707 protein-coding genes, 2 tRNA genes, 1 other RNA gene, 20 pseudogenes, 3 CRISPR repeat arrays, 4 riboswitches and 2 other annotated features are annotated in these 845749 nt (G+C 37.0%); of the genes and pseudogenes, 206 read left to right on the forward strand and 524 right to left on the reverse strand.

Going from position 1 to position 845749, the window contains the following annotated elements; translation table 11 throughout:
• Positions 1–84: 84 nt before the first annotated feature.
• The 5 genes and pseudogenes from NSQ14_RS15200 to NSQ14_RS15220 all read left to right on the forward strand — a co-directional run bounded on the left by NSQ14_RS15200 (position 85) and on the right by NSQ14_RS15220 (position 6155).
• The gene (locus tag NSQ14_RS15200; protein WP_346216550.1) at positions 85–1560 is read left to right on the forward strand and encodes a PLP-dependent aminotransferase family protein; all 1476 of its coding nucleotides are present in this window, start codon (positions 85–87) and stop codon (positions 1558–1560) included.
• Positions 1561–1838: 278 nt separating this feature from the next.
• On the forward strand, positions 1839–2156 hold the full coding sequence (locus NSQ14_RS15205) for a DUF6442 family protein (protein WP_216406741.1): 318 nt from the start codon (positions 1839–1841) through the stop codon (positions 2154–2156).
• A gap of 4 nt (positions 2157–2160) precedes the next feature.
• On the forward strand, positions 2161–2370 hold the full coding sequence (locus tag NSQ14_RS15210) for a helix-turn-helix transcriptional regulator (protein ID WP_216406739.1): 210 nt from the start codon (positions 2161–2163) through the stop codon (positions 2368–2370).
• 712 nt (positions 2371–3082) lie between these two features.
• Positions 3083–4591, forward strand: a pseudogene (locus NSQ14_RS15215) (IS1182 family transposase); the annotation flags it as partial.
• Between the two features lie 688 nt (positions 4592–5279).
• Complete coding sequence (locus NSQ14_RS15220; protein ID WP_346216551.1) at positions 5280–6155, forward strand: DMT family transporter; 876 nt, start codon at positions 5280–5282, stop codon at positions 6153–6155.
• 159 nt (positions 6156–6314) lie between these two features.
• Here NSQ14_RS15220 and NSQ14_RS15225 read toward each other — a convergent pair whose 3' ends face one another.
• From NSQ14_RS15225 to NSQ14_RS15260, 8 genes are all read right to left on the reverse strand, one after another.
• Positions 6315–7451: an ABC transporter permease gene (locus NSQ14_RS15225; RefSeq protein ID WP_346216552.1), complete on the reverse strand. Its 1137-nt coding sequence runs from the start codon at positions 7449–7451 to the stop codon at positions 6315–6317.
• Positions 7452–7509: 58 nt separating this feature from the next.
• Positions 7510–7683 carry a response regulator transcription factor gene (locus NSQ14_RS15230; RefSeq protein WP_141227971.1) on the reverse strand — a complete coding sequence of 58 codons (174 nt, stop codon included), beginning with the start codon at positions 7681–7683 and terminating at the stop codon, positions 7510–7512.
• Between the two features lie 142 nt (positions 7684–7825).
• Complete coding sequence (locus tag NSQ14_RS15235) at positions 7826–8443, reverse strand: NUDIX hydrolase (RefSeq protein WP_346200023.1); 618 nt, start codon at positions 8441–8443, stop codon at positions 7826–7828.
• Positions 8444–8519: 76 nt separating this feature from the next.
• On the reverse strand, positions 8520–8807 hold the full coding sequence (locus NSQ14_RS15240) for a nucleotidyltransferase domain-containing protein (RefSeq protein WP_034772392.1): 288 nt from the start codon (positions 8805–8807) through the stop codon (positions 8520–8522).
• Complete coding sequence (locus NSQ14_RS15245) at positions 8794–9252, reverse strand: HI0074 family nucleotidyltransferase substrate-binding subunit (protein WP_034772345.1); 459 nt, start codon at positions 9250–9252, stop codon at positions 8794–8796. The genes NSQ14_RS15240 and NSQ14_RS15245 overlap by 14 nt, the downstream gene beginning before the upstream one ends.
• 194 nt (positions 9253–9446) lie before the next feature.
• Positions 9447–9908 (reverse strand): hypothetical protein, encoded by a 462-nt coding sequence (locus tag NSQ14_RS15250; protein WP_328187038.1) that lies wholly within the window; start codon positions 9906–9908, stop codon positions 9447–9449.
• An 83-nt stretch (positions 9909–9991) separates the two neighbouring features.
• On the reverse strand, positions 9992–10582 hold the full coding sequence (locus NSQ14_RS15255; protein ID WP_326974034.1) for an HAD family hydrolase: 591 nt from the start codon (positions 10580–10582) through the stop codon (positions 9992–9994).
• Between the two features lie 299 nt (positions 10583–10881).
• Entirely contained in the window at positions 10882–11337 is a 456-nt protein-coding gene (locus NSQ14_RS15260) for a hypothetical protein (RefSeq protein WP_328187042.1), read from the reverse strand.
• 437 nt (positions 11338–11774) lie between these two features.
• Between NSQ14_RS15260 and NSQ14_RS15265 the strand changes: the two genes are divergently transcribed.
• From NSQ14_RS15265 to NSQ14_RS15285, 5 genes are all read left to right on the forward strand, one after another.
• Complete coding sequence (locus NSQ14_RS15265; RefSeq protein ID WP_346216553.1) at positions 11775–12446, forward strand: response regulator transcription factor; 672 nt, start codon at positions 11775–11777, stop codon at positions 12444–12446.
• 1 nt (position 12447) lies between these two features.
• Entirely contained in the window at positions 12448–13449 is a 1002-nt protein-coding gene (locus NSQ14_RS15270; protein ID WP_346216554.1) for a sensor histidine kinase, read from the forward strand.
• 233 nt (positions 13450–13682) lie between these two features.
• Entirely contained in the window at positions 13683–14450 is a 768-nt protein-coding gene (locus NSQ14_RS15275; RefSeq protein WP_326974037.1) for an ABC transporter ATP-binding protein, read from the forward strand.
• Entirely contained in the window at positions 14443–16419 is a 1977-nt protein-coding gene (locus NSQ14_RS15280) for an FtsX-like permease family protein (RefSeq protein ID WP_346216555.1), read from the forward strand. The genes NSQ14_RS15275 and NSQ14_RS15280 overlap by 8 nt, the downstream gene beginning before the upstream one ends.
• A gap of 367 nt (positions 16420–16786) precedes the next feature.
• Entirely contained in the window at positions 16787–18814 is a 2028-nt protein-coding gene (locus NSQ14_RS15285) for a Na+/H+ antiporter (RefSeq protein ID WP_343191408.1), read from the forward strand.
• A gap of 210 nt (positions 18815–19024) precedes the next feature.
• Here NSQ14_RS15285 and NSQ14_RS15290 read toward each other — a convergent pair whose 3' ends face one another.
• Positions 19025–19888, reverse strand: coding sequence for an AraC family transcriptional regulator (locus tag NSQ14_RS15290; RefSeq protein ID WP_340495759.1), 864 nt, complete (start codon positions 19886–19888; stop codon positions 19025–19027).
• Between the two features lie 144 nt (positions 19889–20032).
• On the opposite strand from NSQ14_RS15290, the gene NSQ14_RS15295 reads away from it, so the two are divergent.
• Positions 20033–21592 (forward strand): glycoside hydrolase family 31 protein, encoded by a 1560-nt coding sequence (locus tag NSQ14_RS15295; RefSeq protein WP_340495761.1) that lies wholly within the window; start codon positions 20033–20035, stop codon positions 21590–21592.
• A gap of 140 nt (positions 21593–21732) precedes the next feature.
• Entirely contained in the window at positions 21733–22929 is a 1197-nt protein-coding gene (locus NSQ14_RS15300) for an MFS transporter (protein WP_346216556.1), read from the forward strand.
• Between the two features lie 192 nt (positions 22930–23121).
• On the opposite strand, the gene csx2 is transcribed toward NSQ14_RS15300, so the two are convergent.
• The 24 genes from csx2 to pepV all read right to left on the reverse strand — a co-directional run bounded on the left by csx2 (position 23122) and on the right by pepV (position 53515).
• A complete protein-coding gene (csx2, locus tag NSQ14_RS15305; protein ID WP_326974040.1) occupies positions 23122–24381 on the reverse strand; it encodes a TIGR02221 family CRISPR-associated protein in 1260 nt (419 codons plus the stop codon).
• Positions 24382–24447: 66 nt separating this feature from the next.
• The gene (csx20, locus tag NSQ14_RS15310) at positions 24448–24840 is read right to left on the reverse strand and encodes a CRISPR-associated protein Csx20 (RefSeq protein ID WP_326974041.1); all 393 of its coding nucleotides are present in this window, start codon (positions 24838–24840) and stop codon (positions 24448–24450) included.
• Between the two features lie 18 nt (positions 24841–24858).
• A complete protein-coding gene (gene cmr6 / locus NSQ14_RS15315; RefSeq protein ID WP_343126939.1) occupies positions 24859–25968 on the reverse strand; it encodes a type III-B CRISPR module RAMP protein Cmr6 in 1110 nt (369 codons plus the stop codon).
• A gap of 16 nt (positions 25969–25984) precedes the next feature.
• Positions 25985–26374, reverse strand: a complete 390-nt coding sequence (gene cmr5, locus NSQ14_RS15320) for a type III-B CRISPR module-associated protein Cmr5 (protein ID WP_251241024.1) — start codon at positions 26372–26374, stop codon at positions 25985–25987.
• 12 nt (positions 26375–26386) lie between these two features.
• Positions 26387–27280 carry a type III-B CRISPR module RAMP protein Cmr4 gene (cmr4, locus tag NSQ14_RS15325; protein WP_346216557.1) on the reverse strand — a complete coding sequence of 298 codons (894 nt, stop codon included), beginning with the start codon at positions 27278–27280 and terminating at the stop codon, positions 26387–26389.
• 91 nt (positions 27281–27371) lie between these two features.
• On the reverse strand, positions 27372–28490 hold the full coding sequence (gene cmr3 / locus NSQ14_RS15330) for a type III-B CRISPR module-associated protein Cmr3 (RefSeq protein ID WP_095142582.1): 1119 nt from the start codon (positions 28488–28490) through the stop codon (positions 27372–27374).
• Between the two features lie 4 nt (positions 28491–28494).
• Positions 28495–30120 carry a type III-B CRISPR-associated protein Cas10/Cmr2 gene (gene cas10 / locus NSQ14_RS15335; protein WP_346216558.1) on the reverse strand — a complete coding sequence of 542 codons (1626 nt, stop codon included), beginning with the start codon at positions 30118–30120 and terminating at the stop codon, positions 28495–28497.
• Complete coding sequence (cmr1, locus tag NSQ14_RS15340) at positions 30121–31020, reverse strand: type III-B CRISPR module RAMP protein Cmr1 (protein WP_340500914.1); 900 nt, start codon at positions 31018–31020, stop codon at positions 30121–30123.
• A 22-nt stretch (positions 31021–31042) separates the two neighbouring features.
• Complete coding sequence (locus tag NSQ14_RS15345) at positions 31043–32248, reverse strand: putative CRISPR-associated protein (protein WP_343126942.1); 1206 nt, start codon at positions 32246–32248, stop codon at positions 31043–31045.
• A gap of 739 nt (positions 32249–32987) precedes the next feature.
• Positions 32988–34283: direct repeats of the CRISPR family, unit length 30 nt; unit sequence GTTTCAATTCCTCATAGGTAAGATGTGAAC.
• 407 nt (positions 34284–34690) lie between these two features.
• Complete coding sequence (cas2, locus tag NSQ14_RS15350; protein ID WP_041903106.1) at positions 34691–34954, reverse strand: CRISPR-associated endonuclease Cas2; 264 nt, start codon at positions 34952–34954, stop codon at positions 34691–34693.
• Between the two features lie 569 nt (positions 34955–35523).
• A complete protein-coding gene (gene cas1b / locus NSQ14_RS15355; RefSeq protein ID WP_041903105.1) occupies positions 35524–36531 on the reverse strand; it encodes a type I-B CRISPR-associated endonuclease Cas1b in 1008 nt (335 codons plus the stop codon).
• Between the two features lie 3 nt (positions 36532–36534).
• On the reverse strand, positions 36535–37050 hold the full coding sequence (cas4, locus tag NSQ14_RS15360) for a CRISPR-associated protein Cas4 (protein WP_041903104.1): 516 nt from the start codon (positions 37048–37050) through the stop codon (positions 36535–36537).
• Positions 37044–39377 carry a CRISPR-associated helicase Cas3' gene (gene cas3, locus NSQ14_RS15365; protein ID WP_346216559.1) on the reverse strand — a complete coding sequence of 778 codons (2334 nt, stop codon included), beginning with the start codon at positions 39375–39377 and terminating at the stop codon, positions 37044–37046. The genes cas4 and cas3 overlap by 7 nt, the downstream gene beginning before the upstream one ends.
• Positions 39365–40045, reverse strand: a complete 681-nt coding sequence (gene cas5b / locus NSQ14_RS15370; RefSeq protein ID WP_326974050.1) for a type I-B CRISPR-associated protein Cas5b — start codon at positions 40043–40045, stop codon at positions 39365–39367. Before cas5b ends, cas3 begins: the two co-directional genes overlap by 13 nt.
• Before the next feature lie 9 nt (positions 40046–40054).
• Positions 40055–41014 (reverse strand): CRISPR-associated protein, encoded by a 960-nt coding sequence (locus tag NSQ14_RS15375; protein WP_176458969.1) that lies wholly within the window; start codon positions 41012–41014, stop codon positions 40055–40057.
• A complete protein-coding gene (locus NSQ14_RS15380) occupies positions 41004–43016 on the reverse strand; it encodes a hypothetical protein (protein ID WP_346216560.1) in 2013 nt (670 codons plus the stop codon). The genes NSQ14_RS15375 and NSQ14_RS15380 overlap by 11 nt, the downstream gene beginning before the upstream one ends.
• A 78-nt stretch (positions 43017–43094) precedes the next feature.
• Positions 43095–43850: a CRISPR-associated endoribonuclease Cas6 gene (gene cas6, locus NSQ14_RS15385; protein ID WP_041903100.1), complete on the reverse strand. Its 756-nt coding sequence runs from the start codon at positions 43848–43850 to the stop codon at positions 43095–43097.
• A 629-nt stretch (positions 43851–44479) separates the two neighbouring features.
• Positions 44480–46402, reverse strand: a complete 1923-nt coding sequence (locus tag NSQ14_RS15390) for a BglG family transcription antiterminator (protein WP_428831580.1) — start codon at positions 46400–46402, stop codon at positions 44480–44482.
• Between the two features lie 224 nt (positions 46403–46626).
• Positions 46627–48063 carry a 6-phospho-beta-glucosidase gene (locus NSQ14_RS15395; protein ID WP_346216561.1) on the reverse strand — a complete coding sequence of 479 codons (1437 nt, stop codon included), beginning with the start codon at positions 48061–48063 and terminating at the stop codon, positions 46627–46629.
• Between the two features lie 151 nt (positions 48064–48214).
• Positions 48215–49570 (reverse strand): PTS cellobiose transporter subunit IIC, encoded by a 1356-nt coding sequence (gene celB, locus NSQ14_RS15400; RefSeq protein ID WP_041903098.1) that lies wholly within the window; start codon positions 49568–49570, stop codon positions 48215–48217.
• Between the two features lie 21 nt (positions 49571–49591).
• On the reverse strand, positions 49592–50095 hold the full coding sequence (locus NSQ14_RS15405) for a hypothetical protein (protein ID WP_346216562.1): 504 nt from the start codon (positions 50093–50095) through the stop codon (positions 49592–49594).
• A 347-nt stretch (positions 50096–50442) separates the two neighbouring features.
• Positions 50443–50766 (reverse strand): PTS cellobiose transporter subunit IIB, encoded by a 324-nt coding sequence (locus NSQ14_RS15410; protein ID WP_034772377.1) that lies wholly within the window; start codon positions 50764–50766, stop codon positions 50443–50445.
• A 164-nt stretch (positions 50767–50930) separates the two neighbouring features.
• Entirely contained in the window at positions 50931–51266 is a 336-nt protein-coding gene (locus NSQ14_RS15415; RefSeq protein ID WP_041844588.1) for a PTS lactose/cellobiose transporter subunit IIA, read from the reverse strand.
• 836 nt (positions 51267–52102) lie between these two features.
• A complete protein-coding gene (pepV, locus tag NSQ14_RS15420; RefSeq protein ID WP_346216563.1) occupies positions 52103–53515 on the reverse strand; it encodes a dipeptidase PepV in 1413 nt (470 codons plus the stop codon).
• Between the two features lie 1315 nt (positions 53516–54830).
• Here pepV and NSQ14_RS15425 point away from each other — a divergent pair.
• Complete coding sequence (locus NSQ14_RS15425) at positions 54831–54989, forward strand: hypothetical protein (RefSeq protein ID WP_161792829.1); 159 nt, start codon at positions 54831–54833, stop codon at positions 54987–54989.
• A 265-nt stretch (positions 54990–55254) separates the two neighbouring features.
• The gene (locus tag NSQ14_RS15430) at positions 55255–56097 is read left to right on the forward strand and encodes an aldo/keto reductase (RefSeq protein WP_251241038.1); all 843 of its coding nucleotides are present in this window, start codon (positions 55255–55257) and stop codon (positions 56095–56097) included.
• Between the two features lie 587 nt (positions 56098–56684).
• Here NSQ14_RS15430 and NSQ14_RS15435 read toward each other — a convergent pair.
• The 8 genes from NSQ14_RS15435 to NSQ14_RS15470 all read right to left on the reverse strand — a co-directional run bounded on the left by NSQ14_RS15435 (position 56685) and on the right by NSQ14_RS15470 (position 66873).
• Positions 56685–58673 carry a tetratricopeptide repeat protein gene (locus NSQ14_RS15435; RefSeq protein WP_346216564.1) on the reverse strand — a complete coding sequence of 663 codons (1989 nt, stop codon included), beginning with the start codon at positions 58671–58673 and terminating at the stop codon, positions 56685–56687.
• A 656-nt stretch (positions 58674–59329) separates the two neighbouring features.
• Positions 59330–59692, reverse strand: a transfer-messenger RNA (tmRNA) gene (gene ssrA, locus NSQ14_RS15440).
• Between the two features lie 134 nt (positions 59693–59826).
• On the reverse strand, positions 59827–60294 hold the full coding sequence (gene smpB, locus NSQ14_RS15445) for an SsrA-binding protein SmpB (protein WP_034772420.1): 468 nt from the start codon (positions 60292–60294) through the stop codon (positions 59827–59829).
• Between the two features lie 271 nt (positions 60295–60565).
• Positions 60566–62836, reverse strand: a complete 2271-nt coding sequence (rnr, locus tag NSQ14_RS15450) for a ribonuclease R (RefSeq protein ID WP_251241135.1) — start codon at positions 62834–62836, stop codon at positions 60566–60568.
• A gap of 63 nt (positions 62837–62899) precedes the next feature.
• On the reverse strand, positions 62900–63649 hold the full coding sequence (locus NSQ14_RS15455) for a carboxylesterase (protein ID WP_346216565.1): 750 nt from the start codon (positions 63647–63649) through the stop codon (positions 62900–62902).
• A gap of 212 nt (positions 63650–63861) precedes the next feature.
• Positions 63862–64095: a preprotein translocase subunit SecG gene (gene secG, locus NSQ14_RS15460; protein WP_034772426.1), complete on the reverse strand. Its 234-nt coding sequence runs from the start codon at positions 64093–64095 to the stop codon at positions 63862–63864.
• A gap of 272 nt (positions 64096–64367) precedes the next feature.
• Positions 64368–65972 carry an ABC transporter permease gene (locus tag NSQ14_RS15465; protein ID WP_034772430.1) on the reverse strand — a complete coding sequence of 535 codons (1605 nt, stop codon included), beginning with the start codon at positions 65970–65972 and terminating at the stop codon, positions 64368–64370.
• Positions 65965–66873, reverse strand: a complete 909-nt coding sequence (locus NSQ14_RS15470; RefSeq protein ID WP_034772433.1) for an ABC transporter ATP-binding protein — start codon at positions 66871–66873, stop codon at positions 65965–65967. The genes NSQ14_RS15465 and NSQ14_RS15470 overlap by 8 nt, the downstream gene beginning before the upstream one ends.
• A 202-nt stretch (positions 66874–67075) precedes the next feature.
• Between NSQ14_RS15470 and NSQ14_RS15475 the strand changes: the two genes are divergently transcribed.
• Positions 67076–67681: a TetR/AcrR family transcriptional regulator gene (locus NSQ14_RS15475; protein WP_346216566.1), complete on the forward strand. Its 606-nt coding sequence runs from the start codon at positions 67076–67078 to the stop codon at positions 67679–67681.
• An 88-nt stretch (positions 67682–67769) separates the two neighbouring features.
• Here NSQ14_RS15475 and NSQ14_RS15480 read toward each other — a convergent pair whose 3' ends face one another.
• From NSQ14_RS15480 to NSQ14_RS15495, 4 genes are all read right to left on the reverse strand, one after another.
• Positions 67770–68255 carry an NUDIX hydrolase gene (locus NSQ14_RS15480; RefSeq protein ID WP_034772437.1) on the reverse strand — a complete coding sequence of 162 codons (486 nt, stop codon included), beginning with the start codon at positions 68253–68255 and terminating at the stop codon, positions 67770–67772.
• A 331-nt stretch (positions 68256–68586) separates the two neighbouring features.
• The gene (gene pdxA / locus NSQ14_RS15485) at positions 68587–69564 is read right to left on the reverse strand and encodes a 4-hydroxythreonine-4-phosphate dehydrogenase PdxA (RefSeq protein ID WP_034772440.1); all 978 of its coding nucleotides are present in this window, start codon (positions 69562–69564) and stop codon (positions 68587–68589) included.
• A gap of 3 nt (positions 69565–69567) precedes the next feature.
• On the reverse strand, positions 69568–70785 hold the full coding sequence (locus tag NSQ14_RS15490; protein ID WP_034772443.1) for a four-carbon acid sugar kinase family protein: 1218 nt from the start codon (positions 70783–70785) through the stop codon (positions 69568–69570).
• A 1-nt stretch (position 70786) separates the two neighbouring features.
• A complete protein-coding gene (locus NSQ14_RS15495; protein WP_034772446.1) occupies positions 70787–71749 on the reverse strand; it encodes a 2-keto-3-deoxygluconate permease in 963 nt (320 codons plus the stop codon).
• Between the two features lie 224 nt (positions 71750–71973).
• Here NSQ14_RS15495 and NSQ14_RS15500 point away from each other — a divergent pair, with 224 nt between their 5' ends.
• Positions 71974–73725, forward strand: coding sequence for a sigma-54-dependent transcriptional regulator (locus NSQ14_RS15500; RefSeq protein WP_269919433.1), 1752 nt, complete (start codon positions 71974–71976; stop codon positions 73723–73725).
• A gap of 300 nt (positions 73726–74025) precedes the next feature.
• Here the strand turns inward: NSQ14_RS15500 and NSQ14_RS15505 are convergent, their stop codons facing one another.
• Positions 74026–76017: a methyl-accepting chemotaxis protein gene (locus NSQ14_RS15505; RefSeq protein WP_034772449.1), complete on the reverse strand. Its 1992-nt coding sequence runs from the start codon at positions 76015–76017 to the stop codon at positions 74026–74028.
• 434 nt (positions 76018–76451) lie between these two features.
• On the opposite strand from NSQ14_RS15505, the gene NSQ14_RS15510 reads away from it, so the two are divergent.
• A complete protein-coding gene (locus NSQ14_RS15510) occupies positions 76452–76664 on the forward strand; it encodes a hypothetical protein (RefSeq protein WP_034772451.1) in 213 nt (70 codons plus the stop codon).
• A 149-nt stretch (positions 76665–76813) separates the two neighbouring features.
• Here the strand turns inward: NSQ14_RS15510 and NSQ14_RS15515 are convergent, their stop codons facing one another.
• Both NSQ14_RS15515 and NSQ14_RS15520 read right to left on the reverse strand, forming a co-directional pair.
• On the reverse strand, positions 76814–76954 hold the full coding sequence (locus NSQ14_RS15515; protein WP_072012706.1) for a YrzI family small protein: 141 nt from the start codon (positions 76952–76954) through the stop codon (positions 76814–76816).
• A gap of 116 nt (positions 76955–77070) precedes the next feature.
• On the reverse strand, positions 77071–77211 hold the full coding sequence (locus NSQ14_RS15520; protein ID WP_072012707.1) for a YrzI family small protein: 141 nt from the start codon (positions 77209–77211) through the stop codon (positions 77071–77073).
• A 766-nt stretch (positions 77212–77977) separates the two neighbouring features.
• Here NSQ14_RS15520 and NSQ14_RS15525 point away from each other — a divergent pair.
• Positions 77978–78289: a hypothetical protein gene (locus NSQ14_RS15525; protein ID WP_346216567.1), complete on the forward strand. Its 312-nt coding sequence runs from the start codon at positions 77978–77980 to the stop codon at positions 78287–78289.
• A 12-nt stretch (positions 78290–78301) separates the two neighbouring features.
• Positions 78302–78694: a MerR family transcriptional regulator gene (locus NSQ14_RS15530; protein WP_346216568.1), complete on the forward strand. Its 393-nt coding sequence runs from the start codon at positions 78302–78304 to the stop codon at positions 78692–78694.
• Between the two features lie 84 nt (positions 78695–78778).
• Here NSQ14_RS15530 and eno read toward each other — a convergent pair whose 3' ends face one another.
• From eno to rpoN, 8 genes are all read right to left on the reverse strand, one after another.
• Positions 78779–80074 carry a phosphopyruvate hydratase gene (gene eno, locus NSQ14_RS15535; protein ID WP_346216569.1) on the reverse strand — a complete coding sequence of 432 codons (1296 nt, stop codon included), beginning with the start codon at positions 80072–80074 and terminating at the stop codon, positions 78779–78781.
• A gap of 33 nt (positions 80075–80107) precedes the next feature.
• A complete protein-coding gene (gene gpmI, locus NSQ14_RS15540) occupies positions 80108–81646 on the reverse strand; it encodes a 2,3-bisphosphoglycerate-independent phosphoglycerate mutase (RefSeq protein WP_041844742.1) in 1539 nt (512 codons plus the stop codon).
• Positions 81646–82401, reverse strand: coding sequence for a triose-phosphate isomerase (tpiA, locus tag NSQ14_RS15545; RefSeq protein ID WP_034772456.1), 756 nt, complete (start codon positions 82399–82401; stop codon positions 81646–81648). Before tpiA ends, gpmI begins: the two co-directional genes overlap by 1 nt.
• A 343-nt stretch (positions 82402–82744) precedes the next feature.
• A complete protein-coding gene (locus NSQ14_RS15550) occupies positions 82745–83929 on the reverse strand; it encodes a phosphoglycerate kinase (RefSeq protein WP_041844740.1) in 1185 nt (394 codons plus the stop codon).
• A gap of 143 nt (positions 83930–84072) precedes the next feature.
• A complete protein-coding gene (gap, locus tag NSQ14_RS15555) occupies positions 84073–85080 on the reverse strand; it encodes a type I glyceraldehyde-3-phosphate dehydrogenase (RefSeq protein ID WP_034772458.1) in 1008 nt (335 codons plus the stop codon).
• 51 nt (positions 85081–85131) lie between these two features.
• Complete coding sequence (locus tag NSQ14_RS15560; protein WP_341288533.1) at positions 85132–86154, reverse strand: sugar-binding transcriptional regulator; 1023 nt, start codon at positions 86152–86154, stop codon at positions 85132–85134.
• A 211-nt stretch (positions 86155–86365) separates the two neighbouring features.
• Complete coding sequence (locus tag NSQ14_RS15565) at positions 86366–86626, reverse strand: glutaredoxin family protein (protein WP_326974067.1); 261 nt, start codon at positions 86624–86626, stop codon at positions 86366–86368.
• A gap of 88 nt (positions 86627–86714) precedes the next feature.
• Complete coding sequence (gene rpoN / locus NSQ14_RS15570) at positions 86715–88037, reverse strand: RNA polymerase factor sigma-54 (RefSeq protein ID WP_041844737.1); 1323 nt, start codon at positions 88035–88037, stop codon at positions 86715–86717.
• A 218-nt stretch (positions 88038–88255) separates the two neighbouring features.
• Between rpoN and NSQ14_RS15575 the strand changes: the two genes are divergently transcribed.
• Positions 88256–88327: transfer RNA gene (locus NSQ14_RS15575), tRNA-Arg, on the forward strand.
• A gap of 84 nt (positions 88328–88411) precedes the next feature.
• Here NSQ14_RS15575 and NSQ14_RS15580 read toward each other — a convergent pair.
• Positions 88412–88699 (reverse strand): type II toxin-antitoxin system HicB family antitoxin, encoded by a 288-nt coding sequence (locus NSQ14_RS15580; protein ID WP_041844736.1) that lies wholly within the window; start codon positions 88697–88699, stop codon positions 88412–88414.
• 227 nt (positions 88700–88926) lie between these two features.
• On the opposite strand from NSQ14_RS15580, the gene clpP reads away from it, so the two are divergent.
• Positions 88927–89520: an ATP-dependent Clp endopeptidase proteolytic subunit ClpP gene (gene clpP, locus NSQ14_RS15585; RefSeq protein WP_034772463.1), complete on the forward strand. Its 594-nt coding sequence runs from the start codon at positions 88927–88929 to the stop codon at positions 89518–89520.
• Between the two features lie 133 nt (positions 89521–89653).
• On the opposite strand, the gene NSQ14_RS15590 is transcribed toward clpP, so the two are convergent.
• The 13 genes from NSQ14_RS15590 to NSQ14_RS15650 all read right to left on the reverse strand — a co-directional run bounded on the left by NSQ14_RS15590 (position 89654) and on the right by NSQ14_RS15650 (position 101853).
• Entirely contained in the window at positions 89654–89914 is a 261-nt protein-coding gene (locus NSQ14_RS15590) for an HPr family phosphocarrier protein (protein ID WP_034772464.1), read from the reverse strand.
• Positions 89915–90058: 144 nt separating this feature from the next.
• Positions 90059–91006, reverse strand: a complete 948-nt coding sequence (gene whiA, locus NSQ14_RS15595; RefSeq protein ID WP_343191426.1) for a DNA-binding protein WhiA — start codon at positions 91004–91006, stop codon at positions 90059–90061.
• A gap of 29 nt (positions 91007–91035) precedes the next feature.
• A complete protein-coding gene (locus NSQ14_RS15600) occupies positions 91036–92016 on the reverse strand; it encodes a gluconeogenesis factor YvcK family protein (RefSeq protein ID WP_034772466.1) in 981 nt (326 codons plus the stop codon).
• A complete protein-coding gene (gene rapZ / locus NSQ14_RS15605; protein ID WP_375293566.1) occupies positions 92006–92899 on the reverse strand; it encodes an RNase adapter RapZ in 894 nt (297 codons plus the stop codon). The genes NSQ14_RS15600 and rapZ overlap by 11 nt, the downstream gene beginning before the upstream one ends.
• Before the next feature lie 101 nt (positions 92900–93000).
• A complete protein-coding gene (locus NSQ14_RS15610) occupies positions 93001–93450 on the reverse strand; it encodes an NUDIX hydrolase (protein ID WP_108898663.1) in 450 nt (149 codons plus the stop codon).
• Between the two features lie 440 nt (positions 93451–93890).
• Positions 93891–94832 carry a thioredoxin-disulfide reductase gene (gene trxB, locus NSQ14_RS15615; protein ID WP_034772472.1) on the reverse strand — a complete coding sequence of 314 codons (942 nt, stop codon included), beginning with the start codon at positions 94830–94832 and terminating at the stop codon, positions 93891–93893.
• A 252-nt stretch (positions 94833–95084) separates the two neighbouring features.
• Positions 95085–96116 (reverse strand): tetratricopeptide repeat protein, encoded by a 1032-nt coding sequence (locus NSQ14_RS15620; protein WP_052480388.1) that lies wholly within the window; start codon positions 96114–96116, stop codon positions 95085–95087.
• 156 nt (positions 96117–96272) lie between these two features.
• Complete coding sequence (locus NSQ14_RS15625; RefSeq protein WP_041903085.1) at positions 96273–96809, reverse strand: acyltransferase; 537 nt, start codon at positions 96807–96809, stop codon at positions 96273–96275.
• Positions 96810–96812: 3 nt separating this feature from the next.
• Positions 96813–97460, reverse strand: a complete 648-nt coding sequence (gene ppaX, locus NSQ14_RS15630) for a pyrophosphatase PpaX (RefSeq protein ID WP_227091824.1) — start codon at positions 97458–97460, stop codon at positions 96813–96815.
• The gene (locus tag NSQ14_RS15635; protein WP_326974097.1) at positions 97444–98400 is read right to left on the reverse strand and encodes a nucleoside recognition domain-containing protein; all 957 of its coding nucleotides are present in this window, start codon (positions 98398–98400) and stop codon (positions 97444–97446) included. The genes ppaX and NSQ14_RS15635 overlap by 17 nt, the downstream gene beginning before the upstream one ends.
• Positions 98401–98438: 38 nt before the next feature.
• Positions 98439–99248 (reverse strand): prolipoprotein diacylglyceryl transferase, encoded by an 810-nt coding sequence (lgt, locus tag NSQ14_RS15640; protein WP_041903083.1) that lies wholly within the window; start codon positions 99246–99248, stop codon positions 98439–98441.
• Between the two features lie 356 nt (positions 99249–99604).
• Entirely contained in the window at positions 99605–100537 is a 933-nt protein-coding gene (gene hprK, locus NSQ14_RS15645; RefSeq protein WP_034772482.1) for an HPr(Ser) kinase/phosphatase, read from the reverse strand.
• Positions 100538–100725: 188 nt separating this feature from the next.
• The gene (locus NSQ14_RS15650; RefSeq protein ID WP_041903082.1) at positions 100726–101853 is read right to left on the reverse strand and encodes a DUF4097 family beta strand repeat-containing protein; all 1128 of its coding nucleotides are present in this window, start codon (positions 101851–101853) and stop codon (positions 100726–100728) included.
• Positions 101854–102325: 472 nt separating this feature from the next.
• Between NSQ14_RS15650 and NSQ14_RS15655 the strand changes: the two genes are divergently transcribed.
• Genes NSQ14_RS15655 through NSQ14_RS15670 form a run of 4 tightly spaced genes read left to right on the forward strand, consistent with a single transcriptional unit; the run spans position 102326 to position 106016 of the window.
• The gene (locus tag NSQ14_RS15655; protein WP_034772492.1) at positions 102326–102961 is read left to right on the forward strand and encodes a Yip1 family protein; all 636 of its coding nucleotides are present in this window, start codon (positions 102326–102328) and stop codon (positions 102959–102961) included.
• A 60-nt stretch (positions 102962–103021) separates the two neighbouring features.
• Positions 103022–104131, forward strand: coding sequence for an efflux RND transporter periplasmic adaptor subunit (locus tag NSQ14_RS15660; RefSeq protein ID WP_043988516.1), 1110 nt, complete (start codon positions 103022–103024; stop codon positions 104129–104131).
• Positions 104128–104826 carry an ABC transporter ATP-binding protein gene (locus NSQ14_RS15665; protein WP_326974071.1) on the forward strand — a complete coding sequence of 233 codons (699 nt, stop codon included), beginning with the start codon at positions 104128–104130 and terminating at the stop codon, positions 104824–104826. Before NSQ14_RS15660 ends, NSQ14_RS15665 begins: the two co-directional genes overlap by 4 nt.
• Positions 104823–106016 carry an ABC transporter permease gene (locus tag NSQ14_RS15670; protein ID WP_346216570.1) on the forward strand — a complete coding sequence of 398 codons (1194 nt, stop codon included), beginning with the start codon at positions 104823–104825 and terminating at the stop codon, positions 106014–106016. The genes NSQ14_RS15665 and NSQ14_RS15670 overlap by 4 nt, the downstream gene beginning before the upstream one ends.
• 276 nt (positions 106017–106292) lie before the next feature.
• Here NSQ14_RS15670 and uvrA read toward each other — a convergent pair whose 3' ends face one another.
• The 3 genes from uvrA to NSQ14_RS15685 all read right to left on the reverse strand — a co-directional run bounded on the left by uvrA (position 106293) and on the right by NSQ14_RS15685 (position 111746).
• Positions 106293–109169, reverse strand: coding sequence for an excinuclease ABC subunit UvrA (gene uvrA / locus NSQ14_RS15675; protein ID WP_041847587.1), 2877 nt, complete (start codon positions 109167–109169; stop codon positions 106293–106295).
• Between the two features lie 6 nt (positions 109170–109175).
• Positions 109176–111164 carry an excinuclease ABC subunit UvrB gene (uvrB, locus tag NSQ14_RS15680; protein ID WP_041845070.1) on the reverse strand — a complete coding sequence of 663 codons (1989 nt, stop codon included), beginning with the start codon at positions 111162–111164 and terminating at the stop codon, positions 109176–109178.
• A 342-nt stretch (positions 111165–111506) separates the two neighbouring features.
• A complete protein-coding gene (locus NSQ14_RS15685) occupies positions 111507–111746 on the reverse strand; it encodes a CsbA family protein (protein ID WP_034772501.1) in 240 nt (79 codons plus the stop codon).
• 614 nt (positions 111747–112360) lie between these two features.
• Between NSQ14_RS15685 and NSQ14_RS15690 the strand changes: the two genes are divergently transcribed.
• Complete coding sequence (locus tag NSQ14_RS15690) at positions 112361–113188, forward strand: formate/nitrite transporter family protein (protein WP_034772504.1); 828 nt, start codon at positions 112361–112363, stop codon at positions 113186–113188.
• 936 nt (positions 113189–114124) lie between these two features.
• Here NSQ14_RS15690 and NSQ14_RS15695 read toward each other — a convergent pair.
• The 4 genes from NSQ14_RS15695 to NSQ14_RS15710 form a co-directional block, all read right to left on the reverse strand.
• Entirely contained in the window at positions 114125–114340 is a 216-nt protein-coding gene (locus NSQ14_RS15695; protein ID WP_041845071.1) for a hypothetical protein, read from the reverse strand.
• 410 nt (positions 114341–114750) lie between these two features.
• Positions 114751–115509, reverse strand: a complete 759-nt coding sequence (locus tag NSQ14_RS15700; protein WP_346216571.1) for a trypsin-like serine peptidase — start codon at positions 115507–115509, stop codon at positions 114751–114753.
• A 331-nt stretch (positions 115510–115840) separates the two neighbouring features.
• Entirely contained in the window at positions 115841–116236 is a 396-nt protein-coding gene (locus NSQ14_RS15705) for a DUF3221 domain-containing protein (RefSeq protein ID WP_051989160.1), read from the reverse strand.
• A gap of 478 nt (positions 116237–116714) precedes the next feature.
• Positions 116715–117794 carry a hypothetical protein gene (locus NSQ14_RS15710; protein ID WP_341288551.1) on the reverse strand — a complete coding sequence of 360 codons (1080 nt, stop codon included), beginning with the start codon at positions 117792–117794 and terminating at the stop codon, positions 116715–116717.
• 737 nt (positions 117795–118531) lie between these two features.
• Between NSQ14_RS15710 and NSQ14_RS15715 the strand changes: the two genes are divergently transcribed.
• Complete coding sequence (locus NSQ14_RS15715; RefSeq protein WP_041845943.1) at positions 118532–119986, forward strand: transposase; 1455 nt, start codon at positions 118532–118534, stop codon at positions 119984–119986.
• 5 nt (positions 119987–119991) lie between these two features.
• Here the strand turns inward: NSQ14_RS15715 and NSQ14_RS15720 are convergent, their stop codons facing one another.
• Positions 119992–121437, reverse strand: coding sequence for an ATP-binding protein (locus tag NSQ14_RS15720; RefSeq protein ID WP_346216572.1), 1446 nt, complete (start codon positions 121435–121437; stop codon positions 119992–119994).
• A gap of 103 nt (positions 121438–121540) precedes the next feature.
• On the opposite strand from NSQ14_RS15720, the gene NSQ14_RS15725 reads away from it, so the two are divergent.
• A complete protein-coding gene (locus tag NSQ14_RS15725; protein ID WP_033827106.1) occupies positions 121541–122773 on the forward strand; it encodes an ISL3 family transposase in 1233 nt (410 codons plus the stop codon).
• Positions 122774–122862: 89 nt separating this feature from the next.
• Here NSQ14_RS15725 and NSQ14_RS15730 read toward each other — a convergent pair whose 3' ends face one another.
• On the reverse strand, positions 122863–123276 hold the full coding sequence (locus NSQ14_RS15730; protein ID WP_346216573.1) for a hypothetical protein: 414 nt from the start codon (positions 123274–123276) through the stop codon (positions 122863–122865).
• 1 nt (position 123277) lies between these two features.
• The gene (locus NSQ14_RS15735) at positions 123278–124405 is read right to left on the reverse strand and encodes a hypothetical protein (RefSeq protein WP_346216574.1); all 1128 of its coding nucleotides are present in this window, start codon (positions 124403–124405) and stop codon (positions 123278–123280) included.
• 790 nt (positions 124406–125195) lie between these two features.
• Between NSQ14_RS15735 and NSQ14_RS15740 the strand changes: the two genes are divergently transcribed.
• The gene (locus NSQ14_RS15740) at positions 125196–125588 is read left to right on the forward strand and encodes a hypothetical protein (RefSeq protein WP_341288554.1); all 393 of its coding nucleotides are present in this window, start codon (positions 125196–125198) and stop codon (positions 125586–125588) included.
• Between the two features lie 283 nt (positions 125589–125871).
• Here the strand turns inward: NSQ14_RS15740 and istB are convergent, their stop codons facing one another.
• Positions 125872–126597: an IS21-like element helper ATPase IstB gene (istB, locus tag NSQ14_RS15745; protein ID WP_108897602.1), complete on the reverse strand. Its 726-nt coding sequence runs from the start codon at positions 126595–126597 to the stop codon at positions 125872–125874.
• Complete coding sequence (gene istA / locus NSQ14_RS15750) at positions 126594–128009, reverse strand: IS21 family transposase (RefSeq protein ID WP_322107725.1); 1416 nt, start codon at positions 128007–128009, stop codon at positions 126594–126596. The genes istB and istA overlap by 4 nt, the downstream gene beginning before the upstream one ends.
• A 293-nt stretch (positions 128010–128302) precedes the next feature.
• Between istA and NSQ14_RS15755 the strand changes: the two genes are divergently transcribed.
• The 3 genes from NSQ14_RS15755 to NSQ14_RS15765 are packed head-to-tail and all read left to right on the forward strand — an operon-like array spanning position 128303 to position 128985.
• Complete coding sequence (locus NSQ14_RS15755) at positions 128303–128437, forward strand: hypothetical protein (RefSeq protein ID WP_268235420.1); 135 nt, start codon at positions 128303–128305, stop codon at positions 128435–128437.
• A 59-nt stretch (positions 128438–128496) separates the two neighbouring features.
• Complete coding sequence (locus NSQ14_RS15760; protein WP_216408873.1) at positions 128497–128667, forward strand: hypothetical protein; 171 nt, start codon at positions 128497–128499, stop codon at positions 128665–128667.
• A gap of 6 nt (positions 128668–128673) precedes the next feature.
• Complete coding sequence (locus NSQ14_RS15765; RefSeq protein WP_341288555.1) at positions 128674–128985, forward strand: recombinase family protein; 312 nt, start codon at positions 128674–128676, stop codon at positions 128983–128985.
• A gap of 72 nt (positions 128986–129057) precedes the next feature.
• Here the strand turns inward: NSQ14_RS15765 and tnpC (NSQ14_RS15770) are convergent, their stop codons facing one another.
• From tnpC (NSQ14_RS15770) to NSQ14_RS15785, 4 genes are all read right to left on the reverse strand, one after another.
• Positions 129058–130629 (reverse strand): IS66 family transposase, encoded by a 1572-nt coding sequence (gene tnpC / locus NSQ14_RS15770; RefSeq protein ID WP_041847046.1) that lies wholly within the window; start codon positions 130627–130629, stop codon positions 129058–129060.
• A gap of 90 nt (positions 130630–130719) precedes the next feature.
• On the reverse strand, positions 130720–131073 hold the full coding sequence (tnpB, locus tag NSQ14_RS15775; protein ID WP_041847042.1) for an IS66 family insertion sequence element accessory protein TnpB: 354 nt from the start codon (positions 131071–131073) through the stop codon (positions 130720–130722).
• Positions 131070–131264 (reverse strand): hypothetical protein, encoded by a 195-nt coding sequence (locus tag NSQ14_RS15780; RefSeq protein ID WP_041846703.1) that lies wholly within the window; start codon positions 131262–131264, stop codon positions 131070–131072. The genes tnpB (NSQ14_RS15775) and NSQ14_RS15780 overlap by 4 nt, the downstream gene beginning before the upstream one ends.
• Before the next feature lie 387 nt (positions 131265–131651).
• Positions 131652–132869, reverse strand: a complete 1218-nt coding sequence (locus NSQ14_RS15785) for an MFS transporter (protein ID WP_015863898.1) — start codon at positions 132867–132869, stop codon at positions 131652–131654.
• A 755-nt stretch (positions 132870–133624) separates the two neighbouring features.
• Here NSQ14_RS15785 and NSQ14_RS18925 point away from each other — a divergent pair.
• On the forward strand, positions 133625–133840 hold the full coding sequence (locus NSQ14_RS18925; RefSeq protein WP_396234651.1) for an IS66 family transposase: 216 nt from the start codon (positions 133625–133627) through the stop codon (positions 133838–133840).
• On the opposite strand, the gene NSQ14_RS15790 is transcribed toward NSQ14_RS18925, so the two are convergent.
• The 11 genes and pseudogenes from NSQ14_RS15790 to NSQ14_RS15840 all read right to left on the reverse strand — a co-directional run bounded on the left by NSQ14_RS15790 (position 133743) and on the right by NSQ14_RS15840 (position 147682).
• Complete coding sequence (locus NSQ14_RS15790) at positions 133743–133973, reverse strand: hypothetical protein (protein ID WP_346216575.1); 231 nt, start codon at positions 133971–133973, stop codon at positions 133743–133745. The two genes, NSQ14_RS18925 and NSQ14_RS15790, sit on opposite strands and share 98 nt — an antisense overlap.
• Positions 133974–134652: 679 nt before the next feature.
• Positions 134653–137730, reverse strand: a complete 3078-nt coding sequence (locus tag NSQ14_RS15795; RefSeq protein WP_341288557.1) for an amino acid adenylation domain-containing protein — start codon at positions 137728–137730, stop codon at positions 134653–134655.
• Between the two features lie 84 nt (positions 137731–137814).
• On the reverse strand, positions 137815–138516 hold the full coding sequence (locus NSQ14_RS15800) for a hypothetical protein (protein WP_015863900.1): 702 nt from the start codon (positions 138514–138516) through the stop codon (positions 137815–137817).
• Between the two features lie 38 nt (positions 138517–138554).
• Positions 138555–139631, reverse strand: coding sequence for a sugar phosphate nucleotidyltransferase (locus NSQ14_RS15805; protein ID WP_015863901.1), 1077 nt, complete (start codon positions 139629–139631; stop codon positions 138555–138557).
• Between the two features lie 157 nt (positions 139632–139788).
• Complete coding sequence (gene fcl, locus NSQ14_RS15810) at positions 139789–140727, reverse strand: GDP-L-fucose synthase (protein ID WP_015863902.1); 939 nt, start codon at positions 140725–140727, stop codon at positions 139789–139791.
• Positions 140720–141763, reverse strand: coding sequence for a GDP-mannose 4,6-dehydratase (gmd, locus tag NSQ14_RS15815; RefSeq protein WP_341288558.1), 1044 nt, complete (start codon positions 141761–141763; stop codon positions 140720–140722). Before gmd ends, fcl begins: the two co-directional genes overlap by 8 nt.
• Positions 141764–143179: 1416 nt before the next feature.
• Positions 143180–143932 (reverse strand): nucleoside phosphorylase, encoded by a 753-nt coding sequence (locus tag NSQ14_RS15820; RefSeq protein WP_227140044.1) that lies wholly within the window; start codon positions 143930–143932, stop codon positions 143180–143182.
• Between the two features lie 129 nt (positions 143933–144061).
• A pseudogene (locus NSQ14_RS15825) lies at positions 144062–144325 on the reverse strand (Type 1 glutamine amidotransferase-like domain-containing protein); the annotation flags it as partial.
• 55 nt (positions 144326–144380) lie between these two features.
• Positions 144381–146051, reverse strand: a complete 1671-nt coding sequence (locus NSQ14_RS15830; protein WP_341288560.1) for an IS1634 family transposase — start codon at positions 146049–146051, stop codon at positions 144381–144383.
• A 168-nt stretch (positions 146052–146219) separates the two neighbouring features.
• Positions 146220–146675, reverse strand: a pseudogene (locus NSQ14_RS15835) (Type 1 glutamine amidotransferase-like domain-containing protein); the annotation flags it as partial.
• Positions 146676–146989: 314 nt separating this feature from the next.
• Complete coding sequence (locus NSQ14_RS15840; protein WP_341288561.1) at positions 146990–147682, reverse strand: hypothetical protein; 693 nt, start codon at positions 147680–147682, stop codon at positions 146990–146992.
• A 144-nt stretch (positions 147683–147826) separates the two neighbouring features.
• Between NSQ14_RS15840 and NSQ14_RS15845 the strand changes: the two genes are divergently transcribed.
• Entirely contained in the window at positions 147827–148357 is a 531-nt protein-coding gene (locus NSQ14_RS15845) for a DUF6431 domain-containing protein (RefSeq protein ID WP_041847987.1), read from the forward strand.
• Between the two features lie 135 nt (positions 148358–148492).
• Positions 148493–149269: pseudogene (locus tag NSQ14_RS15850) on the forward strand (DDE-type integrase/transposase/recombinase); the annotation flags it as partial.
• Positions 149270–149350: 81 nt separating this feature from the next.
• On the opposite strand, the gene NSQ14_RS15855 reads toward NSQ14_RS15850, so the two are convergent.
• From NSQ14_RS15855 to NSQ14_RS15865, 3 genes are read right to left on the reverse strand one after another with little or no spacing between them, the layout of a single operon-like run.
• Positions 149351–150370 carry a site-specific integrase gene (locus tag NSQ14_RS15855; RefSeq protein WP_041845941.1) on the reverse strand — a complete coding sequence of 340 codons (1020 nt, stop codon included), beginning with the start codon at positions 150368–150370 and terminating at the stop codon, positions 149351–149353.
• Positions 150367–151320, reverse strand: coding sequence for a tyrosine-type recombinase/integrase (locus NSQ14_RS15860; protein ID WP_041902835.1), 954 nt, complete (start codon positions 151318–151320; stop codon positions 150367–150369). The genes NSQ14_RS15855 and NSQ14_RS15860 overlap by 4 nt, the downstream gene beginning before the upstream one ends.
• A 1-nt stretch (position 151321) precedes the next feature.
• Positions 151322–152569, reverse strand: a complete 1248-nt coding sequence (locus NSQ14_RS15865) for a site-specific integrase (RefSeq protein ID WP_108898168.1) — start codon at positions 152567–152569, stop codon at positions 151322–151324.
• A gap of 162 nt (positions 152570–152731) precedes the next feature.
• On the opposite strand from NSQ14_RS15865, the pseudogene NSQ14_RS15870 reads away from it, so the two are divergent.
• From NSQ14_RS15870 to NSQ14_RS15880, 3 genes and pseudogenes are all read left to right on the forward strand, one after another.
• Positions 152732–153238: pseudogene (locus NSQ14_RS15870) on the forward strand (Mu transposase C-terminal domain-containing protein); the annotation flags it as partial.
• Positions 153231–154031: an ExeA family protein gene (locus tag NSQ14_RS15875; protein ID WP_343127187.1), complete on the forward strand. Its 801-nt coding sequence runs from the start codon at positions 153231–153233 to the stop codon at positions 154029–154031. The pseudogene NSQ14_RS15870 and the gene NSQ14_RS15875, both read left to right, overlap by 8 nt.
• Positions 154028–154285: a DUF5348 domain-containing protein gene (locus NSQ14_RS15880; protein WP_041846797.1), complete on the forward strand. Its 258-nt coding sequence runs from the start codon at positions 154028–154030 to the stop codon at positions 154283–154285. The genes NSQ14_RS15875 and NSQ14_RS15880 overlap by 4 nt, the downstream gene beginning before the upstream one ends.
• 143 nt (positions 154286–154428) lie before the next feature.
• Here the strand turns inward: NSQ14_RS15880 and NSQ14_RS15885 are convergent, their stop codons facing one another.
• Positions 154429–155058 carry a hypothetical protein gene (locus NSQ14_RS15885; protein WP_341288562.1) on the reverse strand — a complete coding sequence of 210 codons (630 nt, stop codon included), beginning with the start codon at positions 155056–155058 and terminating at the stop codon, positions 154429–154431.
• A gap of 811 nt (positions 155059–155869) precedes the next feature.
• On the opposite strand from NSQ14_RS15885, the gene NSQ14_RS15890 reads away from it, so the two are divergent.
• Positions 155870–157036: an IS256 family transposase gene (locus NSQ14_RS15890; RefSeq protein WP_341288563.1), complete on the forward strand. Its 1167-nt coding sequence runs from the start codon at positions 155870–155872 to the stop codon at positions 157034–157036.
• Between the two features lie 722 nt (positions 157037–157758).
• On the opposite strand, the gene NSQ14_RS15895 is transcribed toward NSQ14_RS15890, so the two are convergent.
• The 4 genes from NSQ14_RS15895 to copZ all read right to left on the reverse strand — a co-directional run bounded on the left by NSQ14_RS15895 (position 157759) and on the right by copZ (position 164935).
• Positions 157759–160908 carry an MMPL family transporter gene (locus NSQ14_RS15895; RefSeq protein ID WP_346216576.1) on the reverse strand — a complete coding sequence of 1050 codons (3150 nt, stop codon included), beginning with the start codon at positions 160906–160908 and terminating at the stop codon, positions 157759–157761.
• Between the two features lie 220 nt (positions 160909–161128).
• Entirely contained in the window at positions 161129–161572 is a 444-nt protein-coding gene (locus NSQ14_RS15900) for a MarR family winged helix-turn-helix transcriptional regulator (RefSeq protein ID WP_034772525.1), read from the reverse strand.
• A 293-nt stretch (positions 161573–161865) separates the two neighbouring features.
• Positions 161866–164280, reverse strand: coding sequence for a heavy metal translocating P-type ATPase (locus NSQ14_RS15905; protein WP_346216577.1), 2415 nt, complete (start codon positions 164278–164280; stop codon positions 161866–161868).
• A 448-nt stretch (positions 164281–164728) separates the two neighbouring features.
• Positions 164729–164935 (reverse strand): copper chaperone CopZ, encoded by a 207-nt coding sequence (gene copZ / locus NSQ14_RS15910; protein ID WP_034772531.1) that lies wholly within the window; start codon positions 164933–164935, stop codon positions 164729–164731.
• A gap of 195 nt (positions 164936–165130) precedes the next feature.
• Here copZ and NSQ14_RS15915 point away from each other — a divergent pair, with 195 nt between their 5' ends.
• Positions 165131–166492: an IS4 family transposase gene (locus NSQ14_RS15915; protein ID WP_251246122.1), complete on the forward strand. Its 1362-nt coding sequence runs from the start codon at positions 165131–165133 to the stop codon at positions 166490–166492.
• A gap of 43 nt (positions 166493–166535) precedes the next feature.
• Here NSQ14_RS15915 and NSQ14_RS15920 read toward each other — a convergent pair whose 3' ends face one another.
• From NSQ14_RS15920 to NSQ14_RS15975, 12 genes are all read right to left on the reverse strand, one after another.
• Positions 166536–166883, reverse strand: a complete 348-nt coding sequence (locus tag NSQ14_RS15920) for a metal-sensitive transcriptional regulator (protein ID WP_034772533.1) — start codon at positions 166881–166883, stop codon at positions 166536–166538.
• A 261-nt stretch (positions 166884–167144) separates the two neighbouring features.
• Complete coding sequence (locus NSQ14_RS15925; RefSeq protein WP_346216578.1) at positions 167145–168950, reverse strand: M3 family oligoendopeptidase; 1806 nt, start codon at positions 168948–168950, stop codon at positions 167145–167147.
• 107 nt (positions 168951–169057) lie between these two features.
• Positions 169058–169405 carry a hypothetical protein gene (locus tag NSQ14_RS15930; protein ID WP_034772538.1) on the reverse strand — a complete coding sequence of 116 codons (348 nt, stop codon included), beginning with the start codon at positions 169403–169405 and terminating at the stop codon, positions 169058–169060.
• 372 nt (positions 169406–169777) lie between these two features.
• Positions 169778–170725, reverse strand: a complete 948-nt coding sequence (locus NSQ14_RS15935) for a ring-cleaving dioxygenase (protein ID WP_041845081.1) — start codon at positions 170723–170725, stop codon at positions 169778–169780.
• A 131-nt stretch (positions 170726–170856) separates the two neighbouring features.
• Positions 170857–171351 carry a hypothetical protein gene (locus NSQ14_RS15940; protein ID WP_346216579.1) on the reverse strand — a complete coding sequence of 165 codons (495 nt, stop codon included), beginning with the start codon at positions 171349–171351 and terminating at the stop codon, positions 170857–170859.
• Between the two features lie 2 nt (positions 171352–171353).
• Positions 171354–171611 (reverse strand): hypothetical protein, encoded by a 258-nt coding sequence (locus tag NSQ14_RS15945; protein WP_346216580.1) that lies wholly within the window; start codon positions 171609–171611, stop codon positions 171354–171356.
• 234 nt (positions 171612–171845) lie between these two features.
• Positions 171846–174017 carry a heavy metal translocating P-type ATPase gene (locus tag NSQ14_RS15950; RefSeq protein ID WP_340499291.1) on the reverse strand — a complete coding sequence of 724 codons (2172 nt, stop codon included), beginning with the start codon at positions 174015–174017 and terminating at the stop codon, positions 171846–171848.
• Positions 174010–174375, reverse strand: a complete 366-nt coding sequence (locus NSQ14_RS15955; RefSeq protein ID WP_034772547.1) for an ArsR/SmtB family transcription factor — start codon at positions 174373–174375, stop codon at positions 174010–174012. The genes NSQ14_RS15950 and NSQ14_RS15955 overlap by 8 nt, the downstream gene beginning before the upstream one ends.
• Positions 174376–174570: 195 nt before the next feature.
• Positions 174571–174990: an arsenate reductase (thioredoxin) gene (arsC, locus tag NSQ14_RS15960; protein ID WP_034772549.1), complete on the reverse strand. Its 420-nt coding sequence runs from the start codon at positions 174988–174990 to the stop codon at positions 174571–174573.
• Positions 174991–175072: 82 nt separating this feature from the next.
• Positions 175073–175240, reverse strand: a complete 168-nt coding sequence (locus NSQ14_RS15965; protein WP_156103256.1) for a hypothetical protein — start codon at positions 175238–175240, stop codon at positions 175073–175075.
• A gap of 277 nt (positions 175241–175517) precedes the next feature.
• Positions 175518–176705 carry a PDZ domain-containing protein gene (locus NSQ14_RS15970; RefSeq protein ID WP_346216581.1) on the reverse strand — a complete coding sequence of 396 codons (1188 nt, stop codon included), beginning with the start codon at positions 176703–176705 and terminating at the stop codon, positions 175518–175520.
• A 264-nt stretch (positions 176706–176969) separates the two neighbouring features.
• On the reverse strand, positions 176970–178400 hold the full coding sequence (locus NSQ14_RS15975) for a S41 family peptidase (protein WP_034772553.1): 1431 nt from the start codon (positions 178398–178400) through the stop codon (positions 176970–176972).
• 372 nt (positions 178401–178772) lie between these two features.
• Here NSQ14_RS15975 and NSQ14_RS15980 point away from each other — a divergent pair, with 372 nt between their 5' ends.
• Positions 178773–179492 (forward strand): YebC/PmpR family DNA-binding transcriptional regulator, encoded by a 720-nt coding sequence (locus NSQ14_RS15980; protein ID WP_034772555.1) that lies wholly within the window; start codon positions 178773–178775, stop codon positions 179490–179492.
• Between the two features lie 755 nt (positions 179493–180247).
• Here NSQ14_RS15980 and NSQ14_RS15985 read toward each other — a convergent pair.
• The 18 genes from NSQ14_RS15985 to NSQ14_RS16070 all read right to left on the reverse strand — a co-directional run bounded on the left by NSQ14_RS15985 (position 180248) and on the right by NSQ14_RS16070 (position 202079).
• Positions 180248–181501: a murein hydrolase activator EnvC family protein gene (locus NSQ14_RS15985; protein ID WP_346216582.1), complete on the reverse strand. Its 1254-nt coding sequence runs from the start codon at positions 181499–181501 to the stop codon at positions 180248–180250.
• A 255-nt stretch (positions 181502–181756) separates the two neighbouring features.
• Positions 181757–182650 (reverse strand): permease-like cell division protein FtsX, encoded by an 894-nt coding sequence (gene ftsX / locus NSQ14_RS15990; RefSeq protein WP_034772576.1) that lies wholly within the window; start codon positions 182648–182650, stop codon positions 181757–181759.
• Entirely contained in the window at positions 182640–183326 is a 687-nt protein-coding gene (gene ftsE / locus NSQ14_RS15995) for a cell division ATP-binding protein FtsE (RefSeq protein WP_041845561.1), read from the reverse strand. Before ftsE ends, ftsX begins: the two co-directional genes overlap by 11 nt.
• Before the next feature lie 749 nt (positions 183327–184075).
• Positions 184076–184393: a c-type cytochrome gene (locus NSQ14_RS16000; protein ID WP_095142436.1), complete on the reverse strand. Its 318-nt coding sequence runs from the start codon at positions 184391–184393 to the stop codon at positions 184076–184078.
• Between the two features lie 240 nt (positions 184394–184633).
• Positions 184634–185506, reverse strand: coding sequence for a YitT family protein (locus tag NSQ14_RS16005; RefSeq protein ID WP_041902995.1), 873 nt, complete (start codon positions 185504–185506; stop codon positions 184634–184636).
• A 230-nt stretch (positions 185507–185736) separates the two neighbouring features.
• Positions 185737–186838, reverse strand: a protein-coding gene (gene prfB / locus NSQ14_RS16010) for a peptide chain release factor 2 (protein ID WP_141227989.1) whose coding sequence is annotated in 2 segments (ribosomal slippage) — positions 185737–186765 and positions 186767–186838 — 1101 coding nt in all. Because the reading frame shifts where the segments join, the coding sequence is not laid out codon by codon here.
• Between the two features lie 499 nt (positions 186839–187337).
• On the reverse strand, positions 187338–189854 hold the full coding sequence (gene secA, locus NSQ14_RS16015) for a preprotein translocase subunit SecA (protein ID WP_034772586.1): 2517 nt from the start codon (positions 189852–189854) through the stop codon (positions 187338–187340).
• A gap of 332 nt (positions 189855–190186) precedes the next feature.
• Positions 190187–190735: a ribosome hibernation-promoting factor, HPF/YfiA family gene (gene hpf, locus NSQ14_RS16020; RefSeq protein WP_041848160.1), complete on the reverse strand. Its 549-nt coding sequence runs from the start codon at positions 190733–190735 to the stop codon at positions 190187–190189.
• 386 nt (positions 190736–191121) lie between these two features.
• Positions 191122–191469, reverse strand: a complete 348-nt coding sequence (locus NSQ14_RS16025; RefSeq protein WP_034772589.1) for a flagellar protein FliT — start codon at positions 191467–191469, stop codon at positions 191122–191124.
• Positions 191469–191870 (reverse strand): flagellar export chaperone FliS, encoded by a 402-nt coding sequence (gene fliS, locus NSQ14_RS16030; RefSeq protein ID WP_108898701.1) that lies wholly within the window; start codon positions 191868–191870, stop codon positions 191469–191471. Before fliS ends, NSQ14_RS16025 begins: the two co-directional genes overlap by 1 nt.
• 167 nt (positions 191871–192037) lie before the next feature.
• On the reverse strand, positions 192038–194128 hold the full coding sequence (fliD, locus tag NSQ14_RS16035) for a flagellar filament capping protein FliD (RefSeq protein ID WP_328187720.1): 2091 nt from the start codon (positions 194126–194128) through the stop codon (positions 192038–192040).
• 254 nt (positions 194129–194382) lie between these two features.
• Positions 194383–194757 (reverse strand): flagellar protein FlaG, encoded by a 375-nt coding sequence (gene flaG, locus NSQ14_RS16040; protein WP_216408423.1) that lies wholly within the window; start codon positions 194755–194757, stop codon positions 194383–194385.
• A gap of 632 nt (positions 194758–195389) precedes the next feature.
• Positions 195390–196598 carry a CynX/NimT family MFS transporter gene (locus tag NSQ14_RS16045; protein ID WP_052514521.1) on the reverse strand — a complete coding sequence of 403 codons (1209 nt, stop codon included), beginning with the start codon at positions 196596–196598 and terminating at the stop codon, positions 195390–195392.
• 540 nt (positions 196599–197138) lie between these two features.
• Positions 197139–199148, reverse strand: a complete 2010-nt coding sequence (gene tkt / locus NSQ14_RS16050; protein ID WP_346216583.1) for a transketolase — start codon at positions 199146–199148, stop codon at positions 197139–197141.
• A gap of 236 nt (positions 199149–199384) precedes the next feature.
• Entirely contained in the window at positions 199385–200035 is a 651-nt protein-coding gene (gene fsa, locus NSQ14_RS16055) for a fructose-6-phosphate aldolase (RefSeq protein ID WP_346216584.1), read from the reverse strand.
• Positions 200036–200791: 756 nt separating this feature from the next.
• Positions 200792–200929, reverse strand: a complete 138-nt coding sequence (locus tag NSQ14_RS16060) for a hypothetical protein (RefSeq protein WP_328187710.1) — start codon at positions 200927–200929, stop codon at positions 200792–200794.
• A 513-nt stretch (positions 200930–201442) separates the two neighbouring features.
• Complete coding sequence (locus tag NSQ14_RS16065) at positions 201443–201658, reverse strand: hypothetical protein (protein ID WP_346216585.1); 216 nt, start codon at positions 201656–201658, stop codon at positions 201443–201445.
• 256 nt (positions 201659–201914) lie between these two features.
• A complete protein-coding gene (locus NSQ14_RS16070) occupies positions 201915–202079 on the reverse strand; it encodes a hypothetical protein (protein WP_346216586.1) in 165 nt (54 codons plus the stop codon).
• 73 nt (positions 202080–202152) lie between these two features.
• Here NSQ14_RS16070 and corA point away from each other — a divergent pair, with 73 nt between their 5' ends.
• Positions 202153–203097: a magnesium/cobalt transporter CorA gene (corA, locus tag NSQ14_RS16075; protein ID WP_152641507.1), complete on the forward strand. Its 945-nt coding sequence runs from the start codon at positions 202153–202155 to the stop codon at positions 203095–203097.
• A 256-nt stretch (positions 203098–203353) separates the two neighbouring features.
• On the opposite strand, the gene NSQ14_RS16080 is transcribed toward corA, so the two are convergent.
• Positions 203354–204652 carry an MFS transporter gene (locus NSQ14_RS16080; RefSeq protein ID WP_216408791.1) on the reverse strand — a complete coding sequence of 433 codons (1299 nt, stop codon included), beginning with the start codon at positions 204650–204652 and terminating at the stop codon, positions 203354–203356.
• Positions 204653–205325: 673 nt separating this feature from the next.
• On the opposite strand from NSQ14_RS16080, the gene NSQ14_RS16085 reads away from it, so the two are divergent.
• A complete protein-coding gene (locus NSQ14_RS16085; protein ID WP_034772604.1) occupies positions 205326–205688 on the forward strand; it encodes a DUF4440 domain-containing protein in 363 nt (120 codons plus the stop codon).
• A 309-nt stretch (positions 205689–205997) separates the two neighbouring features.
• Here the strand turns inward: NSQ14_RS16085 and NSQ14_RS16090 are convergent, their stop codons facing one another.
• A complete protein-coding gene (locus tag NSQ14_RS16090) occupies positions 205998–206270 on the reverse strand; it encodes an acylphosphatase (protein ID WP_216408794.1) in 273 nt (90 codons plus the stop codon).
• Positions 206271–206414: 144 nt separating this feature from the next.
• Between NSQ14_RS16090 and NSQ14_RS16095 the strand changes: the two genes are divergently transcribed.
• A complete protein-coding gene (locus NSQ14_RS16095) occupies positions 206415–208136 on the forward strand; it encodes a methyl-accepting chemotaxis protein (protein ID WP_216408796.1) in 1722 nt (573 codons plus the stop codon).
• Between the two features lie 309 nt (positions 208137–208445).
• Here the strand turns inward: NSQ14_RS16095 and NSQ14_RS16100 are convergent, their stop codons facing one another.
• A complete protein-coding gene (locus NSQ14_RS16100) occupies positions 208446–208748 on the reverse strand; it encodes a hypothetical protein (protein WP_346216587.1) in 303 nt (100 codons plus the stop codon).
• 830 nt (positions 208749–209578) lie between these two features.
• Between NSQ14_RS16100 and NSQ14_RS16105 the strand changes: the two genes are divergently transcribed.
• The 3 genes from NSQ14_RS16105 (at position 209579) to wecB (ending at position 212323) form a co-directional block, all read left to right on the forward strand.
• Complete coding sequence (locus tag NSQ14_RS16105) at positions 209579–209812, forward strand: hypothetical protein (protein ID WP_346216588.1); 234 nt, start codon at positions 209579–209581, stop codon at positions 209810–209812.
• Between the two features lie 114 nt (positions 209813–209926).
• The gene (locus NSQ14_RS16110) at positions 209927–210880 is read left to right on the forward strand and encodes a transposase (RefSeq protein ID WP_346216589.1); all 954 of its coding nucleotides are present in this window, start codon (positions 209927–209929) and stop codon (positions 210878–210880) included.
• A gap of 363 nt (positions 210881–211243) precedes the next feature.
• Positions 211244–212323 carry a non-hydrolyzing UDP-N-acetylglucosamine 2-epimerase gene (wecB, locus tag NSQ14_RS16115; RefSeq protein WP_034772616.1) on the forward strand — a complete coding sequence of 360 codons (1080 nt, stop codon included), beginning with the start codon at positions 211244–211246 and terminating at the stop codon, positions 212321–212323.
• A 282-nt stretch (positions 212324–212605) separates the two neighbouring features.
• On the opposite strand, the gene NSQ14_RS16120 is transcribed toward wecB, so the two are convergent.
• The 14 genes from NSQ14_RS16120 to NSQ14_RS16185 form a co-directional block, all read right to left on the reverse strand.
• On the reverse strand, positions 212606–214198 hold the full coding sequence (locus NSQ14_RS16120) for a glycosyltransferase (RefSeq protein WP_034772618.1): 1593 nt from the start codon (positions 214196–214198) through the stop codon (positions 212606–212608).
• A 61-nt stretch (positions 214199–214259) separates the two neighbouring features.
• Complete coding sequence (locus tag NSQ14_RS16125; RefSeq protein WP_346216590.1) at positions 214260–217136, reverse strand: glycosyltransferase; 2877 nt, start codon at positions 217134–217136, stop codon at positions 214260–214262.
• A gap of 109 nt (positions 217137–217245) precedes the next feature.
• Positions 217246–218088, reverse strand: coding sequence for a flagellin (locus NSQ14_RS16130; protein WP_346216591.1), 843 nt, complete (start codon positions 218086–218088; stop codon positions 217246–217248).
• Positions 218089–218236: 148 nt separating this feature from the next.
• Complete coding sequence (gene csrA, locus NSQ14_RS16135; RefSeq protein WP_343191478.1) at positions 218237–218461, reverse strand: carbon storage regulator CsrA; 225 nt, start codon at positions 218459–218461, stop codon at positions 218237–218239.
• Positions 218462–218465: 4 nt separating this feature from the next.
• Entirely contained in the window at positions 218466–218912 is a 447-nt protein-coding gene (gene fliW, locus NSQ14_RS16140; RefSeq protein WP_108898722.1) for a flagellar assembly protein FliW, read from the reverse strand.
• Positions 218913–219027: 115 nt separating this feature from the next.
• Positions 219028–219600: a DUF6470 family protein gene (locus tag NSQ14_RS16145; RefSeq protein WP_343191479.1), complete on the reverse strand. Its 573-nt coding sequence runs from the start codon at positions 219598–219600 to the stop codon at positions 219028–219030.
• A 111-nt stretch (positions 219601–219711) separates the two neighbouring features.
• Positions 219712–220572: a flagellar hook-associated protein FlgL gene (flgL, locus tag NSQ14_RS16150; RefSeq protein WP_343191480.1), complete on the reverse strand. Its 861-nt coding sequence runs from the start codon at positions 220570–220572 to the stop codon at positions 219712–219714.
• A 77-nt stretch (positions 220573–220649) separates the two neighbouring features.
• Positions 220650–222239 carry a flagellar hook-associated protein FlgK gene (flgK, locus tag NSQ14_RS16155; RefSeq protein WP_343191481.1) on the reverse strand — a complete coding sequence of 530 codons (1590 nt, stop codon included), beginning with the start codon at positions 222237–222239 and terminating at the stop codon, positions 220650–220652.
• A 138-nt stretch (positions 222240–222377) separates the two neighbouring features.
• The gene (locus tag NSQ14_RS16160) at positions 222378–222866 is read right to left on the reverse strand and encodes a flagellar protein FlgN (RefSeq protein WP_346216592.1); all 489 of its coding nucleotides are present in this window, start codon (positions 222864–222866) and stop codon (positions 222378–222380) included.
• Between the two features lie 81 nt (positions 222867–222947).
• Entirely contained in the window at positions 222948–223211 is a 264-nt protein-coding gene (gene flgM / locus NSQ14_RS16165; RefSeq protein ID WP_346216593.1) for a flagellar biosynthesis anti-sigma factor FlgM, read from the reverse strand.
• A gap of 84 nt (positions 223212–223295) precedes the next feature.
• Positions 223296–223715: a TIGR03826 family flagellar region protein gene (locus tag NSQ14_RS16170; RefSeq protein WP_346216594.1), complete on the reverse strand. Its 420-nt coding sequence runs from the start codon at positions 223713–223715 to the stop codon at positions 223296–223298.
• Positions 223716–223914: 199 nt separating this feature from the next.
• Complete coding sequence (locus tag NSQ14_RS16175) at positions 223915–224637, reverse strand: ComF family protein (protein WP_034772636.1); 723 nt, start codon at positions 224635–224637, stop codon at positions 223915–223917.
• Between the two features lie 51 nt (positions 224638–224688).
• Entirely contained in the window at positions 224689–226185 is a 1497-nt protein-coding gene (locus NSQ14_RS16180; RefSeq protein WP_428831581.1) for a DEAD/DEAH box helicase, read from the reverse strand.
• Between the two features lie 810 nt (positions 226186–226995).
• Positions 226996–227838 carry a DegV family protein gene (locus tag NSQ14_RS16185; RefSeq protein WP_328188464.1) on the reverse strand — a complete coding sequence of 281 codons (843 nt, stop codon included), beginning with the start codon at positions 227836–227838 and terminating at the stop codon, positions 226996–226998.
• A 1023-nt stretch (positions 227839–228861) separates the two neighbouring features.
• Here NSQ14_RS16185 and NSQ14_RS16190 point away from each other — a divergent pair.
• Positions 228862–229767 carry a nuclease-related domain-containing protein gene (locus tag NSQ14_RS16190; protein WP_328189312.1) on the forward strand — a complete coding sequence of 302 codons (906 nt, stop codon included), beginning with the start codon at positions 228862–228864 and terminating at the stop codon, positions 229765–229767.
• A 295-nt stretch (positions 229768–230062) separates the two neighbouring features.
• Here NSQ14_RS16190 and NSQ14_RS16195 read toward each other — a convergent pair whose 3' ends face one another.
• Together NSQ14_RS16195 and NSQ14_RS16200 are read right to left on the reverse strand one after the other, a co-directional pair.
• Positions 230063–230749: a response regulator gene (locus NSQ14_RS16195; protein ID WP_041845678.1), complete on the reverse strand. Its 687-nt coding sequence runs from the start codon at positions 230747–230749 to the stop codon at positions 230063–230065.
• Positions 230750–231488: 739 nt separating this feature from the next.
• Positions 231489–232634: a sensor histidine kinase gene (locus NSQ14_RS16200; RefSeq protein WP_034772649.1), complete on the reverse strand. Its 1146-nt coding sequence runs from the start codon at positions 232632–232634 to the stop codon at positions 231489–231491.
• Positions 232635–232913: 279 nt separating this feature from the next.
• Between NSQ14_RS16200 and NSQ14_RS16205 the strand changes: the two genes are divergently transcribed.
• The 4 genes from NSQ14_RS16205 to NSQ14_RS16220 all read left to right on the forward strand — a co-directional run bounded on the left by NSQ14_RS16205 (position 232914) and on the right by NSQ14_RS16220 (position 237401).
• Positions 232914–233552, forward strand: coding sequence for a YigZ family protein (locus NSQ14_RS16205; RefSeq protein WP_034772650.1), 639 nt, complete (start codon positions 232914–232916; stop codon positions 233550–233552).
• 132 nt (positions 233553–233684) lie between these two features.
• The gene (locus tag NSQ14_RS16210; RefSeq protein WP_034772652.1) at positions 233685–234278 is read left to right on the forward strand and encodes a class D sortase; all 594 of its coding nucleotides are present in this window, start codon (positions 233685–233687) and stop codon (positions 234276–234278) included.
• 744 nt (positions 234279–235022) lie between these two features.
• Positions 235023–235125: riboswitch (cyclic di-GMP riboswitch) on the forward strand.
• Between the two features lie 36 nt (positions 235126–235161).
• Complete coding sequence (locus tag NSQ14_RS16215) at positions 235162–236049, forward strand: HD-GYP domain-containing protein (RefSeq protein ID WP_034772654.1); 888 nt, start codon at positions 235162–235164, stop codon at positions 236047–236049.
• Positions 236050–236468: 419 nt separating this feature from the next.
• Positions 236469–237401 carry a LytR family transcriptional regulator gene (locus tag NSQ14_RS16220; RefSeq protein ID WP_041845683.1) on the forward strand — a complete coding sequence of 311 codons (933 nt, stop codon included), beginning with the start codon at positions 236469–236471 and terminating at the stop codon, positions 237399–237401.
• A 216-nt stretch (positions 237402–237617) separates the two neighbouring features.
• Here the strand turns inward: NSQ14_RS16220 and NSQ14_RS16225 are convergent, their stop codons facing one another.
• The 7 genes from NSQ14_RS16225 to NSQ14_RS16255 all read right to left on the reverse strand — a co-directional run bounded on the left by NSQ14_RS16225 (position 237618) and on the right by NSQ14_RS16255 (position 247932).
• Positions 237618–238856, reverse strand: coding sequence for an ABC transporter permease (locus tag NSQ14_RS16225; RefSeq protein WP_346207729.1), 1239 nt, complete (start codon positions 238854–238856; stop codon positions 237618–237620).
• The gene (locus tag NSQ14_RS16230) at positions 238849–239790 is read right to left on the reverse strand and encodes an ABC transporter ATP-binding protein (RefSeq protein WP_034772660.1); all 942 of its coding nucleotides are present in this window, start codon (positions 239788–239790) and stop codon (positions 238849–238851) included. Before NSQ14_RS16230 ends, NSQ14_RS16225 begins: the two co-directional genes overlap by 8 nt.
• 418 nt (positions 239791–240208) lie before the next feature.
• On the reverse strand, positions 240209–241480 hold the full coding sequence (gene odhB / locus NSQ14_RS16235) for a 2-oxoglutarate dehydrogenase complex dihydrolipoyllysine-residue succinyltransferase (protein ID WP_095141932.1): 1272 nt from the start codon (positions 241478–241480) through the stop codon (positions 240209–240211).
• Positions 241481–241937: 457 nt separating this feature from the next.
• Positions 241938–244769 (reverse strand): 2-oxoglutarate dehydrogenase E1 component, encoded by a 2832-nt coding sequence (locus NSQ14_RS16240; protein WP_041847262.1) that lies wholly within the window; start codon positions 244767–244769, stop codon positions 241938–241940.
• 689 nt (positions 244770–245458) lie between these two features.
• Positions 245459–246076 carry a class I SAM-dependent methyltransferase gene (locus NSQ14_RS16245; protein WP_095141933.1) on the reverse strand — a complete coding sequence of 206 codons (618 nt, stop codon included), beginning with the start codon at positions 246074–246076 and terminating at the stop codon, positions 245459–245461.
• Between the two features lie 164 nt (positions 246077–246240).
• Positions 246241–246915 carry a uracil-DNA glycosylase gene (locus NSQ14_RS16250; protein WP_095141934.1) on the reverse strand — a complete coding sequence of 225 codons (675 nt, stop codon included), beginning with the start codon at positions 246913–246915 and terminating at the stop codon, positions 246241–246243.
• A gap of 231 nt (positions 246916–247146) precedes the next feature.
• Complete coding sequence (locus NSQ14_RS16255) at positions 247147–247932, reverse strand: HAD family hydrolase (RefSeq protein WP_034772668.1); 786 nt, start codon at positions 247930–247932, stop codon at positions 247147–247149.
• A gap of 106 nt (positions 247933–248038) precedes the next feature.
• On the opposite strand from NSQ14_RS16255, the gene NSQ14_RS16260 reads away from it, so the two are divergent.
• Entirely contained in the window at positions 248039–248176 is a 138-nt protein-coding gene (locus tag NSQ14_RS16260; protein ID WP_160289639.1) for a hypothetical protein, read from the forward strand.
• 173 nt (positions 248177–248349) lie between these two features.
• A complete protein-coding gene (locus tag NSQ14_RS16265; RefSeq protein WP_346216595.1) occupies positions 248350–248592 on the forward strand; it encodes a hypothetical protein in 243 nt (80 codons plus the stop codon).
• A 332-nt stretch (positions 248593–248924) separates the two neighbouring features.
• Here NSQ14_RS16265 and NSQ14_RS16270 read toward each other — a convergent pair whose 3' ends face one another.
• From NSQ14_RS16270 to NSQ14_RS16305, 8 genes are all read right to left on the reverse strand, one after another.
• The gene (locus tag NSQ14_RS16270; protein WP_326974217.1) at positions 248925–249866 is read right to left on the reverse strand and encodes an MBL fold metallo-hydrolase; all 942 of its coding nucleotides are present in this window, start codon (positions 249864–249866) and stop codon (positions 248925–248927) included.
• A gap of 18 nt (positions 249867–249884) precedes the next feature.
• Entirely contained in the window at positions 249885–250661 is a 777-nt protein-coding gene (locus tag NSQ14_RS16275; protein WP_034772674.1) for an enoyl-CoA hydratase/isomerase family protein, read from the reverse strand.
• Between the two features lie 156 nt (positions 250662–250817).
• Positions 250818–251795, reverse strand: coding sequence for a nitronate monooxygenase (locus NSQ14_RS16280; protein ID WP_326974218.1), 978 nt, complete (start codon positions 251793–251795; stop codon positions 250818–250820).
• A gap of 243 nt (positions 251796–252038) precedes the next feature.
• Entirely contained in the window at positions 252039–253169 is a 1131-nt protein-coding gene (locus tag NSQ14_RS16285; protein WP_269919656.1) for a CaiB/BaiF CoA transferase family protein, read from the reverse strand.
• Between the two features lie 122 nt (positions 253170–253291).
• On the reverse strand, positions 253292–254443 hold the full coding sequence (locus NSQ14_RS16290) for a thiolase family protein (protein ID WP_041845098.1): 1152 nt from the start codon (positions 254441–254443) through the stop codon (positions 253292–253294).
• A 34-nt stretch (positions 254444–254477) separates the two neighbouring features.
• Positions 254478–255620, reverse strand: a complete 1143-nt coding sequence (locus NSQ14_RS16295; RefSeq protein WP_251246593.1) for an acyl-CoA dehydrogenase family protein — start codon at positions 255618–255620, stop codon at positions 254478–254480.
• A 206-nt stretch (positions 255621–255826) separates the two neighbouring features.
• Positions 255827–256609, reverse strand: coding sequence for an enoyl-CoA hydratase/isomerase family protein (locus NSQ14_RS16300; protein ID WP_227091512.1), 783 nt, complete (start codon positions 256607–256609; stop codon positions 255827–255829).
• A 125-nt stretch (positions 256610–256734) separates the two neighbouring features.
• Positions 256735–257514, reverse strand: a complete 780-nt coding sequence (locus NSQ14_RS16305) for an SDR family oxidoreductase (RefSeq protein WP_041845101.1) — start codon at positions 257512–257514, stop codon at positions 256735–256737.
• A 354-nt stretch (positions 257515–257868) separates the two neighbouring features.
• Here NSQ14_RS16305 and NSQ14_RS16310 point away from each other — a divergent pair, with 354 nt between their 5' ends.
• From NSQ14_RS16310 to NSQ14_RS16320, 3 genes are all read left to right on the forward strand, one after another.
• Positions 257869–258357 (forward strand): GNAT family N-acetyltransferase, encoded by a 489-nt coding sequence (locus tag NSQ14_RS16310; RefSeq protein WP_200890286.1) that lies wholly within the window; start codon positions 257869–257871, stop codon positions 258355–258357.
• 63 nt (positions 258358–258420) lie between these two features.
• Complete coding sequence (locus tag NSQ14_RS16315; RefSeq protein WP_041845102.1) at positions 258421–258924, forward strand: Lrp/AsnC family transcriptional regulator; 504 nt, start codon at positions 258421–258423, stop codon at positions 258922–258924.
• Positions 258921–260126 (forward strand): aminotransferase, encoded by a 1206-nt coding sequence (locus NSQ14_RS16320; protein ID WP_043988056.1) that lies wholly within the window; start codon positions 258921–258923, stop codon positions 260124–260126. The genes NSQ14_RS16315 and NSQ14_RS16320 overlap by 4 nt, the downstream gene beginning before the upstream one ends.
• Before the next feature lie 286 nt (positions 260127–260412).
• On the opposite strand, the gene rbsB is transcribed toward NSQ14_RS16320, so the two are convergent.
• The 12 genes from rbsB to NSQ14_RS16380 all read right to left on the reverse strand — a co-directional run bounded on the left by rbsB (position 260413) and on the right by NSQ14_RS16380 (position 273746).
• Complete coding sequence (gene rbsB / locus NSQ14_RS16325) at positions 260413–261360, reverse strand: ribose ABC transporter substrate-binding protein RbsB (RefSeq protein WP_095141942.1); 948 nt, start codon at positions 261358–261360, stop codon at positions 260413–260415.
• Positions 261361–261391: 31 nt separating this feature from the next.
• Complete coding sequence (locus tag NSQ14_RS16330; protein ID WP_095141943.1) at positions 261392–262324, reverse strand: ABC transporter permease subunit; 933 nt, start codon at positions 262322–262324, stop codon at positions 261392–261394.
• A 1-nt stretch (position 262325) separates the two neighbouring features.
• Entirely contained in the window at positions 262326–263798 is a 1473-nt protein-coding gene (locus tag NSQ14_RS16335) for a sugar ABC transporter ATP-binding protein (RefSeq protein WP_235819497.1), read from the reverse strand.
• A 105-nt stretch (positions 263799–263903) separates the two neighbouring features.
• Positions 263904–264293: a D-ribose pyranase gene (gene rbsD / locus NSQ14_RS16340; protein ID WP_346216596.1), complete on the reverse strand. Its 390-nt coding sequence runs from the start codon at positions 264291–264293 to the stop codon at positions 263904–263906.
• A gap of 36 nt (positions 264294–264329) precedes the next feature.
• Positions 264330–265205: a ribokinase gene (rbsK, locus tag NSQ14_RS16345; protein WP_346216597.1), complete on the reverse strand. Its 876-nt coding sequence runs from the start codon at positions 265203–265205 to the stop codon at positions 264330–264332.
• Positions 265206–265235: 30 nt separating this feature from the next.
• A complete protein-coding gene (locus NSQ14_RS16350; protein ID WP_041845108.1) occupies positions 265236–266204 on the reverse strand; it encodes a LacI family DNA-binding transcriptional regulator in 969 nt (322 codons plus the stop codon).
• Between the two features lie 603 nt (positions 266205–266807).
• Positions 266808–267917: a mandelate racemase/muconate lactonizing enzyme family protein gene (locus NSQ14_RS16355; RefSeq protein WP_041902017.1), complete on the reverse strand. Its 1110-nt coding sequence runs from the start codon at positions 267915–267917 to the stop codon at positions 266808–266810.
• 174 nt (positions 267918–268091) lie between these two features.
• On the reverse strand, positions 268092–269090 hold the full coding sequence (locus tag NSQ14_RS16360) for an ABC transporter ATP-binding protein (protein WP_041845110.1): 999 nt from the start codon (positions 269088–269090) through the stop codon (positions 268092–268094).
• On the reverse strand, positions 269071–270087 hold the full coding sequence (locus NSQ14_RS16365; protein ID WP_340499352.1) for an ABC transporter ATP-binding protein: 1017 nt from the start codon (positions 270085–270087) through the stop codon (positions 269071–269073). The genes NSQ14_RS16360 and NSQ14_RS16365 overlap by 20 nt, the downstream gene beginning before the upstream one ends.
• A 39-nt stretch (positions 270088–270126) precedes the next feature.
• A complete protein-coding gene (locus NSQ14_RS16370) occupies positions 270127–271050 on the reverse strand; it encodes an ABC transporter permease (RefSeq protein ID WP_346217129.1) in 924 nt (307 codons plus the stop codon).
• 20 nt (positions 271051–271070) lie between these two features.
• Complete coding sequence (locus NSQ14_RS16375; protein ID WP_328188572.1) at positions 271071–272021, reverse strand: ABC transporter permease; 951 nt, start codon at positions 272019–272021, stop codon at positions 271071–271073.
• A gap of 144 nt (positions 272022–272165) precedes the next feature.
• Positions 272166–273746, reverse strand: a complete 1581-nt coding sequence (locus NSQ14_RS16380) for an ABC transporter substrate-binding protein (RefSeq protein ID WP_041902019.1) — start codon at positions 273744–273746, stop codon at positions 272166–272168.
• Positions 273747–273884: 138 nt separating this feature from the next.
• On the opposite strand from NSQ14_RS16380, the gene NSQ14_RS16385 reads away from it, so the two are divergent.
• On the forward strand, positions 273885–274694 hold the full coding sequence (locus NSQ14_RS16385; protein ID WP_041845113.1) for a MurR/RpiR family transcriptional regulator: 810 nt from the start codon (positions 273885–273887) through the stop codon (positions 274692–274694).
• Between the two features lies 1 nt (position 274695).
• Complete coding sequence (locus NSQ14_RS16390; protein ID WP_041845114.1) at positions 274696–275817, forward strand: M20 peptidase aminoacylase family protein; 1122 nt, start codon at positions 274696–274698, stop codon at positions 275815–275817.
• Between the two features lie 251 nt (positions 275818–276068).
• On the opposite strand, the gene proC is transcribed toward NSQ14_RS16390, so the two are convergent.
• Both proC and NSQ14_RS16400 read right to left on the reverse strand, forming a co-directional pair.
• Positions 276069–276875, reverse strand: a complete 807-nt coding sequence (gene proC / locus NSQ14_RS16395) for a pyrroline-5-carboxylate reductase (protein ID WP_326974222.1) — start codon at positions 276873–276875, stop codon at positions 276069–276071.
• 577 nt (positions 276876–277452) lie between these two features.
• Positions 277453–278535, reverse strand: coding sequence for a DUF1611 domain-containing protein (locus NSQ14_RS16400; protein WP_328188564.1), 1083 nt, complete (start codon positions 278533–278535; stop codon positions 277453–277455).
• 516 nt (positions 278536–279051) lie between these two features.
• Here NSQ14_RS16400 and NSQ14_RS16405 point away from each other — a divergent pair.
• Positions 279052–279552, forward strand: a complete 501-nt coding sequence (locus NSQ14_RS16405) for a hypothetical protein (RefSeq protein ID WP_346216598.1) — start codon at positions 279052–279054, stop codon at positions 279550–279552.
• A 721-nt stretch (positions 279553–280273) separates the two neighbouring features.
• On the opposite strand, the gene NSQ14_RS16410 is transcribed toward NSQ14_RS16405, so the two are convergent.
• Positions 280274–280347: transfer RNA gene (locus NSQ14_RS16410), tRNA-Pro, on the reverse strand.
• Positions 280348–280561: 214 nt separating this feature from the next.
• Between NSQ14_RS16410 and nhaC the strand changes: the two genes are divergently transcribed.
• Entirely contained in the window at positions 280562–282013 is a 1452-nt protein-coding gene (gene nhaC / locus NSQ14_RS16415) for a Na+/H+ antiporter NhaC (RefSeq protein WP_034772714.1), read from the forward strand.
• 287 nt (positions 282014–282300) lie between these two features.
• On the opposite strand, the gene NSQ14_RS16420 is transcribed toward nhaC, so the two are convergent.
• The 4 genes from NSQ14_RS16420 to NSQ14_RS16435 all read right to left on the reverse strand — a co-directional run bounded on the left by NSQ14_RS16420 (position 282301) and on the right by NSQ14_RS16435 (position 286032).
• On the reverse strand, positions 282301–283140 hold the full coding sequence (locus NSQ14_RS16420; RefSeq protein ID WP_034772720.1) for a MetQ/NlpA family ABC transporter substrate-binding protein: 840 nt from the start codon (positions 283138–283140) through the stop codon (positions 282301–282303).
• 64 nt (positions 283141–283204) lie between these two features.
• Complete coding sequence (locus NSQ14_RS16425) at positions 283205–283879, reverse strand: methionine ABC transporter permease (protein ID WP_034772722.1); 675 nt, start codon at positions 283877–283879, stop codon at positions 283205–283207.
• Positions 283869–284882 carry a methionine ABC transporter ATP-binding protein gene (locus NSQ14_RS16430; protein WP_034772724.1) on the reverse strand — a complete coding sequence of 338 codons (1014 nt, stop codon included), beginning with the start codon at positions 284880–284882 and terminating at the stop codon, positions 283869–283871. The genes NSQ14_RS16425 and NSQ14_RS16430 overlap by 11 nt, the downstream gene beginning before the upstream one ends.
• 136 nt (positions 284883–285018) lie before the next feature.
• A riboswitch (SAM riboswitch) is annotated at positions 285019–285125 on the reverse strand.
• A gap of 130 nt (positions 285126–285255) precedes the next feature.
• The gene (locus tag NSQ14_RS16435) at positions 285256–286032 is read right to left on the reverse strand and encodes a carbon-nitrogen family hydrolase (protein WP_346216599.1); all 777 of its coding nucleotides are present in this window, start codon (positions 286030–286032) and stop codon (positions 285256–285258) included.
• 183 nt (positions 286033–286215) lie between these two features.
• On the opposite strand from NSQ14_RS16435, the gene NSQ14_RS16440 reads away from it, so the two are divergent.
• From NSQ14_RS16440 to lipA, 3 genes are all read left to right on the forward strand, one after another.
• Entirely contained in the window at positions 286216–287388 is a 1173-nt protein-coding gene (locus tag NSQ14_RS16440; RefSeq protein WP_346216600.1) for a pyridoxal phosphate-dependent aminotransferase, read from the forward strand.
• A 261-nt stretch (positions 287389–287649) separates the two neighbouring features.
• On the forward strand, positions 287650–288444 hold the full coding sequence (locus NSQ14_RS16445; protein ID WP_412097958.1) for a lipoate--protein ligase family protein: 795 nt from the start codon (positions 287650–287652) through the stop codon (positions 288442–288444).
• Positions 288428–289363, forward strand: coding sequence for a lipoyl synthase (gene lipA, locus NSQ14_RS16450; protein ID WP_034772732.1), 936 nt, complete (start codon positions 288428–288430; stop codon positions 289361–289363). Before NSQ14_RS16445 ends, lipA begins: the two co-directional genes overlap by 17 nt.
• 104 nt (positions 289364–289467) lie before the next feature.
• Here lipA and NSQ14_RS16455 read toward each other — a convergent pair whose 3' ends face one another.
• Both NSQ14_RS16455 and NSQ14_RS16460 read right to left on the reverse strand, forming a co-directional pair.
• Positions 289468–289659 carry a hypothetical protein gene (locus NSQ14_RS16455; RefSeq protein WP_346216601.1) on the reverse strand — a complete coding sequence of 64 codons (192 nt, stop codon included), beginning with the start codon at positions 289657–289659 and terminating at the stop codon, positions 289468–289470.
• Positions 289656–290198 carry a hypothetical protein gene (locus NSQ14_RS16460; RefSeq protein ID WP_346216602.1) on the reverse strand — a complete coding sequence of 181 codons (543 nt, stop codon included), beginning with the start codon at positions 290196–290198 and terminating at the stop codon, positions 289656–289658. Before NSQ14_RS16460 ends, NSQ14_RS16455 begins: the two co-directional genes overlap by 4 nt.
• Before the next feature lie 416 nt (positions 290199–290614).
• Here NSQ14_RS16460 and NSQ14_RS16465 point away from each other — a divergent pair, with 416 nt between their 5' ends.
• A complete protein-coding gene (locus NSQ14_RS16465) occupies positions 290615–291835 on the forward strand; it encodes an MFS transporter (RefSeq protein WP_346216603.1) in 1221 nt (406 codons plus the stop codon).
• Positions 291836–292160: 325 nt separating this feature from the next.
• Here NSQ14_RS16465 and thrB read toward each other — a convergent pair whose 3' ends face one another.
• The 7 genes from thrB to licT (NSQ14_RS16500) form a co-directional block, all read right to left on the reverse strand.
• Positions 292161–293081, reverse strand: coding sequence for a homoserine kinase (thrB, locus tag NSQ14_RS16470; RefSeq protein WP_328188549.1), 921 nt, complete (start codon positions 293079–293081; stop codon positions 292161–292163).
• A 144-nt stretch (positions 293082–293225) separates the two neighbouring features.
• Positions 293226–294269 carry a threonine synthase gene (gene thrC / locus NSQ14_RS16475; RefSeq protein WP_034772747.1) on the reverse strand — a complete coding sequence of 348 codons (1044 nt, stop codon included), beginning with the start codon at positions 294267–294269 and terminating at the stop codon, positions 293226–293228.
• A 1-nt stretch (position 294270) separates the two neighbouring features.
• A complete protein-coding gene (locus NSQ14_RS16480) occupies positions 294271–295569 on the reverse strand; it encodes a homoserine dehydrogenase (protein ID WP_346216604.1) in 1299 nt (432 codons plus the stop codon).
• Positions 295570–295657: 88 nt separating this feature from the next.
• A complete protein-coding gene (locus tag NSQ14_RS16485; RefSeq protein ID WP_034772750.1) occupies positions 295658–296101 on the reverse strand; it encodes an ACT domain-containing protein in 444 nt (147 codons plus the stop codon).
• 907 nt (positions 296102–297008) lie between these two features.
• Positions 297009–297848 (reverse strand): PHP domain-containing protein, encoded by an 840-nt coding sequence (locus NSQ14_RS16490; RefSeq protein WP_034772752.1) that lies wholly within the window; start codon positions 297846–297848, stop codon positions 297009–297011.
• A gap of 219 nt (positions 297849–298067) precedes the next feature.
• Entirely contained in the window at positions 298068–299921 is a 1854-nt protein-coding gene (locus NSQ14_RS16495) for a PTS beta-glucoside transporter subunit IIBCA (RefSeq protein WP_251246577.1), read from the reverse strand.
• A gap of 122 nt (positions 299922–300043) precedes the next feature.
• Positions 300044–300877 carry a BglG family transcription antiterminator LicT gene (licT, locus tag NSQ14_RS16500; protein WP_251246576.1) on the reverse strand — a complete coding sequence of 278 codons (834 nt, stop codon included), beginning with the start codon at positions 300875–300877 and terminating at the stop codon, positions 300044–300046.
• Between the two features lie 356 nt (positions 300878–301233).
• Between licT (NSQ14_RS16500) and NSQ14_RS16505 the strand changes: the two genes are divergently transcribed.
• Complete coding sequence (locus NSQ14_RS16505) at positions 301234–302931, forward strand: methyl-accepting chemotaxis protein (protein ID WP_346216605.1); 1698 nt, start codon at positions 301234–301236, stop codon at positions 302929–302931.
• 152 nt (positions 302932–303083) lie between these two features.
• Here NSQ14_RS16505 and pgmB read toward each other — a convergent pair whose 3' ends face one another.
• From pgmB to NSQ14_RS16535, 6 genes are all read right to left on the reverse strand, one after another.
• Positions 303084–303755 (reverse strand): beta-phosphoglucomutase, encoded by a 672-nt coding sequence (pgmB, locus tag NSQ14_RS16510; protein ID WP_346216606.1) that lies wholly within the window; start codon positions 303753–303755, stop codon positions 303084–303086.
• A gap of 60 nt (positions 303756–303815) precedes the next feature.
• Positions 303816–304841, reverse strand: coding sequence for a LacI family DNA-binding transcriptional regulator (locus NSQ14_RS16515; RefSeq protein WP_235369777.1), 1026 nt, complete (start codon positions 304839–304841; stop codon positions 303816–303818).
• Positions 304842–304891: 50 nt separating this feature from the next.
• Entirely contained in the window at positions 304892–305719 is an 828-nt protein-coding gene (locus NSQ14_RS16520; protein WP_041902038.1) for a carbohydrate ABC transporter permease, read from the reverse strand.
• 7 nt (positions 305720–305726) lie between these two features.
• Complete coding sequence (locus NSQ14_RS16525) at positions 305727–306608, reverse strand: carbohydrate ABC transporter permease (protein ID WP_041902039.1); 882 nt, start codon at positions 306606–306608, stop codon at positions 305727–305729.
• 289 nt (positions 306609–306897) lie between these two features.
• On the reverse strand, positions 306898–308154 hold the full coding sequence (locus tag NSQ14_RS16530) for a sugar ABC transporter substrate-binding protein (protein WP_095142383.1): 1257 nt from the start codon (positions 308152–308154) through the stop codon (positions 306898–306900).
• Positions 308155–308212: 58 nt separating this feature from the next.
• Positions 308213–310564, reverse strand: a complete 2352-nt coding sequence (locus tag NSQ14_RS16535) for a glycoside hydrolase family 65 protein (RefSeq protein ID WP_346216607.1) — start codon at positions 310562–310564, stop codon at positions 308213–308215.
• 592 nt (positions 310565–311156) lie between these two features.
• On the opposite strand from NSQ14_RS16535, the gene NSQ14_RS16540 reads away from it, so the two are divergent.
• Positions 311157–311465, forward strand: coding sequence for a phasin family protein (locus NSQ14_RS16540; protein WP_034772764.1), 309 nt, complete (start codon positions 311157–311159; stop codon positions 311463–311465).
• Positions 311466–311632: 167 nt separating this feature from the next.
• A complete protein-coding gene (locus tag NSQ14_RS16545) occupies positions 311633–313285 on the forward strand; it encodes an ABC1 kinase family protein (RefSeq protein WP_034772766.1) in 1653 nt (550 codons plus the stop codon).
• 213 nt (positions 313286–313498) lie between these two features.
• Here the strand turns inward: NSQ14_RS16545 and NSQ14_RS16550 are convergent, their stop codons facing one another.
• The 8 genes from NSQ14_RS16550 to NSQ14_RS16585 form a co-directional block, all read right to left on the reverse strand.
• A complete protein-coding gene (locus NSQ14_RS16550) occupies positions 313499–313963 on the reverse strand; it encodes a hypothetical protein (RefSeq protein WP_346216608.1) in 465 nt (154 codons plus the stop codon).
• Positions 313964–314020: 57 nt separating this feature from the next.
• Positions 314021–314740, reverse strand: a complete 720-nt coding sequence (gene nagB / locus NSQ14_RS16555) for a glucosamine-6-phosphate deaminase (protein ID WP_041844783.1) — start codon at positions 314738–314740, stop codon at positions 314021–314023.
• Between the two features lie 9 nt (positions 314741–314749).
• A complete protein-coding gene (gene nagA, locus NSQ14_RS16560; protein ID WP_041844784.1) occupies positions 314750–315922 on the reverse strand; it encodes an N-acetylglucosamine-6-phosphate deacetylase in 1173 nt (390 codons plus the stop codon).
• A gap of 215 nt (positions 315923–316137) precedes the next feature.
• Positions 316138–316992: a MurR/RpiR family transcriptional regulator gene (locus NSQ14_RS16565; RefSeq protein ID WP_043988083.1), complete on the reverse strand. Its 855-nt coding sequence runs from the start codon at positions 316990–316992 to the stop codon at positions 316138–316140.
• A gap of 12 nt (positions 316993–317004) precedes the next feature.
• On the reverse strand, positions 317005–317715 hold the full coding sequence (locus NSQ14_RS16570) for an N-acetylmannosamine-6-phosphate 2-epimerase (RefSeq protein ID WP_375293579.1): 711 nt from the start codon (positions 317713–317715) through the stop codon (positions 317005–317007).
• 353 nt (positions 317716–318068) lie between these two features.
• Positions 318069–318926 carry a hypothetical protein gene (locus tag NSQ14_RS16575; protein ID WP_346216609.1) on the reverse strand — a complete coding sequence of 286 codons (858 nt, stop codon included), beginning with the start codon at positions 318924–318926 and terminating at the stop codon, positions 318069–318071.
• Between the two features lie 216 nt (positions 318927–319142).
• Positions 319143–319325 carry a hypothetical protein gene (locus NSQ14_RS16580; protein WP_034772833.1) on the reverse strand — a complete coding sequence of 61 codons (183 nt, stop codon included), beginning with the start codon at positions 319323–319325 and terminating at the stop codon, positions 319143–319145.
• A gap of 64 nt (positions 319326–319389) precedes the next feature.
• Positions 319390–320085 carry an NAD(P)H-dependent oxidoreductase gene (locus NSQ14_RS16585; protein WP_034772835.1) on the reverse strand — a complete coding sequence of 232 codons (696 nt, stop codon included), beginning with the start codon at positions 320083–320085 and terminating at the stop codon, positions 319390–319392.
• 165 nt (positions 320086–320250) lie between these two features.
• On the opposite strand from NSQ14_RS16585, the gene NSQ14_RS16590 reads away from it, so the two are divergent.
• The 3 genes from NSQ14_RS16590 to NSQ14_RS16600 all read left to right on the forward strand — a co-directional run bounded on the left by NSQ14_RS16590 (position 320251) and on the right by NSQ14_RS16600 (position 323109).
• The gene (locus NSQ14_RS16590; RefSeq protein ID WP_034772784.1) at positions 320251–320820 is read left to right on the forward strand and encodes a hypothetical protein; all 570 of its coding nucleotides are present in this window, start codon (positions 320251–320253) and stop codon (positions 320818–320820) included.
• A 575-nt stretch (positions 320821–321395) separates the two neighbouring features.
• Entirely contained in the window at positions 321396–321884 is a 489-nt protein-coding gene (locus tag NSQ14_RS16595; RefSeq protein ID WP_034772787.1) for a competence protein ComK, read from the forward strand.
• A gap of 535 nt (positions 321885–322419) precedes the next feature.
• Positions 322420–323109 carry a copper homeostasis protein CutC gene (locus NSQ14_RS16600; RefSeq protein WP_034772789.1) on the forward strand — a complete coding sequence of 230 codons (690 nt, stop codon included), beginning with the start codon at positions 322420–322422 and terminating at the stop codon, positions 323107–323109.
• A gap of 1211 nt (positions 323110–324320) precedes the next feature.
• On the opposite strand, the gene NSQ14_RS16605 is transcribed toward NSQ14_RS16600, so the two are convergent.
• From NSQ14_RS16605 to NSQ14_RS16620, 4 genes are all read right to left on the reverse strand, one after another.
• Positions 324321–325781 (reverse strand): CoA-acylating methylmalonate-semialdehyde dehydrogenase, encoded by a 1461-nt coding sequence (locus tag NSQ14_RS16605; RefSeq protein ID WP_034772792.1) that lies wholly within the window; start codon positions 325779–325781, stop codon positions 324321–324323.
• Between the two features lie 176 nt (positions 325782–325957).
• On the reverse strand, positions 325958–327301 hold the full coding sequence (locus tag NSQ14_RS16610) for a GntP family permease (protein ID WP_034772794.1): 1344 nt from the start codon (positions 327299–327301) through the stop codon (positions 325958–325960).
• Positions 327302–327326: 25 nt separating this feature from the next.
• Complete coding sequence (locus NSQ14_RS16615) at positions 327327–328529, reverse strand: iron-containing alcohol dehydrogenase (RefSeq protein WP_034772796.1); 1203 nt, start codon at positions 328527–328529, stop codon at positions 327327–327329.
• Positions 328530–328726: 197 nt separating this feature from the next.
• The gene (locus tag NSQ14_RS16620; RefSeq protein WP_340499565.1) at positions 328727–330520 is read right to left on the reverse strand and encodes a sigma 54-interacting transcriptional regulator; all 1794 of its coding nucleotides are present in this window, start codon (positions 330518–330520) and stop codon (positions 328727–328729) included.
• A 264-nt stretch (positions 330521–330784) separates the two neighbouring features.
• On the opposite strand from NSQ14_RS16620, the gene NSQ14_RS16625 reads away from it, so the two are divergent.
• From NSQ14_RS16625 to NSQ14_RS16635, 4 genes are all read left to right on the forward strand, one after another.
• The gene (locus NSQ14_RS16625; RefSeq protein WP_346217130.1) at positions 330785–331426 is read left to right on the forward strand and encodes a helix-turn-helix domain-containing protein; all 642 of its coding nucleotides are present in this window, start codon (positions 330785–330787) and stop codon (positions 331424–331426) included.
• Positions 331423–331584 (forward strand): hypothetical protein, encoded by a 162-nt coding sequence (locus NSQ14_RS16630; RefSeq protein ID WP_251246403.1) that lies wholly within the window; start codon positions 331423–331425, stop codon positions 331582–331584. The genes NSQ14_RS16625 and NSQ14_RS16630 overlap by 4 nt, the downstream gene beginning before the upstream one ends.
• 14 nt (positions 331585–331598) lie before the next feature.
• Positions 331599–331838, forward strand: a complete 240-nt coding sequence (locus NSQ14_RS18930; protein WP_428831597.1) for a toxin-antitoxin system TumE family protein — start codon at positions 331599–331601, stop codon at positions 331836–331838.
• A gap of 155 nt (positions 331839–331993) precedes the next feature.
• The gene (locus NSQ14_RS16635) at positions 331994–332179 is read left to right on the forward strand and encodes a hypothetical protein (RefSeq protein WP_034772803.1); all 186 of its coding nucleotides are present in this window, start codon (positions 331994–331996) and stop codon (positions 332177–332179) included.
• A 101-nt stretch (positions 332180–332280) separates the two neighbouring features.
• On the opposite strand, the gene NSQ14_RS16640 is transcribed toward NSQ14_RS16635, so the two are convergent.
• Genes NSQ14_RS16640 through NSQ14_RS16650 form a run of 3 tightly spaced genes read right to left on the reverse strand, consistent with a single transcriptional unit; the run spans position 332281 to position 333043 of the window.
• Positions 332281–332676, reverse strand: coding sequence for a hypothetical protein (locus NSQ14_RS16640; RefSeq protein ID WP_034772811.1), 396 nt, complete (start codon positions 332674–332676; stop codon positions 332281–332283).
• A complete protein-coding gene (locus NSQ14_RS16645; RefSeq protein ID WP_051989175.1) occupies positions 332655–332951 on the reverse strand; it encodes a hypothetical protein in 297 nt (98 codons plus the stop codon). Before NSQ14_RS16645 ends, NSQ14_RS16640 begins: the two co-directional genes overlap by 22 nt.
• Positions 332921–333043, reverse strand: coding sequence for a hypothetical protein (locus tag NSQ14_RS16650; protein WP_268753997.1), 123 nt, complete (start codon positions 333041–333043; stop codon positions 332921–332923). Before NSQ14_RS16650 ends, NSQ14_RS16645 begins: the two co-directional genes overlap by 31 nt.
• Positions 333044–333298: 255 nt before the next feature.
• Here NSQ14_RS16650 and NSQ14_RS16655 point away from each other — a divergent pair, with 255 nt between their 5' ends.
• The 3 genes from NSQ14_RS16655 to NSQ14_RS16665 all read left to right on the forward strand — a co-directional run bounded on the left by NSQ14_RS16655 (position 333299) and on the right by NSQ14_RS16665 (position 336977).
• The gene (locus NSQ14_RS16655) at positions 333299–334240 is read left to right on the forward strand and encodes an aminotransferase class I/II-fold pyridoxal phosphate-dependent enzyme (RefSeq protein ID WP_346216610.1); all 942 of its coding nucleotides are present in this window, start codon (positions 333299–333301) and stop codon (positions 334238–334240) included.
• A 128-nt stretch (positions 334241–334368) separates the two neighbouring features.
• Entirely contained in the window at positions 334369–335631 is a 1263-nt protein-coding gene (locus tag NSQ14_RS16660; RefSeq protein WP_043988688.1) for an Nramp family divalent metal transporter, read from the forward strand.
• Positions 335632–335891: 260 nt separating this feature from the next.
• Positions 335892–336977: a YkvI family membrane protein gene (locus NSQ14_RS16665; RefSeq protein ID WP_041844792.1), complete on the forward strand. Its 1086-nt coding sequence runs from the start codon at positions 335892–335894 to the stop codon at positions 336975–336977.
• Positions 336978–337245: 268 nt separating this feature from the next.
• Here NSQ14_RS16665 and NSQ14_RS16670 read toward each other — a convergent pair.
• Positions 337246–338558: pseudogene (locus NSQ14_RS16670) on the reverse strand (IS1380-like element ISBco1 family transposase).
• Between the two features lie 273 nt (positions 338559–338831).
• On the opposite strand from NSQ14_RS16670, the gene NSQ14_RS16675 reads away from it, so the two are divergent.
• The 5 genes from NSQ14_RS16675 to NSQ14_RS16695 all read left to right on the forward strand — a co-directional run bounded on the left by NSQ14_RS16675 (position 338832) and on the right by NSQ14_RS16695 (position 344612).
• Entirely contained in the window at positions 338832–339881 is a 1050-nt protein-coding gene (locus NSQ14_RS16675) for a 2,3-butanediol dehydrogenase (RefSeq protein ID WP_216408031.1), read from the forward strand.
• A 318-nt stretch (positions 339882–340199) separates the two neighbouring features.
• Positions 340200–341048, forward strand: a complete 849-nt coding sequence (locus NSQ14_RS16680; protein ID WP_346216611.1) for a MurR/RpiR family transcriptional regulator — start codon at positions 340200–340202, stop codon at positions 341046–341048.
• Positions 341049–341187: 139 nt separating this feature from the next.
• A complete protein-coding gene (murQ, locus tag NSQ14_RS16685; protein WP_328188622.1) occupies positions 341188–342072 on the forward strand; it encodes an N-acetylmuramic acid 6-phosphate etherase in 885 nt (294 codons plus the stop codon).
• A gap of 15 nt (positions 342073–342087) precedes the next feature.
• Positions 342088–343452 (forward strand): PTS transporter subunit EIIC, encoded by a 1365-nt coding sequence (locus tag NSQ14_RS16690; RefSeq protein WP_034772849.1) that lies wholly within the window; start codon positions 342088–342090, stop codon positions 343450–343452.
• Between the two features lie 86 nt (positions 343453–343538).
• Complete coding sequence (locus NSQ14_RS16695; RefSeq protein WP_041848411.1) at positions 343539–344612, forward strand: DUF871 domain-containing protein; 1074 nt, start codon at positions 343539–343541, stop codon at positions 344610–344612.
• Positions 344613–345062: 450 nt separating this feature from the next.
• Here NSQ14_RS16695 and NSQ14_RS16700 read toward each other — a convergent pair whose 3' ends face one another.
• The 6 genes from NSQ14_RS16700 to NSQ14_RS16725 form a co-directional block, all read right to left on the reverse strand.
• On the reverse strand, positions 345063–345800 hold the full coding sequence (locus tag NSQ14_RS16700; RefSeq protein WP_343127041.1) for an SIS domain-containing protein: 738 nt from the start codon (positions 345798–345800) through the stop codon (positions 345063–345065).
• Between the two features lie 171 nt (positions 345801–345971).
• Positions 345972–347240, reverse strand: a complete 1269-nt coding sequence (locus NSQ14_RS16705) for a PTS ascorbate transporter subunit IIC (RefSeq protein ID WP_227092662.1) — start codon at positions 347238–347240, stop codon at positions 345972–345974.
• 14 nt (positions 347241–347254) lie between these two features.
• The gene (locus tag NSQ14_RS16710; RefSeq protein WP_034772859.1) at positions 347255–347530 is read right to left on the reverse strand and encodes a PTS sugar transporter subunit IIB; all 276 of its coding nucleotides are present in this window, start codon (positions 347528–347530) and stop codon (positions 347255–347257) included.
• A 204-nt stretch (positions 347531–347734) separates the two neighbouring features.
• Entirely contained in the window at positions 347735–348157 is a 423-nt protein-coding gene (locus NSQ14_RS16715) for a PTS sugar transporter subunit IIA (protein WP_041845057.1), read from the reverse strand.
• Between the two features lie 17 nt (positions 348158–348174).
• Complete coding sequence (locus NSQ14_RS16720) at positions 348175–350139, reverse strand: BglG family transcription antiterminator (protein ID WP_346216612.1); 1965 nt, start codon at positions 350137–350139, stop codon at positions 348175–348177.
• A 924-nt stretch (positions 350140–351063) separates the two neighbouring features.
• Positions 351064–352479 (reverse strand): ISLre2 family transposase, encoded by a 1416-nt coding sequence (locus NSQ14_RS16725; protein WP_343190867.1) that lies wholly within the window; start codon positions 352477–352479, stop codon positions 351064–351066.
• 161 nt (positions 352480–352640) lie between these two features.
• Here NSQ14_RS16725 and NSQ14_RS16730 point away from each other — a divergent pair, with 161 nt between their 5' ends.
• The 3 genes from NSQ14_RS16730 to NSQ14_RS18935 are packed head-to-tail and all read left to right on the forward strand — an operon-like array spanning position 352641 to position 355030.
• Complete coding sequence (locus NSQ14_RS16730; RefSeq protein WP_041848031.1) at positions 352641–353447, forward strand: ABC transporter ATP-binding protein; 807 nt, start codon at positions 352641–352643, stop codon at positions 353445–353447.
• A 3-nt stretch (positions 353448–353450) separates the two neighbouring features.
• Positions 353451–354254, forward strand: a complete 804-nt coding sequence (locus NSQ14_RS16735; RefSeq protein WP_346216613.1) for an ABC transporter permease — start codon at positions 353451–353453, stop codon at positions 354252–354254.
• Between the two features lie 2 nt (positions 354255–354256).
• Positions 354257–355030 (forward strand): ABC transporter permease, encoded by a 774-nt coding sequence (locus NSQ14_RS18935; protein ID WP_428831582.1) that lies wholly within the window; start codon positions 354257–354259, stop codon positions 355028–355030.
• Here NSQ14_RS18935 and NSQ14_RS16740 read toward each other — a convergent pair.
• The 9 genes from NSQ14_RS16740 to NSQ14_RS16780 all read right to left on the reverse strand — a co-directional run bounded on the left by NSQ14_RS16740 (position 355027) and on the right by NSQ14_RS16780 (position 363123).
• A complete protein-coding gene (locus NSQ14_RS16740; protein ID WP_041848033.1) occupies positions 355027–355518 on the reverse strand; it encodes a hypothetical protein in 492 nt (163 codons plus the stop codon). The genes NSQ14_RS18935 and NSQ14_RS16740 overlap by 4 nt on opposite strands.
• A 55-nt stretch (positions 355519–355573) precedes the next feature.
• On the reverse strand, positions 355574–355768 hold the full coding sequence (locus tag NSQ14_RS16745) for an MBL fold metallo-hydrolase (protein ID WP_268756210.1): 195 nt from the start codon (positions 355766–355768) through the stop codon (positions 355574–355576).
• A gap of 506 nt (positions 355769–356274) precedes the next feature.
• Complete coding sequence (locus NSQ14_RS16750) at positions 356275–356580, reverse strand: hypothetical protein (RefSeq protein WP_041848034.1); 306 nt, start codon at positions 356578–356580, stop codon at positions 356275–356277.
• Between the two features lie 22 nt (positions 356581–356602).
• Positions 356603–356803: a hypothetical protein gene (locus NSQ14_RS16755; RefSeq protein ID WP_041848035.1), complete on the reverse strand. Its 201-nt coding sequence runs from the start codon at positions 356801–356803 to the stop codon at positions 356603–356605.
• Positions 356804–357000: 197 nt separating this feature from the next.
• Entirely contained in the window at positions 357001–357588 is a 588-nt protein-coding gene (locus tag NSQ14_RS16760; RefSeq protein ID WP_200890309.1) for a hypothetical protein, read from the reverse strand.
• 233 nt (positions 357589–357821) lie between these two features.
• A complete protein-coding gene (locus tag NSQ14_RS16765) occupies positions 357822–359471 on the reverse strand; it encodes a glycerol-3-phosphate dehydrogenase/oxidase (RefSeq protein WP_041902253.1) in 1650 nt (549 codons plus the stop codon).
• Between the two features lie 321 nt (positions 359472–359792).
• Positions 359793–361283, reverse strand: a complete 1491-nt coding sequence (glpK, locus tag NSQ14_RS16770; protein WP_041902227.1) for a glycerol kinase GlpK — start codon at positions 361281–361283, stop codon at positions 359793–359795.
• 36 nt (positions 361284–361319) lie between these two features.
• Positions 361320–362138: an MIP/aquaporin family protein gene (locus NSQ14_RS16775; protein WP_108898799.1), complete on the reverse strand. Its 819-nt coding sequence runs from the start codon at positions 362136–362138 to the stop codon at positions 361320–361322.
• Positions 362139–362568: 430 nt separating this feature from the next.
• On the reverse strand, positions 362569–363123 hold the full coding sequence (locus NSQ14_RS16780; RefSeq protein WP_034772876.1) for a glycerol-3-phosphate responsive antiterminator: 555 nt from the start codon (positions 363121–363123) through the stop codon (positions 362569–362571).
• 437 nt (positions 363124–363560) lie between these two features.
• Between NSQ14_RS16780 and NSQ14_RS16785 the strand changes: the two genes are divergently transcribed.
• Positions 363561–364859, forward strand: coding sequence for a methyl-accepting chemotaxis protein (locus NSQ14_RS16785; protein ID WP_095142298.1), 1299 nt, complete (start codon positions 363561–363563; stop codon positions 364857–364859).
• Positions 364860–365177: 318 nt separating this feature from the next.
• On the opposite strand, the gene NSQ14_RS16790 is transcribed toward NSQ14_RS16785, so the two are convergent.
• The 3 genes from NSQ14_RS16790 to NSQ14_RS16800 all read right to left on the reverse strand — a co-directional run bounded on the left by NSQ14_RS16790 (position 365178) and on the right by NSQ14_RS16800 (position 367370).
• The gene (locus NSQ14_RS16790; protein ID WP_251241561.1) at positions 365178–365591 is read right to left on the reverse strand and encodes a DUF5367 family protein; all 414 of its coding nucleotides are present in this window, start codon (positions 365589–365591) and stop codon (positions 365178–365180) included.
• Complete coding sequence (locus tag NSQ14_RS16795) at positions 365588–366178, reverse strand: TetR/AcrR family transcriptional regulator (protein WP_251241560.1); 591 nt, start codon at positions 366176–366178, stop codon at positions 365588–365590. Before NSQ14_RS16795 ends, NSQ14_RS16790 begins: the two co-directional genes overlap by 4 nt.
• A gap of 205 nt (positions 366179–366383) precedes the next feature.
• A complete protein-coding gene (locus tag NSQ14_RS16800; RefSeq protein WP_343127048.1) occupies positions 366384–367370 on the reverse strand; it encodes a Gfo/Idh/MocA family protein in 987 nt (328 codons plus the stop codon).
• A 342-nt stretch (positions 367371–367712) separates the two neighbouring features.
• Between NSQ14_RS16800 and NSQ14_RS16805 the strand changes: the two genes are divergently transcribed.
• From NSQ14_RS16805 to metC, 3 genes and pseudogenes are all read left to right on the forward strand, one after another.
• Positions 367713–368558, forward strand: a complete 846-nt coding sequence (locus NSQ14_RS16805) for a Cof-type HAD-IIB family hydrolase (RefSeq protein ID WP_041845050.1) — start codon at positions 367713–367715, stop codon at positions 368556–368558.
• A gap of 392 nt (positions 368559–368950) precedes the next feature.
• Positions 368951–369056, forward strand: a riboswitch (SAM riboswitch).
• A 58-nt stretch (positions 369057–369114) separates the two neighbouring features.
• Positions 369115–370263 (forward strand): methionine biosynthesis PLP-dependent protein, encoded by a 1149-nt coding sequence (locus tag NSQ14_RS16810; protein WP_251246464.1) that lies wholly within the window; start codon positions 369115–369117, stop codon positions 370261–370263.
• Positions 370260–371467 (forward strand): annotated as a pseudogene (gene metC / locus NSQ14_RS16815) (cystathionine beta-lyase). The gene NSQ14_RS16810 and the pseudogene metC overlap by 4 nt, the downstream one beginning before the upstream one ends.
• A 287-nt stretch (positions 371468–371754) precedes the next feature.
• On the opposite strand, the gene NSQ14_RS16820 reads toward metC, so the two are convergent.
• The 4 genes from NSQ14_RS16820 to NSQ14_RS16835 all read right to left on the reverse strand — a co-directional run bounded on the left by NSQ14_RS16820 (position 371755) and on the right by NSQ14_RS16835 (position 375858).
• Positions 371755–372585 (reverse strand): energy-coupling factor transporter transmembrane component T, encoded by an 831-nt coding sequence (locus NSQ14_RS16820; protein ID WP_346216614.1) that lies wholly within the window; start codon positions 372583–372585, stop codon positions 371755–371757.
• The gene (locus NSQ14_RS16825; protein ID WP_346216615.1) at positions 372575–374287 is read right to left on the reverse strand and encodes an ABC transporter ATP-binding protein; all 1713 of its coding nucleotides are present in this window, start codon (positions 374285–374287) and stop codon (positions 372575–372577) included. The genes NSQ14_RS16820 and NSQ14_RS16825 overlap by 11 nt, the downstream gene beginning before the upstream one ends.
• Positions 374288–374380: 93 nt before the next feature.
• Positions 374381–374935 (reverse strand): ECF-type riboflavin transporter substrate-binding protein, encoded by a 555-nt coding sequence (locus NSQ14_RS16830; RefSeq protein ID WP_041845065.1) that lies wholly within the window; start codon positions 374933–374935, stop codon positions 374381–374383.
• Between the two features lie 65 nt (positions 374936–375000).
• Complete coding sequence (locus NSQ14_RS16835) at positions 375001–375858, reverse strand: S-adenosyl-l-methionine hydroxide adenosyltransferase family protein (protein ID WP_346216616.1); 858 nt, start codon at positions 375856–375858, stop codon at positions 375001–375003.
• A gap of 148 nt (positions 375859–376006) precedes the next feature.
• Positions 376007–376274: a binding site (T-box leader), on the reverse strand.
• Between the two features lie 304 nt (positions 376275–376578).
• Between NSQ14_RS16835 and NSQ14_RS16840 the strand changes: the two genes are divergently transcribed.
• Together NSQ14_RS16840 and NSQ14_RS16845 are read left to right on the forward strand one after the other, a co-directional pair.
• The gene (locus NSQ14_RS16840) at positions 376579–377010 is read left to right on the forward strand and encodes a helix-turn-helix domain-containing protein (RefSeq protein WP_251246419.1); all 432 of its coding nucleotides are present in this window, start codon (positions 376579–376581) and stop codon (positions 377008–377010) included.
• Positions 377007–377411 carry an IS30 family transposase gene (locus tag NSQ14_RS16845; RefSeq protein WP_251246420.1) on the forward strand — a complete coding sequence of 135 codons (405 nt, stop codon included), beginning with the start codon at positions 377007–377009 and terminating at the stop codon, positions 377409–377411. The genes NSQ14_RS16840 and NSQ14_RS16845 overlap by 4 nt, the downstream gene beginning before the upstream one ends.
• Before the next feature lie 1126 nt (positions 377412–378537).
• Here the strand turns inward: NSQ14_RS16845 and NSQ14_RS16850 are convergent.
• Positions 378538–379416 (reverse strand): ROK family protein, encoded by an 879-nt coding sequence (locus tag NSQ14_RS16850; protein ID WP_034772933.1) that lies wholly within the window; start codon positions 379414–379416, stop codon positions 378538–378540.
• Positions 379417–380800: 1384 nt separating this feature from the next.
• Between NSQ14_RS16850 and NSQ14_RS16855 the strand changes: the two genes are divergently transcribed.
• From NSQ14_RS16855 to NSQ14_RS16875, 5 genes are all read left to right on the forward strand, one after another.
• Positions 380801–381109 carry a PTS sugar transporter subunit IIB gene (locus NSQ14_RS16855; protein WP_034772907.1) on the forward strand — a complete coding sequence of 103 codons (309 nt, stop codon included), beginning with the start codon at positions 380801–380803 and terminating at the stop codon, positions 381107–381109.
• Between the two features lie 47 nt (positions 381110–381156).
• A complete protein-coding gene (gene celB / locus NSQ14_RS16860) occupies positions 381157–382437 on the forward strand; it encodes a PTS cellobiose transporter subunit IIC (protein ID WP_034772909.1) in 1281 nt (426 codons plus the stop codon).
• A gap of 257 nt (positions 382438–382694) precedes the next feature.
• Positions 382695–383000 carry a PTS lactose/cellobiose transporter subunit IIA gene (locus tag NSQ14_RS16865; protein ID WP_034772936.1) on the forward strand — a complete coding sequence of 102 codons (306 nt, stop codon included), beginning with the start codon at positions 382695–382697 and terminating at the stop codon, positions 382998–383000.
• A 70-nt stretch (positions 383001–383070) separates the two neighbouring features.
• Entirely contained in the window at positions 383071–384459 is a 1389-nt protein-coding gene (locus tag NSQ14_RS16870) for a glycoside hydrolase family 1 protein (RefSeq protein WP_346216617.1), read from the forward strand.
• A gap of 125 nt (positions 384460–384584) precedes the next feature.
• A complete protein-coding gene (locus NSQ14_RS16875; RefSeq protein ID WP_346216618.1) occupies positions 384585–386513 on the forward strand; it encodes a BglG family transcription antiterminator in 1929 nt (642 codons plus the stop codon).
• Between the two features lie 344 nt (positions 386514–386857).
• On the opposite strand, the gene NSQ14_RS16880 is transcribed toward NSQ14_RS16875, so the two are convergent.
• On the reverse strand, positions 386858–388228 hold the full coding sequence (locus tag NSQ14_RS16880) for a sigma-54 interaction domain-containing protein (RefSeq protein ID WP_034772915.1): 1371 nt from the start codon (positions 388226–388228) through the stop codon (positions 386858–386860).
• Positions 388229–388579: 351 nt separating this feature from the next.
• On the opposite strand from NSQ14_RS16880, the gene pruA reads away from it, so the two are divergent.
• The 4 genes from pruA to NSQ14_RS16900 all read left to right on the forward strand — a co-directional run bounded on the left by pruA (position 388580) and on the right by NSQ14_RS16900 (position 394268).
• On the forward strand, positions 388580–390127 hold the full coding sequence (gene pruA / locus NSQ14_RS16885; protein WP_346216619.1) for an L-glutamate gamma-semialdehyde dehydrogenase: 1548 nt from the start codon (positions 388580–388582) through the stop codon (positions 390125–390127).
• A gap of 124 nt (positions 390128–390251) precedes the next feature.
• The gene (locus tag NSQ14_RS16890) at positions 390252–391256 is read left to right on the forward strand and encodes a proline dehydrogenase (RefSeq protein WP_346216620.1); all 1005 of its coding nucleotides are present in this window, start codon (positions 390252–390254) and stop codon (positions 391254–391256) included.
• A gap of 394 nt (positions 391257–391650) precedes the next feature.
• A complete protein-coding gene (gene putP / locus NSQ14_RS16895; RefSeq protein WP_043988693.1) occupies positions 391651–393135 on the forward strand; it encodes a sodium/proline symporter PutP in 1485 nt (494 codons plus the stop codon).
• A 104-nt stretch (positions 393136–393239) separates the two neighbouring features.
• Complete coding sequence (locus tag NSQ14_RS16900; RefSeq protein WP_034772923.1) at positions 393240–394268, forward strand: CdaR family transcriptional regulator; 1029 nt, start codon at positions 393240–393242, stop codon at positions 394266–394268.
• 109 nt (positions 394269–394377) lie between these two features.
• Here the strand turns inward: NSQ14_RS16900 and NSQ14_RS16905 are convergent, their stop codons facing one another.
• The 4 genes from NSQ14_RS16905 to NSQ14_RS16920 form a co-directional block, all read right to left on the reverse strand.
• Positions 394378–395514 (reverse strand): glycerate kinase family protein, encoded by a 1137-nt coding sequence (locus tag NSQ14_RS16905; RefSeq protein WP_034772925.1) that lies wholly within the window; start codon positions 395512–395514, stop codon positions 394378–394380.
• Positions 395515–395717: 203 nt separating this feature from the next.
• The gene (locus tag NSQ14_RS16910) at positions 395718–397016 is read right to left on the reverse strand and encodes a GntP family permease (protein ID WP_043988694.1); all 1299 of its coding nucleotides are present in this window, start codon (positions 397014–397016) and stop codon (positions 395718–395720) included.
• 436 nt (positions 397017–397452) lie between these two features.
• Positions 397453–398241, reverse strand: coding sequence for a (S)-acetoin forming diacetyl reductase (locus NSQ14_RS16915; RefSeq protein ID WP_041847744.1), 789 nt, complete (start codon positions 398239–398241; stop codon positions 397453–397455).
• A gap of 983 nt (positions 398242–399224) precedes the next feature.
• Positions 399225–400493, reverse strand: coding sequence for a dicarboxylate/amino acid:cation symporter (locus tag NSQ14_RS16920; RefSeq protein WP_346216621.1), 1269 nt, complete (start codon positions 400491–400493; stop codon positions 399225–399227).
• A 411-nt stretch (positions 400494–400904) separates the two neighbouring features.
• Between NSQ14_RS16920 and NSQ14_RS16925 the strand changes: the two genes are divergently transcribed.
• Entirely contained in the window at positions 400905–401561 is a 657-nt protein-coding gene (locus NSQ14_RS16925) for an HAD family phosphatase (protein ID WP_328166892.1), read from the forward strand.
• Positions 401562–401971: 410 nt separating this feature from the next.
• Positions 401972–403426, forward strand: coding sequence for a transposase (locus NSQ14_RS16930; protein WP_041845943.1), 1455 nt, complete (start codon positions 401972–401974; stop codon positions 403424–403426).
• Between the two features lie 999 nt (positions 403427–404425).
• Here NSQ14_RS16930 and NSQ14_RS16935 read toward each other — a convergent pair.
• The 4 genes from NSQ14_RS16935 to NSQ14_RS16950 all read right to left on the reverse strand — a co-directional run bounded on the left by NSQ14_RS16935 (position 404426) and on the right by NSQ14_RS16950 (position 408295).
• On the reverse strand, positions 404426–405268 hold the full coding sequence (locus NSQ14_RS16935) for an AraC family transcriptional regulator (RefSeq protein WP_346216622.1): 843 nt from the start codon (positions 405266–405268) through the stop codon (positions 404426–404428).
• A gap of 411 nt (positions 405269–405679) precedes the next feature.
• Positions 405680–406639, reverse strand: a complete 960-nt coding sequence (manA, locus tag NSQ14_RS16940; RefSeq protein WP_034772954.1) for a mannose-6-phosphate isomerase, class I — start codon at positions 406637–406639, stop codon at positions 405680–405682.
• Positions 406640–407179: 540 nt separating this feature from the next.
• Complete coding sequence (locus tag NSQ14_RS16945) at positions 407180–407911, reverse strand: Rpn family recombination-promoting nuclease/putative transposase (protein WP_346217131.1); 732 nt, start codon at positions 407909–407911, stop codon at positions 407180–407182.
• Positions 407912–408121: 210 nt separating this feature from the next.
• Positions 408122–408295 carry an Rpn family recombination-promoting nuclease/putative transposase gene (locus NSQ14_RS16950; RefSeq protein WP_081912396.1) on the reverse strand — a complete coding sequence of 58 codons (174 nt, stop codon included), beginning with the start codon at positions 408293–408295 and terminating at the stop codon, positions 408122–408124.
• 163 nt (positions 408296–408458) lie between these two features.
• Between NSQ14_RS16950 and NSQ14_RS16955 the strand changes: the two genes are divergently transcribed.
• Entirely contained in the window at positions 408459–408965 is a 507-nt protein-coding gene (locus NSQ14_RS16955; protein ID WP_346206636.1) for an 8-oxo-dGTP diphosphatase, read from the forward strand.
• Between the two features lie 157 nt (positions 408966–409122).
• Here the strand turns inward: NSQ14_RS16955 and NSQ14_RS16960 are convergent, their stop codons facing one another.
• Positions 409123–410301 carry an SH3 domain-containing protein gene (locus NSQ14_RS16960; RefSeq protein WP_346216623.1) on the reverse strand — a complete coding sequence of 393 codons (1179 nt, stop codon included), beginning with the start codon at positions 410299–410301 and terminating at the stop codon, positions 409123–409125.
• Between the two features lie 332 nt (positions 410302–410633).
• On the opposite strand from NSQ14_RS16960, the gene NSQ14_RS16965 reads away from it, so the two are divergent.
• The 4 genes and pseudogenes from NSQ14_RS16965 to serS all read left to right on the forward strand — a co-directional run bounded on the left by NSQ14_RS16965 (position 410634) and on the right by serS (position 420301).
• Positions 410634–412025, forward strand: a complete 1392-nt coding sequence (locus NSQ14_RS16965; RefSeq protein WP_346216624.1) for a hypothetical protein — start codon at positions 410634–410636, stop codon at positions 412023–412025.
• A 734-nt stretch (positions 412026–412759) separates the two neighbouring features.
• Positions 412760–415513: a bifunctional metallophosphatase/5'-nucleotidase gene (locus NSQ14_RS16970; RefSeq protein ID WP_346216625.1), complete on the forward strand. Its 2754-nt coding sequence runs from the start codon at positions 412760–412762 to the stop codon at positions 415511–415513.
• Between the two features lie 910 nt (positions 415514–416423).
• Positions 416424–417932: pseudogene (locus NSQ14_RS16975) on the forward strand (IS1182 family transposase); the annotation flags it as partial.
• A gap of 812 nt (positions 417933–418744) precedes the next feature.
• Positions 418745–418970, forward strand: a binding site (T-box leader).
• 56 nt (positions 418971–419026) lie between these two features.
• On the forward strand, positions 419027–420301 hold the full coding sequence (serS, locus tag NSQ14_RS16980; RefSeq protein ID WP_034772960.1) for a serine--tRNA ligase: 1275 nt from the start codon (positions 419027–419029) through the stop codon (positions 420299–420301).
• Between the two features lie 292 nt (positions 420302–420593).
• Here the strand turns inward: serS and NSQ14_RS16985 are convergent, their stop codons facing one another.
• Complete coding sequence (locus NSQ14_RS16985) at positions 420594–421262, reverse strand: helix-turn-helix transcriptional regulator (RefSeq protein WP_041901844.1); 669 nt, start codon at positions 421260–421262, stop codon at positions 420594–420596.
• A gap of 840 nt (positions 421263–422102) precedes the next feature.
• Between NSQ14_RS16985 and sdaAB the strand changes: the two genes are divergently transcribed.
• The 3 genes from sdaAB to NSQ14_RS17000 all read left to right on the forward strand — a co-directional run bounded on the left by sdaAB (position 422103) and on the right by NSQ14_RS17000 (position 425119).
• Positions 422103–422795 (forward strand): L-serine ammonia-lyase, iron-sulfur-dependent subunit beta, encoded by a 693-nt coding sequence (sdaAB, locus tag NSQ14_RS16990; protein ID WP_041847060.1) that lies wholly within the window; start codon positions 422103–422105, stop codon positions 422793–422795.
• 24 nt (positions 422796–422819) lie between these two features.
• Positions 422820–423698 (forward strand): L-serine ammonia-lyase, iron-sulfur-dependent, subunit alpha, encoded by an 879-nt coding sequence (sdaAA, locus tag NSQ14_RS16995; protein WP_041847059.1) that lies wholly within the window; start codon positions 422820–422822, stop codon positions 423696–423698.
• A 92-nt stretch (positions 423699–423790) separates the two neighbouring features.
• Positions 423791–425119, forward strand: a complete 1329-nt coding sequence (locus NSQ14_RS17000) for an aromatic amino acid transport family protein (protein WP_041847058.1) — start codon at positions 423791–423793, stop codon at positions 425117–425119.
• A gap of 513 nt (positions 425120–425632) precedes the next feature.
• Here NSQ14_RS17000 and NSQ14_RS17005 read toward each other — a convergent pair.
• The 13 genes from NSQ14_RS17005 to NSQ14_RS17060 all read right to left on the reverse strand — a co-directional run bounded on the left by NSQ14_RS17005 (position 425633) and on the right by NSQ14_RS17060 (position 437369).
• Positions 425633–426574 (reverse strand): LysM peptidoglycan-binding domain-containing protein, encoded by a 942-nt coding sequence (locus tag NSQ14_RS17005; protein ID WP_270578827.1) that lies wholly within the window; start codon positions 426572–426574, stop codon positions 425633–425635.
• Positions 426575–426751: 177 nt separating this feature from the next.
• Positions 426752–428164, reverse strand: a complete 1413-nt coding sequence (locus NSQ14_RS17010) for a GDSL-type esterase/lipase family protein (protein WP_346216626.1) — start codon at positions 428162–428164, stop codon at positions 426752–426754.
• Positions 428165–428620: 456 nt separating this feature from the next.
• Positions 428621–428839: a hypothetical protein gene (locus tag NSQ14_RS17015; protein WP_034772974.1), complete on the reverse strand. Its 219-nt coding sequence runs from the start codon at positions 428837–428839 to the stop codon at positions 428621–428623.
• 54 nt (positions 428840–428893) lie between these two features.
• A complete protein-coding gene (locus NSQ14_RS17020; RefSeq protein WP_034772977.1) occupies positions 428894–429112 on the reverse strand; it encodes a hypothetical protein in 219 nt (72 codons plus the stop codon).
• A gap of 323 nt (positions 429113–429435) precedes the next feature.
• On the reverse strand, positions 429436–429660 hold the full coding sequence (locus NSQ14_RS18940) for a putative holin-like toxin (RefSeq protein WP_428831583.1): 225 nt from the start codon (positions 429658–429660) through the stop codon (positions 429436–429438).
• A gap of 116 nt (positions 429661–429776) precedes the next feature.
• On the reverse strand, positions 429777–429938 hold the full coding sequence (locus NSQ14_RS17025) for a hypothetical protein (protein ID WP_156103272.1): 162 nt from the start codon (positions 429936–429938) through the stop codon (positions 429777–429779).
• 159 nt (positions 429939–430097) lie between these two features.
• Positions 430098–430322, reverse strand: a complete 225-nt coding sequence (locus tag NSQ14_RS17030) for a hypothetical protein (protein WP_052480278.1) — start codon at positions 430320–430322, stop codon at positions 430098–430100.
• 403 nt (positions 430323–430725) lie between these two features.
• Positions 430726–431778, reverse strand: a complete 1053-nt coding sequence (locus NSQ14_RS17035) for a BtaManbiosPhlase (RefSeq protein WP_041901850.1) — start codon at positions 431776–431778, stop codon at positions 430726–430728.
• A gap of 12 nt (positions 431779–431790) precedes the next feature.
• Positions 431791–432708, reverse strand: a complete 918-nt coding sequence (locus NSQ14_RS17040) for an MTP-1 family protein (protein WP_428831598.1) — start codon at positions 432706–432708, stop codon at positions 431791–431793.
• A gap of 32 nt (positions 432709–432740) precedes the next feature.
• On the reverse strand, positions 432741–434345 hold the full coding sequence (locus NSQ14_RS17045) for an alpha-glucosidase (protein WP_346216627.1): 1605 nt from the start codon (positions 434343–434345) through the stop codon (positions 432741–432743).
• A 12-nt stretch (positions 434346–434357) separates the two neighbouring features.
• Positions 434358–435185, reverse strand: a complete 828-nt coding sequence (locus tag NSQ14_RS17050; RefSeq protein WP_346216628.1) for a carbohydrate ABC transporter permease — start codon at positions 435183–435185, stop codon at positions 434358–434360.
• Positions 435172–436050, reverse strand: a complete 879-nt coding sequence (locus NSQ14_RS17055) for a carbohydrate ABC transporter permease (RefSeq protein WP_041901854.1) — start codon at positions 436048–436050, stop codon at positions 435172–435174. The genes NSQ14_RS17050 and NSQ14_RS17055 overlap by 14 nt, the downstream gene beginning before the upstream one ends.
• Positions 436050–437369 carry an ABC transporter substrate-binding protein gene (locus tag NSQ14_RS17060; protein ID WP_041901856.1) on the reverse strand — a complete coding sequence of 440 codons (1320 nt, stop codon included), beginning with the start codon at positions 437367–437369 and terminating at the stop codon, positions 436050–436052. Before NSQ14_RS17060 ends, NSQ14_RS17055 begins: the two co-directional genes overlap by 1 nt.
• A gap of 308 nt (positions 437370–437677) precedes the next feature.
• Here NSQ14_RS17060 and NSQ14_RS17065 point away from each other — a divergent pair, with 308 nt between their 5' ends.
• Entirely contained in the window at positions 437678–438712 is a 1035-nt protein-coding gene (locus tag NSQ14_RS17065) for a LacI family DNA-binding transcriptional regulator (RefSeq protein WP_268753583.1), read from the forward strand.
• A 276-nt stretch (positions 438713–438988) separates the two neighbouring features.
• Here the strand turns inward: NSQ14_RS17065 and NSQ14_RS17070 are convergent, their stop codons facing one another.
• The 15 genes from NSQ14_RS17070 to NSQ14_RS17140 all read right to left on the reverse strand — a co-directional run bounded on the left by NSQ14_RS17070 (position 438989) and on the right by NSQ14_RS17140 (position 452856).
• Positions 438989–439642, reverse strand: a complete 654-nt coding sequence (locus tag NSQ14_RS17070; protein WP_346216629.1) for an HAD family phosphatase — start codon at positions 439640–439642, stop codon at positions 438989–438991.
• A 73-nt stretch (positions 439643–439715) separates the two neighbouring features.
• The gene (locus NSQ14_RS17075; protein ID WP_326973614.1) at positions 439716–440435 is read right to left on the reverse strand and encodes a KDGP aldolase; all 720 of its coding nucleotides are present in this window, start codon (positions 440433–440435) and stop codon (positions 439716–439718) included.
• A complete protein-coding gene (locus tag NSQ14_RS17080) occupies positions 440435–441544 on the reverse strand; it encodes a DgaE family pyridoxal phosphate-dependent ammonia lyase (protein ID WP_346216630.1) in 1110 nt (369 codons plus the stop codon). Before NSQ14_RS17080 ends, NSQ14_RS17075 begins: the two co-directional genes overlap by 1 nt.
• 15 nt (positions 441545–441559) lie before the next feature.
• Complete coding sequence (locus NSQ14_RS17085) at positions 441560–442231, reverse strand: DUF4310 family protein (RefSeq protein WP_269919519.1); 672 nt, start codon at positions 442229–442231, stop codon at positions 441560–441562.
• 2 nt (positions 442232–442233) lie between these two features.
• Entirely contained in the window at positions 442234–443019 is a 786-nt protein-coding gene (locus NSQ14_RS17090) for a DUF4311 domain-containing protein (protein WP_227092051.1), read from the reverse strand.
• Between the two features lie 11 nt (positions 443020–443030).
• Positions 443031–443375 carry a DUF4312 family protein gene (locus tag NSQ14_RS17095; protein ID WP_095141607.1) on the reverse strand — a complete coding sequence of 115 codons (345 nt, stop codon included), beginning with the start codon at positions 443373–443375 and terminating at the stop codon, positions 443031–443033.
• A 7-nt stretch (positions 443376–443382) separates the two neighbouring features.
• Entirely contained in the window at positions 443383–443742 is a 360-nt protein-coding gene (locus NSQ14_RS17100) for a glycine-rich SFCGS family protein (protein WP_034773034.1), read from the reverse strand.
• A 17-nt stretch (positions 443743–443759) separates the two neighbouring features.
• A complete protein-coding gene (locus tag NSQ14_RS17105; RefSeq protein WP_043988699.1) occupies positions 443760–444092 on the reverse strand; it encodes a PRD domain-containing protein in 333 nt (110 codons plus the stop codon).
• Positions 444089–445216, reverse strand: a complete 1128-nt coding sequence (locus NSQ14_RS17110) for an amidohydrolase/deacetylase family metallohydrolase (protein ID WP_034773035.1) — start codon at positions 445214–445216, stop codon at positions 444089–444091. Before NSQ14_RS17110 ends, NSQ14_RS17105 begins: the two co-directional genes overlap by 4 nt.
• A 15-nt stretch (positions 445217–445231) precedes the next feature.
• On the reverse strand, positions 445232–447067 hold the full coding sequence (locus NSQ14_RS17115; RefSeq protein ID WP_346216631.1) for a transcription antiterminator: 1836 nt from the start codon (positions 447065–447067) through the stop codon (positions 445232–445234).
• A 551-nt stretch (positions 447068–447618) separates the two neighbouring features.
• Positions 447619–448329 (reverse strand): transaldolase, encoded by a 711-nt coding sequence (locus NSQ14_RS17120; RefSeq protein WP_034773037.1) that lies wholly within the window; start codon positions 448327–448329, stop codon positions 447619–447621.
• A 13-nt stretch (positions 448330–448342) separates the two neighbouring features.
• The gene (locus NSQ14_RS17125; protein ID WP_034773038.1) at positions 448343–449731 is read right to left on the reverse strand and encodes a PTS ascorbate transporter subunit IIC; all 1389 of its coding nucleotides are present in this window, start codon (positions 449729–449731) and stop codon (positions 448343–448345) included.
• 15 nt (positions 449732–449746) lie between these two features.
• Positions 449747–450034, reverse strand: a complete 288-nt coding sequence (locus NSQ14_RS17130) for a PTS sugar transporter subunit IIB (protein WP_034773042.1) — start codon at positions 450032–450034, stop codon at positions 449747–449749.
• 3 nt (positions 450035–450037) lie between these two features.
• Entirely contained in the window at positions 450038–452119 is a 2082-nt protein-coding gene (locus tag NSQ14_RS17135) for a BglG family transcription antiterminator (RefSeq protein ID WP_346217133.1), read from the reverse strand.
• Positions 452120–452670: 551 nt separating this feature from the next.
• Positions 452671–452856, reverse strand: a complete 186-nt coding sequence (locus NSQ14_RS17140) for a hypothetical protein (RefSeq protein WP_328188533.1) — start codon at positions 452854–452856, stop codon at positions 452671–452673.
• Positions 452857–453669: 813 nt separating this feature from the next.
• On the opposite strand from NSQ14_RS17140, the gene NSQ14_RS17145 reads away from it, so the two are divergent.
• Genes NSQ14_RS17145 through NSQ14_RS17170 form a run of 6 tightly spaced genes read left to right on the forward strand, consistent with a single transcriptional unit; the run spans position 453670 to position 457688 of the window.
• A complete protein-coding gene (locus NSQ14_RS17145) occupies positions 453670–454404 on the forward strand; it encodes a GntR family transcriptional regulator (protein WP_328188531.1) in 735 nt (244 codons plus the stop codon).
• Positions 454405–454423: 19 nt separating this feature from the next.
• A complete protein-coding gene (locus NSQ14_RS17150) occupies positions 454424–454828 on the forward strand; it encodes a PTS fructose transporter subunit IIA (RefSeq protein ID WP_328188529.1) in 405 nt (134 codons plus the stop codon).
• Positions 454828–455313: a PTS sugar transporter subunit IIB gene (locus NSQ14_RS17155; RefSeq protein WP_346216632.1), complete on the forward strand. Its 486-nt coding sequence runs from the start codon at positions 454828–454830 to the stop codon at positions 455311–455313. The genes NSQ14_RS17150 and NSQ14_RS17155 overlap by 1 nt, the downstream gene beginning before the upstream one ends.
• A gap of 21 nt (positions 455314–455334) precedes the next feature.
• Positions 455335–456141 carry a PTS mannose/fructose/sorbose/N-acetylgalactosamine transporter subunit IIC gene (locus NSQ14_RS17160; RefSeq protein ID WP_041901880.1) on the forward strand — a complete coding sequence of 269 codons (807 nt, stop codon included), beginning with the start codon at positions 455335–455337 and terminating at the stop codon, positions 456139–456141.
• Positions 456116–456949 carry a PTS system mannose/fructose/sorbose family transporter subunit IID gene (locus NSQ14_RS17165; RefSeq protein ID WP_152641512.1) on the forward strand — a complete coding sequence of 278 codons (834 nt, stop codon included), beginning with the start codon at positions 456116–456118 and terminating at the stop codon, positions 456947–456949. Before NSQ14_RS17160 ends, NSQ14_RS17165 begins: the two co-directional genes overlap by 26 nt.
• Positions 456950–456983: 34 nt before the next feature.
• Entirely contained in the window at positions 456984–457688 is a 705-nt protein-coding gene (locus NSQ14_RS17170) for a sugar isomerase domain-containing protein (RefSeq protein WP_328188523.1), read from the forward strand.
• A gap of 1070 nt (positions 457689–458758) precedes the next feature.
• Here NSQ14_RS17170 and NSQ14_RS17175 read toward each other — a convergent pair.
• From NSQ14_RS17175 to pxpB, 5 genes are all read right to left on the reverse strand, one after another.
• Positions 458759–459556: a putative hydro-lyase gene (locus tag NSQ14_RS17175; protein WP_082035264.1), complete on the reverse strand. Its 798-nt coding sequence runs from the start codon at positions 459554–459556 to the stop codon at positions 458759–458761.
• Positions 459557–459563: 7 nt separating this feature from the next.
• A complete protein-coding gene (locus NSQ14_RS17180) occupies positions 459564–460775 on the reverse strand; it encodes an NRAMP family divalent metal transporter (RefSeq protein WP_346216633.1) in 1212 nt (403 codons plus the stop codon).
• A 285-nt stretch (positions 460776–461060) separates the two neighbouring features.
• Positions 461061–461831 carry a LamB/YcsF family protein gene (locus NSQ14_RS17185; RefSeq protein ID WP_034773051.1) on the reverse strand — a complete coding sequence of 257 codons (771 nt, stop codon included), beginning with the start codon at positions 461829–461831 and terminating at the stop codon, positions 461061–461063.
• Positions 461832–461842: 11 nt separating this feature from the next.
• On the reverse strand, positions 461843–462841 hold the full coding sequence (locus tag NSQ14_RS17190; protein ID WP_108898841.1) for a biotin-dependent carboxyltransferase family protein: 999 nt from the start codon (positions 462839–462841) through the stop codon (positions 461843–461845).
• Positions 462838–463551, reverse strand: coding sequence for a 5-oxoprolinase subunit PxpB (gene pxpB / locus NSQ14_RS17195; protein WP_326974108.1), 714 nt, complete (start codon positions 463549–463551; stop codon positions 462838–462840). Before pxpB ends, NSQ14_RS17190 begins: the two co-directional genes overlap by 4 nt.
• 603 nt (positions 463552–464154) lie before the next feature.
• On the opposite strand from pxpB, the gene NSQ14_RS17200 reads away from it, so the two are divergent.
• The gene (locus NSQ14_RS17200; protein WP_034773080.1) at positions 464155–465375 is read left to right on the forward strand and encodes a dicarboxylate/amino acid:cation symporter; all 1221 of its coding nucleotides are present in this window, start codon (positions 464155–464157) and stop codon (positions 465373–465375) included.
• Positions 465376–465834: 459 nt separating this feature from the next.
• Here NSQ14_RS17200 and NSQ14_RS17205 read toward each other — a convergent pair whose 3' ends face one another.
• The 7 genes and pseudogenes from NSQ14_RS17205 to NSQ14_RS17235 all read right to left on the reverse strand — a co-directional run bounded on the left by NSQ14_RS17205 (position 465835) and on the right by NSQ14_RS17235 (position 474762).
• On the reverse strand, positions 465835–466098 hold the full coding sequence (locus NSQ14_RS17205; RefSeq protein ID WP_041901888.1) for a DarT ssDNA thymidine ADP-ribosyltransferase family protein: 264 nt from the start codon (positions 466096–466098) through the stop codon (positions 465835–465837).
• A complete protein-coding gene (locus NSQ14_RS17210) occupies positions 466082–466624 on the reverse strand; it encodes a hypothetical protein (protein WP_346216634.1) in 543 nt (180 codons plus the stop codon). The genes NSQ14_RS17205 and NSQ14_RS17210 overlap by 17 nt, the downstream gene beginning before the upstream one ends.
• Before the next feature lie 75 nt (positions 466625–466699).
• Positions 466700–466929 (reverse strand): annotated as a pseudogene (locus NSQ14_RS17215) (macro domain-containing protein); the annotation flags it as partial.
• 1357 nt (positions 466930–468286) lie between these two features.
• Positions 468287–471421 (reverse strand): alpha-mannosidase, encoded by a 3135-nt coding sequence (locus NSQ14_RS17220; RefSeq protein ID WP_346216636.1) that lies wholly within the window; start codon positions 471419–471421, stop codon positions 468287–468289.
• Between the two features lie 35 nt (positions 471422–471456).
• Positions 471457–472281, reverse strand: a complete 825-nt coding sequence (locus tag NSQ14_RS17225; protein ID WP_041901890.1) for a carbohydrate ABC transporter permease — start codon at positions 472279–472281, stop codon at positions 471457–471459.
• A gap of 12 nt (positions 472282–472293) precedes the next feature.
• On the reverse strand, positions 472294–473196 hold the full coding sequence (locus tag NSQ14_RS17230) for a carbohydrate ABC transporter permease (protein WP_041901891.1): 903 nt from the start codon (positions 473194–473196) through the stop codon (positions 472294–472296).
• A gap of 198 nt (positions 473197–473394) precedes the next feature.
• Complete coding sequence (locus tag NSQ14_RS17235) at positions 473395–474762, reverse strand: extracellular solute-binding protein (protein ID WP_346216637.1); 1368 nt, start codon at positions 474760–474762, stop codon at positions 473395–473397.
• An 842-nt stretch (positions 474763–475604) separates the two neighbouring features.
• Here NSQ14_RS17235 and NSQ14_RS17240 point away from each other — a divergent pair.
• Positions 475605–475826, forward strand: coding sequence for a helix-turn-helix domain-containing protein (locus tag NSQ14_RS17240; protein ID WP_041901893.1), 222 nt, complete (start codon positions 475605–475607; stop codon positions 475824–475826).
• A 544-nt stretch (positions 475827–476370) separates the two neighbouring features.
• On the opposite strand, the gene pntB is transcribed toward NSQ14_RS17240, so the two are convergent.
• The 5 genes from pntB to NSQ14_RS17265 all read right to left on the reverse strand — a co-directional run bounded on the left by pntB (position 476371) and on the right by NSQ14_RS17265 (position 481363).
• Complete coding sequence (gene pntB / locus NSQ14_RS17245) at positions 476371–477768, reverse strand: Re/Si-specific NAD(P)(+) transhydrogenase subunit beta (RefSeq protein ID WP_343127077.1); 1398 nt, start codon at positions 477766–477768, stop codon at positions 476371–476373.
• A gap of 3 nt (positions 477769–477771) precedes the next feature.
• A complete protein-coding gene (locus tag NSQ14_RS17250) occupies positions 477772–479331 on the reverse strand; it encodes a Re/Si-specific NAD(P)(+) transhydrogenase subunit alpha (RefSeq protein WP_343127078.1) in 1560 nt (519 codons plus the stop codon).
• 823 nt (positions 479332–480154) lie between these two features.
• A complete protein-coding gene (locus NSQ14_RS17255) occupies positions 480155–480538 on the reverse strand; it encodes a hypothetical protein (RefSeq protein ID WP_343127079.1) in 384 nt (127 codons plus the stop codon).
• Positions 480519–481031, reverse strand: a complete 513-nt coding sequence (locus NSQ14_RS17260) for a hypothetical protein (protein WP_052480281.1) — start codon at positions 481029–481031, stop codon at positions 480519–480521. Before NSQ14_RS17260 ends, NSQ14_RS17255 begins: the two co-directional genes overlap by 20 nt.
• Positions 481028–481363 carry a hypothetical protein gene (locus tag NSQ14_RS17265; RefSeq protein WP_034773058.1) on the reverse strand — a complete coding sequence of 112 codons (336 nt, stop codon included), beginning with the start codon at positions 481361–481363 and terminating at the stop codon, positions 481028–481030. Before NSQ14_RS17265 ends, NSQ14_RS17260 begins: the two co-directional genes overlap by 4 nt.
• A gap of 531 nt (positions 481364–481894) precedes the next feature.
• Here NSQ14_RS17265 and NSQ14_RS17270 point away from each other — a divergent pair.
• A pseudogene (locus tag NSQ14_RS17270) lies at positions 481895–482200 on the forward strand (hypothetical protein); the annotation flags it as partial.
• A 296-nt stretch (positions 482201–482496) separates the two neighbouring features.
• Here NSQ14_RS17270 and NSQ14_RS17275 read toward each other — a convergent pair.
• The 5 genes from NSQ14_RS17275 to NSQ14_RS17295 form a co-directional block, all read right to left on the reverse strand.
• The gene (locus tag NSQ14_RS17275; protein WP_041901898.1) at positions 482497–482991 is read right to left on the reverse strand and encodes a PTS sugar transporter subunit IIA; all 495 of its coding nucleotides are present in this window, start codon (positions 482989–482991) and stop codon (positions 482497–482499) included.
• 54 nt (positions 482992–483045) lie between these two features.
• A complete protein-coding gene (locus NSQ14_RS17280) occupies positions 483046–484101 on the reverse strand; it encodes a lactonase family protein (RefSeq protein ID WP_425499449.1) in 1056 nt (351 codons plus the stop codon).
• Positions 484102–484205: 104 nt separating this feature from the next.
• On the reverse strand, positions 484206–485618 hold the full coding sequence (locus NSQ14_RS17285) for a PTS transporter subunit EIIC (protein ID WP_343127081.1): 1413 nt from the start codon (positions 485616–485618) through the stop codon (positions 484206–484208).
• Between the two features lie 4 nt (positions 485619–485622).
• Positions 485623–487056 carry a glycoside hydrolase family 1 protein gene (locus tag NSQ14_RS17290; RefSeq protein ID WP_034773062.1) on the reverse strand — a complete coding sequence of 478 codons (1434 nt, stop codon included), beginning with the start codon at positions 487054–487056 and terminating at the stop codon, positions 485623–485625.
• 15 nt (positions 487057–487071) lie between these two features.
• Positions 487072–487857 (reverse strand): hypothetical protein, encoded by a 786-nt coding sequence (locus tag NSQ14_RS17295; RefSeq protein ID WP_343127082.1) that lies wholly within the window; start codon positions 487855–487857, stop codon positions 487072–487074.
• Positions 487858–489041: 1184 nt separating this feature from the next.
• On the opposite strand from NSQ14_RS17295, the gene NSQ14_RS17300 reads away from it, so the two are divergent.
• Entirely contained in the window at positions 489042–489542 is a 501-nt protein-coding gene (locus tag NSQ14_RS17300; protein WP_343127083.1) for a sigma-70 family RNA polymerase sigma factor, read from the forward strand.
• A gap of 224 nt (positions 489543–489766) precedes the next feature.
• Here the strand turns inward: NSQ14_RS17300 and NSQ14_RS17305 are convergent, their stop codons facing one another.
• From NSQ14_RS17305 to NSQ14_RS17335, 7 genes are all read right to left on the reverse strand, one after another.
• Positions 489767–490477: an HAD family hydrolase gene (locus tag NSQ14_RS17305; protein WP_251246457.1), complete on the reverse strand. Its 711-nt coding sequence runs from the start codon at positions 490475–490477 to the stop codon at positions 489767–489769.
• A 214-nt stretch (positions 490478–490691) separates the two neighbouring features.
• A CRISPR array of direct repeats spans positions 490692–492255; the repeat unit is 30 nt; unit sequence GTTTCAATTCCTCATAGGTAAGATATAAAC.
• A gap of 223 nt (positions 492256–492478) precedes the next feature.
• Positions 492479–492826: an ROK family protein gene (locus tag NSQ14_RS17310; protein WP_343127913.1), complete on the reverse strand. Its 348-nt coding sequence runs from the start codon at positions 492824–492826 to the stop codon at positions 492479–492481.
• Positions 492827–493060: 234 nt separating this feature from the next.
• Positions 493061–493960 carry a ketose-bisphosphate aldolase gene (locus NSQ14_RS17315; protein ID WP_343127084.1) on the reverse strand — a complete coding sequence of 300 codons (900 nt, stop codon included), beginning with the start codon at positions 493958–493960 and terminating at the stop codon, positions 493061–493063.
• A 26-nt stretch (positions 493961–493986) separates the two neighbouring features.
• Positions 493987–494838, reverse strand: a complete 852-nt coding sequence (locus NSQ14_RS17320) for a class II fructose-bisphosphate aldolase (protein ID WP_343127085.1) — start codon at positions 494836–494838, stop codon at positions 493987–493989.
• Between the two features lie 23 nt (positions 494839–494861).
• On the reverse strand, positions 494862–495944 hold the full coding sequence (locus NSQ14_RS17325) for a PTS fructose transporter subunit IIC (protein ID WP_343127914.1): 1083 nt from the start codon (positions 495942–495944) through the stop codon (positions 494862–494864).
• A gap of 14 nt (positions 495945–495958) precedes the next feature.
• A complete protein-coding gene (locus tag NSQ14_RS17330) occupies positions 495959–496276 on the reverse strand; it encodes a PTS fructose transporter subunit IIB (RefSeq protein WP_034773074.1) in 318 nt (105 codons plus the stop codon).
• A 16-nt stretch (positions 496277–496292) separates the two neighbouring features.
• Complete coding sequence (locus tag NSQ14_RS17335) at positions 496293–496769, reverse strand: PTS sugar transporter subunit IIA (protein WP_328167140.1); 477 nt, start codon at positions 496767–496769, stop codon at positions 496293–496295.
• Positions 496770–497749: 980 nt separating this feature from the next.
• Between NSQ14_RS17335 and NSQ14_RS17340 the strand changes: the two genes are divergently transcribed.
• Positions 497750–498148, forward strand: coding sequence for a helix-turn-helix transcriptional regulator (locus tag NSQ14_RS17340; protein WP_343127086.1), 399 nt, complete (start codon positions 497750–497752; stop codon positions 498146–498148).
• A gap of 1447 nt (positions 498149–499595) precedes the next feature.
• Here NSQ14_RS17340 and NSQ14_RS17345 read toward each other — a convergent pair.
• Positions 499596–500180: a hypothetical protein gene (locus tag NSQ14_RS17345; protein WP_343127087.1), complete on the reverse strand. Its 585-nt coding sequence runs from the start codon at positions 500178–500180 to the stop codon at positions 499596–499598.
• Between the two features lie 1137 nt (positions 500181–501317).
• On the opposite strand from NSQ14_RS17345, the gene NSQ14_RS17350 reads away from it, so the two are divergent.
• Both NSQ14_RS17350 and NSQ14_RS17355 read left to right on the forward strand, forming a co-directional pair.
• Complete coding sequence (locus NSQ14_RS17350) at positions 501318–501593, forward strand: hypothetical protein (RefSeq protein WP_269920223.1); 276 nt, start codon at positions 501318–501320, stop codon at positions 501591–501593.
• A gap of 620 nt (positions 501594–502213) precedes the next feature.
• On the forward strand, positions 502214–502528 hold the full coding sequence (locus NSQ14_RS17355; RefSeq protein WP_034773096.1) for a helix-turn-helix domain-containing protein: 315 nt from the start codon (positions 502214–502216) through the stop codon (positions 502526–502528).
• An 819-nt stretch (positions 502529–503347) separates the two neighbouring features.
• Here the strand turns inward: NSQ14_RS17355 and NSQ14_RS17360 are convergent.
• From NSQ14_RS17360 to NSQ14_RS17380, 5 genes and pseudogenes are all read right to left on the reverse strand, one after another.
• Positions 503348–504462, reverse strand: a pseudogene (locus tag NSQ14_RS17360) (IS4 family transposase).
• Between the two features lie 391 nt (positions 504463–504853).
• The gene (locus NSQ14_RS17365) at positions 504854–505870 is read right to left on the reverse strand and encodes a C40 family peptidase (protein ID WP_343127088.1); all 1017 of its coding nucleotides are present in this window, start codon (positions 505868–505870) and stop codon (positions 504854–504856) included.
• 27 nt (positions 505871–505897) lie between these two features.
• Complete coding sequence (locus NSQ14_RS17370; RefSeq protein ID WP_034773098.1) at positions 505898–506968, reverse strand: dipeptide epimerase; 1071 nt, start codon at positions 506966–506968, stop codon at positions 505898–505900.
• A gap of 18 nt (positions 506969–506986) precedes the next feature.
• Complete coding sequence (locus tag NSQ14_RS17375; protein ID WP_251245718.1) at positions 506987–508150, reverse strand: DUF819 domain-containing protein; 1164 nt, start codon at positions 508148–508150, stop codon at positions 506987–506989.
• An 87-nt stretch (positions 508151–508237) separates the two neighbouring features.
• Positions 508238–508570 (reverse strand): DUF3870 domain-containing protein, encoded by a 333-nt coding sequence (locus NSQ14_RS17380; RefSeq protein ID WP_034773101.1) that lies wholly within the window; start codon positions 508568–508570, stop codon positions 508238–508240.
• 432 nt (positions 508571–509002) lie between these two features.
• On the opposite strand from NSQ14_RS17380, the gene NSQ14_RS17385 reads away from it, so the two are divergent.
• From NSQ14_RS17385 to tnpC (NSQ14_RS17405), 5 genes are all read left to right on the forward strand, one after another.
• The gene (locus NSQ14_RS17385; protein ID WP_051989190.1) at positions 509003–509293 is read left to right on the forward strand and encodes a FadR/GntR family transcriptional regulator; all 291 of its coding nucleotides are present in this window, start codon (positions 509003–509005) and stop codon (positions 509291–509293) included.
• 8 nt (positions 509294–509301) lie between these two features.
• Entirely contained in the window at positions 509302–509547 is a 246-nt protein-coding gene (locus tag NSQ14_RS17390) for an FCD domain-containing protein (protein WP_235371747.1), read from the forward strand.
• A gap of 142 nt (positions 509548–509689) precedes the next feature.
• Positions 509690–510051: a CRISPR direct-repeat array (repeat unit 30 nt; unit sequence GTTTCAATTCCTCATAGGTAAGATATAAAC).
• Between the two features lie 114 nt (positions 510052–510165).
• Positions 510166–510360, forward strand: a complete 195-nt coding sequence (locus tag NSQ14_RS17395; protein WP_041846703.1) for a hypothetical protein — start codon at positions 510166–510168, stop codon at positions 510358–510360.
• Complete coding sequence (tnpB, locus tag NSQ14_RS17400) at positions 510357–510710, forward strand: IS66 family insertion sequence element accessory protein TnpB (RefSeq protein ID WP_041847042.1); 354 nt, start codon at positions 510357–510359, stop codon at positions 510708–510710. The genes NSQ14_RS17395 and tnpB (NSQ14_RS17400) overlap by 4 nt, the downstream gene beginning before the upstream one ends.
• A gap of 90 nt (positions 510711–510800) precedes the next feature.
• Positions 510801–512372 (forward strand): IS66 family transposase, encoded by a 1572-nt coding sequence (tnpC, locus tag NSQ14_RS17405; RefSeq protein ID WP_041847046.1) that lies wholly within the window; start codon positions 510801–510803, stop codon positions 512370–512372.
• A gap of 803 nt (positions 512373–513175) precedes the next feature.
• Here tnpC (NSQ14_RS17405) and NSQ14_RS17410 read toward each other — a convergent pair.
• The 5 genes and pseudogenes from NSQ14_RS17410 to NSQ14_RS17435 all read right to left on the reverse strand — a co-directional run.
• Positions 513176–513457 (reverse strand): DUF3219 family protein, encoded by a 282-nt coding sequence (locus tag NSQ14_RS17410; RefSeq protein WP_034773085.1) that lies wholly within the window; start codon positions 513455–513457, stop codon positions 513176–513178.
• Between the two features lie 1089 nt (positions 513458–514546).
• Positions 514547–515152, reverse strand: a complete 606-nt coding sequence (locus NSQ14_RS17420; protein WP_173662555.1) for a class D sortase — start codon at positions 515150–515152, stop codon at positions 514547–514549.
• 98 nt (positions 515153–515250) lie between these two features.
• The gene (locus NSQ14_RS17425) at positions 515251–516636 is read right to left on the reverse strand and encodes a glycosyl hydrolase family 5 (protein ID WP_343127089.1); all 1386 of its coding nucleotides are present in this window, start codon (positions 516634–516636) and stop codon (positions 515251–515253) included.
• A gap of 25 nt (positions 516637–516661) precedes the next feature.
• A complete protein-coding gene (locus NSQ14_RS17430; protein ID WP_343127090.1) occupies positions 516662–518674 on the reverse strand; it encodes a hypothetical protein in 2013 nt (670 codons plus the stop codon).
• A 735-nt stretch (positions 518675–519409) separates the two neighbouring features.
• Positions 519410–519845, reverse strand: a pseudogene (locus tag NSQ14_RS17435) (IS30 family transposase); the annotation flags it as partial.
• A 95-nt stretch (positions 519846–519940) separates the two neighbouring features.
• Here NSQ14_RS17435 and NSQ14_RS17440 point away from each other — a divergent pair.
• Together NSQ14_RS17440 and NSQ14_RS17445 are read left to right on the forward strand one after the other, a co-directional pair.
• On the forward strand, positions 519941–520672 hold the full coding sequence (locus NSQ14_RS17440; protein WP_340500603.1) for an SGNH/GDSL hydrolase family protein: 732 nt from the start codon (positions 519941–519943) through the stop codon (positions 520670–520672).
• 883 nt (positions 520673–521555) lie between these two features.
• Positions 521556–523064, forward strand: a pseudogene (locus NSQ14_RS17445) (IS1182 family transposase); the annotation flags it as partial.
• Positions 523065–523656: 592 nt separating this feature from the next.
• On the opposite strand, the gene NSQ14_RS17450 reads toward NSQ14_RS17445, so the two are convergent.
• Entirely contained in the window at positions 523657–525324 is a 1668-nt protein-coding gene (locus tag NSQ14_RS17450) for a bifunctional metallophosphatase/5'-nucleotidase (RefSeq protein ID WP_346216638.1), read from the reverse strand.
• Positions 525325–525497: 173 nt separating this feature from the next.
• Here NSQ14_RS17450 and NSQ14_RS17455 point away from each other — a divergent pair, with 173 nt between their 5' ends.
• Positions 525498–526412 carry a nuclease-related domain-containing protein gene (locus NSQ14_RS17455; protein ID WP_041847376.1) on the forward strand — a complete coding sequence of 305 codons (915 nt, stop codon included), beginning with the start codon at positions 525498–525500 and terminating at the stop codon, positions 526410–526412.
• Between the two features lie 1344 nt (positions 526413–527756).
• Here NSQ14_RS17455 and NSQ14_RS17460 read toward each other — a convergent pair.
• Positions 527757–528005: a hypothetical protein gene (locus NSQ14_RS17460; RefSeq protein ID WP_346216639.1), complete on the reverse strand. Its 249-nt coding sequence runs from the start codon at positions 528003–528005 to the stop codon at positions 527757–527759.
• Positions 528006–528522: 517 nt separating this feature from the next.
• A complete protein-coding gene (locus NSQ14_RS17465) occupies positions 528523–529524 on the reverse strand; it encodes an LCP family protein (RefSeq protein ID WP_052514610.1) in 1002 nt (333 codons plus the stop codon).
• Positions 529525–530089: 565 nt separating this feature from the next.
• On the opposite strand from NSQ14_RS17465, the gene NSQ14_RS17470 reads away from it, so the two are divergent.
• Positions 530090–531112, forward strand: coding sequence for an LCP family protein (locus tag NSQ14_RS17470; protein ID WP_343127095.1), 1023 nt, complete (start codon positions 530090–530092; stop codon positions 531110–531112).
• An 89-nt stretch (positions 531113–531201) separates the two neighbouring features.
• Here the strand turns inward: NSQ14_RS17470 and NSQ14_RS17475 are convergent, their stop codons facing one another.
• The 14 genes and pseudogenes from NSQ14_RS17475 to NSQ14_RS17540 form a co-directional block, all read right to left on the reverse strand.
• Entirely contained in the window at positions 531202–532773 is a 1572-nt protein-coding gene (locus NSQ14_RS17475; protein ID WP_346216640.1) for an LTA synthase family protein, read from the reverse strand.
• Positions 532766–533080, reverse strand: coding sequence for a hypothetical protein (locus NSQ14_RS17480; RefSeq protein WP_034773111.1), 315 nt, complete (start codon positions 533078–533080; stop codon positions 532766–532768). Before NSQ14_RS17480 ends, NSQ14_RS17475 begins: the two co-directional genes overlap by 8 nt.
• A 347-nt stretch (positions 533081–533427) precedes the next feature.
• On the reverse strand, positions 533428–533835 hold the full coding sequence (locus NSQ14_RS17485) for a GtrA family protein (protein WP_346216641.1): 408 nt from the start codon (positions 533833–533835) through the stop codon (positions 533428–533430).
• Between the two features lie 13 nt (positions 533836–533848).
• A complete protein-coding gene (locus NSQ14_RS17490) occupies positions 533849–534829 on the reverse strand; it encodes a glycosyltransferase family 2 protein (RefSeq protein ID WP_346216642.1) in 981 nt (326 codons plus the stop codon).
• A 42-nt stretch (positions 534830–534871) separates the two neighbouring features.
• Positions 534872–537447, reverse strand: a pseudogene (locus NSQ14_RS17495) (YfhO family protein).
• A gap of 102 nt (positions 537448–537549) precedes the next feature.
• Positions 537550–538908: a DUF6056 family protein gene (locus tag NSQ14_RS17500; protein ID WP_346216644.1), complete on the reverse strand. Its 1359-nt coding sequence runs from the start codon at positions 538906–538908 to the stop codon at positions 537550–537552.
• 81 nt (positions 538909–538989) lie between these two features.
• Positions 538990–540375 carry a lipopolysaccharide biosynthesis protein gene (locus NSQ14_RS17505; protein WP_346217134.1) on the reverse strand — a complete coding sequence of 462 codons (1386 nt, stop codon included), beginning with the start codon at positions 540373–540375 and terminating at the stop codon, positions 538990–538992.
• A gap of 129 nt (positions 540376–540504) precedes the next feature.
• A complete protein-coding gene (locus NSQ14_RS17510) occupies positions 540505–541305 on the reverse strand; it encodes a glycosyltransferase family 4 protein (protein WP_346216645.1) in 801 nt (266 codons plus the stop codon).
• Positions 541306–541868: 563 nt separating this feature from the next.
• Positions 541869–543440, reverse strand: coding sequence for an IS66 family transposase (tnpC, locus tag NSQ14_RS17515; protein WP_346216646.1), 1572 nt, complete (start codon positions 543438–543440; stop codon positions 541869–541871).
• Between the two features lie 163 nt (positions 543441–543603).
• A complete protein-coding gene (gene tnpB, locus NSQ14_RS17520) occupies positions 543604–543891 on the reverse strand; it encodes an IS66 family insertion sequence element accessory protein TnpB (RefSeq protein ID WP_346216647.1) in 288 nt (95 codons plus the stop codon).
• Positions 543888–544082, reverse strand: a complete 195-nt coding sequence (locus tag NSQ14_RS17525; RefSeq protein WP_041846703.1) for a hypothetical protein — start codon at positions 544080–544082, stop codon at positions 543888–543890. Before NSQ14_RS17525 ends, tnpB (NSQ14_RS17520) begins: the two co-directional genes overlap by 4 nt.
• A gap of 216 nt (positions 544083–544298) precedes the next feature.
• Complete coding sequence (locus NSQ14_RS17530; RefSeq protein ID WP_346216648.1) at positions 544299–546875, reverse strand: N-acetylmuramoyl-L-alanine amidase; 2577 nt, start codon at positions 546873–546875, stop codon at positions 544299–544301.
• Between the two features lie 243 nt (positions 546876–547118).
• On the reverse strand, positions 547119–550610 hold the full coding sequence (locus NSQ14_RS17535) for an SH3 domain-containing protein (RefSeq protein ID WP_346216649.1): 3492 nt from the start codon (positions 550608–550610) through the stop codon (positions 547119–547121).
• A 181-nt stretch (positions 550611–550791) separates the two neighbouring features.
• Positions 550792–551517 (reverse strand): LCP family protein, encoded by a 726-nt coding sequence (locus NSQ14_RS17540; protein WP_346216650.1) that lies wholly within the window; start codon positions 551515–551517, stop codon positions 550792–550794.
• A 471-nt stretch (positions 551518–551988) separates the two neighbouring features.
• Here NSQ14_RS17540 and NSQ14_RS17545 point away from each other — a divergent pair, with 471 nt between their 5' ends.
• Complete coding sequence (locus NSQ14_RS17545) at positions 551989–553428, forward strand: oligosaccharide flippase family protein (protein ID WP_095142339.1); 1440 nt, start codon at positions 551989–551991, stop codon at positions 553426–553428.
• 108 nt (positions 553429–553536) lie between these two features.
• On the opposite strand, the gene NSQ14_RS17550 is transcribed toward NSQ14_RS17545, so the two are convergent.
• Both NSQ14_RS17550 and NSQ14_RS17555 read right to left on the reverse strand, forming a co-directional pair.
• Positions 553537–554490: a glycosyltransferase family 2 protein gene (locus tag NSQ14_RS17550; protein WP_108898906.1), complete on the reverse strand. Its 954-nt coding sequence runs from the start codon at positions 554488–554490 to the stop codon at positions 553537–553539.
• A 649-nt stretch (positions 554491–555139) separates the two neighbouring features.
• Positions 555140–556075, reverse strand: a complete 936-nt coding sequence (locus tag NSQ14_RS17555; protein ID WP_346216651.1) for a glycosyltransferase family 2 protein — start codon at positions 556073–556075, stop codon at positions 555140–555142.
• Between the two features lie 671 nt (positions 556076–556746).
• On the opposite strand from NSQ14_RS17555, the gene NSQ14_RS17560 reads away from it, so the two are divergent.
• From NSQ14_RS17560 to rfbD, 8 genes are all read left to right on the forward strand, one after another.
• Positions 556747–557532, forward strand: a complete 786-nt coding sequence (locus NSQ14_RS17560; protein WP_235370336.1) for a glycosyltransferase family 2 protein — start codon at positions 556747–556749, stop codon at positions 557530–557532.
• A 49-nt stretch (positions 557533–557581) separates the two neighbouring features.
• Positions 557582–558979, forward strand: a complete 1398-nt coding sequence (locus NSQ14_RS17565) for a hypothetical protein (protein ID WP_346216652.1) — start codon at positions 557582–557584, stop codon at positions 558977–558979.
• A gap of 12 nt (positions 558980–558991) precedes the next feature.
• Positions 558992–559840, forward strand: a complete 849-nt coding sequence (locus NSQ14_RS17570; RefSeq protein ID WP_346216653.1) for a glycosyltransferase — start codon at positions 558992–558994, stop codon at positions 559838–559840.
• Between the two features lie 5 nt (positions 559841–559845).
• Complete coding sequence (locus NSQ14_RS17575) at positions 559846–560556, forward strand: glycosyltransferase family 2 protein (RefSeq protein ID WP_346216654.1); 711 nt, start codon at positions 559846–559848, stop codon at positions 560554–560556.
• A gap of 135 nt (positions 560557–560691) precedes the next feature.
• Positions 560692–561561: a glucose-1-phosphate thymidylyltransferase RfbA gene (rfbA, locus tag NSQ14_RS17580; RefSeq protein WP_346216655.1), complete on the forward strand. Its 870-nt coding sequence runs from the start codon at positions 560692–560694 to the stop codon at positions 561559–561561.
• Between the two features lie 82 nt (positions 561562–561643).
• Positions 561644–562201 (forward strand): dTDP-4-dehydrorhamnose 3,5-epimerase, encoded by a 558-nt coding sequence (rfbC, locus tag NSQ14_RS17585; protein ID WP_041845523.1) that lies wholly within the window; start codon positions 561644–561646, stop codon positions 562199–562201.
• A 252-nt stretch (positions 562202–562453) separates the two neighbouring features.
• Positions 562454–563476, forward strand: a complete 1023-nt coding sequence (gene rfbB, locus NSQ14_RS17590) for a dTDP-glucose 4,6-dehydratase (protein ID WP_343127107.1) — start codon at positions 562454–562456, stop codon at positions 563474–563476.
• Positions 563477–563478: 2 nt separating this feature from the next.
• Positions 563479–564327: a dTDP-4-dehydrorhamnose reductase gene (gene rfbD / locus NSQ14_RS17595; RefSeq protein ID WP_343127108.1), complete on the forward strand. Its 849-nt coding sequence runs from the start codon at positions 563479–563481 to the stop codon at positions 564325–564327.
• 764 nt (positions 564328–565091) lie between these two features.
• On the opposite strand, the gene NSQ14_RS17600 is transcribed toward rfbD, so the two are convergent.
• Both NSQ14_RS17600 and NSQ14_RS17605 read right to left on the reverse strand, forming a co-directional pair.
• Entirely contained in the window at positions 565092–566195 is a 1104-nt protein-coding gene (locus tag NSQ14_RS17600) for a glycosyltransferase family 4 protein (protein ID WP_216407204.1), read from the reverse strand.
• A gap of 285 nt (positions 566196–566480) precedes the next feature.
• Positions 566481–567545 (reverse strand): MraY family glycosyltransferase, encoded by a 1065-nt coding sequence (locus NSQ14_RS17605; protein WP_343127110.1) that lies wholly within the window; start codon positions 567543–567545, stop codon positions 566481–566483.
• A gap of 663 nt (positions 567546–568208) precedes the next feature.
• Here NSQ14_RS17605 and galU point away from each other — a divergent pair.
• From galU to NSQ14_RS17625, 4 genes are all read left to right on the forward strand, one after another.
• Positions 568209–569093, forward strand: a complete 885-nt coding sequence (gene galU / locus NSQ14_RS17610; RefSeq protein ID WP_041902735.1) for a UTP--glucose-1-phosphate uridylyltransferase GalU — start codon at positions 568209–568211, stop codon at positions 569091–569093.
• A 252-nt stretch (positions 569094–569345) separates the two neighbouring features.
• Entirely contained in the window at positions 569346–569963 is a 618-nt protein-coding gene (locus NSQ14_RS17615; protein ID WP_342020802.1) for a stage II sporulation protein M, read from the forward strand.
• Between the two features lie 325 nt (positions 569964–570288).
• The gene (locus tag NSQ14_RS17620) at positions 570289–571506 is read left to right on the forward strand and encodes a hypothetical protein (protein ID WP_346206683.1); all 1218 of its coding nucleotides are present in this window, start codon (positions 570289–570291) and stop codon (positions 571504–571506) included.
• Positions 571484–574456 (forward strand): DEAD/DEAH box helicase, encoded by a 2973-nt coding sequence (locus NSQ14_RS17625; RefSeq protein WP_346206684.1) that lies wholly within the window; start codon positions 571484–571486, stop codon positions 574454–574456. Before NSQ14_RS17620 ends, NSQ14_RS17625 begins: the two co-directional genes overlap by 23 nt.
• A 324-nt stretch (positions 574457–574780) precedes the next feature.
• On the opposite strand, the pseudogene NSQ14_RS17630 reads toward NSQ14_RS17625, so the two are convergent.
• The 3 genes and pseudogenes from NSQ14_RS17630 to ssb (NSQ14_RS17640) all read right to left on the reverse strand — a co-directional run.
• Positions 574781–575224 (reverse strand): annotated as a pseudogene (locus NSQ14_RS17630) (Rpn family recombination-promoting nuclease/putative transposase); the annotation flags it as partial.
• 664 nt (positions 575225–575888) lie between these two features.
• A complete protein-coding gene (locus tag NSQ14_RS17635) occupies positions 575889–576053 on the reverse strand; it encodes a hypothetical protein (protein WP_156103279.1) in 165 nt (54 codons plus the stop codon).
• A gap of 417 nt (positions 576054–576470) precedes the next feature.
• Positions 576471–576827, reverse strand: a complete 357-nt coding sequence (gene ssb / locus NSQ14_RS17640; protein ID WP_041846678.1) for a single-stranded DNA-binding protein — start codon at positions 576825–576827, stop codon at positions 576471–576473.
• A 299-nt stretch (positions 576828–577126) separates the two neighbouring features.
• Between ssb (NSQ14_RS17640) and NSQ14_RS17645 the strand changes: the two genes are divergently transcribed.
• Entirely contained in the window at positions 577127–577561 is a 435-nt protein-coding gene (locus NSQ14_RS17645; protein ID WP_041902741.1) for a YwpF family protein, read from the forward strand.
• A gap of 46 nt (positions 577562–577607) precedes the next feature.
• On the opposite strand, the gene NSQ14_RS17650 is transcribed toward NSQ14_RS17645, so the two are convergent.
• The 8 genes from NSQ14_RS17650 to NSQ14_RS17685 form a co-directional block, all read right to left on the reverse strand.
• Positions 577608–577967, reverse strand: a complete 360-nt coding sequence (locus NSQ14_RS17650) for a hypothetical protein (RefSeq protein WP_041846680.1) — start codon at positions 577965–577967, stop codon at positions 577608–577610.
• A 240-nt stretch (positions 577968–578207) separates the two neighbouring features.
• A complete protein-coding gene (fabZ, locus tag NSQ14_RS17655; protein ID WP_034773167.1) occupies positions 578208–578630 on the reverse strand; it encodes a 3-hydroxyacyl-ACP dehydratase FabZ in 423 nt (140 codons plus the stop codon).
• Positions 578631–578687: 57 nt separating this feature from the next.
• Positions 578688–578993, reverse strand: a complete 306-nt coding sequence (locus NSQ14_RS17660) for a DNA-directed RNA polymerase subunit beta (protein ID WP_227139861.1) — start codon at positions 578991–578993, stop codon at positions 578688–578690.
• Between the two features lie 248 nt (positions 578994–579241).
• Positions 579242–580093, reverse strand: a complete 852-nt coding sequence (locus NSQ14_RS17665) for a flagellar hook-basal body protein (protein ID WP_346216656.1) — start codon at positions 580091–580093, stop codon at positions 579242–579244.
• A gap of 130 nt (positions 580094–580223) precedes the next feature.
• Complete coding sequence (locus NSQ14_RS17670; RefSeq protein WP_346216657.1) at positions 580224–581048, reverse strand: flagellar hook-basal body protein; 825 nt, start codon at positions 581046–581048, stop codon at positions 580224–580226.
• Between the two features lie 411 nt (positions 581049–581459).
• The gene (locus tag NSQ14_RS17675) at positions 581460–582461 is read right to left on the reverse strand and encodes a rod shape-determining protein (RefSeq protein WP_041846681.1); all 1002 of its coding nucleotides are present in this window, start codon (positions 582459–582461) and stop codon (positions 581460–581462) included.
• A gap of 304 nt (positions 582462–582765) precedes the next feature.
• Positions 582766–583041 (reverse strand): sporulation transcriptional regulator SpoIIID, encoded by a 276-nt coding sequence (spoIIID, locus tag NSQ14_RS17680; RefSeq protein WP_034773172.1) that lies wholly within the window; start codon positions 583039–583041, stop codon positions 582766–582768.
• 1664 nt (positions 583042–584705) lie between these two features.
• On the reverse strand, positions 584706–585587 hold the full coding sequence (locus NSQ14_RS17685) for a M23 family metallopeptidase (protein ID WP_034773173.1): 882 nt from the start codon (positions 585585–585587) through the stop codon (positions 584706–584708).
• A gap of 385 nt (positions 585588–585972) precedes the next feature.
• Between NSQ14_RS17685 and NSQ14_RS17690 the strand changes: the two genes are divergently transcribed.
• Positions 585973–586383, forward strand: a complete 411-nt coding sequence (locus NSQ14_RS17690; RefSeq protein WP_034773174.1) for a VanZ family protein — start codon at positions 585973–585975, stop codon at positions 586381–586383.
• Between the two features lie 1067 nt (positions 586384–587450).
• Here the strand turns inward: NSQ14_RS17690 and spoIID are convergent.
• The gene (gene spoIID / locus NSQ14_RS17695) at positions 587451–588470 is read right to left on the reverse strand and encodes a stage II sporulation protein D (RefSeq protein ID WP_041844937.1); all 1020 of its coding nucleotides are present in this window, start codon (positions 588468–588470) and stop codon (positions 587451–587453) included.
• Positions 588471–588892: 422 nt separating this feature from the next.
• Complete coding sequence (locus NSQ14_RS17700) at positions 588893–589033, reverse strand: YpzI family protein (RefSeq protein ID WP_082026131.1); 141 nt, start codon at positions 589031–589033, stop codon at positions 588893–588895.
• A 1469-nt stretch (positions 589034–590502) separates the two neighbouring features.
• Between NSQ14_RS17700 and NSQ14_RS17705 the strand changes: the two genes are divergently transcribed.
• The gene (locus NSQ14_RS17705) at positions 590503–590643 is read left to right on the forward strand and encodes a hypothetical protein (RefSeq protein WP_161792898.1); all 141 of its coding nucleotides are present in this window, start codon (positions 590503–590505) and stop codon (positions 590641–590643) included.
• A 24-nt stretch (positions 590644–590667) separates the two neighbouring features.
• On the opposite strand, the gene murA is transcribed toward NSQ14_RS17705, so the two are convergent.
• The 17 genes from murA to ggt all read right to left on the reverse strand — a co-directional run bounded on the left by murA (position 590668) and on the right by ggt (position 608512).
• Entirely contained in the window at positions 590668–591978 is a 1311-nt protein-coding gene (murA, locus tag NSQ14_RS17710; protein WP_346216658.1) for a UDP-N-acetylglucosamine 1-carboxyvinyltransferase, read from the reverse strand.
• 33 nt (positions 591979–592011) lie between these two features.
• Positions 592012–592764 (reverse strand): YwmB family TATA-box binding protein, encoded by a 753-nt coding sequence (locus NSQ14_RS17715; protein WP_346216659.1) that lies wholly within the window; start codon positions 592762–592764, stop codon positions 592012–592014.
• A 129-nt stretch (positions 592765–592893) separates the two neighbouring features.
• Entirely contained in the window at positions 592894–593151 is a 258-nt protein-coding gene (locus NSQ14_RS17720) for a DUF1146 family protein (RefSeq protein WP_251249336.1), read from the reverse strand.
• A 653-nt stretch (positions 593152–593804) separates the two neighbouring features.
• On the reverse strand, positions 593805–594212 hold the full coding sequence (locus tag NSQ14_RS17725; protein WP_034773181.1) for a F0F1 ATP synthase subunit epsilon: 408 nt from the start codon (positions 594210–594212) through the stop codon (positions 593805–593807).
• A 24-nt stretch (positions 594213–594236) separates the two neighbouring features.
• Positions 594237–595658 carry a F0F1 ATP synthase subunit beta gene (gene atpD, locus NSQ14_RS17730; protein ID WP_041848014.1) on the reverse strand — a complete coding sequence of 474 codons (1422 nt, stop codon included), beginning with the start codon at positions 595656–595658 and terminating at the stop codon, positions 594237–594239.
• A gap of 71 nt (positions 595659–595729) precedes the next feature.
• Positions 595730–596587 carry an ATP synthase F1 subunit gamma gene (atpG, locus tag NSQ14_RS17735; protein WP_034773183.1) on the reverse strand — a complete coding sequence of 286 codons (858 nt, stop codon included), beginning with the start codon at positions 596585–596587 and terminating at the stop codon, positions 595730–595732.
• 80 nt (positions 596588–596667) lie between these two features.
• Positions 596668–598182 (reverse strand): F0F1 ATP synthase subunit alpha, encoded by a 1515-nt coding sequence (gene atpA / locus NSQ14_RS17740; RefSeq protein ID WP_346216660.1) that lies wholly within the window; start codon positions 598180–598182, stop codon positions 596668–596670.
• A gap of 146 nt (positions 598183–598328) precedes the next feature.
• On the reverse strand, positions 598329–598865 hold the full coding sequence (locus tag NSQ14_RS17745; RefSeq protein ID WP_346216661.1) for a F0F1 ATP synthase subunit delta: 537 nt from the start codon (positions 598863–598865) through the stop codon (positions 598329–598331).
• Positions 598865–599422, reverse strand: a complete 558-nt coding sequence (gene atpF / locus NSQ14_RS17750; RefSeq protein WP_255601969.1) for a F0F1 ATP synthase subunit B — start codon at positions 599420–599422, stop codon at positions 598865–598867. The genes NSQ14_RS17745 and atpF overlap by 1 nt, the downstream gene beginning before the upstream one ends.
• Before the next feature lie 241 nt (positions 599423–599663).
• Positions 599664–599876, reverse strand: coding sequence for a F0F1 ATP synthase subunit C (gene atpE, locus NSQ14_RS17755; protein WP_034773189.1), 213 nt, complete (start codon positions 599874–599876; stop codon positions 599664–599666).
• A gap of 269 nt (positions 599877–600145) precedes the next feature.
• Complete coding sequence (gene atpB, locus NSQ14_RS17760) at positions 600146–600859, reverse strand: F0F1 ATP synthase subunit A (protein WP_034773190.1); 714 nt, start codon at positions 600857–600859, stop codon at positions 600146–600148.
• A gap of 1 nt (position 600860) precedes the next feature.
• Entirely contained in the window at positions 600861–601250 is a 390-nt protein-coding gene (locus NSQ14_RS17765) for an ATP synthase subunit I (RefSeq protein WP_108898933.1), read from the reverse strand.
• 603 nt (positions 601251–601853) lie between these two features.
• Complete coding sequence (locus NSQ14_RS17770) at positions 601854–604115, reverse strand: S8 family serine peptidase (RefSeq protein WP_346216662.1); 2262 nt, start codon at positions 604113–604115, stop codon at positions 601854–601856.
• A 552-nt stretch (positions 604116–604667) separates the two neighbouring features.
• Positions 604668–605423: a hypothetical protein gene (locus tag NSQ14_RS17775; protein WP_346216663.1), complete on the reverse strand. Its 756-nt coding sequence runs from the start codon at positions 605421–605423 to the stop codon at positions 604668–604670.
• Between the two features lie 134 nt (positions 605424–605557).
• Positions 605558–606088 (reverse strand): chromate transporter, encoded by a 531-nt coding sequence (locus NSQ14_RS17780; protein WP_041848009.1) that lies wholly within the window; start codon positions 606086–606088, stop codon positions 605558–605560.
• Positions 606085–606660: a chromate transporter gene (locus tag NSQ14_RS17785; RefSeq protein WP_251249341.1), complete on the reverse strand. Its 576-nt coding sequence runs from the start codon at positions 606658–606660 to the stop codon at positions 606085–606087. Before NSQ14_RS17785 ends, NSQ14_RS17780 begins: the two co-directional genes overlap by 4 nt.
• A gap of 238 nt (positions 606661–606898) precedes the next feature.
• Positions 606899–608512 (reverse strand): gamma-glutamyltransferase, encoded by a 1614-nt coding sequence (gene ggt / locus NSQ14_RS17790; RefSeq protein WP_375293563.1) that lies wholly within the window; start codon positions 608510–608512, stop codon positions 606899–606901.
• A gap of 249 nt (positions 608513–608761) precedes the next feature.
• Here ggt and NSQ14_RS17795 point away from each other — a divergent pair, with 249 nt between their 5' ends.
• The 6 genes from NSQ14_RS17795 to NSQ14_RS17820 all read left to right on the forward strand — a co-directional run bounded on the left by NSQ14_RS17795 (position 608762) and on the right by NSQ14_RS17820 (position 614969).
• Complete coding sequence (locus NSQ14_RS17795; protein ID WP_041848008.1) at positions 608762–609211, forward strand: Lrp/AsnC family transcriptional regulator; 450 nt, start codon at positions 608762–608764, stop codon at positions 609209–609211.
• 377 nt (positions 609212–609588) lie between these two features.
• Positions 609589–610530 (forward strand): ABC transporter permease, encoded by a 942-nt coding sequence (locus NSQ14_RS17800; RefSeq protein WP_034773202.1) that lies wholly within the window; start codon positions 609589–609591, stop codon positions 610528–610530.
• 16 nt (positions 610531–610546) lie between these two features.
• Positions 610547–611443: an ABC transporter permease gene (locus NSQ14_RS17805; RefSeq protein ID WP_034773204.1), complete on the forward strand. Its 897-nt coding sequence runs from the start codon at positions 610547–610549 to the stop codon at positions 611441–611443.
• Positions 611444–611470: 27 nt separating this feature from the next.
• Positions 611471–613018, forward strand: a complete 1548-nt coding sequence (locus tag NSQ14_RS17810; protein WP_034773206.1) for a glutathione ABC transporter substrate-binding protein — start codon at positions 611471–611473, stop codon at positions 613016–613018.
• 9 nt (positions 613019–613027) lie between these two features.
• Positions 613028–614023, forward strand: a complete 996-nt coding sequence (locus NSQ14_RS17815) for an ABC transporter ATP-binding protein (RefSeq protein ID WP_034773207.1) — start codon at positions 613028–613030, stop codon at positions 614021–614023.
• The gene (locus tag NSQ14_RS17820; RefSeq protein ID WP_034773208.1) at positions 614001–614969 is read left to right on the forward strand and encodes an ABC transporter ATP-binding protein; all 969 of its coding nucleotides are present in this window, start codon (positions 614001–614003) and stop codon (positions 614967–614969) included. Before NSQ14_RS17815 ends, NSQ14_RS17820 begins: the two co-directional genes overlap by 23 nt.
• A 103-nt stretch (positions 614970–615072) precedes the next feature.
• On the opposite strand, the gene upp is transcribed toward NSQ14_RS17820, so the two are convergent.
• From upp to NSQ14_RS17860, 8 genes are all read right to left on the reverse strand, one after another.
• Positions 615073–615702 (reverse strand): uracil phosphoribosyltransferase, encoded by a 630-nt coding sequence (upp, locus tag NSQ14_RS17825; protein WP_034773209.1) that lies wholly within the window; start codon positions 615700–615702, stop codon positions 615073–615075.
• A 296-nt stretch (positions 615703–615998) separates the two neighbouring features.
• Complete coding sequence (gene glyA / locus NSQ14_RS17830; protein ID WP_041845015.1) at positions 615999–617258, reverse strand: serine hydroxymethyltransferase; 1260 nt, start codon at positions 617256–617258, stop codon at positions 615999–616001.
• Positions 617259–617602: 344 nt separating this feature from the next.
• Positions 617603–618178, reverse strand: a complete 576-nt coding sequence (locus NSQ14_RS17835; RefSeq protein ID WP_034773211.1) for a TIGR01440 family protein — start codon at positions 618176–618178, stop codon at positions 617603–617605.
• A 92-nt stretch (positions 618179–618270) separates the two neighbouring features.
• Positions 618271–618711 carry a ribose 5-phosphate isomerase B gene (rpiB, locus tag NSQ14_RS17840; RefSeq protein ID WP_034773212.1) on the reverse strand — a complete coding sequence of 147 codons (441 nt, stop codon included), beginning with the start codon at positions 618709–618711 and terminating at the stop codon, positions 618271–618273.
• Positions 618712–619017: 306 nt separating this feature from the next.
• A complete protein-coding gene (locus NSQ14_RS17845) occupies positions 619018–620310 on the reverse strand; it encodes a methyl-accepting chemotaxis protein (RefSeq protein ID WP_041845014.1) in 1293 nt (430 codons plus the stop codon).
• Between the two features lie 43 nt (positions 620311–620353).
• A complete protein-coding gene (locus NSQ14_RS17850; protein ID WP_041845013.1) occupies positions 620354–620785 on the reverse strand; it encodes a low molecular weight protein arginine phosphatase in 432 nt (143 codons plus the stop codon).
• An 88-nt stretch (positions 620786–620873) separates the two neighbouring features.
• Complete coding sequence (locus NSQ14_RS17855) at positions 620874–621428, reverse strand: manganese efflux pump MntP family protein (RefSeq protein WP_034773217.1); 555 nt, start codon at positions 621426–621428, stop codon at positions 620874–620876.
• 197 nt (positions 621429–621625) lie between these two features.
• Positions 621626–622684, reverse strand: a complete 1059-nt coding sequence (locus NSQ14_RS17860; protein ID WP_034773218.1) for an L-threonylcarbamoyladenylate synthase — start codon at positions 622682–622684, stop codon at positions 621626–621628.
• A gap of 344 nt (positions 622685–623028) precedes the next feature.
• Here NSQ14_RS17860 and spoIIR point away from each other — a divergent pair, with 344 nt between their 5' ends.
• Positions 623029–623754, forward strand: coding sequence for a stage II sporulation protein R (gene spoIIR, locus NSQ14_RS17865; protein WP_034773219.1), 726 nt, complete (start codon positions 623029–623031; stop codon positions 623752–623754).
• An 84-nt stretch (positions 623755–623838) separates the two neighbouring features.
• Here spoIIR and prmC read toward each other — a convergent pair whose 3' ends face one another.
• The 15 genes from prmC to NSQ14_RS17940 form a co-directional block, all read right to left on the reverse strand.
• Positions 623839–624708 (reverse strand): peptide chain release factor N(5)-glutamine methyltransferase, encoded by an 870-nt coding sequence (gene prmC / locus NSQ14_RS17870; RefSeq protein ID WP_034773221.1) that lies wholly within the window; start codon positions 624706–624708, stop codon positions 623839–623841.
• A complete protein-coding gene (gene prfA / locus NSQ14_RS17875; protein ID WP_034773229.1) occupies positions 624695–625765 on the reverse strand; it encodes a peptide chain release factor 1 in 1071 nt (356 codons plus the stop codon). Before prfA ends, prmC begins: the two co-directional genes overlap by 14 nt.
• Positions 625758–626405, reverse strand: a complete 648-nt coding sequence (locus NSQ14_RS17880; RefSeq protein WP_034773223.1) for a thymidine kinase — start codon at positions 626403–626405, stop codon at positions 625758–625760. Before NSQ14_RS17880 ends, prfA begins: the two co-directional genes overlap by 8 nt.
• A 346-nt stretch (positions 626406–626751) precedes the next feature.
• Complete coding sequence (gene rpmE, locus NSQ14_RS17885) at positions 626752–626955, reverse strand: 50S ribosomal protein L31 (RefSeq protein ID WP_034773224.1); 204 nt, start codon at positions 626953–626955, stop codon at positions 626752–626754.
• 203 nt (positions 626956–627158) lie between these two features.
• Entirely contained in the window at positions 627159–628457 is a 1299-nt protein-coding gene (rho, locus tag NSQ14_RS17890; protein WP_082026129.1) for a transcription termination factor Rho, read from the reverse strand.
• 528 nt (positions 628458–628985) lie between these two features.
• On the reverse strand, positions 628986–629948 hold the full coding sequence (gene glpX / locus NSQ14_RS17895) for a class II fructose-bisphosphatase (protein WP_034773232.1): 963 nt from the start codon (positions 629946–629948) through the stop codon (positions 628986–628988).
• Positions 629949–630301: 353 nt separating this feature from the next.
• Entirely contained in the window at positions 630302–631588 is a 1287-nt protein-coding gene (locus NSQ14_RS17900; protein ID WP_034773233.1) for a UDP-N-acetylglucosamine 1-carboxyvinyltransferase, read from the reverse strand.
• A gap of 357 nt (positions 631589–631945) precedes the next feature.
• Positions 631946–632803 (reverse strand): class II fructose-bisphosphate aldolase, encoded by an 858-nt coding sequence (locus tag NSQ14_RS17905; RefSeq protein ID WP_034773236.1) that lies wholly within the window; start codon positions 632801–632803, stop codon positions 631946–631948.
• A gap of 174 nt (positions 632804–632977) precedes the next feature.
• Positions 632978–633361, reverse strand: a complete 384-nt coding sequence (locus NSQ14_RS17910) for a response regulator (protein WP_034773437.1) — start codon at positions 633359–633361, stop codon at positions 632978–632980.
• 504 nt (positions 633362–633865) lie between these two features.
• Positions 633866–634312, reverse strand: a complete 447-nt coding sequence (locus NSQ14_RS17915) for a NisI/SpaI family lantibiotic immunity lipoprotein (protein ID WP_041845008.1) — start codon at positions 634310–634312, stop codon at positions 633866–633868.
• 35 nt (positions 634313–634347) lie between these two features.
• Positions 634348–635136, reverse strand: a complete 789-nt coding sequence (locus tag NSQ14_RS17920) for a lantibiotic immunity ABC transporter MutG family permease subunit (protein ID WP_041845007.1) — start codon at positions 635134–635136, stop codon at positions 634348–634350.
• Between the two features lies 1 nt (position 635137).
• The gene (locus tag NSQ14_RS17925) at positions 635138–635884 is read right to left on the reverse strand and encodes a lantibiotic immunity ABC transporter MutE/EpiE family permease subunit (protein WP_346216664.1); all 747 of its coding nucleotides are present in this window, start codon (positions 635882–635884) and stop codon (positions 635138–635140) included.
• 15 nt (positions 635885–635899) lie between these two features.
• Positions 635900–636592 (reverse strand): lantibiotic protection ABC transporter ATP-binding protein, encoded by a 693-nt coding sequence (locus tag NSQ14_RS17930; protein ID WP_346216665.1) that lies wholly within the window; start codon positions 636590–636592, stop codon positions 635900–635902.
• Between the two features lie 914 nt (positions 636593–637506).
• Complete coding sequence (locus NSQ14_RS17935) at positions 637507–638958, reverse strand: HAMP domain-containing sensor histidine kinase (RefSeq protein WP_343191624.1); 1452 nt, start codon at positions 638956–638958, stop codon at positions 637507–637509.
• A complete protein-coding gene (locus NSQ14_RS17940) occupies positions 638945–639643 on the reverse strand; it encodes a response regulator transcription factor (RefSeq protein WP_342014544.1) in 699 nt (232 codons plus the stop codon). The genes NSQ14_RS17935 and NSQ14_RS17940 overlap by 14 nt, the downstream gene beginning before the upstream one ends.
• Positions 639644–641262: 1619 nt before the next feature.
• Between NSQ14_RS17940 and NSQ14_RS17945 the strand changes: the two genes are divergently transcribed.
• Complete coding sequence (locus NSQ14_RS17945) at positions 641263–641796, forward strand: DUF2529 family protein (RefSeq protein ID WP_034773253.1); 534 nt, start codon at positions 641263–641265, stop codon at positions 641794–641796.
• Positions 641797–642010: 214 nt separating this feature from the next.
• Here the strand turns inward: NSQ14_RS17945 and NSQ14_RS17950 are convergent, their stop codons facing one another.
• The 9 genes from NSQ14_RS17950 to NSQ14_RS17990 all read right to left on the reverse strand — a co-directional run bounded on the left by NSQ14_RS17950 (position 642011) and on the right by NSQ14_RS17990 (position 656330).
• A complete protein-coding gene (locus NSQ14_RS17950; RefSeq protein WP_034773256.1) occupies positions 642011–643618 on the reverse strand; it encodes a CTP synthase in 1608 nt (535 codons plus the stop codon).
• A gap of 195 nt (positions 643619–643813) precedes the next feature.
• Entirely contained in the window at positions 643814–644395 is a 582-nt protein-coding gene (gene rpoE, locus NSQ14_RS17955; protein ID WP_034773260.1) for a DNA-directed RNA polymerase subunit delta, read from the reverse strand.
• Positions 644396–645048: 653 nt separating this feature from the next.
• Positions 645049–648327, reverse strand: coding sequence for a fused isobutyryl-CoA mutase/GTPase IcmF (icmF, locus tag NSQ14_RS17960; RefSeq protein ID WP_328187813.1), 3279 nt, complete (start codon positions 648325–648327; stop codon positions 645049–645051).
• Between the two features lie 148 nt (positions 648328–648475).
• Complete coding sequence (locus NSQ14_RS17965) at positions 648476–649138, reverse strand: TetR/AcrR family transcriptional regulator (RefSeq protein WP_041848000.1); 663 nt, start codon at positions 649136–649138, stop codon at positions 648476–648478.
• Positions 649139–649171: 33 nt separating this feature from the next.
• Entirely contained in the window at positions 649172–650305 is a 1134-nt protein-coding gene (locus tag NSQ14_RS17970; protein ID WP_041844998.1) for an acyl-CoA dehydrogenase, read from the reverse strand.
• 47 nt (positions 650306–650352) lie between these two features.
• On the reverse strand, positions 650353–651483 hold the full coding sequence (locus tag NSQ14_RS17975; protein WP_041847999.1) for an acyl-CoA dehydrogenase: 1131 nt from the start codon (positions 651481–651483) through the stop codon (positions 650353–650355).
• A 54-nt stretch (positions 651484–651537) separates the two neighbouring features.
• Positions 651538–652389 (reverse strand): 3-hydroxybutyryl-CoA dehydrogenase, encoded by an 852-nt coding sequence (locus tag NSQ14_RS17980; RefSeq protein WP_041847998.1) that lies wholly within the window; start codon positions 652387–652389, stop codon positions 651538–651540.
• 223 nt (positions 652390–652612) lie between these two features.
• Positions 652613–653800 carry an acetyl-CoA C-acetyltransferase gene (locus NSQ14_RS17985; protein ID WP_095141863.1) on the reverse strand — a complete coding sequence of 396 codons (1188 nt, stop codon included), beginning with the start codon at positions 653798–653800 and terminating at the stop codon, positions 652613–652615.
• Between the two features lie 415 nt (positions 653801–654215).
• Entirely contained in the window at positions 654216–656330 is a 2115-nt protein-coding gene (locus NSQ14_RS17990; protein WP_326973399.1) for a (Fe-S)-binding protein, read from the reverse strand.
• 371 nt (positions 656331–656701) lie between these two features.
• Here NSQ14_RS17990 and cls point away from each other — a divergent pair, with 371 nt between their 5' ends.
• Both cls and NSQ14_RS18000 read left to right on the forward strand, forming a co-directional pair.
• The gene (gene cls, locus NSQ14_RS17995; RefSeq protein WP_326973400.1) at positions 656702–657901 is read left to right on the forward strand and encodes a cardiolipin synthase; all 1200 of its coding nucleotides are present in this window, start codon (positions 656702–656704) and stop codon (positions 657899–657901) included.
• Positions 657902–658008: 107 nt separating this feature from the next.
• Positions 658009–658497 carry a hypothetical protein gene (locus tag NSQ14_RS18000; protein WP_326973401.1) on the forward strand — a complete coding sequence of 163 codons (489 nt, stop codon included), beginning with the start codon at positions 658009–658011 and terminating at the stop codon, positions 658495–658497.
• Positions 658498–658618: 121 nt separating this feature from the next.
• Here the strand turns inward: NSQ14_RS18000 and argS are convergent, their stop codons facing one another.
• Together argS and NSQ14_RS18010 are read right to left on the reverse strand one after the other, a co-directional pair.
• Entirely contained in the window at positions 658619–660292 is a 1674-nt protein-coding gene (gene argS / locus NSQ14_RS18005) for an arginine--tRNA ligase (RefSeq protein WP_034773279.1), read from the reverse strand.
• On the reverse strand, positions 660289–660735 hold the full coding sequence (locus NSQ14_RS18010) for a DUF1934 domain-containing protein (protein ID WP_041844686.1): 447 nt from the start codon (positions 660733–660735) through the stop codon (positions 660289–660291). Before NSQ14_RS18010 ends, argS begins: the two co-directional genes overlap by 4 nt.
• Positions 660736–661017: 282 nt before the next feature.
• On the opposite strand from NSQ14_RS18010, the gene NSQ14_RS18015 reads away from it, so the two are divergent.
• Positions 661018–663087, forward strand: a complete 2070-nt coding sequence (locus NSQ14_RS18015; protein WP_251245757.1) for a transglycosylase domain-containing protein — start codon at positions 661018–661020, stop codon at positions 663085–663087.
• A 233-nt stretch (positions 663088–663320) separates the two neighbouring features.
• Here NSQ14_RS18015 and NSQ14_RS18020 read toward each other — a convergent pair whose 3' ends face one another.
• The gene (locus NSQ14_RS18020; protein ID WP_034773287.1) at positions 663321–663839 is read right to left on the reverse strand and encodes a YwhD family protein; all 519 of its coding nucleotides are present in this window, start codon (positions 663837–663839) and stop codon (positions 663321–663323) included.
• Positions 663840–663933: 94 nt separating this feature from the next.
• The gene (locus tag NSQ14_RS18025; protein WP_251241475.1) at positions 663934–664587 is read right to left on the reverse strand and encodes a site-2 protease family protein; all 654 of its coding nucleotides are present in this window, start codon (positions 664585–664587) and stop codon (positions 663934–663936) included.
• 147 nt (positions 664588–664734) lie between these two features.
• Here NSQ14_RS18025 and NSQ14_RS18030 point away from each other — a divergent pair, with 147 nt between their 5' ends.
• Positions 664735–664920 (forward strand): 2-hydroxymuconate tautomerase, encoded by a 186-nt coding sequence (locus tag NSQ14_RS18030; RefSeq protein ID WP_034773292.1) that lies wholly within the window; start codon positions 664735–664737, stop codon positions 664918–664920.
• Between the two features lie 97 nt (positions 664921–665017).
• On the opposite strand, the gene NSQ14_RS18035 is transcribed toward NSQ14_RS18030, so the two are convergent.
• The 3 genes from NSQ14_RS18035 to NSQ14_RS18045 form a co-directional block, all read right to left on the reverse strand.
• Positions 665018–665539 carry a YwgA family protein gene (locus tag NSQ14_RS18035; RefSeq protein ID WP_041844691.1) on the reverse strand — a complete coding sequence of 174 codons (522 nt, stop codon included), beginning with the start codon at positions 665537–665539 and terminating at the stop codon, positions 665018–665020.
• Positions 665540–665608: 69 nt separating this feature from the next.
• Positions 665609–666913 (reverse strand): HD domain-containing protein, encoded by a 1305-nt coding sequence (locus tag NSQ14_RS18040; protein ID WP_034773297.1) that lies wholly within the window; start codon positions 666911–666913, stop codon positions 665609–665611.
• A 950-nt stretch (positions 666914–667863) separates the two neighbouring features.
• Positions 667864–668088, reverse strand: a complete 225-nt coding sequence (locus tag NSQ14_RS18045; protein WP_041844696.1) for a DUF1450 domain-containing protein — start codon at positions 668086–668088, stop codon at positions 667864–667866.
• Between the two features lie 254 nt (positions 668089–668342).
• On the opposite strand from NSQ14_RS18045, the gene NSQ14_RS18050 reads away from it, so the two are divergent.
• Complete coding sequence (locus NSQ14_RS18050) at positions 668343–669068, forward strand: RsfA family transcriptional regulator (protein WP_041844697.1); 726 nt, start codon at positions 668343–668345, stop codon at positions 669066–669068.
• 71 nt (positions 669069–669139) lie between these two features.
• On the opposite strand, the gene NSQ14_RS18055 is transcribed toward NSQ14_RS18050, so the two are convergent.
• Both NSQ14_RS18055 and pta read right to left on the reverse strand, forming a co-directional pair.
• On the reverse strand, positions 669140–669979 hold the full coding sequence (locus tag NSQ14_RS18055) for a biotin/lipoate A/B protein ligase family protein (RefSeq protein ID WP_343191629.1): 840 nt from the start codon (positions 669977–669979) through the stop codon (positions 669140–669142).
• Between the two features lie 149 nt (positions 669980–670128).
• Positions 670129–671100 (reverse strand): phosphate acetyltransferase, encoded by a 972-nt coding sequence (gene pta / locus NSQ14_RS18060; RefSeq protein WP_346216666.1) that lies wholly within the window; start codon positions 671098–671100, stop codon positions 670129–670131.
• Between the two features lie 247 nt (positions 671101–671347).
• Between pta and hemQ the strand changes: the two genes are divergently transcribed.
• The 3 genes from hemQ to gerQ all read left to right on the forward strand — a co-directional run bounded on the left by hemQ (position 671348) and on the right by gerQ (position 673883).
• The gene (hemQ, locus tag NSQ14_RS18065) at positions 671348–672097 is read left to right on the forward strand and encodes a hydrogen peroxide-dependent heme synthase (RefSeq protein ID WP_034773310.1); all 750 of its coding nucleotides are present in this window, start codon (positions 671348–671350) and stop codon (positions 672095–672097) included.
• 626 nt (positions 672098–672723) lie between these two features.
• Positions 672724–673146, forward strand: a complete 423-nt coding sequence (locus NSQ14_RS18070) for a cell wall hydrolase (protein ID WP_034773313.1) — start codon at positions 672724–672726, stop codon at positions 673144–673146.
• A gap of 215 nt (positions 673147–673361) precedes the next feature.
• Complete coding sequence (gene gerQ, locus NSQ14_RS18075) at positions 673362–673883, forward strand: spore coat protein GerQ (protein WP_034773316.1); 522 nt, start codon at positions 673362–673364, stop codon at positions 673881–673883.
• A gap of 135 nt (positions 673884–674018) precedes the next feature.
• Here gerQ and NSQ14_RS18080 read toward each other — a convergent pair whose 3' ends face one another.
• Both NSQ14_RS18080 and NSQ14_RS18085 read right to left on the reverse strand, forming a co-directional pair.
• Positions 674019–674390, reverse strand: coding sequence for a DUF423 domain-containing protein (locus tag NSQ14_RS18080; protein ID WP_034773318.1), 372 nt, complete (start codon positions 674388–674390; stop codon positions 674019–674021).
• Between the two features lie 165 nt (positions 674391–674555).
• A complete protein-coding gene (locus NSQ14_RS18085; RefSeq protein ID WP_095142175.1) occupies positions 674556–674843 on the reverse strand; it encodes a YwdI family protein in 288 nt (95 codons plus the stop codon).
• Between the two features lie 188 nt (positions 674844–675031).
• Between NSQ14_RS18085 and speE the strand changes: the two genes are divergently transcribed.
• Positions 675032–675898, forward strand: a complete 867-nt coding sequence (gene speE / locus NSQ14_RS18090; protein WP_156103286.1) for a polyamine aminopropyltransferase — start codon at positions 675032–675034, stop codon at positions 675896–675898.
• A gap of 56 nt (positions 675899–675954) precedes the next feature.
• Here speE and NSQ14_RS18095 read toward each other — a convergent pair whose 3' ends face one another.
• The 6 genes from NSQ14_RS18095 to NSQ14_RS18120 form a co-directional block, all read right to left on the reverse strand.
• On the reverse strand, positions 675955–676695 hold the full coding sequence (locus tag NSQ14_RS18095; protein WP_251249370.1) for a DUF4230 domain-containing protein: 741 nt from the start codon (positions 676693–676695) through the stop codon (positions 675955–675957).
• A gap of 153 nt (positions 676696–676848) precedes the next feature.
• The gene (locus NSQ14_RS18100) at positions 676849–677526 is read right to left on the reverse strand and encodes a YesL family protein (protein WP_346216667.1); all 678 of its coding nucleotides are present in this window, start codon (positions 677524–677526) and stop codon (positions 676849–676851) included.
• A gap of 274 nt (positions 677527–677800) precedes the next feature.
• Positions 677801–678634 carry a carbohydrate ABC transporter permease gene (locus tag NSQ14_RS18105; RefSeq protein ID WP_034773327.1) on the reverse strand — a complete coding sequence of 278 codons (834 nt, stop codon included), beginning with the start codon at positions 678632–678634 and terminating at the stop codon, positions 677801–677803.
• A complete protein-coding gene (locus NSQ14_RS18110) occupies positions 678634–679509 on the reverse strand; it encodes a carbohydrate ABC transporter permease (protein ID WP_034773329.1) in 876 nt (291 codons plus the stop codon). The genes NSQ14_RS18105 and NSQ14_RS18110 overlap by 1 nt, the downstream gene beginning before the upstream one ends.
• 434 nt (positions 679510–679943) lie before the next feature.
• A complete protein-coding gene (locus NSQ14_RS18115; protein ID WP_346216668.1) occupies positions 679944–681203 on the reverse strand; it encodes an ABC transporter substrate-binding protein in 1260 nt (419 codons plus the stop codon).
• A gap of 54 nt (positions 681204–681257) precedes the next feature.
• On the reverse strand, positions 681258–683558 hold the full coding sequence (locus NSQ14_RS18120) for a glycoside hydrolase family 65 protein (RefSeq protein WP_346216669.1): 2301 nt from the start codon (positions 683556–683558) through the stop codon (positions 681258–681260).
• 154 nt (positions 683559–683712) lie between these two features.
• On the opposite strand from NSQ14_RS18120, the gene NSQ14_RS18125 reads away from it, so the two are divergent.
• From NSQ14_RS18125 to bshB2, 3 genes are all read left to right on the forward strand, one after another.
• A complete protein-coding gene (locus NSQ14_RS18125) occupies positions 683713–684459 on the forward strand; it encodes an AraC family transcriptional regulator (protein ID WP_346216670.1) in 747 nt (248 codons plus the stop codon).
• Between the two features lie 457 nt (positions 684460–684916).
• On the forward strand, positions 684917–685264 hold the full coding sequence (locus tag NSQ14_RS18130) for a YojF family protein (RefSeq protein WP_034773334.1): 348 nt from the start codon (positions 684917–684919) through the stop codon (positions 685262–685264).
• A gap of 159 nt (positions 685265–685423) precedes the next feature.
• Positions 685424–686095: a bacillithiol biosynthesis deacetylase BshB2 gene (gene bshB2, locus NSQ14_RS18135; protein ID WP_216406129.1), complete on the forward strand. Its 672-nt coding sequence runs from the start codon at positions 685424–685426 to the stop codon at positions 686093–686095.
• Positions 686096–686972: 877 nt separating this feature from the next.
• On the opposite strand, the gene NSQ14_RS18140 is transcribed toward bshB2, so the two are convergent.
• The 6 genes from NSQ14_RS18140 to NSQ14_RS18165 all read right to left on the reverse strand — a co-directional run bounded on the left by NSQ14_RS18140 (position 686973) and on the right by NSQ14_RS18165 (position 694462).
• The gene (locus NSQ14_RS18140; RefSeq protein ID WP_346216671.1) at positions 686973–687239 is read right to left on the reverse strand and encodes a hypothetical protein; all 267 of its coding nucleotides are present in this window, start codon (positions 687237–687239) and stop codon (positions 686973–686975) included.
• Positions 687240–687284: 45 nt separating this feature from the next.
• Positions 687285–688964: an acyl-CoA dehydrogenase family protein gene (locus tag NSQ14_RS18145; protein ID WP_340500325.1), complete on the reverse strand. Its 1680-nt coding sequence runs from the start codon at positions 688962–688964 to the stop codon at positions 687285–687287.
• The gene (locus tag NSQ14_RS18150) at positions 688964–690478 is read right to left on the reverse strand and encodes a long-chain-fatty-acid--CoA ligase (protein ID WP_346216673.1); all 1515 of its coding nucleotides are present in this window, start codon (positions 690476–690478) and stop codon (positions 688964–688966) included. The genes NSQ14_RS18145 and NSQ14_RS18150 overlap by 1 nt, the downstream gene beginning before the upstream one ends.
• A 1-nt stretch (position 690479) precedes the next feature.
• Positions 690480–690869, reverse strand: coding sequence for a MerR family transcriptional regulator (locus NSQ14_RS18155; protein ID WP_041903612.1), 390 nt, complete (start codon positions 690867–690869; stop codon positions 690480–690482).
• Between the two features lie 508 nt (positions 690870–691377).
• Positions 691378–693054, reverse strand: a complete 1677-nt coding sequence (locus NSQ14_RS18160) for an alpha-glucosidase (protein WP_343191638.1) — start codon at positions 693052–693054, stop codon at positions 691378–691380.
• Positions 693055–693436: 382 nt separating this feature from the next.
• On the reverse strand, positions 693437–694462 hold the full coding sequence (locus tag NSQ14_RS18165; RefSeq protein WP_251241462.1) for a LacI family DNA-binding transcriptional regulator: 1026 nt from the start codon (positions 694460–694462) through the stop codon (positions 693437–693439).
• 452 nt (positions 694463–694914) lie between these two features.
• Here NSQ14_RS18165 and NSQ14_RS18170 point away from each other — a divergent pair, with 452 nt between their 5' ends.
• From NSQ14_RS18170 to NSQ14_RS18180, 3 genes are all read left to right on the forward strand, one after another.
• Positions 694915–696267 carry an ABC transporter substrate-binding protein gene (locus NSQ14_RS18170; RefSeq protein ID WP_041845922.1) on the forward strand — a complete coding sequence of 451 codons (1353 nt, stop codon included), beginning with the start codon at positions 694915–694917 and terminating at the stop codon, positions 696265–696267.
• A gap of 246 nt (positions 696268–696513) precedes the next feature.
• Positions 696514–697359 carry a sugar ABC transporter permease gene (locus NSQ14_RS18175; RefSeq protein WP_343191640.1) on the forward strand — a complete coding sequence of 282 codons (846 nt, stop codon included), beginning with the start codon at positions 696514–696516 and terminating at the stop codon, positions 697357–697359.
• On the forward strand, positions 697359–698198 hold the full coding sequence (locus NSQ14_RS18180) for a carbohydrate ABC transporter permease (protein WP_034773350.1): 840 nt from the start codon (positions 697359–697361) through the stop codon (positions 698196–698198). Before NSQ14_RS18175 ends, NSQ14_RS18180 begins: the two co-directional genes overlap by 1 nt.
• Positions 698199–698361: 163 nt before the next feature.
• Here the strand turns inward: NSQ14_RS18180 and NSQ14_RS18185 are convergent, their stop codons facing one another.
• The 3 genes from NSQ14_RS18185 to NSQ14_RS18195 all read right to left on the reverse strand — a co-directional run bounded on the left by NSQ14_RS18185 (position 698362) and on the right by NSQ14_RS18195 (position 702052).
• Positions 698362–698679 carry a DUF3784 domain-containing protein gene (locus tag NSQ14_RS18185; protein WP_346216675.1) on the reverse strand — a complete coding sequence of 106 codons (318 nt, stop codon included), beginning with the start codon at positions 698677–698679 and terminating at the stop codon, positions 698362–698364.
• A 583-nt stretch (positions 698680–699262) separates the two neighbouring features.
• Positions 699263–700024, reverse strand: coding sequence for an NAD(P)/FAD-dependent oxidoreductase (locus tag NSQ14_RS18190; protein ID WP_346217135.1), 762 nt, complete (start codon positions 700022–700024; stop codon positions 699263–699265).
• A 1278-nt stretch (positions 700025–701302) separates the two neighbouring features.
• On the reverse strand, positions 701303–702052 hold the full coding sequence (locus NSQ14_RS18195) for a trypsin-like serine peptidase (protein ID WP_346216676.1): 750 nt from the start codon (positions 702050–702052) through the stop codon (positions 701303–701305).
• Positions 702053–702328: 276 nt separating this feature from the next.
• Here NSQ14_RS18195 and NSQ14_RS18200 point away from each other — a divergent pair, with 276 nt between their 5' ends.
• Both NSQ14_RS18200 and NSQ14_RS18205 read left to right on the forward strand, forming a co-directional pair.
• Positions 702329–702583 carry a hypothetical protein gene (locus tag NSQ14_RS18200; protein ID WP_041845918.1) on the forward strand — a complete coding sequence of 85 codons (255 nt, stop codon included), beginning with the start codon at positions 702329–702331 and terminating at the stop codon, positions 702581–702583.
• A 110-nt stretch (positions 702584–702693) separates the two neighbouring features.
• A complete protein-coding gene (locus NSQ14_RS18205) occupies positions 702694–703365 on the forward strand; it encodes an ABC transporter ATP-binding protein (protein WP_034773360.1) in 672 nt (223 codons plus the stop codon).
• Positions 703366–703505: 140 nt separating this feature from the next.
• Here the strand turns inward: NSQ14_RS18205 and NSQ14_RS18210 are convergent, their stop codons facing one another.
• The 4 genes from NSQ14_RS18210 to NSQ14_RS18225 are packed head-to-tail and all read right to left on the reverse strand — an operon-like array spanning position 703506 to position 707231.
• A complete protein-coding gene (locus NSQ14_RS18210; protein ID WP_041845917.1) occupies positions 703506–704507 on the reverse strand; it encodes a FecCD family ABC transporter permease in 1002 nt (333 codons plus the stop codon).
• The gene (locus tag NSQ14_RS18215; protein ID WP_251245770.1) at positions 704497–705504 is read right to left on the reverse strand and encodes a FecCD family ABC transporter permease; all 1008 of its coding nucleotides are present in this window, start codon (positions 705502–705504) and stop codon (positions 704497–704499) included. Before NSQ14_RS18215 ends, NSQ14_RS18210 begins: the two co-directional genes overlap by 11 nt.
• A 19-nt stretch (positions 705505–705523) precedes the next feature.
• Positions 705524–706435 carry an iron-hydroxamate ABC transporter substrate-binding protein gene (locus tag NSQ14_RS18220; RefSeq protein ID WP_251245771.1) on the reverse strand — a complete coding sequence of 304 codons (912 nt, stop codon included), beginning with the start codon at positions 706433–706435 and terminating at the stop codon, positions 705524–705526.
• Positions 706386–707231: an ABC transporter ATP-binding protein gene (locus NSQ14_RS18225; RefSeq protein ID WP_095142675.1), complete on the reverse strand. Its 846-nt coding sequence runs from the start codon at positions 707229–707231 to the stop codon at positions 706386–706388. The genes NSQ14_RS18220 and NSQ14_RS18225 overlap by 50 nt, the downstream gene beginning before the upstream one ends.
• Positions 707232–707581: 350 nt before the next feature.
• On the opposite strand from NSQ14_RS18225, the gene NSQ14_RS18230 reads away from it, so the two are divergent.
• The gene (locus NSQ14_RS18230; RefSeq protein ID WP_041848088.1) at positions 707582–708628 is read left to right on the forward strand and encodes an NAD(P)/FAD-dependent oxidoreductase; all 1047 of its coding nucleotides are present in this window, start codon (positions 707582–707584) and stop codon (positions 708626–708628) included.
• A 130-nt stretch (positions 708629–708758) separates the two neighbouring features.
• A complete protein-coding gene (locus NSQ14_RS18235) occupies positions 708759–709637 on the forward strand; it encodes a fumarylacetoacetate hydrolase family protein (protein ID WP_034773373.1) in 879 nt (292 codons plus the stop codon).
• 86 nt (positions 709638–709723) lie between these two features.
• On the opposite strand, the gene NSQ14_RS18240 is transcribed toward NSQ14_RS18235, so the two are convergent.
• Positions 709724–710779 carry a M42 family metallopeptidase gene (locus NSQ14_RS18240; protein ID WP_041845913.1) on the reverse strand — a complete coding sequence of 352 codons (1056 nt, stop codon included), beginning with the start codon at positions 710777–710779 and terminating at the stop codon, positions 709724–709726.
• A gap of 213 nt (positions 710780–710992) precedes the next feature.
• On the opposite strand from NSQ14_RS18240, the gene NSQ14_RS18245 reads away from it, so the two are divergent.
• Positions 710993–711208, forward strand: coding sequence for a hypothetical protein (locus tag NSQ14_RS18245; RefSeq protein ID WP_034773377.1), 216 nt, complete (start codon positions 710993–710995; stop codon positions 711206–711208).
• Between the two features lie 90 nt (positions 711209–711298).
• Here NSQ14_RS18245 and NSQ14_RS18250 read toward each other — a convergent pair whose 3' ends face one another.
• Genes NSQ14_RS18250 through NSQ14_RS18265 form a run of 4 tightly spaced genes read right to left on the reverse strand, consistent with a single transcriptional unit; the run spans position 711299 to position 713563 of the window.
• The gene (locus NSQ14_RS18250) at positions 711299–712066 is read right to left on the reverse strand and encodes a CPBP family intramembrane glutamic endopeptidase (protein ID WP_034773379.1); all 768 of its coding nucleotides are present in this window, start codon (positions 712064–712066) and stop codon (positions 711299–711301) included.
• A 15-nt stretch (positions 712067–712081) separates the two neighbouring features.
• A complete protein-coding gene (locus tag NSQ14_RS18255; RefSeq protein ID WP_052480317.1) occupies positions 712082–712678 on the reverse strand; it encodes a DUF1648 domain-containing protein in 597 nt (198 codons plus the stop codon).
• A complete protein-coding gene (locus tag NSQ14_RS18260) occupies positions 712663–713172 on the reverse strand; it encodes a hypothetical protein (protein WP_346216677.1) in 510 nt (169 codons plus the stop codon). The genes NSQ14_RS18255 and NSQ14_RS18260 overlap by 16 nt, the downstream gene beginning before the upstream one ends.
• Complete coding sequence (locus NSQ14_RS18265; protein WP_341289048.1) at positions 713159–713563, reverse strand: GntR family transcriptional regulator; 405 nt, start codon at positions 713561–713563, stop codon at positions 713159–713161. Before NSQ14_RS18265 ends, NSQ14_RS18260 begins: the two co-directional genes overlap by 14 nt.
• A 479-nt stretch (positions 713564–714042) precedes the next feature.
• Here NSQ14_RS18265 and NSQ14_RS18270 point away from each other — a divergent pair, with 479 nt between their 5' ends.
• The 4 genes from NSQ14_RS18270 to NSQ14_RS18285 all read left to right on the forward strand — a co-directional run bounded on the left by NSQ14_RS18270 (position 714043) and on the right by NSQ14_RS18285 (position 718360).
• Positions 714043–714699, forward strand: a complete 657-nt coding sequence (locus NSQ14_RS18270; RefSeq protein ID WP_034773466.1) for a LytTR family DNA-binding domain-containing protein — start codon at positions 714043–714045, stop codon at positions 714697–714699.
• Between the two features lie 139 nt (positions 714700–714838).
• On the forward strand, positions 714839–716353 hold the full coding sequence (locus tag NSQ14_RS18275) for an acetyl-CoA hydrolase/transferase family protein (RefSeq protein ID WP_342020859.1): 1515 nt from the start codon (positions 714839–714841) through the stop codon (positions 716351–716353).
• Between the two features lie 480 nt (positions 716354–716833).
• A complete protein-coding gene (locus tag NSQ14_RS18280; RefSeq protein WP_034773391.1) occupies positions 716834–717019 on the forward strand; it encodes an SE1832 family protein in 186 nt (61 codons plus the stop codon).
• A 96-nt stretch (positions 717020–717115) separates the two neighbouring features.
• Entirely contained in the window at positions 717116–718360 is a 1245-nt protein-coding gene (locus NSQ14_RS18285; RefSeq protein WP_346216678.1) for an MFS transporter, read from the forward strand.
• Positions 718361–718824: 464 nt separating this feature from the next.
• Here NSQ14_RS18285 and NSQ14_RS18290 read toward each other — a convergent pair whose 3' ends face one another.
• Both NSQ14_RS18290 and NSQ14_RS18295 read right to left on the reverse strand, forming a co-directional pair.
• Positions 718825–720489 (reverse strand): peptide ABC transporter substrate-binding protein, encoded by a 1665-nt coding sequence (locus NSQ14_RS18290; RefSeq protein ID WP_034773395.1) that lies wholly within the window; start codon positions 720487–720489, stop codon positions 718825–718827.
• Between the two features lie 451 nt (positions 720490–720940).
• Complete coding sequence (locus NSQ14_RS18295) at positions 720941–722272, reverse strand: hemolysin family protein (RefSeq protein ID WP_162835731.1); 1332 nt, start codon at positions 722270–722272, stop codon at positions 720941–720943.
• A 241-nt stretch (positions 722273–722513) separates the two neighbouring features.
• On the opposite strand from NSQ14_RS18295, the gene NSQ14_RS18300 reads away from it, so the two are divergent.
• The 5 genes from NSQ14_RS18300 (at position 722514) to NSQ14_RS18320 (ending at position 727525) form a co-directional block, all read left to right on the forward strand.
• The gene (locus tag NSQ14_RS18300) at positions 722514–722939 is read left to right on the forward strand and encodes a universal stress protein (RefSeq protein WP_034773398.1); all 426 of its coding nucleotides are present in this window, start codon (positions 722514–722516) and stop codon (positions 722937–722939) included.
• Between the two features lie 97 nt (positions 722940–723036).
• Positions 723037–723222 carry a hypothetical protein gene (locus NSQ14_RS18305; protein WP_034773400.1) on the forward strand — a complete coding sequence of 62 codons (186 nt, stop codon included), beginning with the start codon at positions 723037–723039 and terminating at the stop codon, positions 723220–723222.
• 34 nt (positions 723223–723256) lie between these two features.
• On the forward strand, positions 723257–724963 hold the full coding sequence (locus NSQ14_RS18310) for a DUF6044 family protein (RefSeq protein WP_051989209.1): 1707 nt from the start codon (positions 723257–723259) through the stop codon (positions 724961–724963).
• Position 724964: 1 nt separating this feature from the next.
• Positions 724965–725972 (forward strand): glycosyltransferase family 2 protein, encoded by a 1008-nt coding sequence (locus NSQ14_RS18315; protein WP_034773402.1) that lies wholly within the window; start codon positions 724965–724967, stop codon positions 725970–725972.
• 161 nt (positions 725973–726133) lie between these two features.
• Positions 726134–727525 (forward strand): L-cystine transporter, encoded by a 1392-nt coding sequence (locus tag NSQ14_RS18320; RefSeq protein WP_251242126.1) that lies wholly within the window; start codon positions 726134–726136, stop codon positions 727523–727525.
• Between the two features lie 125 nt (positions 727526–727650).
• Here NSQ14_RS18320 and NSQ14_RS18325 read toward each other — a convergent pair whose 3' ends face one another.
• The 10 genes and pseudogenes from NSQ14_RS18325 to NSQ14_RS18370 form a co-directional block, all read right to left on the reverse strand.
• Positions 727651–729180 (reverse strand): acyl-CoA carboxylase subunit beta, encoded by a 1530-nt coding sequence (locus NSQ14_RS18325; RefSeq protein ID WP_346216679.1) that lies wholly within the window; start codon positions 729178–729180, stop codon positions 727651–727653.
• A gap of 76 nt (positions 729181–729256) precedes the next feature.
• Positions 729257–730039 (reverse strand): enoyl-CoA hydratase, encoded by a 783-nt coding sequence (locus NSQ14_RS18330; RefSeq protein WP_346216680.1) that lies wholly within the window; start codon positions 730037–730039, stop codon positions 729257–729259.
• Positions 730017–730952: a hydroxymethylglutaryl-CoA lyase gene (locus NSQ14_RS18335; RefSeq protein ID WP_346216681.1), complete on the reverse strand. Its 936-nt coding sequence runs from the start codon at positions 730950–730952 to the stop codon at positions 730017–730019. The genes NSQ14_RS18330 and NSQ14_RS18335 overlap by 23 nt, the downstream gene beginning before the upstream one ends.
• Positions 730953–730963: 11 nt before the next feature.
• Positions 730964–731176, reverse strand: coding sequence for an acetyl-CoA carboxylase biotin carboxyl carrier protein subunit (locus NSQ14_RS18340; protein ID WP_034773412.1), 213 nt, complete (start codon positions 731174–731176; stop codon positions 730964–730966).
• Positions 731177–731326: 150 nt separating this feature from the next.
• Complete coding sequence (locus NSQ14_RS18345) at positions 731327–732691, reverse strand: acetyl-CoA carboxylase biotin carboxylase subunit (protein WP_346216682.1); 1365 nt, start codon at positions 732689–732691, stop codon at positions 731327–731329.
• Between the two features lie 21 nt (positions 732692–732712).
• Entirely contained in the window at positions 732713–734347 is a 1635-nt protein-coding gene (locus NSQ14_RS18350) for an AMP-binding protein (RefSeq protein WP_428831584.1), read from the reverse strand.
• A 224-nt stretch (positions 734348–734571) separates the two neighbouring features.
• Positions 734572–735714 carry an acyl-CoA dehydrogenase family protein gene (locus NSQ14_RS18355; protein ID WP_343191655.1) on the reverse strand — a complete coding sequence of 381 codons (1143 nt, stop codon included), beginning with the start codon at positions 735712–735714 and terminating at the stop codon, positions 734572–734574.
• A gap of 105 nt (positions 735715–735819) precedes the next feature.
• Entirely contained in the window at positions 735820–736464 is a 645-nt protein-coding gene (locus NSQ14_RS18360; protein ID WP_346216683.1) for a TetR/AcrR family transcriptional regulator, read from the reverse strand.
• Between the two features lie 286 nt (positions 736465–736750).
• The gene (locus NSQ14_RS18365; RefSeq protein ID WP_034773420.1) at positions 736751–737650 is read right to left on the reverse strand and encodes a LysR family transcriptional regulator; all 900 of its coding nucleotides are present in this window, start codon (positions 737648–737650) and stop codon (positions 736751–736753) included.
• Between the two features lie 237 nt (positions 737651–737887).
• Positions 737888–738100: pseudogene (locus tag NSQ14_RS18370) on the reverse strand (multidrug ABC transporter ATP-binding protein); the annotation flags it as partial.
• Between the two features lie 149 nt (positions 738101–738249).
• On the opposite strand from NSQ14_RS18370, the gene NSQ14_RS18375 reads away from it, so the two are divergent.
• Together NSQ14_RS18375 and pepT are read left to right on the forward strand one after the other, a co-directional pair.
• Positions 738250–739059, forward strand: coding sequence for a glycosyltransferase family 8 protein (locus NSQ14_RS18375; RefSeq protein ID WP_034773423.1), 810 nt, complete (start codon positions 738250–738252; stop codon positions 739057–739059).
• Positions 739060–739208: 149 nt separating this feature from the next.
• Positions 739209–740444, forward strand: a complete 1236-nt coding sequence (pepT, locus tag NSQ14_RS18380; RefSeq protein WP_346216684.1) for a peptidase T — start codon at positions 739209–739211, stop codon at positions 740442–740444.
• Between the two features lie 182 nt (positions 740445–740626).
• Here pepT and NSQ14_RS18385 read toward each other — a convergent pair whose 3' ends face one another.
• On the reverse strand, positions 740627–742159 hold the full coding sequence (locus NSQ14_RS18385; RefSeq protein ID WP_251245786.1) for a solute symporter family protein: 1533 nt from the start codon (positions 742157–742159) through the stop codon (positions 740627–740629).
• Positions 742160–742501 (reverse strand): DUF485 domain-containing protein, encoded by a 342-nt coding sequence (locus tag NSQ14_RS18390; RefSeq protein ID WP_227092375.1) that lies wholly within the window; start codon positions 742499–742501, stop codon positions 742160–742162. It abuts the gene before it with no gap.
• A gap of 648 nt (positions 742502–743149) precedes the next feature.
• Here NSQ14_RS18390 and uraA point away from each other — a divergent pair.
• Complete coding sequence (gene uraA, locus NSQ14_RS18395; RefSeq protein WP_034773433.1) at positions 743150–744433, forward strand: uracil permease; 1284 nt, start codon at positions 743150–743152, stop codon at positions 744431–744433.
• An 813-nt stretch (positions 744434–745246) separates the two neighbouring features.
• Here uraA and NSQ14_RS18400 read toward each other — a convergent pair.
• The 4 genes from NSQ14_RS18400 to NSQ14_RS18420 form a co-directional block, all read right to left on the reverse strand.
• On the reverse strand, positions 745247–745393 hold the full coding sequence (locus tag NSQ14_RS18400) for a hypothetical protein (RefSeq protein WP_346216685.1): 147 nt from the start codon (positions 745391–745393) through the stop codon (positions 745247–745249).
• Between the two features lie 425 nt (positions 745394–745818).
• Positions 745819–745947: a hypothetical protein gene (locus tag NSQ14_RS18405; protein WP_346216686.1), complete on the reverse strand. Its 129-nt coding sequence runs from the start codon at positions 745945–745947 to the stop codon at positions 745819–745821.
• Positions 745948–746287: 340 nt separating this feature from the next.
• Positions 746288–747100, reverse strand: coding sequence for a zinc transporter ZupT (gene zupT, locus NSQ14_RS18410; protein ID WP_346216688.1), 813 nt, complete (start codon positions 747098–747100; stop codon positions 746288–746290).
• Positions 747101–747626: 526 nt separating this feature from the next.
• Complete coding sequence (locus NSQ14_RS18420; protein WP_041845895.1) at positions 747627–748118, reverse strand: PaaI family thioesterase; 492 nt, start codon at positions 748116–748118, stop codon at positions 747627–747629.
• A gap of 297 nt (positions 748119–748415) precedes the next feature.
• A riboswitch (cobalamin riboswitch) is annotated at positions 748416–748600 on the forward strand.
• A gap of 127 nt (positions 748601–748727) precedes the next feature.
• On the opposite strand from NSQ14_RS18420, the gene NSQ14_RS18425 reads away from it, so the two are divergent.
• The 5 genes from NSQ14_RS18425 (at position 748728) to NSQ14_RS18445 (ending at position 755627) form a co-directional block, all read left to right on the forward strand.
• A complete protein-coding gene (locus tag NSQ14_RS18425) occupies positions 748728–751124 on the forward strand; it encodes a DUF4430 domain-containing protein (RefSeq protein ID WP_346216689.1) in 2397 nt (798 codons plus the stop codon).
• 404 nt (positions 751125–751528) lie between these two features.
• Entirely contained in the window at positions 751529–752335 is an 807-nt protein-coding gene (locus tag NSQ14_RS18430) for a DUF4430 domain-containing protein (protein ID WP_340497453.1), read from the forward strand.
• Positions 752336–752398: 63 nt separating this feature from the next.
• Entirely contained in the window at positions 752399–753280 is an 882-nt protein-coding gene (locus NSQ14_RS18435; protein ID WP_251242141.1) for an energy-coupling factor transporter transmembrane component T, read from the forward strand.
• Positions 753259–754929 carry an ABC transporter ATP-binding protein gene (locus tag NSQ14_RS18440; RefSeq protein WP_251242142.1) on the forward strand — a complete coding sequence of 557 codons (1671 nt, stop codon included), beginning with the start codon at positions 753259–753261 and terminating at the stop codon, positions 754927–754929. Before NSQ14_RS18435 ends, NSQ14_RS18440 begins: the two co-directional genes overlap by 22 nt.
• Complete coding sequence (locus NSQ14_RS18445) at positions 754902–755627, forward strand: ECF transporter S component (RefSeq protein ID WP_346216691.1); 726 nt, start codon at positions 754902–754904, stop codon at positions 755625–755627. Before NSQ14_RS18440 ends, NSQ14_RS18445 begins: the two co-directional genes overlap by 28 nt.
• Positions 755628–755875: 248 nt before the next feature.
• Here NSQ14_RS18445 and NSQ14_RS18450 read toward each other — a convergent pair whose 3' ends face one another.
• The 6 genes from NSQ14_RS18450 to NSQ14_RS18475 all read right to left on the reverse strand — a co-directional run bounded on the left by NSQ14_RS18450 (position 755876) and on the right by NSQ14_RS18475 (position 762371).
• The gene (locus tag NSQ14_RS18450; RefSeq protein ID WP_041847363.1) at positions 755876–756169 is read right to left on the reverse strand and encodes a hypothetical protein; all 294 of its coding nucleotides are present in this window, start codon (positions 756167–756169) and stop codon (positions 755876–755878) included.
• Positions 756170–756457: 288 nt separating this feature from the next.
• The gene (locus tag NSQ14_RS18455; RefSeq protein ID WP_108899165.1) at positions 756458–757396 is read right to left on the reverse strand and encodes an ABC transporter ATP-binding protein; all 939 of its coding nucleotides are present in this window, start codon (positions 757394–757396) and stop codon (positions 756458–756460) included.
• Positions 757396–758445, reverse strand: coding sequence for an ABC transporter ATP-binding protein (locus tag NSQ14_RS18460; protein WP_244811015.1), 1050 nt, complete (start codon positions 758443–758445; stop codon positions 757396–757398). Before NSQ14_RS18460 ends, NSQ14_RS18455 begins: the two co-directional genes overlap by 1 nt.
• Before the next feature lie 19 nt (positions 758446–758464).
• The gene (gene opp3C / locus NSQ14_RS18465; protein ID WP_041847366.1) at positions 758465–759619 is read right to left on the reverse strand and encodes an oligopeptide ABC transporter permease; all 1155 of its coding nucleotides are present in this window, start codon (positions 759617–759619) and stop codon (positions 758465–758467) included.
• Between the two features lies 1 nt (position 759620).
• Positions 759621–760550, reverse strand: a complete 930-nt coding sequence (gene opp3b / locus NSQ14_RS18470; protein WP_041845888.1) for an oligopeptide ABC transporter permease — start codon at positions 760548–760550, stop codon at positions 759621–759623.
• Between the two features lie 150 nt (positions 760551–760700).
• Entirely contained in the window at positions 760701–762371 is a 1671-nt protein-coding gene (locus tag NSQ14_RS18475; RefSeq protein WP_346216692.1) for a peptide ABC transporter substrate-binding protein, read from the reverse strand.
• Between the two features lie 423 nt (positions 762372–762794).
• Between NSQ14_RS18475 and NSQ14_RS18480 the strand changes: the two genes are divergently transcribed.
• Positions 762795–763163 (forward strand): DUF3899 domain-containing protein, encoded by a 369-nt coding sequence (locus NSQ14_RS18480; RefSeq protein WP_041845886.1) that lies wholly within the window; start codon positions 762795–762797, stop codon positions 763161–763163.
• Positions 763164–763333: 170 nt separating this feature from the next.
• Here the strand turns inward: NSQ14_RS18480 and NSQ14_RS18485 are convergent, their stop codons facing one another.
• The 8 genes from NSQ14_RS18485 to NSQ14_RS18520 form a co-directional block, all read right to left on the reverse strand.
• Positions 763334–764818 (reverse strand): catalase, encoded by a 1485-nt coding sequence (locus tag NSQ14_RS18485; protein WP_034773507.1) that lies wholly within the window; start codon positions 764816–764818, stop codon positions 763334–763336.
• 505 nt (positions 764819–765323) lie between these two features.
• Positions 765324–766769, reverse strand: a complete 1446-nt coding sequence (locus NSQ14_RS18490; protein ID WP_095142475.1) for a glycoside hydrolase family 1 protein — start codon at positions 766767–766769, stop codon at positions 765324–765326.
• Positions 766770–766797: 28 nt separating this feature from the next.
• Positions 766798–768234 carry a 6-phospho-beta-glucosidase gene (locus tag NSQ14_RS18495; RefSeq protein WP_095142474.1) on the reverse strand — a complete coding sequence of 479 codons (1437 nt, stop codon included), beginning with the start codon at positions 768232–768234 and terminating at the stop codon, positions 766798–766800.
• A 62-nt stretch (positions 768235–768296) separates the two neighbouring features.
• The gene (locus NSQ14_RS18500; RefSeq protein WP_346216694.1) at positions 768297–770225 is read right to left on the reverse strand and encodes a beta-glucoside-specific PTS transporter subunit IIABC; all 1929 of its coding nucleotides are present in this window, start codon (positions 770223–770225) and stop codon (positions 768297–768299) included.
• A 325-nt stretch (positions 770226–770550) separates the two neighbouring features.
• A complete protein-coding gene (gene licT / locus NSQ14_RS18505; RefSeq protein WP_095142472.1) occupies positions 770551–771399 on the reverse strand; it encodes a BglG family transcription antiterminator LicT in 849 nt (282 codons plus the stop codon).
• 613 nt (positions 771400–772012) lie between these two features.
• Positions 772013–772519: a hypothetical protein gene (locus NSQ14_RS18510; RefSeq protein WP_346216695.1), complete on the reverse strand. Its 507-nt coding sequence runs from the start codon at positions 772517–772519 to the stop codon at positions 772013–772015.
• Between the two features lie 48 nt (positions 772520–772567).
• Complete coding sequence (locus NSQ14_RS18515; protein ID WP_346216697.1) at positions 772568–772792, reverse strand: hypothetical protein; 225 nt, start codon at positions 772790–772792, stop codon at positions 772568–772570.
• 2 nt (positions 772793–772794) lie between these two features.
• A complete protein-coding gene (locus NSQ14_RS18520; protein ID WP_346216699.1) occupies positions 772795–773370 on the reverse strand; it encodes a transposase family protein in 576 nt (191 codons plus the stop codon).
• Positions 773371–774107: 737 nt separating this feature from the next.
• Here NSQ14_RS18520 and NSQ14_RS18525 point away from each other — a divergent pair.
• The 4 genes from NSQ14_RS18525 to ahpF all read left to right on the forward strand — a co-directional run bounded on the left by NSQ14_RS18525 (position 774108) and on the right by ahpF (position 779035).
• Positions 774108–775307 (forward strand): saccharopine dehydrogenase family protein, encoded by a 1200-nt coding sequence (locus NSQ14_RS18525; protein WP_034773509.1) that lies wholly within the window; start codon positions 774108–774110, stop codon positions 775305–775307.
• Entirely contained in the window at positions 775307–776434 is a 1128-nt protein-coding gene (gene nspC / locus NSQ14_RS18530) for a carboxynorspermidine decarboxylase (protein ID WP_346216700.1), read from the forward strand. Before NSQ14_RS18525 ends, nspC begins: the two co-directional genes overlap by 1 nt.
• 491 nt (positions 776435–776925) lie before the next feature.
• A complete protein-coding gene (gene ahpC / locus NSQ14_RS18535) occupies positions 776926–777489 on the forward strand; it encodes an alkyl hydroperoxide reductase subunit C (protein WP_034773514.1) in 564 nt (187 codons plus the stop codon).
• Positions 777490–777502: 13 nt separating this feature from the next.
• A complete protein-coding gene (gene ahpF, locus NSQ14_RS18540) occupies positions 777503–779035 on the forward strand; it encodes an alkyl hydroperoxide reductase subunit F (protein ID WP_346216701.1) in 1533 nt (510 codons plus the stop codon).
• 143 nt (positions 779036–779178) lie between these two features.
• Here ahpF and sfsA read toward each other — a convergent pair whose 3' ends face one another.
• The 9 genes and pseudogenes from sfsA to NSQ14_RS18585 all read right to left on the reverse strand — a co-directional run bounded on the left by sfsA (position 779179) and on the right by NSQ14_RS18585 (position 792811).
• Complete coding sequence (sfsA, locus tag NSQ14_RS18545; protein ID WP_346216703.1) at positions 779179–779868, reverse strand: DNA/RNA nuclease SfsA; 690 nt, start codon at positions 779866–779868, stop codon at positions 779179–779181.
• A 104-nt stretch (positions 779869–779972) separates the two neighbouring features.
• A complete protein-coding gene (locus NSQ14_RS18550) occupies positions 779973–781505 on the reverse strand; it encodes a malate:quinone oxidoreductase (protein WP_346216704.1) in 1533 nt (510 codons plus the stop codon).
• Between the two features lie 446 nt (positions 781506–781951).
• On the reverse strand, positions 781952–782785 hold the full coding sequence (locus NSQ14_RS18555; protein ID WP_346216706.1) for a sulfurtransferase: 834 nt from the start codon (positions 782783–782785) through the stop codon (positions 781952–781954).
• A gap of 266 nt (positions 782786–783051) precedes the next feature.
• Positions 783052–784068, reverse strand: coding sequence for a hypothetical protein (locus NSQ14_RS18560; protein ID WP_040036768.1), 1017 nt, complete (start codon positions 784066–784068; stop codon positions 783052–783054).
• The gene (locus NSQ14_RS18565) at positions 784053–785639 is read right to left on the reverse strand and encodes an ATP-dependent nuclease (protein ID WP_251241786.1); all 1587 of its coding nucleotides are present in this window, start codon (positions 785637–785639) and stop codon (positions 784053–784055) included. Before NSQ14_RS18565 ends, NSQ14_RS18560 begins: the two co-directional genes overlap by 16 nt.
• 97 nt (positions 785640–785736) lie before the next feature.
• Positions 785737–786762: a restriction endonuclease gene (locus tag NSQ14_RS18570; RefSeq protein ID WP_041903714.1), complete on the reverse strand. Its 1026-nt coding sequence runs from the start codon at positions 786760–786762 to the stop codon at positions 785737–785739.
• A 104-nt stretch (positions 786763–786866) separates the two neighbouring features.
• Positions 786867–790115: pseudogene (locus tag NSQ14_RS18575) on the reverse strand (type I restriction endonuclease subunit R).
• Between the two features lie 40 nt (positions 790116–790155).
• Positions 790156–791403, reverse strand: coding sequence for a restriction endonuclease subunit S (locus NSQ14_RS18580; RefSeq protein WP_346216708.1), 1248 nt, complete (start codon positions 791401–791403; stop codon positions 790156–790158).
• A complete protein-coding gene (locus NSQ14_RS18585; RefSeq protein ID WP_346216710.1) occupies positions 791393–792811 on the reverse strand; it encodes a class I SAM-dependent DNA methyltransferase in 1419 nt (472 codons plus the stop codon). The genes NSQ14_RS18580 and NSQ14_RS18585 overlap by 11 nt, the downstream gene beginning before the upstream one ends.
• A 335-nt stretch (positions 792812–793146) precedes the next feature.
• Here NSQ14_RS18585 and NSQ14_RS18590 point away from each other — a divergent pair, with 335 nt between their 5' ends.
• Complete coding sequence (locus tag NSQ14_RS18590; protein ID WP_041845943.1) at positions 793147–794601, forward strand: transposase; 1455 nt, start codon at positions 793147–793149, stop codon at positions 794599–794601.
• Between the two features lie 226 nt (positions 794602–794827).
• Here the strand turns inward: NSQ14_RS18590 and NSQ14_RS18595 are convergent.
• The 3 genes and pseudogenes from NSQ14_RS18595 to NSQ14_RS18605 form a co-directional block, all read right to left on the reverse strand.
• A pseudogene (locus NSQ14_RS18595) lies at positions 794828–794944 on the reverse strand (type I restriction-modification system subunit M N-terminal domain-containing protein); the annotation flags it as partial.
• A 19-nt stretch (positions 794945–794963) separates the two neighbouring features.
• The gene (locus NSQ14_RS18600; RefSeq protein ID WP_346216712.1) at positions 794964–795365 is read right to left on the reverse strand and encodes a hypothetical protein; all 402 of its coding nucleotides are present in this window, start codon (positions 795363–795365) and stop codon (positions 794964–794966) included.
• Between the two features lie 25 nt (positions 795366–795390).
• On the reverse strand, positions 795391–795558 hold the full coding sequence (locus NSQ14_RS18605; RefSeq protein WP_342014491.1) for a helix-turn-helix transcriptional regulator: 168 nt from the start codon (positions 795556–795558) through the stop codon (positions 795391–795393).
• 1089 nt (positions 795559–796647) lie between these two features.
• Between NSQ14_RS18605 and NSQ14_RS18610 the strand changes: the two genes are divergently transcribed.
• Positions 796648–797202, forward strand: coding sequence for a hypothetical protein (locus NSQ14_RS18610; protein ID WP_346216714.1), 555 nt, complete (start codon positions 796648–796650; stop codon positions 797200–797202).
• A gap of 683 nt (positions 797203–797885) precedes the next feature.
• On the opposite strand, the gene NSQ14_RS18615 is transcribed toward NSQ14_RS18610, so the two are convergent.
• Positions 797886–798359: a type II toxin-antitoxin system PemK/MazF family toxin gene (locus tag NSQ14_RS18615; RefSeq protein ID WP_043988460.1), complete on the reverse strand. Its 474-nt coding sequence runs from the start codon at positions 798357–798359 to the stop codon at positions 797886–797888.
• A 64-nt stretch (positions 798360–798423) separates the two neighbouring features.
• Entirely contained in the window at positions 798424–798618 is a 195-nt protein-coding gene (locus NSQ14_RS18620; protein ID WP_041844970.1) for a hypothetical protein, read from the reverse strand.
• A gap of 50 nt (positions 798619–798668) precedes the next feature.
• Between NSQ14_RS18620 and NSQ14_RS18625 the strand changes: the two genes are divergently transcribed.
• Positions 798669–799229, forward strand: a complete 561-nt coding sequence (locus tag NSQ14_RS18625) for a recombinase family protein (RefSeq protein ID WP_343191670.1) — start codon at positions 798669–798671, stop codon at positions 799227–799229.
• A gap of 15 nt (positions 799230–799244) precedes the next feature.
• A pseudogene (locus NSQ14_RS18635) lies at positions 799245–800372 on the forward strand (recombinase family protein); the annotation flags it as partial.
• On the opposite strand, the gene rlmH reads toward NSQ14_RS18635, so the two are convergent.
• The 3 genes and pseudogenes from rlmH to NSQ14_RS18645 form a co-directional block, all read right to left on the reverse strand.
• Positions 800313–800792, reverse strand: coding sequence for a 23S rRNA (pseudouridine(1915)-N(3))-methyltransferase RlmH (rlmH, locus tag NSQ14_RS18640; RefSeq protein ID WP_346216719.1), 480 nt, complete (start codon positions 800790–800792; stop codon positions 800313–800315). The pseudogene NSQ14_RS18635 and the gene rlmH overlap by 60 nt on opposite strands.
• Positions 800793–800955: 163 nt before the next feature.
• Positions 800956–801033 (reverse strand): annotated as a pseudogene (locus NSQ14_RS18945) (type 1 glutamine amidotransferase domain-containing protein); the annotation flags it as partial.
• A 59-nt stretch (positions 801034–801092) separates the two neighbouring features.
• Positions 801093–802376, reverse strand: a complete 1284-nt coding sequence (locus tag NSQ14_RS18645; RefSeq protein WP_346216721.1) for an MFS transporter — start codon at positions 802374–802376, stop codon at positions 801093–801095.
• A 240-nt stretch (positions 802377–802616) separates the two neighbouring features.
• Here NSQ14_RS18645 and rlmD point away from each other — a divergent pair, with 240 nt between their 5' ends.
• Positions 802617–804005 (forward strand): 23S rRNA (uracil(1939)-C(5))-methyltransferase RlmD, encoded by a 1389-nt coding sequence (rlmD, locus tag NSQ14_RS18650; protein ID WP_346216722.1) that lies wholly within the window; start codon positions 802617–802619, stop codon positions 804003–804005.
• A gap of 257 nt (positions 804006–804262) precedes the next feature.
• On the opposite strand, the gene NSQ14_RS18655 is transcribed toward rlmD, so the two are convergent.
• The 25 genes from NSQ14_RS18655 to NSQ14_RS18775 form a co-directional block, all read right to left on the reverse strand.
• Entirely contained in the window at positions 804263–804631 is a 369-nt protein-coding gene (locus tag NSQ14_RS18655) for a VOC family protein (protein WP_041844974.1), read from the reverse strand.
• 57 nt (positions 804632–804688) lie between these two features.
• The gene (locus NSQ14_RS18660; protein WP_346216724.1) at positions 804689–805549 is read right to left on the reverse strand and encodes an AraC family transcriptional regulator; all 861 of its coding nucleotides are present in this window, start codon (positions 805547–805549) and stop codon (positions 804689–804691) included.
• Between the two features lie 561 nt (positions 805550–806110).
• Positions 806111–806272 carry a CxxH/CxxC protein gene (locus NSQ14_RS18665; RefSeq protein ID WP_072012718.1) on the reverse strand — a complete coding sequence of 54 codons (162 nt, stop codon included), beginning with the start codon at positions 806270–806272 and terminating at the stop codon, positions 806111–806113.
• Positions 806273–806425: 153 nt separating this feature from the next.
• Complete coding sequence (locus tag NSQ14_RS18670) at positions 806426–807637, reverse strand: S1C family serine protease (protein WP_346216725.1); 1212 nt, start codon at positions 807635–807637, stop codon at positions 806426–806428.
• A 187-nt stretch (positions 807638–807824) separates the two neighbouring features.
• The gene (locus tag NSQ14_RS18675; protein WP_034773613.1) at positions 807825–808619 is read right to left on the reverse strand and encodes an MBL fold metallo-hydrolase; all 795 of its coding nucleotides are present in this window, start codon (positions 808617–808619) and stop codon (positions 807825–807827) included.
• Between the two features lie 148 nt (positions 808620–808767).
• Positions 808768–809556 carry a two-component system regulatory protein YycI gene (locus NSQ14_RS18680; RefSeq protein WP_346216726.1) on the reverse strand — a complete coding sequence of 263 codons (789 nt, stop codon included), beginning with the start codon at positions 809554–809556 and terminating at the stop codon, positions 808768–808770.
• Positions 809543–810850 (reverse strand): YycH family regulatory protein, encoded by a 1308-nt coding sequence (locus NSQ14_RS18685; protein WP_251246658.1) that lies wholly within the window; start codon positions 810848–810850, stop codon positions 809543–809545. Before NSQ14_RS18685 ends, NSQ14_RS18680 begins: the two co-directional genes overlap by 14 nt.
• Positions 810850–812673: a cell wall metabolism sensor histidine kinase WalK gene (gene walK / locus NSQ14_RS18690; protein ID WP_095142158.1), complete on the reverse strand. Its 1824-nt coding sequence runs from the start codon at positions 812671–812673 to the stop codon at positions 810850–810852. The genes NSQ14_RS18685 and walK overlap by 1 nt, the downstream gene beginning before the upstream one ends.
• Before the next feature lie 9 nt (positions 812674–812682).
• Positions 812683–813390, reverse strand: a complete 708-nt coding sequence (yycF, locus tag NSQ14_RS18695) for a response regulator YycF (protein WP_034773622.1) — start codon at positions 813388–813390, stop codon at positions 812683–812685.
• 450 nt (positions 813391–813840) lie between these two features.
• On the reverse strand, positions 813841–815313 hold the full coding sequence (locus NSQ14_RS18700; RefSeq protein ID WP_216408022.1) for a peptidoglycan DD-metalloendopeptidase family protein: 1473 nt from the start codon (positions 815311–815313) through the stop codon (positions 813841–813843).
• A 456-nt stretch (positions 815314–815769) separates the two neighbouring features.
• Positions 815770–817056 carry an adenylosuccinate synthase gene (locus NSQ14_RS18705; protein ID WP_251241802.1) on the reverse strand — a complete coding sequence of 429 codons (1287 nt, stop codon included), beginning with the start codon at positions 817054–817056 and terminating at the stop codon, positions 815770–815772.
• Positions 817057–817281: 225 nt separating this feature from the next.
• Entirely contained in the window at positions 817282–818646 is a 1365-nt protein-coding gene (gene dnaB, locus NSQ14_RS18710; RefSeq protein WP_034773626.1) for a replicative DNA helicase, read from the reverse strand.
• A gap of 430 nt (positions 818647–819076) precedes the next feature.
• Entirely contained in the window at positions 819077–819526 is a 450-nt protein-coding gene (gene rplI, locus NSQ14_RS18715) for a 50S ribosomal protein L9 (protein ID WP_034773628.1), read from the reverse strand.
• On the reverse strand, positions 819523–821493 hold the full coding sequence (locus NSQ14_RS18720; protein WP_251241803.1) for a DHH family phosphoesterase: 1971 nt from the start codon (positions 821491–821493) through the stop codon (positions 819523–819525). The genes rplI and NSQ14_RS18720 overlap by 4 nt, the downstream gene beginning before the upstream one ends.
• A gap of 65 nt (positions 821494–821558) precedes the next feature.
• A complete protein-coding gene (locus tag NSQ14_RS18725; RefSeq protein WP_346216728.1) occupies positions 821559–822485 on the reverse strand; it encodes a YybS family protein in 927 nt (308 codons plus the stop codon).
• A 344-nt stretch (positions 822486–822829) separates the two neighbouring features.
• Complete coding sequence (gene rpsR / locus NSQ14_RS18730; protein ID WP_034773636.1) at positions 822830–823072, reverse strand: 30S ribosomal protein S18; 243 nt, start codon at positions 823070–823072, stop codon at positions 822830–822832.
• 46 nt (positions 823073–823118) lie between these two features.
• Positions 823119–823613 carry a single-stranded DNA-binding protein gene (gene ssb, locus NSQ14_RS18735; protein ID WP_034773638.1) on the reverse strand — a complete coding sequence of 165 codons (495 nt, stop codon included), beginning with the start codon at positions 823611–823613 and terminating at the stop codon, positions 823119–823121.
• 65 nt (positions 823614–823678) lie between these two features.
• Entirely contained in the window at positions 823679–823966 is a 288-nt protein-coding gene (gene rpsF / locus NSQ14_RS18740; RefSeq protein ID WP_034773639.1) for a 30S ribosomal protein S6, read from the reverse strand.
• A gap of 294 nt (positions 823967–824260) precedes the next feature.
• Positions 824261–825505 (reverse strand): dihydrolipoamide acetyltransferase family protein, encoded by a 1245-nt coding sequence (locus tag NSQ14_RS18745; protein WP_041844957.1) that lies wholly within the window; start codon positions 825503–825505, stop codon positions 824261–824263.
• 13 nt (positions 825506–825518) lie between these two features.
• Positions 825519–826556, reverse strand: a complete 1038-nt coding sequence (locus NSQ14_RS18750; RefSeq protein ID WP_034773644.1) for an alpha-ketoacid dehydrogenase subunit beta — start codon at positions 826554–826556, stop codon at positions 825519–825521.
• 25 nt (positions 826557–826581) lie between these two features.
• Positions 826582–827538 carry a thiamine pyrophosphate-dependent dehydrogenase E1 component subunit alpha gene (locus NSQ14_RS18755; protein WP_041844956.1) on the reverse strand — a complete coding sequence of 319 codons (957 nt, stop codon included), beginning with the start codon at positions 827536–827538 and terminating at the stop codon, positions 826582–826584.
• Positions 827539–827556: 18 nt separating this feature from the next.
• On the reverse strand, positions 827557–828912 hold the full coding sequence (gene lpdA / locus NSQ14_RS18760) for a dihydrolipoyl dehydrogenase (protein ID WP_176458943.1): 1356 nt from the start codon (positions 828910–828912) through the stop codon (positions 827557–827559).
• A 287-nt stretch (positions 828913–829199) separates the two neighbouring features.
• A complete protein-coding gene (locus NSQ14_RS18765) occupies positions 829200–830996 on the reverse strand; it encodes a sigma-54-dependent Fis family transcriptional regulator (protein WP_051989217.1) in 1797 nt (598 codons plus the stop codon).
• 434 nt (positions 830997–831430) lie between these two features.
• A complete protein-coding gene (gene ychF, locus NSQ14_RS18770) occupies positions 831431–832531 on the reverse strand; it encodes a redox-regulated ATPase YchF (protein ID WP_034773650.1) in 1101 nt (366 codons plus the stop codon).
• A 184-nt stretch (positions 832532–832715) separates the two neighbouring features.
• A complete protein-coding gene (locus NSQ14_RS18775; protein ID WP_034773652.1) occupies positions 832716–832910 on the reverse strand; it encodes a DUF951 domain-containing protein in 195 nt (64 codons plus the stop codon).
• A 214-nt stretch (positions 832911–833124) separates the two neighbouring features.
• Here NSQ14_RS18775 and yyaC point away from each other — a divergent pair, with 214 nt between their 5' ends.
• Positions 833125–833742 (forward strand): spore protease YyaC, encoded by a 618-nt coding sequence (yyaC, locus tag NSQ14_RS18780; protein ID WP_041844954.1) that lies wholly within the window; start codon positions 833125–833127, stop codon positions 833740–833742.
• Between the two features lie 104 nt (positions 833743–833846).
• On the opposite strand, the gene NSQ14_RS18785 is transcribed toward yyaC, so the two are convergent.
• The 11 genes from NSQ14_RS18785 to rpmH form a co-directional block, all read right to left on the reverse strand.
• A complete protein-coding gene (locus NSQ14_RS18785) occupies positions 833847–834554 on the reverse strand; it encodes a DUF554 domain-containing protein (RefSeq protein ID WP_346216731.1) in 708 nt (235 codons plus the stop codon).
• A gap of 216 nt (positions 834555–834770) precedes the next feature.
• Entirely contained in the window at positions 834771–835619 is an 849-nt protein-coding gene (locus tag NSQ14_RS18790; RefSeq protein ID WP_034773656.1) for a ParB/RepB/Spo0J family partition protein, read from the reverse strand.
• The gene (locus NSQ14_RS18795; protein WP_034773658.1) at positions 835612–836373 is read right to left on the reverse strand and encodes a ParA family protein; all 762 of its coding nucleotides are present in this window, start codon (positions 836371–836373) and stop codon (positions 835612–835614) included. Before NSQ14_RS18795 ends, NSQ14_RS18790 begins: the two co-directional genes overlap by 8 nt.
• A gap of 424 nt (positions 836374–836797) precedes the next feature.
• Positions 836798–837664 carry a nucleoid occlusion protein gene (gene noc, locus NSQ14_RS18800; RefSeq protein ID WP_034773659.1) on the reverse strand — a complete coding sequence of 289 codons (867 nt, stop codon included), beginning with the start codon at positions 837662–837664 and terminating at the stop codon, positions 836798–836800.
• A gap of 324 nt (positions 837665–837988) precedes the next feature.
• Positions 837989–838708, reverse strand: a complete 720-nt coding sequence (rsmG, locus tag NSQ14_RS18805) for a 16S rRNA (guanine(527)-N(7))-methyltransferase RsmG (RefSeq protein ID WP_095142151.1) — start codon at positions 838706–838708, stop codon at positions 837989–837991.
• Between the two features lie 56 nt (positions 838709–838764).
• Positions 838765–840660, reverse strand: a complete 1896-nt coding sequence (mnmG, locus tag NSQ14_RS18810) for a tRNA uridine-5-carboxymethylaminomethyl(34) synthesis enzyme MnmG (protein WP_095142150.1) — start codon at positions 840658–840660, stop codon at positions 838765–838767.
• 18 nt (positions 840661–840678) lie between these two features.
• Positions 840679–842064, reverse strand: coding sequence for a tRNA uridine-5-carboxymethylaminomethyl(34) synthesis GTPase MnmE (gene mnmE, locus NSQ14_RS18815; protein WP_251246664.1), 1386 nt, complete (start codon positions 842062–842064; stop codon positions 840679–840681).
• A gap of 729 nt (positions 842065–842793) precedes the next feature.
• Positions 842794–843411, reverse strand: coding sequence for an RNA-binding cell elongation regulator Jag/EloR (gene jag, locus NSQ14_RS18820; RefSeq protein WP_034773685.1), 618 nt, complete (start codon positions 843409–843411; stop codon positions 842794–842796).
• Positions 843408–844181, reverse strand: a complete 774-nt coding sequence (yidC, locus tag NSQ14_RS18825; protein ID WP_034773688.1) for a membrane protein insertase YidC — start codon at positions 844179–844181, stop codon at positions 843408–843410. Before yidC ends, jag begins: the two co-directional genes overlap by 4 nt.
• Positions 844182–844442: 261 nt before the next feature.
• Positions 844443–844802: a ribonuclease P protein component gene (gene rnpA, locus NSQ14_RS18830; RefSeq protein ID WP_346216732.1), complete on the reverse strand. Its 360-nt coding sequence runs from the start codon at positions 844800–844802 to the stop codon at positions 844443–844445.
• Positions 844803–844978: 176 nt separating this feature from the next.
• A complete protein-coding gene (gene rpmH, locus NSQ14_RS18835; RefSeq protein WP_034773691.1) occupies positions 844979–845113 on the reverse strand; it encodes a 50S ribosomal protein L34 in 135 nt (44 codons plus the stop codon).
• Positions 845114–845749: the final 636 nt, after the last annotated feature.

Below are 845749 nucleotides of genomic sequence, written 5' to 3' on the forward strand. Positions count from 1 at the left end.
AATCTATCATAATCACAAATTGACCCTAGTAAAAGGGACAATTTTTTATAATTATATAGGGACAGATATTTTGGAGGGATCAAAATGTTTGAAATAACCCCGAATTTGAATCCAAATGACCAAACACCACTTTACATACAGCTTTACCAATACTTATTAAAAGAAATTGAAACAGGAAGAATCCCTCAAGGAACACGATTGCCGTCCATCCGCAAATTGGCCGACCATTTGGGAATTGGCAAAAATACGGTTGACGCCGCTTACCAACAACTGATTGCAGAAGGGTTTATCCTTAGTAAACCGAAAAGTGGGTTGTACGTCGCCGAATTTGATGAACAATTTTTTACGCCATCCCAAGATTCCGGCTCCCAATTTTCTTGTTTGGAAGCAGTTCAACCTTTGGAATCAAATTACCCCTTTGATTTTCGACACGGACACATCGACAAAGATCATTTTCCAGTTACCATTTGGAGGAAATTAACCAATCAAGTCTTGTATGATCAAGCAATTTTTTCATATGGAGACAGACAAGGCGAACCTGAACTGCGGGTGGAATTAGCAAAATATTTGTACCAATCAAGGGGTGTTTCCTGTTTACCGGAGCAAATTATTATTGGCGGCGGCATCCAGCAACTACTCAGCTTACTTTGTTTCATAATCAAATCTGGGTGTACATCGGTTGCAGGTGAAAATCCGCGATGTAATGATGGGAAGTCCGGTCAACAGCAACCAAACCATTACGAAAAGGTTGCGTTTGAAAATCCGGGATATGATGGTGCAAGAGAAGTTTTTCGTCAGCACGGTTTTTCAATCATACCAATAGAACTAAATACTGGTGGAATAGATTTAAAAAAATTAGCTAAAAGCAATGCCCGTATCGTTTATGTTACGCCATCCCATCAATTTCCAATGGGAATGATTATGCCGATTGCGAATCGAATGAAACTAATCCAATGGGCCGACCGCGTAGACGGATACATCATTGAAGATGATTATGACAGTGAGTTTCGATATAAAGGTAAACCCATTCCTACTTTGCAAGGAATTGACTCGTTTGGTAAGGTCATTTATTTGGGAACTTTTTCTAAAGCATTATTACCATCCATTCGGTTGGCATATATGGTTTTACCGGAGCAACTTCTCAAAAGCTTTCAAACACATTTTCAATCCTATGAGCAACCCGTTTCAAAAATTTTGCAAAAAACGGTTGCCTTATTTATGCAAGAAGGTTATTGGCAAAAACATTTGCGAAGAATGAGGCATATTTACCAGAAAAAGCATGAAACCTTGCACCAGTCCATTCGCAAATTTATGGGAGAACAAGTAAAGATTATTGGTGAGGAATCAGGTCTACATTTACTAATAGAAGTGAAAAATGGGGATAATGAGGAAACGTTAATTGAAAAAGCAAAATCCTCGGGGGTAAAGATATATCCGACAGCTAAGTACTGGATGAATCAAAATCAGGCAAAAGACCCTCTATTATTGGTCGGATTCGGCGGTTTAAGTGAAGCAGAAATTACCGAGGGAATCAGGCGATTGAGTGAGGCTTGGTTTTAAGAAGAAAAATGCATGGAACCCACTTAAGTGGCGCAAAAAACCGGTCGTCAAAAAGAAGGTGTTCTGTTGCAAAGCCGCCATGACCACGTTCATTAGTCCAAGCGCCTGCCAAAAAATGAACCGACAGTTTTTTTACCGTGTTTTATTTACTGTTATGTCGGTTTTATGACAAGTTTTATAGATGATATGTAAAGTTTTATATTCTTTTTGACAAGTTTTATTTGCATTTTTTAATTTTATGTAGTATACTTTATTCATAAAAGAAAGGTGGGGTTGTCATGGAAAAAGAAGAAATTTTGGAAAAAAGCCGACTGGAAAATCGTGATATGGATGAAAGAGAACAGAAAATTGATGATGATTCTGTCTATCATGGAATGTTGGGGATTTTTGTATTAGTATTTTTCTACCTTTTCTTTAAAATGTTCACGAATCAACCCGTAACAGATATGCTCTCAATATTGACAGCCAATCTAACTGTTATTTCCTATTACAAGTATAAAAAAATACCGGACAAAAAGTTTTTTCTTATTAATACAATAATCGGAGCTATCTTAACAATCGGATTCATCATCACTTATGTAATTGGGGTGATTTAAAAGTATGAATGAACATTTAGTTTTACAGAATAGGTTAAAAGTCGCAAGAGCAGAAAAAAAATTATCTCAGGGAGATTTGGCTAAGATGGTTGGTGTATCTCGGCAAACCATTAGTGCAATCGAAACCGGTCAATTTAATCCCACAGCAAAATTAGCGCTAATCCTATGTATTGCACTGGATAAAAAATTTGAAGACCTGTTTTATTTTGATTAGTAATATAAAAGACGATTGGCACTTAAAAGATTATTTTTCTAAAAAACTCACAAATCGGGCATTTTATTGGACAGTTTTGAATGATTGACTTTATATTTTGTCCATTAGAGCCGGTCTATTGGACAGTTTTTGCTGGTTGACTTCAAGTTTTGTCCATTAGAGCCCGTCTATTGGACAGTTTTTGCTGGTTGACTTCAAGTTTTGTCCATTAGAACCGGTATATTAGACAGTTTTTGCTGGTTAACCTTGCATTTTGTCCATTAGAACCAGTTTATTGGACAGTTTTGAATGATTGACTTTATATTTTGTCCATTAGGGCCGGTCTATTGGACAGTTTTTGCTGGTTGACTTCAAGTTTTGTCCATTAGAGCCCGTCTATTGGACAGTTTTTGCTGGTTGACTTCAAGTTTTGTCCATTAGAACCGGTATATTAGACAGTTTTTGCTGGTTAACCTTGCATTTTGTCCATTAGAACCAGTTTATTGGACAATTTTGAATGCTTGACTTTATTTTTTGTCCATTAGAGCCGGTTTTTTGGACAGTTTTAACTGGTTGGCTTCTTATTTTGTCCATTAGAGCCCGTCGGGGCCACTGAAAAAGTCAATCTGAAAATTCGAAATAATTATATGTATAATAAATTGAAAAAAATACCCCCAATATTTGGTATAATAAAGTTATACTACAAACCAAAACCAAACTGGGGGTATCTATCATGCTTAAAGAAAAAGATAATCAATTAAGCATCTATTCCATATTATACGATAAAATTCCTGAAAATCATACACTTAAATTATTAAGAGATGAAGTAGATTTTAGTTTTATCAATAAAATGCTTGAAAAAACTTACTGTAAAGAATATGGAAGGCCAGCAAAAGAGCCCGAACTTATGGTTAAAATCTTGGTGTTACAAAAACTCTATGACTTATCTGATGAGAAAGTTATAGAAAATTGCTCATTAAACCTTGCATATATGTATTTTTTAGGAATCAATCCGGAAGACGACCTCCCTCACCCAAGTCTTTTGACAAAATTTCGTAAAAGTAGATTAGAAGGCAATCTCACCATAGATGAAATTATTATTGAAATCATAAACCAATGCATTGAAAAAGGAATTTTACAAAAGGTTTCTGGTATAACGATTGATTCCACTCATACAGAAGCCAACACCAAAAAATATAGACCGGAACGAGTCATGAAACAATTAGCGAAAAAAATCTTTAAAACGGTTAAAGAAGAAAACGGAGAAATACCAAGTGAAATCAACCAAGAAATCCCTGATTATAAAGAAATAGAAAACCATGATGAAGCTAGAAAAACAATGAAGTCCTATCTTGAAGAAACGGTATCAAAGGTAGAAGAACTAGTTGAACTAGAGAAAGCACCTGAAACAAAAGCACTCGTTAATAATGCGAAAGAAATTTTAGCAGACCCGAAGTTTATAGAGCAAAGAGGGGTACGATCGATTGTCGACCAAGAAGCGAGAATAGGGTATAAAAGCAAAAATGATCCTTTCTTTGGTTATAAAACGGAATTTATGATGACAACAGAAGATCGAATAATTACAGCTGTACATACTGGTAATGGAGCTTATGTGGATGGCACGAAGTTTGATGAATTATTAGAGTTAACCAAGAAAACGAGAATAAAAATACCAGAAGTGTACGGTGATAAAGCCTATTTTAAAAAGCCAATCTTAGACAAAATCTCTGAACTTAAAGCAAAGGCATACATCCCTGTAAGTGAAGCTGCATATCGCATAGACGAAGAAAGATTCAGTTATAACAAAGATTCTGACGAGTGGTTCTGTAGTCAAGGAAACAAAACAATCAAAAAGAAACACTACATAAGAAAATGTGGAAAAGAAACGTATAATTACTATTTTGACAGAGAACAATGTAGAAATTGCCCAATGCGAGAAGTTTGCATAACCGGAAAAACAGTCGGGAAAGTATTAGGGATCGGAATCAACACCCCAGAATTTTATGAGTATAGTCAACAACAGAAATCGGAGGGATTTAAAGAGAAGTATAAAAAAAGAGCATGCCAAGAAGGGAAAAATGGCGAAATGAAGAATTTCCACGGGTTAGATCGTGCCAAATGGTACGGTCTAAAAAGCATGGGCTTACAAGCCAAGCTCACAGCCTTGGCAGTAAATTTAAAGAGGATAGCCGCCATACTATCCTCTAAAAAGGCGAATTATATCCAAACATTTGTCATTTTTACTAATTTCTATGGTAAAGAGTACCATTTACAGAAAATTCATCTAAATTCTATTGTAAAAAATACCATTTACAGAAAATTTCTTACACTACACAGCAAATTTTACATAAAAAAAATGGCTTTTTTCAGTGGTCACGAGCCCGTCTATTGGACAGTTTTATCTGCTTGACCTCATATTTTGTCCATTAGAGCCGGTTTAGACGAGAGCTGAGCCGTAGTCAGCGAAAATACATTTTCGCTTGCGAGGTAATGCTACCGAAGCTTCTCTAGTTCACCGGAAAAATATAAAATTTTTTCGGCTGCGATGTATTCCCGCGAAGATTTCCTTGTGCACTTATGCGTTGGGAAAGTAGAAATTGAAAAATTTATACTTTCCTGCTATTAGCTAACAAAAAATTCGAATTTTCCTTTATAATAAAATGTATATTATCGGAATGGTTAGCCCAAATAGTTTCGATTGCTAAAAAACTTTAGCAAAGAGCACAACATTATGTTTCTAGCAAATAATTAATGCCATCTTTTTTGGTGCTAATCTTGTCTTTAGATGAACCGGGGGTGATTTCGAATGTATTGTACTCCATTATTTGAGAATGACGTACCAAAAGGACCCTTCTGCTCTTAATGGGGGAAGGTGACTGTTCTCTCCGTTAGGGGCATTCGACCTAAAGAAAAAACGGAGGGTACAATAAATGAAAAATACTTTATTAGGTTCATTATATTTAATACTCGCATCAAGTATATGGGGCGGTATGTACGTTGTTGTTAAAGTTGTCGTATCGGTTATACCGCCACTGGAACTTGTGTGGATGCGCTATGTTGTGGCGATTTTCGCATTACTCGTGATTGGTTTCATCACTCGACAAAACTGGCGTATTGAGAAACGTTATGTTTTCATCATTATAGCCATTGGAATCATTGGTAATGCCATTTCCATCGTTACGCAGGAAACGGGTACAATGTTATCTTCAGCACAAATGGGAGCGATTATTACTTCATCAACGCCGGCATTTATGGTTGTATTTGCTCGTTTCATCCTAAAAGAAAAGTTAACGTTAAAAAAGGGACTTTCTGTTTGTTTAGCGACCATTGGAGTTTTTCTCATTGTTGGAATTGGAAATATGGATTTGTCCAGCAAACTTGGCGGCCTTTCCTTGGTTACTGCTGCTTTAACATGGGCATTGATGTCTGTACTGGTAAAACTTTTACCGAGTGCTTATTCTCAAATTGTCGTAACGACCTATTCCATCATGGTAGCGCTAACCGTATTGACCCCTTTTGTTTTGCCACGGTTACACAAGATTCCTTTTTCTGAGTTGACTCAACCGACAATTTCGGGCGGAGTCTTGTATTTGGGTATTATCTCAACGGCATGTGGATTTCTTTTTTGGAATCGTGGATTACAAATGCTTAACGCCTCAAGCGGGGGAATCTTTTTCTTTTTTCAGCCCGTGGTAGGAGCATTACTTGGATGGCTGATTCTTGGAGAAAGCTTAGGTATCATGTTTTGGATCGGATCCATCCTCATTTTCATTGGTGTTTTATTCGTCATCTTTGAGAAAAATTAGCATGCAAAAACCCCTTCGCCCGCTTCTGAAGGGGTTTTTTAGTCAGCATTTTAAATTCAGCGTTTTGAGGGTTTTTAATCAGTATGTTAAAAATAAATCCGTCATACTTAAACAAATACGTATGATTAAAAAACAAGAATGCTAAGTCATTGTATTCATTTAAATATTTTCTTGTTTGAGAGCATCAATAATGTTTTCCTTTTTCACCTTACTGCTGGAATAAAGCATGGTCACTCCAACGATGATAAATACTCCCAAAACCGTTACGAGAAGACTGACCCAGGGCAAATTAAATCGATACGCAAAACTGTTACTAAACGATCTATACATGAGATACATAATTACCAAACTAATGGGTAATCCATATAATAAAGCCTTCATCCCATAAAAGATGCTCTCATAATTTAACATCTTATTAAATCCTTTTGGTGTCATACCTACCGATTTCAACATGGCAAATTCTCGTTTTCTTAATGCTATGCTGGTAGAGATTGTATTAAAAATATTTGCTACGGAAACTGCCGAGATTAGTAATACAAAACCATATACAAATACCTGAATGATTCTACTCATCTGTTCATCCTGAATACGAGAATGATACACATTATATATACTTGGCTGAATGGAAAGATTCATTTCATCAACTTGTTCTTCTGTCTTTATTGGATCTTTACTGTTTAAATATAGATAGTAGTAAGATTCATCAATAATATTTTGGTGTTCAGCAAGTAATTTGTTTAAAGTATCCTCTGAAACAACGACATGAATTTCTCCGGGGGATATCATTTTTCTTAACCCCATTGGTTGTTTATCCGTCAATGCAACAATTTCAACTTTATTTACATCCTTTATCTTCCCGGTATCCAAATCCTCGTATTGCAAATCTAATAAATCACCGACTTCAACATTTACGGCTTTCTCTTTCACATACTGCTTTTTTTCGATATCCTGATAATTATTTTTATTAATAACAATCGCCGGCAATTTATTTTCTTGATTCAACAAATCATCATTAACACCAATTTGCTCAGCATAAGCTTGTAAACTCGATTGATCCAAAGCATGAAGGATTACTTGAAACTTTATTTTTCCATTTTCTGAATGAATGACATAATTGCGAACACTATCTGGAACTTTTGCTTCGTCAATTTGCGAAACAAAGGTAAAATCTTGCATTATGATACGTTCTGTAACGCCATCCAGTTCTGTTATTTTTTCGAAGGCTTGTTTTGCTTCACTGCCATAATGTCCATTGAACAGTACACTCATATCATAATCCGGACCATCTTGAGTCATTGAAAAAGATTCTTGCATCGTTTTTTTAAAATACGAGACCGATAAAAACAGAACAATACTAATCACTAATGAAATGACTGTAGCTTAAATCAAACTGTTCTAAATTCAGTTCAATCAGTGTTTCTGCAGATTGGAAATCACTGCATATTATTGTCTCATATTGTTCTTGTTGCAAGGTATACTCAAGCCCAGCAGCAATTGTATGATCATCTTCAACGATAAGAATTTTCATCTGAACATCTTCCTTATTCATTCTCTAATTTCATAATCTCACTTTTCCAATATTAAACATTCAATCTTTAATTAGCGAAGAACGAAGAACCTAATTTCTTAGTGCCTCTTTGTTAAAAATATCTCATTAACAGTATTTCTAATCAATCAAAATAAAAAGGTTCCTGAGGATTATTAACTTGCCGGAATAGCATCTCAATTTGGGATCTTGTGTTTCGACCTTCAGACAATTTTGGTAACTCATTCTCGGCAAAAAAGCCAACAGCAGTTGTTTCAATTCCCGTTTGAGGTCCGCCCCCAATAATTTCACATTGGATAAATATTTTGTAAACATGATAGGGGGACGGGGGATGGGGATGACACTTTTTATCAAGTACCCCTAACAGCTTGACCGGTTTTACATCAAACCCCGATTCTTCCTTCACTTCTTTTATAGCAACTTCACTTGGTGTTAATCCAATATCTGCCCAGCCCCCGGGCAAAGACCAACTATCATCACTGTTTTCCTTAACTAGCAAAATTTTATTATCCTCGAAAATTACTGCTCGTATATCCACTTTAGGCGTTGGATAACCCGTTTCATTTGCAAAGAGATTTTTCAATACGGACTGGTCCACTTTCGTATATTGTGACATAATTTCCATACTGATTTCTCGGATTTGTTCAAATCTTTCTAAGTCATATACATCTCTTGAATAGGTTAATCCTGCCTGTGCAATTGATTGCAGTTCTTTCGCCCATTCGAGCCATTTCGGTTCCATAGAACATTTTCCCTTCTTTTTGTTTTATCGATGAAACGTGATACTATCAGCGAACAAAGTCCTTTAATATAAGCTATTATTTTTCATAAATTACCTTGCCGTCACGTTCAATTTGTTGCTTAATTTCCGTATTTAAAGAATCGCAAAAAAGCACATCACAGGAATAAATACCTACAAGATCATCAATATCACGAATCACCTTTCCCTTTTTCGTTCCTGAATAATCAATGCATAAGTCAATATCAGAATTGAATTTTGCCGTATTTTTAGCACGTGAGCCAAATAAAATGACCTTTCGAATTTCAGTGTCACTTTGAAAATAGGTCATAAGACGCTCAAATACTCGTTCACTAATTCCATACATCATTGTCAATCACTTCTTCTTTAATTTTTTGAAGCAATGCTTCGAGTTGATAAACGTATTCATTGACAATTTTCTGCATAATTTTTTCGTAGTCATCTTCATTATAGACATGTGCAGTTGCATTTCGTGAACTTAAGATATCATCCCATATATCAATTTGTTCAATCCATCCCTCAATAAACGCTTGTCGATAGCACGCTCTCGGACTATTCAACTCCAAACCGGATGCCTTAAAAATTTTAGACAACAGTTTCCAAAGCTGATCTTCAAGAATTTCATATTTTTTTACAATCGAATCTCTGTACACTTCTTTCAATAATTCATTCCCGGGTGGAATTATTTGTTGGGAGGCTGAAATCACATTTTTTAAATGTAATAATAATCGAAATGCATATTGGTACGACAACGTGATGGACTCCTTATATTTAGCAAATAAGTCATTCATGAGAACCCTCTCCTTAACCATTTGTTTATTTCCATTTCCTCAACTTAGGTAAAAAATAGCAATAGTCATATGTATTATTATACATGTTTATCATACGTTTACATATACAGGCTGATTGATGGTTATTAATATAAAAACTTACCAAAATGAATTGTCGATAGCCAATAAGTCTTTCTACATGCTCATGTCAATTATCATAAATTCTCTATCTCACATTCCTTCAAATGCTGCCATTGAATTCCGATATGACCGATTCCAAGAATAATAATAGAGATAATAAGCCAAATCACCTTCCCATAAATCCCCAGCAGCAGAAATGCCAATACCGGTAAAAGGGCTCCTGGAACCGGGATTCCAAAGAGGCTTCCATAAAAATCTTTTAGCGTATGTTTACTTTTAAAATACCATATCCAGAAAACTCCATAAATTATCATCAAAATAAAAGATATAATTAGCCATAAACTCCAATGGGAAAATGGTTTCAGATTAAAGTCATTGAAAATTAAAACCACGCAAGAAACAGCCACCTGTCCAACACGTTCCAGCCACAATAATATCTTATTTTCATTCGAGACGATATTCTGGTAATTTACAGGTTTAAACTTTGTCCAGAGAATATTCGGAATGAACAGCATCAATAGATAAATAAAACCCACATATGAAAATCCAAAGTGTCCGAACATGGTAGCACCCTCCAACAATTGTTTTTAAATTCAATTTTCATTCTTGTATACCACTTTTAATAAAACTTTTTTACCAAAATTAACAAGAGCTGTAATCCTGACCATTTATTAATTCCTTTTGGACTGATGTCAAGCACCCCTTCATTGCCATGGACGTTGACGACCACATCCAGTTTGGCAAGATCCCGTTTTAGTTGGCCAATTTTTTTGGAAGTAAGCATGAGTATTTTTACAATTGGGTTTAGTTCAGTTAATGGTCTATTTTTTGCAAGTTTTTGCGGATCAAGATTATGTAAAATGGGATGATCTGCCGGTCCTGTATAGGCATAATCCCAAGAACTATCGATCAAATAGGTAACCTCATATAACTCTATTAATCTTTTAATTTTTAAAAGCGTTTTAGTGTCGAAATGTACGGTTGAAATAATTTGACCTTGATTTGCAACAATTGCCCCGTTTCCACCAATCATTGGATAAGTATGAAACCTTTTATCAAGCACGGGAAGTAAATCACGAATCGGCCTTGCAGAAGCGAAAATCACTTGATGTCCTTGTGCTTCCAACTTTTCTAGCGATTTCAGGATTCTTTCTGAAACGGGTTGACCTTTAAAACAAATCGTACCATCCAAATCAAATACAAATTTCAAGAAGACCACTCCTAGTAAGTTTTCCTTGGCTAATAGGAAAGTAAAAATTTTTCAATTTCTACTTTCCTAACGCATAAGTGCTCTTGCGGCTCTGCCGTCGCCTAAAGGCTCGGCAATTGCCGAGTTTTCTTTATCATTATTATAGTACTTTATTTATGGGACATTTCAAATGGTTTTGTTTCATACACGGCTTATCGATCGTTTCTATAGGGCAACTCTCCTCCTTACTGGACATTTATACATAAACGAACAAAAAACCCAGCCATTTTAAGACTGGGCTTTGCAAATCATTTTTTATATTACACAGGGACAGTGTTTAGTTCTTTTAAGGAATAATGATTTAATACAATCCCTTTTGTTATTAAGAAACGTTCGAATAGTTCATCCATATAGTTATTAAAGGCTTCTTTTTGAGCATGATTAGAGTGAATCATTAATTCCATATGGTAAGGTTTATAACTGGTTATCTCCCCATCTTGTCCAGTTTCAACCATATATTTCAAAATGTTATAGCCATCTTGTTCAAGTTGGGAATTTAGTTTGTTCATATATTCTTTAAAAGCGATGAGATTTTGGTCCTTTGCTTGAAAGTCAAGAACTAAAGCATAGTCTTCTTCAGCATTTGGATTAATCTGGTTCTCATGATAGTCGGTTTCTGCGTTGTTCTCCTCAAACCATAAATCACAACTGGGACAATAATAAGCATCATCGATAAAACGATAATACATTTCGTGTTTACAGACAGAACATTTCATACCGGCACATCCCTTTTCTTTTAGATATCATCCCTATTATAAAGGAGAAAGCGTAGTATGAATCTTACAATTCTGTTACGGTTTTCACAAACATAAATTTTAAGCAGTTCACTACAATACAGCCAATTTTATATGTTAATATCCTAAGAACAAAGTATCACTTTAAACATTAATCAAACAAATATGAATCCAGTTAGAAGGAAGGTTTTTCACTCCGATAATCGTTAGTTGAATTAATTCGGATAACTGTTTCTATTTGCCTACTGATGAAAGACTATTATAAGATAAAATTAACTAGTAAAGGTAGTGAGCATATTTTTGACAGAGCAATATATACACAAATTGATTGTACACAATGTTTGTTTCAATAATACGAGTGGCCAAAACTTAGCTTTCCTTAAAAACGTAAAACATAATGAACGAATGGAGCATGTATCATGTACAAAATATTAATAGTTGAAGATGATATGGTGATTGCGAAAACGGTAAAAACGCATCTTGAATCATGGGGTTATGAGGTTGAATATATTACCGATTTTCATAATGTCATGTCTCATTTTGTTTCGTATAATCCGCAGTTGGTTTTATTGGATATCTCCCTCCCTTTTGTGAATGGGTTCACCTTATGTAATGAGATTCGGAAATTGTCCAAAGTTCCGATTATTTTTATCTCTTCCGCTTCCGATAATATGAATATTGTCATGGCGATTAGTATGGGAGGGGATGATTTTATTGCCAAACCATTCGACCTGACCATTCTCACATCAAAAGTACAGGCATTGCTTCGGCGTACGTATGATTTTACCGGACAAACAAATTTATTAGAGCACCGTGGGGCGATTGTAAACACAAGTGACGCCACATTAACCTATAATGGCCAAAAAATTGATTTAACAAAAAACGACCAAAAAATTTTGCATGTTCTTCTTGAAAATAAAGGGAAAACCGTTTCAAGAGATGTCCTGATGACTCGGCTATGGGAAACGGACAGCTTCATCGATGACAATACATTAACAGTAAATATTAATCGGCTTCGCAAAAAGTTAGAAGCGATCGGGCTCCATGATTTTATAAAAACAAAGAAAGGACTCGGCTATTTGGTGGACTGATATGAAAAAACATAGAGAAAATCTGCTGCTGCTATATTTACATAAAAATTGGAGACCGCTCGTATTGTCCACCCTTTTTGTCTTATGCTTTACCATTGTTTTTTCGCTTAGTCATCTGCCCCTTGCCCCGATTCTTTACGCCGTCCTTTTATGTCTATATATTGGTCTCATCTTTTTTATTGTTGATTTTTTAAAATTTATCAAGCGGTACAAAATGCTAAAAATTGCACACAAAACGATAACGGTGCAAATCAACCAATTACCTGTTCCTCAAAATGCGTTTGACCGTCAATATCAAGAGCTGCTTCAAATTTTATATAAACATAAGAATGAATTAACCGTTCATGCCGACAATAAGCAAAAAGATTTAGTTGACTATTTTACCCAATGGACCCATCAAATCAAAACACCCATTGCGGCGATGCGACTGCTTCTCCAATCGGACCAAACTGAGCAAAATTCCGAGTTGGAAATGGAATTGATGAAAATTGAGCAATATGTTGAATTTGTTCTGCAATATCTTCGTTTAGAAAATATGTCCAATGATCTTGTTTTAAAAAAATATGATTTGGATGGGATTATTAAGCAAGCGATCCGGAAAAATGCCAAATTATTCATTCGCAAAAAAATTAGCCTCAACTATGCCGGCGTTAATTTTACAGTGTTAACGGATGAGAAATGGCTGCTCTTCGTCATTGAACAAATTCTCTCCAACGCATTAAAGTATACAAAGGAAGGTTCGATTTCGATTTATACGAAGGGAAAAAGGCTGATTATTGAAGATACCGGCATTGGTATACGAGCGGAAGATTTGCCGCGAGTTTTTGAGAAAGGCTTTACCGGATACAACGGACGAGCCTTTAAACAATCGACCGGAATCGGCTTGTATCTTTGCAAACAAATTCTCGCAAAGTTGTCACATGATATATCCATCCAATCCGAAGTTGGAAAGGGAACTAAGGTCATTATTGATTTAGAAACGAAGGAAATCGGGGTGGAATAAGTCCTCCCTATGAGTCTGTCCGATGAAGGCCACAACCGGTATAGCATGTATCAATCGTCCGATTAGCGATACATTTATTCAAGTCTATGCGGTGGTTCATGGACAGTCTTCGTTTTTTTCACCTTACAAAAATGTAAGAATGAAGGCGAATCTGTAAGCAAAAGTTATGTCTGAACTGGTGGAATCATTGCTATACTGAACATGTTAATTTCGATAGAGACGGAGGAATTTACATGACATTACTTGAGGTAAAAAATCTTAAAAAAATATACACAACCCGGTTCGGCGGCAATCAAGTTCAGGCACTCACAGATGTCAGTTTTTCAGTAGAGGAAGGCGAATATGTTGCCATTATGGGCGAATCCGGTTCCGGAAAAACGACACTGTTAAATATTTTGGCCGCACTTGATAAGCCGACAAGCGGAGAAGTTTTACTTGAAGGAAATAATATCGTTTTGATAAATGAAAAGGTAATATCCGCTTTTCGTCGGCAAAATCTCGGCTTTGTTTTCCAAGACTTTAACTTACTCGATACGTTTTCATTACAAGATAATATCTTTTTACCCCTAGTTTTATCCGGAAAACCGTATCAAGAAATGAACAGTCGATTACAGCCGCTCGCTGAAAAGTTGCGAATTAAAGACATTTTATCAAAATATCCTTATGAAGTTTCCGGCGGTCAAAAACAACGGGCGGCAGTTGCCAGAGCCCTGATTACCTATCCGAAGCTTGTGCTTGCCGATGAACCGACCGGTGCCTTGGATTCGCGCTCGTCTGATGATTTGCTGCAAATTTTTTCACAAATTAACCAAGAAGGACAAACGATTCTTATGGTTACCCATAGTACAAAAGCCGCCAGCCATGCCAGTCGCGTCCTATTTATCAAAGATGGGGTGGTATTCCATCAAATCTATAAAGGATCCTTATCTACTGAGGAGATGTATCAGAAAATTTCCGATACGTTAAATATCATTGCAACGGGCGGTGCGAGAAATGAGTAAATTTTTCTACGCAAAGCTGGCCATGACGAATATTAACAAAAATCGAAAAACCTATATACCATATATTCTCACGTGCATCAGTACTATCGCCATGTTTTATATGATGCATTTTATTTCCGGAAACCCGGGTTTGAAAAAAATGTCTGGTGGGGATGCCCTGATGATAATTTTAAATCTAGGTAACTATGTCATCGGGATATTTTCAGTTATTTTCCTATTTTATACAAATAGTTTTTTAATCAAACGGCGGAAAAAGGAATTTGGACTATTTAACATTCTTGGAATGGAAAAGAAGCACATTATCACAATTATTGTTTGGGAAACCTTCTTCGTCACTGTTATTAGTCTGTTTATTGGATTAATGAGTGGAGCCGTCATGGGTAAATTAATGTTTTTACTCTTAAATAATATTTTACATTTTGAAGTGCCGCTTACGTATTTTGTGTCGATAAAATCAATGGGAATGACTGCTGTTCTTTTTATTGGTATCTTTGTCCTTACACTGTTGAACAATTTACGACAAATTCATTTAGCCAAACCGATTGAATTGTTGCGCGGCGGACAAGTCGGTGAACGAGAGCCAAAGACGAAATGGTTTCTTGTCTTAATCGGCGTGGCAACACTTGCTTATGGCTACTATATCGCACTTGTTACCGAATCACCATTAGCTGCGATCAATAAATTTTTCTTAGCCGTCCTGCTCGTTATTGTCGGGACATATGCCTTGTTTACAGCCGGGACTATTGCTCTGTTAAAATTATTGCGGAAAAATAAAGGGTTCTATTATCAAACAAAGCATTTCATCAGTGTTTCCGGTATGATTTATCGAATGAAGCAAAATGCAGTTGGTCTGGCTAATATTTGTATTTTATCCACAATGGTATTGGTCATGTTATCGACAACCGTATCTCTTTACATTGGAATGGAAGATGTATTGAAGACCCGGTATCCGAAAGAAATTGATGTAACAGCCAATAATCTTTCAAAAGAAGCGTCACAATCCGTGGAAAAAATGATCAAGGAGGAAGCGGAAAAATACCAAGTCAAATTAAAAGATCCGGTGTCTTATCGCTCGGCGTCATTTCCTGCAATCAGAAAAGGAAATACGTTTACAACAAACGAAGATACCTTGAAATCATTTACAGATATTTCCATGATTGAACTAATCCCGCTTGATGAGTTCAACCAATTGGAGAAGCAATCCGTTACCTTGGAAGATAATGAAGTACTACTTTACACGCTTAAAGGTAAGCCAATTAAACATTCAATTATAATCGCAGGACAAAATTTTCAAATTAAGCAACAGTTGAAAGACTTAACAATTATTGGCGATGCTTCTGCCATGATGACAGATAGTTATTTTGTCGTTGTAAAAGACGAAGATACCGTTAAATCTTTGTATCCTACTGAAGAACTGGATGCTGTTGAATGGAAAGATTTATCCTATTTTTACGGCTTTGATGTAGATGGGAACGCAAAAGATGAAATTGCTTTGACAAAGGCATTGAATAAAAAATTGAATGAAGCTTCCATCGACGGTCAGGCAGAAGGTCGCGAAGAAGCGAAAGAATCTTTTTACTCCCTATATGGCGGCCTGTTTTTCCTTGGTCTATTCCTCGGTACATTGTTCATCATGGCAACCGTCTTGATCATGTACTATAAACAAATATCAGAAGGCTACGATGACAAAGAACGATTTGCAATTATGCAGAAAGTTGGCTTAAGTAAAGAAGAAATTAAAAAATCGATCAAGAGTCAAGTACTGATTGTCTTCTTCCTGCCGCTTGTCGCAGCTGTTATTCACATTGCCTTTGCCTTTAAAGTCATCACCAAATTATTGGCGCTGTTAAACTTAACAAATGTTGGACTGTTTGCCATCTGTACAGCTGCAACCATTCTCATCTTTGCCATGTTTTATGCTTTGGTTTATTCATTAACGGCAAGGGAATATTATAAGATTGTCAGTTAACAATGAATTGTCCACTTTAAAAACATAGGATATTTAGCAAGTAAATGCAGGTCCCGAGTGGACTTGCTTTTTTTGCTAATAGGAATGTAATTTGCCAGAGTAATTATTCTGTGAACTCTTTATTAAAAGGCAAGGGATGGTTCTCTTGCCTTCTTTTTTCCTATTTTCCAATATGGTTAAGTACTCAAAATCGACGAAGGAAAATTATTATTATATAATACGTTTGAGAGTTTATGGAATTCCCCCCTCCGATAACCTGTTTCCTCTATCCTCTTTAAATAATGATTGCAGCAATTTCTATATATGCCTCAAATAATATAACCTTTTTTGCTTAAAATACATGATAGAAAGGGGAAGAAAACGATAGATGAATTTACTAATTACCATCTTACTACTGCTTGTTTGCTTACTGATATCAAATATTATTAGCCGCTACACCCCATTCATTCCAACCGCTTTAATTCAAATTATGTTAGGGATTTTTCTGGCCTTTATTTTCCGTGATATTTCATTTGAGTTAGAAACCGAGTGGTTTTTGTTATTATTTGTTGCACCGCTACTTTATAATGATGGCCGGCATTTTCCTCGTGAAGAGTTATGGAATATGCGAGAGTCGATTTTAGGAAACGCAATCATCCTTGTTCTACTAACAACTCTTGGTGGTGGCTATTTTATTCATTGGTTGATACCCGAAATACCACTGGCAGCCGCATTTGCCTTAGCAGCCATTTTATCACCGACAGATCCGGTTGCTGTGAACGGCATTGCTAAAAGAATCCGGATTCCGGACAATGTTTTAACTTTGGTACGAGGTGAATCGTTAATTAATGATGCTTCAGGGTTAGTCGCTTTCAACTATGCGGTAGCGGCGGTAGTGACCGGGTATTTTTCCCTGAAACAAGCACTGTTTGATTTTACCTATATGTTTATAGCCGGCGCTGTTCTAGGTTTAGTCTTAGGTTTATTTATTACATGGGGCAGGTATATGTTACGAAAAAAAGGAATCACAGATGTAACCTTTCATGCTCTATTTTCAGTACTAACGCCATTTATCATTTACATCATTACTGAGGAATTACTGCATGCTTCCGGAGTGATTGCCGTTGTTATTGCAGGAATTGTTCATTCGATTTTATCTGAACGAACAGAAACATTAGTTGCTGAAGAACGAGTATTAACTGAAAATATTTGGTCAATCATTTTATTTGTATTAAATGGAATCGTCTTTTTACTGTTAGGGTTAAATATTCCGGCTTCAATGGCGGAAACGGTGGCTAATCCAAATATAAGTAATTTATTAGCTGTTACCTACGTAATTGTTTTTGGCATTGTCATACTTGGTATTCGATTTATCTGGTCCTATATTTTTACCTTCTATAAATACCGGATTCGGCAAAAGAAAGGAGCCGTTAAACCAAGTGTCAAAACAAGCTTATTGGTTAGTTTAACCGGAGTCCGGGGAGCCGTTACAATGGCCGGAATTTTATCCATTCCATATGTAACTGCGGATGGTTCCTCCTTTCCGGAACGTTCACTTATTCTCTTTTTAGCAGCAGGCGTCATTCTTTTCACCTTACTGGTTGCGACTGTATTTTTACCGATGTTTAGTAGAAATGAAACACTGAAAGAAGAACATTTAGATCAAACAAAACTAGCACAAGCAAAAGGAAAAATCTTATTGGCTGCAATTCAAGTAATTCGGCAAGAAATGAATGAAGAAAACGGATCTGTAGCTTATGAATTGATTGATGAGTATAAATTACGCTTTTCCAACCTATTACCTTCCATCCAACAACCTGATACGAAAGACTACATAGATAAGTTGACAAACTTACGGTTATTTGGAATAAAAGAAGAACGAAAATATATTCAAACCTTGATGCAAAATAATCAAATCCACCAAAATATTTACGAGACTTTTGAAAATATCCTGGATAACAGGGAGGAAGTTTTATCGGATAATGTTCGAACAGGGACTAGTTATCTCTTTGGCAAAGTGTTGAGAGAATGGAGACGATTGATCCGCCAATATCGTAAAAAGAGCGAAAAAAGTCAAGCTACCTTACAAATGGCCAAGGATATCCAAATAAAAGCCATTCAGCAAGCAATAGAAAAATTGATAGAGCTTGAAGTGCCCGAGGATGAAAAGAAAATTGTACAAAAGGTGATTTCCGATTATAACCGAACGATTCGGCAATTAAAAAAAGCTGCAGCTCCTTATAACGAAAAATTAGAGGAATTAAAGGAAATACTGCGCATCAAAGTGATCGATGTTGAACGATATGAAATTCAAAAGATGGTGGAAGCCGGCGAAATCAGTAGTGAACAGGCCAAGGAACTGCGACGGTATATTAACTACATTGAAGGCATCACACTATATGAGTATTCGGAGTAAGTATTTTTCCAAGCTCAAGAGCCAATCAATAATTCGTTTCTCTTTCACCTAACAGATCATACGATTCGGCACATCTCTAAATGTAAAGAAAGAATCCATTTTGACCAATGATTGATAGACCAAAATAGAATTTAGGGGTCTGTCTCTCAACTATGACTACTTTTATGCAGAGAGGAGCAGACCCCGTTATTCCTGAATTATTCCATTCGCTCAACTATAAATTTTTTTACTCCTATACTCCCGATATTTTGAAGGAGACATGCCATACTTTTTTTTAAATACTTTTGAGAAATATGAACCACTTTTAAAGCCAACTGATTTTCCAACCTTCTCGATAGACCAATTTGTAGAAAATAATAACTCCTCGCAACGTGAAATACGAAAATCAGTTATATACTCTTTTAAAGTATAACCCGTTTTTTCTTTAAAAACTTGCGAAAGATAGGATCTGTTTATTGATAATGCTTCAGCTATTTCATTAATTTTTAAATCACGATAATAAGATTTTTCAATAATTGCTATGGCACGTTCTACATAGGAGTCAGCGTAAGTCAGACTTTTATTTTCTTTATCTTTCAAATTGTATTTAAAGTCAAGGTCTTTTTCGATAAGAGACAAAAGTATTAATAAATTTCCAATTATATAAAGATCACTGGTTTGATTATTTTTCTTGCTTTCTATTAGTTCCTTTAAAATCCGTTTAATTTCGGTAAAGGACTCTATAGATAGTGTTCGAGTAACAAGTGGATATGAGAGTCCGATTCTTTTAAGTATTGAATCGACTAAATCACCATCGATTCCAATCCATGCATAGGTCCACGGATCATCCTTGTCGGCTTGATAGAACACCATTTGATTCGGTTGAATTAAGAATAAATCCCCTTTTTTCAAGGAATAGGTAGTATCATCGATTTTAAAAATACCTTTTCCTTTTAAAATAAAGTGAATAATGGTGTATGGTTTTGTTCCAGGCCCGTAATAATGCAGAGGATAACATTCAGATTCCCCACAAAACATTAACTTTATATCTTTCCATTGAGTGATATTCAAACGAGTCAATTTTTCAATCTCCATATTTTTCCCCTCCAATCTAACAAAATTACAAATTTCTATAACAAAATGTACTAACGCTCATACAATTTGGTGTTATATTATGAATTTGTAAGGAAGCTGCGCAGCTCTTACTTGAATAATAACTTGTATGAAAGGGGTTTCCCTGTGAGTTACAAAATTAAAAAAATTTCGCCATCTTTAACTGAACGTATTCTCATTGACACAAATTCAGATGAATTCTGGTATGGTGGCTGTGTAATGGATGGACCTGTTTATCCATTTAATTCAGACTCAAACTATTCATTAGAAATGATTCATTTAGATACAGTAAACCAAGCGGCACCTTGCTACTTTTCAACACAGGGACGTGCAATCTGGAGCGAGGATGCATTTGATTTATATGTAAAAAACGGAAAACTAGAGATTGTTGCAAAATCAGATATTTACCTCTATGAAGATGGTACTACATTAAAAGATGCTCAACAAGTAGTAGCACAAAAAACTTTTGCTTTAGGCAATATGCCGCCAAAAGAATTCTTTGAAATGCCACAATGGAATTCATGGATTGAACTACTTTACAAGCAAAATGAAGTTGACATATTGAAGTATGCTAATGGAATTGTTGAGAACGGTTTCCCTGCCGGAATAATAATGATTGATGATTTATGGGCAGATTATTACGGTCGCTGGAAATTTTCAGTTCGTAAATTCCCTCACGCCAAAGAAACTGTTCAAAAATTACATGACATGGGTTTTAAAGTGATGCTGTGGGTTTGTCCATTTATTACTCCGGATACTGAAGAATATCATTTTTTACGCGACAATGACATGTTAATCAAATCAAAAGACGGCGAACCCGTTATTCGTAAGTGGTGGAATGGTTATAGTGCTATTCTTGATTTGAGTTACCCTAAAGCCTATGAATGGTTGAAAAATGAATTATTAGAATTACAGAATGACTTTGGGGTTGATGGATTTAAGTTTGATGCTGGAGACCCAAGATTCTACAGTAATGAAGACTTATCTTATATGAATCTAACAGCTTTGGAACATGTAGAATTGTGGTCGGCTTTTGGCTTGGAATTTCCTTTTAACGAATATCGAGTGAATTTTAAAAATCAAGGTGCTCCACTCGTTAATCGTCTACAAGATAAACGTTTTGAATGGGGGAAAGGCGGTTTATCTGAACTTATCCCTTCATCCTTAACGCAAGGGCTATTGGGTTATTATTATAGCTGTCCTGATATGATTGGGGGCGGAGAATATCTTAGCTTCCTAGAAAAACAAGAACTTGACCAAGAATTGATTGTCCGTTCAGCTCAATGTTCGGCTCTGATGCCTATGATGCAATTTTCAGTAGCTCCATGGAGAGTACTGGATAAAGAACATTTGGATTTATGTAAAAAAGCAGCTGAATTACATGTAGAATTTTCAGATTATATTATTCAACTGGCTAAAAATGCAGCTGTAACCGGGCAACCTATTGTAAGGCCGATGAATTATGAATACCCTGAATCTGACTTAAAATATTCTAAAACTCAGTTCATGCTTGGAGAGGATTTTCTAGTTGCGCCAGTTCTTGAAAAGGGAGCAACAAAAAAAGAAATATATTTCCCAGAAGGTAAGTGGAGCTCAATTCATAATGAAAGGGAAATAATCGAGGGACCGGTAACTATGAGTGTTGACGCAAATTTGTCAATCTTACCTGTATACAAAAAAGCATAATTTTTATCTTACTCAAATTCTGCGTTGTACGCGTGTTTTATTGCATCCTTACCTGAACATATAAATATAATTTTATTCCTGCAGAAAAAGGGTAAGAGTTCATTTTGACTTTTACCCTCCTTTTAGAAAGGAGAAGAACCATGACCATAACGAAGAATAGTTTAATAAGTAAATTAGCCGTTCTCTCTATTTCATTATTATTAATGAGTGGACCAGTTATTAATCCTGCTTTGCCACAAATAAAAGAAAGTCTTAGTATCTCGCAATCTCAAACTGAACTTTTATCAACGATCCCGAATTTTGCAGTAATTTTCTTTATCTCGATCTCCAGTTTTATAGCAAATAAAATTGGAATAAAGAAAACCATTGTAGGTGGACTGATTTTAGCAGGGATAGGCGGCTCACTCCCTTTATTCATTACAAACTATTCAGCCATTTTACTTTCCCGCTTTTTACTCGGTGCCGGGTTTGGTCTATTCAATTCATTGGCTGTTAGTCTTATCAGTGCTTTGTATGATGGCGATACAAGGGCATCCTTACTTGGCATTCGTAACTCAACCGAAAGTATTGGACAAGCGATTTTAACGGTTATTGCCGGTCTCCTGCTTACTCTTGGGTGGAAATTTAGTTTTGCAATATATTTACTAGCTTTTCCAATCTTAATTTTCTTTATCATGTTTGTTCCAGATATTAAAGAGTCTTCAAAGCATACGCAAATCGAAAAAGGCAAAAAAGAAAAATTACCAGCTCTCGTCTATTTCTTTGTCTTATTTGCAATCGTTCTTGTCATGAATAGCTATGCCATTACTGTTCGATTCCCATCTATGGCAGCAGAAATAAATGGACTTGGTTATAACTCTAGCATTTTTCTTGCAATTATGCCGATTTTAGGAATTATTGCCGGATTCGTTTTTGGATTTGTTAATAAAGTATTTGGACGTAAAACTGTCCTTGTTGGGATTATTTTAAACATACTTGTGAATCTATTAATTGGTTTTTCAAATGGAAATTTCACCATTTTACTAATTGGTCTTTTCTTATCAGGTGTACCAAATGCTTTTTGTTTTCCATACATCTATAACAGTTTAGGGACGATTACAAAATCTGAAAAATCCCTCAATTTAGCTACATCGTTAATATTAATCGGTTGTAATATTGGAGGGTTTATTTCACCAATGGCAATGCAATTTATTCAATTCATTTCAGGCAGTAATAAACTTGCTGCTCCATTCCCAATTTTTACAATATTACTCTTTGCTCTAATGATCGGCATTATTGTTGCCGATAGAAAAAAGCTAAAAACGAAAGAAACTACTTCAAATAAAATTGTATCATAATTTCATTTGTTTGAGGTGAAAAACTTCATAATGCACGTCAATCAGCATTTTTATTTATGATTTTAAAAACCGAATTGTCGTCGACCTCCCGGGATTTGTGCACTACTTGAGGTCGACGACAATATTTTCAGCCAGCCTAATCATAAAAAGAATAAAGTTCAACCAAAAAGCAAAACCGACCTACATGGCATTTCATCTTTTACCATAGTAATTTAGCAATTGCGTTTTATATGTTTCAAACATGCTTATAAAATGTTCTTCCAGTACTTTCGAGGAAAGCGGGTTATTTCTCCAACCCGCATGATTTATATCATTTCGGTTGTCTTTCATAGTATGCAAAATATTTAATAATTCCGGATAATCTTGTAAATCGTCAACTATTTTTCTATCTTCATCTTCCACTTCACCATGACTGCCATTTATTCTTTGACTTTCCTTAATGGCTGTGTTCAAAATCTTTGCTGCCCATTTCCTATCTTCCCGATTATTTATTTGCATATGATGTTTTAAGCATATAGCTGTAATCATTAATTCATCTGCCATGGTGTATGACTGTTGGTATAAGCCGTGTTTGAAGCACCATTCAATAGCCGCAACCCCTGAATATATCGGATCTTCATCGGCAATTGGCTTAATTTCACTTTCTACATTTAATAATAATTCATTTAATGGAGTAAATGCCGGACGTAACATGACATTTTTAACTGCTTGAATACTTTCTTTCGCTTTTTCGGCCGTGCTCGATAAGTCCATACTTCGATTTGTTTGTAAAGCAGATGCTAACTCCTGCCAATTTTTAGCAAGTTGACGTACATATTTAAGATCAATGGTTGATTTTCTTTCTTCTCGGCTTATTGCTTTTTCTCTATTTTGAATCCATTCAGTTAAACTTTCTACGCGCCCTGTTTTTATAAATGCATAGACATTGGTTATCCAATCCTGCAAATCAACAAAAGAGGTAAGATCAATGATGGGAAAGTCTTTTACTTCTACCTTTGAATCATACACACCATAATAAATTCCATCAACTTGGACATCTTTCGTAATTCTGGCAAAATGAATGGATAAAAGGGCCAACATAGGCTGATACCGAAAAGAGTGGGTAATATCAAAAACAATTTGGTCATTCTTCTCCATAATATTAATAATTGTATCAAATAATTGCCAAATGATATCAATATCCTGACGGGATGAAATATCATGAGCATGAATATTTAGCTTGGGATAGTTCATTAGTTTTTTATTTAATTTATTGTCACCATCCCAATTATTTTCTCTCGCTTCTTTTGTTAATAATACATGTATTTCGTCAATACTTGTATTCCTCTTATTATACAGGTCAATAATGGCTTCTTGAATGTATTCTGTTGGATTTGCTTTTACCCCGTTTAGTTCATAGTTGCAAGTATCATATTTACTAGTTCCTAAAAAAGTAATAAGTTTCCTTGCCATTATTTCACCTCCATTTAAATTTCATTGATTTTTTATGATGATTTACTTTTTCTGAGAGTAAGCAAGTTATTTAATCAAGGGGTATTTACGAAAATTGACGTGTTTAAAAACTCTTTTATTAATAATTGTTCCTTCGTCTGTTTTGGTTTCAACTACTTGCCTCTCAGTTGTTGCGTAGTATACGGCATGTCCATTTTTTTGTAACCAATTTACTAAGTAGACAGTTGCTCCGTATTCTCCCTGAACGATTGCGATATCTTCCCGATTCATATTGGATTTCAGCCAGGATATAATGTCAGCCAGCCATTTATCATTCCACGGACCGGATGGCGGAATATTCGCCCAAATATCCTTTAATTGTTCCGGCAAATAAATAATCTCATGACAATTTAATTGGTTCTTTAATTCTGTCATTTGTTCAGTCAATAATTCATGTGACATTACGACGAATACTTTCATATGCGTTAACTCCAAAATTTATTTTAACAGGTCATTGATTTTGCTCACTTTAATAAATTGTTTTTTCCTTTTTTTTACTTTCCATTGTCCGGTTCTTTCCCAGTACTCCTTTAAAGCTTGTGCTGCTTTCTTACTCTTAGATTCAACAACTTTTTCAAATAACGATGCTTTACTTTTTTCAATATCTTCAGGACGCTCCGTCAGCTGATTGATATAATAAAGTAATTGTTCTTCCGGCGACATATTATTAACTTCTATTTCCTTTTTACGTATATTTTCTTTCTCGACTTCTTCTTTCCATCCTTTTAATACTTTTATAAACTCCGTATCAGTGACATCTCTTACATTAGAAAAAACGCCATAGCCTAATGATGTTTTTGATCCAATTCCAAATTCTTTTAACGCTTGAGCTGTCCACATCACGGCAGCATCCAAAATCTGACTTTCAATTAATTCTCCATCGATGTGATTTTTTGCCATTGACAAGAAGATATTCGCTTTCTTAACTTTGGCAGCCCTTAATTGGACCGGATTCACATTTTGGTCATCCGTGGCGGGAAGTTTACCGCTATAGTATTTTGGAAAATGAACGGCAATAATGTCTCCTTCTATTTGCAAACCGTGATACAAATAAATGTCATAAAATTGGACAACCCCTCTTTGTGTATTTGTTCCAAAAATCATTGTTGCTAGCGAATGGTCTTCAAGTCTTTTTTCATCACCATCGCAATATGCATGAATAAACCAATTTCTTACTAGCCCTTTCAAGCTCGATGCAGGAACATAAGGGATTCCGTAAACCGGGTGAATGGTTAACGCTGTTTCATTTACATGGCCAGAACCGAGACCGATAAGCATGCGTGATTCGATTTCTCCTTGCAGTTGACGAACAGACAAAAAATCACTTGCTGAAGCTAAGACATAACTCCGATTGGACTCAATCGTCTTTGCCAATTGTTTTAAATCACTATGTACGGTATGGATTGGTTCTATTTTTTTTGGTTTGAATTTTCGGGTTTTGGAATCTTCCATCATTACATTAAAATTAATATGATACGCCAAATGCGCATTTTTTTCTTTATTTGAAGGTTTGAAAGCATCGTATGTATCTTTTGGATGAAAATGCATCACACTCCCTCCTTTTTTATTTTTTAACCATTCCATCGACAAATCTGCGCATCCAGTTTAGCAATGCCAGCACTTCCATTGTAATAACCCGGTACTCTTTACTGTCCATATTAATGACCGCTTTAACAAACTCTTCATTTTCATTTGGAAAATATTCCTTATTATTTATTTTCAACCAGCAGTATATTTGATCGTAAATTCTTTTATATTCCCCACCTTTTGAAAAACAAAAAGCCAAAGCCTGTCCAAGTCCATTGACTTGGATAATGGAAGGTAGTTTCTTTATATATGAGCGATACTCTGAATTTTTTTCAGGACTATTCTTTTGGATTGTATTCGCCACAATGTTATAAGCATAGTCTGCACGTCCATTTTCTATTTTCACACGATGGTTTTCTAAGGTCATTTTCTTTACCTCCTATAACCAGATTTTTCTTATCATGCCGTGACCAATTGTACTATTGCCACCTAATTGAAAAACATCCGGAAAATATTGACTATTATGCATAAATTGTTCAACATCTTCTATCGTTTCAAAGCCTTTATTATCTCTTGAACGAACCTTTCCAATATAAAGTAAACTGTAAAAAATTGTTTCAGGCGGAATGTTTTCTTCATACCATAAGGCACCATTTTCTTTATCTACCGTTCCTGTTTCGGTATTAATCTTTATTCTTGCATTCACCTCTGTTGATAGACGTACAAAATCTTTAAACTCATCATCTTCCAAAACAACTAAACGATTAGCAATATCTATAGTAACAGGGCCTTCAAAAAAGGAACTAAACCTTTTAGCAAGTTTTTCAGTTTCTTCCTCTATATGTACTTTGAATGTGTATTCTTCTAATATCATTTTTCCGGGAGAGACCAAGACTTTTTCTGAAGAAACGGTATTTGGTTCCGGTACTGGCAACGGTTCAACACCTGTTTGATTTAATAACATATCATTATTAAATCGATATAATACTTCTGGACATGTGATCCAAGCAAAAATACCACGCATTGATTTTACCGGGAACAATAAGATTCGGGCATCACTAAAAGCCACTGCACTTGCAATGGTTCCGTTCTCATTCCCTCTGCTTAGATCAGAACCAAAGACGAGTTCCAATTTATGACGATCTTCGTTTTCCTTCAAAATACTATCAACGGTGTACCGAATCGCCCCTTTTAAAGAAGAACTTTCAATTTTTGGAAATCCGGTATGTTGCTCGCGTTGGATTGGTAAGTCAACTAAACCAACTTCACTCCCGCTACCTGGATGGACGGATGTAATGGCATGTAAAAGAAATGGTTTAACTTTGGAATACATAAATGAATCCTCCCTCTATATAATTTCGTGTATCAATGATTTGATCACCGATTCGGGTTCAAAAAATAGTTCCGGCTCACTGTTTCTTTTATCAATGTTTTACCGGGGCGACAACGGCAAATCCGAACCCTTCCTGATTTCCGTAATCGCTGAATGAAAACCCGTTTGCTAATTCAATCATGTTATCTACTTGGTCCTTATGTACATGAACATAAAGAACGGAACCCTCCGGAACCATGTAATATCGTTTTTTCGGACGATGATGGACAATATCCCAACCTCCATAAAGAGTTGGCCTGCCAATAGCAGCGGTTAAAAGTTTTACTTTCATACCGTTTGGAAGAATAACAGTATTTCCATCATAGGATTTTGGTCGAGAACCGTTTTCCCAGATTGCCGGTGATAATAGGATGATTTTAGCAATTCCGGATTGTAAGATTTTTTGTTTCAATATGTTTAGCTCATCTTTATTCCATAGTTTAAAAGTTTCTTCTTTTTGTTCTAAAATCCACGGCCGGTTTTCTCCGCCAAGCCGAACTAAATGAATATTGTCAAAATCTGGTGATATTGGTGAATAAACATATAATGAACTGTCGTTTAAAAAGCGCAAATAATTCATTTGATAAAAATAGGATGATTTTGATGTTCTTTTTTCGTAATCAAGTGCAATACCAGTTTTATTCTCAAAAGTAACTAAATCAGTCAGTTTATATAAATGATCTACCGGACTAGTCGACAATATATTTCTTTTCCAATCATTTCTTTTCATAAATAAATTTGTTGAACTTTTTGACTTCTCTTTAATTTTAGATGTTAGTAACCAGCCGGTATTATGGGAGCTAGGCATGTCATCGCATACTAACTGTAACGGATAAGCTTGTAGTTTCTCATCTTTTTCAATCACTTGATAATCCAATGGGAGTGGAAATAACAAATCATTTTCATAAGTTAACCCACAATAAGTAACCCTAAAGTCTCCAAGACTACGAGGTGTTCCCATCCATTTTTTCACTTCAAGATTGGTTTCCTGTTCAAATTCATAAAATGGAATGTGTTCATGTATGTATGCCGATCTTAATGCTCCATATACAGTATTCGGACGCGGAGGAAAAATACCGAACATATTGTTGTCGTTCCCTGCTTCACTTATTTGTTGTCCTTTAAAGAAAAAGGTATCCACCGGTTTTAGATAAAAAGTATGGGCAGACAATAGATTAATCCTCCTTTCTTTTGAAGAATGATAGTATTTTTAATGTATAAATAAAGTCAATGGTTGATTGAACATGATCATATATCAACACCAGATTGTTAACATCATTCCAAACTTCTTCTTCGGACAATTTTCTTTTTGCCGAGCGTTTAAATAGTCTGCTCAACTCCGCTTCAATTAAAGATCTATCTACTTTTCGACTAGAATCTTTTACAGAGATTAGCGGATAAAAAGATTCAATAAATTGATAAATAAAAGTATCTGATAAATCATTCTTTAATAAATGAATAATTCTCTTTAAAATTTGGCTTGTCTTCGCTTCACCAATATTCCAAGGTAAAACGGTTTCTGACTTTTCACCTGACCGGGTATGAACGGCAATTGCCAAGGCGTTCTTCTCTTCACCTGAAACTTTATTCTTGTAATCTTTTGCTTTGCCTTCCAATTTTCTCGCTTCGTTTAACAAAGTTTTTAAAGATGCTTTTTCATGGGCAATGATTAATCCTCCCGAAGATGTAGCATTATGATTTAACCCTTTTTGGTCATCACTAAATGAGTATCGCAATTTTTCAGCAATATCGAGCACTTCATTTAATGGTAAAAATGCTAATAGGTCATCACCACCCGCATAGATGAGCATCCCCTTGCTTGATTTCCCGACAATATCGGGGACTGTTTCCTTTGAGAAAGTTGCTAATCTGCTGCTTACATCCCTGTAGTTTTCGATATGAGCTCCCGAAAACCATTTGCCCATATTGTCACCATCAATCATTAAAATTGCATAATAATGATCCGGTTCTGAGATCTTTATCGTTGATTTAAATGATTCAAACCCGGTCGGGAAAGAATAATAGCGTTTAAAATAATCCCTGGCCAAGCGCTTTGTTGTACATACGCCGCATAAAAATTCATTATCTTTTATTCTTGCATGTTCGTCATTGTCTTTATTTTGCAGAAAAGGTTGACTACGTTTGTTCCAAGTATCTGCTAATTTTTTCTTCATGGAACCGTAAGAATCAGACTCTGTTATTGGATATGCAGACAGCGCTTCCCGTTCCTGGCAAACGCTACAAGTTAAGCCATGTTGTTCTATCTGAATAAATTGTTTATCATTTTTTATTGCAGCCAGTCGACTTTCGGTTCTTTCCCTTATTTCATTAAATTCCATCTCTTCTTCAAACGGTTCAATGACCCAATAAATTTCGATTAATGACTCTATCTGCTTTTTCCCCGTTTCAATGAGGAGCTCCTTTTGTTTCGTCGGTAAATCACTAAATAAAAGTTGAATTGATTGACTATACATATGAATAAAGGCATGGCGGACGGCAGCTTCTGTGTTTTTTAACATCTTCGTCACTTCTGTTGAATTTCCCGTTAATAAAGCTGTAAATCGATTTGGTAACGATGCAATATGTAAATTGGATTTATTTGGATTGTTAACTTCATTTTCCGTAATCATTGGAAAAAGAAGTGAAAATTTATCTCCATACTTATATAATTGTTTAATCGCTTCACGAACAAGATGGGAAAGGATAAAGCTTCCGCTCCATAAGTCCTCGGTTTTTCTGGCCGATGCAATAAAAGACTGAACAGGTCCAACTGAAAAGACGGTTAGATATTGTTTTACCATTTATATCACTCCTAATTTTTCCAAAAAGATTTTTTTATCCTGTTCATAGCTCCCCCCTATGTCTTTCTTCCGATTCGTTCTTAATTCAGTGATGATCGGATAGTATTTTGAACCAATTTTTCTAACTGTACACCATAACGGGGATGCATTTCCTTTATTACGGGTGGTTCCCAAACTTCCTCTAGGGTTACCAAAGTGAGAAGCAGTTCCGATATCTTTTAAAATCTCCAAAAACGTATCTTTCCCTTTTCCGACATAAACAGCATAAAGAGTCGGATGTGCAGATGTTACATTAGTTTTTTTTACGAGAATGCAAGATTTACCCGAATTCCAAGTAAACTTATCATGTGCATCAAGTTTTTCCAGGACACTTTTGAGTGATGATGTAAAATCCTCAATAGAATCCCAAGTTATACCTGCTGTTTGGCAGGCTCCAAATCCTCTTCTTGCGCGTTGTCCCATTCCGGCCAGATGGAGAAAATATGCAAAATAATCATTATACATTTCAAAATCCGGTTTATTTTTCAACATTTGTAATATTACAGTTACCGTTTCATTTTCTTTTATTCCAGAAGAAGAATTCCCACTTTTATGAGGTAAAATGTTTATCTTTGCATTTCCTTTTAACGGCTTGGAAATATGTATCTGGAGAGGAGATTTCCGCATATATTTGGTAGATGCTCCTCCAAACAATTTTTCCTCTTCTTCCAATAATTCATTTTTATTTTTGTCAAACTGTAATGTCCTCCACCAATATCTGAGAACTCCTTTAAGCGAAGATGTCCGAAATTCCGCCTCCATACGATTATTCAAACCGTGCATAACCATTGGTGTTATAAATGTTAATTCATAGTGCTGTTGTTGTACCGCACTTCCTGTTTCTATTTCTTTTTGTTCCAATAAACTCACTCCCGGAAAGAAGTTATTTTCGCTTTCTTGAGACAATTTCATCTGTGTAGTCTATGAAGTTTTTTTCAGATTTATAAAGCCCGATTCCTTTAACCACCTCCAGTTCATATTTTTTGTGATCAAGCCAAAGATAATTGATATATAAGTGTTTTTTTATTGGATCATATTTGTAGGTACATCTGAAAGTATCCAGGCCATTACTTGAACCTTTATATAAATGAAATAGTAATTTCTTATTATCCAGTCTTTCGAATTCACTTTCATGTCTTAAATCACCAATGTTAATACCGCTTTTTAGTTTTTTCACAAGTTCATATAATTGACCAAAGATAAATATCGAATGGTGACGGTTTTGGCGGATAAACCGTTCTACTTGTTCAGACAACAGGAAATTTGTTTGAAAAATATAATCGTAATTTTTTTGCTCAAATAAAAAGATACCGAAAGCGCTTAAACTAATTAAGTCTTCCTCTCTTGAAAAAAGCGCAGGATATTTATCAACTACCTGTTTTTCATCATAAGCTAATTCAATATATTCAACATAATCTTGCTGACATTTACGTAAAAGATCAAAATGGTTATTTATAAAATCTTCGTCGATTCCTAAAGGCATCGGCGGAATTTCAACAACAATTTGTGTATTCTCATGCAAGTATACCATTGGATAATGCAGAAAAGATCCAACAAGATAACCAAGTGCAGTCAAAATTTTATATCCTCCAATCGGTGCAAAACAGGTAGTATCCGGATCCCCCTGTGCTAAAGCATCTCCTAGTCTTTTTAAGTAGTTTGCCGATTGGTTTTTTAAATCTATTTCGTTAGAGACTGACATATCAATATATTGAACATTTACATAAATGCCTTCCTTTTCAAAGATTAGCCTTAATAATTGTTCACAGACGAGGCCGCCGATTGTGTTTGTAAAAATAAGAGTTACCTTTACATCTTTCGTCAGTTTCTTTTGCTTTTTTAATGCATTTATCATGGAATACTCGGCACAAATGGATTCTCTATGTTCCGAAACATCGCGCAAATACATTCTAGACTTTTCAATGAAACTTTCTATTTGTGCTTCCAAATCCGCTGTTAACTCGGTAATATTTTTTTGCAATTCACGGTAAGGAAGCAAATCTTTAAACTGCCCGTCTCTTGTTACTGAAAAATAACTTTTCCCTTGTATTAAAGAAATTCCACAAGTCATCACAACTGTATGGTACATATTTTTCACCTTTGATAGTTTTATTTAAACATTTTTATCGAGAATAAACGTTCGGTATATTATAAACGAAATGAAATCCTGAAATGTTGATAAGTCTCATAAAATAAAATTTTTACTAAATTATGGATAGGCTCGAAAATGTAAGGTAAGTTTATAAAATAATCTGCTTCAGTCATTTCCGTACGATAATTCGAACACTTTTTATTTTCATAGCCAGAGACATTCGAATCATTCCAAGTGTTAATAATAAATGAGACTTCTATTAAAGGGATCTTCATCCCCACTGATTTATAGAAGGAACACAAGCTATATGAGCCATGTTCATATGACAGCGCTTTTAACATTTTGCCCTCCGAACCAATTGGACTTATGCAGGAAGACCACATTTCATCTTTTCCTTTCGTTGATCCGAATCTTGAGGGGAGTCTTTATCTGCAGTAACGCTTACGATACTGTTTCGGTATAGTAAAGATAAATTCCCGTCTGTTAAAAATGGAAAAACTTAGATTACTAGATAAAAACTGTCACTTTTACTATTATTCGACAAAAAACGATAAATTTCCTGCCTGTTTATAAAAATTTTTTAATTAGATGTTATTTTTTATACTAAATTCTTTCATTAAAAAAATGCTGAAACATTGTTTTAAATCAAGGGGCTGGCTGATAAATCCAAAAATAGGAGCTGTCCAAAAAGTCATTAATTTTGACCTTTTAGACAGCCCCTTGATTACTTTGATTGGTTTCAATTCCTTATAGGTAAGATGTGAACAATGCGGTAATATTCGTATCGCCAATCCCGTATTTGAGTTTCAATTCCTCATAGGTAAGATGTGAACTTTTAGACGGTGGAGAATATGCCACTTTTAAGCAAATGTTTCAATTCCTCATAGGTAAGATGTGAACCTCGTGTTCAGAAAAAATCAGGTGTGGGCTGTGAGTTGTTTCAATTCCTCATAGGTAAGATGTGAACTTTCCTCCTTTTTATCGCTTTCAAAGTTCATATTCGAGTTTCAATTCCTCATAGGTAAGATGTGAACCGTCTATCCACGCCAAGTTATCGTCCTCCTTTCCGTGTTTCAATTCCTCATAGGTAAGATGTGAACTGAAAAATGGTGAATATTATCTTGAAACAGGTGATTTGTTTCAATTCCTCATAGGTAAGATGTGAACTGAAAAATGGTGAATATTATCTTGAAACAGGTGATTTGTTTCAATTCCTCATAGGTAAGATGTGAACGTAGTCCGGCATAAGCAAGTATTGTTACTAAGGCGGTTTCAATTCCTCATAGGTAAGATGTGAACATGGTCAATCAATTCTCATTGCGACTAGGTATTATGGGTTTCAATTCCTCATAGGTAAGATGTGAACGGACACCAAAGGAGCGAATGTTTATGCCTATTACCGGGTTTCAATTCCTCATAGGTAAGATGTGAACTTTAGAATCGAGCGGGAAACAAATTACCGCTATTGCTGTTTCAATTCCTCATAGGTAAGATGTGAACTTTGTATCGTTTAATTTCACTTATCGTTGAACGTAAGTTTCAATTCCTCATAGGTAAGATGTGAACATGACACGATGAAACTTTTTAAAGTGGATGATGATATGTTTCAATTCCTCATAGGTAAGATGTGAACTTTTGATTAATAGAGTCAGGTTGATACAAATCGATAGTTTCAATTCCTCATAGGTAAGATGTGAACGTATGAAACTAATGTTATAGACTATTCGGAGCAATGTTTCAATTCCTCATAGGTAAGATGTGAACGTGTACTCTATGGGAACTGGCTGAAAATAAACCAAATGGTTTCAATTCCTCATAGGTAAGATGTGAACCATTATTGTATATATCTTACTATACGCATTATCCACCGTTTCAATTCCTCATAGGTAAGATGTGAACACGGTATCACATCATCAATGGCTAAATCTAGTCGAGGTTTCAATTCCTCATAGGTAAGATGTGAACGGAAAGCGTTGGAGTGTGATGATGATTGAAATACGAAGTTTCAATTCCTCATAGGTAAGATGTGAACCCCAAAAAACCTTGATTTAATAAGATTCCTTTGTATTGTTACTTTTGCATTAATTATAATAGAAATTTTATTTTTTAGCAATGATATTTTCCTAATACCAGATGGCTTAAGCATTTTTCCAATTATCATTTCACAAAATAACTGTCGTCGACCTCCCGGGGTTCGTGCACTATTGGGGGTCGACGACAAAAAGTCCAAGGATATTATTAACCTATCTACACAATATATTTCGTTCCTTCCACTGATGAACTAAGTTTATACTTTCGCTTAAACTTAGTTCTTTCCGCCAAATTTAAAGATACTCATCTCTATCAAAATCTTAGTGAACAACCAACATACTTCTATTAAAGTATGTTTACATAGACAATTTTTAATAGAAATGCTGAAATCATTTATTAATGAAAGGTTTATAGTAAAAATTCTTCTCCACCTTTTTTTAATCCCATCTCTTGTCTACCTGTATACTGCTTGGAGCGGAACATATAAATGATAACCGAATCCTCATCGCCATCCATTATATTATTTAACTCTGTTTTTAACTTCACGAAATTCGCCTTGGATATTTCTCCTTCAAATACGGAATTCTGTACCCAGTGCAAATATTTCCTGCAAATCTTCAAAGCTTTACCTACTCTTTTAACATTAAAATCATAAACTAATATGATGAACAACTTACCCACCACCCAGGAAATTTATAAAGCCAATCATCATGCGGTTTATTCTAGCATCAGAGAAATTTGTATGACCTGCTGTACGGTCATATGGATCATCATCAAGTCAGTTTTTTTGCATCCGTAACCGGTACAAGCGACATTTACGGCGATACCATAATCATCATGGAATCAGTTTATTCTGCAGCCCCCTCTGATTGTTTATTGGACCAATCGGCGGATGCATGCATTCCCTTCCCACCTATTTAATAACTGATTTTTTGCATTTTCCCCGGACACATACAACCCCCCTTTCCTAAACTAGTTTCTTCGTTACGCTTTGTTACCATTTTCTTCTTTGCTACGCCAAACAAATCCCCCTCCTAACTAGTTTCCTGTTACCCCGAATGTTTAGACGGGCTACCCATTAAGAGCAGAATAAATATAATCCGGAAAATGCATCAAAATGATCTATACTAAAAGGTACTACCCGCTAAAAGTGGGATAAAACATAATCCGGGAATATTCCAAAGCTTCCAGATACTTGAAAACATTATCCATTAGGAATTGGGATGAAAATATAAACCCTTTTACCATAGAGATTGATAGGGTTCATATTGCTTTTCTCCTAAAATATGTTTTTGTAATTTATACAGCTCCAGCCTTATTAGCCGACGATACGATACGGACTTTCCAAGATGACGATGGTTTACTGTTGATTTTAACCGTTTATCCAGTTCCGTAATAAATAACTTTCTGCCATCTTCATTCAGTAAAATACCATTCATTTCTTTAACAAAATGCTTTTTCGTTAACATTTTTCTATTAATCAACGTAAAGATAAGTCTATCTACCATAATCGGTTTAAAAATTTCAGCTACATCCAAATTCAAAGAGAATCTGCGAAAGTTAGATGTATGTAAAAAACCAATCCGGGGATCCAAATAAGTTTTGTAAATCTCACTTAGCACCGTTGTGTAACAAATACTATTTCCGAAACTAATGAGGGCATTGATTGCGTTTAAAGGTGGCCGTCTTGTTCTCTTTTCAAAAATAAAATACGGATCATTGATAATATAATCAAATGCTTCATAATACTTCTCGCGCGCATGACCTTCTCTTGCCATCAATTCATCAATTTGGTGAAAGTCTACCTTTTGCAATTCAGCAGCAATATTTGAAATATCATTCATAATCTTATAAATTTCTTCTTTATTTTCTGATCGATTGCGATAATATTTTAACACTTGCATCATTTGACCTACTGAACCGCTTACTATCAATTTAGCAAGTGCCATTCTTTTCTCCCCGTCTATATAATGTTCTGCTTGTTTGACAATGACGTGACCGCTGTTTAAATGCTCACGCGGATAAAATGTACCCACATAATACCCGTAGTGGTTGAAATAATGTAAACAAATTTCTTTTTGTGAGACAAATTCTAAAAACTTTTTTGATACATCCACTTCGCCAAAAATGTAAATATCGCTTGTATCTTCTACAGGAATATATTTTCTTTTTTCCTCGGTTTCAAAATATAAACTATTATCCTTTCTTTTTAAAATACCGTTATTAAAAATATATAAGGTTTTCTTCATGATTTATCCCTCCGCCCAGCAGTATTCACGATACGCGCAATTACGGCAATATACGATCTTTTTCGGCTCCGGTGGTACAGGTAATTTGGTAAGATTTAATATTCCTTCCATCACATCTTTTAACTTAGCAATTGATTCTTCTGTTAAAATAACTTCTTCTCTCCTTCTTTCTTCAGGAAACAGAAGCTCACCCTTTGCATCAACTCCCATTTTCTGCAAATTATATAGATAAAATAACAACTGAAACCGTGCACTTTCCAGAAACTTGGACGACTTTTTGATTTCTTGGACAATGATTTGCTGTCCTTTTTGCTTGAATCGATCAATTTTAATATTTTCGACATCCAACTCTTTTCTTTGCCGCTCGTAACGATATTCATGAATAAAGCGACCGATTTCGATATTATCGTCTTCTTGATCGGGAGCAATTTCTCGCATCATTAACCATGCTTCTCGTTTACAAATCATGTAATACCAAATATCCGTTCCAGTAATATACAGTTCATTATTTTCTACCATATCGGATCATCCTCTAGCATACCTATTTTCAAACCATACACTTCATCATAAGCTTCCGTATCAAGTAAAATCGGCACCTTATTTTGAAGATAATCATCTTTACTTACAACAGATAATGCGGTCTTGACAGGAACATTTAACACATAGTAGTTGAATAAAATCATAAACATCTTCCGCTCTTCAAATGATAAATTCACTATAAAATGTCGGTCTAAATATTTGTTATAAATTTGCTCCGGATTTGAAACTTGAAATCTCTTTTTTAATGTTAGTACTTTATTGTCTATCTGATCTAAAACCGGTTCATATGGGACAAAAATCGGTAATGTCAAGTAATTTGTGTTAAACGGTTGAACCCCCGATAACTGCTGCCATCTTCCTTCATATGCGTCTTTAATTTTAACTAATGCTGCTTCATAAGTGTTTTGCCGGAACATTTCTGAATAATACATGTTCACTAAACCAACCATTTCAGATTCTGTATATATTTGTTTTTCTTGCAGAATTCGGTCGGTTATTTTTTGAAGATTTCTTGGATAAATCATTGATCGGGTATCAATATTCCCGCTCCGATAGAAAGGAAACACGGTTAATAACCCTTTTTCATCCCTATCCTCCATATGTCGATTGGTTCTCCCGGCCGCCTGAACGATTGAGGGGAGCGTGGAAAGTGCCCTTGCAACATGTTGAAAGCTCAGGTCCACACCCGCTTCTAAAACTTGTGTCGATACCACATAAAGGGGTCGGTTCTGCTTTTCTTTTAATAGATTGCTAATCATTTTGATTCGTGCTTTTTTATGAACCGATGTCATTAAACCATGTACAAGATATCCATTTTTACCTCTCTTTATTAAGTTATCGAAGGAAAGAAACGCATCCTTCACTGTATTTACAATAAGAGCCTGAGTTTGCCTCTCATTTTTTTCCAGCAAATCAAGGACTGTTTCTTCAGATTGTTTTTCAGTTTCATTTACGACTTGATACCGGTCATGTTTAACAGAACCTTTCACAACCAGTTTCATCGGGTTAATTGTCAATCCATAATGAAAAGGCGGCATCGTTGCAGATAAAAAGATTACTTTCAAATGAATAAGCTCGGTCAATGCTGCTACCCCACACAAAAATAAGTTCCAAATTTCCGGACTAAAGATTTGCGGTTCATCAATAATAATGACACTGTCCTTTAAAAAAGCCCTTCTTAGTACGTCTTGAGCCCGACCCGGAAAAATCGCCTTGCATAATTGCTGAAAACTCGTACAGACAAGGGAATGGGCCCATGACTCCATGGCCAGTTGACTAAAACTTGTCCTCTGTTCCGGATCGTCATCTAAAATAGCTAATGAATGATGTTGTAAAACCTCTGTGTCAAATAAATTTTCAATCACTGAAGCATTTTGTTCCAATATCGATAGATACGGTGCAACATAGACAATTTTTTTAAAACCTTGATGTTCCCCAAACCAATTTGCCATTTTTAAAGATGTTATTGTCTTTCCATAACCGGTTGGCATTTCTAATGTATAAAAGGTGTGATTGGGTTCTTTTTCCAATTGATGAATGATTTCTTGTTGTGCCTTTATTCTCATAACTGACAATGGTTCACCGGAATGTTTCCTGCTAAAATCAATCATAGCTTTATTAAATTGGTTGAAATTTTGTTTATCTAACCATTGTGGTGTGACTTCTTTTACATGAAAACGGTCACCAGCGATTAAACTTGTTGTCATTTGTCTCCAAACTTGTAACCTTTTCATAATTGGGAGCGGTTCCCATTCTTCATACTCTAAATCAAGTTCATCGTAAATATCTTCTAATAAATAACCGCACTCAGTAATCCATCGAGTAAGTGCCGGCTCATGCAATTTCATATAATGTAATTCTTTGTATTGCTCCTTTAAGAACTGTTCAATTCCTTCTAAATCAAAGTTTTCCCATTCATACTTTTTTAACCAGTTATCATCATGCAAATCGCCTAAATTTCCATGGTGGCTGCGGATATCTTGTATGAACCACAACCATAATATTTTATGTTCATCCCATAAACCATTTGATTCCAGTAAATGGAAACCCAGATAGGAAAACAAAAAGGCCCCGCAGGCAGAATGATTGGGACCTTTTTTAATTGTAGGAGATTGTATGTACGCTTGCCATTCCACATGTGCCTTGGCTAAATCATGGCATACACCAGCTAAGCCGGATAAACGGACAGTTACGTTATCAAAATCCTGCAAAAAATATTCCATTGATTGTTTAACAGAAAGCAAATGTTCAACTAGACTCGATTCGGGTCTTGCTATACATTTTTCAAAAGGGACTATACGAGACATATGTTATCATCCTTTACTTTCGCTAACATAATATCATTAGGTAGGTCTTTCTTTAATTTGATCGTAATTGGCTTACCGTCTCGTTCATATAGAAATGAGACCGACTTTTCAAAGGTACGCTTACCTTTATAAAAAAGCATAAAGCCGCCAGCCCGTTGATAATAATGGTTATCTTCCAATTCAATTTTCTCAATGATAGAAGTCGGAATAACTGTTGATACCGTTATCGTTTCTGGGCGATTGATTTCCGCTAAATCACATACATCCCGTAATTCTGGTTTTGTTAATGCATAGGCGACACCTAAATAAGAAATATAGACCGATTGTTCTGATTTTAACCGGCTCGTTAATTCGTCGGTATATTCATCCCCGGCATAATAAATCCGATAAGATGGGTTTACTAATAATTCAATAGTTGTTGGACGATTAAAGGTATTGCCATTATCTTTCCCCAACATAGACAATTGCTGTGCCGAAGTTCGAACGGGATTTAATAATTGAATACCGACTTTATCTTTTGTTGTAAAGTCAGTTATTCCTAATATCGAACCAACCATCCCTTTTGCCGCGGTTGGTGTTATAAAAGGATAAGTTAAATGGGTTGCTGTTGTATCCGGTCGACGAAAATGGGCAATTTTTCCTTTCACATCAAAAATGACAACCTTCATAATCATCGCCTACCATAGCGGTTGTTTATACAAATCTATATTTCCATCAACAGCAACAGAAGGGTGAACCCAAATACGGACATTCGCAATTTTATCTTTATATTCATTCAATTTTTCCAATAACTGCGATACATTTAATGAAATGTCTTTCACAGATGACGGCCGTTTTCCGCTGCTCCTCCATACTTCTTCACCGGGTACTAATTCAATTAAATCTTCTAAATACCCAATTCGGAAAAACGGATCATTGTATTCTACATGCAATAAGAAAAGCGGTTGCTGTTGACCACGACCTCTTGCTTGACGGTGTTGGGTTCCTTGCCATAGAGCTTTTAATAGCAGCTCTTGATCATCTTTTGTCATTTTCGTCTGTTCGGCAATTTTTGCATTAATTACACCCGGCATGGCAAATACTGCGAAAGGTACAATATAACTTGTCCAAATAGTCCCTTGGGTTTTCCCTTCGCCACTGTCATCCTTTACATCTGAACTGGGCATGACAACGGTTCCTTGTATATATTGGCTGTCAACCGGGTGTAAAGAATGTGCCCAACCAAATTGAACCGGACCTGTTAAATTAAATTTTGGTTTTACAGAATAAACAATTCCAAAAGTTCTTACATCAAAACAATGATCCACCAGGACTGATTTCATGTCGGTTTTTGCTTCTTCTTTTTTACCAACTTGTTCGGCAATGGATTCCGCTAAACTTCCCCGTCCTAATAGTTTCCCTTTTTCATTCACTTTTTCTTGAACAAAGATAAAATTTGTTTTATCTGCCCCACCATTTGTTTCAGCACTTAGCACATAATCTCTTACATCACGCTTTATACTGACATCACTAAGGGAAATTCTGCCGTCCTCTTCCGGAAAAAGTCTTCTCGCATCACTATCTTGCAACGGATCACGGTTAGGAATTCCATCTTTCACTGATTTGATAAAAACAATTTCCCCATTATTAATTGCCATTTTCATTATCCTCCTCTTTTTGTTCTTTTTTATAAACTAAATAACCAGACCAAAATGCTGTCATAAATTTATCCTTTTCATTTATTAGTAGTTTTTTATTATCTGCTTCAATAAAAGCAAGAAGAACATTTGCAAGCACTTTTTCAAAATTTGAAGCTAAATTCATATTCCATTGTTCCTTTAATTCTTTACACCTTAATACACCCAATTTCCAAATCATTTCGGGGGTCACTTTAGAGCCAAACTTCATAACTCGGTGTTTGACAAAATCGTCATGACCTGTTTTAAAGCGATAGGAATTTGAAAATTGTTTTAATAGAAGGCCGGTGACAAATCCAAGTTGTTCTGCTTCTTGTAAATCTTCTAAAGAAATTTTTCCTCCTTGATATTTTTCTATTAATGCATTCCAGTCACTCAATGTTTTCACCCTCTCCTTATTTTTGGCAATTTCTTGATTATATTTATTGTAAAATGCTAGGAAAGCATAGTGGAAGACAAGTTCATCCATCATACCCCAGTAATCTTCTTTATTTGCTAATTCAACCAATTTTCTTGTTGTTGCTTCATAGACCCTGTTAATACGTAAAGGTTGTTGATTGAAAATCGTCTGCAATGTACTCCAGGTATAACCCGGTCCAAATGCATTACTGACGATTGACGGTAAAGATTGAATTCTATAAAATTTTCTATCTTGATTTAAGGTGAAAAAGGCACGTATATCAAATAAGTCTATCGTATTAATATCTCTAATTAACGTTTGCAATTTTTCTGCGACGCTCGGGATAACATCTGTCAACATTAATCGGATATGCATATTCCCTCGTGACAAGTCACCCGAATAATACAATAAATTTAACCTGTGTTCATCACTGAAGCGAGGGATAATACGATTAATCCCTGCTAATATTTCCAAATGAAGATCTGCATCTGTTAAATCTTCTTGTTTTAAAATTCGACTGTATCTTTTATAAAGTTGCTGCGAATCACCATCCAGTAATGGAACGACTAAAGGAACTCCGTATATCGGTTCAAAGCTTGTATTCCTCATATTCCTTTTCGCTTCAACATTCATATATGGAGCAAACATTTCTTTTAAAATTGCACTCGATATTGGCACCGTTATTTGTTTCAAAAATTGGGTACCATAAAGAAAAGCTTCATATGATTTTTTATCTACTTTTATACCATTTGTCCAATCACTTTTTCCCCAAAAAATTGATTTCGGCATTTCCCAAGTTGGAGATAGCCAAAGCCATGATTTATTATAAATAGAAACAACTTCCTCTTCCGGCTGATTGGTAATTGTTGAGATCGCTTTCTTCTTATAACCTAATTCTTTGGCTTCGGAAAATTTGGCCTCAATAATCCCTCCAAGGGCAATATCGCCATCCAAATAAAGATGTGACCCCGGGAAAAGTTTGCTTTCCGTAATCCTTAACAATTTCTTGTCAATTTTATTAGTTGATAGTCTTTTAAAAGAAGGTGAATTTAAATCGCAAATACATAAGATTCCCAGTTGTTTCTCATCTTCAATAAAAGAATCATAGTTTTCTTTTAATAGGGCCGCTACTTTTTGCGCAATGAATTCAAGCTTTTCGTCTGATTCATTTTTATATGTAACGGTCTTCTTTAGCCTTGGTAAAACAACCTCAGAAGCAAATTCTTTTTCCTTATTCATATCTTTAATATGCTTTTCATACATTAGATATACAGGTACAGGATAAATCCCCTGTGCATGTATCGGGTTCCCGCCATTCGGATAAATAATCGGAAAGGCAGTATTCCTGTTTTTTGCAACTTGAAAGTTTTTCCCCTCTCCGTCCCCGATTCTCAAATAGTGAAAGGCTATTTTGTCAGCAAATATTTCCAACAGAAAAACATTTTGAAAAAAATTTTTGCAGACATCATTATCAACATCCGTCAACCAGCGAATTCTCTGTTCATTGGATAGATCACCGGAAGCAATAGGACTACCGATCCGAATAATATCTTCTGATAACATATGTATAGATCACCGCCTAAATGAATTAATAGACTCTTACCTTTAGTACTAACATGCAAGTAATCTCATTTTTATGCTTTAATTTTGTTTTAGTATTTCAAACATTCCGAACCCTTGGCTGTTTTTCCCGCCTATGGCACTGTTATACAAAAAGTTAAGCATCGGAATGGGTCCTTCTAATTCGTAAATACCATTCCACGCTGTTATATAAATACTTTTAAATTTTGTAACTACTTTATCATGTTTCTGTATGGAAACCGGTGTAATTTGGACGTAATCTGTGAATGCCTCTTGAAAAAAAGCTTCATATTTTTTTCGGGAATTTTCACCGATTAAAAAGGAAAACGCCGGATCAAAGGGGCTAAAATATTGAGTGAGCTTTTTTCCTTCTTGATTTTCAAAAGTGCTATATATGGTTATCGGAGACAGCATTTTAATCATAATCTTATTGTCCTTAATTTGCGGTTCTTTTTCGTATTGTATTTCATCAATTGAAATTTTCGTATAATTTATGTGCAAATCGTCTTTCAAAAGCAAAGACTGCCCGAGAAGTTGAATAAACTTAGGGATTGCTGAACCAATGTACCAAGTAACTGGTCCGTAAAAGATAATTTGTTTACTTTCTTTGTTATATTTCGTTTTTCCAAAAAGCCGGCTAAAAGTAAATGCTTTAAAACGCCTTTTTTCATATTTGTATCCGTTTTCATGCAAAAATGCACAAAACTCCAAGTCACTATCTAATTGCCGATAAATAAATCCTTGCAAAATTTGCTGGTAATTCATCGGTAAAGCAAGTCCATTTTTGTCAAATGAAATCGTCACTTTTAATCGCATGATTTTCACCTACATTATATTTTTTGAATTTCTTTACCTTAAAAAGAGCACTTTCCCAATTTGAAATGTTATGTATTTTATATGTATAGTTAAATATTATTCTTAAAAACTTCTCGAAAACACTTTTAAAATATTATTTTTTAATACACAACAAACAGCAGCTAAAATAAATATGAATTTCCAAAGATTGCACATATATATTATACCAACTTTCGTGAGATTCGTAAAGGTAAAAGATTAACTCCTCATAGGTAAGATTTTAAAAATTCTTAATAACCGTCACACAGCAAACGGCAGCATTTCAAATCCTTGTAGGTAAGATAAGAACATTATATTATTTTTCTTTAATTTCGTAAAGAGATTTATCTCCGTCTAAAAATTTTAAGTTCTCAAGCTTCTCAAGAATACTCGTTATCAAACTGTTATCCAGAAGCTAACCAAGTTGTTGCATTACGTCCGGACTTATTTATACCGCTTCATCTAATCCCTCCAAGTCGTTTACACGTCGGACAGACGTATAGGCTCTGACCCTCAGTACGTTAAGACTTTAATGTAGTGTGGGTCAGAGCCTGATGTAATGATAAGAGTGACACTTCATTTTAGGAGTTCGTACATTGGTAACAGGTCGATTACTTTAATAACTCGATTAACTCATCAACTGATTTACTTTTGATGATTTTTTGCACAACAGATCGATTTTCAATAATGGAAATTAGCTTCTTATACATACCATCTAAATCCGTTTGCGTGTCTTCTTTAATATTTAGCAAACAAACAAATTGAACCATTTGCTGTTCATGCCAATGAATAGGGTTTTTTAACGTACATACTGTCCAAAAAGTCTCTTTCGTTACCGGTACCATTGGATGAGGAATTGCTACTAGATTTCCAAAACTGGTTGGTGTAATCGACTCCCTTTCTAAAACAAGATTCACGTAATCCTTTGGTACAAGCTTTTGTTTATATAATTCACTACATAAAAATCGAATAACACTTTCCTTATCTTGTAAATCCTGTTGGAGGAAAATTCTTGATGGGTGTAAATATTTTGCTACCTCATTTTGCGTCGTAGATAAAATACGCTTAATTAAGTTAATGTCCTTATCTTCCAAAAAAGTATTAACAACTTGGACCGGTATTCCTAAATCTTCTTTTATGGGGATTGTGCTAATGACGAGATCGATGATAGATAAGTCATAGGATGATAAATTGTAATAATTAATCGTATCAATAATTTCAAGTTCTTGACTAAACAAATTTTGTAATCTGTAAGAAAGTAATTTTGCACTACCAACACCAGACGCACAAACGATTAATACTTTTTTTATTTTTTTCTTGTTTAATTTCATTCGTTCAAGGGCAACACCAATATGTAAAGCAATGTAGGCGATTTCGTCCTCAACCACTTCCATTTGCAAATAATTTTCTATACATTTACTGGCAATAATCGCCCCTTCAAAAGCAGCCGGGTATTTTTTCTTTATATCATTTAATAATGGATTTCGAATGTTCATTTTATATCGTAACCGATTCATTGCAGGGCGAATGTGCAAAGTTAATGCTTGAATAAACTCACGGTTTTGACTAAAGTCCCAATTTAATTCAGACTTTAATCTTTCTATCATACAGTTTATAATTGTCCCGGCTTCATCAAACTTACTAAACTCGACAAGCTCTTTTTTGTGTAAAAGTTTGGTTCCAAGTAAATGAACAATAATATAGTCAATTTCTGTATCAGGAAAGGTTAATCCGGTGAAATCTTCAACCTCTTTCGTTATTTCGTTGGCTACAATTTTTTCAAATGGATAATCATCGACTAGAAGATCAGACAGCTCTTCAATAACAAAGCCTTCCTGAATTCTTCCACAAGCAATGGCAATGTGTGTTGCTAGATTTTCTAGAGATATATCAGAAATTTCAATTTTATATTTATTGACCTTTTGAATAATTATTTTTTTAATCTTTTTAAATAATTTTGGATCAATGAGTTGTAAAGAATCCTCCTTAAGAAATGCCTCTTGATTCCGCTCTAATAACAAATTTGATAAACATAAACGTTTCATATACTCGTCACCTACGACTCTTGAACCATAATGCGGACGGTTTATTAACTTTAAGTTATATTTATCGAGAATTTCCTTCACCATTTTTAAGTCATTTTGCAATGTGGACAGTGAGACGAACATCTCCTCTGTAAAGCTTTCAAGTTTAATGAAACCTGTTTCTAACAATAGACGTCTTAAAATATAAAGAACTCTCGTGTCTTTATCAGCAAAGTCGCCCGCCAAATTATTCTCTTCGGTAGAAATCTCATTAAGAATATTGGAAAATAGTTCAGCATCTATTATTTTTATGGTGTACCCTAACCCTCTTGTCGATTTAATTTGAAACCCAACTGACTCCGGATTTTGTTGCATTAACTTAATTTCATTTCGGATTGTTCGATCACTGACGCCTAATTCTTTTGCTATCCAACTTGAAGTAACGGGTTCTTTTGACTTAGATAAAAGGATCAATATATCTTTCTGACGTTTTGATCGTATAGTAGTCACTGTCAACAACTCCCCTTTTCGTTATTTCAAAAGTAAGCAGCCATTATTCACCCCTACAGTTATGCATCTGCGAAGAAACAAATTTTTTACAGTCATACTTACTTATAGACTATGAATGTCAATGATATGAAAAAATGGAGTTTTATTCCAACCCCATTTTTTCCGCAATCATATGCATTTCATTTTTCTACGTGAGGAAAAATCGTGTTTTTGTCCAACGAAAATTAAAGTTCTTCTCCATTTGTTTCAATGACATGCTTATACCATTCAAACGATTTTTTCTTTCTTCTTTCTAATGTCCCATTCCCTGCATTATCTTTGTCTACATAAATAAAGCCATAACGTTTTTCCATTTCCCCGGTTCCGGCACTCACCAAGTCAATACAGCCCCATGGTGTGTAGCCCATTAAATCAACGCCATCCAGTTCCACCGCTTTTTTCATTTCAGTAATATGATCACGGATATATTGAATACGGTAATCATCATTTATCGTACCATCTTCTTCAACGACGTCCCTAGCACCGAGGCCATTTTCAACAATAAATAAAGGAATATTATACCGTTCATATAAAACATTTAACGAATAACGAAGACCGACCGGATCAATTTGCCAACCCCAATCACTGGCTTGTACGTATGGATTGCGAATGGTATGACCAAATTCTCCATCAGGTTGGCTGCCTTCTACTTCACGCGCGCTGACCACTTTAGACATATAGTAGCTAAATCCAATATAATCTACGGTCCCTTCTTTAAGAATTTGTTCGTCTTCCTTTGTATATTCAATTTCAAATCCATTTCTTTCCCAGTATTTTTTTGTATAGTGAGGAATTGTACCTCGAACATGTACATCACCAAAGAACCAGCGATTATGCATCGCTTCTGTGGCAAACATCACATCATCCGGGTGACAAGAATATGGATATACAGGTACAAAAGCAAGCATACACCCAATCTTAAAATCAGGATTAATTTCGTGACCTAATTTAACAACTTTTGCACTGGCAATTAATTCATAAAGAGCTGCCTGATACATGGTTTGTTCTCGATTTTCACCTTCCTCATATTTTATACCTGAATTTGTAAAACTGGCGAAATCCATGCTTGTATCTGCTTGATTATTGATTTCATTAAAGGTCATCCAATATTTCACTTTATCTTTATAACGTTTCATCACTGTCTCAGAAAATTTAACGAAGAAATCAATACACTTCCGATTTCTAAAACCACCGTACTTTTTCACAAGATGATAAGGTAATTCAAAATGAGAAAGGGTGATAACAGGTTCGATATGATATTTTAATAATTCATCAAATAAATCATCGTAAAATTGCAGGCCTTCTTCATTTGGCTCCTGATCGTCCCCGTTCGGAAAAATTCTTGTCCAAGCAATCGAAGTTCGGAAACATTTAAATCCCATTTCAGCGAACAGTTTAATATCTTCTTTATAACGGGAATAGAAGTCGATTGCTTCATGGTTGGGATAATAGTAACCTTCTAATACACCATCCGTAATTTGCCGTGGAACACCGTGTCTTCCTGCAGTCATCACATCCGCAACACTTACACCTTTTCCGCCTTTATTCCAACCACCTTCAAGCTGGTGAGCTGCTACTGCCCCACCCCATAAAAAGTTTTCTGGTAAAACACTTTTTAACATCGTAAGTAAACCTCCATTTTAAAATTCTTGTCAATCATATTGGTTCATTATTAACAAGTGAAATAAGAAGACGATTTTTCTATGAAGAACCGTCTTCTTATACTTACCTTAGCGCAAAGTCATTATCATGGAACATTATCCGAGCCTAGTATCAAAGTACGGATTCTCCACCTTTTTCTTGCTCAACTAACTTCTTATCATATATTCGAATGAACGGAAGATATATGAGAAATGCTACTACACCACAAATTAATGATACAACTACTGCCATGATGTCTCCACCTGTTCCAATGAAAGCTCCGATCCCTATTGGAGTTGGCCATGGTACTTGTGCAATAAGCGGTGCAACAATGTGCAATTTGATTGCAAAATAACCAATTGTTGCTGTGGCCATAGGTGCCAAGAAGAACGGAATAGCCAAGTATGGATTATAAACAATCGGTAATCCAAACAATATTGGTTCATTAATATTAAAGATACCGGGAGCAAGGGATGCTTTTCCTAATATTCTTAATTGCTGTGACCTAGCTAAAAATGCAATGAAGATACATAATCCTAAAGTCGAACCGGAGCCACCCATAATGACAAATGAATTTTGGAACTCACCTGCGAATGGAATATTTGCTCCATTAATGTTTGCTTCCAAATTTGCCAAAGTAATTGGCGTTAGGAATGCTCCGATAATATTTGCTCCGTGGATACCTACGATCCAGAGAGCATGGATTAAGAAGTAAATAACCATTAATCCTAGCCAACTGCTTGCAATATGCGTAACAAAACTAAATGGTATAGCAACTACTTTAAATATATCCGTACCTAAAGCTACAAAAATACCATTGATGATTAAGATCACAAAAGCAACTAAAAATGCTGGGATTAATGCTGTGAACGATCTGGATACACCTTCCGGAACGGCTTCCGGCATTTTAATAATCCAATTTCGTTTTACACACATCCGATATAATTGGACAGCAATAACAGAAACAATAATGGCCGTAAATATACCTGAAGAACCTAAACGGCTTACACCACTATCCCCCATTTCCCAACCGAAAATAATATTAGTAGCATCATCAATTTTGTGTACAAGTGAAAATTTTCCATCGCCTGAAACTAATTGAGGGATCGTCATAAAGAAAGCAAACATTGATAGTAAAGCACCATTTAAAGGGTTTACATTTATTCCTTCTTCTTCAGCATATATTTTTGTATACTCATAACCAATAACAAGGTTGAAATATAATGCTAAAATTCCCATTGTTGCTTTATTCGCCAACATATACAAGTCACTAATTCTAAAGAAAGTGTTATCGAAAAAGCCTTGTAAAAATGTTAAAGTCTGCGGTAATACATTCAACACTAAGAACATTGACCCTACGATTGTAAATGGAATCGATGCCATCCCAGCAGCCATTACTGCCCGGACAAAACGAAAAGATGCAACTTTCCCCATTGGACCCATTAGATACTTTTCAAGAAAAGTAAATGCCTTATTTTGTTCTGACATAAAAACTCCTCTTTTCCGTTATTAATTAATAGCTTTTTCATATTCCTTGATACGTTGATAATGCTTATCTTCGTCATGCTTAATTTTGTTTAATCGATAAATTATGAAGGCGCTTAATAATATCCCGGTAATCAAAATAACTAAAATCAATATTTTTGACTTATTTTGATTTACTAAAAAAGGATATAATTGAGCAAAGGACGCAGAAAAACAAGTTAATAATAGTAAAATAACATTTGTAAAGAGCAAAGTTATAAAACAAAATTTTGTGTATATCGCATTATTTGTCGGGCTGCTGTAGATCTTAACTTGTTCCGCAACACTTAATATTAAAATGATGATTAGCGTCAATGGTACAAAATATAGTGATGAATCACTTATTACCAATGAAATTAACCAATAAATATTTGTAAAAAAGAATATTGCGGTAACATATCTGACAAGTAAATACCGGTTATAGTACATAGATTTAAGACTTTGTTCCTTTTTGTTTTTTTCTAACAACACTCTTTCTTCGTAATTCATACAAATCCCTCATTTATTCATCTGGCTCTTCGCTACTTGTAAAACTTTTTGCAACTGCAAATTAAAAATTGAAAAAGGGAAATACGATGAAAATCATGAGTAACCAATGCTTGTTCTCACCACTAACCTAATAACCACTTTCAATGTATAAAAGGTTAATAGAAATGACTTCCTTTAAAAAACTCTCTAAATCCATAAGCTTGTTGAATGACCACCCCCTTGCCTCAATATAATAAATTTTAATATTGTCGGGTTAATTCACTGTAATAGTGAAGAACCATTTTTTAATGACTACTCACTTAAGTTTCGGCCAAATTTTTTCTTACAGAAACATGAACCTTAGCAGATTACTCTTTAGGAAGTTCTTGTAAAATTAAGTTCCCTAACTTTTCAACACCCATTGGAATAGGGATATATGCTTGCGGTGGGATGTTCACAACTGGCTTTCCTACCCGTTCACCGGCTTCCTTAAACTTTTGAAAATACATCTTTGTTTGAGGGCTAATTAAAAATAAATCAAATTCATTCTTCTCAATCATCTTATTACCTTCATTAGCTGAAACGGCATCCACTTCAATTTCAAGACCTTTTGTTTTTAAAAATTCCGTTGTCTTCTTTGCCATTAAAGAAGATGACATACCAGCTGCACAAATAATTAATGCTTTTTTCATAATAAATTCCTCCATTTTATTAAAGTTATTTAAACTTGCCTATAAATGTATTTTTAGAAAAATGGATTTTTGGGGTGTTAAGCATACCATGTTCTCCATAATTCCATTCATAGGACTTGATCATACATTTTTAAACAGAATAAAAATTGAAGCTTGATAATTTTTTAACTCTTTCGTAGTTCTCGTAGTTCCAGTTCATTCGTTTTTTTATAAAGTTCTATTATTTCTTTTGCAAGGTCGATAACTGTCATTGCATTCATTAAATGATCCTGTGCGTGAATGAGGATTAAACGAATCTCTACTTTTTCCCCACGAGCTTCCCCCTGAATAAGATCTGTTTGAAAACGGTGAGCGATTATCATGGCTTCGTTGGCTTCTTCAATTTTTTGTTCAGCTTTGTCAAACTCACCTGCTTTAGCAAAGTTTATTGCCTCCGCAGCTAAACTTCGAGCGTTTCCTCCATTTAGTATAATTTGAAAACTAATTTCTTCTATGTTCATCAAAATCACCCTTAAGTTATAAAATTATGGCTTCTCCACCATTTTTTGTAAAACACTAACTTCTGCTAGTGGAGCCTGGTTTTTTGTTTGAATTTGGTAGGAAAAGAGGGTGTGTCTATCAATTTCTGCTCCACATGAAAAAATTTAATACTGCCCTATTTTCAACACTTTATCCCTGATTTCCTGGTCTCAATACTACTCGAGTTGGAAATCCGCTGTGTTTCGGTAACTGTTATGCACTTCAACTTATATTTTTTTGGTTCGTCCCTACTGTATTGAACTTTATTAACTGTTTGGTGCTTCTCTTTATCAACTACCTGTCTTTATCTTAATATGAAAACGATTTCATGTTAATCCAAACTCTTTCCTAAGCGCAACGGAAAACATTACTACTAAAAATAAAACAACGGAAACTACCAAGTTGGTAATATAAGAGATAATATAAAAAAACTAATTGAGATTATTGTTAGATGTACATGGACAATTTGATTATTTTAAAAAAGGTGCTTTTTATGGCTGAAATGAAGATGTTTAAAGTTTGAAGACCTAATATATTAGGCGCCTTCCAGAGATACGTCGGTTTATTTCTTCCGATCCCCATGAAGGCGCCTTAAAGCATTTTGCAGGTTACTTTTATTTTCTACAAGGAACGTAATTGTTCACATATGCACATTCTAAGACCTAACAATTTCCCATCCTGTATCCAAAAACTTGAGGATATACTGAGGATCCAAGTTTGAACAATGATGCAACTTTATGAGGTCCACTTTAGTTTTTTCACACTCATTCGCATATCTTGCCTTGATTGCCAACCGTTTAATTTCAATACTCAACCCTTAAGCTTTTGCCAATTCATAGATGGCTTGAGCGTAAATGGCAGTTGCTTTAAGCAAATCGTCCACATAGGCGTATTCGTCTTTTTGGTGCATTACATCTTCACGTCCCGGGAACATGGCACCGAAAGCTACACCATGTTTTAATGCTCTGGCATATGTACCACCGCCAATAGCGAGGAGTTCTGCTTTTTCACCGGTTTGTTCTTTATAAACTTTTTGCAACGTTAGGATTAACGGGTCGTCTGCTTTGACATAAGTCGGCTTAGAATCAGTGAATTCCGCCAATTGAAACCCTATTTCTTTTACCAATGCTTCAATTTTTGCTTTTCCTTTTTCAATATCAAAGGTGACCGGATAGCGCATAGTGCACCCAATCTTTCCACCGGTTTCTTTTTGGTAACTCATGATCCCCACATTGATAGTCAAGTCACCCGAAACGTCATCCGTATATTGAATATCGAATACTTCTCCACGGCTTTGGTTAAAAAATCGGGAAACAGTTGCGACAAATTTTGCTCCGGATTCATCCAATTGAAATTCATTCAAAAATTTTGCCATAAAAATTCCCGCATTTTTGCCGTTTCGTGGTTCGGCACCATGGGCACTGACACCAATCAAGGTCAGGATCCGTTCCTTACCGTTTGTAGAAATATTCCCTTCTAAGTTCGCTTCATTAAGAAATGCTTGGTAACTATGTTCGAGGTCAACCGTTTCATCTTGGACATGTACATGCACTTCCGCAAAATCAGGGACCATATTGTATCTGCGTCCGGATTGAAAAGATAATAATTCAATTTGTCCGGTGGCTTGTCCTTCCTGTGCCGGTTGAACGATATCAAAATTGGAAATTCCCTTTTCTGCATAAATAATTGGAAAATCCGCATCCGGGACAAATCCGATTGTCGGCATTTCTTCATGTTTAAAGTAGTGATCAACACAACGCCAGCCGCTTTCTTCATCAGTTCCAATAATCAACCGCACTCTTTTATTTAGTGGCAGACCTAATTCTTTTACAATTTTCATCCCATAATACGCAGCCATTGTCGGTCCTTTATCATCACTGGAACCGCGAGCATAAATTTTCCCGTCTTTAATCACCGCACCATACGGGTCAACACTCCAACCATCTCCCTCCGGTACCACATCGATATGACCTAAGATACCAAGAAGTTCTTCTCCTTGACCCATTTCCAGATGGCCGGCCAAATTACCGACATTCTTACTTTTGAATCCATCTTTCTCTCCCAAATCAAGAATATATTTCAGAGCTTTCTTAATTCCCGGTCCGAGGGGAGCATCTGCTGTTGCATGCTCTTCATCGAGTACACTTTTGATTTGTAAAAAACTTTGTAAATCTTTAATCAGGTCTTCTTTTCTTTTCAAGACTTCATCCAGCCATTGAATCTCACTCATGATGTCATTCCACTCCTTTTTAATCCCGATTAATACTATACTATTTTACTCCTTTATTAGAGAATTTAAAATGAAGGGATTAAATATTTGAAGCAAATTAATAGGATGCCGATTTTATATTGTCCTTCTTTTTTCTTACGATAATGAGGTTAAACCCATAAAAGCAGCAACCAAAAGTAATTGAGTAGTCTTGTCGGCAAAATATGGTGTTTGTCGCCTTAAAATGGTGACAAGATCGGGTTTCGTCGTCAAAATTGAGCTTTTTTCACTTCAAAGTGGCGACGAGAATTAGTCTCGTCGCCAAAAAATTGAGTTTTTCGCTCAAAAAAGGTGACGAGATTGAGGCTCGTCGCCAAAAAATTGAGTTTTTCACCCAAAAAAGGTGACGAGATTCGGTCTCGTCGCCAAAATAGGGCATTTTTCACTCCAAAATGGTGACGAGATTCGGTCTCGTCGCCAAAACAGAGCATTTTTCACTTCAAAGTGGCGACGAGAATAGGGCTCGTCGTCAAAATTGGGCTTTTTTCACTTAAAAACGGTGACGAGATTGAGGCTCGTCGTCAAAAAATGGAGTTTCTCACCCCAAAATGGTGACGAGAACGGGTCTCGCCGCCAAAATTGAGCTTTTTCCACTTCAAAGTGGCGACGAGGTTGGCTTTCGTCGCCAAAAACAAGCATTTTTCACTTAAAAAAGGTGACGAGATTGAGGCTCGTCGTCAAAATAGAGCATTTCCCACCTCAAAATGGTGACGAGAACGGGTCTCGTCGTCAAAATTGAGCTTTTTTCACTTCAAAGTGGCGACGAGAATTAGTCTCGTCGCCAAAAAATTGAGTTTTTCGCTCAAAAAAGGTGACGAGATTGAGGCTCGTCGCCAAAAACAAGCATTTTTCACTTAAAAACGGTGACGAGATTGAGGCTCGTCGTCAAAAAATGGAGCTTCTCACCCCAAAATGGTGACGAGAACGGGTCTCGCCGCCAAAATTGAGCTTTTTCCACTTCAAAGTGGCGACGAGGTTGGCTTTCGTCGCCAAAAACAAGCATTTTTCACTTAAAAAAGGTGACGAGATTGAGGTTCGTCGTCAAAATAGAGCATTTCCCACCTCAAAATGGTGACGAGAACGGGTCTCGTCGTCAAAATTGAGCTTTTTTCACTTCAAAGTGGCGACGAGAATTAGTCTCGTCGCCAAAAAATTGAGTTTTTCGCTCAAAAAAGGTGACGAGATTGAGGCTCGTCGCCAAAAACAAGCATTTTTCACTTAAAAACGGTGACGAGATTGAGGCTCGTCGTCAAAAAATGGAGTTTCTCACCCCAAAATGGTGACGAGAACGGGTCTCGCCGCCAAAATTGAGCTTTTTCCAACCCAAAATGGTGACGAAAACGGGTCTCGTCGCCAAAACAGAGCATTTTTCACCCCAAAATGGCGACGAAAACGAGTTCCCCGATTTATTGGTTTTCCATGGTACAATACCTAAGTGTCCTTTTTCGCTCTTTGGGTGTTTCTTACTATGTCATCATTACATTTCAAATTTTTTTCAGATTCGTATAAAATAATTATATAAACCAAATTCCGTACAGCGTCTCATAATTTGTTCTGAAAGCTAAAATCATAGTAAATTGATGAACAGACTTCACAATGTTTCAGTTTTACGTTAAGGCGAATACGCAAAAGATTGTTGACAATACTTTAAACAGCTGCATTTATATCACGTGCGGAATATGGGATAGAAAGGAGAGCGTATGATGAATCAAGTACCGGAGATTACTTTAAATGACGGACTTACTTTACCGGTTATTGGACTGGGTACATACAAATTAAAAGGTAGTATGGGTGTCAATGCCATCACGAACGCAATCAACATCGGTTATCGCTTAATTGACAGTGCCTATAATTATGAAAACGAAGGGACGGTTGGTGAGGCAGTTCGACGTAGTTCTGTTCCAAGGCAGGATCTTCTCATTACATCCAAATTGCCTGGTCGCTATCAATCCTATGAACTAGCTATTACAGCCATCCAAGAATCTTTATATCGTGCTCATCTCGATTATTATGATTTATATTTAATTCATTGGCCAAATCCAAAACAAGACAAATATGTTGAGGCGTGGCAGGCATTAATTGATGCAAAAAAATGGGGATTCATTCGGTCCATCGGTGTTTGTAATTTTTTACCGGAACATCTTGAACGTTTAGAGAAAGAAACCGGTGTCAAACCAAGTATTAATCAAATTGAATTACATCCATTTTTTAATCAGGAACAACAAAGAAAATATCATCAAGAACATCATATTATAACCGAATCATGGAGCCCTCTAGGGAGAGCCAATGCTGTTCTCGAAAATGAAACCATAAAAGAAATTGCAAACCGCCACCAAAAGACCGTATCTCAAATTATTTTACGTTGGCATTATCAATTAGGGGCAATTTCCATACCAAAATCGGCTTCACCAGAGCGGCAATTGGAAAATTTCTCTATTTTTGATTTTTCCTTAGATGAATCAGAAATGCAAATGATTAATGGACTAACAAGGCCTGATGGCAGGTTACAAAACCAAGACCCGGCCATTTATGAAGAATTTTAATCATCTCGATAAATAATTGTTAACTATATCCATAAAACTTTAAAAACTTAGTTATGCCGATATCCAAAAGATGCATGGAAAAAGCAAGTCCATGCACTTTTAATATTTAGAGTGCGATTTATTAATGTTTTATTCATTGCCGTTCTCTAATCCCTGTAAACAAAAACAACTAATTTTTCCCATAATATATAAATTTCATTCGATGATTAGCACCAAAATGTTATTTTGAAAGATTTAAGACTAATAACACATTACCTAATTTTACCATGAAAAAATCGGAAATTTTCGGGTTTTAACTTAGCAGCGAGACCAGTCTCGTCAACAAAAATATAGAGTTTCTCACTTCAAAGTGTTGACAAGATTGGATCTCGCAGATAAAATATGCAATTTTCAGAGGCTACGAAAAAACCGCTCGAAATAAGTCTAAGAACACAATATAAGTACGATTAACCACAATGATACGTCTATATATGGATGTAATTGAATATTTTGCTCTTTTTCATTGGATTATAATCTTCACTCAGAACTGGACGATTTTCGGCTTGGTCGACAAAAATAAGAATTTCCCTCGCAAGAAACAAGATTGCTTACTTACCTTTCTTTAGAAAATCCAATAATTTAGGATTACCTGCCCATAAGGTCCAATGATTATCAGCGTAAATAATGGCTTCTGATTCACTACCTAATTGATAGTGGCTAGGCAGATACATCGGTATATCCTTTTTCCCCAATAAATAATCGAGCACATATGGATTTTGCTGTTTTGCTTTTTTCAGAAGTTGTTTTGCCTTATTCGTCACACCATTTTGTAAAAGTTCAATCAACACTAAATTATAGGCTCCGTTTGCTGTTGTTGTTTCGTTATATTTCTTTAAGAGAGCCTCTGCTTTTTTAAATAATCCCGATTCCACATAGACAATAAATAACTCGTAGCGAGCACCTTGATTATCATTTGGATTTAATTCTAAGAGGTCTTCATACTGGCGAATCGCCTCTTCAAACCGTTCATTTTCATGTAAGAAATCAGCATAATTGAATTTCGCTCTCATATAAGGTCTAGTACTAACAATTCCCCAGAAGTATCCCTTATTTTCTTTAATAAAATCTTTTCCTAGTTCTTTTTCTCCAACCTCTATAGCCTTTAGTAGTAGTTGCTCTTCCTTAAGCGGATTTAGTTCCAATTCAGCTAAAATATTATAAGCATCCGGAATGTTCGGATATAATTTTAAAGCTTTTTTTGCCAATTCTATTCGCTTTTTACCGGTTGAATCGTAAGCATCATATATTAAATCCTGTGCTTTTTCCTTATTGGATAAAGGTTTCTTGACACTTTGTTGATTTACTTGTTGATTTAAAAATGTTTGGATATCATCCATTGTTTCAAAATCTCGATTGCTCGTTTCATTTTCCAATCTCAGAAGTTCTCGCTCCATGCTAAATCTCGAATTGATGAAGGAATCCTCTTCCTCGGCAAAGTTCTCCACCAAAAACTCATCATCGCCCTCATGTTGAAAATCGTCATACATTTCATCAGCACTATTAGCAAGTTTTTCCTCCAGTTCATCCAATTCTTCTTTGAGTACCTTTTCCATATCTCGGTACTTGGCAGATAAACTACTGCTGGAAATTTCAAACTCCTCAGCTAATTCATTTTGCGTAACCCATTCTCCATAAGGAATGAATTGATCGATTAAATATCTTAATGTCGCAACATAGACACTTGGTTTCATAACTTTCGGATTTTTCTTCAAACAATATTGGTGCCAGAGGTAGACACCCAACTTTATAATGACTTCATCATATATATCTTCCATATAATCCTGAAATTCTTGGGCAACTTCTAAATGTTTTGGGGATAACCATTCTAAATCTTCTGCAGCTGGATTTGGACCAAATATAAAGAAATGAAGGATTTCAGGGTAAAAAGTAGATAAAAATTCGTTTGGATTCCCTTCGTCACTTTTTTCAAATAGTTGATATACCCCTTTCTTGACTTTTTCTGTTAAACCAGCCGGTAAATCAATAAATGAAGTAAAGAAAATAAATATTTCACCTGCAGGCAAGAGGATACCAACCACAATTCCACCCGTTTCTACCGGATGGTCCTCCAGTACCTTCACTTTTTTTATTTCATTAGTAAAAATATCTTCTAGCGTTAACAGCTGATTTTCATCTTGCTCTTCAATGATGGCAACGGAAGGTTTTGCTTGACTCCATGTTGGTAAAATATTCCTTATCCTTGGACGATTCCATTTCGAACCTTTTTTATCAATAAAATGTTCAAGTATTGTTTTTCCATATATTTCAAAATCGGTAATCGCCCATACTAATGTAAAAAAGTAAAACATCTCAAGAGCTTCCTCGGGAATATCCAAGTCTTCTATCCAATCTGCAATGAATTCATTCACTTCTTCTTCATAATTTTCAAGTGCAAACTTAAGAAGATCCACCTGTACATTCATTAATTCCTTCTCTATTAAAGATTCCATCGTAATAACATTACTCTTTCCACAGCAGTTCTTATATTTCTTTCCACTGCCACACGGACATAAGTCGTTCCTACCTATTTTTTTCATTGCACTTCATCCTTTAATTGTTACTGAGTTTACTTTAAATTTAGTATACAATTATATACATTTGATTTGAAGGTATGTAATCCATTTTAATTAAACAAATACGCCTCTTTTTAATCAATAAACCGTTAGCAACCAACGAAACAAATATGATAGTTTACATTTTGTCTAGTTTTGTTATTCTTTGTAGATAACTTTATTTTTTATCCTTTTTTTAAAAGTAACTTCATTCTAACATATGGTAATAGTTTTTTTAAATAGAAACAAATAAGCAATTTAACAATTATGTAAACTAATTTTAAAAGTAAAACTATAGTTCTCGACATACTAGAACAAAAAACCTTTTCTAAAAGTAAACCAAAAGTGCTTAAGATCCTAGTTTATACTCAATCACTATGAATCAGTTACTGCCAGAAACGGGAAGTATGATTCGAACCAGTTGAGAAATAAGCTTCTCTTTGAAGAAAAATTTTTTCAAATAAGATAGACCAGCCGCTATGACTGGTCTGTCATTGTTTATTCGGTTATCCAAATTTCAATCCTCATATTAGAGAAGATTATGACACCCTTATCATTTAAATTCAGAAATACCCTTTACAGAAGTAAATAAACAAAAAGCTAAAAAAACAAAAAACTCTAGAATATCCACCAAATATGTATGGTGGAGACGGTGGGAGTCGAACCCACGTCCAGAAATATCGGCACTTAAGCGTCTACGAGTGTAGTCGATATATTGGCATTTCGCGATTCACTCGGCCTATCGACAGGCTCTGTGAACGCTAGTCTGATTGTTCTCTTCCTTCGCCTTCAGACGGCAGGCAACCGGCGTATCCCACTCAGATGAGCCCCTGACCCTACCACGTGGGCGATGGAGGGAGGAGCAGCTTAAGCAGCTATTAGGCAGCTAAAGCTAAGTTATTGTTAGATTTGCCAGTTATTATTGGCGTGGCGTTATTTACGAGCTCGCCGACTCGACTCGCAGCTTAAGCTCGACCTATCCCTGTCGAATCCTTAACGTCCCCATGTTGTATAGGTTAGTTATGGAATAGTTTTTACTTAGCTACTATTCAATTGTTTTTTGTCGCTGGTCTTTCCTTGCGACATCTTTATTATAGCAAAAACAACTAAAAAAACAAATGGAATGTTTTGTTTCGGTTTACATCTTTTGTCTTTCCCGGAATGCTCGTTCAATATCCCGTTTTGCTTCTTTCTTCTTCAAGTCTTCTCGTTTATCGTATTTTTTCTTACCTTTAGCTAAAGCAAGCTCGACTTTAGCAAAACCGTCCTTCAAATAAATTTTTAACGGAACAAGGGAATAACCGGATTCTTTCGTTTCACCAATTAATTTATTAATTTCTTTTCTATGCAAAAGCAATTTCCTTGTTCGCAGCGGGTCATGATTATAGCGGTTCCCCTGCTCATATGGGCTAATGTGCATATTGTGTAAGAACACCTCGCCCTTTTCAATCCGGGCATATGCATCTTTTAAATTGGCACGACCTGCACGAATGGATTTAATCTCAGTTCCTTGCAAGACGATTCCGGCCTCATAGGTTTCCTCAATAAAATAATCATGAAAAGCTTTTTTGTTTTGGGCAACGATTTTCCCTCTACCTTTTGGCATAGTGCATTCCCCCAGTAACCTTTATTTTAGCAAAAAACGGGGAGAAAAGCAATTTGTGATGGAAGCAAATTTTCTTTGAGAACATTTAAGCATTTTCAAACGGGTTTATCTTTAACTTTATAAGAAATATGCAATTTTGTAACCAATCAAATTTTAAATAGGCACAGCCCCTCTCCTTTGGACCGTACCTAAAATGATTCCTACGAGATTTGGTGAAATATAAGCTAAAATGTCCAACATCGCCATACTTGGACCGCACACACAATGATTCCTACCTTGTTTTTTTCTTTTTCCGTTTTGCACTCGGAGCATTCTCATAAAATTTCTTTTTCTTCTTCGGTTTCTTATCTGAGCGACTGTCTCCGTTTTTGCTACCGTTCCGCGGTTTTTTATTCGGATTGGCAACAACGATTTTTGGCGCTTCTTTTCGCTCCGAACGTCTCGTGGACTTCATGCCGACAACTTCAAAATCAATCGAACGTTCATCTTTATTAACATTAATCACGCGAACAGTAATCTCATCGCCAATTCGGAAAACATTACCGGTTCGCTCGCCAATCATCGCATATTGCCGTTCATCATAATGATAATAGTCATCGGTTAAGTAGCTAACGTGGACGAGTCCTTCAATCGTATTCGGCAGTTCAACAAATAGACCAAAGTTTGTTACGGAACTAATAATGCCATCGAACTCCTCACCGATTTTATCCAACATAAATTCGGTTTTCTTCAATTCATCGGTTTCGCGTTCAGCATCGACTGCACGCCGCTCCATTTTTGATGTATGCTCGGCGATTTCCGGTAACATCGCATCCCATCTTGCCTGAGTGGCCGGGTCAATTTTTCCATCAATTAAATACGTCCGAATCAAGCGATGAACAATTAAATCAGGATACCGGCGAATCGGTGAAGTAAAATGGGTATAAAACTCGGTTGATAATCCAAAATGGCCCAAATTTTCCGGGTAATATTTCGCCTGTTGCATCGAACGGAGCATTACCGTATTAACGACCATTTCTTCCGGTTTGCCTCGGACTTCATCGAGAATTTCTTGTAACGCACGAGGATGAACGGAATTGGCTTTTCCCCTTACAATCAAGCCGAAATTCGTGATAAACTCAAAAAACCGCTGTAATTTATCCTCTTTCGGGTCTTCGTGAATTCGGTAAATAAAAGGTACCTCGAGCCAATGGAAATGTTCGGCAATCGTTTCATTGGCGGCTAACATAAACTCCTCAATTAACCGTTCAGCAACCGACCGTTCCCTTGTGACGACATCAGTCGGGTGTCCTTCTTCATCAACCAACACTTTTGCTTCTTTAAAATCAAAATCAATCGCTCCCCGGTTCATCCGTTTATGACGTAAAATGGAAGCCAATTCTTCCATTAATTCGAACATAGGGACAATCGGCTCGTATTTTTTCCGAATTTCTTCATCTTTATCGACTAAAATTTTATTAACGTCCGCATAAGTCATCCGCTCCGTTGTTTTAATCACACTTTGGAAAATTTCGTGACTGACAACTGTGCCATGTTCATCAATCTCCATTTCACAAGATAATGTCAGGCGGTCAACGTGTGGATTCAAAGAACAAATGCCGTTCGACAGACGATGGGGAATCATCGGAATGACCCTGTCAACCAAATACACGCTTGTCCCTCGTTCAAACGCTTCACGGTCAATCGGGCTTCCTTCCGTTACATAATGGCTGACATCGGCAATATGGACGCCTAATTTGTAATTACCATTTTCCAATTTCGTCACGGTAACCGCATCATCCAAATCTTTTGCATCAGCACCGTCAATCGTTACAATCACTTGGTCGCGGAGATCACGGCGGTTTGCCAGCTCACTTTCGGTAATGATATCCGGCGTGTTTTGAGCTTGCTCCATCACCTCATCCGGAAATTCCATAGGCAATCCATGTTTATAAATGATCGATAAAATATCAACCCCCGGGTCATTTTTATGCCCAAGAATTTGGACGACTTCCCCTTCCGCACTCATTCGGCCTTCCGGGTAAACGGTAATGTTGACAACAACCTTATGTCCTTCCACTGCCCCCATCGAAGCTTCTTTTGAGATAAAAATATCTCCGTTAAATTTTTTATCATCAGGAATGACAAAACCGAAATTCGCACTTTGTGTATAGGTACCGACAATTTGTTTCGTTCCTCGTTCTAAAATACGAATAATGGTTCCTTCTCTTCTCGCTCCGGAACTCTGTTTTGTAACCCTTGCAAGCACCAAGTCACCATTTAAAGCGGTATTTGTTTCACCGGGAGGAATAAAAATATCATCCATGCCGGGTTCTTCCGGAATAACAAAAGCAAAACCTTTCGCATGTCCGGAAACTCGTCCGCGAATCAGGCTCATTTTTTCCGGAAGTCCGTAGCGGTTGCTTCGTGTCCGAACAACGAGACCCTTTTCTTCCATGTATACCAGTGTTTTGACAAAATCTTTAAATTCACTGGAGTCATTAATTCCGAGAGCAGCTTCCAACTCACTGACCGTCAGCGGTTTATAAGCTTCTTCTTTCATATAATCAAGTAATTTTTCAACTAAGGCTAGCTGTTCCAAAGTAAATACCTCCTTTCGATTTTTTTATTCTTTCCAATCCAAGCTATTTAAAAACTGAAGGACATCTTCATGCAATTGTTCTCTTTCCTTATCCAATGTAATCACATGACCCGACTCTTCATACATCTTTATTGATTTCTCCGTTGACTCCACTTCATTATAAATAATTTTTGCACTATCAATATTCACCATTTGGTCATTTTTTGCCTGTACGATAAATATCGGGGCATAGATCATATCGATATTTGTTTTCACCTCATCGACTAACTGCTCATTTTCCTTCAATAATTGCTGCAGCTCTTTAGAATCGAATGTACTCATTTCTTTTTCAATTTGTTCTTTCGTTTTTCCTTCTTTTTCCTTAAATTCTCTGGCAAATTGTAAAACACCTTGATAGAGTACATCTTTATTTTTAAAATACATCGGGGCACACATGGGAACAATCCCTTTTACCGGCTTCGAGTATCCAAGTTTTAAAGAAAAAAGTCCGCCAAGGGAAAGACCGGCAACCGCTATTTCATCATGGCCCATATTTTTTAAATCATCGTACGCTTGGACGACATCTTCCCACCAATCATCCGGAGTATATTTCAATAATTCTTCCGGTGTTTTCCCGTGCCCGCGATAAATCGGTGCGTGGCAAGTATATCCATGTTTCTCAAGTGCTCTTCCCAGCATTCGAACATCGGCGCTATTCCCGGTAAATCCGTGCAATAGTAAAACAGCTCTTGGACCTCTATGAAACGTAAAAGGCTTTGGTGCAACGATTTTCAATTCCATTCTTCCTCTCTATGTACAAACAACTACTAGTATTTTTTACGAAAAAAGATAAAGTTAAACTTTGTAAAATGAAACTTCCGCTTAAACGGGGAAATAATTTCCTGAATTCAGCTTACAAAATCTTAAGGCAAAAGTAAAACAAAGTGCAAAGCCTCTCTCCAAAAGAAAAAATCCTGACCAATTGCGGCCAGGAATCGATTTATTCATTAATAACCAAAATATGCAAGTAAAATGGTCAATACGAAAAAGATGATTGAAAGGACAATTGTAATCCGTTGAAGAACTAAATCCATTCCACGGGCTTTTTGTTTACCGAATAATTGCTCAGCACCACCGGAAATGGCACCTGATAAACCCTCACTTTTCCCTGATTGCAACAGGACAACAGCAATTAAAGCAAGGCAATCAATAACTAGTAATACGATTAAAAAAGTATGCACACGTCTACCTCCTAAAGGAACATAACTATTATTAATGTAGCATAAATGTGTGATAAAAACAATTGCAACATGAATGTGTCTGTACATTTAGGTAAAGACACATTCGGTTACACTTAAAAATTTTTAAGGAAAATTATAACATGTCACAAAAAGATACAACTATGAACCTGTCTGTACAATATAAGATTGTTTCATTTTTCACTTAAAATTTTATATTTGTCACTAGAAAGAACAGAAAAGGAGAGAGAACTAGAACGGTTCTCCCTTCGTTTTCATCCAATAATATCTCTCTTATTATAGCCGATTACACCCATTATTGAGACAATAACTGATCCAATCGTGATTGCAATGGTTGATGACCAGACGAAATCATCCAGCGGCATATATGGTACGAAATGGAAAACAGATAATTTTTTCACCCATTCCGGTAAGTCAAACAAATCCCCAACATAGATAATTAAGAAGCAATAAACGACATAAAACCAAGTTAGTCCCGTTATTTTTGGCTTTAATCCGATTAATAGTGTTGTTAACGCTACTAAAAACCAAATTGCCGGTAGATAGACATAAGCTGACAGGAAGATCGTGCCTGTATCCAACTCATCCGTTAACACCCAAGAACCAACCGACCATAAACCAGTGGCAATAAATGTCTGCATCAAAAAACTTGTTATAATTGCTAAACCTAAATAACTGCCCAATAATTTATTTCTGGATACTGCTCGGCTATAGATAAGTTCTGTTTGATTTTTGCTTTCTTCACTCTTTACTTTTACAATCGTCATAACAACCGAGATAGAGGCAATCATGGACATAATCCCCATAAGTAAAGAAATAAAAGAATCCCTCATCGATGTTCCCGAGTCTCCCTGTAAATAGACCTGTAAAATTTCCATATCGGCAAAATATGTTTCTAGTTCCCCTAATATCGATCCAAATGAAGCACTAAGAACAAAGACACCAATGCCCCAAGCAATAATATTTGTTCTCTGCAATCGAAAAGCAAGACCAACTGGTGTTTGCAGAAAGGTTGAAGCATGTATTTTCCCTTTTCGTTCCGGTAAAAAACCTGCCCCCATATCTCGAATCGAATTTAAGTAAAAAGTGAGACCAATTAGTACAACTAGTAAAAGCAGTAATAACAGCACCGGCCACCAATGATTTTCTACAAAAACATCGGTACGAACAGCCCAGCCAAGTGGAGAGACAAGAGACAAGCCTTCCTGCCCGGTATCACCGATGGCTCGAATCAAATAAAAAGTAATCATGGCAGCAAATGAAAAACCAGTTGCTCCACGTGACGTTTCTGAAAGCTGGGCAAACAAAGCTGTAAACCCTGCAAAGGTAAGACCGGTCACCCCAAGAATTGCGCCATATAAAAATGTCCCTTCCAAATCCATCCCTTCCAAATTTAATAAAGATAAGCTTGCACCTACAAGAACTGTGAGGATACCGTTAAGCATCACTGCCATAATGAGACTCGAAGATAAATAGGATAGTTTTCCAACCGACAAGGCACGTACTAACTCCATTTGCCCATCCTCTTCATCCGCTCTCGTTGCCCGGCTAACAAGCAAAATATTCATGACCGCCACCGCAATTAAAGTGAAAATCAACATTTCATTGGCAAAAATGGATGCTGTATTGTAGTCCGCTGCATCATATCCGGGACCAAGCATGGCAATCATCGCCGGGTTATCCATCGTAAGAGCATAGGCCATTATATCTTGCTCAGATTTATATACACCCGGATATGCGGACGCAACTGCCAATGTCACAATAACAAGACTCAATAACCAAGCAACGATTTTAAAACGGTTTTGTTTTAAAATTAATTTTGTAATTGGTCCGGTCCCTTTAAAAAGATTTTCAAGCATGGCCAGCACCCCCAGCTTGCTTAGTTTCCTTATAGTGGCGCATAAACAAGTCCTCTAATGTTGGTGGCATACTTTCAAATTTTACTATGCTGAAGGAACTAAGATACCGGATCACTTCACCAAGTTTTTCCGTATCTACTTGAAAATTCCATTCCTGATTATGGTTTGTGACTTGATGAACACCCGATATTTTTTCTAAATTTGTAATCGGTTCTTTTGTCACAACAGTGATTTTCGTTCGAGTAAGATGCCGCAATTCTGTTAATGTACCGGTTTCAATAATTTTACCTTGACGAATGATTCCTACCTTATCACAAACCTTTTCCACTTCTGATAAAATATGACTTGATAAGAAAACTGTTTTGCCATTTGCTTGCACTTCTTTTATACACTCCTGAAAAGTATGTTCCATCAATGGATCAAGTCCTGAAGTTGGTTCATCTAAAATATATAAATCCGCATCACGACTGAAGGATGCCACAAGAGCTACTTTCTGCCGGTTCCCCTTTGAATAAGAGCGGCATTTTTTCTTCGGATCCAGTTGAAACCTATCGATAAAAACATCCCGCCGTTTCTTATCCACCTGTCCATTCATTTTCAAGAGAATGTCAATTACCTCTCCTCCCGTCAAGTTTGGCCAAAGATTTACATCTCCGGGTACATAGGCAATTCGCTTATGAATTTCCACCGCATCCTTCCAAGTATCTTTCCCAAAAATCTTTGCCGTTCCCGATGTCGGTTTTAACATACCGAGAAGTGTCCGAATTGTCGTTGATTTTCCTGCTCCGTTCGGCCCAATAAACCCGTAAATTTCCCCTTCGTTTACTTGTAAGTTAATCTGATCCAAGGCAGTAAACTTCCCAAATTTTTTCGTTAAATCAATGGTCTGCAGAATGGTCATTATAATCCTCTCCTTTAAAATGGAAGGTGAATTCTAGCGCTAAGAAAATTACATTACAAAATTTTCGTCCCGTAGGTTTTGAAATATTTTAATCTATATATTTCATAATATATCTAAAACCAATAAATTGCAACCAATTTATGAAATATTTTTATTGTTTAATTTCAAATTTATGTTTACACTAATATTGAGGTGAAAATGGATGGACGGATTCGAAAGACGTCGGGAATTAAAAAAAAGAAACATACTGGATGCAGCATTAAACTTGTTCCTGACAAATGGCGTTCAAAAAGTATCTATTGCGGAAATTGCTAGTAAGGCAGCTGTTTCCCAAGTGACGATTTATAACTACTTTGAAAGTAAAGATAATTTGGTCCATGAAGTCATTATTTATTATGTCAATCAAGTATGGAAAGATTATGAACAATTATTCAACAGCTCCCTTCCGTTTTACGAGAAGGTAAAACAAATCATTTTCAATAAAAAAGAAATTGCCGCCCACATTCATGAAGATTTTTACCAATACATTATGAAGGAATATGCTAAAGAAAAGAACGATATCGAAAAACTATTCAATGAAAAAGTACTTCCACGGTTGATTGAATTATTTAATGAAGGAAAAAAGCAAGGCTATGTTGACCCAGGTTTATCCAATGAAGTCATTCTCCTTTATATTCAAATGTTCAAGGAATTTTTTCAACGGAAAGATGTATATCAAGTCGCTCTACCCCTAACGGAAGAATTAACGACTCTTTTCTTTTATGGAATGTATGGAAAAAGAGATGGGAAGGTAAATGAAAAACTGTAAGAGATTATAAAAAGCCCGCGATATTCACGGGCTTTTTAGCTTTTATTTTGAATCCAAACCAAATTTCCGTCTCCGGTAGGCAAGCAATCTATTTTTTAAAAACTAACCGAAAATAGTGGTCAATTGATGGTACAATTTCTTGATTTGTAACCATCACATCATATTCCTTCTGATTGACCCATTTGGCATCGGAAACTTCCTCCGCTTGCAATGCTAAATCGTGGATATTAGCGTTTTGCTGGAAATACCATAAATCGTAATGGGAGCAATCCCTTGTCTCTTGGTGAATGATTTTACCATTATCCGGGTTGAGGTCCATCCCAATTTCTTCTTTTATTTCACGGAGGATTCCTTGCAAACTCGTTTCACCTGCAAGGACCGATCCTCCATTACATTCCCAGAGATTCCCATATGGTTTTGTAGGGTGCCGTTTCGAGATAAGTACTTCACCCCGCTCATTTTCAATAATCGCATGAACAACTAAATGATAACTTCCCTCTGGTAACGGTACACTTCTCAGATGAGTTTTCCCCGTTTTCTTCCGGTTGATGTCATAAACATCCCATAATTCCATTTCTGGTCACTCCAAATTATTTTCTTTTCACTATCATATCACATATTGTTATCCATTGAAAACTTACTAAGGGCTTCTGTATTAGAATGGGTATCAATTGGTTTCAAATTCCGTGAAGCTAAATTGGCAAAATCTCAAAACATCATGATGGGGATAGGCGAAAAAATTGATTCATTGCGTTATGGATAAAACTGCATGACGGGATTATATAAAAACACCGAAATGTAGATTAAATAAGAGAAACTGCTTTCCAATTGTTAATTGGTCTCTAACAATCGGGAAAGCAGTTTCTTCTCGCAATGTCTTCCTAACAACTAAACATTGTTACAAATTATGAATTTCTACTAAATTGAATACCCAATTTAATAGCCCATAACATAGATTCCTCCTTAGCGATCCCCTTACCTGCTATATCAAAAGCAGTTCCATGATCAACCGAGGTCCGAATAATTGGTAAGCCCAATGTAACATTTACGCCACTATCAAATGCCAATAATTTCATTGGAATATGTCCTTGATCGTGATACATGGCAACAACAATATCATATTTACCCTGTGAAGCTTTTAAAAATACAGTGTCTGGAGGAACCGGGCCTTCTACATTATAACCTTGAGCTTTCTTTTCGTTTACAGCTGGAACAATTTCATCCATATCCTCATTTCCAAATAATCCAGCCTCTCCACTATGGGGATTTAGTCCCGCTACTGCTATTTTAGGGTTCGTAACTCCTAGTTTTATTAAGGCATCGTGTGCTAGTTCAATACACTCCATCACTCTATCCTTTTTGACACGATTACATGCCTCCCTCAAGGCTACGTGGGTGGAAACGTGTACTACTGATAGCCTCTCGCTCCAAAGCATCATTGTATATTTTTTTGTATTTGTTAATGTTGCAAAAATTTCTGTATGTCCATCAAAATTATAACCACCTAAATGTAATGCTTCTTTGTTTAAAGGGGCTGTTACAACTGGTCCAATTTCTCTATTTAGCGAAAATTGAATTGCTGATTCCACATATTTATATGCCGCAGCCCCTGCAGTCGGACTCACTTCACCAATCTTTATATCATCAAAGGATAAATCCATAACGTTTAATACATTTATATATCCAGATTTGAACTCTGAAGGCTTCGTGATTGAATTAACTTTATAATCGAGATTTAATAAATTTACATAGAAATTAATAATCGATGTACTACCGAAAATAATAGCGTTATTTAAGTAGTCCACATTACTAGCTAATGCCTTAACAGAAATCTCAGGTCCAACACCTGCAGGATCACCCATTGTAATTCCAATCTTTTCCATTTTTTATTTCTCCTTTAATTTTCCAATACAGTATAGTAAATCTTCTTCTTTTCCAAATGCACCGGCCTTAGTAATCAAATTGGTTCCGTCATATTTTCCACCAATTAATTTTGACTTAATAATTCCGGTTAATACCTCAGCTTCAATTGTACACCCAGTTCCCTCCAATTTATCAATGACAGCAATTGCGGTGTCTCCACCCGTTAAAAATAATCCCGAGACATCTACACTTTCCAGTACTCCTTTTGTAATGCTTGATAAACTGTTTTGAACAAATGTGCTACTATCAATTTTTGACAATCCTTTTTGTTTTTCTGCATAAGCTATAGTAGCTGCGTATTCTTCTCTCGTTCTGCACGCAGTTAATATAACATCCTTTTTACTGTTTAAAGCATCAACGATTTTCTCTGTATAATCAGGATATCTTTTTTTATCAAATATTGACTCAATATCAATTTGAATAACTTCAACTCCATTTTTTTCTGCATAATTCATTTGATTACGACTAGCTTCACTTATACTGCCTACAACAGATAATACCGGTGCAACAGGATAGATATTCTCAAATATTCCTTCTGTTAATCCTGCAGAACCAACATATAATATTCTCTCATTGGTATTAATTAATATACTAGCCAATTTTAAGATGTCAGCTGTTGTTAGAATATCAAAAGTATGGAATACACCACCGTTTAATATATCAACATCTTCATATAAACTTTTTTGGCTATGATGAATGACTTTTACTTTCAGCTCATTTTCAAGTAATTCGACTATATTATCCGTTTTAATTGGACTAAGAGGATCATTAGCAACCTCGGTTTGCATTAATGGAGTCCCAGACAGCATATGAATTTTATTTTGCGTCGTTCTTCCAATCTTTGGGTAGGCAGGCGCAAAAACCACCTTTGTTGGCTTATATATATCACATACTGCTTTTACCTCAACTGCGATATTCCCACGAAGGGTAGAGTCTACCTTTTTATATACAATATCAAATTGATTATATTCAAGAACCTCACTTGTTAGTCTCTTTACTTTTTGAAATGCATCTTCTTTAGGCAAATTACGAGATTCTGTATCCAAAACGATAGAATTATCAATACTTCCTTTTTTGGGAAATAGTAAAACATCGACAGGAATTCCTCTTTTTTTCATTTGTACACCTGAGTCATTTGAACCCGTCAAATCATCAGCTATAATTAAATATTTTTTTTTCATTTCATCCAACCTCGTTAGCAAGGATTCTTTTCTTCTTTTTTTCATATTTATTCAAGAGACTAACAAGGATAGGACATAGAATTGCTGTGACAATGATTGCTGCAGCAACTTGGGCAGTAGCTTCAGCTGATATAGCAGAAAAACCATCATCAATTGTTGCAATGATTGCTGGTGTTCCGACTGCGTTACCAGCTGTTGAACCAATTGCCGCTCCAACTACAGGATGTTCAAATTTTAGTAGTTTATATACAAAGTATCCAGCAAATCCTGTAATTAAAGTACATGCAATACCTAAAATGATTCCAGAAGCTCCTGCAGTAATTAATTGACTAAAGTTTAAAGCTGCTCCTAAAGGAAATGCAAAGAAAGGAATTAATAAGGTAGTACCTGGTGCCAAAAAATCCCGAATGTCTTCATCTAAATTACCTAAAATAAAACCAAGTAGAATAGGAATGAGTGCAGCTATAAGTGCTGAAAATGGAACTTCTGCAAGTCCAGTTGCTCCAAAAGCTAGTAATGTAAAGAACGGACCGTCACTTAGCGCAATAATGGAGGTTGCGCCAACGTCTGTTGAATCTCCATATTCTCCTGCAAGAGCAGCATATAGCCCCCCATTCTTATTGGTCATCGCAGCAACAATAGCTAAAGGTGTAATTCCTAAAACTCCTTCCATACCAAAATAATAGTTGACAACAATCCCGATTAATGCTCCTATACCTACCTTCGTAACAAGTAAAATGACTCCTTTTAAGATTGGTGTTCCAGCTTGCTTTATGTTAATTTGGGCTCCATTACATAATAAAAATGCTCCTAATAATGTAGCTGCCCCTGTTTTAAATAATGCTTCGGTAAATCCACCAACAGCAAAAAACTGTGGGAAAAATGTGTTTGTTAAAGCTCCCAGAATTAATGGTACTACCATCATACCACCCGGAATTTTTTTAACTGTTTGTAATATCTTCATAATATCCTCCCTTTAATTTACTGATTCTAACATTTCCCCAATTAATTAGAGACATTATTAAAATCATTTACTGACTACATTTTCAATCATAAAGCGATTACATTATTTTTACTATACTAATTCTCTTTAATTTGTTTCATTTTCAAACATATTTACTCCACAGGAAAAATATTATATTATATTAATATAAAAGTGTTTCAATTTGAAACAAAGGAGATATTTCCATGAATAAGATTCGAGTCCTAGGTATAGCACCCTTTGAATATTTACTGCTTACTATGAAGCAAATTGCTTCTAAATTTGAAGATTTATATTTTGAAGGTTTTGTAGGGGACCTATATGAAGGTGTTGCACTTGCAAAGGAAAAAGAAGAAGATTTTGATATTATTATTTCCCGGGGTGGAACTGCTCAACTATTAAGAAAGGAAGTGAACATTCCCACTATTGAGATTGAGGTTTCAGTTTTTGATATTTTACATGCAATAAAACTTGCAGAAAACTTTAGAGAAAAGTATGCAATAATTGGGTTTTCCAATATTACTAAACCTGCTCACACAATTGCAGAGTTACTTGGTATTGACCTAGATATAATTACGATTAATGATCAAAATGAAGTTGGTGATGTCATAAGAAATTTAAAAAAGAATAACTTTGACCTCATTATCGGTGATCAAATTACATCTAGAATTGCTGCCGAATATGAACTTAATTCCATTCTTATCCTATCGGGAGAAGAGAGCACCATGGATGCTTTTAATAATGCAATTGTTATTGCAAGATATTCATATGAACTTAAGGAAAAAATAGATTTCCATTCTAAATTTCAAAAGGCACTTGAATACTACACTTTTATTTTTAACAAAAATTATGAATTGGTATTTCAAAGTGGAGGAAAAAACTCACCTACTTTATTAAATCACCTTATTCTTAATCTTAAGAGTCGACATCTTCAGGAAAATAATAAACAAATTTCTTATGAAAAATATTATGGAAAGCTATATGAGGTTGAATGTATTTTAAAAAATTCTTTTATATATATTTCTCTAAAACCAGTAAATACCAATATTCCTTCTCGAAGTATAACATTGACTAATGATAATGGAGAAAAAGAAAATTCATTTGAAGAATTAATAAACAGCTCTTATCTAGTTGGAAATAATAAAAATATTGTAACAATGTTATCAAGATCAAAAAAGCCAATCTTATTAATCGGTGAAGTTGGGACGGGAAAAGAGAAAACAGCAAGGATGCTTCATAGGAAATTTAAGAATAAACGGTTATGGAAGATTAACGTTGGTGAACTAAGTCCCGAAGAATTTGATATTTTATTCTTCTCAGACCAATCAATCTTTTTAGATTCAGACTCAACTTTTTATATTAGTCACATTGAATTACTTTCAAATAAAAATCTAAATCTAGTTTTAGATTATATTACACATTCTCAACCTTTTAACAACAATTGGATTCTATCCTATACAAAAAACCTTAACAATCAGCCTAAAAAGAATTCACCATTACAAACATTTGACTGCAACATTATTAACCTATACAGTCTTAGAGAACGAAAACAAGATATAGGTCCAATAATAAGCATATATATTAATTCCTTAAATTATAAATATGGTAAGCAAATTATCGGTTTAGAGCCTAGTGCTCTACAGATATTGATTGAATATGATTGGCCACAAAACTTACTGCAATTAAAGAGAGTTTTAGAAGAGCTATTTGTTATTACGAAAACTTCCTATATCAATCAAAAAAGCGTAAGAATGGTTTTGGAAAATGAAGGTGCCTTATCTAGTATTACATCTCCGGCTCAAAATACATCAAGATATGATAACCTATCACTTAAAGAAATCACACATGAAATTGTAAAAGAAGCTTTAAAGAAAAACGATGGTAATCAAACTAAAACGGCAAAGGAATTGAAAATTAGTCGGAGTACTTTATGGAGAATTCTTAGAGATGATCTTTAGTAATATTAGTTAGCATTTAATTAGAAAGTGGAAAATAATAGAATTATATTAAAACGGAGGGGTATATTATAACTTTAACATAAGTTCGTTAGTTATTAGGTAAACAAAAACCCGCAAATAGAGAATAACTGCAGTATTTTAGCGGGTTTTTGTTATATATAAGTGAATTTATTACTTCTTACTTTAACTCCAAGATTTAAAAAGTCTGTGGTTATGATATTTACAAACATGAAAAGTCACAAACTGATTTAGCAGTTTGTGCCCTTGTTCTTTTCACTAATGTGCTCATTAGGTAAGTTGTTACAATTTAAATTGGTTAACTATCTCTTGTAACTCCTCAGCAATTGCTGTTAGGGATGCAGCAGAATGAGCAATTTCTTCCATAGATGCAAGTTGTTCCTCCGTCGATGCAGAAACGTTTTGAGCTTCAGATGTCGTTGCTTCTGCAGTTGATGTGACTTGTTGGAATGTTTGAATAAACTGTTTCGCTCCTGCAGAAATTCCTTCAATATTCGTTGCAACAACCTTTACTTGATCAGTAATTTTATCCGTGAACCCTTTTATTGTTGAAAAAGATGAACCTGCATTGTTTGCCACGGAAATTCCTTTTTCTACTTGTTCGGTTGCTGCTTCCATGGACTGTACTGTGGTTGATGTTTCATCTTGAATTTTTTCAATCATTTGTTTAATTTTTTCTGCCGATTGAGTGGACTCTTCCGCCAATTTACGTACCTCATCAGCAACAACAGCAAACCCCTTTCCATGTTCGCCCGCTCTTGCCGCCTCTATTGCAGCATTTAATGCAAGTAAATTTGTTTGACCGGCAATATCTGTAATTACATCGATAATTTTATTAATTTCAGAAGACAGATTACCTAAGCCTTGAATGTTTGTTGCTAATTCAAGGGTGTTTTGCTTAATTGATTCCATTTGGTTAATTGTTTTTTCTATTGATTTATTTCCTTCATCAACAGCTTGCTTCGTACTTTGAGCTGTTTGTGTCACATCATTCGCCATTACCGACATTTCATGAATAGAATTTACCATGCCCTCTGCTACTTTTTGACTCTCTAAAATATTGTTCGATTGGTCATCCATACTAGATGCAATCTCTTGAATTGATGACGAAATTAACTCTGTTGCTGCTGTATTTTGTTCCGCCCCTAAGTTTAATTGCTCAGAAGCAGATGTAAGACTGCCAGCTTTGTCACGAACTTCCGTAATAACAAAATGAAGATGTTTTCGCATATTGTTGAAGGCTTTTGCTAATTTTCCAAGCTCATCATTTCTTTCCAAATCAATATGAACAGTTAAATCACCCTGACTAATTTTCCCACTTGCATCGGCTAATAATTTGATTGGCTTGGAGATCGAGCGCGTAATAAACAAGACAATCGTTGTTCCGATAATTAGCGATAAGATGATTACATATAAAGTAGTCATTAAAATGTGTCTCACTTCTTGATTTACCTCATTATTCAACATTGTACCGACAATTTTCCAACCTGTAACGTCGTTTGTCACATACGTCAATTTTTTAGCTTCCTTCTTGAAAACATAATCAAAATGACCTGTTTTAGAATCATACATCTTTTTGGTAAAATTTCCCGTTAATTCTTTCCCAGGGTCAAAATTCGGGTGGCTAATGACCTTTCCAGTTTTATCTAGTACAAATAAATAACCATCATTACCAATTTTAATACTACTAATAATATTCGTTAAACTATCCAGCTTTAAGTTAACTGCAACAACCCCCTGGCCATCTGCTGTTGCTTTCGCCAATGTTACCACAACTTCATTTGAAGATTTTGAAATATACGGGTCCGTGATAATCACTTTATCTGGTTGATCCATCGCTTGCTGGTACCATGGTCTTTCCCTCGGGTCATAGTCTGGCGGGTTTTTAAAGGATGTTGGAGAATTCATAAATTCCCCGTTCTCATTTCCAACATAGGTCTGTTCAACGACATCTTCCTTTGCGTTTTGAATATTGTCTAAAACTTCCCTCGTTTTCGCATCCTCACCATTAACGATATTACCGGCTATAATTTCATTAGACAGATAATCGATATTTTCCATCTGTGCTTTCATAAATTGACTGATAGTATTACCAACAATCGATACATCTTTCTTAGCCATTTTCATTATTTGGTCCTCAGTTTTATCATTTGCACTTATATATGAGGTTAATCCTATTACAATACTCGGAATTAATAATGTGCATAAAAAGGAGATAATCAGCTTGTTCCTTATATTTAATGCAAATTTTTTCCTGTCCCCATTTTCTTTCAACTAAAATTCCTCCTTTATGTTTTTGAGTGTAAATCATATTTACTTTTTTAAGAACATGCGCCATTTCATTGTCTAGTCAATATGGAACAAATGAATACCGGTCAGTTTGAAACTAAACCTATTTTAGGGTAGATGGTGGGGGTATGATTTTGGAAGCCTATGTTGGTTTCTAAAAAAGCCCTTATTTTACTAAAATAATATAACCCAAAAAGTGACTCCTTTATTTTATCGACTTTTCGTGCTGATGTTTTATGCATAAGGACATTGTTGTTATATTTTTATTTGTCTAAATGTTTCGGGTACTATGATTAAATTTATGTACCAAAAAAGTTTTTTTGGGATAGTTTTTTACTAAAACCTGTAATAAATGGAAGGGAGCTAAATATTATGCTTTCGTAAATTTATAGATGTATTAGATTTATAGAGATAACTGAATGAGAAAAACGAATGGGAGCTATTCAAGTCTTCGAGGAGAACACCGGGGTACTTTCCGAGTAAAAAAAGCAGAGCGAATTACTCTGCTTTTAGGTGTCCATAAAAATGCAGTTTCTAAAAAAACTAACGAGTCAATTTTACCTGTTATGAACGAATGGTATCAAACTTGGCTTGATTTTTTTATAGCTATTTCTTTCTCTTTCTATAAATAAACATAATAATCAACATATGAAGTGACAATTTTCCAACCTCCTAACAAAAATGACTAGGTGGTATCTTTCTCCACCCATAAAATTGAAAATCTCTTTTGCATGATATAAATCATCATGATAACCACCTTTCCTTCATATTTTCGTACAAATTATAAATTGCGGATATATTTTGCCGCACGGTCTTTATTTTCCTCATATAATTTTTCCACCCTCTGGTCGTTCAGTGCTTCTTCAAGGGTGATCTTCCTTTTGCTGATTGTAATTGTAAAAAACAAAATATTGATGGTCATGCTCTTTTCACCTCCTTATCCGGTTATTCAGCATCCGACCTCCAGTACAACTCATAAATCGCCTATATCGTAAAATCATTTGTCCTCACACCTTTCCTAAGTTTTTTTTCACTAAATTAATGGTTCCCCATAAAAGTGGAAATTCGCATTTGGTTCTGTTCATAAAGTTTTTCAACTTGTTGATTATGAAGTTCCTCTTCAAGAGAAATTTCCCGCTGTTTTATTGTAATGCTGACAAACAAAATATTGATGGTCATATTCTTTTCACCTCCATTTCTATATCAAAAAAATGTAAAAAGCCGCAAAGAGACTGCTCCCTGCGGCTTTAAAAAGGCACAAAAATACCGCAGGGCACGATTCTCCCTACGGCATGGATATACTTAATTGCAAATAAATCCTAAGCGATCCATTTAGATTCGGTCGAATGCGTGTTATTTCGATTCATGATTGTTTTGCCAAAGAAATTTTTAATAATCATCATTGCACTCGACCTCCTTAAAATTTTTTCTTACATTGGTAATTATATCCACTTTATGGTAATTTGTAAACTGATTTTTTGCCTAATTTATAATTTTTTTTCGTAAAACTATATTAGAATAAAATGCATGTATTTAACTAAAAAATAATTTTTCTTGACCTGGAAGCCATTATAGCAAAGTATGTTGTGAAGATTTTTTAAGTTATCCACAATATAAAAAATGATTAGCACCCAAAAAGGTTTTAAGGAAAGATTTGCGCCAAATATAGTACTAACAATTTTTATCAAGACACAATATATTGTCATTTGAGCGTGAATGTTTTTGAAAAATGGGCTTTTTGGGTGATAACCAAAAAATATATTATCCACATTTATTAATAAATACACAAATTTTGTTCATTTTGACTTCAAATGTGGATAAGTTTATTTGAAAAACTTTACACGTTGTGGATAAGTCGTATTAATAAATGAAGAATTTACTTGACCTAGAGTGAACTCCATCATTTATAGTTAGGTTAATTCTCATAGATGAGGTGATCTAATTAATGGTTTTGGTTTATATATTGATTATTGCTTATGGATTATTAACCATTTTAGCCGGTATTTCTCAAATAAAAATAAAGAAAATGCATGTACTTCCATTTGTTTTTGTTATTCTTTCAGTTATAATGCTTTCTAGTCTTTTGATTTCTAATATTACTCTCATGATTGCTATACTTGTATTGGTCTTTATTGGAATGCATGTAACTGCACTCGTTCAGGGTGCTGTTGTAAATCGAAAAATTCATTATCGTCATCATTTCATAAGGCTGGTATTTCATAGTATTATTATTACACTGATTTTAATTCTTGAATAAGGTGATGTCCTCATGAAGATTGGTGAATTTGCTGAAAAGGTTAATGTAAGTCAGGATACCCTTCGTTACTATGAAAAGATTGGATTGTTAAAACCAACTATTGTCAATAAACAGAGAAACTATACGAACGAGGATAAGGAAGTTATTCAGACCATCATTAAGTTAAAAATGAATGGATTTCGTTTACAAGAAATTAAGGCGTTGTTCGATTTATCCAAAGAGATCGTAAAGGAAGCGTTAAGCTCCGTAGATATTAACAACATTATTCAACTAAGGGAAATGTTCAATCATAAATACAGTGACATGATAGAAAGGGAAAAACAAATAAAAGATATTAAGGAAGTGCTTATTCGAGCAATGATGAAAATTGATTGGTTACTTGATAAAACAAATCATTTGGAATAATTTCCGCATACTAACGTTTGGCAATTATTCCAAAAAAAGAAGGCTACCCACTATATAAGTGAGTAGCCTTGCTGGAAGTTAATATTATAATGATCTTAAGTTATAGAAAGTTTTTTTACCAAGGTATTGTGCTGTTTTAGCCAATTGGTCTTCAATACGAAGCAGTTGGTTGTATTTTGCAACACGATCGGTACGAGATGGAGCACCTGTTTTAATTTGACCGGCGTTTGTAGCAACAGCGATATCAGCAATTGTTGTATCTTCAGTTTCACCGGAGCGATGGGATACAACAGCTGTGTAACCGGCACGTTTCGCCATTTCAATTGCATCAAAAGTTTCCGTTAATGTACCGATTTGGTTTACTTTGATTAGGATAGAGTTTGCAATTCCTTGTTCAATACCACGAGCAAGTTTTTCTGTATTCGTAACGAACAGGTCATCACCGACTAATTGAACTTTTTTACCAAGACGTTCCGTTAAAAGTTTAAATCCTTCCCAGTCGTTTTCATCGAGACCGTCTTCAATAGATACGATTGGGTATTTGCTGCAAAGATCTTCATAGAATGCAACCATTTCTTCAGATGTACGAACAACACCTTCACCAGGGAAGTGGTATTTCCCATCTTCTTTGTTAAATAATTCCGAGGAAGCAACGTCCATTGCAAGCATTACTTCTTCACCAGGTTTGTAACCAGCTTTTTCGATTGCTTCTACAATTGTAGAAAGTGCTTCTTCGTTTGTTTTTAAACTTGGAGCAAAGCCGCCTTCATCGCCAACAGCGGTATTATAACCTTTTGCTTTTAAAACAGAACGGAGGCTATGGAATACTTCTGCACCCATGCGTAATGCTTCACGGAAGTTTGGCGCACCTACAGGCATGACCATGAATTCCTGAATATCAACCGTACTGTCAGCATGTTTCCCACCGTTTAGAATGTTCATCATTGGTACCGGAAGTTGTTTTGCATTGAACCCTCCAAGGTATTGATACAATTCAATTCCGAGGAAGTCTGCAGCTGCACGAGCAACAGCAAGAGAAACACCAAGAATAGCGTTCGCACCTAATTTACCTTTGTTTGGTGTACCATCAAGTTCGATCATTGCTTTATCGATTGCTACTTGATCCATAACGTTGAAGCCGATAATTTCCGGTGCAATAATGTCATTTACATTTTCTACAGCTTTTAAAACACCTTTTCCTAAATAACGGCTTTTGTCACCGTCACGTAATTCTACAGCTTCATATTCACCGGTGGATGCACCACTTGGTACTAAAGCGCGGCCAAATGCGCCGGATTCTGTTAATACTTCTACTTCTACAGTTGGGTTGCCGCGGGAGTCAAGTACTTCACGAGCATAAATTTCAGTAATTGTTGGCATATCTAAAACCTCTCCTTTATTTCCATTTATTGGTCATAATTTTGCAATGATGGATTCTCCGGTCATTTCTTTCGGTTTTTGAATTCCCATCATATCAAGTATAGTCGGTGCTAAATCACCTAATTTACCACCGGCACGCAAGGTAACATTTTTGTCTGTTACAATAACGGGAACCGGATTGGTTGTATGGGCAGTCATTGGTCTCCCTTCTAAAGTAATTACTTCTTCAGAGTTACCATGGTCAGCGGTAATAATGGCTTTGCCGCCTTTTTCAAGTATCAAGTCAACTACTTTGCCCAAGCATTTATCAACGGCTTCAATTGCCTTTACAGTCGGTTCCAATTTCCCGGAGTGACCAACCATATCAGGATTCGCATAGTTTAAAATGATCACATCATATTTGTCAGCTTTAATTTGCTCAATTAAAGCATCGGTTACTTCATAAGCACTCATTTCCGGTTTTAAATCATAGGTTGCCACTTTTGGTGAGTTAATTAAAATTCGATCCTCACCGGGATTCACTTCTTCTTTACCACCGTTAAAGAAGTACGTAACATGTGGATATTTTTCAGTTTCAGCTATACGTAATTGCTTTAGATTATGCTTAGCCAAAACCTCACCTAATGTATTATCCAAGTTCACCGGTTCGTAAGCCACATAACCTTTTACGGTTTCGCTAAAATGAGTTAAACATACGAAATGTAAATTTTTCGGCCATCTTGGACCACGATCAAACCCGTCGAATTCTTCATTTGTGAACACATTCGAAATTTGAATGGCCCGGTCAGGACGGAAGTTATAGAAGATGACTGCATCTTCGGCTTTAATCGTTGCTACCGGTTCACTATTTTCGTTTACCATAACAGATGGAATGACGAATTCATCATAAATTCCATTTGCATAACTGTCATCTATTAATTGAATGGGATCTTGGTATGTCGGACCTTCCCCGTAAACCATGGCACGGTAACATTTTTCTTCACGATCCCAACGTTTGTCACGATCCATAGCATAGTATCGGCCAGAAATCGTAGCGAACTGACCTACACCATATTCTTTCATTTTTTCAAGTGTTTCATGGATATAAGTTTTTGCCGTTTGTGGGCCGACATCCCGTCCATCTAAAAAGGCGTGTACATAAACATTTTTCACGCCTTGATCAGCGGCAAGTTTTAGCAATGCAAACATATGATTAATATGGGAATGTACACCACCATCTGATAAAAGTCCGAATATGTGCAAGTTCGTTCCTTTTTCTTTCACATGATTCATTGCATTAAGGAATGTTTGATTTTTGGCAAATTCGCCTTCACGAATAGAAATATTAACTCTTGATAAACTTTGATAAACAATGCGGCCGGCACCGATGTTCATATGACCGACTTCGGAGTTTCCCATTTGACCTTCAGGAAGGCCGACAAATTCACCGTCTGCCCTTAGCGTTGAATGCGGAAACTCATTCCAGTAACGGTCAAAATTCGGTTTATTTGCATGTGCTACCGCATTTCCCTTCGTTTCTTCGCGTAAACCAAATCCATCCAGGATGATTAACGCTGTTGGAGATTTACTCATTATTTTCCTGCCTCCAATAGTTGTAAAAATGAATTTGGATCTAGGCTGGCACCGCCAACTAATGCCCCATCAATATCTGATTGGTTCATTAATTCTTGGATATTGCCAGGCTTTACACTGCCACCATACTGGATCCGTATCTTTTCCGCTGTACCTTGATCATATTGTTCTGCCACCGTTTCCCGGATATAAGCACATACTTCATTTGCATCTTCCGCACTGGCGGTTTTCCCGGTACCGATTGCCCAAATCGGTTCATAGGCAATAACTACTTTTGCCACTTGTTCTTTGGTTAATCCGACAAGTCCTTTTCGTGTTTGCGTATGAACGACTTGTTGCCATTGGCCAGCTTCTCGTTCTTCCAATGTTTCTCCTACACACATGATTGGAGTTAATCCGTGTCTAAAAGCTGCATGAACCTTTTTATTGACTGACTCATCGGTTTCATTGAACATTTCCCGCCGTTCAGAATGGCCAATGATCACATATTGTACACCTAAATCTTTTAAGGCTACCGGACTGATTTCTCCGGTAAATGCTCCTTCATCTTCAAAATGCATATTTTGTGCACCAACGCGAAGGTCCGTTCCTTTTATTTCTTGAACAAGTCGATCCAGAAAAAGCGCCGGGGCACAGATGACGGATTCAACCGATTCAAAACTCGGGATTTTTTGCTTTACTTCAGATGCAAAATTGACTGCTTCTTGCAAGGTTTTATTCATTTTCCAGTTCCCTGCTATAATCGGTTTACGCATAATACACCTTCCCTTTACTTTCTTTACGATTGGCCCTGCAATTGTATATTTCCACAAAACTTGTATCCTTATCAATGAAAAGGCGAGGAAATCTTGCAGAGCCGGCACACTGTTAATACGAATAATTTATCATTTAATGCTGGAATATGCATGTACATTCCAACCAAGTCCGTATCAATACGAATGTTTTTTTACTTCATTGCACGTGATTGAACAAATGTAAAGATATTCGTAACATGATCGTATCAATACAAATGATTTTTTTACTTGCAACTGCTCTCTAATTTAGCAGCCAATATTTCATGCTGTACGAATTTGGTAGTCAATAATTGAACAATGCTTCTTATTTATCATTTAATGCTGCAACGCCCGGCAATACTTTACCTTCCATAAATTCAAGGGATGCACCGCCGCCGGTTGAAATATGAGTCATTTTTTCTGCTAAATGGAATTTTTCAACAGCAGCTGCAGAGTCACCACCACCAATAATCGTAATTGCGTCGGTAGCTTCTGCTAAACTTTCAGCAACTGCTTTTGTACCATGGGCAAATTTATCAAATTCGAATACACCCATCGGTCCGTTCCAAATAACCGTCGCAGATTTTTGAACAACATCACGATAAAGTTCTTCAGTTTTCGGCCCGATATCAAGTGCTTGCCAATCTGCCGGAATTTCTTTAATATCAACCACTTTTGATTCGGCATTTTCGGCAAATTCTTTTGCGACAACCGCATCAATCGGCATATAGAAGTTGACGCCTTTTGCTTTCGCTTTTTCCATAAATTGTTTAGCTAACTCAATTTTATCTTCTTCAAGAAGAGATTGACCGATTTCATACCCTTGTGCTTTCACAAATGTATAAGCAAGTCCGCCGCCAATAATGAGATTATCAACTTTTTCAAGCAAGTTTTCAATAACCCCAATTTTATCTTTTACCTTTGCCCCGCCAATGATAGCTGTGAAAGGACGTTTAGGATTTTCAAGGGCACCACCGAGAACATTTAATTCTTTTTCCATTAAAAATCCGGAAACAGCTGGTAAGTAATGAGCGATCCCTTCCGTCGAAGCATGGGCCCGGTGTGCGGAACCAAACGCATCGTTAACAAATAAATCGGCAAGTTCAGCAAAAGCCTTAGCTAATTCCGGATCATTTTTCGTTTCTCCCGGATAGAAGCGTACATTTTCAAGTAAGAGTACGTCGCCATTTTCCATTTTGGCAATTTCTGCTTTAACTGATTCTCCGTATGCTTCGTCCGCTTTCCGAACCGGTTTGCCGAGCAGTTCTGAAAGGCGATTTCCGGCTGCTGTTAAGCGCATTTCTTCAACAACTTGACCTTTTGGACGACCTAAGTGGCTGGCCAAAATTACTTTTGCACCTTGTTCTATTAAGTATTGAATGGTTGGTAACGCAGCACGAATCCTCGTGTCATCTGTTACTTGTCCATCTTTCATTGGAACGTTAAAGTCTACCCGTACAAAAACTCGTTTCCCTTTAACATCTACATCTTTAACTGATTTTTTAGCCATTGTTCGGACCTCCCCGGGTTTTCTGAACATGATTATTATAACAATAAAAAAGGGGAGGGGAATCGTGTATCCCCATTCCCCTGACTAAGGTTCAAATTAGTCTTTTAAATGTTTTATCACTTATGATCTTGGGCACTTATTTATTAAAGTCCTTTTTTTGCAACATAGTCTACAAGATCAACTACACGGTTAGAGTAACCATATTCGTTGTCATACCAAGCAAGTACTTTAACTAAGTTACCTTCCATAACCATTGTTGATAAACCGTCAACTGTAGAAGAAACATTTGTATGATTATAGTCTCTAGAAACTAACGGTAATTCGTTGTAAGCAAGAATTCCTTTTAATTCGCCTTCAGCAGCTGCTTTGAATGCTGCGTTCACTTCTTCAACAGTTACATCTTTACCAAGTTCAGCAACAAGGTCAACTAATGATACGTTAGGAGTTGGTACACGAACAGCCATACCATTTAGTTTACCTTTTAATTCAGGAAGAACTAACGCAACAGCTTTTGCAGCACCGGTTGTTGTTGGAATCATAGATTCAGCTGCTGCACGTGCACGACGAAAATCTTTATGAGGTAAGTCAAGAATTTGTTGGTCGTTTGTGTAAGAGTGAATCGTTGTCATCATACCGCGTTTGATTCCGAATTTTTCTTGTAAAACTTTTGCAAATGGAGCTAAGCAGTTTGTTGTACAAGAAGCGTTGGAAATAACATGATGATTTGCCGGATCATATTTTTCTTCATTAACACCCATAACAATCGTAATATCTTCTTCTTTACCAGGTGCAGAAATAACAACTTTTTTAGCGCCGCCTTCTAAATGTTTTGCAGCGTCTGCACGTTTTGTGAAGCGTCCGGTAGATTCAACAACGATTTCTACGCCAAGGTCTTTCCAAGGAATTTGCGCCGGGTCACGTTCAGCTATAACTTTTACTTTATGACCGGCAACTACGAAAGAATCACCATCAACAGATACTTCTTCTTCTAATGTTCCATGTACAGAGTCATATTTGAGTAAATGAGCCAACATTTTTGCATCTGTTAAGTCATTTACAGCTACTACTTCAATATCAGGGTTATTTAATGCTGCACGGAAAACTAACCGTCCAATACGTCCAAAACCGTTTATACCAACTTTTACTGCCATGTTCATTTCCTCCTTTTGAACTGTAAAGAATTTTTTTATATTTAAAAGGGATTACCCTTTTAATATCTCATTTGTTACGGCTTCATCGGTAATTAAAACCGTATTTTTCGGGGCGATTTTCATGTACGCCTTGATTGCCTTTGCCTTGGAAGCTCCACCGGCAACAGCAAATATATGAGGGATGTTTTTTAAATCTTCCAGCTGCAAGCCGACTGTTTGAACTTTATGGACAATGCGTCCATTTTCATCAAAGTAATATCCAAATGCTTCGGCAACAGCTTTTTCCTGAACAAGCTTTTGCATATCTTCTTCCGATGTCATCCGTCTTCTTGCCATTGTCATTGCATCACCAATCCCGTGAATAACAATATCTGCTGATTTGATCTTCATTAGTACTTCTCGAATGGATGACTCTTGGATGAAGGTTTCATAAAACTCTTTCGTGACTTGATCAGGGGAATAGAGGACCATATAGTTTCCGCCGGCTTTATTTGCCATCTTTTGACAAATTGTATTTGCCTGATCTTTTATATCTGCCCCGATTCCACCTCGAGCAGGGACAAACAGCAAGTTCTCTTTATTTAATTTTTCAGTAAATGCCTCAGCAACAGCATTCATTGTAGATCCGCCGGTCACACTAATAACTTGACCTTCATTAATGACTTCCTTAAGTCTGCTTACACATGCACGCCCCAATTCTGACTTAACCCAGTCCGATTCATCGGCGTTACCGGAAACGACATTACATGATTGAAGATTTAGTGCAGCTGCCAACTGTTTTTCTAATTCCGGCGCACTTGAAAGTTCCTTCATAATTGATTCAAGTTGGTCCAAAATTATTTTTCCCTCTTCTGTTAATCTCATACCGGACGTTGAAATTGCAATTAAATCTTGATCTTTAAGAAAATCTGTTTCACTGCGTAATACCCGTTCAGTTATTTGTAAACTTTGGGATAAACTGCGTCTGCCAACCGGCTGCATAATTTCTATGTAACGGAGAATTCGATATCTTTTCTGCATGATTTCAACTAAATCCGGTATTAGTCTTTTTTGTACATTAATAATCGACTTCATTCTATGTTCTCCTCACAAATAACAGGAATAGGTGGACTTATTGAAACCCTGCTATCGTTAATAATGTCCCACTCAAAGCAAAAATAATACTGGGGAAATTCAATATTTTATTGGTCAGTAACCGACCCATAAGGTTATTTTTCGTCCCACAGATATCAAAAAAAAATCATCTCCGTTACACTTATTATGTTAGCAGAGAATATATGGAAAATCAACTATCTTTAACATTTTTATTTTTTTGTAAGCGTATTCTAATTACATGTTCATCAATTTGCCCAAATTGAATGACCTCTCCGTCAATTTCTACAACAGGAATATATAAACCGTACTTTTCTTCCAAATCATCGTTTTCTTCAATATCAACCAATTTGAGGGTGAAATCATACTCATTCTGTAATCGTCTCAAAATTTCAAGCGCATTATCGCATAAATGGCATTCTTTCCTTTTATAAAAAATAATTTCTTGTCTCAAATTTGTTCTCCTTTCCAATAAGACCTGTCACAGATTACTTGTTATCGTTTCGGTTTGGACCATACAGATTCCGGTTACCGACCCATCCTTAATTATATCTTTTTCTTTTGATTGAAGAAGGAATCTTCAATTGCTCGCGGTATTTGGTAACTGTTCTTCTCGAAACACGTATCCCCTTTTTTTCGAGCAGCTTGACAATTTCTTGGTCCGAATAAGGTGATTTTTTATTTTCTTGGTCAATCATATCGCGAATTTCATTTTTTACCTGTTCGGTTGATATGGCATCATTACCGGTTGCTGTTTTTGCTCCGGTTGTAAACAGTTTTCGCAGAGGAATCGTTCCAATTGGTGTACGGGCATATTTGTTTTTTGCAATTCGAGATATGGTTGATTCATGAACGCCGATTTTTTCTGCAACATTATTCATGGTCATCGGTTTTAATTCTTTCTTACTCCCCAATAGGTATGGTTCTTGCATCTCTATAATTGCACGCATCATGTTGATCATTGTTGTTTTTCTTTGTTCGATACTTTGTTTCAACCATTGGATCTGTTGATATTTTTCTTTCACATAAGATTTTACCATTGGTTCAGGTTGTTGCATCAATTCATGATAGTAACCTTCATTTATGTTTATATGAAAATAGGAATCTTCTGCTACATGAATATGCCAAATATCTTCCTTTTTTTCAATGATTATATCCGGTATCACATATTCGGTTCGCTCATTAGATATTAGTGCGCCCGGTCGAGGTTCCAATGTTTGAATCAGATCAAAAAGTCGTTGAATTTCATTTAATGAGATGTTTAATTCTTTTTCAATTTTTTTCCACTTTTTATAAGCAAAATCGTCGAAATAATGTTCCACGATTTCTATAAGCCGTGGGTCTGCGTTTTCATTCCGCCTTAGCTGCAATATAATACATTCTTGTAAATTCCTTGCCCCGATACCCGCCGGTTCAAGACTTTGGATTATATTAAGGGCTTTTTCACCTATTTCCCTCGGTAAATTTAAAATCCGGCTGGCTTCATCTATATCAATTTCTAAATAACCATTGTCATTTAAATTGTTGATTAAAAATGTGACATAGTTTTTTTCTGCTGAAGAAAGATTTTTTGTCAATAATTGATCTTGTAAATAATTTGACAGGCTGGGCAAATGGTCGGGGATAAAAGCTTCAAAATTGCCTGCGCTTGCTGATTGTTTTTTTCTTTTTTTCAAGGATTTTTGACTAAAAGTGGAATAATAATTCATTTCGACTTCCAGCAGCGGATTTTCTGTCGCTATTTGTTCAACAAAACCGGCTAATTCCATGGAAGTATATTGGAGTAACGAAATCGCCTGGACAAGTTCCTGTGACATATTTAATTTTAATGCTTGTTGTTGGAACATTCCATATTCGATATTCATATACATCTCTCCCTTATTCTCATTGTAAGGGTTTTCTTCAAAATTGAAAACAAAAATCGACCAATTTAAGAAAATTATTTATTTCCAACTTTACTAAGGTAGCCCAATTGCGGCGTGCATGCATACAGGCGAAAAACGAAACGGCCAGTAACATTTTCCCTCTTGATTAATTATTGCATTTGAATTATAATAGTTTTTGTTCGTCAGTAATACAGTTTGCCCTCGTGGTGTAACGGATAGCACGCAAGATTCCGGTTCTTGAAATGTGGGTTCGATTCCTGCCGAGGGCGTTCAAACACTGAATACCATTACGTTTATAAGACGTAGTGGTATTTTTTTATACATAATATAAGTGAGAAAACTTTTTAAAAGTACTACGAATTATAAGTAGCATTGCGGAATGGCGGCATCCATACCTCAACAAGATCAACAACTTGATTCGATTCTGTTTTTATATCTGTTGCTTTTGAAGGTGCGGGGATCGATACACTATCTTCCTCCATACCGTATAAATGATGCGCCATTGCTTCTTTTGCCATAGCTAACGCTTCTTCATTCGTGCCACCAAAAGTTAAGCAACCAAGTAAGTCCGGAAACTCTACTGAAATTCCATCTTCCGCATAATCAAAAATTGCAGGATAAATATATCGGTTTTTTCCCATATTTCTTCCTCCTTTTAAGAGAATTTTATTCAAGTCCTGCTTGTTTTAATATGTTCTTTTAGGTTTAAAATAACATATACTTGGTAATATTTGAAGGAGAAATCAATTCTTTTTCTTCGTAGCCTTATGTTTGACCTTTATTGACCTTTGTTGTAGAATGTACATATATTAGATTGAAAACCTTTGGCAATTAGTAAAAGGGAATTTCAATTAAAGGAGGATAAAAAATGAATTTAATTCCTACAGTTATTGAACAAACAAGTCGTGGGGAACGTGCATATGATATTTATTCCCGGCTTTTGAAAGACCGGATTATTATTCTCGGCGGCCAAATTGATGATGTCTCGGCCAACTCGATTGTTGCCCAATTATTATTCTTGGATGCCGAAAACCCAGAGAAAGATATTTCCCTTTATATTAACAGTCCCGGTGGAAGTGTAACAGCAGGTATGGCTATTTATGATACGATGAATTTTGTTAAAGCAGATGTCCAAACCATTTGTATCGGAATGGCCGCATCTATGGGTGCATTCCTGCTTTCTTCAGGTGCAAAAGGGAAACGTTATGCTCTACCAAACGCAGAAGTCATGATTCACCAACCACTGGGCGGTGCTCAAGGTCAAGCAACAGAAATTGAAATTGCAGCAAGACATATTTTATATACTCGTGATAAATTAAATAAAATCTTGGCTGAAAATACCGGTCAACCCTTGGAAGTCATTGAAAGGGATACAGACCGCGATAACTTTATGTCTGCAGAAAGAGCAAAAGAATATGGATTGATTGACCACATCATCAGTCGAAATACAATTGGAAAATAGTCAAAAAACCGGGTAATGCGCCCGGTTTTTTTCTGGATGACGAAAAAAGCTGTCATAACCGTAACCGCTTCATTCATTTTAAAAAAACAGGCAGGTATTTGACAGCTTTTTTTTGCTTTATCAAAAAAACAAATTAATTATTTTCATCTTCAACAAATTTCGTTAATACTTCCAACGCTTCTGCCTCATCACTACCATCGGCAATTATTTTAATTGTTTTCCCGGAACCTATCGCTAAACTCATAATCCCCATAATACTTTTGGCATTGACTGTTCGACTTTCACTTTCAATTGAAATATCAGATGAAAACCGATTCGCCTCCTGGACAAATAATGCTGCCGGTCGAGCTTGCAGGCCGGATTTTAATTTTACTTTCACATTTTTTTCTAACATAATCCTTTCCTCCTTGATAAATGTATATATCTATGAATCTTTTAATTTTCCGGATAAAGGGGAACTTCAATCTAAGGGGGAAACAATATCCCCCCACCGATTATTCGTATAAAGAAAAACTTGAGCGCCCGATCTTTTAGAAAATTATTTAAAGTGAACGGTTTGACCCGCTCGTAGCTTTTCTGCAATTTCGTCAATTTTTCTTAAACGGTGATTAATCCCCGACTTACTAATTCCTCCTGATACCATTTCACCCAATTCTTTCAACGTCACATCTTGGTATTCAATTCTTAATTTTGCGATTTCCCTCAGCTTTTCCGGTAGCGAATCCAGTCCAATCGTTTGATCAATAAATTTAATATTTTCTACTTGTCTGATAGCCGCTCCAATCGTTTTGTTCAAATTTGCGGTTTCACAGTTTACCAAGCGATTCACTGAGTTTCTCATATCCCGGACTATGCGGACATCCTCAAATCTTAACAACGCATTGTGTGCACCAATAATGCCCAGAAAATCGGAAATTTTTTCAGCTTCCTTCAAGTAAGTAATCCAACCCTTTTTCCGCTCCAAAGTTTTGCTGTTTAATGAGAAAGAGTTGAGAAGCTCACACAACGCCACACTATGATCCTTATATAATGTAAAAATCTCTAAATGATATGAAGAGGTTTCGGGATTATTAATTGAACCACCTGCTAAAAAAGCACCTCTTAAATAAGCCCTTTTGCAACTTTTCTTTTGAATCAGTTCGGGGGCTATTTGATGATGAAATTCAAATCCTTCATCAATAATAGAAAGGTCTTTTAAAATTTCCTTGACCTGGTCAATTAACCGAACAATATAGACGTTGTTTTTTTTCAACCTCATTTTTTTCCTGACAAATAATTCCACATCCACCTGGTAGTGTTTTTTTAAAAGCGAGTAGATCCGGCGCGCAATGGCTGCATTTTCTGTTTGGATATCGACAACAAGTCGTTGATTCGTAAAAGAAACGGCACCGTTCATACGAATTAATGCAGATAGTTCCGATTTGCTGCAGGTGTCGTCGATCGGTAAATTGGTTAATTCTTTTTTTACATCTGAGGCAAAAGACAATCCCCTAACCTCCATTCATACATCTAATACTACGATTGAAAGCGGTTTTTTGTTTCATTTTCTAAGATATTAAATATTAATTGCGATAAAGTTTTTGTATCATGTCGCAAAAAGCCGTCGGTTAAGGTTGCAATCGAATCGGCAATAATTTCGATTCCAAGTTTCTCTAAATTATCATAATCAATCTTTACCGGATCTGCGTATTCACCTTTATATCGCAATTTTACCGAATCTGGAATGTAGCCGTTATTAACGATGATTTTTTGGATGGAGTATGGTTCAGTATGATCATAAATTGCTTTCACATGATCACTTGCAGAAAAACCGCCTGTTTCACCTTTTTGTGTCATTAAATTACATATATACACCTTTTTCGCCTTTGCCTTGGCGAGCTCATTCCCAATTTCAGGGACAATTAGGTTAGGCAAGATGCTTGTATAAAGCGAACCGGGTCCGATTACAATAAGATCCGCTTCTCGAATAGCATATAATGTTTCAGGTAACGGATGAATATGGTCAGGGGTTAAAAATACCCGCTTAATTCTTTTGCCGTATAGCGGTATTTTTGATTCTCCATGAATAATCACCCCGTCCTCCATTTCGGCATGAAGGACAACACTTTGGTTTGCCGATGGCAATACTCTGCCCTTCACATTGAGTACCCTGCTTAATTCATGAACCGCATGTGCAAAATTTCCGGTAATGTTCGTCATCGCTGCCAACATTAAGTTACCTAATGAATGACCGGACAAATCACTATTCGTCTCAAAACGATGTTGAAATAACTCCTCGATTAACGGCTCAACTTCTGAAAGTGCTGCGAGAACATTTCTAATATCTCCCGGAGGCGGTATTCGGAAATCCTCACGTAAGCGTCCGGAGCTGCCGCCATCATCAGCAACTGTAACAATGGCCGTAATGTCCACCGGAAATCTTTTCATACCACGCAATAATACCGGAAGACCGGTGCCTCCACCGATGATCACAATTCTTGGTTGACTAATATTCATGTTTCTGAATCCTCTCATTTGCAATTTCTCTATGGGACACTTGTACTTGATAATCTTTTCCCAATTTTTCACCCAAATACTTGGCAATGGCAACCGATCGATGCTGGCCACCGGTACAACCGATCGCAATTACCAGTTGACTTTTTCCTTCTCGTTTATACAACGGTAACATGAAAGATAGTAAATCCAATATTTTTTCTAAAAATTTACTTGTATCCGTCCATTTCATTACATATTCATATACATCCTGATCGAGCCCTGTTTTCGGACGTAATTGTTCAATATAAAATGGATTTGGTAAAAATCGGACATCGAAAACTAAATCGGCGTCGATCGGAATCCCATGTTTAAAACCAAAAGAGATTACATTTACCGTAAATAAATTTTGCCTGCTGTTGGTAAATTTTTCTGTAATCTTTTCACGTAATTCTTTCGGCTTTAACTCGGATGTGTTTATAATTGTTTGTGCTCTTGCCTTTAACTCTTCCAATAATTGTCGCTCATTACGAATCCCGTCTAGCGGCAATCCCGATTTGGCCAACGGGTGAAAACGGCGCGTTTCTTTATACCTTCTTACCAAAGTGGCGTCATCGGCATCTAAAAATAATATATGTGGGGTTAGCCATGAGTAATGTTGCAATTCATCCAAAACGTGAATTAATTGTTCAAAAAATTCACGACCGCGTAAGTCCATAACCAAAGCAACCTTATTCATTTTATTCTTGGATTCTCTCATTAACTCTAAAAATTTTGGCAAAAGACTTGGTGGTAAATTATCGACACAAAAAAAACCAAGATCCTCAAAACTTTGAATAGCAACCGTTTTGCCGGCACCACTCATTCCGGTTATAATAACTATTTGCAACTCATTGGAATTTTCCACTGTTCTTACCACCATTCCTTTTAAATTTATTTACAACGTATCGATTGAACGATGAACGGGCACCAGAGTCCCTTTTATAAATTTGGTAAATATTAGATTTATCAATCCAACTTTTGTGATATTAGCTGGAAATCTTTTGTGTAATGGAATGTACCAAACTGAACATTTTCCCCAAATAAGGCTTGTTGAATAATCAATCGATCTCCTTCAGCCATTGGTAATTCACCTAGTTTATCGACCGGATGCCATTGCAGCTTTCCTTCCCTTGTTACATTTTTTTGTATGCCGTCACCTTGATTCGTAAAAAAAGTAAACATCATCCATTCGGTAAACTTATCATCATCTTCTATTAAAAAAGTGTATATACCTTTTATGATGGGATCGCGAATTTGGATTCCCGTCTCCTCCCCATATTCACGGATGGCTGCTGCTTTTACGGTTTCTTTTGGCTCTACTTTTCCACCCGGTATGGCCCACCAGCCGCGACGAGGTTTTTGCAACAACAAGATTTCCCCGTTTTTCATATATATACAATTTGCAACTCTTTGCATTTCTCTCACTCACTCCAGACCATATAATCAAGTCAACATAATATAGTAATTGCTATTGGTTGACCGGCTTTTAACACCGTGAATTTCACCATCATGATTATAAAGGTAAAGGTAAATCATTATATTATTACTTAACTAATATTATTATACTATACCTTATCACATGCAAACAATGAAGTGAATGAATAATCATAACCTGTAGAAATAAGCGGTATAGTCTCACAATCAGTGGGGTGTCGATTTACCCTATTTATTGTAAACGTACAAAAAAAGTACAGGATATCTCCTGTACCAAAAAAATATATTTAAAAGGGGGTCAATTTCTTCATACCTTTATAATACTCTTTCTTTGTTTCATACGTGTTACAGCAGCGTTAAACGACGATTACTTTTTTTCTTTAAATTGTTAATGAAACAATGAACCCTCTTCAACTTTGATATTACTTTATTTGTTCTAAAAGTTCCTCAATATAATGTTGAGCACTTTGAGCGGCAATACTTCCATCACCCGTTGCCGTTACGATTTGGCGAAGTTGTTTTTCACGTACATCACCGGCCGCAAAAATCCCGGGAACTTTTGTTTCCATTAACTCATTTGTTTCAATATAACCGGCTTCATTCGTAATTCCTAGATTTTCAAAAGGCTTTGTCAAAGGGATCATCCCAATATAAATAAATACGCCGTCACAAGGGAATCCTTTTTCAGTGCCATCAACAGTAGAAACTAAGGTAACACTGCCGACTTTGCCATCCTTTTCGTTAATCGCCTTAACTGTATGATTCCAAATAAAGTCTACTTTTTCATTAGCAAATGCGCGATCTTGTAAAATCTTTTGTGCCCGCAACTGATCACGCCGGTGTACAATCGTTACCTTTTCAGCAAATCTCGTTAAGTATACGCCCTCTTCAACAGCAGAGTCACCACCACCGACGACCACCAATTGTTTATTTTTGAAAAAAGCACCGTCACAGACTGCACAGTACGAAACACCGCGTCCGCCCAGTTCATTTTCTCCCGGGACACCGAGTTTTTTATATTCGGCACCGGTCGCAATGATGATGGCTCTTGCCTTAAACTCTTTTGAGCCGGCTTTCACTATTTTAAATTCTTTCCCGTCAATAATTTCTTTAATATCGCCATATGCGTATTCGGCACCAAATTTTTTCGCATGTTCGAACATTTTATTAGAAAGGTCCGGACCTAAAATTGAATCATAACCGGGATAATTCTCTACTTCTTCTGTATTCATCATTTGTCCACCCGGTACACCCCGTTCAATCATTAAGGTCGACAAATTGGCACGGGATGTATAGACAGCTGCAGTCATACCTGCAGGACCTGCCCCAATTATTATTACATCATAAATTTTATCCTCTGACATTCTACACACTCCTCGTATTCCAGTGATATGGTATCAGGTATTGTTATGGACGGTTTAATCGGTTTTCGAATTCGTTTTATCGATGAGAATCTTTTTTATGGACAGTTTGAACAGATTTTCTGTTCGTTATGCGTTATGTCCCTAAAGCTCAATAGATTGACACCAATTACTACAAATTTGCAACAGATTCAAGTGACCCTGTAGTTCTTGATACTACATAAATTTCAAACATTTTACCACTATTATGCTCAATCATTTCGTAAACATTGGTATTTCTTCATGTTTCCAAGGTTCCTGCCCGTCCTTTTCCGGATGTTCTAACAAGAGCTTCTTCCATGCTTTTTCTGCTAAGTTCATTTTCCCCATCTTATAGGCGGCATAGGCAAACCAATAAAAAAAGATACCCTCAACTTCATTGCCATCATGTAAAATTTTCTTGAGCCAATGATAGCCAAGTTCATATTGTTCTAAAATTAACAAAGTAACACCTAATTTATAACGATGATCAACAGAAATGGGATAAACTTTTTTTAATATATCTAATAACGGCTTTACATTCTTTCCTTTATAAAAATCAAGCACCGACAGATTACATAATGCATGTAAGTTTCCCGGGTTTTCTTCCAACACTCGTTGGAGTATCTCAACAGACTCTTTGGATTTTCCTTGATAAAAATAGGCCAATGCCAGATTGTTAAACGCAGGCCAAAAATTTGGGTACTCACGAATCATTTGTTCTAGTAATGGAACTGCTCCATCAAAATCACCGTCTTCCATTAATTTTCGCGAATGTTCCTGTTTTTCAATCAGTTCATCTTCGTACTCCATATGATTTTCTGTCAAACAAGTCGTTTTTATTTCATCTGCTTCAAGAGATATGATTTCCAATAATTCCTGTGCATCACTTGTATATTCCCCATTTGGAGCTGATTTCAAATATTGTTTGACATGTTTCTTTGCTTCCATATAATTACCAATATAGGCATAATTATTTGCTAAAAAGTAGTGACATTCAACCATGTATGGATCGATTTCACTGAGCACTTTCAGTAAAATTTTATTAGAAGAATCATATTCACCCATTTCAGTTAAAACAATGGCAAGTTGACAAGCAATAATTGGCTCAGTTGGTTCAAATTTCCAAGCACGAGCCAAATACTTTTTTGCCTTTACCAAATCATTCCTTTCAAATGCTGCAATTCCCTTTGAAAAGAAAAATTCCCCTGAAGGATTGAACATTAAAATATTACCATCAATATGATTATTGCTTACATTTTTACTCACAAAACATCCTCCAAAAATCATGATGTATTTATATAATGATGTAATAAAGCAGTAGAGAAGCACACAGCCGAAAAGTATCATTTTCTTCGTGCTCGGAAAAAGCCACTACCGGAAGATTCTTCGTCCCGCATTCAACATCACTTTAATTTTAAAAACTTATTTATTTAGAGGATCGGTCAAGCGGTCATGGTTTCTTCTTTTTTCCATCTCTTCTTTTGTATAAATAACCCGCATTGGGTTTCCGCCGACAAACGAACCCGAAGGAACATTACGGTTCACAAGTGTCCCTGCAGAAACCGTTGCCCGGTCACCAATTTCTACCCCCGGCAGTATCGTTGAATTTGCACCGATCATGACCTCATCCCCAATTCGAACCTCTCCTACCCGATATTCATCAATCAAATATTCATGTGCCAAAATCGTCGTATGATATCCAATAATCGTATTTTTACCAACATTAATTTTTTCCGGAAACATTATATCCGGCATGACCATAAACGCAAAAGCCGTATGATCGCCCACCTTCATTTTTAAAAACTTACGGTACATCCAAACTTTCCAGGACATGAACGGTGTATAACGAGCAATCAAAATAACGATGACGTTTTTAAATACCTTCCAAAAAGACACGGTTTTATATATTTGCCATAATGAATTGGCTCCTTGAATCGGGTAACGGGTCGTTTTCCGCATAAATTATTTCACTCCAACAATTGCCAATAACTCGCGCATATCATTAATTAAAAAATCCGGATTATACTTCTTTAAGTAGTCTGTCCCTTGAATTGTCCAAGCAACTCCAACGGATCCAGTGCCGGAATTTTTCGCCCCCAATATGTCATGGTAAGAATCGCCGACCATCAACGTGTTTTCCGGTTTTGCCCCTAACAAGTGCATCGCTTTATTTAGCGGTTCCGGATCCGGTTTTGCCTTCTCAACTTCGTCCAATGTGATCACTACAGGAAAATATGGAGTTAAGTTGGTTTTATCCAACGCTTTAAAAACCATCTCTCGTACTTTCGTAGAAACAACACCGAGCTTATATCCTTGTTTGGAAAGCGTATCGATTGTCTCGAGAACCCCCGGAAACTCACGAACAAGTTTATCGTGATGTTTTTTATTAAATGTTCGATAGTAATGGATCATTTCTTCCGCTTTATCCGGTGCAACTGATGAGAACGATTCAAGTAAAGTTGGTCCAATAAATTTATAACAGTCTTCCCTCTTCAATTCATCGAATCCAAATTGATGAAAAGTATAAAGAAATGATTGTAAAATAAGTTCATATGTGTTAACTAATGTCCCGTCTAAATCAAATAAAATCGTATCAATATTTTGTTTCATAAGTGATTCCCTTTCTTTTTGCTGCTAGTTCCATCCGATTCCAGATCCTGCTGACAATAAGTGTTAAAGCAATTGCCGTACATAAACGAATTATAAATAAAGGAAAAACCGGGATACCTAATGGAACAAAAATCAATGTATCTTCAACGACAGCATGGCACGCAACGAGAAAAATAAATGCCAATGTCGCATCTTTTTTGCTGACACCATCCTCTTTCACCGCTTGCAATAATACACCTGCCCCGTAGGCTAAACCGAAAATTAAGCCGGCCGTCAAAACCAATGCCGTATTTTCATTCATCCCTAATCCACGGGTAACGGGAGCCATCCATCCGGTAAATACATTCAACCATTTTAAATCTTTAAGAATTTGAATGCCGATCATTAATGGAATTACAATCATCGCCAATTGAAGAGTACCTAATACGGCTTTTTGTAAGCCAGCAAGAAAAATAGCCGCCATACCAACCGGTGCTGTTTCATTTGCTGTTATTAAACCATATTGGACCATTTCACTCCCGCCCGGCCAAACCAAATTGATAATAAAGGCTGCAACCAATGCTAAACCGATCCGAACAGATAAAACGACCCAGAGTTTAACACCTGATTTTAATGCCACACCTGTTTCAATTAGTAAATTATGGGAAAAACTAAGCATAACTGCAATAATAAATACCTCTTTAACAGTGAGTTCAAGTGTTAAAATCCCGCCGATTGCCGCATATAAGTTTAATAGATTACCCAGTACAAGAGGGATGGCCGCCTCACCCGACAAACCGAAAACGGACATACATGGTGCCAACTTGTCAAATAACCACGGAAGTACAGGAGTATATTGTAACAAAGAGACGATTAAGGTTACAGGAAAAATAACTTTTCCCAATGTCCAAGTGGTGTGTAACCCATTCATAATCCCTTGTTTTACCGAATTTAACAAGATACTACTCCCCCTTTATCGGATTGACCATGAAAATGATTTTAATCTAAATAACGCGGAATATTATGTTTCGTCCTTCTAAAAATAATTAAGGCAAGTGAAATAATGATAACAGCAGCAGAAACGAGCTGAGCCACTCGTATATCTGTATCGAAAAAATATAAACTGTCGGTTCGAAGCCCTTCAATGAAATAGCGACCGATTGAATACCAAATTCCGTAAGCTAAAAAGATTTCTCCCTGTTTCAAATTAACTCTTCTTAATAGAAGTAAAAGTATAAAACCAAGCAAACTCCAGAGCGATTCATATAAAAAGGTTGGATGATAATAGGAACCGTTTATATACATTTGATTAATGATAAAATCAGGCAAGTGCAAGCCTTCCAAAAATTCGCGAGTAACCGGTCCCCCATGGGCTTCTTGGTTCATAAAATTCCCCCACCGGCCAATCGCTTGAGCAATGATAATACTTGGTGCGGCAATATCAGCTAATTTCCAAAAGGAGATATTTCGTTTCCGGCAAAAAACGACAGCGGTAACGATCGCCCCAATTAGGGCACCATGGATGGCAATTCCGCCTTCCCAAATGGCAATTATTTTCCCCGGATTAACCGAATAATAGTCCCATTCGAAAAGAACATAATAAATTCTGGCACAAATAATGGAAATCGGAATGGCCCAAAGTAAAAGATCAGCGAATATTTCATCCGGAAGACCTCGTCTCTTTCCTTCACGGGTTGCTAATATATAAGCAATTACAATACCTAAAGCAATAATTATCCCGTACCATCGAATTGATAAAGGGCCAAGTTCCAAGGCCACCGGATTTAATGGCTGAACATGATAAAGCATCTCAACAACTCCTTCTATACGTTTCAAAAAGAAACAGTTTGACGAGAGAGAACTTCCCTGTCATTTCACTAATTGTAACAAACAACAATCAGTTTTAAAATTATTTCTGATTAAAATAAAGAGCACTGCATACTGGTCTTTCAAAATCATTCTTTCTGAAAAAAGAATAATTCCATTAATCCTTTTCCAATGATCCAAATTTCATAATTACTGCTATCGGAAAAAAAGCAACTGCTTTTTGTTGTTCCAAATCATACAAGTTTTTAATGATTCCAGCTAAACCTCCCCTCAAGAAATGGATGCTTTTATAAACATTTGACTATAATAATTTGATCATAGAAAATATAACAGGTATGTTAATCTTCATGTTCATGATCTTTAATCGTTTCTTGGAGCCTTTGAGTGAATTGCTTTGCTGCATTGACACCCATTTTTTTCAAACGAAAGTTCATGGCCGCCACTTCGATAATAACAGCCAAGTTTCTTCCGGGACGAACCGGGATGGTTAATTTCGGAATTTCGACATCAAAAATTTTCATTTTATCTTCATCGAGTCCCAACCGGTCATAACGTTTATTTTGATCCCAGTTTTCTAAATGGATGCACATCGTTATTCTCTTATAGGATCGAACAGCTCCGGCACCAAATAAAGTCATGACATCAATGATACCGAGTCCGCGAATTTCAAGAAGATGTTCTATGAGTGGGGGTGAATTTCCTACTAGCGATTCTTGATCTTCTTGGCGTATTTCCACACAATCGTCTGCAACAAGCCGATGCCCCCGTTTCACAAGTTCCAAAGCTGTTTCACTTTTACCAACTCCACTTTGACCGGTAATAAGAACACCAACGCCGTATACATCAACCAACACACCATGAATAGCAATTGTCGGAGCAAGCGCAATTTCCAAATAATTTGTTAATCGGCTGACTAATTGTGTCGTTTTCAAATTTGAACGCATAACCGGTACTGCTTCTTGCTCGGAAGCCTCAATTAATTCTTCTGGGATTTCCAGCCCACGTGTAATAATAATCCCCGGGGTGACATCGGTACAAAGCCGCTGCATCCGGACGATGCGATCTTCCTCATTTAGCATGGAAAAAAATGTCAATTCAGTTCTTCCTAATAACTGCAAACGATCTTCCGGATAATAATCAAAAAATCCGGCCATTTCAAGTCCAGGACGGGAAATATCACTTGTCGTTACTGGACGATTGATGCCCTCTTCCCCACTGATCAATTCTAATTTAAATTTATTTAAAATATCCTTGATGGTCACTTTTGACATGTATGAACTCCCTCACTTAGGCTTCAATTTGTCTATTACTTAACTCTTTGTATGTTCCATTTTACCATGTTTTTTCCTGAAACCAAAGAACCCGAAACAAAAACGTTATAAGTACAAAATTAAAAAACTCCCTCTCAACTTTATTAAATAATAAAAAGTTGAGAGAAGAGTTGTTTTAGCCAATTCTTTTAATACGGTTGAACAGTAACCGAACCCGTTTTCGATTCTGCAAATAAATACATTTTATTTTGTAATTCTGCTGTTGTATCAAACTTGATGACTTTTTGAATCATTTCCTTTTTCTCGTCAATTTTATATAGATTGGATAAATCAACCTGAACATTGCCAAAATTGGATTTAACCTCTCCGCTTACCGGTAAATCATTAGCGATTCTTACATGGATACTGCCTGCCCCACTTGATAACTTAACCGATTGCGGTGCCGGTTTACTAATCCGAACAGAAATTGAACCGCTTATTGTTTCTGCATCGATTTTTTGATAGGAACCGTCAATCGTCACCTTACCGTTCATTGTTTCCGTTTCCGCATCATCTATTTTACATTGGGTCAAGTTTATCGTTCCATTCACAGTTTCAAGATCTGCCTTTTCTGCTTCACAACTTTCTAATCGGATGCCTCCATTGGACGTTTGAAATTTAATTTTTTTCCCTTTAACGCCTTCCCCGCTAATCGTGCCGTTAAACAGTTTAATCGCTACTTTGTTATAAATGCTTTGTGGTAAGAAAACTTTTGTGTCAACCTTCATGAATTTCTCTTTAGCTAAAAAAGCAAGGGCCTCTTGATCGACACGAAACTCAATATTTTCTAAAAATCTCTCTTTACCTTGAACAGGATCTTCCTCGCGATACACTTTCCCTTCACATTCCACACGGACGTCGGAATGATCCCATACAATCAGCTGTACAGAACCATTTGGAATTTCAATAAACACATCTTTAAACTTGTTTTCATTTTGTTGAAATACGTGTGAAACATTGACCGAATGATGGAAATCCAAGTCCATTTCCTTTATTTTCTTCATTGCTCTTTCAAACAAATTGGTCAATGTATCTTTTGCTTCCTTGGCAAATGTTGATGTTTTTGTAGAACTTGACTGATGAAAAGTCTCCTTCTCATTTTGTTCATGACTGGATTTGTATGCTTCAATTTTTGATAATTCTTCAGCCATTTTCGCTTTTTTTTCTTCTTTTAGTGACTCCATGTTTTCGAGTTCTTCCAACAATTTTTCCGCTTCTTCAATACTCACTTGGCCTGTCTTCACCATTTCTAAAATTTTCTTCCGTTCTTCCTTCATATTTTTCACGTCCTTTACAAAATCTCTCATTTATTTATACTTTTTACGTAATTCAAACCGAAAAGTTTCATGGAAATAGCTTATGTTGTTTAAAATTCTTTTATCATGTAGTGTTTTTTAAAGCAAAGGGACAGTTTGTAAAATTTGCTAGAGAGAGGAAAATTCTTTTGTTTAAATCAGTTCCATTAAAAAAACAATTTTTTTCGATTAAATTTCCTCTTGAACCTACAGTTACGTTAGGCTTTATAGTAAGAATAGAGCTTTAATACGTATCTAAATGGAGGATTGGAAATGGAAAAAATTTTTTTGAATTGAAGAAATTGCTGATAAAACAGCTGTATCAATCAGATCGCTGCACGATTATGGCAATATCAAGTTATTAGTACCTTTAAAATAAATCATACGGGTTTGAAACCTTTTTTCTTCAAATCCGTAAAAATTAGAGTAAACCATAAAGAAGGGATGGATTGTTGTGGAAGAAAGATTAGAAGCAAATGAAATTGAAAAGAAGAGTCCAAGTCTATGGGGGATTCTTTGGAGTCCAAGCGAACATTTTGCCAGAATAAAAGAAAAACCGAAAATCTGGGGACCATTGTTAATGATTATTCTTGTGTTTAGCATTGGAATGATCATTGTTACAACCAATACCGAGTCAGGAAATGAAGGTTTACCGGAAGAGTTAGCCCCATTTTTAGTAATCGGTTCTATTATTGCCGGTGTGATTGTACCTATTGTAACTGCGTTTATTGGTACGCTTGTTTATTTGTTGATTGCAAGGTTAGCACGTTCGAATGTATCGTTCCGCCAGCTGTTTTCAATGAATGTATATTTATTGATCCTAACTGCTTTAGGCATGATTGTAAACGGAATTGGCATGGTCATTACCGGGTCGTCAACTACTACGTTCACTAGTCTTACTACATTGATCCCCGCTGATGGTGCACTAAAGGCAGTATTTGATAATATTGAAGTTTTTTCCATTTGGAGTGTCATATTATCGGCAATTGGATTACAGAAGGTGGCATCTTTTTCCAAAGAATTAGCATGGGGTGTTTCCATCGGTTTTTACATGTTATCGATCTTTTTCTCCATGATCGGATGGGCCTAAGAAGTAATATCTGAATCGGTCATTGTTTCTATTCTATAAGTAAGTGAAAGGTGTTTATTGATGAAAAATAAAAAACTATGGATAACCATTGGAATTATCGCCATTATTGTAACCTTGTTTTCTTTTAATCTAATAAAAGCTTCCGGTAATAATATTGAAGTTGAAGTTGCTTCCGTTAAGGAGGAAAAATTATCCGAAAATGTTATCTCACAAGGAACATTAAAACTGGCAAACGAACAGTCGATTTACTATGATGCAACGAAAGGAAAGATTGCAGATATCTCAGTAAAAGTTGGTGACGATGTTCAAGCAGGAACCCCGCTTTTCACCTATAAAAGTGACCAGCTTTTAATGGAACAAAAACAAAATGAGTTGCAAATCCAGTCGGTCAATTTACAAATTGAAGATACACAAAAACAGCTAAAGGAAATAGATAAACTTTTAAAAGACAATAAAGATGATGAAACATTAAAGAAAGAACGTGATCAAGTAAATCTTCAGTTGGAACAAGCAAAACTTGAATTAAAGCAAGCTCAATTACAAAAAGACAATATTAACCAACAGTTAGCCGATTTGAAAGTTGTAAGTGATATTGCCGGTAAAATCATTGAGATAAATGAGGATGCCCAGTTTAAAACAAATTCGGAAATCCCCGAACCGATTATGAAAATTGGTTCAATTGGTCAGTTTATCGTTGTTGGCTCAGTTTCAGAATATGATGCGCTGAAAATTAATGAAGGACAAGCGGTTAAACTAACTGCGGACACAGTTCCTGATAAGACATGGTCAGGGAAAGTGAAAAGTATTTCATATTTACCCGAAGAGTCGACCGGTTTACAAGATTCAGGTGCACAAAGCGGCGTTCAATATACGATCGAAATTGAAGTAACCGATCAAAATATTGAGTTAAAGCCCGGGTTTCAAATGATTATTGAAATCACCGCCAATGAATACACGGCTAAAACTCTCCCATTAACTGCTGTTAAACAAGACGGGGAAAAAAGTTATGTTTTCATTGTTAAAAATGGAAAAGCTGTAAGAAAAGAAGTAAAAGTTGGCAACGCCTCACTCGAATCCATTGAAATTAAAGATGGGGTTACCAAGAAAGATAAAGTCATTAAAGACCCGTCCGATGACATTCAAGATGGCATGGAAGTGATTGTAAAATGATCCAATTGGCTTCTATTAAAAAAAGTTATTCACTAGGGAATGAAGATGTTCTTGTTCTAAACGGAATTGATTTAAAGATTAATAGAGGAGAATTTATCTCAATTATGGGCCCGTCCGGTTCCGGAAAATCCACTTTAATGAATATTATTGGATTTCTCGATCGACCGACTGAGGGTACATATTTTTTAAACGGGAAAGAGGTTTTGCAGTATAAAGAGCATGAACTGGCAAAAATTCGCAACCGGGCGATTGGCTTTGTCTTTCAACAATTTAATTTGTTACCGCGATTAAATGCGTTGAAAAATGTTGAACTTCCGATGATTTATGCCGGAGTTAAAAAGAAAGAGCGGGAAGAACGAGCAAAAGAAGCTTTAGAGAAAGTTGGACTCGGGGATCGGATGTTACACTTACCCAATGAGCTGTCAGGTGGCCAAAAACAACGGGTGGCAATTGCCAGAGCCATTGTCAATAAACCCGATCTGATCCTGGCTGATGAACCGACCGGTGCCCTCGATACAAAAACAAGCGAACAGATTATGGAGCTATTTACTATGTTAAATAAAGAAGATGGGACTACCGTAATTGTTGTTACGCACGAAGAAGAAGTGGCCAGCTATGCCAATCGGTTAATCTTATTACGTGACGGGTACATCGTTCAAGATATTGATCAAGCAAATAGAGGAGAGATCCTATGAGTATTGTCGAAAATATTAAAATTGCTTTCTCCTCCATCTTTGTTCATAAAATGCGTTCAATTTTAACAATGATTGGCATAATTATTGGTGTATCGAGCGTCATTTTCATTGTCGCACTTGGTCAAGGGGGAACGGAAAAGCTCAAATCACTAATTGTTGGTTCCGGAAATACGGTTTCTTTATCTTACTCCCCCTCTGAAGAAGAAATGAAGGAAAATCCGGATGCTCTTTGGTCACCGTTTACGGAAGACGATATCCGTGCCATTGAAACAATCCCGCAAATTTCAAAAATTGTGACATCCAGTGATGAATTTGGCAATGTTCGCTACCGGGAAAATACAATTGAGTCATCTATTTCCGGTATTAACCAAACGTACATTGAAGTAAACGAGTTAAACGTATCGAGCGGAAGAAATTTACTGCCATCAGATTTTTTAGGGGGCGGACGTGCGGCTGTAATCAGTTCAGGTCTTAGCAAGGAGTTATTTGAAAAAGAGGAGCCGTTAGGAAAAATTATTTATGTTCAATCACAGCCTTTTGAAGTTGTCGGTGTTTTAGAAAAACCAACCGGTTTGTTGGCATCGTTCAGTTCCAATGAGGTATATGTTCCTTGGAAAACTTGGCGAACGATAACCGGTAACAACAAAATCAGTTCCATCACAATTCAAGCTGAAAATACTGAGAAATTGCAAGAAGCAGGAAAGAAAGCAGCACAATTATTAAATCAAATTCATGGAACAGAGGAAGCCTACCAAGTGACAAACATGGAAGAAATTGCTGAAGGGATTGGCCAAATTACATCCATTATGACCCTGATTATTGGATGTATTGCGGGAGTTTCTTTATTAGTCGGTGGAATTGGTGTCATGAATATCATGCTTGTTTCCATTACCGAACGTACCCGTGAAATAGGTACCCGGATGGCTTTGGGTGCGACAAGAGGTCAAATTTTATTTCAGTTTTTAGTCGAAGCAATGACATTAACGTTAATCGGCGGGACGATTGGGATTTTATTTGGTGCTGGTGTTGCCTATTTGGTTTCGTCGATAATCGGGTTTCCGATAATTGTCTCATTGCCGGTCGTTTTAATCGGATTATTGTTCTCGATGTTTATCGGTATCATATTCGGCATCTTACCTGCTAATAAAGCATCGAATTTAGACCCAATCGATGCTTTAAGATATGAATAACCAATTAGTATCGCGCATTATGGCAAGTCAAGACAGCCAAAGCAGCATAGAATAAATTTTATTTATAAAGCTCTCTTATATAAAACTATTTGAACAAATCAATTCTGTAAAAGCAACATATGCATTTTCAATATAAAACTATTTGAAATTAATTCCTTTACACAAAAAGGCATGGTAATCAAAACTTGAGTTACCATGCCTTTTCATCTATTAGTGAAACAGTTTTTTCTGGTTAATACATATTTTATACATGAATGTTTAGCTTTAATTCGGAAATTATGATTGTATTGGTAGTTCTTCTTTTTCCCGAATCATGTTTTTCATCCGTTCTCGGTCCCTCTCGATAACACGTTTCAAATAATAACCGGTGTAAGACACATCTGTTTTGGCCACTTGTTCAGGCGTTCCTTTCGCAATAACCGTACCGCCGCGATCCCCGCCTTCCGGACCCAGATCAATAATATAGTCCGCTGTTTTTATCACATCGAGATTATGTTCAATAACGACCACCGTATCGCCGTTTTCAACAAGACGTTGTAAAACATCGAGGAGACGGGCAATATCATCAGCATGAAGACCGGTTGTCGGTTCGTCCAAAATATACAAAGTGCGGCCATTGGAACGCCGATGCAATTCGGAGGCAAGCTTAACCCGTTGTGCTTCCCCACCGGATAATGTCGTTGCCGGTTGACCAAGTTTCATATACCCGAGACCAACATCATAAATCGTTTGGATTTTCCGTTTAATTTTTGGGATATTGGCAAAAAACTCCAATGCATCTTCTACGGTCATATCAAGCACGTCCGCAATATTTTTCCCTTTATATTTCACTTCCAATGTTTCACGATTGTACCGTTTTCCATGACAAACCTCGCATGGTACATAAACATCCGGAAGAAAGTGCATTTCAATTTTAATGATGCCGTCCCCTTTACATGCCTCACAGCGACCGCCTTTAACATTAAAACTAAAGCGTCCTTTTTTATAGCCGCGAATTTTGGCCTCGTTCGTCGCTGCAAATACATCACGGATATCATCGAAAACACCTGTATAAGTAGCCGGATTGGAACGTGGAGTACGTCCGATCGGTGACTGGTCAATATCGATAACTTTTTCCAGATTTTCTATTCCTTTGATTTCTTTATGTTGCCCCGGTTTCACTTTGGCACGATTTAATTTTTGTGATAGGCTTTTATATAAAATTTCATTAACTAATGTACTTTTACCTGATCCGGAAACACCGGTGACCGCAATAAATGTACCGAGAGGAAATTTAACACGGATATTTTTTAAATTGTTTTCTTTACCGCCAACAACTTCCAAATATTGTCCATTTCCTTTTCGCCGTTCTTGTGGCAACGGAATAAATTTTTTGCCGGCTAAATATTGACCTGTTAATGAATGCGGATCACCCTTCACTTGTTCCGGTGTTCCGGCTGAAACAACCGTGCCTCCATGAACACCCGCTCCCGGTCCAACGTCGACAAGATAATCAGCCGCCAACATCGTATCTTCATCATGTTCAACAACGATTAACGTATTTCCAAGATCACGCATTCGTTTCATCGTTTCAATTAATTTATCATTATCGCGTTGATGCAAACCAATTGACGGCTCATCCAAAATATACAGGACACCCGTTAATTGGGAACCGATCTGAGTTGCCAGACGAATCCGTTGTGCTTCTCCACCGGATAATGTACCGGCCGCCCTGCTCAAGGTTAAATAATCCAAACCAACATTAACAAGAAAACCGAGCCGTTCCTTAATTTCCCGCAAAATTAAGCGAGCAATGTTTTGTTCTTTTTCACTTAATTCCAATGTATCGAAAAAATGGAGAGCTTCTTGAATGGAAAAGTCGGTTACTTCCGCAATATGAAGTCCATTAATTTTCACTGCCAATGTTTCTTTTTTCAAGCGATATCCTTTACATGTCGGACAAGGGTTTTGCGCCATATACTTTTCCATTTGTTCTCTTGTATAATCAGAAGTGGATTCCCGAAAACGGCGCTCAATATTGCGAAGAACGCCTTCAAATTCGATATCCGTATCCCGAATCATGCCAAAATCATTTTCATAATGGAAGTGAATTAATTCCCCATCTGAACCGTATAAAATTTTATCCATTAAATGTTGCGGAATATCTTTCACCGGTACATCCATATCAATCCCGTAATGATTACAAACCGCTTCTAATAATTGCGGATAATACTGGGAACTGACCGGTTCCCAAGGTGCAATCGCCCCTTGTCGTAATGTTAAGTTTTTATCCGGAATGACAAGGTCGAGATCCACTTCCAATTTCGAACCAATCCCGTCACAATCCGGGCAAGCCCCAAACGGACTGTTAAACGAAAACATCCTTGGTTCCAATTCCCCGATGGAAAAACCACAATACGGACAAGCATGTAACTCACTGAAAAGTAATTCTTCTTGACCTATGACATCGATTATGACGCGTCCTTGTCCTAGTTTCAATGCTGTTTCCAATGAGTCGGTCAGCCGTGCTGTGACTCCTTCTTTTATAATAATCCGGTCAATGACAACATCAATGGAATGCTTTTTATTTTTTTCCAGCTCAATATCATCGTTCAATTCAAGCATTTCTCCGTCAATACGGACGCGGACAAACCCTTCTTTCTTTATGTCTTCAAGAACTTTGGCGTGCGTCCCCTTTCTGCCGGAGACTACCGGAGCTAAGATTTGAATCCGGGTCCGCTCCGGATATTCCAATATACGATCGACCATCTGTTCAACGGTTTGTGAGGTGATTTCAATGCCATGGTTCGGACAAATCGGGTGACCAATACGAGCATATAGTAATCGCAAATAATCATATATTTCCGTAACTGTTCCAACAGTTGAACGGGGATTCCGACTGGTCGTTTTTTGGTCAATAGAAATAGCCGGAGATAATCCTTCAATAGAATCAACATCCGGCTTGTCCATTTGTCCTAAAAACTGCCTGGCGTAAGCAGAAAGGGACTCGACATACCGACGTTGACCTTCTGCATAAATGGTATCAAAAGCCAGCGAAGATTTTCCTGAACCGGATAACCCCGTAAATACTACAAGTTGATTACGGGGAATATCGACATCAATATTTTTTAAGTTATTTGTCCGTGCACCTCTTACTTTAATTTGATCCTTCATTTATCGTCACCTTTCTGCTTTCAACTCTAATACCAAGTCTCTCAATTCAGCAGCGCGTTCAAAGTCAAGTGCTTTGGCTGCTTCTTTCATTTCCACTTCTAATTTTTGAATTAATTTTTCCCGTTCTTTCTTAGATAACTTTCCATATTTATCAGTCGTACTGTATTCTTCCTGTTCTTCAGCGGCAATGGTTGCACGAATAACATCATGAATTTCTTTTTGAATCGTTTTCGGGGTAATGCCATGTTTCCGATTATATTCTTCTTGGATTTGGCGCCGCCGTTTTGTTTCATTGATTGCGAAATCCATTGAACGAGTAATTTGGTCCGCATACATAATGACTTTTCCGTTTGCATTTCTCGCTGCCCGGCCAATCGTTTGGATTAATGAACGTTCTGACCGTAAAAATCCTTCTTTATCTGCATCTAAAATGGCAACAAGGGACACTTCCGGAATATCAAGTCCTTCCCGTAACAAGTTAATCCCGACAATGACATCATATTTGCCCAGTCGCAAATCACGAATAATCTCAATCCGCTCCAATGTTTTTACTTCAGAATGTAAATACTGAACTTTAATCCCGATTTCTTTCAAATAATCGGTTAAATCCTCGGACATTTTTTTCGTTAATGTCGTTACAAGAACCCGCTCATTTTTCCGAATTCGTTCTTGAATTTCTCCGATAAGGTCATCAATTTGTCCTTTGATCGGACGGACCTCTATAATCGGATCCAGTAAGCCGGTCGGACGAATAATTTGTTCAACCACCGTCGGACAATGTTCCAATTCATATGGTCCCGGAGTTGCTGAAACGTAAATAATTTGGTTGATATGTTTTTCAAATTCTTCAAACATAAGCGGTCGGTTATCCAGGGCAGATGGTAAGCGGAAGCCATGTTCAACAAGTACATTTTTTCTTGCTTGGTCTCCGTTATACATACCCCGGATTTGCGGAATCGTTACATGGGATTCATCAACAACGATTAAAAAATCCTCTGGAAAATAATCGAGCAACGTATATGGGGTAGCGCCCGCTTCCCTTAAGGTTAAATGACGGGAATAGTTTTCAATTCCTGAACAAAAACCCATTTCCCGCATCATTTCCAAATCATAATTTGTCCGCTGTTCCAATCTTTGTGCTTCTAAAAGCTTCCCTTGATCCCGGAGTTCCTTTAACCGTTCTTGTAATTCTTGTTCAATATTTTTAATGGCGACTTGCATTTTTTCTTCCCGTGTAACATAGTGGGAAGCCGGATAAATCGCCACATGTTCCCGTTCTCCGATAATCTCGCCCGTCAACGCATCGACTTCCCGAATTCGATCAATTTCATCACCAAAAAATTCAACACGGATACAATGCTCATCTCGTGAAGATGGAAAAATTTCCACAACATCACCGCGAACCCGGAAGGTACCCCGATGGAAGTCAATATCATTTCGGGTATACTGGATATCAACCAATTTCCGAAGCAGTTCATTCCGCTCGATTTCCGTGCCGACCCTTAGTGATAATACAAGTTCTTTATATTCTTCCGGTGAACCTAACCCATAAATGCAGGATACACTGGCTATGATAATGACATCGCGACGTTCAAATAATGCCGATGTCGCTGAGTGTCGCAGCTTATCAATTTCATCATTAATACTTGCATCCTTCTCGATATACGTATCGGTCTGTGGTACATAGGCTTCGGGTTGGTAATAATCATAGTAACTGACAAAATATTCAACGGCATTGTTTGGGAAAAACTCTTTGAATTCGCTGTATAATTGCCCTGCCAATGTCTTGTTATGAGCAATAATTAACGTTGGTTTATTCACTTCTTTTATCACATTAGAAATGGTAAAAGTTTTCCCTGTACCGGTTGCCCCCAGCAATGTTTGATGTTTCTTGCCGTTTTTTAAGCCCGCAACCAGCTCTTTTATCGCTTGCGGTTGATCCCCTTGAGGTTGATATTTTGACACTAACTGAAATTGATCCTTTGTTTTTTCCATCTAAATCACCCCATTATTTTTTGGGTCCGTACATTCATCATTCACAGAATCTATTTTACCAAAAGCATAACAGAAAAGCCACTATTTTGCGAACGAATATTCGTTTAATTTTTATAGGTTAGGCGAATGTATAAATTTCCAACGAGGATGCCCATTCCGCGGATTTAAGGACGCCTCAAGAAAAACTTCAAATGATACAGTCCCAGCTGTAAATTTAATTAACCACAATATTAACGTTATACACAATTTTTACACTGTTTATCCACAGGGTATGAAGAACTTATCCTCATTCCCCGATGAAAAAAAAACCGCCTAACAAATTGTGATAAGCGATTTTATACCTCATTCATCCTTTTTTCTTTTAAAATTTTTTACCATGCGTTTTGAATACCAAAATCCTATCGTCAACGAAATACCGTCAATAATAATCAACGGCCATGAATGAGTATAACCTTTATATGCGGACACAGAAATCAGAGCCAATGTTAACAGCAATCCGACGATATGATTATAAGTTACTCGTGAAAATAAGATGACCAACAAACACGGAAAGATTAATCCGGCAATTAATTTTCCAAGCATACCCTCACTCCAAAATATATAATCAGTTTAGGAGTCAGTCCGAAGAAGTTTATTCCACGTACCTTTATTCCAATTTTTCCAATCTTATGAGTACCAACTGCATAATGATCGGCTTTTATATTTTCGTCGGAACCACTCCCAGTCCCTGCTTTTGCTTTATAAAATACAATTTATATTTTATCATATTTTGCCGGATTCGTATGTTTAAACGCTTGTGGATAACTTTTCCACATCTTCCGAGTAGTTTTTCTAAAGTTAACTTCTGACTTGTGTACATTTTCCAACTACCGTGAACAATTTTGTTAGTTATGTGGATAAGTTGTGATTTTTCTGTGCTTAACTGCAGTTATTATGTGGATAATTTTTGATTAGTTGTGGATATAAAGGGTTCCTCTGTGGATAACTTTCCGTTCTTGTTACTTGCATAAAATGGACATGATAATCTTTTTCCTTATTCTCCTGGAAAGAAGGTTTAATTATTTACGATTAACAACAAAATTATGACCAATCTTAGAAACTTTTTATAAAAGGATTGTTTGACTATAGAAAAATCGGTATATTAATGTTGCTTGTGATTTTGATCACAATACATTAAAAAAGTTAGGAGTTTTTCTATGTCTACAAGTGCATTAAGTACAGCCATTGATACATCTGTAAAAAAAGCCGATATGCTGAAAAATGACCCAAAGAAATTTTGGACAAAGGCGATGCTTGCAGGAGTTTATATTTCGTTTGCGGTTGTTTTTGCCTTTCGAATTGGAGACGCATTCAGGGCAACCGGATCACCGGCCACATCCTTAATCGGCGGGATGACCTTCTCACTAGCGTTAGTTTTAATTGTGATTGGTGGCGGTGAGCTGTTTACCGGGAATACGATGTACATGACAATGGGCAGTCTGGATCAAAAGACTTCCTTGAAAGAAACCCTGTATGTTTGGGGTGTTACCTATCTTGGAAATTTAATCGGCGTCTTGTTTTTTACTTTTTTATTTGTTCAGACGGGTTTATTTAAAGATATTCCAGCTGACCACTATTTATTTAGTGCGGTGACAGGCAAGATTGGATTAACGACAGGGGAAATGTTTTTTCGCGGTATTCTATGTAACTGGCTTGTTTGTCTGGCCATTTGGCTCCCGTTGCAAACCGACAATTTTGCAGCAAAGGTTATGTTGATCATGATGACGGTCACTTCTTTCTTTGTTTCCGGTTATGAGCATAGTATTGCCAACATGGCGTTATTTTCTATTTCTTTATCAGTCCCTCACCCGGATACTATTACCTTGACAGGAGCGGCTTTTAATTTGCTCATTGTTTCACTTGGAAACATTGTTGGTGGTGGGTTATTTGTTGGAGCAACAAATTGGTATGTAAATAGGCAAGGAATTAAAAAAGAAGTGCCAATATATGCAGGAGATGAAAAGCAGAAAATTATTGCTAAATAAAGATTCGTTTGGTGATCATTTTCCTTTTATTTTTTCCCTTTAAAAACCACCCTATTGCTTTTGTTCATTTGGGTGGTTTTTATGGATATAAAATTATTTTACCTTTATCGCATTGCCAATATGATACCAATGTATACAGTCGACATTTTTTTACGGTATTTGAGTTGGTGTGGCGTAATTTTGGACGGCCGTGTTCATTTCTTAAATTTCAGCATAATTGCAAAGAGTGTCTATTTTTTTGACATTCATTCAATTATTAGACATTTGTTTAGATTATCAACCGAATAGCAAATATGTATGCTAATGCTGAAAAACAGTTATTTTTAAGTCGATTAGTTTTGCGAATAGATCTACCATTTTCAATTAGATGACAATCAGAATGCGGTAATTCATCGTTTGAGGCGACTCATAAATAAAGAGCTAACATTTTTTTATTGGATGAGCGTCTAAGGAAGAAAAAAGACAAAAACACCTAATGCGAATCCAGATGGAAAAGTTAATTATACCTTTCAATGTTTCAGCACAAATTCCCGCAAACCATACTAGTTTATCAGAAGTTCCATTGCTTAACTTTCAATCCACGCACCCATGAAGAGTGCGACTTGATTATTATGAGCTTAAAAGATTGTTAGCTTTGATTTCAATCCATGCACCCATGAAGAGTGCGACACTAAACAAGCACGCTGATTATTCAACGTACTTGAATAGAAATCCACCTTCTTCGAATTTTCGACCAGCAACAGTTTCTTTACCAGTTTTGAGTGAATGCTTCACCCAGCCAACGTTACAAATTTTGTTCTCTGTTGTCCATTTGAAAGTCTCTAGTAATCCATCGATTGTATTTACTAGTTGGCCATCTTTATATACTTCAATAACTCTTCTACGTCCTCGACGTAGTTGAGCTCGAGGTTTAGTTCCTTCTTCTTGTTGTTGAGCTTATCTATCTTGCTCTTCAGCAATCGCCCTTCTTCTTCGACGTTCTGGCTTGTCAACAATAACACGAACTTTTTCTCCAGGGAGTACTTGCGGAATCGTTAGCCTTAACTTTTTCTGATTTCCGTGCTCATTCTCACGCCAAACACTAGCTCGTCCCGCGCCTTTATCGTCCAAACTTTTTATCTCAACAATCATTTCTTCATTCGTAACGGTCATAATTAATTCCTCTCCATTAAATCTTTTACTCCAATTAGTATAAAGGACTAATGGACTTTTGGGAATGATACATCCTTAGTAGATATTACAAGCCTTGACATAAAACACCTAATCTTTCGTTTCCGCTATGAAAAATTGTTTAAAGTTCGTTTTTATCTCGGGATTCTTGCCTCAGTATCTGTATCCTATATCTTAAACAAAAAATTAACTTTGTTATACCGATTTGTTGATAAAAAAGATTTTCGGCACATTTCGTGTAAAAGTTTGGTTTTGCACAAAATAACTGATTACTTATGAACAGTTCATTTCTCAGACTCCCACTCATTTTATTGAGTATTTTGCGAACGCAAAACTGCACCTCCAAATGTTGGTGCTCCCTAACATTTAAAGGTGCAGTATTTTATCCATTATTAATTCAACGCATTTGAAACGAACTCAAACATAAAGCTGCTCATCTTTGGACCGCCATTTCTCACCGGATTACCATTTCGATCAGAAAAACCGCTGCTATGTACACCAATGACTTGATTGCTTGTATTTAACATAGCAGAGCCCGACTGTCTTGGTGCTGTATCAATTGTATAATAAGCTACTTGACTATCCTCACTTGCAACATTTCCACTCATCCCATATTGATTTATGGCTCCATCTCTTCTGATCAAATCACCTGGATAACCATAGATCCCGATGTTCTGATTAAGAATATTCGTTACCTGCCTAATTCCTGCATATCCAGCACGTTCTCCTGCATGGCGGCCATTCGATGGACTTAGTACAAGAACTGCATAATCTTGAGATATTGCTCCAGTATTGATCCAATGGGAAGTAACATAATAATCGATCGCATTATATGCTCCAAATAAAGCGGTACTACCACTTACACCCGGATAAACTGTGGCACTCACTATCCCTCTTTGCGTAGTAGGATTCACAACACAATGCCCATTTGTTAAAACTCTATCGATACCAATTAATGTCCCTGTACAAGATCCGCGGCTACCATCTGCCCACTCCAAGGAAATATAAGTAATGGCACTATATGGGAATACTATTGTATTTTCTACTCTAGTTCTTCCATCTGGACCGATGACAACAAATGGTGCGACTTCATTTGTGGTCACATCTTTTACTAAAGGTTGTGTAGTCTCTAAAAAGCCTTTATTTAGCAAATCACCAACAAAAATAGGATTAAGCTCTCCTGAGCCTTGAAAACTTTTTGTTTCATTGATAAACGTTAAGTTCTTATTGCTGTAATCCTCATATTTTGTTACCTCTCCCTTTGAATTAACTCTATCCAAGGGATGTGAAGATTCTTTTGCATTAAAATGAAAGTCTCCTAGTGTATTGTCCGCCAAAGCACTGATTGGAACGAATAAAAAGGTAAACAAAAAGATTGTTAGAAAAACACTTTTTTCAAAATATTACCTCCTTTCAAAATATGATTATATTATAACGAATTTTCATAAAACAAACAATTACAATTAGTAAAGAAGTGTAAATTTATTTGTTTTTATCAATTTTCCTTATTTGCATTAATTTAATTTGTGCCGGGTACGATTCAAGGACTTCTTCATACCAAATAGCGACCTGATCACCACTTTTAATTCCTGTCCCTAAAAGTTTCATTCCATCATCCAGTAATATCGCTATTTCCTCAAACTTTTTTGAAAACATCGTAACATCTTCATCAGAAAAATTTTCCAAGTCAGAAGCTGTAATATTTTCTCCTTTAACGAAATATTTCGTACCATTGTGAAAAACAATATAGCCTTCATCAGTTGGCTCTTGCCCCTTCATGGAAAAACGATTGCTCATTTCGCTGAATACCCATGTACCAATAAGCAAGAACAACAAGCCTCCAAACACAGCCTTCTTTGATGTCAAAATTTTTTTCACAATCCACACCACCAGAAAAGTCATATTTTATTATATTACTATCTTCGCTACAATCATTGTCATCTCCTGTGTTATTTTATAGTTCCTTTGGTGTGAAATTTATGTAGGGTTCGACAGTCATTTCCATTTCGTCTTTAGGTAGACCGTCACGATTTCAATCCACGCACCCATGAAGAGTGCGACAGCAGCAGAGTAATAGCTTTTAATAAAAACTATGTAATTTCAATCCACGCACCCATGAAGAGTGCGACCAGGGCCGACAGCGTAAGCAGCCCTGTGGTAATTATTTCAATCCACGCACCCATGAAGAGTGCGACCGAGATTGACAAAATAGACAAGCGTTTGGCCAAAATTTCAATCCACGCACCCATGAAGAGTGCGACAACAGTCTGGGTTGCATGGTAATCGCAGATATATTTGATGTAGTAGTGTTTACCTTTTAATTAAGCAATATCATAACATACCTTAAAATTTTTTATTAATCACATAAAAAGTACTGCCAATATCGCTTGGCCAATTTAGGATATTCAAGCCATGCTAAAATTGGTATTGTGGTTTTATTTTTATATCTTATGTACTTATTACTCTTATTTAATTTAATCCACTGCACTCGCAGGTTGTACAACATTTTTAATATCGCTTCTAGTCTCTTAACGTAGATCTTTTCTTTATTAATTACAATCTCGTTTTCAAAGGTATTTAATCTCCAATAATGTTCTTTATATTGTTCATTGGCATTACGATAATCTTCGATAAAATCAAGGAAATCCCTTGTATAAACACCAATAGGTTCAACAGATAATAGAACATCTAAAGATTTTTCTATTTCATCAAGCAAATTATTTACTACATAATATTCTTTTGACTTATTCTCAATAAATTTCGAAAAATCTTCTTTAGCCATTTTAAACATTTGGCTATATTGATAAATATATTCTTTTATTTCCAAATCATAATCTGGCAAATCATTTTCATTAATATAGCGAACAGTTTCCACATCTTTTAATAGACTGACTATATAATCAAACTCTTTTTTTACTTCACTTACAATAAAGTAAAACGGAACAATTATCGGAGCAATCGGATCAGTAAATATTGGTTCATATAATATATATGCGTAATCAAATACCTCTCTTTCTATTTTTTCTATTGTATCTTTATCAGTAAATATTACACCAGCCTCGAAATTATTTTTAGTATAGTTTGTAACATTTGCACTACCGATGTACAAAGTTTTCCCATTACTAATAATCTTTGAATGATTATTTTTATTGTAAAACAGCTGAACATAAGGGTTTTTATTTAATACTCTATATATCAATGAGTCGATTTTATAATCACTGCTACTGTTGAAATCATAAATATTGAATATAACCTTAATGTCATTAATAAATTCTATGTTTTCAAGCAGAATATCATAATAATCTAAAGGCATATTATAACTATAAGAAGTTAAATATAAATGTAACCCTTTTTCTTCAAAAATAGATTTAAAGTTTTCAATTCCTTCTGAAAGAACTATTTTTCCCCTTTTCGATTCTATTTCTTTATATTTCATATTTTTTTTACTCCCAATCAAACTCTTATTGAATAGTATTGTTTATCTAAATTCTTTATTGTTTCCAAAATTTATAAAGATCAACATTATCACTACTCGGTCTATATGTTTTTTTATGAATTTGATCTACTTGTATAAATACGGGCATAGATAAAGCAGTACCCGATACTATACAACAACCGCTTGAAAGGGTAGGTATAGCTGCTCTCGAAACTTTATCCAATGTAGGGATTGTATTATCAATCATTTCTAAATCTTTATCATTTACAAGTCTGTGAATAAAATAATTATGTATTTGTGAAATAATTGTGGGTGAAATATCAAAAGGCCTTTGACTACAAATAGTTAAGTAAAATCCAAATTTCCTACCCTCTTTAATTATCTCCTCAGAGCCTTTGCCAAAATGCTGTATCTCCTGAAGCAGTAGGCAGTCAGACAATTAAAGATCGTGGATTTATTCCACTATAGAAAAAGGTATTTGCACGAATATTATGACAAGTATAAAAGAAAAAATGGTGAGTTTTAATTTCAGTGGATAAATTCGCTTATTATCAATATCTGAATTTTTCCATTTCAGTCGGTTTTAGACGAGTTTTAATAGATTAGGCTACTCATTCCCCTGGTAAATATTGTAAAATGGAAAAACATAATTATTTTTGAAAAAAAAGTGCCATGAAAGTCACTCCTTTGGTAAGATATAAGTACTACCCAATATCCAGTATCCAAGGAGTGATTTCATGACTACTTCTATTCTAACACAAACCAGAGATTTATCAATACAACAAAATTTGATTCCCCACAATTGGCAAGACTATGCCGATATACCCTTTGTCATTCCGGCCATGTGTTTTCCATGGGAGATTTTTAAACCGGTTGAACGAGATTACTACACCTTTTTATATTTGCACCTAAAAAAGGAAAGAGCACATGATCATTTTAATGAAATACAACCAGCACTATTTTCAATACCGGAGGAAGAAGATAAGTCTACGTCTTCCTTATTTCATTCCTCTCCTGCCGGGAGAAAACCGCATCCTTTCATGCCCTTTTTTCGTGCTTTTGAACTGGCCTCTTTACAATATATTGAAGTGATGGTTGAAAGTGTCTATTTACAAGTGAAATCAAACCCGCTATTTGCCGCCATGTGTGGATTTACGGAGAAAATTCCGAGCTACCGTTCCTTTGCTCGCTTTGATCAAATCATGACAACAAATGATCTTTGGGAAAAAGCCCGGCTATTGGTGGTTGAATATAATAAAAGGGAAGGCGTGGTTGAAACTTTTGAGAAAGCAGTCGCCGTGGATACATCACATATAGAGGCAGAAGCAACGTTGAATAAAACAAGGAAGACGTGTTCTTGCAAAGGTGATTGCGATTGCCCCAGAATCCTTACAGATGATAACGCAGGGGTGATGCGTAAAAGCAATGCAGTCTCCTATATTGCGCATAAATTATCAATGGTATGCGGGGTGAAATCCGGCTTGCCTTTGACGCGGGAAGTATTCAAAGGAAATACACCTGATGGGAAAACATTAGAAACGACATTGGAGACGTTTAAGGCGGAGCACCCCGAGATGGCTGAGCAGTTGGACTTTATCTTGGCAGATGGAATCTACCAAACGCCGGAAAATCAAAAAGTGACAAAGGACGTATTACAGGCGAAATTGGTGGCACCCATCAACCCACGGAACCGTAAAGATAAACCAACTTCCGCCCGGGGAATTGAAAAAATCAATCGGTACGGCACCCCCATCTGTATCAGTGAACATAAAATGGACCTTAGAGGATCTGATCGGGAAAAGGGGCAATATATTTACACTTGTCCTGTATTTCATCCAAATGCTAGGCAAGAAGGACTCACCTGCCCGCTGTCGAATCACGTGGAATGTTGTAATGGGGCAGCACAAGGAAGAGTATTTCGGCTGGACTTTGATCAAGCGCCTCAAGTAGACGTCGAGTTGCCCCAACATGGGCGGAAATTTAAAGTGTTATATAGTGCCAGAACGATCATCGAACGAATCTTTGGCATTCTAAAAGACGGATATAGTCTCCGTCGTGTTCACAAGCGTGGAAAACAGGCAGTTGAAGCGCATGTGGATCGTTGCATGATATCTATGCATATCATGGCAAATATGGCGTATCATCAGACAGGAAAGGCCAATTGTGGATGGACACGCCATCGACTGAATTAAGTTATTCACAGGTGGATATGTGAATAAGTCAAATGCAGCGTCTCCTTTCCACAAAGGGCAGTGAAAAAAACCCATTTTGTGAAGGCAGGATACGTATGCCCTTTTTTGGAGAAAAATAGCCATTTTATTTTTATTAAATTTAAAAATCTGGAAGAAAAGGCAAAAAACGAGATAATTAATTTTCCAGAGCCTCGCTCAAGGGTATATTTTTTATTTTGGCAGAGGCTCTCAAATAAATCTAATCTATAATTCTTCCAACTATTACCTTCCCTTTTTGAATCACTAGATAAAATATTATGAGCTTCATCAATTATTAAATGTACAGTATTTTTAATGTTCTCTTGTTCTGTTTGACTCTTATGATTATCAAAAAGCATTTTGGCAATTAATAACGGCATAACCTTTTTTATATCCGTACTACATTCTCTAAAAGAATAAATAGTCATAAGCGGAGGTTCTTCATTGTCATTATCATTAATTTCTATAATTGTATCTAATTCCCTAACCTTTGCCTCAATTCTGTAAATCAAAGGATTGATGTGTTCAAATTGTGCATAACGGTTCAGCATATCGCTAGCTAATTGTAATTTGGTATTTAGAATGAACTTATCACACCAACCAATATCACTATTCTCTATTTCAAAACACCATTGATATAAATAATCGTAGCCAGTCTCAGCGCTATAAGTGCTTTTTATATCTTCAATGGTATTAAAAAATAAATTATTTATAAAAAAGTAATGCTCTCTTGTATGCCACTGAATTGACCTTATTTTTTCAAAGAATTCCTCATGTTCCTCACTTTGTACGTTAAATGACATATATTCAATAATTTCTTTAATATATTCAAAGACCTCTCTTGACGAATGCAATAGTGACTTTGCAAATAAGTTTGGTAACCAATTATGTAATCCCCATCCCTTTTCTTCCGCATATTTCAATCGTTTCAAAAGCCTTTTAATAAATGGTTTTTGAGTCTGTTCCCTAGCACTAAATAATATTGATAATAATTCTTCATTGTAAAAATATTGCTTCGATATTTTTAGTTTATTAGCATTTCCACTATTGTTGTTTTCGCTGGTATTAAAATTGATTATTTTAATTTCATCATCATTTAATCCAAATACACCTGAATGAGAATATTCACCATTAAAATCAATAAGATAAAAAGAACTTTTATTTATAATATTTTTAGTGTCAACAGTTTTAAAAAGTTCAAAATACAACTTTGCTAGAGTATTTGATTTCCCACTTCCGGTATTTCCAAATATACCTATATGCGAAGCGAAAAAGGAATTTATTGCAAATCTAACCGGTATGTCCTCATAAATTGAATTACCTATGGAAATTGTTTGCATTTTATTGTCTATATCAGAATAATCTGTTTGTATTCCTGAATATATACTTATAACCTCATGTTTTCCCGGTATATAAACTAGATTTCCAATCATAGGTAAATGTTTTACGCTTCCTCGCTATTTAATGTTTAGTTTAAAGCTTCCCAAAGCTGTCTATACTGGGTAATACTACTAAATTACCTGGGGTGATAGTCTTATGAAAAACTTTGAAGAAGAGTATAATGTATTCCAAGATGCGTTAGAAATACCTAAACCTTGGTATGTTTTCCATAATGAATTAGCTAAAGAAGAAAATACCTTACACATTTATATTGAATATCAATCAGGAGCGGAATTTTCTTGTCCTAATTGCGGTAAAACGGGATGTAAAGTTCATGATATACAAGATCAAGACCGGACTTGGAGACATCTAAATTTTTGGCAATATAAGACCATTCTCCATGCCAGAATGCCACGAGTAAAATGTGAGTCATGTGGTAAAATACGTACGGTTGTCATTGATTGGGCACGTCCAGGAGCTGGATTTTCATTATTATTTGAGCACCATGTGTTGTCGCTAATGGTTGAAATGCCTGTCGCTGCCGTAGCTCGTGAAGTAGGCGAACATGATACGCGCCTTTGGCGAGTATTTAAATATTATGTCAACAAAGCCATGGAAAACATAGATGTATCTAATGTCACTCGTATAGCGATGGATGAAACATCACGAGCAAAAGGCCATAAATATGTGACATTTTTTATTGATATGGATACCAAACGCTTAATTTTCGCTACTACTGGTAAAGGTGCAGATGTACTGCAGGTGTTTAGCCAGTTTCTAGACAGTAAAGGGGTTTTACATTCCCAGATTAAAGAATTTTGTTGCGATATGTCACCAGCCTTTATTTCGGGTATTGAAGAGAAATTTCCGAATGCAACGATTACGTTTGATAAATTTCATGTCATGAAAATGGTAAATGAAGCATTAGATCAGGTACGAAAACAAGAACAAGCTACACAGCCAGAACTTAAAAATTCACGATACGCTTGGCTGAAGAACCCCGAAAACCTAACAGAAAAACAAGGAAGTAAATTGGCTAAATTAAAGGATTTGGATTTGGCAACAGGCCGTGCCTACCGCATGAAACTATCGCTTCAGAAAATGTGGACTAAACACCCAATCCTTTCTGAATTGTATTTTGATGAATGGCATAGCTGGGCTATTCGATCCCGACTAGAACCAATGATTAAAGTTGCAAAAACACTAAAACAACATAAAGGCGGAATCTTAAGATGGTTTGTTACAAAGATGACCAATGGCCTTCTTGAAGGAATAAACAGTTTAGTTCAGGCTACCAAAAGAAAGGCTCGTGGATACCGAACAGCCGATAATTTTATTGCCATGGCCTATGCAACGGTTAATAAACTTGATCTTATTGGTATATCATGACTTGTTTTATCCTTTCTTGTTTGCTTAGCGACCAGCACTTAGATGTAGGATAGGCTGTCAAGTGCTTTCCTTGACAACCTATCCTACATCTAAGATAATACCGGTGGCAAACAAGGAAATGATAGAATCCTATGGGCACTGGTAACCTGTTTTTTCAACATTAAACAGCGAAGAGCCTGTTTTACACCGTTTTTAAACGTCTTATTCTCAAAATATCCTAATATTTGTACCTCTAAAATCCGTAAAATAGTTCCTTTATTATAGCGATAATCTTGTTCTTGATTTAAATCGGTATTTAACAAATCATCAATATACTCTGCATCAATTTTCCCAACTAAATCTATGAAACCCTTCTTAATAATTACGTATCCATTTACTGTTATGTTATTAATAATTTCTCCCAGATATATAAAAGTTGAATGGTTCATTTCTTTATCAACAAGTACTTTAACTCTAGTTCCCCTTACTTCAAAAACACTTCCTATTTTTAGCGGGTTAGTCAACTCAATCCACATCCTCAAATAAAATCCTATTAAATTGATAAAAATCTATAGGAGGCATATTTTCTTTCGGTTCCAAAGTAATAATATTTTTTTGATTTCCACAATTCAATAAGTTCATAAATTCTTTACCTTGTCCATTTTTGTATGCGAAGATATATACTCGTAAATTAGGATTATGTATAGAGCGTTTAATTAAATTCCTAATGTGTTCATCTGCAAATGAAAATCCAAAAACTATTAAAATAGTTTGATCTTTTTCTAATTCATAACTCAATAGTCTTAACATACTATAATAATATTCATCCATTACAGTGTTTTTAAATTTACTTTTTTCAGGATTAATAATCATCAACTTTTTATATTCATTAAAAAAATTTTCTAGGTCGAAATAATTTGATTCAGCAATTTCTTGTATCTTCAATTCAATTTCCTCAGATAATTCATCTGATAAATATTGTCGAATAACATCCTTGTCTTCATCAATTAATTCAATTTTTTTTGCATATTCTTGAACGGAGCGTAATAATTTGAAGCTATTCTGGATTTCTATTAATTCTTGATTTTCAATTAAAGACTTATTCCAATTCACTGAACCATGACACTTTATTAAATTGATTGTCGGCAATTCCTTTTGATAATTATCGAAGACTCCATTTCGGGATACTGTCTTATGGTAATTTTCTGAACTCAAAGTTCTTAAAAAATATCCGTTCCCCCCATCATTGAGAACTATCGAAGAGTTATTTCTTTGCTCAAAATCAATAGCTCTTTCAAAAAATATATCATAGTTGGTAGTAAAAATATTTGCACGTTTTGCGGATATTCTTGAATTTCGATAGTTCATTATATTAACAAGACCTCTAATGAACCTTCTATAATTATTGGTAACATTGTATTCACACTCTATTACCTCATCTATTAGATCTAAGTTTTTACTAAGTATTTCGTTAAAATAATGTAAATATATTAGCTGTCGGACAGATTCAGAATACTCCCTTTCGGTTAAAATTTTTTCTATGTTTCCAAGTGTTGGAAAAAAGGGTACAGACGCTCCTGATCCAATTAAAAAGTTTATATTTTTTTCAGTTAACAGTGTTTGTAGTTCTTCCACAATTTCATCAAAATTCAATACTATCACCCTCTTAAATGTAAAATTAAACTTTATAAATACTTATTTTTCTCTAATAATTGGTTATATAGTAAACTTAGCTTTATTAATAAGTAATCTATATCAAAGTCAAAAGCTATATTTAATTTCAATAAATAGATTGTAATGATTAATAGGTAAATATTATACTTTACAAGGCAGATTTCATTAGTTCTTATATTTTTTATTCTACAACATTTGTTAATTGTATCCAATTTCCAACAAATTTCGATTTAGGATAATAAATTCAACAGAATTTTGACAAAATACATTCTGTTAGTGCGACTTGTAGTTCTGACATGGAAGAAATGCCTCTAGCGCATTTCTTCTTTTTAATTTCAGGATATTTTAACTTTCCTCTTAAAAATACGAAATAACAAGATGTAATGTTTGATGATTAACCGATTGGTTCAAAGTAAATTTAGTAGTAATACTAAGTGAAATACACAGTATCATGATGTTATTTAACTGAGATAACATGTGTGTTTGTTTTTAGACATAGAAGAGAATTGACAGCTTATAACAACTTAATGACTTGCTATGAAAAATTGAATGATTCCATAAATTAACGGACAGTTTATAAAAGGGCTAGAATAACCAAAAAGGATTAATACAATATTGAATCCATCAACTAGAAAAAAGCTTAGCCGAACATCCTAGCAAGTATCAAATACAGATTGCTTTCTATCACCAAATCACTGTAGGTACACTTTAAGTAAGTGAAGAATTCTGAGACTGGCAATAGATATCTTTGCAAAAAGGGGCGAACGATTTGGAAGCGTCAGAAAGAAAACTTTTACAAAATAAAATACCTTTACCCGAACATCTACACTGGAAATTAGCAACAATCGTAGAGGTTCAAGAAAGTTGGAGAGTCATTCATAATCTGCTAAGTCGCGGACATCAACCAGAAACGATAAAAGCATTATATCCCACAATAGATGATGATTATTTTAAATTAATTACCGATTATTTTAAACAATACGGAGCTATTGATGTCGAAACAGTATTTAATTCCATTTTGACAGATTACCGTAAAAATGAACTTCGAATTATATTGGAAAGAATGATTAGCATTAATGATTTTACTTTTGAAGATATAAATTCTATTATTCCTGATAAATTTCAAAAAGATTTGCTTTCTCCTGATAAATGGTTATTGTAAAAAGTCAGAGTCAACTCTTTTAAGGATTTCATAGGGAATAGAAATAAGTAATTTTTTAATTCCCTCTTAAAATCCTTAATTCTGAAGCTATAATGATCTCTGATTAACCGATTTGTTCAAAAGCAAATAGAAGTAACCATAATAAGCGAAAACCGCGGTTACATGATGTTGTCTTTCGGGATAACACCATGTGCCGCGTTTTTTAATGGAGGGATGATCTATGTATTTTGCAATAGAAAAGTGCAGAGAAATGCAATTAAAAATGCAGAGGTTTGCCACCCATTTAATTCCTTTTCGACAATGCGTGGGACAGTCTATAGCTCTCGCCATGAAAAGAGATGATATGGGCGTGATGAATTAGCCTGTCCACTAACGCTGCTGTTAATCGAGAATCTGTAAAGATCCGGTTCCATTGACTAAATTCTAAGTTAGATGTAATAATTACGCTTTTCTGTTCATAAAACTCCGATATAATTTGGAATAATAATTCAGCTCCTTCTTTACTAAATGGTAAGTATCCCATTTCATCTAAAATGACCAAATCAACCTTCTCCATCCGTTTTCTAAATGCTGATAAACGGTTGTTACGTAAAGCTTGCTCTAATTCCTCAACTAGGTGGGCAACACGGTAAAAACGAACCTCAAAACCTAGTTCACAAGCTTTTCTCCCTAGTCCTGTGGCTAAATGAGTCTTCCCTGTCCCGGGTGAACCAACTAAAACTACATTTTCTCGATTCTCAATAAATTGTAGGCTACACAAATCCTCTTTGGTTAAGTGAGGAGGGAACCGAAGTTGTTCGGTCCACTCGTAATCATGTAAACTCTTTTTATCTAAGAACTTCGCCTTTTTTATCAAGCGGATCGCTCTCGCTTTTTCTCTTAATCTTATTTCCTCCTTAAGTAGCCTATACAAGAATTGTTCCGGAGTTTCAAACGGTATTTGCTCGTATACATCCGCAACATAAGCTAACCTCAATGACTTACACAATTCTTTAATGTCCTGTTTCAATTGACAGCCTCCTCTCTAGGAGTTAATGAATCGTATTTACTCCAGTCCACTTCATAAGGATTATTATCACTAGGTAGCTTATCCTGTGCAATTAATTCATAGAACTCTTCATTAATCTTCTTCATGTCATGAGAAACTAATAAACTAGCTAGAGCTTCTAATCGTTTTCGTCGAATAATTAAATTATCTACCAACAAAAATTCTTTAATTCTTCCCGGTAAATACTTATTATAGCGCGAATATTCTACAACCCTTGGTTTATGAATCCATGTTTTAATTATTGAAAGCCATGGTAAAGCTTTTCGCTTTTTCATATATGGCCGATAGTCATCCAATAATATCTCCCCATTAGGTGAAACAATCTTTAATTGATCCCATGTTAATATCATTTGTAATTGACTATAGTTGCCACCCTTAGGGACATGAACCAACGTCTGATCCACTTTCACTTCATTATATTTGTTTACTTTAACAAGATGCTCTTTAAATACAGGATAGGGCTTTTCCGGTAATGCTAGAAGATAATCCCGTTCTTCCTGCCATAAGTCCTCAATACGTACGTTTTTGGCATAATGAATTCTATTTCTGTCCGCCTCTAATTTATGAAATAATTGATCAGTTAAACCCTCATAGCTGTCCATTATTGGAGCTGAAGTAAAAAAGTTATAGCGTATATATCCAACTTTATTCTCAACATTTCCTTTTTCATGGCCACTTCTTGGATTGCATACCTGCACATCAAAGCCATAATAATTCTGAAATTGAACAAATTCATCAGTTAATTGTGCTTCTTCATTTTTTGTCCTTTTTTTCTTCACAGCGGGGGTCAAATTATCGATTCTTATCCTTTTAGGTACTCCCCCAACCTGTTTAAAAAGAATATTGAGACCATGTAAGAAGCATTCTTGATTTTCAGCTGGTAACGGTACTGCAAATCCAGCATTACTATGAGGAAACGTCATAACTAAAGCATGAATATCCACAATTTCTCCATCTTGTACAGCTTCCATTACTCCAAAGTCTACTTGAGCTTCACCCGGAGGATGTTCTAATCTTTCATACCCTTTATCCTTTTCTTCTTGGTGAGTATTCATCCATTCAGAGATAAAGTAACAAACAGTACGATAAGAACCTTGGAAACCCATTTTCTTTAGTTCTTCAAATATTTGTTTCTTTGTTCTTCTTAATTTTTTCCTTAACTTTAAATCCTCAAAAAGCCAATCTGAAACAATTACTCCCCACTTTTCCTCATACATCATCCCTTTCTTTTTAAATGATTTCTGTTTAGGGAGTTGATCTTCATCCGCATACTTCTTAGCTGTTCGCCAATTAATTCCCATTGTTCTTTGTATTTCTGAAATAGATAAACCTTTGTTATTTCTTAAATGTTTGATACAATTAATATCAGACATTGCTAGCATCCTTTCTTACCTCCACTACCAATTGCTTGACACAATTACTGTAGTGGGACTTGGGGTGACTGGCAAGTCTTTTTTTGTTTATGCACAAAAATTTAGTGCAGGACTCTGCATTTTTCCTTTGCAAAGCTCTGCACTTTTATTTTGCCATACACAATCTATAAGCAAACAAGAAACAGAAAAACAATTTCTTAACAAGATATTAAAAAGCTCTGAAAAGGTCGGAATCTCTAAAAGCATCATTGAACGATTTATCTTGTTCTATGGAAAGGAGGTTCAAAATTACAATGTCAAACCTGCTCGATCTACTGAAAGAGTTAGGGGTTCCCATTAAGACAAAAGTGTTCATTGAATCACCGAAACAAACAAATTACGAATATCAATTGCAAATGGATTTAGATTTGGATAAACAACATAAATAGTTTAAAACCTTTCCCTCCCGTCAATCCTTTTAATAAAGGCTTTGACGGGAGGAGTATTTATGTCTCGAAAAGATATAGTAAAAGTTTCTTTTAATGAAGATTTACAAGAGGAATCATATTATTTTATGAAACGGCTAATTGAAAAAGTTTTAATCGATCAGCTTGAATTACAGCCAAAAATGAAGGGTTTCCTTCTTGAAGAAAGTAATAAAATTGTAGAAAAGGAGTAGACTCTCATGGAATCACACCAATATTATGAACCCAATAAATACTATGAAGATTTTATTGCGGTTTATAGCAGGGTAAGTACAGCTCAGCAGGACATTCAAAAGCAGATTCTACTTGCTGAATCTTATATTCATAATAATCGGATTGATTTAGATAAAGTGATTTGGTTAAAAGATGATAATGTTTCAGCGAATAAATTAGCAATGGAGGAGCGTTCAGGATTACAAAAACTCCGAATGCTAATACAGCAGAAAAAAGTAAAGACTGTCATCGTTTACAGTCGAGATCGTTTAGCTCGAAACTTCGTAAGCCCGAAATAAAAAAATAAACGTACCTTCACGGTACGTACTACAAATAACCGTAAAACCATGATTTTTTAATCAGATTTACGGTTATTTTACACATTCTGCTTGGATCGTTTTTGACCAAGGCAAATAGTTGTTTATAATTTCTGGGTTTCTATGAATATCTAAATTTGGTAGGTCTCTCAGTAACTTCACTAGATACTGGTAGAAATCTACTCCATTCGCTTTAGCTGTTTCTGCGATACTTAGACAGATTGCGTTTGCTTTCGCACCAGCTTCACTTACGGAAAATAACCAATTTTTTCGACCAATTACATTCGGACGGATGGCATTCTCAGCGGGATTGTTATCAATTTCTATTCGTCCATCATCCAAGAATGCTTTTAGTCCATTCGCTCGATTTAGCGTGTATTCAGCTGCTTTAGCGAGCGCATTTTTTCCGTAGAATGGTGAGTTTTCAACCCAGGCAAGAAATTCATCAACTAACGGTTTCGAGTGCTTTTGGCGTTTTTTTCTTCGTTTACTTGGGGATAAGTGTTTAAATTCCCTTTCAAGACGAAATAATTCATCGCAATATTTTACACCAATTCGTCCGTTTTTACTGTCTGCTTTTAACCAATAACGTCTTACATGGGCCCAGCAATTAGCGAAGGTAATCCCTTCAATTTTGTCATAGGCTGAATACCCATCACAGACAATCGTTCCCGAATAATCTTCAATGAATCCTTCAAGAACGGATCGTGATCGTGATAATGAGCTGTGAAACAGAACGATAGCCGGACCTTGACAGGGCACACTTCGAAAAACCCAGTTATAAGCATTAGATTGGCCAGATTTTCCATCCGACCGATTGATAATTTGTCCATAAGTCTCATCGACGTGTAAAATGGACTTCTCCAACATTATATTCTTCATTCGCTCATATACGGGCAAAAGCCAGTCATGTGATGCTCGAATAACCCAATTAGAAAGGTTTTTATCATTCGTATTCAAGCCATAACGTTCCCACTCCTTTACCTGCCGGTAAAGGGGCAAGTATTGCACAAATTTATCATAAATTACTTTGGCAAGTACACTCGGACCAGCAATGCTTCGTTGAATCGGAGGTTGAGGTGATTTGCCACGTTTAATTTGGGCCTTTTGAGATAAATCCGCTTTGCAGTTTTTACATTCATATGCATGTTCAATATGTTGAACTTTTTCCATTCTTGCAGGTATAAATTCAGCCTCTTCACGTACGATTGTCGTACCTATTTCAGTCATTTGGCATTGACAACAATCACAAATCGTATTTTCCGGATGATAATGAATGGCCTTTACTTCAACATTTTCATGTAATGAATCATTTCGTTTTTTATTTTGAACTTTGCGTACAACAGTATAAGAAATCGTCTGTTGGCTTTGTTCTTCTGTGTGCTCAGAATCATTAAAAGACGGGTCATCGTCAAATAATGATATTTGTCCATCAAGTGTATTGTATTTAGATTTCTCTGTTTTCGATCCATATAAAAGTTTTGTTAAATAGCGAACTTGCTCAGTTAGTGATTTAATCTGTTTGGACAATGCTTCATTCTGTTGATTAGAATGAGCCAATTGTTCTTTAAGAAGTCGAATTAATTTCTCGTTTTGATTCTGATTATTAGATGAAGCATTAACCAAAAGATTCACCACCATTCATTCAAATAAGATAGTTCTAGTATAGCATTTTAAGCATAGTAAATACAGCTTTAAATCAACTTTTTGATAGATTTAAAATTGCCCTTTTTGAGAAGGTTGAATAGCTTTTGGCTGCTGAATGGATAATCCTTCTAATAACCAGCGGAGTTCTTGTTGTGACAGATTTCGTACTTCCTTTTCGTTTCTTGGCCATTGAAGTTTTCCATTATCTAATCGCTTATAAAGCATGGCGAAGCCGTCACCGTCAAAATATAAACATTTATAACGATCTTTACTCCATCCAGAAAATAAGAAAATGGAATCACCATAAGGATCCAGTTCAAAGGAATCTTGAATGAGTGTTGCTAATCCATCTATTCCTTTTCTCATATCCGTTTTTCCACAAATGATATAGATATTTTTTACACTCGAATAATCGTGTCTCATAAATCTTTCAACTCCCTCATGATCGTTTGAATGATGTGCTCATCTATACCGTTGAAAAAGGAGATTTCAACTTTTCCAAACTTAATCGTACAAGTTGAATTTGAAGAGGAAACAGTTGGTTTTATGTTCGAAATATTTTCTGTATCGGAATGTAATGTTACGGGGACAATTGTTAATTTTTGTTCTGGCATATGAAAAGCACCTCCTTTGATTGATATGTCAATTTTAACAAGAGGTGCTGTTGATTTATATGCGTTGTTTGAATGGGGGCTTACAATTCACTAATAAAAAGCACCGTACTTCCTTATCATTCACATGGCTTCTTATCTTCCCCATACTTTTCTTGAAAACATACTCCATTCATGGGGCAAAATGGGTTTCGGACGAATGTCTGAAACCCATTGTGTCAACAGTCTGAAACGATTTTGTCAAGGAACAAAATCGTTTTTCAATAGTCCTATCATGAGAATCCCTGAAGGAATTCTTATCGGAAAATTTTAATATGAAAGTTTTGCATAGTAACAATTAACTTAATGTTGCCACGTAATTATAGTTTTCAAGTAATGAATTCTAAACACTTAAGCCTCCATCCGCCCTTTGTAGGTGTGCTTATCTTTTGAAGCACTTTTACTAAAGAATAGTAGGATAACGCTCAAAACTATACCTGTTCCTATTATAGGTAGTAGTCCTTCATAGAAATAATCGCCTAAAAAGCCGAAAACCGTATTCCCTATCGGCATAAAAACTATCGCAATAGTGAATATAAAGGAAAATACCCTTCCTAATAGCATTTTATCAATATTAGTTTGTATATAGGTGAAAAAAAGAACATTAAATCTTGTTAAGAAAAAACCAAAGAAGAAGATTACTCCATATAATACATAGAGATTACTAAAGAATATTAATAAAAGAAAAACGCTGCCACATAGAATTAACTCTCTAGAAATATGAACTAACTGAGCTTTACCTTTCGAAAAACTTAAAAGGAAAGCTCCTACAATTCCTCCTAATGCTTCCGATGATAGCGCTAAGCTATAAATACTACTATCTTTGTATAAAGAATTAACTAATACAGGTAAAATTATGTTATAACCTGCTATAAAAAAGTTCACTAAAGATACTGCTACAAGTAACCTTATCAATAATGGATCTCTTTTTACATACTTAAAGCCATCAACAAAGTCTTCAAAGTATGACTTTACTTTATTAGACTGAATATAACTGTATTTAATAAAAAATTCCATAAAGGCAGATATCAAAAAAGAAACACCATTAATTATGAATATCATGCTTATACCAATAAAATCCAATGAAAGTAGCCATGCACCTACTATAGGACCTGAAACTTTAATTATTTCTGAAGATGTAGTTAGATAGGAGTTAATCTTTTTAATTCGATTCTCATCAATTATTTCAGGAATAATCGCTCTCATTGTAGGCGAAAACAATGAGAAGGAAATACTCAGTGCAATATTAACTGCTATAACTAAAGGAATGTTCACACTATTATTATCTGTAAAAAAACCTAATAGTATACACATTGAGCCAGCTATAATATCCATCAATATCAGTATGTTTCTTTTATTAAAACGATCTGAAACCACTCCACCAAAAAGATTAATGAATACTGATGGAATTAAACTAATAGCTGTTACAACGCCTAAAATTTTTGCACTACCAGTCATATCTACAATCCACCAGTTCAAAGCCATTGTAAAGATCACACTCCCTAGCTGGGAGATGGAGTTACCAAAAAAAACCAAAAATTCATTTCTACTAAGCATACTATCACCCATAATGAGTTATTTGTCTTATAAGTATAGAATATAGTGTATAAGCTTTCTAAACAGCCATCCGATGTTTGAATAAAATACCGTATACACTAATCTTCGCTGCGCTCTATCGGTAAACAAATCTTTCTGCGTTATTATTATTTTATTAAGCAATAGGATATGTAACTATTCAGCCTCCAACTAGAGAAAGTTAGAAGAAAGCGTTTTAAACCTCCCTATTCCCTACCCAAACTAGGGATATCACGAGTAGATAGGAGGAACAAATTTTATCGGTGTACCAACAAGAGCTAGAGACGGTTTGTACAATTAGTAGAAAGACTGCTTCAACGCACAGAACAACAAGAAAATAGCATCCGTCAGCTGCAAACACGGGTCGAAAAAACAGTATGAACAGCTATTTACCACCTTCTTCGAACCGTTTTGTCTTTGAACCTTCTTACGAAAAAACCGGCAAACGTCCAAAGTGGACAGTCCAGACATCGGAGGCATATCCCCCAAAAGGTGGCAAATCCGCACTATATCGTCGTGCAACGGATGACCCAATCCCAAGGATGAGGAGTATCACCTGAACAGGCGTCAGCCCACCGGGGCCTTATTCGGCAAGTATGGGATCTTCCAGCACTGTTGATGGAAGACACCCAGCACGAGTGCGAAGTCAAGTTTTGTCCCTATTGCCATTGCTTTCACCAATGGAGTTTCCTGCCCACGTTACTAGCCCTGTATAATATGAATCAAGAGTCAAAGCGCTGCTTGTCTATCTGACGCAATATCAACTCCTTCCTTGCCGCCGGACAGCAGAGCTGATCAAAGATGTCTTTGGTCATCGGGTCAGTGAAGGGACGCTGGTGAAGATCAACCGAGAGGCTGACAGATGTTTTACCGGCATTCGTTCCCTTCTTCATGTGGTATTGTTGGTTTCTTCTGTTCTTCACGGCGATGAAACGGGCTTCCGATTGAAGGGAAAACGGCACTAGCTTCATGTTGCAAGCAACAATCAGGCGGCGTGGTATGCCTGCCGTCCAAAACTGAGCAAGTAAGCAATGAAGGATATTGGTCTTCCCCACCTGTTACAGGGGAACGGTGATGCCTGACACACGGAAGCTGCATTTTCGGTATTCCCAAGCCCAACATGCATGATGTAATGCCCATCTCCTCCGTGAACTTCAAGCGCTATGAGAGGTCTATGAACAATGGTAAGCGAAAGACCTAATGGATTTTTCGCTCGAGATGAAACAGGAGGTGGAGCAGGCCGGCAGATGCTTGAGCAGCGAACGAAACCGACAGTATGAAAGAATGTATGAGCGCCTCCTTTACCAACAAGGAAAGGGTCACGACGAAGCGAGAAAGCTGCATCGTTGGCTGCAGGAATATCTAGCAGAAGTGCTACGCTTCCCTCACGACCCGGATGTTCCGTTTGACAATAACTAGGCAGAACGGGATTTGCGGATGGCCAAAGTCAAACAGCATATTTCCGGCACGTTTCGCAGAGAAGAAGATGTGCATGTCTTTTGTCTCATGCGTATCATCATCTCAATCATCAAAAAAACAGAAGAAACGAGTATGGGATACTCTCCAGCAACTGCTTGAAGGTAATGGTTGATTGTCTATTTCCTTCCGCCTAGACAGGGTGTTTTCTCAAACAGAAAACGCTCTTTTTGTGCTGCCTTCTAGCAAAGTAGATAGTAGTGAGCTGAATAGTTACTAGGATATTATTAACTCTGCCTGTTTCTAAGGACCAGACAACTACTCTTTAAACAGGCAGAGTCAAATTATTGTGTCTTCATTACTATTTTATTGGTGTTTTATCTAAAGTATTAGTACTACTAAAGATGCGTTCTTCAGATACGTTAAGATCTTTATATATTTTTTCATCTAAGTTAACTGGCTTGTTTAAAAACGCAATATAGATATGGTCTTTTGTTGAAAAAGAAGTTATGAAAAACGGATTATCTCTTAAAGTACTTAAGTTTTTTCTCGTTTCTTCTAATGAATCTAACATGACATTTAATTGCTCATTTTTAATTGTTCCTAAGTAGTTTGTCTTAGCAATAGGATTGACACCGTAGAGATGGTATAAATCTTTGTGAGTTTCGCTCATGTTTGGAAACCCTTTTGCGAACAGATAAATTGGATTGAATCCATCTCTATACATGGAATAAACTTCTTCCATTCTATTTTTAAATTCCTCAAATGTTTCCTCTGGTTTTCCCAAAAGAACCATCGAAGTATGATAATCACCGATACAATTACTGAAGTCTAAATCTTTATATTTTCTTATGTTAACTATCGTTTGATAGATGAACTCTTTTTGTCCAATAACCCTAGATAGGATTTGAGTACTTATATAATTAATTTTATCTATTATATCGAATGTTGTTCTGAGTTTATTGTCAAAATTAAACTTTAATACTAATAAATCATCACTACTTTGTACTTTAACTCTATTGTTATTGACTTTTAGAAGTTTTTTTGTGTAATCACAATTACTAATATACTCTAATTTGTTTTTGCTATCCATAAACTCTATGAAATCTTTATATTCCGGTCTATTTTCTAATTTATGACCGTTTAATAAATTCATAAATTGTTTAATCAAAATGTGTTTGTTAGATAAATCTGCAATGTTGTGGGATAACACAAACACTACAATGTACTTTTGACGCAATTTAAAGATCGTAACAGTGTATAGCAGCTCATCCAAAGGATTTTTTAAGACGACTTCTGCCATAGTCTTAGTAATTTCGTCAACTAGTGAGATTGCACTATCATAAGAATATTCAGACAGGTCAAATAATGGTATTTCATAACTATCTATATCTAATTTAACCTGTTTAAATACAATCTGTTCACTCTCCACAGAAATTACAGACCTTAATAGTTCATTAGATAGAATTATATCCTTACATGCTTGAATAACCTTTTCCATTTCAAAATCTTTTTTCACGTCAATTTTGATGTCGATGACACTATTAAAATTGTCTTTGATGTAATTCTTTTGGTGATAATATACTGGATAAACTTTCTCTATTGTACCTAACAATTTATTATTCTTATAGTATGAGCTAGAGACTTGCGATTTTATATGATCGATGTTAATATCTTCAATTGTATTTTGAACCTTTTTAGTTACTTCATTTTCCTGCTCTAACATATTTTCTATATAACTTGCTAGTTCACTAGCATTCTGGTGGTTATATAACACAGATTCATCTAAATTGATGTTATAATAATTCTCTAACTCTATAATCACAGATATGACATCTAATGAATCTCCACCTAGATCAAAGAAGCTATCATATAAAGAAACACTATCTACATTTAAAGTTTCTTTAAATATACTCAAGATTTTTTTTTGCGTATCAGTAACAGCATCTTGAATAACATTCTGTAGAACATCAGTATCATCATAATAAGACATAAGCGCCTTAGTGTCTATTTTTCTGTTAATCGTTAGTGGAAATTCATCTATCTGTTTATAAAAGTTCGGAATCATATATGAAGGCAAAAAGTTCTTCAAAGTCTTCTTTATATCATCAGGTACGATTGCTTTTTGCCCTTGATAAAAGCAATAAAGTTTATTGTTTTTATATAACACCTTAACCATGTTTATTTCTTTTATTTCTTTCAAAATAATATCTTCAATCTCCCCTAACTCTACTCGAATCCCGTTTATTTGAACCTGATAGTCTTTCCTTCCTATAAACTCTATGTTTCCGTCTTTTAATCTTTTGGCATAATCTCCTGTTTTATAATATCTTTTGCCATCTATAAATAAGAATTTTTCATTATTGACACTAGGTAAGTTCAAATATCCTTTAGCAACTCCTTCACCGGAAATATACATCTCCCCCTGAGTACCTATCGGCACCTCAATTCCGTTAGAGTCTAAAATTTTAATTTGCACCCCATCGAGTTCCTTTCCAATCGGAACGCTTGGACGATTAAAGTTACGATCAATTCTATAACGCGTTGCATATACTGTACATTCAGTTGGGCCATATAAATTTTCAATACAAACATTTTTTAAATACTTAATAGCTTTATGAGCAAGGGAAACTTTAAACTCTTCACCTGCTACCATTAAATATTTAAGGTTTCTATCTAATTTATCAATATCATCCTCATTTAACTTATCTAGCATCAAATTTAGAATTGCAGGCGAGAGTGCCATATGTGTTACTTTATGAATTTCTATTAAATGAGCCAGTTTTCTAAAATTACGTGAGTTCTCTTGTGTTGGTATTACTAAAGCCCCCCCACCGTAAATCCAACCAAAAATTTCAACAACTGAAACATCAAAGGTGAATGGTGTTGATAAAATATACTTGTCATCTCTAGAAACCGGGTAGTATTTCTGCATGTTATTTAGTATATATTCTAAATTTGAATGCGTAACTCTAACACCCTTTGGCTTTCCTGTACTTCCAGAAGTGTACATTAAATAAGCTAATTCGCCATCTATTTCATTGAATGAGTCAGAGTAATCTGAAGTAATAATATTTCTAATATCAATTTCTTTAACATTTAAATTTAACAAATTACTCGTATTTTTTATAATTATTTGGCTATTTGAATCTTCTAGTAGCATATTAATGCGATTAACTGGATATTCTGTAGATATAGGTAGATAAGCAGCACCTACCTTTAACACTCCCAAAATACTTATAATCATTTCAGGACATGGAGGCATATAAATTGGAATAAAGGCATTTTTACTATAATTATTTTCATGTAAATAGTTTGCCAATTTTGATGATAGTTCATCTAATTCTTTATAAGTCATTTCCTGACCTTCGTATATAATAGCTGTAGCTTCAGGTATTTGCGAAACTCTATCTTTGAATTTTACTAAAACATTGCTCAAACAAATCACTCCTAACTAATAATTATTTTAGGCTTACAATTGAACCTATATCTGTTTTTTCATGTACAAGCAAATATTTATTGGTTAATCTAACTGAAACATAGTCGGTCTTTCGGAAATAAATGGTTTATAATTTGGTGAGACAGTTTTGTGAATAATATACTCTATAATGTCCATAATTTCTTCTCTAGTATGACTATGTGAATTGGAGCAATCAACAAGTGTGTTATAATCCGTTAGTATGACTCTTTTAATCCCTGACTCCTCGACTAAAATAAAATCTCCCAAATCCCTAATAAAAGGATTAAAACCAATTTTAAATAAATTTTCTACACATTCTTTTAGCAATTCTCTATACATAACTATCATCTCTTCTGATGCACCTACAACTAGTTTGTCTAGTGGAGTACCATCAACATATTTATAAAAGACAAACCTTATATTCTTTAAATTGCCATTCGGTATAATAAATGTTTCAACAATAGTTGATGAAAACAAACACTGCTCTAGCTTGCTGAGCAAATCAGGAGAATTATAAACATGTGATGCCATAGGATACTTATCATAGTGAATCTTCACAGTAAAATCTAACGAGCTGTTATGTGAAATTCTTATAATAAATGCGTCATCAGCCCAACGAGGTTCTTTTAATACACTACACTTATATCCTAAGTAATCAGTAGTCTTTAACAAATTATATATTTGTCTAATATTAGTGGTTTTTGGAACTTCTTGATTCAAAATATCCTTTATTTTCATTAATAAATTACTGTTTTCCTTAATCAATATAATCCTCCTCTCCTACCTCTGTTACCATATATCCTTTATGTTCTTATACTAACTTCGCTACGTTGGCAATGTTTCTGATAGCTTATATTTTCCTCAAGGATGTTCTTCGTACATGGCCGTTGCTTTATATCTTTTAAAAGCTCTTTAATATTTGAATTTGAATTTTTTTTAGTGACTAAGATGCCATCTGGGCTAGCCACTACTATAACATTTTGTACCCCTAGTACGGCAATAGGGATATCTAGCTCGTTTACAACATAAGTATTAGTGGAGTCATCACTTATAGCACCTTTTCCAATTAAAGGGGAGTCTAAATTATCTATTATTGTGTTCAATGTCCCAAGGTCTTTCCAATTTCCTTCGTAAGATAAAACATAGATATTATTAGCTGACTCAACGACTTCATAATCAAAACTTACCTCTGGTAGTACATGATAATTCTCTTTCAACTCATCATAATGTGTTGGTAAGCCTTTTTCACTTAATAATCTAATAATGTAATTTAATTTAAAGGCGAATACACCACAATTCCAGAGTGCTCCTTGTTTAATTAGTTCTTTTGCTTCTTTTTCTACAGGCTTCTCCTTAAAATAGGACACCTTCATCCAAGAATTATTTTTTATGGCTTCAGGTACTACGTATCCATATTTTGTTGAAGGATAAGATGGTTGAACCCCAACCAATACGAGATCCACATTGTCATACTGTAAAATAATTTTTAAGTCTTTTATTCTTTCAAAAAAATTATCATCAACATAAGAATCTACGGATAATACACAAATTGCCTCATCTAATTCAACTCCTTGAATCGAATATAGATAAGTTGCTGCTAATGCAATTGCTGGAAAAGTATCCTTCCTCAAGGGTTCAATAATTAATGGAATATCTTGTCCTAATTGATTCTGAATCATATGAACTTGATTTTTGTTAGTTGCTATAACAGTGGAATTACTTAATCCAGCTGTTTCAAGCTGTCTCCAAATGCGCTGAATCATAGACTCAGGATTACCTTTTTCACTTTTCAGAAATTTGAGGAATTGTTTAGGTCGAGCGCTATTAGTTAAAGGCCAAAGTCGTGTTCCTATTCCCCCAGATAATAAAACTAACTTCAATTTATAATCCCCCTCTATATTTAACGAAAATGCAAAGTATTGAAATTTTTATTAATGCATCAGATTCGTGCTCTGTTTGCATCTCCTTATAACTATGTAATATAAAAATTGAATGTTAAACCTATGTGGTATTAGAAATTTAGTGAAAGTAGGTAATTTAATATAATTTATCTTTATTTTCTAAAAACCAACTATATGTTTCCTCTATCCCTCTGCTTAAAGGTATCTTGCTTTTCCAGCCAAGGTTATTTAACTTAGTTATATCTAGTAGTTTTCTTGGTGTACCATCTGGTTTAGATGTATCTGTAACTATTCTCCCTTTAAACCCCACTATTTCTTTTATTTTTTGAGCAAGCTTTAAGATACTTATATCTTTTCCAGTTCCCACATTGATAATCTCTGGTGAATCATAATTGTTCATTAAGAATATACAAGCATCTGCTAAATCATCTACATGTAAAAATTCTCTTCGTGGTGTTCCTGTTCCCCAAATAGTTACTGTATCCATATTATTAACTTTTGCTTCATGAAACTTGCGAAGTAAGGCAGGTAATACATGAGATGTTTTAAGGTCAAAATTATCATTTGGTCCATATAAATTTGCTGGCATTAGGCTAATTACGTTAAAACCATATTGCTTAGAATATGCTTGTGCCATCTTAATTCCAGCAATTTTTGCAATTGCATACCATTCATTTGTTGGTTCTAGTTTTCCTGTTAACAAATAATCTTCCTTTATTGGTTGTTTAGAATATTTAGGATATATACAAGAGGAGCCCAGAAACAACAACTTCTTTACTCCATACGTATATGCATTATGAATTACGTTATTTTGTATTAATATATTTTCTCTTAAGAAATCGGCTGGATAAGTATCATTAGCTAAAATGCCCCCAACTTTCGCCGCTGCTAGGAAAACGTAATCTATCCTTTCTTCTTGAAAAAACTTTTCAACGTCATCAAATTTAGTTAGATCTAACTCATTTCTAGAACGAGTAATAATATTTTCATAACCGTATTCTTTTAATTTTCTTAATATTGCAGAACCTACTAGTCCTCTGTGACCTGCTACAAATATTCTACTTTTTCTATCCAATTGTAACCCCCCTTAAAGCACTAGTATAACCAACTTCCTTTAAGGCTTTTTCTCTCTTTGCTAGCTCCCAATCATGTTCAACCATCATCGCTACAAGCTCTTTAAACGATACCTTCGGCTCCCAATTTAACTTTTCCTTTATTTTAGTCGGGTCTCCCAACAGATAATCTACTTCAGCAGGTCTAAAGAGTTTGGGATCAATTTCAACATAATCTTCCCAATTTAAATTCACATAACTAAATGCTTCTTTTAGAAAGTCTCGAACAGAATGTGCCACTCCAGTTGCAACAACAAAATCTTCCGGTGATTCTTGTTGCAACATTAACCACATTGCTTCAACATAATCTCCAGCAAATCCCCAATCACGCTTTGCATCAAGATTACCTAGAAATAACTTATCTTGAAGACCTTCTTTAATTCTTCCTACTGCTCTTGTAATTTTTCGAGTAACAAATGTCTCTCCTCTTCTTGGGGATTCATGATTAAAAAGAATACCATTGACTATATACATACCATAGGATTCTCTATAATTTTTTGCATACCAATAACCTGCAACCTTACTGACAGCATAAGGACTACGAGGATAAAATTCTGTAGACTCTCTTTGTGGCGGAGGAGCTGCGCCAAACATTTCCGAAGAACCAGCTTGGTAAATTCTAACTTCTCTATTAAACATAGAAATATGTGCTCTTACGGCTTCTAACAAGCGTAATGTACCAATTGCAACAACATCAGCAGTATACTCAGGTGTATCAAAAGATACCTTTACATGTGATTGTGCTCCTAAATTATAAACTTCATCTGGTCTTACCTCATCTATTATTTTTCTTAGGGATGTACTATCAGTTAAATCACCATAATGAAGATATAGTTGAAGATATAGTTTAGGATTTTTCAATACAGCATCAATACGCCCAAGGTTATAAGTTGAGCCTCTTCTAATAATTCCATGAACTTCATAACCTTTATCTAATAAGAATTCTGTTAAATACGATCCATCTTGCCCTGTGATTCCAGTTATTAACGCCTTTTTCACTAACCTTTCCCCCACTTACCAAAAAGAGTAATCTATTTTAAGATTTAATCCGGCTACAAAGTTGCAATTATTAGTTAATGTTACAATTATTAGTTAATATGTAATATTATATAAGTCCTATTATTTGTAATTATCATATAATAAACGGTATATTTTGTAAATACATAATTTATATTTTATATAACAAAAACTATGAATTATTTAATTTTATAAACTCCTACTACTTCATCATCGTCATCAATCAACTTATAGTTGGGATAACCGTTGATTAAATCAATACCAACACTTCAGCAGCAACGTTCCATATCACGTGATGGGTTAGAACCTGCTTTTATGTAGAGTATAACTGCATTTAATAAGTCTGGAGGAACGCTTATGACGTTGTCATATGCTTCGTAGACCAATTTCTTCCCTCCAAATAACAGTCTTGAAGCATCCTTTGCTTGGACATCTGCCTCCGAAAGGAGTATCATTAACGAACGTTGTACCCACTCCCTCACTCGGATATCATGAATTTTTTCATTTACCAAGAAAACCATTCTAAATTTTTCGTGATCCGAAGTGGAGCGAAATGTCGTATAAATGAAATTCGGCATGATATCGTATTGCTCACCTCTCTTTACAGCATCAGCAACCGACAACCCTCCGTCAATATCGAGCGCAAAAACCTGTGGACTGATCCAATAAGCATTTTTTCTAATCCCATGTTTAAATTAAAAACAGTAGGCGCAAAACTTTTTTTCATTTGGAATGACAACAACCTTCGCAAGTTCTTGCATCGTTACTTCTATCGGCAAATTAGCAATAAGATTAGAAATAATCGCTGTTTCCATTTTTCAGGCTTTCGATTAAAACACTGTGAATCGAGACTAATTTTCACTTTGGCAATGTTTCTTTTTACATACGATATTCCCCCTTTTTTCTTAAAAAGGGAGAGTTATAATGCTGTGATCCGTCCTTTAATCACATGATTTTATTAATTGTGTTATGAGAACTCTCCTTTCTGTTTTAAAAATCGATCCAATAAAAGATATTTTCCCATATCATTGAACCGTGTTTTGATTTTAATTAAAGTTTGAATTGTCAATCATCAATACGCAATATAGATATTTCATAATATTTTTGTCAAAATACAGTTCTTTTAATCCTTTGCTCTTTTCTTGTCAAACAGAATAAAAAAACAGATGCCCCTATAAGAGTGACGGATTCTGTTTTCGGGTGCAAAAACAAAAAACAGTCAAAAATGACGCTATTTTTGACCAATTAATCGACACTAAGCGAAATTAAAAAAGCAGGGTAATTGCCCTACTTTTTGACTTGTCAATTACAACTATCAATTAAAACACGATTGATAGTTAAACAATCTATTAGTTTAGAGTTATTGAAGTATCGTCTTTGTTAGTGGAATAAAAGATTTTATAATCTTGATAGATATAATGCGAGTTCTCTTATCTTTTCATCAGTTTTTTCCTTTATCTCATCTCGTCTTTTATTAGGCGAATAGAATGTATCTCTTTTTATAATATGGTCAGAAAGATTGAGTAGTCCAATTGCTTTTTTATTAAACTTCCTCGCAACAGCTAGAGTTGTAGCTGTTTCCATATCAACCCCTATATGACCACTTTTAGCCCATTTTTGAACCATTTCACTTGTTTCTACCATGATTGCACCCGTTGTAAAGACGGTTCCTGTTACATAACTATATCCCCTGTCTTCACAAAAGTTAATTGCTGTCTCTATAAGTTCTCTATCAGATTGTACTGTTTGTTGGTCTGGTAGATACCAATGTGAAACACCATCTGCCATTTCAGCAGCGGTTACAATTAAAATATCACCAAACTGTACATCATGAGATAGACCACCAAAGTATCCCGTCTGAATGAAAATATCGGTTCCAAGAGATGCAAATTGATGACATATTACTGCAGCACTTGGACCTCCAAATACATTAGCAAATCCGATTCTTTGATTATTTAATTTCCCTATAATTGAATTCCAATGAGGTGTCCATATATCCTTAACAATCTTATCTTTCCATATCGTTAGGTTTTTTTCATGTTCCCAAGCACCATGAATAATAAATGACTTTGGAACATCCTTTTCTTCTATATTAAATGCTTTTAGCCAATCTTTCTTTGTAAATTCACCGTATAATTTCAAGATTATCACTCCCTAGATATTAATTTGTCCTCAGAAAAACTTAAAGTTTCTAATGAAGTTTATTCCATCAGTCCGTTAGCCAAGCATGAAGCGAGCTTCACCACAGATGTTGGGGTTAATTCGTTCTTCCATAGAGGCTTAATAGGAACCTAAAAAATTCGTCTGAAGCTCTTCCTCTATCACCTTCATAACCTTGTTATCCAAATAAACTTTATAAGCCTTTGCCTTTGGTCTAGAACTAACTATATGACTTATGTTTTGTTAAATATAATGGATGGCAACTCCGTCATCCGCTGCAATACCAGCTTGTATGTCTCCAGAATAAATTAGTTTATGATACGAAGGTCTTCTATCTGACTCTCCATCATAATGCGGACAATTACTCCCCTTTAGAAACTCAAGTTCAACCTTAGCGATAGTAAAACCCCCGATGTATAGGGATTTTTGTTAAATTGTTCTACACTACATCGGGGATTTCTAGTTTATTTATTTTATATGCTTTTAATATTTCCTTTTGTTCATTATCTATTGATGTTATTGAATACTTGATTTTACCATTTGGTAATTTTATCTCTAACAAGTGAATTCTGGCAAGTTTTTGAATGATTGTTCGTGCTGATTGATTTAGGGATGATTGACTTGCGATATAATCAATGGCCTGTAATATAAAAAGAGCTAATACACAAACATAAACATGCCCTTTGACTCGTTCTTCTTTCCAATGAAACATGGGTCTTATATCTAAATCTTGTTTAATTACACGAAATGCTGTTTCTACCTTATTGAGATTTTTATAAACTTTAATCAGCTTTTCATCGTTATATTGATCTTCATTCGTCTGAATCACAAATGTCCCATCTAACTTCTCGTCTGATGCCACCTTTTCTGTTTTCAACGAGTACTTTAGACTAAATCCCAGTGGAGCCTTCCTGTTATCTACTGTTTCAATAATAAAGTATTTTCCAGCTGGATTTCTTTTCGAGATAGCTCCAGCTCGCTTCATCGCCTCATCTCGTGTTTTTATATGTTTATTTTTCCCCAGGCTTCCATTTAATTGATCTAATTCTTTCTCAATGGATTTAATGCACTGAAGGCGGTAGTTCCGATCATCTTCTCTTTTTTGTGTATTCAAACATAGTAAAAACCGCTGACCATCTTCCTCAGAAAGAAACTTTGCATAAAGATTTCCCTTTACCTTTCTCATTTTGTTCTCGTCTATAGATTCATCTTTCAAATATTTTTTGGTCCACGCTCTGGGAATGGCCATCACATATTTTTGATCCAGTTCCTTAATGGTTTCAATATTATTTTCAGTTAACATTCCTCTATCGCCAACGAAAACAATTTCCTCAATGGGATAACGTTGCTTAAGGTCAGATATTACTTCAGTCACTGTTGATTTATCTGCGGTGTTTCCAGAATAAATATTGCATTTAATTGGAAATCCATCTGCAGTCGTAACCAGACCAATGACAATTTGTTCACGATCTTTTCGATGATCACGTGAATAGCCATACTTAGCGATAATGCATTTATGACCTTCAAAATAGCTACTGGTTATGTCATAGAATAGCTCTTTGTTATTTTGTTGATAGTGTTTAACAGCGCTATGGTACAAATGTTCCTCTGCTTTACTAAAGTTCTCTTCTAGCACTTCTAAACTCCGGTACAACGTTTGAAGATCTAGGCTCTTTATCTTTAAAAAATGGGGTAAGGCAGTATAAGGATACTCTTCTTTTAAAGCTAATTTACTATTTGGTTGCCAGACCCTTTGAAAAACAAGTGCTTTTATGTATTCAATCGCTGTTGAAACGGTAATATGTGGATCTGATGATTCAAAGGAAGCTTCAAGTGAATCAAACAATTTAATTTGCTTATTTATGGCCTCTAACAAATAAAAGTGGCCGTAAGGAACAGACTGGTTAAAATCAACCTTATCAATATTTGTAAAGGAATCAAAATCCTTTGAAAAAGCAATTTTAAGTCTTTCCGCTGTTTGTTTATCTACACTACCGAAGTATAAGAGACGCTTGTGTTTTGTTTTCCCATTTTCCCGATAAGACTCCACTAATTCAGCATAATAATAAGTTTTATCCCCCTTTTTTCGAGGGGTAATTTTCACGAACATCATAATCTCCCCAAACCATTAGTCTTGACTACTATTATACATAATATAAATTGTAAAATCAACCCTTTTTTGCACCTACAAAAAAATAGTCTATACTACTAGTTTAGTAGAGAATGTTGATATATCAAGGTTTTACGGTAAATTTATCTTATTTAGGTTGAACTTGAGTAGAAAACCTAGGTATCTAATCGATTCTAATCCCTCTCCAAATGAATCTGTGACGCCTTCCTCGAACCAACATATAGAACCAGCACTAATGCCATCTAAAACAATCCCTTGGTTCCAAGCTTTTCTCAAAATATTATCTAACCCCCACTCTTTCCATAAAACTAATAAGTTTCTTGTATTTCCCCCACCAACATATATAATATCCTTCTCCAGTATAAACCCCTCTAAATCTCTTGTTGGCGGTTTAAATAAAGATAAATGAGAAAGTTTGCAATTTTGTTTATGAAAGAAGTTATAATACCTTGATATATAATGATCTGAATCTCCGCTAGCAGTGGGGATAAAACAAATCTTTGGAGTAGTTTTCTTTGCTTGTTTCAATATGTAAAGATCTAATAACGGGTTATCCGGTTCCATTGAGAAACCTCCACTGCCTAGAGCAATGATTGGTCGCATCTTATTACTTCCTTTCTAAAAAGAACTATTTTCCACACCGATAATTTCTACAAATTAAAATCAAATCCTTTTTCAACTATCCTTCCCCATTAGCCACCCATGTCGCATTTCACAGCACCACAGATTATGCATTCTTCCATGGAAGACAACCGTACCGCATAATTGCGACACCATCAGCAAGGTTGAAAATATTCACTTTCAGGATAGATTTCCATGCCGCATTGCGTCACCAACAAATGATGAAAATGCTAATTTTCGGGATAGTTAAAAAATGGTTGTAAACAAAACACCCGCGCATTTTGCGGGTGTTTTGTTTAAATAGCCATATCAATAATTCCATTTATCCATTCAAGATTTTCTTCGATTCCGAGCTTATTACAAAGATTTTTATGGACTCTTTTAAATTCTGGAACGATACTTTTCATCACATTCATCATTTCAAGGGGATTTCTGCCACATTCCCAACTTTCAAGGAGGGATAGTTGCCAAGCTTGTAGTTTGCTTCTTTCACCTTCGTATTTTGCCCAATCGCCAAACGTATTTGGTTGAATTCCTGCTTCCATATACCAAGCTGTTGCCATTGATAAACGTAAGTTGTCAATACATTTCAAAGCATAATAATACTCTTTTCTCATTACTCTGCGATAAGCTTCATGAAAATATGCAAAAAACTTTGTTCGCCAAAGTTCAAATTCCTCCATTGTTGGTTCATAGGATAAAGCCATTGATTTATCTAAAATATCTGCCAGCATTCCATCCATATCTTTTATAATTTTTATATTTTTCAACCATACAGAGGGCCGAATGTCTTCAGGTTTATAATAAAATGTATCCACTTTAACGAAACAATCATAGTGAGCGATTGAATAAGTTACAAACGGACCTAAATCCTCAAAATAAAGAACATTTCCCCATTTTTTAGGGCGATTTTTTTTGTTCGAGATAAATTCTTGAAATTTTTCAGGTAATACAACGATGCGGAGGTCAATATCGGAATATAGATCCATGTTTTTATTTCCGATTGATGTAAATTTCCATGATATATCGTCCGAAATCTTAGTGAAATTTTCAAATTCCTCCAGATTTAGATGTATACTCTACCCATAAAATGTGCTAAATTTTTGGCATATTGGAACGGGGGAGTATTTTTTATGATTATTTTACATGATTTTGGCATCAGTCTTGAGGAATATGCCATAAATGGAAAAAAGAATAAATTTCCAACTTTTGACAAGTGTCCAAATTGTAACTGTGTGGCTTCGGGCAATCTACATAGGCATGGCTATTATTGGAGAAATGCAATAGCGGAGGAAAAAGAAGTTAAAATTCCTATTTGTAGGATTATTTGCTTGTCTTGTAAAAAAACTTTTTCTATTATTCCAGACTTCCTAATCCCTTATTTTCAACATAGTCTAGAAATCATATTAAAGAGAATTGAACAGTTTTTAGAGAAGAAAAAGTCTAAAGGAAGCCGACAGTTACTTGCTTTTTACTGGAGGCGGTATCAAAAAAAATTAAGATGGATTCATAGCTTTTTTGTGGATTTAGGGGAGGAAGTGGGTTTGTCCAAAGATATGAAAAAAGAGGCCATAAAATATATGAAAATGATTCGCGATTTTGGAGAATCCCTCTTCTTACGAAGGTCGTGGGGTCATTTTTCCTCTTACTTTATGGCAAATTAATTCTGCCATATTTTTGAGGATAAAAAAATATTTTTAGTCCCACATACCTTTTGCGTGTTCAAAAAATGGGGAAAAAGGTAGAATGAGATTATGGATGACCGGTCGTCCTTCTTAGTAAAAAAGGAGGATAAATCAATGACTGAAAAAGAAAGAGAACAAGTAGCTTTATTTCGTTACGGAATCATTGCCCCTTTGTTAAATGGTCAGGTTGATTCCAAGCAATACTTTGAGGAATTAGAGGGAAAAGTCCACTCTATCCCCTATTATGGAGAACGGAAAATAGCTGTGAAAACAGTAAAAGAGTGGCTTCTCAATTATCGCCGAAATGGATTTGATGCTTTAAAGCCAAAGAAGCGTGCAGATCGAGGTAATTCGAGGAGATTATCCCCAGATGACCAGGACCATATTTTAGACATAAGAAAAAAATTTCTCCATATGCCAGTGAGTGTTTTTTATGAACAACTCATCCGGCAAGGAGAAATTAACCGAAACCAAATCTCATACTCTACTATAAACCGTTTATTAAAAAAACACAACCTTTCAGGAAAAATTTTAAGTGCAATTCCTGAAAGAAAACGGTTTGCCCACGAAAAAGTGAATATATTATGGCAAGCTGATTTATCTCATGGGCCCTATATCAAAATAAAAGGAAAAGTAAAAAAGACCTTTTTAATTGCTTATATTGATGATTGTTCGAGGCTGGTTCCATTCGCACAATTTTTCACATCAGAAGGCTTCGATGGTTTACGAATTGTTACAAAAGAAGCTCTTATTCGAAGAGGAAAACCGGCCATCATTTATGCGGATAACGGAAAAATCTATCGGTCTGAAACTCTGCAGTATGCATGTGCCCAACTCGGGATTACACTCACGCACACACAGCCTTATGACCCTCAAAGTAAGGGTTATGTATAGTAAACTATAATGTAAAGTAAACCTTTTTTCAGTTGCCAAATCGGCATTTATTTAAGATTTACTTTACATTATGTGTTTTTATTTATTGAAACTTCTTAACCAGCTTAATAAATCTTCGTTTTTATGCCACTTTGGTTCCTCATTAGGTAAAACATCGACATAGGCGTTTTCTATAGCCTCCCGTTTTTGTTTTGAATCAGTTTTTGCATAAATTTCAGTTACTTGAACAGAAGTGTGTCCAAGGATATCTCTTATATAAACAAGATTAACACCAGCCTGAAGTAAATGCATGGCCTTTGAATGGCGAAGACAGTGGCAGCTAAATACCTTCGGTATTAATGTTTGGTCTTCATTTCGGGCTAAATTCTTATATTTTGCCAGGATATAATTAACTCCAGCTCTAGTTAGTTTTTCTTTTCTATTATTAAAAAATAGAGGATACAAATTTGCGAAACTCTTTAATAAACCTTGTTCTTCCATGTAAATTTTTAAAATCTTTACTGTTGGCTCCATCAAAGGTACTATTCTTGCCTTATTTCCTTTGCCGATTAATTTAATTGTATAAGGTTTATCAAACCGGATCATTGATGGACTAAGATCAATAATTTCCTGAACTCTAGCCCCTGTATCATACATGAGGGATAATAAAGCTAAATCACGGCGGCCAGCCATTGTACTTGAATTGGGCATTTTAAGTAAGAGTTTAATCCCATCAAGAGTTAAATAATTTATAGTTTTTTTCTCTGTTTTTTTGACTGGTATGGAAAGAATTTTCTGCCATTCCAATAGGTTATCTGGATTTTCATATTGAAGGTATTTGAAAAAGGAGTGCAGTGCTGCTAATCGTACATTCCTTGTCGAAGTACTACAACGTCTGCTTTTCTCCATCCAATCCAAATACTCAACTATAATATTTTTTGTCACCATACTTAAGGTTAATTGATCAGTTGGAATCTTTTTTACGTCTCTTAGAAAACGAAGAAATAATATAAATGTATCTCTATAAGAGTCAATTGTATTTTTACTCGCTCCAGTTTCTCCAGGTAGATATTTCGTAAGAAATCCTGTAAGGTAAAATGAAAAATCCGTCGGTTTCATGGTTGAGCCACCTCCGGAAACAAGAATGAACATAGGACGTTAACTTCTGTCATTAATTCAGGATACATATCAGAAGTTAACCTGACATATTTGTCCGTCGCTTCTAAAGAAGAATGGCCAAGATATTTTGAAAGAACTGGAAGTGAATAGTATAAATCCAATCCCTTGCGGGACATTTCTGCCAATGAGTGGACACTGAACGAATGTCTAAAATCATGCACTCGTGGTCCTATCCCTTTTCCTCCATGGGGAATGCCAGCCTTCCATAATATTTTGCGAAACCATTTATAAACTGTATCCGAGGCATATTTTTTTCCATTATTTTGTGTAAAAAAATATTGAAATGTCGGGAGTTTTGATAGATAGCCCTTCTTATATTGAATGCATATTTCTTTTAAGGAATCTGATAATGGAAGAATTCGGTCACTTCCGTTTTTTGTTTCTCTAACAATAATATAGCCTTCATCAAGATTTACATCTTCATTCTTAAGTTTCAAAGCTTCATTTACTCTTAGTCCACATCCATAAATCATCCGAAAAAGAACAGGAAGTATAAATTTTATAGATGAATTCCGATGAATTTCTATTGAATCACAAGCTGTAAAAAATAACACGAGCTGTTCTTTTGAAAAAATGTAAGGAGTAAAGGTACTTTGATACGATTTTAGTTGCCTTGGAATGTATGTATCATAACCAAGCTGTTTTAAATAAATAGAAAAATTAATAATATCATTTACCCTTTTATATTGTGTAACATCTGATTCGTTCGGACGTTTTTCTGCCCATTTATCTGCTAATTCTCTAGTTAAACCGATAAAATCACCACCTTGTTCAATAGTAAATCTATCAAACATTTTGAAAGTATAGTTATTATCCAATGCATACCCTATACTTCTTTTAAAAGTAATGTATTGTTTAATTAAATCACCGTTAATTCCATGATATTCCATATTATTTCACCCCTTCAAAAAGAGGTGTATTTAATGGCAACACATCTAAAGCACATTGACGAAGAGTGTCCAGATCAATTCTGAGGTAGGTTTTGGTGCTCTCGGTATTTGTGTGGCCTAACACTTCGGAAATAACAGGAAGTGGCGTTTTCTTTTCCAAAAGGATTCCGGCAAGGCTATGACGTAATGCATGTGGGCCATGTTTCTTATTTTCTATATTTTTAATACCAGCTTGTTTTAAATAAAAAGAAACAATACTATGAAGGGTTGGTTCCTCGAGTCTATCGTATGGTTGTCCTGCCCGTAAAAATAAATAAGGAAGATCCGATTGTGGTCTTCCAAACTTTAAATAATCAATAATGGCATTTCCAACTTCAGTAAGAAGTGGAAGTTCAATTTTTTTCTTTGTCTTCTTCTGAACTAAGTGAATTGTATTAGTCTCCCAATGGACGTTTTCAAACTTCAATCCGCAAATATCCGAAGCACGTAGTCCCAGCCTTGCAGCTAATAGGACCATTACAAAATCTCTCTTTCCTTTTGGATTCCCTCTGTCCACAGATGCTAAAAGATGTTTTATTTCATCTTTTGTATAGGTTGTAGGGAGCCGTGCCTCTTTTTTGTAACTACTTTTGGGAACTAAATAAGTCAAATTATATTCTAAAATCCCATTTTCAAATAAATACTTTAAAAATCCTCTTAAGGAAGAAAGCATACAATGAATCGTCGATTTAGAATAGTACCCTAAACCGTTAATAAACTTTAAAATATGCTGGTTATCTAGCTCTGAAAATTTCTTTACTCGGTTTGATTCAAGAAATTCTAAAAGCCGATGAAGATACAACTTATTATTATTTACAGTATCGTCTGATGCTCCTTGAGTTTTTCTATAAGATAAGTACCTCTGAATTCCTTCTCCGATTTCTCCTTTAAGTGGATATTTTTTTAAGATTGACCTGAATTTTATACTTCCAGTATTTTGATATTCAGTAAGTACATTAGTGCAACGAATTAAATCTTTTTCTCTCCTGCTAAGTTCTGAGTAGTCACTTGTTCCTTGAATTTTACTAATAAAAGCATCTCCAACCTTAGCTTCATAGAATTCGATTGAATTTTCCTCCATAAATTGCTCAATAACTGACCAACCTTTTTGATAAAATCTTATTCTTTGTTTGTTATAAGAAAGACCTCTAAAATATGTTTCTACTTCTGATGAAATTTCTTTAAGTGTCTGATGCTTACCATCCTTCATCTTTGTGTACCTCCTATTATTAATTAGGCGAACTGCCTGATATAATAATAGGGTGATAATGTAAAGTAAAACAATAAAAGTTTACTGGAAAATAAAATATTTATTTCCTTACTTTACATTATTGTTTACTATACATAACCCTTATTATGCGAAGCTTCGCATAATAAGGGCAAAATTGAACGGTTTTTTAAAACGGTTCAAACACGTTTTTAACCGCTGTTAAAAGCAGAACTCGTGGAGTCCTTAGAAGAATTAAATGAACGATTCTGGAGATGGTTAGAGGAGGACTATCATCGAAGGGAGCATGCATCATTAGATGGAAAAACCCCACATGAAGTATTTCATTCTCAATTAGAGAGTATCACGTTTTTAGAAGACACATCCATTCTCGATTCCATCTTTATGAAGAGAGAACAACGGAAAGTGAAGGCGGATGGAACGATCAGTTTAAACAAGCAGCTCTATGAGGTCCCGGCAGATTTTATTGGCTATTCAGTGGATGTAAGAATTGACGATACCGGGGTTTATATCTTTAAAGATGACAAGAAAGTGGCTGAAGCCAAACCGGTATCCATGACAGATAACGCCCATGTTAAACGAGTTCGGTCTCCTTTTTCTGTTACCCAACCGGCTGAAGAAGAGAGGAAGGAGGAGAACAATCGTGTATAAATCCTTCTACTCCTTAGCTCGGGAACCATTTTCAAAGGATTTGCGACCACAAGATGCTTTTTTATCGACTGATTATAAAGGAGCATTAAATGCTTTAACGTATTTACAGAAATCAAAAGGAATGGGTCTTCTTACTGGTGATCCAGGTGTCGGCAAGACATTTACGTTAAGAGCATTTAAGGAAACGTTGAATCCGTCATTATATCATGTCATTTATTTTCCGCTATCTACAGGCGGTGTCATGGATTTCTATCGTGGATTAGCCTATGGTTTAGGGGAGGAGCCAAAGTTTCGTAAAGTAGACCTTTTTCGGCAGATTCAGCAAGGAATTGAACGAATGGCTGGAGAGAGAAAAATTACGCCTGTATTTATTCTAGATGAAATGCATATGGCAAAGGATGCATTTTTGCAGGATATCGCCTTATTGTTTAATTTTCAAATGGATTCGACCAATCCGTTTATCTTGATTTTGGCAGGATTGACACATCTTAAGACTCGACTAACAATGAATCATCACCGGCCGCTAGCTCAACGTCTCATTCTGAAGTATGAAATCCAGCCTTTGCCGAAAGAGGAGATTATTTTATATATCAATCACCACCTAAAAATCGCAGGGGCGAAAATGCCGATATTTACTGAATCAGCATTGGAAGCTATTGCATTACGTTCTCAAGGTTGGCCCAGAGTCATTAATACATTAACGATTAACAGCTTGTTATTTGGTTTTCAATTAAAGAAAGAACAAATCGATGAGGAAGTCGTCCGATTGGCCATAGAGGATAGTGGGTTATGAAGCGAGGGATTCTAGTTTATAACCATGATGAGTTGGAATGGAGAGTTTGGATTGGGCAACAGGCTTATTGGATTGCGCAGGGATATCATTTTGAACTGCGAATCCAAAATAGATATTTTAAAGCATTCTTAGAAAAAGATTTGGATTGGTTTATTACTTTAGATCAAGATGTGAAGTTTATCCTTCATCCTAATGAGATATATAAAGTTCGAATTAACATTCAGGATTATATACGTTTAGATGCCCCTTTTTAGAGGGGTTTTCTTTTCTCTAAAATTCACTGAAATATTTTGAACTGATTTTTGCACATTCTGAAATAAAGTGGAAAAATAAGCACATTATTTCAGATGATAAGCCGGATTAATTTGAAAATGATGAGCTGAAATAGTGTGCTCGTTTACATAGTTACCACAACAGATAACCAGACTTCATGAGGTATCATTGTTATTTCAAAATGATACCGTTTATAAACCAAGGCAACTATACCAGCTAAAACGAGTGAATTAATAAAAAGTCCCCAAGATTTCATAGCCCAAAAATTTCTGGAGAAGCCATAGCTGATATTATGGTGAAATAACAATCTATATTTTTGGGTATCTCTTGTCTTATTTCGAAGCCAATTAACAGCAGACTTATAAACTAAGTCAGCTTTTTGGGGATCTGCTAATTCTTCTTGTGGGGTTGGAATAATTAGATTAGGAACATGAGTCTCAAGGTATTGGTGATATCTTCTTTTGGTGTTTACATCAATAGTTGTATCTCTGTGACGCAGAAACCTTGTTGTAGGCATTCCATCCCATTTAATGATTAGTGCAGCTTCCTTTTTCTTACCGACTTCTCTTGAGAGTTTCCCTAAATAATAAGACATTGCAACAAAAAAAATGGAACCCACTACTGTTGATAGCAGATCTCTAAAATTAGGAAACAAACAATATACTGAAACAAATGCAGGAAAAAGAATGATTAATGCGGGAAAAATTCGTGCACTCCTTTCATAAGGATCAAAAAAATTGTTAAACCAGTCCATTTACAACCCCCTCTCCAAAAGATTGTTTTATATTAAAATTTATCCATCTATAGTAAATATTATAAAAAAATATATTAACGCAATAGATTTACCACCGATGATGTATAAAATTTTGTGTAAGCCAATTACTAGATAAAAAGAAAAAATATGTATCTAAATTCTTTTTGCATTTGCACCTTAACTTCTTACATATCAAAGAATCAAAGAACTGCTTTCCTATTAATTTTAAGGCTTTGTTAAAGATAATTGTGTTGATATTTATATTTATATAAAAAACGGGACCTCCAACGCGTGGAAGTCCTTATATGCTTAATTTACTGGCGCTATCCCTAGCTTAATTGGAGATATTCAATCTGTTTAACAACATATAAAAGAAATGAATTATCAAACGTCCAAAAGAAGCAGTTAGCGGAAGTAAAACAAAAGCATAGATTGTTCCCCATTTTAATGTGCCATCTATATTTATTGTTTCTATGCTACCTCTTACGATATATTCTCCGAAAATAAAATAGCACCTATTGTTCCGCTGTAAAGTGTAATGAGGAAAGCTGATAAAAGGCTTAATAACCAAAGTTTTTTATTTGTTACTTTTTCCTGTTTGGATAAATAATACCATAATATTGAAAAGGTTATTATAAACGGAACAATAGTAGCAAAATAAAGCCAATTTTCTCCCAAAAATACTGTTATTCCCCCTGCTAACGAGATGATGTATAAAATTTTGTGTAAAGCATTTTACTAGATCAAAAGAAAAAAGGTAGGGTATTCTCTGATTGAACCCAAACATTCCAGAGAAAGGAGAACCCTACCTATGTCTAAAAGTATACCGAATGTCGACTGGGCAAATCAACTGGAAAGTGTCATTCGTCAGTTTGTAAAGGAAAAATTAGAACTGATCATGCGGGAAGAAATCAAGAATTTCCTCGAAATAGAACAGGCCGGAACATCAAATATGAGAAACGGCTACTATCAACGAAATCTAGATACGCAATATGGCCGGATTGAAGGTCTTTTGGTCCCTAGAGACCGAAACGGAGAATTTCAAACCCAATTGTTCGCTCCTTACCAACGCCACACCGGCTGGCTGGAGGAAGCCATCATCAGGATGTATCAAAGTGGCATGAGTACGCGTGAAATTGGCAAGTTTATTGAACGAATTTTAGGCAATGCCTATTCTCCTGCAACGATCAGCCGTATTACCGATGTAGTGAAGGAAGACATCGAGAAATGGCACACTCGTCCACTGCACAAGCGTTATTCCGTCTTATATTTGGATGGTTTATACGTAAAACTTCGTCGCGAAACCGTGGAGAAAGAAGTCATTTATGTGGTGTTAGGGGTGAACGAAGAAGGATATCGCGAAATTCTTGATTTCTTTGTAGGAGGACAAGAAAGCGCCTATGTATGGCAGGAAATTCTTCAACACCTCTACCAAAGAGGCGTCAAGGAAGTGCTTCTGGGCGTATTCGATGGACTACCGGGGTTGGAGGAAGCCTTTAAGGCGGTTTATCCGAAAGCCGATGTGCAGCGTTGTGTCGTTCACAAAGTACGTAATACCTTAAATCGTGTTCGGAAAAAAGATCAATTCGAAGTGGCAGAGGACCTCAAGCTGATTTATCGCGCGCCGAATAAGGAGATGGCATTACAGATGTTTCAACAGTTTGAGTCGAAATGGTCAAGCAAGTATCCGAGAGAAGTTCAATCTTGGGCCAATGAGTTGGATGTCCTCCTTACATTTATGGATGATCCAAGCAGTATTCGAAGTGTGATTTACACGACGAATGCCATCGAACGAACGATTAAGGAGATTCGGAAACGTCTAAAGCCGATGAACAGTTTGAGCAGTTTAGAAGCTGCGGAAAAAGTCGTGTATTTGACCATTCAAGATTTTAATGAGAAATGGGCAGGGCGAAAGTTAAGAGGATTTGCCGAAGCGCAGGAAGCCCTCGAGCGAATGTTTGAAGAACGTTATCATTAACCAAATACTGTAAATAAACAAAATAGGGGGATTCTCCCTTTCCACACAGGAGACTGAATATTCAGTCTCCTGTGTGGAGGAAACTAGTTCCCTATTCATTCCAAATCCATTTCAGAGAAACCCTACCCCATTACATTACACAAAATTCTTGACGGTACCGCTAACGATTGTGCAATTAATATTAAACAACAATGCAGAACAAAAAGAAAGGACAAATCCATAAATAACACCAATTACAATTCCTTTTATAACTCTCATCCTCATCTCAACAATCTCTCTAACTTTATAGTCATCTTATTTTCCTTACTATACGTTTTATTGTTCAGTTTTGAATAATACTGCTGAAGGATTGAATGATTAAATTCTGCTCCACCCTTACATATTTTTCTGTTTTAATCTAGACAAATAAGAACGCACGTGCTAATATTTACATAAATTATCTCAATTTGTTTTTGGCTGCAATTATCATTTTTTTATACGAATTATCAAAGTTTATACGCGATGATTAAGTCAACATACTGACTTAGCATTTTTTTATCCTTCACTTTATAATATAGGTAAATTATACCATCATTTAGGAATATTTTTAATATTAATCAACAAAAAATTCACTTTATATCTATTATAGACCTTATAAAAAACCACCCTACTATGATGAAAGTTTAGGGTGGTTTTGTTTTAATTATCTATTCTTTCTAAATTTTATCAATCTCCCTTTTTCTTTATTTTCCCCCGCCCACAAACGGCCACCAGTTGGCTTTGCCGAAGATTTTGACAACGACCGGAATAAATAGCGGCAGCATGACCACTGAGTATAGGACGAGGCCGGAAATGACGACTGTTGCGATTTGTAACAAAGATAAGACACCACTTGGAAGCATCGCTGCAAATGTACCGCCCAAGATGATGACTGCCGAAATGATGACAGAGCCCATTGAGCCCATGGCAAGGATCATTGCTTTATCAACCGGTTCACCGCGATATTCATTGAATCGGCCCATTAAGAAAATGCTGTAGTCGACGCCAAGAGCCATTAAAATAACAAATGAGAAGAATGGGACGGCCCAAGTTAATCCTTCATAACCGAGCAAATTAACAAAAATCGCTTCGGTTATACCCATCGTTGTAAAATAAGTAAGCAGTAAGGACGCTACAATATAGATCGGCATAATTAATGATCTGAATAGGATAACTAGTACGATGAAAATACCGACCAACATAAATACAACCGTTCTGGAAAAGTCTTGATCTGACATGGTTCCCAGATCATGATTCATGCTCGTTACACCGGCGACTTTTACTTTCGCATTTTCTAACTTTGTATCTTTCACAGCACGTTCGACTGCAGCTTCCAGTTCTCCTACTTGATTGATTGCTTCTGTTGAATACGGGTTTTCACTGAAAATAACATCTATCTTGGCAATTTTTCTATCAGGTGATAAATACGTATCCAGTACTTGGGCGAATTGTTTATCTTCTAAAATTTCGTCCGGAATAAATATACCTGTGTCTTCTTTACTTTTGGCTAACTCTGATAAAAATCCCTCTGCTTCTGTAAATCCGTCATGAATTTGTGTAAGTCCGTTAACACTTTGACCGAGACCGTCAGTCAATTGACCGAACTGACCGCCAAGTTGGGAAAATCCATCCAACAATTGTTGTTGACCCGAATTTACTTCACCGAGGCCAGAACTTACAGCCGGTAACTTTTTGATAATAGTGCCTTGACCATCAGCGGCTGAATCAAGTCCTTTTTCTAAAGCGTCAATTCCGTCAATCACGCTTTGCAATCCATTGATTAGTTGCTCTTGCCCGTTATTAAGTTTAGCAAAATTCGTATTCGCTGTTTTCAAACCTTCTGTAATAGCACCGAGACCTGTATTTAACTCAGTAATCCCGTTTGCCATCGCAGGGAGATTTTGTTGTAAAGCGGTATAATACACTTTTATCCCATTAAAACTTTCGACTGCATTCTTTTTCAACTGATCACTTTCCGGTCGGCTGTTCAAATAGTATTCAAGAAAATCAAACGCTTGTTGGAGGTTTGAAAGTTTGCTATTAAGCTCTACTAAACCATTTTCAATTTTTTTATAGTTTGTTTGTATCGTAGATAAATTGGTTTGGACTTCACTGTAACCTTGGGCAAGCTGTTTATATCCGGCCAACATTTGCTCAGCATTTTTCTTAATCTCTTCAAGTCCCGCTTTTGCCTCTCCGGCACCGGTTGAACCTTGGCGAATACCGGCTTCAATTTGCTGAAGACCTGTTTGCAATTGACCTATACCTGTCTGTAATTCTTTCGTACCGGAAACTAAGGCACTAATCCCGTCTTTTGCTTCGGTAATTTGTGGTGATGATGCGGCGAGTTTGGAATTTGCTTCATCCAACCCGTCACGAATCTGTTTAATTCCATCATTCCCTTCATTAATCCCATCTTTTAATTTCTCAGCTTGGCTGGCCACAGATAGATCATCCAATTTTTCGCCGGTCGGACGGGTAAGGGAACGCACGGTGTCGACACCATCTACCTTTTCCAACTCACCGCTAATATTTTCTATGATGGACATATATTCGGTTTGATCCATTTCTTCATCATTTTTAATAACAACTGTCGTCGGCATAGCCTGACCCGGGCCAAAACGATCTTTAATAATATCGAATCCCTTTACCGATGAATAACCTTCACCGATTTCATCCATTGAGTTGTAGGATAAACCGCCATCGTACGTAACAATAAAAGGAATCGTAATAACGGCAACGATTAATAAAGATACAAGCGGTCTGGCAAAAGAAATCCGTCCGGCAAATGCCCAAAGCCGGCTTGATTTATATTCCAAGCTTCCTTTCAACGGCCAGAACAGTTTTTTCCCAAGAACAGCCATAAAAAATGGAACAATCGTGAATAAGGCGCCTAAAAGTACGACAATCCCAACGGCTACCGCTGCTGCCGATTGATAGAGCTTGAACTGAGAGAATCCGATAACCGCAAAACCGATTAAAACTGCAATTCCACTAAATAAAACCGTTTTTCCGGCATGGCGATAAGTTTCTACAATTGCATCCGTTAAATTTTCCCGGGCGGATAACTCTTCTTTAAAACGACTCAACAGCAATATTGAATAGTCGGTTCCGATACCGAACAGGACCGCCACAAGAAAAATTTGGGTAAAATTTGATAACGGGAAGTTCAAAAATTCCACTAAAAAAGCAACAATTGATTGTGAAGCCAAATAGCTAATCCCTACCGTAAGTAACGGAATAAATGGTGTCACAATCGAACGGAAAACCGCAATGAGGACGATTAAAATGAATACAACAGTAATCGTCTCTGTTTTTTTCAACCCGGCTTCTGAGGTGAGAATGACATCTTCATTAACAAATAGATTTCCGGTATAATAGTGTTCCAATTTAATATTATCAATTGCGTTGTACAAATCATCACTTAATTCATGTGCCGTCCGATCCTTCAATTCGACGGACAAAGAAACGAGAATCGCTTTACCATCTTTTGAGACTAGTTGATCTTTTAATTCTTCCTGATTAAAATGAGTTAATATATTTGTAATCCCCAGTTGCTCTTTTTTGTCTTCAAGTTGTTTGACAGCTTTCTTCACTTGTTCAATATCTTTTTCCGTCAGACCATCTTTATTGTGAAAAACGAGAGCAACCGATGTTGTATTTTCGGCACCCTTTTGTTTATTAATTTCATCTAAAATTTGCTGTGCCTCTTTTGAGGAATAGCCGTCCGGAACATCGAGCTGTCCTTTTTCTCGAACAAGATCCGCCATGTTTGGAGCGGTGAAAAACAATATGACGACAGCAACAATCCAAGCTACAACAATCAGCCATTTTGCTTTAATAATTCCTTTCATTTATTGGTCCTCCATCATTATAGGATTCGTTTTTTTCGTGTAAAATCTAGTGATGGCTCTTGCCACTTGTCAGGCTCGCCTCACTATTATAGGATTCATTTTTTTTCGTATGAAATGTAGTGGTAGTCCGCGACACTTGTCGGGTCTGCCTCCACCATTAATGATTCGTTTTCCCAACCTATTTAGAAATTTTTCTTTGGCTATTAAAGTTTCATAGAATCTATTGCGTTTCCTTTAAAATTTCCGCAAGTTTTCCGTACATTTTTAAGAAGCTCTCAATTTCTTGCTGATTAAACTTTGTTATAATGGATTCAACTAGTTTAAATATTTTCGCTTCCGTTTGTTCATACAAAATTTCCCCCTGATCCGTAAGCGTTAAGTAAATGACCCTGCGATCATCCACATCTTGTGTACGTTTGATTAGGTTTTTTTCGACAAGCCGGTTGATAATAGCAGTAATGGCACTTTTTTGTACAGAGAAGGCAGCGGCCAATTCTGTTGGTGTACACCTTTTTTGCCGATAAATATAGCGCAAGAGATAATGCTGATCATTGGTCAGAACTTCCCCAATCTCATCTCTTATTAAAGCTTCACCCCGTTTCCAGACTTCATGTGTAAGTTGTATATAACGTTCAACAATTTCATGAATGGATAAGTTTTCCATTAACATCAAATCCTTTTTATTATATTAGTTAATATGGTGAACTATTCACTATGTGAACTATCTCTTCATATTTTATCAGTAAGTTTTCTGCTGTTCAAGCAAGCATTTATTGGAAAAAAGAAATTCATAGTTGCGCTTATACTTAATTTTTAAAATTCCACACTACATCGAATTTGCTTTTTTGCTGGAAATTTATACATTCTTAACGTAAAAAAAGACACCCCCACAGAAATGGATGGTGTCGATTTTAATACTACAGGAAATTATACGGAAGAAAATGATTCTCAGCAATTTTATAATTTCACCCGTTGCAATCGTAATGCATTCAACACAACCGATACCGAACTGAAGGCCATGGCTGCACCGGCCAACCATGGTGCTAGAAAGCCCATCGCGGCAATCGGAATACCAATTGTATTATAGGCAAATGCCCAGAAAAGATTTTGTTTGATGTTTGTAATTGTTTTTTTACTCATAAAAATAGCGTCGGCAATACTGTTTAAGTCGCCACGTATAAGGGTAATATCGGCGGCTTCCATGGCAACATCCGTTCCTGTCCCGATGGCCATACCGATATCGGCAGTGGCAAGAGCAGGAGCATCATTGATCCCATCACCAACCATGCCGACAATTTTGCCTTGTTGTTGCAGTTTTTTCACTTCCTCCGCTTTACCTTCAGGGAGTACTTCTGCAATGACACGATCGACATCGACTTGCTCACCGATCGTTTTGGCCGTCCGTTCATTGTCGCCGGTAATCATAATAACCTCGATGGCCATTTCTTTCAACCGTTTGATTGCTGCTTTTGAGGTGTCTTTTACTGTATCACTAACAGCAACGATACCGGCAAGTTTCCCATCGATTGCTGCAAGCATGGCTGTTTTTCCATTTTCCTCCAATTGCTGCATTGTTTTGGAGGCCACGGTAAAATCAATATGATATTGGTCAAGTAATTTCCTTGTACCAATAAGAATTTCCTTCCCATCAGCAACTGCTTTGATTCCAAATCCCGGAATTGCTTCAAATTGTTCGGTTTTGCCAAGCGCTATTCCCTTTTCCTGGATGCCACTAACAATTGCTTCGGCCAAAGGGTGTTCAGAATTTTTTTCCGCTGTACCGACCAGCCGGAGAAACTCCTCATTTTGCCAACCATTTTCCACAATCACATCGGTTAATACAGGTGTTCCGTTTGTAATTGTTCCGGTTTTATCCAAAATAACGGTAGTGATGTTGTGCGTCCGTTCCAAATGTTCGCCACCTTTAAATAAAATCCCGTATTCAGCGGCGCGACCGGATCCGGCCATAATCGATGTCGGTGTCGCAAGTCCGAGGGCACATGGACAGGCGATAACGAGTACGGCAATTAGTTTTTCTAATGCTACAGCAAATTCACCCGGGGCAACGATAAAATACCAAACGAGAAATGTAATCAGCGCAATCCCAACAACAATCGGAACAAAAATACCGGATATTTTATCAGCTAACCGTTGAATAGGCGCTTTCGAACCTTGAGCTTGTTCAACCACTTTAATAATTTGCGCAAGAGCCGTATCTTTACCAACCTTGGTTGCTTCAATACGGAGGGAGCCATTTCGGTTAATGGTTGCGCCGATTACTGTATCACCAGCCTTTTTATCAACCGGAACACTTTCTCCGGTAAGCATTGACTCATCAATAGCTGACTCCCCGCTAATAATGATACCATCTACCGGTATTTTTTCTCCCGGTTTTACTTGAAGGTGATCACCAACAACAACTTCTTCCAGTGGGATGATTGTCTCCACCCCATCCCGGATGACCGTAGCTGTTTTTGCTTGGAGACCCATTAATTTTTTGATTGCTTCGGATGATCGCCCCTTTGCTTTTGCTTCAAAATATTTTCCCAGCAAAATTAAGGTAATTAGGACAGCACTTGTTTCAAAATATAAACCTTCTATATGGTGATGAGCACCGAGAGACCGAAGAACCAAGTACAAACTGTAAAAATATGCGGCCGAGGTACCCATTGCCACGAGTACATCCATATTGGCACTGCCGTTACGTAACGCTTTATATGCGCCAACATAAAATTGTTTTCCAATAATAAATTGGACCGGAGTAGCAAGGGCAAGTTGGAACCATGGATTCATAAAAATATCCGGTACATACATCCAAGACGTAAACGAGAAATGGGCAAACATCGTCCATAGGAGCGGCAATGAGAGGATCGCGGATATAATGAATTTCCATTTTTGTCTCTGGATTGCTTGTTCCCGGTAATCGACGTCTGCTTTCTCTTCGACACGTTTTTCAATGGCTCCGTAGCCCAGCTTTTCCACTTTTTCAATCATGTTATTTGGTGACACGACGGACGGATTATATTCGACGGTGGCAGTTTCTAGGGCAAGATTGACAGTAGCCGCTGCGACGCCATCCATTTTATTTAAGCCTTTTTCAATCCGGTTGGCACAAGCCGCACAGGTCATTCCGGTAATCGTAAATTCAGCTTTTTCACTGACCACATCATAGCCGAGATCTCTAATTTTTTTCTCGAAGTCTTGGAGATTTGTTTTTGTTGGGTCAAACTTGATACTGGCTGTTTCCATTGCCAGGTTTACATTTGCCTGCTCGACCCCTTCGATTTTATTTAATCCCTTTTCAATCCGGTTGGCACATGCTGCACAGGTCATGCCAAGGATTTGCAGGTTTGTTTCTTTTGTTGTAGTCATATGTTTTGCACCTCCTCCATACCTATATGGGGTATGTTTTTTCGAAAAGACTACCTATTAAAAGATTATTGGCATTTGTTTTAAATAAAGTAATTGGTGACTCGCCAATGATGTCTTATCGGAATTCAGACTTCAAATCCCCGGTACGGCACAAGTTTGACAAGCCAGCCTCAGAACAATAGCAACAAGATTTTCTAAAAATAGCTCTGATAACTTTTCTCTTGTATAAACGATTTATTTTCTCAGATCTATCGCAACAAAGTTTTTGAAAAATATTTTTAACAAATTTACTCCCGGATGAACATCAGGTTGATAGTAACAAAATTTTCTTTGACAAAATTACTCTTGTATGAACAATTTATTTTCTCAAATCAATCGCAACAAAGTTTACGAAAATGGTTTTCAAAAAGATCCCGTGCCCCTCGAAAGAACACGGGTTGTGCAAATCTTAAACGACATCGTATCCTTGATCATCAATGGTTTCTTTAATCGTATCAAGGGTCACAACTTCAGGATTGTAGTCAACATCCACTTTCCCTTCTTCTAAATTTACAACAACGCGGTCAACACCATTTAATGCGCCGACACTGCCTTCTACCGCTTTTACACAATGCCCACAAGACATGCCATGAACAGTTAATGTCACGTGTTCCATGAATATACATCTCCTTTTTTTCTAATAAACTCAACTTTCGCACCTAAAAAATAAGCATTAATCATTGGTTTTATTGAAACCAGAGTTTATCAAATATATTCGTTGACAAATTTAAATAATCATGAAAAAACACCTCGTTCTTTGGTATAGTGTAATTGATGAAAAACACTACCATACAGAAGAGGTGTCCCCTATATGATAAACCAAAATAGCCAATTTAATCAACTACCAAAAGAACTTGACTCTGTTTTTTCTGAGCTTGAAATAAATAAGCATCTACGCCAAGCAGGAATTAAAAAATCGTTTGGCTTTAGCTGTTCTTACTTATTTCAACTTATTTTTTGTTTGATTTTTCAACATAGAAATTGGTTTTCCCTACTGGATTCAAAGAAAGCAGATCAATTTCCAGCTAAGGACGCTGTTTATCGTTTTTTAAACCAAGCAACGTTCAACTGGCGCCGCTTTTTATTACTATTGAGCACTTTTACCATTCGAAAAGTGGCAAGTCTTACGAATCGAACACGACCAAAAGTGTTCATTATTGATGATTCTTCCTATGATCGAAATCGCAGTAAAAAGGTCGAATTGCTCGCTCGTTGTTTTGATCATGCTTCACTTAAAATGCGCTTTTATAAAGGTTTTCGTATGCTTACTTTGGGTTGGTCAGATGGCCATACATTTATGCCAATTGACTTTTCTTTAGTCAGTTCGAGAAAGTCACAAATCAATGGTATTTCTGATCACATTGATAAACGCACATGTGGCTATAAACGTAGACAAAATGCACTTCAAACAGAGCCTGAACAGATTCCTGATATGATTAAGCGTGCATTAACGAGTGGAATCGAAGCCAGCTATGTTCTTATGGATTCTTGGTTTACCTTGCCACCACTTGTTAAAGCGATTGTCGATCAAGGATTAGATGTCATAGGGATGGTTAAAGAAACAAAACAACGCTATAACGTAAACGATAAAATGGTTTCACTAAAGCAACTTTATCGCTTAGCTGTACCTGTTCCATCCGGGAAAGGAGTTCTTCGTTCAATTCATACAACAATGGCTAACGGGACACCCGTTAAAGTGGTATTCATTCAAAATAGAAATAAGAAAAGTGAGTGGCTTGCCATCCTTAGTACCGATTGCACGCTCTCCGAACAAGAAATTGTGCGAATCTACGGAATGCGCTGGGATATCGAGGTTTTCTTTAAGACAACCAAATCCCTTTTAAAACTTGAAAAAGAGTTCCAAAGTCGTTCATATGATGCGCTTATTGCCCATACAACGATTGTATTTACACGTTTTATTGTACTCTCTTGGCAGAATCGTTGTCATACGGATGAACGAACAATTGGTGGTCTGTTTTATGAACTATGTGATGAAGTAAATGAACTTGATTGGGCTGTCGCATTGCAGCAGTTAATCGAGCTTCTTCAAGATGTAATAAAACAGACCAACAAGAAAATCAAAAAATTAATTCAAAGTCAACTAGAACAGTGGATATCCAACCTTCCTAGCTATATCAAGGCTTATTTGCCAATTTCAGTCTGCGAAAGTTGAGTAATAAAAGAATATAATGATTTGTTACCATTAAAGCTGCGAACTACTTTTTCATCACCCGTTGAATCGTCGTTAAAAATTCATCAAGTACATCCATATCACCCTCTTGGATACGTTCGACGACACAATTTTTCAAGTGACCTTCGAGAAGGATTTTGGATACACCGTTTAACGCTGACTGGATTGCTGCAATCTGAGTGAGGACATCATCACAATATGTGTCCTTTTCAATTAACCCTTTAACACCGCGAATTTGCCCTTCAATCCGATTTAGCCGGGTTACCAAGTTTTTCTTCGTCTGTTCGGAATGGTGACTTTTCCGTTCACTTGTCGAGGTGCAGCATTCAACTTCTGCACAGCTTTCCAGTTCAGGTTGTTTCACTTCTTCCATTTGGAGTATACCCCCTTCCTGATGTTTTTATTATACTATACCCCCCTACTGTATGTAAAGTTTTTTGATTGGTGTGTTTGCTGAGCATATATATGATGGAGTGTCTTCTTTTTTCTCCAGATATACTTCACTAATAAATTGAACCTTGCTTGTGTCTTATCTTTTTTTTATCGTATTATGCTTCACAAACCCTGCGTAGTATTATAAAAATTCAATTCATACCGCGCCTATACCAGCACACGGTATAAATTGAATTTCACCCTAAACCAATTTTTCCGACAAGCGGATAAACTCTTCAGTGTCTTTCGCTGCCAGTTGAATACCGGCTTCCCAAAATTGAGGTTTCGTTAAATCAACACCGAGATGTTTCATTGCTAATTCTTCCACTTTCATCGTGCCGGTGTCTCGCAACAAGGCAATATATTTTTCCTCGAACCCGGTCGGATTATTCAGGAATTCTGCATAAATACCTAAACTGAACAAGTAGCCGAAAGTGTACGGAAAGTTGTAAAACGGTACATCATCGATAAAGAAATGCAATTTGCTGCACCAAAAATGCGGATGATACCCGGCCAAACAATCACAATAAGCTTCTTTTTGCGCTTCCACCATCAACTCATTTAAGCGTTGTTCGGAGACAATTCCTTTCGTCCGTTCTTGATAAAAGTTATTTTCAAAAATAAACCGGGCATGGATATTCATAAACATAGCGACGGCATTGCCAAGTTTATCATTTAGTAGCGAAATTTTTTCCGCATCTGTTTTTGCATTAGCGACTGTTGCATTCCCAATAATCGTTTCCGCAAACGTGCTGGCCGTTTCAGCAACGTTCATGGCATAATTCCGATTTAATCTCGGCAAATCCCGCATAACATGACTATGAAATGCATGGCCTAATTCATGGGCAAGCGTACTGGCATCGCTCATTGAACCGGTAAATGTCATAAAAATCCGGGACTCTTCAAATTCCGGTAAATCTGTACAATACCCGCCCGGCCGTTTATTCGGGCGATCTTCTGCCTCCACCCAACGATTTTCCAGGGCATGTTTTGCAAAGTCTGCCAATTTTGGTCCGAAGCTGGCAAAGTGTTCAATGACAAAATCACAAGCTTCATCATATGTAAAACGAGTCGCTTTACTGTCACCCACCGTAACCGGAGCATCGACATCTTGCCATCCTAATTTCTCCATGTTAAGCAGTTTTGCCTTTTGCTTTAAAAAGTCGATGAATGGTTGTTTATTATTAGCAACTGCTGTCCACATCGCATCCAATGTATCTTTTGTCATCCGATTATATTCCAGCGGTTCTTCTAAATAGTCTTTGCGGTTATGGAAATTTTGCAAAGTAATTCGGAACCCGTCTAAATGATTTATCGTGTCAGTAAAGATTGGTGCGAATTTTTCCCAAGCTGCTTCCCAATTCGTAAACAATTGTTTTCGAACTTCCGGATCCGGATCAGCATACATTCGATTCATCGCTTGACCGACAGAAAGTTCCACCGTTTTTCCGTCTTTATCAGTAAACGGAATCGTCATCATGGAAACCACAGTATCATACAGTCTGCTCCATGCCGTCAGCCCGTCTTTGTTTAATTCCGTAATAATTTTTTCTTCCGCCTCAGATAAAAGCCGCTTTCCTTTATCACGAATTTCATTTAGGGCAAAGGCAACCTTTTTTAACTCATCATCTTGTAAAAATGTGTTCCAATCTTGATCCGAAATGGCCACCAACTTTTTCGTAAAAGCTGTATTTATATTTTCCAACTTACTGACTAAATCTAAAATCTGACCCATAACGACATTTGCATATTCATCATTCATGAATGCATCATGCCACATTTGCACAAATGTTGCCGATTGGGAAAGCCCTTTTTCAATGGTTTCCTGTTTTTCTAAAATCCTTTTAAATGGTTCAGCTGATTGGTTTTCTGAAAAATTCCATTGCTTAATCAGTTGCTCCCACTCGTTTATTTGCTGATCAATTTTTTGCAATTTTTCTTGCAGTTCAGGTGATTTCGTTCCACCTGGGATAATCGCATCTAAATCCCATGTGTCTACATATTTCATCTCTTTCACTCCTTTCGATATTTCCATTTTAATGCTTTTTCGTCGGAATGGAAACAATTGGATTTGTTTTGTGAAAAATTTGTTCAAATCATCCTCGAGTCTGATTCTTAAACATTCCTCTGTACCATGCCGTTTTTGGCGATACTGATCATCAACTTGATCCGATTAATTTGGTTCACCTTACTAATGCTTGCATCAAAGTCGATAGCAATCAGGTTCGCATACGGGTAGAATTGTTTGATAGCATTAAACATTCCGCGCGCAATAACATGGTTCGGCAAACAGCCAAACGGTTGGACGCAGACAACATTGTCTACACCGGCATCCATCAATTCAGCTATTTCTCCGGTTAACAACCACCCTTCACCCATTTGATTGCCCAAATTGATGAACCGTGATGCTTTTTCTGCCACTTCATCGATTGTTAACGGTGCTTCAAACCGATTACTTTCCAACAAGGCTTGTCGAACCGGTTCACGAAATACCTCGATTAACCGGATGCCAATATTGGCTAACCTAGATTTTATTTTTCCCGACTTTGACAGTAAAAACTCCTTGAAAACATTGTCAGATCAACATTTTCAAGGAGTTAATTATTTTTTGAATGTAGATATGCATAAGACTTTTACATAAGGCTTTTTTAAATTATTGTACAAATAGTTTTATAAAAAGATTAAAGCATATATACATAGTAAAAACGATAATACAGGTTGGAAACATTATTAAATCAATGTTTTCAGCCTTTTATTTTTTTGTAATTGGCAAAGTCGGGGAAAAATCAAGAAAAATGGGGCAAACACCACATTAATGGTTGACCACTTATTTGATTAATCATTTTTTATCGCTACCGGCACTTCAATTGGTAAAAGACCGGCTTCAATTTTTCCTCGTAAGTGCTTGAATTGAGGTGGTAATTTTAGTTCTTCTCCTAAGTGATCACAAGGTTCATCTATTAAAAACCCGGGAACATCGGTGGCAATTTCAAATAAAATTTCTCCCGGTTCCCGAAAATAAACCGAATGGAAATAATGTCTGTCCTTCACATCGGTTACTTGATAACCATCGCTTTCTATTAGCTTTTTCCATTGGGTTTGGTCCATTTGTTCATCCGCACGCCACGCAATATGATGTACCGTCCCAACACCTATTCGTCCTTGTGGTACCGGATCTTTCTTAATGTCAATGATATTTCCTAGATCATCCAGTGAACGGAAGCGGATATAATCATCATCTTCACCTACAAAATCAAGCCCGAGCACCTTATATATCATTTCTGAAGTTCGTTCCGGATCGGTGGACAATAATAAGGCACCACCAAATCCTTTAATTGCTACTTCAGAAGTGATTCCGTCAACACTCCATTCATTTCGTTTTCCTTCGTTTCGCTCCACCAATTCCAAATGTAACCCATGCGGATCAACAAATTGCAAATACTGTTCACCAAAGCGAGCGGATTTTTTATACGGAATAAAGAATTCCTTTAAACGGTTTTCCCAGAAACGCATTGCTCCAAAAGGAATAACATAAGATGTAACCCCAACTTGGCCTCCTCCGATTCTTCCTTTATATTTTGCATTTGGCCATGGGAAGAACGTGATAATGGTTCCCGGAGTTCCCTTTTCATCGCCAAAATAGAAATGATAAGTTCCCGGATCATCAAAGTTTACCGTTCTTTTTACCAGGCGTAACCCTAACACCCGTGTATAAAAATCAATATTTTCTTGGGGATGGCCAACAATTGCTGATATATGATGGATACCCTTTGTTTTTTTCAAATTAATCTTTCTCCTTATAATTCAATGAAGTTAGGATAATTGCATGTAATAGTCAAAGGATGTAACAATGAAAACTATCTTTAAATCGTGACAATTATATTATCCTATTTCCCTTATGTCAAACATTGCAATCAAAGTCTTTCAATTTTATGAATTACACGACCCATTTTCCATTGATTTTTGGCGACGAGAACCTTTTCTCGTCGGCATTTTTGCGGGCGAAACTCCATTTTTTGACGACGAGAACCTTTCTCGTCGCCATTTTCAGCCGGAAAACTTCTTTTTTGGGTGACGAAGCCCAATCTCGTCACCGTTTTGAGCCGAAAAACTCCATTTTTTGACGACGAGAACCTTTCTCGCCACCATTTTGAGCCGGAAAACCCCATTTTTTGACGACGAGACCTTTTCTCGTCACCATTTTGAGCCGGAAAACTCCTTTTTTGGGTGACGAAGCCCATTCTCGTCGCCATTTTGAGCCGGGAAACCCCATTTTTTGACGACGAGACCTTTTCTCGTCGCCATTTTGAGCCGGAAAACTCTCTTTTTTGGCGACGAAGCCCATTCTCGTCGTCACTTTTGGGTGAGAAACTCCTTTTTTGGGCGACGAGACCTTTTCTCGTCGCCATTTTCAGCCGAAAAACCCTATTTTTTGGCGACGAAGCCCATTCTCGTCACCATTTTGAGCCGGAAAACCCCATTTTTTGACGACGAGAACCTTTCTCGTCACCATTTTGAGCCGGGAAACCCCATTTTTTGACGACGAGACCTTTTCTCGTCGCCATTTTGAGCCGGAAAACTCTCTTTTTTGGCGACGAAGCCCATTCTCGTCGTCACTTTTGGGTGAGAAACTCCTTTTTTGGGCGACGAGACCTTTTCTCGTCGCCATTTTCAGCCGAAAAACCCTATTTTTTGGCGACGAAGCCCATTCTCGTCACCATTTTGAGCCGGAAAACCCCATTTTTTGACGACGAGAACCTTTCTCGTCACCATTTTGAGCCGAGAAACTTCACTTTTTGGCGACGAGATTCATTCTCGTCGCCATTTTGAGGCGGGAAACTCCTTTTTTGGGTGACAAAACACCACTCACCCCGTCTTTGGGATGCGAAACTCAAGTTTTTAATTATTCTTTCACTCTCATCAGTCGTAAACCATTTAGTGCCACCAAAAGAGTTGCCCCCATATCTGATAGAATTGCAATCCATAGCGTTAACCAGCCGGGAATGACCAATAATAAGGCAATTAATTTAATACCTATTGCAAAGATTATATTTGCTTTAATAATATTTAACGATTTTCGGCTTAGTCTTACCGTAAATGGAAGCTTACTTAAATCGTCTCCCATAAGAGCAACATCTGCCGTTTCCAGTGCTGTATCCGTTCCAGCTCCCCCCATCGCAATTCCGACAGTTGCAGCCGCTAAAGCAGGAGCATCATTGATACCATCACCAACCATAGCAACGTTTCCATACGCAGATCTTAACTGCTTAATAACAGCTAATTTATCTTGCGGCATCAATTCTGCTTGAGTTTCCGAAACACCTAAATACCGACCAATTGCGTTTGCAGTGCCTTTGTTATCACCTGTCAGCATAACCGTCTTTTTAATTCCAAGTTGATGCAGTTTTTGAATGGTATTTTTACTAGATTCACGTACTTCATCAGCTACCGCAATTAAGGCAAGTATTCCTTTTTCTGTACCAAAAATCATCACTGTTTTCCCTTCGTTTTGAAGATTGGTTATTCTATCTTCTAAGCTGTTATCAAAATTCGCATTTGGTACTTCCTTAAAAAGCTTTAGGTTACCTACATAATAAGTTGTTCCTTCTACAGTACCCTTAATCCCTTTACCTGTAATTGTGGTGAAATCCTTCACGATTACATTAGAATAAGTAACATTCATTTCTTCTGCTTTTCGAAAAATGGCAGAAGCAAGCGGATGCTGGGAACGATATTCTAACCCAGTAATGATGGATAACAGCTTATTTTCATTGATTTGATCGTTCAGCACATAAAAATCAGTAACTACTGGAACACCCTTTGTTAATGTACCTGTTTTATCAAATGCAATGGCCTTTACAGTACCCATTTGTTCTAAGTAAATACCACCTTTAATAAGAACACCTTTTTTCGCAGCATTTCCGATTGCTGAAACGATTGAAATTGGCGTAGATATAACCAATGCACAAGGGCAGCCAACAACTAAAACTGATAATCCTTGATAAACCCATGTTCCCCAATCTCCATCAAAAAACAAAGGAGGTATGATCGCAACTAATCCGGCAATGACCATTATAATGGGCGTGTAATATTTAGCGAATGTGTCAACAAAGGCTTGTGCCGGAGCGCGTTCACCTTGTGCTTCCTCAACAAGATGAATAATTTTTGAAATCGTTGCATCCTCTACAAGTTTCGTAATTTTTACTTCAAGTAATCCTTCTCCATTAATCGTTCCTGCAAATACTTCATCATCAACGGTTTTAGAAACCGGTACGGACTCTCCTGAAATTGCTGCTTGGTTTACTGAAGAAGTACCGCTAATGACAATTCCATCCATCGCGATTTTTTGACCGGGCTTAACAATCATTATATCTCCAACCAAAATATGATCCACAGAGACCGTCATTTCTTGTCCATTTCGCCTAATAAGTGCTTCTTTTGGGGCAATATCCATTAATGATCGAATGGATTGTCTGGCTTTATCCATTGAATATCGCTCCATGGCTTCACTTATGGCAAAAAGAATAACAACAATCGACGCTTCTGCCCATTCTCCTATAAAAGCAGCACCAATAATAGCAACCGTCATCAATGTTCTCATATCAAAATCAAGTTTGAACAAATTTTGAAAACCTGTTTTAAAAAGTGAATGCCCTCCGATGACAATCGATGCGATAAATAGCACTGAAGTAATTAGGTTTTCTTCCCCATTGACAAACTGAGAAAGATATCCAAAAACAATTAGCAATGAAGCATATAAAAGTGTACTGTGTTTTTGATAGAATGGAATTTTCGCCTCTTTCGTCACCTCTTTATCTATTTGATTCACTGTTGACGATGGCGCTTCTGACTTGTCCGGAAATACTTTAAGATTTTCAAAGGCACCTGCCTTTTCCAATTCCTCCACTGTTGTTTCACCGTAAACAGTAATTTTCGAGGTGCCAAAATTCACTTTTGCATCCTGTACTCCCGGTAGCTTCTTAACATTTTTCTCAAACTTTCCGGCACAATTTGCACAGGAAAATCCCTCAACCCGATAAACATTTTTATTTTCAGAAATAGTTGCTTCACTCAATTTCCCTAACCTCTTTCTGATGAGCAAATGCTAAATGGATTAAATTCTTCACATGTTCATCATCTATAGAATAAAATACTAACTTCCCCTCTTTACGATATTTCGCTATACCTAAATTCTTTAATAGCCTTAAATGATGAGAAGCTGTGGCAATTGTAGAACCAGTAATATTGGCTACATCACACACACATAATTCATCCTCAACTGACAAAGCATAAGCAATCTTAATTCTTGTATCGTCAGACAATGCCTTGAAAATTTTAGCAACATCTGTAGAATTTTGTTCAGCTAAGCTCGTTTTCACCCTGTTTACTTTTTCCTCATTTATACACGTTATTTCACAAATATCATTATTCATATTTTTTCTCCCCTGTCATTCAAATGATGATTTGACTATTATATTAATTATTATATGCTCTCATATTCAAACGGTCAAACAATCATTTGAATATATATTTCTATTGATTATTTTTTGATACATATAAAACTTCTAACTGTAGTGGTATCGAACAAAATTTACGATTAATTCCTTTCCTACCACATATTTTTCACCTTAATCACCTTTTTCAGCAAAACGCTTAATCCGCTCCCCAATTTCGTCCCGTACCCGCTGAAATACTGCCCATTTTTCTTCATCTGTCCCTTCCGCTTTTGCCGGGTCATCAAAGCCCCAATGCTCTCTTTTTACATGTGGTGGCGTAACCGGACATTTATCCCGAGCATCCCCGCAAAGAGTCACAACTAAGTCTGCATGATTTAAAATCTCAGCATCAATAATTTCCGATGCTTGATTAGAAATATCAATTCCGACTTCTTTCATTGCTTTCACTGCATTTGGATTTAATCCATGTGCTTCAATTCCTGCACTATAAACATTCCACTCTTTACCTAGATATTTTTTTGCCCACCCCTCTGCCATTTGGCTGCGGCAGGAATTACCAGTACACAAAAAATAGATTGTTTTTTTAGACAAACCAGTTCATCTCCTTTTTTATTAAATTTGTTAATTTTAAGCATTTTTATTCTCTACAGATAAGAAGGTTAGTAGTCAAAATTTAGCAGCCTAGTGTCAACGGTTCAGTTTCCTTACCTGAGCGGTACCCGGACCCAACTAGCAACAGTAGAATCCCTGAATTCACCAGTAACACCCCGTAATCAACAGTAAAAAAAGAATATTCAACAGCACTCGGATATGAATTCAACAATAAAATTGGAATATTCACCAGTAACACCCCGTAATCAACAGTAAAAAAAGGGAAATTCAACAGTACTCGGACATGAATTCAACAGTAAAATTGAAAAATTCAACAATAACCCCTGCGAATTCACCAGTAGACTACGAGAAATCAACAGTCCCCCCATTAATTCCACTGCGCAACACCAGAAGAAGCTTCGATAGATTAAGAAAGGAATGACAATTTTTTAAATGCCATTCCTCCAGATAAATATTTTGTTCCTTTTACCTGTCATTCCGAGTCATTATGGTCAGATTCCGCCCAATCAACCTACGTCTTGTTCCCACTTATTTTCATTGCCAAATGTAATAATGCCCAGTTCGTGGTGTTCTCCCTCGTATAATGCCCTGGAGACAAAGCGGTTTTCCCCATTATCATCTATTACTTCCAGCCGGCAAAACGCCCGGTTCTTCTGTAACGCTTCATAATATTGTTGCTCATTTTGAACAGGAATCCCGTTTACCGTCTTGATTACTTCACCGATCTTCAACTTCATTTTTTCAGCTGCCGTCCCCGGAATAATATCCAAAATCACAATTCCGGAATGGTTTTTCGAAAAATAGTAAGTCTGCCCGCTATCCTGATAATAATGAACCATTGAAATCAGCAGGCGGCCGATTAAGGCAATGCCCATCGCCACAATTACTGCCGGTTCAAACCAAAATCCTGCCGCTCCAATCAGGGTAACTAAAACTCCCAACCAAATCACTTGCTTTCCCTGCCCTTTAATTCCCAGACTCGGATGAACACTGCGAATTTGGCTACCAAACCCGATCCAGTACGGGATAAACAGGAAAGTAAAAGTCGACTGACCAATAGGAACAACCGGCCAAAAGTCAAACGGTACGGAAAGTGCATCAGCAGGGATTAAAAATAACAGCGGAACCATCCATAATCGTTTTGACTCATGGACACCCATGTTCATTCCCCTTTTGCTGCGTATCAATTTCGGCGATGTGTGTTGACTGGCATTTTTGAATACGAGCAACCCTTCCGCCAGTAATAACAACCCCGTTAAAAAGGCTGCCCCCGGAATGATTGCTGTATCCATTTGTGCAAAGAGGTTTTGAAAAATAGGAACTTCAATTTGATACATAGTAATAAGCATGATTAAGAAAAAGCCGGTCCCCATCGTATATGCCGGGGAAAGCAAACCCGGTTTTAAGATGATGGAAAATAAAATCGTAACAGCTGATACGGTCAAAACAAATGCCAGCGGGATGATATTCCCAATTAGTAAAGTAATGATGGAAAAAATAAGCCCGCAAATAAGTCCTTTCCCAAAATACATACGCGTCTCAAACCAACCATCTTGGATACGTATATGAAAATTCCTTCGTTCTCGTTTTACCCGCATATAGCCAAGATAAACAGCATAAAGGATTCCAAGATAAAGTAACGGGTCTAAGAAGAATTTTCCAATCCCTTTTCCAATTTCAAGCAACCACTCCAAGCCCGACACCCCCCGAGATTTTTATTTTAAATCGATCGGATCATTTAATAGGTTATTATCTACTATTTTAGCAAATATGGATAAAAAAACCTATCTATTATTTAATTTTAGATTGAATATCAAAAAACGTTTCAAACAGCTTAACTATTAAATGGATTAAGAATAACAAGAAAGGACTACACAAAGTGTGCAGTCCTTGTTGATACCTAAATATCTCCGCCGATTATCTTGATACTGTGGATGCTCAATAGATTCTCTTGAATATTAATGTTGATACTGAAAATATCGCAGGGCCATTTGCAACTGGCGGTCATTTTCTTTTTTTCTTTTTGCTTCAGCCACTTTCTTTTCCATCTTCCTAACTGTTTTCTCATTAATGATACCCGTATCCGGCAAGTTATGTTCTCTTTGGAATCGTTTCACAGCTGTTTCCGTTGTTTCACTATAGTAGCCATCTACCCGCCCCGGTTCATAACCCAGGCTTTTCAAAATCAACTGAGCATTTTTTACCTGCCCATTATTCATATCTTTACTTAGCGGCTGATCAATTTGTAATGGGTGGACATGGTACAAATCCGGCTGAACAACATAAATATCCGGTTTAATTCCTCGTCCGTGAATCCAGTTCCCATCCGGTGTCAACCATTTATACATCGTTAATTTTATATAGCTCTTATCCCCTAAATCGACTTGTTGTTGAACCGTCCCTTTTCCGAATGTCGTCTCGCCAATGGTCGGATAACCGCCTGCCTCCTTCAATGCGGCTGCTAAAATTTCTGAGGCCGATGCGCTTCCTTTATCGGTTAAAACCGCGATGGGATAAGGTTTCTTTTCTGCTAATTTCGAAAAATATTGTTCTTGCCCTTGATCTCTTCCCTCAATTTGAAACATCGGTTTTTCTTTTGGCACCAACTCTCCGGCAATTTTCTTTACACTTTGCAAAAGACCACCCGGATTGCCGCGGACATCAATAATTAACCCATCTATTTTTTCTTTTTCCAAAGTATTTAACCGGCTTAAAAAATCTTCGCCTGTCTCTTCCGCAAATGAAGTGATCGTAATATATCCAATTTTCTTTTCTTCCTGTTCAATAATTTCAGAAAAAACTGTTTCAATTGGGATTTTATCTCTTATTACTTCAATCGAAATCGGTTCACTTAAACCTTCACGTAATATTTGCAATGATACCGTCGTTCCTTTTTTGCCGCGTACTTTAGATGTTACTTCATATAAATCTTGACCCTTAACATCTTGTCCGTCAACGGCAACAATCTCATCAAAAGGTTTCAGACCCGCTTTTTCTGCCGGAGAATTTTTAAATGGGGATACAATAATGACCTTGCCGTCAACTTCACTCATTTCAGCACCAATTCCTTCAAAAGAAGAGTCTAAAGATCGGTTAAATTCTTTTGCTTTTTCCTCATTCATATAAACCGAATAAGGGTCACCCAAAGTGGCCAGCATTCCTTCTACCGCCCCTTCAACAAGATGTTCCGGATCCACGTTTTCAATATACCCTTTCGTTATCAGCTCATAAGCCTGTTCTATTTTTGAGAATTCATTTGGCAAATGACGATATTCTGTCTTTCTTATCTCTGTTTTGTCATCTGAAAATATCTGTATACTTGTGTAAGTTGCTAATGATGAAAAGATTATTGCAAAGGTCACCAAAATTGCCACGTGGGTTTTTCGCAAATCTGTCACTCCTTGCCATTAAATGTCATTCATTCAAATATATGAGTTTAGCGGACAAGTTATGAACTAGATTTTTATCCCTTATAAGAAGTTGGTAGCGGTACTCCATGGCTTTTAATAAATGTTGTGTAGGTCTATTCATTTAGGTTTTGTACATCGGTCCCTGTGTTTTTTCATCCTATATCCGGTGTCTTTTCATCTTTATTCATAAACGTTTAATAATAAAAATTCACTACTTGCTTTATTTTGTTGTATAATATTGAGGTGAAATTTTGTACAATCTGTAGAAAAGACGATTTTCCGCAGTACATACATTACCGTATATTTCTTACTAAAATATATCTATTCTATATGGAGAAAGGCGTGTGTCCAATGGGTCGTAAATGGAATAACATCAAAGAAAAGAAAGCACAAAAAGATAAAAATACAAGCCGGATTTATGCGAAATTCGGTACGGAAATTTTTGTTGCCGCAAAAAAAGGGGAGCCGGATCCGGAATTAAACCAAGCGTTGAAATTTGTCATTGAACGGGCAAAAACGTATAATGTTCCGCGTCATATCATTGATCGGGCGATTGAAAAGGCAAAAGGGGGTTCGGATGAGCATTATGATGAACTCCGCTATGAAGGTTTCGGTCCAAACGGTTCGATGATTATTGTGGATGCCTTAACCAATAATGTCAACCGGACTGCAGCAGATGTCCGTGCCGCATTTGGTAAAAACGGTGGAAATATGGGGGTTACCGGTTCTGTAACGTATATGTTTGATGCGACTGCAGTGTTTATGTTTGAAGGAAAAACCTCCGATGAAGTACTTGAAATTTTACTGGAAGCGGACATTGATGTTCGTGATATTTTGGAAGAAGAAGACAGTGTGATTGTTTATGCTGAACCGGAACAGTTTCATGCAGTTCAACAAGCATTGAAAAACGCAGGAATTACCGAATTCTCCGTTGCGGAAATCACAATGCTCCCACAGACAGAAATCACATTAAGTGGTGAAGCAAAAGCCCAATTTGAAAAGTTAATTGATGCGTTAGAAGATTTGGATGATGTTCAACAAGTTTATCATAATGTTAATTTGGATGATTAATGAATGGAGAAAGGCCGATTTTGGTTTCAATCAAGTGACCGGAATCGGCTTTTTTTAAAAGATAAGAAAGTATAAAAATACAAGTAAATAACTTGGGATTAGTTTTATTGTCTAGCTCCGAGCGCCAGCGACTGAGAAACTAGCTCCCCTTTAATGTGCTCCTGCGCCATAGCCTATTCGAGGAAGCGGATGTTCAGCTCGTCGCAAAGCTTCATGAAGTACATCAAGGAAGATTACTCATGAAGTTCGCTCAAGTAGCAGCTTCACTACGATAAGTCAACATCGGCTCGTCCCTCGCCGTGTTTCCTTTTCCTTAGAAAAAGCTACTCGCTTTTTCTTCGTGCGATGCTTATTCAAGGAAGATTATTCAGAGTCCTCGAAAAAGCTAATCGCTTTTTCTTCGTGCGATGCCTATTCGGGGAAGCAAATCTGTTCTCATTGCGGGGCGCTCCAGTTTGTACGTCGCTAAGCGGGCGCTCTGCGCTTTTCTTATACGTTAATATATAATCTCCAATAAGGATGTGAATTCGACGTGCAATTTTATTTTTAATATATCGGAATTGATTGTCTGATCTAGATTCTGCGATGTGAATTCGACGTGCAATTTTGCTTTTAATCGAAATCTTCATGCCAGGCGTATTTACTTTTATTGCCTGCCCCGAAACCATTAAAAAACTACCGGATCATTTATTTTCCGGTAGTTTTTATAAAAGAAAAAGGTGATTTTTCCTTCATCCATTTCATCTTAGCGTTTATTAAAAATGGATATAGCTTCTTGGGTCGACGGCATTGGATTTCGCAACATTCCATTTTCCAACATGAAGTTCAAAATGTAAGTGAACACCAGTTGATTGTCCGGTTGTCCCTTTTGCACCGATATATTGGCCTTGCTGAACGACGTCGCCTTCGTTAACGCTTCGGGATGAAAGGTGAGCATAAATTGTATCATATGTTTGTCCATTAATATAATGGGTTATGAATACAACATTACCATAACTCGAGGAGTAATAGGAACGGTAGACAACCCCTGATGCTGCCGCATAGACAGGATCCCCTGCTGAACCGCCGATATCAATTCCAAAATGATGTCCTGACCCACGACCACCAAATCCGGATGTTATCGATCCGCCAGTCGGACGAATAAATAATCCGCCTGTTACAGGTGCAGCCGGTGCAGAACTTCCGCCACCGCCACTTGCAGCTGCTTCCCGTTGTTGAGCTTTTGCTGCTTCAGCTTGTCTCTTTTGTTCCAGCTCAATGGCCTTCTTTATAGCGGCTTCTTGGTTTGCATACAATTGCTGTTGTTCTTGTAAATCCATATAATGCTCTTCTAAGGAATCTTGTTCTTCTTTTAACTTGGCTAAAATTTGATCTTTCTCTGCCTTTTTCGTTTCTAATGTTGCTTTTGTTGATTCCAATTGCCCTTTTAAAGTTTCGATTTGTGCTTTTTCTTGCTCAATTTTCAATTTATTTTCATTTAATAATTTGTGATCCCGTTTATGTTCTTCAATAATTGATTTATCAGCCTCCATAATTGTGGAAACTGCAGTTACGCGGCTAATAAAATCGGTAAAACTCTGTGACCCTAATAAAACGTCTAAATAATTGACTGTTCCGTTCGCTTGCATAGCCCGGGCACGTTCTTTCAAGAGCTGATCACGTTTTTTTATTCTTTCCTCTATTTGTTTAATTTCATTTTCTAAATTCGTAATCTCTTGATTTTTTTGGTTGATTTGTTGATTGATTTCATCCAACTTTTGTGTCGCCTCTTGAATTTCTGCATCCAATTTTTGCATATCTGCACTTAATGCCGCTTGATTACTTTTATTTTCCTCAAGTTTTTGGGATGCCTCATTTAATTCGGAAATGACACTCGATTTCTTTTGCTCTAACTCTTTTTGTTGTTTATTCAGCTCAGAAACTGATGCGGCATGAACAAAAGAACCATTTAACATAGTTGTTAATCCTAAAGTAAGTGTGATAGCTAATGTAAGTTTCTTTCCTTCCAACCCTTTTCCTCCTTTACTCGTTGAATTATTATGTATGTGGCCCTTTTTCCATACAAAGAAAAAAAGGACCTGATAAGTTATTATGAAAACTCGGCGATTGCTGAGCCTTTAGGCGAGAGCAGAGCCGTAGTTCACCGAAAAAATATAAAATTTTTTCTGTTGCGATGTAATCCCGCGAAGCTTTCCTTGTGCACTTATGCGTTAGGAAAGTAGAAATTGAAAAATTATATTTTCCTATTAGCTGAAAAAAGTCTATTAAACTTTTAAAAACTTACGTACAGACATCATACTTCCCCATACACCAATGATGCAGCCCATCAACAGTAAAAGTAGACTTACTTGATAGACAAAAGGAGTGAATTCAAGAATTTGAATAAAATTCCCTTCCAGTTTTGGTGCCAAGTATCCATAAATATTTTTATAGAGAATTGCGATAATAGTTATAGGTATGATTGACCCAAAGATACCTAACCACAATCCTTCCAAAAAGAACGGCCAGCGAATAAAACCGTTTGTTGCACCAACCAATCGCATAATCTCAATTTCTCTTCTTCTGGCAACAATCGTAATTTTGATCGTATTTGAAATTAAGAAAACCGCTGTTAATAGCAATCCGATGATGATCACAAGACCGACATTACGACTGATACTAATAATCTTAAATAATTTATCTACATCATTTTGGCCGTAATTGACAAGGTGAACACTTTCCAACTTTTCAATTTTTTTAGCCACCTGCTTCGTTGTTTCGGGTTCTGCTGCCTTAACAAGAAAGGCATCATTGAGCGGATTTTCCTGTTCGTAAAGCTTTAAAATTTCCCCTTGTTGTCCAAAACTATCAACTAATTGATTTAGCTCGTTATCCTTTGAAGAAAATACAACCGACTTGATTTCAGGCATACTTTTCAGTTCCGTCTCGAGTGCCTTCTGCTGCTCCGGGGTTGCTGTTGTATCAATCAAAACTTTAATGGTTACATCTTCTTCAATGGAATTAGCTACTTCATTCAAATTCATTAATATCACATAAAAAACGCCAACTAAAAGAAGCGTAACTGTAACAGCACCTACTGACGCAAAAGTCATCCAGCCATTACGCCAAATGCTTTTAAAACTTTCCCGTACATGTCGTCCGATTGTTCTAAGCTTCATAACCGTAATCACCTCGTTGTTCATCTCGGACAATCATTCCTCCGTCAATGGCAATAACACGATGCTTTTTCGTATTCACAATATCTTTATTATGAGTTGCCATGACAATCGTCGTTCCATGAGAATTGATTTTCTCAAATGTTTTCATAATCTCCCATGACGTATCAGGGTCAAGGTTTCCCGTCGGCTCATCCGCTATGACAATACTTGGTGAGTTAACGATTGATCTCGCTATAGAAACCCGTTGCTGCTCCCCGCCGGATAACTCAGATGGAAGCATACGGGTTTTATGTTTCAAATTAACCAATTCTAGTACTTCCATAACTCTTTTTTTAATGATTCTCGGGGATTCTTCAATTACTTCTAGGGCAAAAGCAACATTTTCATATACCGTTAAAGACGGCAAAAGCTTAAAATCCTGGAAAACAACACCAATGCTTCTTCTAAAGAGAGGAACTTTACTACTTTTTAATTTTGCTATATCTATACCATTAACAATAATTTTTCCACTTGTGGGCTTTTCTTCACGATACATCATTTTTATAAAAGTAGATTTCCCCGCACCGCTTGCACCAACGACATAAACGAATTCTCCTTGCTCAATCGCCACATCGATCCCATTGGCTGCCACAACACCATTCGGGTACTTTTTATATACATTTTCCATAACAATCATTTACAATCACCTATCTAAATTTGTCATTTCTTATATATCAACTTTTTATTTTATCGTCTGCAATTTTCTACACATCTACCATTATAACATCATATTTTGACAAATTGAGATAAAAAAAGATTACATTTATGTTTCAGAAGGTGTGGTTTTATTGGGGGATTTACCATTTTTTGTAGAATAACCAAAGATTATGTCGTTCTCTTCTTATCATTATAATAATGAAACAAATATCGGTAAAGACAAAAAAAAAAATTATTGATAGATTTTTTAGTACTTTTGATCTATATTTTAAATTATTGATAGATTTTTAGTTCTTTTGACCTATGCTTTGAATAAGAAAAGCGCAGAGCGCCCGCTTAGCGACGTACAAACTGGAGCGCCCCGCAATGAGAACAGACTTGCTTCCTCGAATAGACACCGCACGAAGAAAAAGCGATTAGCTTTTTCTAAGGAAAAGGAAACACGGCGAGGGACGAGCCGATGTTGACTTATCGTAGTGAAGCTACTCCTAGAGTGAACTTCATGAGTAATCTTCCATGAAATACTTCATGAAGCTTTGCGACGAGCTGAACATCCGCTTCCTCGAATAGGCTATGGCGCAGGAGCACATTAAAGGGAGCTAGTTTCTCAGTCGCTGGCGCTCGTAGCTAGACAATAAAACTAATCCCAAGTTAATTGCTTGTATTTTTATACTTTCTTATACTATAAAAAAATCCCCCACCTAATTATGTGGAGGATTCTTTATAATGTTATTCCTGCGTTGCCAGCCAATCGGCAACTTTTTTCGCATCTTCACCTTTTAATAAACCATCTGGCATATCGCCAATCCCTTTTTCTATAATATCTTGAATCTCTTCAGAAGAATATTTTGACCCAATCTTATCTAAATCCGGTGCATAACCTTTCTTCAAGTCTGCACCGTGACAACCGGAACAACTTTGTGCAAATAACTGTTCTCCGGTTAAATCTGAAGTTGTTCCACTGCTCGAATTGTTATTCCCACCGCATGCTGTCAATGATAACAGCAAAAAGATACTGCCAAAAGCGTAAAATATCTTCCTCTTCATTTCGTATTCGACCCCTTACTTGAACATCTCGGCATTAAATATTCTCGTACTTATCATTAAGTATACATGATTCCCCGATTGGAATACTAATACCGGAACTTATCAGCAACGAATTTTTGAAAAGGTGCTGCAAGTTTGTCGGGCAGTAATCCCGACTTCAAGATTTTGCAATTTACAAAGTGGAGGTGAACTGCCTGCATGCGTCCGTCTGGTTCACCCCCCACTGATGGAAGTTTCAATTTATCGATGAATTGTTTTGAAACCCTGGCCAAGCACCTCTGAAGCATCAACGACAATAACAAAGGCGTTTGGGTCTATGTTTCGTACAGCTTGCTTCAGCCCGGTAAATTCCGACTGATCCACGACAACCATGATGGTATTCCGCTCCTGATCCGTGTAACCTCCATAGGCCTTGAGTTTCGTCAAGCCGCGATCAATTTGTTCTAAAATGGCACGTTTTACTTTTTCTTCCTCATTGGTAATAATAAGAACCATCTTTGAACGACTCCATCCGATTTGAACAAGGTCAATCGTTTTACTAGTTAAGTATAATCCGATTAAAGCGAATAAACCTTTTTCAATATCAAAAACAATACTGGCGGAAATAACGATTAAACCATCAATAAGTGCCACAGATTTCCCTAAGGATATTCCGGTATATTTAGAAATAATTTGAGCAGCTAAATCCGTCCCGCCGGTTGAAGCATTCCCGCGAAAGACAATCCCAATACCAAGGCCGATACCAATTCCTCCAAATAAAGCAGCCAGCATTGGATTCAATGTCCACGGTTCCAAATCTTTTGTTAAAAAAACAACAAAAGGTACAAAGAGCGTACCAATCAGGGTTTTGATACCGTATTGATATCCTAAAAAAATAACACCTGCAATAAACAGTGGAATGTTTAATGACCATTGGACATAAGCCGGTTCCCAACCAAAGAGACCGTGTAAAATTGTACTTATGCCGCTAACTCCACCTGAAGCTATTTCATTTGGCAGTAAAAGCACATTAAATGACACAGCAACAATGCCGGCACCCACTAATACATAAATATAGCTCAATAATTTTTCCACTAGCGGTATTTGTATCGTATTTCTAACCCGTTTCCCCATAGCTGTACTCCTTTATTTTTTTCTATTGAGCTCAAGCAAAGATATGTAGACGATGAATAAGCTTTTCCACACTATATTTTATTCGTTTTTTTGTTCGAATTGCAATAATTATTTACCCGTGGAAAACGGGAAGTAGCGCTTTGAACTAAAAAAGGACCGGTTGCAAGAACCAGCCCTCTTTTTCTTTCATTATTGAATTCTGACGGACGACAGGTGCAACTCCTTTTACATCATTGGATTCTCGACCTTAAATAAGCATCAATAAATTGATCAATTTCCCCATCCATTACGGCCTGGACATTCCCGGTTTCCGTATTAGTCCGGTGATCTTTAACCATCGAGTACGGATGGAAAACATAGGAACGAATTTGACTTCCCCAGCCAATTTCTTTTTGCTCACCACGAATTTCCGCCAGTTTCTTTTCTTGTTCTTCCACTTGTTTTTGATATAACTTTGCTCTTAACATGTTCATTGCTGTTTCACGGTTTTGAATTTGAGAACGCTGAGCCTGACTGGCAACGACAATCCCGGTTGGAATGTGCGTAATCCGTACAGCTGAAGATGTTTTGTTAATATGCTGTCCACCCGCTCCACTTGCCCGGTACGTATCAACCCGTAAGTCTTCCGAACGTATTTCAATTTCAATACTGTCATCAATCTCCGGCATAACTTCACAAGAAACAAAAGAAGTATGACGACGGCCGGCAGCATCAAACGGAGAAATTCGGACAAGGCGGTGAACACCTTTTTCAGCTTTTAAATAGCCGTAAGCATTATGCCCTTTAATCGAAAGCGTAACACTTTTTACCCCTGCTTCATCTCCCGGTAAGTAGTCTAATACTTCCACTTTAAATCCTTTTTGCTCTGCCCATCGTGTATACATTCTTAAGAGCATCGAGCACCAGTCTTGTGATTCCGTACCGCCTGCTCCCGGATGAAGTTCCAGAATTGCATTATTTTTATCATAAGGCCCATTGAGTAACAGTTCCAACTCAAATTGGTTCATACGTTCAATGAACTCAAGCAGCTCTTTCTCTAAATCTGCTTGTAATTCAGGATCCGGTTCTTCTTTCACTAATTCAAATGCCACTTCCAAATTTTCATAGGTTTCATTTAAATCGTGAAATTCATTGACCTGATCTTTTAAGGCATTTGCTTCATTAATGATAGCTTGTGCCTTTTCTTGATCATTCCAAAAATCGGGCATCGACATCACTTCATCCAGTTCGGCAATACGAGCCTCTTTGTTTTCTAAGTCAAAGAGACCCCCTAAACTCTGCTAAACGTGTAGCTGATTTTTCAAGTTCATTGCGAATTTCCGCTAATTCCAAATTAATCACCTCTAAAGTACTTTTGTATTCTATGGTTTTTTAGATTTTCTTTTCGACAATTTATGATTAACACCTAAACAGCCCGGTTTTCTAAGTAACTTACGCTTAAAGTGCAAATATTGTGTGGTTTTATATATGGTCCATACTATATTTAGCGTAAAATTTTCCGTTAAACTATTTTAGGTGCTAACCCGTTTATATTTTCCGGGAAATATTTTGACAAAAGTTGCGTATTTTTACAAATATCATGGATTTACTTAGCCAAATTGTGACAAGAGCTTAATTTTATTATAGGCGTTTACTATGAAACGTAGTAGCTGTTCGCCATCATGAGTGAATAAGGACCGCTATCACAAAAATTATACAAGCTTTCTGTGATAGCGAAATAGGACAGATCCCGCAAAAGTTTTCCAAGTCCACGCCTGTATTTTAAGTTCTTTATCATGCAGTGAATTTAGGGCCGCTTTCTGCAAAACTTTTCCAAGTCAGGTCTTGAATTTTAAGCTTCTTTACCGTGACAGTTTTTATACTTCTTCCCGCTGCCACACCAGCATGGATCATTCCGGCCAATTTTCTTTTCCACTCGAATCGGTTTTCGTTTCGGTTTACTTTCACCGTCAGAACTAGGAATGACTGCTTGACCCTTGGCAACTTCTTCACGTTTTAAATTATTCACGATTTCCGATTTCATGATATATTTGGCAACATCATCTTCAATTGAATCCACCATTGCTTCAAACATCGCATAACCTTCTGTTTGGTATTCACGTAACGGATCGCTTTGACCATATGCACGTAAATGAATCCCTTGACGTAATTGGTCCATTGCGTCAATATGATCTGTCCATTTGGAGTCAACCGTCCGAAGTAAGATGACTTTCTCGAATTCCCGCATTTTTTCCGGACCGAGTTGTTCTTCTTTTTCGTTATAGCGTTCAATTACCTTTGCAAAAATCAAATCAATCATTTCTTCCGGTTCTTTACGGGTTAAAACATCGATGGTTATATCATTTTCCGGGAGAAGATTGGCATTAATAAAGTGAACGAGTCCTTTTAAATTCCAATTTTCCGGGGGCTCTTCTGCCGAGGCATAGGAATTAACGTTTTTCTCAATAACCGATTTAATCATTTTTTCAACAACATCACGAAGATTATCGGAATCAATGACCTCGAACCGTTGTTTATAAATAATTTCCCGTTGTTGTCGGATGACATCATCATATTGTAAAAGTCGTTTCCGAGCGTCAAAGTTATTTCCTTCAACCCGTTTTTGGGCTGATTCGACAGCTCTTGTGACCATTTTACTTTGGATCGGTTGTGTGTCATCCATACCGAGCTTTTGCATCATGGATTTCATATTATCTGACCCGAAGCGACGCATTAACTCATCTTCCATTGACAAATAGAATTGAGTTACCCCTGGATCACCCTGACGACCGGAACGCCCACGTAACTGGTTATCAATACGACGGCTTTCATGTCGCTCTGTACCAATAACAGCAAGTCCGCCTAATTCCTTTACACCTTCACCAAGCTTAATATCTGTACCACGCCCGGCCATGTTCGTAGCAATTGTTACGGCACCTTTTTGTCCTGCTTGGACAATAATTTCTGCTTCACGTGCGTGGTTTTTCGCATTTAATACGTTATGCTTAATCCCTTTTTTTGTTAACATTTGTGAGACTAATTCCGAAGTTTCAATGGCAACAGTACCGACAAGCACAGGTTGTCCTTTTTTATGCCGTTCAGCGATATCCTCTACAACCGCACGAAATTTCCCTTTCATTGTCGAGTAAATCAAATCCGGACGGTCATCACGAATAATCGGACGGTTGGTAGGAATAACGATAACATTCATATTATAAATATTACGGAATTCCTCTTCTTCCGTTTTTGCCGTACCAGTCATCCCTGCTAGCTTTTCATACATTCGGAAATAGTTTTGGAAGGTGATCGTCGCCATTGTTTTGCTTTCATTTTGAATCTGTACCCCTTCTTTGGCTTCAATCGCCTGGTGTAAACCATCACTGTAGCGACGACCTTTCATCAAGCGGCCGGTAAATTGGTCGACAATAATGATTTCACCGTCTTGAACAACATAATCGACATCACGTTGCATAATCGCTTTGGCCCGTAATGCTTGGTTAATATGGTGGTTAAGTGTTACATGTTGGAGATTAAATAAATTGTCAATCCCAAATGCCTTTTCTGCTTTTGTCATCCCTTCTTCAGTTAATTGAACACTTTTTGTTTTAATATCAACCGTATAGTCGACATCTTCTCTTAATGTATTAACAAAAGCATTCGCTTGAACATATAGTTGGGTTGATTTATTTGCAGAACCGGAAATAATTAGCGGTGTTCTTGCTTCATCAATCAAAATGGAGTCCACTTCATCGATGACCGCAAAGTTCAAAGGCCTTTGTACCATTTGCTCCTTGTAAAGAACCATATTATCCCGCAAATAGTCAAAGCCAAATTCATTATTTGTTCCATAGGTAATGTCGGCATTATAAGCAGCTTGTTTTTCTTCACGAGTCATTTCAGACAAATTTAATCCGACAGTCAAACCGAGAAATTCGTAAACTTGTCCCATTTCAGTGGCGTCACGTCTTGCTAAATAATCGTTGACAGTAATTACGTGGACCCCTTTTCCGGAGAGTGCATTTAAATAAACCGGCATTGTTGAGGTTAATGTTTTCCCTTCACCGGTTTTCATTTCGGCAATATTCCCGTCATGGAGAACAATGCCACCCATCAATTGCACGTGGAACGGATATAAACCAAGAACACGACGCGCAGCCTCCCGAACCACAGCAAATGCTTCAACTAAAAGATCGTCCAAAGTTTCCCCATTATTTATTCGATCCTTAAACTCCACTGTCTTTGCACGCAACTGATCATCAGTTAGCCGCTCCATCTCATCAGCCAGCGCTTCAATTTGGTTCGCTTTTTTCTCTAACCGTTTTAATTCCCTTTTATTAAAATCAAATACTTTATTTAAAATATTAGCCATTAGCCAACGCTCCTTTTAAAGAATCACCTAACAATAAACTTCCGGCTTAAAAACAGGTCGATTAACATAATAATCGACCAAACTGAAATTTATCTCATAACTGTATTCCGTTATATAATATCACTAACAATTGAAAGTGACAACTTCCGAACGGGACAGATATAGTTGAATTTCCGAATTTTCATATGCTTATTTTACCACTTTTTATACATTGTTATTTTTTACACAGCTTTTTTTAATGAGTGTAATGAGTGGAAAATCATATGAAAAACCCGCAAAGCTGAGTCATTTGCGGGTTTTCCTAATTTATAAGTATAAGTGGAATTTTATATTTACACCGTTTCGATCAAACCGTATTTCCCGTCTTTTCTGCGGTAAACGATATTAGTTGTATTCGTTTCAGCATCGGTATAAATAAAGAAGTTATGACCTAATAGGTTCATTTGAAGAATGGCTTCTTCACTATCCATCGGTTTTAAATCAAACCGTTTGGTCCGGACAATTTCGAGTTCCTTTTCATCTGCTTCATCTTTTGCTGCCTGAGCCGGTGTCGATACAAACAGATCATTGGATTTTAACTCGCGAAATTTGCGATTTACTTTGGTTTTATATTTACGGATTTGTCTCTCCAATTTATCAGTAATCAAGTCAATTCCTGCATACATATCGTCGTTTACTTCTTCTGCTCTTAATACTAATTGTGGTAGCGGAATTGTTACTTCAACTTTTGTTTTTTTACCATTGTACACTTTCAAATTGACATAAGCGATAGCTTCTGTCGTATCAGTAAAATATTTTTCCAATTTCGTAATTTTCTTTTCGGTATACTCTCTTAATGCTGGAGTTACTTCGATATTTTCGCCACGAATGTTGAATTTCATGCGCTAACTCCTCCTTTTTTGTAACTATATTTACATATTCTCCAAAAAAAAGTAAATCCCTGCTTGTTCAAAAAAAACTTTTGTCGAATTCATGAACTTTTGAGAAGAAAAAACATCTCATTGAAACTATGTTGGTTCCAGAAATATTTTATTTCTATATTTCTATCTTTATTATGATAAAAAAGGAGGGGGAAATCAACCCCTTCCAAAAATCTTCCTTCATTTGATAATATTATGATAAGAATGGAAGGAAAACAAACCCTTCCTAAAAACTTCCCGTATTTAATTCTCCCACATAACGGACAGCTGATTGTCTTTATTTCTTTTAATTATAAAAATAACCGTGCAAATGCGACTACGATTTCACTGACCTATGCGGTTTAACTTTATTTCTTTTTATCATAAAAATAACCGTCCGTTTGCAAAGAACCATATGGGTTAATATAGCCTGTATGGATTTTTTTTCGCTTTTTAACTTTTGTAATGTCCTGTTGGATTGTCGCTTTTTCTTTATTTAATAATTGTAATAACCGATCGTTCAATTGCAGTAGTTGTCTACCAAGAACTTGTTCCCCATCGGAAAACGGAGGGGTGATTTTTTTCATCAAGTCATCCCTTTTCCGTAATTTATCTTGCAGTACGGAAATTTTACTATCTCGATCATCATTTTGTTCATCTTCAAAAAACCGGATAATTTCCGCCGTTAATTCATAACATTCCTTTAACGGATGCATTATACTTGCCCGTCCTTCGTGTAAGTTTGTTGGCGATTTAGCTTAATAACTTCTTTCCATGTATCACGAAAATCAGTCATGATTGATTCGGCCTCTTCTAAGGCAGCAAGATCATTTTTTACATTCGCTTCAATTAGTTTCGTTCTTACAAAATCATAAAGAGCCATCATTTGTTTAGAGATTTCAATATCCATATTTAAAGTTACCATCAGTTCATTGATGATGTTCTGTGCTTTTTGTAAGTTCGTATTTTTTTCTGTAATATTTTTTTCCTCGATTGCCTTTTTTGCCAAATTTAAAAACTTTAGGCATCCGTTATATAACATTAAAGTTAAGTCCCCCGGTGATGCAGTAAGAACTGAATTTTCCTGATAAGCTTGATATGGATTAGACACTGCCATAGTTTATTCCTTCCTTTCCGGAAATAACATAAAGTGAACATTCAATCGACGAAGGGAATCAATATCCCTCCACTGGTTATTTGTTAATCAATTTGGACGCAAAAGTTCGGGTAGCCCCGCTCCCTCTATAAGCTGGACTTCAAACTAGGAAAATCGGCTAAATGAATTTATTGAAAAAATTGTGCTAGGTATGCGGCTTGAGAATTTGCTTTTTGAATTGCTTGTTCCATAGCTGTAAATTGACTATAATACCGGGTTTCCAAATCGGCCAGCCGGTCTTCAAAACGTTCGATGCGATCATCAAGATCATCCAATTGACGTCCAATGGTGAACTGATTGTTGACCGAATATGAATTACCGGCCCGCTCCTTTAATTGGTCCATCGTTGCATTTACTTTGTCATAAAGCCGTTGAATAACACCTTTCTGACCATCTGTTGCCCCCGTTCCGTTAAAAAGGAGTTCAATTGAATTCGGGTCTTTTTCGATGGCGACTTTCAATTTGGACTCATTAATTTCTAATTTAGCTGTTGTGAAATCAGCAGTTGTTGTAATCCCGATGGCAGATAAGGATTTCATCGCCGAGTCTAAATCATCTTGATTCACAGCGGAATAAATGGCTGTACGCATTTGCGTGATTAAACCGGATAAAATGGAATCGTTTCGTAATATCCCACTTTTTGCCATATTTTCCCATTTCTCTTGTTGAGTTTCCGACAATTCTTCTTTCTCATCATCAGTCAAAGGTAAATAATCTTTATATTTCGGTTCACTTAATTTTTTCTCAATTTTCTCGACAAGTTCATTATATTTATCAACGAAATTTTTAATATTTTCAAATAGGGCATCATTATCATTGTTGACGTTAATCGTCACCGGCGTATCTGTTGTTTTTTTCAAAGTGAACGTAACACCATTTATGGAGAAGGTGTTGGATTGCCGGGAAGTTTCTAATCCATTGACCGTAAATGTAGCATTTTCAGCCTTTATATAATTTCCCGAATCTCCATTTTGAAACCCTAATACTTGAGTTAAAAAATCTCCATCCGTAAATTCGATCTCCTGACCATTTTCATTATAAACGCCGGTTTCTTTACGAGTCATAGTTACTTTGTCACTATAGGAATCATAAAACATCGTAACACCTAGTTTCGAATTATTCACTTTGGACATGACGGAATTAAGGGACTCGGAACCTTGGATAAGAAACTTTTCGTCTATTTGCCCTTTTGAAGTATGTGTAGTTAAGCCAAAAGAAAAATAGTTTTGTTGGGATGTAATTGTCAATTCAAGTTTTGGTTTTTCCTCGGAATTCTCCGTTTCAGCGGGGAAATAATTACTAAATTCAGAGTTAAACGTGATAACACCGGTTTCGTAATTAATTTCTCCAACTACTTTATCACCATCTTTTATTTTTCCGATTCTATTCCCATTTGTATCAATGCCTGTGTATTCATCAGATAATTCAATAGTTGTGTCAGTACCATCTTTAAAACTTAACTTAATTTGTCCTGCAACAAGTGCTCCTTTTAATTGAATTTGCGTGGTATCCTTTGTAATGGTTTTATTTTCAACTTTTTTATCGGTAACATAGTTCACTTTAACCGTACTGTTTGCTGCAATCGTGTCACCAAAAGTTAACTCCCCGGTATCTTTATTTACCATTACTTCCCCACTTTTTGGAGTTCCACTATCAATCACCGTATATTTTATCCCGTTAACTTCAACGGTCATATTTTCAAGATCGGTAATTTGTACTCCATCAGCCAAGCCAAGAGTTATCGGTTCTCCTTCTTTCGTGACGATTGACTTGGATTCAACACTCCCTTGTTTCCATGACATTTCATTTGCAAATGCACCTTGAACAGTAAACAGACTTTTTGTTGTGTCGACTTTATTAGAAGACTGTTTGGAGATACCGGAATTTGTCATACGTGATTCTGCAACAGCTAAAGAGCTAATTTTAGAAATAGTATAAGAAGACTGTCCCGCACCGCTAGCAACTGTGGCAGAAACAATATCCTCATTCGTACTCGCTACCGATCGCGTCCGATAAAATGAACTTAATTTCATATTTGTCAGTTGGGATCGGAAATCTAATAGTAATGTATTCATTTCCCGGTATGAATCCCTTTGCCACTCAAGCAAGGTCTTTTGTTGCTTTATTTTGTTTAATGGAATCGATTGAGCTTTCATCATATTCTCAACAATTTCATCAATATTCATTCCACTTGCTAAGCCGGTTACACGCATTACCATGATAAATTCACTTCCTTTCAAAGCAAGACTCTTTGTTAATTTTGATTTTTATTAAGCAATAAAACGCCTTTCTTAAAATTTGAAAGCCAAAATTAGGTATAGCTCGAGGTAAACGAGTTTCTGCAATCCGTTCAATCTCTTCCTTAATATTCGATTGGTGCTAGATGCTCTTCATGAGATTCGTTGAATTTTTCCTGGATAAAGGTAAACCCCTCCTGACAAAAGTTTCACCTGATTTCACGGGAACAAAAGGCTTAAATTTTTTCATCGACAATTAAACCGATTTTTTCAATAATGGCCGCATACAGATCCAACATTTTTTTCGGTGGTATTTCTTTTATGACTTCATGCGTATCATCATTTACAACAGTCACATAATATTCATTTAGCTTCTCATGAAAAACAAATCTTAAAGATGTTGGGATTGGTGATAAGAAATCATTCAGCCCTTCAACAATTTTTTCCACCTTGTCTTTTTCGACTTTCTGAAAGGGCTCACTAATTGGATTTCCATAGTTTTCATTTTCCCTTTTTGTATGTGCTGTCATGTTCGATTCTTGATTATTAATGCCGTTCGTTGTTAGTCTTGTAGTCGAAACATATTCTTGGTTTATCAGCTTTTCAACCATATTAAATCCTCCATTGAATATGAGTTAAGCCCTACAAATGAAAATGTAATCTACTATTTATATCGGTTATGTTTTTCATTCTTTTAATATTTTCATTGGTTTCTCTTTTTTTGTTATCACGGTAGTAGCTGCGGCATGATTTTGGTGCCATGTTGGTTTCTTAATGTATTACTTGGGTTGCGTATGTTGAAAAATGAGCTGGATGCCTAGTTGAGTTGTGCCAATTTGCGCAGTTTGGACAGAAACTTCAAAAATTGGAGCAGTAATGTCTAATAGGAGGGGACCAATCGTGCTTTATTGGACAAAATCGGCTGATAATCGAACTAAAGTGTCCAATAGAACGGCTCTTTTGGACAATATTTGTTGAAAAATAAGCTAAACTGTCTAATAGAAAATGGGTTCGTCGCCAAAAAATGGAGTTTCCCGCAAAAAATGTCGACGTGAAGGAGCTCGTCGCCAAAAATGAACAGTTCCCACCTCAAAATGATGATGAGATTGAGTCTCGTCGCCAAAAAAAGAGCGATTCCCCACACGAAATTCGAAACGACAAGAGTCAAGTCAATAAAAAAAGGACCTTCTCGCACAAAATTAACACGAGAAAGCCCACGTGAAAAAATTGTAATGAACACTCCTTAAACATAACGATCTTGTCCGGCACGGTACCCGAAAAATGCCGTTAACAATACGATAATAATTAACGTTATGATTGGAACAGTCCACTTTTCACTAAAATCATAAATATACCCAATCAACATTGGACCTACCGCTGCAAATATATACCCAAGCGACTGGGCCATACCTGATAATTGAGAAGCTTGTCTGGCATTTCTCGCGCGCAGACCTAAAAAGGAAAGAGCTAAAGAAAATGTCCCACTTAATCCAAATCCAATAAGAGCAATTCCAATGATTATTACCCAAAAGGCAGGACTGATTAGCAATAAGAAATAACCGATTAGAGAAAAAGAACAAATCCCTAAGGCGACCTTTTGTTGTGACGAATACCGTTCAGCCAGGATCGGGACAAAAAAGTTTGCCGGTAACCCGATAAATTGGGTAAGAGAAAGGAGCCAACCCGCCATTTCTCTTGATACCCCTTTACTGAACAGGATGTCTGGCAACCAAGTAATGGTGACATAAAACAGGGACGATTGTAATCCCATAAATAATGCGATTTGCCAAGCCAGAGAAGAACGCCACAAATTCGATGTTTCTTGTTTGCCCGAAATTTTTATATCTTTCGGTCGGTCTTTTTTATCGATTTTTACAATGAAAAGCCAGAATATTAACGCGATGACAGCAGGTACCGACCAAACGAGCAGTGCATATTTCCATCCTAGGTTCAACCCGCTTGCCAACGGAACACTCATCCCTGAAGCCAAAGCTGCAAATACGCTCATTGAGGTCGTATAAACCCCGGTCATTAAAGCAAATTTTTGCGGAAACTTATCCTTAACGATTCCCGGTAAAATAACATTCAAGACTGCAATCCCAACACCGACAAGGAAAGTTCCGAAAAATAGAAAAAACAGATTGGCAACTGTTCGAATAAATAACCCAAGCAACAAAAAGATGAGACCCATGATTAATGTCCAACTATTCGTTAGTTTTCCGGAAATATTCGGAACGATTGGTGACATAACCGCAAAAGCAATTAAAGGTAAACTGGTTAGTAGCCCTGCACTCCAATGAGCCAATCCTAAATCATTTTGGATATCATTTACTAGAGGACCAACCGATGTAATGGCCGGTCGCAAATTAAAAGAAACAAAAATGATAGCAGCAACAAGAACTGCTTGTATTGATTTTTCTTTTGCTTTTGTCGTTTGCTCTATAAACTCCACAAAAAAACTCCTTTCATGCCTGATGAATTAAGAAACGTACCGGTAAAAATGACCGCTCATTACTGGGATGCATTACCACGTCTAGTTGTATGTAAGTAAAAAAATGATCCTCAATATATATTTGTTCTCTGATTTGAACAGAAAAATGAGTAAGTTGAACTTAATCAATGGCTTAAATGAAAGCCCGACCGTCTTTTTCATAGAAAAAAATAATCCATAAACTTGATTTAGATGATATTGTTCCTTTATGTACACCTTTACTTACAAAAAAGTGATCCTTAAACCCAATAATACTATAGCAATAATAGTATAACGCCTTCGTTCGTACAAACCACCTAATCTAATATAGCATATAAAATCATGCAAAATACAAAAAAGAATCGGAAATTCATCCAACTCCTTTGTAAAGAACTTCATTTTCTTTGTCAGTGTTGGTTAACCAATTTTTCCCCCTGGGCAATAACATTTTAATATAAATAAAAAAGGAACCGGAAAGTTTATCCGACTCCTTTGTAAAGAACTTCATTTTCTTTGTCTATGTTAGTTAACCAGTTTTTCCACCTGAGCAACGACATTTTCAACCGTAAAGCCGTATTCTTCAATAATTTTATTGCCATTACCGGAAGCACCGAAAGTATCGATGGCAAGAACTGTACCTTGGTCACCTACATATTGTTTCCAGCCAAGCGGAGAGGCCATTTCAATTGCCAACCGTGCCCGTACATTTTCAGGTAATACTTCTTTTTTGTAGGCATCATCTTGTTTTTCAAAACGATCCCAAGATGGCATGCTTACAACATTTACATCAATTCCTTTTTCCTTTAATGCGGCTTGGGCACGAATTGCAAGTTGAACTTCTGAGCCGGTTGCGATTAACAAAGCATCCGGTACTTCTTTTTCACCTTTGCTAATTACATAAGCACCTCGTTTCACACCTTCATAAGCTTGTTCAGCAGTACCTTCCAATGTCGGGACATTTTGTCTTGTTAAAATTAATGCCGTTGGTTGATCTTTACTTTCAAGCGCTAACCGCCACGCCGCTTGAACTTCATTTGCGTCTGCCGGGCGAATAACAGAAAGATTCGGGATGGCACGCAGACCGGCAAGTTGTTCAACCGGTTCATGGGTTGGACCATCTTCACCGACAGCGATAGAATCATGAGTAAACACATACGTAACCGGGACGTTCATAATCGCTGCTAAACGAATCGCCGGTTTTAAATAATCACTGAATACGAAGAATGTACCGCCCTGCACTTTGACACCGCCATGCAATGCCATTCCGTTTAATGCGGCACCCATAGCAAATTCGCGAACACCGAACCAAATATTTCGGCCGGCATAATTATCCGGACCAAAGTCACCGGCATCGTTGACATAGTTTTTATTGGATTCAAATAAATCTGCACTTCCGCCAATTAAAAACGGAACATTTTTTGCAATTGCATTTAAAACTTTGCCGGAAGAAGCCCGCGTTGCCAAAGTATCTACTCCGGGGGTAAATATCGGCAAGTCCTGATCCCAGCCTGCCGGAAGTTCACCATTAATAGCAGCTTCCAATTCAGCAGCAAGCGCCGGATGATTTTCCTTATATGTTTTAAACAATTGGTTCCAAACTTCTTCAGCTGATTTACCCGGTTCAACTACTTTTTCCCGGAAATCGGCATACACTTCTTCAGGCACGTAGAAGTCGGGATGATTCCAACCGTATGCTTGCTTTGTTAATTGAACTTCATCTTTACCAAGTGGCGCACCATGGGCTTTAGATGAACCCGATTTATTTGGAGAACCGTAACCGATCACCGTTTTTACTTCAATTAAAGTTGGTTGGGAACTGTTTGCTCTTGCTTCTTTAATCGCCTGACTAATGGCCTTAATATCGTTACCATCTTCTACACGCAATACTTGCCAGCCATATGCTTCAAAACGTTTTGCAGTTTGATCGGAGAAAGAACGGCTCAAGTCACCATCCAGGGAAATATCATTCGAATCGTATAACACGACCAATTTGCCAAGTCTCAAATGCCCGGCGAGTGATGCGGCTTCATGGGAGATTCCTTCCATTAAGTCGCCGTCCCCAACCATGGCATATGTATAATGGTCAACAACAGATAAACCGTCACGATTATATTTATTTGCCAAAAATCTTTCCGCCATCGCCATCCCGACAGCCATTGCAATCCCTTGACCAAGCGGACCGGTTGTAGCTTCAACACCATCTGTATGATGAACTTCAGGATGCCCGGGTGTCCGTGAACCAAGTTGGCGGAAGTTTTTTAAATCATCGATGGATAAATCATATCCGGACAGATGTAAAAGACTGTATAGTAGGGCCGAACCGTGTCCCGCAGATAAAACAAAACGGTCACGGTTAAACCATTTAGAGTTTTTTGGATTATGATTCATATATTCAGTCCAAAGCACATAGGCCATTGGTGCGGCACCCATCGGTAAACCCGGATGACCCGAATTTGCCTTTTCGATCATATCGATGGATAATGTGCGGATTGTATTAATTGATAATTGTTCAACGGATACTGTGTTATTCACTGAACATTCCTCCATATTCTAAAGCTATGATATAGATCACAGACTTGTTTTAAGTTTTTTCAAGAATACTGTCGGGGAAAACGGGAAATCCCATTTATCAGGGAGTTTCCCCCAGATTGAATATTTTTTGACAACATTTTTGAGCTGCGATTCTTTCATTTCAATACAAGTTTGCCCTGTAAGGATTTTTTGAACTGCAAATTCATTCGTTCTATTACGAGTTTCCCCTGTATGGATTATTTTTTTGCCGGAACTTTTTTCCAGTCCTCTAAAAATTGCTCGATTCCTTTATCCGTTAATGGATGGCTCCAAAGTTTCGGGAACAATGAACCCGGAATGGTCGCAATATCTGCACCGGCTAAGGCAGCTGCTTCCACATGTTCGAGATTCCGAACACTGGCTGTAATGATTTCCGTTTCAAAATTAAAGTTCATCAACGTTTGTTTTAACCTGACAATCAAATCAAGCCCATCTACGCCAATATCATCTAATCGGCCAACAAACGGACTGACATAAGTAGCACCAGCTTTAGCTGCCATCAACCCTTGTGCAACCGAAAAGATAAGGGTTACATTTGTTTTAATCCCTTCCTTAGTAAGGATATTCACTGCGGCCAGACCATCTTCCGTCATTGGAATTTTAACAACGACATTTGGGGCCCAACCGGCAAGTACCCGGGCTTCATTGACCATTTCTTCCGCTGTCAAACCGATGACTTCTGCACTAACCGGTCCGTCAACAACGCTGCAAATTTCTTTGATAACTTCTTCAAAATCCCGGCCTTCGCGTGCTATTAGGGTCGGATTTGTCGTTACTCCATCAACCAGTCCGAGCCGATTCACCCGTTTGATTTCTTCTACATTCGCAGTATCAAGGAAAAACTTCATCTTATTACCTCCTCAATATGATGGTTGCTTATCTCAATCATCTTATGTACATGACCTGTTAAAAAATTATTTTCAAAACTTGCTTTTTACCTTGGTCACGTTTTTTTAATCTATCTTTTAGTATACCGTAAATTCACAATAATTCCCATTCCATAATTATGAAAAGTATATAGAAAAAATTTGTACCATGAATGTTTTCCATATATCATCATTACTTGAGTTTCGCACCATAAAAAACAAATTAGTTGAAGAGACGCGTTCTCGTCGTCACTTTGAGCCGAAAAACTTCACTTTTTGGCGAAGAGACCCTTTCTCGTCACCATTTTAAGCCGGAAAAACCCATTTTTTGGCGACGAGATCCTTTCTCGTCGTCATTTTGAGCCAAAAAATGCTTATTTTTGGCGACGAAACCCTTTCTCGTCACCATTTTAAGCCGAAAAACTCACTTTTTTGGCGACGAGATTCATTCTCGTCACCCTTTTGTGGCGGAAAATGCTCTATTTTGGCGACGAGACTCATTCTCGTCGTCATTTTGAGCCGGGAAACCCCATTTTTTGGCGACGATACCCTTTCTCGTCACCATTTTAAGCCAGAAAACTCACTTTTTTGGCGACGAGATTCATTCTCGTCAGCTTTTTGAGACAGAAAATGCTCTATTTTGGCGACGAGACCTTTTCTCGTCACCTTTTTGAGGCAGAAAACTCACTTTTTTGGCTACGAAGCCTATTCTCGTCGACACTTTGAGCCGAAAAATGCTTATTTTTGGCGACGAGGCCCTTTCTCGTCGTCATTTTGAGCCGAAAAACTCATTTTTTGGCGACGAGACTCATTCTCGTCACCTTTTTGAGGCGGAAAATGCTCTATTTTGGCGACGAGATTCATTCTCGTCGTCATTTTGAGGTGGGAAACCCCATTTTTTGGTGACGAGACTCTTTCTCGTCACCATTTTAAGCCGAAAAACTCACTTTTTTGGCGACGAGATTCATTCTCGTCACCCTTTTGTGGCGGAAAATGCTCTATTTTGGCGACGAGGCCTTTTCTCGTCGTCATTTTGAGCCGAGAAACTCACTTTTTCGGCGACGAGACCTTTTCTCGTCGTCATTTTGAGCCGAGAAACTTCACTTTTTGGCGACGAGATTCATTCTCGTCGTCATTTTGAGGTGGGAAACCCCATTTTTTGGTGACGAGACTCTTTCTCGTCACCATTTTAAGCCGGAAAACTCACTTTTTTGGCGACGAGACTCATTCTCGTCGTCATTTTGAGCCGGGAAACCCCATTTTTTGGCGACGATACCCTTTCTCGTCACCATTTTAAGCCAGAAAACTCACTTTTTTGGCGACGAGATTCATTCTCGTCGTCATTTTGAGGTGGGAAACCCCATTTTTTGGTGACGAGACTCTTTCTCGTCACCATTTTAAGCCGGAAAACTCCTTTTTTTGGCGACGAGACTCTTTCTCGTCGTCATTTTGAGCCGAAAAACTCCTTTTTTTTGGCGACGAGACTCTTTCTCGTCGTCGCTTTGAGGCGAGAAACTCCTTTTTTTGGCGACGAGACTCTTTCTCGTCGTCATTTTGAGCCGAAAAACTCCCTTTTTTGGCGACGAGACCCTTTCTCGTCGTCATTTTGAGCCGAGAAACTTCACTTTTTGGCGACGAGACCTTTTCTCGTCGTCATTTTGAGCCGAAAAACTCATTTTTTTGGCGACGAGATTCATTCTCGTCACCTTTTTGAGGCGGAAAATGCTCTATTTTGGCGACGATACCCTTTCTCGTCACCATTTTAAGCCGGAAACTCCCTTTTTTTGGCGACGAAACCCTTTCTCGTCGTCATTTTTTGGCCGGAAACTTCACTTTTTGGCGACGAGGTCTATTTTCGTCGTCATTTTGAGCCGAGAAACTTGCTTTTTTGGCGACGAAACCCTTTCTCGTCGCTATTTTTGGGCAAAAAACTCGATTTTTTGACGACGACACACCCTCCCGTCTTTAGGATGCGAAACTCAAGTTCATTAACAAATATATCACCATCATCGTATTTCTCTTTCACCCATAGAATTTATTTCTCCTCTTATATATGTTATACTTGTCAACATGTACAAAGAGAACGAAGGTGCATTACCGTGATTCATACGATTGCAGTAACAAAAGATCAGCAAGTATTACATGATATTTCCATACAGGAATTGGTTGATTCGAAAATTTCCTGGTATTGGGTTGACTTTCATTCCCCAACTGAAGAAGAAACACAACTTCTCTATACGTTTTTCAATTTCCACCCGCTTTCGATTGAAGACTGTTTACATTTTTTTCAACGTCCAAAAGTTGATTTTTATGAAGATTATAATTTTTATGTCTTACACACCATTAACCCGCAAACCCTTTTAGCAGAAGAAGTGGATATCTTCTTTGGCAAAAATTTCATCGTTTCCTTTCACCTTGACGATTCAAGAGAAGTGAATAACGTTTTTGAAAAAGTAAAAGAAGACTCAAAAGTCGTCTTGGATAAAAATCCGCTATATATTTTTTATCTACTATTGGATAAAATTGTTGACGAATATTTCCCGGCTGCTTACAAATTGGAAGACTTTATTGGAGAGCTTGTGACAAAAAATGGCAGTCAAGATTTGATCGAGGATGTTTTTGAAGTAAGAAATCAATTATTAAAATTGCGGCGAACAATCACACCAATGAGCGAGCTATTATACCGCATTTTGAATTCAGAAAGAGTAAATATTCCGAAAGAAGATCATCTTTATTTTATGGATATTTATGATCATTTGCTCAGACTTATTGAAATTATCGATTCCAATCGGGAAATGACAAACGATATTAGGGACAGTTACATTTCTATAAACTCATATCGAATGAACAATATCATGAAAACTTTAACCGTGCTGTCTTCTATTTTTATACCGTTGACCTTTATCGCTAGTATTTACGGTATGAACTTTAAGTACATCCCGGAATTGTCATGGCGATGGGGCTATTATGCCGTCTTAGGTTCGATGTTTGTTATCGGCTCATTGTTGTTGGCCATTTTATGGAAAAAAGGTTGGTTTAAATAAAGCTTCCACGTCCTTGTGGAAACGTTTGTGTGACCACATGCTTTTCCGAACAAATCGGTATGTGGGACGACTTTCTTAAACATATTAAGCGGTGTTCTAGGGAATTATCACATGAACACCGCTCAAATCCTATTTCCATTTTACTATGGTAAAAAACAACAGGTCATCTGATGACTATGCAAATATTCTACAGCAAGGCTTGTTACCATGCTGTTTTTTGTTTTATCAAAATGTTTCCCGTTCCAAACAGTCTATATTACATATTTAAATCCAATTCTGAATCTATTTGTTCATTTGTTTGACCGTTATTTTTTATAAAAGATATGGCGAATAAACTGATGATTGCAGCCAAAATCATGTATAAGGCTACCGGAACGAATGAATTGTTAAATGTCGCCAATAATGCCGTGGCAACAAGTGGTGCCGTACCACCTGCAAATGCCGCCCCCAGCTGATAGCCTAAAGAGATACCGGTATTGCGGATTTTAGCAGGGAAAAATTCCGATATCATCGTCCCAAGAACCGCATTGACGGATCCCCAAATAAAGCCAAGACCAATTACCGTTGCCAAAATAAGCAAAAAGACCGAACCTTGTTGCAGCATCCAGAAATACGGAAATGCATATAGGATTGTGGCTGCAATACCGAATAGATAAATATTTTTTCTGCCAATACGATCGGATAAGTTTCCAATAATTGGGATAATAATTGTTGCCACTACTGAACCGATGACAACAGCATTCAACGCATCGGTTTTATTAAAATTCAAAGTGGTCGTCGCGTACGAAACGATAAATGTTCCAAATATGTAAAATGGCGCCGTTTCAACAACTTTTGCACCCATTGCGATTAGTACGGCTTTCCAATGGTAGCGTAATGTATCGGCAATTGGAAGTCTTGATACTTCACCGGCTTCTTGCGCCTTTTTAAATGCAGGAGTTTCATCGATCCCTTTTCGAATCCACAATCCAAAAATAACAAGAACAGCACTTAATAAGAACGGTACCCGCCATCCCCATGACATAAACTGATCTTCCGGTAAAAGGGTCATAACCGACATGACCAAAGATCCTAATATCAAACCAACGGAAATGCCCATTTGCGGAACACTGCCAAACAGACCTTTTTTGTTTTTCGGCGCATATTCGACCGCCAACAATACAGAGCCACCCCATTCACCGCCGAGGGCAAGTCCTTGAACAAAACGTAAACAAGTAAGGAAGATTGGCGCCCAAATACCGATGACCTGATAAGTAGGTAGCATACCCATGCCGAATGTCGACAACCCCATCAAAGTGAGCGTCAAAACTAATGTCTTTTTCCGTCCTAAACGGTCCCCGATATGACTGAAAAGAATTCCCCCGATCGGCCGTAAGAAAAAGGCAATGGCAAAAGACGTATAGGCGATAATTAACCCGATTGTTGGATTCTCACTTACAAAAAATAATTGATTAAAAACTAACGAAGCAACCGTCCCGTACAAAAAATAATCAAACCACTCGATAGCGCTTCCTATTAAACTAGCAAATAGAACCCTTACATTCCCCTTTAACATGTTTTTTCTCCCTTCAAATAAGCTTTTCCCTTTTTGTTTTAAATCGCTTACATTTTGAACAAAAAATCATTTTTATAGTCGATATAGTTCAACTCATCAGATGACCTGAAAATCCTATGGTCATATTCTATCATGAATTTTCTGGGATTGTAAATCATTTTGTCACAAAAAATTCAATGTTTGATAAAACGATTTCTTGCATAATAGCGAATGAGTGACTTTTAATTTATTTTGTCGATATTTTGAAGCGAAAAATGCTCGGTTTTGACGAAAAATTCAACAGTAGATTACGAGTATTCAACAATCCTCCCCCGGTATTCAATAGTACCCCCAGCAAATTCAACAGTAAAATTGAAAAATTCAACAGTGTACCCTGTGAATTCAACAGTAGATTACGAGTATTCAACAGTCCCCCCCTCGAATTCAACATTCACCATTTTGAGCCGGGAAATTCTCAATTTTTTTGCGACGAAACCCGTTATAGAAAATAATATTTTTCACAAACCCGAAAAACATCAATCAATTGATAAAATTGCTGATTTTGTTGTAAAATTGTTCACAACTCACCGAATCTTATATATCAAATTGATACTATTTTGGCACCGTATGGGATTCCGCTGTACGTAATAGAAAACGATGAGAGTTTATTATATTTTTGACTGGAGCGAAAGAAATGGAAAACAACAATCTTTTAAAAGAGCATTTACGTAAGCTGGAAGAAATGTTACTAACACCGGACATTCGAACTTCCGCTACTGAATTAAGTAACATCCTTGCCGACAATTTTTTTGAAATCGGCAGTTCCGGAAAAATTTTACACAAGGATGGAATCGCGCCAGAAGGAATAGGTGTCGTCAACATGCAACTTAGCGAATTCGAAATTCACCCCCTATCCGACGAAATTGTTCTAACAACCTATCGAATTTTTAATAAAGAAACCCAACAATATACATTAAGGAGCTCTATCTGGAAATATATGGAAAACAGGTGGCAAATGGTCTTCCATCAAGGGACAAAGACGGACAGTTCCACATAAGGGAAAATGGTTTGAAATGAAAAGAACAAAAAAGGGCTGGCACCAATAGGGAGAATAGCTTGAAATAAAAAGCACAAACACAGGCAGGCACAGTAGGGAGAATAGCTTGAAACAAAAGAGGCAATGACGGACGTTTGAATCTATACACTTTGTTCCACAAAGGGAAAGTGGTTTGAAATGAAAAAGGCAAAAACGGACAGTCCACAAAAGGAGAATAGTTTGAAACGAAAAAGACAAAAAAGGACTTATAAGATTTGTACACCCCACCAACACTTTTCCAGGGAGGGAGCCAAATGATCCTTGCCCTCCCTATCCGACTATGGAAAACGTCTTATATCCTTTTTCGATGTCCAAATATGTGATTTTTTTATTCGTTACTTTAATAAAACGATTTGGCCATGTGCGAAGAGATTCTACAAACATTTTAACTTGTTCTTCTGTTCCTTCACCTTCCATCTCCACTGTCCCGTCATCGTTATTTCTTACCCAGCCATTGATTCCATATTCCAACGCTTTTTGCATAACGGAATAACGAAAACCTACACCTTGAACCCGACCATCGAAAATAATATGGACAATCATTATTATTCCTCCCCTTTTTTACGGCTTTCCCTATCCTTATTATACTAAATTTCACCTTGAGAAAAACGTAATGAAATTGTATGATAATAATAGAATGTGAAAGCAATTACATAAAAGTAAACTATATATATTAGGAGAATTGATATGAGCAAGAAGAGAAAAAATAGGTTAAATTTTAAAGACTTTCGAATTGGTGCTAAATACACCATGACTTTAGTATCCGTATTTATATTTTTTATCATTTCCACAATCATCGTCACCACATCAATCAACAATATTGGGAAAAATATTGAACGATTGGAAAGGGACTCCGATCGTTCGGTCATGATTACGCAAATGGGTACCGTCATTAATAGTAAAGCAGCGAATATCATGAGTTATGTCATTGAAAAAAGTGATGAAAATATTAACAATTATAATGCAGATAACGCTACTTTTCATGACATTAAAAAAGAAATTAGTAAAATCTTAGTTACGAAAGAGCAAAAAAACTTATTTCAACTCGTGAATGAGAATGAAAAGAAACTTGATCAGTTATTAAACGAAAATATCATTCCGGAAATTGATAATATGTCAGATTCGTCGGCTTCCTACTATATAAGTCAGGCAAATAAGGCACGGACAACGACAATTTTTGCTCTTGATTCTTTACGCGAAAATATAGACAAAGAACGCCAAAATGCCATTACCCAAGCCGAAAAAAGTAAACAACTGGCTATTATCATCCAAATCATCTCGATAACCGCATCGATTATCGTTGGTGCAATACTCATCTTCTTCATCAGTAGAAATATTACACGAAATCTTGGTAAAGTTGTTGAATTAAGTAACAAAATAGCTGATGGAGATTTGACTGTTGAAGCTTTAACGTATAACGGAAAAGATGAGATTGGTCAAATTAGTTCTTCCATTAATAAAATGAGGGAAAATTTGCGAAATATGATTCAACAAATATCGAGCATGACGACCACAGTCGGCAAGAGCAGTTCAGCATTAACGCAACTTTCCCATGAAGTGAAAGCAAGTTCAGAACAAATCGCTGTAACCATGCAAGATTTAGCAAAAGGTTCCGAGTCTCAAGCGAGTCACTCAAATTTAGTGTCCGAATCGATGCAACAATACTCAAAAATTGTTCAAGTGGCCAATGAAAACGGTGAAAAAATTCAAGAATCATCTCAAATCGTACTCACCTTTGCTAATGATGGAAAAGAATTAATGGATCAATCCACTGAGCAAATGGCAAAAATTGATTCCATTGTTGAAGAAAGTGTTCAAAAAGTACAAAACTTGCATGATGAATCGCAAAAAATTTCCAAACTAATCTATGTGATTAAAGACATATCCGATCAAACCAATCTACTCGCCCTTAATGCCGCCATTGAAGCAGCAAGAGCCGGAGAACACGGAAGAGGTTTTGCGGTAGTGGCGGAAGAAGTGAGAAAACTTTCTGAAGAGGTCGCTGTATCCGTTAAAGACATTACTGAAATTGTAAACAAGATTCAAAATGAGATTAAAGAAGTGACTAATTCGCTTCGAAGCGGTTATGATGAAGTGGAAAAAGGGACAACCCAAATTAAATCCACAAGTGAAACATTTAATATTATCAATGAATCGGTAACAGGCATGGTAGGAAATTTACAAACGATTATCGAAAATTTGGCTTCGATTACGGCACAAAATCAGAAGATAAGCACTTCCATTGAAGAAATTGCCGCCATCTCGGAAGAATCAGCAGCAGGGATTGAAGAAACCGCCGCCTCTGCTCAAGAATCAAGCAGTTATATGGAAGAAGTCGTTGGCAATACGAAACAATTGGAAAAATTGGTCAAAGACTTGGACAACCTCGTTCGCAAATTTAAGATATGATGCATCGGCCAGACCCGAAAGCAGACCGTTGGATAAATGTTGAGAAGGATAAAGAGCTTTCCACAAAGCGGCTTTATCCCTCTCTTAATGACCGATCACCAGACTTGTTTCAAAGAGAAAGTTGGGTTGGAAAGACTTGCCCATGCATCCGATTGGTTTGAGGGGCCAATGTTGGTTACACGAGCATACTAAAGCAATCGCTTACACAATGCCAATCACAAAAAATCCTCTCAAGGACATGGATATTTAGTGTGTCCTTTTTGCAACCATTAAGATATCAAAATTCGTGAAGTAACAACACCTTCCACACTAGCTTAACTTCATTTTGATGGCATGAATCTCTCTTTCATGGCGCACTGTTTTCTCCCAAATAAAATCTTGGTCATGTTTAAATGCTGTCAACTGATCTAATATTTCTTTATGATGTTCTTCTGCTTTCGTTTCTATTTCATCTATTTTATGATGCATCTCTTGTTGAACCCGTTTCATTTCTTTTTGCTCCTGATGCATTCCTTCTAGAGCTTGTTTCATCTCTTTATGCTCTACCTGGATTGCAGCTACCATGGTAATTAATTGGGATGACATGTCTTCAATATTATTGTTTTTACTCATCATCATTCAACTCCTACTCAATTATTATATACAAAACGAGTCATCTTTGAAATCCATTTTAATCATTTCCAATTTGTTCTAAGATGGTCATAATCTTCTAATAATTTGGGGAAAACCGATATAATAATGGGGATGAAAAAGCTAATACATTGATTCGACAAACTTTGAAAAAATCCTTCTAACATACCATAAAAATTTAACATAAAAAATGAATTGCTAGAATGAGGGCAAATAAAAGAGCCATTAAAAAGTGTTGACAAAACGTTTTATCTTAATCTGCTTGAGGTTGCTAGGAGAGTTGATATTAAGATAGGGAGTAAACACTATATTTCGACATTTATTGGTTTAGAATAGAATGAAGATATGTTTGAAATCCAAATATCAAAATCCTCTCAACATCAGGTTTCATTCCTTTTCCTCTTAAGATATTAGCTAACACCTAAGCTAAATTACTCCTACCAAATTGGAAATACAATTTTAGTTACATGACGCCCAACTTAATAAGGAACTGTGAATAATTTACGTTACATAAATATAGTTCATACTATTTTTATTGCAAAATTTTCCATACAACCATTCTAGGTTTGAAACATAAATATGACTGCTTTATGAGGTAATTGCGATGTTCGTTATTCCTTGATTCCCAAAGGATAGAGAATACGTTGAAAAATATTTTCCCCACAGGAATAACGGAAAAATGCGGGCTTAAAGGTCTTTGGGTTACGAAAAATTCAATTTTACTCCCATAAAAAACAACAAAAAATGGACCCCTTGGTGTAAAATTAAGTTAACAAACAAATCAACTTAACGAACCAAAGGAGGATCCATTTATGGCTATTATACCACAACTTAGTCTCTTTGCGTGGGAAGAAATTGAAGAATTAGGAGATTTAGAACGGCTTCGTCTTGTCATAGCGTACATGCCGGATGAACAGCTCATGAGGGTGCTTGAAAAAGAACGTGGGAAGGGTCGTGATGATGATCCGATTCGAGCCATGTGGAATGCCTTATTGGCTGGGATTGTGTTCCAACATGATCGTGATGCAAAACTCCTAAGAGAATGAGCCAGAAATGGGCAATTGCGTTCCCTTTGCGGATTTAATGGAAAAGTGCCTACGCCTTGGGCATTCAGCCGATTTTTACATAAAGTGTTGATGCACCAAGCAGAGGTAGAAGAGATGTTTGACGATTTAGTCAGAGAGCTCAAAAAAATAGTACCGGATTTTGGGAAACGCTTGGCTATAGATAGTAAGGCCATTAAATCCTATGCAGCAAATAAAAATAAAAACGAAAAAGAGGATGGTCGTCGGGACCTAGATGCAGATTATGGGAAAAAAGTATATCGTGGGACGAGGGAAGATGGTACACGATGGGAGAAAATTGTAAAATGGTTTGGGTATAAACTTCATCTCATCGTTGATGCCAGCTATGAGTTACCGATTATGTTCTCGGTAACAAAAGCAAATGTGCCGGATATAAACGAAGCACATCATCTACTCGAAAAAATGGAAGAACGCCAACCTGAAATACTGAAAAAAGCTGAAATACTAACGGGAGATCGAGGATATGATGATTCGAAGCTAATCATCAACTGTTGGGATCAGCATGCCATGAAACCGGTTATTGATATTCGGAACATGTGGAAAGATGGAGAAAGTACCCGTTTGTTAAATAACAAACAAAATATAACCTATAATTATAAAGGGAATGTATTTTGTCATTGTCCAACAACAGGAATCGAACGAGAAATGGCATGTGGTGGATTTGATAAAGATCGAAATACCATAAGGAAACTTTGTCCCGCCAAGCAATATGGCATGAATTGTGAGGGGATGGAAAAGTGTCCGGTGGTAAATGGCATTCGAATCCCGCTTTCAGAAGACCGGAGAATATTTACGCCAATTGACCGTGCCAGCTACAAATGGAAAAGAGAATACAACAAAAGAACAGCAGTTGAACGAGTAAATAGCCGCATTGATCAGGTGTTTGGTTTTGAAAATCACACGATACGAGGGATAAAGAAAATGACCGTACGATGCGGATTAGCTCTTTGTGTGATGTTAGCCATGGCGCTAGGCAGAATAAAAGAAAAACAAGCACAAAATATGAGGAGTCTTGTTTGTGCTGTATAAAAAATTATCCACATGTGAATAAGTAAAAGTAAAAAAGATATCCACAAGCAAAAAATGTGGATAAGACAACAGGATTCGTATGCCCTTTTTTGTATAAAGCAGGCAAAACAGAGCATTAAATGCAGGAAAATCGCAGAAGATCATACCTAAAAATGAAAATGTGGTAAATTTTTAGAGTAAATTTTTTTAATCTAATCTAGAAAATCAGTACATCGCAAAAAGCTCTTTATAAAAATAAATTGACTATTGAACATTTTACACATAAAATGCTAAGGAAAGACTTATGAAATTACTGTTGAGCTTGTACAACCAATCAATAATACAAATATAAAAAGAGAGTGGATCAGATTGAAGAAAAAAATAATGACCGTGTTTGGAACTCGACCAGAGGCAATAAAAATGTGTCCTGTAGTAAAAGAGTTAAAAAACCGTAAAAACCTAAATACAATTGTATGTGTTACAGGACAACATCGGGAAATGCTAGACCAGGTATTGGATGCTTTTAATGTTTTTCCGGATTACAATTTGGCTATCATGAAAGAAAAACAAACGTTATTTGACGTTACAATAAATATTCTTGAAAAAATAAAAATCTTACTGAAAGAGGAAAAACCTGATATCGTTTTAGTTCATGGTGATACATCTACTACTTTTGTAACTGCCTTAGCATGTTTTTATATGCAAATTCCAGTAGGTCATGTGGAAGCCGGTTTACGAACATATAATACTTACTCTCCATACCCGGAAGAATTTAATCGGCAAGCAGTTGGTATTATTGCAAAGTATCATTTTGCTCCTACTGAGAATGCTAAAAATAACCTTATAAAAGAGGGTAAAGATCCTTCTACAATTTATGTCACAGGTAATACAGCAATTGACGCTCTCAAAACAACTGTAAAAAGGGATTATTCACATAAATATCTTGATTGGGTTGGAGAGTATAAGCTTATTATGATTACTGCTCATAGAAGGGAAAATATTGGACAACCAATGAAAAATATGTTCAGGGCAATTAAAAGAATTATTGAAGAATATCCGGATATCAAAGCAATCTATCCTATTCATATGAATCCAGTTGTGAGGGAATTAGCAAGTGAAATTCTAGGTAATTGTGACAGGATTAAAATTATCGAACCTTTGGATGTCCTGGATTTTCATAACTTCCTAGCAAGGTCATATTTAATTTTGACTGATAGCGGTGGTATTCAAGAGGAAGCACCTAGTTTAGGAAAACCGGTACTGGTCATGAGAAATACGACCGAACGACCAGAAGGAATTGCGGCCGGGACATTAAAATTAATCGGAACAAATGAAGAAAATATTTATAATTCATTCAAATCAATTCTAGAGAAAAATGAAGAATATAAAAAAATGAGCCGTGCAAACAACCCGTATGGAGATGGTTTTGCAAGTAAACGAATAGCTGATGTGCTAGAAATATAAATTATAAGGTTGTCAAATATTGGTAACAGCACTTTGAAATGTAATATTTGACCTAAAAATTACTTTTACTATTATTTTTATCGCAAGTCCGCATGTAATTATATTTATTTTTAATTTTTAGAGAAATTCCCCACCTTCTTTTAGAATGATTTATCTATACCAAAGGAAGGAGCTGGGAAATTTCATGGCAGATCAAATCTTAACCTTACATATCGGAGAGGCGGCGTATCTATGGTCTGGAACTTGGAATGTAAAACCTAACCTAAATTTTACTATTCAGCCTTAGTTTTCTACCTGTTCAGGCAATTGTCTGTTCATAAGTTCGATATTGTTTATTACAGATATTTCTAGTAATTTACATTGGATCATTAAAAAAATTTGCTGCCGATTTGTATGAATAAAGACATTGTGTTTATTTATTAATGCAACCTCTCCTTCACTGGTTAAGTTGTATATATCAACAACTATATCCGCTATTCTTGAATTGGCTTGATATTTAAATAATACATCTTCTATATCTTTAATTATACTATCAGATTTATAAAGAAGGTGGTTGGGTATTTTAATTGTAAGTGAAAAGTTTTCTAACAGTCTTTGACTATTCAAAAATTGTTCTAAGTTCTCCTTCCAAGTGTCCAAAGGGTCACTAAAATTAGGGATCATTAATATTTTTTCTTGTTTTTCATGATATATTGGGTAATCTAAATTTGATGCATATACTAAATCCTTAAAATATCCACCAATTAAAGATGATTTTTGTAAATCATTCATTAAATTGTGAAATTGTGTTGGCTTATTTAACCGCTTAGCATTATTATATACTTCTAAATGTTTAGAATAACTTACATTAGATGAATACTTATTTAGAACTTCTTTATAATTTTGTTCTATGGTTTTTAGCAGCTCTGGGTCAGACCTTACAATTTTATGTAAATCCTTTTGTAAGCTTGACACATCCAAATTTTCAACACTGTTTCGATCAGTAAAATTTACTTGAGAAATTTTATTTAATTTACTTTTATCAATTAAACCTACATAATTACTGTTACCTATACATATTACTGGTTTTTTCCATTGAATTCCTTCAAGAATTACCCTACCAACACCAATGACAACATCGCTACTAATAATATATTGAGATACGTTCTTTTTTGCCCCTAATACTTGTATTCGCTCTTCTGCTAATTCATTGTTGACTTTAGCACTTTTCCCCACAATATCATTAAATCTATTTCCACTTCCTAATATTTTTAATCTCCAGTTTATCTTTGGTGCTAATTTAAATAGTGCATCTATGATGAAATTTATTGATGGAAATTTATCATTATCCAATCTGCTAATATATAAAATGTTAAGCTTTTCATCCGTCAATGAATCTGGCTTTTTAATATTATTTGACTTTACTTCAACTGAATTATGGATAATTTTAGCCTTTTCATAGTTGTTTGTCCTAATTTGGCTAATATGTTTTTCACAAGCTTCTTCACTAACAAATATAATTCCAGAAAAGTAGTCTTGGAAAATCCCAATATTTTCATTATTATATACACCGTGAACGGTTGTTACTACAGGAATATTCAATACAGATCCAATAATTACACCGACTAATTGGGAACAAAAATAATGACAATGAATAATGTCAATCTCATTTTCAATACAAAAAGAATAAACCTTTTCAATTGTACTTTTTATGTCATAAAAATTATCTATGTTTAAATGAATAATATTATTTCTGTGAAATAGTTCAATGGCCGGACCATTTGGAGAACCTATAAATACTTTATGATTATTTTGTGAAAATTCCTTAGCTAAAGTAAGTATATGAGTTTCTGCACCACCTAGTTCCATGTTCTCATATAGATGTAATATATTCATTTTTTCCCCTCACCCCATTCAAATACACAATAAGAATTCATATTATTGTCGTTATTTATGGTTAATTCCTAAATAAATATGCAATATCTACACTTTCCATATACTTTTCTACATTACGTAAATCTGAATCTCTATAAATATGAAATGCAGGATAATGAGTATCCACAAACAGATCAAATCCAAGTGCTTGAGCCCTTATACAGAAATGCCTATCTTCTCCCCAAAAGGAAATATTTTTTATTTCACTAAAATTTACACCTGCTTTAATTGCCTTTTTACTTATAAGTGTACATGCCCCTAAACCACCAACTTCATAGACACCAGGTTTTTTTAAAGTTTCGACAAAATCCTTATGTCTTTCAATAATTTGTTCTTTTGATAACTGTTCTCCTCGAAACTTTATATATTGCTCATACTGATCAAACATCCATACCTGAGGAAGTGCAGGGAAATCAGGTTGCCATTTTGTCCAAAAGATATTTGATATAATATCTTTATTTGCCTTCAGTAATTGCTGTAAAGTATAAGGGTGTAATACTAAATCAGAATCTATCAAAAATAAATAGTCAAAGTTAAATTCTTTCGCTATTTGTATGATTGAATCTTTGAAATTTGCTACTTTCCATATTAGATATTCATTCCAAAAGTGAGTTTGATTATTCCGCTCATATTTATCATTAAAATCACTTTTACAAATCACGACATTTTTTTCTGCCTTGGAAAACTCTTCTAACAGTAAACTTGATTCCTTTTGATCATTGTCATCTATAAATAAGAAATGAAGTTCAATTCCTTCTATATCTAACCTAGATAGTGATTTTAAAAAGTACTTCAATATTTGAGGTTTTTGATGAATAGGGCTTCCGACTAGTATTTTTTTCTTATCATGTTTATTTAACTGATCCTTTATTTCCTTTATAATTTCTTCATCATTAGTTAGTCCCAAAATTTTTTCATATACCTTATTTGCCATATGGACATTTTTATTTCGTTCATGAATATACGCTAAATTATAAAGACAATCCACATGATTAGGATCGATTTCTAGTCCCTTTTCTAAAACTTCTATCGCCCTATCAAGTTGTTGCATATTAATTAAAATTACTGCCTTTATAGAATACAATTCAACATGAGAAGGAGCTGATTTTAAGGATTCATCAACAATGGTTAAAGCTTCCTCATAAAGTTGATTTGCAAGTAAATTCTCAATTTCTTTTTTTATTTCCTCAATCTCCTTCTTTCGATTTTCTTGATTGTTTTCATATTGAACGTAACGTGGGGCAGCATTTTTAGCTATTTGCTTTTCTATTTTTTTAAGTTTCGTTTTGGCATTTAAACTTAAATATTTCATTTTACTGTTTAAATGATTTATAACCGTTTCCCAGCCTAAGACATTTGCTTGTTTTAATATGGATACAAACAATTCTTCTTCAAATTCATCAAGTTTTTTGTGCTTTTTATTAAATAATACATGAAATAAATTATTAATGCTCTTGTCAAATTTTATATCGTAAAGCATTTTTTGATATTCCTGACTTTGTAATTCAATTGTGAGAATAATAAAATCAATAATAGTGAAAATACCTTTTGTAAGTAAGGAGTATATTTGAGATGGTGATTTTTCAGCTATTATTTTTACAACTTCATTTGTATTACCATCTAAGCATAAATTTTTTATGAACAAGGCTTCTTTCTCATCTATTGATAACTCCGATTCATCTAAAAGTGATCTTGTTAATTTTTGGGCATTTAAATCAGGAACATCAAGTAAAATCTTTATCACTCTTTGTGGTGTGATATTATTTTTCGTTAATAAATTATTATTAAGAAACTCTGTAAGTTCATCAAGTGGGGAATGTTTTGCTAATAGATTTATTAGTTTCGACCAAACATAGTCATCTGCATCATTAATTGATAAAGCACGAGAATAATTATGGACCGCTAAGTGCAATTCATTTTCACTCTCATAAATTTCTCCGAGTAATTTATAAGGTAAATACTCTAAAAAGTCGTTACTTGAATCAGCTTTTAATTCATTTTTCTTCCTTAAAATTTCTTCAAATACTTCTTTTGCGTTTTCATAATCTTCTTCATCAAAATGGATTTTCCCTCGGTAAAACTTAAAATCCACAAGATAAGGATAGATTTGTTCACAAGAATCGATAATTTCTAATGCTTCCTTATTTCTATTCGCCTTATGTAGAGTATTCACCAAGCGTAGTAATAATTTTTTTACCCAGTCCTTGTTAAGATCATCCTTTAATTGAAACCCCTTTTGATAATATTTTATTGCCTTATCCAAATCCCCTAATTGATCATATTCATTCCCAAGAAAATAGTAATCAATAGGTTCCTTTTCTTTCTTCTTTTTTAACAGGGTTAGATTTCTGTTTGACTTTTCCTTTTCATTGATAATATTTTTCATATAACCAGAATGATATATTTGAAAGTCAGAAAAGCCTCTTCTTTCTTTGGACTCCTTGTGCTTCAGTAATTCATGAATACTTCTATAATAGCTTATGAGTCCATCATTTTTGTAAAGTCTTTCATGGTAATTTAACGAAGTATCTTTACCATTTATGCCAACAAAGTTCACTATTTGAACGGCTAAAATATTATAATCCGGTGGGTTATTTTTTAAATCCTCTTTAAATTTGATAAAACTATCACGATCTACAAATTCATCTGCATCAATGACAAAGATCCACTCCCCAGAAGCTTTTGATGCAGCAAAATTACGTGCTTTTGAAAAATCATCTTCCCATGTATAATCGAAAACCATATCTGTATATTCAAGGGCAATATCCTTCGTTTTATCAACTGAACCAGTGTCGGCAATAATTATTTCATCTGCTATTCCTTTTATTGAATCAAGGCATCTTCTTAGTAGATTTTCTTCATTTTTCACTATCATACAAATTGACAAAAAAGGTTTCATCAGCTGGCACTCCTAAGTAAAAATTTTTATCTAAAAAAAGATCGTATAAAATGGAATATACGACCTTTTTTTAGATAACCTATCCCCAAAATGGAGATAGGTTCAATTATTATCGTAGTAACTGTAAAACACTTTGAGGCTGTTGATTGGCTTGAGCGAGCATTGCTTGAGAAGCTTGAGCAAGAATAGAATTCTTCGTTTGCTCCATCATTTCCTTCGCCATATCGACGTCTCTAATACGAGATTCTGCTGCAGTTAAGTTTTCAGACGCATTGTCAAGATTTGTAATTGTATGCTCTAAACGATTTTGCATAGCTCCTAGATAAGAACGTCCAGAAGATACCTTTTCAATTAGGTCATTAATGCTAGTGATTGCAGCAGCTGCACTAGCTTGAGAACCGATTGATGCGCTTTGTGCAGTAGCAACAATATCTGTTAAATTCACCCCAGAAGTTGTAAGGTCAAGATTGATAACATCGCCTGCATTTGCTCCAACTTGCAATACTAAACTACCGGAAGAGTTAACAGTACCTGATGAACCTTTGAACAGATCTTGAGTATTGAACGTTGATTTATCTTTAATTCTCTCTAGTTCTTCAGCTAATTGTGTAAACTCATTATTTAATGCAGTTCTATCAGCTGCAACGTTAGTATCGTTTGAAGATTGAACAGCTAATTCTCTCATACGTTGCAGAATGGAATGTACTTCATTTAGTCCACCTTCTGCTGTTTGGATTAAAGAAATACCATCTTGAGCGTTTTTAGAAGCCATGTCCAAACCACGAATTTGACCCCGCATTTTTTCAGAAATTGCTAGGCCTGCAGCATCATCTCCTGCCTTATTAATACGTAGACCAGAAGATAACTTTTCCATAGATTTCATTTGAGCGTTGTTTGCATTACCTAACTGACGATATGTGTTCAGAGCTGCGATATTGTGATTAATACGCATAAAAAGATTCCTCCTTGAATTTTATTGCTCACGTCCTTGTGAGCCATGATTTTTCAGAGCGTTCAAGGTCGGCCGCCCTCGTTCGCCCTTACATTTCTTATATCGACAAAAAACGAAAGGTGTTTAGTCTTTCATAAATTTTTTTCTATTATTTTTGGGACTTTTTGATAAAATCTAGGACATTCATTGAAGAAGTTGCGGCTTGTTTGTTTTCCTCTTGAATTTGCTCATAAATTTCTTTTCGATAAACTTCTACCGTTTTGGGTGCCTCAATGCCAATCTTGACTTGATCCCCTTGAATGGAAATAACTTTGATTTCGATCCCATTCCCGATTTGAATCGCTTCTCCTTGTTTTCTTGCCAAAATTAACATCGAATCACCCCTTTATCGAATCAGGGGATTCGATAAACAACGGATGTTTTGTTTTGTATGATTCGTTGTTTAAAATCACCTGTTTTGCTTGGTTATTTTTTGTATTGATGATAATTGGTGCTTGAAGGTTAACGGTTGATTCTTCAAACGGCTCTTGAAGGGTTAAAATATTAAATACTTTGACATCTGTTGCAGACTCTATATCCAACTGTTTAACGATTTTATCTTCTATAGTAAAATCATAATCTTTATAAAAGGTAAACGGATTGGTGATGACAAAAGCAAGCTGCGGCGTCCGAACGGATTGCATGACAAAGTAAATTCCATCTTCTGTTAATGGTAAAATAATAAATTCCTGTTCATTCAAAAAACCGGGAATACCGTTTTCAAATTGAATTATATCGGTTTCCTCGATCGTTAATTCACCATGATATTTTGTTTGGATGTTCATATATTCACCTACTATTTTATATGGATAAGGTACACACTCACCAAAAACCCCAAAAGGTGCACATACAGAGCAATTTTAACTTACAGTTACCGGAAATCCCCATCCTCTTATCCAATTATACCGTTTCACTAAATAGATTTACAAAATCAATTTTTAATGAGTTTTTTTGTTCTAAATATACATGTACTTTTCCCGGTGTGTAGTCATGAAGCGGTTTTTGAATTTGTGTTTGAATAATCGGTTTCTGCGGTGTTGCTTCAATATTTACTTTTGCCGGCTCGTAATTAATCTTAACGCTTCCGGGTGAAGGAATCCAACCGATCGTTAACCGGGCTTTCGGTTTATAAGCATTTTCGATGGCATGAGACGGGAACGGGTTTGCCTTATTTTCAATTCTCATCAAGTCATCGCCTTGCCGAACTCTTCGGGCAGTTCCCTCCATAGCAATCCGTTTTGCGTCTGCGGCATTTTCAGCAACTAATCGGGGGATTGTCTTAAAACCAAGATCAGCCCGGGCTTCTGTTTGGTCAATGATAAGCCGTCCTGGAACGGTTTCGATATTCACGACTGCTTTCGGCTGTTCGATTGATTGAACAGGTTTCGGTTGTTCAATTTTTTGGATTGGCTTTTCTATATGTAAACCGATTCGTGCTGAAGTTGATTCAAGTCGGATTTGTGGTAAGTTCATTTCCCGACACACCTCCTTAAAAAGAAAAGCTATCCCAAGTTAGATAGCCTTTCCATACTCCCATACGTATAACAAGAATATTGGAACATAATTATCAATTTTATTCAGCTATTATCTTAAAAAGTCAACCAGGGACGGTTGGATGATTCTGGCACCGACACTAAGTGCGGCCCGTTGAACTGATTCTTGGGTAATCAACTCTGTAATAACTTTTTCAATCTCAACGTCTTCATTTTTCGACATGATTTCAGTTGCAATCGTTTCTTGAGAAGAAAGCCGGTCTTTCATCATATCAACCCGGTTCTGTTTTGCACCGACATCGGCTTGAATTTTTAAGAAATGGTCGATTTCGCTATCAAGGGTATCAAGAAATCCGCTAATATCAGTATCACTTGCCGTTTTATCTTCTAATTTACTTTTAAGAGAATCTAATGTGTTGAAAACTGATTTAAATAATTCGCTTCCCTTTGTATTTACATTAAGTTTTATCCCGTCAAAGATTTCTAGTTCAATATCACCATCAGAAAAATCACCAGCTGTCGGTGCTTTGTTTGTATTCTCTCCGTTAAAAATATATTTTCCACCGACTTGTGTTTGAGCAATGGTCTCTAATTGTTCTTTTAGCTGGTCCACCTCAACGGCAATCGCCCCCCGCTGTGCTTCTTCATATGTTCCATTCGATGCTTGGACAGTCAGTTCACGTATTCTTTGAAGAACTTTCACTCCTTGAGAAATTGCATCATCGGTGGAATCAAGCCAGTTAGTTGCTTCACTGATGTTTCGACTGTATTGTTGTACTTTATTTAAACTGTCACGATAGCCAAGGCCAAGCATGGCAACAACCGGATCATCCGATGGCCTCGTAATCCTTTTTTGTGTTGTAAGTTGATCTTGGAGTTTTCCCATTTTATTATAATTGCTGCTCAAGTTTCGTAGCATATTATTGGATAACATGGATTGGGTTACCCGCATATCGTTCACCACCTTTGTTAAATTTTACTTAAAGATCTTTCGTATTTTACCACTCCGGACCCGGATTAAAATTTTCTTTATCTGCCAACAACACCCATCCCATTAATGATTTTATCGAGCATTTCATCAATGACCGTAATCATCCGTGCTGATGCGTTGTAGGCATGTTGAAAAGTAATCATGTTTGTCAACTCTTCATCCAATGAAACACCGCTGACAGATTTTCGGTTGTATTCAACAGAGTCAACAAGTACTTGTACATTTTCCTTATTTGTATTGGCACTTTGGGCTGCGACACCGAGTTCACCAATCATTGCAGCATAATAAAAGTCAAACGTTCCTGACATATCATCCGGTAACGAAACGGAATAATTGCTAAAATCCTTTGATTTCAAATCTGCTAGTTCAAAAGCAATTTCATTATCCCCGGAATTGTCACCCGGTGTATTGGCAGCCGCAATATTTGTCGGGTCTTTGATTATATCATCGCGTACTTTTATAATTTGAGCATAATTAATCGTTTCATCATAGTCCGTACTGCCGCCTAAATCAAAAAACTCCCCGGCCGGATCGGTTTTATCTAATCCATATCCTTGTTGATGAATATGATTAAATTCACTTGCAAAAGCATAGGCAAGTTTGTTCAGTTTTTCCATCATTTCCGGGTAATAGCCTTTGACTTTCCCATTCGCATCAATATATCCATAACTTTCGATTAATCCCTTTAGTTTACCTGAAAAATTCAAGTTGTCCAATGTAACACTTCCAACTTGTACAGACTGGACATTTCCTTTTAAGGGGGGTGCTTTTACACCATTTTCAGCAGTTATTGATAATTCATTTTGCTGCGAAGCCCCGGTGGTCGTATCAACAGTAAGTAATTGCGCCCCTGTGCCAAATGAGGTTCCGTCTTTTTGGACAAGTTCAATTTGATATAAACCGACAGCCGTGGGAAGTGGTTGTCCGTACTGGGTCGGTTTGACTGCCGTAACTTTCACATTGACTAAACTCGATAATTGATCAACAAGCTGATCACGTTTGTCATATAAGTCGTTCGGTAACATCCCGTGGGGTTCGACACTGGCGATTTGTTTGTTTAACTCGTCAATTTGCGAAACGATTGTATTAATATCTTTGACCGTCACATCCATTTCACTGCCGAGGTCCTTTTTTATGCCATCCAGTGAATTGTAATAGTAATTGAATGTTTCAGCCACCATTTGCCCTTTGGCTGCGACAACTTGTCGGGCACCTAAGTTTTCCGGGTGGTCGGCCATATTTTGTAACGAACTCCAAAACTGACTCATAATATTTTGCAATCCGCTATTCGACGGTTCATTCATAATATCTTCCATCTTCGCTAACGCACTGCTGAGCGAGCTGTAATAACCCAGTTTCGTATTTTCTGAACGATATTGCACATCGAGAAAGCTTTCTCTAATCCGCTCGATTGTTCCTGCCTGAACTCCCGTACCAAGCTGTCCGGGAATTTGCGGGCGGTTCAGTCCGGCACCGGGAAATGGTTCCGCTGTCGCAAAGCTGACTCGTTGTCTTGTATAACCCGGTGTATTGGCATTTGAGATATTATGTCCGGTTGTATAAAGTGCCAATTGCTGGGCGGTCATGCCGCGTTTGGCTGTTTCTAAACCATGGAATGTTGATACCATTTATTTAGTCCTCCGTTCTATCAAGAGGTTTCACACTCTTTTTATCCCTTTGAAAACTTGGGTGGTTAATTTTATTTATAAAACTAAGCGGCTACGTATTTTTTATAAAAATAGAACTGTCGTGTTTTTATGATAGTTTTATACTTGCGAATTAAATAGGGAACGTACTCCTGCTGCATTTGTCGACTTATCCTCTGCTTTCGGTCCGTAATTCATCGCATTTGATCTCGGCTGAAATAAGTTTAAAGAATAATTGACAAATTGCAAAGACTGTTTGATTAGTTCCTGATTTAAATCATTCTGTTCCTTTATCTTTTGTAAAATATTTGTAAGTTGGCGGAACAAGTCTTCGAGAATCGGTTTTTGCTCAGATTCCGCTACTTCGATACAGCTACTAATCGTTGGAACTGTCTCCCTTTTCGGGAACAGTTTTTGCAAATCCTTAATCCGTTCATTTTCTAATACAGAAATGGCTGTAATATGTTTTTGTTCTTCTTTCATTATTTGGTTGAGGGATGAAATATCATTTGTTTTAATCATATCCACTTTTCTTATAGCCAATTGATATAAACTCATATATAATGTTAATTGTTTTTCCAGTATTGAAATCAAAGAATCAAATTTCATATCCCTCACCTTTTCCACTTGTATTCTTTTGCTTCTGTTTGACGTGGTGTCCATCGTCATTTGAAAATAGCAAGCTCCACTTTATTTTTTATTAACATAGTAATTATATATACTTTTAGCCCATTCTTGATGGTCGATTTTGTACGTACCATTTTGAATCTGATCTTTAATATGAGCGATTTTCTCCTGTCGGGCAGGATCCGTTTGCTTTTGCAGCTTTAATGCTTCCGAAGAAATTTCAATTTGGTCGTTTGTTTTTACCGCTTTTTTCTTAACTGTTTCCGTTTTCTGCATTTCCTGCATATATGGATTTAGACCCGATGGACCGTAATTTGTAATTTTCATACCGTATTCCTCCCTTTCCATCGATCACTATGTTAATTTTTATATCGGCACTTTCTTCAATTTGTTTAATCGAATTTGATTCTTTTAACTGCGATACTTTTCGTCAATTGCATAATAGGTAATGTTCTTTTCTGCCAGTTCCTTTTGTCGCTGTTGTTCTTTCTCAAAAACTTCAAGTTCATTCTGGAAATTTTTTGCACAGTCATCACATAGTTTTCCTTTTTGAATCGGTCGTCCACAATTTTCACAAGGGTAGCCGAGGTTTGGAAAATGAACTAAGCGGATGCGGCCTTTCCGAATGAACTTCATAATCAACTCTTCCGGCACCCCTGTTTCCTCAACAACTTGGACCATCGAAGCTGTCCGGTTTTGTTTTTTCTTTAAAAAATTGTTGACTTTATCAAATGCCTCTTCCTCTTCTTTATAACAGTTGTCACATATGTCACGAATTGAATTTTTTACATACACCGCACCACAATTTGTACAATTTACCAATTCCATCATGATCATCCTTTCCAGAGTCCAAGTGATTAATCTAGTTTTATTATACTATGCTTGTCTTGAAAAAGGGCTTGACCAAGATTTTTTATATTATTTTTTCAGAATTAGTTGGCTCCCAAAAAATGCTCCTATTTGAGAGCAACCCTCATTATTCATTTCGTCCAAAAAATTAATTATTCAATGTTTTTTCGAAAATTTTTAATCATCCTCTGGCCAATGTCAGCGATTGAACTGTTTTTGCACCTGCCTGCAGAAGGATAACCGCAGCTTGACGGAGCGTTGAACCTGTTGTATATACATCATCAATTAACAGAATATGTTTATTTTGAAAGGGCGGGGCTGCCTGTGAAAGTTGAAATACTTGCGGAAGATGGATCCGTTCATTTCTTGACTTTTTGGATTGCTTTTCCGAATGGATTCGCCTGAGAAGATTGATTGGTTCAGCCCCTGCCTCAAGCGCCAAACTATCCGCCTGATTAAATCCACGCTCATATAGCCTTTCTTCACTTAATGGAATCGGTACGAGCAAGTCATAGTCAATATTTTGTAAAAGTTGTTTCAACTGTTGTGAAAAAATTTTAGCCATTGCATAATCGCCCCGGTATTTGAAGCGGGCAATTACTTCAGCCATAAAATCATTATATTCAAATAGCGAAGTATTTTTTTCCAGGACATTTTTCCACTTGCTTGACTGTTGCCATTTGATACAATCGTTGCATACCCCATCTTGATAAAACTTCGGATTTAGTTTATCCAGAGACCGATTGCAAATTTTACACGCTGGCTCACGGATCGGACTGAATTGGGCATAGCATTTTTCGCAGATCGGTTTTTGGTTTGGTCCAAACAGCAGTGATTCCCAATTGATCGTTGGTGCGATTGGGCTTGAACATAGCAGGCAAAGGTCGGTTTTAAAAAGTTGCATGAGTGTTTAACCCTCCTTTTTACCATGAACCTTTTTTGTGACACAACGAACTTAGCTATCGATCAAACCTTTCATCCTCGCCTGCCGATTCATTCGCAGCAATTGGTTTCTCGAACGAATCATGGCACGTGTAATCCCATAGTGAAAAAAAGTAATATCTCCCGTTGGAAATTGTGGACTTCTTCCTACCCGGCCGGCAATTTGCACTAATGGACTTTCGGTAAACGTATCATCTTCAGCACCGACAACGGCCACATCTATATTCGGAAACGTTACACCTCGTTCCAAAATGGTTGTTGTCAACAATATCGGAATATTACCGGTACGCATTGCTTGAACTTTTTCTTTTCGATTCGGGTCTTCGGAATGGACCGCTTCAATCCGTCCATCCATTTTCTGAAAATACGGGAGCGCTTGTTCCATCAGTTCTATATGAGGGAAAAAGAGTAACGCTTGTTTTCCGGTTTCCAGTCTACTTTTTACCCATTGCAAAATCTTTGACGGAATCCGGCCCTTCTTCACTTTTTCTCTCCAATTCCCACACCAAACAAATGAGGGAATCGGTAATGGGTGACGATGAAATCTTGCCGGCAGAATCACACAATTTCTTTTTCCACGATAACATTCTGCCTGCCACACTTCTTTCGGGGTGGCCGTTAAAAAAATGAGTGAACTATTCTTTTTTCTTGCCAGTTCCGCGGCGGTTTGCAGCATTTCATCGGCCGAATAAGGGAATGCGTCGACCTCATCAATGATTAAGCAATCAAATGCTTCATGAAACCGTAACAATTGATGAGTAGTTGCAATAACAAGCGGGCTATATCGATGTCTGTCCTCACTCCCGCCGTATAAGGATGCGATCGGAATATCCGGAAATACTTGTTGAAACCGCGGGGTTAATTCCAGAACAACATCCGTTCTAGGTGTTGCAATCGCTGTCCGTTTCCCTGATTGTATCGCTTCCTCAATGCCCTCAAACAACATTTCTGTTTTCCCTGCTCCACATACCGCCCAAACCAATAGTTCTTTCCTTTCCCTTACTGCCTCTTTGATTTTTATTGAAGCATCTTTTTGTGAAGGTGAGAGTGTTCCTTGCCATTTCAGTGATTTTTGAAATGAAAAATGGGGCGTGGGACCTGTCCAAATGATGAGCGGTGTACACTGACTGACTCTTCCCATCATGATACATTTGCGGCAATACCAGCATTTTTTCTTGCAACGGGCACAATGAAAAGAAGCAAAGAAAACTGCATCTTTATTGCCACATCTGCAACAGTACAGCCTCTTCCCGTCGAAAATAACCCCTTGCCGGTAATCGACATATCCATGCAAATAATGGTTATGAATTTCTTCCAGGGAGAAAGGAATTTCATCGAGCAACAATTTCCGCCCCGATAAAAACAATTGCAAGTTTTGGTTAAATGGAAAAGTTGGGTCTACAGGAAGCGCCTTTGGATTTGTCATATCGGTTATTCGGACAAACTCACCGGCTTCTCCTTTCACCAGCTGTTGCGGAATTACATATTCATCTTTTTTTAAAAACAACAAATCACATACCTCCTTATGTTCAAAATCGGATAGTGAGAATGGTTTCATGGTGCTGAATGATTTACTGATTACTTTCGGTAAACTAATAATCTTATGGTACTGAACGATTTTTTTCACTGATTACTTTGATAAACAACAAGCTTCATCATGGCGACTGTCTGATTCACTGATTACTTAGTTAAGCAAATAGTTTCTTGGTGGCGAACGATTTCCTGACTTCTTTGGGTAAACAAATAGCCATGGTGGCGAACGATTTCTTTGACTTCTTTCGGTAAACAACAAGAGATTTTTGCTGTTTTGCAATAGGAAATAAGATTTTTTTACGGTATGGTGACAAAGCTCCTCGGTCAGTTAGGACACAAATACCTTTAATTAAGGAAATAATCTGGAGAGAGATATTTAAGTAAGTTTAAAAAGAGGATGTGGGATGATAAATCCGTTTTCCGGCATCCTATTATTAATAGAACACCGGGATGTGGGGAGGATGATCCAACTACTGGTAGTATACAAAAAATTATTGATTTGGAAAAGATATAACATTAAAAAATATCAAGATTATTGTGTGGCTTTTAATTTCTACTTTCTAGGCAATCCTGTTTTTTATCTACTGTCCAACGATTTTCTATTAAACTTAGCGCAAAGGACGGGTCTTATAATTCCCTTATTGAGCTGCACATACCGGAAAACTTACAATGATTCGATAAAACAACCAACCAGCTGTTCACTGATTGGTTGTTTAACGATTATTTAAGATTGAAGCTCCGTCCCGCTTCACCGAGTCCTAAAAGAATTTCATTATTTTTCCCCGGCTCATTTTTTCATCCAGCCTAAACCCATGGCACCTTCACCGAGATGGGTTCCAATGACCGGGCCGAAGTAACTTAGCGTAAACTCAACATTCGGATAAAGAGCTTCGAGTTCTTCCTTCCATGCTTGTGCTTCTTCTTCCCGATTGGCGTGGATAATGCAAGCTTGGTACTGACCACCACTTTTTGCATCTTCCCCCAACAGTTCAACAATTCGGTTCATTGCTTTTTTCTTCGTACGGATTTTTTCGAATGGAACGATTACTTTATCTACAAAATGGAGAAGTGGCTTAACTTGTAAAAGTCCGCCGATAAAGGCTTGGGTACTGCTTAGTCGTCCCCCGCGCTGCAAGTTGGTCAAGTCGTCCACCATAAAGTATGCCTTTGTTGTTGCCTTCAATTCATCAAGACGGGCAATGATTGCTTCCGGCTCCTCCCCCCTCTGAGCCATTTTTGCTGCTTCTAAAGCATAGAAACCTTGGACCATACAGCTTATTTCTGAATCGTACGGATAGACTTTAATGGACTGTACCAATTGTCCGGCTGTAACTGCTCCTTGAAAAGTCCCGCTAATACCGCTTGATAAATGGATACTAATTACGGCGTCATATTCTTTTGATAATTTTTCAAACAGCTCAACAAACATTCCGGTTGAAGGTTGTGTAGTCGTCGGCAATTCTTTTTGCTCCCACATCATTTGGTAAAAATCAGTCGCAGTTAGTTCAATTTCTTCTCGATATGATTCAGTGCCAAATACAACACTTAAGGGAATCATGTGTATCTTGTATTTTTCACGGATTTCTTCCGGTAAGTATGCTGTACTGTCTGTAACAACCGCTGTCTTCATAAACATCCCTTCCTTTCTCTTCACAATCATAATTAAAGCCTATATTACGCACGAAACATGATGAACAAAATTTTGTTGGCAGCACAGTAAGGGAAATGATTACTAATTCGGCTAAGCAAAAATCCGAACCCTTGTGCAAAGCTAAATATTCATTTCGTCTGGTTTTATTTTTTAAGATTCATAATAGATTACGCTATGCAGAATTTCGGGATATAAAAAATTATAAGTGCGTTTCGTTCCTTTAAAATTAATGAGGGCAATGCTTTGAAATGTATACATAGGGAAAACTAGACGCCGCTGAAAAACAATTTGAATAAGTTCACTTACACAGAATATAGCAACCACAAAAACACCTAAATAGTCTTATAATTATTTACCACTTTTTCAGTAGCCTTTGAAAACTACCGGTTGCCGTTTTGATGAAAAACAAAATTTTATAGACAAAATTACATCCTTTTTAAATCTATACTATTCCATTCTATAAGTAAATCAATTTCCCCTGCAATTTGATTAAAATTTTTACTACAAAAAAATGTATGCGACGATTGAAAGCCAATATCGTCGCTATTTTTGGACGGGAAACTCCATTTTTTGGCGACGAGACTCTTTCTCGTCGTCACTTTTGCGCGAAAAACTCAACTTTTTGGCGACGAGACCCTTTCTCGTCGTCACTTTTGCACAGGAAACTTCTTTTTTTGGCGACGAGATCACTTCCCGTCGTCATTTTTAGCCGGGAAATGCCACTTTTTGGCGACGAGACCATTTCTCGTCGTCATTTTTGCACAGGAAACTTCTTTTTTTGGCGACGAGACTCTTTCTCGTCGTCACTTTAGCACAGGAAACTTCTTTTTTTGGCGACGAGATCACTTCTCGTCGTCATTTTGAGCAGGAAAATGCCACTTTTTAGCGACGAAACCTCTTCTCGTCACCATTTTGAGGCGGGAAACTTCATTTTTTATAGAAAAAATAGTAGAATTCCAATATAATAGATTTTGAAAATTATAACTACAAAGGATATGGAATATGATTTATAAAACTCGATCAGAATCTATTGAATTAAAAAAAATGAGGATCCTCAATCTTAGGATGGAGTTATCCGAGAGAGACAAGCGGTATTACTACAATTTAAGAATGGGTTATGAAGGAGAAGTATTATTTGATTCAATGGCTGAAAAACTTCAATGTGACTGTCTCGTTCTGAACGATTTATTGCTTAAAGTAAACAACTCTACGTTTCAAATTGATTCTTTAATTATTACTCCTAATTCAATCCACCTAATAGATATAAAAAACTATATAGGGGATTATTATTACAAAAATAATAAAATTTATAAGAATCCTAGCCAAGAAATCGCAAGCCCTCTCACTCAATTGGAAAGAAGTGAAACACTTTTGCGCAAATGGCTTACAGAGCATGATTTTGATATGCCGGTTGTATCTTATGTTATTTTTGTTAACCCTGAATTCACATTATATCAGGCTTCTCCTGACGTACCTTTTATACTTCCGACACAAAATAAACAATACTTTAAACAACTCAACTCAAATACAACAAAATTAACGAGTAAACATAAAATGTTGGCGGATCAATTAATCAATGCACATATTGTTGAATCTCCCTTCAGTCAAATACCATCCTATGAATATGAGAAAATACGCAAAGGGATTTACTGTAAAGACTGTCATTCTTTTTCATTAGTCATTGATAAAAATTTTTATAAATGTATCTCGTGTAATAATGAAGAAAGGATTGAAAGCGCTGTTCTTCGGAGTGTAGATGAATTCAGATTGTTATTTCCCGAACGAAAAATAACAACAAAAGCAGTTCAAGAATGGTGTAATATTATTGAAAATAGCGGGAGGGTTTATAAAATATTAAAGAAAAATTATAAAACTTTGGGAAAAAATAGATGGATTTACTTTGAATAGGCAAAAACTGAACCGCTCCAAAACTAACAGATATTAAATGTCTTAGAAAAATGCGGGCCGCTTAATGAAGTCGCTGTTGCTCGGAACTGGTCATTAAAACTTGTCCAATGTTTTTGCCCAATATTATATACTAAAACCTGCCCAAGGTTTTTGCCCAATATTATATACTAAAACTTGTCCAATGTTTTTGCCCAAAATTACTATACTTCCAGAAAATAATTCGGCAAGAGGAGAAACACAAATTGTTATCTCCTCTTGCCGCGATTTTGGTCTTTTCCATTCCCAGCCTTTTAAATTAATCCAAAACTTCCACCCAACCTCTTTTAATTGCCTCGACGACTGCCTGCGTACGATCATTACAGTTCATTTTTTGTAAAATATTACTTACATGGTTTTTAACGGTTTTTTCACTAATATATAATGCTTCACCAATTTTTCTATTACTCTTTCCTTCTGCCAGCAGTTGAAGTACCTCACATTCACGGCGTGTCAACAAATGATACGGACGTCGAATATTTGCCTTATACCCTGAATTTTTTTTCGCTGCATTTTCTGCAAGTCTACGAAACTCTTTCACCAAGTTATGAGTTACTTTTGGATGGATATAAGATCCTCCCTCTGCTACCACTTTTACTGCCTCTATTAAGGCATCCACGTCCATTTCCTTAAGTAGATACCCGCTCGCACCGGTTTTCAACGCATGTGTCACATAATTCTCATCATCATGAATCGATAATATGATAACTTTTGTTTCCGGAAAACTTTCAACTAAATGCTTCGTCGCCTCAACTCCATTCACGTGAGGCATGTTAATATCCATAATTACTACATCCGGATGATACTTTTCTACAAGTGCGACAGCCAGATTTCCATCTTCGCCTTCCCCGACAACTTCAAAGGATTTCTCGAATTCCAGTATTTTTTTTATTCCTTCCCGATAGAGTTGATGATCATCTATAATCAATATTTTTGTCTTTTTCAAAATGATTATCCTCCCTTGCCATTGTGTAACCAGTCTTTTTTAGCTAATGGAAAAGTAAAAATTTCCCAATTTCTACTTTCCTAACGCATAAGTGTATAAGGAAAGCTTCGCAGGAATACCTCGCAACCGAAAAAATTTTATATTTTTTCGGTGTACTAGAGAGACTTCGGTAGCTTTACCTCTCAAGCGAAAATGTTTTTTCGCTGAACTGCGGCTCTGCCGTCGCCTGATGGCTTGGCGCAGTCGCCGAGTTTTCTTTAAATGATCTCTTAAAAATGTTGGAAGAAACGATGCTTAGTATTCTACAAAACGTTTACATGTAGTTCAAAGGTAGTATTTGCATTGATAGATTTCAACTGTTAAAAAAGAATGGGATGGAATAAGCAATATCTGTTATATTCGATATTCAACTAACATCTACCTGCTTGTGTATAAAATTAGAAAATACACTTTTTTGACAAAAAATGACAAAAGCTCATGCGATGAGAGCGCCACTGAAAAACAATTCGAATAAGTTCACTTATATAGATATAGTAGTATAAATCACAAAAATACATCTAAATATGCTGTTTAGCAAGTAATCTTATAATTATTTATCGCTTTTTTAATGGCCTCTGCAACGGGCCTATTTTTGTCCCACAATTATACTAAAGTGTCCATACATCAATTAATATTCTCCGTTTTTCGAACTAATTATTATTTTACAAAATAAACCATTTAATAACTAGGTCCATATTACTTATTTTAATGGAATTTTAATTATAACTTTAGTCCCATTTCCATTACTCGATTGGATTGAAATACTACCGTCGAGTAATTCTACTCTTTCTTTCATCCCTCTTAGTCCAAAAGAGCCTTCTTTTTTTAACGTTGGATCAAAACCAATGCCGTCATCTTTTATTACAGCAATAATGTTGTTTTTATTAATTTCAAGCTTTACTTGAATTTCCTTTGCCTGCGCATGTTTTAGTGCGTTTTGAACAGACTCTTGAATCAAACGAAACAGCGCGACTTCCATTTTTGAATCGATCCGTTCATCATCTCCAATATACGTGAATGGAATCTGAATTTTTGCCATTTTATTATACTCCTCTACGGTTTGTAGGTATTTTTTCAGCGTTGGCACCAAGCCTAAATCATCCAATGCCATCGGACGCAGGTCATAAATTATATGGCGGACTTCATAAAGGGCGTCGCGAACGGTTTCCTTTAATTTTTTAATTTCCGCTAAGGCTTCATCAATTCCACGTTCATAATAAATTTTTTCGATTAAGTCGGAACGCATCATGACATTGGCCAAACTTTGAGCCGGACCATCGTGAATTTCTCGGGACAAATGCTTCCTTTCCTCTTCTTGAACTTCCATGATTTTTAGACCAAATTCCTGTTTTTCATGGGCATCTTTGATAAACTCTGTCATACTTTTTAAATCGCCGGTTAAATAATTAATTACTACATTCACTTGAGAGACAAGTTTATCCGCCCGCTCAATCGTCTCTTTAATTCCGATAACCCGCCGTTCCAGTTCATCCCGCCGTTCTCTAAGCTGCTGCTCCATTTGCCTGGACATCGTTAACTTCAGTTGTAAATTATGTGCATATTCATAGACGACACGAACCTCGTGCTCCGAATATGTTTTGAAATGCTGACTGACCTCTGATAATCTTTTTCTTGCCTGACGAGTTTCTTTTTCCAATTGTTCTTCTTCTTCAATCAATTCGCTAATCAATTGTTTTGTTTTCTCTAATTCTGCAATAATAAATTCATAATCCTCTCGACTTTTTTCACCAATTTTATAGATTTCTCTTTTACTCTCATCAACGGTGTCTATCATTTTATTCAGAATTGCATCTAATGATTTTGTATCAAAATATTTCGCTGACATAGTTTCACTCCAATAAAGCAAAATTTTTAGTGAAAACCCAATGCACCAAAATAACTATACATTTATCTATTTACCATCATACCACTATTCCTAAGATAGGTTATATAGTTTACAAATGCTGAATTATTCAGTATACTATATACATTTTTACATAAAAGATTAGCGGTTTTCAACCAGAGTGATTCATAGTAATTGCGACACTGCTTTACCTTTTATATAATAGAACATATGTATGGCAAGAAGCGAAAATGATTACTTAAAGCAGAAGGGAGATTTCACTTGAGAACAGACTATTTGACAGTAAAAGGTTATGGTTCCAACGAAATTGTCATCCAAAAATCACGGTTTATCTCCTACATAAATCGGGCAGAAACGATCGATGCAGCCCAAAGTTTTATTCAAAAAATAAAAAAACAAAATTGGGATGCAACCCACAATTGTTCTGCCTATCTTATCGGCGAACATGATGAAATTCAAAAGGCGAACGATGACGGTGAACCAAGTGGTACAGCCGGTGTTCCGATGCTTGACGTGTTAAAAAAACGGAATGTAAAAGATACGGTTGTTGTCGTAACAAGATATTTTGGCGGAATAAAACTAGGTGCCGGCGGTCTTATTCGTGCTTATTCGAAAGCCACATCAGAAGGGTTAAACGCAACCGGAATCGTTGAGCGGAAATTGACGCGTATCATGCACACGATCGTTGATTATACTTGGCTGGGTAAGCTGGAAAATGATTTGCGATCATCTGTTTACACGATTAAAGAGATCCATTATTTTGATAAAGTCGAATTGGAAACATATGTTGATTTTGGACAAGAAGATCAGTTTAAGGAATGGATGATTGAACATACGAATGGTCAAGCAAATATTGTTGAAGGCGAAACCATATACTTAGAAAAATTAATTGAGGAATAAAACGAATGGCAAAATAATATAACAGTCTTCTCTTTCACATATATTCCAGTAAATATATGCGACACGTAACGGCATATTGTATAATGAAAGAAAGAAAATTTTTAGCGATTTCTCCATAAGGTGGGATTTTTGATGAAACGATTCCTGAAAATATTGATCGGTCTTTTGTTTACAACAGGATTCATTTTGATCGGATATGCCTTATATCACATTTGGGACGGAAACTATCAAGTTGAAAAAAGAATCGTAGAAGCCAAAAAAATCGTCGAACAAAACAATAATGATTCACAAATCGACCCTTCCTCTCTCTCTTATCAAAAAGGGGAAACAATCGGTATATTAAAAATCCCAAAACTAAAAAAAGAGCTGCCAATTATTGAAGGGACGGATGAAGAAGAATTAGAAAAAGGGGTCGGTCATTATACAGGAACCGCCTATCCATTGCAAAACGACCAAATCGTCCTTTCCGGTCACCGGGATACCGTGTTTCGTAATTTTGGGGAATTGGAAACAGGTGATACGTTTATCGTCGAACTTGAATATGGAAAATTTAAATACGAAATCTATGAAATGGATATCGTTCCGGCAGACGATACAACGGTGATTCGTTCGACGGCCCCGGATGAAATCTTAACGGTAACCACCTGCTATCCCTTTCACTACATCGGCAATGCGCCGGAGCGAGCCATTTTTTATGCCAAACCGGTTTCAAAAGGAAAAGAGTGACGCTTCTCTTTCAAAACCATAGTTAGCTTACAGACTGCCGCTTGGAAGCATGATATACCGGTTGCGCTAGATATGCTGATACTGGTGTGAAATCTGCCATACCTTATTGTGCCAATCGTTCATTAAAACAAAAAGTATTGAGAATGTAGTTATATCAAAATTCCACCATAAAATGGGCACCATAAAGTTAAAATAAACTTTATGGAAGCCCGGATTTTTTAAAAAAACTTAGTAGACTACATTCCTACATTTTGGACTAAAAAATAAATACATTGAATCAGAACAGAACGTATTTACCGTTGGATACCACCCTATTTTTCGTTCTTTTGGACTATATATGACGATAAAAAAAATAATTAGCGATCCCTACTATATATTGTGTTAAATTTGCCATTATGAACACTGTATCTAGTTTTTATTCATAATAACAATAATTTTTAAAAGGTTTCCAAAAAGAAATAGTTCATTCTTACTATATACAAATAGTATATTACGAATAAAATTAAAATAGTGGCTACCATCAATAGGAAATTTTTGAAGACTTTGTATCATACTAATTTCACTCTTTACCATGGTCGACATAAATTTAAAATATGAATATTTTATTGTAAAATATGCATTTTTTGGTATAATAAATACTAGAAAGTAATTATTCAAAAATTTCTTAACCTATTTATTAAAATAAGCTTACCCACTATTCATATTTGCTAGAATTTGAGTGGATAGCTCTAGAAATTTGGTATACATGATTAAAGGCAAAACCATTGAAAAATGGTGACGCAAAGCTTAAGGGACTAACGTGTGAAAGGAACTAGACCAAGTAACACTATGTTTGCCAGCTGCCTATGTATACTCCTTCAAAAAATTCGGAGGGGTGCCTGATTTGTATACAAAACCAGTCAATTGGTTAACGATTGGAGATGTCTTAGCTGAAGATATCATTATTGATCATGAAGTTATTTTTACTGCCGGTACTGTGATAACACTAAATAAAATTTTAAAATTACAGTCTCTGGAAATAGCGTATGTAAAAGTTTCATCTACTCCATTTGCAACAGCAAATTATCAAAAGCAGACAATTATTTTTTCGGATTTAATTGCACAAGACTTTTATAACTTTTTGATAAAAAACAATAAAAACCAACGTTATTCAATCTTATTAAAGGACAATGAAGATTTCCAATTTGTAACCAATCATGCTTTACTGAATATGAACGAAAGCGTCGTCAACTTATTATCTGCATTAAAATCCTGGGATAATTGTTCTTATAAACATGTGCTTGATGTGTTTGTGATCGCTGCGCAATGGATGCGTTATCTGGGTATGACGGTAAGTGCTGATGATTGCTATGGCCTGCTTTTGCATGATATTGGCAAAATCAAAGTTCCACGTTCAATTCTGATAAAAAATCAAAGTTTAACCAATGAAGAATATGAATATATTAAAATGCACACAGAAAATGGGGATTGTATACTCAAAAGCCTTAATTTTCCTAACATTGTTTGCGATATGGCAAAATTTCACCATGTTCGATTTAATGGAACAGGTTACCCGAAAACATACCCTGAGGTTCTCGATATCAGAATAAAAATGTTAATGATCGTTGACGTGTTTTCAGCACTAACCTTAGATCGTCCGTACCGAAAAGCTTATAGTTTTGAGGATGGTCTGGATATTCTGAAAATGGAAGCGGATGGCTTTGATAAAGACCTTTTGCAGCAATTTATCAATTTTATCAAATATAAAATGGAAAAAATTCCGCAAAGGTGATTATTTATAAAAGAAACCTCATTTTTGACATATTTTTCATTCTTTGATACGGATTGGGAACACTAATAAAGGAAAGTTCAATCAGTGGGGGAATCCCCACTGATTATTTTAGGAATTCAGCTTAAAGTGCACAAGGAATGCTACGAAGCACGGGAAGGCTTCGAAAGCATGGGCTCCACAGTTGAAAAAGCAATGGCTTTATCAACGAATACATCGCAGCCGAATTATTTCGGTAAACAACTACGGCTCTGCCTTCTCCTAAAGCTCGGACGCCCGAGTTTCTTTATTTTTTTCTTCAATTTTTATCTAAATTTATCAAATTTCGTTTGATTTTGTTAACTTTTACTGTATGATTTTTATAGTTATGATTTTAAAAAATGTAAAACGAAATCAACAACTACGTTCATGGAGGGAATCAATTGAAAAGGGTCAAGGAAAAAAAGAAAAAGAGAAGATGGTTACGGTATACCATGATTATTCTTGGGGTATTACTCATCGGAATTTGCGGATATCTTTATTCTATTTATCATTCATTAACCAATGCGGTAGATAGTATGCACCAGCCGATTAGAGAAACATCTGAAAAGAGGCAAGAAACCGTTACATTGGAGAAAAAAGATCCGTTTTCCGTTCTTTTGCTCGGTGTGGATCAACGGAAAAATGATCGTGGTCGTTCAGATACTATGATTGTCATGACGGTTAATCCAAAAACGGAATCAATTGAAATGGTAAGTATACCAAGGGATACCCGTACAGAAATTGTCGGGAGAGGGACGATGGATAAAATCAATCATGCCTATGCTTTTGGCGGTGTGGAAATGTCAATCGATACAGTAGAACACTTTCTAGATATACCGATTGATTATTTTATCCAAATTAATATGGAAGGTTTTCAAGAAATCGTTGATGCAGTTGGTGGTATAACCATTGAAAATGATTTTGATTTTACATATGAAGGCGTTCATTTTCCAAAAGGAACGATCACATTAAACGGAGAGAAAGCATTAAAATATTCCCGGATGCGCTATGATGACCCTAAAGGTGACTTTGGTCGACAATTACGGCAACGGAAAATTATCGAAGCCGTTATTCGGGAAGGAGCGAGCTTAAAGTCATTAACAAATTATGGCGATATATTTTCAGCGCTTGGGAATAATGTAAAAACAAATTTAACCTTTGATGAAATGGTCGATATCCAGGCCAACTACCGGCAAGCAGCTAATAAAATTAAACAACAGCAAATTAACGGTACAGGAACGAAAATAGATGGAATTTATTATTATCAGGTTCCTGAAGAAGAACGCCAAGCCATTTCAAACCTGCTCAAAAATCAGCTTGAAATTGCAAGTTAATCAGAAGGGACTGTCTAAAAAGTCAACATAATGACTTAGGACAGCCCCTTGGACTTTAAAATAGCTGACGAGAATAGGTTACTTCTACAAAATTGAGAGTTTCCCACCTCAAATAAACTTGAAATAGCGCTAGAAAACTGAAAAATGATCCGGACAGTTCCTACCTATACACATGCTTCAGCAATTTGCAGATACAATGTTCCTTCACATTAACGTTTAAGCTCTCATCCATTTCCAAATTTCCCCTGGTGTAGCGTTTTTCCCATACAATAAAATCCCAACTTTAAAAATTTTCCCTGCCAATTTCATAAATAACCATACACTCATGATTAAAATGGCCAGCGATACAGAGATTTCGACCCAAGACCATTGATCCAACATAACTAACCGAAACAACAAAATCACCGGCGAAGTAAATGGTACATAAGATAACACTTGTGCCAAAATACTTGTCGGATCGCTTGCTACCGGTCCGATAAAGAAAAACGAAACAAACGGGATCATAATGACTAAACCTTGGAAATTGCCGGCTGTCGATATATCAGACATCGTTGCACCAATTCCGACAAAAATTGCTGCAAACAATAAATAACCAAGTACAGCAATTAGAAGGAAAAGTAGCAATTCCGGAACAAATAAATATTCGAACAATGGCAAGTCATTCATTGCCCACAAAATGAAAGGAATGCCGAATGCGATAAAGACTGCCACTTGCACAAAGCCTAACACAAAGTATCCGACAATCTTCCCTTGCATCAGCTCCCCCGGTGTAACCGAGGATAAAATGATTTCAGCAATTTTATCCTTCTTCTCTTGTGAAGCACTTTGGAAAATCATCATCCCGGTAAAAATAATCGATAATAAAATAACACCTGCAAAGACTCCCGGTACGATTCGCTGCATCAACTGTTCCTGATCCATTGCTTGTTCTTTTTCTGAGTTTTCACCCAATTCGTCAACCGATAAGGCTTGAATCGTAATTGGCGTAGAAACAGCCGCTAATTGATCCTCTGTCAACCCAAGATTTTGCATCTGAACTAATTTAACCGCTTCTGTAAAAATTTGTACTTGACTTGATATACTTTCCGGGAAATCTTCACTTGTATAAAACGGTAAAGTTCCTTCATTAAAAGCACGATTATCAATAAAAAAATAAGCTGTGTTTTCCGCATTCTTCAACTTTTTCTCTACATCGGCTTCTTGAATATTTGTTCTTTCCAACTCAAATGGAAGCTTGTACTGTTCCACCGTGGCTTCTAAATTTGCAAACGTATTTAACTCATCATGGACATAAATTTTTGCAGTCTCATTATCGGACGTATCGCCTCCCATTAAATTCCCAAGAAAACCAAATACGACCATTAATATTGGTGTTAAAAACAGACCGATAACGAAAGATTTATTTTTCAAATTCCGCTTGACTTCCCATTTGGCTACCTTCATCGTATTACGCATGTTCGTCACCTTCTCCCATTTGCTCGTTCGCTAACAATAAGTTTTTGTTCGTTGCTACATCAATAAAAATCTCATGTAAAGAAATCCGGTCCATAACTAATTCATTAATGACCATATCATCTGGCAGTTTTTTCAACCATTTTGCCGGTGTAATATCTTTATGTAAATATAAGACGGTCGAGTCTTCCTTAGATTCAATTCTTTGCACATCAGGAATTTGCTCTATTTTTTCTAAATCGTTTTTACCACGAATGGTACATTTAAAATTGGCATATTTCATTTTGACATCATCCAAAGTACCGTAAATAACTTTTTGACCTTGTTGAATCATAAATAAGCGGTCACACATTTCTTCCACGACATTCATTTGGTGTGAAGATAATAAAATTGCTGCCCCATTCCTTGCCAAATTACGGATTTCCTCTTTTAGTAATTCTTGGCTAAGCGGATCCAATCCGGAAAACGGTTCGTCAAGTATAAGCAATTCAGGTTCATGTAAAATGGATGAAATAAATTGAACTTTTTGTGCCATCCCTTTAGATAATTCTTCCATCTTTACATGTTCTTTTCCTTCAAGATCAAATTTTTTCAAATAGGTCAATGCCCGTTCTTTTGCCTTTTTCTGCGGATAATCTTTCAAATCGGCTAAATAAAGAAGAATGTCTATAACTTTCACATTTTTATAAAGACCTCTTTCTTCCGGTAAATAGCCGATTTTATTACGGGGAATTTCATTATAACCATGAAAGGTGATTTTTCCTTCATCCGGGTACATGATTCCCATAATATTACGGATCGTTGTTGACTTCCCGGCACCGTTTGGCCCAAGGATTGCCATAATTTCACCCTTTCGAACATCGAATGAAATATTGTGAAGTACTTTTTTATCTTTGAATGATTTTTCCAAGCCCTCCACAGATAACAATACGTCCATATAACTGCTCCTCTCCTGAAAGTGATTTAGTACAATATCTTAAAGTCAACCGGTCACTAGGCTATATATCCACAAATACGCCTCTCCTGAACGTGATTAAGTGCGAATGTTCAAGTGACAACATAAACTAAATTTAGAACTGCTTATTCAAAAAAATTTTATCAAACAAGTACAAAACGACTGGAATCAAAATATTTTGACTATGTTTCTCCAATTTTGAATAAATTCAGATCCTTTTTTTCAGATAGTACTATTTAATAGTACGTATATTGAGCCGATTGGTTTCACTTATTTGGAAAATGGATGGAAGATGATTATGGCATGCAAGAAGTACTGTTTGGAGAAATTTTTGGAGTGAAATATATAAAAACTGCCAAACTATCAACATTTGGATAGTTTGGCAGGTGATTATCAGATATTAAGATTCTAACAATAATTTTTCCGGATCTTCAAGCATTTCTTTCACTTTGACTAGGAATGTAACAGCTTCTTTTCCGTCGACAATGCGGTGATCATAAGAAAGGGCGATATACATCATCGGCCGAATTTCAATTCTAGTATTATTATCTACCGCAACCGGACGATATTTAATTGAATGCATTCCTAAAATACCGACTTGTGGTGCATTTAAAATTGGTGTTGACAATAAAGAACCGAATGTACCACCGTTTGTAATTGTAAATGTACCGTCTTGCATGTCGGCGAGCGCCAGTTTTGATTCTCTTGCTTTTATCGCTAAGTCTGCAATTTCTTTTTCAATTTCGGCAAAGTTCTTCCGATCAGCATCTCTTACAACAGGAACGACTAAGCCGGAATCTGTAGATACGGCAATCCCTATATTGTAATATTTTTTCAAGATAAATTCGTTGTCATGGATTTCTGCATTTAAATAAGGTATTTGTTTTAATGCCGCTACGACTGCTTTTGTGAAGAACGACATAAAGCCAAGTTTCACATCATGTTGTTTTAAGAATTCATCTTTTCGTTTTTTCCTTAATTCCATAACTGCAGAAAGATCAACTTCATTAAACGTTGTTAAAATAGCTGCAGTGTTTTGCACATTTTTCAAGTTTTTCGCAATCGTTTGCCGTCTTCTCGACATTTTCACAACTTCAACGCGATCATCTTGTGGTACGAATACGGAAGCTGCCGGTTTCGATGTAGCTGCGGGTGCTACTGCTGCCGTTTTCGGTGCATTAGCAGCATTCAAGACATCTTGTTTGTTGACTCTTCCTAACGGATCAACAGTTGGAACTTGACTTAGGTCAATCCCTTTTTCACGTGCCAGTTTCCGAGCGGCTGGAGAAGCAATGATATTACTTGCAGCCGGCGATTTTGCCGTGCTTTGTACCGTTACTGGTTCCTGGGTTTTTTCTTGTGGAGCAGCAGTTTTCGCTGATTGTTCAGGTACACTTGGTGCCGCATCACTTTGAGCCGGTTCTACGGGTGCACTTGCCCCTTCATCAACAATTGCTATGGTATCACCAACATTCACCGTGTCGCCTTCTGCAAATAATGTCTCTTTCAATACTCCGTCATAATCAGAAATAATATCAACGTTTACTTTATCCGTCTCTAACTCTAGGATTGCTTCACCTTTTGATACTGTTTCCCCCGGTTTTTTTAGCCAGTTAGAAATCGTCCCTTCTGTAATCGATTCTGCTAATTCTGGAACTTTAACTTCTGCCATGTTTCGTACACTTCCCTTTTTGTTTTATGTCATTGGAATATCCGGCAGTGTCAGGCTTTTTAAATAGTCCTTACACAAAATCCGGATACCCCATTTCTCCCGTCTCCTGATTACCCCTAACAGTAAAACAATGGGGTTCAAAAATGAATTTGTTCATGTCCCTGTTTCATCCAAGGGTAACTCCCGCCGCGAAACAGTGGAGCACGAAAATGAATTAGTTATGTCCTGCTTATTTCAAGGATAACTCCCATCGAAAAACTGTGGAATTTTAAAATGTAACTTTCATTCGTATTCAATGAAAATAGTTTTAACCAAAATTATTATGTTTTTCCGAAACGCGTATGGACGAACTGCTTAGTATTTCAATCATTAGGTCTTTCCCCGATAAAATAAGTGATTATTTAGACCGGTTGGAACCCCACACTATATCGATATGTGGGGTCTCCAACCATTTATTTTACTTTGTACTCAGAATAGCATCTAAAGTGATTGCTTCCCGGATAATTCGCTCTTGCTCTTTTTTATGAACCAGTGGATCTCCTTCTGACGGACTTGCCATAAATGGTCTTCCGATATAAGAAACAGGTAAACCTTTTGGAACAAGTTCTTGTAAGCGAGGTTGCATATAACTCCAAGTACCCATATTTTTCGGTTCATCTTGGGCCCAGACAACCTCTTTTAAGTTTTTATACTTTCGTAAAATATTATTGATCTGCTTTTCCGGGAATGGATAAAGTTCTTCTACCCGAATGATATCCAACCATTTATATTTTTCCGGTTCCTTTAAATGCTCGGACAGTTCCACAGCGAGGCGGCCGGTACAGAAAATGACTCGTTCAACTTTTTCCGGTTCGATTCCCAGTCCCGGTTCTTCAATAATCGGTTGGAAGCCTCCATTTGTAAACTCTTCAACATAGGAACTGGCAGACGGATTCCGTAATAAACTTTTTGGTGTCATAATTATTAACGGTCGAATATACTCTGTTTTTAACAATGCTGCTTGGCGTCTCAGTATATGAAAATATTGAGCGGAATTCGATAAGTTAGCAACCGTCCAGTTGTTTTCCGCTGCCAGTTGCAAATATCGTTCCAATCTTGCACTGGAGTGTTCCGGTCCTTGTCCTTCATAGCCATGTGGAAGGAGCATGACCAAACCGGAAGATTCTCCCCATTTCGCTTTACCGGCTGAAATAAATTGATCAATGATCACTTGGGCACCGTTTGCAAAATCGCCGAATTGTGCCTCCCACAATACGAGCGTTTCCGGTGCAATAACGCTGTAGCCATATTCAAAACCGAGAATTCCTGCCTCTGACAATGTACTGTTATGAATGGCGAAACTTGCATTTGCAACGTCGAGATGTTGTAAAGGAATATACTTTTCCCCGGTTTCAACATCCGTTAGAACAGCGTTACGATGGGAGAAAGTACCTCTTTCTGAATCCTCACCGGTTAACCGGATTGGTTTTCCGTCTTTTAATATTGTTGCAAAAGCGAGTGCCTCTGCATGTCCCCAATCAATTTTTCCTTTCTTTTCAAAAACTTCGAGGCGACGACCGAGTATTCTTTCAAGCTTTTTAAAGGCTTTTAATTCTTTTGGCCAATCAAGTAGCGCTTTGTTAAGCGCTGTTAATGTCGCTTTATCCACCGTCGTGTCAACAGAAGGAAATTCCTTCACTGCACCCTTTTGTAATTCGGCAATTGTCGGTACTTCCTTAACTTGTTTATCAATACGGTCATTAGCCTGTTTTAACTTATTCCAAGCAGCCGTCTCCATTTCTTTTGCTTTTTCTGCCGTAAATATTTTTTCATCAAGTAATTTTTTCTTATAAACCTCTGTAATGGTCGGATGAGCTTTAATTTTATTGTAAAGAACCGGGTTTGTTGCCATCGGTTCATCCAGCTCATTATGACCGAGCCTGCGATACCCGATTAAATCAATCAAAACATCTTTATGGAATGTTTGCCGATATTCAAATGCCAATTGCATAACAAGAAGACTTGCTTCCGGATCATCGGCATTCACGTGAAAGATCGGAACATGGTATCCTTTTGCAGAATCACTGGAATATCTTGTTGAACGATACTCATGACCTTCTGTTGTAAAACCAATGACATTGTTCGCAATAATATGAATTGTACCGCCTGTATGGTAAGCTTCAGTTCCGGCAAAATTAAACACTTCATATACGATACCTTGACCGGCAAAAGCAGAGTCTCCATGAACAACAATTGGAAGTGCTTTATTTACATCTTGTTTTGGCGCACCTTTTTTAAACCGATCATCTTGGGCAGCTCGTGCGTATCCCTCTACAACCGCATCGACAAACTCCAAATGGCTTGGGTTGTTTGCTAAAGTTACTTTTACTGTTTTATTTCCAAGCTTCCGGTTGCGAACAGCGCCCAAGTGGTATTTTACATCCAGTGTATGACCGACTGTTTCAAAAAAGTCCGGATCGTTATTTTCCCATTTCGAATGTTGAAACTGTGATAACAGGGCCTCATAAGGTTTTCCCAACACATGTGCAAGTACATTTAGTCTGCCGCGATGTGCCATGGCAATCATTACATTTTCAATATTGTTTTCTCCTGCTAATTGGACAAATTCATCGAGTGCAGGAACAAGCGTTTCCAATCCCTCGACGGAGAAGCGTTTTTGTCCGACATACATTTTATGAATAAACTGTTCAAAACTTTCCGCAGCAACTAAGCTTTCAAATAGGTTAATTTTTCGCTCAACAGGAAATTTTTTTGAACCAAATTGATTTTCAATTTTATTTTTCAGCCAATCTTTTTCCTTTTCATCATCAAGATGTTGGAATTCAAACCCAATCTTACCTGTATAAACATTTTTCAAATATTGAATCGCTGATAAGCCGTCGGAAAAATTCCCCTTTAAATTCGGACAAATAATATCAGCCGGGATTTCTCTTACATCGGATTCTGTTAAGCCATAATAAGCCAAAGTGAGTATTTCTTGCTTTTCTTGTTTTTCTAACGGATAAATATCTGCCTCTAAATGGCCATACAATCGAATGTTTTCGGCCAATTTCATAACTTGGACAAGCTTTTTCATTTTGTTCAGTACATAAGTCGGCGAAAGCTCAGTAGATATTGCCGTGCCAGTTACGCTTGTTTCCTCAACTTGCGGTTCACCCCATTTGGCAAACAATACTTTTAGGCTCTCTTCCACTTGGTCAGGATTTTCGAGATATAAATCATACTGCTCAATTAAATATCCCAAGTTTAGTCCGAGAAAATCATGCCAAGGGTTTCCTTCACTGATCATTCCATCCACATCCCTGTTCATAATAATTTCACATGCCATCACAACTATAAAATACCTTAAGTAAGCGCATGCAGCATCCCTTTGCCTCTAATATAGCATATTTCCAACATATAAGAGCATGAAACGACTTATTTATTACATCTTTTGTTGAAATCCCGTTTCCTGAATTAATACTATTACATAAATAGTAAAAATTCTAGTGTTTTACTCGTATTTTACCCGTTTTGGTAATTCAAAATGCTTATTGCTTTTCGTAAACTTCATCAAAAATAATAATGTCTCTCATTTGCTATGTTTTCCCGCCATTCTTATAATTTTCTATTTGCTTTTGTTTATGATTATTATATGAAGAAAATGTTTTTTTGAGAGGGGTTTTTGATTTTAGTAGGAGGAGATTGTTTATAACTGATTTAGATAAATTTTGGCTGCATATTTCAGAGTTTCGGTTGATTTTCATTTCGGTGGCGGACGCTTTCCGCGGGCACGGCCTTAGCCGCTTCGTCGCTCGTATCCTCGCTCCTGCAGGGTCTTCGGCTCGTGCTGTTCCCGCAGGAGTCGCCGCCACCTTCTCTTCAGTCAAATTATACAAATTGGATTAATTTTTGACTTTCTGGACAGCCCCTTTCCTTATCGATTCGTCCAAGTTTATGGGTACTTTTGGAAAATGCGCGAGTTTCATTCAATACCAATTAATTATGGTCATCCTTTCTATAGGAGTAAATCAAAATTCGTTCATTTGGGTTATGCTCAAATTCCCCTTCAATTTTAATTTCTTTAGTTAGCTGGAAAATGGTTCGATTATCCAAAAATGACAGATATTCAATGGAAGGATAATAAAAAATTAAATCCACTTCCCGGTTAAATTGTTCAAGCGATTCCATAATGTTGTTGAATACTTTTATAAAAATTGGCGCCGAAAACGGATTAAAGAAATAAAATTTGTTATCTGTCGGCTGAACGATGTATTTTTCTGCATGCATACAGAAAAATTGGATTTGATATTTACTTTTTGGTCTGTGCTGTAAATAGTGAAGTCGATTTTTTTCTGCTAAAAAATATAAATGATCATCCATTTCGATTCCTCGCGCATTCACACCAAATACAGCATTTAAATAAAACAACAGCCGGCCTTTTCCGCAACCATAATCAACAACATGGTCACTCGGCTTTAATTCTATTTTTTTTGCCAGCTGTTCAAGTACGGGATAGGGGGTCGGTTCATAAGGATAATAATTTAAAAACGGCTTGATATTCCGTTCAGGACCGGTTTCAATATTCAGCTGTTTATCGTAATTCTTTTCTGCCATGGTTGCTGCTCCTAATTTGCCAGTCATGTTTTCTGATTTTGTGAGGCTAATCCAAAAATTTTTACCGGATATTCCAATAGAGATCAACTTTTGCTACGGTTAGTCTAATTAATCGTATAATGCGCGAACAAGTCAACCATCAACTTTTGCTATTTAATAAATTTTTATGGCAGTTGCCAGTTAATCTCTGTTTGGCCAATTGTTTTCAAAATCGAGTTTGTTTTGGAAAACGGTTTGCTCCCGAAAAAACCTCGATGTGCCGATAACGGGCTCGGATGGGGTGCCTTTATTATAAAATGTTTATTCGTATCAATAAGTTGCTGTTTCATTTGGGCTGCGCTTCCCCATAATATGTAAACGACGGGATTGCTTTTTCTGTTTAATATTTCGATCACCCGATCTGTAAATATTTCCCATCCCCTTCCTTGGTGGGAATGGGCCTGCCCTTCACGAACAGTTAAAACCGTGTTCAACAATAGAACACCTTGTTTTGTCCACGGGACGAGATAACCGGAAGAGGGAGGTGTGCAACCGAGATCCGCTTGTAATTCCAGAAAAATATTTTTTAACGATGGCGGGAGCGGCACCCCGGGTTTCACGGAGAAACTAAGTCCATGGGCTTGATTTGGACCATGATAGGGATCTTGTCCCAAAATGACCACTTTCACGTCCGCAAAAGCAGTGTAATGAAGCGCATTAAAAATTTCGTACATGTCCGGGTAAATCCGGTAATGTTTATATTCTTGTTTCAGAAATTCCCGAAGCTGCAAATAATAGGGCTTGGAAAATTCCTCTTCAAGGAGTGGCGCCCAATCATTTTTTAAAATTTGTTTTTTCATCTAACTCATTCCTTATTTCCATTCATTATTAGCATATAATTTTATCATAATATGATAGGATACGAGTATTTTCTAAACAAATAGATTGCTCTTTTGATGAAGAGCTAACCGGAAAAGCAATCATCTTACCGGATAACTCCAACCATTTATAAACTGTTTTGACTATTTTACTAAGGCTAATTTTTTCAGCCTTTGATGACTCCAGAGCAGAAGATAAGGGGCGTGTTTTGACTATTTTATTATTCCTAATTTTTTCAGCCCATAGTAGATACCGGAATTATCTACAGTGGTCGTTCGGTGTTTTGCATATGGAAAGAGATTTGGGTCTCCGTTTGCCATTACAAAACTTTCGCCGACTGTCTGGAGCATCTCCTTGTCGTTCATTCCGTCGCCGAATGCAATCGCCTGCTCTTTCGGAATTCCTAAAACAGCAAGAACCTTTTCCACGGCAGTCCCTTTGTTTATATTTTTTTGGATTAAATCATAAGCTTTTGAAATTCCTTCTACATTTACCGTGCTGACATATAAGTTTGGCAGTTGTTTATAAAACGGTACATGTTCCTTGGACAAATTCATTACTGTCATACTGTAGATAGGCAGGGCTAAATTTTCCGGATACAGTTCATTTTCCTTTAATTGGAAATGAGCAATGAAATTTTCCACTTCCGGATGCGTAAGCGAGGTGAAGAGATTTTTTTGGTCGGTATATAAAACTAATTCATTGTTATATTCTTTTGCTAAATTAAGGGTATGCTGAACGAGATCATGATCCATTGGTTCATCCAAGATTACGTTATTTTTATAAACGGCGTATGCCCCGTTATACCCGATTGCCGATCGAATCCCCAGTTCTGCCCGAAGTTCATCCAGCTCATGGAGAGGTCGACCGGTCGCAATAAAAACTTCTATGCCTTTACTTTGGGCTTCCTGAATTGCTTTTTTCGTTAGCTCTGTATATGAATGGTCATAGGTTAAAATCGTTCCGTCAATATCGAGAAAAAGTGCTTGATATGTCATAAATAACTCCTTTGTTTTTGATAATTGATGCTCACAATCTATATTAACATTGTTTTAGGAAATGAAAAAGGGAAGGATCCATTGGAAATGATGGAGGTGGGTTTTCGTGACGACGAGTAGGGGTTCGTTGCCAAAAATGAGAATTTTTCATCTTAAAGTGGCGACGAGAATTGGTTTCGTCGCCAAAATTGAGCGATTTTCACTTCAAAGTGGTGACGAGATTGAGTCTCGTCGCCAAAATTGAGCGGTTTTCACTTCAAAATGGCGACGAGAATTGGTTTCGTCGCCAAAATTGAGCGGTTTTCACTTCAAAATGATGACGAGATCGAGTTTCGTCGTCAAAATTGTGGGGTTTTCACTTCAAAATGGTGACGAGAACGGGTTTTGTCGTCAAAATTGTGCAGTTTTCACTTCAAAATGGTGACGAGATTGAGTCTCGTCGCCAAAATTGAGCGGTTTTCACCTCAAAATGGTGACGAGAACGGGTCTCGTCGTCAAAATTGTGCAGTTTTCACTTCAAAATGGCGACGAGAACGGGGCTCGTCGTCAAAATCGGGTGTTTTTCACCTCAAAATGGTGACGAGAACGAGGCTCGTCGTCAAAATAATGCGGTTTTCACCTCAAAATGGCGACGAGAATTGGTTTCGTCGCCAAAATTGAGCGATTTTCACTTCAAAGTGGTGACGAGATTGAGTCTCGTCGCCAAAAAATGGAGTTTCCGGCCAAAAAATGACGACGAGAAATGGCCTCGTCGCCAAAAAGTGGAGTTTTTCGCGCAAAAATGACGACGAGAAAGGGTCTCGTCGCCAAAAAATGGACTTTCCCGTACAAAAATGACGACGAGAACGAGTTTCGTCGTCAAAAAATTGGATTTTCCACCGCAAATTGGTGACGAGAACAGGGCTCGTCGTCACAATAAAGCGTTTCTCATCTCAAAATGGCGACGACCCACCTTCAAACTTTTACTTACTGTACATTTACAATATATCCAGCTACTCCCTAAAATAAATATATTTGCCGGCAAAGATTTCCCGTTTGCATTCCCCTTTATAGCGCAAATATTCAAGATGCGCCAATGTTTCACCAATCGCAAACCTTGAATCATGGGTATTGTGAACTTTTGAAAATAATTTTTTACAAGCTTCAAAAACGGTTTGTCCGTTTGCTAACTCAGCCAATAGTTTTTCCAAACGCTCTTCATGATGCACCATGATTTCATCAATTCGGCGATTCGCATTCGTAAACGGGGTGCCATGGGATGGGATAACCATTTCCACATCGAGTTTTCGAATTTTTTCCAGTGATTGAAGATATGTGCCTAATGGATTCGGATCCCCGTAAAACCAATACGATATATTTGGTGTAATTTTCGGTAAAATATGGTCAGTGGAAAGGAGTACACTCTTTTCCTGATTATAAAAAACGATTAAGCCGTCCGAATGCCCCGGCGTAAAAATGACTTCATAGCTGTATTTACCAATTTTGACTCGTTCACCTTCGTTCATATAGTGGTCTACTTTAGGATACGGCTTTACCCTCGGAACAAAAGATGCCATATTATCAATCAGCTGTTTAGAAATGGTTGACGGAATCCCTGCTAATTCATAATTGTTCCTAAATGTTTGCAGATGATGCTCCTCCCATGCACCAAGGCCAAGATCTGCATCAATCTTTGTCATGGACAAGCGGGCTTCTGTTTTTTTCTGCAAACCGCCCGCATAACCAAAATGGTCAGGATGGTAATGGGTAATATAAATATCTGTCACATGCTTTCCTTTTAGCTCTTCATCCCACCGTGCTGCAGTATAATCATTGTGCAAGCCCGTATCAACGACAACCCAACCATTTTCACCTTCAGCTAAAAAACAATTCACATGGTTTAAACGAAAGGGAAGGTCGAGTCTGACTAATTGTATCCCTAGTTCATCGAGCATCTCACCTCATCCTTTCGCTTATTTTCCCTCAAATTTCGGTGCCCTTTTTTCAAAAAATGCCTGAACGCCTTCAAGGTGATCGACTGTATGGAATAATAAAGTTTGCATGATCATTTCCTGTGCATCATTCGTTTTGTTTGTCAATTCTGTTGCATTGTTTACTAAATACTTAACGAATTTATTGGCAAGCGGCGGACCGTCAATAATAAATTTTGCAAATTCCGTTGCCTCTTTCAAAAGTTCTCCTTCAGCCAATCGGTTGACCAAACCTCTTGTGTGAAGTTCCTCTGCTGAAATCACTGCCCCTGATGAGATCCATTCCTTTACTAGCGAATGCGGTACGTTTTCAGCCAAGGCTTTCACAAGTCCTAAATCGGGAATCAAGCCAATATTTTTGAAGCTGATGGCAAAAGCGGCCTTCTTATCCGCTACAATAAAGTCGGATGCCAATGCCAAACTAAATCCCGCCCCGGCCGCATATCCATGTACGGCACTAATAACGTATTTATCCAACTCTTTTATTGTTTGTTGCAGCAAGGTAGCCCCCTTCATGTAAGTTAACATGTCGGCCGCTGTTTTTGCCTCTTTAAACGACCCAATATCCCCGCCGGAACAAAATGATTTCCCTGCTCCGGATAAAATGACCGCTTTTATCGTTTTGTCTGCTTCGGCATCTTTAAGTGCTTCAATAACACCTGAAACAAGGTCCCGGGAAAGGGCATTTAGTTTATCCGGTCTGTTCATTGTAATATAAGCAATTTGATTTTCTTTTTTTACATTTACAATATTTGTCATTTGATTCACCTCTATAAGAAATTTAAAATGATTGAGCATTCATTCAGTTATTGTTCCAGTAAAAATGAACATTTGTCTTTGAGCAATTTTTTGAGTGCATCCATTCCTATTTGATCAGTTTCAAAGTAATTTTTGCAACTGCGAGACTACAACTGGTTAAAAAGTAACACTTCTCTTAACAATTTTTTCTTTTGCCGCTTCATATTGCTGTTTCAGTTGGGCAACAATTTCAGCAAGGGATTGGACCTGTGTGATCGCACCCACCCCTTGTCCGGCTGACCAGACATCTTTCCAAGCCCGGATGTTTGGATTGCCCAACTCAGAAAAATCAATTTTTTCTTTCCGTTGTAATTTTTCCGGGTCAAGACCAACCTGTTTAATACTTGGAATTAAGTAGTTCGCATTCACACCACTGAACGCATCGGTATAAATAATATCCTCCACCCTTGATTCAATAATCATTTTTTTATAGGCTTCATTTGCCAAACTTTCTTTCGCCGGGATAAATCGTGAGCCAAGATAGGCAAAATCCGCTCCAAGAATTTCAGCGGCAAGAATATCTTCACCTTTCGACATCGCACCCGCTAAAACTACCGGACCATCCCAAAACGTTTTTACTTCGTGGATAAATGCAAACGGACTGTACGTGCCGCCATGTCCACCTGCCCCGCTGCAAACAAGAACGAGCCCGTCAACCCCTTTCTCAATTGCTTTTTTGGCAAATTTGACATTGATGACATCAGAAAAAACTACACCCCCATACTGGTGGGCAATTTCGACAACCGGGCTCGGGTCACCAAGAGAAGTGATAATGAGTGGCGGTTGATATTTTTTAATCAGTTGCAAATCTTCCGTAAACCTTTTGTTGGAACGGTGACTAATGAAGTTAATCCCCCAAGGTGCGATTTTTTTATCGGGATTGGCCGTTTTTATCCGGTCCCATTCTGTAGTAATCTGTTCAAACCACCCTTCCAGAATTTCATTTGTGCGGGCATTTAACGCCGGAAAAGTTCCGATAATTCCTGCCTCACATGCTCGCAAAACCATATTTGGGTCATTGATTAAAAACATCGGTGCCATAATGACCGGGATGGTTGTAGATTCTTTAAACTTTTCAATGCTTGTTTTTGTCATAAAATTCATCTCCTTTTTAGTTAAATATTGTCAATGGTAGAGCCAAAAACTCAATGAAACTGAGAAAACCATAACAATAGAAGAGAGAAAAACAGAATTTGGTTGCTTAATCCCTATGCGCACATATCGGGAAAGTTCAGCGCTGGAAGTTTTTACGCAGCGCAACTCCGGAAACTTTTACGGTTGCTTAACCCTTATACCCGCTTACCCGGTAAGGTTACCCGGCGCAACTCTGAAAAACTTTTACGATTTGTCTTGATTTAAATAATACTCTGTGTGTTCGCCTAATTTCGGGGCAGCTGCCCGGATTTTCCCCGGTGTTCTTGATAATTTAATAGGGATTCCAATATGTTTTACCGGTATGCCATCCTGCTCAATGGCTTCGAACATTTTTCTGGCTTGCACTTGCGGATGGTTGACTAGTTCGGCAAAATTTAAAACCGGCGAAACGCATGCTTCTGCATCTTCAAAAATATCCATCCATTCTGCCAATGTTTTTGTATACATAACGGTTTGAATATCGTGCTTCAGCTTATATTGGACTTCATCCGGTTCATTTAATAGAGGAATCCATTCCGGTTTCCCAAGTTTTTGGCAAAATATGCGCCAAAACTTCATTTCCAATGCCCCGACTGCTAACCAACGTCCGTCTTTCGTCTGATAGACCTCATAGCACGCAAGCCCACCGGACAACATCTGTTCCCCTCGTTTAGACGGAATGTTTTTCATCAAATAATTTGGAAGGGTGGATTGAAGAAGCGATATCACCCCATCCATCATGGAAATGTCGATAAATTGCCCTTTTCCGGACTTTTCCCGCTCCAATAATGCAAGTAAAATACCAGTCACTGCCGGATAAGCCCCACCAGCAAGATCAGCAACTTGAACGGCTGGTACAATCGGTTTTCCATCCTTTTCCCCCATTAACTCCAACAATCCGGCGTAACTAATATAATTGATATCGTGACCCGGCATTTCTGCATAGGGCCCCGTTTGTCCATAACCGCTAATGGCACAATAAATGAGGCGAGGGTTTATTTTTTCTAAAACAGGAAAATCGAGACCTAGCCGTTTCATGACCCCCGGACGAAAAGATTCGACAACCACATCGGCTTTTCCAACCATTTGTAAAAATTGGTCTTTTCCCTCATCTGTTTTCAAGTCGAGCGTTACACTTTTTTTATTCCGGTTCAAAGAATGAAACATCACACTATTTTCATCAATTTTCGGTTCATAATGTCGGGCATAGTCACCTAATTCAGGCGCTTCAATTTTAATCACTTCCGCCCCAAAATCGGCAAGAAGCATCGTGCAAAAAGGTCCGGGAAGCAGACGGGATAAATCCAGCACGCGGATGGATTGTAATGGAAACATCGATTCAACCTCTTTCATTAACGTTTTGGAAAAGTTCCCTTATACTCTAATATTTGGGAAAATTGATCAGATTTTCTTTAACATTTGCTGTGAGTGCTATTAAAGTTTTCTCCGGCAAAGGTTTAGTCCAGTCGTTCAATAATTGTCGCATTGGCCATTCCGTAACCTTCGCACATCGTTTGAAGTCCGTAGCGACCGCCCGTTCTTTCCAGCTCACTCATCATCGTCAACATCAGTCTTGCTCCGCTGGCTCCAAGAGGGTGTCCTAGTGCAATGGCCCCGCCGTTCGGATTCAATTTTTTTGCATCCGCTCCGGTATCTTTCAACCAAGCAAGCGGTACCGATGCGAACGCTTCATTTACTTCAAAAATATCAATCTCTTGAATCGTTAAACCGGCCTTTTTCAACACTTTTTCCGTAGCCGGGATCACGCCGGTCAACATGAGGGTCGGATCGGAACCTACAACCGTCCTTGCGACAATGCGAAATCTAGGTTTTAACCCGAGCTGTTCCGCTTTTTCACGGGACATAATAAGAATGGCAGCGGCCCCGTCACTAATTTGGCTTGAGTTTCCGGCTGTAATAAAACCGTTTTCTTTAAAAGACGGCTTTAATCCTGCCAATTTTTCCATTGATGTGTCTTTACGCGGCCCTTCGTCTTTCGTCACAATCGTTTTCGTTCCATCCGGTAATGTAACTTCAACCGGCATTATTTCTTTCGCAAACCGGCCTTCATCTTGTGCCTGAATGGCTTTTTGATGACTATTCAGCGAAAATTCGTCCAACTCGTCTTTTGTCATATACCATTTTTCCGCAATCCGTTCCGCCGATAATCCTTGATTAATCATTTCATACTTAGAAGTAAGTGCCTCGCTGTAAGTTACCCCTTGCATATTAGAAAACATGGGTACACGAGACATGCTCTCTACCCCACCGGCAATAACGACATCCATATCCCCGCTCATGATTGCTTGTGCGGCAAAATGTACGGCTTGTTGACTCGAACCGCATTGTCTGTCAATTGTTGTTCCCGGCACTTCAATCGGAAAACCGGCAATAAGTGCTGCTTGCCTGGCAATATCAGAAGCCTGTTCCCCAACTTGCGTAACACAACCATAGATCACATCTTCAACAAGACCCGGCTCAATACCCGCACGCTTAACCACTTCGGCAAGCGGCAATGCGGCCAGTTCCTCCGCCCGAATACCACTAAGTAAACCATTTCTCTTTCCAACCGGTGTCCGTACCCCTTCGATAATAACCGCTTCTTTCATAGACGTTCCCTCTTCTTCTTAAGTAAAATGCCACTCAAAGTAAATTTTTCGCAATAATTTGCTTCATAATCTCATTTGAACCTGCATAAATGGAAGTTACAGCGATATCACGGTATCGTCTCGCAATCTCGTATTCTTCCATATATCCGTAACCACCATGTAATTGCATGCATTCACCGGCTATTTTTTTCGCCAAATCCGAAACCCACCATTTTGCCATCGATACTTCGGTGACGATAGATTTTCCTTTCATATGTTCCAAAATAAGCCGATCTACAAAAGCACGCCCTATTTCGAGCTCCGTGGCCATTTCGGCAATTTTAAATTGGGTATTTTGAAAATTGCTGATTGTTGTACCAAAGGCTTGCCGCTGTTTTACATAATCAATCGTTAACTCTAACATTTTTTCGGCAGAAGCCATACATTGAATAGCAACAAGCAAACGTTCCTGTTGTAATTTTTCCATTAAATAGTAAAATCCCTTTCCTTCTTCACCAAGTAAATTCGTTCTTGGGACCCGCACATCTTCAAAAATTAACTCACTTGTGTCATTGGCATGCTGACCAATCTTTCTCAATTTTTTCCCTTTCTTAAAACCGGGGGTACCAGCTTCTACAACAAATAAACTAATGCCGCGGTGAGGAGGGTTTACTTTTGGATCGGTTTTACAAACGAGAACAACTAAATCGGTCGTGTAACCGTTTGTGATAAATGTTTTTTCACCGTTAATGATATAGTCATCCCCATCACGAATAGCGGTCGTTTGAATACTCGCCAAATCAGAGCCCGCTCCCGGTTCGGTCATACCAATGGCCGTTATTATATCTCCTGTAAGTGCCCCGGGTAACCATCGCTGTTTTTGTTCTTCCGTTCCATAAGATTCGATATACGGAATAACAATATCATTATGTAGACTGATCCCGACCATTCCCGTGCCGACCCGTTCCATTTCTTCATTCATGACAACCGCATAACCAAAATCGGTGCCTAAACCGCCGTATTTTTCCTCAACTTGCGGGCAAAGATAACCTTGTTCTCCAAGTTTTTTCCAAAATGAACGTGGCACTTCTTTATTTTTTTCCCACTGCTCATAGTTTGGGACCGCTTCTTTTTCTAAAAATTTCCGTAAAGCTTGTCGGAAAATCTCATGTTCTTCCGTTAAGTACAAGCGCTCCATCCGCATCATCCCCCTAATAATTAAAACGCTTTCTTTTTAAAAAAATATCACCTTCCTTGTTTATGATTATTAATTATTTTCTAAAAAAAGGCAACTAAAAAATGAATCCCCATTCATCATTTTTTTGACAAACTTCAATCAGATTCTCCGCTAAACCAATTGGATGTCGTCAAAAAGTACTCCCATTGAAGTTCACTCTTTCGTTTTTACGAATATGTAAATTTTGCTTTCCTTTTACTTAAAAAGGCGTCGACACCTTCTTTATAATCCTCCGATGTAACGGATTCTAAAATTTCCTGTAAAATTTCGTCATTATCATCTTCTCCGCCATGCAGAACGTGATTAATGATTTTCTTCGCACCTCGAACAGTCATTTGTGAGTTTTCACATATCATTTTCGCATAAGCATATGTTTCCTTTTCCAACTGATCCGGCTCGTAGATTCGATCAATAAGCCCCATCCTGAGTGCTTCTTCAGCGTTAAAAATCCGCCCGGTATATAAAATATCTTTCGCATTTGCCTGACCAACCAAGTCAACTAAGTGCTTGGTTGCTTTCGTATTATAAATAATCCCAAGTTTTGCCGGGGTAATCGCAAATTTCCCGGTGGAGTCGGAAAATCGAAAGTCGCATGCCACCGCCAATTCGCAACCGCCTCCAACACAAAATCCTTGAATCATGGCAATTACCGGCTTTGGCCCTTTTGCGATTTTTTCCTCGAGATCAGCCATCACTTTACTATAGGTGATAATTTCTTCAGCTGTCGATCGCCTTGTTCGAAATTCGCTGATATCTGCACCTGCCGAAAAAGCTTCCTCAGTCGTACTGCGAAAGACAATAACTTTAACTGCACGGTCCTCATGGCAATGTTCAACATATTCATTCAGGCTCTCCCACATTTCGAACGATAGCGCATTTCTTTTTTCCGGCCGGTTAATAAAAATAGTTGCAATATTGTCTTTGACTTCCATAAAAACTTGTTTCGCCATGTTTACCTCCTAGATATACTCGTTCCTGTAAAACTTTCCTCTAGTCATTTTCTTGAAAGACCCATTCCTGCAAAATTTTCCTGAAATCATTTTCCCGGAACACTCATTCCTGCTTAAAATTTCCTCTAGTCATTTTCCCGAAATACTTTTCCCAAAACATCCATACCGCCTGTAGCAGATAAAATACAGCCGGTAATCAAATCAGACTTTTCATCCGCAAGAAAAGCAATTGTTCTGGCAATATCTTCTCCGGTCCCTTCCCTTCTTCTTTCGGGGGCGGATTTCATATACGAAACGGCATCGGCAATTGTTTTTTCCTTCCACTCGCTTTTAATATCACCCGGTGAAACCATGTTTGCTGTAATCCCGTTTTTCGCTTCTTCTATTGCAATCGTTCGTGTTAGTGATGCGAGCCCCGTTTTTGCGGCAGCGAATGCGGAACGGTATATCCAACCCGGTGCCGTTTCTACCCGATCAAAACCCATGGTGATAATTCGTCCCCATTTTTGTTTTCGCATCGACGGAATGACCAGTTTTGCCAAATAAAAAGCACTGGTTAAATTTCCTTGTAACAAATAATTCCACTCGTCCATCCCATACTCTGTAAGTGGCTTTCTTTCTTGAATATACGGCCCGGCATTATGTACAAGAATATCAATTTTTTGAAAAACCTCCATCGCCTTACTTACCATACGCTCACAATCGGAGGAGTTTGCAACATCTCCTTGTACTGCAATATTTTTCGTATTATATCTCCGGTTTAGCTCGTTGGCAAGGGTCTCGGCTTCCAAGGCACTGTTTCGGTAGTTAATTACCACATTACAGCCTTTTTCAGCTAATTGAATCGCTGTTTGTTTTCCGATTCCGGTTGCTCCCCCAGTAATTAAGGCAACTTTATGATCCATAGAAAGTACCTCCTTATTTTTTGCAAAACGAATATTTTTTGTAATTAAATTTTGCCAGTATCCAGAAAGTCTTACAGGGAATTTCTTTACTGGTAAATATTTCCGTTTGAGTGAAAGGTTAATAAAGCAAGGGATTTCACGTGTTGCCTATGAAATAATTTCCGAAAATCGAAGTCGGACTATTTTCAAAGGTTATTATATTTGATAAAATTACTATAAAATTAGAAGGGCTTCAAATGATTAGAATGTTTCAGTATCCAGACTTTCAAGCTGGAAGTTGATACATATTACTCTTAGCTTACCAAAAATCTTTGCATTTGAGTAATGATTGAATCTTTGTCAGGAGGCGGTCCATTGAAAGAAATCCAAATTCGGCCGATTCGTAAAGAAGATATTTCCGGCCTTAATGATATTCGTCGACAACCGGCTGTTACAGAGAATACCTTAGGCTTACCCTCCGAACGAATCGAAAGGACAGAAGAATTTTTTAATCGGCTCGGACCGGATGATCATGTTTTTGTGGCAGTAACCGGAAGTACTGTGGTCGGAATGGGAGCTCTTTTTGTAAACAGCGGAAAATTACGTCATACGGGAAGGCTTGTTTTGATGGTACATGGTGATTTTCAAAACAAAGGAATTGGCAGCTCGCTGTTAAATACTTTACTTCATCTTGCAGACCATGATTTAGGATTAATCAGGCTTGAACTTGATGTCGTTGTCGATAATGAATCTGCAATCCACTTATATAAAAAATTCGGATTTGAAATCGAAGGAAGACTGAAAAAAGCTCATTTTTCCCGTGGTGAATATCAAGATATTTTTATTATGGGGCGAGTGAAATAAAGTAATTTTGGCTGACCAGTTCATCAAACATAATTTTTGTGTAAAAACTAGAGGAGGCACATCATGAAACTGACAAATGAAGAACTTGAAATATTGGCGATATTGGAAGAAAATCATCGGCAATCGGTAAAATCAATCGCCATGCAAGTACAATTAAGTGAAGACAAGGTAGCAGAACTAATCAAAAAATTAGAAGATGAAAATATTATCGTTAGTTATCCGGCTCTAATCGATTGGAGCAAGGTTGACGGAAAAGAAAATGTCGTGGCTATGATCGACGTCAAAGTAACGCCAAAACGGGGAGTTGGCTTTGATGAAGTGGCTGAAAAGATCTATCGGTTCCCGGAAGTCACTTCCCTGTATTTAATGTCCGGTGCCTACGATTTGTCGGTTACGGTTGAAGGAAAAACAATGAAAGAAATTGCTATGTTCGTGTCGGATAAATTATCGACAGTCGAAAACGTCATCTCGACTACCACCCATTTTATGTTAAAAAAATATAAACATGACGGCGTGATTATTGAAGGAAAAGACGATCAAGACCGCAGAATGGTGGTAGCTCCATGATTGATTATAATCAATTTTTAGCAACACAAGCTGTCGAATTAAAGCCGTCCGGGATTCGCAGGTTTTTTGATGTAGCTTCAAAAATGGAAAATGTAATTTCTTTAGGTGTCGGGGAACCGGATTTTGTCACACCTTGGGCAATCCGTGATATGGCTATTGCTTCAATAGAGGACGGGTTTACTTCTTATACAGCCAATCCCGGGCTTCTTGAGTTACGGGAGGAAATAGCCAATTATATGGAACGGAAATATCATCTTTCCTATCAACCGGAAAATCAAATTATCGTAACAATCGGGGCTAGTCAAGCATTGGATACAGCTTTCCGTTCCTTATTAAATCCCGGTGAAGAAGTGTTGATTATTGAACCGGCATTTGTATCCTATGCTGCCTTAGTCACCATGGCAGGAGGAAAACCGATCCCCGTATCCACTTGGGCAGAGAACGGCTTTAAAGTGACGGCAGAACAAATAGAAAAAGCCATTACTGCCAGGACAAAAGCGATTTTATTATGTTCACCAAATAATCCGACGGGTGCTTTTTTAAATAAACAAGATTTATCGGCTATTGCGGAAGTAGTGAAGAAGCATAACTTGATTGTTGTTTCGGATGAAATCTATGCAGAGTTGACTTATGATGAGGACTATGACAGTATCGCCACCTTACCCGGTATGTATGAAAGAACCATCGTCATCAACGGTTTTTCAAAAGCTTTTGCGATGACCGGGTGGCGCCTTGGTTATGTTTGTGCACCACAGCCGATTATTGAGGTCATGCTAAAAATCCATCAATATACAACGATGTGTGCACCACATATGCTGCAACACGGTGCCATTGAAGCATTACGGAACGGGGCCGATCAAGTGGAAGAAATGCGAAAAAGTTACCGGCGGAGAAGAAATTATATTGTTGAAGCATTGAACCAGATTGGCTTAAATTGTCATCTACCGGGTGGGGCTTTCTACGTGTTTCCTTCGATTCAAAATACCGGGCTAACATCGGAACAGTTTGCTGAACAATTATTGATGAAAGAACGAGTTGCCGTTGTTCCGGGGAATGCTTTTGGAGAAAGTGGCGAAGGTTATATTCGCTGTTCTTATGCCACCTCGCTGCAACAATTGCAGGAAGCCATTCGCCGGATTGAGAAGTTTTTACAGTCCCTTGGAGCCAGCCCGAAAGTCTGTGAGCATCAAGTTAGCTTGTAAATAGAATTAGTCGCGGAATGATACTGCAGTCCGTGAACGCCGAGTTAGCTCGTAAATAGAACTACCGTTTTATGGTCTGTGAATGACGAGTTCGCTTGTAAAAACTCGTATCAATTTTTTTACAGAAATAAAAAGGGGTATCCCTGAAAGTCTCTTCACATCTAAAAATCATTTAAGCTACTAAAAAGAAGTAACTAAATGTTTTAGGATGTTTCGAGCTTTTCACCGGGATAACCCTTTTGTCTATGATTTTTGTCTATTTATTAAATGTGCAGGCTATAATTGCTTATTTTTTTATCAATTCTAAGTCAACCGGAATAAATTCATCGACACTTTCACCTTTTAGAACTTTTTGGGCAGTTTCAACACCTTTTGCTCCGATTTCTTCCGGCTTTTGTGCGACAGTTGCCAGCATTCGACCTTCTTTAACAGCAGCAACGGCATCATCTGTAGCATCAAAGCCAACAACTAACACATCAGTCTTTCCAGCTGCTTGAAGGGCTTCCAATGCTCCTAGTGCCATTTCATCATTTTGGGCAAAGACAGCTTGAATTTCTGGTGTACTTTGAATAATGTTTTCCATAACAGATAGTCCCTCTGCCCGGTCAAAGTTTGCTGTTTGTTTGGCAACTAGTTCAATTCCACTTGCACCTTTAATTGCTTCATCAAATCCTTGTCCGCGTTCACGGGCAGCAGATGATCCGGGAACTCCTTCTAATTCAACGACTTTACCCGATCCTCCTAATTTCTCAATAATTAGTTCTGCAGCCATTTTTCCCCCTGCGACGTTATCAGAAGCAATATGGGCAACTACTTCTCCTCCTTCTGCACTTCTATCTACAGTAATGACCGGGATATTTGCATTGTTTGCAGACTCAATTGCTGATACAATCGCTGCGGAATCGGTTGGGTTAACGATTAATATATCAACCCCTTGCTGAATCAAATCTTCAATATCACTAACTTGTTTTGCCGGGTCATCTTGTGCATCTGCTGTTGTAATCTCCAGCCCTAATTCCTTTGCCTTTGCTTCTGCACCATCACGCAATGTAACGAAGAAAGGATTGTTTAATGTAGAGATAGACAAACCAATCGTTTTTGTTGCTTTCTCTCCACCGTTCCCTTTGTTACTGCCTGATGACTCATCACTTTTCTCCGGAGAATTTAAAGAACATGCACCCAACAAAATCACAACTAGAAATAAACTAAGAAACTTCCATACTTTTTTCTTCACAACAAATTCCCCCTAAAATTTTTATTTTTTATTAAGCGGACTTTTTGCGATCGAGTAAAACCGCAAGTAAGATTACTCCGCCTTTAACCACTTGTTGATAAAAGGATGAAACACCTAATAAATTTAATCCATTGTTTAAAACACCGATAATTAAGGCACCAATTAATGTCCCAATAATTCTTCCGCGACCACCTGATAAACTTGTTCCACCAAGAACAACCGCTGCAATCGCATCCATTTCATAAGCTGTCCCTGCTGTAGGTTGGGCAGAGTTCAATCGGGAAGTTAAGATCATTCCTGCAAGTGCCGCCATTGCGCCGGAAATGGTATAAACTCCAATTTTAATACCGTCAACCTTTAACCCAGATAATCTGGAGGCCTCTTCATTTCCACCAATAGCATATACTCCTCTTCCAAATGTTGTTTTACGTAAAATGATATATAGAATGAAAAAGGAAATAATCATAATGATAACTGGGAATGGAATACCGAAAAAGTACCCTTTACCCATCATTTGAAAAGTTACCGCATCGGATAAACCGGTGATTGGTTTTCCATTTGTATAAACCAATGTCAGCCCTCGAAAAATGGTCATTGTTGCTAATGTTGCAATAAAGGGAGCTACCTTTCCCTTGGAGATGGCAAATCCATTGAGTGCACCCATAATTGCACCTAAAATAACACCGATGAACATCGCCAATATCGGATCCATACCACCAACCATGAATCCGGCTGTTAACGCAGAAGCCAGTGCTAAAATGGAACCTACCGACAAGTCAATCCCACCGGTTAAGATGACAAAGGTCATCCCGAAAGCGATTAGGGCATTGATGGAAACTTGTCGTAACACATTGAAGATATTATCTAGCGTTAAAAAAGTTGGACTTAAGATAGCAAGGGTAACCACTATAACAATCAGTCCCAATACGGATCCCAGTTTTTTTATTACATTTTTTATCGCCATGTTAATTCCCCCCTGTCGCAGCTACCATAATTTTTTCTTGGGTAGCTTCTTTACGGTCTATGATTGCGGTAATTTTTCCTTCGTGGATAACCATGATCCGGTCGGACATGCCCAGAATTTCCGGTAGCTCGGATGAGACCATGATGATAGCTACTCCATGTTCTGTTAATTCGTTCATAATTTCATAGATTTCCTTTTTTGCGCCTACATCAACACCTCTTGTCGGTTCGTCTAAAATCAATACTTTTGGTTCAATCCCGAGCCATTTTCCAACGACTACTTTTTGCTGATTTCCACCACTCAATGATTTTACAATTTGATCACGACCGGCTGTTTTGATGCTTAGTTTCTTAATTAATTCGTCGACAAAGGACTCTTCTCGTTTTTTTTGTAAAAAGCCTTTTGATGAAACACGGGAAAAGTTTGGTAAAATAACATTTTCTTTAACGGATAGCTCTAAAACAAGTCCGTCTCCCTTCCTGTCTTCCGTGACAAACCCGATGCCATGCTTGATAGATTCCCTTGGACCTTTAACCGATTGCTTTTTTCCATCAATATATAAGGTTCCTTTCACACCTTTCCGGGCGCCAAATATTCCTTCCATAATCTCAGTTCTACCTGCACCCATTAATCCTGCAACACCAAGGATTTCTCCTCGTCTTACTTCAAAGTTAATGTTTTTTATACGTTCATCGACATTGAGATTTTCCACCTTGAAGCAAACCTCTCCGGGAGTTACTGTTCTATCCGGGAATCGCTCACCAAGTTCTCGGCCGACCATCATTTTGACGATTTCTTCAAAGTTTGTTTCTTTTACTTGTTTGGTCCCAATGGATTTGCCATCCCGTAAAACAGTAATCCGATCACACATTTGGAAAATTTCTTCCATTCGATGGGAAATATAGATTATGGCCACTCCTTGATTTCTTAATTGATCCATGACTTTAAATAATGTCTTAATTTCGCGTTCAGTCAATGCAGCGGTAGGTTCATCCATGATTAGTACTTCACTTTTTTCAGAAACAGCTCTGGCAATTTCCACCATTTGCTGCTCTCCTACTGAGCATTCGGCCATTAATTTGTTTGGATCCAATTGAATACCTAGTGATTTCAGTGTTTCTTCCGTTTTTGCAATCATTTCTTTTGTCTTAATAAAAGGCGTTCTTTTATAAGTTTTTTCTTTACCAAGAAAAAAATTATCTGTAACCGTTAAATCCGGAATTATATTAAGCTCTTGATGGATGATGGAAATTCCCGCTCGCTCAGCTTCCTTTGGCCCTTTGAATACGGTTTCACTTCCTTTATAAAAAATACTTCCTTTGTCTTTTTTATAAATTCCGGTCAAGATTTTGATCAATGTTGATTTGCCGGCACCATTTTCTCCCATCAACGCATGAATTTCACCAGGGAATAGATTGAATGAGACACCCGATAAAACACGCACATGATAGAACGACTTATAGATATCGTTCATTTCTATAATAGGTACTCTTTCACTCACCATGTTCTTCACCTCAATCCTTTTCAGATCGAATCTTGAAATATAAAAATTGCCCGCTATTCATTCGTTAGGAATCTATTAAAATAGGACACCTGCATGCAGTATAATATTTGCATAAGGAGTAGCTTCTCCTGTCCGAATAATTGCCATTGCTTGCTTCGTCTTTTCTTTAAATTTTTCATGACTCACTTTCTCGATTGCAGGAAAGCTTTCAGTAATTTCTTTATAAAGCATTTTGTTTTTTTCTTCCATTTCAGTTGCGATTGTCACTTTTTCAATAACCATTTCATCTTTAAGCAAGTTCAATATATCTAAAAAGGAGGGATTCCCAAATGCTAAAGCCAAATCGACTTTTTTTACAGATGGCGGGATAGGAAGACCGCAATCTGCTATCACAATTGTATCGGTATGTCCCAAGTCCGCTAATACCTTTGTTATTTCACTGTTTAAAATGCCATTCTTTTTCATCGTATTTCCTCCTTGGCACATTTGAGTTGCATTCCATTAATGCTGTCCATTCATAAATTTCTGCAATTCTTCTAATGTCGGCATCCCGCCTTGAGCCCCAAATTTGGTTACTGAGAGACTTGCTGCCGATGTCGCAAATTTACATGTTTCTTCCAAGTTAGATCCTTCATGTAAAAAATAAGCAAAAGCGCCGTTAAAGGTATCGCCCGCTCCAGTCGTATCGACCACTTGAACTTTCGGAGCAGAAATTTTATATTCTTTTCCATTCCGATAGTATAAAACTCCCTTACTACCATTTGTCATAATCATTTTTTCTTTATACGCTTCTTTAAAGTGAACATCTTTCATTAATTGGGCGGCTTCATGTTCATTTGGTGTGATATAGGTAATCATTTCCCACCAATGAGAAGGAATCGACTGAAATGGAGCCGGATTCAAGATTGTTGTTACATTATTTTCCTTAGCTATTTCCAATACTTTTTCAACAGTCTCCATCGGTATTTCGAGTTGAAGAACGACAACTTCACTCTTTGCAATGGCGTCCTTCTTTGATTCAATCATTTCCGGTGTTAAGGCAAAATTTGCACCGGGAACCACAATGATGGAGTTGTCCCCTTCAGCTACAATGATGGTTGCTGTTCCTGTGGATGTATGTGTAACCGGTTCCACATTATCGATAGAAATCCCTTCTTTTTGTAAATATGTTCGATAATCATTGCCATACGAATCCGAGCCGACACAGCCTATCATTTGAACCTCTCCACCCAGTTTACTCACCGCTACAGCCTGATTAGCACCTTTCCCTCCAAATTTTGTCTGAAATCTGCTACCTAATAATGTTTCTCCAAGTTTCGGATAGCGCCCGACTTTTGTTATTAGGTCAATATTCAAACTACCAACAATGGTAATCACCTATACCACTCCTTTCAAAGAACACATTATTCATGTGGAATTTCGTTCAACCAGTTTTGCATGATAGGTTACATGTTGCGTATTTAATGGTTCTCCCTGAATCAGTTTGAGTAAAAGCTCGCCACTCTTTCTTCCAAGTTTGAGAATTGGCTGTTCCATCGTGGTCAATTCCGGTGTAATCGCTTCTGCCAACTCGATTCCATCAAACCCGATAATTTTCAATTCTTTTGGAATAGTAATACCTAGTTTTGAGGCAGCCTTAATTGCTCCAACCGCCATTACATCATTACCGGCAAATATTCCATCAATACCAGAATTTTCAGATAATAGCTTCATCGTGGTTAACATAGATATCTTTAACTCGTAATTTCCAGCATAGACATAGGTTGGCAAGCCATGAGCCTTCATTTCATCTAAATATCCTTTTAATCGTTCTTCTGCTGTGTAAACATTTTCCGGTCCCCTAATGTGTGCAATATTTCTACAGCCCTTTTTTAATAATAATCGAACAGCCTCTCTCGCACCGTGATAGTTATCAATCGACACAGTGGGAATTGTTTCATCAATCACCCGGTCGATTGCAACGACCGGAATCGAAAGGCGCTCTAATTGGTCTTTCCCTATTGTATTGGAAACAATCAATATCCCATCGACATACTTTGATTCCATGATTTCAAGTATTTTCAGTTCATGTTCCAATTCTTCATCACTATTAAATAACAAAATTGTATATCCCTCTTCAACAAAGAAACTTTCAACAGCCCGAACCAACTGCGGAAAGAATGGGTTGGTTATATCGGGGATGATGAACCCGATAGATTTTGATGTTTTTTTATACAGACTCCGAGCAACTGCATTCGGTTTATAATCCAGTTTATTAATTGCCTGAACAACCTTTTTCCTCGTATCTTCGTGAACATAGCCATTATTATTTAAAACTCTGGATACTGTTGCAACAGATACACCAGCCAAGCTTGCCACATCTCGAATAGTCGCCATCTTCCTTACCAACCTTCTAAAAACTCAAATATACTAATCTTTGTGTGTAACCGGTTCCACACTTTACACAATTATAACTCTATATCATAAATTATTTTACAATCAGGTAGGAAAACGGTTACATCATTATAATAATTTATTCAGCATAGGTTGTCAAGTTCGAATTAAAATCCTGATTTTTCCAATTTAATAGATAGTGATTTGCAAAACTATTTCCTACTATCCTAGTGGAAATCAATCCATCTTTTCATAATCCTAACATAAATGCTTGGGAATATTAAAATGCCAGGAGTTATTGTTTTAAACGAATAGGAACTTCACATTGTAAAAAGAAAGTTAGTTTTTAATATGACTATAATACTTCCGATAATAGTAATAAAAGATATCAACTAATAATTTCAGTATTTTCACCATTACACCGTCCTAAAACACTTTATATATTTAGAAATTTAACATATATTCATAGAAGATAAAAGAGACTTTTGCATTGCTATCATGGAGGCCCAAAATTTTTTCCAATTTTGTTTATAACATAGTAATTATAAAAAGAGCACCCACAATTGGATACTCTTTCTTTAAGGATGGTCTTGATATCCTTTCCGCTCAAACAATTTGATCTGAAACCAATGTTAATTCTTTTAAGGTCATTTCATCCACATCCACACCGAGTCCCGGTTTATTGGGAAGCTTTACATAGGGGACATCATATTTTAAGTTTCCAATGTCTTTTGAAAACTTTAATGGGCCTGTCAATTCCATACTTGTGATAATTTTTTTTGAAAAGGCAAGATGCAACCCGGCTGCAGAGGCCACAGATGATTCAACCATCGAACCTACTTGGCACTCTATGGGCGCCATTTCAGCCATATGTGCCAACTTAAGCGCCGGATAGATACCCCCGCATTTCATTAATTTAATATTGACTTTATCAGCAGCACGTTTTGCAATAATTTCCCGCATCGTCTTAGGTCCGTGCAATCCTTCGTCTATCATTAGGGGGACGGTGGTTTTTGATTTGATTTCAGCCATCCCGTCAATATTATCTGCTACGACAGGTTGCTCAATCCATTCCAAAAACATATCCTCAAGCATCCGCAAAACTTTCAAAGTTGCAGCACTTGTTTTCCATCCTTGGTTAACGTCAATTCGTATCGACACTTCTTCCCCGACTCGTTCTCTGACTGCTCTAATCCGCTTAACATCTTCCATTGGATCTGTTCCAACTTTTAATTTAAATGAGGTATATCCTTCATTCAAATATTTTTCTGCTTCATCTGCCATCCTTTTTGGTGAATCGATACTAAGAACTTTTGTGAGCGAAAAATTTTGATGGTAACGCCCACCCAACAAAGTATAGACTGGAACACCGAGTTTTTTCCCGGCAATATCATAACAGGCGATATCAATTGCCGCCTTGGCAGTAGGAATCCCATACATCGTTTTGTCCATAATTTCATGGATATATTCGATGTCCATTGGGTTTTGACCGATTAATTCCGGGGCAATTTTGGATTTTAGCACATGATACGTACTTTCCCAAGTTTCACCCGTAACATGTTCATCCGGAACTCCTTCACCATACCCGACAATTCCGTCATCCGTAGTGATTTTCGTTATAATGGAAGGCATTGTATCATACCGGGCATAGCTAATGACAAACGGCTCAATTAATGGCAGTTTAATTGCATACACCTCAATTTTTTTAATCTTCAATAGTCAACATCCCCTTTAGTAAATTTGAGAATGATAATGATGGTTTAGGAGGATATGTTCCTATCATTTTAAAATCTGAAGGTAAACGAATTTCTCCATCCAATAGACTTACATCATTGGTTAAACTTTCTTTCTAGAAATAATACTTTCTCGCCAATCTTTCAACATGAACTCTTAATATAAATGACATGCGACAAGATGACCGTTGGTGCTTTCTTTATATATTGGCTTTTCCTTCTTACATTTTTCTATGACAAACGGACACCTTGTGTGAAAAACACATCCGGATGGTGGGTTGATTGGAGAAGGAACATCGCCTTTCAAAATAATTCGCTCCCTTCTTACCCTTGTATCCGGAATTGGGATGGAAGACAGTAAAGCCTTTGTATACGGATGAAGCGGATTCTCAAATAACTCATCAGTTGAAGCCTTTTCAACAAGATGACCTAAATACATAACACCGATTTGATCAGAAATATGCCGGACTACACTTAAATCGTGGGAGATAAATAAATAAGCCAACTTGAATTCATCCTGAAGTTCTTCCAACAAATTAATCACTTGCGACTGAATTGATACATCTAATGCAGAAACCGGTTCATCAAGTATAAAAACAGATGGGTTTACTGCCAACGCACGGGCAATTCCAATTCTTTGTCTCTGTCCACCGGAAAACTCGTGAGGAAACTTATAATATTGATCCTCCCTGATTCCTGTCCTTCTTAATAAATACATTGCCTTCTCAATTCGTTCCGCCTTATTTCCGATTCGATGTATTTTCATAGATTCTTCTATTATTTCACCAATCCGCTTTTTTGGATTAAGTGATGAATGCGGATCTTGGAAGACCATTTGAATTTCTTTTCTTACTTTTTTCATTTCTTTTTGCTTTAACGTAAATAAATCTCTCCCTTTATATATCGCAGCCCCTTCTGTTGGCTCCGTCAACCGTAAAATAGTCCTTCCCGTCGTACTTTTGCCACATCCCGACTCACCGACAAGACCGATAGTCTCTTTTTCAGTCAAATCAAAGGTTACCTGTTCAACTGCCTTAACAAAATCTTTTGTTTTGCCAAAAGGTGAGGTGATTGGATAATATTTTTTTAAATTTTTTACTTGCAAGATGGGTGCGGACTGTTTCCGTGCTTCCTTTTCAGCTTGTTGCTGTGACATCTATCTTCTCCTCCATTTGCCCGATTTTTTCATAATGCCAACATCTCACTTTATGTCCCCCACCTGTTTCCTTTAATACGGGAGATTGTGTCCTGCACTGTTCATCCGCAAACGGGCATCTGGGTGCAAATCGGCAACCTTTTGGAATATTGTGGAGGGAAGGAACAATCCCCTCAATCGTAAAGAGCTTTTTATTACGGTCACCATCGATTTTAGGTATGGACTTTAATAATCCTTTGGTATATGGATGAAGTGAATTTGTAAATATGTTGTCCACCGGTGCTTCCTCAATCACTTGCCCCAGATACATGACAGCAACTCTGGTACAAACCTCCGCCACAACACCTAAATCATGGGTAATCATAATAACCCCCATGTTCAATTCCTTTTTCAATTCATTGATGACATCCAAAATTTGTGCTTGTATAGTTACATCTAGTGCTGTTGTCGGTTCATCTGCAATTAACAGGCTTGGTTTACATGATAGGGCCATTGCAATCATTACCCTTTGTCTCATTCCACCAGATATTTCGTGAGGGTATTCAAGTATTCTTTTTTCCGGTGAAGGAATTCCTGTTAACCGCAACATTTCTATCGCTTTTTCATATACCTCCTTTTTTGATACCTTTTGGTGAGTTAAAATCGTCTCGACAATTTGATTTCCGATTGTATAGACGGGATTTAGAGAAGTCATTGCATCTTGAAATATCATTGCGATTTCATTTCCCCGAATATCAACCATTTTCTTTTTAGGTAGAGAAAGTAAATCTTGACCTTTCAAAAGGATCTCGCCTTCATATTTTGTTGTCCGCTCATCTAAAAGGCGCATGATCGATTCTGCCGTAACACTTTTTCCACAACCGGATTCACCTACAAGGCCTAAAGTTTCACCGTAATCGACATGCAGGCTCATCCCATCAACTGCTACAACCGAACCCATTTCTGTTAAAAACGTCGTCTTTAAATTTTTTACTTCTAATAAATGCTCTCCCACCATCTCACCCCTTAAAATCAAGTTAAATCAATATAAACGAAATTATTGTTTATTTATTGCTTTATGACTTTTCGGATCTAATAAATCACGCAACCCGTCGCCAAAGATATTCAATCCAAGTACGGCCAGAATGATAAACAGACCTGGAAAAACAGTCATCCACCATGCTGAATAGATTACCGTTTTTCCATCATATAAAATATTACCCCAACTCGGGTTGGGAGCAGGTATACCCACTCCTAAAAAACTTAAAGAAGCTTCAAGGATGATGGCAATGGCAAATATATATGTAACTTGAACGATCATTGGTGACAGTGCATTCGGGACAGTGTGGAACCAAATGATTCTCCATGAACTCGCGCCCAGTGCTTTCATCGCCTCAATATATGTTTGTTCTTTTACAACCAAGGCACTAGAACGCACAATTCTCGCTACAACCGGAATTTTTACAATCGTTACTGCAATAATGACATTGACCGGTCTGGGTCCTAGAACAGCCATAATCGCCACGGCTAACAAAATATCGGGAAAGGCCATTAACGCATCACAAATCCGCATAAAAATATGATCAAGAATAGAATAATAGGCAGCATACAAGCCAACGAATAGACCAATAACCGCTGTCAAAAATGCAACAGATAGACCAACGCCCAATGAAACTTGAGCTCCATGGGCTATACGACTGAACAAATCCCTTCCAAAATTATCAGTTCCAAACCAATGTTCAGCACTAGGACCCTGAAGTCGGTTAACAGGATCAATCTCTAATGGGGTATACTTACTCACCATCGGACCTACGATTGCAAAAATGATAAGGACCAGTAAAATACTACCACCAATAACAACCGAACGATTTGACAAAAAGCGTTTGATAAACAAGGAGCGCTGTTCTTTTTTCAGTTGATTGCGAATGGAAGTAAAATGGTTGTAGTCTATCTTTGGTTCCATTTGAATTGAAGGTTTCATTTCCATGGTCCGTTCCCCCTTTATTTACGATTTAACCTGACTCTCGGATCGACAACGCCATACAAAAGATCAATAATTAAATTCAGAACAAGGTAAGTAGTCGCCATGATCAGGATCGTTCCTTGAATAACAGCATAATCTCTTCTAACAATGGAATTCACGACTAATTGACCGATTCCCGGTAAGTTGAACACGGTCTCAGTAACTACTGCTCCCGTAATTAGGGAACCAAATGTTTCACCCAAAATCGTTAAAATTGGAATAAAAGCGTTTCGAAAAGCGTGCTTGTAAATGACAACTCGCTCTTTAAGCCCTTTGGCTTTAGCAGCTTTGATATAAGTCATACTTAAAATATCCAGCATGGAAGACCTCGTCATTCGTGCAATTACCGCCGCTTGTATCATTCCAAGTGCAAATGCCGGTAAAATCATATATTTCAGATGTTCCCATATTCCGGCACCGAGTGGCTGGTAACCGGCGGCAGGAAGCCATTGTAAATGCACACCGAAAACGAGCATTAATAACAGTCCAAACAAGAAACTTGGTAGTGACATTCCAAACATGGCAATCAGCATAAATAGATGGTCGACAAATGTCCCTTGTTTTTTAGCAGCTAACACTCCTATAGGAATTGCAATAATAATAGAAATTGCTTGTGCAAGCAGGGCAAGAGATAGGGTTGGTCCAATATGTTCGACAAAAGCTTGCAACACAGGTTTGTTCATATATATTGAATCACCAAGATCACCTTGGAAAATTCCGATTAGCCAATAAAAAAACTGACTATATAAGGGTAAGTTTAATCCTAGTTCTTCTCTAAGTTTTTCCACTTCTTCCGGTGTCGCTTCAGGTCCCAAAATAACTGCGGCAGGATCTCCCGGAATTAAGTGGATAAGGAAAAATACGATAGTAGCAACAATCAAAAGAACAGGAATCATGGATATAAATCGCTTTAATATATACGCCTTCAAATATCTCCCACCTTTTTCAAAAGTCGTATAAAAATTTTGTTTCCCCTATATTGATAGAAATATAGGGGATAAGTTAATTTCAAATAATTTATTTTCCGTTTTACCAATATATGGTAACGGGCATTTACTGGGTGCACTAATTCGTTATTTATTTACACTGACATTCCAGAAGTTAGGACCTAACATTTGAGTAAAGCCTTGAACCTTTTCTGAATATGCCGACACTCTTGAATTTCTTCCAAGATTAATAACCGGAAGATCCTCCCACATCGTTTTTTGTAACTCTGCATAGTGCTCTTTAGCTTCCTCAATTGTAGGTGCTGCTTGGATATCATCAAGGAGTTGATCAATTTTAGGATTGTTCGTCCACCCCGGCCACTCGGCTCTTGAATCAAGGAATGTATACTGGTGTGGAGTCATCGTAGTCGAATAGCCGGTAAAGAAAATGTCATATAACTCCGGGTTGTTCCTTCTTTCAAGCAATGTTGGCCAATCATATACATCAAGTTTTACTTTCATTCCAATCTTTTCTAATTCTTGTTGGGTTGCAACTGCTGCATTATAATGATGTTCATAATCACGGCTGGTTAAAATGATAATCTCTTCGCCATTATACCCAACTTCCTTGAGCAACTGTTTCGCCTTGTTCAAATCTTTTTGATTATAGTACTCTTTACCGGCGTCTGTATACCAATCAACTTGGGTATCTAGGAACAAACTGTTATCCAATTCATAAAAATCTTTTTCGGCAAAAGCTGAGCGTAGAACAGCATCCATGTCCAATGCAAAATTAACCGCTTGTCGAGCTCGTACATCTGTGAATAAGCCTGACTTTTTGTTAAATACAAGAATCTCATTCCCGTACGGCCAAATATCGACTTTAAATCCCGGTGTGTTTTTTACCTGAGGCACAGAGTCATAGGATAGATAATGTGCATAATCATATTGACCGCTAAGTAAACCATTCACCCTGGTAGACGGATCAGGAACAAAATACCAATTGATTTTATCGACCAAAGCCTCTTTTTTACCTCCCAGTCCGCTTGAAGGTTCAGAACTCGGTACATAATCTTTAAACTTTTCAAAGGCGGCTAATTCATCTTGTTTCCATTCAATGAATTTGAACGGACCGGTTCCAATATACTCTCCTGCTCCTGTTGGTCCAGCTTTTTCTGCAATTTCCTTTGGCATAATAGCGGCCAATCTAGCAAGATCGGCAATAAAATAAGGTACAAGCGAGGAGGGTGCTTGCAATTTTAGTTCAACCGTATAATCATCAATGACCGTCCATGTATGCTCTCCCATTTCCGGCGCATCTTGGCCCCATTTTGTCATTGAAGCCGCAACGTCCTCTGCTTTCATTTCTTTGCCATTGTGGAACTTAACACCTTTTCTCAATTTAAAAGTGTAAGTTTTATGATCATCACTAGCGGTATACGTCTCTGCCAATTGTGGTATAACTTTGTAATTTTCATCCAAAGTCAATAGCGACTCATAAATCAATTTCGCCATGTCGCGTGTTGCTTCAGCTGTTGTTGAATGAGGGTCCAATGACTGAGGTTGTGTAGGATAAGCAATATTTAATGTTCCCCCTGTTTGTTTTTTGACGTCTGTATCAGAGCTCGATTCTGATTTGGAATTGCTCTCTTTCGAATTACATCCCACCAGTAAGAAAACCGCCAATAAAACTACAAAAATACGAAACAACCCTTTCTTCCTTTTCATTTACATTTCCCCCTTTGTATGTAAAAGTTAAAATTGAATAAAACTTATTGTAAATAATCCTAATTTTTTTATATTATAATAAAGGAAATACTTTATTTCAACAGTTAATATTGTGAATACTTTAAAGAAGGTGACAAAATGCAAAAAAAATACATTTTGGAAACAGAAAAATCTTTTCCTTCCCTCACTAAAGGGTTAAAGAAAGTTGCAGGAATTTTGCTCAATGATCCTATTATTTTTGCCATCCATCCTGCAAAAAAGATTGGAGAAATTATTGGGGTTAGTGAAACGATGGTCATCCGTTTTTGTAAGGCGATCGGATATGAGTTTAGCAATTTGCAAGAAGAAATTCGTAATGACCTTATCAATGTAGATTTTTATTATGATGATCATAACAACATAAATGACTGCTACGAAAATTTAAACAATGATATAAATTTGGTAAAAAATAATTTACTTAAAATAAACTACGAAAAAATTAAAGAAGCAGTAGCTATTATTATGGAAAGTAATAAAATCATTATCGCCGGTTATTATCAATCTTTCACTTATGCTTACTGGCTTTATTACCACTTAAACTATATTTTGGGTAACACCGTTTTGTATCGTCCTGAAACGGATTCAAGAATTATTATTAATTCCCCTGAAAGGTCATGTCTTGTCGTGTTTTCCTTTTTTCGCTACGCCACCGACCCCATCAATTTGGCGAAAAGTGCAAAGGAAAGGGGGCTCCATGTCATAGTGGTTACAGATTCTGCTGTATCCCCAATAACCGAGTTTGCCGATACGGTTATTGTTATAAATTTAGGAAACCGTTTTTCTTTTTTTCGGATTGGCATGGTGGCATTATCCATTGCAAACATGATCCTTTATGAAGTATCAGATAAAGTGAAACCGGAAGATCCTAATTTTGATTCTTATCATTTTGTGATAAAGGAGGGGAAATAAAATGCGAGCAATTGAACAAGAAGTAATCGATACCTATCGATACTTGCATAACCATCCCGAAATTAGCTGGCATGAATTTAAGACTACCGCCTACATAAAAGAAAAATTGAAGGAATACTGTTCCAAAGTTATAACGTTTAAAAATCATACCGGTGTGATTGGAGAATTCGGGAATTTTGATGGGAAGCGCCCGGTTGTTGGACTCCGTGCAGATATTGATGCTTTATGGCAGGAAGTAGAGGGGAAATTTAAACCAAATCACTCTTGCGGACATGATGCCCATACTGCAATTATCCTCGGTGTATTGTGGAAACTGGCTGAAGAGAAATTATTGCATGACAAAGTTGCTATCAAATTTATTTTTCAACCTGCAGAGGAAACAGGTGATGGTGCATTAATGATGATCCAAAACCATGTCATTGACAATCTCGATTATTTATACGGGATCCATGTGAGACCTTATCATGAAACACCTATGGGAGTTGCCGCCCCTGTCATTATTCATGGCGCGGCAAAAAATTATGAAGGGGTTATTAATGGGGAAGACGCTCACGGGGCAAGACCGCATTTAAACATAAACGCAATAGAAGTTGGCGCACAAATCGTTAATCTACTTAACCAAATTCATTTAGACCCCACCGTCCCACACTCAGTAAAAATGACAAAGTTTCAGGCCGGGGGGAAAAGTTTGAATATTATTCCCGGGAATGCTTCATTTGGATTGGACCTTCGCGCACAGAATAATAAGCTGATGAATACTTTAGATAAAAAAGTTCAAGAAATACTGTCAACGATTGCCAATTTATATGGAGTCACCATTGAACTAACGCACGAAGATTACGTTCCTGCGGCAGTTTTGAATGATACAGCCATTTCAATTATGAAAAAAGCGATCATTGAAACGGTTGGTGAAAATAATATGAAACCTTCCATCCTTACACCGGGTGGAGACGATTTTCATTTTTATTCAATCAAAAAGCCAACTTTAAAAGCAACGATGCTGGGCTTAGGTTGTGATTTAAGGCCCGGATTACATCACCCGTTAATGACCTTGAATGAAGAAGCTTTGCTGATTGGTGTAAATATATTATTTCGCGCCATCATCAAAACGTATGGATTATAAGAAAAGCGCAGAACCCCCGCTTAGCAAAGTTTGCTAGTCGCTGGCGCTCGGAGCTGGACAATAATACAAATCCAAAGCCCTGTAAGAAAAGCGCAGAGTCCCCCTCTACGCTTTTCTTTTACTTATCATCTTTTGCATATCACTAAGCATGCAGATTTAAAAGCTAAGTTCCCTTTCTCCATTTTTCAACCTAGTGGTGAGACGAAAAGCACAAAATTGTTTCCTGTACTAAAAACTGTCAAAAATTGGTGTTACCCGTGAATCTTCTTTGCCTTTTCCATGTTCGCTTTAATGGCTTCAATAACAGCCGAACGAAATCCTTTGTCTTCTAGGAGAGCAACAGATTCAATGGTTGTTCCTCCGGGTGAGCATACACTGTCTTTTAATGTACCCGGATGCATTCCGGTTTCAAGTAGCATTTTTGCTGCACCCAAAACAGCCTGTGCGGCAAACACATATGCTTGTTTGCGAGACATACCATACATAACCGCCCCATCTGCCATTGCTTCAATATACATATATGTAAAAGCCGGTGATGAACCACCAATTGCGGTAACGACATCCATGATAGACTCATCGACAAACTCCACACGGCCAAAACATTCGAATAGTGCTTTAATTTCCTCCAAATCTTCCGGAGTTACGAGGTCGTTTACGGCGATTCCGGTAATCCCTTGCCCCACCAAGGATGGTGTGTTTGGCATTGCTTTTATGATTTTAATGGCTCGATTTAACCGTTTTTCATTTTTTTCAATTGTTTCACCGACTGCCACAAGGATAACAATCGTATTTTCTCGAATAACATCACGTATCTCTTCAATTACCGTTCCATACATTCCTGATGTAGTCGTTAAAAAGAGAAAATCGGCATTTCTCGCAACTTCCAAATTCTCTCTCGTTGTAAGAATTCCGTAAGTTTGTTCTATCTCCTGAAGACTAGATAACGACCTGTTAGAAACAATGATTTGTTTAGGGTCAATTTTTTTTGTCTTAATCATTCCACCAATCATCGCTTTAGCAATATTACCACAACCGATAAATCCAATTGTCCGATTCATAAATTTACTCTTCCTTCCTATTTGTTTACGGATAATGTATGTATTTAATTAACAATCAAAAAGCTCATTAACAAGTGAACTTTGTTGATGCATTAACTTTTATAATAAAACCCCCTTAATATTAACAAGTAAACCCCTCTTTTATATAATAGTAAAATTATAGCAAATTTATAAAATATATTAAAGACTAGTACGCAAGAAGGATTTATGGAAAAATTTTTATAAGACACGTTTGAGAAAAATGGGTTTTTTGTGGCGAAAACTAAAAAGACTAGCACCTAAAAATCGGAATTTTAAAGTGTGCCTTTAACTGCCAGACTACTTTTGCACGAGGGCTTTTTCAACAAATGTAACGATTTTTGCGGGGTCTTCACCAAAAATTGCCGTTTATAGCGACAATAGGGCTTGTTTTGACGAAACTTTCCAAAAAATTTGCATAAAGTGAAACTTCCATCAGTGGGGGTTTTACTCCCCGTTAAGGTGGGATACAACCGTACCGAGTGTTAACGAATCTTCGTATAATGTTCTAAGAACTTACCGATTGATTATTCATATTTAAAGGGTGCCATAAATAAGATCATGCACCCTTTAGCTTTTTCCCTTGCAATGACGGGAAAAATTGAATGATTTGATCAGTTATTTTTCCTGCTCCTTGCTTTAGAATATCCGTTGTCGGCAATTGATACTTCAGTTCGTACTCCTTAATCGTCTTTTCAATTTCCAAATCGTTCATTCCCTCATGATTGAGTGTAATACCGATTACTTTTGTTTTTCCGTAATGTTCAATGAGCTGAATTTCACTTTCAACTGATGGAACCGGGAAGAAAGGAAAGTCCCCTAGTACTTTTCGCTTCGGTGCATGTTGCAAAATAACCGCTTGAGGTCTGGCGCCTTTTAAAATCCCTGCAGAACTGGCATAAGCAGGGTGACTTAACGCTCCTTGACCTTCAACAATAATAATATCGGGGTGTTCGGTTTCATTCGCCCGAACAATTTCGCTCTCCAGTTCACCAATCATATATTGGAGAGGAAACGCATCCATGGCAAACCCATATTTGGCACCTTGAATAAGACCGGTTTGTCCCGTTGCAATAAAAGCCGTTTTATAACCTCGTTTTTGCAGTTCTTTTTCCAAAGCAACCGCTGTTGTCCGTTTGCCGCATGCACCGTCTGTTCCAAGTACAGTAATAATCGGCGTATCGATATGTAAAATTCGCCCCGAAAAAATTTTCCATTCCTTTTTCGGTTTTGGTTTCCGAATATCCTTAATTTCTATCCCATATGTTTTTGCGTATTCCATCAGTTCTTGATCGTCCGTCAAAAACTCCTGCAGCGGATTAATAATGTTCATACCCGCTTTGATCGCTTGAATAATCACATCACGCTCATGCTTTTTTAAAAATGCGTCAGCCGGTGCAATCCCAAAAATAAAGTATTTCGGCTTTTCACCAAGTTGATTAAGTGCATGGGATAAATTTTTAAAAATAGGAATGCCATTCTTTTTTTGGTCCAACACTTCACCTGCATCAAGACCGGCCTTTGAACTGTCAATGACGCCCATAATTTCATAAATTCCTGATTCCCTTACTAAACCGTTTGCTGTCTTACCATCCATTGATCCGAATTGATGTTCACAATAAACTAATGCCCTCTTTTTCATACAATATCCCTCCAATGCGTTATATTGAATTTAGAGTAAAAAAAGAACATCGAAACAGTTAAGATAGTCATTGACAGCTGTCTAGTACTACGAAACCGAAAGATGTTACCCACTTACGATATAAGATTTTTAGAATTGCTTGAAGATATAAATTTCATAATCTATTATTTATTATAAATGAAACCGAAGAAAATTGTAAAACGATTTACTCTCAAACATGGGAAGGCTACTTGTCTTGTTAGAAATTTTCCATTTTAGACAGTCGACACTTTTTTTTAGGTTTTTTATTGATTTCTATTTTAAAAGAAATTAGTATTTAATTAATAATGCTCTAGAGGAAAGTTGCCATGGATATGGGGAAAATACGAGTGATAAGCGAGGAATGAGTATTCAACAACTAGAAATAGCAAATAATTTCAACATACGATGAATAGGCAAAAGTGGTTCTTGATGAAGATAATGAACCATACGGAGACGGATTGTGTTTGCGTAATTAATGAAAAGGAGATGGTATAAATGAATGAAAAAATACTTGAACAAATCCTTGAAGAGTTAAAAAGTGTGAATAAACGAATCGACAGCATTGAAGAGGAAGTAAAATCCACGAAGGAAATGCAAAAACTTATGCAAGTACAATTAGCAGAAACAAATGAATCACAAAAGCTTATGCAAACGCAATTGACAGAAACAATTGAATTGCAAAAGCTTATGCAAACGCAATTGACAGAAACAATTGAATCACAAAAGCTTATGCAAACGCAATTGACAGAAACAATTGAATCACAAAAGCTTATGCAAACGCAATTGACAGAAACAAATCAAATCGTTCGCGCTATTCGTGACCGTCAGGATGAAACCGACGCCAAACTGGATGCCCTTTCCATTGATGTTCATAAGTTGCATGGAGAACTTAATTTTGTAAAGGAAGAGATATCCGATATCAAGGCTACCGTTGACTTCACTTATCATAAAACATCCCAAAATGAGTTGGAAATCTTCAAACTAAAACGAGATTAACGGAGGCAGAATACAGTTTTGGGCGTGGAAAAACTAAAAATTTGGTCAGCAGGTTTTCGGCAACTAAAGTGTCCTTGTCGTATTACTTTTCAAAGAGGTGAAATAATTCCTCTCTTTTTTATTTGTACCAAAAAAATTTACAAAAAAAGTTGGTATATTACATTTAGGTGTATTGTAATTAAATACAGAAAGGAAGTGGAGAATGGTCATACTGTAAAAAATAATAGCCGTAATCACCAGCATAGTTACGATTCGCAAGGTCTGGCACAACGGAACGAAATCGAAACTTGAAGCCGAAAGATTACGACTAGAAAACAGAAAATTGAAAGTGGGGGTTATTCCCCTACTTTCAATAAAAGTATACCATAAAATATATACTTTGTTTAATGTTTCTTTATTAATCTTCGTTGGTATTCTTTTTTTGACATGGATCCGTAAACATGTATGGGTTGATAATATGTCTTTTATTTTGGACAGGTAAATCAGCTAATAAAAAATTACAAAATGAATAATTCGTATGAAAAATCGCTGAACAACTTAATATTCATGTTCACGAATTACCTATGTGCGGTGAAATAAATGGATTTTACAAATATGAAAAAAGATTTTTTTATTTTCCCTGTAAAATGCCTGTGAAACAACAAATTTTTAAGTTTTGTTTCACGAAAAAAGCGACTCTTGAATGTCCAAGAATCGCTTTGTACCAATGTTTTTCCATTTATCGGGAAGACAGGATTTGAACCTGCGACCCCTACGTCCCGAACGTAGTGCTCTACCAAGCTGAGCTACTTCCCGTTGGCTTGTTTAATTACGAAAATGATTATAGCATAACTTTTTTTACTTGTACAGTCGAATTTTGATTTCCCAATTTCACAAATTTTTGTGCGTCTTAGTTGATTTTTATTTCAAAATCCTTGGTATAATGAAAGGGGATTACAGTTTTTCCCAACGAGAAAGCCCACTTTTGAATGGGTGAAAGTTGTTATATTTTGAGACGGGAGGAAAGCATATGAAAGATAATAAACAATTGAAAGCGATTCCTTTTTTTGCTGCCATACTACCATTACTTTTTATGATATCCTCAATGGCTTTGGTGGTTATTGTTTTTGAAGGTGGTGTTCATGTACCGCTAATTATCGGGGCTGTTGTCGGAGGGCTTATTGCTTGGAAATATGGTTACGATTGGATGACGATTGAAAAAGGGATTTATGATGCAATCCGTCTTGCACTACCGGCCATTTTAATTATCATGACAGTTGGCTTAATCATAAGTTCATGGATTGGCGGCGGAATTATTGCCACCATGATTTATTATGGGCTCAAATTAGTTTCCCCTTCCTTATTTCTAGTAAGTATTTGTATTCTATGTTGTGTTGTCTCTTTGTCCATCGGCAGCTCTTGGTCAACAATGGGAACGATCGGTGTTGCCGGCATGGGCATCGGTCTCAGCATGGGAATATCCGCCCCTATCGTAGCCGGTGCAATCATTTCCGGTGCTTATTTTGGTGATAAAATGTCACCATTATCGGATACGACAAATCTAGCGTCCGGGATTACGGAAACGGATTTATTTGAACATATAAAACATATGATATACACAACCATCCCCGGATTAATTATTGCCCTTATTGTTTACTACATATTAGGAAGAAATATTGGTCAACATGACATGAACGGAACCAATATTGATGAAATTTTAACAGTAATGGATCAAGCTTTCGTCATTTCACCTTGGCTTTTGCTTGTACCCGTTATTATTATTCTCATGGTGGCAAAAAAGGTTCCTGCGTTGCCAGCCTTATTAACGGGTGCCTTTTTAGGTTGGTTTTGCCAAGTTTTTGTTCAAGGAGATCAGGTTTCCAATGCAATAATAGCCCTGACAGACGGCTATAGCATTGAAACCGGAAATAAGTTGGTGGATGAATTGTTCAATCGCGGCGGAATTGAAGATATGATGTACACCGTGTCATTAACGATTGTGGCAATGTCATTCGCAGGAATCATGGAGTCTACAGGTATGCTGGAGGTTATTTTAAATAAAATCATGAAGGTTGCTAAATCGGCTAAAAGTTTAATTCCTATAACAGAATTCTCATCTTTTTTCACCAATGTGGTTTGTGCCGAACAATATATCTCTATCCTATTACCGGGAAGGATGTTTCCTGCCGCCTTTAAAAAATATCATTTAAAATCGAAAAATTTGTCAAGAGCTTTGGAAGATGCAGGGACCCTAACATCCCCGCTCGTTCCTTGGAATACATGCGGCGTGTTTATTGCATCAACGTTAATGGTTAACCCGTTTGATTATATTCCATATGCGGTGCTGAACTACACAGTACCAATTATTGGCATTATTTTTGCCATAATTGGCTATAAAGTGGAGTATGTTGACCCTCATTCCGTGCAAAATACCGTGTTAACAAGCGACCAAAGCATAACCAGAAGCAAGGAGTTGCATTAGCAATCAGGTTTTACTGGAACAACTGTAGTGTCAGATGGCGGAAGATTTTGTTAAGGTCAACTGTGTTACATTAGCAACCAGGTTTTTGCTTGAACAACTGTAGGCATCATCTGCATAATTCATAAAGAAAAGGGACGTTTAGCCGTTCCCTCACACAAAACAACATATGGTAGCTAATCGACCTTGGAATGGTTCTTTTTATCAACCTTTAACATCATTGTCCCGGTTTTTATAATTGTTCATGGAAAAGGGGCAGCTTAATTCGCCCCCTTTCATTCGATAACGGTTTATTTTTCCATCCAAGTCGGTTTTCCAAAGCCTTTAAACTCTGAATCGATAACTTTTTCAAAATCATCCGATTGAACAACTTCAATGATATCTTTGGCGAATTGACTATTTTCATTTTCAGCTTTGACTGCAACGACATTTCGATATTTATCATCCATATTTTCTAATGTAAGTGCGTCTAATAAATTCATCCCTGCTGCAATCGCAAAATTCCCTGGAACTGTTGATAAATCTGCACTTTCAACAGCACGAGGGAGTTGTCCTGCTTCAAGCGGTTGGAATACCAGATTTTTTGGATTGCTGGTAACGTCCTTTTCAGAGACAGTTAATGGATCCGCATCTTTACTAATTTCTAGTAAGCCCGCATCCCGGAGTGTATTAAATGCTCTGGCCGCATTTGTCGGATCATTCGGAATCGCAACAGTCGCTTTGTTTTTTACTTCATCAATAGAATGAAATACGTTTGAATAAACGCCCATCGGTGCTGTTGGAACTGTGATTAAGGCAGATAAGTCCATATTGTTTTCCTTTTCAAAGTTTTCCAGATAGATCGTGTGTTGGAATAGATTAGCATCAATACTTCCTTGATTCAAGGCGATATTTGGTTGAATGTAATCACTGAATTCAACAAGTTCCACCTTATATCCTTTTTCTTCCAATTCGGGTTTAATTGCTTTTTTCACCATGTCTGCATATGGACCGGCTGTTGCACCGATTTTTATTTCTTTCTTTTCTGCATGTTCCTTACTTCCTGATGATTCTTTGCTCCCACTGTTTCCGCAAGCAGCAAGTAAGAAGATTGAAGATAAAACAATTAGAATCGATTTTATTTTTTTCATTTTATTTCCTCCATCATATTTTTTATATAACTGCAAGATTATTAAGCAGCATGTTACCTTAGTCTTATTTGTTTTTATTAACAGCTCTTGCCAACAAATCCCCGATCACTTGAATGATTTGGACAAGTATAATGAGGATAATAACGGTTGTGAACATGATGGTGTCGTCGTAACGGTAATAACCAAAGCGGATTGCCAAGTCACCGATTCCGCCGCCTCCAACTGTACCGGCCATAGCCGAAGTTCCGACCAGACTAATAATTGTAATCGTTACACTGGAAATGATTCCGGATTTTGCTTCCGGTAAAAGAACATCCTTAATAATCATCCAAGGGGTTCCACCGGCTGCAATGGCTGCTTCAATCACCCCGTAATCAATTTCCCGCAACGCACTTTCCACAAGCCGGGCAAAAAACGGAATGGCCGCAACCGACAAAGAGACACTTGCTGCTGTAGGTCCAATCGTTGTCCCTACAAGGAAAATGGTTAACGGGATTAAGGCAACTAGTAATATAATAAATGGGATCGAACGGATGACGTTCACAATAAATCCGATTACTAAGTTAATTACCCGGTTTTGCCAAAATAAACCTTTGTCCGTTACAAAAAGTAAGAACCCTAATGGCAATCCAATCAACAAGGAGACTAGTAAGGAAATTCCCACCATGTACAATGTTTGTAAAAATGAAGTCTGTATTTCCGGCAGCATTTCAACTAAATGGGCAACATCAAATTCCATTGTTCAGCACCTCCACTTCCGCGTTTCGATGTTCAATATAGTGAATCGCTTTATTTATTTCTTCTTGATCGCCGGTAAGTTCCATAATAAAAATTCCCAGTGGCCGTTCCTGGATGTATTCAATGGAACCATGTAGAAAATTTCCGTTAATTTGAAACTTCTTTAATGTTTCCGATACCACCCCTTCACCGGCAACCTCACCCCTAAACAGCAACTTCACTAAGGTTCCTTTCACCAATCGTAAAGTTGCTTTCGGTAAATCAAAGGATACGACACTTTGAATAAATTCCTTCGTCAGCTGTTCTTTCGGGGAAGCAAAAATATCATACACATTCCCCTGTTCTACGATTCTACCATTCTCCATAATTGCCATACGATGACAGATTTCTTTGACGACATCCATTTCATGAGTAATGATGATGATGGTAATGTTTAACTCTTTATTAATTTTTTTAAGCAAATTTAAAATTGATTTTGTTGTCGTTGGATCCAATGCCGATGTTGCTTCATCACATAGCAGGACTTTTGGATTATTCGCTAAAGCTCTGGCAATTCCGACCCGCTGTTTTTGCCCGCCGCTAAGTTGCCCGGGATAAACATCTTTTTTGTCCGCTAGACCGACCATGTCGAGCAGCTCAGCCACCCGTTTCTCAATTTTGTTTTTCGGTGTTTTCGATGCTTTTAATGCAAAAGCAATATTTTCTGCCACTGTTTTTTGACTCACCAAGTTAAAGTGTTGGAAAATCATTCCAATTTTTAAACGTGCTTGACGTAACCTTTTGCTATCCAGCTTGGTTAAATCCACCCCATCAACCGTAATTTTTCCGGAAGTCGGTCGTTCCAGTAAATTGATACAACGCAATAATGAACTTTTTCCCGCTCCCGAATAGCCCACGATACCAAATATTTCTTCATCGTGAATAGTGATAGAAACATTATCGACTGCTTTTACTTCACGATCTTTTGAAAAATATGTTTTTGTTAAATTCTTTATATCAATCATGGTTACCCCTCTCTCATGTCCATGAAAATCCTACTATATGAATCTCCGGCAATGTGTTCACCATTACGCACAAAATGCCACCAACAAAAAATGCCCCTCTCATCTGAAAGGAGCATTGACATCTATTGATCTCAAACTCTTATCTCTCAGATGGCGAACCAATCTGCAGGAGTTAGCACCTTCCCTTTTCAGGGGGTTGCTGTGACTTCATAGGGCCTGTCCCTCAGTCACTCGTGATAAGATAAATGTTTTCCGTATATAATTTTTATAAATTTTATTTTAATGATTGTTACTAAGTCTGTCAATATTATAATCAAAATTAATTTTCCAAAAGATTGGTTTTTAGGACCGGAACTATGACAATAGTAATTTTTTAATATAATTCCGGCCGGCGTGCATGAAAAATCGGAATGGTGTTTCGAACACGATCAACCTCGTCTAGCGGGATATCTGCATAAAAGATGCCTTCTCCTTCTTCACCGCTTAAATACACTTCTCCCCACGGTGAAATAATCATCGAATGCCCATTGTATTCATTATCCGGGTCATTTCCTACCCGATTGACTGCAACTACGAAACATTGATTTTCAATTGCACGGGCCTGCAACAAGATTTCCCAATGATCCATCCGTTGTTTCGGCCATTCAGCCGGGATAAACATTATTTTCGCTCCATCAAGCACATGTGCCCGAATCCATTCTGGGAAACGTAAATCAAAACAAATGACACCACCACATTCCACATGATCCAGCTTAAAAATATTTTTCGCTTGCCCGGGCTGCATATAAACAGGTTCATCCATTAACGGAAATAAATGGGCTTTATCATATTCTACGACAATGTCCCCATTCCTATTTGCCACATACATCGTGTTGAAGAACCCTTGAGCTTTTTTTGTTGCAACAGAACCGCCGACAATATGCATAGCGTGTTGTTTTGCAAGTCGGCTAAGCATATTTTTTGTCTGCTCTCCATTTTTATCTGCCAACGTTTCGAGTCCTTTCAAGGCATATCCCGTATTCCACATTTCCGGGAAAACAATCACATCGGCATCTTGCTTGGCCGCTTGTGAAATAAAACTTTCTACTTGCAAAAAATTTTTTTCCGGTTCACCAAAAGCAATATCCATCTGTACAATTGCCATTTTCATTATCATCACCCACTAGACATATATATTTTTAGATTATAAAATTAGTGTTAAAATTGCAAACATATTCAATTATTCATTGGATGGATAATGCTAACGATTTTCATGTATAACACCAATTTTGTTCGTTTTTTTAAAATAAACTTTATTATGTAAACCAATTTTCCATACAAAAGGTGAGATAAAATGGACTACTCAGAAAAGCTAAAGAGTTTACCGACCCAATTCTTTGCAAACTTGGTCGGAAAGGTGAATAAAGCCATTGAGGATGGTCGTGATGTCATTAACCTCGGCCAAGGGAATCCGGATCAACCGACACCGAAACATATCGTTCAAGCATTACAAAAAGCGGTTGAAGATCCAAATACGCACAAATATTCACCATTCCGCGGACTTCTCGAATTAAAGGAAGCGGTGTGTGATTTTTACAAAAAAGAATACGATGTAGATGTGGATCCGGTGCGTGAAGTGGCCATTCTTTTTGGCGCAAAAGCGGGTTTGGTCGAGCTTCCCATGTGCTTACTTAACCCGGGCGACCTCATGCTTTTACCGGACCCGGGCTATCCTGATTATTTATCGGGAGTTGTGTTGGCAGGCGTAGAATATGAGCTATTTCCATTGAAGGCGGAAAATCACTTTTTACCGGATTATAATGCCATTTCCAGTGATGTATTGGATGCGGCAAAACTGCTCTACTTAAATTACCCGAACAATCCGACCGGAGCTGTTGCGAATCTTGACTTTTTCAATCAAACTGTGAAATTGGCAAAAAAACATGAGATAACGGTCATGCATGATTTCGCTTATGGTGCCATTGGGTTCGACGGAAAAAAACCGGTTAGTTTCTTGCAAGCGGATGGCGCAAAGGATATTGGTGTGGAAATGTATACTTTGTCCAAAACTTATAATATGGCCGGCTGGCGCGTCGGATTCGCAGTTGGTAACCCGACCATTATCGAAGCAATAAACTTGATTCAGGATCATCTTTATGTCAGCCTTTTTCCCGCAGTGCAAAAAGCAGCCATTGCCGCATTAAGCGGGGATCAAACATGTGTAAAAGAGTTAGTTGCTCGCTATGAATCTAGGCGCAATGCTTTTGTTGATGCATGCAAACAAATCGGCTGGGATGTTACTGCCCCAAAAGGGTCTTTTTTCGCATGGCTTCCGGTACCGGATGGGTTTACCAGTCAATCGTTTGCTGATTATTTGTTGGATGCAGCTGATGTGGCGGTTGCACCCGGTAATGGTTTTGGCAAGTACGGAGAGGGGTTCATCCGGGTCGGTTTATTAATGGATGAATCCCGATTATTTGAAGCTGTACAGCGGATTGGGAATCTTGGCGTTTTTAAAAATAAATGATCGGCGAAAACATAATGCAATCCACCTATTGCAAGTGCTAATTGGAAAAACACTTGATTGTCGTTCTAAAATTCAAAGATTCCATAAACGATTCATAATTGGTGATTAATTATATACATTTTAAATAAATTATACTAAAATAATAGGGAATACTAAAATTTGGGATTAAATGGATATTTGTGACATTCCCGATTGGAGGAATCTTTATTGCAAACCGAGTGGGCCTTTATTGACACCGGTCATCTAAGTGCGGCTGTCAATATGGCGTTTGACGAATGTTTGTTGAATTGGTACAGTCAAGGGAACATTCCACCGACACTCAGATTTTACGGGTGGAATAAACCGACTTTGTCCATTGGTTATTTTCAGCGGGCAAAAACTATAAATTTTGATGCGGTAAAAAAATATGACTGTGAATTTGTCCGGCGTTTAACCGGTGGAAGTGCAGTGCTTCACGATGATGAATTAACGTATAGTCTTGTGATTTCTGAACGTGATCCGGGTATCCCGAAATCGGTCACGAAGGCGTATTATGTTTTATCCCAAGGCATTTTGGAAGGATATAGGAATTTAGGAGTTCCGGCAGAATTTGCGATTCCCAAACGAGAAATTGACCAAGAACGTTCGGCTATCTGTTTTGAAAAACCATCTTTTTATGAAATGGTTGTTGATGGAAAGAAAATCTGCGGAAATGCACAAACGAGGAAGAGCGGTGTTCTTATGCAGCATGGGTCTTTACCAATGAGTCTTGATACCGATATGCTTTTTGATTTGTTTGCTTTTTCCTCGGATGAGATGCGGAAAAGACGGAAGGAAAAGTTTGCCGCTAAAGCTACCTCTATCAAAGATGTTATAAATAAAACTTTGACATATGAGACGATGGTGGCAGCTTTCAAAAAAGGTTTTGAGACCGGACTCGGAATTCACCTTTCTCCGTTGACATTAACGGATGACCAGTGGGAGGAAATTCAGAAGTTAGCTCAGAGCAAATATGCGACAGATTTGTGGAATTATTATACGACCAAGGAGCGTGAAACCATTGGCACAGGAAACTGAATACATACGGAAACCGGAATGGCTGAAAATCAAATTGAATACGACGCAATCTTACGGTAATATTAAAAATTTGGTTAAAGGCAATCGATTAAATACGGTTTGTGAAGAAGCCAGATGCCCGAATATTTATGAATGCTGGAGTGAACGAGGCACAGCTACATTCATGATTTTAGGAAATGTTTGTACGCGCGGCTGTCGTTTTTGTGCAGTCGCTACCGGCCGACCGACAGAACTGGATTTGGCGGAACCTGAGCGAGTAGCTGATTCGGTGAGCGTCATGGGATTAAAGCATGTCGTTGTCACATCGGTAGCCCGCGATGATTTAAATGACGGCGGTGCAGCTGTGTTTGCGGAAACGGTTCGCGCCATTCGCCGGAAAAGTCCGGGTACAACGATTGAAATTTTGCCATCTGATATGAAAGGCGATTATGAAAGCTTACGAACATTGATGGACAGTAAGCCGGATATTTTTGACCATAATGTGGAAACTGTTCGCCGCTTGACCCCGAGAGTTCGTGCCATTGCCAAATATGACCGCTCCCTTGAATTATTGAAACGGGTAAAAGAAATCAGTCCTGAAACTCCGACAAAATCAAGCATTATGGTCGGACTAGGGGAGACAAAAGATGAGATTCTTGAAACAATGGACGATTTGCTAGCTCATCATGTGGATATTATGACAATCGGGCAATATATGCAACCGACGAAAAAGCATTTAAGAGTTGAGCGTTACTATCATCCGGATGAATTTGCCGAATTGAAAGAAATTGCATTGGCGAAAGGATTCAAACATTGTGAATCCGGCCCATTTGTCCGCACCTCTTATCATGCTGATGAACAGGTCGGCAAACCGCAAACCCAACAGAAACTGGAATATTTAAAGGGGCTCGATCAGCAAGAAGAAATACAGACAAGTTGATGGAGGAAACCGAGACCAGTGAAAAAACTGTCTTTGGGTTAGGAGGAAATTTATTGCTTTTGGGGAAGGGGGCCGTTCTCGTCGTCGTTTTGAGGCGGGAAATGCTACTTTTTGGCGACGATACTCATTCTCGTCGTCGTTTTTGTGCGGAAATCTCCACTTTTTGGTGACGAGACCCGTTCTCGTCGTCGTTTTGAGACCGAAAATGCTATTTTTTGGCGACGACACCCTTTCTCGTCGTCATTTTGTGGCGGAAAACTTCCTTTTTTGGTGACGAGACCCGTTCTCGTCGTCATTTTGGGGCCGGAAACGCTATTTTTTGGCGACGACACCCTTTCTCGTCGTCGTTTTTGTGCGGAAATCTCCACTTTTTGGTGACGAGACCCGTTCTCGTCGTCGTTTTGAGACCGAAAATGCTATTTTTTGGCGACGACACCCTTTCTCGTCGTCGTTTTTGTGCGGAAATCTCCACTTTTTGGCGACGACACCCGTTCTCGTCGTCGTTTTTGTACGGAAATCTCCACTTTTTGGCGACGACACCCGTTCTCGTCGTCGCTTTTGGACGGAAAACCCACTTTTTTGGCGACGAAACCCCTTCTCGTCGTCGTTTTTGCGCCGAAAACTCCTTTTTTTGGCGACGAAACCCCTTCTCGTCGTCTTTTTTGTGCGGAAATCTCCTTTTTTTGGCGACGAAACTCTTTCTCGTCGTCATTTTGGGGCCGGAAACGCTATTTTTTGGCGACGAAACTCGTTCTCGTCGTCTTTTTTGTGCGGAAATCTCCACTTTTTGGCGACGAGACTCATTCTCGTCGTCGTTTTTGGACGGAAAACCCACTTTTTTGGCGACGACACCCTTTCTCGTCGTCGCTTTTGGACGGAAAACTCACTTTTTTGGCGACGAGACCCTTTCTCGTCGCCTTTTTGGGACCGGAAACGCTATTTTTTGGCGACGACACTCATTCTCGTCGCCTTTTTTGCACCGGAACCTCCACTTTTTGGCGACGAAACGTTCTCGTCGTCATTTCTGTGCGTAAATAAATATACCAACTCCCGCTTCTCCGCTTTCGATTGTTTATAATTTTACATACCATTTTATAGCAATTAAACCAATTCTTAGTTTTTACCATTTTGTTAAAAATAATTCATGGTTGGTGTCCCTTTCATTTTGGCGATTTTGTGAATTACCTTGTGAAACAGTAAATTTTAGCGTAATTTAACAAGGTAATTACGATTATGAGGTGGAAAACACTAATGGTAAATAAAAGAAAAGGTTATTTTATGTTGGCCGTCTTATGGCTCGCATATGTAACGTTCGCGATGAACTGGGTGGCAGGTTCTTCATTAACACCACAAATAACGAAAACGTTCTTCAGTGGTCCGGTTTATCCGGTCGTTTCTGAACTTGTTAACTACTCAATCACAACTGCTCGTGTGTTTGCAAATATTTTAGCAGCAATTATTCTCATGCGACTTGGTGCAAAAAAAGCGGTCGGTGTAGGAGTTGGATTGCTTATCATGGGATTAATTGCTATCTGGATGCCAAACTATTGGGCATACACGATTGCACGGATGGTCATGGCGGTCGGTGGCTCAATGGTCATTGTTTATATGAACCCGGTCGTTTCCAGATATATTAGTGATCCGAAAGAAAAATTAAAAATCAATGCCGCCAACACGGTTTCATACAATATCGGAGCTTTTATTGTCGCTGTCTTATTTACTTTGTTTGCCCATCAAATGGTGACAGATTGGCGACTTACGTTAACTTGCTTTGCCTCCATCACGTTAATTTTATTTCTCGCTTGGGTATGGAAAGCTGAAGATTTTACGACAGCGGACGATACGGGTACTGATGGTGAATCTTACGGCTATAGAGATGCATTAAAAGACAGCTTCCTCTGGCGGTATGGAATTGCTTTTGCATCCTTTTTAACTCTTTATGTGCTTTCACTCGTCAGTTTTAAAAAAGTTTTTGATGAGTATACAATTTTGAACGGTTCGATTACAAACTTGCTGATTTCCAGTTTTGCGATACTTGGAACATTTGCTGGTATATATTTTGGAAATAAAGGATTACCAAGGAAACCAATCTTATTTTTAGCAGGTATCGGTATGGTATCCTCATTTACTTTCACATTAATCTTTGCCAACTCTTTACCAATCTTATCTTATATTTTTGTTTCTATTTCAGGCTTCTGTATGTTCCTTCAATATCCAATCTTTTTGAATCTTCCCCATGAGTTAAAAGGGATGACACCGAAAAAATTGACAATTATGTTTGGACTCTTTTGGGCGATTGCCTATGCGGGACAAACGATTGCGAATATTATATGGAGCTTTATCCTTGGCTCTGCCGGATATGTTCCATCATTAGTCTTCTTTATTGCTGTATCGTGTATCTATATTTCCTTAATACCGACTTTCCCGGAAACAAGAGAAGCACAAACAGGGAATGTACAAAAAGCTTCATAATTTAACCAAGCATCATATCTATTGGCAAAAAAGATATGGTGCTTTTTGAGTAATCCATTTTTTCCGAAAATAATTTCCTTACTAATATTTGCAGACGAATTATAATATGATTGTCACCCAAAAAAGTTTTACAATAATTTTGACTAAATATGGTTTTAATCATTATTTGTATAATACAGCTTGTTGCTCAAAGCCTAAGGGTTAAGAATATGTACTTTTTAGGTGCAAATCAGTCTGTTCTATAAAATATCGAGCATCTCTCTATTAACCAGAGAAATGCCCGATTTGAAATGATGCATATATACGTGTTCGTCAGCTGATTCGATTATTTTTTCAGTAGTACCGAACATGTCGTGCCGCTTGTATCAATAGCGAGTTCCATTACTTTTGCAGACACCCCGTGGTTTTGTAAAGTCTTCTCCATAAAACCAACAAGCTGTGTACAATCACCTGTTGTAAAAGCAAGGATGGTTGGACCTGCCCCGCTGATGACCGTACCAAATGCCCCGTAATTCCTGCAGTTTTTTTGCAATGCCTCAAATCCCGGCAAAAGCGCCATCCGGTACGGTTGGTGAATACGGTCCTCTAAGGCAACTTGTAAAGCGGATAAATCTCCTTTTGCGATTGCGGCGACCAACAATGCCGAGTGGCTAAGGGCATGAACAACATCTTGGCGTGAGTAATCGTCAGGCAAAACTTCCCGCGCTAATTTTGTCGGTAATTCAAAATCCGGAATAGCAACAACGATTTTTAAGCCTTTTGGCGGTGATAGCGGAACATAGGCGTAATCTCCCAGTTCACTTTTTGCCGCAACAATGATTCCTCCAAATAACGATGCTCCGACATTATCCGGATGACCTTCCATTTCTGATGCTAACTGAAAAATTTCTTGTTTAGAAAATGGTTCACCTGCCAGAACATTTGCGGCCACCAAACCTCCGACGATTGCCGTCCCGCTTGAGCCAAGACCTCTTGCCAGCGGGATATCCGTTTCAACCTCAATTTCCAATTCCGGTGTTTGTAGTCCTGCCTTCTTATATAAAAAATCAATCGTTTGGTAAATTAAGTTGCTTTTATCGGTCGGAATGTTTTCTTGATTGTCACCGACTAAATAAAATTTTGTCCGATTAGATTGTTTCACTTTTAATGTTGTGTAAAGTTGGAGGGCCATGCCGACTGAGTCAAACCCCGGCCCTAAGTTTGCCGTACTGGCAGGGACTTTCACATACATATCATACTCATCCATCTTTGCACCATCTTTCTAGCTAGGTTTCTTATCACTACTCAGAAGTTATTTCTTTTTTCCACGGAGCTAAAAAAGTTTCGAATACAAACATTCGGTCAGAAACGGATGGACTTTTTTCAGTCTCAATTAGAATGCCGATCGATTTTAAATGCCTAACACCTTTAAGACCGAATCATGGTTTGCATCTACTTTTTCCATCGCAAATTTATTTTTCAAAACAATATCCGGGTCTTTCAAGCCATTGCCGGTTAAAACACAAACCACCCGTTTTCCTTCTTCAATAAGACCGAGTTGCCGATGTTTAACAACTCCTGCTAGCGATGCGCATGAGGCCGGTTCAGCAAAAATTCCTTCTGAGCTTGTTAACAATTTTTGTGCGGCTAAAATTTCTTCGTCGGTTACCGAGTCGATGCGACCGTTTGATTCATCCAATGCGCGGACCGCTTTATCCCAGCTTGCCGGGTTCCCGATTCGAATGGCAGTTGCCACTGTTTCCGGATTCGTAACCACTTCCCCTTTCACAAGCGGGGCAGCCCCTTCTGCTTGATAGCCGTACATTTGCGGCCGAGTCCCGGCTTTTTCTTTTTCAAAATACTCACAAAACCCTTTCCAGTAAGCGGAAATATTGCCGGCATTGCCAACCGGGATAGCCAAAATATCCGGTGCATCACCTAACTCGTCAACCACTTCAAATGCCGCCGTCTTTTGCCCTTCCAACCGGTATGGGTTCACCGAATTAACAAGGGTAATCGGATATTCACTTGTGATTTCACGCACAATAGATAAAGCATCATCAAAGTTTCCGTTAATAGCAATGATCTTTGCCCCATACATAACCGCTTGAGCCAACTTGCCAAGGGCAATCTTTCCATCAGGGATGAGAACATAGCAATTCATATTGGCGCGTGCCGCATAGGCTGCCGCTGCGGCTGACGTATTTCCGGTGGATGCACACATGATGGATGTGCTTCCCTCTTCCAACGCTTTTGCCACCGCCATGACCATCCCGCGGTCCTTAAATGATCCGGTCGGATTTAAGCCTTCATATTTAAAATAAAGGTCTAAACCAAGTTTCTTAGACAGATTATTCGCCCGAATCAGTGGTGTACCTCCTTCATGAAGACTGATTAACGGGGTATTTTCCGTAATCGGTAAATAGTCACGATATCTTTCTAAAATGCCTGCCATTTTATTCGCCGCCTTCCACTCGATAACAACTTTTTACTTTTTCTATATAATCCACGTTTTCAAACGCCGCTAAGACATTGTTTATACATTTTTTCGAAGCTTGATGGGTAACCAAAATAAGTTCTGCCTTTTTCGGATTACTTGGATACGGTTCTTGAAGAACTTTTTCTAAACTAATTTTTTCCTCAGCCATTAGTTTTGCAATTTGGGCCAATACACCACTTTCATCATTGACGATCAGCCGAATAAAATATTTGGCATAAATATCCTCTTCTCGTTTCAATTTTTTCACATTATACGGTGTCGCCATATTTCGCCCGTTAACACCAAGCTTGATGTTTTTCACGACCGTCACAAGATCAGATAAAACGGCTGTTGCGGTCGGTAGTTCACCGGCACCCGGTCCGTAAAACATTGTCTCCCCGACCGCTTCTCCATACACATAAACCGCATTAAAAACACCGTTGACATTGGCTAACGGATGAGTACTTTTCACAAACGTTGGTTCCACACTTACTTCAATTAATTCATCATCTTTTTTTGCAATTCCGATTAACTTCATTGTATAGCCTAATTGCTCACCGTATTTAATGTCTTCTAATGTTACTTTAGAAATCCCTCTTACAGATACATCTTCTAAATTCATGCCGACATGGAAACCAAGGGAACTTAGGATGGCCATTTTTCGTGCTGCATCTAAACCTTCTACGTCCGATGTCGGATCTGCCTCGGCATAGCCAAGCTGTTGTGCTTCCTGTAAAACCTCATCAAAAGAAGCTTGTTCATGGCTCATTTTTGTTAAAATATAGTTTGTTGTTCCGTTAACAATCCCCATTATTTTCGTAATCCGATCCGAAGAAAAACCTTCCACAATCGCATTTATAATCGGAATCCCGCCGGCGACACTTGCTTCATAAAATAGGTCACAGCCATGCTCTCGTGCTTTTTTGATGAGTTCCTCCCCATGAATTGCCATTAAATCTTTATTGGCTGTTACGATATGTTTCCCCTGTTCAATCGCTTCTAAAATATAGGTTCGTGCCGGTTCAATTCCGCCCATGACTTCAATTATGACTTCCACTTCCTGATCATAAATAAGTTCCTGGGGATCGGTTGTAACAATATCAGAATTGACAAATATCGACCGCTCTTTTTCAGGATTCCTTACTAAAATCCGACTGACTTCAATGACAGAACCCGTTTGGTTGAAAAAGTCTTCTTTATATGAATCGACTAGCCGGACAACACCGGTTCCAACCGTGCCAAAGCCCATTAAACCGACTTTAATTTTTCCATTCATAACTTTCCTCCCATTTTGCTTCTATATTCCTCTATTGAACAATAATTAAAGGTTTTACAGTTTCATAGAATTGTACATGAAACGGTTGTTAGCTCTGGCCTACGACAACTGCCCGATTAACCCCGTCTACCTGCAGGAGTTCTTCTAAAAATTCTGTTGTGGTAAGCCTCATATTGGCCGTATCCATGGATAAAACAACATTGGCAATTCCTTGGAGTGGTATGCTTTGATTAATCGTAATCACATTCCCTTCTTTATCTGCCACAAATTGCAGCACTTTTGATAAAATCCCCGGTCGATGTTCCAACAATAGGGAAATGGTAATGACCTTTTGAAAAGTAGCTGCATTAAACGGAAAAATTTTATCTTTAAATTTATAGTAGACACTCCGACTAATGCCCACTTGTTCAACCGCATCATGGATCGTCTTTACATTCCCCGCGTCCAGCAATCGCTTCACTTCTAAAGTTTTCCGAATCGAAATCGGCAAAACATCTCCTTGGATTAAATAAAATTGTTCACTCCCATGCAAGCTTAGTCCTCCCAAAATATACATTTGTTTATATATAGTGAACATTGTAGAGCATTTTCAAAAAAATTACAATCCTTTTTATTATTCATTTGTTAAAAGTTTCGTTTATTTCCTTTTGCCAACCAGAAGATTTGTTCTTCAAAAAAGTTACACTAAATTTAATATAGTACGATAAACATTTGTTTTTAATACACTATTCCCAAGTAGCAGAAAATTATGTGAATTCATCGAAAGATCAAATGTATATATTTCAATCAAAATAAGTACTAAATTAGAACGCTTTATCCTACATTGCCAAAAATGATATAACAAAAAAGTCGCAGATTGGATACTTACCTTGTGCGACTTTTTTTAAAAAAATATATAGTCCGTAGAGGGGCAAAACACAAGAAGGGGGGTCCAGAAAGTCAAAAATTAACCGAATTTGTATTGGTTAATTGAAGTGAAGGAGGCGGCGACTCAGTGATAATGTTAGTCGCATTTATCCCTTGCGATCTATCCAATGAAAAAGCTATTCGTTTTTTCTTGGTGCGATGCAAATTCAGGGAGGATTATTCAGAGTCCTCGAAAAATGCTAGTCGCATTTTCCTTCGTGCGATGCCTTTTTCGAGGATGATTGTTCAGAGTCCTGCATGAAGAGCACACATATTCGCCAAAAGCGTCGCGGCAATCAAAAAAGCTTTTATGAAGAATCATCGCGGCAGGGCAGTCACACGAGCAGACGTGAGCAGGCGCGAGAAAACGAGCATTGAGGCGGTCAAAGTCCTTCCTTTAGGGGGTGCGTCCGCCACCGAAACGAAAACCAATCAAAACTATTCTTTTAACAATAAAATTTTAGAAGTTGTACTTTTAGGACAGCCCCGACAAACCACTAGGAAATTATGCGTTAGTACTATAAGCCAGACTATCAATTTTTTTGTTCTTTCGTTTTTAGTGCAAATCGTTTTAAGTCTTCAAATTGTTGTTTTGTTAAACCGTTCTTGCCGAATTGGATGAGCTCTGGGTCATGGAAATCACTGCCACCACTTTTGCATAAATTGTATTTAACAGCAAGGTTTTTGGTTAATTCGTAATCAATTGGTTTCATTTTTGAGTGATTGATTTCAATACCTTGCAGTCCAAATTCAACGTATTTACCAATTTCATTATAATTATCATAGACACATGGATGTGCGAGTATGGCAATTCCTCCATCTCTCTGTATGGCTTTAATTCCTTCTTTTACATCTATATAACCCATTTTCAGATCAGTTTCTTTTGATGTTTTTGAGGCGAAAAGTTCTTTGTATTTCTTAGGAGTCATTTCATCAGGATATTTTTCCTTTAATGCTTGGTATATATTCATTTTAAAGACAATGTTATATTTTGAATATTTCTTAGCGTCATCATAAGTAATATAGTAATTTTTTTGTTTAAGTTCTTTTATTAGTTGTCTATGGTAGTTATCACGTGATATTAGCGTGTTCGTACATAACTTCTCGACATAGTCTACTTTATCTAACCATAAACCAAGGATATGAACTTTTTTGAAAACATCAAAATCATAGCAACTCATTTCTACACCACGAATGGTTTCTAAACCAAGTCGTTCTGCACATGCTTTCACTTCAGGCCAGTGGTTCACTGTATCGTGATCGGTAATCGCTAATGCTTGAATATTTTTTTCCTTCGCTTGTGTTAATACATCTTCAATTTCACATACACCGTCACTGTGATTTGTATGAACATGTAAGTCTGCGTAAATCATTGTATTACCCCTTTCAAATGGTGGATCATTCCGTTGTTTTATAAAAATGTCCACCCGTCTCACTCATTCTTCATAGAATCTTTAAATAGTTTTTAAAAAACTTTTATAAAAAGTCGATACATCATAACACTTTAAAAGATAATTTTGAAAACTTATCATACTTTTAAACTGTAGCTTATAAAGCTTCAAATTTTAATAAGCTTATGAATTTGGAATTACTTAAATGATTGCCAATAAGTCGTCTGATTTATTGATACTGACTTTATTTACAGGGACTACATCTAAATAATCGTTACTATTAGTAATAATAATCATGGTGGTTGTATCGTAGCCCGCTTCTTTAATTTTTTCTAAATCAAATTCTACAAGTAAATCTCCTTGTTTAATGCGTTGGCCTCTTTCTAAAGATGAATGGAAGTACTTCCCTTCTAAAGATACGGTATCAATTCCAATATGAATAAGCACCTCAATATCATCTTCTGTAGTTATACCAATAGCATGTCCCGTTTTAAATACAGCACTAACAATTCCATCGCATGGAGCATATAATTTTCCTTCTGAGGGTTTAATCGCTACACCTTTACCCATAATCCCACTTGCAAAGGTTTCATCTTCAACATTCTCTAATTTGATTAGTTCTCCTTTTAAAGGACTAAATAGTTTTTTATATTTTTCACCGATGTTTACAAATTTCGTAGATTCAACTTTATCTTCGCTTCCATCAATAGGATCGTCGAAGCCTAAAATCCAAGTTGCAATAAAGGTTACAATCGAAGAGATGATTAAGGTTACAATCGCTAAAAATAAGAAATTCTCATCTTCAGAAATCCACATTGCTAAACTTAATAATCCAGGAGTAACGTAAATAAAAGCTTTTAATTTAACAATCCCTGCAAATAATCCAGCAACTGCTCCACCAATCATACTAGCATACATTGGTTTCTTTAATTTAAGGTTAACCCCGTACATTGCTGGTTCTGTAATACCGCCCAAAAATGCTGTCATACTGGAAGAAAAGGCCAATGATTTTAAGGCTTTATTTTTTGTTTTAAAGGATACCGCAAGTGAAGCTGCAGCTTGAGCCATGTTTGAACATAATGCAACGACACGAATAATTGGGTCAAACCCACGTTCAGCAACAAGTGATATACTTACTGGACTCAATGCTTTATGAATACCGATGGATACCAGCCATGGATAAACCATTGCTAAAATTGGAATAGCGATGAAGCCTCCATGATTGTAAATAAACATACTGCCAGCAGCTACTAAATTTGAGATAAAGTTTCCAACTGGTCCAATGACGATAAAAGTCAAAGGAACACTAAGAATAACAATTAATAAAGGCTCAGTAAAAACTTTAATCATTTCTGGTACAATTTTCTTAGCAAAACGTTCAATATAAGACATAATCCATACTGAAAGAATGGCCGGTACTAATGTTGAAGAATATTTAACTAATGAAACCCCGATTCCTAAGAATTCAACGGGTTTCTCTGCAGAAACTAATGACACCCAATCAGGATGAACCGTTACTAATCCTAAAAATGCCCCTAAATATTGATTGGACCCAAAAATCTTTGCTGCAGAAAATCCAACAAAGCCAGGCATAAAGTAAAAACCTGTATCAAAGATAAAATTCAAGATCATATACGTTTGTGATTCTTTTGCCAGGACACCTAGCATGGTCAGAACAAGTAATAACACTTTTCCCATCCCACATCCAGCAAGTAATGGAATAACAGGAGCAATAGAACCTGTTATTGAACCGATAATTTTATCAAAAACGGATCTATCATCTTTTTCCTTTTTATCTGGTTTTGGGTTAATATTTGCTATTTTAACCAGATCATTATAGACAAGGTCTACATTATTCCCAATTACTAATTGGTACTGTCCACCCTTTTTAACTAAAGACAGAACCTCTTTTATCGCTTTGACTTCTTCATCATTAGCCTTAGATTCGTCTTTTAAGGTAAATCGCAATCTTGTAGCACAATGAACGACAGAAATGATGTTGTTTTTTCCACCGACAGCCTTAATAATTTGTTTTGATAGATTTTCATATTTCATTGTTTTACCCTCCATTATTTATAAAATCTTTATCCAATGAAGGTTTAGCCAACTGAATGTTACTACCCATCAATTCTAGAAGTGTTTTCAATCCATCACCCCCCTTAATAGCTTTCAATTGTTTATTTTAAAATCCTTGCAATATGAATGGTTAAATACAAAATTTCATCGTTATCCAACAAATAACCGTATTTTTGTTCAATGAATTTTTTTATTTTTAGGGAACATAAATAAGGTTCTACGTATTTTTCTTTAATGATTTCTAATAAATCATTTTCTAAAGAATGTTTGGTATTACTAGTTTGTGAAAAAATCCGGTACCCAAAAAATTTCAAATGAGTAATAAATCGATGATAGGCAAGTGATTCTATATCAAAGTCCAATGAAAAATGATATTTAACAATATTGACAATTTGCTGTATGAACTGGGTAATTTCATAAACGTTATGCATATCATCTGCCATTTCCGAACTGACAATATGCATCGCAATAAAACCGGCTTCATCCTCTAACATGGAGATACCTGTTTCTTCTTTAATTAACATTAGAGCCTCTAGCCCAATTTCAAATTCCTTTTTATATAAATGTTTAATTTCCCATTGTAATTTATTTCTTAAAGGAAGACCTTGGTGATAACGTTGGACACTGGAATAAATGTGATCCGTTAGAGAGATATAGATACTATCATTCAATGGTATTTCTAACTTTTCTTTGGCCATATAGATGATTCTTTCCGATAATTTAATAAATTCGATTGGTATTTTATCAATCATTTCAATCAGTCGATTTTGTATAGTCTTCGAGTCTACGGAAAACGTTTTATAAACCTTGCTCGGATCAATGGGATCTCCGGTTTTCTTTTGATAAGCAATACCTTTCCCCATTACAATTATTTCCTTATGATTGCTATCCTTCGTAATAACCGCATTATTATTAAGAATTTTCTTTATAATCATAATCACCTCTCCTTTCTGTATATAAATAAAAAAACCTATTTACAGGTATATAAAATATGCCTGTAAATAGGTTTTGTGTAGCGCTGATCCTTGCTATAACAATCCTATCAAGATAAATTTAAGTTTAATTAACTTTTTCAATACAGTTTAAATTTAACATGTTTCTGCTAATTCGTCAACCGCTTACAAAATATTTTTGGTGTATGACACAACAGTGATGTAAAAATTACTTTATTATTATGATTGGTATTTTTAAAAAAGAAAATAGACCGATATAAAATATAGACGGATGAAAATAAAGTCCGCATCCATTTGTGATTATTTTTACAATTTATTATTTTAGGGGAGGGTTATGGATGAAATTATTCCAGTTTAAAAGTATAAAAGCTAAAATTCTTTTATCCTTTTTGACGATTATTGTGTTAATGGTCATTTTAAGCATATTAAATATGGTATCCATGAACACCATTAACAAAAAAACGGAAAATATTCTCGATCAGCAGTTGGCCTTGTTAGTTATCAATGAACAGCTTGCCGAAAATATGGCGTCGAGAGTTTCCTTACTACAGTCTTTCCTTTTATCAGACAACGCGTTATATCGGGAAGAATATGAAAAAGGGATCGATGCGAGTATCGAGCTTGAAAATCGGGCTGTAGACCTATCCGATTCCGATGAGCTCAAGCAGCTGATTGACCGGAAAGTAGAATGGGGGAAAATGACCGATGAAGTTCTTACCCTTTACGACCAAGGCAAGAAAGATCAAGCTATGAAATTAATGATTGAAAAAGTGGTCCCTATTAGTCAAACTTTAATTAGTGATTTTAATCATATGGCACAATATCGGGGAGAACTTATGCAAAACTTGGGACAAGAATCGACCCAAACCGGAGAACAAGTATTTCTGATTGCTATTATAGGTTCACTTATCGGAATTGTGGTTGGTCTCATTTTTGCTTTTCTAAATACTTCATCCATTGCAAAACCACTTAAACAAGTAACGAGCCGAATGAAATTAATGGCGAAGGGTGATCTAAGTTCAAAGCCGTTTGAAACAAATTTACGGGATGAAATTGGTCAATTAATGGTAGCGACCAATGAAATGAACAGTCAAATTCAAACGATGTTAAAAGAAATGGCCCAAGTAGCCGAAACCGTTTCAAGTCAAAGTGAGGAATTATCTCAAGCGGCAAGTGAAGTCAAAACCGGTTCCGAGCATATTGCAGTAACGATGGGTGAACTGGCTTCCGGCTCCGATTCTCAAGCAGCCAGAACAACAGAAATTTCTTCGATAGCAAATGGATTGGTATATACCATCCAGCAGGTTAATGAAGGAGGAATAGAGATCGGGGAAACCTCAAATTCTGTGCTGGAAATGACGAATGAAGGCAAGAGATTAATGGAAGCTTCAACAAATCAAATGTCAAACATTAACCAAATCGTCCAAGATTCTGTGGAAAAAATGGAGCACCTAAACATCTTATCGGGAGAGATTTCGAAATTAGTCGTTGTCATTAAGGAAATTGCCAACCAAACAAACCTGTTGGCACTAAATGCAGCCATTGAAGCAGCCAGAGCCGGAGAACAAGGAAAAGGGTTCGCTGTTGTTGCTGATGAAGTCAGAACGCTCGCAGAACAAGTGGCTGTATCAGTTACCAATATCACAAGCTTTGTTACCAATATCCAAAGCGAAACCCGCTTAGTGGCAGACTCTCTGCAAGCCGGATACCGGGAAGTGGAAAAAGGAACGGATCAAATTATCATGACCAATGAAACATTTCAAAAAATAAACGACATGGTCACACATATGGTCAAACGGGTTGAAACAATTACATCAGACTTAGCAGCCGTTACGGAACGAAGTCATGAGTTTAATCGTTCAATCCAGGAAATTGCCGCAGTAACCGAAGAAAGTGCGGCCGGTATTGAAGAGGTTGCAGCGATGACCCAACAAACAAACAGCTCAATAGAAGATGTAGCGATTAGTTCTGCTCAGCTCGCCCAACAAGCAGAAAAACTTAATAATATGGTTCAACGTTTCAAACTGGCTGGCTAACCCTTAAAGCCAATTGGACTGTCCGATAAAAAGAATCCCCTAATGGGTGAAGCCTTTAATTATCAAAAAATCGACACCTCCTCCTATCTATTAAAAACACGAACGGGGCTGCCGTAAGTCAAAAAAATGACTTTCCGGACAACCTCGTTTGCTTATTTAGATGCAAATTTTTCAATGATTTTATCCATATTTAACTGACTTGTATCCGACACGAGATAGTCTGCTTCATGCAAGTGTTCAGAATCACCAATTCCGACAGAAAACATCCCAGCTCGATTAATGGCTTCGATGCCTGCAGCAGAATCTTCCACACCAATACAATCCGCATACGCAAATCCAAAATAATCTGCAGCAACAGTAAACGTTTCAGGATCCGGTTTTCCTCGTTTTACTTTTGCAGCATCAACCATATAATCAAAGTAATTTGTCAATCCAAGCCGATTAATCACAACCGGGGCATTTTTACTTGCCGAACCGAGGGCAATTTTTATCTTATTTTCTTGAATTTCTTTTAGTAATTTTTCTATCCCCGGTAAAATATCTTTTGGTGTAATTTGATTAATTAATGTTTTGTAATATTCATTTTTTTGTGTGGCCAACTGTTGTTTTTCTTCCATTGACATCGTTAATAGTTCGGGTTTTAAAGTTAAAATTTTTTCTAATGAGTCCATGCGACTAATCCCTTTTAATTTTTCGTTAAATTGCCTGTCAATGGTTACACCGAGTGATTGGGCCAGTTGTTTCCACGCCAAATAATGATATTCAGCTGTATCAGTTATCACGCCGTCCAGGTCAAAAATAAATAGTTTTGGATATTTCGTCATTTTTTCTATTCCTTTCTTTTAAAGATTCATTACTTTTTTCCATGTAGGAAAAACTTTTCTTTATAATGGTTTTACACTGTCTCGTTCAATAATTTTATAATCAACAACAACCTGCTTTCCTTTCGCGCGACCTTCCATAATTTCTTGAAGATGAAGTGCTGCTTGTCTACCCAATTCAAAAAAGTTTTGCTGAACAGTGGTAATCGGCGGTTGGGTAAATTCCGTTATTGGAATATTATCAAAACCGGTGACTGAAACATCTTCCGGAATTTGTAAACCTGCTTCTTTGATTGCTTTCATGACGCCAATTGCCATAATATCACTAAATGCAATTATAGCTGTTGGTCGATGTTTTTCCAAATACTTTTTTGTCTCTTCATAGGCTGCCTGTTCCAAAAACTGCCCGTATAAGATATCTCCTTCATGTAATTGGAGACCAAAGGCGGCAAAGGCTTCTCTTACACCACGCAATCGTTCATTGTTAACATAAGCCGCTTTTTTACCGGCCATAATTGCTATCCTACGGTGATTTTGTTCTAATACCAACTCGGTTATTTTGCGACTTGCTTCAATATTATTAATCGATACATTTCCGATCAATGGTGTATGATTATTTAAATGGAAATCGATGAGTACGCAAGGGATATTTGTATTAATCAACTCTTTAAAATATGGATCGTCCGTTCGAATTCCTTGTAAGATGGTACCGCCAATATTTCGTTCTCGACAAAATTGTGCATAACTTTTCCGTTTCTGTTTATTTGAGTCAATTAAATAGATGGCCAACTCATACTCTTTCTCCTCTATGGCTGTGTATACACCTTTAAAAACCTCAATGGAATTCACGCTATCTTTTTGGCTACTGTCTAAAATTCCTGACGTAATCAGGCCAATCGTTAACTGTTTTTTAGAGGATAGATTTTTTGCAACCAGATTTGGCGTATAATTCAATTCTTCGGCAACTTTTAATATCTTTTGCCTGGTTTTTTCGCTAATATCGGGATAATTATTGAAGGCTCGCGATACAACCCCGATTGATACCCCCGCCCTTTTCGCAACATCTTTAATTGTTGCCAATGATAACACCTGCTTTCCTACTAAAAATTTGGCAGTTATATATAAGTGAAAAATTGGATCTACTTAATACCTGCCGTCTGATCATTACTTGTTATGAAATATTTATTTAATAAAATATAAATAATCAAAATCGGAATAATTGAGATAATTGCCCCGGACATAATGACATCCCATTTTGTCGCGTTCATATATTGTTTCGAGATTGCATTTAATCCTTGTGTCAGCATATATTTATCAGGACTTGAAATAAATAATAATGGCTTCATAAATTCATTCCAAATCCCCATGAATACAAATACAGCCTGTGTTGCAACGGCACCTTTTGCATTTGGTAACACGACTTTAAAAAAAGTTCCTAAACGGGATAATCCATCAATGGTAGCTGCCTCTTCCACATCTTTCGGGAAGTTAATGAAAAATTGACGCATCATGAAAATGTATGAAATATTAATCATCGTTGTAAAAATCAATGACCCATGGGTATCAATTAATCCTAAGTTTGATATAACAATATATAAAGGAATCATCGTCACCTGAGAAGGTATCATAATCAATAATAATAATAAACCGAATAGCACATTTTTTCCTCTAAAATCGATTCGTGCCAATGCATAACCCGCCATTGTATTAAAAACTAAATTCAATACAGTTACTATGATCCCAACAATCAGCGAATTACCGATCCAAGTCGGGAATTGTGAGCTGAAAACGGTTTGATAACCATCCAGACTCCACTGTTCAGGGAGGATTGAGTTCCCGCCAACAATTTCTGCAGTTGTTTTAAATGATGTTAAAATACTCCATGCGAACGGAAAGAGGGTTAATAAACTGTAGCCAATCAATAATATATAAATTATGATCTTCAGTGTTTTATTTTCTTTTTTCATGATTTCATCACCCATTTATTTTATCTGCGTTTAAAAGTTTATTCACGATAGACGTCACCGTAAAAATTAGTAATCCAAGAATAAAGGCCAATGCTGTCGCTCTTCCCATATCATTACTATTAAATGCTAATTGATAAATGTATAGAGAAAATGTTAACGTTGAGTTTTGAGGCCCACCTGTACCATTCGACATAATAAATGCTTGGTCAAAAATTTGAAAGCAACCAACAAGCCCCATCGTCACAACGTAAAAGGTAATTGGCATTAATTGAGGGACCGTTACATATAAAAATTGTTTTACCTTATTAGCCCCGTCAATGGCTGCTGCCTCATAAAGACTCCCCGGAATATCTTGTAAACCGGATAAAAAGACAATCATAAAATGGGGAACAGTTGAAAAGATGTTCATTGTCATGATAACTGCTAATGCTAAATCAGGATTTGTTAAAAATTGGATTCTTGAACCGAATAAAGAATCATATAAATTGACAATAAATCCATTGTTATTGAATAACCACATAAAAATTAGCGTCATGGCTGATGAAGATGTTAATGTCGGGATAAACATAACCGATAGAAAGGCGCGGCTAAAATGAACTTTACTATTCAATAAGGCGGCTAATATCATGGCAATAATGGTCTGAATCGGAACAACTACCAACACATATTTCCATGTATTCTCAAAAGCCGCCCAAAATTTTGGATCAGAAAAGATTTTTGAGAAATTATCAAAACCGACAAATGTTCTTGTTCCGGATAATAAGTCCACTTTAAAAAACATCATAAAAAACGCATAGACAATAGGTATTAAGGTAAATATCATAATCGTAAGGAGCGCAGGCATTAAGAAGGAATATCCTTGTAAATTTTGTCGATGCCCACTGTTCATAATTATCACCTCATTTGATAAAGAAAAATACGGGCGTCTGAGCCCTTAGGCGACTCGTGACGCGTAGTTCATCAAAAAACATAAAATTTTTACGGCTGCGATGTTTTTCCTTGAAACTTTCTTAGTTACATATACATAATTTTTAAAATTGTACACGATGTCGAATTCACATCTTTGCTGGAAATTTTGACATTCTCCATGTTCAAAGAAAACTATGCACAATAGCAGTAAAATAACTGCTATAGGGAGGGGTAACGGATGGAATCACCCGTGCCCCTTATCTTGCTGATTACTTTTGTCTGTCAATTTCAGCGTTTGCTTCTTGCTCAGCAGACTTCATTGCTTCTTTTAGAGTTACATCACCGTTTAGTGCTGCCTGGAAGTGGTTGTCAAAAGAGGAAGAGATAACCGGCAATGTTTCACCCGAAGCCCAAACAGTACCATACTCTGCCCCTTCAACATGTGCTTTTAGATCAGGGTTATCGTATAAATTCATTTCATTGGCAACGGATTGACGAGTTGGCAGTGTACCGGATAGCTCACTCCATTGTTTTTGGCCTTCACCTGTCATAAAATTAATAAATTCAATAGCGGCATCCTTATTTTTCGAATTCTTTGAAACCGCATAACCTACATTAAATATCATTGTTTGTTGTTGTCCATTGATGGTTGGAGCAGGTAGAACAGCATAATTTACATTTGGATAATCCTGTTTTAATGCACTTAATACCCAGTTCCCTTCAATCATTATTGCAGCTTGATTTGTACCAAAGGCAGCACCTGCGGAATCAACACCCAAATCAATTGTTGGATTTAATAAATAGCCTTCATCTTGACCGTCAACGATACTTTGCAAATAATCAAGCGTGGCTTGACTGGATGTGAAATCTGCATAACCGTCTTCTTTTACAGGATTCAAACCGGTAGCTTTGAATGCACTTAAGTGTCTTGCCATTGTACTATCAAAAATCATCGCAGCTTGCCCTTTGTCTAATTTCCCTTGAAGTTCTTTTGCAAAAGCTAACAAACCTTCCCAATCAGACGGAACATCTTGGACGGTATATCCTGCTTTTTCCAATAAATCAACATTTACATAAGTGGCAAGTGTTGAATAATCCTTTGGCACTCCATACAATTTCCCATCTTTACCACGGAAGCCATCTAATAATGGTTGGAAAAAGTCATCTGGATTCTTAACTTTATTCGACAAATCCTCAAGAACACCACTGGCGATAAAACGAGGCGCTACGTAGGATTCAAGATAAAAAACATCCGGTGCATTTTTTGCTGCAAAACGTGCTGTTAATGTATCTTGGAAATTGTCTTGGATGACTTCAATTTTTACATCGACGCCTGTTTTTTCTTCAAAACTTTTTACCGTGGTTTCTAATGCTTTTGTTTCTGTTGGTGAAGAACCCCAAACAGCTAAAGATAAAGTTTTTGAATCCTTTGATCCCGATTTACTACTCTTCTCGTCGTTAGAACCACAAGCAGCCAATAAACCAATCACCATAAAAACCACCAACAGTTTTACTAATTTCTTCATCCTTCTTCCCCCTCATATTCATTGTTTTAAAATTTATCATCACCCTTCAAACATGTAGTTATGGTTGAAGAGGAATGTCCACTACATCCGTACATACGTATTCCTTACCAAACACGTCAAAGGATAATTTCTCTTGTCTTTCCGCTTTTACAATCAGTTTTTCATGATTTGCATAAATAGTAACCGGTTGACCTTGCCATTGCATTGTAAATTGAATATCTTGCCATTGATCAGGAAGCTTTGGATTAATTTGTAACCTTCCATTTTTTAGACGAATACCGGCAAAACCAAAGATCGCTGTTTGCCAAATTCCCCCAATTGAAGCGGCATGAACACCATGATCAGATGAGTGCATAAAGGGACCGAGATCGATTTCTGTTGCCTTTCTAAATAAAGAATAGGCAAGGTCCTTGTCACCGATATCATTTGCAATAATGGCATGTGTCGATAAACTTAACGAGGAGTCATGCAAAGTTCTCGGTTCATAATAATGGAAGTTTTTCTCCTTTACATCATTCGAAAAAATCGCATCTACTTGCTCCAATAAATAAAGGAGGATAACGACATCCGCTTGTTTTGTCACTTGTATTCGATTAACTTGCTCCAAATTATAATCTTCAAACAAAGTACCAACTTTGGCGCTATTTTTATATTTCGATAGGTCAATATTTTGCAATTGTAAATACATATCATCTTGCGGAATAATCGCATCTTCTTTTCTTGGTTGCGGTAAATAAATCTTTTCCAATTTTTCCTTCCACATTGGATATGCTTGATTTACTTGAATTTTTTCATTCAGCTGCTCAATCCGTTTGGGGTTATTTTCAATAAGGCGCTCATACAAACGGACTGCCAGTTTCATATTGAATGCTGCCATATAATTAGTAAACGCGTTATTATTGACATGCTCTTTATATTCATCAGGCCCGATGACATCATTGATATGGTATTCTTGCTTTTCCTCGTTCCATTCAAGTCGACTTGCCCAGAACCTCGCTGTTTCAAATATCATTTCATAGCCATAGCGGTCCAAAAAGTCTTCATCACCGGTGACAAGATAATATTGATAAACTGCAAAGGCAATATCCGCTGAAATATGTTGTTCGATAAAGCCGGACCATATTTTCGTTTGCTTTCCGGTAACGATATCAACAGCTCCCCAAACCGGTGTCACTTCACCATCCGATGGCCAAGCTTGCTCCCATGGATACATTGCACCTTCATAACCGTTTTCAATCGCTTTTTTTCTTGCTCCTTCAAGACCGAGGTAACGATACTTTAATAGAGAACGAGCAACTTTTGGGTTAGAAAAGGTAAAAAATGGTAAGATAAAAATTTCTGTATCCCAGAATGAATGACCTTTATACCCTTCACCGCTTAACGCTTTTGCCCCAATCCCCATCCGTTCATCATGGGCCGGTGTCATTACCGTTAAATGATAAAGTGCAAACCGTAAAGCAAGTTGGTCATATCCATCCTTACTGTTTATCCTCAGTTTGTAATAATCCCAAACTTTTCTTTTCCAAGTATTTACATGGCGTTGAAATAATGCGTCGTAACCTTTTGAAAAACTGTCTCGTAAAGCTTGCAAAGACGTTTTACGCAGAGTTTCTAATTGAACGTCTTCATGGTCAAATTCTTTATCACGGCTCGTATAAACGGTTGTTAATTTTTCCATGATTAGCTTGTCATTTGGATTTAGTTCAACTTGGTAGGTTAGCCATACTTTCCGACGATCAATTGTCATTGTCGGCTCTTTTGTTTCCATACCGTTAACCGTCACACGATGAGCAGTATTAATTACCACGTCAATATTGGATTCGATGGTCTTTTGCAACAATTGAATAAATCGCTTATCAAATATTCGCTTCTCACCTTCATGGAAATGTTGAGTTCCGCTATTTGTCATTTGTGCATTGATACCGGAATCAAAAGAAATTTGGACTGTGGCATTGAGACTTTCCACTTCCATTTTCATTCCGATTAAATGTAAATGATCAAGAGAAACAAATCGTCTAAATGTAAACCGTAACAATTTTCCTTTAGGTGATGTCCATGTAAATGATCTTGTTAATTCAGCTGTTTTTAAATTAAGTTGACGAATATAGTCTTTCGTTTCTCCAAACTCTAAACTAAATCGTTCTCCGTCAACCCGAATATCAATGCGAGTAATGTCGGCCAGATTGGGAAGTTCTGATACTTCCATTTCACTGAATTTATTGAACGTACCATTAACAAATAAGTTTCTCACCTCTTTTAAATAAGGTTCTTCTGTTACTGAGCGTAACCCCATGTATCCATTGCCGAGATACATGATTGATTCGCATTTTCCTAATTTGTCCGGTGAAAAGGCTGTTTCAGAAATAATCCATTTTTCAAATTCACCTTTTCCCAATGTGTAATTTAGCATAAACAAACCTCCAACGAAAACGTTTTAGATTTTAGGTATATGAATTGAAACAATTAAAGTACTATCTGATCAAAAACGTTTTAGATTTTAGGCAAAAAATCAAAACAGGATTCGTACCATCTTACAGAAGTAAATAAATCAATACAGTATTAGTACTATCTAACCAAAAACGTTTTAGGTCAAACAATAATAATACCATCCCTCCGAAAACGTTTTTGTCATGTACAAAAAAACTAAAACGCTTATTTTTTATTCTCAAATCGTTTTTGTCTGAGTTAAAAGCATAGCCTCTCTGACCTTTTGTGCAAAAACGTTTTTGTTAACCGCTTACAAACACATTTTATACCCTTTGTAGCCATTCGTCAACAATTATTTTTTATTTTCGTAGCAAAATCGGTATTCGAATTTTGACAATGGCATCTAATTAACTGGTTAAAGATACTCATTTTTATGGGACGCAGGACAGTTAACCATTTCGTAATTTTCAATGAATTTTTCAGAAATTGATTTACTTTCCCCTCATGTCTGTTTAAGATGAAGGTAAAGATAAATTTGGTAAAAGAGTTTATACTAATAACAGGAGGGATTCTTTATGAAAGACTTAATCGATCGACTTTTTACATTAGGGTTAGGTATTGCTGCGGTAAGCAAAGAACAAGCAGATAAAATTATTGATGAGCTTGTGGAAAAAGGAAATATGGCAAAGACGGAAGCTACCGATATTATCGATGAATTAATGAAAAAAGGAAAAGAAGCACAAGAAAAATGGGAAACTACAGTGGAAGAAAGAATAAACCAAGCGGTACAAGAAAGTAAACTTGTATCCAGACAAGAATTTGAAGAATTAAAAAAGCGGGTTGAAGCTTTAGAAGAAAAGTTGTTAAATAAAGACAACGAATAAAAGTAAACCTTTAAATCAGTGGGGGTTTCCCATCCCCACTGATTATTCGTTAAATCAACCGGGCAATTGGCTTCCAATTTTGCTCTTTGAATTACCAAAACGGGGAGATTTTGTGACCACTAGTGCAATATAAATATAATACTTTAATGTCATTCGAGGTGGAATAAATGATTGGAAAACGCTTGAAGTATGCCCAAAGATATCAAGAAATCCTGACAGCCCTGTTGAAAAACGGGCTTGGTTTTGTCGTCAAAGATTTAGGATTACTTGGTTTTAAAAGAAAGGCTGAAGCGGATTCCACCATGTATTCCAAAAGCATCGCTGAACGGATCCGATCGGTTCTTGAAGAATTAGGACCTACCTTTGTCAAACTCGGGCAATTGGCTAGTACCCGAGTTGACCTCATACCTGAAAACATTATTAAAGAGTTGGAAAAACTGCAAGACAATGTAGCACCGATTCCCTTTAGTGATGTTGAAAAAATTATCGAAAAGGAACTGGGGCAACCGGCTAATGATTTATTTTTAGAAGTGAATGATCGACCGATTGCATCGGCTTCGATTGGCCAAGTCCACTATGGCAAACTTCCCACCGGACAAGAGGTTGCTATTAAAGTCCAACGACCAAATATTGAGGAAAAAATTGACATTGATTTACAAATATTGAGTGATCTAACCAATCTCATGGAAGAAAAGTTGGAATGGGCCAACAATTACCGTATCTCGGAAATCGTAGAGGAAGTATCAAGATCATTACGACTTGAACTTGATTATACTGTAGAAGCATGGAACGGTGAAAAGATTGCACGCCAATTGAAGGAACATCCAAATTACATAATCCCTTCGATTCACTGGGAATATACAACCAAAAGAATATTAACGATGGATTATATTTCCGGCACCAGGCTTCGTGATTATGCGAAAAACGCATCAGAAGCTGAAAAAAAATTGGTTGCTAAACAATTTGTTGAATGTATGTTTCAACAAATTTTTATCGACGGCTTCTTTCATGGCGACCCTCACCCCGGAAATCTGTTCGTCCTTCCCGACAAACGAATGGCATTGATTGATTTCGGTATGATTGGACGCTTATCACCGAGTATGAAAAATGATTTAGCTTCCGTGATTATCGCTTTGAAAAACAGGGATATAAACGAGGTTATTTTTCTTTTTTTAAAACTAGGGCAAAGCTCCGAGCCGATTGATAATGATCAAATCTATGCGGATATTGAAGTTTTGATTGAAATGAATATGGACATTCCCTTACAGCAAATTAGTCTGGCTAACTTGATAAATAACTTAATGGAAATTTCATTCAAATATCGGGTTCGGATGCCGGCTGACTTGACAATTCTCGCTAAGACATTACTAACAATGGAAGGGATTCTTTCCCATCTAGATAAAGATTTATCAATTATCGATATGGCACATCCTTTTGGTGAAAAACTGATTCGTGAACGTTTGAAACCATCAAAAATTATGAAAGAAACCCGGAATAAGCTTAGGGAGATTCAAACATTTCTAACCCAATTAATGAAATCGGGTAGTTCGATTACGAAGGATGGCAAAATCCATGTGGAAATTTCTGTCCCGGAAGTGAAAAATTTATCAAAAAAATTAGATCGGGTTACGAACCAATTATCGTTTAGTATTATTCTCCTTGCTTTTAGTATTATGATGGTCGGTTTAGTTGTTGGGGCTTCAATATCAAATGTAAAAACGTTTCTTTGGAATTTTCCTGTTGTAGAAGTCGGCGGAGTTGTTGCAACTTTAATGTTTCTTTGGCTGCTTTTTTCAATTCTTAAGCATGGAAAGTTTTAAATAAAGGTTCCGAAAAAATTTTGCGGGGCTCAGTTAAATATCTAACAAACCAATTCGCTGGTTCTTACAATGAGAGTATTAAGTACCAACTGTTCCAATTAACCAATCTGCAGTTTCGGACAAATTTGGGTCAGATAAAGGTCAGGTGATGGTACCTGACCTTTTTTATTTCATATAAAAGAAAGAGCGTACCCATACCTGATCCCAATGAGACTAGTCTTTCACGGTATAACGAACCAAAATATTTTGCCCATGTTCATTTTCATAATATTCAATGGTAACCGTTGTATCTTCTGCAATTTTCTCCCATTCGTCAGTTGTGTCCAGATCAATTTGTAAAGTTAAATATTCTTCCCCATCTTTTACTTCAATCGTGTGAGGATCAGCCAAACCTGTATAAACCACATCTTTTTTAATTAAATCTAAATCTTCCTCATCGGCAGTCAAACCGTTTTCATCAGTATTGCTTGTCCCATTCTCTTCATCAGTTTCAGAGGCGTTTTCATTTTCATCAACCGAGCCGTTTTGGTCATTTTCCTTATTGGTATTATCTGTTGCCTTTTCTTCAGCAGTCTGTTCATCCTTTTCGTTGTCTTTTGTTTCTGCAGTTCCACATGCACTTACAAATCCAATGAGTATGATACTTATCAAAAGTGACAACCACTTTCTTCCTTTCATTTTCCCACCTCACAATAGAGTTTGATGCTCCACAGGAAAAGAATAAGTTTTTTAATATCAATTGTCAAATGCAATATCAGTAATGACGGTTACATCATTGTGCAATTTTAAAACAGAAGCCGGGAAGCTTTCATCAATTTCGTCCGATAAAAGCCGTTTGAAAGCCTCCATTTTTGCTTGTCCGGAAACGAGCAATAAAATTTTTCGACTCTCCATAATTGTTTGAATACCTACCGTTACTGCATGGGTCGGTACCTCATCCATTGAAGAGAAAAATCGAGAATTGGCCTTCCGGGTACTTTCTGTTAATTGGATGATATGGGTTCTACTGGAAAAGGATGTGCCCGGCTCATTAAAACCTATATGCCCGTTTTGACCAATTCCTAAAATTTGCAGATCAATTCCACCCTTTTCCTTAATTAATTCTTCATATCGTTCGCATTCTTTCATCATGTCTTCTGCTTTACCATTTGGAATAAATGTATTTTCCGGCGAAATATCAATATGATTAAATAAATGTTGGCGCATGAAATATAGATAACTTTGTGGGTGACTACCTTCAAGACCGACGTATTCATCCAGATTAAACGTACAAATTTTGCGGTAACTCGTTCCATTTTTCGCATGATCGTCAATCAATTCATTATATAATCCAATCGGAGTTGATCCGGTTGCCAGACCAAGTACTGCATTTGGCTTATTTTGAACCGTTTCAATAACAATTTTTGCTGCCCTTTCACTTAACTCCTGATAATTACCCACATTTATAATTTTCATTTGTAGAATTCACTCTCCTTTAAACGCAATTCCCCCGCGACAGATCGTTAAAATTGGGTCATATTTTTCATTTAAAACGACAAGATCAGCATCTTTTCCTGCCTCAATAGAACCTTTCCGATGGTGCAATCCAAGTTCTTTTGCCGGATTCATTGTCACCAATTTGACCACTTCTGGTAAGGTTAGGTTAGCAAATTCCATTACATGTTTGACTCCCTGATTTAACTTTAAAATACTTCCGGCTAACGTACCATCTTCCAAGGTTGCTTTCCCGTCTGAAACAAAAACCTTTTGACCGCCCAGCTCCGATTCCCCATCCGGCAGCCATTTTGCACGCATTGAGTCAGTAATTAAAACTGCATGGTCTAAGTCCTTTAAACGGAAAACAAGATCAATCATTTTTGGATGAACATGAATACCATCAGCAATTAATTCCACTGTTAATTCCTTAAGTAATAAAGCCCCTCCTGCAGTTCCGGGTTCCCGATGGTGCAGGCCTCTCATACCGTTAAAAAGATGCGTGACATGACTGGCTCCTGCTTCAACTGCCGCCACTACATCCTGAAAATTCGCATCACTATGACCGATCGATGCAATGACTCCGTGTTCGGCAAGATGTTTTACTAAGGCAATACCATTTTCTTGGTCAGGAGCCAAGGTCACAATCCGGATCGTATTCTGAGAAAGTTCTTGCCACTCATCAAATTGGCTCGGACTTGGTAGTAAAATAAATTCTTCCGGTTGTGCCCCTTTTCTTTTCGGATGGATAAAAGGTCCTTCCAAATGGATGCCGATTATCTCCGCTTGCCCTGTTCGATTTTCAGTAGAATGAATGAACTCACCGGCATTTTTTAGGGCTACTTCAATTGCTTGCTTTGATTGAGTCATCGTTGTTGCAAGAAAAGCCGTTGTGCCTTCTTTTACTAAATGTTGTGCAATCTTATTCAACGCATCAGGTGTCGCATCCATGGCATCTGCTCCGCCAGCACCATGAATATGCTCATCAATAAATCCCGGAACGATCGTCATCGTCTTTGGATAGCTCAAAACTTCACCTGAAAATGAAGTTGGCATGTTCGATACGGGACCGACCTCTTTAATTTTTTCACCCTCTATTAAAACATAATGGTCCTCCCTTAGTTCTTCACCGATACAAACCGTTCCTGTAAGAATGTATTGCATATGATTCACTCACCTTTACAAGTAATTTTGAACTGAAATAATGTTGAATTTCATATTGATTTTTTAAAATGCGTGTTCAAAAGGAGGGTAAAAAGATTTAGCAAGTTAAGCAACATATCATTTAAAAAATAGCATGCTGACGTAGTATTGAAAGTAATTTATCCTTGAGTTGTTGAGATTCCGCTTCACTTTTTCCATTCCTTGCCTGCATCTACTTAAAGTAATTTGTTCACGACTGCTTTTGATGTTAAATCTTTATTTTTTGCAGACTCCTTGGCAGTTTGTTTAAAATATTCCACATAAAGAATATCTAATAGATATAGTTGTGAAATTTTTGCAGTCAGGCTGCCGCCTTGTAGAGGGCCTTCATCAGCAGCAGTAATGAAAATTACATCACTATAAGTTGTTAGTGGTGATTTAGCATACCGGGTAAGAGCAACAATTTTCGCATGTTTATCTTTTGCAACTTTCGCCAATTCAATTATATCTTTCGTTGAACCTGAATACGAAATGATTATCGCAACATCGTTTTCCGTCATTAACGCCGCATTCATCATTTGTAAATGAGAGTCAACAGAGCACTCTGTTTTATTGGTTATTCTCATAAATTTATTTTTTGCATCCAAAGCGGTAATTAATGACGAACCAACGCCGAAAAAATAAATCCGGTGAGCCTGTACCATCCAATGAACCACTTTTGCTATTTCTTCTTTTTGGATAAACTGGGATGTTTCTTTCAATGCTTGAATATTTTTTGTTAATATTTTAGAAGATATATCCTCAAGTGAATCCGTTAACGAAACGTCATTATAAAGACTGATCATATCCTGTTCACTTGATAAACTGTGAGCTAACACAATTTTAAACTCTTGGTATCCTTTTAAGTCCAAACTTTTACAAAAACGAAATATGCTGGACTCACCGACATCACAGGCGATAGCTAAATCGGTAATCGACATGTACATGACATCCTGCATATTTTTTAATATATAATCAGCTACCTTTTTTTCCGTATTTGTAAACGTATTGTATCGCGATTTTATTAGTGAAAAAATATGAGTAGCACCCAACAAAAAATCCTCCTAATTGTGAGTCTCCCGGGATTCCGAGACCGCTTGAATAAATCTTTTGGTTATTTCCATTGGTCGAGTAATAGCTGATCCAACTACTGCAGCATGAACACCTAATTCCATGATTTTCTTTAATTGATCGGGACTTGAAATACCGCCTTCAGCAATAACAGGATTCGGACAATCTTGAACAAGGCTTTTAATCATTTGATAGTTAGGTATTTCCTCATTTTTTGTATAGCCAGTATAGCCGCATAATGTGGTTCCAATCCAGTCAAAACCTATTTGAGCTGCTAACATTCCTTCTTCATAAGTAGAACAATCCGCCATAAATAGCTGATTTGGATATTTTTCTCTTATTTTTGGAAAAAATTCTTTTATCGTGGTTCCGTCCGGCCTTACTCGATCTGTAGCATCTAATGCGATTACATCTACTCCTTCATTGACTAGAAGTTCGATTTCCTTTATGGTCGGAGTAATAAATACCTCACTGTTTTCATAATCTTGCTTAATAATTCCAATGATGGGCAGGTTGACATTTTTTTTAATTTCACGTATATCCTCCAGGCCGTTTGCTCGTATTCCTTTTGCGCCTCCCAACATCGCCGCATAAGCCATCCGCCCCATTATATAGGGACTGTGTAGAGGTTCTCCCGGCAGTGCTTGGCAAGAAACAATTAAACTTCCTTTAATTTGATCAAAAAGCGCTACTTCCTTCTTCAACCCAGACATCTCCAATTGTGATTTTGTTTTTTAGTTATATATTATCTTGTGAAGTAATTTTCAAATATAGTATAACATAGAAGTAGTCGATTTTAAAAATAATTTCCATGTTTTTTATTTTCTTTGGAAAAAATTTTTACCATATTGCTTCAGTGAGTGGGAAATCACATCCCACTAGTTGATGGTTGAACGAATTGGAGGCAAGTGAAAACCCCGGACACGACATTTTACAGGCAAGCAGAAAATCCCACTCCCACCTATCCTCTTTGTAGTCCGCTTGGTGTCGAGGTGCTTGACTACGACTCTTTTCTTGATGGGGGATTTCTTGACTTGCCGTAAAGTTAAAAAAATGATTACAACCCTAATCGTTGTTCAATTTTATTCGTCTTTCTCTTTAAAGTTTCAACTTCTTTAAACAGAAGATTTATATCTGATTTTGTCTCTTGGTTTTGGATTCTCATTTCTTTTCGAATGTCTGTAAAATTTTCGGAAAATAAGGTAGTATGATGCTTGATTAAATTTTTTATTTCCACTTGGCCTTCTTCTAACTTATCTAGACGGCCATCGACTTTATCAAATCGTTTGTCCATGCTGATTAGACGGCCATCCACATCGTCAAACCGTTTATCCATGCTATTCAGACGGCCATCCACATCGTCAAACCGTTTATCCATGCTATTCAGACGACCATCCACATCGTCAAACCGTTTATCCATGCTATTCAGACGGCCATCCACATCATCAAACCGTTTATCCATGCTATTCAGACGGCTATCCACATCGTCAAACCGTTTATCCATACCGTCTAGACGGCCATCCACATCATCAAAGCGTTTATCTATGCTATTCAGACGGCCATCGACTTTATCAAATCGTTTGTCCATGCTGTTCAGACGACCATCCACATCATCAAACCGTTTATCCATGCTATTCAGACGGCCATCCACATCATCAAACCGTTTATCCATACCGTCTAGACGGCCATCCATATTATCAAAGCGTTTGTCCATGCTGTTCAGACGGCTATCCACATCGTCAAACCGTTTATCCATACCGCCTAGACGACCATCCACATCATCAAAGCGTTTGTCCATGCTGTTCAGACGACCATCCACATCATCAAAGCGTTTGTCGACCCCATCGAAACGGCTATTCATTTCATTTCTTAATGCAACCATCTCAGACATCATTTGTTTTAATAACTCTTCCATGTAATCTCCACCCCACTAACCCTTCATACAATTTTTCTAAATAATACTTTGGTTACGAATCAAGGATGATAGTAGTATGTCCGTGGAAAAGTTCCACAGTTGTTTGCATTGTATACCATTGATATACAACAAACATTTGTTCTATAATTAGGATATCTGATTAAGAATAGAAAGTCAACCAATTTTTATAATTTTACCGCAAATTTTACCATGCTTCTATTCACCCCATTTTCGAGGACTCCAAAGTGTACCTTCTAATTCACCTTCCATTTGCTCAATCCGTTTTGTTTGTTCATTAATAATGTTTTGTATGGCCTTTATCAATACCACTTCATTAAAATCTGTACTTTGATTATAAATTTCCTGCAGTTGCTTAAACAGCCACTCTTGTTTTTCCATTTTATCCTCCCATAACATAATGGTTTTCAAAAAATGAAGCTTCCATTCTCCACTTCTACAACGGTCAATCATACATATCATCAAACACCATTTTTAATCCATCAATTGTATTGCGGTTTTCTTCAATTAAATCCACGGCATATGTAAAAATTCGGGCATTTGGTGAGTCCGAATTTTGATCTATAAAATTTTTCAACATGGCAATCAGCCATTTTTCCCTTGTAGTTAGACTAAAATCATTTTCCATTGTCAATAACTGCCAATATTTAATCAATAAATCCATTTTTTGGTCTTCTTCCAAGTAACCGAATTGGAAGATTGTAAGTGGTCTCAAATAGATCATGCCGGTTTTGTGAGCCATTGCTTGGAATGGTTTTGTTAATTCATTAATACTAAATAGTTCTGTACCACCGGCTTGATATTCACGTTCTGCGACACCAATCATTAACACCAAGCCAAATTCTTTACCGTAAAGTGCGTTTCCTCTTTTTCCATAAGCAAATCCCGCCTCCAACACAACATCTTGCCACTGTTTTAACAACGGCGGCGAGCTATACCAATAGAAGGGGAATTGAAAAATAATTCGATCATGCTCTCGTAGTAAAGCTTGTTCTTTAGCAACATCAATTTTTCCATCAGGATATTGAGTCTCTAAATGATGAACAGTTATTTTATCATTCCCCTTCAGTGAGCTTAAAAAATATTGTTGACTACCCGAATTGATTAAATCAGGATGAGAAACAATCAATAATGTTTTCATATCCTTTCCCTTTCCTTCATATTTTGTCATAATTGTATCATAGTTAATTCTAGGAATATAATTATGGAAATCTGTTTGAACATTACTATTGGAATTATCCAGCTAAAGTTGCAAATCCTAAAAAGGGAAATTTGTATCCATGCAAATAACAAGGAGCTGTCCCTTATGAGAAAGAAAGTATCCATTTTTTTATGTGTTCTATATGTCGTCTTTATGGCATTCGTTGCTGTTCAACTTTTTTTGAAAGATAATGACTCCGATGCACTTATTGCACTTGGCGGAGTTGCTTGCGGTCTCATTCCACTCTTAATTATTTTATTGACAAAATTTGAATTAAGTTTGCCGATAATTATTTTTTATCTCGTATTTCTTTTCGGATCGCAATTTCTTGGTTCTCTTCAAGGATTTTACCGTAACGGCTGGTGGGATAGTTTTATGCATCTCATTAGCGGTATTTTAATCGCAATTTTTGGGTTTGACCTCTATAAAAGGTTATTAAGAAAGGATCATATCAGTCATCTTTCACCTTGGTTTGTATCCCTGTTTATTTTATCGTTTGCTGTATTTGGCGGTGTTCTTTGGGAAATATATGAATTTACGATGGACAATTTGTTTGAAATGGGACTTCAAGGTGGGGGAAACCTTGACACTATGACCGATTTGATTACAGATTCATTAGGAGGACTCATCATTGCGATTTGGAGCTTCTTTAAAACAAAAATGCTCATAAAGTGAAACTTCCATCAGTGGGGTTTTTTCTCGCTGATGGTTAGTTGAACCAATCGGGCACTTACGGACACTTATCTTCCTCCTTTACATCTTTGATTTAACTTAAGCTACTGGAGGAAGATTTAGTGACCGTTTGTGCGGGATAAAGTGAAACTTCCACCTATGGGGCCATGTGGATGAAGTGCCTGGCGCTTTTGGTTAATTGAAGCAATCGGATCTTTACGTTGTCCGTCCCACCTATCTTCTTTGTAAACTCGAAAATCTTGAGGGTTGAGATTTTACTGCCCGTTAAGGTGAGAAAAAGGAAAATAGGAAAAATATCCTTATTTTTTAAAAAACATACTCAAAAAGAAGGAATTTTGTCCTAAATTGTCGAAATTAATACACTAACAGAATTTTTATAATTTTTATTCATATTTTAACACTATTTTCGTTTATTTTTCAAATTCTGAATACAAAATATGGCCATTCAACCATCGAATTGTTTTTTGGAAAGCATTCCCAGTGCAAAAAAACAAAATAATCATTCTTTTAAACCTTCTAAAATTAAGTAATTTGTTTGGAAAAGGGGGAAATGTAGAATGTTGAAAGAAGATTATTTGATAAACGGGGATACATGTGCCATTCTGTCAGATTTTGATAATTATGGAAATGAATATTCTATGGTTATTGAAGGGGAACAAAAATTTCTGGTCATGAAGCCGCCAAATAAAATCGTAGAAGACTCTTATATTTTTAGAGGATTTGATCTAAATGGAGCGAGGAATGGTGCCCGGTTTATTTTGAAAGAAAAGAAAAATGTTCCTGTTGTCTACTCTCTAGAGCCCGGAATTATACTAATTCCCTGCAAAACATTGGATCAAAGAGGGAAAATTTGGCTTATCAATTCACAAATTTGTGATATTAAACCATTGAATGATGAGTTAACAACTGTACATCTGTTTGGGGGCCATTCGCTAACCGTAAAATTGAAATGTAAAACTCTCCAAAAAAAAAGATCACAATGCTCATTCCTGTTATTGACCGTCCTCGAACGTATTAATATAGATAATATGAGATTTTATCTCTAAATGTATGTTCAAAAATGTGGATAAAAGGTTCGTGGAAGCTAGTGAATCTGAGTAAATGAGTGTATGTCTTATCACGTGGAGGTAGGATCAAATAATTAAAGGATAAGTTTCACAATTTAAAGTAACAGCCCCTGTAAACGTTTCATTTTGGAATGTAGGGTTTATCATGTTTCAATATCATTGGGAAATTTACTGCAACAAGCCAATTTGCTTCTTTGCTGGAAATTTTTTTAAAGTAGGGAAAAAACGGCAGAAAATATGAGATGAATTGACTTATGATTGCCCGAACCGCGTTTTATGGGACAAATTTGGCAAAAATTGAAACAAAAATGTCTCATAGAATGGCTGTATGGGACAATTTTAGTGGAAAAACAAGAAAAAGTGTCTCATACATATAAATTAATTTGTTATACTTATACTTAATTCTTAAATTTTCCCGCCACGTCGAAATTCATCTTTGCTAAAAATTTATATACTTTTAAAGGACAAAAAAGTAAGACCTAATCAAATACTCCAACAAAAAGAGGGACGGACAATGAAAAAGATTGAAGTAATAACAATGAATGTAAGAGACACACTACAAGCTGAAGAACTTGGGGTTGACAGGGTAGAACTTGTCAGTGCAATGAAAGAAGGTGGTCTAACCCCAAGTTACGGAACAATAAAAAATGTCTTGGCGCATGCAGAAATTCCGGTCCAAATCATGGTGAGGCCACATAGTTATAGTTTCGTGTATGATCAAAACGATTGGAATACGATAAAAGAGGATATTTTAGTGATTAACAGCCTTGGAGGCAATCGGATTGTCTTTGGTTGTATTACGCCAACCGGAGCAATTGATGAAAGCTTACTTTTGAAAGTAATTGAGCTTGTACCTGATTTAGACATTACCTTTCATCGTGCCTTTGATTCCGTTTCTTCGCAAATTGAAGCCTATAAAATTTTATCAAAATATAAAAAGAATGTGAAACGGGTGTTAACTTCTGGAGGAAGACCAATAGCCTTGGAAGGTTCCAACATGCTTAAAAAACTTGTAACATTATCCCAGGAAATTAACGGACCGGAGATTTTAGTTGGTGCAGGAGTCACGCCGGAAAATATTGCCGACCTTGACGCTCAGATCCATGCAAACGAATACCATATAGGTTCAGGGGTTCGGGTAGACGGCGACTTTTGCCAACCGATTGATAAAAGTAAAATTCAATTTTTAAAAAATTTATGGTGAATCAATGTTTTGGCAGCCTTAAGAACATAATTGACTACTCCTCATAAGAAGCTAAAAATTCGGGGTTTCCAGGAAAATATTGTAAATTATAAAAAATGACTCCTGTTTTAATTCCTGAAAATTCCTGTAGTCCAGTTCTATTATTCGATATGATTAGCACCCAAAAAGGCTTTATGGAAAAGATTTGGGCAAATTTTGTGTTAGCTATATTTATCTAGAGACAATATTTTATGCCTTGAGTGTTAGTTTTTTTGAATTATGGGCTTTTTGGGTGGTAGCCATGATATGCCACAAAAACAAAGATACTATTTCCCGCTACAATCCTACATGTAGCGTCAGGCTGCACAAGAGCGGATGAAAATGGTTTTGTGTATTTGTGCGTGCGAATGCCCATATCATTACTGTTTTTCTTGGACTCAATGTAGATTCCAACAGGTTTCCAATTAGAAGGAATCAGGACAACTCAACTCTTTCGGAAACAACGAATTTAACACCAAACTTGTTTGAAATAATCTTTCACCATTTGGTTGGTGGAGTTCTTGCGCAGATAAAGATCCAGCTTATTGTACGAGATATCAGACTATTGAACGTTATTATCCATCAACTATGAGTATGAGCTTATCTCAATATCCATGGGCACATTCCGTAAGACAAAAGCAGTTGTTCTTCTACATAACCGCTTGAATAAATAAAATGACCCACCTTGGTCCGCATTGTTAAGAGGCGTGGTGGGCTCTGTTAATATTATAATAACTTTTTTAATGATAATGTCAATAAAATAATCTGACTTCCGGCGGGAGAACAACAGTCTTTGAAGGTTTCAATATGCTTAAATTGTCATTGTGGCTGTCCTAAAAGTACAACTTCTAAAATTTTATTACTAAAAGAATAGGTTCGGTTGATTTTCGTTTTGGTGGCGGACGCGGGCACGGCCTCAGCCGCTTCGTCGCTCGTTTCCTCGCTCCTGCAGGGTCTTCGGCTCATGTGACTGTCGCTATCGCTTTCGTCACAAAAACTTTTTCGACTGCCGCTACGCTTTCGTCGAATCTGTGTGCTGTTCCCGCAGGAATCTGAATAAGCTTCCCTTGAATTGGCATCGCACGAAGGAAAATGCAGGTAGCATTTTTCGAGGGAGTCGCCGCTACCTTCACTTCAATCAACCTATATATATTGGTTTATTTTTTGACTTTCTGGACAGCCCCAAACATCGATTATACCCATCTAGTAGTAATGACTTTTTTCCGTGTGTAGAATTGGAGTCCGTCTTTGCCATTGGCATGGAGGTCTCCATAGAAAGAATCTTTCCAACCTGAGAAGGGGAAAAACGCCATTGGTGCTGGGACACCGATGTTTACACCAAGCATACCGGCATCAATGTTTTCCCTAAATTTCCTCACACTTCTACCATCATTTGTAAAAATACAAGCACCGTTTGCAAATCGTGACTGATTGGCAAGTTCAATCGCTTCATCTAAGTTGCTTACACGGGCAATTGATAGAACAGGAGCAAATATTTCATCTTGCCAAATTTTCATATCCTTCGTTACCTTATCGAAGATCGTTGGCCCGACGAAGTACCCTTTCCTTTGAGCCGCTTCATCTCTCCGACCATCACGGATAAGAATCGCTCCTTCGTTAACACCTGTTTCAATATATTGGAGGGTTCTTTCCTTATGCTGTTCACGAATAACTGGCCCGAGAAAAATACCTTCATCCAAACCGTTTCCAATTTTAATCTCATTCGTTTTTTGTACAAGAAGCTTGATAAATTCATCGGCAATCGAGTCTTCTACTGCAACGACCGATGCTGCCATACAACGCTCTCCTGCAGAACCAAAAGCAGCATTTAAAATTTGGGTTGTCGCATTATCTAAGTTTGCGTCAGCTAGTACAATTGAATGGTTTTTTGCTCCTGCCAACGCCTGAACTCGTTTTAAATTCTCCGTTCCCCGCTTATACACATACTCTGCCACCGGCTGGGATCCGACGAAAGAAATTGCAGCGACCTTTTTATTATCTAATAAACCGTTCACAACATCATGTGCACCATGAACAATATTGAAGACACCTTTTGGTAAGCCTGCCTCTTCCAACAGTTCTGCTAAACGATTTGCCAACAATGGAGTCCGTTCCGATGGTTTTAACACAAACGTATTACCTGTCACAATCGCCAATGGGAACATCCAACATGGAACCATCATTGGAAAATTAAATGGAGTGATTCCACCGATTACACCAATCGGATAGCGATAAACACCCGATTCAAGGTCAGTTGCAATCGATGCCAGTTGTTCACCTATCATCAACGATGGTGCACCTGCAGCAAATTCAACATTTTCAATTCCCCGTTGTACTTCTCCATATGCTTCAGTAAAATTTTTTCCATTTTCAATTGTAATAAGTTTCGCCAGTTCATCCCAATGGTCGACAAGCAGTTGTTGATACTTAAATAATATCCGAGCCCTTTTTGGAACAGGGACTTCTTTCCATGTTTGGAATTTCTCAAAAGCTACACTGACTGCACGCTCGACATCTTTTTCTCCGGAAATTGGTACATAAGCAATAACTTCACCGGTTGCCGGATTATAAACAGGCTCCTGTTTTTCCGAAGTGGCTTCAATCCATTCGCCGCCTATATAATTTTTTAACGTTTTAACAGCTGTTTGTGTCAAATGAAAAACCTCCCATTAATTATTTTTGATTTCCATTTATCTAAAATTAGTTTTTTGATTAGCGCCCAAAACCATACTCTTCTAAAAACTAGTATCATAGTACAGATACTCTGCCATAGCTATATTTAGCTACAAAGTGGTTATAAAATCTTTTTGGTTGCTATCATATTTATAACTTAAAAGACTGAATATAAGATAACGGCAAGGGACAGAACAATTGTCGGTAATACTACACTCAACATAAAGATTGGTTTGTATGACCGTTTATGCTCTTCACCACAAATGGCCCGAATCGTTGTTACGACATAACCATTGTGCGGGAGTGAATCAAGACCGCCGGATGCTAAAGCAGAAATACGATGCATTGCGCCCGGATCTAACCCTTGACTCATATAAATCGGTGCTAAAATCGGCAACGCAATCCCTAAACCACCGGATGCTGAGCCGGTAATACCACAAATCAATGTTACCCCCACAGCCAAGCCGAGTAGTGGTGGTCCAGGCATATTAACTAGACTATCAACAAGAATATCGAAAGCTGGTACCGCTGCTGCTACACTTCCAAAACCAACAACAGCACAAGTATTGGCCAGAGCAACAAGTGAATTTTGAGCACCGACAGCAAGTGACTGCCAAAATTCACGTAAAAATTTATGCATCGTGACACACGCATCAATTATCCCGACTGTTAACGCAATTAATAATGCAATCGTCGGATTCATAAACTGGCCAAGTACATTCAGTAAAACGATGACAAGAGCAAGTGGTAAAATTGCTATGATAATATTCGGAAGCCCTTCATCTTTTTTCTCTCCTTGTGTTTTACTAACGGTTGCTGCTGTTTCTTCCAATCCTTTTAATGGTGACTCTCTCGGAAGTGAAAACACTTCCCCATTTTGTGATGCTTTATTCACCATGGAACCGAGCCATAATCCACCTGCAACCATAATAATTAGCGCACAAAGTACACCAATCCATCCCCCTGCCGTCGGTGTTGTACCAAAAAACTCGGTTGGAATAATATTTTGAATTTCCGGTGAACCAGGTGAAGTCATTGTAAAAGAAATCGATCCGAATACAAGCGCCGGTGGAATAAATCGGTGCGGCAAGTTGGCTTCCCGAAATAAAGATACCGCAATTGGATAAACGGCAAAACCGACGACAAATAAACTGACCCCACCATAAGTCATAATTGCTGCCGCTGCAACGACAGCAAAAACAGCACGCTTAGCCCCAAAACGACGACTGATCCATGCCGCTATACTATCGGCAGACTTTGTTTCCTGCATAAACTTTCCAAAAATAGCACCTAGTAAAAAGACAAAAAACCAAGAAGAAAAATAATTAACAAAACCAGTCATATAATCGTCCATAAGTGCTACCTCTAAGCTCAAACCGTCAAAAATTGCTAAAACAATGGAACAAATAATGGCTCCAATAATGATATTAATACCCTTCATTGTCAAATAAACCAATAAACCGAGTGAAGCAAACAACCCAAGCAAACCAATGAAAACCATCCCAACTTCCCCTCTCGTTTCTATCTTATTTCAATTTACTCACACGATGATTGGCAAAATCGTAGGTATAGCACGAAAGATATAGTTCCATAATTTCTTCTTTACTTGGAATCCGAGGGTTATTTTGTGGACTCCCGCTTGCTAGCGCATCTTCTGCCATTTTACTGATAACGCTTTCAAATTGTTGCTGGTCAATTCCCCATCCTTTTAAATTCGGGATGTTTAAATCTAAGCAAAGTTTTTTTACTGATGATACAGCAATTTCAGCCGCTTCTTCATTCGATACTATTTCTGCTTGCGGATCGTAATATCTTCCTAGATCAGCCAATCGACCAATACATTCCGCTTTACTAAACTCCAATACAGCAGGTAAAAGCATTGCATTCGAAAATCCATGTGGTACATGGAAAAGAGCTCCGATTGGTCTTGACATCCCGTGAACTAAGCAAACAGATGCATTGGAAAAAGCCATCCCTGCTTGCAAGGAACCAAGTGACATTGCCTCTCTTGCCACAAGATTATTTCCATCTTCATAAGCTGCTAGCAAATTGCCAACAATCAACTCCATTGCCGATAGTGCCAATTTATCTGTCATCGGATGAGCCCGTCTTGAAATATAAGCCTCAATGGCATGACTCAATGCATCTACACCGGTTGCAGCCGTTACCGATTTTGGCGAGGAGATTGTCAACATTGGATCAACGATTGCTACATCAGGCATAAATACAGGTTGTTTAATCATCATTTTTACATTATTTTTTGTATTTGTTATGATTGTTGCATCAGTTACCTCTGAACCGGTACCGGCCGTTGTTGGAATAGCAATATGAGGGACAGGGTTTTGACTTGCCAATGTCTTTCCTCCCATATAATCCCCGATGTATCCGCCATTCGTTGCGAGAACTGCGACTGCTTTGGCTGTATCAATACAGCTCCCGCCCCCAAGCGAAATAATAACATCACAATTTTCACTCTTTAATAGATTAAGAGCTTCTTCAACATAAATATCTGTTGGTTCTGTTTTCACACCGAGATAGATTGCACTTTCTACACCGACTTTCGATAAATCATTCCGGATATTGCTGACATAGCCGAGACTTTCCATGATAGGATCACTTATTACAAGCGCCTTTGTTCCTCTCGATGCTGATTCTTTTGCTACTTCATTCAAAGCATGACGACCATAAACAATTGTTTGAGGTGTTCGAAATACAGAAAAATTTTCCAAAATCATCACTCCTTTCTTACTTTATTGAATATGCAAAAGGTGTGCCAACTTGGGAATGTTTTATTAAAAAATATAATTTACTCGATAACTATCCGTTTAATTACAAACGAACTAATTGTAAAGAAATATTTTGAATTTATTATATGTAGAAAAAATACTACAAAATGTTGCAGTAATGTAGTTTTTCTACTACACTTTTACGACAATCCATATTTTTTTAGCTTCTGATACAGAGTCGTCCGATGAATTCCGAGGAGTTTTGCAGCCTTTGTTTTATTTCCTCCGGTTTTTATCAGCATTTCGCTAATCATTTCTTTTTCCCGTTCCATTTTGTAATGTTTTGACTCATCTATTATCGAACTTTTGTTGATTTGAGCGTAACCCATTGAAAGCAATTCTTTATCCTTCATATATTTCGGTAAATGGACTACATCGATTGTCGGTCCTTCTGTTAATATGACAAGTTTTTCAATTGTATTAGCTAGTTCTCTAATATTTCCAAACCATTCATAATGAAGAAAAGCGTGCATTGCTTCCGGTGTAATATTCTTCATTAAGATTCCATATTTCGTACAAGTCTTTTTTAAAAAATAATTGATTAAAAGCGGTATATCATTTGTTCGCTCTCTTAAAGGCGGTATTTGAAGTTCAATGATATTAATTCGGTAATATAGGTCCTCACGAAAATCACCTGTTTCTACCATCTTTTTTAAGTCCCGATTTGTCGCAGCAATAATCCGGGCATTTAGCTTATACTTCTTCACACCGCCAACCCGTTCATACTCCCTTTCCTGGATGACACGCAACAATTTCGACTGCATCAATAATGGCAATTCACCTATTTCATCTAAAAATATTGTTCCGTCTTGCGCTAATTCTAATTTCCCCGGCTTGCCACCTTTTTTTGCACCTGTAAATGCTCCCTCCTCATAGCCAAACAGTTCCGATTCGAATAATTGCTCAGGAATCGCGCCGCAATTCACACTGATAAATGGTCCTGAGGAAAATGAACTTAGCTGATGGATGCTTCTAGCAAACATTTCTTTTCCTGTACCGCTTTCCCCTGTAATTAGGACACCTGCTTCAGTTTTTGCAATTTTTTCTGCTAAATATTTTACTTGCATTATTGCTTGGCTTTCACCAATAATCTGACTCATGGAATACTCGTTTTGATTATGATCAGCCAGATAAGGTTTTTCTTCCTTACGATGGAGTGATTTTTCCTGAAACCGTTCATAAATACGATATAGTTCGGTCACCCCTTCAAAAATTAACATACCAATTGCACCAACAATTTTGTCATTTTTAAAAATTGGAATTCGATTGACCACCATTGGCTGACCATTAATATACTGAATTACCCCTCGCTCAGGTACTCCCGTTTTTACAGTATTATGTAAATTCGTATTATCAATTACTTCCTTTACATGTCGACCAATCGCATCGCCTTTCTTAATTCCGGTAAAGCGACTATAGGCATCATTAAATTGTTTAATGATGCCATTTTCATCAACAACAGCAACACCTTCATAGGCGCTATCGAGAATAATGTTCAATATTTCTGCTGTATTTCTTGTTTCTCTCCATTCTTCCAAGTAAGATCCGAGTGCTTTTAGTAGTTCAGCATGTGTCAAAAATCCTATATAAGTGTCATCGTTATTGACAACGAGGAAGTATGGACTATTTATTTGATACACTTCTAGAATAGAGTCATCTTCATGTACTACGGAAACAGGCTGACTCTCCATGCGGCACCAAACAGGATCCTTTTTTCTTTCAAATAAGACATCCTTAAGAATCGAACGTAATGTTACTATCCCGATTGGTTTACGTTGTTCATCGACAACAGGTAATACGTCAATCTCTTTATCATGCATTAACCAAGCAACTTCTTCTACCATCATATTTTTATGTATATAAAAAACTTCACGCTTCATCCAGTAGGAAACTCGAAACCGGCTGTCATTTTCCTGCAACATGTCTCTGTCCATAAACAATCCTCCTCAGTATTAGTAGTATCCAATTCAAACTAAATGATTGATTTTTCATAAAAATTATAATCTACAAAGTTATTACAATCAACGTTTAGAATTAAGGTGTATAGATAAAAACTATGTATATATAGTTTTCTATATTCTCAGTATAAATATAGTTGACCTTTCATTTACATGACTTTGGGAGTTTATTTTATCTTTCAACTTAGTTTCAGTTTACTGGATGATCATTTAAAATAAGAGGTATGAGAGGTGAGTTTTATGATTACGTATTTTGAAAAGAAAGCGGTTTTGTCTAATGCTGATCAGTTAGCAGAAAACTTTGTAGCTTACAATGAAAGCTTAAGTCCAGTTGTTCTTAAATTACTTATTAATTCCCTGAGAAAAATACCTACCACCATACCTCTGAATATTAACGAAATAAACGAGAATGATTTAGCAGATCCTAGTGTTGTAAAATCAATCTATACTGAAATTATTAAATATATGGCAACGATTTCTGTTGATGAACAGCAAGATGAGATTATATACAAGACAGGCGACTTAGCTCGGATTTTTGGTGTATCCCAAACAACAATTAATAACTGGATTAAAGAGGGCAGATTTTCAAAAGTTGAGCGTGATGGAAAAAATAAACATGCAAAAATACCTGAATCCTCTATTTGGACTGCGAATAACGGGCAGCAGAAAATCATTAAACAAATCGCCGAGGAGTATGCTCTAGAAAAAAATAAAATAACAGAAAAAGAGGAGAAAACTCTACTTCAAAAGGAAGTCAAGTTCTTTGAAGAAAAATATCAAACCTCTTATGAAGCCCTAAAGAATAAAGAAAATAAAAGTGAGGAAGAAGAAGAGGACCTTGAAATATGGGGCTACCTTCTTCACAGATTAGGGTCTTTATGAAATTAAATCCAACAAATTTTGCAATCATACAAGCAGAGTTCGGCGATATTATTATTGATATTCTTGATGGAGATGGATACCAAAAATCCACCGGCTTCATTCAAAGAAAGACAATTAGAATGATAGACGGATCTTATTTAAGAATTCGCGAGTCCTAACAAAAAATCAACAAATTGATCGTTACTATTACGATTGGTTTGCTGTAGACGGAAAAATTCTACTAAAATTCCATAGTGAAAGCCATGATAAAGATGCCAGATACCAAACGAAAACTGAGCCTTTTCATATACACATTCCCGATGTACTAAGCCTATCTACTTTGACAAGAATTTCAAATTACAATTTACGTGAATTATATGGAATCTTGGAATTTATTCGTTTACACTTAACTTTAGTCCAGCTTTATAGATAATGTTACAGGACTGTGATTGGTAATTTAGTTTGGTGTCAAATATATGAGTTACTATGTTTTTTGACGTAAAAATTTTCATCTCCCCTTATAGGATTGACACATTTTTGGGTCCTTGTACATATAATAATTGGAAAGCAGTGAGGGGAGGGAACAAAATGGATCGACCTGTACTTTTGTTTCTTGCTGCAATCCTTGCCGGTTTTGCTTTAGTTAAAGTACCGCTTTCTGGAACCGTTTTCGCAGCATTTACCCCATTTACAAATTTCATTGGTATTTTAGCGATTTTAGTATTTTCAGTAGTTCTTATTTATAAAGCAAGCTTGGCTTTATTAAGGAAATAAGTCAGCATGATGGGAAACAACCCCTTAACCCGTACTTCCAAAGGGGTTGTTTTACTTAGAATGCCTTTTCAGCATTAGGCTAAAACAATAATCTGATAGACCTATGCACCTACTCTATAGATATACGCATCCTCGATATAAAAATTATTTAGAGCCCTTCTTGTGAATCTAGTCCCTTTTTTATTAGGTGCTATTTGTATTTTTTCAAGGACTTTTATAAAAGAATCATTCGTCCGCTTAACTGTAATGTTTTCTAAAGAGATATCAAATTCATGATCGGTTTGTTCAATTTTCCTTATTACTTTATCAATATGTTCATAAGCTTTTCGCGGACCTGCCAGATCATATTTTATTGAAGAAATAATTAGTCGCCAACGTTCATTGTCAGGATCATATAACCATAAAGCAGAGTGAACAGGAAAATCATTCTGTTCTAATTGGTCTACCAAAAGTGCGCCATTTGTAAAATCGCTTTCTACCAATGTTCTTCTATCCATTTAAATACCCCCTCAGTTGGATCATTAATTGCCGCTAATAAATCTGATGCTTCTACCATGGAATACTTTTCATACCGAGCCTTTTCCGACCAATCTTTTACAATAAACCAGTAAAATTTGATTTCTTCCGGAACTTGCACATCTAAAACACCTAATAACCTTACTAAATCATGGGTGTGTACTTTGTCTGCAATCTTTTTATCGGGAAAATCATGTTCTTTTGTACTTTTTGCAATCCATGCTTTCAGTGCACATTCAATGCTGTAACCTGCCATATATATGCACCATCATAGCACTCGCTTTTAAGGAGAATTTCTGCTTCTTTTATTCGAATTTCAGCAAGTTCCTGTAATTCTTTTCTATTCATAGCATCTCATCCTCCATTATATTAATACTAATCTTTAATAAGTTCTACAGTAAGTTAAATCATCTAGTGTTATAAAATACCAGCTAAACAAACATATGTTCCTTAACCTATTATATTTTTCAATCCTTTCGTTGTCAATATGAATCAGAAAATTTTCATTTAACTTTCATGTAAAATTTTTTTATCACATAACATTCTAGGGCTTCGTATATTAATTATTGTAATCGTTTACATTTTATTAAAGGAGCTGACTCAATGAATAAGAAAAAGCGATTTGAGACAATGCTCATCCATAAAGGGTATTCTTCACAGGATTTTCATGATAGTTTGAATCCACCGATTTTTCATAGTTCAACTTTCACGTTTTCCACTGCCGAACAAGGAGAAAAGCGATTCACCGGTGAGGAAGAAGGATTCATCTATTCTCGGCTTGGTAATCCGACAGTCCGTGTATTAGAGGAACGGATGGCGGCATTGGAAAAGGGTGAAGCCGCTCTCGCATTTGGGTCGGGAATGGCTGCGGTATCGGCTGTTCTATTCCATTTCGTTTATTCCGGCAGTCATATTTTATGTTCGCGCGGGGTTTATGGATGCACGTTCGGACTGATTGGCCTGCTTCATAAAAAATTCGGTGTCATACATACATTCAATCCCATGCAGACAGCCGAAGAAATTGAGGCAGCCATCCATGACCAAACCTGCTGTATCTACATTGAAACGCCGATAAATCCAACAATGGAACTAATCGATATTAGGCTTGTTACTGACGTTGCGAAAAAATACGGAATTCCCGTTGTTGTCGATAATACTTTTTGCTCACCATATTTGCAAAACCCGCTTGAGCTTGGGGCTGATTATGTCATCCATAGTGCAACGAAATATATTAGCGGACACGGGGATGTGATTGCAGGTATTCTCGTTGGAAAAAATAAAGAAGATATGCAAAAAATTAGGATGACTACTCAAAAGGATATCGGCGGCATTATCGCTCCATTCGATGCATGGTTACTTTTATGCGGATTAAAAACACTTCATGTCCGAATGGATCGCCATGTTGAAAATACAAGGAAACTCGCAAACTATTTAAAAAGTCATCCATTTATTGAAGACATCATTTACCCGGGTAACCCGAACTCACCATACTATTTCTTTTGGACAATTATTCATTTAAAACCTCTCAGCAACCTTTTTGGATAAAAAAGTGAGATTTGGGGCACATAAATTACGAATAAACTCATTAAGCAACCGCTTTAAAGGATTCCTGCATAACTGTCCACTCGATGAAATATGTATAAGTATCTAACTTTTATCGGGGAGGGTAAAAAATGAGTAATCTCACTATTCCGCCTGGTTATAAAAACTCAAACGCTTCCAAAAAGTGGTCAATTATCGGACCGGGCCTTCTTGTTGCGGCTACCGGAGTCGGAGCCGGGGATCTTGTCGCTGCTCTTGTTGCCGGGTCCAACTATGGATTAGTTTTTCTATGGGCGATTGTCCTCGGGGCGTTTATTAAATTTGCCTTAAATGAGGGCGTGGGTCGTTGGCATTTAATTACGGGAAAAACCATTTTGGATGGCTGGCATGCTCTAGGAAAGTGGGCTACCGGATACTTTGGTATTTATACGATTATTTGGGGATTTGTTTACGGTGCAGCCGCTTCTTCTTCTTGCGCACTTGCTCTAGCCGCATTATTTCCGTTCCTTCCATTATGGGTTTGGGCCATCATTAGCTCTCTTGTTGGGTTCATCCTCATTTGGTGGGGGAAATTTAGGACATTTGAACATGTGATGAACTGGTTGGTTGGTTTAATGTTTATCACCGTTGTCGGCTCAGCGATTGTCGTTCTTCCTGATTTAGCTGACATCATCGACACGGCCATACCAACTTTACCTGAAGGCTCACTGATTTACGCATTAGGTTTAATCGGCGGTGTCGGCGGTTCAATTACGATGGCTTCATACGGCTATTGGCTGCAAGAAAATAAATGGGACGGTCCTTCCTTTATCAAAGCCGTCCGATTCGACTCAGCCATCGCCTATATTGTTACCGCTATTTTTACCATTTCATTACTTATTCTTGGTGCTGCTTTACTTTATGGAACAGATACTACCATTAGCGGAGAGCAAGGACTTGTTTCTTTCGCATCCATTTTAGGTAATGAATTGAATCCGACTTTTCGGTGGATGTTTTTGCTTGGCTTTTGGTCGGCATCCTTTACTTCGCTATTAGGTGTATGGAATGGGGTTTCCTATTTATTTGCGGATTTTATTCGGATTGTTAAAAAACAAACGATCCCAAAAGAAAAATTAAGTGAGACGAAAGCTTACCGGTTCTATGTACTATGGTTAACCTTTCCGCCAATGTTACTTCACTTTATCGGAAAGCCGGTTGGGTTAATTATTGCCTACGGGGCCTTAGGTGCATTATTTATGCCATTTCTCTCTATTACATTGCTATATTTATTAAATAGTAAAAAATATATTCCGCTAACTGAAGATCGTAATGGGTTGATTTCTAATTTCATCCTGACCATAAGTATTATTCTTTTCGCTGTTTTGGCAGTAAACGAATTGATTAAATTGTTTTAAACGTTGCCTTTGACTGGATGCCACGGGTAACAGGTAACAATATTTAGGGGAGACTGACTTCCCCTAATTTTTAAAAAAGCGATGATTATTCGTTTAATTTGCCAAGTCGCTGAAAAAATTTTTCCCATTTTTCCAATTAATTTCATTTCCAATTCCAAACTTATTATGGTAAGAAAATAAATTTAGTTCTATAATGGTCATTAGTAAAATTTTTTTGATATAAAGATTTTCATATCTACACCATGGAATTGGAGGATAACATGAAAAAGGTTTTACAAATGGCCAGTGCATTTATCGGGATTATCATTGGTGCCGGTTTTGCTTCCGGTCAAGAGATATTACAGTACTTTGTCAGCTTTGGATATATGGGAATTGTGGCTGCCATCCTTGCAAGTGCTCTATTTTCTTTTATGGGAATGACATTAACAAGATTAGGAAGCAAAATGCACGCCACTTCACATAGTGATGTTATTTACCAAATCAGCGGTAGATTTCTTGGTAAAATAATCGACTACATTCTTATCTTCGCTTTATTCGGTTTCGGTGTTGTCATGATTGCCGGGAGTGGGTCAACGCTCCATCAGCAATTTGGGTTCACGCCGATAGTCGGAAGCGGCCTTATGCTTATTCTTATCATGCTTTCCGTTATGAGTAATGTCGATCGAATCGTAAAAGTAATTGGGAGCATTACACCATTTTTAATCGTTTCCGTCATCTTTCTATCTATTTATAGCTTTGTAACGAAGGATTTAAGTTTTTCGGAGCTACATGAATTATCCATGACACAAAAACCGGCTGTCTCGAACTGGCTTATTTCCACTCTAAACTATGTTTCGATGAATATTGTTCTCGGAGCCTCGATGACCATTGTTATGGGTGGTGATGAAGGGAATGAGAAAACTGCCACACTGGGTGGTCTTGTCGGCGGTTTAGGAATTGGATTCTTAATTATCATGAGTTATTTTACAATCTTTTCCAAAATAAATGTAGTCGGCCAGGTGGATATGCCGTTGTTAAAAATTGCCGATGATCTTTCTCCGATTCTTGGTATAGTTTATTCGATTATTTTATATGGGATGATTTTCAATACGGCCGTCAGTTTATTCTACTCATTGGGGGCTCGCTTTGCGGACATCGGGTCGACAAAATTTAAGTGGATCGTCAATTTTTTAGGAATTGCGGCACTCGGACTAAGTTTTGCCGGTTTTACGGATCTTGTCTCCCTGTTTTATCCCATCATCGGTTATATGGGCTTTATTCTTTTTGTCATTCTTGCTTTCTCATGGTTCCGAATGTCAGCCGCTTCTGAAATAGATAACAAGATAATTGATAAAAATGCTAGCTAAAATCGACTAATTTTCAAGCATGTTGCACTTATACAGAAAGTTGCACATGCTTTTTTATATGAAAAAAATATAAACCTGAAATATTCATAGCTACAAATCCCATTTGATAAAATTTGTTAAATTAGTTGAACATAACGGTATTTAATTAAGAACCGTAGCCAATTCATAAAATAACTGAATTTTCAATAGAACAACTCTGGTATTTTGGGCATACTTGCCCCTTGACTGAAAAATTTATTTTTTTCAGTTATGAGAAGTATTCTATTGGTCATTCCAATTGTAGCTTTTGAATTCGATTCAGTACATCCCAAAAGAAATTTTGATACACAAAACTCGGATGTGTTTGAAGTAAAATGATCTGCCTGATTTCACGACTTTACTTGCCGCTTTAATTAACCGAGTACGTATCGTATCAATTTGCATAGTTTTTTGACCTTCCGGAAAACAAAGAGTTCGTAACCAATTGGTCAAATTATATGCAAGAAGTGTTAACATCATTTTTACTTCGTTCACTAGAAAAGCGTGGCTATTCATATGATCAAAGTAAAACCCATTTTTTGCTTCTTTGATATAGTTTTCCATCGTCCCTCTTTTTTGATAAGCTCGGACGATATCTTGAGGAAAAGCTAATTCAAAGTTAGTAACAAAAAAGGAATGGGTAAAGAACAGCTCACCTGCAGGACGTACCGATTGAATAATCACCCTTCTTGGTTTTGACCATGATTTTGCTTGGTAAATCGTTTCTTCATAATAGGTTTCCGTCTTGGAAACATCTAAAGGTGCGGAAGAAGGATGGTATTCCTTCGCTAAACTTTGTAGTTGTGAATTCGATTTCAACCGAATAATATACAAAACAGATTCTTCTTCACACAGATCGTATAATCCCGGAACAGCAAACCCGCTATCTCCACGAAGAAACAGGGTAGTTTCCGGAAACATTTCGTTATAATGTTTAATGAGAGGCCGAATAAATTCCACCACACCATTTGATGTATAAACATTTCCGGGACGAAGTTGTGCTTTCAAAAAGTCACCAGTCGCACCATCAAAGGCGACTAATGGATGAAAACCCATCGTGCCATAATGAGTATTATATGACGAAGATTCTTGGTCCCCATATGTATCCGAATGAGTCGAATCCAAGTCGATAAATAACTCTTTCGATTGTCGAAAACAATGAATCTTATCAAGCATTTCTTGGTTAGCCAGATTTAATTGTTCAATTGAATCTTTATCAAATCGTGTATAAAAGCGAGACAAACTGGGCTGGGAAGCAAGTGTTGGAGTTTCAATGATTTCCTTAAACACAGGATCATGAGTCAACTGATCAGCCGCATCATCTTCCGCATACCCGGCAATGATTTGATAGACTTTTTGACGTAACAAGTTTTCATTTGAATGAAGATAATATTTCCTTGAATCGTTAAGTCTCAAGTACTTAACTAAAGTCTTTGAAAAACCAATTTTTTCATCGAATTCTCTAAAAAGAAACTCACCTGTATCGGAGGAAAGAGAACCTCCATCATTTGACAATTTAATTTTATGATTGAAATCAAGTGTTTTTTGCGTTAAAGTAACCATATAAAGAGTCCTTTCTGTTTGGTTTTTGTTTTGGTTACTTTAACTTTAACAGAAATGGATTCTTTTTTCATTTTTTTAATGAATTACAATAAAGCCGAAAAGGCTTGGTAATCCATAAGTTATAATAAGTTTCTGAATTTCTGTGAATAATTCAGGATAAATTATTTGCGAAATTCATTTTTTGGATATATTATTAAATTGTTATAGTAGTATAGTTCGTTTTAAACGTGTCTAACTATAAACTTTTTAAATCAAATAATGGGGGTATACATAATGAAAGCAGCCGTTTGGTATGGTAAAAAGGACATACGGATTGAAGAAGTTGCGGAAAAACCTGTAAAAGACAATCAAGTAAAAGTTCGCGTGGCATGGGCAGGTATTTGCGGAAGCGACTTACACGAATATGAAGCAGGACCGGTATTTGTTCCGGTTGAAAAGGAAGACGCTTTAACGGGTGAAAAAGCGCCAATCACTATGGGGCATGAGTTTGCCGGTGTTGTTGAAGAAGTTGGTGCAAATGTAACCAAATATAAAGTTGGTGATCGTGTTGTTATCAACCCGACATTAACCTATGGAAACAAACCGGAAGACCTAGATGTTTATGACGGATTCAGTTTTATTGGATTACATGGAGACGGCGGATTTGCAAAATATGTTAATGTTCCAGAATCGAATGTTTATGCGTTACCGGAAACATTAACGTTACAAGACGGTGCTCTCGTTGAACCAACAGCAGTAGCCGTTCAAGCCGTAAAAGAAGGGAATATGAAATTTGGTGATACAGTTGCGATTTACGGAGCAGGTCCAATCGGTTTATTGACAGTAATTGCCGCAAAAGCAGCCGGGGCAAGCAAAATTTTCGTGATGGACTTGTCGGAAACACGACTGGCCAAAGCAAAAGAACTGGGCGCAACCCATATTATTAATTCCGGTCAACAAAACCCGGTTGAGGCCATTAAAGCAGTTGTTCCCGATGGCGTTGATGTATCATTTGAAGTAGCCGGTGTCGCACCAACATTCAAACAAGCGATTGATTCAACAAAAGCACGAGGTACTATGGTTATTGTTTCCATTTTTGCCCGCCCGATTGAATGGCATCCATTGCAATTAACAAATACCGGTGTAAAAATTACATCAGCTATTGCCTATACCCCAACGACTTTCCAACAAACCGTTGACTTAATGGGGACAGGTCAATTGAAACCACAAGGCATCGTCACAAGCGTCATCCAACTTGATGACATCGTGTCAAAAGGCTTCGAAGCACTAACAACTGACAAATCCCAAGCTAAAATTTTAGTAGAGTTAAGCGGGGAGAAATGATTTATTGATTGCATAAACAGTACTCCAGGCAGCACATCTGTCTGGAGTTTTTTCATTGGTGACGCTTTGTAAGTAATTATTGATTTACGGTTAGTTTATTAATCTTCTCTCTTTTTCTGCCGAATATTAGGATACTATTGTTGAACTATTTCTTTTTACTATTGAATTAACTGTCAGACTTTGGCAAAGAGACTCACCCTACCTCAATTAACCTCTTACATATAAAAAAACGTGTATGTTTTCCGGAAAACGTTTATAATCAATTTGTAATTACCAAAGAACCACGACATATAATTTCAATTTGATGAGGTGGAACGAATGAGTTCTTTACTATCCCGTATTGAACAAAATTTAAACAGACTATCGGAAGCGGAAAGAAAAATCGGCGAATATATATTAGAACACCCGGAGCTTGTTCCCAATATGACGACGAAAGATTTATCAAAAAATAGCGGTGTGAGTGAATCAAGTATCGTTCGCTTTTGTAAATCTATTGGGATTGGCAGTTTTAAATCCTTTAAACTGGAGCTGGTGAAAGATATAACATTAACCGGAATGAATTTAACTGATTTTGATATTTTACAAAAGAGAGACGAACCATACGATCTTTTTCAAAAAGTAACATATGTCAATAAAGCTGCGATTGAAGGGACGCCCGCATCGTTAGATCGAAAAGAATTTGAGAAGGCCGTAGATATTTTAAGTCACGCGGATAAACTTATGTTTTATGGTGTCGGAGGGAGCTCAACAGCCGCCATAGATGGATATTATAAATTTACTAAGTTAGGTTACCAATGTACGACGAATCATGATTTTCACTTTCTCCTTTCAGCTATCCCTTATTTGACCGAGAAATCTGTTTTTTTTGCCATTAGTATGTCAGGGAAAACTAAGGATGTATTGGAGTTGTCACGTTTTGCCAAATCGCAGGGAGCAACCGTCATTGCTATTACCAATATAGATAAATCCCCGCTTTATAAAGAAGCCGATATTCGATTATGCACACCGGTCGTTGAACAAGATTTCCGAATTGGCAGCATCCCTTCTAGAATGACACAGTTAACAATTATTGACTCCCTTTATTTAAGCATTTTTCATTCAAAGGGCGAAAAAGTAATTGACAAATATCACAAAGCTAGAAATGAAGTCATTCGCTTAAGGAGATAATCCAACTTGGCTTATCTCCTCATAAAAATATTCTTATATTTGAAATTTAATTTCATAAAATATATAAATATAATTGACTTTTAATTTCTATAATATATAATAAAAGTGTGAAATAAATTTTAATAAAGTGGGTGACAGAATGCTAGAAAAGTTAACGACAGAATTAAGAAACCCAAATTCATTAGATTTAGATCAAAAATCGATTAGAGAAATATTAGAATTAATGAATCGTGAAGACGCCACAATTCCTTTAGCAATTCGTGAAGTGCTTGATAAAATTGAAATTGTTGTTAATTATGTTGTGCAAGCTTTCCAAAACGGCGGCAGACTCATTTATGCCGGTGCAGGAACGAGTGGACGCTTAGGAATATTAGATGCCTCAGAATGTCCGCCTACTTTTGGAGTTGACAAAAACTTAGTTCAAGGTATTATTGCCGGTGGATTGAAAGCGGTTACGGATGCGGTTGAAGGTGCAGAAGACAATGAACAGGCGGGAGGTGAGGACCTAAAGAAAGTTTCCTTAACAAATAAAGACGTTGTTATCGGGATTGCGGCCAGTGGAAGAACCCCTTATGTGATCGGGGCACTGAAATACGCCAAGGAAATCGGTGCCAAAACAGCAAGTATTAGCAATAATGCAAACTCCAAAATTGGAGAAATAGCTGATGTTGCCATTGAAGTAGTTACAGGACCAGAAATCATCACAGGTTCAACAAGATTAAAAGCCGGAACTGCACAGAAGCTTGTTCTTAATATGATTTCCACCACTTCCATGATCAAAATTGGAAAAGTATATGAAAACTTAATGGTCGATGTTCAACCGACAAACAAAAAACTGATTGAACGTTCGAAAAAAATTATCATGGAAGCAACCGGAGTCGACTACGGGACGGCGGAAACTTATTTTGAAAAGGCAAACCATCAAGTAAAAGTAGCTATTGTTATGATTTTACTCAACTGCTCCTATGATGATGCCAAGCTTAAATTAGAAGATGCACAAGGCTTTATTAGAAACACATTATAGTTTGGAGGGGAAAGTATGAAAAAGGAAGAGAGACTGGCAAGAGATATTTTGAATCACATTGGCGGTGGAGAAAACATTAGATCCTTCACCCACTGTATGACAAGAGTTCGTTTAGACATAAAAGATGACTCCAAAGTTAACATGAAACAATTAAAAGAAGTTGATGGCGTCATGGGTGTCATTGAAGATGACACACTGCAAATTGTCGTCGGTCCTGGTACAGTGAATAAAGTCGCCGAACACATCACACAAATAACAGGAATAAAAATGGGTGAAGCCATCGATGAGAATAATGATGATCTTATAAAATTAAAGAAAGATGATCTGAAAAAGAAAAATAATACGCCGGTGAAAAACTTATTGCGGAAGATTGGAAGTATTTTTATCCCGCTCATCCCGGGGTTGGTTGCTTCCGGTATTATTAACGGAATCGTTGGTCTTGCTAAAAACTCCGGAGTTGATCCAACATTAACTTGGGTACAAATTCTTACTGTTATAGGCGGGAGTATTTTCGGTTATCTTGCCATTGTCGTCGGTTGGAACACGGCAAAAGAATTCGGTGGTACACCGGTATTAGGCGCCATCGCCGGGATTATTACAATGAACCCGGGTTTAGCAGAAATCACATTATTTGGTGAACCTTTAATGCCCGGACGTGGTGGACTGTTCGGTGCCATGTTTGCAGCATGGTTAATGGTCTTTTTTGAAAAGAAATTCAGAAAGTTCATCCCGAATGCGGTTGACATTATCTTCACGCCATTATTAACCGTTTTAACTGTAGGTTTATTAACAATTGCAATTGTTCAACCACTCGCAGGATTTCTTTCTGATGGAATAACACAAGGAATTAACTACATTTTAGATATTGGAGGAGTCGTTGCCGGTGGCCTATTAGCTGGGTTCTTCTTACCACTAGTCATGCTTGGTCTCCACCATGGGCTTACACCAATCCATATGGAATTAATTAATACAGTTGGTGCTACTGCCTTACTTCCAATTTTAGCAATGGCTGGAGCCGGTCAAGTTGGTGCTTCCATCGCTATTTATGTAAAAACAAAAAATAAACGCATTAAAAACGTAATTAAAGGCGGTCTTCCTGTAGGCTTCTTGGGAATCGGCGAACCTTTATTATACGGTGTTACATTGCCGCTTGGCCGTCCATTTGTTACCGCTTGTTTAGGTGCTGCAGTTGGCGGAGCGTTCCAAGCCGTTATGCATACAGCAGCAAGTAGTGTCGGTGTATCCGGGTTAACTTTAATCCCACTTATTGTTGATAATAAGTATCTTATTTACTTCTTGGGTCTTTTAATCACATACACTGCCGGATTCTTATTCACTTATTTCTTTGGATATAAAAAAGAAATGGATGATACTTTCTAAGGTTCATTTGAAGGAGGAATGTTTTCCTCCCTTCTTTTTTATAGTAGAGTTTATTTAAATACCTGTTTTTAAGAAAGGAGATCATGATGTTTGGAATATCTGTGTATTTATCCAATCAGTCCCCCAGTGAATTGGAAGTTTATATCGAAAAAATGGACAAGATTGGTTGCAAAAGCATATTTACCTCCCTTCATATACCGGAAGATGACCATAGCCTATATCGGGACCGTCTGAAACATTTGGGAACGTTAGCCAAGAAGTTTGACATGGAGCTTTTTGCAGATGTCTCACCTAAATCCCTTCAATATTTAGGTTTCAATTGGGAGAATGCTAACCAATTAACTGACTGGGGGTTAACTGGGATCCGTGTAGATTATGGTATTTCCGAAGAGGTAATCGCAAAGCTGTCAAACAAAATGAAGATTGCTTTAAATGCAAGTACGTTAACGGAGGACAGCTTAGCAAAACTGAAAAAGCACGGACTTCAAGTTTCATCCGTAGAAGCTTGGCATAACTATTATCCACGCCCGGAGACCGCCTTAGATATCGTGGACTTTTCCTTAAAAAATCAATGGCTGTCATATGAGGGGATCCGTGTCATGGCCTTTATTCCGGGAGACGGCAAGCGCCGCGGTCCATTGTTTCAAGGTCTGCCTACATTAGAAGCACACCGAAATCTAACAACTTTTGCATCTTATCTTGATTTAAAACAGGCGCCCGGTGTCGATAAAATCATTATCGGTGACCCTTCGATTAGTAAAGCTTCTTATGAACAGTTTAGAGCCTGTTTTGTGGACGGGGTAATTTTACTACGGGCAGAAAGTTATATGAAAGATGAAGAGTTACTTGCACGCTTTAGTTCTGTACAAACAAACCGAGTAGATGCAGCAAGAGATGTTATCCGTTCTGCTGAATCTCGATTAATGGCCTCACCGGGTACAACGGAAATTGCGGCAAGTAACACGATTGAACGTTCACTGGGATCAATTACCATTGATAATTGTCGATATGGTCGCTATCAAGGAGAAATCCAAATTACGAAAAAGGACTTACCCGCTGATGAAAAAGTAAATGTTGTCGGCAGAATTATTGAAGAAGACCGTCCTCTTCTTTTAAATATAAAAGGTGGAGTAAAGTTTAAAATTTTATGGAGTCAATGAAGGGTTTGGATTTTTTTAAATGGTTTTAAGGCCTGATACATGAAATATGTAAAGACCAAGAACGTTGTAATGAGGACATTCTTGGTCTTTATTTTAAACTCAATTAATGTTCTTTATATATAGGTTCTTTTCCTAAAAAAAATAATCCTACGTATAAAAGGTACTGTCAGTCTTCATGTTGGCTTATCCTGTTTATGATTCATTGCCTTATAACAAATGCTAGTCTCAAAGTTTTCCTTTACGAGTAAAAATCCACTTTTTAGCAATTTCTTTGTTCATTACTTACGGGAATTTTAATATATTACAACAAAGTAAATGATTCCGATTGCCCATTTATGTTTTTGCCATTTAAATATCAGCCTAGTTGTTCTTAAACTATCTTTTCACATCTTATGCTCTTGCTAATAATGGAATAGAGAATATCCACTGACGATTATCTTGAATATTTAATTAATACCGGTAAAAAATGGTATCTTTGTATTCTTCATATAATTTACGGTTAAGTTCATCTCCACCGTCTAAATTTGCGCTGTAAAAGATTGGTGGGTGTTTCATCCCTTTCTCAACTAATTGTCGAACCGTTTCCGCAACAATGGTATTCACAATCGTTGCCCCCACAACTGTAGACGACGGGGATACTTTTTGCTCAAGTCCCTCAATGTCACAAGTAGCATCGCCAATATCACCGTGATTATCAATAACGATATCACTAAAGTGGTACAAGTTTTTGCCGGACGGATGCCGTGAACTCACCGACTTAGAATATTTTAGATTGGTAATGGAAATGGTTGTAACGCCACGTTTTTGTGCTTCCATTGCCATTTCAATTGTTACAGGATTGCGTCCTGAAACAGAATGCAATATGAGTACATCCCCATCAGAGAACGGGGTCTTATCTGCCAACAGTTTTCCATAACCAACTAATCGCTCCATATGACTTGTATGGCTAATTGGTTCTGTATCCAGCATAATTTCGCGACCGAAAATCGGATTTAGGTTTAGTAATCCGCCTGCACGATAAAATAACTCCTGCGTTAAAATTCCTGCATGGCTGGCCCCAAATGCAAATAGGGATTTTTTATTCATAATCGCATTGACCATAACAGACACAGTTGCGTCGATATTTTTCTTTTCTTCCCTTTCAACGGTATCAAGTATTGCTCGGACCCTATCAAAATATTGGTACATGATAAGCACTCCTATAACATTGTAGATTTTGATTGAACAAAATTGAATTGGTTCCCAAACTTAATCAAAATAGACACAAAAATATGCTGCTTGCTAATCCTTTTTATTTTTAAACCAAAGATGGAATAAGTTAACTAACAGACCCAGTTCATTTAGCTATTGAACCATAGATCAAAACAGACCCGAAAATAAACTGCCAATCCATTTTGCTATGGAACCAAAGATGGAAAAGTCATTTCCGCCAAAGATTAACATCCAGTTTTGAATGGTATTATTGTATACAACAACGGAGATGCCCATGATTAGAACCATAACAATTGCCGATACGATTGTTCCGATGATTGAACCTTTTAATCCGCCTTGACCTTCACCGACAACGGCAGCTCCCCCCATTTCAAAGAAGGAAGTAATAACAAGCGGAATAAGGATCACGCCAAAAATATTAAAGGAATTGGCGATAATAATCATGATTGTCGAAGTTGTCATTGCAACAAGAAAACCGATAATCACCGCATTTGGACGATAATTAAAGAGTATCGGCACATCAAATGCAGGAACAGAACCGGGAATGAGTTTTTCCGAAATCCCTTGGAATGCCGGAACGATTTGATTAATTAAAAACCGGACTCCGTATAACATAACGAGTAAACCTGCCCCAAATGTTAACCCCTGATTAAGTGACAAAAACAGTAAATTTTCACCTTTCCCAACAAGAGACGGAACAATAATGGCTACGATAATATACATGATAAAAATAACTGTTGCCCCGGTTACTGAAATTTCTCTAAAGAAAGACAGGCTTTTCGGTACTTTCAAATCCTCCGTAGAATGTTGTTTATTGCCAAATTTTCTCGCAACTAATCCGGAAATAATACTTAACATTCCGGTAGGATGACCGATTAAAAATGATTGATCCCCCGTTACATCCCAAATAAATTTCCGCATAATCCAAGGCATAAATGACCAATACAAAGCTGAAAAGACCGCACCAAAGATGATGAGTCCAAAACCGGAAAGTCCCGCTTCAACACCTGCAGCAACAAAGATAAACGGGAACCACCATAACATATGACCGGTTAAAAAAATGGTTTTCACCTTTGTAAATCTTGCAATAATCAAATGAAGAATGAGACCAAAGAACATCGCCAAACCGACATCCCCGCCGAAGCTGGCCGTAAATGTCGTATCATTTAATGTATTGGCAACGGCTGTTTTCCCTGTGATTGCTTCTTGGAAAGCAGAGTTAATCGGTGAAATCGTGCCTGTAATTAATCCGACACCGGTATTCAAAATGATCATACCAAACGCAGCTGTCAATGAACCTTTGATAATATCTGCTATATTTTTCTTTTGAACAATTAGTCCGATAGCTGCAATCAAGCCTAAAAGAACAGGTGGATTACGTAAAATGTTCGATGTTATAAAATCCAGAAACGCCATTTCCTTTTCCTCCCTTATTTATTTTTCAAAAATTCATCAAGGGCTTTGCCTACTTCTTCTTTGTCCATATAACGCTTTATCGGAAATACGGGACATTTCATACTACCCTTTAACTCATCGGCAAGCTCCTGACTTGTAAAAACGGCATCAACATTCATCCCCCTAGCTGAACTAATATCCGTATTTTCTACCTCGCAATCGAGATTTCTTTCCCTGCAAACTTTTTCAAGTGTCATTTTTAAAATCATTGATGAACCTACACCAAAACCACAAACTGCTAAAAATTTCATATTAAATCCTCCTTAAATTGTAAATTGAGTAATACTTTCATGGATAAACCGCAAAAGCTTATTTTTCAAATACTTTCGCAAAAAATACTTGGTGTTGCTGCAATAAATCAGGATAATGCTTTTGTGAAATTTTACACAATACTTTTGGACAAATAAAGAAACAAGTCTTTTGCTCCATTGGGATATGACAGATTGGAAAATGACCTACAAAATGTCATTAATCTTATCCAAATCTCCGGACATAAAAATTTCATAATTTTTCGGGTCCATTAATAATTTCGATATGTCCGCTAAAGCTTCAATATGGGAAGTGGCGTCAACTGCTGCCAGGACTAAAAATACTTTTACAGGATTTCCTTTTAAATCAACCGGATGATTAAGTGTCAACAGCGACATCCCCAGCCGGTTTACGCCTTCCCCCGCTTTTGCGTGAGGCAAGGCAAAATAATCCATTAATACGATATATGGACCATTTTTATTTACACTTTCAATCATGTTTTCAATGTAACTTTCTTCAATGATTCCTTCCTTTAATAACGGGATACTTGCAATTTTAATGGCATCTTCCCAACTGTCTACTTTCTCTCTTTGCTGCATATGACTTTTTGGCAATAATTCTTTGAGCATACAAATCCCCTTCATGCTTAATAATGATCATAAAAATATTCATAAATATTTTCCTTAGTCTTCCCGAAAAATACTGTTTCCATTCTATTTCTATCAGAAATCACATCATAAATTTGAGAAATAATCGAACTTATATGGTTTACATCATTTTTCGCTACAGATAACAAAATGATGATATCTACTTTCTCATTTCCCCAATGGACTTTTTTACTATTAACTAAGATAGATATGCTTGTTTTTTTAACATAATCCGGATTTCCGTGGGGAATGGCTACACCAGTTTCCAAAGCTGTTGAAGATGTTGCTTCCCTATCAAAAACAGATTTCCTGTATAATGGTGTTACAAGATCTTCGTGTTCTAGATACGAAATTAAATACTCTAAAATCTCTTTCATTGAATTAAAATGATTGTTTACAAAAATAGAGTTTGGAAGTAAAAAGTTGTTTATTTTGACTTCTCTGTTATATTCGCTAATCGTATAAAACGCTTGTGCATTAAAAATTTTATCTGTCATTAAATTGGTAAGCTCTTTTAATTCCTTATCAGTAGGAATAGGCGAGATAAAGAAAATTCGATTTGAATCAAAATTTTTCACTTCTAAAGGTACTGTCGAAATAATATAATCGAACTTTTTGAAATTGGCCGGATTTAGATTTTGAACAGAAACAACCTCATATAGATTTAAACTGGGTAAATATTTCTTGATTCTTGTTTCTAAAAGTTCAGATGTGACAATCCCTATTGGGCAAACAATTAATACTTTTTTAATATCTTCATGCCGCTCCAAGGCTGATTGAAAGTGGACCATGATAAAACCAATTTCATCTTCTGGAATATGAATGTTTAATTTTGATTCCAAGTCAACTAGAACAAACCAAGTGATATTAAACATGACCGAATATTGCTTCTTAATTTCCTTAATTAAGGGATTTTGCAAACGAATGTTATTGTTTAGACGGTAGATCATCGGAACAATATGTGTTAATAACCCTTTGTATAATTTCTTATCCTTAGTTAAGTTCGTATTGATAATTTTGCTGAACTTCTTTATTAAATCTTGGACTAACTTACTATAATAGCCATGATTGCTGGTTATATTTAAATTCTCAATTCCATTGGCAATTAAACATTCATTAATGTAAACAATATCTTCCTCTGATAATGAGATGTTCAGCTTTTTTTCGATTTCTTCTGCAATTTCATTCGCAACAAAATATGTTCCCAACTGTTGGACCTTTTCAAAGACATAACCATTTCCCTGTTCATGATGTTTATTCCGATAAACCCGTAAGCAAAGAACGATTAATGTATTTTGCAAACTAATTAAATAATGATCGGCCAAATTGTATTTTTCGCCGATGGTACAAACAATATTAAATGTTTCCTCAATAAAAAAATGTGGGAGGCTATTATCGGTATCCAATAAAAACTGTTTATATTCAATTAAATTATTAGGGAAACGATAATAATTTTGTTCAAACTTTCTCAAATACAGCTTTTTTAGGAGACTTTGCAAGTTTTTTTCATGACCGACCAAAAACGTTCCATCATTATCATATTCTAGAAGAACACCTTCCTTAGAACACATTTCTTTAATCACCTTAAAATCCTTTGCAATCGAAGTACGACTCACAAAGTATTTTTGGGATAAAAGTTTATATGACAAGCGTTCTTCATTAACGAGCTTTTCTAATATTTGAATTTGCCTTTCTGCAGGTGAAAGATTGGAGAAAAGGGAATAGTTCTGAAGACTATGCAACAATTTATTTTTATCATTTTCTTTTCCATCCAAAAATATTCCTTTACCCGGTTTCTTCACAATTCTACAATGATACTCCTTGACAATATCCTCCAGTACATCTAGGTCAAAATGAATAGTTCGTGTAGATACCTGAAATAATTCCGCATAATGCTGAACAGAATTATATTTTCTACTGTATATGAGTTCTTTTAAAAGTGTCACTTGCCTTTTGAATATCACCTAAATATCCCCTTTTTTCTTTTATTTTCACTTTGGCCTATTTTCAGCATTATTATTATTAAATCAAAAGGACGCTTAGGTTTAGTCAATTGGCAATCACCAATGGATTTAAATCAGAATTCCGAATTAAAAACTTAGTTAACACAAGAACTGGGGACGAAACATCGGTTTACCTAAACGAATCGAATGCACGTGGACCATTCCTTCTCCCACTTACTTCCTCGTTTACTGAAAATTTGACGGAATCCTTGACTCGCCGTTTGCAGTGGGGGAAATGACAACTAGATTTTCGAAACTGTCTTCACCTTTTATTATATGTGCACAACAACACCATTTGAAGGACAACTTTGTAAATGGTAGATCTTGAAAAAAGGTTAACACCTCAAAAAGGCAAACAGACAAGTGAAAGATGGAAAATGAATAGAGTAGCACTAACTGAGGAGAATTTTATGTGGATATTAATAGAATAATGATTTGCAGACAATTAGCACCTAGAAAGCTTTTTGTCCATGAAGAAATCCAAAAGGTTGGATGAACGGTCTTTTTTCAAAATCACATTTCCCTTGTTCATCCAACCTTTTGTTCATTAGACCGAAACTTCCTTACATACAAACTTCAATGTATGTGTCAAGTTTTTCTCGATAGGGTTTAAATATCGGGTATTCCAAGACACTCTTTTTGTACACTTTCGGCTACCTTACTTGCTTGTTTTCTTGGCTCAGTGAGGCTGTTCTGAAATTGCCTTAATATGTCTTGTATAGAGATAACGGGAATGTTGATGCGTGCGAAATTTACTCGCTTTCCGCGGGCGGCCGGCGAGCCTCCTCGCTCGTACCTCGCTGCGGGGTCTCTCCTGGCCCGCTTTTCCCATAGGAGTCTCGTAATTTCCGTGCGCATCAACGATCAGCCCACACTTAGCCAGCCTTAAAACGAAAGCTCTAAAATTTTGCTTAAATGCCCCATAGCCGATGAACGGCTTGAATACAGGGCAACAGATCCGCGCTTTACGCCAATTGACGGGCGTACAGGCTGCTTGAATACTTGAGACATCCTAATGGCTTTTTTCAAGTTTCGTTGTTTTTTTGTGCTTCTTGTACGGTGTTTCAAATACGCTTCCCGCAATGTCCCGTTAAGCATGCCCTGTTTCACCTTTACCATGGCTTCTGCGCCTTTTTTACTCCAATGCATGCCCCGTTTCTTCATTCTGAATGAGATATGCCTTTGGTTTGATTCCATCGCCCCTAGGCCTCTTGCCCCTTCTGGCACGTTTTCAACCTTGTCTCTCCAGTCAAAAATGCGTTCCCAATTTTTCAAGATATACGAACGGAATTCCTTGATTTTCTTAAGGCTCTTTTCATCTGTCAATGTGCTCTCATACGTATCCAAATATAACGTGAATTGGTCCCTGTCATGCGTTTGAATTGCTTTTCTAATTTGCTCTTTAATCTCGCTTTTTCCGCCCCCAAATGTCCTTACAATGGCTTGTGCAACGTGGTAGGTATCCAGCTGGTTGAGCACCGGATATTCCGACTGTGAGAATGCTGTTTGAAACCGTTCAGCTGTGTACCCCGCACCTCCATCACTATTTGTTATGACACGAGCTTTTTCAAGGGAATAGGTGTTGGCTGCTACGGCTTGGACTTCATCCCAAAATGTCTGGATGGATTCCGTCGTCATGATAACAACGGGATGGTGTAGAGAGACTCTTTTGCCATTGGTTTCCCATCCTTCATAGAGAATGGCGTGGTGGACTTCCATCCCCTGTTTCTTTTCTAGTCCCCGGACGAATATACCATCAGCTTCGGAAAACAGGTAATCTACCTTCTTTCCCTCAGGTAGGGAATCAGCTATTTCTAGCTCTTCTACAAGTGCCTTGTCGGCTTCAGCTTGCGTTTTCCCTACGTGTTTCACCATGTTCCCTACCGTTGTGTGACTGAGACTCACGGCTGTCCACTCTTTTAAAATATCAGCTACCTCCCGATAGGTGTTCTCACTCGCCAACTCTGCCACCTTTAACTCCACTAACGGGCTGTATCGCTGGCGTGGTAAAAGCCCTAACCATTCATCCAGAGGATAATGTGAATTCCCTTTCTGGTCATGCATGAGTGAGCGTTTAAAGGTCACATTTCCAAATAGAAACTGAATGCTTCTGTTATCACTCCGGCAGTACTCCCAGCCATCCTCCAGCTTTTTTTGCTTAATTGTTTTATCTAACGTCTCAAATATTTCCCCAACCCATTGCGTAAAGGCATTCTGGATCAGAATTTTCACTTGTTCTTCAAATTCAATAAGACTTTTTGTATCCTTTAACAATCTAGCAATTATTGATATAATATCCATAGGAAGACCTCTTTCTAAATGTATTCGCCTACTAGCGTACATTTAAATGATAGAGCGTCTTCCCATTTTTTCCACTCATCTGCCCTTCGAGTAAAATTTTACACATACTGTGATATATTATTAAATATTAAATAGGAATGAATTAAGAGAGGGGTAAGTATATGAGTATCGAAGTAAGAAATTTATCGAAAAGGTTCGTAAAATATGAAAATAACAAAGGTTTCATTAAAAATGTTTATTCATATTTCTCACCTAAACGAAATTATAAATATGCGCTCCGTGACCTTTCGTTCAAAATTAATGATGGAGAAATTGTAGGTTATCTAGGTAAAAATGGTGCTGGTAAAAGTACTACAATAAAAATACTAAGTGGAATCATGAAAGCCGACGACGGTATATGTCTTGTTGATGATAGAACACCCTGGATAAATAGAAAAGAGCATGTTCAGACAATTGGTGTAGTTTTTGGGCAAAAGAGTAATTTATGGTGGGATTTACCAGTTATAGATAGCTTTAACTTATTAAATGCAATCTACAAAATACCTAAATCCAGCTATGAAAAAAATCTATCCTACTTAGCTAAAGAGTTAGATATAATTAAACTTTTAGATCAACCAGTCAGAACTTTATCGCTTGGACAAAGAATGAGGTGTGAGATTGCTGCTTCCTTGTTACATAGCCCAAAAATCTTATTCCTTGATGAGCCAACTATCGGATTAGATGCATTATCTAAAAAAAAAGTAAGAGCGTTTATTAAAAAACTGAATAAAACACAAAATACGACTATAATTTTAACTACACATGATACTCAAGATTTAGAAGCATTGGTAGATAGAATACTTTTTATTGATGAGGGTAAGATTTTATTTGACGGAACTATCCCTGAATTAAAGCTATTTAGTGGCGATCAAAATCAAAGTTTAGATGATATACTTATAGGTTTATATCAAATGAGTGGAGATGACTAAGTCATGAAGACACTTCTATGCATTATTAGGTTAAAAATTAAGAACACATATCAATTTAGAATTGCTTCATTATCTGGGGTAATAACTCAATTACTATGGGGAATGCTTCAAATAATACTTTTCAAAGCATTCTATGAGGCAAACCCTAATGCCTTTCCAATCGAGTTCAATGCACTAGTTGCTTATGTATGGTTTCAGCAAGCTTTTTTTTCAATGTTAGGTTTATGGAATTGGAACTATGAGATATTCCAAAAAATCAAAAACGGAAACATTGCATATGACTTAACAAAGCCTATCAATTTACAGTTTTATTGGTTTTCAATGGATATAGGTGACAGAATAGGTCGGACTATTTTGAAAACACCTATTATTATTGTTATTGCTTTAATACTTCCGGAACCATTCAGATTATACTTACCTGAAAATTCGGCAACCTTTTTAGCTTATATAATTTCCATTACATTAGGTACTATTTTATGCTCTTTATTAAGTACCTTTATATATGTACTCACTCTATTCACTATAGAATCTGATGGATTAAAACTACTTTATCAATCGATTGGTGATTTTTTAATAGGGAATGTTATACCTTTGCCTTTTTTTCCAGATATTTTACAACCAATAATCATTGCATTACCATTTGCATCAATTGCAAATACACCATTTCTTATTTATAGTGGTACAATTGATGGTGATAAGATTGCAATTTTCATAGGAATACAATGTTTTTGGATAATAGCAATATTCATCATTAGCAAAATATTGGAGAAATTAGGCGCTAAAAATATTTCAATTCAAGGTGGTTGATTATGATCATATTAAACTATCTAAAAATTAGCTTTAAAAAAATTATACTATATAAAAAATCTTTTTACTTATCATTGATAGGACAATTTTTAGTAACTTTTTCTGCCTTTATAGGTGTCTTATTCATGTTACATCGCTTTGAGAAAATAAATGGTTATACACTATCGGAAATCTTATTATTTTTTAGCATTACCCTGTTCTCATTCTCTATAGCTGAAGGGATATTTAAAGGGTTTGACCGCTTTCCTGTTTTAATAAAACAAGGAACTTTAGATAGCTATTTAATACGACCTCAAAATCTTATAATTCAAGTGATAGCGAATAATCTTGATTTAACAAAAATTGGTAGAGTTTTGCAATCTCTATTAATGTTTATCTATTGCATATTTTATTCAGACGTCAACTGGTCAGTATTAAAGATGTTCACATTATTACTAATAATCATTACAAGTTGTTTAATATTTAGTTGTTTGTACATTATATATGCCGGAATTTGTTTTTTTACATTAGATAAGGTAGAAATATTTAATTTGTTAACTCAGGGGTCGAGAGAGTTTGGTAAATATCCAATAGATGTATATGGAGATTTTGTTTTAAAATTTTCAACATTTTTCATTCCATTCGCATTAGTACAATACTATCCATACTTATACATAATTGATCATAGTGATAATATAATCTTTGTGACATTGCCTTTTATTTCTATTTTATTCATAATACCCACAACTATTATATGGAAACTTGGGCTTCTAAATTATCAGTCATCGGGGTCCTAGTTTTCAATGATAGATTCTATATCGTCATAACTCTTTATAATGAATGTTTTATTGGAAAAATTTATATTTAGTTTTTCTTTAATTTTCAACATATTTTTTTTATCAAATTTATTGTTCCAAAGTATAAGTTCAATCAACGAGCTTATACTTTCACTTTTATGGGTTTTATTGAATTTTCTTACGAAAAATCTTTTACATATTCTGTAATTTCTTAAATGTCTATTTACATCTAAGATAAATATATAATCTGAATCATTAAAACTATCATCTAGCCACTTATAATAAACACCTTCAATAATCCATCTATCATTCTTTAAGAAGGAATTAAGTAATCTATTCCTTTCATATTTTGGTCTTTTTATATTATAATTTCCATCATTCCAGTATATTTCGTCCAATTCTAATAAAGGCAGATTATATTTGTCAGCTAATCTTTGGGATATAGTAGTCTTACCACTGCCTGAACCACCTATAATATGTATTTTCACAATTAAACACCTCTTCATCTTCTCGATAATAGGTAAGGGTCAAAAAGCCCCACCTTTAGTTACCACTAATTGGAAGATAGAAGTTCCTACCACCACTCTTCGCTTCCATAAAAAGCCTAAATAAATCTGTCATTCCCCAAGTATGGTCTGGATGACCATGTGAAAATGATATATAGTTTAAATCAATTAAATTAATCCCCATTTTATAAGCATTCTTGATAAAGGCGTCACTGTATCCTGTATCAAACAAAATTTTAGAATTATGTTCCAGCCTCTTTTTTGTTTTACTGCGGATTTTCTTCTACTCTTACTCGAAATACACATTAACGTATCCAAATAATAATTACATCTTCTTCTGTTTCGGAAGTGTGAGTTTTCGAAACTTCTGCATTTAATGCAAAATCAGTTAGTTTCTCAAAAGCCAAAAACCGCATTAATATCTCGTCTGGAAGTTGTAGCTGTATTTCTTATAATCAACTTCACAATAAACTCTAAAAGGTTGTCCTGGACTCATAACATGAATTAAATTGGCTAAACGCATTTAATATTCCCCTTTTTATTACGTAATTTGGTTCTAAATTCTATTAAATTTTTTAATTCGATCTCCGAATTAACGATTCAAATGTAGAGACCATAAATATAAACCTCCTTAGTAATGCAAATTTTAGTTCGTATCTACCCGTTTGTTTTCGAATCTTAATGTTTCTACTTCCTTACCATCCCGATAAACGTTTAAAACTATGGTTTTTTCATCCTCTAAAAAGAATTGAAAATCCATTCTTTTCCAGCATTTTTGGCTTGGCTATAAAGTGAATCTAATTCATAGTCCATAACTTCAAAATCCGTTTCATCAAATCCGGCATAAGCTTCGGGTCTTGAAATTTTAGCACCATTATAAATGAATTCATACCCCTTGTGTTCACAATATTGTTTTGTTTGCTCCAAATACTCTTTCAATTCGGCTATAGTTAATTCTCTTCTTTCAATTGAACCAAATTCACGTTTCACTTCTATTTTATGAACACCATTTTTAATACTTTTTAGAGTAACGATAGTAGTCATTTTAAAGGTCCCCCTTTGGTTTTCACTCCTCAATAGCTTCTGTGATTTCGCTATGATTTTTTATATATTCAGTAACTGCTTGATTAACCAAATCTGTGATTGTGATACTATTTCCCTTCTTCGCTTTATATAAATTAAGTTTGTAATGTAAATCTGCATTAATTTTTACTACTTTAGTGTCAACAACCTTTTTCTCTTTTTCGACAGGTACATCATTATTCATTTGTTTTCTATTCCACCTTTATTTATCTTTTGTTACCAAAAACAATTATACCTTTATCATATTATAAAAGTAACTTTTTTAAAAGTAATTTTTACCTAATAATATTGCAAATAAATCTGAATGAGATTCGAATATAATTTGAGTTGTTACAGAACAAAGAAGTTCTGCAACATTTTATTTTTAACAGGTATAAAATGTTATAATTCCAAATCTGTATCGGAGGATCTTGTAGCTGCAATTTGCTTTTGAGTAGACTGAATACTTTCCCGGATTAATTCTTGTTCTAAATAATTGTAAATCTCAAGGAACCGTTGCCGGAATTTAGGCTTACCTTTTGATTGAGTATAGTTTTTTTCAAAACGAATAATACGCCCCACTTTACGTTCTAGTTCTGAGATCAGTTTTGGATTTTTAATAACATACTGTTTATTATTGCTTTTTGGCCCAACTAAATATTCTCTCTCAATATATTTCATGGTAATCGGAACAACATCAGAAACAAAAAAGATAGAATCTTTGTCTGTTTTTCCAACATGATAGTAGCATGAAGAAATATCACGTTCTTTTCTACTTAAAAATTTTTGAAGGCGTTGCTGCTGGCTTTTATCACGATGGTCCAAATTACCCATAGGGATAGCCCAATATATTTCCGGGTTATCTGATGATTGCATTAGTGTAACAATCGGACGGAATTTTGTATCATTCCACTCTCCACCTAAGCTTTTAATAATTTGGTAGAATTCATTTTTTGCAAAGTACATTCCTTTTTCAACAATTTTCCCCATATTACCTCCATCAAAAAAGGGACCTCAAATACTGAGAATCCCTTTTTTCAATGTTTAAGGCACACATTGAGAAGCGCTATTGTATCTTAATCAATGTTTAAAGCGTACATTGAGAAACGCCATTGTATCCTAATCAATGTTTAAAAGCGTACATTGAGAAACACTTATTACTTAATATTATTATACCCATTAAATTCATTTTATGCAATACTTTTAATGTAAATGTCAATTCTTTATTTAACAGGGAAGCGAGCTTTTTGAATTTCATCATCTAATTCTTTTCTATATTGTTTCATCTCGTTTTCATCCCATCCATAATGTTGTGCCATCCAGTGGAGAACAGGCTCTTTCCAAGTTTCCACCATGTCAATATGAAAGTATACGGCACCGGTTCTCCGGATAAAGAAATCGACCGGTTTAACCACCATTTCGTGTTCAATGGCATACATAAGACGAGCATATAAGATTCTCGGAAGCGGGCATTCTTTCAATTTTTCATATTGCTGGCCATATGAAAAAACGGTATCGACATTGGAGCCATATAGTCTTGCCAGTTGCTCTCCTTCCTCTTTCGTAAACCCATATGATACTGCTTGATCGGCCGCCTTTGCGATAAACGATCCGAGTTGATCTGAACCACCGATGTCTCCGCCTGAAATTGGCAATGTTTTTGTTCTGCATGATCCAAAATTGCGGCCTTCTTTAGCAAAACGTTTGACAACAAGATCAACAACATTTTCCGCCATTTTTCGGTATCCGGTTAATTTCCCCCCGGCAATCGTAATTAAGCCGCTGTCCGACTCCCAAATTTCATCTTTCCGGGAAATTTCAGACGGGTCTTTTCCTTCCTCGTAAATGAGCGGACGAACACCTGCCCAGCTTGATTCAATATCCTCTTCACGAACACCCACATCCGGAAACATAAAGGCGATCGCTTTTAACAAATATTCACGATCCTCTTCCGTTATATACGGCCGTACCAGATCATCACTGTAAAAAGTATCGGTCGTGCCTACATATGCCTTTCCGTCCCGTGGGATGGCAAACACCATTCGACCATCCGGTGTGTCAAAATATACAGCTTGTTTTAACGGGAATCTTGATTGATCAATGACAATATGAACTCCTTTCGTCAATTGGAGCCGTTTATTGTTTTTCGAATAATCCTTGTTTCGCACCTCATCCACCCATGGACCGGTGGCATTCACAATTGTTTTCGCTTTGATATGAAATTTTTGCTTTGTTAATACATCTTCACAAACAACCCCGATCATTTTTTTATCCTGATATAGGAATTGAACAGCTTTCGTATAGTTCACAATATGGGCACCTTTTTCCGCCGCTTTCTTCATAACTTCAATGGTCAATCGGGCATCGTCGGTCCGATATTCTACATAATAACCGCCGCCAAGCAAACCCTTTTTTTTCAACAAAGGCTCTTTTTGTAATGTCTCCTCTCGAGATAACATTTTCCGCCGCTCTGATTTTTTCACCCCGGCCAAAAAGTCGTATACCTTTAAACCAAGGGATGTCGACCATTTGCCAAAAGTCCCCTCTTTATAAAAGGGGAGGAGCATCCATTCCGGCATCGTCACATGCGGTCCGTTTTCGTAAACAATTGCCCGCTCCTTCCCTACTTCGGCAACCAACCCAACTTGAAACTGTTTCAAATAACGCAGACCACCGTGAACCAACTTGGTTGATCGACTCGATGTTCCCGCCGCAAAATCTTGCATCTCAACTAAAGCGACTTTCATACCGCGACTGGCGGCATCCAATGCGATTCCCGCACCGGTAATCCCCCCGCCGATGATCAACAAATCGTATGGATTAGACTTCATTTGTTCGATTATTTTTTCTCTGGAAAAATAGGAAAATGGTATTTGCAAAGTAGTTCCCTCCATATGCACAGTTTTTATAGTAAAAAAGGAAAAACCAAATAACCATTTACCACAAAGGGCAATGTCATTTGGTTTCTCCTCAGCTCATACCGAATATTAACTTACTATTAATATACCATGTTTTGAAAAATATTGTTACATTTTTGCTTGGAAAGTTTTTTAAAATCTGGTTTTCCATCTTGTCCGTTAAGTTTCAGACATTTTTGCCCGGAAAGTTTTAAACCCTGTCTCCAGACTCAACCATTGAACTCCGGACCATTGTCACTATATCAATCTGCATTTCTACTTGAAAAATGGCCGGTTTTATTTGAATGCCATCGCTGCATGAACCGCTTTTTTCCAACCTTCATACAGTTTTTCCCGCTCGAAATCTGACATTCCCGGTTCAAATTTTTTATCAATCACCCATTGTTTGGCAATTTCCTCTTGACTTTCCCAGTAACCGACTGCCAAACCGGCCAAATAGGCGGCACCAAGCGCAGTGGTTTCACTGACAATCGGACGTTCTACCGGTACGTTTAAAATATCACTCTGGAACTGCATAAGGAAATTATTTTGAACAGCTCCTCCGTCAACCCGCAATGTTTTCAATGCAATACCGGAATCCTGCTCCATTGCCGATAAGACATCCCTTGTTTGATAAGCAAGCGATTCCAATGTAGCCCGGATAAAATGTTCTTTGGAAGTTCCCCGAGTTAAACCAAATACAGCCCCGCGGACATCACTATCCCAGTAAGGCGTGCCTAGCCCGACAAAGGCAGGGACCATATATACTCCGTCCGTTGAGGAAACACGGGCAGCATAGGCTTCTGAATCTTTTGCTTCTTTAAACATCCGAAGACCGTCCCGCAGCCATTGAATTGCAGAACCGGCGACAAAAATACTCCCTTCAAGCGCATATTCCACTTTTCCATCCAAGCCCCAAGCAATCGTCGTCAGCAACCCGTGTTCCGATTTTACGGCCTTTTCACCGGTGTTCATCAACATGAAGCAACCTGTACCGTACGTATTTTTTGCCATTCCTTCTTGATAGCAGGCCTGCCCGAACAAGGCGGCTTGCTGATCCCCGGCGACCCCCGCAATCGGTACTTGATGTCCAAAGAAGTGATAATCAATTGTATTTGCATAAATCTCCGATGAAGGACGAACTTCCGGCAACATGCTTTTTGGCACACCTAAAATATCCAACAACTCATCGTCCCATTTTAATTCATAAATATTATACATTAATGTCCTCGAAGCATTCGTATAATCGGTCACATGAGCCCTGCCGCCGGATAATTTCCAAATCAACCAAGTATCAATGGTACCGAATAACAACTTTCCTTGTTCAGCCTTTTCCCTTGCTCCTTCAACATGATCCAAAATCCATTTCACTTTTGTTCCGGAAAAATACGCATCAATCAACAACCCTGTTTTTTCCCTAAATAACTGATCATAACCTTGTGCCTTTAACTCTTCACATATTTGTGCTGTTTGCCGTGATTGCCAGACAATCGCATTATATATCGGGTTACCTGTTTCCTTATCCCAAACAACAGCTGTTTCCCGTTGATTGGTGATTCCAATTCCGGCGATTTGTTCCGGTTTTACATTTACTTCGGCCAACACAGTTGCCATAACGGCTAAAACCGAACCCCATATTTCATTTGCATTGTGCTCAACCCAACCCGGTTGTGGAAAAATTTGTGTAAACTCCTGTTGAGCAACATGAACGATTTCCCCTTTTTTATTAAATAAAATCGCCCTCGTACTCGTCGTTCCTTGATCAATCGCCAAAATGAAGTTCTCCATTCAATTCCCCTCCGTTATAAATATTTTCATTGATTTTTATGCAGAAATAGATTGATTTTCCTCTTCCACCTGATCTTTTGTTGAATAAGATAAAAGGATAATGATAGCTGTAATGGCAAGGGTAATCCATAAAAAGACAGAAACTTCTCCTAAAAATAGTGCTTTATAGGTTAAGCCACCGAGCGCCCCACCCAAAAGCGGACCGACTACCGGAATCCATGCATATCCCCAATCGGAATTTCCTTTTCCGGGGATTGGTAAAATAAAGTGGGCAATTCGCGGGCCCAAGTCCCGTGCCGGATTAATCGCATAACCGGTTGTACCGCCGAGTGCCATACCAATCGCTACAATCAACAATCCGACTGCTAACGGATTCAACCCCTCCGCAAATTTATTGGCTCCAATAAATAATAACCCAAAAATTAAAATAAATGTACCAATAATTTCTGATAATAAGTTTGAAAATGTATGTCTAATCGCCGGAATTGTTGCAAAAACACCGAGTTTTGTCGCTTGGTCCGCCGTTGCTTTAAAATGAGATAAGTAGTGAAAAAAGACAATGGTTGCACCGACAATGGCCCCCAACATTTGGGCTAAAATATACGTAGGCACATCTTTCCACGGAAAATCACCGGTTAGTGCAAAGGCAAATGTAACGGCCGGATTTAAATGGGCCCCACTATAGTTTCCAACTGCAAAAACACCCATGGTCACCGCAAGCCCCCATGCAAGTGTGATGACCACCCATCCGCCGCCGTTTGCTTTTGACTTGTTTAAGGTCACACCGGCCACAACACCTCCCCCAATAATGATCAAAATCGCCGTTCCAATTAATTCCCCCAAAAATGCCGACATAGACAACCCTTCCTTCCATTTTATTCGTATTTGTTAATAATCGTACGGAAAACTCCCCTATCCCCCATGCATATATTGCAAAAAAGGAGTTGATGCCAAAAGAAAAGACACACAGATAAACCTTTATATAAAAAATAAAGGTAATCCATGTGTCTCCGTTTCTCCTCACGACTATTAACTTATTTACATGATAGCAATGTTTGAAAACGGTGTCAATAATTTATTTTACTTTTTTAGCATGAAAAAAAGGTGATTTTCATTGAGTCGAATTTAGTCGTATTGTCTGTATGAAGGAAAACCGATCGTACAACGTCAATGGTACAACCAACAATCAGAAAAAAATTCAGCAAGAAGTGGCAGTTACGATCTCAAACAAATATCGACAACCCATAATAATGAAAGAAAAAACCGCCACTGATTGGAGTCTACCTTATTGAATTTTTTCATAAATATCCCACAAGTTCTTGGCTGATGTGGTAACTGCTGTTGCTCCTGCCGCAATTGCTTTTTCCACTTCCTCCGGCTTTCGAATGAGACCGCCAGCTAAAATCGGAATTTTTGTCTTCTCGGCCACTTCCCGAATCATCGACGGCAATGTACCGGGTAATACTTCAATATAATCAGGCTGTGTCATTTTTATATGACGATAACTTTGTTCAACCGCATGTGAATCAATTAAGAACATGCGCTGGATGGAAAGGACGCCCTTCTGTTTTGCTTTTCGAATCACATTTGCTTTAGTAGAGATCAATCCATATGGTCGAAACTCCTGGCAAATAAATTCCGTTCCTTTTTCGTCGTTTTTTATTCCTTCAATTAAATCCATATGAAACATCAATTTTTTTCCGTATTTTTCTGCCAAATCATTAATATTTTTTAATTGGGCAATGTGACTGTCTAATAAGACGCCAATCTCATATGGGCTCGTTATAAATTTTTCTAAATTTTTTATTGATGAAATAGCGGGGATTACCTTTTTATTCATTCTCCTACACCTTCTTTCATGTGTTATTATCCCAATCCACAAAAGAAAACAACTATACTACAAATTATGCAATAAAAAAAGATCCATACGTAAGCACCCTATTCTTTAAAAATAGGTTAGCCTTTGTGTGAATCCCATCATCTCCTACAAAGATTATTAACTTATTTAAAATATAATCCATGATCCAGTGGAAGTCAATGCACATGTTCGTCCAACAGATACATGATGGAGGATCCAATAAGCATGCTGATGAAGGTACCGTCAATGCATGTACAAAAGCTATTTATATCTATACAAAATTCACAATGTGTTACTGTATATTTTTTTGCCATATAGTATATATTTTGGACTAGTGATATACTTAAAAATGAAACAGTCAGCGTCGTAAAGCTAGGTATAAAGCAGTGCAACAACAAATTTACGGAGGAAAAATTCGAATGAATGGACAATCAGGAAAAAACTCATATAAAGCAGTACAACTGATTAGAAACATCGTGACAGGTACCAGTTCCATCATACTCATTTTAAGTATCATTCTCGGCTGCCTTTTAGGTTTTATCATTCATCTTTTCACGGATTCTATCAGTCTTTTATTATTGATGTTTATTTGCAGTCTATCCAATCTTATTTTAAGCGCTTTGTTATTTGTTTTCATAATGAAATCGATATCCAAGTCAGCCAATGGTTTTATGGAATTATTAAATTTAATAAAAGACGGGAATTTTTCAATTGAAATGGACGCAGGAAAAAATAAAGCTTTAGAAAAAATTGTCGGTCATTTAAATTCCATCACTTCGCAAATGCGTTCTGTTATTGCAGGATCATTGAATCATGTCAATTCCTTCTTGCAAGCTTCAGAGCACATTTCGAGTGAAACAAATGAGGCTGTAACATCCATTAAGGAATTATCCGATACGATTAATGAAATTGCCGTCAGCGCTTCTGACCAAGTAATGGAAGCGGAAAAAAGTGTGCAAGTTATGGATCAATTATCCGAACATATTTCTGTTGTCACAGACGGGTATCATTCGATTATCAATGAAACGGAAAATGTGAATCACTTAAATAAACAAGGTTTGGAAATGGTAGGGATTTTACGAGAAAAGTCTGAGAGCAATCAATTATCGTCAGAGAAAATATTTACAACCGTAAATAATTTAACAGTTACTTTAAAAGATATTGAGACTTTTGTCGGTACAATTAAAGATATTGCCGATCAAACCAATTTGTTAGCATTGAACGCTGCTATTGAAGCGGCCAGAGCCGGTGAAGCAGGGAAAGGTTTCGCGGTAGTGGCAGATGAAGTACGAAAATTGGCCGATCAAAGTAAAATTTCTACCGAACAAATTATTAGTATGATGGTCAGTATCAAAAGAGATTCTCAAGAAGCGATTCAAGCAGTCCATGATATGAAAAATATTTCTGAAGAGCAATTTACCGCTGTTAACCAAACAGATGCCTCTTTTAACAATATTGCAGACAGTATTGATTCAATCATTCGAAAAATAAATGATATGAAAGATGCAATCGAACAAATGGGCATGGCAAAAGATCAAACGGTAGCGGCTATTATCCATACATCCCAAGTATCAGAGCAAACGGCAGCGGCCAGTGAAGAACTTGCCGCCACTGCAGAATCCCAGTTGCAAATTTTTACAGAGTTAAAAGAAACTGCAGAAGAGCTAAGCCGTCGTTCAAAAGAAATGGAACAAAACTTGGTGAAATACCAAATATAGTTCTATTTGAGCCGGCATACGGAAACTTTTTCTAAAATAGAGGTTGGACTTTGCATAAGTGGATTCTTGAGATAATAATGATACGGATATATAATTACCCTGCCTTAAAGTTGGCGTTTCGCTGCCAGAAATGCGAGGTTTAAAGTGGGAGTTTCTCATCCCTGAGTACGAGGTTTAAAATAGCAAAAAAGAGTAATGAAGATTCACTACCCTTTTTTTATAGAAAAAAGAGAGGAATTAAGGCAAGAACCGGAATATCTCCATTTGTATAACTAAAGGGAATAAGTATACTTTACACAATTCCGAGCTGGGTACAACTTATAAAGATGAATCAATCATTTTAGTCCTTTGTAGATTTATCATGAAAGGTATGAGTAAATATAAAGCATAGGCAAATGACATCCATGCTGTAAACGCAATAACTTGGGAATCATCTAATTTTGGAAATATAAAATGATAATTGGCTAAAGTGAACGTGTCTAATGCTAGACCAATAGCCGTACCAACTATTCCAAACTTTAACGGCGCATGAGTGGATTTATCAAAGAATAGATAAACATATGTGATACCCCACAATAATAGCCCAGTTCCGGCCAGTAATAATAAAGTGCTAATTAAAAACATGTCTGTTCCGGGGCTAAAAAGAACATGTTCTCCAAAAAACACAAAAAACAATGTTGCAAAAAGCCAAACAAAGAAACCCCATATAACCGTTATAAAATAAACTTTCATCCCTCTACCCCCTCGTCAAGTAAACGATTAAGGCCGTTAAATAGTTGTTCAAGTTCCTTATATGTTTTTTCTACAGGAAAGTCCTTTCTTACTAATGCTTGTAATGCTAATCCGTCAACAATTGCATTAATGATGATTCCCCACGTTTCTAAAGTAACGCCCTCTAACGGTGATTTTGGCCATAGAGCTGATAAATTTTTAGCCAATGCATTATTTTCGGACAAAATCATCCCTCCTAATTGACTCCTTATTTTTTCGTTATTGAAGCTTGAAACAACCAAAGTGAAAAATAATTTGTGGAAGAAAGAGTCATAAGAACAGCGACTTTTGGCTGATTCTATTGCCCGATTTATCTTGAATTGAGTACTTTGTTGGGAAATTTCCGCCCATGAACGCTCACAAATGTTTTGTACAATATTTAGTAATAACTGTTCCTTCGTCCTGAAATGATAGTAAACTGTACCCTGTGTTACACCCGCCGCCTCTGCTACAGATTTTAAAGTAAATTTTTCTATCCCTACATCTACTAAACACTCCATTGCATATTTAATCAAATCCTCTTTACTTATAACGTTTGGTTTTGCCATTTTCACACCCCCTTTAGTTATCTGACTAACTAACTTAATTCAAAAAAATAATATCATCTTTTTATAAAGATTACAATATTTTATAACCCATATTAAGCAAAAATTTCCTCACAATATAAAAAGCAGGAGACCAATTCAATTATCCCCTGCAAATGATGTTTTCTTTTAACAAACGGAATTCTAGGTTAATCCGAGAAGAATTCCCTTAATTCCGGTCAGCCGGAAAGACTAAGCCGATTTGCTTCCTTGCCCGTTCCATTAATTTGCTTGTTGTCAAAGAATTGGCATATGTATTGATTTGCGATTCCGTCTTGTTTTCTTTAATTAGCTCAATAAATTCCTTTGCTTCATAATACATGGTGTTTTCGACTTGTGGGCGGCTAATATCTTCAACGGTTCCATCATTATAATGAATCTCAACTTTTGATGGCGTTGAAATTTTATCAATAACAATGGTTCCTTTTTCCCCTTGAATCTCAGATGGAATGAATGAGTTGGAAATTTTTGAGAAAGAGACAACCCCTTCCATTTCCGGATAGGAGAAAATAATCGTTCCTTCCCCATCGACACCGGATTCGAGCATATATGCATTAGCACGCAGATCCGTTGGTTCGCCAAACAACGCTACCATCGGATAAATGCAATACACGCCAATGTCCATTAATGAGCCATTGGAAAAGGCCGGATTAAAAGCATTTAGCACAATTCCCTCTTTATATTTATCATAACGTGATGAATACTGGCAAAAATTTGCAAAGTAACGGCGTACCGTACCGATTTTATGTAAATTTTCTTTGATACTTACAAAACTTGGGACAAAAGTTGTTTTTAACGCCTCCATGAAAACCACACCATGGGCTTTTGCCGTCTGAACGATTGCTTCTGCTTCTTTTACATTGGAAGCGAGTGGCTTTTCACAAATGACATGTTTTCCATGTTGCAAAAATAGAATCGATTGTTCTGCGTGAAGTGAGTTTGGACTGGCAATATAAACTGCATCAAGGACATCACTCTTTGCCATTGTTTCTAAATCGGTAAAAATATTGGTTACGTCAAATTTTGCTGCAAACGCTTTTGCCCTCTCTTCGGTACGTGAATATACAGCTACAAGCGAAAAATCCTCTATATTAGAAGCTGCATCAATAAATTTTTCGGTAATCCAATTGGTTCCGATAATTCCAAAACGAATCATAAAAATACCTCCATTATATCATTGTGATTAATTTCATAATAACATATTTAAGGCTAGAAGTGGAAAGAGTGAAAGATAGAACAGCTATGAGGAGTAAATTTATTAATCTCTGGTAGTATTGTGGAAATACGACTTATCCACAATTAGTAGAATTTTCCATTTGAATTTATCCACATTAAAGGTCAAAAACAACCAAATTTGCTTATTTTTTTAAAAAATGTGGATAACTTATTATGTTGTGTCGTGGGCTGAAGATAGAAACGGAAAAAACGACAAATAGTATGGTAAAATAAAGATGGCACCTGTTTTATTAATTCGAAAAAGGATGCAAGGAGGAACACGATGAAACTTATTGCAATCGATATGGATGGTACCCTTTTTTCTAACAATCATACAATCAGCGAAAACAATTGTCATGCTATTTTAAAAGCTCAAAGACAGGGTCATATCGTTACCTTTTGTTCAGGCCGCGCCTTACACGATATTCAAGAAATTATAAAAAAGATAAACCTCGAAGCACCTATTATTGCCGGAAACGGAGCTGTTGTTTTTCATAACAAAATCTTACAAACACTAACAATCCCTGTACATATATTGAAAAAAATTATGGACATATTTAATGATTTTCAATTATATTATGAAATTTATACAAATAAAGGTATTTTCATTGATAAAACACGAAAAGAATATTTGTATGCGGAACTGAATCGGTTAAAAGATGACCCTGTTTTCGGACCAATGGTTGAACAAATGGTTCAAGTTCAAAATGACCAAAATCATTTATTAACTGTCTCAGATTTTAGTGAGCTAAATTTTTCAATGTTAGATCCGTATAAAATGTATACTGTCAGTTTGGATGAGAAAAAACTAAATCATTTGCAACAGCGGCTTTCTGAACGTGATGATATTTCAATCACAAACGGCAGCCATCTAACCGTTGAGGTAGGAAATAAACAGGTAAGTAAAGGAAATGCCCTTCTTTTCCTCGCAAATTACTTTCAAATTCCACAAGCAGATACTGTCGCAATCGGGGATAATCTGAATGACTTATCGATGTTCAAAGCTGCCGGAACAAGCATTGCTATGGGGAATGCCACGGATTTTGTAAAAAGTCATGCGAAGTTTGTAACAAAAACGAATGATGATGATGGCGTGGCCTATGCTTTAGAAAAGTTTGTGCTTTCATAAACGGTAAATTTAGAGATGCGCCAAAATGTCCATGAAGGTCGGTTTATTGGACTTTTTTTGGAATATGTACTACAAACTGTCCATTATAGCCGCTTTACTGGACAATTTTTTTAAAAACGAGCGTGAATCTGTCCATAAAACCAGCTCTCTTGAACTTTTTCCAAAAAACGAGTATGAAACTGTCCATAAGGGGCAGTCTATTAGACAGTTTTTTAACAAAGGAGCACCATTCAGTCCATAAGGGCCGCCACGTTGGTTTCCTATAGATACGTATATTATTAATAAACTATTCCCATATAAATTATGTGCATGCTATGATTTTTCCCTTGATTATTTTAAAAAGATATTGTAAATTAGAATAAATAAAATCATTTATGAAACTGAATATCGCAATCTTATCAAGAGAGGTTGAGGGACTGGCCCGATGACGCCTCAGCAACCGGTCATTTGTCGACCACGGTGCTAATTCCAGCAGGTGAAATACCTGAAAGATAAGAAGAAACTTTCATTAACAGTTGGGGCTTCTTCTTATAGAAGTCCTTTTTATTTTCCAAAAATGTGGGGATACGAGGAGGAATCAAGCTTGGCAAATCAACATATTCAAACAAAATTAGTGCAAATCGGCAATCGAAGTGAACATATAACCGGGGCTGTTAATCCACCCATCTATTTATCCACAGCCTATCGTCATGAAGGAATTGGTTTATCCACAGGATATGATTATACACGGACGAAAAATCCAACACGTGCCTTATTAGAGGAGAGTTTTGCAAAATTAGAAGAAGGAGATCAGGCTTTTGCCTGTAGTTCGGGGATGGCGGCTATTCAGCTCGTCCTCTCCCTTTTTCAAAAAGATGATGAACTTCTTAGCTTTAATGACCTATACGGCGGAACTTACCGATTGTTCAATCAATACGAAAAATCGTATGGAATCAAAACCAGCTATGTGAAAGTGAATGATTACAACGGATTGGAAGATGCAATCACAGAAAAAACAAAAGCGATTTACATAGAAACACCAACAAATCCGTTAATGATTGAAACAGATATTGAAAAAGTTGCCCACATTGCCAAAAAACATCACTTGCTTTTCATTGTGGATAACACCTTTCTAACCCCCTATTTGCAAAAACCGATTGTGGATGGGGCCGACATTGTCATTCATAGTGCGACAAAATATATTGGCGGTCATAATGATGTCCTGGCCGGATTTGTTGTTGCAAAGGGACAGGAAATTTGTGAACAGCTTGCGACAAATCATAATGCGGCCGGTGCGGTTTTATCCCCTCTTGACAGTTGGCTGTTAATTCGCGGCTTAAAAACCTTAGCTTTACGTATGGAAGCACATCAAAACAATGCAAAACAGGTAGTCGAATTTTTAAATAACAGACCTGAAGTGACTGATGTTCTCTACCCAAGTAGAGGTGGCATGGTGTCGTTTCGATTGGCAAAAGAAGAATGGGTTGACCCCTTTTTAAGAAGTTTGAAATTGATTACCTTTGCCGAAAGTCTCGGTGGGGTTGAAAGTTTTATTACCTACCCGGCTACCCAAACCCATGCCGATATTCCGCTACAAACCCGGATGAAAAACGGTGTCGATAATCGCTTATTACGGTTTTCAGTCGGTATTGAACATATTGAAGATTTGAAGGCGGATTTAGATCATGCATTAGCGGCATTGCGTAAGGGGGCAAGTGTACGATGAGCAAAAAAAATTATGGGTTTGAAACAAAACTAATTTCTCAAGATTGTTATATTGATGGCAAAACAGGAGCAGTAAATCCACCTGTCTACTATTCTTCCACTTTTCATCAAGGACAATTCGATTCGTTTGGTCCTTTTGACTATACCCGTTCAGGAAATCCAACCCGAAAAGTGTTGGAAGAAACCATTGCCGAACTGGAAGGCGGTGTTCAAGGTTTTGCCTTTGCATCCGGAATGGCCGCGATTTCATCGGCCTTCATGCTGCTATCATCCGGGGATCATGTCATCATTTCCGAAGATGTGTATGGCGGAACGTTTCGCATGGTCACAAAAGTACTAACGAAATTTCAAATTCAACATACTTTTGTTGATATGACGGATTTAGATGCAGTGGCCGGCGCTTTTCGGCCCAATACGAAAGTTGTCTATGTGGAAACCCCGTCCAATCCGTTACTCCATATTACAGATATTAGAGGTGTTGTCAAATTAGCAAAAGCCCACAATTGTCTTGTATATATCGACAATACATTCATGACACCCCTTCATCAAAGGCCGCTTGAATTAGGTGCGGACATTGTCTTACACAGCGCCACAAAATTTTTAGCCGGGCATAGTGATGTCGTTGCGGGCTTGGCGGTGGTAAAAGATGAAAAATTGGCTGATCAATTGTATTTTATTCAAAACTCATTTGGTGCCGTTTTAGGGATTCCGGATTGTTGGGCTTTGCACAGGGGGATGAAAACATTAAGCGTGCGGATGAAACAGTCTTCAGAATCAGCACAAGTAATTGCTGAGTTTTTGCAAAATCATCCACTCGTGGAAGAGGTATTTTATCCGGGACTTGCAACACATGCGGGACATGAAATTCATTTGGGGCAGGCGACTAGTGCCGGAGCTGTATTGTCGTTCAGATTGCCCAACAAAGACATTGCCAAGACTTTTGTGGAGAACCTTGAAATCCCGGTATTTGCTGTTAGCTTAGGGGCGGTCGAATCGATTCTATCTTATCCGGCGACGATGTCCCATGCGGCGATGAGGCAAAAAGAAGGGAAAAACGCGGGATTACAGACGGACTATTACGACTTTCGGTAGGATTGGAAAATTGTGAGGATTTGGTTGCTGATCTTGCACAGGCACTCGAAATAGCAGAGAGAGCGGTTGGAGCGGGAACTGTAGCGGCTCGAACGGTTGGGAGATTTATATAAAGTTTTTATCTCGGGTTGATTGCTGTTTGGGGCATTTTTAATCTTTGGCATTGTAAGAAAAAATTGCAACCCGGGGCCGGGGTAGCGAGTTAACAACCCCGGGTTTGTAATTTGGTAGATTGACTTATCAATCCAAACTGGATACTAGAGCTTGTCATATTTTTACCCCAAAAATACTTTTACAGTAAAATAGAAGTTTACACTTTGGATTTGTAATTTTATAGATTTCTTTATCATACCAAACTTGACACTAGAGCTTGTCGTCGATTTTTATCCAAAAAATACAATTAACTAAACGGATTGTAAAACCGGCTGCCGTCATGGTAGGTAATCAGTAAGGTTGCAATTAGCAGCAAAACGAACAAAATAATTGCTGTGTAATCCCGTTTCTGAAACGGGCGGGCATTGTACCACGTTCGTTTTTTCTTTTTCCCGAATCCACGCAGTTCCATTGCATTACTGATTATTTCAATTTTTTCAAGACTTGACAAAATTAATGGTGCCAAGACGGCTGATGCGTTCTTTACCCGCTTCAGGAATTTCTCATTTTTTGACATATCAAGTCCGCGGGCTTGTTGTGCTTTGGCGATATTACGGAAATCCCGCTGAACATCGGGAATATAGCGTAAAGCAAGGGATACAGCGTAAGCAATCCGGTAGCTTACACCAATCCGATTTAAAGAAGCGGCAAATTCACTTGGGTGTGTTGTTACAATAAACAATAGCGCCGCCGGTATAACAGTCAAATATTTTAATGTAATATTCAGTTGGTAAAACAGTTGCTCCAACGTCATATTGTATCTACCGGCAAATTCAACCAACACATGACTTGTCCCGTAAATTTTAACCCCTTCTTGCGGTGAAAAAAGATAAATAGCGATATTATTAATCAGTAAGAATACGAGAATAAAAATTAACACAAATAAAATGTCTCGCAACTGAATTTTAGAAACGTAAAAAATGACTAAACTCGCAATAAATAAAAACAAAAGAATCCGGGTGTCATAGGTCAACATGGCCGCCGTTGACCATAGGATAAAACAAACTAATTTCGTCGCACCTGTCAAGCGATGAATCAGGGAAGTTCGGTCAATATAGCTAAGCATTTCATTTGCCATGGTTTCGTCCCTCCCGATCATAAGCAATAAATCGTTCCACAAATTTTATCGGATCTGTAAAACCGGTTTTTGTCGCCAATTCAAAAAGTGATGTTTCTTTCAAGTTTGCCTGTTCAATTAATTGCGGATCAGATAAAATCCGGACACTTTGATCATCGGCGATTTTTCTTCCGTCACACAAAACGATGGCCCGATCCGTATATTCCAGCATTAAATGCATGTCATGGGTTATCAATAAAATCGTGAGTCCGTTTCGATTGAGTTCCATTAAAAACTCCATAATATCAGTATAATGGCGGAAATCTTGGCCTGCTGTCGGTTCATCCAAAATAATCAACTCCGGCTGCAACACCAAAATCGATGCGATGGTTACTCGCTTTTTTTGGCCAAAACTGAGTGCAGAAATCGGCCAATTACGAAACGGGTACAGTCCGCATATTTTCAGCGTTTCCTCCACCCGCTCACGTATCTCAGCTTCCGGTACACCTCTGGCAACAAGCCCCAGTGCCACCTCATCGAAAATCATATGTTTGGAGATCATATGGTTTGGATTTTGCAAAACCATACCAATCTTTAAAGATCGTTCTGTTATCGATTCATTGGTAATATCTTGACCTGAGAAAATAATTTTTCCGGCATTTGGTGTTTCAAAGCCGCAAATCAATTTCGAAATAGTTGATTTTCCCGCACCGTTTTTGCCGACAATACTAACCATTTCCCCCTTATTTATTGTAAAAGATACATCGTGAACCGTTTCTTTTTTTGGTGTATAACCAAATGAAACCCGGTTTAATTCAAGAATCGGCTCAGCTTCCGGCGGCTCTTCATTCAATGTCACTTCTTCATACCATTTTCGCAGCTGCTCGCGGAACGTCTCCGCCCGAAAACGTGAAAAATCAGCCGGCTCCAAATCCTTTGTAATGGCCCCGCCTGCATACTTTATCGCCTTAAGATAAAGCGGTTCACGAATTTTTACTTTTTCCAAGATATCCGTAGAAAATAGTTCATTTGGGTTCTGATCTGCCAAAATCTCTCCGTCATCTATAACAATGATTCGATCAATATGACAGTACAGGACATCTTCCAAGCGGTGTTCAATAATAACCACCGTTGTATTCGTTTCCTTTTGAATTTGGTCAATCAAATGAATGGCATGCTTTCCGGTTGCCGGGTCTAAATTCGCCAGGGGTTCATCAAAAAGAAGGATATTGACATTATCGACCATGACACCGGCTAAAGAAACCCGCTGCTTTTGTCCGCCTGATAAATGGTGAACGGACGCATCCAGAAATGCACCCATATCCACCATGGCCGCCACTTCTTTTACAGTTTTAACCATCTCCGGCTGCGGCGTACAATCATTTTCAAGGGCAAAAGCAATGTCTTCTCCGACAGATAATCCGATGAACTGCCCGTCCGGATCTTGTAAAACCGTTCCAACCATTTTTGATATGGAAAAAATGTCCAAGTCGCTTGCTTCTTTTCCCATAATTTTTAAACTGCCTTGGATTTCCCCTTTATATGAAAACGGAATAAGCCCATTGATACAATGACCAATGGTGCTTTTCCCTGATCCGGATGGACCGACAATTAAAACCTTCTCCCCTTCATAGATGGTGAGATTAATATTTTTTAGTGTTGGTTGTTTTTGACTATCATATTTGAAATGATAATTTTGAAACTCTATGACTGGTTTTTTCATTGTCAATCTCCTGCATACATTTTATTGTTGCATTTGCTGATGCCGATATTTCTAAAAATTTTTCTCGATCCAAGCTTCCTGTTTTTGATCTGGTTATTCTCGATCCAAGCTCCCCGTTTTCGTCCGGGTTTTTGCATAAAGAGTAAGCAATAATGTACCAAGAATCCCGACTGTGACCATGTTGGAAATGCCAACACCGAGCCCTTGGATAAACACTTTACTAGTTGGTTCCGCGTAAATAACAATATCCAGAACTGGCGCCAACAGGAACCAGCCCAGTGCTTGTGCGCCAACCTGAACCAAATTAAACGTGATGATTTTTTGTCTCCCAAATTCACCGGATTCAATATCCAGTTTTTTCGAAATTAATCCGAATAAAAACCCAACAAACATACTGACAACAACCCAGCTCCACCAAATGGAACCGTAGAAGATTAAGTCTTTCAATGCGTGACCGATTAAGCCGATGAGTCCGCCGGCAATCGGTCCGAAAATCACTGCCATTAGTGCTAAAAAGGCATACGTCACCTCAATATTAGAATTTGGAATCCCGGTTGGAATCGAAGCAAATCTTCCCAAAATAACAAAAACAGCTGCTCCAATCCCGATTGCAACAATCGTACGAACAGATAATGTATTTTTGTTCATGAATACCTCTCCCTTATTGATAAATTTTTTAAAAGTTTGGAGTATTGAACCGTCTAATGAAAAAATCAATTATAACTAATATCCACCACTTTTCGGATTGTAATTTTCCATTTTAGTCCGGCTTCAATATGATAAGCCTTGGCAAAGGAACCTTGATTGATGGCGACACCGATTTTATTTAAGGAGTTGATATAAAGGAGTGGCTCGCCTAAATGGCTGTCGGCAAAGGAACGGCCAAATGTCATGATATTTTTATAGACATGCCTTGTTGAATTTTCAATGGTGACTTCAAATGTATCTCCATATTTTACATCAAATTGTAAAAATAGGGTACGATCAATATTTGTCCAAAGATTACCGAAGCGAACATCAAGAACGTCGATATTTCCTTTAATTGTTCCGTTTTCGAGGACCGCCTCCGTTAATGGTAGTTTAACGACGGATTCAGTAGAGAGAGCCGGACCAACTTCTTGGAAACGAATCTTTCCGGAAGCCAATCGTGCACCGGTATAGGCATACACATCCCTGCCATGAAATGTATAAGAATGACCGGAATTTGGCAAGCGATTGACATGTTCATCAATTTCCCTTACTTCCTGGATGCCGATATATTTTTGAATATGGGTAATCGTCCCATTATCCGGTGTAACAATATAATGGTTGGTCGCTGTTTTTGCCACAATACTTTTCCGCTCCGAGCCGACACCCGGATCGACAACGGAAATAAACACGGTATTTTCCGGCCAGTACGTAATCGTTTGAAATAATCGATAGGATGCTTCCCAAATATTGTACTGCGGGATCTCGTGAGTTAAATCGTATATTTTCAAAGCTCTGTCTACATTTAAAGCTACACCATACATCGCAGCAACTGCACCATCACTTAGGCCAAAATCGGTTTGAATCACTAAACAATCAGTCATTTGTATTTCCTCCAAATTGATTTTTTTTCTTAACTTTACGGTGCACCAAAAATTGTTATTTAATATTAGCTAATATTTACATGCGATCGCGATCGATAAAACAATAAAGATATTTTTTGCATAAAAAAACCACGTCATTATCAATTATGATAAGGACGTGGTTTGTATTCACGTGGTACCACCTTATTTCACTGTATGCTCGCACAATACAGCCTCAGTCAGTACGCCGGCAAATTGCCTTAATACCGAGGTATTTGTAACGAGTACCAGCTCGGCGGAACCTACTAATAGCAAACACTATGTTCAGCACGCAACTCAGGGGCCATTGTTCAGATTCGTATTTTTGCTCCTTTTCAGCTACCGAAGCTCTCTGTAAAAAATAACTAAATCCTACTTTTCCCCGTCATGGTTTTTCACTAGTTGTTTAATAATTAATGATAGTTGATATTTTTTATTATAAGCGATTATTCATTTATGTCAATAATTTTTTACGGTTTTTTTGACAAGACAAAGACAAATTTTTGGTCACGAGATAAATATAAGTTTATTCATTGCACGCTTAAGTGTAAAAAGTCGATGTTCCAAATTAATTTATGACTTGATTGCAGTTAAATTCTTTGGTTAGTTGTAAAATGAAATGCATAAAGAAAATATAAAAAAAGTCATGTAGATACGGTATACTTAAAAGCAACGAAACCAATAAGTAAGGAGTGTATCTACATGACCGTCATTAATTATACCACAGCTAAGAGAACCTTTAAACACCTAACGGATATACAAAGAGGAAGACTTGAGGAAATGGCAAAATCCGGTAATTTTACCCAGGCTGAAATGGCTAAGGAGCTAAACGTTAGTCAATCCACGATTTCACGTGAATTAAAACGGGGGAGAACACGTCAAATGTCAACGAAACGAACTTATTATGATCGATACCTTGCAGATGCTGGGGCACGTGTTTACCGTGAAAACAGGCAGTTTTCTCGTGCTAAGGATTTTCATAAATACTCAGAGAATTTTTTAGAGGAATTACCTAAGGCTATTGTTTCGACAAAACAAAAACCACGTGAACATAGTGTAGATACCTTGTTCACATGTATCGAGAAAAACATCCAGCGGAACATGTTCCTTGTACAAAGACGGTCTACACATTGATTGATCAGGGTGTGCTTTCTGTTCGAAATATCGATTTACCCATGAAAACACGTATGAGGCCTCGAAAAAATAAGCCCTCAGAGCCAAAAGGAACAAACTCAAAACATCTCGGACGGAGTATAGAAGATAGAGATGCTTCTGTCTTATCGCGAGAAGAAGTTGGTCATTGGGAAGTAGACTTGGTACTCGGTAAAAAAACAAAAGGCGAACCTGTCATTATTACGATGGTTGAGAGAAAATCCAGAGTCCTATTAACCAAAAAGGTCTGGAGTAAGCGTGCAGAAGACATTCAAAAGGCGACTTTGCAAATGATGAGAAAGCAGGGTATGGAGTGTTTTAAATCGCTGACAACCGATAATGGTGCGGAATTTTCTACTCTTTCTCTCATTGAGGAAAATTAATCTTCTGTACAAGTATTCTTTACACATGCCTTTGCCTCATGGGAAAAAGGTACAAACGAGCGACATAACGGTCTTTTGAGAGAATATCTGCCTAAAGGGAAATCCTTAAGGGATCTCAAATATACTGAGTTACAAATGTATACAGACGCTATCAATAACCGACCAAGACGAATATTAAATTACCAAACACCAATTGAGTTTTTCAACAATGAACTTAAAGCTATTTAGTAAAAAGTATGGAACAGAAACCGATAGAGCCCCCCCTATTCGCTCACCACCATTGACTTTGTTTTTGTCCATGTAGTGGGATGATTGCGGGTCCAGGCAAAAGAAAAGCCTTAAGGGCTCACCCGCAGATCAATGGTAACACGGACAAATCGATTCTAAGTATTCGCTGGTGGGGCCCCGACCCCTTCCATCGCCTACTAAGAATCGGGTACTACAGTCAATGGCAAGCAGCTAAAGCTGTGGCTCTGAAGAACGGCATAGTCTTGTACTCTATCTGTATATTTTTTGAATGTTCAATATATAAATCCAACCTAATGAACCCTTGATAGGATTAGCTTTTTACAGGCAACCGTAATCTAACAAGATTTTAAAAAAATTTTATGCATTTGACTTTACAATTTAGCATTATCTCATTAATTCCTATCTTTTAGGCAAAAAAAAACACAAGTCTAGGAGCGTTTATATACTGGCGATTATTATAAAGTTAAATTGTCAACTTTGTTTTATGGTCATGTGTCGGCGTTGTTATGATATGGAGGAGTAGCTTATGGAAAGAATATCGGCCAATCAAACCGATCACATCCCCCATAGGGATTTTTCACGTTGAATTCTTAAGAACCTTTTAAGAATCAAGAAAGAAAAATGATAATCTTACCTTTTAATATAAATAAAAAATAGAATACGAGGAGAAGATAGGATGTCTTTATTAATACCTTTTCCCTTATCTCAGGCATCGACTTCTGCATATTTATCGTCAAAGTACAAAGTCCATCCGATCACATTTCGTTATCTCGTTGCTTTCAATATGATTAGAGAATATGACAGGGAAACCCAATGAGTAAGTGACAAAACATATTAATGAAAAAACAATATATCCATATCCGTTTATAATTAGCCTCTATCCCTCTTCTTCCAGTGCATGTCTTGCCAACACCAATCCCCCAACCAATCCGGCATTATCTTTTAAACCTGGTGCGACAATATAATCGGCAATGTTTTCGTTTAACTCTTGATGGGTGAAATAACCATTTAACAACGATTTTACATTTTCTCGAACCAGTGGGAAAATGGATTCTTGGTGAGCAACACCGCCCCCGATTACAATTCTTTCTGGAACAAGAATCATAATATACTGGACTAAAGCTTGTGCGATATAATAAGCTTCCATTTCCCAAACTTCTTTTCGGTCAGTCATTTCGATACCCTTTTTCCCCCATCTTTTTTCAATCGCCGGGCCTGCTGCCAAGCCTTCAAAACAATCTTTGTGGAATGGACAATTCCCTTCAAAGTGATCATCCGGATGACGTCTGACAATAATATGACCCATTTCCGGATGTGACAATCCTTCAAGCAACTCGCCGTTCACGACTGCTCCCGCTCCAATTCCGGTGCCTACGGTAATATAGAGACAACTGTCTAGCCCTTTTGCAGCGCCAAATTGATATTCACCAAGTGCCGCCGCGTTGACATCTGTCGTAAAACCGGTCGGCACTTGTAATTCGTCCAACACAGTCTGGAAAAACGGATAATTTTGCCAAGCCAGTTTCGGTGTATTTAAAACATGACCATAGGTTGGACTCGATTTTTTCACATCAATAGGACCAAACGTGCCAATTCCGATGGCCTCCACTTTTCGTTTTTTAAAAAATTCGATTACTTCAGGAATGGTTTCATCCGGTGTTTTTGTCGGAATCGATATCCGCTCCAATACTTCTCCTTGTTCATTCCCAATGCCACAAACAAACTTTGTTCCGCCTGCTTCAATAGATCCTAGAATCATTTGCATCAGCTCCTGCCATTAAATATTTATACACATATCTTTTTACTCTCTTTTATTTTGGTAACCCTAATCTAATCATTGGAGTAATACACTAATTTTACTTTATTATAAAATTACTGTAAATGGATTCTTCCACTGAAAAACTATTCAAAAAAAAGTTGCTACCACAATATATAGAAAATTGATTATAATATACATTTGTATAGGTGTTCGGTAAGATTTAACACTTTTTCAGTGGACTCGAACGACTTTCACGGACAAGTAGTGAAACAATTAGAGGAAACAGTCCAATAGAGCGACTCTCGCGGACAAAATGAGTGGTCAATCTGCAAAAATTGTCCAATAGAACGGTTCTCACGGACAAAATGAGGAGGCAATCTGCAAAAATTGTCCAATAGAACGGTTCTCATGGACAAAATGAGGAGGCAATCTGCAAAAATTGTCCAATAGAACGGCGCTCATGGACAAAATGAGGAGTCGATTAGCAAAAAATGTCCAATAGAGTGGCTCTCGCGGACAAAATGAAGAGGCAATCAGCAAAAAATGTCCAATAGAACGGCGCTCATGGACAAAATGAGGAGGCAATCTGCAAAAAATGTCCAATAGAAGGGTTCTCATGGACAAAATGAGTGGTCAATCAGCAAAAAATGTCCAATAGAACAGCGCTCATGGACAAAATGAGTGGTCAATCTGCAAAAATTGTCCAATAGAACGGTTCTCATGGACAAAATGAGGAGTCGATCAGCAAAAATTGTCCAATAGAACGGTTCTCATGGACAAAATGAGTGGTCAATCAGCAAAAAATGTCCAATAGAACGGCGCTCATGGACAAAATGAGGAGTCGATTAGCAAAAAATGTCCAATAGAACGGCGCTCATGGACAAAATGAGTGGTCAATCTGCAAAAAATGTCCAATAGAACGGCGCTCATGGACAAAATGAGGAGGCAATCTGCAAAAATTGTCCAATAGAACGGTTCTCACGGACAAAATGAAGAGGCAATCTGCAAAAAATGTCCAATAGAGCTACTCTCACGGACAAAACCGTGGTTCAATCAACAAATACTGTCTAATAAAGCGGCGCTCACGAACAAATTAATGAGAATGTGCTAAATAATCTTGCTTAACGCCACATTTAGATGTATTTTCGTAGTCTACTCTACTATATTTTTAAAAAGTAAACATATCCGAATTACTTTTCAGTGGTTTCTATTGATTACTTCTAATTTTTTCCATTTCCCCTCATTTAATCATTTCCTTCTTAAGACGGAAATTTTATGTGTTAAGGTGTAAGCGCTTTTCCTGTACGATAAAAGTGTAAAGAAAATCACATAATACTGCTAAGGCAATCAAAATAAATTTAACTTTAATGGAGGTTCTATCATGAAAAGAATATTATTAGCCTGTTCATCCGGTATGTCTACTAGTTTATTGGTGTCAAAAATGAAGGAGGTAGCAGAGGCAAGAGGTATTGAAGCAGAGATTTGGGCTGTTGCTCAAGACAAAGCTCCAACTGAGATGGAACATGCAGATGTTCTTTTAATCGGGCCGCAAATGAGATTCATGAAAAAGAAATTTACCGCAGTTGCCGAAAAAGTCGGGATTCCTATAGAAGTTATCGATCCTGTTGCTTATGGTCGTATTGATGGAGAAGCCGTTCTTAACAAAGCTTTACAATTAATGGATAAATAAATTATAAAGCTCTAAAAAAAATAAAAATATGAGGGAGAGATCTTGTCATGAATAAGTTTATGGAGTTTTTAGAGAACATGCTTTTGCCAATTGCCGATAAGTTAAATAATAACCGTTATTTAACAGCTTTACGGGATGGATTTATGGTTGCTTTGCCGCTAATTATCTTTGGCTCAATCTTTGTTGTAATCGCTAACTTTCCATTCCTTGATAAATTACTTGGGGAAGATGCCTATACTGCCTATCAAAATGCATTGGGACCGGCATCTGCTGCAACACTTAGTATTATGGGGCTCTTTGTTATCATCGGAATCGGGTATAAATTAACGCAAAGTTACGGTGGAGAAGCGATTTACGGTGGTGTTGTTGCTGTCGCTGCATTCCTTATTTTAAATCCACAAGAATTAGACGGCGTAACCGGTGTTATTCCAACAGCTATTCTTGGTGCTCAAGGAATGTTCTTAGGTATATTCACTGCATTTATTGCCGCAGAACTTTATCGCTATTTTGTCAATAAAAATTGGACAATTAAAATGCCCCCTGGAGTTCCGGAAGCAGTATCCCGTTCATTTAGTGCACTTATTCCGATTACATTAACATTATCAGTTTTCTTAGTCATTCGAATTCTATTTAGCTTTACACCATTCGATACGGTGCAAAACTTTATATATACAATTATTCAAGAACCGTTAACCGCTTTAGGATCAAGCTTACCGGCCACGATTTTAGCCGTACTGTTATGTCAAATTTTCTGGTTCTTCGGTTTACACGGACAAATTATTATCAACTCGGTATTTGACCCAATTTGGTATACATTAAATGATGAAAACTTAAAAGCATTCCAAGCAGGAACAGAACTACCCAACGTAATCACAAAACAATTTATTGATACTTTCCTCGTTGGTATGGGTGGAACAGGAATGACGCTAGCAGTTATTCTTCTCATCTTTTTAATTGGTAAGAGCCGCCAAGTAAAAGAACTTGGCAAACTAGGGGGGCCGGCCGGAATCTTTAACGTTAACGAACCAATTATCTTTGGTTTGCCGATTATTATGAATCCGTTAGCCATTTTCCCTTGGTTATTGGCCCCAGTCGTTGTCACTGCAGTCACTTACTTTGCAATGGCTACCGGAATTGTTCCGAAACCGGCAGGAATTATCGTACCATGGACAACACCAATCGGAATTAGCGGATTTTTGGCAACCGGTAACTCGTGGAGAGGGGCCGTTCTACAAATTGTGAACCTGCTCATTGTTATGGCAATTTGGTGGCCATTTCTAAAAATTATGGATAAAAATTACTATGAAAACGAAAAGGCAAAGAAATAATATTTAACAACTATTGAATGGGATCTTGCCTACATTCAGATGGTAGAACGGACAAATTGGATTATAAGCCCTCGGACGGCAGGGCCCCCACCACCATCCGCCGGGCTTATAAGGGAAAGAACCCATTCTCTTTAAAAGATTGACCAATTGAACCTGTTGTTGATTTCCGGTTCAATGAAAAGGGCAAAATTAACTTATTGCTTTTATTTTGGTAAAATATAGAAAGCCGATATGGTGGAGTGAAAGGCATGAAAACAATGGACAAAATCACAGAAATTTCGTTTCAAATCATTTTATATGCCGGAAATGGCCGTTCTTGTGCTATGGAAGCCATTCAAGAAGCAAAGAAAGGCAATTTTAATGAGGCAAACCGTCTTATTGAAGAAGCAGGTAATGAACTCAGTAAAGCCCATGGTTTCCAAACAAAACTTCTTCAAGAGGAAGCAAGTGGAAATGAACAAAGTATAAATATTATTCTCGTTCATTCTCAAGACCATTTGATGACAGCAATGACTGTTCGCGACCTAGCCATTGAAATCATTGAAATTTATCGTAATAAATAATTGACAACAACCGCATCTATTCTAGCCGGAAGCATTGAAATTTACCGCAACAAATAAGGGAGGTCCACAAATGACGATTCAATACAAGTTTCCAGAAGGTTTTTGGTGGGGAAGTGCCACATCTGCCACACAAATTGAAGGAGCCGCAAATGAAGGTGGAAAAGGAAAAAATATTTGGGATTATTGGTATGAAATTGAGCCTAATCGCTTCTTTGATAATATTGGTCCCGAAACCACGTCCAACTTTTACCACCAATATAAAGAAGATATTAAATTAATGAAAGAAATCGGTCATAATTCCTTCCGTCTTTCCATCTCTTGGTCAAGACTTATTCCGAGTGGCCGCGGGAAAGTGAATCCGGAAGCAGTAAAATTTTATAACAATGTCATCAATGAATTAATCGCAAATGGGATCGAACCATTTGTTAATCTTTATCACTTTGATATGCCGTTGGAGTTGCAAAATAAAGGTGGTTGGGAAAGCCGGGAAGTTGTAGAAGCTTATCGCGCTTATGCCATTCAGTGCTTTCAGTTGTTTGGTGACCGCGTGAAAAAATGGTTTACTTTTAACGAACCGATCGTACCTGTTGAAGGTGGTTATTTATACGATTTCCATTATCCAAATATCGTTGATTTTAAACGGGCTGCCCAAGTTGCTTATCATACCATTGTAGCGAATGCAAAAGCGATTGAAGCCTTCCGTACATTCAATTTTGCCGACTCAAAAATCGGGATTATTTTAAATTTAACCCCGTCTTATCCGCGAAGTCAAAATCCGTATGATTTAAAAGCTTCCAGAATCTGTGATTTATTTTTCAATCGAAGCTTCTTGGATCCGGCAGTTTTAGGTGAGTATCCGGAAGAGTTGGTCGAAATTTTAAGGGAACATGGGCAATTACCGGCTATCGGTGAAGAAGACCTCGAGCTCATTAAAAACAATACAGTTGATCTTCTTGGTGTTAATTATTACCAACCACGACGAGTCAAAGCCAAAGAACATTTACCGAATCCGTACAGCCCATTCATGCCGGATTGGTTTTTTGATTACTATGAAATGCCCGGTCGAAAAATGAACCCATATCGGGGCTGGGAAATTTATGAAAAAGGGATTTACGATATTATGATCAACTTAAAAGAAAACTACGGCAATATCGAATCCTTTATTTCCGAAAACGGAATGGGTGTCCAAAACGAAGAACGATACTTAAAAGACGGCCAAATTCAGGATGACTACCGTATTGAATTTATTAAAGGTCACTTACAATGGTTGCATAAATCTATACAAGAAGGTTGTAACGTTAAAGGTTATCACCTCTGGACATTCATGGACAATTGGTCCTGGTCAAATGCCTACAAGAATCGGTACGGGTTTATCTCCGTTGATATAGAAACGCAAAAACGGACACCGAAGAAAAGTGCTTACTGGTTTAAATCAGTGGCAGAAAACAACGGATTCTAGTTTTCTGTCTATAATAATAGGCGGGACAAAATATATTGTATAGAAATATCGCTGCTTAGTTTGGTTCCGGTTACCATAAGACTGGAACCTTTTTGAATAACAGAAAATTAGAGGGGGACTTTTCATTGTTAAATTCCCGGATGAAAAACATTTTACGAGAACTGTACGCAGTTGATCAACCGATTACCGGCAATTATCTTGCAAATCTGAACCAAGTGACAACCCGGACGACAAGAGAAGATATAAAAAATTTGGATGCGATTTTAAATAAACATGGGGCAAAAATTGTTTCAATAATTGCAAAAGGTTACAAGTTGGAAATTTCAGATGAAAAAGCTTTTCGTAAATTTTTGCAATCCATTTCAGTTGAACAAATTGGACAAGAGTATATTCCCTCTACACCGGAAGAACGAGTTGCCTATCTTATTAGAAGGCTTTTATTAAGTAACCGGTATGAAAAATTAGATGATTTAGCTGATGAATTATATATTAGTAAATCGACCATTCAACTTGATTTGAAAACGGTTAAGCAAATTTTTGATGAATACGGCATTGTTTTAAAATCTAAGCCTAATTTTGGTATTAAAGCGAGCGGCAGTGAAATTAAATTACGATTTTGCCTGTCAGAATACTTATTTGACCGAAACGATGACCATACAAATACACTTGTCGATACACCTTTTTCATCCATTTCCAAAGAAGATATAGACCAAATTCATAAAATTATTTTGAAGCAAATACAAAAACATCAAATCTCAATGTCAGATATTGCCATAAATAATTTATGTATTCACATTGCAATTGCTTATAAGCGAATCGTTAGCGGTCATCATGTAGTACTGGTGCATTCAGATATTGAGGAAATCAAGCAACAGAAAGAATACCAAGTGGCAACAGAAATCGCGGCCGACGTTGAAAATTACTACCATGTAAAATTTCCACAGCAGGAAATCGCCTATATTGCCATGCACTTGCTTGGGACTAAATTACTTTCCCAAACAAAAAGTCAGGTCGATCATGTTATTAACGATGAAATTCTACATCTTGTCCATTTTGTTTTAGAAAAAATTGAAGAACAATTAGAGCTGGGTATTCAGAACGACCAGGAGCTTATCTTGGGGCTAAGTTTACATTTAAAACCGGCTGTCAATCGAATTAAATTCGGAATGAACATTCGTAATCCCATGCTGCAGGATATTAAAAACAATTACCCACTTGCCTATGAAGCCGGCATTATTGCAGGAATTGCCGTCAAAGAATATACCGGAATTGAGATGGATGAGAATGAAATCGGCTATCTTGCCTTACATTTTGGTGCAGCGATTGAAAGGAAAAAATTGCAATCCGGTCCAAAGCGGTGTCTTGTTGTCTGTGCTTCCGGTTTAGGTACAGCCCAACTCATTTTTTATCGACTGAAATCATATTTTGGTCACAATCTAGAAGTTGTCGGAACAACGGAATACTATAAACTGAATCAAATGAATTTAAATGGTATTGATTTTATTGTCAGTTCAATCCCTATTCAAGAATCTTTTCACATCCCGGTCATTGAAGTCAATGCCGTTTTAAAAGAGCAGGATTTAAAATCGATAGAAAAATTTATTGTCAACCAAAATACAAGACAACCTATTTTGTCATATTTTCATAAGGACTTAACTTTTTTAAAAGAAAAATTGGCTACCCAAGAAAAAGCGCTTGAATTTTTGAATGATGTTTTATTGGATAAAGGGTTAGTCGATGATACTTTTCTCGAGGCGATTTACGAAAGAGAAAAAGTTGCGCCGACTGCATTTGGGAATTTAGTGGCGATTCCACACCCGATCACCCCAAAAACAAAGAAAACCTTTGTGGTTGTCTGTACGTTGGTAAAACCGATTATCTGGAGCGAAACACCTGTTCAAATCATCTTTTTGTTATGTGTAAAAAAAGACAGCCAGGAGGATTTGCAGGAAATGTATGACCTGTTGGGGAAATTCATTGAAAACAAAGCAATGGTACAAAATATTTTAAAGGCAAAAACATATGAGGACTTTATTCATGTGATTAGGGAATAGTGAAACACCTGTAATGAGGTAGAAAAGAAGGAATTGGGAAAGGAAAAAGGACAGGCAATTTCTAGAGCGGAGAAAGATGACACAAAAAATGGCGAATGTAGGTTTAGACATAAAAACGATAATGTCTCGAACCGGTTTTTCGGGGGATGAGATAAAGCATATTTTAAAAGAAGGCTGAACCGTGTCGATCATGGAATCTCTTCTTAGTCCGTACCCAAAGATCGTTATGGGTTATGCAAGTAGCGACCCCACCTTAGCAATTTTCTATTCCTCTAAATCTTTGAAGTGGGGTCTTGTATCTGACAATTTGCTTTTAACACCGTTCCGCTTTCGGTTTAGAAAAATTACCCGTTCAATCCATATTTCTTCATTTTATTATATAATGTCACCCGCGATATCCCTAATTTTTTTGCTGCTTTTGATTTATTGCCGTTGGACCAACTTATAGCTTCTTCAATCAACCTCCTTTCCATCTCTTCTTTCCCCGGAAAGGAATCGGTAATTTCGATTTGGGGCGGATTGGTTTCTTGAACCATATTTTGAAAATAACTTGAAAGATCTTCTTTATCCACCGTCTGTTTCTCTGATAAAATCACAATTCGCTCACATAAATTACGTAATTCACGGATATTTCCCGGCCATTGGTACTGATGAAGCATTTGGAGGGCATCGTGTTTGACAATCGGGACCGGCACTTGATATTTATTTGCAAATTGCTTCAAAAAAAATTCTATCAACTCCGGGATATCCCCAGCCCTGTTACGCAGGGGAGGCATCGTAAGCTGGATGACATTTAGCCGGTAAAATAAATCTTCTCGGAATTTTTTCTCTTGGATAAGGCGCTCCAAATTTTGATTCGTTGCGGCAATAAAGCGGACATTCACTTTTTTTCCTTTTGAATCACCAATACGGTAGATCCAGTTTTCTTGCAGAACACGAAGAAGTTTTACTTGCATGTCCAATGGAAGTTCCCCTACTTCATCAAGGAAAAGTGTCCCCCCATCGGCCATTTCAATCTTTCCTGCCTTGCCATTTTTTTCCGCTCCAGTAAAGGCCCCTCCTTCATATCCGAATAATTCACTTTCAAATAAAGAGTTTGGGATGGCTCCACAATTAACCGGTATAAAGGGACCGTTTTTTCTGGAACTGGATTCGTGAATGGCCCGGGCACAAATTTCTTTTCCCGTTCCGCTTTCCCCAAGGATTAAGGTCGTGGCATCGGTTTTTGCCGCTTTGCTGGCAATTTGGATCGTATCTTGCAGGGCCTTGCTTTTTCCAACCATTTTTGAGAAAGGGTTTTCATCTCTGTCTGTAATAACCTTTTGCCTTAACTCATTCAGCTCGGCTGTTGTCATGACAAGATTATCGTTCAGTTTTACAATTTGGGTAATGTCCCGTTCCACAGACACCGCACCAATCAACTCGTTTTGATTATTGAATATAGGTGAGGCATTAATAACGACATGCTTACCTTTACGCGGACGGTGGTAAGTGTTTCTTACAGGTTTCTTTGTTATTAAAACTTTTAACACCATTAAATCCTCATCATGAAAAAAATTGGTAATATCCTTGTTTAAGATTTGATCTTTTTCAATGTTGTATGTGTGCACAGCCGACTCATTCCAGAAAATGACTTTCTTGTCCTTGTTAATAATTGTGATGGCATCTTCCTCGGTTGACAATAAAGTTTCTAATATATTTCTTTCATTCGACATTTTTCCCCCCCTCCCCCTTTACATTGTAAATTAATTTTACACTTTCCTTTACACCTTTGTAAAGAAAGTTTACAGTTTACCTCTTTTTGTCTGCAAATCTATTTTCTAAAAATCTCATTTTATAGCAGTTTTGTGACAAATACATAGAGATATAAAAGTTGGCATACCTCTTGCATAATTAAATTAGGAGTTGACGATTTGTGTCGACTTTTCACAGTGGTGGAGGTATTGTGTCTTGATATTTGCCGCCCATAAGTACAGGTGGCCACTGTTAAGAATGGCAGACTGAAGGAAAAGTTCTGCTGTTGAATGCTTTCTTCACGAAAATAAATAAGGGGAGGAATGATTTTTATGGTTTTACCTTTCAAACATGAACCTTTAACGGATTTTACAGACGTGGCAAATATAAAAGAATTCGAAGCTGCCTTGAAAAAAGTTGAAGGAGAACTGGGAAAAGAATACCCTTTAGTAATTAATGGTGAACGAATTTATACAGATGACAAACTCGTTTCCGTAAATCCAGGCAATAAAGCACAAGTTATTGGAAAAGTATCCAAAGCAACGAAAGAACATATTGATCAAGCAATGAATGCCGCTCTCGAAGCGTTTCAAACTTGGAGAAAAATGACACCGTTTGCCCGGGCGAATGTACTGTTTAAAGCGGCTGCCATTACCCGGAGAAGAAAACACGAAATCTCCGCATGGCTTGTTTACGATGCAGGCAAACCATGGGATCAAGCCGATGCCGACACTGCGGAAGGAATTGACTTTTTAGAATATTACGCCCGGCAGATGCTTGAGCTGGCAAAAGGGAAGCCGATGAATCACCGGCAAAACGAGCATAACGATTTCTTCTATCAACCGATGGGCCCTGGTGTTGTTATTCCGCCTTGGAATTTCGCCTTTGCGATTGTTTGCGGAACGACGGCTGCACCGATTGTAGCCGGTAACCCAGTATTATTGAAGCCTTCAGAAAATACTCCTGTTATTGCTTACAAGCTCGTAGAAATTTTGGAAGAAGCCGGTCTTCCTAAAGGAGTGCTCAATTTTGTTCCCGGTGATCCTTTAGAAATAGGCGATTACTTAGTCGATCATAAGGAAACAAGATTCATTAACTTTACGGGATCCCGTGCAACCGGAGTCCGAATTTTTGAGCGGGCAGCTGTAGTCCAAGAAGGGCAAAAACATTTAAAACGAGTGATTGCTGAAATGGGAGGCAAAGATACGATTATTGTTGACGATGATAGCGATCTTGACCTGGCTGCGGATGCCATTGTTTACTCGGCTTTTGCCTTCTCCGGTCAAAAATGCTCAGCCTGCTCAAGAGTCGTAGCCCACGAAAATGTATATGAAGAATTGTTGGAAAAAGTTGTCGCTCTTACGAAACAACTTTCCATTGGCAGTCCATCTGAAGGTAATATTTACGTTGGTCCGGTTATCAATCAAAAACAATTTGACAAAATTAAAGATTATATTGAAAGAGGAAAATCGGAAGGAAAACTTGTTTATGGCGGAGAAGCAGATGATTCAAAAGGTTATTTTGTTCATCCAACGATTTTCAAAGACCTGGATCCAAATGCACGAATCATGCAAGAGGAAATTTTCGGACCGGTTGTGGCCTTTACAAAAGCGAAAAACTTTGATGAAATGCTTGAAATTGCCAATAACACCGACTACGGTTTAACAGGAGCCGTCATTTCCAGAAATCGGGAACATTTAGAACGTGCCCGTTATGAATTCCACGTTGGCAATCTTTATTTTAACCGTGGATGTACTGCGGCGATCGTTGGTTACCAACCTTTTGGCGGTTTTAAAATGTCCGGAACCGATTCAAAAGCAGGAGGTCCTGATTATTTACAACATTTTATGGAAGCAAAAGTTGTTTCTGAAATGTTTTAATCTACTATTTGGAAAGGGACTGTCTAAATCAAGATGAGCCTCATAGCTAAAGCTTATGTTGAATAGCAACTTTTAAAAAACAGCCCCTTTCCGAAACCTGTTTGTTAGAAAGAGGGAAAACAAAATGACGAATTTGACAAAAAATTTCTTTTACAGTTTATCCCAAAACAAATTATTAAATGAATCCGCTAAAAAGTGGGGATTTAAATTCGGTGCCGATAAGTTTGTGGCAGGAACCGACTTAGATAGCGTGACAAAAACAATTAAAAAATTGAATCGTCATGGTATTAGCGGAACCGTTGACAATCTTGGGGAATTTGTATCAGACCGGGAAGAAGCAATGAGAGCAACAAACAATATCATCCGTCTTCTTAATCGAATTAACGAAGAAAATTTAGATTGTCACGTTTCCGTAAAATTAACGCAGCTAGGCCTTGATATAGATGAGCAATTTTGCATCGACAATATGAGGAAAATTATGGAAGCAGCTTCAAAGTTTGGGATTTTCGTGAATATTGACATGGAAGATTATTCCCGTTATGAGCAGACACTTCGCATTCTTCAAACATTACGGGAAGAGTTTGAAAATGTGGGAACGGTTATGCAAGCTTATTTATATCGAGCAGAAGAAGACCTCGAACAGTTGAAAGACGTTCGAATTCGTCTTGTAAAAGGGGCATACAAAGAAAGTGAAGCGGTCGCATACCAGTCAAAAGCTGAAATTGACCGAAACTATCTTAAACTGGCAAAAAAACGTCTTTTAGGGGATGCATTTACCTCAATTGCAACCCATGATCACAATATTATCAATGAATTGAAAGCGTTTATTAAAGAAAATAATATTAGCCATGATAAATTCGAATTCCAAATGTTATACGGTTTTCGCACAGAATTACAATATAATTTAGCTGCGGAGGGTTATCGATTTTGTACGTATATCCCTTTTGGAACGGACTGGTTCGGCTATTATATGCGCCGCTTGGCTGAACGTCCGCAAAACATAAACCTGATTGTCAAGGATGTATTTTATGATAGCAATAACAAGCTGAAGAAAAAACCGCTTGTCATTGCGGCAGGGGCTGCTACATTCCTTTGCCTATTAAGAAAAAGAAAAAACAGCGGAAAGTAGTAAGACATTGATATATTTTTATAAAAGAATAGTGATTGAGTATTTCATATTCGTAGTTAACAATAAAAACAGATCCTGCAAGGCTTTTTTTCGGGTCTTGCAGTGATCTATTCCTTTTTGAAAAGGAAAAAATGAAACGAACAAAGGGCTTCTTTGAAAACACCTCATAGTTTGGAAATATTATTCAGAAAAAACAAAAATATTCTAATGTTTATGTGATTATATATCATATAATAAACGACACTCAAAAAGCACATATTTTAAAAACTTTTGCCTCTACTTAATACAACACCTTTTGTTGTACTAATGATAATTAATACTATATCTAGTGTATTTTTTGTGCAAAACCTTTTTGGGTGACCATCAGCAAATCATTCATCAAAGGAGAGATAATATGACGGATACTATGTATCAACTATTGGCGGTTATCATTTATTTCCTCGGAATGATCGGAATTGGCTTTTATGCGTACCGCCGTATTTTCAATTTAAATGATTATATGTTAGGGGGAAGAAGTCTCGGTCCCGCAGTTTCAGCACTGAGCGCCGGGGCGGCTGATATGTCCCAATGGTTATTGATGGGCCTTCCCGGAGCGATTTATGTTTCCGGTCTCGTTGAAGGCTGGATTGCCATTGGACTTACGATCGGGGCTTGGTTAAACTGGAGGCTTGTTGCTCCACGCCTACGCGTATACACCCATGTATCAAATGATTCTATTACAATTCCAAGTTTTTTTGATAACCGCTTTAAGGAAAATGCAAAAATATTACGCATAGTAACAGGAATTATCATTTTAGTCTATTTTACATTCTATGTATCTTCCGGACTTGTCGCAGGGGGCGTATTTTTTGAAAGCTCTTTCGGTTATGATTACCATTTAGGTCTTCTTGTCGTTGGTGGAGTTATCGTACTTTATACGCTATTTGGAGGCTTCCTTGCTGTAAGTTACACTGACTTTGTTCAAGGTACGATTATGTTCCTTGCCCTTGTTTCGGTACCTATTATCGGAGTATTTGTCACAGGTGGAATCGGTGAAACGATTGAAACAATTAAATCTTTTGATCCGAACTTATTAAGTTTAACCGCAACAGCTACGGCAACAGGGGTTATCTCATCTCTGGCATGGGGACTGGGTTATTTTGGACAGCCTCATATTATTGTACGTTTCATGGCCATCAAGTCTGCAAAAGAAATTAAGCAAGCTCGTAGAATCGGGATAGGCTGGATGATTTTAACGTTGGCAGGTGCAGCAGCAACAGCGTTAGTAGGTGTTGCTTATTTCCAAAAACATGCCGATGTGAAATTAATAGATTCTGAGGCGGTCTTTATACAAATGGGACAAATTTTATTCCACCCATTCATCGCCGGGATTCTACTATCCGCCGTCCTTGCAGCTATTATGAGTACTGTTTCTTCACAGTTAATCGTGACCTCTTCCGCTTTGGTGGAAGATATTTATAAAGCGATCTTTAAATCAGATGCAGATCAAAAAACCTATATTTTCCTAGGGAGAATCGCGGTTCTCGTGATCGCAATTATTGCCGGAATTTTCGCTTGGGAGAAATCTGACACGATTTTGAACTTGGTTGCTTTTGCATGGGCCGGATTTGGTGCAGCATTTGGACCAACTGTGCTTCTTTCCCTATATTGGAGGAAATTCACAAGTCAAGGTGCCCTCTCAGGAATGATCATCGGAGCAATTACTGTTTTCGTATGGGGCAATTCATTCCTTTCAGAGTACCTCTATGAGATCGTACCGGGATTCATCTTGAACCTGATTGTTGCCGTTCTTGTCAGTAAAATAACGTACAAATCAATTCCAGAAGTGGAAAAAGAGTTTGATGAGACATTGCGGTTATTAAAGGAAGAGCACGAATAAAGGTTAAATTCAATCAGTAGGAGAATCGACTTTCCCCTACTGATTTCATTTTAAGGTTATAATAATAAGAAAAGAATTTAATTTCCTTATTCAGGTGGTATAAAATGTATAAATTAACCGCAAATTTAGCTCAAATGATAGTTAACAAAATGATGAAGGATATTCCTTATAATATCAATATTATGGATAAAAATGGGGTAATTATCGGAAGTGGGAATAAAGAACGGATTGGTATCTTGCACCATGGGGCTGTCGATGCGATTAGGTATAGAAAAGCAGTCGAGATTAAGAAAGATGAGGAGTTTGTCAAAAAAGGGATTAATTTACCGATTGAAATGAATGGGGACATTATTGGGGTGGTCGGAATTAGCGGAGAAATTGGAGAGACGCGGCCGTTCGGAAATCTTGTTAGGTCAACTGTGATTTTATTAATTGAACAAAGTGTAGCTTTGGAGAAAGCCAATCAAGAAGAAAAGCGGAAATACGACCTTTTTAATCGAATTATGGATACGGATACACTCTATACAAAGGAACTGGCGGAACAAGCGAAAGTTTATGGCCTTGAGTTAAACAAGCCATCGCAAATTGTCTATGTGGAATCCCAATCAAACATCGATGAAATAAATCTAAATGACCTACCTACTTTTAAAATTACCAATGATTCGATTTGTATTGTCGTACAAGAAATAGAACTGGTGGATCCACTCATCACTAGGATACAAAAACAGAATCAGGACGTGCGGATATCAATTAGCGGAGTCAATGATCGACCTTCCAACGGTTATATTCAGGCAAAATCAGCCATGCGTGTTTTGAGAGGACTATTTTCTGACAAAAAAATAATTTTCTATACCGATTGTGAAGTCATTGCAGATATTTCGGAATGGCTTAAGCAAAACAGGAGTATTGAAAAAATAACCACATTGCTCGAAAAAAATGAGGAGCTGTGCAAAACACTGCAAGTTTACCTGAATTCAAACTTAAATTCCAATGAAGCTGCCGGTCTCCTAAACATACACAGAAACACGCTAAATTACCGATTGGAAAAAATCCAAAAAATCACTGGCAAAGATCCGAAAAATATATTAGAACTTGTTGAACTGCTTTTTATTTTAATCAACCGGATAAAGTAGAGAAACATTTGCAAGGTTAAGCAAATTAAGGGTATTCCGATACGCCCGTATCTGAAAAAAAGCCGGGTTCAATACGTCACCGGCTCTTTTTTAATGGTTGTTCTGTTCTTTATCGCAACAATCGTGCCACACTTTCCGCTGTCCGAGCAACGTTCTCTGAACCTTGTTTTAATAATGTACTAAGTTCGGCAGCGCCCGGAACGATTCCAAAAATTGCGTCAAAACCTTCTTCATACAGTACCTCAACATCTTTGCCAATATAACCCGCTAAGGCAATCACTTTCATATTTGGGTTCACACTTTTTGCAACTTTTGCAACTCCATAGGGGGTTTTCCCAAATTTTGTTTGAAAATCGATGCCGCCCTCACCTGTAAAACAATAATCTGCATGTCGAAGCTTTTCTTTTAAGTTTGTATATTCGATAACAATTTCAATTCCTTTTTTCATCGTGGCATTTGTAAAAGCAAGTAATCCTGCACCGAGACCCCCGGCAGCACCGGCACCGGGTACATTAAGCACGTCAATACCAAGCTGATCTTTCACCACTTGTGCATAGTGTCGTAAATTATTATCGAGAATTTCCACCATCTCAGGTGTGGCTCCTTTTTGCGGACCGAAAACTCTGGATGCACCATGTTCGCCACATAATGGGTTCGTTACATCTGATGCGACCAAAATATGAACATCTCTCAATCCGGGAATCACATTAGACGTGTCGATGGTGGCGAGCCTATCTAAAAAGCCACCGCCAAGTTTCAACTCTTTTCCATCTTCATCCAAAAATTTATAACCAAGAGCGGCTGCCATACCCGTACCGCCATCATTTGTCGCACTTCCGCCAATTCCTAAAATAATATCAGTAATGCCTTGCTCGATACAATCCTTAATCAATTCACCGGTTCCATAAGTCGTAGTAATTAACGGGTTTTTCGTTTCTTTCGTAACAAAATGAATCCCACTTGCAGCCGCCATCTCAATGACAGCTGTTTTGCCATCACCAAGAATACCGTACCCGGCAACCACTTTTGTACCGAGCGGTCCGGTCACTTCTTTTTTCTCTAAAGTTCCACCCGTTGCATCAATAAGCGATTGAACGGTCCCTTCACCGCCGTCTGCCATTGGAACATGAATACATTCAGCATCAGGAATCGCTCTTTTAATTCCAATTTCCATTGCTTCACATACTTCTTTTGCCGTCATACTTTCTTTAAATGAATCCGGAGCTAATACAAATACTTTCCCCATCTACCGTCACCCCTAGAATAAAATTGTTTTGTCAAAGAATGATTTTGATTTTGACTGATTGTTGTTTGGAGTAGAAGGCATAGATACCTGTGGGACTAGCTGGACAGTAAAGACACCATTAAGCTATTGCCCCACAAGGCTTACCACATGCCCCACTGAATGCAAGTACTTGAGCGGTGATCAACAACCAAATTTAATAGCGCCTATAAAATAAATCCGTAAAGAATTGTTGCAACGATTGTCATTGTTAAACCGACAATGCTTTCATATAAAGCCACAGTCATTCTATCTTTCATACTTATGTTCATTGCATTTCGAGTAACGTGGAAGTAGGTTCCATGCGGCAAGTGGTCAATTACTGTAGCCCCGGCATGTGTCATAACTGCTGCTGATAGCGGTGCCACACCTGTATTTAATATTGCTTGTGAGAATGATCCGGTTGCCAAAATTACACCTGTTGATGTAGAAGCTGTAGCGGCCGCCATTAATGTCCCTGCAATTGGTGCTAAGAACACTCCGGAAATACCGGAAGCCTCGACAAGGGATACTACTTTTTCAGGTAAATTAGAGGCTGTAATTAACCCACCAATCGCACCTGCACCAATAATAATTAAGATTGTTGGTGTCATTCGGTCTAATCCGGCTGAGCAGTAGTCCAAGATTTGCTTTTTCTTCCCTAAGGCAATTGATCCAACAACAGCTGCAAATGGTAAAATAAATAAGGAATCAATTTTCAAATTTGCTAGGAAATCAACACCGAGTATCGAACCAACCGGACTGATCATTAAAAGAACAATCGCAATAATTGGGGTAATCAATGCTTTTGAAAAAGATGGCAAATTTGTCGTATTAGCTTTTTCCAATTCAGCTACCTCAAGATCCGTTACTTTTGTGCCTTTAAATTTAATTCTTGATGCAAGAAATACAGTAACAATGACACCAAAAACTGCAGGGACGAAACCAGCGAGCATTACTTGGTTTACATCAAGGTTAAAACCGCCCGCAGCTGCAATCGTATTCGGGTTTGGTGAAATAATATTTCCTGCTTTTCCTCCACCGGATAATGCAACAAGTAATGCCACTTTAGAGTAACCCATTTTGTTTCCGACAGATAAAGCGATTGGAGCGACAATCAAAACCGCAACCGGTATAAAGACACCCACCGCTGTAATAATCATCGTTGCTAATGCTAAGGAGAGCATCGCTTTCGTTCCACCAAGTTTATCAACAATTACCTTAGCAATTGTTTCAGCAGCGCCTGATTCCATCATCACACCGGCAAAAACACCGGCAGCAATAATCCGTACAACGGTACCCATGACGCTTTGTGTTCCTGAAATCAATATCGAAACTGAATCCGAAAAACCCGCGCCACCAATGAAAGCGCCCGCAATTGCTCCCAATATTAATGAATAGGTAGGTGATAATTTAAATAATATGAAAATAATTGCCAACAATAAACCGCTTAAAGCGCCAATCCAGCTAATATGAATTGCTTCCATATGAAAACCTCCTCATTTCAATACAACTTTATTTAAGAATTTTTATGAGATTGCACAAAATGTAAAATTCTACTAAAAAACCCAAGTAAGCTAAATTTTGTTAATCCTTTCACAAATACCTTGTCATAAAAGCGCTTTTATTGAATACGCTTAAATTATATTAAAATATAAAACCGTTAACAATTGATAAAACAACGAACTTTTTTGGGCATTTGCACAATGAAATTTTGCATTGGTGCCAGTATATTTACAATTATCTCTTGAATATAGACGTTGATAGGATAGTTACTTAAAGGTATTGTTTCTCTTCTATCATTGCGTTTTCACTTATCCCTTATCAAAATATCCCACCATTGGTTTACTTATCCAATACACAAAAAACCTGCGACAGTTTCCCATCGCAGGTTTTATTGTTCATTATTTCCAATGAATAAAATTAATTAAATACCATACCGCCATCGATAATTAATGCTTGACCGGTCATATAATCGGAGTCCGGACCAGCTAAATAAGATACACAAGCGGCTACGTCTTCCGGTTCAGAAAGACGTTTCAATGTAATATTTTGCGCAAATTGATTCAAACCCCATTCAAATGGTTTGCCGGCAGCATCAGCGACTTCTTTTGCAATCCCCATCATCATTGGTGTTTTTACAATTCCCGGACAATAAGCATTTACTGTTATTCCAAGATGGGCTAAATCACGTGCTGCTGTTTGTGTAATTCCACGAATAGCAAATTTTGTTCCACCATAAACTGCTAGATCCGGATTTCCCACTTGACCGGCTTGAGAGGATGCATTTATGATTTTACCGCCATGACCTAATTTTTTGAAGGCGGCAACTGCAGCTTGGATTCCCCAAAGTGTACCACCGACATTGATATCAAAAACTTTCCGATAAATTTCTGGGGTGATTTCTTCAATTGGTGTTGACGGTCCAATACCTGCATTGTTTACAACAACATCCAATCCGCCTAATTTTTCAACGGTTTCGTTAACTGTATTGAAAACTTGATCACGATCAGAAACATCCACTTTTACAGCAATGGCTTTTCCACCGTTTTTATTTATTCCATCAGCAACTTGGTTTGCTGCATCTATGTTAAAGTCTGCACATGAAACTGCAAAACCATCCTTTGCCAGCCGTTCTGCTATTGCCTTTCCAATCCCTTGACCAGCACCTGTTACGTAAGCTACTTTTCCTAAAACTCTACTATCAGACATTTTATTATTCCCCTTTCACATGAAAAATTACTACTCTTTCACTTTAGACCTCTGGGGCAATTTTTTCAATAATAAGTTATATAATTCACAAAATCGAAATAAATTGGGGAAAATTGTTTAGATTGTTTTCTATGAGACAAATTGCTTTAAAAAAAGAGGGAAAATGGCTCATAGAAGCGAGCGGTACCTTCCCTATGGGACAAAACGACAGCTAAGAGAGGAAAAACTGTCCCATAGAACACTCTATGGGACAAATTGCTTTGAAATAATGAAAAAAATGGCTCATAGAAGCGAGACGTGCCTTCCCTATGGGACAAAACCGCAGCTAAAACAGGGAAAACTGTCCCATAGAACGACGCTATGGGACAAATTGCTTTGAAATAATGGAAAAAATGTCTCATAGAAGCTAGACGTGCCTTCCCTATGGGACAAAACGACAGCTAAGAGAGGAAAAACTGTCCCATAGAACGACGCTATGGGACAAATTGCTTTGAAATAATGAAAAAAATGGCTCATAGAAGCGAGCGGTACCTTCCCTATGAGACAAAACCGCAGCTAAAACAGGGAAAACTGTCCCATAGAACGACGCTATGGGACAAATTGCTTTGAAATAATGAAAAAAATGGCTCATAGAAGCTAGACGTGCCTTCTCTATGAGACAAAATTTCAGCTAAAACATGGAAAAATGTTTCATAGAACGACGCTATGGGACAAATTGCTTTGAAATAATGGAAAAAATGTCTCATAGAAGCTAGACGTGCCTTGCCTATGGGACAAAACTGCAGAAAAAACATGGAAAACCGTCCCATAGAACGACGCTATGGGACAAAACGACAGCTAAAATAGGGAAAACTGTCTCATAGAAGCAAGCCGTGCCTAGTCTATAGGACAAGATAAACTGTAATACTACGCCGAATTCCATCCTTACTGAAGATTTATCCTTTAATGAAAAAACCGAGGTCCACCATACCCCGGTTTTTCTTTTACCCGATTCTTTCTTTCAATTTTCCGGCCCGTTGTGATAACCAATCTTTCCCTTCAATAAGGCGGCTCACCATCATACCACAAACCGTATTTCCGGTTGAATTCAGCAGTGTCGCCGGAATATCGATTATCGTACTGATGATAGCGATAATTGGTAACACTTCAGGAGGAAAACCAAATACACTTAGTATTAACATTTCCCCAATCATGCCGCCACTTGGAATGGCCCCCATGACAGCACCGACTAAAAAGGCAACACCAATAATACTGAGAACACTGGTGAAACTCGTCATATCCTTACCAAATAATAGAAAAAGAAATACAATTTTACATACGCCGCCAAAAACCGAACCATCTTTATGGGTGTTGGCTCCAAGTGGAATCACTGTTTCAGCAATGTCTTGTGGAACGCCCATTTTTTTAACTGCTGCCAGATTCACCGGAATACAGGCGGCACTTGAACACGTCGCAATAGCTGTAATTGATGGGGTAATGGCATTTTTCCAGAATACACGAACGCCCTCTTTTCCACCGGCAAAAAAGGCATATAAAGTAAAAAATCCAAAGTAATAAAAAACAGATAATGCTAAATATAGTACAAAGACACGTACATATCCGTTTAAAATTTGCGGACCAAGTTCACCGACTATTGTTGCAAAATAACATCCCAAACCAATAGGTGCATAGTACATGACGACTTTTACAACATTCATCATAATGGCAGAACCCGACGCTAATAAGCTTGCAACAGGTTTACCCTTTTCTCCTGCCATCGCTGTCGCTAATCCAAAGAGAATGGAAAAAACAATTAATTGGAGCATATTGCTTTTTGAAAATAACATTGGAAAGTCGGAAACAGTGAAAGTTTTCACTAATTGATCAAGAAAAGAAAGTGCTTCTGTCGATTGATCGGAATCTGTATCTGCCATTATATTCATGATAGCTGACGTATCCACACCTTTTAAGGGATTATAGATACGGATTCCAATATAACCTAAGACAGCTGAAATAATTGCTGTCACCGAAAATACGAGAACAATCGCTCCAAGAATTTTCCCCAACCGTTTCATTTCGCCAATATTGGCTATAGCCGACGAGACACTGAAAAAAACGAGCGGCACAATAATCATGAACATTAAGTTTAAAAATAAATCCCCAAAAGGCTTAACAACGCTCGAATCTTGTCCATAAATGACCCCGGCAATACCACCAATAACAATGGCAAGAAGCAGAGTTATCGTTTCCTTATAATTTTTTAACAACTGCACAAGTTGTACACCTCTTCTGTTAAGGGTTTTTAATAAGGCTAATTTCTAAAAGATTGCAATTTGAATCGCTTTAACCATGATTGAATAATCGCCAATTGTTTCAAATCATAACCTCAGTTAATATTAGTGAATTTCGGTACTGAAGCCATGTTTTTAGAATCAAAATTCCAAAAACAGCCCGTATTTGAAATCACAGCTCAATTATATAATAATTATCATAAACTGTCTCTTTTTTTGGAAAGAAAGTTTCTATAAACGGTTTCTGGCTTTCGAGCAATTCTCCACTATTATTAAGTTTTAGCGATTTTCACTTTTGTACACATATATCAGCATTTTTCATCAAGTTTGGGACCAATATTTCCAATTATATGGTAAAATACATATAATCACCTTGAAGAGAGGGGCTGCAAAATGGAACAAGTAAAGCTGGTTATTTTTGATATGGATGGTCTGTTATTCGATACTGAGCGGACTTTTTTTCGGGCTTTCCAAAGGTCTGCGAAAAAGTTAGGCTACGATTTTTCTTTTGAAACTTACTTGAAAGTTGTTGGTGTAACTGATGAAACGGGGAAACAAATTTTTGCTGAAATCTATGGAGAAGACTCATCGATCCTACATGCTTTCGACTTATATCATGCGGAATTTGACAAAATTATAGAGGAAGAAGGATTGGCCATTAAACCCGGGGCAGAACGATTGTTGGATGTTCTTGATGACAAAGGAATTAAAAAATGTATCGCTTCATCCAGTCCTATTAAAGTAATTGAGCGAAATTTAAAGCTGAGCGGAATTCAAGATCGTTTTGATTTTTACGTCAGTGGCGACGAGGTAGAAAATGGAAAACCAAGTCCGGATATTTTCCTCGAGGCGTTACGTCGCGCCGGTGAAAAAGCGGAAAATGCTTTAGTACTGGAAGATTCTTACCATGGATTACAAGCAGCAGTAAGTGCCAATATTCGTTGTATCATTATTCCTGATTTAATTGAACCTTCAGACGAAATGCACCGGCAAGCCTTTCAAATTTATACGAATTTAGGAGAAGTGGCAAGATTAATTAATGAAAAATAATTTCAGCATATTGGACTGACTTTCAGCATCTTCCTCATCTATATGATCACTGAGTTTGCTTAGAGCCTTTGCCAAAATGCTGTATCTCCTGAAGCAGTAGGCAGTCAGACAATTAAAGATCGTGGATTTATTCCACTATAGAAAAAGGTATTTGCACGAATATTATGACAAGTATAAAAGAAAAAATGGTGAGTTTTAATTTCAGTGGATAAATTCGCTTATTATCAATATCTGAATTTTTCCATTTCAGTCGGTTTTAGACGAGTTTTAATAGATTAGGCTACTCATTCCCCTGGTAAATATTGTAAAATGGAAAAACATAATTATTTTTGAAAAAAAAGTGCCATGAAAGTCACTCCTTTGGTAAGATATAAGTACTACCCAATATCCAGTATCCAAGGAGTGATTTCATGACTACTTCTATTCTAACACAAACCAGAGATTTATCAATACAACAAAATTTGATTCCCCACAATTGGCAAGACTATGCCGATATACCCTTTGTCATTCCGGCCATGTGTTTTCCATGGGAGATTTTTAAACCGGTTGAACGAGATTACTACACCTTTTTATATTTGCACCTAAAAAAGGAAAGAGCACATGATCATTTTAATGAAATACAACCAGCACTATTTTCAATACCGGAGGAAGAAGATAAGTCTACGTCTTCCTTATTTCATTCCTCTCCTGCCGGGAGAAAACCGCATCCTTTCATGCCCTTTTTTCGTGCTTTTGAACTGGCCTCTTTACAATATATTGAAGTGATGGTTGAAAGTGTCTATTTACAAGTGAAATCAAACCCGCTATTTGCCGCCATGTGTGGATTTACGGAGAAAATTCCGAGCTACCGTTCCTTTGCTCGCTTTGATCAAATCATGACAACAAATGATCTTTGGGAAAAAGCCCGGCTATTGGTGGTTGAATATAATAAAAGGGAAGGCGTGGTTGAAACTTTTGAGAAAGCAGTCGCCGTGGATACATCACATATAGAGGCAGAAGCAACGTTGAATAAAACAAGGAAGACGTGTTCTTGCAAAGGTGATTGCGATTGCCCCAGAATCCTTACAGATGATAACGCAGGGGTGATGCGTAAAAGCAATGCAGTCTCCTATATTGCGCATAAATTATCAATGGTATGCGGGGTGAAATCCGGCTTGCCTTTGACGCGGGAAGTATTCAAAGGAAATACACCTGATGGGAAAACATTAGAAACGACATTGGAGACGTTTAAGGCGGAGCACCCCGAGATGGCTGAGCAGTTGGACTTTATCTTGGCAGATGGAATCTACCAAACGCCGGAAAATCAAAAAGTGACAAAGGACGTATTACAGGCGAAATTGGTGGCACCCATCAACCCACGGAACCGTAAAGATAAACCAACTTCCGCCCGGGGAATTGAAAAAATCAATCGGTACGGCACCCCCATCTGTATCAGTGAACATAAAATGGACCTTAGAGGATCTGATCGGGAAAAGGGGCAATATATTTACACTTGTCCTGTATTTCATCCAAATGCTAGGCAAGAAGGACTCACCTGCCCGCTGTCGAATCACGTGGAATGTTGTAATGGGGCAGCACAAGGAAGAGTATTTCGGCTGGACTTTGATCAAGCGCCTCAAGTAGACGTCGAGTTGCCCCAACATGGGCGGAAATTTAAAGTGTTATATAGTGCCAGAACGATCATCGAACGAATCTTTGGCATTCTAAAAGACGGATATAGTCTCCGTCGTGTTCACAAGCGTGGAAAACAGGCAGTTGAAGCGCATGTGGATCGTTGCATGATATCTATGCATATCATGGCAAATATGGCGTATCATCAGACAGGAAAGGCCAATTGTGGATGGACACGCCATCGACTGAATTAAGTTATTCACAGGTGGATATGTGAATAAGTCAAATGCAGCGTCTCCTTTCCACAAAGGGCAGTGAAAAAAACCCATTTTGTGAAGGCAGGATACGTATGCCCTTTTTTGGAGAAAAATAGCCATTTTATTTTTATTAAATTTAAAAATCTGGAAGAAAAGGCAAAAAACGAGATAATTAATTTTCCAGAGCCTCGCTCAAGGGTATATTTTTTATTTTGGCAGAGGCTCTTATATAATATAGAGTAGGATAAATCTAGTATTCGGCAAATAATCTTATGAATATTTATACTTTTTCATTCCCCCGTCTTTGTTTGGTAAAAACGGGGGTACCATTTTTGCCTCTACCATGTTTTATGTGTTAAGCAAAAACAAACTGAAACACAAAGAATATTATTAAAGTAATCAACACTTGAATCATAATAAACAGAGCGTATCCTTTATTAAAATTCTTTTGGTTGTTTTTTTTATAATATTGAATAACTAAGTATTCATTGGAGAAGCAAGTTAGATTAATAATCAGAAAGAATATTAATGTTATATATAGGCCATTTTCATAGTTTAAAAAAGAACTCCAAAAAGCCAATAGTGAACATAGTAAAAACACATAAGAATAGCGGAACTGTTTTAATAATGCCATTATCTAATTCCCCCTATTGAACATAGTAGTTCGCTCAAGAAATACGCGGTAACACTATTCGAGGACAATATAACACTTGGTGGTTCTTTGACACCCGGCAAGTAGGCAGTGGCATAAGCACCGGAGTGAATGCTGTACAAAGCACATTCATCCCTCTATATTATCATATTAAATAATATATTTGTAAAAGTCAAAATATGTGTATAATTAGATAGGCCTTTGAAGAAAAAGAAAGACGAAAGATGTCTCCATTCGTCTTTATGATTTCTTTACCCTTTGGCGAGCGGGGTTATCCTTCTTTTAGGTAATTTAAAATTCAGCTTTTTCTCGGCATTTACCTTGGTCCGGTTGACGTTTTTACATTAAGGAATAACAGGGACCCACAGCTCATGTCTCGGTTTATGTTTCGGTCCGTAGTAACATTCAATACAAGGTAAATTGGCGAGTTCATATCCGGAAGTTGGAACCCATTCAACATACAGACGCTTCCATGCCTCCACGATGTTCGGAAACACGGCCCACGTACTCGGTGGAATTGTAATTGTTTCCATTTCGGCTGGAACTTCTCCATCATAGCGGACACCCATAAAATAGGTAAATTCTTCATCTTTTATCGCCGCTTCACTTCCACAAACGCCCAAAATACCCTCAAGTGTACATTTTGGATTCTCCCATGACATGTCAATTAATTGCTGTGTAAAACCGTCTTTTTTGGCAGCGCTCCACAATTTAGGGATCGTTTTAAACGCTTTTGCTGTTTTAACCGATTTCCCATTTCCTACAATCTTTAATTCATAATCAATATGTTCAATTCTGTAATCCATTTCCTTTTCCCCCCTTATTGAAATGTGAAAGGTGATTCTTGGAAAGGCTTTTAACGATGTGCCCTTATTTCGGGCCTCAGAAGGCTTTATCCCGTGTATTTTTTGAAATGCCCTGGAAAAAGAATCCGCTGACTCATACCCGTACTTAACGGCTATATCAAGGATGCGCAGATCACTCTTTTGAAGTTCAAATGCTGCACGAGTCAAACGGCGCCTGCGAATATATTCGGATAGCGTCATCCCGGCAAGAGATGAAAACATTCTGGAAAAATGATATTCCGAACAATTTGCCACTTGTGCAAGTTTTTTATACTCGATTTCCTCATCCAAATTTTCCTCAATATAATCCAAGGCACGATTCATTCTCTCCAACCAATCCATAGAAGTACTCCTTTCAAATCTAAATATACAGTAGGAAAAAAAGTTAGACCCGACTTTTTCTGCACAAAAAAGTAGGCTGTAATTCATAGGAAACTAGTTCTCTTTTATTCAAAAAAAATCTTTTTTCTAATAAAGTGAAATATCGTGCACTACGAACATGTCAGATGCAGGGCACCTATCTTCCTCAATTACTTGAAATTTGAGGTGGGAATACAAATCTTACTGTAAAGTGTGGGAAAAATTTTTTACAAGAAATGCTGGTATTATCAACTGGAAGGAAAATTCCAAAAATTAAAAGCAGCCCTCCTCCCTTATGAGAAAAGGGCATGTAAAAAGCACAATTTTTCAATGCATCTAAAAAGACCACCGTTTTTACAAAGGCGCCGGATATTTCCAATTCGATTTTTTCACTTACACATGCGATACGATAAATTCTGCTTGTCCTTTCAATTCATACTCATTTATGCTATTTGGTAGAATAAAATGCATACCTTTTTTCAGCTCAAATGTTTTGTCGCCAATCGTCAGAACAGCTTTCCCCTCTACAACACTCACTTGTAAAAAGTCGTGGTGGCAGTTGCGTTTTGTTTTTCCATTTAAATTCCAATGATAAACGGTAAAATATTGTTCTTCTACCAGTTTTTTTTCGGTAAGATCCCCAAAAGTTTCCACTGTTTGCTCAACTTTTGCATCTATGTGTGGTACATTCGTTACTTGTTTTGACCGTTCTAAATGCAGTTCACGCTTGTTTCCGTTCGCATCCGTACGATCATAATCATACACGCGATAGGTAATATCAGAACTTTGCTGGGTTTCCAAAATAACAATTCCTTTCCCAATGGCATGAATGGTTCCGCTTGGTACGTAAACAAAGTCACCTGTCTTTACGTTCACCCGCCGGAGAAGCTTGTCCCACTCGCCGGCATCGACCATCTTCTCAAATTCCTTCCGCGTCTTCGCATGGTGCCCTAAAACAAGTTCCGCATTTTCCTCGGCACTTAAAATGTACCAGCATTCCGTTTTACCATAAGGAACACCCTCCACTGATCGGGCAAAATCATCGTTTGGATGGACTTGTACAGAAAGGTCGTCATTGGCATCTAAAATTTTTACAAGCAAAGGATATTCCTCGTCTTCTCCTGCCTTTTTATTAAAAAGTTCACCGTGTTCATTCCATGCGTCCAGCAATGTTTTTCCTTTTAATTCACCATTGGCAATAATACTCGGACCATGCGGATGGGCGGAAATAACCCATGCTTCCCCTGTATGATCAGAAGGAATCGGATAACCATAATCGGTTTTTAATTTTTGCCCGCCCCAAATGCGTTCGTGTAAAGTCGGTTGTAGAAAAATAGGTTCATTTTTATACATACTAGTCACCTGTCTTTTATGTATTTTTGCAAAAATGTTCAGTATTCACTGACAAACTTCAATATCGATCAGACCTTGTAGTAATCCCATATGTTTAAGTAAATTGCAACCGTGATCTCCAAAATTCAAAAAGAACTGGTTTACCTTCTACAGTTTTTTAATTTTATAAAACAAAGGACCAAGCTGATTTTTTCGTTTCCCTTTTTATTATAAAACAAAAGAGAGCAGATTTTGGAGGCCACTGAAAAACAATTAGAATAAGTTCACTTACTCAATATATAGTAAGATGGACCACAAAAATACATCTAAATATGGTGTTAAGCAAGTGATTATTTTGTACTTTTTCAGTAGCCTCCAGATTTTGCTCCCTTCCTAAAAAAAGACGCATTGAAATATAAACTACTCAATGCTTAAAAAATTTTTTAACCTCATCCAAACTTTGGTATTTGAATATATTTTGAAGGATGGTTTCTAATGTTGCAAGATCTGCTTGCCTTATGTTTTCCCTTAGGTCTTCCGGCAATGCACCAAATTTTTCTGTCAGGTTTTTGCTAAAGCTTGGGATGCTCCTTCTTGTCTTCCTTTTTCCAACCCTTCCTGCATGCCTTCCTCTCTCAAGATATCCGCCAATGTCATGGCTACTTCACTCCCTTCTGGAAATGTCGTCTCAATTTGCCGCGCGATTTGTTCCATGTCCTTCTTTGTTAAGTCTCGAACAGCATTGAATACATATCGCAACGTTATCTCAAAAAATTCAATTCCTTTTTGTTTATCCTCTATCTCGAGCAATGCGTGACTGGCCTCATAAAAAGACCGTAGAAATTCTTCAGTACTTTTTGTAGCTACATCACGGAGTAGTTTCAACATAATTCGTAGTTGGGCATTTCCCTTTATTTCCTCATCCGAATAATCAGAGAGGTCATACAATAGGTAGTGAAAGTTTGGCAAGTATTCTTTCACATGTTGTGGCATTTCCTCAAAACCATTTAAAAACCCTCCTAAATGGAGCGGAAATCTCCATTTACTCTCGCCATGATAGACAACAAGGGGAATTACGATTGGCAGCTCGCTTACTTCTTCCTTTTTCATTTTCGTTTCCCATATTTCCGCCATGTATTTCAGCAGTTGTATGGCAATAGCTTTATCCGGATAGCTTTTATGTTCGAATAGGAAAGAGATGTAACCTTCTTTTCCGGAAATCACCACCCGAAACACCAAGTCTGAAAAATAATCCTTGAACTCCTGATTGACAGAATTAAGATAGATTAAAATACAGAAAAAAACTTTGGACTAGTTTTTTTGTCTAGCTCCGGTCCCCAGCGACTAGCAAACTTCGCTCCCCTCCACTACGATAAGTCAACATCGGCTCGTGCCTCCCCGTGTTTCCTTTTCCTCGAAAAAGCTAATCGCTTTTTCTTCGTGCGATGCCTATTCGAGGAAGCAAATCTGCTCTCATTGCGGGGGGCTCCAGTTTGTACGTCGCTAAGCGGGCCCCTCCGCTTTTCTTTTAAAACTATCCTTTTGTACTTCTATTGTGTCCAAGTCAATCACTTGTAATATGTTTTTAGGGAGGTAATGGTGTAGGAATTCTTTTGCTGTCGGAACATTCCCCATCGTTTCTCTAAAAAATTTGTCATGAGGGTTTTGTACTTTCATGAAAAGATCCCCCTTTTCATCCCTTTCCATGTAAAAATTCTTATCATTATTATACAATCTGGTAATGGTTTTCACTAGTATTCGAATGAAAAGATTTTCTTCTTTTTGTATTCGTGATAACATAGATAAAAACTGAGCATTTCCGGATAACTGAGGTGGTATTGTGTTAAAGTATACAATTGCTTTTTTGAAACGAGGAGACGAAATTTTGTTGTTAAACCGGGAAAAACCGTACTGGATGGGCTGTTGGAATGGCGTGGGCGGAAAATTGCTGCCGAATGAGACGCCACTTGATTGCGTGCTGCGTGAGATTAAAGAAGAGACCGGGATTAAGCTCGAAACAATTCATTATAAGGGAACTGTCACCTGGAATGTAGGAAGTTTTGACGGTGGTGGCATGTACTTATATTTAGCCGATCTCCCAGCTGATTTTAGCTATTCGACCCCAACCAAAACCGATGAAGGCATTTTGGATTGGAAAAAAATTGATTGGATTCTTGATACCGAAAACCAAGGAATTGCCAATCTTCATTACTTTTTCCCTGCCATGCTTCATGATAATCAAACCTATGAACATCGGTTTATTTATGAAGGGGATTTGGTTAAGGCATTTACCTCGATTCCTCAGAATTTGGAGGTTTGTCATTCCAATCATGTGCCAGTAAAATAGATAATATGATTGGTTTCCAAAAAACTTTTTGGCAAATTGAACAAGGATTTATTCTACAATTTATGTAGTAATATAGTGATTTTGGTAAAAGTTTAAAATATTAACCGTATAGGGCAAAAGTCTTTATACGGTCAATATTTTTACAAAAAAAGAAAGTTTAGAACGATCCGAGTTCTTGGATTGGCGTCTGAATGATGACCGGATTTTTACTTGGATCTAGCCATTTTAAAATAGAAATGACATTACTTTCAGATGTAGCGGTACAGCCAAGTGTATAACTGGTTCCAATATGGAAGAAAATGGCACTCCCCTTATTTGGGATTCGCTCTGTATTATAATTGATAACAAATCCATATTTGTATAACGGATGTGTCATATTTTCCGCGCTATTCCATTGTCCCTGTGTAGCACTTCTCGATTGCCAAGTATTGTAAAGCGATGAATTCGGATCATCCACCCAAACATCATCAGCCGTTATATTTCGCCATGGCAACCTTGTACCCGGATTTCCGACTTGCCCAAATGCAGTACCAATAGAAAAGTTCCCGATAGGCGCCTTCTTTCCACCTTCACTCATTTCTCTTGTCAAACCATACTTTCCAACATAACCGTTCGTGTTTAAAACGAGATTCCATTTTCCACTTGAATCCCTTTCAAATGTCTGAATGGTTGCTTTACTCGTATTGTAGCCATTGGTTGTTACGAGAATCAGCTGACTATTACTGCCTACTGTTTTTAATCCATCCGCCGCATTATTATTGGCAAGCTGGGTAGCGGGCTGAGATGGTGAAGCAGCTGCCACTTTTTGATTACTTGCCGTTGGAGGTGGTGTAGATGACGCCACCTCGGGTTTCGCATCCGATAAATATTTACTGGAAACCCAACCGGTCTGATTATTAAAGGTTACTTTACTCCAGGCTCCACTTGTTTCAGTAACCGTTAACTCTTGAGCCAATGTCACAACCGTCAGGACTGGAAATTCCGTACCTGCCCCATTCCGTACATTTAAAGAACTAATATTCACGTACTTGGTAACCGGTTCAGAAAGCTTCGTAGTGGTTGAATCCGTGTTTGTCTCAGCCGGAGGAACTTCATCGGCCGGCTCTGTTACCGATTCTTCAGTAGCTTCTTCCGTTTCCTCTTTGGAAGTTTCTTTTACTTTTTGATTGTCCTTCGCCTTTTCAAACGAAGCAGTCGCTGTTTTATTTGGGGCTGATCCTGTGTCCCTCTCTGAATGCCCTTTTGCTAATCCAATCCCTATCAATAGAGAAAAAATAAGAAGAACAGAAATAATGCTTGCGATAACTTTGCTTTTCTTGCTGATTTTTTTTAACATCAAATGCCTCCCTTGTAGGGACAAGTTTATCATCCCTATGATAATGTTGGGAAATACAGGAATTTATCATTTGAGATGAAAGCTTTGTCCTATATGCCAGCATGACTAATCACATTAATTATATCGACAATAATTGCTATTTTTTGACATAAAATTTTGGGGTCTCTTTGAGATTGCAGGCTTACGGAGAACTTAGTTTCATTTGCCTAAGAAATAGATAAAGTGGTGCTCCGGTGCAAAAAAGTCCCCTTATCACCACATGTTTTTCCCGGCATAAAATGTAATAAAAGGCTCAGCTTCCGTTTTTTCATTTCATTGAAAGGAGCTTTTGTATGGTTGTTGAGCTTACGTTGGTTCATTGGATTTACTTGTTGTTTATCTTGCTGATTATCGGTTTCATGGTCAGCCGATTGGATACGAGTATACTTTGTATTGTCGGGATTTTTGTTATTGCCATTGTGACAAGTGGTTCGTTAACCAAATCGATCATGAGCATCTTTTCCAGTTTTTTATATGCAATTTCGGAGCTTTTGCCCACGATTCTCATTATTTCGCTCATTGTGGCCATGAGTAAGACATTAACGCAAACCAGGATTAATGATGTCATGATTGCCCCGTTTGCAAAAATTATTCGGACACCGTCACTGGCCTATTGGACAATTGGCATTCTCATGATGTTCATTTCACTCTTTTTCTGGCCATCCCCGGCGGTTGCCCTACTCGGTGCCGTTCTTCTACCGGTTGCTATTCGTGCCGGGCTCCCCGCTTTAGGTGTGGCCATGGCAATAAACTTATTCGGCCACGGGATTGCTTTGTCCGGTGACTTCATCATCCAAGCCGCTCCAAAATTAACCGCAGATGCAGCCGGATTGCCGGTTGGCGATGTTATTTCAGCGAGCATTCCACTTGTAATCGTGATGGGCGTGGTTACTACAGTAACTGCCTTTATTTTGCTAATGAGGGATGTGAAAAAAGGAAGATTACAAGATGTCAAAGCTTTTGATGGAGCTGTTGAAAAAATTGAGAAGGTCGATGCTTTGTCTCATAAGCAGAAAATTGTGTTTGCAATTCTCATTCCATTGCTTTTTGGACTTAATGTCATTGCCATGTTTGCCTTTAATCTTCAAGGAGGCGATGCGACTGCATTAGTCGGAGGAACAGCGATATTAATTTTTCTCCTTATTAATATGATTGGTTTCAAAGTCAGCGGATTGAGAAAAACAACGAAGCGAATGATCGACGGGTTTCAATTTGGCTTTAAAGTGTTTGGACCGGTGATTCCGATTGCTGCGTTCTTTTATTTAGGTGATGCCGGTTTTACCACGATCATTGGCGACTATCTACCGGCCTCCTCGAACGGCATTGTTAATGACCTGGGGGTTGCGCTGGCACATGTCGTTCCGTTAACACCGGAAATTGGTGCCGCGACACTGGCTGTTGTGGGAGCCATTACAGGTCTGGACGGTTCAGGCTTTTCCGGGATTTCGTTGTCCGGATCGATTGCCAATTTATTTTCCCATGCGATTGGCGACGGTGCTGCAACATTAACCGCACTAGGGCAAATCTCTGCCATTTGGGTTGGTGGCGGGACCCTTGTACCTTGGGCCTTGATCCCGGCTGCCGCGATTTGTAATGTCGATCCATTTGAATTGGCACGCAGGAACTTGTTGCCTGTTTGTATCGGATTGGTTGTAACGACAATTGTGGCGATGGTGTTGATATAGGGACTGGTTCATCGTCCCACTGGTAATGTTAATATAGAAAAACAGTACCCCTTAGCAAGTTTTTTCGCTAAGGGGGCAAAATACGACTATATTATTCTAAAAGTTTTAGTTTTTAATAAAACACGTATGTTATGGTTATCACCCAAAAAGCCCATTTTTCAAAAACATTCACGCTCAAATGACAATATATTGTGTCTTGATAAAAATTGTTTGTACTATATTTGGCGCAAATCTTTCCTTAAAACCTTTTTGGGTGCTAATCATGTTATAAAAATAAAATTCACTGATTGATTAGTATACTATCTACTTGGCAAAATAAACCTTATTACATAAGTTTGTTTCCATAAAACACTTGTAGATTTATTACCTAATGTGGAGTCATGGGGAAAATATTTCCATAATCCCTCATGTAGCGCCCAAGCCACACCTCAGAGGATGAAAATGGTTTTTTTAAAGGTAGCCAATGGGATGTATTGGCTTATTTTTCATGGTAGCATGCTTTTACAATATATTAATATATTGTAAAAGCGTTTTAATTCATTTGATTTTATATTAAATTTTATCTATTATTATATTTTTTTTTTTTAAAATATGATATAAATTAATTGTGGCTATTCCACAATTTACTAGTTTTTACTGAAAGGAGAGGTATTATCGAGAAGATTCTAACGTATACATGATGTTTATATTGGATATTGGACAGGGGCCTACATAGTATTAAAGGGGGAGAAACCGTGGTTCGAGTGAAAAATCGTTTTCTTATCATTTTTGCAATGATTTTTGCTTTACTAGTAAACTATTGTATACCGCTTGCACAAATAGCAAGTGCGGCTGACGTAAATGCCATATCTGCCCAAGAAGAACCAGTTGAAGGACAGGTTGTTACCATCAGCCAAATTCAAGGTGAAACGGATAACTCACCTTACAAAGACCAATTGGAAAAAGATGTTGAAGGTGTCGTTACCTATGAAGTAGATAACAACAACGTTTACATGCAATCGACAACACCTCACAATAATGCAAATACATCAGAAGACCGCTACATCTATAATTATGAAGGTAATTCTCAAGTTTTAGATCACATTTTAACAACTAAGGATATTGCAGATGATGCCGTTTTGGCTCAACTCAATTTTGATGAAGAACCAGCAGCTGATGAAGATTTTTCATTAACGATTATGCATACAAATGATACGCATGCACGTGTTACACAATTTCCATATTTAGCAACCGCGGTGAATCAAATTCGTGCAGATCACCCAAATAATTTGTTACTGCATGCCGGTGATGTTTTTTCCGGAACTCTGTTCTTCAATGTTCATCTTGGATTAGCCGATCTTTATTTCTTAAATGAATTAAAATACGATGCGATGACTTTTGGGAATCATGAATTTGACAAAGATTCTCAAACATTAGCCAATTTTGTTAATGAAGCGAAATTCCCATTTGTCAGCGCAAATATTGACTTTACGAATGACCCGATTCTTGGAAAATATGCCTTCAATGAACCGGGACAACCGGGCGATGGTGGAAATATCTATCCGGCAATTATCAAAGAAATTAATGGCGAGCAAGTTGGTATTTTTGGCTTAACCACTGAAGATACCCCTAACATTGCAAGTCCAAGTAAAAATATTGTATTTGAAAATGCCGTTGAGGAAGCTGAGAACACAGTATCTCTTCTTGAAGAAAAAGGTATTGACAAAATAATTGCTTTATCACATTTAGGTTACGATGAAGATAAGCAATTAGCTGAAGCCGTTGATGGCATTGATGTAATTGTTGGAGGTCATTCGCATACCGTTCTTCCTGAAGGTGAAGTAATCGAAAAAGATGAACCCACTGTTATTGTTCAGACAGGTGAATATTTAAATAACTTAGGTAAATTAGATGTAACCTTCGATGAAAACGGGGTTATTAAGGAAGAATCGGCAGAATTACTTTCTTTACAACCTGATTCAAACGGACACAGACAATTTGATGCTGACCCGGCGTTCCAAGCAAAAGTTGATGAATTCAATACACCAATTGAAGAATTACTACAAGAAGTTGTTGGAAATACTACGGTTCCTTTAGACGGTGAAAGAGCCAATGTACGAACGAAAGAAACAAATCTCGGTAATTTGATTACAGATGGTATGGTTTGGAAAATGCAACAGTTCTTCCCGGAAACAACAATTGCCTTACAAAACGGTGGAGGAATTCGTGCTTCGATCGATCAGGGAGAAATTACAATGGGTGAAGTTCGTACCGTCCTCCCATTTGACAATGCGCTCGTTGCCATTAAGTTAACCGGTAAAGAAATTTGGGAAGCTCTGGAACATAGTGTCAGTGCCTATCCTAGCCAAAGCGGCGGCTTCCTGCATGTGTCAGGATTAAAATTTAAATTTGATCCGGATAAACCGGCTGGCGAAAGAGTTTGGTCAGTAAAAGTTAAAACAACAGGCGGCAACTTTAAACCTATTGAATTAGATCAAATGTATACTGTTGCAACTAATTCCTTTACTGCACAAGGCGGCGACGGTTTCGATTCGTTAAGACAGGCTTATTTGGACGGTCGTATGATCAACATTGATATTCCTGACTATGAAGTATTTAATGATTATTTAGTCGCCCATAACCCGGTCTCACCAAGTGTAGAGGGTAGAATTGTTGCTGCAAAAGAACCAAGTGGAGAAAATAAAGTGAATCCTACCATCAACAATGGCGTAGCAACAGTAGATGATGCTACTTTTAAAAATGCAATAGAAGCAGCAGTTGCAGCCAACAGTGCCCTTGAAATTAACCTGAATGGTAAGGAAAACATAAAGATCCAATTAACTGCTGATCAGGTGGCTCAGCTAACGGAAAACGGTGTTCCATTAGTACTCGCCAATGGTTCCGTTTCAATACGCATTCCAAGCAGCGTACTGGAAGCTGGTGGAGAATTAGTTGTCATTATAAGCAAATTAGCAGACACCAAAGGAGCAGTCAGCCCGGTTTATGAGCTTATCATTCAACTCGGTGGAAAGAGTGTCACCCAATTTTCCGAACCGGTTACCTTGACATTTACTGTTGATAAAAACAAAGTGACAAAACCAGATAAGTTAAATGTTTACTACTACAATGAGCACACAAAAGCTTGGGTTAAACTTCCAGGAGCAACTTACCAAGATGGTAAAGTAACGGTTACTACCAACCACTTTACTAAATTTACAGTTTTCGAAAATGATGCAGAAATAATTGCATCAGACAGTTCAGACAATAATGGTAACGGAGGATCCAATCCACCCGGTGGAAAGAATCCGGACAATACGAATTCCGGAACAAAAAATACAGTTACCGATCATTCTAATACCGGAAATAACCCAATTAACACGACAAACAAACTACCGGATACATCAACGAATTATCGCAATATCTTGTTAGCCGGTATATTGTTTATATTGTTCGCAACAATAGGGGTCTTTTACAAAAGGTTCAAAAAGGGGACAAAATCAACACATTAATTGTCGACTATTTGCACCAAAAAGTATTTCGGTAAGTTCACACTCAATATAAACAGAAGAAACATGTCCACGAGGTCGGTTCGAGGCCGCTGAAAATGTACTAACTAATCTTGCTAAAAACCATATTTAGCTGTATTCCCTTAGTTTACCCTACTATATATTGTGAAAATGCACTTATTCAAACAGTTTTACAGTGTCCCCGGTCGGTTCTCACAGACAAAATGAGGGATTAATCAGGAGAAACTGTCCAATAGAACGGCTCTCGCGGACAAAATGGAGCCTCAACCAAGTAAAACTGTCCAATAGAACGACTCTCGTGGACAAAATGGGGGCTCAATCAGGTGAAACTGTCCAATAGAACGACTCTCACGGACAAAATGGAGCCTCAATCAGGTGAAACTGTCCAATAGAACGACTCTCGTGGACAAAATGGAGCCTCAATCAGGTGAAACTGTCCAATAGAACGGCTCTCGCGGACAAAATGGAGCCTCAACCAAGTGAAACTGTCCAATAGAACGGTTCTCGTGGACAAAATGGTGGCTCAACCAGGTGAAACTGTCCAATAGAACGACTCTCGTGGACAAAATGGAGCCTCAATCAGGTGAAACTGTCCAATAAAGCGGCTCTCGCGGACAAAATGGAGCCTCAACCAAGTGAAACTGTCCAATAGAACGACTCTCGTGGACAAAATGGAGCCTCAACCAAGTAAAACTGTCCAATAGAACGGCTCTCGCGGACAAAATGGAGCCTCAACCAGGTGAAACCGTCCAATAGAACGACTCGGGGCCACTGAAAAAGTCAATCTGAAAATTCGAAATAATTATATGTATAATAAATTGAAAAAAATACCCCCAATATTTGGTATAATAAAGTTATACTACAAACCAAAACCAAACTGGGGGTATCTATCATGCTTAAAGAAAAAGATAATCAATTAAGCATCTATTCCATATTATACGATAAAATTCCTGAAAATCATACACTTAAATTATTAAGAGATGAAGTAGATTTTAGTTTTATCAATAAAATGCTTGAAAAAACTTACTGTAAAGAATATGGAAGGCCAGCAAAAGAGCCCGAACTTATGGTTAAAATCTTGGTGTTACAAAAACTCTATGACTTATCTGATGAGAAAGTTATAGAAAATTGCTCATTAAACCTTGCATATATGTATTTTTTAGGAATCAATCCGGAAGACGACCTCCCTCACCCAAGTCTTTTGACAAAATTTCGTAAAAGTAGATTAGAAGGCAATCTCACCATAGATGAAATTATTATTGAAATCATAAACCAATGCATTGAAAAAGGAATTTTACAAAAGGTTTCTGGTATAACGATTGATTCCACTCATACAGAAGCCAACACCAAAAAATATAGACCGGAACGAGTCATGAAACAATTAGCGAAAAAAATCTTTAAAACGGTTAAAGAAGAAAACGGAGAAATACCAAGTGAAATCAACCAAGAAATCCCTGATTATAAAGAAATAGAAAACCATGATGAAGCTAGAAAAACAATGAAGTCCTATCTTGAAGAAACGGTATCAAAGGTAGAAGAACTAGTTGAACTAGAGAAAGCACCTGAAACAAAAGCACTCGTTAATAATGCGAAAGAAATTTTAGCAGACCCGAAGTTTATAGAGCAAAGAGGGGTACGATCGATTGTCGACCAAGAAGCGAGAATAGGGTATAAAAGCAAAAATGATCCTTTCTTTGGTTATAAAACGGAATTTATGATGACAACAGAAGATCGAATAATTACAGCTGTACATACTGGTAATGGAGCTTATGTGGATGGCACGAAGTTTGATGAATTATTAGAGTTAACCAAGAAAACGAGAATAAAAATACCAGAAGTGTACGGTGATAAAGCCTATTTTAAAAAGCCAATCTTAGACAAAATCTCTGAACTTAAAGCAAAGGCATACATCCCTGTAAGTGAAGCTGCATATCGCATAGACGAAGAAAGATTCAGTTATAACAAAGATTCTGACGAGTGGTTCTGTAGTCAAGGAAACAAAACAATCAAAAAGAAACACTACATAAGAAAATGTGGAAAAGAAACGTATAATTACTATTTTGACAGAGAACAATGTAGAAATTGCCCAATGCGAGAAGTTTGCATAACCGGAAAAACAGTCGGGAAAGTATTAGGGATCGGAATCAACACCCCAGAATTTTATGAGTATAGTCAACAACAGAAATCGGAGGGATTTAAAGAGAAGTATAAAAAAAGAGCATGCCAAGAAGGGAAAAATGGCGAAATGAAGAATTTCCACGGGTTAGATCGTGCCAAATGGTACGGTCTAAAAAGCATGGGCTTACAAGCCAAGCTCACAGCCTTGGCAGTAAATTTAAAGAGGATAGCCGCCATACTATCCTCTAAAAAGGCGAATTATATCCAAACATTTGTCATTTTTACTAATTTCTATGGTAAAGAGTACCATTTACAGAAAATTCATCTAAATTCTATTGTAAAAAATACCATTTACAGAAAATTTCTTACACTACACAGCAAATTTTACATAAAAAAAATGGCTTTTTTCAGTGGTCACGAACGACTCTCGTGGACAAAATGGTGGCTCAATCAGGTGAAACTGTCCAATAAAGCGGCTCTCGTGGACAAAATGGAGCCTCAACCAGGTGAAACTGTCCAATAGAACGACTCTCGTGGACAAAATGGAGCCTCAACCAGGTGAAACTGTCCAATAGAGCGACTCTCGTGGACAAAATGGTGGCTCAATCAGGTGAAACTGTCCAATAGAACGGCTCTCGCGGACAAAATGGGGGCTCAATCAAGTGAAACTGTCCAATAGAGCGACTCCCGTGGACAAAATAGTGGCCCAACCAGATGAAACTGTCCAATAGAACGGCTCTCGTGGACAAAATCGGGAGTTAACCAGCAAAAATTATCCAATAGAACAGGTTCTCAAAGACAAAACCATAAGTCATTATCAACAACTCTTAAAAAGATACAAAATATTTCTCCATTGAATAGGCTTTTTGGTTAAAAACAGACAATATGCAAAGATCCTTCTATCCTTGCCTGATTTTTTAACAAAAAGCTTTAGTGGAGAAACTTCATGTAATTTTATAAAATTGTATGTGTGTTTATCTGAACTTCATGATTTTTTTACACACCCTTGAAAGCCCTTTAGTTTTTCAATATATTTTTTGTATCTTGACTATCCCGACTGATTTAGATATAATCTTGTTAAAACAATCACATAACTTTTAATCGATGACAGGAAATAGTAACAGGGTGAATTTACTTTAAGAGAGCTGATGGTTGGTGAAAATCAGCAGTAAAGACCTGTGAATCCATCCTTGAGAGTGGTACTGAAAAGAACTTGAGTAGGTACTGCCGGTAAAACCGATATCTTGATCGAGAGGTAAGTATTTTTTACAATACTTGCAATTTGGGTGGCAACGCGGATATTCAAACTTCCGTCCCTCTTTTGGGATGGAAGTTTTTTTATTTATGTAAGTCTATTTTAAACGAGGAGGTAGGAAAATGTTTAATATTAAATTACTTAGGGAGAACTTTGAAGAGGTAAAAGCAAAATTACAACATCGCGGTGAAGACTTAAGTGACTTGGAAAAGTTTGGTGAACTGGACCAAAAGCGCCGGACATTAATCGTTGAAACCGAACAATTAAAGAAAAAGAGAAAAGATGTATCTGCTCAAATTGCCGTTCTAAAAAAAGAGAATAAAGATGCTGAAGATTTAGTTGTTGAAATGCGTGAAGTTGGTGATCAAATAAAGGAACTTGATGAAGAATTACGTGTGATTGAAGAAGAATTAAATGCATTACTTTTATCCATCCCTAATTTGCCGCATGAAACCGTACCCATCGGTGATACAGAGGATGACAATGTTGAAATTCGTAAGTGGGGAGAACTTCCTCAATTTGATTTTGAACCGAAACCCCATTGGGATGTTGCGACTGAATTAGGAATTATTGATTTTGAACGTGCTGCAAAAGTAACAGGAAGTCGCTTTGTTTTTTATAAAGGCCTTGGTGCAAAATTAGAAAGAGCACTAATGTCCTTTATGCTTGATCTTCATACGGAACAACATGGTTATACAGAAATGTTGCCGCCATATTTAGTAAATCGGGCAAGCCTGACCGGGACCGGACAGCTGCCAAAATTTGAAGAAGATGTGTTTTTAGTTGAGAAGAAGGATTATTTCCTCATACCGACAGCAGAAGTACCTGTTACCAATTACTATCGTGATGAAATATTATCTGCAAAAGACCTTCCTGCTAAGTTTGCTGCGTACAGTGCTTGTTTTCGTTCTGAAGCTGGATCGGCAGGAAGAGATACACGTGGTTTAATTCGACAACACCAATTTAATAAAGTTGAATTGGTAAAATTCGTTAAACCGGAAGATTCTTATGATGAATTAGAAAAACTAACCAATGATGCCGAAAAGGTTTTACAATTACTGGGACTTCCTTATCGGGTAGTAGCTATTTGTACAGGCGATCTAGGATTTACTGCTGCGAAAAAATATGACTTAGAAGTATGGCTACCAAGCTACAATACGTATCGTGAAATTTCTTCTTGCAGTAATTTTGAAGATTTCCAAGCAAGAAGGGCAAATATCCGGTTTAGAAGAGAACCAAAAGCGAAACCTGAATTCGTTCATACGTTAAATGGTTCCGGATTGGCAATTGGGCGTACGGTTGCCGCCATTTTAGAAAATTATCAACAAAAGGATGGAAGAGTACGTATACCAGAAGCTTTAAGACCTTATATGGGTGGTAAAGAATATATTGGGTAATATCAATGCATAAACAATTATTATCTTAAAAAGATAAATCCCGACAATTAAATTAGGCCGAGAACATTGATTTAATCATGTTTTCGGCCGGTTTCATTTTCTCTAAGTGTAGATAAACAATAGATATGTTGGGAATTGGAGGAAAATTCCTATAATTAGCTTTGGTTTAGTGTTGATTCACACCCAAAAAACTTTTTTTGTGAGAAACTTAACACAAATAACAAGAGTTTCTATTGTACTAGCGTGAAAATTTTCGTAAAAACCTTACTATAATTATTTGAAAATTTATTTATTATTTCTTTTCATTGCGAGATATCATATGAAGATACCGATAAACACTTGATTCCGACATTCCCATTATTTCAGCTACTTCACTTATTGTACCTTTAATATCAAATACACCGTGTTCTTTTAATTTGGAAATGGCAAGTTTCTTTTGTTCAGGTGATAATTGAGCACCTGATTCTAAAATATCTTTATCTATTTGTGTATAAATAATGTTCTGAATGTTTTCAGTTAAGTTTTCAACCGGTTGTTCCTGTTCAGTTTTCTTGTCCAAATACTGTATATCCCAGCTTAAATTAGCTAACCTCAATACATCCTTTGCGACCTTTCGATAGACATCCGCATCAAAGTTAATACATAACAGACCTTGTAACTGACCTTCACGATTTTTTATAAACATGGTTGATGAACGAAACTTTTTACCCTTTGGTCCTTCTCCAACATAATTTACAACAAAATCTTTTGTTAAATATACTTTTTCCTCAATTAACTTTTTTGCATAGTCTGTTAAAGGGCTGGTTAATGACCTTCCACTCAACTCTCCATGGACGATGTGACCAATGTGTGAACCTCCATCAGGATCTAACACATGTAATACAAATTCATAATGAGGGCCAAAGACTTCTCCCAGATAATTCATTAAATTTTTATAGTGTCGAAAAAGATAATCATCCAACTTAGTGTTCCTCCTTTATACTCTTCTATTTAAATAGTTGGGGGAAAAATTTTATTTAAATGGTTTTTAATTATATTACTTACAACGATTTGCAATAATAATGATTCAAAAAGTGTTGACTGTCCCTTTTTTAATGTACGAGATGTACGGGAAATTTTACGTTTATACAAGGAAAGCCTCAAGTAATGCATCGCAGCAGAACGATTTTTTGACGAACTACGGACCTATATGCTCCGACGCCCGAGTCTTCTTTATACAGTTCATTATAACAGATGTTACAGACAATCCAATATATTTTAATAAAAATTTTTTACTAGAATAATTTTTTACTATAAATGATTGACGCTAGATTTTTTGTGTGATATTATTAACGCGTAATAAAAATTTATTACATTGATAATTTTTTATTACGAATTGATAAATAATATAGTTTTCTTTGAAACTTATAAAATCTTATCCTTGAGTCTTTTCAAAAAATAATATAGGAGGTGAACGCAAGGCAAATAAACGGGAATGGTAATGGATTATTTGTCCTTTGAAAGCGATTTTACAAGTGCTGCTAAGTGATGAAAGGAACCTAAAGAAAATGTATCTGCTTTTATTATTGCACACCATATCATTGTCTAGTCTATCAAGATGAAAATAAGGAGTTATTGAAGCTTAAAATTAGTAAGTCCCAATGAAATAGAATTGCTACTCGAATTCTGATTGGTAACGTTGGAAGCACAGTTCTTGTAAGATTTTACCAAGTGTAATTTAATTGTAACTTTTAATTTTTAATAAATGTTATTGCAAGATGATTCTAGTAATAACAACATTAATTTTAAAGGAGGATTAGCCATGAACGCAGTAACGCTTAAAGAAAAAAAGAATATTAGTTACAAAAGTTGTTTTGATGTGATTGGACCAGTTATGATCGGGCCCTCAAGTTCCCATACGGCAGGTGCTTTAGCCATCGGATTAGTTGCAAATAAATTATTTAAAGGTCTTCCAAAAAGAGTTGTGGTAAAGTACTATGAATCATTTGCAGAAACCCATAAGGGACATGGAACTGATTTTGCCATTATTTCCGGTATATTAGGTTTTGCGACTGATGATAGCAGAGTCCCCGATGCTATCAAAATAGCGGAATCTCAAGGTATTGACATCACTTTTTTAGAAGAATCAGGGGATAGTCCTGTTGGTCATCCAAATACTGCTGATATTTATCTTGAGGATGATAGTCGATCTATTCGAACAGTGGGAATTTCAGTCGGTGGCGGATTAATTAAAGTCAAACATATTGAAATCGATGGATTTAGCTTAAATCCTCAAGGTTCATTGCCAATAATGATAGCGATTTCGAGTAGAAATAATCTTGAACTCGAATTACGCAGAATCTTTAAAAAATACGAGGTGGATATTAATAACTCCACTAATTTGGAGAAGGACGGAATATATTTGTACCAGTTTGATTTGGATTCACAATTAAGTGGTGAGGCAAGGAAAGAATTGGAAAATCTCAGTGATATAGCGAATATCATTATACTTTAATTAAATTTGGGGGTGAAATAAGGTATGTATATGTCTATTAAAGAAATAGTCGAAGCAGCGAACGAAAAACAAGTACCCATTTATGAATTAGCAATTAAACAGGAAATGGAAGTAACGAAATCTACTTTTGATGAAGTTTGGGCGAAAATGGAGAAAAACTTAGAGACGATGGAAAATGCTGTAAAAAGAAGTGTTGAGGGCGATGGTGTATTTTCCCCTACTGGATTAACTGGAGGAGATGCGGTTAGAATTAAAAAATATCTTGAAAGTGGAAAATCACTTTCTGGCGATGTCATGATGAGAGGCGTTCAAGGTGCAATAGGTACAAATGAAGTGAATGCGGCTATGGGGGTTATTTGTGCAACACCAACAGCCGGAGCAAGTGGAACAATACCCGGTGTACTTTATACCATTAAAGAAACATTACAGTTAAGTCGTGAGGACCAGATTCATTTTCTGTTTACTTCAGCATTATTTGGAATGATTGTAGCGAATAATGCATGTATTGCAGGAGCTTTAGGGGGATGCCAAGCTGAAGTAGGGAGTGCCTCCGCAATGGCGGCTGCAGCGGCAGTAGAAGCTGCGGGAGGAACACCAGAGCAATCAGCCCATGCGTTCTCAACCGCACTACAAAATTTACTCGGTTTAGTTTGTGATCCAGTCGCAGGTTTGGTAGAGATTCCTTGTGTAAAAAGAAATGCTGTTGGAACGGCGAATGCATTAGTGGCAGCAGATCTGGCATTAGCCGGTGTAAACAACCTGATAGATGCTGATGAAGTAATTGATGCAATGTATAGAGTAGGTAGACAAATGCCTCGGGAGTTAAGAGAAACTGGCTTAGGTGGGGTTGCAGAAACACCGACAGGAATTGCGATTAGAAACAAAATTCTAGGAAAGGAATAATAGGATTTTAAACTTTTTTAAAAAATGTTTTGTAGTGGATTGTGAATCTATGAACAATATTAAAAATACTACCTCACAAGGAGGAAATGAAAATGAGTCAAAATGCAGCTAAAGTACAGGAATTTGAACATACTACAGAAGAACTTCATCAATATAAAGACCCGAATAAATGGCATATGCAAGATACCACTTGGGCAATGAGTCTTTTTGGAACAGCAATTGGGGCAGGTGTCCTCTTTTTACCAATTAATGCCGGAGCAGGAGGTATATTATCTTTACTTTTAATTACGGTACTGGCATTCCCTGTCATGTACTTTTCACACAGGGCGATGGCTAAAATGATCTACTCTTCTAAATCTGCCGGTGAGGGTATTACAGCAACAGTTAGGGAGTATTTTGGAACTAAAGCAAGTACAGCTTTTGATATCGTCTATTTCTTTTCGATTTATGCAATATTACTGATGTACGCAGTTTCTTTAACCAATACTGCAAGTAGTTTCATTGAGCATCAATTGAACATGCAAGCACCACCTAGAATTATACTATCACTTATTTTGGTGCTCGGTCTTATCTTTATCGTGAATTTTGGTCATGATGTTACGGTAAAAGTCATGAGCTGGCTTGTATATCCATTTATAGCCTGTCTTGTGTTCCTAGCTTTATATTTGATTCCACAATGGGATCTTTCAAATTTAAGTTTAGCTGGTAATTTTGCAAATGCCGATGGAGGAGCAGGCTTTGTTGACATTTTAAAAATATGTTGGTTTATTCTTCCAATTATTGTATTCTCGTTTAACCATTCTCCTATGATATCTACCTTTGTTATTAAACAACGGGAAACCTATGGAATGGAAAATGTTGACCGCAAATGTGCCCAGATTCAAAAGTTTTGTTATATCATGACGATTTCAGTCGTTTTGTTCTTTGTTTATAGTTGTGTTTTGAGTGTGACTTCTGGTGACCTTGCACTGGCAAAAGAAGAAAACTTGCCAATCCTTTCATTTCTGGCTAATAAATATAGTATGCCTTTATTTGCAATGGCGGCTCCTATCGTTGCTTTCGTTGCCATAACAAAATCCTTCCTTGGTCACTATGTAGGGGCATATGAAGGTATGGAAGACATTATTAAAGAGTTTGCTAAATCTCGCGGAAAAAAATTAAATAATAAAACAGTAAAGAATATCATCATTGGCTTTATGATTGTGACTTGTTGGCTAGTTGCTTATGCAAACCCAAGTATTCTTGATCTCATTGATATGATTAATGCGCCACTAATTGCGCTAATTTTATTCCTATTACCAATGTATGCAATCTATAAAGTGCCTGCACTGGCTAAATACAGAAAAAATTATTTGAGCAACGCATTTGTTATTATTCTTGGCATACTAGTCGTTCTATCAAGTATTAAAGCATTCTTCTAATCGTGGTCCAGAGAGGCAAGTTCACTATTCCTGGTCCGCGGTGACAGTTTTGTGGTCCAGTGGTGGTCCAAAAAGAATATCACTACTGAAGTTTTGTGATGGTTTTCACTGAATGGGCTGAACGTAACCGGAGTGGTCCTTAAGCACGGATTCACTGTTCATAGTCAATGTTTGTAAAGGTATTCCACTTAATCGGGGTAGTTTTAAGCACGCGCCCACTACTCATACTCAATCTTTATGAAGGTGTTAGGCTAAAAGGATGTACTTAACCGAGATGTTTTTAAGCACAGGTTCACTGTTCATACTTAATGTTTGTGATAGTATTCACTAAATGTGGTTTATTTTAAACCGGACAAACAATAAATAAGATGTAAGTTGACTTAAAGCTACAATACTAAAAGACATAAATGACTCAACGTTCCAGTAAAATTGCTGTTAATTAAGATTCTAATAAATTAAACCCTGCAGACATACTTACCTGCAGGGTTTTTCTTCTTTCTTATTTTAGGGTTTTTATTCTTGAATCGTAATATTGACGTTACGTACGCCCCAGTTTATCGCTTGCTCTCTGGTTGGGAAGTAAATGTCGATCTTATTCCCTTTAATCGCGCCGCCCGTATCTGCTGCAATGGCTTCCCCGTAGCCTTCTACATAAACTTTACTGCCAAGCGGTATTACTTTTGGATCAACGGAAATGACTTTCGCATTCGGGTTTTTATTTAAGTCAATTCCTGTTGCGGTAATTCCAGATCCACCCGCACTTTCAACTGTATACCCGGTCGAAGTGACAGTTATCGTTTTACCGGGTTGTGCTTCTTGTTGAGTTGTTACTTCTTCAGTTGCTGGCTCTTCACTTACTTCTGCAGGCTGTGCTGGTGTCGTTTGTTGTTCGGTTTGTTTTTGTGCAGGAGCGGGAACTTCCCCCTCACTTGGTTCCTCTGATGCCGGTTGTTCTGCAGCTGCCGGTTGCTCAATAAGTTCTGTAGCCGGATTTTCTGCCGATTCATTCGAATTTTCTTTCGCCTGTTCATCCCCTGTTATAATTTGTCGTGCAGGCTGACTACTAGATTGTCCATTTGCACCTGACAAAGCTACTTCATCTGCATTTACCCCGGGGATCGTTAAAACTTGACCAATCAAGATTAAGTCGGATGTTAAGTGATTGGATTCTTTTAATTCATCTACGGTAATGCCATAGTGTTGTGCAATCGCCCAAAGTGATTCACCTTTGACGACAGTATGTACGAATTCCGTTTGCAACACTTGGCCAGGATGGATAGTGTAAGATTGTAAATTATTAAATTTTATTAGATTATTTACGGTTGTCTGATGTTCTCTTGCAAGATTCCAGAGATTGTCACCATTCTGCACGACAATTTCTTCTGCAGAAACAGCCGATGTCCATAGACCCGCACTAGCAATCGCTGCAGCAACGGTAACGACTAATTTTTTCATTTTGTAATTCCCTCCTTGTAGGCTACATATGAACTTTAACATAGAAATAGAGGGATTACAGTTACATAGAAATTAAAAATGCGTTTCAAAGATTTAACATTTCATTAAAATGGATATAAGGTCCTTAAGAACGTACTACATAAATACTACTTTTGGATAGACATGCCCTTTTCAGCATTATTCAAAACCTTCCCGCTTAATTCTCCTGAAATACATAAGATAAGAAACGCCGGCTATGGTAATCGTGAACATACCAATTAGCAGGAATAGGCCATTATTTGTTGCTGTGTTTGGTAGTTTCAATCTCTGGTTATTTCCAGCCGTTTTTACGGTGTTCGTTGTATTTGCTTTGTTGTTCATTTGTTCAAGTTTCTCCCCTGTTGTGCCGCTATTACCGGAATTCAAATTTTCTCCTTGATTGCTGCCAGTGTTTTGACTGCCGTCCTTTTCATTATTTTGAGGTCCTGTTTGGTCGCCACCACTTCCTGTACCCGAATCACCCGGCTGTTCACCATTTTGACCGCCACCATTATCATCAATAGGATCAGATTTACCTATTTCCAGCCAAAACAGTTCATTGACTTTTACGTAAAGAATATTGGTGTTTTGATCAAAATAGAAATCACCTATCTTTCCATAATCGACTTTCGGGGCTCCTTGTCCGACAAGTTGTTCCCCTTCGTATTCTTTAAGATCATAGCTTTTTTTCCAAACTAGATCTACTTTTTCATATACAATCCAGTTTTTGATATCTAGGTATTTATCTCTTGAGTGTCCTATTTCATCGCTCGGTGTTCCCTCTCCAAAAATCCAAACAATCGGTAAATTAGGGATGATAAAATTAGCAAACTGTCCTGCAATTGCTTGATAGCCTGCTTCTGTCGGGTGAATGTCCGGATTTGGTAAGTATTCTTGGTATTTACCATTGAAAATCTCAAAAGTTGGTACAAAGGTCGCTCCGTTATACAAAGCCACTGTGTCTATAACTTTATTTAATTCACCGATTAAATAGAGGACAGCATCCTGTATATTTGGTAAAAAGTGTAAGGCGTTGTAGTAACCCATTATATAAACTTGTGCATCCGGATTAATTTTTCTAATTTCTTTCAACGTTACATCAATATTGTCTCCAACTGTAATCATTGCAGCTTGAATCTGTTTCATTAATTCCGAGTCATTCGGGTTGAATTTCGTTACATCCCCAATTATCCCTAAAACATCATTTGCCCCTGCATCATAGGTAATAATGTCTGCTTGTTTTATAGCCTCTCTTACTTGCTGATATTTTGGACTTTGTGGATTTATCAGGTCATCCAGCACATGAGTTGTTCTATATCCGCCAATCCCGAAGTTCTGCAAGTCAACTAAATAAGAGGAACCGCTTTCAATTCTCTCCTTAATGAATTCAGGATAACCCCTTCCTCTTGATTTGTCATTTAAATATCCCGCTGCCAAGGAATCCCCTAAAGCAACATAATTTAATATTGGCTTTTCAAAATTAGCAGCTAATGTTTGATGTGGTAAGACAAATGAAATAACCAAAAGAACAGACAAAATTGTAGTAATGAATTGTTTTATTCTTTTTTTCATGAACATATCCCCCAATGCCCTATTAAAAAATTAATCTTCTATATATGCAAATCAAAGTTGTTATAAAACAGTGGTCTTATGTTGAATGCATCATCTACTGAGATAACGATTCTGGTGCTCTCCTTATTTATTGATTTGCCTTAAAAAAGATAAACAATACTTTCCATTCACTCCTTCTGTTTTTAGTTACACTATTTAATTTATTCTATGTTTTTCGTTAAAACCCTTTAGAAAAATAAGTTTTTTGGGGATGATTTTTTCCGATAATCTCATCTAAAAATCAGAATATACATAGGAGTCAAAATTACTTAAAACTCCCCTTATTAAATAAAGTAACTCTTTACCTATTTCTAATTGCAAGTTTTCTGATAAAAATTTTAGCATTTTCAAAATAAAGTGTGTACAAGTGGCAAGTCATATGCAAGAAGCGGACAAGTTTCTGCATATTGGCAACAGTCAGCTTTGCAAATAATTGGGATTTTTGCATACATGCCTGTCTTTGTTGACAACATCGTCATTGTAGCTTTTTTTGCTTCGAGGCCGATCTCCGAATACCCCCATAAATTTTGATCCCGGCTTCAAATTCTCTCGATTCATAACAGCTTGCGATATTTCTTCTGCCGCAATATCCACCAGTTCTTCTAAAGAATCTAGTTCGCTCCGTTCATCGCTCATGCTCTCGCCTCCTTTTACGGTTAAATTAATAGGCTTTCGGCTCGAAATGCATAACTAATATCCTTTTCTTCTGACCCAAAAGATTCTTGAATGACTTGGACGCCCAGTACAGTAAAGTTCCGTTTGTATATCTTCAATTTCTTCAATATAAGCTTCTGTTTTTAATACGCCTTCTACAACAATTGCGTGTTGGTCTTCTGCTTCAACGAGCGTACGAGTAACGGTTAGCATTCCATTAATCGACATTGAACCATTAACAATGATCTCACCCATTTATTATCCTCCCTTCGCATTCTTTCCCTCTCTAATCTATTACTCATGAATAATTCGCTATTCTATACAAGCGTAAACAAACAAAAAACAGCCAAAATGCGGCTACTTTTAATAAAAATAGTTTGTGTATTATTTTCTATGTAAATTTGGTTGTAAAAATCACTTTTTAGTATATAATGAAAATAGAGATAAATATTAAAAAGGACGCTAATAAAACATTAGCGCCCAGGGTATACAACAACACTGCTAGAAGTACAGTGACCGTGTGTCGTTGGATCAGGAAAAAGCCCTACCCTTTAACACTTGGCCGTGCAGGGGTGGTGTTATTTCTTTTTGTTGGAAAAAATAGCCACTAAAACCGATAAAAATGTTAGAACAAACATTCCGAAAGCTAACATCAAGTTTAGTGCTTCGTATGTTACCACCAGTGGCCACCTCCCCTCGAAGGAAGTTTTTAAAACACCACCACCGTTCAAAGAAAGATCGCGGCCACTGCCCACCCTGCTATGTAGTTGTATGTCATTTATTTTAGACTTTTCATTATGCACGTCTATTTACTTTTTTATGATGACCTATTCGTTCTAATCTTCCTCGAATATTTAAGCGCTTTTCCCGATTTGTTCAGCAATGGCTTCTATGCCGTAGCCTTTGTGATAAAGATCAACTATCGTTTTTCAATTTCTTCCTCTGTGTACTTGATATTATTATTTAACCATACTGGCCTTGCTTTAATGCCAAGCACATTTAATCTTCGTTTTACGACCCCTTCTGTTTGGTTCAATGATTTAGCAATTTCCGGATACATAAATTGATAAGAGCAGACCATTCTAATTAATTCTAATCATCTTCTTTTGTCCACGGTTTGATTTTGTGACAGCTGATTTGATCGGCTCTTCGTTTTTCTTCTGCCCAATCCCAAAAATCCTCATATGCAATTACATATACTTTTTCTTTTACCGCAAACAGCTTCTGTTTGACTGGAAACCTATACCTTTGAATCCACAGTCGAATAGTAGACAAGACTTAATTGGCGAACAGTGATTCCGTCATAATATGTACGTGGATCGCCAAGTCCTAATTGAGTTGCTTTGCTTTTAACTGCATAAATGGAACAATCGAGTCCTTTGGCAATTCCTTTAACATTAACAGACCCCCACCTATCTTCCAGATACCGAACCTCTTCCTCCGTCCAGTCTCGATTCCTGCCCACTTTATCAACTCCGTATCTTCTTATCTTTTATCCTATGTTTTAGCAATCTTTATCTTTTAAGAAACTTCCTAATCACTATAACTACAAGATAAACCAGCCCAATCCAAAAAGCCCCTACAAAGACAAGCGGCCAAAACATTTTACTAACATATAGGAAGGATTTCAATGTTAAAGTATTTTATCATTGGATTAATATGCTTATTACTAGGGGTACAGCTGCTTTATATAGTAAAAGTGTTATTAGTTACAGCGGTGCCTGCTGTTCTCCTAATCATGTTGGGTAGCTTAATAATGATAGGTCCTTTTATTTACTCTATTAGAAAGTTAATATAGCGGCTTTACTTAACTTAATCAACGTAAAAAAGGAGGCCTAAATTTGCACTTGGCCTCTTGAGAATCATTCCTATTTTAAAGAATCCAGAACTTCTTTTATACTAAATTCTGCACAAGCGATCGATGTGTCGGCAACACCATAATACATTTTAATCGTATCACCTTCCACTAATGCACCGCAAGAGAAAACAACATTGCCAAAGAAGCCTTCTACTTCATATGGTGCTTCCGGAGATAAGATAGGTTCCTCAGAACGAGCAAGGATTTTTGTTGGGTTATCTAAATCTAGTAAAATAGCTCCCATACAATAGCGATCGTCCTTATTGGCACCATGATACAATTCCAGCCATCCTCGATCCGTTTTTATCGGAACGGCTCCTGCACCTATCCGACCGTTATCCCACATATTTTCACGCAATCCAAATAGAAACTGGTGATTCCCCCAATGTAGCAGATTTTCAGATTCGGCAATCCAAACTTGTGGCGAACCGGTCGATTTTGGTACCGGACGATGTAAAGCATAATATTTTCCATTGATTTTTTCTGGGAAAATCGTAACATCCTTGTTTTCCGGGCTAAAAATCATCCCATGGTGTTTAATTGTTTTAAAATCCTTTGTCGATACCATCGATTCCCCGACACCTAACGGAGAAACAGCACTAAAATAAATATAATAAGTATCCTCAATTTTTGTTACACGAGGATCTTCAATACCTAAAGTTTCATGTATGTTTGAAGGATAAATAAATGGTGTATCCTCAACAGTAAAATGATGACCATCTTTGCTCCTGGCTAATCTTAAATAAGATAAAGATGTTAAATATGAAAAACATCCTGATTCTTTTTTGGTTATCGTACGAGAGTCGGAAAAGTCATAACGTCCATCTCCTTTGTGGAATTCTACAATATCGAGTTTTTTTGTATTTACATTATATACAGGTGTTTTGACAACGTTCGGATTTTCACTTATAGGACGTTCCGCAACCCTTAAAACAAGAATAGTTTCCCCATTATACTCTGTAACCCCGGCATTGAAGACACCAACTACCTCAAAATTTTCGTGATACGGTTTTACATCTAATGGTGTAAGTAATGGATTTTCTTCATAGCGATATATATTCATTGGTAAACTCCTTTAATTTTCTAATTGTGTAAATGGATCCGGGATAGTGATTTTTTGTGCAGTGGCATCACTAATTCCCGCATATAATTCCGCCTTCCCGTTCGGATAACGAATGAGCCCGCCGCTAAAGACAACTTCCACTAAATCCGGACGCTTCGATGGTCCTTCTAAAAAATCCGCCCGTTCAGCAATGATCTGCATATTACTATAGTCTCTGGTTTCCGGATTAATTTTAAACACCATTGAATAATAGTGACGATTTCCTTCTTTATCAAACCGTGCAATATGACCTAATACACCCAGCATGCCATTCGAGAGCAAATGGACTTCATTCGCACCACCCCACTCATCATCTAAAAATTGATCGAATAAAGGCGCTTCGTTTATAACATTAATAGAAAGATCTTTCAATGAATCGATTTTTGTAAAGCCGATTTTTCCACGTCCTCCTTTTTCTCCTTGTGGGCGGGTAAAAATTCCGACAGAACCATCTGTCAATTCAATTAACCGTAAATCCTTCATGCCATCCGGACCCTCAAAAAATCTTTCCAATTCGCCAATGGTGTTTCCATGGTAAAAAACAGTTCTCCAGCTCAATGAATTTTGTACGGTAGGATGCGGGAAAATTTCAACTCCACCAAATATGAGCTGTCCTCCTATTTTAGTAAAGAAAGGGTCCTGAAGTTCAAATACCGGAGCACTCTGTCTTGGGATCCATGCATCATTACGGTTAACAAAAAACACCACTTGTGAATGCTCACTATCCCTACTTTCCACACGTCCGGCAATCACCCATTCTCCGTTATCTTGAAATGGTGCGGTAATATTATAAACATCCTTATCGTTAACACCCTTGAAAGTAAGTTTTTCCTTTTTAAAAATCACCCGCTGGTTATTCCGATAATTAATTAATAATTCCTCTACAGAAATTGGTTTTCTCTCCTTACCTGTCAACAAGTTAATCATCCTTTCTTAACCAAAACAATTGCCTCAAACGGTAAAATTTCTCTTGGTGGTGAGCTCAAATCCCTTCTTGATGATAGAACAACTTCATAATTTGGACTTAAATCCATTCTTTTGGTTTCATCACTAAAATTTAAATATACATTCACCATGACATCTTGATACTTTCTTTTATAATTGAATAATTGATTTTCCAATTGAAGGCAAACATAATTTCCTGTTGTCAAGGCTGGATATCTTCTCCTGAAAGCGATCAAATTACGATAGTAAGAAAGCATGGAAGCAGGATCTTTTATTTGTTTTTCAACGGATACATCATTATTTGGAAGGGATATCCATGGTTCAACATTAGAAAAACCATAATATGTTGTCTGTGACCATTGCATTGGGGACCGGGAGCGATCTCGGCCATTTCGATTAGCTTCATCTAAGGCTTCTTTTTCCGTTTTTCCGGCCTCCAATGCTAAATGGTAAGCAATCAGCCCTTGTACATCTTTCATTTTTGAAATGTCATCAATCACAAGATCCCGCATACCAATTTCCTCACCATAATAAATAAATGGTACTCCTTTTGCAGTCAACATCAAGGTAGATATTAACTTTGCCACTTCTTCCTCTTTCCCATCTACTGCAAACCGCGTTATAAAGCGGGACATATCATGACTACCAAAAAATAATGTAGGTAGTTGGTCCTCTTTATAGGCAATATCCATCTCTTTTATTTGTTGGTAAATTTTTTCAACATCAAGTTCCGGAATACTTCCTAAATTAAATTGGAAAACTACATCCAATTTCCCTTTACCACAATAATTTTTCAGTTCATTTAAATCTTCAGAGCTAACTTCACCGACTAAAAATTTATCCGGATAAGAATGAACAAAAACGGCAATTTCCTCAATCACTTCTAAAATTCCTTCCTGATTTTTATCGTAACAATGGATTTGTTCGCCAACCTCTTCATCCCATGGATTATCATCAAATCGAACGGTTACTTTCAAATGATTGATAACATCCAATCTGAAACCATCTACACCCTTTTCAAGCCAAAAACGCATGACACGAAACATTTCTGCTTTTACTTCAGGATTGGTCCAATTTAAGTCCACTTGCTGCTCAGCAAAAGAATGGTAGAAAAATTGTCCAGTTTTTTCATCAAACGTCCATGCCGGTCCTCCCATAAAAGAAATCCAGTTATTTGGTGCATTCCCATTTACAGGATCCCTCCATATATACCATTCCCGCTTCGGATTAACTTTAGAAGAACGGGACTCCTGAAACCACCTATGCTCCGTAGATGTATGATTCAACACAATATCGATAATCACTTTTATATTCCTGGCATGAGCTTCCATTAAAAATATCTCGAAGTCCTTCATCGTTCCATAATCCGGATCTACAGTATAATAATCAGAAATATCATATCCGTTGTCTACTTTTGGCGACCTGTAAAAAGGAGTAAGCCATATTCCGTTGATACCTAGTTTTTTCAAATAATCAAGTTTTGAAGTAATCCCAATAAAATCACCAATCCCATCCCCGTTCCCATCACAAAAACTTGGCATATAGATTTCATAAAACACTGCTTTTTTCCACCAATCTTCCATAACAAACCTCTTTTATTTCAAGGTAAATTGCATACCTTCTTGGAATTTTTTAGAGTAGAATAAAAATAAAATAATGATTGGTACGGTTAATAAAACCGACGCTGCATACATCGGACCAGGATAACCACCATAAGGACCAAACATTTGAGAAATTAATACGTTTAATGTCAACATTTCATCGCTGCGAACAGCAATCATATCCCATAATAATTCGGTCCAGCGTTCCGTGAATAGGAACAAGAAAATAACCGTCGTAATTGATTTTGACATTGGCAAAATAATTTTAAACAAAATTTGCAGGTTATTCGCACCATCCAATTTTGCCGCTTCAATGAATGTATCCGGAATAGCGCGGAAGAAATTGGTATACATAAATATCGCCCATAAACTAACCGCTTTAGGAATAATCAATCCAAGATAAGTATCATATAAACCGACATTTTGAATTAGTAAAAAGGTAGGAATTAACAAAATTAAAGCCGGAAAAAACATGTGAAACATAACAAAGTTGTTAATAAAATTTTTACCTTTAAAATTCAATTTGGAAAGTGCAAAGGCAGCCAGTACACCAATCAACATCATGAGAAATGTGGAGCCTAATGATACAATTGCACTATTAAAAAAAGCATGGATCCATGGTCTGGCAATTTCTGCCTCACCACCGGCAAATAACCATTCGTAAGATCGTAATGTGAAATCAGATGGAATAAATTTTTTGTCAATTTGCGACCAATCTGCGAACGAATTTAATACTAAATAGATAAACGGATACACCATAAGCAATAACAAAAATGTAGCTATAACATAACGAATCAAATAATTTTTTCTATTCCCAACCATTTCTTCTACCCCACAATTCAATAAGTTTTCTGACAATATAGATAGAAACGAAGGTAACTACAGCAGCTATTAAAGCAATGGCTGATGAATATCCCGCTTGTAAATTAGTAAAGGCATTCGTAAATATTTCCATTTGCCATGTATTCGTAGCAAAATCAGGTCCGCCACCGGTTAACTGATACACTTCTGTAAATATCCCGAAACTAACACCAATCGCTAAAATAAGCACGGTATAAAGAGCAGGATATAACATAGGTATGGTAATTTTCCAAAAGGTTTGCCATCTCGACGCCCCGTCTATTGCCGCTGCTTCATATATTTCTTTCTCTATTCCGGATAACCCGGAAAACAGAATCAAGCCATAGTAGCCGGCAAACTTCCATGCAATCATAATAGAAACAATTAGCACTGCTGCAATCGGTGTGCCAAGCCAATCAATATTAAAACTTAACTTTTCCCGTAAGAATGTATTTAGTGGACCGTTGTAAGAAAGAATACCATTAACAATTAGCGAAGTAACAACACCGGAAGATAAATAAGGAAGAAAGAAGCCAATTAAAAAAAAGCCTTTAAATTTCGGTAAACCATTCACAACCATAGCCACTGTCAATGACAAGGCCATAACGATCGGAACGTAAATAATTAGAAACTTATACGTATTAACAAAAGCCGATTGAACACTTTGGCTTGTAATTGCCTCAATAAAATTATCAATGCCAACGAAATTAAATTCCGGTGAAATTAAATTCCAATCCGTAAAGGCTAGAAAAAAAGACCAAACTAACGGTATAACGAAAAAGATAATCCCAAAAAGAATGTATGGGCTAGTAAAAAGCCAGCCCATACCATTTGAAGTTTTTCGCATCACTTAAGTTCCCCCTCAATTGCATTCACCATATCTTTCCATGCTTGTTCAGGTGTAATTTGACCTTTCACTATTTTGTTGAATGCATTTTGGCCAATAATTGTTTGAATCTCGTTGTATTTAGAATTTTCCATCGGAGGAACACCTTTAGCAACTGTATCCGCATATGCCTTCATAAAAGGTTTTTGCTCGAAATAAGAGGCAAATGCTTCATTTGTACCTAAATCATCTCTTGCAGGCGGAAGATCGGTATCTTCAAGCCATTTCATATCTGTATCCGGGTTAGAATATACCCAAGTTAAAAATTCCATTGCAGCAGCCTGTTCCTCTTTTGTTGCAGAAGCATAAATAACAATTCCTTTTGCATCAGCAAATGTTTTCGCATTACTCGGATCTCTATCATCCGGAACCGGTGGCAATGATAATGTATATGTTTCTCCATAGACTAAATCAGGGTATTTTTCTTTCCAAGTAGACCCCGGAGTCCAAGGACCGACATCGGTAAATATACCAACACCAGTTTCAAACGGATCCGTAACTTGAGCTGTTAAAACCGCATCCTTATCTACTAAAGACTTTACAAAGTTGAAGACGTCCAAACCTGCCTCTTTATCACCAACAAATTTACTTCCGTCTACAAATGCATTACCGTCCGATGCAGCATTGTACAGCATAAAGAAGTCAAACCACCTTTTCCAAGCAGTTGGATCAGCTAAATCTGGTTTTGCCCAAAGATATTTATCCGGATATTTTTCTTTTAATTTTTGAACAACATCCAATACTTCACTATACGTTTTCGGTGCTTCGTTATAGCCTAATTCTTTTAATATATCCAACCGCCAACCAAATAACATGGAATTCGAGTAAATCGGGAAAATATATTGGTTTCCATCAGCTGATTTCCAGCTTTCAATCGTTTCGGTCATTTGGCGTGTTTTCACCAACTTGTCGAAACCTTCAAGTTTATTCAAAGGAACAATTGCTTTACTTTCTGATAAAAGGGCACCAAACCCACGGTTAATATTTTCGGACATCGTTGGCGCCTTTTTCGCCGCAATGGCTGATTGAATGCTTGCCTCAGACGTCGGGCTTTCTTTAATCGCACTCACATTAACCTTAATATCACTATGTTCTTTATTAAATTCTTCAGCCATATCTTTCCAAAATGCTTGCTGAGTTGGATTTGGAGCCGCCCAAAATTCGATTTCAGTTACCCCCTCCTTTGTATCTTTTGAAGAATCTCCGGAAGAACAACCAATCATCGCTGTTGCAGACAAGCTAAGGGAAATAAACAACGCCAATGATTTTCTTAATCTCATACTTTCTCCTCCTAAATTTTAATTATTCCCCGTTCCATAAAACCGCTTTCACAAGGGCTTTAAAAAATTTCCTTTGGTAGAAGAATAATTATAGTTTAATATTTATCACCTTACAAACAACCTTACAAAAATATTTTAACATTATATTTTTGTTGTAAAGCAATGTAATTTTAATTACAAGTAAATTTTACACAATAAAAATACATATTGTCAAGCTGTTTTTTATACCTTTATCCATGGATTTATCTATTTTCCCTTTAAACTAAATAAATTTCATGTTATATTATTTGTAACGTTACAAAACTACTATCTTAAGGGAGATTTTTATGAAAAGAAAAATTACAATGCAGGATATTGCTGACAAGCTTGGAATTTCCAAAAACTCCGTATCCCAAGCACTATCCGGCAAAAGTGGCGTTAGTGAAGAAACTAGACAGTTAATTGAGCAAACTGCGAAAGAATTAGGATATGTTTATAAAAGCAAAAATATTCCTCCTAAAAAGGAAAGAAACATATGTATCGGATTAATTGCGACGGATTTTGCATTTTCATTAAAAGCATTTTTTGGGGAGATTTTTTTGGCTATTGAGGAAAGCTGTATGAAAAACGGGATTACTCTTAATATCCAATCGGTTTCACAAGAAGCAAAGGAAAAACTTATTTTGCCTGACTTCATTAGAGAAAAAAAGGTAGACGGAATTATTATTGTGTCACATATTCGAACCGAGTATATTAAAAAAGTGATTGCTACAGGTATTCCAACAGTACTAATCGACCATCATCACCCACTTATCGACGCCGATGCGATTCTGACCAACAACCGATTTGCCGCCTATATGGCAACCAAGTATCTGATAGATTTAGGCCATAAAGAAATTGCCTTTGTCGGTAATATTGATTTTTCACCAAGTTACTATGAACGTATGGAGGGCTATCTTTTAGCTTTAAGAGAAGAAAACATTACTCCTCAAAAAAATTTTATGTTTATGAATGTTATAGAGGAAAACAAAGCGGTTGATATATGCATTCAATCACTTGAGAGGGTTCCTACCGGCTGGTTATGTGTGAATGATGGTTACGGGTTTATGGTGTGCACATCCCTTAAAAATAGAGGGCTAAAAATCCCCAATGATGCTTCAGTGATTAATTTCGATAATGGTCAATTATCTCAAATCTCGCAACCTCAAATTACAACGATGGCCATCCACCTAAATTTATATGGAAAAAAAGCGGTAGAACAGTTATTATGGAGAATCAATAATCCCAATGAGCCAAAACAAGAAATTCTATTTCCAGCAACGTTAATCAAAAGAGAATCGACTGGGAAATGTAGTAAATATTAATTTTTGCTGGAGTATACTTTACCCACCTACGCTTTTGTAGGTGGGGGGATCTTTTATTATTCTTAATGGATTAATTATATATAAATTCAGTATATATTTGCATTTTAATTTAATCCACTTTTTATAGATATCTGCTTTCTTTTAATTACCTGCTTGGTTTTTCTAACCGGACTTATGAAATTAATATTAATAGAGTTACGGATGTTATTTTAAATGTTACTTAATGTAAAGTAAGACACATTTTCATTACAATCCTCCCACTTTCTATCATAAATATCACTCTTCTTTTCCTATAAGTTCAAACTCAATCTCTTCTAGCGATTCAACAATAATATCAGCAATTGATAAATCCACTTGAATCTTGGGGTGTCTTATGCCCACCCCATACATGTTTGCATCTTTAGCTGCAACAAGTCCATTATATGAATCCTCAATTACAATACAATTTTCTGGGGGTATATTGATTAACTTTGCTGCTAACAAAAATATTTCCGGATCAGGCTTTCCATTTTTCACCTCATCACCTGTAATTACCTTTTTAAAATAACCTGCCAAATTACACTGTTCTAAAACTTCATTTACCCTCAATCTTCCTGATGAAGTTGCTAATGCTAACGGAACAGCATTCATTTGTAATTTTTTTAACAATGGCTTGACACCTGGATATAGGATTTTTCTATAATCCCATTCTGCTTGTGAAAATACTTCATTTTCAACTTTTAGTAATTCTTCAATGCTTTGAGATAAATTATAATGTTCTTTGATAAGTTTCCATTTTGTTCTGGCGGTAACTCCTATGTATTTACTTTTAAAACTATCCTCAACCTTAATTCCTAAGCGTTTGTATATCTGTTCATTTAAAGATCTATATACTGGCTCACTATCAATAATGACCCCATCCATGTCAAAAATAACACCAAATTTCTTCATAATTAAACTTTCTTCCATCTAATTTAAAAGAAGACTACAGTTTAATCCAACTGTAGCCTCATCCCTATTATTCTTAGTCCCATTTTATTTTAAGTAAATGAATTATTTTTGCAACTTCAGTTTTTCCTGTTTCTTTATTTATTAAAGAAGTATAAAGATGGGGAATAACAACTTCTGCGCCATTATCTAAACATATTTTTACAATGTTATATACATTGTCTACCGTAATACCACCAGTTGGTTCAAAAATTTTTATTCCCGCCCTAACAGCTGCTTTGACCATTGCCGCAACTTCATCAAGATGTTTTTCACCTTGGATTGGATAAAATTTTATGGATTGTATGCCAACTTCAGCCAACATTTTTGCAGCCAAATCACATGAAACTTTTTCTTTATTTGATGAACTTGCGGGACCAGTTGAAATATATACTTCACCAGGAGTTCCGGAAGGCTCAATAACCCCATTAATAATTGGAGTTTCTCCCAATTCTTCCATTCTTCCAAGGGTATAACCTGCCGCACTAAACACTTGGTTAATGTGAACCGGTCTTGTCTTTGCAGAAACATTTGCAACCCTTTGCCACATATTTGGGTCAGCTGCACCCAGCCCAACTGACACTGGTACTCCAATATTTTGAAAATGCAGTACTTGTTGAATTGCTTCTTCTTCAGTAGCGAAGTTTTTCACCATAACACCTACGAAAATACGATCTCCTGCAACTTCAATTAGTTCTTTTGCATTTTGTTCATCTTTAGCTAATACATTAAATATCACTTTTTGTTTTATATCCATCATTTATTTCCTCCCTGTAAAATGTCAATAATCTTATCAGCAATAATATCTTCTTGTCCTTCTAACAGCGGTCGTGGATCAACAGATAAGATACCAACATTTACATAGTGATGCCTTAAGTAAATTGCAGGATTACCAGCTTCAAGTTTATGTAAAAGTTCTTCTGCTGAAATTCCTGTTATATCTTCGTTAATATGAATTTGTGCTCGATAAATTTCCCTTCCAGCTTCGTCCTGTTTAATGGAACAAGTGAGACCCTGTAGTTTTCCAAGTTTATTGCATAAGTTAGTCATTCTCTCAATTTGCTTTTCTGGTTTACTTGATTTATTTTCAATTAATTTGAGAGCAGTTATAAGACCAGCCATTCCTTCCTTGCCTATTTTCATTGGGCGACCAACACCTTTATACTGCTTACGACAAGCCTCCATTAACTCTTTTTTACCACAAACAAATCCAGAAGTTGGACCTTCAAGTGCTTTTCCTCCACTATATATAACAATATCCGCACCCATTTTTATATATTTTTGGAAATCTTCTTCAGCTGCAGCATCAATAATAAATGGCAAACCATGCTTATGTGCAACTTCCATCATAGCAGTAATCGACTGCATTCCCTTTTGAACTGTGTGATGTGACTTAACATATAATAATGCAGCAGTATGATCGTTAATTGCTTGCTCTATATGATCTTTTTCAACTTTATTGGCTTGGCCAACCTCAACCACTTTTCCTCCACCAATACGAATCATTTGACCGATACTAGCTCCAAAATTAACTAAATGCCCTTTTTGTACTATAACCTCATTTTTTAAACCTTCTGTATTGGGGATTCTTTCAATTAATGATAATTTTGTTCCGGCAATAACAGCTGCTGTAGAAATTGCTATTCCCGCAGAAGCACCACAAGTAGGACAACCATCTTCTGCTCCTGTTACTTTTGCGATGACTTTTCCTGTGTATTCCATCAATTCATCTATATCAACATAGTCTTGTGATGCCTCTTTTAATGCAAGTCCGACTTGCTCTTCAACAGCTGATGCACCTAAAGCAGTCATTTTTCCACTTGCATTTATTATTTCTCGTAAACCCAGTTCTTTAAATATTCCCACTTCAAAACACCTCTTTTATAATTCAATCGGAAAGAAAGCACCTAATATCATTGCACCTAAGATAGCACCACCAGCTATTGGTTTTTTCCATGCATAGAATAATGCAGCTCCTATAATAGAACCAATACCAACCGGAATAGAAGCACTAGCTGCAGAAATAATGATTAATGGTCCAAGAAAACGGCCGGATGAATTACCTGCACCCATCATAATATCTGCACCGAATGTGGAATTTGACCTTCCAACCGTAAATTTACGAAGACCAATTATGACATAACCTATTATTATACCTAATAGTGCTCCAGTCAGTAATGAAAGTACAAATGATTCTATTGGAGCTGTAATACCTGCACCTAGTAGCAATGCAGGAACGCCAATACCTAATCCAGTCTGAATTGAACCACCAATATCAAGAATTCCCACGAGCGAGCCTTCTAATATTCGAGCAAATAAAAAGCTTGCACCAAATGCAGCAGCTGCGCCATATCCGGCACCTTCCATCCCTGCCTGTAGCATCGCGACAATTGCTACATCATTAAATGCACCAATATGATATACATAATACATATGAGTCCCAGCAAAGACACCTGCTGACAATAGCGATACAAAGATAGGAAATGACCAATCAGCATACCAAAAGTTTTTCATGTTTTTTTCACTATTCGTTATATTAATATTTTCACTCATCTTTATTTCACCTCTTGTCCAAGCATTTCATGAATATTTATCAACCAAGTTGGAACATCTAAATGAAAACTCTTAATTAAATTAATATCAAAGCCACGGAAAAATGCACTCAATGCAAATAATAAAATTACAGCTGTTAATAGGGTTTTGGTAATTTTCGTCCACCCGCCATCATCTACCCCTTTACCAATTAATATACCTAGGACAACGCCGGGGACCGCATTTCCCATAATTATATGAGCTAAACCACCAAAAATTGTTCCCCATATTCCTGAACGTTTACCAGCATCTAGTGCGGCAAGCCAGAATATGACAGGCATAACAGGATTAATTAATAGATTTGCTGCAGGTACTAACACTTTAACTGCAATGGCTTGTAATGATTCTGGAATAGCTGAAGCAGTAGAGTTTAGAAAAACTACAATAATTACACCAATGATTCCACCGGCTATTCCCATTTTCTTTGGATCGTGAAGGGTTTCCTCCGGTTTTTTCCCCTTTCTTAGTAGTACTGCCGCAGCCCAGTTCGGTATAATCCGATGATCGACATCTTGTGTAAATGCACCCGCTCCGACAGATGATGCCCATGCATTAAAGAAGAAACCTAAGCCGAATGAAAAGTGCGATGCAGCATCTCCAGCACATGCGTTTAATTCACCAAGCGTACGGAATGCACCCATACCTTGAACGGTTGGAGCATGAAACATTCTAGCTGCACCCGCTCCTGCTCCAACCCCCACTAGCGCCCCAATAATAGCTGACTTTATAAGAATTATCATAAATTCCATATACACACCACCTATTTAATTTCATTTCCTAGAACTGCATTTCGAATATTATCTGGTAATTCTGCTGACTCAAAAGGTATTTCATCAACATTCAACATAAAAATATTTACATCAATATCTAGTACAACTTTGTACTTTTTTCTTTTTCTAGGGAATAAGAAGAATAGAAATCTCTCAGTATAAATTGTTTCATTTGCACTTATTATTCTAATATCTATAGGCTCTATCCTTAGAATTATACCTTTATACTGTTCCATTACCTTTTTTTGAATTGTCCCTAAAGCAGTATTTATTGCCAGTTCCTTTGAAATTCCAAAACCTTCAATCCTTAAAGTGGATTGGAATGTTTTTTTCATAATTTTATCATCCTTTTATTTTTATATACTCTTCTGTAATTTTTCTTCCTAAATCTTCAATATCCATAAACCCAAAACCCAGTACTCGTTTTCCTTGACGGATTGCGGTAATACCTTCGTCAATAGAACGCATACCGTATTGACATGGATATCCATATTTAGTTTGTGCCATAATTGCCCCGGCACCACCACTTCCACAGAAGGAAATACCAATATCTGCATTTTCTTGTTTCATTACATCTCCTAGTTTCATATCAGCCCCAATACCTGGTATAACAATCGCTTTACCACCAGCGGCTTCTACACCTTTTGCTACATTCTGTCCTTTTCCTAAACGATCTCCAATTACAACAACAATTTTACTCATGATATTGCCTCCTTCTTTTAATTTTTTAATCTTGCTGATTCAAAATGTATCGACAAAAGATATTTTTCATCCTCATGTAGATCATTAAATAAGTTGCAAACCTTTTCTGCTAATTTTATGGAATCAGAAGAAACTTCATTAAATAATTCCTTATCAATTGGATCAATTAATTTTTTATGGGTAGATCGATAAACCATTCCTGATAAATGAGAAACTAAAGATAACCATTGGGCATCTGTCATCTGAATGTTGGCTTGTTTTAATAATTCTTTTACTTCTAAAATTATCTTTTCGCATGTACTGGAATCACTGCTATTCTCTATTACTTTCCTAATTTCTTCCGCAATCATTCTGAATAAACAACCTCTCCATCTTTTACTGTCATTCTAGGTTGAAGAACTCTTCTAACTTTCATTATTTCTCCTTCAGAATCAACTAAATCCTCTTCTCTTTCAGCAATGGTAAAAATAGTTAAATCAGCTCGAGTACCCAGCTTTAATGTACCTTGTTCAGCCAAGCCAATCGCTTTTGCCGCTCTACTTGTTACTGATTTCACAACATCATTTAATGAATAACCGATAGAAAGGAGTTTAGACATAGTTTTCATTAAACTGCCTACGGGTTTAACATAATTATCAATATATATATCGGTACTAATTGTAAAAGGGCACGAATACCTTTCTTTAAACCTTGTAATCGTCCGATAACTGAAACTGGCCGTACCATGACCTACATCAAAAAGTACTCCACGTTCAAGCGCTTCTAAGGCTTCTGGTATCATAGTATTGTCTTCTTTTAAAATCCCATGTTTTTTCCCATGAAATGCATGTGTAACGATGTCACCTTTTTGCAATAAAGGGAATACTTCATTTAAATATGGAGGAGGGTTCCCAATATGTACCATAATCGGTACCTCAAGTTGGTCAGCTAATTTTCGAGCATATTGAAGAGGAGCAATACCTTGTTCCTTAACAACTGAGCTACTCATTCTTGCTTTTAGTCCGACAATATTTTTTTCACTTGTAAATATTTTTTCTGCTTCTTCAAAAGTCATTAAGTTATTTGGATTTTCAAGTTCGGATATGCCCTCACATAATCCTTTCCGAGATATATTTAAAAATGATAAAATTTCCGTTTTACTATTTTTAACAATCAACTCTTTAAACTGCTTATAGTTCTCATAGCCAGAACTACCTGCATCAACAATTGTCGTCACACCTTGTTCAACGCCCACTAAATCAGCCTCTATTCCTAAGCTTGTCCTATCTTTAAAAACGTGAACATGTAAATCGATAAAACCTGGTGCTACATAACAACCTTCTGCATTGATACGTTCATAGTTATCTGCACTTTCTTGAATGATAGTTTGAGGATCAACAAGTTTTCCGTTGATGATCCCTATATTTTTTTTCTCAATCACCTCTCTTTCCGGATCTATAACATAGCCATTTTCAATAATCTTATAATTGTTCATTCCATGCACCTTCCATTAATTTAAATATTGTAATAAGGCAATCAACTCAGAATCATTTACATGTAACTCTTTACTTTCTAGAATATTCTTAAACAGCTGTAAATCCTGTTTATTCTTCTCAGTCACCTGATGTGACGTATATAAGAAATCATCATATTGCTTTTCAAAAAAATAACGATGAACCATTAAAAAAATGTGAAGGTGAAGTGCTTGTAATCTATCATCTTTAATTCGATGTGCAAAATTTGATTGAACTTCTTGTATCACTTCAAAACCTTTGAGAATGATTTCAAGACTTATACTTTCACTATCTTCATCATTTTTTTCTTCTTCTTTCCAGGCTATTCTTTGTATACTTTTTGGTCTGTTTTCCAATATTTCATAAACTTTTTCTTTAATTGTATCTATATCCTTTTTTGTGGGAATGGCCTCCATTACAATAACAGGTATTCTTGACTTAATTGGAAATACACTAATAATCAGATCTACTTCTCTTTTTTTACATATTTCTTCAACTTCCATGATGGAACAATATGCGACAATATCGATATCATGTATTTCCTTTTCAACTCGACTTTTTATAAGTCTCGCAACTCCTTTACCTGTTGCACAAACATAAACAGCTCTTACCTTTTCTTTTTTATTAAAGGTGTTCTCTAAAGAAGTTAGAAAATGTAAAGTAATAAAAGATATAAACTCATTTTTGTTTACAATTTTGTCCATTCCAAGATATTTCTCACATGCTAAGGATACACTTTCAAACAAATCCGCGTAATTTTGTTTTATTTCTTCAGCAAATGGATTCGACTCTGTCATGTTAAATAATCCTCTTTGAAACCGCAAAGATAAATGGGCAAATAAATTACTAAAAAGCTTTGTATCTCTTTTAAAGTCAATCCCTGTTTTATAACTTACTTCTTCAATAATTTTTTGAGTAGCATTCAAAAGATCAACTCTTCTTCCATTGGCAAATTCGCCTGAAAGATATAAAAACTCATCTTCCAATAATGGAAGGTCAACAGTTTTGAAAACACTTTTCATAAAATTAAAAATAAATATAGATACATCATCTGTATATTGATTATCTTTTAAAACACGGTAACTTTTAATCGTTTTTCCTTGGTTTAAACGAGTAACAGAAATAGTGATTCTAATTAATAGAGTTAATATGTCTGACTGATGGAGAATTTTTATTACACTGGGATGGTATAACTCACTAAGTTTCTCCTCGGCTATTCTGAAAACTGAAAGCAAAGTCCCATCCATAGAATAAATCGTATAATTCCTTTCCTCATTATTGGAAATACTACTCATGATTTGATAAATTTCGTAGTTTGACATATTTGATAAAATTAGATTTTCTATCAATAAACGTAAATGAAGCTCTTCTCCAAATAGTCTATATCCAATCCGTTTCTTTCTCTCTAACCGAATTTCCCAGGGAGAAACGAACTCTTCTACCAAATTCATATCACTTAAAATAGTATTCCTGCTAACTTCAAGGATTTCAGATAAACTTGCAGCTGTAGTATAATCATCCTTTTGGAGCATCGTCATTACAATTTTCTTTATTCGGAAATTTTGATCTGGAATGCGATTCCAAGATTCATTTCCGATTAATTCTTTAATAACGATCTTTTTCTTGTCCTCATCCGGTTCTATCCATAATCCCTTATTTGTTTGTGATAATATTTGTAGTTCATACTTTGCAAGCCAATCTTTAATATGGTCAAGATCATATTTGATCATTCTAGGACTAACATTAAATTCCTTAGATAAATCTTTTATTCTTATAGGTTGATTAAATTTAAGAAGCTTCATTAAAATTTTATACTCTCTTTCAGTTAACATAAAACTTTCTCCACTCTACATGTAGTTCTCAAAGAAATCGTTTACAACTTTATTATAGAATCCTCATATTCCTTCTTAAAGACCAAAAAATTTCACCAAAATTGGTGAAGTTATTTATTTTAGTTTTTTAGAGTAACCAGTCTTTATCAAACAATGTTAGTATAATTATAAATAAATGACTGAAAATATAAAAAAGTTTTGTGAAAAAATCATTTCTAATTAGTTAAAAATAGGTATTTTGATTCACCACCACTTTTAGTGAATAATGCATAAGTAAGAAAAGCACTCGAGAAATCCTAGCAATAATGTTAGCAACGAAACAAGCATTAAATAGGATTCCCAAGTGCTTTCTATCAGATTTAATAAAATTCAAGGCAATTATTCGAGAAAATTACAAAAATTATTATATTATGATGTCATCCTAATGTTCAAAGTACAATGTAAACTATCACCTACCCGCTAAAATTTTATAAGGGACTGATCTCAACAATTTAAAAGTTTCTTCATTGCAAGGTCAGTCCCATTTTTTACTTCGGTATACTTACATTTTATTATAATATAGAAAATCCGAGATCTTTACTATCTTTACTGAACATCTGGACAGTTTCTAATGAAAGTTGTGTTAAATCTTTTCCAACATTAGATAGTTTCCTTAGTATATCGGGTGTACATGTAATAATATCACAATTACATTCTTCTGCTTGAAAGATGTTCAGTAATTCTCTAGAACTTGCCCAAAGTAATTCTGTGTTTGGTTTTTGATGACAGATTTCTGCTGCCTTTTTCATTGTAGGAATTGGATCTATTCCAGTGTCGGCAATCCTTCCAGCGAAAACTGAGACTATATTATGAGTTCCTGGCGCAAAGGCATCGACTACTTGTTGTACTTGTTCTAACGTTAGTATTGCAGTTACGTTTAATTTTACTGCTTTTTTCGATAGGTCTTTTATTAATGGTATCGACAATTCCCCATATGAGTTCGTAATGGGAATCTTAACATAGACGTTATCTCCCCAGCTGGCTATTTCTTCTGCTTCCCTTATCATTTGGTCAAAATTATCTGTGAACACCTCAAAAGATATCGGTAAATCAGGAATATGAGTAATTACCTCTTTTGCAAAACTAACATAATCGGTTATACCGGCTTTTTTCATCAAACTAGGATTTGTTGTAAATCCCTTAACAACCCCCTCTTTATAAGCAGAAATCATTTCCTCAAGTACTGCGCCGTCTGCAAAAAGTTTTATTTTTAAATCTTTCAACCTTCACACCTCTTTAACTTGAATGATTTTGAGAATCATAATTATTCAATGCAGCAGATTTGGTTTTAAAGAAACTAGGAACAATCAATGCTATTAAAACTGCAATTACAATAGCGATAATACCAGTCATATTCAAAACATTTCCTGTTTGCCCTAAGATAATACCAAGTAAGGCAAAGTCAAAATCTCCAAATGTCGTATTTGCAAAACCTAGCTCTCCTAATACTGGTAGAAGTAATGCAGGTAAGAAGGTAATTGCTAAACCGTTTACAAATGATCCAAATATAGCCCCACGTCTTCCACCAGTTGCATTTCCATAAATTCCAGCTGTTGCCCCACAGAAAAAATGAGGTACCAATCCTGGGATAATAAGTACGCCACCAACTAATCCTAAAATAACCATTCCTATTACTCCACCAATGAAACTAAAGACGAAACCAATAATTACAGCTGTTTGAGCATAAGGAAAAAATACAGCACAATCGACTGCAGGTACAGCATTTGGAATTATTTTTGTTGCGATACCTTGGAAAGCTGGAATAAGATCTGCTAAAATCATACGAACCCCAGCATAAACGACTGCAACACCAACCGCGAACTGTAAACCTGCTAGAATAGCAAACACCCATGGGGACTTTCCACCAGATAGTGTTGATACAAAATCAGGCCCTGCGACGATTGCTGATAATAGATAGAAGAAAATCATAGTAATTGCTGTTGCGATCGTTGTATTTCTTAGAAAACCCCATTTTTCAGCTATTTTGATATTTTCAGTTGAGTCTTTTGGATTGCCAACTTTTGAGCCTACCCAAGCAGACAAGTAATATCCTAAACTACCAAAATGACCCATTGCTATTTCATCGCCATCAGTAACTTTTAGTGTATATTTTTGCCCAATTGCTGGGGAAATTGCACTCCAGGCACCTAACAGAAAGCCACCAATAATAACAAGTAATGTCCCTTTTAAACCGGATGCGCCTAAAACTGCTGATAATAAACATGCCATAAAGAAACTATGATGCCCTGTTAAAAATACATATTTATATTTTGTAAAGCGAGCAATAATAATATTTATTACCAGTCCCAGAACTAAAATAGACATCGTTTCTACACCTAAAATATCCTGAGCAACTGCAACAACCGCTTCGTTATTTGGAATAACACCTTTAATATTGAAGCCATGTTCAATCATTTTCCCTAATGGATCTAGGTTTGTAGTGATAACGTTAGCCCCGGCACTAAGCATTAAATAACCGAGTATTGGGCCAAGAGTTCCAGTTAAAATTTTATGACCGGGACTTTTAAGAGCAATTAAGCCAACGAATGCAACTAAACCCATCAGCAAAGCAGGTTCGGAAAATACATCACGTAAAAATCCCAAAATTGATGTTAAAATTTCCATATCATATGACCTCCTTTATTTTTCTTGATTATTCAATTCTTTTAGTATCTCTAGAATGTCTTCTTGAATTTTTTTCTTATTAATATAGCTACGGATAACTGCAACTTTTCGATCTGCCGGGAATTGATCTGCAAGTTCTTTAACAGTTACAAATAAATCACATTTTTGACTTAATGCTGCATTAAAATCACAGGATTGGACTGTAGCTGGGATTCCATTTTCTTTACAAATTTCTTCAATTTTCATTTTTAGCATAAGGCTGCTTCCAATCCCATTTCCACAAACAGTAATAATGTCTAACATGCGTTATTCACCTCCTTTTTCATTACTATACTTGTAAATGTATTGAAGGATGCCATCCACTGTACTCTCTTGTATTAATTGTTCAACTGTGGATTCATCTTCTAACATTGCAGATAACTGACTAAGTGCTTTCAAATGAAGGTCATTATCGATAGCAGCAATAATAACAATAAGACTGACATCTTTTGTAGGATCTCCATTGGAAAAAGAAACCGGTTTATTTAGTTTAAGTAAGCTCATCCCAATGTCAATAACACCCTCTTCAGGCCTTGCATGAGGAATGGCAACCTTTGGAGTCAAAACAATATAAGGACCGATTTTTTTAATATTATTAATCATGGCATCGATATATCTTTTTTCAATCTTTTTCTGCTTTAGTAATGGAACAGAAGCTATTCGAATTGCTTCTTCCCATGTATCTACATAATTCCGAATCTGTATTGTTTCTTTTGTGATTAGTTGGCTTAACACAGGTTTTACCCTCCCTAATTCTTTAACTGTGCTTACTGTAAGTAAATTGGTTAGTTCAACGAGTAGCTGCTGCTCGTCATTAACAGTTGAATATTTTTTTATTACTTTCAATAAATCCGTTGCTTTCGGTAGGATTGTGCCTTTGTTATAAAGTAGATAATTAACTTCTTTAATGATCCTTGCTTTATCAATAGATGTGAGGATAGGCGATACAATAATATTTGGCTTTCTTGTTTTGATAGGTATTGTAGTAATTACAAGGTCAACATCCATTTCTTCTTTAAATTGTCTTGGCGAAAGTACTTTGACTACCTCAATTTCCGGTATAATTTGGTCAATTTGTTTTTTTAGCATATTTGATGTAGCAACCCCATTCGGGCAAATGATAACGCATCGTTTTCTTCTAAATGTTAGATTTTCTTTTTTTAAATAACCTCCAAAATGTAATGTAATATAACCAATCTCATCTTCAGGCAGTGAGGTTCCTAGATATTTTTCAAGGGGAGATATTGCTTTTTTCACTAGAATATATAATTCATGATATTCCTGCTTAATTTTGTCCAAAAACGGATTTGTGAGATTAATATTAAAAAGGTTTCTATAATAAACCGGTCTGATATGCATGTATAAGGAGTTTACTAAATTATCTCTATCATTAAATGTAATACATGCATATTTTTCAAACTTATCTAAAATCATGTGAATGACAGTTAATAACTCTTTATTTTCCAATGAATTAAATTGATTTGGGTCATAGTAAGTATTAAGACCAAGAAAATGCATTGATATATATACGGATTCATCTTCATAAGCAGGAATTCTCAGTGTATTAATGATTTCCTTAGAATAATCGAAAATATTGCTATCTTTAATAATTGACTTAATTTCATCATCAATACTGCATGTAAATCCTGATTTTACTCGTAATTTTAGGAATAAGAAAAATAAAGCTAACTCCTTTATTTGATCTTCAACAAAAGAAATTTCTAGTTGTTTTTCAATTATATGGATTTTCTTAAAAATAACTTGATAAGAAACTTGAAAGTCATTTTTCTGTCGTTGAACTTTATAAATTTCCTCTAACAATTTCAGACCATTTGGTAGTTTCAACAGATTTGATATATATTTATAAGCCAATGATCTAATTGTTAATTCTTTACCAATTAAGTTATATCCTTGACTTCTGTTATAAGTAAGTTTTACCTGATTGCTTGCCAATACTTCCTTCAACGATTGAATATCAGTTATAACAGTATTTCTACTCACTTTTATTTGGCTTGTTATATGATTTACTGATATAAATTCTTGTTTTATAAATAATTGCAAATATATTAACTTTAGTCTGTCTTCTTGAGATGGAATGAAAGTATTCATATTAATTTCGGGTAATGATTCCAAAATTTGGTTCCGGTAGGTGTCAACCACCTCAAGTCCTAAATTTGTTGATTTTTGTATTGGCGGTAATTGTTGCTCCTTAAGCCATTCATTAATTTTTTGAAGATCGTAGCTTATTTGTCTATTGGTATAACCCAATTTCGCCACTAATTGTTCCAATGTAATTAACCGATTCGACATAATGGTTTGCAAAACAACAGCAGCCCTGTCAGTTAACACCAAATTTCTCAGCCTCCTTATTTGTAGTTTATTATATTTTTACGTAGAAAACGTTTTCATTTAAACCAAAATTTGTTTAGTTATAAAACAAAATTGGGTTGAAAGCAATAATTCATTTGAATTTTAAGTAAGGAATAGACTATCGTCCTCTGCCATCACTTATAGAAAGGGAGGAATAAATTAGTAAAAACATTATGCCAATAGTTGTTTCGTGTCTTAGTTAGGCAATTTGCAACTGAGGTTTCATGTTGTAGCCACTTTTGTTTTCCTTACAATCTAGCTTATGAAAATAATGGCTTATTTTAAACTTATCTGATCTTGACAAACTAAAATTGTAAGAACAATTCAATAGTCAGTTGTTTTTATCTGTTGTAGCAATGGATAAATCAATCGATACTAAAGGAATCATTATATGGCAGATCCATAATAGAACACTCAAATTGATTAGGATAGTAACTTAGAAAAAACGAAAGAGACCTACTCGAGTTAACTCGAGTAGGTCAAGTTTCTTATCTTTCACTTAATAAGAAAAGTCTTAACTTGATTACGTTTTAGGTTAATTTGGAAATTTTGGATAAGCGTACAATCGTATTTGGAACCGTATACAACCTGCTTGCCAATGTTTGAATCGAAATATTTGTAATTTCCTGTTTGTGATTTATTATATATTCAATAATTTGGTCATCTGTATCATTTAACTTATATTCGTATTTCTGGGTCCGTTCCTGAAACTGCATATTTTCCACCTCAAATTAATTATAGCAAAATCGGATAAATTCCATACTATTTTTCCTGGGAAAGTGAGGACTAAGTTCATCGTCCGTTTATATATCAGGACTATCGACCCGTCCATCTAGCTTTAATTACATTTTTCAATCAGTTACTAAACAAGTACTTTTGCCCAAAAAAACTATTTTGGGTTTTTTTATTTTAGTTTCAAGTGGATTCCAATACTCGAGAAGTTATTGCCATCCTTGGCTAGACTAGCATCATGCTATCCATGAAATACACATTCAATAACTAAGTAACTAAATGGGTATTAACCAGATCATAATTAGCCGTATTGAAAGTGAGAATCTTGTTCTGTCCATTATTACTCAATTAAAAGTATTGTCCAATACTTTAAAGTTTAAAATCACTGACATGTTCATAGATAAGATGAAGCAAAGTCATTTATTAATTGAGGAGCCAGGTACTAATTTTATTCATTAATATACAGTTTGTTAAATCCGTAAGTCTATAAGAGAGAAAAATTAAACGAAGGATTTCTTGATAATTACGAAAAAGGAATGGAGCTCTTGTATTTCTAGTCTTCTAGTCCTTTCAAACCTATACTCTACCTGTTTCATCTATATTTTTTCCTTCTTATCCCCTTATCCTTTAAACCCAAGCTATTTTCCATAACTCTTTGATAATAAAATAAATTTTTTAAAAAAATTAAAAAACCTACTTGTAATCGGATTCATTTAGGTGTATTCTAAATATGAACTTAACGTGTTAACCGGTTATAACGTTAAGTTCATGATACTTCGTTACACCTAGGAGGAAATATGAGCGATCCAAAATATTTAACAATAATTCAAGACCTTAAACAAGAAATCATCGGCGGAAAATTCAAACCGGGGGAAAAAATTTATTCTGAGGGGGAGTTAAAGAAAAAATATAACGTTAGCAATACAACAGTAGTTCGAGCACTACAGGAACTGGTACGTGATGGCCTAATTAACAGAATTCAAGGGAAAGGAACCTTCGTAAGTAAATCAATATTAAATAAACAAGTAATTTTTAATGAATATTCACATTTTCCAAACGATAAAAAAATTGGCTTTGATTCTTTTGAAAACTTAGAAAGGACAGAAGTTCACTCTATTAAAGAGATAATAGACGAAGATATTGCTAAAAAACTTAATATATCTAGTAACGAGATAATTGTTCATTTTGAAAGAATTCGTTATGCAGATCAAATTCCTTGGGCTTTACAAAATAATTATATTCCAAAGAGCTATCTAAAAAATGTTGATCTGACTAACTTAGATGAGTTTACATCATTATCTGAAAAGATTTTGGAAATTTGCGGAATCGATATTTTAAACGAAGCCATGAGAGAGACAATTGAAATCGAATTTCCAGTTGAAAATGAGGTAAAAAGTAAATTGCAAATTAATGATAGTCCTGTATACCGTATCGAACGCATAACATATTTATCGCAAAACGAACCATTTGAATTTGTAAAAACTTATGTACGCCATAACTACTATTCAATCGAAATTATAAAAGAAAAATAGTTTGAAAGGAGGTGTTTGAATGCAATATATTTTGGCTTCACATGGGCAGTATGCTATTGAAACTAAAAATAGTTGTCAAATGATTACTGGTAATAATGACCAAATTCATGCAATTGCTTTTACAGAAAATATGAGTATTGATGACGTTATCATGCAATATAAAGAAATTATTAGAAAATCAAATGATGACAAATTTACAATTATTGTCGATATTTTAGGCGGGACACCATGTAATGCAGCAGTCATCACTTCTCAAGAGTACAGTAATATAACCGTTGTTACAGGCCTGTCTTTAGCATTGGTAATTCCACTTAGTTTAGGCGAAAGTGTAAATAGTGTAATTAATGAAGTAAAAGATTCTATTAAGATACTGGTTTCTGAAAATAACAAATTAATTAGTTCCATTGGAGAGGAGGAAGATTAATGGTAAGCGAAAATGGGATTATTCATGTAAGAATTGATGAAAGGCTCATACATGGACAAGTAGCTACTATGTGGACAAATACACTTAAAGCATCTCGAATTATGATTGTTGATGATCAAGTAGTAAAAAATGACATGGAGAAAATGGCATTAAAATTAGCTGTACCTTCTGGGATTAAGCTAAGCATTTTAACTGCAGGCGGAGCAATAAAAAATATATCTGCCAATAAATATGTTGGGCAACGTGTCTTCTTAATTGTAAAATCCCCCTCAGTATTACGAACATTAGTAGAAGGTGGTATTAATCTAACTCAAATTACGGTCGGAAATATGTCGAGTAAAGCTAATTCAAAGCAGGTAAGGAAATCCATTAGTGTAACAGATCAAGATATTAAAGACTTTAAATACTTGAGATCTAAAAATATTAATATAATTGCACAAATGATTCCAACTGATGAACCTACTAATTTTATGGAACTTATATAAACCCTAAGGGAGTGAAATACTATGGACTTAGCAGTCTGGCAAATAATTCTATTGGTCATATTAGCCTTTTGTTCAATCCTTGATTCACTATCTTTAAACATTGGTTGTCAATATCCCGTCATTATCGGCACACTCGCAGGATTAATTATGGGAGATGTTACATTAGGTTTAGCTGTTGGTGCCACTTTACAATTAATGGTTCTTGGTGTTGGAACTTATGGAGGCGCTTCCATACCAGATTTTGTGACAGGTGCAATTGTCGGGACAGCATTTGCTGTTATTTCTAATCAAGATGTTGAATTCGCTATCGGCATTGCAGTTCCTGTTGGGCTATTAATGGTTCAATTAGATGTACTCGCTCGTTTTACAAATACATTCTTTCTCCATCGGATAGATAAAAATATACTCGAAAATAATATACCTGCTATTAAACGTAACGTATTATTAGGAGCGCTTCCTTGGGGGCTCTCACGTGCAATTCCTGTCTTTATCATGCTGGTCTTTGGAGAAAATATTGTTAACTTAATAGTTGATGGAATGCCTGATTGGTTAATGGGTGGATTGAAAGTCGCAGGCGGAATCCTACCTGTGGTTGGTATCGCAATTCTTTTAAGATATTTACCTACAAAAAAGTTTGTTGCCTACCTAATATTAGGTTTTGTAGCCGCTTCATATCTTAAAGTTCCAATGCTAGGTGTTGCTTTAATTGGTTTAGCATTGGCAATTATTTTCTTTCAAAGGAGTTTCACGAAGAAACTTGAATTGGCAGGAAATTCTAACATTACAATGACAGGGGTGGAAAATGAAGATGGAGAATATGAAGATTGAAACCAAAAACATGGATTCAAATAGCATAACAAAAAGGGATTTGTGGGCGGCAAATGTCCGGTGGTTATTATGCAGTCAGATTTGCTGGAATTACGAAAGAATGATGTCTACCGGTTATTTATATAGTATTTTACCTACATTAAGAAAGCTTTATAAAAAAGATGAAGACCTCAAAGAAATGATGACGCTACACAACCAATTTTTTAATACCAATCCAATGGTCGGCGGTTTAATTCTTGGAATGGATATGGCAATAGAAGAAAGGGAAAAGAAAGAATCCAAAGAAGTTGTTACTGGTCTGAAGACAGGTTTAATGGGCCCTTTTGCAGGTGTTGGCGATACCATCTTTGGTGTAATTATTCCAACTATAATGGGGTCCATAGCTTCCTACATGGCTTTAAAGGGAAATGCCACAGGGGTCATTATGTGGATTATTGTAAATTTACTAGTTATCGGTTTTAGATTCACTCTTTTACCATTTGGATACAAACAAGGTGCCAAACTTGTAACAGAATTTGGCGAGCGTTTAAATGCTCTTACAGATGCTGCGATTTTATTAGGGGTAACAGTTGTAGGTGCCTTAATTCCAACTGTAATAAACGCAAAGGTACCGTTTGTATATAAGTCTGGTGATGTAACTCTTAAGATCCAAGATATGCTGGATCAAATTATGCCATCACTTGTTCCTATATTATTGGTAGGAATCGTTTATTCTTTACTGAGTCATAAGAAAATGACTTCAACAAAAGCAATACTATTTGTAATGGTTCTAGCAATTGTGTTATACAATCTAAATGTTTTAGGCTAACTAGAATATAAAAAAAATTTTAGGAGAGATATAAATGGGATTAGAATTCTTTGATAAGGCACGTAAACTAACAGATGAATTAGAAAAAACACAAGCACAAAATATTCATAAAGCAGCTGAAATCGTTGCTGCTGGCATCATGAACGGAGGTATTACACAGGCGTTTGGAAGTGGCCATTCCTATGCAGCAGCAATTGAAATAAGTGGAAGGGCAGGTGGGTTAATTCCATCTAAGGTTATCATGGACCCAGCCGGTGGATTGTATGAATCTATTGAAGGTGTTGGAACAATATTAACTCATAAGATTCAAATTAAACCACACGACGTATTCTTTTTAATTTCTAATTCAGGTCGCAATCCTATGGGAATTGAACTGGCACAATGGATTAAAGAGCATGGAAATAAATTAATTGTCGTTACTGCCCTTGAGGTATCAAAAAAATCAAAGTCACGCCACTCATCTGGAAAATTATTATATGAGTTTGCTGATGTGGTACTTGACAATAAATCCGATTTTGGAGATGCTGCACTAGAAATAGAAGGTTTAGAAACAAAAGTATGTGGTACTTCCTCATTTTCAGCAACTCTGCTTCTACAACAAACAATGTATGAAGCAATAAAGATAATGGTAAAGAAAGGATTTATTCCTCCTGTTTATCGTAGTGCCAATATTGATGGAGGGCCTGAATATAATCAAGAAATTGAAAAGAAATATGCCGATCGGATTTTTCATATATAATTAAAATATATAACGGTAATATTAATGAGATATTACTATAGGAAATTTGTATGTTTATAATAGTTTATAAAACTAAGGGTCAGACTACAACTCACCACTCCAATATTAGCGACTTAATAGTGATGATGTCTGACCTAATTTTTTATTAAAGTAAAACAGACTTTACTGACTTTAAAATATGAATTAATGAATTTACCGAATTTCTCAAAGGCGCTGCTCTTAAAACACTAGAACAGCACCTTCTAAACATGTAAAACAAACAGTAATATTTCTTTCTCTAATAAGAATAGCTAACTTTCCCTACACTATTTTCAATTATTTTCATTTTATCCAACTTTTTTACAAATTGTTTTACCATTTTCTTTAATTGATCGTAATCAATTTCACTCTTTAATAGAATAATAGGTACAACCGTTGATTAACAATTCATTAATATTGTTGGAATACTCAAGAATGTTGCGGATGCCCATAAACTTGAGTTTCATACTTTGAAAAATTTATGCAGGATTAAAATAAAAAATACATTAAAACAAGTATAGACACTTTTCTTTAATTATATTAAGATACCAAATCACATTTAAACAAAGGAATGCGGGAAAAAACCAAAGAAATTGAATTTCTAACTCACGATTTACCACCCAAAAATTATTTTTAAGCACCAATAACTCCACTAATTGGTATTAATAAGTTTCGGTGGTAAAACATGTTTATACCCAGTTAAAAAACAGGTTCAAAAATCTATATTAATATGGATCGGACATTTCTCAAAGTGTTCAAAATGAAAATTGTCCAAGGTATTATATCCTTTATACTGTGCCTATCTAAAGTTGAATTCATCTCAAAAGAATCGATAACAGATATTGAACAAGTATAATACAGCTTACACTTTGACTACTGCAAGAAAAATTTTTCAGCCACCAGCTTACAATGCTGAAATTTCTTCCATTTTTGATTTAATAACCTCTGCTTTATTTTTTCATAACAACAGCAATAATCGGTGGACCAAAATCTCTGATAAAAACATTTTTTATAGAAAAGCAATTTCCTTAGTGAAAAATTTCCTTCCATTCTTATAAAATCGCAAACTGTTCATTTTTCAAGTCTGTGATAAACATATGCCCGGGTGCATGTGTAATCATGATTTCCGGTTTTACATGCATAGCAACTGCTTGAGGGGTAACTCCGCATGCCCAAAACACCGGAACTTCTCTCTCTTTAATTGTGACTGAATCACCGAAATCCGGGTTGTGAATATCTTTAATACCGATTACTTCCGGATTACCAATATGTACAGGTGCACCATGTACAGACGGGAAGCGGCTTGTCACTTGCACTGCACGAATTGCTTGTTTTTCTGTCATCGGCCGCATACTAACAACCATTGGTCCTTCGAAAATTCCTGCCTTAACGCATGGAATATTGGTAATATACATAGGAACATTACAATTTTCTTCAATATGACGAATGGGCACTTCATTTTTCAAAAGCGCTTCTTCAAAAGTGAAACTACAACCAATTAAAAACCCAACCATGTTCTCATCCCAAATTTCTGTTACATCCGTCGTTTCTTCAACAAATTCCCCTTTTTTATAGACTCGATATTTAGGAATATCTGTTTTAACATTGGCCGATGGAGCTGCAACCTGTGGAGCAACATCTCCTGGCTCAATCACATCAATGATAGGACAAGGCTTCGGATTTCTTTGACAAAACAATAAAAAGTCAAATGCTAATTCTTTCGGCAATACGGCCAGATTTGCCTGAATATAGCCATTTGCGACACCTGAAGTCGGTTTTACCCAATTTTTTTCACGTATTAATTTACGAGCCTCAGCCGGACTGAAGTGTGCTGGATTTGACACATTCATCTCTCCTTTATTTAAATAATTGCGGAATTCCATTTAATAATGAATAAATACCCATAGCAGCCATGGTGATAACGATGATAATGCCAAAAATTGTCATCCATAACGGATGTTTATAATCACCAACAATTTTCTTTCTATATGCCGCAATAAGCATAACACCCAATGCGATTGGTAAGATTAATCCATTTAACGAACCAACAAGAACTAAAATTTTGGCCGGTTGACCTATGGAAACAAATACGATTGTGGATATTGCAATAAAACCAACAATAAACCATTGGTAATTTTTATCAATAAAAGGATTAAAAGTTCGAATAAATGAAACAGATGTATAAGCAGCACCGACAACAGATGTAACAGCAGCTGCCCACATAATGATTCCAAATATTTTATATCCAACCGTACCTGCAGCAATTTGGAATACCGAAGCAGCGGGATTACTAGGATCAAGGGCAAAACCTTGTGCAACAACACCAAAGGCAGCCAAGAATAAGAAAATTCTCATAATAGATGCGATTCCAATGGCACTTACTGCACTTTTCGTCACTTGTGGAATCGCCTCTTTCCCTTTAATCCCTGCATCAATTAATCGATGTCCCCCGGCAAAAGTAATATAACCGCCAACAGTACCACCTACTAAAGTAACAATAGCAAGATAACTTATGTCATCCGGAATAAAGGTTTTCATTACCGCTACACCATATGGCGGCTTAGCTGTAAACATGACATAAATCGTGAGTCCAATCATAACGAAACCGGCAATTTGTGCGAAACGATCCATCGCTTTTCCTGCTTCTTTAATTAAAAAAATTCCTATCGCAAAAATTCCGCTTAAAAGTGCACCTAATTCCGGTGAAATGCCAAATAGAACATTTAACCCTAAGCCTGCACCACCAACGTTCCCAATATTAAAGGCTAGACCGCCCATTACAATTAACAGCGCCAGAAAATAACCCACCCCCGGCAAGACATCGTTTGCAATATCTTGTGCGCGTTTTTCGGATACTGCAATAATCCGCCAAATATTCATTTGCGCACCAATATCAATGATAATGGAAACTAAAATAACAAAACCGAAACTTGCTGCGAGTTGTTCTGTAAATGTAGTTGTTTGTGTTAAAAATCCCGGCCCGATTGCAGAAGTAGCCATTAAAAAGGCTGCACCTAAAAGTATTGACCTATTAGACTCTTGTTTTCCCATCTTTATTCCCACCTTCATCTTTTATCCAAATCGAACAGTAAGAACCTCACCTCAAGTTTCTGAGATTACATAGAAGGTAGGTGGGGGTTGGGCTGCCCGCTGCGTCCGATTTGTTCAACTAATCATCAGTGGGAGGATAATTTCCCCACTGATGGAAGTTTCATTTTATCCCGCACAAACGGTCACTAAATCTTCCGTCTGAGTCTTAAGAAAAATCAAAGATGTAAAAAAGGAAGATAAGTGCCCGATTGGTTCAACTAACCATCAATGAAGGATAACTCCTTCACTGATGGAGGTTTCACTTTATCTTAAAAAGTCACCAATTTTGGCAATCGTAATACCAGCTTCACGTAAAGCATTTGAGATATATTGGGCAAATTCAAGGGCATGTAAACCATCACCGTGGATACAGATGGTATCTGCCTGAATGACAACATCTTCGCCTTGCACCGACTTGACTTTTCCCTCTTTTACCATGCGAATTACTTGATTTACGGCAATCTTATGATCCTTGATAAGTGCATTTTCTTCTCGTCTTGATGTTAACGAACCATCTTTTTGATACGTACGATCGGAAAATACTTCACTTGCTGTCCGAAGCCCAATTTTTTTACCGGCTTTTACCAACTCGCTTCCTGCCAACCCGAACAAAATGCATTCAGGATCCACTTTATAAACAGCTTCAGCAATTGCTTCTGATAATGGTGCACTTTTCGCTGCCATATTAAAAAGTGCTCCATGTGGTTTCACATGCTGAATTTTTCCCCCTTCCGATCTCACAAACCCATATAAAGCACCCATTTGATAGATAACCAAATCATAAGCTTCTTGGGGAGATATATTTATTTCTCTTCGCCCGAAACCAACTAAATCCGGCATACCGGGATGGGCCCCAATGCCGACATTTTTTTCAAGTGCCATTTGAACCGTTTTTCTCATCGTCGCCGGATCGCCTGCATGGTAACCACAAGCAATATTTGCGCTTGTCACATAATCAAGAATTTCTTCATCTTTTCCCATTCGATATGCACCGAAACTTTCTCCCATATCGCAATTTAAATCAACCAAATGCATAACGCATCCTCCTAACTGTATTTCAAATAGATTCCTAGTTTTAATTCATGAATTTTCCTTTCCCTTTTTAAGTAAAGAAATTGGGCATTTTCAAAAGAAATTTCAGTGAATCGAATTCGATCGCCCGGTTTTGCTTGTGCTAAAATACTTAAATCCACACTTGCTACTTGCCCGATTTTTGGATAGCCGCCGGTTGTTTGTCGGTCTGCCAAAAGAATAATTGGGTTCCCATCTGCCGGTACTTGAATCGTTCCAAAATTAACCGCTTCTGAAATCATTTCTTCTTTTTCGGATAATATTAATTCTTTACCTTTTAACCGGTATCCCATCCGGTCTGATTGATTGGAAATGGTATAATCATTTTGAAAAAAAGTATCTTGACTTTCTTTTGAAAATAGATGGAAATGACGACCTTTGATGACTCGTATGGCTTGCCCCCTTTTCATTTCAAAGAATCGCATAGGGTTAACCTGCCATTTTTCCTCAACAATATCTTCTGTAAAAAATCGACTTAATTGATTCATTATCCGATTTGATAACTCTCCTGTTTTTCCAACAGACAATTGATCACCCGTTCGTAAAGGCCGACCCTCATAGCCGCCAATTCCCGCACGTAAATAAGTCGATTTACTATTCATAACAGTCGGCACAGTAAAACCACCTGCCACTGCAAGATAGACCCTGCATCCTGTTTTACATGCCCCAAATTTCAATTCACTATTTGCTTTGACTAAAATCGGTCTCCATAACCCGATTGGTTTCCCATTTATTGTTGCGGAAAGATCCCCACCACAAATTGCAATTAGGGAATCTTGTTGAAATTCGATGGTCGGACCAAGTAAGGTGATTTCAATCGTTGGAAGGTCTTCCTCATTACCGACCAGCAAATTTGCTACCCGATGTGCTAATCTGTCCATTGCCCCACTAACTATGACACCGTATTTCTGAAACCCTCGCCTTCCTAAATCTTGAATACTAGTAAGAAGTCCAGCTTTTTTTACAATAATCATCCGATTCTTTTCTCCAATGCTTGATATTCTTCAAAACTAATTGCTGTAAACTTAATTTTGTCACCGGCCCTGAGTAAACTGGGCGGGTTGGCTTCAGGCGTAAATAACCGTATTGGTGTCCGACCAATCAATTGCCATCCGCCAGGGGTTTCAATCGGATAAATACCCGTTTGAATGCCGGCAATTCCAACTGACCGTTCAGGAATCTTTAATCTGGGCGATTCTTTCCTTGGTGCTGCAATTTTCTCAGACATCCCTCCGATATATGGAAAACCCGGAGCAAAGCCGATCATATAAACAATGTAGTCTCCCGATGTATGGATTTGAATCACTTCTTCCGGTGTTAACTGATTTACACTAGCCACTATATCCAAATCCGGTCCCAATTCGCCACCGTAACACACCGGAATCTCAACAAGTCTCTGTTGTGTAGATTTATCAAAATTGAACTGTTCAAAAAGAAAGTTAATCTGCTGGCAAACATATGTATATGGTAGTTGATTGGATTTAAAAGCTTTTATTATTTTAAAAGGATCATAGAAAATAGTGATAGTCGTAAATGCAGGAATATATTCAATCATCCATTCCGGGGGATTATCCTCAAGCAAACCGGTTATCATCTGAACCCAATGATGTGTCTCTAAATTAATTTCCTTTCCCAGTTCAATCAAAACCGCATCTTCCCCAAGTGGATATAATTCATATTCCATTCTTTACCCCCCTTGCAATAATATCTATATAAACGCAATTTTATTTTAAAAATTTATATGATATGAATAAACATTTAATTAATCAAAGCAAATTTATTTTTTTATTTTTGAATACTATTATAATATAAAATCTTATTTATTCAAGGGGGATGTTTTAAAATCTGACAAAAATATGTAATATAATATAACATAAATAGACTTCTTCTCGTTTTAAGTGAGAAAATGTTATCAATACTGAATTCTAAACTACGATCAAGTATAGGATTTATACTCAATGTAAGCATATATTTTTTATATTTATTAAATATTATTTTATACGACAAAATTCCCCTTATTATTTATTTTGAAAATTTGTATTGACTATTTATGTAAGTTCTTATATAAAAGGAGTAAGTAATGTATAAAATTTTATATTTTTTAGAGCAGTGTGAAGGCAGTAACAATTAACAGGGACAGAGGGACAGCTTCATTTTCCCAAATAATAACGAGTGGCAAGGGGCTAGTTTATTGTCCAGAATGAATAAACTGAAGTGGGTCGAGGAACCTGTCCCAGTGGCCTTTATGGCTATGGAACCTGTCCCCATGTCTCAAAAGGAGGTTTTTATGAAGAGAATTGGATTACTTTCGCAAATTTTAATTGCTTTTGTACTTGCTATTATTGTTGGTGCTATCGTCGGGCCAAAGATTGAGGTTGTAAAACCATTTGGCGATTTATTCTTACGTATGATCAAATTTATTATCGTTCCTTTAGTTCTGGCTTCCCTTGTTGTGGGCGTTGCAGGTACTGGGGACATTAAAAAAATTGGACGAATGGGTGGAATCACACTTGTTTATTATTTGTTAACCACGGCCATTGCAGTAACAATCGGATTAATTCTTGCCAATATTTTCTCCCCAGGTAAAGGTGTCAATATTGATGCATCTGTGGAGAAAGTTGAACCAACCGAGGCCCCCAGTATAATCGACACCTTATTAAATATCGTCCCTACGAATCCAATTGCCTCATTAGTAAATGGGGATATGTTGCAAATCATTTTCTTTGCCATTTTTCTCGGTGCAGCCATTACGATATTAGGAGATAAGGCAAAGACGGTTTATAACTTTTTTAATGAATTTGCTGAAATCATGTATAAAATTACAGCCATTGTAATGAAACTGGCTCCAATTGGGGTTTTCGGTTTAATCGCACCAACTGTTGGAGAGTATGGTCTTTCTGTACTTCTTCCACTTATGAAGGTGATATTAGTCGTTTATTTCGGTTGTATCCTTCACGCCGTATTAGTCTATTCAACATCAGTTAAACTATTTGCGAATATGAATCCACTTAAATTTTTTACAGGAATTGCACCTGCTAGCTTAGTCGCATTCAGCACATCAAGCAGCTCGGGAACTTTGCCAATAACAATTAAAAACACAGAAGAGAACCTCGGTGTTTCTAGAAAAGTAAGCAGCTTTGTTCTTCCATTGGGAGCCACCGTCAATATGGACGGAACCGCATTGTATCAGGGTGTATGTGTTTTATTTATTGCACAATTTTTCGGATATGATCTCTCTTTGGTACAACAGTTAACAATTGTATTAACTGCCACTCTTGCTTCAATCGGTACTGCAGGGGTTCCTGGCGCTGGCTTGATTATGCTTACGATGGTCGTTACTTCAGTAGGGCTTCCGGTAGAAGGTATTGCTCTCATTGCTGGAATTGATAGATTATTGGATATGATCCGGACATCTGTAAATATCACGGGTGATGCCTCCGCAGCAGTTGTAGTGAATGCTATAGAGGAAAATCGAGAATTAAAAATATCGAATGACGTTAGTGTATAGGGGGCATGGGACAGGTTCATCGTCCCATCTTTTTGTGTTAGGGTTAGGTACCTAGTCACCAAGCCCCTTCCCGTTATTCCAAATTAAAAGTAAAATTAGGTCAAGGTATCTGTCCTTGTGTCTTTGTTCACTTTTGCACATTAACGTACAGTGACAAACAAAGTCACCCCCCTTAACTGGACCAAGGTACCTGTCTACGTGATCCACTGGAGCATTTCATCCAAAGTATATGCAATTATTCCTGTTCCACCGTCAAATAATATCAGCAGAACATTCTAACCTGTATATTAAAGACAGATTCTCACATTAGGGATGTATTTGTTTTAACTATGACAAAAACAAGAAGATAAAAAAATGAAGGTTTTATCGCCGGACCACGTGCGGTATCCCCAACATATCTACGGAGAACATGGAACAGTTAGAACCTTTTTAAAATTATTTGTATCTATATTGGATAATTTAAACTGTAAACATCCACCAATAACAGGGGCATGTAATTGCATTTGGACTAGCGTTATCAGTAACCATGCCCTGTAACTTGTTTAATTTCCCCCTACTTAGTAACCTTCCGTCTTCTAAAATTTTTACTGCATTATCAATGTTTGTGAAATGGTAAACAAATTTTGGCCACCATCTTCTTGATTGTCCTAACCAAGGTTCTTTTATAAGTTGATCTATATAATTAATAAAAAGATGAGCGTCAGGTTTAATTTGTTGATTCATCAAGATAAACCTCTTCTACATTGAGATTTTTTGTGTGATTAACTGGAATATACTGTAAGCCAATTGATTCTTTGTTCATTTCTTGATATTGAGTTGAAATAATTACCGGTTTTAAATATGGTAAATTATGAAGGATAGCAATAATGAATGGAGTATATTTTTCCATCCCACTAGGCATACTACTAGGAATTACAAAACCAAAGCTGCGGATATGTTGCCAAAGATCCACTAGTTGTGATTTATAGATATGAACTATTCGGCCTTGTGTTTTGATACCTAATCCTTCCTCAGGGTGACTAATTATAGAAACAGTAAAACCAATTTTATTATTCAATGTAAAATAAGAATCGTTTTGTCGGACAAGGTTCTGAATATCCTCCCAAACCTCTACAAATGCCAATGATTCGGGTTCACTTCTTAGCCAATTCTTTATCTTATTAATATTTCTATACTCTGGTTCAAACGGGTCTTTTCTATACAAATGAATATAAATATCGATAGGCAAATTTTTAAGATATTTTTCCATTAAAGGTCTTACCTCATTTTCCCAATCGAGACCTCCATTCCCACAACCCAACATGGGAAACGCAATGGATGTAATACCTTTCTCCATATAAGTATGAACAAATTTTTCTAGCCCCGCTTCAATATATTCAATTTCGATTTAGACCTCCAATGTTTTTTTGTAGGAAAGTTTAGAATCCACTTCTGCGGCGTTTTATATAACCAAAGCTGACCTACATGAAACATTTCTTTTTCACAAAGTTCTTGGTATTGTCTAAACATTTCAGGATAAATAATCTTAAAATCTTTAGCAATCCCTTTTCCCATGACTCCAACAGTATTAACAGTATTAACGAGAACACGTGCTGGGCTTTTCAACAAATCCCCAACAACATAGGTAATCAACTTTTTTCACCCCTTTACCCCAGATAAGATTCATAAGATATTTATAAACATTATATACGAACTTATGTTTCTAATCAAATTTTTGATTTCACCTCAGCCGATTAAAATACCAATATTATATATATTATGCCATAAAAGAATAAATTTTGAAGCTGTTTTAATTGCAAATGTTGAGGCTATGTACTAATCATTCCGCATTATGAACAATTTGGGGATTTATATAACGATATATTAATTAATCATTAAAATTCTTATATATGTTTAAAATAGTATGAGATATCATTAGGACGTCAGACACCGATTTTGCCACTTTAACATTGAGTGTATCTCCTTATAATTTCACTAATTAGTGTCTAAACTGAATTCTAGATTAATAGAATTCAGTTTATATATTGGTTTACACCCAAAAAGCCCTTTTTCTAAAATACTAACGCTCGAAATATGATATATTGTGTTGTGCTAAATACGAATCATAGGATATTTAATGTGGAATTTTCCGTAAAACCTTTATGGGAGTTTATATAAATGTCAATCGAAACTGATATTGATAAGGTCTCCCACATCCCAGCGCCTTGGTTCATAGATTGCTGTATTTTTGATGAAAGACGAGAACAATTGGTTGTTTATGTAACCTTTCATGTAGGTACTACTTAATGATTTTCCTTGTTCAAATTGTGGAGAAGAGTCCTGAATAGCGAGGATCCGGATAAATTGACTATTTAATACGATCAGGTACACTAAATACTACTTTTGGGTTCTTTTGAAAAAAAAAATAGGCCGCGTATTCGGTCTATCCAACTTACTTGGAAGGAGACATCGGACAAGTTCATTGTGAGGCAACTGAAGAAGTGCTAAATAATTATAAAATCACTTGCTTAACACCATATTTAGATGTGCTTTTGTGGTCTATCCTACTATAAATTGATTGTGTGAACTTATTCGAATTGTTTTTCAGTCGCCTCGTTCATTGTCCCGGTTATGAATAAGACAAGGAACCATAGCCCTGGTACCCCCGTGTCCAAATAGATCAATGATATCCTCTCTTTGAGACATTATCTTTTTTTCTAAAGGATTGGTTTCGTCCCAGGAAATACTGCCTAAACAACAGCCCTATCCATCAATCAAGCGATTAGATATTCTTAACCTTGATAGATGAAGTAACCATTTTAACAACGATTGCTCTATCCATCAATCATGCAAATAAAAATTCTTAACCCCTAACAAGCCAGGTTTTGACCCCCGACTTGATCCGATGATCCAAACTCTCGGGACAAGGAACCTAGGCCCCTATGTTAACAAGAAATGTTTTGATTTCATATGGCGCTAAATCAAAAGTAATTTCCTTGCTATGCTGGACGATTCCAGTTGTTTTTTCCATCAAGTTGCATTCTTGCCATGAAGCAATCGTTAAATCACTTGAAATCGTAACCGGACCACGGGAACCCGTAAATTCATGAACACGAAGTACAATCTTATTATCATCCTCTGCCTTCTTAACGGCATCGATCATGATGTTGTCAGTAGATACACGGAATAAAGATATGGATTTATAATCTTTTCCTGTGCCAAAAGAATAGGTCAGCGGGTTATTTAGTTTCCATGCTTCCTGTACAGTTTTTCCATCGATCCAGCTGCCTTTGTGCGGCAATAAGGAGTAAGTGAAAGTATGCTCACCTTGGTCAGCCATCGGATCAGGATATTTTCCAGACTTTATAAGTGTTAAGCGAATGACATGATCTTTTATGTCATGTCCATATTTGCAGTCGTTCAATAAACTTACCCCGTAATTTGTTTCGGAAAGATCAACCCATTGGTGACCGACTGTTTCAAATTTTGCCTGATCCCAACTCGTATTCCAATGTGTAGGACGCTTAACATTGCCAAATTGGATATCATAGGTGGCTTCAGTTGCCCGAATCTGAACAGGGAATGCAACTTTCAACAGTTGTTGCTGTTCATGCCAGTCAATATATGTTTTAAAATCAATTCTTCTATTGTTTTTATAAACTGTCATCAACTGCTTTATGAATGAATCTCCGTACCTCCATTCAAATCCAATGACAAGTCGTAAAGGACCTTTTTCAAGCACTTGAACACTTTGTAAATCACGGATTTCTTTCATCTTTTCCTGATAAAAAATATCAATATCCCAATTTTCATAATTCATCGGCTTGTCTTCGAATACTTGCAATATATTTCCAAAAGCTCCGGGGGCAAGGACTTCACGACCTGCTTCTTTATCATAGATCCTTGCTAATTGCCCGGCATCATTCCAAGAAATTTGGTAATATGGTGTATTGATACTATTGTCATTAACCTCAAAAGATGTTGCCACACGGTTTACTGAATGGCTTTTTTTACGATATTTTATCGCCGTATACCCCATGGACGGTAACTTTTTAACTTCAAGAAGTAAACCTTTTTCTGTTTTTTGTGTTTCGATCGGATTCCCTTGTATATCTATCCACTCACCATTCACTAAATTTTCATCTGATGTAATGATTTCAAGTACATCATCCCGCACCCAATTCGAGGAATTAAATACAGTAACGGTCCGATCGTCACCGGAGAGCAATGATGCCAAGGACTGTTTCCAACTTTCCATTGCCAATGATTTTGCTTCTTGATATTCTTGTTGGCTATCCTCATATACCTCCCGTATGGATGACCCGGGAATGATATCATGAAACTGATTTCTTAAAACAATTTTCCAACTATGATTTATTGCCGATTGCGGATAACGAAAATAATCTTTAGTCAAAATACTATTCAATGAAGAAATCCATTCCGTTTCTCGCAATAACAGTTCAAGTTTCCGGTTCATCTTCTTGTTTTGTGCTTGGCTGGTATATGTACCGCGATGATATTCCAGATATAATTCACCATCCCAAGTATGAACATATCGATCGGTACTTTCCACATTCTTATGAAGTTTTTCAAAATACTCATCTGCACGACTAGGTATAACATTTGGTAACCCGGGCATCTTATCTAATCGGCGTCGCATTTCAAGCATTTCTCTGTTTACACCACCGCCACCATCGCCATATCCGTAAGATAACAGGAGCTCCCGATTCACCTCTTTATCACGATAATTCCCCCAAATATCTTGGATGGTTTTTGGTGTAATCTCACCATTGTATGTGTAAAACCACACGCCATCATTAGTCGGCGTTGTTATGAAATGCGTCAGAATTTGTGTACCATCCATTCCTTTCCAGTAAAACGTATCATGTGGCATCCGATTATATTGGCTCCAACTGATCTTCGTTGTCATAAATGTATCTATACCACTCTTCTTTAAAATTTGCGGCAGTGCCCAGCTATAACCAAATACATCCGGCAGCCATAAATACTTTGATGTCACACCAAATTCACGTTGTAAAAATCGAGTCCCAAATAACAATTGACGTACTAATGACTCACCTGATGTCAAGTTGCAATCTGCCTCTAGCCACATTCCACCTTCTGCTTCCCAACGCTTATCGGCAATTTTTTCTTTTATCTGTTTAAAAATCTCAGGATAATCATTTTTCATATATTCATATAACTGTGGTTGTGTTTGCAGGAAAATATATTCCGGATATTTTTCCATTAAGCGCAATACTGTTGAAAAGGAACGTGCAGCTTTTTCTCTTGTATGTTTTAATCTCCACAACCAAGCTACATCAATATGAGTATGTCCCACAACATGGACTGTTACCGGATGTTTATACTCCATCCTTTCTAGTTGTTCATTTATAATCTTTTGCGCCACTTTTACAGAAAGATAAAATTCGGAAGACCCCGGTCTTGACCAGTCAATTTCCTTAAATGAACGATCAAGAGCAATCAATAACGCTTGCTTTTCCGGCCGGTTGTCATCATATATTTTTATCGTTTCAATCATTGCCTTACTGGTCCAAAATAAATCATCTGCCGCTTCGTCTAAACAGGCCAACGCGGCATTTTTTATTTTATGTTCCTGAATGGTTGGTTTTCCGCCGCCTTCCAACCCGGACCATAAGCGAAATGCCAGTTGGATTTTTCCCCCAACCAAATCCTTGGTAAAAAATACTTCTTGATGATTGCTGTCTACGCCTTGGTAGGGAGTATGATTGACAAAAAGTAATGATTCAAAACCGGAGTTATTCCCTCCACCTGTTTTTCCAAAGTCAAAAAGACCGACAACTTCTTCCCCTTTCCATTCGGCGGGAATCTCAAGCTCAGTTAAAAGCCATATGTACTGATCTCTGCCTGACCAATAGTCACCAACTTTTAATTTTTCCCCCTCTGAATTTTTAGGAGGCCGAGTACCCACATTGCCTTCCTTGTCTAAAATCGAAGTGAATTCAGGAATAGGAACTACATTTCTGTACCTCAACTGATCTAATTCAGCAATTCGCGCTTCTAATTTTTCTATTGTCCAAAACAAGTGAAACACCTCCATAGATTTACATAACCCGGAAATTATCCTTTTGACGCACCGCCAAAACTAAAACCTTTAGACATATAACGTTGTGATAAAAAATAGAGAAATACTACCGGAACTGTATAAAGCACTGAGAATGCCGCTAGTTTTCCGTAATTAATCAGGCCATAGTTGCCAAAAAATTGGAAAATATTTACGGAAGCTGGCATTTTTTCCGGTGATTGAATTAGTATATATGGTACAAAAAAATTTCCCCAACTTCCAGTATAAGTAAATATGAAAACAGTAAAGATACCAGGCACCATTAAAGGAGCAACAATTCTTTTAATCCCTTGCCATACCGATGCACCGTCAATCCATGCCGACTCTTCCAAATCCATTGGCACAGAATCCATAAAGTTTTTCATCATCCAAATGGCATAAGGAAGTGATGTCCCTGTTAAAAATAGGGTTACCGCCCAAAGTTTATCAACGAAATTAAATATTAAAAACATTTGATAAACCGGGACAATGACAGCGGTCATTGGTAATGATGTAAGAAATAAAATCGTATATAAAAATGATTTTTTATATTTGACTTGATACCTAGACAAAGGATATGCCGCTAATATACTAACAAGCACGACAATAATAGATTGTCCGCCCGAAATCATTAAGCCTATCAAGAAGGACCTAATGATGGAAGGATCTGTAATAACCTCCTTATAATTATTCATCGTTAACTCTTTTGGTATTTTCAGTGCTTGGATAGCGGAAGGATCCACTGATGCAAATATCATCCAAAATAGCGGTAAAACAAAAAGAACGGCAAGTATAATTAATATGGTATAATGTAAAATCCTTTCTATTTTTCCTATCTTCATTTTTTTCACTCCTTATAATTTTACTTTCAGGAGTCTCATATATAAAATACTAAAAACAGCTCCTAACAAAAGGATTACTAATGAGATAGCTGTACCGTATCCCAGCTGATAACTTACAAACGCTTTTTGATACATAAAAACCGGTAATGTCATCGTATGATTTCCTGGTCCACCGCCAGTCATGGTATATATTAATGTAAATACACCTAAGGTTTGCAATGTTACTAACATCAGGTTTGTTGTAACCGTTCCACGAACCATTGGAATTGTAATATGGCGGATAACCTTCCATCGTGAAGCACCATCCATTATAGCTGCTTCTTCAACCTCAGCCGGTATATCATCTAAAGCAGTCTGAAAGGCCATCATAGAAAAAGCGGTACCCCTCCAAATGTTTGCAATGACAACACTGAGCATTGGATATTCAAATAAAAAGGCGATTGCATTTATCTCTGATAAAGATGTAAGAATCGTATTTAAGGTTCCGCTGTCTCCTAAAAAGGCAACCCAACAAAACGCGACAACTATTTCAGGTGTCACCCAAGCCGCAATGACACAGATCCCAATGATTCTCCGGAAGGCAGCACTTTTTCCTTTCATTAAAAATGCAATGAAAAATCCTAATGAACATTGGCCTAATACTGCCGAAAGAATAACAAAAATTAAAGTTTTAGCAAGACTATTATATAGCTCTACATCTTTAAACATATTTATAAAGTTTTGAAAACCGATAAATTCAAGTTGTTTTGCTTGGGCCCCGGTTAGAGACAAATTTGTAAATGAAAATAATATGGTTAAAACCATAGGTGTTAGAAAAAATATGAGTAATAAAACTAAAGCTGGCGATAAGAAAACCAATGATTTGACATTTTCTAATTTATTTTTCTTAGCTAATGGAATTGAAGATGTGGCCATTTTTCATCCTCCTATTGAAAACATTGCCACATATTAGAAATAGAGAATAGCAGTGATTCTATCCTTTATTCCAATTCGTGGGTTTGACGCCGGAAATTTTTACAGTAAATGATTAAAAATACGGGTCGAAAGCTTTGGACAAGTTTTGCTGTCTAGCTCTACAGGGAATGCTATGACAGCAAAACTTTACTTTTCTTATTAATATGTGTTTTCTTTACCAACTATCTTGATAACTGCCTCTTTATAATTATTTAAAGCTTCTTTTGGTGTCATAGAACCGCTGGCAACCGCTTCTACTGCATTTTGAATTTCAATAGAAACATTCGGATACAAGTCACTCTTTGGTCGAAAATAGGAGTTTTCTAGCGCTTTTGTTGCAGATTCAATAAATGGCCGTTGCGCATAATCAGGAGATTGTGCGGAATCCTCTCTTACAGTTAAAACACCTTCAATAACCGCACGTTTTGCTTGCGATTCTTTCGTACTCATTGCCTGAATTACTTTCCAAGCATCATCATGATTTTTTGAATTAGCAGGAATGGCCCATGACCAACCGCCTGACATTGTCACTGTACCCGGTTTTTGACCATTTTGTGTAGGCATTGCCGCAAACCCAAGAACGGCTTCAGGATCTTCGAGCGGAACTGCGCCACCTTCTAGGTAATTACCAATATTCCAACTTCCATCAAGAACGATACCTACTCCGCCATTGGGTAATAAGTCTTGAGTCATCACAGAACCGTAGTTAGATGTTAATGCAATTGAGAGGGATGGACCTAGTTTTTCCTTGTTCATCATCTCATCAATAAACGTCAGCGAATCAAGCAATCCTTGACCATTCACATTCCACTTCCCTGTTTCGTCATCATACAAAGTTTCACCCGTTCCATATAACAGCATTTCAAAAGTTTGCATAGATGTTGCTTCACCATTTACTTTTGCGACATTCATTGCCAGCGGAATAACATCCGGATTTGATTCTTTTATTTTTTTTGCAGCATCCAAGATATCTTCCCAGCTTTTTGGTTGCCAATCTAAAGGTAGTCCAGCATCTTTAAAAACTTTTTTATTAAACCACAGTCCGCGGGAATCGGTTGTCGTAGGAATCGCATAAACACTTCCATCTTCACCTAATACACCGTTTTTAATATTTTCAATGAATTGATCCCACTCGTCCCAGGAAGACACATATTCATCTAGATTTTTTAAGTATCCTGCATTCGCATCGGAGCTAAGCATAAATGTGTCTTCGGAAACAATATCCGGTGCAGTATCTTTTGATTGTAAAGATAAAGCTACTTTAGAGAAATAATCCCCTTCACTTGCGATAATGGGTGAAAGTACGATGTCGATATCGGAGTTTTCTGCTTCGAATTCGCTTTCAAATTCTTCCAGATATCTACGGATGTTATCATTTTCTCCCAATCCTCTCCACGTAATCTTGATTTCAGTTGCATCGGAATTGCTGTTGCCTTTGTTGGAGGAACTTGATTCATCATTACTGCATGCTCCTAAAAATACTAGCACTGACAATATTATCATTGCTGATTTTTTCACCTTTCCCATTTTACTTTCCTACCTTTCTTATGTAATAAAAATCCTAAGCAACTTATAAATGGATAAATTTTTATCATGCTGTCGCAGAGCCTATCAACGTTTTGTTAAAACTTTAAAAATAAAGGATTGCACCGTTTTGAATTTCCATTCATAATTGCCTTGTAAATGAGTTTGTTTATCAGCCGATTATTCCTAAAGTTGTTTTATTGCTTTTACCATCTTTAATGAACCAATTGACTTTGAAAACGCTGTCACTTCTTAGAGATAGGTAGATTTTCTTTTTCGTATATTAATTAAGTAAATTAAGATAGAAACAGTATAAGAAATGATGGTGTCCAAAAATGTTTTAATATTATATTCACGCAAAATATAGTTTCACCAGTATTTATAAGGTTATAAATTCACGGGTTACGGAAAAATTTTATGGAAATAGGCTCTTTTGGTGTGAATCATAGGATTTGTTATATTTTATGATTTGGCATTTATATTTATCACAAAAACAGATTAAATGATACTTGATTACTATTTTAATAACAGTCATTTTTATTACTTTGTTTTATCAGCATCCTTTACCCCCAATACAACTAATTTCATAATGAATCCTATCCTTCTTCTGTGATTAACTATTTTTGTAATAACAAAACCTCCCCAGATATTAAAAATTATTTTCATTGATTTCTACCTAATCATCTTACCCCCTTTTGCCACTTGAAAATGACAGTTATGAAGTGTGTTAGCTAATTTAGACTACACATCCTTTTATTTTGGTACGCAATCACGTACCACCATTAAAAATATTATATGGTATATTTTCCGTAAAGTCAAACTATTTTTGATGAGCTGGGTGAGTTATGGAAAAATACGTTGTTGTAAAGATAAAAGAACTTTTAATCAAAAATAATATATCTCTCAGAGAACTCTCCCGATTAACAGATATTCGCCATGCGACTCTTAGCGAATTAGCAAACCACAAACGGAAAAATATAAATTTTGGTCATATTGAAAGAATTGCAGAAGCGCTTCATATAGATGATATTAGGGAAATTATTGATTTGAAGGATCGAGATGAATAGAAGTCCATTCAAAATATTGTTTAGTGGAATAAAATTTTGTTCGATAGAAACATTTAATTTGAAGTATGGTAGAACAAATTAGTTAAAGAATAAAGTCAAATCAACTTCGGGAAAATCCATATGTAATTCCAAATGTCAAACGTTAAAGGGATCCAATCATGATGATTATCGAATTCATATTGGAGGTTCGCCTGCAAGCTGTACCGTCCCGCCAACATTGATCCAATCATGACGAATATCGAATTCATATTGGAGGCCACTGAAAAAGTGCTAAATAATTATAAGAATACTTGCTAAACACCCACCATATTTAGATGTATTCTCCTGGTTTATCCTACTATATATTGTTTAAGTGAACTTATTCGAATTGTTTTTCAGTGGCCTCTTCACATTGGACTAAAATGTTGCATGCCTTAGGTTGTAGTCCTCGTCACATGATGATTATCGAATTCATATTGGATTAAATATCGCATACTTAGACTGTAGTCCTCACCACATAACGACTATCTCCTTCACATTGGATCCCTACATCTGATTTCAATTGCTACAACGCATTCAGTATGGCCTCTGCGGTTGTTTTTGCATCACCAAAGCACATATAGGAATTTTCCTTGAAAAATAACGGGTTTTGTACACCGGCATATCCCGCGCTCATGGAACGTTTCATAACAATAACATTTTTTGCCTTCCAAACTTCGAGTACCGGCATCCCGCCAATTGGGCCGCTCGGATTTTCGATTGCAGCCGGATTGACCGTATCATTGGCCCCGATAACAAGCACAGTATCTGTCTCCGGAAAATCATCATTAATTTCTTCCATATCTAGAACAATATCATAAGGTACTTTTGCTTCCGCTAACAATACATTCATATGACCCGGAAGCCGCCCTGCCACCGGATGAATACCAAAACGGACGTTAACCCCTTGATCGCGGAGTTTTTTCGTAATTTCCGCCACCGGATATTGCGCTTGAGCTACAGCCATCCCATAACCAGGTGTAATAATAACAGAACTTGACCCCTTTAACATTTCTGCTGCATCTTCCGGGCTGATTTCCCGGTAATCACCCATTTCTTCCGCTTCCCCGCTTGCTCCTTCATTTCCAAAGCCACCGGTAATAACAGAGAAAAAGTTCCGGTTCATGCCTTGACACATAATATAGGACAAAATTGCTCCCGACGACCCCACCAATGCTCCGGTAATAATTAACAAATCATTTGACAGCATAAATCCCGATGCCGCAGCCGCCCAACCGGACAATGAGTTCAACATGGAAATAACAACCGGCATGTCTGCACCGCCGATTGCCATGACCATATGCCAGCCTAAAAATAACGAAATCGCCGTCATAATGGCAAGGTAGACAATCCCGGATTGTGAAGCTCCTGCAGAAATAAATAAAAACATAAGAACCGCAGACACAAGCACCAACCCAATATTCAACAAATCTTTATATGGTAAAATAAGTGGATTGGAGCGAATTTTGCCATGAAGTTTTCCAAAAGCGATAACCGAACCGGTAAAGGTAACAGCCCCAATAAAAATACCGAGAAAAATTTCCGTTAAATGAATGATTAGCATAGATCCAACAAAAGAATGATCAGAAAGTAACTCGATAAAGCTGTTATAGCCTACAAATACGGCTGCCAATCCTACAAAACTATGTAAAGCTGCGATTAATTCCGGCATTTCCGTCATTTCGACTCGTTTTGCTAAAAGAATACCGATGATCGCACCGATTAAGACAGCCACCAAAATATATGCCATACTTTCAACATCAAGTTCAATACTTACAATCGTTGTAACCAAGGCAATCGCCATACCCAAAATACCAAAATAATTGCCCCTTTTTGCTGTTTCCTGCTTCGCTAGACCGGCTAAGCTCATAATAAACAATATCCCTGCAATCATATACGCTGCAGTAACTAAACCTTGCGACATTGATTACACCTCCTTGCTCTTCGTAAACATCTCTAACATGCGTTTAGTAACGGTGAACCCGCCAAATATATTGATCGTAGCAATTAATATACCAAGAAAAGACAAGATTTTAACCGACGTTAGGGAACTGTTCATCTGTAATAAGGCACCTACGATAATAATACCGGAGATGGCATTCGTAACCGACATAAGCGGTGTATGTAAAGCATGGGTTACATTCCATACAACATAATAGCCAACTACAATGGCAAGGGCAAAAACCGTTACATGTGATAAAAATTCAGGAGGTGAAACTTGACCTAACCATAGGAAGAACACAATTGCCAGCCCACCAAATACCATTTTTAACAAGGAGTGGTGTTTCTTTTCTTTAACCGGTGTCTCGCTTGGTTCTGCTTGCTTCGTCTCTTTCTTCGAGGTTTGCGTCGCCGATACACGAATTGGCGGCGGCGGGAAGGTAATTTGCCCTTCTTTTACGACACTCATATGGCGTAAAATCACATCTTCAAAGTTGATATCGATCTCTCCGTTTTTTTCCTTGCAAAGTAATTTTGTTAAATTGACGAGATTGGTTGCATACATTTCAGACGATTGAGCAGGCAGTCGACCGGGCAAATCTGTGTAACCAATCACTTTCACCCCGGAAGCAGTCACAATCATTTCCCCCGGTACCGTATATTCACAGTTACCTCCACTTGAAGCGGCCATATCAACAATCACCGAGCCCGGCTTCATACTGTCAACCATCGCTTTCGTAATTAACTTAGGTGCCGGTTTTCCTTGAACAAGTGCGGTGGTTATAATAATATCAACCTCTTTCGCCTGTTCAGCAAAAAGAGCCATTTCTGCTTGAATGAATTCGTCGGACATGACTTTGGCATATCCTGTAGAAGTAGAACCATCTTCTTCACCGGCAAAGTTTAATTTCAAAAATTCTCCGCCCATTGATTCGATTTGTTCCGCCACTTCCAGACGCGTATCAAAGGCCCGAACAATCGCACCAAGGGATTTACTCATTCCAATTGCGGCCAACCCGGCTACCCCTGCACCAATGACCAATACTTTTGCCGGTGGTACTTTCCCGGCAGCGGTAATTTGCCCGTTAAAAAATCGTCCAAATGCATGAAGTGCTTCTGTAACCGCCCTGTATCCTCCAATATTAGCCATTGAAGATAAAGCGTCCATTGATTGGGCACGTGAAATGCGCGGAACCATGTCCATTGCCAGTACATTGATGTTTTTTTGGGAAAGCTCTTTAACAAGTGCGCCGTTTTGTGCCGGATACAAGAAACTGACGAATGTCGCCCCTTCCTTAATCTTTGAAACTTCCTCCTCGGTAGGCGGATTCACTTTATAAATTAAATCACATTGAAACACATCATCAGCTTCGACAATTTCTGCTCCGGAGCTGATATACTGTTCATCGGTAAAACTTGCCGCCTCACCTGCACCTGTCTCAACCGCAACTTGAAACCCAAGTTTTTTCAGTTGAATGGCGGATTTTGGAGTTGCTGCAACACGTCTTTCACCGGCAACTCGTTCTTTAGGTATTCCTATTCTCATTCCCTATACTCCTTTCAGCAAAAGGATTTTTCTAGTTATCATAGATAAAGTGAAACTTCCGGCTGGGGGCTCTTCATCCCCCACTAATGCCGTCTCCTCTTTGCAATCTCTAAAATCTTGATGTGAGGGCCATACCGCCAGTTAAGGTGAGCTAAAATAGAAAACTTTTCACTTGCTCCCTCCAATTTTCCAAAAAATTACTAATCTCTTTCATTATATTAAATTCTTCTATATATTTAGTCGAAAAAAATGACAAAAGTTTGTAAAAGGTCAATTTGCATAAAAAATGGGAACGAGATTACAAAATCCCTGTTCCTATTTTATCTTTTTAGAGAATATAAAAAATTTAAGGTGCTTAATGGAAGTTTATTCCCATTGCATTTTTCATGAATTTTGGGTAACTCTCTTCAGCTTTACGAATTAACATTAACAGCATATCAATTATATAACAGGATTTAATTGTTATCATCAACACCGTAAGAATATTGGGCAGATACTACAAGTTAAGAATTTCTTTAATAAAAGTTTTTGAACTTAATAGGATATTAGTTTAGATCGTCTAGAGAGATAAAAAACTTGGAGAGAAATTGAAGACGGAAAAACAGCTGCCACAAATAAACCAAAGGTGTGAATGCTTTTCAAATTTTGTTACATTTACATTCAGTGGGGCAGTTTCTTTATGTTCACTTTATCACATTAACAGGCTAGAGGTTAGGCCAAATTAGGCCATTATATTTAGTCATGATGGCGAGGAAATCATCCCCGTTCATTTTCCAATTTTTCAATGAAAATAAAATAATAGTTATAGATATTATAAATCATATTATTCTACAATGGTGCAATTCTTGGCAAGGAATCTTGCTTGACCTTTTGTAAGCTCAACTTTACCATTCCCATTGTGTATTTCTGCATGAAAAGGATTGTCATCCAAAGGTCTATATAGTATGCTACAATCCTTTTCATAACAATGACCTGCTCTAATATTTACAATTGCTTTTAACTCAGTATGTCCAAACCTTTCTAAAAAGCTAGTAACAATTTCCCTTTTATTGCGATTTCCGTCTCTATCGACTGAAACACCTTTTGAATCTTTAAAAAGTGCAGAAGAAGGTCTATTTTTCTCAATATCCCACTGATTTGGAATTGATTTTTTTATCGCTCGATACAAAAATTCATTTTCATCTATTTTAGGATTCAAAAAACTCATTTATAACCTCGTTTACCTTTTTTACAACATTTATCAATGGGATGGTTATTTCTTTCTCTTCTTCTGATACTTCCATATACACTTCAACTCGATCATGGAAAATTTCAAATTCTAAATAATCTCCATTATTCTTTTCATACTCAAATTGTATACTTTTTCTACCAGTTGGAAAAATTTTGGGTTCTCTAATTATATTATGATATATATAGTTTGCGTTGTTCAAAACCTCCGTTGTAAACGGTTCTGCCCCATTGCCGTTCCAATTGTACTCAAGTTTTTCTAGATCCTTTAATTTCTGCAGATTAATCGATTTCCTTTTTTCTTCAACAATGTATTTTTGGGGTATACTAGTAAATGTTGATGAGTAATTATAGGCAATCCGATTCTTCACCCGCATTTGCCATAAACTACTCACTTTGCTTGATGTATTTGCTTTAACTATAAATGGATTAAATATCGGTTCTGAAGGCGTAAAATATGATTTTTCAATCATTGGTTTTCCTCCCTCATTTGCTCCAATATTTGTATCTTTTGTCCTAACCAATTATGGATTGCTTTTGCTGAGTCTAAATTCATTATAACGCCCGAAGAGACAAAACGAATGACATTATAGTCAAAATCATTAGGGTCAATAACAGTTGGTGGTGTTACAGCTTGGCCTTCTTCACCTAATTCGAGGTTTTCTACATAAGGTAGTGGTGGTCGTTCAAAAAAGAAATTCATAACAATTTCACCCTGCGGAGCAATACCCCCATATACACCATTTGTGTAAGTGGGATTAAAGTTTTCAGGGAACTTATATTTAAACTTTAGAGTTGTTTTCATTTGTTTCACCCCTAAGAACACCTTTGTATATCTTATTATAAAATTTTCGAATTTTAATTTCAATATATCACATTCACCTAAAATATTTCAACCTAACGGGGTAGTCCAGCTATGAGGTGTAAATTTATTAATTTTTGGTAGTGTTGTGGAAATACGACTTTTCCACAATTGGTAAAATTTTACGTTTGAATTTATCCACATTAAAGGCCAAACAAAACCAACTTTGCCTAATTTTTAAAAAATGTGGATAACTTATTTTTTATGTTGTAGATAACTACATAACAATGAATTTTTTTAAGGGGATTACTTTCTATTGTGCAGTTTCGCAACTTTCGCAAAAATTTTATTGGTAAATTTATCTCATGACTTGTTGAACGTAGCTTCTATCAACACAACCATCATAAGAAAAGATTTATGCAATGTAATCATAGACATAATCAATGGGACGAGCTTCAAAATTACTCCTTAGTACTCGGAAAATTTCTTCAATTTTCCAAAGTTCATGGTAGGCATTTAAAACTTGTTCTGGATCACTTTGTTATATGTTATCTGGCTTTGGTCATTCAACGATTATTTGAATATTATCTTCATCAGAAGGGAAAAAATTATTCCACGGAGAAAATACAGGGCGCCATCCGAAGTGCAACAATCACTAAGCTAAACGTTGATGAGAGAGAAATTTTTATAAAGAATAAAGCCGATGATGTCTTTTCTGATATTTTATCACCACTTGATTTAAAGGATATCCCGGCTTATGGTCAAAAAGACAAAAGAACAAATGCATATCTACAAAAAAATAAAAAACTCCTCAAAAACACGATTATACAGCTGTTTTAGGGGAGTTTTTGTTCTTTTGACCGTCAATGTCGGAAGTTAGCACTTGAGTAATATTTTCGAGTGTGTAAACTTTTTCAAGTACCCTGGTAAAAAACTTTTTTAGGACAACCCCTAAACTAAAAATATTGAAATTCATTTGGAAAATCTTTCTAAAAAATTGTACATAAATCGATTATCTGACAAAAACTATTCCCCTATTAAAATTAACTTCGATAAAAGACTAAAAAACCCTTCCCCTTCTTAGACTTTACAGCAGCCCCTAATTAATCTAAAGCTCGTTTAATCTCCTATGTTATTTATCCTATCTCACATTCTAACAATTGGTCCCCACAATTCACAGTGCCACTAGCATAAGAATTAATTTTCACCTTTTTTTCAGAGATATTAGTAATTACTAACAGGGTAACAGTGTCTAGGTTTTTTTCTTTTAATAACTTCAAATCAACATGTATTAAGTTATCTCCTGGTTTTACATGTTTCCCCACTTCTATACACGTTTCAAAACCCTCACCATTCAATCCTACTGTGTTTAATCCAATATGAATTAATATTTCGATTCCTTCAACTGATTTTATTCCAATAGCATGTTTTGTTGGATAAAGTTGTATAACTTCACCTTCTACAGGAGAAACAATTGAACCACTAGATGGAATAATTGCAATTCCATCACCAATCATTTTCTCTGAAAAAACTGGATCTGGAACTTCCGACAATGGAATTATGTTTCCGGTAATAGGAGCATAGATTTTTTCCAACTTTGTATTTGATTTTGAAAATAATTTTTTTAACATGTTCTTACATCCTTTTATTTTATACAAGTATTTAATAGTATTTAAAATAATAGACTACAAAAACTTTACACAAACTGGTTCAGGCACTTTAATATTCGATTGAAGTAGAGTTAATCTTCCTGTTTCTCTGTTTCTACTAAACAAAGTCATATTGTTTGTTTTTTCATTTGTTGCGACTAAAAATTCTTCAGTTGGATCTAGAACAAAATCTCGCGGCCAGTTTCCCATTGTTGGAGTCCACTCCAAAAAAGTTAATTCACCATTATTTTCATCAATTTTATAAATCGCAATACTGCTATGTCTACGATTTCCAACATAAAGATACTTACCATCCGAGCTAATTACAACTGCACTAGCGTCATTGCCCTCCCTGAATTCTTCCGGAACTGTTGATATATATTGTATATCTTTAAAGCTGCCATCTTCTGCATCATAATACAGCATTATTACTTCCGAACTTAATTCTGTAACTGCATATGCAAACTTTCCATTTGGATGAAAAGTAATATGTCTTGGTCCACTTCCTGGTTTAGCTGAAAAACTATTCACTTCATTTAACTCATCATCCGTATTCGTATAAGTGATTATACGATCACTCCCTAAATCAACCACAATGATATATTTTCCATCAGGAGTAAAATCAGCAAAATGCAAATGTGACTTTTCCTGTCTTTCATGAGGTCCTGAACCTTCATGATTTACAATGGATATTTCATTATTAAAAGAACCATCTTGGTTTAATTTATAGGATACTAGCTTTTTTGTGTGGTAATTTGCCGATAATACCTTACTGTTTATGTTGTTTACAGAAACATAACAAGGTGGTGCACCATCTAATAATATACTATTTAATTTTGTTAACGTTCCTGTTTCAGTCCCTACTGAAAAGGAAGTAATTCCCCCTTGTTCACCATTCTTTGTTACTGCAAATAAGTTTCTTTTATCCTTACTTACTGCAATATAGGTGGGATTTTCCAATTTAGCGGCAAGCTGTACATCTGTAATCATTTTTTTCTCGGTATCAAGAGTAAATTGATATATCCCCTTACTTTCCTTTTTTGTGTATGTTCCTATATATCCAATGTAACTAGTCATGTCGAACCCCTTCATATTATTTATTTCAAACATTAATCTATATAACTTCGAATTCGTATCTTTCTGCCAAATTTATAATGTTAATAGGAAAGAGACAAACTCTTTCCTATTTAGATTTATCACTTTTCCGTTTTTTCTTCTTTTACCCCTAACAAATAAGTAACTACAAATGACACAACAACTGAAACAATTAATACTACAATTGAAAACCAGAAATTACTAGTTAAACCAGCTCCATCTGTTGGAATAAATGTTGGAAGAGCAGCAATACCCGGTGACACAATTGCATACTGTTTTAATTGAACAATACCTGCTAATAAGCCACCAATACCACCACCTGCCATCGCACCAATTAATGGCCGTTTAAATCTTAGCAATATACCGAATATTGCAGGTTCTGTAATACCCATAACACCTGTAATTCCGGAAGACAATGCTAACGCTTTAGCATCTTTATCTTTGACCTTGAAATATACAGCAAGAGCTGCTGCACCAACTGCCACATTTGCTGCCAACATACCCGGCATAACAAATGCATCATATCCGTTGTCTGCTAAAGCTGCAAAAACAAGAGGGAACAACGCTTGGTTTGTACCAGTCATAACAAGTAATGGAGTCAATGCCCCGATTAATCCAACAGATAACCACCCAAGCTTCGTATTTATAAAGTTCAAACCATCTGCTATATAACCACCCAGGAAATTTCCTAAAGGACCTAAAAATAAAAGTGTAATTGGTGTGACAATTAAAATAGTTATTAATGGATGAGCAAAAAATTTAATTTCTTTCGGTGTAATTTTATCAACTGCTTTACTTACATAGTACATAAATAACACACCAAGAATAACTGGAATAACTGAAGTATTATAGGATACTTGCGGGATTGATAGCCCTAAAAAATCAAGGCCTTCCGCATTATCGATTGATGAATGAACCAATATCGCTCCTAAATAAGCACCCATCATCGGATTAATACCTATTTTTCTAGCAGCACTATAACCTAAAAAGATAGGCAAGAAATAGAACCCCGCATTATTAATAGCCGTTAGTACTACATACGTTCCGCCCTCTGAAGGTAAACCAAAGAACGTTACAGCAATATTTAAAACAGCTGAAACAAGACCGGCAGCTACTAATATAGGAAGTACGGGAACGAACGTCCCACTAATAAAGTCCACAATGGTAGCTAAAACTTTTTTCACAGTGTTTTCCTGTTTCCCTTCGTTCCCAGCTTCTAAATTACTTGTACTGTCAAGTTTTTCGTTTATTTTTCCACCTTCATTAAAATTTCCATACTTGATAAACTCGTTATAGACGTTACCTACCTCAGTTCCGATAATTAGCTGAATTTCTTTTTCCCGTTTTACAACTCCCATTATTCCCGGAATAGATTTTAATTGTTCCTCATTTGCCAAAGATGGTTTATTAAGTGTAAGACGTAAACGTGTAGCACAATGATTTACTACTGCAATATTATCTTTTCCACCAAGGAGTTTTATAGACTTTTCAATCAGTTTTGTGTATTTGTCCATAACTCTATCCCCAATTTCTACCATTAGATTTTATTAAATTTGAATACCAGTAGTAAGAATCTTTAGGAATGCGTTTTAAATCTAGTAATTCTTCATCTGTTGTATTTATATAAACTAAACCATAGCGTTTTGCCATTCCATTGCCTGTACTTAAAAGATCCGTAAATGACCAAAGATTATAAGATATTACTTCACATCCATCCATAATTGCAAGACCCATTTGATAAATTTGATCCCGTAAAAATTTAATTCTTTCAGGGTCATGTACTTTACCGTCCGGAGAAACTTTGTCATACGCACCATAGCCGTTTTCAGTTATCATCATTGGAAGCTGATAGTGATCCCAAACATAACGTAACATGTAACGTATGGCAACCGGATCAATTTCCCAATCCCAATCAGTATATTCAACAAAAGGATTGTACGTAAGCTGATAGAGTCCAGGAACTTTAGGAAATATAAGATTACCTTTAACACCTGACTTATTTAATAAATACTCTTGTGGCTCTTCATTAATATCACAAGCTTTTGCCGTATTTGAACGGTAGCAATTTAATGCGAAAAAGTCTATTTTAGCTTGTTCAATTAATTCCATATCCCCTTCCTGAATGCCAGGATTAATATTGTTTTCTTTCCAGTAACTTTGGATAAACCCGTTATATTTACGATGTGCATATAAATCGTTCCATACTTTTTCTGTTAATTCTTCTGCATTCATTGCAGCAATTTGATCTTCCGGATTAGCTGAATAAGGATAAATCGGTACATATCCCGGAACCGGACCAATTTTTCCGCCTTCCACTAACTCATGACAGGCTATAACCGCTTTTGCATGGCAAAGATTCATAATATGGTTTACTTTCCATTTATCTTCAAACCAAGTGTCCTTATTCTTACATACTCCTAACCATTCTCCATAGCAAATTTGCATGTTTTGTTCATTAATAGACAGCCAATATTTTACTCGGTCACCAAACTCCCTAAAACAAGTTCTAACATATTCATCAAATTTTTCAATAATTCCTCTGTCATACCATCCATTGAACATTTCATCTACCCAAACCGGCATATCATAATGATATAAGGTTACAATTGGTTCAATATTATATTTTTTCAATTCATTTATTAGATTATTATAAAATTCTATCCCTTTTTGATTTGGTACTCCGCTTGCGTCCGGATAAATTCTTGGCCAAGAAATTGAGAAACGATAGGATGAAAACCCTGCCTCGGCCATTAATTTTACATCTTCTTTGTAACGATGATAATGGTCAGCTGTAATAGAATTATCTGTATATGGTTTTTTCTTTTTACTATTTATATCAATAATTGCAGATGTTCTGCCATCTTCATTTACGGCTCCTTCTACTTGCCAAGCAGAGCTCGATGCCCCCCACATAAAATTTTTCGGAAATAGCGGATCATTTTTGTAATACATAGTTATCTTCTCCTATCAATTATTAAAATTCTTAGTATATTCACTATAAATGACATCCAACATGTAACTTACACCATATTTTCCATACACATTTATGTCACTTTTTGATTTGTCCTCAGCACTCAGATGATAGACTTTATCGTACCACTCATTAAATATTGGATCTCTCCGTAATGTAATAAGTGTTTTTTGTGATTTGCTTTCAGAAATTAATGGAAATGAAGCATATGCAAAAGTTCCAGTATTTGATATCGTGATTAGAAAATCATCCTCCGATAAATTTAAAAGCAATTCATTGTCTGAATATAGTTCAGATACTAAATAAATCATTTTTTTATTAAAAATCATTGACTGTTGAAATTCCTTTACAAATCCTGCTGAAGTTCCTGTTGTAAGAAAAACGGTATGTCTGCTGTCTTTAATTTGCTTTGCGATGTTATACACTTCTCGCGTATTCATTCTTCTGTCCAACTCTTTAATCATTTCATTTATTTCATTCGTCAATGATTGTCTAAAATTATCTTTCTTCGCATGCTTCATATATGATTGATAACGATCATCATAAGTAGAAAATTCATGCTTTAAGTCTAGGAAGTTTTCATAGCCAATCGATTTACAAAACCTTCGAATACTTGCCCTTGAGACAAAGCACTCATCGGCTACCTCGTAAATATTCAATTGATCTAACTCATGATAATGGTCCAAAAAATAATGGGCCAAAACATAATTCGAATCGCTTTCATCATTTTCATTAATAATGGAGAACAAAGAATGTAGTAAACTAATACGATTTGCTTTCAATCCATTGTCCCTCCCCGGGGAGTGAAATTAGTGTGTTTGCAAACACTTACATTTCATATTTCTATTGTAACAATTACATTTTTAAAGTGGGGTGCAAAATTTGAAACCTATTTTATGACTTAAAGGAAAATGATATGAAATAAGTATTCATTCAAAGAACAAATATAAATAAACATCACCTCTTGATAAGAGGTACATATGAATCAAAGGATGCCTTTCATTTGCCTAAAAAGTTCAAGGCGCCCCATTCGCAAACTACAAACTGAAGCCAAGTAGCAGGACTTTGAGTTACCTCCTTGAATCTGCATCGACTAGGAAAATGTAATTACCATTTTCGAGGAGATGGCGAGGGAACCAACCTTGCCCATTTTGTCATGAGGCTTGACCAGTTTCTCAGTAGTTGCACCCGGAGCTAGACAATAAAACTTGTCTAATGTTTTTGACCAGTTATTTTTATACTTTGAAGCACCATAAATCCTGTCCAATAATCTAATCATAGATTTAGCTTTTTGGAGGCCACTTATTTTTCGTTTTCCAACAAAAACAAAAACCGCCCTTTCTAGTAAAATGTAAGTGACCAAACAAACATTTTAAGAAAGGGCGATTTTTATGAGCAATTAAATGAACGCGATAAAAATGATTCCTTGCAAATTCCCCACTTTACTCGTGAGTTAAAGCCAGCAGCATTTACTCCGACATTTAAACCACTAATTAACGATATCCCCGAAACAAGGAACCCTTCCGAAGCATACTGAAAAATTTCAATGTAGTTACCGATATCCATAAATTTATCACCTAATGCAATTATATATTGAACTAACAGACAATACAGAAACATAGCAGACATGCCACAAACAGAAATGCACTTGGAAAATCGATATATTAAATGTTTTCAAAACAAAACTTCGGACCTGAAATCAATTTCTGGGGAGAAACCCTAAGCGTTTTTTACTAAAATCAGGTAAAAATAGAAGTAAAACAATAACTTGAAATTAATGGTAAAAATGCGATAATTGCCACTAACTTAACTAAAATTACTACTATACGCACCATAAATCCAGTTAAACATAGTAAAAATCAGGTAAAACTGATTTAAAATCTCTTTGTCAGAATCGTCTTTTTTCATTACGTTATAGGTACCCGGGAATACATTGGAAAGGCGCGTCTTTCGGAAAGGGTACTTGATGAAGGACAAAGATTATGAGTTTGAAAAATTAGTAGCGAGCATGCAACCGATTATCCGCTCCATCTTACGCGGCTTGCATATTTACAAAAACCATGAGGAGTATTATCAAATTGCCTTAATCAGCTTGTGGCGGGCCTATCAATCATACGATCCGGAAAAGGCATCCTTGACAACCTACGCTTATCACTATATTCGCGGCTCAATCCTTACCGAACTCCGGAAGCAAATACAAAAAGACGAACACGAACACCAACCGGATGATGTCGGCTGGAACCAGATTGCGAACGAAACAGCCGATAACAAAAGCGACGAAACTTGGATCCTGCAAGACATAATCAAACAACTACCGCCAAAACAGCAACAATTCATTGACTTGCATTTTATAAAAGGTCACAAACTAACTGAAATCGCAGAAAATTTGGGTGTGGGTTACTCAACCGTGAAACTCTGGAAACGGGAAGTACTGGCCGCATTGAAAGAGCAGTTGGGAAAAGAATAAGCCGTTTGTATACCTGTGTTTGGTCAGGGAAAAGGACGAGCAATGAATAATGGTAGAAAACGATAATAAACTGGAATAAATTACTCATGGATAAGCGTAAATGCCCCTTTACGACAAGCAAAATGGATTGAAAAAAATCGGATGGCAAGCTTAAATAAGTTTGCCATTCCGTTATTAAAAGAGAATCTCATCTTTTCACTTATCTTTGAATGCTAGCAGAAATACTATTGATTTTTAAACATATCAAAAAGGTAATCTTTCAATTCTAATGAAGAAAATACTGTTTTTGTTTTCAATAAATTTGTTTTTTCATTCTTTATTTTGTAATTACGGTTAAACCATATTGTATTCCAACCAGCGTTAGCCGCCCCAACAATATCATTAACGTAGCTATCACCTATAAACCATGTTTTGGTTCTATCAAGTTTAAACCTACTTTCAGCCAATCTAAAAATTCCAATATCCGGTTTAGCAATATTCTCTTCCTCAGAAACAATAATCTGTTCTGGAGAAAAATATTTATTTAATCTCAGATTATTAATCTTGTTTCTTTGGCTAGTTGAAGGACCGTTTGTAATGATTATCGTTTGTATATTTTTTGTCTGAAGAAAGTCTAAAATTTCTAAGATACATGGAAAGGGCTCAATTTGTTGTTGATTTTTTTTATATTGGTCTTGGAAATTTTGTGCCTTACTTAAGCTTATATCAATTCCCAGTTGATGAAGCGTATTTCTAATTCTGAAAATGTGTGATTCTTCTAGTGTCCAAATATGATCTTTCACTTTTTCAAAGGCAATATCACTATTTTGTTGAAAAACGTTAAGAAATTTATGAAAAGGGAGAGATTTCGCTTCATCAATTTCTAAAAGGGCTTGTCTTAAAGGTTGCGTTCTGTCATACAATGTATCATCAAGATCAAATGCGATTGTTGTCATATTAAAACATCTCCTTGCTTTATATAAAACGATACAAATAAACGCTATCAAATTCTAATGATTCATCTCAGTTTAAAATGGGAAAAAACGATCAACAATGATACGACCAATAAAATTGACAAGGTGGTAGTTTGAAAATGACAGAGAATGAATTATTACAAAGGTAAGATATAAACGAAATGGTCAAAGATGCTCTTTGGCGGACTCTTCGTAAGTTTCAATTCCTCATAGGTAAGATATAAACTGAAAACATAGAATCTCGTTTTTCAACGGTACCATAGTTTCAATTCCTCATAGGTAAGATATAAACGAAAACTGCCAAGAAATGATCGAACATATTATCGATAGTTTCAATTCCTCATAGGTAAGATATAAACCCACTGGGCATATTGTTCTGAATGTGGACAAATTTTGTTTCAATTCCTCATAGGTAAGATATAAACAAAATAAACACTGGAAAGAAAAAATTCGTCAAACTCTGGTTTCAATTCCTCATAGGTAAGATATAAACCAAAGAAGAAATTCCATTACAAGATATGAAGGAAATGTTTCAATTCCTCATAGGTAAGATATAAACCCGGTTGCCCCAGCAACTATGGCTGAAATAGAATCTTGTTTCAATTCCTCATAGGTAAGATATAAACGATTAGCTACCGGGGCAACTATTAGGGTCGAAGTCTGGTTTCAATTCCTCATAGGTAAGATATAAACGCGCATAAGTATCCGATTGTTCAAACGCTACTTGACTAGTTTCAATTCCTCATAGGTAAGATATAAACTGAAGTGCTTTACTATGATCAAAGCGGTTTAGCGGCGTTTCAATTCCTCATAGGTAAGATATAAACTGTTCGCAAGAATGGCTTTGTGTGGATGGACAAGAAAGTTTCAATTCCTCATAGGTAAGATATAAACGAGGAGTGCGGCGACGGTACGGACTACCGGAAAAAGGGTTTCAATTCCTCATAGGTAAGATATAAACACGCAAGCGAACATCATTGAGTACCGACAAAATCTGTTTCAATTCCTCATAGGTAAGATATAAACAAAGTGTGTTATTACGAAACAGGTTGGGGATTTAGTAGTTTCAATTCCTCATAGGTAAGATATAAACCAATATGAAACAGTTGCAGAAAGAGAATGAACGTTAGTTTCAATTCCTCATAGGTAAGATATAAACCGATCGCAATATACTTGAGCAAGTGTCATGGAATGATTGTTTCAATTCCTCATAGGTAAGATATAAACGAATGGTTCAACAAATATTTCGATGAAGTAGTAGTGTTTCAATTCCTCATAGGTAAGATATAAACCTTTTTGTCTTGACACATGATATAGTTGCCCTCGGTCGTTTCAATTCCTCATAGGTAAGATATAAACGCTTGGGCGGCTTTTTCTGCTGATATAGTTTCCGCAGTTTCAATTCCTCATAGGTAAGATATAAACGCGACCGACGGGCTCTATGTAAACACGTGGTCAATTAGGTTTCAATTCCTCATAGGTAAGATATAAACTTTTCGTCGGGTTGGTTGGTGTACAAAACACCTTTAGTTTCAATTCCTCATAGGTAAGATATAAACAAGGCACGTTGTCTATTTCTCATATACCGGAACAATTTTGTTTCAATTCCTCATAGGTAAGATATAAACTAATGTATCGTGATTACAAACAACCTGACACGAATAGTTTCAATTCCTCATAGGTAAGATATAAACCGATAGAACCTTTTCCACCTAAATACGGATTTTCTTGTTTCAATTCCTCATAGGTAAGATATAAACCCCAAACAATCCTTGATTTAATAAGGTTTTTTGTATTGGTGGTCTTGTGTTAATTATAATAAAAATTTGGTTTTCTAGCAATTATATTTTTCATAAATACACGTAATTTAAGCATTTTCTATTGATTTTTTTACAAAATAACTTGTCGTCGATCCCCCGGGGTTTTTACGCTATTGGAGGTCGACGACAAAAATATGTATTGTCTCTGGGTGACCAAATCCTTCTAATATCCTGTTATTAATAATTGCCCCACCCCCGATTCCGATACCAAAACACTCGTTCTAACTTTTCCATTTCCTTTTTTATATTCTCCATATGTCGCAGCATTTACATCAGTCGTCCATGCGATAGGTACACTGTATCGTTCTTTCATTACACCTAAAAAATTAAAATTATTCCACCCCTTTTTAGGTGTAGTTGTTATAAAACCATATTTCTTTGAATTTTTATTAATATCAATAGGACCAAAAGAGCCAATTCCTATAAAACTCAAATTATGCTTGTCAAAAAATTCAAATACATTGGTTAATGTTTGTTCTGGGGTTGTAGTTCGAATATTAATTTTATCAATTACATCCCCTTTATCATTTCCAACTGCACATACAAATTTAGTCCCCCTGCTTCAATTGCTCCTAGCATTTTTATACTCCTCCTGTTGATCGAAAAATTATTTGGAATTAAATAAAATAAACAGTTTACTCCTTCAAGAAATAAAAACGTTCATTTAGTAAATAGCCAATCATAAACCTGTATGATTGGCTATTTTGTCATATATCTAACGGAATTGTTGCGCAATATCCCATTATTAATTAAATTCACTTCTCCATAAAGGAATATTTTCTGACTTATAAATTTCAGCCTTACCAATAGATCCAAAGAGTTGCATTTTTTTACGAACTACATCTTTGGCCGCATCGATACATTCTGGATAAATAGCATTTGGATCCCAAAGTTCTGTTTCTGAAAGAATTTGCCGACATTTCTTGTAAAACGCAAATTTATAATCTGAAGAAATATTAACTTTTTGAATACCTATTTTAACTGCTTCTGCAATTTCACTATCAGGATTTGATGATCCACCATGTAAAACTAGTGGAATATCAACGACTTCTTTAATACTTTTTAGAACATCCATACGTAATTTTGGTTTTACATCTTTAGGGTAAATACCATGACATGTACCTATTGCAACAGCTAGTGTATCAACGCCTGTTTTTTCAACAAATTCTCTAGCATCCTCTGGTTTTGTATAAATAACTTCTGTAACTCCACCTTCAATTGTAGTACCTGTATTTCCAATAGTTCCTAGCTCACCTTCTACTGAAACATTCACTAAGTGACTTATATCTACAACTTGCTTAGTCAGTTTGATGTTTTCCTCAAAAGGTAACAACGAACCGTCAATCATAACAGAACTAAATCCTGCATGAATTGCACGCATTACGCTTGCTAAACTATCTCCATGGTCGAGATGTAATACAAAAGGAACCGGACTACCCTTCATTCGATTTAATACATAAGTGAAAAATTCATCTTTTACAAATTTTAATTCATCTGGATGTACTGCAATAATTGCAGGAGAATTATTTTCTTCAGCTTCTTCAACAACAACTCTTAAAAAATTACTATCAGCCACATTAAATGCGCCTACTGCAAATTTATGTTCTTTTGCTACTTTAAGTAATTGTTTCATATTTAATAACATGATTATCCCCAGCTTTCTATATATTTTTATAGTGATTTGCCAGTTGATCTTGATAATTTAATATAACGTTTAACTTCTTTTCTACCTGCATCCATCGATTGATGGATCAAGTCAAAATAATTGATTGTTGGATCACGTTTTAATCGTTCATAAATGTAATCAACGTGAGCTTTCATAAAATCAGAACCTACATTTATTTTATTAATCCCTCGTTCAACCGATTTTCTAATATTATCCTCACCACAACCAGAGCCACCGTGTAGGACTAGAGGCATGTTAGTGCCCTTTTTTATCTTATCCAAAATCTCAAAATGGAATTTTGGTACATGACCTTCAGGATAGCTTCCATGACTCGAACCATATGAAATCGCTAAAGCATCTATTCCTGTTTTTTGAGCGAAGTCTATAGCAAGATCAGGATCAGTATACATGGCGTCATTTGACATATTATTTGCTACAGACCCTATATGACCTATTTCACCCTCTACACTAGCACTAAATATTTTCGCAAATTCAACCATATTCTTTGTTATTTCGATATTTTCTTCAATAGGATATCCCGAGGCATCCATCATTACACTTGAAAATCCATCCTTCAGACATCTTTTAACAAAGCCAACATCACTTCCATGATCAAGATTAATTGCTACCTCAACACGAGCCTCATTTGCCATTCGTATAATTGGCTCTGTCAATAGATGACTTCCAAGGTGTTCTTTTAAGTGATCTTGTAATAGATTAATAATAATAGGGGCTCTTAATTCTTGCGCAGATTCAATTACAGCTTTTGCTGTCTCTAAATTAAAGCAATTAATAGCCATTATTGCATAGTTACCACGATTTGCTCGATCTAGCATCCCTTTCATAGAAACATACATTTGTCATCCCTACTATCCTTTTATTAAGAAATCTTTATACTAGATAAATCAAATTCCTCTTCATCATCAAAATAACTATCTTCATCATCAGTTGGTTCCTTCTTCCATAAAAATAGCATTATTCCTGTTACCAACGATCCAATAGATAATGCTAATAGGAATAATAATGGATCGTTTATAGCTGGGACAATAAACATCCCGCCAGATGGAACCGGAGAACCGATATCCCACATCATTGATAGACCACCACCAACGGCAGCACCTAATGTACATGAAGTAACCACACGAACTATATCAACAGCCGCAATTGGAATTACACCTTCAGTAATCATACAGATCCCCATTGGAAAAGCAATTTTAATATTTTCCTCTTCCTTTGATGAATATTTTCTCTTTTTGAATACCTTAGATAAAACCCATGAAATTGTAACACCAAATGGTGGAACCATTGATGCTAATATTTTTACTGCCTCAGGTTCATAAATTCCCTCTAGTAATAATCCATCAGCGAATAATGAAGCAACTTTATTTACTGGGCCACCGAAATCAAACGCTGCCATTCCACCCATAATTGCACCAAACACAAATTTCGTAGATCCCTGCATACTTGTTAGGAATGAAGTTAACCCTTCAGTTGCCCAAACTATGGGAACACCTAAAACAAAGAATATTAATAACCCAATAACTAAACTAGAAATTAGAGGTATAATCATCATAGGCAATAGTCCCTCTGCCCACTTCGGTACTTTTATATGATTTTTCAAAAATACAATAAAATACCCAACCAAATAACCACCTAGCATGCCACCTAGAAAACCAGCACCAATTGCATTCGCAATCAAGCCCATTAACAAACCTGGTGCAATACCTGGACGATCTGCTATAGAATATGCAATACCTGCAGAAATAACTGGAGCTAACAGTCCCATACCCAATACACCTAGCGAAGTAAGAGCTGAAGCAACCGTAAAGCTTTCTTTGTAGTTTTCAATGACTTGGCCACCCGCGAGATTTCCAATTGCAATAAGAAGTCCAGATGCAACAACTAACGGCAACATATATGAAATAGTAGTTAACGCATGTTTTTTTAGTTGTAATTTCTTCAACATCCTATCACCACCTATTTATTAGTATGTAATTCTGCCTCAATTTTTTTATATAATTGTTTCGGTGCTTTAATAGCAAGCTCTGTTGGTATTTCAACTACTCTCTTATCTTTAAATCTTTCTTTCCCACTAACCTTAATATCTGCAGCAATAATGACTAAATCTGCATTTTTAATTTCTTCTGCAGTTAACTCATCCTCAACCCCTATTGTCCCTTGTGTTTCAATTCGCACATTATGACCTAATTCTTGCCCCACTTTAACCAATTTTTCCTTTGCAATATAAGTGTGGGCAATACCTGACGTACATGCAGAAATTCCAACAATATTCATAATAAAACCTCCTATACTAAGTGTTTTTTAACAACAAACGAATAATCTCTTGCTTTGTCTTTACCTGATGAAAACGATTTAAAATTTCTTCATGAGCCAACAAGGTTGCAACTTTTTGTAATAATTTAATGTGCAAGGTATTTGAATCAGATTTTCTTACTGCAAATAGGAAGATAACTTCAATCGGTTTTCCATCCATAGATTCCCATTCTATGGGCTTTTTAGTTCGTCCGATAGCAAGTGTGGTTTTGATGACGCTTTCAGATTTCCCATGGGGAATTGCAATTCCTTTTTCAAGTCCTGTAACACCTTGATCTTCACGATACAAAACATCTTGGATAAAATTTTCCTCACTGTTAATACAGTGATTTTTATATAATAAGTGTGTCAATTCCTGAATAACGCCTAGTTTTGTAGTAGACTTTAATTCCAAATCTATTAAATCGTCATTTATAACTTTTCCAATATCTAAATCTTCAAATTTAACTTCCATTTTAATATCTCCCGTTCGTTTACTAGATTATTCCTAGTATTTACAAGTAAGTTGTTCAATTTGCTGTTTTTTCATCATATAATATTTGACTCACCACCAAGATAATTGGTTTTTCTAACACAGTACTACTTTCTTTCATTGTTTAGTACGTTCAACAATTATTTTCAATGTTAGGAAAAAGTTTCTAGCTTTTCGCTAATTAAAGTGATTATGCAGAAAGTTGGTTCTCCTAATCTTATATACTGGAAACCCTTGTTATTGTTAAAGGCGGACAAGGGCATAAAGCTCAGTTGCGAACAATGAGACTTACTACTGATTCTCATTTTTTTATTGGTTTAGCGCAAAATCTTGTGATAAATAGACCCTAGCAATAATATTCTTGTTTGGGTGGTATCACTTGCCTGATTGAAAGACACTATATCTTCTAATAATAAGCCGTAAGCTTTAATGAGAACCTTTTAATAATCCCGTTATAGTGAGCTTTTATGATGTTTGTAACATCAATCATTGGTTCGAGTCGACAACGAAGTACCCATTAGATTCAATTCTTTAATACTATTGGTGTGTTTTCACGAGGATAATGATAAATTTCTTGCTTGGTTAGACAAATACGACAAGCTTTTGCTGTGTCTAAATTACAGGCTATTGACCGATCTAGCATTACCTTTTAGTTTTTTGATAAGTTTTTTCATTTTTTCAGCTAAATATATCGAGTGATTTTTAGGTTTTTACGACTTTTTTGTTCATTTCTGCGGACTTTGTAACATCTCCTCTCTAGAAAATATCTCCAATAAGTCTTACTGCATAGGTATTGAAGTGACTGAATAATAAGTAGTTATCACCACCTCGCAACACACATATCGTGTGTTTTTGTTTATTATAGTTCAAAAAAATAAAGTTGTCAACTCACTTTGTGTGTTTTTATGATCAAAAAACACGATTTGTGTTATTTGTTGTAGAAAAAGGAATGGAGTGATTTTATGATTGATCCTTTTTGTTTACGTTTAGAAAATTTACGTGAAAGATCTGGATATACAAAAAAGGAGTTAAGCCAAAAACTTGGATTTTCAGCAAATGTTTATGGAGCATATGAACGAGGAGAACGTCGTCCCAGTTTAGAAACCTGTTGTAAACTAGCCAACCTTTTTAATGTCTCTTTAGATTATCTTTTATGTGGGAAAGAATATAATCAAGGAAATATTGAAACCGAAGAATCCCAATTAACAGAAGTGATAGAACTGTTTAAGGAAAAAGGTCTCAAACACCCATACATCTTACAATTAGATAAATGGGAAGAGTTATCAAAAGAGGACTTACAAGAATTAACTAACCATTTTAATTGGGTCGTTCATAAAGCAAGGCTAAGAAAGAAAGCGTAACCAACTCGCATTATGATAAAGGTATGTAGTAAAAATAAATTAAGAGGATTGCGAACAACAATAAATCTAATACAAAGCAGCTTTTGACATGGAGTGGTGAGCATAATAGTCCCTGTTGGTACTGGGGCTGTCGAAAAGTAACTCCCAATCAAACAACAACGCATATAAATAACCAGCACCTTTTAATAAGATTTAAATATCAAACAATATGCCAGATTAAAAGCTTACTACTTGTCCCCATTACATACATTGCATTCAGTAAGCAAAAAATGTGAATACAAGTCTTCCGATACCCTCATTAATTCCAACATCCATGATCAAAACGGGTAAGTTTAAAATTTCCTTCTTCAAACGGGATAGATGAGTACATCATTAAAAGGTAATGAGGGAATTAATAAATCTATGAGTTAAGATTATACAAGTATTAAAAACATTTACACCATCTGTAGAAAAGCGGACTTGAGAAGAAACTGACCGACGACATTATAAAGCTTCCCGATGCTGTCTTTACTGGGGAATACGACTAAATTACCTGGAGTGATGGTCCTGTGAAAAACTTTGAAGAAGAGTATAATGTATTCTAAGATGCGTTAAAAATACCTAAACCTTGGTATGTTTTCCATAATGAATTAGCTAAATTATCCAGTGACTTCTTCCAGCGTTGATCAGTTTCTTTACATTGTTTTTGTGATTTTTATATCTGTGATAGAGGTAAGCTTTTGCTTTCTTTTTCTGCCTGTACTTCGCATTCGAAAACAATTACGCCAAAGCCTCTGTAATCCATATTGTTCACCCCGGTCAGGTGATTTCCCCTTGCTGTTCGCTTTCACGTATCTTTTCTATTAGCCTTCCTATCTAACATACACAAAAGAAGGACAATGTTATAAACTGGCACATTATTTCGGCAAAAAATACCTACTTTTATCAAATTAGAACAGATTTTTTCACAAACTTTTTTGTATATTCTCTGTCACTTATTTATATTTATAGCAAAAATGGCTTGACATGGAGCTTCTGTAGGCATGATTCCTAAGCCAGGAAGCCAGCAGTTTCATGGGCTGGCTTCACCAAACAAGGCTATCATGCCCACCACTCCTTGTAAAGCCTTGCTTCTAACTTTATAAGATATTGAGATATTGGATGCCGAATTATTTTGAAAATCATAATCTGAAATAAAGTGAAAATTTACAACAATGCCAATAAATCACATCATACTTTTTAATAATAGATTGCTTACTTCTCTTTTCTAACTCCCTTAAAAGGAGATCCACTTTTCACATCCATAAACCGGCCGTCCTCTCCTCGTTTCACATAGGTGTTGTTTTTTCGATTATAAGCTTGAGAACTTTTTTTCCGCTCCTTGCCGATATCCTTTCCTCGTATTTTTTGCCATAACCTTTCATCTCTTTTCTTGTTGTTAATAAGCCCATTCCATCGATTTATAAAATTACCCATCAATTAAACGATAGATTGCAGGCAGAACATTTTGAATGTTAATTGATTTTATTTGGTTTTTCCTAATTCGTTGTACTGTTCCACTACGAAGATTCCAATATTCGTATTCATTGTATTTATCAAAATTGGCGGGACTTGAGAATTTCGTATAAAGACAACGTAATATACCAAGTTCAATCGTTATTTCTGTGGATGGTCCATATGTCAATAAAGCTAGACGATTTTCTGATAGATTATGAACATAGGTTAATTTTATAACTATTTTATTATAGGCATGACCTGGGGTTGGAATGCTGATTTTATCCTCAAATCGTAAATATTTTTCAAAGAGTTTCGTTTTGGATTCTGCTATATTTAAAAATCCATTCAAAAAACTAACGACTAATTTCTGCTTCTTTTCCAAGGCAAAGTATTCATCTATTGGGGCAATTGACTTTTGTTCAAATACACTTTTAAGTTTACTTTCGGTTGTTCCAATAGCCTGGCCAAAATTTATCTTTTGCCTTTGTGTTAAACTTGATGTTATTCCAAAGTAAGATTGACAAACTTTATACAAATTTGATGATTTCGTTGCCAATAAAATTTCCCCTTTGCAAAATTTTTAAAAAAAGAAGGAATTGCACGTTTTAGTGTATAATTTACTATAAATATATATTCATTTGGACACTAAGTGAGATTTGTCTGTCCTTGTCCAATTCTAAAATCCATTGTTGCCTCAATGGATTTTTTAGTAATCTAGTTCATCTAAAAAAACTAGATTACTATGGTAACCTTTACAATAATTTTTATTAAAACTCCTTTCTTTAAGAAATTTAGGCTACCATCTTTTCCATATACTAATTATATTAGCTGCATATGTAAAATTCAATATATAGTATTCGATTTTAAATATCGTTACTATATTTTGTGTTTAAAAGCAAATTATTTTCCTTTTGTCAATAATTCGACATAATGAATTTAACGAAAGATATGTCCTTTTAATAAAAGAATAATCTAGAATGGGGCCAATTTATTGAGAGGATGGATCTTCTTTATTCTATGAAACTAACTAACCTACCAAGTGAGCTATCTAAATCCTAGACGCTCATTCGGTGGGTTGCTTTTTTCTCGTTATTTTCTTTTTTTCGCTTTCTTTTGACCTTAAATTTGCAAGAGCCTTCCTTTCAAATAAGTGTGTCCGGAAAGGAATAAGCTGTTTTTGAGGATTGAAATCATCTATTTCTTTTAAATTTATTCACGAGCCACTCGTATTCCTCACGATATTTTGTTGCCAGTTCCTATTAGTCAAAAATTCCCAATACTCGAATATAAATTAATAATGAAACATTAATAGTTTGGCAGTTAGAAAATATTCTAAAATCACCCGTAAAGGTTCACTTTTGCACATAGGTATTAGCATTACAATAAAGGAGTATCCGAGCTACCTAATGATCAAAGATTTAGCTTTTTGGAGGCCACTTATTTTTCGTTTTCCAACAAAAATAAAAAACCGCCCTTTCCAATAAAATGTAAGTATCCAAACAAACATTTTAAGAAAGGGCGATTTTTATGTTTATGGCAATATAAAAGTGCAGAGCTTTGCAAGGCAAAAATGCAGAGTACTGCACTAATTTTGTTCCAAAAATAAAAAAAGACTTGCCAGCCACCCCAAGTCCCCACTACATTAATTGTGTCAAGCAATTTTTGGTAGTGGAGGTAAGAAAGGATGCTAACAATGTCTGATATTAATTGTATCAAAAAGTTAAGAAATGAAAAAGGCCTATCGATTTCCGAAATAGAAAGAACAATGAAAATTAACTGGCGGACAGCAAAAAAGTATGCTGATGAAGATCAGCTTCCTCAAGAAAGAGAATGTAAAAAAACAGAAATGATGTATGAGGAAAAATGGGGAGAAATTGTCTCTGACTGGCTTTTTGAGGATTCAAAGCTAAAGAAAAAGTCCAGAAGAACAAAGAAACAAATCAGTTTTTGGCAATTAAAAAATGTATGAAATGGCAAATAAAGATATTCAATTTCATGTATAAATTTCACCTTTTATCGCTTTACATGGAGCCTCTGCGGGCATGATTACTTGCAAAGGGGGAAAGGTCTACAGAACTTTGCAAGTCAAACAGCCTATCATGCCCGCCACTCCATGTAAAGCGGTGAGCATGCAAATATTATGCATACTCATGTTTGCCAAATACTACAAAAATTAATTGCCATAACCAACTTGTCCTCTTTGAAAAATACGTTGGCATCCCTATACACTTACTAATGAAAACATTCCCATATTCCCACTAGACCTTTTTTGAATCGTTTTCATTCCCATCTCTATAAATCTTTTAATGATAAACTCACCCCCTATTATTTTCAGTATTCTGTCAATGGAGAATCTAGTTGTTCAAACAATTAACTATTTGTTCCCATTTTTTAGTTAACCTGTCTTAAAGTTTTTGCAACAGTATCTTTAGTTAATTAGAAGGACTCCTATTAATCAGCATTTTATTACATATAGTTCTAAAAGTCAATACTTTTTATGATTATTTGTTCTAAAAGGAAAATGTATATAGGAATTATAAAAAACCACGGTAAACTAGAAATATATGATCGTCAAAGGGGTTCTGTGTGATGGATAAAAATAAAGTTGGCAATCAATTAAAAGCGCTTAGAAAGGCAAAAAATATGACTACTCAAGAGTTAGCGGATAAGGTAAACATTTCACAATCTTACATCAGCCGATTTGAAAATGGACGTGCAATTCCCGATATAGAAATGTTGGAAAGTATATTAACTGCTCTAGATACAGATCTTGCTACTTTTTTCTCTTCAGAACTAGAAGAAATGCCTGACGATTTAATCCAACTTTTGAATACTGTAAAAACTTTAAGTCCGGAAGCGCGAAGAAAACTAAATGAGTTCTTACTATTAGTGAAAAAAGAGTAGAAATAAATATTTTAGAACGTTGATAGACTAAAACAGCCATTAAAATGAATGATGGCTGTTTTTTAAACTCAAGTTGGGTCTGACCCTATGTTTAGTTGACCATATGTATAAGGAAAATATTGTTAGGCAGAAAGTAAATTATTAACTCCTTCAATTAGTGAGCGAATCACAGTGAATGGGGAAGCAAGCGAGAGCACGGTGGGAAAGTAAGTAAATTCATTATTTCTTGCTGTGTTTTGTATGAATTTCCTTACCCGATTCTTCTTTTTGAACGAAACAAGGGTCAATGACTGTTAAAGGATGGCGGTTGGAATGGCAATGAATTATGGAGTTAACATAATGAATCCATGAATTACGATCAGTAAATGTATAGTACTAATGGATACTCCTTTTACGACTGCAAGCGAATCGACTGAAAAAAAATCAGATGGCATGCTGGAATAAGTTTACCATTCATTTTCTACCAACAGAATCTGAACGTTTGCCATTCTTTATGCAAAAACCTTTGTATGATCAGAAGTCATACACACAAAACTTGTCAAATAGGAAGAATGCTGCGGTTGCATTTTTGCAAACTACCCTTGTAACGAAGCTTTACACCAAATTTAATCAAACATTTGTTTAAATATTTTGATGAACATTACCAGTCATTTAGTCTATAAATATATTTTCACTAGTGTTGCATAAATAATATCATGATTTTCAGATTAATTCTTTTCCCAACTTAGGGTCAAAAAAGTAAATACCCAACTAAAGGTGGCCCTATCCATTCGGAATTTATATACAATTAAGACTTGTGCAACAACTACATTTTAATGATTAAGGGACAGTTTTTCCTTCGATTTTTCGAATCCAAATATGCGCTGGTTTCCACAATGCAGCCCTTAAATAACGACTAATTTGCAAGATTTTACGCTTACTTTTTGTTTCGATTTGTGCGAGGATATGTAAGCAATAAACAATCAGTGCAATAAACACTTAATCTTGAATCGCCCATTCGCTTTGACCATAAAATTTTTTGATATTGAGATGTTGTTTGATCCATTTAAAAAATAGTTCGATAGCCCAACGTGATTTATCCATCTCTGAAATTTCTTCGGCACTCAAATCAAAACGATTCGTAATCAAATGGAGTACATTTCCTTTTGAATCCATTACTTTTAGAAGGCGAAAGTAGTTTTCAGATCGGTTTTGAGTCGTTCCAATCAAGACCATTTGATCCGATAAAACAGATGAACTCTCGGGTAGTTTAAAATCATAAACCTCCCGTACAACTGCGTTTTTTCGTAGTCTTGAAAGAAAAAAGTAACCATCGTCTGTCATACGGTCAAATCTTTCGTAGTCTAGATAACCACGGTCAAACACATACATGCATTCCTTGTCGTCCACCATAATCTCAAGCTGACCACGATCGTGTTCGTTTGCCGTTGTTATCACGGCCTTTTCAGGGTAAGAAGTTCCTTTTTCCATAAATACAAGGCGTAAATGTAACTTTTCCCCCGCCTTTGTTTTACGGAACTTTGCCCATCTATGATTGGTCAAATTGAGTGGTAATGTGCTTGAATCAATAATTTTTAACGGCATGATTCGTTTTATGTAGTGTGTTTTAGCGTGAATTTGTCCGACTAGATCAAGAAAAGCGACTGAAACAGATCTGGATTCATGCCATTTAATCGGCGAGATAGCTGAGAAATACTTATAGAATCAAGGTTCACTGCTTTTTGAAGTTGGTCATCGAAAAGGCAATCGCCCAATGCATGAAGACTTTCAACTTCCTTAAGTTGTGCAAAAAGTAATAATTTAAGAAATGACTCTGTCGTTAATTTTTTTGTATAGAAATCTAATTTCATTGTTTTCACGTTTTCTTCTAAAACTCTCAGATTTATCGGTGAAAACCATTGTCCAAATGAATTTTTTCGTGTAATCTTATCCATGAGCGTTGTCCTTTTTAATGGATTTGGACGGATTACCACCAACTATTTCCATTATAAAGGACTTTTTCTTTGTTCTAAATAATAAAATTGAAGATTTTGCGTATTTTTAATAGATAATTTAAATTAATGCAACACTAGTGCCGAAGTATATAAAGTTAATTAACATATGAAAGCTTATAAAACAATGGAAGAAATAGCGAGACTATTTAGAGATACCGGATTTACTACAGTAGAGTTTTATGAAAATCCAGATAAAAAATGGATAAGTGTGAATGGGAAAAGATAGCGAGGCTTCTTTATATTGAAGTGTATTTGTATATAGAATCATACGTACGGTGGTTTGAGAAGAGGCTAGCCAAATAATAGCTGGCCTCTTACTGGATTTTTTTAATTATTCAAGATATCGTCTAGCCCCAGCGTATTCCTCACCATATCCGGGCGCACGGTAATTATCAATGCGTACTGTAGAAGCTGTGTTTGGTGAATGGATCATTTTTCCACCCCCAATGTACATACCTACATGATGGACTCGTCCTTTTCCTTCATCATATGCAAAGAAAATCAAATCGCCAGGTTGCAAGTCTTCTTCCGCGACAGGTGTGCCTTGAACAGCTTGAACAGATGAATCGCGTGGAATTGTGATTCCATGGACTTTATAAATAGTATGGGTAAATCCAGAACAATCAAAGCCAAATCCAGATGTACCAGCCCAAAGATAGGGGAGATCTAAAAATTGGTATGCTGTATCGAGTAAATCATCTGCTGTTGGTTTCGGAATATCCTTAACAGAATGATAAACTTGTACGTCTTCCTTTTTCAGCCATTTTTGGCCGTCACTTGGCGTTGCAACTTTAACAGCATTTTTTGTTTCGGCGATGACAGGAAGTCTCGTACTGATACTAATTTCCATGAAAGCCTGTTCGAAATTTGGATCATCATATAACAATGCTGTTGGTGAAGAAATGTGGGCAAAAGGTCTTTTCTCTAAAAACTTTTCAAATTGCTCATTTTTTGTTAATTGGTTTGCTGGCATCCAACCAGGATACCCAGCCTCTTCTCGTGGAGTTGGTTGACCATGTACAGCCACCTTTACCCAATCTCCTTGTTTTTCAAGGATGGTCACTTCTGTACCAAGTAATCCTTGAGTTTCCAAATTACCAACAAGCCAAAGCTTTTCATCATAAGTCATCGATGTTGTCCATTTCCACATGTCTACAGGATTCGTAATGGAAGGTTCATCAACAGGCCGAGTAATACCAGGTTCGGTCCATAAAGTTGCTACTGATACATCAATATAGGCATTTTCACCAACTTTAAGTTCTTCCTGCAAAGTATTCGCGCTGACTGAGGTCCAAGAAGTCAATAGAAAGCAGGTTACAATAACAATAAAAAGTAGCCATTTTCTCATCATTAACACACCTCTCATCTTTTATTTTTATAAAGAAACGGGGTTCAAACCAATTCCCGCAACTTCCGGCAACTGAATTTTCGAATTTTGAAAATATAAGTTGGCTTGGTTGTCATTGAGCCATAACGGTGGGTCCAGATCAATTTTTGTAATATTTGGATGAGCAGCTGCTAGATGGGCTGCTGCTAAAACAGACAATGTTGATTCCATCATGGCACCAAGCATACACTCAATTCCAGCGGTTTCTGCTATACTAGCAATCTTATACGCTTCAGAGAGACTGCCGGCTTTCATTAGTTTAATATTAATGAGATCCGCTGCCTGCAGCTTGACAATTTCAATTGCATCCTTAGCGGAGTAAACACTTTCATCGGCCATAATCGGAATGTTAACCCTGTCACGAACAAACTTTAACCCTTGGATATCATGTTGGGGTACAGGCTGTTCGATGAATTCAATCGGGAAGTTTCGCTTTTCAAACTCGCCAATAATTTTTACAGCTTCCTTTGCATTCCAACCTTGATTGGCATCAATCCGTAATATAATGTCGTTACCTAATTCATCATAGATGGACTGAATTCGTTCTATATCCTTCTGTCCATTGATGCCCACTTTAATCTTTAACGTTGTGAAGCCTTGTGCGACGGCTTTTTTTGCATCTTGGACCATTTCTGATGGTTCGTTAATACTAATGGTCATGTCATTCACAAGTGTATTCACTTTACCACCAAATATTTGATAGAGTGGGACATTTAGCTGTTTTGCGTAGGCATCATATAGAGCCATACTTAAAGCTGCCTTTGCACTTGTATTTCCTACGCAACTAGTTTGAATGATTTTTTCATTAACTCCAATATTTTCTATGTCATTACCAATAATGCTTGGAAAGAGTATATTGTCTAAAATACTATTGATTCCTTGAAGGGAGTCGCCAGTAACCGCTTCAGTTGCGACAGCGGTACCGTATCCAGTCGTCCCATTTTCAAGCGTAATTTTTACTGTAATACTATTAATTTTTGTTGCTGTACGAACAGCAGTTTTAAATGGTTTTTTTAAAGGCGTATGTTCAGTAAAAAAATGTGCTTCACGAATTTTCACTTAAAAACCTTCTTTCTGTTATAGTCCTGATAATAAGTAAGCTGTTAGTATTCCATAATAGGTTCCGAGTAAGTTTCCTAATAACGCCATCAATACGCCAACAGGTACTAGTGACTGATGATAAGCCCCTGCTAAAACTGGTGCAGATGCCATACCACCAACATTGGCTAAGGAAGCTACACCCATCGTGAATAAGTCAAGTTTAAATAGTTTCGCAACTAGTAGCATAGCTAAAGCATGGATGAGTAAAATCATAAATCCAGATAGAATATAAATTGGCGCTTGGAAAATTTGTGAGAAATCGGCATGGGATGCGATTAAAGCAATAATGACATAAAGCATAACTCTTGATATTTCACTCGATCCAGGAATTTTAGCAACTGATGTTACAGCTAAAACTAAACCAATAATCGATGCAATAATAACTGCCCATGTTGTTGTATTAAAAACAGCACCGATTGCTGGCAGATTTCCACCAATTTCCCAACAAACTGCGGATAAAAAGATACTCCCACCAACGAGTACCATCATCTCATTGAAACCAATTTTCCCCTTCTCTTTTTCATCTGCTACAGCTACTTCTATCTCACTTGGAACATCTACACCTTTAGCACCTGTCCAACGATTAAAACGTGCCGCATGGGGAACAAGCCAAAACATAAACATTACCCAGATCGAATAGTTAATCGTATCCATTATTAAGGCGTAACCAAAAATGTTTTCTGGCACGTCTAAAATGTCCTGTAAGGCAACCATATTAGCTGAGCCACCTGTCCAGCTCCCACTAAGAGCAGCGAATGCTTTCCATGTATCTTCGGCATAAAAGCCTTTTAGCAATGAATACGTGATTACAAAACCAACAATAATGGTTAAGGATGCAAAAAAGAAGGTTAAAAGAATTTTAGGCCCCATTTTAATGATTTTTCGTAAGTCACAATGCAATAGCATGAGAATTAGCATAGCAGGTAGTAATAAATCTTTGACACCTGTATATACGGCATCATTCGAAGCACTATCTGCAAAGACACCAGCCGTTTGTAAAACCGCACCGAAAATGTAAATCAGGACAATACCAGGTATATATTTAAAAAGCTTGGAGTCCTTCCATTTCTTTTCGGCATAGGCTACAATGGCTGTTAAAAAAAGTAATACTCCTAAATAAAGCACACCATTTTGAATCAATTTTCTCTACCCCCTTATAATTTATAAATATAAAAAACCCAGCAAATAGGTAAGTGTGTGACCTATTTGCTGGGTTTCATCTGCGTATTATTTAACAGAAGAAGCAGCATTAACGAATTTTAAATATTTTAAATGAGCATTTCGAAAAGCAACAATAAATGCCTTTTGTGACGAACCAAAATAACGTTTTTCGAAGTCTGATGTTATTATTTCGATATCGAGAATAGATTTGCCAATTAGTAAACTTTTAATAAATTGCTTTGTCAAATCAAGTGTTGCAGAACAATCAGCATCAATGATTTCCCCACTATCCCGATCAACAACCAATCCGATATAAAAGGCATTATATTTTTGCGTAATCGGATTATTAGCCGCAGCCTTTGCATCACCGATAATAAAAATGGTTTCATTATTAAACATCGTATCACCAGCCTTTTACCCATCTACGCTAAGGGACATTTATGATGAAGTCACAAATGATTCTTACCGTATGCACTAGGCTATAACTCCATTTTTATAAAAATTTGAATAAATGTCAATATATAAATTTAAATTCTTTTAAAAACTAATATATTTATCGAAAGGATTGATAAATAGTTTATAGTATTAATCAACAATATTAAAGCGTAGGAAGACAAGTACTTAAACTTTGTTTTCTAAAACTTCCGTTTAAATAGATAAAGTCCCGCCCAAATCATGTTTGTGAGCCCCAGTGTTTTTTTAATTGGAGTATGCAAATTTTATTTTTATTTGTCAGACAAAATAACAAATATAGTTAACAGAATATTATTTAGTATAATATAATTTTGTTAAATCGTACAATTACTGCAAGGATGTGGGAGAAATAGATATATGGAATATCCACTAAAGCTTAAATCAATTAAAAGGAAAACGTTATCAGATATGGTTGTGGATGAAATTATTACTCTCTTAACGACAGGTAAACTTAAACCTGGAGATAAATTACCATCTGAGCTTGAACTGGTGGAGATGCTTAATGTTAGTCGCTCCGTTTTGAGGGAAGCGCTAATTTCACTCGAAACATTAGGAGTGATTGAAAGAAGAACAAAAGAAGGGACCTTTATATCTCATAAAATAGGTACGCGCCCATATCATTTGATGCTATTACTGCAACGGATATAAATATTCTAATGGAAACACGAATGGCACAGGAACTCGGATTTGTCACATTAGCAGCAGAAAAAATAACAAAAACTGAACTGAAAAGTTTAAAAAAGTCGATAGATGCGATGAGAAATAATGTTGACAATTATGATGAATTAGATAAAGAGTTTCATAAAATCATTGCCAGTTCAGGAAATAATCATATTAATGAAGGCATCATTGAACCATTAATGTCTTTCTTTTATGAAACGTATAATAATATTATGAAATAGTTTGGCAAAGTACCTATATTCAAGTGGTTCTTTGTGGTCAACCATCTTATATGGGTGTGAACCTTGTTATCAGTGACCTCAGTTCTATATGCTCTTGGCAACTTTAACCATATCCGTGATTCGAAAATATCTTGCTCAAGCAGCTTCAATTCCTCATAGGTAAGATATAAACGCCATTGCTTCGGTAGATGAAAACACAAAGTGGAAATATTTCAATTGCTCATAGGTAAGATATAAACTGTATCCACTTTGGCGCGGCTTCACCGTTTGACACAAATTTCAATTCCTCATAGGTAAGATATAAACTTTGTCACTGGCATTTTAAGTCCTAGTACATATTTGGTTTCAATTCCTCATAGGTAAGATATAAACTCACCTCCTTTTACTCGAATGAAAAACCGAATCCGTGTTTCAATTCCTCATAGGTAAGATATAAACTGAAGCCTTAGGCTACGAAGAATATCGAGAGGAAGCGTTTCAATTCCTCATAGGTAAGATATAAACCGCCTATCAGACCTACCAATTAAACAGACAGTAAGCCCCCATTCAAACAACGCATATAAATCAACAGCACCTCTTGTTAAAATTGACATATCAATCAAAGGAGGTGCTTTTCATATGCCAGAACAAAAATTAACAATTGTCCCCGTAACATTACATTCCGATACAGAAAATATTTCGAACATAAAACCAACTGTTTCCTCTTCAAATTCAACTTGTACGATTAAGTTTGGAAAAGTTGAAATCTCCTTTTTCAACGGTATAGATGAGCACATCATTCAAACGATCATGAGGGAGTTGAAAGATTTATGAGACACGATTATTCGAGTGTAAAAAATATCTATATCATTTGTGGAAAAACGGATATGAGAAAAGGAATAGATGGATTAGCAACACTCATTCAAGATTCCTTTGAACTGGATCCTTATGGTGATTCCATTTTCTTATTTTCTGGATGGAGTAAAGATCGTTATAAATGTTTATATTTTGACGGTGACGGCTTCGCCATGCTTTATAAGCGATTAGATAATGGAAAACTTCAATGGCCAAGAAACGAAAAGGAAGTACGAAATCTGTCACAACAAGAACTCCGCTGGTTATTAGAAGGATTATCCATTCAGCAGCCAAAAGCTATTCAACCTTCTCAAAAAGGGCAATTTTAAATCTATCAAAAAGTTGATTTAAAGCTGTATTTACTATGCTTAAAATGCTATACTAGAACTATCTTATTTGAATGAATGGTGGTGAATCTTTTGGTTAATGCTTCATCTAATAATCAGAATCAAAACGAGAAATTAATTCGACTTCTTAAAGAACAATTGGCTCATTCTAATCAACAGAATGAAGCATTGTCCAAACAGATTAAATCACTAACTGAGCAAGTTCGCTATTTAACAAAACTTTTATATGGATCGAAAACAGAGAAATCTAAATACAATACACTTGATGGACAAATATCATTATTTGACGATGACCCGTCTTTTAATGATTCTGAGCACACAGAAGAACAAAGCCAACAGACGATTTCTTATACTGTTGTACGCAAAGTTCAAAATAAAAAACGAAATGATTCATTACATGAAAATGTTGAAGTAAAGGCCATTCATTATCATCCGGAAAATACGATTTGTGATTGTTGTCAATGCCAAATGACTGAAATAGGTACGACAATCGTACGTGAAGAGGCTGAATTTATACCTGCAAGAATGGAAAAAGTTCAACATATTGAACATGCATATGAATGTAAAAACTGCAAAGCGGATTTATCTCAAAAGGCCCAAATTAAACGTGGCAAATCACCTCAACCTCCGATTCAACGAAGCATTGCTGGTCCGAGTGTACTTGCCAAAGTAATTTATGATAAATTTGTGCAATACTTGCCCCTTTACCGGCAGGTAAAGGAGTGGGAACGTTATGGCTTGAATACGAATGATAAAAACCTTTCTAATTGGGTTATTCGAGCATCACATGACTGGCTTTTGCCCGTATATGAGCGAATGAAGAATATAATGTTGGAGAAGTCCATTTTACACGTCGATGAGACTTATGGACAAATTATCAATCGGTCGGATGGAAAATCTGGCCAATCTAATGCTTATAACTGGGTTTTTCGAAGTGTGCCCTGTCAAGGTCCGGCAATCGTTCTGTTTCACAGCTCATTATCACGATCACGATCCGTTCTTGAAGGATTCATTGAAGATTATTCGGGAACGATTGTCTGTGATGGGTATTCAGCCTATGACAAAATTGAAGGGATTACCTTCGCTAATTGCTGGGCCCATGTAAGACGTTATTGGTTAAAAGCAGACAGTAAAAACGGACGAATTGGTGTAAAATATTGCGATGAATTATTTCGTCTTGAAAGGGAATTTAAACACTTATCCCCAAGTAAACGAAGAAAAAAACGCCAAAAGCACTCGAAACCGTTAGTTGATGAATTTCTTGCCTGGGTTGAAAACTCACCATTCTACGGAAAAAATGCGCTCGCTAAAGCAGCTGAATACACGCTAAATCGAGCGAATGGACTAAAAGCATTCTTGGATGATGGACGAATAGAAATTGATAACAATCCCGCTGAGAATGCCATCCGTCCGAATGTAATTGGTCGAAAAAATTGGTTATTTTCCGTAAGTGAAGCTGGTGCGAAAGCAAACGCAATCTGTCTAAGTATCGCAGAAACAGCTAAAGCGAATGGAGTAGATTTCTACCAGTATCTAGTGAAGTTACTGAGAGACCTACCAAATTTAGATATTCATAGAAACCCAGAAATTATAAACAACTATTTGCCTTGGTCAAAAACGATCCAAGCAGAATGTGTAAAATAACCGTAAATCTGATTAAAAAATCATGGTTTTACGGTTATTTGTAGTACGTACCGTGAAGGTACGTTTATTTTTTTATTTCGGGCTTACAACAGACAAAAAGATGGTTTCAATTCCTCATAGGTAAGATATAAACGTCCCCTTCGCAACGGCGCACACGTTCCAGCCGGCTGGTTTCAATTCCTCATAGGTAAGATATAAACGTTATGGCAAACATTTCAAACCGTAGGGCGTCCGAAGTTTCAATTCCTCATAGGTAAGATATAAACCTTGATAGACAATGACCCATAGCCATAACAAAGCCATGTTTCAATTCCTCATAGGTAAGATATAAACCCCAAACAATCCTTGATTTAATAAGGTTTTTTTGTATTGGTGGTTTTGTGTTAATTATAATAAAAATTTGGCTTTCTAGCAATTATATTTTCCATAAATACACGTAATCTAGGCATTTTCTATTGATTATTTTTCAAAATAACTTGTCGTCGATCCCCCGGGGTTTGTACACTACTGCAGGTCGACGACAAAAATTTTCCACTAGTCCAATTACATTTTGTCAAGAATACAACGTGATGTTTTTCTCAATGAAAGAACTGGTCCATTCCATAAAACAGAGGGAACTTCCTCGAATAGGCTTTGGCGCCGGAGCACATTAAAGAGGAGCTAGTTTCTCAGTCGCTGGCGGTCGGAGGTAGACACGAAACTCGTCCGAAGTTTTTTACTTGTATTTTTATACTTTCTTATCCTATAAAGGTGCCTATTCCGAAGAAAAATAACGGATAGCACCATTTCTATGTTCTTTATACTTATTTTTTTACTTCACGCAAACATAATTTATATATGCCTACATTTCCTTTTTTATATAAGTTAGTGATGGAGGTAGAATATTCCTCAATGGTTCCTCTGAACGATAAGGATTTTGCTGGTATTCTAACATCAAATGTTCCTTCATATAAAAGGGTCGCAATGTCATGATAATCTTCATTGGTCACTCGAAACTCAATCCAAATTTTACGTAAATCATTTACAGTATCTTCTTTAAATTTATCTACTTGTATTAATTGATCATTTAGGTATAATTCCATCATACAGCCACCTTTCTATGTAATTTTAATTTGACTAAAAGAGGTTAGACCTAAAATGCTAAATTGTAAAGTCAAATGCATAAAATTTTTTAAAATCTTGTTAGATTACGGTTGCCTGTAAAAAGCTAATCCTATCAAGGGTTCATTAGGTTGGATTTATATATTGAACATTCAAAAAATATACAGATAGAGTACAAGACTATGCCGTTCTAAATGGCATTCGAATCCCGCTTTCAGAAGACCGGAGAATATTTACCCCAATTGACCGTGCCAGCTACAAGTGGAAAAGAGAATACAACAAAAGAACGGCTGTTGAAAGAGTAAATAGCCGTATTGATAAGGTGTTTGGTTTCGAAATTCATACGATACGGGGGATAAAGAAAATGACCGTACGATGCGGATTAGCTCTTTGTGTGATGTTAGCCATGGCTCTAGGTAGAATAAAAGAAAAACAAGCACAAAATATGAGGAGTCTTGTTTGTGCTGTATAAAAAATTATCCACATGTGAATAAGTAAAAGTAAAAAAGATATCCACAAGCAAAAAATGTGGATAAGACAATAGGATTCGTATGCCCTTTTTTGTAAAAAAATAGACACACAAACCATTAAAGGCAGGAAAAGCATAGAAAATCATACCTAAAAATGAAAATGTGGTAAATTTTTAGAGTAAATTTTTTTTAATCTAATCTAGAAAATCAGTACATCGCAAAAAGCTCCCATTATAAAGGACTTTTTCTTTGTTTGAATAATAAAATTGGAGATTTTGGGTATTTTTAATAGTTAATTTAAATTAATGCAATACTAGTGATGTAATTTCTATAAATTATCACTACTAATCGTTCATCTAACCAAAGAATGTGGAATCTTGCCATTGTGTCAATTCCTTCACCCATATATTATTGTCTTTTTTGAGCTAGGAGATTTTTCCATTAACGAGCACACAATGTGCAAACTTTAACAAGAATCGAAAGATCCTTAAACTGCATATATGAAAGGGGGATCATTTTATCTAAATAATGTTATAACTCGTCAAAAATTTAGATGAAGTATTATTGAATTTAATTTTATATTCAAGATTAAGGCATGCTTTTCTATTCTAAAACTTTTTGAGATGCTAATTCAGAAAATATAATTAATCTTGATTCGTTTGAATATGGTGGATGACAGGTAATTAAAGTTACCATTGACTTCCCTTTCACTGGTTTAACGACATCCACATCTGTCGGTTTAACAATTTTTTTATCAAATACTTTATAGGTCAGCTCCTCATTTCTTACCTTTATAATAATTTTGTTTCCCTTTTCCAATTCATCCAATCTGTTAAAGAATTTCCCATACGTATACGAGCGATGGCCCGCTATGGCGAAGTTCTCATTTTTCTTTCCTATGTTTCCAACAGAACTGCTCGATGGTAAATGTCCAACTGCATATTTTATATTTTCTTCTCCTGCTCCTTCAACAATCGGTGTTTTTAAATCAATCTTTGGGATTTCCAAGATACCGATCACAGAACCATTTTTTGCCTCTTCTAAATCATCCCCTTCTAGTGTTTCTTCATTTTCTTCTTCAATAAAATTCAATGAAGTATATTCTTTAAATAATTTTTGTTGTTCTAAATATGTCTTCAATTTTGTATAGGCCACAAAGACAATTAACACAACCCCCACAATAACAAAAATATTTCCAATTCTCTTCATTTTTAACACACCTCTTAAAAAAAAGGAGGGTGGCCGCCCTCCAAATTATGCATGCATATATATTTTTTCAAAATTACAAAATTGTTTAGTAAATATTTTTAAATACGTTCTACTTTTAATTTTCTAAGTGCCATACCTAGACCAATCATGATTAAGGAAGTAATTACTAATAATGTAGAATCCATCATTGATCCAGTTGTTGGCAAAACTTCAACAGCAGGATACTGTTTAGCTTTATCTTGTACACTGTTTTTCAAATCATTTGTATTGTTTACCGGTTTTGTTGTAACTGGTGTTTTTCCTTGATTATTTCCGTTATTGTTATGAACTGGTTGTTCATTATCACACGGATTATCATTATCACCTGGTTGTTCAGTGTCACTTGGTTCTTCGTTATCACTTGGTTCTTCGTTATCACCTGGTTCTTCGTTATCACCTGGTTCTTCGGTGTCACCTGGTTCTTCGTTATCACCTGGTTGTTCGGTGTCACCCGGTTGTTCGTTATCACCTGGTTGTTCGGTGTCACCTGGTTCTTCGTTATCACCTGGTTCTTCGTTATCACCTGGTTCTTCGGTGTCACCCGGTTGTTCGTTATCACCTGGTTCTTCGTTATCACCTGGTTCTTCAGTGTCACCCGGTTGTTCGTTATCACCTGGTTCTTCGGTGTCACCCGGTTGTTCGTTATTTCCATCTGAGTTTTTAACTTTAAATTTTTCATTTTCCAAAATTCCTGTATCTATGTTTCCAAGAATAGGTGTATTTTCCGTTTCAACAATTACTAAACCACCATGACTCCATTCGTACTCATCGGTTTCAACTTTTTCCTTTTCAATGACACCTACATGAGCGTCACCAACAATGGAATCATCAATATCAGCAACAACTAAACCACCGTGCGTATAGTTATAATCATCTGTTTCGATTTTTGTTCCTTCAGCAACGCCGAGATGTGTATCGCCAAGTATGGGAGAATTTGTGATATCTCCTTGAACTAAGCCACCAGTTGTTTTCTTTCCTTCATCAGTTTCTACTTTACTTCCACCAATGATATTTAGATCAACTTTACCAACTATTGACTCAACTAAACCTCCACCAATGCCGATGCTAATAAGGGAACCACTATTTTCTTTATTAACATTTCCTACCTTTTCATCTGGTTTACCGGTCATTACCGGTGGATTTTTCGGAATAATCGATTTTTGTTGTGCCGCTCCTACTGTAGTATCAGTTTCTACATTCGTCTTAACTGCTTGTTCATTGAAGGCAGCAGGCAATGCCTCTGCACTTAATGTTGTCACTTCTTCATTTACAGTAGCATTTGACTCAACTTCCTCACTAGTAGTTATCACATTTTCGCTTGTTGGATCAGTTGATTTAATTTCCGTACTTGCACTTGCTAGGTTATCCATGGTGAAAATACCAAACATAAGTGTTCCGGTAAATGCAATCGCTTTTAATGATTGAATAACAGTTTTTTTATTCACCTTTTTTCTCTCCTTCTTCTTAATTTTATTTGTTGATTAAGAAGAAGGATACTGCGGGTGGTTTCCCTAATAAATCTCCTATCCACTGATCCTTATACACATAAGACGAGTCTAAAACTTCAGCTTTTGACAAAACTTCAGGTATTATACCATTTTGTAAAAATGCATAAAACCCAGCTTGTCCACCACCACTATTACCATTAGATGATCCCGATGTACTCGAACTAGAAGAACCGGAATTTGTCGGAACTGGCTGATTGAAAACTGTCATTATATCTGAACCTGATCTTCCATTTTCTTTCGTATTATCTGGTTCATTCCCCATTGGATGAACCTGGTCATTCATGACAACTTTGTTTCCAGCATCAACCAATTCATGCAAATATTTGTAAACCGAGTCTTCACTGTCTAAATTCATTAGTGTTACTAAACTTTCAGGTTCTTTATCTATTTTTATCTGTTGTTCATCTAGATCAGAAGGCTCTGATTCCGAGTAGCCAATATTCGGATTCACTAGTCCAGGACCTTTTATGTCGTTATTCTTATTAGTATTATTTTGTTTTGGTTGTCCATCGGTATCTACAACATTAGGCGATTGATTGTTATTGTTTTCTCCTAGATTTCCATTTTGTCCACCAGGTATTGGACTATTGTTGTTTCCAGGATTTGGATTATTATTACCAGGCTTTGGATTGTTGTTGTTTCCAGGATTTGTGTTATTGTCTTCAGGTTTTGTACTGTTGCCCCCAGGATTTGTGTTGTTGTCTCCAGGATTTGGATTGTTTGGCTTTTGTTTATTTTCCATTGAATCAAATTTGCCAAGTCCAACATTCAAATCGCCCACAATTGGTATATTTTCTGTTTCCACAGTGACGAGACTGCCTGAAGTAATGATTTCATCTTCTGTTTCCTTCTGATGGAACTCTCCAACCCCAAGATGGGCTTCTCCTAAATGATTACTTTTAAGATCGGCGTTCAACAAACCCACATTTGTCTCTATATAAGTTGGCCTTTTAGATTGCCTAAATTCTACAACACCAACATGGGTTTGACCAATCTTATTGTTTAAATCAATGGAAGCTAAACTGCCTGAAACATCTTTTTGATCATCTTTCTCTTCTTTCTGACCAGAAGCAAGACCAATATTAACATCGCCCAACAGTTTCGACTCTGTAAGTCCTAATCCAAGTAGACCCCCTGATGTTTTTGTTGAACCGGACTCTGTCTTATTCTTATTGAATGACAAGACATCCAAGTTAAGATTACCAACTGCAGGTAGACCAAGACCAAGACCCAATAAGGCCCATTTTGATCCGACATTTATATTAAGTAGATTTGGTATGATATGCCCATCTTCCCGTACCTCGTAACCTAGTAAGTTTATATTTAAACCTAGCAATTTTAAACTAAGGAGTGGTCTGAACAATGCCCTATTTTTTGGCACACCAACAGGGGCGGGTTCTTCCTCAACAGAGGTATTAGTCGAAGAAACTTCTTGAACGTCTTCCCCCTCAGAAACGTCTTCAATTGTTTCATTTTGGATTTCTTCATTTTCTACATCAGCTACTACAACGTCCTCTTCATCATCTACCGGTAATTCCGTTTCATTTGTTTCTACAGCGTCCTCTTCTATTGATGAAGATTGAATATCTGTAGATTCAGGATCCTCTAATAATTGCGATTCATCTTCCGCATCAATTTCTCCTGAGGTATCCATATGTAATTCGCCTTCTTCGGTATTAGCCTGATCCTCTAAAGTATCAAAAACTTTAGTGGATTCATCATTTTCTTCAGGATTAGGAGTTTGATGGAGGAAATCTCCTTTTGGTTCGATTGCTTCTGTGTTTGGATCATTCACGAATGAATCCGTTTCCAATATAGAAGTATCAGAAACAATTCCATCTATTACTTCAGCTTGTACCGTATACTCGTCATTTTCCGATATACTGGATTGCTTTGTTAACTCCTCCGCTTTAGTATAAGAAGGTGTACTAAATACGATTGTAGCAGATAGTAAAAAGATAAACGCATTTTTCAATGTGTCACCTCCTTTCTATAATTCATATAAATAGTATGGCATAATATGGCACTAATTTCAATATAAACCTTTCCAAATATATCCTTTTTACTATTTTTTTAGTTTTATTTAATTTTTTTAATTAATCTTTATTTGAAAGTTTCCTTGTCGAGCAATGAAGAATAAACTAGGTGGACAAGCCAAAAAATCTTTAAGGCAAGGTTATATAATGAGATACAACGAAAAAAATCACCATTGAATCCCAATGATGTTTAACTAATGGCCACTTACAAAGAGGGTATCTATGGTTCCAACTAAGGTTGCCACATATAAATACACACATAAACTTCTCCTTTTCCATATTAAAGGAATTAGGAGAAAATCCAACAATTAACAGATGCGATTACACAGGTCATAAGAAATGGGTTTTTATACCTATTTCGGTAGAATCTTAGTGCTGTCAATCCACTTAGAGTGAGACAAAAATTACAGCGTATCAAAAGCAGTTTTTTTGTACACTTTTTTTCCTTAAATTGCAATATTAAATGCAACGCTTTTTGAAATACTTGTTAAACCGTGTTAGATTAAGGATCTAAGCTTTATTTAGTGTTACTGGACTATTAAATGGGCAACTTTACATGGAGGGGCAGGCATGATAGCCTTGTAGGCACAGTCAGCTCCCTATTAGCTGGCTTCCTGGCTGGGAATCATGCCTGCTGGAGGCTCCATGTCAAGTTGCTAAAGCCGTTATTCAGATTATGAAGAAGCCAAACGGAAAAGTTCTTCCTGGAAACATTCTTCTGGAGTCTTATAACCCAGAATCCTCCGAGGTAGGCTGTTACACCAGTTTTCTGCATAGGTAATGGTCACATCGGATACAGAAGAAATCAGAAGAAATGGCTTTTCCTTTTGGAATAAAACGTCGAATGAGACCGTTATGTCTCTCGTTTGTCCCTCTTTCACTAGAGCAATAGGGATGTGTGAAATAAACGGTTGTCTTCTCATCTTGGACGGATAGGCTTAGCTCCGCAAATTCAGAACCATTATCTGAGGTAATGGTTTTCAAAATTTGATGAAATGAAGTGCCATATTTATGGCGCAGTTGTTTGATGATGGTATTGATAGCTTGGCTGTTCTTACCGTCAGCTCTGAATATGAGTTCTTTACGAGTTTTACGTTCTGTTAGCGTAAGGAACCAGCAGAAGTTGAACAACGGCAAGAATTTGGACACTGGGAAATCGATACCGTCGTTGGCAAAAAAGACAAAAAGGATGAAGTTCGGGTGGAGTGTTTTGGAATGAAAAACAAGAACAAGTTGTAAATAATGCCGAGGCCGGTGTTATTGGGCATGGAGGCAAGTCAGGTGGCACCGTGAAAAAGTCTGACGCTCGGCGAACAGAAATTGAATCGATGACGGCAAATTTACCTAAAGGCGTTCAAAAAGCTTTTCTTGCAGCCTATGATGACGGTAAAAAATTGGAGATTGCCTTTGTCGGTACGTCAGCTTTAGGAAAAGGGGCCGGTGGATGGAGTGATATGGTCGAGAAACAATTGGAGACCGCTTACGGAACTTCATTCGTGGATGTTGTCACTTATCAATATGATGGCGGATCTTCAGGTTTCCTTACCAGTAGTTTAGCTGAGGAAGTTGCGAGTGCTAGTTATGATATCGTCTTTTTAGAAGGTTTCACATTAGAAGATAATGGGGAGATCAGCATTGACCAATCTCTTGCAAATGTCGGAGCGATTGTTGATTTGTTGGTTAGTGGGAATCCTGATGTGCAAATTATTTTGCAGCCGCCACACCCAATTTATGCGGCCGTCAATTACCCGCGGCAAGTTGAGCAATTAAAAGCATTTGCCGAAGAGAAGGGTCTGCCTTATTTTGATCACTGGACAAATTGGCCGGATTATACGAGTGACGAGATTTTACAATACTTAACAGATGACAACATGCCGAGTGGGACCGGACATCAATTGTGGGCCGAGGCGATTATGAATTATTTTGTAGCGAAATAAGATTGTTATGGATTCGGCGATGTTTATTGACGGCATCGGCAGGAATCGAGAGGCATCGAACTCGAACTAACTTTATAAGCACAACAGAGGGGAGAATCTGTTGTGCTTATTTTTGTTTTTGCTGTAAAGCTTTGAGTGTCTGCTTGTGTTTATTTGTGGTCATTCGACAGTTTTTTCAAACAATCGTTTGTTTGAAAACGTGTTGAAGTCTTGGCTTTTCTAGGGTTGGGGAAATTGGGCGTGCGTGATTCGACATTTTTTGGTTTCTATTTGTTCAACTACAAATTTTTGTTCAATTGCAAATTATGGATAGCCAATTCCGAAGTCATAGCTGGCTTACTTATCGTGGGTGTGGGTTGGTCTTGAGATTGTTTGTTTTTGAGTGTATTCATTCGGGGGAGATATTTTCATGTTTTGTGTACGATTGTGAGGTGGTAAACAATTTCAATTGAGTTAAGACATATTCAGTCCATGGGGCTCTGGCTTGGTTCGATTCTATTGGACAATTTTTACTGGTGGACGTCTATTTTGTCCAATAGCGCCCGGCTATTGGACAATTTTTGCTGGTTGGCTCCTTTTTTTGTCCATGAGAACCCTTCTATTGGACAGTTTTTACTGGTTGGCTCCTCATTTTGTCCACGAGAGCCGTTCTATTGGACAGTTTTTGCTGGTCGGCAGCCCATTTTGTCCATGAGAGCCGTTCTATTGGACAGTTTTTACTAATTGACCCCTGATTTTGTCCACGAGAACCGTTCGGGGCCACTGAAAAAGTCAATCTGAAAATTCGAAATAATTATATGTATAATAAATTGAAAAAAATACTCCCAATATTTGGTATAATAAAGTTATACTACAAACCAAAACCAAACTGGGGGTATCTATCATGCTTAAAGAAAAAGATAATCAATTAAGCATCTATTCCATATTATACGATAAAATTCCTGAAAATCATACACTTAAATTATTAAGAGATGAAGTAGATTTTAGTTTTATCAATAAAATGCTTGAAAAAACTTACTGTAAAGAATATGGAAGGCCAGCAAAAGAGCCCGAACTTATGGTTAAAATCTTGGTGTTACAAAAACTCTATGACTTATCTGATGAGAAAGTTATAGAAAATTGCTCATTAAACCTTGCATATATGTATTTTTTAGGAATCAATCCGGAAGACGACCTCCCTCACCCAAGTCTTTTGACAAAATTTCGTAAAAGTAGATTAGAAGGCAATCTCACCATAGATGAAATTATTATTGAAATCATAAACCAATGCATTGAAAAAGGAATTTTACAAAAGGTTTCTGGTATAACGATTGATTCCACTCATACAGAAGCCAACACCAAAAAATATAGACCGGAACGAGTCATGAAACAATTAGCGAAAAAAATCTTTAAAACGGTTAAAGAAGAAAACGGAGAAATACCAAGTGAAATCAACCAAGAAATCCCTGATTATAAAGAAATAGAAAACCATGATGAAGCTAGAAAAACAATGAAGTCCTATCTTGAAGAAACGGTATCAAAGGTAGAAGAACTAGTTGAACTAGAGAAAGCACCTGAAACAAAAGCACTCGTTAATAATGCGAAAGAAATTTTAGCAGACCCGAAGTTTATAGAGCAAAGAGGGGTACGATCGATTGTCGACCAAGAAGCGAGAATAGGGTATAAAAGCAAAAATGATCCTTTCTTTGGTTATAAAACGGAATTTATGATGACAACAGAAGATCGAATAATTACAGCTGTACATACTGGTAATGGAGCTTATGTGGATGGCACGAAGTTTGATGAATTATTAGAGTTAACCAAGAAAACGAGAATAAAAATACCAGAAGTGTACGGTGATAAAGCCTATTTTAAAAAGCCAATCTTAGACAAAATCTCTGAACTTAAAGCAAAGGCATACATCCCTGTAAGTGAAGCTGCATATCGCATAGACGAAGAAAGATTCAGTTATAACAAAGATTCTGACGAGTGGTTCTGTAGTCAAGGAAACAAAACAATCAAAAAGAAACACTACATAAGAAAATGTGGAAAAGAAACGTATAATTACTATTTTGACAGAGAACAATGTAGAAATTGCCCAATGCGAGAAGTTTGCATAACCGGAAAAACAGTCGGGAAAGTATTAGGGATCGGAATCAACACCCCAGAATTTTATGAGTATAGTCAACAACAGAAATCGGAGGGATTTAAAGAGAAGTATAAAAAAAGAGCATGCCAAGAAGGGAAAAATGGCGAAATGAAGAATTTCCACGGGTTAGATCGTGCCAAATGGTACGGTCTAAAAAGCATGGGCTTACAAGCCAAGCTCACAGCCTTGGCAGTAAATTTAAAGAGGATAGCCGCCATACTATCCTCTAAAAAGGCGAATTATATCCAAACATTTGTCATTTTTACTAATTTCTATGGTAAAGAGTACCATTTACAGAAAATTCATCTAAATTCTATTGTAAAAAATACCATTTACAGAAAATTTCTTACACTACACAGCAAATTTTACATAAAAAAAATGGCTTTTTTCAGTGGTCACGAACCCTTCTATTGGACAATTTTTGCTGATTGCCTCCTCATCTTGTCCATGAGCGCCGTTCTATTGGACAGTTCCTGCTGCTTGGTCGCCCGTTTTGTCCGCGAAACCTAACTTTTATGTGAGGACTTTTTATTTTCAATGTACATGAATGCAATGAGTTTAATTCTTACTCGATTGTTCAAATAATCGTTTGTTTGAATTTGGCTTAGGCACTTGTGGTTGCTGGTTTTGGAAAAAAAGGGGTCGCATATTTTGACAATTTTTGTAGGAGTTCAGGTGGCCCCACCCATAAATTAGTGAGAAGGTTGTATCATGTCGGAAATGGGTGGGCCAATCGTTTATTGCCCCATCGATAATCTTGGGGTGGACCACCTAAACATTTATGGTCCGCTTCCGCATAATCCTAGGGGGGTTATGGTCCGCTTCCATAAATTTAGTGTGGCCCACCTTCTCAATATTACTTTTGCCCGGCTACATCCACAATCCGCCCTTCAATTGCAGTAGGAATTTTTTTAAGTCCCACCAGATAATCGCGAAAATTTTGCCATTCAAGGATGCCTAGATCGGTAACCTTCCTCGCTGCATACGATTTTTCGAACATCTGATAGCCTTCTGCACCCTTTGCGAGGAAGGTATTTGTGACAATCGAGTAGGTCTGTTCATCTTTTACTTGGTCATAGCTACCGTTTGAATTTTTAACGAATACATTCACAATCCGCTCCCCGGCATTTTTTGTAGAATCAAATTCAATTTTCCCGCCGGCAATGTGCAAAAATCGACTGCTTTCCCTCGGGTATTTTTTTAAGCTAATTTCTAGCGCTTGTTTTAAATCCGCTCCGGTCACTTCCAGAATGGTCAATGTATTACTAAATGGAAGTACCTTGATGACCTCGCCGACCGTGACCGGACCGGACTGGATGCCAGCGCGGATTCCACCACCGTTTTGAATAGCCATAACGACATTTTTGTTGTACTCTTTAGCTGTTGCTAGCATCCCGTCTGTAATCAGGTTACCGAGAACGGTTTCGCTGTTACGGACGCTGATTTTTGAACCGGTGCCATCACCAAGTCGAGGGTTTTCAAGGTCATTTTCAAGCGTGACCCCAATTTCTTTTTCAGCCACTTCTTTTATTATTTCAGCATATTTTTTTAATCGTTTAGACGCTTCGGGATCCGGTTGGAAGTCGGAAACGGATAGTAATTTTCCATCCGCTTCTGTAACCACACCTTTTTTATCAAACTGTACATCAAGGGTGCCAATGTTCATGTTGTTGGCCCCGGTTTGTACAATGACAGTCGGATCTTTTTCAGCCCCATGATCATCTCGTTCGACAATCACCGGTTTCGATAACTTAGTATGGCTATGTCCGCCAACAATCACATCAATTCCGTTTACTTTCGCAGCAAGCATGAGGTCATTGTCAATAGAAGCTTTGTCGTCATAGCCAAGGTGGGAAAGGGCAATGATTTTGTTAACACCCATTTTTTCAAATGCCTTCACTGTTTTTTTGGCAACAGTAATATATTTTTTTAAGGTAATTGACCCCGGACTTGAAATATCCTTTGTTTCTTCAGTAGTAAGGCCGAAAATCCCTATTTTTTCTCCGTTGATTTCTTTGACGATGCCATTATAAATTTGCCCGGCTTTCGGTTCGTTTGATATAAGGTCATTGTAAATGCCGGTAAACTTTTTGTCAGCAGAAAAATTGACATTGGCACTGACGAACGGGAATTTTGCCGCTTTAATGAAGTCGACCAATGCTAGATGACCTTCTTTTGTAGAACCAAGATCAAATTCATGATTGCCGAATGTCATCGCGTCATACCCCATCAGGTTCATGAATTCTAAATCTGCTTGCCCCTTGAAGGCATTGAAGTAGAGGGTCCCTTGGAATACATCCCCGGCATCGAGCAGGAGGGCATCCGGATTTTTTTCTCTAAGCATTTTGACTCCAGTTACGCGGTTAGCAATTTTATCAAGATTAGCATGTGTGTCGTTGGTATGGATGATGGAGAGTTCATATGTGTCTGTGTCTGCGGCTAATGTAGGCAGAATACTGATTCCTAAAAAGATTGCCGTTATGATGATCATCACCGAAAACTTTCTTAATCGCATCTCTTTCATTTCGTTCCCCTCCATATTCGCTTTGTGTGAATATAGTTTTTCTGGTTTTGCGAAAAATAAACATTTTTTGGTACTGCACAAGCTTTTTTGGAATTTTTTGTATTTAATCTAGATAATTTAATAGAGTTGTTTTATAATAGCTTTGAAAAAATACCAAATAAAGGATGTGGAATATGTTTTACAAAGTACGAACCGAATCTAGAGAATTGAAAATCATGGAAGTCCTCAATGCCCGAGCAGATTTGTCTGAGAAGGATAAACGGAATTATTTTACCTTAAGAAAGGGATATGAGGGAGAAATTCAATTTGACAACATGTTAGAAAGACTTCAGTGTGACTGCCTCATTCTATCTGATTTATTACTCCGAGCAAGTAACTCTACATTCCAAATTGATTCCTTAATAATTGTTTCTAATACCGTTTATCTTTTTGATATAAAAAATTATGAAGATGATTACGTCTGGGATGCGGTGGACAATCGCATGCTTAAGAAACCTGATTTTGAAATAACAAATCCACTGACCCAATTAAAAAAGAATGAACAGCATTTCCGAAAATGGCTACAGGAACATAAGTTGGATTTCCCGGTGGTTGCATCTGTTGTTTTCGTTAACCCAAGATTCACCCTATATCAAGCATCTCCAGATTTACCTTTTATTTTCCCAACTCAAATCGAGCGAGATGTCATTGAACGCTTAAATTCCAATTCAGCAAAGTTGACACATAAGCACAAAAAGTTCGCAGATCAGTTGATTAATTCTCATATTAATGAGAATCCATACAGTCAAATCCCGGCTTATGAGTATGAGGAACTACGGAAAGGAATCATGTGTGCAAACTGCAGTTCCATCTCAGTTTTTCTTGATGGGAAATTCTGCTTTTGCCCGGATTGCGGACATAAAGAAACCGTTGAAGCTGCGGTCATACGTACTGCGGAGGAATTCAGATTACTCTTCCCTGAACGTAAATTAACAGCAAGAACTTTGATGGAGTATAGTAAAGTAATTAATAATCAGAAAAGAATGAGTCGAATTTTGGAAAAACACTTTACTATGGTCGGAAAAAATCGCTGGGTTCATTATATATAAGGAGAGGGGGAGTGAGTTTTGTTTGTTACGGGCGGGCGAATTAGAAACATTATTAGGTTTATATTACCATTTTTGTGGGTAGATGGATGTCTAAGGCGCTTTTTGTGTTCCTGTTCCTGTTCCTGTTTACTTTAAATGTGGATTAATGTCTGTGGGTCTTTTTGTGTTCCCTGTAAATTCGTTTTGACTATCGTTTTTTGGAAAAGGTTAGGTCAGGGTTTTATTACTGTTTTAACTTTAGGTTTGGGTTGTTGCTTGTCTACCATGAAAAAAATTTTTATCCCCTGTGGTGAATTTTGGCGTTACATGGGGGACTATGGACTTTTATTTTAGTAGAGTTACCTGCTATTTTTCCTGTAAACGTGTATTTTTACAAGATTTATATGTTAGACGGTGGTTTATAAATTCCTATGGGGCAGTTTTTCCTTTTCATTTTGTCGCATAGCGGCTTTCTATGGGACAGTTTTTTGTGGTTTTGTTGCGGTTTTGTCCCATAGAATAAGATTTGCTTGCTTCTATGAGACACTTTTTCCTCTTTTTCAATGCATTTTGTCTCATAGCGGCTTTCTATGGGACAGTTTTTTGTGGTTTTGTTGCGGTTTTGTCCCATAGAATAAGATTTGCTTGCTTCTATGAGACAATATTTCCTCTTTTTCAATGCATTTTGTCCCATTGCGGCTTTCTATGGGACAGTTTTTCCGGGTTTTGCTATGGTTTTGTCCCATAGAATAAGATTTGCTTGCTTCTATGAGACACTTTTTCCCTTTTTTCAATTCATTTTGTCCCATTGCGGCTTTCTATGGGACACTTTTTCCGGGTTTTGCTATGGTTTTGTCCCATAGACTTGGCTTTGCTCGCTTCTATGAGACACTTTTTCCCTTTTTTCAATTCATTTTGTCCCATAGCGCCTTTCTATGGGACACTTTTTTGTGGTTTTGTTGCGGTTTTGTCCCATAGAATAAGATTTGCTTGCTTCTATGAGACACTTTTTCCTCTTTTTCAAAGCATTTTGTCTCATAGCGCCTTTCTATGGGACACTTTTTCCGGATTTTGCTGCGGTTTTGTCCCATAGACTTGGCTTTGCTCGCTTCTATGAGACACTTTTTCCCTTTTTTCAATTCATTTTGTCCCATAGCGGCTTTCTATGGGACAGTTTTTTGCGGTTTTGCTGCGGTTTTGTCCCATAAACTTGGCTTTACTTGCTTCTATGAGACACTTTTTCCCTTTTTTCAATTCATTTTGTCCCATAGCGGCTTTCTATGGGACAGTTTTTTGCGGTTTTGCTGCGGTTTTGTCCCATAGACTTGGCTTTGCTCGCTTCTATGAGACACTTTTTCCCTTTTTTCAATTCATTTTGTCCCATAGCGCCTTTCTATGGGACACTTTTTCCGGGTTTTGTTGCGGTTTTGTCCCATAGAATAAGATTTGCTTGCTTCTATGAGACACTTTTTCCTCTTTTTCAATGCATTTTGTCTCATAGCGCCTTTCTATGGGACACTTTTTCCGGGTTTTGCTGCGGTTTTGTCCCATAGACTTGGCTTTGCTCGCTTCTATGAGACACTTTTTCCCTTTTTTCAATTCATTTTGTCCCATAGCGCCTTTCTATGGGACACTTTTTCCGGGTTTTGCTATGGTTTTGTCCCATAGCCCTATTTCTTAAGCCCATTGGAGAGTATTTCTCGTGGCAATTGTCCATTCTAAGCACAATTTATCTTTGAGCACTAACGCTGGTCCATCTTTCAATGCGTACGTGGATACTGTAAAAAAAAGACTACACCGTAAGTGCAGCCCATCCAAACTTTTTTATTTCCTCATCAATCTCAAAATTTAGCGAGGCAGTAACTGTTGAGTCCATACCAAGCGGCTTAGCATTGACTTATGCGTCCCTACTATGATCCGTTACAAGGGAAGTATTGATCAGATTCCCCCCAATACCAACTAGCTTATTGCAGACTCTATTCTGCCTCCCCACTATCCGTTACCGAGGCCGTATTGGTTAGATTCCCAACTCCAGGCAACTTATCATAGCTTTATTCTGCATCCTCACTTTTCCCATCCGTTGCTGAAGCATATTGGTTTTATTCCTAACACCAGGCAACTTATCATAGCTTTATTCTGCATCCTCACTTTTCCCATCCGTTGCCGAGGCAGTATCTGCCGTATCAACACCAAGCAACATATCATGAACTTTTTCTAATTCTTTATCTGGTATTTCATAATAATAAACACCTTTGATTGTTGCGTTTTCTCCTTTGAGCATATAGCTTTCTATATTTTTCGTTACATCCATATAGCCCAATAAAAGTGATTTCATATCGTTAAAACTCATGTTGGTTTGCAAATTATCACCCAGAACATCAATCACATCATTTAATTTGGTTACAGTTCCCATACTTTTCCCTTTATCAATGATGGCATTAATAACTTTCCGTTGACGCTCTGTCCGACCAAAGTCACCTTGTGGATCAAGATGCCGCATTCGGACGTAACCGAGTGCCTTAGCTCCGTCCAGTTTAATCTCCCCTTCTTTCCAGTGGTATCCCGGTTTATAAAAACCTTCGTCCACCCATTCTAGTTCATTATTTACAGTAACACCGCCAATCGCATCGATTAAGTCGGCCAACCCTTCCATATTTATTTCAACATAATAGTCAAGATCGATATCAAGAAGGTTTTCAACTGTCGCCACAGACATATCTACTCCACCATATGCATAAGCGTGGTTAATTTTCGTTTCGATCCCTTTTCCGGCAATCTTAGCTAATGTATCCCGGGGAATACTTACAATTGTAGTTTTCTCTTGCTTCGGATTTAATGAAAGGACCATGATGGAATCAGAACGCCCGCCGTCTTCCTCACGTTCATCAACACCAAGCAATAAAATATTTAACAATTCATTACTATCCAGTTTTTCCTTTACTTCAGATGTATCAATCGATTCAATATTCTTTGACATCTTTTTATCGACCGTTTCCTTTGCATGTCCATAAATACTGTATACATAACCTACTACACTTATAATCATTATTAACAGTAGAGTACCTACTACTTTAGGCCATTTCCGTAATTTTCTTTTATGCTTTTTTGTTTTCACTCTAGTTTCTTGTACCATTTATCATCATCCTTTTTTACAGTTTATCTACGAAAGCTGGTTCATCGCACTTATCAATGGGTTTATAGGTTTTGGGGCTTTATATGGAGTAGCGTGTATGGTAGCCTTGTTTGGCGGTGCCGATGTTGTGACATCTGGCTTCTCGGCAGGAGAACCACACCCGCCGAGGCTCCATGTCAAGCCCCCTTCTAATAAACTATCTATGTTATACCACCACACAAAAGTGAGAATACCCCGAAAGCTCTAATATCCTTCAATCTGGCTATCTTCTTTTAATAAGGCAAAAAAATATTTTGACAATTCTTCTATTAAGCTATTATTAATTTATCAAAATTTGGTTGGATTGGATACTATTTTTTTGACAATTTACGATTAATTATACACTTTTTCGCCAAAAATTTTAAGCATTTATTTTTTCCAAATCTGGCAGAGTTGTAATTTCGACTTTTTCAGTTTAAATCCATATTCCCTTGCAAATAAGCGTTTTCTTTTTTATGGTTTTTGGTAAAATATGAAGTAAGTCTTAAAATAGAATTTAATATTGTTTAAAATAAGGGGAATTTATATGGACAATAAAGGAAATACACGGCTATACCAAAAAACAAAAAGAAAAAAACGAAAGCGACTAGTTATTTTATTGCCTTTCCTAATCATACTTATATCAATATTATCATACGGGGGTTTTTTATACTGGAAAGCACATTCGGCTATTTCCGACTCCTTTGAGGATATTGGTAGAAATAAATCTAATTTACGGGAAAAAATTGTCGATCCAACAAAAGATAATATTTCTATTCTTATTATCGGTGTAGACTCAAGTGAGGCAAGAAAAGAGAGAGGGAATAATTTATCTGACACACTAATGTTGGCAACATTAAACAAGCATGAAAATAGTGTAAAGTTATTAAGTATTCCAAGGGATACCTATGTTTATGTGCCTGCAATTGGTGAAAAAACAAAAATTAACCACGCCCATTCAAAGGGTGGAGCCAAAGCAACAATCGAAACGGTAGAAAATTTATTAGAAGTACCGATTGACTATTACGTTAGTATCAATTTCGAGGCATTCATCGAAATTGTCGACGCATTAGGTGGTATAACGGTTGATGTTCCGTATGAATTTGCCGAACTCGATTCCAAAGAAAAATCATTAATTTTTCTTAAACCCGGTGTTCAAAAATTAAATGGTGAAGAGGCACTTGCTCTGGCTCGAACAAGGAAATTGGACAACGATATCGAAAGAGGGAAACGCCAGCAGGAAATTATTAAGGCTATCATTAAAAAGGCTGTTTCTGTTGGTTCAATTACTAAATATGATGATGTCATCGAAGCAGTTGGAAATAATATGAAAACTAATATGACATTTGGGGAAATGCGTGGTTTAGCTTCCTATGGACTTAATGATAAAAATTTAGCGATTGAATCACTGACATTAAAAGGATCCGACTATAAACCTGGAAAAACATATTATTACAAATTGGACGAGGAATCTTTAGAAGAGACGAAACAGCTGCTGGTTAATCATTTGGAATTGGAAAACAGTAAAACAGTGATTAATGATGACAATATTAGTTCTGATCAGAATTAAAAGGGACGGCAAAATTTTTGGGAATCCTCAAGTCGAAAACACGACATTTGGATTCCCTTTTTATATTTAACCATGACGCTTACGATTATTTAACTCTCTTGGTCAGTCTCTTCAGTTTGTTCTAACAAATGCAAGTAATCATCCCTTAATATATTACTGTTATAAAAGTTGGATTTTTTTGCCAGCTCCTCATTTACAAAATTAAATTTATGTTCTTCTGTTATTGTTTTTTCTCCAGAAAATAGATTGGTTCCTAAACCCAGCCGGTCACCTTCAATGTGCACACCGATACTTGCTAAAATCGTCGGATACACATCAAGAGAAGTAAATGTTCTATTTTTTTCTTGAAGAGGAGTGGTCACAGAATTAATGAACACATTATAGATAGTCCGTTCATATTCATCCGATAAGTGTTCTTCAAAAAATTTCGGATCTTGCATACTTAAATGGTCACCTAATATGACTAAAGTGGTATTTTCATAAAACGGCTGTTGTTGTAACCATTCAACAAATTCTGCAACTTGTTTGGATGAATAAGCATACACATTTTCATATTGCGTTCCGTATATCTCTTCTGCCCCTTCTTCTAAATATCCATCCTGAAAATGCGTATTTGCCGTCAAAAAGGTAAAATTGAAAGTTTTATCTTGCTCTGCCAGTTCGGTAATTTCTTCCTTTGCCCAAGTAAAAAGATGTGTGTCGTCAAAGCCCCACCAAACGCGGTCACTTTCATCCATCTTCCCTTGTTCGATGGCCGTATTTACATCAAAAATTTTATAGTCCCCATGTTTTTTAAAATAATTGCTTCGACCGCCAAAATTTGCATCGGATCCTGCCATAAACTCCAAATTATACCCGGCCTCTTTCAGCACATCACCTAATGCATATGCCCCGGCCAAGAATTGGTCTGAGGATGTATATTCATTTCCATTAATGGGAATTTTTAAAGGCAGTCCGGTAGTCGTCGAAACAATTCCGGCTACTGTCCACCCGGTCCCTTCTACTTGATAGGCTCCACCTATTTTCTCGGTGTTCGAAAAGTTAATATGTTTCAAGGCTAAATTTTCTAATTCCGGAACAACTGAGTACTCCCAACCGCCGCCATTTTCTTTTGATATAAATGAGTTTTCCATCGATTCCATATATAAAATGATCAAATTTCTCTTTTGTTCAGGAAAAGTTAAGTTGACATCTGCCCCACCTGCATAGTTTTCTTCTATAAATGTCGAGTAATCTGTTAAACTAGCAACATATTGTTTGACACCAATTAAATGATAACCGGCAAACAGGGATAATACCAAAACAATAACCGAATAGGAAAAACGATATTTATATAGAGTTTTATTTGGAAAAATTGAAAAATGTAACTTTTTACGGTTAACATTCATTTCTATCATGTTGATTCGATCTTTGAACCGACATATTGGAAGTAGTAAAGCCAATAAAATCATGAAAAACGGGAACAAGCTTTTTTTAATGCCTGTTAATATTACATCTTTTGATGTACCTCCCACCCCATTAAAAAGATAAAATACCATTTCATCTACCGTTTGATCAGAAAAATAATTTCTAATATACAAGGAAAAAGATAATATAACTGAAGCGATTACAATGATGATTATGGCTAATATTCCCTTTTTCAAATGACGTTTATTATCCATTTTCCCGCTCCACTTGCAATTTCAGCTTCACATTTAATTCAATAAATCGGTAAGAGACAACAAGTAAAAGGGAAATAACCAAAGCCATCAAAGTATATTTAAATGTAAATAAACTTGTATAAATAAAGGAATCAGTGTTGAAAAAATAAATCAATATTCCATACATTACACAATTGGTAATAAGGGAAAATAATGCAAAATGGGTAACCGCTTCAAACAAATTCAAAGTTTTTCCGGATAACTTTGAATAAAACAGTAATGCAACAAGAGAAGGCATAACCAGTGACATAATTTCATTAAAACTCACCATTTTCCACCTACCTGTAATTCATATTCTGTAATTACCAACGATTCGTGATCAGTTGGTAAAATAAGGCGAATAATTTTAATGAAAGGGCTTTTAATTTTTTTAAAAAAAATTTATTCTTACGTAATCTTTTTTAGACTCCGTAAATAGCTTGTTCATAATACATTTACTCTATTTACAATTTATTATCCCATATTCCCATTAAAATCCCAAGAGAAATATTTGTAATATAATATTAATAAAGTTGTAAAAAATACATGTGTCATCATCACTCTATTAAAAAAACCCCAAGAATGACAAGACAGCATTCTCGGGATTATCTTTTTATTGTCAAATGAAAAGCTTCTTTAGTTTCCTTCTTCTTTTGCCTTTTTAAAAATAACAAACTTACTCGCGAAATAATTAAAAATAACAACCAACACATTGGCGAGAATTTTCGCCAAAAGGTTGTCTATTTTTAAAAGTTCAACACATACAATCATCGTCGCCAAATCTAAAAGATACGAAAGAAATCTAAAAAACATAAATGATGCTAATTCCTTGAGGAACGCTTGGATCTGCATGTCTTTACTGTTGAAAACATATAATTTATTGGTTATGAAGGCAAACAAAACCGATACGATCCAAGCAATCGTAGTAGCCAGTTTGTAGTCCATTTCAAGAATGTCATCAAACAACCAAAACGTAACGATGTTTACAAGTGTTGTCAAAACTCCAAAAATAAGATAGCTAATTATCTCCTTATTTAACTTCATGATTTTTCCCTACTTACTGATGAATGTATGTTTTTTCTTGATCTCTCGGCTTCTGGTTTAATTCCTTTTCTTCATTATACTCATCAACAAAATAAAGTGGTCGATGCTTTGATTCGTTAAAAATTCTTCCTAAATACTCACCGATAATACCAAGTGATAACAATTGAATTCCGCCTAAAAATAAAATAACTGTCATTAGTGATGGATATCCGGCAACCGGTTCCCCAAAGAGAAGCGTTTTAATTATAATCCAAATCATAAATGCAAAAGCTAAGGCTGATATTATTATACCAAAAAACGCTGACCAACGCAGAGGAGCTGTTGTGAAGGAGGTAATTCCTTCAATAGCCAGATCTACTAATTTTGCATAGTTCCATTTTGTTTCGCCTGCTGCTCTCGGATCCCGGTCAAAAAGAATTTCTTTTTTATTATAACCGATCCAGCTGAACATCCCTTTTGTATATCTTTGAGTTTCCCTTAACTGTTTTAATGCTTCGACACAACGACGATCCAACAACCGAAAATCACCGGTGTTTTCCTGAATTGGAATCCTCGTCATTTTTTGTAAAATTTTATAGTATGTAGCAGAAGTCCATTTCTTCAGCCACGTCTCTCCCGCTCTCGATCGTCTTTTTGCAAAAACGTCATCATAACCCATTTCCCAATATTTAATCATTTCCGGAATTAACTCCGGCGGGTCTTGCAGGTCGGCATCAATGATAATCACAGCATCACCTGTTGCATAGTCGAGCCCGGCAATCATTGCAATTTCTTTCCCAAAATTTCTGGATAAATTCACATAGGAAATACGGGTATCTTTTGCCCTTAAGTTTTTTATGATCGATAAAGTTTGGTCCTTACTGCCGTCATTGACAAATAAGATTTCAAACTGGTAGTCCGGAAGACCATTCATTACACCCTTCAATCGATCATAAAGTTGATCCAACACTTCTTCTTCATTGTATGCCGGGACGAGGATCGTTAGTTTTTTCACAGCTTGAAGCCTCCTTTTTCCAAGTCCATTATTATAATTAAACTACAAATCATAACTCTTCCTAATGATTACTTGGTTTTTTCTAAATACTATAAGAAGTATAGAAATAACCAAACTTGTTAATGAAATTATACAACCTATTAAAAAGCCCTTTGGTAAGTAACTTAATGTAACGTTATGTTCACCTTTATCATTATCTAAGCCAATGAATCCACCCGACTTAGTTATTTTTGTTTCTTTACCATCTATCTTCGCACTCCACCCTTCATCATAAGGTATAGAGAAGAAAAGTGTGCCCATTTTATCAGTTTTAATCTTTCCTGCTAAAGATATATCGTTATATTTCTTCAAATTAAACGCCGTTTCCTTTAATTCGCTAATCCTTTTTTCAAAAGATGGTATATCTAAAGTGTAAAAATAATGTTGAACTAGGTTTGTTTCCGCAACAGAAAACTCAATTTTTATAGCAACCTCTTCATTTGAAAATCCACCTAAGTCCAAAACTCTGTCATTATGAAATGTTGGATATATTCCAAGAGACTTTCCATTTACATAAATTGAAGTTTCCCCGTAACCCGGATATCCTTTTCCTGCATTTAACAATGTATATAATTGTTTATCCCCTTGAATGTTAAAAATCATTTCAATAGAAGCTTCCTGATCGGGATTCCCTTTTTTCACATGGATCACTGTACCATTTTCTGTAACAACTAGGTTATTATATTTCACTTGTACTGGTTTAATCTCTGTAAAGTAGCTAGCTTCTCCACCAAGAAATTTATTTTGATTTTCAAATGGATTATCATCATAATTACTAAACTCAACTTGAGACTTTTCCATCATAAAACCAATTGGTAAATAATTTTGATTTTCATATAATTTCGTTTCTCCAGTGCTTTTTATCAATTTAAATCCGTGTATATTTATTGGCTCACTAGTAACTACATACTTAAATCCAAGTAATGCATCCGATGTTAATATACCATTGCTTTGGGCAAGCGATCGAGCTCCAAGAGTTGTACTATACCCTAATTTATTCATAAAATCATGCAATTCACCATTTGCTAATGTATTAAAAATGTCCATTCCTTTATAGTTAAAACGTAGCCCATCATTTAATGTTAATTTAATCAACGAATTGACTCTATAAAACCCTTTATCTTCTTTAACAAGGCTATTGATTACATCATCATATCCAGTAACCTGAACATTATATTGATTCCTTGAATAGTTATACTCAGTATAACTATTCAAGGTTTTTATATGATTATAAGTATTCATGCTCAAATCAAAAAGCACAAAAAAAATTAATATTATATTTACAACCTTTCGGTACCCAACAAAAACTTTTGCATAAAGAATTGTTGTAAAAATAACAATCAAAATGATATTAAATAAAGCAGCTTTTAAAGACAATAAATCAGGAACAAGTTCAGGCAACAACACCAAAATAATAATTTCAGTAATTGCCACTTTAATCAAATTAGATAATTGTCCTTCATCAAAAGTATTTAAAGCTCTACAGGCCAGAAAAACAAGCAGGAACGATACAAGAAACGCAAATCGTTGTTGAAAACCGGATGGTTCTTGAAAAACATGCCAAATCATATTTAAACCATGCACTTGTAAACTGATTATCAAAAATAACATAAAAAAGAAATACAAAAATTTTTCCTTTAATTGTATCTTTTTATTTAGGAAAAATAATGGGAAAAGTAGTAATGTTAATATCCCCGTATAAACATTTGGTTTAAACAATAAGTTTTCACTACTATTAAAGAATTTAGCAAACAGCTCTGTAAACCTAATATCTATGTTAAAAAAAGTATTCCATTTAAATGGTTGGTAATCGTTAGATCCTAATTGAAAGAAAGTTGGTAGAGTAATAAAGGCAGAAATTCCTGCGGCCAATGCGGCACACAGCATAAATACAAAAAAGTCCTTTATAAAAGTTTTTAAATTAAATCGATTGACAAGCAACCACCTTATAGAGAAATATAGAAATGTAAATATCCCCACCATATAAGCAGTATAAAAATTTGAAATAAAAAGTATAGAAAGGCTGATAATTAATAGTTTGTATTTTTTCTGTAATAGGCCTTCTACTCCAAGAAGAACCAACGGCAATAGATATACTGCATCTTGCCACATTATATTAAAGAAATAACCAACAGCAAAACTACATAGAGCGTACATTGTCGAAAATAAAATTGTATTCATCATGTTTGACCTATGTGTTTTTGTTAAATAGAGGGACATCATCAATCCAGATAAGCCTATTTTAATTAATGTCATAAAAATAAATGCTTCAGGTAAATTATCACGGTCAAAAAAAGAATTACTAACGAAATTGGACTTGACAAATAATATGCAAACGTACCCCAAAAATTTAATCCCAGACCAGATTCCCATGTATATAGAAGACTTCCGTTACCTTTTAACACATCATATAAATGATTGTAGAATTGAATATACTGTGCGAATTGGTCAGTCATTAGCATTGAATGACTTCCAAAAGGATACACATGATAAACTACAAAGACCAAACCCATTATCAGTAAAGGAGTAAGAAATGCAATAGTATAAAGCAGATAATTCTTGACTTGTTTATTAAACATGTTTTACCTCGAACCCTTCAAAATTAAATCTCTTCTTAAATTAAAGTTCTTCAACAAAAACTCAGGCATTAAGTGTCATTTTCGTTTATAATTACACTGTTTTTACAACAATTGGAACCCCTGAACAACCCAGATATGAAGAATTCTAATAATGTTCAGGAATGGTATTACTGCATAAATATATAAGGCAAACCTATTATTTGGAATTATATTTTCTTTAGTAATTAAATTTAAAACAATTAATGCAAGAATTACTGAACAGACAGTTAATACACGATTTCCTGATGCATAAATTGTAGGTGAAAAAAAGATTATGACTAAAGTACTAATTGCTGCTAAATAACTAAATAACACAAAAAATTTATGATTTGTATTTTTAATACTAACTATCAATAATAATAATGCCCATATTATCCAAAATAAATAAGGAAGAACGCTTTTTATCATATCTTGTATTGTCCCTGTTTTATTGATAACAATATTTGCTATTGATTGAAAGTCATAAACGTAATTTTGTCCGATACCCAGAAGGTTTACTCCTGTGATACTTAATACTAAAAGAACAAAAAATTTAAAATACCAAGACTGATTGATTGTTTCTTTTTTAATACAGGATATGATAGTGATAATTGATAATAAAAAAACTAATGCTTTCATTTCTATGAAGAGCTTTTCAAATAGCCAAATCATCCCTAGAAAAATTTTGGCCAATACACTCATCTCATCGAATTGAGGATACCAATGATCAACCTCTATTTGCCACCTAACTCCATTTCCTGGTGCAAGTATCAAAATAAAAGTCCCAACAATTATGGTTCCAGTTAAAAGTAACATTTTTTTATCTATTTTAATTTTATTATAGATTAAACTACCGAGTGCTAAAATAGAAAAACTTGAAATACAAAGAGCCACTTGTTCTTGACTAATTGAGGCTAAGATTCCGAATAAAAAATAAAATGGATACATTCTTGCATTTGGAGTTTCATTTCTCAAAATAATATCAGCGTAAGGAATCATGCTTATTAATCCAAATGCAATTGGCCATGAATAGTTAAAAGTTCCCGTAATCCAAAAAAAACCATTACTAAGAATAGACGGACTAAAAAATCCTAAAGTAAGTAAAGCGAGCAATACATCTTTAAATTCAACTTTTCTTTTGAGTATCCTAACCAAACCATACGATAGCAGAATAATAATTATCGGATTAATTATTCGCCATAACCAAACCAGTTCATTGAGCATAGTATATAAAAGAAACTCGGGGAAAACACGACCTGTCCATCCTTCATAACGACTAATAATATATTCAATTAATCCATATTGCGAGGAGACCTCGGAAAACCAAAAATCATCACTTGCTAATTCAACTAAGAAATGAATAAAATAAAGTACTAAAATTAATACGGTATACTTAATGGCACTTGGGTTCTTTGGCTTTATTTTACCTATGTAACTAGACATATCTCTACCTGATCCCTCCTAGATAAGTCATTATATTTCACCAATTCCTTCGATTACCTATTAGCAGAAATTTTTACCTTTTTATTTTTTAATTTTAAAATCATAATATGCAACTGGTCCAAAATAAAGAATACTGAAAATAGATCCTTTGATAATCAAGCTCATGATAACTGAATGAATGGTAAAAATGGTGAACAGATATTTTAACAGTAAAACGACAATAAGCATGTAAAAGGTATAGACAATTAATATTTTTGGTATTCTCCATTTAATAAAGCGCTCAGATTTAAAATAAATAATCGCGGTATAAATGAAGTAACTGGCAAAAGTCACCCATGCTGATGCAACATACCCAAATTTCCCTACAAAAATAAAGTTTAGAATTACATTTACGATAGCCGTTATGGTTATTGCAATAACCATAGTCATAGTTGATTCCATCAGTTCCATGCCTTTATGACCGAGAATCGAGGCATTCCAAAGAACAAAGCCCATAACTAACGGCAACATTATCTTATATCCATCAATATATTGAGGGTCTAGTGCTATTTTAACAAGTTCATAAGCTATTAATGCTGTTCCACCAATAATACCAATCCCAATAATACCATAGATTCTTGTCATATTTTCAAGTGTTGGTACAATTTTATCCTTTTCATTTAGTGCCCAAAGTTTCATTATTAGCGGGAAAGCAGCTAATGTAATGGGCGCACTGATTAGTCCTGAAATTCCATTGATTAATTGGAAATTGGCTGTATATAATCCAACCTCAAAAGAATCCCGATAAATTTCGATAACAAACCGACTGCCAAGACTAATAAATTGTGAACAAAAAAACCAAATTGCCATTGGGATACCAAATTTCAAAAACTTTATAAAGGTCTCTTTACCCTTAGATAAGTCAGCTACATCTGTCTTCAAGTCTGTAAACAATAGTTTTTGAATCGGCTTCATCATAAGCAATAAAAAGAACAGATTTGAAATAGACTCAGCCCAGATTAATGCTAAAATATTCTTTTCAATAAAAACAACAATGAGCAGAGCTATTACCAACCTAATAGCAGGTCTGCCAATTTCTAAGATACGGTATAATTTTGTATTTAAACTGGCAGGAATCATAGGTAACAGGAGCGAGTAAAATGAATTTAAAACTATGTTTACAATTGCTGTAAATACCAACATTGTATTTTCAGGCACAAAAATAGCTGTATATCCCAATGAAATTATAGACGCAATAATAATTAAATACGTTTGTACTTTGATCGAAGTTTTAATTGCATAATTATACAGATGAAGTTCCTTCCGCTCAAAGTAATCCGAATAAAATCTTCCGACAGGCTGTCCGATCCATTCTGTTAAAACAGAAATGGCTGTTAATGTAACTGACAAAACTAACCCATACAATCCATATTCTTCAGGTGAAAAAATTCTTGTAAATATATACGACCATAAGAAAGAAATTAAAATCTAAATAATTTTAGCCGGTAAATAGGATAGAATGTCAATAATAAATTTTTTCTGAGAAGAATAATCTACTTTATCCAATCTATATTCTCCTTACGCTGTTAGTCTCTTTTAAAGCCTTAAAAATGAATCTTAATTAAATAGTCCCTCAAGTGTCTTTTCAAAAAGGTTGACGGAATTTTCCCAAGATAACTTTTTAATATCCGTATTTCCCTTAGTTGCCATCTTAATACGTAATTCATTATCGTTAAAAAGTCTTTCTATATTATTCACTAATGCATCAACATCTTTTACTGGTGAAATCAAAGCATTTTTATTATCTTCTGCATATTCAAAAACTCCCTGATAAGCAGTCGATACTAAGGCACAGCCACAGGCCATACTCTCTGCTCCCGTTAGTCCAAACCCTTCAATAACACTTGGAGTTAAATAAATTGCTGAATGGTTATAAATGGTTCTTAATTGTGATTGTGTGGCCTTTGTTGTATATTCAATCCAATCAGGCAATTCCTCAGGACGATCCGGGACACCAAATAGCCTTACTTCAACATTTGGATATAGCTCTTTAATTCGGTTAATCGCTTCTAATCCATATTTTGTACCCTTATGCACTTCTTTTCTATACATCATTGATATGGAATAAGGATTTCTTTCGGTTATCGGAATATCAATACCATAAATGGTAAGGTCGATGCCATTCGGTATATATACACTTTCCGAATGACTATGTTTGTCGACAATTTCTTTTAGCCACTTTGCTATCACAATATTTTTCATGTTTAACCCATAGGTTTCATATACTTCTTCGTCCGTATATCCCCAATTCTCAAAGTCCTGGATAAAATATACCTTTTTCCCTTTTTTGGATGAAAGTTGATGGACATCATGAACAGTTAGAATTGCTGTTGCAATAACTATATCAGCATCCGGCACTTCATGATCAAGTATTCCATTTGCATATATTTTTTTACCTTTTTATTAAGAAGAAACCACCTTGGATTTGTCTTAACCGCATAGTAACTTAATATCCTTCTTAAAAACTCTGGGAAATGATACCCTGTATATAACTGTTTACAGTCAAAGACAATTCCAACCTCATGGCCCTTTTCAACCAATCTGTTTGCATATTCAAAAACGATTTTATAACCCCCGATTGGAATTTTACTCGGTCCCGGTAAACAAAAGTTTATTTTCATATTTTTGCATCGCTCCTATTCTTAAAAAGGAATATCTTTCTTAATCTCATTTAATTTATTTATTTATGATTTCATGTTCATTTCTTCTTCATCATAATAAAACTAAAAACAATTTTTCTTAATTTGATTCCTCTACCCTTTAGTTACTATATAATTTTTTTCGTTATAATTCAATTCTACTCTTATAAAAATGGTACTTTTAATTTTCCTTTCGTAAGCCCGAAATAAAAAAATAAACGTACCTTCACGGTACGTACTACAAATAACCGTAAAACCATGATTTTTTAATCAGATTTACGGTTATTTTACACATTCTGCTTGGATCGTTTTTGACCAAGGCAAATAGTTGTTTATAATTTCTGGGTTTCTATGAATATCTAAATTTGGTAGGTCTCTCAGTAACTTCACTAGATACTGGTAGAAATCTACTCCATTCGCTTTAGCTGTTTCTGCGATACTTAGACAGATTGCGTTTGCTTTCGCACCAGCTTCACTTACGGAAAATAACCAATTTTTTCGACCAATTACATTCGGACGGATGGCATTCTCAGCGGGATTGTTATCAATTTCTATTCGTCCATCATCCAAGAATGCTTTTAGTCCATTCGCTCGATTTAGCGTGTATTCAGCTGCTTTAGCGAGCGCATTTTTTCCGTAGAATGGTGAGTTTTCAACCCAGGCAAGAAATTCATCAACTAACGGTTTCGAGTGCTTTTGGCGTTTTTTTCTTCGTTTACTTGGGGATAAGTGTTTAAATTCCCTTTCAAGACGAAATAATTCATCGCAATATTTTACACCAATTCGTCCGTTTTTACTGTCTGCTTTTAACCAATAACGTCTTACATGGGCCCAGCAATTAGCGAAGGTAATCCCTTCAATTTTGTCATAGGCTGAATACCCATCACAGACAATCGTTCCCGAATAATCTTCAATGAATCCTTCAAGAACGGATCGTGATCGTGATAATGAGCTGTGAAACAGAACGATTGCCGGACCTTGACAGGGCACACTTCGAAAAACCCAGTTATAAGCATTAGATTGGCCAGATTTTCCATCCGACCGATTGATAATTTGTCCATAAGTCTCATCGACGTGTAAAATGGACTTCTCCAACATTATATTCTTCATTCGCTCATATACGGGCAAAAGCCAGTCATGTGATGCTCGAATAACCCAATTAGAAAGGTTTTTATCATTCGTATTCAAGCCATAACGTTCCCACTCCTTTACCTGCCGGTAAAGGGGCAAGTATTGCACAAATTTATCATAAATTACTTTGGCAAGTACACTCGGACCAGCAATGCTTCGTTGAATCGGAGGTTGAGGTGATTTGCCACGTTTAATTTGGGCCTTTTGAGATAAATCCGCTTTGCAGTTTTTACATTCATATGCATGTTCAATATGTTGAACTTTTTCCATTCTTGCAGGTATAAATTCAGCCTCTTCACGTACGATTGTCGTACCTATTTCAGTCATTTGGCATTGACAACAATCACAAATCGTATTTTCCGGATGATAATGAATGGCCTTTACTTCGACATTTTCATGTAATGAATCATTTCGTTTTTTATTTTGAACTTTGCGTACAATAGTATAAGAAATCGTCTGTTGGCTTTGTTCTTCTGTGTGCTCAGAATCATTAAAAGACGAGTCATCGTCAAATAATGATATTTGCCCATCAGGTGTATTGTATTTAGATTTCTCTGTTTTTGATCCATATAAAAGTTTTGTTAAATAACGAACTTGCTCAGTTAGTGATTTAATCTGTTTGGATAATGCTTCATTTTGTTGATTAGAATGAGCCAATTGTTCTTCGAGAAGTCGAATTAATTTCTCGTTTTGATTCTGATTATTAGACGAAACATTAACCATACAATTCACAACCATTCGTTCAAATAAGATAGTTCTAGTATAGCACGTTAAGCATAGTGAATACAGCTTTAATTCAACTTTTTAAAAGAATTAAGAATTAAAATTGCCCTTTTTGAGAAGGTTGAATAGCTTTTGGTTACTGAATGGATAATCCTTCTAATAATCAGCGAAGTTCTTGTTGTGACAGATTTCGTACTTCCTTTTCGTTTCTTGGCCATTGAAGTTTTCCATTATCTAATCGCTTATAAAGCATGGCGAAGCCGTCACCGTCAAAATATAAACATTTATAACGATCTTTACTCCATCCAGAAAATAAGAAAATGGAATCACCATAAGGATCCAGTTCAAAGGAATCTTGAATGAGTGTTGCTAATCCATCTATTCCTTTTCTCATATCCGTTTTTCCACAAATGATATAGATATTTTTTACACTCGAATAATCGTGTCTCATAAATCTTTCAACTCCCTCATGATCGTTTGAATGATGTGCTCATCTATACCGTTGAAAAAGGAGATTTCAACTTTTCCAAACTTAATCGTACAAGTTGAATTTGAAGAGGAAACAGTTGGTTTTATGTTCGAAATATTTTCTGTATCGGAATGTAATGTTACGGGGACAATTGTTAATTTTTGTTCTGGCATATGAAAAGCACCTCCTTTGATTGATATGTCAATTTTAACAAGAGGTGCTGTTGATTTATATGCGTTGTTTAAATGGGGGCTTACGGAAATTTAAAATAAAGGAATAAATACTGCAAATAGATCAATATGAGGAAATTATCATTTTCCATAATAAAAAGAACCGAGTTATTTGAATCTCCTCGGTTCTTTTTATTAATTATTGTCATTTAAACTAAACTAATTTGCTGCAAAGTACTTTTCAATTCCATCAGCTATAGCTCTTGCCAATGTGTTTTGATAACCGTCATTAATTAATTTTTGACGTTCTTTATCATTATTAATATAACCGATTTCCAGTAAAGTTGCCGGAACTTCTGTTTCCCGGACTACCGAAAATGTTTGCCCAGCAATTCCATTATTACGTGCACCTGTATAAGATACCATCGTTTGTTGAATTGTTTTTGCAAGTTCAATACTTTTGGCTATCCGTTGTGGATCATTGTGAAAGAGTTCATTGATTTTTGACGGATAAGCCGGATCATATTGATAGTAATAGGCTTCAATTCCATTTTTTGAGTTTGCACCACTTCCGGTGGAATTGGTGTGTATACTCACAAAAATATCCGGATCTACATTATTTGCCATTTGAGACCGCTCAAGTAAAGGAATAAATACATCCGTTTCCCGTGACATATACACAGTATATCCGCGACTTTCCAATATGGATTTAACCTTTCTAGCAACTGACAAATTAATACCTTTTTCTTGGTAGCCTCCATAGACAGCACCGGGATCTGTTCCACCGTGTCCGGGGTCTAAAAATACAGTCTTTGATTTAATCCCTGCAGTGTTTGGATTGACTGCATCCCCTCGACCTTTTGGAACTAATTTAATTTCAATAGCTTCAACCTTTTTCCCAATTCCTACCGAACCGGAAACCATGCCATTTTTTGCCCAACCTAGCCAACCATAATCTTGGATATGTGTACGATAATATACATCAAAATAATTAGCTACTTCCCCGTTTATATTAATTTTAATTGCTTCCATTCGTTTTGCTAATCCAACAGTACCGGAAATTTGACCATTGGTTACCCAGCTTACCCACCCCATATCCTGAATATAAGTTGAATAAGTGATGGAGCCACCAATGGAACTGCTACCTTCTAAATTTATAGCAATTGCTTCCATACGCTTGTTTTGCCCAGTAGTTCCACTTGTATGACCATTGGAGGCAACTTTCATCCAGCCGTAATCTTGAACATGGGATTGGTACACAATTGTTGGTTTTAACAAAAATGGTTTCGAAGTGGAACCTGGTGCATTTCCACCCTTTTCAACCAATTTAACCTCAATTGCCTCTATTTGTTTGACAAGTCCTTCTGTTCCTGCTGTTTGACCATTTTTCGCCCAATCCATCCAACCGATATCTTCTACATGGACACGGTAGTAAATGTCAAAATAGTTAGCAATCTCACCAGTTAAATTAATTTTAATGGCTTCCATTTGTTTTCCTTGGCCAACCGTACCAGATATGTTTCCACCAGTTACGTTAGTTAACCAGCCCAAATCTTGAACGTGGGTTGAGTATATTATTCCACCTGGAAATGTCGTGGTATTTTTTAAATTGATAGAAATTGCCTCCATCTGTTTAGCTTTGCCCATCGTTCCACTCATTTGTCCATTTGAAGCAACATTTAACCAGCCGTAGTCTTGGACGTGGGATTGATAAACAATAGTTGGCTTAGAAAGGAACGGTTTCGTATCTGAAACAGGAGCAGGTCCACCTTTTTCAACCAAGACAATATCGATTCCTTCGACTTGCCTTACAAAACCTTCAGTTCCTGCATTTTCACCATTTTTTGCCCAACCTAACCATCCAGATTTTTCAGCATATACCCGGTAATAGATATCATAATGATTTGCAATTTCTCCGGTTAAACTTATTGATATCGCTTCGACTTGCTTATTTTTCCCAGTAGTACCACTTGTCTCACCATTGGATTTTGGTTCCATCCATCCAAAATCTTGAACATGTGTCTTATAGGAAATCCCACTATTAGGATATGGTGAATCCTCTAGGAAAACCTGGATTGCTTCGACTTGTTTCCCGCTACCAACAGTTCCCGAGGTTTCTCCATTTTTCGCTCTTTTCGGTAACCAACCAACATCCTGAACATGTGTTACATAAGAAACAGATGGTTTCTGAGATTCGGATACAGCTTGTGTTTTAAATAAATTAGCACCTTCTTGTTCCAAACTTTCACCCGAATTTAAAGAATCATATTCTTCTTTTGTAATTCTGACTCTATTGCCATTTGCATCCATCTTGTAGTAGTAAAGCCCTTGATCTTCCACCACTATACCGTTTTCATTAATCGTTTCTACTTTTTCAATGGATGATCCATTTTGGTTTACTGCTATAATAGTTCCTTTTTCAACCTTTAGTGAGTCAGATGGTTTTAGATGAAAATAAATATTTTCTGTATCAGAAACGGGAACTTTTAAAAATTCATCTTTTACATTAAGTATGATATTTTTCGTTTGACTTAATGAATCTTTATTAATTTTAATCATACCATTTGCGGATGTTTCTGATTCATCTGTCCAACCAGTTAATGTTAATTTTATGGATTCATTAATAGTGAATTCCTTTTGTTCACCATTATAATGAATCAAATAATAAGTTGATCCGGTCTTAAGGCCTCCTACTGCTGAACTATCGATTGCATAGGCAACATGTCTTGTTGGGTGGATGACAAAAGTCATTAATAGTGCACATACAAGTAAAAAGTAAATTTTCTTCACCCTCATGAACTCTATTATAACCCCCTTTTTTAATTTTAATTTTTGTTAATACATAGAAACTTGATTCAAAGCTATGTATTTCAACTTAAATTTTAACATAATAAACTACTATAGGCACTATAAATTTCCTAATAAAATAGACCTATTAATTAGGTGTATCTATTCCGTCTGAAACAAACTGGCATTCGTTGTTTAAAATAAAAAAAGTAGTACAGAACATTTTGGTTGTACTACTTAATAATGATTATATTATTTATATTTTGGAACATCGAATACGAGTGTAAAATTAACTAGTTGATCATAAATTTGTTTTATTCGATAAGTTTGTTTTACAGCCCAGCCAATATCTGTAGCATATTGATGTGATGGATAATTATTTGCTGCCATAGCTTGCGGGTTCCATCTCATCTCATATAGAGTATCTTGACCTGCGTGAATATAGCTAGCAGCAATAAAATTTGCACCTTCTATGATTGCAGTGTTAGGGTCAAACCAGCCTTCTTGATAAGCTTTTATTGAACCTCTTGTATCCGGTGCTGAATCCACTGCACCAATTCCATACATATTATAGATTTTTTTAATATTTGCTGCTTGACTTCTATCAAAATTAGTAGCTTCTGTATATTTCCATTCCATCGTTCCATTACCATCAAAATCCTTATATTCTGCTATATAAGTTTTTGATGGTTGGAATGATACCCATTTTCCAGCACCTGTTTTCGAATCATAATAGAGTTGACCAACTTCTATATTACCATTGGACAAATTAGAATTTCCTTGCCCTGTTTCTAACAATGCATGGGATATTAAGTAGACTTCATTTACATTATATTTTTTTCCAGCTGTAATAAACGCATCAGCTCTACCACTTAAAATTCCTTTTCCATTTAATATTTTTGTATTTATTTCATTAGCATCCAAGTTCGCAGTATTTGATAGTTTGAGAAATTGAAAGTATTCAGTTGTTCCTTCAGCAAAGTTGCTCGGATTTAAATAGTACCCAACATCTGCAGGGGTTGCAGTAACCCAAGTACGATGTTTAAACTCAATCGCATACCACTCATTCACTTCTGCAATAATCTTAACAGAGTCACCATTTTTCAATTTTCCTATTGCAGCATAAGAAACTCCAGGACCTGAACGAACATTCAGGTGGGAATTAGGCTCAATATTGATTACTTTATTATCTTTTATATAGGTTTTATCAACGTATGCATATTGTTTATCCGTTTGTGGATTAACTTTCATTTGCACGTTAATTGCATTGTTCAGTGTTAGATTATAACTAGTATGGGAAATATTTTTCGATTTAAATGATTCTGATTCGCTAACAGGTTCACCAGTTCCTTTTGTTACTAACTTAATTTCAACAGCTTCTACTTGTTTTGAAAGTCCACTGGTGCCAGCCTTCATTCCATTTTTTGCCCAGCCTAACCAGCCATAATCTTGGACGTGGACACGGTAATAAACATCGTAGTAGTTTGCTATTTCACCGGATAATTGAATTTTTATAGCTTCCATCTGCTTACCTTTTCCAGCATTTCCTGATTCGGCACCGTTTAAAACATTATTTAACCAGCCGTAATCTTGCAAATGTGCTGAATAGACAATATTTCCGCTAAAAGGGGAGTTTTGCAAACTAATTTTTATGGCTTCTACTTGTTTATTTTGTCCCTGTGTTCCACTAGTTGCACCATTTGATACAGGTTTCATCCACCCGTTACTTTCCACATATGTGGAATAAGAGACCGAAGGCTGTGCAAGGAATGGTTTTTCTGTTGAGCCTGGTGCTGCCTTTCCTTTTTCTACTAAAACAATCTCAATAGCTTCCACTTGTTTGCCAAGACCTTCAGTACCAGCAGGCGCACCATTTTTTGCCCAACCTAACCAACCAAACGTTTCGGCATGTACACGATAATAAACATCGTATTTCTGAGCCATTTCACCGGTTAAGCTAATTTGAATAGCCTCTACTTGTTTATTTTGACCGGTTGTTCCACTTATATTTCCATCAGCAACTAAATTTTGCCAGCCTATATCTTGCACAAATGTCTTATAGGAGACACCACCTGCATAAGCTGTGTTTTTCAGCGAAATCTTTATAGCTTCTACTTGCTTCGCTTTTCCTTGGGTTCCGCTCATGGCACCATCTTTCACTTCATTCATCCAGCCATAATCTTGTACATGGGTGGAATAGGTAATCGATGGTTTTGTTAGGAACGGCTTTTCTGTAGAACCCGGTGCTGCTCCACCTTTATTCACAAGGACAACTTCAATCGCTTCTACTTGTTTATTCATTCCTTGTGTACCGGCAGCTTCACCATTCTTTGCCCAACCTAACCAACCGTATGATTCAGAATAAACACGATAATAAATATCGAAACGGTTTGCCATTTCATCCATCAGCTTGATTTGAACGGCTTCTACTTGTTTGTTCTTTCCAGTTGTCCCACTTACGGTACCATTTGAAACAAAGTCTTGCCAACCTATATCTTGAACGTGGGACTTATAAGAGATTCCACCTGAGTACGGAGAATTTTTTAATGAGATTTTAATCGCTTCGATCTGTTTCCCAATCTTTCCACTGGTTACACCATTCGAGACAGAATTCATCCAGCCATAGTCTTGTACATGGGTGGAGTAGGTAACGGCCAAATTATTTATGAACGGTCTTGTTGTTGATCCAGGAGGTGCCTCACCTTTTTTTACAAGTTTCATCTCAATTGCTTCCACTTGTTTAGCTAGACCTTGCGTCCCAGCAGCTTCACCATTTTTCGCCCAATCTAACCAGCCATAGTCCTGAACGTGAACTCGATAATAAATATCGTATTGATTAGCAATATCACCGGTCAATTCAATTTGAACAGATTCAATTTGTTTATTTTTACCTGTCGTACCACTGATTTTTCCATCAGAAACATAATCTTGCCAGCCTATATCTTGAACATGAGACTTGTACTTAATTCCGCCGGTAGCATTTTCTAAAGAGATTGTAACGGCTTCAACTTGTTTTGCTTTTCCCACGGTACCTGCAATTCCACTGGAAACAGGTTCTTGCCAACCAATATCTTGGACATGAGTAGCATATTTTAAAGTTGGCGTCACTGCTGTTGCACTAAAAGTGGTTAATGCACTCGATTGTTGTTTAGCTGTTGGAGATTTTTCAACTGTACTACTATTATCGGGTGATTCGATTGTATTTATAGAATCATATTCATCTTTTGTTATAGCAACCTTTTGATTCTGTTCATCCGTTGAATAGTAGGTTAATTGAGATTCTCCAGTAATAGTGCCATTTTCACCAATAGTCTCAACTTTCTCAATGAAAGTTCCATTTTCGTTTTTAGCGACAGTTGTGACTTTGTTAACTTTCAAGAAATCTTCCGGTGATAATTTGTAAAAAAATCCATCTTGGCCTGGAATAGAAATCTCCTTCAATTCACCAGTTACTTCCAAGATAATCTCTTCTTTTTGATGAATAGAATTGGAATGAATATCAACTTCTCCACTCACAGTTGTTTTGGATTCATCCGCCCAACCTAACAGTGTCAAAGTTACATACTCATTAATGATAACTTTCTGTTCTTCACCATTATAATAGATGTCGTAGTAACTTGGCGAATCTCCCGTGCTTGTGGGACCAGCATTTTCAACAGCATTAGCGATGATCCCATTCGAAACAAAGGAAAGGCACATAAGCAGTGCACTAAATAATATTAAGATTTTTTTTAGTTTAACCAATCTTTCTATATCCCCCCTTAATATAAATGGTCATGAGAGATAGACTAAATTACTAATCTATCTTTCATGTATGATAATGCTATTTTACCATATTTGGTAATATTGGACACATAAAAATCATTACAATTTCCTAGTCCTAAATGCTTATTTTCTCATAATCTATTTATACCCATTCTTTTGATTAAGATTTTTTACTTCTACCACCGGTTACCATATCCTGAACTTTACTTACTTCTTCATCAGAAACAATGTAATAATATACTCCATTAATAGTATCATCTTCACCCTGAACCATGTAACCATTGATATTATTTACTACATTTTTATAGTTAACAATTAACTTTTTTATCTCATTAAATTTAATATTTGTTATCATGTTTTTCCCTAGAACATCAATTAGTCCATTAATTTTTGTCACTGTTGCAAAACTTGTGCCTTTGTCAATAATTGCACGTATAACTTTTCGTTGTCTTTCAGTTCGGCCAAAATCACCAGTTGGATCAAGATGTCTCATTCGCACATAACCAATGGTCTTAGCTCCATCTAATTGAATTTTCCCCTTTTTGAAATGATACCCTTGTTTATAAAATCCCTCATCATACCATTCGATTTCATTATTAACGCTAATACCTCCAATAGCATCAACTAGATCAGCTAACCCCTCCATATTGATTTGGACATAATAATCTAAATCAATATCCAAAAAGTTTTCCACAGTTTCAATAGCCATATCCGGCCCACCATACGAAAATGCAGCGTTTATTTTATCTTTTTTTCCCTTTTTTGCCATAACTGTCCTTGTATCACGAGGGATACTGACCATTGTCAGTTTTTCCTTTTTAGGATCTAAAGACATCAATATAATTGTATCAGAGCGTGAACCTTCAACCTCTTGACGTTCGTCCACACCGAGGAGCAGTACATTAATTATTTCTTTATTTTCAATCTTTGATTTTGTTTTTTGTCATCGATTGAATTAAGATTTATATTCATTTCTTCAGTGACTGTTGTTTTAGCATGGTTGTAAATCGAAAATATATAAGTTATTGTAGCTGCTGTTATTAAAAAAAGGAGCGTCAATGTTATTTTGACCCATTTTCTCAGCCGCCTTCTTTTTCTTTTTTTTCGGACTCTTATTCTTCCTTCCATATCTTGTGACAATTTCATCACCCTAAACATCAAAAAAATTTTAACAAATTTATTTTAGCATTTAGCATATGTTTGTGTATGAAATAATTTTATTTATTGCTTTTATAAGTAAAGAAATGTTTGTACAATATAAAAGTACATCTATATAACCAATCTACATAAAATATAAAGTTTAAATCCAATTTCAAAATTAAATCAAATACATTTAAAGAAGGTATGAAAATACAATATGAAAAAATTATTATCCAATTACTTATTTACAGTTATGTACCAGTTACTATTATTGATTACACCTTTTATAACAACACCATATGTCTCACGAATCCTTAAACCGGAAGGAATTGGAATTGATGCTTATGTAACATCAATGGTTCAATTATTTACTGTTTTTATTACATTGAATTTACCATTATACGGCAGCAGACAAATCGCTTCTAAACAAAATCAAACACAAGTTTCAAAAGAATTTTGGTCGATTTTTTCTTTTCAACTTTTCATGTCTGCTTTGAACATAATTGTTTATCTAGGATTCACCAGCTTATATGCACAGTATAAAGCTCTATTTTTCATACACATTTTTACATTATTAGCTTACAGTATTGATATTTCTTGGTATTTTTTCGGCAAAGAGCAAATTAAAAGAGTTTCTATTCGTAATATGCTTGTAAAAATCACAGGTATCATCCTTATTTTTTCGTTTGTAAAGGATTATAATGATTTGAATGTGTATATTGCCATCAATGCAGGAACCCTATTTCTGGGACAACTTGTTATGTGGATTCCATTGTTCAGAGAGATATCTTTGGTTAAAATAACTTTCAAAGACGTTGTACATCACACCAAACCTATTTTGGTCCTGTTTTTACCACAAATCATGATCCAAGTTTATTCGTTGGTGAACAAAATTATCCTTGGAAATATATCTGGAGAAGTTGAGGTTGGCTTTTTTAATCAAGCCTATAAAATTATCGCGCTCGCTTTAGGTGTTATTTCATCACTAGGTTCTGTCATGTTGCCGAGGATGGCTTCGGAATTTTCCCGAGGGAATAAAGAAGAAATGGAAAAGTATGTGGATTTTTCTTTACAGTTTGTTTTATTGATTACATTACCGATGACTCTTGGGATGATGGGCATTGCACCAAATCTTGTGTCCTGGTTTTTAGGTGAAGGTTTTTATCCAGTCGTCCAACTATTAACCATTATGAGTCCGGTTATCTTTTTTGTCGGTTTAGCAAATGTATTTGGGATTCAAATATTAATCGGAACAAATCAACAAAATAAATATACCATTGCAGTTACAACAGGTGCGGTAATAGCACTAATCGTAAACGTTCTTTTGATCGGTTCACTTGCGAGCACAGCCACTGCAATCGCATTGTTGACTGCCGAGGCAACCGGAGCACTATTACAGCTCTATTTTACAAGAAATTATTTTAGTTTTAGGAAATTCTTTAAAATGATATTCAAGTACGGATTATTAGCAGTTATTTTATTCCTTTCTGTTTGGGTTTCAGGTAAAATTTTTAATTTCCCCGCTGTCCTATTAACTTTTGTACAATTACTTATTGGTGCTGCTGTATATTTTATCGGCCTAGTATTAATAAAAGATTCATTTATAATGAAAATATTTACCGTTTTAAAACAAAGGCAGATGCGGCGAAGTAAATAATCTGCGTTGAGTGACGTATATCTGTTCATATTATAAATTATTCTTTGTAGTGAAAACGGTCAAAGAATTTATCTCTGACCGTTTTTTCTATTTGATCTATAATGACTCTTATGTTTTTCTTTCAGTTCTGTACCACTTCATAAAATGCTCATATGTTTCACTTAAAAAACGAGTATATTCACTAAAAGGTATGTCGTATTTATGTTTAAGTTTACTGATTAATGGTGTTATTGCCCGATCAAAATAAATAAAAAATAGACCAAAAATATTCATTTTATAATATTTCACCAATAAATACATTTCACTTTTCAACATTTCTGTATCTACAAATAGGTTTACTTTTCCGGTAGTTAGGCCATGGTAATGAACTATTTTTGCATTCGGTAAAAAGTACACTTTATAACCATGACTTTTCATTTTAAAACAGAGAATGTCTTCTTCATAATACAAAAAAGTATTTTCATCAAACAGACCAACCTGTTCCAACATCTTACTTTTTGCCATAAAACAGCAGCCGGAAAATTTATGGATTAAAATTGGCTCTTCCTTTATGGATTCACCTGATAAATAAAGTTTCCTTCGAAATTTCAATCTACTGTTTTTCGAAGTTAATAATTGAATTCGAGTATTGTACAAAAAGTAATTTTTCTTACTCATCGGTTTTAATGTCGGTACGTTTTGAAATTCCCCGTTTGGCGATAATATATACGGAGCAGCAACTGCAGCATCCGGATTATTGACAAGAAACGAATACATATTATTGATACTATCATCCAAAAATATTACATCATTGTTAACAATCGTGACGATGTCGAATCCATCCCTTATTGCCTCGCGTATACCGATATTGTTTCCAATGGCATAACCATAATTTTCCGATTGTATCAACTTAACCTTCCCATTATTTTCATATTGTTCTTTAAGCCTCTGGTATGATTTATTCTTTGATCCATTATCAACAATATAGATTTTATATTCTTGCTTACATGTTTCAAATATGGAACCAACACATTTTAACGTTTCTTCCCACGTATTGTAATTTAGTATTACGAAAGCTAACATTTTTTCATCTCCGGAAGCTCATATTCATTATTAACTAAAATTATTGTTAATTACCGAGATAGCCTTTGTCAAGTACACATTTCTATAAAAAGCGAAAGCCAACATTTATCCAAATAAATATCACTTTAAAAAGATTTATCATCGGCATACAAGAATATAGAAAAATTAGAAATTTATTTATTATAAGTTTATTTTCATAAATAATATTTAGCATATTTAAAGAAATGATTATTGCAAAAACGGAAAAAACCTTGTTACCTGAAGCGTATATTGTTGGTGAGAAAAACATAATTATTAGCGTACAGAAGGAAGCAAATATAGTAATTAAAGTAAATATCTTTTGGTCAGAGTTTTTTACTTATCAGATACTTCTGCAAAAAAGAAATCGTCTCCCATAAGCGTTACCGTAAAATGTAGGGAATATAAAACATATAAAGAATTATATATTTGATATATTAATCTGCTTTCTTTCTTTTAAATCCATGTTTACTTCCTCCCTTTCGATAATTACCTAGTTATATTGCTCTTCTTGCTAAAATTTTTTGTTTAAAAAGTTCATCTTTTATTACAAAAAGAATTAGCAACAGGAAACTCATTCTTTTTAAATATAGTCCGTATACCTATTAATTCCCAATATTTAATATATAATTTAAGATTTGCTTTTTCTCCATCTATTGATTTTATTAATCCCTTTCCATATAAATTGGCTAGAATACACTCTCCTTCCTAACATTAACATTGAAGACTCAATTAAGTATTTGTAATTTCGTGGATTAGTCTTTACAGCCTTAAAAATCAATTTCCTCCCTCCGGAAAAATTACCACTTCGAATTAAATATTTTCCTAACGTATAATAGTGAAGGGCTAAAGTTGTATGGTCTTCAGAAATTATGTCCAGATATTTATCAAATATGTACTTCCAAGCTTTGACAGTATTTTCCATATGCATGGAGATACTGTTTTCAGTTTCATATACTGTTACAAGAGGTTCATTGATATACAAGAATTCATAGTCCCTCGATATTCTTAATAAGAGCTCCCAATCTTCTAGTGCCGGAAGTGTTTCGTTAAAATATCCTACTTTATCAAAACAAATCTTTTTGATCATAACCACCGGCATTCCTACAACATTTCCTTTTAATAATGTATGAAAAATATTACCATCTTTAATTACTTGCTCAGGAAAATATCTTTTTTCATTTCCTTTTCCGATAATCCAATAACCCCCAAAAACCGCACCGACATGATCCGGGGTATTTTCAATACGCTTTACCTGTTTTTCTAATTTATCAGGAAGCCAATGATCGTCACTGTCCTGAAAAGCGATATATTTTCCCTTAGCCTCTCTAATTCCTGTGTTCCTGGCAGCTGATGCTCCTTTATTTATCGCATGTTTAATATAACGGATTCGATTATCGTGTATTACGTTGATAACATCTTCCGTATTATCACTCGACCCATCATCGACAATAATGATTTCGAAGTTCTTATAAGTTTGATTTAAAACACTTTTCACAGCTTGCAGAATTAAATTTGCACGGTTATAAGTTGGGATAATAACACTAACTAATTCATTTTGACTCACAATAAACACCCTTTTTAATTTTATACATATCAAGGATTGTTAGTAATTTACCCTTGAAATTATACCATATTGAAGTTAATTTATATATAGTTATAGAGAAGTAAACCCTTAATGACTTTACCAATTGTGGGTTTACTAACAATGTGTGTTTTTTAATTTGGCTCCAAAATTACTTGACAGTCAAAAGTTTTCAGCTTGGAGAAGCCAGTGAATACCGTCGTAATCATTGAATTGCTTGGTTTAAATTATTTTGTTTATAGATAAAAGCGGATTACGGGCAAGCATACGAAAAATAGAATTGCGCAAATAAATCATAAATATCGCTTCGGAAACGATGGTCTTGGAGGCGTAACGAACAAACAGCCTATGCATTTGAGACGAATAACATACAGCAATTAGTTGTAATACGCCTATGGCGATACAACTATTAAACATGAAATAGCCCTCAATCAACAATTTTTCGACAAGAACTTTTGACTATCCAGTAAAATTAGTTAAAACAAAAAATGCGTTTTGTGTTTTTTTAACATATAGGGTAAAATTATAAGGACTTTATCCTGATTGAAGATTTATTAACTTCCTTTTAAAAAACAGTTACGACCATTCGTTTGCAACCATAGATGAAATTGTTTTTACAGAAATGATATAAAAAATAAGAGAGTGTGGGAAATTTGGAACATCCAACAATGGTAATCAGCATTGTCACATATAATAGTAAGCATATTTTTGATGTATTAGATAATCTAAAAAAAGAAATTGGTAACGAGCCTAATATTCGTGTCGCTGTTTTCGACAACAATTCTTCAAACGAATTTAGAAACCAATTAAAACAATATAGTGACTTTGCTAATATAACGTTTTATCATGAAAATAACGGATTTGGTTTTGGTCATAATTATAACTTACTCAATGCTGATGAAAAATACTTTTTGATCTTCAACCCTGATATTATTGTAACAAAAGAAAATTTATATAATATGGTAACCGTTATGGAGAATGATGAATCCATTGCATTACTCGTTCCTAAAGTTTTAAATGAAGATGGATCGATTCAGCATCTCATGCGTAGACGCGTAACGGTCTTTGACTATGCATTGCGGTTCATCCCGTTTGACTTTGTCAAAAAATTATTTGCTAAGCGATTGGCTACTTATGAATGTAGAGATATTCCTCAAGACAGGTTTGTAGACATTAATATGGGTTCTGGATGCTTTATGCTTATTCGAGGAGACATATATAAGGAAATTAATGGATTTGATGAGCGGTATTTTATGTATTTTGAAGATACGGATTTATGCCTGATGCTTAAAAAGAGGAATAGAAGGGTAGTTTATACACCTTTTTCGTTTGTTGTTCACTTTTATGAAAGAGGTTCCCATAAAAATTGGAAGCTATTTAAAATATTTGTTAAATCCATGGTAAAATTCTTTAATAAATGGGGATGGAAGTGGGTTTAATCTAAACAAATCATTAGAATCCAGCATCATATTGGGGGAGTACATTTTTATGTCTAGATTTGAAAAATTTCTATTAAACGTACTATTTATTGAATTGTTTATCGGAGGTGGCGGGAGGCTTATCGATTTTGGAATCTTATCCATCCGACAAGTTTTATATATTTTATTGTTCTGCACTTTCATTTTCCGATTAATTAAAACAAAATCTTTTTTTAACAAGGAAGTAAACACATTTGTTCGATTTACACCAGTAACAATTGGTGTTTATATATTGATTGGTTGGTGTTCCATTAGTGCAGTTATCGGTTGGATTTACGACCATCCGCTCTCTGCGGTTATAACTGACTTGTTAAGAGTTTCCTATATAGCCATTTATTTCCCTTTGGCCTATTATATTAATAATTCCCGTTTTTCGATTACTCATATTATAAAAATTATTAAATACTCCGCTCTTACAGTTGCAATTTTCACAATTACAATAACCTTACTAGGAAAAACTATATTCATTAATAATTTTAATAATTACTATAATTTTTTGAATACAATCATGAACGACGATTTGTTTTTCAGACCAAGTAACAGTGTTTTTTACAAAAGCCATTTTTATGTATTGATTGGTCTGATCTTATCACTTAACGCAGCATTAACTAAAAAACATTCTAAGGTGGATCTATTTAATATATTTTTATGTACTTTATCAATTATTTGGTCTGAAACACGAGGATTTTTATTAGCGTTTATGGTTAGTATTCTTGCCATCCTTTTAATTGATACTAAAATCATTACAGACCCGGTTAAAGGTTTGAAGGAAAAAATCCGATTACTAGGTAACTCGAAATTTTTCTTGAAAAAGTCAGCCATTTTATTAATTGTGTTCATATCTGTACCTATATTATACCAGACCATGACCCTTTCACGTTTCCAAATTGATACTGCTGATGAACAGGTAGACAATTCAGGCCTCAAATATGGCTTGGAAGAAAAGCTGATACTTGGTTCTAAGGGAAGTAAAGGTCAAACTAAAGAAAGAGTAGAAGTAAATGATGTCAGTGTGAATACAAGGATGAGTTTTATATTAGCATCTAAAGATATTTTATTAAGCAATCCGGTTAACTTTATTTTTGGGACTGGATATGGGACGGAAATAGATGGGAGAATCAGCGGAATCGAAATGAGTTTTCTTGATATCCTAGTCGAACAAGGATTAATTGGTTTATGTATATGGGGATTTCTTTTCATGATTGTCTATATTAATTTTTATATCGTTTATAAACGTCAAAAGACTCTTAATACAACAGATATCTCTTTTATGTCAATATTTTTGGGAGTATTGTTGTTGACTAATATCAATCCGTTCATAAATAACCCAATTGGAATGGGATTTATGTTAATTGTATTAATTTATTCCCAAATTAGAAAAGATGAAGTAAAGACATTACCTGTATAAGAGGTCCTGCAAATGAAATTTACTGCTGTTATTGTTTTTTATAAGCAAAAAATTGAAACGAGTAAAACATTTCGTTCTTTTATTAATTTTATTGCATCTAAACAAGATATCGAGTCTCCTATAATAGAACTTATTTTGTACGACAATAGTCCTGAAAGTCAACATTTTGATCCGGCAAAGTACTCGCAAGTATCTATTCACTATGTACACGACAAACGAAACTTAGGTATAGCAACTGCTTATAATTATGCCTTACAAAAAGCAAAAAAATGCAACAGTGAATGGTTAATTTTGTTTGACCATGATACAGAGGTAACAGAAGAGTATGTTGACCAGATTTTTCATTTACCCAAGGTAGACTCAAAGGTAGTAGCAATTGTTCCACAAATAACAACAGGTAATCAGTGGGTCTCTCCTGTTTACAGTTCTAGTTTGCGGCCGTTATCTGGACAACAGCCTTCACCAGGCGTCCAATCCGTACCGGTAATGGCAATTAATTCCGGAGCAGTAATAAGAGTGGCATTCCTTAAAGAGATCGGGGGCTTTAACGAGGAATTTCCATTGGATTACTTAGATCACTGGTTATTTTATGAGATTTACGCAAAAAATTATAAAACTTTTGTACTCGATATTTATTTACATCATGATTTATCGGTTATGGATTATAATTCTATTTCACTTACCCGCTACAAAAGTATCTTGCATTCCGAGTTCACTTTTTATAAAAAATATAAACGTGAATTATTTTCTGAATACCGAAAACAACTTTTTAAACGACTTCTTAAACAGATTATAACTGTCAAAAATAAAAAAATCGCCCTTTATACGTTACGTATGCTCCTATCATTGAAAGGAGGTTGATGAAAATGATATCTGTTTGTATGGCTACCTTTAATGGCCAAGATTTTGTAATCAGGCAATTGGAATCGATCATGAAGCAATTGGATACGAATGATCAAATTTTAATTGTTGATGACAGATCAACTGATAATACTGTGAAATTGATTCGGGAGCATTATGGTGACCGGGTTGAAATCCATATCAATGAAACTAATTCAGGTCCGATAAAAAGTTTTGAAAAAGCCATTTCACTTGCCAAAGGAGACTTTATTTTCCTATCTGATCAAGATGATATTTGGGAAAACGACAAAGTCGCAAAAGTACAAAATGCCTTTCAAGACCCGGATGTTATGCTGGTTACCCATGATGCTTATGTTGTGGATGGCAATCTAAAAATAATCGAACTCTCATGGAATACATTTAATAACAATGATATCGAACAGGGTTTATTTGGAAACATCATTAAAAATGCTTATACCGGCTGTATGATGGCTTTTCGTAAAGAGCTGAAACCGTTGATTCTACCATTTCCGGATTCTATTGAAATGCATGATCAATGGATCGCTCTTGTTTGTATGATAGAGCGGAAAAAAATCGTTCATATTAGTGAACCGCTGATGAAATATGTTCGGCATGGCGGAAATGTGACGGCTATCAAAAGGCGATCTTTGACCACTCAATTAAAAGGAAGAATTGGAACGATCCAGGCAATCCTATCACACAAGAAAAAACATTAAGTTTTTGTATCTTTTTTTTAAAGAATAGTGCCATTTCTGTTCTTTTCTTTTATTATAGATATTGGTGTTAATAACGTATATATTTCTTTATAAAATTTCTTTCTATTATCAAGACGATTAAAGGAGAGGATTCGAATGAAAGGTATCATTTTAGCCGGGGGAAGTGGAACAAGGCTTTACCCGCTGACAAAAGTTGTTTCTAAACAGTTATTACCTGTCTATGATAAGCCGATGATTTACTACCCGATGTCCGTTTTATTGCTGGCAGGAATTAAAGAGATTCTTATTATTTCTACGCCGCAGGATATCGGTCGGTTTGAGCAAATTTTTGGAAACGGCTCGGATCTGGGTGTCCACATTACTTATGAAGTGCAACCGGAACCGGGCGGCTTAGCTCAGGCTTTTTTGATTGGTGAACAATTTATTGGTGATGATCATGTTGCTTTAGTGCTAGGCGACAATATATTCTATGGACATGGTTTTACAAATTTATTGAAAAATGCTGCCTCCCGTGAAAAAGGAGCTACGGTTTTCGGCTATTATGTAAATGATCCTGAACGTTTCGGTGTCGTTGAATTTGATGAAAACGGAAAAGCTGTATCGATTGAAGAAAAACCGGCACAACCGAAATCAAATTATGCAGTTACCGGCCTATATTTTTACGATAATCGTGTCATTGATATTGCGAAAAATATTAAACCATCTGCCCGCGGTGAGCTTGAAATTACAGATGTAAATAAAGCATACTTAGAAATGGGCGAGCTGAATGTTGAATTGCTTGGCCGTGGCTTTGCATGGCTTGATACCGGTACCCATGAATCGTTGCTTGAGGCATCGCAATTTATTGAAACGATCGAGAAACGACAAACATTAAAAATTGCTTGTCTTGAAGAAATTGCCTACAAAATGGGGTATATTAATAAAGAGAAATTGTTGGAGTTAGCGGAACCGTTAAAGAAAAATCAATATGGACAATATTTGATTAAGATTGCCAATCAAGGATAATTTCTTACTAATTTTAGTCTGTTTAATGTTGAATTTTTTCAGTAAAATATTGGATTTTTGATGAAGAATCGAGGTAATTTCAATGAACATAATTGATACAAGTATCCCTGACGTTAAAATTCTTGAACCAAAAGTATTTGGTGACCACCGTGGTTATTTTATGGAAAGTTATAACAAAAAACTTTTTGCTGAACTTGGACTTGATTATCATTTTGTGCAGGATAACCAATCGCTGTCGCGTGAAGTTGGGGTAATCCGTGGTCTGCATTTCCAATTAAATCCGAAAGCCCAGCTGAAATTGGTGCGTGCAGTAAGAGGAGCGATTTATGATGTTGTTGTCGATATTCGTAAAGGTTCTCCTACATACGGAAAATGGACAGGCGTTATTTTGAGCGAGTATAATAATCGTCAATTATTGGTACCAAAAGGGTTTGCCCACGGATTTTGTACATTGGTACCTGATTGTATTGTTGCTTATAAAGTTGACGAATTTTATTCACCGGAACATGATGGCGGTATTTTATGGAATGACCCGGCATTGGGCATTGATTGGCCGACATCTGCACCTATTTTATCAGACAAAGATACGAAACACCCGACACTTGCTGAAGCAGATTTGAACTTTGTTTATGAAAAATAAATGTCTATCAAGATAAAAAAAATCATTCATGCGTAATTGCAGACTTTATTGTGAAAATGAGTTTTTCAGGAGCAAATAAATAACGGAGACATGTAGTAGCAACTTTGAAACTTGTTAGCGAAAATAGGTCACTTTCAAGTTCAAACAGATAGCATGAATACGTAAAAGCATACTGAAATGCGTAAGATTCATTCTTTCTAAGGCAAACATTTAGCAACGTTGAACTTTGTTTATAAAAATAGGAGGTACATGATGAAAGTATTAGTAACAGGTGGAGCAGGATTTATTGGCAGTAATTTTGTTCGCTACATGGTGAAGAAATATCCTGAATATCAAATTGTTAACCTGGACCTTTTAACATATGCAGGCAACCTTGAAAATTTAAAAGAGATAGAAAATAAACCGAATTACAAGTTTGTCAAGGGTGATATTGCTGACCATGAGTTTATTAACGGGTTTTTTGCAGAAGAAAAATTTGACTATGTCATCAATTTTGCCGCAGAATCACACGTAGACAGAAGCATTACTGAACCCGGAATTTTTGTTCGCACCAATGTTCAGGGGACTCAAGTGCTGTTAGATGCTGCAAAAAATATCGGTGTGAAGAAATATTTACAAGTTTCCACTGATGAAGTATATGGTACGCTTGGTGAGACCGGTTATTTTACCGAGGAAACTCCGCTCGCACCAAACAGTCCGTACAGTGCAAGTAAAGCCGGCGCTGACTTGCTCGTTCGCGCTTATCATGAAACATACGGAATGCCTGTGAACATCACTCGTTGTTCAAACAATTACGGTCCATTCCATTTTCCGGAAAAATTAATTCCGTTAATGATTATCAACGCTTTGCATGATAAAGATTTACCGGTTTATGGTGACGGGTTAAATGTTCGTGATTGGTTATATGTGGAAGATCATTGTGAAGCTATTGATACCGTACTTCATAAAGGGGTTGTCGGTGAGGTATACAATATTGGCGGAAATAATGAGCATACGAATATTGAAATTGTAAAAACGATTTTAAAACATTTAGGAAAACCGGAGTCCCTTATTAAATTTGTTAAAGATCGTCCGGGCCATGATCGTCGTTATGCAATCGATGCAACGAAAATTCGCACGGAACTTGGCTGGGAACCGAAACATACCTTTGAAAGTGGTATTAAAGAAACGATTGATTGGTATTTGGAAAACAAAGACTGGTGGGAAAATATTATTTCCGGTGAATATCAACAATACTTTAAACAACAGTATGGTGATAGATTAGAGGTTGAATAATTATGAATATTTTAGTAACCGGAGTCAACGGGCAACTTGGTCATGATGTGGTCAAATTATTAGATTCAAAGGAACATATCGTAACCGGTGTCGACCGGAAAGAAATGGATATTACCAATGAAGAGGCTGTAAAGGGGAAAATTAGAGAGGTCAAGCCGGATGTGATTGTTCATTGTGCGGCCTATACAAACGTTGATGGCGCTGAAAATGATGAAGAGGCGGCTTATCAGGTGAATGCATTAGGAACGAAATATTTGGCACAGGCAGCGAAGGAGATTGGTGCCAAAATGCTTTTCGTCAGCACGGACTATGTGTTTGAAGGAAATGCCAGTGATCCGTATGAGGTCGACCATCCAACCAATCCGATTGGCGCTTATGGTCGGACAAAACTTGCCGGAGAAAATTTTTTGAAGGAAATTTTGGATCGGTTTTATATTGTCCGGACCGCCTGGGTCTTCGGCAAAAACGGGAAAAACTTTGTAAAAACGATGCTTCGACTGGGAAAAGAACGTGGAGAAGTAGGCGTTGTTGCTGACCAGGTTGGCTCCCCTACCTATACGATGGACTTAGCAAAATTTATCATTGAACTGATTCAAACGGAAAAATACGGCACTTACCATGCAACCAATAGTGGTGTTTGCTCGTGGTATGAATTTGCAGTGGAGATTTTTAGACAAGCAGGTTTGTCGGTTAAGGTGAACCCGCTAACAACAGAACAATATCCAACACCTGCAAAACGCCCAAAATACTCTGTTTTAAGCAAGGCTGAATTAGAAAAACAAGGTTTTACCCCACTGCCTGATTGGAAAGAGGCTTTACATGCGTATTTAAAAGAAATTGAGGAAATTTAATTTAATGACATTTTAAGCTGTTTCGCTGTAATTGTGTTGGTTTAAGGAACCACAATTGAAAAAGCGAGCAGCTTTTTTTGGATTAATGTACAAGTATACAGTAAAGGGATAATTTGGTATTATGAGGACTTCTTCTCTGAGACATTTTTTCCTTTCATAAAGTGCATTCTGTCCCATAGAATCCAATCTGGCATCTCCTATGGGACAGTTTTCATTCTTTTGCCCTGCATTTTGTCTCATAGCGTTGTTCTATGAGACTGTTTTTAGCATTTTCCTCTCCATTTTGTCTCATAGAATTTATTTTGGCTGCGCCTATGGGACAATTTTCATTCTTTTACCCTGCATTTTGTCCCAGAGCGTGGTTCTATGAGACTGTTTTGCGCTTTTTTCTTGCCATTTTGTCCCATAGAATCTAATTTGACTGCTCCTATGGGACAGTTTTCATTCTTTTGCCCTGCATTTTGTCCCATAGCGCAGTTCTATGGGACTGTTTTGCGCTTTTTTCTTGCCATTTTGTCCCATAGAATCTAATTTGACTGCTCCTATGGGACAGTTTTCACTCTCTTGCCCTGCATATTGTCTCATAGCTCCGTTCTATGGGACTGTTTTGCGCTTTTTTCTTGCCATTTTGTCTCATAGAATCCATTCTGACCTCCCCTATGAGACATTTCTCACTCTCTTGCCCTGCATTTTGTCTCATAGCGCCGGTCAATGAGACAGTTTTTAGCATTTTCCTCTCCATTTTGTCCCATAGAGCGATGTTACTATGATGTATTATTCAACCTGAATTTGGAGAATAGTTTATTAAAAAAGTGTAATATCGGTTTCCTCCCTTTCCCCACAAGACCGACCAATTCAGCTAAGATGTACACTATGATAAATAACAGAAAAGCTACAAACAGTAACAGCCCCATAGATGCTCTTGAAAAAACAATTCCTAAAATCCCAAAAATGAGACTGATTCCATACATCATGAGAACCGTTTGGCGATGACTTAGCCCAATCGAAAGCAGTTGATGATGGATATGCTTTTTATCCGGATTCATTATTTTTTCACCGTTTTTCGCTCTCCTGATAATCGCAAATAATGTATCAAAAATCGGCAGTGCCAAAACAATTACCGGAATGATAAAACCTAATAAAGTTACTTTCTTAAACAAACCTAGGATGGAGATTACCGCAATAGAGTAACCTAAAAACAACGATCCGGTGTCCCCCATATAAACTTTCGCCGGATGGAAATTATGAATTAAAAAGCCGAGATTACTTCCAATCAGCGTAATACAAAGGGAAATAACAAATAATCGACCATCCAAGAAAGCCATTACCATAATGCTCGCCAAGGCAATGGTCGATACACCGGAAGCCAACCCATCCAGTCCATCAATCAAATTAATCGCATTTGTTATTCCGATAATCCAAATAGCAGTAATAACAAAACGCAGAGGAACACTTAATTCTACAACTCCAAAAAATGGTAGGGATATCCGCTCAATATCAATGCCGGCAAAAATTAAAATAACGGCAGGAATTAATTGGCCGACCAGTTTTATGAGTGGAGGTAGGGAAAATTTGTCATCCAGTAATCCCGTTATAACAATAATGAACGCTCCGATTGCAATTTCCAGCAGATGCTCTTGAAACGGTCGTAAATAAAGCAATCCCAAAGTCGTTCCCAATACAATCCCTAGACCACCCATCCGTGGAATCGGCACCTTATTTACTTTTCTCTTATTCGGGATATCCATAATATTAAATCGAATCGCTAACTTGATGATTGGATATATGAGTAAGAATGTTGTAAGAAATGAAATAAGGAAAGCTATAATTAATTTTTTCAGCAAAATCGGATCATGAAATACATACATAGTAAACCTCATCACAATATGATTTTACTTCTATTTTGATTCTAATTAAACAAATTTAAACATTCTTTTGCTTTGTTCATGTGAAATATTATTTAGAATTTATCGACTGCGTGAAATACAATGGCTGAGGTGGATTTAAGAATCTTTTTCATAGCAACAGTTATCATGCTAACGAATTGTACATGATGGATTTTAAGAATCTTTGCTATATGTAATAGTTATTTGTGCCAACAAAAAAAGCTGCTCCCCGTATTCAGGAACAGCTTTATATAAATAGAATTATTATTACTTTTGATGATGATTAGCCTTTTTTCCACCGATAAAGTTTAGTAACGGGCGATACTTCACACTGATTAAACCTGTCACTTCTACAATTAATTCGATAAAGACTAATAACAAGACAATAAGAAACGATGCACCCCATATCGTTGCCCTTGTAAATAAAATCGCTGCTAAACTAAAAATTCCACTTAATAAATAGATTAAAACAACCGATTGACAGTGGGTAAATCCTAAACGAAGCATATTATGATGCAAATGGAATTTATCCGGTGCCATCAATGGTTTCTTCTGTACAAAGCGACGAATAATCGCAAACGCTGTATCGATCAGCGGCACAGCAAGAATAATCATCGGGATAATCAACGAGAAAAATGCTGCACTCTTTGTAAGACCAATGACCGACAAAATACTAATCATATATCCTAAAAATAAGGATCCGGTATCTCCCATAAAAATTTTCGCAGGATAGAAATTGAATACTAGAAATCCTAATGTGCTTCCCAATAATACAACCCCTAAAATTGGTGCCAGAGGATTACCCATCATAAAGGAAATCGCACTAATTGTAAAGATTGCAATGGATGATACCCCTGCCGCAAGTCCATCCAAGCCATCTATGAGATTAATAGAATTTGTGATTGCAACGATCCAAAAAATAGTAAGTGGAATAGCAAACCAACCGAAGTAAATAAATTCCCCATTTGGAACTGCAAAAAAGTCAATTTGTACTCCGCCCAAAACCGGGATAGCAGCGGCAAAAATTTGCCCAAAAAATTTAATTTTTGCTGATAGCCCATAAACATCATCCAAAATCCCGATTAAGGCAATTACTACTCCGCCTGCAATAATCGGCCAAATTTGGAGATCATTTGGTACAAACAAGTAACATCCTATTAAAAAACCAATAAATATTGCCAATCCGCCTAAACGGGGCATAATTCTCGTATGAACTTTTCTTTCATTTGGTTGGTCAGTAGCGCCAATTTTAATTGCTAGTTTTTTTACTAACGGTGTTAATAGGAGTGAAATAATAAAGCATGTAATCACTGGTACAATAAAGAACACCATATGCAATTGTCCTCCTAATAGATTCCAGTTATCATAGTTTAATATTACAGGTAGAGTTACTTTCCGTTTAAAATTTAATATAATTTTTTCTATATTTTCCAATCTACATCATCATAATTGATTTTATATAAAAAATCAAGCTAAATTAAAAGTACGATTATATGACTTTTTTTAAAATCTTGTTAAAATTGGCGAACTCTATATTTTGTAGGTTTATGAATTGACTTTTTTCCTCTAAAGTTATCTGTGAATTAAACATTTTTGCCGGAGCCAATGTGCAATCATTCAATTTATTATGTATAATATAAAGTATAAATTACACACTGTTTAGCATCAAAAAGGTTTTACGGAAAATGAACCTCAAGATGTGCATGAGACTATGGGTACGATACAAAATATTTTACTTTGTACGTAGGTTTTTTAGAACCCTATATTCCGCATTTGAAGATAAAGAGCTTGTTTGCAACACAATCAATAATTTTTGATTTATTTCACTCGTGTTGGGGAATTCAGGCTAACATTTTTTCCGTATGCTCGTTATGCGGAATGATGGTTCGAAATTTTTAGGGGTTAACCACATACAACTTTTGATTCCGATAATTAGACGAATGAAAATGCTAAGGGTTACAAAATCATTGAAAAAGGTTTTTTGGAGGAACGATCATGAAAAAAGTCAGAAAAGCTATTATCCCTGCAGCAGGTCTTGGAACACGTTTTTTGCCGGCAACGAAGGCAATGCCAAAAGAAATGCTCCCGATTGTGGACCGGCCAACTATTGAATATATTATTGAGGAAGCTGTCGAATCCGGCATTGAGGATATTATCATTGTTACCGGGAAAGGGAAACGGGCCATTGAGGATCATTTTGACCGCGTTCCGGAGCTGGAGAAAAATCTTGCCGATAAGGGTAAATTTGAGATGTTGGAAAAAGTGCAATATTCATCTGAATTGGCTAATATTCACTATATCCGGCAAAAAGAACCAAAAGGGTTAGGACATGCGGTTTGGTGTGCCCGGAATTTTATCGGTGATGAACCGTTTGCTGTTTTGCTTGGTGACGATATTGTTCAAAACGATGTCCCTTGCTTAAAACAATTAATCAATCAATATGATGAAACCTTGTCGTCAATCATCGGGGTACAAGAAGTACCGGAGAGTGAAACGCATAGATACGGGATTATCGATCCGTTAACTCATGAGGGAAGATTGTATCAAGTGAAAAACTTTGTTGAAAAGCCGGCACCCGGTACCGCTCCTTCCAATCTTGCCATTATCGGACGTTATATTTTAACTCCGGAAATTTTTATCTTTTTAGATAAGCAAGAGGTTGGTGCTGGCGGAGAAATTCAATTAACGGATGCGATTCAGCAGTTAAACAAAATTCAACGTGTTTTTGCCTACCAGTTTGAAGGAAAACGGTACGATGTCGGGGAAAAAATCGGCTTTGTCAAAACAACCATTGAATTTGCTTTAAAGCATGAGGACTTGCATGATGAAGTAATTGCATTTATGAAGGACTTATTAAATCAAATGGAAATGGATCATTGATTTTTTGAGCGGGGACATAGACAACCCCGCTTTTTTTGCTTATAAAAAGTCCGGGTAGAGGCCGTTTTTGACAATATTTTTTACTTAGACAGACTCAGCCTTTTAAAGTTTGACGAATAACTCTTCACGATTCCCTCCCTCATAAAACTTTGTTAACAACAACCTAAAAAATTTTTAAAATGTGTGCACAAAAAGGATGATTTTGGCCGATTTCAAGTATAATGAAAAGTAGTGTTGTAAGGAGGTTATTTTTTGAAAAAAGTTTATCTTGAGCAATGGAATCTTTTTAAACAATCTTATTGGAAATTATTCGTCGGGCTTCTCATTTTGTTTATCTTAAGCAGTGTTGCGGTGTATTTTTTTATGCTGAAAAATGAGGCACTTGTAACAACGCTCATGAAGCAAGTGTCGAAAATGTTTGAGGAAAAAGACTTAATTGATCCGGATACATCTGCAATTGAATTGGCCATCGGTTTGTTTAAAAATAATACAATGGCTTGCTTACTATTGTTTGTAAGCGGGTTTCTGCCCATTTTTTTACCGGCCATCGGCATTATTGTGATGAACAGTGCCATTATGGGGATTATGTTTGCTTATATGAAATTGACTGGACAAGCAATTGTGCCTATGTTGTTCGCCGGGATCATCCCACATGGTATTTTTGAAATTCCTGCCATCATCCTCGCCGGAACTCTTGCTTTTTATCTATCAATCGGGATTTTCCGAAAAATTAATGACGCACGATTTTCATTTAAAAATTGTGCCACGAATAGTATAAAGACCTTTGTGTTTGTTTGCGTTCCATTGCTGGTCATTGCGGCGATCGTGGAAGCATTTATTACCCCGATTTTTCTTGGTATGCTCGTTTAATTTTTGAAAATAAGAATGGGTGCCAAAGATAAGTCTTCCCGGCATGCTCGTTTAATTTTTTAAAAAAGACGTGGAAACTTCAACTATTCGCCGGAGAGGTTTGCTTTCCGGCGAAGACTTTAAAATTACCGGCATTGAGAATCATATCCAATCTCTTCATGAATCCTTGATCAAACCAGATACAATTCCCCGAGTTCTACTCTTAACTTCGCCCCCTTCTTTCCTTCACCCTAAAATGCTATAATAAAAGAATATGGATTGTGTTTGATTGTGAAAAACCCCCGGACAATGGAGTGAAAATTCCATCTGGGAAAGGAGCATTTTAATGGGTGATCATTATCATCGTTGGGTTGAATATACAGATGAACTTTTTAACAATGACATACTGAAAAAGAAATCATTACCACCATACTTAGTAAATTTATACGGATTGATGATTTTAAAAAAATTGAATCGGGATGATCTGTTTAAAGTAAACAGAGAACAACGCAGCTTGTATAAAATCGTTGTTCATGTCCGTCTTCTGCAAAATTTACAGAATTGGTTTGAAACAAGCCGCTTCAGCTACCAGGAGATTGAAGATACTTGCAGGCAGCTGTTCGAAATTATTTACGCCGATATTCAAAACGCATTGAAACATTTACCGAGTCCGATGCCTTTTTCCTATGACCCGATTTGCGAAAAACTTCGGTTGGATGTAAGGGAATTGCTGTTTTTAGAAGGTGCCTTTAAACATGAAATCTTGCAAATATACTGGTATGTATGGAAATCTCTATTTACCCGTCCACAATTGCGAAACGAGGAGCTTGATTTTGCGGAAAAGACGGCGAGAAAAGGTGCAAATGCTTCTTCCTGGCAATTTGCTTATATGTTCCAACTTTTTTTGTCCGGCCGGGTAGAAGAATCGTTAGCGTTATTAAAAAATATCGGTAACCATTCGATATCTTATATCCTCCTATTCATGGATCATTATTTTGCCAAGGAAAATTGGAATGGCTTTACAAAATTAGCACAATTTCTGATTGAGCATCTCAAAGATTATTTAGATACCATTAGTTATTCGACTAAGAAAACATTTTTCTACTCCATTGATGAAGAGTTTCATCAATTTGCTAAAGAAACGGGCAGATACGATTTATATGAGCAACTGTTAATTGCTATGTATCCTTTTACAACCAGAGAATTATCATCCTTTTATTTTGAACGGAAAGAGTACAGAAAATTGATCGAGTTTGTTCAACTTTCCAACTTCAGTTATTTAAGCAATGATATTTTACGAACGATTCAAAAGGAGGAACCGCAATATCTTCTTCCTTACTATCATCGAAAAATTGAGATGGCGATTCAACAAAAAAACCGACAAAACTATAAAGAGGCTGTACGCTATTTAAAAAAGCTGCGCACAATCTATAAGAAGCTAAAAAAAGAAGAAAAATGGGAAGTCTACTTTGAACAACTTTTGCAAAAAACAAAGCGACTTCGAGCATTTCAAGAAGAGTGTCAAAGGGGTAAGTTAATTAATGTTGAAAACGAAACAGTTTGAAATTCATTGTATTCAATTGAAAGAAGGAAATTTCTTTCTGTACGCTTTTGAAAACGGCGAACCCGGTGTACCGCTTCCTGCCTGGACTTTTCCGCTGTTTCAATGGCATGAAAGCAGTTTTTACGGTTCGAAATTAAACGCGACGACCGTGCACTTTCAAATTGGAAACCGAACCATTGCCATTGATGGTGTGTTGTTGGATCCTTTTGAAACGCTTGAGTTATTCGGAACCGAACCATTTAACCAGTTTATTCAATGGGAGTTTGATGAGCTTGCCAACTCGCTCTTAGCCATTTCTCCAGTTATTTATGAAACGATTGTGGAAAAACGCTTTAAACCGGACTTTGAAAGCTGGAAAAACGGGGAGTTTCGCTGGGAAGTTCCGGATCAAGTTTGGTACGAGTTTTTGCCGGAATTTTGGGAAACACCGATGACTGAGCTTTTTGTTGATCGTGAGGAAGATGTTGGTGGAGAACCGATACGGATGAAGGAGTTTGTACAACATTTATTCCATAATGGGGTGGAATCGTATTTATCACGGCTGCCGAAATTAGGAAAGCAGTGGCACAAGCGGAAAGAATTGTTGCAAAATGCTATTGCCGACGGGCTCGATGTCGCCTCATTTTTTGATGAAAAAAAATTTTTACAATGGATCGGCGCCAGTGAGACAGACTTACCGTTTAAAATCGGGCTTCGACTTGAGGAACCGCATGAAGATGGAGAAATGTGGCAGCTGACAACGGTATTGCGAGATATAAAGAAGCCGGAAACAGTCGTTGTCTTCAACCCGGCAAAACGAGGCAAAAAACGACCGCCGAAAAAGTGGGAACCGTATTTTGAGGAAGTTGTTGCCGAACAAAAGCGGATAGCAAGGCTGATTCCATGGCTGGCAAATGAAGATAAAGCAGCCGGCGAGTATGAGAAAATGAACGATGCTAATCTTTCAGCTCCCCCAATTATCAAGGAAGAACTGACGGAGGATGAGGCTTGGGCGTTTTTGACCAATGCCAGTGAAAAACTATTGGTTCTCGGTATTGATATTCTTTTGCCGTCTTGGTGGGAAGCGTTAAAAAACGCCAATATGCGTTTAAAGGCCAGAGTAAAGTCGAGTTCCAACGGACCATCCTTTGTTGGCTTGAATGCTTTACTTGATTATGAATGGCGGGTTTCTATGGCCGGAGTGGATCTGTCTGAAGCTGAATTTCGCAAACTGGTTGAGGAAAACCGCCGCCTGATTAATATTGGCGGACAATGGATGAAGCTTGACCCTGCTTTTATTAAAAAAATGCAAGCAATTATGGAAAAGGCAGAAAAAGAAGGTATGCGGGTTCAAGATTTTATTGAGCAGCAATTGTTGTATGGCGGCGACAATGAAGAGCCGGATTCGCTTGATGAGGACAATGATCAGCGAATTTTTTCCCGTATTCAAATTGAATTGCACCCGAAATTAAGGAATTTTGTTCACTCCTTAACCGATTTAACCGATATTCCGAATTTGGAAGTGCCGACGAGCTTCCAAGGTGAGCTCCGTCCGTATCAGAAAAAAGGGATGAACTGGCTTTATTTTTTACGGCAATATGGTTTCGGGGCCTGTTTAGCCGATGATATGGGGCTTGGTAAGACGATTCAGTTGATTGCCTATTTGTTGCTTGTAAAGGAGAACAATCCGGCGTCCGGTCCAAGCTTAATCATATGTCCGACCTCGGTGCTTGGTAACTGGCAAAAAGAGCTGGAACGATTTTCACCAGATCTTCATGTATACTTACATTACGGAGCAAGTCGGTTAAAAGCTGAACAATTTACCGAAACAATAACCGGTGAGCACTCATATGATGTGGTTCTGACGACTTATGGACTGTCACACTTGGATTTTGAAGAACTTTCTTCACTAAAATGGGAAGCGATCATTTTAGATGAAGCACAAAATATAAAAAATGCCGCAACCAAGCAATCGCGCGCCATTCGCAAATTGAAGGGCAACCATCATATTGCTTTAACCGGCACACCGATGGAAAACCGTTTAACTGAGCTTTGGTCGATTTTTGATTTTATCAATAAAGGTTATCTTGGCAGTCTCACCCGCTTCCAACAACGTTTTGTTCTGCCGATTGAACGACAAGATAATAAGGAAAAAATTCAGGAGTTGCAAAAGCTCATCCGACCGTTTCTGTTGCGACGTACGAAAAATGATGAAGAAGTGGCGCTCAATTTGCCTGATAAAATTGAGCAAAAGGAATATTGCCCACTTACTGTTGAACAAGCAAGCCTATATGAGCAAATCGTCAAAGATACGTTTGACCGTCTAGCTACCCTGTCCGGTTTTGAACGGAAAGGCTATGTGCTGAAATTGCTTAGTATGCTGAAGCAGCTCTGTAATCATCCTGCCCTCTTTTTAAAAGAACACCAGGCACGTGGCGAAGAATTAATCGAACGTTCAACGAAGCTGGAAAAATTAGTTGAACTGTTCGACACGGTCATGGATCAAAACGAAAGCGGCCTGATTTTCACGCAATATATTGGTATGGGGGAAATGATTCAATCTGTTTTGGAAGCCCGTTACGGATTAAAGGTGCCGTTTTTGAACGGTTCAACGAGCAAACAGCAGCGGGACACGTTAATAAACAACTTTCAAAAGGGTGAATTTCCGATTTTGTTGCTATCATTAAAGGCTGGCGGCACTGGACTGAACTTAACGGCGGCAAACCATGTAATTCACTATGATCGCTGGTGGAACCCTGCTGTTGAAAATCAGGCAACCGACCGAGCCTACCGCATTGGGCAGACAAAATTTGTTCATGTCCATAAATTTATTACGACCGGAACGCTTGAGGAAAAAATTGACGCCATGCTGGAGAAAAAGCAAACGTTAAACGACCAGATTATCCAAAGTGATCAATGGCTCGCCGATATGTCCGATGAAGATTTGTATGATATTTTGAAGTTGGAATAAGGAAAAGCGAGAGTCGCGCCCTATTTGCGACGTACAAACTGGCCGGCAAAAAGCGCAACGTCCTTTTGCAACGCATGTCAGACCACGTCCTGTGGCCCGACCTCCCGCAATGAGAACAGAGTTGCTTCCTCGAATAGTCTACTATGGCACAGGAGCACATGAAAGCGGAGCTGGTTTCTCAGTCGCTGGCGCTCGGAGCTAGACAATAAAACTAATCCCAAGTTATTTACTTTTATTTTTATACTTTCTGATTTTTTAAAAAGGACGAGTAGACAGATAGACATTACTACCCGCTTACTCGTCCAGAATTTCTCTTTTTTATTGTCAATTCAACTCACTCTTTAATTCCAAAACCTCTGATTCCGTTAGTCCGGTAATCTTAAGGATCATATTAAGGTCTAAACCTTCCATCAACATCATTTTCGCATCTTCCCGTTTTCCTTCTTTTATTCCTTCCTCTTTTCCTTCTCTTCTTCCTTCTCTTCTGCCTTCCTCTTTTCCTTCTCTCATTGCTTCCCCACGAATGGAATTTATATCCTTTAATGCTTTTTCACGGGCTTCCGCCAACATCCGGGCTTCCCTATCCATACTTACTGTGCGCAACATATCTACTGCATTTTCTATTATCGGGTCTTGATTTGCCATCTCTTCCCACCTCGCATCATCTTCATTTGTTAAAAAGCGTATCCATTTTGCCATTCGGTCATTCGGATGAATCAGATTTTCTTTGTCCTGCCTGACAAACTTCGGCATTTCAATAATACGTAACTTAACTCGTTCCTTTCATTTTTATTATACAAAATTTTTGCTTCGATGAATATAACGGAATTTTCAGTTACTTTGAAAAAAATTAGGATGCTTAGTACAGTAAAAAAACGATGAAGGAAGGAAAATCTTTAGAGGGATTTTATGAAAACTAAATTTTTTTAAATACTTTTTGGACACTTTACAAGTTTTTGCATTTTTGTTTTAAAAGAATAAATCCTAGCTCACACTAAGAAAGGCGCAAGGAGACCGGAGCTAGACGATAAAACTAATCCCAAGTTATTCACTTGTATTTTTATACTTTCTTATTCTGTAAAAAAAACCGGTTTTCCCCAAAACCGGTTTTTTGAAAAGAATTGTATGTGGCTTTTTTGTAGCGATAAGTATGTGCTTTTCTTTGATTTATACCTGTGGTATGATAATTTTAACTCTATTCCTTCTTTTGAGCGGCAAGGGGCTTCATTGGTCAGAGTAGTGACCGAATGAAGAATTTCCTTGCTGTTTTCTTTTCCATGCAACATTGTTGATAATAAATCTTTACCATCCCCGAAAAGATTTATTATTCAAGAAGTGATGATGTCCTATTTACCTTTTAACAATCCATATCACTTTTTAGTTGTTCATCCATCATCGTTTCTGCTTACATCCGCTTTTTTAACCTTATCCCTTACTTATTTTGTATGTTTCCCTCTCCTGATTCGATTACGATATCTTCCAGTTGTTTTAATTTTTCTTCTAAATTCATAATCTTTTCATTCGATTTTCCTACAATTCGAATCAGAAGCTGAATCATCTCCTCCAGCTGAAAATAATTCTCAAATCTTGTTGACATAGTCACCTCCACAGAATTGTTCACAATACTGTTAAAGATTCTGCCCTGTCAATTTTCTTTACACTATAAAATTCAAACTGCTACGAATATCTCCCTTTTTAAGACAGTATCATACTATCCATTTAGTCTATAGTTTTGTAAGATACAACTTTCTCCAACAAATCGACTCCAATATCATGGCCTTGACGAAAATCATAAGTTTTCATAGGTTTTCATCATAAATCCTTCAAGCAACACATCGGTCTATTTGTCTTTTACTTCCAAAACCTCTCGCTTTACATAATCCTTCTCTCTTGATTTTTTCTTACATTTTCATTATCGTTCTGTAATTGCATTTTGAAAGCAATTAGATCCCTTTCGTCTATGATTCCTTTTCTTTTTTTCGGCAATCACCTCCTTAATGGAATGTAAACGAGCTTATGCATTTGTTGCGGCGATTTCCTTGTCCTCTGCCGGCCTGCCTCCCAAAAAGCGGACACTATCAGCAACAACTTCCGTAACATAAACCCTTTTCCCTTCACTATTTTCGTAATTTCGCGTCTGGATTCGGCCAATAATTCCAATGATCGAACCCTTTTGGCAATATTGTACGGTGTTCTCTGCTGCTCGCCGCCAGAGTGTGCACTGAACAAAATCTGTTTCAATACTGCCGCTCGTGGACCGATAATTTCGATTCACTGCCAGCGTAATATTTGTTAAGGCAACCCCTTCTTGCGTTAATTTCAATTCCGGGTCCCTCGTCAGTCTTCCTACCAATGTTACCTGGTTAATCAACTTTTCACCTCCAATCAATTTGTTACTATAATCATAGGACAATTTTATTATGTTGTAAAATTTTGATTTGCCAGTTATATGTGCTTTTTACCTATTTTTTACTATGTTTTACTTGAAAAATGGGCTTTATTTTTATAAAAATGGTGTCTATAAGTGGAAAAATGGTATTTATAGCTCTTTCTGCAAGTTATTTTTTTACTTATATAATTAGTAAAATTTTACTCCTTATTCTGACTAGTACTTCAATATTTATCATGGTAAAATGTGAATAACAGAATTTTGCGGGGAGGCTGATGTTTTTGAAGACATTTAAGTTGATTTCTTTTCAACTGGTAGATAAAAACGATGAGACGATCCAAATTCCTTTCATTGATGCTTTGATTATAAACAAAGAAAATGAAAAGAATACATGGCTAATTGAACTTTTTATTGAGCGAACCTATTTTTCCGTTTTTGAGAATTACCAACCACAGGACAAATTTCCGGTCAATGTAATCATTACAAAAGCCGAAAATGATCCCGCAACTTTTCTTGTCAATGTGATTAATTCAAAAGTAGTTGATGAATATGTAAGCATTTTGTTGGAGGGAACTTTAAGCCGCTCAAGAGGCTATGCTGAACAATTATTGGGTCTCCTTTTAGATAAAGGACTAAGTGGCAATGAACTATTACTTGCTTTTAAAGAAGAAATAAGAACAAAGAAAAACAAGGTAGGCAGACCCTCAAAAAAATAAACATAAGACAGGGATGACATATTTGCCCCTGTCTTATTTATTCTACTTACTCATCTTTTGTATCGTTATCTTGGATATCTTTTCTATCTTCTAATAAATCTTCGGTACCATTGTTATTATTGTTATTATCTGTTCGGGTGTTATTTGTCCCGTTATTGTTGGCCCCATTATTACCGTTGTTATCGCCGTCTAAGTTACCACCATTACCTGTGTCATTGTTATCTTCATCAATTACATTGTTATCATCATTTGCGTCATTATTATCCGTTCCATTGTTATTGTCATTTCTGTCCGTTACATCATTATCCGGCGGTGCAGGGTCGTTATCATCATCATTATTAGCACATCCCATTAAAAGGACCGATGCAAGCAATGTACTACCAATTATTTTCAAGAAACGATCCATTTCTTTTCTCCTTTCTACCTTTAGATAATTTTGACCTAAAATCAGGTCTGATGTTAGGTTGCCCAAATCAAAAAAAATTTGCATAACAATTAGGCAATTTCATCCAAAGGTAAAAGAAGGCGTTTGTGTGTTTGAACCTTTTCATTGCTTGTAATAAGCTGAAATTTTAATCAGTGAGGGGAATCGATATTATCGGACCTTTACGGGTTTTCTCTATCTTCTTTTTCTACACCAACGTTTTTATTGGATGGCAAACATCATTTCAGTTTCACATGCAACCTCACCGTTTACTGTAGCAATTCCCTTTCCCTTGACGATTGGCCCCCGTGACCGCAAAATTTCCACTTCCAAACGCAATTGGTCCCCCGGCTTAACTTGCCTTTTAAACCGGCATTTGTCGATTCCGGCAAACAACCCCAGTTTTCCTTGATTTTCTTCTTTTTTTAACATCGCCACTCCACCAACTTGAGCTAATGCTTCCACAATTAAGACACCGGGCATGACCGGGTAGTCCGGAAAATGACCTTGGAAAAACGGCTCATTGATCGTAACATTTTTAATACCGACTGCCCGCTTTTCCTCTTCCAGTTCAACAATCTGATCGACCATTAAAAATGGATAGCGGTGAGGAATAATTTTTTTGATTTCATTAATATCAAGCATAATAACACTCCCAATTCCATATATTTCCATTACATGAAAAAAACCCCGTTAATTCATTCATTTTGAACCTGTACCATCATTAACAATTTCGAGAATATGGGTCCATGTTGATTTCTTAAATACATCTGTCGGCTTGCCATCACCGATTACCCCATAGCCAATCATGGCGCCAATAAAGAAAAGGAGCAATATTAAAAACAGGACAATGATGAGTCGAAGCCATATCGGGATAAGCCGAGTCCGGAGCCGCTTTTCCTTTTTTTCTGCCTTTTCTTCTTCATTGTCTTTTTTGGTTTTCTTTCCACTTATACGATTTTTAATTCGTCCTTCTCGCGTCTCTCTATGATCATCTAAATTTTCCACAACTGTCCAATCCCCTCGATAAAAGAATTCACTCTGACAGATAGGGTGATTAATTCATTCAATCCGACAGCCCTGTCTTCCCGAATCCCATTGATGTAATCCGAACCTAACGAAACATGTGGGCACTTAGCACTCAAACTTACCGGATCCCATTGATTAATCTTTTTATTTAATCTACACGCTTACCGAATCCAGCGATTAAATTTCTTCATTTAACCGTTTTTGGGCAAGACATGATCATCTTAAATCTACCGAATTCCATTAATCAATCCCTGCATTTGATCGGCAATCGTGATCGCTCTTCCTTGTAATTGATAAGCCCTTTGTGTCTGTAGCAAATTCGTCATTTCTTCACCGATGTCAACATTAGATTGTTCAAGTGCCTGATTTTTTAACCCAATTTGCGCGCGGAGATTTCCTGCAAGATTTTCCAACAAATCAGCTTCTGTTATACCTAATTCCGCCATATTATCCGGCAAAGTCATCAAGTTATCACCAACCCGAGCCATCGTTTGCGGTTTATGTATTTGAGCAATTCCCAGATTAAAAGTCACATTATTACCAGCCTCGTCAGAAAAAACAATCTCTCCATTTGGATTCAAATTCACATTTTGTAAATTATTGTTAAAAATAATTGGATTGTTGTTTTCATCAAGTACTTGATAACCTTCACTGGTGACAAGCCCGACTTCATTTGCATTCACCGGGGACAAATAAAACGATCCGTCTCTGGTATAATGGACGGCCGTTTCGTTCCCTTTTGGAGCCAACACTTTAAAAAATTGATTTGGTTCAGTTAAAGCAAAGTCTAAGGCGCGACCAGTTTGCACGATTGAACCCAAAGTCAAAACAGTTTGTACTTGGGCAACACGTGCACCTGTTCCAATCCGAATACCGTTCGGCGTCAACCGATTTACTTCCTCTTCCAGATTTCGCTGGTTATTATATTGCTGGTACATGAGTTCACCGAATGTCGCTCTTTGTTTTTTGTAACCCGTCGTTTGTGAATTTGCAATATTATTGGCAATCGTATCCATTTGTTTTTGCAATTGGTTCATGGTGTTGCTTGCCGTAATTGAAATCCGATTCAATGATTTCACCTCATTTTTCTCTGATTTAAAGGGGTTAAGTTGGGAAGTTGTCATATATATTTCTATGGAAAAAATTGTTTAACTTAATCGTATAGCCGATAAAACAAACATGGACGGCATGATTTTGACCGCCAGTTTCTTATAATTTTCCGATTTCATTGACGGCTTTGTCCATGCTGCGATCATAAGCTTGCAATACTTTTTGATTAGCCTCAAAAGATCGGTAAACCGTTAACATGTTAGTCATTGTTTCTGCCGCATCCACATTGGATCGTTCAATATAACCTTGTTTAACCGAAAATGCGACTTGATTATTTGCATAGGCAGATGGAAGTGCCCCACCGTCCATTTGATATAAACCGGTACTCGTTTTCGTTAACAGATTGGGATTTTCAGCATAAGCTATTCCTAAGCGGGCAACATTTTGTCCATTTTGTTGAACCCAGCCATCTTCTGTTACAGTAAAGGAATCATTAACCAAGGCAATGGGATTACCGTATGTATCCAGCACATATTGTCCGGTTGCCGCTGTTAAAAATCCAGCACCGTCAATCGTAAAATTTCCGTTCCGTGTATATTGGACACCGCCATCGGGATTTTGCACGGTAAAAAAGACACTGCCTTGAACCCCATTTTGATTCAGCGGCATCGTTATATGATTTAAGGCCAAATCCGTGTTCAAGCTCGTTTGGGTCAAGTCACCTTGTTTAAAATTTGGTGTAATGTCTTGTATGTAAACACCGGTATTTAACCGACCGACAGGCGTCATAGTCGTTGCTACTGAGTTGCCTGGAACATCAGGTGACTCCATTTTTTGGATTAACATATCAGGGAAAGCACGGACAGATGATTGATCCGCCTTGTATCCGGGCGTATTTATATTCGCCATGTTATTGGTCAACATCTCGGTTCTTCTTTGTTGTGCCAGCATTCCGGAAGCAACCGTGTAAAAGCCTCTAAACAAGTCCCCCACTCCTCTTACCATTTTTAAGAAATATATGAATAAATAGTGTTAGCGCTCCATTTATATTGAAAAAGCAGTTTAGCTAAACAAAATAAAAATCCTTGCTTTTCTTATTATAAACGATTTTCCCACTTTGGACATTATTATTTTTCAATAACACTTGACATTTTTTAACAGGTCCTAAAGAGCTATACATTTATGTTATGAACAGTTTCGGATAATAAAAAACGGAACAAACCCATAGAACGGCTAGCACACCAAAAGCCTATTTTTCAAAAAAACTTACGCTTAAATGTCACGTATTAAATATAGTTAATACTAATTTTGCGTAAAATCTTTTTGAGTGCTAATCATTGGATATGTTCCCGTTTTTATTTTATTGCCCAGATTTGGCGCTATTCGGGCCTTTTTTTAAATCAAACTGCGGCGATCAATTTTATCAATATTGTCCAGCATAATGCCCGTACCGACTGCAACACAATCCATCGGGTTATCGGCAATAAATACCGGTACTTTTAATTCTTCTGCCAATAACGTATCAATTCCATGAAGTAGGGCTCCTCCACCGGTTAAAATAACCCCGCGGTCAATAATGTCTGCTGATAGTTCAGGAGGTGTTTTTTCAAGTACACTTTTTGCCGTTTGAACAATAACTGCAACCGATTCCCTTAAAGCAGATTCGATTTCAGCCGAATTTATCGTTATTGTTCGCGGCAAGCCTGAAACAAGATCACGGCCACGAATGTCCATTTCTTCATTGCGTGAATTTTCAAACACTGTACCCACGTTGATTTTAATACTTTCTGCTGTTCGTTCACCAATTAACAATTTATATTTCTTTTTAATATACTGAAGAATTTCAAAATCAAATTTATCCCCCGCCGTTTTAATTGAGGCGGATGTGACAATATCACCCATAGAAAGAACAGCAATGTCCGATGTACCTCCACCGATATCGATTACCATATTCCCGCTTGGTTGGAAAATGTCCATACCGGCCCCAATTGCTGCCACTTTTGGTTCTTCTTCCAAATAAACTTTTTTTCCGCCGCTTTTTTCGGCAACTTCGCTAATCGCCTTTTGCTCAACACTTGTAATATTCGTTGGACAACAAATTAAAATTCGTGGTTTTGATAAAAATCCTTTTACATTCAACTTGTTGATAAAGTATTTTAACATTTGTTCAGTGACGGCAAAATCTGCAATTACACCATCTTTTAACGGACGAATTGCAACAATATTACCGGGTGTTCTCCCAACCATTCTTCTTGCTTCTTCACCAACAGCTAATACTTTGTTCGTATTCAAATCAATGGCGACAACTGACGGTTCATTCAGTACAATCCCTTTTCCTTTTACATAGATAAGTACATTAGCTGTTCCTAAATCGATTCCAATATCTCTGGCCAACATAAAATATCCTCCTTAATTTTCCCGTTCAAAACGCTTTCTAATTGCATATTCTACCATAAATAAGTTGAAATATGGAGGACCTATGTCATTTTTTTTTACTTTTTGTCGTTTTTTTTATCAATTTGTAAAAAAACTAGGAAAAGATGACTTTATTAGTCATCCTCTTTACCCGGGTATCCACTGGTAATGAGTGTTCCTTAACAGGTTGACTGCTTCAATTTGAAATAAGGATCCAAGTTGGAGACCTATCTTTATATATCATGGTCTTCTAAAGAGAAATGGATCCATCGAGTGAAAAACGAAATTATTTTTCTAAAACCGGCTCTTCAGAGGTTCCTTTTTTATATTTCATTTTTGTTGCTTCTCCTCCCCGTAAGTGACGAATTGACTTATGATAGTCTAATATTTCTTTCACTTCATTCGCTAATTCAGGGTTTATTTCTGGCAATCTTTCTGTTAAGTCTTTATGAACGGTACTTTTGGATACGCCAAACTCCTTCGCTATAACGCGAACCGTTTTTCTCGTCTCCACGATATATTTCCCAATCTTGATCGTCCTTTCTTTGATGTAATCGTGCACACCACTCGCCTCCTTGATTTGGATGTGAGAAGTGTGAAATGAGACACGCGCTTGCTCCATCGAATTACTGCTTCCTCCGCATAAAGAACGGTTCGTTTAGAACTTGATTGGTTATAACGTACTTTTAGCATCATTTATGTATTATTTTTTTAAAACTTTATGCGGCAGAAAGTAGATACTTTCTGCGGATTCATTTTTCGTTATGTCTCTAACCCCATCTAAGCTGCTTAAATACGATTCCTCACCTCAAACACTCTCTTTTGAAATGATTTTACTTTAAGTAATGGGAAGGGAATTTGGTTTCGCTTGTCAATGAGGCGGAACCAAAGTGCCCTATAATTTCTTAAATTTTGTAACAGTTTATTATTATAAGGACTAGAATATGCACAAAAAAAGCAATAAGGACAAGTTCTATAGCATTTTTTTCATTTTAAAGCGTTGGTCAATATTTGCTTTTTACCTGTTGAATATGTATGAGCCGGTTGGCCTTACAGTTGGCGGAACTTTCCTGTTAAAAATATTCGCCCCCGTATTCGATTTGAGCCTCCAAAAAAGCTTAATGAAATAAAGACTTTCCCGGTTCTGATACATAAGTTCAATTAATGGTGGTTACCCTTTATTGATTATAAATGGAACACAAATTAAATACGTGTGCCAATGCTTGTGTGACCGATATCGAGCACTTCCGGAAGCATGCGACCCCCCGGCTCCCCTATTTTCCTTATTCACTTGAAATTTAAAGTGGAGGCCTTTGACTGGACTTAAATGTGGGATAAAGACAATATTTTCTTTTTCTCAACAGAATTTTTTTGATTTCCGACAAAAAATCCGTTTATTTCCCAAGAAATATGTCGCTTCTCGTCAAGATATTAATGGTTTTTGCGGAAAATTCACGTTTTACATTTACACTAACGAATGAAAAAGCTATTCAACGTATAGAGTTGTTTTCTCTGCCTAGGAGTCTAGGAGTCTGTCCGATGACTTTTGGCGCATAATATGAAATCTATCGCTAATTTTACGGTTTAAACATGCCATACAGCAGCTATACGAGTTGTGGTATTGCGTCGGTCAGACTCCTAGACATTCCAATAAACAATTTTGTTCAAGTTTAAAATCGTTCAAACTTCCCTTTCAGATCCACCAACATTGCAATAAGAAAAGCGCAGAGCGCCCGCTTAGCGACGTACAAACTGGATCGCCCCGCAATGAGAACAGATTTGCTTCCTCGAATAGACACCGCACGAAGAAAATGCGAATGCATTTTCGAGGACTTTGAATAATCTTCCTTGAATAAGCATCGCACGAAGAAAAAGCGAGTAGCTTTTTCTAAGGAAAAGGAAACACGGCGAGGGACGAGCCGATGTTGACTTATCGTAGTGAAGCTACTCCTAGAGTGAACTTCATGAGTAATCTTCCTTGATATACTTCATGAAGCTTTGCGACGAGCTGAACATCCGCTTCCTCGAATAGGCTATGGCGCAGGAGCACATTAAAGGGGAGTTAGTTTCTCAGTCGCTGGCGCTCGGAGCTAGACAATAAAACTGATCCTGAGTTATTTACCTGTATTTTTATACTTTCTTATACTATAAAAAAAGACCGTCCCATTATTCGTTTTGGGACAGCCTTATATATACTAGAAAGGGGATTCAACTACATTTGGAATATTAGTTAGCATCGTTGTTTTGTTCTTTATTTGAGTTTTCTTTATCGCCAGTACCGGAGTCATTGTCCCTTTGACCTGATTCAGAATTACCAGGTTTGGTGTTTTCTGACTCATCTTCGGTTACTTTTGATTCTTTTGCTTCTTCACTTTTCTTTTCATCAGCTACAGTTTCCGATTTTTTTACATCGGTATTTTGCAATGTAGTTAATGATTTTTTGAAGTACTCTAGCGGATTAACCGCTACACCGTCTTTTCTAATTTCGAAATGGGTATGAATTCCTGCTTCTTCATTTAACAAACTTCTGCCTGCCTTACCGATCACCTGACCTTGTTTTACTTGGTCACCCTGTTTGACAGAGACATCTTCAAGGGATTGATAGATCGTTTCGATATTTTCGGCATGTTCAATGGTAACGACATTGCCAAGAAGTGCATCTTCCTTGACAGATTTAACTTTACCACCCATGGCAGCTTGAACATCGAATGTTTTACCGTCTTTTCCGGCAATCGCAATCCCTGTGCTCGGATAAAAACTATTTCCGTCACTGATGATTGCAGATTCTTGTTCTTTTTCTGTAGCAGCCGGATCGTAGAAATTGGTTACCACTTCCACAACATTTTTGTCTGCTACTGGCCATTCAAAATCTTCTACAGGACTGTTAACTTCAAGTGCGTCCTCTCCTGCCAAGTCACGGCCGGAGTTCGACTCATAACCAAATTCGTTCTCTTTGGCACCTTCATTATCTCTTGCTTGGAACCATAGAAATGTAGATAATAGAATTGCACCGGCGCCGATATAAATTGCAGGGTATACCCAACGTTTTTTGAAGAAGCGTTTAATGCCAAGTTTGCGAGAAGATAGTTTCTTTTCTTCCTCTCTCATTTTCATCACCTCATGAATCATTTTGAACAGAAAATGAGAAATATATACTTCAAAAAACACTTTTTTCATATTTTTTGTAAAAATTTATTTTTTATGCAGGGAATTTTAGGAAAAAGTACTGAGAACAGATATTTTATTCAGGATTTTATTTGCTAGGAATTTGGGATAAAGGTACAGTGGATGTCGGTTATTTAATTTGTTGGAGATTTTGGTAAAGTGCAGAGAACAATGGTTACTAAGAATTATATTTGCTGAGGATTTTATGAAAATGTTCAGTTAGCTGTTTATGCAGGATCTTGTAAATTTTAAGAAAGGTATAAATGACTGATTATGCAGGATTCGATCCGGCGTCATATAGTCAGATATAGAAGGTGAGTTAGGATTTATGAAAATGTTTCGATGGCTAATAAAAGTACTTCCGTTTCTATATATGGGATTAATCTGGGTGTTATCAAGCAATCCGGCTGATGCCTTCGTTAAGTTTTCCTTTGCAGATTCTTTGATTAAGGAGTCATTGCATTTGGTTGAATTTGCAATCTTGTATGTGCTTTTTGTGTTGTTTTTTGCTATTGACGGAAAACTCACGAAAAAAGCAAATTGGGTAGCGGCAGTTGTTGCGGCTTTGTACGGATTGGCCGATGAAATTCACCAGTCTTTTGTTCCTTATCGTTCAGCAACAGTCATTGATTTCATAAAGGATATCACTGGTATTACAATATGTTTTTTTATTGTTTATCGTGGCTATTTTTTAGGAAAAAATCGGGTTGGACACTGGTTGGATCATTTAAAAAGGTAGTATCCAAATAGGGGACAGAAAAAAGTCCAATAAGAACATTTTTATCGGATTTTTTCTGGTGGTTGACCTTGTATTTTTCCATTAGAGCCCGGCTATTAGACAGTTTTTCCTGGTTGGATGCCTTTTTTGTCCATGAGAACCCTTCTATTGGACAATTTTTCCTGGTTGGATGCCTTTTTTGTCCATGAGAACCCTTCTATTGGACAATTTTTCCTGGTTGGATCCCTTTTTTGTCCATGAGAACCCTTCTATTGGACAATTTTTGCTGATTGACTCCTCATTTTGTCCATGAAAGCCGTTCTATTGGACAATTTTTGCTGATTGACTCCTCATTTTGTCCATGAAAGCCGTTCTATTGGACAGTTTTTCCTGGTTGACTCCTCTTTTTGTCCATGAGAACCGTTCTATTGGACAGTTTTTACTGGTTGGATGCCTTTTTTGTCCATGAAAGCCGTTCTATTGGACAATTTTTACTAATTGGACCCCTTTTTTGTCCATGAAAGCCGTTCTATTGGACAATTTTTGCTGATTGACTCCTCATTTTGTCCATGAAAGCCGTTCTATTGGACAGTTTTTACTGGTTGACTCCTCTTTTTGTCCATGAGAACCGTTCTATTGGACAATTTTTACTAATTGGACCCCTTTTTTGTCCATGATTGCCGTTCTATTAGACAGTTTTTCCTGGTTGGATCCCTTTTTTGTCCATGAGAACCCTTCTATTAGACAATTTTTACTGGTTGGCTCCTTATTTTGTCCATGAGAGCCCTTCTATTGGACAGTTTTTACTGATTGAATGCCTTTTTTGTCCATTAAAGCCCGCCTATTGGACAATTTCTTCTGATTGACTTTCTATTTTGTCTATAAGATACTTTTTATTAACTAATGTTTGCACTGGTGTTCGTGGAATCCCCCACTTCAAGTTATAGACTAAGTTCTGGATAATTCATGAAACTAATCAGCCCTTGAAAGAAGGGGCCCATTTTAACTACTTTCTCAGCTATTTTTGCCTTTAGCAGGCGATTCTCCTTCTCAGACCAAAACCACAACAACCTTTTTTGAATAGTCCCTTATTTCTTAGCCACATATTGTTCTAAAAATGCATTTGCCTCGCTGATAGAGACACCTTTGTAGTAATATTTTACAATTTCTTCAAAGGTTTTCCCTTCTTTTGCCATTCCATTTGCCCCATATTGGCTCATCCCAATGCCATGTCCGAAACCTTTCGTTGTAATCACAACCTGATCGTCTTCTAATTTCCATGAAAAATCAGTGGAACGTAAGCCGAGTTTTTCCCGGATATCTCTTCCGGTAAATTCCTTGTCACCAATTTTTACTTTTTCAACCCGATGACTAGTTGTTCTCGATACGATTTCTCCAATATTCGAGGAACTTACTTTCACACCAAGTTTTGATTCAAATTCACTGATCGGCATCTTGACTTGATCGGTAAATTTCGGTGATTCCACATCCCATGGACTTTCGACACTAATTAAATATGGAATTGGGTTGGTCCAATAGTCTTCCGCATTTTCGGTATAACCGTTACTTGTAGAAAAATAAGATGCGGTTATTGGTGTATTATCATAGACAAGGATTTGCCCTCTTGTTTCATATACGGCCTTTCTAATTTTATTGATATTTTTACTATAATCAACACCCCAAATTTCTTTCAATTCGTCTTCATTTTTATAAACTTGGTGGGTCGTGGTATCACTAACATCTCCACCTTTTAAAATCCCTACCTGCTTATCAGTCATTAGCTGTTTTACAATATAGGTACGAGCTGTTAAACTTTGTGCTTTCAATGCTTCTTCTTCAAATTCAGCAGGCATTTCCGCACCAACGACACCAACAATATATTTCTCTAGCGGTACAGTTTCGACTTCATCCTTTTTTGTCCGATAAACAGCAACATTGATCGCTGAAGCTTCCTCCAATAATTTTTCCCAATTGGGTTCTGACTGCTGCTTAGCTACTGTCTTCTCCGTTGTATCTGCTGAGAAGGGGAGAACAAGTATAGTGGGAATGATTAATATAACCACAGTAACAAAAAGGCTGAAAATAATAATTGGTTTAACTTTTTTCATAACTTTAGCCTCCCGTATATAAAAATTCTTACCTTATATACATATGGGAAGAGCAAATGAATTATACCAATCTATTAAAAAATATCTTTAATTGGTAACTTACTTTTATGCTTAATATGGTATTTAAAAGATGCTAGGGAAAATTGTTTTGCAAGGTGGTAACGATTGTACCTTGAGTCATAGAGGAGGCTGTTTCTATTAAAATAGGTAAGGGCACTAGGTTGACGTTATTGTTGCATCGAGTGCAACTTTATCTATCCGGGCGTTTAACGATATATATGTAATAGAATAGTGTTGTTGCATGTCTTTTTCCTTCCAGAATATTATTAAATATTCTTTCATTAACTATGAATCGCTCTATTAAAAAGAAGGGTCCGAATGGCAAGAAAAAATCCCCCTAGTTTGGACCCTTTATTTTTCGTTTAGCGCTTGTTGTCGTTTAGTTTTCTTGCTTCTTCCGGGCTTGACATTTTTGTTGCTCCAGGGTATTTAAGAGATTGGTCCCGATCAGATTCAACCTGACCACTAGCTCGAAGTTTACCTTCTTGACGATCCTTTCCCATTTAAAGCACCTCCTATTTCTAACATGAGATAACTTGGTGGTAATTATGCATGGATCTCTTCTAAAAATGAGGATGAGATGTGCCTTTTTAGAAAAAATTGGGATACCGTGCCTAGAAAGTGTCATTTTGAATGTGGGTCATTGCCAAAATTGGGCGTTTTTTAACTGAAAACGGTGACGAGAACAGCTCTCGTCGCCAAAATTGAGCATTTCTGAACTGAAAACGGTGACGAGAACAGCTCTCGTCGCCAAATTTGGGCGTTTCTCAACTAAAAATGGTGACGAGATTAGCTCTCGTCGCCAAAATTGAGCATTTCTGAACTAAAAATGGTGACGAGAACGAGGCTCGTCGTCAAATATTTGCGTTTTTTAACTGAAAACGGTGACGAGAACCGCCCTCGTCGCCAAATTTGGGCGTTTCTCAACTAAAAATGGTGACGAGAACAGCCCTCGTCACCAAAATCAGGCGTTTTTCAACCAAAAATGGTGACGAGAACGGCTCTCGTCGCCAAAATCGAACGTTTCTCAACTAGAAATGGTGACGAGATTGGCTTTCGTCGCCAAATTTGGGCGTTTTTCAACTAAAAATGGTGACGAGATTAGGGTTCGTCGCCAAAATTAGGCGTTTTTCAACCAAAAATGGTGACGAGATTGGCTCTCGTCGCCAAAATCGGACGTTTCTCAACTAAAAATGATGACGAGAACAGCCCTCGTTGCCAAAATCAGGCGTTTCTCAACTAAAAATGGTGACGAGATTGGCTCTCGTCGCCAAAATTGGGCATTTTTCAACTAAAAATGGTGACGAGAACCGCCCTCGTCGCCAAATTTGAGCGCTTTTCAACTAAAAATGGTGACGAGATTAGCTCTCGTCGCCAAAATTGGGCGTTTTTTAACTGAAAACGGTGACGAGAACAGCTCTCGTCGCCAAAATTGGACGTTTTTCAACTGAAAATGGTGACGAGATTAGCTCTCGTCGCCAAAATCGGGCGTTTCTCAACTAAAAATGATGACGAGATTGGCTTTCGTCGCCAAAATTGGGCATTTTTCAACTAAAAATGGTGACGAGATTGGCTCTCGTCGCCAAAATCGGACGTTTCTCAACTAAAAATGATGACGAGAACAGCCCTCGTTGCCAAAATCAGGCGTTTCTCAACTAAAAATGGTGACGAGATTGGCTCTCGTCGCCAAAATCGGGCGTTTCTCAACTAAAAATGGTGACGAGATTGGCCCTCGTCGCCAAAATCGGGCGTTTCTCAACTAAAAATGGTGACGAGAACGGCCCTCGTCGCCAAATTTAGGTGTTTTCAACTAAAAATGATGACGAGAACGGCCCTCGTCGTCAAATTTGGGCATTTCCCGGTTCAAAATAGCGACGAGAACGGCCCTCGTCGCCAAAATAGATCATTTTCCGCATCAAAATGGTGACGAGATTAGCTCTCGTCGTCAAATTTGGGCGTTTTTCAACTAAAAATGGTGACGAGATTAGCTCTCGTCGTCAAATTCGGGCATTTCCCTGCTCAAAATAGCGACGAGAATGACTGGACTGTTTCGTCGCCAAAATTTGCCGTCTCCCACCTCAAAATAACAATAAAAAAGGTTGGCTTTCATTAGAACCAACCTTTTTCATTCCATATGTTATTTAACATTGGCAGCTAGTTTGGCGACCATTGCCTCCTCTTCTTTTTCCACATCATAAATTCGTTCAATGTCCGCTCCTAAGGCGGCCAGTTTACCGTGGAAGTTGACATAACCGCGGTCTAAGTGTTGGAGTTCTGTTACGCGGGTAATTCCATCAGCAGCAAGACCTGCAATAATAAGAGCCGCTCCTGCACGTAAATCAGTAGCTGCGACTTCTGCTCCTTGTAAATCTGAAGGTCCATTAATGATAACCGATCTGCCTTCAATTTTAATATTGGCATTCATACGGCGGAATTCTTCAACATGCATGAAACGATTTTCAAAAACCGTTTCTGTAATCATACTCGTGCCTTCTGATTTCAGTAAGAGGGCCATCACTTGAGCTTGCATATCAGTAGGAAAACCTGGGTATGGCATTGTTTTAATATCGACAGCTTTCAATTTATCCGGTGCGATTACACGGACTCCTTCAGCTTCTTCAATAAACTCTACACCCATTTCCTCTAACTTTGCGACTAAAGAAGATAAATGTTCAGGTACCGCTCCTTTTACATAAACATTTCCCCCGGTAATTGCTGCAGCTGTAATAAATGTGCCTGCTTCAATTCGATCCGGGATTATCGTATGGTCTGCACCATATAGTCGATCTACACCTTCTATACGGATGGTTTCTGTACCTGCCCCCTTAACAACTGCGCCCATACTTGTTAAATAATTTGCCAAATCGACTATTTCCGGTTCTTTGGCACAGTTTTCAAGAATGGTTGTTCCTTCCGCCAGTGCTGCGGCCATCATGACATTTTCAGTTGCGCCAACACTTGGAATATCAAAGTAAATTTTCGCTCCCTTTAGTTTGCCATCCACTCTTGCGTCAATAAAGCCACTACCAACTTTAACAACTGCTCCCATCGCTTCAAAGCCTTTTAAATGTTGGTCAATCGGTCTTGTACCGATTGCACATCCACCGGGTAACGCTACACGGGCACGACCTAGTCTGGCTAAGAGTGGTCCCATAACCAATACAGAGGCTCGCATTTTTCGAACATATTCAAAAGGAGCTTCCGCGGTTAGCTCTCTTGTTGCATCAATGTGAACCATATTATTTTGAAATTCAACTTCCGCATTTAAATATCTTAAAACTTCATTAATTGTATACACATCCGAGAGAGACGGTACATCCCGAATGATACTTTTTCCATCACTTGCAAGTAGTGAAGCGGCGATTACTGGTAAAACGGCATTTTTGGCTCCTTCTACTTTTACGGTGCCGTTCAATCTCTTCCCGCCGCGGACGATGATTTTATCCAAATGTATTCCCCTCCGCGTCCAATATCTGTTATATTAATATTCAATTGTCAATATCGGTGTTCCAATTACAAAGGTTGTTTTATCTTCATTCGCTGTTTTTCTCAACGAAATCTGCAAATCAAAGGATCCCGCTTCAGTGGGGATTTCCTTTGTAAACAGTGGACTGTTTACTGTCAGAGAAACAAAATTATTCTCCACTAAGTTTTCAATCATTTTTCCATTAAAGTCATGAATAATTGTCATTGATTTTTCCAGCAAAGACTTATCAATCATATCATTGAACTCTCCCTTTATACAAGAAAAAAAGGATGGACTTTTGTGAAAAAATTTTGGTAAAAAATACTCTTGTCGTTCATCTACAAGATGACTGACTTTTTCGTTCCATTCCGACCCTTTTATCTCATAAAGGATGAATCCTTGGATATTTTCACCAATTAATTCGGTTGTGAGTTGGATTTTTTCAGCATACGGAAGTGATTGGTCAGAGGATTTTCCAGTTAAAATCAACCGATCTTGACTGATTTGTTTTTCCCAAGTAAAGTCTGGAATTTCTTTTTGCCACTGATCGGCAACTTTTTCAAAATCTGCATAGGAAAAATCCAATTCCAATTCTTCCCTAGCAAGGACTGACCATTCCTCGATATTTCCATTATGTTTACTGATTATATCCATCATTTTATTCAAATCCGAATCATTTGTTACAGAGTTAGCTTTACCAGAAAAAATAAGAATAAAAATGAAAAATAGCGTACATACTGTCATTTGTAAATAAAACCTTTTACTCATGTTCCTCTCCCCTTTACTACCATTGTTGGTTAAAAAGGGGGATGTCATACATGGTAAAAGTCGTCACAATTTGACACGGTTTACTCCTGAAAAAATCATGTGAATATCTGTAAAACGCCCGACACCTATTTATTTCAAATTACTTTCATCCATGTTCATTATGTAGGGAATTTGTCTGGACCAAACGATATAATCCAGAAAAAAATTAGCTACGATTGACCCTATGGCTATCGCTAATAAAATATATAGGAGCCGCCCTTGCGTTACCCGATTTTTTCGAATAAACTTTTCAAAATTCAATGATTGCAATGCCCACCATGCCAGGGCAATAAAAACTAAATTAGCGACAATACTTAATATACTGAAAACCCCGACATTTGAAAGCATAGCACACACTCCTTTTTGAATTTTGAATGGCTAGTACATACAATGTATATTTTAACATAGGAAATAAATTTATAAATTACTTTTTTCTTCCAAAAAGGAAATTATTTTGTGAAATATTTCATTTAAATGAAGGTGATTACAGTTTCTGGAAACTTGTTACGTCTTTCTATTAAAATTATCCACAATGTGTGAATTATTTTACGGGAAAATACTATCGAATTTTTATCAACTTCTATTTTCTCAACCCATTTATACACATATTTTACAAGGATTATCCACAAATTAAGCTAAGATATCCACTTTTCTAATGCATTTGTCCACAATATTCACCGATATATCCACAACAATTGAGCTGCTAAAATCCGCGGAAAAATAGAATATACACTGAAGTATAGGGAGCTCGCTCAGCACCTGTTGCGCTCCGCAAAACTCGACGACTGCCGAACCTTTAGGGGAAAGCAAAGACGTAGTTCATCGGAAAAATATATAATTTTTTCGAGCGTGGTGTGTTGCTTTGAAGCTTTTCCTTTGAACTATACTTAAAACCTAAAATTTCTCACTGCACTACCTTGCTGGAAATTATACTTAACACACAAAAAAATCCCCTTAGCGGTTGGCTAAGAGGACTTTTCCGGATAAACGTGTACGTTACGTTATCTTGCATTTTGGGCGACATTTATTCGATTTAATGCACGTCTTAGGGCGAGTTCGGCTCGTCTGTAGTCGATTTCGGATTGTTTTTGTTTCCGAAGACGTTCTTCAGCCCGTTGTTTTGCTCGTATGGCACGATCAATATCGATTTCATTGGCATTTTCTGCAGCTTGAGCAAGGATTGTTACTTTATCCGGACGTACTTCCAGAAATCCTCCACTAACCGCAACCAAATCAGTATGACCGTCTTTTTTTAAGCGAACGGCACCAATGGCAAGTGGTGCCACCATTGGTACGTGTCCCGGCAAAATACCGAGTTCACCGCTGGCCGCTTTTGTGCTGACCATCTCTACATCTGATTCATAGACCGGACCATCAGGAGTAACGATACTTACGGATACGGTTTTCATTTTTTATCCTCCTCATAATCCAAATTACACTTCAACGCCCATAGATTTTGCCTTTTCAACGGCATCCTCAATTGTACCTACAAGGCGGAATGCTTCTTCAGGAAGATGGTCCCATTTACCTTCTAAAATTTCTTTAAAGCCACGAACGGTTTCTTTTACAGGAACATAGGATCCGGGTTGGCCTGTAAATTGTTCAGCAACGTGGAAGTTTTGTGATAGGAAGAATTGAATACGACGCGCACGATGAACGATTAATTTGTCTTCGTCGCTTAATTCATCCATACCTAAGATCGCAATGATGTCTTGTAATTCCCGATAACGTTGCAATGTTTGTTGAACTTGACGAGCTACGAAATAATGTTCTTCCCCAACAATTTCCGGTGCCAATGCACGTGATGTTGATGCAAGTGGATCCACAGCCGGGTAAATACCCATTTCAGATAGTTTCCGTTCAAGGTTGGTTGTTGCATCCAAGTGAGCGAAAGTTGTTGCCGGAGCCGGGTCCGTATAGTCATCGGCCGGAACGTAAATCGCTTGAATAGATGTGACAGAACCTTTATTTGTTGATGTAATCCGTTCTTGCAATTGACCCATTTCCGTCGCCAATGTCGGTTGGTAACCTACTGCAGACGGCATCCGACCAAGCAAGGCAGAAACTTCGGAACCGGCTTGAGTGAAACGGAAAATGTTATCAATGAAAAATAGCACGTCTTGTCCTTGTTCATCACGGAAATATTCAGCCATTGTCAGTCCCGTTAAAGCTACGCGCATCCGGGCACCAGGCGGCTCATTCATTTGTCCGAATACCATCGCGGTTTTCTTAATAACACCGGAGTCTTTCATTTCATAGTATAGGTCGTTTCCTTCCCGTGTCCGTTCACCAACACCGGCAAATACGGAAATACCACCGTGTTCTTGGGCGATATTATTAATTAATTCCTGAATTAAAACTGTTTTCCCTACACCGGCACCACCGAATAGGCCGATTTTCCCACCTTTAATATAAGGGGCAAGTAGGTCTACTACTTTAATCCCGGTTTCGAGAATTTCAACTTTGGTAGATAGTTCTTCAAATTTTGGCGCAGGACGATGAATCGGATCTCTGCGAACATTTTGCGGCAATTCACCATCTAAATCAATCGATTCACCTAAAATATTAAATACCCGACCTAATGTGACATCACCAACCGGAACAGAAATAGGAGCACCGGTATCAATTACTTCCATACCGCGTACTAAACCGTCCGTTGATGCCATCGCAATTGTACGAACAGTGTCATCACCTAGATGTAAGGCGACTTCCAATGTTAAGTCGATGTCAACGTCTGCATCGTTTTGGGCTTTATGTTGAATTCGTAATGCGTTATAAATTTTTGGCAACTGTCCATTTTCGAATTTAACGTCGACAACCGGACCCATTACTTGAAGGATTGTCCCTTTATTCATCTTTTTCCCTCCTGACTATGTTACTTTTGTCCGTTCATTTGAAAAGTGTATGATTATCGTTTATTTGAAATTTATTCTAATGCGGAAGCCCCGGCCACAATTTCGGTAATTTCTTGAGTGATTTGTGCTTGGCGGGCCCTGTTATAGCTGATTGTTAACGTATTGATTAGTTCCATTGCATTATCCGTCGCATTCTTCATTGCCATCATACTGGACGCATGCTCACTTGCTTTACTTTCAAGTAATGCTCCAAAAATTAGACTTTCGGCATATTGAGGCAACAAGACTTCCAATATTTCCTCTACGTTCGGTTCAAACTCATAGATAAACGGTTTTGCAGCCGGTGCAATATCGGTTAATGGCAAAACCTTTTTCACAATAACATCATGTTGGATAACCGAAATATAGTGGGTATAAATGATATATAGCTCATCGTAGGTACCGTCAGAAAACATATCTACGGTTTTACTGGTGATGCTCTGAACCTCATTGAAATTCGGATGGTCATTTAACCCGGTAATTTCTAATAGGATGTTATGACCTTGTTTTTTATAGAAATCACGACCCACCCGTCCGATTGTAATCAAGCCGTATTCATCTTTTGATTTATGACGTTCTTGTAACAGTTGGTTGACTCGGCGGATGATATTGCTATTATAAGCACCAACTAATCCGCGGTCACCGGTAATGACAAGATAAGCTGATTTTTTTACCGGACGATGGATTAACATGGGATGTACAGCATCTGTCGTACCATGAGCAATACTGCCGACCACCTCTTGAATTTTTTCCATATAAGGGACAAATGATTTAGCATTCATTTCGGCACGGCTCATTTTGGAAGTAGACACCATTTGCATCGCCTTTGTGATTTGGCTTGTTTTTTTCGTTGAATTAATCCGTCCTTTTATTTCCCGTAAACTGGCCACTTTTCCTCACCACCTCATTGATTGATAAGCATTGTTACACGTTCGATAAGTGGAGAAGTTTCCCCTCGATCACGAACCGGTTATTTTGATTCAGACACAGCAAATGTTTTTTTGAAATCATTAAGAAGTTGTGTCAATTCCTCATCTGCCGGAAGTTCACGAGTCGTTTTAATATGTTCGACAGCGGCCGGTTTGTTTTGATCGATCCAGCTGTATAATTCATTTTCAAAGCGACGAATATCTTCTACCGGAATATCGTCTAAAAATCCGCGTGTTAATGCGTATAAAATGACTACTTGTTTTTCAACCGCAATCGGTTTGTGTAAATCTTGTTTCAATACTTCAACTGTGCGTACACCACGTGCCAGTTTCGCTTGTGTTGATTTATCTAAATCGGAGCCAAATTGTGCGAATGCTTCAAGTTCACGGTAAGAAGCTAAGTCAAGACGTAATGTCCCCACAACCTTTTTCATGGCTTTAATTTGGGCGTTTCCTCCAACCCGGGATACGGATAGACCTGCGTTAATGGCCGGACGTACACCTGAGAAGAAGAGGTCAGATTGTAAGAAAATTTGTCCATCGGTAATGGAAATAACGTTCGTCGGAATGTAAGCCGAGATGTCCCCTGCTTGTGTCTCAACGAATGGTAGTGCAGTTAATGAACCGGCACCTTTGGCATCACTTAATTTTGCAGCACGTTCCAATAAACGGGAATGCAAATAGAACACGTCACCAGGATAGGCTTCACGACCCGGCGGACGGCGTAATAATAGGGAAAGTTCCCGATAGGCTGCCGCTTGTTTTGTTAGGTCATCGTAAATAACCAATACATGCTTTCCGTTATGCATGAACTCTTCTCCCATAGCTACACCGGCATATGGAGCCAGATAAAGTAATGGAGCAGGCTCAGATGCAGCAGCGGTAACGACAATGGTATAGTCTAAAGCACCGTATTTACGGAAAGTTTCAACCGTATTCCGAACAGTTGATTCTTTTTGCCCGATGGCTACATAAATACAAATCATATTTTCATTTTTTTGGTTAAGAATTGTATCAACAGCTAAACTTGTTTTCCCTGTTTGACGGTCACCAATAATTAATTCCCGTTGTCCACGACCGATTGGGACAAGTGCGTCAATCGCTTTAATCCCGGTTTGTAACGGTTCATGAACGGATTTCCGGTCCATAACACCCGGAGCAGGGCTTTCAATTGGACGAGTTTTTGTTGTATGAATCGGACCTAATCCGTCAACCGGTTGACCAAGCGGGTTTACGACACGTCCGATTAATTCTTCACCGACAGGAACTTCCATAATCCGTCCTGTTCGTCTAACTTGAGCACCTTCACGAATATCTGTAAAAGGTCCTAATATAATAACACCGACATTGTTTTGTTCAAGGTTTTGGGCCATGCCCATTACACCATTTTCGAACTCTAAAAGCTCGCCGCTCATGGCATTATCTAATCCGTAAACACGAGCAATCCCGTCACCAACTTCGATGACCGTACCGATGTCGGTTACTTTCATTTCAGCTTGATAGTTTTCAATTTGCTGTCTAAGCAGTGTACTGATTTCCTCAGCTTTAATGCTCATTCATTTCACCCCTTATTACGATTTATCCTAATAGTTCGCGTTTGAGATGGTTAATGATTCCATACTTATATTAGAATCAAGATTTATCCTTAACGTTCGCATTTATGACAGGTACTGTTTCCATGTTTCCCGTCTAGTATTACGATTTATCTTAATAGTTCGCGTTTGAGGCCGTCCAGTTTCCCACGCAAACTTCCGTCAAAGATGCGATTGCCAATTTGAATTTTTAAACCGCCCAGTAAATCACTGTTAACAATGTTCTCGATCTCCAGTGATGTTTTCTTCATCCTTCGGGCAAATACATTTGAAATCGCCAATTTTTCTTCGTCTGTCAGCGCGCGAACAGACTCTACTTTTGCTGTTGCAATTCCCTTTCGATCATAGGACATTTCAATATATGCATCGATCATTGGAATTATCGAATCGACTCGATGACGGTCGGTTAACAAAAGCAACGTATTTAATACATATGGTGAAAAGTCAGCACAAGCTTTTTTCAACGCATTGTGTTTTTCCTGATTTGAAACTTGTGGTGACTTTAAAAATGTCAAAATATCTTTATTGGAACCGAAAACTTCTTTGATAATTAGCAGTTCACTTTCAATTTGATCTACCAGATTTTTTTCTTGAGCTAACTGGAAAAGAGCAACAGCATACTTTGTTTCTGCAATGGTTTTACTCATTACTCTTCTCCTGCCTTTTTAATAGACTCTTGAATCAACTCGGCATGATCCTTTTCGCTTAATTCTTTCTCAATTACTTTCGAAGCGATTAAAACGGATAGAGATGCGACTTGCTCTTTTAAGGCTGCCACCGCATTCTCTTTTTCTTGTTGAATTTCCAAGCGTGCGGCTTCTTTATGCCGTTCTGCTTCTTCTCGTGCTGCACGGATAATTTCTTCTTTTTGAGATTCTGCTTGCTTTTTCGCATTTTCAATAAAAGTATGCGATTCTTGGCGAGCATTTTTTAACATTTCTTGTTGCTGTTGCAAAAGTTCTTTTGCTTCCTTTTTTGCAGCCTCCGCTTGATCGATTTCACTGGCGATATGCTCTTCACGATCTTTCATCATTTTCATTAATGGAGCCCATGCATATTTTTTCAAAAGCCACATGAGGACTAAAAATGCCAGAAGTTGGTATAAAGAATCGAGCACTGTAAAGCCTCCTGATGCAGCACCTAATACGAAACCATCTGTTAACACGCTACCATTCACTCCCTTCAAGAAGCACCATAAATACATTGTAAATTTATCAATTACGCATTCATATTTTTAGGCTATTCTTTAAAAGATTGTTGCAATCGATAAGAGATTATAGAAGCATCATTGCGTCAAGTATAATCTCAGTAGGTACAATAAGTTTAGAAACCTAAACAATTGTTTAATTTTTCAAAAACCGGCTTATTTTACATGTAACATAAAGGAATGGCGAAGGTTCTTATGAATGATCTCCGCCATTTACTTTTATAAAGCTTAGTTAACTTTATGAAAATAGTGCGATAAAGGCGATTACAACACCCATGATCGGAATCGCTTCTACCATACCGATACCAATGAACATAGTCGTACGTAATAGACCTGCAGATTCTGGTTGGCGTGCCATCCCTTCTACAGTTTTTGAAACGATCCAACCATTACCGATACCGGCACCTAATGCTGCCAAACCAACTGCAATTGCTGCTGCTAATGTTTCCATTTAATAAAATCCTCCTTTAATTTATAAAAATGTGTATTGTTTTCATGTTCGTGAACTACCCGCCACTTATTTAGTTAAATTTGAAGCAGGGGTTTCCAAAGGCATTTAGTTATCTAGGATTCTCATTCTTTGGGGCGTGTTCACTCCGCCGGTAAAGCTTAAGACAGTTATGTCTACAGCTGCTTTTCTGTTCTGTGACGATGCATCTCCCGCCTAAACGTTATCACGTTTCAAGAAGGGAAGTTGATCGCCTGAAAATGATATTTATATTAATGGTCTGCACTAACCTTATGGGCCATATAGACCATTGTTAACATGGTAAAAATAAATGATTGGATAGCTCCGATAAAAATACTAAACCCTTGCCATACCATCATTAATGGGAAAGCTAAAACCCCCCCGATAATGCCGCTTGTTCCTAAAGAGACAAGTAAAGCAAGAAGCGTCTCACCTGCATAAATGTTTCCGTAAAGACGAAGACCGAGTGTTAATGTGTTTGAAAATTCCTCAACGATCTTTATTGGTGTCATGACTTTCATCGGTTGCGTATATCCAAGTAAGTAATTCTTAGCTCCACGCAGCTTCACACCATAATAATGAGTTAAGCCGAGTACCATAACGGCCAATGTCATCGTAATAAGAGGATCGGCTGTCGGTGATTTCCACCATAGCTCATGGCCATAAACAACGGCAAATGGCAACCCAAGCATGTTTGACACGAAAATATACATGATCAATGTTAAAGCCAAAAGATGGAATCTGGCGCCATTTTTCCAGTCTAGGTTGCTTTGAATAATTCCTTTTACAAAATCCATCACCCACTCAATAAAGTTTTGAGCTCCGGTTGGTTTCATTGCGAGTTTGCGTGTACATAATAAAGCGATTAAAAATACTATTAGTGAGGAAATTGTTATCATCAAAATATTTGACGGGTTATATGTCAAACCCCAAAACAATTCCCTAACCGGTTCCTCATGATGCACGTTACTCACCTCTCTTCCTGTAACCTTTTTTTATAAATAAAATGAGAGAATCGAGGGCCATGACAATGTAAGATGTCAATAACCCAATTAAAGTAGATAAAATATTTATATCATTAGGAAATTGTATAGCGATTAAAATTGCTAATGCTGCGTAAGCAAACCTCGAAAGGGAACCGATAGAGTAAACCGCCTTACCTTTTGCGACAGCTTCACTCAGACGTATCGTTTTTTTATATAATAACCATAGATTAATAAAACTGACAGCTGTACCCAGTATGAAACCCAGAAATACTTCCTTGAATGATGTAAAACCCCATCCAAAAACAAAAATAGCTAACAGGTAAAACATATATTTTCGATAGCGATTATATAAAAATTGAATATCAGGCATTTTTATACTTCTCCTAAAGTCCGGGTTAGGCCGCACAAATATTTTCAAGCACACCAACCTTATTTTACACCTAAAAAATGCTATTTGAAAAAAATTTATATTGTAGTTTAGGAATAAATGATTATGTTGATGTTCAGATTTCAAAATCATATTTTCTGAGCGGTTATCTTCTATAGATTACAACCCGATAACGAGATTACAACTAATAAAAGGTTTTGAAAAGGGGCTTAAATGATATTATACAATAGCATTTATATGGGAATGTGAAATTTCCACTAATTTTTTTTGTCCAGAAGTTTTCATTTCCGTCAAAAAAGTTCATAAAAGAACAAAAATCGCCATACAAAAAACCATAATTTTACAAATAAATGATGTATTCAAGTAGTTCATATTTTAACGAAAGAAATTTCATTATTACGATGGATTTTCAACTGTAAATAAGTTGAAAACCCTATCACCATACACTAAATAAGACTACAATAGTCTAGTTTTTATGTCAATTTATATACATAGAAAATATCGGTCTGTTTTTCGAGAATCCGTTATCCTTCACAAATTTGTAACATTTTAACAATGTGTGGATAAATTATGAAATATCCCGGATTATTGTATTTCTATCAGTTGTTCAATGAAGTCTTCCTTTCCGGACTTTTTTGCAAACGCTACAGCAATATAGGTCCCTTTTTGCAAGTCTTTCTCTTGTTTAATTGTTTTTGTAATTAAGCCGCGCCGGACATTTTTTTCCCAATCCAAGTAATCGATAAATCGGTACGTATCCGGATCAAACAGGGCAATCCCAAATTCATCGGCGCCGCCCGGCAAATATGTTTCATATTTATAGAGATCCTCCCTCTCCGATTTTTCAAAGGAGAATTGCATAATTCGCGGATAATCCGGTTCAGCAACAACATATAAGTACGGGATATGAATGGTTTGGCTTCCGCTGTGCATGTCAATGAACCCATTATAAATCTCATTTTTCTTATGTTGGTTTTTTACTTCTATACCAATGGTTATTTGTTTTTTCTCTTTTGGCTTTAAGTAAAATGGACTCGGCAAATCCCATGCAATAGTATCAGAGCGGAGTGGTGTAGAAAATGTACAGCGAATGGCGTGATCACTAACATTTTCTACCGTTATCATTTTCTTCGTTTCTTCAAATGTTTTCCCTTTTACTTTTCCATATTGAAGGGCAGCAGGCTGAATGATCGTCTCGGTACGTAATGCTTCCTCCATTTGAATCCGCCCGGCTCCTTGTTCAAATGACTGGTACAATTGATTTGCTTCATTTAAAAGTGGTTTGCTTGTACTCATGAGAACTGCTTTAATTTGTTCCGGGGTCCAGTCCGGATTTGCTTGTTTCAGAATGGCACTTGCCCCGGCAACATGCGGGGCAGACATACTTGTTCCTGCCAGCGGTTTATATCCGCCCGGCACAGTGCTTTCAATCGCAACACCCGGGGCAACGACGTCCGGTTTTATTTCCCAGCTAAATGTAACCGGCCCGCGGGAACTAAAATCCGCCAGCCTATCTTGTTCGTTTTTATTTACTATTTTAGCCGGCGTATTGCTCGTTTCTATAAGTTTCAGAAGATGTTCCCCATCTTTTTTTGATAGGAAAGCAACCGGTAAATTCATTTCACCATCCAACATTCCTAAAACCGCCTCATCTTCATTATTATAGATGATGACCGCCTTTGCCCCATATTTTTCAGCCGTACGGACTTTATCAGAAAAAGTTAGTTTTCCTCTCTTAAGGAGAACAATTTTCCCGTTCACATCTACATCTTGGTAATCTTTTTCTCTTCCTAATCCACCGGCAACTATCATATATGATCGATCGAGATTCCATGGCTTTGAACCGGTAAGAGGGGAGAGGCGAAATTGTTGACCATAATAGTCTACATACGGTATTTGAATCTCCGGCGTACTCGCACCGACCGAAATTGCTTGATGGGAAGTCCCCGGGGAACCTACCGTCCATAAATCCGGTCCTGAATTACCATTCGATGTGACTGCGACAATCCCGTTTTCCACCGCTTTATCTAAGGCAAGACTGGTTGGCAAATCCGGTCCGTTGATACTTGTACCCAAAGAAAGGTTTAACACATCAACCCGGTCCTTGATGGCTTGTTCAACGGCAGCAATGATCATCTCTGTTGTCCCAAATCCACCGGGTCCTAAGGCGCGATAGGCATAGATTTCCGCTTCCGGAGCAACACCTGTCATTTTTCCATTTGCGGCAATCACACCTGCCACATGCGTTCCGTGAAACGTATTATTTGGGCCCATATCGACTGTTTCCATCGGGTCATGATCATTATCGACAAAATCATACCCTTTGACATATGATTTTCGTAAATCCGGATGCGTGTAATCGATTCCTGTGTCAATAATGCCTACTTTAATTCCTTTTCCTGTTAAGTGGTTTCCATTTTTGTCGGTGAGATGGCGAATTTTACTTGTACCAATATAATTAATGCTGTTGAAAGTACCGTTTGAAATTTGCGGATAGGGACTTATATCCAGTTTGTATGTATAGGACGGATAGATGTTTTCAATGGAGGTTTTTTCGGCCAATTTTTTTATTTGGCTACTCGGACCCATTACAGAAAAACCGTTAAATATATTTTGAAAATGATACCTTAACTTCAGGTCCGGGTAGGATCGGAGTAGTTGTTTCGCTTCACTTTCGGTCATCGGTTTATTTACTTTTACGATGACCGTTTGTTGCGTATCTTCATCTTGAGGAAGGGCAGGTCTTTCATATTTTCCTGCGTACACGTACTTTATGTTTATTGGGGCAGATAAAACGAAGATAGAAAAAATTAAGCAGAGAACGAAACATTTGCGGGCTAATTTCATAATCAAACCTCCCTGATTGAATAACTTTCCTATTAGTATGTCTGGGAAATTTGGATTTATTAGGTTTGATTAGGAACGGCCACTTGGTCTGCGGTTACGAATGTGTTTGGTCTGATTGGTTACGTGCCACTTGGTCTGCGGTTAAATTTTATTGGGTTTCCAAATCTTAGGTAATGGCAGACCACATCTAGTCTGCAGTGTCAGATTTATTACTTGAGTTTCGCACCTTGGAAAAACAATAAATCGGTAAAATCCTTTCTCGTCACCATTTTGAGGCGAAATACTCCATTTTTTGGTGACGAGACCCGTTCTCGTCACCATTTTTGGGCGGAAAACTCTATTTTTTGGCGACGAGACCTCTTGTCGTCGGCATTTTTGTGCGGGAAACTCCATTTTTTGGCGACGACACCCGTTCTCGTCGTCATTTTGAGGCGAGAAACTCCATTTTTTAGCGACGAGATCCTTTCTCGTCACCATTTTGAGGCGGAAAAATCTCTTTTTTGACGACGAGATCCTTTCTCGTCACCATTTTGGTGCGGGAAACTCCATTTTTTAGCGACGAGACCCGTTCTCGTCGTCTTTTTGAGGCGAAAAACTCCACTTTTTGGCGACGACACCCGTTCTCGTCGTCATTTTAAACCGAGAAACTCTCCTTTTTGGCGGCGAGACCCGTTCTCGTCGGCATTTTGGTGCGGGAAATTCCACTTTTTGGCGACGAGACCCCTTCTCGTCACCATTTTGGTGCGGGAAACTCCTTTTTTTGGCGACGAGACCCGTTCTCGTCGGCATTTTGAGGTGAAAAATTCCTTTTTTTGGCGACGAAGCCCTTTCTCGTCGACTTTTTGAGGCGAAAAACTCCACTTTTTGGCGACGACACCCGTTCTCGTCGGCATTTTGAGCTGAAAAACTCCTTTTTTTGGCGACGATACCCGTTCTCGTCGGCATTTTCAGCGGGAAATGCCTTTTTTTGGCGACGAGATCCATTCTCGTCATCATTTTGGGGCGAAAAACTCCACTTTTTGGCGACGAGACCCGTTCTCGTCGGCATTTTGAGGTGAAAAATTCCTTTTTTTGGCGACGAGATCCATTCTCGTCGTCATTTTGAGCTGAAAAACTCCTTTTTTTGGCGACGAGATCCATTCTCGTCGTCATTTTGAGGTGAAAAATTCCTTTTTTTGGCGACGACACCCGTTCTCGTCGACTTTTTGAGGCGAAAAACTCCACTTTTTGGCGACGACACCCGTTCTCGTCGTCATTTTTGTGCGGGAAACTCCATTTTTTGGCGACGATACCCTTTCTCGTCGTCATTTTTGCGCAAGAAACTCCATTTTTTGGCGACGACACCCGTTCTCGTCGACTTTTTGAGGCGAAAAGCTCCCCTTTTTGGCGGCGAGACCCGTTCTCGTCACCATTTTGAGCCGAGAAACTTCATTTTTTGACCATCACCCCAAAACTAACCCACCATAAACAAAAGCGGCAACAATTACAATGGCTGGGTGGATTCTCCAGCGTTCAATCATAAAAAAGCTAATCACTCCAATCCCGACTGTTTGCCAAATACCAATTCCTTCATATGATTCAACAAAAAAGTCCCATGCCATCACACCAAGTAAAATCGCAATAATCGGGCGAACATAGCTCGTCAATCGTTTTACTTTTGGAGAATTTTTATACTTTAACAAAATCTTCAATAAAATAATCATTAAAATTAACGATGGGGCAACTGTAGCAAAAACAGCGATAATGGCACCTAAGACACCGCCAACATCATAACCAATATAACCGGCCATTTTTGTCGCAATCGGCCCCGGCAAGGAATTTCCCAATGCCAAAACTTGACTGAACTCTTGGACGGTATACCAGCCATAGCGATCAACCACTTCATTTTCAACTAAGGGGATTGAGGCCGGTCCGCCACCATAACCCAAAATTCCGGGGATAAAAAACGCCAGAAAAATATTCCAATAGATCATGCGCCCGTCCTCTCTTTCTTTTTGACCACCTGTTCCTCCTTATCCCTTTGGACGAATGCAGCAATAAGAAATACGGCAATTACAATGGCCGGATGAATATGGAAGAATTGCAGAACGATTAAAATAAGAACACTTAGGACAATTGTTTTTCCGGTACCAAAATCCTTCTTTGTATTTTTTAAAAACTGCCAGGTTAACGTCCCCATCATGACACCGACAACCGGAATAATCGCTGCAATCATCCCGTTCACCCAATTAAATTGTTTTATTTTATCAATGGAAGCAAATAATAGAATCATCGCAACAATCGTCGGTAATATACTCGCCAAAATCGCATTGACCATTCCAACGTATCCGCCCACCCGGTAGCCAATATAACCGGCCATCTTCGTATTAATGGGTCCCGGCAATGTATTGGCAAGGGCAAGAATATCTCCAAACTCTTCCGCATTCATCCAATTAAATCGCTCCACAACTTCCTTGTAAACGAGTGGAATGGACGATGGTCCCCCACCATATCCCAAAATTCCTGAGCGAAAAAAGGCAATAAAAATGTCTCGCTGTTTTTTCATGTTACACACCTTTATCTGTTCAATGTAAAATACTTTGTTTTGCCTTGTACTTAAAATAACATATCGGTCCTCTGCCCAAAGCAAATTTATGTTAAATTTCAATTATGATTAGTTGAGGCTAAATCAACATTGATCCTCTACTCAAAACTAGTTTATGTTAATTTTCATTCACGCAAGATAGCATGAGGCTACATCAACATTGATCCTCTACCCAAAACTAGTTTATGTTAAATTTCAATCACCATGCAGCTGCAGTTCCATCTGTTCTTGACTCACTGCCGGCAATGAGACAACCTGTTTTTTCATCTCGCCAAATGATTTGCCCTCTGCCAAAGTTGTTCGACTCAGATTGAATATTAACTTGATGTCCTCTTCTTTCCAACTCTTGGATAATATGGTGCGGAAAACGATTTTCAAATTCAACAACTTTACCTTTCATCCATTGCCATCTTGGTGCATCAAGGGCAGCTTGCGGATTTAACCCGAAATCAATCGTATTCATGATAACTTGGACATGTCCTTGTGGTTGCATGAATCCGCCCATCACACCAAACGGACCGACCGCTTCATTTCCTTTTGTTAAAAATCCCGGGATAATCGTATGATATGTACGTTTCCCGCCTTCTAACGCATTCGCATGACTCGGATCAAAGGAGAAATTATGTCCCCGATTTTGTAAAGCAATTCCTGTCCCCGGTACAACTAAACCGGAACCGAATCCCATGTAATTACTTTGAATGAAGGAAACCATATTTCCGTCTTTGTCAGCCGCTGCTAAATAAACCGTGCCACTGCCGGAAGGATCACCCGCTTCAGGGAACTGTGCTTCCTCACCAATCCGTTTTCTCCTTGTCTCGGCATATGCTTCACTTAATAGTTGTTCCGGTGTCACAGACATTTTATTTTTCTCTGTTACAAATTTCTGCCCGTCGCTAAATGCAAGTTTCATAGCTTCAATTTGTTTATGATACACATCTACGGATTCTTTTTCATGAAACTCAAAACCTTTTAAAATATTTAATGCTAAAAGTGCAACGATACCTTGCCCATTCGGCGGAATTTCCCATACATCGTAGCCACGATAGTTAACATTAATTGGCTCCACCCATTCCGGTCGATAATTGGCTAAATCTTCATCTTTTAAAAATCCTCCTGTTTCCTTAGAGAATGCGGCAATTTTTTCCGCCAGCTCACCTCTGTAAAATGACTCGGCATTCGTTTCTGCGATTAATTGCAGCGTTTTTGCATGGTCGGGTGATGCCCAAATTTCGCCGACCCGTGGTGCCCGCCCTTTTGGTGCGAAGGTTTCAAACCAATGCTGAAAGTGGTCCTCTGTTAATTTATTTTTATAAATAGAAAAAGCCCGTTCCCAAAATCTTCCTAAAGTTGGGGAGATTGGATATCCTTCACTTGCATACTCGATTGCAGGTTTTAATACCTCCGATAACGGTAATTTGCCAAACCGCCTCGACAGCTCTGCCCAAGTACCGGGAGCACCTGGAACCGTCACCGGAATCCAGCCATGGGTTGGAATCTCATTAAATCCCCGTTCTTTCACAGCATCGATGGAAATCGATTTTGGCGCCGGCCCACTCCCATTCAGACCATATAACTTTCCATTTGTCCAAACTAAGGCAAATGCATCACCACCAATACCATTCGATGTCGGTTCAACAACAGTCAAACAGGCTGCCGTGGCAATCGCCGCATCAATGGCATTCCCGCCTTTTTTTAATATCTCCAATCCGGCTTGTGCAGCGAGGGGCTGAGAAGTAGCAACTATCCCCTTTCTTGCATAGGTAGCGTTCCTAGGAATTGAATACGGATTGGACAGATGGTTAAATGAAATCACGAACCTCTCCCCCTTATTTTCTGAATTATATTGAATGATACAAACAAATTAAGATTTTGTCAATAATAAATCAGACAAAAATAAAAATTTATTATATTATAGTTTCCATTTTAAAAGTTAATTTAAATAATGACTTACATTTTGTTATTTTTATTTGATAATATATTTCATATGGGTTGTTCAACACATTCTTACACGAAAAATTTTCTGCTATTATATGAAAAAGGCAGTTTGAAAGGAGATGTCGCAATGAAGTTAGATGATATCGATAAGAAGCTATTGAATGAACTAACGAAAGATGGACGAATTTCCTATGTTGAATTGGCAAAAAAAGTCGGCCTTTCCCGGGTGGCCGTTAAAGATCGAATTGAAAGTTTAAAAGAACGGGGGATTATTGAAAAATTTACCGTTGTTATTAATTCAGAAAATGCAGGGAAACAAGTATCCGCATTCTTTGAGGTGGATGTGGAACCGATGCAACTAATTAAAGTAGCTGAGAATTTGGCAGCTAACCCAAACGTTGCCAGTATTTACCAAATGACCGGCCCAAGTACACTTCATATGCACGTTTTAGTTGAGGATTTTAAAATGCTAGAATCATTCATCAACACTGAGCTTTATTCTGTTGAGGGGATTACTCGAGTAGAAAGTTCTGTGATTCTCAGGAGATTTAAAAGCAGAAGTGGTTTCAAACTATAATCGAATTCGAAATAAACCCGCTTTATTTAAAACTGTCCAGTGGAACTTTGGTAAGATTTAGTGAATTTACACACATTGATTCATTGAATCTTACCAAATAAGAAAACCACTCGGACAGTTTTTTGTTATTCTGTCAAAACTAATAAATGATATCTCCATCGTTCTACCGTGATATTCCATAGCTTCCAATATATTTATTCATCCACAAAATGATGGTAAAAAGTTCATTTTTAATCATAAATGTATGCGCTATTATGTATTTTCTTTATTTTTGTTAATTCAAACTGTTGACAACCTTTAATTTGTAAACTATTATAGAAACTAATTTAAAATTTTTCAAATGTTATATTAACCTAATTTTTAAGGAGGGGTGGAAGATGGTACAGTTTATTATCAGAAGATTTGCTCAGATGGTTCTATTACTCATTGGTATTTCTTTTATAGTTTTCATGAGTATGCATCTTGCCCCGGGCGATCCGGCAACAATCATCGGCGGACCAACAGCAACTAAATCTGATATTGAAGCGATTAGAGCAGATTTGGGATTGAACAAACCTGTGTTAGTCCAATACATTGATTATATGAATGGCCTTATTCATGGTGACCTCGGCTATTCTTACCGGACAGGGCAATCCGTTACAGAAGCAATTACGACCAGATTTCCGATTACAATTAAATTAGCCGTAGCAAGCATGATTGTTGCTATCGTAATTGGAATAACAGCCGGAATCATTTCGGCAAGGAAGCCCAATTCCATGCTTGACTTTGCCAGCACAACTTTTTCGTTGGTCGGTGTCTCAATTCCAAATTTTTGGTTAGGGACAATGTTGATTCTATTATTTTCCGTAAATTTACAATGGTTGCCGATTGGTGGATTAAATTCTCCATTCTATACAACAGAAGGTTTTAAAGAGCTAATTTTACCGGCCATTACCTTAGGGACATCAACAGCAGCTATTATTGCCCGGATGACACGCTCATCTATGTTGGAGGTAGCCCAAGCTGATTACATACGAACTGCGCGTGCCAAAGGGGTCAAGCAGAGAAAGGTTGTTTGGGTTCATTCGTTGCGTAATGCATTGATTCCTGTTTTAACCGTTGCCGGAATTAACTTCGGCGGCTTGTTGGGAGGAACGATCATTACCGAGCAAGTTTTTGCCATCAATGGAATTGGTAGACTAATGATTGAAGGTATTGCTTCTAGAGATTTTCCAATGGTACAAGGAACTGTCCTCCTTGTTGCTGGAATCTTTGTTTTCATTAATTTGATTGTTGACCTTTTATATGCAGCTGTTGATCCAAGAATCAGCTACGACTAATAAGGGGGTGAGATTTTTGGAAAATGGAATAGCATTAGAAAAAAAGGATGTTAATAGAGGGAAAAAAGGCCATTTTTTGTTAGATACATGGAAACGGATGTGTAAAAATAAACTGGCTCTTATTGGGATTTCTATTATTCTTATTCAGGTGATTTTAGCAATATTTGCTCCGGTTCTCGTGGCTCATGATCCTTACAAACAGGACTTGGCAAGCGCCAAACTAAGCATCGGTACAGCAGGTCACTTCCTTGGAACAGATAACTACGGTAGAGATATGTGGTCACGACTTGTATACGGTGCACGGATTTCCTTGATTGTCGGTCTTACTTCCGTCGTACTTGGATTAGCTGGCGGAGTCCTTCTCGGTCTGATTAGTGGATACTTTAAAAAATTAGATGCCGTCATAATGCGTATCGTTGATCTTTTATTTGCCTTCCCCGGTACATTGTTGGCTATGCTCATTATTGCAATGTTGGGGACAAGCTTAGTAAATGTTATCATCGCCATCAGTATCTGGTCTATTCCGGGTTGTGCACGAATTGTCCGAGGCAGTGTTTTATCGGTCAAAAACCAAGAATATATTTTGGCCATGAAATCAATCGGAGCAAGTCATACACGGATCATTTTTAAACACATATTGCCAAACTGTACAGCGCCAATTATTATTTTTGCCACAACAAGAATGGCTACAGCAATTCTCTCTTGTGCATCTCTTAGCTACCTCGGGTTAGGTGCTCAACCGCCTTCACCTGAGTGGGGTGCCATGATAGCTGCAGGACAAGATTTTATGTGGGAAGCACCACATATGGCCATTTTACCAGGTATTGCAATCATGTTGACCGTTTTCGCATTCAATGTTGTTGGTGACGGGTTGCGTGACGCATTAGACCCAAATATAAAATTTGATTCATAATCATAATTACTTAAAGGAGAAATAGTCATGAAGAAAAATTTAATAAAATCATTGGCAATCCTTTTTACCTTGTCCTTGGTTCTCGCAGGTTGTTCCGGTAACGGTAGCAACAAAGCAAGTGGGTCTTCAAGTGGCGGGGCAGCAGCACAAGAAATCACATATGCATCAACCGCTGATGCAGCCGGGTTATCCCCGATTGATACAAATGATCAACCTTCTACAAATGTCATTGCGCAAGTTTATGAAACACTGTTTACCTTAAACCCGAAAACTATGGAACCGGAGCCGCTCCTTGCTGAATCCTATGAAAATCCGGATCCGAATACATGGGTGATTAAGCTGAAAAAAGGAATTAAATTCCATGATGGGACAGATTTCAATGCCGAAGCTGTAAAATATACATTTGAACAAATTAAAGATCCGAACCGTGCAGCACCAAGAGCTTCCTTACTAGCACCAATTGATTCAATTGACGTGCAAGATGAACATACAGTTGTTATTAAAACGAAAGAACCATATGGACCGATGTTAGCGGCACTAGCTCATTCAAACGCATCGATTGTAAGTCCAACTGCTGATAAAAAAGGCGATATTAATAAAAACCCAGTCGGTACAGGTCCATTCAAATTTGTTGAATGGGTACCGGGTGATCATGTCACTTTAACTCGTAATGATGACTATTGGAAAAAACCAGCAAAACTTAAAAAAGTAACATTTAAGGTTGTTCCGGAAGCTTCAACAGCAATCTCAATGTTGCAAACTGGTGAAGTTCAATTTATCGACGCAATCCAATCCGATCTTTTATCTAGGGTTAAATCATTAAAAAATGTTAACTTAAAAATTTCTGAAGGTACTCGTGTTTCCTATTTAGGCTTCAATATGGATAAAGCACCATTCAATGAATTGCCATTTAGACAAGCAGTTGCCTATGGTGTTGATCAAGAAGCTTATGTCAAGCAACTCAATGGTTTAGGAGAGTATAACGAAAGCATTATTGGCCCAAAAGTATTTGGTTATAATGAAAAGGCAAAAGAGGCTGGCTACCCGTATAACCCTGAAAAAGCAAAACAAATTGTGAAAGAACATGGTTATAGTAGTACCCCGATTACCATCTTAGTCGGAAACACAGGGAATTATATGAAAATGGCTGAAATTGTTCAATCCCAATTATCCGAAATTGGTTTAAAAGTTAAGATTGAATCAATGGAATGGGGTTCATTCTTGGATGCTGCAAGAACAGGGAATTTTGAAATGACCTTCTTAGGATGGGCAAACAGTACCGGTGATGGTAGCGAACTGCTATATCCAAACTTGCATTCCAATAATATTGGTTCATCAAACAATGTCCGTTATAACAATCCTGAATTTGACAAACTTGTTGATGAATCCCGGAGTACGGTAGATCAAGAAGTTCGTAAACAAAAGTTGAACGAAGCCAATTTAATGGTAATTAAAGATGCCCCAATGATAGTAATGGATCACGGAATGGTATCTGTCGCTTATGATAAATCTATTTCCGGTTTAACTGTTGATCCTACAGGTTTATGGTATTTATATAATGTTAGTAGAAAGTAGGGGGAGGGAATGAATCACTTACTTCAAGTTGAAAACATGAAAGTAGAATTCCGGACAGCGAAAGGACCGTTAACCGCTGTTCGGTCCATCTCCTTCCATGTTGATAAAGGAGAAACATTATGTATTGTTGGAGAATCCGGTTGTGGGAAAAGTATCACTTCTTTATCCATCATGGGACTTCTCCCGCAGAACGGAAATATTGTGGAAGGTTCAATAAAGCTCGAAAATGATAAGTTGGTCGGGTTGACCGATGAACAATTGCAATCCTATCGTGGGAATAAAATATCAATGATTTTCCAAGAACCTATGACGGCATTAAACCCGGTTTTCACAATTGGCTACCAGCTTCAAGAACCGCTTTTAATCCATAAAAAAATATCGAAAAAGGAAGCAAAACAAGCAAGTATTGAGCTATTAAGAAAGGTCGGGATTCCAAACCCCGAAGAAAAAATTAATCAATATCCTCACCAGCTTAGTGGCGGGATGAGACAAAGGGTTATGATTGCCATGGCTCTCGCTTGTGAACCATTATTATTAATTGCTGATGAACCAACAACTGCCCTCGATGTTACCATTCAAGCGCAAATATTGGACTTGATTGAAGAATTAAAAGAACAAATGGGCATGGGCGTTATATTTGTAACCCATGATATGGGGGTTGTTGCTGAAATAGCCGATCGGGTAATGGTTATGTATGCTGGTGAAGTTGTCGAGATGAGTGATGCCCAAACAATATTTGCGAATCCGAAACATCCATACACACAAGGACTACTGGCTGCAGTTCCTGATGTTGAAGCGGATGCCCATGAATTGAACGTGATCCCGGGATCGATGCCGAATTTAGATGAAAAAATAGAAGGATGTCGCTTCCATCCGCGTTGCCCATTTGCAACGGATATTTGCCGACAAAAAAATCCGCCGACATTTAAAATATCTGAAAACCAAGAAGTAAAATGTTGGCTTCAGGAGGCGAAAATGCACATTGAATCAGCTGCCACTTCTTGAGATAAAGGGGTTAAAAACATTTTATCCAATCAAAAAAGGCATTTTAAAGCGTACAAAAGCCTATGTCAAAGCTGTTAATGATATAGATATCACCATATATGAGGGAGAAACACTCGGTGTCGTTGGAGAATCCGGTTGCGGCAAGTCAACACTTGGTCGTACCGTTCTTGGATTGGAAAGAAAAACAGGCGGCAATATCCGCTTTCGTGACGAAGAAATCGGTAATTTATCCGACAGCCAACTTAAAAAATATAAAAAACATATGCAAATGATCTTCCAAGATCCTTTTGCATCACTGGATCCTCGACAAAGAATCGGTGACGCTTTAGAAGAGGTATTTATTATCCATACAAATTTATCAAAAAACGAACGAGTCCAAAGGGTTAAAGAACTTTTAGTAGAGGTCGGATTGAAAAAGGAGCATTACGATCGTTTTCCACACGAGTTTAGTGGCGGTCAGCGACAAAGAATCGGGATTGCTAGAGCGATTGCACTCAATCCATCCTTAGTTATTTGTGACGAAGCGGTTTCTGCCTTGGATGTATCCGTTCAAGCACAAATTATTAAACTTTTACTGGAACTGCAAGAAAAACATCATTTGACATACATGTTTATTTCTCATGATTTAAGTGTCGTCCGTCATATTAGCGACCGTGTATTGGTCATGTACTTAGGTACAACTGCCGAACTAGGTACATCGGATCAAATCTATCGAAATCCGTTGCATCCCTACACAAAAGCTTTACTTTCCTCAATCCCTCGACCAATCCCGGGGAAAAACAAGGAAAGAATCAAGCTTGAAGGTGAAATTCCAAGTGCATCCAATTATCCAACCGGTTGCCCATTTCACACTCGTTGCCCATTAGCCACTGAACAGTGCAAAGTAACTCGTCCGGAATGGCGAGAAGTTGAAGAAGGACATTTTGTCGCCTGTCATGAAGTATGACTGATTGATAAAATAAGAAAACCCAGGAATGTGGAAAATTCATCATTTCTGGGTTTTTTAAACACAACTTGATTTTAAGGCTCCTAGATGACTTTACAACAGTTTATTTCGTCCCGAACAACCGGTCGCCGGCATCTCCCAAGCCCGGGATAATGTACCCTTTTTCATTCAGTCTTTCATCAAGGGCAGCGATGTAAATATCGACATCCGGATGGGCTTCTTCCAATGCTTTCAATCCTTCCGGTGCGGCAATTAGACACATGAAAATAATATGTTTCGCCCCGCGTTTTTTCAAACTGTTAATCGCTTCGACAGCGGATCCGCCTGTAGCCAGCATCGGATCCACAACAATGAAGTCCCGATCTTCAATGTCTGAAGGAAATTTCACATAGTATTCCACCGGTTTTAATGTTTCCGGATCGCGGTATAAACCGACATGTCCGACTTTTGCGGCAGGAATTAATTTTAATATCCCGTCAACCATACCCATTCCGGCACGTAAAATAGGAACAATCCCTAATTTTTTTCCTGATAGTACTTTTGCTTTTGTTTTTGCAACCGGCGTTTCAATCTCGATTTCATCCAAGGGCAAGTCTCTTGTTGCTTCAAAAGCCATTAATGTCGCAATTTCGTCAACCAATTCACGAAATTCTTTGGTCCCGGTTTCTTTTTTTCGTATGTATGTAAGCTTATGTTGGATTAAAGGATGGTCAAAAACGTAAACTTTTCCCATAGAAAACAGCCCCTTTTTAGATTTTAAATTTTCCTGCATACGGACTCGCTTTATTTTACAAAAAAATACAAAGTTCTACAATTCCTTCTTTATCTTATCATATTAGTTAAGCATTTGTCTTGTTCAGATTAGCACAATTATATGTATGTGTATAATTATTTTTCCTAATAAAATCTTTCACTAATCTTGGAAAATTATTTTACTCATATTAACTCAATTTAACTTTTCTACGATAAATTGCCAAAATGAAAGCCCCCTATTCGGAGGCTGAATATAAGAAGTGATTTATTAATTTTTTAGGATTCGTTTTCCTGAACGACATTTACATACAATGGACGTTTTTCTGTTAACGCCTGAACACGTCCCCGGGAAGTTTCCAAAACAGCTTGATCTTGATAATTTTTTAAGGTTGTTGCAATGATTTTGGCCACTTCGACCATATCCTCTTTCGTAAAACCGCGTGAGGTAACTGCTGCCGAACCAAGACGAATACCACTTGTTACATTCGGGCTTTCCGGATCATAAGGAATCGTATTTTTGTTGCATGTGATCCCAATTTCATCCAATACTTTTTCCGCAACATTTCCGGTTAATCCGAGCGACCGCAAGTCAACTAGTAAAAGATGATTATCCGTACCGCCGGAAACAAGTCTTAACCCTTCTTCCACCAATGTTTCACCGAGTTGTTTTGCATTTGTGACTACGTTTTCGATGTATGTTTTAAACTCCGGTTGCAATGCTTCACCAAGGGCTACCGCTTTAGCCGCAATTACATGCATCAACGGACCGCCTTGTATCCCCGGGAAAATTGCCTTATCGATTTGTTTTGCATATTTTTCTTTGCAAAGAATCATTCCGCCCCGTGGTCCGCGCAAAGTTTTATGTGTGGTCGTCGTGACAAAATCCGCATAAGGAACCGGATTAGGGTGAAGTCCGACAGCAACAAGGCCGGCGATGTGAGCCATATCCACCATGAAATAGGCACCAACTTCATCCGCAATTTCGCGGAACTTTTTAAAATCGATGACCCGCGGGTAAGCACTGGCACCGGCGACAATTAATTTCGGTTTATGGGTCCGGGCTTTTTCTAATACATCGTTATAATCAATTGTTTCCGTTTTTTCATCGACACCATAATCGACAAAATGATATTGTTTCCCGCTAAAATTTACCCGGCTACCGTGAGTGAGATGGCCTCCGTGGGATAGATTCATACCAAGAACCGTATCACCCGGCTGTAAAACAGAAAAATAGACAGCCATGTTTGCTTGTGCTCCGGAATGTGGTTGAACGTTGGCATGTTCCGCTCCAAAAATTTGTTTCGCTCGGTCCCTCGCTAAGTCTTCCACAACATCAACATATTCACAGCCACCATAATACCGTTTCCCCGGATACCCTTCCGCATATTTGTTCGTTAAAACAGATCCTTGGGCTTCCATAACCGCTTCAGAAACAAAGTTTTCAGAAGCAATTAACTCAATTTTGTTTTGTTGTCTTTTTAACTCATCCTGAATTGCTTGAAAAACAGCCGGGTCTTGCTTAGCAATATGACTCATCTTCTTTATCCCCTTCCAGTTGTTTTCGATTTGCCGTATGGCGATTTCATTTTTCACCTTTTGCCAAAAATATGAATCGTTCCCAAAAGGGTTTTACCGAAAATATTTCGTTCATACTTTAAGCAAAGGCTTTTGGCAGTGAACCAAAAATATGTACATATTACGAAATTAGAAAAAATTTGAATGCTCTATTATTGTAACATGTTTTTTGATATTCGGAAACTATCTATTTTTTACAGAAATTCTACACTGAATGTTCGTGTTTTGGGAAATATATGCAAAGGGTCGCTGCTCTTTAGGAAAAAATATTCCGTTATGAGCAGGACCCTGATTTTAAAAACTATTTATGTTAGGCAAGTGGAATCGTCATGATCTAATTGATATACGGCCCTTTCCCCTCCGATTAGTTTTGGTCTTGTTTTTGCAAGGGTGACATGAGCACTGCCAATTTGGTTTCTCGAAACTCGTACCGGAACAGCGACGTGTTTCAAGTGCATCCCTATAAAAGTGTCCCCGATATCAATTCCAAAATCTGCTTTTATCTGTTCAACAACGACCGGATCGGAACATTGACGATAAGCATAGGCCGCCATTGACCCACCTGCTTTTGGAACGGGGATGACTGAAACTTCCTCCAATCCATGACGTTCCGCTGTCAAACGTTCGACTACCAACGCTCGGTTTAAGTGCTCACAACATTGGAAGGCAAGGCTGACCCCTGTCGAATCGGCAAATCGCTTACATTCCTGATAAATCATTTCTGCTACATCGATTGATCCTTTCGTGCCAATGGTTTTCCCGATGATTTCAGAAGTTGAACAGCCTACGACAAGAATTTGATTTTTCTTTACATCGATTTTCTCGGCAAACTCTGAAAAAATTTGCTTAGCCTCTTCCCTCCATTGTTCGATCCGTTCCACTCTTTCGTTCACCTCATACTTTTCATACTATCTAGAAAATAGCATTTTAAAAACAATGGGTTTACTTATAAATGTGTAATTCCGGTCCCATCTTATTTATTTTCATATTCATCAATTTTTCCGATACGTCTTTGATGTCTTCCTCCGAGAAATTCAGTTGTTAACCATGTTTTTGCAATCTCACGGGCCAGTCCCGGACCGATAACCCGTTCACCCATAGCCAAAATATTTGTATCATTATGTTCACGGGTTGCTTTTGCACTAAAAACATCATGACAAAGCGCACAGCGGATGCCTTTGACTTTATTCGCTGCAATACTCATACCGATTCCTGTTCCACAAATAAGAATGGCCCGGTCAAATTCCCCGTTTGCCACTTTTTCCGCAACAGGTAGGGCATAGTCCGGATAATCAACCGATGTTTCACAATCGCAACCGAAATCTTCATATTCAATTCCAAGCTCTTCCAATAAACTTACGATTTCACCTTTCAGATGGACACCGCCATGATCTGCTGCAACGGCTACCTTCATCCTTATCACCTCTACTATTCGTGTATGTACCTTCTAGTATGAATCTATATCTTCATTTTATCACAATTGAAAAAATCCGGTATACTTACAGGCTTGGAAAACCAAGGGCTACAAAAAGGGAGGACGCCTGAACCTAAAATTTCCACCGGTATTTTATGCTTTTTCTAAAAAATCTTAATTCTCAAAATTTCCAACTACGTCGAATTCGCTTCTTTGCTGGAAATTTATACTTTCTTAACGTATAAAAAAAGGGAAACGATTTTTGTTTCCCTTTCGTATTGTTCGGCCGCATCATCATTGTAAAATTTATGTGATTTTAAACTGTGTTATCGTTTCTTTCAATTTATTGGCCAGTTCTTTTAATTCAACTGCAATTTCTTCTACATTAGTAATTACAGATGTTTGTTCCTGGGTTGAAGCGGCCACTTCCTCAGCACCCGCTGAGGTCTCTTCGGCAATGGCTGATACTTCCTGAGATTGGATTGATGTATTGTGAATACTGGTCATTTGTTGGTCAACTAATACGGAAATATTTTTCACGGCCTCGGCAACTTGATAAATCTTTGCTGTCATATCTTCCATCATTTGATTTGTACCGGCCCCTTTAGCTACTTCTTGATCGACGGATTCGACCTGACCGGAAATTTGGTTTAGAACTTGTTTCACTTCATTTTGAATATTATTTAAAAGTTCGGAAATTCCATGAACCGCTTTGGCACTCTCATCTGCTAAATTCCGAACTTCTTCTGCAACAACCGCAAAACCTCGGCCATGTTCACCGGCACGTGCCGCTTCAATTGAGGCATTCAGTGCCAACAAATTCGTCTGGTTGGCAATATCCCCGACAAGATGAATGATTTGTTCCACCTGTTCCGCATTTTTAGCCAAGCGATGAACCGATTCCAATGACTCTTTATTAGCCAGAGCCAAGTCTTCAATCCCGGTGATGAGTGAAGAAATAGCTTGTCTGCTTTTTTGCAAAACATCAAGCATTTCATTCGATTCTTTTTCAGAGTTTTTCGCTTTTGTCTGCACTTCCATCGCAATTTTTATCACATCTTCAATTGACTCTGCCGTGTTTTGAATTGACTCAGCGGAATTCTCAGCACCCTTTGATATTTCTGTAATGGTCTTTGCAATATTTTCGGCTTGTTCCGTTGCTTTTCTTGATTCTCGTGAAATTAGAAGCACTTTTTCATTGGTTTCAGAAAAATTATTCTCAATCTGCCTAACCATTTTGCGCAAGTTTTCAAGCATATAGTTAAACGCTAATCCGACAGCCCGAATTTCATCATCTGATTTGGAAACCTTTACATCTTTTGTAATTTCTCCACTTGCCGCTTGCATGGCAGCCTGCTCTAAATCTTTTAACGGACGAACAATAAAAAATGCCGCCAAAAAAGCTAATATACCTGACCAAATAATTCCGAGAGCTAATGTTCCAATTGTGAAGACAAACTGATTAATGATATTTTCAAAGAATAAGGGGTAAAGAATATAAATAAAAAAAGCACTTGTTGAGTAAGTAATCAATGCCAGTAATGTTGTAAAATAGACCAGCTTTTTGCGGAGACTAAATTTATATTTTTTTCTGTTCATGTGCTCCTCCCCTTTGAAGACATTGATAATTTATTTTATACACCTAATACAATTGATCCTCCAGCTTTGTGATTAAGTCATATAATTCCTGGTATGTACGTCGATATGTATCAATAGAACCGCCATACGGATCACTGACATCCATTCCATCTGCCTTAACAAATTCTTTTAAAGAAAAAACTTTATGTCGTAAATCGGGATATTGACCAACGATATAATCTTTGTGGGATTTCGTCATCGTCAAAATAAGATCCGCCCAATCGGCAACTTCCTTTGTAAATGGAGTGGATTGGTGTTGGTGGACTATGTCATTTTCTTGTAAAACTTCTTTTGCAAACGGCGAAATGTCAGATCCTTGTACAGCAAAAAGTCCTGCTGATTTGACTTCCAGGTTTTTATCAAGCTTTCTTGCAATTGCCTCTGCCATTGGACTTCTACATGTATTCCCGGTACAAATAAATAATATTTTTTTCATATCCAATCCCCCTATTTTATTATACGAGAATGGTGTTCATATTAAAAGTTTTTTGCAGGAAGGCTGAAGTGAGAGAATAGTTTCATATTTAAAAAGGAAAGATTAGTTTAATACCAAAGAATAAAAGAATGGAACCGCCAAAAGCTTCACTGTATTGACCAATAATTCCTTTCATTTTACGGCCTAACAATAGTCCGGCCCATGTTAAAATAGTTGCAAAAAAGCCGAATAACGTTATTGCAGTTAGAGTCTTGGCACCGAAAATTCCCAGCGTTAATCCTAAAGAGAAACTATCCAAACTGACACTGATGGCAAATAAAAATAAGCCGATACCAATCGGTTTAAAACTTCTTTTTTCATCATTTTTAAAACCGGACATAAACATATGGAAACCAATGAGGATCAATAATATCCCACCGGCATACGTGGCAAGTGCTCCAAATTGTTCGGATAAAAAATTCCCGGTCAGCATTCCAATCAACGGCATCCAGATATGAAATAACCCGACAGTCAGGCCAATTTTTACAATTTGTTTTAACCTTATCGAGGCCATTCCCATACCTAAGCTAACTGAGAATGCATCCATCCCCAACGCAAAAGCCATCAACGACAGTGTAAATACTTCACCTGTAACAGTAGACATGTAATTCCCCCTACCCAGAACGTACTCTTGGACTAGCTTTTATAAACATATGCAGGTTTTTGGGGGAATAGACATGCTTTTCATCGCGACTTTCTCTTGGACAAAACAGCTCATATTTCGGGGAACTGCTACGGAGGGAAAGCCGCGCTAATGGACAGTTTTGACGAAAAACAGGCTCATACTATCTATAAAGTTAATCAACGGTTTGAGGTGTGTTCTTTAATTATTCGATGACCGGCTGCTTTTAATAAGCGGTTCATAATTGCAACACCAATTCCTTCACGGGGAAAAACTTCTCCGTAAATCATATCGATCTTTTCTTGGTCAAATTGGCGTAATGCATCATATAAATGATGAGCCACTGTGGATAATTGCTCTCTTTGTCCACAACTGACGACCATATCGGCTTGATATGTATTTACCCGTTCATCCGTCGTTAATATGCCGACACGTTTGCCGATTTTCCGCATAGAATCCACCGTTTCTTGTAAAAAAGCAGGGCTGCCATCCACCAAATACATTGGTGCAGCCGGTGCATAATGTGTATACTTCATCCCCGGTGATTTCGGTTTTTCCACTTCTTCCTTCACTTGCCGATCCATGCCAACCGAACCGATAATCCCTTCAATCTCCTCTCTTGTTGTACCACCCGGACGCAAAATAACCGGGATTGGTTCTGTACAATCTATGACCGTTGATTCCACACCAACCCCGGTTTCACCTCCGTCCACAATCCCGGAAATTTTTCCATTTAGATCCTTATACACATGTTGGAATTTCGTAGGGCTTGGTTTACCAGAAAGATTGGCACTTGGAGCAGCAATCGGTAACCCGCTCGCTTCAATTAACGCTAAGGCAACAGGGTGGTTAGGCATGCGAATTCCTACTGTTGGAAGTCCTGCCGTTACCTTGTTTGATAAAATTCCTTGCTTTACTTTTAAGATGACTGTTAGCGGACCGGGCCAAAATGCGTTCATCAATTTTTTAGCTTGTTCCGGTATTTCTTCCGCATATTTATCCACATCTTCCATTTTACTTATATGAACAATTAGTGGATTATCACTTGGCCTGCCTTTTGCTTCATAAATTTTATTAACAGCTTCATCGCTTAATGCATTTGCCCCTAAGCCATACACCGTTTCTGTCGGAAATGCCACCACTTCATTTTTTTGTAATACCTCTGCCGCTTCAATAATCTGTGGATATGTGTATAAATTTTCCACAGTTTTATCCACAGTCCATATTTTTGTTAACATGTTTTTCTCCTTCTTTGTTGAAAATTATAATCGTTCGACTGTTATCATCCACAAAACATGAATGAAACCCCATAAAATTAGTGAAAGTCAATGAAACTATCCACAAAACTGTGGATAAACATGTTTAAAATGTGGATAAATATGCCCTCAACCATCCTTTTATCCACAGGCGAGCACTGTTTATCTAGAACTTCTTTTTATAAGTATAGGAAAAAAGTGCAAAAAATAAAAGTAAGGAACGAACAATCATTACAGAAACAACGCTCCTTGCAATTTTTTTAAATGGCAATGAATAAGATTGATAGATTTGGTCAACAATGGGTTACTGAAGGGAGAGGAATTCGATGAGGCAAAAATCGATACATGCAATAGCATTCTTTTTCATATTGGTTACGATCGCCAGTATGTTTAGTTTATATTTACCAAAAAGTTTTGCACAAGAGGAAGATGTAGTGGTTATCCCAAATGAAGCCATTCGACTACGAATTTTAGCAAATAGTAATTCCGAACAAGATCAAGAGATTAAAAGAATTGTTCGGGATCGAGTAAATGCCCAAATTACCGAATGGGTTAGCGACTTAACCTCCATGGAAGCGGCAAGAGAAAAAATCATTACAAATTTAGATATTCTTGAGGCAACGGCAAAAGAGGTATTGGAAGAAAACGGGGTAAATCAGAAGGTTCAAATTCGTTTTGGGGAAGTGGATTTTCCGACAAAACTATATGGTAATTTTCTTTATCCAGCCGGGAAATATGAAGCAGTGTTAATAACGCTTGGGGAAGGGACCGGGGCCAATTGGTGGTGTGTCTTGTTTCCACCGCTTTGTTTCTTGGATTTTTCAAGCGGGACTGCGGTGAGCGATGGATTTGAGGATAAAGGAAAAAATGTTTCAGATGACACGAAAATAGACCTGACTACACATAAAGAGAAAAAAAATGACGTGACGGCAAAATCAAATTCAGACGATCAATCAAATGAACAACTATATGTGGAAGAAAATGAAGAGGATGTAGAAGTAAAATTCTTTTTAGTAGAATTCATTGAAAATATATTTGATTTATTTAAATAAGGGTAAGCTTTTGGAAAACCGTATGGTAGAAAGCCCGTCGTTTCCAAAGAGCTTACCTTTTTGTTTGTAGAGTATAAAAAACCTTTATTCAATATAACCATACACCATTCGTTCTTTGCCATTGATATCATTCACGATTTCAATATCTATAAGAGGGAATAGTTCGCGGACGAGTTCCCTAATGGCTTGTCCTTGGCCGCTACCGATTTCAAAACCGATTAATGCCTTTTCTTTGATTACATGTGGCAGTTGCTGAATAATTTTTCGATAAAAATCCAGGCCATCCAGTCCGCCAAACAAAGCGGAAGGCGGCTCGTGATCTTTGACAACTGTTGATAAGCTTCCACGATCACTAAGCGGAATATAAGGTGGATTTGAAACAATGATGTCAAACCGCTTTTTCCCGATAAACGGTTCCAATAAATCCCCTTCAACCAGCTGAATATCAGCACCGAACCTTTTCGCATTTTCCTCAGCTATAACCAATGCTCCCTTTGATACATCGGAGGCAATGACATTCAATTCCGGCATTTCCAGTTTTAAAGTAATCGCAATGGCACCGCTCCCCGTTCCAATATCAATACAGTCCAATCCTTGACAGGTTCCAAAATATTTTTTCACTCTTTCCAGCATGCCAAGGACCAATTCTTCAGTTTCGGGACGGGGAATTAATACATCCGGATTTACGACAAATTTCCTTCCAAAAAATTCCTCATAACCAAGCAAATATTGAATCGGAGTCCCGTCAACATGTTGATAAATCAATTTTTGGAATGCGAACCACTCAGATAAGCTCAACTTTTCCCGCAAATTCAGCAATAGTCGGGTACGGCCCATCTTTAATACATGGCGAAGAGCGAGTTCCGACACATTTTTTTCCCGACCATGTTCCTCTAAAAAAGAAGAAGCCCAGTTGAGAGCTTCAAAAATATACTTTCCGTCAGCTTGCTTCATTTTTTAATCTTTCCGCCTGTTCATTTAAAATTAATGCTTCAATAATTTCTTCCAATTTGCCTTCCAAAATTTGATCGAGTTTTTGGATAGTCAAACCAATTCGATGGTCCGTTACACGGTTTTGCGGAAAATTATAGGTACGAATCCGCTCAGAACGATCGCCGGTTCCGACTGCAGATTTCCGGTTTGCATCATATTCGGCTTGCGCTTCTTGTTGGTATTTATCATAAATCCGGGCACGTAATACCTTCATGGCTTTTTCGCGGTTTTTAATTTGTGAACGCTCATCTTGACAAGTAACAACAATGCCGGTTGGTATGTGCGTTAAACGGACTGCGGACATCGTCGTGTTAACACTTTGCCCACCGGCGCCCGTTGAAGCAAACGTATCAAAGCGAATATCTTTTTCATTTATTTCCACATCGACATCTTCCATTTCCGGCAGAACAGCGACTGTAGCCGTCGACGTATGAATGCGGCCGCCTGATTCTGTTGTTGGCACTCGTTGGACACGATGAGCGCCATTTTCATATTTTAATTTCGAATAGGCACCATGGCCATTGATCATAAAAATAATCTCTTTATATCCGCCTAAACCGGTGGAATTGGCTTCGATAACATCAATTTTCCAACCTTGACTCTCAGCATAACGACTGTACATACGGAACAGATCTCCGGCAAATAACGCCGCTTCCTCACCACCTGCTGCACCACGGATTTCCATAATGACATTTTTATCATCATTCGGGTCTTTTGGAATCAATAAAATTTTTAATTGTTCCTCCAGTTGTTCAGCACGTTCCTCCAGGCTGGCAACCTCTTCTTTGACCATTTCACGCATTTCCGCATCCAGTTTATCTTCCAACAACAATTTTGCATCTTGGAGTTCTTCTTTAACTTGTTTATATTCACGATAGGTTTGCACGGTTTCCTGAATAGCTGACTGTTCTTTTGAATACTCCCGCAGTTTCTTCGGATCACTAACTACATCCGGATCACTAAGTAATTCATTTAATTTTTCATAACGGTCTTCCACAGCAGCTAATCGATCAAACATCGACATCCGTTACTTCACCCCTTCCATATATTTTTATCGGCCGCACTCTTAATTTTTCTCTTGGGAGATCCGGGATTTCATGATGATGACGACAACGTGGCTCATAACTTTCTGTTGCTCCTACCATAATGACCGGATCGTAATAAGATGCCGGCTTTCCGTTAATTAATCGTTGTGTACGACTGGCCGGTGATCCGCAAATTGTACAAACTGCCTGCAATTTAGTTATTTGTTCAGCGATACTTAACAACTTCGGCATTGGTCCAAAAGGTTCCCCGCGAAAATCTAAATCCAGTCCGGCTACGATGACCCGATAGCCCTCATTCGCTAATTCCTGGACAATGTCTACAATCCGATCATCAAAAAATTGTACTTCATCAATGGCGACCACATCGGTATCTTTTGTTATAAAGTCAAATATATCATCAGCATCACTCACCGGATGAGCATGAATGGCATCTCCGTTATGGGAAACGACCTCTATTTTACTGTAGCGATCATCTAATTTCGGTTTAAAAACTTCTACTTTTTGTTTGGCAAACTGACAGCGACGGACTCTTCGGATTAATTCCTCGGATTTTCCGGAAAACATGCTGCCACAAATGACCTCTACCCATCCTGATTGCTTCATTACATACATGCTGATTGCTGCTCCTTCCATCACAATTGACGAGTCTATTTCTTATTATTGGTTCCCAATCTATATAATAATCGATACATTCGTTGATGGAAACCCCTTTTTCGCTTTATCCCACTTTTAACGGGTAGTAAGACTCCCACCTTATGATTCTAATTTACAAAAAAATAGGTGCCGATTGAACTGCCGGCATTCGTCCGATTCGTTCAACTAACCATCATGAGGGAATGAAGAAACCCTCCGCTGATGGAATTTTCACTAATGGACGTATAAAAAAACAGGCAAGTGATCAGAACTTCTTGCCTGTTTTATATCCGAAACATATAGCCACACAAATGGACCATACCGTCTATTGTTTAAGACCGTATTTTTTGTTGAAGCGTTCAACACGACCATCTGCAGTAGCAAATTTTTGACGACCAGTATAGAATGGGTGACATTCAGAACAAATTTCTACACGTACTTCATCTTTAACTGATCCACTTTCAAATTCATTACCGCAAGCACATTTTACCATTACACGTTTGTAATTTGGATGGATTCCTGCTTTCATCCTATTTCACTCCTTTTGCCCTGAATCATTCTGAAACAGAGTTATTTCTCATCCATAAAGGTATCGTTAAAAAAACACTATTACTATTATAGCAAGTTGCCTCCTAAAAAGCAATAATCGTTTGCTGTAAAACAATACCATTTGATCTTTTTGCTCAAAGTCTACCTACTATGATAATGCCCTTTTAAAACAAGGAAAATCTTCTATGATAATGCCCGTTTCGAAACTCCATTATTTTTTAATTCATCCGTTAATGTTGTAATGAATTCCTCATTTGTTTTCGATTGCTGCAATTTTCTTATAAATTTCTCAGCAAAATCAGGCGTATCGGATAATGATTTGCGAAGTGCCCATAAGATTTCCAGTTGGGATTTCGGTAATAACAATTCTTCTTTCCGTGTGCCTGATCGCCGAATATCAATTGCCGGGAAGATTCTTCTTTCTGCAAGTGCCCGGTCCAGATGTAGCTCCATATTACCGGTTCCTTTGAATTCTTCATAAATAACATCATCCATACGAGAACCGGTATCGATTAATGCCGTTGCCAAAATAGTCAAACTGCCACCCTCTTCAATATTCCGGGCAGCTCCGAAAAATCGTTTTGGACGATGGAATGCTGCCGGGTCAATTCCCCCGGAAAGTGTCCGTCCACTTGGCGGAATTACTAAGTTATAGGCACGGGCAAGTCTTGTGATACTATCCAGTAAAATGATAACATCCCGTTTATGTTCAACTAAACGCATAGCCCGATCAAGCACAAGCTCAGCAACCTTAATATGATTTTCCGGAACTTCATCAAAGGTTGAACTGACGACTTCTGCTTTTACGGAGCGCTCAATATCGGTTACTTCTTCCGGCCGTTCGTCAATCAGTAAAACGATTAACTCTGCTTCCGGATGGTTTCTTGTAATACTATTGGCAATTTGTTTTAATAGAACGGTTTTCCCTGCTTTAGGCGGAGCAACAATCAAACCCCGTTGTCCAAAACCAACCGGTGTAACTAAGTCCATAATCCGTGTCGACAAGATATGAGGTTCGGTTTCTAACTTGATTTGCCGGTCCGGATATAGCGGAGTAAGTGCCGGGAAATGAACACGTTCTTTCGCAGTTTCAGGGTTTTCACCGTTTACCGCTTCTACATGTAAAAGTCCGAAATACCGTTCATTTTCCTTTGGCGGCCGTACTTTTCCGGATACTTTATCCCCGTTTCTGAGATCAAAACGGCGAATTTGCGAGGCTGAAATATATATGTCTTCTGAGCTTGGCGTATAATTGATCGGACGTAAAAAACCGAAGCCCTCTGACTGGATAATGTCCAAAACGCCTTCCATGAAAAAGAAACCTTCTTGCTCTGCACGTGCCTTAAGAATTGAAAAAATCAGTTCTTTTTTGGTCAATTTACTGTAATAAGAAACTTGATATTTCCGTGCAAGCTCGTACAACTCTTTCAGTTTCATATTCTCCAACTGAGCAATATTTACATTTACATTTACTTCTTCCAAAATCTACACCACGCTTTTCAAATTTACATAGAATGTTTATTTATTTCTGTTTGTTAATAAATTGGGTTGTTCTTTTGAAGGGAATAAAGAAGTGATGATTTGGTAAGCTGTTGGGGCAGCTTGTTTACTTCTTCATAGAATTATTGGTATTCAAAGGGAAATTATTTTCTCTACTGTTTGGCAAATAGTCCAAAACTATATTACCATATTCTTTTAAGAAGCTAAAGTAGTAATATGCCTTAAGTCGAGAAAATTTTTTTACTTTTTTTGACAAAATTCTTAAAAATACCCAATCATGGGTTGATTTACATGATTGGGGTTTATCACAGACTGGATTAACGCAAGCTAAAATGAGTTTTATTCGTGCTTTTCCAACCGAAAAAAGTTCAACACGCATTTTGTCGTCCAAGTTTTTTTCGCAACAAGCATTTACGTCTTTTATTACTGAAAAGGTTTCAAAATCGCTTCACACCCTGATTAATCAACTACCGAAAAAAGTTTCAAAGTCGTATAGACGCCCAATTTTCTTTATTGCATAACAAGGTCCGGTTTTTTCTTAAAGCTATGTCTTCCGTCAATAAAACGAACGGTTCCTGATTTTGCCCTCATAACGACAGAATGAGTTAATCCGTAAGCACCTTTTAATTGAACACCTTTGAGTAATTCTCCATCGGTAATTCCTGTTGCCGCAAAAATTGCATCATCCCCGCAAACTAAATCATCCATTAGTAATGTCTTGTTATAATCGACACCCATTTGTTTACATCTCTCAACTTCTGAATCATTTTGCGGCTGGAGTCGACCTTGTAACTCTCCGCCCAGACATTTCAAAGCAACCGCAGCAATAACTCCTTCCGGTGCGCCGCCAATTCCAAACAGGATATCGACACCGGTATGATCAAACGCGGTGTTAATCGCTGCGGCAACATCTCCCTCATTAATAAGTTTAATTCGTGCACCGGCTTCCCTGATTTCGTGGATAATTTTTTCGTGACGCGGTCGATTCAAAATTGTTGCAACAACGTCTTCAATATCTTTATTTTTTGCTTTTGCTACCGCACGTAAATTATCGATAACCGGTGCATTAATATCGATTTGTCCGACAGCTTCGGGACCGACGGCAATTTTATCCATATACATGTCAGGCGCATGTAACAAATTCCCTTCATCGGCAATGGCAAGAACTGCAAGCGCATTCCAGCTCCCGGAGGCTACGATATTTGTTCCTTCAATCGGATCAACGGCAATATCAACACACGGGCCATTTCCTGTACCAAGTTTCTCACCTATATAAAGCATTGGGGCCTCATCCATTTCCCCCTCGCCAATGACTACGGTTCCTTTCATAGGGACTGTGTTTAAAACTTGTCGCATTGCTTGAGTTGCAGCATCATCCGCTTCATTTTTCTTTCCCCGTCCCATCCATCTGGCTGATGCTAATGCGGCGGCTTCCGTCACTCGAACTAATTCCATTGACAAACTTCTTTCCATCCGGTAATCCCCCTGAAAAACTATTTTTTAACGAATAACATAGATCCAATATATTATAACACATTTTTTTATTTTGTAGGACACAATTGAAACAAAATAATGGAAAAGATTGTTATGTCTGTCAGCGAAGGTTAATAAAATGTTAAAAAAACCGTGTAAGCGGATTTTTGACGCACACTATCTTACGGATTGAGGTTAAAGAAAAGTCGCTTGATTGGACGGGTCATGATGTCAAGCGACTGCTGAGTGAAGGGAGAACCGGGATTCAATCGACCTTATTTATGAATTTTTTGAGAGGCATGTGGTCAGACATTTTTTCATATGCCTCGGTCAACCCCTAGCTATGACAAACATCAGGAGTTTTTCACCTGCTCCATTTCTTCTTCCGTCAGCGTTTCCCTCCAAACGTTGGCCCCTAAACCTTGAAGCTTTTCGACAACATGACTGTATCCGCGATCAATATGTTCGACACCGGTTATTTCCGTTAACCCCCGTGCCATTAAACCGGCTATTAAAAGTGATGCACCGGCCCGTAAATCAGTTGCTTTTACTTTCGCTCCGTTTAATTGGACGGGACCGGTAATAATGGCTGATCTGCCCTCCACTTTAATATTTGCATTCATTCTTCTTAATTCGTCAATATGTTTGAATCGGGCAGAATAGATCGTATCTGTCACCACACTAGTTCCTTCCGCATTAGTTAGTAATGCTGTCATCGGCTGCTGAAGATCGGTAGGAAATCCGGGATATACCAATGTCTTTATATCAGCGGCAACGAGCTTTTTCGCCTTTGAGATATAGACTTGATCATCTGATGTTTCAACAGACACACCCATTTCTCTTAATTTTGCAATGAGCGACTCCAGATGGTAGGGAATAACATTGTCGACAAGAACTCCTCTACCCATTGCCGAGGCTAAAATCATATATGTACCCGCCTCAATACGATCGGGAATGATCGTATGTCGGCATCCGTGTAAATGGTCTACTCCTTCAATCCGGATAATATCGGTACCGGCACCTTTAATTTTTGCCCCCATATTGGTTAACAATGTAGCAACATCAATAATTTCCGGTTCTTTTGCAGCATTTTCAATTACTGTCTTTCCTTTTGCCCGAACTGCTGCCAACATAATATTGATCGTCGCCCCGACACTGACTACATCAAGATAAATGCGTGCTCCTTTCAATTCATCGGCACGTAAATAGATGGCGCCCTGTTCATTCGTTACTTTTGCACCAAGCGCTTCGAAGCCTTTAATATGTTGATCAATTGGACGGGGACCTAAATGACAGCCGCCCGGCAAACCAATGACAGCTTTTTTGAAACGTCCGAGCATGGCACCCATTAAATAATAGGAAGCGCGCAGTTTTTTCACCTTGCCATTCGGGAGCGGCATTGATGTCATCATTGATGGATCGATTGTTATATCTTGATCTTCTAAGTGTACAACACCACCGATTTCTTCTAACAATTTTTTCAAGATTTCAACATCTGAAATTTCCGGTAATCCTTCGATGGTTACAGGAGATTCAGCGAGAATACTTGCCGGGATTAATGCAACGGCACTATTTTTTGCACCGCTTATTTTGACAGATCCTTTTAATGTTTTTCCACCAATGACTTTTATTTTATCCATGGTTATCTCCCTTCCTACTATAGGTATGACAGATTCATTTATAATCAAGTAATCGTTTTTTCCACTGCTTCTATTTTATCAATTAATTACATATTATCCAAATTAGGATTTATTAACACAGTTCTGTCTACGTTATAACATTTCTGCATGACTAGTTCAACTATATTATTTTTTTGATATTAAATATATATAAATAGAGTAGATAAGTATTAATTATACACGCAACTACTAGCAGCTTTCAAAATATTTGCCAGTACTATAAAAAAGGCTATCCTGATCGGGACGTTGTACTCCCGTTATACGGATAGCCGAAAAATTTATGATTCGATTGGTCAGTGCTAAAGCCAATTCAACAACTTAAGCTTTACCGACAGAGCCAAATTCTTTCATTTTACCTTTTACCGTGTCTTTAATGGTTTCTCTTGCCGGTCCAAGATATTTTCTTGGGTCGTAAAGATCAGCGTTTTTCGCTAGTACTTCACGAACTGTTTTTGCAGAAGCGATTTGGTTTTCTGTGTTCACATTGATTTTTGCAGTTCCAAGTGAGATAGCTTTTTGGATATCATGTGTTGGAATACCGGTTCCGCCATGAAGAACAAGTGGTTTTCCAGTTAATTTTGCAATTTCTTCCATTTCCTTGAAACCTAAGTTTGGTTCACCATGGTAAGGACCGTGTACAGAACCTAAAGCCGGTGCTAGAGCATCAATACCGGTACGATTAACCAGTTCAACACATTCGTTCGGATCCGCATAGATAATTCCTTCGCCAACAACATCATCTTCTTGACCGCCGACAGTTCCTAATTCAGCTTCAACAGATATCCCGTGCAAATGAGCCAATTCAACAACTTTTGAAGTGATTTGAATATTTTCTTCAAATGGGTGATGACTTGCATCGATCATTACCGATGTGAAACCTGCGTGAATTGCTCTTGCGCATGATTCAAAGCTGGAACCATGGTCAAGATGGATGGCAACAGGAACCGTAATTTTATACTCTTCCATTAAAGCTTTTACCATTGCTGTTACTAGCTTGAATCCGCCCATATAACGTGCGGCACCTTCAGAAACACCCAGAATAACCGGGGATTTTTCTTCTTCAGCAGCCTGTAGAATTGCTTGTGTATATTCCAGATTATTGATATTGAATTGACCTACAGCATATTTGCCTGCTTTTGCTTTTTCCAACATTTCGGTCATTGATACTAACGGCATAATGCAATCTCCTCCTACATCAAATTACCAATTTCCACACCCATGAAAAAATATGTAAATGTTCAATAGAAAATGGCTCTTATTTCACACAATTATTATGATACCAAAATCACAAACATTTTACCATGTGATTAAAACTACAAAATAAAAAATTTAGTGAACACCATTTATATTTTACATCTTTTCTAATATTTTATCCGATAAAATTTCCTTAACTGTTTTAGCCAATTCTTCTATATCAAAAGGCTTTGCAATATGGGTAAGTGCCCCTAATTCCTTTGCCTTATGAATCATTTTCAGATCTCCGTCTGCGGTCATAATAATTACACGAATGGATGGATCTATTTCTTTCATTCGTTTCAAAATTTCAATTCCATCCATTCCCGGAATTTTTATATCCAAAACAACTAGGTCAGGTGAATGCATACCCGCAAGTTCCAAAGCAATTTGGCCGTTTTCCGCTTGATAAGTTTGATAACCTTCCTTTTTAAATACCTCATTAAGTAATAAGCGAATGCCAAACTGATCATCCACGATTAAAATTTTTCCATTATCCATTTTCGCTTCTCCCCTATCCTTTAAAATTCCCTTTATCCCAACGGATTCCCCTTCATTTATATTCGACAAAAACTTAACTATTCCTTCTTCGTTATAGAAGGAATAGCGATGTTATAGATTGCTTGTAGCCCAAGGACTTGGAAAGGAGAGATTAAAAACTTGCCCCCTAATGCCAATGCAATAAAATGCAATAAGTTTTTATATAATCTCCTTGTCCCATATTCAGTAAAGTTTGAGTGGAATTATTCAAGAAATATTTACTCTTCGGGCTGGAAAATATATCGATTCGTTCCTATAAAAATAGTTTTGTCTACCCTTGTTCATGAATTTACAGGATGGCGTTAAGACGATTTTCGGTTGAGTAATCGGTTGTCTTTCTAGTATGTACGGATCAAACGCTGGAAGCAACAGACATCAGCCGCCTATATGATGAGCACCGCTTTCAGATAGTAATGAGTGGCTTAATGATCCCTTTTTGTTTATCAGGATTAGAACTATTGAAAATTATTCATCTACAAGTTTTATTTTTGCTACACGAAATTGATTGTTTATAACTACCGCAACTTCTTCATCCGGACTTACATCTTTTATGCTGTATACCCAACCATAGTTTAAATGCGTTCGTTTCTCGTCTTCTTCCTTTGGAACCACTTCAACTTTTTTAAGCTCTTTTTTGCTTAGTATCTCATTATTTTCATTAATCGTGATCGTTTCCGTAACCTTTCCAATCGGTTCATCCAAATCTTCTTTCGTAACTTCCGCTTCTTGAATCACATAGGTTTTACCCTCATAGCTGATTTCCTTAAAATTTTCCATATTCAAATTATATTTCGGCAACTTTTTATCAATCTCCATATTCTCGGAGGCGGTATGTTTCAAATCTTTTAATAGGGAACATCCTCCCAAAAGAATGACCCCGGCAACAGCCATAAGCAGGATGGAATTTTTCACTTTTCTTTTCTCCTCCTTCCCCTGTATTTTTTCCTTTATTCATAGGACTTGCCCCCTTCCCAACGATTAAACCAAACGAAGCCTAGTAACGTTACGAGAATAAAACATATACTTGCGGGTATGATCCCTTTCATCAACTCTTGAACATACAAGTCCGACAACTCCATTCCGAATGCATGCTTGACCTTAAGCATCAATAACATAGGAACTTGCGAAAGGCGAACACTCCAAGCCCACGGAATATATGGCCAAATATGATCGCCCACAACCGTTGCCCCAATTATTGCTGAAACAAGGAATCCTCCGCCACCGATCGCAATAGACGCACCCATCCCGAATGCAAAACTGATCAGCAAATGCAAGGAAAAAAGAATAAGTGATCCGACCAAGGACAAAAGCGCTCCTTGCAAAAATAAATCGTAATGCACATTTTCTACGTTCAAAATATATCTCATCCCCAACAACATAAGGAAAGTTGCCAAGAATATATCCGCAATGGCGGCAAAAATAAGTAAAGAAAGTTTTCCAAAGTAAAATTTCGCTCTTGAAACAGGACCCGTCAACACATTCATGAAACTTCCCGACTTTTCTTCTTGATAGGCCATCAAACCGGTAAGTAAAGAAATCACAATCGGTAACGAAACGCTCAATACCTCAAAAAATCCTCCATATATTTTCACTTGCCAAAAAGATGGATCCTTATATCTAGAAAAATACCATAACATAAAAATGGGATAAATAATCGGCGTCACAAACACGATCAGCCTAATGGTTGTACGCCTTGTCTTTAGCCATTCGGATGACAAAACATGCAAAAAAGACAATTCAGTTCACCTCTCTTCTCGAAAACCAAAATGCAGTAACAAGAGATAATAAAGCAAAAATAACAATGGAGGTAAGAATGCCTATTGGAATAACAGAAGGATCCAACAAAGGATTCCCTTCTTTCAACGGTACACCGTTCGGATGAACACCGACGATCGGTGACATCAATCTCATTCCCCAACTCCACGGAATAAACATCCAGTATGATTCCGGAGCCATGACTACCCCCAAAACAATCCCGATCAAACTGACAATTATGGAAATAACGGTTCCGAATCGGTCAGCAAAAAACAACCCGATTGGGATGTATGCCAACGATGTGATCCATATGGTAAGACTGGCCATTACAACGATAGCAGCGGATGAAATGCTGTTGGGTAAAAATAATTTTAACAGGATCAACAAAATGATCAGTTCAATGGATGAAAGCAATGTATAATAGGCAATCACAATGATTTTACTGAACCACATTCGCGGAATGCTGATATCGTGACAACGTAAAGCTCTGTAATTTCCTGACTTTTTTTCTCGCATGGCGGCCAGTGACGCGATCAATGCCGTCCCCAAAGGAAGAAATATTAACGGCCACCAATTAAATACCGTGTATTCGAAATAATTATATTTGGAATGGATCGTAGGCATGGTAATAATGGCGTATAGTACAAAGAAAAACGGTGCAATATATACAAGCTTTTTCGCAAAAGTCCGCTTATATTTTAAACGTTCAGATTGTATCATATTCAGCATGATTTACAGCCTCCCTCATAATCCGTTGACTACATCGATAAAGAATTTTTCCAGATCTTGATCTTCCTCGATTTCTCCTTGATATTTAAGTTTTCCGTTTTGGATGATGCCAATGTGATCGGCCAATTGTTTTACTTCCGGCAAAATATGACTTGATAAAATGACCGTCATTCCTTGTTTCGGGAAAGATCTGATAAGTTTTCGTAATTCTTGAATACCAAGCGGGTCCAGTCCATTGGTCGGTTCATCGAGAATCAGAAGCTTCGGATCATTTAAAAGTGCTTTGGCAATCCCCAATCGTTGCTTCATCCCGAAGGAAAACTGCGAGGCTTTCTTTTTCCCTGTATTTTCCAAATCCATGATTTTCAGCACTTCTTTAATTCTTGAATCCGGAAGATTTAATAATTTTGCATGAACCAGCAAATTTTCATAAGCCGTTAAATTGCCGTAAAGGGCCGGTGACTCAATAAGCGCGCCGATCTCCTTAAGATCTTTTCTGCTCCACGGATGCCCATTAAAGAGAATTTCGCCTTTTGTCGGCCGCAAAAGACCCGTTAACATTTTTAAAATGGTTGATTTCCCGGCTCCGTTCGGTCCAAGCAATCCGTAAATCGTGTTTTCCTTGACCCTGATTGATACATGGTCAACGGCAAGCTGTTTGCCGAAAGCTTTGGTTAATTGTTTCGTTTCCAAAAAATACGCTGACATGGTTCTTCTCCTTTCACTTTAAAAAATGAAGTTTTAACTTTTATTCGGTCTTGAAGTCTCTCCCTTCCAAATCTTGCACAGTTTGATAAAAGTGAGAATTGATTTTACTTCAGACCTTCAAACAAAAAGCAACTCGTAATGTGATGAAAGTGGCATTTGTCGTGCAATTGAAAAACTCCCATTTCAAGTGCGAGCTTTCTCAAATTTCATACTACCACTTCAATATAAAGTTTTTATAATGATTTTGATTTAAATTTGACACACTCTACGCATAAAAAAACTGAATAATCAGATAAATTTCGCTATTAAGAGACGCTTTATCACTTGAGAAATTAAATAAATGTCATGATAAGTATGTAAGGGGATAAGATAGTGGCTCTTCATGCACGAATGCTTGTGGCGGGAGGTCTAATGGACAGTTTTTTGTAAAAGAGGGCTAATTTTGTCCTTGAGAAGGTCGCTGTAGGGGGTCTATTGGACACTTTGCACTGGATCTGGCTTCATTTTGTCCAATACAAGCCATTTAATGGACAGTTTTCGTAAAAGAGAACCTCTATCAGTTTCTTAAAATTTAGGATACTCTTAGCTTCTGGAGTAATAGACGGAGATTATGGGGGGTGCGGAAATAATTTCACCATATGGATTAAGTTACTTTACTATGGGTATTCAGTCCCTGACGGAACTGGAGATAAATATTGAATTTTCTGGTATTTTTTGGAATGATTTGTGTAGAAAAGCATTAAGAAAATGCCTTGAATTTCATGGAGGAACGTAAACGCCAAATGATCCTCGCCTTAACTAGGTAGGAACGCATTTGGCGCTTGCCAACTTTTTGAAACTTTAAAAATAGGGGGAGATACCTCTTTTTATAACAGCTGGAATCTGTCAACATCCTTATTATAAAAATCCTTCTATCAAAAAGATGATTTTTCACTCAATTGATAACAAATAATGGATTGTTCCTTGATATAAAACTCAACGGTTGCACCACCGTTTTCGTTATTGTACGCCTGAATCTGTCCATCAAAATTATTGACAATTTTTTTCGAAATATAAAGACCTAAGCCGACATGGTCTTTATATTGCACATCTTGATAAAATGCTTTAAATAACTGAGAAGTGTCTTTCTCCTTAAATCCAGTCCCCGTATCCGAACATTTAAAATATATTTTACTTGAATAACCGTTGGATTCATCATGTACCTCAAGTTTAATTTTTCCACTCTTTGTAAATCTCAGACTGTTATATAAAATATTATCCAAAACCCTCATTAGCATGGCTTCATCAAGTAAATAATATTGTTTGCTTAAGCAGACATCAAAGAGAATTTGAACACTTCTTTGGTAATGTGCCATGGTTAATATTTCTTGTTTTTTCTCATGAAGCATTTTACCTAAATCAACTTTTTTAATATTCAACAAAAAATCCACGTTTTCCACTTTATATAGAAGCGACAAATTGTCCGTAAGCATGCTCATTTTGCTGCAATTTTTCCGAATAATATCTAAATGCGGGGTAATATCAAATTTTTCTATGTCTTTCAAATCGTTAATTAAATCCATTTGCCCTTGAATAACAGTTAACGGCGTTCGTATGTCGTGGGCAATCGACGACACCATGATTTTTCGTTCATCATCGATCTTGGATATACTTTCAATCATCTCTTTCAAAGCGTCGATCATCGTATTAAACGAATCTTGGATCCTCATAAACTCTTTTCTTTTCAATCCCGAGATCTTAAAATCAAAATCTCCGTTGGAAATTTTATCCGCAGCCTGAAGCAACACTTTAATATTATTAAACAAGGATTTATACAGCTTGGACGTATAAAAAATTAAATAAATCACAAAAAATATTAACGGAGAAATCAACAACACAACATAAATCAACACGATTCCGAGGCGATCCTGATTATTAATGATAAACCCGAAAGGAGCTTTCAGCACATACACCGCTTGAATGGCATTATCATGTTTAATGGGGATAAATCTGTAAACATAGCTTCCTTTTACAATCTCAAGATTAATTACTTCACCGACTTTCACTTTATATCCCGCAACATCCTGATCGCCGTAAAGATGATTGCCATTGATATCCAATACTTCCCCTTCAATTTTTTCACTGTACTGATCTAGATTAATTAGCTCCCCGTTTAAAATGTCCGGAGCGCTTTCTTCAATCTTTTTTTCAATAACATCCAAATATTTCACAAAATAATCCGTCGGTTTAATCATATTATTTTCGGTAAACATAAAGATAAAATAGATTAAACATAAATAAGTAACTGCCGAAGACAAAATCGTTGATAAAAAGACCTTTACAACCAATAAATAAAAATCTCTTTTTATTGTTTTATCCTTTTTCATGTGTAACATCCCATTTATAGCCTAATCCGTATAATGTTTTAATATAGGAGTTTTCCTTATCCAAAGACCGGATTTTCTTCCGAATGTTTTTAATGCTTTCCGTCACCGTTTCTAATTGACTTTCCGAATCCAATCCCCATACCCGTTCAAAAATTCTTTCCTTAGAAAAGACCATATTTTTATTCAACATTAACAATTTAATAATCTCATATTCTTTTTTTGTTAAATGCAATTGAACCCCTTTACAAAAGACTTCATTGGCCAAAAGATCGATGGTAATATTTTTAGAACTTAACAAATGCCTGTCATTCGAACGGATCCGCTCTTCCCGTCTTAAATGGGAATCAATTCTTGCTTTCAACTCTTTTAAACTGAAAGGTTTGGTCATGTAGTCGTCCCCGCCGATGGATAGAGCTTGAACTTTGTCTTCCTCCAGCGTTTTTGCGCTGACAAAAATAATCGGACAATTCACTTTGTCACGGATAATCCCACACAATTCCATTCCATCAAGGCCTTCCATCATAATGTCCAAGATAATCAAATCAAAATCATTGTTAATGATTTGCAATGCCTCTGTGCCGTTATGTACATATTCCACCGTGTAATGATAAAGTTCCAAATATTGCTTGATTGTAAGACAAATATCTTCATTATCATCTACAACTAAAATTTTCTTCAAATGCATGCTTCCAGATCCCACCTTATCGTTCATTGAAGTTGGAACACGCTTGTCAAGTCATTCACTATTCATGCAGAACAGATACCCTCTTAAAATATCAGAAAGAATACTCTTATCCATATATAATCTTTTGATAATAGCTTATCCACGTTCTCAAGTTGTTTTCTTTCGTTTTGGATCTAATAACGTTATCAAAATTCCTACGCTCCGTCTAGAATCCGATCACAATGTTTTTTCCTTCGCTGCTCACAATATTTAGAACCAAGTATATTTCTTATTGTAATCTTTCATCATATCCTTAGCCAATGTAAGATTTGGTTTGTTGAAAATCAATGCTTTGTAATCGATTGCAGATGTATGCCACACTGCCCAAACCTTTGCAACGGGAGAGAGTAAAAATGTCATAAAGCTACTTGCTTGCCCGTTCCATTCCGCTTTAAGGCTGAGTTCCCATCTGCTAGACAAACGAATACGTTTGCACGAACGAAGTCTGACACTGTCCGCAAGGCTGCACACCGTCAAAAACCATAAACAGACGATTTGATTCCAATCTTTGATCATATACCATTGCGATCTTTCCGTCGCTTGCTTTCATTTTTTGACTTGTTCTATGCGAATAATATGATCAAGTTCACTAATTTTCCTTAAGTTAAACTCCTTTTTCATAAATATTGGAACAGCGCTGCAATTTTTTCTTCATTGAACTTTACTTTCATCATTCTTGATATCAATTAGTAACTACAAATAAAGAAAACTCGGGCGTCCGAGGCTTTAGGCAACCAAGAGCCGTCGCAAGCCAACATTTTCGCTTGCGAGGTCATGCGACCGAAGCTTCTCTATTCACCGAAAAAAAGAGAACCTTTTTTCGGCTGCGATTGTATACCGGGAAGCTTTCCTTATACACTTATACGTAACTCTTAACATTTCCCATCACGTCAAATTCGATTCTTTGCTGGATATTTATCCTTTCTTAACGTGTACCAAAAGGTTTATGATTCATCCTCTCATCAAGTAGTTCACAACGAAACGGAAACATCTTTTTATATTACATTAAATAGCAAACCTAATATTTTTCTAATGTTTTTTGGTTATTTTAGCAAATAGGAAAGTATTTCTTTGGCGTTCACTTAAATGCTATTGAATGTAGATTTTCAAAAAAAACATTTGTGATCATGACATAACTGAAAATTCGTACAGCTTCTGGTTATGGTAAATCATTTGGAAGAAGCCCCTTGCTTCTAATTATTCAGTAACCCAAAATAAAAAGAGAAGGCGTATGAATTTATTTCATGCGCCTCCTTACAAATCGACATGCACAACATGAAAACCACACACTTCCACCATGCACAGTTGCTCATTTGTCAAATCTGCTGTCAAGTGCCCCCATAATCAACAAAAAGAGGTTGGTCAATCACAGGGTGCGTATATTATTTCTGATTTTTTCAAAAATAATTTATAAAATTCAACGCGTCGTTGGTTGATTTTTAAAAAAAATCAGATGGGATAAGCCGCCACCTTTTTCTTGAAACAAGATAAAAATTTTACACTGCAAATAACTTGGGACTGCTTTATTCTTTTTTAGAGAAGGTGTTTTTGTTAAAATGGGGTGAAAGGAGTGAAGCGGTTTGTCGAAAATATTTACTACGCAATTGATTGGGCGTTTACAAAAAATTAGTGAACAAGAACTTGATATAGAGGATGCAGCCAGATTGTTGGCTCAGGCATTAGTTGGTGAAGGTTCGATTTATATTTTTGGTGAAAATGATTTGAGAAGTGTTTTTTTGGAGGCTAAATATGGACAAGAGCCTTTGCAAAGAGTGCAAGAATGGACCGGTGATACATTTGAACAGCTATCGACGGCGGATCGTGTGTTAATTTTTTCACGAAATATTGCTAATGAGCAAGTTGTGGTGCTGGCTAAAAAACTGCGTTCGCTTCAGGTGCCGTTTGTTGTTGTCGGTTCAATATCTGTGAAAGACGTAAATCCAGTAGAAAATTTAGCTGATGTATGTATCAATCTCCATATTGACACCGGCCTTGTTCCGGATGAGCGGGGTGGCAGAACGATGTATCCGCATGCGATAGCCGCATTATATGTTTATCATTCGTTAAAATTCCGAATTGATGAAATAATGGAAGATTATGCATTTGGTTCTTAACATAATAACCGGTTTATTGGACAGTTTTCGCTTGATGATTTCGCATTTTGTCCATAATAGCCCCTCTATTAAAAAACACCCAAAAAGGCTTAAAGAAAAATTTCACTAAATGTAGTGAATAAGCTTTTTGGGTGCGAACCTATGGTAGTTTCATTATTTTTTGAACAATTCTCTTTCTAATTTAGCGTTGGCGAAGGATGCCAAATGAACAAACTTATTTTCCTTCCCGATTATTTAAAGATGAACGGATGAACTCTCTGAACAATGGATGTGGTTTTGTCGGTCTCGATTTAAACTCCGGATGAAATTGCGATGCGACGAACCATGGATGATCTTTTAACTCAATAATTTCAACTAAACGGCCGTCCGGACTAACTCCTGAAAAAACAAAACCTTTTTCTTCCATTATTTGACGGTATTGGTTATTAAACTCATAGCGATGACGATGACGTTCATAAATGAGTTCATCTTCATACGCATTAAATGCCTTCGTTCCTTCTACAATTTTACATGGGTAAAGGCCAAGGCGTAATGTTCCTCCCATATCTTCTACATCTTCTTGTTCCGGTAAAAGTGCTATAATCGGATGTTTTGTGTCCGGATTAATTTCAGAACTATGAGCACCGTTTAATCGAACGACATGACGAGCAAATTCAATGGAAGCTAATTGCATTCCTAAGCATATCCCAAGGAAAGGAACTTTGTTTTCACGAGCGTATTGAATTGCTGTAATCTTCCCTTCAATTCCGCGATCACCAAAACCGCCCGGTACCAAAATACCGTCTGCATCACCAAGTAATTCCGCCACGTTTTCTTCAGTCACATGTTCAGCATTAATCCAATGAATATCTATATCCGAGTCAAATACATAACCGGCATGCTTTAATGACTCTACAACCGATATATAGGCATCTTGTAATTCGACATATTTACCGACCAAGGCAATTTTGACCGTCTTGGACAAGTTTCGAACTTTATTTACCAATGCTTCCCATTCGGACATATTCGGTTCATGGCTGACGATTTTTAAATAATTGCAAACAATGGTATCCAAACCTTGGGACTGCATAGAAAGGGGAATTTCATATAAAGTATCCGCATCCCTTGATTCAATTACTGCTTGCGAATCGATGTCACAGAATAAAGCGATTTTATCTTTCATCTCTTGGGAAATTGGCATTTCTGTTCGTACAACGATGACATTTGGTTGAATCCCGAGACTGCGTAACTCTTTTACACTATGTTGTGTTGGTTTTGTTTTCATTTCACCGGCTGCTTTAATATATGGAACAAGCGTACAATGAATATACATAACATTAGATGAACCAAGATCGCTCTTTAACTGGCGAATGGCTTCCAAAAATGGTAATGATTCAATATCTCCGACGGTCCCGCCAATTTCTGTAATGACAACATCAGCATTTGTTTCTTTTCCGGCACGATAAACTTGGTCTTTGATTTCATTGGTAATATGCGGAATGACTTGAACAGTAGCCCCAAGATAATCCCCGCGACGTTCCTTTTTTATTACCCGTGAATAAATTTTTCCTGTCGTAACATTAGAATATTTATTTAAATTAATATCGATAAAACGTTCATAATGGCCTAAATCGAGGTCTGTTTCTGCACCATCATCGGTAACAAACACTTCACCATGTTGATACGGACTCATGGTTCCCGGGTCCACATTGATATATGGATCAAATTTTTGAATGGTTACTTTTAAACCGCGATTTTTTAGTAAGCGGCCGAGTGATGCTGCAACAATCCCTTTTCCTAAAGATGAAACAACCCCGCCTGTGACAAATACATATTTTGTCATAATGAAATCTCTCCTTACTATTTTTTCTAATCATAGTTTACAAAACCAGTGGTTACTTTATAAAAAAAAGAAAAAACAAAAAAGCCCCACTTACTGATGTAAGGGAGCTATTTGCTTTTTTAAAATGAACAAATATATTTTTATTGAGCCCAAATAGAATAATACATAGGAAAAGTTAAAATGTCAAGAATGTGCTCACGATTCTTCGTCTTCTTCAATATATTCGTCTTCATCTATATCTTCTTCATCGTCCAACTCTTCCTCAAATTCCTCATCGATGATTAGTTCCTCATCTTCTTCCTCAACAATATCTTCGTCATCTTCAAATACATCATCAACATCTTCAAGGTCATCTTCTTCTATAAATTCATCCTCATCTTCATCCTCATCGATGAATTCATCTAAATCTTCTTCGTATTCAACAAGATCCTCTTCCAATTCCTCAAAATCGTCTTCCACTTCATCAACTTTTGCCTTTTTCTTTTTCGAACGGACTGTCGGAACAAAATCATCTTCATATTGTTCAACCGGATACCATCCTTTATATCCCCAAATATTACCGCCGACATTTAAAAACCGACCGTCAATGTTCAAATCCGTATAAAATTGAGCAATATTTTCCTGGACTTCTTCCTTTGTTGCACCCAATAATTTAGCAACCTCATCTACTAAATCATTTAGGTGCATAGGTTGTTTTCTGTCATACAAAAGTTCATATGCAATTTCGATTAATGACATTTCCTGTAATTGTTCTTGGGTTAAATTTTCTAAACTCACTTGTGCACGTCCTTTCTCTCTTAACAAAAACAGAAAAGATTTCTTTATGGAATGATTGCTATAAAAACTGGATACCCACTCTTCATGCATATTATTCATTATAAACAAAAGTTATCTGTTTATGCTAGTCTGTGTCATTCGTCAAATAATGATATTTTATGGCGTGGAATTAGTCACCTTTTTTATATTCTTGCCAGGCAATATAGATAAAAAATATAGAGAGAATTAAAAATGGAATAGCACCCAGCTGCATATCATAGAAAAAAGATATTCCATATATAGAGAGAATAATTATAACGACGATTAGAAGATATTTCAAGTTCATTTCACTTCCCAATAACGACATCCTGGGGTAGAGATAATCTTATTTATAAAATCCCTATTTCCTTCTTTCCTACCAATTTTATTATAAAACAATTTATTGTCAATTTTTAGATGTCCGGCGAAAATATTTTTATTCGTATGGTAAAACATTAAAGTTAGTTTTAAAGTTCACTTCTTTAATTATACCCGGCTAAACTGACTCTGAAAAGCGTTGGCTTCACACCTGAAAAACTGAAAAATGAAAGCAGGGGATTCCGACTTTGCATCATATGAGTCGGTACTCCCCTTTTAATATCTTATTTTAGTTATCATTTTTTGCCGTATCCGGTTTATACATTCCTTCGATACTGACCGCCGACTTCGTACAGGGCATTAGTAATTTGCCCGAGGCTGGCGACTTTTACCGTTTCCATCAATTCTTCAAAAATATTACCCCCGGAAAGAGCCACCTGTTTTAGTTTCCGCAATGCATCTTCCACTTTATCTTGATTTCGTTCTTTAAATTTCATTAAGTTTTTAATTTGAGTTTCTTTTTCCTCTTTTGATGCCCGGGCTACTTGGATATTATCTATTTCTTCTTCTTTTGGCGGATTCGGATTTAAATATGTGTTCACGCCAATGATCGGCAGTTCCCCTGAATGCTTTTTCGTCTCATAGTATAGTGATTCATCTTGAATTTTTCCGCGTTGATATTGACTCTCCATCGCACCGAGAACACCACCGCGATCATTCAGTCGCTCAAATTCCTGTAATACTGCTTCTTCAACAAGATCTGTTAATTCCTCAATGATGAAGGAACCTTGCAACGGGTTTTCATTTTTAGCTAGCCCATATTCTTTTGTAATAATCATTTGAATGGCCATCGCCCGACGTACCGATTCTTCTGTCGGCGTTGTAATTGCTTCATCATAGGCGTTTGTATGGAGCGAATTGCAATTATCATAAATCGCCATTAATGCCTGTAAAGTGGTCCGAATATCATTAAAATCAATCTCTTGAGCATGAAGGGACCGACCGGATGTTTGAACATGATATTTCAATTTTTGACTCCGTTCATTGGCCCCATATTTTTCTTTCATGACAATCGCCCAAATTCTCCTTGCTACACGGCCGATAACACTATATTCCGGATCGAGCCCGTTTGAGAAAAAGAATGACAAGTTTGGAGCAAAGTCATCAATATGCATGCCACGGCTTAAATAATATTCTACATACGTAAAGCCGTTCGCCAAGGTGAAGGCCAATTGGGTGATCGGATTGGCACCGGCCTCGGCTATATGGTAACCGGAAATGGATACCGAGTAATAGTTTCGAATTTGATGATCGATAAAATATTGTTGAATATCCCCCATCATACGTAAGGCAAATTCAGTCGAAAAAATACATGTATTTTGTCCTTGGTCTTCTTTTAAAATATCCGCTTGTACCGTACCCCGAACGGTTGACAATGTGTAGGCTTTAACCTTTTCATATTCTTCTTCGGTTAATGGTCGGCCCAATTCTTTTTCCTTGAGCTCAACTTGCTGTTCAATGGCGGTATTCATGAACATAGCAAGAATAATCGGTGCCGGTCCATTAATGGTCATCGAAACGGATGTTAACGGATGGCATAAGTCAAATCCTTGATACAATTTTTTCATATCATCTAAGGTACAAATACTGACACCGCTCTCGCCAACCTTTCCATAAATGTCAGGTCGATAATCCGGATCCTCACCGTACAATGTAACGGAATCAAACGCCGTACTTAGTCGTTTGGCCGGGTCATCTTTTGACAAATAATGGAAGCGCCTGTTGGTTCGCTCCGGTGTCCCTTCTCCGGCAAATTGACGTTTCGGGTCTTCTTCTTTCCGCTTAAACGGGAACACTCCAGCCGTAAAAGGAAATGCACCCGGAACATTTTCTTTATATACCCAGCGTAAAATTTCCCCATAATCCTTGTATTTTGGTAAAGCGACTTTCGGAATCCATAAACCTGAAAGACTTTTTGTTCGTAATTCAGTCGTTATTTCTTTATCACGGACTTTAGTTACGAGCCGGTCTTTTGCGTATGTTTCTTTTGTTTGATCCCAGTCTTCCATAATTCTTTTCGAAGTATCATTCAGCTTGTCGGCCATCTTGTTTTTCCAAGCTTCTAATAAATCAATGAGCGCCCCTTCTGTTTCATTTCCTTTAGTTAGCTCGATGGTACCTTCGATTTGGAAAAGTTTTCGGGCATATTCAACTTGTTCTTCAACCCTTTTATGATAATTTCTGACAGTATCAGCAATCTCCCGTAAATAATACCGTCTACTGTTTGGGATGATAATATCATGTTTTTCAACAACCTCTTTTTTAGAATAGGAGGTTGACCAGCCCAAGTGCAGCACCTCATTAAATTTCTCAATGATAGCTGCAAATAATGCGTTTGTTCCCGGATCGTTGAATTGACTGGCGATGGTCCCATAAACAGGCATTTTTTCGGGCGATACATGGAAAAGTTCATGACTGCGTTGATACTGTTTTTGTACTTGCCTTCTTGCATCCTCTGATCCTGTTTTTTCAAATTTGTTAATGGCGATAAGATCAGCATAGTCAATCATATCGATCTTTTCTAATTGGGACGGTGCTCCGAACTCACTGGTCATAACATAGAGGGCGACATCGCTAATTGCGCGAATTTCGGCATCACCTTGGCCGATCCCGCTCGTTTCAACAATGATAAAATCAAATCCGGATGCTTTTGTAATTGCTAAAGCATCTCGAATGGCGAGTGACAATTCACTTTTGGAGTTACGGGTAGCCAAAGAACGCATAAATACACGCGGTGAAAAAATGGCGTTCATTCGAATGCGGTCACCAAGAAGCGCACCGCCGGTTTTTTGTTTCGTTGGATCAACCGACAAAATGGCCAATTTTTTTTCGGGAAATTCACTTAAAAAACGAAGGACCAATTCATCTATTAGGGAACTCTTTCCGGCCCCGCCTGTACCGGTAATACCAAGAACCGGTACCGCTTTTTCCGCTTCCTTGACCTTTTCTAAAATCGTTTCAAGTCCTGGAGCCAATTCACCAACATTTGTTGCGATCCGTTTGTCTGATAAATATTCCGCCAATGTAATCATTTTGGCAATTGCGTATTGGTTTTGGTTTTGTAAATTCACAACTTGGTTGGCTACTTCCTCATTGATTGTTGGAAAATCGCATTGTTCGAGCATGAGGTTAATCATTCCCTGCAACCCGAGCACACGTCCATCTTCCGGTGAAAAAATGTGAGCGATTCCATATTCATGTAATTCTTTTATTTCTTTTGGCAGAATTACACCGCCACCACCGCCAAAAATCCGGATTTGTCCGGCACCCTTTTCATGAAGGAGATCATACATATATTTAAAAAATTCCATGTGTCCACCCTGATAAGAAGTAACCGCAATTCCTTGAACATCTTCTTGGATGGCGGCGTTAACAATTTCCTCAACAGAGCGGTTATGTCCCAGATGGATGACCTCGGCTCCACTCGCTTGAAGAATCCGCCGCATAATATTAATGGTCGCATCATGACCATCAAACAGACTGGATGCTGTCACAAAGCGAATCGGATGTTTTGCTTGGTAAACCTTTGTCTCCATGCTTTCTCCCCCTATCCCCTTATATGAAAAAATGTTCTTAATTAAAACCCGTAACTCGTAGTAACGAATACTTTTTGAACTACGTGTCAAAAATTGTTTTCTGGTCAGATTTATACCCGCAACACGAAAAATGCTTTTTGCCTTGCGTTTAAGCTGGCTTAAATGGATGATCTCTCTTTTTCCCGGAGAAAGTTTGCACCCCTTGGATAAACAGTTCAACCTGCATATTGGTATATTCATCTAGTGTGTATATTTTTTGTAATGCCCACCGGCGGAAGCTCCACATTTGCCCATGAACAAAAATATTATGAGCCAACAATTTTATTTCTTTATCCTTTAAAAGCAGCCCGTAGTTTTCACTAAACAATTGAATCAACTGTTCAAACATAGCCACCATTTGCATTTCCTTTTTCAAAACATATGGCAACGATTCTTTTGTCAATGATTTCGCCTCTTGATATAACACCAAAACCTCATCCTGCATTTCATCAATCACCAGGAAATATGAAGTAATTCCTTCCCGAATCGTTTCAATGGTGACTTTTTTCAAATCAAGTGCGTCCTGAATTTTCGACTGAACTTCATCATATATTTGATCACAAACTAAATATAAAATATCTTCCTTGGAACGAATGTATTCATAAAGGGTTCCAATACTGAAACCGGCTTTGCGGGCAATCTCCCTTGTCGTCGTACGATGAAATCCCTTCTCCTTAAAAAGAGAGATGGCCCCTTTAACCATTTGCTCCCGGCGAATATTAATCAATCGCTCATCTTTTACGGAAGCGTAGACTTTTTGTTTTTCTGCCAAAGGACCACCTGCTTTCCGTTAAGACTTTCTTAATTAGAGCATCCGGGAAATGACTAAACGCTGAATTTCTTGGGTACCTTCATAAATTTGAGTTATTTTTGCATCACGCATAAATCTTTCCACCGGATATTCTTTTGTATATCCATAACCGCCGAAAACTTGAACAGCTTCGGTCGTTACCTTCATGGCTGTATCTCCGGCAAATAATTTAGCCATGGCAGACGCTTTTCCATAAGGCAGTCCGGCCGATTCCAACCAAGCTGCTTGATATGTTAATAGTCTTGCCGCTTCAATATTTGTTGCCATATCTGCTAATTTAAACGATATCCCTTGATTGGCGATAATCGGTTTCCCAAATTGGACCCGTTCTTTTGCATAACTAACGGCAGCATCTAATGCACCTTGGGCAATACCGACTGCTTGAGCCGCAATCCCGTTTCTTCCTCCATCTAATGTCATCATTGCAATTTTAAAGCCTTGACCTTCTTCACCTAAAACATTTTCTTGCGGCACGATACAATCTTCAAAAATGATTTCCGTTGTCGGGGATGAACGAATACCCATTTTCTTTTCTTTTTTCCCTACTTTAAATCCGGAAAAGTTGCTTTCTACAATAAATGCAGTCGTCCCTTTATGTTTTGACTCAGGGTCCGTGGTGGCAAAAACGACATAAATTTCAGCAACTCCGCCATTGGTAATAAATATTTTCGAACCGTTTAAAACGTAATGATCCCCTTCTTTTCTTGCCATTGTTTTCATCCCGCCTGCATCTGACCCCGAGCCGGATTCCGTCAGACAGTAAGCTCCGATTTTCTTCCCTTGCGCCATCGGTTTTAAATATTTTTGTTTCTGTTCTTCTGTTCCAAATTTAAAAATCGGCCAACCGGCAAGCGATGTATGTGCAGATAATGTAACGCCCGTCGAAGCACAAACCCGGGATAATTCCTCTACCGCAATGGCATAGGCTAAAAAGTCGCTGCCAATACCGCCGTATTCTTCCGGCCATGGAATTCCGGTTAAACCAAGCTCGGCCATTTGATCAAATATTTCCCGATCAAATCGTTCCTCTTCATCCCGTTCACTGGCGGTAGGTGCTACTTCATTGATGGCAAAATCACGGACCATTTTTCGAATCATTTCATGTTCTTCAGATAATGTAAATTGCATAGATATCCCCCTTTTTTTTAAAAACTGATACGATTATGAATGGAAAATTATAAATATTTTGTAATCACGACTTTTTGAATTTCATTTGTTCCTTCGTATATTTGGGTTATTTTTGCATCACGAAAATAGCGCTCCACATCATACTCTTTTATATACCCATAGCCGCCAAAAATTTGGATCGCTTCGGTCGTTACCTCCATTGCCGTATTGGAAGCAAACATTTTCGCCATGGAAGCTTCTTTTGAACAGTTTATTCCTGTCCCTTTCAAGTAGGCAGCTCGATAAACGAGTAATTTCGCCGCTTCAATCTGTGTCGCCATCTCAGCTAATTTAAAACTAATGCCTTGGTTTTCAATAATCGGAACCCCGAATTGCCTCCGCTCTTTTGCATAAGCGTTGGCTTGTAAAAATGCCCCTTCTGCAATACCTAAAGCTTGGGCGGCAATTCCAATTCGTCCCGCATCAAGGTTGGCCATGGCAATTTTATAGCCTTCTCCTTCTTTGCCGAGCCGTTGACTTTCATGGACACGAAGATGATCAAACATAATTTGGACTGTTTTGGAACCATGCAAGCCCATCTTTTGCTCATTTTTACCGATGATAAAACCCGGTGTATTTTTTTCGACAATAAATGCGGTAATTCCTTTAGAACCGAGGGCGGGATTTGTTTTTACGAAGACAATATATACATCCGCTTCCCCGCCGTTTGTTATAAATATCTTACTGCCGTTAATGACATAATGATCGCCATCTTTAACCGCCCTTGTTGAAAGACTGCCTACATCCGAGCCGGCATTCGGTTCAGTTAAGCAAAAGGCACCTAGGTACTTTCCGCTTGCCAATTTTGGGATATATTGCTGCTTTTGCTCTTCTGTCCCAAAGTTCAAAATCGGATAGGTACCGACCGAGGTATGCACGGATAAAATAACTGCAAGTGTCGGACTCACTTTCGCTATTTCATGAATTGCCATCATATAGGCGGTGAAATCCATTCCGGTACCGCCATATTCGATTGGAATCGGGATTCCCATTAAACCGAGTTCCCCCATTTTTTTTATGAGATGTCGGGGAAACTGTCCCGCTTCCATGTTTGAAACAAAGGGCGCAATCTCTTTTTCAGCAAAATCTCGAACCATTTTCTGGAGCAACAATTGTTCTTCGGTAAATTGCAGATGCATATATGTTTGCCCCTTTCTGTGTTGTCTTTGAAAAGTAGAAAATATTTGTTTCGTTTACTTATATACGTAAAACCCGCGGCCGGTTTTTCTGCCTAACCAACCGGCACTTACATATTTCCGTAATAATGGACATGGCCGGTACTTATCATCACCTAAACCTTCAAACAATGTCTCCATTATAAACAGACATGTATCCAGCCCGATCATATCCGCCAATGTTAGCGGACCCATCGGATGGTTCATACCGAGTTTCATGACACTGTCAATGGCTTCTTTTGAGGCAACACCCTCATATAATGCATAAATGGCTTCATTGATCATCGGAATTAAAATGCGGTTTGAGACAAAACCGGGAAAATCATTTACCTCAACCGGTTCTTTATTCAAATTTCTTGCAATCGTATAAATTATTTTATATGTTTCATCACTCGTTGCCAGCCCGCGGATAACTTCAACCAGTTTCATAACTGGCACCGGATTCATAAAATGCATACCGATTACCTTTTCCGGCCGACTTGTTACCGATGCGATTTCTGTTATCGGCAAGGATGATGTATTTGTAGCTAAAATCGTTTCTTTTGGAGTGATTTCATCCAGCTGTCGGAAAATACTTTTTTTCGTCTCCATATTTTCTATGACGGCTTCAATGACGACATCGCATGTTGAGCCGTCCTCAAGATTGGTTGATGAACTCATCCGGTTAATGATAGCTGTCTTTTCCTCTTCGGTCATTTTTCCTTTCGCTACCTGTTTTGTAAGTCGCCCGTATATACCAGCCATCCCTTTGTCCACTGCCTCTTGATTGATGTCATGTAATATGACTTCATAGCCTGCTTGTGCACAAACTTGGGCAATCCCTGAACCCATTTGGCCACTACCTACAACCATAATTTTTTGTACATCCATCTGTTCTACCTCCCGTTGAAAAATTTTTCTATATTAAGTCCCATTTGGTATTTAAATCCACCGGCAATATCGCTCATTGTTACCGGTTGGCTTTCAAAATATGAAATTTCGATTTCGATAATGAATGGTCATATGCCACTAGTATTTGATAAAACCCAACTGTCAGCATGTTTTAGAAATGACTCGTGCCTCGATGTTCGTTTTTAAAATAGCACCCTTCCACTTATTGTTTCGGGACTTCAATTAAAATAGCATCCCCTTGACCGCCGCCGGAACAAATAGCTGCTATTCCAAGGCCACCGCCTCTTCTTCTCAATTCATAGGCTAATGTTAAAATAATTCTCGCCCCGCTTGCTCCGATTGGATGTCCTAAAGCAACGGCACCGCCATTTACATTCACCTTTTCCAAATCCAATCCGGCAATTTGTGCGGACGCAAGTGTAACCGCTGAAAATGCCTCATTAATTTCAAACAGATCAATGTCTTTCGCAGTTTTACCGACTTTTTCCAACAATAGATTAATAACCAGTCCTGGAGTCTTCGGGAAATCTTTTGCCTCTACCGCTACCGTCGCATTGGCAAGAATTTTTGCCAGCGGTTTTTTCCCTTGTTTTTCCGCTTTTTCTTCACTCATTAAAACTAATGCACAAGCACCATCGTTAACCCCCGGTGCATTTCCTGCGGTGATGGTTCCATTTTTATCAAAGGCAGGTTTGAGATTGGCTAATTTTTCTAATGACGTATCTTTCCTTGGTGCTTCATCTGTTGATACAACAATCGGCTGCCCCTTCCTCTGCACAATTTCAACCGGAACAATTTCTTCTTGAAGCGTTCCGGACTCGATTGCGGCACATGCCCGCTCATGACTGCGTAATGCCCATTGATCCTGTGCTTCCCGGGTCAGTCCCAATTCCTCGGCAGTACTGTTTCCGTATGTTCCCATATGAACACCGGTAAAACTGCAGGTGAGACCGTCATAAATCATTAAGTCGATAAGCTGTCCATGGCCCATCCGGTAACCGGTTCTTGCCTTTGGTAAAATATACGGGGCATTGGACATCGATTCCATTCCACCGGCAACAATTGTCTCTTTTTCGCCGGCACGAATAAGCAAATCAGCCAAAGCAACACTTCTCATCCCTGAAGCACAAACTTTATTAATCGTCTCTGTACTTGTTTGCCACGGGATATTGGCGTTCCGTGCTGCCTGCCTTGATGGTAATTGACCTTGACCGCCTTGTAAAACCGTACCAAGTAAAACATGTTCCACTTCTTCCGGTTGAACGTTTGCTCTTTCTAGCGCCCCTTTAATGGCTACTCCGCCCAATTCCGTTGCGGATAAACCGCTTAAACTGCCGTTTAATTTCCCAAACGGTGTTCTTGCCCCTTCTAAAATAACCGTTTTTCCCATAAAAATCCCCCTTATAAAATATAAGTATCTTAAAAACTATGTATATAGTTTTTTTAATACGTTAAGAAAGTATAAATTTCCAGCAAAGAAGCGAATTCGACGTAGTTGGAAATTTTAAGAATTAAGTATAAGTGCTCTTGCGGCTTTGCCATCGCCTAAAGGCTCGGACGCCCGAGTTTTCTTTAAAATTGAACAAATTTCCTTTCTACCCAGCTTCTTGTACTTCTAAAACAATTCCAAAGCCCGTTCACCCCTATTGTTAACGGTTACAAAATTATGCAGATGATAGAAAAGCTCTTGAAACACATTGACTGAACGCTCGCTCGATGATGTATCTAAAGGTAGAGGGGAAATCTAATCCATCCCCCTCCACTATCTATTAATATAATAAATTTATTTTTTGCTCATGACAAATTTACGAAACTAATTCTTTTCTTTCACCGCAAACGGCTTTTTCCAATATTTCAGCCACATCGTATGTTTTTACGGTTTCTTCTACTTCTTTTGCCTTCGTTCCGTCTGATAACATTGTTAAGCAATACGGGCAGCCGGAACTGATAATATTCGGATTTACTTTTAACGCTTGTTCGGTTCTGGCAACATTAATCCGATGACCGGTATCTTCTTCCGTCCACATGAGACCACCGCCTGCACCACAGCACATGCCTGTTTCACGGTTTCTTTCCATTTCCACCAATTTCACCCCTTTGATGGCTTTCAAAATTTCCCGCGGCGGATCATACACTTCATTGTAACGACCGAGATAACATGAGTCATGGAAGGTAATCGTTTCATTAACTTCATAAATTGGTTTTAATTTTCCTTTTTTCACGAGATCAAACAAAATTTCGGTATGGTGGTAAACTTCAGCTTTTAAACCAAAGTCCGGATACTCATTTTTAAAAATATTGTATGCGTGCGGGTCAATCGTGATAATTTTCTTTACATCATTTTTCTCAAATTCCTCAATATTTTTTGTTGCCAGTTCTTGGAAGAGAAATTCGTTACCGAGACGACGAGCCGTATCCCCGGAATTTCTTTCTTTATTTCCTAAAATCGCAAATTTCACGCCTGCTTCATTTAGCAATCTGGCAAAGGATAGGGCAATTTTTTGGCTTCGGTTATCATAGGACCCCATGGAACCAACCCAGAATAAGTATTCGAATTCTTCCCCTTTTTTCTTCAGTTCTTTTACCGTTGGGATTTCCACATCATCACGAAGGTCACGCCAATTTTCCCGATCTTTCTTGTTCAAGCCCCACGGATTGCCTTGTTTTTCAATATTTTGAATGGCACGCTGGGCATCAGGTTTCATTTTTCCTTCCGTTAAAACAAGATAACGACGAAGGTCAATAATTTTATCCACATGTTCATTCATAACCGGACATTGATCTTCACAGTTCCGACAAGTTGTACAAGCCCAAATTTCTTCTTCGGTAATAATATCACCGATTAAATTTTTATCATAAATTGATGTTGCTGCCGATTCTTGTGCCCCGAGGCCTCTTGCTTGCAGGGCCAATTGATTGCCTACTGAATTCGAAAATAGGAATCCGGGTACCCAAGGTGTTTTTGATGTGACGGCCGCTCCATAATTGGTCAAATGGTCACGCATCTTTACAATTAAGTCCATCGGCGACAACATTTTCCCCGTACCAGTTGCCGGACACATATTGGTACAGCGCCCGCACTCAACGCATGCATATAGATCCACCAATTGGTATTGGGTGAAATCCGTTATTTTCCCGGCACCAAAGGATTCTTGTGTTTCATCTTCAAAATCAATCGGCCGGAGTTTACCGGGATTATCTAACCGATTTAAGAACACGTTAGCCGGACCTGCAATTAAGTGCGCATGCTTGGATTGCGGTACATAAACTAAGAATGTTAGTAAAACGAGTAAGTGAATCCACCAAGCTATGTAAAATACAACAATACTTGCTGTTTTACCAATCCAAGAAAATCCAGTAGCAATTAATGAAGCTATCGGTTCTGTCCAAGTAGGTTCATGGCCGTGCCAAATTTGCGCCATTCCGTTTCCGACTAAAACGGATATCATCAAACTTCCAATAAATATAAGAACGAGTCCGTTTTTTAGACCGCGTTTCAAACGAACCAGTTTCTCAATATACCGCCGATAAAATGCCCAAACAACCGCAACTAAAATAATGAATGTAACAATTTCTTGGAAGAAGGTGAATCCCGGATACAATGGTCCAAAAGGCAAGTGGACGCCGGGAATTAACCCCTTCGCAATGAAATCGATGGCACCAAATTGGACAAGAATGAATCCATAGAAAAACATGACATGAATGGCACCACTTTTTTTATCTTTCAGCAATTTCTTTTGACCAAATACATAAACCCATATTTTCTGAAAGCGTTCTCTACATTTACGGTCAAATTCTTCTTTTTTCCCTAATTTAATATAGGAGAGTCTTGTTTTTATGAGATAGATAAATAAATATACCCCGTAAGCGATTACAGCAATTGTAGCAATCCAGTTAACCGCTAGCAATGATTGGCTCATTATGTTTCCCCCTTTTTCGTAATCCCAATCCCCATGATGATTTTTTTAAACAACAGTCCTTATTCACTTACTTCTATTATATAATGAATGAGCATTCAGTCAATAATTTTGTTTGTTTTTTTAAAAAATTATTTATACGAGCTGCTATGTAATTGACTTGTTAAGGACCAAAAAAGGTCTTTTGAGAATTTTACGCAAAAAATAGTATGATTTTTATTTATAATACCACAATTCTTTTAGTTTTGGCATTTGTTTTTTAGGAAAACTTCTTCGGGCTCACCCTTGATTGTATAACCTAATGCGGTTTGGGGAAACTATCCTTTTAGTTCAAAAGTTCAATTTAAATTGTTCGTTACGGGAGGGTGCCCCCCTTGCATATAATCTTTCTGTTTTTTATCATTCCTTTCCTAGTGATTGTTTTGCTTTTTGTTGACTTTTATTTTGGAAGGAAGCAACACTTACAGAATATGCATATATACCAATTTCCAATACGCCACAGTAATATTGATATTTTTATCAATGGGACAGAGCTTTTTAGACAAATGGTTCAAGATATGAAAACAGCCCGTCATCATATTCATGTACTGTTTTATATTTTTCGTGATGACCCGTTTGGCAGCCTTGTTCTCGAATTAATGGAAAAAAAGGTTAATGAGGGGATTGAGGTCAGGCTTTTAATTGATTGGCTCGGAAGTTTACAATTTCCCCGTAGACGGATGAAGGAATTACGAAAGAAGGGAATTGAAATCGCCTTTTGTCATGTGCCGAGGTTCCCATTTTTTCTATATACATCCCAAAGCCGCAATCATCGAAAAATTATTGTCATTGACGGGAAAATTGGTTTTCTTGGCGGTTTTAATATTGGTAAGGAATATGTGAACCGAGATGAAGTGTTAAATCCTTGGCGAGACTGCCATGTTCGTTTTACCGGAGAAGGTGTTCAAGATCTACAAACACAGTTTTTAACTGATTGGAAAAAGGCAACGAATGTTAAAATGAAAAAATCGAACTATTTCCCTGTCTTACCAAAGGGGGATATCAAACATCGCTTTTATTCTTTTGAGGGCAAGGATCTTGAGGAAAAAATTTGCGAATCGTTACGATCAGCAAAACGAAAAATTGTTATCGGAACACCGTATTTTATACCGGGGAAAAAAGCCTTTTCCGAATTAAAACAATCTCTTAAAAGATGTGTAGACATTACCTTGATTGTTCCGGAAATTAGTGATCATCCGTTTATCAAGGAAGCATCTTATCGGTATTTACGGCAACTTTTAAAACTTGGATGTAAAGTTTATCAGTACCGAAGCGGATTTTATCACGCCAAAGTTTTTATTATTGATGATGATATTTGTTCAATCGGGACAGCAAATTTTGATAAAAGAAGTTTTTATTATAATTATGAAATGAACAGCGTTTTTTACAATCGAGAATTGGTTTTGCGCATGTTGGAAATTGCTGAAATTGATTTATCGAAATCAACCCCGCTTCATTTTCGAAAACTCGAAAGGCAAAAATTTCATGTTGTGTTAAAAGAATGGATTGCCTTTGTTCTTTCACCTTTGTTGTAAACAGCCCTTATTACTTGAAGCGGAATCCATAAAATACATCTGTAATTTTTGCTGAAAATAGTAACTCTATTTGGTATAATTATTAAAAACTGCTGGGAGATGGTGTCGTGGAAGAACTCTTGAATCAAATTTTACACGAGGTAAAAGAAATTAAGCAGGGACAAGTCCGACTCGAAACAAGGATGGACAAGCTTGAGCAAAACCAAGAACAGTTAGTTTTAAGAATGGACAAACTTGAATCCCGGATGGACAAGCTTGAATCCCGAATGGACAAGCTTGAATCCCGAATGGACAAGCTTGAATCCCGAATGGACAAGCTTGAATCCCGAATGGACAAGCTTGAATCCCGAATGGATAAGCTTGAACATAATCAGGAACAGTTGGCAATGAATATGAATAAGCTGGGAACCCGGATGGGCAATCTCGAAAAAAATCAAAGTGAACTTGAAGTTAAAATTAACAATCTCGGTACAGAACTTCGGAGTAACTTTAGTTATACGAACAGCAAACTGGATGAACATCGACAAGTGTTTAATATTGTCTCCGAAAAGTTTAAAAAAGTAGAGATGGACATTGACGCAATCATGAGTAGATAATCAAATAATCCAATGTTATTTCTATTCAAAGGGCTCGCCCTTGTTTTTTTTTGAAAAAAAGAAGTGAAACCACATCCGGTCCCACTCCTTCAAGTTTTTTGGTATAGTCATTTTTGCTCCATCACATTTTCTCCGGTGCATGAACACCAATTAAAGTTAGAGCGTTTTTCAACGTTAACTGAACGGCCTTTACTAGGGCTAACCGAGCTTTCGTCTGTTCCAAGTTATCCTGATCAAGTACCTTTACTGCATTGTAAAAACTATGGAAGGTCGACGCCAAGTCATGAATATAATTCGTAACTCGATGTGGTGCCCGCTTTTCCGCAGCCTCAATAATGACTTGCGGGAACTCTCCTAATTTTTTTAGTACATCATATTCCTTTTCTTCAGTAATCAGTGATAAGTCTATGTTATCCGCACTGAACGAGATTCCCATTTCTTCACTTTGACGTAAAATACTGCAAATCCGAGCATGCGCATATTGAACATAATAAACCGGATTTTCATTCGATTGGGATACGGCTAAGTCCAAATCAAAATCAAGATGCGTATCCGAGCTTCTCATGGCAAAAAAGTAACGGGTTGCGTCCAAGCCGACTTCTTCCACAAGCTCCCGCATCGTGACTGCTTTTCCGGTTCTTTTACTCATTTTCATTTTTTCGCCGTTTTTATATAATTGCACCATTTGAATAATTTCTACTTCCAATGCATTACGGTCGAATCCAAGTGCTTCCATGGCTGCTTTCATCCGCGGAATATAGCCATGATGGTCGGCTCCCCAAATATTAATCACTTTAGAAAAGCCTCGTTCAAATTTATCTTTATGGTAAGCAAGGTCAGGGGTAAAATAGGTATAACTTCCGTCCGATTTCCTTAATACACGGTCTTTATCATCGCCCAGTGCCTCGGTTTTCAGCCAAATGGCACCATCCTTTTCGTAAATCTGCCCTTTTTCTTGCAAAGCCTTTAAAGCCTCGTCAATTTTTCCGTTTTTATACAAAGAAGTTTCACTGTACCAAACATCGAATTTCACACGGAAATCTTCCAAGTCCTTTTTCAACTTCTCCATTTCTTTATTCAAAGCATAGGTCCTGAAAAATTCATAACGTTCTTCTTCAGGGGCATGGACAAATTTGTCACCATATTCGTTGGCAAGACTTTTCCCGATTTCAATGATATCTTGACCGTGGTATCCGTCAGCCGGCATTTCCTTTTCTAATCCGAGTGCCTGGAAATAGCGGGCTTCAACGGACAATGCCAAGTTATGGATTTGATTCCCTGCATCATTAATGTAATATTCTCGAGTCACATCGTATCCTGCAGCAGCTAAAATATTGCATAACGAATCACCGACAGCCGCTCCCCGCGCATGCCCGAGATGGAGGTCACCGGTCGGATTAGCCGAAACAAATTCTACTTGAATTTTCTCACCTTTACCAAAATCGGACTTCCCATAATTTTCCCCTTCATGAATAATGGTCGGGATCAATTGCGTTAAATAATGATTGTCCATAAAAAAGTTAATAAATCCGGGACCGGCAATATCAATTTTTTGAACCGATACATTTTCCTTATTCACATGATGGATGATTTCCTCTGCAATCTGCCGCGGAGCTTTTTTGGCAATCCGTGCTAACTGCATGGCAATATTTGTTGAATAATCACCATGTGCCTTTTCCTTTGGTTTTTCAAGAATGATAGCAGGTAATTGGTTTTCTTCGGCTAATCCCGCCCGGAGAACAGCATGTTTGATTTCTTCCTTCAGATTTTGTTGAACCTGCGATACGATGCTCATAATCCTTTTTCCTCCTTAAATGTAAATTGAAGTTGATATGTACCCACTTCAATTTGTTCAATAAAAAAATGATAATTTATGTTCATCTTTCCTTGTTTCATTTGTTCATCCCAATCATATTCAAGGTCTTTTGTACTTGTTTCAACTTTAAACGTACCGATATGTGTTTTATATGAACCTTTCATGACTTCATTTTCTTTAAAAAAGAGTCTCATGTTCAAAGTCCCTGTTCGTAATATTTGTATCTCAGGGACTTTGCCATCGATATATTTGACAATCGTATGCGTTTTTCCATTTTCCCAAACTTCATCATAAATGTAATAAGAGGTCGCATTTCTTTTATAATAATGACCAAATACAATAAATTCAAAATCCTCATGATGACCATCTCGATTGATATGTATATCCAATGTAATTTTCACTGGTGTTCCAGATGTTTTCACATTTCCACATCCTTAATCGGAGCCGACATACCGGTAATCTGTCCTCATCCGTTACTACTTCACAATAATATTTTATCTGTTTTACTGCATGAATTCAATCTCAACAATAATAATGACAGAGGCTTTATCCGGTATGTATGCAACCCTATTCGTTTGGCTCTGCAAATTTTCCCATTCTATTATGATCGGTTTTTGAAAAATCAGGTTTAAAGTATAAAAGGAATTTCCATAATAATAACAGGGTATTGTGCAAGATTCTAGTGTTAAAGGGGGGTTAAATTATTGGAACTGAAAACAAACCCGTATTTCCGCAAAACAGTGAAATATATTCATCTATTATTATTGATCGGTGCATGTTCGGTTATCATCGGGTTTTTCACAATTTTTACGACATATATGATTGCAAAACTGTCAGGTCCTCCACCGATTGAAATCCCCCAGTCTACCATTTATTATGCGGAGGACGGGACCGTTATCGGTGAATCGCATAACGGACAAAAGCGATATTGGGTAAATCTTGATGAAATCTCACCTGACTTAATTAACGCAACATTGGCGATTGAAGATCAACGCTTTTATTCCCATATTGGATTTGACCCAAAGCGGATTGCCGGCGCTTTAATTGCCGATTTCAAAGCAATGGCAAAAGTACAAGGGGCTAGTACCATCTCACAGCAATATGCCCGCAATTTGTTTTTAAGTCATGAAAAAACTTTGGTGCGAAAAATAAAAGAAGCTTTTTATACAATTCGTTTAGAAGCGAATTACTCAAAAAAAGAAATTTTAGAAGGCTATTTAAATACAATTTATTATGGTCACGGGACTTACGGAATTGAGGCTGCCAGTCGTTATTATTTTAATAAAAATGCCAAGGATTTGAACCTGCATGAAGCTGCCTTGTTGGCCGGGATTCCAAAAGGTCCGAATAGCTTTTCACCATTTATTTCCTATGACAAAGCAAAAGCAAGACAAGAACTCATTTTATCCGAGATGGCAAAACAAGGGTTCATTTCGAATGAAGAAGCACAAAAGGCAAAAAGCGCAAACATTGATTTTGCCGGAAATCTCGGTGATAAACAAGGAACGACGGCACCCTATTTTCAAGATGTTGTTAATACGCAATTAAAATCGAAAATTGGTTTAGATGAGCGAACCATTGAACTTGGCGGATTAAAAGTTTTTACTACCTTGGATTCGAAACTGCAAAAAGTTGTGGAGGAACAAGTAAAGAAGACGATACCGAAAAATTCATTAATTCAAACAGCGGTCGTCGTGATGGAACCGAAAACCGGGTATGTTCAAGCGCTAATCGGTGGCCGTGATTACCAGGAATCCAGCTTCAACCGGGCAACTCAAGCGATGAGACAGCCGGGCTCCACAATAAAACCGATTCTTTATTACGCCGCCCTGGAAAGAGGATTTACACCGGTATCGATGTTTCGCAGTGAATTAACGACATTTACTTCTGATGACGGCAGGGAGAAATATACACCGGAAAATTTCAATCACAAATATGCCGATGATGATATTACACTTATGCAAGCACTCGCTCTATCCGATAATGTTTATGCCGTTAAAACACATCTTTTCTTAGGAATGGAAACCTTAGTTGAAACAGCGAAAAAGTTTGGGATCGAATCGGACCTTGATGAAGTTCCGTCATTGGCATTGGGAACATCCAATGTCCGGCTTATTGAAATGGCCAATGCCTATAGCTTACTTGCCAATGGAGGCAAAAGTGTCGAACCGGTGTTTATTACAAAAGTTGTGGATTCTAAAGGCAAGGTAATTTATGAGCAGGAAAAAGAAGCGGTTCAAGTACTGGATCCAGATATAACTTTTGTTATGAACCATATGTTGACCGGGATTTTTGATGAAAAACTGAATGGCTACACAAATGTAACCGGGCAAAGCATTCTCTCAAAAACAACGAAAACCTATGCCGGAAAATCCGGATCAACGAACATGGACAGTTGGATGATCGGTTTTACCCCGAAATTAGTAACCGCCGTCTGGACCGGTTATGATCAAGGGAAATCGATTAATCGAACGGATGAAAGGCAATTTGCTAAAAATATTTGGGTTGACATAATGGAAAATGCTCTGGAGGGTAAGCCCGATCAAATATTCAAACCGACTCCGGGAGTCATCGGGGTAAATATCAATCCGGAAACCGGCCTTCTTGCAACGAAGGATTGCCCAGTAAAGCGGTATACGTATTTTATCAAAGGAACTGAACCGACCGAATATTGTTCGGAACCGAAAGCAAATTCCTCGGATGATGAACAACCGTTGACAAAGGATCCGGAAAAGTCACCGTGGTACCGGAAATGGTTTAAGTGGATTGACTGACTTTCCTGATTTATTTAGGACGGATGCACGGGAAGTCAATTTATCATATTCGCGGCCAACTAGTTAATTTCGCTATATTTTCATTTCATCCCATCATAACGGGAAAGTAAGACCCCACCTCAAGATTCTGAGTTTAAAAAGAAGGTAGGTGGGGGATAAAAAAACTCCATTAATGGAAGTTTCATTTTATACGAAAAACTCCTTACCACTTATTGCCGGCAAGGAGTTTTTCATTAATCCAAACAACCGAGGTCCTTTTTCAACTTGTCACTGGAACGTTCCCAAAGTCCGCCTTCTTGTTGTTTTAAAAATTCCGCTAAAACACGTTTTGACGGTTCATCCATATGATCCACAATCACATGCCCTTTCATTGATTTATCCATGCGATTCACATGTTCAGGTAATGATTTGTAGCCACGGCGAATCGATCGGTCGACAATTAATTCACAAGCAGCAACGCCATAATAATACGGACCTTCTTCATTCCTTTCAATCGTTACCCAGACGAGCCAATACGGTTTCCCGTTTGGCACTACCTCTTTCTCTTTAAAAAATTTTATTCCTTTTTCCACTTTACTTTTTGCATGCATGGCACCGATATCAACAAAAGCCGTTTTTTCCTCTACATCGACAAAAACAGGGGTAACATTTTCCAAATTCAAAACACCGGTACCGAATCCTTTATGCCCATCAGTCGGATCATTTTTAATGATATTGAATTGGACTGTTTTCTTTTCTTTATTTTCTTCCAACGCAAACCCTCCCCTTTCATTTCGTACAATGGATAAAAACAGTAGCCATGGTGATTTATTTCTCCGGCTGAACATCTAATAGTGATTAAAAATTTTAAAAGAATGCACCTACAAAATCAAGGATTCCGTAAAAAATATTTGGAATAATTTTTTGAAGCACCGGTCCGATCGTTATATTATATAGCGGATCGACAACAATCAAGACTAAAAAGATTAACATTCCATACATTTCAAACTGAGACAATTTCGCCCGCGTACCTGGTGAAACAACGTCTTGAATAATTCGATAACCGTCAAGTGGCGGGAGCGGAAGCAGATTAAAAACAAACAAAACTACATTTAAATACGTAAACCAATAACACAGTTCATAGAGAAACTTTCCCCCGGTTCCCTCCAATCCGAATCCTATCGTCAGTGCCAAGAGAAGTCCGCCAATAAAAGCAAGCAATAAGTTACTTAACGGACCGGCAAGGGAAACAAGGACACCTGCCAGTCTCGGCTTTTTAAAATGGAACCGATTGACCGGAACCGGCCTTGCCCAACCAAAACCGGCAATCAACAACACGATAGTACCGATCGGATCCAAATGGGCCGCCGGATTCAACGTCAGCCTGCCTTGATTTTTTGCCGTCGGGTCACCAAATTTATAAGCAACAAAGGCATGGGCATATTCATGCACTGTAAACGCAATAATCAACGTAATGATAATATAGGGCAAAACATTTAGAGGAAAGGCTAAAAAACTCATAAATTCGCTCCTTTTTTTGATCTTTTAAACTTTATTTTACCATCTAATGGCACAGAACACACTTTTTAAACTTTTATGCACATTTTCTTTTCTTGATATACAAGATATAATAAATAGGTAGTATTCACATAGTTGGAGGAATGCAAAATGCCGTATGTTACAGTCAAAATGTTAGAAGGTCGTACAGACGAACAAAAGAAAGCGTTAGTTGATAAAGTAACCGAAGCTGTCGTAGAAACAACCGGTGCCAGTGTTGATAAAGTTGTTGTCTTTATTGAAGAAATGAAGAAAAATCATTATGCGGTAGCGGGAAAACTTGAAAGTGAAAAATAAATTAGTTCTTTAACGAAACAGGGAGGGACATAGCAAATCGTCCTCCCTGTTTCGTTTATACAAATAGTGCCTGACGTTTATCATCCGGGTGAACAACTTACTCCATTTGTTGGTTATTTACCAATGATTTTAATGATTCGATATATTGAAAGGCTTCATCAATCTCTTCTTTTGTGTACCTTTGTTTGCTTTTCACTTGGCTGATTTTTTTATAAATATCTTCCCGTGGTAGGGCATCAAAATAAAGAACGGTCGAGACCAGCTCTAAAAACCTCGAACTTTTCTTGTTCATATCATTTATACATTCGTCCAATGTCGATGGCAGTTTTTGCTCAAATAACTCAAGAAACTCCCCGCCATTTTTTGTCAGTTGATAACGGTACTGAAAATAACCGCCCTTTTTTTCCTTTACTTCATCAAGAAAGCCCATATTAACGAGTTCTTCCACTTGTAATGTCAATTCCTCTGAATACGGTCCATAAAAGTGAAAGTCGAACTTTTCTTGATATGGAAAGGATAGTCTTTTGGCTATGTAAATCATTTTTTGCAATTTCTTGCGCCCGACTACCTCTTTTGCCGTCCGGATGGCATGGAGTATTTTGGCATGTTCAAAAAGCATTCATTTCATCTCCTACAATAGCTTCTACTGTTTTGATTTTTGCTGCAATCAAGAGCGGATATCTATTTTTTATCCATTTATCCCAAGCAATTCCTTAATTTGTCTTTTCTCATTTTTCTTGGTCGATTCATCCTTCAAGAGATCAAGAGGAAAGTATAACTTATGGTCGGTTCTTCGTTTCCCGCTGATTGCTTCAACAATTTCCGATTGTCGGGACAGTTCCCGAATTTCTCCATTCGACATCGATAACTGGATCGGCAGTCTCTCTTCCTCTTCCCCCGGTCTGTAAAAATCATAGGGGAGATCCGAGGAAGAGTCCAGAACTAAATAATATTCAGGATTTATCCCTGCATCTGTAAACAATGTTACCAGTTTCATATACTTTTTATATTCAGTTGCAGGGTCAAATTCGATATATTTGAATAAGTGCCTGTTTAAAAAGCGATAGCATAAGTCTTTCAAAATCGGGTCGTCCTCTTCTTGCCATACATGGAAATAATAAAGAACGACGGATTCATCCAATTCGAGATAATCTTTTAATTTCGGTTTTCCTTCAAACAATGTAACAAAATGTTTCGGTTCGTGTTTGAAATGATAAAATTGCTCATGTAATTCTTTGGCACGGTGAAGAATTTTTTGTAAAATGACTTCACCGGAACGCGAAACCGGGTGAAAATACACTTGCCAATACATTTGATAGCGGCTCATAATATAGTCTTCAACCGCATGCATGCCGCTCTTTTTAAAGACAACTTGATCCTCTTTTGGTCGCATCACCCTAAGGATTCGCTCCATGTCGAAATGACCATAGCTAACACCGGTAAAATAGGCATCTCTTAATAAGTAATCCATTCGATCTGCGTCAATTTGACTGGAAATCAGGCTAATGACCAATTTCTTTTCCGATGTTTTTGCAATCACTTCCGCCACCTTTTTGGGGAAATCTGCCGAAACCAATCTGAGAACTTGATTTACTTCCGTATCCCCCATAATGATCGCCTGGGTAAAATATTCATGATCAAACTGGAAAACTTTCTCAAATGCATGAGAAAACGGACCGTGTCCTAAATCATGTAAAAGAGCTGCACAAAGGGACAAAAGCCGATCGGATTCATCCCACTCCTGCCTCCCCTTAAAAACATCATCAACAATGCGGCGAACAATTTCATACACACCGAGGGAATGGCTGAAACGGCTATGTTCGGCGCCGTGGAAGGTCAGAAATGTTGTCCCGAGCTGCTTGATTCTTCTTAAACGTTGAAATTCCTTTGTCCCGACCAAATCCCAAATGACCCGGTCACGAACATGAATATAGCGATGAACAGGGTCTTTGAACACTTTCTCTTCTCTTAATTTTTCCATTGCATAACTCATATGGAACCCTCTTCCTTTATTTCATGTTTCCATTATATCGACTTTTCGTGCTCGTTTCATCATAAGAAAGAAATTTTTTAAAACTGTCGACACGTCGTACAAATATTGCTTTTTAATGCACATATCATACGATAACAATTTTTCTCTTTTTTCACCCCTGGTAAAATTGGTTTACTATAAAGAAAACTTGATTAGGGCGAACCAATGTTGTCTTACTACATGGGTGACTATTGGACAAAATCAGCAAAAGTTGAAGCAAAATTGGCTCATAGAACGGCTATATGAGACAGAATTAGTTGATAATCAAGCCAAAATGTCCCATAGAATTGCCCGGATCCCCTGCTATGGGACAAAATCAGTGGAAATCGAAGCAAAAGTGTCTCATAGAACGGCACTATGAGACAGAATTAGTTGATAATCAAGTCAAAATGTCCCATAGAATTGCCCGGATCCCCTGCTATGGGACAAAATCAGTGGAAATCGAAGCAAAAGTGTCTCATAGAACGGCACTATGAGACAAAATTAGTTGAAAAGCAAGCCAAAATGTCCCATAGAATTGCCCGGATCCCCTGCTATGGGACAAAACCAGCGGAAATCGAAGCAAAAATGGCTCATAGAACGGCACTATGAGACAGAATTAGTTGATAATCAAGCCAAAATGTCCCATAGAATTACCCGGATCCCCTGCTATGGGACAAAACCAGCGGTAGCTGAAGCAAAAATGGCTCATAGAACAGCACTATGAGACAAAATTTATTGAAAGTCAAGTCAAAGTGTCTCATAGAATTGTCCGTACCTCACTCTATGGCCTTCCTTGCACAACCAAGCTTTCCTTTTGCACTATTCCTAAAAATTTCCCGCTAAGTCGAATTCGCTTCCCTGCTGGAAATTTATATGCTTAATGTATAAAAAAGAGGCTGACGATTACGTCAACCCATACCCACGCCTACCTACATTTTCAATTTTTGTTTTACTTTTTCCATTAATTCATCTTCAGTCAGTGCCGCTACCGGTCGGTTATTGACAAAAGTGAATGTTTTTTTTCGCCCTGGTCCGCAATAAGATTGACAACCAATTTTTATAGTTGCATCGGGATCGAGTTCTTTCAATTTTGGAATCAATGTTTTTAAATTTACAGCTTGACAATCATCGCAAACCCGAAATTCGTTTGCCATTTTACTTACAATCCTTTCAAATAAAATATCAGTCAACCCTAGTGGGGATAGCTAATTCGTCACTAAATGGTATTGTACAACCAAAAAATACATATATCAAGTGAATCAAAACGACATCCGGGTTGTTATACGCAAAAAAAATATTAAAAAACTATTATCCTTTTATCTTTTATTGTATAAATTATAAAAATACTGTCCATGATAATAGTAAACCAATCAATAATAAAATTTTGCATAATTGGGAGTTGAGAATGATGAAAGTACGTCAAGATGCATGGACAGAAGAAAATGATTTATTACTAGCTGAAACTGTATTACGACATGTAAGAGAAGGAAGTACACAATTGAATGCTTTCGAAGAGGTAGGTGACAAATTAAATCGGACGAGTGCTGCGTGCGGCTTTCGTTGGAATGCGGTCGTCCGTCATAAATATGAAAAAGCCCTACAACTGGCAAAGAAACAAAGAAAACAAAAGCAAAGATTGTTAGGAAAGGATCACGGTGGCAAGAAAAAATTACTTTACCAGCCGCCAATTCCTACTCCGGAAGAATTGGAATTATCAACTGAAATAGCAACAATTGAAACGGGTGTAATGGATCAGCCTGTTGACGCAGGAATGGCAGAAAATCAAGTGCCTGTATCAACTGCAAGTACATCTGTCCATCCGCAAAACTTAACGATGGATATGGTCATTCGCTTTTTACAAAACTTGAACAATTCCAATCTACAAGCAAGTATTTATAAAAATGAGAATGAAAGTTTGAAACGAGAGATCGCTGATTTACGCAAACAAAACCAGGAATTAGAAGAAAAGGTCAAAGAGTTGGAAGAAAACTCAACAACAATGCAGGAAGACTATGAAACATTAGTAAAAATTATGAACCGGGCCCGTAAACTGGTGCTGTTTGAAGAAGAGGAGAAGCCATCCACTACCTTTAAGATGGATCGTAATGGAAATTTGGAAAAAGTTGCTGAATAAGGTAGTCTTGGCAACAACAGAAAACATATCATAGGGAAGGCTTGCTCATTTTCAGCAAGCCTTCCGTATTCTTACGGCAACCATTTCTCATTTCGTTCAACTACTCTCTTATAGTAATGCTCATATAAGTCGCTTTCTTCAGCGGTTAGTTGACTCGTGTAAAATTTCCCGCCGCTCACTTTTTTCAATACTTGGAGAAAGCGTAACATACACTGTTCAATGGTGATGTCTATTCCAAGTAATTCGGATAAGGAAGCCATTACTTCCGGCTTAATTTGCGGATATGCAAATTTTGTTACCGCACCCTTCAGTGATTTTTCATAAAACTGACGAATAACCTCAGCTCTTTTGCTGCCACTGCCTGTTACACATAAATAAATTTGGACGGCAACACCTTTTTTTACCCGCCGCTGAGAAATACCTGCAAACTTTTTTCCATTTATGCTTAAATCATAACTGCCGGGACAATAAGATCCGTGGATCTCGCCCGCCTTAATCTGATCTGTGAGGTCGGCAAACATCAATTGAACAAAACGGTACATCGCTTCGTACCCGCGGTTAATCTCAATCCCCTTTTCCTTTTCGGGGAACACCAATGTAATATTAAGCACCCCTTCATCTAAGTAGACGGCAAGCCCTCCGGATGTTCGCACAATATAGCGGTAGCCGGATTCTTCTAAAAATTTTAGACCATCCACTAAATAAGGTAAGCGAATATCTTGAATCCCTAAAATAACGGAATGATGATGAACCCATGTTCTGGCGACGGCGTTTGATAGACCAGTTCCGACCGATTCACATAATGTATCGTCCATTGCAAAAGACTGAAGCGGATGGAACATTGGACCTAAACTGGATTGGTCAATAATTCTCCATTCATCTTGTTCAAGAAGTTTAAGAACATCATCCATTCTTTTTTCTCCTTTTTATACGTCTCTTGAGTAGTTTTTCCTTCGTTATTATAACATAAAGAAAGTTGACTCATGCGCTTCCCTTATTTGAGAAGTGCCTAAATAAGCCAACTTTCCCCATCCTCAGTATAGATCTTTTAACAAATGCTTTATTGTAATGCTTGTGCAGCAGTGATCAAAGCTAATTTATAAACATCCTCTTCATTGCAACCGCGAGACAAATCGTTTACCGGTGCATTTAATCCTTGTAAAATTGGTCCTACCGCTTCAAAATTTCCGAGCCGTTGAGCGATTTTGTAACCGATGTTGCCCGCCTCTAAACTCGGGAAGATAAAGACGGTCGCATCCCCGTTAATTATCGAACCGGGCGCTTTTTTCTCCGCCACAGCTGGAACAAAGGCGGCATCAAATTGAAATTCTCCGTCAATCATCAATTCCGGATTCATTTCTTTAGCAAGTTTTACAGCTTCAGCTACTTTTTCCGTTTCTTCTGATTTAGCCGATCCTTTTGTTGAGAAACTTAACATAGCAATTTTTGGATCAATATCAAACATTTTAGCCGTCTGTTCACTTACCACTGCTACCTCTGCCAAACCTTGGGCGTCCAGGGTAATATTGATTGCACAATCAGCAAATACATATTTTTCATCGCCGCGTACCATGATAAAAGCACCGGAAGTTCTTTTGATACCCGGTTTTGTTTTTATAATTTGCAAAGCGGGTCTTACAGTGTCTGCAGTTGAATGAGCGGCACCACTTACAAGACCATCAGCTTTTTTCAAGTAAACAAGCATTGTACCAAAATAATTTTCATCCTTTAATAATTCACGTGCTTGTTCTTCCGTTGCTTTCCCTTTGCGACGTTCAACAAATTCTGTCACCATTTTTTCCATTTCGGGATATGTATGTGGATTTAATACTTCAATGCCTTCAATGGATACACCAAGGTCTTTTGCCTTCTGTTCCAACTCGGCTCGGTTTCCGATCAAAACAGGTTCCAACACATGTTCTGAAGTAAGTCGAGTAGCTGCTTTTAAAATCCGTTCATCATAGCCCTCCGGAAAAACAATACGTAAATTTTTCCCGTTCACTTTTTCTTTTATCGATGTAAATAAATCCATATTGAAATCCTCCTTTAACTCCTTCATTTTTAAGGATACTATTTGTGAAAAAAATTGCAAGCTATATTAATAAATCAACAAAGATCAGGACAAGTTGTATTAGTATTGTTCGATTTTTTCCATAAACTATACCGGACAATCCTATTTTCATCATGAGAACGTTCACAAAGTTGTCAAATGCGTTTGAGGAGAATTCGCTATTCGTCATATGGTATAGTAAAGAAAAATGGACGAGGAGTGTTATTGAATGAGTGAAGCAGTGCAAACATTGGATGGTTGGTATTGTTTACATGATTTTCGCAAAATAGATTGGACTTCTTGGAAACAATTATCAGAAGCAGAAAGAAACGAAGCGGTTCAAGAATTTGAACATATGTTAAATAATTGGCATGTTGTTGAAGAAGGAGAAAAAGGTAGCCATGCTTTTTACTCAATTGTCGGACAAAAGGCGGATTTGATGTTTATGATTTTACGGCCAACGATGGATGAGTTAAATGAAGTTGAAACAGAATTAAATAAAACAACATTGGCAGACTTTTTCATACCTGCCTATTCTTATGTATCGGTTGTGGAGTTAAGCAGTTACTTAGGGAAAGATGATGGCAGTGATCCGTACGAAAATCCGTATGTCCGTTCCAGATTATATCCAAACCTGCCTAAGTCAAAATATTTTTGTTTCTACCCGATGGATAAACGCCGGCAAGGAAACGATAACTGGTATATGTTATCAATGGAAGAACGAAGAGATTTCATGAGAAGTCACGGTGAAATTGGCAGAAAATACGCCGGCAAAGTAAAACAAATTATTACCGGTTCTGTTGGTTTTGACGATTGGGAATGGGGCGTTTCCCTTTTTTCTGACGATGTTTTACAGTTCAAAAAATTGGTCTATGAAATGCGCTTTGATGAAGTAAGTGCCCGGTTTGGAGAATTTGGTTCATTCTTTGTCGGGAACTTACTTGACAATGATAAATTTGAAAAAATGATGGAAATCTGATTGTGTGAGGCCAAGAATGTCCCCTGAAAATCAACATTCTTGGTCTTTTTTGCAAAATTGTTCTTATTAAGGACACTCAAACCACTAACATCTCCTAAAGTTTTCATCCTACTTTATTGGGACATCAGGCATTGGGCAGACATGCTTGCAACTGGGCTTGTGCTTTTTAACCGTTCAGTATATACATCAGCGGGGCGCTCGGTTTTTATTTAGGTACATAGTTTTTAGACAGCCACTTTTCTAATATCTTTTCAGTAATACCGAAAAAATACTTGCATATATATACAATGTGGGTTTTTTCGGGACCCAAATACAATTATTGATCCGTTTGTGTATTCCAGCCAATTCCTCCCAACACGGTTTCCCGGTTAATTCTATCAACTGATGCAAACCATTCCTTCATTGCAGCAATCATTCCTACTTTTTGAGGATGTAAAAAAGCGACTGTATTTTACACAGACTTCATCATAGCATATTGCCTATTGCATTGGTGAAAAAAAGCCCTACGGATTGAAATTTCGCTTAACCCTTTCCAGTTTATTTGTTGCAAAATATGAACATTGGCCAACGATCTTTCATATATTGAAAATTAGAGCCTAACTCTATTTTGAAATGGGGGATTGTTTTTGGCAGTCATTCAATATAATGATGCAGACGTCCGGCTACTCGCCAGATTAATTCGGGCAGAGGCTGAAGGAGAGGGTAATCTTGGCATGCTAATGGTCGGTAACGTCGGTGTTAACCGTGTCCGTGCCGATTGCTTAGACTTTAAAGATGTCCGTTCGGTAAAACAAATGGTATTTCAATCACCCGGCGGCTTCGAGGCAACACAAAAGGGGTATTTTTATCAACCAGCTAGAGAAAATGAACTACGCCTAGCAAGAAGGGTTATTAGAGGGGAACGATTTCATCCCGCCACGAATTCACTTTGGTTTTTCATGCCGACGGGTTCTTGTCCCGCGCAATGGTTCAATCAATGGAATTCCGGCCGATATAAGTCACACTGTTTCTATTCCCCCTCTCAATCTGCATGCCCTACTGTCTTTTAGTTTAAAAAAATTGCATTGTAATACTGTCTTTTCACTTAGAAAAATTACGACCACCCCTGATTCTAGTAAAAGACATTATGCAGACCCGGCGGAAATCAAGTGTTTATAAAAAAATATACACCGTTTTTCCTAGTTTATAAAGTTAGCCGGAATGACAAATCAAGTGTCCATTAAAAATTATATACGCTTGAAATTTTTCATGAGGAGGATTTACCATGAGTGCGAATTCAGGAAATTTTACAGGATATCAATATTATCGGCAAACGAATCCGTATCAACAAGCAGCAGGAGGTTTTCAATACGGGCAACCCGTACAAACCGGGCAACAAGCTGGCGCATATATACCTGGCTATCCACAAATGCCTACCTTTCCGCAAATGCCTGCGGGTACAGCGGTACAAACACCCGGCATTGCCACGACCGGTGTTCAAGTTCCGGGAATGTTGCCAATTGAACAATCCTATATTGAAAACATACTGCGGCTAAATAAAGGAAAGCTTGTAACCGTGTATATGGCCTTTGAAGGAAGCCAAGAGTGGAATTCAAAAGTATTCCGCGGTATTGTTGAAGCAGCCGGACGAGATCACCTTATCTTAAGCGATCCTGAAACCGGTTATCGTTATTTACTGCCAATGGTTTACTTTAATTATGCTGTTTTTGAAGAAGAAATTCAGTACGATTATCCTTTCCCCGGCACAGGATTTCAACAAGGAGTTACTACTTATCAGCCGAGATGATCAGCTAACCGGATAAAGTGAGACTGCCCTTCGTTTCAAATAGCAGTCTCTTTTTCTTGACTTTTACAGTTTCATACTTGAAGTTGGCTTCACATCTGTATTTTTTGTACGTTATATAAGACAAACAAGTTCCTATTAAAATAATTTACTTGCCGCCACCATAAGCAATATCCAGGCGATCAGGAAAGATACGCCACCGATTGGTGTAATTGCCCCAAGAACCTTCACACCGGTAAGACTTAAAATATATAAACTTCCCGAAAACAGCACAATTCCGGCAAAAAACAGCCAACCTGACCAGGATATAAGTGAACTTGCCGGGAATTTTGACATTAACAGACCTACCGCCAATAAAGCAAGCGCATGAAACATTTGATATTGAACGCCGGTTTGCCATGTTGATAAATAGTGATCACTCAGTTTTCCTTCTAATATATGGGCACCAAACGCCCCCAGTGCAACCGATAAAAACCCATTTAACGCACCTAAAAATAAAAATAGATTCATTTATTTCACCGCTTTCCTTTCTATAAATTTTGAAATACTTTTACGGAAACATCTATGAAAATCGCCAAAGCACTCCAAGTCCCTTTCCTTCAACTTTTAAAAATCCTCAAGTTGCTTTTTGCCCATTCTAAAAAATTGCCAAGCCCCTTTATCCAATGCAATTACTTAAAAATCAAATAAAGAGTCGCCGTTTGCCCCGTCATCTGTTTCCAGTTTCTTTTCCATCAACGTGTTCGTCACTGTCACGGCTTTGGGTGTAGAAACAGAAATCGGCTGAACAGGTCTGGAGTATGCTTGCTCACTACCAACTGAACTTGATTCCTCCAGCATCACTTCACATAATGTTTTAATTGCTTGTATATGTTCACGAATTTTGGTATCTGATGTTTCCCTTTTTGCTTCATTCACCTTTTCCCCCATCTTGTTCAATAAAACTTGATAGGATATTTGCATGTCATCACCTTTTCTAACTCATTTTTCATACACTTGAGCTATTCTTATTTTACAAAAAATGAATAGAATAAGCTAATGGAAGACTGTTAACAATTCCACAATTTGACAATTGCCAGTTTATTTTAGAATAGAAGACTCTTTTTTGATAAACTAAATGGTAGAAAAAGACGATAAAGGAGTTTGTGCAAATGGCTAATTATCCTTCTTGGATTGAAGAAAAAGACGAGGTCTTGTGGCTTACAGAGGACGACCGGGAACATTTACAAATCAGCTACCGGTTAAAAAAAGTTATTTTTTCAGAACAGTCTCCGATTCAACATGTCATGATTGTCGAGTCGGATGATTTCGGTCGAATGCTTGTCTTGGATGGGGTCGTTCAAACTACAGCGATGGATGGCTATATTTATAACGAAATGATTACCCATGTTCCGCTCCAACTGCACCCCAATCCGAAAAATGTGCTGATCATCGGTGGCGGTGATTGCGGGGCGGCACGAGAAGCAACGAAATACCCAAGTCTCACACAAATCGATATGGTGGAAATTGATGAACTGGTTGTGAAAGCGTGCAAGGAGCATTTACAAGAGGTTTCCGGAAATTTACATGATCCGCGGGTGAATTTTATTTTTACCGATGGACTTGCCTTCGTACAGGAAAAAGAGGATGCATATGATGTGATAATCGTGGACTCCTCCGATCCGGTCGGTCCTGCCGAGGCATTATTTGAATACGACTTTTATCAAAATTTACATAAGGCTCTAAAGAAAGATGGTATTCTTGTTTGTCAAAGCCAGTCACCCATTTTCCAACAAGCAATTGTCAAACAAACACGAACCCATTTTGAAAAATTATTCACTGACACAAAAACCTATACCGCCATTGTCCCTACTTATCCCGGCGGCATGTGGAGTTTCACGATCGGTACAAAAGGCAATCCGATTGAACCTGGTCGTGTCCATTTTAAAAATGTAGATACAAACTATTTTAATCAAGGCGTTTTCGAAAGCTGCTTTACCTTGCCGGAGTTTCTGAAAAGGCTAGTGCCAAATCATTAATAGCTGATAAAAACAACGGACGAACCATCTTTGTTCTTGTTCGTCCGTTCCCTACTTCAATTATCCTTATATTCTATTGTTACTTTATATCCCATCCGGTTCATGAATGTTTCAATTACTTTTGTCGCTTGTTCTTCAGCGGAAGTCAGCAATCCCTGTTCAGTTGCCTCCGCTACAATTTGGTCTTGGGCCAATTCAGCAAAGGCATATCCTTCATCAATGGAAGCCTCACTCCGAAACAAGCCTTCCGATGAAAAAATTTGTGCTTGATCAAAATAAAGCGTCGGTTTCTGAATAATTTCCGCTTTCGGTAAAATAAGGTGAATCGTTTTATGATCTTCATTTATCTCTAAATCACTTTTCGTTACCTTTGACAAATCAACACCCGCAATTACTTCACCGGGAATAATGATTAAAATTTTCCGCTTCGTACCCGGAAGATTTGCGTCAATTTTTTGACCAAAAAGTTGATTATCTTCTTGTTCAACAACTGCCTTCATATAAGCTTTCGATGTCGCAAGCGTGGACAAATCTTGAATTTGCTCAACAAAACCGGCAACCTTTTGAGTCTCTCCCTCTCTCACAAATATCGAACGAATGCCAAGAAAGACGGTCAAAAGTAGGAGAAGAAGGAGGGAGAACATGATCATTCGGCTTTTTATATTTGAAAACAGTCGTCGATGGACCGTGTGTTGCCGGACTGCTGCCGTTGCACCGATTTCTGCTTTTGTCTGTTTTAATTCATTTATCATTTTCTTTATCTCTTCCAAGGTTTCTGTATCTTCCTGATGAGCCATCAATCTTCCCCACCGTTTCCATTTAGATATATCTAGTTTAGCAAAATTACCTGAACAATACTATTTACAGATTCCACCAGTATTATAGATTGTTTTTACTTCACTATTCTTGAAAACTATTTACACAACATTGCCCATTGCAACCGGTCGCAGTTATTCATGCTTGATTCGTAAATACATCCGATAAAAAATAAAAAATGACAAGTAAGCAATGATGGAACCGGTGAAAAAAGGAAGCAAAAACCATAACTTTGCTATACTCACATAAATAAGAAAGGTCGTTATGAAAAAAATAAGTAAAGAATAGATCGGTTTTCCAAAGGTGAAATAAAAGGCATTTTTTAATAATGTTTTTACATCCATTTCAAAATGCACAGACAGTGAAATGAATTGTATCGTATAAACAAGCAACCCTGCACCGAATATAAGAAAAATCATGGAAAATACTGCATTACCAACACTTTGTAAATAGTAAACATCGCCAACAATAATTACCCACAAAATCATAAAGATCAAACCGGAGATAACACTTTTTTTATAATTATCCTTAAAATATTTAAAAAATGCCGTTGCATGAGACGCTGTTTCCCTTTTCAAAACCCAGTCACGGGCAACGGCAAACAAAGCTGTTGTGCCGGGGAAAAACAGTAGAGGGACGAGAATAAAGAAACAAAGAAGATAATACAAAAGCCCAATTTTCACTGGGCTAAATATCATAGTAAAAATAACAAATGCGAATGGCAGATTTAAAATAAACCAATAAATATTTGTTATGGTCATCTTAATAAACCATTCGACAGCTTCATTGAAAGTTTCCCAAAAACGAGCCATATTATCATCACTGCCTTCTTTATGACAATTTATTATCGATCTGAAAAGTGCCTGTTACCACACTTTACTTGACCTCGACCATATAGTCAATGGGGACAGTGTATATCGCACCAACCTGAAAACGCCATTGTCTCACTCTACTTAATCCCGATAATTTAAACCGGTCTATTCGCACCAAACGAAAACGCAGATTGCCTCACTCTATTTGATCCTGATTATTTAGTCAATTAAGATCGATATATCCTTCCGAACGAAAAACGCAGATTGCCTCACCCTACTTGACCGCTCCTTCTGCTATCCCTTTAATTATATATTTTTGGGCAAATACATAGAAGACGACAACCGGTATAATTGTCAATACAAGTCCGGCCATTGCCTGGTTCCATTGGATCGTGAATTCGCCAAAGAAATAGAAGGTGGACAACGGAATCGTTCTTAACTCTTTTTGTGTCAACACTAAGGAGGGCAGCAAATAGTCATTCCAAATACTAATAACATTTAAAATCATAACTGTCACGGTAATTGGTTTCAACATCGGGAAAATGATCCGCCAAAAAATACCGAATTTTGAAGCTCCGTCTATCATTGCCGCCTCTTCCAATGAAAGCGGGATCGATTTAATAAATCCGTGATAAAGAAAAACGGCCATACTTGTATTAAAACCGATATTCATAAAAATCAGACCGCCGCGGGTATTTAACATCGGAATTCCGGTAGTTTTCATAATCCAGTTCATTTCCTGCATTAGCGGCATCATGATGGTTTGGAAAGGAATAAGCATCGTTGCAATAAAAGTCATAAAAATAATTTTGCTTATTCGATTATTCGTTCTTGCCAACATCCATGCAGTCATCGACGATAAAATGACGATAAAAATAACAGAAACGACAGTAATAAATAGTGAATTTCCAAAGGCATTTAAAAAATTCATTTTTTCAATCGCCGCTATATAATATTGGAATGAGAAATCTTTCGGCAAAGCCAAGACATTCTCATATAATTCCTGCCGGTTTTTAAACGAATTGACGAGCATGATATAGATAGGAGAAAGGTAGAAAATCGCCACAATTAAAAGCAGTATTTCTTTAATGACTTTGCTTTTTTTCATTACATTTCTACCTCCCGTTTTTTTGTAAAATATACTTGTGTTAATGAAATAACTGCGACAATTAAGAAGAAGACGATTGCCTTTGCTTGCCCGTATCCGTAATTACTGTAACCGAAAATTTCATTATAAATATTCAGAGCAAACATTTCTGTAGAATTGATCGGACCTCCACCTGTTAAAGAAAGGTTGACATCATAAATTTTAAACGCAAAGGATAAAGTCAGGAACAGACAGATCGTGATGGAAGGCATGAGCAGTGGCAGCACAATTTTCCTTAACCGTTGCCAATAGTTAGCCCCGTCAATTTTTGCAGCCTCCATTAATTCATACGGAATATTTTCAATCCCTGCTATATAGACAATCATCATATATCCGGCCATTTGCCAAGTAAATACAAGGACAATTGCGTATAAAGCATAATCCGGACTCATCAGCCAATTGTAAAAGACAGATTCGAACCCGGTTACTTTGCCAATAATAGAAAAAGCATCGGAGAAAATAAAGCTCCAAATGTAACCTAAAATTAATCCGCCGATTAAATTCGGCATAAAAACCATCGTTCGGGCCGATTTCGCTGTTCGTAAAGTTGACGTAACAATTAAAGCAAACGTTAATCCAAGAACATTAACTGAAATAAGTGCTAAAAAGGTAAACTTTATTGTCACCCACGCTGAGTGACGAAACCGTTCATCTTCCATTAGTTTAAGAAAGTTATCAAAACCGACAAATTCTTTTGCATTTGCAGCAATGCCATCCCAATCGAAAAAGGCATAATAGATACCACTAATAAAGGGAATAATCACAACAATGGTAAAAATAAAGATTGTGGGAAAGGTAAATAATGCAAACCAAAATCGGTTTTTTGTTTTTGACACAATCTATTCCCCTCTTCCATACTTATTTGAACATCATTATCATTTAAAAATTTGGATATTTTGGACGAGTAGCCTGTTCGGTAGCTCATCCGTCTTATTTATATATTATCATTATAAATTTGGACGCATTGGATAAGTTGCATATTGGGTAGATCATTCAATTTATTGAAAAGTTGAACGCGTTGAACAAGTAGCAATTGCTAGCTCATCCATTCTATTTGAACACCATTACCATTCATAAAGAAAACTCGGCGACTGCCTAGCCTTTAGGCGATGGCATAGCCGTAGTTGCACTTATACTTAATTCTTAAAATTTCCCACTACGTCGAATTCGCTTCTTTGCTGGAAATTTATACTTTCTTAACGTATAAAAAAGTCGGACGCGCCGATCAAATGAAATCGGCGAGTCCCAAAGTATTTATTCATTACTGCACTTATTTAATTGCATTTTGGAACGCATTATCCAAACTCTTAATAAACTGATCCCCGGTTATATCTTTATTTAAGAAAAATTGTTGTGTCGCCGGTGTGAAATCATTAACGATCAAGTTTGGCGGATAATAGCTATGTGACCACGGAATTGTTTCACCGCTATTGGAAGCTTCCAACACCGCTTGCGATAACGGATCAAGATTGTTAGCTTCAATATTGGTCATGGCCGGAACAAAACCAAATTCTTCAACAATATATTTTTGACCTGTTTCGCTGGAGACCATCCAATTTAAGAAGTCGACAGCTGCCTGTACTTCTGCATCATCCTTCGTTCCATTTACAGCCCAATAAGCACCGACACCAACCGCTAATTTATCATTTCCGGCTAACGGGAACGGCATCATCCCAACTTCAAAATCCAAATCATAATCAGCAAGCATAGTTGCTGCCCAGTTTCCTTGATGAATCATAGCCGTTTTACCGCTTGCAAAATCACCTATTTCTTCATCATATGTTACATCCAATGGACTATTGGAATATTCACGAATTGCTTCCATAAATTTACCGAATTCTTTAAACTCAGGTGTTTCAGCCATTGTAACATCGCCGGCTTCCATTTTATCAATAAAAGCATAATTATCTTCTTGAAGTGAGAATGGATAGTTACTCATATGCCCAATTAAGAAATATGCTTCTTGTGACAGCCCGAATGGATTAATTCCTTGTTTTTTCAAATTTTGTAAAGTACTTACAAAGGAATCGTAATCTTTTACATCCTCAGGTTTCACTAAATCTTTATTGTACACAATTCCAAACCCTTCAACGCCATATGGAAGACCAACAACTTTATCATCCATCTTCAATTCCATTTTCGGTGCAATATTTGGTACAAACTCAGCATCACTTAAATCAGCCACATATGATTTTAGTTTTTGCGCCTGTCTGAGACCTTCCAAAGTAAAAATTGACGGGCCTTGGTCGCTGTTCAATTTAATTTGTAATTGTTGGAAATAATCATCACCGGTCGTTCCCCAAATTTCCACTTTTACACCGGTTTCTTTTTCATATTCTTTCGCAAGTGCTTCCAGTTGATCTGAAATTTCTACTTTACTTTGGAAAATGGTGATCTTTTTCCCTCCGCCATCATCCCCTGAATCATCTTTCTTTGCTTTATCATTGTTTCCACCACCACAAGCTGTTAAGACCAGCGATATAACAACCATTAACAAAAAGGCAAGCCAAGATTTCTTTCTGAATTTCATTATTGGTTCCCCCTCTTTTTTATCAGTTTATTTATTAAAACCATTATGAAATGGTTATAACCTGACTCCACTTTCTTTCTTCATCATTGGAACGATTAAACTTGATTGTTCACTTACCTGAAATGTTTTACTGTAAACAGAAACTTTTAATGGATTTCCGCTGATTTCAATGACGATACGCTCTTTTTCAACTTTCAAATGAATCGCCCTTCCACAATATTGGAGTGAACATTCGTATCCTTCCCACTTACTGGGTAAAGCCGGGTTAAAATGAAGACCATCTTCTTTTATTCTAAGACCTGCAAAGCCAAATACGATGGCTAACCACGTACCGCCCATATTCGCCAGATGAAGACCATCTTTTGTGTTTCCATGGGTGTTGTCCAAATCAAGTCGGGCCGTTTCAATAAAGTATTGATAGGCTTTTTCAATGTCACCTATTTTCGCTCCCATAATGCTAAAGATACAAGATGAAAGCGAAGAATCATGGGTCGTGATTCCTTCATAGTAAAAATATGAATTTGTCATTGTTTCTTCGGTTACTTCATCTTCTAAAAGAAAATGGGCTAAAACCGTATCCGCCTGTTTGCATACTTGATACCGATATAAAGTTAACGGATGATAATGCAGCAGTAACGGATAATGATCCTTTGGTGTATGTTCAAAATCCCAAACCGCCTTTTGTAAAAACGTGTCGTCTTGCGGATTGATTTTTAATTGCTCATCATAAGGTAAAAACATTTTTTTTGCCGCTTCTTGCCACATGTCCGGCTCATCGTTCTCTAACTGAATTTTTTCTTTTAGTTCTGCCAGTAACTCCGGCGCATCTTTTTCCAGCTTTTTAAATGCCTTTACCGCCCATTTCAAATTGTACTTAGCCATCACATTCGTATAGTAATTGTTATTGACAATGGCCGTATATTCATCCGGACCGGTAACCGCATCGATTTTAAACTGCCCCCCGGTAAAATGACCGACTTCCAACCAAAGTCTGGCTGTTTCAAATAACAATTCGGCAGCGTACGAACGAAAGAACGCTTCATCCTTTGTCGCTAAGTAATATTGCACAAATCCGTAGGCGATATCGGCACTTATATGGTATTGGGCAGTTCCGGCGGGAAAATAGGATGAACATTCTCCACCGGCAATCGTCCGCCACGGAAATAAAGCGCCTTTTCGATGACCCATTTCTTTTGCACGCTTTCTCGCATGATCCAAAATGGAATAACGATACAAGAGCAACTGCTTGGCAATTTCCGGTTTGGTCATAATAAAGACGGGAAGCATATAAATTTCTGTATCCCAGAAATAATGACCTTCATACCCTTCTCCGGACAAACCTTTCGCGGCAATATTTGAAAGCGGATCTCGCCCGGCCGACTGAAGCAGATGATAAAGATTAAAGCGGATTCCTTCCTGGACTTTATCATCCCCATGAATAACGATATCGGCATGGTTCCAAAATTTTTGTACATAATCAATTTGTTCGCTAAGTAATTCTTCAAAAGTTACGGTCTTTAATTGATTTTGAAGATCTATGCCCTTTTCGCTAAGATTTTCACCATGTCTGCGTGTGTCAACATAAATATTTCGTTTTTCCACTGTTCTTGGTTTGTCAAGGAAAAATTCAATCGTTGTTTCAACGGATTGGTCCCTCACCTGATCCGTTCGTGTTCCCTCAACATATTGATAAGATGTAATACAGGCTGTTTGTAACCCGGAATTTGTTGTTTGATTGACAACAACCGCATACTCTCCAACCATTTTCGATTCGATTGTAGTCAGTAATTTTCCATGCCCGGACCCTACACGCGGATCATTTTCATTGACATAATTTTTGACATCCCCATTGACAGTAGAGACTATTTTTACCTTCCCGAAAAAATTAATCGGTTCAATTTTTATTTGTATAGAAAACAGCTCTTTCTTCTCGAAGGAGACAAATCTACGAAAATATGATTTCAGCTCTTTTCCTTTGGGCGAGCACCAATGAATCAAACGTTCCGTATAGCCTTTGTCAAGTTGCAGCTTTCGTTCATATGCCTTTACTTCACCGGTAAACAGATTGAAAGGTTCTTCATCTGTACCTAACAAAATATTCACTTGCCCGGCATCGATCACATTGACAATTTTTTGCTGGGATGAGGGAAAGCCATACAGTTTTTCCCCGTAAGGAATCTCAGTAATATCATAGAAAGCATTGATATAAGTTCCTTTGATCGTAGGGTCCGTTTCCCGATAACCTTCTTCAAAATTTCCCCTGACGCCTAAATATCCATTGGCTAATGAAAATAAACTTTCTTCAACTATTAACCGTTCGGGATTAATTGATTGACTCTTTATTGTCCAAGTCATGCAAAACACTCCGATGTTCATTTTTGTTAAGAATTTATATACTTCAATCTGTTACATTTTCTGTGATTCTATTTGTATTCTAGTGTGAAATCGTTTACAATTATATTAAGTTTTTTAGGATTTTGTTAATATTTTTAGGAAATTAGGTGGTATGATGGATGCCTCTCTACAAAAGAAAATTGTCAAACAATATTACAAAGCAAGAATTGAAAACCAAAAAAACGAATACTTACATCCCTCCTATCAACTTGAACAAAAACTAATTACTGCGATTAAGTTGGGAAATGAGAAGGAAGCCATCAGTACATTAAAGGAAATTAACAAACAAAAACGCGCAAAATTGGCGAATAACACCCTCCGATCGTTAAAAAATTCTTTAATTGGTTCTTGTACGATTTTTACACGAGCTGCCATCCAGGGCGGGCTTCATCCGGAAAGTGCCTACAATTTAAGTGATGTCCTCATTCAAGAAATCGAGAGTATGGATGATCCTGCTAAGCTTGAAGAGTTTGAAATAAATATGATCTATACTTTTATTCGGGAATTAAAAAATGAACAATTACCAAAGTACACCAATATTGTTATGCAAACAATTTCGTATATTCATGAACATATTCTTCATGAGCTTTCTTTAGAAAAAATTGCAAAGGATTTATATATTCATCCAAGCTACCTTTCTAATATTTTTAAGAAGGAGACCGGGACAACAGTTAGCAATTATATTAATCAAAAGAAAATTGAGGAATCCAAATACTTCCTGTTGCATTCCGAACTATCAATCTCTGATATTTCAAACCTTTTTCGTTTTTGCAATCAAAGTTATTACACCGCCTTATTTAAAAAATATACCGGTGTCACCCCAAAAAACTTTCGTGAGCTTAATCATCAAAATGAATCGTAATTAAAGGGTTTTGACTTGACTGGCTATCCGACATCGGCAACCCGTTGACATGATAGGTGCAACTGACTATCGATCCGAAATCTACCGGGAATTCTAATAGAGAGCAAGTGTTTTTACTTGATAACCGACTCGTATCGGCTGCCTATTGATTTGACCGATGCAACTGTAACGGGTTTTGACTTGACAGACGATTCGACATTTAAGGGCTTGGCGTTAAGCGAATAAGATAGGAAGAACAAGTCATATAACTTGTTGAAAATATGAGCTCCGCCGGCGATTAAATAAAGTGGGAAAACGCCCTGCTACTGCAGACGCATGTTTTCGTTTGCACATCATTGAGCATTTTTATAGAAATGCATTATCGGCACTTGACTCTATGAAACATGTATCATGCTTTTTTTCACTTCTTTTTGTAAAATAAATATATTATAGTGGTTCTTATAGGAGGTTTATCGGAATGCAAGCCATTGAAAAATCGGAAGTACAAAAACTTATCGATCAATTTTTGAATGAAGATGTTTATATCCATATAGAAACGACAAATGGCGCTTATGCCACCCATAATGATCCATCCTTTTTCAATGCAAGTGCGTTTATCCGAAATGCACGAATTCGTTATGAGCGGGGGAATATTACTGGTGACGGGCCGTTCCGAGTTGGTTTGAAAATGGAACTTGGCTGGATTTACGGGGAAGGTCTGACCCATTATGAATTAGATGAACAAGGTCGGCTGTTGATGGCAGGACTTGACCATACCGGAAAATTAGCGATTGCGTTTGAAATTAGCCGGACACCTTTTGAGTAAAAAATGTTGCGCTAAATTTTTGAAACAGGCGTACAAACTTATTGAAAGAAGGATTTTGATTTTTTAAAAAAAGAGCATTAAATTTTTGAAAGAAAGGTTTTGACTTTTTGAAGGGGAACGCTAACCTGCTCTAACTTCTTGAAAGGAGAATGATCGATGATTGAAAATGAAAGACATGTCCTAGTCGTATTCCCTCATCCGGACGATGAAGCATTTGGCGTATCAGGTACAATTGCTTCTTTTGTCAAGCAAGGGACACCGGTAACGTATGCTTGTTTAACGCTGGGTGAAATGGGGCGAAACCTTGGAAACCCTCCCTTTGCCACCAGGGAATCATTGCCAAAAATTAGGAAAACCGAATTACAAAACTCGGCAAAAGCAATGGGTGTAAAAGATCTCCGAATGCTTGGTTTGCGTGATAAAACCGTTGAATTTGAAGATGAGGAAAAACTGGCTGACCTGATTTCCGAAATGATTGACGAATTAAAACCAAGCTTAATCATAACTTTTTATCCGGGTTATTCGGTTCATCCGGATCATGAGGCAACCGGTCGGGCCGTCGTTCGTGCTGTGAGCCGCATTGCGAAAGAGGAACGCCCGAAACTTTACTGTGTCGCTTTTTCCAATAATTGTGAGGAAGAGTTAGGCAAACCGGATATTATCCATGATGTCTCGCAAGCAGCTAAGGAAAAACTGGGCGCTATCCAAGCACACAAAACTCAAACAGCTTTCTTTTACGATAATATGGCAAAAAGATTGGAAGCAAAAGACCCGGATGCTTTAAAATGGTTGCAATATGAACGGTTTTGGAATTATAAGTGGAATGATTGAAATTTTTAACAGATTTCTTTTGAATTTGTCTGGCAGTGAGAAGTAAACCAGGCTCGCCGGCAAAGTTGTGCTTTTCTCGGCCCAAGATGGTGACGAGATCGGGTCTCGTCACCAAAATTAGGCATTTTTTACTTCAAAATGACGAAGAGAATGGGTTTCGTCGCCAAAATAGGATGTTTTTCGCCCAAAAAAGGTGACGAGATCGAGGCTCGTCGCCAAAATAGGATGTTTTTCACCCAAAAATGGTGACGAGAAAGGGTCTCGTCGTCAAAATCGGGCATTTTTTACTTCAAAACGGTGACGAGAAAGGGTCTCGTCGTCAAAATAGTGCGTTTTTCACTGGAAAATGGTGACGAGAATAGGTTTCGTCGCCAAAATAGGATGTTTTTCGCCCAAAAAAGGTGACGAGATTGATTCTCGTCGCCAAAATCGGACATTTTTTACCTCAAAATAGCGACGAGAAAGGGGCTCGTCGCCAAAATCGGGCATTCTTTACCGCAAAATGGTGACGAGATTGATTCTCGTCGCCAAAATCGGGCATTTTTTACCTCAAAATGGTGACGAGATCGGGGCTCGTCGCCAAAATCGGGCATTTTTCACTTCAAAAAGGTGACGAGATTAGGTTTCGTCGCCAAAATTGGGCATTTTTTACCGCAAAATGGTGACGAGATTGATTCTCGTCGCCAAAATCGGGTATTTTTTACCGCAAAATGGTGACGAGATTGATTCTCGTCGCCAAAATCGGGCATTTTTCACTTCAAAACGGTGACGAGATTAAGTTTCGTCGCCAAATTGAGAGGTTTTCGACCAAAAACGGTGACGAGAACAAGCCTCGACGCCAAAAACGAGCATTTTTCGCCTCAAAATGGTGACGAGATTAGGTTTCGTCGCTAAAATTATGCGTTTCTTGCCTTAAAATAGCGACGAGAACGAGGCTCGTCGTCAAAATTGAGTAATTCCCACCCAAAAATAGCGACGAGAAAGGGGCTCGTCGCCAAAATCGGGCATTTTTCACTTCAAAAAGGTGACGAGAACGGGTTTCGTCGTCAAAAAAAGGAGTTTCCCGGCTCAAAATGACGGCGAGAACAGACTTTGTCGCCAAAATAGACCGCTGCTCGGACATTTCCTCCCCAATTTTATCCAAAACTCCCTCTTGGTTCGTTTTAAGTGATTCACCCCATGCTCATTCTCAATGATTGTTTACCTTATACAAAATTTCCTTCACCTCACGAACAATCTCAAAAAAATGCTTGTGCGGTAACATTTCCTGATCCAGCCCGTGATCAACGTAAATATGGTCAATAAAAATTTTCGCAATTACCTCATCCCGGTCATTTTCCACTCGTTCAATAGCATGGACGGTAAGCAGCAAATCGGTCATTTCACTGGCTAACCTTTTTGCATGATAAGTTAGAACAGGTTCATCCGCCGTAGCAAGGACAACCAACATTCGCTTTAATTTTGTCAATCGTTCCTGAATGATTGCCAACCTGCCATTTTCAAAAGACAGCTTCTCTAATTTTCCCCCGATCTGTTTCAAGAAAATATTATCCACCCGATATTTCTTTATTAAACGGAGGACTTCAAGCCCGAGAATATTGGCGGTACCTTCCCAGACGGTCAATACCTGGGCATCGCGCAAAAGCCTCGGCGTGACAAAATCTTCAATATACCCGTTTCCGCCGTGAGTTTCGATGGCGGTATGGGTAAAAGCAATTGCTTCGTCTGCAGTCCTTGCTTTTAACAAGGCAATATACAAACGATTCAAGGCGATTTGTTCCTCGGTTGCCATCTCCGGGTTTTGCATAACATAATCAAACAACTCAATTGCTTCAAACAATGCAGACAGCTCGACTTCATAGCGGGCTTGTAATGTTGCCAATGTTTCTTGCACCATCGGATATTGAATGATAGGATTTCCAAAAGCCGAGCGCCAATCGGCATATTCCACCGACTCTTTCAAAGCCCGCTTCATAATGCCTAGCGAGGCAATTGCATTACAAACACGCGATAAATTTAATGCTTCCATCATATAATAGAACCCTTTTTTCTCATCACCAACAAGATAAGCTTTTGCCCCGTCAAACTCAATTTCCGCAGATGGTACCGCCCGGACACCCAATTTATCTTTTAATCTCCTAACTTGAATATGATTTAGCGAACCATCCTCTTTTCGCCACGGAACTAAAAACAAGCTCAATCCTTTGGTACCCGGACCGTTCCCATCAATCCTGGCCAATACCGCCGCTACACCACATTGACCGGCATTGGAGGCAAAATATTTCTCCCCGTAAATTCGGAAATGGTCGCTTTCTCGAATTGCCCTCACCTCATTAGCACCCACATCGGATCCGCCCTGCCGCTCGGTCAAAAAGGTAGCCCCTTCATACAATTCTACCTCACCCGTTGATAACACATGGGGCAAGAAGCGCGCCTTCAGTTCATCGTCTGCATAATGATCGATCAAATAAGCAACCGCCATCGTCAATGTTACCGGACAATAAAACCCCGGCTCCACTTGAGATAACAAATAACCTTGGGCATAACTATACAGATAATTTCCTTTTTGGCCCAGCTCAGGTATTTCCTTATGAACATACCCGACAATCCCCGTATTATAAGTGTCTGCTACCGTTTTTTTATAACCTTCATTCACCCAAATCTCGGAAACTTCTTCCCCAAATTTATTATATTTTATTAGTTTCGGCTGCCCCTCCCGATCGGTATGAACCGCACGTATATCAAATTCCCGGTAACATTTATCATAAAATTTCTCCAGCTCACGAACAGCATATTCATACAAAGCCGGGTTCAATTTTTTCTTTAAAATTCGTAACAAAACCTGTTCTTGTATAAAAAATTCACGCATTACCGTTTCACTCCTTCACGCAATGGTTGTTTTAAAATTTTTCCTGTGGCATTTCGCGGCAGTTCATCAATTTGTTCATATAAACGCGGGATTTTGAAACCAGCAACTTTGTCTTTTAAAAATTCTTTACAAACGGTATCCAAATTCTGAATTGGTTTATTCGCAACTATGAAGGCTTTGACCGTCTCGCCCCACTCCGGATGAGGAACACCGATAATGGCCACATCAACAATATCCGGATGGGTTTTCAATATGTTTTCAATTTCTGCCGGGTAAATATTGACACCGCCGGAAATAATCATGTCCTTTTTCCGGTCAACAATCCAGATATACCCATCTTCATCAAATTTGGCCATATCTCCTGTATAAATCCAGCCGTCTTTCAATGTTTCCTTTGTTGCTTTTTCATTTTTGTAATAACCAACCATATTCCCTTCACCACGTAACAAGATCTCACCAATTTCACCCGGCTTAACATCTTCCCCGTTTTCATCAACAATGCGAATTTCACAATTAAGTGCAGCCCTTTTCCCCACACTGCCGGCCTTATGCGCATGGTCTTCCGGACTTAAATACGTACCGTTCGGACCCGCTTCCGTTAATCCGTATACACACATTAATTGATTGGTTTTAAACTTTTTTTGAATCAGTTGAACTTCTGTTGCGGATAACGGGGCTGCTCCATACACCCAACGTTTGACACTTGATAAATCATAATCATCAATATCAGGTTGATTTGCAGTTGCCAAATAAGCAATAGGTGCTCCGAAGAAATGCGTAATTTTTTCACTGGAAACAAGTTTCAACAGTAAGTCCGGCGTAAAGGTAGGTGCCAAAACATGCGTAGCGCCGACATAAGTACCTGCTACAAAAAATAAGTGCAACGGCGCAGAATGACTGAGCGGCATCATGTGCAAAAGCCGGGATTCATTATTTATTCCGGTTTCAATACACATCATCGTTGCAACCGTTAAAATGTTGCGATTGGAAAATAAAACACCTTTTGGCTGACCGGTTGTACCGGATGTATAGAGAATCGTAGACAAATCATCTTCTTTCAGTTGACAATCAAACGAATTAGTGGAACCGTTTTCAATTAAATCATAAATATTCTCTACTCCATCCACTCCATCCGCAGTTGAAATCCAAGTGACAAGATAGTCATTCGTGAGCGGAGCAACTTGGGTCCAAAGCAGGTGATGCCCGATAAATGCTTTTGCCTCACTATGTTCGATGATATATTTCAATTCTCCTGTAGACAGTTTTGCGTTGATCGGTACAATGATTGCCCCCAGTCGTTGTACAGCAAAATAACTATAGACAAATTCTATTGTATTTGGAGAAAATAAAATGACTTTATCTCCCGGCATTATACCGTATGTTTTTAATGCGTGGGCGAGCCGGGTAACCTTTTCATCAACCTCCTTGTAAGTTAGTCGGTCCGGTTCGGAAATGAAGCCGACCTTGTTTGGAAACTTTCTGGCATTGCGAGCCAATAATTCTGAAATATTCATGCTATTCCTCCCCTTTGATTTTATGTAATCGGTTTTGAAAATCGTTCAATAACTCTTCCATTTGACTTTTTAACCCCATCATATCCTGAATTTTTTCCTCCACCTCCTTAATCTTTTTCTTACCGTATTGTATTGTTGCTTCCAGTTGTTTTTCCCCGGTTCGGTCCTCGTCAAAAAGCGTAATCATCTCATGAATTTCTTCCAGCGAAAAACCAAATCGTTTTCCGCGCAAAATTAACCGAAGACGCGCCCGATCCCTTCTTGAATAAACTCTCTGCCCGCCATCTGTCCTTTTTGGGTGAATTAAACCAATTTCTTCATAATAACGAATCGTCCGCGTACTAATATCAAATTCCTCAGCTAAATTTGAAATTGTGTAATGGTCTGCCATAATACATCACAACTTTCCGAATACTTTTTCCTTATTCATAATATAGTTTACGTTAACGTTAATGTCAATATTTTTTAATAAAGAAAACTCGGCGACTGCCAAGCCTTCAGGCCACGGCAGAGCCGTAGTTGCGCTTATACTTAATTCTTAAAATTTCCCACTACGTCGAATTCGCTTCTTTGCTGGAAATTTATACATTCTTAACGTATAAGAAAAGCTTGGGCTACGACTGTGAAAGGGAAGAACTGCTTCAACAGTAAAGTCAAAAGTTCCGGCAGTACAACTCATGATTTCAGCAGATTAAAAATAACAGCATGGCACCGGGAATCACAAGCCACTTCAAAATTCTAGTAAAAACCTGACAGGAACCCGGCCCGATGATATTAAAAAAATCCATGGGAACCGCCCCCACGGATTTACGTGAATCATATTACCTGCTCGATTCATACGGGTTTAATAGATACACACCCGCTCCTTACTGGTTTAAGTACCACACCTACAAACCGTCTCATACGATTTTAAGTTCATACACACGTGTTTCATACGGGTTTAATAGAATTTCATCCGACAACTCGCTTTCTGCTTCAGGGTAGTTTTTCAATAATAGTGTAGACTCTTTATCTCTCAATTCGGCCGGACATGTAAATACCGTTTTTTCCTCACTGAAATTACAAATAATTATTGCTTGTTTTTCTCCCAATGTCCGGGTGTATACAAACAATTTCGGGTCTTCCGGATACAGTAAATCATATGTCCCATACATAAACAATTCATTTTCTTTTCTAATGCGAATCATTTGCTTATAAAAGTTCAAAATCGAATCCGGATCGTTTTCTTGTTGCTCGACATTGATATAAACATAGTTTTCATTTAAACCGAGCCACGATTTCCCAGCCGTTGTAAATCCGGCCATCGGTCCAGCGTTCCATTGCATAGGTGTCCTCGAATTGTCGCGTGACCGATTCCACACCACTTCCATTATTTCTTCATGGGGACGACCTTTTGCACGTTCTGCCTTGTAAAAATTCCGCATACTAATATCATCATAATCTTCAATGTTCGCAAACTTGACATTCGTCATACCAATTTCTTGTCCTTGATAAATAAAAGGCGTCCCCTGCATAAGGAAATAGAGGGCACCGAGCATTTTCGCACTTTCCTTCCAATACAAGCGGTCATTCCCAATATTGGAAACACTGCGGGGTTGATCATGATTTTCTAAAAATAATGCATTCCAGCCTATATTTTCCAAGCCTTTTTGCCATTTACTTAAGATTTTTTTCAAAGCTACCACATCTAGCGGCTTCTTTACCTCTTTATCCCAGAGACTTAAATGTTCAAATTGAAAAATCATATTCATATACCCGTTTTCTTCGCCAACCCAGCGGTCCGCATCTTCAATCGTAACACCGTTTGCCTCACCGACTGTCATAATATCATATTTTTTAAACGTATCTTTAGAAAAATCGCTTAACCACTCATCGATTCCTTCCACGTTTCGGGTATAATCCATTGCATCCACATAATCTAAATGATCCGGATTGGGCATATCAGGGAATCCGGGCTGTTTTTTAATATGAGAAATTGCGTCAATCCGAAAGCCGTCAATACCTTTGTCAAGCCACCAGCATACCATCTCTTTTAAAGTATCACGGACTTCTTTATTTTCCCAATTTAAATCAGGCTGTTTTTTTGAGAAGAGATGAAAATAATATTGACCAGTCTTTTCATCATATTCCCAAGTGGACCCTTCAAAAATCGATTTCCAGTTGTTCGGTTCCTTTCCATCTTTTCCATCACGCCAAATGTACCAATCCCGCTTCGGATTTTCACGGGAGGAACGGGATTCAATAAACCATGGATGTTCATCGCTTGTATGGTTAATGACAAGGTCCATAATTACTTTGATCCCTTGTTTATGGGCTTCATCTAATAATTTTTCAAAATCCTCCATTGTACCGAATTCATTCAATATATCTTGGTAATCGGATATATCATAGCCGTTATCATCATTTGGCGATTTATAGATAGGACAGAGCCAGATTACATCGATTCCTAGTCTTTTCAAATAATCAAGCTTTTCAACAACACCTTGTAAATCCCCTATCCCATCGCCGTTACTGTCTTTAAAACTGCGTGGATATATTTGATAGACAACGCTTTCTTTCCACCACTTTTTCTTCATATAATTTCGTCTCCTTCTTTGACGTATATCAAAATTCTTAATAAAGTGAAACTTCCATCAGGGGGTTCATCCCCACTGATGGTTAGTTGAACCAATCGAGCACTTACGGGTACTTATCTTCCTCCTTTTTATCTTTGATTTACCTTGCCATTGGAGGAAGATTTCGTGACCGTTTGTGCGGGATAAAGCGAAACTTCCATCAGAGGGGGTCATGCCCTCTGATGGTTAGCCAGTCGAACCATTACGAACAGCCCGTCCCCACCTATCACCTTTTTAAACGTAGAATCTTTGCGGCAAGAGGTCTAACTTCTGTTGGCTATACAAAAACGGATACAAACGATTCAAATGGTACCCTTTCATTTTTCGGTAAATTTGCCAATGTTCATGGAATCATTTTTTTACAAGAATCCCTTTCAACAATCTTCGTTGGAATAATTAAACTTTTCTTCAGCGCATTCGGTTCATTAATTTGCTCAATGACCGTTTTAGCTGCTTCATATCCTAATTGAAAAATTTGTATATCCACTGAAGTTAATCTAGGGTTTGAGACTCTTGATATGGTTGAATTATTAAAACAAATAACACTTACATCTTCCGGCACTTTTAAGCCGATTTTAGATAAGGCGGACAATACAATTAATGCATTTAAATCATCCGTAAGAACCATTGCTGTAGGAGGCACAGGTAAAGACATTAGTTCATGAATCACTTGCACGCCTTCATCATAGTTGTAATTAATATTTTTGATATACTCATCGCAAATTTCTAACTGGTTTGCCAGTAAAGATTGTTGAAACCCGGCCAATCTCGCATTCGTTACTTCATATTTTTTATCGTCCCCTATAAAAGCAATTCGCTTATGACCAAGTTTGATTAAGTATTGTGTCGCATCCATTGCGGCGTGGATATTATCATTATCAACATAAGCAATTTTATTGACATCTTTTGTCGGCTTACCTAATATGACAAAAGGAATTTGACTTTGAATTAAATAATCGACAACCGGGTCATCTTTTTTTGAATATAAGACTAAGACGCCATCCACTTGTTTTCCATTCACCATTCTTAAGACATCTTGGAATAAATCTTCCTCAGACTCCCCTGTAGAAAGCCGAATACTGTATTCATATTTGTTGCATACATAACTGATTCCTCGAAGTACTTCCGGAATGAACGTTGTGTGAACCGCTTCACTAGCAGAATGTTTCATAATCACTCCAATGGTTTTGGTTGTTTGTTGGACCAAAGATCTGGCATTCAAATTTGCGTGATATCCGAGTTCTTCAATGACCTTCCTCACATGCTTCTTTGTTTTTTCACTGATTTTCGGACTATCTGACAATACTCTTGATACCGTTGAAATAGAGACATTTGCCTTTTTTGCTACATCTTTTATCGTTACCGCCACGTATTTTCCACCGACCTTCTCATTTCCGAAATGAATATTTCTTATCTTATTATATTTACTAATTTGGACTGGGTTAAGTAGCGTAAAAAATTTTCTTCCGCTTTGCAAAATTTTTACAAGTTTCCTGATGTGAGCAAATATTTACTTTCATATAGGGATAACGTTTGCACAATGTATTCTCATATTACCATTTATCATTGTACAAATCAATCGCAATAAAGGAGACCCGATTCCTAATATTTCTACATAAAACTCCACATTTGACTATTTTAGACAAGTGAATTTCTTGACCAATATTTTTATCTGTGCTATATTTAACCTATGAAAACGTTTGCCCTTTGACGCGGGTTACTCTATCATCTGGTACACGTTTATAAGAATTTAAGCTTGTGTTGTATATGACACGGGTTTTCGGCAAATGGTTTCACATTTACAAAGGGAGGTCTTATTTAATGAACAAGAAATGGTTCATGGTGTTATTCTCAATTGTACTTTCTATCGGAGTTCTTGCAGGATGTTCAGGCGGTTCTGATGAAAAAGCTTCCGGTGGTAAGGATGATAAAGGCTCTGTATACTATTTAAATTTCAAGCCGGAAATTGCTGATCAAATTAAACAAATGGCAAAAGATTTCACAAAAGAAACCGGCATTAAAGTTACGATGACTACAGCTGCAGGCGGTACATATGAATCCACATTGAAAGCTGAAATCTCAAAATCTGAAGCTCCAACCATTTTCTTTATTAACGGACCTATTGGTTATTCGAACTGGAAAGATTATACATTAGATTTATCAGATTCCGATATTTATAGCTGGTTGTTAGATAAAGATATGGCTATTAAAGGAGACGATGGCGGCGTTTATGGTGTTCCGATTGCTGTTGAAGGCTATGGAATTATCTATAACAAATCGATTATGAATAAATACTTTTCATCTGCTAACAAATCAACTGAATACACATCAATGGATGAAATTAAAAACTTTGATGCGTTAAAAGCCGTTGTTGAAGATATGACAAAATTAAAAGACGAATTAGGGATTGAAGGGGTCTTTTCTTCTACATCTTTGGCATCCGGCGAACAATGGAGATGGACCACTCATTTAGCTAACTTACCAATATACTATGAATACAAGGATAAAAAAGCAAACTCTTTAGATAAAATTGATTTTACTTATGGGAATAATTTTAAAAATATCTTTGACTTGTACTTAAACAACTCAGCAGTAAAACCGACTTTACTTGGTAGTAAAACAACTGACGACTCCATGGCTGAATTTGCACTCGGAAAAACCGCCATGGTACAAAACGGCAACTGGGCTTGGAATCAAATTGCGGATGTTGACGGTAACGTTGTAAAAGCTGAAGATATCGGGTTCCTTCCAATATATACCGGAGTTGAAGGTGAAGAACATCAAGGTCTTGCCATCGGTACGGAAAACTACTTAGCGATTAATGCAAAAGCTTCCAAGAAAGATATTGAAGCTTCCAAGAAATTTATTGACTGGATGTTCAACTCTGAAAAAGGAAAAGACTATGTGGTAAACAAATTTGGCTTTATCCCGACATTCAACACATTTGGTGAAAATGAAATTCCAACCGATCCATTGGCACAAGCTGTTATTGCCGATATGGGAAACAAGGAAACAACACCTGTTGATTGGGTATTTACAACATTCCCAAGCGAAAATTTCAAAAATGAAGTTGGGAACTCGTTATTGCTTTACGCACAAGACCAAGCAAAATGGGAAGACGTGGTAAAAACATTTAAGAAATCGTGGGAATCAGAAATGTCATTAAAACAATAAAATCCCCCTCACATTCATATAGGTCTTTCCGGGCAATTGAACCGGGAAGACCATTTTACAAGGATTTTACGCAGTTACCGGAAAAAGTGCGAAATATTCTTGCTAAACATCGTATTTAGATGTATTTTCAGGTTTTAGCATATTATACATTGTGTTAGTAAATCTATTTCAGTGGCGTCGGATTTTACAAATTTCGTGTTTACCAATTTTGGGATTTATCCTTTTAGAAGAGTGTGGTGAAAGATTATGAATAAATCATTAAAGAAATATTTCCCGATCTTTGCATTACCGACCATTGTCGCATTTGTCATCTCTTTTGTAATACCGTTTATCTTGGGGCTTTATTTATCTTTTACCAAATTTAATACGGTAACAGATGCGGAATGGATTGGTTTAAAAAACTATATAACGGCATTTGCCAATGACACTACCTTTTTACAATCTTTATGGTTCACCGTAAAATTTACGGTTGTGTCCGTTATTACCATTAATGTTATTGCTTTGATACTGGCCGTGCTGTTAACCGGTACCCTTAAGGGAACAAACCTTTTTCGAACGGTATTTTTTATGCCGAACTTAATCGGCGGGATTGTACTCGGATATATTTGGTTATCCATTATTAACTCATTCCTTTATAATTTTGATTTGACAATTACTTATGATGCCAAATACGGTTTCTGGGGCCTGGTCATCATGATGAACTGGCAATTAATCGGCTATATGATGATTATTTATATTGCCGGCATTCAAAATGTACCGATGGAGCTCATTGAAGCGGCAAAAATTGACGGAGCAAGCAGATTCCAAATTTTAAGGAAAGTAACATTGCCTCTTGTTATGCCTTCAGCAACAATCTGTTTATTCCTTACTTTGACGAACTCCTTTAAACTATTTGATCAAAACTTAGCCTTAACGAACGGGGCACCGGGCGAATCCACAACAATGGTTGCCTTGGATATTTACAAAACATTTTACAGTAGGATGGGCTGGGAAGGTGTTGGTCAAGCGAAGGCGGTTATTTTCTTCTTTATTGTCGGAATCATTGCGATTACCCAAGTTGTATTAACTAGACGCAAGGAGGTCGAAAACTGATGAATGCAACAAAGAAAAGAACCAATAGTCTTGTTATTACCATTGTTTTATTCATCCTTGCTCTAGCCTTTTTAGCACCAATTTTTTTGATTTTTATTAACTCTTTTAAAGGGAAACTTTTTATTAGTGAAGACGTATTTTCCTTTCCGAATTCAAAGACCTTTGTCGGGTTGGAAAACTATATTCGCGGAATTGATACGGTTAATTTCTGGAACAGTTTTGGACTATCATTATTTATTACCGTATTTTCAGTGGCAGTTATCGTCCTCTGTACAGCGATGACAGCTTGGTATATTGTTCGCGTAAAAAATAAATTTACAAACTTCTTATATTATATGTTCGTCTTTTCGATGATTGTCCCGTTCCAAATGGTGATGTTTACGTTAACTTGGTTTGCCAATCGTTTGCATTTAGATAACCCGGTCGGGATTATTATCGTTTATCTCGGATTCGGCGCCGGTCTTTCGGTATTCATGTTCACCGGATTTGTTAAGGCCATCCCGCTTGAAATTGAAGAAGCAGCGATTATTGACGGTTGCGGTCCAATCCGGACATTTTTCTTAATCGTTCTGCCAATGCTAAAACCAACCGCAGTAACAGTGGCGATTTTGAATGCCATGTGGATTTGGAATGACTACTTACTTCCATATCTATTACTTGGAACGAATTACAAAACGATTCCGATTTCTATTCAATATTTGCAAGGCTCTTACGGCAACACCGATTACGGCTCACTGATGGCATTACTTGTATTATCCATTGTGCCGGTCATCATCTTCTACTTAGCTTGTCAAAAACATGTTATAAAAAGTATTACGGCCGGCTCGGTAAAAGGATAATAGTTTCACATCATATAAACCGGAATAAACGATGGAACAGTCTTTATTCCGGTTTATTTTTATTTTTTAAAAATCTCTATGTTTGAAGTTTCATTTTACTAAGGAGTGGAAAAATATCTATATTTTGTATAGATGGCGATCCCGCCTGTGAAAATTCACTGTTTTATTTTTTAAATCTATCGCCTGTATACACGAAACACGTACCAAAAATAACAATGGCTATTAATAAAGTAAGCCCAACATTAAATAAAATTTTCATTTCAAAAAGACTGCTTAAAGCAAATAAAAGAAAGCTTAAACAAATTCCATACATCATTTTTCCCATAAATTTACATAAAGATACTTCGTCATATTGTTCTTTTTCACTTTCGGGCAAGTTATTATAACCAGCAAACAAAAATCCGCCTTTTCCCCTTGATAGAATGATAGCAAAAATCAAAAAAGGGATCATTATTATTAGATGTGCAATCGCCATCGCCATATTGTTCAGCTCCTTCGAGTAAACTTTTTTGCTCTTTCGTTGTTTAAAATTAAACCAATTGTCACACTAATTGTAAAATGACTTCTGGCAAAAAATACACCATGAACCAAAATTTAATATTAAGTGCTATTTTGTTTCGGTGTTTTTTGGGACACTATTCTTTGAAGCATAGGTCTTCTTTACCCTTAAGAATGAAAACTTATTAAGGTAGCCTTTAAAATCCCGAATCGGCTTCATATCCTTTCCAATCAATTTTATACACCATTACCAAATCTAAATCATCACAAAAAGCAAACTCTATGTTTACCTTTTTAGTTTTATCAAAATACCCAATAATTTCTTCCCCAGCGTCTTCCCTTTCAAAGTAATTTTCTCCATATACATCAATGACTTTCTTTTTTGAGTTGCCTATTTAAATTACTTTTTGTGTTATGTATTTTTCTTTGAATATGACTAAACTTAATAGCCTTGTACATTTCCGATAAAATTTATGCATAAACAAATCTCCTTTAAAAAAGACCGACAAGGGGATTTGGTCTTCAAATAATAGTACCAATATCCTTCTGCAGATAGATTGTTTACACTATAATCGAATAGAACTTGCAAATTGCAGCGAACCTTCCCGGTCAAAGCCGTAACTGACAATCAGATGATCGGTGTCAATTGCATTTGTTTCCTCGGTTACCACATTTTTAACTACGACTTGTTTTATTTTATTTCGATGATTATGGGGAATCAATGTCTCAATTGTTGAATTCAGTAAAATGGTGGCATTCCTTTTTCGCAACAGTTCAACTTGGGCTTCATGTGCGGGAAAATCCCCTTGTCTATAGACTACGATTACATGTTTGGCAATATCTAACAGTTCAACCGCCCAATCAATAGCCCCATTTCCCCCACCGGAGACTACCACTGTTTTTTGATAAAAGAGTTTTAATGATGGCACAGTATAATGCAAAGTTTCCCCTTCAAACTTCTCTGCCCCGGGACAATCTAACCGTTTTGGATGAATAATCCCACCACCGACAGCCAAAATAATCGATTTCGTCTCGTGTATTTCTCCATGATTTGTTGTAATGAGGAAGTGTTTGTCTGCAGTTTTTTCAACATATTCCACTTTTGTGTCCAGACAAACAGTTGGTTCAAACGTGAGCGCTTGGTCTACCAATTGTTTCACGAAAGTATGACCTGGCACTGGCGGCTGTCCCCCAACATCCCAAATCATTTTTTCCGGATAAAGTAAAACTTTCCCGCCGAGTTTTGATTGGGATTCAATTAATTTTGTTTTCATCCCCCGTAATCCGCTATAAAAGGTCGAATACAAGCCGGCAGGTCCACCGCCAATTTCGTCACATCAAACATTTCCGTCATGCCAATCCCCCTGTTCTTCTATTTATGTAAAAAGCATATGAATTTCTTGATTATTTAGGATCTATTCTTAAAAATTGTCGCATTTCTCGGTAAAGAGGTTTTCAACGATTTGCAACTAATCTGTCTCACCTCAAGAAAACCCACTGTCTCCGTATCTTATAAAAACAAAGTTGAAGAAAACCGTCTTCATATATGTTTTTGGTTGAAGACATAAAAATGATGATGATTTTATTAAAAAAGGCAAAAATAATTACTAATAGTAGAATACACGATAATGATAATGATAATCATTTTCAATTATAAATTAAATTTTTTTAAAAGGGAATAAAATGGAGGGGTAAGTGTAGGGTAAAAAACCAAACAACTGTCCAGGGGAAGGGATTAAGTTTTCAAATTGCTCAAAGATTATTGGAGCTAATAGTTGCGGGAAAATCAAATCTGGTAAAAGCAATTATGGGGTCATAAAATACCACGCTTTAATTTTTGCTAAAAAAAAGCAGGGCAAAGTGCGGTCGGCCTGCAGAAACATAATTTTTTAGTTAAGTAAAGAGAAATTTAAAGACAAGAAATATTCCAATCGTATAAAGTAGTTGAATTGTAACAAAGAGGATATATCCTTTATTCCGGCTTTTTTGTTCATGCTTTTGATAATACTTAATGACAAGATATTCATTGGTAAAACTTGTAAGATTGACGAGCAATAAGAATAGAAAGGTTGTCATTATTGGATTTGAATAATTTAAAAAACTGAACGAAAAAAGTATAAGAGTACTACCTAAAAAAATGTACGAAAAATAAAAATCCCTTAACCTCACCGCCATTTTTCATTCCTCCTTAAATGGGAATATACTTATTTTGACAAAACCAACCTATTCATTAAACAATGATACAGTTGCCTTTATTTGACTATATTCATTATATAAATATTATATCAGTTTATTCAAAAAACTTCAGCATCCTTACCAAACCATTACTTGAAACTTTCGGATACTTGAAGTACCAAAAAGCGCACAAATTTAGTGGTACTCCTTATCCGCTCCCGCTTTCATCCCAACTACAAAGAAGTAGTTTTCTCATTGGAAAATTTGTAATTGAAATATGCTTTATTTTTCTTTTGTAATCGAGTTAATCACTTTTCCGCGATCCAACTCATGCACGGTGTCACAGAGGATTTCAAAATATAATTTACAAATTAGCTTGTTAGGATTTATTAATGCTTTAATCTCTACCGACATTAGTCTTGTAAAAGCATTTATTTTTCCAAAGCCCTTCTTATAAAGTTTTCCATTACTTTATTTACTTTAATTCCTCCATTCAAGCCATTAGTTCTGTACCTTCCTATATGTTTCCTATTATTTAAAATTGGGGCTCCCGATTGTCCTATTGACGTATCTATATCATAATAAAGATTAAAGTGATCCTCGCTTAATGCCCTTCCTTCCATTTCATATTGTGAGACTTTACCTGTTTCTTCAAGTTTATCAACAGGATAACCAATTACTTTAATAGGATTCCCTAAGGTATATTTAATGTTTTTAAAGTTCAGCCTCTCTATGTTATGTCCAATGGGTTTATTTAATTTTATTATGGCATAATCAAATTTAGGGTTCCCTGAATGAATATATTGCACTGGAACGATATATTCAATGGAATTTGCAGAACCAAAAGGAAATTCATCCTTATTTACTCCGGGATAAATTGTACTATTTCTATAATACTGTTTTGTGCCTGGATTATATACACTGTGGGCAGCTGTTAAAACCTTATCATCGTCAATAATCGTTCCCGTACACATTGAATCAAGAGAGAATAAGAAGGAAATAGATGAGTATGGCATTATTTCTGAATTTACTACTTCAGTCCTTCCATCTTCTCCAATAATTGAAAAAGGAGTAATAAATGTATTACTCCTTCCTTCAAAAGCACTTACATTAGTACTATTAGGTAAAATAAAAAGGGCCATAGTAAATATTAAAATAAAAAAATATCGACTATTTTTCACTTTATATATTCCTTTCACTTATTTTATTTTGAAGATTGATCATCATCTTTTTTTATCAATTCTCCAATTTTTGCAATTCCAAAAAAGACAAAATACATAATTGTGGAAAAAATTATTTCTGTATTAGAATTGAATTTGACAATATCCATACGTGGGATTGTAAATTCCATATAAAAAATAAATAATGATAATTGGATTATGTGAATGATGAAGTTTCCACCATATTTATTGAACCCCGTATAATTAACGATCGTTTCCAATAAAATACTAAAAGGGATGAGTAAGAGAAATCCAGCAAGTACATTCAAAGATAATAAAATTGGCTTCCTCGCTATTACCGATTATTATGAACTTTACCGTTTTTCCCCCGTCTCCTGGAGCAGTATTGACCGGATCGATATTGAAGGATTAACACAAATGCCATCCATTACTTATATTTACATTGCCTTTGCTGTTCTTATTATCGGGTTAATTCTATCTGCCATACTTATTAATCGGAAACAATCGATTAATGTGTTGCCGCCTATTTAAGTAAATAATACTTTGGCTAGTGCCGAGCTTAAGCAGCGTAGGAATTCATAGTTTTTTAAATATTACTACTACATCGAATTCGTAACGTATAAGAAAGGAGCTTAATAAAAATGGAAGCCGCCATTAAGGTTGAAAATATAACAAAGAAGTTTGGCGAGACTACGGTTTTGGATGGTATCTCCCTCACATTTGATAAAAATAAAATCCACGGGTTAATCGGTAGAAATGGCTCAGGCAAAACCATGTTACTAAAATGTATCTGTGGGTTTGTCATACCAACTACCGGAACTATTTACGTAAATGGCATGCAAATCGGTAAAGACCTGGATGTCCCGGAAAGTGTTGGAATTATCATCGAAGCACCTAGCTTTTTGCCCAATTATGACGGATATACAAATTTAAAATTTTTGGCTGCTATCAATAATATCATTTCAAAAGAACAGATCTATGCGGTAATTGAAAAAGTTGGACTGGATCCGAAGAGTAAACGACCTGTCGGTAAATATTCATTAGGGATGCGTCAAAGACTTGGAATCGCACAGGCTTTAATGGAAGACCCGGATATACTTATCCTCGATGAACCAATGAATGGTTTGGATAATCAAGGTGTTGCTGATATTCGCAAGCTACTACTTGAGCTTCGAAATCAGGGAAAAACGATTATTCTAGCCAGTCATGGAAAGGAAGATATTGAAATCCTCTGTGACACCGTGCATGAGTTGGATCGGGGAAAAGTGATTAACTCGATCATAAAAGAAAGAAAAGACATATTGTTTAATTAACAGAGGAGAATAAAATTACCATAATTAAGGACCTTTCATTGCCTATTTTAAACGTTGCAGTATAAAAGTATAAACCGGAAGATCGATGAACCACTTCTTCCGGTTTTTTTATTTTTCATCAAAATACAGCTTAATTCTTCTTATTTTCTCAGTAAGTATAAAAAGTAAGGGGCGCCAATGATCGCTACAACTATACCGGTTGGAACGGCTGCTGAGCTAAAGATAATTTGTGCAAGAATATCAGCCAACACAAGCAGAATCGCTCCAATAAAAGGTGTAATTACTAAAAATGATTGATGTTTCGGCCCGACTAGCCTTTTGGCAAAATGGGGGCCCATTAAACCGATAAAACCAATCCTACCGGTAACGGATACGGCCGCAGCTGCCAAAGCAACTGCCACAACTAATAAAATTGACCGCTCCTTGTTTATATTCACACCTAAACCGATTGCAGTCGGTTCAGATAAAGTTAATAGATTCAACACATTAGCCTTAAAATAAATAATGGGAATACAAATCATGAGCCACGGGAATAGAGCAACAATAAACGGCCAATCGGTTCCCCAAATACTACCAGCCAACCATTCGGATATAAAAGCCACATCCTGTCTTTCCGCAGAAGAAATCATAAGAATCATGAGTCCCGACAAAGCGGAAGCAAAACCGACTCCGATTAAAACTAATTTAACCGGCTGAATGCCTTTTCCCTTTTCAAAAGAAAAAAAGTAAATACAGATGGCTGTAAGTAATCCACCGATAAATGCAATGACAGGCAGGACATAGGCAAAGTGCTGGATTTTACTTCCGGCGAATAAGTAGAAAACGGTGATTCCCACTCCTGCCCCCGAATTGATCCCGATGATTCCCGGATCGGCCAAGTCATTCCTTGTTACGCTTTGTAGCACTGCCCCCGCCATCGCTAATGCTGCACCGGCAAGAGTCAATATTAGTATTCTCGGCAAGCGAATTGAAAATAAAATAAATTCTTCCTTAAACGTCCCTTGACCGAAAAGCACAGGGATCAACCTGTCGATGGATAAAGTGGAAGCACCGAAAGATAAACCTACCACAAACAGAACCAGATAAATACCCATACTAAGGAACAGCCATTTTCTTGAAGTTCGTAAATTCTCATGCGACAAAGGCTTTTCCCCCTTTGCGTACGAGAATTAAGAAAAATGGTAATCCAATAACGGATACAATAGATACTACCGGCGTTTCAAATGGCGCATTCATGATTCTTCCGGTAAAATCAGCCAACACCATGAAGGAACCGCCAAAGCTCATACACATCGGAATCACATAACGATAGTCGGTTCCTACAAATGCCCGTACCATATGGGGAATCATAAGCCCAACAAAGGCAAGATTTCCGACCAATGCCACACTTGCCCCGGCCAGTAAAACAACAACAAACATGAGTATCCATTTCACCAGGGCAATATTTTGACCTAAGCCGATAGCAACATCTTCATTTAAACTAAGAATAGTCAATTGCCGACTCATTATCATCGCTAAAATAAGTCCAATTACAATGAATGGGACAACACCGATTAAGGCCTGCCATGTTGTTCCGATTAATCCCCCGGACGTCCACATGGAAACGTCTTTTGATATATTAAAGAGGATTCCGACTCCATCTGCAATCGCTTGTAAAAAAGCTGTTACTGCAGCCCCGGCCAAAACAAGTTTCATTGGAGATAATCCCCCTTTTACAGTAGCACTTATACCATAAACAAGGATCATCCCTATCCCGGCTCCGATAAAACAGGATACAATAATCACATAATATGAAGCTGCCGGTGCAAAGACAAGTGTTCCGGCAAGAGCTGCATTTGCCCCGGCGGTAACACCCAACAGCCCGGGATCGGCTAACGGATTACGGGTTACACCTTGCATAACGGCACCGGCTACAGCGAGAGCACTCCCAACAAAAAAGGCCGCAATTACCCTGGGAAAGCGTAGTTCCAGCAAAACTGACCGGTATTGGCCACCTTTCTGTTGAAAAATTGCTTCAAATACATCTTTTAATGTTGTATCCGCAGCTCCATACCAAATGGCAAACAACATGATAATCAATAAAAACAAAATGGAGACTGGTAATTGCATATAAAAAGGGACTTTTCGAATCACTTTCATTAGTCTTTCACCATATCACTTAATGACTTCCTAAAAAGGCTTTTTCAAAAAAGTCTAATTGATAATCTAACGATAATGCATCATTAAAATAAAAAGTAGCTGCATCAGCAGTATACACATGACCGTTTTTCACTGCTTCGATTTCGTTATACCAGTCTGCTTTTAAAAAAGTTGTATCTTTCTCTTTTGTTAAATTTAATATGAGATAATCACCGACATAATCACCCAGCACTTCTTGGGAAATCGCATAGTAGCCCGGTTTAAGCGCTACTTCTTTTACCTTTTCAGGCATTTTCAGGCCCATTTCTTGATAAAGGATTTCTGTTCCGCGAGCCCAGTTGTCACCAAATAAATAAAATTGTTTTTCATCGTTTTCAACAACCGTAACGGTCGCATCTTCACCAATTTTTTCTTTTATTTTCTTACCGATTTGGGCTGCACGTTCTTTAAAATCATTCACCCACTCAGTTGCTTCTTTTTCTTTATTAACGACCTTGCCGATTTCAATATGCTGTTGCAAGTAATCTTTTCTTCCATATGTAAATAATACGGTTGGAGCAATTTCTTGCAGTTTGTCTGCGTTCTCGATATTGTTTAAGCCAATAATTAAATCCGGTTCAAGTTCAATAATTTTCTCCAAATCTTCATTGGAAACAACCTCGGCATTTTTTAAACCTTCTTTAAAGTTTGGGTTCCCTTTTGACCAAGAATCAACACCGACAATATTGACGCCTAGTTGAATTAAGTCCCCGGCATAACTGGATAAAACAACGACCCGCTTTGGATTTGCCGGTACTTCTACCGGACCTGTTTCTGATTCATAAACGATAGTATCTTTCTTTTCTGTTTTATCGGCATTTTGTTTACTTTCCTCATTACTGTTACATGCTGCCAACAAGAGTACGAGCAAAATCATCAGCCATTTCTTCATCTCTTTCCTCTCCCTTTATCAAATCATATGTGATACAAATTGGTTTTTTCGTTCGTGGATCATTGCCAATTACTGCATCAATATTGAATACTTTTCGTAGAAGTGCCGGGGTCATGATTTGTTCCGGCGTTCCATGTCCTGCCAGTTGCCCTTTTGTTAAAGCGATGATTTCATGGGAGAAGCGCGATGCCTGGTTCACATCATGGAGTACCATAACAATCGTCCTGCCTTCATCTTTGTTTAATCTTTCCAGAAGCTCCAAAACTTCTAATTGATGGGCCATATCAAGATACGTTGTCGGTTCATCAAGGAAAATCATTTCCGTTCCCTGTGCTAACGCCATGGCAATCCAAACCCGTTGCCTTTGACCGCCTGATAAGGAGTCGACAGGTTCATCGCAAAATTCAGTTAACCGCGTTACTTCTAACGCCCACTCAATCATTTCTTTATCTTTTTTTGACAAACTTCCAAGTCCTTTTTGATAAGGAAAACGACCATAAGAAACTAATTCTTGCACGAGCAGCCCTTGAGCACTTTCCGGATTTTGCGGCAAGATGGCAAGTTTCTTAGCTAATGCTTTCGTGTTCATTTTTGCAATACTTTTTCCATCAATAATGACATTACCGCCTTGGTAAGGTATCACCCGCGTAATCGCCTTTAACAAAGTTGATTTTCCGCAACCATTGGCTCCAATAATGGTCGTAATCTTGCCCTCTGCAATTTGTAAACTCATCTCTCGGACAATTGTTTGCTTTTCATATCCTACTCTTAACCCCTCAATTTGTACCTTCATCATCACCCCTCGCTTTCATTCACATTAAAAAAAATTAAATTTATAATTGAAAATGATTATCATTATCATATATTATATATATTAGAAACAGTTAAACTCTTTGTCAACAGAAATTTTGGAAGCTTAATATTAATTGTATGTAATTTTATGAAAGATTAAAACGTCAGCTTTGTTGCTATGAGATACAGAGGATGGTTTTTATCAAACTTGTGGGTTTTCTTAAGGTGGGACAAATTAGTTGCAAATCGTTGAAAACCTCTTTACCGAGAAATGCGACAATTTTTAAGAATAGATCCTAAATAATCAAGTAATTCATATGCTTTTTACATAAATAAAAGAACAGGGGGATTGGCATGACGGAAATGTTTGATGTAACGATAATTGGCGGTGGACCTGCCGGCTTGTATTCGGCCTTTTATAGCGGATTACGGGGGATGAAAACAAAATTAATTGAATCTCAACGAAAGCTTGGCGGGAAAGTTTTACTTTATCCGGAAAAAATGATTTGGGATGTTGGGGGACAGCCACCTGTACCAGGTCATACTTTCGTGAAACAATTGGTAGTCCAAGCTCTCACGTTTGAACCAACTGTTTGTCTGGACACAAAAGTGGAATATGTTGAAAAAACTGCAGACAAACACTTCCTCATTACAACAAATCATGGAGAAATACACGAGACGAAATCGATTATTTTGGCTGTCGGTGGCGGGGTTATTCATCCAAAACGGTTAGATTGTCCCGGGGCAGAGAAGTTTGAAGGGGAAACTTTGCATTACACTGTGCCATCATTAAAACTCTTTTATCAAAAAACAGTGGTTGTCTCCGGCGGGGGAAATGGGGCTATTGACTGGGCGGTTGAACTGTTAGATATTGCCAAACATGTAATCGTAGTCTATAGACAAGAGGATTTTCCCGCACATGAAGCCCAAGTTGAACTGTTGCGAAAAAGGAATGCCACCATTTTACTGAATTCAACAATTGAGACATTGATTCCCCATGACCATCAAAATAAAATAAAACAAGTTGTTGTTAAAAATGTGGTATCCGAGGAAACAAATGCAATTGACACCGATCATCTGATTGTCAGTCACGGCTTTGACCGGGAAGATTCGCTGCAATTTGCAAGTTCTATTCAATTACGAAAGAAGGATGAATATTTTTATGAAGCTTCTCCCACTTGTTCCACGTCCGAACCGGGAATTTTTGCCGCAGGAGATATTATTAACTATGACGGGAAAGTTTATTTACTCGTCGGCGCTTTCCAAGATGCCGTCAATGCAGTGAATAGTGCAAAACAATATATTGACCCGCTCGCTGAAAAAATCGCAATGGTGTCATCCCATAATGAAAAGTTCCGAGAAAAAAATAAACAATTACTTGAAACCGAGTTGAAATTGTAAAATATATAGAAGAAGGGCCGGGATCAGGTCCCTAGCCCTTCTTCTAAACCTTTAAATTAGGAAGCATAATAATGTAAAATAAGTGTGCTAATCATTATTCTATCATTCATCAAAAGGGTGAGGTCAAATTATGAAACTATTACAATTCTTCAAAGAAAGTAAAGTACGTTTAGGTGTGGCGACAGAATTAGGGATTTTAGACGTTATTGAGGCGGAGAAAAAATATAATGTATCCGTACCGGGCAGTCTTCAAGAATTACTTTCAGCTGAAGATGGTATGAAAACAGTGGAAACGGTAACGAGTCGTGCATTAGAGGGGAAAACGACCGAATTATTCCTTTCTAAAGAAGAAATTCACTATGCACCGGTCGTGACGAATCCGGAAAAAATTGTCTGTGTCGGCTTAAATTATATTGACCATGCAAAAGAATCAAAGATGGACATCCCAACCTCACCAGTGATCTTTAGTAAATTTAACAACGCATTGTCTGCGCATTTAGATTACATCCCTATTCCTGAGGGAGCAAAGCAAATAGACTATGAGGCAGAACTCGTTGTAGTTATCGGTAAGGAAGCAAAAAATGTATCTAAAGAGGAAGCGCTGTCTTATGTATTTGGCTACACGATTGGAAATGATGTCTCCGCTCGCGACTTACAATTTCGAACAGGGCAATGGTTATTGGGAAAAAGTCCGGACGGCTTTGCCCCTGTTGGTCCATTTGTCGTGACAAGTGATGAAATGGATCCATACAATCTCAATATTGAATGTCGTATTAATGGAGAGATCCGCCAAAAAGCAAAGACAAGAGATATGATTTTTGATTGTGCAACATTAGTAAGTTATCTTTCAACATATATGACATTGAAACCGGGTGATCTTATTTTTACCGGAACTCCGGATGGTGTCATTCTTGGATATGCGAAAGATCAGCAAGTATGGCTGAAACCAGGAGATGAAATGGTTGTATCCATTGAGAAATTAGGGGAATTAAAAAATGTCTTAAAGTAAACTTTCATCGTGGGGGTTTCTTATTCCCCCACGGATGTATTTTTGCCACAGAATAGCGAATATCGCAAGCACCTCGATAAAAAATTTTATCCTGTTATATTTTCCGATAATAAATACGCATACACAAGTTTTTCTGTATTTTGTATCGATGAAATATGGGTTCGTTCAAAGGCATGAGAAGAATCAATACCCGGACCAATTAAACCATGAACAATATCAAACCCGCTCCGGATAGCGGCTGATGCATCGGAACCGTAATACGGGTAAATATCTAACTGATAATCAATTTGATGTTGTTTCGCCAGTTCAACAAGATGTTTCCGTAATTTCATATTGTATGGTCCACTCGCATCTTTCACACAGATGGAAACCGTATATTCATCTGTCGACTGTCCGTCACCCATGGCACCCATATCAACCGCCAAGTATTCCACTGTTTCCGGTGTAATATTGGAGTTGCCGCCATAGCCGATTTCTTCGTTATTTGAAATCAAGAAATGGGTCGTATACGGCAACTTGATTTGATTTTTCACTATGTATTCAATTGTCTTCATTAAAATTGCGACACTTGCTTTATCATCTAAGTGACGGGATTTAATATAGCCGGATTCCGTTATTTGAACCCGCGGATCGAATGAAACAAAGTCACCCACTTCAATACCAAGCGCCCGAACTTCATCGGCATTGGTCACTTTTTCATCGATGCGAACTTCTATATTTTGCTGATTACGCTCTGCTGTTTTCGCTTCTTTATAAACATGAACAGATTGTTGATGCATTAAAATCGTCCCGGTATAAATTTTTCCGGAAGCTGTTTCAATTTCGCAATATTCCCCTTCAATCGAATTCCACGCAAAGCCGCCGATCAAGTCTAAGCGAAGTCGGCCATTGCTTTTAATTTCCTTTACCATCGCACCTAATGTATCGACATGGGCGGTTAACATACGGTGCTTCGTGTTATTTTTCCCTTTTAACGTCGCAATAAGACCGCCTTTCCGATTCCTGCATGTATCAACCCCTAAATTTTTGAAAAAGTCTTCCACAAATTCGATTACTTTCTCTGTATTACCGGACGGGCTCGGGATGGAGACAAGCTTTTGAATCAGTTCCATGGTTTCTTTACTGTTTGGTTCATAGGACATAACAAAGACTTCCTTTCATTTCTGGCTTATAATTATATCTTGAGTTTCGCACCTGATAAAGTCAATAAATATCCCTGCAGAACAAATAAAATCCTAAAAACAGTTGTAGATAATCAAACAAAATATTATGATAAAAGAAAAAAGTTGTGTGGTATTGTTTTAAAAATATTCATTTAATAGAATATGTAAAAAATAATTTAGGGGGGCATTTTCATGAGAAAAGAATCGGCATTTACTTTAGCGATTATAGGTTATATTGTACCAATTGCTTTTTGTATATATATTCTTTTTAATGAAAAATTGTTAATTCCAAAAGGCTATGAGTTATCAGTGGACGGTGTAGTAATTTCGAGGACATTGTTCTTGATATTTTTATTATACCTTTTGTCGAAACTTGGTGTGTTTATTTATAAAGGGGTAGAAAAATAATTTAGCATCTTAAAAGTAGGCGTACATTAGGTTTATTATGTTCTATATAAAAATACCCTTGATTGATTTCGCAACCAAGGGCAGATTCTTTTATAAAAATATAGATAAAACAAGAGTTATCACATTCATCGCCACGTGGGTCATCATATGGGCAATCATTGCTGTTTCCAAATTGTCCTTCCAGTATAGCCAACCAAAAACAATACCGCCTAATCCATTAAGCACAAGCATACGAATCCAAACAATAGGTGTCATGTCGGTAACCGCAGCAGTGGCACCATAGTGACCGAGGGCAAATACCAATGCACTGATAACGATGGCGATAATATAAACACCATTACTCGGCTGATGCTTAGCTCTTTGAAACACCTTCCACAAAAGGAAAGTGACCAAACTCATAAAACCAAACCGCATTAACAATTCCTCGACGACACCACCATATAGAATGGCTGATATGAACGGTACAAATGAAGGCGGTTGTATCGGTCCCGTAAAAACGTCCGGTAAAAAAGGACGGAGCAAAAGGTCAAACCCGATAAATATCACACCCAGTAATCCACCACTAACCAATGCAGGTTTCCATGCTATTTTTGAATGGACATGACGATGAAGAACGATGGAAACAAAACTTACTTTATCGGCAATAAAATAACCAATGATTAAGGCAATCAATAATAATATGAACGGATTTAATAATGCTATGATAGCTAACGTTTCTACCGGCATCTCCGGATCAACCGGTAATTTATCCATTTGTGTTTCGATTGTTGCTTTCTGTACAGGATAAATAGTTAAAATGGCCACAATCCCAATGAACAAATAACCAAATAGCCCATATAGCCGTTTTGATTTTTCCATTTTTCCACTCCCCTTTTACGATGCAAACACTGCAATAAGAATCGGAATAAGAAGAATTAAAATTAGAAAGATCCATGAAGTTGGTCGGGCAAAATTATTTGTCCAGCCGCTCCCAAACCGCTTTTCGACCCAAACAGCCGGATCATCCGGATTAAAGTAAAAGACACCAAGCTTCCAATATCGGTCATCATCGCGGTTCATTATCTCCCCGGTTTTACGATTCGTTACGTTTACGCGGCTGCCTCCTTGCCCCGTCACAATTGACAATACACCTGCACCAATGACAATCACGCCAACAACAACCATCGTAATTATAAAGGAAATGAACGGATCAATTGGATAAACAAAGGAAACTTGCGGCAAGGTGAATAACAAAACCATCATCGTACCGCTAATGATGATAAATAATGACCAACGCCGGCGAAAAATAATATTTTGTTTAATCGATTCTTCCGGATTGGCCGGGTCCATTTGTTGTTTGCTGCGGGCAATGATAATATTGATAAAAACAAATAACCCGAGCATAAACAGTTGAATGAACGGAAACAGAAGGACTGTCCGATATGATTTGTCCGCCCAATCGGTAACCACGCCATCTAATGTATAATGCATAGGTAGTTTTCGGGCATCCGATCATAATTCCAAAACGTCCAAAGAAGACTAAAAACTGTAATGATGAACGGTAGTAAAAACCAACCGTTTGAATAGGTTAATTTTTTATTATAAAACGAAAGATCAACGGCAACGACTTCTTTTTTCTTACTCTTCCAGTTTTCTTTTTCCTTCAATTGCTTCATTTTTTTATGAAATTGAAAATAAATAATGAAAGCCACTAAAATATAAACAAATATTCCCACCGTGTATAAAATGGTCCATAAATAATCTGTTGTAAAACCAGCAGCAATGCCAAGAATCACGAGAATAAGAACACCTGCTAATCCGGATTGAAATGCATATTTTTTTCGGTATTCGGCAATGGTCGGATGTTGGTACACGTCTGATGGAATTGTGATACCGAAGCTCTCTGTTTTTCTTGTAATATAAGGTGTGATTGCTGTAATTAGGACGAGCGGTAAAAAAATCAGCAACATACTAATGTAAATCATCATGTTCTCCTCCTTTTTGGATTTCTTCATAAACTTCTTGGATAAGCTTCATAAGTTCTTCCTTGTTCATCCCCCGACAAACTGACTCACTGATGACAGGTCTCAAGTTTTCCCGTACATTTGCCAAGTAATTCTCATCAACAGAGGGCATTCCGTCGGGATTAATGACAACCCCTTTTTGCCGATGAATTTGAATAAAGCCGTCTTGTTTTAAAAGTTGGTACGCCTTGTTAACGGTATGCATATTCACGCCAAGATCTTGGGCAAATGTACGAACTGACGGCAACGGATCACCCGGTCTCAGCTGTTTCGAGGCAATCCCTTCTATTATTTTGTTCCTCAGCTGGATATAGATAGGTGATTCTGATTGTAAATCTAATGAGATAATCACCATTTTCACTTCCTCTGTTTTACTTGTTTTACCTGTTATATTAATTATAGAACAGTTATATAAAAAATACAATAAATTTTTTAGTGCAAAAACGAAAAGGAGCCGGCACAAAATCGAAACAGTAGGTAAGGTTTTCCCGCTTATTCTTTCCTGCTCCATATTGTTTTAAAGCGCTAAAATTCTTTCATGCGCTGAATAGCTTATTAATGTAATTTTTTTCTGCGGTATTGTATAATATAGTGGACTTCCTAGTCTATTTCTTATTTTCTAATTTCTTACCATATGTTTTAGAGAACCACACCTATAAATCAGGCAAAGGGGCATTTTATTTGTCATGTAAGGAGGTCACTGAAAAACTTACACAATATGATCGTAGGGGAAATGTAGTTTAGGTTTTTTAACAAGTTGGCTTATGGATTTGCGCTTTTCAGTGGGTACTTTCCAGCATGGTTTTAAAAAATTTTAAATTAATGGGGGAAATGAACGTGAATCAAATTTCAACAACACATTTGTTGGATACGTTTTCGGAAGTTTTTCCGGAAGATACCTCGATTGCCATTGCCGATTCGCGTACTTTTATTTATTATAAGCCGAGTCCTGTCATTGATTTGCAAATTAAACCGGGGGATCAAGTAAAGCAAGGCAGTGCGACGTATAAGGCATTTTCTTTAAGAAGAAGTATATTTTCATATATTGATAGCAGCGTATTTGGCGTTTCATACTTTGGATTGTCGGTGCCCATTTTTAATAACGGAAAACCGGTAAATTGTGTTACTGCCATTTTTCCGATGCGGAAAAATTATTCATTACCTGCATTTTTTACCGTGAAAAATGAGGATTGCTGGTATCCGGTTGCCGTATCCGATATTCTTTATTTAGAGGCGGAAAATCGAAAAGCAAAAATTGTCACAGAACAGATTCAAGGGTACCATAAGTTTAACCTTTCAGAAATTGAATATTTATTACCAAGTGAATATTTCATTCGATGCCATCGGTCTTTTATTGTGAATGTGCGGGCTATCGCAGAAATTCAACCGGATTTTCATTCAACGTTTTTACTCATTATGAATAACGGAGATCGCATTCCTGTCAGCCAATCTTATGCCAGTTACTTCCGAAAACAATTTATGTTCTAGAGATAGAGAAAGCACTTTCACCTTTCCACGCCAAATAATACTGTTTTAATAATGAATATAGTTGTTTTATTCAAGTGATAAGGAAAAACCCCTCTCATCCAAATAAAATATATTCAAACTATGCAAAGAGGGGATACAAATGGAGAAAGGTTATCGTGCGGTTCCTGAGTTTCTCCAAGATCGGGTTGTTTCTGCGGAAGAAGCGGCTACTTGGATTGAAAACGGGATGACTTTGGGGTTAAGTGGGTTTACTCGTGCCGGTGATGCTAAAGCGGTTCCACACGCCTTGGTTGAAAGAGCTAAACAGGAGCCGCTTAAAGTAAACGTTTACACCGGTGCTTCATTGGGTTCTGATGTTGATACATTGATGGCGGAAAACGGAATGATTTTAAAAAGATTGCCGTTCCAAGCCGATAAAATGATGCGAACCAAGATTAATCAAGGGGAATTATTGTTTGTTGACCAACATTTATCTCATACAGCCGAACTGATACGGTCTGATGTTTTACCAAAAGTCGATTATGCAATTATTGAAGCCGTCGCGATTACCGGTGACGGGATGATTATACCGACAACATCGGTTGGTAACTCAACGATTTTTGCAGAAAAAGCAGATCATGTGATTGTTGAGTTAAATGAAACCGCACCCAAGGAATTAATTGGTGTCCATGACATATACAGTGTCGGAAAACAGGGGGAAAGATTGCCAATTCCGTTGACAAAAGCAACTGACCGAATTGGTTCGATCGGCATACGGGTGGATTTGTCCAAAATTAAGGGGATTGTGGTAACAAAGCTTGCTGACTCCCCATCTACCATTGTTCCGCCTGATGAAGAAACAAAAATCATGGCCAATCACTTATTAACATTTTTACGGAAAGAAATTGAAGCAGGACGTTTGACAAAAAAATTGGCGCCGCTTCAATCAGGCATCGGTTCGGTAGCTAACGCGGTTCTGCACGGCATGTTAGATTCAGAATTCACAGATCTTGAAGTTTACTCGGAAGTATTACAGGACGCTGTATTTGACTTGATCGATGCGGGCAAGGTTACATTTGCCTCAGCTTGTTCCATTACATTATCTGAAGAAAAGGGCAAAAAGGTTTTTCAAAATTTTGATAAATACCGAGATAAATTGATATTACGCCCACAGGAAATTTCTAATCATCCGGAAATTATTCGCAGACTCGGGCTCATTTCTGTTAATACGGCTCTGGAAGTCGATATTTATGGGAATGTCAATTCAACCCATGTATCGGGTTCAAAAATGATGAACGGGATTGGCGGTTCCGGAGACTTTGCCCGTAATGCAAGACTGGCTATTTTTGTCACCAAGTCGATTGCAAAAGGTGGAAACATATCCAGTATTGTTCCGTTTGTTTCTCATGTAGACCATACGGAACATGATGTTGATGTCATCATTACCGAACAAGGTTATGCTGACTTGCGTGGGCTGGCACCGACTGAACGGGCACCGCTTATTATTGAGAATTGTGCGCATCCAATGTATAAACAACAGTTACTTGATTATTATCATGAGGCACTGGCTAATGGTGGTCAAACACCGCATATTTTGGAAAAAGCCTTCTCATGGCATGTCAATCTTGCAAAAACCGGAACCATGTTGGAAAAGATGCCACAGGAACAATATTAGGAAAGACACCTAAAATTATTAAATGTAGGCATGATTCCTATTACAGTACAAAATACCTAGCTAAACCTTCCTTCAACCTCTCATCCATATTGAAGGAAGGTTTTTTTATACGTTCAGAAATTATAATTTCCTACTTGATGCGGTGAATTTTATATTTTAAGCATACGTATGTTCTAAAAACATTCTTTTTTTACTTCAAGGATCATCAAAAATAAAATGTGGACATTTAAAGGTTTTTAATAGCAATGGCAGAAAAAGAATAATGGTATAATATACGAAAAGTAAAGGACGTACAGGGGTGATGGTATGGACTTTGTTCGAGTGTATGAATTGAAAAAGAAATTGGATGAACATGGACCACTTGACCAGAAGCAAATTTTTTACAGCTCTGCTCTCGCCTAAAAGTTCGTCCCTCGAAATTTTTTATAAATTTTGATCGTTGTGTTATTATGGTTTTCAAATGGTGAAAGGTGGATGGCAATGAATAGAAACGAAATAGAAAGAAGAATTGAAGAATTGAAAAGTGATTATATCCGTATTCAAGGGGATATGGAAAAACTGGAGTCGCTCGGCAAAAACGGCAATGTCGCCTATTCGGAAAAACTGCTTGAAGAAATTGAATTAGAATTAAAGCAGCTAAGGGAGATGCTAAATTCAGCAGGATAGAAAAACAAATAGTAAATGACACAAAAAGAAAATATACTGCGTTCCCCTCGTTAATGAGCGGGCTAAATCACTTCTATAATAGATTAAGGTGAGCCAATGAAAAAGTTATCCTTAAACAAGATTCTGGATAATAGTAACTTATTAATAAGCAGTATTGGCGTTTCATCAATTGGTGATACAGTATTTAATATCACTATCATGTGGTTTATTTATCAAGAAACTCAATCAGCCATAAGTACATCAATCATTGGTGTGCTTTGGCATTTAACATCTATCTTTATTAGTCCATTTGCAGGGACTTTCGTGGATCGCCATACTCCAAATAGGGTATTGTTATGGTCTTATTTCGCATCGGGACTAATATGTATATTATTCGTTCTTGGTTATATAATTCTTGAATATAGGGATTTCGTTATATATAGTTCCGTTTTCCTGTTAAATTCTATCAACACATTTATTATGCCAGCCAAGAATCGAACTTTAGGAAAAATAGTTCAAAAAGAAAAAATACCACAGGTCAATGGTTTAATCGTTTCAGTAAACCAAATATCTGATATTATTGGAAATTCAATAAGTGGTTTGCTAATTGGAATATTGGGGTTTGCTGGAAGTATTTTATTTGATTCAATCACATTTTTTATTGCTTCCCTGCTCATCAGTCATTTAAAAATAAAAAGATTAGATAAAGATCAAAATATAACAGGCTTTGTAGAAACTAATCAATATAAAGGGAACTATAAAAAAGATTTAATTGATGGTATCAAATTTATTTTACGACATAGAACAATGGGTAAACTTGTTCTATTAGTATTACTTATAAATATATCTTCTTTAGTAGGTCCATTATATATTATACTTGTTAATGAACAATTTAAAGGGGGACCTACCGAGTATGGAATATTACAAATATTCGGTGCCCTGGGAAGCATAATAGGAGGATTATCCATAAAATATTTTAATAAACTAATTTCCCTTGGAAAAGGTCTTTTTGTTTCTTGGATAATAGCAGGAATCTTAATGGCGTTTCTCTCCGTAACTTCATTAATGATTGTAGGTTATATAATATTCTTTTTTTACTGTTTCTTTTTAGTATTGGGTAATATCATCTTCTCATCACTAAAGATAGTTCTGGTTGAGGACAAGTACAGAGGAAGAATAGAAGGTGTTACTTACAGTTTATCCTCTATATTAATTCCTTTGTCCACATTATTAGGAGGAATCCTAGCTGAATATACTAATGTTTCAATTGTTTTTACATTTTCTGGACTATGGATCGTATTCGTTGGAATTATTTTCTTTTTTGATAAAGAGCTTAAACAACTAAAACATTTTAAAAATTAAATTTTTTAAACCCATCAAATAAAATGAGATAGGGCTCTCCTTTTGAAAAGTTTTGAGTCTTAGTCTCTTTTTTATATTTTTAACATTTTATAAGATAGTATAAACTTTCAAATAGGGTATGAAAAAATTATATATTAAATTAGGGAATTCTACAGTTCACCACGCAAATTCAACAACTACCCCCCGTTATTCAACGGTGACTCCTCGTAATTCAACAGTAAATAGAAAAAATTCTACAGTAAACCGGCATGAATTCATCAGTAAAATTGGAAAATTCTACAATACACCCATCTTATTCAACAGTAAAATCAGGTAATTCAACAGTACACCCCGCGGATTCAACAGCAACCTCCCGTTATTCAACAGCAAGAGCCCATTATTAAAACTCCAGACCCGATTTTGCCGCAGTGCCGGGCACAAAAAAGGTTTCTAAGCACATGGCTTAGAAACCTTTTTTCACAATTTTATTCGGCTACATCTGCCCATTTGTATTCATATGTGGCACCAAATGGATTGATGAAAACGCCTTTTACTCGCGGTGAAATTAATTGTGCTCTTGAAGCTTGATAGATTGGTGCAATTGCTGCATCTTCAAATAGAATTTTTTCAGCTTCCAAGAAATTTTGATAGCGGGCATCATTGTCAGTTGCCAGCGTTGTTACGGTCGCTTTAACCAGTTCATCATATTTTGGATTTGAATAACCCATCCAGTTATTACCGCTATCTGTTGTCCATAAATTCATATATGTGTACGGATCAAGGAAGTCCGGACCCCATCTGGAAACTTGCATTTGATAATCCATATTTGTATCTAAATCAAGCCGTTGTTCTTTCGGTACTTGCTTAATTTTAACCGTTAAGCCTTCCAAATTTGTTTCTAGCTGATTGGCAATATATTCCACCATAATTTTTGTTGTTGCATCATCATCTGCCAACAATTCTAATTCCACTTTGTCTGTTCCGAGTTCCTCTAAACCTTTTGCCCAGAATTGTTTTGCGGCATCCAAATCATATTTCATCAAGTCGCCGCTCACTTCCCGGAAATCTTTACCGGAATCCGGCATTGGTGTGAAGTCTTTTGGAACAAGTCCGTTAGCAACAATGGATCCATTGTTAAGGATTTCTTCAACCAGCGCTTTTTTATCAAATGCTCTGCTGATTGCTGCACGAATATTTGTATTGGCTAAGGCTTCACTTTTTGTTTGGTTGAACTTAATAAAATAGACAAATGTATCCGGCGTTACTGTATAGTCATCATTTGAAGTATATTGGTCAACGAGGTCGGATGTTAAGTCTACCCGGTCAACGGAATTTTCTTCATATAGATTTACTGCCGTTTGCGGATCTTTCACAACCTTGAATGTAAGTTTATCCATTTTTACAGTTTTCGCATCCCAATATTTATCATTTTTTACTAGATTCCATGAGTTGCTTGTGCTTTTCCAATCTTTAATTGTATATGGACCATTTGCCAGTAAAGTATCAGAGCTTGTTGCAAATTTATCGCCTTGTTCTTCAACAAATTTTTGATTTAGTGGCAAGAATGTTCCAAAAGTCGTTAATGATTCAAAATAAGGTGTCGGATTTTCTAATTCTACAATTAATGTATAATCGTCTTCTGCTCTTACACCTAACTGATCAGGCGCCATTTCTCCTTTACTGATTGCAGTCGCATTTTTGATAACCCCGTTCATCATATATGGACCATATTCAGAACCGGTCGCAGGATCAACGGCACGTCTCCAAGCGTATACGAAATCATTTGCTGTTACCGGATCTCCATTTTCCCAAACAGCATCATCTCGGAGTTTGAACGTCCAAGTTAAACCGTCCGGACTAACCTCATGATCAATGGCAATCCCGGGTACCGGTTTCGTGTCCTTATCCAAGCGGTATAAACCTTCCATTGTTGCTGCTAAATAAACAAATGAAGATTCATCCGTAGCAAGTGCCGGGTCCATAGATGGAATGGCTTCCGGATTGATGAAATTAAGAACTTTTTCGGACCCGCTATTTGATTTATTGTCTGCCGTTCCTTTTGTCTCTTCTGCCTTATCACCGGAACATGCCGCAAGAAAAGCAACCAACATACCGGCCAAAAATAGTAGAGACCATTTTTTGATTTTCATTATAGATCCCCCTTTTATCTCAATATAATATTGTTAAAACAACTGGGCCAAAATTAATCAAAACATATACAGTATTCAGATTTCCTAGTCTGTTATTAAGCTATATTAATATAATTTTGGCTGCAGGTTATGTTTAAATATTATAAACTATTATACTATTACTTGTAAACTGCTTTAACAATTAATTTATTTTATTATATTGGTTGTGAATTTAAATAATGTTATATTTATGAGGACTTGAAAATGATTTTTGAATTTTTTGTGAGCAACAATTTTTATGATTGTCATGCAAAATTATTCTTACATAACAAATAAACCCATTCCGCTTGTTTTGGAATGGGTTTTATCTCATTAAGAAGGGTTTAAATCGACCTAGTTAAATATTCAGTTTAGGCACAAGGGAATCCGAGTCACGAGTCCCTATAGACCCGAGCACCCAAGTTCCTTTTATTTAAAAATCGTCTTCTTCTTCATCTTCATCTTTCTCGACTCTGGTAACTAGTACTTTATCGACACGTACATGGTCCATATCGACAACTTCCAAAATTAAATCTTCAATTTCTACTGTATCTTTTATTTTTGGAATGTCCCCGAGGCTCATCGTTATAAACCCGCCGAGTGTATGGAAATTGTTACCGCCACGCAAACTTGGCTCGTCCTCCAAGTCAAAGTAGCGCCGAAATTGATCTATGGAAATTAACCCGTCCGCCAACCATGTATTTTCACTTCTTTGGACAATTTGCGGTTCTTCCTCATCTTCATTTTGCGGTAAGTCCCCGACAATATTTTCCATAAAATCATAAATGGTTACATAGCCTTCGATTCCGCCATATTCATCAATAACAATCGCTTCATGCTGACCAGATTTTTTCAACGCTTCTAATGCTTGGAAAACTTTCATCGGTTCAGGCAATACGATGGTATCTTTGATGCACTCTGACAGGTCGAACGGTTTATTTTCTGATAACTTGGCAAATACATCCTTTGTATGAATAATTCCAAGGAAATTATCCAAACTCCCCTTCCCCACAGGAAAGCGGGAATGATTACTTTCATTCATTCTCTTAATATTTTCTTCAAACGGTTTTTCAATATCAATCCATACAATTTGTGTCCGTGGTGTTAAAATATCGCCGAGCCGTTTATCACCCAAATAAAAAATCTGTTCAACCATATCCTGTTCGATTTCCTCAACTACACCGCTGTATACACCTTGTTCGATTAGTTGGGTAATTTCCTCCTCCGTAACATCCGGTTGGTTTTTCGGCTTTACCCCTAATACTTTTAATACAAATTCGGTAGATTTACTTAAGGTCCATATAAGCGGTTTGCCAATTTTCGCAAAATAATACATCGGTTTGGCAACAAGCAATGCCACCTTTTCCGGATTTGACATTCCTAATCTTTTTGGAACAAGTTCACCGATGATCAACGACAAATAGGTAGTTAACCCAATCACAAGGATAAAACTTAATTGATAACTATAAGGATGTAAAAATGCAACTTTATCCACATAAACAGATAATTGTTCTGCAATTGTTGCACCACCAAAAGCACCTGTAACGACGCCGATTAAGGTAATTCCGATTTGAATGGTCGACAGTAACTGATTCGGATTTTCGGCTAATTTTAAAGCATATTTCGCTTTCCTGTTTCCGTCCTCTTCCAGTTTCTCCAGTCTAGCTTTTCTTGATGTTACAATAGCAATCTCCGTCATGGAAAATATTCCATTAGCAAGGATTAATATAAGAATAATAATAATTGAAACCCACAGACTGTCCAAAAGTACAATCACTTCTCCTTTAGTCGATACTATATGTATAAATTTTAACCTATTCTTCAATATTTTATCATATTCATTTATTGTAATAAAACATTTTGCTACTGTGGAAATTTCGATGATTTTGTGAAATTTTAGAGAAATAAAAGGGTTTACAGCAGAATTTGTTGAATATTGTCAGTAGGGAGCAACTTTTTGCCCTTAATTTACTTGATGGGAGGGAGAAGGGCTAGTCCCCGACAAAATGAGTAAAAAAATAATTGTTCCGATTGATGATTCCATTCATTCACATCACGCGCTTCAATTTGCCTTAAAGATTGCCAAAGAAATGGATGGGGAAATTGTAATCGTAAATGTCCAACCAAATTTGTTTACTCCAAATATTCAACGGTTTATTGCAAAGGGGGAAATTCAACAATATCTTCAACAAATGGCTGACGAAATTTTGGAAAAGGCCTCCGAATTGATAAGTGAGGAAGATGTGCAAGTAGAGAAAATTGTTCGCATTGGCATTCCAAAAGTCGAAATCACCAAACTGGCAAAAGAACTAAATGCGCATCAGATTGTCATGGGCTCTCGCGGTATGGGGCCGGTAAAAAGCGCCGTCCTCGGCAGTGTGAGTATTGGTGTTTTGCAACTAACACCATGCCCGGTAACGATTGTGCCTTAGTTTTCCCTTAAAACGGCAAAATTCCTTTCGTTTCTTTAAGGTTTTATTCTGATTGTCCCTCCCCAATTTAGGGAGCTCTAAGGGGCAATCTTTTTTTATGGGCTTTGAAAAAATAAATTCAAAGTATAACGGCACAAGGAAAGCTTCCGAAAATGGGCCACAACAAGAAAATTTTTTTGGCGAACATCAAGAAGCGAAAAAAGGCTTTCTCACCCGTTCTACTCTTAAACCATATTTATCCTGTATAGGAAAAAGCCGGTTGGGAATAGTAAAAGGGGATTGATTTCACGAATACGCTTTTCAGGAAGGGATTTACAATGGATTTTAACTACGCCTTGGAAAAGAGAGGACTTTTCATCGCCTATCTTTGTATTTTTCTCTTTGTTGCTCCACTGTTTCTACTTGGTGAACATGCACACATTCGTGTTCATGATAATCTCGATTCCAATCTTGCTTGGTATAAAGTACTTGTAAACAGCGGGGAAATGTTTGGACCGGTTAATGCCGTTATTCCACAAGTGATTAACGGTTTGCCCCGCTACGCCTTTGGTTCAGAATGGAGCGGAATTGTCTGGCTCCACGCACTTTTTCCAACAATGACCGCCTATGCCCTTAGTCAAACAATCACCAGAGTTTTTGCCTTTCTCGGGATGTATTTGTTGCTCAAAGAATTTTTCATCAAATCAGACGACGGGCGCATGATTCGAATCGGTGTTTCCCTTGCTTTTGCCCTAACACCGTTTTGGCCATCCGGGATGTTATGTACATTGGGGCACCCGCTCGCTTTATGGGCTTTTTTAAAAATTCGCTCGGGTAAAGACACATGGAAAGAGTGGTTAACGCTTGGTTTACTCCCTTTTTACTCCGGCCTTGTGCTCGGTTTTTTCTTTTTTTTGGTTGCGGTAAGTTTTTTATGGTTATACGACTTATTCAAAACAAGACAAATAAACTGGCGATTTCTTGGTAGCATTGCTTTCATGGGTTCTGTTTTTCTTTTCGTTGAGTACCGACTTGTCTATTCAACAATTTTCAGTGAAGATATCAGTCATCGCGTCGAATTTATTTCTTCTCGTCATGATTTTTTTCGGTCTCTGCGATTGTCCTTAAAAAATTTTTTGCTTGGTCACACCCATGTAATGACCGTACATACAATCGTCATAATACCGATTCTGTTCATTGCACTTATCCTAATGATTTATCGAAAAGAGTGGCGTAAAGAAAAATTATTTATTTTTTTACTTGTACTAAACTATTTGCTTTCTCTTTGGTACGCTCTTTGGTTTAACAATTTATGGATTCCGTTGAAGCAAAGGTATGATATTTTCAACACGTTTAATTTTGCCCGATTTCATTTTTTGCGGCCATTGATCATTTATTTATCTTTTGCCATCGGGTGTTCATATTTATGGAAAATTGGTTTGCGGCGGCTTGTGAAGATAGCTGTAGTTGCACAAATTATTGTTCTCGTTCCTTTCAATGAAGAAATTCATTATCGTTTTATTCACCATACACCGACATTCGAGGAATTTTATGCCGAAAAGCTTTTTTCTGACATCGATCAATATATCGGTAAACCTAAATCTTCTTACCGTGTGGCCAGCATCGGACTCCATCCGGCGGTCGCTCAGTACAACGGCTTTTACACCCTTGATACATATAATAATTTTTACCCGCTTACATATAAATATCAGTTTAGAAAAATAATAAGATATGAACTGGAAAAAAATAAAACCTTACAACGCTATTTTGATGAGTGGGGCAGCCGGTGCTACATTTTTGTCGATGAACTAGGGAAAAAATTTGATTATAAGAAAAGCTCAAAAAAGCGGATTACAAATTTACACTTGGACACAGCGGTGTTTTATGAAATGGGCGGACGCTACCTTTTTTCAAGTGTTCCGATTGACAATGCTGCAGAAAATCATTTAGCTTTGGTAAAAAGTTTTGAGGACGATTTATCGTATTGGAAAATTTATTTATATGCCGTAACATTACCGGAAGAAACAGCTAAGGAGGACATCTAAAGTGGATAAACGGTTACCAATGCTGACAATCATCGTACCTTGTTTTAATGAAGAGGAAGTTTTGCCGGAAACAATTAAACAATTAACCGGATTAATGAATGAGCTATGTGAGGAAAAATTGATCGGAAAACATAGTCGAATTCTTTTTGTCGATGATGGCAGTACAGATCGGACCTGGATGATGATTGCCATGGAAAGTGTGCGGAACCAGTTTGTGACAGGGATTAAATTAGCCCGCAATGTCGGTCATCAAAAGGCGCTCTTGGCCGGTTATTTAAAAGCAAGGGAAAAATGTGATTGTGCCATTTCCATTGATGCCGATTTGCAAGATGATGTCGGTGTTATCAAAGAGTTTATGAAAAATTACCATGAAGGCTACGAAATTGTTTATGGTGTTCGGAAACGGCGGGACACAGATTCCTTTTTTAAACGAACAACCGCCCAAGGATTTTATCGCATGATGAAAAAGTTAGGTATTGACCTTGTTTATAACCATGCCGATTTCCGCTTATTAAGTAAACGTGCATTAGATGAGTTAGCCCGTTATCCGGAGAATAATCTCTTTTTAAGGGGGATTCTCCCTTTACTTGGTTTCCGATCCACAAAAGTATTTTACGACCGGAAAGAACGGCTGGCCGGGAAGACAAAATATCCTTTGAGAAAAATGATTTCCTTTGCTTTAGACGGACTTACTTCATTTAGTGTACGCCCCATCCGATTTATAACGATACTTGGAATCATCTTATTTTCTGTCAGTATACTTTTAGGCAGCTTTACTATTTTCAACCATGCTATATTTGGTTTGAACGGCACTGTCCTTTCCCTTTGGGTACTCGGTTCTCTTCAACTCATTGCCCTTGGAACTGTCGGTGAATATATTGGGAAAATTTTTATTGAAGTGAAAAACCGACCAAAGTATGCCGTTGAAATTGATTTATTTACGAAATCAATGGTGGAGCGACTGGATCGAAAAATGGATGAAAGCTATTTTTTAAAGTATAAAAGTTAATTGATAACCTTTTTGCCAAAAATGAAAAAATGCATCCCCGTCTTTGTTGTAATTTTTTATCTCTTACTTTACCAATCGGATTTAAGGTATTATAATATATGTACCTTAAAAAGGAAAAACTACTGATCATTTATTAATGAGTCAGTATAGAGGGGGCTATCATGGATACTTTACTTGTTATTATAAATATTATCGCTCTTTTTGCCTTAATTGCTCTTTTATTCACGATGCAAAAGAAGCATGTATCTTTTTCAAAACGTGTTTTTACCGGGCTTGGGCTTGGAATTGTTTTCGGATTTATTATTCACTTGCTTTACGGAACAACATCGAATATTACGACGCAAACAATTGACTGGTTTAATATTGTCGGATCCGGTTATGTAAAATTATTGCAAATGATCGTTATGCCGCTCGTTTTTATTTCTATTGTTGGGGCATTTACGAAAGTGCAATTGACGAAAAATCTTGGCAAAATCAGTTTCTTGGGTATTGGGATTTTACTCGTTACAACCGGGATTGCTGCAGCCATCGGGATTGCCTCAGCCCTCGGTTTCGGTTTACAAGGGACTGAACTGACTGCCGGAGAAGCTGAAAATGCACGGAATGAAGCTTTGACTGAAAATGTAAAAATGGTTCAAGATATGACCATTCCACAACAAATTCTTTCATTTATTCCGGCAAATCCTTTTGATGATTTGACTGGTTCACGACCGACATCAACAATCGCTGTCGTTATTTTTGCATCCTTTGTAGGAATTGCTTATTTAGGTGTAAGAAGAAAACAACCGGAGCCAGCTGAACTTTTCAGAAAAATTGTTGAAGCTTTATATGCCATTACCATGCGGATTGTCACATTAATTTTACGGTTAACACCATATGGCGTTTTGGCTTTAATGACAAAAATGACGGCTACAAGTGACTATGGGGCAATCGTAAAACTCGGTAAATTTGTCGTCGCTTCTTATGTTGCCATTATTGTCATGTTCCTTGTTCATTTATTATTGATTAGTCTGGTAAAATTAAGTCCGGTTACCTATATGAAAAAGGCGTTTCCGACTTTGACATTTGCCTTTACATCCCGCTCCAGTGCCGGGACTTTGCCATTGAACATAAAAACACAGACAGACAGTTTCGGTGTTTCTGAAGCTATTGCCAATTTCGTCGGACCGTTTAGTTTATCAATCGGGCAAAACGGGTGTGCTGGCATTTATCCGGCGATGCTTGCCATAATGGTTGCACCGACTGCAGGAATCGACCCGTTTGATCCGGCCTTCATTTTAACGGTCATTGCCGTTGTTGTCATTAGCTCTTTTGGTGTCGCCGGTGTCGGTGGCGGGGCAACATTTGCATCGTTAATTGTTTTATCTGTATTGAATCTTCCTATTGCGATTGTCGGTTTATTGATCTCGGTTGAACCGCTGATTGACATGGGGCGTACCGCTTTAAACGTAAGCGGCAGTATGACGTCCGGTATTTTGACAAGTAAAATAACCGGTGAATTAAATAAAGATATCTACAATGATAAAAGCCGCAATGACTTTGTAGAAGCTTAATATAGAAAGACCAGATCCGCTAAAATAGGGATCTGGTTTTTTCTTTTTACGAAAAATTTACCCGATAACCATATTTTGTACGGGACAAGTATGCTCTCGTTAACATGTTCTTTTGGATGTTATTATTAAACCGGACTAACTCCATGTTTTCGTTCCGTAAATACTTGATACTTCGACATATAAGCATGTAATCGTGATATTAACGCGGATCGCAATTCATTTGGTTCAATTACATCATCAACGACTAACTCGGAAGCAAGGCGATAAATATCAATTTCTTCACGATATTCTTCCCGTTTTTGATTAATGAATGCTGCTTGTTCTTCTTTTGGAAGTTGCGCGATTTTATTGGCATATACCGCATTGACCGCCGCTTCCGGACCCATTACCGCTATTTGCGCAGTTGTTAAGGCAATACAGCAATCGGGTTCAAAAGCGGGACCTGCCATGGCATATAACCCGGCACCATATGCTTTTCTAACAATAACCGTTAACTTTGGAACGGTTGCTTCACTCATGGCAAAAATCATTTTCGCACCATGGCGAATGATGCCTGCTTTTTCTACTTGTGTGCCAATCATAAATCCCGGTACATCTGCCAAAAAAATCAAGGGAATATTGAAAGCATCGCATAGGCTAATGAATTTTGCCGCTTTATCTGCTGAATCGTGGAACAAAACCCCGCCTTTTACACGCGGCTGGTTGGCAATGATGCCAACCGGCTGACCGTCCATACGTGCCAAACCGGTAATGACTTCAGGTGCAAATAGTTTCTTTATCTCACAGAAAGAGTCTTCATCAATCATACAGTCAATCAAATCGTACATATTAAATGGCGTGTTTTGATTTTTTGGTATCAGTTCATCTATACTTTTTTTAAAATTAGCCGGTGGTTTTGGCGCTTCTGCTTTTGGTTTTTCCCGATAGTTGTTTGGGAAGTAACGGATATAATTACGGGCATAACGAATGGCTTCTTCTTCGGTTTTCGCTAAGACGTCTCCACATCCGGATATTGTACAATGCATTTTTGCCCCGCCCATTGTCTCTAAATCTACTTTTTCTCCAATGACCATCTCCGCCATACGGGGGGAACCTAAGTACATGGAGGCATTGCCCTCTACCATAATCACTATATCGCAGAATGCCGGTATGTAGGCACCGCCCGCCGCGGATGGGCCGAATAAAATACAAATTTGCGGAATCTTTCCGGATAGTTTAACTTGATTATAAAAAATACGCCCTGCCCCGCGTCTGCCCGGAAACATTTCAATTTGATCGGTAATCCGGGCACCTGCTGAATCAACTAAATAAAACAACGGGCAATTTAGTTTGTCTGCTGTTTCTTGAATACGAATAATTTTTTCAACTGTTCTTTTCCCCCAGGAACCTGCTTTTACTGTTGAGTCATTAGCCATAACACAAACCGTGCGGCCGTGGATTTTACCAATTCCTGTTACTACGCCATCTGCAGGTAGGTCGCCTGCCAAACAATTTGCGTATAAACCGTCTTCAAATTCGATATTATCATCGAACAATAGTCTTAGTCGTTCCCGGACAAATAATTTTCCTTGTTCTTTATTTTTTTCGTGATACTTTGGATGACCGCCTTTTAAAATTTCCTCCTTTAAATTTTTTGTTGTGATAACGTCATTCATTTCGCTTCCCCCTTTGTCTGAAACTGCCTGCAAAATTAAACTTAATACAGCGTTAATTTCCGGTCATATGAAGTAGCTACTTACCTATATATTGCGGCTTTCGTTTTTCTTGAAATGCTTGTAATCCTTCGAGCCTGTCCGCTGTACGTAGAAGCTCGTTATAAGCAAGTGCCTCAATTTTTAAACCCGTTTTCAAGTCGGCATCCATGCCATGATTAATGGCCGTTTTTGCTTGTATTAGTGATAATGGAGCATTTTTGGCAATCTCGAGCGCCAGTTCATAGGCTTTTTCCATTAAATACTCGGGTTCATAAACATACTCCACAATGCCAAGCCGGTAAGCCTCGGCTGCGGAAATCCTTCTAGCCGTATAAATCAATTCTTTCGCACGACCCATTCCGATTAAACGCGGCAGTCTTTGTGTTCCACCGGCACCGGGAATAATGCCCAGCGATGTTTCTGTTAAACCGATTTTGGCATTTTTACCGGCTATCCGAAGATCACATGCAAGTGCTAACTCAAGTCCGCCGCCAAATGCGACCCCGTTCAAAACCGCAATAACCGGCTGCGGCAAATCTTCTACTTGTTGAATGGTCGAGCCAATAAATGCGACCGTTTGCTTTACTTGATGCTCATCCATCCCTTTCCGCTCTTTCAAATCAGCACCTGCGCAAAATGCTTTTTCCCCTTCACCGGTAATCAGCACGACACGTATATCGCGATTATAATGAAGTGCTTTCAGTGTATCGCTCAATTCTGTTAATAACTGAATCGACATGGCATTGGCAGCTTCGGGTCTTGTTAATGTAATGACACCGACCCAGTTTTTATAAATGTCAAACCGTATGTTTACTGTCACTGTGGGCTAACCCCCTTTTACCCCTGGCAATTTCTAGTTGTTTTGATCCTAATTTTCGACCAATTTTTTCTTCTATAAAAAATGCACTTGCTAAGATTGCCTCCATGTTCACCCCTGTTTCAATGCCCATTTCAGTTAATAAATATAGCAAGTCTTCTGTCGCTACATTTCCTGTTGCTCCTTTTGCATAAGGACAACCGCCAAGACCACCAACAGAACTGTCAAAAAATGTTATCCCCATTTCAAGTGATTTTACGATATTGGCGAGTGCCGTACCCCTCGTATCATGGAAATGCATGGCAAAAACATTCGGTGGATACTCGTTGAATAAACGCGCTAATAATTTCTCTACCTGCGTTGGTACACCTACACCAATCGTATCCCCGAGCGATACTTCTGTGACGCCCATGTTAAATAGGGCATCGACAACTTTTAACACTTGCTCAGGCTCAATGTATCCTTCATAAGGGCAACCGATTACCGTTGAAACATATCCTCGGACAGAACGGTTGGCTTTTATCGCTTCTTGAACAACTTCTTTCAAAATAGGGATTGTTTCATCTATCGTTTTATTTATATTGTTTTTATTATGAGTTTCAGAAGCCGATAAAAAGACACTTACCTCATCGACTTCCGCTTCAAGAGCACGAATAAGCCCCCGCATATTCGGGACCAGCGCGGCATATGTGATTGTTTGATTACGCTTAATCGATTGAAGAACGTCCTTTGCATCAGCAAGTTGCGGAATCCATTCCGGGTGAACAAAGGATGTCACTTCGATATATTTTAGCCCCGATTCACTTAACTGATTAATGAATGAGATTTTATCTTCAGTTAAAATTTTTTGTTTTTCATTTTGAAGTCCATCTCTCGGTCCCACTTCTTTCATGACAACTTGACGTGGAAGGTTCATTCGCATCCCCCCTACTCAATTTCTAAAAGGTCATCTTCTTCATTGACGAACATGCCTTCTTGGACAATAATTCTTTTCACGACTCCATCACTTTCCGCTGAAATTGGGATCTCCATTTTCATTGACTCTAAAATGACCACATCTTGGCCAGCTTTTACCTCTTCCCCCTCTGAAACGACGATTTTCCAAACTGTTCCTGCCATACTTGCCTTTATCTTTGTCATTTCTATCCCCTCCAAATAATAAGAATTACGCGATTGCCTGGCTTTTGCGTGTCGTGGATAGTTCTCCGCCGGCATCTTTGCATGAATCTAGCGTATAAAGGAAAACAGAGAGAAGGCTCCCGTTTTTGTTTTTATAATGGAATCCTTCTCTTACTTACTCTTGATTTCTTGAATTTTTGGCAAATAATAGTTTTCTACAAAACTCGTAGTTGGATATCCTTTTAAAAACAGTTCATGGCTTACTGTTTCAATCAACATAGGTATATTTGTTTTAATACCTTCCACTTTGTAATGATGGAGAGCATCCAGCAAGCGCTTACAAGCCTCATCCCGGTCTTTACCCCAAGCAATTAGTTTTGCTATCATCGGATCATAGAATGGTGTAACCAGAGTTCCCGCTTCAATGGCACATTCATGCCTGATACCCAGTCCTTGTGGTAATTGCAAATCCGTTATTTTGCCCGGTGATGGGAAAAAAGTTTTTGGATCCTCTGCATAAATTCTTACTTCAATGGCATGCCCTTTTCTCTCAATATCTTCTCGTTGAAATGAAAGAGGCTCTCCTGCTGCGATTTTTATCTGCTCAGCAACTAAATCTAAGCCTAAAATTTCTTCGGTTACCGGATGTTCAACTTGCAATCTTGTATTTACCTCTAAAAAATAGAAGTTTTGCTTTGAATCAACTAAAAATTCAATTGTGCCGGCATTTGTATAACCAATATATTTTGCAGCACGGACAGCAGCTTCTTGCATTTTTGCCCTTGTTGCTTCCGAGATAAATGGTGATGGTGCTTCTTCCACTACTTTTTGATTACGCCTTTGAATTGAACATTCCCTTTCAAATAGTGGGACAACATTTCCATAGGAATCTGCAATTATTTGAATTTCCACATGGTGAGGATCTTCAATGAGTTTTTCTATATACATTGTGCCGTCGCCGAAAAATGATTCTGCCCGCTTCTTATTCCCCTCGTAAGCCTTAACAAGTTGATCCGAATTATCGATCCGCTGCATACCAATCCCGCCACCCCCGGCAGATGCTTTTAACATGATTGGATAACCGATTTTTTCAGCAGCTTGACATGCCGATTCCGTATTTTCAAGGGCAATATCCATCCCTTCAATAATGGGAATACCTGCTTCTTTCATTTTTTTCCGAGCTTCTAATTTACTCCCCATTGAAGCAATTACTTCCGGTGAAGGTCCGATAAAGGTGAGTCCGGCATCTAAACAACTTTGGGCAAACGTTGGATTCTCTGACAGTAGTCCGTAACCCGGATGAATCGCCTCTGCATGAGATTCCTTAGCAATTTCAATAATTTTTTCTATGTTTAAATAGCTTTGGGCAACTGGAGGTTTTCCGACTAAGTATGCTTCATCTGCCTCCTTTACATGTAGCGACTGAGCATCAGCCTCTGAATAGATGGCAACGGTTTGAATATTTAACTTTTGACATGTGCGAATAATTCGCCGTGCTATTTCACCACGGTTGGCTATTAAAATTTTTTTAAACAATGACGACTCCCTCCTTATCACTTATTTTATGAAACGGTTCACTTGTTCTCTCAATCTAAACTTTTGAATTTTTCCGGAAGCTGTCATTGGGTAGCTGTCTGTAAAAATAATGTACTTTGGAATTTTATTGCGGGCTATTTTATTTCTACAGTAATTTTTTATTTCTTCTTCTGATGCCGATTCTCCTTCACGTAAAATTATGAAGGCTGCTACCTCTTCACCATACTTATCATCAGGCACACCAACGACTTGCACATCGAGAATTTTCGGATGTGTATATAAAAATTCTTCAATTTCACGCGGGTATATGTTTTCACCACCGCGAATAATCATATCTTTCAAGCGACCGGTAATACTCACGTAACCGTTTTCATCCATCGTTGCTAAATCACCCGTATGTAACCAATGCTCTGCATCAATAACTTCCTTGGTTGCTTCGGGATTGTTATAATATCCTTTCATTACGTGATAACCGCGTGTGCAAAGTTCCCCTTGGGCACCGGGTGGAACTTCGGTATCTGTTCCCGGTTCAACAATTTTTACTTCAACATTTGGTAATGCGCGGCCGACTGTTTCAACCCGTAATTCCAAAGGGTCATCCGTACGCGTTTGCGTGATCACCGGTGAAGATTCCGTTTGGCCGTAACAAATGGTAATGTCGGTCATTCCCATTTTCTGAATAACGGCTTTCATCACTTCAACCGGACAGTTGGAACCGGCCATTACCCCTGTTCGTAACGATGAAAGATCAAAATTGTCAAAATTAGGTAAATTTAACTCACTGATAAACATTGTTGGCACACCGTGAAGTGCTGTACATTTCTCTTTTTCTACCGTTCTTAACACTTCTTCAGGATTAAATTCTTGTACAGGTACCATCGTTCCTCCACAGGTTGTTATGGCCAGTGTACCAATCACACAACCGAAACAATGGAAGAAAGGTACCGGAATGCATAAGCGGTCATCCTTTGTTAATTTCATACATTCGGCGATATTCACTGCATTGTTAATTAAGTTATAGTGGGTTAACATGACTCCTTTTGGAAAGCCTGTTGTCCCTGATGTATATTGAATATTAATGACATCATCATAGTGTAATGTTGCTTTTCTTTCCGCCAATTGTTCGTCCGTAATCTGTTCTGCAGCATTGAGGATGTCGGACCAGTTAAAGGTTCCATCATAACGGTTTTCGCCTAAAACAATGACATTTTTTAGCTTTGGTAACCGTTTGGATTGCAATTGACCAGGCTCAGATGTTTTTAACTCGGGACACACTTCATAAACAGTATCAATAAAGCGATGATCACGATATTGTTCAATGAGAATGAGTGTTGTCGAATCCGATTGTTTTAATAAATATTCCAGCTCACGGGCTCTGTAATTCGTGTTTACAGTTACGAGAGGCGCACCCATTTTCCCTGATGCAAATTGGAGGCTTACCCACTCGGGAACGTTTGTTGTCCATACAGCCAGATGGTCGCCTTTTTCAATGCCGAAAGCCATCAAGCCTTTTGCCACCTTATCTGAGAGATTATCAAGTTGCTGATAAGTTAAGCGTAAATCACGATCAGCATAAACAAGCGCTTCTTGGTTTGGATGCTGATTCGCTTTTTCCTCAATCAATTGACCGATTGTTGAAAAAATCAGATCTGCCATTGTATCCCCCCTAATATACTTTTCATTTGTCTACTACATGCTAAAGGTTGCCGGTAACTTCCTCTACTTGAGCTACTAGTATACTGTTTTTTTTCTAACATGCTAAAGGTCGTCGGTATCTTCCTCTACTTGAGCTACTAATATACTGTTTTTTTACTAACATCTAAAGGTCGCCGGTAACTTCTTCTTTTCGGGCCACCACTATTATCTTGTTCGTTTTTCTACTAACATCCAATTAATCTGGAAATAACCACTCTTTGAATCTCTGATGTTCCTTCTCCAATTTCCATTAACTTGATGTCACGTAAATGTCTTTCCACATCGTATTCAGCCATGTACCCGTAGCCGCCATGGATTTGAATCGCTTGGTTACAAACTCTAAAACCCATTTCTGAGGCAAATAATTTAGCATATGCCGCTTCTTTGCTAAATAATTTGTTGTTATCCTTGAGCCACGCTGCTTTGTACACCATGTTTCTCGCTAATTCAATTTCCATAGCCATATCAGCAAGTTTAAATTGAATGGCCTGAAACTTTGAAATTGAACGACCAAATTGGACTCTTTCCTTTGCGTATGCAAGCGCTTTCTCGAAGGCTGCTTGAGCAATACCGACTGATAAGGCAGCAATTGAAATTCGACCGCCATCCAATGTATTTAAAAATTGACTAAATCCTCTTTGCGGGTCTCCCAGTACATTTTCTTTCGGTACACGAACATTTTCTAACACGATTTGAGAGGTGTTTGATGCCCGAACACCCATTTTTTGATAATCAGATGTAATCGTCATACCGGGAGCATCTGTCGGTACAATAAGTGCAGTTATAATCTTCTTCCCATCTTCCCTTTCACCGGTTACCGCAGTAATAATTACTTGCCGAGCATAACTTGCATTGGTAATCCAACATTTTTCTCCGTTAATCACATATTCATCCCCATCAAGAACGGCTTTTGTTCTCGTCCCGCCGGCATCAGAACCGGCATTAGGTTCCGTTAACCCGAATGATCCTAATGCTTTTCCTTGCGCCATAGGTACCAGCCATTCTTGTTTTTGCTCCTCTGTCCCAAAGTTATAAATGGGGGATGCACCTAAGCTAACGGCAGCCGCATAACTTAATCCTGTACCTCCGCAAGCTTTACCGATCTCTTCAACGGCAATTACATAAGAAATGGTATCCCCACCGGAACCCCCATATTTTTCCGGAAAAGGAATCCCCATTAAACCCAATTTACCCATTTTCTGAAACGTTTCGAGTCTGAAGGAATGTGTCTCATCCAGTTCTCTCGCATATGGTTTTACTTCCTTTTCCGCGAAGTCTCTTACCATATCTCGAATCATTAGCTGTTCTTTCGTTAATTCAAAATTCATTCTCTCCCAACCCCTTTTTCAGTGATCGACCAGACGGTATTCTTAAAGAAAAGCAATTGTATAGACCGACTAGTCGGTTTGTTCAACAGTTATAGAAAAAAATATTTATTTTTCGCTCACAATTTCCTTCTTTCCTAATAATTGGTTTTGCTCATTTGCTTCTGTAAGACCTTTTTCTGTGGCTAAAGAATGTACGATGAGATCCCTGAAAACATCGCCAATTTCCTCTATTGATAACGGACCATCACGTTTGTACCATTTATACGACCAGTTTATCATCCCGATAATGGACATCGTTGCAATACTGGCAGGCACTTCTTTTCGAAAGTCTCCTCTTTCTTGCCCTTCTTTTATCACCCTTTCGATGAGTTTCCGGTATTGATCACGTTTTTCGTTTATCACTTCTTTATACGCAGCTTGTAAATAGGCACTTTCTTGATAGAAAACCGTGATATAAGGATTATACACATCAAATACTTTAATAAAGGAATGTAACATGCCGCATAATCTTAAAATAGGTGTTTCATATTCATCGTATGTTTCCTGTGCTTTTTTTATGACGTACGAAATAAATACATCATGAATTTCATATAACAGTTCATCCTTTGATTTAAAGTAATGATAAAATCCCCCTTTTGAAGTATTGGCCTTTTCCACTATTTGTTCAACTGTTACACCATGATATCCATTTTTTTGAAACAGTTCTAGTGAGCTTTCCAGTATGCGCTGCTTCAAAGCCTTTTTTTCCATAGTTTGTTTACCTTTCTTTTAAAAACAAATAAGTTATACTGACATTTTTCACAGATTTACCGGTAAACCTTTTTACACATGATGTATGAAACTTCTACTTTGACCATGTTTATTTTCCCGGCATTGCATTATTGGATTAAAATTATGCATATTCACTCTGTACTTTGCTTTTTAATCAGCCCCTTTTTCCTATACTTAAGGCAATCTTACCGAAAATTTTTTTATTAGTGAAATATCTATTTTGAATATTATTCATTCAATTTTCGAATAAATCCGTATTTATTATTTAAAATATTTTTTGCCAAGACCAAATTTCTGTTTGAATGACGGTTAATAATTCTTTTAATGCATAAGATTGATAACTGTCTTTGAGGGTGACAATTCCTAATTGCCACATTAATTGATTTGTTTCAAACGGGATAATTTTTACGTTTTTATTTGTTTGTTTTGCATAGATTGCTTTTGGTAAAATCGTTATTCCTAAGTTTAATGCTATTAATTCAAAAATTAAATCCCACTGTGAACTTTTATAAGCGATTTGTGGTTGGAATCCTTCGCTTTGACATGCTCGAATGACAAAATCATGCAGGGCAAACTCGGCTGTAAATGTAATAAACTGCTCATTTTTTAATTCCGGAAGAGTCACAGCTGAACGGCTCGCTAATGGGTGTTCTGCATTTACATAGACTACAAATTCATTTTCAAAAAAAGGCAAAATGGTAAATTGTTCGTTTTCAACCGGTAATACAACAATTGCTAAATCAACTTCCCCGGATAGTACAAGTTCTCCGATTAACTTTGCCCCTTTCTCAACCAGTTCCAGCGTGATGTTAGGATATTTTTCATGGAATTTACGGGCAATTTCAGGGAAAAATAATGTGCCTATTAAAGGCGGGATGCCAAATTTGATCTTCCCAGACTTTACGTTTCTTACATCTTGAATGGAGCGTTCCAATTCTAACACAGAATGTAAAATTTTTTGGGCATGTTCGTATACGACTCCCCCGATATCAGTAAGTTGGAGTTGTCTCGTTGTTCGACAAAGAAGATCAGCTTTCAAGGATGCCTCCAGTTTTTGAATACTTTTACTTAATGTTGGCTGGGAAATGTAAAGGGCCTCTGCAGCTCTCGTAAAATTCCCATATTGAACAACCGCAACGAATGCCTGTAAATCCCTAAGTTCCATTCCGTTACCCCCTCATACAAGTAAGCGAACAAGTTTTATAATTGGCAGGAAGATGTCCTTTCAGCTTGTGAGACGTGCCTTTTTCCCGGCCGACCCCTTTGATTCATAAACAACGCATGTCACCCCATGGCGATTGCCCGGCCGGCGCTCGACTGGTAAATGTCCATCAACCGGTGATTCATACACAAGGCAAGAATTCCCACAAACGCCCCCGCTTCAACCGACAATCCATAAAGCTTTCATTTTAGTGTTAATTACAAATAAAACGAATAAAGCAATGCTAACCGAAAGAATAGTGGACCAATTCCCCTTTGGCAACAGCGAATCAATGAACCATTGAACAGCTAAAGGGAAGGCAAGCTCGAGAATGGCAACAACAACCGCACTACTGAAGTCAATCAAAAATAATTTTTTATGGGGTTTATAGTATGATAGAAAACGACGAATCATGTTTTTCTCCTTTTTTTATGCTTACGTTTTTATTCTTATTTTATCGTATAATACGATCATTGACTATTCCTGTACTCTCCTTCTATATGTTAGAATGAATGAGTAAGCGTAAATAAGGAAAATGTTGGATGAAGTGAGGTTTTACTCCAATGATTAATATTCTTGTTACATTAAACGCAAATTATCTTCACCCTTTGAAAGTTTTACTGAAGTCATTATTTCATCATAACCCCAAAGAAAAGTTCTCTATCTATTTGATGCATTCTAATCTCAACCAATATGATCTGGATGGATTACATCAGTTTATTACCGAACACCAACACCAGTTCTATCCAATTTTTATTGATCGGGATTATTTTAAAGAGGCACCCGTGTTCCGCCATTACTCAACAGAAATGTACTATCGATTAGCAGCCCATGAATTTCTTCCTAAAACTATTGACCGGGTTCTATACTTAGACCCTGATATTGTCACCATTAATCCAATTGGTTCTTTTTATCGGACAAATTTTGAAAACAATCTTTTTATTGCGTCCGAGCACGAGTTTCCGACAAAAATAGTTCAACCAATCAATAAAATTCGTTTAAAAACGCCTTTAACAAAAGGATACTTCAATACCGGGGTACTATTAATGAATGTCGCCTTAATGCGCGATCTTGTTCACTTGGATGAAATATATCAGTATATTGAAAAGAACAAATTTAAATTGGTTTTACCGGATCAAGATGTTTTAAATGCTCTCTATTGGGATAAAATTAAGCCCGTTGACAGTTATCGATATAATTATGATGCTCGCTACTTTGAGTTTGCAAAGTTTTACCAATCCGATAAAAATAATCTTGAATGGATTAAAAAACATACATTATTTATCCATTACTGCGGCAAGGATAAACCTTGGCATGATGATTATAAGGGAAAATTGGGCGTATTTTATCAAAAATTTGAACAAATGATATAATAAGGATTACAATAAGATGGAACTTCCATCAGGGGAACTTGTCTTCCTTCTTTACATTTTTGTTTTCCCTTAAACGACATGACCGTTTGTGCGGGGCAATTAATTGTACATAATATGACTTATATTACCTGTTTAGGAGATGAAAAAAATTGAAAGATGAATTGATTAAACGCTTTACCACTTATGTCAAGATTGATACACAATCAAATGAAGATAGCCAAACTTGTCCATCCACACCGGAACAATGGGATTTGTTGAACCTTTTGGTAGATGAATTAAAGGAAATTGGCATGGAAGAAGTAACCATCGATGAAAATGGGTATGTGTTTGCAACTCTTCCAGCCAATACGAATAAGCAGGTTCCGACAATCGGTTTCTTAGCACATGTCGATACGGCGACAGATTTTACCGGAAAAAACGTCAAACCGCAAATTGTCGAAAATTATGATGGTGGAGATGTGATTTTAAACAAAGAGCTAGGAATTGTTTTATCACCGGAAGCCTTCCCTTCTTTAAAAAACTACAAAGGGCAAACATTAATCACAACCGATGGAACAACCTTACTTGGCGCCGATGATAAGGCAGGCGTCGCTGAAATTATGACGGCCATGAATTACCTCATTCAACATCCGGAAATTAAACACGGGAAAGTTCGGGTTGCTTTTACACCTGATGAGGAGATTGGACGCGGGCCGCATAAATTTGATGTTAACCGTTTTGGTGCAAAGTATGCTTATACAATGGACGGCGGGCCACTTGGGGAATTACAATATGAAAGTTTCAATGCAGCCGCTGCTAAAATTACGATAAAAGGAAACAACATTCACCCGGGTTCTGCCAAAGGAAAAATGGTGAACTCAATAAAGATCGGTATGGAGCTAAATCAACAATTACCGGTTAGAGAAGCCCCCGAGTATACGGAGGGATATGAAGGATTTTACCATCTTCTTTCTTTCCATGGCGATGTTGAAAAAACTGAGCTTTACTATATCATACGTGATCATGATCGGCAAAAGTTTGAAGCAAAAAAAGAGAATTTAGTAAAAATCGTTGACCAATTGCGCCAAAAATATGGAGAAGACACGATTGGTTTAAAGTTAGAAGATCAATACTACAATATGCGGGAAAAAATTGAGCCGGTTAAAGAAGTTTTTGAGAACGCCAAAGAAGCGATGGAGAGATTGGATATTACCCCTGTCATTGAACCGATCCGTGGCGGTACGGATGGCTCCCAATTATCTTATATGGGTTTGCCGACACCGAATATTTTTGCCGGTGGAGAAAATATGCACGGGAAATATGAATTTGTCTCAGTAGAAACAATGATGAAAGCAACTGAAGTGATTGTTGAAATTGCGAAAATTTTTGAAGAAAAGGCAAAATAACTTGCTTGTATAAAACAGTGAGGAAAAAAACATCTTCATCTGCTCGTATTGAAACAATAGTGGAGAAAACTCGGTAATTGCCGAGTTTTCTCTTTTTAACAATGTTTAAAGCTTGATTTTATTCTATTTTTTTTTTTGCGATTATACGAATGCTTCATAGAACCTGAATAGATTTTATTCATTTATTTATCCCGATAACCGGTATTAGCCCGGAACTTCACTTCTGCATAACGAACGAAATCAGTTTTTCCTGATAACACCGTCCCCAAATATCCGCCCAAAAATCCAAGCGGAACAGAAATAATGGCCGGATTGGTTAGCGGGAAGATTGGGTTACCAACAAAAATAGCTGCTCCTTCAGTCGGTGAAAATACACTTGGACTGATACTTACTAATACTAATGCCGAAATGAGACCCGATAACATAGCGGAAATCGCTCCGGCTGTATTAAATCGCTTCCAAAAAATGGTATAAACGATAACCGGCAAATTGGCACTTCCTGCAATACAAAAAGCAAGTGACACAAGGAAGGCAACATTCATATTTTGTGCAAATAATGCCAATAAAATGGAGAGCACTGCTACACCTAATGAAGCATATTTTGCTGCGAGAACTTGTTGTCTTTCTGTTATCTTACCCTTTTTAATAATTTGTCCATAAATATCATGAGCAAATGCCGATGCACCACTTAATACAAGACCGGATACAACGGCTAAAATGGTTGCAAAGGCAACTGCTGATACAAAGGACATTAAAAAGTCTCCGCCTAATACTTGAGCAAGTAATGGAGCTGCCATATTCCCCGCTTCGTTTGCTTCAACGATTTTTTCTGAACCGACAAAAGCCGCTGCTCCAAATCCCAAGAAAACCGTTAAAATATAGAAGATTCCAACAATCCATGTTGCCCACATCACTGAACTGCGTGCCGTTTGTGCATCTTTAACCGTAAAGAAACGCATTAATATATGCGGAAGTCCTGCCGTGCCTAATACGAGCGCCGTCATTAATGAAATTGTATCGAGTGGATTTTTATATTTTACACCTGGATTTAAGAAGTCCTCTCCAAGCGGTGTTGCAGTTTTCATTTTGGTAAACATCGTAGCTATATTAAAATTGAATTTAGACAAGACAATAAAGGAAATAACGACGGTAGCTGCCATCAACAGAACAGCCTTGATAATTTGTACCCAACTGGTTGCTGTCATTCCGCCAAATAATACATAAATGGTCATCATAACACCAACGATTAATACAGCCAACCAGTAATCAATATTGAATAATAATTGAATAAGTGCGCCTGCACCGACCAACTGAGCAATCATATAAAATATGACAATGGTAATCGTACTTAATGCAGCAACCCCGCGAACTTTTTTTGCATCGAATCGTGCATTAATCATATCCGCTAACGTATATTTTCCTAGATTCCGAAGCGGTTCAGCAACAATAAATAAAACAACGAGATATGCAACGAGATAACCGATACTGAAGAAGAAACCATCAAACCCTGTTAAAGCAATGGATCCGGCAATCCCAAGAAAGGATGCTGCCGATAAATAGTCACCGGCTATAGCCAAACCATTTTGCCATCCCGTTAGACCTCCGCCTGCCGTATAAAATTCATTGGCCGTTCTTGTGCGTTTAGCAGCAAAATACGTTATGATTAGCGTACTAGCGACGATCAGTAAAAATAATATAACAACTGTCGTATTCATTTACTCTCCCCCCTTCTTAACGAATTCTTCTGTAACATCGGCTGCTAATTTGTCAAACTTTGATGATTTTTTCATATATATAGTAACTAATGTCCAAGTCATTAAAAACTGGGCAAACGCAAAGATCCACGCCCAATTGATGTCTCCAAATGCCGGTTGATGCAACAATTTTGTATAAGAAGTCAAAATTGGTAAGGCAAAATAAAATAACAGGAAAAACACGGTATACGGAGAAAGAAATTTTTTCTTTTGATCCATTAATTCCTTAAATTTTCCCGTCTCAATGATTCTTTCAAACTTTGTTTTTTCTACTTCCAATTTTTCTTGCTTGGCATGATCCATAAATGATTCCTCCTCAGTACATTTTTAAGCGTTTACATTTTGAAAATTAAGATACTTTAAGAAATAATTCTTCCTGTTTTCTAAGATTTATTCCACCACCATTTCTAACTAAAATTCTTATATTTTAAAATATACATTTTTTAATTAAAATGGGCAACATATTTTTTATCTTTTTAAAATTTTTCTAAAATAATAATATCCTATTTATTAGGTCCGGACTGTCTTTTCAGCTGATTACGCTTTACCACAATACAGCTCCTGTAAACGATAATGATTGGCTAAATTGAATTGAAGGCGGTTTTTTTCGTCAATAATAGGGAGATTTATTATAAAAAATAAGGAACCTCTATTATATAGGCCCAGTCAGTACAGCAAACATTGAAAAAGTACTTCTTATGGATAAAGTCATGTGAGAAAATCTTTTATTGACTTTCTTTTCTTTTCCTGCCATAATATTTTTGACAAGTAAATGAGTACCTTTAAATTCAGTCCTGTGAGGCTGGCAAGGTTGGCGGAATACAACGTTATACTGTTTCTGTATCCTTTTGTGTTGGATGGACGGATATAGCACCTTGCCCTTGTACAGGCAAGGTGCTTTTTTATATATAAAAATTTTTTCGAATCGTATTTAAGAAGGAGAGAATGATGATGGAAAAAAATGTCATCCAAGTTCATGAAAAATTACCCTTTTGGGAAAGTCTCCCACTAAGTTTGCAACATTTATTTGCAATGTTTGGGTCAACTGTTTTAGTCCCTGTGTTATTCGGCGTCGATCCCGGGACAATTTTATTAATGAACGGAATTGGTACACTCATTTACATCTTTATTACAAAAGGAAAAATTCCCGCATACCTTGGATCAAGTTTTGCCTTTATTTCACCGGTTTTCGTTGTGTTGGGCCGCTATTCCGGTTTGGAAGGGTATAGTTATGCTCTTGGTGGATTTTTTGCTGTTGGGGTCATTCTGGTCATCATTGGTTTAATCATTAAGGCTGTCGGTACCGGATGGCTGGATCTCATTTTTCCCCCGGCTGCAATGGGCGCTATTGTTGCCGTTATCGGGCTTGAATTAATACCAACTGCTGCCCAAATGGCCGGATTTATTGCGCCGGCAGATGCAACCACAGACTGGGCCATGGATCCAAAGACCGTGACTGTATCGCTTTTGACTTTGGCCATTACTATCGTTTGCTGGGTAACATTACGCGGCTTTTTGAAAATTATCCCGATATTAATTGGGATTATCAGTGGGTATATCATCGCTTTCTTTGCCGGTCTTGTTGACTTTACAACGGTAAAAGAAGCATCATTCATTGCCTTACCAACCTTCTACTCTATTAAATTTAACTGGTCTGATATTTTGGCAATTATTCCGGCCGCTCTTGTCCTAGTTCCGGAGCATATCGGGCATACAATGGTTACCGGAAACATTGTCGGAAAAGATTTAACAAAGGACCCCGGGTTGGACCGCTCATTTTTAGGGAACGGGATTTCAACAATTCTGTCCAGTTTGGTTGGCTCAACACCTAATACAACTTATGGGGAAAACATTGGTGTCTTGGCCATAACAAAAGTGTATTCAACATGGATCATTGGCGGAGCAGCAGTCATTGCCATTTTCCTTTCCTTCTTTGGTAAATTTGCAGCATTAATTTCTTCTATTCCAACGGCCGTCATGGGCGGAATTTCCTTGTTGCTGTTCGGAATGATTGCTGTGAGCGGTCTCCGTACACTTGTGGAAGCAAAAGTTGACTATGATAAATCACGAAACTTAATCTTAACTTGTGTTGTTTTAGTTGTCGGCCTAAGCGGCGCTACAATTCAACTCGGCTCGGTACCGCTAAAAGGTATGGGCTTGGCTACCATTGTTGCCATTATTCTGAGCTTATTCTTCAAACTCCTTGATGTTTTGAAATTATCGAATGAAAAATAGATAACTAATTTGTAAGATTTGAGGCATTTTTACAAAGGGGTTAGAGGCAACTGAAAAAGTCCTAAATAATTATAAGATTACTTGCTTTTGTGGTCTGACCTACTATAAGTAAGTGAACTTATTCGAATTTTTGGGTATTCGCACTTTTGTGTGGTGGTATAACATAGATAGTTTATTAGAAGGGGGCTTGACATGGAGCCTCGGCGGGTATGGTTCTCCTGCCGAGAAGCCAGATGTCACAACATCGGCACCGCCAAACAAGGCTACCATACCCGCTACTCCATATAAAGCCCCAAAACCTATAAACCCATTGATAAGTGCGATGAACCGAATTTTTTCAGTAGCCTCAAGGGGTTACAGGAAAATGTCCCATAGTTTGGTGCTATGGGACATTTCATGTTGATATACAAGAGGAATTGGCTCATTGATAGGGGCAATACCCCGGTTATGGGATATTTTGATTAAAGATTCCGAGACCAATGAAAAAGTGCAAATATATCCATAAGATTGACCGTCAAACACCATATCTATTTATATCCACGTGGTCTACCCTACTGTATATTGTGTGAGCAAACTTATTCAAATTGTTTTTCGCTTTAAAGATTTCTTGAAAAGTGTCCTATTGAATAATTTATCTTGAAAGAACCACTCTCGTCACCATATTTGGGCGAAAATCTGCTTTTTTTGACGACGGGACTCTTTCTCGTCATCTTTTTGAGTCGAAAAACGCCATTTTTTGACGACGAGACCACTTCTCGTCAACTTTTTTGGGCGAAAAACACCATTTTTTGGCGACGAGACTCTTTCTCGTCGTCACTTTGGGGTAAAAAACTCACTTTTTTGGCGACGAGACTCTTTCTCGTCACCTTTTTGAGTCGAAAAACGCCATTTTTTGACGACGAGACCACTTCTCGTCAACTTTTTTGGGCGAAAAACGCCATTTTTTGACGACGAGACCACTTCTCGTCACCTTTTTTGGGCGAAAAACCCCACTTTTTGGCGACGAGACTCTTTCTCGTCACCTTTTTGAGTCGAAAAACGCCATTTTTTGACGACGAGACCCTTTCTCGTCGTCACTTTTGCTCGGGAAACTCCATTTTTTGGCGACGAGACTCTTTCTCGTCGTCATTTTGAGCTGGAAAACTCCACTTTTTGGCGACGAGACCACTTCTCGTCAACTTTTTTGGGCGAAAAACACCATTTTTTGACGACGAGACTCTTTCTCGTCACCTTTTTGAGCCGGAAAATGCCACTTTTTGGCGACGAGACCACTTCTCGTCAACTTTTTTGGGCGAAAAACACCATTTTTTGGCGACGAGACTCTTTCTCGTCACCACTTTGGGGTAAAAAACTCACTTTTTTGGCGACGAGACTCTTTCTCGTCGTCACTTTTGGGCGAGAAACTCCACTTTTTGGCGACGAAACTCTTTCTCGTCGTCACTTTTGCTCGGGAAACTCCACTTTTTAGCGACGAGACCTCTTCTCGTCACCTTTTTGAGCCGGAAAATGCTCATTTTTGGCGACGAGACCTCTTCTCGTCGTCATTTTGGGGTAAAAAACTCACCTTTTTGGCGACGAGACTCTTTCTCGTCGTCACTTTTGCTCGGGAAACTCCACTTTTTAGCGACGAAACTCTTTCTCGTCGTCATTTTGGGCTGGAAAACTCCACTTTTTGGCGACGAGACCACTTCTCGTCAACTTTTTTGGGCGAAAAACTCCATTTTTTGACGACGAGACTCATTCTCGTCACCTTTTTTGGGCGAAAATCTGGTTTTTTTGGCGATGAGACGCCAAGTCGAGAGGCCAAATCTTGCCTCGATAAACCGAAAACTTGCTCATATAAAATCTCACATACTACATAAATAAGAGCAAGCTAACCGCCATGACCGCCATACCGGCAATCAGGCCGTATATGGATTTATGTGCTTCATCATATTTTTTGGCAGCGGGTAACAACTCATCTAATGAAATAAACACCATTATCCCCGCCACGGCAGCAAAAATAATACCGAACACTAAATCTGTTAAATAAGGCAGTAAAACTAAATATGCAACTAGAGCTCCGAGTGGTTCGGATAAACCGGATAAAAAAGATAACTTGAACGCCTTCCTTTTACTCCCTGTTGCATAATATACCGGAACCGATACAGCGATGCCCTCAGGTACATTGTGAATAGCAATGGCAACCGCAATTGAAATACCTAATGTCGGATCTTGCAGAGCTGAAGCAAAAGTGGCAATCCCCTCTGGAAAATTATGAATCCCTATAGCCAAGGCTGAGAAAATCCCCATTTTCATTAAACCCGGATCGTCCGAAGTTAAGCCCGGTCTGTCCTTCATATCTTCCACTTTCCTTAACTCATGTGGATTATTCTGTTTTGGAATAAATTTATCAATTAATGCAATCAATAACATACCGGCAAAGAAACTAATAACGGTAATCCAATTTCCTGCAGGGCTACCAAGTTCTGTGACCAGTGCGTTTTGTGCCTTTACAAAAATTTCAATCATAGAAACATAAATCATCACACCCGCGGAAAACCCTAATGCTAACGAAAGAAATTTTGTATTTGTGGTTGAAGTAAAAAATGCTAAGACACTTCCGATTCCGGTCGCCAAACCGGCCAATAATGTCAGACTAAAGGCGAATAATACATTTATATCCATCCTGGTTTCTCACCTCAATTCACAAAAATAATATGCTACTATTGTTTAAGAAATACAAAATTTCCCCTTAATGACTCATCTTATATTCCCATCTAAAAAGTTTGAGTCAACGAGAAAGATAAGTTGGAGGGACTTTTCACTTTAAGTATCGAGGCAAGAATTTTTCCTAATATAAACATTTAGTAGTGGAAAATTGATAGGATCATATGAATTATTTTATGACAAAAAAACCAGCCTATGCAAGACTGGTTTCTTTTGTTTAATGAAAAGCCACATTTGCCGTAGCTTTATAATGAAGTTTTAAAACCACCACTCTCAGACAAGTGGGTGTTTGCAATAGTGATCCTGCTTGCCCTCCAAGTCATATAGACAGAGATATGTCATTCACACTATATTCTCTTAAACTCCCTATAAATACTTAGGTGAAAAACTTAATTATTTATACGAACAATGCAGCTTACATTTTGATAATATACTATTCTCCCGTAAAATTCAATGGAAAATTTATGTTGGTTTGGGAGCGCTGTCATTTGTTTTTTAAAAATGTTGCCGGCATAATGACCGCAACTACTTCTCCTTTGGCACAAGGAATATCCCCAGCATATACCTCTGTTAAAACTTTCCATTTTTTTGGATGAATTTCCTCTACCATTCCAATAGCCTTTAATATCACGTTTTGTGGGGTCGGCTGTAAAAAGTCAACATGCAATGAACCTGTTACAAATCTTGGTGGTTCGGTACCGTCACCGAGTTCATGTCCATTTTTATAATGTAATGCTAATGATGCAGACCCTGTACTATGGCAATCAACAAAAGAAGCAAGTAAACCTCCGTAAACAAAACCCGGGATGGCTGTATGTTCCGGTTTTGGTTGATAATAGGTGACTGTTTTCTCTTCGGGTGTTAACCAACCTGTCCGAAAATGGTGACCTTTTTCATTTAGTCTGCCACACCCGTAGCACCATGCAATTTCTTCCCCATAATAATCTTGAACTGCCTGTTCGACCAATTCTTCCATATGAAATCCCTCCTTCTATAACATTATACGATAAACGATTAAGAATAATATATTCATAGTTAAAATTTTTCAAGGGATTCGGGAAAATTGGCTGTTTACCATATTACAATTACTTGTTTTCCTATTCCATAAAAATTTTGGTTGAAAAAGCTGAATTATAATCTCTTTTTCAAGACTCATTTTATATTCTCTTGATAGGTAAGTTTATTCAAATCTTTTTCTTTTGGAATAACATCGTTTTCACAGGGAAATTATTGACAAAATCACTGTCAAAAACTATGATTTAGTTAAAATGATAATTTCATATAAGAAATAGGTGGCTCATTTAAATATGAGTCTTAAAAGGGAAGTTCGGTGCAAATCCGACGCGGTCCCGCCACTGTAATTGGGAGTTCTCTATCGGATACCACTGTTTTCATAACGGGAAGGTGTAGAGAATGATGAACATAAGCCAGGAGACCTGCCTGTTTCAAACGCCATAACCCTACGTGGATATAGGGGGTGTGTCTGTTGCATTGAAAAAGTAGTTTAATATAACTTCATGCACAAATACATCTCCTCCATGAGATGTTTTTTTATGGCAAAAAACAACAAAAGGAGGAATGATTAGTGAATTTCGCAAACAGAGTGGGAAAAAGAATTTTCGTTTTTATCGCATTAATTTTACTGATTACCCAAAGTAGTATCTCTTCTTTACACCACGTTTTAGCAGATACACCTGAAAATAAGGTCAATGTTTCCGTTATGAAAGAAGATGGCAGCTTTTTGATCGAGCGCTCAGTCGTTGATTTTTCCGATGGGGATACGGCTGGTGATGTGCTAAAAAAGGCTGCAACCGATGTCACCTTTGAAGACTCCGATTATGGCCCATATTTAAAAGCAATAAAGGGTGTTGTTGCTGAAGGAAACAAGTATTGGGGATTTTTTGTAAATGGAATCGCTTCAAATACCGGTGTAATGGATAGCAAAGTAAAGCCGGGTGACCAGTTGCTATTTCGAGTAATTGATTGGACAAAGAACCCTACTGTGCAACCAGAAGAACTCTCATCAATTATTGAAAAAACAGCGGCTCATTTGCTTAGTAATAATTCTCTTGATTGGTATGGAGTCCTTACATTAAGCATTTTGAATAAAAATATTCCACAATCCATAATTGATTCAAAAATTAATGAAGTTGTGGCCAATAACGGTGAGTTCCGGAAAGTAACCGATTTGGAGAACACAATTATTTTATTATCTGCTGCCGGTAAAGATGCAACAAATATTGAAGGCATCAATTTGATCGACCTTTTAGTTACACACGAACGAATGACGAATCAAGGAAATAATGGGCCGATTTTTGCCTTATGGGCACTTGATAGTGGTAATTATACTATTCAAAATCCAAATGCCGAATGGACAAGGGAAAAATTAATTAACCATATAATAGGTGCCCAATTAGACAATGGTGCATGGTCCCTATACGGCCCGACTCCTAGTGTGGATATAACGGCAATGACACTGACGGCTATGGCTCCTTATTCAAATCAGGAAAACGTAAAAGCAGCCATTGAGAAAGCTGTAGTCTGGCTCTCAGCGACTCAAACAGACAGTGCCGGATACTACGATACTTTTAACGGTGGAGAATCAAGTGAATCGATAGCCCAAGTAATTGTCGGATTATGTGCCAATAACATCGATCCAACCGGTAAGCAGTTTACAAAATCTGAGTTGAATTTAGTTCAGCGTCTTCTTCATTTTCAAAAGGATGACAATGGATTTGCCCATTTACTGACACAAGATTCAAATAGCATGGCAACGAATCAAGCATTTTTCGCATTAGCCTCTTATCAAAACTTTTTAAAAGGTGAAGTACCTGGTAAAGAACCAAATCAGCCTGAAGTACCCGAACCAACAACTCCAGAAACACTTTCACCGGAAGAATTTGCAACGGCTTTAAATAGTAGCCGTCAATACTTGCTTGACCATCGTGTTAATGATTTGTATAGTACCGTTGCATTTAATGCTTTAGGGGTAACGATTCCAAGTGATTATATTGATCAGTTAATAAACCAGGTTACTGCCAATAAAGCTGAGTTTCGTAAAGTAACTGATTTAGAGAGTATTATTTTATCTTTAACCGCTGCTGGCAAAGATGCGACAAAGATTGCCGGCTATAACTTAATTGAACAGTTGGTTAATCATAAAAATATGACGAATCAAGGAAATAACGGGCCTATCTATGCCCTGCTTGCTTTAGATAGTGGTGGCTATCCTGTTAATGAAAAGGCTGACTGGACAAGAGAAAAGATAGTTGACTATATTGTAAAAACTCAACTTAATAACGGGGCATGGTCTTTAGCAGGAGAAACGCCCAGTGCAGATTTAACCGGGATAGCGATTGCTGCTCTTGCTCCCTATTCAGAAAATGAAAATGTTCAAGCAGCCATTGAGAAAGCTGTAGACTGGCTTTCCAGTAATCAAACGAGCTCAAGCGGATTTTATGATACTTTCGCTGGAGGAGAAGCAAGTGAATCGATCGCATCTGTCATTATCGGTTTATCAGCAGCAGGAATTGATCCGACAGGTAGTGATTTTACAAAAGCAGAAGGGAACCTAGTCAAACGATTATTGGACTACAAAAATGCTGATGGCGGATTTTCTCACCTTATATCGGAACGTGAACCCAACCCGATCGCTAGCTCTCAGGCAACTTTGGCTCTCGCTGCATATCAGAAATATAAAAATAATCAAGGTTCTGTATTCCATCTCGTTGGCGACCTCGAACCGGTTCCAATAAAAAATTCGGTCGAAATAAGTAAAGAACAAGATCAACAGGTGAGCAAAATCGAAACAACAAAAGGTGCTGCCACAAATCTAAACGGTAAGGAGCAAAACAACTCAGAAAAGACATTGCCAGAAACTGCAACGAACACGTATCTCTTTCTATTCATTGGGATTATACTCGTTACACTTGCGGTCATGGTTACTATTTATCAGCATAGGAAAAAGGCTATTAGCAAGTAATTTTTACATGTATAAGCATTTCGATTTGGTTTGCAAATTTGTTGAGCACTTATGTTATCAAGTAGTTTCAATATGTGTCAACATTTCAATTTGAGTTACCAAAATTGTTTATCAAGGACTTTAAACATGTATCAGCATTTCGTAGGGGTTCAATTATCTTAGAATCCGTGGACATCATGCTCTATCAGTAAACTGGACATGCCGCAAAGATAAGGATACTGGACACGAAAATTCTTTGGAGGCCCTACTTCAAAATCGAATTTATCCAGTAAGTGGTTCTTAATAAAGGAGGGCTATCGTGAGAAGCGGGAGCCCTCCTGTACAACCACTTAAGTAGAGAATCATGGTTTTGGACAGAAAGCTGTGAAGGGACTCCTATTCAACCATTCAAGGAGGGAGAATCATTGAAACTTTGCAAAAAAGCACTATTTATCCTTTTATCCGCCTTCATTTTATTGTTTGCAGTTGGTTGTCAAAAAGACAGTGCATTACCTGAAAATGAAACGCTTTCCGAGAAAACAACACTCGAAAAACCTTCTAAAGAAGAACATGAAATGAAAGGAAATAAGGAAAACGGTTCAACAGAAGAGGGAAATTCAGAAAACAGTCCAAAGGAAAATGAGACAAAAGCTAATACAGAAAACAAACAATCAAATCCAAACACAGATAAAGCAACTGAGAATACAGGCAATAAGCAAGAAAATACAAATACCAACACAGCAAATAAATCGAATACCCAAACTTCTAAATCCGTTGAAAATAAAAGTACAACACCAGCACCGAAAACTGAATCCGGGCAGCCAGTGAACGGAGGAGGACAAACTTCCGCACCCGCACCAGCGCCAAAGCCGAAGAAGGATACCGTTACCGTATCGGTGGATGGTTACCAGGGGCCAATAAATGCACCGATTCCAACGGTCTTTCTTTCCCCGACAGAGGTAGAAATTGAATCGGGATATACCGCACTCGATGCCACATTAAAAATTTTAAAAGACAAAAAGATACAGATTAGTGTCAGAGGATCGGGCGCAACTGCTTATGTTGAGGGAATTAACAACATATATGAATTTGACTATGGCCCACTAAGCGGCTGGTTAATCGAAGTAAATGATGTATTAATAGATAATAGCGCGGGGATTGAGCCAATAAAAAATGGTGATAAGATTGAATGGATCTATACACTAGACTACACGAAAGATACCACTTACTAAAAATTTACAGGTGATAAATAATGATGATCAGTAAAAGACAGACAGTTGGAGGGGGCAAAGCTGATGGATAACGGATTCCGCTCTCTCCATCCTTTTGTCATATTTCTCTATTACGTTTTAGCCATTGCCATGATTATGCTTTATCAGCATCCATTTTTTTTGACCTTTGCATGCCTTCTTCTCGTGATTTTTAACTTTGTCTTAGATCAGGGAAAAATGCTAAAAAGATGGGTATCCATGATGATTGTTTTATCCTTGTTATTCCTTATTTTAACACCATTGACGAATCATCGCGGCAGTCATATTTTGTTCTACCTATTTAACAGTGCAATTACATTGGAAGCCTTGGTCCAAGGATTGCTAAATGCCTTGACCCTAATCGCCATTCTTACTCTAACGATTACTTTTAACTATTGCATGACTTCGGATAAATTTTTATTTTTATTTTCCAAGTGGATGCCAAAATGGTCTTTGTTAGCCATGCTTTCCGTTCGATTTGTTCCCTTGCTGAATAGAAGACTGATGGAAATCACAACTGTACAAAAAGGAAAGGGTTTGTCCGTCGCTTCCGGCCCTCTTAAACAAAGAGTCAAACATGGTTTATTGCTTGTTCAAGTGTTACTCACCTGGTCACTGGAAGATGGTATTCAAACAGCTGACTCGATGTCAGCAAGGGCTTATGGATTACAAAAAAGAACGAAATATACCCCCTATAAACTACATATGAATGATGGTTTCATGATACTCATCCTGGCAGGTTTAACAGGCACCGGCATATTTGGCTGGTGGTTGGGTGATGGCGTCCTTACCCTAACACCATTTTTAGAACCAACCATTTTATATGGGCGTGAATGGGTATTTTTTACGATTTATGTTCTCATCATTGGATTTCCGCTAATTGTGGAAGGAAAGGAGGCTATACAATGGCAATATTGGAAACGGTAAAGGTAAGTTTTACATACCCGGATCAATTGCTACCAGCCCTCAATCAAGTTTCATTTTCTGTTGAACCCGGAGAGTTTATTGTCATTTGTGGGCCTTCCGGAAGTGGTAAATCAACTTTGCTCCGAATGGTAAAACAAGAAATTGCCCCCTACGGAGAGCGATCCGGCGAGATTTTTTATAATGGAAAAAAATTGACCGAATATGAACCTGTCAAAATCGCTAAAGAAATTGGAATGGTGTTTCAAGACCCTGAAAATCAAATTGTGATGGATCGGGTATTTGAAGAACTTATTTTTGGATTAGAAAACATCGGCATGCCGACGGAAACCATGCGAACAAAACTTGCAGAAATGGTCCATTTTTTCGGAATCAATCATCTTCTTGATAAGAAGATTCATTTTTTATCCGGCGGGCAAAAACAAATTGTCAATCTTGCCTCCGTTTTGCTAATGGAACCGCGGATTCTTTTACTTGATGAGCCAACAGCCCAACTCGATCCCGTGGCCGCAAAGGATTTCCTTCATATGGTAAAACAAATGAATGATGAATTTGGAATAACAGTTCTTATTGTCGAACACCGATTGGAAGAAGTCTTTCCTTTAGCCGATCGGGTTTTCGTTTTCGACCATGGTTCGTTAAAAATATCCGGTCCACCAAAGGATGTGATTGCGAAAGTTTGGCAAGAACAGTACCGACCATTATTTCCTTATTTGCCAAGTACGGCATTATTATATTTGGAACACGCAGATAACTTACAAATTGCCGATATTCCTTTAACCGTCAAAGAAGGAAGGAAATGGGCTTCTCAACTGAAGACTCACCAGTCCGATACCTCCTTCAAAAAACAAGAAAATTATAATGAAAAACAGAACCCTATTCTGCAAGTAAAAAACATTTATTTTCAATATGAAAAAACAGGCAAAAAAATATTACAATCTTTATCTTTAACTATTAATGAGGGGGAATGGTTAACAATTGTTGGTGCCAATGGGACTGGAAAATCGACATTACTTAAGGTGATGGCCGGTCTTGAAAGTCCCCAGCGAGGGAAGCTAATTTATAACGGGAAAAAGTATTCAAAACCAATTTCCACTGATATTGCCTACTTACCGCAAAACCCGAAGCTCCTCTTTATACAAGATACCGTCCGAGGAGAATTAATCGAAACGGCACAGCAATTTCATCTTGAAAATTATGAAGAGAAAATAAATTGTTTGGTAGAGTTATTAGGAATTCAGTCCATCCTTGATCGTCACCCGTATGATGTAAGTGGCGGGGAAATGCAAAAAAGTGCATTAGCGTGTGTATTATTACCACAACCGAAAATACTCTTACTCGACGAACCAACGAAGGGACTCGATCCGGAAATGAAAGTTGCGTTAGGCAAATGGCTTAAATCGATGCAAAGCCGCGGCTTAACAATTGTAATGGTTACGCATGACATTGAATTTGCCGCACGTTTTTCTGACCGCAGTGCGATGATGTTTCAAGGAGAAATTACTGTCACTACTTCTACAAAAGACTTTTTTAAAGGTAATGCTTTTTATACAACGGTAGTTAATCGGATGACACGGGACGGAAACATTCCAGAGGTGGTAACAGTTGAGGAGGCTGAAGAAAAATGGGGTTCTCAGAAAATCAAAAACTAAAAAAACAGAAATATAAAAACTTGCTTATTGCTGGGTTACTAATCCTGTTAGCAGTCCTGCTCATCTTTGTACCATTATTGGTTGAAGAACAATATATATTGGCAAGTATTCTATTTATGGTTTGTTCCTTTTTTCCTTTGATGATTAAGTATGAACATAAAAAGGTTACCAGTAAGGAACTCGTTTTAATCGCTATTCTTGGGGCAATTGCTGCCGTGAGTAGAGTACCTTTTGCCAGCATTCCAAGTGTCCAGCCAACTACCTTTGTTATCATTATGGCCGGCGCTGTTTTTGGGGCAGAATCTGGTTTTGTTGTAGGTGCATTAGCTGCTATCGTGTCAAATATTTTTCTTGGCCAAGGACCTTGGACACCTTGGCAAATGTATGCCTGGGGAATGGTTGGCTTTGCTGCCGGGCTTTTAAAAAACACTTGGGTTATGAAAAGTTCAGTAGGACGCTCGATTTTTGGCTTTATCACCGGCTTTTTATTTGGATGGTTTATGAATCTTTGGGTTGTACTGACCTTAATGAATAGTTTTAATTGGGCACAGTTTATCGGGTTTTATACGGCTAGTTTCTATTTTGACTTGGCCCATGCTTTATCAAATGTTTTCTTTTTACTTGTATTTTCGCAAAGCTGGCTAAAGATTTTAAAAAGATTTCAAAAGAAATATGGTTTGTTGACAGCATACGGATAAGATGAGCGAATGACCCCCTCTTACCGGCATCTTGTACTTCACGAATGGGGTTAACCGAAATACTGACACCTTGATGGTTTGTAGCTTTTGATTTAGACGACAATAGAACGAACAGGTACATTACCTTTTTGGTGGTATTTTACTCAGAGTCAGAACAATGGGGAATCTTTCCAAATCCATTGGATCAAGCTTTTAAATCATAAAGGGGCACATCCATAAGTCAAAAAATGACTTTGCGGACAGCCCCTTCATTTCATTTGATGCCGTTTAAACGCTTCTATAAATAATTGGGGATCTGAATGTAAATGATACGTATAAACACCATGGTTTGTATGCAAATACAAAGTGCCCCCTTCACTTCCAAAGGGTTTATAGGAAAGGTCGAATATAGTTTCTAAGGGGAAATCATGATACCGGGTCACAAGTTTATCTTTATATAAGTACATATATCGTTCCTCTTCAATGTACTTTTGTTGGAATCCAATGTAATCGACTTCACGCTGAACCTTTATATATTTTAGCACCGCCAAGATTTCCCCCATAGATTTACCTCCTCGAAATATGACAATCACCTGTATTGCTAAAGGTATCTTTAGTTTATCAAGAACAAACTTCCTTTTCAAAGATGTTACTCTGTGAAAAAAACTCGGCGGTTGCCGAGTTTTTTTGTAGATATATTAGCATGTATAAAATACTGATGAACAGCCTTCAGACAAGTTTAGCTTCGAGTGCTCTTCCCTTTCTTACAAAAGGATTTGCATGTAAAAATACTGGTAAGCAGCCTTTAGACAAATTTTAACCTAGCTCCTAGCACCACCCGTCTGCTTTTCTTATTCTCCCAATTCTTTTTTATATTGCTCAAATTCCTTGCTTGTACAACGAACCCAATGGTGAGGTCGAATTTCGCGGAACTTTGGTTCTTCACTTGTATCATGAATTGATGGATCATAGGTTATTCGCTTACGACTCCGTTCATATTCAGGATCCGGCAGCGGTATCGCTGACAGTAATGATTTTGTATATGGATGGACCGGATTTTTATATAATTCATCACTATCTGCTAACTCTACCATATGTCCAAGATGCATAACACCAATCCGATCACTAATGTATTTAACCATGGAGAGGTCATGAGCAATGAACAAATACGTTAATCCATGTTCTTTTTGAAGTTTTTTCAATAAATTTACGACTTGTGCTTGAATCGATACATCCAAAGCAGAAATCGGTTCATCACAAATAATTAATTCCGGTTCTACGGCAAGGGCACGGGCAATGCCAATCCGTTGCCGTTGACCGCCACTGAATTCATGCGGAAAGCGTGTCGCATGTTCTTTATTCAAACCAACCGCTTCTAACAGTTGTTCCACTCTTTCTTTCCGTTCTTTTTCATTTTTTGCAAGGTGATGGACATCTAATCCTTCCGCAATAATATCCAATACAGTCATCCGGGGGTTGAGTGATGAGGATGGATCTTGGAAAATCATTTGCATTTTTCGGTTAAATTTCAATTTTTCCACTCTTGACTTTTTCGCATGAACATTTTCTCCGTGGAATAATACTTCTCCATCCGTCGCATCGTAAAGTCGGATAATTGTCTGACCGGTAGTCGATTTACCACTACCGGATTCTCCAACTAACCCGAATGTTTCTCCTTTATAGATATCAAAAGAAACATCATCAACAGCTTTAATTATTTTTTTCCGTCCGGCAGGGAAATATTTTTTCAAATGCTTGACTTCGAGAATTTTTTCCGTCTTGTTCACGATCATTCTCCCCCTTTCTTACCGGTTTTGGCAAAGCCTTCAATTCTCCGTCTTACGGACTCAGGCATTTCAATTTTCGGTGCATTTTTATGAAGTAACCAAGTTGCCGCATAATGTGTATCCGACACTTTAAACATCGGCGGTTCCATCACCGCATCGATTTCCAAGGCAAATTCGTTCCTTGGTGCAAAAGCATCACCCTTTGGTGGATTCAACATATCCGGCGGTGTACCCGGAATGGTATAAAGTTCTTCATCATCTGCATCCAATGTCGGCATGGATCCAAGTAAACCCCAAGTATATGGGTGTTTCGGGTTATAGAAAACATCGTCGACCGTTCCGATTTCAACAATTTTTCCGGCATACATTACCGCGACCCGGTCTGCTACATTAGCCACAACCCCTAAGTCATGGGTAATAAAAATAATGGATGTTTTTGTATCTCGTTGAATTTCCTTCATTAGTTCGAGAATTTGGGCTTGAATCGTTACGTCCAGCGCTGTTGTCGGTTCATCGGCAATTAATATTTTTGGGTTACATGCAAGGGCGATGGCGATGACAACCCGTTGCCGCATACCGCCGGAAAATTGGTGCGGGTATTGATTTACCCGAATTTCCGGATGTGGAATGCCAACTTGATCCAAAAGTTCAATTGCCTTTTTCTTTGCTTCTGCACGATTCATGCCTTGATGTTTGATTAAACCTTCAATAATTTGATTCCCGATTTTCATTGTCGGGTTTAATGAAGATAACGGATCTTGGAAGACCATCGATATTTCTTTTCCACGGATTTTTTGCATTTCCTTTTCGGATTTTTTTACTAAATCCTCTCCCTGAAAAAGGATTTGACCGCTTTTAATAATCCCTGCCGGTTTGGGAAGAAGCCCCATTAATGTCGAAGAAGTTACCGATTTTCCCGAACCGGACTCTCCAACGATAGCCAATGTCTCTCCTTCATTCAGGTCAAAACTTACACCTCGAACAGCTTGTACTTCACCGTTGTAGGTGTTAAATGAAACACTTAAATCTTTCACTTCCAATAGTTTACTCATTTAAAGACACCTACCTTGATTATTTATGCATTTTCGGATCAAACGCATCACGAAGACCATCACCTAAAATATTAAATGTGATCATGATGAGCGAAATTAAAATCGCCGGATAAACCAATAAATGCGGGTAGATCCGTAAGTTTTGGAACCCGATATTGATTAAAGAACCTAACGATGCATTTGGTGGAACAATCCCTAAACCGATAAAGCTTAAAAATGCTTCGAAAAATACCGCACTTGGAATCGAAAACATCGTGTTAACAATAATAATCCCACTGATATTCGGCAATAAATGCTTTCTAATAATAGAACCGTTCGATGTACCTAACGTTCTTGCAGCTAATACAAACTCCTGATTCTTTACCTTCATGACTTCACCGCGAACAATCCGCGCCATACCGGTCCATCCGGTTATTGCAAGGGCGATGACAATTGACATAATCCCCGGTTGCATGAATAACATCATTAATAAGATAATAACTAGGTTTGGAATACCGACAAGCACTTCAATAACCCGTTGCATATAATTATCTACTTTTCCGCCAAAGAAACCGGAAATCCCACCATAAGTAACACCAATTAAAAGGTCTAAAATAGCTGCAACAAAGGCAATAATTAAAGAAACCCGGGTTCCTAACCAAAGTCTTGTCCATTGGTCACGGCCTAAATGGTCCGTACCTAACCAGAAATACTGATCTCCCATACCTTTTGCATCATATACGTGATAAGTAGCTTCTACTTCGGCTGAATTTCTTTCGCCATTCCCTTTACTTTTCACTTTAAAATCTATAAATTTTTCTTGATTGTCAAAACGAGCAATTGCTTTCCTCTTTGCCTCTTCCACAGTAGAACCTTTAAAATCATCGGTTAAAGTACCGTCAAATCCAAGCCACGATATTTTTTCTAAACCCGGTGCATGCGGCGGTAATTTTGCACGACTTAAATTTTGGTCATCATTTCCGTATTCAGACATATGCGGACCAACGATACTCATAATTATAATAATGATTAGTAGAATGAGACTGATGATCGCAGGTTTATTTTTTAATAATGTTCTTCTTGCCTCTTGCCCGAATGTTCGACTAGGTTTAGAAATTGTCTCACTTGTATCTTCTTTCCGTACCAGAGGTTTAAATAATTCTTTCGGCAGATTGTTTAAATTGTTGTTCTCCATATTATTTATTCCCTCCAGTCACTCGAATTCTTGGATCAATTAATCCGTAAAGGAGGTCAACGATTAAAATAATAACGATAAAGGCAAATGCATATAAAAGGGTTGTCCCCATAATTGTCGGATAGTCATTGACTAGAACTGAGGAAACAAATTGCTCCCCAATACCCGGTATTGCAAAAATTTGCTCAATAACCATAGATCCGGTCATTATGTTTACAGCCATTGGTCCGATAACCGTTATTAATGGGATAAGTGCGTTTCGAAATCCGTGTTTCCATACCCGACCGGCTTGACCAATCCCTTTAGCTTTAGCAGTAAGCATATAGTTAGATCCTAATACTTCAACCATCTCAGTTCTGATAAACCTTGCTGCTGTTGCTAATGGTGTAATTGCCAATGCAATTGTCGGTAAAATCGTATGTTCAGGTTCACCCCAGAGAGCTACCGGAAACCATCCTAGTTCAACTGCAAATACATATTGAAGAAGTCCGGCAAATACAAAGGAAGGAATAGAAGTACCCAGTACAGCGATTATTGTTGAGGTATAATCCAGAAAACCATTATGGAAAACAGCAGCAATCAATCCTAATGCGATACCTAAAATCGTTCCAATCACCATGGCTTGAAAACCTACAAGTGCTGATGGCCCTATTCGATCCAATAATATTTGGGTAACCGGGGTATTATCAAATTTAAATGAAATTCCTAAGTCCCCTTGGACAAGTCCGGTCAAATAACGAACATATTGAACCGGAACCGGATCATTCAACCCGTATTTTTCTAAGACGATTGCCTTTTGTTCTTCACTCAATTTATCTTCTGCATTCAACGGACTTCCAGGTAACATTTTCATGAGGAAAAATGAAAGTGTTGCAATAATAAATAGTGTTACAATCATATATCCTAAACGACGTAGAATATAGCGAGCCATTTTGCCACCTCCTAAAAAGTAAAAAAAATAAATGTTCTCTATTATATGAAATTTATAGTTACATGAGGAAAGAGAGCGCACGCCAACATCTTGGCATACACTCTCTAATTTTAATTCCAATTCAATATATTAATAAATATATTTTTTTATTTATTCAATATAAGTCCATTTCCACTCATAGTCAGCACCAAATTGATTGGCAATAATGTTATGAACTTTTGGTGAGCTTAATAGAGCCAATGAACGTTGATAAATTGGCGCAATTGCTGCGTCTTCAAACAAGATTTTTTCTGCTTTCAACATAGCTTCATAACGTTTGTCTTGGTCATTCGCATATGTTGTTTGAATATCTTGAAGCAGTTTATCGTATTCCGGATTTGAATAACTCATTTTGTTGTTTCCACCATCGGTAATCCATAGATTTAAGAAGGTATATGGATCTAGGTAATCCGGGCCCCAACCGGCAAATTGGATATCATAGTCTTGAGCTGTATCAGCATCAATTCTTTGTTCGAATGGAACGTTTTTAATCGTAATATCCAATCCCGGCAAGTTGGTTTTTAATTGATTGGCAATGTATTCGTTAAATACTTTTGCCGTTTCCGTATCATCACCCATAAATTCCAGCGAAATACTGTCAACACCAAGTTCCTTCAAACCTTGCTCCCAATATTTCTTTGCTTCTTCTTTATTGTAGACAGCTAAGTCACCGTTTTGCTCACGGAAATCTTTACCCGTATTCGGTACTTTCACAAAGCCTTTTGGTATTAACCCGTTGGCGGAGATTGAACCGTTATTGAGAATTTCATTGACGCCGGCTTCTTTATCGACTGCCATCATGATTGCTTTTCGAATATTGACATTTGCCAATGGCGTTTTTTCACCGTTACGTTCTTGGTTTAGTTTTAACCAGAATACGTTAGCTTGCGGAATGGTGATAAAATCGTCATTGGAAGAATACATGTCAACTAAATCTGAAGTTAAACCTGCACGGTCCACTTCACCTTTTTCATATAAATCGACACCGGCTTGCGGGTCTTTTACGACAACGAAAGTAATTTTGTCTAATTTAACGGAATCTTTATCCCAATAATTTTCGTTTTTTACAAGTTCCCATTTATTTGAAGTACTGGTCCATTTTTCTAACGTAAATGGTCCGTTAAATAATAATGTTTCGGTACTTGTTGCATATTTATCACCTTGTGCCTCAACGAATTTTTGATTCATTGGCAGGAAGGTTCCGAAAGTTGTCAGTGATTCAAAATAAGGTGTAGGGTTTTCTAATTCTACCACTAAAGTATGGTCATCTTCTGCCCGCACACCCAGTTCTTCAACAGCTACTTCGCCTTTATTAACGGCTGTTGCGTTTTTAATAACGCCGCCCATCATATATGGACCATATTCTGAACCTGTTGCCGGGTCAACTGCTCGGCGCCATGCGTATACGAAATCATGCGCTGTTACAGGGTCACCGTTAGACCATTTGGCATCTTCACGTAATTTAAACGTCCAAGTTAAGCCATCATCGGATACTTCATGATCGATTGCCATTCCATCTTCAACTTTCCCGTCCTTTCCTAAGCGATATAAACCTTCCATTGATTCGCCTAAGAATTGAAAGGCATATTGGTCAGTTGCCATTGAAGAATCCATTGTCGGAATCTGATCACTATTCATTAAACGTAATACTTGTTCAGATGATTTATCAGTGTCTCCTGATCCTTTTTCTGAACTTTCATCTGATTTACCGCCACAAGCCGCTAAAACTGTGCTTACTAATAGTAAAGCAGCCAGTAGCAGTGACCACTTCTTCTTCTTCATAAAAGATAGCCCCCTATATTTTAATCTTCTGAATTTTGGAACTGGATGTTCCTAGTAATGAAGGTATATTACGAAGTATACAGTTAATTATTATTTTTGTAAAGAGAAAATTAAATATTAGTATAAGGTTAGTATAAGGTTTTTCGGGACTATTTGTAATTTACCAAATTAGGTGATTTATGGTTGAATTGGTATAGATAAAATAATCGTATTGTTTAACAAGATTTGTAGGAAGTAGTTTTCACTAATCTGTACGTGGTATAATGACAGCAACTATTTAAAATAGGTGAAATCAACGAAAGAGAAATTACAACTAGGTTGATTTAAAATATTAGTATAGTTTAACAAGATTTGTAGGAAGCAGTTTTCACTAATCTGTACACATGGAATAATGACAACAACTACTTAAAATAGGTGAAATCAATGAAAGAGAAACGACAAGCAGGTTTATTTTTAGTGAATATGGCAGTTATTTTCGTAGTTTTTTTCTTTGGGTCTGAACATACTCTAATCAGTTTCATTAATACCGTGTTTTACGTCGGGTTGATTTATGTGGTAACTGTCTTGTTCATGTTCACGGTAAAGGGTGGATTTTTTGACGGGCTTGTCTTTGGATTTAGGCGATATAACCATATTATGTTTAAAAGAAAAGATTATTTGGAGGAATGGAAGAAAAAACCTCTTCCGTCAGAATCGTTCAATATCCGATTATACCGATTATTACAATTTCAATGCTATATGCTAGTAGGAGGGTTAATTGTTCTACTTATCATATATTACATGGTTCGATAACTTTAGGGACAACTCAGCCATAAATATATTTTTAACTGACTACTAAATGGGATAGTAGTTAATTAAACTATTGAAAGAGGTTAGTTTCCATAATCGATCTAAAAATGCCCGGCTTCCACAAACATCGGAAACCGGGCATTTTCATTATATCTATTCTATTATTCTAGTGATTATTTTCCGGCTACAGCAGCTTCTACTTCACTCATCGAGATGCCCAATGCTTTTGCCACCCCTTCACCATAAGCCGGATCCGCTTTGTAGCAGTTTGTAATATGACGTAATTGAACTTCTTTTGTCGTTCCTTGCATATTACGGGCTGTATTTTCAAATAATCTTTGTTGCTCTTCCGGTGTCATGAGGCGGAACAATTTACCCGGTTGTTCATAATAATTGTCATCATCTTCACGAAAATTATGATAATCAGCAGTACCGAAAATATCTAGAGCCGGTTCCTGATGTTCCGGACTATCTTCCCACTCACCGTAGCTGTTCGGATAATAAGAAACGGATCCTCCTTCAGCCGCATTGAAAATTCTCATTGCACCGTCACGATGATAGGGATGGAAGTTTTTCGCATTTTTTGGATAATTTACCGGAATTTGCCAATGATTTACTCCTAATCGATAGCGTTGGGTATCCCCGTAAGAGAATAGACGTCCTTGCAACATTTTATCCGGGGAAAATCCAATACCCGGCACAATGTTTGTAGGTGCAAATGCTGCTTGCTCTACTTCGGCAAAATAGTTTTCCGGGTTGCGATTTAATTCAACCACACCGACTTCAATTAATGGGAAGTCTTTTTGATACCATACTTTTGTTAAATCAAACGGGTTATATGGTAGATTGCGAGCTTCCTCTTCGGTCATGACTTGAATGTACATAGTCCATCTCGGATAATCACCACGTTCGATAGCTTCATATAAATCTCTTTGATGGCTGTCACGGTCACGGCCGATTAATTCTTGTGCTTCTTGATCGGTTAAGCATTTAATTCCTTGTTGTGTTTTGAAGTGGAATTTTACCCAAATGCGTTCATTATCTGCATTAAACATCGAATACGTATGACTGCCAAACATATGCATATGTCTGTAGCTTGCCGGGATACCACGGTCACTCATGGTAATCGTCACTTGGTGTAAAGCTTCAGGTAGAGAACTCCAGAAATCCCAGTTTGCCTGCGCACTATGCATGTTTGTTTTTGGGTCACGTTTGACTACGTGGTTTAAGTCAGGGAAACGTTTAGGATCTCTCATGAAGAATACAGGTGTGTTATTACCAACAAGATCCCAATTTCCTTCTTCTGTATAAAATTTCATGGCACAACCGCGAATGTCCCGCTCGGCATCTGCGGCCCCTCGTTCTCCGGCTACCGTTGAAAAACGAATAAACATATCTGTTTTCTTACCAACTTCAGAGAAAAGAGCTGCCTTTGTATATTTCGTAATATCATTTGTTACAGTAAAAGTTCCGTATGCACCCGAACCTTTTGCGTGCATCCGCCGTTCCGGAATGACTTCCCGGTCAAAATGAGCTAATTTTTCAATAAACCAATAATCCTCCATCAAAAGCGGGCCACGTGGACCTGCCGTTTTCGAATCCTGATCATTTGGCACCGGAGCACCGAAAGCTGTTGTCAGTTTTTTCTTTTCACTCATCCTATGTACACCCCCAAAGTTTTTAAACTGATTAATAGCTATACTATATCATAATTATTTTTACTTTACAATTATTATAACTTAAAAATCGCAACTCCCTTATTTCGACAAAATTAACCAATTATTTAGGTCTTTATTTTGATATAATACTTATTAGATCAAGTGTCAGGCGGGATTACACTAAAAAATATTAAAATCGCGTTATTCTCATTTATTTATTTTTATTGATAATAAACCTAACTTTACTTTCACTTATTTTTTGGATAATAATTTTACAAGGATTAAAATATATAAACGTAACTGAAAAAAATGATGTGTTACGTGCCACCCACAATACCGAATAACCAAGTTTTCATTAGGAAGAAAAAATGATGAAGAAATATGCAAAAATATAGGGGCTGTCCAGAAAATCATTTTCGACTTTCGGAAGCCCCATCTTTGTTCTAAAAGCTTGGTACAACTTTAGATAACACCAAAATTAACAAAGAAAACAGTGGAATAAAAATTAATCTAAGTCCCTACCGTTTGAATCTATCACTTTTTTATACCAGAAGAATGACTTTTTCTTTTTCCGCTCCAATGTACCGCTGCCGTCATCATGTTTGTCAACGTAAATGAAGCCGTACCTTTTCGACATTTCACCTGTTGACGCACTGACAAGATCAATACAACCCCAGCTCGTATAACCCATTAAATCAACACCGTCTTCAATTGCCTCAGCCATTTGTTTAATATGTTCACGTAAATAGTCAATCCGATAGTCATCATTGATGGAGCCGTCTTCTTCTACCTTGTCATAAGCACCCAGACCATTTTCCACCACGAACAAAGGTACACCATAGCGGCCGTAAAGTTTATTCAATGAAATACGTAAACCGATTGGATCGATTTCCCAACCCCAATCACTTGCTTTTAAAAATGGGTTTTTCACTCCTTGCATAATATTTCCGGTAATGCCTTCCAGATCGGATTTGTCTTTCTTCTCTGTACGGGACATATAATAACTGAACCCAATATAATCAACTGTCCCTTCTTTTATGATTTCAAGGTCTCCATCTTCCATTTCCAACTCAATATTGTGTTCTTTGAAGTAACGTTTAATGAAGGCTGGGTATTCACCACGCACTTGAACATCAGCACAGAAATAGTTAAAAATATTTTCTTGTTCAAGAGCATACATTACATTTTCGGGATTGCAATCATAAGAATACACGGGCGCATAAATAATCATACAGCCAATTTTTGCTTCCGGCATAAGTTCATGACAAAGTTTAACGGCTTTTGCACTGGCTACAAATTGATGGTGGTACGCTTGGAATGTCGGCCCATATTTGTCTTCTTCTTTTTGGATCGCAAATCCGAGTCCCATAATCGGCATCATCAAGCCACTGTTAATTTCATTAAATGTCATCCAATACTTTACTTTCCCTTTATACCGGTTAAAGATTGCTGTTACATATCTCTCAAAGAAGGTTACAACTTTCCGATTACGCCAACCGCCATATTCTTTAACTAGATGTACCGGCATTTCATAATGGGAAATGGTTACTACCGGTTCAATTCCATGTTTATGTAATTCATCAAAAACGCGGTCGTAAAATGCTAAACCTTCTTCATTTGGTTCTAATTCATCACCTTTAGGAAAAATACGGGTCCAGGCAATCGACATTCTAAATACTTTAAAGCCCATTTCTGCAAACAAAGCGATATCTTCTTTATATCGATGATAGAAATCAATTGCTTCATGATTCGGGTAATAATATTTGTCTTCGTGGATTTCAAAATCAAAGCCCGGTGTTGCTAAAATTTTTAAGCGGTCCTTGCCTCCGGGTAGAACATCTGCAATATTTAATCCTTTATTTCCTTCATGAAAACCGCCTTCTAATTGGTTGGCTGCCGTTGCTCCTCCCCATAAAAATCCTTCCGGGAAACCTTTTCCGATTTGTGCCATAAATAATTCCTCCTTAATCGATCGTTTATTAATCTAAGTTTGCCCCATTTGATTCAATGACTTGTTTATACCAATAAAAACTTCTTTTTTTCAGTCTTTGTAATGATCCGTTTCCTTCATTATCCTTATCAACATAAATATATCCATACCGTTTTTTCATTTCTCCGGTTGAAGCACTGACCAAGTCAATCGGTCCCCAACTTGTATATCCAATCAATTCAACCCCGTCTTGGATTGCTTCACCCATTTGAATAATATGTTTTCGTAAATACTCAATCCGGTAATCATCATGGACTTCTCCATCAGGGGAAACCGTATCTACAGCGCCTAGACCATTTTCAACGATAAAGAGCGGTTTTTGGTAACGATCATATAATTGATTGGCTGTAATCCTAAGACCTTTTGCATCAATTGGCCAGCCCCATTCAGATTTTTCCAGATACGGGTTTTCTACAGATGCAAACACATTTCCGCTTGTAATTTGCTTTAATATTTCCGGATCGCCACTGGTTGCACGGCTTCCATAATAACTAAACCCGATATAATCAACGGTATATTTTTTCAGTAATTCTTCATCACCAGCTTCCATTTTGATGGTTAAGTTGTTTTCTTTAAAAAATCGTTTGGCATATCCGGGATATTCCCCACGAGATTGGACATCAATAAAGAAGTATGACTCACGGTCTTTTTCCATTGCACGAAACACATCATCCGGATGACAAGTATAAGGATATGTTGCCCCTCCAGCAAGCATGCAGCCGATTTTTGCATCAGGAATAATTTCATGACAAGCTTTCACTGCCAGACTGCTAGCAACAAGTTGATGGTGGGCTGCTTGGTATTGAATTTGCAATTTATCGTCACCTTCTTTAAACACTAGACCAGCACCGACAAACGGCAAATGCAATAACATATTAATTTCATTGAATGTCATCCAGTATTTCACTTTATCTTTATAACGTTTAAAAATGGTCGTTGCATATTTTTCAAAGAACTCAACAAGTTTGCGATTTTTCCAGCTTCCGTATGCCTCCACTAAATGAAGCGGTACATCAAAATGAGCAATAGTCACAACAGGTTGGATACCAAATTTTAGTAATTCATCAAATAAATCATCATAAAATTGTAATCCAGCCTCATTTGGTGTTTCATCATCTCCATTTGGAAAAATTCGGGCCCAAGAGATTGAAATTCGTAATGCTTTAAAACCCATTTCTGCAAACAATGCGATATCCTCTTTATATCGATGATAAAAATCAATCGCTTCATGAGACGGGTAATATTCGCCTTCAATCGGTTTGAAAGAATCAACATGTCCGGTTGCAATTGCCCAACGGTTTTTACCGGTTGGCATAATATCAACAGTTGTTAAGCCTTTTCCACCCTCCAAATAAGCTCCTTCTGTTTGGTTTGCTGCGATGGCACCGCCCCATAAAAATCCTTCCGGGAATGTAAAATATGTCATGGTATAGCCCCTTTCTTATGTTAAAGAGAAGGAGGATTTCTCCCCCTCTATTCAATTATCAGTTATTTTGATTGGACTTGTAATAAATTTTCGCCGACTTTTACTTGATTTTCGCAAGTTGGTGTTGCATCAAATTGGTCATAATTTGTTACGACTATCGGTGTTGTTACCGAAAAACCTGCTTTTTTAATTTGATCAATATCGAATTCAATAAGTAGTTGACCTTTTTCTACACGATCACCTTGAGATACGTGACCCTTAAAATATTTTCCTTCTAATTGAACCGTATCCATCCCAATATGAATTAACACTTCCGCACCTTCGTCTGTTGTCATGCCAATTGCATGGTTGGTAGGATATAAAGCAGATACAATTCCGGAAACAGGTGCATATAATTTTCCTTCAGCTGGTTCAATGGCAACACCTTTTCCCAGGGCACCGGATGCAAATGCTGCATCACTAATATCCGATAATTGTTTTACTTCGCCATTAAGCGGGCTTAAAATCATTTCTTTTTTAGCGTTTGTGGCTGTTGTACTTTGGACAGCATTTGTTGAACCACTTACAGTTTCAATGGTAATGTTTTCTTCCTTATTAACGCCACCAAAAAAGTAAGTTAAAAGAAAGCCCAAAATAAATGCTACAATTGTACTGATAATTGAACCCCAGAATCCCATATTAAGTCCTTCTGTAGGATGAATATTACTTGCATAACCAAAGACACCAAGACCGCCGACCATATATATTTTTGTACCGAAAAGTCCAAGCATTGCTCCACCGATTGCAGCGGCAACACAACTCATGATAAACGGCCTTTTCTTTGGAAGAGTAATCCCATAGATAGCAGGCTCAGTAACACCGAAAATACCGGAAATAAATGCAGGAATACTTAATGATTTTAGTTTCTGATCTTTCGTTTTCAACCATACGCCAAGCACAGCACCTGTTTGGGCAAATGACGCTGCAAATACTAACGCTAAAATTGAATCTTCTCCTAAAACAGCAATATTATTAATTGCAATCGGTACAAGACCCCAGTGTAAACCAAAAATAACAAATACTTGCCAAAATGCGCCTAAGAAAATACCTGTAATAATTGGACTTAAATGAATTAACCAAGTTGTAAATTGACCAATTAAACTTCCTGCCCATGTTGCAATTGGTCCAATAACGATAAGGGTTAACGGTACTACAACTAATAAAGTGAAGAATGGGACTAAGAATGCTTTTACAACATCAGGAATAACTTTTTTAAACCACTTTTCTACTTTGGAACCAACGTAAGTCGCTAAGACAATTGGAATAACTGAGGATGAATATGACATTAAAATTACCGGAATACCTAAAAATGTAATATAGACAGGTGATTCAAACATTGTTCCTGCAAACAAAGTATATAGAGGCTTCCCTGTTGTCAAACCGGATAAGGCCGGATAAACAAGAGCTGCACCGATTACCATTCCTAAAAATTGATTGGCACCAAACTTTTTCGCTGCCGTAAAACCTAGAAAAATCGGGAAGAAGTAAAACAACGCATCCCCAATGGCATTCAAAATTTGATAAGTCCCCGATGTATTCGCATATAAATCCAAAGATACAAATAACGCGTTAAAACCTTTAATCATCCCGGTTGCGGCCAACACACCTAATGTTGGTGCAAAAATACCTGAAATGATATCAATAAATTTATTGAATAATCCTTGTTTTTCTCCGCTTTCCTCTTCTTCAACAGGGGATTCTGCTTGAAACCCTCCTACTGCAACTACGGCTTTATACACATCGGGTACATGGTTACCGATAACGACTTGATATTGCCCGCCGCTTTTCATAACGGTCACGACGCCATCCATATTTTTCAGTACTTCTGTATTCGCTTTGTTTTCATCTTTTAATTTAAATCGGAGTCTTGTAATACAGTGCACAACACTGATAACGTTTTCCTTACCACCGACATTTGCAATAATGTCTTTAGCTAATTGCTCATATTTCATTTTTGACCCTTCTTTCATTTAAATATAGTAATTATCAAATAAAAAACCTGAGCCAATTTGAATACAATTGTATTGTCTTCAAATCAGTTCAGGTTATGCCCACAATGGTAACATTCCTTACTTTTGTATTTAATTGTTTCACTTGGTCGTGGACCACCTCCCAAAAAAATAAAAAAACCTAAACTGTCCACTAATGGTATTGTGAACAATTTAGGTTTTGCCTGCATGACCAGTAACAATCCTAATGAAAGGGGTTACTATTAACTTGATGACTACATATTAGCATAATTTTTCACAATCTGTCAACGCTTTCTCGACAATTTTTTTATTTGTATTTTTGCCGGTTGGTAACCCTGTAAATATGAACCGTTAAATACAGTTCTTCATCCTTTGTTAACTCAAAATGAAACTGCTTTTCAAGATACGTTTTAATTTTTTGCGTACAGGCATAAGCTTCCGGATACTTAATCTTAATTTGTTCAAAGAAAAATTCGTCTACCGATTCCTCCAATTTCTCCTCTCTTATAAAGCGAATCGCAAAGAATCGCAAATGTGTAAGGAATCGTTCGTAGTTTATCGAATTTTCATCCAGCTCCATTTTAAAATGGTATTTAACTATATTCAAAATCTTATTTACAATTTCCGTTACTTGGATGGCAGTGGCTACATTTTCACCGGATAACTGGCTGTTAACGAGATGGAGAGCAATTGATGCAGCTTCATCCTCTCCCAGTTCGATTCCTGTTTCCTCTTTAATAATCTCAAGAGCTTTAACAGCAACTTGAAATTCATCTTTGTAAAATTTACGTATTTCCCAGAGTAACGGATTTTTTAAATGAATACCTTGTTTGTATCTGCTGATGGCAAAACTGATATGATCAGTAAGTGCGACATAAAGATATTCGTCTAATTTATAGGGCAATTGCGATTTTGCATATTCCAAAATTCGGGCTGAGATATTTAAGTATTTTTCCGATATATCCCGGAGCAGATTCGCTAGCTTTTCTGAAATACCATGGGTTTCCAAAACAAATGTCTTTTCAATTTTCGACGCATCAATTATTTCCCCGACTTTTTTTTGAAACGCCAGTCCTCTGCCCATAACGACAATTTCTTGATTTCGGCTATTCAATGAGACAACAACATTGTTATTTAATACCTTTTTAATCTTCATTTTCACTCACCCTTAGTCAGATGAATTTATCCATATAATAAAAAACCTAAATTGTCCACCAATAGTATAGGGAACAATTTAGGTTTTGCCTGCATAACCAGTAACAATCCTAATATAAAGCCAATTATTTAAGACTCTGTATAATCTAAAGTAGGTAGAATCTTTTTTCCACAAACTCCTTCCCTACTCCAATTGAATCTATACCATATAACTTATTTTATAATAAAGCAGTAGCCAATATACTACTTTAGTTCGTATAAGCTCGTCTCAAAATCTTTATTTATAACTATCGTAATTTTTCTCCACAAAAATCATGGGATTCATTCATAAATTAATAATTCTATGCTACCACGAATTTTCATGATTTGTCAACGCTTTCTTGTGGGTTCCAGCTATGAGGAGTAAATTTATCAATTTTCGGTAGTATTATGCAATTACGACTTATCCACAGTTGGTAAAATTTTCCAGTTAAATTTATTTACAAAAAGGGTCAAAAAGAACCAATTTTGCTTATTTTTTAAAAAATGTGGATAACTTATTTTTGCTTATTTTTTTGTTGTGGATAACTTTTTTTTCTTTGCCAAACATCACATCCTTTGGTACAATTAAATCGCTAGGTAAACCTAATTTGCATAGGTTTTCCCAGTTGTGCGATATCCTCGTCTGTTAGTGTTTGCCCGCGAAAGGCTTCTAACAATCGCGAGGATATTTCTTTTATCGTTTTCTTCATGCTTCTCAATATTTTTGACCCATGCTCATGTAACACCATGATAATCTCTGTAATTTGGGTTAATAGGTAGTGATTTTTCATGGCATTGTAATCTTGGCTGCTTGCGTGTTCAATGTGGTAGCGCAGGTTTTTTTGTCTGTTAAACCCCTCATTCTCTATTCTCCAGCGGCTTCTGCCAGCGTTCATCAGTTTCTTTGCATTGTTTTTTGTGATTTTTATATCTGTGATAAAGGTAAATTTTTGTTTTCTTTTTTCATCTTCTACTTCGCATTCGAAAACATTCACCCCAAAGCCTCTGTAATCAATATCGTTCACCCAGGTGATTTCCCCTCGCTGTTCGCTTTCACGTATCTTTACCACATTGGCTTTCTTGCCTTCCTCCTCTTCCATATTTTTTAACGCTTCAAACTCATCGGCGATGCTTTTGATACGATCTTCCTAAAAACGGAATAAGTAGTTCCAATTATTCGCCTTGCATTGTTTCAATACATTTTCACAGGCATAAAGACTATCGGCAATCAGACAGATAGGCAGTTTTTTAAAGGTGTCTTTCAGTCTAGCAGTCAGTCGATAAAAAGCTTTCAACTCACAATCTTGTTTTTTTACGTCCTCTGATTCATTTTCAATAAACTCGGAGGCCACACTTAGTACCATATTTCCCACAATTAACTGGCTTCCAAGACATGATGCATGTAGATGGTCTTTGTTTTTTCTTCACCCGTTTCCTTGTCTATGTATTTGCGCTCCCGTTTCAGGCAGTGTTCACAATGTTTTTTGTCAAAAGTAAAAATACCGGTCCCATCTATGGCAATACCCCAGTATTTCCCATTGATACGATAGGATTCAAAACACCTCTTTTTGAATAATTTCTTGATCATATCGATTCGGATCCTTTCAAGTTCTGCCGGGTTCACTCGTGCCAAAAAATCATTGATTGTGTCATAATGGGGCAGTTCTTCCAAATCTTCATTCCCCAACCATTTTCCCACATTTTTGATGCACTCTTCCTTGTTGAATTCATTTGTCATTTCACGCATACTTTTTAAGTTGCATGCATTTTTCAAAATAACCATCATCAAAAGGACTTCCGTGTCATAGGTGATATAGCTTTGGTGCCTTGGATCATCAATAGTTTTGAGCAGTTTGTTTAAATTTTTAAAAAAGTGATTTTGTGTTTTTAGCAACTCGAATAAATAATTTACCTCTTTTTCCATTTCTCGCTTTTCTTTCCTCGTTACCATAAAAAGTTCCCCCCAAATGCCAATATATTAGGTTTTTTACATACCCTTATTATCACATATTTGGCAAAGTTTGGGTGGAATTATCTCGAAGAATTTTTACTCTTCAGGGCTGTGTGGGTTCTAATAGATGAGCTTTTTATAGAATTTGTGAGTTCCTAAATTTTCAAAGAATAGATTTCATTTTTATAATAAATATTCGATTCATAAGGCTATAAAGAGTAATTCAAAAAAATAATTTTATCTTGATATTTTTCGGATATGTTGATAATATGAAAGAGCAATATTTTTGGAAAGCTAATATTCAAAATAGTGAGTCTTTCCAAGCAGATAATTTTTGACCACTTCCTGATAGGGGAGTTAAGGCCACGGACAGCCGGGTCAAATGCCGATTGGTAGCTTCGGTTGCCTTATTGATTGAGTTTAAAGCTCAAATTTTATAAGTTGGTTACTTTACAACCGGTGCAGGTGCACATCAACTTGTGAAACGATCAATAAGAGTGGTAAAAGTAATTATTTGCTATATAGACTCTGATCTTATGAAGGAATTTTGAATATTAGAGAACTTCCAAACGACCGGCCTTATGAGAAGTAGATGGTAAATCTTAATTGTATTTTTATTTGGATGATTCTTTAATATTGACTTTAATCTTCAAGCAAGTGTTGTGCGCGGCGCCGCGGTTTACACTTGCTTTTTTATTATTTTATAAACAAAATCCAATCAGTAAGGAGAAATGAAAATGGGAAAAGCGCTTGTTATCGGTGCAGGTGGCGTTGCATCTGTTGCCATTCATAAAATGGTTCAAAACAGTGATGTATTTGAAGAAATTTGCATTGCCAGCCGGACAAAAGCTAAATGTGATGCGTTAAAAGAAAAATTAGACGGCGGGAAGACAAAAATTACGACAGCCCAAGTGGATGCTAACAATGTAGACGAGCTCATTACTTTAATTAAACAAGTTAAACCGGACATTGTCGTAAATTTAGCACTTCCATATCAAGATTTAGCAATTATGGATGCTTGTCTGGCAACAAAAACTCATTATTTGGACACAGCTAACTATGAACCGGAAGATACGGCAAAATTTGAATATAGCTGGCAATGGGCTTATCGTGAACGGTTTGAAGAAGCGGGAATTACCGGCTTGTTAGGAAGCGGCTTTGATCCGGGTGTAACAAGTGTCTTTACTGCCTATGCTTTGAAACACCACTTTGATGAAATCGAGTATATCGATATTCTTGACTGTAATGCCGGCGATCACGGTTATCCATTTGCAACAAACTTTAACCCGGAAATTAATATTCGGGAAGTTTCTGCTAACGGGCGTTACTGGGAAAACGGCAACTGGGTAGAAACAAAACCGATGGAAATTAAGCGGGTTTATGACTTCCCGGAAATCGGCGAAAAAGATATGTATTTACTGTATCACGAAGAGCTTGAATCACTAGCCAAAAACGTACCCGGACTTAAACGGATTCGCTTCTTTATGACGTTCGGACAAAGTTACCTCACTCATCTTAAAGTGCTTGAAAATGTCGGCATGACTTCCATTGAGCCGATTGAATTTGAAGGAAAACAAATAGTGCCGCTTCAATTTTTAAAAGCCGTTTTACCGGATCCGGCATCTCTCGGACCAAGGACAAAAGGAAAAACAAATATCGGCTGTATTTTCCGCGGCAAAAAAGATGGAAAAGAAAAAACCTACTATCTATATAATGTCTGTGACCATGAAGAATGTTATCGTGAAGTCGGTTCCCAAGCCGTATCCTATACCACAGGGGTACCGGCCATGATAGGTGCCATGATGGTATTGAACGGATATTGGAAAAAACCGGGCGTTTGGAACTTAGAAGAATTAGATCCGGATCCGTTCATGGATGCATTAAACAAATGGGGACTCCCGTGGAAAGAAAGTTTTGATCCGGAGTTAGTGGACTGATGAGATTTGAAGAATTACCAACTCCTTGTTATGTCGTTGATGAAAAGCTTTTGGAAAACAACTTAAAAATCTTAAACGGGGTAATGGAGCGGACAGGTGCTAAAATTGTTTTGGCGCAAAAAGCATTCTCTATGTTTAAATTGTATCCGCTCCTCGCCAAGTACTTGAACGGAACAACGGCAAGCGGCCTATATGAAGCCCGGCTCGGATATGAGGAAATGGGAAAAGAAAATCATGTCTTTTCCCCGGCCTACCGTGATGATGAAATGGATGAAATTGTTTTGATTTGCGACCATATTATTTTTAATTCTTTTTCACAGCTGGAGAAGTTTAAAGATAAAGTTTTGAAGGCCGGTAAAAAAGTTGGGTTGCGCATTAATCCGGAATGTTCCACACAAGATGGGCATGCCATCTATGATCCATGTTCACCCGGATCCCGCTTAGGGGTAACAGTCGACCAGTTTCGCTCTGAATTGTTGAAAGGTGTTTCCGGGCTTCATTTTCACACCCTCTGCCAACAAAACGCTGATGATCTGGAAACGACATTACATGCGGTTGAAGAAAATTTTGGCCAGTGGTTGCCCCAAATGGAATGGATTAACTTTGGCGGTGGACATCATATTACAAGAGAAGATTATGATATCCCGTTACTTGAAAAATGTATTAAGAGGATGCAAGATACGTACGGTTTGGAAGTCTATCTTGAGCCGGGGGAGGCTGTAGCACTTAACGCCGGGTATTTAGTAACAACTGTCCTTGATACAATCAAAAACGGAATCGATATTGCCATTCTTGATACATCGGCTACTTGCCACATGCCGGATGTATTAGAAATGCCTTATCGTCCACCGTTGTTCGAGTCTGGTGAGCCGGGTGAAAAGCCATATACGTACCGACTTGGCGGACCTACTTGCCTTGCCGGTGACATCATTGGTGATTACTCGTTTGATCAACCATTAAAACCCGGCGATCGCCTGATTTTCGGTGACATGGCCATCTACACAATGGTGAAAAATACCACTTTTAACGGTATGCCACTCCCGACTATTGCGGTTAAAAAGAAGGACGGCGATTGTGAAATCATCCGCCAATTCGGATACGAAGATTTTAAGATGAGGTTATCATAAATTTGCAAGAGGCTTTCCGGAAGTAATGGGGCACTTCCTTTTAGAAAGCCTCTTTTTTCATGTGCTTAACGTCTGCTTGAAGTAAGAAGGAAGAGAGGCAAATTTGTGTAATAACAGCCACTGAGAATCTCTACTGATTGAAGTTTTCCTTTTATTCGCGGGCTATAATTTTCCTTCAGCCATCAATCCTCATATATGTATGGTAATTTTATTTAAAACAGTCATTGTAATGTTAATTCATGTTATTTAACAATATAATTTTTTTATTATACAATAATGATGATGAGAAATTTTCAAGTTATAACTTTTTTCAAATTTGTACAAACTTAATAATACAGGGAAATTGTACTACCCGGGCCTTTTGTTTGACAAATATATTTACTATTATATAATAATTATTGTAAAAGAAATTTGTTATGTGCTTCACAAAATTTTCCCATATTTTTACAGAATTCTAAAATATTCTCAATAATACATAGGAGGTATTTATTATGTCATTAGTAGGAAAGCAAGTATTACCATTTAAATTACAAGCATACAAAAACGGCGAATTTGTAGAAGTAACGGAAGAAGATTTCAAAGGACATTGGAGCATTTTATGTTTCTATCCGGCAGATTTTACATTTGTTTGCCCGACTGAACTCGAAGACCTCCAAGAACATTATGCGACTTTCAAAGATCTTGGCGTTGAAGTTTATTCCTGTTCAGCCGATACACATTTTACTCATAAAGCTTGGCATGACCATTCCGATGCCATTAGTAAAATTGAATATACGATGATTGGGGACCCTTCCCATAAACTTATCGAAATGTTTGATGTCCTAAGGGAAGAAGAAGGTCTTGCAGATCGTGGAACATTCATTATCGATCCGGATGGTGTCATTCAAGCAGTTGAAATTAATGCAGACGGTATTGGACGTGATGCAGCCAGCCTAGTTGACAAAATTAAAGCAGCTCAATATGTTCGCACACATCCTGGTGAAGTTTGTCCGGCAAAATGGAAAGAAACTGGAGAAACGCTGAAACCGAGTCTTGACCTTGTCGGAAAAATTTAAGGAGTGCTTATAAATGATACTAGATGCGGATATTAAAGCACAATTAAATCAATATCTTCAGTTAATGGAGAGCGATATCATCATTAAAGTAAGTGCGGGTTCTGATAAAGTATCAGGTGACATGCTGGCTCTTGTTGACGAGCTGGCTACGATGTCACCGAAAATTAAAATTGAACATACTACTTTACAAAGAACACCAAGCTTTAGTGTGAATCGTGTGGGAGAAGATACCGGAGTTGTTTTTGCCGGTATTCCTTTAGGCCATGAATTTACTTCACTTGTGCTTGCGCTATTACAGGTAAGCGGTCGACCGCCAAAAGTTGAACAAAAACTGATCGACCAAGTTAAAAGCTTAACCGGTGAATATCATTTTGAAACATTCGTCAGCTTAACTTGTCATAATTGTCCTGAAGTTGTTCAGGCTCTAAACATCATGAGTGTCCTTAACCCGAATATTACACATACAATGATTGACGGTGCGGCTTACAAAGAAGAAGCCGAAAGTAAAAACATTATGGCGGTACCGACTGTTTTCTTAAACGGCGAGGAATTTGGCAGCGGCCGGATGTCACTCGAAGAAATTCTGGTCAAACTTGGGAAAACATCGGACCCATCTGAGTTTATGAATAAAGATCCGTTTGACGTTCTCGTTGTCGGCGGTGGTCCTGCCGGTGCGAGTGCCGCTATTTACGCTGCAAGGAAAGGAATTCGTACCGGAGTTGTGGCAGAACGATTCGGCGGTCAAATCATGGATACCAAGGGCATTGAAAACTTTATCAGCGTAAAATACACTGAGGGTCCGCAACTTGCTGCCAGTTTAGAAGAGCATGTAAAAGAATACAATATTGATATAATGAACTTGCAACGGGCAAAACGTTTAGAAAAGAAAGATAACCTTGTCCATATTGAATTGGAAAACGGCGCAGTTTTAAAAAGTAAGACAGTCATTCTTTCAACCGGTGCACGTTGGCGCAATATAGGCGTACCGGGTGAAGAAGAATTCAAGACAAAAGGTGTTGCCTATTGCCCGCATTGTGACGGTCCGTTGTTTGCCGGAAAACATGTTGCGGTCATCGGTGGTGGAAATTCCGGGATTGAAGCGGCAATTGATCTCGCAGGAGTTGTTAAACATGTGACCGTTATTGAATTTATGCCGGAATTAAAAGCCGACCAAGTACTTCAAGATCGTCTTCACAGTTTATCAAATGTGACAGTGATTACAAACGCCCAAACGAAAGAAATCACCGGAACTGATAAAGTAAACGGGCTAACTTATATTGACCGGACAACCGGAGAAGAACACCATATTGAGCTAGCCGGTGTCTTTGTTCAAATCGGTCTTGTTCCCAACACCGATTGGTTAGAAGGTACGGTTGAACGAAATCGCATGGGTGAAATTATTGTTGATAAGCGTGGTGCAACCAATATCCCGGGTGTCTTTGCTGCCGGCGACTGTAGTGATAGTCCATATAAACAAATTATCATTTCCATGGGATCCGGTGCATCGGCGGCCTTGGGAGCATTTGATTATTTAATCCGAAACTAACCCGGAAACCAAAAAAACTACGCAAAAAACCGTTATACTGCTTATTCTGTAGTATAACGGTTTTTTATATTTTTATTCTTTCTATGTGTTTTTGGTGTCTGACTTCGTAATGTTATTCATTTACAATTGGTAATATACCCTTTTTATGATAATACAACAGGAAGCGGATCGCCTAAAACGAGTTCATCGACTTTTACAATTACGTCATATGCTAAAATTTGCACACCTTGTTCCACTGCTTTTAATAAAGCTTCTGTAAAAGTTTTATCCATTTCTTTATTAGGAGTAAAAGTGGAGCAACCTTTCATTTGTACGACAAACAAGATAGTTCCGCTGTATCCCTTTTGTACGGCTTTTACCATCTCCAATATATGTTTTGTCCCTCGTAACGTCGGTGCATCCGGAAATAGTGCCAACCCGTTCTTTTCCAATGTGACACCTTTTACTTCAATAAAGCCGCTTTCATTTCCCTTTTCAAAATAAAGATCGAACCGGGAATCGCCAAACGGAACTTCCCTTTTCATCGTGTTTACCATTCCGAGTTCTTTCACCTTTCCCGTTGTAATTGCCTCAAAAACAACGGTATTGGGCGCTTGTGAATCAATATTTACCCAAACATCATTTTTACAAACAGCAATGAGAGAATATTTTGTTTTCCTGTTTGGATTATCACTCACTTCTAACCGCACGTCAGCATCCGGTTGTAGCAACTCTGTTAAACGGCCGGTATTTTTAATATGAGCCGCTTCTTTTTTTCCATGAATGAAAACTTCGGCAATAAATCTATTCACCCGCCGATGCAGTTTACCATGGACTATTTCCCCATACTTCATAAGTTCACTTCCAATAAACGGTTTTAGGTTATGTGATGAATAATCGTGTAACAATGGAGGCGTTTAATAATAGGAAAAGGAAGTACAATTGCCAAATCGGCAATTTATACTTCCTGTAACTGACGAGTTTTGTCATCCGTATTTGTCGGTATTTCTTCCTCTAGGCCAAGCGTCTTTGCTGTAGAGGAATGAATTTCTTGAAGAAGGTCCGGGTTTTTAGCTAAAGATACACCATAGGAAGGAATCATTTCTTTAATTTTTGATTCCCATTTCGGCATATATTGCGGGAAACATCTGTCCAATACTTCAAGCATAACATGTACGGCTGTTGAAGCGCCGGGTGAAGCACCAAGTAAAGCGGCAATCGAGCCATCACTGCTATTTACAACTTCCGTACCGAATTGAAGTGTTCCTTTCCCACCGGTCTCCGTATCTTTAATTACTTGTACACGTTGACCTGCTACGACCATATCCCAATCCTCAAGTTTGGCGTTCGGAATAAACTCACGTAACTCCTCTAACCGTTGTTCATTTGATAACATAAGTTGTTGAATTAAGTATTTTGTTAGCGATATTTCTTTTACACCGGCAGCCAACATCGTAAGCACATTATTTGGTTTTACGGAGCTAATTAAATCAAAGTTTGAACCGGTTTTTAAAAATTTCGGTGAGAAACCGGCAAACGGTCCAAACAACAAAGTCTTTTTATTATTAATATACCGGGTATCAAGATGTGGCACGGACATCGGCGGAGCGCCAACTTTTGCTTTACCGTAAACTTTTGCATGATGTTTTTCGATAAGTTCTTCATTTTTGCAAACCATAAATAATCCACTGACCGGGAAACCGCCAATATGTTTTGATTCAGGAATTCCCGTTTTTTGCAATAACGGCAAAGAACCGCCACCGGCACCGATAAAAATAAATTTTGCTATATAAGACTTATTTTGACCGGCGTCAATATCATGTACTTTTACTTCCCACAATCCTTCACTTGTCCGTTTAATATCTTTCACATAATGTTTATAGTTAATCTCGACGTTTTCCTCTTTTAAGTGTTCAAACAACATTCGAGTTAATGCACCAAAGTTGACATCTGTTCCGGAATCCATTTTTGTAGCCGCAATCGGTTCATTTAGTTTACGGCCTTCCATCATCACCGGAATCCATTCTTTCAGTTTTTCCGGATCATCCGAAAATTCCATCCCTTGGAACAGCGGGTTATCAGCTAATGCATTAAAGCGTTTTCTTAAAAATTCTACGTTCTTTTCCCCTTCGACAAAACTCATATGGGGTAATGGCATGATAAAGTCCTGTGGATTACGAATCAAATTACTTTTTACAAGATAAGACCAAAATTGTTTTGATACTTGAAACTGTTCATTCACTTTTATTGCTTTGCTAATATCTATGGATCCGTCCGGTTTTTCGACGGTGTAGTTGAGCTCGCACAGTGCAGAATGACCCGTCCCCGCATTATTCCATTCATTGGAACTTTCCTCTCCGGGTTTTTCGAGCTTTTCAAACACTGTAATTTCCCACTCCGGTATCAATTCCTTTAACAACGAACCGAGCGTGGCACTCATAATTCCGGCGCCAATTAAGATGACATCTGTTTTTGTTTGTCTATTACTCATTTTCCCCACCTTATCCCCTTTTGAATTCTTGGAAAAGCTGCAGGCGGTTTCATTCCGAAAAAAGACGGAAAACAGTCCGACTACACACCTTTCCCGAATCAATTATAACCTAATTCTAGTCTACCAGAATCTTTCAGTGATTAAAACATTATTTTACTATTCTAAGATAGTTACAATTTACACCAAATGTGGAAATTATGCAAATATTTGATTTGTGATTTTTTGAACAAAATAATATTCATTTTCTTAGGCTTGTTGTCGTTCTATCACCGACTTTATAAATCTTTGAGATTCTTATCCTACTGTTGCTTTCTTTCCTCCGTTACCTTAAAAAACGCTCGGAAAAAATCTAATGTGACTTTTCCAAGGGTTAAGATAAATATCCCTAAAGAAAATGATTATACAATGAACGAGTGACTGTTTACGTAGAAAAGTATTGGGGTGAATTATCCCTTTTCCACCGGATTGTCGCTATATGAAACCCAGTCACTGTAACTTCCTGCGTATAGTTTTACATTTTGATAGCCTGCCATTTTTAGAGCTATATAATTGGGCGTGGCCGTGACACCTGATCCGCAATAGACAATAATTGGTTCCTTTTGATCCAACTCGGCAAATCTTTTTTTCTGTTCTTCGCTTCCTTTGAAGAAACCATTTTCCAACCCTTCTGCCCAAAATTTATGAATGGCCCCCGGGATATGTCCGGGAATTTTATCAATTGGTTCCTCTTTTCCCAAATAGCGTGCTTTTTCTCTTGAATCAATTAAAATTGGCGACTTTTTCTTATTGGCGACAATTTCCTTAATCTCTTCATAAGTTGCCAGCATCTCTTTTCGAATACTTACTTTAAAGTTAGCGGGTTCCGGCTTTGGTACTTCTTTTGTTGTCGGGTAACCCGCTTCAACCCAACTTTTAAAACCACCATTTAACACGTAAACTTTGTCGTGTCCAATATATGTAAGCAGCCACCAAAACCGGGATGCGAACGCCCCCTCTCCTCCATCATAGGCGACGACCGTTTTCGTATTCTCAATTCCCGCTTTCTCTATTTCACGTCGAAACTTTTCAATATCCGGAAGCGGGTGCCTCCCTCCATGTTTAGAAACAGGTGCAGATAATTGTTTTTCCAAATCGAAAAAGTTTGCACCCGGAATATGGCCCGCCTTATATAGACGTTCTCCCTCATCCGGCTTGCTTAATGAAAAACGGCAGTCTACAATTTTAACATCTTTATTGGCTAATTGTTCGAGCAACCATTCTTGATTAACAACATACTCCACTTTAACAACCCCTGTTCATTAGTTTTATTATAAAATCAATGTGGGCTTAGAATCAGCAATATCCTTTATTCTCGTGAATTTTTTGTATATATTCTATTATAAACCCAAATGATTAGCAGGGGATATTGCTTAGGACGACCTTACATAAGGTTTAAACTCAATTACTTATGGTACGGTTCACCGTGGTTATTTGAGGGGCAAAAAAATAGCATTAGGGGAGATCGCTCCTAATGCTTTTCTTAAATCAAATATAATGTTTATCTAATTTATTTTCTATAGTCGACAGGAATATCTTTTTCTTTAATAAAATATATATCCCCACTACTTCTAGTACAGGCTACATAAAATTTTCGTAGTGTCTGAGGGGCCAATTCGCCTAATTGATTATTTACATATTTTTTAAATGTAGTATCATTTAAAATTACGCAGACATTCTCATAAGTCATCCCTTTAGAATTCCCCCAGTTTTCACCATTTACATTAAATTTAACTGATTTTTGATAAAATAGCTTCTTGATATTATTATTTTCAAGTATTTTCTTTATTTTCTCAGCATCAGCGATATACGTTATTTCTGATGTAGTGTCATTTGCTGATTCTATATTTATTCCTAAATTATCTTTTATAAAATTACAGACAGTTGAGGTGCATCTATGACTTTTTACTAATGTTGTTGTATCAAAGTAGTATCCTGCTTCTTCAATTATTTCCTTATAGGTTGAGAAATTATTATATAGATTTCCCAAATGATTTCCTCGTCTACTTGAAGCAAAAGTTGATTGGAAAAAGTCACCAACTAGCGTTACTGGTATTTCTAAATCTTTCAAGGAGAGCATCCATTTAAAATCGTCCGAGGCTAAGTCTTGCATTTCATCAATAAAAACTTCATCAAAATACCTATCCATTCTTTGTTTGAAACTTAATAAATTTTCTAGTATATATTTTGCCATTCTATTATGGAATATCTTATTTTTATTCCTAGTAAAAGGACTAGTATTTCTAAAATGCGGTATCTCATAGGATATATCTCTAATTGGATAAGGACATAATGGTTTAATAATGAACTTCAATAAAAACTCAAAATATCCATATATGAAAATATTCGAGGGTAGATATCCAAATTTGTTAATTATCTTCTCTTTTAAATTTTCCTGATTTGCTGTTGTATATGTTAGTATTAAACTTTTTTTACCATCTGATGATAATTGATCAATTATATAGCTTGTTTTACCAGACCCCGCAACCGCATTAATTACTGTTTTATTATTTAACCGGTTATCCATTGAATCGCTTCCTCAATATATGGTGGTATTTTGAATTTTTCCAAATTTGTATCAGGGTTTTCATCAGTGAATAAGCATAATAGTCTGAAGGCAGACTCAGCCTTATTATTTAGCATATAACTTTGAACTCCGTTAGTCATGGATGCATTCGCTAAATAACTATCTATAAACGAACCGTTATATTTATATAAACTTACTTCAAAAGTATGATTTAAGTTATCTTTATCAGCAAAAATCTCTACATTATCCGATCTAAAGTCCGAATAGGTTTTAGTTATATTATTTTCATAATCATGGTCATTATCTGTGATAACAACTACCTTTTTATTCAACAGTTTTGCTATTTCCAGATACCTTTTAAAAGTCTTACCTCCACAAGATATAATAGATACATTATTATTATACGGCTCATCACCAGTCAGGTAATTATAGAATTCATTTAATAGAATATACTCTGCGTCTCCTTCTACTAAAATAGCCTTCTTGGAAAGAATGAAGTTTAAAACGTTATTATCTGGTGCCTTTTTGAAAAATTTTGCAGTTTCTATTTTTAATTCATTTAAATTCATAATGCGATTTTCGCTAAAAAATATTGCATTCTTTAAATCTAATCTAGAGGCAATCATATTACTATGTGTAGCTATAAATGTTTGTTTTTCATCACCTGCTGTGATTACTTTATCAATAAGTTTATGCATATTTAGATGACTTAAATGATTTTCCGGTTCTTCAATAAGGATAATCTCAGAATTATCTCTGGCGTTTGAAAGCAAAAATTCGGTATTAATAAACATCTTTTCCCCCTGACCCAGATTTTGGATTATAATACCTGATTTTTCAACTGTAATATTTTCTTGAAAACTATCTTCATTTTCGGTGTTTAATTTAATTTTTATATCATCTGTGGCATCTAAGTTAAACTCTGAGTACAAATTATCTGAAAATTGATGGGTAATATCTCTATATCTGTTATTGATTCTTTGTCTTAACGTTCGATCCGTCTTACTTTCGTATATACGTTTAATATAATCTTTCATAGCATAACTAGAATTTACTTTTGAACTATCCAGATAAGAGTACTTTATGTGGTCTGGATATCTCTTATAACTACTATATGCTCGGTCTGAAAAAGTTCGAAATTCAACATTATAATATTCAAAAGGGAATATATTTGTACTTTCTAGTGATTCTATTATTAAATCTGAATACTCTTCATTCGGACTTATAAGTAATCTTAGGCCGTTCTTTTCTAGATTAGTGGAATTCTTCTTCCCGTTAATTTCATGATTTATTACTTCATCCGTTATAAATAATTCAACTTCAACCACTGGTAACTTATCATATTTTTTATCACCATTCATAAATTCATTAATTGCATCTATATTAAAAAGATTATGTAATCCTATTTTTTCTATAGCAGAATAACTGCCACTTAAAACACAGGAAATAGCTAATAAAACTGAAGATTTCCCAACTCCATTTTCTCCAATCAAAATATTTCTACCTTTGTTAAAAGGTATTACCTGTTCTTTAAATCCCTTAAAATTATGTAATCTTATTTTCTCTATCAACTTATTCACTCCAAACTATTTACATTTTATCCCGGCAACATCCCTCAAAATCACTCTACATATTTATCCTCTGAATATCAAAGTATATAGAGAGGAGTTATTCTACTTCACTGTCCAACATCCAAACCCTCTTAATAGGAATCTCCTTCTTAATTTCATCACTAAGCTTTTCGTAGTTCTCAAAGATTTGTTGAATAATAGTTTTCGAGTCCCAAAGACGAACTTTGAAAAATTGCTTAGGAATTTCCTTAGTGACAGAAGATTTAAAGCCACTCCACGATACTAATAAGCCAAAATCTGCACTATAATTGCTCATTGTACCTATCAACTGATCTAATGTCGGTCTATCAAGAGGAGTATCAGATGTCTTGACTTGGACACAAATTTTTGGATTTCCAAAACCTAACGTATCTGAAGCTGCTAATATATCCACACCGTGATCTGCACCTTCTGGACTTCTGTAAGTAGTAAAGCCTTTTGCTTTCAAAATTTCTTCAATTAAAATTTCCATCTTATGTCCTTTAAAACGCTGTATAATTCTTTCAGAGATTTGATCGTATATATATTCTTCTAAATCTATTGAAACTGTTTCTTCATTTTCCTCTACTAGTTCCTTTACATTTTTATTTTTTGGTACATGCCAATTATTTTTACGCATTTCTCTAATACGCTCTTCAGCATTATTTCTGTGTATTTTACAGACCGTCATAAAGGCTCCTAATGAATACAATATATCCTGATCAAATCGATCCCTTGGTATATCTTTAGCAATCCAATTTACATTCCGGTAATGATAATACGGACTGCCAAGTGACTCATCATATACATAGTCACCGATAACTTCCCCTATATGTATGGTGCGATTAAATTTTGAAGGCAAGACTACTAAATCTCCTTGCTCCATTGCATGTGCAATTGGCCAAATTTGAGAAGCCCAGTTGATCGCTGTTTTTTCTTTATCTAAATCATAGTGTTCGATTAGTCGTTTATATAAATCCTCTTTGGAAGTAATCTCTTTTAGATTAATATTTAAATCATCCCAAGTAAGATATACCCTTCCATCTTCTAAAAATTTGTTTTCGAACTCCCCTTGTTTTCCTGCACGAAATAACCAAACAGTCATTATGTAACTCCTTTCTTTGACGTAGCATAATAATTTTCTTGATAATAAAAGAAAACGTCAGTCACCTCTAAAAAAGTCTCTAGAAATGAATGACACTTGATGTTTTATAACCTATATTCACCTTTAGACTCCGCAGCCTGCAGCGTATTCCAATCTCTTACTTCAGTATGCTCCGCCATTAACTCTGCTTGTCGCATAACTATGTCTAAAGCTTTTTTCGCTTGTTCTGGTGGATAATCATACTTCTTCAATAGTCGCTTAATAATTCTCCTCATTCCTGCACGGGCGCTTTTTCGGACATGCCAGTCAATGGTCATGTTCCGTCTAATTGCTTGAGTCAGTTCATTGGCGATTTTACGTAAGACTTCATCTTCCATTAACTCTTTAACTATAGACTCAGATGTTAAAGCATCGTAAAAGGCAATTTCATCTTCATTTAATCCTAGATCTTTTTCTTCTTCTCGTTCTTTTTTCATGTCCTTTGCCATTTGAATTAGTTCTTCGATTACTTCGGCGTTTGTAATGGCTTGGTTTTTATATTTGTTCAGCGACTGTTTCAGTTTTTCCGAGTATTTTTGGGATTTGACAAGGTTGCGTCTTTCCATTGTTTTGATGTTGCCTTCAAGTAATTTTTTTAGCATTTCAACCGCCAAATTTTTATACTCATATGAACGTACTTCTTCGAGAAATTCTTCCGATAATATAGATACATCAGGATGTTTCAATCCCATCACTTCAAAGACATCCACTACTTCTTCTGAAATAATGGAACGTTCGAGTAATTGATTAACGCGGGCTTCGATTTCTTTTTTCGTCTTCCGCTTCGGCTGTTTTTCTTGAAGTTTATTTAGGCTTGCCTTAACCGCTTTAAAATAACTGACTTCAAGGGCTGCTGCTTTTCCTTCATCTGTCGCTGCACAAAGTGAATGCGCCTTCGCTAGCTCGGTTGCCGTCTTTTTGAATTCTTTTTGTTCTTTTTCACTCTTACCAAAAATGACATTCATTCCGCCCGTGATGGCTCGAATACGGCCTGCTTGAGATGAACCCATATAAGCAGAGTAATCAAACCCATGCATCATATCTTGCAAAATTTCAAGTTTCTCTTTCATTACAGCAATTGCAGCCGATGTATCGATACCCGTTGTTTTCTTATCACTTTCGGTATATTGATTTAAAGCTTTCTTTAAGCTTTCTAAAATCCCAATATAATCTACAACTACTCCACCTGATTTATCTTTAAATACACGGTTTACCCGTGCGATTGCCTGCATGAGGTTATGACCCTTCATCGGTTTATCGATATACATCGTATGCATGGAAGGTACGTCAAATCCAGTCAGCCACATATCACGTACAATGACGATTTTTAGTTCATCATTATTATCTTTCATTCTTTTTGCCAATAAATCCCGCCTTTTTTTTCCACCAATATGCGGCTGTAAGAAATCATCATCCCCAGCACTCCCTGTCATGACGACTTTAATTTTACCTTTATCGTCATCATCGGAATGCCAATCTGGACGTAATTTGACAATTTCGTTATAAAGTGCGACACAAATACGGCGACTCATGCAAACAATCATTGCTTTTCCGTCAATTGCTTTTGCCTTTTCTTCGTAATGATTGACTATATCTTTTGCCAATTGTTTTATGCGGTTAGGTGAACCGACGATGGCTTCGAGCCTCGACCATTTGGACTTGTATTTTTCACGTACTGATTCTTCCTGATCTTCGGTAATCTCTTCAAATTCTTCATCGATCTTCGCTAATTCTTCTTCATTGGCTTCCAAGCGGATAATACGGTTTTCATAATAAATTTTAACCGTTGCTTTGTCTTCCACAGCTCTTGTCATATCATAAATGTCAATATAATTACCGAAAACAGCGGGCGTTGACTTATCTTCCAGCTCAATCGGTGTTCCTGTAAAACCGATAAAGGAAGCATTCGGAAGTGCATCACGAAGATATTTTGCATATCCATATTTCACTTCGCCTGTTTTGGTGTCAGTCTTTGCAGAAAAACCATATTGACTGCGATGAGCTTCATCCGCAATAACAATCACATTTTTACGATCGGTTAAAACCGGCATTTCGCCTTCTTCTGGTTTGAATTTTTGAATCGTTGTAAAAATAATACCGCCTGATTCCCGGTCATTTAGAAGATCATATAATCCGTTTATCTCTTTGGATTTTTCGTTGGCTTGTTGTTTTTTCTGTTCCTCACTCAATTTGCGGACATCTGCTTGTTTCGGTGTTTGTCTTAAGATATCCTTTGATTTTAAAAACGTAGAAAATAGCTGGTCATCTAAATCGTTGCGGTCGGTAATCACCACAATGGTTGGATTATTTAGCTGCTAGACAAGCTGTGCTGTATAAAAAACCATCGAAAAACTTTTACCCGAACCTTGTGTATGCCATATAACACCGATTTTACGGTCTCCATTCTCACTGGTCGCTATTTTTGTCTTTTCCACCGCTTTTTTTACCGCAAGATATTGGTGATAGGCAGCGAGAATTTTGGCAATCGTTTTTCTTTCGCCGATTTTCTTCCCATTTTCATCTCGTTCTTCTTCTTTGGATTCCTGAAAGAGAATAAAGTTTTCAATAATATCAATAAGCCGGTCTTTTGCCAGCATCCCTCTTAACAACACTTCATATTGCGGCACTTCAAGTGGTTCAATGTTTTCCCCATCCACCGTCCGCCAATTCATAAAACGTTCTTGACTTGCGGTAATCGTTCCCGCTTTCGCATTAATTCCATCGGATAAAATACAAAATGCATTGTAGTAAAATAAAGATGGAATATCACGTTTATACGTTTGAATTTGTGCATAGGCATTATCGATACTCACATTTTCATCAGATGCTGATTTTAATTCGATAACGACGAATGGGATGCCATTTATAAAAATAACTAAATCCGGGCGGCGTTCTTCTTTTTCAACGACCGTAAACTGATTCACTACCAAAAAATCATTATTAGCTGGTTCTTCAAAATCAATCAAGAATGCCTTCATCGAACGGCTATGACCATCTTGATGAAACGACACATCAATGCCTTCCGTGATTAATTTGTGAAAATGACGGTTGTTTTCTTCTAAGCTTGGACTATTAAAAGCTATAATTTGCCGAAATGCTTCTTCTATTGCTTCCTGTGGCAAATGGCGATTATGTTTAAACAAAGCATCTTTTACACGGTCTTCTAAAATAACGGTACGATAATCTTTTCGTTCTGGTCTTTCCCCATCACAACTAATGTCCGGACCAAAGACATAGTCATAGCCAAGTTCCTGAAGAATTTCTATAGCTGCTTCTTCCAGCTTATCTTCCGTAAAATTTTCAAAAAAACTCATTCTCCTCTCCCCTTTCGAAACGGGATATGACATTTATTCTTTAATTTTTTTCTGATAACACTTCATCATCCAACGGGACACGGATTTCTCCGGACATTAGTTTTGGAAGAAGGGTGTCTCGAAGTTTCTCTAAAACGGAATTTTCTCTCTTTAAGTTTTCTTTTTGATTTAAAATGGATTTTGTAATTTTATGATATCTTCTAAGAATATTAATGTCAGGAATAACCAGCTTGTAATCCTCTAAATCATTTTTAGAAACATTTAAATATACACTTCCACTTGCTGTATACTGAAAATTGCTAAATGCAATATTTAGAATTTCATATAAAAATTCTTTATACATATTATCAAATGCCCTAGCTATTCCCGAACCACGTCCAATAGCGTATCTATCATCCAACTCTGTTACTAAACCGATTGTTGCTCGTACACCAAATACAAAGTCACCTTTTTCTCCTACTTTTTTAGGATCAGATGTATATTTACTAGGACTTAAATTTTTATTTTGAAAGTCTGTAGCACCATTCAATAATGGTAATCCTATTTTATCTGTGTTATAAGTATCACTTTTTGGAGATTGCCCCATAATTATTTCTGCAATACTTGATAACTTATCTACTTTCCACCCTTTAGGTATTTCTCCCAATTCACTTTCAACCATTTCACCGCCACTTGATTTGTAAGGCTTGCCATTTTCATTCGGAAACTCAAAGTCAACAAACCAATGTTTAAACAAAGCCTGTGCCATTTCTTCAAGCTTTTCGTTGATTTGATTGTTGGTTTCAATTTTTTCGTCTAAGGTTGAAAGAATGTTTGCTATGGCTTTTTGTTCAATATCACTTGGAAAAGGTAACTTAATAGTCTCTAATCCTTTTTTGTTGATTGATGCAAAAACGGTACCTGTTTCCCGATTAGTAATTTCTTTTGAGTAATTTTTTAATAAATAATATAAAAATTCATTATTACCATTATGCATTCTTAAACTTGCTAAACCACGACCGATACATAAATCAGTTGTAGCTACGTTTACATCTCCAACTGGCGCACGAACACTTATTAAAACATCATTTCTCTTTGCAATCTTTTTGGGATCAGTACACCAAGTATCTATACTATGATATTTATCTCCAAAAGTTTTTCGTCCTTGCATAAAGGGCATTCCTATACATTCACTATTATATGAATCTGACTTAGGAGATTGGCCCATAGTAATAGTAACTTTTGTCTTCAACTCGGATATTTCCCAATCTACGGGTACTAATCCTATCTCAGATAATTTAAAGGTCATACCCAATCCCCCCTAGATTTTTTCTAATCTCTTCTTCCAATCGGTGGGATTTTTCAAATAGTTCTCTTAATTCACTGGTGAGGGTTTCCATTTTTTCTTCAAATGGTATACCATCATCCTCGACATCACTTATTCCAACATAGCGTCCGGGAGTTAATACATAGTCATTTTGACGGACATCTTCTAAAGTCACTGATTTACAGAATCCCTTGATGTCTTCATATTTCCCATCTGGTTTACGCCAGTTTCGGTATGTTCCAGCAATTTTTTGAATATCTTCTTCCGTTAATTCACGAAGGCGACGATCAACCATTTGACCCATGTTTCGTGCATCGATAAATAGAATTTCATGCTCACGGCTTCGGTATTTAGGATTATTTTTCTTATTACGGTTTAAAATCCATAAGCTCACTGGTATTCCTGCTGAATAGAATAATTTGTCAGGCAAAGCAACAATGGCATCGACTAAATCCGCTTCGAGTATGTTTTTACGAATTTCCCCTTCATTCGATGTATTGGAACTTAGCGAACCATTGGCTAATACAATACCAGCAGCGCCATTTGGTGCTAGGTGATAGATTATATGCTGTAACCATGCATAGTTGGCATTGCTCGCTGGTGGTGTACCGAATTTCCAACGAACATCATCAACTAATTCATTTCCGCCCCAGTCACTCACATTGAATGGAGGATTAGCAAGGATGAAATCTGCTTTCAGCGTTTTATGTAAATCATTATGGAACGTATCCGCATGATGATCGCCGATATTCCCCTCAATTCCACGGATAGCAAGATTCATTTTACAAAGCTTCCAAGTCGTTGAATTGAGTTCCTGACCATAAATAGAGAGATTATCAATTTTTCCTTGATGGCGTTCAACAAACTTTTCACTTTGAACAAACATGCCGCCGCTGCCACAGCATGGGTCATAAATTCGACCTTCGTACGGTTCAATCATTTCAACCAATGTTTTAACAACACTTTGTGGCGTATAGAACTCGCCACCGCCTTTTCCTTCTGCACTGGCAAACTTACCTAAAAAATATTCATAAACACGACCAAGTAAGTCTTTTTCTTGTTTGCTGTGCAATTTAATCGTTGAAATGAGGTCTATCAGTTCTCCTAATCGGCGTTTATCAATTTCAGGACGGGCATAACGTTTATCTAACACCCCTCGCAGTGTCGGGTTTTCTTTTTCAATTTCGATCATCGCTTCGTCAATGTATTGACCGATTTTCGGATCTTTGGCATGGTCTTTAATAAAATCCCATCGTGACTTCTTCGGAACCCAGAAAATATTTTCTGCAATATATTCATCGCGGTCTTCTTCAAAACCTTCTCCCTCTTCCACTAACTCGTTATACTTCATTTCAAACTTATCAGAAATGTATTTTAGAGCCTTTGCCAAAATGCTGTATCTCCTGAAGCAGTAGGCAGTCAGACAATTAAAGATCGTGGATTTATTCCACTATAGAAAAAGGTATTTGCACGAATATTATGACAAGTATAAAAGAAAAAATGGTGAGTTTTAATTTCAGTGGATAAATTCGCTTATTATCAATATCTGAATTTTTCCATTTCAGTCGGTTTTAGACGAGTTTTAATAGATTAGGCTACTCATTCCCCTGGTAAATATTGTAAAATGGAAAAACATAATTATTTTTGAAAAAAAAGTGCCATGAAAGTCACTCCTTTGGTAAGATATAAGTACTACCCAATATCCAGTATCCAAGGAGTGATTTCATGACTACTTCTATTCTAACACAAACCAGAGATTTATCAATACAACAAAATTTGATTCCCCACAATTGGCAAGACTATGCCGATATACCCTTTGTCATTCCGGCCATGTGTTTTCCATGGGAGATTTTTAAACCGGTTGAACGAGATTACTACACCTTTTTATATTTGCACCTAAAAAAGGAAAGAGCACATGATCATTTTAATGAAATACAACCAGCACTATTTTCAATACCGGAGGAAGAAGATAAGTCTACGTCTTCCTTATTTCATTCCTCTCCTGCCGGGAGAAAACCGCATCCTTTCATGCCCTTTTTTCGTGCTTTTGAACTGGCCTCTTTACAATATATTGAAGTGATGGTTGAAAGTGTCTATTTACAAGTGAAATCAAACCCGCTATTTGCCGCCATGTGTGGATTTACGGAGAAAATTCCGAGCTACCGTTCCTTTGCTCGCTTTGATCAAATCATGACAACAAATGATCTTTGGGAAAAAGCCCGGCTATTGGTGGTTGAATATAATAAAAGGGAAGGCGTGGTTGAAACTTTTGAGAAAGCAGTCGCCGTGGATACATCACATATAGAGGCAGAAGCAACGTTGAATAAAACAAGGAAGACGTGTTCTTGCAAAGGTGATTGCGATTGCCCCAGAATCCTTACAGATGATAACGCAGGGGTGATGCGTAAAAGCAATGCAGTCTCCTATATTGCGCATAAATTATCAATGGTATGCGGGGTGAAATCCGGCTTGCCTTTGACGCGGGAAGTATTCAAAGGAAATACACCTGATGGGAAAACATTAGAAACGACATTGGAGACGTTTAAGGCGGAGCACCCCGAGATGGCTGAGCAGTTGGACTTTATCTTGGCAGATGGAATCTACCAAACGCCGGAAAATCAAAAAGTGACAAAGGACGTATTACAGGCGAAATTGGTGGCACCCATCAACCCACGGAACCGTAAAGATAAACCAACTTCCGCCCGGGGAATTGAAAAAATCAATCGGTACGGCACCCCCATCTGTATCAGTGAACATAAAATGGACCTTAGAGGATCTGATCGGGAAAAGGGGCAATATATTTACACTTGTCCTGTATTTCATCCAAATGCTAGGCAAGAAGGACTCACCTGCCCGCTGTCGAATCACGTGGAATGTTGTAATGGGGCAGCACAAGGAAGAGTATTTCGGCTGGACTTTGATCAAGCGCCTCAAGTAGACGTCGAGTTGCCCCAACATGGGCGGAAATTTAAAGTGTTATATAGTGCCAGAACGATCATCGAACGAATCTTTGGCATTCTAAAAGACGGATATAGTCTCCGTCGTGTTCACAAGCGTGGAAAACAGGCAGTTGAAGCGCATGTGGATCGTTGCATGATATCTATGCATATCATGGCAAATATGGCGTATCATCAGACAGGAAAGGCCAATTGTGGATGGACACGCCATCGACTGAATTAAGTTATTCACAGGTGGATATGTGAATAAGTCAAATGCAGCGTCTCCTTTCCACAAAGGGCAGTGAAAAAAACCCATTTTGTGAAGGCAGGATACGTATGCCCTTTTTTGGAGAAAAATAGCCATTTTATTTTTATTAAATTTAAAAATCTGGAAGAAAAGGCAAAAAACGAGATAATTAATTTTCCAGAGCCTCGCTCAAGGGTATATTTTTTATTTTGGCAGAGGCTCTTAAGAAAATCAGTCCTAAGACTACGTGTTTATATTCGGATGCATCCATGCTTCCACGTAATTTGTCAGCAGATTTCCAAAGTGTTTCTTCGAATCCAATCTTTGCTGTTTCCATCATGAAGTCTCCTTTAATTCTAGTAATTAAAATCATCTAATACTTCGAATAATTCGCTTTCAAATTCATCTTGTTCTGGGCCTGTTGACACCCAATCTGGTAACACTTCTAAATAATGCGCTAAAGCTTCTATTGTTTTATGGAAAACCGGTTCATGCTGTGCTTTATCTAAAAGTTCAAGAACCAATTTAAATGTGTCTAAATAAGGTTGATGTTCAGCACGATTAAGCATGTTCCGAAATTTTTCAATTAGCTTGGCTTTTTCAATATCGTGTTCTATTTGATTCAATTCCTCTTTGTCATAAACCGGCACTTCAACAAGATCATTTTCTTCCCCAATGAGGAACTGTTCTTCATATTTCGTGATAATAGGCTGTAAATCCCGTTTTAATTTTTCTTTTTGAATCTCCAGTTTATCCAAATCAGTTAATTCTTTCGAAAAGTATTTAGCGTCTATGCCAAAAATTTGTTCCAACGTAGGTAAATGTTTTTTGGAGATCTTTTGTTTTTTTTTTTATCCAAAGATTAATATTTTGCTTTTTAATTCCAAGCTTTTCGGCCAGTTCAATTTGCTGCATACCATAAAGTTCAAGGATGTATTCTAAACCTATCAATTGATCACCTACCAAAATATTGTCCGAGTCAATATAGTTATATTGTAATAGGTAAATAGTTTCCAGTCAATCAAACATTTACTATTATTGTGTTTTAGGGGGCAAAACTGAGATGACAATACGATTTGTTAAAACGGCCGCATAAATAGATGTGTTATAAGAAAAAATAAATTAGAAACATAAAAGGAACGCATAAAAAATAAACATATACTTCCAATTAGGATATAATATAATTACTTTATTTATAATAATTAATCGATTAATCTGATCATTATATTCCACAAGGTCTAATGTTTAATAAATTAAGAAAGGATGATAATTTTGGAAGATAATTTAGAGTACTGTCCATTTTGTGGGAGCTGTCTACAAGGAGATCCCATCCCCAAGGAAAAACAACATCATTACAATGCGACACACTTTAGTCGAAAAATCGGGATATCTAGTTTAGAGGAAGACCGTGTAGTAAGGTGGCAATGCCCGGATTGTAAAGGAGAATGGGATCGAACATAACCTTGTAATTCTACAAAGTTATTACCAGACCTTTGTTTCTCTATGAAAAACTAATGCTCCAAATATGTTCTAAGCTCTTATTTGTTTTGGAACACCTAATATTAAAACAAAGACTTGCAATTATTGCATTTTTCGACTACTTAATATTCAGTGTTCCAAAGTTCCATTAATTAAGTACCCAACTATTAATAACTGTCCTTTCGATTCCATCATAAAATTATATAGCACTATGCAAAAATTTTAGGAACAAAGGAACAACTCACGCTAAAGCCTTATTTATAGCGCATTTTGGTTGTTCCATTTGTTCCGGTTTTTTTGGAACAGATTCAAAAATCTATTTCACGTAAAAATAAATCATTGTATCGGGCAAGTCTGGATGGATTATTCCTTCATTGATTTGTTTCGGATTAATCGGATCTGTCAGCTGTATGATCCATGCAGTAGGCTGGCTTTTGCCAATTCTAACCTTCCGAGTACCTTTAAAATAAGGTTGATTTTGAATATCCTTCACCACTTTATTACTTGTTGAATAAAATGGATCTTTTTCATGGCTCTTATATGCTTCAATAATATTTGTAGGTGCTAGATATAAATAAACATGGCCATCCTTTTGCTTTACACATTTATAATCGACATTTTCATTTAATAAGCATTTGTTGGCAAGCAATCCTATCTTGGATAAAAACTTTTATAACTCATCTTAAAAAACTAAATCTGTCTTCTGTATTATCGAATATTATCAAATCGAATCTTGGAAATAATCTTAAATCCTTAGAAGATGAAGTTAAATCCTTAAAGAAATCTTTAAAGTCGATCCGTGAAAAAATCAAGAAAACAGTTAATCTATATTTAGGGGATGGAAATAATTCAAGTAAAATTAACAAAAGAACTTTTTCTCTTCTTATTCAAGACCTTGAAGCGGAAGAAGAAGCAACCTTATCTAAATTGGATAGATTAAATATGGAAATCAACCTTCAAAATAACTTTAATATTGATAACAGTGTTGATTACGTTACCAATCACTTTAAGGATTTTTTAAGTATCATTTCTGACGAAGAAAAAAATTATTGTTCCATAGTATTATTAAAGAAGTTCACGTTACAAAAGGATCTAGACCAAAGGAACGTAAAATAAAAAAAGTTATCTACCAGTTTTACTGAAGATGATATTAGTAACTATTTTAAATCTGCATAGAAAAAACAGGAAATTGAACTGACTTTTACACCAATTTTTTTAAGTACAAATTTGATTACGAAAAAAATTACTCAGTCAATTAAATATAAATTGACTGCAAATTTTTTATACTAACGAATATAAGATAAAGCTATCAATTTTACTCGGAGCGGTTACAAAGCTCTTGTAATCACAGATATAAATTCAATTTTTTGGAAACTCATGAGTTGTAATTTATAAAATATGTTGCTAAATATTTTAAGGATAACAGTTATAAAAGGGTGTATTCCACAATTGAAAAGTGAGTCACTTCGCAATCGAAAAATTGAGCCGTTTTTTTGGACAGGTTATCGGTTGCGATATACAAAAAGGGAATTTTTAAATATCATAAATAAAAGTGATGCGTTTACAAAGTAACAAATTACTACATGTTTCGCTGAAATAGTAATATAAACAAATTAAAAGACCATTCCAAAATGGAATGGCCTTAAACCCCAATCTTAATGATTGGGCCTCTCTGACTGCGACGAGGCAATCTAAACATAAAATATTTTCTAATTAAAGAATATCATTAATTATTCATATTGACAAGTGATAACCAGTCAATTTTTTTGGGGAAAAGTTGATTATTTTCGTTATAAAATTTAAAATCCCATTGCAAATAATAAACGATTTCTCATAAGATCCAAATCTTTCACGTCAATATTCCCTAAATGCTCACCAATTCTTACTTTATCTACCGTTTTAATATCTTCGAACTTAACGCATGAATCTTCGTTTAAAAAGGGATATTTGGATTTAAGGAGTATGTAATGATTTTTATATTTTGGTGTTTTCACTCCTTTCACAAGGTTATATTTGAATTTAGTTGTTAATGGAATCAAAACAACAGTATCTCCACTGTTTAATTGATTCCTACTAATAATTAAGCAAGGCCGTCTTTTATTCTTTTCCCCTCCTAAATTGCCCTCTCCTAGTTCAACGTTAAATACCCCACCTCTATATATTGTAGGTACTGTTCCATTCCGTTTTTGATAATCTTTTAATTCAATTAATTCAATTGCTCTCGCAAGCCAATGACCTGCATTTCGAATATTTTTTTCTTTGGTCCAACTCATTTTTCTCCTCCTCTAATCTTATTATATTCCTTAAAAGAGGAGTAAGAAAATACGTTAATAGTATTTATTCCAATTTTATTACTAATCTATACTTAAGTTCACTTTCTAGTTTATACGTTCTAAAATTTTCAAATTCCCCATTAACTGTGACTTCATCAATTTCTCCCCCTTCGTTTATTTCCAATTTAGTAAAAAAACATGAATATGTTAATTTTGATGTTTCAGTTTGATTTTTATATTTGAAATCCTTTACTTCCATTTCTCCTCTATAAAAATTCATTGTAAAATCATTTTGAAGGAGGTTAAGAGATGGAAATTAAAAAAGTAGCCATATATGCCCGTGTTAGTACAGAAGAGCAGGCTAAAGAAGGGTACAGTATAACCGCTCAACTTCAAACACTTCGACAATATGCTCAACTTTACAACTGGGAAGTTGTTGAAGAATATGTAGACGAGGGGATTAGTGGAAAATCGATAAAGAGTCGGCCAGCAATGAAAAGGCTTATTGATGATGTGGAAATCAACAAATTTGATGCCGTTCTAGTATGGAAAATATCCCGGCTTTCAAGAAATATGTTGGATACTCTAGTCATTTTGGATAAGTTTGAAAAATACGATGTAAAATTTATATCTTACTCGGAAAACTTTGATACTGGAAACCCTATCGGCCGTTTAGTACTGCAAATAATGGCTTCTATTGCGGAAATGGAAAGAAATACGTTATCGGAAAATGTAAAACTTGGTATGAAACAAAGGGCATTAGAGGGACAATGGAATGGTGGTTCTGTATTTGGTTACGATACTGTTGAAAAACAACTTGTCATCAATCATAAAGAAGCAGAGATCGTAAAAATGATCTTTGAAATGTAAGCAAGCGGAAAGGGGTTAAAGGCAATTGCAAACTACTTAAATAAATTAGGATATCGAACGAAAAAAGGCCGTTATTTTTCTATAAATGGGATTGCAACAATCTTAGACAATGTCATCTATAATGGTAAAATCAGCTGGTTAAAGGTTGAAAATTGGGACACTAAGAGAAGAAAAGGAAAGAATCCTGACCCTATCATTGTTGAGGGGCAGCATGAAGCCATCATTTCAGATGAATTATGGAGTTTAGTTCAAGCAAGAAGAAAAAGCAAATCATTTAAACAGCGCCAATCGAATGAACCTTTTTTACTTAGCAGTTTTTTGCGTTGCCCTGATTGCGGTCAAGGAATGGTCCCTTCCATTACAACATCTACACGAAAAGATGGGACGAAACGAAAACATCGTTATTATGTCTGTAGCGATTTTCATAATAAAGGATCTGCTGCTTGTAAAGCTAATTCCATTAAAGCATATGAAGCAGAAGATACAGTTATTAAAAGGATCCAACAATTTTGTTCTAATAAGAAAAAACTTTATAAGACACTAACAGAAATAAGTTCAACTTCTGCCCATGCGATAAAACGGCTTAATATAGAACTAGAAGAGATTGAAAAACAACTAAAGGTAATAGAACAATTACAAGCAAAGTATATGGAAGCCTTTGAGAAAAACACTCTCCCAATAGATATTCTGCAAGAAAGATTACAAAAGGTTTCCGATGATAAAAGGGGGTTCGAACAAAGAAAAAATGAGGTTATAATGCAATTAGGTTCTATCGACTCAAAAGTAATTCAACCAGATTTGATTGAAAAATTACTGAAGAAATTCCTATCTGTTTACAAGAAGACAACTAGGGAAAATCAAAAGCAATTGCTACTGTTGTTAATTGATAATATTACTATCAAACAAGATGACAAATCAAGAAGCATTAAAAATATAGAACTTGAATTTGATTTTACTGAAATGAACATTTCGAAAACCTTTACTCTAATCCACTTGTTATATCGAGAAACGGATAATGAACATACATTTTCAATACCCGCTTCCGATAAAGAATTACCTCCATATCTTCAACAATTTTTGCCTCTATTTATGATACGGTTCCCCTCGATTAATCCGGTAAGCCCGGTATATTTGTTCGAGTAAAATCAGCCTCATTAACTGATGTGGAAATGTCATTTTTGAGAAGGAAAGGGCCAGGTCACTTCGGTTTTGCACTTCTTTACTTAGTCCGAGCGAGCCACCGATAATAAATGCTAATTTACTTTTCCCATATGTACCGAGTTCATCGATTTTTGCGGCAAGTTGTTCGGAGTTTAACATTCTGCCACTTATTTCCAGGGTAATAATGTATGTATCTTCACTAAGATGGGAAAGAATTCGTTCCCCTTCCTTCCACTTCACTTCTTCCATTTCTGCCTCACTTAAATGTTCCGGTGCTTTTTCATCGGCTACCTCAATGATTTCCACTTTGGCATAGGCGGATAATCGTTTTAAATACTCATCAATACCTTGTTTTAAATATTTCTCTTTCAGTTTTCCTACAGTTATAATCGAAATCTTCATTTTAAATGACCTTTCCATTTTATTCTTTAGTATTTTATCAAATGGCAAAATAACAAATCAAACGAAGGATTGCGAATAAAAAAGAACCCTAAAAGCTAGGATTCCTTTACAAGTATGATGCTTCGACGGCCTCGATTAATTTTTCCACCGTAATTTTTAAAGATTACGGATTTTGCCCGGTGACAAGATTGCCGTCCCGTATCGAGTAATCTGTCCATTTCGCACTTCCTTCAAAATTAGCAGTTTCGGACAACTCCTTCTTTCTGGTGGATAAAAATAGATGGAGAAATCCCCATCTTTTTATACAGATACGTCTGTTTCTTCACGATTTACCGAGGAAAGATCAGGTTTTTGTACAAAGGTCAATAATATAAAACCGATGATAAACAAAATGATGAGACTAAAAATGCCCATCGAAGAACTTCCCGTTATTTGCGTTGTTACACCCATGAGAAACGGCCCTGAGACAGCTGCAAATCGGCCAAATATGTTGTAAAAACCGAAAAACTCGTTTGATTTTTCCTCAGGCACCATTTGGGCAAAAAAGGAACGGCTCAATGCTTGAATTCCCCCCTGTGATGTAGCAACCAGCATAGCCAATACCCAAAAATCAAAAGCACTGTCCATAAACATCGCATAAACACATATAAAAGTATAAATAAAAATTCCGACATAAAGCATTATTTTTGTTCCATATTTTTTTGCAAGTGTCCCAAAGAGAATAGCAAACGGTGCTGCAACAACTTGGACGGCTAGCAGGGCAATAATCATATCAGTAGCACTCAAGCCTACATCCGTGCCATAAGCGGTTGACATGGAAATAATCGTATCGACCCCATCGATATAAAAGAAATATGCTAATAAAAATAAGAAAATATTCCGATATTGCTTTATATCTTTAAATGTCTTACCCAGTCTTTTAAAACTATTTACAATAATTTTTGGCTCTCTCTCTACATAATAAATCTGTTTTACATTTTTAATGAGCGGGATGGTAAATCCAATCCACCATACAGCTGTTATGAAAAAGGCAATTCGGCTTGCTGCTGTCATTGACAAAGGAATAATGCCGGTTTGCGCTAAAATAATAATCCCGATACTGATCACAAAAGGAATACTACTGCCGATGTACCCTAAAGCAAATCCCCGAGATGAAACATCATCCATTTTATCCTTTGTTGTGACATCAACGATAAATGCGTCATAAAAAATATTTGCTCCCCTAGCACCAATCGCCGTTAATAAATTCATTACCAGTAAAAGCAGCCATTGATCACTTGGTACGAATACGAGACCTACCGTTGACAGCGTCCCCAGAAGAAAGAAGAATACAAAAAACTTTTTCTTAAAACCTCGATAATCTGCAATCGTACCGAGTACCGGAGCCAACATTGCCAAAATAAAAGTGGAAATTGAGATCGTATACCCTAAGAAAGCTGTAGATTGACTTGGGTCAACACCGGCATTCGTTGCAACCGATTTATAATAAATTGGAAAAATCGCCGTCGTTATGACAACCGAATAAGCCGAAGTTGCCCAATCATACATCATCCAGCTCTTTTCCTTTTTACTGTATTTCGCCATGTTTTCACTCCCTCCCCTTATACTCAATATACCATATTTACCTAAAACGAAATATAATTGTTTTGTAAAATTTTTAAAAGACATAACTTTCCATTACGTCATAAATTCCTATATATACCGGTAATTTTAAAATCATTGGGTTTCCGTTATAATAGGTTAGTATAAAAAGAATGATATTTATTTCCTTTGACTATAACGGAAAATGACATAAGTGTTTTTATATTGAAAGGAGGAACATGATTGTCTACTACTGTAGGATCATCTTTCATAACCGAAATCAGACAATTGGATAAAAATGGAGCCGGACAAGCTGTCGTTTGGCATGAGAATGAAAAGGGAAATTCAAAAAAGCTAAAATTGACTGTCCCGGAAACACTACCCGGAGAAAAAGTACGCGTTACTGTTGATAAACCTGAACGGAGAAGGAGAAAAGCCCTTCTTGAAGAAATTATTGAGGCTCATCCGGAACGAGTTGGGCCGGCCTGCCCTCATTTCTCTTTATGTGGCGGTTGCGTCTGGCAGCATTGGCAATATGCCGGACAATTGCAAGAAAAAACGAATCACGTAAAACATGCCTTGGAAGCACAAGGCTTTGAACCATATTTTGTCCAAGATACAATGGGTATGGAAGATCCGTGGCATTACCGTAATAAGATGGAATTTACCTTCTCCCCGGATGGCACGCTTGGTTTGCATGAGCAAGGGAATTTCAGGAAAATTATTTCACTTGAAACTTGCCTGATTGCCGGAAATAAAATGGTTGAACCGGCAATGGACATAGCAAAGTGGGCCAGTGATCATCATTTATCCGGGTATAATAAAGATACTCATGAAGGGTTACTGCGACACTTAATGGTTCGTGAATCTTTTGCCACAGGGGAAATGATGCTGGCTTTATTTGCCACCGAGGCGCCGGACGGAAATCTTCGTGAAGCTGCATCCGATTTAATTGATCGGATTGAAGCTAAATTTCCCGAAGTAAAAAGTTTATTATGGCTGGAAAACCGAGATTGGGCTGATCGGACCCAATCAGAAAAAACCCATGTTTTATCCGGAAGAGATTTTATTTATGATGAATTATCCGGTTTTCGATACCGTATTTGGTATGATACATTTTTTCAAACAAACCCGACTCAAGCACAAAAATTAGTCGATCTGGCCATTGAAATGGGGCAGCCTAAAAAAAATGAAAAGATGATCGATCTCTTTTGCGGTGTAGGCACATTTTCCCTTCCTTTTGCTAAACAAGTAAAAGAATTAAGCGGCATTGAAATCGTGGAAACATCCATTGAGTCGGCAAAGCGAAATGCAAAAGATAACGGAATAACCAACACTCATTTTCTGGCGAGAGATGCACGCCATGGCATAGACGAGGTTATCGATAGCTTTGGAACACCCGAACTATTATTATTAGATCCTCCTCGCTCGGGTGCCGGCGGGAAAGTCATGCGGAAAATCGGTCGTGCGCAACCTGAACGCATTGTCTATGTTTCATGTAATCCGGACACATTTGCCACTGACATGAAAGAATTACTCCCATTCGGTTACCAATTAGAGTTGGTTCAACCGGTCGATCTTTTCCCACATACAGTACATGTGGAGTGCTGCGCATTGTTAATAAAAAAATAGAAGATATATAAAGGGTCCGAGAATCGGTAATGGATTCTCGGACTCCCATCTTCTTTTATCTCAATTCTTTCTATTAGTTTGTGAAGCACTTGTTCTTCAAGAACAGAGTTTTGAACAAACCGTTCAATTTGTTGGATTAGTTTTGTAAAATCAATCGTTTGTTTTTATTGAAGTAATCCTTTTTCTAATTTAATCTTTCCTCATTCAGTTTAGCGAGTTGGATACCATTGTTTGAAAAGGTATCCTTTGATTATAGATTATTCAACTTCTAATTCACTTATGAATGCATGTATATTGCCTTCTGTGTCTTTAAAGAAAGTCATCCAAGTTTCGGTGCCGCCCATTTTTGCAACAATATGGGGTTCATCAATAAAGGATACACCAGCATTTGTGAATTTTTTATAGGTTTCCCATATGTTTTCAACTTGAAAGTAAATAACAGAGCTTGGATGTGAAAACTCATCTTTTTCTGGTAAACTTAATAGAATTCGTATTCCGTCACAATCGAAAAATGCCATTGTATCTGTTGAAAAAAGTAATGGTAGGCTAAGAGCCTTATAAAAACTTACTGCTCTATTAATGTCCTTAACAGGTACTCCTATTTGGTTAATCTTTTGGATGTTCATCATTGCTCTCTCTCCTTTAATTGATGTCTTCTTAATGATAATAAAACATTACATATATTAATTCTTATCCAAAATCACTTTTTTTCTATATTGAAGTGGAGATAAACCTGTAGAAGCCTTAAATATCTTGCTAAAAGATGCAGGGTTATTGAATCCTATTTCATAAGTAATATCAGTCATACTGAGTTCCATATCCTCAAGAAGTTTTTTTGCTTTAAGTATTCTCAATTCAGAAACATGCTGGTGTGGGGTTTTACCATAAATTTTTTTGTAACTCCTCAACAGATGGTTCTGCGATAAACATGCGACACTTGAAATATCATGTAATTTTATCTGGTGATTAAAATAGGCCCTAATAAAATCATGTGCAACGGATACACGTCTGAATAATTCATCACGGGTTGAACTTTTAATTGTGTTTAGTGATTCCATTTTACTAAGGGTATCAAAATGAGCAAATAACATGATCTGCATAAGATTGTGAAACTGCTCATCGAACCATAAAAAATCATTATGGAATAAGTCGTAGTGTCTTTGAAACTTTTCTAATTGTAACATTAAGGTTGGAGTTATCTGGTAGGTCTTCTCATAGAATTCGACAGTATCCATATCAAAATATGGGTCTGATAGAATAGAGTTTGTTGACTTTAGTATGGAAGGTAAAACTTCTTGGGCAAACCCATCTCTAAAAAAGATACAAAACGATTCTACTTCTGTTTTTTCATCAATTGATATTGTATAGGAGCCTTCATTAAGTAGATGGTATCTATTTTTCTCAACGGAGTAAAATCCTCTATTAGTTTTGTAAAACGCTTTTCCATTAGCAAATGTTTTGATTGAAAGTTGTCCTTGTCCTTCCCAGAAAAACTGTTTGCTCTGGGCATGAAGAATGTAGTTTTTAGAACTTTTTTTACTCATACTGAAACCTCGGCACTGGCAGATTTTTTATGACCTTAAATAAAATTATAAATGAAATAATTGGAAATGGGAATATAAAAGGGGGGAGATGAGAGAGCTGTTCAATAAATGTAGTGTTCTCTAATGGGCAGCTTATGTTCAATTAGATATTACAAAGAAATGCTTTTCGCTTTTTCCGTTCTGATCGTTTTTCTGTTTTTGTAAATTGTGTTCTTGATTCATATTATAAAGTTAAGGTGAATTCCACTACTCGTATTAAACATTGTCTATATTCAGCACTCAACGCACTTGGAGTACTGTTCATTGTTAGCGTTAGTTAAATAATGCATTGAATGTCCAAAGAATCTGATAATCACAGTGTACGGCGCACGATTACAAGGGCCTTCCATTCAGAAGACCCTTTTTCTTGTGGAAAAATTTTTTCTTGTCTGTTTCCTATAAATTCATCACACCCAATCGTTTTCCCCAGTTTATAAACAGGCTATAAACAGGTTACTGACAGCTTATTAACAAAAGTTATCCACATATCCACATTTATTATCCACATTTTGTGTGAGAATATTAGTTCGACACAATATATTCTGCGAGTTGTCCACAGTATTCACAGGTTACTGTTGGCAACTGTTCTTTTACCTCCTCGAGTTTTGGCGGAACTTCACTTTCATTTATGACTTCTTCTAGTCCATATTCGACATGCTCTTTGCAACAATAAATATTTTTCATTTCCATCACCTGACTTGAAGAGACTGCCTCAGTGACTGCCTCAGTGACTGCCTCAGTGGTTTCATTGATCAATCATATCCCCTTAAATCTCCGTAAGATAGAGTCGAAACCCACCAGCCTACCATATAAAAATTCACGAGGTGCCCCTGTGACTTACCTACCTTCCCCGGTTAGTGTAATCGTCTTTTCTTGGTATTTTCCATTTCGGTAAAATCCAACTTTCAACTGATCGCCTATTTCTTTTTTTGTGTATAAATGCTTGCGTAAATCAATAATGTTGTTCACTTCTTGCCCATCCAATTTCACAATAACATCCAATTGTTTTAATCCACCTTGATCTGCCGGACCACCCGGGGCAATTTCTGCAATTAACAATCCCGATTTAATATTATCCGGTAAATGAAGGGTTTGTTGTTGATGATAAATGGGCACTTCATTAATATCCTCCAAGGAAACACCCATATATGGCCGCTTCACCACGCCATTTTTCTCCAAGTCTTCAATGATGGGAATTGCTGTATTAATTGGAATGGAAAAACCTATTCCTTCCACTTGTTCTTGGGCAATTTTCATGGAGTTGATACCAACGACTTGCCCGGCTATATTCACAAGGGCGCCTCCGCTATTCCCCGGATTAATCGCTGCATCTGTTTGTAACACCTCTGCGTTCCAATCCGGTATACCGTCACCGTCGAAGTCAAGCGGCACTGTCCGTTCCAATCCGGAAATAATTCCCTGAGTAATCGAGCCGGCAAATTCCAAACCAAGCGGATTTCCAATGGCAATCACCGGTTCACCTAATTTTAATGCATCTGAGTCACCAAATTCAGCTACCGTTTGAATCTTATTTCCATCTACTTGTAAAACGGCAAGATCGGTCCATAAGTCACTTCCTAATAATTTCGCCTCTATTTTTTCTCCATTGGCTAAAGTGACTTCCAACCGATTTGCCCCCTCAACTACATGGTGATTGGTAACGATATAGGCTGAGTTGTCTAGTTTTTTATAAATGACCCCTGAACCGGTGCCTGCCTCTTGTGCTTGTGTCCAAACATTGCCTCCTTGGATATTCGTAATTCCGACAACGGAGCCACCTGCCTTATTTACTGCTTTTGTCACGTCTGTTTCTACTTTTACGGAAACATTTTGGACAATGCTATTACTGTTATTTTCTTTATCTGTCTTTTCAATAATGGCATCCGATTGATTCTCATTGGTTTGGTTATCCACTAGATAGGGTGAAGTCAGCGATACAACTAAGCCGCCAATGACAGCCCCGATGAAACCGGAGAAAAAATAACCCCGCTTATTATCTTTCGGTTTTTTTCGACTTCCAAATCCGTTGTCATCTTCATAATAGCCCATTATAATCACACCTTTTATTCAATTTTTATGGATGTATGTATGAGTCAGCTAAAAAATTTTCAACAAACAGTTCTACTCTCAATTAATATGAACAATATTTTATGAAAAAATTCCCAAGATATATGAAAAAAGCCTTTGTTTCAATATATGAACAAAAGCTTTTTCTTTTCAACCTTTTTGCTTATTTTTAAATTGCCTTTAATACGGTCGGAATTTTCGGATCGGTATCATATAATGAAACTTGCTCACCCACAACAAATCCCCGACTTTCTAAAACTTGGCCAACTGACATTCTCGCCAACTCTTTCATATTATTATCTTTACTTAAGTGTGCCAAATAAATCCCTTTCGTATTGTCACCTATGCATTCGCTCATTGCCATTGCCGCATCTTCATTAGACACATGGCCAATATCGCTTAAGATTCGCCGCTTAATATTCCACGGATATTTTCCCATCCGCAGCATTTCGACATCATGATTACTTTCAAATATGTAGTAATCGGCATTTTCAATTGTGCCGATCATCCGATTGCTAACATATCCGGTATCGGTTATGACTACCAACTTTTTTCCATTATGATGAAAAATATAAAACATCGGTTCTGCCGCATCATGGGAAACGCCAAAAGATTCGATGTCCAACCCTTTGAAAGAACGAACGGATTCTGTGGGAAATATAAATTTTAAATCCGTTGGTATTTCACCGATTAACGGAGACATCGCTTGCCATGTTTTTTCATTTGCGTAAATCGGCAACTTGTATTTTCTTGCCAAAACACCAACACCTTTTATATGGTCACTATGTTCATGAGTGACAAGAATGCCATCCAGCTGATCGGGTTTTCTTTCAATTTGTTGCAACAATCCTTCCATATGTTTTCCGCTTAAACCTGCATCAACTAAAAAGGCGTGCTCCTCTGTCTCTATGTAGATTGCATTTCCGGTGCTTCCGCTTGCCAAAACACTAAATTTTAATGTCATTCCTTTCACTCCATAAACCGTATATTTATCTACTTAAAAGTTTTTCCTTCTACCATATTTAAAGGCTAGTAGAATGAATTCTACCAGCCTATCAAGTATTTTTATACTTATTATCTTATCATATTTAACGGTTTATCAAAACATCTACCTATTTTAAAATTTCTTCTTCTTCATTTAATACATGACCTTCAACAGCATTTACAAAATAATCCCGTTTATCATCAATAGTAAAACACCATGTAGGCGCAAGTAATTGTGAAGATTTTATCGGTACCAATGTATAATAGCCGAGCTTAATATTTGTTATATTACTACCGACATCCAGCAGTCCTTTATTATAAAGAATAGCCATTGCTTCATGAGCAGTAAGAATCTCTTGTTTCGAAATTTCCTTTATATCATCAAGCATCGTTTGTGAATAGGAAACAATCTCATTTTTATCATTTAACACTAATTGAACTTGTCCGCTTGCATTTTTGTAAAACATTTGATTTTTATACAGTTGATAATAGGTGATCATATGCTTGTCTTTATCATATTGATAATATTTGTATTGGTCACCGTAATAAACATAGTTCTTTAAAAATTGATCCACATCCGCCACTTTCCAATCTTTCTTTAACGGATACGGGCTTGTTAACTGGCTTTTTATTAAAATATTATCGTTTAGGATCTCAATAGACTGTCCCGATAAAGAAGAAATATCATCGGCTTGAAAAACCATGGCATCTGCCTCAACATAGCTTGCCTTTGTTGGTTTTAATGGTAGTTCTGTTTTAATTTGAATATTATCAGCCTTCAATTGTTGATCAATTGGCGTATCTTGAATTAAATCATACGTGTTTTCGGATTTTTGAATAATAAATTGACTGATCAAAAATATATCCAATATAAGAAAAATCATAATAAAGACGTTTTTGGCTCTACTCCAGTCCATTTTCGACCACTCCCAGTTTTTCATCATTAACCCGGATCCATGAATTACCGATTTTATAGAACCAAGAGGGTTGAAATTTTATAACAGCATTCTCATTATCTTTTTCCATATGATACCCAATTAAAATATCTTCAACCAATTCTAAATTTACACCATCCCCTTGTATTTCCGCTAACACATCGGTTCCCTTAGGTAAGGTATACTCCTGTTTGTTTGGGTTATATGGGATAAAGTCTAATCTGAAGTACGGGCGTCTATACTCATGAATTCTATTTTTCCCGACTACTAATGAAAGTTCATTTAATCCGAGTTCATTGAATACAGGATAATTATTTGTATAAAGTTGAAAATTAATTTTTTTCGTGTTTACGAATGCTCCCGAATAATAATATTGATCCGTCCAGCCTCCATGCGCATTTATATAATTGACACTCGTTGTTATCATATTATAAACGGTGTCAGGTGACTCAGTAATGGTTGGATCTACAAAAATCAACATCTGCTGATCAGATTGAAGCTTCATCAAACTTGAACCGTCCGTATACTCTTCATCATTTATCGTTACCCTGTCCGGATTCGAAAAGAGTGCATCAATAAATATTTTTTCATCGTATAACCGTGGATAGTATTGATCATCCGGAATAACCGTTTCCTTATCGTTAACAAATAAATAGCCGCCGGAATTCTTCTTGTACGCGTAATAAGGATTGCTATTATTACTCATAATTTCAATTAAGTTTCTAAAATGTGCAGAAGATTTTTGCCGAACATTTGCCTTAATGATCGACCTTAAATCATTGGTAGCAAAATAAACAATTCCTTCGTCATCGTTTAGGTCTTCCTGAAAAATGAACATGTAACGGAAATTTCCGCTCGGTATCTCTTTTACCTCAACCGTATACATCGATTTTAACAATTCAAACGGGACATCACCGGGAAACTGGACAATGAGAACCTGCTTTCCGGGCATTCCTTCAAATTTTTCCACAAATTCATTGACACTTCTTTGAAAACCATAGAAAGTCCATTTCCTAATTTCATTAACAAATGGTGTGATCTGTTCCATATTTTGGATGCCATGGAAACTGTTTTCCCCATTTCGATAAATGATCTTATTCGGAACAACCAGATCTTTTATTGGCTTTTTTATATCATTAATCGTGACTTCTTTTACATATTCTTGATTATTCACTAAGTCATAGTTTCGTTGAAAAGTAACAAGATTCCAAAACAGAACGATGCTAACCAAAACCAAAGTAGTGAGTATTAATGTTTTGATTTGTTCAACTTTCATTAAAAATCATCCCCTTGATCACGGTCATATGGAAGAGTGAAATGGATGGTCGTTCCTTTCCCTTCAATGCTCGTAGCCCAAATATGACCGTTATGGGCTTCAACCATTTCCTTTGCAATTGCAAGTCCGAGTCCCGTGCCGCCAATGTGTCTTGCTCTCGCTTTATCAACACGATAAAAGCGGTCAAAGATACGATGTAAATTTTGTTTTGGTATCCCTACACCTTGGTCGGAAATTTTTACTTCCAATGAATCATGAAAGACAACCAATTTAACGGTGATTGTTCCACCGCTTGGCGAATATTTTAAAGCATTGGAGATAATATTATCTAATACTTGGGTAATTTTATCCTGATCAATTTCTACGAGTATTGGTTCATTTAAATAGTCACGTGAAAAATGAACATTTTTTTCTTTCGCCATCTCGAACCGGTCGATAATATGGTCAAGGAACTTCGGAAAGTTAATCCATTCTTTACGTAATTGATAATCTTTACTATCCATTTTTGATAACACGAGGAGATCATTCACTAACCGTATCATCCGTTCCGTTTCATTTTGCGTTACCTTTAAAAATTGAGGAGCAATGTCTTTATCCATCCAAGCACCGTCCGTCAAAGCTTCCAAGTAACTTCGCATCGTTGTTAAAGGTGTTCTTAACTCATGAGATACATTGGCAACAAATTCACGGCGTTCCCTTTCAATTTTTTCTTGCTCGGTTATATCATGAAGGACAACAATTAAACCGTTCATAATCCCTGTTTCTTTTTGGATAATGGAAAAATTAACACGGACAATTAGCGGTACCGCATTCGTACTTAAATCGAGAATAACCGAGTTTTGTTCCTGTGTTAAATCCTTTAATGAATATTTATCCCCAAGCTCTAGGACATCAATAATATTTTCAGATATGACTGTTTCACGTGTAACATTCAGCATTTGCTCAGCCGCTTCATTAATAAGAATAATTCGCCCTTTACGATCGGTAGAAATAACCCCGTCTGTCATAAACTTTAAGATTGAGGACAATTTCCGTTTTTCACTATCGGTTTTCGCTTGTTCATCTTGAAGTTTTTTAGATAAATTATTAAAAGTAATGGCTAATTGGCCAATTTCATCATGACCGTATACTTTTACTTTCCGGGAATAATTCCCTCTGGCCATTGCCTGAGCCTGCTTTTTCATATCTGTGATCGGTCTTGTAATTGTTTGAGCAATGATGACTGCAACAATGGCTGTAAAGACTAGGGCAATTATCGTTCCATTTATGAGAACTTGGTTGATGACTTGAATTTGTTCAAAAACCCTTTCAATTTTCCCTTCAATGAATAGGATCCCTTCAATTTCATTATCGACTTTGATCGGGACGTACAATAACCACTTCCGTTCATTCGTTGATTTGTCAATAGACATTTTTTCAATCATTTCTTCCGTAACAAAGGTTCTTGTTACAACGATATCTGTCGTCCTTTGACCAACTTTATCCTGACTTCCCGGATCGGAAGTAGCGATGACCCGTAAATCTTTATCATACACCCGCATTTCTTCTATATCTGAAGATTTATTATCAATTAACAGTTTTTTCACGTCATCTTCAAATTGTAAGGATTCTTCACTATCCCGCTCTTTTAAAAACTCTTCTTCCAAATTATAAGTTAATAAATTTACTCGGTTTAAAATCGAGTCTTTAAAGTTCTGCGTGAGTTCCTTTTCCAACTCCCGGACAAAATAAACGCCAATAATTTCCATGGCAAGTAAGATAAGTAAAACGAAGAAAAGAATAAATTTTAACCGGATCGAAGAAAATATGGAAAATTTTTTCATTTGCCTCGATTACTCCTGTTCTGGGTTTTGTAAATAATATCCGACACCGCGTCTCGTGACAAGCCAACCAGGATGACTTGGATTATCTTCAATTTTCTCCCGTAATCTTCGTACTGTCACATCAACTGTCCGTACATCGCCATAATAGTCATAACCCCAAACAGTTTGAAGTAAATGCTCTCTTGTCATTACTTGACCGAGGTGTTTTGCCAAATAATATAGAAGCTCAAACTCCCTGTGTGTAAGCTCGATCATTTCGCCTCGTTTTGAAACGATATATGCATCCGGGTGAATAACGAGGGATCCGATGGCAATTTCTTTATTCTCATTTTCTTGGTTTGCTGTGTTAACTTGTTGGTGGCGGCGTAAGTTTGCTTTTACACGAGCCAGCAACTCCCTTGTACTGAAAGGTTTTGTAACATAATCGTCAGCACCCAGTTCAAGTCCTAGAACTTTATCAATTTCTGAATCCTTTGCGGTTAACATTATAATTGGCATCTCATATTTCTTTCGGATCTCTTTACAAACTTCCATCCCATCCTTTTCCGGAAGCATAATGTCCAGTAAGATAAGATCCGGTTGTACTTCTTCAACTAATTCTAGTGCCTCATCCCCATCGTATGCACAAAAGACCTCATAACCGTCCTTTTTTAAATTAAATTGTAAAATATCTGCAATAGGTTTCTCGTCATCAACGACCAATATTTTTTTAGCCATTTAAACCTCTCCTCTCTGCTTAACGTAATTACATCATCTATTTTCATCTATTCTAGTTTTTAGAGATTTTCAGGAAATTAGGTTCTACTTTATGAATAATACAAAATTTTTACAAATAATTCACACTTAGAGTTGCGTAAACATATTTTATCGCAAACTTTAGAAAAGGAAGCCCTACTCTTTACTTTATCATGAAATAGAGGTGAAGTTCACCACATATTCATTAATTTCCTTTATTTTTCAGTTGGATTAATCCGAATCTATACGGCGGGTGAAGATTTATTTCATAAGAAAATTCCCCGGATAACCAGGGAATTATAGCTATTTTATATTTTTTTATCCTACTTTTAACAGGAAGTCAAGACTCCCACCTAGAATTGGATAGTCCCCTGATTGTTTACCTGACAATCGGCGGGGATATCGATTCCGTCCATTGATTAATGTTACACTTTATTGCAAATACATTAATGGATTTTGTAATACGCCATTTTTATACACTTCAAAATGAAGATGGATGCCTGTAGAATTTCCTGTACTCCCCATTATACCGATTTGGCTTCCTTTTTCTACCGTTTGCCCAATAGAAACATTGATCGATGAAAGATGTGCATAAACGGTTTGTATGCCATTATTATGATCAATGACAATTTTGTTTCCGTAACCTCCATCCCATCCGGCCGAGACAACTGTGCCATTATCTGCTGATTTAATAATTCTGTCTTCAGGACGAGCGATATCAATTCCTTTATGCTGTTTTCCCCAGCGGTAACCTAAATGACTGGATATATAGCCTCCATTTGTTGGCCAGGCAAATTGCCCGGTTCCTCTTGAAGGAATGACCTTCGTACCTTGATGAATAATTTTGTTTACCGGTTCTTTAATGACTTTTTCATCAGCAATTTCTTCTCCAATTTTTGTCCCGTTTTGTAATGTGATAATGGAACGGACCATCTTTTCTCCTTCGACGCCCTCTTGAACTACTTTTGCGTCCCCTTTATACATTGTTTCATCTTCAACAATTTGAACTTCATATGGAATCTTTTGTAAAGACATGTTTTCTTGTTTCACATTTACTTTCACATATGGCTCATATACGGTTACATTCAACTCATCGCCAATTTGAATGATGGAATCTTCATTTAAACCCGGATTTAGATCAAGAAGCTGTTTTAGATCCAATCCATGACTTTCCGCGATTGTCCCTAAAACATCTCCCTCTTTTACGATGTATTTTTCCTCTTTCTCGATTCCTTTTTGTAATAAATTTACCGCTTCATCAACTGATGTTACTTGGGCGGGATCAATTTCCTCATGTACATAGGTTAATTTTGTACTCAATGAAATATCTGTAATTCTCGTTTCTCCTTCTTTTAATTCAGGTAAATTTTCATTCGATTGTGTTTCTAATGCTTTTAGCTGTTCTGGTGGTATATAAGTGAGTTTAAGTTTTTCTATTAATTCATTCACTTTTTCTTCATCTGTTAAATATGTAACAGTTTTACCGTCAATTTGTACAGCAACGGCTTCTACGGCTACATCATAATTCTCCTGTATTTTGCTAATAACATCTTTCTCGTTATCAACAGAAGCTGTAAAAACTTGTTCCGGGACAAAAGCGAGGTCATCTTTTTTATATGCTAATTGGTATCCTTCAAATCGCTTTTGTGTTTCACTCATTTTTTGATTAACGAAACGTTCGACTTTTTCTTTATCAGATACAGTGCCTAAATAATTGTTATTTATATAAACATGATATACTTTTTGTAATTTGGCTGTTTCTTTTGCTGTAGCGATTGACGTACTTGTGGAGATTGTCGATATAACAATGGTTGCTAAAATCGTTCGTTTAAACGTCTGCCTTTGTTGATCCTTCAAGCTCCCTGCCTTTACAGATATTTTCTGCCAACCTTCTTTCAGTTGCATTCTGTACCTCCTATAACCTATTTGTGGATGTCAAATAGATATTGAAGAAAATTATCAAAATTCAATTCTCTATTTACTAATTTATCATAAAAGCTGAATAATTTGCCGGAACGCCCATTTTTGTAATGCAACTGTATAAATGGTGGGAAATAATGGAAAATGGTTTGTGAAGTCGTTTCTCTTTCATAAAAATTTTATATGTTTTTTTGCCTTTATCTATTATGTTTTTTCTTTTGAATCGTTTGGAATTTAATCGGGTTCAAAATTACATTTTTATTACAAAAAAGTTACTTCAGCGAGAAGATAGATCTTTGATTTATTGTGGGGACAGTGAATGGCGAGGTTGCAATGTACTGCTTGAACATCTTTGTGCACTTATTTAAAACATGCTTGACCATTCATTGATCAAGCATGTTTATCCCTTATAGACGCCGGCTGTTCAAAGAGACAGGTATACTATCGATAAACGCCTCGTACTAAATTGGTTTGTGTGCGGTCAGGACCAACAGAAAAAATCGATAGCGGAATCCCGGTTAATTGGGAAACACGTTCCACATAATGACGTGCATTTTCCGGCAGTTCATCCAATGTTCTGCACCCGGTTATATCTTCCGTCCAACCCGGTAATTCTTCATAAACAGGTTCACATTCGGAAAGAACTTTCAAACTCGCCGGAAATTCCTCAATGATGGTATCTTTATACTTATAGGCAACGCAAATCTTCACGGTTTCAATTCCCGTTAAGACATCAATGGAGTTTAAAGATAGGTCGGTTATGCCACTGACTCTTCTCGCATGACGAACAACAACGCTGTCAAACCAACCGACTCTGCGTGGTCGTCCTGTCGTTGTTCCATACTCACGGCCAACGTCACGAATTTGATCGCCTATCTCATCCAAAAGCTCAGTCGGAAATGGCCCATCGCCGACTCTTGTTGTGTATGCTTTTGCTACACCAACAACATGGTCAATTTTTGTCGGTCCAACACCGGAACCGATAGTCACACCGCCTGCGACCGGATTAGAAGAGGTAACAAAAGGATAGGTGCCTTGATCAATATCAAGCATCACACCTTGTGCGCCTTCAAACAATACACGTCTTCCCTCATCTATTGCATTGTTCAGTACAACAGAGGTATCACACACATATTGTTTAATCTGTTGCCCATATTCATAGTATTCTTCTAAAATCTCTTCTAATGGAAATCCTTCTGTTTCATATATTTTTTCAAATAGTCGATTTTTCTCTTGGAGATTACGAGATAATTTTTCTTTAAATACATCTTTATCTAATAAATCAACAATCCGGATTCCGACTCTGGCTGCTTTATCCATATAAGCCGGTCCAATTCCCTTTTTCGTCGTTCCGATTTTATTTTCCCCTTTTGCTTCTTCTTCCACCTGATCCAGCTTAATATGATAAGGTAAGATGACATGTGCTCGATTGCTTATATGTAAATTGTCCGTTGAAATATTGCGATTATGGAGATATTTTAATTCTTCTACTAAAGCTTTCGGATCAATAACCATCCCATTCCCGATGACACAAATCTTTTCTTTATAAAAAATCCCGGATGGAATTAAATGCAATTTAAATGTTTCACCATTGAATTTTATTGTATGTCCTGCGTTATTTCCACCTTGATAGCGTGCAACAACTTCCGCATTTTCCGACAAATAATCAGTTATCTTTCCTTTTCCTTCGTCGCCCCACTGAGAGCCAACGACAACGACTGATGCCATTTGGACACCTCCAAGAATTTTATACGTACCTTACAACAATTTAGTGTATCACTTTTCTGTAAAATGTCAATGTAAAATACGAATAAATTAGTACATATAACTTATTAATGTTCGTAAAAAAGGCGATAATCCTTAAAAAGCGCCGATTGACCCGATCTGGATTATAAAACTTGTTTAAAGGATGATTTCCTGGATTTTTTTGTATAAAAAAGGGAGCCTGAATTTTTAAGCTCCCGGTGGAATGGCTGTTTCATCAAATCGCCTTTCTAAATTAACAAATTTATTAAATTCTTTTGCGAACGCCAATTGTACCGTACCGACTGGACCATTCCGCTGCTTTGCAATAATAATTTCAATTATATTTTTGTTCTCCGATTCTTTATCATAGTAATCTTCACGGTATAAAAAGGCAACGATATCAGCATCCTGCTCAATACTTCCTGATTCCCGAATATCTGACATCATCGGTCGTTTATCTTGGCGTTGTTCAACGCTACGGGACAGCTGTGACAAGGCAATGACCGGTACTTCCAATTCACGGGCGAGAGCTTTCAATGAACGGGATATTTCAGATACTTCTTGTTGTCTGTTATCCGAACGTCTGCCACTTCCTTGAATTAATTGCAAATAGTCAATAACGATCATTCCTAAACCTTGTTCCTGTTTTAGGCGACGGCATTTGGCACGAATTTCTTGAACACGAATTCCGGGCGTATCATCAATATAAATACCGGCATTTGATAAACTTCCCATTGCCATCGTTAGTTTTTTCCAATCCTCATCGGTTAATGCTCCTGTACGCAAATTTTGTGCATTAATATTCCCTTCAGCACACAACATCCGCATGACAAGCTGTTCTGCCCCCATCTCAAGGGAGAAGATCGCCACATTTTCATCTGTTTTAGTCGCCACATTTTGAGCAATATTCAAGGCGAAAGCGGTTTTCCCTACAGATGGACGTGCAGCGACAATGATTAAATCATTGCGTTGAAATCCTGCAGTCATTCGGTCAAGATCATTAAAACCGGTTGGGATTCCGGTAATCTCCCCTTTTCTACTGTGGAGTTGCTCAATATGATCATAGGTCTTTACCAGGACATCTTTAATATTTTGAAAAGCTCCGGTATTTTTGCGGTTCGCTACTTCAAGTATCCGCTTTTCTGCTTCCGATAAAAGAATTTCTACCTCATCTTCACGTGTATAACCTTCTTGCGCGATTTCACTGGCGGTTCGAATAAGACGACGTAATAAAGATTTTTCCTCAACAATGTGAACATAATATTCAATATTGGCAGCAGTCGGTACCGAATTTGCCAATTCCATCAAATAAGAAATACCACCTACATTTTCCAATTGATTGGAAGCTGCTAATTCCTCGGATACCGTTACAACATCTACAGGTTTGCCCAGATCATTTAATTTCAACATAACGGAAAATATTCGTTGGTGAGCACTTCGGTAAAAATCTTCCGGTATTAAATTTTCAGAGGCAAAAATCAAACTCTCGGGTTCTATAAAAATAGCACCTAAGACAGCTTGTTCTGCTTCAATATTTTGAGGAGGAGTTCGATCGATTAACAAATCATTCATTTGCTTTTTCAAACCTCCAAATATTGTTGTTTTTATTTTTGGGAAGAACGAATTCCTTCCGACCAAGGATGCCAATGGACGGCGTTGAAAATTTTAGACTGAAATTATATGTGCACAAAGAAGCTTGTCCATGTTCCTTTTGATACGTACAAAACAACAAGGATACGAACTTATGGCATTCGTCATTTTGAAGTAAGCTTGCCTCTATTCTTTTTTATGCACGAATTACTGTTAAATTCTTTTTTTATGATTAAGATCCTGGTTTCAAATAGAAATAGGCTGCTCAATACAACCTCATTGTATAGGTTACTACTTAAAGGTCTGAGTCTTGAGACAGCCGTAATATTTCCTTATATCATTTTATCATGACCGTTTTTTGATTTCGATGGAAAAATTTATTCTGTATGACGTAAATCAATTTATTCTTATATTAATTTTCATCTTTTACATGAACGGTTAATGTACCTTGAACCTCCGGATGTAATTTAACCGGAACTTTGGTAAATCCAAGAGCACGAATGGCATCTTCCAATTCAATTTTCCGTTTATCTAATTTTATCCCATGTTGCTTTTGTAGTTGTTCCGCAATTTGTTTTGATGTAACCGAACCAAAAAGTCGACCGCCTTCACCAGACTTTGCACCAATTTCAACAGTTAATTTCCCTAATTTTTCCTTCAGTTGCTTGGCTTCTTCCAACTCTTTCTGTGCTTCTTTTTCTTCCTTCCGTTTTTTCGCTTCAAGAGACTTTATATTTGCCGGCGTCGCTTCGATGGCGTAACCATTTTTGATTAAAAAATTTTGTGCATAACCGTCAGCCACGTTTTTGATATCACCTTTATTGCCTTTCCCTTTTACATCTTTTAGAAAAATAACTTTCATGATTGATTCCCTCCTTCTAAATAACTATCAATCACTGCTTTCAGTTGTTTTTCGGCTTCATTTATTGTTATATCCCTCAATTGTGTAGCCGCATTGGTCAGGTGGCCTCCTCCTTCCAGCTGTTCCATAATAATTTGTACATTTATTTTTCCTAAGGAGCGTGCACTAATGCCAACCATGTCATCCGGTCTTTTTGAGATAACAAAGGAAGCCTCTACATTTTCCATCGCTAATAATAAATCTGCCGTTTGGGCGATAAGAACATTGTTGTAAGATTCGGATGGTTCTCCTTTTGTAATCGCAATTCCTTCTTTATAAAATTCTACTTTTTCAACAAGTTTTGCCCGCTTGATAAAAGTATCTAAATCTTCACGTAAAAACTTTTGGACTAAAACCGTATCAGCGCCCTTTGCTCTTAAATATGAAGCTGCATCAAATGTTCTTGAACCGGTACGTAGAGTAAAGCTTTTTGTATCGACAATAATTCCCGCAAGTAATGCAGTCGCTTCAAGAATATCAATTTTCCGATTCGGTTGATATTGAAGCAGTTCTGTTACTAATTCAGATGTTGATGAAGCATATGGTTCCATATAGACAAGCAAAGGATTTTGGACAAATTCTTCACTGCGGCGATGATGATCAATGACAACAATTCGCTCGCAACGATTGACTAATTTTTCTTCAATAACTAAGGATGGTTTATGAGTGTCAACTATCACTAGCAAGGCATTTGTCATATTTATTTCTAATGCTTCTTGCGGTGAAATAAAATGACTGTAGATATCCGTCTTTTGCTTCACCTCACTGAGCAATTTCCTTACTCCGGAATCAATTTCTTGCTCATTTAGTATAACATAAGATTCTCTTTGATTCATTTGGGCAATTTTTAATATACCAATCGCTGCACCAACTGCATCCATATCCGGATATTTATGGCCCATAATAAAAATTCTGTCGCTATCCTGAATCAGTTCACTTAATGCATGAGAAATAACTCTCGCCCGTACCCGGGTTCGTTTCTCCATCGGATTTGTTTTTCCACCGTAAAATTTTATTTTTCCGTTTGGGAGTTTTATGGCTGCCTGATCACCACCACGTCCCAACGCCAAATCAAGACTTGATTGTGCATAGCTGCCAAGTTCCGGAAGCGAGGAACTCCCTGCACCGACACCAATACTTAATGTTAGCGGTAAATTATTTTTTGCCGTCATTTCCCGGATATTATCTAGAATTGAAAACTTTCCTTTTTCTAACACTGCTAATATTTTTTCATTAAAAAATGCGATAAATCGATCTCCGGAAACTCTTTTTAAATAAATCCCATACTGACTTGCCCATTCGTTCAACAAAGAAGTAACCCGGCTGTTTAAGCTCCCCCTTGCTAAATCATCCATTCCTTGTGTAACTTCATCATAATTATCTAAAAATATGATGGCAATCACTGGCTGTTCCTCTTCATACTTTTGTTCAATTAATGCTTGTTCCGTAATATCAAAAAAATAAAGTAGTTTTTCTTCTCTTTTATAGAAAACACGATACTTCCGCTCATGGAGTGTAATAATTTTTCTCTCATTTTCTTGGATCATCATTTGTATAAGTTCATCCGCAATATCATAAACCGACGTACCGATCAGAGATTCTTCTTGGAAAACAGATAACATGTAAGGATTTGCCCATTCGATCGTGTATTCTTCATCAACCAGCAAAATTCCAATTGGCATTTGTAATAAAGCCTCTTCGCCAACCTTTTCTACGCGATGGGAAAGAAGTGATATATAGTGATCTACTTCTTTTTGAAATTTTACACTTTGTTTTATTAATAAATAAAAAAAATAAAGCAAGATTATTATTGATATTGCACTTAACCACCAATTATAGATAGCAAGGATTAATAATAACAGGAATATGACAGAAAAAAATCCTATCAATATTTTTTTCATTCCGTTTGTTTGCAAAAAGATTGGCATACGCTCCAACTCCTAAATTTTTAAAAACTAAGTGGAACTTTAAAACTGAATGCTTGAAACTTCTATTATTGTATCCGTTTACGTAATTCAAATCCTAAATCAATAATACCTAATATTTTGGCTAATTGATTAAAGACCGGATTCAGCATAATAAATACTGATACAACAATAGCCCATGCTTTATGTATCCGTTTTTTATAACAATAGTCAAAAATAAATGTAATTGCCTGTAGGACAAATAGTATATCAATCAAATACAATAAATTTATAAATACATTATACAAAAAAGTACCTTTCTCTGCCTCAACTATAAAAGATAAAAAAGTAGTTATTAAAAAATACCATATTAAACTTTTCGGTAATGTGATTTCCCTGAATGGTTTTGCAGCTTTTACATGAATTCCAAACCTTTTTAAAATCGGATAGGAAATGAACTGGATAATCAAAACAATTAAAGCCGATGACAAAATTAATAATGAAGGAAGTAAAGATATGATTAAATCATAAGCCTCGGTCAATTGTTCTTTGATTTGATCCGTATTTTCCCCCATATAATTAAACATAGAAATGGTTTGATCCATCACTTCTTTAAATATAGTTTGTGCTTCCTTTATGAAGTTCATATCGAATAATGTCGCGGATATAATATAAACAACGACAACGCTACATAATAAAGCCAAAGTGGATGTTGAAAAAGTGATCAGTGCTTCTCTTTGATGATAAATATTCCAACCTAACACGAAACCAACAAAACCATATAGAAAATGAATCGGTAAAGCAATCCAACTTCCAACTATAAATGTTAAAATGACCGAAGCTGTAAAAAACAGCAAACCGGCTTTCCAATTATATTTTGCCGTATAATAAAGGAAAGGGAACGGCAATACAAAAGTGAATAGTCCACCAAAAAAAGGTAAATATAAAAACATAAGTAAAATAATGATATAAATCGCTAAACTTATTGCCCCTTCAGTTAACTCCTTTGCTTTCACCTAAACACCTCTTTACGAATCGCTGATATAGTAACTCAGTTAGTTGCGGGCTTATCTGATTTCCCTATAAAGCATTATAGCTACATAGGTTAATACCCTAGTCTGACTTGAAGCAAGTGGCGATTTGCTTATTACCTATATAATTTTTAAATTAAAAACAATAATATTTTAGAAAGAACCCGGCTGACTCTCGCACCAACAATTGTATTACTCGTGTTTTTTTACATATTATATAAAAATATATATATTTATTTTAACGATAATTACCTTCTCCTTCAACTAAACTTGTATAAGAAAAGCGGCAAAGGTTCATCTTTGCCGCTTTAAGTATCATTACTTCTATTTTATTTATCTTCCGCAACATAAGGAAGTAATGCAACTTGACGTGCCCGCTTAATTGCTTTTGTAAGCATGCGTTGATATTTTGCACTCGTTCCTGTTACACGACGAGGCAATATTTTTCCACGTTCAGAAATAAATTTTTTCAACAAATCAACATCTTTGTAATCGATGTGAGTGATTCCGTTCGCAGTAAAATAACATACTTTCCGACGTTTACCGCGACCTTTTCTGCCACCAGCAGCCATTTATAACACTCCTTTCATCATTTTTTCGCTCAAATTAACTGCCTTATCAAAACGGCAAATCATCATCAGAAATATCAATAGGTTGTCCGTTATCAAAGAACGGATCGTCATTTCCTGCCGGGCTAGGGTTCTTCGGTTGATTCTGATTGTTAGATCCAAATGGGTTATCATAGCCCGAATATCCTCCCGCCGGAGAACTTTGATATTCCCGATTGGAAGAACTTTTTGGTTCTAAAAACTGAACACTCTCAGCAACTACTTCTGTTACATAAACTTTTCTTCCGTCTTGGGCTTCATAACTTCTTGTTTGGATACGTCCATCGACCCCTGCCAAGCTTCCTTTTTTCAAGTAATTAGCGACATTTTCTGCCGGTTTTCTCCAAACAACACAATTAATAAAATCAGCTTCACGTTCACCTTTTTGATTCGTAAAAGGACGATTACAAGCCAGTGTAAAAGTTGCAACCGGAACTCCAGTTGGTGTATATCTTAAATCCGGATCTCTCGTTAAGCGGCCAACTAATACCACACGATTTAACATCAGAATCAACTCCCCTTGGACAAGAATGTTTCACGTGAAACATTCTCCATTACATATATTAAAACTTATTCGTCTTCTTTAACGATTAAATGACGAATAATATCTTCACTTATTTTTGCTAAACGGTCAAATTCTTGAACGGCAGGTGGTTCAGCTGTAAAATTAATAATTTGGTAATAACCGTCGCGATAATCTTCAATTTCATAAGCAAGACGACGTTTACCCCAATCTTTTGTTTCAGTAATTTCAGCACCATTATCTGTCAAAACTTTGTTAAAACGTTCGACAACCGCTTTTTTTGATTCGTCATCAATATTTGGACGGATGATGTACATAACTTCGTACTTTCTCATCACTATTCACCTCCTTTTGGACTTAAACGGCTCAAAAATTGAGCAAGGAGCAATCTTCATTACTCACGATTCATAATTATAACACAGCCTAGACAATTCTGCAATGAACTGTTGAAAATTTTCATTAATCGAAGGGAAGGGGCTATCCATTTTGACTTTTATAAATTTAAAACCCAAGAATGTTGAAATAACCTTATTCTTGGGTTTTACTTTTTATCTGTTTAGTCATTGAAAGCTACTTTTTAAACAGCCCAAACCATGGCCTTGGTCAGTACTACTAATGTTCGTATGTTTTTATAAAAGAAGTGAATAAGGTTTTTCTATAAATGAGACGATTCTCCCTAAAAATTCTGCAGCCGGAGCTCCATCAATTAGTTGGTGATCGAAAGTTAAGCTTAGTGGCAATTCTTTTGTTGTTATGACTTGACCGTCGTTATTTAAAGTAAGTTTATCTTGAAGACTTCCCACACCTAAAATACCCGTTTCAGGCGTGTTTAATATTGGTGTAAAATACTCGATGCCACTTTTCCCTAGATTTGTTATAGTAAAAGTGGAACCGGTAACGAGTTCGCCTGCAAGGCTTCCTTCGCGAGCAGCCTGAGTAACTTTTGTAATGGCACCACTTAATTCTTTTAAACTCATTTGATGGGCATTTCTTATAACGGGTACCATTAACCCATCGGATAAAGCGGTCGCTATGCCAAGATGAACTTCATCAAAAGTTTGGAATCCATTTGCATCCGGTTCATACCAACTATTCATTTCAGGATACTCTTTTAAAGCAAGGATGACAGCTTTTGAAACGCAAACAGTGAGACTCAGACTTCCGGCAATTTCTGTATCAGAAAGATGACGCTTTATTTCCTCTTTAAACTTTATAAATGCAGTTAAGTCCGCTTTTCGATGAATGGTCAACTGTGCCGTTTGGTCAAGACTAGTTTTCATTCGTTTAGCAATGACTTTACGCATACCTGTCAGCCCGGCACCCATGTTTTGGCTAGCTGTACTCTTTGATGAAGCAACTACATCGGTGGTAGATGCTACCTCTCTTGTAGCTGAATGCTCATATGCTTCTATATCCCTTTTTGTAATTCGGTTATTCCCACCTGTACCTTTTATAAGAGTGAGATCAATATTTTTTTCCTTGGCTAATATTCTTGCTAGCGGACTTGCGAAAATACGTTCACCATTAGATACCAATGGTTTTTCAGCAGACACCGGAACAAGTTGTTCTTGTACCCTTTGATTTTGTTTTGGTTTTGAGACAGTTTCTTCAGGTTGTTGTGTATCAATTGTTTCTCCTTCTTGAGCCACAATACCGATGGGTTCCTTAACGTCTGCCTCCTCCCCCTCTGCTACAATTATTTTTACTAAGATCCCGTCAGCAGGAGCTTCGACTTCGGCCGTTAACTTTTCTGAGCTAATGGTACAAACGTGTTCTCCCTTTTGAACAGGTTCCCCTTCCTTTTTTATCCATTCATCAACTACTCCACTTGTCATGGTTAACCCTAACTTAGGCATTAAAATTTCTGTAGACAATTTGTTCACCACCTTAAACGAGAGTTCGGTTTTTTAAATCAAAAATAATGTCATCCGCCACTTTTAACACCTTATCTGCATTCGGAATATATAGCTCTTCCAGGTTTTTGGCAAATGGAACAGGTGTATTTGGTGCACAAACGCATTTAACCGGTGCATCCAAATAATCAAAAGCTTTATCAGAAACGACACTTGCAATATCAGTAGCGGTATTATTATGTGGATTAGACTCATCAATTACGATTAAGCGATTTGTCTTTTTAACAGAATGAATAACCGTCTCTTGATCCCACGGAGCTACTGTCAAAAGATCGATTACTTCAACAGAAACTCCCTCCTCTGCTAGTCGATCGGCAACTTCTTCGGCAACATACAACATTTTTCCAATGGATACAATTGTTAAATCTGTACCTTCCCGTTTTACTTTTGCTTTTCCAATTTCAACTGTATAATACCCTTCAGGAACTTCCCCCTTTAGACCATAAAGCGTCTTGTCTTCTGAGAATACAACAATGTTATCATCTTCTATTGCGGACAGAAGAAGTCCTTTTGCATCATATGGATTAGAAGGAACAACAACTTTAATTCCCGGAATCGAGCCAAGAATCCCGTAATATGATCCGGAATGCTGTGCTGCCGCAGATGCACCTGCCCCATGATTTGTACGTATCGTCATCGGTATTGTTGCTTTTCCCCCAAACATGTAACGCATTTTCGAGCCTTGTGCAAGGATGGTGTCAAAACAAAATCCAATAAAATCATTGAACATTAATTCCGGAACTGGTCTTAATCCGGTGGCCGCTGCTCCAACAGCTGCCCCCATGTATCCCATTTCAGAAATTGGCGTATCAATTACTCGTTCTGTTCCGTATTTTTCAACCAAACCTTTTGTTAAACCAAATACACCTCCCCAGGCACCTTTCCCGTTTAAATGCTCAACGGTTGCACCACCAGCTATATCTTCACCAAGAAGGATTACTTTCTCATCTCGTTCCATTGCAATATCCAATGCTTCATTAATTGCTTTCATCATCGTTATTTTTCTTGTCATTTTCCAACACTTCCTTTCTCATTTATTATGCATATACATCTTCATATAAAGCTTCCGGTCTTGGTAGCGGACTTTCTTTGGCAAATTGAATAGCTTCTTGAATTCTTTCCACTGATGCTTTTTCAATTTCATCTGCTTCATTTTCTGTCATGAGGTTAAGTTCAATGGCTTGTTTACGGAAAATCGTAATACAATCTTTATCTGCCAACTCTTTTTCCGTTCCATCCTTTGCTTTATACTTTTGCTCGTCTCCTTCAAAGTGGCCATAATTACGATAGGTAACACATTCAATTAAAGTAGGTCCTTCACCATTTCTTGCTCGCTCGATTGCATTTCCCGCCTCCTCATACACTTCCAACACATTTTTTCCGTCTACCCGTACACCCGGCATATTATAGGCAACGCTTCGTTCAGCTATTGTTTTCGAAGCCGAAGCATACGCTTGTGGGGTCGCCTCACCGAACATATTATTTTCACAGACAAAAATGACCGGCAACTTCCAAATTGAAGCGAGATTTAATCCTTCGTGGAATGTCCCCTCATTAGCCGCACCATCCCCGAAGAAACAAACAACAACATTATCTGTTTTCAAATATTTATTACGAAGCCCGGCGCCTACAGCCAATGGAAATCCACCACCTACCATGCCGTTTGCACCAAGCATCCCTTTGTCGATATCAGCAATATGCATCGAGCCGCCTTTTCCTTTACAAAGCCCGGTTTCTTTGCCAAATATTTCGGCCATCATTCCATTTAAATCACAACCTTTGGCAATACAATGTCCATGACCTCTATGTGTACTTGTAATGTAATCGTTATCATTTAGGTGTGCGCAAACACCAGTTGCAACTGCTTCCTCTCCAGCATATAGGTGAACAAAACCCGGAATTTCCCCGGAAGAAAAAATCTCATGCACTTTGTCTTCAAATAAGCGAATATCGTTCATCTTTTCATAAATCCATAAAGCATCCTTCTTTTCCATAGCATTTCCTCCTCAACCTTATTCGTGTATAGCTTTAAATAAAATACTTTCGGCCGTTTCCCCGATAACTTCAGATAAATTTGGATGTCCATATACGAGTGTAGCCAGTTCTTCAATTCGACCTTCTGAATGTTTTACGGCTAATATTTGGTTAATTAATTCTGTAGCATTTGCCCCAACCACAACGGCTCCTAATATTTCGTGATATTTTTTCTCGGTAATGATTTTCACAAACCCTTCCGTTTCACCCATTGCGATTGCCCTCCCATTCCCTTGAAAGGACATTTTCTTTGTGACAACCTCATAACCCTTTAATTTCGCCTGCTCTTCACTTAGGCCAAAGGAGGCGATTTCCGGGTGGGTGTATACACATCTAGGAATTTCATCCGGATTATATGGTAAATGATTTTCATTAAGGATAGCCGAAACAGCTGTTAATCCTTCTTTGCTGGCTGCATGTGCTAGTTGAAAACCTCCAATCAGATCTCCAATGGCGTACACATGATTTCTACTTGTTAAAAATTTCCCATTTACTTTAATAAATTTTTTCTTCTCATCCAGCTCTAAATTTAAGGCGCTTACAATTTCAATATTAGGTTTTCTTCCAGTTGCTACAAGTAATTCTGTATAAGGGATCTTTTGATTTTGTAAAATTACTTCATTATTTGTTACTTCTTGAATTGTTACTTTCGTATAGTATTGAATTCCTAGTTGATCCATTTTTCTTTTTATTACATTACGAGCTTCATTGTCTTCTGTTAATAGAATGTCATCCGCTACTTCCACAACAGTTACTTTTGTTCCTAATGGCGCCATGGCAAAGGCTAATTCAATTCCAATTACACCTCCGCCAATAATAACAAGTTCTGTCGGCTGTTTTTTTAAATCAAAGAAATTATCTGTCGTGTAATAGGCCACTTTGTCTAAACCTTTAATCGGTGGAACAAATGGTCGACTACCAGTAGCAAGGATAATATCTTTACTCTTAAACTCTTGATTATTTACGACAACAACCAAGTTGTCTTTTACAACCGCTTCCCCCTGAATCAAGGTAATGTTATTTTTTTTCAATAAATATTGAATGCCATTTACTAATGTTCCAACTACTTGATCTTTTCGTTCTACTAATCTCGCATAGTCAATATGCTTTACTTCAGAGAGAATTCCAAACTGATTGGCTGTTTTTATTTTTTCCATCCATTCACTATGTTGTAAAAAGGTTTTGGACGGGATACAGCCAACATTTAAACAAGTGCCACCTAATGATGCTTTTTCAATTAAGGCCACTTGCTTTCCTTTTTGTGCTGCCCGAATAGCTGCCACATATCCACCAGGACCAGCTCCGATGACAATTAGATCAAATTGTTCCATGATCCCTACCCTCCTATCCAATTAAGTTTGTCATTTCTTTTTATAAGGGAAAACATCAAATTTTTCCTTTTATTGATGTTTTCACTGTTTAATATTGCAAAAAGCGTGCCAAAATGAAAAACTACGGATAGAGACGGTTTTATGTATAATAAGAAAAGCGCTAGTCGCTGGCGCTCGGAGCCGGACATTAAAACTAATCCAAAGTTACTTCCTTGTATTTTTATACTTTCTTATTCTCAAAAAAAATAAAAATGCGACAATCGTATCAAATCGTCACATTTTTTCTCATTTTAATCCAACTTGTATTTTTTTATTTTACGATAAAGGGTACTTTTCGATATCGAGAGTTGTTTTGCCGCCATCGGAATATTTCCGTTATTATTTACTAAAGCATTATAAATGTTTTCTTTTTCTATTTGTTCCTTAAAACTTAATGTATCACTTGTCTCTTGAAACTCGATTAACCCCCCTTTCTGAATCAACTGAATCAACTGCTCCTTCGTTGGGATGCGATCTCTGTAATAAATAAGACATCTTTCCAAGAAATTATTCAGTTCGCGAACATTGCCCTTCCACGGATACTGTTCCGCAACTTCAACCAACATTTCTTCCCAAAACGGATACCAAGAATTAGCGCTTTCAAAATACTTGATAAGCTCTCGTATATCTTCCTTTCTATCTCTTAACGGTGGAATCTGAAGGGGACATACATATATTCGATAAAAGAGATCTGTTCGAAATTTCTTTGCCTTAACAAGTGCCTTTAAATCCTGATTACTCGCTGTAATGAGTCTAAAATTTACATTAATTTCTTTAGTCCCACCAATTCGAGTTAACTTTTTTTCCTGAAGAACACGTAATAAGTCTGATTGCATTGATACAGGCATATCTTCAATTTCATCTAAAAATAATGTACCATTATTCGCTTGCTCGATTTTTCCTATATATCCATTTGGGTTTGCTCCTGTAAAAGCACCCTTTTCATAACCAAATAATTCACTTTCCATCAAGTTTTCCGGTATCGAGCCACAATTGACAGAAACTAGTTTTCCCTCTGCAAAAGGACTGTTTTCATGGATTGTTTTGGCTAACACTTCTTTTCCGCTCCCTGTTTCACCGTATAAATGAATGGGAGCTGAAGTTGGTGCAACAATTTGTACTTCTTCCAATAATTGATGAAAAGTTTTGCTTCGACCTGAAACATAATGAAACTTAAAAGGATGATTAAATATTCTATGTTTAACGTAAACAAAATAGCCGATACAAGTATCTTCTTTTCGAATAGGATCACGTTTTACAATCTCCCATTTTTCATTTGGAAGAGCACTTAGCTTTTTTCCAATATAGGCTTCAGGTTCATCTACTAGTTCAGGGGATATGTGTAAAATGGTCATGGAGGAGTTGCAAAGTATTCCTGGTTGTTTTTTACTAGAAAAATATTGTAACATATACTTCTGTTCTTCAAATACTTTCCTTTGCAATGCTTCTGAAATAAATTCCGCAATCAATTGAACGGTAAATAAAAAATCCTCTTTCTTCGGATAATGTGCAGGCATTGATAAATCGACTACCCCTACAACTTCTCGATTTTCTCCAAAAACGGGAGATGCGACACAGCTCCAGTTGTGCGAGGCTCTGGCAAAATGTTCGTATCCGTGAATAAAATTTGCCTCTTTTGTTCGTAAAGCGATTCCAATTGAATTCGTTCCAACCATCGATTCTGTCCATTGATATCCTTGTGAAAACCGGATTTCACGTGCATGTTCTTTCAAATGCTCATTGCCTGACTGCCATAAAATATAGCCGTCAGCATCTGTCAACACAAGAATAAAATCAATATTTTTCAAAAGAAATTGGAATCGATTTAAACTTTTCTTTGCTAAAGAAACCATCGTCTCATGATCTCTTAATCTTTTTTGAAAATCGCTCGTCGTAAGAAATCGTTTGCCAATTCCATCTTTAGGATTGACTTTGAATTTTTTACTAAGTTGCCAAGAATCGATAATTGTTTTATCAATTATAAATGAATCGAGTGAATTTTCAAGGACATATTTCTCCCAAATTTGCTGCATTTCCATACAACTCATATACCTCCCCCCTAATTTCTAACTATATTATACACTAGAAAAATCCCTGAATTAAACCAAATGGTATTTGGGGATGTAATAAGTTTTCCTTGGTGTATTAACACACCAGTGTAATTAAAAATCCCAGTTTGAATATTCTCTCCAAACTTGCTTTTATTCTGCTTTTTCTGTCTTGGTCGACGGATGTGGGTAGTGAACTGGGCAAAAAAAAGGGCCGGGGCTCGATGTCATTTTTCATTGTTTCGCAACTCCATTTGTCCTCGAGAGCCGGTCTTTTTTCAAGTCAATCGATACTTTTTTTGGCATTGAGAGTGGGTGTCGTGGTCTTTTCTCCATTCTTCAATGCATTATTTAACTCCGAGAGATGGTCTCGTTGCTTTTTTTCATTTTTTCACTGCTTCATTTGGCTTCGAGACCGTTCTCAACCTGCCATTTTATACATTGAACCGAAAATGCATAATGTCTCCGTCTTGGACAATATAATCTTTTCCCTCTAAGCGAACCTTGCCGGCTTCTTTTGCCTTATTAAATGATCCGTTTGCGACTAAATCATCGTAGGATACCGTTTCCGCCCGAATAAAGCCTCTTTCAAAATCACTATGAATGATTCCGGCACATTGAGGCGCCTTCATTCCTTTTTTAAATGTCCAGGCTCGAACCTCTTGAACCCCGGCAGTAAAAAATGTCGCTAATCCTAAAAGATGGTAAGCTTTTCGAATCATTTGATCCAATCCGGACTCTTGAATACCTAATTCTTGAAGAAATGCTGCTTTTTCTTCCGGTTCTAATTCGGCAATTTCTTCTTCAATTCTTGCACAAATAACAACAACTTCCGCATGGTCTTTCTCGGCAAAGTCCTGTACTACTTGGAAATATTTATTTTTATTTGCATTTGCAACATCATCTTCCCCGATATTTGCAACATATAAAACAGGTTTCATCGTTAGAAGTTGAAAACCTTTCACTATTTTTTGTTGTTCTTCATTGAATTCAATCGTTCTTGCGGGAAGTTCATTTTCAAACGTTTCCTTTAACATGGTTAAAATTTCATATTCGGCTTGAGCCTCTTTATTTTTTTGCTTTGCCAATTTCTCAACACGGGCAATCCTTTTCTCCACTGTTTCCATATCAGCAAGAATTAATTCGAGATTGATGGTTTGAATATCATCAAGCGGATCGACCCGGCCTGACACATGGGTAATGTTTTCATCATCAAAACAACGAACAACATGACAAATGGCATCCACTTGGCGAATATTAGCCAAAAATTTATTCCCTAATCCTTCACCTTTACTTGCTCCTTTGACAATACCGGCAATATCGGTGAACTCGAACGTCGTTGGTATCGTTTTTTTCGGTTGATACATTTCTGTCAACTTATCTAAACGTGCATCCGGAACTTCAACGACCCCTACATTCGGATCGATTGTTGCAAATGGATAGTTTGCTGCCTCTGCACCCGCTTGGGTAATTGCATTAAAAAGTGTCGATTTCCCAACATTCGGTAAACCGACAATACCTGCTGTTAAAGCCATTTATTTCACTCCTAATATATGATTTCATCTGATCAAAACTTAATGGTTAGAAAAATCAAGTATCGAACAGAACAAATTATAATGAATACTGGATTTCATGTAAAACCTTTTTGGGTGACAATCAAAAATTACCTTTTCATAATGACAAGAATTGCCGTGGTAATTAACATTTACATCATGAAAATTAATCAGCATGATCAATGACTTTTTTCATTTTCCTTACAAATTCTTTTCTTGGTAAAAGGACACTGTGAGAGCAGCCTAGACATTTAATCCGAATATCCATGCCTAACCGAATGATTTTCCAACGGTTTGTACCACAAGGATGTTGTTTTTTCATTTCAACAATATCATTCAACTGAAATGTCTTCTCTTCCATTTTCAAACTCCTCCACATTTTATTACTCTTTCCCCAAGAAAGGATATTCAATCAGAAAAACACGCTACATCATATTTAAATAATTATAGCATAATCCTCTCTACAATAAGTAATTTAAACAAATTAATTTCCCAATTTTGTTCCTCCATGTATAAAAAACTTTAAATCTAACTAAACTTATAATACAAATGATTACCGGTAAAGGTGGGAAAATATGTTTAGAACCGGGTTTATAAAAGGAAAAAGTGATTTGAAAATAGATTGGCAGGATCGTTTCGCAGCCAGCAAACTCGCTAATGCATTACTATCATTTTTACCAAATGATTTTTCAGTTCCAATTGTTTTTATTTGTATAGGTACGGACCGATCAACCGGAGATTCACTGGGACCACTGGTCGGCAGTCTTGTTACGGAAAGAAATTTACCCGGAAATTTTTATGTTTTTGGAACTTTGGATGAACCTATTCATGCCATTAATTTGACCGAAAAACTGGATATGATTGAGAGTCGTTTTAACAATCCTTTTATTATCGGTATCGATGCCTGTTTAGGCCATAGTAAAAATGTGGGGACCATTCATATTAAAAACGGTTCGTTAAAACCGGGTGCAGGTGTTAATAAAACATTGCCGGCTGTTGGTGATATTCATATGACCGGAATTGTAAATATCAGTGGATTTATGGAGTACTTTGTATTACAAAACACTAGATTACATCTTGTTATGAATTTAGCAAAAACGATGGCAGAAGGAATTTATAAAGCCGGTTTACTTTACCATTTTGAACAAATGTCTAAAGCACAGACACTATCTTTGAACGAAGATACTGTTTAAATAGGCGAATGGAGAAGTTCCGGCATTTAGTAAGATGGGGAAGCTTAGGTGGGAGAATGAATTTATCCATCTACCTATCAGTGGGGATACCGATTCCCCACTGACTAATATTTAAAAAAGCCTACAATTGATACCAACACAGCAATCACGATCAAACCGGGTAACAGATTCGCTACTTTAATTTTCGTTATTTCTAAAATATTTAACCCTATGGCTAGAATCATAACTCCCCCGGTTGCAGTCAGATCCAAAATGAAAATATCCATTACCTGTTCGGGAATCAACCGATTCATTTGGTTTGCGAATATAGCAATGAAACCTTGATAAAGAAAGACCGGTATACTGGAAAAAATGACACCTAAACCAAGCGTACTTGTCAACATAATTGCTGTAAAACCATCAATAACCGCCTTTGTATAAAGGACTTGATGATCACCGCGAATTCCGCTATCTAGCGCACCAACAACCGCCATTGCCCCGATCACAAAAATAAGTGTGGCTGTTACAAAACCTTGGGCGATATTTCCTTTTGATTTCCCTCCAACTTTCTTCTCAATCCAGATTCCAAACTGATTTAATTTTTCCTCTAAACATAACCATTCCCCAATAACAGCCCCTAAAACAATACTAATGATCACATATAGAAAATTACTGCTTTTAATTCCCATTTGGATTCCTAAAACGGAAACAGTTAAACCGATCCCCTTCATAATCGTATTTTTCATTGATTCAGGGATATTTGCTAATAACCGCCCGATCAGTGAACCAATAATAATAAATAGTACATTGACAATTGTTCCCCATAATGCCATAATTTCACCTGCAAATTTTTTAAAAGAATAAATGTATCTTTTATACTATCATATCTTTTTGTATCTCTACCATCTATAAAAATAGAATAGTTTTTTCGCTCCATAATAAAAAAATTCTCCTATGAAGAAACGTATGAATTACCGAAGTTGACAGGGTATTTCTCGGCATCCTTCCGTTCCTAATGTAAAAAAATAAGTCACTATACATGACTTATTCTACGAGTCCGAATTCAAAATTTCTAAAATACGGTTTAAATCGTCTTTAGAAAAAAATTGGATTTCTATTTTCCCCTTGTTTTTTGATTGTTTAATATTAACAGTTGTTCCAAATCTTTCACGTAAATATGTTTCTTGTTCGATTAAAAAGATATCTTTCTTTTCTTTTTGATTTTTTGTTTCACGTGGAACATTTTTATTCAAGTTGTTGACAAGTTGTTCCAATTGCCGAACATTTAATTGTTCTTTTATTACTTTGTCTACAACAGGTTTTATTTTATCCTTTTTCTTTAATCCGAGCAGTGCACGACCATGGCCCATTGACAATTTACCATCAATAATCAACTGCTGAATTTCCTTTGGTAAAGAAAGTAGGCGAACATGATTTGCGATATGCGGTCTACTTTTTCCCAATCTTTTTGCCAATTGTTCTTGAGTGATATGCAGCTGATCCATCAACATTTGGTAAGCTGCCCCTTCTTCAATGGGGGTTAAATCTTCTCTTTGTAAATTTTCTAATACAGCTAATTCCATCATTTGCTGGTCATTTAAATCTCTTACAACAACCGGAACGATGTCCAATCCCGCCATTTTCGCAGCACGGTAGCGACGTTCACCAACAACAATTTCATATCCTTTTATACTTTTGCGAACAATTAAAGGCTGAAGGATACCATGTTCAAGAATGGATTGCTTTAATTCTTCAATCGCTTCATCCGAGAAAATTTTTCGTGGCTGATACGGATTTGGTCGTAATTCTTTAATATTTACTTCTTGAACGGTTTCTTCTTCTTCTAATTTAACATTTGAAAACAAAGAATCTAACCCTTTGCCAAGACCTTTAGCCATTCACCACCACTTCCTTTGCTAATTCTAGGTATACTTCTGCACCCCTGGATCTTGGATCATAAATAATTATTGGTTTACCGTAACTCGGTGCCTCACTTAGTCGGACATTTCTTGGAATAATTGTATTAAAAACCTTATTTTGAAAGTATTTCTTTACTTCATCAATCACTTGGATTCCTAAATTTGTTCGGGCATCCAGCATCGTTAAGAGAACACCCTCTATTTTTAAATCACTGTTTAAATGTTTTTGTACGAGACGAACTGTATTCAGTAACTGACTCAGACCTTCCAAGGCATAATATTCACATTGCACCGGGATCAGGACAGAATCTGCTGCCGTCAATGCATTTAAGGTTAATAGTCCTAAAGATGGAGGACAGTCGATAATAATATAATCAAACTGATCCTTTACTTGTAATAGAGCATGTTTCAATCTCATTTCCCTTGAAATCGTTGGTACTAATTCAATTTCCGCTCCCGCTAACTGAATCGTTGCAGGGATGACAAATAAATTTTCAACTTGAGTAGAAAGAACAACATTTTTCGTATCTTCATCATCAATTAAAATATCATATATACATTTTGAAACATCAGCTTTTTCTATACCTATCCCACTTGTTGCGTTACCTTGTGGGTCTACATCGACAAGCAATACTTTTTTTCCAATATAAGCTAAACAGGCAGACAAATTAACAGATGTTGTCGTTTTTCCTACTCCGCCTTTTTGGTTAGCAATTGCAATAATCTTACTCACAGTTTCACCTACCTTAAAACTTAAAACTTATTCTATTTTACCATGAAAATGAGAAAAAAACTTTTCATTTCTATAAATAATCATTGGCATTTAATCATATGAAATTTTACCATTCTAGTAGTTTTATTGGCTAATACTGATATTTTTAAGATTCACAAAAAAATTTTCAATAAAAAAAAAGACTGAACCAAGCAGTCTTTTCATATATGTTAAGAAAGTTTTAAATTTCCAACAAAGATGCCCTATGCGGCCCAGTTGGAAATTTTAAGAATTACAGATTAGCACACAAGGAAAGCATCGAAAGCATAAACTCCCTATAAAAAAAGCCATCACTTTATCAATAAATGCATCGCAGCCGAAAACATGGTATCTTTTTTTTTTGCACTGACGCCCGCGTTTTCCTTCCATAACAAATTCTATTAATCTATGATTTCTTTTTAGGAATGCGAATGGTGATTTGATAAAAATCATCGAGCTCTTCCTCAACCGAGTCAACATTAATTCCACTTTTATGTACCATTTGCAAAGATTGTCTGATTGTATTAACCGCGATTCTGACGTCTTTACTAAAAGAAATCCGCTTTGGTTTCGGCTTCGCATCCTGTGATAATAGTTTATTAATTCTTTCTTCCGTTTGTTTTACGTTTAAATTTTTTTCGATTACCTCGTTAAAAACCTTTAACTGTTTTTCTTCATCTTTTAGTGGCATCAATGCCCGGGCATGTCGTTCAGTAATCGTTTTCGACAATAAAGCTTCTTGAATTGGTTGGGGGAGCTTGAGCAACCGAAGTTTATTCGCAACCGTCGATTGGCTTTTTCCAAGACGTTGGGCTAAAGCTTCTTGCGTTAATTCATGAATTTCAATCAATTGATTGTAGGCAATTGCTTCTTCAATCGGTGTCAGTTCTTCTCTTTGTAAGTTCTCAATTAAAGCAATCGAAGCCGTTTGTTTATCGTTCATATCTTTAATAATGGCAGGAACATATTCCCAACCTAATTTTTTTATGGCCCGATAGCGTCTTTCTCCAGCAATAATTTCATACTGATCATGGTCCAGTTGGCGAATGACAATTGGTTGGATCATCCCATGTGTATGAATCGTCCGTGCTAATTCATCAATTTTTTCTTCATCAAAAATCGTTCGGGGTTGAAACCGATTAGGAATAATTTGTTCGACTGGAACTTTAACGATTTCCTCTCTGTCAACGTCTAATAAAGTTTCTTTTTCTTCATCCATATTTGTCTCCAACTTTTCAGTAACCCCAAATATACGTGATAATGGATGTTTCATTATTCTTCACCATCCTTTTAAAACTCCCTGGCCTTGAAGAAACTTGTTTAATATATCGTCAGCACCCAAAAAGACATGTTTCTACAAAAACTTACTCCCTAGCGAACATTTGTGCTATTCAAATGATTATTCATCTTGTACCTAGTGTAAAGCCTTTTTAGAGTGTTTATCATTAGTCAGAACTGATCCAATCAAAAAATGATATCTCCATCCATAAAATAACCGTAGTATACTTATATACATATTTCTCTATTTCCCGCCAAGTTCCTTCTTATTCGAATCAAATTTTGTAAATTTATGAAAGAACATGTTTTGTCTCTTTTATTATAAAGGATTTTTCGTTGGAACGCCCGGTTTTCTCGGGTATTTTTTTGGTGTTGATTTTGCTTTATGGATATGGATGATGGTCCGTTCACTATTTTCAAAAGGCAAAATGAAAGATTGTACCCCGGAAATATTTCCTCCGAGCGTCATAATTGCCTTTTTCCCCTCTTCCAATTCTTCTTCTCCACTTGCTCCCTTTAAAGCAATGAAATACCCGCCCGGTTTTACTAAAGGTAAGCAAAATTCACTTAGGATTGACATTTTGGCCACTGCCCGAGCGGTTACCAAGTCATACTTTTCCCGGTGTTGCGGATTTTGACCGAATATTTCTGCTCGATCGTGGTATAAATGGACATCTGTTAATTTTAATGTTGTCACTAATTCTTCTAAAAAATTAATTCGCTTATTTAAGGAGTCTACAATGGAAACTTGAATATGAGGAAAGGCGATTTTCAAAGGAATACTCGGAAAACCGGCACCTGCACCTACATCACAAACAGTAAAATTTTCAGCCAGTGACCATGGAAATTCCCTAACGATCGTCAAAGAGTCATAAAAATGTTTTAAGAAAACCTCTCCCTTTTCTGTAATGGCTGTTAAATTCATTTTTTCGTTCCAATGAATTAAAGTTTGATAATATAATTCAAATTGATGAAGCTGCTCATCCGTTAAATGAATATGCAACTTTTCTAATTCTGATAGAAATTGTTCTCTATTCAATTTGCTCACTCTTTCCGAGGAAGTTGTTTTCACTTTAGCCAATGAGCAACATTTTGTTACTCATTGGCGACGCGGGCAATTTTTCCTTGTTCCAAATATATGAGTAAAATGGATATATCAGCCGGATTGACTCCTGATATTCTTGATGCTTGAGCCAACGTTAATGGATGAACTTTTTTTAAGTTTTCTCTAGCTTCATTCGCCAACCCTTGAATCGCATCGTAATCAATATTGAGCGGGATTTTTTTATCTTCCATTTTCTTGAGCCGCTCAACTTGTTGTAAAGCTTTACTAATATAACCTTCATATTTGATTTGAATTTCGACTTGTTCTTCAATCTCAGGTGTTAATTCTTCTTCTGCCGGGATTAATTTTTTTAGATAATCATACTTCATTTCCGGTCTTTTTAATAAATCACTTGCCAAAATCCCGTCTTTCAATTCACTTCCGCCGATACTTTTGATTAATTCTTGCGTTTTTGCATTTGGTTTGATTCTGGTTGCATGTAACCTTTTTATTTCCCGGTCAATTTTTTCTTTTTTCTCAAGGAATCGTTGGAACCGTTCTTCACTAATTAACCCAAGCTTATATCCAAGATCCGTAAGACGTAAATCAGCGTTATCGTGACGTAGTAATAATCGATATTCTGCTCTTGACGTTAACAGACGATAAGGCTCAACCGTACCTTTTGTCACCAGGTCATCGATTAATACACCGATATAGGCTTCCGACCGTTTTAAAATCACTTCTTCTGTTTTGCCGAGCGCACGTAAGCCTGCATTAATTCCTGCCATTAATCCTTGTCCGGCCGCTTCTTCATAACCGCTTGTTCCATTAATTTGTCCCGCTGTATACAGATTTTTAACTGCTTTTGTTTCCAAAGTCGGCCATAACTGTGTTGGAATGATTGCATCATATTCAATCGCATAACCGGTTCGCATCATTTTTGCATTTTCTAATCCCGGTATTGTTTTTAATAATTCGTGTTGCACCTCTTCCGGAAGGCTTGTAGAAAGGCCTTGTACATAGACTTCTTCTGTATTTCTCCCTTCAGGTTCCAAAAAAATTTGATGACGCGGTTTATCGTGGAAGCGAACAACTTTATCTTCAATGGATGGACAATATCTTGGTCCTCTGCCTTTGATCATCCCTGAAAACATTGGGCTGCGGTGTAAATTAGCATCAATTAATTTATGACTTTCTTCTGTTGTATACGTTAGCCAACAAGGCAATTGATTGGTAATCTCCTCCATTGTTTCATAAGAGAATGTTCGCGGATGTTCATCACCCGGTTGGATTTCCGTTTTTGAATAATCGATTGTATTTCCATTTACCCGTGGCGGCGTACCCGTTTTAAAGCGAACTAAATCAAAACCGAGTTGTTCTAAATGCTCGGAAAGTTTTATGGAAGGTTGTTGATTATTCGGTCCGCTCGAATATTTTAATTCACCAATAATTATTTCTCCGCGTAAAAACGTTCCTGTTGTGACAACGACCGTTTTTGCACGGTAAATGGCTCCTGTTTTTGTTATAACACCTTGACATTCACCATCTTCAATAATTAATTGTTCAACCATTCCTTGGATTAATTCCAGATTCTCTTGATTTTCTAACATTTTTTTCATTTCTTGTTGATACAATACTTTATCTGCTTGAGCCCGTAATGCCCGGACTGCAGGACCTTTCCCGGTATTGAGCATGCGCATTTGAATGGCTGTTTTATCAATGACTTTTCCCATTGCTCCGCCTAAAGCATCAATTTCCCGAACAACAATACCTTTTGCCGGACCGCCGATGGACGGATTACAATACATGAAAGCGATCATATCAAGGCTGATCGTAATTAAAGCTGTTTTTGCACCCATTTTCGCTGTTGCTAGAGCCGCTTCACATCCGGCATGTCCGGCTCCTACAACAACGACATCATATTCTCCCGCTTCATATGTTTGCATTTTCTAACCTCCATTCCCCTACTTTCCTAAACAAAATTGGGAAAATAATTTATTAATTAATTCATCGTGGACACTTTCACCAATAATTTCGCCCAACAGTTCCCACGTTTTTGTCATATCAATTTGGACAATATCAATTGGAACTTCCATCCCAATTCCATCTAATGCATCATTTATTGATTGCAACGCTTGATTCAGTAACCCAATGTGGCGTGCATTCGATACATATGTTAAGTCATCCGCTTCCAGATTACCGGCCATATACATGTTTGAAATCATTGTTTCCAATTCTTCAATTCCTTTATCATCTTTGACCGAGATTTTGACAATTTTCCGACCGCGAGCCATCCTCTTTATCTCATTAAAATCGATTTTTTGAGGCAAGTCTACTTTATTGACAACAATAATCGCATCCATTCCCTCGATTGTGTCAAATAAATGAATGTCCTCCTCTGTCAACGGTTCATTATTATTCAGCAAAAATAAAATTAAGTCCGCTTCCCGCAACACTTGCCGGGACCGTTCGACACCGATTTTTTCAACCACATCCTCCGTGTCACGAATTCCGGCTGTGTCAATTAACTTTAATGGGACGCCATGAATATTTACATATTCTTCAATCACATCTCTTGTTGTCCCCGGTATATCTGTAACGATCGCTTTTTTTTCATGGACAAAGCTGTTTAATAACGAAGATTTGCCGACATTTGGCCGCCCGATAATTACGGTTTTTATTCCCTCCCGTAAAATTTTTCCCTGCTTCGCTGTCTCAAGCAACTTCTCAATTTCTGATTTGACATATAACGCCTTTTCTTTAAAAAGTTTATGTGTCATTTCTTCTACATCATCATATTCCGGATAATCAATATTTACTTCAACCTGGGCTAAAACTTCCAACAGTTCTTGCCGCAATCTCTTAATTTTTTTCGATAACCGACCTTCCAATTGTCCAATCGCATTCGTCATTGCTTTATCGGTTTTTGCTCTGATTAAATCCATAATTGCTTCCGCTTGTGATAAATCAATCCGCCCATTTAAAAATGCCCTTTTTGTGAATTCACCCGGTTCAGCTATACGGGCACCGTGGGTTAATACTAATTGCAGGACGCGATTTACGGACAATAAACCACCATGGCAGTTGATTTCAACTACATCCTCACGTGTAAATGTTTTCGGAGCTCGCATTACCGAAACCATTACTTCCTCAATGGTCTTTTGTTCTTTAGGATCATAAATATGACCATAATGGATCGTATGAGACGCTACCTCTTGCAATTTTTTTTCTGATGGACTTTGGAATATTTGATCAATAATATTTATTGCCTCCGGACCCGAAATCCGAACAATCCCAATCGCTCCCTCACCAAGCGGAGTCGATATCGCTGCAATTGTATCTATATCCATGCTTTCCTCACCTTTTACTAAATCTATTTTATTATACTCTCCCGGTCGCACCAATCTCTATACTATATTAACGAAAATATTTCTTATATATCATCCAATTTATGTTTTATCTCATTCATTTTAACTTATCCACATGTTGATAACAATTATTATACTGTTTGATTAAAATTTGTGCACATGTGGATGATTAATTTTTTTGGTCAACAAGTAGAATTCGTATGCTTCAAAGAAACTTTTCCTTTCTTAACGTATAAGAAAAGCGCAGAGCGCCCGCTTAGCGACGTACAAACTGGAGCGCCCCGCAATGAGAACAGATTTGCTTCCCCGAATAGGCATCGCACGAAGAAAATGCGAATGCATTTTCGAGGAAAAGGAAACACGGCGAGGGACGAGCCGATGTTGACTTATCGTAGTGAAGCTACTCCTAGAGTGAACTTCATGAGTAATCTTCCTTGATATACTTCATGAAGCTTTGCGACGAGCTGAACATCCGCTTCCTCGAATAGGCTATGGCGCAGGAGCACATTAAAGGGGAGTTAGTTTCTCAGTCGCTGGCGCTCGGAGCTAGACAATAAAACTAATCCCAAGTTATTTACTTGTATTTTTATACTTTCTTATACTATAAAATAAGGGTCAAGCATAGCGATACAAAAACCAATCTGATTAACTTGGTTTCTTTGTATGGCCAGCTTGACCCCTTTATCTCATTTTTCATTTTATCGTTTTGACCTATTTTGGTGAAATGACCAGATGCCGATGCGGGTCCGTTCCAACTGAATATGTTTTTATTTTTTCATTATCAGCCAGTGCCGCATGAATGATTTTCCGTTCAAAAGAAGGCATCGGTTCCAAGGAAATTTCCTTTTTTTCTTTAATTACTTTATTAGCCAAACGATTTGCAAGTAATACCAGCGTTTCTTCCCGTTTTTCACGGTAATTTTCCGCATTTAAAATGACATTCATAAACTCTTCACTGAATCGATTTAATACGACTTGAGTCAATATTTGTAAAGCGTTCAATGTTTGTCCTCTTTTACCAATTAAAAGCCCAGTTTTATCACTGTTCAATTGAAAATATACATATTTTCCATCTATCGTCGATTCAATATTAACCTCCACGTCCATTTGCTTACATACATCAGATAAGAATTGTTTCGCTTCCATCACCGGATCAACATTAACCGTTAACTTAACAATCGCAAGCCGAGAACCAAAAATACCGAAAATCCCTTTTTTTCCTTCATCAATCACTTTTATATCTACTTTCTCTCTTGAAACCTTTAATTGACTAATTCCTTTTTCAATCGCTTCTTCAACAGTTTGGCCGGTAGCCGTTAGTTCCTTCACTTTTTCCTGCCTCCCGTGCGTCCAGCAACAGCTGGTTGAGTAGTAATATTTATAATCTCAGGTGTTTGAATAAAATAAGATTGAATGATAGAAAAAATATTCCCAACAATCCAGTATAAAGGTAACGCTGATGGTAAATATAAAGAAAAGATAATAATCATAACCGGCATTAACCAGAGCATCATTACAATTTGCGGATTTCCTTCCTGCCCTTTCGTCATTACTTTTTGTTGAATAAAAGTGGAAACACCTGCAAGAATGGGGAGTAGAAAATATGGGTCCGGAGATGCTAATTCAAACCATATAAAGGAATTCCCTTTCAGTTCCTCTGTCCGCATAATCGCTTGATAGAACCCTAGCAAAATCGGCATTTGAATGAAAAGAGGCAAGCACCCTGCCATCGGATTTATATTATATTTTTCCATCAATAATAATCGCTCTTGTTGTAATTTTTGCCGGGTAATTGCATCTTTTGATTTATATTTTTCTTGTAATTTTGCCAGTTCCGGTTGTATTACCTGCATGGCCTTCGTACTTTTTATTTGTTTTATCATCAATGGTAAAATGGCAAGACGAATCAAAACAGTTATTAAAATTATCGATAAACCGTAGCCCAAAGGTTCCCCAAAAAATTGAGCTGTTTCTACCATTAACCATGATAAAGGGTAAACAATTAATTCATTCCAAACTCCCGTGGAATCCTTTGTAATCGGCTCATTAATTTCTGTACAACCACTTAATAGGACGGTTGTCAACAACAGTATAATCATGGACCTGAATTTATCGTTCACTCACCCAATTCCCCCTGTTTTCGATTATCATAAAAATGCTACCAATTATTGACATAAAAATGTCCCTCTCCCATAATCTTCCCCTTTTTCGATGAGAGCCCTTGACTTGCCGTTAAAAGTGGGTAAAAGCGTCCAAATGTTTCATTATCATTTGTATTTTACCATTTTTCATAAGTATTTTGATAGACTTTCCTATTAAATTCCTTGTTAATATTATTTTATCCAAAAAAACCATTCACATTACGGGTTGGATGAAAAATTTCGCGGTATAGCTTTTGCTATTTTTAACACATGGATCAAGCTGCTTTTTGCTTGATGGTAATTCATGTCACGAACAGGTTTCCTGGCAATAACAATGTAGTCATATTTCGCATCTATATCATTCTGTAATTTCAAAAATGCCTGCCGTACATATCTTTTTATCTGATTTCGGGTAACGGCATTCCCTATTTTTTTACTGACGGACAGGCCAAGCCGAAAATGGTTGACTGAATTATTTTCATACAAATAGACGATAAATTGCCGATTTGCAAAGGATCGTCCATTTTTAAAAATGAGTTGAAAATCTTTATTGCTTTTAATCCGATAGTCTTTTTTCACAGAAAACACCTACATATTTAGATTAAACTGTCCCTGCCCGAATAAATAAATTTTATTTTTAATGTATAAGCATACAATGTCAAAAAACTTTGGACAAGTTTTAGTGTTAGGCTCCAAAAAAGCTGCAAAATAGCACTTCCTTCTTTTATAAAAAAGACCACTGAATGGTCAGTGGCCTATGCAGATAGTACTTTTCTTCCTTTACGACGACGGCGAGCTAATACTTTACGGCCGTTTTTCGTACTCATTCTTTCACGAAATCCATGTACTTTACTTCTTTTTCTTTTATTTGGTTGATACGTTCTTTTCATATATGACACCTCCCTATGAGGAAACAACTCACGACAGTCTTTACTATTATAAAAACAATGACATTGGAATGTCAAGCACTGAAAAATCACTTTCCGATATGTTTATCCTACATCATCAACATCAATTAATGGAGAAAATCGATGATGAATTGACCGATCAGTCACTTAACTAGTCGATATTCTGACTGATCGGTCACAAGTATAATCCCTCTCCCATCGATTCTTCCTCCTTACAAGTCAAAAATGATTCCTTTGTTGTGGATATTTTTTCGACAAGCATTGACATAAATCCACAAGATATCGACAACTTTTTCACATAGTCGCAACTTGTGGATATTTTTATTTTAACAGATCAGTTATTTTGTGGATATTTACCGTAAACCATTGCAGAATAAGGTAGATTTTGATATGATGAATTGTGTTTTAACTATGGATAATTAATCGTTAATTATAACTTATCCACAAATTGTTAATAACATGTGAATAAGTTATTCTATATCTCTGGATTTTTTTATCCACAACCGTGAAAAATGTTGACAAGTAATTTTTTTCCTATATTGTAATTTATCCACAAATAAAACAACTGTCTTGGTGAACGGACCATGAAGTAAACAGGTCAAGGAGGTAGAGCGGCCA

It is taken from the genome of Caldifermentibacillus hisashii, assembly GCF_039654145.1.
Lineage (GTDB): Bacteria > Bacillota > Bacilli > Bacillales > Caldibacillaceae > Caldifermentibacillus > Caldifermentibacillus hisashii.

Excerpts from the sequence above, each read along its gene's own strand:
- NSQ14_RS18625 (WP_343191670.1), top strand. The coding sequence starts at position 798,669 with ATGGAAATTAAAAAAGTAGCCATATATGCCCGTGTTAGTACAGAAGAG.
- NSQ14_RS16675 (WP_216408031.1), top strand. The coding sequence starts at position 338,832 with ATGAAAGCAGCCGTTTGGTATGGTAAAAAGGACATACGGATTGAAGAA.
- NSQ14_RS16910 (WP_043988694.1), bottom strand. The coding sequence starts at position 397,016 with ATGGAAGCAATTCATATTAGCTGGATTGGCGCTTTAAGCGGTTTATTG.
- celB (WP_041903098.1), bottom strand. The coding sequence starts at position 49,570 with ATGTCAGAACAAAATAAGGCATTTACTTTTCTTGAAAAGTATCTAATG.
- NSQ14_RS18790 (WP_034773656.1), bottom strand. The coding sequence starts at position 835,619 with ATGGCTAAAGGTCTTGGCAAAGGGTTAGATTCTTTGTTTTCAAATGTT.
- NSQ14_RS17845 (WP_041845014.1), bottom strand. The coding sequence starts at position 620,310 with ATGAACAGAAAAAAATATAAATTTAGTCTCCGCAAAAAGCTGGTCTAT.
- NSQ14_RS15890 (WP_341288563.1), top strand. The coding sequence starts at position 155,870 with ATGTCTAAAAGTATACCGAATGTCGACTGGGCAAATCAACTGGAAAGT.
- NSQ14_RS18205 (WP_034773360.1), top strand. The coding sequence starts at position 702,694 with ATGGAAGCCGCCATTAAGGTTGAAAATATAACAAAGAAGTTTGGCGAG.
- NSQ14_RS18155 (WP_041903612.1), bottom strand. The coding sequence starts at position 690,869 with ATGGCAGACCATTACACAATTTCAAATTTAGCTGAGGAATTTGATATT.
- rpmE (WP_034773224.1), bottom strand. The coding sequence starts at position 626,955 with ATGAAAGCAGGAATCCATCCAAATTACAAACGTGTAATGGTAAAATGT.
- NSQ14_RS16640 (WP_034772811.1), bottom strand. The coding sequence starts at position 332,676 with ATGGATAGAAGAACATTGGTAGAAAGCGATTTTACAAATGGCGCACTT.
- NSQ14_RS17880 (WP_034773223.1), bottom strand. The coding sequence starts at position 626,405 with ATGTATGTAATGAAGCAATCAGGATGGGTAGAGGTCATTTGTGGCAGC.
- NSQ14_RS16200 (WP_034772649.1), bottom strand. The coding sequence starts at position 232,634 with ATGTCAGCGAAATATTTTGATACAAAATCATTAGATGCAATTCTGAAT.
- NSQ14_RS17720 (WP_251249336.1), bottom strand. The coding sequence starts at position 593,151 with ATGCTTTCAAATGTCGGGGTTTTCAGTATATTAAGTATTGTCGCTAAT.
- NSQ14_RS18275 (WP_342020859.1), top strand. The coding sequence starts at position 714,839 with ATGGAGAAAGGTTATCGTGCGGTTCCTGAGTTTCTCCAAGATCGGGTT.
- NSQ14_RS16540 (WP_034772764.1), top strand. The coding sequence starts at position 311,157 with ATGAAAGACTTAATCGATCGACTTTTTACATTAGGGTTAGGTATTGCT.
- tnpB (WP_346216647.1), bottom strand. The coding sequence starts at position 543,891 with ATGAGACACGATTATTCGAGTGTAAAAAATATCTATATCATTTGTGGA.
- NSQ14_RS18490 (WP_095142475.1), bottom strand. The coding sequence starts at position 766,769 with ATGGCACAAATCGGAAAAGGTTTCCCGGAAGGATTTTTATGGGGAGGA.
- NSQ14_RS17145 (WP_328188531.1), top strand. The coding sequence starts at position 453,670 with ATGAGCGATCCAAAATATTTAACAATAATTCAAGACCTTAAACAAGAA.
- NSQ14_RS17255 (WP_343127079.1), bottom strand. The coding sequence starts at position 480,538 with ATGAGTTTTTTGAATCCTAAAATAGATGAAAATGAATTTTTGTATCGA.
- NSQ14_RS18670 (WP_346216725.1), bottom strand. The coding sequence starts at position 807,637 with ATGGGCTATTATGAAGATGACAACGGATTTGGAAGTCGAAAAAAACCG.
- NSQ14_RS16580 (WP_034772833.1), bottom strand. The coding sequence starts at position 319,325 with ATGGAAAAACAAGAGTGGCTGTTTAAGCAACTGCAGGAAATTTATAAT.
- NSQ14_RS17675 (WP_041846681.1), bottom strand. The coding sequence starts at position 582,461 with ATGTTGGCCAGAGATATTGGAATCGATTTAGGAACAGCTAATGTACTT.
- NSQ14_RS18260 (WP_346216677.1), bottom strand. The coding sequence starts at position 713,172 with ATGATTTACATTAGTATGTTGCTGATTTTTTTACCGCTCGTCCTAATT.
- NSQ14_RS18550 (WP_346216704.1), bottom strand. The coding sequence starts at position 781,505 with ATGAGTAATAGACAAACAAAAACAGATGTCATCTTAATTGGCGCCGGA.
- NSQ14_RS18440 (WP_251242142.1), top strand. The coding sequence starts at position 753,259 with ATGGCAATATTGGAAACGGTAAAGGTAAGTTTTACATACCCGGATCAA.
- NSQ14_RS18615 (WP_043988460.1), bottom strand. The coding sequence starts at position 798,359 with ATGAGTTGGACCAAAGAAAAAAATATTCGAAATGCAGGTCATTGGCTT.
- NSQ14_RS15690 (WP_034772504.1), top strand. The coding sequence starts at position 112,361 with ATGTCTACAAGTGCATTAAGTACAGCCATTGATACATCTGTAAAAAAA.
- NSQ14_RS16725 (WP_343190867.1), bottom strand. The coding sequence starts at position 352,479 with ATGGATATTATATCAATAATTGCTAGATTGTTAAAGGATACAAAAAGT.
- NSQ14_RS16005 (WP_041902995.1), bottom strand. The coding sequence starts at position 185,506 with ATGGGGAAACGGGTTAGAAATACGATACAAATACCGCTAGTGGAAAAA.
- pntB (WP_343127077.1), bottom strand. The coding sequence starts at position 477,768 with ATGTCGCAAGGTTTAGTTACTGCAGCGTATATGATTGCAGGGATATTG.
- NSQ14_RS15560 (WP_341288533.1), bottom strand. The coding sequence starts at position 86,154 with ATGAAGTCGATTATTAATGTACAAAAAAGACTAATACCGGATTTAGTT.
- NSQ14_RS15915 (WP_251246122.1), top strand. The coding sequence starts at position 165,131 with ATGATAAACCAAAATAGCCAATTTAATCAACTACCAAAAGAACTTGAC.
- nagB (WP_041844783.1), bottom strand. The coding sequence starts at position 314,740 with ATGAAAATTATAAATGTGGGTAATTATCAGGAGTTAAGTGAAAGGGCA.
- NSQ14_RS16365 (WP_340499352.1), bottom strand. The coding sequence starts at position 270,087 with ATGGTGGGAGAGCATTTATTAGAAGTAAAAAATTTAAAGACGACGTTT.
- NSQ14_RS18050 (WP_041844697.1), top strand. The coding sequence starts at position 668,343 with ATGAAAGTACGTCAAGATGCATGGACAGAAGAAAATGATTTATTACTA.
- opp3C (WP_041847366.1), bottom strand. The coding sequence starts at position 759,619 with ATGGAGAACAACAATTTAAACAATCTGCCGAAAGAATTATTTAAACCT.
- NSQ14_RS17050 (WP_346216628.1), bottom strand. The coding sequence starts at position 435,185 with ATGGTTGGGAATAGAAAAAATTATTTGATTCGTTATGTTATAGCTACA.
- NSQ14_RS18045 (WP_041844696.1), bottom strand. The coding sequence starts at position 668,088 with ATGGCAAACGAATTTCGGGTTTGCGATGATTGTCAAGCTGTAAATTTA.
- NSQ14_RS17250 (WP_343127078.1), bottom strand. The coding sequence starts at position 479,331 with ATGAGAATAGGAATACCTAAAGAACGAGTTGCCGGTGAAAGACGTGTT.
- NSQ14_RS15380 (WP_346216560.1), bottom strand. The coding sequence starts at position 43,016 with ATGTTATCAGAAGATATTATTCGGATCGGTAGTCCTATTGCTTCCGGT.
- eno (WP_346216569.1), bottom strand. The coding sequence starts at position 80,074 with ATGCCAACAATTACTGAAATTTATGCTCGTGAAGTACTTGACTCCCGC.
- NSQ14_RS18500 (WP_346216694.1), bottom strand. The coding sequence starts at position 770,225 with ATGAAATATGAGCAATTAGCTAAAGACATTATTGCAAATGTCGGTGGT.
- zupT (WP_346216688.1), bottom strand. The coding sequence starts at position 747,100 with ATGGATATAAATGTATTATTCGCCTTTAGTCTGACATTATTGGCCGGT.
- NSQ14_RS15495 (WP_034772446.1), bottom strand. The coding sequence starts at position 71,749 with ATGAAGATATTACAAACAGTTAAAAAAATTCCGGGTGGTATGATGGTA.
- NSQ14_RS17950 (WP_034773256.1), bottom strand. The coding sequence starts at position 643,618 with ATGACAAAATATGTATTTGTCACAGGCGGGGTTGTTTCATCTTTAGGA.
- NSQ14_RS16275 (WP_034772674.1), bottom strand. The coding sequence starts at position 250,661 with ATGACAAATATTGTAAATGTAAAAAAAGAAAATCAAATTGCTTATATT.
- NSQ14_RS16795 (WP_251241560.1), bottom strand. The coding sequence starts at position 366,178 with ATGGCAAAACCAAACGTTATAAGTAAAGAGGATTTGATTAAATATGCA.
- NSQ14_RS15280 (WP_346216555.1), top strand. The coding sequence starts at position 14,443 with ATGAGTAAATTTTTCTACGCAAAGCTGGCCATGACGAATATTAACAAA.
- odhB (WP_095141932.1), bottom strand. The coding sequence starts at position 241,480 with ATGGCAGAAGTTAAAGTTCCAGAATTAGCAGAATCGATTACAGAAGGG.
- NSQ14_RS18150 (WP_346216673.1), bottom strand. The coding sequence starts at position 690,478 with ATGAATATTTCAGAATTATTGGCTCGCAATGCCAGAAAGTTTCCAAAC.
- NSQ14_RS18935 (WP_428831582.1), top strand. The coding sequence starts at position 354,257 with ATGATCATATTAAACTATCTAAAAATTAGCTTTAAAAAAATTATACTA.
- NSQ14_RS15830 (WP_341288560.1), bottom strand. The coding sequence starts at position 146,051 with ATGTTCGTGAAAATTACCCCTCGAAAAAAGGGGGATAAAACTTATTAT.
- murQ (WP_328188622.1), top strand. The coding sequence starts at position 341,188 with ATGCTAGAAAAGTTAACGACAGAATTAAGAAACCCAAATTCATTAGAT.
- NSQ14_RS18105 (WP_034773327.1), bottom strand. The coding sequence starts at position 678,634 with ATGAAAAAAAGCAAAGTCATTAAAGAAATACTGCTTTTAATTGTGGCG.
- NSQ14_RS16330 (WP_095141943.1), bottom strand. The coding sequence starts at position 262,324 with ATGGCGATAAAAAATGTAATAAAAAAACTGGGATCCGTATTGGGACTG.
- NSQ14_RS17305 (WP_251246457.1), bottom strand. The coding sequence starts at position 490,477 with ATGACAACAATCGCATTTGATCTTGATGATACATTGTATGACAGAACG.
- pdxA (WP_034772440.1), bottom strand. The coding sequence starts at position 69,564 with ATGGAAAAGATTGGAATTACAATGGGTGATCCTGCAGGTGTTGGACCT.
- NSQ14_RS17575 (WP_346216654.1), top strand. The coding sequence starts at position 559,846 with ATGATATCTGTTTGTATGGCTACCTTTAATGGCCAAGATTTTGTAATC.
- NSQ14_RS15290 (WP_340495759.1), bottom strand. The coding sequence starts at position 19,888 with ATGGAGATTGAAAAATTGACTCGTTTGAATATCACTCAATGGAAAGAT.
- NSQ14_RS16825 (WP_346216615.1), bottom strand. The coding sequence starts at position 374,287 with ATGAAAAAACCAGTCATAGAGTTTCAAAATTATCATTTCAAATATGAT.
- NSQ14_RS18365 (WP_034773420.1), bottom strand. The coding sequence starts at position 737,650 with ATGGAACTTAGGGATTTACAGGCATTCGTTGCGGTTGTTCAATATGGG.
- speE (WP_156103286.1), top strand. The coding sequence starts at position 675,032 with ATGGCTAATTATCCTTCTTGGATTGAAGAAAAAGACGAGGTCTTGTGG.
- rpsR (WP_034773636.1), bottom strand. The coding sequence starts at position 823,072 with ATGGCTGCTGGTGGCAGAAAAGGTCGCGGTAAACGTCGGAAAGTATGT.
- NSQ14_RS18200 (WP_041845918.1), top strand. The coding sequence starts at position 702,329 with ATGAGTAAGAGAAATCCAGCAAGTACATTCAAAGATAATAAAATTGGC.
- NSQ14_RS15530 (WP_346216568.1), top strand. The coding sequence starts at position 78,302 with ATGAAGATTGGTGAATTTGCTGAAAAGGTTAATGTAAGTCAGGATACC.
- NSQ14_RS18350 (WP_428831584.1), bottom strand. The coding sequence starts at position 734,347 with ATGGCAGATCTGATTTTTTCAACAATCGGTCAATTGATTGAGGAAAAA.
- NSQ14_RS16660 (WP_043988688.1), top strand. The coding sequence starts at position 334,369 with ATGAGTAATCTCACTATTCCGCCTGGTTATAAAAACTCAAACGCTTCC.
- flgM (WP_346216593.1), bottom strand. The coding sequence starts at position 223,211 with ATGAAAATTACAAATTACGGTCCATCGGGTCTAAATCCATATATGCAG.
- NSQ14_RS17925 (WP_346216664.1), bottom strand. The coding sequence starts at position 635,884 with ATGCTGAATATGATACAATCTGAACGTTTAAAATATAAGCGGACTTTT.
- NSQ14_RS17380 (WP_034773101.1), bottom strand. The coding sequence starts at position 508,570 with ATGTTTAATAATGAAACCATTTTTATTATCGGTGATGCAAAGGCTGCG.
- NSQ14_RS17000 (WP_041847058.1), top strand. The coding sequence starts at position 423,791 with ATGAGTCAAAATGCAGCTAAAGTACAGGAATTTGAACATACTACAGAA.
- NSQ14_RS15885 (WP_341288562.1), bottom strand. The coding sequence starts at position 155,058 with ATGGACTGGTTTAACAATTTTTTTGATCCTTATGAAAGGAGTGCACGA.
- cmr4 (WP_346216557.1), bottom strand. The coding sequence starts at position 27,280 with ATGTATTCCAAAGTTAAACCATTTCTTTTACATGCCATTACATCCGTC.
- NSQ14_RS16390 (WP_041845114.1), top strand. The coding sequence starts at position 274,696 with ATGCGAGCAATTGAACAAGAAGTAATCGATACCTATCGATACTTGCAT.
- tnpB (WP_041847042.1), top strand. The coding sequence starts at position 510,357 with ATGAGACACGATTATTCGAGTGTAAAAAATATCTATATCATTTGTGGA.
- uvrB (WP_041845070.1), bottom strand. The coding sequence starts at position 111,164 with ATGGAAAAAACAAAGGATCAATTTCAGTTAGTGTCAAAATATCAACCT.
- NSQ14_RS17800 (WP_034773202.1), top strand. The coding sequence starts at position 609,589 with ATGGTACAGTTTATTATCAGAAGATTTGCTCAGATGGTTCTATTACTC.
- NSQ14_RS16295 (WP_251246593.1), bottom strand. The coding sequence starts at position 255,620 with ATGGAGCGCTTGTACTTAACGGAAGAACATGAGATTTTCCGACAAGCT.
- NSQ14_RS16270 (WP_326974217.1), bottom strand. The coding sequence starts at position 249,866 with ATGCTCGATGAACTAGGGATACAATTAGTCAGACTCGACCTTCCCTTT.
- NSQ14_RS15275 (WP_326974037.1), top strand. The coding sequence starts at position 13,683 with ATGACATTACTTGAGGTAAAAAATCTTAAAAAAATATACACAACCCGG.
- NSQ14_RS17200 (WP_034773080.1), top strand. The coding sequence starts at position 464,155 with ATGAAGAGAATTGGATTACTTTCGCAAATTTTAATTGCTTTTGTACTT.
- NSQ14_RS17045 (WP_346216627.1), bottom strand. The coding sequence starts at position 434,345 with ATGGAAGATTGGTGGAAAAAAGCAGTGTTTTATGAAATCTATATGCCA.
- NSQ14_RS16925 (WP_328166892.1), top strand. The coding sequence starts at position 400,905 with ATGGAACAAGTAAAGCTGGTTATTTTTGATATGGATGGTCTGTTATTC.
- NSQ14_RS15260 (WP_328187042.1), bottom strand. The coding sequence starts at position 11,337 with ATGAAATGTTCTGTCTGTAAACACGAAATGTATTATCGTTTTATCGAT.
- NSQ14_RS15945 (WP_346216580.1), bottom strand. The coding sequence starts at position 171,611 with ATGGCGACGAGAAAAGGTCTCGTCGCCCAAAAAAGGAGTTTCTCACCC.
- NSQ14_RS15900 (WP_034772525.1), bottom strand. The coding sequence starts at position 161,572 with ATGGAAAACTTATCCATTCATGAAATTGTTGAACGTTATATACAACTT.
- NSQ14_RS16370 (WP_346217129.1), bottom strand. The coding sequence starts at position 271,050 with ATGAAACCTTCAATTCAAATGGAACCAAAGATAGACTACAACCATTTT.
- cas4 (WP_041903104.1), bottom strand. The coding sequence starts at position 37,050 with ATGGTAGAAAATAATGAACTGTATATTACTGGAACGGATATTTGGTAT.
- NSQ14_RS16530 (WP_095142383.1), bottom strand. The coding sequence starts at position 308,154 with ATGAAGAAATTAGTAAAACTGTTGGTGGTTTTTATGGTGATTGGTTTA.
- rbsD (WP_346216596.1), bottom strand. The coding sequence starts at position 264,293 with ATGAAAAAGAATGGCATTTTAAACAGTGAAATAACAAAGGTATTAGCG.
- NSQ14_RS16455 (WP_346216601.1), bottom strand. The coding sequence starts at position 289,659 with ATGACGACGAGAACGGGTCTCGTCACCAAAAAAGGAAGTTTTCCGCCA.
- NSQ14_RS18390 (WP_227092375.1), bottom strand. The coding sequence starts at position 742,501 with ATGGATCATGCCAAGCAAGAAAAATTGGAAGTAGAAAAAACAAAGTTT.
- NSQ14_RS16105 (WP_346216588.1), top strand. The coding sequence starts at position 209,579 with ATGGCTATTATACCACAACTTAGTCTCTTTGCGTGGGAAGAAATTGAA.
- NSQ14_RS18450 (WP_041847363.1), bottom strand. The coding sequence starts at position 756,169 with ATGGGGGAAATCTTGGCGGTGCTAAAATATATAAAGGTTCAGCGTGAA.
- NSQ14_RS17190 (WP_108898841.1), bottom strand. The coding sequence starts at position 462,841 with ATGATTATTGTAAAAAAAGCTGGACTTCTTACTAGTATTCAAGATTTA.
- NSQ14_RS16710 (WP_034772859.1), bottom strand. The coding sequence starts at position 347,530 with ATGAAATTTTTAGCAGTTTGTGGTTTTGGTGTAGGTTCATCAATGATT.
- NSQ14_RS15405 (WP_346216562.1), bottom strand. The coding sequence starts at position 50,095 with ATGAATTACGAAGAAAGAGTGTTGTTAGAAAAAAACAAAAAGGAACAA.
- NSQ14_RS16635 (WP_034772803.1), top strand. The coding sequence starts at position 331,994 with ATGGATCGACCTGTACTTTTGTTTCTTGCTGCAATCCTTGCCGGTTTT.
- NSQ14_RS18355 (WP_343191655.1), bottom strand. The coding sequence starts at position 735,714 with ATGAATTTTGAATTAACGAAAGAACAGCTAATGATTCGAGATATGGTA.
- yyaC (WP_041844954.1), top strand. The coding sequence starts at position 833,125 with ATGTTTAGAACCGGGTTTATAAAAGGAAAAAGTGATTTGAAAATAGAT.
- NSQ14_RS16590 (WP_034772784.1), top strand. The coding sequence starts at position 320,251 with ATGAGAAAGAAAGTATCCATTTTTTTATGTGTTCTATATGTCGTCTTT.
- NSQ14_RS17075 (WP_326973614.1), bottom strand. The coding sequence starts at position 440,435 with ATGGATATAAAACAAAAAGTGATATTTAATGTATTAGCTAAAGATGAA.
- NSQ14_RS15695 (WP_041845071.1), bottom strand. The coding sequence starts at position 114,340 with ATGACCGTTACGAATGAAGAAATGATTGTTGAGATAAAAAGTTTGGAC.
- thrC (WP_034772747.1), bottom strand. The coding sequence starts at position 294,269 with ATGGCAGGCATTTTAGAAAGATATCGTGACTATTTACCGATTACGGAA.
- NSQ14_RS16730 (WP_041848031.1), top strand. The coding sequence starts at position 352,641 with ATGAGTATCGAAGTAAGAAATTTATCGAAAAGGTTCGTAAAATATGAA.
- celB (WP_034772909.1), top strand. The coding sequence starts at position 381,157 with ATGAATAAGTTTATGGAGTTTTTAGAGAACATGCTTTTGCCAATTGCC.
- NSQ14_RS16625 (WP_346217130.1), top strand. The coding sequence starts at position 330,785 with ATGATTACGTATTTTGAAAAGAAAGCGGTTTTGTCTAATGCTGATCAG.
- smpB (WP_034772420.1), bottom strand. The coding sequence starts at position 60,294 with ATGCCAAAAGGTAGAGGGAAAATCGTTGCCCAAAACAAAAAAGCTTTT.
- NSQ14_RS16380 (WP_041902019.1), bottom strand. The coding sequence starts at position 273,746 with ATGAAAAGGAAGAAAGGGTTGTTTCGTATTTTTGTAGTTTTATTGGCG.
- NSQ14_RS17860 (WP_034773218.1), bottom strand. The coding sequence starts at position 622,684 with ATGTTAACAAAAATATGGACTGTGGATAAAACTGTGGAAAATTTATAC.
- rfbD (WP_343127108.1), top strand. The coding sequence starts at position 563,479 with ATGAATATTTTAGTAACCGGAGTCAACGGGCAACTTGGTCATGATGTG.
- NSQ14_RS18460 (WP_244811015.1), bottom strand. The coding sequence starts at position 758,445 with ATGAGTAAACTATTGGAAGTGAAAGATTTAAGTGTTTCATTTAACACC.
- NSQ14_RS16755 (WP_041848035.1), bottom strand. The coding sequence starts at position 356,803 with ATGAATAATGATGTACCTGTCGAAAAAGAGAAAAAGGTTGTTGACACT.
- NSQ14_RS15720 (WP_346216572.1), bottom strand. The coding sequence starts at position 121,437 with ATGATTGGAAATCTAGTTTATATACCGGGAAAACATGAGGTTATAAGT.
- NSQ14_RS17355 (WP_034773096.1), top strand. The coding sequence starts at position 502,214 with ATGGATAAAAATAAAGTTGGCAATCAATTAAAAGCGCTTAGAAAGGCA.
- NSQ14_RS16185 (WP_328188464.1), bottom strand. The coding sequence starts at position 227,838 with ATGAAGACAGCGGTTGTTACAGACAGTACAGCATACTTACCGGAAGAA.
- NSQ14_RS17210 (WP_346216634.1), bottom strand. The coding sequence starts at position 466,624 with ATGGAAAAATATCTTAAAAATTTGCCTATCGATATTTATATTCATTTG.
- NSQ14_RS16665 (WP_041844792.1), top strand. The coding sequence starts at position 335,892 with ATGAAAAAGGTTTTACAAATGGCCAGTGCATTTATCGGGATTATCATT.
- NSQ14_RS17980 (WP_041847998.1), bottom strand. The coding sequence starts at position 652,389 with ATGGATGTACAAAAAATTATGGTTGTAGGTAGTGGCCAAATGGGTTCA.
- NSQ14_RS16930 (WP_041845943.1), top strand. The coding sequence starts at position 401,972 with ATGACTACTTCTATTCTAACACAAACCAGAGATTTATCAATACAACAA.
- NSQ14_RS18705 (WP_251241802.1), bottom strand. The coding sequence starts at position 817,056 with ATGGCATCAGTCGTTGTCGTTGGCTCTCAGTGGGGCGACGAAGGAAAA.
- NSQ14_RS17815 (WP_034773207.1), top strand. The coding sequence starts at position 613,028 with ATGAATCACTTACTTCAAGTTGAAAACATGAAAGTAGAATTCCGGACA.
- NSQ14_RS15230 (WP_141227971.1), bottom strand. The coding sequence starts at position 7,683 with ATGAAAATTCTTATCGTTGAAGATGATCATACAATTGCTGCTGGGCTT.
- NSQ14_RS16735 (WP_346216613.1), top strand. The coding sequence starts at position 353,451 with ATGAAGACACTTCTATGCATTATTAGGTTAAAAATTAAGAACACATAT.
- mnmE (WP_251246664.1), bottom strand. The coding sequence starts at position 842,064 with ATGGATATAGATACAATTGCAGCGATATCGACTCCGCTTGGTGAGGGA.
- NSQ14_RS17850 (WP_041845013.1), bottom strand. The coding sequence starts at position 620,785 with ATGAAAAAAATATTATTTATTTGTACCGGGAATACATGTAGAAGTCCA.
- NSQ14_RS16320 (WP_043988056.1), top strand. The coding sequence starts at position 258,921 with ATGATTGATTATAATCAATTTTTAGCAACACAAGCTGTCGAATTAAAG.
- NSQ14_RS17240 (WP_041901893.1), top strand. The coding sequence starts at position 475,605 with ATGGAAAAATACGTTGTTGTAAAGATAAAAGAACTTTTAATCAAAAAT.
- NSQ14_RS15550 (WP_041844740.1), bottom strand. The coding sequence starts at position 83,929 with ATGGCTAAAAAATCAGTTAAAGATGTAGATGTTAAAGGGAAACGAGTT.
- NSQ14_RS18025 (WP_251241475.1), bottom strand. The coding sequence starts at position 664,587 with ATGAGTTTTTTAGCCTTTCCTCTAAATGTTTTGCCCTATATTATCATT.
- NSQ14_RS16855 (WP_034772907.1), top strand. The coding sequence starts at position 380,801 with ATGAAAAGAATATTATTAGCCTGTTCATCCGGTATGTCTACTAGTTTA.
- NSQ14_RS16060 (WP_328187710.1), bottom strand. The coding sequence starts at position 200,929 with ATGACGACGAGAATGAATCTCGTCGCCAAAATAGAGCATTTTCCGCCT.
- NSQ14_RS17035 (WP_041901850.1), bottom strand. The coding sequence starts at position 431,778 with ATGAATATATATCGCTATGAAGAAAATCCATTACTTACACCATTAGAT.
- NSQ14_RS16095 (WP_216408796.1), top strand. The coding sequence starts at position 206,415 with ATGAGCAAGAAGAGAAAAAATAGGTTAAATTTTAAAGACTTTCGAATT.
- NSQ14_RS16610 (WP_034772794.1), bottom strand. The coding sequence starts at position 327,301 with ATGGTTTTCATTGGTTTGCTTGGGTTGTTTGCTTCACTCGGTTTATTG.
- NSQ14_RS15955 (WP_034772547.1), bottom strand. The coding sequence starts at position 174,375 with ATGAATAATGATATTTGTGAAATAACGTGTATAAATGAGGAAAAAGTA.
- NSQ14_RS17545 (WP_095142339.1), top strand. The coding sequence starts at position 551,989 with ATGAAAAAATTATTATCCAATTACTTATTTACAGTTATGTACCAGTTA.
- NSQ14_RS18285 (WP_346216678.1), top strand. The coding sequence starts at position 717,116 with ATGAAAAAGTTATCCTTAAACAAGATTCTGGATAATAGTAACTTATTA.
- NSQ14_RS17280 (WP_425499449.1), bottom strand. The coding sequence starts at position 484,101 with ATGAAGGGGTTCGACATGACTAGTTACATTGGATATATAGGAACATAC.
- NSQ14_RS15345 (WP_343126942.1), bottom strand. The coding sequence starts at position 32,248 with ATGTACCATACAGTTGTGATGACTTGTGGAATTTCTTTAATACAAGGG.
- NSQ14_RS17705 (WP_161792898.1), top strand. The coding sequence starts at position 590,503 with ATGGTGACGAGATTAGCTCTCGTCGTCAAATTCGGGCATTTCCCTGCT.
- secA (WP_034772586.1), bottom strand. The coding sequence starts at position 189,854 with ATGGCTAATATTTTAAATAAAGTATTTGATTTTAATAAAAGGGAATTA.
- NSQ14_RS16680 (WP_346216611.1), top strand. The coding sequence starts at position 340,200 with ATGAGTTCTTTACTATCCCGTATTGAACAAAATTTAAACAGACTATCG.
- flgL (WP_343191480.1), bottom strand. The coding sequence starts at position 220,572 with ATGCGGGTAACCCAATCCATGTTATCCAATAATATGCTACGAAACTTG.
- NSQ14_RS15840 (WP_341288561.1), bottom strand. The coding sequence starts at position 147,682 with ATGGATCTATATTCCGATATTGACCTCCGCATCGTTGTATTACCTGAA.
- rlmH (WP_346216719.1), bottom strand. The coding sequence starts at position 800,792 with ATGAAGATTTCGATTATAACTGTAGGAAAACTGAAAGAGAAATATTTA.
- NSQ14_RS16865 (WP_034772936.1), top strand. The coding sequence starts at position 382,695 with ATGGACAAAATCACAGAAATTTCGTTTCAAATCATTTTATATGCCGGA.
- NSQ14_RS16535 (WP_346216607.1), bottom strand. The coding sequence starts at position 310,564 with ATGCTAAATTACACATTGGGAAAAGGTGAATTTGAAAAATGGATTATT.
- NSQ14_RS18250 (WP_034773379.1), bottom strand. The coding sequence starts at position 712,066 with ATGGAAAAATCAAAACGGCTATATGGGCTATTTGGTTATTTGTTCATT.
- NSQ14_RS15265 (WP_346216553.1), top strand. The coding sequence starts at position 11,775 with ATGTACAAAATATTAATAGTTGAAGATGATATGGTGATTGCGAAAACG.
- NSQ14_RS15660 (WP_043988516.1), top strand. The coding sequence starts at position 103,022 with ATGAAAAATAAAAAACTATGGATAACCATTGGAATTATCGCCATTATT.
- NSQ14_RS17165 (WP_152641512.1), top strand. The coding sequence starts at position 456,116 with ATGAAGATGGAGAATATGAAGATTGAAACCAAAAACATGGATTCAAAT.
- gpmI (WP_041844742.1), bottom strand. The coding sequence starts at position 81,646 with ATGAGTAAATCTCCAACAGCGTTAATCATCCTGGATGGATTTGGTTTA.
- NSQ14_RS15525 (WP_346216567.1), top strand. The coding sequence starts at position 77,978 with ATGGTTTTGGTTTATATATTGATTATTGCTTATGGATTATTAACCATT.
- NSQ14_RS17410 (WP_034773085.1), bottom strand. The coding sequence starts at position 513,457 with ATGATGGAATTATACCTAAATGATCAATTAATACAAGTAGATAAATTT.
- NSQ14_RS17940 (WP_342014544.1), bottom strand. The coding sequence starts at position 639,643 with ATGCATTTGAAGAAAATTTTAGTTGTAGATGATAATGAAGATATTTGT.
- NSQ14_RS17115 (WP_346216631.1), bottom strand. The coding sequence starts at position 447,067 with ATGTTAACTGAAAGAGAGTATAAAATTTTAATGAAGCTTCTTAAATTT.
- NSQ14_RS15240 (WP_034772392.1), bottom strand. The coding sequence starts at position 8,807 with ATGTATGGAATTAGTGAACGAGTATTTGAGCGTCTTATGACCTATTTT.
- NSQ14_RS17055 (WP_041901854.1), bottom strand. The coding sequence starts at position 436,050 with ATGCGAAAAACTTCAAATGGTATGGGCTGGCTTTTTACTAGCCCATAC.
- NSQ14_RS18255 (WP_052480317.1), bottom strand. The coding sequence starts at position 712,678 with ATGCATTATACATTAGATGGCGTGGTTACCGATTGGGCGGACAAATCA.
- NSQ14_RS17775 (WP_346216663.1), bottom strand. The coding sequence starts at position 605,423 with ATGACGACGAGAAAGGGTATCGTCGCCAAAAAATGGAGTTTCCCGCAC.
- NSQ14_RS18385 (WP_251245786.1), bottom strand. The coding sequence starts at position 742,159 with ATGAATACGACAGTTGTTATATTATTTTTACTGATCGTCGCTAGTACG.
- NSQ14_RS16620 (WP_340499565.1), bottom strand. The coding sequence starts at position 330,520 with ATGGACAGAGACATGTTGCAGGAAAATGACAGCCGGTTTCGAGTTTCC.
- NSQ14_RS17020 (WP_034772977.1), bottom strand. The coding sequence starts at position 429,112 with ATGGGTGAGATCATTGTTAATGGTTCAATGTCGATTAATGGAATGCTA.
- NSQ14_RS17455 (WP_041847376.1), top strand. The coding sequence starts at position 525,498 with ATGTTTTACAAAGTACGAACCGAATCTAGAGAATTGAAAATCATGGAA.
- cas10 (WP_346216558.1), bottom strand. The coding sequence starts at position 30,120 with ATGGTAAAACAATATCTAACCGTCTTTTCAGTTGGACCTGTTCAGTCT.
- NSQ14_RS18420 (WP_041845895.1), bottom strand. The coding sequence starts at position 748,118 with ATGGAAGAATTGGTCGAACAGGCAGTTCAAGATTATTATGGGGAAGAA.
- NSQ14_RS17285 (WP_343127081.1), bottom strand. The coding sequence starts at position 485,618 with ATGGACAAATACACAAAACTGATTGAAAAGTCTATAAAACTCCTTGGT.
- NSQ14_RS16125 (WP_346216590.1), bottom strand. The coding sequence starts at position 217,136 with ATGAAACCTTTTTTGTCAATTTGTATGATAGTGAAAAATGAAGAAAAT.
- thrB (WP_328188549.1), bottom strand. The coding sequence starts at position 293,081 with ATGGATGAGTATGATATGTATGTGAAAGTCCCTGCCAGTACGGCAAAC.
- NSQ14_RS18475 (WP_346216692.1), bottom strand. The coding sequence starts at position 762,371 with ATGAAGAAGAAGAAGTGGTCACTGCTACTGGCTGCTTTACTATTAGTA.
- fsa (WP_346216584.1), bottom strand. The coding sequence starts at position 200,035 with ATGAAGTTTTTCCTTGATACTGCGAATGTAGAAGAAATCAAACGGGTG.
- NSQ14_RS17460 (WP_346216639.1), bottom strand. The coding sequence starts at position 528,005 with ATGGGACAAAATGAATTGAAAAAAGGGAAAAAGTGTCTCATAGAAGCG.
- NSQ14_RS15855 (WP_041845941.1), bottom strand. The coding sequence starts at position 150,370 with ATGAAACCGACGGATTTTTCATTTTACCTTACAGGATTTCTTACGAAA.
- fliD (WP_328187720.1), bottom strand. The coding sequence starts at position 194,128 with ATGGTAATGCGTGTAACCGGCTTAGCAAGTGGAATGAATATTGATGAA.
- csx20 (WP_326974041.1), bottom strand. The coding sequence starts at position 24,840 with ATGAAAGTATTCGTCGTAATGTCACATGAATTATTGACTGAACAAATG.
- NSQ14_RS15625 (WP_041903085.1), bottom strand. The coding sequence starts at position 96,809 with ATGCGGAAAACGACCCGTTACCCGATTCAAGGAGCCAATTCATTATGG.
- NSQ14_RS15610 (WP_108898663.1), bottom strand. The coding sequence starts at position 93,450 with ATGCAAAGAGTTGCAAATTGTATATATATGAAAAACGGGGAAATCTTG.
- pxpB (WP_326974108.1), bottom strand. The coding sequence starts at position 463,551 with ATGGAATATGAATTATATCCACTTGGGGAAGATGCGGTTTTGATTGAA.
- copZ (WP_034772531.1), bottom strand. The coding sequence starts at position 164,935 with ATGGAACACGTGACATTAACTGTTCATGGCATGTCTTGTGGGCATTGT.
- NSQ14_RS18775 (WP_034773652.1), bottom strand. The coding sequence starts at position 832,910 with ATGGAAGAGAAGACATTTCAGTTGAATGATATTGTTGAAATGAAAAAA.
- NSQ14_RS16190 (WP_328189312.1), top strand. The coding sequence starts at position 228,862 with ATGATTTATAAAACTCGATCAGAATCTATTGAATTAAAAAAAATGAGG.
- NSQ14_RS15765 (WP_341288555.1), top strand. The coding sequence starts at position 128,674 with ATGGAATCACACCAATATTATGAACCCAATAAATACTATGAAGATTTT.
- NSQ14_RS16700 (WP_343127041.1), bottom strand. The coding sequence starts at position 345,800 with ATGTACCAATATTTTGATAGGGTCCGAGCAATACTTGATACCGTTGAA.
- walK (WP_095142158.1), bottom strand. The coding sequence starts at position 812,673 with ATGAAAAAATTTTCCATATTTTCTTCGATCCGGTTAAAATTTATTCTT.
- pepV (WP_346216563.1), bottom strand. The coding sequence starts at position 53,515 with ATGAGTGAGATTCAATGGCTGGATGAAGTCTTGAAAAGAAAAGAAGAC.
- nhaC (WP_034772714.1), top strand. The coding sequence starts at position 280,562 with ATGAAAGATAATAAACAATTGAAAGCGATTCCTTTTTTTGCTGCCATA.
- NSQ14_RS18655 (WP_041844974.1), bottom strand. The coding sequence starts at position 804,631 with ATGAACATCCAAAAGATTAACCAAATAGGAGTACCTGTTAAGGACATT.
- NSQ14_RS17975 (WP_041847999.1), bottom strand. The coding sequence starts at position 651,483 with ATGCATCTGCAATTTACCGAAGAACAATTGTTGCTCCAGAAAATGGTT.
- NSQ14_RS18185 (WP_346216675.1), bottom strand. The coding sequence starts at position 698,679 with ATGGCGATGGCGATTGCACATCTAATAATAATGATCCCTTTTTTGATT.
- NSQ14_RS15600 (WP_034772466.1), bottom strand. The coding sequence starts at position 92,016 with ATGAATATTAGTCAACCAAGAATTGTGATCATCGGTGGAGGCACCGGT.
- NSQ14_RS16465 (WP_346216603.1), top strand. The coding sequence starts at position 290,615 with ATGGTAAATAAAAGAAAAGGTTATTTTATGTTGGCCGTCTTATGGCTC.
- NSQ14_RS16645 (WP_051989175.1), bottom strand. The coding sequence starts at position 332,951 with ATGGCAGGTTACAGCATTGAATGTGCACTGAAAGCATGGATTGCAAAA.
- NSQ14_RS17765 (WP_108898933.1), bottom strand. The coding sequence starts at position 601,250 with ATGCCTGATATTCAATTTTTATATAATCGCTATCGAAAATATATGTTT.
- NSQ14_RS18755 (WP_041844956.1), bottom strand. The coding sequence starts at position 827,538 with ATGGAAAAGAAGGATGCTTTATGGATTTATGAAAAGATGAACGATATT.
- NSQ14_RS16360 (WP_041845110.1), bottom strand. The coding sequence starts at position 269,090 with ATGTCACAGCAACAAGCTGAAAAGGAAGCACGGAAACAGTCCGCACCC.
- NSQ14_RS17315 (WP_343127084.1), bottom strand. The coding sequence starts at position 493,960 with ATGTTATTAAATATGAAACAATTACTTAAAGTAGCAAAAGAACATAAA.
- NSQ14_RS16265 (WP_346216595.1), top strand. The coding sequence starts at position 248,350 with ATGGTGACGAGATTGAGTCTCGTCGCCAAAATTGAGCGGTTTTCACCT.
- NSQ14_RS16250 (WP_095141934.1), bottom strand. The coding sequence starts at position 246,915 with ATGAAAAAACAAATTTTAAAAAATGATTGGGCGCCACTCCTTGAAGAG.
- NSQ14_RS18230 (WP_041848088.1), top strand. The coding sequence starts at position 707,582 with ATGACGGAAATGTTTGATGTAACGATAATTGGCGGTGGACCTGCCGGC.
- NSQ14_RS16425 (WP_034772722.1), bottom strand. The coding sequence starts at position 283,879 with ATGGAATTTGATGTTGCCCATTTAGTTGAAATGCTGCCGGAAATACAG.
- NSQ14_RS16705 (WP_227092662.1), bottom strand. The coding sequence starts at position 347,240 with ATGGCGTTTCTGGATTTTATAACATCGAACATTTTACGTAATCCACCT.
- NSQ14_RS16495 (WP_251246577.1), bottom strand. The coding sequence starts at position 299,921 with ATGAAATATGAAAATCTATCAAAACAAATTATTAAGGCTGTCGGTGGA.
- rplI (WP_034773628.1), bottom strand. The coding sequence starts at position 819,526 with ATGAAAGTTATTTTTCTAAAAGATGTAAAAGGGAAAGGCAATAAAGGT.
- NSQ14_RS17485 (WP_346216641.1), bottom strand. The coding sequence starts at position 533,835 with ATGAAGTTAAATAAGGAGATAATTAGCTATCTTATTTTTGGAGTTTTG.
- NSQ14_RS17685 (WP_034773173.1), bottom strand. The coding sequence starts at position 585,587 with ATGAGAGAGGAAGAAAAGAAACTATCTTCTCGCAAACTTGGCATTAAA.
- NSQ14_RS17600 (WP_216407204.1), bottom strand. The coding sequence starts at position 566,195 with ATGTATGTATTTCATGATCCGATTTTGCTGAAAAAATTAATTATAGCT.
- NSQ14_RS17330 (WP_034773074.1), bottom strand. The coding sequence starts at position 496,276 with ATGAATATTGTTGGAATTTCTGCATGTACGTCAGGTATTGCCCACACT.
- nspC (WP_346216700.1), top strand. The coding sequence starts at position 775,307 with ATGAGATTTGAAGAATTACCAACTCCTTGTTATGTCGTTGATGAAAAG.
- NSQ14_RS18335 (WP_346216681.1), bottom strand. The coding sequence starts at position 730,952 with ATGAACCTTCCACGTCAAGTTGTCATGAAAGAAGTGGGACCGAGAGAT.
- NSQ14_RS18305 (WP_034773400.1), top strand. The coding sequence starts at position 723,037 with ATGGGCTTTGAAAAAATAAATTCAAAGTATAACGGCACAAGGAAAGCT.
- NSQ14_RS16160 (WP_346216592.1), bottom strand. The coding sequence starts at position 222,866 with ATGAAATTTGATTCTTTGATTTCAATACTGGAAAAACAATTAACATTA.
- NSQ14_RS16090 (WP_216408794.1), bottom strand. The coding sequence starts at position 206,270 with ATGATTGTCCATATTATTTTCGATGGTCGGGTTCAAGGTGTAGGTTTT.
- hpf (WP_041848160.1), bottom strand. The coding sequence starts at position 190,735 with ATGAAATTCAACATTCGTGGCGAAAATATCGAAGTAACTCCAGCATTA.
- NSQ14_RS16805 (WP_041845050.1), top strand. The coding sequence starts at position 367,713 with ATGAAACTTATTGCAATCGATATGGATGGTACCCTTTTTTCTAACAAT.
- noc (WP_034773659.1), bottom strand. The coding sequence starts at position 837,664 with ATGAAACATCCATTATCACGTATATTTGGGGTTACTGAAAAGTTGGAG.
- NSQ14_RS15590 (WP_034772464.1), bottom strand. The coding sequence starts at position 89,914 with ATGTTAGAAAAAAATGTGAAAGTAAAATTAAAATCCGGCCTGCAAGCT.
- rpiB (WP_034773212.1), bottom strand. The coding sequence starts at position 618,711 with ATGAAGGTAGCCGTTGCAGCAGATCATGGCGGTGTCCATCTGAAAGGT.
- glyA (WP_041845015.1), bottom strand. The coding sequence starts at position 617,258 with ATGAGTCATATTGCTAAGCAAGACCCGGCTGTTTTTCAAGCAATTCAG.
- rpsF (WP_034773639.1), bottom strand. The coding sequence starts at position 823,966 with ATGAGAAAGTACGAAGTTATGTACATCATCCGTCCAAATATTGATGAC.
- NSQ14_RS17910 (WP_034773437.1), bottom strand. The coding sequence starts at position 633,361 with ATGGATAATGGAAAAATTTTAATCGTGGATGATCAGTTTGGCATTCGC.
- NSQ14_RS18360 (WP_346216683.1), bottom strand. The coding sequence starts at position 736,464 with ATGGAAAAAAAGGCTTTGAAGCAGCGCATACTGGAAAGCTCACTAGAA.
- NSQ14_RS15685 (WP_034772501.1), bottom strand. The coding sequence starts at position 111,746 with ATGCTTGGAAAATTAATTGCCGGATTAATCTTTCCGTGTTTGTTGGTC.
- NSQ14_RS17715 (WP_346216659.1), bottom strand. The coding sequence starts at position 592,764 with ATGAGTAAAAGGTTTTATTTACAAATGACAGTATGTACGCTATTTTTC.
- NSQ14_RS17265 (WP_034773058.1), bottom strand. The coding sequence starts at position 481,363 with ATGAAAACAACTCTAAAGTTTAAATATAAGTTCCCTGAAAACTTTAAT.
- mnmG (WP_095142150.1), bottom strand. The coding sequence starts at position 840,660 with ATGCAAACATATGAAGCGGGAGAATATGATGTCGTTGTTGTAGGAGCC.
- NSQ14_RS17365 (WP_343127088.1), bottom strand. The coding sequence starts at position 505,870 with ATGAGAAAATGGCTACTTTTTATTGTTATTGTAACCTGCTTTCTATTG.
- NSQ14_RS17900 (WP_034773233.1), bottom strand. The coding sequence starts at position 631,588 with ATGGATAAAATAAAAGTCATTGGTGGAAAAACATTAAAAGGATCTGTC.
- NSQ14_RS16315 (WP_041845102.1), top strand. The coding sequence starts at position 258,421 with ATGAAACTGACAAATGAAGAACTTGAAATATTGGCGATATTGGAAGAA.
- NSQ14_RS15845 (WP_041847987.1), top strand. The coding sequence starts at position 147,827 with ATGATTATTTTACATGATTTTGGCATCAGTCTTGAGGAATATGCCATA.
- atpE (WP_034773189.1), bottom strand. The coding sequence starts at position 599,876 with ATGGAAACATTAGCAGCAGCAATTGCAGTTGGTTTGGCAGCATTAGGT.
- NSQ14_RS16230 (WP_034772660.1), bottom strand. The coding sequence starts at position 239,790 with ATGGACGTATTGTTATCTGTGGAGGGCTTGGAAAAATCATTCAAAGAT.
- NSQ14_RS16520 (WP_041902038.1), bottom strand. The coding sequence starts at position 305,719 with ATGAAAAAAGAAAATAAAACACTGAAGATCATAATTTATATATTATTG.
- NSQ14_RS17745 (WP_346216661.1), bottom strand. The coding sequence starts at position 598,865 with ATGAGTAAAACCATTGCAGAAACAAAGTATGCTGTTGCTCTTTTCCAG.
- NSQ14_RS18160 (WP_343191638.1), bottom strand. The coding sequence starts at position 693,054 with ATGAAGAAAAAGTGGTGGAAAGAAAGCGTTGTCTATCAAATATATCCA.
- NSQ14_RS16950 (WP_081912396.1), bottom strand. The coding sequence starts at position 408,295 with ATGAAAGTACAAAACCCTCATGACAAATTTTTTAGAGAAACGATGGGG.
- NSQ14_RS17125 (WP_034773038.1), bottom strand. The coding sequence starts at position 449,731 with ATGGAAATTTTAACATCAATTTTGGGATTTTTACGTGATGTATTTTCC.
- NSQ14_RS18405 (WP_346216686.1), bottom strand. The coding sequence starts at position 745,947 with ATGAGCATTTTCCGGCTCAAAAAGGTGACGAGAAGAGGTCTCGTCGCT.
- NSQ14_RS16210 (WP_034772652.1), top strand. The coding sequence starts at position 233,685 with ATGAAACGATTCCTGAAAATATTGATCGGTCTTTTGTTTACAACAGGA.
- NSQ14_RS16780 (WP_034772876.1), bottom strand. The coding sequence starts at position 363,123 with ATGAATAAAAAGGTAATCCCCGCTATTTCATCAATAAAAAATTTAGAA.
- cas5b (WP_326974050.1), bottom strand. The coding sequence starts at position 40,045 with ATGAAGGTTGTCATTTTTGATGTGAAAGGAAAAATTGCCCATTTTCGT.
- NSQ14_RS17185 (WP_034773051.1), bottom strand. The coding sequence starts at position 461,831 with ATGCATTTGGTTGATTTAAATTGCGATATGGGAGAAAGTTTCGGTGCA.
- NSQ14_RS18325 (WP_346216679.1), bottom strand. The coding sequence starts at position 729,180 with ATGAATGACGTTATCACAACAAAAAATTTAAAGGAGGAAATTTTAAAA.
- NSQ14_RS17810 (WP_034773206.1), top strand. The coding sequence starts at position 611,471 with ATGAAGAAAAATTTAATAAAATCATTGGCAATCCTTTTTACCTTGTCC.
- NSQ14_RS17700 (WP_082026131.1), bottom strand. The coding sequence starts at position 589,033 with ATGGGAAAGGATCGTCAAGAAGGTAAACTTCGAGCTAGTGGTCAGGTT.
- NSQ14_RS18685 (WP_251246658.1), bottom strand. The coding sequence starts at position 810,850 with ATGAAAGTTGAACAAATCAAAACATTAATACTCACTACTTTGGTTTTG.
- ppaX (WP_227091824.1), bottom strand. The coding sequence starts at position 97,460 with ATGAAACAAAATATTGATACGATTTTATTTGATTTAGACGGGACATTA.
- NSQ14_RS16650 (WP_268753997.1), bottom strand. The coding sequence starts at position 333,043 with ATGAATAGAAAAGAATTACAGGAACTTGCTGAAATTCGAATAAAAGAA.
- flgK (WP_343191481.1), bottom strand. The coding sequence starts at position 222,239 with ATGGTATCAACATTCCATGGTTTAGAAACAGCCAAACGCGGCATGACC.
- NSQ14_RS17060 (WP_041901856.1), bottom strand. The coding sequence starts at position 437,369 with ATGAGATTAAGAAAATCATTGGCGTTGTTTATTTCCCTTAGCTTGTCT.
- NSQ14_RS17905 (WP_034773236.1), bottom strand. The coding sequence starts at position 632,803 with ATGCCGTTAGTATCAATGACCGAAATGTTGGAAAAAGCAAAAGCAGGC.
- NSQ14_RS18095 (WP_251249370.1), bottom strand. The coding sequence starts at position 676,695 with ATGGCTCATCAGGAAGATACAGAAACCTTGGAAGAGATAAAGAAAATG.
- NSQ14_RS18680 (WP_346216726.1), bottom strand. The coding sequence starts at position 809,556 with ATGGACTGGAGTAGAGCCAAAAACGTCTTTATTATGATTTTTCTTATA.
- NSQ14_RS15220 (WP_346216551.1), top strand. The coding sequence starts at position 5,280 with ATGAAAAATACTTTATTAGGTTCATTATATTTAATACTCGCATCAAGT.
- NSQ14_RS15465 (WP_034772430.1), bottom strand. The coding sequence starts at position 65,972 with ATGCTTGAAAATCTTTTTAAAGGGACCGGACCAATTACAAAATTAATT.
- NSQ14_RS17140 (WP_328188533.1), bottom strand. The coding sequence starts at position 452,856 with ATGCAGTTTCAGGAACGGACCCAGAAATACGAATATAAGTTAAATGAT.
- NSQ14_RS15245 (WP_034772345.1), bottom strand. The coding sequence starts at position 9,252 with ATGAATGACTTATTTGCTAAATATAAGGAGTCCATCACGTTGTCGTAC.
- NSQ14_RS18085 (WP_095142175.1), bottom strand. The coding sequence starts at position 674,843 with ATGCAAATATCCTATCAAGTTTTATTGAACAAGATGGGGGAAAAGGTG.
- NSQ14_RS17085 (WP_269919519.1), bottom strand. The coding sequence starts at position 442,231 with ATGAGTGAAAATATTAATATAACGAATAGTGAAAAAAACATGAAAAAC.
- NSQ14_RS17015 (WP_034772974.1), bottom strand. The coding sequence starts at position 428,839 with ATGAGCGATGAACGGAGCGAACTAGATTCTTTAGAAGAACTGGTGGAT.
- atpD (WP_041848014.1), bottom strand. The coding sequence starts at position 595,658 with ATGAATAAAGGGACAATCCTTCAAGTAATGGGTCCGGTTGTCGACGTT.
- NSQ14_RS18765 (WP_051989217.1), bottom strand. The coding sequence starts at position 830,996 with ATGAGTTGTATGGAAATGCAGCAAATTTGGGAGAAATATGTCCTTGAA.
- NSQ14_RS18560 (WP_040036768.1), bottom strand. The coding sequence starts at position 784,068 with ATGGATAACCGGTTAAATAATAAAACAGTAATTAATGCGGTTGCGGGG.
- fabZ (WP_034773167.1), bottom strand. The coding sequence starts at position 578,630 with ATGCTTGATATTAATGAAATCAAAAAAATTATTCCTCACCGCTATCCA.
- NSQ14_RS16545 (WP_034772766.1), top strand. The coding sequence starts at position 311,633 with ATGATTGGAAAACGCTTGAAGTATGCCCAAAGATATCAAGAAATCCTG.
- istA (WP_322107725.1), bottom strand. The coding sequence starts at position 128,009 with ATGTCTGATATTAATTGTATCAAACATTTAAGAAATAACAAAGGTTTA.
- NSQ14_RS15725 (WP_033827106.1), top strand. The coding sequence starts at position 121,541 with ATGAAAAACTTTGAAGAAGAGTATAATGTATTCCAAGATGCGTTAGAA.
- NSQ14_RS16130 (WP_346216591.1), bottom strand. The coding sequence starts at position 218,088 with ATGCGTATTAATCACAATATCGCAGCTCTGAACACATATCGTCAGTTA.
- NSQ14_RS17970 (WP_041844998.1), bottom strand. The coding sequence starts at position 650,305 with ATGCAATTTACATTATCTGAAGAACATGAAATGATTCGAAAAATGGTC.
- NSQ14_RS18525 (WP_034773509.1), top strand. The coding sequence starts at position 774,108 with ATGGGAAAAGCGCTTGTTATCGGTGCAGGTGGCGTTGCATCTGTTGCC.
- NSQ14_RS16400 (WP_328188564.1), bottom strand. The coding sequence starts at position 278,535 with ATGAAAAAGAGGGCATTAGTTTATTGTGAACATCAATTCGGATCAATG.
- NSQ14_RS17175 (WP_082035264.1), bottom strand. The coding sequence starts at position 459,556 with ATGAATGTGTCAAATCCAGCACACTTCAGTCCGGCTGAGGCTCGTAAA.
- NSQ14_RS17500 (WP_346216644.1), bottom strand. The coding sequence starts at position 538,908 with ATGTCTAGTTACATAGGTAAAATAAAGCCAAAGAACCCAAGTGCCATT.
- NSQ14_RS18785 (WP_346216731.1), bottom strand. The coding sequence starts at position 834,554 with ATGGCATTATGGGGAACAATTGTCAATGTACTATTTATTATTATTGGT.
- flaG (WP_216408423.1), bottom strand. The coding sequence starts at position 194,757 with ATGGTTGAAAAGCTGATAAACCAAGAATATGTTTCGACTACAAGACTA.
- rnr (WP_251241135.1), bottom strand. The coding sequence starts at position 62,836 with ATGAAAGAAGAAGCTTATAAACCGCTGACGGTCAGTGAGTTGGAAGCT.
- NSQ14_RS15300 (WP_346216556.1), top strand. The coding sequence starts at position 21,733 with ATGACCATAACGAAGAATAGTTTAATAAGTAAATTAGCCGTTCTCTCT.
- manA (WP_034772954.1), bottom strand. The coding sequence starts at position 406,639 with ATGTATAAAAATGAACCTATTTTTCTACAACCGACTTTACACGAACGC.
- NSQ14_RS17475 (WP_346216640.1), bottom strand. The coding sequence starts at position 532,773 with ATGGATAATAAACGTCATTTGAAAAAGGGAATATTAGCCATAATCATC.
- NSQ14_RS15920 (WP_034772533.1), bottom strand. The coding sequence starts at position 166,883 with ATGGAAGAAGTGAAACAACCTGAACTGGAAAGCTGTGCAGAAGTTGAA.
- NSQ14_RS18270 (WP_034773466.1), top strand. The coding sequence starts at position 714,043 with ATGAACGTGAATCAAATTTCAACAACACATTTGTTGGATACGTTTTCG.
- NSQ14_RS18130 (WP_034773334.1), top strand. The coding sequence starts at position 684,917 with ATGCAAGCCATTGAAAAATCGGAAGTACAAAAACTTATCGATCAATTT.
- NSQ14_RS16595 (WP_034772787.1), top strand. The coding sequence starts at position 321,396 with ATGTTGAAAGAAGATTATTTGATAAACGGGGATACATGTGCCATTCTG.
- NSQ14_RS17525 (WP_041846703.1), bottom strand. The coding sequence starts at position 544,082 with ATGCCAGAACAAAAATTAACAATTGTCCCCGTAACATTACATTCCGAT.
- ftsX (WP_034772576.1), bottom strand. The coding sequence starts at position 182,650 with ATGAAGCTTAGAACAATCGGACGACATGTACGGGAAAGTTTTAAAAGC.
- NSQ14_RS17650 (WP_041846680.1), bottom strand. The coding sequence starts at position 577,967 with ATGGATCGTTTCTTGAAAATAATTGGTAGTACATTGCTTGCATCGGTC.
- NSQ14_RS16655 (WP_346216610.1), top strand. The coding sequence starts at position 333,299 with ATGAATAAGAAAAAGCGATTTGAGACAATGCTCATCCATAAAGGGTAT.
- NSQ14_RS16175 (WP_034772636.1), bottom strand. The coding sequence starts at position 224,637 with ATGCAACTTTTTAAAACCGACCTTTGCCTGCTATGTTCAAGCCCAATC.
- icmF (WP_328187813.1), bottom strand. The coding sequence starts at position 648,327 with ATGGAGACAAAGGTTTACCAAGCAAAACATCCGATTCGCTTTGTGACA.
- glpX (WP_034773232.1), bottom strand. The coding sequence starts at position 629,948 with ATGGAAAGAAGTTTGTCAATGGAATTAGTTCGAGTGACGGAAGCCGCC.
- cmr5 (WP_251241024.1), bottom strand. The coding sequence starts at position 26,374 with ATGACCTTAGAAAACCATCGTGTGAAAATAGAAAATGGACGTGCAGAC.
- NSQ14_RS17625 (WP_346206684.1), top strand. The coding sequence starts at position 571,484 with ATGTTGAAAACGAAACAGTTTGAAATTCATTGTATTCAATTGAAAGAA.
- atpA (WP_346216660.1), bottom strand. The coding sequence starts at position 598,182 with ATGAGCATTAAAGCTGAGGAAATCAGTACACTGCTTAGACAGCAAATT.
- NSQ14_RS17550 (WP_108898906.1), bottom strand. The coding sequence starts at position 554,490 with ATGTTAGCTTTCGTAATACTAAATTACAATACGTGGGAAGAAACGTTA.
- NSQ14_RS16585 (WP_034772835.1), bottom strand. The coding sequence starts at position 320,085 with ATGAAAACATTATTGATTGTTTCTCATCCTGATTTAATCAATTCGGGT.
- NSQ14_RS18215 (WP_251245770.1), bottom strand. The coding sequence starts at position 705,504 with ATGAAAGTGATTCGAAAAGTCCCTTTTTATATGCAATTACCAGTCTCC.
- ahpF (WP_346216701.1), top strand. The coding sequence starts at position 777,503 with ATGATACTAGATGCGGATATTAAAGCACAATTAAATCAATATCTTCAG.
- NSQ14_RS18030 (WP_034773292.1), top strand. The coding sequence starts at position 664,735 with ATGCCGTATGTTACAGTCAAAATGTTAGAAGGTCGTACAGACGAACAA.
- NSQ14_RS17095 (WP_095141607.1), bottom strand. The coding sequence starts at position 443,375 with ATGAAAAAAACATTCCAATCCACTTTAAGGATTGAAGGTTTTGGAATT.
- NSQ14_RS18220 (WP_251245771.1), bottom strand. The coding sequence starts at position 706,435 with ATGAAGAAATGGCTGATGATTTTGCTCGTACTCTTGTTGGCAGCATGT.
- NSQ14_RS15790 (WP_346216575.1), bottom strand. The coding sequence starts at position 133,973 with ATGCAGCTTCCGTGTGTCAGGCATCACCGTTCCCCTGTAACAGGTGGG.
- NSQ14_RS16110 (WP_346216589.1), top strand. The coding sequence starts at position 209,927 with ATGTTTGACGATTTAGTCAGAGAGCTCAAAAAAATAGTACCGGATTTT.
- NSQ14_RS17390 (WP_235371747.1), top strand. The coding sequence starts at position 509,302 with ATGGAAACACGAATGGCACAGGAACTCGGATTTGTCACATTAGCAGCA.
- yidC (WP_034773688.1), bottom strand. The coding sequence starts at position 844,181 with ATGATTATACTGTTGTTGACAACCGTCCTATTAAGTGGTTGTACAGAA.
- NSQ14_RS16240 (WP_041847262.1), bottom strand. The coding sequence starts at position 244,769 with ATGATCAGTGAAGGAAACCCTTGGCATGATTTTCTCGGACTAAACTTG.
- ahpC (WP_034773514.1), top strand. The coding sequence starts at position 776,926 with ATGTCATTAGTAGGAAAGCAAGTATTACCATTTAAATTACAAGCATAC.
- NSQ14_RS18320 (WP_251242126.1), top strand. The coding sequence starts at position 726,134 with ATGGATACTTTACTTGTTATTATAAATATTATCGCTCTTTTTGCCTTA.
- NSQ14_RS16715 (WP_041845057.1), bottom strand. The coding sequence starts at position 348,157 with ATGCTCAAAGAATTATTGCCAAAAAGTCATATGCAGCAAAGAGAGAAA.
- NSQ14_RS18645 (WP_346216721.1), bottom strand. The coding sequence starts at position 802,376 with ATGGCGAAATACAGTAAAAAGGAAAAGAGCTGGATGATGTATGATTGG.
- fliW (WP_108898722.1), bottom strand. The coding sequence starts at position 218,912 with ATGAACATCCAAACAAAATATCATGGTGAATTAACGATCGAGGAAACC.
- NSQ14_RS16600 (WP_034772789.1), top strand. The coding sequence starts at position 322,420 with ATGAAAAAGATTGAAGTAATAACAATGAATGTAAGAGACACACTACAA.
- NSQ14_RS15235 (WP_346200023.1), bottom strand. The coding sequence starts at position 8,443 with ATGGAACCGAAATGGCTCGAATGGGCGAAAGAACTGCAATCAATTGCA.
- NSQ14_RS17180 (WP_346216633.1), bottom strand. The coding sequence starts at position 460,775 with ATGAAGGTGGGAATAAAGATGGGAAAACAAGAGTCTAATAGGTCAATA.
- NSQ14_RS16385 (WP_041845113.1), top strand. The coding sequence starts at position 273,885 with ATGCAAAAAAAATACATTTTGGAAACAGAAAAATCTTTTCCTTCCCTC.
- NSQ14_RS18590 (WP_041845943.1), top strand. The coding sequence starts at position 793,147 with ATGACTACTTCTATTCTAACACAAACCAGAGATTTATCAATACAACAA.
- NSQ14_RS18720 (WP_251241803.1), bottom strand. The coding sequence starts at position 821,493 with ATGCCAATCTTTTTGCAAACAAACGGAATGAAAAAAATATTGATAGGA.
- NSQ14_RS17570 (WP_346216653.1), top strand. The coding sequence starts at position 558,992 with ATGAAATTTACTGCTGTTATTGTTTTTTATAAGCAAAAAATTGAAACG.
- NSQ14_RS15415 (WP_041844588.1), bottom strand. The coding sequence starts at position 51,266 with ATGAACATAGAAGAAATTAGTTTTCAAATTATACTAAATGGAGGAAAC.
- NSQ14_RS16935 (WP_346216622.1), bottom strand. The coding sequence starts at position 405,268 with ATGGATTGGTTGGAGAGAATGAATCGTGCCTTGGATTATATTGAGGAA.
- NSQ14_RS16145 (WP_343191479.1), bottom strand. The coding sequence starts at position 219,600 with ATGAACTTACCACAAATCCGACTTGAATCAACTTCAGCACGAATCGGT.
- NSQ14_RS15780 (WP_041846703.1), bottom strand. The coding sequence starts at position 131,264 with ATGCCAGAACAAAAATTAACAATTGTCCCCGTAACATTACATTCCGAT.
- NSQ14_RS16960 (WP_346216623.1), bottom strand. The coding sequence starts at position 410,301 with ATGTTAAAAAAAATCAGCAAGAAAAGCAAAGTTATCGCAAGCATTATT.
- NSQ14_RS16775 (WP_108898799.1), bottom strand. The coding sequence starts at position 362,138 with ATGTCGGCATTTTTGGGGGAATTAATTGGAACGGCGATTTTGATCATT.
- NSQ14_RS16225 (WP_346207729.1), bottom strand. The coding sequence starts at position 238,856 with ATGCGTAATACGATGAAGGTAGCCAAATGGGAAGTCAAGCGGAATTTG.
- csx2 (WP_326974040.1), bottom strand. The coding sequence starts at position 24,381 with ATGGCAAGGAAACTTATTACTTTTTTAGGAACTAGTAAATATGATACT.
- spoIIR (WP_034773219.1), top strand. The coding sequence starts at position 623,029 with ATGAGGCAAAAATCGATACATGCAATAGCATTCTTTTTCATATTGGTT.
- NSQ14_RS15480 (WP_034772437.1), bottom strand. The coding sequence starts at position 68,255 with ATGGAATTATGGGATGTTTATGACATCAACCGGAAGAAAACGGGGAAA.
- tnpC (WP_346216646.1), bottom strand. The coding sequence starts at position 543,440 with ATGGTTAATGTTTCGTCTAATAATCAGAATCAAAACGAGAAATTAATT.
- NSQ14_RS15410 (WP_034772377.1), bottom strand. The coding sequence starts at position 50,766 with ATGAAAAAAGCATTAATTATTTGTGCAGCTGGTATGTCATCTTCTTTA.
- NSQ14_RS15205 (WP_216406741.1), top strand. The coding sequence starts at position 1,839 with ATGGAAAAAGAAGAAATTTTGGAAAAAAGCCGACTGGAAAATCGTGAT.
- NSQ14_RS16760 (WP_200890309.1), bottom strand. The coding sequence starts at position 357,588 with ATGGGGAAAATTGTTGAAAAAGGAATGTACTTTGCAAAAAATGAATTC.
- ssb (WP_034773638.1), bottom strand. The coding sequence starts at position 823,613 with ATGTTAAATCGTGTGGTATTAGTTGGCCGCTTAACGAGAGATCCGGAT.
- galU (WP_041902735.1), top strand. The coding sequence starts at position 568,209 with ATGAAAAAAGTCAGAAAAGCTATTATCCCTGCAGCAGGTCTTGGAACA.
- NSQ14_RS15435 (WP_346216564.1), bottom strand. The coding sequence starts at position 58,673 with ATGAAAAAAATAGGTAGGAACGACTTATGTCCGTGTGGCAGTGGAAAG.
- NSQ14_RS17130 (WP_034773042.1), bottom strand. The coding sequence starts at position 450,034 with ATGTTAGACATTATTACTGTTTGTGGAAATGGGATTGGAAGCAGCCTT.
- ychF (WP_034773650.1), bottom strand. The coding sequence starts at position 832,531 with ATGGCTTTAACAGCAGGTATTGTCGGTTTACCGAATGTTGGGAAATCG.
- gerQ (WP_034773316.1), top strand. The coding sequence starts at position 673,362 with ATGAGTGCGAATTCAGGAAATTTTACAGGATATCAATATTATCGGCAA.
- NSQ14_RS15715 (WP_041845943.1), top strand. The coding sequence starts at position 118,532 with ATGACTACTTCTATTCTAACACAAACCAGAGATTTATCAATACAACAA.
- uvrA (WP_041847587.1), bottom strand. The coding sequence starts at position 109,169 with ATGAAGGATCAAATTAAAGTAAGAGGTGCACGGACAAATAACTTAAAA.
- NSQ14_RS15650 (WP_041903082.1), bottom strand. The coding sequence starts at position 101,853 with ATGAAGGAAGAACGGAAGAAAATTTTAGAAATGGTGAAGACAGGCCAA.
- NSQ14_RS18620 (WP_041844970.1), bottom strand. The coding sequence starts at position 798,618 with ATGGAAGTAAAGGATTTCAAATATAAAAATCAAACTGAAACATCAAAA.
- NSQ14_RS17930 (WP_346216665.1), bottom strand. The coding sequence starts at position 636,592 with ATGTCAGCGTATTTTTTGGAAACGAAACAATTAACCAAAGCTTTCGGC.
- NSQ14_RS16965 (WP_346216624.1), top strand. The coding sequence starts at position 410,634 with ATGGTTGTTGAGCTTACGTTGGTTCATTGGATTTACTTGTTGTTTATC.
- NSQ14_RS16505 (WP_346216605.1), top strand. The coding sequence starts at position 301,234 with ATGAAATTATTCCAGTTTAAAAGTATAAAAGCTAAAATTCTTTTATCC.
- NSQ14_RS16440 (WP_346216600.1), top strand. The coding sequence starts at position 286,216 with ATGGACTACTCAGAAAAGCTAAAGAGTTTACCGACCCAATTCTTTGCA.
- NSQ14_RS16840 (WP_251246419.1), top strand. The coding sequence starts at position 376,579 with ATGACCGTCATTAATTATACCACAGCTAAGAGAACCTTTAAACACCTA.
- NSQ14_RS15425 (WP_161792829.1), top strand. The coding sequence starts at position 54,831 with ATGGTGACGAGAACGGGTCTCGCCGCCAAAATTGAGCTTTTTCCAACC.
- NSQ14_RS18700 (WP_216408022.1), bottom strand. The coding sequence starts at position 815,313 with ATGCAACTGAAAGAAGGTTGGCAGAAAATATCTGTAAAGGCAGGGAGC.
- NSQ14_RS15515 (WP_072012706.1), bottom strand. The coding sequence starts at position 76,954 with ATGACCATCAATATTTTGTTTTTTACAATTACAATCAGCAAAAGGAAG.
- NSQ14_RS18660 (WP_346216724.1), bottom strand. The coding sequence starts at position 805,549 with ATGAGTAAAAAAAGTTCTAAAAACTACATTCTTCATGCCCAGAGCAAA.
- yycF (WP_034773622.1), bottom strand. The coding sequence starts at position 813,390 with ATGGCTAAAAAAATATTGGTCGTTGATGACGAGAAACCTATTGCAGAT.
- NSQ14_RS18300 (WP_034773398.1), top strand. The coding sequence starts at position 722,514 with ATGAGTAAAAAAATAATTGTTCCGATTGATGATTCCATTCATTCACAT.
- NSQ14_RS15580 (WP_041844736.1), bottom strand. The coding sequence starts at position 88,699 with ATGGGAAAAAACCGATATATTTATCCTGCAATTTTTGATTATGCGGAA.
- NSQ14_RS17690 (WP_034773174.1), top strand. The coding sequence starts at position 585,973 with ATGAAAATGTTTCGATGGCTAATAAAAGTACTTCCGTTTCTATATATG.
- NSQ14_RS18675 (WP_034773613.1), bottom strand. The coding sequence starts at position 808,619 with ATGACATTAAAATTTAGTGTTTTGGCAAGCGGAAGCACCGGAAATGCA.
- NSQ14_RS17160 (WP_041901880.1), top strand. The coding sequence starts at position 455,335 with ATGGACTTAGCAGTCTGGCAAATAATTCTATTGGTCATATTAGCCTTT.
- NSQ14_RS16335 (WP_235819497.1), bottom strand. The coding sequence starts at position 263,798 with ATGAACGATATCTATAAGTCGTTCTATCATGTGCGTGTTTTATCGGGT.
- NSQ14_RS18435 (WP_251242141.1), top strand. The coding sequence starts at position 752,399 with ATGGATAACGGATTCCGCTCTCTCCATCCTTTTGTCATATTTCTCTAT.
- NSQ14_RS16695 (WP_041848411.1), top strand. The coding sequence starts at position 343,539 with ATGTTTGGAATATCTGTGTATTTATCCAATCAGTCCCCCAGTGAATTG.
- NSQ14_RS15510 (WP_034772451.1), top strand. The coding sequence starts at position 76,452 with ATGAGAAAAACGAATGGGAGCTATTCAAGTCTTCGAGGAGAACACCGG.
- NSQ14_RS16085 (WP_034772604.1), top strand. The coding sequence starts at position 205,326 with ATGGAAAACAACAATCTTTTAAAAGAGCATTTACGTAAGCTGGAAGAA.
- NSQ14_RS16750 (WP_041848034.1), bottom strand. The coding sequence starts at position 356,580 with ATGACTACTATCGTTACTCTAAAAAGTATTAAAAATGGTGTTCATAAA.
- NSQ14_RS15225 (WP_346216552.1), bottom strand. The coding sequence starts at position 7,451 with ATGACTCAAGATGGTCCGGATTATGATATGAGTGTACTGTTCAATGGA.
- NSQ14_RS18225 (WP_095142675.1), bottom strand. The coding sequence starts at position 707,231 with ATGATGAAGGTACAAATTGAGGGGTTAAGAGTAGGATATGAAAAGCAA.
- pta (WP_346216666.1), bottom strand. The coding sequence starts at position 671,100 with ATGGATTTATTTACATCGATAAAAGAAAAAGTGAACGGGAAAAATTTA.
- NSQ14_RS18175 (WP_343191640.1), top strand. The coding sequence starts at position 696,514 with ATGAATAAATCATTAAAGAAATATTTCCCGATCTTTGCATTACCGACC.
- uraA (WP_034773433.1), top strand. The coding sequence starts at position 743,150 with ATGGAAAAAAATGTCATCCAAGTTCATGAAAAATTACCCTTTTGGGAA.
- NSQ14_RS17205 (WP_041901888.1), bottom strand. The coding sequence starts at position 466,098 with ATGAATCAACAAATTAAACCTGACGCTCATCTTTTTATTAATTATATA.
- NSQ14_RS16480 (WP_346216604.1), bottom strand. The coding sequence starts at position 295,569 with ATGAATGGAAAAATTAAAGTCGGTTTAATGGGCTTTGGCACGGTTGGA.
- NSQ14_RS17470 (WP_343127095.1), top strand. The coding sequence starts at position 530,090 with ATGGACAATAAAGGAAATACACGGCTATACCAAAAAACAAAAAGAAAA.
- NSQ14_RS15755 (WP_268235420.1), top strand. The coding sequence starts at position 128,303 with ATGTCAAACCTGCTCGATCTACTGAAAGAGTTAGGGGTTCCCATTAAG.
- cas3 (WP_346216559.1), bottom strand. The coding sequence starts at position 39,377 with ATGTCTCGTATAGTCCCTTTTGAAAAATGTATAGCAAGACCCGAATCG.
- serS (WP_034772960.1), top strand. The coding sequence starts at position 419,027 with ATGTTTAATATTAAATTACTTAGGGAGAACTTTGAAGAGGTAAAAGCA.
- NSQ14_RS17260 (WP_052480281.1), bottom strand. The coding sequence starts at position 481,031 with ATGATTGAAAAATCATATTTTACGCCTTCAGAACCGATATTTAATCCA.
- NSQ14_RS18115 (WP_346216668.1), bottom strand. The coding sequence starts at position 681,203 with ATGAAATTCAGAAAGAAATCTTGGCTTGCCTTTTTGTTAATGGTTGTT.
- NSQ14_RS17635 (WP_156103279.1), bottom strand. The coding sequence starts at position 576,053 with ATGTCAACAAGATTTGAGAATTATTTTCAGCTGGAGGAGATGATTCAG.
- NSQ14_RS17090 (WP_227092051.1), bottom strand. The coding sequence starts at position 443,019 with ATGGAATTTATGATAATTCTTATAAAGTCAGCTATTATTGGGGCGCTA.
- NSQ14_RS16835 (WP_346216616.1), bottom strand. The coding sequence starts at position 375,858 with ATGACTGATTGTTTAGTGATTCAAACCGATTTTGGCCTAAGTGATGGT.
- NSQ14_RS16690 (WP_034772849.1), top strand. The coding sequence starts at position 342,088 with ATGAAAAAGGAAGAGAGACTGGCAAGAGATATTTTGAATCACATTGGC.
- NSQ14_RS18245 (WP_034773377.1), top strand. The coding sequence starts at position 710,993 with ATGAGAAAAGAATCGGCATTTACTTTAGCGATTATAGGTTATATTGTA.
- lgt (WP_041903083.1), bottom strand. The coding sequence starts at position 99,248 with ATGCTTTATCATGTTCAGCCATTAAATCCGGTGGCCTTGGAACTTGGC.
- NSQ14_RS18080 (WP_034773318.1), bottom strand. The coding sequence starts at position 674,390 with ATGAATCTATTTTTATTTTTAGGTGCGTTAAATGGGTTTTTATCGGTT.
- NSQ14_RS17620 (WP_346206683.1), top strand. The coding sequence starts at position 570,289 with ATGGGTGATCATTATCATCGTTGGGTTGAATATACAGATGAACTTTTT.
- NSQ14_RS17795 (WP_041848008.1), top strand. The coding sequence starts at position 608,762 with ATGAAGTTAGATGATATCGATAAGAAGCTATTGAATGAACTAACGAAA.
- NSQ14_RS15760 (WP_216408873.1), top strand. The coding sequence starts at position 128,497 with ATGTCTCGAAAAGATATAGTAAAAGTTTCTTTTAATGAAGATTTACAA.
- NSQ14_RS18100 (WP_346216667.1), bottom strand. The coding sequence starts at position 677,526 with ATGGCTCGTTTTTGGGAAACTTTCAATGAAGCTGTCGAATGGTTTATT.
- cmr6 (WP_343126939.1), bottom strand. The coding sequence starts at position 25,968 with ATGCATTTTCATCCAAAAGATACATACGATGCTTTCAAACCTTCAAAT.
- NSQ14_RS16120 (WP_034772618.1), bottom strand. The coding sequence starts at position 214,198 with ATGAATATATTACATCTATATGAGAACATGGAACTAGGTGGTGCAGAA.
- glpK (WP_041902227.1), bottom strand. The coding sequence starts at position 361,283 with ATGGAGAACTTCATTTTGGCGATTGATCAAGGAACGACGAGTACGAGG.
- NSQ14_RS18035 (WP_041844691.1), bottom strand. The coding sequence starts at position 665,539 with ATGCTTTTTGAACATGCCAAAATACTCCATGCCATCCGGACGGCAAAA.
- NSQ14_RS17770 (WP_346216662.1), bottom strand. The coding sequence starts at position 604,115 with ATGAAATTAGCCCGCAAATGTTTCGTTCTCTGCTTAATTTTTTCTATC.
- NSQ14_RS16065 (WP_346216585.1), bottom strand. The coding sequence starts at position 201,658 with ATGACGACGAGAAAGGGTCTCGTCGCCAAAAAAGGGAGTTTTTCGGCT.
- cas1b (WP_041903105.1), bottom strand. The coding sequence starts at position 36,531 with ATGAAGAAAACCTTATATATTTTTAATAACGGTATTTTAAAAAGAAAG.
- NSQ14_RS15785 (WP_015863898.1), bottom strand. The coding sequence starts at position 132,869 with ATGGGTGATAGTATGCTTAGTAGAAATGAATTTTTGGTTTTTTTTGGT.
- NSQ14_RS16280 (WP_326974218.1), bottom strand. The coding sequence starts at position 251,795 with ATGACAAAAACAAGCATTGAAAAGTTTAAAGAATCTACAACCATCCCG.
- NSQ14_RS16575 (WP_346216609.1), bottom strand. The coding sequence starts at position 318,926 with ATGGAAGAGTTATTAAAACAAATGATGTCTGAGATGGTTGCATTAAGA.
- NSQ14_RS18290 (WP_034773395.1), bottom strand. The coding sequence starts at position 720,489 with ATGAAAATCAAAAAATGGTCTCTACTATTTTTGGCCGGTATGTTGGTT.
- pgmB (WP_346216606.1), bottom strand. The coding sequence starts at position 303,755 with ATGACGAAATATCCAAAACTATTTATTTTTGACCTGGACGGCGTGATA.
- NSQ14_RS15980 (WP_034772555.1), top strand. The coding sequence starts at position 178,773 with ATGGGTCGTAAATGGAATAACATCAAAGAAAAGAAAGCACAAAAAGAT.
- NSQ14_RS17110 (WP_034773035.1), bottom strand. The coding sequence starts at position 445,216 with ATGAACAATTATAAGATTATTGAAAATGGCTATGTTATAGATCCGGAA.
- NSQ14_RS17100 (WP_034773034.1), bottom strand. The coding sequence starts at position 443,742 with ATGAGTAAAATTGTTGTTGTAATTGGAGATCGTTTAGGAAAAGGACAG.
- NSQ14_RS15665 (WP_326974071.1), top strand. The coding sequence starts at position 104,128 with ATGATCCAATTGGCTTCTATTAAAAAAAGTTATTCACTAGGGAATGAA.
- NSQ14_RS15270 (WP_346216554.1), top strand. The coding sequence starts at position 12,448 with ATGAAAAAACATAGAGAAAATCTGCTGCTGCTATATTTACATAAAAAT.
- tpiA (WP_034772456.1), bottom strand. The coding sequence starts at position 82,401 with ATGCGTAAACCGATTATAGCAGGGAACTGGAAAATGAATAAAACCTTG.
- NSQ14_RS17420 (WP_173662555.1), bottom strand. The coding sequence starts at position 515,152 with ATGAAGAGAATTGGAAATATTTTTGTTATTGTGGGGGTTGTGTTAATT.
- NSQ14_RS15500 (WP_269919433.1), top strand. The coding sequence starts at position 71,974 with ATGAATAAGATTCGAGTCCTAGGTATAGCACCCTTTGAATATTTACTG.
- NSQ14_RS15430 (WP_251241038.1), top strand. The coding sequence starts at position 55,255 with ATGATGAATCAAGTACCGGAGATTACTTTAAATGACGGACTTACTTTA.
- NSQ14_RS16245 (WP_095141933.1), bottom strand. The coding sequence starts at position 246,076 with ATGGCAGAAAAGAATTACGATAAACAGCTGAATATTGAAACCGGTCCT.
- NSQ14_RS15475 (WP_346216566.1), top strand. The coding sequence starts at position 67,076 with ATGGACGGATTCGAAAGACGTCGGGAATTAAAAAAAAGAAACATACTG.
- NSQ14_RS16630 (WP_251246403.1), top strand. The coding sequence starts at position 331,423 with ATGAAATTAAATCCAACAAATTTTGCAATCATACAAGCAGAGTTCGGC.
- NSQ14_RS15375 (WP_176458969.1), bottom strand. The coding sequence starts at position 41,014 with ATGGCAATTAATAATGGGGAAATTGTTTTTATCAAATCAGTGAAAGAT.
- sfsA (WP_346216703.1), bottom strand. The coding sequence starts at position 779,868 with ATGAAGTATGGGGAAATAGTCCATGGTAAACTGCATCGGCGGGTGAAT.
- NSQ14_RS18145 (WP_340500325.1), bottom strand. The coding sequence starts at position 688,964 with ATGCGTGAATTTTTTATACAAGAACAGGTTTTGTTACGAATTTTAAAG.
- rfbA (WP_346216655.1), top strand. The coding sequence starts at position 560,692 with ATGAAAGGTATCATTTTAGCCGGGGGAAGTGGAACAAGGCTTTACCCG.
- NSQ14_RS17105 (WP_043988699.1), bottom strand. The coding sequence starts at position 444,092 with ATGATTGCGGAAGAAATTAGGAAAGTAATAGAGAATAGCAGTGATTCC.
- NSQ14_RS15200 (WP_346216550.1), top strand. The coding sequence starts at position 85 with ATGTTTGAAATAACCCCGAATTTGAATCCAAATGACCAAACACCACTT.
- NSQ14_RS16100 (WP_346216587.1), bottom strand. The coding sequence starts at position 208,748 with ATGAGTAAAAACAATAATATTGAAGACATGTCATCCCAATTAATTACC.
- NSQ14_RS17010 (WP_346216626.1), bottom strand. The coding sequence starts at position 428,164 with ATGAAAAAAAGAATAAAACAATTCATTACTACAATTTTGTCTGTTCTT.
- prfA (WP_034773229.1), bottom strand. The coding sequence starts at position 625,765 with ATGTTTGATCGATTAGCTGCTGTGGAAGACCGTTATGAAAAATTAAAT.
- proC (WP_326974222.1), bottom strand. The coding sequence starts at position 276,875 with ATGAATCGGACAATTGGATTTATCGGTTGTGGTAATATTGCTAAAGCG.
- NSQ14_RS15395 (WP_346216561.1), bottom strand. The coding sequence starts at position 48,063 with ATGTTAAAAAGTGTTTTACCAGAAAACTTTTTATGGGGTGGGGCAGTA.
- NSQ14_RS16810 (WP_251246464.1), top strand. The coding sequence starts at position 369,115 with ATGTGGGGATACGAGGAGGAATCAAGCTTGGCAAATCAACATATTCAA.
- NSQ14_RS16080 (WP_216408791.1), bottom strand. The coding sequence starts at position 204,652 with ATGTTAAAGGGGAATGTAAGGGTTCTATTTGCTAGTTTAATAGGAAGC.
- NSQ14_RS18120 (WP_346216669.1), bottom strand. The coding sequence starts at position 683,558 with ATGACTTGGACAATAAAGAGTCAATCAATTAATCCCGAACGGTTAATA.
- NSQ14_RS18240 (WP_041845913.1), bottom strand. The coding sequence starts at position 710,779 with ATGTCCTATGAACCAAACAGTAAAGAAACCATGGAACTGATTCAAAAG.
- NSQ14_RS18170 (WP_041845922.1), top strand. The coding sequence starts at position 694,915 with ATGAACAAGAAATGGTTCATGGTGTTATTCTCAATTGTACTTTCTATC.
- NSQ14_RS17395 (WP_041846703.1), top strand. The coding sequence starts at position 510,166 with ATGCCAGAACAAAAATTAACAATTGTCCCCGTAACATTACATTCCGAT.
- NSQ14_RS16000 (WP_095142436.1), bottom strand. The coding sequence starts at position 184,393 with ATGAAGAGGAAGATATTTTACGCTTTTGGCAGTATCTTTTTGCTGTTA.
- NSQ14_RS18665 (WP_072012718.1), bottom strand. The coding sequence starts at position 806,272 with ATGAAAAATATTTATTGTTGCAAAGAGCATGTCGAATATGGACTAGAA.
- NSQ14_RS16490 (WP_034772752.1), bottom strand. The coding sequence starts at position 297,848 with ATGATTTACGCAGACTTACATGTTCATACAAATCACAGTGACGGTGTA.
- NSQ14_RS16405 (WP_346216598.1), top strand. The coding sequence starts at position 279,052 with ATGAATGAAAAAATACTTGAACAAATCCTTGAAGAGTTAAAAAGTGTG.
- NSQ14_RS17450 (WP_346216638.1), bottom strand. The coding sequence starts at position 525,324 with ATGAAAGAGATGCGATTAAGAAAGTTTTCGGTGATGATCATCATAACG.
- nagA (WP_041844784.1), bottom strand. The coding sequence starts at position 315,922 with ATGCAATACATTCTTACAGGAACGGTTTGTATCGGTGAAGAACTAAGG.
- NSQ14_RS17725 (WP_034773181.1), bottom strand. The coding sequence starts at position 594,212 with ATGAAAACCGTATCCGTAAGTATCGTTACTCCTGATGGTCCGGTCTAT.
- NSQ14_RS15925 (WP_346216578.1), bottom strand. The coding sequence starts at position 168,950 with ATGAAATATGTAGACACATGGGATTTAGATGCGATTATCCCAGGTGGA.
- NSQ14_RS17530 (WP_346216648.1), bottom strand. The coding sequence starts at position 546,875 with ATGAGGGTGAAGAAAATTTACTTTTTACTTGTATGTGCACTATTAATG.
- NSQ14_RS16445 (WP_412097958.1), top strand. The coding sequence starts at position 287,650 with ATGGCGTTTGACGAATGTTTGTTGAATTGGTACAGTCAAGGGAACATT.
- NSQ14_RS15670 (WP_346216570.1), top strand. The coding sequence starts at position 104,823 with ATGAGTATTGTCGAAAATATTAAAATTGCTTTCTCCTCCATCTTTGTT.
- NSQ14_RS17465 (WP_052514610.1), bottom strand. The coding sequence starts at position 529,524 with ATGGTACAAGAAACTAGAGTGAAAACAAAAAAGCATAAAAGAAAATTA.
- NSQ14_RS16870 (WP_346216617.1), top strand. The coding sequence starts at position 383,071 with ATGACGATTCAATACAAGTTTCCAGAAGGTTTTTGGTGGGGAAGTGCC.
- NSQ14_RS16785 (WP_095142298.1), top strand. The coding sequence starts at position 363,561 with ATGAATGGACAATCAGGAAAAAACTCATATAAAGCAGTACAACTGATT.
- rpmH (WP_034773691.1), bottom strand. The coding sequence starts at position 845,113 with ATGAAAAGAACGTATCAACCAAATAAAAGAAAAAGAAGTAAAGTACAT.
- NSQ14_RS16525 (WP_041902039.1), bottom strand. The coding sequence starts at position 306,608 with ATGAACAGTGGGCATCGACAAAATTTACAAGGATATTCCTTCTTAATG.
- rpoN (WP_041844737.1), bottom strand. The coding sequence starts at position 88,037 with ATGAATATCGAATATGGAATGTTCCAACAACAAGCATTAAAATTAAAT.
- argS (WP_034773279.1), bottom strand. The coding sequence starts at position 660,292 with ATGAGCATCGTATCGCAGGTTCAACAAAATCTGAAGGAAGAAATCAAA.
- licT (WP_095142472.1), bottom strand. The coding sequence starts at position 771,399 with ATGAAGATTAAAAAGGTATTAAATAACAATGTTGTTGTCTCATTGAAT.
- NSQ14_RS17320 (WP_343127085.1), bottom strand. The coding sequence starts at position 494,838 with ATGTATGTTTCTATGAAAGGGATGCTAGATCGAGCAAATCGTGGTAAC.
- rfbC (WP_041845523.1), top strand. The coding sequence starts at position 561,644 with ATGAACATAATTGATACAAGTATCCCTGACGTTAAAATTCTTGAACCA.
- NSQ14_RS15710 (WP_341288551.1), bottom strand. The coding sequence starts at position 117,794 with ATGAAATATAAAGAAATAGAATCGAAAAGGGGAAAAATAGTTCTTTCA.
- NSQ14_RS16820 (WP_346216614.1), bottom strand. The coding sequence starts at position 372,585 with ATGGCAAATGAAATGCTTAGCTATATTGACCGAACTTCCCTGATTCAT.
- NSQ14_RS18510 (WP_346216695.1), bottom strand. The coding sequence starts at position 772,519 with ATGGAAGAGGAGGAAGGCAAGAAAGCCAATGTGGTAAAGATACGTGAA.
- NSQ14_RS15520 (WP_072012707.1), bottom strand. The coding sequence starts at position 77,211 with ATGACCATCAATATTTTGTTTGTCAGCATTACAATAAAACAGCGGGAA.
- NSQ14_RS17235 (WP_346216637.1), bottom strand. The coding sequence starts at position 474,762 with ATGGGAAAGGTGAAAAAATCAGCAATGATAATATTGTCAGTGCTAGTA.
- NSQ14_RS17565 (WP_346216652.1), top strand. The coding sequence starts at position 557,582 with ATGTCTAGATTTGAAAAATTTCTATTAAACGTACTATTTATTGAATTG.
- fliS (WP_108898701.1), bottom strand. The coding sequence starts at position 191,870 with ATGGCAGTGTCTAATCCATATCAAGCTTATCAGGAAAATTCAGTTCTT.
- NSQ14_RS16905 (WP_034772925.1), bottom strand. The coding sequence starts at position 395,514 with ATGGGGAAAGTATTTGTATTAGCTCCGGATTCATTTAAAGAAAGTATG.
- NSQ14_RS17605 (WP_343127110.1), bottom strand. The coding sequence starts at position 567,545 with ATGGTGTTCTTTATTGTACCAGTGATTACATGCTTTATTATTTCACTC.
- NSQ14_RS16800 (WP_343127048.1), bottom strand. The coding sequence starts at position 367,370 with ATGATTCGTTTTGGAATTATCGGAACCAATTGGATTACCGAAAAATTT.
- NSQ14_RS18580 (WP_346216708.1), bottom strand. The coding sequence starts at position 791,403 with ATGACCTTTAAATTATCTGAGATAGGATTAGTACCCGTAGATTGGGAA.
- NSQ14_RS17990 (WP_326973399.1), bottom strand. The coding sequence starts at position 656,330 with ATGAGCCAATCATTGCTAGCGGTTAACTGGATTGCTACAATTGCTGTA.
- NSQ14_RS16435 (WP_346216599.1), bottom strand. The coding sequence starts at position 286,032 with ATGAAAATGGCAATTGTACAGATGGATATTGCTTTTGGTGAACCGGAA.
- NSQ14_RS16880 (WP_034772915.1), bottom strand. The coding sequence starts at position 388,228 with ATGTCGAATGAAAGAAATATATTAGAAACTTTATTGTCAACCGAGGAA.
- NSQ14_RS17780 (WP_041848009.1), bottom strand. The coding sequence starts at position 606,088 with ATGATCTATTGGAATATTTTTCTGGCGTTTTTTATCCCCGGAATTTTG.
- hemQ (WP_034773310.1), top strand. The coding sequence starts at position 671,348 with ATGAGTGAAGCAGTGCAAACATTGGATGGTTGGTATTGTTTACATGAT.
- NSQ14_RS15940 (WP_346216579.1), bottom strand. The coding sequence starts at position 171,351 with ATGGCGACGAGAAAAGGTCTCGTCGCCCAAAAAAGGAGTTTCTCACCC.
- NSQ14_RS18520 (WP_346216699.1), bottom strand. The coding sequence starts at position 773,370 with ATGGTAACGAGGAAAGAAAAGCGAGAAATGGAAAAAGAGGTAAATTAT.
- NSQ14_RS18280 (WP_034773391.1), top strand. The coding sequence starts at position 716,834 with ATGAATAGAAACGAAATAGAAAGAAGAATTGAAGAATTGAAAAGTGAT.
- NSQ14_RS17985 (WP_095141863.1), bottom strand. The coding sequence starts at position 653,800 with ATGGGAAAAACGGTTATTTTAGAAGGGGCAAGAACACCGTTTGGGAAA.
- NSQ14_RS18310 (WP_051989209.1), top strand. The coding sequence starts at position 723,257 with ATGGATTTTAACTACGCCTTGGAAAAGAGAGGACTTTTCATCGCCTAT.
- NSQ14_RS18180 (WP_034773350.1), top strand. The coding sequence starts at position 697,359 with ATGAATGCAACAAAGAAAAGAACCAATAGTCTTGTTATTACCATTGTT.
- NSQ14_RS17170 (WP_328188523.1), top strand. The coding sequence starts at position 456,984 with ATGGGATTAGAATTCTTTGATAAGGCACGTAAACTAACAGATGAATTA.
- NSQ14_RS18040 (WP_034773297.1), bottom strand. The coding sequence starts at position 666,913 with ATGAGTTATGCAATGGAAAAATTAAGAGAAGAGAAAGTGTTCAAAGAC.
- upp (WP_034773209.1), bottom strand. The coding sequence starts at position 615,702 with ATGGGAAAAGTTTACGTTTTTGACCATCCTTTAATCCAACATAAGCTT.
- sdaAA (WP_041847059.1), top strand. The coding sequence starts at position 422,820 with ATGTATATGTCTATTAAAGAAATAGTCGAAGCAGCGAACGAAAAACAA.
- sdaAB (WP_041847060.1), top strand. The coding sequence starts at position 422,103 with ATGAACGCAGTAACGCTTAAAGAAAAAAAGAATATTAGTTACAAAAGT.
- NSQ14_RS17300 (WP_343127083.1), top strand. The coding sequence starts at position 489,042 with ATGAAGGACAAAGATTATGAGTTTGAAAAATTAGTAGCGAGCATGCAA.
- NSQ14_RS18485 (WP_034773507.1), bottom strand. The coding sequence starts at position 764,818 with ATGAGTGAAAAGAAAAAACTGACAACAGCTTTCGGTGCTCCGGTGCCA.
- NSQ14_RS16300 (WP_227091512.1), bottom strand. The coding sequence starts at position 256,609 with ATGGCGAAACAAGTTTTTATGGAAGTCAAAGACAATATTGCAACTATT.
- NSQ14_RS18125 (WP_346216670.1), top strand. The coding sequence starts at position 683,713 with ATGGATGCCTCTCTACAAAAGAAAATTGTCAAACAATATTACAAAGCA.
- NSQ14_RS16350 (WP_041845108.1), bottom strand. The coding sequence starts at position 266,204 with ATGGCGACTATTCGAGATGTGGCAAGCTTGGCTGGTGTATCTGTTGCA.
- NSQ14_RS18445 (WP_346216691.1), top strand. The coding sequence starts at position 754,902 with ATGGGGTTCTCAGAAAATCAAAAACTAAAAAAACAGAAATATAAAAAC.
- NSQ14_RS16305 (WP_041845101.1), bottom strand. The coding sequence starts at position 257,514 with ATGGATCATAAAGTTGCCTTAATTACTGGGGGAGCAACCGGAATCGGA.
- dnaB (WP_034773626.1), bottom strand. The coding sequence starts at position 818,646 with ATGAATGATTTGTTAATCGATCGAACTCCTCCTCAAAATATTGAAGCA.
- NSQ14_RS15285 (WP_343191408.1), top strand. The coding sequence starts at position 16,787 with ATGAATTTACTAATTACCATCTTACTACTGCTTGTTTGCTTACTGATA.
- opp3b (WP_041845888.1), bottom strand. The coding sequence starts at position 760,550 with ATGGCTCGCTATATTCTACGTCGTTTAGGATATATGATTGTAACACTA.
- NSQ14_RS15860 (WP_041902835.1), bottom strand. The coding sequence starts at position 151,320 with ATGGAATATCATGGAATTAACGGTGATTTAATTAAACAATACATTACT.
- NSQ14_RS17155 (WP_346216632.1), top strand. The coding sequence starts at position 454,828 with ATGGTAAGCGAAAATGGGATTATTCATGTAAGAATTGATGAAAGGCTC.
- rfbB (WP_343127107.1), top strand. The coding sequence starts at position 562,454 with ATGAAAGTATTAGTAACAGGTGGAGCAGGATTTATTGGCAGTAATTTT.
- NSQ14_RS18495 (WP_095142474.1), bottom strand. The coding sequence starts at position 768,234 with ATGACATATTTTACATTCCCGGAAGGATTTTTATGGGGCGGTGCCATC.
- NSQ14_RS18480 (WP_041845886.1), top strand. The coding sequence starts at position 762,795 with ATGAAAGAGAAACGACAAGCAGGTTTATTTTTAGTGAATATGGCAGTT.
- NSQ14_RS17290 (WP_034773062.1), bottom strand. The coding sequence starts at position 487,056 with ATGTATTACAAAAATGATCCGCTATTTCCGAAAAATTTTATGTGGGGG.
- NSQ14_RS18340 (WP_034773412.1), bottom strand. The coding sequence starts at position 731,176 with ATGACAAAGATAAAGGCAAGTATGGCAGGAACAGTTTGGAAAATCGTC.
- NSQ14_RS18750 (WP_034773644.1), bottom strand. The coding sequence starts at position 826,556 with ATGACAAGAAAAATAACGATGATGAAAGCAATTAATGAAGCATTGGAT.
- tnpB (WP_041847042.1), bottom strand. The coding sequence starts at position 131,073 with ATGAGACACGATTATTCGAGTGTAAAAAATATCTATATCATTTGTGGA.
- NSQ14_RS15880 (WP_041846797.1), top strand. The coding sequence starts at position 154,028 with ATGAAGCGAGGGATTCTAGTTTATAACCATGATGAGTTGGAATGGAGA.
- spoIID (WP_041844937.1), bottom strand. The coding sequence starts at position 588,470 with ATGAAAAAAGTTAAACCAATTATTATTTTCAGCCTTTTTGTTACTGTG.
- NSQ14_RS18235 (WP_034773373.1), top strand. The coding sequence starts at position 708,759 with ATGAAACTATTACAATTCTTCAAAGAAAGTAAAGTACGTTTAGGTGTG.
- NSQ14_RS17335 (WP_328167140.1), bottom strand. The coding sequence starts at position 496,769 with ATGGAAGTTAAATTTGAAGATTTAGATATTGGAAAAGTTATAAATGAC.
- NSQ14_RS17785 (WP_251249341.1), bottom strand. The coding sequence starts at position 606,660 with ATGAAAAAACAGCGAGACATTTTTATTGCCTTTTTTCGCTCAGGAATT.
- NSQ14_RS16915 (WP_041847744.1), bottom strand. The coding sequence starts at position 398,241 with ATGTCTGATAGTAGAGTTTTAGGAAAAGTAGCTTACGTAACAGGTGCT.
- NSQ14_RS15895 (WP_346216576.1), bottom strand. The coding sequence starts at position 160,908 with ATGAAAGGAATTATTAAAGCAAAATGGCTGATTGTTGTAGCTTGGATT.
- NSQ14_RS17340 (WP_343127086.1), top strand. The coding sequence starts at position 497,750 with ATGATTGATCCTTTTTGTTTACGTTTAGAAAATTTACGTGAAAGATCT.
- NSQ14_RS17025 (WP_156103272.1), bottom strand. The coding sequence starts at position 429,938 with ATGGTCTGCTCTTATCAATTTATGTATCCGGAAATTGCTAAATCATTG.
- NSQ14_RS16420 (WP_034772720.1), bottom strand. The coding sequence starts at position 283,140 with ATGAAAAAAATAAAATCGATTCTAATTGTTTTATCTTCAATCTTCTTA.
- NSQ14_RS16430 (WP_034772724.1), bottom strand. The coding sequence starts at position 284,882 with ATGATTGATATAAAGAATTTAACAAAAACATATTTTTCAAAAGATCGT.
- NSQ14_RS16790 (WP_251241561.1), bottom strand. The coding sequence starts at position 365,591 with ATGAAAGTTTATTTTATAACGGTTATATGGGGTTTCTTTGTTTGGCTT.
- NSQ14_RS16290 (WP_041845098.1), bottom strand. The coding sequence starts at position 254,443 with ATGAAAGAAGCGGTTATTATCGAAGGGGTACGGACACCGGTTGGAAAG.
- cas6 (WP_041903100.1), bottom strand. The coding sequence starts at position 43,850 with ATGCGATTAAAAGTGACGATTTCATTTGACAAAAATGGACTTGCTTTA.
- NSQ14_RS17230 (WP_041901891.1), bottom strand. The coding sequence starts at position 473,196 with ATGGCCACATCTTCAATTCCATTAGCTAAGAAAAATAAATTAGAAAAT.
- prmC (WP_034773221.1), bottom strand. The coding sequence starts at position 624,708 with ATGAAGCAAGCTGACGGAAAGTATATTTTTGAAGCTCTCAACTGGGCT.
- NSQ14_RS16830 (WP_041845065.1), bottom strand. The coding sequence starts at position 374,935 with ATGAACAAAAATACATTATCTGTTCGTACGATTGTTGCAATCGGGATT.
- NSQ14_RS15865 (WP_108898168.1), bottom strand. The coding sequence starts at position 152,569 with ATGAAGGATGGTAAGCATCAGACACTTAAAGAAATTTCATCAGAAGTA.
- NSQ14_RS17350 (WP_269920223.1), top strand. The coding sequence starts at position 501,318 with ATGTCTGATATTAATTGTATCAAAAAGTTAAGAAATGAAAAAGGCCTA.
- NSQ14_RS15905 (WP_346216577.1), bottom strand. The coding sequence starts at position 164,280 with ATGACTACAACAAAAGAAACAAACCTGCAAATCCTTGGCATGACCTGT.
- trxB (WP_034772472.1), bottom strand. The coding sequence starts at position 94,832 with ATGTCAGAGGATAAAATTTATGATGTAATAATAATTGGGGCAGGTCCT.
- putP (WP_043988693.1), top strand. The coding sequence starts at position 391,651 with ATGACGGATACTATGTATCAACTATTGGCGGTTATCATTTATTTCCTC.
- clpP (WP_034772463.1), top strand. The coding sequence starts at position 88,927 with ATGAATTTAATTCCTACAGTTATTGAACAAACAAGTCGTGGGGAACGT.
- ftsE (WP_041845561.1), bottom strand. The coding sequence starts at position 183,326 with ATGATTGTTATGGAAAATGTATATAAAAAGTACCCGAATGGTGTTGTG.
- atpF (WP_255601969.1), bottom strand. The coding sequence starts at position 599,422 with ATGTATTTATGGTGCTTCTTGAAGGGAGTGAATGGTAGCGTGTTAACA.
- NSQ14_RS18570 (WP_041903714.1), bottom strand. The coding sequence starts at position 786,762 with ATGACTGTTTGGTTATTTCGTGCAGGAAAACAAGGGGAGTTCGAAAAC.
- NSQ14_RS16550 (WP_346216608.1), bottom strand. The coding sequence starts at position 313,963 with ATGAAAGGAAGAAAGTGGTTGTCACTTTTGATAAGTATCATACTCATT.
- NSQ14_RS17385 (WP_051989190.1), top strand. The coding sequence starts at position 509,003 with ATGGAATATCCACTAAAGCTTAAATCAATTAAAAGGAAAACGTTATCA.
- NSQ14_RS15490 (WP_034772443.1), bottom strand. The coding sequence starts at position 70,785 with ATGAAAAAAAAATATTTAATTATAGCTGATGATTTGACGGGTTCAAAT.
- NSQ14_RS17855 (WP_034773217.1), bottom strand. The coding sequence starts at position 621,428 with ATGTCTACTGTTACAGGTGAAGTATTTACACTGTCGTTGATGGCTTTT.
- NSQ14_RS17070 (WP_346216629.1), bottom strand. The coding sequence starts at position 439,642 with ATGAAGAAATTTGGTGTTATTTTTGACATGGATGGGGTCATTATTGAT.
- NSQ14_RS17150 (WP_328188529.1), top strand. The coding sequence starts at position 454,424 with ATGCAATATATTTTGGCTTCACATGGGCAGTATGCTATTGAAACTAAA.
- licT (WP_251246576.1), bottom strand. The coding sequence starts at position 300,877 with ATGATTATAAAGAAAATTCTTAATAATAATGCGGTTATTACGAAGGAT.
- NSQ14_RS15210 (WP_216406739.1), top strand. The coding sequence starts at position 2,161 with ATGAATGAACATTTAGTTTTACAGAATAGGTTAAAAGTCGCAAGAGCA.
- NSQ14_RS16900 (WP_034772923.1), top strand. The coding sequence starts at position 393,240 with ATGTATAAATTAACCGCAAATTTAGCTCAAATGATAGTTAACAAAATG.
- wecB (WP_034772616.1), top strand. The coding sequence starts at position 211,244 with ATGACCGTGTTTGGAACTCGACCAGAGGCAATAAAAATGTGTCCTGTA.
- NSQ14_RS16025 (WP_034772589.1), bottom strand. The coding sequence starts at position 191,469 with ATGCATCCGTTAAAGGAATGTTATGAATTAACGGCGGAAATTATCCGG.
- hprK (WP_034772482.1), bottom strand. The coding sequence starts at position 100,537 with ATGTCAAAAGTGACCATCAAGGATATTTTAAATAAATTTAAATTAGAA.
- pruA (WP_346216619.1), top strand. The coding sequence starts at position 388,580 with ATGGTTTTACCTTTCAAACATGAACCTTTAACGGATTTTACAGACGTG.
- NSQ14_RS17225 (WP_041901890.1), bottom strand. The coding sequence starts at position 472,281 with ATGAAGATAGGAAAAATAGAAAGGATTTTACATTATACCATATTAATT.
- NSQ14_RS17005 (WP_270578827.1), bottom strand. The coding sequence starts at position 426,574 with ATGAAAAAATTAGTCGTTACCGTTGCTGCAGCGATTGCTAGTGCGGGT.
- NSQ14_RS16890 (WP_346216620.1), top strand. The coding sequence starts at position 390,252 with ATGACGAATTTGACAAAAAATTTCTTTTACAGTTTATCCCAAAACAAA.
- NSQ14_RS17935 (WP_343191624.1), bottom strand. The coding sequence starts at position 638,958 with ATGAAAAAGGATAAAACAATAAAAAGAGATTTTTATTTATTGGTTGTA.
- NSQ14_RS18055 (WP_343191629.1), bottom strand. The coding sequence starts at position 669,979 with ATGGATGATGTTCTTAAACTTCTTGAACAAGATGAATGGAGAATTATT.
- NSQ14_RS16285 (WP_269919656.1), bottom strand. The coding sequence starts at position 253,169 with ATGTTTCCATTACAATCCATCCGCGTGCTGGATTTATCCCGTCTGCTT.
- NSQ14_RS17275 (WP_041901898.1), bottom strand. The coding sequence starts at position 482,991 with ATGTTAAAAAAATTATTTTCAAAATCAAATACAAAGTTGGAAAAAATC.
- NSQ14_RS16170 (WP_346216594.1), bottom strand. The coding sequence starts at position 223,715 with ATGATGGAATTGGTAAATTGTACAAATTGTGGTGCGGTGTATGTAAAA.
- NSQ14_RS15470 (WP_034772433.1), bottom strand. The coding sequence starts at position 66,873 with ATGACCATTCTGCAGACCATTGATTTAACGAAAAAATTTGGGAAGTTT.
- NSQ14_RS16255 (WP_034772668.1), bottom strand. The coding sequence starts at position 247,932 with ATGACATATCAAGCACTTTTTCTCGATATTGACGGAACGATTTTAACC.
- csrA (WP_343191478.1), bottom strand. The coding sequence starts at position 218,461 with ATGTTAATTTTGGCAAGAAAACAAGGAGAAGCGATTCAAATCGGGAAT.
- NSQ14_RS18375 (WP_034773423.1), top strand. The coding sequence starts at position 738,250 with ATGATTAATATTCTTGTTACATTAAACGCAAATTATCTTCACCCTTTG.
- gap (WP_034772458.1), bottom strand. The coding sequence starts at position 85,080 with ATGGCAGTAAAAGTTGGTATAAACGGTTTTGGACGTATTGGACGGTTA.